This is a genomic window from Gemmata sp. SH-PL17 (assembly GCF_001610855.1).
GTDB lineage: Bacteria > Planctomycetota > Planctomycetia > Gemmatales > Gemmataceae > Gemmata > Gemmata massiliana.
Genome location: NZ_CP011271.1, coordinates 4,488,777 through 5,411,522, shown reverse-complemented (window position 1 = coordinate 5,411,522; position 922,746 = coordinate 4,488,777). Strand labels below are relative to the sequence as shown.

Below are 922,746 nucleotides of genomic sequence, written 5' to 3'. Positions count from 1 at the left end.
CCGCGTACCTGAACGCCGTTTACACGTCGCCGTTCGGCAACGACCTGTTGCTCGATCTCGCAGAACGCGCGATCTCCGCGGAGGGGCTTGGTAAGGACGACGTTCCGGATCTGCTGTCGCTGAGCTTCTCGTCGAACGACGCGGTCGGGCACGCCTGGGGGCCGGATTCGCAGGAAGTGCTCGACGTGACGCTCCGGTCGGACCGGATCATGAAGCGGCTCCTGGAGGTGCTCGACGCGAAGGTGGGGCGCGGGAAGTACGTTCTGGCGATGACGGCCGATCACGGCATCTGCCCGCTCCCCGAAGTGAGCCGCAAACAGGGCAAGGACGCGGCCCGCGTGCAGCCCGCGCTCTCGGCAAAGGTGGAAGCGTTCCTGGTCGAGAAGTACGGGAAGACCGCGGCGAAGTGGGTGGAGGCGTCGTCCGGTCCGTGGCTGTACCTGAACGCGAAGGCGGTCACGGCAGCGGGCGTGAAACAGGCCGACGTCGAAGCAGAGCTGGCTCAGTGGTTGGCGAAACGCGATGGAGTGGAGGCTGTGTACACCCGCACGGCTCTGACCGCCGGCATTCCTCCCACCGACGCAACGGGCGAAATGGTCGCGCGGTCGTTCCGTGCGGAACGTTGCGGCGATGTGTACGTGCTACTGAAGCCGTACTACCTCCCGACCGCGGTCCTCGATACGGGCACCACGCACGGCAGCCCGTGGGAGTACGACACGCACGTCCCGCTGGTCGTTTATGGAACGGGCGTCGTGCCGGGCGTACATACGGGGCGCGTCACCCCGCTCGCAACGGCCGCGATCTTGTCGACCGCGGCCGGGGTGAAGGCACCGAGCGGAGCAACCGCGCCCGTACCGACCGGACTGTTCGTGCCGCACCGGAAATAACGCAGAGCGTACTTCGTGCGGTCTGATTTCAGAGAACTTGCGATCCGTTCACGCGACACTCAGGTTTGCGTGGACGGATCGATCAGTTTAGGGGATCATAGAGCCGAATCTTTGTGCGTCACGTGAGGAGCCGCGCTGATGTGGACCTGCGTTCGGTTGGTCGTGCCTGCTCTGTTCGTGGGCGTGTTCGCGTTCCCCACCCCGTCCGAGGGGTGTGCCGTGATTCCGCCACGCGGTGTTGTGGTCGAGGTCGCGACCGAGAGCGCGATCATCATTTGGGACGAAAAGGCCAAGACGCAGCACTTCATCCGCCGAGCCACGTTCGCCGCGACCGCGCCGGGCGAAGCGCCGGTGAAAGACTTCGGGTTCCTCGTCCCCACACCGTCGGTGCCGGTCCTCGAAGAGGTCGACGATAGAGCGTTCGATGAACTCGCGAAGATCACGGCCCCCAAAATCGAAACGCGGTCGCCACCGAGCGGTGGTGGGTGCGCGATGGGGTGCGGGATGGCCAGCGCGCCGAAAGCCGCTGTCGGGCACGCGGACGTCGAGTTGCTGGCCGAGAAGCACGTCGCCGGGTACGACGCGAAGGTGATGAAAGCCGGCGACAGCGACGCGCTCGCGGCGTGGTTGAACGAGCGCGGGTACGAAGTGCGCCCGGCGCTTGCGCGGTGGCTGAAGCCGTACCTCGATAAGGGCTGGGTAGTCACCGCGTTCAAGATTGCGGGTGCCTCGTCCACGGGGGCGAGTACTGCCGTTGGGTCTGCAGCCGTGCGCATGAGCTTCACGACCGAGGCACCGTTCTTTCCGTACAGCGAGCCGGACGACATGCGCGAGGCGAAGACGCGCCGCTTGTTCCGCGTGTACGCGATCGCGAACCAGAAAATGGCGGGCGTCCTCGGGACGAAGGAGTTGTGGGCGGGCAATACCGTGTGGGCCGGGAAGCCCGGTGCCAACGGGTGGAAGGGCGTCGGCACGCATTTGAAGATCCCGGGCTGGGCGCCGAACGAGGGGACGTGGCTCACCGAGTTCGAGGATGGCTCTTCGCCGCGAAAGGGCGGGAGCGATTTGACGTTCATTCCGGCCGCCGATCAGACCTCAGTCGAGCGCCCGACCCGCATCGTCTACGCGGCCCGGACCGATACGGGAGCCGCACCCGCGTTCGCTGTGCTTGCGGGTGCGGCTATGTGCTTGTTCGTGAGCCGGTTCCTGGTCGCGCTCGTGAACCGGCGCGAATGAGCACTCAGTAGAGCCGGCTCTGGAGCCGCTTACGGTAGTCATCGGCCTGCGGGCTGCGCGGGCCGATCACCTCGAACACCTTGAGCATCAGATCGCGGACCGCGGTGCGCCCGAGTTGTCGGTCGTCGTCCGCGGCGGCGAGTAGCTCGTCCATCGCGCCGGTGTAGTCGCCGCGTGCGGCGAGAATTCGGGCGAGTGCGACCTTCGCTTCTGCCGTGGTTGCGGACCGGGCCGCGGTAAGATCGGCGTCGGCGTGTGGCACTTCGCGAAGGTGAATGATCGTTTTGAGGCGCTGGGCTTCGGTCGCAAAGTCGCCGAAATCGACCCCGGACAGAAGCGGAATCGCTTGTGGCTCGTTGCCTGGGGCCGACAACAGCACGCGCGCCAGCCCGACGCGGGCGGCCGGATCGTCCGGCGCTGTCGCGAGCATCGCGCGGTACGCATTACCCGCCGCGCCGCGATCGTGTGATTCCAGTTCGGCCGCCTGGTCTAGCGGCGTTGGTTCCGCGGGAGCGGCCGCTCCCGTACCCAAATCATCAATGAATTGCCGTAGTTGCGCTTCTGGCAGCAGCCCGGTGAAGTTGTTGACCACCTGACCGTCGCGCACTGCGAACACGGCCGGGATACCCTCGACCTGGAACATCTGGGCGAGGTCCGGGTTCTCGTCGGTGTTAATCTTCATGAGCAGAAACTCGCCGGCCTTTTCGTTGGCCAGTTTTTCCAGCAGCGGTGCGAGCGCCCGACACGGTCCGCACCACGGCGCCCAGAAATCGATCACGATCGGGCGCTCGCGCGACCCGTCCACGACGACCTGCTGGAAGTTCTCCATCGTCCCTTCAACAACCCACTGCGAAGCAGCCACTGCGCACCTCCTTTGGGTGCCATCAACCTTACGCCCGTCGCCCGGCTTTCCAACCCCCAGAACGGCCGAGTTGATGCGCATTCGCGCTGGAGGTGTGCTCGTTTTCACTCGAACTCGCTTCGCGGACGGCACCCGGTCAATTTGGTCACGAGCCACTCCAGTGCGGTGAAGAACCGGATCGCGTTCAGGAACCCGTCGCACCAACCGGTAGTGATGCCGTAGTTTGTTGCGAACGGGGCCTTGTGGTGTTTCAAGTGGTGTTCGCGGCTCAGGATCACGCGGCGCCGTTGTAACCACGCGACCACCCGTGGCGGCGACTTCATGTGTGCCCACTGGTGGAACTGGCTCGTCCACATGCCCCACCCACCAACAGAAGCGAAGAACAGGGCGTTGAAGCGCCCGCCCGCGGTATCGAGCGGGATCACGAACGGCACCAGAAGAAAGGGAAGGGTGGAGAGGGCCGTGTCGCCGTTGGTCGTGAAGAAGTGACTCTTCAGCATCTCCAACGGGCGCGCGTGGTGATACCGGAACGGGTGCAAGAATCGCTTCCCGAGCCACGGGGTTGCTTCCGTTCCCCATGTGTCTCCGGCCCAGTGCAGTATCGTGGCGAAGAAGTCTGCTCCGAGTAACCCGAGCACGATCACCAGTGGCGTAGACCAGTGCCAGAATTCGGGAACACGGGCGAACAGAACCACGTGTGTCAGTACCAAGCCAATTGCGCCGAGGACCGAAACGACCTCGATCGGCTGGAGCGTGAATTCGGGCTGTACTGAGGGTTTGGGTTGTGCTGGCGTGCTCATTACTTGCCCCCCTCGACGCAGGTAGCGGGGCGCGGGCATTTGATCGGCGAAGGTTCCAAACACGCGGTCCCAGAACCGGGTGACGATGCCGAAGTTGTAGCGCGGGGTTTCGCCGTGGTGCAGTTCGTGCGAGGTCGGGCGCATCCAGAACACGAGCTGCGGGCGCTCGTGGGACAGTTTGTGGACCAGAGCCAACACGAACACGTAAGCCGCACCACCCAGAAGGAACCCGATGCCGGCGACCGGGGAGTGCAGGAACCCCAGCCAACAGAACGGAACGGCCCCGAGCGAGAAATCGCGGAAATCGCCCCACAACGTATCGGCTTCGTTCGATTTGTGGTGCATCCGGTGGCGGTGCGATACGAACGTGCGGCTCCGGGCGTGGAGGAGCCATCGGTGGAGGACGTACTCGACGAGCGTTCCGACGGGGAAGGCGAGTGCGAACGCAAGTAGGATCGTGGCCGCGGTTATCATGGGTCGGCTCCGGTGTACGGGAATGGCCCGCTACCCCGTTCCTCAACAACCGCGTCCGGAACCCTGCGCGCTGTGAGCATTTTTTCCGAAATCGCCCGCCCGCACTCGCGCTTGTCAACGGGCCGGCCCGCCTCTAGACTCATTCTCACTTCGACCCGATTACCGGGTCGCCACAAGGCAGCCGAACATGTCCGCTGAGGGGTCCATTACTCGCTTTCTCGGCCCGCTCCGAGCCGGCGACGAAGGGGCCGTTCAGAAACTCTGGGAGGCGTACTACGAGCGCCTCGTGAGCCTCGCGCGGAAAAAACTCGGGTCCGCACCGCGGCGGGCCGCGGACGAAGAAGACGCCGCTCTCAGTGCGTTCGACAATTTCTGTCGCGGCGCGGTGGAGGGGCGCTTCCCGCGGCTCCTCGACCGGGACGACTTGTGGCAAATTCTGTTGGTCCTCACCGTCCGCAAAACCGCGAATCTCCTGAAACGCGAGAACGCCCTCAAGCGCGGCGGGCGTGCGCAGCCGATTGCGCTCAGCGCTTCTGACGCGAATGGCGACGATACTGTGTTGGCCGAACTCATCGATCGCGAACCGGAACCGGGGGTGGTGGTCGAGGTGGCCGAGGAGTGTCGGCGGCTCCTGGAGATACTGGACGATCCGGAATTGCGCGCGGTGGCCGTTTGGAAGATGGAGGGGCACACGAACGAGGAGATCGCCGCCAAACTCGGGCGATCACTGGGGAGCGTGGAGCGGAAGTTGCGTGTGATCCGTACCCTTTGGGGGCAGGAGCTTCCGCCGTGAGCGCTACCTTATCGTGGGACGATGACGACGCACGCGGGCGGCTGCTCCGGGTGGAGCGTGCGTGCGACATGTTCGAGGACGCCTGGCGCACGGGCCATCGCCCCGCCATCGAAGAGCTTCTGGCACGCGCTCCGGAAATCGACCGGTCGGTACTCTTTCGCGAGTTACTGCTACTGGAACTGCACTACCGCACTCAGAACGGCGAAAAACCAGACCGGGACGAGTACCGCCAGCGCTTCCCGGACCGAGACGAGCTAATCACCGCGGTTTTCACCGCCACTACCGGCACGCCAGTAGAAGCACCAACGCTGCTTGAAGGCGCTAGCACCGGTACGGTGACCGGGCAAATGCGGGCGAAAATTCCCGGCTACGAACTGCTCGGCGAGTTGGGTCGCGGAGCAATGGGGGTCGTGTACAAGGCGCGACAAGTCAAACTGAACCGTTCCGTCGCGATAAAGATGATCCTGGCCGGACCGCACGCGGACGAGGGGCAACAAGTCCGGTTCCGGGCCGAAGCGCACGCGATCGCCCGACTGCGCCACTCTCACATCGTGCAGATCCACGAAATCGGTGAGGCCGATCAACTCCCCTATTTCGTTCTGGAGTTCGTCGAGGGCGGGAGCCTCGCACAGAAGCTCAACGGTTCGCCGCAACAGTTCCGCGCCGCGGTGCGGTTGGTCGAGCAGCTCGCGCGGGCGGTCGCGTATGCTCACGAGCGCGGGATCGTCCACCGCGACCTGAAACCGGGGAACGTGCTCCTCACGGAAGCGGGCGAACCGAAGATCGCCGACTTCGGGCTGGCGAAAGTGGCCGACGTCGGTTCGAGCTTGACGCTGACCGGCGTGGTCATGGGCAGCCCCAGCTACATGGCGCCCGAGCAGGCCCGCGGGGACGTCCGGAATGTCGGGCCGGCGGCTGATGTTTACGCGCTCGGGGTGATCTTGTTCGAGCTACTCACCGGGCGCGTGCCCTTCGTTGCCGAAACCACGGCAACCCTTTTGCGCAAGGTTGAAAGCGAAGAAGCCCCCGCCCCGCGCTCGTTCTGTCCTTCGGTCCCGAAGGAACTGGAATCGGTTTGTCTCAAGTGTTTGGAGAAAGACCCGAGTTACCGTTACCCCTCCGCTCTGGCACTTGCAGACGATCTGGCCAACTTCCTTGCCGGTAAGCCGCTGGCCCATGTGAAGGTCCACGGCGCCTGGGGGCGATTCCGTCGTCGGTGTCGGCGTAACCCGGTGCTGGCACGAATCGCGGGCTTTACCGGTTTCTTCAGCCTTGTCGCGCTCGTGACACTCGGGATCATACTCCCACCCAAGGACGATTCACTCTGGCGCGTGCAGCGCTCTCACAAACTGGTGGTCGGCATCGACCCGAACTGTCCGCCCTACGCCTTTAAGAAAGACGGACAGCTCACGGGGTTCGACGTGGAACTGGCCCGCGCGATTGCGGGGCGATTGGGTGTGGAGGCGGAGCACCACGAGTTGTACTGGGATTGGGCCGGGATGAACCGCGAACTTCAAACCCGGCGCCTGGACGTTCTCCTTTCGGCCACCACGATCACCGATGAGCGGAAACGGCAGGTCGCGTTCATCGAGTACGCGCGCGACCTGCTCGTGTTCACCGCGCGCCCCGGACCGCGCCCCACAAGTCCTCGCGACTTGGTCGGTAAGGTCATCGCAGTGCAAGAAGGCACGACCGCACACGACACAATCGAGCGCTTGCAGCGCGCGGGGTTGGGAGTTAAAGAGATCGTGCGCTACCGCGCTTCCCCCGAGCCGTTCGCTGCCGTTCAGTCTGGGACTGCCGACCTCGCCTTGGATCACCAGTTGATCGCCCAGTACGCGAGCCGGGAGCGCAAACTGATCGTTGTCGACACCGTCGGCTGCGCGCTCGATGTAGAGCCACTCGGGATCGCGCTTCGGTTGGAAGCTCATGCGCTCCGAAAAGCGATCGAGGACGCGCTCCGGGCCATGAAAGACGACGGCGAGTTCGATCGCATTCGGGACCAGTGGACGCGCTGAGTGCCACCGGTACGGGGAATCATTTCTTCTGTTTGTCGAACCACTCCTGAGCTTTCTTGTGCGCTGCGGTACGGTCGGTCTTTCGCAGGAACCCGATTGAGTACGGGCTGAATCGGTTGTCGGGTTCCATGCGCTTCCCTGCATCCGAGCCGTGGGGCCAGCGCCAGTAGAAACCGAAGTCGTCCGGGTTCTGGCCGAGCAGGTGTAATCGCATCGCGGTGGACACGTCGCGCACCTGGATCGTGGTGTCTTGGCCCTCAATTGCTAGCCGGTAGATGCGAAAGACCGGTTCGCCCGGTTTCTCTGGCGGATCGTGAAGGAAGACGCCGCACTGGGTATCGTTTGCTGAGTGCACTTCCAATAGCGGGAGATCGTCCTTCGAGCCGAGCTTGCCAACAACGAGGATTGCGAGCCGGATGTTCTGCGCCGTGTTTCCGGGGTACGGGTCGTCTTTGACTTTCGCGCGAACGGTTTCGCGAGCGGCCGAGAGCACCTCTTCGATGCCGAAATCGAGCGCGAGTTGAAAGCCATACGCGCGCCCAGTGTAATCGACCCGCGCCGCGGTCCACTTACCGACGAGTTGACGAACTGCGGGCGCGACCGTTTTGTCCTTGAGTGCGGCCGCAATTGCGTCGTTTGAGTGCTTCCCACCGGGAAGAAAATCGATGCTGTGTGAGGTGTTGAACGCTCCTTCGGCGCCGGGGAATGTGCCCAAATACATCCACCCCACCACGTCCGCGAGCGGCGCGGCTACGAGCTGGAACGAGCCGACCCCGATCGGGACGCGCGCGGTCTTGTTCAGTTCGGCCCAGCGATCGTGGTAGTGCTTGCCGGCTGCGTTCGGGTTCGCTGCGACCGCGTCGAGTAGTTCGACGTTGCGCGGCAGACTCCGGATGCGCTCGAAAAGGGCACGACTCGGCTTGTCGTCACCGATCACTTTTGCGAACCGCGGCCAGTGCGTCGCGTCGAACTCGGCACGGGCCAGTTGGTCGAGCAACTCACGGCATCGCTTCACGATCTCCGCGTTCCCGGATTTGATCCCCGCTTCGAGGGCAGCTCGGGCTTTCGAGCCGAGTTCTTTCAGTTGCTTGTGTGCGGCCTCGCGCTCGGCGAAATCCTCGCTGCCGAGCCGTTCGATGAGCTTCATGTGGGCCGGGTCCGGCTTCGGTGCGTCTTTTTGCTTGTCGAGGAACGCACGGGCTTTGGTGTGAGCCGCGGTCCGTGCTTCCTCATTGGGGAAGCCGAACGGCTCTCCAACGTAGACCGCGACGACCGGGCGACCGTTCTCGCGGGCGAAACGGTTCTGCGCGTAGGGGAACCCGAACTCGAACGGGTCTCGGTCGCACAGCAGGAGCGCGAGACCGACGGCGTGGTCGCGAACCTGCATGCGGCGCGAGCGCGGGCCGAGTCCGATCGACGGCGGAGGGGGAACGACGAGACCCGTTGGGTCGTCGTAGAGCGGGGCGAATAGCGGTAGGTCTGCGATGGTACCGAACTGGGCAACGGCGTGCAGGGCGGCGCACCGGGCATCCGGTCCGCGCTCCTTGTCGGCCGCGATGGTTCGTGCCGCAGGCAACACGTCTGCGGTGCGCCATTTCACGGCCAGTTCGAGAGCGCAGTAGATGACGGCCGGTTCGGTCCGGTGGGTGAGCCACGACGCGAGCAATTTTCCAAAAACGCGATTCGTTCCCGGCACTGCATCAACTGTATCGGGGCGAAACTTGGGGCTCTGTTCGAGCGTCTTACCCTGAAGCCCGAGTTCCAATCCGCGTGCGAAATGGATGCGCCCCTCGCCGTGCAAGAACAGTTCAGCCTCATCGCCTACGCATTTGGACCGCGCCTTTTCGGTGCCGGGGTAACTGCCGAGGAGCATCAAATACGCGGTTTCTTGGCCGTAATCACACGGCCACACTGGGATCTCGAAAAACACGCGCATGTTGCCCAGGAAATGCCGGCCCATTTGAACCATTGCTTCGCGGTATTGTTGTTCGGCCGATTCGGGACCGGTTTCCGCGGTGCCGAGTCGGTGCAGCCAGTCCGCGTGCTTAACGATCAGGGCGAACAACTCGCGACTCGCAGGGGTGTTTCCGGCAATGGCCCGGTAGCGCTTCCAGACGGGGTGAGTTGGCTCGCCGTCGGCTTTGGGGTCGAAGGTCTTCGCCAGTTCTTCGAGTGCAGATTTGCGAACGGCGGTGAGGATCGCAGCAGAACGCGCCCGGACTTCGGGGTTCTCGGCCTTCAGTCCGACTTTGAGTGCGGCTTCGGCTTTGAGTCCGAGTTTGCGCAGCTCTTTATCTGCAACCTCGCGCTCGTTGAAGTCTTCGCTGCCGAGCTGCTTCACGAGTGGCGCGGCGGGGTCTTCGGCGAGTCGTGGTGCAGGAGCGGTGGGCGTTGCTTCTGGCGGGGAACCGGGCGCGGCGGTCATCGCGTACCCACCGCACACAACGGTGGCGAGTAGCACGGTAGTGAGCGCAACGGACCGGAGTTGGTCGAACAGCATCCCCTTGAGGACCGTGGCTGCGGCCGCGTTCGCCACACTTCCCGCTGCGCCGCGAACGGCGGCCGTCGTGGTCCGGAGCAGGCCGGCCGAAACTGTGGCGGAAGAGAGCAGCATACTTAGTGCGGCGGTGGCCGTAACTCCACGGGCCGAGAGGCGTTCTGCGAGCTTCCGCTTTGCCGCAGCGAGCCGGCTGGAGAGCGTCCCTTCGGCGATCCCGAGTTCGAGCGCGGCCTGTCTGCGGGACAGCCCGTGCAGTTCGCACAGCACGAGCGCTTCGCGCAGCAGTTCGGGGAGCTTCGCCAGTTCTTCGTCGATGATGGCCGCTTGCTCCGTGACAACGAGGGTGTCGTCCGGAATCGTGGGGGCGCTGATTCTGGCACTCTGACTCGCGACGACGTGCTTTCGCCGGTCCCGCATGATGCGCACTCCTCGTGCGGTTCGCACCGCGACGCTGTAGAGCCACCCCGCGACGTTCGACCCGCGAACCGCGCCCGCTTTGCGGGCCAGTACAAGGAACACGGCTTGGAAGGCGTCTTCGGCGTCGTGCGGGTTTGCGAGCACCCGGTGACACACTGCGAGCACCATCGGCCCGTGCCGCCGGACCAACTCGGCAAATGCGTCATCGGTGCGCGCGGCTACGAACATGCGGAGCAACTGCCCGTCCGTCGTTCGAGACGTGGGCGGAGCGGCGAATCGCACGAGCGCGACTGCGGAGCGGGGCATGATCGACCCTCCGAGTTACGGTTCGCCCGAATAGTGTGTGGCAGATGCTCCGCGCGTCGCACAATTTTGTTTCACATCACCTCCGGGGCTTCTCGTCGGACCGGGCGACGGCTAACATTTGCTAACATTTTGGGTCTCGTCTAGCTCGTGTTGGTTGACGTAATTGCTTTTTTGGATGGTGGTTGCGGCGATAATGTCGCGCACGAAATTTTACTCCGAGATTTCAACTTTTGAGTCCCGAATCGCGTAAAGCTCGTCGCGCGGATTCGAGAGAATATCCCTCCCATTTAAACGATGTTACCACATCGCAAAATATACGCAAGTTCAGTTGTGGCGAATCGCGAGGAGAAGCGATCCGTTCGCGAAGTGCGGGTATGAATTGATTCCAATTCGTATCGAAGGGGGCAGCAAATCGAAGCGGGCCGGGAGGTGTTCTGGTCCGTGTCCTCGTGCTCATCCCGCGATTTGAAGTGCGCGGTGACATCGATCCGTCGCTTGTCGTCGCGCACCGGCAGGGGCCGTAGGTAGTGGTGGCTCGGAACGGGTGCCGGTACGGTCGGTTTTCCCGAGGCGACCACCGGCGCGCGGCGGGCCGGTCCGAGCACTTGGTCGGGGACCGGGCGCCTTACGCAGGGGCGGGGCTGTGGGGTACGGGTTCTTGGTCCAGTATCTCCCGAACCTGGGTCGCCAGTGCGGTGAGCGAGAAGGGTTTCTGAAGGAACGAAACTTCGGCCCGCGTGACGCCGTGGCGGATGATGACGTCGTCCGTGTACCCGGACATGAACAGCACCCGCGCCTCGGGGTGAATTTGCGCGACGCGGGCCGCCACGTCGCGCCCGTTCTGGCGCGGCATGATGACGTCGGTCAGCACGAGTCCGATGCGCCCGGGGTACTGCGCGGCGAGTCGGACCGCATCGTCCCCGTCGCGCGCCTCCAGAACAGTGTACCCACACTTCCTCAGCATGTTGCGGGCCAGCGCCCGGACCCCGTCCTCGTCCTCGATAAGGAGTACCGTTTCGGTCCCCGTGGCGAGCGCGACCGGGGCCGGGCGTATGCCGCTCCGGGGTGGTTCCGGAGCGCACCGGGGCCAGTAGATCCGGAACGTGGTCCCCCGACCGACCTCACTCGACACGTTAATGTGGCCGCCGCTCTGCTGAACGATCCCGTGTACCGTGGCCAACCCCAGACCCGTTCCGTGTTCGCCCTTGGTGCTGAAAAACGGCTCAAAGATCCGGGCAAGAACGGCCGGCTCCATACCGCACCCGGTGTCCGTCACATTGAGGGCAACGTGCGGCCCGGGGTGCGCGCCCGGGCGGGTACGGGCCTCGTCCGCGCTGACGTCGGCGCTTTCGATCTCGATCCGCAGGCACCCGCCCCGGGGCATCGCGTCCCGGGCGTTGACGACCAGGTTCATGAGCACCTGCTCCACCTGTCCGGGGTCGGCCCGCACGGTGCCCGCGCCCGGACCCGCCCGGACGCTCAGGGCGACGTCCTCCCCCACGAGCCGGCGGAGCATCCGTTCCAGGTCGGCGACCACGACCCGGAGGTCCAGCAGCCTGGGGGACACGATGGCCTTGCGGCTGAACGCCAGGAGCTGCCGCGTGAGGCCCGATGCCCGCTCCCCGGCCGCCATAATTTCGTGGATGAATGCCCGCGCGGACCCGCCGGACGGTAGGTCGCCGAGGGCCATCTCGGAGCACCCGTTGATGACGGTGAGCAGGTTGTTGAAGTCGTGGGCGACCCCGCCCGCCAAGCGCCCGATCGCCTCCATTTTCTGGGACTGGCGCAACTGCTCTTCGAGCGAGCGCCGGGCGGTCACGTCGGCCTGTACGCCGACGAAGTGGGTCAGCCGCCCCGTTTCGTCGCGCACCGGCGAAATGGACAGCTCGTTCCAGAACGGGGTTCCGTCCTTCTTGTAGTTGAGGAGCTCGACCGTACACGGCTCGCCGGCCCGGACCGCGGCCCGGAGCCGGGCGACGGGTTCCGGGGCGGTCCCCGCGCCCTGGAGGAACCGGCAGTTCCGACCGAGAAACTCCCCGGTCGCGTAGCCCGTGATGCGCTCGAGGCCCGGGCTCGCGTAGATGATCGGGTTGTCCGGTCGGCACGGGTCGGTGATGATGATGCCCTGTGACACCGCCCGGATCGCGCGGTCGCGCAGCAGGAGATCGGACTCGTGGCGCTTCCGCTCGCGCTCCTCGACGAACGCATCGAGGGCGAACGAGACGCTGGGGGTAATTTCGCTCAGCGTGGTCACGAGGTCGTCGGTAAAGAAACCGGTGGTTTCGGCGTACATCGTGAGGACCGCGGCGACGCGCCCGCGCTCCACGAGGGGGAAGGTCGCGGACGCCGCGAAATTCACCCGCCGGGCCTCCGACTGCCAGGGGCGCGTCTGGGCGGCGCTCATGAAATCGTTGACGACGAACGCGCGCCCGGTCGCGGCGCAGCGCCCCGTCGGCCCGTGGGACCGGGGGTCGTTCTCGTCGCGGGTAACGACCAGGGTCGCCATGTATCCCTGGTCGTCGCCCGCGGTGGCGACCGGGGTCACCCGGTTCCCTTCCGGAACCCCGACCCAGGCGAACCGGAACCGACCGACCTCGACGGCGATCCGGCAGAGCTCCCCGTACAGTTCCGGCGCGGACCGGCACCGGCTCACGGCCCGGTTGGTCCGGGCGAGCATCGCGTACAGGTCGTTCCGCACGCGCAGGGCGCCCTCGGCGGCGCGCTGTTCGGTCACGTCCCGGGAAACCCCGACGACCCCGACGACCGCCCCGGCCGCGTCCCGGTACGGCCCCTTGGTCGTCAGGTAGCACCGCGTACCGGCTTCCGTTGTCAGCTCCTCCTCGAACGTATCGGTTCGTGCCGACGCGACGATTGCGCGGTCGCGCGCGGCCACTTCACGGGCGCTGTCCGGGGGGAGAAAATCCGCGTCGACCCGCCCGCGGATCTCGTCACCCGGCTTCCCGAGCACCCGCGCCGCCGCGGGGTTGACCAGCAGGTAGCGCCCGGCCCGGTCCTTAACGAAGATCGCGTCCGGGGCCCAGTCCGTGACGGCCCGCAGCAGGTCGGCGGTACCCTGCGCCTCGGACTCGGCCCGCCCCCGCGCGGCCACCTCTGCGACCAACCGGGCACTGTGACGGGCCAGCTCCGCGTACAAACAGATGCTCTCATAGAACCGCCCGACCTGGGTGGCCAGCATCCCGCCGAGGTGCTCGTCCTCGGCTGAGAATCCGGCTCCGTTGAGCTTGTCGAGGAGGCACACCCAACCCGACCCCCCGTCCCCGGCGCGGACGGGAAGGGCCAGTACCGCCCGCGCCGGGGGGAACCCGACCGGCACCCCGACCGCGGTGCCCCCCTCGAGGGACGCCGCGCGGAACGCGGTCCCACCCGCAACGGCGCGGGCCACTTCACCGCCCAGCGGCCCGGCGCGCAACACGTCCCGGTGCGCGGGGCCGTCGATGCCGCTCGTAAGCAGGAGGGGCTCCCCGGTGGCGATCCCGGGGAAGCCGACCACGGCGGCCCGCGCGCCCAGCAGGCACCGGATACCGTCACCGAAGCGCTGAAGGAGTTGGTGCGGGGCGCGCTCCGCTGCGAGGCGGGAACCGAGTTCGATAACCCGTTCCAGTCGCTCGTTAGTGTGTCGGAGCGCGGCGTCCCTTTCCGAGAGCTTGTCCGTGAGCAGGTGTACGTGAGCCCGGTCGAAAGCGGCGCCGTCCAGTTGCGTGAGCGGAACGGCGGGTCGTTCCAGGACCGCGGCCACGGTTCGGAGGACGAGCTCCGGTTCGCACGGTTTGGTCAGGACCGTCGCCACGCCGCACGTCTCGGCCAGGCGCGTGGCTTCGGGTTCGAGGTAGGTCGCGGTGTAAAAGATGACGCGCGTGTGCGCCAGGTCCGGGTCCGCCCGGAGCCGGCGGACGAACTCGTACCCGTCCATTGTCGGCATCAGAATATCGGCGATCACGAGGTCCGGCCGCGCGGCCCGCGCGCCCCTCAGCCCGTCCTCGCCGTCGACCGCTTCGAGTACGTGGTACCCCGTGTGACCGAGCAGGGCCACAAGCACCTCGCGGTTGGTGGGGTGGTCGTCGACGATCAGAACTGTGGGCACGAGCGAATCCCTTTCGTCCGGATTCCGCCGCGCGGCTCCGGGTACCGGACCGCACGAAGCGCGGTCCGGGTTCGAGTCAGAAAAATGTTGGTGAACGGTCGATTCGAGCAGATCGTCACGGGCGCGTGACCGCCCCCGAGCACAACGCGGGAGGCGAACTTGCCACGCGCTTCTGACGTGCCGATCGAGTCTATGCGATCAACCGTAGCGGATCTAATATTTGGTCCGCTACGATTTGTGTTAAGGTTGGTCCGTTCTTTCGGGAGGGCGGCTCTCTTGCCACGCTCGTAAAGGGGGCCAGCAAGAGTATTTCAGTAGTTCGGCTCCTGCGTCGCAGGCTCCGGCTGAATCTATGGTTTTTTTAAGAGTATATCATTTGTTCCGTTCGACAGCCGTGATTTCTCTCATAATTTCGGATCGCCCTCTTCGGCCGGAACGACGATCTTGGGCTTCACGACCGCGACCCACACTTTGTCCTTCGGCGCGTAGGCGAGGCGGAACACGGCCGCGCCCTCATCGGTCACGATCGTTGAGCCGGTGGCGGAGCGGCCGTTCAGCCCGATCTACGTGCCGGGGCCGAAGTGGTACCGCTGGTGGGACTTCGGCAACGGCACTATGTCCGGTCTCGGTGCGCACGGGAACGATTTGCCCTTCTGGGCGCTCGAGTTGAAGGCGCCGACCGCGGTGGAAGTGTCCGGCCCGAAGCCGCACCCGGAGATCGCGCCCGCGTCGATGCAGGCCACTTACGAGTTCCCCGCATGCAGGGAGATGCCATCGGTGAAGATGACGTGGTACCAGGGCGCCAATAAGCCCGCGCTGCTCACCGAGAAGAAGATCCCGCAGTGGGTAGCGGCGTGCTTTTCGTTGGGGATGGGGGAATGTTGCTCTCCGATTACTCCAAACACGTGCTGTTACCAGAAAAGCAGTTCGCGGACTTTGCACGACCGAAGCCGTTCATCGAGAAGTCGCGCGGGCACTACGCGGAATGGATTCACGCCTGCAAGACCGGCGCCCCCACGACGTGCAACTTCGAGTACGCGGGGTGGCTCACCGAGTCGAATCACTTGGGGAACGTCGCGTTCCGCGTCGGCAAGCGCCTGGAATGGGACGCGGAGAAGATGAAGGCGCCCAACTGCCCCCGGAGCCGATGCGTTCATCCACCGCGAGTACCGCAAGGGCTGGAAACTGGTGTAACAATGCGGCTTGCTCTGTGCGCCTGCAGTTACCCGTTGAATTGATGCGCGTGGCTTTGTGGTTTGGTGGTACAGGCCTCTGGCCTGTGGACGTTTCCCACAGGCCAGAGGCCTGTACCACGAGTAAAATCGCGCTTTCACCGCTCACCGCAAGCGGTTACAAACAGAACGAGCCTCTCCATGTTTACCACCGACAGCATTCCCATTATCAACCCCACGGGCAGCGACGAAGAGTATTCCGCGCTGTGGGGCGTCGCGGGGCCGGTCGCGAAACAATCATTGTGGCTCGTTCACGGCCTCTCGCGCCGGTGGGAGGACTTCAGCCCGATTCTGTGCGACCTCACGGCGTGGTGGCACGTTCACGCATACTCGCACCGCGGGCACGGCGAATCCACACGCACCCCGGGCGCGTACCGCGTCGCGGACTACGTCCCGGACCTCGTCGCGGCGGTGAAGGCCGCTCACAAGAAATGCGTGTTGGTCGGTCACTCGCTCGGCGCGCTCGTATCGATGGGCGTCGCGGCGCAAGTTCCGGATCTCGTTACGGCGGTGGTGCTGATCGACCCACCGGGACCGCGGTTCCTGGCGACGCTCGAAACCTCGCCCTACGGCACCATCTGGGCCGCGATGCAGAAACTCGCGGGGCGAAAGGACACGAGCGCGGTCGCGCGAGAGTTCGCGGACGTGCGCGTTCCCGGGGCGCAGCCGGGCGAAACCATCCGCCTGGGCGACTTCCGCGACGCGGCCTCTCTGCGTTTCGTCGCGCGCTGTTTGCGCGACCTCGACCCGGGCGTGTTCGACCCGCCGCTCAAAAAGCACTGGCTGGACGGCTACGACGTGTTCGCGATCGCGAAACGGGTGAAGTGCCCGGCGCTGCTCATCGTCGCGGACCCGCTGTACGGCGGGATGCTCCCGCCCGAAGACGCGAACCCGCTCGCCGCGGCACTCCCCGACTGCACGCGGGTGGATCTGCCCGCCGTGGGCCACCTGGTTCACTGGCAGGACACGCCGAGCACGCTGCGGTTACTGCACTCGTTCTTGAACTCGCTTTAGCCCCAACGCGAACCTCTCCCATGAAACTCGCTTCAGGCACAACTGCTATTACAAACGGCACCCTCGTCGACGGCAACGGCGGCCCGCCCGTGCGCGACGCCGCGCTCGTGATCCGCGACGGGCGCATCAGTTTCGCGGGACCGATGCGCGAGGCTCCGACCGTTGAACCCGAGGCTACGCGGATCGATGCGCGCGGGGGTACGATCATGCCGGGGCTCGTGGAGGCCCACTTCCACCCCACGTACTTCAATGTGGCCGCGCTCGAAGACCTCGACATCAAGTACCCAGTCGAGTACGTCACGCTGCTCGCCGCGGCGAACGCGAAACTGGCCCTCGAGTGCGGGTACACCGCCGCACGTAGCGGCGGGAGTCTGTTCAACATCGACGTGTGGCTGAAGAAGGCCATCGAAGGGGATTTGTGCCCGGGTCCGCGTCTCGCGGCGAGCGGGCGCGAGATCTGCGGCGTCGGCGGGCTAATGGACTGGAACCCGGACTTCCGCAAGATCGGGATGGACGGGCTGGTGCTGCTCGTGAACGGCCCGGACGAGGCCCGGTCCGCGGTGCGCAAGTTGGTGAAGGACGGCGTGGAGTGGGTGAAGACGTACCCCACCGGCGACGCGGCCGCGCCGGACACGAACGACCACCACACGCTATGCATGACGTTCGAGGAGATGCACGCGGTCGTGTCCACAGCGCACAACCACAAGTTGAAGGTGACGGGACACTGCCGGGCGACCGAGGGGATCAAGAACGCGCTGCGGGCCGGGTACGACGCGATCGAGCACGGTACGTTCATCGACGACGAGGGGCTTGAGTTACTCCTGAAGCGCGACGTGCCGTGCGTGCCGGCCCTGTACTTCGAGCTGGCGAGCGTCGAGCGCGGACCGGAGTTCCGGTTACCGCCGCGCGTGATTGATGGACACAAGGAGACGCTGGAGGGCGGGGCCGAAAGCGCCCGCAAGATCCTGAAGGCCGGCGGGCGCCTCGGCATGGGTGGAGATTTTGGTTTTGGATGGAATCCGCACGGCGATTACGCGCGCGAACTGAGTTTCTTCGTGAAGTACGTCGGGTTCTCGCCGCTGGAAGTCATCACGTGTGCGACGCGGACGGGCGCGCAGATCATGGGGCGGGGGGCCGAATTCGGGACACTGGAACCGGGAAAGCTCGGGGACGTGCTGGTGGTGGACGGGGACGTGCTTGCGGACATCAGCGTACTGGAAGACCGCACCCGGTTCATTGCGGTCATGCAGGGCGGGGTCGTGAAGGCGGGACAATTGAAATAGGCGGATTCGGCACTCGAGCCAAAATGTGCCGAATAACGTTTCTGGAAATGGGTGCCGTTAAATCAAGTGCCCGAGGATCCGTGCGGCACTGCTGAGCGTCCCTCGTGTGCGACCAGCTATTCCCGCTTCGCGGGTTGATTGGGCTGGGGCTCGGTTCTGTCCTCACCGGCAGCAACGGCTTCGATTTCAATCGCGGTGTTCGCGTCCTCGACGGACCGGGTAATCAAGAGCGGTGTACCCGGTTTGAAGTCCTTGACGTGAGCGGCCCCGCGCACGCACGCCCTCAATAGGTGGAACACTCGTGGCTCACTCTTCGCGCCGATCGTGACCGTGATCGTGTTCCTGGTCTCGTTCCAGGACACGAAGCGCCCCCGCACGGACCCGCCGTCGGCCGTCACACTCTCGGCGCTCTTGCCGTCACGTCCCAACTGGAGCGTGACTTGTGCGCCTTCCTTCAGATCGGCCAATTTAGTCGGCACATGGTCTTGCAGAACGGTCGCTTGTGGTACCAATGGGAAGGTTTCGTACACGTGCCCGCAGAACCCGATGATCCCACCCCACAACTCCGCGCGGGAATCCGCGACTTCCTTGTACACCTCTACATGCACCGTTCGCTCCGCTACATCGGATCGGAGCAGTTTACCGGTCACGGGCTTCACTTCGAGCGGTTTACCCTTTCGTTTGGCTGTGGCCAGGCGCTCGTCAGCTCGGTGTAGCTCCGTGACCGCCAAGTCGAGGGCCTTCTTCGCCCGTTTGACACTCTCAACAGCGGCGTCCACCTCCTTCTGAAGAGCAACTTCGGGGTTCTTCGGGCCATCGGCCCGTTTCTCCTCAACTGGTTTACCGGGCTGTTGACCGGCAGACCGCCCGATCCCGATCGCTCCACCGAGTCCGAGGAATCCGACGAACAGGGCTATCAGCGCGAGCGTCTTGAGTTCCGTAATCAGCATGGCCTTGAGAACCCCTTCGGTGAGAGTTGTGACTGCCGGGGAGGTACTCGCTCCCGGCACGGATCCGGCGGCCTCGACCGTTGATTTCACGAGCGCCGGCGGCACCGCAATGGCCGCGCTCGGCCCCGCTAGCAGAGCCAGCCCGCCCAACGGGGGCGCGACCCCGCGCCGGCTCAACCGCCGGGCCAGTAGCGCCCGCGCGCGGCTCAGTCGACTCGATACCGATCCCTCTGGGCACCCCAGGTGGCGCGCGGTATCCGCTCGCGTCCTACCCTCCACATCACAGAGGAGGACAACGGCCCGGTAGTGGCTCGGTAGGTGCCCCAGTTCCTCATCCAGAACCGCTGCCGCATCGTCCCACCAGACCTCCCGAACCCCCGCTTCGGGAACCAACGGGACCGAAGTCTCGCGTTTGCGCCGTTTCATGGTAATCGCCCGCGCCCGGATCGCCGTTTGGAGTGCGACCCCGTGCAACCAGTTGGCCGCCGCGTTGCGAGGTGAGATCGAACCGGCCTTACGCGCCAGCACTAGGAAGGTGGCCTGGAACGCATCCTCGGCGTCCTGCCGGTGGCGCAGCACCCGCAAGCACACGCCGAGGACCATCGGCCCGTGCCGACGGACGAGTTCCTCGAATGCGTCAGGAGCCCGTAACTCAACGAACGCGCCGATCAGTTCCTCATCGGTGTGCCGATTTTCGGGGAATGCGTCGGCCGGCATTCGAGCGAGCGCGCTCACTGTCCGATGAATTCGGATCGTCACCACCCACCCTCCTAGTGCTGAGTTCAGCGGCTCTTACCCATCATTCCGCTCTCGGGGGCCAATTCATCCACGATTTTTTCACACGGGGTACCAGGCAGCAACGATTGCGGGTAAGGGCGACGTCGTGGAGAGGACGCGCCCGCACTTCGCACCTCTATAGAGCGGGATGTGATCGGAGATGCCTCACCGTTCTACGATCCGCAGGTGATTCAGAAGGAGCTCTCGAACTCGTCTCGTTCCCAACGAGGCGCGACCTACCAGCGGGCCTCGCGTCGGCCGAGTGCGGATTGCCGGCTTACCTCAGTACGTGAACGGCGACCTCGCACTCGGGGTAGCGGTCGGTGGCCGGGTCGTGCCGGACCTGTGTGACCACGAACCCGCACTTCTGGAGTATCCGCAGGGACGCCGCGTTACTCGTGGCGGCGGTGGCGGTTAGCGGGCGCTTGGGGATCTCTTGGAGTAACAGGCGCAGCGCTCGGCTGGCGATCCCCCGGCCCCAATACGCGCGGTCGATCCAGTACCCGACGTGATCCGCGCCGTCCCTCGGGAAACAGGAAACGATTCCGACGAACTCCTCGCCAACAAGGATCACTCGGGCGGCGACGCTCGGGTCGTTCAGCACCTTTGCCCAGTGCGAGTCGAACGCTTCCCGGTCCCGGGGAATCGTGGCCGCCATCCGGTTCGAGTCCGGGTCGCGTTGCAGTTCGTACATCCGGGGCAGGTCGTTCCGCTCGACGGGGCGCAGGCGAACGAGGTCGCTCGTCGTTGGGGCGCTGGTCTCCGACTTCTGAGCGACGAGGTAGACGTGCGATTCGGGGTGCTGGTCGTACTCCAGGTGGCGGCAAATGCAACCCATCTCGGCGAGGACTCGTAGCGTGTTGGGAATCCCGAGGGTGGCGTGGTACAAGGGCGGTCCCATGTACGAGTTCTGTTTTTCGTTCGGCTCATCCGTTCCGCCCATTGTGAAGACGAGCACCCCGCCCGCAGACAGTCCCCGGCACAGTTTCTTCAAAACCGCTTCCTGCTCGGCCAGCGGGACGTGCCACACGCTGTCCCACGCCACAATCAGGTCATACGACCGGGGTAATTCCCACCGACAGACGTCGGTGTGGAACAGTTCGGCCCCCGGGTGACGCTCCCGGGCGCGGGCGATCATCGCCGGGGACACGTCGAGTCCGTCCGTGCGGAACCCGTGCCCGCTCAATAGTCCCATCAGCCGCCCCGTACCACACCCCACATCAAGGGCCGCCCCCCTGTGCTTCACGAAGGCGACGGCGCGCTCGATTTGGGCGAACCCGTAGGTCGAGACCTCGACCCATTGGTCGGCGATCTGGTCGTAGCTGGCGGCGACTTGTTCGGGAGTCATGTGGTCAACAGCTCCACTGTATGTTCGGCCGCGCGCAGGGCCGCGACTGCTTCCGGGAACCGCTCGGCCTTCACCAATAAGTAGTCCGTATCGAACGTCGAGAACGCGAACACCCCGATCCCGGTCCGCGCGATCGGCGCGGTGAGCGAAGCCAGCACACCGACAAGGGTGAACGGCATCGCCCCGGCCACCCGCAGGCACCGCCATCCGCGCTCGCAGTGCGTTCCCTCGGGGACCAGTTCCTGCCGACACACCACCGACAATTCGTCGGCCGTTCGACTGATATTGAACACGTCCCCCACCGTCGCCCACGCGGGAATCGCCGAGCCGGGCGGCAACTTGCAAACAGCGAAGCGCCCGGCCACTTCGAGCAACGTAAGGGCGTCACGTGCCGATCCGTGGCTCGCTTCGGCTTGTTCGGAGGCAGTTGCGAACGTCACCGGCTTCACCGCTGATTCGTTGACGGTGAGCCGGAACACATCCGGCCGGGCGTAATGGCCCACCACGTCGAAGTCGAACTTGGCCCGCACGAGGTCGGCCCGGTCCAGGTCGGCAAACAGCACGGCCTCCTCACCGTACAACGGCCCCGCGAGCAAGTGCCCGAGTGGGCCGACGATACAACTGCCGCCTCGAATCAGCCACTCCTGGTCGACCGAGAACCGCCCGGTCGGGTAGTCGGTCGGCAAGTCGGTTCGACGCAACACCTGACACGCCGACAGGACGAAGCACCGACCTTCGAGTGCGATGTGCCGCACCGTGGGCACCCACGTCTCCCGGTCGTCCACGGTGATCGCACAGTACAATTCCACCTCCTTGGCGTACATCGCGGTCCGCAGCAGGGGCATGTAGTTTTCCCAGCAAATGACCGACCCGACCTTGCCCAGCGGCGTATCGACGACGGGCAGGGTTGACCCGTCACCGGTTCCCCAAACGACCCGCTCCAGTGCCGTCGGCATCAGCTTCCGGTGCGTGCCGAGAAGTGAACCGTCGGGTCCGAACGTGAGTGCCGAGCAGTACAGGGTGCCGCCCTTCCGTTCGATCACCCCGACGACGAGATGGATGCCGTGCTGCTTGGCAATGGCGCCGATCATCTCCGTTGCCGGCCCCGGCACGTCGATGGCGCTCTCGAAGTAGCGCCGAAACTCGTCCCGGCCCTCGGGCGTGCGAACGCCGAGACTCACCCCGAAGTCGTGCCCCTTCGGGTAGCCCCCGATGAACGCCTCCGGGAACACGACCAGTTCGGCTTTCTTCTGGGCGGCGTCGGCCGTCAGGTCGGCGAGTTTGTCGAGCGTCCGGGGCGTGTCGAACAGTACCGGGGCCGACTGTACGACCGCCGCACGAACCGTGCGAGTAGCAGAGACGTCGTTAATCAGGAGCGGATTCATGCGTTCAAGGTAGGCGACGGGCTTCGGGATCTCAAGCGCTTCGAGGTTCACCGTGGGAACGCGGTCCGGTTCTCCGCGCCCTCTCGTGCCCTCTGCGGTGAAATCCTCTTCGCTGTCGCCGGCTCAGTAGCTCACCTCCAGTAAATTATTGATCTTATTTTCACTAGTGGTCTTGATGTCGCAATTCTATTGCCGGTATAATGCCCGAAGATGGAACAGTGTGTGCAGGGTCGCGTGGAGCGTTCGCACCTGGGAAATGGAACGTATGTTAGCTGAGGCGAGGGGGAAAAGGCGTTTTTCGCGGCGAAATGAAGGTGCGTGCCCCTCGTAGTCCCAGAATGTTAGCAAATGTTAGCCGCCGAAGTGCGAGTATTCACGGCGCGCGTCCAATGCGATACCGAGTTCAAGAATCGATCAGTTTCTGCGTCTAGACGCGAGGCGTTTTTTTGATTGCACGATTGCGCGCAACAGTATCTGAATTTGATTGGTTGTGGGAGGCAGTACGGACGCGCGTCGCGTTGCGGATATGCTGACACTACCAACTCGTTCGGAGCAGCCGATGCACGCACTCGTACTGACCCTTCTCGCCGTCGCACAACCGCCCGCGAAAGATGTCGCGTGGGAACCGGCCGCACGAGCGAAAGAGTACCCGTGGATGTCGGTCGAAACCTGGAAGAAGCTGCACGCGGGGCACCTCGCGCGGACCAAGAAGGGCGCGGTCGATGTGGCGTTCCTGGGGGACTCGATCACCCAAGGATGGGGCGGAGACGGCGCGTCGGTGTGGAAGAAGCGGTTCGCGCCGCTCAATGCCGCGAACTACGGGATCGGCGGCGATACCACCCGCGAGGTGCTGTACCGGCTCAACGACGGTGTCCTTGATGGCATCAAGCCGAAGGCCGTAGTGCTGATGATCGGGACGAACAACTTCGGGCTCCCCGGCGACTCGGTCGCGGACACAGTTAAGGGCGTCACAGCGGTGGTGACGAGCGTCCGTAAGAAGGCCCCGGACGCGAAGATACTGCTGCTCGGCATCTTCCCGCGGGACAAAGCGGCCGGGACCGCGTTCCGCAAGAAGATCACCGAAGCGAACGAAGCGATTTCCAAGTTGGGAGACGGGAAGAGCGTGGTGTACCTGGACATCGGCAAGAAGTTCCTGACCGACGACGGTACTCTGTCCGCCGACATCATGCCGGACGCCTTGCACTTGTCGGAGAAGGGGTACGGCATCTGGGCCGACGCGATCGAGGAGCCGCTGAAGGCACTGCTCAAGTAACTGCAGCGCCCGCGTCCCGATTGCCACAAACACGAACCGACACCATTCCGACAGGTCAGCAAATGGGCGCTTCGTATTCCTTCGCCGTCGGTGTGTTCCGAACCGTTTGTGATCGGCTCACGACTCGCGCCGCTGACCTGCGGTTGATGGTCGAGACCACTTCATCGTTCGAGGAGTGGCTCAACTGGGAAGCGTTCTTGGCCTGCAAACTTCGAGAAGCGACTTATCCGTTCTGCGAGGTCACGGCCAAACCCACCTACAGCAGCGAGAACGTGGCAGACGACGGTGGTACACCGGAACTCGGCTCGGGTGATTTGCGGGTAGGTGGTCCCAACGACGGGGCCAACCACTGCTGGCTGTTTGCCGAAATCGCTCTGCTCCACGACGGGAACCGCGTCGGCAGGACGTGGCAGCAAAAGCTCGAAGCCGACGCGGACAAGCTGAAGCGGCTCGGATGGAAGCTGTCCGCGTCCCTGTTGATCGTCGTGGCCGCGAGCGCGGGCGATGTGCTAACCGAGTGGGCCGACTATCTGGCTGGCTCCGCGGTCTGGAACCAACCCGCTCTGACCGACCCGTTTGTCCTCGCGCTGCCGGGTGGGGGATCGGTCGTCGTTAAGGCGTTCGATATCAAACGCGACCCGTCTCACATACTCACTGGAACTGCCCACTGAGTCCAAAATTACCACGCGACGCCCCTACTTCGCTGAATTTACTTCTTCGTGCGTGGGTTGCGCAGGAAGTACAACCGCCCGTCTTCGGCGCCGCCGAGGAAATCGGGTACGCCGTCCCCGTCGAAATCAACGACGCTCGGGCTGACGTCGTGGCCCTCGATGTTCCGTTTCGCCAATGCGCCGGCGTTCTTGAACACCCAGGTACCGTTCTTCTCACCGACCTGCTGCAACAAGTCCGCGTTCGCGGAATTCAGGAGAAAATCGAACTTCCCGTCCCCGTTCCAGTCCGTCACGCACAACTTCCGGCGCCCACTCTTGCCCGCCGCGTTCGGGTTCGGCCGGAGCGGTTCCCCGTTTTCGGACACGAACGCGCGACGCGGAGGAAGCAGCACCAACTTACCGGCGCGTTTGGCGCGCTCGAAGAGCGCGAGGTAGCCCTCGGTGTCGAGTACCGCGAGATCGGGCAGCCCGTCGCGGTTGAAGTCGAACGCGACCGGCGTGGTGCGCCACTGCGTCAGGAGCGCGTTCCCTTGAGGTTTGCGCCAGCCCCATGCGAGTTCAGGAGACGGTTGCTCTTTCGGCCACGCCACCTCGATCGGGCGCGGGGCGCTCAGTTTCGGCGCCGTGCGCGTGCCGACGTTCTTGAGCCACACGACTTCGCCGAGAATGCTATTCAGCACGATGTCCGGGAGTCCGTCTGCGTCCCAGTCGGCAACACTGAACGTGGTATACCCCCACTTCGCTTCGGCCGGTCCCTGAATGCTGCCGTTGGGACCGGCCGTCACCCGGAACGGCTTGCCATCGACCGTGAGGCGCTTCGGTGTGGCCCATTTCGGGTTTGGTACACCCGGCCCGCTCAGGTTCTCGAAGAACTCGATGTACCCCGCGGTGTTGCCGCTCAGAATGTCGAGATCGCCGTCACCGTCCCAGTCCGCGGTTACGGGGGTCGCGAGCGCGCCGCATTTGAGCGCGTCCGCCTGTTGCTGGAAGTACACCGGGCGCGCGAAGACCGGCACGCGGTCCGCGTCCAGGCGCCCGGTGTTCTCCACGAGCGCTACGCGCCCGTCCTCGTCGCCGACGATGAGGTCGAGATCACCGTCCTTGTCCCAGTCGAACGCGATCGGCACGATCATCTGGAGGTCCATCGCGAGAGGCACACCCGCAGCATCTTTCAACCGCCGGCCCGGAGCGTATTTCGGCTTCGTGCGCGTGCCGATGTTCTCGAAGTAGGTGAACCCGTCAAGGAACTCACCGCACAACAGATCGAGATCCCCGTCACCATCAAAGTCCGCGAAGTTCGGCGTGGGGCACCCGAACGTGTCGACCGGCTTACCGCCGGCTTCCACGCGGAACGGATCGGCGAACGTTCCTCCATCTTTCGCGAGGAAAACGAACACGAAGCCGTGTAACGGGCCGTTCTGCCACTCGCCCTTCGCGTTGTACGCATCGTCCCAGCCGTAGAAGCTCCAGTCCTCGATGCCCACGACTAAGTCGGGTCGCCCGTCGCCGTCGTAGTCCGCGAAGCGCCACTGGTTGTGCCGCACCTTCGGGCCTTTGGGCTGCTTCCCCTCCGGCTTGTAGAAGTTTTTGGGCACCGACAGCGGTCTCACCTCGGTTAGCCCCTTTGTGATGAAGTTCGGGTGCTCGGTGCCGGGTGTGAGAACCCGAAGTTTGCCGTCCACGAAGGACGGCATGACGTAGTGCGCAGCGCCGCTGAGTTTCCGCGCGGGTTTGAAGACGGGGTGCTTGTTCTTGGCCGTGTCGCCGGTGACGTTCTCGAAAAACCACACCCCGTTCGAGGGTTTGTCGGGGCACGAGACGATGAGGTCGAAGTCGCCGTCCCCGTCCGCGTCGCACGGTACCGGCCACGCCCACAACCCCACTCCCAGGTCGACCACGAGGCCGGGATGGTTGTACTTCAGCGGTTCCAGTTCATCGGCGTGGAGGGCATTGGGAACGAGGGAGAGTGCGAAGAGTGACAGTAGCGTGCGCATGTGCTGCTCTGGGACCAGGTCGTTCCCGGCTCGGGCCACCGAGCGCGGGTCCGCGACGCGCCCCAAGTGTCGCCATTCGGTAGACCGCGCTCAACGTTTTTTCGGTTTCAATGGGACGAACTGGCCGATGAATGAATGGCATGACTGCGAGGACGAACCGCACGGGGCTTACCTCACCCCACCATTCAGTACCGTCGTGTACCGAAACAACGCGAAAGAGTCGCAACTTCGGGCAAAGAATGTGTGGTCTTGCACGATGATTAATTGCCGGCGCGGTTCGCCGGGGCTGTTCGGGCACCATCTTTTGCGGGGCGATACCATGAGCGACGACACACGGACCGACAACCCGCACGGGACGCGGGCACACGAGATGCGCCCGTCGGGTGGAACTCTCGGCGGCACTTCGGAAGGGCAACACCCCGCGGCCACCGCCGAACCGATGGTGGCGAGCGTTCACTACACGGTTGAGTGGGACAGCAACTGGTCCGAGTGACGCACGGTGAGTGGCCACGGCCGCACAGCCCAAGTTGAATCACCACGGCCAGAACACTCACGCCCGATGCGCCTGCCCGTGACCGAAACGGAGCGGGCGCGTCGGGCGGTGATAGTTCAGCACATCAGCAACTCTTCTTGTTGCGTAGCCCCACCACACCAGAGCGCGGAGTACACGTCACGCGGTACTGCTTGCGGCCGCATCGAATATGCAGACGACGTGGAGGATGACGGCCACGGGAAGAGTGAGAAGCCCCATGCAGCAAATGTACATTCCAACGAAACTACCCGCGTAAACGCAGTCGATCACGAAAAACCATACGAGCCCTCCGAGAACCTGGCTCTTATACACCTGGCCCAGTCCGGGGATGATGAAGCTGAGGGCCGCGGCAATTCCGGGGTTCCACGCCCGCTGCCGCTCACGGGCCAATTCTTCGTCAACGAATTCCCCGCAGAACCGGCACTTGAGCGCGCGGGCCGAGATCACTTCCCGGCAGTAGGGGCACGGTCTCGTCCGCGATCGCGCGTCCCGGTCGATTCCCCGGTGCCGGGCGTCTTCTCGCTTGACCAGTTCCTCTTCCATCGCATCGAGCAAGTCCGCTTCGCGCGCCCGTAACGCGACGATATCGTCCCTCAACTGCCTGCGCTCGGTTTCCAGTACCCTGTCATTCCGGGGCCACAGTACCAGGACCGCGCTGGCCCCGAGTGCGGACAGGAACGCGATCCCCGCGAGAGCCAACCCGTAAGTTGGCCCCAACTTCGCGATCAGCGACACGGCGAGCGTAACGAACACGAACAGGGCCGCGAGAATCAGGGCCGCACACAGTCGTTCCACCGGTCCGGAGCCGAAGTGTACCAGGTCGAAGCCCCTGCGGGCCGCGCGACGTATTTCCACGGACCGCAAGAGTCGGGCGCGACGGCGAAGGCTCTGACGGACGCGCTGGAGTTCGGTCGGCATTGGGCGCAGTTCCAGAATGGGGATCGAAATCGTGCTGTTGTGCAGGTTCGCACCACATTTACTATGTACTGTGACATTAATTGTGGAGATCATTAATCTTGCGGTCGATGGTGCGATCGGTGCCGCTTGGTGTGGGTAGCTCGGGTGGAGAGCAATCGTGACGGATCTTGCCGTGCATTGGGACGGTCAGCGGGTCGGCCGTATTGTCGTGTCCCAGCGCGACGGGAACTGCGTGTTCGGTCGATTCGTGCCCGAAGCCGGGTTCGAGGTGTGTCGCGGGGCCTTTGAAGAAGCCCATCAGGGTGACGAAGAGTACCAGCGCGAGGTGGCCCGAACCGGTGACGTCTTCGCCGACCGGGAGCGGTTCTACGCGGCCGTAGCCGCTCTCACGGCCCGAATCAGTCTGCCGGAGACGGGCCGGGAGGTCGAAGAATTCCATGTTTTTGCCGACGATACAGTCGAGATTTACCTGTACGCGCCGGATAATTGACTCGTCGCCTTGAGGCCCGCGGAAACGACCAAGCGTGCGGGGCGCCGACCGCGCCGGGCGCCACTACGATGTGATGGAGCGGGTTCCGCCCGCCGAAACTCACCGCGAACCGCGAGGCCCACCGTAATGTCCTCTCCGCGACTGGCCCACAACGTGTTCTTCAAGTTGAAGGATCCTGCGCCCGCCAAGGTTCAGGAACTGGTCGACGCCTGCAAGAAGTACCTGAACGTGCAACCCGGTATCGTGTTTTTTGCGGCCGGTTCTCTGTGCGCGGAACTCGACCGCCCGGTGAACGACCGCGACTGGCACGTCGGGCTGCACCTGGTGTTCGTGGACAAGGCGGCCCACGACGCCTATCAGGACGACGCGACGCACAACAAGTTCATTGAAGAGAACAAGCCGAGCTGGGCCGCCGTTCGGGTGTTCGATTCACTGGTGTGAGTTCCCCATGTCCGAAATGACCCGCCTGCAACCGCACGAAGTCGCGAAGTTCTTGCGCGCCTACCGGTTCATCGGCGGCCGGCTCCGCGCCGTGAAGGTGGTCCACAAGGGCGCGCGTGTGGTGACCGTAGAGTTCCACACGCGCGTGCGCGAGGCGATTACGGATCTGGGTAAAGACCCGCGCCACGTGCGGCTCCGCTTGCGGCTCAACGGCGTGGAAGAGTTCCGCTTCCAGATGCGCCCCTCGCAGCCCAAGTCGAAGATCACCGACGCCCGGATCGGTTACCACAACGGCCTGTTCTACGTGACCCTCGACTCGATCGGCCTGGAGCCGGGCGAGACGGCCCAGGTGTTCGACTTCCGTGCCAGCGAGGTCTTCGCCGCGGGCCGCGAGCTGTTCTGGGAGGTGGCCACCAAGGGGTCGGCAGAAGGCGACGCACCGAAGCCCTGAGTGGCCCGTAGCAAAGTGCCGACGAGCAAGCCCTTCTTGCGGCCGGAATCGCGCCCGAGCCCCGCGGACTGCGCTTCCGAAACTTCGCGGGTCACACTGTGACGGGGCCGTTCTCGAGCCCGCGCTCGTTCTATCGGGACCATCGTTGGTTCTCCATTACTCGGACGCTACACTGAACCCGGTTCTGAGCGCCGGTTCGTTCATCACGGTTCCGCGCGCCGCACATTCAAGGTTGCCCGCCTGCCCCGGAGTTCCCGTGAGCGAACCCGTCCCGAGCCCCGCGCCCCGCGCGACCGCCCCACCGAGCGCCGACTTAGAAATCAAGGACGCGCAACTCATTTTCTCGGCGGTCTGGGCCGACCTGTTGGAGCACCACGCCGGCGACGTGCGGTTCCCGAACGAGTTCATTTGGCTCGGGGGGCGCCCGGGGCGGGGAAGGGCACCAACACGCCGTTCATCGCGCGCGCACGCGACATCACCGCACCGCCCATCGTCATCAGCAGCCTCCTCACCGCGCCGCAAGCGGTCGCGCTCAAGAACGCGGGCCAGATGGTCGGGGACCGTGAGGTCATCGCGCTGTTGCTCGAAGAACTACTCGACCCGCGGTACCGGGACGGCGTCATTATTGACGGGTTCCCGCGGACCAAGGTCCAGGTGGAGTTCCTGAAACTCTTCTACCACGCGATGCTCGATCTCGGGGGGCGCGACGACTCGACCCAGGACGCGAACAAGCCGATGTTCCGCATCGCGCTGCTGTTCGTCACGGAAGAGGTGAGCGTCGAGCGCCAACTGAAACGCGGGCGGGTGATCCGGGAACACAACCGGCAGGTGCGCGAGTCCGCGGTCGGGGAACTCTTGGAAGAGCGCGTTACGGACCTCGACCCGGGGCTGTGCCGGAAACGGTACAAGGGCTTCAAGGACACGACGTTCGAGGCACTTCAGTCGCTGCGCCAGATCTTCCACTTCCACTTCATCGACGCCGAGGGCGACCTGCCCGAGGTGCAGCGCAATATTGTTCGGGAGTTTGCGTACCAAAGCTCGCTCGAACTCAGCCCGGAAGTGTTCGCGCTGATCCAGAACATCCCGATCGCGACCCAACTGGCGCGGCACGCGCGGCAGGAACTGGTGCGCCGGTTGGAGCAGTACGGGCGCGAGAACCCGGACCTGTTTCGGGGCGTGGTGGAACTGATCGAGTCGAAACTGCTCCCGATCGTCCAAGCGCACGCGATGTCCGGGCACGCGCAGATCAACAGTGAAGAGGCGCTGCTCGATGAACCGGTGGCGCTGCGGATGATGATCGATGTGTTCTCCGAGCGCGGGTTCCACGTAACCGTGGACATCCACCGGATCGACGTGCCCATGCGCGTCGACCCGCAGACGTGGGAGATCATTTGTCGGACGAAGAAAGTGTTCCAGATCGAGATTCGGTACCCACCGTCTGACATCCGCCGCGGACACTGACGGATCGTGAGTTCGGTTGAAGATACCCGAGCTCGCGGGTGGTTTATACCCGCGAGCTTTGTCTTTGGTGCTTTGTCAGTAGTGGAGCGACAATTTTGGACGTGACGAAATACCGACGCGCCAGTGGCGAATAATCGACACTTCGACACTTTGTCATGTCGGGCAGATGCAGTAACCGCGAGTTTTTGAAGAGTGCTTCCGCAAATCGGATTGTGGCATCGGACTTGCACTTGCGCACTAACCCACCTCTCCTTGTCACTCCATTCGCCTCAAGGCTGTACACGTTATGTCCGCTCAGCCCACGAAAACGCGATCGGGCTTCACGCTCATTGAGTTGCTGGTGGTAATCGCAATCATTGCGATTCTCATTGGACTGTTGTTGCCGGCCGTGCAGAAGGTTCGCGAAGCGGCGGCCCGGATGAAGTGCAGTAACAATCTCAAGCAGCTCGGGCTCGCGCTGCACACCTACCACGACGCCAACGATCGCTTCCCGCCGTACTACCCCGCCGGGTTAGCGTCCACGGACCCGCGCAGGTACACCGAAAACTGGTCCTTCGTTCTGCTCCCCTACATCGAGCAGGACAATATCGCCAAGCAAACGATTCCCACCCGGGCCGACTACTTCACACTGGTCCGCCCGCGCGTGATTCCGACGTACATTTGCCCGAGCAACACGCAACCCACAACCGTCACGAGCGGGGTCAACGTCATCGCTTTGGGGAGCTACTTGGGTGTCACCGGGCGCCAGCGGAGCGACTGGAAGGCGTCTCCTGCTGGGTTCGGCATCGACACCGGGATCATGGCCGTGACGGATTTGACCGGGAAACCCGTGAAAATCAACTTTTCGTCCGTAACCGACGGGCTGAGCAACACGGTCGCGTTCGCCGAGCGCCCCGCAGCCAAGGACTTGCAGTGGGGGTGGGTAATGGCCGGATCGCCGAACCTCGATAGCATCGGTTGGGCGCAGTACACGTCGGCCGATACCGCTTCTCTCGGGACCAGTGACTCGGTCGGGGCGTGCCCGTTCCCGATGTACTTCCAGGCTCCGGCCTCGCCGCCGCGCCAGTGCGACGGGTACCACTTCTGGTCGTACCACACCGGCGGGGGGAACTTCGCGGTGGCGGACGGCTCGGTTCGGTTCTTCCAATACTCCGCCGGGCCGACGGTTATCACCGCCATGTCCACGCGCGCTATGAGCGAGGTGATCTCCGAATGACCCGATTCATCCGACCTGCTGTTCTGATCACGGTCTTGGCACTTGCCGGGTGCGGCGAACCGACCACGGACGTGTCCGGCAAAGTGACTTACAGGGGTAAGCCGGTGGCTTTCGGAACGGTCGTCGTTCTGGACGCCGCGGGCGCGCCGAAGTCGGGGCAGATCCAACCCGACGGCACGTACCGGGTCAGCGGGGTGCGCCCGGGACCGGTGAAGGTAGCCGTGTCCAGTCCACCTCCACCGGGGTCCGAGCCGTCACGCAAATCTGCTGGCGGGCGCGACGGCGACGACGACAAGCCCCCGCTCAACATCCCCCCGGCAGCGCCGGAGGTCATCAAGAGCTGGTTCCCGATTCCGGACAAGTACGGCGACCCGAATAAGTCGGAACTCACGGGCGAGGCGAAGTCCGGTCAGCCGCTCGACATCGACCTGAAGTGATCGTGGTACCCACACGAGGGAGAGTCGGATGAACAGAACCGTACCCGCGCTCGTGTGGGTTGTTTTTGCTCTGGCACTGGTGCCCGCAATCGGGCGCCCGGTGCCCGCCGAACCTGCCGGCACAACGTCTGATCCGATCATCGACAGCAAAATGACCGCTGACGAAGCCTTTGAGGGCCTCGACCGCCGCTGTCCGAAGGATCTCCGCGAGCGGCAAAAGATCGTTACCGTGACGTACTGGGGTTTCGACGAGAAGGTCCACCGCGGGCAACTCGTTGTGGACAAGGATCTGGAGAAAGACATCGTCGAGGTGTTCGAGGTCGCGCTAAAGGAAAAATTCCCGATCCGGTCCGTGATCCCGGTTTCGCACGCGAAGTTCCGCAAGAACGAGAAGTGGGACGATGACCTGTCAATGGCCGCGAACAACACCTCCGCGTTCAACTATCGCGAGGTGACCGGCGGCACGTCGCTGTCGAAGCACGCCCTCGGGCGCGCGATCGACATCAACCCGGTGCAGAACCCGTACATCAAGGGTAAAACGACCCTTCCGCAAGACTCGAAATACGATCCGAAGGCTCCCGGTACACTGACCGCCGATCACCCATTTGCCAAGGCGTTTCTCGCACGCGGGTGGGAGTGGGGCGGAAACTGGAAGTCGCTCAAAGACTACCAGCACTTCGAGAAACCGGCCCCGCCCGCCAAGTGACGCGGGCGAGCCACAACGCTTGAGATTATTCATGATTGCCCCCCTGATCCGCACATTGCCGGTCCTGGCTCTCGTTGCGATTGCCGGTTCTGCGGCGTTCCCAATTGCGCCTCCAACGGTGTCCGCGTCCGAGCGCGCGGAATGGATTCGTCCGGCGGCTCTCCGTGTGGGCGACACGATCGCGTTTGTGGCCCCTGCGGGTCCGGCGGACGCCGAGAAGGTCGCAAAGGCGAAGGAACGGTTCGAGAAAATGGGGTTCAAGGTGAAAGTCCCCCCAACTCTTACCGCACGCAAGGATCGGTACTTGGCCGGCTCCGACGAGGACCGAGCCGCGGAGTTCAACGCGGCAATCAAGGACAAAACGGTTCAGGCTGTGTTCTCGGTGAAGGGCGGGTACGGTTTGACGCGCATCCTGGACCGCATCGATTACACCGCGATTCGCGAGAACCCGAAGATCATCGTCGGGTTCTCGGACCTGACCGCGCTTCACCTCGCGGTCGCGAAAAAGTGTCGGGTGATCACGTTCCACGCCCCGATGCCGCAGTACGGCCTGTACCGCGACGACGAGGGGTTCGGGTACTCGTCCGAGGTGTTCTGGCGGACCGTGCGCGCGGACCTGTACCCGAAGGGCGAGAACGGGTACGCCGTTGCGCTGCCCCAAAACGGGCCGAAGCCGCAGCGCCTTGTGGCCGGCAAAGCGAAGGGCCGACTGGTGGGCGGTAACCTGACACTGGTCGGCGCGACGATGGGCACCCCCTACGAGATCGAAGCGGAGGGTAACATCCTGGTGCTCGAAGACACGGGCGAGAAGGCGTACCGCATTGACCGGGTGCTGTCCCAGCTGAAGTTGGCCGGGTTACTCGACAAGTTCGCCGGGTTCGTTTTGGGAACGTTCGACGGATCGGACGAGAAGGAGCTGGATACCGTGATCCGCGAATACTTCGGGAACCGGAAAGTGCCGGTGATTACCAACTTCCCGATCGGCCACACGCCATTCAATGCGACCCTCCCGCACGGCGGGCTGATCGAGATCGACGCGGACGCACTGACGGTCCGTGTGCTCGAAAATCCAGTTGCTTTGGACGCGAAACGGTAAACGACGAAATGCAGAAGGTGAAGAAGTGATTCGGGCCGCCTGGTGCGGCCCATTTTTGTTTGAACAGCCCGTCTACTTGCTCGAAGTGTGGAACTTCGCTTACAGGCACTCGCAGGCGGTGAACGCGCAAACCTTGTGCCCCGGCTTGCCAGGAGCCGCGAGCCTCATCCTTCAGTCGGGAAGGCGCGCACGGTGAGTTCCGCCACGCGCCGCAGTTCGTCCGCGGATGCTCCACTCGCAGCTTGCACAGCAAGTCCATTCAACACCGTGGCGATGTATCGAGCGAGAGTTGTGCAGTCCGTTCCCTTGGGCAGATCGCCTTCTGATACTGCGCGCTCGAATCGGGCGCGGATCGCCGTGAACCCGGCTTCTCGGTATTCGGTTAGCGCGCGCCGAATCGGTTCCGCATCGTCACCACATGCTAGGGCACCTTGCACGACCATGCACCCGCGCGGCTTACTCGTGTCGGTCACGAGTTGCACTGCTCCGCACAACAAACGTTCTGCCACTTTTCGAGCGGTCGGCTCTGCCAGTGCCAAGTGAACGAACGCGATCGGGCCGGTTTGGTAGCGTTCCAGCGCTTTACGGAACAACGCTTCCTTGTTTCCGAATGCCGCGTAGAGGCTGGGGCGGTTAATCCCCATTGCCCGGGTCAGGTCCGGAATCGTCGCGCCTTCGTACCCGTGGCGCCAGAACACTTCCAGCGCGCGATCAAGCGCTTTGTCGGTATCGAACTCGCGCGGACGCCCCATATCGCACCTCACGGAGAAAATTTTGGGGGCGTGAAAGGCTCAGACATCAGTATTGTACTCCACGGTACACAACGTTCCAAAAGGAGACGGTCATGTCCGGCAAGCTGAACGGTAAAGTCGCGGTGGTGACGGGAGCATCGAAGGGCATCGGGGCCGAGATCGCCCGGCGACTCGCTGCCGAAGGCGCAGCGGTCGTAGTGAATTACGCATCCAGCAAGGCGGGTGCGGACAAGGTCGTGGCCGACATCACGAGCAAGGGTGGCAAGGCCGTCGCGGTCGGCGGGGACGTGTCGAAGAAGACGGATGCCGAGGCAATCATCGAGGCGGCGATCAAGAACTACGGCCGCCTCGACGTGTTGGTGAACAACTCCGGGGTGTACGAGTTCGGCGCGATCGAGCAAATCACCGAAGAGCACTTCCACCGCCAGTTCAACATCAACGTCCTCGGGCTCCTCCTCATCACACAAGCCGCCGTCAAGCATCTGAAGGCGGGCGGGAGCATCATCAACATCGGGTCGGTGGTCGCCCGTATCACCCCGCCGCAAAGTGCCGTCTACACCGGAACGAAGGGGGCGGTGGATGCCATCACCGGGGTGCTGGCCAAGGAACTCGGAGCGAAGGGCATCCGGGTGAACGCCCTGAACCCCGGGCTGATCGAGACCGAGGGGACGGTAAGCGCGGGCGTCATCGGTTCGGAGATGGAGAAGGAGACGGTGAAACAGGCCCCGCTCGGCCGCGGCGGGAAGGTTGATGACATTGCCAAGATCGCCGTGTTCCTCGCCTCCGACGATTCCGGCTGGCTGACCGGCGAGCAACTCCTCGCGAGTGGCGGTGTTCGCTAATGGGTAGTTGAGGAAGGTCAGTAGTCGCCAGTTGTGAACAAGACGTTCACAACTGGAGCGAAGAGTCGTGTTTCGTTTGAAATAATTTGTCTGCAACGTGTTAGGCCAGCGGTACGATCACTTTGGCCCCGGACGAGTGCGTCATTTCCAGTAAGGCGCCCGTGGCCGCGGCCCCGACCAGACTGTATAGCATGAACCGCCCGTCCTTTTGAGCGGTCACCATCCCGGCCGATTTCAGGATGCTGAGGTGGTGCGACACGTTCACCATTTCGGTCTGACACTCGCGCGCGAGCATCGTCACGGTCTTCTCGCCGGCCGCTAGCGCGCGGATCAGCGCGAGGCGCGTCGGCTCACCGGCAGCGGAGATCCAGTTGGCCTGCGACTCGAGGGCGGAGGTGGGTTTCGGCATTGGCATTTTGTGGGGTTTGGGGTGGGTGGGACCGAGCTCGCGGTGCCCCCGCTTCGGGGGGCGTACAAGTTCAGGTGGCCCGCGCAGCGACTTCTCTGTCAGTTGAACCTGTCGGGTGAGTGCCATCAAGTGCAACACCGTGTTCCGCGGTGACTTTCTGGGGCACACCGGCAGAAGGTTCCGACCTTTCGTGTTATTAATACGACTTATGAGCCGATATACGAACAGAAGAGTACGGGGAGGTCGTTCCATTTGCCTGTTTGAGACAGATTGTAGGTTTTATGTCACTCAGACGCACCTCGAATGCTGAACAAAATCTGTACAATTAAAATTTTGTGAGTGTGAGTGAGTCGCTAAGCTGCGCGCTGTGGTAGGATCGTCACCGTCTCGCAGCAGAGTGTACCGCGGTAAATCGCCGGTCTTTCGGCACGCGGTTCGCATTGCGCCTGCGATCTTACCTGTTCGACATACCGGCGCCCTGTCGGTACGAGCCACTCACCGGCCGGGATTGCCGATGCCCCAACTTTCTGCGCTCGATCTCACCATTATTGCGGTTTACATTCTCGGGATGACGCTGCTCGGCGTGTGGTTCACTCGCGCCCAGAAGGACTTGCGCACGTATTTCGTGGGCGGGCGCAGCATCGGCTGGTTCATGATCCTGGTCTCGATCGTGGCCACCGAGACCAGCGCGGTCACGTTCTTGAGCGTGCCCGGGGTCGCGTTCAACCCGGACGGCGGGAACCTGACGTTTCTGCAACTCTCGTTCGGTTACATCATTGGTCGGTGCGTGGTCGCGTGGCTACTGTTGCCGCAATACATGAACGGCGAGTTGTTCAGCGCTTACGAGGTACTGAAGCAGCGGTTCGACCCGTCCGTGCAGCGCGTCGCGAGCGGCTTGTTCCTCCTGACGCGGACCGTGGCGGACGGGTTGCGCATCTTCCTCACCGCGCTGCTGTTGCAGTTCGTCTTGGGCGGCATCGGTCCGGCGATCGTGGTTGTGGGTGTGGTCACGATCGTTTACACCTACCTCGGCGGTATGAAGGCCGTCATCTGGACCGACCTGATTCAGTTCGTCATCAAAATCGCGGGGGCCGTGCTTGCGGGGGTCTTCGTGCTGAAGTTGCTCCCGGGCGGGTGGGACCAGTTTCTCATTGAAGGCGAAGCCGCGGGCAAGTTCAAAGTGATCGACACGGTCTTTAAGCCGACGGTCGCACTGAACATCTGGGCCGGACTCATCGGCGGTGCGGTGTTCTCGATGGCGAGTCACGGGGCCGACCAACTCATGGTGCAGCGCTATCTCTGTGCGCGGTCGCTGGGGCAGGCACGGTTCGCGCTCGTTGCGAGCGGGTTCGTGGTCTTCGTGCAGTTCCTCCTGTTCCTGTCGGTCGGCGTCGCGATGTTCCTGTTGAACCGGTCCGGCGGGTTCGATTTGCCGAAGGGCGTGCGGAACGACGAGGTATTCGGCCTGTTCATCGTGACGAAGATGCCGGTGGGGGTAGTGGGGATACTTGTGGCGGCGGTGCTCGCGGCGGCGATGTCCACGCTGTCGTCGTCGCTGAACAGTTCCGCGAACGCCGTTGTGACCGATTTCTATCGCCCACTGCGCCCGGGCCACTCGGAGCGGTGGTACGTGATGCTGTCGCGCGTCATGACCGCCGTGTGGGGGATCGCACAGATGGCGGTGGCTTACGGCACGTACAAGTTCGGCGGGAACAAGAGTGTGATCGATCGGGTGCTGGAGGTCGCAGGGCTTACGATGGGGTTGCTGCTCGGGCTGTTCCTCCTCGGCACGATGCGAAAGTTGGTCGCATCGCGGGCCGCGCTCGCCGGGCTGGTGTGCGGGTTCCTGACCGTTTTTGCTCTTTGGTTGCCGTCGACCGGACTAACGGCCGGTCTTCCGGGGTGGGCGCCGGTGTTTTATAAGGAACCCCTGCTCGCGTTCCCGTGGTTCGCACCCATCGGGGCCGGAACGACGATTCTGATGGCTGTTATTTGGGACTGCATCTTGGGGCGTAGTTCAAAATCGTAAAAATAGATTGAGTATTTCGAGCAGACACGAATTATCTATTAATGTCAATGAACGCGGTGACGGACTCGAAGGGCCGCAAGTTTCGAGATGAAAGTTGGCCGGTGGCGTCAATGAGCGGAATGATTTTTGGCCCGCTCGTGAGTTTCGGCCTACCTCACAAGATTGCCCTGTGCGGCATGCCTGTTGCATAGCCGGAACGCATCGACTCCGGTAACTCGAACGCGCTGCGGCGACCATTTGATGGTCGGTTTAATCAATGGATCACCTTCAAACCGAAGCACGGAACCCCGCATCGTCCGAACTGGACGAACTCTCCGCGCTTCAGTTCGTCCGGTTGATGTGCGCAGAGGATGCGAAAATCATCCCGGCCGTTGCTTCGCAGGCGGAAGCAATTGCCCGAGCAATCGAAGTAATCACCGATCGGTTGCGCGCCGGTGGGCGGCTCGTTTATATTGGTGCCGGCACATCCGGGCGGCTCGGCGTTCTCGACGCAAGTGAGTGCCCTCCCACGTTTAACGCTCCGCAGGGGCTTGTGGTTGGCCTCATTGCGGGCGGACCCACAGCACTCACGAACGCGATCGAAGGGGCCGAGGATCGCTCGGACCTTGCGCTCAACGACCTCGCCGCGGTTTCCCTAACTGCCGCGGATGTTCTGGTCGGGATCGCGAGCAGTGGACGCACGCCGTATGTTTTGACTGCCATTAATCATGCGCGAAAGCTCGGTGCGTTCACAATTGGGCTGTCGTGTAATCACGATTCGGAAGTGAGCGCGTGCGCCGACCTCGCGATTGCGCCGGTGGCCGGTCCCGAGATCCTGAGCGGCTCCACGAGGTTGAAGGCTGGCACCGCGACGAAGCTCGTGTTGAACATCCTCAGCACCGGCGCAATGGTCCGGCTCGGCAAGACTTACGGCAACCTGATGGTGGATCTGCGTGCGACCAATGAGAAACTGAAAGTACGCACCAACCGCATCGTCCGCGAAGCGACCGGACTAGACCAATCCGCGGCAGATGTGCTCCTCAATAACTGCGGGCGCGAACTCAAAACGGCTCTCGTTTCGCAGTTGGCCGGCGTTTCGGCGGATGAAGCCCGCGAACGCTTGCGAAAGGCGAATGGCTTGGTTCGCGCTGCGGTCGGCACGAACGGCAAAAACGGCAAACACCACGGTAACGGTAACGGACACGCGAAGACGAACGCGGAACAACTCGTGCTCGGTGTCGATGGCGGCGGAACTAGCACGATCGTGTTGCTCGCGGCACGAACCTCGGACGGGTGGAAATCGCTGGGTCGCGGGGAAGCGGGGCCGTCGAACCGCCACGCGGTCGGCACTTCCAGCGCGCTCGCAGCCCTTGATGAAGCGACCACGCGGGCGTTCGCGGCGGCGGGTCGGTCGCGGCAGCCGGTTCGGGCCGCGTGTCTCGGGTTGGCCGGGGCCGGGCGTCCCGGGGACCAGGAAATTGTTCGCGAGTGGGCTGCTCGTACTCGTTTGGCTGAAACTGTTGATGTGATTGAAGATGCGGCGCTGCTGTTGGCCGCTGGCACGCCAAACGGGTCCGGGGTCGCCATCGTAGCCGGCACCGGGTCGATGGCGCTTGCTCGTTGCCCGGACGGTCGCACGGCGCGATCGGGCGGGTGGGGGCCGCTCCTCGGTGACGAGGGGAGCGGTTACGCGATCGCACTCGCTGGCCTCCGCGCCGCGGCGCGTTCCGCTGACGGGCGCGCACCGGTTACCCCGCTCACCGATCGCTTGCTCGCAGTGCTCGGTTTGAAACGCCCTCAAGAGTTAGTTGGTGTGGTTTATCGCGGGGGCGATCGGGCCTCGCTCGCCGCACTCGCGCCGGTCGTGCTGGAAGCCGCCGAAAGCGGTGATCCGGTTGCAGATGCGATTGTTCGTGAGGCCGCGTGCGAACTAGCCGCTGCTGCTGCTGCTGCCGCTCGTGCGCTCGATCTGGGGGCTTCGTTCCCGATCGCGCTCGCGGGCGGGTTACTCGTTTCTGGTCCCGGTTACTGCGAACGGTTTTTGGCTGCTTTAACGGATCGCGGTCTGTCCGCGGCTCCCGTAACGCTCGTCCGCGAACCGGCGGAAGGTGCCGTTCGCCTTGCCCTCGACCGCATTTCCGTTCCCTCCTGAGAGATCTGCCATGCGTCGGTATCTGGTCGGGCTAATTGCCCTCGGCCTCTGCGCGCCCATTTCTAGGGCCGCAGACGGGCCGCCACCGCTGAAACGCGAGTTCCGCGGGGTTTGGGTCGCTACCGTCTCGAACATCGATTGGCCGAGCAAGCCGGGCCTTCCTGCCGAGAAGCAGAAAGCGGAACTGATCGCGATTCTCGACAAGACGGTGGAACTGAAACTCAACGCGGTCATCTTCCAAGTCCGGCCGATGGCCGATTCGCTCTACGAATCGAAACTGGAGCCGTGGAGCGAGTACCTGACGGGAACGATGGGCAAATCGCCGGGTTACGACCCGCTCGCGTTCGTGGTCGAGGAGGCCCACAAACGCGGTTTAGAGCTGCATGCGTGGTTCAACCCGTACCGCGCACGACACCCGTCGGCCAAATCCGCCGCGCCCGCTGACCACATCACCAAAACGCGGCCGGACCTCGCGAAGCCCTACGGCACGCACTACTGGATGAACCCGACGAACGTTGAGGTACAGGACCGCTCGGTCGCGGTCGTCCTCGACGTGGTGAAACGTTACGACATCGACGGCATTCACATCGACGATTACTTCTACCCGTACAAGGAAAAGGGCGCGGACGGGAAGATCATCGCGTTCCCCGACGACGACACCTGGGAGAAATACCAGAAGGCCGGCGGAAAGCTGGCTCGCGACGATTGGCGGCGCGATGCCGTAAACACCTTCGTGCAGAGGATGTATACCGAGACGAAGAAGGCGAAGCCGTGGGTGAAAGTGGGAATCAGCCCGTTCGGGGTCTGGCGCCCGGGGTATCCCGCAGGCATTGCGGGTTTGGACCAGTTTGCGGACCTCTACGCGGACGCCAAATTGTGGCTCAACGAGGGGTGGGTCGATTACTTCACGCCGCAACTCTACTGGCCGATTGCTCAGGAAAAGCAGAGCTTCCCGAAGTTGCTCAACTGGTGGGTGGGTGAAAATACTAAAAACCGGCACCTCTGGCCGGGGTTGTACACGAGCCGCGTGACGGGGCAGGAGAAGAGCTGGCCCGCGAAGGAGGTCACTGATCAGATCGCGATCACCCGGAAGCAGAAGAGCACGGACGGCACAATCCACTTTAGCATGAAGGCCCTTGTGCGCAATTCTGGCGGGGTCGCGGACGAGTTGAAGAAAACCTACGAGGAACCCGCACTCGTGCCAGAAACGCCGTGGCTCGCTCAGGGAAAGCCCCCCGCGAAGCCGGATGTGACCCGCGACACGGTCGACGGTAAGCCGGTGCTCCGCGTTAAGGCGGCTGTGGGAACGCGATTCGTCGTTCTGCGGACACAGACGGGCGAGACATGGACCACGAGCGTTCACGGCTTGTCGGCCGATGAGACCGCGACTCTTCCCACCTCGGAGAAGAGCCGCGTGGTAGCCACTGTCCTCGACCACACGGCACGCGAAAGCGCCCCGTGCGTCGTGAAGTAACGGGTTACTGTGCTTTTGGTGCGGACGCGAAATCACTGGCAGACATCTGCTTGGTCGTCGTGTTCTGGAACAACACCCACCCACCTTCGGTGGGTGTTTTCTTTTCGTATGCGATCACGTTCGTCGGTCCGGATGCGGCTTCGCCTTCGCCACCGATCTTCGCGCCCCAGACGACGACCACTTCGCCCGATTGCACAGCTTGAAACCCCAGGGGATAGCCGTTTTGATACTTGGTCAGGTCCGCGACCTTCTTCGGCCCCTTACCGGCCTCTCCGCTGTACATCTGGATGAGACCGCCCACTTCGTGCAGGACCGCGTCCGCTCCGGGGCCTTGTGACGTCGATTGACTCTGATTCGATGAACAGCCGACGAGTGTGAGTGTGCCGAGGAGGAACAATACGAAGCGACTCATTGAGAAGGACTCGAAAGGAAGTAGGGAAATAAAATCGCCCGCGGAACGTTCCGCGGGCGTGTGGTATTCAGAGCACATTTACTCCGAAACGACTTCGCCGCCGGCCCGCGTGCCCATCGCGCGCCAGTTCGTGAACGAGATCGATTCGTTCACGAACCGCACGCTCCCGTCGGCCATGCATGCGTTCGCCCCACCGGTGTGGTAGCTGCTGGCCGCGATGTGCATGGACGCGAACGACGTGCTCCCGCAACTGTACCGTTGGCCGGTCGGTGACTTTTTGTTCCAGTTGACCGGCAGGGTGTGGGTGAACACGAAGTTCGACGGCAGGTTTCGGTAATACTGGTAGCCGACGTACTTGATCGAACTGCTCCAATTACTGCCGTCGACGCACATGCTGATCGTGGTTCCGTCGGTCTCGTTGTACCCGGTGTTCCCGCTATTGATGATGACCGTGGCGTGGTCGCGGATGCCGCTGGCCGCGTTGTACAGGGTCGTCGAGCGCATCACCTCGGCGAACATGACCGTGTTACTGGTCCCGTCGGATACGCCCAGAATCGAGATCCCCTTCATCGTTTGGCCGGCGGAAGGGTACGGGATGGAAAAGATCCCGTCGTTCACGCCACCACCCCCACGGTAGCCGGCGTAGGCCCCGAGCGAACCGAAGTAGTTCTGCCGTCCGGCCCCGAAATACGTTTCGCTCGAAGCGTCCGAGGGGCACAGGAACACGGGCACGTCGCCGGCGCGGGCCGCGGCATTGGCCCCGGTGAGTGCCGGAATTGAGGAGTGAATCGCGGCGTCACTGTTCACGTTGTAGTTCATGTTGAACTGGTTGAACTTGTTCGCCTGTTCAAAGTACGGCAGCAACAGGGCTTGCAGCGGCGCCCCGGACGACACCGTGCTACCCGCGATGACAGTGGTGTGTTGAGTGGGCGGGAGCGTACTGTTCGTCGATTCGTAGTTGTGTGCGGCCAGTCCGAACTGCTTTAAATTGTTTTGGCACTTCATGCGTGCGGCGGCCTCGCGCACCTTTTGAACCGCCGGCAACAACAGACCGATCAAGATGGCAATGATGGCTATTACGACTAACAACTCGATCAATGTAAACCCGCGACGCGAACGCGACATGGCGACCTCGGATGAAGAGAGTGATTTCAGAGGCTTTATCCCCTTAATGCACGTCGCGTACCAATGAGATCACTGACCCGAAATGTGAGCGCGTTTTGAGGAAACGAAGAGTGAAGTGTTGCGATGAGGTAACGAGTGTTGGTCCGGAGGAGTGTGACAGAACTGTCGTGTCGAAATGCGTGTCGGCGTGTCGTCACTTCGGCGCGCCCGTGTCGATCATTCGACACTGCCTCGATCTGGCCGGGTCATTCCCATCTTTTTCATGCGAGACAGGAGCGTCGTGCGCTTCAAACCGAGCCGCGCGGCCGCACCGCTCGGGCCACCGATGATCCAGTCGCACTCGTCGAGTGCGCGGCGAATGAGCTCGCGCTCGCTTTCGAGCAGGGTCGCTCGTGTCGCAAGGACCGGCGCTTCGGATATAGATTCGTTAGTCGGTTCGGGCGAAATGAGATCTGTGAGTGGCACGCGGAGTTCGCCCCCGGGTGCGCTGAGGATCACCGCACGTTCGATCAAGTGTTCCAGTTCGCGAACGTTGCCGGGCCAACTGTACCGTTCGAGTGCGCCCATCGTTTCGGGCGGGATCGTTCCGATCTTTTTGCCGAAACGCTGGGCGAACAGCGCCACAAAGTGTCGAACGAGTTCGGGAACGTCTTCGTGTCGCTCACGGAGGGCCGGGAGATGGACCGGGAACACGTGTAATCGGTAATAAAGGTCCGACCGGAATTTCCCCTCCGCGACCAACTTCGCGAGGTTTCGGTGCGTCGCTGCGACCAGTCGCACGTTCACCTTGATTGTCTTCGCGCTCCCGAGGCGCTCGAACTCCTGCTCTTGGAGCACGCGGAGCAACTTCGGCTGGAGTTCCGGGGGAATGTCGCCCACTTCGTCGAGGAACAGCGTTCCCCCGTCTGCTAACTCGAAGCGCCCGAGCCGGCGCTCGACGGCCCCGGTAAACGCGCCCTTCTCGTGCCCGAAGAGTTCGCTTTCGAGGAGACCGGTCGGGATCGCGGCGCAGTTGAGCTTCACGAAGGTCCGATCACGGCGCTCGCTCAGTCGGTGAACGGCCCGTGCGACGAGTTCCTTTCCCGTACCCGTTTCGCCCGTAATGAGCACCGCAGAATCGGTCGGCGCAACGACCCCCACTTGTTGGAGTACTTCGTGTAGCGCCGGACTCGCGCCGACGACCTCGCCCATTCGCCGGTCGGTGCGGATTTCTTCTTCGAGGTAGAGCTTTTCCGCCGCGAGTCGGGCGTTGGCGCGTTCCAGTTCTTGGCGCGTGAGTGCGCCTTCCACCGCGAGGGCGACCAGCCGGCCCACCTGAACCGCGAAGTCGATGTCGCCCGGGGCGGGGGTGACGGGAAGGTAACTCGTGAACCCCATCGCGCCGAGCTTGCACCGCGGAGTGGTGAGCGGGACGAAGCACGCGCACTGAACGCCCTGTTTGGCGAATGCCGCACGAAGCATCCGGAACCGGCCGTCGGCATTAATATCGAGCCAGAACGGTTCCTGGGTGTCCCAGACGTGCGCGGTGGGCGATTCCGCAGCGGGGAGTTCGGTCGGTGTATCAGCCGGTTTGGGGGGCGCGGCGCCTCCGAGTGGTTCGAGGAACTGCAACTTTCCCGCGTGGGAGTGGAGTTCGAGCAGGGCGAAGCTGAGGTACCCGCGTGGAAGGTGGGCACCCAGTGCGGCGGCGAGGTCGCGGAGCAGGGCACCGAGGTCGGTGTGTGCCGCGACCGCTTGTGCGACGGCCAGTAGCACCGCGGCGCGCTCCGCGACCGGCGAAGTAACAAAGCCGCGACCGCCTCCGGGTGCAGCGGGTGGTGTGGGCATACGCGAATTCATGACACGGTCTGGCGCTGTGCGAGCGATGCGTGATGTGATTTTACCGCCGTTTTTGTTCCGCTTCGTGGTCGGAATCGGAAAAGTGTACAAGAGCACGAGATTTCTCGCGCCCTGGTGTTGCACGTATCGAGAGGCATAAGTATGATGCCTTGAGACTGTATCTCAACAGGATGGGCAACGCCAATGGAATTGAGCCAAACGGCGGAGGAGTGCGCCGGCTCGTGTCGCAGTTGCGCGACCGTCGGGAGCTGCCCCGATCGGGTCGTGTGCCGCTGCCTCGGGGTGACGGAGCAGGCGATCGTTACCGCCATCGTCGCTCTCGGGCTGCGCACGGTGAAGGAGGTGCGCCAGGCGACCGAAGCCGGCGACGGGTGCACCTGCTGCCACCGCGAACTGAACACCTACCTCGCCGTTTACTCGCCGTCTTCGTCCCCAGCAATCTGCTCCGCCAAGTAGCGCTCCAGACCCACCGCGTTAATCAGACCCAACTGCGTTTCCAACCAGTCCACGTGCTCTTCGGAATCCGCCAGGATTTCGAGCGCGAGCTTGTGCGTCCCGTTGTCCTTCACCTTAATGCAGAGGTCAACGAGGTCGTTGTAAGCCGTCACGCCGCCGGTCTCGAGCTTCAGGTCGTTCTCGAACTGTTCCTTCACGTCGGTCCCGACGCGGATCACGTCGTACCGGGCAATTTCCGGCGTTCCTTCCAGGAACAGCACGCGATCGATGATCTTCTCGGCGTGCTTCATTTCGCCGATCGATTCCTCGTAGTGCTTGCGGGCCAACTTCATGAAGCCCCAGTTCTTGCACATCTTCGCCTGACAGAAATACTGGTTGATCGCGGTCAGCTCGATGGTGAGTGCGCGGTTCAGCGCGTCGATGACGGTTTGGTTGCCTTGCATTGTCGTACCCTTCGCGAGTTCGGGAGTATTAGCAGGGTTGTCATAGCGATTTTCCTTGTCGTAGTCGCTTCGTTGGGCGCTGAGCTGAGAACATTGAAGCGGACCGCCGCCGGAATTCTGCGCACGGTCGTTGACGGCGTTTGAGTTGCGTCTAGAGTGAAGTGGTACTGTTGAGATTGATTCTCACGATTTGCCAGTTCCGCTAGCTTCCGCCGGTAACGGGCCTGCTGCCGTCCTCCGTATGCAATGCGGTCGGTAAGTTTCACGGTGCATAGGGCGCCTCAGCGTCGGTGCATTGAGAGATTTCCTAGCCGTGCTGCGGTACCCACTAATTACTGTCGTCAACGAGTGGTTCCCGGGTGCTGACTTCCGCTGTGTACACGGACGGGGTAACATCTCTCGCGTGCATCACCCAAGCACCGTGTTTTCGGAGTCGATTGATCCTCATTGACTTGGAGAACCCATGTTGACCCGATTCCGTGCCGCGTTCGCCGCGTTGCTCGCGTTCAGCGCACCCGCATTCGCTGCGGACGCTCCGACGAAGGCGGTGGAACTCCCGCCGATGCCGAAGGCCGTTTCGAGCTTCGGCGCGATCGAGTGCGACGGCTACGTTTACATCTACGGCGGCCACGCCGGGAAGACGCACAACTACGACACGAAGTCCGTTCTGGGCACGTTTCACCGCATCAAACTCGACGGCGGCGCGAAATGGGAAGAACTCCCCTCGGGGCCGATCGCCCAGGGCATGAACCTCGTCGCCCACAAGGGGAAGGTGTACCGCATCGGCGGGATGCAACCGCGGAACGCGCCCGGTGAAGCGTCCGACAACTATTCGACCGCGTCGTGCGCCCGGTTCGACCCGAAGACCGGCAAGTGGGAAGACATCGCCGCGCTGCCCGTCCCGCGCTCGTCGCACGACGTCGTAGCGGTCGGCGACAAGCTCGTCGTGGTCGGTGGGTGGCAGATGAAGGGCAAGGACGAGAAACCGGTATGGCCCGAAGCGGCCCTGGTCCTCGACCTCGCCAGCGCGAAGCCGGAGTGGAAGTCGATCCCGCAGCCATTCCAGCGCCGGGCGCTCACCGCCGCGGCGGTCGGGAACAAGGTGTACGTCCTCGGCGGGTTGGGCGCCAAGGGCGGAGACAAGCGCGTGGACGTGCTCGATGTGGCGACGGAGAAGTGGAGCACCGGCCCCGCAGTGCCGGGCGGCGAGCGAGTCGCGTTCTCACCTGCGGCCTGCACGGTGAACGGCAAGCTCATCCTGAACACGTCCGAAGGACCGGTGTACCGGCTGACGGCTGCGGGCGACGGGTGGGAGAAGGTCGGCGCGGTGGCGAAGACCCGTATCGTGGCCCGGCTCGTGCCGTTTGGCGCGGACCGCGTTGTGCTCCTCGGCGGTGCCGCCGCCGGCGGGGGCGGGAACGTGGACTCGCTCGAAGTGATTTCGATCGCGACCCGCGGTGAGCCGGTTGCTGAGAAATAAGCTCGAAACTACTATGTTCGCAGCGAAGGAGCGGCCCTGTGGTCGCTCCTTCTTCTTTTTGTGTCGAGTGATGGACCGCGCTTACGGAGAGATATTTGGGCGCGCACGTGAAGTTCTTGCGGCGCCTGTTCGGTGCGGGTACGCTGGCACCATGAACATGCACATCCCTCCCGCTTCGTCGCGGCGCGAGTTCCTGCTTCGCTCCGGCGGCGGGTTAGGCGGTATCGCGCTGAACTGGCTCCTCCACCAAGAAGCGCGCGGAACTGATACGCCGCGTGCGGGGGGAAATCCGCTCGCGCAGAAGAAGCCACACTTCCCAGCGTCGGCGAAGCGCGTTCTGTTCATGTTCATGGTCGGCGGGCCGAGCCAGATGGACCTGTTCGACCCCAAACCCGCACTCACGAAATGGGCGGGTAAACCGCTCCCGGAATCGACCGGGCGCCCCAAGAGCCAGTTCACCTCTGGGAAGGAAGTGCTCCTTGCGAGCACGCGGAAGTTCTCGAAGCGCGGTAAAAGCGGGGTCGAGATGTCCGACCTCATGCCGCACCTCGCGACGTGCGCGGACGACATCTGCTTCCTGCGTTCGTGCTGGTCTACCAACACCGTTCACGCGCCCGCGATGTACGAATTGCACAGCGGGCGCACCCTAATGGGCTGGCCGAGCATTGGCAGTTGGGTTACCTACGGCTTGGGCAGCGTGAGCGAGAACCTCCCGGCCTACTGTGTCATGCCGCAACCGGAGGGTGTGCCCGAGGGCGGCGCGCCGTGCTGGTCGGGGGCATTCCTGCCGCCGGTTTATCAGGGCACACTGTTGCGCCGCGGACCAAGCCCGATCATCAACCTGAAGCCGCCCACGGACACGAGCGCGGAGCAGAACCGACGGGCGTTCGACCTCGTGCAGAAGCTCAACGCGGCACAATCGGCCGGCGATGCGGAACTGGAAGCACGCACCGCGAGCTACGAACTCGCGTTCAAGATGCAGAAAGAAGCGCCCGAAGCGGTCGACCTCGCGAAAGAAACCGAGGCGACCAAAACGGCCTATGGCTTGAACGACAAGGCAACCGCCGACTTCGGCACGCGACTGCTTCTGGCTCGGCGACTGTTGGAACGCGGCGTCCGGTTCGTGACGGTTTACAGCGGGGGCGGTCCGGTCGTGATGCAGTGGGACGCGCACGACGATATCAACGCGAACCACGAGAAAATGTGTGGTCACACGGATCGGCCGATCGCCGCGTTCCTCAAAGACCTGAAGCAGCGCGGGATGTTGAAGGACACGCTCGTCGTGTGGTGTAGTGAGTTCGGCCGCACCCCGAACAGCCAGGGCGGTAAGGGGCGCGACCACAACCCGCTTGGTTACACGATGTGGCTCGCGGGCGGCGGCGCGAAGGGCGGAACCGTTGTCGGGTCCACAGACGAGTTCGGACTAAAAGCTGTCGAAGACCCGATTTCGGTCAACGACTTCCACGCCACAATTCTGCACCTGTTGGGACTCGACCACGAGCAGTTGACGTTCCGCCACAGCGGGCGCGACGAGCGCCTCACGGACGTCGGCGGTACGGTGATTGATAAAGCCGTGGAGTGAAGTGTCGGGTGAATGACCTTGGTTTTGTTGTAGCGAAACTCGCCTCGACACGAGAGCTCGGTTTGTTATACCCCGGCAGATTCCGGCGACTTCGGGGGAAGCCGCGCGAATCGTCGGGGGAAGCAGGTCATGAGGCGGTCCTTCGTTTTCGCGTTATTGGCGGCCACCGCTGCCACGGGCGGGTGCGCGTCACAAGCCAAATACATTGAGAGAAAGGCCGATATGGGTATCGTCGCGGTGCCGGACGACACCGACACTTGGCCGAATAACAATCGAAAAGCCGCCCTCGCACTGATCGAGAAGCACGTCGGGCCGAACTTCGAGATCCTCGACGAACGCACGGTTCCGACCGGCCGCGTCGCGCGTAACTCGTTGCCGGAAACGAACGAAGCACTCAACCCGCGCAACCAGGCGTACCCGGCCAAGCGGCCGATCAGCGCGACGCCTGCACAACAAGAGGAAGCTACCGAGTACCGGATCACGTACCGCAAACTCGATTCCGCTTCGACGGGTACCACGGTCCAAACTCAGTATCCGCCGTCGGGCGTGCAACCCGCTGGCGGACCACTTTCCGTGTTCAACCGGAACTCGGTCCAGCCCACGAGCGGCGGCGCGGACTGCAACCACTGACAGTTCAAGTAACGGGCGCGGTCGCGCCCTACGTTACCTGCATGAACGCTGATCCCGAATTGCGCTGTGACCCGGTGACCGGTCGGTGGGTCGTGATCGCTCCGCAGCGGGCACTGCGCCCGATCGCGTTGAGCGGCCACGCTCCCCGACATCGTACCAATGGAGAAGGGCGGCCGTGTCCATTCTGCCCCGGTCAGGAGAACGAGACGCCGAACGAGGTCTACGCCCTCCGCGATCCCGGAACAGCGCCAAACGGCCCCGGCTGGCAGCTCCGCATCGTGCCAAATATGTACCCGGCGGTACGACCTGCTGGGGAGCAAAGGCAACCTAAACCCCTAACCCCCTTCGCCTCTTCGAGCGCCGGTCCTGTCAGCGGAGCTTCTCGCGGGCCGGCGGCGAAGGAAGGGGGAACAGAACTCAAGGTGGTTTTAAGCCCCTCTCCCCTTGGGGGAGTGGTTGGGGAGGGGTTACAGCCACAACCTCCCCCCCCGTCCCCCCTCCCTGAAGGGAAGGGGGAGAAAGAATGGTCGTCGGGTGTAGCCCCAACCTCTGAGACTTCGTGTGTCAGCTCCCCCTTCCCTTCAGGGAGGGGGGACGGGGGGGGAGGTTTCTTCACCTCAATGCCCGCAACGGGTGTCGCGGAAGTTCTGATCGAGTGCGCGGAGCACGTCGACGATCCCACGCGGCTTACCGACGAGCAACTCGCCGAAGTGTTCCGAGCGTATCGCGAGCGAATGCAAGTTTTGGCGAGCGACCCGAGACTGGCACACGTTTCTGTGTTCAAGAACGTCGGGGCCGAAGCGGGGGCGTCGCTGGCCCACACGCATTCGCAGATCATCGCCACCCCGATTGTGCCGGAACTGACACGCGCGGAACTGGCCGGCGCAGAAGCTTACTACGCGCGCGCAGGGCGGTGTGTGTTCTGCGACATCGTTGAGAAGGAACTCGCAGACGGCTCTCGTGTGGTGGCCCGATCTGCGAATTTCGTTGTTGTGACCGCGTTCGCACCGCGGTTCGCTTACGAGTTGTGGGTGCTACCGGTCGCGCACCAACCGCGGTACGAGGCGCTAACCGACAGCGAGGCGCTGGAGCTGGCGTCGCTCTTGAAGCCAGTTTTGCGCGCCCTCGACGCGGTTCAGGACTCCCCGGCCTACAACTGGTTCCTTCACACGACACCGCTTCACGCGGGCGCGCCCGTGTACTATCACTGGCACCTCGAAGTGCTCCCACGCACGGCACGCCCGGCCGGTTTGGAGTGGGGGTTCGGCTGTCACATCACGACCGTTGCCCCGGAGCAGGCGGCAAGCCAGTTACGAGCCGCGTTGCCGGACGGGGTGTGACTGGTAGGCTGAAGCGAGTAGCGCGCTTGCTTGGGGTGCAAGAGGTCGTGGATTCGAGCGGGCGCTGCGAAAACACCCATCGCCCACAAGGGCGGGATTCGGCTGGAACACGTTATGCGTATCGGCATTTTCGGCGGCACGTTTGACCCCGTTCACATGGGGCACTTAATCCTCGCCGAACAGTGCCGTTCGCAGGCGGGCTTGGACGAGGTCTGGTTCGTGCCGAGCTACCAACCGCCGCACAAGTCTGACAAGGGCGTGACGCGGTTCGAGTCGCGGTGCGACATGATCGAACTGGCTATTGCAGGGCACTCTGCGTTTCAGGTGAACCGGATCGAAAAGGAGTTGCCGGAACCGAGCTTCACTGCTCGCACCCTGGGGGAACTGCACGCGCGGCACCCCGGGAACGAGTTCTTCCTGCTGATGGGTTCGGACTGCTTACCGGACCTGCCCGGGTGGTACGAACCGCGTCTGGTGGTCGAACGGGCCGGGCTGGTCGTGGTCCCGCGCCCGGGGGTGATGCTCTGGACCGCGGACCGGCTCGCGAAGGCGCTGGGCATGAGTGAGGACGCGGTGCGGTTGCAATTCGTCGCGTGCCCGATGATCGAGATCGCGAGTCGCGAACTGCGCCGCGCGACCGCGGACGGGATGAGCATCCGGTACATGGTCCCGCGGGCGGTGGAGGAGTACGTGCGCGAGCGCAAGCTCTACGTCGCGGGGTGATGCGATGAACGAACTGGAGTGGCTGGCGTGTGAAATCCCCGAAATGTTGGTGCGCGAGTACCGCGTCGCGCCCAGTGCGCGGAAGCAGCAGTTGCTCGCTATCGCGTGCTGTCGGCGTATCAGCCACCGGTTAACGCCGTGGCCCATTGCGGCTCGGGCACTCGACGTCGCGGAACGGTTTGCAGAAGGGACCGCATCAGCAGAGGAAATGACGGCCGAGCTACCGGCGTTTTTGGAGGAGCGTAACCGGGCAGTGCGAAACCTGGGGCGCGCGAACCCGTTGGAACCTTTGAGATGCCTCTTTAGCTCGTTGGAACCTTCGAGATACCTCTTTCCCGAACTGGTAGGCGGCGAGTTTTCCGGCGCTCCAAAAAGTGTACGGCGGGTAGTTGCCAAGAAAGAGCGGCGCGAAGAGTTTCGGGCACAGTCGGCTCTCTTGCGCGATATCTTCGGCAGCCCGTTTCGGTCGATCGTGTTCGCGCCCGAATGGCGCACGGACACGGTGGTATTGCTGAGTCGCGGAATGTATGAGTCGCGTGACTTTAGCGCGATGCCCATTCTCGCGGACGCGCTTCAAGAGGCCGGCTGTGACAACGAAGACGTGTTGAACCACTGCCGCGATGTCGCTCAGGTCCACGTTCGCGGGTGCTGGGTCTTGGATCACATTTTGGGCAAGCAGTGAGCGATACTGGAACCGAGTAGCGACGCGGTATCCAATCACTTCTGCCATCGCGAATCGTTCGTGTTCTTGCTACTCGGCTACCCCTTTTCGCGCGGGAATTTGGCCAGCACCGATTCGACGACCAGGATGAGTTGCACCCGGCGCTCGACGTAAAAGTCCGCTTCCACGAACTTGTCCAGCAGTTCCATCAGGGTGTCCGTTCCGACGCGGTCGGCGAATGCTTTCAGCCGGTCGGCTTCGGTCGCGTCGATGTCGGGTACGGTGGCACTCAATGAGAGTTTCAGTGCGTGCTGGACTGCTTCGATCAGGAACTGAAGCACGAGCGACGCGCGCATCCGCTGGGCCGCGGTCTCCTTCCCGGCGTCCTCGTTGAACTTGCTCCACGTCTCGGCGAGCGGCTGAAATTGTGGGCGCGGCGACGTGAGCCCGTCGATCAGCTTCTGTCGCACCTGCCAGATCGAATCATCATCCAGGGCGAGCGCACGGGACGCGCTCCCGTTCCCGAGGCGCGCGAGGCGGTCGCGCTTCTGCGCGTCTTCGATGCCCTGCGCTTCGAGGATGGCTTTTAGGTCAGGGGGAGTAAGCGGCGCGAATCGCACCACTTGGCACCGCGACAGTATAGTGGCGAGCTGCCGGTCGGTCGTGGTTGCGATCAGCAGCAACAGCGCGCCGGGGGGCGGTTCTTCGAGCGTTTTGAGGAACGAGTTCGCTGATGACGCATTGAAGTCGTCCGCGTCCTCGATGATGCCGATCTTGCGCGAGCCCCGGGTGGGTTTGAGGGCCACTTGCGCACAGAACTCCCGCATGTCTTCGACCGGGAGTTCGTGCTTGTCTGCCGGCGTGCGCAAAAAGAGCAGGTCCGGGTGCGTGCTCGCTTCGACTTGCGCACACGCCGGGCACCGATCGCACGCGGTCAGTTTCGCGGGCGGTCGTTCGCACAGAAACGCCTTCGCGAGTTCGCGCGCGAACAGGCGCTTACCGATCCCCTCCGGCCCGACGAGCAGGTACGAGTGCGCGAGGCGCCCGGCTTCGTGTGCGGTGAAAAACGTGTTCCGGGGGCCGTCTTGCCCACGAATGCGGTCCCACGACATGCTGACTCCCTACTCCTGCACGTTCCAGCCGTGGGCGCTGAGGAGCCGGCTCACTTCGCGGCGGACGGCCTTCTGCACCGTATCGACATCGGGCGCCGCGTCGATGAGGCGGTACTTCGCCGGGCGCATCCCGGCTTCGTACTTGAAGCCCGTGCTCACGCGCGCGTAGTAGTCCGCGCCGCGCTCCTCCATGCGGTCAGCTTCGCGGTTCCGGCGCGCGACCGCGATGTCGGGAGGGAGGTCGAAGACGAGTGTGAGGTCGGGTTCCAGTCCGCCGGTAGCGAACGCGCCGACTTGCCACAACGCATCCGCACTCAATCCGCCCGCGTGCCCCTGATAAACCACGTTCGCGAGGAGGAACCGGTCCGAAATCACCACCTCGCCGCGATCGAGCGCGGGGCGAATGATTTCTTCTACCAACTGCGCACGCGACGCCATGAAGAGGAGCGCTTCCGTGGTGGTCGCGATGGTGTGTTCACGGCCGAAGAGGAGCAACTTCCGCAATTCCTGGCCGAGCGCGGTTCCGCCGGGGTCCGTACACGATGTGACCGGCACCTTTTGCGCGGTGAGCCACTCCGCGAGCAACCGGCACTGAGTGGATTTACCGGTGCCGTCCAGACCGTCGAGCGACAGGAACGCGGGGCGCGGCATGAACCACCTCGACGAACGGTCTGGGAACTTACGAGCACTCAACGGCACCGGTTCAGTAACGAGCCGCGACCGCCAGGGAGCGGGAGGCACAACACGTTCTCGGCGCCCACGACCAACACACTGGGAATCACAGCCCCGCTCCCTGGCGGTCGCGGCTCGTTCAGATCGCCCTATTCCTGAATCACCCCGAGCACGGTGCCGGGTGTGAGCGGATCGTTGGGGAGCACAAGGCGCTCGACGAGCGTGCCGGTCGCGGGGGCGGGCACATCGAAGATCGCGCCGGGGATCAGCACCTCCGCGACGCGGTCGCCTTCGGTCACGCGGTCGCCGACCCGGACGTGCCACAAACTGAACGTGACGCGCGGGGCGCCGAGGTCAGGCGCTGTGACCGGTATTCGCGAGGATTCCTTCACGGGTGGGCACCATATCGGCCGCGTGGTAACTGGACCGCACATACGGTCCCGCAACAACCTGCTTGAAGCCCATGAGCCGCGCGGTCGCGGCCAGCGAATCGAACTCGCTCGGCGGAACGAACCGCGCCACGGGCATGTGCTTCACGGTCGGGGCGAGGTACTGGCCGAGCGTCAGCACGTCGCACTTGATCGCGCGGAGGTCGGCCAGCACGTCGAAGAGTTCGTCGATCGTTTCGCCGATCCCGAGCATCAGCCCGGCCTTCGTCACGATGTGCGGCGCCCGGCGCTTCACGCGCTCGAGCAACCCGAGGCTCCGGTGGTACAGCGCGCGCCCGCGAACGGTGCGGTGCAGGCGCGGGACCGTTTCGAGGTTGTGGTTGAACACTTCGGGGTTCGCGTCGGTCACGGTATCGATGGCGACGGGGTCGCCGAGGAAGTCCGGGGTGAGGACTTCCAGCGCCGCGTCCGGCACCCGCGCACGCACGGCCGCAATGCAGTCCGCGAAGTGCATGGCCCCGCCGTCGGGCAGGTCGTCTCGGGTGACGGACGTAATCACGACGTGCTTCAGTCCCAGGCGAACAGAGGCTTCGGCGAGGCGCGCGGGCTCGTCGAGTTCCAGGTGCTCGGGCGTGCCCTTGGGAACCGAGCAGAAGCTGCACGTGCGCGTGCAGAGGTTGCCCATAATCATGAACGTCGCGGTCCGGCGCGACCAGCACTCGGGGCGGTTCGGGCACTTCGCGCTCTCGCACACCGTTTCGAGCCGCAGGTCTTCGATCAGGTGCGCGGTGAAGTTGTTGCCGTTCCCGGTGGGGAGCGGGCGCTTCAGCCAGGGCGGGAGCCGGTTACCCGTGCGCGCGGGGCGCGGACCCAGAGGTGTGTGGGCGCCACTTTCGTGGGCGTCGGGTTTATCAAGAAGCGTGAGGGAGCGCATGGTGTGTCGGCCGCGGGAGGTCCGCGGGGTGGTTGTGGAAGACGGAAACGCGGGTGAAGCCGAACCGCGCCGCGATCAGTTCGAGGAGACGTTGGCGCACGCCGGGCACGCGCACGCGGAGCGAACTTTCGCGCTGAAGAGAGGTCATGGGCGCCGGATCACCGTCGCACCGCACGTCTCGGAACGGTTCGAGGTCCGGGTTCGCGTTCACAATCAGTCCGAAGGAGCTGACCCAACTTCGGACCGCGACTCCGATATGCGCAATGCGCCGACCGTTCGCGCTGGCGCCGGGCCGCGCCGGGTCGGGGAGTGCTTCGACGCCGAACTCGCGGCACAGATCGACCGTGACGGCCTGAAGCTCGGTCACGTACCGACCGGCGGTGACGTTGAGGGCGTCGAGCGGGAATATGGGGTAGCACACGACCTGACCGGGCTGGTGCAGCATCACGCCGCCGCCGCGCCCCACCCACCGCACCGGCCAGCGCCGGGCGGCCAAGGCGTTCGTGTTAGGGCGAACGTGCGCCACGCTCCCTTCACGGCCGATCGTAATTCCCGGTGGGTGCTCGCAGAGAATCAGGGCCGCGGTGTCCCGGTCGCCGCTGATGTCGTAGACCAGCCGGCGCTGGAGCGCAGTGAGTGCGTCGAACTCCAAGGCACCGAGCAGGTACGCCGAGAGAACTCGCTCGGGGGCGAAATCGGGTTGTTCCGGCCGCTCGGTCACCGCGAACGTCTCATGTCACAAGTGGAAAACACTTCTTACGCTGGTAGTTTACCACACGGAGGGGCCATCACCCAGATGAAGTCACCCCGGGAAGGACACGTCTTTCTGATGGAGTCGGCATTGTTTTGGCGTTCTTTTTGCCACCCGTTTGTGTTGGCTGCGCTGGTCACGGTGGCGAACGTCGCCAAACCGGTGACGGTCGATGACACGGCCTATGTCCTGTTCGCCCGACACATTGCGACCGCTCCCGCCGATCCGTATGGTTTCTCCCTCTTCTGGTGGAACCAGCCCGATCCCGCGATGGAAGTGCTTTGCCCGCCGGTTGTTCCGTACTGGCTCGCGATTGGCGTGAAGCTGTTCGGTGAACACATCGGGCTATTGAAGTTGTGGCTGTTTCCCTTTTTGCTGTTACTAAGTTGGACGCTGCGTTTACTGCTGATTCGTTTCGCACGCGGAACAGAGAACTTTGCGCTTCCGCTGTTAATGCTCTCCGCCGCGGTACTTCCGGCTGTAAACCTGATGCTCGACGTACCGGCCGTTGCGCTCGCGCTCGCTTCTGTGGAACTGTTCATTCGCGCCGCGACGCTGCAAAGCTGGTGGCGAGCGGTCCTTGCGGGTGTCGTGGCGGGACTGGCGATGCAAACGAAGTACAGCGCGTTCGTAGCGCCGGCTGTGATCGTGTGGTTTGGCCTCGTTCATAGGCAGTTCGGGTTGGCGGCACTCGCGGCAAGTGTGTGTGCGGTCGTGTTCGTCGGCTGGGAATTGTGGCTCGTGCAGAAGTACGGGCGGTCACACTTCATGTTCCACGCGCGATCTTCTGGGAACGGTGAGGGATTGTGGGAGACGCTCGAAACAAAGTTCGATCTTATCGCGCCGCTCACGGCGTATTTGGGGTGCTTGGCGGCCAGCGCCGGGTTGCTCGCGGCTAGCGTGTTGCGCGTTTCGCGCCAGTGGGTCGCGGGTATTGCGGTCGCGTGGTGTGCCGGGTTCGTGTTGGTTGCGACTCTTCCGCGACGCTGGACTGTGATCGATAACGGCTTCTCGGTGGCAACCGGGTTCTGGCAGGTCAGCGGAGCCGTGTGGCTGGCTGCGGTGGCGGCTTGCGCGTGCATTTTGTTGCTTCGTATTCGGAAGGGATTGAGCCCGCGCCTGAGCCGCTCGTCCCTGTTTCTCGTCGGTTGGTTTGTAATCGAAGTGGTCGCGGCGTTGGGGTTAACGCCGTTCCCGGCGGCCCGGCGCGTGATCGGAGTGAGCCTTGTGATGGGCATACTCGCCGCGCGCACGGCCGCGCTGATTATTCGTGCGCACCCAGAGCGCAGGCCGCCGCGTTGGGTGCTGGCGATCGGTGCCGGAGCGGGCGTGCTCGTGGCCGCGTTCGATACTCTTGATGCGTTTCCGGAAAAAGTGTGCGCGCAGGGAGCAACGCACTACACGCGAAACCGTCGGGACGGCGAAACGGTGTGGTTCGTCGGGCACTGGGGGTTCCAGTTCTATTGCGAGCGCGAAGGAATGAAACCGCTGATTGCGAAGCAAACGGTCGCGCGCGCGGGCGATTTCGTGGTGCTCCCGCTGTACCCGGAAGGCGACTACTTCCCCAGACCGTATGCGGGCTTCGATGTCTCGCACCCGTCGGAGTGGGTCGCCGACGCGCTCGGCGACGTGGAGTGCGACGACTGGCTCTCGGCGAAGACAGTTCCGACCTTTTACGGCGGAGTGGAACCGGTCACCGGGCGCGATTCCCCGCGCCTCCGCGTGCGCGTCTATCGACTCAAGTCCGATTGGGTCATGCCTTAAAACAATCAGAGCCGCGGATAACGCAGATCACGCAGATAAAACCAAGCAGAGTGTGCCAAATGCACTCTTGGTTCTGATCCGCGTAATCTGTGTCATCTGCGGTTCTGATTGTCTTTGCGTTTCACATGTCACGCAGTCACGACGCTGGCGACCACTTCGAGTTTGAGCGCGGCCATGAGGCCCAGCCATTCTTTGCGCCACGACGCGAACACCTTCGTGCCCGCGGGGATTTTTCCGCGGAGTGAAGTCGCCAGCGCGTCCAGGCCCTTTTTCACGCGCGTGAGTTGCTTCGGCGCTACATCACCCACGATCGCACGGATATCGACCAAACGGGCGATACCCACGTGCGCGTCCTGCACTTCGCCGAGCAGTTCCTGGACGCGCTCGACGCAGGGGTAAATCGTCTCTTTGAGGTACGGTGGGAAGCACCCCGCGAAGATCTCGATCGCGTAGCGGAGGCGCTTTGCGGTGATCCGCAGTGCGTGCAGGTCGTGCGGGGCGGTCGGGTTCGCTTCCGCACTCGCTGTGAGCTCCGCGAACAGTGCCCCGAGCTGTTGAACAGCGAGTTCGCCGAAATTCGTGGGCGCGTCTGTGCCGTCCGGTTCGCGGGTGCGCGTGGGCAGGTTCTCGCTGAGCGTCAGAAACTCCGGACCGGTTTCGGTTTCCGTCGCGGTAAGGCGCGCTTGCGCCGCAGTGCGCTGGCCGAATGCGTAACCGAGCAGGAAATCGAGTGCGGGCTTCGCGGTGGCCGTGCCAAAGGGCTTCGCGCCGGGTAACGAGGCCAGGAACACGTCCCAGTCGCGTGCGTCGCCGGCGGCTTGGCGAATTGTCCGGAGTGCGGTTTTCGTGGCTTTCAGCGATTTCCGCGGCAGGGCGTCCGAGAACGCACGCAGTGCGGCGCCCGTGCGGCGCGTCCCCACGCGGAGTTGGTGAACGTACTCGACATCCTCATAGGGATTGTTAGCCGCGAGGGGGAGGTACTGCCGCACCACCGCGAACCGTTCCGTGAGCACGACCCGCGCTGCGTCCGCGATCGGCGTTCCGGGTTTCAGTCCCGAGATCCATTTTCCTTCGGCCATGTGTCCCGCCTTCCGGGTATGGTCCGCTCGCTCCGCGGGCGGCTCGTTCGGCCCGACGTTTCGTTCTCGCGATTCGAGGTGCGTCGTGACGACATCTAGTTTTTGGAGCAAACCGCGATCACACGATTTGCTCGTTCGGTCATTGAATTATACGGAGACTCACTTCCCGTACAGTTCCGCGACTCGCGCCGCTTGTTGGCGCTCGGCCAGCCAGTCGTTCACCTGCTTCGTTTCGCCAATCAGCCCGTCGACCTGCTTCCGCTCTTCTTGAATCGCGTCGCACACCTCGCCCGGAATGGTGAGGTACGCGCGCCCCAAATCGGCCGCGACGCGCGTGCCCAGTTGCTTCCGGAACTCGTGCCGGATGGCCGGCCAGCGCACCGGTAATAGCAGCAGAATGAGCAAGTGCAACACGATGATGACGACGAGCGGGATCAGCGCCACCAACGACATGCGGAAGAGATCCGGCGTTTCGCCGTGAATGAAGAAGTTCCACAGCAACAGCCCCGTGGTGGACACGAGCGCGATTTCCGGCAGCGTGTTCGCGAGCAAGCTCAGCGTTCCGCGAACGATGCGCTTGAAGCCCGTCGGGTGCGTGGCCTGGCGCTCGACCTCGGCGAGTGCTTCGATAACCGAGCGCGTGATCTTCTCGCGCCAGTCGAGTCGGCCCGCGGAGCCGACCGGGTCGGTGAGGAGCGTGAGCGGGAACCCCTTCGCTTCGCCCTCGACGAGCAAGCGGTTGGTGAGGGCCGTTGTGCGCTGATCGAGCACGCGCTCGCCCGCGGTCCGGGCACATTCCTGCACGAATGCCCCGAGGTTCCATTCCACCGGCGTTTCGACGCGGCCCCCGAGCAGTTTCCCCTTCAGGTTGCCGAACGGGATGCGGTCGCGCAGTCCGCTGCCCGCGTACCGCAGGCGCGTCGTGAGTTGCAGGTACGCGGCCATCAGCCCGCGGAACCGCTGTTGGTCCTCCACGCTGAAGTGGTGCTCCACTTCGGTCTGGTACGGCTCCAGCGTGCCGACGAGTACGTCCGCCTGCACGTCCGCTTCTTCGGCGAGCGTGCGTTCCCACGACGCTTTGACCTTTTCGGCTTCCGCGCTCAGGTCCGGCGGACGCACGGTTTCGGCCATGCGGGTGATCTGCACCAGGAGTTGGCCAACGCCGCGTGCTTTGACGGCTTCGATTTCGAGGCGCGTAAGCCCGAGTTCGAGCCAGTTGCGGAGCAGCCCGAACTGTTCGCCTTCCGGGAGATCGGCCGGTTTTGGCGGAAGTCCGCTCCCGCTGTGAACCTTGGCCGCATCGAGCCACAACTGGGCCGTTGTGCGGAACAGGAGCGGGTTCTGGAAGCCCTCGGCTTTTAGGTCGGCGAGGAGGTCTTCGTCCGGCTGAACGCCGCTCTCGCCGGTCACGCAGCGGTCCCACTTGTTCAGCACGAACGCGAACGCCCGGCGCTGGCGCTGTTCCTTGAACAGATCCCAGCCCAGACGGTCGTGGTACTTCTCCTGCGAGCCGACGTATAAGACGATGTCCGCGACCGGCAGGAGCGCGATGAGTTTGTCGCGGTTCGAGAGGTCGTTGGAGTCGATGTCGGGCGTATCGACGATGATCTTCTGTTCCAGGCCGGGGCGGTCGTGTTGCACGAGCCGGCACACGCGGAGCGCGGGGTCGAGGCGCTCGGATTTCACCGAGTGGTGGAAGTAGACCACGGGGTCTCGCGTGGTGGGGCGCGTGAACGACGCCTGGGCGATCGGCCCCCCCGCGAGCGCGTTGAGAAGCGTGGATTTGCCCACGCCGGTGCCGCCCATGAGCATGACGACAAGCAGCGGTTTCTCGACGTCGAGCGTTTCGGCCTGGCGCCGGAGGTCGTCGGCCAGCCCTTCGAGTTCCGCGCGCTGGATCATCGAGAGCGGGAACTTGCGCCGGCTATCGAGCCACGCGCGCAGCGGGCGCTCTAGCCCGCGCAAAAGGGGCGCGAGCGTCCGCAACAACGGCTGCGGCGCGGTTTCTGGCATTTCGGTATGCGGGGGGCTGGCACCGCCGGATTCTTCTTCAGCGCTCATGCGGTCGGCGGCTCCGTGGGCTGGCGAGTGGGGGACGTATTTCCCGGATTATCCGAGTTCGGCACCGGGGGCGGGGCGGGTTTCAAGGCGGTCAGTGCGGCGACTTTGGCGCTCACGCGGTCTTCCATCTGGCGGATGGATTCCGGTACGCGCCGCAGCACCTGCTGGAGCTTCTCGAACGACGTTCCGCCGGTCGTGGGCCATTCCGCGAGCCACGCGGCCAGCGGGGACGAGAGCGAAGTCGTGACCAACTGCTCGCGGTGGGAACGCACCCGGCGGCGCGCGCCTTCGGCCACCGCGCGCGTCGCGAGTTCCGCGAACTGGTGCGACGCCGACACGCCGAACGGGATGAGCAGCAGGAGCCACCCCGGGGGCCACGTGAAATAAACCACGCTACCGATGATCGTGAGATCGAGCGCGAGCTTCCCGCCGCGGAGCGTGTAAAGCAGGGCGGGGTTCTTCTCCAGGCCGTCCACGAGCGCCTTCCCCGTCTCTTCCAGGTCTTCGGATTCCTTTAGCTCGAAGGCCCGGAAATCGGTGGCGAAGCGGTCGCGCGCTTGAGGGCCGAGTTCCGAATCGAACCGCACCGCGATCTGCTTCCAGAGCGTGTGCGAACCGGACTTGCGGAGCGATTCCGCCTGGAGCATGTCGAGCCAGCCCGTGAGCGCGCCGGTGAGCACCGTTTGTTCCGAGAGGTTCAGCACGTCCGGACGGGCGAGGAGGCCAAAGACGTAATCTCGCGTCCAGCGGTACGGGGTGCGGAGCGCCCAGAAGATCCCGCCGATCACGCGCCCCCCACTGGGGAGTTCGAGTAGATCGGTTAGGCGCTCACGGAACCGGTCGAAGCGCCGGAACTGTTCGCCCGAAAGGTACTCGCGCCGGTACCGCTCCTCGAACGCGGTCTTCCCCGCGCCCACGGTCGCTTTCCAGGATTCGAGTTCCGTGAAGTCGCGCCGGGCGACGTCGAGCAGCCCGTCCCCGGCGGTGCTGAGGTACTTCGCGGCGTTGGTGACGGTGCGGGCGCGCGTGGCGTCGTCGCTCTCGCACTGCACCAGGATCTGGTTCAACAACTGCACGCGGTACCGCGCGCCGGCGCCGGCCGGGTCGGTCCGCTCGGCCATGCTCATGTGCGGGATCGCCACCACCGGCACCGCGGGCAATTCGCCATTGGGCAATTTCGGTAACCGGCCGAGAATTTCCTGGCGGAAGTGCTCGATGAAGGAGTCCGCGTCCTGGGCGCGCATCTTCGTGAGCGCTACGACGACCGCTTTGCCGGCTTTCACCAGCAGGTGCAAGAACTCCGTCGGGACCGCGTCGTTGTAGCGCTCGTCGGACGCGACGTACACGATCACGTCCGCGAGCGCCGCGACCTCCATGAGCCGCGCGACGTAGCCCTCGGACGCCCAGGTCGTCATGTCGGGGCAGTCCCAGATGACGAACTCGCCGAGCGGGTGCGTGTACCCGTCTTTTCCGCCGGCCGTGGGGGGCGGGGCGATGCGCTTCACCTGATAGACGTCTTCGTCCGCGCTCGCGGGCTTGTCCTGCGTGAGCCGGTGCATCTGGCCCATGAAACCGATGTAGCTGGGCCACTGGAAGGCCGGTCCCGGTGGCAGGAACGCCGTGGGGTGCCGGGTGAACCCGGCCTGCGGGTTCGCTTCGGCGACTTTATCACCGGCGAGGAAGTTCACCACCGTGCTTTTGCCCGCGCCGGCCCCGCCGACGACCGCGACGTGCAGCGGGCGCGTGGGCTGACCTTCGAGGAACGGCCCGATGACGTTGCGCGTGAGCGCGGACGCGAGCCGGAGCGTGCCCGCGTGGGCGGCCAGTTCGGGCTGCCGGCGACAGTGGTCTTCGAGCCAGCGGAGGTCGTCGGCCAACTGACCCACGGCCGAGCGGTGTTCGGTCGGTTGCATGGGGGTATTATTGCAGACTCGGTGCCGAACGGCCGGAGCGACGGGACCGGAAGTGTTTTTGACCGGATCGGCGGGTTAGTGCGTTCGAGGGCTTAGTTGCGCACCGTAGAAGAGCTTTTGACAGGATTAACGGGATAAACAGGATCAAAACGAAGCCGCGTTTTCCATCGTGTGAATCCTGTGAAGCCCATCAAAAGTGCTGCACCTCACGACCGGAACGCGCTTTTCTTGCTCGTATCGGGCGTTCGGTCGAGTGCGAACGCGGCCAAATCGACACTCGTTGGTTTGCCGGTGAGCAATTCGGTGATCGCTTGTGCGGTGCCGATCGAAAGTTGCACGCCGGCGCGGAAGTGCCCGCACGCAACGAACGCATTGTCCCATCCCGGTACGTTTCCGATGAACGGTAACCCGTCTGGTGAGCCGGGCCGCAAGCCGGCCCACGACATTTCGAGCGTCGCTTCGGCGAGTGGCGGAACCGTTCGGCGCGCGAACGCGACCAACTCTTCCACTCCCGCGGCCGTGGTTCGCTTCTCGAAGCCCGCTTCCGGTTCCTCGGTAGAACCGATGAGCGTGAGTCCGTCGCCGCGTGGGACGAGGTACCGTTTGCCGAGCATCAGCACGCGGGAACAACTCGGGCCTTTTAGAAGCGCAATCTGCCCGAGTACCGGGCGGACGTGCGGACGGTGACCGAGCGGGCGCAGGAGCAACTCGCTCCACGCGCCCGCAGCGAGCAGAAACCGCCCCGCGGTTACACGTCCCCCCCCTGCAAGTTGCACAGACGTAATACAATTTGCGCCGAGTTCCCACGCTTCGGCGCCGGTATTGGCGTTCAGACGCACTCCCACGCGCTCGCAAGCCGCGATAAGGGCACGCAAGTGACGCGGGTTGCGCACCTGAGCGCACGCGGGCAGCAGGTACGGCTCTCCTTCGACTTCGCCGAGCGGTTCGAGGCGCTTGGCACCAGCGAGTGACAGGCGCTCAAATGCGATGCCTTCCGCGTGCCACACGGTGGGGACGTCGCGGTCTTCAGGTTCGAGGAAATCGATCCCGCCGCAAAGCCGGTACCCGTTATCGATTCCTGTGAGTTCTCGCAGTTCGGCCGAAAAAGTGGGAAAGCGCACGGACCCGATCCCGCGGAGCTTGTCGGCCGGTGTCGCGGCGCGGTCGGGGTTACCGGGGGGGATGATCCCGGCTCCGGCCCACGACGCCTCTTTGCCGAAGTCGGACTGGTCGTAAACCGCGACCGACAGCCCTTCTTTCGCGAGAAAGTACGCGGAGGTGAGACCGATGATCCCGCCGCCAATAATCGCCACATCGGGGTGCTTCGCCATGATGCGGTTGTTGTAGCGGGCGCAGCGCCGGAATCGCGTATCGGGTCGCTAATCACCCCTAATGCGTACTCTTGGTAGCCGTGCGTGAATAGAGGCACGGTTTGGCGGGCGGTGTCACTGACCGGCACCCAGTTGCTGCAAAATGTATCGGGATTCGGCCCATCCCAGGTCCGCGGCCTTGGTGAGCCACATCACGGCTTCTGTCGCGTCCTTGGTCGTTTTTAGCCCTTCGATGTATCCAGCGCCGAGGATGTGCATGGCGCACGGGTTGCCGAGTTCCGCGCTCTTGTGGAGCCACTTCAGCCCCTCAACCGAGTCCTTCGAGACCCCCGCGCCGAGCAGGTAACAGTGCCCCATGTGGGCCATTGCTCCCGTGTTCCCGAGTTCCGCGCTCCGGCGGAACCACTTGACACCCTCCGTAGGATCCTTCGGCGCCCCCTCGCCGGCGACGTAACACCCACCCAGATTGTGCATGGCTTCGGTATTTCCGAGTTCCGCGGCCTTGCGGAGCCATTTGAGCGATTCTGTCGGGTTCTTCGCTACGCCCTCGCCATTGGAGTAACACGCACCCAGAGCACGCATGGCTTCAGTATTTCCGAGTTCCGCGGCTTTGCGGAACCACTTGAGCGCTTCGGCCGGGTCTTTCGGCACGCCCTCACCTTTGGCGTGGCAGGCACCCAAACCGCACATGGCGTTGGTGTCCCCGAGTTCCACCGCCTTGCGGAGCCACTTGATGGCTTCGGTCGGGTTCTTGGGTACACCGCCGTTGGTGTAACATAAACCCAGATGACCCATCGCTTTGACGCCGCCGAGTTCCGCGGCTTTGCAGAACAACTTGACCCCTGCAGTCGCGTCCTTTGCAACGCCCCGGCCTTCCAAGTAACAGCGCCCCAGGAGCCACATCGCATCCATGTTCCCGCATTCCGCGGCCTTGCGGAACCACGTCACGGCTTCGGTGGAGGCCGTCGGTGCGTCGGTGCTCTCTTGTAGAAACCGGGCATAAAGGACCATCGCCTTGCTCGAGCCGCGTTCGCCAGCGACTTTCCACACGGGGGCCTGCTTCTCGCCCCGCGTTCTGAGAAAACCGACCGTATTTCGGTTCTCGTACCAGCACCGTTCCAGGACGGCGTAGTCTTCCGAGACCCCGTCGTCGGTCGGCGGCTCGGGCGCGTTCGCCTGGGGCGCTGTCGGATTCGGGTCGGGGGCGGGTTCCTGGCGCTGGCACGCGCCAGCGGAGAGGAGCGCGAGGAGGAGTGAGGCACGCTGTGCGTGCCGGCGCGTGAGGGCGTTCGTCATTGGGAGTACACGGGCTGGAATGGGAGCGAGCATACTTGCGTCACGGTTGTGACTTGAAGAATCGCGTTTGGGCTCGCTCACGGAAGCACGCGCCTGAAATTCCGGGGCACGGGCGTCGTACATGGTGCGAAATACCTGGAAAACAGTAGCTCACCCCGCGAACGAGTAACCGCGTATTGCCGCCCGAGCCCGAAATTGCAATCTGAGAAGATCCCTGCAGGGTCGTTTAGTTCGTTGGTCTCGGCAGTTGGGTAAAGTTCGGGTATTTCGTCGCCGGTCCTCATATCGGAGACCGGTATGGAAGTCGCGCCGTCGCTGGCCGATGTTCTGGCCACGATTCCCGATCCGCGCGATCCGTCGGGTCGCCGATACCCGCTCCCGGTGTTGTTGAACCTCATGGTCGTCGGCACCCTCGCGGGCATGCGGTCTCTGGAAACCGTCGCCCAGCTTGCACGCGACCACGGAACTCCACTGGCACACGCCCTCGGGTTCCGGTCCGCCAAGACCTCGTGAAAAACCACCCTCTCCAACCTCCTGCGCCGGCTCGACGCCGGTGCCCCGCGCCTGCTATCCCTGAACCGCACGCGCTAGTCCACCGAGAACAACCTGCACCGGGTTCGCGACGTCACCCTCGGTGAGGACGCGAGCCGGGCTCGATGCGGCACCGGCCCGCAAATCCTGGTGCCGACTCGCAACGCCCTGACGCACCTCCTGACCACCGCCAAGCGCCCCAACTTCGCGGCCGCGCTCCGACGATTCGCCGTTCGACCACTCGAAGCGCTTCGACCCACAAACACAACCACACGTTCGACCGAGAACTAAACGGCCCTGGCAGGTCGGGTAACTCGGCTGGACACCGCCGGTGGGCGTGATATGAGGGGCGTCAATTGGCCCCGCGAACCGGCGGAGAATAGCAATGCGCGGAATGGGCTCTCTGGGTCTCGTTGCAGTCGGGCTGGCCGTCGGCATGGCGGCCACGATGTTCTACTTCGGTCAACCCCGGCCCGCGGCCGCGGCGTCCAACGACCGCTTCCAGGACTACATCATGGCGACCGGCGCCGTGTCGGTGAACCCGCGCGTTCAGACCGACGGCGTCTGGCTCCTCGATTACAAGGCCGGCAAGTTGCTCGGCACCGTCATCGACCGCACGCAGGGGAAGATCGTCGGCTGGGCCGAGGTCGATCTCACCACGGAATTCGGGCTAAAGGCGCAGCAAGACGTTCACTTCATGATGACCACGGGTTACGTCACACAGGGCCAGTCGGCGCTGTACCTGTCGGAAACGAGCACCGGGCAGTTCGGCGTGTACACGATGGGACCGGGCGCGAACGGCAACGGGATCGTCATCCGCCGGCACGACATGACGAAGTTCCGCCAGCAGGTCGCCGCACAACCGCAGGTCGGTGTTCCGCCAGCGGCTCCTCTTCCGGGTGCCGGCGCCGCGATTCCGGGCCTCCCGGACCCGTCGACTCCGAACAAAATGCCGTAACCCTTGTGGTACCGATCGGAGCGAACACCCACGGTTTGCCGTGGGTGTTCGCGTTTCTACTGTTCGCGTTTCTACACTAAACGCAGCGAACCGACCGCACTTTCTCCCCGCACGAGCCGGGCGATGATCGACGTTCACATCCACGCCGTTCCGCCGAACCTGCCGGGGGTGGGGTCGCTCTCACCGCTGCTCCGCGAGCCCCCGGAGCGCGTCGCGGCCGAGTTGCGGCGCGAGATGCAGACCGCGGGCGTGTCCCACGCCTTCGCGATGGGGGCGTGGAGCGCGGGGGACGACGACCCGCTCGGCATCAACAGCACGCTGGAGATCACCCCGTTCGTTCCCGGTCTGCGCCCCATCGGGATCGCGGACCCGACGCGGACCGACGCCGAGCACTTCCGCAAGGTGGAACAGCTCCTCGCGAACGGGGCCGTTGTCGCGCTGAAGGGGTACCTCGGGTACCTCCACTTCGAGCCGGCCCACCCGAACTACCAGCGGTACTACGAGCTCGCGGCCCGGTATCGGGTTCCCGTGATGTTCCACACCGGCGACACGTATTCGCCGCAGGCGAAACTGAAATACGCGCACCCGCTCGGCGTCGACGAGGTCGCGGTCGATCACCCGGAGTGCCGGTTCGTGATGTGTCACCTCGGCAACCCGTGGATGACCGACGCGGCCGAGGTGATCTACAAGAACGTCAACGTCTGGGCCGACCTCTCCGGTCTCCTGGTCGGTGACGACGGGAGTTTCGCTTCGGAGGAGGGGCGCGACGCCGCGTCCGAACTCGCGCACGGCATCCGGCGCGCGATGAAGTATTCGGAGCGCCCGAACCGGTTCGTGTACGGCACCGACTGGCCGCTCGCGCCGATGGCCGCGTACCGCGAGTTCATCCGAGATGCCGTGGCCCCCGAGTACCACGAGCAGGTTTTCGAGGAGAACGCCCGGCGCTTGTTCCGCCTGGGCTGAGTGCCTACCCACCCGCGCCCGCGTCGCCCGTGCCCCGAGAACGCCCGGTTCCGACGCGCCAACTTAACACCGCAAACGGAACTCGCCCCGAGCAAGGTGTTGCGGTCCGCCGCGCTCTGCCGTACCCTCTGGTTCTCGCCTCGTTAACTCCCACCCCGTAGGAACTCATCACCCATGAAGAAGATCACCCGCCGAAGCGCCCTTAAATCTGGTGCCGGCGCGATTGCCGCGCCGTTCGTGTGGCGGCTGCACGCGCACGCGGCGCCGAGCGAAACCGTTCTGCACGCGAGCTTCGGCGCCAGCGGCATGGCCGGGGCCGACATCAACGATCTGACCAAGGGTAAGCACCTGAAACTCGTCGCGGTCGCGGAGGTCGACGAGAACCGCGTGGGGAACATCAAGAAGAAGTTCCCCTCGTGCGTCATTTACAAGGACTACCGCCAGCTCCTCGACAAAGAGAAGAGCCTCGACTCGGTGAACGTGTCCACGCCCGACCACATGCACGCGCCGATCACGATGCGCGCCATGAACCGCGGGCTGCACGTGTACGGGCAGAAGCCGCTGACTCAAACGATCCATGAGGCGCGCCGCATCACCGAAGTGGCCGCCGAGAAGAAGCTCGTCACCCAGATGGGCATCCAGATCCACTCGCACCCGGTCCACAAACTCGTCGTCAAACTGGTGCAGGACGGGGCCATCGGGAAGGTGAAAGAGGTCCACTCGTGGAGCGGCAAGTCGTGGGGCGATACGGCCCCGAAGCCGGACAAGAAAGACCCGGTGCCCGCGGGGTTCGACTGGGATCTGTGGCTCGGGGTCGCGAGCGAGCGCCCCTTCATTGGTGGCGACTACTACCACCCCGGAAACTGGCGGAAGCGGCTCGACTTCGGCACCGGCACGTTCGGTGACATGGGGTGCCACATCCTCGACCCGGTGTTCGGCGCGCTCGGCGTCGGGAACCCGCTCACGGTCCGCTCCGAGTTGGCCGCCCCGAACGACTACAACTGGACGCTCGACGTTCAGGTGAAGTACGTGTTCCCGGGAACGAAGTTCACGACCGATACCGTCGCGCTGACGTGGTACAACGGCAAGGTGCTTCCGCCGGCCGAGGTGCAGAAGTTGGTGGGCCGCAAGTTGAACGACCAGGGCTCGATCTACATCGGCGAGAAGGGTGTGATGTATTCGCCGTACATCGCCGCGCCGGTGCTGCTGCCGGCGGACGGCTACAAGGATTTCAAGATGCCCGAAATCAAGGGCGATGACCACTACCTCCAGTTCGTCGAAGCGGTTCGCGGGAACGACAAGACGTCGGCCCCTTTCAGCTACTCCGGCCCGCTCACGGAAATGGTGCTCCTCGGGTGCCTCTCGACCCGGTTCCCCCAAACCGACCTGAAGTGGGACACGAAGGCGCTGAAGTTCACGAACAACGACAAGGCGAACGCCTTCGTGAAGAAGGAATACCGCAAGGGGTTCGAGGTCGAAGGGCTGTGAGTTCGCTGCGGCGCGGAGACCAAGTTCCCGCGCCGTCAGTTTTCGTGAGGAAGACAGAACCGCGGATGAACGCCGAAAACGCAGATCAGAAGAGCAGGGGACAGAAGTCAGAAGGCAGAGAATAGAGATCGTCTTTGTAGCCCCGTGGGGGCGCAGGAGAGTAGCCAGGGGTGAAGCGATAGCGCAACCCCTGGCGAGCTTCCCCCTCGCAACAATACCGCGCTCCCGGTGTTAGGGGTGCTTCGATGTCCACCAGGGGTTGCGCTATCGCTTCACCCCTGGCTACTCTCCTGCGCCCCCACGGGGCTTAAAAACCCAAACACGGACAATCTTCGGTCGGCCATCGGGTTCGCGATCACTTCACCAGTTCCGGGAGGTATTTCACCGGGAGCGTGCCGTGGCTGAGCACCTCTTCGTGGAACTTGCCCAGGTCGAACGCATCGCCCCGCTTGCGCTGCACGTCCTGGCGGAGCCGGTAGAACGCGGTGCGGCCCACAAAGTAGGTCGAGAGCTGCGTGCTGCTCTGCTTCGCGCGGGCGACCTTGCCCACCGCTTCCGCTTCGGTCTGGAACCCGCGCCCCACCAGGAGCTTCATCGCGTCGTCGTCGGTCAGGTTCGCGCAGTGCATCTTGTTGTCCAGGATCGCGTTCAGCACCGCACGAATGTAGAATTTCAGTTGGTGCAAGCGCAGTGACAAGTCGCCGTCGCCGTACCCCTGGTCGAGCATCATCTGCTCGGTGTACACGGCCCAGCCTTCCGCGAACGACCCCGACCACAGCACCTTGCGCACGAGCGACGGGTTGCGGTTCGAGTACGCAAGTTGGACGTAGTGCCCCGGGTACGCTTCGTGGATCGTGAGGATCTGGAGCATCGCCGAGTTGTACTCGCGGAAGAACGTCGCCTGGCGCGCCGGGGGCCAGTCTTTGGGCGGGGGGGCGACCGCGTAGAGGCTGTTGGCCTTCGGGTCGAGCGGCGGGGCCGGGTTCAGGTACGCGGCCGAGAACCCGCGCTGGAACTCGGGCATCGCGATGATCTGGCACGTGTCCGGGTCCGGGAGCGTGAGGATCTTCTTCTCCCGAATGAAGTCTTTGATCTTACTCACGGTTTTCTTCGCGTCGTCGACGATCGTCTCGGGCTTGCCGTGGTCCTTGCCGAGTTCATCGAGCACGGCCTTGATCGTCGCGTGGCGGCCGGTCGCATCATCGGGCGGTAGCACTTTGCCCGGGAACAGTTTGCTCCAAAGCTGCTTGGCGACGTAGTACATCTCGCGCTCGACGCGGTCCGCTTCCGCTTCCGCGATCTTCACCACCTCGTCCGCGGTGAGACCGGCGTCGAGTTCGAGTTCCAGTTTCTTGGCGAACTTCTCTTTACCGAGGCGCCACTCGCCCTTTGATTTCGGGAGCAGCTCCTTTTCGAGCCACGTCTGGTAGTCCTTGAGGGCCTCAACTGCGGCCTTGCACGGCGTCGCGAGCGGTTCGGAGCCGGGCGTCTCCTTCGCGAACTCGTAAATGTCTTTCTCGTAGAACGCGATCGCGCCGATGTTCCGCTTGATCGCGACCTCTGTGAGAATGGCCGGCGGGTTCTTCAGCCCGGCTTTGGCAGCGGCTACGATCTTCGGGATGTGCTTGATGCGCTTGGCCGCGTTCTCGACGTTGCGCTCGCGCGGGAGCGTCGACTGCGTGAGCAGGAGGAACACGCTGTCCGAGATGTACTCGCCGTAGGTCCGCGGGTCGTACTCGAACCGGTTGTCGTTCTCTGCGGACCAGAGTGCGTAGTTGAGGGTGTGCGCCCAGATGCCGTAGTCGATCCGGCCGTCCTGTGAGAGTTTCTTGACGTCGATTTCCTTCGCGAGCGTCGCGACGAGCGCCTTGGCGCGGGCCACGTCCTTGGCACGGGCCTCGGGCGAGAGATCGTCGAGCTGGTCGTCGAAGTCGTGGTTGCCCTGTTGAGTTGCGAACAGCGGGTGCTTCTGAAACTCTTCGTCGAGGTAGCTCTGGAACAGGCTTTTGAGGCGCGTGTCTTCCGCGGCCGGTTGCGCCGCGGGGGCATCGGTGGGCGAAATCATGACTCCGATCCCCAAAAGGGCGACGGCGGGGAACAACAAGCGTGACATCAGCGGCTCCTGCGCGGTAGTGGCGTCTTCGCCAGACTACAACCCGGTGGCGCGAATGTCCGCCGTCCGACGCACTGGTGAGTGGAAGTGAGGGATCCGTCAACGGGACAGTGTGGAGAGAAATCCGCCGCGGATGAACGCAGCGGATTTTTTCTAGGCCGGCAAACCTCGCTGGTGAGGTCGCAATTCACCGGTGAATCGCGTGAGTGGACGGTTGCTCATGCGATCTATTTCAAGCCGGTTTCGATCGTCACCAGCGAGGTTTGCCGGCCTAGATTTTTTCGGCTTCTGGAGAGCTGGACCTCATTCTGTGTCCGCCCCAACCGCCTCGTTCGGGCAGGCACCTTTAAACAACTGCCCCGCTGTCGGTGACGGGCGGTTAGCGAGGGCTTTTCCCGGTACTCTCGCGCCGGCCGTGCCCGTGATGTAGGTCGGGCCGCGTTGACGGGTTACAGGGTCGGGCCGATGGACCACGGGGCGAATTCTTCTTCGCCGACGCCGTTGAGTTCGCTCTTGGTCTTCTCGCCGCTCGCGACCGAGAGCACCTTCTCGAAAATCTCTTGGCCCACGGCTTCCACCGACACTCCGGTGAGAACCTTGCCGGCGTCGATATCCATGTCGCCGATCATGTGCGTGTAGAGCGGCGTGTTCGTGGCGACTTTCACGCACGGGGCCGGCTTGCACCCGAACACGCTCCCGCGCCCGGTCGTGAACACGCACACGTTCGCGCCGCCGGCCACGATGCCGGTCATGCTCACGGGGTCGTAGCCCGGGGTGTCCATCACCACGAACCCCTTCGCCGTGACCGGTTCCGCGTACCGGTAGACGTCCACCATCGCGGTGCCGCCGGCCTTCGCGATCGCGCCCAGCGACTTCTCGTAGATCGTCGTGAGTCCGCCTTCTTTGTTCCCGGGGCTAGGGTTGTTGTTGATTTCGGCCCCGAACATCGACGTGTACCACTCCCACCACTTGATCCGCTCGACCAGTTTCTCGCCGACCTCTTTCGATACGGCGCGGCGCGTGAGGATGTGCTCGGCACCGTAGATTTCGGTCGTTTCGCCCAGAACGCTCGTGCCGCCCTGCTGAACCATCATGTCACTGGCGACGCCCAGAGCCGGGTTCGCGGTCACCCCACTGTTGCCGTCCGAGCCGCCGCAGTTCGTACCGAGGATCAGGTGCTTGGCGGGGAGTTGCACGCGGCGCACGTCGTTCACGCGAGGGAGCATCTCCGCGACCGCCTGAACGCCGGCTTCGACGGTTTTGCCGATCCCGCCGCACTCCTGAATCGAAAGCGCGAGTGGCGTGCCCTTCTTACCGTCGAGTTGGAGCAGGTTCAGCTTCTCGTTTTCGATCAAGTGGGACGCCTGAACGATTTCGCACCCCAATCCAACGAGCAGATACGCCGCGACGTTAGGGTGACGGGCGAAGCCCGCGAGCGTGCGGTCGAGTTGCTGGTGGTCCGGGCCGTCGAACTGCATCCCGCAGCCCTGCCGGTGAACGATCGCGATCACGCCGTCCACGTTCGGGTAGTCCTTCAGCAGGCCCAGTGCGCGGACGCGGTCCGCGATGTACTTACTCGTGCTGGCGGAGCAGTTCACGGTACTGATGACCGCCAAATAGTTGCGCGTCCCGTACCGTTGGTGGGGCGCCCGCCCCTCGCCGCGGTCGAACCCCATGAACGTGCGGTACTCGGCCGGCGGGGGCAGCGGTGCGGGGATCTGGCTCGCGTAGGCGTAGTCGCGCTCGAACGCGCCGGCGGTCACATTGTGGACGTGGACGTGCTCGCCCGGGGCCACGTTGCGCCCCGCGAACCCGATCACTTGGCCGTACTTGTGAATCGGATCCCCTTCTTTGATCGGAACAACCGCGAACTTGTGCCCCATCCCGATGCCCTTGGCGAGCGTGAACGTGCCACCATCGAATGCGAACGTGGTGCCGGACGGGATCGGCTTGCGGGCGACCGCGACGTTGTCCTGCGGGCGGAGGTGAACGGCAAACTCACTGATCGGAACGGCCATTTCCGGCTCCAAGGGGAGAGAACGTCCGGGACATTCTCGAAGGGTGTGTGAAGTTCAACTTAGCGGTTCGTGAGCGGGTGTGTAAATGGAACCGCGGGGCGATTCCAGCTCAGGTTCGCGCGGTGGGAGCGTGTCTGTCGTGTCGGGTTTAGTGGTTGTACCGCTCGCCCGGCGCCGAAACGAAAACGGATCGATTTGAGTCAGTGGGGCGCGTTGCGATGAGGCGCACGGGGGGTAGAATATCAAAACTCCGTAACCCCCACCGTGTCCGATCCTGGCGCGTCCTTCTATCTTGACGGCCAACACGGGGTTAGTTGTCATGGGCGCAATTTCAATCGGCCGCGGGTCGCGGAAAGGTCGGGCGATGGATAAGGCACTCTGCTTTGGGGCACTTGGTGTTGGTGCCCTCATGCTGTTGGTGTTCCTGCTCGATCTGGTCGCCAAGGTTCCGTTCGGCGGCGGCCCGTTCGTTATCGTCGATATTTTTGGTCTGCTCGCATCCGCAGTTGTGGTTTATCTCGGGTGGAACGCTTCCCGCGACCTGAAATAACTGGCGGAATCGACCATCGGTCGAAAACGAGTGCGAACAGGAAGGGGGTAATGACCTCTTCCTGTTGTGTTTTTAGTGCTTGGCCTCAACACGTGTCAGTTCAACCACGGCCTGAATCAGCCCATCTTCTGTGAAGGTTTTGGCTTCAGCCGCAACTGGAAGTCCCAATTCACGGATCGCGTTGCCGGTTTCCGGGCTAATCGCAACGAGGCAGACATCGCCGCGCTCGACGCGCCCGCGAATCGTTTCGTCAAAGCTAGCGATCACTCCACGCGCAATGTTAGAGCTGGGTAGTGTGACGTAACGGATTTCCCCGCGCCGGAGTGAGTCGAGAACGGTCGCGCTGAGGGTCGTTACGTCCACCTGGTCGTACACCGCGATTTGGTCCACGGTCGCGATCTTCGCGAGTTCGTCGCGGAGCAGTTCGCGCCCGCGGTTGGCTCGCGCGAGCAGCACGCGCTGGCCCACAACATGAGGCTTCAGTGCTTCGACCAGCCCTTCGGACGAGAAGTTGGTCGCGGGGACGATGTCGGCTCGGAGCCGGTATTCGCGGAGCACATCGGCCGTTTTGGGGCCGATCGCGGCCAGTTTGATGTGACCCAAATCGCGCAGGTCGCGCCCGACGGCGTCGAGTCGGCGGAGCAGGGCGTGGACCCCGTTCGCGCTCGTGAACACGAGCCAGTCCCACTCGCCGCGTCGAATCTGCTCCAGCCCGCGATCAACGAGTGTGAAGTCGTCGCGCTCGCGAATTTCTACCGCGTGCAGGCGCGAAACGACCGCGCCGAGGAGTTCGAGCTTTCGCACCATGCCCGAAGCTTGGTGCGCGGGCCGCGTGACGAGTACGCGCTGGCCGAACAGCGGGCGGTTCTCGAACCACGGTTGGGGCGCGCGGTGCGCGACGGTGTCACCGACGAGGATCAGGCCCGGGGCTTCCAGTCCCGCGTGGCGCCGGGCTTCTTCGAGGTTGCCCAACGTGGCGGATACCGACCGCTGCTCACCCGTTGAAGCCCGTTCGATGATTGCCGCGGGCGTGTCGGGAGCTTTCCCGTATTTGAGTAACTCGCCGACAATTACCGGGAGCCGGGCGATTCCCATGTAAATCGCCAGCGTGCCCGGGAACGCGGCGAGCGCCTTCCAATCGAGCTTATTGCCGGGCTTGTTGGGCAGTTCATGCCCGGTGACGAGAGCGATACTGCTCGCGTACATCCGATGCGTGAGTGGGATTTCCAGATACGCGCCCGCGGCCAGTGCTGCGGTGACGCCGGGCACGATCTCGTAAGTGAGGCCGGCCGCGCGGAGCGCTTCGGCCTCCTCGCCCCCGCGCCCAAAGATGAGCGGGTCGCCGCCCTTGAGCCGCACGACGGTTTTACCCGCGTTGGCGGTTTCGATGAGCTTCTTGTGGATGTGTGGGTACTTGTCCGGGTGGTTCCCGGGCAGGTCGCGCACGCAGAGGCGCTCGGCGTGCGGCGGCGCGAGGTCGAGTAAGCGCTCGGGGACGAGTTGGTCGTAGAGCACCAGGTCGGCGCGCCCCAACACCTCGGCACCGCGGACGGTGAGTAGACCGGGGCTGCCGGGGCCGGCGCCGACGAGAAACACGAACGGGTTCGCGGGGTCTGGGGTCATAGCGCTCAGAAGGCGGCGGGTGGGGACGGGCGCCGTCCCACCTTTCGCTCTCCGCCTTCAATTACACGGCCACTTCGTCGGCCGCTTCGGAATCGGTGTCTTCGCTCGGGTCGAACCCGGGGAACTGGTGGCAGATGAGGATGCCCACCATATACAGCCCGAACATCGGTACGAACAGGTAGAGCATCGTGATGACGTCGGGCGTGGGCGTGATGATCGCCGCGAAGAACGCGATGATGATGCACGCATAGCGCCACTTGGTGAGGTAGTCCTCGGCGGTAAAGATCCCGATCCGGTTCAGGAACACCATCACGAGCGGGGTCTGAAACGAGACCCCGAACACGAGCGGCAGGATGATCGCGAGGCTGAGCCACTCGTTGAGCCGGATGTCCGGGTCGAACCCGAGGATCTCGTTAAATTTCAGGAGCGCTTTCACTGCCCCCGGGAGGACGACGAACTGACAGAGAACGACGCCGGCGATGAAGAGGAACACACTCGGCCCGAAAAAGAGGTAAGCGTACCGCTTTTCGTGCGGGTACAGGCCCGCGCCCACGAACGCCCAGAACTGGTACAGGATGAACGGGCACGCGATGACGACCCCGCACAGGAGCGACACCTTGAAGTACACGACCATCGATTCTTGCGCGCTCAAGGTCGTCAGGTACTTCTTGCTCTCCATCAGCCCCTCGCCCTTGCTGCTCAGGTTGCTGATGTGCGCCGGGTAGACTTTGAGTTTAACGGGCAGTTCCTCAGGCGCATCAGCTTTGGGCGCACCGAAGGCCGGAGTTAGTGCCTTCACGGGGATGAACACCGGCATCTCCTCGGGCGCGCCGAGGAGCTTGCGCCGTTCCTCGGCCGTCAGCGCGCTGAGGTTGTACTCGTTTTCCTCTAACTTCTGACGGACCCTTGCGATTTCTTCCGGGGTGGAATCGGTGAGCTGCGCCAGTTTTTCGTCGGCCGACTTCTTTGCCGCCCGGAAATAGAAGTCCCGCGTCTGTTGTTTGACGGGTTCGGTAATGACGTCCAACATGGGCATCCCGATGCCGATGTTGTCGTTCCCGACCGATTTCCCGACGAAGTCCAGAACGAAGCCGATCACCAGGAAGAACAGCAGCCACTTCAGCGCGTTCAGCATCCGGTAGCGGAGTTCCTCAATGTGCTCGCCCAGGGACATCCGCGTGTCCTTGAACATGTCATCGGGGTACTCGTCGTACTTTTTCGCGAGCGTTTGAATCGCTTTGGTGGGCATGACGCCGAACCCCGCGCTGGGATAACCCAACCCGAGGCGAAGGTGCCCGACCGGTTGGCAAAAGTGGGTGCGTGCGGAAGGTCAGGGATTATCGTATGAAGCGGGACGCGGGTACACAAGACAAGCTCGGGGACCGTGCAGAGAGGATGGGGTAAGGTGTCGGGTAACCGGTGCCGGGAGTTCCGGTCGCACGGGTGCTGCGCAGGGGCATTGGGCCGGGTATTTGCTTCGAGGTAGAGTGGGGCTGGACTGAAGGGCGATAATGCCCTTGCGAACGGATTCGTGCGTTTCAGGAGCGAGCCATGCGCCGGCGCTTAATTGTCATGTCCCTGATCGCGTTGGCCGGATGCAACCGGTTCGCGGGACCGCGGGAGACCCGTCAGTTGGACCGCGCCGACGGGCGCGCCCCGGACGGTACCCGTTACTCGATCGACGAGCAGAAGATCCGCGGGCGCGAGCGGCTCTCGATCTCGGAAGACGATTTTCGCATCGGTCCGAAGGGTTTCATCGATCGCCCCAGTCCCACCGGGCGCTAACCGGAACGGGTATAATCGTCGCATGACGCTCGACCGCGACGCCATTATCGGTTCGGTGCTCGGTCTCGCGGTCGGCGACGCGCTGGGGTTGCCGTGCGAGAACTTGTCCCCACGGCGCGCGAAGAAACTGTTTCCGCACCTCGATCGCTACCAATTCTTCTTCCGCCGCGGTCTATTTTCCGATGACACCGAGCACTCGTGCTTGACCGGACAGGCGCTGCTGGTTTCCGGTGGGGATGCTGTGAAATTCCAGCGCGACCTCGCGCGCCGGCTCCGCTGGTGGGCCGCAGGGATACCGGCCGGGACTGGGCGCGCCACGATCCGCGCGTGCGCGAAGTTGTGGCTCGGCTGGGCGCCGGACCGGAGCGGCGTCTTTTCGGCTGGTAACGGTCCGGCGATGCGTGTGCCGATTCTCGGTTTGTGCTTCGGGCCAGACCCCGAACGCTTGAAACACTTCGTGCGCATGTCCACGCGCATCACACACACCGACCCGAAAGCCGAAGTGGGGGCACTCGCGGTCGCGTGGGCTACTTACCACGCGGCTAAAACTCGAACGGAAACTTTGTCGGAACCGGCACAATTCCTGGCGGAACTCCGCGAACTACTCGGTGTCGAGCCGGCCGCGGAGCCGTTACTCGAATCGCTCGAAGTGGCTGGGAAGAATTTACATTTGGGGCGAACGACAGAAGAATTTGCGCTCGACCTCGGGTTGAAACGCGGTGCCACCGGTTACATGTACCACACGGTTCCGGTGGCGCTGTATGCGTGGTTGCGGTACCCGGACGACTTCCGCACAGCAGTTCAGTCGGCGATCCGATGCGGTGGGGACACGGACACGACTGCGGCGATTACGGGGTCACTCGTCGGTGCTCGGGTCGGCAAAGCGGGCATCCCGGCGGAGTGGCTTCGCGGAGCGATCGACTGGCCGCGCTCGGTTCGGTGGGTGGAGAAACTCGCCGGCCGCGTCGCGGAGGGAAAGTGGCTGAGCACTCCTCAGCACGCTGAGCCGCTCGCGGTGTGGGCGCTGCCGATCAGGAACGCGGTGTTCTTTGTGTGGGTGCTGGTTCACGCCGCCCGACGGCTGCTCCCACCGTATTGACCGGTCCGTTCGCGCGGAGAAATACGGGCCGGGCGGGGATTTCGTTGCCTTCTTGCAGCGCGGCGCGCACCATGAGCGTATCCGCTGCACATCACTCGTTAGCCGGAGGTCCGTCATGGGGCTGCGTGATTGGGTGTCGGGGCAGTTCATCGACATCATTGAGTGGACCGAACCGAGCCAGAACGAGATCCTCGCGCACCGGTTCACGCGCCACAAAAACGAGATCAAGAACGGCGCCAAACTCGTTGTGCGCGAGGGGCAGGCCGCGGGGTTCGTGAAGGAGGGGCAACTCGCAGACGTCAAAGTGCCGGGCATGTACACGCTCGACACGAAGAACATGCCCATCCTCTCCACCATCCTCGGGTGGAAGTACGGGTTCGAGTCGCCGTTCAAGTGCGAGGTGTACTTCATCTCCACGCGACAGTGGACGAACCAGAAGTGGGGCACGCAGAACCCGATCATGTACCGCGACCCGGAGTTCGGCCCGGTGCGGCTGCGGGCGTTCGGGAATTACGCCTTTAAGGTCACCGACCCGGGCACGTTCCTGAAGGAGCTCGTTTCGACCGACCCGTCGTTCGAGCTGTACGAGATTTCCGCACAGTTCCGCAACGTGGTCGTGTCGCGGTTCATCGACGCGCTCGGTGCGTCGCGCATCCCGATGCTCGATCTCGCGGGGAACTACGAGAAGGTCGGGAAGATCGCGCTCGAGCGCATCGCGCCGGAAATGGCGAAGATGGGCGTCTCCCTGACGCAGTTCTTCGTCGAGAACATCTCCCTTCCGCCCGAGGTCGAAGCGGCCCTCGACAAGCGCTCGCAGATGTCGGTGCTCGGCAACCTCGATCAGTACACGAAGTTCCAGACGGCCGAAGCGATCCCCACGGCCGCGGCGAACCCGGGCGGTTTGGCCGGGATGGGTGCGGGCCTCGGTGCGGGACTGGCCGTGGGGCAGCAGATGGGTGGGGCTTTTGCCGGTGCAGCGGGGGCGCCGGGCGTTGTGACGCCCGGCAACACGACTTCCCCCGCCACCGCGAGCGCTCCGCCCCCACTCCCGACCGCGGTCACGTTCCATGCGGCAATCAACGGTGCCCAGGCCGGGCCGTTCGATCTGGCAACACTGGCCGCGCACATCAATTCGGGCACCATCAATCGTGCTTCACTGGTGTGGAGGCCGGGCATGGCGGGTTGGGCCGCGGCTGAAACCGTGCCCGAACTGGCCTCACTCTTCGCTGCGGCACCGCCGCCACTTCCGGGGTAAGCTCAAAATCCCAAATCCGAAATTCAAAAAGAGGCAGCGGTTGTCTTCTTTTTGAATTTCGTGCTTCGAGTTTCGATTTTGATATGAGCACACCTCCTCCGCTCCCGTCGTCCGATCCGCCCCCGCTGCCCCCTGCGACCAAACCGCAGGTGGACAAGGAACCGACGGTTTCGAGCGCGCCCCCGAAGGGCAAACTCTTTCCGTGCTTGAATTGCGGAGCGAAGGTCGAGTTCGATCCGCGTGAGCGCGCACTCAAGTGCCCGTACTGCGGTCACACGTCGGACGTCGAAGCGGGCGGCGCGGAGGTCGAGGAGCGCGACTTCAACGAGTACGCCAGCAAGCTCGTGAAGGGCAACGTCGGTGGGATCGCGGGGCGCTCCACACAGACGAAGTGCAGCGGGTGCGGGGCGATGGTGCTCCTCGAAGATAAAGTCGTCACGGATATTTGTCCGTTTTGCAGTACGCACCTCGAGAACAAGCCCGAAGTCGTTGAGGGGATGCTCCCGCCGGAGTCGGTGATCCCGTTCGCGGTGGACTTGCGGGCGGCGCGCGAGTCGTTCGACAAATGGCTCCACGGGCTCTGGTTCGCGCCAACGGAACTGAAGAAACTCGCGAACCTGGGTCAACTCGCCGGCGTGTACCTGCCGTACTGGACCTACGACGCGATGACGTACACGAAGTATCGCGGGATGCGCGGCGACGACTACCAAGAAACGGAGTATTACACCGAGAAAGATAACAACGGGAACGAGGTCGAGCGCAGTCGCACGGTGACGAAAACGAACTGGTACCCGGTTACGGGTGAGGTGCAGCACTTCTTCGACGATATGCTCGTGTGCGGCTCGAAGAGTATCCCCGCGCACCTCATCAGCGGACTCGAACCGTGGGACACGGGGGAACTCGAACCTTTTCAGGATTCGTTCCTCGCAGGTCTGAAGACGGAACGGTACGCGGTGGATCTGAAAGACGGCCTCGTGGTCGCGAAGGAGATGATGCAGCCGAAAATCCGTCACCTCATTGTGCGGGACATCGGCGGCGACCACCAGCGCATTGAAATGACCGATACGCGGTACCTCGGTATCACGTTCAAGCACTGCTTGCTCCCCGTGTGGCTGGCGAACTATCACTACCAACAGAAATTGTTCCAGATCCTTATCAACGGGCGCACGGGTAAGGTGTCCGGCGAGCGGCCGTGGAGCTTCTGGAAGATCTTCCGGCTCGTCGCGGCTATTTTGATCGTCATCGGGGTGATTGCCGCCGTGGTGATGGCGACATCGAAGAAGGGCGGGAGCGAAGCGCCGAAGGCTCCCCAAAACCGGAAGGCGGCGCTGGGAGTTGTGCCGCCCGCATTTGCAGCCGTTGATGCACACACCGGGCACCAGAGTTTACCAAGTTCGAGGAGGCGACATGGCGGGGCGGATCGGGATGCGGACGGGCGAGGCACTCGTCGAGGGCGACAAGGACTACCTCTGCGCCGAACCGGAAATCGTCATCGGTGAATTGGACGGCCCGGTGGGAACCGCGCTGGCCACGCTCGTCGGCGATCAGACGAAGGGGCACACGAAGGTGTTCGCGATCCTGAACAGTGACGTTCAGGTGCGCCCCGCGACGCTGATGGTGAGCAAGGTGACCGTGGCCAGCTCGCGGTACACGAACATCCTCATGGGGAGCGTTCAGGCGGGCATCGCGAACGGCGTTCTCGACGCCGTTCGTGCGGGCATCATCCCAAAGGAAAAAGCCAACGATCTGGGTATCATTTACTCGGTCTGGCTCGACCCATCGGTGCTCGCCGTCGATCCCAAAGAGGTCGATTATCAAGGGCTTTTCAACGTGAACCGGGAAGCGACGGTGAAGGCGATCCGCAAGGCCCTGGCGAACGAACCGAGCATCGACTGGCTCCTCGAAAACCAGGACAAAGTGACCCACTACTTCCACCAACTCGGGGTCGACGGAAAGCTGTAGGGTAGGCGCGTGTTCCGGTGACAGATCCGCGCATCCGTGTTCTTGTGTGCCCCGTGCCACCGGCGGCACACCTGCTCCGCACGCACGGGATTTTTCACCCCAGCCGGTCTCGTGTGAATCGACACGAACCACAGCGCGCCCGGCCCCAATCACGGGCAGCCCGCGTAGCGCGTCGGACCGTCCTCGGTCCTGGTCCCAGTCGCGCTCGATCGGGGTCCGTTGACTGAGGGGGGAACACGCATCCGTCGTATCGAGCACCGACACGAACCGTTTATTTCGCCCCGTGAACCGCGGGGAGCATCACGACGAGGGCACGCACGGCCCGGCCCCCACTCAGAACCAGAATTGCAGCGGCGATCACCCTGGCGCCGCCGAAGCGCTACGCGGTCGAACCATCGGCTTTGAGCGCCGAGAACCCGGGAATCAACTTCGGCTCGTCCGTGCGCGGGTCGGTTTCGGTGGTGCTGAACCCGTTGAGTTCCTGCAGCACCCGTTCGACGTCCGGTTCGCCCGAAATGCGGCTCGCGGTACCGTCCAGCTTCTGGGGGTGAACGGGTTCGTAGTCCCAGGTGAGGTTCAGGAGCGGTGCGTCTTTCGGGTCGGTTGACCCGGCGTACAGCGCCTTCAACCGCTTCCCGAACTGGTACACGAACCACGCATCCGAGCGCGCGTCGCCGACCGGGGCCAGCACTCTGTTGTGCCGCTGGAGGAGCCGCTGAGTATTGGTCAGCGTTCCTTCTTTTTCGACGTGACTCGCGGCCGGGATGAAGAACACTTCGGTTTTCACCTCCGACGGGGGCGGGCCGTTCGGGTCGGCCTTCCAGAACACCGCGCTCTCGGTCTCGAACCAGTCGGCGACGACCAGCCAGTCGAGGTTGCGCAGGGCCGCGCGCTGGAGCTTGGCGTTCATCCCGTCCCCGGCCGGGTTCTGGCCGAACAGGAAGAACCCGGTCACTTCGCCGCGCGCCATGCGGTCGAAGGTGACGAGGTGCGAGTGGTCCCCGGCCACGCGCGGCAACCAGCCGAACCCGAACTCGTTCTCCGGGGTCGCCGCCGGGCCGTAGTACACCTTCAGGAGAGAAACGACGAACGACGGGAAGTTCGCCCAGTACCCGGTCGGCATTCCCTCCTTCTCGATGTGCCCCTCGAGTATTTCGTGGTCGGCGTCCGCGACGGGTTGCGGGAGGTACCCGGGCAGCGTGTCGTACAGCGTGGAAACGTCGGTACTGCCCTGGATGCTGGAGTGCCCGCGCATCGCCGTGATCCCGCCCCCGTGCCGCCCCACGTTGCCCAGGAGCAGTTGCAGGATGCCCGCGGTGCGGATGATCTGGACCCCGGTCGTGTGTTGGGTCCAGCCCACCGCGTACACGATCGCGCTGGTGCGCTCGCGCCCCGAATTGGCGCAGAGCAGCTCCGCGACGCGGACGAGTTCTTCGGGCCGGCACCCGCACACGTCCGGCGTGTAGCGCGCGAAGTGCCGGCGCAGCAACTGGAACACGCAGCGCGGGTGCTGGAGCGTCGGATCGGTTCGCGGAACGCCGCCGGGATCGGCCACGCCCATGAGCCCGTACCCGTGCGTTCCGTGTCGCCCCGGCTCGGACTTCGTCGCGCGGGAACCAGACGAGGTACGGTTCCCGGGTGCCCTTGTTCGTCTACACATCGGCCGGTACGGGAGCCGGCCTTGCGCACGGTTTCGAGGAATACCGCAAGTGGCCGCCGGGCTGCGGGCGGTATCGGGGGCACGGCCACGGTTGCCGGAGCGGGCGGTAAGTCCGCGGGGAATCGGCGGACGCGCGTTCCGAAATCGAGTGCCGCATTTTAAGCGAATACAACCGGCCGCACCGGACGGGATCGTGTACTTAACGGGCGGATAGGTGGGAATGTGAAAGAGCGGGTGATCGCGGTCAAACAGGGAATACGGACGAGGGCGAACAGTGTACTCACTGGCCGAGAAAGAAGGCGGGGGAGTGCAATCACTTACGGTTACGGCCCCAAATGAGAACTTCGGGCTTTCGCCGCTACCCAAGGGGTTCCCGCGCGGCGTTCGCAACACCCTTGGCGAGCCCAGCAACGGAATTGACCCGTTCGGCGGTTCCACCCGATCGGGCGGCAGAACGTGAACGACGCCGCAACTCGCTTCTGCCCCGGTCCGGTGAACCGTTCGATCCCAGTAGACAATTAACCACCTGGCCCCCCGTCCGCACAGGCAACGGCTCGTCCGGTCAGCTCAGAAATTTCGCTCCCGTGTTCGGATGAATGGCCATCAAGAAGCGCCCGGACTTTGGAGGCCAGGGTCGCGGGTGCGTAGGGCTTTTGCAGGAACGCGACCTCGGCCTCTGAAACTCCGTGACGCAGAACTACGTCGTCCGTGTACCCCGACAGAAAAAGGACGCGCATATCTGGACGTTCTTGCTGCAATTGTTCGGCGAGTTGCCGGCCTCCGAGATTGGGCATGACGACGTCAGAAAGGAGCAGGTCAATCCTCCCCGCGTGGGCGCGGGCGACGCGCAAGCCCTCCATTCCGTCTTCGGCCTCCAGCACGCGGTACCCGCACGCCAGCAGAACGTGCCGGGCGACCGCGCGGACGGTCGGTTCGTCCTCGACCAGGAGCAGCGTTTCCGCGCCCCCCGGTACCGAACCGAGCCCGAGGGGTTGTGATTGTTTGACCGGCTCGCCCTCTGCGCGCGGGAAGTAAATCCGGAACACGGTTCCGGCCCCGGACTCGCTCTCGACGGTGACGTGCCCACCCGACTGGCGGACGATCCCGTAAACGGTCGCCAGCCCGAGTCCCGTTCCGTTTCCCGGTCCTTTAGTAGTGAAGAATGGCTCGAACACCCGGGCCTTGATATCCGTGCTCATCCCGCACCCGGTGTCACTCACTTCCAGCAGGGCGTACTCGCCGGGAGTTATCTCGGGGTGTGTTTTGGCGTATTCTTCGTCGAGCGTCGCGTTGCGGGTGGCGATCGTGAGCCGGCCCCCGTGCGGCATGGCGTCGCGTGCGTTCACGGACAGGTTGACCAGCACCTGTTGGAGTTGCACCGGGTCGGCTTTGATCCGGTGCAGGCCGGGTTCGAGGATCACCGTTACGGTGATGTCTTCCCCGATCATCCGCGCGAGCATGCGCTCCGTATCGGTCACGACCGCGTTCGGGTCCAGCACTTTCGGTTCGAGCACCTGTCTCCGGCTGAACGCCAGCAACTGGCGCGTCAGGCCCTCTGCCCGCCGGCCCGCGGCGAGGATGTCGAGAACCATACCCTTCTCGTGTGCGCCCCAACCGGAGCCGTCCAAAAGGAGATCGGCGCACCCGTTGATAACGGTGAGCAAGTTGTTGAAGTCGTGCGCCACGCCGCCCGCTAACTGACCGATGGCTTCCAGCTTTTGCGACTGGCGCAACTGTTCTCCGGTGCGCGCGTGCTCCGCGACTTCCTCTTGGAACTGCCGGGTGCGGATCGCGACGCACCGGGCCAGGTACTCTTCGCGGGCGCGGAGCCGCCGGGTGCGGAACAGGTGAATCCCGATTCCGGCCAGCGCGACCCCGAAGGCGCACAGCCCGTAGAAGAGGTCGGTCTGGTAGAAATGCGGTTGCAGTACGAGTCCGATTTCGAGCGGCACCTCGCGCCAGATCCCGTCCCCGTTGCACGCGGTCACGCGGAACCGGTACTGGCCCGGGGGCAAGTTGGTGTAATACGCGGACCGCCGGTTGCCCGCTTCCACCCACTCCTTGTCGAACCCTTCCAATTGGTACCGGAACCGGACCCGTTCCGGGGCCGAGAGTTCGATCGCGGCGAAGTGGAACTCGAGTTGCCCCCGCCCGGGCGCGACGGTCAGCGCTCCCGGCGCGTCCAGGAACGCACCGTCGGCCATGACCCGTTCGATGTAGAGTTGGGGCGGGGTGGTGTTCGCCTGGACGCGCCCCGGTTCGATGGCCACGAGCCCCCGGGTAGTGGGGAACCAGAGCGTGCCGTCGCGCGCCCGGCACCCGGACGACTGCGACCCGCCGCTACAATCCAGGATCTGCATCCCGTCGTTCTTCCCCAAGAGCAACGGGTGAACGGGGCGCCAGACGCACGTGAGTTCGTCTTTTCGGACGCGGAAGATCCCCTTTGCGCAGCTCATCCAGAAGTGGGGGCCGTCTTCGAGGATCTGATAGATGATGTCGTCCGAGAGCCCGTTCGCGCTGGTGAAGTGCGACCACTGATTGTTGTGGAACCGGTTCAGCCCGCCCCCGTGGGTGCCGATCCAGATGGCCCCGTCCGCGCCCTCGTGAATCGCCAAAATCAGGTCGCTAGAAAGCCCGTTTCGGGCCGTGTACCATTCGGTCGTGTCGCCGCGCAGGACGCACACGCCGGACCCGTTGGTGCCGATCCAGAGGGCGCCCGTGGCGTCTTCGTGGAACACGCGGGCGATGATATCGCTGCGCCCGGCCCGGATCTGGACCGGTGTGAACCGACCGTCCTTGTAACGGTTGACCCCGCCCCCCTTGGTGCCGACCCACAGGGTGCCCCGGCGGTCGAAGAACACGGCGGCGATGGTGCTACTGGTCAGGCCGTCCGCGGCGGTAAACGTGTGAAACTTCCCGTTTTGGAAGCGCACCAGGCCGCCCGACGTGCCGAACCACATCGTCCCGTCCGTCTCCTCCGCGATCGACAGGATGACGTTGGTCGGGAGCCCGTCTTTTGTTGTGTACGCGGTCCATTTCCCGTTCCGACAGACGTTGAGACCGCTCGTCGTTCCCGCCCACAAGTGGCCCCGACGGTCCGCGTGTACGGCCCAGACGAGGTCACCGGCGAGCCCCTCGGTCACGGTCGTGGTGACGCAGCGCCCGTTACCGATGCGGAGCAGCCCGTCGGTCGTTCCGACCCACAAGTGGCCGGCCCGGTCCTCGTGGATGTCGAAGACGCTCCGCCCCGCGACCAGGTTTCGGGGGAACTGACCGGTCTGTTTCCCGTTCTTCCACCGGCTGATGCCCTCGTCGGTCCCGACCCACAGGTTCCCGTCGCGGTCCTCGTGAACCGCCCGCACGAACCCGTTGGAAAGTCCTTGTTCGGTATCGAAGTTCGTGAACCGCCCGTCCTTCCACTGGCTCAGCCCGGTCCCGTTGGTGCCGATCCACAGCGCCCCGTCCGAGCACGCGCGGATGGCTTGAATGTTACTCCCGGGGAGACCGTGTTCCGTTGTGTACGTCTCGAATCGGTTCCCGGTGAGGCGCGACAGCCCCTGACTCGTGCCGACCCACAGTTGACCGTTGGGGGCTTCACACACCACGCGACAGTAGTCGTGGGGTAACCCGTCCGCGACCGTGTAGTTCGTAAAGCGCCCGTCGGCGAAGCGGCTCAGCCCGGAGGTCGTGCCGATCCAGAGGGCTCCGGAACTGTCTTCCATGAGCCCGTGTACGGTATCGCCCACCATGCCGTCGTCCACGGACAACCGGGTGAACGCGCCCCCCTCGTACCGCACCAGTCCGCCGCCGCCGGTCCCGATCCAGAGCCGGCCGTTACGGTCGGTGAGGAGCACGTGGATCGTCTCGTTCCGAATGGCCGGGGTGTTCGAGCGGTCGAAGAGCGTGAAATTGCTGCCGTCGAAGCGCGTCAGCCCGTTCTCGGTCCCGCACCAGAGGTACCCGTCCGGGGTTTGAGCGAGGGCCGTGACAGAATTGTGGGGGAGGCCCTGTTCGGTCTGCCACACGCGCATGGCGTACTGTGTTGTGGCGCGGGCCGGATCGAGTGCGGGAGCGGGCGAGCTGCAAACAAAAAGAACGGCTATTGGGCCGAGAACGCGCACACTGAACCGCGAGGAGCGGGACAACGACATGGCGCCGACGCGCGTGAAGCACCGAGCAATGACCGAGGTCGGCGGTGCTGAGCGCGGCCTCCGGGAGTGCACTCGCGGTGCGTGTTCGATCGAACCCGCCGGAGGATCAAACGAGGTTCCCCCGGCGAAACGCTCGCGTCGGGACCACCGATTCTCGGACCAAGTTCATTGACAGAAACTATAGCACGAACTCGTCGCCGTGCGGACTCATAAATGAAAACGATTGTCCCCGGAGTGCGGATTATCGGGATTTTCTCGTCTTTGACGGTATTTCCGTCCGATAAGTTGCGTGGCACACGAGGTCGATTCGCGCGGGAACGCGCGTACTCGCCCCATTGACAGGGACGGAGCTTATGGTCGGACGGAAATCACTCGCTGCTGCGCTCCTGGCGAGTGCCATTGGGTGCGGGTGCGGGACTGTAGACAATCTCCGACAGCCCGCCGTTGCGCCAACGAGCAACCCCGACGCACCGATCTGTCGCGTGTACGGGGGCGTGCGCGGGGACTGGGCCGCGATGTCCACGTACCCGTGGGATAAGGTGACGTGTACCGCCGATTACCTGCTCGTCCCGATAATGGGCTTCGACCTCATCTTCACGTTCGTCGGCGACACGTTTACGCTGCCGTACACGGCGGGTACCGAAATTTGGCGCCTCGTGGGGCACCCCAAGCCGCGCGATTACAGCCTGCACCACCCGGTCGTCGTGGTACCAGTTGGGCACAACACGCCGACGAATGTAGCCCCGGTACCAGTTGGGAACGCCCCGGCGCCGACCAATACGGAACGAGCTATTCCCGATTCTGAGACTTCAAAATTTGCGCTGCCTCCACAATAGCGGACCCGACCAGTGACAGTCCGCCCGCGATCGCGAACCCGCACGCGGTGATCGACAGCGGTACTTTGTCCGAACCGAGGAAGATCCCAACTATGGCCGCGGCGCCGAGGAGCGCCACGCCGATCAGCCCGAATAGCGACGCCATCGTCTCTCCTCCGTTCCGTACTGATTTGCACTCGATCGGCCGAGTTTCATCACCTCTCAATTCCGCGCTTACAATTTTTTGCCGAATGGCCGTCCGGTGACAGGGACGTCAGGCTTCGGACCTTCGCGGCCGCTGTCATGGGGTAAGGCGTGAGTACCCTGCGGCCGTTGGTGCGTGATCTTCGCCGCGACCGCGTCAGTCGAAGCGTTCCTGATTCAGGGGAACGGCTCCGGCCACTGCCCGGCGGCCGGGTACAAGGGGCGGTGAACCCGTCCCAGCCGATTTTCTCGAACGGACGACCGCTGAAGTATCACGCCGGACCGTTCGCGAGTTTGGCGAGCAGCCCTTCGAGTTGCCCCGTCTCCACCGGCTTGGTCAGGTGGAAGTCGAAACCGGCTTCCGCCGAGCGCCGCCGATCTTCTTCCGAACCCCACCCGGTTAGGGCCACGAGAACGGCTTTGGTGCTGCTCGGGTCGGCCCGCAGCGTCCGGGCGACCTCGTAGCCGTTCATTCCCGGCAATCCGATGTCGAGGAACACGAGTTCCGGGTGGAACCGGGCGGCGGCACTTAATGCCTCCGGTCCACTTTGAGCGGTTTCTGTTTTGTGGCCGGAGAGTGCGAGCAACTCCGACAGGCTCTCGGCAGCGTCGGCGTTATCGTCCACGACCAGGACGCGGCGCGATTTCCCGCGGGCCGTGCGAATGGAGTTACTCGAAAGCGGGATCACGGGAGCGTCGGGCGCGAGCGGCATGCGCACCGAGAACGTGCTCCCGCGGTCGGGGCCGGGGCTTTCAACGGTCACCTCACCGCCGTGCATTTCGACCAACCGCTTGACCAGTGCCAGCCCGATTCCGAGTCCGCCCTGTGCCCGGTCCAGGTGCTTGCCGACTTGCGTGAACAGATCGAACACACGCGGGAGCATGTCGGCCGGGATGCCGAGTCCCGTATCTTTGACGCGGACGACTGCGTACCCGTTGTCGTGCTCCACCGAGACGTTGATTCGGCCGCCGTCGGGGGTGTACTTCGCTGCGTTGGTGAGCAGGTTCCCGATCACCTGGGCGAGCCGCGTGGGATCGGCCTGGAGCCACAACTGTTCGTTCGGGGTGTGAACCGTGAGCGTGTGCTGCCCCGCTTCGATCGCCGGTCGGCTCGCTTCGATCGCCGCTTCGACGGCCGTGCGGACCTCGATCAACTCCGGGCGCAGGCGCACTTTGCCGCTCGTCACGCGGGAGATGTCGAGCAGGTCGTCGACCAGTCGCACCATGTGCCCGAGCTGCCGTTCCATCATGGCCCGCGCCCGCGCCGCGGTGTCCGCGGATTGGGCGAGACTCAGGATCTGCAACCCGTTGCGGATCGGTGCGAGCGGGTTCCGGAGTTCGTGGGCCAACGTCGCGAGGAACTCGTCCTTCCGCCGGTCGGCCTCGCGGAGCGCGTCCGCGGTTCGGCGCGTTTCTTCTAGCAATCGCGCGTTCTCGGCGGTCGCGGCCTTGAGTTCGTCGCGCTGGCGGGCCACTTCCTGGCGCTCGCGCCACAACTCGAAGAACACATCCGCCTTGCTCCGCAGCGTGTGCGGCTCGATCGGCTTGTTGAGGAAGTCGACCGCTCCGGCCTCGTACCCGCGGAACCGGCGCGACTGGTCCGGGTTGCCGGCCGTGAGGAAGATGATCGGCACGCGCCGCGTGCGCTCGGTCCCGCGCATCAGTTCGGCCAACTCGAACCCGTCCATCTCGGGCATCTGCACGTCCACGAGTGCCAGCGCGACTTCGTGCTTGAGCAGCAGTTCGAGGGCTTCCGGGCCGGAGCGGGCGGTGAGCAGTACGAGCCCGTCGCGCCGGAGCAGCGCTTCGAGTGCGATGAGATTCTCTTCCAGGTCGTCCACGAGCAGGAAGTGGACCGGGGCCAGTGCGGGTCGGGTCACGGCCGCCTCCCCAGGTCGCGGAGGTACGCCGCGATCTGTTCCAGGTACATCACGGAGGCCGACGGGCACGCCGCAATCGCGGCCCGGGGCATGGTCGCGACTGCCGCTTCGTCGGGGTGCTGAACGAGGGCCGTTCCGCCCGCGTCGCACACCGCACGCAGCCCGCGTGCGCCGTCGGAACTCGCACCCGTGAGGAGCACCCCCACGAGCCCGGCCTCGAAGACGTCCGCGGCCGACTCGAACAGTACGTCGATGGCCGGGCGCGAGTAGTGGACCGGCTCCTCGCTCGATAGCGACAGGCGCCGGTCCGGTTCCACTAGCAAGTGGTAGTCGGGAGGGGCGAAGTAGACCGTGCCCGGAACGAGAGGTTCCTTGTCGTCGGCCTCGCACACGTCCATGCGGCACTTGTTCCTGAAAAGTTCGGCCATGACACTCTTTTTATCGGGCGGCACGTGGACCACAACCATCACCGATAGCGGGTACCCCTTGGGCAGCGCGGGTAAGATCGCGGACAGGGCGTCCACGGCCCCGGCCGACGCACCGATCACGACGGCTCCGGGGGAGGGAATCGGTTCGGGGGTCACGTTGTGCCCCTCTTCTGGTAAATGCGCTCGTCCCGGGCGAACTCGATGAAGGCGTCGGCGTGCGCGGAGAACCGCAAACTTTCCTTCGCGCCCAGACCGAGAAACCCCTTGCGAACGAGCGAATCTTTAAACAATCCGATGGAGCGATCCTGTAGCTCGCGGTCGAAGTAAATCAGCACGTTGCGGCAGGACACGAGGTGAACCTCGGCGAACACCGCGTCGGTCACCAAGCTGTGATCGGAGAACACGGTTCGGCGCCGCAGCGTCTTGTCGAACACGGCCGCGCCATAGGCCGCGGTGTAGTAGTCTGACAGTGACGACTTCCCGCCCGCGAGTCGGTGATTTTCAGTAAAGAGTGCGAGTCGGTCGATCTCGTACACTCCGGCCTCGGCCTTTCTGATCGCCTCCGGGTTGATGTCCGTGCCGTAGAACATCGTGCGGTCTTCCAACCCCTCTTCGCGGAACAGGATGGCGAGCGAGTACACTTCCTCGCCGGCGCTGCACCCCGCGACCCACACCTTCAGCGACGGGTACGTGCGGAGGTGCGGGACCACCTGTTCGCGGATCGCCCGGAAGTACGCCGGGTCGCGGAATAATTCGCTCACCTGCACCGTGAGGAAGGCCAACAGTTCCGGGAGCACAGCGGGTTCGTGCAGCACGCGGTCCTGGAGCTGCGAAAAGCTCCGGCAGCCGAACCGCTCGCGCGCCTGGCGCAGGCGCCGGGTGATCGACGCGGCCGAGTACCCGCGGAAGTCGTAGTGGTACCGCTGGTAAATGGCGTCGAGCAGCAGTCGCAGTTCGATCTCCTCGGTCTTGTCGGACACTTTCCCCCCGTCGTAAGGTCACAAGGTCGAAAGTCGAAAGTCCGGTGGTCACAAGTTTTCGATTTTACGACTTGGGACTTTGTGACCTTACGACCGACTACCGGGGCATCCACACGCGGACAAGTGACAGTAGCTTCTCGACGTCCAGCGGCTTCGCCATGTAGTCGTTTGCCCCGGCCGCGAGGCACTGTTCCTGATCGTCTCGCATCGCCTTGGCCGTGAGCATGAGAATCGGCAATTTCTTCCACGAGTCCCGCTTGCGGATCTCGCGCGTGGCCGTCAGCCCGTCCATCTCCGGCATCATTACGTCCATCAGCACCAAATCGACGGCCTGGTCCGGTTGGCTGAGCGAGCGTTCCAGGGCTTCGAGGGCCTCGCGCCCGTTGCGCGCGATCGTGACTACTGCACCGCGCGGTTCCAGGATGCTCGTGAGCGCGAACACGTTCCGCACGTCGTCCTCGACCACCAGGATTCGGCGCCCCTCCAGTGCGGCGTCGCGGCTTCGGGCCTTTTCCAGCATTTTCTGCTGTTCGGCCGGAAGTTCCGAAACCACTTGGTGGAGGAACAGCGTCACCTCGTCGAGCAACCGTTCGGGCGACTTCGCGCCCTTGATGATGATCGACTTCGAGTACCGCCGCAGGCGCTGTTCGTCGTCGTCCGCGAGTTCGCGCCCGGTGTACACGATGACGGGCGGGAACGAGTAAGCGTCCTCGCGGCTCAGTGTTTCGAGGAGAGAGTACCCGGAAGCATCTGGCAGAGTCAGATCGAGCACCATGCAGTCGAAGGTTTCGCTCTTCAGGCGCTCCAGGCACTCGGCCGCGGTCCGCGCGCCGACCGTCTCCACATCGTGTGTGCCGAGCAACTTCCGCAGGCTGTCGAGTTGAACCGCGTCGTCTTCGACAATCAGCACGCGACGCAGGCGCTGTTCCAGGCGCGTTTCGAGCCGTTCGAGCGCTTCGACCAGTTGCTCGCGCTTGACCGGCTTCAGCATGTACCCGACCGCGCCCAGTGCAAGTGCGGTTTGGGCGTAATCGTGAGCCGAAACAACGTGAACCGGAATGTGCCGGGTGCGCGCGTCGTGCTTGAGTCGATCGAGCACGGACAGCCCGGAGTGATCGGGCAGCCCCACGTCGAGAACGACCGCGCTGGGGCGGTGCTGGATGGCTGCTGCAAGTCCTTCTTCGGCGCTGCTCGCGACAACACACTGGAAGTCGAGTTCGTGCGCGAGGTCGTACATGATGTGGGCAAAAGAGGCGTCGTCTTCCACGACGAGAATGATCCGGCGATCCGCGGTCAGGCGCTCGCGATCGTCCTCGAATCGACGCGCCAGACTCGGTGCGAGGCGCGGGGCGATCGGCGTTGCGGGTACCGGAGGAGTAGGGATAGCGACTGGCGGAGGCGGAGTTGCGGGGCCGGTGATCGGTCCGCGCGTGCGCGGGGCAACGAGTGTCGGGTCGTAGGTGATCGGGAGAGTGATCGTGAACGTGCTCCCGCGCCCGGGTTCACTTGTGACCCCGAGTTCGCCGGCCAACAACCGCGCGAGTTCGCGTCCGATCGATAGCCCCAACCCCGTACCACCGTACTTGCGGCTGGTGGTTCCGTCGGCTTGTCGGAACGCCTCGAAGATGACTTCCTGTTGTTGTTCAGGAATGCCGATGCCGGTGTCACGCACCGCGAACGCGATCTTATCGCCCGCGACGCGGGTCACGTCCATGCTCACTTCGCCGCGTTCGGTGAATTTCAGCGCGTTTGAGAACAGGTTCTTGAGCACCTGTTCGAGGCGCTGGCGGTCGGTGGTGATGGAGTTGGGACAATCCGGAGCGACGCGGATCTGGAACGTGAGTTTTTTCTGTTCGGCGACCGGCTGGAACACGCGCGTGAGGTCTTCTGCGAGTAGCGCCAACCGGACCGGTTCGGCCCGCACGTCCATCTTCCCGGCCTCGATCTTCGAGAGATCGAGGATGTCGTTGATGAGCGCGAGCAGGTCGTTCCCCGCGGACTGAATTGTTTCCGCGAACCGCACCTGTTCGGCGGTGAGGTTCCCCTCGCGGTTGTCGGCGAGGAGCTTCGCGAGAATGAGCGACGAGTTGAGCGGGGTGCGCAGCTCGTGCGACATGTTCGCCAGGAAGTCGGATTTGTACCGGCTGGCCTGTTCGAGTTCGTTGGCCTTCACCTGGAGAGCCGCGCGTGATCGTGTGGCGTCGTCGCGCTGGTCTGCCAACATTTGGGTTTGCTCTTCCAGCCGCGCGTTCGTCTGCTCGAGTTCGGCCTGTTGAAGTTCCAACCGGGCCTGCGATTCCTTGAGCGCCCGGCTCTGTTCCTCTAACTCTTCGTTCGAGACACGCAGTTCCTCGCTCTGGGCCTGAAGTTCTTCCGACTGCCGCTGAGTTTCTTCGAGCAGGTTCTGGAGGTGAGCGCGGTACCGGGACGATCGGACCGCCAGCCCGATCGCTTCTCCGGCCCGATCGAGTAGTTCGGCGGATAAAGGTACGGGTGCGTGAATGAACCCGAGTTCAAACACCGCGTTCGTGAAGTTGTCGAGCGTGGTCGGGATGATCGCGAGGTGTCGCGGGCTTGCCTGCCCGAGCGCCGAGCCGACCTTCAGGTACCCGTCGGGCACGTCGTGAACGAAGAACGACCGGCGGTCTTTGATCGCGCGCCCGACCAACCCGTCGCTCATCTCCAGTCGTTCCGGGGTACTGGTACCGGCGGGAGTGCCGTAAGTCGCGACCCGGCGGAAACTTCCCTCTTCCTGTGCGAAAAATGCACCCGCGTGCGCACCCAGATACTCGGCCAGGAACTTGAGTACGCTCTCGCCGAGCTGCTCAACCCGCTGGTCGCCGGTCATCGCCGCGCCGAGCTTGATTTGGCCGCTCTGGAGCCACTCTTCCTCGCGCCGTTGCGCGACCGCACGCCGAACTAAGAACGCGACGGCCACGGCGAGAAGAGTGCCGAGCACGCCGGTGAGAACTCCGCTGGCCACGGCGACCGAGTAAGCTTTGTCCATTTCTGCGAAGCGCTGGGTCCGGAGTTCGCGCTCGGTGCGCTCCATTCCGGCCGCTTGATCGCGGATGCCGTCCATCGTCGCTTTCCCGCGCTCGGTCGCGACAATTTTCTGAGCGGCCTCGAACCCCTGTGTGCGCCGAAGGATAATCGTTTCTTCGAGTTCGGCAAGTTTCGCTTCAATTAGGCTTCGGAGAAGGGGAATTCGGGCCTGTTGATCGGGGTTATCGGTGGTGAGGCGCTCGACGTCGTTTAATTTGTCTTTGACTCGGACAACCGCCAGCGTGTGCGGTTCCAAGTAACGAGGGTCACCCATGAGGACGTAACCCCGCTGTCCCGTTTCCGCATCCTTCATCAACGACTGGATGTCGTCAAGTGTCGTGAGCACCTCGTGCGTGTGCGCAATCTGTTGCGCATTGCGGCTCAAGGTGCGGGTGTTCCAATACGCAATAATCCCACTAACAACGAAGAACCCGACAACTGCAGTTAGGCCGATGAAGAGCGGGAGATCGGCTTTTTTCTGGTGAGATTCAACGGGGGCACTCGAAGAGGGCATCGGGTACTTCCAGGATAATCAATCGCGCAGGCCTTATTTGCTGCAAAAAATGTACCAAAAACTCAAAAGCATACCCTTACAAATACGAAGAGCATGCGAGATAGGGTATCTCGCTTCGATACCTGCGTTGAAATCCGCCGAGTTGATGACCAGAGTTGTCGGGATGTAACGATTGCGAAGGGAGTTCGTAGCGATTCTCTTACCGCCCAGGTTGAGCGGTACAACTCGATTCGTTTGCTTCGTAACTCGAACTATTTCGGGCTGACGGGGGCCATCATTTCGTGCAATGCGCACGCAAGTGCGTGAGTATCAAGCGGCTTGGTGAAGAGGGGCGTCCCGCTCATTCGTCGGAACGCGGACGCCGTGTATGCGTTCACGCCACCCGACATCGCACAGCGAATGAGATCAGGATCGAGTTGACCCAATTCTGCTAAAAGCCGCCCGCCCTGAAGCCCCGGGAACAGAAGGTCTACGAGCGCGACGTCGATCTGGTCCCGGTTCTGGTGATAGATTTCGACCGCGCTTGTTCCGTCGGCCGCGGACCACACGCGCCAACCTTCGTTCTCCATCGCACGCGCGAGTGCATCGCGCACACGGGGATCGGGATCAACGAGCAACAGACCGGGCAACCGGGACCGGTCGGAGTCGCGTGGGGGCGTCATTGGTTCCTTTTCGGGTCAGAGTTTTAAAGTTGCTGCCGTTGGATGCTCGAACGGTCGGTGTGATATTGAACGCTTTGCGACCGCTAACTTGCAGTCGCAAAGCGCCGAATCGGGCTGTTCTGGTTGTTAACCGCTTGTGAGTCGGAGTGCGGTGATATAGTTTTCGCGGGCGATTTCGCGTTCGATCACGTCGAGTGGATCGGGTTCGACTTGCGTGGGTAGCACTTCGCTCGTGTCCGGGATGAGCTTCCCAATGGCACTGAGGAGCACACCGGCCCAGCGGTAGATGTTGTGGTCGTCCACCTGGGCACGCATCCGGCGCATCCGCCGCTCTTGCTCCTGGGCCGGCATTGTGAGTGATGCGTACAACCCGTCGGCCATCTCCTCGACGTCGAACGGATTCACGATCACGGCATCGGGCAGTTCGCGTGCGGCGCCTGTGAATTGTGACAGGACGAGTACCCCGCGGTCGTCGTCGCGTGCCGTCACGAACTCCTTCGCGACGAGGTTCATGCCGTCGTGCAACGAACTGACCACGCATCCCGCCGACGCACGATAGAGGACGAAGATGTCATCCGGTCCGTGGTGCTCGTTGAGAAACACCACCGGCTGCCAGTCCTCGGTCCCGTGCTCCCAGTTGATGCGCTCGGCCAGCATGTTCACTTCTTCGGTCAGGTCACGGTACGCGGGGATGTGCGTGCGGCTCGGCGCTCCGACCTGTAAGAAGTGGAACTGCCCCTTCAACTCCGGGTGCTTCTGGAGCAGCCGATCGACCGCTTGGAGTCGTTCCGGGATGCCCTTCGTGTAGTCCACGCGGTCCACACCCACGATCAGTGCTCGGTCGCCCAACCGGTGCTTCTTGCGCAGCGCGGTCGCGCGATCTTCCCAGTCGTCGCCCAGATATTCCTGGGCCAGCTCCGGATCGACGCTGATCGGGAACGGGCGCACGGTCGTGACTTGCCCACTGCGCTGCACCGCGAACCGTTCGCGGTCGATACGGCATTCGAGCGCGCGGTCCACGCACTCCAGGAAGTTGTTGCAGTCGTTCTGCGTGTGGAACCCGAACAGGTCGTTCCCGAGCATCCCGTCGAGCAACTCCTTGGCCCACGGACACACCAGGAACTTCTCCGGGCCGGGCCACGGGATGTGCCAGAACTGGGCAACGACGAGGTCCGGGCGGGCGGCTTTCAACAACCGGGGCAGTAGCGCGAAGTGATAATCCTGTACGAAGACGAGCGCCGGGCCGCCTTGCGCTTCCTCAAGTACGGCCGCGGCGAACGTCTCGTTGACTCTGCGGTACGTTTCCCAGTGGATCTGATCGAAGACCGGGCGTGCGAACACCTGGTGGCAGAGGGGCCACAACATGCTGTTGGCAGCGCCGTAGTAGTAGCCCTCCTCGTCGTCCTTACTGAGCCACACGCGACGCAGCACGTAGTTCGGATCGTCCGGAGGTACGCCCACGCGCCCACTCGCATCGGTCACCGCGCGATCGGCGTCTCCGGAGCCGTGTGCGACCCACACGCCCCCGCACGCTTGCATCACCGGATCGAGAGCCGTGGTCAACCCGCCCGCGGGCCGAATCCACTCGACCTCGCCGTCCTTGTATCGGTGGATGTACGGTTCCCGGTTCGCGACCACGATCAGTTTGGCCCCGCCCAGCCGCGTGCGAGCCACTTCTTGCAATCGTTCCTTACTCCAGCCCACGGGGTCACCTCAAGAACGGAAGAAATGACTGCATCCAATGCAGATCCGCCCGAAACTGGTGTTCCGGGCACCGCGGTTGCACACGCCTCTAGGCAACGAGGATGCCAGAACAGAACGACTCGCCCTTCGCAGCGACGCGGAGCGAACACGTTTCGGGTAGCGGAACCTGTATCTCGTTTTGATTGCATACTTTGCGCGATGTATTTGTGGCGCGTGCGATTGGTGATGGTGTTGTGTGTTCGTCGCGGTCCAAAGTGCCTTGAGTCGGCGAAACGAACAAATCTCGAACGGGTGACCAGAAATTGGTCGCGGTTCGCGTTGTGGAATTGGGTGCTTGGACGAACGCGGAGTTGCGCACACAATGCGCGATGAGAGGTAAGTGCGGTGCGATTGATTGAGGGGGATTCATGCAGACCCGGATAGTGGCGCGGTTAACCGCCCCGGTTGCCGCGGTCAGTGTGCTGCTGGTCGCGGTGGCGGTGAGCGCCGCGTGGTACGCGCGCGACTCGCAGCGGAACGTCTCGGTGATGCTCGACAATCACGTAGCGAGTGTCCACGCGGCACAGGAACTGGAGATCAGCCTGCGCGAGATCCACGTCCAATTCGACCGGTACCTGATTACCGGAGAGCGGAAGCACCTGGATTCGGTCCCGCGCCTCCAACAGCGCGCCGCGGAAGCGTTGGAGGGGGCAGAGAAACTCGCCACGATGGACCAGGAGCAGGTTCTCATGCGGCGCGTGCGCAAGGGTTACGAGCACTTTTTCGCCGAATACGACCGGCTCGAACAAGCCCCCCCGTCACAAGGCGTGTACGCGAAGGTGTTGGAGTTGATTGACACGGTTCTCGCACGCGAGATCCTCGAACCGGCTCGCGAGTACCTGAAGATCAACGAAGGGATGCTGAACCGCGCGAGCGAGGCGAATCGGGAGTTGTCGCAGCGATTAACCGTCGGGCTTGTTGGATTGGGTGTGTGCGGATCGGTGGCCGGGTTGCTCGGTGGGTGGGTGATCGCCGTTTCGCTCCGGCGGTCGCTGTTGAACACCGATCGCGTGCTGCGCGATACCGCGGCTCTACTCGGTGAAGCCGCTCATGTTCCCGCCGAGTTACCGACAACCGGTCCGCCCGGAACGACCCTCCAGCGCGTGACACATGCCGCTGCCGCGGTACTCAATCGGCTGAAACAAACCGAGCGCGACGCGCTGCGTGCCGAACAACTCGCGTGGGTCGGTCAGATGGCAGCCGGGATCGCGCACGAGGTTCGTAACCCGCTCACGGTCATCAAGCTGCTCGTTCAGGCCGCGACCGATCCGCGCCGGGCGAACGGGTTCCGGCCGCAGGATTTGCGCGTGCTGGAGGGCGAGATCCTTCGGCTGGAACAGATCATTCGCACGTTCCTCGATTTCGCCCGCCCGCCGCGTCCGGAGAAGAAGCCGGTCGAACCGGGGGAACTCATCCGCTCGTGTCTGGCGGGTATCGGCGCACGAGCCGAACTTCAGGGCGTCGAGATCCGAACTGTGCTTCCGCCCGATCTGCCGGCGCTCGACGCGGACCCGGGGCAGTTGGGGCAAGTGTTTTACAACCTCTTGTTCAACGCACTCGATGTTCTGCCATCCGGGGGAACGATTCGGATCACGGCTATCGGGAGCGAAGACACGCTCACGGTTCAGGTCTCCGATACGGGGCCGGGGTTACCGGCCGGGTTGGAGGAGCAGATCTTCGACCCGTTCATCAGCACCAAGGAAACGGGGCTGGGGTTGGGGCTGTCGATCTGTCGGCGCATCGTGGAGGCCCACGGCGGGTCGATCGGGGCCGGGAACGGGCCGGCGGGCGGGGCGGTGTTCGTGGTTCGTTTGCCGAGTGTTGCGCGGGCGCCGGAGCGAACCGACGCGCTCATTTCTGCCGGAGCGAAGTAATGCCGAAGTTGCTGATTATCGACGACGAGCCGGGCATCCTGTACTCGCTCAAGGCCGCACTGGAGAGCGACGACACGGTGGTTGTGACCGCACCGACCGCCAAACTCGGGATGGCCGCGGTCGCGCGCGAGAAGCCGGACGCGGTGATTCTCGACGTGCGCCTGCCCGACATGTCCGGGCTGGACGCCTTCGTCCACATCCGCGAGGGTGACCCGCACCTGCCCGTGGTCATCATCACGGCCCACGGGAACACCGACACCGCGATCGAAGCGATGAAGCGCGGGGCGTTCGAGTACCTGCTTAAGCCCGTTGACCTGCACCAACTCGACGAGGTCATCGGGAAGGCGTTCGAGCTGCGGCGGATTCAGTCCACCCCGACGCTGATGGGGGACGAAGCACCGCAGGACACCAACACCGATCAGATCGTCGGCCGGTGCCCGGCCATGCTGGAGGTCTACAAGCTGATCGGGCGGATCGCTTCGCAAGATGTGACCGTGCTCATTCTGGGCGAGAGCGGTACGGGGAAGGAGTTGGTCGCCCGCGCGCTCTACCAGCACTCAGCACGAGCGGACGGTCCCTTTGTCGCGATCAACTGTGCGGCCATTCCGGACGCGCTGCTTGAGAGCGAGTTGTTCGGGCACGAGAGAGGCTCGTTTACGGGGGCGGACCGCAAGCGCATCGGCAAGTTCGAGCAGGCACACGGCGGCACGATCTTCATGGACGAGATCGGGGACATGAGTCCGGCGACGCAAGCCAAGGTGTTGCGCCTGCTCCAGGACCAACGGTTCGAGCGCGTGGGCGGGAACGAAACGATCGAGACGAACGTCCGTGTGGTCGCCGCGACGAACCAGAACCTCGCGGCACTGGTCGCGGCGGGGAAGTTCCGGGAGGATCTGTTCTACCGACTCAACTCGTTCACGATCCCGCTCCCGCCACTCCGCGAGCGCACCGGAGATGTCGGGCTGTTGGTGAATTACTTCATCACCGCCACAAATCGCAAATTGGGGAAGCACGTGCGAGGGGTCGATCCCGAAGCACTGGCTGCACTGGAAGCCTATCACTGGCCCGGGAACGTGCGCGAGTTGGAAAACACGGTCCGGTTCGCGGTCGTGCAGGCGGTGGGTGAAGTGATAACGCTGGACGCTTTGCCCGCATCGATTCGGGGCGGTCCGAGTCGTCCGTCCTCGACACTGGACCTACAGGCGCTCATTTCTGACCTCTTACGTGTGGGGACACCAGATATCTACCGGCAGGTCACGCAATCGGTTGACCGCGTGCTGTTGACGGCCGTGCTCGATCACGTTCACGGGAACCAGAAGCAAGCGAGCGACCTGCTCGGCATCTCGCGCACGACGCTGCGGGCCAAACTCCAGTCACTCAACCTGGGTGTCGAGAAGCAACTGCGTTCCTCCGATCCCGGAGTTGTTCCGGTGGACCTGCCGATTCAGGAGTAGAAAAACCTAAAAATGCGCGCGAACCTTTTGGCGCGTTCTACTGTCTCACCTCCCCAACAAGAGACCCGATTGGGAGATACGGTGATGCAGAACGCGATCGATCGCCTGAAATTTGCTGTGCAGACGCTTCCGGGTGTGCTCGCACAGTATTCGGAAACCGAGAGCGAACGGCGCCCGGCACCCGAGCGGTGGACGAAGAAGGAAGTCATCGGGCACTTGATCGACTCGGCCTCGAACAATCACCAACGGTTCGTTCGCGGGCAGTTGGCGGCCGGTCAAGATTTTCCGCGGTACGAGCAAGAAGGGTGGGTTCGGGTTCAGAACTACCAGGGCGCGAAGTGGGCCAATCTGATTGATCTCTGGCGCGCGTACAACACGCACCTGTTGCACGTCGCCGAGAACATGTCCGCTGAGGGGCGCTGTGCGACGTGTCGGGTTGGTGGCGCTGCCGAAGTCACACTGGAATGGCTATTCACTGACTATGTCGACCACCTGGAGCACCATTTGCGGAAGGTGCTCGGTGCGTGGGGATAATCGGAAACTTGAGGGCGACGATCAGGCGATTAAATCAGCCCGCCGTTGACGCGGATGTTCTGCCCCGTGATCCACCGGGAGTCCGGCCCTGCAAGCATCGAGACCACCGCGGCGATGTCTTCCGGGGTACCGAGCCGCCCCAGCGCCGCCATCTTCGCGTAGTATTGTTTCTGTTCTTCGGTCTTCCCCTGACTGAACAGTTCGGTGTCAGTCGGCCCCGGGGATACCACGTTCACGGTGATCCCGCGCGCCCCGACTTCCTTGGCCAGCACGTGAGATAGCTGCTCAACGGCTCCCTTCGTGGCAACGTAGGCCGCGTACCCCGGTAGCATCATCGCGGTGGTGGACGACGAGAAATTGATGATGCGCCCGTCGTTCGCCAGGCGCTTTGCGGCTTCCTGGCTGGAAAAGAACGTGCCCTTCACGTTCACGCCGAACAACCGGTCGTACTCTTCTTCGGTAACCTCGACCACGGGTTTGGTTAATAGCGCACCGGCGTTGTTCACCACAACATCGAGCCGGCCGAATCGCTCAAAGGTGGCGTCGAACAGCCGGCGCACGTCGGCGACTTTGCTCACATCGGCCTGAATCGCGACGGTTTTCTCGCCCGCACGTTCAATTGCGGTCACGGTTTCCGCGGCCTGTTGAGCGCCGCCCGCAAAGTTCACCACAACCGCGGCGCCGTCCGCGGCCAAGCGAAGGGCGATGGCCCGGCCGATCCCGCGTGACGCCCCGGTCACCAGAGCCACTTTGCCCGTTAAGTGCTGTCCCATTGCCGATCTCCTCGGTTCCTGCGTGTCGCAGGAATCGCTTGAACGGACTTACCGCACGGCGAGGGCTAATCTTACTCCCAGCACGCGGAGCGGCGGCGCACGCACGGTCTCCCGAATTGTGAGGGTCGCATGGGTAAGACGTTCACCGAAATCAACGACGATCTGCGAAATTTCATCGCCCGGCAACACCTGTTCTTCGTCGCCACCGCACCACTTTCTGCGGACGGGCATGTGAACGTATCGCCCAAGGGCCTGGACACCTTCCGCGTGCTGGGGCCGACCACGGTTGCGTACTTGGATCTGACCGGCAGCGGCGTGGAAACGATCGCCCACCTGCGCGAGAACGGGCGCCTCACGATTATGTTCTGCGCCTTCGAGGGCCGGCCACGCATCCTGCGTTTGTACGGGCACGGTCGGGCCGTCGAACCGGGCGATTCGGACTGGCTGGCTGTTTCCGCAGCGTTCCCGGACCTGGCCGGCGTTCGCGCGGTTGTCGTGATGGACGTGAGCCTGATCGCCGATTCGTGCGGTTATGCGGTTCCGCTTTACCAATACGCGGGCGACCGCGAGCAACTCGTCGCGTGGGCCGACAAGAAAGGTACCGAAGGGTTGACGCAATATCGAGCGCAGAAGAACCGCGCGAGCATTGACGGGTTGCCCGGATTACCTTCGGCGGAAGAAAGCTGACGGGTTCGCGAAAAACTTTCGTCCGGTGTCACAGAACCGCTCCCGTCCCCGTCCTTGGTTGTGAAGAGGGAGTGATGACATGAGCGAGCCGTCTCCACACAGCGCTGAAAACCTGCGGCCGAAGTTGCTGGCGGTGGCGTACCGGATGCTCGGAACGGTGGCCGACGCCGAAGACGCGGTGCAGGACGCCTACCTGCGCTACCAGCAGCACGCGGCCGAAGTGGAGTCGCCCGAGGCGTGGCTCGTGAAGACCACCACACGGGTGTGCATCGACCGGTTACGGAAAACCAAGCGCGAAGAATACGTCGGTCAGTGGCTCCCGGAACCGGTCGCGGATTCGTGGGCCGGCGCGACCGATCGCACCGAACTGGCCGATTCGCTTTCGATGGCGTTCCTCGTTCTGCTCGAAACGCTTTCGCCCACCGAGCGCGCCACCTACTTGCTCCGGGAAGTGTTCGGCTACGAGTTCGATGAGATCGCGGAACTGCTCGATAAGTCCCCCGTCAACATCCGGCAAATCGCGGCCCGTGCGAAGAAGCGCCTCGACACGCGCGAGCGGCGGTTCGATGCCGCACCCGAGCGCGTGAGCGAGTTGGCGGACCGGTTCTTCACCGCGTGTCGATCCGGGGACGTGGGGGCCATCGAATCGATGCTGACGTCCGACGCGACACTGTTCTCGGACGGTGGAGGGAAGACTCACGCCGCTCCGCGCCCTGTGATCGGGACACGCCGGATCGCCAATCTGCTCGCTGTCGTGTTCCGCAAGTTGCGGCAGTTGGGCGACCTCGCTCCGGCCACCGTAAACGGCGCGCCGGGGATGGTGTTCACGATCGCGGGCCGACCCGTGGAAGTCCTCACGTTCGCGGCTCGCGAAGATCGCGTTGATACCCTCTTCGTCGTGCTAAACCCTGACAAACTGAGCCGTTGGCCCTTATCGCCTTCGGCCGATGACGACGGCACCTATCGCCCCGGACCTTGGGAGAAAAATCGCAATGGAAGCTCGAGTGAACTACCTGAAGCACGCTCCTGATCCGCTTAAAGCGATGTACGCGCTAGAAACATACATCCGTGGGAGCGGATTGGAACACGCCCTTCTCGAACTGGTGAAGACGCGCGCCTCACAGATCAACGGGTGTGCGTACTGTCTGGACATGCACACGCAGGACGCACGGGCCGCGGGCGAGACGGAGCAACGGCTTTACGCACTCAGCGCGTGGCGCGAAACGCCGTTCTTCACGGATCGGGAACGGGCCGCGCTCGCCTGGGCGGAACTGGTAACCGAACTCGAAGACGGCGTGCCGGACGAAACCTTCACCGAAGCCCGTAAACACTTCACCGAGAAGGAGTTGGTCGACCTGACGTGGGCAGTGATCTCGATCAACGGGTGGAACCGGCTCGCGATCAGTTTCCGCGCGGTGCCTGGAACGTACAAACCGCACCTGCGTGCGCAAATGGCGGCTACCATTACCGGAGCCGCGAGCTAATCGAAGGGTGAACCGTCCGTTTCAATCGTGTGTGAAAATGTAACAACGACATCCGTAACTGGTAATTTGGATTACACTTCAGGCGGATATTCGTGTCGGAAATACAAAAACGCCCCTGATAATTCAGGGGCGTTCCTTTTAAATCCGAGAAGAGCGGTTCCCACACATGAGGAACTGCTGTTCCCGTCCCAACTAATCGGCCTTCTTTGCTTCGACGCTCACGACGACTAACTTGTCTTCCTTCTTTTCCGTCGTCACTTTGACCGCCGAACCGGGCTTCAGGTCTTCGACTTTGCACTCTTTACCGTCACAAGTCACCTTTGCGGTGGCCGGGATGACGTGCGTGTGCTCCTTCTTCCCGTCTTTGTCGGTCATCGTCAGCTTGCCGGCTTCGGCCTTGACGACTTTGCCTTCATGGGTTCCCGGCTTCGTATCTTCTGCGAACGCCGGGCTGAAAGCGAGCGCCAGAACCGCAACCGACGCCAGAGCGAAAACGTGACGAAGCATTTGTGGCCCTCTGTTGGAATCCTGTCGGGCGACGGGCCACGGTGGTTGCAACCGACGTGCCGCCCGATTGTCAAGATTTCATGCAGAGAGGGACGCCTTCGCCGCGCGGAGGGCGAGGCGGTAGTCGCGACGGCGGACGCGCGACACGGGCTTTGCGACCGCGGGGCGGGTGAGCGAGGCGGGTTGCACCGACCGGGCCGCGGGTTGGGCTTTGGCTTCGTTGGCGGTCCGCTTTTGGACGTTTCGAGCAGCGAGTCGGACAACGGTCGCGACCTGGAACATGACGCTCGCCGCGAGGCCGACGTACAGAACGGTGGAGGTGATTTGAGCAATCATGGCTAAGCGTCCGCTGCCGTGAAGTTGGGTTGCATGCGTGTAACGCGACCCATCAACGGACTTGCGCCGGCCACCAACTGTGTCAAGAAAAAGGCGCTGGGTGCTTTTCGGCTCAGGATTCTGGAGTGAGTGGGGCTTCTTCGGCCGCAGAAACGGAAGCTCTCCTTTGTGACTTTCGCTCGAATCTGCCATTTCTTGTAATGGCGGACTGTGAGTGTTGCACGGGCTGGGGCCAAAACGTTAGCAATTGTTAGCCGCGCGAATTGAACATGCTCGAAAACCCCAGGAATTGTGGGCAATGACGAGGTTTTGTGACGGATGTGACGCGCGCAGAAAGCGGCTTTTTCAGGGCAGTAGCGTTGGCAATTGTTAGTCTCGTTTCGAGATCCGTAGCGACTAAACGAGCCGTGACCGCAAGGGAGCGGGGCATCCTGTGCGTGGAACCGTGACGATAAATGGGGGCGCCTCCCACTCCCTAGCGGTCGCGGCTCGCTACAAGCAAACTGAAACGGGGCTAGCCGTCGTGGGCTATCCGATGCGAATTGTGCGGAATGGGCAAACTGGGAAGCAGAGGCAGCAAAGGCGACCCCCCTTTGAAAGCCCCCTGGACTATCTCTGCTTCGATCGCGTTTTTAATTTGATATGGGTGATGCAGATTGCATTTACTTGTGTTCGGTTCCGGCGCCCACGGCGAAACCGGCGCTCGTGATTACGTTTTCCACGGGTACATGTTGGACTTCGCGTGCCTGTGCTTTCGGAAACAGGTCCGGTGTGAGTAGGTGAGGAACGATGCCGTGAACCAGCCCGAAAATGACCCCACACCCGATCAGAACCCAGCACGCAGTGATTAAGAACAGTTTCATGGTGCGCTCTCCCGGTGCGGTCTTCGTTGCCCGCGCAAGCATTATCCCGCGCGGACGACGAGAGCCAATGAGCAATCCGCGCGCCTCCTCGAAAAGTGGGGTTGCACTGCGCGAACCGGTATCGATCCCGGAAGTGGCGGAAGCTGAAGAGACCGGGCGCCCGATCCCGACCGGTTTTGATTGCTCTTAAAAGTACATACTCACACTTCATCGGTGCTCTTGCACCGGGGACGAATGAGCAGGACGAGCACGATGGAGAAGATCGCGAAGCTCGCGAACACACTGAAAATGATGTTGAGCGGCACGTTACGGTCGCGCATTTCGCCGAAGCCCCAATCCGCGAGGCCGCCGCAACTGATACTCACGAGGTTCATGATCCCGTATCCGGTCGCGCGCAGTTCGGGCCGGACGATCTGGCAGAGGATCGGCATGTTGTTGCAATCGAAGAACCCCCACCCCAAACCGAAGAGCACCAGGAACGCGATTGCCATGCTGAGAGTCCCCGCGTTCCCAACACCGAACATCGCGGGGACGATGAAGCACATCCCGATCGCGCTCACGAAGATACGCCCGCGTTCGTTGGTGCGCATCCAGCGGTCCGCGAGCCACCCGCCCACGAACGCGCCTACAAGGGCCGCCGACTGCCAGTACAGCGTCGCGGCCACGCCCGCTTTCCCCTGGCCGATGTCGAACTGTTTTTTGAGGATCGCAGGCATCCAGTCTCGAACGACCCACCCCGCGAGCGCCGGGAGCGTGAAGTACAGCACCAGCAACACGAACGAGAGGTTGCTGAGTAGCTCGGTTACTGCGCGGACTGGGGATACTTTCGGCGCGTCCTCAACGGCAGTGGGCTTTCGCGGTGCGTCGCGGAGAAGCAGTATGAGCGGAACGGCGTAGAGCATGCCGCAGATGCCGCAGATGTTGAAGGCGCCGCGCCAGCCAAAATCGGGCGCGTCCGCCGCGTACCCACCAAAGCCACCGGCAATGACGCCGCAGTAGATCGCCGTTTGGTGCAACCCGATCGCACGCGACCGCGTGTGCCCGGTGTGGTAGTCCGCAATGAGTGCGAGGGCAGCAGGCATGTAAAACGCCTCGCTGATACCCATGAGGGCGCGCGCGACGAGTAGTTCGTCGTAAGTTGTGACGCGGCCGGTCGCCCATGTCACCGCGGACCACACGAACAGGCTCCCACAGATGGTGAACCGGCGACTGAACCGGTCCGCGACGAACCCGCCGATCGGACTGAGGAAGGCGTACACCCACTTGAACTGGCCGAGCATGAATCCCCAACCCGCGTCACCCTGAATGGTGGGGATGTCGGCCATCACGGAGAACTTCATCGACGCGAGCATCTGCCGGTCGAGGTAGTTCAGCAGTGCGACCGGCCACAGGAGCGCGACCGCGAGCCACGCGAGCCGAACGAGCGACGGGGCAGGGGAGAGGGCGGACACGCGGACAACTCCTGCATCTTTCGACAGATGGAACCGCACGGACGCGGGAACGGTCGGGACCGACGGCCCGAACGCCGTATCGCGTAACGATCGCGAACCGCAAGCGAGGCACCAGCGTAATCGGTTTGGGCAACGGCTCAACGTTCATTCTTTGTTTCTCGGTTCACTTTGGGATTTGTTGCGCGTTAGAAGCGTGATGTGAAGTTGACTCTGTGACCGGTCGATGAGAAAATGACCGCGTGAAACTTCTCACTGGCAACGTATGACGCGGGTGCTCGTACACACCGGGTTGGCTGTCGCGATCGCGCTGGCTCCAACTCTCTGCTGCTGCAAGGTCGGCTGGTTCTCACTTCCAGTGCGGACCGCGCGCGCTGGCGCGCCCATTACGTCTACGTCTGCCCCGATCGAATCGTGCCGACTCAAATCAGCGCGAAGCTGTTGCCACGAAAGTGCTTCCAATTCTTCAGAACACCCGGCACCCGCTCACACACCCGATGAATGCGTGTGCTGTGTCGAGCAGCACGATGCCGCGCTGACGGAGAGCAAAGTCACTGAAACGGCTCCGCAGCCGACCGGTGAATTGCTCGCACTCGCGCAGGCCGGGTTACTCGCATTTCCCGAACACCTCGGTTCCGACCGAGGGCTGTACCCGCGTGGCCGACCCGAGGGGCTACGCGACGCCCGGTTTATCGCGCTTCACGAACGGCACGTTCTGCGCTGCTGATCCTTGATTTGTGGTCGCTTTCACCCCGTCCTCGGGGTATCGTATCGCCTAAATCGTGTGGGACGCGCTCCCGCACACATTCGAGAACTTATTCACCACAATTCGGAGAATAGCGATGAAAGTGTTCGCAATCCTCACCGCGAGCCTGATGACGATTGGTGGCGGCTACTACTTCTTCCAGGCCGAATCAGGCTGCTCCGGTTCCCGGTGCGGCATGCCCCTCCCGGCGACCAGCGGGTGTTGCGCAGAGACGTCGAGCTGCTGCGCGGCGCAAGAAGAGTGCTGCCCGCTTCAAGAAGCGTCCAGCTCGGTGGCGACGAGCCTGGTCGCGAGCGTGAGCACGAAGTCCTCGTGCTGCGCGAAGACCGACGAGTGCTGCATCGTGACCGCGGCCTGCTGCACCGTCGAAAAGATCAGCACGGTCACGAAGCCGGTCCAAATCGAAGCGTGCTGCGAAGCGTGTGCTAGCCCGGCCAGCACCATCACCAGCGCGGCGAAGAGCATCGTGAACGTGAAGTAAGATGTAACCTGATTTTCAGGGAACACGGGCAGTTTGAACAGCCCGTGTTTTCGTTTACAGGAAGTGACGCGCTAGGGCCGTCGTCACTCGACAGGGTCTGCTACTACCGTGACCGGTTCGCTCGTGCGCTCGTAGACCGCACGCCAGACCGACCCGCCCGTTTCCAGTGCCTTGCGCTCGAAGTTTGTAGCGAAGCCCGCTTCGGTGCGCGGCGCGGCGAGTTGCTCTTCTTCGGGCCGCAATTTGAACGCCGGCATCGCGCCCACGATCGCGGTCATCACACCGTAGTATTCCTCGACATCGGTCGCAATGTAGAGGCGGCCGCCCGTTGTGATGGCCCGGGCTGCGTCCGCTGCGAAATCGGGGGTGAACACGCGCCGCTTCTTGTGCCGCGACTTCCACCACGGGTCCGGGAAGTACACGTGGACCGCGGCCAAACTCCCGGCCGTAACGTAGTCGCGGAGCACCAGTTTCGCGTCCGCGCAGGTGGTCTTCACGTTCGGCAAGTTGCGGATCGCGTACCGTGTCGCAGCGTAGAGCTGGTATTTGCGAACGATCTCAATGCCGAAGAAGTTGGTGCCCGGTCGCGCGAGTGCCGCGTTCAGCAGGAACAAGCCTTTACCGGTCCCGACCTCAATTTCGGCCGGGTTCGCGTTGCCGTACAGGGCGGCCCAATCGATGGGGGTGACGGGCGCGCGTGTCACAGGCTGTTCCGGCTCGCCTTCAGAATGGGAAGAAGCCGCATCTCCGGACTTGTCCGGAGAAGTGCGAACGCTCAAGTTCTTCGCTTCCCACACCCACGGCGCGAGCTGTTCGTTGGAGAGACGCCGGGGTTTACGCACCGCGAAGCTCCTCCAGTTTGCCCAGCGGGACGCCCGTGATAAGCGCCTCGAACGTGCGCTCCGTGCCCACGAAACCGGTGACGCGGAACCGCGTGAGCCGGCGGTGAACCTTGATGCCGATGCCGACCAGCACGAGCCGCTCGCCCGGGCGCACCTGGCGCACAAACTTCACTTCGTCGATCCCGCCCAAACCGAGGAGCACGCCTGGGTCGCCGATTTTCTGCGTGGTGTAGTAGTACCCACTCAACTGCGCGCCGGCCTCGCACATGAGCACCCCGGGCAACAGCGGGAAGCCCGGCATGTGCCCGCGCGCCCAGAAGTCGTTCGGGGTGGTGTCCTTGTAGCCCACGATGGTGTGTGAGGCGCGGTCCACGTGGACAATGCCGCTAAGCATCTCGAACTCGTACCGGTGGGGGTTGACCGCACGAATCTCTTCGATCCCGGCAATGGGTTTCGAGAAATCGAACGCGGTCGGGTCGATCACCGGCACTTCGGCAGACATGAATGCTCGCTCCCTCAAAACTATCGTCGGGGCTTCCAGAGTTCTGTTGTAAGGCACGCGGCTCGCGCGAAAAGCAGCCCCTACTCGATCAGTTCTAATACCTGTGGTAATTCCGTGATTAATGCGTCCGGGCGCAACGCCGGATCTTTGAGTTGCTCGCCGGTCGCAGAGAGGCTGTTCTTATCACCCGCGAACAGTGCCGTGCGGAACCCGTACTTCTTGGCCGGACCGATGTCGCGTGTCAGGTTCGATCCGATGTGCAGGACTTCCGACGGGACCAGTCCGCGCCCCTCCGCGAGCGTCATCGCCGCTTTGAACAGCGTATCCGACGGCTTGCGGGCCTTCTTTTCGGCAGAGATCAGCCGCAGCGCGGGCGGGATGATCGCGTTCAGGTCGACGTCCGGATCTTCTAGTCTGAGGCAGCGCTGAAGTTGGCCGAAGGTAAAGCACTGCCCGTCTGCAAGTAGCCCCTGGAACACGCTGCGATCAGCAAGGAGTTTCAGTGCGTCCGCCGCGCCGGGGTACGGCCCAACACCCTGAATGCTCGCGTGGTAGAAGTAGGCGATCTTCTGGACGTACTCGCCGAGCGAGCCGTAGGTGACGGCGTCGAATGAGTAGTCTTTCTGCTGGAGCTTTTTGACGATGTCGTCCCAGACGCGCTCGGACTGGACTTCGGGGAACTTCTCCCCGCCGCTGCCGGCGAGCCGCAATGTGGTGAGAGCCTTGTTGAACAGCTCGCGCATGTACTCCGACGGCGCGCCCGGTTTGCGGCTCATCGAGTTCCACATCTTGAACTCTTTGATGACCTTTTCCAGCGCCGCGGCGGTCAGGAACTCTTGCGGGTGTTCAAATGCGATTTCGCCTTGTGGGATTGCTACGAGCGTGCCGTACACGGTCCAGAACACGGCCCGGACGGGCATCGGGTGGAGCGACGGCTTGGCCTTCGGCGCGTCGATTTTGGGCGCTGAAGGCCACGGCAGGTCCGGGCGCGCGTGAATTTTCTCGACGTACTGCTCGAGCGTGAGCGGCATAGCCGGTTCCGGCAGCAAGTGGCGGCGGGTCGATGGGTTGCGCCTCAATTTCGTAGGCTAGCAGCCCTTCGCGTCGGAATCAAGCAGCGGAAAGGTAGGTAGTGTCTGAGTTGAACTTGTGGATCGCAATCTGAAGCGATATTCGTGGTCGTCCGCATCACGGGATGTGATCACAGCTACAATTTAGGCGATACTCGATGCGCCGCACTTTGCTCACTCACAAAAGCCGTCCGTCCCTTCCCGGATACGGCACTGTATTCGGTTGGGCTTTAGTGATTGGTGGGGGAGTTAAACCCGTTTGGATTGGGTTGCGGATGATGCGTGCGGAGGATGACATTGCTTGGGGTGATGTGTGTGAATTCCTTCGCGGTGAGTTTCTGGCGTTGGCGATTGTGATCGTGGGCGCGATTTTGGTTTTGGGATACTCGCGGTCCAAGTATCGTTGTGACCAATAGCGCCACGCCACTCATTTCACTAAACGCGGTTCGATCCAGCCCCCGTGCGCCTCTGTGATTCCCGGCCGTGCACAACCCGAGGGTGAGTACGCTGACCCCGTGGGGTCAGCGTCTCGTACTTGGGCGGCTTTTTCACGCCGCCCGTCGGTGGTTTTGTGGCTCCAGAATCCACCCCAGACCTTTGGTCCGTTCAAGTATAACACTCTTGTCGATCATACGGTCGCAGATCCGTTGTGCACGCATTGCATCCCCGATCCCTTCAACCGCTCTCTGGAGGCCTAACGGAACTGTGGACAGTGCGGCTCACGGACGGCAAGTGGGAGGTGTCAGGCGTGTATCTGGACGGTGGGAAAGAGATTGGGCATTCGTCGAGTCGTAGGTTAAGGTAGCTAGTAAGACGCTCACCTACGTCCACAAGTTCGTGAAGACGCCCCGTGCCCGGCTGAGCGGTGCGACCGTCACGGCCGAACTCGGCGACAAGATCGTGCGCACGTAGCGGTTGAACGGGTCGAGCGGCACTCGCGATATGACCCAGCCCGTGCGCTGACGGTGCCCGTGGTTGGGGCAAAAGAGTTCGCCGCGCGGCGCAAATCAGGGCGTCCGCGGCCCGTTCTCCAAGTATGATTCGCGGAGTGGCGCTTGGGAACAGGTTGAGGTGACGATCGATGTCCCAATCGTTCGACGTGATCGTGCTGGGCGTGGGCGGAATGGGTTCGGCCGCGTGCTTCGAGCTGGCGCGCCGCGGGCGCCGCGTACTGGGCCTGGAACAGTTCCCACTCGTTCACGCACGCGGCAGTTCGCACGGGCACACGCGCATCATTCGCACCGCGTATGCCGAACACCCGAGCTACGTTCCACTGGCGCGGCGGGCGTTCGAGAAGTGGTACGAACTGGAACAACTCACCGGTCGGCACTTGCTAACCGAGTGCCCGTGTTTGAACGCCGGCCCGCCGGGGAGTGACCACGTTGAAGGGGTCCGTGCGTCGGTGCGCACTCACAACCTTGCGGCCGAGGAACTGACCGGCGATGAGATTAACCGGCGCTACCCTGCGTTCCACTTCCCGGGCGATTTCATGGGAGTCATCGAGCAAGCTGCAGGGTTCTTGTTCGTCGAAGAGTGCGTTCGCGCTCAGATTGATAGCGCAGTATCCTTTGGGGCCGAGATCCACGCGGAGGAAGCCGTTCGTGCGTGGAAGGTCGTCGGGGACGGTGTGGAAGTGACAACCGATCGTGGAACTTATCGCGCAGCGAAACTGGTGATTGCGGCCGGTGCGTGGGCGACGAAGTTACTCGCGACGATCGGCGTTCCGCTCCGGGTGATGCGACAGGTATTGCTCTGGTTCGCGGCGGGGGGGCGCCCCGAATTGTTCCGACGCGACCGGTTCCCGCTGTTCATCGCGGACGTGCCCGGTGTGCCGTTCTACGGACTACCGGCCATCGATCCGTTCGGGGCAAAAGTCGCGCGGCATTACGGCGCGCCGGAACTTCCCGATCCGGACGGCGTGTCGTGGGACGTGAGCACGTCCGATGTAGAAGTGCTGCGCGAGAACCTGGCGGCAATGCTTCCCGGATTAGGTGCCTTCACGAAGGGGCAGGTGTGCATGTACACGGTCACCCCGGACCGGCACTTCGTGATCGATCAGCACCCGGAGTTCCCGCAAGTGAGTGCCGCGTGCGGGTTTTCGGGGCACGGATTTAAGTTCGCGCCCACCGTGGGTGAAATCCTCGCCGACCTCGCGGAACGCGGAATCACCGCCCACGACATCAGCCTGTTTTCCGCGCGCCGAACTCGTTGACTCAACTCAGAGTAGAGGCTCAGAACGGGACGTCCTCACCTTCTCCGAAAAGGCTCGGGCCGCTCGGTTGGGGCTTGGGTTTGCGCCGCGGGGCTTCCGGCGGCTGAACCACGTTTGTTTTCCGTGGGGGGAGTTCTCCAGACACAACGGGTGCGCTCGTAGTGACTGGGGCGGTGACGACGGCGGGCGTCGAAACACCGGGCAGTTCGTGTTGTTTTTCTAGCGAACTGAGCACCGCGGTCGCGCGCTTCAGTACGGCGTTCGGAACACCCGCGAGCCGCGCGACGTGGATGCCGTAACTGCGCTCCGCGTTGCCCGGTGCGATCTTGTGCAGGAACACGATTTCGTCGGCCAGTTCGCGCACCAGCACGTTGTAGTTCCGCAACCGGGGCAGGGCGGTCGCCAGTTGCGCCAGTTCGTGGTAGTGCGTCGCGAACAGTGACCGGCACCCGATCGCGTCGTGCAGGTATTCCGTCATCGCCCACGCGAGCGACACGCCGTCGTAGGTGGCGGTACCGCGGCCGATTTCGTCCAGAATCACGAGGCTGCGCGGGGTCGCGTTGTTCAGGATGTTCGCGGCCTCGGTCATTTCCACCATGAACGTCGATTGCCCGCGGCTCAGCTCGTCGCTCGCGCCGACGCGGGTGAAGATGCGGTCCGTCATGCCGATCGTCGCGCTCTTCGCGGGGACCAAGCTCCCCATGTGCGCCATGAGGGTAATGAGCGCGACTTGGCGCAGGAACGTGCTCTTGCCGGCCATATTCGGCCCAGTGACGAGCCAGAACGTGCCGTCGTCGGGACCGAACGCGGCGTCGTTGGGGACGAACGTGCCCGGCGGCAGGATCTGATCGAGTACCGGGTGCCGGCCGTCGCGGACGTCCAGAATCGGCTCGTCGACGAGCACCGGGCGGACGTAGTTGCGGGCCGCCGCGAGTTCCGCCAGCGCGGAGAGCATGTCGAGCGCTGCGAGCACTTCCGCGGCGTTCAACAGGCGCGGCGTTTGGGCCGCGACCTGATCCCGGAGCGTGAGGAAGAGTTGCAGTTCCAGAGCGCGGCTCTTGTCCTGCGCGGTGACGACCTTTTCTTCGTACTCGCGCAGCGCGGGCGTGTAGTAGCGCTTCGCGTTCTTGAGCGTCTTCTGGTGCTTGTACTCGGCGGGGGTCTTGGTTTCGTTGGCGTTAGTGATTTCGAGGTAGTAACCGTCGATCTCGTTGTACCCGACCTTGAGGCTCCCGATCCCGGTGCGCGTGATCTCCTGGGCCTGATAGCGCGCGATCCAGTTCTTCCCGTCGGTGGTGAGCGCGCGCAACTCGTCCAGCCCCGCGCTGAACCCTGCGCGAATGACGCCGCCCTCCTTCGCGATGTGCGGTGGGTCGTCTTCGATGGCCTTGTCGAGCAGTTCGCGGATGTCCGGGCACAGTTCGAGGCGCTTTTCCAGCTCTTGCAGGAGCGGGGACCGGCGCCCGGCGAGTTTCGCTTTCACCGCGGGCAGTTTGCGGAGCGTGCGGGCGATCGCGGACAGGTCGCGGGGACCGGCCTTCGCGGTGGAGACGCGCGTGGTGAGGCGCTGGATGTCGGAGCACGCTTCGAGGTGCTCGCGCACCGCCCGGCGCAGCGCGTGATCCTTCAGCAGTTCTTCGACAGCATCGAGCCGCGCGTTGATGGCTGGGCGGTCGGTGAGTGGCGCGAGCACGCTGTCGTGGAGCAGTCGGGCGCCCATCGGGGTCACGGTGCGGTCGAGCACCGAGAGAAGCGACCCGTCGCGCTGGTTGTCGCGCAGTGTGCGCGTGAGTTCGAGGCTGCGCCGCGTGACTTCGTCGAGTGCGAGGAGCGCGTCCGGGCGGTGCGGCCGGAGTCGGCGGATGTGCTGGAGGCTCGCTTTCAGCGTCTCTTGCAGGTAAATGATGACCGCGCCGGCCGCGATAAGGCACGGCTGCGCGTCCTCGAACCCGAACCCAGTGAACGTGCTCACCGCGAAGTGGGTCTTCAGCGCGGCGAGTGCGGTCGAGGGGTCGAAGGTCCAGTCGGGCCGGGCCACGCGACTGCGCGGCAGGTGCATCCCGGCGGCCTGCGCCACGGCGTTCGTGAGAGCGTCTGCGAACAGGCACTCGACCGCGTTGAGCCGCGAGAGCTCGTCGGACAGTTTGGGAGTGGGGACGTCGGCTGCGGAGAAGTACCCGGTGGATAGGTCGACCCACGCGATCCCGTAGACGCCGGCCTTCGCCGCGGGCACGAGCGCGACGAGGTAGTTCGGGGCGCGCGGGTCGAGCAGCCCGTCGTCGGTGATCGTGCCCGGGGTGACGATCCGGTTCACCTCACGCGGGATGATTTTCTTCTTCGGGTCTGGCTCTTCCATCTGCTCGCACACTGCCACGCGGTGCCCGGCGCGGAGCAAAAGTCCGAGGTAGTGTTCGAGTTTGTGGACAGGAACCCCGGCCATCGGGATCGATCCGTCGCGCTTGGTGAGCGTGATGCCGAGTACGCGCGAGCCGAGTTCCGCGTCGTCCTCGAAGAGTTCGTAGAAGTCGCCGTTACGGAACAGGACAAGCATTCCCGGGTGCTGGGTCTTCGCGTCGCGGTACTGCTGCATCATGCGGGACATGGCTGCGTCCGGGTCGAAAGTCTCGAGGTCAAACGTCACGCCGTCGGCTCGCGCCGCGACAAGAGTGTATCGGAATCTCCGAACCGTGGGAATGAGCGAAGTGAGCGCCGGCCGCGACCAAACCGAGCTTACGACTTTCGACTGTACGACTTAAAACCGAAGGGACTGCCGACCTGGTCGGTACCGGTCTCGCGACGGTAGTATCAATCACAATCAAAACCGGGAGTTTCGGGATGGCGAAACCGTTCGACGCGACGTTGAATGCGCTGATCGCCGTCCGCCCGGACGATTGGGCCGCGTACTTCGCGCGGCTCGCGGGCATTCCGCCCGGTCCGAGCGAGTCGCTCGACACCGATCTTGCGACGACGCTCCAAGCCGACCGAATCTTTCGCATTAACGGCTCGAAGCCGGCACTCCTGCACCTGGAACTGGAAGCGAATCACCGGCTCGGCGTTCCGCGCGATTTGATGCGATACAATACTCTCATTGACCACCAGCACGAACTACCGGTGGAAACGGTGCTGGTGCTCCTGCGGCCGAAGGCACTGGCGAGCGACCAGAACGGGCTGTACACGCGGCACGGCGTCACCGGGAGCATTATTTCGCAGTTCCGGTATCGTGTAGAGCGTGTTTGGGAGCGTTCGATTGATGACTGGCTCAGGGGCGGTCTCGGCCTCGCACCACTGGCGCTACTGACGGACGAAGCGAGTGCCGATCTCGAAACCGCGCTGGACCGGTTTCACACGTGCTTGGTCGGTACCGGGGCGGACCGAACCGTCACGAACAGTGTGTTGGGATCGTCTTACGTGTTGTGCGGCCTGCGATACGACAACGAGCGCGTGGCCGAGATGTACCGGAGGTTGAGTATGCTGATGAAGGAATCGACGACGTACCAGGCGATTCTCGGCGAGGGGCGCGAACAGGGGCTTGAACAAGGCCTCGAACAGGGCCGTCTCCGCGCTTCAAGAGAGTTACTCTTGCGTCAGGGCACGAAGAAGTTTGGCTCGCCATCAGTGGCGAGTGCAGCGATTCTTAATGGGATTACGGATTTGGGGCGATTGGAGCGCCTCGCGGACCAGATCCTGGACGCGACGGGCTGGGACGAGTGGCTAAAAACGGAGTGAGTTTGACCGGGGCGAGGATCAAGCCGAAACTTCGCGTACCTTGACCATGCTGACGATGTTGCCCTTACCGTGGTACTCGACCTCGGTCATGAACCCGCGCATGAGGAGCAGACCGCGCCCGCAGGGGCGTTCGAGGTTCTCGATGGCGGTGGGGTCCGGCACGTCGTCCGGGTTGAAGCCGTCGCCCTCGTCGGTGATGCGGATGTCGAACCGCTCGGGCGTGATGTGGTAGACGACGAACACCCGCTTGTCGGGGTCCATCTGGTTACCGTGCTTGATCGCGTTGACGAGCGCCTCTTCGAGCGCGAGCTTGATCGCGAAGATGTCGTGTTCCGTGTACCCCTTGGCGTGCAGCGCGTCCTCGATTAGTTCCATCACGCGGCGCGACTCGCCCAGATCGCTGGGGATGGTCAGTTCGGTGACGGTGCGGGTGGCGCTCATGCTTGGAAGTCGCGGGAACCGGCGAAATGGAGCACGGGGGGCGGACGGAGGCGCCCCCGCGCGAGTGGGCGGTCGGTCAGAACCCCTGCAGCCCGGCCTGTTCGTCCGGGAAGATGGTGAGGATCTTGTCCAACTTGGTAATCTTGAACACGTCAAGGATGTCCTTGGCGATCTTGCACAGCACCAACTTGCCTTGAACGGCCTGGAGTTTGCGGTGCAACGTGATCAGCTTGCCGAGGGCGGCACTGGACATGAACTCGACGTTGCCGAAGTTGAGCAGCACTTTCCGACGGCCGAGCTCGTCGACCAGCCGGAACAGGTCGTCGCCGATCATCTGGATGTTCTGCTCGTCCAGGATCTTCTTGTCGACGAAGTTGACAACCGCGATGTCCCCGATGTCCTCGACTTCGAGCCGGCGACGGCGGGGCGGTTGGGACGCCATGAGACACATCCTCAGCGAGAAGGAAAGCGAGTGCCAGCCACACGCAGCGGCGCGCGCCAACCACACGGAGTAAAGGAAATCATTCTGGTTCGAGGGCGTTCTGTCAAGTGGCACGGGGGGTTTTTAACGCCCCGGTGCTCACTCACTTGCGACCAAAACGGGCGCTCCACGCTCCGTTCCCGGTACGCGCGACCGAAGCCAGATCCGCGGCGCGAGATTCGATCCCAATTGTCTCACGCTTCGGGTGCGCGTGGCGCAATTCTTATTCGCACGGCGCAGTTCCTGCGTTCCTGAACACGAACAATGGGGCTGGCTGGTTCCGCGAGTTCCCGTTCTTACTAGCGAGAGTAACACTCGCGCGGCCGTTGTGCATCCAACAATACGTGCAGTTCGCACGACCGGCGCCAGAGAAATCGGAACGACCGTTCCGAGCGGCACGCCCGGACCCGTCTCGGACCCGACAGAAATTCAGTAATTCGCACGAGAGTCTCTCGACACGACACCTGCGCGAGAGGATACTGAACCCGGTGATACACCACCCACACATCGCCTTCAGGTCGGGACCGGTTGGTAACGAAAGGGATCGGGAATGCTTCGCTCTCCTTGGGTCGGCATCGCGGGTTTGGTGCTGGTAGTGGCGGGCGTATTCGCCGCGACCACGTGGTTCGGTGGCACCACTGGCGTTAGTGGGGAAGCCCATACGGAATTCTCTCCAACGCCGGCTCCCACCCGGTCCGCGACCATTCGGTTGGCTGAGGACGCGCCGGTCGTGGGCGTGTCGATTGGGGGGCGCCACCGGGCTTACGTGCTGCAAGCCTTTTTGTCCCCGAGCACGCACATTTACAACGACATGCTCGGACCGGTACCGGTTACGGTCGCGTACTGCAACTTGAACAACTGCGTGCAGGTCTACACCGCGCCCGACCGGAACAAGCCGCTCGACGTCAAACTGGTCGGCGCGGACCCGACCAACGCCCGGAGCATGTCGCTCAAAATCGGCGATTACCTGTATTCGCACCAGTCCAGCACACCCATCAAACCGGGCGACCCGGCGTTCCCGTACACCGTCACCGAGTACAAACGGACGACTTGGAGCGAGTGGCGCAAGGAGCACCCCGACACGGATCTGTACCTCGGGAACCTTCCGCTCGCGCCGCCGGACGAGACCACGCCGCTCGCACCGCGTCCGTGATCGCTGCTGCCGATTACGGAAGGGGAATTCCCTTTAGCTCAAATGGCACCTTGATCTCGACGAGCGGCGCGGGAGTCTCGTAGACGAGTTTCCAGCCCTTGGTAGTCGGGGCGCTGAAGCCGTTTTTCGGGTCTTCCTTGTACCGGTGGATCACGACAAGTGGGGTCGCGACGTCCGGGGCCGGGATCTCGTAATCGTCGAGCGCCACCGCCTTGCCGTCCGGCGACCGCAGGAGCAGGCGGTTGTCGCGCAACCACCATTGACCCTCGAAACTCTGGAACGTCGGCTGACCCGCGGGGTAGGTGACTTCGACTGCAATTTCCCACGAATCGCCCTTCTTCTGTACGCGCTTCAGGACCGCGGATACGCCGTCCTGTTTCTGGGCATCCGGCAGCTTCCCGTCCGGTACGTCGAACGCGAACGCGAGCAACCGGTCGGCGGCGGTCACCGTAAACTCGCCGGCCAGGGTGAACTGTTCGGTCTTGCGCGTCAGCCCGTTAAGGCGCACTTTCATTTCGCTCGTGGAATTGGTAGGTAACGTCTTCCCGGCTCCGTCCTCGGCGGTAGCCTTCGTCCCGGTCGGGTCCGTAACTTTGCTAATCCGCGGCGCCGCATCAATGCGGTACACGCGAACACGCGGTTCCCAGTGAACGAGCAGGCTCACTTCGTGGAACGTGGCGCCCAGGTCGAGCATCGCGCGCCCCACGACTTGCTGCGCGACCACGCGGAACGCCCCGTTCGTAGCGGCGATCTCCTGGGACGCCCCGCGCGGAACGAGTTCGACCTTCCGCCCGCCTTCGGAGAGCGCGATCCGCGTGCGCGTTTTGTCCGCGGCTGTCTGGAGTGCGGCCCAGAAGGGCGTCTTGTCGAACGTGACCGGGCACTGTGTTTTGATCGTCGCGGGCGCGACCGAGATCGGGATTTTGGACTGTTCCGACAGTCCCACGCAGACCTCGCCGAGCACTTTGCCGGACTTGTTCCAGGTGACCGGGGTCGGGGCGAGTGCGGGCTTCGGCGGGTCGGCCGCTGGAAGTAGTGTCAGCGCGCCCAGCGGCAGAACTATAATGGATAGAAGTCGCACGGCGGTCCTCGGTTCGTGAGGGGGGCGGCCCGGTCGTGTAGACGACTCGGAAGCCCACACCTATCCTAATTTTGCACCACGAGCCGAGCCACCCGCGGTCCGCCCCGCCTCGATTCTTGCTCGCTACACGAGGATTTCGCCGATGCTCGTCACTCCGGACGTGTTGGCTCTGAATAGCGCCCGACTTCCCGAAGACGTTGACCCGCAGGAAACGACCGAGTGGCTCGAAGCAATGGAGGCCGTGCTGAAACACGGCGGACCGGAGCGGGCCAAATTCCTCCTCGAAACGCTCATCGCGGTGACCGATCGGGCCGGGGCGAAAATGCCCGGTGGAGTCACAACACCTTACGTCAACACAATTCCCGTTGAGGATCAGCCGGCGTTCCCCGGTGATCGGGCACTTGAGCGGAAGATCAAAAGCATCGTCCGCTGGAACGCGATGGCGATGGTGCAGAAGGCGAACAAGAACACCAACGTCGGCGGCCACATCGGAACTTTTGCCAGCGCCGCCACACTCTACGAAGTCGGCTTCAATCACTTCTTCCACGGCCGCTCGGCCGACCACCCCGGCGATGTTGTGTTCTTCCAGGGTCACGCCAGCCCGGGCATGTACTCGCGAGCTTTCGTTGAGGGGCGGTTGGATGAAACAAAACTGAACAACTTCCGCCAGGAATTGAAGCCCGGCGGTGGGATATCGAGCTACCCGCACCCGTGGCTCATGCCGGACTTCTGGCAGTACCCGACCGTCAGCATGGGCCTCGGCCCGATCATGTCCATCTACCACGCCCGGTACAACCGCTACCTCCGGGACCGTGAGCTCGCGAAGACAGACCTCGCCCGCGTGTGGGCGTTCCTCGGCGACGGCGAGTGCGACGAGCCGGAGTCGCTCGGTGCGATCAGCCTCGCCGGGCGCGAGAAACTCGACAACCTCACCTGGGTCATCAACTGCAACCTGCAGCGGCTCGACGGTCCGGTTCGCGGGAACTCGAAGATCATTCAGGAACTCGAGGGTATCTTCCGCGGGGCCGGCTGGAACGTTATTAAGGTGATCTGGGGGACCGACTGGGACGAGTTGCTCAAGAACGACCACACTGGCGCACTAGCTCGTCGCATGATGGAAGTGGTCGACGGCGAATACTGTGACTACGTCGGGCGCGACATGCGAACGGCTGAAGAAAAGGTCACACACGCGAAAAAAGCCGACCTCATCACCGACGAAGAGGACGCCGAGCGCCGCGGTGCATACATCCGCGACACGTTCTTTAACACGCCCGAACTCAAGGCGCTGGTCGAGCACCTATCGAATAAAGACATCGCGGGGCTGAAACGCGGCGGCCACGACCCACTGAAAGTGTACGCGGCATACAAGGCCGCGACCGAGCACAAGGGGCAGCCGACGGTGATTCTGGTGAAGACCGTCAAGGGCTACGGCATGGCCGGCGACGGCGGGCAGGGAAAGTTCACCAACCACCAGCAGAAGAAGGTCGCAATCAAGGAATTCCGCGACCGCTTCGAGCTGCCGATCACCGACGACCAACTCGAACACATTCCCTTCTACCGGCCAGCCGACGACAGCCCGGAAATGAAGTATATGAAGGCTCGCCGGGCGGCCCTTGGCGGCCCACAGCCGTTCCGCAACAACGAGTTCGTCCCGTGCCAGCCGCCGGAGCGTAAGGGCTTCGAGCGCCAGTACGAGGCCACAATCCAGGGGAAACCCATCTCCACCACGTTCGCGTGGGTGAATCTGATGACCGCGATTTGCCGCGATCCGCACATCGGCAAGTTGCTCGTCCCGATTGTCCCCGACGAGGGGCAGACGTTCGGGATGCCGCCGATGTACAAGACGTTCGGGATGTACTCCAGTGTCGGGCAGACGTACACACCCGTCGATAAGGGATCGTACACCGAGTACCGTGAATCGAAGACCGGCCAGATCCTGCAAGAGGGGATCAACGAGGCCGGGAGCATGGCGAGTTGGATCGCAGCCGGCACCGCGTACAGCACGCACGGCGTGAACACGATCCCGTTCTACATCTACTACTCGATGTTCGGGTTCCAGCGCATCGGCGACCTCGCCTGGGCCGCGGCCGACGCCCGCACCCGCGGGTTCCTGATGGGCGGCACCGCCGGGCGCACAACGATTAACGGCGAGGGGCTCCAGCACGAGGACGGGCACAGCCCCCTGATGGCCATGACCATCCCGACGTGCCGCACCTACGACCCGGCCTTCGCCTACGAACTCGCGGTCGTCATCGAAGAGGGCATCAACGCGATGTACGTGCGCGGCGAGGAGTGCTTCTACTACCTCACCGTTTATAACGAAGCGTATGACATGCCCGCGATGCCCGGCGAGCACGTGCGCGAGGGGATCATCCGCGGGCTGTACTCGGTGAAGAGCGTGAAGCCCGTCGGCGCGAAACTCGAAGTGCAGCTCGTCGGCAGCGGCGTCATTCTGAACGAGGCGCTCCGGGCGCAGCAGATCCTGGCCGAGAAGTACAACATCGCCAGCACGGTCTACAGCGCGACCAGCTACCAGATGCTCCGCAAGGACGCCATCGAGTGCGAGCGCCACAACCGCCTGCACCCGGACGCGACCAAGAAGGTGCCGTTTGTGGCGCAAGTGCTCGGTGGCACGAACGGGCCGATCATCGCGACGAGCGACTACATGCGGGCGCTGCCGGAAACGGTCGCCCCGTACCTGAACGGCCGGATGCTCGCGCTGGGGACCGACGGGTTCGGCCGCTCGGAAACCCGCAAGGCGCTGCGCCGGTTCTTTGAGGTGGACGCGGAGAACGTCACGGTCGCGGCGCTGTACTCGCTGTTCCAGCAGGGGCAACTGGACCCGGGCACGGTGAAGCAGGCGATCGCGGATCTGGGCATCAACCCGGACGCCGCGCATCCGTGGACGATCTGATCGGGCGCTAGGCTGGTGCCCTCAAAACCGCCGGTTGTGACTTCCGCGACCCACCAAACGGGCGGATCGGGTCACTACCGGCGGTTTGTTTTGAAATTGTGTTTCGGGTGAGAAGTCGACGTCCGCTTCGCAGAGTTTCGGGGCCAATAACAGTCGCCCCGGCGGACGTGAGGGCTCCCGGAACAGTAACCTGACAGCAAACAAGGCGCGAGTCCTCGGTGCCAGCACTAGGCGCCGTGGGTAGCAAGACCCGATCAATAACCTTGCACCGCCGGCTCGCACCGCGCGACCGTTCAAACAAGTTGACACCATAATGGCGGACCGCACGCGGTTCGTAGGGGGCCTAATGGACATCGTGCTTGCGAACCCGGGCGAGGGTATTGAGGGCGGAACGGTAACGGCGGTGTTCGTGAAGGTGGGTGACGCGGTCAAGACGGGTCAGGCGCTCGTGGAGGTGAGCACCGACAAGGCTTCGATGGAGGTGACCGCGGAGTCGGACGGGACCGTCGAGGCGGTTCACGTGAAGCCCGGCGACAAAGTTAACGTCGGCGGAAAACTTATCCGCGTGTCCGGTGGCGCGAAGCCGAGTGAGGCGCCCGCGCCGAAGAACCAGCCCCAAAAGGCGGAAGCCCCGGCCGCGCCCGCATCGCAACCGAAGGCCGAAACGCCGCGCGCGGCCGCGTCGGTCGATGTCGTGCTTGCGAACCCGGGCGAGGGTATTGAGGGCGGAACGGTAACGGCGGTGTTCGTGAAGGTGGGTGACGCGGTCAAGACGGGTCAGGCGCTCGTGGAGGTGAGCACCGACAAGGCTTCGATGGAGGTGACCGCGGAGTCGGACGGGACCGTCGAGGCGGTTCACGTGAAGCCCGGCGACAAAGTTAACGTCGGCGGAAAACTCGTCACTCTTAAAACCGCGGGCGCTGCATCGAATGCGCCAACGGCTTCGACTCCGGCACCTGCTCAACAGACCGCACCGAAATCGGCAGCGCCGGCCGCTTCGCAACCGCAACCGCAGCCCGCATCGAACAACGGCAGTGCGAACGGCACCAAGACGCTCGTCCCCGCCGGACCCGCGACGCGCAAACTCGCCCGCGAACTCGGCGTCGCTCTCGGCGAGTTGAAGGGCAGCGGGCGCGAGGGCCGCGTCACGCTCGACGACCTGAAGGGCTTCGTCCGCACCGAGCGCCAGCGCGTGAGGGAGAGCGGTGGGGCGGCCGCGGCCGCCAGCGGGATCATCGTGAATGCGTTCGCGCTGCCGCCGCTGCCGGACTTCGCGAAGTTCGGGCCGGTCGAGGTGACCGAGGTCGCGACGATCCGGCAAACGATCGCGAAGAACCTCACGGTCGGCTGGCGGACCATGCCGATGGTCACTCAGCACGAGCTCGCGGACATCACCGACCTCGAAGCCGGGCGCAAGCGCATCGTCGACGCCCTCCCGAAGGGTAGCCCGAAGATCACGATGACGGTCCTCGCGATCAAGGCGTGTATCGCGGCCCTCAAAGAGTTCCCGCGGTTCAACAGCAGTTACGACATGAACGCGGGCAAACTGGTCCTCAAGAAGTACTACCACATCGGCATCGCGGTCGATACGGACGCGGGGCTGAAGGTGCCCGTGATCCGCGACGCGGACAAGAAGAGCATCCGCGACCTCGCCGCGGAGGTGTCGTCCATTGCGGAGAAGGCCCGCACGAACAAGCTCACGATCGACGAGATGCGCGGTGGCACGTTCACCATCACGAACCTGGGCGGTATCGGGGGCACCGGGTTCACGCCGCTCGTGAACTACCCCGAGGTCGCGATCCTGGGCCTGTCGAAGTCCTCGTTGCAACCGGTGGTGCGCGACGGGCAGATCGTCGCGCGGCTCATGATGCCGCTCTCGCTCACCTACGACCACCGCGTCATCGACGGGGCCGACGGGTGCCGGTTCACGGTGCGCCTCGCGCAACTCTTCAGCGACCCGCTCCGGCTCCTGATGGAGACGTGAGCCAGGCGTCAGCGAGAAACATCGCTGCTTTTACACCCCAATGAATCTCGTGGCACATTGCACGGGTTCATTGGGGTGATTTTGTTGCCACTGATCGGCGCCGTTTCTTCCGCACCCGATGACGATGGGCACCATTTCTGGTTAATGCGGAGCATTAACGTGCATCTATTAGACGCTTTTTGCAGGGAGACCCGAAGAAACGGAGAAAATAACGATTTTCTTCTGACAACTCGGGCAATTAGGTCGTGGTATACTTCTCAACAGTCACTTGCTCCCATCCGCACTCCGTGCGGTGCCGTCGGCACCGGAACTCCGGTGTACTCGCGGACTCGTGTCGTGGCCGCTTCGTTGAGAGGCGGAATTGTACCCGGCGCGGCACTACGCTATTTGCGGGGCGGGTCGGTTGCCCCGGCGGAAAGGACGGAAATGTCCGATGTCCGGTACAACACAGAATAGTGCCCCGGCTCCGCCCCATATTCCGGGATTGGATCTCGGAGAAATGATCGGCGAGGGCGGTACGAGCACCGTGTACCGGGCCGTTCACCGCACCCTTCAGCGCACCGTAGCCGTGAAGGTTCTGTGTGCCCCGGCCGGCGGGCACGCGGCGCACTCGGGTTGGCTGCGCGAGCCGCAGTTGATGGCGGCGCTGGCGCACCCCCACGTCGTCACTGTCCACGACGCCGGGGAGATCGAGGGCCACAATTATCTGGTCATGGAGTTTGCGGCGGGCGGGGCGCTCCGGTCCCGGATGCCCCCCGGCCAACCGTGGCCGACGGACGAAGCGGCACGGCTTCTGGACTGCATCGCCGGGGCGCTCGATCACATCCACGAGCGAGGGATTTTGCACCTCGACCTCAAGCCCGAGAACGTCCTGTTCGCCGACGACGGGCAGATCAAAATCACCGACTTTGGGATCTCGGTCGCGCACACCGGCGCGGACGCGCGACTCGAGGGCGGGTACTTTTGCGGCACGCTTGATTACTGTGCCCCGGAGTACCGCGCGGGCCTGGCGCTGGACGCGCGTGCCGACGTCTTCTCTCTCGCGACCGTCGCTTACGAACTGTTTACCGGGCGCCTCCCCGGTCGCGTGTACGTCCCCGCTCTCCGCCACAATCCGCGGCTGCCCAAGGCGCTCGATGACACCCTCCAGCGCGGGTTGGCCCGCGACCCGGGCGAGCGCTTCGCTTCGATCAAGCAGTTCCAAACGGCCCTGGCCGGGGCGTGCCGCAAAAACGCCGGCCGCGTGAATCGCCGGGTGCTCACCGCGCTCGGGGTACTCGCCGCGCTGGTGATTCTTCCACTGGCTGCGTCCAAGTGGTGGCGCCCGACCGCGGTGGCCGAGCCCGAGCCTTCCAATACCCAAGCAGCGGACGGAGAGCGCCCAGACCGACTGGTAGTTCTCCACGATCGGCCCGACGATTTGGCGCTCTTTACCGGGTCGGACGGTCGAGACTTGGTGAGTAGTCCGGGCGCGCCCGTGGAACGAGTGCCGACGGAGGCAGGGGGCACGCCCGTTCCGCCCGGCCTTCCGTTCTCCGTTTGGCCCGCGCCTCGGCCCGTTATGGCGATCCGTTCCCCGAGCGCGTGGGGGTTCGTCTACCCGCTTCAGGATCGCACGCTGGCGCAGCGCGTAGTGGCCAACTGGCCCGATCTGCTCCGGGCGGTCGTACCGAGTGAGAAAAATCTCGTAAGGGCTGGCGGGTTCGACGGGGACTGTCTGGCCCCTGGGCACGTGGGGGCACTCTGGCGCGCGGGGAACGCCGCAGGGTGGAGCGCGAACCGTCAGATCGTTCTGGACCGGCCACAGGACCGGCCCGACAACCCGGCCCTCCTGCTCACCAACTTGGACCCGGCCCGGAGCGGAAATCTCCTGGGTGCCTATCAGCCCCTGGCACAGGCACCGCCCCCCGGAGCGGTGATGGTACTGCGCTACCGTGCCCGGTCTCTCCACGGGCGCGGGAGCCTCGCCGTCTACCCCGGGATGCCGGTCGCGATCCCGGACGATGCTACGGGGCCGGTCGCGACCCGGGTTCGCGGCCTCGGTCCGCAACTCTCCGCGGACCCCACTGCCCCCGGCCCGGCTCCGTGGTTGTACCGGTGCCCCAACTGGGTCGTACCGACGATCCAGTGGAGTACCTATGTGGTAATTTGCGAACTTCCTCCATTCCCCACTCGGCGTCTTCACCGCAATTTGGTAATCGACCTCGCCGCAACGCCCCAGGCGGCGACCGATCAGGTTTGGGTCGACGACGTCGAGCTGTTCGTCTGGCGCCCGGAGAGTAAGCCGTGAAGCCCCACGATGTGGCAGAACTGGCCCAGACCCTGTTCGAGGAAATGGGGGACGCGGCGTTTATCGTGGACCCGGGCACGGCGGGCGTCGTGGACGTGAACCCCGTGGCCCAGCGGATGACGGGCGCGCGGCGCGCGGACCTCTTGGGACTCTCGCTCGACCAACTGTTCCGCTCCGACGACGGCACTGCCGGGTTGAGCCACCTGCGACGCGCTCTGCACACGACCCAGACGTTCCACTCCCGAGAGGGGTACCACCTGCGCCGCGGGGCCGGCGAGTCGTGGACCCCGGTCAACCTGACTCTCACCCGCCTGCACACCGAGCGCGGGCCCCTCGGGTTGGTTCTGGCCCGCGACAGCAGCGAGCGGATCGCGGCCGAGGAGCGGCTCCGCGTCGCCAATGCTGAACTTGAAAACCGGGTGCGGGAGAAAACCGCCGACCTCGCACGCGCGAACGAGTCCCTGCGAGCGGAGATCGCCGAACGCGCCCGGGCGCAAGAGGCGCTCCGTGAGCGCGAGGAACTTTACCGGCTGCTGACGGACAATTCCAACGACTTGGTGTACCTGCTGGACCTTGAGGGTCGAACCGTTTACGCCAGCCCGTCGGTGCCCCGGCTCCTTGGCCGGGTACCGGCCCACAAGTTCGAGGTCGTTCACCCCGACGACACCGATGCCGGAGAGCGGTACTGGAAACAGGTGCTGGCCGGCACCGCGGGCCTGTTCACCGTCCGCGTGCGCGCCGGGGACGGGGCGTGGCGCTGGTTGGAGGCGTGGAGCGCGCTCGTGCAGTATCGGGGGACCGCCCACGTCCTGTCCGTTTGCCGTGATGTGACCGACCGCACGCGGGCGGAAGAAACCTTGCGTGCGAGTGAGGCGCGCCTGGCCCGTGCCCAGCGCATCGCGCACCTCGGGAACTGGGAGCAGGAGTTCGCCCCGGACCGGCTCCGCTGGTCCGAGGAGGTGTTCCGCATCTTTGGCACCGACCCGGCCGCGTTCTCGGGCACGTCCGAGGACTTCTTCCGCCGCGTCCCCCCGGACGACGCGGGCGCGATCCGGGCGGCCGTCGCCGAGACGGTCCGGACCGGGCAACCGTACCGCATCGACCACCACATCGTGCGCCCGGACGGGACCGTGCGCTGCGTGCAAGAGTTCGCCGAACCGGTGTACGAGGACGGTCGCGCGGTCGCGCTGGTCGGCACGGTACAGGACGTCACCGAGCGCGAGCGGGCCGCGGCCGCGCTCCGCGAGAGCGAGGAGCGCTTGCGCCTCGCGGTTCGAGCCGCAAACATCGGGCTGTGGGACTGGAACCTTCGGACAAACGAGGTCGTGTTCTCGCGCGAGTGGAAGGGGCAGCTCGGGTACGAGGAGTACGAGATCGGCAACAGCTACCTCGAATGGGAAACCCGGCTCCACCCCGACGACATGCCCAAGGTGTTGGCGGCGCTGCGCGGGTACCTCGCCGGGGAGCGCGCCGAACACGCGGCGGAGTTCCGGATGCTCCACAAGGACGGAACGTACCGGTGGATCTACGCCCGGGGCGAGTTCGTCCGCGATGCGAACCCCACCCCGGTACGAATGATCGGGTGCCACGTCGACTTGACCGAGCGCAAGCGCGCGGAGGAGGCCCTGCGTCAGTCGCAGCAGCAGTACGAAGAGTTGGTTACGAACATCGACGGGATCGTGTGGGAGGCGGACGCCCGGACGTTCCGGTTCACGTTCGTGAGCCAGCAGGCCGAGCGGTTACTCGGGTACCCGCCCGCGCGGTGGATCGACGAACCCGACTTCTGGGTCAAGCACATCCACCCCGATGACCAGGGGTGGGCGGCGGACTACTGCCTGCGCGCGACCCGCGACCACCGGAACCACGACTTCGAGTACCGAATGGTCACCGCCGCCGGGGGCACCGTTTGGGTGCGCGACATCGTGAGCGTGGTTATCGAGGGGGGCGAACCCACCAAGCTCCGCGGCATTATGGTGGACGTCACGGCCCGGCGCCTCGCCGAGGAGCGACTGCACGAGAACCACACCCTGCTCAGTGCCGTGGTCGAGGGCATCTCGGACGCCGTCTTCATGAAGGACGCTCGAGGTCGGTACCTCATGATTAATCCCGCCGGTGCCCGGTTCTTCGGGAAGGAGATCGCGGAGGTAATCGGCCAGGACGACGGCGCGCTGCTTCCCCCGGACACTGCGCGGGCCTTCACGGACAGCGACCGGCGCGTGATGGAAACCGGGGCGCCTCAAACTACCGAAGACGTCGGCACCGTGGCGGGGGTGACACGCACGTACCTGACGACGAAGGTTCCGTACCGTGACCCCGCCGGGCGCGTCACCGGGCTGATCGGCATCGCCCGCGACATTACCGAGCGCAAGAGGTTGGAAGAGCGCTTCAGCCAGGCCCAGAAGATGGAAGCGGTGGGGCGGCTCGCGGGCGGGGTCGCGCACGACTTCAACAACCTGCTCACCATCATTAACGGGTACGGCGAACTGCTCCTGGGCCAGTTGTCCGCCCCGAACCCGCACCGGGACGCGGTGGTCGCCATCCGGGAAGCCGGGGAGCGCGCGGCCGGGCTGACCGGGCAACTCCTGGCGTTCAGCCGCAAGGCGATCGTCGCGCCGAAGGTGCTCGACTTCAACGAACTGGTGGACTCGATCGGGAAGATGCTCCGCCGGCTCATCGGCGAGGACATCACCCTGGCCACGTTCCTGGCCCCCGGTCTGTGGGCGGTGAAAGCGGACCCCGGCCAGATCGAACAGGTGATTTTGAACCTCGCGGTCAACGCGCGCGATGCGATGCCCAAGGGCGGGCGCCTCACGATTGAGACCGCGAACCTGACGCTGGACGACGGCACCCGGTACCCCGAACTCGCGCCCGGCCGGTACGTCCGGCTGAGCGTGAGCGACACGGGCGTGGGGATGACGGACGAGGTGCAATCCCAGATCTTCGAGCCGTTCTTTACGACCAAAGAGTTCGGTAAGGGAACCGGGCTGGGCCTCGCCACCGTCTACGGGGTCGTCAAAACGTACAGCGGGCACGTGAGCGTGTACAGCGAGGTCGGGGTCGGCACGACGTTCAGCGTCTTGTTGCCTGCGGTCGGGGCCGCTCACGCGGAGCGCCCGTCCGGGGGGATCTCCGTTGCCCCGCGCGGAACCGAGACGGTCCTGTTGGTTGAGGACGACAACGGGGTTCGCGGGCTCGCGCGGACCGCGCTCCGGGCGCAGGGGTACACGGTGCTGGAGGCCACCGGTGGGGCCGAAGCGGAACAGATTGCCTCGACCCATAACAGCCCCATCCACCTGGTTCTGACGGACGTGGTAATGCCGGAGCGCAGCGGGCGGGAGGTCGCCGACGCGCTCCGGACCCGGCGCCCGGGGGTGAAGGTGCTCTACATGAGCGGGTACACCGACGATGCCGTCGTCCGGCACGGTGTCCTCGAAGCCACGGACGCCTTCCTCCAGAAGCCGTTTACCCCACTGGGACTCGCCCGAAAAGTGCGCGAAGTATTGGACGGCACACATTAAATGCGCACCGTCGTCGCGCTGGAATAGCCGCTTTCTACTCCTTGCTCAGTACCGCGTCCACGACCCAGCACCCACGCGCGTGCGGGGTGCTGGTATCTCGACAGTGGCTCAGGACGTCGTCGTTGTCGCACCCGGCTTCCTGAAGCGCATCGGCCAGGATCGGCATCGCGCCGAAGTCACGCGAATCGTACATCTGCGCCGTCAGAGCGAGAACAGTGGGGGTGAGCCACGCCGGCTCGAAAGATGTCGGACGGAACGAGTTGCAGAAGAGGCACCGCAGCACGTTTGCGAACATCTGTTCTGCGGCCGCGTGGGCCGCATCTCCGGCAGCTTGGGCGGCCTCGGGCCATATGTTGTTCCAGGACCACGCCGGTTCTGCGTTGCGACGCGCCCATTCCGTGCCCCATGCCCGCACTGCTGCGGTCGCGACCGCGGAAGTAGGGGGCAATTCACCGGTGCTCGCGACGGTTACTGCCCACTTGCACACAGCTTCGCGGGCTGCGAGAAGGGTACGACTGGCCGCCCACCAGCCTATCACGTTCGTTACAGCAAGAGCGGCGAACGCGCCGTGTATTGCCTCATTAGGCAGAGCGCTTTGGGCGCGGGCGCGTTTCTCGACCAGTTCCAAGATCCCGTGGCCGAGGCGCCCGTCAGCGCACTGCTCGGCAACATCTACGAGCTTGCGGTGGAGCCCGAGCGGGATGCACTCCCAAACGGCCCGGCAGCACCCGCAGGCGAAGAGGTGCAACTTCCGCTCACTCACCGGGCACCGAAGGGAACCCAGCATCGCTGTGGGCTCGTTACACACGAGCCATTCCGCTTCGGTCATCTCGTGCCCCCTCTTGCTGAGCACCCGATCGATGATCTTGCGCCCCGCGCGTAAGGACACCCGGTGTGCGACAGTGGTTCAGCACACCAGGGCTATCACATTCGGCATTCCGAAGAGGCTTTATTCGACGTGCTTTTTACGAGTGACTCAATAGGAGTTACGCAGTTGGCCGTTTGGGGGTGACGTTCGGTGGCTTGTGCAGGTAAGTTGGTACCCCATGAACCCACCCCGCGCCACCGCCGAGGATTATATCGCGTTCCTGGTCGCCACACCGGGTGAGGGCACGGCAACCGAGATGGGGCGGTGCCAACCGGCTCGCCCCGATGCTCCGGCTCACGATGCCTTTACCCGGCTCCTGAACCGCCTCGAACCGGAACCCGAGGCCCTGTGGGACGAAGTGCGCCCGTTGCTTCCCACCGACGGGGTGCTGGTGTTCGACGACACCGTTCTGGACAAACCATTCGCCCGGCACATGGGACTGGTGGGCCGGTTCTGGTCCGGGCGCCACAAGCGCGTGGTTCCGGGCATCAACTTGGTCACCGCCCTGTGGACCGACGGTGATGCCCTGTGGCCGTGCGACTACCGCCTCGTTGATAAAGCGGCCGGGGACGGCACCAAGAACGATCAGTTCCGGGACATGCTCCGGGTGGCCGCCGGGCGCGGGCTCGCGCCCCGGTGCGTGTGCTTCGATTGCTGGTATTCGGGCAAGGACAACCTGAAAGCGGTGCGCGCGTTGGGGTGGACGTTCGTGACCCAGGTGCGGTGCAACCGCAAGGTGAACCCGGACCGCACGGGCAACCGACCCATCGAGGAATGCGACATCGCGGCGAGCGGCACGGTGGTGCACTTGGAGGGGTTCGGTCGGGTGAAAGCGTTCCGGATCGCCACCACAGACGGTGGCACGGAGCACTGGATCACCAACGACCTGTCGATGGACGAGGGGGCGCGGTTGATGTTCGCGGAGCGGGCGTGGGGGATCGAGGAGTTCCACCGGGGCCTGAAACAGCACACCGCGGTGGACCGGTGCCAGACCCGGATGGGGCGCGCGCAACGGAACCACATCGGGTTCGCTCTCCGCGCGTTCGTCCGGTTGGAGTGGCATCGGTTCAACACCGGGGTTACCTGGTTCGCCGCCAAACTCGCCATCATCCGAGAGGCCGTGCGCCAATTCCTCGCGCAACCGGTCTACCGACTGCCAACTGCGTAACTCCTAACTCAAGATACCGGACTAATTCCGCCCGGTGTTGATCTTCCGAACGTACTGATCCTAGTTAAATCCTTCTCACCTCAGCGCGCGGTGCGCCCGCAGTGCGTCCAGTGTGCGGCGCATGTCAGGGGGCAGGGGGGCTTCGGCCTCGATCCACTGGCCCGTTCGTGGATGCTGGAAGCGGAGCCGGAACGCATGGAGTGCCTGACGAGCGAGTAGCACTTCGTCTTCGATCGGGGGCAGGCTCGGGGCCAGTTCGGACAACTTCATCTGCGAGCGCCCGCCGTAAATTTTGTCGGCGAGCACCGCGCACCCCACGTGCAACAGGTGTACGCGGATCTGGTGCGTGCGGCCCGTGCGCGGTTGCACCTTGACCAGCGTGAACCCGCGGAAGCGCTCGAGCACTTCGTAGTAGCTCAGTGCGTGCTTCGCGTCGGGGTCGGTCGAAACAATCATCTTGAGGCGGTCGTAGGGGTGCATCTTCAGCGCCCCCTCGATGTAGTCCGAGTCGCGCTCGAGTTCGCCGGCCGCGATCGCGACGTACTCCTTGAACACCTTGCGCGACTCGAACTGCATCGCGAGGTCGCGGTGCGTCATGTCGTCCTTCGCGACGAGTATGACGCCGCTCGTGTCCTTGTCGAGCCGGTGAACGATGCCCGCCCGCAGGTGCCCGGCCCCGGTGCTCAAGTGCTCGCGGAAGTGCCACTGGAGCGCGTTGACGAGCGTGCCGGACCAGTTCCCCTTCGCGGGGTGAACGACCATGTCGGACGGCTTGTTGACGATCGCGAGCCACTCGTCCTGGTACAGAATGTCGAGCGGGATGTCCTCGGGGACCGGGATCTCGTGCGTCGGTTCGGGCATCGCGACGTGGAGCCGGTCGTGCTTCCGCACCTTGTAGCTGGGCTTCGTGATCGGCTTGCCGTTGAGCGTGACGCCCCCGGCTTCGATCGCGCGCTGCACCACCGACCGGCTGAAATCCGCGCCCAGGTGGAGCAGAACGTACTGATCGAGGCGCATCCCCTCGGACTTGACCATCACGAGCAGGTCGAGCGGTTCGCGGAACCGCACGCTGGACGCGACGGGCGCCGGTTCGGGGACGAGATCGTCTTCGAGTTCGTCGGACATGGTAGTAGCAAACGTCAGGGAACAGAGGTCAGAGGACAGAAAAACAGAGAGCAGAGGACAGAAATCAGAAGCCAGAGGATAGAAGACGGAGAACAGAGAAAACCAGAGGCACGTACCCAGAAGTCAGTGCCTTGTTCCCCGTTCTCTGTCCGCTGACCTCTGGCTTCTGATTTCTGTCCTCTGCTCTCTGTTTTTCTGTCCTCTGTTCCCTGCTCTACTGCGGCAGGATTATGGGTTGCCCGCCGTGGCCCGGGATCCCCGTGAGCCCCGGCATCTTCGGGTCGAGCGTCGGGAGACTCGGCGCCTGGATGCTGTACACGGTCGTCTGGAGCTTGACGATCTGGTCCTTGGTGTTCAGGTTCCGGAGTTCGTCAGCGAGCTTCTTACTGTCCTTGCCCCAGTTGGTGTCCGGGGCGGCCTCCGCGACCTTGTCGAGCCAGTCGATCGCTTTCTTGGGGTCGCCGCGGAACTGGTCCAGCGAGTCGTCCTTCAGCATCCCCACGAGCACGGCCTCGGCCTTCGCCGCACCGAGCAGGCACTGTGTTTTGAGGAGCGGGTCGTCCTTGAACTCGTCGACCAGTTTGGAGAACGTTTCGCGGGCCTTTTCGATGCTCTCGACGGCCTTCTTGCGCACGTCCTTGTCCTGTGCGGGCAGCCGTTCGATACCGTCGGCCCCGAGCTGGATACGGGCCACTTCGAGGGCCGCGAGCCGGGCCTGGGGCGTGTTCGGGTTCTTCTTGGCGTACTCTTCCATCGACGCGACCGAACCGAGCGAGTCCCACTCGACCCACTTCGACGACTCGACCTTCTTGTTGCTGACCAGGATGTAGTACGTCACCCCGACCGCGGCCACGATCACGAGCGTCAGCGCCATCACTCGGTAGCTGACGAGTTGCCCCTGCTTGAACTTCTCCCACCCATTGGCGAGGGACGCCGCGAGCACGTTCGGCTCCGTCTCCGACTTGGGTTCAGTCTTAACGAGGGGCTGGGTCGCGGGCGGTTGTTGTTCCGTACTCATAGCGCTCTCGACACACCGTATTAGGCGTTGCGGCCGGCATAAATAGCACGCCCGGCAGATTGAGTTGATGATATGGCCCGCACGATGCGCGGTCAACCGAAGCTCCAAGTGCCCGTGACGAGCTTCGCCGGGTGCGAATTTCGGACCTTTGAAACCTCGCAGAACCGGTGCGGGAGCGGGATGTGTTGCGAACCGCGTCCGATACAATAAGGGTCTCACGCACTCACGAGGGCGGCGCATGTTGGGGCGGCTGTTCAAGGGCATCAAGGCGGGGCTGACCAAAACGAAGGGCGTCTTCGGTGGCGTGTTCGACCTGCTGCGCGGGAAGGGCCGGGTCGATCAGGCGTTCCTCGACGAACTCGAAAAGCGCCTGTACCTCGCGGACGTGGGGACGCAGGCCACGCTCTTGATTGTCGACCGCGTGCGGCAGGGCTTCCGCGACAAGGAGATTACGGGCGAGATCGAAACGTTCGTGAAGGCCCAGTTGCGCGAACTGCTCACGGACGCTTCCCCCGGCATCAACTACCAAGCGACCGGACCCACCGTGGTCATGATCGCGGGGGTGAACGGGGCCGGCAAAACCACGTCCATCGCCAAACTCGCGAACCGGCTCCACGCGGACGGCAAGAAGGTGCTGCTCGCGGCGTGCGACACGTTCCGCGCCGCGGCGGTCGAGCAACTGACCGTGTGGGCCGGGCGCATCGGCTGCGAGATCGTCAAACAGGGCCAGAACGCGGACCCGTCCGCGGTGGCCCACGACGCTTGCGAGAAGGCCAAGGCACGCGGGTTCGATGTCCTCATCGTGGACACCGCGGGCCGGCTCCACACGCAAACGCACCTGATGAAAGAACTTGAGAAGATCCACCGCATTGTAACCCGGCAAATTCCGGGCGCGCCGCACGAAGTGCTGCTCGTGTTGGACGCGACCACCGGGCAGAACGCGCTCACGCAGGCCGAGCAGTTCTCGAAATCGGTGAAATGCACCGGCATCATCCTGTCGAAGCTGGACGGCACCGCGAAGGGCGGATCGGTGTTCGCGATCAAACAGAAACTCGGACTGCCCGTCAAGTTCATCGGGGTCGGCGAGCAGATTGATGACATGGAGTCGTTCGACCCGGATGCGTTCGTTAACGCACTGTTCGAGAAGGAATAGCGCGGCGCACGCTGATCCGACCGTACCGGCTCAACGCACCATTGCGTTGAGGCGTGAATACGGGCGGTACTGGCTCGAAGGGCACGCGGGCGTTACAACGAATTTGCCACCCGGCCGTTGCGCTCGACCGCACAACGTCTCATTCGCGAACGATTCACCATGCCAACACCGCACGCGCTGATTCTTCGGGCACCCGGCACCAATTGCGATCACGAAGTGCAGACCGCGTTCGAGATGGTCGGCGGGCAAGGCACGCGGCTGCACTTGAACGCGCTTCGCGAGAACCCGAAACAGCTCCGCGACTACCAGATCCTCGTTCTCCCGGGCGGGTTTTCCTACGGCGACGACGTGGGCGCGGGTAAGGTGCAAGCACTCTACATGCAGCACTTCCTCGTGGACGCGATGCGGAAGTTTCGTGATCAGGAGAAGCTGATTCTCGGTATCTGCAACGGTTTCCAGGTGATGCTGAAGGCGGGTCTGCTCATGCCGCCGGACGAGGACGGCCCGCTCGCCACGCTCACGAACAACGACAGTGGTCATTACGAGGACCGCTGGATTCACTTGCAGGCCACACCCGGAAAGTGCCCGTTCCTCAAGGGCATTGATCGCGTGGCGATGCCGGTGGGCCACGGCGAGGGGAAGTTCGTGTGCCGCAAGGAGTGGATCGCCAAGGGGTTGGAGCAGTCCGGGCAGATCGCGCTCCGGTACGTGGACGCGAACGGGGCACGGGGCGGCTATCCCATCAACCCGAACGGCGCCCAGGACGACATCGCGGGCATCTGCGACACCACCGGTCGCGCTCTGGGGCTAATGCCACACCCGGACCGGCACCTGTTCCCGACGCAGCACCCGCAGTGGACGCGGCGCGGGCTGAAGCCCGAGGGTGACGGGCTACAACTCTTCCGGAACGCGGTGGAGTTCTTCAAAGATTGAAGTTGCCGTTCGGGTCACTACGCGGCGCTGCGTAACACGAACACCACCGACACCGCGTTGAACAGCGAGTGAACGAGTACGGGAACGAGCAACCCGTTGGTGCGCACCGCGAGCCAGCCGAGCGCGAGTCCTAACGCGAATAGCGGAATCGGGTTCGGCCAAACCGTGTGGATCAGCCCGAAGAACGCCGCCGTCACGTAGACCGCGCGTGCCCGTCGCGCGCCGGTGCGAGTGAACCGCCACAGCACCCCCAACCCTGCTGTCAGCACACACGCCAAAGCCACCGGCTGCCACTTCCCGCTCTGGGCCGTGATTGCGGTGGCCACAAACATCACGATCCACGGCCGCACGGCCGTTCCCTGTGACACACCGCCGTTGGGGAGCTTCATCCGCCCCACGCACCACCACAGCATGATGCCGCGGATCACGATCTCTTCGCGAAACGGAGCGCCGAGGCACGCTTCCAGCACGAACAACACCTGATCGCGTAGCGGGCGTCCGCCGAGTTTGGCGAGCGAGTGCTGCTCGGGCGGAAAGCCCAGGTTTTGGGCGATCGTGTTGACGGCCCAATTCAGCACCAACACGACCGGGGTGATCGCGCACCACGCGACGGCCGCGAGCGCAACTTGACCCGCGACGCTCCCGTTCGTTCGCGGGTGCCACTTCGGGTACAGGGAGTATCGCGTCAGCACAAGAATCGCGATCTGAAGTGGTAACCCGAGTACGCCCACCCACAGCATCCGCAACGTGGTGGTTTCTGCCTTAAAATCAGGATCGAGATCCTTCGCGTCGGCTTGCGGGAAATCGTCGCCATAAACGAGTTGGTAGAACCCGCTCTCGTTGAGCACCTGGAGTATCACGACGGGTAAGACGAGCCAGAACACGAAGAACGCGGCCGTCACCTCGAACCCGCTCCACGGCACCGGGAACGCCCTCCACCGCGGGAGGAGGGCTTCACCCTTCGGCCGAAGTGCGAGGGCGATCAGTCCCACCGGCACTACCGCGGCTGCGACGAATGCGCCCGATGTCGCCATGCGCACGACTTCTGGATCAATGGCCACGATTCACTCGCCTCGCTCATTGAGTTCGGTACCCGTGTGTGGGCTTAAAGTACCTGCCCCCGCGCCGACCGCACAGTGAACTCGAATCTCGCTGTGTGGTGCAAAATTCTTTGAATCGCTTCGCACGTCGGTGACACTTCTCTTCTGAACCGAGTGATCGGAGTGGAGACATGCGTGGACTTTTGGAGCGATTGCTCGCCCGGCACCGACGAGCCGCAGATGAAGGGATCACAGATGCCGAGTTACTCCGGCGCTTCACACGCGACCGTGACGAATCGGCGTTCGAGTTGCTCGTTTGGCGCCACGGGGCGATGGTCCTCGGGTTGTGTCGGCGCGCGATCGGCGACGAGCAACTCGCCGAAGACGCATTCCAAACTGTCTTTCTCGTGCTGTCGCGTAAGGCCGGGGGTGTTCGCGGGAACCTCGGCGGGTGGTTGTTCAAGGTAGCCCGCCGTGTGTCGGCGCGAGCCGCGTCACAGCGCCGACCCGTCCATCCTGTGGCGGAAACGGCGTCGGAACCGCAACCCGATCTCACCGAACGCCAGGAACTCACAGACCTGCTCGACGCGGAAGTCGCCCGGCTCCCGGAGCGCCTCCGCAAGCCGGTCGTGCTCTGTTACCTCGGTGGGCACTCCACCGAGGACGCTGCCCGGGAACTCGGGTGCCCGCGCGGAACGGTCTTGTCGCGTCTCGCGACCGCACGAACGCGGTTGGCCGAGCGCCTCGCGCGGCGCGGAGTGGTTTTGCCCGCAACGATTTCGGTCGCTGGCATCAGTCTCACCGGTCGCGTTGTTTCCTCGGCTACTACTGCCGCGCGTCGATTTCGGTTCGGTTCACTCGAACCCGGTCCCGTAACTCACCTCGCTGAAGGAGTCATTCAGACCATGAATCGTGGAACTTTACTCACCGCGTTCGGCGGAACTCTGCTGGCCGTGACACTCGTTTCCGGGGTCGGTTGGGTCGCGGCCCAGCAAGGCACAAGGGTTGAACCTGCGGGAGACGTTGCCGCACCCGTCGCAAAGGCGAACACGGAACTGGTCAACGCGCCTCCCCAGCCACCAGAGCCAGGGGCAATCGATGAAGATAAGAAGGTTCGCGATCAGATAAAAAACTTGGCATTAGAGGCTTTACACTTGAAGGCACAATTACAGAAACGGGAAAAGGAATTTGAACAACTTGCTGAGGAGATCGAGAAGCGCGCAGTTCGGCGCGCAGCGCTGCAAAAGCAGTTCGACGAGGTCGAGGCCGAATACCAGAAGTTGAGTCGCGAAATCGTCAAAATGGAGGCAGAACTTGCTGTCTTGAAAAGGCGCGTTGCGAGGCCGGTCTCCGAACCCGAAGCAGCTTTGATTCAGCAGGAAATGAGCCGAGACGCGAGTCTCAAAGATTTGTCGTCCGAACTTCAGTCGGCTCAAAAGCAACTGAGAACGGTCGTTGAGCAAGGAACTGGTGAAATGACACCCTTAGTCCAAAAACAAAAAGAGAAAGTCGCCGAACTCGAAAAACGATGCGACGCTCTGCAGACTTCCGTTCGGGGTGAGATCACTGCGCGACTCAAGTTGGAGATCTCCCAATCGCTACGTGACCGGATTGCGAAACAATCGATGGAAGTTGAAATCCAGAAGGAGGTTCTCGAAGTAATACGATCTCGTCGCGATGCTTCCGCCAGGATGCTCGACGACGCGATCTCTGGCACGATCACACAAACGACGCGAGACGCGGATTTTGACGCTAAGCGTGACTCACTCGCAAAAATTCAGGCCGAAATCACGCGCCTGCAACTCAAGCGCGAAGGAATTGTCACACCACACACGGAGGGAACCGAAGCAAAGCTCGATTCGCTCATTCGCGAGATAGGTGAATTGCGTAAGGAAATTCGCGAGTTGAAGAGCAAAAAATGAAATAGGTTGGGCCGGTAAGTTTTCGGGGACGCTGCCAACCCCTCAACCCACCGGCCCAACACAGTCGCTCCCACATGAGCAAGGAGACGCTGCCAAACAACTCCCTACTCACCATATCCGATGCGCGCCGCGATTCGGTTATTGCCGCATCCCCAAACTTTTTTCGCTTGCGGTCGCATCTCCAACGTGGATCATCAGTTCCGGCCCACGCTTTCTCTTCGGAACCGGAACATGAGCACCCTTTCCCGTCGTTCGTTTCTCGCAACCGGGGCTGTTGCAGCCTCGGGCAGTTTGTGGTCCGGCCTCGCGCAAGGAGCGGAGGACGCCGCCAAGTTCAAACTCGGACTCGTGACTTACAACGTGCCGAAAGATTGGGATCTTCCGACCATCCTGAAAGTGTGCCAGGAAGTCGGGATCGCGGCGGTCGAGTGCCGCACGACGCACAAACACGGCGTCGAATGCTCGCTGACTGCTCAGCAGCGAAAGGACGTCAAGAAGCAGTTCGCGGACGCGGGAGTCGTGTTCTGGGGGTGCGGGAGCGTGTGCGAATTTCACTCGGCCGACCCCGCAGTGGTGAAGAAGAACATCGAAGATTGTAAGGCGTTCGCGCAGCTCGTTCACGACATCGGTGGAACGGGCGTGAAGGTGAGGCCCAACGGCGTGCCGAAGGGAGCCGACGAGCAAAAGACCTTCGAGCAGATCGGCGCGGCCCTTCGAGAATGCGGCAAAGCGGCGGACGAAGCCGGAGTCGAGATTTGGGTCGAGGTTCACGGGGCCATCACGCAGCTCCCCAAAAACATGAAGGCCATCATGGAGGCGTGCGGTCACAAGAAAGTCGGCGTGACCTGGAACTCGAACGGGACCGACATCACGAACAAGTCCGTCGCGGCCGGGTTCGAGTTGCTCAAGCCGTATATTAAGTCGTGCCACATCAACGACTTAACGAACGATGCGAAGGGGGCGTATCCGTACCGCGAGTTGTTCAAACTCCTGCGCGGCTCGGGATACGATCGCTACACGCTGTGCGAGGTCGGTACCGCTTACGACGTGGAGAAGGGGACCGCGTTCCTGAAGGGGTACAAGAAGTTGTGGGAGGAACTGGTGAAGGGGTGAGCGTTGTTGCTGAAAGCCACGGGGCCACATTGCTCCCCGCCGCCGTTCGTGCGGCCGCGGGGCCTGGCAGCTTCCCGACCAGTTCAGACTGGTGTTGATCGTTATGCGCTCAAACTGTACCGTCTGTGAATTGAGAGGTTGAACTCGCTGATCGAAGAATCTGAGCGTTGACCGTGTCCGGTCGCTGTCGACCGGTCGGGCCGTGCCGTGCCCGAGACCCTCCACTCAACGCGCTGGCCCGCGGAATCCTCCGCACGCGCCTTGTTCGCAAAATTCGTGACGGATCGGGCGTTCCGTCATCAACTCACGCGCGCGCAAATTGCCGCTTGACGTTTGCCACCGGAGAGCTGCCGTGCTCGCACAGTTGGAGAGCAAGTTCCACGATTTGTACCTGGAATACTTCCACAAAGCGGAAGCGCACCGGCGCTGGAACGTCTTGAACGACGTGCCGTGGGACCAAATCACCACCACCCCGAACCCGGAAATCGCCGCGATCATTCAGACGTTCATGGCCGTGGAGATGTTCCTGCCGGACTACACCTCCAAGATCATGCACCTCGTCCGGTCCAGCCGCGGGCGCGCGTGGTTCCAGGCGAACTGGGGGTACGAAGAGTCGAAGCACTCGCTCGTGCTCGAGATGTGGATCACGAAATCCGGGGCGCGCTCGGTGGAGCAGGTCCACGCATTTCAAGACGACGTTCTCAGTCGCGAGTGGGATCTGCCCTACGAAACGCCACTGGAGATGATCCTTTACACGACGCTCCAGGAGTTCGCCACCTCAGTGAACTACCGCGGGCTGCGCCGAGTCGCACAGGCGTCCGGTGACGGAGCGCTTCACAAGGCGCTGACGCTGCTCGCACGCGACGAGACCGGGCACTTCGAGTTCTTCAAGAACGGAACCAAGCTCTTCATGGACCGGGACCGGGACCACGTGCTCGAAGCGCTCAACAAGGTGATTCACACGTTCAAGATGCCCGCGCAAACGCTGATCCCGGATTTCGGCCCGCACGGGAAACTGTTGCAAGAACTGGGCATTTTCGACGATCGCATCTACATCCGCGACGTGGTGCGCCCGGTTCTTAAAGCACTGGGTGTCGAACCCGAAGAGATGCGCGAGGCCCGTCAACGACTGAGAGCGGCCTGACGCCCCGGCCGTTTCCGTGCCAGCTAACGGTTAGGGGAACGGCCGAATTACCACTTCGCCTCGTCGTCGAACGCGCCCCAACGCGGCCCTTCGGGTTCACTCGCTTTCGCCGCGGATCGAGCCTTCAGGATCGCGACCGCGAGGTCTAAATCATCTTTAGTGGTGATTTTGAAGTTGATCGGCGCACTGGGAACGACCACGACCGAGTGACCGATCGCTTCGATCAGTTGAGCGTCGTCAGTAATAGGGACGTTCAGCGCTGTGCGGTGCGCGTAAGCTTCGACGAGCCAGTCGCGTCGGAACACTTGAGGCGTTTGTGCCTGCCAAACGCCCGCTCGCGGAACCGTTCCCGTAATGCGGTTCGTGGCGGGATCGACCTGTTTGAGCGTGTCGGCGACGGGTACCGCGAGCATCGCGGCCCCGTGTTCTTTGGCCGCTTGAAACACCGAATCGACCAGTGCAGGTGTGACGAGCGGCCGAACCGCGTCGTGAACCGCGACCAGTTGCACGTCTTCCGGTACGCGGGCGAGCGCGTTCGCGACCGACTCGAACCGTTCCGCACCGCCGTCAACGACTTCGACGTTTTCGACGAACGCCACACGGGGGCCGAAGCGCGCGCGGAAATCGTCGCGGTCCTCGGGCGCGATCACTAGGTAGACCTTGCTCACATCGGGGCGCGACCAGAAGATTTCCGCCGTGCGCTGCCACGCCGGGCGCCCGTCGAGCGACACGAACGGCTTCTTCTCCGCGCCGCCGAATCGCGAGGACCGCCCCGCGGCGGGAATGATGACCGCGCACTGAGACATGGCGCACTCTTCGCGTTAAAGGAAATTTCCGGGCGCGACCCGTTACTCCCTTTTTAGTAGCCCTTCCCATTTTGCGAACAGCGTGCGCCAGCGTTCCACGGCCACCGTGCGTTCCGCCAGTTCGCGCTCAACCGATGTGGTCAATTCGTCCGCGGCGCGCAGACGCGATTGCCAATCCTCCAGGCGCCCGTCGATGCGGTTCAGCGCGAGCGGCGGTTCCCCCTCACCGGCCGACGGCGCGACCGCGCGCTCCCACCGCTCCTCGTGGCGGTCGAGTGCGCGGGTGGCGGAGAGGAGTGCGGATTCCATCCGGTCGAGTGCGTCGTTCCACTGGGCAATCGGAAGCGGACCCATCGGTTCCCTAACTGTGGTGCGAGTGCGTAACCTGGGGCGTCCGTACCCCCGCGATCGCGTGACCGCAAGCCGAGTTTTGGGAACTTTTTGCTTGCAAGCGGATTTCGCGATCGTTATTCACCCGGCTCGGAGTGGGGGGAACTCCACCGCGCGTGTTCCGACGGGGGTCGGAGGGCGCCGGGAAGAACATTTGGGGGAACGCGACCCGTCCGTCTGTATGGACCCGGGGCGCGGGGGAGGATTCGCCGTGTACGTTGCCTGCTCGACGCTTAGCTTCAGCAAGGTGTCGCTGGAGGACGCCCTTCGCACTGTTCGCGAGATGCGATTCACGAAGGCCGACCTTGCGATCCACGACGGCAGCTCTCAGCTCACGCCCGCAGAAGTCGCCGCCGATGTTGGGCGAGTGGCCCAGCGCCTGAAGGCCTCGAACCTGCCGCTCGCTGCGATCCACCTCGTGATCGGCGCGTCCGATCCGGCCGTTGCGCGGGTGCAGTTCCACGCCGTGTGCCGCTTGGCGCGCGTTTCTACCGTGCCGCTAATTACGATTCCCGCCGCACCGATCGGGAGCGATTTGGACGTCGAAGTCGCGCGGTTGCAGGACTGGGTGCGCGTTGCGGAAACCGAGGGCGTGATTCTGGCCGTCGAAACGCACTCGGCCACGGTCACCGCCGACCCGCTCGGCGCTGCCGAACTGTGCCGCCGCGTGCCCGGGCTGGCGCTGACGCTCGACCCGAGTCACTATCACGTCGGTCCGCACGCAAAGGCCGATTACGACAGCCTTTATAAGTATGTGCGCCACGTGCGAGTGCGCGATACTGGGAGCATGCCCAACCAGTTCCAGGTGCGCATCGGCCAGGGCGAACTCGAATACGGTAAGGTGATTTCGCAGCTCGACCGGTGCCGCTACGACCGGGCGCTGACGGTCGACATCCGGGATATGCCCGAAAACTCGTTCCCCGTTGAACCCGAAGTGCGCAAGTTGAAGTACCTGCTCGAATCGCTCGTGTGAGCCGCTGAGCGATTCCCATCGCGTGAGGCACGGGCTCAAGCGTCCGTGCCTCGTTGTTTTGAGTGCGGCTACATTCGGGCGAGCCGCCAGCGAATACCCAGCACACAATCTGACAGAATTTACAGTGTCGACAGAGTTTCGGATACCTTCTTGTCTTGATCCGGTTGATCCTGTGAATCCTGTCAAAAACTCTTCTTTAAAGCATCCGCCGTTTGCCCCGATCATTGAATGTGTGAGCGTGAGTCGGCGTGTCATCTGCTCGTGGCATTCGCGATTTGGAGATTGGGTCGTGCTTCACCAACAGAAATCGAATAATATACTTGCGTTCATTTTCTGTGGCCGTTAAAATGCGTTCACGTATGAGGATTGCTTCGTGTATCGCAGAGACTGTTTCATGACGTCACGAGCGCGCAAGAAGAGTAACGCGCATATTACTTGTGTTGTTTTGTAAAACTTTACCAGAAATGCAGTTGTGGCGATTGGTAGGTTCTGGTCGGTCCGGAAATGTTAGCAAATGTTAGCCGCCCCGAGGCCAGACGGATGGAGTCGACCTTGTTCACGGAACGGGCCAACCGGTACGTTCCGCGGCACAGCGTCGGGACCGGGCTTTGGGAGCGGACATGCAGACGAGTGATTTGGTTGTTGTTGGGGGCGGGATCGTCGGGCTGGCAACGGCCTACCAATTCACCAAACGGTGCCCCGACAAGCGGGTCGTTGTGCTGGAAAAAGAGGATCGGGTCGCGGTTCACCAGACCGGCCACAACTCCGGTGTCCTTCACTCGGGCATTTACTACAAGCCCGGTTCGCTCAAAGCGATCAACTGTCGCGCGGGCAAGAAGGCGATGGAGACCTTCTGTGCGGAAGAGGGGATCGCTCACGAGATTTGCGGCAAGGTGATCGTCGCCGTATCCGACGCGGACCTGCCCGCACTCAACCGCATCTACGAGCGCGGGCAGGCGAACGGCATCAACTGCGCGCTCGTTGACAAGGCCCGGCTCGCGGAACTGGAACCGCACGCGAGCGGTGTGGCCGCGATCCACGTTCCCGAAGCGGGGATCGTGAACTACCGCCAGGTGTGCGAGCGCCTTGCCGAGAAGGTGCGCATCGCGGGTGGGGCCGTGGTGTTCGGCGCAAAAGTCACCTCCGTTCATCGCAAACCGGACGGCGTGACGGTCGTGAGTAGCGGGGGAGAGTTCATCGCCTCCCAACTGGTGAATTGCGCCGGGTTGCATTCGGACCGCGTCGCGCGGCTCACGGGGCAGAATCCCGGCGCGCAGATCGTGCCGTTTCGCGGGGAATACTTCGAGCTGAAACCGTCCGCGTACCGGTTGTGCCGGAACCTGATTTATCCGACCCCGGACCCGCAGTTCCCGTTCCTCGGGGTCCACTTCACGCGGATGATCGACGGGTCCGTCGAGTGCGGACCCAACGCGGTGCTCGCGTTCGGGCGCGAGGCGTACTCGTTCTTCCGGCTGAACCCGCGTGACCTGCTCGAAACGCTCACTTACCGCGGGTTCGTTCGGATGGGGGCGAAACACTGGAAGATGGGCCTCGGCGAAATGTGGCGGTCGCTGAGCAAGGCCGCGTTCGTTCGCGCGCTTCAGCGCTTGGTGCCAGAGATCACCGCCGACGATCTGGAACCGGCGCCGGCTGGTATCCGCGCTCAGGCCGTAGCGCCGGACGGCGGACTGGTGGACGATTTCCTCATTCAAGAAGCCGATCGCGTGGTGAACGTCTGCAATGCACCGTCGCCCGCGGCCACCGCGTCGCTCCGGATCGGTGAAACGATCGTGGACCGGGTCGCCCCGCGTTTTGTGTAGATGAATCACGAAGACCGGCGTCCGTTCGGGTGATAGGGCTTGTCGTGTGGGGCCGCGCGAGGATGATAGCTCTTCCGGTTCGTTGGCGCTCGCGGTTCGCCGAGACTTTCAGTGAACGCGAGTGCCAACCCGCTGCGACCAGGAGCCCGATGTCCGTTGACCGCGACCCCACTCCGTGTCCCATTTGTCGTCTCCACAAATGGCTGTGCTTGTGTGCGCAAGCCCCACGAGTTGCCACTCGCACTTCGCTCCTCTTAGTCGTCCACGTCCACGATTTGGGCCGGACGAGCAACACGGCCCGCCTCCTCACACTGGCGGTCCGCAACGCTACGATCGTCGGTCACGGGGGACGGGAGCCCCCGGCCGACCTCGCGTCCTACGTGCCCGCGGGCGCGACCCCGGTCGTGCTCTTCCCCGGTCGTGGGGCGCGGACTCTGACTCCGGAATTCGCTGCCACTCTACCGTCGCCGCTGGCACTCATCGTCCCGGACGGCAACTGGAAGCAGGCGGGCCGCATGGTGAAGCGGCTCCCGCTCCTCGCCGGCGCCATGAAGGTCGCGCTCCCGACCCGGGCCTTTGAGGGAACGGCCTTGCGCCGCAACCTCCTGGGGCACCGCATGTCGACCTACGAGGCGGTAGCCCAAACGCTCGGTGTCCTGGAGGGAGAGGCGGTCGGCGGGCCGCTCCTCGACTTCTACCGGCGAGCCACCGACCGCATGCTGCTTGTTCGCGGCAAGCTCAAACTTGGTGACGTGTATGGCGGTGTTGAGGACGCGCTTCCAGGGAGCGTTCTCCCATCCCACTCGCCCGACCCCGGCCCGTGTTGAACCAGGTGGCTTCTTAGTCGCTCGGGTGATGGCGGCCGGGTGTCGCTGTAGATTTGGGCGGTTACGCCGCCGCCCAGAGCGCTTGCCAATCGGGTGTGTGGCTCAGGGCGCGGAGTTCGACCAGCGGGCCGACGTGTTCGGCCCGCCACCGCGCGCCCGTTCGCTTCAACCGCAAGTTCACCTCTTGCTTGATCGTTCCCTCCACCGCACCGCTGCCGATACTCTGCCCGCGTGCCAACCGCGGGGCGTAATCCAAGCGGGTCGGGTGCTTGGCCATGTACGCCGCCAGCCCCAGCAACGGAGCGGTCGAGACGTCGCTCGGTGCCGCCGCGAGCACCCCGGCCAGCCACCGCTCCAGACCGACTTTCCCCCCGGCCACCAACGCCGCACGACCGGCTCGCGCCGGCGCGTCCGCCGCGCCCGTCGCGTCCCCGAAGGTGCCCTTCACCGCGTCCCCGACGTGTTCCAGGGCGTGATACACGTCCAGAACGCCTGCCGCCTGGGGCCAGTGGTCCGACGCCAGGTTCCAGATCCACTCGGCCCCGTCGCCCAGCACCGTCACATCGCGGGCGGTCGTCACGCCCAGCCGATCCGATTCCTCTCGCAGCCGGGTACCGAACGCGCCACACCCTTCGATCGCCGCACGCACCGTGCGAACGGTCGGGCCGGGCAAGGTGCGCGTGTCCCACTCCTCGGGAGTGGCCGACGCGCCCGCTTCTCGCTTGCAAAATAGGCCGACCTTCACGTCCCGCCAGCCGTCGCGCGTGTTCACCTTGCCCGCGTCGATCAGCACCTCCACCGCGCCTTTCGCGGTCGCGAACCGCCCCGCGTCGCCCCGGCCGGGGCGCGCGGCCGCCGCCCGCTTGGCCTGGGCGTGGGTCGCCTGACGAATCACCTCGTCGTCGACCTGCCAGCCGCAGAACTCCGCCACAACCTGTTGCGCCCGCGCGAAGGAGTGCTCGACGCCCGCCAGCACCAGCAACCGCGTCGCCTGCCGGGTGAGGAAGCCCTCGATCCCGAGGGCGTGGTCGGCTCGGAACGTGCCCCCGTGACCTCGGCACCACGAGTACTCGCGGTCGAGTTGGACCGGCCCGAGGGCGGTCGTCACCGTCCGGCGGTGTCGCCCTTTGGACCGCCACCCGGCGACTTTTTTTCCAGGTCGGCGCGAGCCTGGACGGTGGCCGCGAGGTTGTCACGGAGGAGCCGGCGACCGGTGCCCAATGCAAAGGTCTCGCAGGCCTCGAGTACGGTGCCGTGGGCGGCCGTCGTTCCCAACCGCCGCATCTCTTGGACGTAGGCGATGGCCCGTTCGAGTTCGATCCGCTCGGCGTCCGTGGTGTATTCGACGGTCAACGTGGGCATCCTGCCACTCCATGAAATGGGGTGAAATAGAATAACCCCAAGCCGATGCCCAAATCTACAGCGACACCCTGGCGGCCTTGACTGTGGAGGGGTAGGGGGTAAGATTCGGTTCGTTCAGCCACCCTTGTTCGCAATGGCGGGTTGTTGCCAGCAGGCAGCCCCGTAGCGGACAAACAGGGTGGCTTTTTTCGTTTTTATGCCCGAACCGGAGCCGCGCGTGCCGACGAAAACGGACTACCTGCACACCCCCGTCGAACACATCGACGTCATGAAGTTCAATCCGGTGCCGCTGGTCGAGGCGATGGGCCGGACCGCGTTCACCGCGCGCGATCTGGCTCGCGCTGCGGGCATCACGCATCGCATGGTGGAAGACAAAGATTGCGGTGTGATTCTGTGTTTGGCCGGGTCGCTCGTGAGCGCCGGGTTGAAGAAGGTGTTCGTTGATGCGATCCGGTGCAACATGGTGGACGCGATCGTTTCCACCGGGGCGAACATCGTGGACCAGGACTTCTTCGAGGCGCTCGGGTTCCGGCACTGGGTCGGTGAGGAAAAACTGCGCTCGGGGATGTTCGACGCAGAACTGCGCGACCTGCACATCGACCGAATCTACGACACGCTCATCGACGAGGACGAACTGCGTATCTGCGACGACACTACGCGCGTGATTGCGGACGAACTGGAGCCGCGCCCGCACTCGTCGCGCGAGTACATCCGGGCGATGGGCGCGTACCTGGAGAAGAACGGGTGCAAGACCCCGGACAGCATCGTGTACGAGGCGTACAAGGCCGATGTGCCGATCTTCTGCCCGGCGTTCTCGGACTGCTCCGCGGGGTTCGGGTTGGTCGCGCACCAGCACGCGAAAGGCGACGGCCCAAAGCTCTCACTGGACAGCGCGAAGGATTTCTACGAGTTGACCCAGTTGAAGATCGCGAACCCGACGACCGGGCTGTTCATGGTGGGCGGCGGGGTGCCGAAAAACTTCGCTCAAGACATCGTGGTCGCGGCCGACGTGATGGGGCAGGAGGTGCCCATGCACAAGTACGCGGTGCAGGTGACGGTGGCCGATGTGCGCGACGGGGCGCTGTCCGGGAGCACGCTGAAGGAAGCATCAAGTTGGGGGAAGGTCGATCTCGCGTTCGAGCAGATGGTGTACAGCGAAGCAACGCTGGCGGTCCCGCTGATCTTCGGGTATGCGTACCACAAGGGTTCGTGGAAGGCCCGTACCGGTCGCAAGTGGAACCGGTTACTCGAACCCGCCGCCGTTTCGTGACCCGAAGGAGTTGTCGTGCCCGTTCGACCCCTGGACCTGAGCCAACTGAAGGTGTTCCCGCTCGCCCAGCGCGAAAGCCTGACGCGCGCCGATGACATCCTCATCAACCCGGACGCGGAGCCGAAGCCGTGTTCCGAGGAGAACGCGGCCCTCATTCGCGCGTGCGCGGTACAGATTAAAGCGGCTCGCGCTCGCGGTGCGAGTGTGATGCTCATTTACGGGGCGCACCTGCTCCGTAACGGGGCCGCGAGCATCCTCGAACGAATGATGGCCGCGGGGTGGATCACCCACCTGGCGACAAACGGCGCGGGTACGATTCACGACTGGGAGTATGCGTGGTTCGGCGCGAGCACCGAGAGCGTCGAAATGGGCGTCGCGGGCGGGCACTTCGGGACGTGGCACGAGACCGCGTCAACGATTCACCTCGCGATCATGGCCGGCGCACTTGATGGGCTCGGCTACGGCGTGTCGCTCGGCAAGCTCATCCACGAGGACGGCGTCACACTCCCGACAACCGAAGAGTTGATGCGACTGATCGCGGCCGACCCCGCGCACCCGCTCACCGCGGCGCGGGCTGATCTCCTTCACGCGATGCGCGAGCAGAACTGGGCGCCGGGGCGCGTACAGATCGACCACAAGTGGAAGCACGCATCGATTCTGGCGCAAGCGTACCGCCACAGTGTGCCAGTCACGGTTCACCCCGGTATCGGGTACGACATCATCTCGAACCACCCGGTGTTTAGCGGATCGGCGATCGGGCGCGCCGCGGAGTGGGACTTCAAGCTGTTCGGCGGCTCTGTGGATGGGCTTGATGGGGGCATCGTGCTCTCGGTGGGTTCGGCGATCATGGGGCCGCAAGTGTTCGAGAAGAGCATCAGTTGCGTGAACAATCTGCGACTCCAGAGCGGGCGCGACGTGGTGAAGGACCACGCGATCTTCGTGGTCGATCTCCAGGACGGCGGGAACTGGGACTGGACGAAGGGTGAACCGCCGAAGACGAACCCCGCGTACTACCTGCGGTTCTGTAAGAGCTACTCGCGCATGGGCGGCGCCATGCACTACCTCCAGAACGACAACGCCGGCTTCATTCACACCCTCTACCGCGCGTTGCGTGCGGCGCACTGAGCGCGGCGTTCACGCCGGTTTCACCCGAACTTCGCGGTTACCACGGCATGGCTTCGTAGCCTTTCGGTATTCGCTCCCATTCGCCCGAGGTGCTGCCATGCTGGACCTGTCGAACCTGCGCGCCGCGGTGCGCTCCGAGGGCGGCGTTTCGCGCCGCCTGTTCCTCGCTTACGGCGCAGCGCTGGCCGCGCTCCCCACGGTCGGTGCTCGTGCATTCGGGCGCGTGGCCCGGCAGCCGAAGTTCACCGCGGACCCGTTCACGCTCGGGGTCGCGTCTGGCGATCCCACCGATACGGGCGTGGTACTGTGGACGCGGCTCGCTCCGAAGCCGCTGGACGAATTTGGCGGGATGGCTCCCGAGAACGTCGAGGTGCGGTGGGAACTGGCCGACGATGAAGGAATGAAGACTGTTCTGAAGACCGGCACTGTGATCGCGACCCCGCAACTGGGGCACTCGGTTCACGTTGAAGTCGAGGGGTTGAAGCCGGACCGCTGGTACTTCTACCGGTTCCAGTGCGGCGGAGCGATCAGCCCCGTCGGGCGCACCCGCACCACGCCGGAGCGGTCGAGCACGCCCGAGAAGCTGAAGTTCGCGTTCGCCTCGTGCCAGCACTACGAGCAGGGGTTGTTCACGGCCTACGAGCACATGGCCAAGGACGATCTCGACCTCGTGTTCCACCTGGGCGACTACATCTACGAGTACCCGAGCCGCGAGACCGCCAAGGTGGTACGCAAGCACGTCGGGCCGAAGGACGGCAAGATCAAGACGCTCGAGGACTACCGCAACCGGCACGCCCAGTACCGGACCGACCCGCACCTCCAGAGGACGCACAACCGGTTCCCGTGGGTCGTGACCTGGGACGACCACGAGTTCGACAACAACTACGCCAACGACATCCAGGAAGAACAGCCGAAGGGGAAGATGAAGGCGGACCCGGCCACGTTCCTCGAACAGCGGGCGAACGCTTATCAAGCGTACTACGAGATGATGCCGCTGCGCAAGGGGTGCGTGCCGAACGGCCCGGACCTGAAACTGTACCGCTCGATCGCGTTCGGCCGGCTCGCGGAGTTTCAGGTGCTCGACACGCGGCAGTATCGCACGGATCAGCCCAACGGGGACCGGTCTTCGGAACTCAACGACGACGCGCTCAACCCGAACAACACGATCCTCGGCACCAAACAGGCTGGGTGGCTCCGGTCCGCGCTTCTGAAGTCCACGAGCACCTGGAACGTGCTCGCGCAACAGGTGATGATGGGCATGGCGGACCTTGCGGCCGGCGAACCGAAGAAGTATTCGATGGACCAGTGGCCCGGGTACGCGCACGAGCGCATGAAGCTCATGCAGTGGATCGCGGACCGAAAAGTCTCGAACCCGGTGGTGCTGACCGGCGATATCCACTCCAATTGGGTCAATGACCTGCGCGTGGACGACCGCAAACTTGACACCCCGGTGGTCGCGGCCGAGTTCGTCGGCACGTCGATTACTAGCGGTGGGAACGGGGTCAAGGAGCCGAAGAACCTCGACACGCTCCTGGCCGAGAACCCGTTCATTAAGTTCCACAACCGTCAGCGCGGGTACGTGCGGTGTGCCATTACATCCAAGGAGTGGCGCAGCGATTACGTCATCGTGGAAGACGTGCTGAAAGCTGGTGCGCCCGCGGACGTGCGTGCGTCGTTCGTCGTTGAAGCCGGGAAAACTGGTGTCACGAAGGCGTGATGAAAAGCGCCGGGTGCGACCGAAATCAGATCGGTCGCACCTGATCCGCTCGTGGTTGTGGCAGGCAACTCCGACAGGGCCGTTGAGTTCTTCGTAGTTCGCACTTCCGGCCGCTCGTGCGCACATTCAACGGCCCCACAACTTCGGGCCATATCTTGCATCCGCCCGCATCGCGCGTCACACTGCCGATCTGCCCGCACGACAAACAACCGTGTGCCGTTTGTTGTCCCCGCACTCCCATTGGTCTCCCAGATGACGCGCGCCGTTGCTCTCCTGTTTCTCGTATTTGCGCCCTCTACACTGTTCGCCGCTGATCCCCCGAAGACGGGACCGTGGGACGTGGTCGCGCTCGGGCGCGCCGAGGTGAAACCGGAGTGGGGTAAGGAGGTCGAAAAGGCGCGCGAGGTGTACTACCCCGGTGAACCGTACCGAGGGAAGCCGACGCGCGTGTTCGCGTACTATGCTCGCCCCGCGAAGGGCGATGGGCCGTTCCCCGCGGTCGTACTCGTTCACGGCGGGGGTGGGAAGGCGTTCCAGGCGTGGGCCGAGCACTGGGCCGCACGCGGGTATTGCGCGCTCGCGATGGACCTCGCCGGCAACGGGCCGAACGGCCGACTCGCGGACGGCGGACCGGACCAGTCCGACGACGCGAAGTTCCGCGCCTTCGACGACAAAACTGTGAACGACATGTGGACGTACCACGCGATCGCGGCCGTGATCCGCGGGCACAATTTGTTGCGCTCGTTCGCGGAAGTGGACAAGGATCGGGTCGCGGTGACCGGCATCAGTTGGGGCGGGTACCTCACGTGCATCGTCGCGGGGGTCGATGACCGATTCAAAGCTGCCGTGCCGGTCTACGGGTGCGGGTTCTTGCACGAGAACAGCGCGTGGAAGGAGGCGCGTTTCGACAAAGTCGATGCGGACCGCCGCAAGCGCTGGGTGGAGACGTTCGACCCGTCGAAGTACCTGCCGAACGTGAAGTGTCCGATCCTGTTCCTGAACGGCACGAACGACTTCGCGTACCCAATGGACAGTTACCAGAAGTGCTACGAACTGGTCAAAGGGCCGCGCACGCTGTCCGTCCGCGTGCGGTTACCGCACGGTCACATCTGGACATTCGGCGAAGTGGATGCGTTCATCGACACGCACCTGAAGAAAGGCGACCCGCTTCCGTCTATCAGCGGCGTGATGCGCGCCGGTGATACCGTGAGTGCGAAGGTGTCGAGCAAGGTGAAGTTGAAGTCGGCGCACCTGCACTACGCGGTCGCGGAAGGGCCGTGGCAGAAGCGCGACTGGAAATCGATCGACGCGGACATCAAAGACGGGGTGGTAACTGCGAAACTGCCGGCCAATCGCCCAGTGGTGTACGAACTCGCGGTGACCGACGAGCGCGGGCTGGAAGTCACCGCGCCGCACGCGGTCCTCGCGGCCGATCCGCGGCCCGTGGCGCCCGCTCCGGCCATCGCGCGGACGGCGGCGAACGTCGCTTATGGCACGCACGAGCGCCAGGTGCTTGACTTCTGGAAGGCTGAGTCGAAGTCGTCCACGCCGGTCGTGTTGCTCATTCACGGCGGCGGGTGGGTGAACGGTGATAAGAGCGGCTACCGCAACGGTGTAAAGCGCTACCTTGATGCGGGTATTTCGGTGGTCGCGATCAACTACCGGCTGGTCACACAAGCGGACGCGGCCGGCATCAAACCGCCGGTCAAGTGGCCACTCGACGACGCAGCACGAGCACTGCAATTCGTGCGCTCGAAGGCGGCGGAATGGAACCTCGACAAGACGCGCGTCGGTGCGACCGGTGGATCGGCCGGCGCGTGTTCGTCGTTGTGGCTCGCGTTCCACAACGACCTCGCCGATCCCAAGAGCGCCGATCCCGTCAGCCGCGAATCGACGCGCCTGTCTTGCGTTGCCGTCAATGGCGCGCAGACGACCCTTGATCCGAAGGTGCTGCGCGAATGGATGCCGAACGCCCGCTACGGCGGTCACGCATTCGGCGTGCGCACTTCGACCAACCGCGACGGCGCGTTTCAAGTGTTCTTCGATCAGCGCGAGAAACTGCTCCCGTGGATCGAGGAGTATTCGCCGATCACGCACGTCACAAAAGACGACCCGCCGGTCTTCATGGAATACCCGTCGCAAAAGAAGCCGCCGGTGAAGGGAGAGAACCAGGACGATCCCACGCACTCCGCCCTGCTCGGCATGATCCTCGAAGAAAAGCTGAAGGCAGAGGGAATAGAGTGCGTGTTGGTCTATCCCGGCAAAGCGCACCCGAAGTACAAGACTTCTGCCGACTTCCTGATCGAGCGGCTCAAATCGAAGTGATGGCGCTGGGATCGCCTACCGCAACGTGCGTTCGTGGTAGTTCCAAACGTCACCTCCATTTGATACCATCCGTGGATTTGGCCGGTGAGGAGCACAACCATGTCAGCCTTTCCAAACGGGTTCAACAACACCATTGATCGATGCGATCCTCGTAGTGCCGCGCGATTGTTCCGGTGGCTGTGGCCGGACCCCGGCGTCATGCGGGCGTGTGCGAATAATTTTGCCGACTCCATCCGAACCGCGCACGCGGCAGCCGAGGGAAGTTGGGGAGTCACAATGTACGCCGAATCCTTGCGGTTGAATGTCGGCCAAGTCGAGACGTTGACACTTTACGCAAGTGACTGTCGCTTTCTTTTTCGCGCGCCGCTCGACCTTGGTGTGAACTCGCCGTTCATCGCGCAAATTGGAGGAGAACCGGTCTATCGGGCTGTCCCCGTTCCTTCTGGCGTTTGCGTGGTGCCGACTACCGGCATGGCGAATCTGCCTCACTCGATCCGCGCCGCGCACGATGTGTATATTCGGGACGCGGCTTCGTACAAACGTGTATCGCCTTTTAAGAGGAGCTTCTCACCGGCTGTACTGGAGTACCTCGAGTCACTCTTGGGCATAGTGCTGCCGCGGCCCAGTTACGTGTCACAAGAAGCGAACCAATTGGTTGAATCTCTGGCAGATGAGCTCGATACCTCCGCACCGATTCGGGAAGGGGCCAAGTACCAAGTTACGGTAAACGCTTACGAACGCGACCCGCGTGCGAGAAAGCTCTGTGTCACGCACTACGGTACAGGCTGTGCGATTTGTGGCTTCTCTTTTGGTGCCGTTTACGGACAAGTTGCAGAGGGGTTAATCCACGTTCACCACCTCCGCCCGCTTTCCGAAATCGGTGAAGAATCTGAGGTTGATCCAATTACCGATCTTCGGCCCGTGTGCCCAAATTGCCACGCTGTATTGCATCGACGAGCGCCAGCGTACAGCATCGACGAGGTAAGGGCGTTCTTACTCGCGACGCGATTGGTAACAAAAAATCAATGATCTAACCGATGAAATGAATCCAAGTCACTCGCCGATTTTAGCACATTATTCTCAGCGTACCCTGGAGTGACACAATTTATCCTTGAGGAGCCTGGTGCTGTAGCGGAAGATCGGTGCTCACCGTAATCCGTTACCGGGAGAGGCTCCATGCGTCCCACGTACTCGTTCCCCGAGTCGGTTGTCGAAGCGATTGTGCGCGATCGGTACGGGCACCCGGACCCGCGCGTTCAGGAGCGCATGGAGATCCTGTGGCTCAAGAGCAAGAACGAGTCGCACGGGCGCATCGCCGAACTCGCCAACGTGTCCCGGTCCACGGTTCAGCGGACCTTGCACATCTTCGCGGCGAAGGGCCTCGATGGGATTCGGTCGTTCGGGTGGAAGGGACAACCCAGTGCCCTGACGCCACACGCGGCAACGATCGAACAGGAGTTCCGCAAGCACCCGCCTCACACGGCTCACGAGGCGGCGCGGCGGATCGAGGAGCTGACGGGCGTCCGACGAAAAGTGTCGCGGGTGCGCAAATTCCTCAAGGACGACCTGGGGATGAAGTGCTTGAAGGTGGCACCGATCCCGGTCCCGCCCAAGAAGACGATCGAGGAACACGCCCGAGCGCAGGCGGACTTTTTAAAAGGCGGACCTGGAACCGAAGTTGGCGGAGGCGCGGAGCGGTAAGCGGTCGGTGTACTTCGTGGATGCGTCGCACTTCGTATTGGCGTCGTTCCTGGGTTGGGTGTGGTGCTTCGTGCGGTTGCACGTGCGCGCGGCAAGTGGTCGGCAGCGGTACAACGTGCTGGGCGCGCTGAACGCGGTCACGCACGAACTGGTGACGGAGATCAACACGACGTACATCACCGCCACGTCGGTGTGCGCGTTGCTTCACACGATCGCGCGCCGGGCGGGCTCGGTGCCCGTCACGTTGGTGCTGGACAACGCCCGGTATCAGCGGTGCGTGTTGGTGCAGGACGCGGCCAAGCAGTTGGGGATCGAGCTGCTGTTCCTGCCGTCGTACTCGCCGAACCTGAACTTGATCGAGCGCCTGTGGAAGTTCGTGAAGAAGGACGTGCTCAACAGTCGGCACCATCAGGACTTCAAGAGGTTCCAGAGTGCCATCGACGGGTGCCTCGCGGATCTGCCGACCAAACATCGAGAGAAACTGGCGACTCTGTTGGCCCACAACTTCCAGACCTGGAACAATGTGTCACTCCTGGGCGCGTAAAGCATAAATTGAAGAATCAGCCAGGGTTTACGCTCCACCCCTGGCTACTCGCTGTCGCCCTTACCGGGGCTACAAATGTGCTCATTTGTTTGATCCGCGTGATCCGCGGCTCTATTTCAGTGCCTTTCACGCCGTGGACTGCCTTACTTCGCGTTTTGCACGGTTTTCGTCGCCGTCATATCAACGGTGACTTTCATCTCCCCGCGCACGTCCTTGATGACCGCGTCCATTTTGGTGCTCATGGTCATAGTACCCTCGCGCGAGGAACCGTCGATCACGGCATCGAACCCACCGGTCATCTTGATCGTTCCGGTTGCACCGCCCATTCCCGGTGCCCCGGCGCCCGAACCTACGGCCAGATCACAGTCGAGGGAGACGGCTCCCCACGGTTTCCCGTCTTTTGTGTACGCGCGCGTCAGTTTTCCGGTGATTTTGCTTCGAGCCAGATCGATCGGGAGCGGTATTGCCCCGAGCGCTTTGACCCCCGCAGGGTCGACGGTCCACGACTCACCGACTTTGACGGCCGATTTCGGCAGGAAGTCGTCGATCTTGCCGGCGTTCGCCTTGGAGAACTCGCGGGTCAAGTCGCCCGCGTCCTGAGCGCTCATCTTTTTGCCGTCGGCCGTGAACGTGTAGTTGGCGCCCTTCTTCTCGATCGCAACTGTTTTTCCCTCGTAGGGTAGCGGTTTCATCGTGCCCGTTTTCGAGTCGAACTGCTGGGCCACTTTGTAAGTGCGAGTGAGCTTGGTCGGTTTCACAGCCCCGGTCGGCATCTCGATGACTTCCTCGCGATACTCCACTTTCTTGTCCCGCTTCTCTTTCTCGTTATTGCCTTTGGTGACCGTCTCGGATGTTCCGCTCTCGGACTCGATTTCGTCCGTTCGGTCCCCCGCGTGCTCCGAGCGGATCTTGATCGTGTAAGTCGCGTTCGGATCACCTTCACTCTGAGCGGTGCCGTCGCGGTTCTTGTTGCACCCGGCGAGAATGCCGATTGCGGCGACCAGCGGAACGTATCGACGGAACATGTGTCAGCTCCTGAAAGAACCGGCCGGATGGCGCGATTGGGTCATGCTACGCGCCACAGACCCGCTCGCAACGCGCGTCGCGCTCTTGGCCGCGGGCGCCACGTTCATAAGCTAAGCGGAGTTTGCGCCGGAAATACACCATGCCCCCTGGTCCGCTGGGCGCCGCGGCTCACCTGTTGATCGAGAACCATGCCGAAACGTACCGACATCAAGAAGATCCTGCTCATCGGCTCCGGCCCCATCATCATTGGCCAGGCGTGCGAGTTCGATTACTCGGGAACGCAGGCCTGCAAAGCACTTCGCGAAGAGGGCTATTCGGTCGTCCTGGTGAACTCCAACCCGGCGACCATCATGACCGACCCGGAGACGGCCGACCGCACGTACATCGAGCCGATCACCTGGGAAGTTGTTGAGAAGATCATCGTCGCGGAGCGCCCCGACGCGCTCCTGCCCACCCTCGGGGGGCAGACCGCGCTCAACACCGCGATGGACCTGTTCAAGAAGGGCGTGCTGGCGAAGCACGGCGTCGAGATGATCGGCGCCAACGCGGACGTGATCGACAAGGCCGAGGACCGGCAGCGGTTCAAGGACGCGATGCTGAAGATCGGCGTCTCCGTGCCGAAATCGGTCGTGGTTCACTCGCTCGAAGAGGCGATGCGCGCGGTCGAAGAAGTGGGGCTGCCGTGCGTGCTGCGCCCGAGCTTCACGATGGGCGGCACCGGCGGCGGGATCGCGTACAACCGCGACGAGTACCGCGACCTCATCACCCACGGGCTGCAGCTCTCGCCCACCACGGAAGTTCTCGTCGAAGAGTCCGTGATCGGCTGGAAAGAGTACGAGCTGGAGGTGATGCGCGACCGGGCCGACAACGTCGTCATCATCTGCTCCATCGAGAACCTCGACCCGATGGGGGTCCACACCGGCGACAGCATCACGGTCGCCCCCGCGCAAACGCTCTCCGACAAGGAGTACCAGCGGATGCGCGACAAGGCGAAGGACATCATCCGCGAGATCGGGGTCGAAACCGGCGGCAGCAACATTCAGTTCGCGATCAACCCGGCCGACGGGCGCATGATCGCGATTGAAATGAACCCGCGCGTGTCACGCAGTAGCGCCCTCGCGTCGAAGGCCACCGGGTTCCCGATCGCGAAGATCGCGGCCAAACTCGCGGTCGGCTACACGCTCGATGAACTCCGAAACGACATCACCCGCGAAACGCCGGCCTGCTTCGAGCCGACCATCGACTATGTCGTGACGAAAGTTCCTCGATTCGCGTTCGAGAAGTTCCCGGAAGCGAACCCGACGCTCACCACGCAGATGAAGAGCGTCGGCGAAACGATGGCGATCGGCCGCACGTTCAAGGAGTCTCTCCAGAAAGCGCTCCGCGGTCTGGAAGTCAACCGCTTCGGCCTCGGCTGCGACAAGCGCGACCGGTGGGGCACCGCGAACCCGCCCGCGCGCGAGGAGATCACGTTCAAGCTCTCCAGCCCCAATGCGGAGCGGGTCTGGTACCTGCGGTACGCCTTCCTCGCCGGGATGTCGCTCGACGAGATCCACCAGCGCACGAAGATCGATCCCTGGTTCCTTCGCGGGGTCGAGGATCTCGTCAACATCGAACACGAACTGCGTGCGGTCGGCTCGCTCGATAAGGTCACGCCCGAGCTGATGCTGAAGGCCAAGCAGAGCGGGTTCATCGACCGGCAACTGGCGCACATCTGGAACGTCGCGGAAGCCGAAGTTCGGAAGCTCCGCAAGAGCTTCGGGATCGAAGCGGTGTTCAAGAGCGTGGACACCTGCGCGGCCGAGTTCGAGGCGTACACGCCGTACTACTACTCGACCTACGAGCCAGGCGCGCGGGTCCAGCAGTCGGGCCAACCCGTGTACTTCTCCCCGGGCGAAGACGAGGTCCGCCCGTCCAGCGGGAAGTCGCGGATCATGATCCTCGGCGGCGGGCCGAACCGGATCGGTCAGGGTATCGAGTTCGACTACTGCTGCGTGCAGGCCGCGTTCGCACTGCGCGACAACGGCTACGAAGTCATCATGGTGAACTCGAACCCGGAAACGGTGAGCACCGACTACGACACGTCCGACCACTTGTTCTTCGAGCCGCTTACGCCCGAGGACGTGCTCAACATCAACGACAAGATGAAGCCCGAGGGCGTGATCGTGCAGTTCGGCGGGCAAACGCCGCTGAACCTCGCCACGCCACTTCAGGACGCGGGCGTGCCCATCATCGGCACGAGCGTGGACAGCATCGACGTGGCCGAGAACCGCGAGCGGTTCGCCAAACTCGTCAACGAAATCGGGCTGCTCCAGCCTGCGAACGGCACCGCGGTGGACGAATCGCAAGCTCTGCGGGTCGCGCGTCGGATCGGGTTCCCGATCCTCGTGCGCCCGAGCTTCGTGCTCGGCGGGCGCGACATGAAGATCATCTACAACGAGGACGAACTAACCGCGTACATTCGCCGCGTCGAACCCGATTTGTCGCGCGACCGCCCGGTACTGATCGACCAATTCCTTGAGAACGCGACTGAAGTCGATGTGGACTGCCTGAGCGACGGGAACCGGACCGTAATCGGCGGTGTCATGCAGCACATCGAGGAGGCCGGTATCCACTCCGGCGACTCCGCGTGCGTGATCCCGCCGTACAGTTTGCCCGCGGACGTCATTTCGGAGATCAAAGTTCAGGCGCGCAAACTGGCCACGGCGCTGAACGTAAAAGGGTTGATGAACATCCAGTTCGCGGTCGCCGGGATCCGCGCGGGCGGGATCGTCACCGATAAGCCCAAGGTTTACATCCTCGAAGCGAACCCGCGTGCGAGCCGAACAGTTCCCTTCGTGTCGAAGGCGACCGGGGTGCCGCTCGCTCGACTCGCTGCGCTCGTGATGGTGGGCAAGACACTCGACGAGTTGGGCGTGAAGGACGAGGTGATCCCAACGCACTACTCGATCAAAGAGAGTGTGTTCCCGTTCAACAAGTTCCCCGGCGTGGACATCATCCTCGGGCCGGAAATGAAGTCCACCGGCGAAGTCATGGGGATCGATGACTCGATGCCGATGGCGTTCGCGAAGGCGCAACTGGCTGCCAGTTCGCGGTTGCCCGAGGGCGGGACGGTGTTCATCTCCGTCGCGAACCGCGACAAGGACGCGGTGCTCCCGATCGCACGCGGGTTCGCCGAGATGGGCTTCAAGGTGATCGCGACGCGCGGGACCGCACAGTTCTTGCGCGAACGTGGTGTGCCGGTGGAAGACGTTCCGAAGATCGCTGAGGGGCGCCCGAACCTGCTCGACCACATGAAGAACGGGAAGGTGCAGTTGGTCATCAACACGCCGACCGGTCGTGGGAGTTCCACCGACGAGTCGAAGATCCGGGCCGAAGCGGTCGCCAGCCGCGTGACCGCGATCACCACGCTGTCCGCTGCACAAGCCGCCGTTGAAGCGTGTCGGGCACTCAAACAGCAACAACTGACCGTGACCGCACTTCAGGACCGGTTCCCGAAGCAATAACCCTCAGCGCGAGCGAAGGTGTCAAGCCACCGCTCGCTCGCGCCGCACCGGGTTCCCCGTCGTTTCCATCAGTGCTTGCAAGCCGTGAATGTGCTTGCAGCAGTACGCGCTGCGGTTCTCGCCGTTGTACACCGCGTCCGGGCACGTGCAGTGCCAGTTCAGGTGCCCGTCGCTCGCGCGCTCGGCCGCGATCTGGTACTCTTCGCGCCCGCCGGTCACGGTCCACGTCATCACGCAGCCGGGTTCGCTCGGGTTCGGGTTCCGGTACGTGACCCGGAACATGTACGGGGTCGGCCTGCGTTTCTTGTCCGGACCGGGGAGCACGACCGTTACTATGGCGAATGCCGCACGTGGTTTGTTTTCAGCGACCACAAGAGCGCCTCGTTTGTTGGTGTTTGGGTGTATTGAATTATATACTCACAAGTGTCCACTCCCGATGTCGGTAGACCGTTACTGTGGTAGATTGCAAGTACCCCGAACGGAGCGCCGCGCATGATCGAAGATACCCAACCGACCGACGCCCAGACGATGAAATCGTTCATCCGCGAACTGGCGCGCAAGAACCGGGTCGCTCAGAAGAACAAGGACGCGATCAGCCTGGAGATCTGCCGCAAGTTCACGGCGCTGCCGGCCTACGCCGCCGCGAAGACGGTGATGTGGTACGTGGACGCCGGGAGCGAGGTGCGCACGCGGCACACGCTCCCGGAGGCGCTCACCCACGGCAAGCGCGTGATCGTCCCGTGGTGCATCGTCGAGACCAACGAACTCGAACTGTTCTGGCTCGAAGACATGAGCGAACTGGTCGAGGGCGCGTACAAGATCCTGGAACCGAAGGCGGAACTGCGCGACCTCCCGGCGAAGAAGGTGCAACCAGAGGATCTCGACCTCGTCATGGTGCCGGGCACGGCTTTCGACCAACGCGGCGGGCGGATGGGGCAGGGCAAGGGGTACTACGACCGGCTGCTATCGCGCGCCCGGCTCGACGCGCCGCTCGTCGCGCTCAGTTTCGATTGCCAGATTTTTGAAGAGATCCCGGTCGCGGCACACGACGTTTTCATGGACCAGGTTTTGACCGAATCGCGCACAATCGTTGGCAAGGGCCGAGCGGGGAAGTGAACCGATGCGGGAGGGCCGGTCCGCGACGCAATTCTGGCAATCGGTCGTCCTGCGACTGATTGCCATTTGGCTGATCGGTTGGGGCACGATCCTGTGGTTCCAAGGGTGCCTCGCGCCCGCGGCGCGCGACGAGGCACTCCAGGACCAGCAGAAAATCGCGGCCCCGGTTCCGCCGCACACCAAGGACTGAGCCGCTCGGAGAGCAGTGGGGCGCTCGCGAGTGAGTGGGCCGCGCGTGCTCTGCTTCACGTGTTCCAAACCCCGTTCGGATCACGTGCTCGCGGCGCCCGGGGGCTCCCAGGTGTACCGGGCGGGGGGAACTTTTTGGCCCGGTTCTTGTTGCCCCCGCCGCACGATGGGGGCCCCATTTCATCACGGACGTGCTCCTCGCACATTCGCGGGTGCGACTTATGCCACTGCACAATTATCCCGGGCGCCTGCTCCTCGCGACCAGCGTCTCCAGCGCACTTCTCTTGGCTACGTCCGTGGCGGTTGCCGTTTATCTCAATGCCCAGCAGCTCCGAACGGCCGAGGTGCTGAACGAGAACATCGGGAGCCGGCGCGCGGCCGCCAATTTGCACGAGACGCTCGTTGACCTCGCCGCTCTTCACGAGCGGAAGGTGGCGAACCTGGAACCGCTCTTTGAACGGGTGCAGCTCCACCTCTCGGAAATCGATCGCTTGGCCGACAAAGGCGGCGAACAGGAACTCGCGCAGCAGGTGACCGATAGCTTTGCCCGATACCTGTTGTTGTGTGCGCTGACTGATAGTGCTGCTGCGGCCGAGTACCTCACGACGCGCGTGATTCCGGAGTGCGACCGGTTGCGCGACTTCAACGCACTGGAGATCGAAAAATCGGAGCTCGACCACCGGACGACCCTGCGCCGACTGACCTGGGGGTTCGTGGCGGTCGGGGTGCTCGGTTCGGCCGCCGGCCTGCTACTCGGGTACGGGTTGGCGCGCGGGCTACGCCGGGCAATGGATTCGTTGCTGATCCGCCTTCAAGACGCTTCGGGCATGCAGGAGGTCGCGACCGTTGAGTGGCAGCGCGACGGGCGCTCGGTCCTCGACGGACCGGAGGGGCTCGCGAACCGGGTCGAACAGATCGTGCGACAGCTCCAGCAGCGTGAGCAGGACGTGCGCCGGGCGGAGCGCCTGGCCGCGGTGGGGCAACTCGCCGCCGGCGTCGCGCACGAGATCCGGAACCCGCTCACGTCCGTATTGTTATTAATTCAGATGGCGCGGCTGGACCCGACCGCCGGCGCGCTCACGGACGCGGACCTGGCTCTCATCGACAGTGAATTGGGCCGCATCGAGCAGTCCCTGAGAACGTTACTCGACTACGCGCGCCCGCCGAAACTGGAGCGCGTGAAGTGCGATCTGACCGCGGTCGCCGAGAGCGCCGTACAGCTCGTCCGCGGGCGCGCGGGGCAGCAGGGCGTGACGATCCGATTTATTCCGCCGGGGGCGATTACACTCGACGCGGACCCGGCCCAGTTGCGCCAGGTGGTCGTCAACCTGATGCTCAACGCACTGGACGCGATGCCGACGGGCGGTACTCTCGAACTGACCGTCGGGCGCGACACCGCTGATGCCACTCTGACCGTAACCGATACCGGGCCGGGTATCACCCCGGCCATGCTCCCCCGATTGTTCGAGCCGTTCGCGACGGGGAAGGAAACCGGGGTCGGTCTTGGGCTGGTGGTGTCGCGGCGAATTGTAGAAGATCACGGAGGGGTTCTGCACGGGTTCAATCGGCCGGTCGGTGGCGCCACGTTCGTGATGCGCTTGCCCATCGGGTAAGGAAACTCGTGCGGGGGACACGCGATGCCACTGCTGCTGCTGATCGACGACGAACCGGCCATCCAGCACGCCTTCAAGAAGGCGTTTTACCCGCCCAACTACGAAACCCTCACGGTCCGGACCGCGAGCGAGGGCGTGGCGCTGTTCGCGGAACGGAAGCCGGACGTGGTGGTTCTCGATGTGAACCTGCCCGATTCGTCCGGGCTACAGACGTTCGACCGCATTAAGCAGATCGATGCCCGCACGCCGGTCATTCTGATTACCGGTCACGGGACGACCGATCTGGCGATCCAGGCCATGAAGCGCGGGGCGTTCGACTACCTGCCGAAGCCCCTTCCATTTGAACAGTTGAGAGAACTGATCGGGCGCGCGGCCGAGGTGAGCCGGCTCATGAACGTGCCGGCAGTGGTGGCCGAAACCACGCCGGCTCCCGCCGATGCCGATGCACTCGTCGGCCGGTGCCCGGCGATGCACGAGGTGTACAAGGCCATCGGGCGCGTCGCGGGGACCGACGCCACGGTTCTCATCCTGGGCGACACCGGTACTGGCAAGGAACTCGTTGCGCGGGCCATCTACCAGCACGGAAATCGAGCTGATAAGCCGTTTCTGGCTGTGAACTGCGGTGCTATCCCCGAACCGCTCCTGGAGAGCGAATTATTCGGGCACGAAAAGGGAGCGTTTACAGGCGCAGACCGCAAGCGCATCGGCAAGTTCGAGCAGTGCTCGGGTGGCACGCTGTTTCTCGACGAATTGGGCGAACTCCCGCTCCTCTCTCAGGTCAAACTCCTCCGGGCCATTCAGGAGCAGCGGTTCGAGCGTGTGGGGGGGACGGAAACTCTCCAGACCGATGTCCGCGTGATCGCGGCCACCAACGCCGACCTGGAGAAACTCGTCGCGCAGGGGCGGTTCCGCTCCGACCTGTACTTCCGGCTCAACGTGTTCACCATCGCGCTCCCGCCGCTGCGACAGCGGGGCGACGATATCGATCTCCTGACCGATTACTACCTGAACCGCTTCGCTTCGGAATTCGGCCGCCCGGTACCGATCGTGTCGCCGGAGTTCCGGGACGCGCTTCGCCGATATCGGTGGCCGGGTAACATTCGCGAACTCCAGAGCGTTCTGAAGCAGGGAATGCTCAAGATGAGCGGGGGCATCCTTCTGCCGGACGTTCTTGCGTCTTTGCAAAAAGAGGTCGCCGTTCAGCCCGTTGAGGCGCCCACCAGTAACGGCGCTGCTCCGGCTCCAGTGGCCACAGTTCCCAATCGGCCGGCGCTCGATTGGGATCAGTTCATTGCGGAGCGATTGGACGCCGGTTCGCGGGAGTTGTACTCGGAGTGCCTCACCCTGCTCGAACGTCAGCTCCTCACACGAGTTTTGGAGCGAACGGGCGGGAATCAACTGCGCGCCGCGGAGTTACTCGGCATCACGCGCGGGAGCCTGCGCCACAAGCTCCGTGCATTGGGCTTGACAATCGAGCGGAGCCTGAGCGCGGACGACGACCACGCCGATTAAGACCCGCGCGTCTTTCCGGTCGTCGGTCGATCACGTCCGGCGCGCTGTTTCTTCTTGGGTGAAATCATTCAATTGACATATCTTGTTACTGAATAGCAACTTCCGTCATTTTCGTGCCGCGGCTTCTCGTGTGGCATGGAAATTGAGTTAATCACTTCCACGTGATCGTGCGCATCGCTGCCGGACGGTTCACCTGGGATGATCATGCTTAAGTTGTCCGCCCTCACCGATCGACTCGGTCTTGCCGGTCGTGCCTTAGCTGTTGGCGGCGTGGTACTCGTCGCCGGCGTTGCGGCGACTTGGCTGGCGGCTGGTACCGTGCGGTCCGCACACGGCGGCGGAACGGTCGAGAAAAAGGAACCGGACACGGTCGCCAAGATCCGACGCGACGGAACCGATCAGATCGTCGTCCCGGCGGACGTGTGCGCGTCCCTCGGGCTGAAAACGGTGCCCGCGACGCTCCCGCCGGCCACTCGGAACCTGCCGTCGTTCCAGGGCGTTCTCAATTTCGACAACGGGCGGTTGGTTCGCGTTCAGTCGCCGTTCGCCGGACAGGTCATTGAGGCGGGCGGTTCAACTAACCAGGAACTGGGCTCCCACATGCCGTCCGCGTTTCCGACGAGCAACTCGGGTCTGCGTGTCGGGGACAAAGTGACCCGGGGTGATGTGCTGGCCGTGGTGTGGAGCGCGGACCTCGGCGCGAAGAAGAGCGAGTTCGTGGACGCCGTTTCCAAACTCAAAACGGACGAGAAGACGTACCGCCGGTTGGACGAACTCTACCAGATCAACGGGACCGCGGAGCGCACGGTGCGCGAGGCCGAGCGGACGGTTCAAGCCGATCGCGTGGCCGTTGAGCGGGCCGAGGCGACGCTTCGGGCCTGGCGCGTGCCGGCAGACGAGATTGCCGCGCTCCGGGAAAGTGCCGACCAGTTGTCCGCCCCCGACGCGAAGCGGACCGACCCGGCGAAGTGGGCGCGCGTTGAAGTCAAGGCCCCGATCAGCGGCGTCATTCTCGAAAAGAACGTGGCCGCGGGACAGGTGGTGGACACGACCTCCGACCTGTTCCGCATCGGGGACGTGTCCACGCTCGCGGTATGGGTTCACGTGTACGAGGAAGACCTTCCACTGATCTGCAAGCTCTCGCTGCCGCGCGAGTGGGCCATCAGCGCGGTCGCATCGCCGGGCACGGTGCACACCGGGAAGTTGGAACGAATCGGGATGGCGATCGACCCCGCGCAGCACACGGCACTCGTTACGGGGACCGTCGAGAACGAAAAAGGCGACCTGCGCGCGGGGATGGCCGTGACCGTGACTGTCAAAATCCCGACTTCGAGCGACGAAATCGAAGTCCCCGCTGAGGCGGTTGTCGAAGACGGGCGCGAGAGCTCGGTGTTCGTCCGGGCGGACTCGTCCGGCGACCGGTACGTTCGGCGCCCGGTGACGGTCGTGCGCCGCTCCCGCGACACGATCGCCATCGCCGCACGGTCCGGGGGACTGAAGCCGGGCGACGCGGTCGTCACTTCCGGCTCGCTCCTGTTGGGCAGCGCGTTCACCGACCTCCCTCAGCCGAAACCGTAACCGCCCGACCATAGGGTTTTCGCCCGATGATTCAGAAGTTGATTGGTTGGGCGGTCGCGAATCCGCTCGTGGTCATGATCCTCGTGACCACCCTCGCTGTGACCGGCGGTTACGCATTCGCACACGTCAACATCGAAGCATACCCCGATCCGGCCCCGGCCATCATCGAAGTGGTGGCCCAGTACCCGGGCGCGAGTGCCGAAGAAGTCGAGCGCCAGGTCACCGTTCCCCTCGAAGTCGCGCTGGCCGGTATGCCGGGGCTCGAAACGACCCGGAGCAAATCTCTTTTTGGTTTGGCCCACGTTCGTAACCAGTTCGATTACTCGCGCGATTACGACCAGGCCAAACAGGACGTGCTCAACCGGCTCGCGTCGGTGAACTTGCCGACCGGTGTCACGCCCCAAATTTCTCCCGCCTCGCCGGTCGGCGAGATCCTCCGCTTCACCATTTACAACCCGAAGGACGCGACCGGGCGTCCGGTGTACACCCTGAGCGACCTGAAGGCCATCGAAGATTACGTGATTCAGCGCGAACTGCTGCGCGTGCCCCGGATCGCGGGCGTGACCGGCATCGGCGGGACGGTGAAGCGCTACGAGGTCCAACCCGATCCGGACCGGTTGCGGCAGTACGGCATTACCCTGGCTCAGTTACAGTCCGCGCTGGGGGCCGCGAACGCGAACGGGAGCGGCGACAATCTGACGCAAGGCGTTCAGCGCACCGTTGTGGTGCGATCGCTGGGCCTCATTGGTCAGGGGCAAGACCCTTACCTTCCGACGCTGGCGACGCGCGACCCGGTTCGGGCCGCGGCCCACTTGCGGATCGAGGAGGCGCGCCGGTGCCGCGAGATCCGGCAAGTCGTCGTCGCGGCGGTGAACACCGTTCCGGTTCGCGTGGACAACCTCGTGGACGGCGGGCCGGTTCTGAACGCGGACGGCTCGGTGAACCCGTCCAAACTGTTCCAGAAGCCGGACGGCACCACCGAGTGGGACGTCGCCGGGCGCTGGGACGACGGCCCGGTGCTGAACACCGACGGTACCTCGCGCGACGACGACGCGACGACCACAATGAAACTGGCGTGGAGCAAGGCACTCACCGCGCGCGGGGTGGTGGTGGGGAACCAAACGCGGCAGGGGCGCGTGGGGATCAGCCGCCCGTTGCGCGCCCGCGAGTGGGCCGCGCTCTCGGACCGCGAAAAGCGACACGCGCGCCAACAGCGCAACTGGCCCGAACCCACGCCCCCGAGTTTCGGCGAGGAACTGCGGAGCCTGTTCGTCGGCCCCGCACCGGAACCCGGCGACCCGACACAGGCCGTGTGGTGGCGTGACGAGAACATGCGCTGGCAGGACCGCCCGGCCGACGCGCGATCGTGGGACGCGCTGTCCGACGCCGAACGTGCGGCGGTGCGTGCGGAGCTGCGCGAGCGTCTGCCCGATAACCCGGTCGGCTGGCGGTTCTACACGGCGGGCGGCCGGTGGGACGGGTGGGACGACAATCGGTGGAGCGACGAGGACGACGTGGTGCAGGGGATCGTGCTGCTCCGCAAGGGGCAGGAGTCGCTCCCCGCGCTGACGGCCGTGCTCGCCCGGATCGACGAACTGAACCAGCCCGGCAAGCTCCCCGCGGGGATGCGGATCTCCCCGTTCTACAACCGCACCGAACTCATCAACCGCACGACCGAGACGGTTAACGAGAACCTGCTGGTCGGCATGGCGCTGGTGACGGCCATCCTCCTGATGTTCCTCGGGAATGTTCGCGCCGCAGTTATCGTCGCGATCAACATTCCCTTGGCGCTGTTGTTCGCGTTCGGCGTGCTCTACGCACGGGGGAAATCGGCCAATTTGCTGTCCATCGGCGCAGTGGACTTCGGCATCATCGTGGACTCGTCCGTCATCATCGTGGAGAGCATTTACCGGCACCTGAACGCGGACGAGCACGCGGACGTGCCGCTGGCCGATCGCATCGCGTCCGCGTGCGGTGCGGTCACCAAGAGCCTGTTCTTCGCGACCGTCGTGATGGTGTGCGCGCTGCTCCCGCTCTTCACGATGAAGGGACCGGAGGGGCAGATTTTCGGGCCGATGGCCGACACGTATGCGTTCGCGCTGGCCGGGGCGCTGGTTCTGGCTCTGACCGTGTCGCCGGTGTTGTGCCTGCTGCTCTTGAGGAATTTGGGGAAGCCGCCGGGAACGGGCTTCTGGGCGCGCCTGGGCCGGACCGTGTCGTGGGCGTTTTTGCTCCCGGTGATTCTCGCCCCGCTGAAGTTCCTGTTCGTTCCGCGACACGGTGATCCCGAGAACCGTCTCGTTCGCGCCCTGAACTGGGTCTTCCTCGCGCAGCTCCGCGTCACCCTTCGGCTGCGCTGGGTCGCGCTCGCGGTGTTCGTCGGCGGCCTGTGTTACACCGGGGTGGTCGCGGCAAACATGGGGCGCGAGTTCATGCCGGAACTCGAAGAAGGCAACCTGATGGTTCGGGGTACGTTCCCCGTGAACGTGTCGCTGGAGGAATCCGGAACCCGAGCGCGGCAATTACGCGAGCTGCTGCACGAGTTCCCGGAGTTCGCGGTGGTCGTTCCGGCGATCGGCCGGCCGGACGACGGGACCGATCCCACCGGCTACTACAACGTCGAGACGTTTTGCCCGCTCCGCCCCGAACCGCTGTGGCCGGCGCACCCGAAATACGGCCGCCCGCGGAAGAAAGTGGAAATGGTGAGCGACCTGAACGAGGCGCTCGCCCAGCGGTTCCCGGGGGTGGACTGGGACATCTCGCAGATCATCCGCGACAACGTGATGGAAGCGCTGTCCGGGGTGAAGGGGGAGAACTCGATCAAGGTGATCGGGCCGGAACTGGATTCGCTCGAACGGATCGCCGGGCAGATCAAGGACAAGTTGGACTCGGTTCAGGGGGTCGAGAACCCGGGGGTGTTTCGCATTCAGGGACAAACGAGCCTGGAGTTCCCGATCGATCGCAGGAAGTGCGCTCTTTGGAACGTGTCGGCCGCGGACGTGCAAGCGGTGATCGGATCGGCCGTGGGCGGGAAGGCCGCGACGCAAATCCAGGAGGGCGAGAAGCAGGCCGACCTGACGGTTCGGTGGCCGCTGCGGTTGCGCGCGGACGAGGCCGCGATCCGTTCGATCCCGGTGCCGGTCGGCAACACGGTTACGGCCGGCGGACCTCCCAGCGCCCCGAGTTCTCAAATTAGTGGCACCGGGGTGGGCACTTCACCGACCGGTTCTGCGGTTGCGCCGCCCGTCTCGACCGGGAACCCGTACAACGCGGCCCCCGTGTGGACAACGACCCCGACCCGGCGCCTCGACGATCTGGTGACGCCGATCAACGCGAGCGGTCAACCCGATCCCGGCGGGTCGTTCTTGCGCCCCGGTGCTTCGACGATCTACCGCGAACAGGGGCAGCGCCTCATCGCGATCAAGTTCGAGGTCCGTGGGCGCGACCTGGCGAGCACGGTGAGTGAGGCCCGCGCCGCGGTGGAGCCGCTCCTGAAGCCCCCGTACCGGGCAGAGTGGAGCGGGGAGTTCAAGCAGATGGAAGAGGCCGAGAAGCGGATGGCCCGGATGTTCGCGCTGTCTTTGGCGCTCATCGCGCTCCTCTTGTACCTCGCGTTCCGGTCGTTTTTGGACGCGGCCGTGGTGTTCGCCAACGTACTGGCGATGGGCGTCGGCGGGGTGTGGGCGCTCAAACTCGCGAGCCTGAACTTCAACATCTCCGCGGCGGTCGGGTTCATCTCCATTCTCGGCGTCGCGGTGATGAACGGGTTGCTGTTCGTCTCGGCCTTTAACGGATTGCGCGCTCGCGGGGTGGAGCTGAACGAAGCTCTCTCGCGCGGCACGCGGCAACTCGTTCGGCCGGTGGTTATGACGGCGCTGGCTGCCATTCTCGGGCTGTTACCGGCTGCGTTCTCGACCAAGATGGGGTCCGAATCGCAGCGGCCGCTCGCGGTGGTGGTGGTGGGCGGGATGCTGTTCACCATCCTGACGCTCGTTCTGGTTCCGGTGCTCTACAGCTTCTACGGCGACCGCACTCCCCCCGAAGGCGCGGGCGATTTCTCCCACTAAACGCCTCACGAATTTGCAACCGGCTCCGAACTTCGGGGCCCGTTGTCGCGCGCATCAAACTTGCCTGTCTGATACATCTTTTGAAATTGACACATTCGGCATAAAGGGGTCGATCAGCTCAATCCGATTAATTCCTAACGCGGTGTTTCGTGCGGTTGGAGAATCGATGATGGTGAACCGGATGTGGTCGCTGCGAGCTGCTCGATTGGCCGGGGCCGCGGCCCTGACTGCGACCGGCTGCATGTACCGCACGCCGCCGGCCGGGTATTTGCCGGAGCCGAGCGCCGGGTTCGACGCGCGAACGACCGCACTGCTCGCACCGCCTCCGGCACCGAAAATGACGCCACCCACGCCACCGGCCGGGGAACCGGGCAAGGGGCCGCGTGCGTTCGAGCTACCGCCAGGGTTTCCCGGTACCGAAGTGCCGCCGGTGCGCCCGCCGCGTTTGACAAAAGACACGCCGCCCGGGGACCGGCTGAAATTGGTCCGCGAGGCGTATCCGGAAGCCGTCCCCGTCGGGGCGGTAGAAGCTCCAGCCGGCGCGGCGCTTACCTTGGCCGATCTACAACAGACGGCGCGGACGAACAGCCCGGTGCTGAGACGCGCGACCGCCGACGTCGGGGTCGCTTACGGCCAGATGATTCAGGCCGGGCTGCACCCGAACCCGACCCTCGGGTACGAGGCGGACCAAGTCACACCCGGCCCGCACCCGCCGGCGAACAACGCAGGACAACAGGGCGGGTTCGTCAACCAGCTCATCAAGTTTCCCGGCAAACTGAGCCTGGCACAAGCTGTGGCCCGGTTCGATTACATCAACGCCTACGTCGCCGTCCGCAAGTCCGAAATGGACGTGTCCACGGCCGTCCGGTCGAATTACTTCCAGGTGCAGTTGGCCCAAAAGGGCATTGAGGTGAACACAGCGCTGGTCACGATGGCCGACGAAGTGTACCAACTCCAGTTGCGCCAGGTGGCGGCCGGTGAAGCGGCCGGGTACGAGCCGCTCCAGTTGTACGCACAAGCAGTCCAAGCGCGGAACGCGCTCGCGCTGGCCAAGGCGAACTACCGCTCGAACTGGCGCCAGTTGGCCGCGGCTTTAGGCCAGCCCGATATGACGCCGGTCGCGCTGGGTGGATCGGTCGACCTGTCGCCGCCGGCGATCGACGCGGCAGCGGCCCGAATCCGGGTCGCAGAGGCGCACACGGACATCCTGACCGCGCGCAACCGCCTGCTCCAGGCCCAAACGAACCTCCGGCTCCAGCGGCTCAATCGGGTGCCGGACATAGCGACCAACCTCGTCGTCCAGTACGACAACCTCGCGCGGCTGAACCAGTTCAATCTCCAGGTCGGGTTGCCGATGCCGGTGTTCGACCGGAACCAGGGGAACATCCGGTCGGCCGAGGCTCAGATCGCCTCGAACACTGCGGCACTCACGGTCACCGAGAACGACCTCGTGAGCCGGCTGGCCGACGCCCTGGGGCGCTACGAATCGAACCGGGTCGCCGCGACGAACTACCGCGAGAAGGTGCTTCCGGCTCTCACGCAGGTGTACCAGGGCGTGATCTGCCGGTACCAGCAGGAACCGGGCGACGTGCCCGGGGGCAAGGTGTCGTTCAACGACATCGTGGTGGCGCAGCAGAACCTCGTTCAATCGCTCCAGAACTATCTCGCCGCACTGACCGCGCAGTGGCAAGCCGTAGTAGACGTGGGGAACTTGCTCCAGACGGACGAACTGTACTTTACGCCCCCGGCCGCGCGCCTGGAGCTGAACGAGGAGAAGTGACGAGAGTCGTCGGGTGGAGGGTACTCGACCGCTCGGTCGCGGCGAAGTCGCCGAAGGGGTAGTGGCCCTACGGTCGGGATGCGTTGTACAGTCGCATGAAGTACCATAAGGCGCCGAGGTGATTCCTTGGGCACTTGGAGAACGTGAGCGTCTTCCGGACGAACCGGGCGCACCGTTAGCGCAGGGGCAGCCAGAAGCGCTCGATGTGGGCGGTGAGGCCCGTGTCCTTGCCTACCGCTCGGTGCAGAGCCCTGGGGATTACGACCCGATACGAGGCGAGGAAATCGGTGTACACGATGGCCCCGGTCCGGTACCCGCGCGGGAGCGCGTCCCAGAGGCCCCGGGCGGTGCCCGAGGATCGGTCCCCGAGGACCATCGCGAGCACCCGCCGGGTGCCCGCGTCGAGAGCCACCCAGACCCACCGCACATCGGCCTTGGTGCCCACGAAACTCCACAGCTCGTCGGCCTCGATCACGACCGGGCCGGTCTTTTTGGGGGCGGTCCGGGATCATGCGGGGTGCGGTCCCGGTACAGGGTGTTGACGAACCCCTGGACCCAGGACCGGGACCGACCGGTGATCCGGGCGATGGCCCGCACCCCGACCCGCTCGCTCAGCAGCCGACGGACCAAGTCCTTGGTGACCTCCGGGACCGGGCCGGTCTTCGGGGCCGCGACGAACCGCCGGTCGCACCCACGACACCGGAACCCCGGGGTGCTCGAGTGGGTGAGACCGTTGCGTACCACGTGGGATGCCCCACACCGCGGACACGGCGGAACCGGGGACCGAGAAGGAGTTGAGGCTGGCATCTCAACAACTTATGATGATCCCGACTCGTGGGCCACTACCCCGGTGAGCGTGGTGACGGTGCGGAAGTTGGAATAGTCGGGGTACACGTGGCGACCGCCTGCCACGCAGGTCGTTGTGGTGGGAGCCAAGGTGTGCTCCACGGTTGGGGCCGGGCGGCGAGTGCGACGAGCCATCGGGTTCCCTCCGTGGAAGCGATAACCCATCACCTCCCGCGCTGTCAGTCAGGCTTGCCCGCATAGAAAAAAGCGACGTAACTTCCCGATGCACGTCACGCATTCAATAGGAAAAAACGCCGCAAGATTATTTCCTTGCGGCGTTTACGTCAGAGCCGCCTCAGGGATTTGAACCCTGGACCCCGGCTTTACGAAAGCCGTGCTCTACCGCTGAGCTAAGGCGGCAAATTTACTTGGATATCAAGATTTTTGAACCACTTCAGTCAACTATACCCTATCTCCCAGTAACACGGTTGTGGTGTTTGCTACACCCGACCACTACACCAACCACTTTTGAGGAGTGGCTGACGTGTCTAAAACCGATTCTACCGCGCACGGGTTCGTCGGCAAGTCGGACAAATTGTACTCCGATTCCCCGATCGATTTCTAGGCCGTGTGGATGGACCGAAGGTATACCGCAGTAGGATCACGATGGATGCCACGTGAACGAAGCGAGGAAGTTGCGTACGGTCTTCTCGTAGTGGGTGGCAAGGCGCCGGTACTGTTTGGCCTTGGCCCAAAACCGCTCGACCAAGTTGCGTTTTTTGTACCGGTCCGTGTCGATATTTTGCGGCGCGGTCCGGTTCTTCCGACTAGTGCAGTTTCAGGCGGATAGTTGTGCGAGGGGTTCCAGGTGTTCGCAGCCGTAGTAGTCGCACACACGAGTTCGGACCTCGTTGGCCGCGAGTAGGGGTCCCGGCTCGACGACAGCCTTCTTTGCCGTGCGCCCACTTGGGCTCGATCGGGTTGAGCCACGGGCTCTTCACCGGCAGGAAGCACGCCACGATCCGAACACCGCCCTCCGCACGCGCCTTCTTGTTGTGGGACTTGATCCAGACGCGCACCCGCTTACTGACGTGCCACGCCGCGTTGTCCCACACCAAGAGCAGCGCCTTCTTCCCCTCCTCGCCCAACCGCTTGCACCCACGCCAAGTAGTCCTCGGTTACTTGCGAAACCGGGCGACCGGTCACGAACCGCAGCATCATCCGGCCCGTGTCCGCACGCAACCGCCCGTAGCACGACCGCGCCTTGGGGTCCGTATCACCCTTCGGCACCTCGCGCTCGACCAACCGCAACGGGCCGTCGTCCGACCAGGCGTGCATCGCCGGCAACGCCAGCCGACTCCACCAGCACTCGTCCTGATACCCCAGCACCCACTCCCGGTGCGCCGCCGCCAACCGGATCAGGCGGTCCCGCGCTTTTTTTTCGCGCGTGCGCCGGGTCGGGGCTGGTGATCCACTTTTTGGCGCGTTTCCACCCGCTGCCCAGGCGCTTGACAGCCTGCCGAACGGCTTCGTGGGACAGCCGTCGCGGGGTCAATTCTTGCTCGAAAGCGACATCGGCCAACAGATCCAGGGTCCAGGTGCTTCGAGCCTTGCCGAAGCGTCGCGGGGACTGGTGCAGGATGCCCTTGAGCGGGTCCGCCTTCGCCTCATCGAGTACGGGTTGGGCATCCTTTGGTCCGCGCTTCTTCTCCTTCAGGCAACCCGCGCCCTCCTTCTCGAAGGCGTGGAGGGTGTTGTGGACGGTCCCGATGGCGCAGCCCACGTGCGCCGCGATCCGGGCCGGTCGGCGGCCCTCAGCACTGGCCAAGAGGATCTGGGCGCGTCGGAGCGTGAACGCCTCGCGGCTACGGAGCCCGGCGCTGATTGCCTGGCGCTCCGGATCGGTGAGTTCGCGAACGAACAGAGGTGGTTTCATGACCTATTATTCGGGGCCAACCACCAATTACCAAGCAACCGAATGAGACTCCACTAGGGATCACGGGGTTACCACCACGGGCCTCGATCGCGTCCACGAGTTCCTGTTGGCCGTACCCCTGTCGCCAACCACCATCCGGGGGGGCCTCCAATAGGGCCGGACCCGTAGGTAATATACCCATCCCTTTCAACACAGGCGTGTGATCCGTAATAGCCTACGGGGGTAGATGTTGCGTGGGCATGATGAGGAGCACGGATGTTGCTGGATGCGGTCCTTGAGCGATTCATCGCCCACAGCCCGATGGCGGTTGCGATCCGGGGTGCGTTTGAGTACGCGCTCGATCCCGGGCACCTGGATGACCTGTTCGTGCGCATCGCCGGGGATCGGGACGACCGCGAGCTCCTGTTCTCCACATGCGTCGATCTGATGGCCACGGTCGTGTGCCGGGTGAAGCCCTCGGCCCACGCCGCGTACCAAGCGGACGACCACCTGCCGGTGTCCGTTTCGGCCGTGTACGCCCGCCTGGCCCGGGTTCCGACCGCCGCCGGACGGGAACGGGTGCAACACACGGCCGAGCGGTTGGGGCCGGTCATCCGGGCGATGGGCGGAGCGGAAGTGGAACCGCTTCCCGGGTATCGAGTAAAGGTGCTCGATGGGAATCACCTGAGCAAGACCCAGCGGCGCCTCAAGCCGTTGCGGGACGTGATCGCCGGGCCGTTGCCGGGGCAGGCCCTGGTGGTCCTTGACCCGGCTCTCGGGTTGGCCATCGACGTGATCCCGTGTGAGGACGCCCACGCCCAGGAGCGGTCCCTGCTCGACCCGATCCTGGCGACGGTGGATGAGAACGACGTGTGGGTCGCGGATCGGAACTTTTGCACCACCGGGTTCCTGTTCGGGATCGCCCGACGGAACGGCTCGTTCGTGATCCGGCGGCACGCCGCGACCCTGAGTTGGGACCGGGAATCGGACTGGGTCGAGGTGGGTCGGACCGACACCGGAGCGCTCGCCGAGCAGACGATTTGGCTGACCGAGCCGAGCGGGGCCGAGTTGGCGGTGCGCCGGGTGCGGCTCACGTTGGACCACCCGACCCGTGATGGGGACGAGGTCATCGAGGTGCTGACGAACCTGCCGGCCCGGGCGGCGACCGGGGCACGAGTGGTCGAGCTGTACCGGGGGCGTTGGTCGGTCGAGGGGCTGTTCCTGCGGTTGACAACGGTGCTCCGGTGCGAGGTGAACGCGCTCGGTTATCCGCCGGCCGCATTGTTCGGGTTCTGCGTGGCGTTGGCCGCGGGGAACGTGTACGCGGGTGTGAAAGGAGCGTTGCGGGCGGCCCACGGCGCGGGGCGCGCGGACGGGGTCTCGGATTACCACTTGGCGTTGGAGGTATCGGGCGCGTGCCCGGGGTTGTGGATCGCGGTCCCGGCCGAAGCGTGGGTCGAGATCGGCGTATGGTCGGTCGGCCGGATGGCCGAATGGCTGGTGGGGTTGGCTCGAGGTGCGAACCTGGGGCGATATCGGAAAGCCACGCGGGGACCGAAGAAACCGCGCCCACCCCGCACCCGGTTCCCCGACGCCAAACACGTCGCCACATCACGACTACTCAACGATGAACAGACGTGATGCATTGAAAGGGATGGGAATATACCTCATTCACGATAGCCGTTGGTTCGTAGGCTGTCGGGACGAATCTGGTTTTGTTGGATGGCGTCGATGATTGCGCGTCTCGAGAACCTGCGAAAGTCCCCGGTCGTGTTCGGTCGCCTGACCGGGTTGACCGTCGCCGCGTTCGATGCGTTGGCGGCGGATGTGGTCCTGGCTGTTGAAGCCGCGCACCGACACGCGCTCCAACCGGCAACGGGCGATCGGGGGCGGCGACGACTTCGATCTGTCGACCGCCGATCACGTGCTGTTGACCGTCATCTGGCTGTGCCAGTACCCGACCAACGAGGTGCTCGGATTCCGGTTCGGGGTCTCCGACTCGACCGCCAGCCGCGCCCGCCCCCGGTGCCGGCCGGCACCGGGGGCACGGGCCGGGACACGATGCGCATGCCCGACCCCGGCGTCGCCAAACGCAAGCGATTGCCGTCGTTGCTCGCGGACACACCCGCTTTGGCCGCGGTGATCGACTCGTTCGAGCAACGGCTCCCGCGCCCCAAGCGTCGCCAGCGCGCGTATTACTCGGGCAAGAAGAAGGCCCACGCGCTCAAGAGCCAAGTGGCCGTGGATGAGGAGTCTGGAGCGATCGTGGACGTGTTCGACTCGGTACCGGGGCCGTGGGCGGACATCAAGCGGCTCGAGAAGTCGCGACGGAAGCGGCTCCCGAAGGGGGGGGGGCGGGATCGGCGATCTGGGCTAGGTTGGGATCGGTGTGTTGCACCCGGCAGGGTTGGGCGCGGCACCGCGACGCAAACCGCGTGGGAAGGAGCGCCCCCCGCGTCCGAGTTCAACCCGCTCGGCCACCCACAGCCCCTGCATCGCGTCCTGATCTGAGAGCGCGGCCCCAGGGCCGGTGTTCGCGGACGGGATCTGTTCTCGAGCGCTCGGAACGAGTCCGTGTTCGAGCGGCTTCGAGCCGGATGGCGCCGGTGCCCGTGCGACGCCGTTCGCTTCCACCGCGCGCGGTTCTTCACCGGACCACGCCACAGCAAGCCCCGTCGCCATGAGAGTCGGGACTAGAACCGCGACTCCGGCGCCGCGCAATTTCGTGAGGAACATGCTCTTCAGTACCTCGTCCGTGAGTTGAGCCGCACCGACCGGGACCGCCCCGGTCACCGCACTCGTTGCCGTCACTGCCAGTTCGGAGGTCCGCGCGAGCAGCGCCGCGGGCACCATCGCCCGCCCGACACCATTTGTCGTGAGCAACGCCACCAGCCCACCCGTTGGGAGCAGCGTGCCGTGTTTGAGCAACCGCCTCCGTAGGAGTTCGCGCCCGCGTGCCAGACGGTTGGAGAGCGTGCCCTCTGGAACGCCGAGCGCCTTCGCCGCGTCCGCGCGAGACGCGCCCTCCAGTTCGCACATCACGAGCGCGTCGCGGTACTTCGCCGGGAGCGCGGCCAGTTCGGTGTCGAGAACGGGGAGCCAGTCCGGTACCGCGGCCGGCACGTTGGGATCGGAAATCATCTCGCGTACCTCGGTCCGATACTCGGCGAGCCGTGCCGCTCGCGCCCGCGCCTTCATCGCCACGCGACACGCCACCCCATAGAGCCACGGACCGAGTCGGTCCGCGCGCCGGAGCGACCGGGCTTTGCGAATGAACACAAGGAACGTCGCCTGAAATGCGTCCTCTGCGTCGGAGACGTTGGCGAGCGTTCGACGGCAAACACCGAGCACCATTGGCCCGTGCCGCCGGAGCAGCACCTCGAACGCAGGGTGGTCCGCGTACCGGGCGAACCGGTCGAGGAGTTCCGCGTCGGGCAGGGCATCGAGATCCGAGCGGAGCGCGTCTCGCAGTTGGACAACGGGAAGAGGGCCAGTACGAAGCCGGTTCATGGTGCCTCCGTGCAGTGTTCGGATTAATACTGCCGCGAGTGCGGTCGGCGCGTCCGCAATTTTCGGATCGCGTGATTTGCGTGGTTTCCCGGTCGATTTCCAGAGTTTACGCACTTTTCATAGTCGCTGGTCGACACGACCAGTAATACACTTCTTGCGTTCGTAACACCGCTCCCCACACGGAGACTTCTCGTGCGTTACCTCGCTGCGCTTCTGACGATCGGCTGTTTGGCTGCTGCCGGGCACGCGCACTTCGTGTTCGTGTACGTGGACGGCGCGGAAGCTCGGGTCGTGTTCGGCCACACCGCCGCGCCGGACCCGTCGAACTTTCCGACCCGCGCCGAGAAGACGACGCTCACCGCTCGGGATGCGGCCGGTAAAGACACCAAGATCGCCGTGGAAAAGGGTGACGGGAATTTCTTCCGGGCCGAGCTGCCGGCAGACAAGCCCGCGGTCGTTTTCGGGGTCACGGAAGCCGGAGTGACGCAGCGCGGGGACAACCCTCCCATGCTCTCCTTCTACTATCCGAAGGTGATCGTCGGCGACCCGTTTGTTAAGGGCGCGCAAGTTGGCGGCGCGCTGGAACTCGTACCGGTTCGGAACGGGGACAAGATTCAGTTCAAGGTGCTGGCCGGGGGAAAGCCGGTGGCCGACGTTGAGGTCACGGTCGGGTTGGCCGGGAAAGGCGAGGACAAGGATGAAACGGTGAAAACGGACAAGGACGGACTAACGGCCGGGTTCGCGGACAAGGGCCGGTACTGCGTCGCGACGCGCCGGTCCGAGGACAAGAGCGGCGAGTTCGGGGGAAAGAAGTACGCCGCGGTCCGACACATCGCGACCCTGGTGTTCGACTTCGCCGCGTCCAAGTGAGTTTTAGAGGTAGGATGTGGGATACCGCCGGCCGGCTCAACTCGCGCGCCCGTTTAACCCGATCCTGGCGCTGGTCGCGGCGCTGCTGATGCTCGCCGTGGCCCTCTTGAACCGGTAACTGGTGTCGCTACAGGCGAACGGCCGGCGTGAGCCGGCCGGTGCGAATAACGATGCCGAGGATAGTTCCGTACTGTAGACAATTCTGGATGGTGCGAGTCTCACCGGCCGGCTCACACCGGCCGTTCGCCAATACGCACAGCGCATCTGGCTCCTTCACTCCGCCGGCTTACCGACACCGAGCGCGTCCGCAACGCGGTTGATGTAGTTGAAGTACGCGGCGATCATGGTGATCTGCAAAATCCCCGTGTCATCAAAGCCGACCGCACGCAGTTTCTCCACGTCCGCGCTCGTGTGCTTGTAAGGTGTGCGCGTCAACTTGACCACGAAATCGAGCATCGCCCGGTCCGCGGGGGAAAGTGACGCCTTGGTATAGTCCCGCCGTAACTCGGCGGCGAGTTCGTCGGTCGCGGCGGTCGGGTGCTCGGGATCGGCACTGCTCGCCCGGCGGAACAACTCGATGTGGCTCTCCGTTCAGTAAAAGCACTGGTTCTGCGCGGAGACCACGGACGCGATCATCTCGTGCTGGCTCCGCGTCAACGGCAGGTTCGGCTGAAACATCATCGCGAGGCCGGACATCATGTGCCGCATCGCTTCGGGAATCAAACTGTGCGCAGCAACGATGCTGTCCGATCCGCCATCTGGTCGGATCAGCGCCGCAGCCGTGGCCGCGTACTCGCGGGGATACAACGAGTAAATCGCCTCGTACACCTTCCGCAATTCGGGACCGGCCTCTTCGACCGGTGTCGTTTTGATCCACGTCATCGCGCGCCCTCTGCACCATCGGCACCGGCCCAATTATCCGACAGCACGGACCGCGCTCGCAACAATCAACACCCTTCAAAAAATCACTTCACGGGCGCAGCGCCGGCGCAACACAACTACCGGGCGCCGGCCCCGCGGCTACACTGACACGGTCATCACATCAGTCCCTACGAAGCGGGTTGAGCACATGGACAAGATCAGTGTGGCGGACGCGCGCAAGGCCGAAGCGGTCGGGCGGCAGGTGCGGTTGCAGGGGTGGGTGCGCACGCGGCGCGACTCGAAGGGCGGGTTCAGCTTCATCGAATTGAACGACGGCTCGTGCCAGGGAAACGTGCAGGTCGTGGCGCCGGGCGAGCTCGCGAACTACGAGGTCGTGGTGAAACACCTGCACACCGGCGCGAGCGTGCGCATCGACGGTGAGGTGAAGGCGTCGCCCGCGAAGGGACAGTCCACCGAAGTGCTCGCGTCGAGCGTCGAGTTGATCGGCGACGCGGACTCGGAAACATACCAGCTTCAAAAGAAGGGCCATAGTTTCGAGTTCCTGCGCGGGATCGCGCACCTGCGCCCGCGGACCAACACCTTCGGCGCGATCGCGCGGTTGCGGCACCAGGTCTCGATGTCGATCCACCAGTTCTTCCACGAGCACGGGTTCTACTACGTCCACACGCCCGTCATCACCGCGAGCGACTGCGAGGGCGCCGGGGCGATGTTCCGCGTGTCCACCATCGACCCGGGCGACGCCCCGAAGGTCGATGGGAAGGTGGACTACACCAAGGACTTTTTCGGCAAGCCCGCGTACCTCACCGTGAGCGGGCAGTTACAGGGAGAGGCGTTCGCGTGCGCGCTGGGGAAGATCTACACGTTTGGCCCCACGTTCCGCGCGGAGAACTCGAACACCCCGCGCCACCTCGCCGAGTTCTGGATGATCGAGCCGGAAATGGCCTTCTACGAACTCACCGACAACATGGACCTCGCCGAAGCGTTCCTGAAGCGCATCATCTCCGACGCGCTCAAGTTCTGCATGGAAGACCTGAAGTTCTTCGCGGAAAAGCTGGAGAACAACAAGGAACTGTTCGCGAAACTGGAGAACGTGCTCAACAACCCGTTCAAGCGCGTCTCGTACACCGAGGGAGTAGACATCCTGCTCAAGAGCGGGAAAAAGTGGGAGTACCCGGTGGCGTGGGGCAACGACCTCCAGAGCGAGCACGAGCGCTATCTGGCGGAGCAGCACTTCAAGTGCCCGGTGATCCTCTACGACTACCCGCGCACGCTGAAGCCGTTCTACATGAAGGTGAACGACGACCAGAAGACGGTCCGCGCGATGGACGTGCTCGTGCCGGGCGTGGGCGAGATCATCGGCGGCAGCCAGCGCGAGGAGAAGCTCGATGTGCTCGAATCGCGCATGAGGGAACAGGGCCTGGAGCCGGAGGGCTACGGCTGGTACCTCGACCTCCGGCGCTACGGCACCGTACCGCACTCTGGCTTCGGGCTGGGGTTGGAACGCACGATCCTGTTCCTGAGTGGGATGGCGAACATTCGCGACGTGATCCCGTTCCCGCGCACGCCGGGTAACGCAGAGTATTGAACCGGACCAGATAAGAGCGTTTCACCGCCGAGGGCACATGAGAGCGCGGAGAAAGACCGGATTGAAAGCGAATCATTTCGGTCCGGTCCTTGCTTTCCTCTGCGCCCTCACGTGTTCTCTGCGGTGAAACGTGCTCACAGTGGCGGCCACTGTGATTGGTTCTTGCGTCACACACCTCTGCGGAGTAAGGTTTCGGCATCCTCGAAGAGCGTTTAGCTCGTCACTCTGTGACAGGACGATGTTGCGTCGTCCGAGTGCTCCGCTTCGCACCCGTCTCGGGGAAGGCTGTTCCAGCACCCGCTAAAGCGGGAAATCCGGAAGGGAAACAAATACGAAACTCGAACAACGACGGATGGTTTGGGTGGTTCGGATTTCGTGCTTGTTTCCCTTTCGGATTTTTCTCCCCAAGGCGGTGCCGTGAGCCTTCCGCGAACCAGGTCAGGTAGTAAATAACTTCGGGGACTCGGCCGGGCCGCGGATTGCCCCGCGGCCCGGTTCGCTTGATATCGCCCGCCGTGTAAAATGCTGGCATGGAGAAGAACTTAGATCGCGACGAGATGCGGGAACTGATCGGTGGAGCCGTGCGAGATGAAGCGTTCCGGCGTGCGACGTTCGCGGGTGCGACGCGCGGGGCGCCGTGCGAGTGGGTCCGCGTCGTGGTGCGGCCGATCGAGCTGCGCGGCGAGCGGCACTACCAGTTCGCGTACCAGGGCGCGAAGAAGGCCGTCACCAAGAACTTCCTCGACGACGAAATGGAAGTGCCGCTCGACGAGCTAATCGGCTTCGGCTTCGCGGGTGTTCACATTACCACGGGCGCGGAAGAAATCGACATCCGCACGAGTCGCAAGGGCCGCGTTCACGTCGGGCGGCACAAGCTCAAGGAACCCGTCGAGGTGCGCGAGGCCGAATCGCACAACCGCGTCAAGGACGTCCCGCTACCCGAGGGTAAGGCTGACCATCTGCTCGAAGTCATGGGCATCGCGACGCCGGACGGCCGCGTGCGCCCGACGATGCGCGCGAAGTACACGCAGATCAACGAATTCCTGAAACAACTGCGGCACGTCTTCGATGACGCGAAGCTTACCGACCTCGACCGCGACGTGTCCATCCTCGATTGCGGGTGCGGTTCCAGTTACCTCACGCTCGCAGCGCACCACTACCTCAACGACGTACTTAACGTGCCCGCGCGCATCCTCGGCGTGGACGTGAACGAAGAGGTGATCCGCAAGAGCATGGACCGCGCGGACCAACTCGGAGCGGACAAGCTCCTGTTCGAGTGCCGCCGGATCGGGACCGCGGACGTCCAGGCCGATATCGTGTTCGCGCTCCACGCCTGCGACACCGCCACCGACGACGCCATCGCGCAAGCCGTGCGCAGCGACGCGCGGTTGCTGCTCAGCGTCCCGTGCTGTCACCACGATCTGAACAAGGTGATCCGCGCGGACGGCCCGGCCGATGTGCTCCGGCCCGTCCTCCGACACGGCATCTTGCTCCAGCGCACCGCCGATCTGGTCACGGATGCGTTTCGCGCACTCGCGCTGCGAATCATGGGCTACCGCACCGACGTGGTGGAGTTCGTCGCCACCGAGCACACGCCGCGCAACCTGATGATCCGCGCCGTGCGTGCAACATTCCCCAAAGTGGGCGATGCCGGGCACATCGCCGAGTACATCGAGTTGAAGCGCTTCTGGCGCGTCACTCCGTATATCGAAAAGGCGCTCGGCGAACCGTTCCAACAACTCGTGAGGGCCGCGTCATGAGTACCACCTCGGAATACGTCCTGGGCCAGTCCGAGCGCGCCGCGCGCCGACTCGCTCTCCAGGATCTGCACTTCGCGGCCCCGTCCGAGGCGCTCCTCGACGCACTCGCGCTCCGGCCCGCGGACCGCGTCGTCGAGTTGGGTTGCGGTCCCGGTGCGTTCACGCGGCGCGTCCTGAACCGGCTCGGTGCAAACGGTGTTGTGATCGGCGTGGATTCGTCCGCGGGCTTACTGGAACAGGCCAAAGCATCTCTCGCGCAACTCGGCGGGTCGCGGTTCCAGCCGACACTGGCGGACGTTGCGAAACCGGGCGCATGGATCGACGGAGCGGACGTGGTGATCGGGCGAGCGGTCCTGCACCACGTTCCGATGGCGGAGTTCCTGCTCGGCCGCTTGCGCGCCCGACTGCACTCCGGCACGCGCGTCGGCTTCCTGGAACCGGATTTCCGCAGCCTGCTCGCGCGAATCGCGCACCTTGAAGCGACTTCGCGCCCGGAACTCGCTCCGTTACTCGTGTGGGCGAAGTCGATTAACGACCTGTATTCCGCGTGGCGCATTTCGCCGTGCGTGGGCGCGACACTGGCCCAAACGCTCGAAATAGCGGGTTACTCGAACGTGCGCCACACCTGGCACGAGTTCCCGTCGGACGCCACCGTCATCGAGAACATCCAAATGATCTACGACGAGGTGCGCGAAACCTACGTTTCCCTTAATATCCTGTCCACGGCCGAAATCGACGAACAGCAGCGGTTGCTCCGCGCGCTGCCGAACGACGTGCTCCCGGCCGTTTGGGGCTTGCATCAGGTTTCGGCCGTGGTGTGAGCGCCGGGAGCGCGTTTGCGCAGAGTCAGCATTAGCAGCCCGGCGCCACCCACGGCACTCAGCACGGAACCAAAGAGGATACCGATCTTCGCGTCCGCGAGTAAGCGCTCGTTACCCTCAAACGCCAATCCCGCAACGAACAGCGACATCGTGAACCCGATCCCGGCGAGGAAGCCACCGCCGAGGAGCACGGACCAACTCACCCCGTGCGGGAGCTTCGCGATCCCGGCCCGGACCGCCAGAAAGCTGAACAACATTACCCCCACGGGCTTTCCCAAAAACAAACCCAACATGACCGCGATCGAGACCGGTTCGGTGATCGCGGCCGGTTCGATGTGAACGCCCGCGTTGGCGAGCGCGAACAGCGGCATGATCGCGAACCCGACCCAGGGGTGGAGTTGGTGTTCGAGGCGCTCCAACGGAGAAACGCTCTCCTGCGCTGCGAACGCGAGCAGTTCCAGATCTTCCGTACTCACGTTGCCCCCGGTATCGGCTTCGAGGCGCGCCTGGAGGTCCGTAATGGAGAGCCGCAGTGCGTCCCGCCGGACCCACACCTCCGACGGCGTCAGCAGCCCGAGCAGCACACCCGCGACGGTGGGGTGAACACCGGACTTGTAAACCGCGAGCCAGATCCCGGCACCGACAATCGTGTACACCGGCACCGAGCGCACACCGCTTTCATTGAGGATGCGCACCACCGCGAACCCGGCCGCCGCGAGCAGGAGCATGAACCAGTTCAGCCCCCCGCTGTAGAACGCCGCGATCACGACGACGGCACCGATGTCGTCGGCGATCGCCAGTGACAGGAGCATGATCTTCAGCCCGAACGGGACACGCTTTCCTAACACGGCCATGATCCCGACGACGAACGCGATGTCCGTCGCCATTGGCACGCCCCACCCGCGGAACTGGGGTTCGCCGATGTGGGTTGCTTGCAGCGCCATGTAGATCCCGGCCGGCACGAGCATCCCGCCCAGCGCTGCCGCGACGGGGAGCGCGGCCTTGCGCGCGTCGCGCAGTTCGCCGGCCACGAGCTCGCGCTTGATCTCCAGCCCGACGACGAAGAAGAAGATCGTCATCAGCACGTCGTTGACGAAGAAGTGCCCAAACTCGCCGCCGAGCGCGAAAGGCCCGACGTCGAGTTGTACGTGCGTGTGCCAGAACTTATGGTAGGTGCCTGCCGCGCTACTATTTGCTAACGTGATCGCGAGCACTGTGCAGAGTAGCAGCACGATCCCACTAGCGGATTCGATTTGGAGAAACCGGGAGAGCGGGCGCGTGAATCGACGAATGGGTGCGACGGGCAGGTGCGGGTTGATGCGTCGAGCAGGATGAGCCATCGGCACTTTCGTAGCTGTTTACGGCGCGTCCCACTCCCGCGGCACTCGGCCCGCGGAGGTGGGAACGCGGCGGGCCGCGGGCACCCGATTAGTTTACGAGAATCACTTGCGCATATCGACGGTCGCCTTCTCCCCGGCGCGCACGCCGATCGAGATCGTCGCCGGTCCGCCCGGTCCGTCCACCTTCACGCTCACGCGCGTCTCGGCGCCCGGGGCGATCGGCTTCGTGGTGAACGAGTGCCGCGTGCCGGTCTGGTCGTTCTCGATGCCTTCAAAAGTCACCTTCGCCCCTTCGGACGCGATCACAGTAATCGTGGCCGGGGCCGGATCACCCGAAGTGCTCGGGTTGGGCAGCGGGATCGGCGTCGGGGACGGATCCTGCGGTTGGGCCGGGAGCACTTGGTACGACGGACCCGATGGATAATAGGTTCCCGGGATCGAGGGGGTACCGAGGCTGCTATAGCCGTAGTTCAGTGGACTGTAGCCGTACCCGCCGCTGTAACCGTACCCACCGTAGCCGTATCCCAAATTACCGTAGCCCAAACCGTACCCGTACCCGTACCCGCCGTAGCCGAGCCCGATTCCGACGGTTCGGTAGCCGTAATAGGGAGTGTAGTAGTGCCCGTGGTACCCGCCCGCCGGTGCGTGGTAGGCTCCACCTCCAGGGCGACCGCCGCCGGGATGTCCGCCACCGGGGTGCCCACCACCCGGATGCCCGCCCCCGCCGTGTCCGCCTCCGGGACCGGCGAACGCGACCCCGCCTGCAATCGCGGCCGCTACGAGGGCAGAACAAAATTTGATTGAGCGTATAAACAACACAACAGAACCTCACTCGCGAGAGGACACCCGTGTGGTTAGATGTGCGTCCTGCGGCATGGCCGGGTGATACTCCTATTCTATCACGAAGCACGCGGAACGCGCAACACGATCGAAATCATTGCCCGAAGCGCCAACATGACGCCCCTCTTCGCCTGCTTCCCGGTCTGCATGACGTTCACGGTGATCGTGTTCCTCGCGCTCGTCGTCGTGGTCTTCGACTTGGCGAACCGCATCCCCGGTGACGACGAGCCGACCGCCCCGCCCGTCCCGCGCGACCCGAAGCAGAAAATGGGGCCGCCGCCGTGGTGGGTGTTCCCGCTCATGCTCCTCGCCGTCGCCGCGTTCATGGCCGTGTGCGCGTGGATCTGGCCGGAATGAGAGCGCAATTATTGCCCTCACAATTCACACACGAGCGCGCCGGGAACCGTACACTACCCTACTCTTAATCCGGTGTTCTCGGAGTCGTGATGCCCTTCAAAGCTCTCGGTTTGCACCCGCTCCTCGTTCGCGCCACCCAGGAACTCGGGTACAAGGAGCCGACCCCCGTTCAGGCCGGCTCGATCCCCCCCGGGCTCGCCGGGCGCGACATCATCGCCACGGCCCAAACCGGGACCGGGAAAACGGCCGCGTTCCTGTTGCCAATCCTCCATCGGCTCATCGGGCAGCCGCGCGGCGGCACCCGGGTGCTGATCCTGTCCCCCACGCGCGAACTCGCGGAGCAGATCAGCGACGTGTGCAACGGACTGGCAAAGCACACACAAGTTCGGAGCGCATTGGTGGTCGGCGGGCGCTCAATGGGTCCACAGGAACGGGCGCTCCGTGCGGGCACGGACATCATCGTCGCGACCCCCGGTCGCTTGCTCGATTTCATCCAGCGCAACGTCGCCAAGTTCGACCGCGCTACCACACTCGTGCTGGACGAGGCCGACAGCCTCTTTGACATGGGGTTCTTACCCGACGTCAGGAAAATCATCGCGCGGATGCCGGCGCGCTCGCACACGCTGCTGTTCTCCGCGACCATGCCGCCGGTCATCGCCAAGCTCGCCAACGAGATCCTGCGCGCCCCGGCCACGGTGCAAATCGGCCGGCGCAGCTCCACGGCGGTGGGCATCACGCAGGCCGCGTACCCGGTCCCCACGCACCTGAAAACCGCTCTGCTCCGACACCTGTTGCGCGAAACCGAGATGCCCTCGGTGCTGGTATTCACGCGCACCAAACACGGCGCGAAGAAAATCGCCCGTGCGGTCGCGTCCGACGGGTTCACGGTCGCGGAACTGCACAGTAATCGCACCCCGTCCCAGCGCACCACCGCAATGGAAGGCTTCCGCCGCGGGAAGTACCAGGTGATGGTCGCGACGAACATCGCCGCCCGCGGGTTGGACGTGAACCACATCACCCACGTTATCAGCACCGACGTGCCCGACGTGCCCGAGGACTACGTTCACCGGATCGGGCGCACGGGGCGCGGCGGAGCTACGGGCGACGCATTTATTCTCGTATCGCGCGAAGAAGAAGAGTCCCTGGCTCGAATCGAGCGCCAGGTCGGTCAGCGGCTCCCGCGCATCACGCTGCCGGACTTCGATTACACGCTCACGGCGCCGGCGCCCACTCAGCCGAAACCCGGGACCAAAGGCGGTGGCGGCAGCCGTCCCGCCCCGAACAACGGGCAGCAAAGACCACAAAAGCCGAAGGGGAAACGAAACGGCCCGGGGAAGCCCGGGCCGCGCAGGTGAGTCGTGAAAGTGAACTCAAATGCGGGGGCCATATTGGGGAGGTGATTGGTCGGCCGATAAGGGAGATCGGCCGCGAACAGAGGAATTACGGCGAGTTGGTCGCGTCATTCGGCCGCCCGGAAGAGTTGCAGGTGAGGAACACTCGCTCGCAAGGCACCGTTCTCCGTCCATTCTTAAATTCGTTGCGCGACGTATGAGTTGCTCCTACTTCATCAGCTCCAGTCGCACCGCGTTGAGGGCCAGTTTCGCGGTGCGGCTCATGATCTCGTAGCGCGTGCCGAGCCACCCCCAGCGGACGACCTCGCACCCGCCAGCGTGGGCCAAACCCACGAACGCGGTGCCCACGGGATTCTCCTCGGTCCCGCCGCCCGGACCCGCGAAACCTGTTGTTGATACGCCCAAGTCCGTGCCGAACTTCGCGCGAACGCCTTCCGCCATTGCTCGGGCGACGGGTTCGCTCACCGCGCCGTATTGCTCCAGCAGGGCAGGGGGGACGCCGAGTTCGCGGGCCTTCACTTCGTCCGTGTAGCTCACCACGCCACCGCGGAAGTAGTCACTCGCCCCGGGCACCAGACAAACACGGTGAGCCACCAACCCGCCCGTAATGCTCTCCGCGGTCGCGAGCGTTTTGCGCTTCTCGTGGAGCAACCGCACCACCACGTCCTGAAGTTCTTCCTCCTCGGACCCGAAGACAAGTTCAGCCAGGCGCTCGCGGATCGTCACCTCGATCGGGATGATTTGGGCCTGGGCTTCCGCAAGGGTCGCGGCCCGCGCGAGAATGCGGAGTGAAATCACCGCGTCGCTTACAGTGATGCCCACTTCCGGAACGTGACCGCGGCGCGTGAGGTCGAGCAGCTTCGCCTCGACCGCCGATTCGCCCGTACCGAACGTGTTGATCTTCCGTTGGATGAACACGCCCCCGCCCATACCCATCGCGAGCAGGCGCGGTTGTACCTGCTCCGAGTACATGCGGTACATCTCGGACGGGACGCCCGGCATGGCGATGATGACGGCCTTACCCACCTGCGCCCAGATGCCCGGGGCCGTACCGCACACGTTGAAGATCGGCTCCGCGCCCGCGGGGATGAGGGCCTGAACGTGGTTGCGGTCCGGCATCACGCGCCCGCGCTTCGCGAACATGTCCGCGATGTGGGCGAGCGACGCCGCGTGTTCCAGTAACTCCACCCCCGCGACGGCCGCGATCACCTCGCGCGTGAGGTCGTCCTGGGTCGGCCCGAGCCCGCCGGTGCTGATGACGAGGTCCGCGCGGGCCGCCGCGATCTGGAAGCACGCGATGTTGTCGGCGAGGTCGTCGGCAACGGTGGTATGGAACGCGACCGGGACGCCGATCTCCGCCAGGCGCCGACTCAGCCACTGTGAGTTGGTGTCGAGGTTCTGGCCGCTGGTGATTTCGCTACCGATGGAGATGATCTCGACCTTCATACGAAACTCCGCTAAGTGGGCTTGCCCGTAATCCGGTCCCACGGTATGGCGAGCGGCACTATGAGAACAAACTATTGGCTCGTCACTGCTGCGGCTGTCGCCGTGGCCGCGCTAGTCGTGTACGCGCAGCTCCCGAATTTAAACGGGCCGCTGCCGAGCAGCACCGCGAGTGCGTCACCCCAGTCGGGCGACGAGGTTCCGCGGCTCGCACTGCCGCCGATCACCACTCCGCCCGACGAACCACAGGTGATGCCCGTTACGCCCGCGAAGGCGAGCGATTCGGCCGCGCCGCCTGTTCTGTCCATTCCGCCGGTTCCGGCCTCGTACTCGGAACCCGCATCGGGCCTTCCGCCGATCCCGCCGGGGCCGAGTGCTCCCGCGATCCCGTCGGCACCGGTGATTCCGCCGGTTCTGCCCGAGTTGCCGCCTGCCGGCCCCGCGGTTCCGCCTCCGCCGCTTCCGAAGCCGGTCGACCTGCCGCTCGTTCCGTCGGCTCCGACCGCGCCCTCGGTTCCGCCCAGCGTGCCCGCGCTGCCGGTGCCTTCCGTGGACATTCCGCCGGCGCCTGTGGTTCCGCCGCCGTCGTCCACCCCTCCGGTTTTACCGCCCGTGATTCCGTCGGTGCCGGCTGTGGAACCAGCAGCCCCGGCTCTTCCGCCCGTGCCGTCGACCCCGCCCGCGCTGCCTCCTGCGGCCACGACTCCGCCCGTCGTGCCGGTGCCGTCGGCGCCGTCTTTGGACCTCCCGGTGCCGAGCCTTCCGCCCGCTACACCCACAGCGCCACCGGCTATTCCGCCCGGACCTTCGACCTCGACTCCGCCCGTGTTGCCTCCCGCAGCGGTGACCCCGCCCAGCCTGCCGGTTTCTGATCCGCTCGTGGTGCCGCCCGCGCCGAGCGCCCCACCGGTTCTTCCGCTCGTTCCGTCGCCGACGCCCGCGGTTCCGCCGGCCGCACCGAAGACTACGACCCCGGCTCCAGTCGTTCCGAACCTGCCCGTGGTACCCGAGAAGCCGATCGTGCCGTTGGTCCCTGCGGCCGCGCCGAAGGTGGCCACCGAACCGCTGCCGCTGATTCCCACACCCGAGGTGTCGAACCCGGTGAAGCCCGCGAAGCCCACGGTTTCGCCCGTCGTGCCGGCGCCGACTCAACCGTCCGTGTCCCAACCGCCGGCGCCGCCGGTTCCCGCTCCGGAGAAATCGACCGCGGGCGGAACCACCGCGACCACGCAACCCGAGCTGACCGCGGTGAGCGGGAAGTTCGTGGTGCTCAAGGACGACAAGCTGATCGAGGGCACGGTGACGGTTCGCGGTGACGTCGTTGTGGTGCGCCAGGGGGCGCTCGACCGGTCGTTCACGCGGAGCCAGGTGCAATTCGTCGGCGAAACGAAAGACGACGTGTACCAGTTCATGCTCGCGAAAGTGCCTGCGACGGACCCGGCCGCCCGGCTGAAGGTCGCTCAGTGGTGCATGTTCAGCGGCATGCGTGAACAAGCCCTGACGGAAGCTCGCGCGGTGCAGAAGCTCTATCCGAACAACTCGGCCGCTGCGTCGCTTACTACGTCCCTGGAACGGTCGCTCCAGCAGTTCCCGTCGGACGGCGCGCCGAAGATGACCGCGCCGCAAACGCCGACGCTCCCGACCGAGCTCAACGCCCGGCCGACCATGCCGGTCGTGGAACCCGAAGCGGACGTGACGCCCGAAGCCGCGAACCTGTTCGCCACGCGGGTGCAGCCGTTCCTCGCGAACCAGTGCGTCGATTGCCACGCGGGGGATTACAAGGGGAAGTTCAAACTGGCCCGTGTCGCGGCGGGTGAAACGGCGCAGCAACCCACGCGGGCCAACCTCCGTGCGGTCGCGGGGCAGTTGCGCAAGGACGACCCGGGTGCCAGCCCGCTGCTCACGAAGGCGCTCACCGCACACGGCGGCCAGAAGCAGCCATCGGTCGCGTCGCGTCAGACGGTCATGTACCTCACGCTCGAAGCGTGGACCGCACTGGCCATCGGGACGCCGGTTGCCGTGACGCCTGTGGTTCCGCCCGCCGTTTCGGTGCCCGTAACGCCGACGGCACCGGTGGTTTCGCAGAAGGCCGATCCCGTGCTCCCGCCGGCGCCGCCGAGTTCGGATGCGCTCCCGCGCCCGACGCCCGGTCTTCCGTCTGAGCCGGCCCTGCCGCCGGTTTCCGTCCCCGCGCCGACGTTGCCCTCAGCGCCTTCGATCCCGGCTCCCACTGTGCCGGTTCCGACCGCCCCGCCGATCCCGGTCGCCGATCCGCTGGTTTCGCCGCCCGTAATGCCGGTTCCGAAGCCGACGGTTCCGCCGATTCCGCCTGCGAGCGCTGGAACCCCGGCTCCGCTCCCGCCCCTCCCGGGCGCGGCACCGGTTCAGCCGGCGAGTGGTTTCGGTACGACGGCTCCGCCGAAACTGCCGGTGACCGGACCGACTGGTGGAGATGAGTTCGATCCGGCCGGCTTCAACCAGGGCGCGCCGCGGAAATAGTCTCTGCGTAATCGAAAGTCATAAGGCCACAAGTCGTAACGTCAAAGACCCACAAGGTTGAGGTCTTTGACGTTACGACTTGTGGCCTTATGACTTTCGACCGCGACTACAGAGCGGCGAAGTTGCGGAGCATCTGTAGTCCGACTCGCTGGCTCTTTTCCGGGTGGAACTGCGTGGCGAAGATGTTGTCCTTCCACACTGCGGCACAGAACGGTGTGGGGTAGTCGGCTTCCGCAGAAATGATGTTACCCGCAGCCGGATTCGGGCGCGCGAGGTACGAGTGAACGAAGTACACCGCGGGATCGGCCGGCAGCCCGGCAAACAGGGGGCCTCCCGGGCGCGTGAGGCGCAGCGTGTTCCAGCCCATGTGCGGTACCTTCAGCCCCGGCACCGAGGGGAACCGCACCACGTCTCCGGAGAACACGCCCAGACCTTCGTGCGTGCCGTCTTCGTGGCTGCGCGTGAACAGCATTTGCATGCCGAGGCAGATGCCCAGAAAGGGCCGGCCGGACTCGATGTGTCGGCGCACGACGTCGTCGATCCCCGTTTCGCGCAGCCGCGTGATCGCGTCGCGGAACGCTCCGACACCCGGTAGTACGATTTTCGCGGCATGCGCCAGGTGCTTCGGGTCGCTCGTGATGGTGGCGGAATGGCCCACTTGCTCGAACGCTTTTTGGACGCTCCGCAGGTTCGCCATTCCGTAATCCACAATCACCGTTGCGCTCACGTTAACACCTCAAGTGGTTATTTTGCCGCTACTGGTTGTTGCACTTCGACCGGCCGGCGCAGGAGCAGGGCCGCGGCAATGATACCCACGCCCATCACGGCCGCCAGAAGACCCAATGTAAACGCATCGAAGAACGCGGACTGCAATCGCGGCCCGAGCCACGGCCACGCGAACCACGTTACCACGACCCCGATCGCCAGCCCGGGACCGAACGGCAGTTCGCGCGGGTTCTGATCGTCGGCTGTCGAAGGGACGGGAGTAGAGGAGATCGAGTTCGGGGCGGCGGGAGCGTTATCGGGACGGAAGATGACTTCCAGCACTTTTAGTACGAGCGCGGCCACCGCACCAACGAACAGAGACAGCACCGGGATCTGCCAGCCGAGGAACGCCCCAGCCATCATGAGCAGGTCCGCGTCCCCGAGACCGAGGGCCTCGCGCCCGAAGCCCGTCTCGAACAGCCATTTCGTCACCCGAATCACGAGTGACCCGACCAGAGCGCCGATCACGCTGTTGAGCAACCCGAGCTTCCAGCTTCCCGGCGGTGCGAACGCGAACGTCGGTCCCCAGAACGGCCACGGCTGCACGCCGGTGGGAACCTTCCCGATGTAGTCCGGGTGGTTCCACATCGTGATTTCGGGCGGGATCACGTTCACCGCGGTCGCCGCTTGCGGCCACGGCCAGGGCATCAGTGCGCCGCCGATTACCCCGACCACCATCGCCGTGTAAGTGATCGGCGTCGGGATGATCCGGTGTTCCGCGTCCACCGCAGCGGCAGCGATCAACCCGCTGAGGAGAGCCGCGTGGTAGAGGAACAGTGCCCAGCATTGGGGCGGTGGAACGTTCGACGCGGGGTGGTCGTACTTGATCCCCGGAATCCCGTGCCAGTTGAACACCACTTCCGCAAGGAACAGCGCGAGGAACGCCACGCCCGTACCGATCTCGACCCACAGGTAGCGCGCGGAGTACGGGGTGCCACACTTGCGACACTTCCCGCGGAGCCGGAGGTACCCGAGGATGGGGACGTTATCGAACGCGCGGATCTTGGTGTAGCACGCGAAGCACCGCGACGAGGGCCAAATGAGGCTCTTCTCGTAGGGCAGGCGCGCGACGACGACGTTGAGGAACGACCCGACGATCAGCCCGAAGGTGAAGATCGTGAGGCACCAGAAGACGATCGGCAGGTGGAACCACCATTCCATGACTTGAAGATCGCCCAAGATGGTTTCGCGAGATTTTGGGGCACTCGCCTTCGGTGACACCGTCCCGACACTATACCGAATGCCCCGGGCGCCGGCCAAGAATGACGACGGTGCGTCACGGGCCGCGTTTCAATTCGACCGGTTGTGACGCGGGCGCCGGGTGGCGCGTGACGGTGCGAGGGGGGTACAGAGTGTCGTTTACTCACCTCGAACGCGGGTCTCCAGTTCCGTAACGCGAGCGCGCAGGCGCGAGCACTCGTTGGCCGCTTCGTTGAGCAACTTGTTGCGTGCTTCTGCTTCTCGGGTGATGAAGTTGATCGCCGTGAGGCGCTCGTCGCACGCTTGTTTCAACTGCTTGATCTCGGCGAGGCGCTCGTCACACACGCCTTGTAACTCGCGCACTCGGGCTGCAAGGGCCGCGCACCGGAGCACGCGCGATTCCTGCTCGGATCCGGGAGGGTGCGCCGTACTGGCGACCTCGGTCGGGAGCGCGTAGCCGAGGTCCGCGAGCAAATGACCGTGAAGGGTGTAGAACGCTCGGAGCAAGTCCGGGGTCCAAAATTCGTCGGGCCGCCAGGCGCGGCTCCCGGGTCCGTAGAATTCGGGGGCCTGTGCGCGGAGTTCGTCTTGTGGGTTCACCCAGGGGCGAATCGGCCCCGTGAACCCGAGGAACTCCGCGATCCGGGTCAACAGGGCGGTGTCCGCTTCGACGAGTTCCTCGAAGCGGACTGTGAGCGTTTCACCGCAGCGCTTGGACCACGCCCGATAATGACTGGTCCAGTCGCCGTACACGTGATCGCCGGTCAGAAGGGCGTGCGGGGTGCTTGCCCCCGGGTGGTACCTGTCCTGGTACGCTACGAAACTTTTGAGCGCGAGGCGCCCGTCGCGAACGACGTAGATCGCTTTCTCGTTGTCGCGCGGCTGCTGGTGTGTCTTTACGAGAACGAGGTCCGTGCTGCTTCGGGCGCGGAGGTAGAACTGTTCCGGGTCTCCCTCGAAGTAGTACGCACCGTAGTACGCACTGAAGGCGTCCGGGCCGGCGTGATCGGCAGCTAAACTCGGCTCCAGGCCCGCGCAGGAATTCAGATCGAAACAGGATTTCAGTACCTGGCGGAGTAGCGTGTTTCCGGATCGTGGGTAGGATGCCAACCAGACGAGCATGAGCAAACCTGTGTACGGCGGGCACTCACTTAATCGGCAGGATCGCCGAGCGACTTTGGTGAGAAGTGCCTGAGCGAATTTTGCCCAATTAATGAAGGGTTCTGCGCTCGTAGAACTGGTCCGGATCGCGCGAATGTGCGGGTGGAGAGGCGCGAGCAAACCCGGCCGCTGTTCATGGGCGGTCCGAGTCGCGTGGTGCAGTTGGGTACGTTTATTCTCTGGCCGACCGAGCTCGAAGAATGGCGTCTACAACGCCCTCCGGTGATAGCGTGTCGCTCGCGACGGTGAAATGTGCCACGTCGCGGTAGAGCGGGTCGCGGGCCGCGATCAGTGCCCGTACCTCGGCTTCGCCGCCGGTCGCGGTGAGGTTCGGCCTTCGCGCCGCGGTCGTTGGATCCGTTTGCAACCGGTCCCACACCGTTTTGGGCGCCGCGGTCAGCCACACCACGAACCCGCTCGTCTTCAAAAGCGCGCGGTTGGATTCTCGCAGGACCGCGCCCCCGCCCGTCGAAATGATGCCCGCGGATTGCGAGCACAACTCTCTCAGGGCCGCGGACTCGCGGTCGCGGAACCCGGTTTCGCTCTCGGTCGCGAAGATGTCCTTAATCGACCGCCCGGCGCGCGATTCGACGAGGTCGTCCGCGTCGGCGAACGGGCGGGCGAGGCGCTCCGCGAGCAGGCGCCCGACGGTCGTTTTTCCGGTGCAGCGGTACCCGACGAGGATGATGTTCTGGGCCATGTCGTTCGGCGGCAAGGCGCCCTACTCCTCGGGCTCTTCGGGGGGCGCGGGCTTCGGCTCTGTCTCCTCGTCGAACGCCTTCGTGAGCGGAGAGAGAGCCTTGCGCATGATGAGCCGCATCACCTCGGTGTCGGGCGTCAGATTGGTGAACAACTCGATCTGACGGGCCGCCTGGCGCACGAACATGTCGACCCCGGTGATCGTGTCGCACCCGCGCGCCCGGGCCTCGCGGATCAGGAGCGTCGTTTCGGGCGTGTAGATCGTGTCGAACACGATCGTGCCCGGTTTCAGGATGCTGAAGTGGCACGGCGATTCGTCCACGTTCGGGTGCATCCCGACGGGGGTGCAGTTGATGAGCACATCGAACGAGACGCTGTGGCGCGCGTGCCAGTCCACCGCCTTGCACTTCACGTCTTCGGCGAGCCTTTGGGCGCGCTCGTATGTCCGGGCCGCGATGGTGATCTGGGCGCCCTCGCGGTGGAAAGCGTAGGCGATGGACCGGGCGGCCCCGCCCGCACCGAGGATGAGGATCGAGAGCTGGCTCAGTTGCGTGTTCGGCCCTGCTTTTGCGCGCTCCGCGAGGAACGCTTTGAGCGAATCGGCGGCGGCCGCGAAATCGGTGTTGGCCGCGGAGAATTTCCCGTCGTCGCGCCGCACGAGCGTGTTGGCCGACCCGGTGACCTGCACGTTCGGTTCGCTCTCGCGGGCGATGTTCGCTGCGGCCTCCTTGTGCGGGATGGTCACGCTGTACCCGTGCACCGGGATCTGTCCGTAGGACTCCAGGGCTTGCGGCAACTGCCCGCGTGGGACGCGGAACGGCAGGTACAGCGCGTTCACCCCGAGCTTCTTATACATGTGGTTGTGGAGCAGCGGGCTGAGGCTGTGCCCGACCGGGTCGCCGAGGACGCCGAAGACCTGCGTGTCCCCGTTCACGTTTTGGACCGGGTACGTGGTGCGGAACTCGTCGAAGCTCGGCAGCCCGGGTGCGATCCCGCGTTCCTTGTTGAACGCGGCATAGATCCACGGGGCGCCGAACTTGAGCGCGAGGAACCGCGTCGGCTGCCCGATGTCGCCCATGCAGAACGCGACCGTCGGCTTCGGCGCGGTGCGCTGGAGCTGGAGCACGCGGCCCACGTCCTCCGGCGACTGTGCCGCGACCGCGAGCTTGTACACGTCCGCGTCCTGCTTCAGCATGCTCGCGTAGATCTCGTCCAGGTTCGCGGGGGTCTCCGTGGTGTTGTGGTAGCTCACGATCCGCTTCACCGGGCCGAACCGCGGGACCGAGTCGGCGATGTCCGTTTCCAGGTCGACCCACTCGAACGCGCCGGAGACGATCGCCTGGCGCAGGATCATCATCCGCTCGGGCTCGGTACCCGGGAACCGGCCCCCGTCGGAGGGGCGGCGGAGCGTGGCGACCCAGGGGCACTGTTTGAGTGGTGCGAGGCGCTTGAAATCGACGGCTTTGGCGAGGAAATCGAGCCGCAACTCGACGAACTTCGCGCCGCGCTTCACCGCTTCCTGAAGTTCGGCCACCACCATCTTGTGGCGCGTGCGGCCGATCACCACCAGCACCCGGTCCGACGACATAACGTTCCCTCACTCGGGGAATTCAAACGGGGCCACTACGGAGTTCAAAGTCCCACCCACCACAATACACGCAACGCACCGGAGGGGTGAGGGCGAAGCGGCCGTAAAATGTGAAACCCAGGCCCGTTGGCCTGGGTTTTCGCACTCGTTCGGATTGCTCCGGTTCCGGCCGCGTTACACCTTGCTGGCTTCCTTGTACATGACGTGCCGGCGCACGACCGGGTCGAACTTGCGGAGCGAGATGCGCTCCTTGGTGTTGTTGCGGTTCTTCTGTGTGAAGTAGCAGTGGTCGCTGGCTTCGCTCTTCAGCTTGATGGTGCTGCGGGCTTCTTTCGACTTCGCCATTGTCGGCTCTTCATTAAGGGATATTTGTGCGCAACCCGACTGTGGTCGGGATAGACAGCCATAATAGCAGCTGAAGAGGGGATCGGGGAGGGGCGGGCGAGTGGAATGGGCACCGTCTCGAAGTTGCAATGCCAAGCCCCAAGAACGAATCACAAACGCGATTTCGTTCTCCCGGTGGTGAATTAATCCGGGGTAATAACGGTTTCGCCCCCGGCACGGGTTGAAAGTTGGGGCAGGATGTCGTCTGTGGTGTATCGCAAGAATCGCACGCTATTGTCCGCGAATGTGAAGTGCGCACCGCCCGCGTGTGGGGACCAAAAGTGAAAGGCATCGCATGGGTTATCGAACTTGCCCGCGGTGAACCTGTACGGCCCCTCTGGGCAAGTTGCAGTGTAGCGGTTATAGCACCGCGTTCTGGCCCCCAACAGAAATTCGGCGTCACCGTTTTGGCGTTGTCCCCAGCCCGCGTACCACCAACCGAGATCTAGGTTCGCACTCGGTGGGCGCTCACCAATCAGTAGGGTGTTGCTCGAACCATCAGTTACGTCGGCGAGTTTGTGCCGCGAGTCCACATAGAGCAGCCCGTCGGCGGTACCCGCGTTTTGTCCCTCGACGCCCAGGTACGACGTGTACGCGACACTGTTGCCCGCGACGTCTTGAGAGGACGGGGACGAAATGCGCCCGTCTCCCGGACAGGTGAACAGTGTGACCACCGTTGATTTCGCTGTGTGGAGCGGTGAGAGGAAATTCTTATCCTGGCGAAACGCTGTTTCCGTTTGCTGCCACAGCGCCGTTTGCTCGATGTAGGGAAGTACGCGCGCGAGCCAACTCAGGTAAGGTTCGGGGGCGCGTTCGTTGTCGCGCGTCATCCCGGGTGGGAAATGCCCCTTCGCGTCGTGGTAATTGTGAAGAGCTAAACCGAGTTGGCGCATGTGATCCGCGCATCGGACCCGCGCGGCGCTTGCTCTCGATCGCTGCACCCCCGCAAGGACGAGGCCGGAGAGCAGCGCAAGAATGCCGACAACAACCAGCAGTTCAATGAGACTAATACCTTTCGTTGTGGTTGGTGTGGTGCCATTACCTGTGCTCATTCGCATTCATAAATCTGGTGCATACCGATCGATGTACCCGCGCTCACAAAAGTGTTGGCTTCGGTCCAGCCGTTCGTGAGAACAGTAGGACAGGGTGTCGTGCATGTTTCGATGTTTGAGTACCAGACGGTAGATTTTATACCAGTTAGAGGATCGCAGATTGCTGTGCTGGAGTTGGGTAGACACTGGCAGTTAGCTGTAGCGCAGTAAAAACACGTGTCTCGTTCAAATCGCAGGCACCCGACGGCGTCGGGGTTTACGATGACGAAATACTTGTGGTTCTTACAGGTTTGAACACACCCCGTCGCGGCTGCGGGTTCGGCTAACGCCAACCCCCGTCCGACCAGTACCAGGGCGAGTGCCAGCCCCGCCGAGGCTACCATTTTAATTCGACCGTTGCGCATGCGAATCCTCCTTTGGTAATTACAGGCCCTGACAAAACTCCGGATTCGGGCCGTTTCCAAGGCACTTTCGAGGTTTTGTCAGGGCCGGTTAGGTGTTTGTGCTCGGGTTCGTAGAAGAGGTGCGGCCTATGCGGTGCCGCACGAGAACCCAAAAGGACACTGCTCCGATGACGCTGCCGCTCCCGATCAACCACCAGCGCCCGGGGGTACTCGGGGAGCGCGGGGCGAGGTCTCCCGTTTGTGAATTGACGAGATCTTCGTATGAGGCTTTACGCTCGTCACGTTGGATCTCGCGCGTTTGCCCCCCGTCGCGGATGATATAATCCTTCATTTCGTTGCCGATTTTCTCCTGGACCCGCGTTCCCACGGGGAGCACGGGCTTGAATTCCACTTCGGAAAGTTCGGCGTTCACCTCGCGCGCGTGGGTAGTCACCTCGATCTGTTTGAACAAGTTCCCGTTTCGGAAAAGGGCTGCAGTCCATCGTTGCGGCAACCAAATCGTAGTTGCGGCGGGCAGTGCCGACTGCGTCACGGTAAACTTCGTCACGAGTTTACCGTCTCGGTCGTGCGCTTCCATTCGCACAATCGCGTAGTCCCGGGACGGGTCGACCCACAATTTCCATTCCCCCCGGGTTTCGTTTCGGGGGCGGGTCAGCTCGATAAGGGACCGCTCCTGCTCGGAACCGACGCGCCGGGCTTGGGTGTAGGCGCTGAGACACAGTGACGAGGCGAGTTCCGGGTGCAGTCCACGAACGGCTCCGAAGAGCGGGGCCACGAGAACGTCATCCGTGTTTTGGTTCCGTTCCGCTTTCTCGATTAGGGCCTGTGGCCACCCCGGTTCCGGGTACTGGAATAGGGTCAGTGTTTGACCATCGAAAGAGCTTTCGTGCCGGCAGAAAACGAAGTCATCTTTGTCGAAATCCCAAATCGGCGCGTGGTTCACGATGCGGGTCTTCCCACCATCAAGAACGAGTTCCCCGGTGCCAGTTTTGATTGCGTCCGAGGGCGGGGACGGTTTTCGTTCCCCCTGTTCACCCGGGGCACGCGGTTTGGGAAAAGCGAATCCTGTAAGAACCCCTTTGGGGGTGGTCGTTTTACTGGAAAAGGTCACGCGCATCGTTTTCACCGCGGCTTGCCTTTTCTCCCAGGCCGCGGTGACCTGTTGGCGGAGTGCGTCTTCGGGTGATTGCGCGATCGCGCGGCCCGAGAACGTGATGAAACAGAGCGCTGCAAAAAAGACCGCACCGATCTGTGCGACATTCGCCGACATTGGTGGCCTCTCACGGGCTCGCGGGATTAACGCCGAAGTAGTGCGTGCGACATTTGATCGTGAACGACGCGCCGGTATCGGTTACCCCCTCAATGTGGACTTCCCCGGTTTGGTCCCCGGTGCGGTCGATTCGGCGCGAGACGAGGACCGGCAAACTGGTCGCCGGTTCGGGGGCGGCAACGGCCCCACCGGGAGCATCGATCTGACAGCGCGTGACTCGGAACGGCTTCCCATTCAAAGAAGACAGGGTCAGGGTTTTCTCAGAAACGGCCCCGACCGTAAGAACCCCAAAATCGACCGTGGTTGTGTCCGGTTGGACCTCGTGCAAGACCTCCCAGTTCACCGGAATGGGTGGGAGATCGATCGGTTCACCGGTTCTGGTGACCGGGATTATTTGGACCTCGCACTTGTACCGGCTCGGGGGACCGAGTGAGGGTAATCGGACCACGAGTTCGCTAGTCTTATCCCCGCGCCGGATCTCGGGAACCAAGCCGTACCCTTCTCCAACAAGTTTGGCCGCCCGAACCTCGATTCCCGGCGCGAGGTGCAATGGGACCGATCGTTCGAGTGATGGAGCGTTCCACAGGCGCCCGAAATCGATCTCGCGGGCACTCGGGAGAACAACGGGTTTGACTCGGCCGTCCAGTGCCCAATTAAACTGACGATGAGTGTTTTGAATAATAACGGACGCGGACAGCTTGATCGGGTGCGGGACGGCGGCGAACGGGTCGGCTCCCCTGCCCATGCACCTCTTGGTTAAATCTAAATATAGTTTAATTGTTTTTGACTCGCCGGCTCCGATGCGTACCGGGAACGAACCGGCCGTCACGCAGGAACAATCGCCCAGTAAAGACTGCACCGAGGCTTCAGAACCGGAGTCGTTGCGAACGGGTAGGTTCCATTCAAAGTGACTTGTCGCCCAAACTTCACCGAAATCAAGGCCTTGCGGCTCAATGGACAGTCCCAATTGTTCCGGCGGAGACGGGAGCGGCACACTTCGCGCGAGCCACCGCGCAGTGAGCGTTCCGGCGCCAGCGGCACAACAGGCTGCCACGGCCAACGCGAGCCACGGGTGCTTAAACCTCATGGCATTTCCTGCAAATGAATAATGATTAATTGGGTTATTTTAATCTTGAATGCAACTGAATTGCCAGGCCGAATAGGAATTCAAGATTTTTATTCACGAATTCAATACTTGGAGAACGAATCGCGGGAAGTATAACTGATGTAATATGTTGTGTTTTAATGAATTTTTGCCCCCATGTGGGAATGACAAGTAGTGAGAAGTGGCTCGACCGAACTGAATGCGCACCGGTGTGCCATCTTTTCGCGTTGAGTGCCAAAGCGGTGAGCACTTGGAGCCGTTGCCGCAACACAGCGCTCGGACCAATCTGTGGTCTTCCAGTTGTCCGTTAGTTCGGATTCGCGATCGGATGAACTCTCGCAAGGCGCGAATTACATCGGGCCGTTTTCACTTCTCGGCTGAATTCGGGATCCGTTCTTTCAGTTGTCTAGGCAAATTGGGCCATTCCTCGTGCGCACGCGAGCTAAGGTCTTCATTGGTTGCATTCTCGCGACAGGGTTCGCCCATGCCTCTTGTTTCCGCCCCCGACTGTGGTACGCACTCCGTGTACACCAAATCGGCCGGATACGCCCCGTTGCCCGGCTACGTCCTGCTCGAACCGTTGGGTCGAGGCGGGTTCGGGGAAGTATGGAAGTGCGAAGCGCCCGGGGGGCTTCACAAGGCGATCAAGTTCGTCACAGGGGACTCGGACGGCGCTAATAACGACAGCGCACAACTCCGACAGGAACTCGAAGCATTCCAACAAGTTAAAGCGATTCGCCATCCGTTCCTTCTCTCCCTGGAACGGGTCGAACTGGTCGGCGCCGAATTGGTCATGGTCATGGAGTTGGCCGACAAGCAGCTCGGTGACCGGTTCGAGGAGTGCCGAGGACAGGGGCTGCCCGGGATTCCGCGCCAAGAGTTGCTGGGCTACCTGCGAGAGGCGGCCGAAGCGCTCGACGTGATCGGCGCGAAGTACGGGCTCCAGCACCTCGACGTGAAGCCGGCGAACCTGTTCCTCACTGCCGGGCACGTGCAAGTCGGCGACTACGGACTCGTCAGCAAGCTCGATACGGGCAAGAGCCGCCAGGAAAACCGCGGGCTCACGCCGCGCTACGCGGCGCCGGAAGTTCTTTGCGGACAAGTGCATACGCGGTCCGATCAGTACAGTCTTGCGCTCGTGTACTACGAACTTCTTACTGGTACGTTCCCATTTAACGGGCGCAGCGTGCAGCAAATGATGCTGCAACACATGACTGCCGCCCCTGATTTGAACGGGCTTGCTCCACCGGACCGTGCTGCGGTTGCGACCGCGCTGGCGAAGAAGCCCGACGACCGGTTCGCGTCGTGTGCGGACTTCATTAACGCCCTTTGTGGGGGAACGTCGCGCTCGGTCGCGGCGCTTGCGGCCAGTTTGCTCACGCCATCGCCACGTGGGTCGGGATCTATCACGGCCCCGCCCTCCAGTGCGCCGACGCGCGGAGTCAGCGCCGCGAACGAACCGACGCTGCGTAACGTGCCACATTTTGTGACTCCGGCCGCGACCCCCGCCCCGCAACCGGTTCCACCCAAGCGGGTTACGTACACACAACCTGCGCCCGCGGCTGCGACGGTCGAACGGGCAGCCACGCGGACGCCGCAACCGAAACCGGCCGGGGTGTGTCTCGAACAAATCCTCTCTGTGGTCCCGATCGCCTGGTTACAGGGGAAATTCGCCCAGGCGCCCGGGCGCCCGCCGACGCATTTGGTGAACGCGGTGCTTCGCGCGGCAGAGACCGAAGCGGGCATCAATTCGGCGATGGGCGCGGTAAACCGCGACCGTGACGGCACTTGGGGGTGCCGGTTCCTCAGTTCCATCGATCCGCGTGTGGCCCAAGTTAAGCTCGATCTCCTCTGGGAGGAGGGCGGGGTGACGATGGACTCGCGCACCGAGGGGCGCGTCGAGTTCCGCAAACTCGCCCCGGTCCCTGCACCCACCGGTTGGTTCAGCAGCAAACCCAAAGCTCCCGATTCGGGGCTGCAGGTGATCGTGGAACTCCCGGACCCCGGCGCTGGTACCGGGGAAGTCGTGGTGACCGGGACGTTCTTCGGTAACCCGCCGTCCGAGTTCGCGAAGTCGGGCGAGAAGACGATCGTGAAGCTGATCGAGGGCATTCGGCGCACGCTCAACGACACCCAGGATCGCCGCAAACACCCGCGTGTTCCCGCCACGTTTCCGCTCACGCTGTACCCGCTCCAGTCGGACGGACAGGTGGAACCACCGATGAAGGGGTTCTGCCGCGACGTGTCCGCGGGTGGAATGGCACTGTTCTGTGCTACGGAGCCGACCACGAAGTACATGTTCGTGGAATTCGAGGGCGTGCCGGGAACCACGGGGCTCGCGGTGCTACTCCAGACCATCGCCTCGGAGTGGCAGCACGACGAGGTGCTGGTCACCGGTAAGTACCGACTCGAATTCGGCCCGACCGACGGATAACAATTGCTAACATCTTCGCCCCGGCGCGTGGAAATCACTCGTTTTCGCCTACGAAACGTCAGTTTTCACGAGCGCGCGGCTAACATTCGATCGAAATTCGAGGCCCGCACTACCGGAATCGGCGGTCTGTAACCGGATCAGATCGCCTATACGGATGTGTATTTTATCCCGGGACGTGTCCAGAAACAAAAGCGCCCCGGACGAGCTTTCGCCGGCTCGCCGGGGCTTGGCCCTACAAGCTTGCGCTCGCGGGTGTGCCGTCTCAGGGAGTGTTCACAGTATCCGGTCGCCGGCCTTTAGTATTGTTAACCAACCGCCTTACCGTTAGGCGACCCCCGCGTGGGATTGGGCGAAGCGCGGGGGAATGGAATCGAACCACTATGTGTTGGTTGGGGCCGTTCGTTCGATTGAACACCTCGGCACGGTACTGAATCTGGCGTGACAACCTGAACCTGTGGGGCAGCTGTTCCGCCTCTACCGTTGGGCTACCCCTTCCGCGTTTGGGAGTGAAGGGGGTGGGAGTCGAACCCACACTGTGTGCTGTCCCGATGAGCCGAAACCTGAATCTCAGCCTGCACGCCTGTGCGAAGAACATGATGGCGCGAACGGCGAAGAGGTTCAACCCTTCCTCAACTTTTTAGTCCATTCCGCGGATGTCGCTCGCTTTGAAGTCCACGCCGATCACCGCGGTCACGGGCACTTCCTTCCCTTTGTAGTCGATCAGTCCGCGGCGCACCTGGATGCGCCACTGGAGCGCTTCGCGCGTAGATTCCGCGGCTTTGACGAGCTCCGGGTTCGCCTCGGTGAACACGATGTATTCCTGGCTGTGACGCGGTTCGAGAATCTTCGCGTCGTTGCCCTGCTGGACCTCGAATTTCTTTTTGAAGCGACTCGGGAGTGGCCATTCGATCTCCCCGCCCGCAAACACTTTGTGGCCGATGACGAGCCGGGTGATCGGCTGGTCATCCTTGGTGGCGCGCCGAAGGAACGCGGGGTCCATTGGGTAAATGGGCAAGTCGCTCGACAGGTTCTTGATGGCGATGGTCATCACCAGCGCGGTGCCGGCACGAAGCGTTTGTTTGTCTTTTTCGTCCGTGCCCTCCAGGATCATCTGGAGCGGACGCTTTTGGACCCGGATCGGCTCCACTTCCAACTGGCCGATGGTGATTTTGCCGCCCAACTGTGCGCGCTGAGCCGTGGGCAGCTCACCGTCTACCGGGAAGTCTAACTTGGTCACCTTCTTTCGGCTCACCGGATCGAATTCGCCGAACGTGTCCGGGATCGTCGAGAGCGGGTGGCCGGTTTCGGGCACCCCACGGGACTTGAAGAACAGCCCGTAGACCGCGAGCACCGTGACAACGAGCGCGTACCCCGCCAGAAGGACCAGAACGGTGGTCTTCGCGCGACTGCTGGCCGCAACTGGTGCAGGTCGCGACCGTTCGGCGCGGGCCGGTTTTTCCTTGTCTTCGGTTGGGGTTTCGTCGAGTAGTTGCTTTTTGCTCGGCGCCGGTTCCGGTGAGGGGGCATCGGGAGCGGAAAGAAGCTCGGACGCCTTGGGCGCCTTCACGAATGGGAGTGGAAGGGGATCCGGCTCGAAGCCGGTAAACGGGTTCGCCTCGTCCGGTCGGGGAGGAAGATCCGGTGGGTTCGGAGGCGTGTCTTCGCGCTCCGGGTCCGGGTTCAGACTGGTCAGTGGGCTGGGCGGTTCGGGTTTCTGTTCCGGCACCGGTGGGGCCGAGAACGCGCTCGCGTGGTGACCGGGCGCCGGTCCCGTTACCAATGTCTGCGGAACCGGATCCGGGAGCGAATCGCTCGACTCCGGAAACAGATTCAGCCCGACCGACTCGTTGACACCGGGCGTGGGGGCCGGTTCGGATTCCGGTTCCGACGATTGTTGGGACGGCGAGAACAGGATCGGGCGCGTGGGGGTGTTGGCCGGTGAGATGAAAACTTCGTCGTCGGACTCGTCCGATTCGCTCAGGATGCTGTCCGCGCCTTCCTTCTGCGGAATGTTGAACGGGCGGATTTCGGGCTCGGGTGGCGGGGAGGCGGAGGGCGTCCCGGCCGCGGCCGGCGCGATCACGACCCGTTTGCAGTGCGGGCACCGGACCTGCCGGCCGAGCAACTCCGTGTGCACACCCATGCGGCGGGAACAGAACGGACAGGGGAACGTGACGGGTGGTGAGGCCATTGTCGTGATTCGGGTAGTAGTTGCGCCCATCCGCCCAGTGAGCCGGGCGGGACAGGCGAATGGTACACGCGAACCGGTTTATAGGCAAACCCACCCGCGCCGCGGGCGGAGTGTGAGTGGAAATGGACAGGTACGGGCAGCTCCGCCCGCTTGTCACATTTGTGATTCGCCCGGAAGTCCCTTGGCGAACGGCCGGTGAGATGTGAAAACCAGAAGCACTTTTTGACAGGATTAACAGGATCAACCGGATGAAGACCACACGGGAATTATCTTTGAATCCTGTTAATCCTGTCAAAACTCTTCTGCCTTGGAGGTCCGCACGGGCTGTTCGCTTGAAATCGTGCGGTTGCGCCGGTACCAGAGCTCAACGTTCGGTGTCGCGGGCAGGCGCGTTAATAATAGCCCTTCTCGAAATAGATGCTCGCGCCCCCGAGGGCACTACCCCCGCGGGCGAAGTGCTCGTCGAGTTTGTCCACCGGGACGCCCTTCACCCGCTTCAGGTCCGGGGCGTGCGTTTTGACGAACGTGTTGCCGCCCGCTTTCGCGGCTGTTTGAAGTGCCTCGCGCACCACCGGAATGTTACTCCCGCCGCCGGTGAGAATGAGTTCCTGCGTGAACGCGGGTTCGAGCGGTTCGCAGAACGCGGTCGCTTCGTCCACGATCCGTTGGGTGAAGGTGCGGAGACACGCTTGTACCGCCTCGCTGTCGGCCGGCCCGCCCACGACTTTTCCCAAACCCGGGGCGCGGTAGCCCTTGCCCTCGCTGTAAACGCTCTGCTGCACCTTCGCCCAGTCGGTCCACGTCGGTTTCACGGGCCATTCGCTCACTTTCAGTGTCAGGCGCATCTCCTCGTCGAGATCGCTCACACCGAACGGGACCGATTTCTCCAGTAACTCGAACCCGGAATCCGGCGTGAGAACCGGCTCGCCCGTCGGTTTGAACGTGAGCGCCGTGAAGTCCGTGGTGAAGGCCCCGACGTCGATCACCAGGGCGCGGTAGCTCGGGTAGTGGGCCGCGTCCTTCAGCACCGTGATGAGCGGCCCCTTGCTGAACATGTCGCTGAAGTTCAGGCGCCCGTTGCGCCCGAGCACGTTCGCGCCTTTGGTGAGCACGCCGATCGCGTTGGAGTACGGCTCGGCGACGGCGGGTTGGTCCGGGTGCAGCGGCCACCCGGCCTTGTCGAGCGCGTCCAGGACCAGTTTGCGCCCCGGGTGCGGGTCGTCGCCGCCCCGGGCGAACGCGGGCACCGCGACGCGCACCGGGATGTCCTCGAACTTCAGCCCGGTCGTGGGGAGCTTCGCACACGCCTCCATCGTCCGCTGTCGGAGCCAGTGGAAGAAGTGGGCCGCGAGCGCGGTCGCGATCGTTTGCTGTTGCGATTCGGCCGAGACGATGCGACCGCCCGGCCCCGCGATGAGGGCTTTCGCGCTGCCCACCATCTGCTGGAGGTAGCCGATCTGCCCGTGCGGGACGCCGTACCGCGTGGCCAGCGCGAGCAAATCGTCGGATTGGAGAAGTGCTTCGAGCGGGGACTGCGTGGGGCGCGCGGCCGCCGGTGCGAGGAACACGGACCGTTTCCAGTTGCGGTGAACGTCGATCCCGCCGCCGCTCTGCTGGTCGGCGGCCTCGTCACCGAACGCGAGTTTCGCTTTCGTCCCGCGCCGGTCCACCGCGATGGTGCTGGGTACGCAGAAATCGATGTTCGGCCACGAGAGCAACTCGCTGTCGGCGGTGGGATCGCGCCGGAGGGCGACCTTGGTGTACGCGCTTCCGAAGTCGATACAGAACACCCGATCGGCCATCAGCGCGCCCTCATTTTTCGACCACCGCCTTGAGCACCACGAACTCGCCCGCGTCCTCGTCGAGCACCCAGCCCGGGCGCGCGACCTTGACCTGATCGCCGCTGAACACGCCCGCGACGCTCTCGTGAACGCGCCCGCTGTACGCGACCCGCTGTCCGACTTCGCCGACGAGTTTGAACCCGCTGATGTTCCACATCGCGGATTCGAGGAACTCGCGCGCGTCCGGCTTGTTCAGCTCCCACGTCGCGCGCCACGACGACGCCAGTTGCGCCGCCACATCGCGCCGGAAATCCTTGTCTTCACTATTGTTCGGTACGGCCGGCGCGACTTCCAGCGTCGGGGCTGGTGGCCGCTCCGCGGTCGGTTCCGGTGGCTTTTGGCCCTCGATTTCGAGCAGCCGGAGCAGCTCCGCGACGCGCGCCTGTTGGCGCTCGGCGATGAGCTTTTGTGCGCGCTTCAGCGCTTGCAGGCTGGCCTCTTCTGCCGCGCGCCGTTTGGCGGCTTCCTCTTCGCGGGCCTGGCGCGCCGCCTTTTCCGCGGCAATCGCTTCTTCGAGCAGCGGAGTCAGTTCCGCGGCAGCGAGCGGAGTTCGACCAATCACACCCTGAAGAAAGTCCGCGCGTTCGCCGACCGGAAGTCCGTTCGCGACACTTTTGGCGACCGGGGTGACTTGCTCCTCGGAGAGCGCAGCCGCAACTTCCTCGAAGCCGGCTCCCGTGAGTGTCGCGCCGTCCTTGTGCTGCTTCAGTAGCGGCCGACTCGCGTCCCGACACCGCTCGATGGCCGCGGCGCTGTTCGCTTCTTTCGTGTTGAACAGCGCCGCGGAGGTGGCGCCGGTCCACTTCGCTTTGGGATTCGTTGCGGCCAATTTCAGCGCGTGCTGAACGAGCGCGTCAACTGATTGTGGTTGTTGGGGGGCTTTGGCGGTTCGGGGCGCTCGGGGTTTCTTGGCCTTCGCTTCTTCTTCCACGTCCTTGTCCTCGATTAACGGAAGTGTAACGGATTGAATCTGCGCGTGAAAGCGCTTTCCGATTTAACTCGGAAGGTTGCGATCTGATAGGACCGGTACACGAGGCTGTTGAGTTCTGGTAGTTGCCTGCTGCCATTTCCACCCGCTCGTTAACACGCGCGGTTCGCCAAGAAGCCTCCGGGCGAACCGCGCGTGTTAACGAGCGGGTGGTGCTTGCCGGACCGGTTCGCTCGAAGTCGTGAGTGTAGACGGGGCGGCGGGCTAGAGAACGCCCTTCGTGGAGGGCACGCCGCTCGCACGCGGGTCGGGTTCGACCGCGGCCCGCAGCGCGCGGGCGCACGCCTTGAAGATCGCTTCGACGATGTGGTGCGTGTTCCGCCCGTGGTGCAGCACGACGTGTAAGTTGAACAGCCCCGTCGAACTCGCCGCGCGCCAGAACTCTTCGGCCAGTTGCGACGAGAACGTGCCGAGTGTTTCGAGCGGCACGTCCGCGCGCCACACGAGATACGGCCGGCCGCTCAAGTCGACCGCGGCCGTCGCCAGCGTGTCGTCCATCGGCAGCGTGCAGTCCCCGAAGCGCCGGATGCCGGCCTTGTCGCCGAGCGCCTGGACGAGCGCCTTGCCGAAGCAAATCCCGACGTCCTCGACGGTGTGGTGGGCGTCGATGTGCGTATCGCCCTTGCACGTCACGGTGAGGTCGAACAGTCCGTGCTTCGCGATGTGCGTGAGCATGTGGTCGAAGAACCCGACGCCGGTCGCGAGCTTCGAGGCGCCGGTGCCGTCGAGGTTCAGCGTCAGGTCGATTTCCGTTTCGGCCGTTTTACGTTCGATGCGTGCGGTGCGGGGCATCTTCCAAGGTCTCAAGGCGTAAAGTCAGAAAGTCCTATGTCGAAGAGTCAGAGTATGGCTTTCAGCTCGTGGAGCAGCTTGTCGATTTCCGCATCCGTGCCAACGGAGATACGCAACCCGTCGTATGGGCCTTCGGGCGCGCTGAGCGGACCGGCCGGATAGCTCATGTACCGCACCAGGATCTTTCGGCGCTTCAGTTCTTCGTAAATCGGCTTCACGGGTCGGTCGGGCCGCCGGCACCACACGAAGTTCGAGTGACTCGGCGTTACGTCGAAGCCTTGTGCGGTGAGTTCCTGCGTCATCCGCGTGCGGGTGGCGATGATCTTCGCCCGCACTTCGCGGAAGTAGTCCTGGTCTTCGATCGCGGCGGTCGCGGCGGCGAGGCTCAACACGTCGCAGTTGTACGAGTCCTTCACTTTCACCAGCTCACGAACCAGTTCCGGCGCCGCGATCGCGAACCCGAACCGGATGCCTGCGAGCGAGTAGGACTTGCTCAGGGTCCGCGTGATGATGAGGTTCGGCGTGCTCGCGAGAAGTTCCAGGCCGGTCCACGTTGTGAAGTCGGCATACGCTTCATCGAGAACCAGCGGCGCGGGCGCCAGAGCCTGTGCGAGTTGCACGATCGACTTGGGATCAACGACTGTGCCCGAGGGGGAGTTCGGGTTCGGGAGGAACGTCAAGTTCGCGCCACGCGGCCAGGATTCGGCGATGGCCCAGGAGTCGGTGAACCGGTGTGCCTCGAACCGCGCGCCCTGAATTTCTGCGAGCGAGCGGTACAGGATGTAGCTCGGCGTCGCGGAGGCCATCAGCCCGCCTTCGGGGACGAAGGCGCGCGTGAGAATGGTGAGGATGTCGTCCGAGCCGTTCCCGATGAGGATGCTATCGGGGCTGACGTTCAGGACGCGGCCCGCGGCCTTGCGGAACGTGTCGCCGAGCGGCTGCGGGTATTTGCGGAGGCTGTTCGACGTCAGTGCCGCATGAATCGCCTCGAACACCCGCGGGCTCGGCGGGTACGGGTTCTCGTTCGTGTTGAGTTTGATGATGTCCGGGTCGTTGAGTTGCTCGCCCGGAACGTACCCGGCCATTGCGCGAATATTGGAGCGGACAGTCATAGCAAACGGCCGGCGTGAGCCGGCTGGTGAGGCCCGCACGAGGCGGGGAATTGGTTCGTTAAGTGGGCTGGTTGGCCGACCGGTTACTTGGTCGGCGTCACGCGCGTTGAGGATAACGAACGTGACGCACCGGCCGGCTTACACCGGCCGTTCGCCTGTTACTTCTTCGCGGGAGCCGCCGCCGGCACCTTCTCCGGTTTTGGCTTCGGGCGAGCCGCGGGGCCGTTGTCGTTGGCACGTAGTTCGACGCTGGCCGCGTGTGCGGTCAAGCCTTCCTTGTTCGCCAGGAAGATGACGTCGCTGGCGATGTCCTTCAACCCGTTGCGCGTGAACCGCAAGATGCTCGTGCGCTTCCGGAAATCGTTGGTGTTCAGCCCGCTGGCGAACCGGGCGGTGCCGCCCGTCGGGAGCACGTGCGACGGCCCGGCGGCGTAATCGCCCACCGCGACCGGGGTGAACGGCCCCAGGAACACGGCGCCGGCGCTTTCGATATCGTCGAGGATCGCGTCCGGGTCGCGTGTCTGAATGTGCAGGTGCTCGGGAGCAATCGCGTTCACGCAGTCGACGGCCGCGGCCTTGTTCGGGGCGAGAACGATCGCGCCGAATCGCTCCAAACTGTCTTTGGCGAGGTCCGCACGCGACAGCTTCGCGAGCCGCTTCGCGAGTGCGTCCTGGATCTCGTTCATGAGCGGTTCGTACCACGTCACCAGAACCGCAACTCCCGGTGAGTGCTCGGCTTGCGCGAGGAGGTCGAGCGCGACGTAGTCCGGGTGGGCGGAGTCGTCCGCGAGAACCACGATTTCGCTCGGTCCCGCGATGCAGTCGATCGCGACCTGGCCGAACACGTGCTTCTTGGCGAGCGCGACGTACTGATTCCCCGGGCCGACGATCATATCGACCGGCTTCAACCCTTCGACGCCGTAGGCCATTGCCGCGATCGCCTGGGCACCACCGAGCCGGTACACTTCGGTGATCCCGAGTTCGTGGCACGTCGCGAGCATCTCGCGGTTGTACGCGCCGGTTGCGTTCGGGGGCATGCACACGATGATCTGCTCGCACCCCGCGACCTGCGCCGGGCACACGGTCATGAGCAGTGTGGACGGGTACGCCGCGGCCCCACCCGGGCAGTACACCCCAACGCGGTTGAGCGCCCGGTACCGGACCTGGAGTTCGTGCTTGCCCGAAACGGGCATGACGGCGTCGCGCTGGAGCAGCCCCGACTGGAACTGCATCACGTTGTAGCGTATTTGCCGGATGACTTCGAGGAAGTCGTCGCCGACGTTCGCGTGGGCCTCGGCGAGTTCCGCGGGTTTGACGCGGAGCTGGTCGGGCTTCAGCTTCACGCCGTCGAAGAGTTCGGTGTAGTTAAGGGCCGCGGCGAGTCCTTTTTCGCGCACGTCGTTACAGATTCGCTCGACCGCACGTGCCGGCGGGAGCGCCTCACCGAAAACGGCCTGTGTTTTCTTCTTGCTGGCGGCCGAGACGACCTCGGTATCGGTGCGGAACTGGTCGCGAAGTTTGGCGATCTGAGCCGCGGCATTATTGGCTGTGAGATCGATCCGCCGCAGCTTAAGAGCGGGCATCTGGTGAACCTCACGGGGTGGCGCGGGAGGGACGCTCCCCGTCTGAGCGGAACTTCACAACACTACTAACCCGCACGAACGACGCGGCGGGCAAATCTTTCCTTCGTTATACGGCTATTGGGCTTATGTTACAAGGAACGCCCCCGGTTCGCCCCGGGAGAGTGGCTGTAAATTGTGCCGAGAATGCGGCTTGTGATGAATTTCCGAATCTACTCAGGCGTGAACTGAATCAATCGAAAATTAAAATGACAGCCGTAGTATTTTCATGGACGCCGACGATTTTTCGTGAGACAATGCTCCGACATTAAGGTTCCGGACGGGTGGGGGTAGGTACCCGTGAACCGGTTCCTCAACCCGACCGTAGCACCAGAAGAGTGACACCATTGGGGACATGACCGCGCCGGAGTGGGCGCGAGCAGAAAAACACCAGTCGTCCTCAATTCACGGCGTGCGTCAATCCGCACAGTTTTCCAGGGTGGGCCGGGAAAAACGCTGAAAGCGCAACGAAACGCTTGCGTTTCGTCCCGATCGCGAGTCTACTGATGCTCGCCTATCCGGATCGCCCGTTCGACAACACGGACCGTCGCTCGCATCTCAGCCGCGGAGGCGGCAAATGACCGTGGCACCCGATTTCTTCGATACCGAACCGCGCAACTGGCGTGCTCGTTTAGCCGTCAGTGTCGAGGTGATGCGCGAACTCAGCCGGTCTACCGACCCGCAGGAGATGTACGCGGTCTTCACGCGGCGGATCTCGCAATTGTTCCCTCTGAGTCGGCATCTCACCATCGCGCGCCGAGGGTTGCACGACCCCGAGTATCGCGTTGTGCGATACAGCATGTGGAAAGAGTCAGTCAATCCGTGGAAGGAATCACACCGGCTCCCGGTTCACCACGGCGGGATTCTCGCGCAACTGCTTTACGGCGATCAACCTCGCGTCATCGACAACCTGAACATTGATCCCGACGACCCCGCGGCAGAATACCTCGTGGGTCAGCGTTCCCTGCTCGCGATCCCGCACTTCGAGCACGGGGTCGCGTCGAGTATGGTCGTCATCACCCGAGACGACACCGCGACGTTCCCGCGCGAGCGCGTCGCCGACCTTGTGCTACTCAGCAACTTGTTCGCCCGGGCGACTCAAACGGTCGTGCTGTCGCAAGCGGTGAAGGAAGCGTTCGACGGCCTCGATTATGAACTTCGCTCGATCGCGGAGATTCAAAAGTCGCTGCTCCCGGCCGAGAAGCCGAAGGTGCCGAACCTGGACGTCGCGGTCCACTATCAGACCGCGAAGCGCGCGGGCGGGGATTACTACGACTTCTTCCCGCTCCCGAACGACCGGCTCGGCGTGCTGATCGCGGACGCGAGCGGGCACGGGGCGCCGGCCGCGGTACTGATGGCCGTGGCCCACAGCATCGCGCACACGCGCCCCGAACCGCCACAAAGTCCGGGCGAGTTCCTCACGTACATGAACGCCCACCTGACTCGGCGCTACACCCGGCCGACGGGGAGCTTCATGACCGCGTTCTACGCGGTGTTCGACCCGACGAACGGTACGCTCAGTTATGCCAGTGCCGGCCACAACCCGCCCCGACTGCTCCGTTGTGCCGACGGGTTCAAGCTCGCGCTGAACCGCGCGCAGAAGCTCCCGCTCGGGATCAAACCGGACGAAGTGTACTTGGAGCAAACGCTCCCGCTCTTGCCGGGCGACCAGGTGGTGCTGTTCACCGACGGGGTGATCGAAGCCGTGAACACCGAGGGCGACGTGTTCGGCTCCGCCCGCATCGACGAAGAACTGGAAACGTGCCTCCCGAGTGCCGGCGCGCTCCTCCGAGCGATCCTCGCATCACACTCCCTCTTCACTGCGGGCACGACCCCTGCCGACGACCGAACGCTCGTCGTCGTGAAGCGCACGTGATACCTCAATGCCTCCACCATTCGGGTGGAGGCGCCAATCCCACTGTTGAATGGTGAACCCCGCCCGCAAGGGCGGTGGGTGTAGCTTGCACTCACTCGTTGTCACTCGCGGTTCGCCAACAACGCCGGGCGAGCCCCGCCCGCAAGGGCGGTGGATGTCATGCGCTGGCCTTGTGTATGACCCGCCGCCCTTGCGGGCGGGGTTCGCCAGTAGTCCCCGTCGCCAATACGTGTTGGTGAGCGACAGCAGCTACTTGGCCACGAGAGTGCGGTTCGCTTACAATCCGCGTGTCGGGCCTGCCTCACACCTTTCCCGCGCGGAGTTCCCCCGATCATGAAGAAATTCACGCTCCTACTCGCCGTCGCGACCCTCGTCGCGTTCGGCCCGGTCGCACGTGCTACGGCCGAAGACACGAAAAAAGCAACGGGCAACAAGCGCCTGCTGCTCGTCACGCACTGCGGTGGGTTCCCGCACAGTTCGGTCTACACTGCCGAGGAAGTATTGAAGGCGATCGGCCCGAAGAACGGGTTCGACGTGACCTGCTACCGGTTCACCGAAGACCCGGACCAGATCGTGAAGGACAAGGGCGTCGAGCGCACCGCGCTGGAAGCGTACAGCGACAAGTTCCGCGGCGCGACCAAGCAGCCAGTGGGCAAGGAACACTGCGGGCGCATTAACAAGGAAACGTTGAAGAACTTCGACGTGGTGCTGTTCTTCACCACCGGGAACCCGGTCAACAAACAGGAACTCGCGGATCTGCGCGAGTGGGTCAAGGCGGGCGGCGCGCTGGCAGGTACGCACTGCGCCACCGACACACTGTACGGCGAGTCGGTCTACGGCGACCTGATCGGCGCGTACTTCCAGGGGCACCCGCCGGGGCTGCAGAAGATCAAGGTGAAGGTCGAGGACGCGAAGCACCCGGCCGCGGCCGGCTTCAAGGACGGGATGGACTACCAGGACGAGATGTACATCTTCAAGCCCGCCCCGTACTCGCGCGAGAAACTGCACATCATCTTCAGCATCGAGGCGGACTCGTTCAACCCGGGTAAGAACCTCGTCCGCGCGGACAACGATTACGCGATCTCGTGGTGCCGCGAGGAGGGGAAGGGCAAGGTGTTCTACACGTCGTTCGGGCACGACCCGAAGGTGTGGAAGGACGAGAAGTTCCAGCACCACCTGTTCGGCGGGCTGAAGTGGGCGGCCGGCGAACTGAAGGGCGACGCCACGCCCAGCAAGAAGTGAACGATTCAGTGTCCCGGTTCTTTAAGCCCAGGGGACTCGCGTTGCGATCGCCCCTGGGCTTTGACGTGTAACCCCCTTTCGGGGTAGAAAGACAGAAATTCAGAGCCGGCCCGATGCCGGTCCCCACATCCCGGACGGAACCGTTGAACTTCCTCGCACACTTGCACCTCGCGGACGGTGACCCCGGTGACATGGCCGGGGGCGTCGCGGCCGACTTCGTTCGGAACCCCGACCTCCCGAGTCTCACGCCCGATGTGCTCCGCGGTGTTATGCTGCACCGGCTCATCGACGGGTTCACGGACCGGCACCCGCTCACGCTCCGCAGTATCAGCCGGGTGTCGCGCGAGTTCGGGTGGTTCGGCGGCATCCTGATCGACATCTACTACGACCACATTCTCGCGCGCGAGTGGACCCGTTATAGCACGGAAACACTCCCGTCCTTCGCCGCGCGGAGTTACCGCGTGCTGGAAGATCATTTGGTGGGCCTGCCCGGGGACGCGAGCGACTTTATGCGCCGGTTCGTGGACGAGGACCGGCTCAACCGGTACGCCACTCTCGACGGCATTGAGGACACACTCGCCCGGGTCTCGAAGGTGATCGCGAAGCGCATTCCGAATCGCGCGATGTGGCTTCCGGATGCGATGCCGCTCCTCATCTCACGCGACGCCGACCTCGCGACCGATTTCCACGGCTTCTACCCGGAACTCATGGCGTTCGCGACCGAGCACAAGATCAACCGACCGAAGTGACTACGCATCGGTGAACGGCCGGTGTAAGCCGGCTGGTGTGTGTAGCGTGGTCTGCGAACGGGTTCTCTGCAACACCACCGAGGTAGAGATTCGCGGTTTGCTCAGCCGGATCGCCACTACAATGCGGTCGGCAGCAGTAACTTGAAATTGAAAAGTGCTCGGAGCGGAAGAAGGTTCGGCGTAGTGCGCTTGGTCCGTTTTCGTGTCCGGTAATTAATCGGACGGGCGCTCGGTTTCGATTCCTCACCTATTTTCAAATCGCCTACTGCGGTGATCGGATAACAACTCCATGCCCCGACCCAATGACCGCGCTCCTTCTGCACTCCGCGAACTGACGTTTCTGCGCGGGTTCACCCGACCCGCGCCCGGTTCGGTCCTCGTGAAGATGGGCCGCACGACCGTTCTCTGCACCTGCTGTGTCGAGCCGAAGGTGCCGGACTTCCTGGTCGGGAAGGGCAAGGGCTGGCTCACCGCGGAGTACGGGATGCTCCCCGGATCCACGAACACGCGAAAGCCGCGCGACAAAGCGGGCAAGGTCGACGGGCGCAGCGTGGAGATTCAACGGCTCATCGGTCGCAGCCTGCGTGCGGTCGTGAACCTCGACAAACTCGGCGAACGCACGCTGTGGATCGACTGCGACGTGCTCGAAGCCGATGGCGGTACTCGTACCGCGAGCATCACGGGGGCGTTCGTTGCGGCGGTCGATGCGGTGAACTCGATCAAGGCGCTGCTAACCGTTCCGGTGTCCGAAGTGTTGACGGATAGCGTCGCGGCCGTGAGCGTCGGGCTTGTGGACGGCGAGGAACGGCTCGACCTCGAATACGTCGAGGACCGTGACGCCGATGTGGACATGAACCTCGTGATGACCGGTAGCGGGAAGATCATCGAGGTGCAGGGGAGTGGCGAGGAGGCCACCTTCTCGCGCAAGCAGTTGGATGCGCTCGTGGATCTGGGCGAAGCGGGCATCCGCACCATTACAGCCGAACAGAAGAAGGTGCTCGGCACCGCGTGGCCGTTTTGATTCAACAGGAAGAGCCGCGGATAACGCAGATTACGCGGATCAGACAGAAGGCAGAGATCAGACGATAGCAGGTAGGTGTTTAAGCTGTTCCCGGTGTCTGATCTGCGTAATCTGCGTTATCCGCGGTTCTGCCTTCTGACCTCTGTCTTCTGCCCTCTGCCTCTCGTGGTCAATCGGCTCTCACCGGCCCACCGCGTACATCAACTGCCCCTCTACCACCACGGCGTATTCCGGTTCCGGGATCGCGCTGGTGGGGGTGAGTCGAACCGCCCGCACGTCGTGGAGGCGCTTCACACCGTCGTGAAATGCGGGGAGCGTCAGTTCCGGGCAGCGAACGCAAACCGCGTGGAACAGCTCCGGCAACGGACAGTCGCCGGTTGCGCCGGACTGAGTGCGTCGATCGAGGTACTCCAGTGCGTCGACGGCCCACGGCACAACGCGACCCACCGATTCTGTCACCACCGGCCCGCTGGTTTCCGCCCGCCGCAGGGCCGCTTCACAGCGCTTCGCGAGGTCGTCGAGGCGCCCGAGCATTTCGGCCGCGCGCTTCTCGAAGTTCGCGGAGAGAGCAGCGAGTTCCGCCTTCGCTTCCTCCATGAACGCGGGCACGCCGGTGCGTGTCGCCTGGAGCACGTCCTTCAGCTCGCGCAGAATGGATCGCGGTGAATCGTGTTCGTGGACGTACCCGACCGCTTTTGGCGTCGCGCACACCCACTCGGTAATCAGCTTGCCTTTCGCTTCCGTCCGAACCGTTTCGAGTAACCCTTCGCGCAGTGCCTGAAGTGCGGCTTCGGCTGCTAGTCCGGTGCGCGCGGGGAACAGTCCGGGGAGCTTGCCCGACTGGAACAATCGGTGTTCGCCGGCGCTGTGGAGCGCGACCTTCAGCGCTTCGACGAGGAACTCGGTGCGCCGCGGATCGTTCAGCGCGACGAAGCCGGCCGGTGCGTGGGGATCGGGGATCGGGGAGGGGCCATCCATGCCGTGACCCGTGGTTTCGGGACCGAACCGGCCGTAATCTAACCGTGTCCGTGCCGATAAGAAAAGGCCAAGCACAGTCGCCGGCACGCTTTGTGACCGTGACGCTTGCGGCCGGTTGAGTGTCTCGGCGAGTTTGGGAGTTTCCGTGATGAGTGTTACCGTCCGCCCGCGAATTCTCAGCGGTGTGCAGCCGTCGGGCAAGTTGCACCTCGGCAACTACTTCGGCGCGATCAAACAGCACATCGAGCGGCAGGATTCGGGCGAGTGTCTGTACTTCATCGCGGACTATCACTCCCTCACGTCGCTACGCGGAGCCGAAGAAAAAGAAGCCGGACTCGCGGCCAAGAACAAATCGATCGTGGCCCGACCCGCACGGCAAATTCTCGCGGACAACGTGCGCGACGTGGCCCTCGACTACCTCGCACTCGGACTCGACCCCGCAAAAGCCAGTTTCTTCCGCCAATCGGATGTGCCGGAAGTGTGTGAACTTGCGTGGATTTTCTCCACGGTTAGCGGAATGGGACTCCTCGAACGTGCCCACTCGTACAAGGATAAAGTCGCACGCGGCCTCACTGCGAGTGTCGGGTTATTCACGTATCCCATATTGATGGCCGCGGACATCCTCATCTACCGCTCTCACCTCGTCCCGGTGGGCAAGGACCAGGAACAACACCTCGAAATGACACGCGACATCGCTGGGTCGTTCAATCACGCATTCGGCGAAGTCTTCCCGCTCCCCGATGGCGTTTACAGCGAAACGGCTGTTGTCCCTGGGACCGACGGACAAAAAATGGCCAAGAGCTATGGGAACACGATCGAAATCTTCGCCGAGGGGAAGGCGCTCAAGAACGCGGTGATGAGTGTTGTCACCGATTCGACGCCGGTCGAAGAGCCGAAGAACCCGGAGAAGTGCAACGCATTCGCACTCTACAAGCTTTTCTCAACCGCGGCCGAACAAGCGGAAATGGCCGATCTGTACCGCAACCCGATGAAGGGTGCGGAACTACGCGGCGGGCGGCCGTTCGGTTACGGCGACGCCAAGACGCAGCTTCTCGCGAAGATCGACGCCTATTTCGCTGCGGCGCGTGAGCGCCGAAAGCAACTCGCTCGCGACCCTGGGTTCGTGGAGGAAGTGCTCGTTGCTGGGGCGAAGCGGGCACGGGCGCTCGCTCAAATCACGTTGCAAACTGTTCGCAAGGCCGTGGGGATTCACCCCAACCCGGTGTAGTGTTACGGCAGTTGCCAGAGCCGAATCGTCGCGTCCGCGCTACCGGTGAGGACGCGCTTGCCCTCGGGGGAAATCGCGAGGGCGTTTACAGAGCCGTCGTGCTTGAACTGGGCGATTTCTTTTCCGGTCTCCGTTAGCCACACGCGAACGGTGCCGTCCTCGCCCGCGCTGACCACACGAGCGCCGTCCGGAGTAAATTTCAACACGTTTATCTTGCCCTTGTGCCCCCTACCGACCGCTATCGGTTCTTTCGTGCCCGTCCGCCAGAAGTAGACCGCCCCGTCAGCACATCCCGCAGCGAGGTACTTACCGTTCGGAGCTACTGCGACGTCCTGAATGCTCGCAGTGGCCCCAGTAAACTCCGGCGCCATCGGCTTGCCTGTGTCTTGGTCGTAGAGCGCGAGCGCCGTGCCGTTTGCGACCAGCAGGCGGTGTCCGCTCGGATCGAAGCAAGCGGTGTCACCGGGGAAGAGCTTCGGTTCGCCGACTGCAATCGTGCGCGCGTCGGTGAATGTAACTGGGCACAGTTGAACCGTTCCAACTGCTTTGTCGCCGGGTTGCGTGACAAAGGACAGCAACAGGCGTGTGCCGTCCGCGGACGCGGTGAGCAGACTGGTGCGGTGCTTCTGGGTGCTCGCGCCAGCGACCACCGACCCGTCGTTGGTCGGTGTTTCACCGCTAGAAAGCGGTACGGCCCACCATCGGTACGCATCGCTTTTGAGAGCCGGGTCCGGAAACTGGCATCCCACGACCGCGCCGGCTTTGGGAAACAGTGCGACGCGACCGCTGCCGACCGTGTCCCAGCGCGAGAAGATTTCGTTCGTTTCGGTGGCGTACAGTGCCCCGCTGATTGTCAGTTCGTGAGCCTGCGGGCGCCGGAAGACGCCCGTTGGTCGTTCCATCGAAACGAACTTCTTGCCGTCGGGGAGAAACACGAGATCCGAGACCGGCCCCAGTGCCTCCCAGCGCTTCACCTCCCTCCCGTTCGTGATCGTGGCCGCTACCACTTCGGGCACAATCGGTCCCAGCGCAATGGCCCGATGCGCACTTTCTGAAGTTACGTTGAACTCGCGCCGCTCGATGATTTCTCCGCCAATTCTCAGCGTGAGTCCGTATGTTCCCGGCGCGAGTTCGAGTGGGCGTTTGAGATCATCGCTGGTGCGTGCCTTCTCACTCTCACTGGTCGGGAGCGATGCGCCGCTGAGATAGATGACCGCTCCGGGTTCGCGCGCGGAGGGCCAGTCGTCGAGCTTCACCGTTATTTGAACGGGGCGAACGTCGGGCGACTCGGATGGGGTCGGTCTACTGATGAAAACTAATGCGATTATTACTGCAACCAACACGCCGGCACCTGCAACGAGTCCGACGGTTCTGCGGCGCGGGGATCGAGCCTTGGGTTCGCGCCGACTCGGTTCCGGATGTGGGGCTGAGTGCGCGGTGAGATCGGCCGCGTTGTTGAGCGTGGAATGGGGCGGTACCGCGATCGCGCGCGCCGAGTTCGTTGCGATACGGGCATTTCTCGGGTCACAGAACGGGGCGAGGGCTTCGGCAACTTCGAGCGGCGATTGGTAGCGCTCGTTCGGGCTCTTCGCCATCATTTTCTGGACCACGGCGGCTAATCCGGGGGCCAGACCGGGACACACGGTATCGAGTGGGGGCGGGGCTTCGCTCGCGTGCGCGACCAGCTTCGCGAGCGCGCTATCGGCGGGGAAGGGCACCCGGCCCGTAAGGAACTGATAGAGCGTGCATCCGAGCGAGTACAGGTCCGAGCGGATGTCGGCTGCGGACGCGGAACTCGCTTGTTCCGGTGCAATGTAATCCGGTGTGCCCATCACCGCTCCGGCTGCCGTCAACCTGCCGGCGCCGGAATCGCCCAAGTACGCGAGGCCGAAATCCGCGATCTTCACCGTTCGTTCCGCCGCGCTGAACAATAGGTTCGATGGCTTGATGTCGCGGTGTATCAGCCCGTGTTCGTGAGCGTGCTGGAGTCCCAGCGCGGTTTGGTGCGCGTAGTGACACGCCTCGCCCGCAGGGAACGAACCTCGACGTGCCAGTTCGTGCCCCAGATCGGAACCCGCGATCAACTCGGTCACCAGAAAGTGCCGATCGTTGAACACCCCCGTGTCGTAGGCGCGGACGATGTTCGGGTGCGCGAGTCGGGCGGTGGCTCTCACTTCTTGCTCGAAGCGGCGAACGGCGGATTCGCTCCCGAACCGGTCGTCGCGTATCAGCTTCACCGCGACCACGCGGTCCATTGCCGTGTCGCGGGCCTTGAGCACTTGGCCCATTCCGCCTTCGCCGAGTTCATCAAGGATCGTGTACCGCCCGATGGTGAGTTCGTCGGCGTGGCCGGACAGGATCATTCGAGCTTGGTACTCGGTCAGGATCTCGCGCCGAATCAGCTCGCCGGGAAGTTCATCCGTTGCGGGTTGGGCGAGCGCTTCGGCCGCGGCCGCTGCTTGGTCGTTGGGGAGGGGCAGATTGCGAACAACGGTCGCGAACTGATCGGCGGACAGTTTCACACCAATCTCCCGAGAGGGCGATCGAATCATGCTACCCACACTCCCCGGAGCGTGCCAGAAGCGGTTCGGCTTCGCGCACGCCTGAAAGCCGCACACTTTTTGAAAATCCCTCACTCTTTTTCAGCCCGGCGCGCAAACGCGAGCGAACGAGCACGTCCGAAACGCCGACCTGTTCGGCGATTGTGACCTACGAATTCGGTGTGGCAGAACGCTCGGATTCCGATCACACCGTGCGCCTGCTTTCGCACTCCCCGCCCAACTCGTAGCGAGGGTGCCCTCTGTGGCCATCGCCTGTCCGTATTGCGCCCACCGATTGAATCTGAAGTCTGCGAAGCCCGGCCGATACCGGCCTCGGTGCCCCGCGTGCTCTCAGCCGTTCATGTTGTGCGTGCCGGACGAACCCGGGAGCGCCTTGCAGGTTCAGGCGCTCCCGAGCGGCGTGCAAACCCGTGACTCGCGCGAGCAGGCCGCGGCGTCTGCGGTGGGCGTTGAACTCGTGACCCCGCCGCCGGCAGCAAGACCTTCAAATCCTCCGTCGGGCGGGACGCCGTTCCCGTCTTCGCACGTATTCGGCTTTGCCAGCACGAATCCCGATCCGAACCATCGCAGCGCGACCCCGCCTCCCGGTCCGATCAGCGGTGACGCGGAAGATCCGGGCATCGCGCCGCACACGGAAGTTCGCGGGTACACCATTGAGCGCGAACTCGGGCGCGGGGGCATGGGGACGGTGTACCTCGCGACGCAGCTCTCGCTCGATCGGCCGGTCGCGCTGAAGGTGATGAGTAAGCGCTGGGCCACCGACCCGGTGTTCGTGGCCCGGTTCACGCGCGAGGCGTTCGCCGCAGCTCAACTTTCGCACCCCAACATCGTTCAGATTCACGATATCGGTGAGGTCGACGGGGCGCGCTTCTTCAGCATGGAGTACGTCCGCGGGAAATCGCTCGCGGACCTGCTGAAAGTGCAGGGGAAACTCGATCCGGAAACGGCGGTCGGGTACATTCTTCAGGCCGCACGAGGACTGAAACACGCACACGATCGCGGGATGATTCACCGCGACGTGAAACCCGATAACCTGCTGCTCGACGTACAGGGCCTGGTCAAAGTCGCGGACCTGGGGTTGGTGAAGACCCCGGCCGTGTCGCGTGCGGACGATCGGCTCGCGGACCCGAGCGCGCGGAGCGGGCTGCTCTCGCTGCCGCCCGATATGACCGGCGCGCGGATCGCGCTCGGAACGCCGGCGTACATGTCGCCCGAACAGTGCCGCGACGCGGCGACCGTGGACCACCGCGCCGACATCTACTCCCTGGGTTGCACGCTCTACGTCCTCGTGACCGGCCGCCCGCCGTTCGACGGGACGACGGCCGTCGAGTTGATGTCGAAGCACGCTTACGACCCGCTCGTGCCGCCGGAGCAGATCGTCGCCCGCGTGCCGAAGGAGGTCTCCGCGGTCATTCAGCGGATGATGGCGAAGAGCCGGGACGACCGTTACCAGGACATGAGCGAGGTGATCCGGACCCTCGAAGCGTGGCTCGGGGTTTACCATGCGGGTACGTTTTCACCGCACGAGGAGCAGATTTCGCGACTCGAAACGGCCGTGCTCCGGTTCAACACCTGTGGCACCGCGGTGTTGCGGGGGCGGCTCATTTCGGGGTTCTTTGGCACAGTTGCGCTGATGGCCGTGCTGCTCGCGTTCTTCGGAAAGATCGGGTGGGCGTTCGGTATCTTCGGACTCGCGCTGGAAACGACGCTCGCGTACTTCGTGCTCGACGGGATCACGCGCAAGGGGCACCTCTTCAGTTGCACGCGGCGCTTCATTTCGGGTTTGGGGCGCGGGGACTGGATCGTGGGGCTGTCGGGCTTCGCGATGTTCTGCGTGCTGCTCGCCCTGTTGAAAGTGTTCTGGATGTGGATCGGTTTCGGATTGATCGGGATCGGAATCGCGTTCGCGCTGCGCTACGGTATGGACCGCGCGCTGGTCGAAGAGCGCCGGGAAATCATTGAGGGGTGCGAACGGCAGCTCCGGCGGATGCGGGCGCGCGGGTTGGACGAAGAGGCGCTGCGCCAGTTCGTGGCGAAGTTCGCCGGGCGCGACTGGGAAGAATTCTTCGAGACACTGTTCGGGTACGAGGCGAAGCTGGCCGCGCGCACGGTGCTGCTCCGCGGGGGGGCGGCCGGGGTGCGCGAAACGCACGCGGCGTGGCGCGAACCGATCATCGCCACAATGGAGCGGATCGAGAAATCTCGTAAGGACTCGCGCGAACGCAAGCTGTTGCTCGCGGTCGAACGTGCGAACCTGCTCGCGGCCGGTGCGAACGCCCAGACCGCGGAAGATCAAGCGCGGGCCGCGGCGGACGCGATGGTACGTGCGGCGGACGAGATCCGGCGCGCGGAAACGGCTCACGCGCCGGGAGGTGCCACCGCACACGCGCCCACGAGCGTGCGCACGCTGTTCCGCGCGGCCGAACAACCGGACGATTTCGTGTTCGTGCCGACGCGCAAGCGCGACCCGCTCGGGACCATAATTTCGCTGTTCGTTGGGCCGCACGTGCGGACGATCGGAGCGGCTCTACTGCTCGCCGCGTGCGCGCTGTGGGCTCATCAGAACGGCCTTGTTCCCGGGGCCGAACTTCGTGCTCAAGCAACGCAAGCAATGGAGAGCCAGGATCTGTCCGCTCTGCAACAGCCGGTTGCGCTCGACGCGACCCGCGCGACGAAGCCGCTGGTGTTCCCCGGCGTACCGGCGCCGGTGCTGGGGTGGGTCGACAGTTTCAACGTGGGGCTGGCCGGGCTGATGTTGCTCGCCTCTCTCTTCTTCCGCGGGAACCTGATGAGCGTGCTCGTGCTGATTGGCGCAGCGGTCGCAGCAATCGGGCACCAGTTCGGAATCCACACCGTGGAGCCGTTCCGGGACTATCACGTATCGCTGATGCTCGGCTCGTTGCTCACGCTGGTCGGCTTCCGTCTCGGTACGCGCTGAGCGTTTCCGTTCACGTTTTCGGATTCTCGACGCGCCCAACGCGGGTGGCCAATTTCCATCGCACCGTGCGCACGGTCGCGGGTTCTCCCCACGCGGCAGTGAATGCCTCACTCAGCCGGTCGAGCGGGTTGAAGCCGTTCGTCTTCTCGAACCGTTTCGTCGCGGACCACGTGTTCATGTACCCGACGAGTGTGGGCAAGTCCCAACGCGCGGTCATCTCCAGTCGAGGACTCGGGATTTCTGTAAACGGGAACGGGATCGTGCGATAACCGGCATCCACGAGCGCGCGTTCCGGTGGCCAGTACGGACCAACGAACTCGCTCTGGAGCCGGTCGAGTACGGGATCGACGTCCGCGTTTACGGAGTGCAAGTCGTAGCTCCACACCGCGACTACTCCGCCCGGCTTACAAACGCGGCGGACCTCGGCGAAGAAACGATCGATGTCGAACCAGTGAAGCGCCTGCGCGACGGTGACGAGGTTCGCGCTCGCATTCGGGAGCGGGCACTGTTCTGCGGGTGCGACCGCGTACTCGACGTTCGGGTGCGGTGTCGCGTTCTTCACCTGCTCGGCGCTGGCGTCTGTAGCGAAGACGCGATTGAAGTGCTCGGCGAGGATGACCGCGGCCTGACCGTTTCCTGTGCCACAATCCCAGACGAGATCACGGGCCGGCGCAACAGACGCGAGAAACGTGAACAACTCGGGCGGGTACGTCGGCCGAAACGTGCGGTAGTCGCTCGCGTGGCCGGAGAAGTGGTCTTTAAATGCACTCATCGGGTGGCACTTCCACTTTCAGTGACCCAGAGAACTTGTGTCACTCGTCGCGTTCCGGAATCAGGTACAGGTGACACAGCTTCGGGAACCGCTTGCGCATCTCGGACTCGTCTTCAAAGTCCCAGTCCGCGCCCTCGGGCGGTGGAGGAGGGGAGTCTACTTCTGCGCGATCGAGCCGCGTGTAGAAGTCGCTCATGCCCGTTTTCTCTTCGTACACCCGGAGCGCGGCAGCATCGAGCCCGAAGCCGTCCACGGGGTCGCCGTCGAGAATGTCTGTGAGGGAATCCGGGTCACGGAGCGCGTGCTCGTAGGCGCGGCGCCCGCGCCCGACGAGCCACACGCGGAAGTCGCGGAACCCGTCGTCCGAGCACCCGCCGTTGATGAGGCACGCTGCGCCCCACAAATCGATGAGGTTCGCGGACGAGACGGCCTCGTCGAAGCGCGCCTGGAACTCGATGATCTCGAACCACTTTAAAGCGCCGAGCCGCTCCTTGAGCGCTTCAAAGTGATCGATCGGGTCCGGTCGGTATGCGTCCTCGATGACCTTCCAGAACGGTTTCCAGTCCATCGAGCACCTCACGGAGAGCGTCGGGTTTGGCGTATTATTCGCCCGCGCCCCCGTCCATGTAAAGCGCCGAGAGGCGCGGGAGCCGCTTTCGCATCTCCGCGTCGTCATCGAAATCCCAGCCCGCGCCCAGAGCGGGGTACCGCGAGCCGTTCGGGTGTCTGGCCTTTACCGCCGCGTTGTAGGCGTCGTACCCGGCTTCATCCCGCTTGGTTTTTGTCGCGGCGAACCACGCCAGCATTGCCGGGTAGCACTCGCACTCGACGTCGCCGTCGTCCGGATCAACCACGTCAGCCAGAGTATCCGGGGTCGTGACCGCGGTTTGGAACACGTCGCGCCCGCGCAGAACGAGCCACCGGCAAAAATACTCGAACCCGTCGTCCGAGCACCCCCCGTTGATGAGGTACGCCGCGCCCCACAAGTTCCAGTTGTAGGCCTCGCCCATCATCAGTTCCCACCAGTGATTGAAGTCGAGGATCTCGTTCGGTGGTAACTTCGTCAGCCGCTGTTCCAATCGCTCCGCGTGGGCGTCCGGGTCTTTGCGTTTACTCTTTTGGATGTGGTCCCAGAATTCGTCGAGCGTCATGGGCGACTCCAGCGCATCAGATACCGAGCAGCTTGCGCCCCGCTTTCACGGTGCGCTTCTTCGGTGCACGCGGATCGTCGTTCACGTCCAGTTCCCAACAGCAGTGGATCGCGTAAGCGTCCTCGGGACTCATGGCCGCGTTCGTTTCCCCGAACAGCGCGAAGGTGATGGAACCGACCATACCCAGCCCGACCTCGTCTGTGCCATCTTCGTTGCGGCCGGCGTAGGTGTACTTGAACAGCCACACGCGGCGCCGGTCGTTGGTCGGCGGCCAGTCGAGTTCGCGCGTGTCGAACAGTGTGACCTCGGTCGGTGGCTCGCCGAACTCGTTCGGGTGCCGGAGCCACTGACACATCTGGGCGAGCGCGTTGAAGTCCGGTTCCCGGGCCGCGGCCGGGATGCGATCGGACTGTTCGAGCTCTTCGAGGTATTGCTGCGCCATGATGCTGTGGTGCGGGTCTTCGCACATGCGCGCCAGGACCGTGAGCCCCGCCGTGCCCCCGCGGTACGCCGACGCCCAGGCCGCCTCCATCTGGACGCCAGTATCCGAGTGGTCCATCGCCAGTGACGCGAGCGAGTTCCGCGCCTTCGATTCGATGAACGGGAGCGCCGCTGCTGCGCTATGAGCGTAGCTGAAGTGCTCCGAGTTCGAGTCCGCGAGCCACGTTTCCAGGCGCTTGTGGCCTTCTTCAGTATCGAACGGGTGCGCGTCGAGCCGCTTTTCGCGCGCCGCGGCGTTCACCAGATCGAGGTACGCGACCGCGGCGAAATCGGTCGGGAGCGGGTCGCGGAGCCGGTCGATCAGTTCTGTGCTGAGCGGGTGCCCCTCGTCTGCGAACACGCCGAACACGATCTCCCACATGTACTCGTCGGGGAACCGGCGCACAGCTGCCACAATGCGCTCCAGTCCCGGTTTCGACACGTACACCGCGAACATCTTGCAGATCGTCAGGATCGGATCGGACGGGCACTCCGGCACCATGATCGCCGCGTCGAAGAGGCGCATCAGTTCCGTCATTCCGCGATCGCGGAGCAGGCGGGTGGCGTCGTCGGACGATTCGTTCTGGAACAGCACCGCGAGCGTCTGGAGCGGGGTACCGGTTTCGCCGTGAACTTTCGCGTCGATGAGCGGCTTCACGTCGGTGATGGCCGCCAGTGCGCTGACCAGCCCTTCGGCGTCCCCGAGCGTGAGTTCCTTATCGTCCCAGGGTTCGAGCGCTTCGGACAAGCTGGCTGCTTCCGGTTTCGCGAGTGCGGTGCGGATCGTTTCGGCGAGGTCCAGTTTGCGACGAGCCATGTCGTGTTCTCGTAAGAAAGTGGTCCGCCACTCCGTGGCGGCTTCGCGGAACGAACTCGTTGGTTCCCGCGAGGGTATTGCCGACTAGTATCCCGCCTTCGCGGTCGCGGGCGTCGCGACGCCGTTGGTGCTGGGTTCCGGCGGCCACTCTTTCCAGTTGTTCGCCTGCCGCCAGAAACTCAGCGGGTTGTCGTACACCACTTTCTTGATCTCCGATTCCTTGTGCCCGCGCCGCTTCATCTCCTGGATGAGTTCCGGTACCGCGAGCGGGTCCGATTTGCCCCAATCGCCGGCCGAGTTTGCCATGATACGGTCCGTGCCGACCATTTCGATGATGTCGCACGCTCGTGCCGGGGTGCATTTGGTGACCGGATACAGCGTCATCCCGCACCAGAACCCGTTGTCGAGCGCGAGTTTAACGGTGTGCTCCTCGACGTGGTCGACGCACACGCGGTGCGGTTTGACGCGCGGGTCGTTCTTGAGCATGTCCACGATCATCCGCGTGCCCTTGTATTTGTCCTCCAAGTGCGGAGTGTGGATCAGAATCAGCTCGTCGGTCTTCGCGGCAAGGTCGAGGTGCTCCTGGAAGATGGTGGCCTCGTTCGCGGTGTTCTTGTTGAGACCGATTTCGCCGATCCCGAGCACACCCGGGCGCCCCAGGAACTCCGGGATCATCGAAATCACTTCGCGCGACAGCGACACGTTCTCGGCTTCCTTGGCGTTGATACACAACCAGGAATAGTGCTTGATGCCGAACTGCGCCGCTCGTTTCGGCTCGAACTCGGTGAGGTGGCGGAAGTAGTCGTGGAACCCCTGTGCGGTCCCACGATCGAACCCGGCCCAGAACGCGGGTTCCGAAATCGCGGCACACTGCGAATACGCCATCCGCTGGTAGTCGTCCGTGGTCCGCGAAATCATGTGGATGTGCGGGTCGATATATTTCATCTTGAACACATCTCCTTACGGGCCAATCGCTTGCGTCGTATCAGATGCCGGACTTCGGCTTTTTGTGTGCAGAATAAGGCCACCTATTGGCCTGATTGCTTAATCTGCCAGAATACCACAATGGCACGACGCCCGAAACCCGCCGTCCGCTCTGGTTTGGTAACAGAAGCCGGCGCTCAGGTAGCACCGTTTTATGCCTCGCCCGCGAGCACTTCGAGCGGGTGACGCGCGACGCGGCCGGTGAGGTCGCGGATCTGGTGGCGGCACGAGGTTCCAGTCGCGATCACGGTCGCGGCTGGGGCCGCGGTGACTGCGGGGACGAGGTCGAGGTTCGCGATCTTCACGCTCACGTCGTAGTGCTGTTTCTCGTAGCCGAACGCGCCGGCCATTCCACAACACCCCGCGTCGAGAACGGTCACGTCCAGCCCGCGCACAAGGCGCAGCGCGTCCTGGGTGCCCTTCGACCCGACCAGCGCCTTCTGGTGGCAGTGCGGGTGCAGAAGCGCCTTCCCCGCAACCGGCGCGACATCCAGAGCCAGCCCGTGGTCGCTTACCTGGCGCGCGAGCCACCCGTCGGCCATCTCCGCGGCCGCCGCGACGCGCTTCGCCGCAGGGCCGGGCACCAGTTCGGGCCACTCGTCGGACAGCGAGAGAACGCAACTCGGCTCCAATCCCAGGATCGGAATCCCCTGCGCCGCGAAGTGATCGAGTTTCGCGATGCCGTCTCGGGCAAGCTTCCGTGCGTCGGTAAGGAAACCCTTCGAGAGCATCGCCCGGCCGCAGCAGATCCCGGCGAGTTCCACCGTGAACCCGGCACGTTCCAGCAGTGCCACCGCGGCGCGGCCGATGTTCGGCTCTTGGAACGTAGTGAAACAGTCGTCGAGCAGCACGACCGAACGCGGAGCGCGGAGTTCGGAGTTCGGAACGGAAACCGACGAACTTTCGCCCTCTTGTTTGCCGTTCCGCGTTCCGCGCTCCGAATTCCGCGTTTGATAGAACCATTTGCGGAAGTGATCGCGGTGCCATTCCGGAAGGCTGCGTCGGCGGTCGATGCCGGCGAGGTTCTCCATCGCGCGCCGCGCCCACGACCGCCGCGCGAACCAGTTGTTCACCCCGGCGAACCGCGCCGCCAGCGGACTCAAGCGGTGGATGTGCTTCACGAACAGGTGCCCGAGCGGACGGGCGCGGCGCGCATAAAAAGCGTGCAGGAACTCGGACTTCAGCTTCGCGACGTCGACATTACTCGGGCACTCGGACTTACACGCCTTACACGAGAGGCACAGGTCCATCACGTCCGAGATCCACCGCTGAGCGATCGGCGCGTGCCGGCTCTTTTGGGGCGTCTCGTTTGTAAGCGTCAGGCGCAGCGCGTTCGCGCGGGCGCGAGTGGTATCCTGTTCGTCCTTCGTGGCGCGGTACGAGGGGCACATCGCGCCGCCCTGCGTTTTGCGGCACACGCCGGCGCCGTTGCACAGCTCGATACTGCGGAAGAACCCGCCCTGCTTTGAGAAATCGAGCACGGTTGGCGGATCGGACGCGGGCATGCGGCCCGGGGGCACACGCATGTTGTCTTCCATCGCGGGGGCGTCCACGATCTTGCCCGGGTTTAGCACGTTGCCCGGATCGAACCCGCGCTTCACTTGTCGGAACGCCTCGTACACGACCGGCCCGAACATCTTGCGGTTCCACTCGCTGCGCACCAGCCCGTCGCCGTGCTCGCCGCTCAAACTGCCGTTGAACTCCAGCACGAGGTCGGTCACGTCCTCCATGATCTTCCGCATGGTCGCGACGCCGGCTTCCTCGTGGATATTCAGCACGGGCCGGATGTGCAAACAGCCCACGCTCGCGTGCCCGTAGAAGGCGCCGTCGGTACCGTGTTTGTGAAAGATTTCGCGGAAGCGGGCGGCGAACTCGGGCAGGCGCTCGGGGTCGACCGCGGCGTCCTCGCAGAACGTGACCGGCTTCGCGTCCCCCGGCATCCCGTACAGGAGCGGCACCGCGGAACTTCGCAGCGCCCAGAGCGGGTCGCGTGTGGCCGCGTCGAGCGCGGGGACACTGGCGGTCAGCCCCATGCACCCGGCGAGGCGCCGATCGAGTTCGTGAACGCGGTACGACACCTCGGCGGGGTCGTCGGAACTGAACTCGACCATCAGAAGCGCTTCGGGGCGCCCGCGCACCGCGGCCATCGTGTTTTTGAGTGATCGCTGGTTGCGCGCGAGGTCGATCAGCATCCGGTCCATCAACTCGACAGCGGACGGTTCGAGTTCGAGGCACGCTTGCAGTGCGTCCAGGGCCGCCCCGAGCGACGCGAATTGCGGAACGAGCAGTCCGCGGTGCTTCAAACGCGGAACGACGGCGAGTTCGACTTCCGCGGTGACGGCGAGCGTTCCTTCGCTCCCCACGAGGAGCGGAACGAGTGAGTGAGGCGAACCCGGTCCACCGGGGCCGGGGTACCCCTCGGCTCCAGTGGGTGCCCCCGGCCTTGCGGCCGGGGTTCGCTCCACCAGCCCGACCGGAGTACGCTCGACCAGCGCCGCGAGATTGTACCCGCTCACCTTGCGGACGATCTTCGGCGTGCGCGCGAGAATGTCGCTCGCGGCCTGGCGCACGGTGGAATCGACGGTCCGGTACGCTTCACCCTCGCGCGTCCGCAATTCGAGCTTGCGCTCATACTCCAGTGCCGTGAGCGGCCCGAACTCGGTCCGCGCGCCGTCGGACAGCACGGCGGTGAGCGCGCGGACGTGATCGACCGTTTGCCGGTACACGATCGACCGCGCGCCGGCGGAGTTGTTCCCGATCATGCCGCCGAGCGTGGCCCGGCTCGCGGTCGCCACGTCCGGACCGAACATCAGACCGTGTGGGGCGAGTGCGCGGTTCAGGTGGTCGAGCACCACCCCTGGCTGCACGCGCACGCGGCGGTTGGCGACATCTACTTCGCCGACCGCGTTGAGGTACTTTGAGCAATCGATCACGATGCCCGGACCGATGCTCTGCCCGGACAGGCTCGTTCCGCCGCCGCGTGCGGTGATCGGTACGTTCAGATCGGACGCGATCTGCACCGTGCTCGTGAGGTCGTCGATGGTTTTCGGCAACACGACCCCGAGCGGCCGGACCTGATAGTGGCTCGCGTCGGTGGAGTACAATCCGCGTGACGTGTCATCGAACCGCACCTCGCCGCTGATGTGTCGGCGCAGGTAGCGGACCAGAGAATCCCGGCGTGCGGTCGCGAAGTCCATGAGGTCGGGTATACGGGACGGGCGCGTCGTTGGTCACGTCCGCTCACAGGACTCCCGCGAGCCGGAGCAGAACTACTACAGCGATTCCGACGAGGAGCGGCACGGCCACCCGCTTCACCAGCGTGAACGGGTTCGTTCCCGTGAGGGTCGCGCACATTAGCACGACGGCCGCGACCGGCGACATCGTGCGCCCCGCCGCGCTCCCGAGCGACACCATCGCACCGACCGCGACCGGATCGAGTCCGAGTGCCTCAGCGGGTCCGTGGAAGAACCCGTAGAGGCTCTGCGTGCTCGCCATCCCGGAACCGCAAATCGCCGCGAACACGAGCGGCACGAGCGCGGCCAGTGGTTGCATCAATCCGGGTGCGCTCTTGATGAGCGTACCGAGTGCCTCCGCCAGCCCCGCGGCTTTAATGGCTTCCCCGAAGCAGTTGGCGATGACAATGAGGCTGACGATGTTGGCGAACCCGTACCCGGCCCCAGAGAAAAATTCCTTCACGCAGTCACGCGCCTTGTTGGGCGTGACTGCCGCTGCAACCAGCACCCCGATCAGCATCGCGAACCCGATGAGCCGACTGTTGTACGCGGGGTCGCGCGAGCCATCCGCTCTCTTCGGCACCACCCATGCATCCGGGATCTCGAACAGGTTGTAGGGCTCCGGCATCGCAGACGCGAACAGCAGCGCGAGCGGAACCAGCGGCACGAGCGCTTTCAGCACGTTGATGCGCTCGGAGGTAGGCTGTAACCCCTCCCCAACCCCTCCCCTAAACGGAGAGGGGCTTAAGACAGACGCTTGGGGTGCGATTGTCTGTGCGTTTGGTTCAGTTCCCCCTTCCTTCTTAGGGAAGGGGGTTAGGGAGTTAGGTTGCCTTTCTGTTCCCCCTCCCTTCCGCTCCCACCATACGCTCATCAGCCAAATGACGGCGGTCGCAACCGCGAGCTGCGTGAACACCAGCGCCGGGAGGTACCGCTGCGTTTGCACGATCGTCGGGACGTTGGTCAGGTTCGCAACGGTGAGCAGTTCCGGCGCACCGGGGTTCAGCAACTCCCCACCGACCGATGCACCGAGCAGCAGGCACGCGCCGATGGTCCCCATCGAGTACCCCGCGGCGCGCATGAGAGGCACCACGACCGCGCCGAGGCACACGGCGGTGCTGGTCTGGCTCACAAGCGGAATGTTCACCAGGAACCCGACCACGATCACACCCGGTACCATCAACCCGCGCACGTACCGCAACGGGTGTACCAGCAACAAAACGAGGTGCCGTTCGCAGCCAGTGTGTTTGAGCACATGGGCGAACCCCATCGCGGTGCAAATGGGAACGACGAACTTCTCGTTCGAGAACGTCGCCAGGAACGTTTGCAGCACGCGCGCAACAGGTCCGCCCGTGCTGCTGGGTTTCGTCGCGATCGTGACCTCAGCGACCGTGGCGACTACGAGTGCCGCCGCGAGCAGCACGAGGCGCACGTCCCACCCCTTCACCACCAGCACAATTGCCGCGCCCACAACCAGTAGCGCCACCGCCCCCGCGAATTCCATGCGCTGCTCCACGCGCCCACGTCAAATTGTACCGCCAATGCGGGCCGCGCGCGATGCGCGGCACTGCGCGGCAGATGGATGAGCGTTTCCCCAAAAAGTGTTCAAGTCAACCTCCCACGCATGGGATTGTTGGGAATAGTTCAAATGAACCATCATTTCACGAGGCACTCCCGATGACAAATGACGCCAAATTCGGCATGCTTGTCGGCGTTCTCGGCGTCGTCGGGGCGTCCGTGTTCCTGGCGAAGCCGCCCGTACAATCGGGCGCACCAGAAACTCAATCGCAGCAGCAAATTTCGATACAAACGGCGCTACCCGCAAATACCCCAGTGGCGAACACGACACCTGTCGTTCACCCCCAACCGGAACCCGGGCTTGCTGCCCTACCCTCTACGCCCGTCGTCCGGACGCGCAAGGATGTCGAGGCGAAGCCCACGTCGCGTCAGTCGGGAGCGGACGAGGAGCCGTAATTATCTGGGTCGTTTTTGATGTGACTGCCGCAACGCAACTCGCTGCACAAGAGCTGACAATTGCGAGTTCGATCAGCCCAATACGCACATCCAATTCACGGTCCTGTGGGGACCGCGCTCGGATTGTTTCAGAACGGATCGGCTAATAGATGGTGTCGTTGGAACGATGTATCCGATCGCAACCCCTGACATAACCTCGGACGCGCGACTGCTGTAAGCACTTCTAATCGATGTGAGAATTCAACTCCGGCTGCTTCGCGGCTTCAAGACGGCACTCGATACTCTTCCGCATCACCGCTCGACGTGGTGTGCCACCAGAGCGCAGGTGTCGTGAGCGTGCCACCACGCCCACCAACTGAACCAGGCATCTGCGGGCCGAACCTCACTCTTCTCGTTGTTGCAAGTGCCGATTGATTGGTGAGCGAATTGACGGGGCGATTTGACCACGGCTGAGATCTCCGAGCTGAGTGCGATTGGTTCCCTATCGCGTCTGAAGAACCAATCGACATCGGAGATGAATTCGTGTCACGCTTTTCGTGACACGGACTCGAATTCAACGGATGCCCATGATCTTGTACGATCGGCCGGCTTGCTTTACGAATGGAGTGTGTTCGGGGCTTGATTTCGTGCTCCGCCCTCAACGCGGACTCGGGTGGTGTAAACAGAACGACACATCCGAGTCATTTCCTCCATTCGATTATCGGAACCAGAACCGCGAACGGTGGGAAAGTGGAAAGAGGCGCCACCGATGTGCGACGCACGCCGGCGGGCAGAGGCATTCGGGGCGCAACTCCGCAATTTGCGCCTCGGTTTCGTTAGCGCGGGGCCGGTCGCGGCGATCGATCTTCTTCGCCGCGTCCCAGAACAGTTCGTCGACGTCCGGGCAGAAGCGCTTCATCAGCGCCTTCATGCGCTCGACCTTGGCATCGAGCACGGCGTCCGTTTTGATTCGCTTCTCGATGTAAGCGGAATCGACGATCAGGTTGGCGAACACCTCGGCCTTGTCCTCCTCCACACCGGTCGTGGAGTAGTGGTTCAGGAACCCGGGTACCGCGTCCGTCAGCGTGGACGTGTTGGCCACGCCCTGAGCGTTCGCCCCGCCGCTCCCGTACTTGAACGCACGCGGGTTCAGCGCGGCCCATTCCTTGTCCGCGTAGAGTTGACCGTCGTCGCGCAGGTCGATGATGTGGAAGAACTCGTGGTGAATCACTTTTCGCAAGTACGTTCGATTGCTGGCACCGCGCTCGACATCGAAGTACAGCGTATCGTGCTCGAAGTCCGGGATCGCGTTCCTCCGTTGACCGGCAAACGACAGTTCGGCACACAACACAACGCGCTTGAGCTTTGCTCGCTGAATCAGCTCGCGCGGGTAGAGGGCAAATTCCGCGACGAACAGCGATGTGTAGCGCTCCACGGCCCCGCGGTCCGCACTTTTTCCGTCAATGGTGCCGTAACTGGCTCGCACAGGAAACGTGGGGCTGGCGGCGACTTCGATTTGGTACGCCCGAGCAATCGCCTCCAGCGGAGACGGTCCCGCGTTTGGAGCGGATTCCTGGGCGAGCGTGACGTTGGGTAAAAGAGCAAGTGCAAGAAAGACGGGAATAAGCCCTGATGGGCGAACGAATTCGATCACGTGTTCTTTCCATTGAATTGAGTGGTACGCCGCGTTGCTGAAAACGTTGAGCGTACCAAGCCCGCACCCGTCCCGACAGTGGCACACGAAACCCCCTGGCGTCCCACTTACAAGATCACGTCGATCCTACGGAACGGCGAACCGGTCGGGGCGTTGGGGATGTGACCGAAGGCTCGGGAGTGACGAGCAGGTGCGAGGGTGATACCCGTTCGCTGTCGGGTTCGAATTCGATTCCCCATCGGGCTACGGTGCCTACATTCCCGACCACAAGAAGTAACAGCGGAAGCGGTAAAACTACATCACTCCGACTTCGCTGTATTCGTAGGCGATTGTTGTGGTTGTGGTTTTTCGGCCGCGGGGAGCGCCGGGGGAGGGGTCTTCTCGCCCTCCACGTGCGAATCGTGCGGTGCTTCTTTGTGCTCGGGCGCGGGTTTTGAGTTCCAGCCGATCGACTGAATAGTCGAGAAGAACACGGGAGTCAGGAAGATCCCGAAAAGCGTCACGCCGAGCATGCCGCTAAACACCGCGATCCCCAGCGAGCGCCGCATCTCGGCCCCGGCACCTTCGGCGATCACGAGCGGCACCACGCCCAGGATGAACGCGAAGCTCGTCATCAGAATGGGCCGCAGCCGCTGGCGGCTCGCTTCGACGGCCGCTTCCTGACGCGACATGCCGTCTTCCTGGCGCTGTTTGGCGAACTCGACGATGAGGATCGCGTTCTTACACGCCAGTCCCACCAGCACGATCAGCCCAATCTGCGTGAAGATCGAGATGTCCTGGTGCCCCACGTTCACTCCGACGACCGCGAACAGCAAACACATCGGCACCACGAGGATAACGGCGAGCGGGAGCTTCCAGCTCTCGTATTGAGCCGCGAGCACCAGGAACACGAACACCACGGCCAGCACGAAGGCGTACACCGCGGTGTTGCCCGCCTGGTTTTGGAGGAAGGTCAGTTCGGTCCAGTCCGTCGCCATCGATTGCGGGAGCGCACGCGCGGCGACGCCTTCCATAAGTGGAACCGCCTGCCCGGTGCTCGTGCCCGGGCTGACGTTCCCGGTAATCGCGGCGGCGGCGTACATGTTGTACCGCTGCACCATTACAGGTCCGCTCGTGTCGCGCACGGTCATTACCGTGCGCAACTGCACCATGTTCCCCTGCGCGTTGCGCAACTGGAGTTGCCCGATCCCACGCACCCGGTCACGGAACATCGGATCGGCCTGCACGTTCACTTGCCAGTTCCGGCCGAACTCGTTGAAGTTGTTCACGTAGTACGACCCCAGGTTGTACTGGAGCGTGTTGAACACGTCGTCGATCGACAGACCGAGTGCGGCGCACTTGGTGCGGTCGATGTCGAGGTAGACCCAGGGGGTGTCGAACCGCGAGCTGTTGAACAGCCCCTGGAGGCCCGGCGTCGCGTTCCCGTCGGCGACGATCTGGTCACTCGCCCTTTGGAGGTCGGCGAGTCCCAGGTTCCCGCGGTCCTCGATGATAATCTTGAACCCGCCGGTCGTTCCCAGCCCCTCGATCGGTGGGGCACCGAACGCCGACACGTTCGCACCGCGAACCTCTTTGCGGCACTGTGCTTCGATTGATGCCGCAATCTCGTCTGCTGCCTGGTTGTCTCCGCTTCGTTGGTCAAACGGTTTGAGCATGACGTACAGCGATCCGAGGTTCGGGGCGTTCGCGTTCAGAATGAGCGACTGGCCGGAAATGCCGACCGTGTGGTCCACGCCCGGCATGTTCTTGGCGATCGCCTCGATGCGCGCCATTACTCGCCGGGTGCGCTCGACCGAGGCCGAATCTGGGAGTTGCACGTTGAGAAGTAAGTAGCCCTTGTCTTGTTGGGGCACGAAGCCAGTCGGAGTGTGAGTGAACTCGCGGTACGTCAGGAAGAGCAGACCACCATAGACCGCGAGCACAATCAGACTCAGGCGCACGAGCCACTTCACCCCGCCCGCGTACCACTCGGTGGTCAATCCGAACCCCTTGTTAAACAGCTTGAAGAACCACCCGAGCACGAAGTCGAGTGCCCGCGTCGGCATGTCCTTCGGCGCGTCTTTGGGTTTTAGCAAAAGGGCCGCGAGAGCCGGGCTGAGCGTGAGTGAGTTGAACGCCGAAATCAGCGTGCTGACCGCGATCGTCACCGCGAACTGGCGGAAGAACTGCCCCGTCACGCCGGTAATGAACGCGGCGGGGACGAACACGGCCGTGAGCACCAGCGCGATCGCGATGACCGGGCCGGTCACCTCGTCCATTGCCTTGCGCGCGGCCTCGCGCGGTTCCAAGCCGTGTTCGAGCCAGCGCTCGACGTTCTCGACCACCACGATCGCGTCATCGACCACGATCCCTATTGCCAACACCAAACCGAACAGCGTGAGGTTGTTGAGCGAGAACTTGAACGCAGCCATGACCGCGAACGTGCCGATCACCGCGACCGGAACCGCTACGAGCGGGATGAGCGCCGCGCGCCACGATTGGAGGAACACGAGCACCACGATCGCCACGAGGATGATCGCGTCGCGGAGCGTTTTGAACACCTCGTTGACCGACTGGCGGACGAACGGCGTCGTGTCATAAACGATGCGGTAATCCATTCCCTCCGGGAACCGCTTCTTCAAGTCTTCCATCTTCTTGTACACGCCGCTGGCCGTATCGAGCGCGTTTGCTCCGGGCAGGCCGTAGATGGTGAGGGCCACCGTCGGCTGACCGTCGAGCGTCGCGGACTGGTCGTACTGCTGGGCACCGAGTTCGACCCCGCCGACGGTTTGCTTGCGTCCGGTCTCGTCGGTGATTTCGCGCCGCGGGGTTACGACATCGCGCAGCCGAACAACCGCCGCCGACTGTCCCGTGGGGCTGGCCGCGGTACCCGCCTGGTCGGTCGAACTGGATTGAGATGAACTCCCCGAAGTCCCGGAACTACTGGCTCCGCTCGCGGTCGCTCCGCTCGTCGTCATCTGCGACGTCTGGGCACCGGCCGGTCCGCCCTGGCCCACTTTGATGATGATGTCCGCGAACTCGTCCGGCTCAATGAGCCGCCCGCGGGTGTTGATCGTGAGCTGGAACTGTTGGCCCTTCGGAACGGGCTGCTGGCCGATTTGCCCCGCTGCGACCTGGATGTTTTGCGCGCCGATCGCGCTCACGACGTCGGCCGCGGTCAGGTTGAGCGCGGCGAGTTTCTCCGGGTCCAACCACGCCCGCATACTGTAGTCGCGCTGGCCCAGGTACCCCACCCCGGCCACCCCGGGGAGCCGGCCGAGTTCGTCGCGGATCTCGATCGTGGCGTAGTTGCTCAGTTCGAGATCGCGGTACCGGTCGTTGGTGGAAACGAGGTTCACGATCATGAGCGTGCTCGGCGACTGCTTCTTGACCGTGATCCCCTCGCGCTGGACGAGCGTGGGGATGACCGGCTGCGCGAGGCTCACGCGGTTCTGCACGAGCACCTGGGCCATGTCCGCGTTGGTGCCCAACTTGAACGTGACGGTGAGCGTGTACGTTCCGTCGTTGGTGCATTGCGAGGACATGTACATCATGCCCTCGACCCCGCTCACCTGCTCCTCAACGGGCGCGGCCACGGTGTCGCGCATGGTCAGCGCGTTCGCGCCGGGATACGACGCGGTGACGACTACAGTTGGCGGCGTGACTTCGGGGTACTGCGCGACGGGCAAATTGAATACGGCCACGGCCCCCGCGAGCGTGATGACGATCGACAGCACCGCCGCGAAGATGGGCCGGTCGATGAAGAAGTGGGAAATCACGCCCGAAGTCCTCCGTCGTTAACTGAGCCGAGGATTACCGCTCCCACTTCACGTGCCCCTTGATCCACCGCCACGCGGGAGGAATCACGTTCGCCAGCACCGCGCCGGAAACTCCGCCGACAATTTCCGCCCACAGGGATTTGCCAAGCTGTAGCCCCACGAGCACGTGAGCCACCGTGTACCCCAGTAGCGCGCCGAGCAGCCCCGCGCCCGCCCCGCGGCTCAGAGTTTCGGAAAAGACCTTGGAATCCACGCCGCGCTGAATGAGGTCGAAAAACACGGGCGTGAGGAATACCCCAAAGAGCGTAACGCCGAGCATGCCACTGAACACCGCGATGCCCAGGCTCCGGCGCATTTCTGCACCAGCGCCCGATGCGACCACGAGTGGCAGCACGCCCAGGATGAACGCGAGCGAGGTCATCAGGATGGGCCGGATGCGCAACCGCGACGCTTCGAGAGCGGCCTCGCGCCGCGGTTTCCCCTCGCGGTGCAGCACCTCGGCGAACTCGACGATGAGAATGGCGTTCTTACACGCCAACCCCACCAACACTACCAATCCAATTTGCACGAACACGTCTACGGCCTTGTGCGCGAGGAGCACGCCACCGATCGAGCACAGCAGACACAACGGGACGACCAGAATGACGGCGAGCGGAAGTGCCCAGCTTTCGTACAGGGCTGCCAGTGCCAGGAACACGAACACGACCGCGAGCGCGAACACGTAGATCGCGGTGTTCCCGGCACGCAACTGGAGGTACATCAGCTCGGTCCACTCGATGCTCATCGAGCGCGGGAGCGTCTGCTCGGCGGCCGCGTTGACCGCGTTGATCGCTTCCCCGGAACTGACCGCGGGGGGCACGTTCCCGCTCACCGCGGCCGAGGTGTAGAGGTTGTACCTCGTCACCGACACTGGGCCGTTGATCTCGCGGAGTTGCACGAGCGTGCCCAGTGGCACCATTTCGCCCCACTTGTTACGCACCTGAAGCAGGTTCACGTCTTCGATCCGCGTGCGGTAGCGCCCCTCGGCCTGGAGTGTCACCTGCCAGTGGCGGCCGAACTCGTTGAAGCTGCTCGCGTAGAGCGACCCGAGGTAGATCTGCATCGCCTGGTTCACGTCGTTGAGCGGCACGCCGAGCGCTTGCGCTTTGGTCCGGTCGACGTCGAGGTACAGTTGCGGCGTCTTCGAGCGGAACTGCGTGAGTACCCCCACGGTCGCGGGGTTCGGTTGGAGCTTGCCGACGACCGCGTCCGTTTGCTTCTGGAGTTCAGCAAGCCCGATCCCACCGCGATCCTGCACCATCACTTTGAAGCCGCTCGCCACACTCAACCCGGGCACCGGGGCCGCGCCGAAGATTTTGACGTCCGCATCACGGATCTCGCGGGCGAAGTCCTTGCGCAGCTTCGCCATGATTGCGTCGGCCGTGAGGTCCGGGCGCTGGCGCTTCTCAAACGGATCGAGGATGAGGAACACGGTGCCGAAGTTCGAGCTGTTCGCCGACATGAGCAGCGACATGCCCGCCGCAGACGCGGTGTGCTGCACGCCGGGCGTGTTCAGCGCGAGCTGGTCCACGCGCGCCATGATCTCTTGCGTGCGTTCCAGCGAGGCCGAGTCGGGCAACTGGATGCTGACGATGAGCCGGCCCTGGTCCTGGTCGGGGACGAAGCCGGTGGGCGCCTTCTGGAAAACCCAGTACGTCGCGACGAGCAACCCGCCATACAAAACGAGCACGATCAGACTGAGCCGGAGTAACCAACCCACCGTTGCTGTGTACATCCGCGTGCCGAACTCGAAGCCGTTGTTGAACAGTCGGAAGAACCAGCCGAGAGTGAAATCCAACCCCCGCGTCAGGTAGTCGCGGCTCCCTTCTCGCTTCCGCATAAGGATCGCTGCAAGTGCCGGGCTGAGGGTGAGCGAATTGAGTGCAGAGAACACCGTGGAGGCGGTGATCGTGACTGCAAACTGGCGGTAGAACTGGCCCGTAATACCGCCCACGAATGCACACGGCACGAACACGGCGCACAACACTAGCGCGATCGCGACGACCGGCCCCGTCACCTCTTCCATCGCCTTGTACGCGGCTTCACGCGGCTCAAGACCTTGTTCGAGCCAGCGCTCGACGTTCTCGACCACCACGATCGCGTCATCGACCACGATCCCGATCGCCAGCACCAAACCGAACAGGGAGATGTTGTTGACCGTGAACCCGAGCGCGAGCATCACGGCAAAAGTGCCCATGATCGCGACCGGTACTGCAACGAGCGGGATCACCGCGGCGCGCCAGTTCTGCAAGAACAGCAGCACGACGAGGGCGACGAGCGCGATCGCCTCGAACAGCGTTTGCACCACGTCCTGGATCGACTCGCGGATGAACGGCGTCGTATCGTAGGCGATCTGGTACTCGATCCCGTCCGGGAACCGTCCCTTCAATTCGTCCATTTTCATGCGGACACGCTCGGCCACGTCCAATGCGTTCGCGCCGGGGAGCAGGTGGATCGCCAACCCGACTGACGGCTTGCCATCGAACGTCGCGCCGTTCGTGTAGGACTGCGACCCGAGTTCGAGCCGCGCCACGTCGCGCAAACGCACGATGGCGGCAGAGGGCGTCGTTCCACCGTCCAGAGATCCGCCGTTGAGCGCGCTGGTCCCGGCGGTTCCGCCGGTCACGGGCGCGGTTCGCGTCGCGCTGGCAGAAGAACTCATCCCGGACACAGCCGTGCCCAACGGTGAATTCGCGGGCATTCCGCTCCCGTTGTCCGTCACGTCCGAGGTCGTTCCGGTCGGATCGGTCGAACTGGTTGCCCCCGAAGCTCCGGCCGAAGACGACATGCTGAGTGCCGGGCCGGTCGTGGCGGGACCGATGGCGAGAGTCGCTGAGCCGGTGGCGGAACTGCCCGGGGACGCATTCGTGACGTAACTCGGGAAACTGAACGTCGCCGGCATCGACGAGGAGCCGGTGGAACTTGTTGCACTCGTCGTTGTGGGGAATATGGCGCTCAGGTTCGGGGCATCGCCCAGCGTTCCGGTGTTGGTCGCCGCACCTCCAGTGAAGCTGCCGCCGAGCGTACCGGCTGATCGCGCGCCGCTCCCGGTACTCGTGCTCGCGATCAGGGCCTGTGGCCGGCTGGCTCGTCCGGCTTTGATGATGATGTCGCCGAACTCGTCCTCCGCGACCAATCGGCCGCGCGTGTCGAGCGTGAGCTGGAACGCTCGCCCGCCCACGCTGGGCGGAAGTCCGATCTGTCCGGGAGCGGCCTCTTTGTTTTGTGCCCGAATCGACGCCGCCACATCGGTCGCGGTCAGTCCACGGGCGGCCAACTTTTGCGGGTTCAACCACGCGCGCATGCTGTAGTCGCGCTGCCCGAACACGTTAATGTCCGATACCCCATCAATGCGCAGTAACTCGTCGCGCACGTTCACCGTGGCGAAGTTGCTCATGTAGATGATGTCGTACCGGTCGTCGGGCGAGTAAAAGCTGATGACCTGCAAGATGTCCGGCGTCTTCTTGCGGATCGTGATGCCCTGGAGCTGGACCTCAGAGGGGAGTTGCGGCATCGCGAGCATCACCCGGTTCTGGACCATCACCAGTGCGGTGTTCAGGTCCGTTCCGATCTCGAACGTGACGCTCAGCGAGTACGAGCCGTCGTTGCCGGACTGCGAGGACATGTAGAGCATGCCCTCGACGCCGTTCACCTGCTGCTCGATCGGCGCGGCGACGGTGTCGGCGACGACTTGGGCACTCGCCCCAGGGTAGCTGATCGAAACCGAAATCGACGGCGGGCTGATCTCCGGGTACTGCGCGACCGGCAGGTTAAGGAGCGCCAGCACCCCCGCCAGCGTGATGACGATCGACAGGACCGATGCGAAAATCGGTCGGTCGATAAAGAAGCGTGAGAACACGGTCGGTCCTCACTGTTTGGGGGGAGCGGGCGCGCTGGGATCTTGCGCCGGCGCGCCGGGAACTGGCATCGCGGTCTGTTCGGGATCGATTTCCATTTTGGGCTTCAACTGTTGGAGCGCGCCGACCACGACCCAGTCCGTCGGCTTCAGCCCCTCTTCGATCACCCGCAACCCGTCATCCTGTAACGCGCCAGCCTTGACGCGGCGGTACTCGATTTTGCGTTCCTCATTCACCACGTAGGCGTACTTCTGCCCCTGGTCCGAACCAAGCGCCCGGTCCACAACGAGGAGCGCCGGGCGCGGTTGACCGATGGGCACCCGGATGCGCACGAACATGCCCGGGGAGAGCAGTCGGCTCCCCTTCTCCGGTTTCGGGTTCGGGAAGATCCCGCGAACCGCGATCGTCCCCGTGGACGGGTTAACGACGTTGTTGACGAAGTCGATCGTCCCCTGGTGCGGGAACCCGGTTTCCCCCTCCAATCCCATCGCGACCGGGAGTTCGGTTCTTTGCGCGGGAACCTGAATCTTGCCCTGGTTGATGGCCGTTCGGACCCGCAGGAGCGTGCGCTCGTCCAGATCAAAATAGGCGTACATCGGGTCGACCGAAACGACCGTCGTCAGCAGCGTGGAATCCTGGTTAATCAGGTTGCCGAGCGTGTAATAATACCGGCTCACCTGTCCGCTGATCGGCGCGCGAACCTGCGTGAAACTCAAGTTCAGGTCGTACAGTTTGACCGAGGATTTGGCCGCTTCGATCCGCGCGTTCGCCTCATCGACCGTTGCTTTTGCCGTATCGAGATCCTGCTTGCTCCCGGCCCCCTTATCGAACGTGTCCTTCGCCCGCGCGTAGTTCGCTTCGGCGAGTTTGAGCTGCGCTTCGCCCAGTTTCACTTGGCTCTGGGCCTGCTCCAGTTGAGCCTTGTACGGGCGCGGATCGATCTCGAAGAGGAGATCACCTTCCCGGAGCCGCGCCCCGAAGATCGTGGACGGCCCCCGAACGATATCGCCTTCCTTAAACGGGGAGCGAACCAGGTACCCGGTGACGCGGGCGCGGATACCGACCGCCTGGACCGCGTCGGTTCGTCCGGTGTACTCAACGAATTCTGTGACTTCGCGCTGAACGGGATGGCTAACCGGCACCACCGGTTGTGTGGGACCAGCTTGTTGAGCCGGCTTCTGGCGACAGCCAGCGGTGAATGCGATGAGTAGCGCCCCCAGACACGATCCGCCCCAAAGCGCCCGTTTCGACATGGTAGCTCCACGTTCGACCGCTCCGCTTCGCCCCGTTCCGAAGATACCGCGTGGCGCGATCCAGTCCAACATCGCACCGGACCGGCAGACCGCTTTTGACGAGCATTGTCGCGGGGGTGCGTACTGCCGTGCGGAGAGTCGCGAGTTTGAAAGCAACACTCGTGCCGGCAGCACGGAATGAACGTGAGGAGACCGAACCGGCGGGGCCACGCCGGCCTTGTACTTATGGCGAATCCCCGTGTGACTTGACTCTCCCTGAAACCAACACTACTCACGCGCAACACGTGTCTTGGGCCTCACAAATTTTCTTTCCGCAACGGACACTGCAATTCGGTGCCCGGTCCGACACAATATCTCCCCTTTACTCTCAAGGAGGACGGACCGGTGCCACTTTTCGGCGCTCACCTTTCGATCAGTCGCGGGCTGCACAACGCGATCTCCGCAGCATCCGCGCTCGGGTGCGATACCGTCCAGATCTTCACCAAAAATGCCAGCAAATGGACCGCAGAACTGCTTTCTCCGGAAGCCATCACTCAGTTTCGCCGGGCGGCTAGTGCGTCACGCCTCAAGCACCTGACTGCGCACGACTCGTACCTCATCAACCTCGCGTCGCCGGATACTTCGGTCTACGCGAAATCGGTCGAAGCGTTCGTGGATGAGCTGGAACGTGCCGAAGCGCTCGGGCTGGACTACCTCGTCACGCACCCGGGGGCACACACCGGCAGTGGTGAAGACGCAGGGCTGGCTCGTGTGATCGAAGGGTTCGAGGAGGTTCACGCGCGCTGCGCCGGTTTCAACGTGCGCGTGTTGATCGAAACGACTGCGGGACAAGGAACGTCGCTCGGGCACCGGTTCGAGCACATCGCCACGATCCTCGATCGCGCGAAGTGCGCCGACCGTATGGGCGTGTGCCTCGATACGTGCCACATCTTCGCGGCCGGGTACCCGCTCGGCTCAGATTCGGATTACCGGAGCACGTTTCAGCAGTTCGACGACCTCGTCGGCCTTGATCGACTGAAGTTGTTTCACGTCAACGATAGCGCGAAGGCACTGGGCAGTCGCGTGGACCGGCACGCGGGTATCGGGTTGGGGGAGATCGGCCCCGAAGCGTTCCGCCGGCTCGTGACCGACCCGCGGTTCCTCGATCGCCCCATGATCCTCGAAACGCCCAAGAAAAACGATGACGGTGACGAGATGGACGCAGTCAACCTCGCGCTACTGCGCAAGTTCGCCGCGAACGGTATCGCGCGTGCCGGGTGATCGCGGCGCGGATTCTTCAGAAGCGTGTCAAGACCAGTTTCCTGCGCGCCGATGAATGGTGTGTTGAGGTTGTCGGCCCACAAACTGGTGCCGACAACCGAAGCGAGGACTCGCACATCACCCGGTCCCCAGCCCGGCGGTGTGCGATCAGGTTGGCGGGAATGGCTTTTGGCGGGTCGCGATCCGGTAGCCCCCTGTTGCCGTGAATCCGCCCGCGGAAACCGTGTCCGGTGGATCGGGTGCTCGGCCCCCGACGACCTCGGTCCCGGACGTTCCCGCCGCCAAACGGTCGGCTCCGGCGCTTATGATTCTCACCAAGGCACGGATCACGGGCACGACGCCTGTGGCCCCTGCCCAACGTACTTGCTCCCGCCGGAGCCGACCGACCCGTCCTCCCGCACCTCATCTCACTTGACCAAAGCTGCTCCCGTCGTATCCCATCTCCGCGACGCCGCGCACTCGCTCGGACCGCGGCTCTACGGTCGCCGAACGAATTCCTCTATCAAACACAGCTCCCAAATGAGCACTATTCGCGCTCTCAAAGCCCGCGAGATCCTGGACAGCCGCGGGAACCCGACCGTCGAGGTCGAAGTTCACCTGACGTGCGGCACGTTCGGGCGCGCGGCGGTCCCGAGCGGGGCCAGCACCGGCGCTCACGAGGCGGTCGAACTGCGCGACGGCGACAAGAAGCGCTATCTCGGGAAGGGCACGCTCTCCGCAGTGCGCAACGTGATCGACACGATCGCACCCGCAATCACCGGGATGAAGGTCTACGACCAGTCCGCGATCGACCGGAAGATGCTCGAACTCGACGGCACCCCGAACAAGGCCAAGCTCGGCGCGAACGCGATCCTCGGCGTGTCGATGGCCGCGGCCCACGCCGCCGCGAACGCCCTCGAACAACCGCTGTACCGCTACGTCGGGGGCACGAGCGCGTGCGTGCTGCCCGTTCCGCTGATGAACATCCTCAACGGCGGGAAGCACGCCGACAGCACCGTGGACTTCCAGGAGTTCATGATCGTGCCCGTCGGGGCGAAGAGCTTCCGCGAGGGCCTGCGGATGGGCGCGGAGGTGTTCCACAGCCTGAAAAAGGTGCTCCACGACAAGGGGCTGAACACCGCGGTCGGTGACGAGGGCGGGTTCGCACCGAACATCCCGTCCGCCGACGACGCGCTCGCGACGATTTCGACCGCGATCGAGAAGGCCGGCTACAAGGTTGGCGACCAGATCGCCTTCGCGCTCGACGCGGCCTGCACCGAGCTGTTCGAGGAAGCGAAGCACCAGCACAAGAAGGAAGGGTACTGCTTCTTCAAGAGCGACCCGAAGAAGGTCATTTCGTCCGACGAGATGATCGACCTGTGGGCCGGGCTGTGCGCGAAGTACCCGATCATCTCGATCGAGGACGGCCTTTCGGAAGACGATTGGGCCGGCTGGAAGAAGCTGACCACGAAGCTCGGCGCGAAGGTGCAGCTCGTCGGCGACGATCTGTTCGTCACGAACACGGAGCGCCTGAACCGCGGGATCGCGGAAGGGTGCGGGAACAGCATTCTGGTGAAGGTCAACCAGATCGGCACGCTGACGGAAACGCTCGACGCGGTCGAAACGGCGAAGCGCAACAAGTTCACCGCGATCATGAGTCACCGCAGCGGCGAAACCGAGGACGTGACCATCGCGGACCTCGCGGTTGCCACGAACTGTGGGCAGATCAAGACCGGTTCGGCGAGCCGCACCGACCGCATCGCGAAATACAACCAGCTCCTGCGAATCGAGGAACAGCTCGGCTCGGCCGCCGTCTATGGGTGGGAGCTGCGCCGGTCGTAAGGCGCGGGGCGAGTCGTAAAGTCGCCACGCGACCCTCTCGGTCTCCGACTTTACGACTCGCGCCCTTGTGACCTTTGTCGGTGAGACCATGCCCTCAATTCTCAGTGACCCCCCGCCCGTTTTGTACCTCATCCTCGCTGTCGCACTCGCTGTGACGGGCGCAATCGCGGCCAAGCGGCAGGACCGCAAATCCGCGATACCGTTTGGGATCGCGGCGCTTCTCCTGCTACTCGTGCTCCTGATTGACAGGCTGTACGACAGCCCGCGCGAGGAGGCGGTGCGCCGGCTCACGGAAATGGGTGCGGCCGCGAACGCGAAGAACCCGGACACATTCGTCAAGCAGGTCGCTGACAAAGTGAGCGTGCAGACGGATACGAACCAGACGAAAGTCGCAACGCGGGACGAACTCAAGAAGTCCGCATTTTGGGGAATGCTCCGGCAGTTCCAGGTAGCGGTGACCGTATCGGGCTTTTCTCGTGACGACGTGAAAGTAATCGACGATAACACGATCGAACTCGGATTCATCGCCAAGGCCGAGGCCGAAGGGAAAACGGTTCCGGTTTACATGCGGGCGACGTTCGGTAAACAGTCGGATGGCTCATTTAAGTTGACCGCACTCAAGGCGTTCGAGTTCATCGATCGCACCAAGGTATTCTCGATCCCCAACTTCCCGTAACGGATCGCGAATCGGCCACGGGTGAGCACCGAGAACGCGAATTCAAGCAGAGAGCAGAGAAAAAACTTTGACAGGATTAACGGGATAAACAGGATTGGAATTGAGAACGCAGTCAGGTCCGAATGCTGATCCGCGCGTATCTGCGTTCATCCGTGGCGAATTTTGTTTGTCTCATCAGGTTGTGCGGACCTCTTCATGTTCAGACTCACGCTTCGCGCGTCTTCCGCCATTCCCCTCGAAGTTGAGGGCATCACCCCAGATAAGGTTGCGGGATTATCGGTTCTGGAAGTGGCGAAATTGCCGATCCAGTACGGAAATCGTTCGGAGCCGCTCGGCGAGTTCTTCGAGGTAATTCCCGACCCGTACCGAATGGCGGATTTGCATTTCTCGGGTGATACGCGGAACGTGAAGTACATCGGCGCCGGGATGACGCGCGGGAGAGTTTTTGCAGAAGGACGGGTCGGGTTACACGCGGGCGCGCGGATGAGCGGTGGGTCACTGATTCTCGATTTCAGCGCTGCGGGCTGGCTCGGTGCCGAGATGCGCGGCGGAACGATCGAGGTTCGCGGGTCCGCGGGCGATCAGGTGGGGGCCGCGTACCGCGGGTCGCGCCGCGGGATGACGGGTGGAACGATCTACGTTCGCGGTTCGGTCGGTGACGAACTCGGGTTACTCATGCGCCGCGGATCGATCATCGTGGAGGGTGCGTGTGGTGAGTTCGCGGGTGCGTCCATGATCGCGGGGACGCTCGTGCTGCTCGGCGACGTCGGCGAGCGCTGCGGCGCCGGTATGAAACGCGGAACCATTCTCACGACGCGCGAACCGCTCTTGCCGCCGTCGTTCCGCTTCTCGTGTGATTACAAACCGTCTTTTCTACCGCTATATCTCCGCCAGCTTCGAGAGACGGGGGTGAACTTCCCGTCTGCGTTCGGTGTCGGAACAGTGCGCTGCTTCCGGGGCGACCTCCTTGCTGGTGGAAATGGTGAGGTGCTTGTCGGAGGGTAGCGAGGGGTTCGGAGGCGCACGATGACGGACGCAGTTTCATCCGTTCAAACGGGATACGATCGCTGGGCAGAAGTCTACGATCACGATGGGAATCCGCTCCAGGGGCTTGAAGAACCCGTTGTACGGGCCACAGTGGGCGAGGTGAATGGCCTGCGCGTGCTCGATCTCGGGTGCGGTACCGGGCGCCACTCGCTGTGGCTCGCGGAACGCGGAGCGGTCGTTACCGCAGTGGATTTTTCCGAAGGTATGCTGGCTGAAGCGCGGCGCAAACCGGGTGCGGACGCGATCACCTTCATCGCCCATGATTTGCGCACGTCACTCCCGTTCACGGCCGAATTCGATCTGGTTGTGAGCGGGTTGGTGTTGGAGCACTTACGCGATTTGAATCACTTCTTTGCAGAAGCGCGGCGCGTACTGAAACCGGGTGGTCGGGCGGTCATTTCAGCGATGCACCCTGCCATGTTCCTCCGCGGAACGCAGGCACGATTCACCGATCCGAGTTCGGGCGAACTGGTGGTGCCGGGGAGCGTTCCGCACTCGGTTGCGGCGTTTGTAATGGCTGCGGTCCGGGCCGGCTTTTCGATCTCGAATGTGGAAGAGTTCGCTCCCAGTACGGAATTCGCCGCTCGCTATCCGCGTGCGTCCAAGTATGTTGATTGGCCGATGCTCGTGGTGCTGGAATTGACCGCGTGATCGGAAGAATAGTGCGGTGCGGCTCACTTTCGAGTGAGGAGGAGGCTTGCTGCTCACCAGCGCGCCACCTATTTTGAGTGAGTCGCGGCCAAGTGGCGGAATGGCAGACGCACTCGATTCAAAATCGAGCGCCGCAAGGCGTGTGGGTTCGAGTCCCACCTTGGCCACCTAAACACTCGGGTGAAGTGCGACGGGATTGGGTAGTGGTGGTTACGCCTTTCAATTAAGCGTCTCAACCACCACTACCCGATCCCGTCGTGTTCCGCTTTGGTCAGAACACTTTCATTAACACCGGTCGGCTCACACCAACGGGTGCCGAACACAAGTCGTTAGCTGCCCGGTTTGGCACCGGCTTCTATTTCCTTCAACAACGCATCGACCGCGGCGTCCATTTGTTTCCCGCGGACGCCCCGGTACCGGATCGTCCCCTTGTGGTCCAGTACGAAGATCGTCGGGTAGTGCTGGATGTGGAGCGCCTTGAGCAACTTCCGCTCGTCGCCGCCGCCCCACCAGTGCGCCCACGGCATGTCCGCGGTCTTCAGGAACTCGGTTAGCACCTTCTTCTCGTTGTCCCCGCTCACACTCAGTAGGACGAACGGCTTGTCTTTCAATCGAGCGACCAGTTCACGTTCGTGCGGGATCATCGCTTTGCACGGGCCGCACCATGTCGCCCAAACGTCGAAGACCACGACCTTACCCCGGTAGTCGGACACCTTCACCGACTTGCCGTCCATTCCCTCTCCGGTGACGTCCGGGAACGGCTTGCCGACGGCCAAATCGACCACCTCGGGAAGCATCGACTTTGCCCACGCATCGGCGGTCCCGAGTCGGCCGCCGAGGTTGGCCCCGGCGAAGTCTTCGATGATTCGCCGCAGGATCGCTTCCGCTTCGGCACTCGCTGCGGCCGAGGCTGCGGGGGTGTCGCCCCGCTCGGTCAGGCGGATCGCGTTGTTGGCGAGCACGACCGCGGCCTTCGCACGAGTCACCCGGTCCGGGTGAACGGCAATCACTCGCTCGGCGAACGGGTGGACGGCGGGGCGCTGAATCGTCGGCCGGTCCAGTAACTTGCCGACCCCCGGCGCGGTCGCGAACCGCTCGGCCATTTGCCGGAATGCGTCGGCCCCTTCGGGCGAATCCTGGCCCGTCATGGCGATGAACGCCAGCGCCTCCAGCGCGATCTCATCGGCCGGCCCCTCGTTTGCGATAGCCAGCGCACGGGGGGCGAAGTCGCGCATCTTTGGCAGGGCCGCTTCGTAAGCCTTCATTTGCTGTTCCGGTGTGCCGGTACGGGGCAACTGCATTGCGCTCGAGTTCTGCTTGGCGTACTCCGCGCGCAGCGCCTTCAGCCGGTCCTCGCGCCCGGTCGGTGCGGGGGCGGCGTCGGTGTGGGCCTTCAACTTGGCGGCCGGCACACCGGCTTCGATCAACAGCGCATTTACGGCTTCGTCCAATCGACTATCGCGAACCTCCTTGAACCGAATCACTCCCTTGCCGTCGATCACATAGATCGTCGGGAAGTGGCTGATCTTGTACGCCTCGGTCATGCCACCGTCCGGGCCGTTGAACCAGTGCTCCCACGGCATCGGCGTGTCCTTCAGGAAGTCAGTCACGACCTTCGGTTCCGCGTCGAAGCTGACGCTGACCAGTGCGAACGGCAGGTCCTTGAGTCGGGCGACCATCTCCCGCTGGTGCGGGATCATCTTCCGGCACGGAATGCACCCGGTGGTCCACACGTCCAGGACGACGACCTTCCCGGTGTAGTCGCTCAGCTTCACCGGCTTCCCGGCGAGGTCGCGGCACTCAATGGCCGGGGCCGTCTTCCCGGGCACGAGGTTCTTGATGACGTGCCGCACGGATTCCACTCTGCGTGCGAACTTCTTGGCCTGTTCCTCGTTAGCCCCGGCCATGTCTTTTTCGGCCCGGGTCAACAGTGCTTCGGCTTCGGTCAGCAGCTTCGGCACGTCGGCACGCGGAGTCACGGGGTTACCCACAGCCCGGTCGATCGCCTGCACCGCCTGCAAGCGAGCGGACGCGGCTTCGGTTGGTGTCATGTCGGCCAGCACGCTGGCCAGCAGTTCGCGTGCTTTGGGCTCGGTCGGGTACAGGCCGAAGTACGTGGCAAGGTGTCGCCGAATCGCGGTAGCGTCAGCCGAATTGGGCGCGTCTGCCAGTGCCTTCTGTTCGCGTTCGAGCAGCGGGAGCAGAGCGCTGAACGGCGGTTGTTCGCCGTCCAGAGTTTTAGCTGCACTTGCGGCCTTGCTCCGCGCAACCTGGAAATCGATCGAGTGTTTCTTGAAGTCGAACGTACCGGCCGGGTTGTCCCCCGGCGCAGCCGTCAGCGCAACCGTCAACAGAAGCGGTGTGAAGTTCATTTCGGTTACCCGGAATCTTGGGTCGTGTGAGAACGGGCGGGAGCGGCGCGGCGATCATGTGACTGCCGCGCGGAAGTGAGACGCAACTCGGTACTCGGGTGGTTAGTCGATCGTGGCGAAGTCGCCCCCGGCCCGGGTGATGAGGGCCATCATTTCGGGGGCGGTAATGCCGTCGCGCAAGTAGCGCACCGATCCGTCGCACATGGCCACGTTCAGCCCGCCGGTGTGGAGGGAGTACATGCCGATGTAGTTGTTGACATTAATCATGTTCGGCCCGAACGCCTTGCTGACCGTCGGGAACCCGGTCCATTTGCCGTCCGGGTTGGTCCCGCGGGGTTGAGTCGCTTGCTGAGCCGCCCAGCCGATGCCGCCGAGGTTGTTCGCCAGATACACGGACCGGCCGGTGTAGTAGTCCGGGCGCGCGGTGAGTTCGTAGAGCATGATCGTGTTCGACGAGCCGTCCTGGAACTGGAGCAACCGGTTGTACTTGGGCGCACCCTTGTAGTTGATCCCCTGCGAGTTCGCGAGGCACCCGTCGAACACGCCGGACGGCGGGGCGGGGAGGCCGTAGCCGGCCGGGGCCGCGTTCGTCATCACCGCGGACATTCGGGACGGGGAGGCGTAGTCCATTGCCGCGCCGGTGTTGTACAGCGGGTCGAGCCGGTCCGACTGACCCGACGGGCACTGGAACGTCGAAACTTTGTTCTTGTTGAGCGTGGCGTTCACGTCGTCGGAGTACCCGCGGTCGAAGTTCCACTGGGAGCGGATCGCTTCCTGCTCCAGGTACGGGAGGATCTGCACCGGCCAGTTCACGATGACCGTTCCCGAGTACCCGGTCACGGTCTTCTGCATCGTCGAAACCGGGAACCCTTCCATCGCCGAGTGGTGGTTGTGGAACGCGAGCCCGATCTGCTTCATGTTGTTGGAGCACTTGATGCGCGCGGCGGCCTCGCGCACCTTCTGCACCGCGGGCAGGAGGAGCCCGATGAGAATCGCGATAATCGCGATCACGACGAGCAACTCGATCAGCGTGAACGCGCCCGGTGACGAGAGCCGGGTGCGGCGGACCGGAATGAACTTTGGCACAGCAACCTCTCCGTAAGGATAAATAGTTCCCAGGCCCGGGCGGGTGGCCGCCGGGATGGAAGGCTTCGTCGGACTAAACGATCTAAAACCCGGGTCCGGGGAGATAAAACGGACCCAGCAACTACTGGCCGTTCGCGGTTACGAATCGGCCACGGGGTGGGTGCTCTCGGTACACGTCGTCATTGCTGCTCTCATCGCACAAGGAGTCGGCGCAGCGCGGCCGCCGCGTCTCGACTTGGGATGTTGCCGTCGGTTCGCGCGGCCAATTCTTCAAGCACGGTTTTGGCGGCCGGTGAGCCGACTCGTTCGAGGGCCACGACTGCCCGTGTTGCGGACGGGCCGGTTTCCGTGCGGAGCTGCTGCGCGATCACCGGTACCATCGCAGGAATGGCTGCCTCGAACGTCGCTCGGTGGGCCGCCGCGGGGTCGACGCTGGTGAGATCGCGCCACACTTCGTCTGTACTGCGTGTGGTGCGAACGTCGGTCGGAGTCGGAGCGATCCAGATCAACCCGGTCCCATCGAACCCGCCCGACGCGATCCGGGTACCGTCCGGCGAGAACAGGACGGCCAGCGCCCGCCCTTTATGCCCCCGGTACGCACGCAGTTCTTTTCCGTTTGCCAGATCCCACACCCGTAAAGAACCGTCCTCGGCGGCTGCGGCCAGCAGGCGGCCGTTGGGTGAGAAGGCCAGCGCGTGCAGCGGTCCTGCTCCCGGAGGAGTGGGCAGTCGGTAGCCTTTCTCGGTATTCACCTCGGTCACGATCAGGGATTGGGAGCCGTCCGCGTCCTTCCCGGCCGATGCCAGCCACCGCCCGTCTGCCGACAACTTGACGACGTGCAGTGAGTTACGGTCCCGGTACTTGGGGAGCAGGGGGACGGTGGCCCGGTGTGTCCCGGTTTCTGTATCCCACACCTCGACCGCGTTTTTACCGAACGGAAGCCGGAGTAGCGTGCCGCCGTCGGCCGAGAACTGGAGAACGGCGGGGTTGGTGTGTGCTGGGATCAACCGGCGCGCCTCCTGTCCAGTCGCTCGGTTGACAAGCGTAACCACGGTCGGAGTGCCCCACGCGATCCACCGCCCGTCCGGAGACGCGGCCCCGTTCGCCGCGCCGGTTTGCCACACGTCGGCGGGAATCGGCACCCGGTCGGCCGCGACCCCGCTCCCCACATCCCACGTCGTGGCCCGCAGCGTGCGATCGGCCGGCGTCGGGAACTGAATCACGGTCGGCCCGGTCGCGTCCGGGAATACGACCTCGCGCGCCGCGACTTCGCCCTCATCGTTCCCGGCGAGCGGGGCGGCCGGTACCCCCGAACCGACCGCCCACGATCGCCCCGCAGTCCCGTGCAGTGTGGTGAGCGTGCCCCCATCCGGTGAGAACGCCAGTGATTGCACCGCACCGTGGATGCGACCGTGTGGCCCGGCTTGTCGCCCGGCCACCACGTCCCAGATCCACACCTGTCCGCCCCGCGCGACCGCAGCAAAGAACCGCCCGTCGCGCGAGAACCGCCAGCCGAAGATGTCGACCTGCCGGTCCACGATCGCCAGTTCGCTAATTGCTCCACTCGCTCGAACCGCATTGCCCGTCACCGAATCCCGGACCGTGACCTTGCCGCCAGCCAGTTCCGCGAGTGCGGTCCCGTCCGGGGTCGGTGCGAGAATCGAATGCAGCCCGCGGTCCGTCCAGTGCCCGGTTTCGCGGCCGGTTTCCAGATCGAAGAGCCTTGCCTGGCGCTCGCCCCGGGCATCGGTAACAACCACGCTTCCGCCGATGAACGCGAACCGTCGAATGGGACCGGTCGCGGCCGAAGGCGTCTTTCGCGGTAGGCCGGTTGCCAGATCCCACAGCAGTAACCGATAACCGTCACCGATGCCGTTCGTCACGCGGCCCGCGCCCAAACCGCCCAGCACCTTCCCGTCCGGACTGAACGCCAACCCGTGAACCACACCGCCGGTAAGTGTTTGGAGTTCCCGACCTGTTGCGACGTCGAACAGGCGCACGACCTTCGACGCGGCATCACCGACAGCTATGGTTCGGCCGTCCGGAGCGAACGCCACAGCCGTTACGCGCCAACCGGTACCCACTTTTGAAGTCCACGACCACAGCGTCGTTGCGGCGGCCGGGTTCGCGACGTTCAGCAGCCGCACTTCGTCCGTTCCACAGACGGCCAGAATTCGACCGTCCGGATCGAGCGACAGTTGATGACTGCGTACCGGGGCCGCTAACCGGTGAAGTTCTTTGCCGGTGTCGATGTCCCAGACCGAAACGACCGAGCGGCCGTGGACCGAAGCAACAGTGCTGCCCCCTGGCAGAAAGACGACGTCACCCGCTCCGCCGCCCTCCCCTCGCATCCGAAGCGTCCCGATACGAGCGACCGCTCCATCCGGGAGCGGGTCACCGAGCCGGTCGAGCCGCGGACCGATCGGACTCAGCGTGACGACGGGCGTTTCAATCGCAGGCGAAACTGCGTTCGGAACGGTCGCGCGAGCAGTCAGCCCGGCGCCGACGGCTCCGGCCAACGCGATCGCGGACAATACGGCCACGTACTTGACCGTGCGCCCCCACCGCATCGACGCGAGCACGGTGTCGGCAACGACCGACGAACCACCCACGAACCCGCTCGTCACCGCCTGAACAGTTCGCGCGACCAACCCGGGCGGCATCGCCGAAGCCGGTTGGATCAGGGCCGTGAACAGCACCGCCAGCCCCGCGGCCGGAACCAGTCCCCGACGCGACAGTCGGTCGCGGAGCAGTTCGCACCCCTGCGTGACCCGCCGGCAGATCGTCGGGACCGAGCACCCGAGTGCTTTGGCGGCTTCGGCGTAAGTCTGTTGCTGCAAGTGGCACAGAACGACCGGGCGCCGGTACTTCTCCGGCAACCGACCGATTTCTTCGTCGAGCGCGGTCACGAGTTCGGGGTCGGCAATAACGGGTGCTGCAACGGCGGGTGTCTCGCCCACGGAAACCTCCCGCCGTCGCTGGTTCTGGCGGTACACGAGTGCGGCCGAGCGGCGCGCGACCTGATGGAGCCAGGGCGCGAGCGGTCCCCGACCGGTCAGGCCGTCGGCCTGCTTAGCGAGGGCGAGAAACGTCGCTTGGAAGGCGTCTTCGGCGTCCTGGGATTGGCGCAACGAGCGGCTGCACACGCCCCAAACGAGGGGCGCGAACCGCTCGGTCAGGGTGGCGAACGCCTCCTGATCGCCGGTCGTGGCGTACCGGTGCAGCAACTCGGCTTCCGCCTCTGGATTTGAGGCAGTCAACCGGGCCACCCATCCCGTCACGGTCTTGGAAATCGTCCCGGACATCGCAAGGGGCCTCCCTCGACCCGTCATCAATTTCTTGCGCAAAGTGCGATATTTTTTCACGAATTCCGACAAACGACTCGGAACGGCCACCGCCAGCGGGTGTTGAGGTGCCCTAATGCACTGCGTTTGTGCTTCGTAAACGTCGCGCGTTCAACAGTTTGTCGCGCGACAGAGCTACGATGGTCGATGAGCCTCGTTCGCAGGGGCAATTCGCGCAAGGCTTCGGATGTGCCGTTTCAGGCAGGTTTCGCGCAAACAGGAACTTTCAGGTAACAACACGCCGCTTCACCGATTTGAGCGCATCGAGGTCTATCTCATAGTAGCACCGGGATCATCGGCCCTTTCAATCGAGTCGGCGGGCGACCCGCGTTTCATGTCGGACTGGCGCGACAGTCACGTGGTCACTCGTCGATTTCTTTTGAGCCTTGTCTCGGCATCGGCTCCCAATTCGAGGCGCCAGTCGCTCGCTATTTCACGGTCGGACGGTTACCATCGCTTTCGCGTTTCTCGCCCGAATCACCTCTCTCGCAAGGTGCGACATGTTCCGTGCATTCGTTCCCGTTCTCGCGGTGGTGCTGGCGCTCGTTCCGGGTTCGCACGCGGCCGATCCCAAGCCCATTGAGCCGTTCAACGGCAAAGACCTGAAGGGCTGGAAGCTCAAGGACGAAAAAAGCAACAAGTGGGAAGTTCTCGCGCTCGGCGCGGTGGATCTCGACTCGAAGAACCCGTCGCAGTTCGTTCACACGGGCGCGTCCAACACGCTCATCAAGGACGTGCTGCTGGTGAACATGAAGAGCGGCACGGACATTTACACCGAAGCGGAGTTCGGTGACATCGCGCTCGAACTCGAATTCATGGTGCCGAAGGGGTCGAATTCCGGCATCTACCTGATGGGCGAGTACGAGGTGCAGATCCTCGACAGTTACGGCAAGCCGGACGACAAACTCACGCAGGGAGATTTGGGCTCCCTCTACAGCACCGCGGCGCCCAAAAAGAACGTCGCGAAGAAGCCCGGCGAGTGGCAGAAGTTTGTGATCGAGTTCCGGGCGCCGAAGTTCGAGGGCGACAAGAAGACCGCGAACGCGAAGTTCGTCAAAGTCACGCTCAACGACACGGTTCTTCACGAAAACGTCGAGGTGAAGCAGCAAACGCCGGGTGGCTTGACCGGCAAAGAGCGCGCAACCGGTCCCGTGATGTTCCAGGGGGACCACGGCCCGGTGGCGTTTCGGAATATCAAAATCACCCCGAAAAAGTAAGATAACGGAGGCCACGATGCGGCCGGTCCGAGCGTTCGCTCGGACCGGCTTCCCTTTTTTCCGCCCGCCCTCGCCCCTGACCCCTGACCCCCGCCCGCCATAACATTCCCAATACGCATCCCACCCGCCGCGAATCGAGACCGTCATGAGCACCGAAATCGAATACAAACCGGGACTTGAGGACGTTCCGGCCGCGAAATCCGCGGTCAGTTTCCTCGACGGTAAGAAAGCGGTATTGGAGTACCGCGGCATCCCGGTCGAAGTGCTCGCGAAGGAGAGCAGCTTCGAGGAAGTCTCGTGGTTGCTCATCAAGGGCGACCTGCCCACTCAGAAGCAGCTCGCCGAGTTCGACCACGACCTGCGCCAGCGCCGGGCCATTCACTTCCGGCTCAAAGACCTCATCAAGTGCATGCCCGCTGACGGGCACCCGATGGACGCGCTGCACGCGAGCGTCGCGGCCCTGGGTATGTTCTACCCGTGTCACACGGTCACCGACCCCGCGAAGAACTGGGACGCCTCGTGCCGGCTGATCGCGGCCATGCCGACGGTCGTCGCGGCGTTCGCCCGCACGCGCCGGGGCGAGGAGATCATCGACCCGCGCAGCGACCTCGATCACGCCGCCAACTTCTACTACATGCTCTTCGGCAAGGAACCGTCGCCGGCCACCCGCAAGGTGCTCGATGCGTGCCTGATCCTGCACGCCGAACACCAGATGAACGCGAGCACGTTCACCGCCCGCGTCACCGGCTCCACGCTGGCGTCGCCGTACCAGACGATCGCGTCCGCGATCGGGTCGCTGTCCGGGCCGCTGCACGGCGGGGCGAACGAAGAGGCGCTGCGCCAGTTCGAGGAGATCGGCGGACCCGAAAAGGTGAAGCCGTGGATCGAGGCCAAGCGCGCCGCGGACCCGAAGTACAAGGTGATGGGGCTGGGGCACCGCGTGTACAAGGTGAAGGACGCCCGCGCGACCGTGCTCCAGGAGATCGCGGAGCACGTGTTCGCCGAAACGAGCCGGCCGAAGGCTTACGAAACGGCCCTTGAAGTGGAGCGCATCTGCGCCGGGATCTACGGGCCGAAGGGCATCTACCCGAACGTCGACTTCTACTCCGGCGTGGTGTACCAGTCGCTCGGCATCCCGACCGACGTGTTCACGCCGATCTTCGCCATCGCCCGCGTCTCCGGGTGGCTCGCGCACTGGACGGAGCAACTCGTCGGCAACCGCATCTTCCGCCCGGAGCAGATCTCCGTCGGCAAGACGGACGTGAAGTACATTCCGCTCGAACAGCGCGCGTGACAGTCGTGAACCCCGCCCGCAAGGGCGGCGGGTCGTCTCCAGACTAGCCCACCGCCCTTGCGGGCGGGGTTCGCAAGGAATTCGCCCCGATCGCGTTTCGCCGGGGCACTCGCAGGATTCCAGGCCATGTCTCGTCTGTCGGAGGCGCTCGAACAGATCGACTTCGCCCGGCGCTACACGCGCGAGCGCGTCGACACGGTTCCGCTCGCGGACTGGTTCGCGGTCCCGGCCGGTAGCGTGTCGCACATGGCGTGGCAGGTCGGGCACACGGCGTCGTCCGAGTACCGGCTCTGCCTCGAACGGCTCCGCCCGCGCACGGCGGAAGACGAGGTGCTGATCCCGGACGGGTTCCTCAAAGTGTTCAGCCGCGAATCGCTCCCCGCGGCTGTGACCGGCTTCACCGTCGAAGAAATTCGCGCGGTTTACGACCGCGTCCACACTCGCGTGCTGGAAGAGTTGGCGAGTTACCCGGACGCGGACCTCGATTTGCCGCCGCTGAAACCGCACCCGCTGTTCCACACGCGGATCGCGGCGCTGCGTTACGCCCCGCTACACGAAATGATCCACTGCGGGCAGATCGCGATGATCCGCCGGATGCTTGGTCAACAGCCCATCTGGTGAACCCGGAGCGGTTCCCGCATATCTTGTTGGGTGGGCGCGGCCCGCCGTTATTCGTTTCGGGCGGGCACGGTCCGCTCTACGGAACCTCAATCATGCTCGACGCCGGTTTCATCGCCAACAATGTGGATGCGGTCAAAGCCAACTGCAAGAACCGCGGCGTGTCCGAGGTTCCCGTGGAGCGCGTGGTCGCGTTCGAGGCGGAACGCAAGAAGCTGTCCCAAAAGCGCGGTGAAACGGCGGCGAAGAAGAACGCAATCAGCGCACAGTTCCCACAAGCCAAGACGCCCGAAGCGAAGCAAGCGCTGAAGGACCAAGCGGCGGCTATCGACAAGGAAGTAGGGGCGATCGACGACGAACTGAAGATCATCGAAGGCGACCTGCTGCTGAACCTGTACCAGATCCCGAACATGACGCACCCCGACGCACCGGTCGGGGGCGAGGCGGCGAACAAGGTCGTATCGCAGTTCGGCGAGCCGCGCAAGTTCGACTTCAAGTCCAAAGATCACGTCGCGCTCTGCGAATCGCTCGATCTCGCCGATTTTGAAGCCGGAACCACCGTCGCGGGCCAGAAGTTCTACTTCCTGAAGAACGAGGCCGCGCTGCTCGAAGTCGCGCTCGTGCAGTACGCAATGCAGACCGCGGTGAAAGCCGGTTACACCCCCGTCATCACGCCGGACTTGGCCCGCGTTACGGTTCTGGAAGGCATCGGCTTCATGCCGCGCGACCCGAACCCGGAAACGCGCCAGGTCTACACCGTTGCCGACACGGACCTGTGCCTCGTGGGGACCGCCGAGATCACGCTCGGCGGGATGCACATGGGCAAGGTCTTCGACGAGTCCGAGTTGCCGAAGCGCTACGTTGGGCTGTCGCACTGCTTCCGCACCGAGGCCGGAGCCGCCGGGCGCGACACCCGCGGGCTGTACCGCGTCCACCAGTTCACGAAGGTGGAAATGTTCGCGTTCTGCACCCCGGAGAACAGCGACGCGATCCACCAGGAGATCCGCGAACTCGAAGAAAAGATCTTCACCGGGCTGGGATTGGCGTTCCACGTGATCGACACCGCGACCGGCGACCTCGGCGGACCTGCATACCGCAAGTACGACCTCGAAGCGTGGATGCCCGGCCGCGGCGACGGCGGTGCTTACGGCGAAGTCACCAGCACCTCGAACTGCACCGACTTCCAGTCCCGGCGCCTCAACATCCGCTACAAGGGCAAGGGGTTCAAGGGCACGCGGTTCGTTCACACGCTGAACGGCACCGCGGTCGCGTGTACCCGGGCGCTGGTCGCGATCCTGGAGAACTACCAGCAGGCCGACGGCTCGGTGGTGATCCCCGAAGTGCTGCGCCCGTGGGTCGGGAAGGACGTGATTGTTCCGCGGAAGGCATGATGCTGCGTTTCGCGGGCGCTCAACCGTTGCTGGTTTGCAATGCACAGCGGGAGTGATATCGCGATTTGCCGGCTCCGCGTGGTGAGATCGTGTGCCACGCGGAGCCGGAATCCTATCCGGTTGTGCGGTTCGTGCGGCTTTTCGTCTGGTGCGCTTTCCCTCGCACAGCTAGATTCGCAGGAACATCTCCGATGGCCGCTGCGCCCGGACGATAAAGACGGCATTCCCGGCACGGTGCGCCGGGCGCACGGGTTCGAGTTCCGCCATGACCGCGCCTTCCGTACTCATCCTCTACAACGAACCCGTGCTCCCGGCCGATCACCCGGACGCCGGGTCCGAGCACGACATCCTCGACACCGTCAACGACACGTTCAAGGTGCTCAAGGCCGCGGGGTTCGAGACCACCAAGCTCGGCATCAACTACGACCCGCAACCGCTCCTCGACGTGCTCAAGAAGGCGCGCCCCGACGCGGTGTTCAACCTGTTTGAGGGCATCGCCACCCAGACCTCGACGGAAGTGTCGGTTGCTGCACTACTCGAATGGCTGAACGTGCCGTTTACCGGGTGCCCGTCGCCCGCGCTGGCACTCGGGCGCGACAAGATCCGGACCAAGCACATCCTCGCCGCGACCGGAATCCCGACGCCGGATTACGCGATCATTGATGCGCTGCCGGTCCCTCTCTGGGTCCACCCGTGGCCCGCGATCGTGAAGCCCGCGTACCAGGACGCGAGCGTCGGCATCAATCAGGAGAGTGTGGTCACGTCCCAGGCGCAACTCGAAGACCGCGTGGCGCACGTGTTGGCGACCTACGGGCCTCCTGCACTCGTGGAGCGCTACGTGTCCGGACGCGAGTTCCACGTGAACATGATCGAAGACCCGGGGGCCGCGCCGAACGCCCCGCCGCTCGTTTTGCCGCTCGCCGAGATCGCATTCAAGAACGACCGGCCGGGGAAGTGGGCCGTATATACGTTCATCGCCAAGTGGGACGAGCACAGCGACGAGTACCAGTCCGCGCCGCTGCGTGCGCCGGTCACGATCCCGGCCGACGATTTCGCCCGGCTCTCGGTCATCGCGCAGCGCTCGTTCCGCGCGCTCCAGTGCCGCGACTATGCCCGCATTGACGTGCGCATGGACGCGGACGGCAACTTCTACGTTCTGGAAGTGAACCCGAACCCGTATCTGAATAGCCTCGCGCTCGTGAACGGCTTGGTTGCGATCGGGCGTACTCACGAGGAACTCCTGGTCAAACTCACGACGGCGGCCCTTTTACGGAGCGGGAAGGAGATCTCGTTTGACGCGATCCGCGTTCCGGTGAACGTCGTCACGGCGTGATCCGGGTTAATTCCGCCACCTTTGTGACTCCTCCCTCAATTTCTCACGCAAAACTGCACCGAATCCGCGGATGAACGCCGCGTCGGATTCGGCCTTCCCCACCGTTCCCAAGTTTGCTAAACCGTCGCTGCTCTTCCGGAGTTGGAGGCGAGTGGCGGGAACCGGGTTACTGGGCGCGATCGCCCGGTGCCCGATGCACGGAGTGGTGAGGAACGGTATGAGAGTGCGCCCGAAACGCCGGTACCTCGCGCTCGCGTCGCTGGTTCTCGTTTTGGCCGTAGTCGCTTACGCCACCGCACGTTCTCCGAAGAAGTCGCGCCGGGCGAAGAAACCACAGCCACAAGCTGAAACAACTGTCGACTACGTCCGCCATATTAAGCCCATTCTGGAAGCACGCTGTTACCAGTGCCACGGACCGACCAAGAGCAAAGCCGGTCTGCGGTTGGACACGGTTGCGGGCATCCGAAAGGGCGGGGATAGCGGCGGGATCATCATTCCCCATGACGGGGCCAACAGCCCGCTTGTGACCGTCCTGAGCAACACGGAGGACGGCACTCAAATGCCGCCGACCGGGGAACCGCTCAGTGCCGAACAGATCGCGCTCATTAAAAAGTGGATCGACCTCGGGGCACCGACCCCGACCGAGAAAGAATCGGAAGTAGCCCCATCTAACACGGGAAATAGCCACTGGGCGTTTCGTGCGCCGGTGGCGCCACCCGTGCCAGTCAGTTCGAGTTCGGGTTCCACAGAGCACCCGATCGACGCTTTTCTCGCCGTCGGTCGCGAACAGCACGGACTGGCTCCCAACTCGCCCGCGCCGCGTGCGGTTCTGTTGCGCCGCGTCTACATCGACCTCATTGGCCTTCCGCCGACCCGGGAGGAACTCTCAGCATTCCTGGCGGACACCTCCGAAGGAGCATACGAGAAGGTGGTCGCGCGTCTCCTCGCCGACCCGCGTTACGGCGAGCGCTGGGGCCGGCACTGGATGGACGTGTGGCGCTACTCCGACGCGGACGGTAGGAAGGCGAAGGCTGACATTTGGTGGAGCAGCGCGCACCTCTGGCGCTGGCGCGACTGGATCGTGCGGGCGCTCAACGCGGATCAGGGGTACGACCGGATGGTGCTGGAGATGCTCGCGGGGGACGAGCTGACCCCCGAAGATCCGCAAGCGCTCGCCGCGACCGGCTTCTTGGTTCGGAACTGGTTCAAGCTCGACCGCAACATCTGGCTCAGTAGCACGGTCGAGCATACCGGCAAAGCGTTTCTGGGGCTGTCGATCGGTTGTGCGCGGTGCCACGACCACAAGTTCGACCCGATCAGCCAGAAGGACTACTACCGGTTCCGGGCCTATTTCGAGCCGCACGACATCCGCACGGACCCGGTGGCAGGCGAAACGGGACCGGCGGCTCAACTGGCCCGCGCATACGACGCCAAGCCCGGCGAACCCACGTGGCTATTCGTCCGCGGGGACGTGAGGACGCCGGATAAATCGGCCCGAATGGAGCCGGGGATTCCACCGGCGCTGGGCACGACGCCTGCTGTGGTGCCCGCGGCGACGGGGAGCACGGGGCGCCGACTCGCGCTCGCGCGGTGGATTGTCGATCGCAACAATCCGCTCACGGCACGGGTTGCGGTGAATCACATTTGGGCGCGTCACTTCGGGCGTCCGCTGGTCGATAACGTGACCGATTTCGGAACGCGAACGGCCCCGCCCGCGCAACAGCAGCTCCTCGACTGGCTCGCGGTCGAGTTCATGAACCACGGATGGAGTATGAAGCACCTCCACCGGCTGATCGTGACTTCGGCCGCGTACCGGATGAACTCCTCGACCCGCGACGCGACCGCGGGGAACCTGACCGTGGACCCGGACAACCGGTTCTACTGGCGAGCGAACACGCGCCGGATGGAAGCCGAAGTGGTGCGCGACTCGCTCCTCTCTTTGGCTGGGGTGCTCGACCCCACGGTCGGAGGGCCGCCAATTGATCCCGTTCGCGGGACTGACACGGGCCGACGCAGCCTGTACTACCGGTACTCGCGCGAAGACAAAATGGAGTTCCTGACGGCCTTCGATGCGCCGGGTGTGGAGGAGTGCTACCGGCGCGAACAGAGCATCGTTCCGCAGCAAGCGCTGGCACTGGAGAACAGCGAGTTTTCTTGGAACCAGGCGCGCCGGATCGCCCGGCGGCTCGAAGTCAACGCACCCGATTCGACTACGTTTGTGGCGGTCGCGTTCGAGCACATTTTGGGGCGCGCGCCTTCGGCATCGGAAATTGAAGCGTGTGAAACCTTCCTCGTGCGACAAGACGCGCTCCTGGCCGATCCGTCTCGATTAACGCCGCTTCCTGCCGTCCCCACGGTCGCGTCGAGTGCGACCGAGGCCCCGAAACAGGGACCGGGGCTGCCACTCGTTTTGGGTACGGTCAAATCGCTCCCGCCCGTCGCGCCCGCGGTTGATGCGGCCAAGCACGCACGCGAATACCTCGTTCACGCGCTGTTGAACCACAACGATTTCATCACCATTCGCTGAGCACGGAGCTTGGCCCCAATGACTTCACAAGATCTCCGCGCCGGCTTTGGTTCCCGAATCGGGCGGAGGCGGTTCCTCGCCGACCTCGGGATGGGGTTCACGGGTACCGCGCTCTCCGCCGTGCTCTTTGAGGGCGGCGCAGCGAAGGAGATACCCGCTGGAGCCAGCGCGGAGTCGATCAAAGCGCGCGCCAAGAGCGTGATCTGGCTGTTCATGGTCGGCGGGGCGAGCCACATCGAAACCTTCGATCCGAAGCCCGTGTTGACCAAGTTCGCGGGCAAGACGATCGCCGAAACGCCGTTCAAGAACGTCGTCCAAGACCCCAAAGTGGCCAAGAACTTCCGCATGTTCGCGGGGGCCGCGCGGCTCGAAACGAAAATCCTGCGCCCGCAGATCGGGTTCCGGAAGCGTGGCCAGTGCGGAACCGAGGTCTGCGATTGGCTCCCGCGCATCGGGGACTGCGTGGACGATCTGGCAGTGGTGCGTTCCTTGTGGACAACCGACTTCAACCACACCGCGCAATCACTCACGCACACCGGGCGCCTCCTCATCGACGGCCGCGAACCGAGCCTGGGGTCGTGGGCACATTACGGTCTGGGTACCCTCAACCGGAACTTGCCCGAGTTCGTCGTGATGGGTCGGCCCCCAAGTGACTTCGGCGGCGGGCGCCTGTCGCACCAAGCGAGTTATTTGGGACCGGAACACGACGGCGTGCCGATCGACGTCGAACCGGACCGCGCGGTGCCGTACCCGCCACAGGGAGCGGGACTGACCCGCGAAGCACAAAAAGCCGAGTTCGAGTTGGTGAACGATCTGAACCGCTTGACGGAAGTGGAGTACCCGGCCGATCCCGCGCTCCGGGCGCGGATCAAGTCTTATGAACTCGCGTTCCGGATGCAGACCGCGCTCCCCGAGCTGGTGAAGCTGACCGACGAGGCCGAAAAAACGAAGGCGCTCTACGGGTTGGACGACCCCATCACCGCACCGTTGGGCCGGCAGTGCCTCGTGGCCCGGAAGCTGGTGGAGAAAGGCGTCCGCTTCGTGCAGATTTACCACGGAGGATCGGCCGAGGACGAGAACGGGTTGTGGGACTCGCACCAGGACTTGCGGAAGAACACGAGCGAGCGGTGCCGAGAAGTGGACCGTCCGATCAGTGGGCTATTGAAGGATCTGAAACAGCGGGGGATGCTCGACAGTACGCTCGTCGTTTGGGCCACCGAGTTCGGGCGTACCCCGAACGTCGAGGCGCGCCCGGACGGGGAGAACGATCCGGAGGAACTGCGCGGGCGCGACCACCACATCTACGGGTTCTCGGCGTGGTTGGCCGGTGGGGGCGTTAAGGGCGGGATCACCCACGGCGCGACCGACGAACTCGGCTTCCACGCCACGGAGAACCGTCACTACGTGACGGATCTCCACGCGACCGTTTTGCACCAACTCGGATTGGACCCCCAGTGCCTCGAAGTGCCGGGGCGGAAGCGCCTGGACCTCGAACGCGGGCGCCCGATCACCGAGATCCTCACCTAACTCTTCACCCGATCTCGCGTCACGTTCCCGGCAGGCGCCGGTTGCGCACGGACATGTCGCCGTCAGCGATCGGCTTCTGAACGCCGAGCATCATCGCGAACAGCCAGCGGGCGCGGATCGCCCAAATCGCCTGTCGGCGCATGTAGTTGAGCGAGTTGTAATCGTGAACGGACGTCGCGGGCAGGAAGTCCATGCTCGGGGGCATGTTCGTGACTTCAAACGCCATCTGGTCCTGCTGTTTGTGCGAGAGTAATTCGGTGATTTCCACCGTCGCCAGGTCCGTGTACGGGTGCGTCGATTCGTCCCACGGTTCGAGCGGGTTGCGGATCACGTCCGGATCGTCCGGTTTCACTTCGTGGAACTGCACTTGCAGGACGTAGTGAACCGGCCCGCTCCCCACGAGCGCGGCCCACTCGTTCTTCAGGTAGTTCACGTCTCGCGTTTCGCCGGGCACTGCGCGCTGATCGGCCGCAATGGGGGCGAGGGCCGGGTCGTCGCGCACCTGGGCCACCCACGCCGGGTTCGGCGGCGGCTGTTCCGGCGCGCGGTCACCGGGGATCAACCGGAACCGGACGTACCGCGCCTTCCCGTCCTTCGCCTTCCACGCGAACGGGGTGTGGCTGTGGTAGTACATGGTGGAGAACGACGCGGGCACCTTGATCTGGGCGTCGGCGGCCGACTTGCGCCCGTCGGCGTACTTGGTGTGGTACTTGATGTACTCGACGCCCGCGTGCTCGTCGCGGTCGAAGGCGAATTCGAGGAAGCTCGCGGCGTTCCAGAAGAAACAGTGCCGGCCCGTGTTCATCTGGATGTCGAGCGGGCTCTTGAATCGCGTGTCGGCGAACTTGATGGTCGCGCTGCGCACGGGGCTCATGGCGTCGTCCATGTACCCCGAACTCGCGTGCCGCAAGCGGATCGTGAACTCGCGCCCCGGCTCGAAGAACTCGGTTTCCGGGAACTGTGGATTGGTGACGATCCGTAACTTTCCGCGCCCGGCGATCCCGTTGTTGTGCGACATTCGCCGGCGCTGCGAACCCGACCCCAGGGCAATGAGGAAGATGAAGAACTTCCCCCAGAACCAGAGTTTGAATTTGTCCCAAGCCGCTTTCATCGGCGGGCCTCTCGATTCGCTGTTGGAACGTCAGTTAGTTTAGTTGTGCGAGGAACTCGCGTGCCCGCACGAGGTCGAGGGCGTCGGTCCCTTCGGTGAACGAATCGAGGACCGGTTGGACCAGTCCGCGGGCCTCGTCCGCGCGCCCCGCGGCCTGCCATACGCCCCCGAGAGCGACGGCCGCACGCAGCTCGAAGAACTTGGCCCGCTGGTCGCGCGCGATGCGCAGCGCGGTTTCGAGGCACTCGGTGGCTTGGTCGACGTTCGCGGGCGATTCACCGAGGAGGAACGCGGCCTTGCGCCGGTACAGTTCTGACTCGATGTACCGCTCCCGGTCACGCACGGTCAGCTCGAACGCCCGGTTGAGCGCGTTCCGTGCTTCGTCTCGCAGGTTCGCGTCCCAGTACGCTTCGGCCAGGCACCCGAGGAAGTGCTGGTGAACCATCTCGCACCCGGTCGCCTCAACCGCACGGAGCCCCTCGCGGAGCAGCGGAATCGCTTCGGTGGGCCGGCCGAGTTGTGCGAGCGCCGCACCCTTCAACGACGTCGCCAGTGCGATCCAGAAGGCGAACGACTGCTCCCGGGCGATCGCGAGGGATCTCTCGGCTTCAGCCAGCGCCGCAACAGAATCGCCGCCGAGTTGCAACATCAGCCCGGTTTGCCAGATGGTCACGGTTTGGGTGAATGGGTGACGCAACTGCTCCGCGAGGGCCAGTGCCTCGTTCGCTTTTTGGCGCGCGGAATCAGGCCGACCGAGCATCCAGAGCGACAGTCCCGCGTAGGACGTGGTCAGCGGGCCAGAGTTCTGCTGGGTGAATTTCGCGTGCTCGGCCGCGGCTTCGGGCCGGTACAGTTCCGCCGACAGCGTGAGGTGCTCCAGGGCGCCCGTAAAGTCGCCGGCCCACCACGCGGTACACCCCCACGCCCAGTGCGCTTCGGTCCGGCACCCGTCGTCCCGAACGTCGGCCAGGGACAAGAGTTCGTCGCAAATCTCTTGGGCAACCGCGTTCCGGCCGCGGATGAAGCGCAGTGCCCAGGACACCATCATCACGTCAAAGAGCGGGAACGCCGGGCCGAGGCGCTCGCACAGCCCCCGGGCGCGAATGATCTCGGTTTCCACTTCCGGGGCCGCGTACCCGAACGTGGCCAGGAAACACGAACTGAGTGGGAGCCGCAGCCCGAACTCGCGCGCGTCGCGTTCCGGGCCGCTCGGGAGATCGATGAGCAGCCCAAGTCCGCGCGTGAGGTGGCGGATCGATTCGGCGTAGGCCGACCGTTCTCGGGCACGGTTCCCGGCCTTTGTCCAATAGTCGAGGCCGGTTTCGACCCGACCTGCTTCCGTGTAGTGGTGGGCCAGTAGTTCCGGTTCGGTTTCCGCCGTGTCGGGCAGGGTCTGTTCGATGGCCTCGGCGATTCGGTGGTGAACTTGCTGGCGTCGCTTCCGCACCAGCGAGTGATACGCTGCGTCCTGAATGAGCGCGTGCTTGAACGTGTAGGTGTCTTGGGGTGGTGCGCCCTTCGCAAAAAGCACCCCGGCGCGAACCAGTTTTTCCAACTCGCCACGGAGCGCGGGCTCGTCCCATTCGCCGGCTGCGCGGAGCGTCTCGTAAGAGAACGTGCGCCCGATCGCGGCGCCGAACTGGATCACGTCCCGGTCGCTGGCCATGCGGTCGAGCCGGGCCAGTAGGAGATCCTGGAGCGTGGCGGGGATCAGCCCGGTCGTCCAGTTCCCGCCCTCGGCGAGCAGGCGCGCGAACTCTTCAACGAACAGCGGAACCCCGTCGGTGCGCTCGGCCACCTGCGAAACCACCGCGGGCGGGATGTCGTCCTTCCCGGTCGCGCCGCGCATCATTTCGCCGATTTGCCGCTTCGTCAGGCGCGTCAGCGCGACCGCGGTCTGGTTCGTCTTCCCCCTCCACGGCGGCTCGTACTCGGGGCGCGTGGTGAACACCGCGAGGATGGGCACTTCGTGCCACCGCTCGATGAACTCTTTGAGCAATTCTTCGGTCGAGGGGTCGATCCAGTGCAGGTCTTCCACCACGAACAGCACCGGGCGCCGAACGGCCCGGTCGCGGAGCCAGTCGAGCACCGCGGCGCGGAAGAGTTCGCGCTGGCGGTCCGGGCTGTAGTTCAGTTCCGGGAGCCGGCCGGCGAACGGGATCGAGAGCGCCGAGGCGAACAGCGCGACGCGCTCGGGGTCGGTTACACCGTCCTCGCGGAGCCGGGCGATGAGTAGTTCGAGTCGGAGCGCGGGGTTCGGTTCGCGGGCCAGCCCAAAAGTTCGAGTGAAGGAATCGATTACCGGGTAGAACGGGCTGCCCTCGTGGTGCGGCGAGCAGTACCAGACGATGGCCGAACCGTCCGCACCGAAGTGGTCGCTATCGTGCTGTGGTTCGGACCCGCGCACGTGGTCCCGGATCACCCGCACGAGGCGCGACTTACCCAGCCCCGGATCGGCCACGAGGAGTACCACGTGACCGATGCCTTCGAGCACCAGTTCCCATCGCTCCTGGAGCAGTTCGACTTCGCGGTCCCGGCCAACGAGTGGCGTGAGTCGGGCGGGATCGGCCGCTTCGACCCGGTTGTACGCGGACCGCTCGCTGGTTGCCCGGAACAGGGGTGTGAGCGGGCCACCCGCGCGAACTTGCGTCTCGCCCGCGGGTTCGCACTCGAAGTACCCTTCGACGAGGCGCTTGGCGGCCCCGCTCAGGATAATACCGCCCGGGGTACCGAACGGAACGAAGCGCGTGACCGCACTGACCACGTCCCCCACAACCGCCGGTTGCCCGCTCGCGGACTCCGTGACGACCGCGGGACCGGTGTGGACCGCGACCCGGACCGTCCCGCCGACGTTGGCCGGCGCCCCGGTCGCGATCGCGAGGCCGGCGCGGGCCGCAAGGCGCGCAGAGTCTTCGCGGGCGACGGGGTACCCGAAGCACGCCAGGAACGCGGTTCCGGTGGTCGGCAGTTCGAGCCCACTGAATTGCCCCACGCACTCCCGGCACGCCGCCTGGAACGCCAGGAAGCGCTCGTGCGCGTCGTCGACGTCGTCCGGGTCGCCGGACGGTTCAAACTCGCTGTACAAAACGGTGAGGTGCCGGCGCTCGGCCCCGCGCATCGGGCGCGTCGGCCCGGTCGGGACGGAATCGGTCGGGCGCCCCCGGTCCGTGTCTTTTTCAGCGGGCGGAACGTTCAGCAAGTTGGTCGAGTGCCCGCCGCTCATCGGCGTGCGGATCGGGCGTGCGGTGGTCGAGGACTGTTCCGTGCGATGCAGCGCGCGCCGCAAGTCGGTTGCGAAGTCGGACGCGGTCGTGTACCGGTCGGCGGCGAGCTTCGCCATCGCCTTGAGAACGATCTTCTCGACGTCCAGCGGGAGGTCGGGGCGGAGCTGGCGCGGCGGCTGCGGGTCGTCTTCCTGAACCTGGCGCAGGATCAGCCACGGATCGTCCCCGCGGAACGGCGGGCGCCCGCAGAGCATCTCGTAGAGCATGACCCCGAGGCTGTAAATGTCGGTCCGGCCGTCGGGCCGGTGAGCTTGCCCCCGGGCCTGCTCCGGCGACATATATTCGGGGGTGCCTATGACCACGCCCCGGGACCCCGTGACCGTGGTGTCCGAGAGCGCGATCCCGAAATCGACCAGTACCGGACGCGACCCATCGAGCAGAACGACGTTCGAGGGTTTGACGTCCCGGTGAACGATGCTGCGGGTGTGGGCGTGCGCCAGAGCGTCGGCGATGGCCGCGGCGAATTCCAGAGCGGCCGCCCAGGTTGGGCGGTGGTCCCGCAACCACGCGGCTAGTGTCGGACCGGTGAGGAGTTCGGAAACGATGAAGCACCGCTGCCCGCCCGTCCCCGCGTCGTGAACCGTGACAATGCCCGGGTGCCGTAACTGCGCGAGCTGCCGGGCTTCGAGCAGGAGCTGTCCGACGTCGCCCGCTTTCGTCCGCTCGACGCGGGCCACTTTGACCGCAACGGCCCGGCTCAGCGACCGGTCGAACCCGCGGTAGACTGCACCGAACCCGCCCTGACCGAGTTTGCTCCCCAGTTCGTACCGCTCCCCGAAGGCCGCGATCAGATCGGCCAGAATGTTGTCCGGTTCGGGAAGCCCGGGCTGGATGTTGAGGCGCTGGGTTTCCTGGTGCTGGGACTCGTTATTCGGATCGACCGGGGGCGAGTCGCCGCGCTCGGGCTGCGCGGACGGGTCCGGCGCCGGCGAGTCGGGATCGTTATCGGTCGGGAATGCGAACACAGGCTCTTGCTCCGCGGCCGGGCCAACGCAACGGTAAAGTTCCCACAGTCTGGGCGTTCGGGAGCTTGTTTGACGATAGCTCCCCGGGGAGTAGAACGCCAGCGCGCACTTGTGAAAGCGCGTGTAGTTAAAGTGACGGCGAGTCGGGTCGTGCGGGCATGCGCACTCTATGAGGTATATGAATCTCGGGCCGTGCTATCGCACGCTTCGGCCGGCGAACACGTTGCGCATAAGCCCCACGTCGTTTTAACCGGACCTTAACCCCTCTCGCCGACGTCTCAGCACCCACTTTCAGATACACAACGAAGGTGCCGAACTTACCCGTCCGCGAACATTCGCGCAAAACGACCGGGTATTATCGTCCGCGTTCTCGGGATTTTTGCGCGACGCGCTCGGCGCGAGCGGGGAATATTCGGGTCGGAGGGGACGGATGAGCGCGGCGCGACCGGCAGAAATCTTGCGTCAGTTAGAGCACCCCAGCGCGCCGGACGTTGAGTTGCTCACACAGTTCGTTCTCACAAAGAGTGCCGTTGCGTTCGAGGAACTGGTGCGCCGACACGGGGCACTGGTTCTGGGCGTGTGCCGGCGCGTGACCCGGAACCCGCAGGACGCCGAGGACGCATTCCAGGCCACGTTCCTCGTGCTCGCGCAGAAGGCCGTTACGCTGCGGAGCGACGTGCGACTGTGGAGCTGGCTGTACGGTGTCGCGTTTCGGGTTTCGTGGCGCGCCCGGCGCGCCGCACTCCGACGGCGCGTGCGGGAGGTTCTGGTGTCCAAACTGCCCGAACCGCACGCGCCACGACCTTCCCCGGAAAGACCGGAACTGGGACCGATTCTCGACGAGGAACTCGCTGCGCTACCGGAGTGCTACCGGGAAGCGATCATCCTGTGCGACCTGCGCGGGGCATCGCGCGAAGAAGCGGCCACGGCCCTGGGGGTTCCCGAAGGGACGCTATCGAGCCGGCTGGCGAACGGGCGCAAGAAACTCGCGGCCCGGCTCACGAAGCGCGGCATCGCGCTCTCGGTTTCCGTACTTCCGATCGCGGTTGCGGAAACGCAGGGCGCGACCGCGGTTCCAATTGAGTTGCTCAGAAAAACGTGCGAACTGGTGGCTGATTACGCTTCGAGTGGCACGATCCCCGGCCCACTGGCCGAACTCACCAAAAGAGGACTCGTTGTGCGCAAGACACTCGTGTTCGGGCTGGTCACGGTTGTGGCAATCACAGGAGCAGTAATCGCCGCGAACCCAATCGCCGCGCCGCCCGCCGACCCGCCGAAACCTCCGGCCACGGCGAAGACGGAGGTAGTAACGCTGCCACAGGGCGAGCAGAAAGCCCTCCCCGCACTCGCGACCGCGCCGCGCATTATTGCCGGCTGGGATCTGCCTATCACCAATCCCGAACGGGTGATTTGGGCTCCATCGGGAGACCGGCTTGCAGTTGCCGGCGCAATACGTGTGCAACCGGACGGGAACGCTTGGTTTCAGCCGGCATTTGTCCTCGTGAAGTACACAGGCAAGTCGGACCCGGAGAATATTGTCCGCACAGCAATGCCACGGAACGGTTCCGTCGTCGGGTTCACTCCCGATGGGAAGCAACTCATCACCGATCGACGCGAACGTCATCTCCTCAGTGGGCTTCACCAATTGGTGTATTGGGATCCAGAGAAGGCCGAAGTGAGCCCGGTCAACTCCATACCGTCACTCCAAAATAAAGCAAAATTGCGAACAGTGAGCTTCGACGGTGCGCATGTGGACGGCACATACATCTTTGACTCGAATGGGAAGACATTCCGTGCGATGACGAACGAACCAGGTACGGGCGAGGCGCCCAAAACGCTGGACGTGATCGAAGTGGATACGGCGACCGGTAAAGCGGGGAAACCGCTCGCGACGATCCCTCGGGTTCCCTGCGCCCTGTCGCCCAATGGCAAGCGCTTGGCGTTTATGGCGCCAAACAAATCGAGCGTGCGCGTGTATGACCTTGATAATCGAGACAAGCCCGAGTTGAGTGCGTTTGCCCTGCCGGGCAAAGTGGACGCCAAGCGCGATACGATGTTGCTGCCGTGCACGTTCTCTCCGGACGGCAACCGGCTCGTCGTTTTTCACGGATCCGACCAATCACCCTACCAAGCATTCATCGTTGATATTCTGACCGGAAAGTCCGTTGCGGCTCTTGAGGGCGAGCCCAGTTGGAGCCAGGCTGTATTCAGTTCCGACGGTCGGTTGTTAGCCATGACCGAAACGAACGTACTCGCCATTTGGGATACATCCACAGGGCGCAAATTGAAGACTTGGAAGATGGCAACAGCGGTATTTGCATTTCACCCGACGCGCCCGCTGCTGGTCGTTGCGGAACCCAACGGCGAGAGCGAAACGCGCCTCGGTTTCTGGGACTTCTCGGCAGAAGTGGAGAAAAAGTAGCACCGGTGGCACTCGCGAACGAGTGCCACAGTGCTTATTCGCCCAATGTACGCGAAACCGAAGGAATTGGTTGTAGCCGTTTGTTCACTGAGATGCAATCTGGAGAAAGGTGCAGGGTTAGCAATTACTACCGCAGTGGATTGTAGTCGGTTAGGTTTTCGCTTGATTAATCGGGAGAAATGACCTTACAGCCGCCCGCTGACGGGTTCGACTGCGAACGTGAAAGCGTCGCACGAGACGACACCGGGAAGTGGAAGAGTCGCGCGGTCGGTGTGGGGCTGGTCGTCGATAGTGAAGCGGCAATCGGGAATGCGCACGCTCAGCCCCTCGCGCGAGCGGTAGATCAGCACCGGGGCAGGTACTTTAAGCGGGATGTGAGCGTCGGGTTCTGGCCCCAGAATCAGTTCGTTGCCCATGAGGAGCACGCCGTCCACCGCGACGGGCAACCGGTGGCCGCTCGTCAGTTCCAGGCGCACCGAAGAACTGACCGCGACGGGCCGGTGGAACAGGAACTGGCAGCTCGCGCCGAGCGTGACGCGGTCGTTCGTGGACAGAACCGCGCGCTTCGTCTCGGCTCCATTCACGCGGATACCGCGCCCGGACTCGATGACATACCCCTCCGGGTCGCGCGTCAGTTCGGCGTGCGTGCGCGACACGTCCGCGAACAGTGGAACGTCTACCGGGCCGTCGGCGGTCGCTTGCCCGAACGTGACGCGGCTCGACAGACACACGAGGTAGCCGCCTACTCCGTCGACCCACAGCAGGAACCGTTTCGGGAGCGCGGCTCCGCCGGTGGACGAGAGCGATGCGGCACTTCCGTTGCTCGCACGAGAGAGGGCGTGTTCGGGAATCGCGGGCGGGCGAACGGAGTCCCATCTTGTTTCGCGCGCGCCGCTGACCGCCGAAGCGCTCCGCGCCCGAGCACTGACGGCGCCGTTGGTCGCGGGCGGAGGTGGAAACGAAGCAACGAAATCCGCCGTTTCCGGGGTCGCGACCACCCACGCCTTGCCGCGAACGGCCTTCGCTTCGCGGTGGTCTGGCGCGACCGCGAGCACCTCCGCCGCGACCGCGACCGCCTCGCGCCAGTGCTTCGCTTCGGCGGCATCGAGTAAACGCGCGACCGCTTCGCGGAACCGGGCGTGCCGGTTCTCAACTTCACCGCGGAACCGGTCGAGTCCGGTCGCGGGGCAGGGGAGCTTGGGACCGATGCGTTCGAGTTCGGCCGCGGCCCGCAGGAACTCGCCGCGATCGGCGAGCTCGGCCGCCTGGACCCAATCCTGCGCGGCCGTTTCGAGGCGTTCGAGGTCCGGGTGGCGCACGCCGCGGTCGCGGATCTTGGTGATTTGATCGATGGTGTCGATGGGGCGCCCGGCTTCGAGCATCGCCTTTGCTTGAACGACGGACAGGCGCGCGAGCGCGTGCCGCAGTTCCGTCACGGCCCGCTCGCCCGTGTTGAGCGATTCGGCCGCGATCAGGTCGCGCCAGGCAGTGTCGGGGTTGTGCTGGTCGAGTGCCTTGTGTGCCCGCGCGAGGTACGCCTTAACGACTTCGCGGGCGACCCTGTGCGCCTTCCGGTGCCCCTCGGCGATGAGCGGCTCCAGGAGCCGGTGCGCCTCGTCCGGGCGGCCGGCGGCGACCGCTTCCTGAGTCTGACGCAGCACCAACCACGGGGATGCGGGCATGGGACCAAGCATCGCGGGTGACACGGACAACAGTGTGTAGTGTACCAGATCATTCAGCGCCCGACCGGTAACTCTTTGGACAACTTGGAGAAACGAAAAACACCCCGGTCGGTTAGACCGGGGTGCTCGGGTTGTCACGCTCGCTCCGGGTTAGTCGACCATCGGCAGCTTGCTGTCGGTCTTGGTTTCCGGCTTTTTGGCCGGGGCGGTCAGCGGGGCCATGATGTCGTCCACGCTCTTGCTGCCGTTGCTGCCGATCGCGGGGGCCTCATCGAGGGCGGCCGGCAGGAGCTTGAGCTTCTCGCGCTCCACTTCGACCCGCGTCTTCAGCTTCTGCATGTCTTCCTTGATCTTAGCCAGCCGGGTGTCGTCGGTTTGGTACTTACTTTCCATTTGTTGGAGCTTCAGCACCGCGAGTTCGGCCTCCATCGCGTCCACTTGGTTAGACAGCTCGGACTTCTGGTTCTTCATCGTTTCGAGCTGCTTTTCCAGGGTGTCACGCACTTTGATACGGTTGGCGAGCAGCGATTCGTGTGCGTCCAGCGATTTTTGGTTGGTACCGTACCGCTTCACACCTTCTTCCAGTTCCGCCTTAGCCGCGGCGACGCTGATCTTGCGTTCGCCGAAGACGACTTGCCCTTCGGCCTTCTTGATCGCGTCTGCACGGACGCTGAGCAGTTCCTTGTCGCGGCTCTGTTTCGCGACCATCCCGTCAACATTGTCCTTGAGCTGGTTCACTTCTACCCGTTCTTTGGCGAGGTGGTTCACCAGCGTCCGGATGTCTTTGTCGAGCAGGGTCACTTCCTTCTTGAGGCGCGCGATCTCCTCTTCAGGAGGAACATTGTTTTTCGCTTCTTCGCGAGCCTCACGGATTTCCGCACGGATGTCTGAGCGGATTTTCGAGAAGTGCGACCGGATGTCTTTGGCGCCGATCACGCTCACGGCGGCGAAGCCGACTGCAGCCAGAATCACCATCTTTTTGAGCATCGCAGACCCTCACGTTGAAAGTGCCGGCCGGCCGTCCCGAACACCGGGTTCCTGCCGTTGATACCAGATTGTTCGCTGGCCGCGGGACCGCATTTAACCGCGATTGCGCCGAATTCCGTTTTGCTCCCAAAAAATCGGGGCACTTGGCTGCTAATTTTTGGGCCGGGGGTGCGGTCCCGGGACTCGTTGGCAACTGCAAACCGCGAAAGTTACGTTGCGTCTTGTGTTTCTCGCGGTCGTTGCCGCGGCGGACGTGTCCTTTCGGGCTACGGTATTTTAACCGCTTTTGCCGCGCACTGTGCGAGGAATTTTCGGTCGGCCTCGCCCAGCGTCGCGTCGGGGAACGTGCCGAGGGCTTCGGGGCACTCTCCGGTGATTTTCCCGCACAAAAACGCGGCCGTCAGGAACGCGCCGACCGGGGACTGGTGGTTGCCGTCCGCTTCGTACAGGGTCAGGTTCGGGCGCTCGGAAAGTGCGATGTCCCACGCGCGCCCGACCCCGGCGAGGTTCACGCCCGCGGCGCGGGCCATTTCCGCGTACACCTTCTCCTGGCGGGGGCCGTCGCCGGGTTTGTCCTTGAGCCCCCACTCCGAGAAGAAGAACACGTTCGCGCCGTGCTTTTTCGCCCGTTTCGCGAGGTCGATGCCCTCGTTGCGCGAGTACTCGTGCGTACCGCTCGTGCTGATTTTCTGCGCCTGGAGCACAACGAACTTCCACGGGCGCGATTCGATCTCCTCGCGGTAGCTCGGGTTGTGCTCCACGTCTTCGAGGAACCCGACGCTGAGTACGTGCGCGTAGGTCGTTTTGCCGGGCTTGCGGAACCGGATCATTTCGCTGACCAACCCCGGCAAGTTGTGGCCGGACGTGTGACTGTTGCCGACAAACAGGATGCTGTAGTCCGCCGCGCGCACTTGGCTCGGGTTGGACGGTACGCTGACCGACGAAAACGAAATCACGTTCGGTGGCTCGGTAAGCAACGTTGCGGGTGGGCCATCAGCGCCCCCGCACCCGGTTAATAGCGGAAACACGAGACACAACGCGAACGGCTCGAAGTTGGGGCGCATGAGGCTCCGAGGTTGGGTTGATTTCGGTCAATCGCGGACGACAAGAAGACGTTCAATGCCGCGATTGTCAACTATCCCCGTGCCCCTGTCTACGGCGGAGCCCCCACGGTTCGACCGGGGTGCTCGGATCATCGTGCAATTGCCTCAACCGCAAGAGCAAGTCATAAGCCCGCGGGTACCGGCGCCACGGGTCTTTTCGCAAGCACCGCAGACAGACTTGCTCGACCCCCGGCGTCACTTCGGAGTTGAAGTTCGACGGCGGGGTGGGTTCCTGGGTACGGATGGTGTCGCGCGTTTCGATCGCCGTGGAGCCACTCGCGACGGGGCGGTTCGTCAGGAGTTCGTAGAGGATGGCGCCCAATCCGTAAACGTCCGTGTGGAGCCGGGCTTCGGCCTTCGGTTCGAGTAGCTCGGGCGCCAGGTACGCGACGCCGGGTGCGTCTTGGTCGTCCACGAACGAGAGAGCAGAGTTCAGTCCGGCCGTCGGCTGAAAGTCCGCGACGCGGGGAATGCCGTCGGCCGCGAGCAACACGTTCGTGGGCTTCAGGTTGCCGTGAACGATGCCCTGGCGGTGCAAGTAACAGACGATTTCCGTTAACTGGGCGACGAGGTGCAGGGCGTCGCGCAGCGGGTACCGTTTTTCGCCGCGCAGGGTCGTCAGGTTCCCGTGCGGGACGAGGTCCATCACCGCGAACGGCGCACCGTCCCACCACCCGGTCCGGTGAACGAGCACGACCTGTGGGTGCGACAGTGCCGCCGCTTGTTGGCCACCGCGTGCGGTTCGGGCGTCCCACTCTTCGCGCGAGCACACGCCGGGCGCGAAGACTTTCAACGCGACGACTTGTTTCGTGGGGCCGAACTGAGCGCGGTACACGACGCTCCGCGGCCCGCGCCCGATCTCGCCGACGATCTGGAACCCGTCCCGGGCCGCGAACCGCGCGAGGCGCTCCGCTTCGTTAATGGGAACCGCGACTACCGGCGCCCCCTGGAGGAACCGGCCCAGGTCGTTCTCAAGGGCGTCCGCCGTGGCGTATCGCCTAGTCGGGTCTTTTTCGAGGCACTTGAGACAGATCGTTTCCAGTTCGCGCGGCACATCCGCGCGCAATCGCGAGGGCGCGACCGGTTCGTCGTAGAGCACCTGATCGACGGTTTCGTTCCACGTCTCCCCGCGGAACGGCGGTTGGCCCGTGAGCAGTTCGTAGAGCACCGCACCGAGGGCGTAAATGTCGACCGCGGGGCCGATTTCGCGCACGCGACCGGCCGCTTGCTCGGGCGCCATGTAGCTCGCGGTGCCCAGAACGGCCCCGTCTTGGGTCAGCACGGTGCTGTCGCTGTCGAGCCGCTTCGCGAGGCCGAAGTCGGACACCTTCGGAACGAGTGCCGTGTCGTTGGTGGTCGGTTCCGCGCTCAGCAGTATGTTGCTCGGTTTCAGGTCGCGGTGAACGACCTGGAGGTCGTGCGCGTGCTGAATGGCCGCCGCGAGTGTGCGGATCAGTTCGGCGGCCCGGGGAGCGGGTTGCGGTTGCCCGCGCAGGTACTGATCTAGGTTTCCGCCCCCAACGAGTTCCATCGCGAAGTACGGCAGCCCACTGTACGTGCCGACCTCGTGGACCGCGACGACGTTCGGGTGCTGGAGGCGCGAGGCGGCTTCGGCTTCGGCCCGGAAGCGGGCACGGTCCTTCGGCCCGGCGAGCGCGCCGTCGCGCAGGAGTTTGAGGGCCACGAACCGGTCGTGTTTCTCCTGCCGAGCCTTGTAAACGACACCCATCCCGCCGCGCCCGAGTTCGCTGTGAATCTCGTAGCCGGGAACGACGGGGCGCTCCGGGTCCGCCCGCGTGGGCGCCGACCAGTCGCCGGTGGCCAGTGGGTCGGTCATCGCTGCGTCCTTGAATCGCGGTGTCGGCCGCACCGCGTCGGGCCTGGGCGAACTTGGTACTTATTTGAGCGCCGTAACGCTACCTCGCGTGCGCTCCTCGGTCAACGTTGGTGGAGCCGCCGTGAAGGGCTTTGCTAATAAAGGCTCACGTTTTGCCGAGCCGGGCCTTTGGGCCGCCGAAATACAAATCGATTCGCCACAAGTGTTGATAATTCAACGATTTAATGCGATGGATTCAATTTTGCGACCTCGCGTCAGACGCTAACAAATGCTAACAATTTCGTGATTTCGGGTCGAAAACTGATCGGTTCAATTCCGCGGCGAAACTGATTTCACTGAAACGGCTCGTTTGCCTGTCGTGACGACCGCGCGGATCGCGCAATTCGCATCTCCCTATCTCAGCACCGGCGGACAAACGGAACGCGATTTCCAGATTGTATAGTAGTGTACAAAGTATTACAAGCGGTTCCGGGCGTTTCTGGAAATGTTTCTTCGTTGGGGCCGGATACGCGGCGCGGGCGAGTCCGCCAGTTGAAGTGCGGAATAAGGCGCAGAACTTAACTCGGACCCGCGGTGTCGAGCACCGTTACCTCACTCGATCTGAGGGCGGTCGACCACGGACTCCATCGCGGTTGTGCGCAAAATGCAGTTCTGGGTCGGCGCCCGGTCAAGATTCAAGGTTTACTCATAAAGTATACTTCCCACCTGTAAAAAACTGCGGTCGTGTATCCGCTAACGAGTTCTCACAATCGCCCTTGCTTCTGCGCGGGTCGACTTAGAGTGACTCCGCTGCCCGCCACGCCTCCCTTGCGGGCCTCACGAGACGAAACGCCCACCTCTCCGCGGCAAAATTCTCCCGTTTGATTGCGTTATTGTTTTTATTCTTGCGACGGAGTGACTTTTCATGAACGCGCCGACCCGAAAGGCCAGAGGGTTCACGTTGATCGAACTCCTGGTTGTCATTGCGATTATCGCGATTTTGATCGGCCTTTTGTTGCCCGCGGTGCAGAAGGTGCGCGAGGCCGCGGCCCGCATGAAGTGCCAGAACAATCTCAAGCAGATGGGGCTCGCCGCTCACAACTACGAGAGCGCCTACAACAACCTGCCGCCCGGAACGAACACGGCGAGCGGCATAGGGACGCTGACCTATCTCCTGCCGTTCATCGAGCAGGACAACATCTATCGGCAGATCACCCCCGCGCTGCTGATTATCCCCACCGCGTCCCCGGCAGATGCCGGCGGTGGGGCGCCTGCAATCACCAACCTGTGGACCAATGACGCCACCACTCTGAAGGTGTCGCTCAACCGCGTGACCATGTTCGAGTGCCCTTCGGACAACCCGTCGGCCAACATGCCGTACTGGATCGCGGCGACCACGGCGATCTGCGTTCCCGGCCCCGGGTACTTCATCAATTACAACTGGACCGGCCTGCCGACGTTCACCGCGGCCGGCGGAAACCCGGGCGTAACGAATTACGTCGCTTCTGCCGGCGGAAACGGCATGTCCGACGGGAACGGTCCCGGTTACGGGTCCACGACCGTCTCGTGGCGGTCACTGATGGGGCCGTTCGGGTTGAACACGAAGCAAAAGCTGGCCACGTTCCCGGACGGAACGTCCCAGACGATTCTGTTCGGCGAAACGGTCGGGACCGGCGGTAACGAGCGCCTGTCGTGGATGGGCGCCGGGACGTTCACCTTCCTGTACGGCGTCACCGATCCCGGTCCTTCGGGCTGGTCGTCGTTCGGCAGCCGGCACACCGGGGTCGCTCAGTTCTCCTACGGCGACGGGTCGGTGCGCTCGGTCCGCAAGATGGGGAAGGATTGGTACGCGGGCTGGTACACGGATGCCTGGAAGAACGCGGTGTACGCGGGCGGCACGTCGGACGGGGTGCCGGTCAATTTCGATGCGATGGGCGGCCAGTAACACACCAATAAATGAGGAGCACCGAACATGACCCGTAACATCTTTGTCCGACTGGCGTGCTTGATGGTTCTCGTCGCAACTCTGGTCGGGTGCGAACGCGATCCGATCACGAAGCCGGCGGACCCGAACAACCCGCCACCCAAGCCGGCCGGCCCCACGGGACCGCCGGCGAAACCGGCGGCCAAGTAATCGTTGCGGCGGGCACCGCGCCCGCCGTTTTTCGTTTCATTCAGTTCGCGTCGAGTTCGCGCACGGTCGCGCGGTCGTCGAGTACGTACATGGGGCGCTTCGTGTGGTCCGGGATCGTCGTTTCGGGGTCGATCCCGAGGTGCTGGTAGAGCGTCGCGAGGACGTTACTTGGTGTGTACGGCGTGCCCTTTGACCGACCTCCGTGTGCGTCGGTGGCGCCGATCACCTGACCGACCTTGAACCCACCGCCCGCGACTACGGCCGCGCCCGCGTCGGGCCAGTGGTCGCGCCCGTCGCCGCGCGAGACCTTCGGGGCGCGCCCGAACTCGCCCCACACCACCACCGCAACGTCCTTGTCCAGCCCGCGTTCGTGGAGATCGGTTACGAGTGCGTAGAGGCCCTTATCGAGTTGCGGGAGCTGGTCCTTGTGGTCGATGAAGTTCTTTTCGTGCGTGTCCCAGTCGCCGACCTTCGTGGTTACCACCGATACACCCGCTTCGACCAGGCGCCGGGCCATCAGGAAGGTTTCGCAGTATTTGCCGTATCGGGCGTGCGTCTCGGGCGATTCTTTGGATACGTCGAAGGCCTGCCGCACCTTCGGTGACGCGATCATTTCCATCGCGCGCTGCGTGTAGGCGTCCATGCTCTTCATGCCGCCGGACGAATCGAGATCGCGGTTGAGCGTGTCGAACGTGCGGAGCAGATCCTTGCGCGTGCCGAGCCGTTCGAGGGAGACGCTCTTTTCGAGGCTCAGGTTCGCCAGCCCCTCTTTCTTCGGCACGAACGGGCGGTGCGCGGGTCCGCAATACGTCGGGCCTTCGTTGTCGTACAACCCGGGCGGCTTGTACATGAGGCTCACATAGGGTGGCAGCCCATCCGTTCGGGGTTTCAGATAGCTTACGACCGAGCCGATGACGGGCCGTTTCCCGCGGTCCGGGAAACCGGTGAGAATGTAGTGCGGCGTGTGGTCGCCGATGTCCACGGACTTGATGCCGCGGATCACCGCGAGCTTGTCCATCATCTTCGCGTGCAGCTGCAGGTGTTCGCACACTTGGACGCCGGTCACGTTCGTGTTGATCGGGCGGAACTCCCCGCGGATCTCTGCGGGCGCGTCGGGCTTCATGTCGTAACTGTCGATGTGCGAGGCCCCGCCGCGCAGCCAGACCATGATGACGGACTTCGCGCGCGTTTTGCTTTCCGTGGTAGGAGCCGCGCCTGCGCGCAGTCGGAAGAGGTCCGCGAGCGAGAGGCCGCCGAACCCCAGCGCGCCGACGTGAAGCGCGTCGCGGCGCGACAACCGACCGTGCGGGGCGCCGAAGACGTTCAGCATGTGAGTCTCCGATGTGATGCGGTGGGGAGAGTAGGGGAGGGCACCAGCGCAAACGATTCTCGCCCGGCGCCGGTTCGAGAGCAAGAGACGAGGTGGAGGAAGAGTGAACGGCCACAAAAGGAGAGGATAGGAAGCAGAATGAAGAACCGCGGATAACGCAGATTCCGCGGATCAGACACGAGGGATAACTTGAAGCCCTAGATAGGGTGTCAGCGTAGTTCCGGGTTGCGCAACGTATCTACTTGCTATTTTCTGAATTCTGTCTTCTGTCTGATCTGCGGAATCTGCGTTATCCGCGGTTCTTCATTCTTCTTTTCTGCCTTCTGTCATCATTTCGCATCAGCGGGAGGTGGGACGTACACTTTGTGCCCGAACAACAGGAACACGGCGGGGGTCACGATTTGGTCCATGAGGGTCGAGGTGAGTAGCCCGCCGATCACCACCACTGCGAGCGGGTGGAGGATCTCTTTGCCTGGTTGTCCACCGCCGAGCGCGAGCGGGACGAGGCCGATCACAGCGACGCCCGCGGTCATGAGCACGGGGGCGAGGCGTTCCAAACTGCCGCGAACGATCATCGCTTCCCCGAAGGACTCGCCCTCTTCGCGCATCAGGTGGATGTAGTGGGCGATCATCATGATCCCGTTGCGGCTCACGATCCCGATGAGCGTGATGAACCCGACCCAGTGCGCGACCGAGAGCGTGGTGGCCGCGGACCACAACTGCGGCCACTTCCACCACGGTAGTCCCTGGAGCGTGGCCGGGTCCGGGCGGTTAATGACGAGGAGCGCGACCACTGCACCCAATCCGGCGAGTGGGACATTGATGCCCAAAACCATGAGCGCCGCGCGCCACGAATCGAGGCACCGGCACAGGAGCAGGAACACGCCGAGCACCGCGAGCGCGCCCAGCGCGAGGAGCCGGGTGTTTGCTTCCTGCTGTGCCCGGTACTGACCGTCGTCCTCGATCCGGTACTCGGCGCCTTTCGTTCGCAGTTTCTCTTCGGTCGGGCGAACGGCCCGTTTGATGTCAGCAACGACCGCACCCAGGCTGCGCCCCTGGACGTTGCACGACACTACGATCCGGCGCGCGACGTTCTCGTGGTTGAGCGTGTTCGGGCCGGTGGTGTCCAACACCTCCGCGACCTGATCGAGTGCGACCCGCTTGCCGGACGGCGTATCGAGAACGGTTTGGCCGATCACCGAGGGCGAGTTCCGCGAACCCTCGTCGTACCAGACGACCAAACTGAAGAACTTCTCCGCGTCCAGAACGGTCGCGACGACGCGACCCTTGTATGCCGTTTCGAGCAACCGGGCTACGTCACCGGGAGCGAGTCCGTACCGGGCTGCTTCCAGCGCTTTCACACGGAGCCGCACCTGCGAAATTTCTACCTGCGGTTCGACCTGGAGGTCCACCACACCGGGGATCGCGGCCAGCGCGTCGCGGATCTCCTGGGCGGCGTTCCGCAACTCTTGGAGGTCCGGCCCGAACACCTTCACCGCGACCTGGGCGCGCACCCCGGACATGACGTGGTCGAGCCGGTGGCTGATCGGCTGACCGACGTTCGCGTTCACGTTCGGGATGCCACTCACGCGATCACGGACGTCCGCGAGAACCTGATCGTGCGGCCGACCGGACTTCTCGATGCCGTACTTGTGCAGCCCCGGGACCGCACGCAGGAGCGCGTAACCGGCTCCGGGCTTCGGGCGCTCGTGCGGAGTCAGGCGCACGTCGAGTTCGGACGTATTCACGCCCTCCGCGTGCTCGTCTTGCTCCGCGCGCCCGGTGCGCCGCGACACCGATATTACCTCTGAGATCTGCAAGAGCGACTGCTCGGCACGCGCCGCGATTCGCCCGCTCTCGGCCAAACTGGTGCCCGGTGCGAGTTGCAGGCTCACCGTAACGGTGCCCTCGTTGAACGGTGGCAGGAACTCGGAACCCATTCCGAGCACCGCGAACGCGGACCCCGCGGACAGCAGGAGTGCAGCGCCCAGGATCGGGCGCGGGTGGCGGAGCGTGAACCGCAGCGCGCGCGCGTCGAGCCACTTGAGCGCGCGGAGCAGGGGCGGGTCGCGCGGGTGCGCCAGGGTTTTTGCGCGCCCCAACAGGAACGACGCTAGCACCGGCGTTACCGTCAGCGACACGACCAGCGACGCGAGGAGTGCGACGAGGTACGCGAGGCCCAGTGGCGCGAACATCCGGCCCTCTAGACCCGACAGCGCGAACAGCGGCATCACGACGAGGCACACGATGAGCGTGGCGTAAACGATCGAGTTGCGCACTTCGCTCGACGCCCGGAAGATCACTTGGAGCGGCGGGTCCGGGACCGGCTTCTGCCGGTTCTCCCGCAACCGGCGGAAGATGTTCTCCACGTCCACGATCGCGTCGTCGACCAGTTCGCCGACGGCGACCGCGATCCCGCCGAGCGTCATGGTGTTGATGGTGATCCCGAAGTACGCGAATACCAGGACCGTGACCAGGATCGAGATCGGGATCGCGGTCATCGTGATGACGCTCGTCCGGATGCTCGCCAGGAACAGGAGCAGCACGACGAACACCCAGACGGTGCCGTCCCGAACGGCCTCGACGACGTTGTCGATCGCGGTCTGAATGAAGTCGGCTTGCCGGAATACTCGGCGCTCCACGACCACGCCGGGCGGGGCGTCGCGCTGGAGGTCGTCCAGTGCCCGGTCCAGTTTCGGGGTTAGTTCGAGTGTGTTCGCGCCCGGCTGCTTCTGCACGGTGAGAATGACCGACGGTCCGCCCGCGATCGTGTCGCCCTCTTTCACGCGCGTGCTGCCGTCTCCGCGGCGCACCGGGCCGGCGAACCGGACGTCCGCGACCTCTCGAACCCGGATCGCGCGCCCGTCGCGCCAGACGACCGGCGTGTCTTCGATCTGGTCCAGACTCAGCGCGTGCCCGCTAATGCGGATGAGTGATTCCTGCGTGCCGCGCTCCATCACGCCGCCGCCCGCCAGCACGTAGGATTTCTCCACCGCGTCGGTGAGTTGCTGGAGCGTTACCTTTTGGGCCGCGAGGCGCGCCGGGGACGTGACCACCTGGTACTGCTTGAGGTGCCCGCCCATCACTGTGACCTGGGAGACGCCGTCGATCGCGAGCAGCCGGTTGCGGACGGTGAACTCTCCGAACGTGCGCAGGTCCATCCCGCGGGCAAGTTCCTCGTCCGGTGACTTCGGCGGGTCGGCCGGGCGCAACCCGATGAGCATGACCTCGCCCATGATCGACGAGATCGGGGCCATCACCGGGTTCGCGTCCTGTGGGAGCCGGCTGCGCACGAGCTGGAGCCGCTCCGAGACGACCTGCCGGTCCTGGTACACGTCGGTGCCCCAATCGAACTCGACCCACACGACCGACAGCCCGATGCCCGACGCGGACCGCACCCGCTTCACCCCGGTCGCGCCGTTCAGCGCGTACTCTAGCGGTCGGGTAACGAGCGCTTCGACCTCTTCGGGGGCCAACCCGGGCGCCTCGGTGAGAATGGTGACCGTGGGGCGGTTCAGATCCGGGAACACGTCCACCGGGGTACGAGTGAGCTGGTAAGCGCCCCCGACGACGACCGCGAGGGCGGCGATGAGCACGAGCCCCCGGTTCTGGAGCGAGAACGCGATCACGCGGTCGAGCATACTTCCCCCTACCGGAGTGACGAGAACGCGGTCATCAGTTCGTTCACTCCGGCCACCGCGACCGGTTCGCCATCGGCCAAGCCGCGCGTGATTGTTACGAACCGGTCATCGGCCGGTCCGATCTCGACGGCGCGCCGATCGAACGTTCCATCTGTCTTTTGCACGAATACGAACGCCGCTGTGCCTTCGGTGGTCACCGAAGATCGAGGAACGGCCAGAGCCGGGGGGCGCTGACCGAGCACGATCGACAGCGTGGCCAGTTGGCCGTGGAGCAACGCGGGCGCGGAGCCGGCATCAAGGTCCACCCAGATCGATTGCGTGCGGTTCTCCGCGCCGAAGGTTCCGCCGCTCCGGGCGACGACCCCGCGCCCCACGAAATTCGGGTCAGCGATTAATCGGGCACGCACGATCTGGCCGGGCTTGATTTTGTTCGTGTCGCGCTCGGGCACGAATCCTCGAATCGGCGCACGCGCGGCCGGGTCGCGCACCTCGAACAGTGATTCGTGCGCGGCCGCGGCCTGCCCCAGCACTTTGTCAAAATTCACTACGACCCCGGCGAACGGGGCGCGGACCGGGGCGAACCCGACCGGCCGTTTGTCCGCTAGGAGCTGGTCGATTTGTGCTGAGATCAGGCCCACAGTGAGGAGCTTGCGCCGGAGCGCGTCCGCCTGGGCCTTCAAGGTTTTCACCTGGCTCTCTTGTTCCCACACTCGTGTGGCCGCGACCCCTACGCCAGCGGATCGCAGCCGGTCGAGGCGGTCGACCGCGAGTGCGACTTCCAGGTGAATCCGGAGCAGTTCCTGCTGCATCGTCAGGAGCTCCGGGCTGAACACCTCTCCCAGCACTTCGCCCGCGGTTACCGAGCGCCCGCGATCGGTTTTGATCGAATGGATCGTGCCCGCGAGCTGGGACGCGGCGAACCCGCGGTGCGCGGGCGGGACGTCCACCGCGCCGTCCAGAGTGCGGATCTCGTCGAGCGCAACGATCCGCGCCGGTTCGACCCGAAGCCCGATGTTGCGCACGGCTTCTGAGGTCGGGCGCAGCACGGTCGGTGCGAAGAACGGCCCGAGTTCGTGCCCGCCGCGCGTGACCACGCGGTCGCCCGCGAAGACACTGCCCGCGATGATCTCGACCCGACCGCCGGCCGCGCGCCCCACCACCACCGGTACCTTGCGGTACTCCGATGAGCCGACGGCGTTCGCTTCTTCCACGAGCACGAACCGCTCCACCCCTTCGCGAAGGATTGCGGCGGCGGGGACCGTTAATCGATGTTTGCGGGAAGGTGGGATCGAGCGAGTTGCGCTCCCAGAGGTTGCGGTCGCTTCGTCGGTCACGATGAGGTGCGCCTGACCGGACATGCCCGGTCGGAACCGCGGTTCGGACCCGCTCGGGTTGGCGAGTTCCGCCCACGCGGTGGTTACGTTCGTGATGGCGTCGAGGTACTGACTCCCGGCCCGAACCGTTGTGCGGAAGACCTCGTCCGGATACGCAGCAAGGCGCAACTCGACCGATTGACCCACCGCGATTCGACGCAGGTCCTTCTCCAGCACCTCGATCCGAACCCACACCGTCGAGAGGTCGATGACTTCGGCCAGTTGTTCGGCCGGTTCCACCACTTTGCCCGTCGTCAGATCGGCGCGGGCCACGGTCCCGGATACGGGGGCCGTTACGGGGAGCGCGAGTCCAGGTAGTACCTCTCCGCGGCGCATCAGTTCGTCGAGTCGAACAGCGGGCAACCCCAGCCCGAGCCACTTGCTGCGTGCGAGGTCGAGGGCATTACGATTCCGCGCGAGCCGCGTCTGGGCGTCGATCACCATTTGCCCCGCGACCGCTCCCGCGTCGGCCGATTTGGTGAGTTCCGCGACCTGCTTTTCGGCCAGCGCGATATCGGTGCGGGCCGCGAGAACGTCGAGTTGGAGCGTGTCGATTTCCAGGCTCTCGATTTCGGCGATCGTGTCCCCGGCCGAAACTCGTTGCCCGGGCGTGACGGCCACGCGAACGACGCGCCCGGGCACCCGGGCCGTGGCGAACGCCTGGTTCGACCACGGAGCGACGAGCGAGGCGTAGGCGGGTACGCGCTCTTCGATCGCGGCCTGTTCGACGGGCGCGGTATCCACGTCAGCTCCGGCGCGCGCGTCCGCGGTGAGCAGGAGTGTTCCCTTCTCGGCGTCCACCCGGGCGCCGCGCGTGGGGAGCGGTGCGTGCCCCTCGTGGGCGACGAGTACCGCGGCCCCGATCGTGAGCAACCCTCCCACCGCGAGCAGTGCGGAGCGGCGGGAGAACCGGGTTCCGGGAGTGGTTCGCATGGCGGGACTCCGTGCCGCCCTATCTCTACACGGGGCGGCGGGAAGAAGCGGCCCGAATTAGTGCGCCTTGCCCTTATCGGTCTTGTCGGATTTGTTGGCTTTCGCTTTGGCCTTCAGTTCTTCCACTTTGGCCAGCGTCGCGTCCGGGTTGGATTCGGCCTTTTTGACGCACCCCCTGCAGCACACGAACACGGGCTGGCCTTTGATCGTGAGCTTGATGGGCGCGCCCATCGATCCGAGTTGCTCGTCGTTCGAGATGACACACCACTCTTGCGCTTCGACCAGCGCGCGGTCTTCGGGACTAAGCTTGGCCCGCTCTGCTGCCACTGCACCTTCTGGGGCTTCGTTGCTCGTGCCCGAGGTCGAAGGAGAGGAATTGCGCGCGACGCGCTCCCCGCACCCGATGAGTGCGAAGGCGCAGACCGCAACGGCCGCCGAACGAGTCAGGGTGTAAGTGTTCACGAACATGAAGGATCTCCGTTAGTGAGGCGATGGATTACACGAACACCCGCTCCAGGGGAGCGGGAAACCCGCAACAGAACACACGCGGTCCGCATCATTTCGATGCAGCGAACCCGGTTACTTCTTGATGTACTCGGTCGGCCCCTTGATCTCATCGGGCTTGCTCTTCGCGGTCTGTACGAACTCGTCGATGCACGGCACGCAGCAGAATTCGTAGGTCTTCCCGCCGACCACCCAGGTGAACTTCGGGTTGGCCTTGGTCATCGACACGGGGCAGATCTTGTCGCCCGGCTGCGGCTTGGCGTTGTGATCGGATTTGATGCCCTTGTACTTCACGGACGCGGGAGCGGAGCCGTTCGCCTTGATGTCTTCGGCAGTGTACTTCCCACCAGGCGTCAGGTAGAGCTTCTGGCTCTCCTCACCGCCGACTCCGTCCGGCATGGTCGCGTCCGCGTGGGTGCTGGTGGTGTTCGAGAACGCGATCCGGAACCGCTCGCTCCCGATCCGGATGTTGTTGATCGTGATCTGGACCGTTCGCCCCACGAGTTCTGCCGGCAACTGGCCCACGAACAGCGACGTTTTTCCGGCCGAATCGCCTTGCTGGGGTTTAGCCGCGAACTTCACTTCAGTGGCGCCCACAGTCGAACCGACAGCGGTCGCGTACCCGCTCAGTTCCTGGGCCTCGACTTCCTGCACGCGGGCTTCGTCCTTTCCGAGTGTGTACAGGCGCACGGCGCCGTTCTTGTCAAACACGGCTTCCGCGTGGTAGCTGTCCTTGCCGAGCGAGACGAGCGTGCCGCCGTGAGCGCCCGGCTTGTGTCCGTGTTCTTCGTCAGTTTTGGCAGGCGCGGCCTTTGGTTCCGCGGCCTTCTCGGTCGGTGGTTGACTGTTGTTGCACCCGACGAGAACCGCGGTGGTAGCGGCAAAAAGACCGCCGAACAGAACCCATTTACGGAGCATGGCTATTCTCCCCGGCCGGCGTTCGGAGCTGCTGCTCGCGAACGCCAACCAACAATTACGTGAAAGATCGAATAGAATTCGTTCCCGCGCGTCGGGCGCAGTTACGAACGAAGATAAAGGGATCGGGACCGTCGCGCCAACGCGACGGAGAAACACGAACGGCGCGACGCACCCGTTAGTGGGCGTAATCGTGCCGCGTGAGACGAGTTAGCAGCGGAGGTTGTGGTGAGCGTAGAGGAGATCGGCTGTGGTGAGCCGCGAGGAATCGGTGGCGCGTTCGCTCGAGGTGCTCGGAAGTACGAGAGCGATGTCACTCGCGCTCGGTCCATCAAACAACACGCTCACGTCGAGTGCGAGGAGCCGCAAGAAAGTGCTCAAATCACTCTGCACCGATTCGGTTTGGACCGTATGAGACTGGTCCGTTGCGCTCTTGCAGGGGCATTTTTCGGTCGGCGTGGCGGGCTTCTGCGGAGCAGAATGTTCCGTGTGATCCGCTTTTGCAGGAGCGCGCTTGTGCGAGCAGCAAGAAGACGTTGACTCGATCGAGAGTCGATCGGGAAGGGCGGTGGAGGTCGACGAGCGCGCGGACACGTTCCCCGCCGAGCAGCAGCAGAGCAACGGCCCCACTACGACGGCGAAAATCAGACAGTGTGTTAGCGCCCGACGCAGCATTCCGTGAACCACCTCGAACCGCACGTGCTCGGATCAGCTATCCTCATATTATCGACCGGGTCAACACGCAAGTCCATCCCAATCGAAGCGGTCCGTCCGGAGCGCCTCCACACGCCCCGGAAATATCCGGGGCGTGCGGAACGACGGTTCAGGAGCGGGGAGGGGCAAAAAATCCCTCCCCGCTCCTGAACCGTTGACGTTCTAATTTATTGGCGGCGAGGGCTTTCTGCCCTCGCCGGGGACTCAGGCGCCGCCGACGTCGGTAACGGTGACGGCGATGGTTTGGGTGTCGGTCAGGGTGCCATCGGACACGGTGACGACCAAATCGTAGACGTTGTCCGTGCCCGTGTCCCCCGGGGCCTCGAAGTCGGGGGCGGCGAGGAACGTCAGTACGCCGGTCGAGCTGTTAATGGTGAACAGGCCCATGTCCGCGCCGCCGGTGATGGAGTACGTCAGCGTGGTGCCGGCGTCGACGTCGGTGGCGGTGACGGTGGTAACGGCGGTTTGGTTCTCGGCCGCGTTGATGGCCGCGTTCGCTCCGCCCCCGTTGCTCGTGATGACCGGGGCTTCGTTCACGTTGGTCACCGTGACCGCGATCGCTTGCACGTCGGTGAGGGTGCCGTCGGACACGCGCACGATGACGTCATAGACGTTGTTGGCACCCGCGTCGGTCGGGGTCTCGAAGTCCGGTGCGGCGACGAAGGTGAGCACGCCGGTGGTGGCGTTGATGCTGAACTTCGCCGCGTCCGCGCCACCGATGATGGTGTACGTCAGTGTGTCCCCCGGCAGGTCGGTGTCGGTAGCGGTGACAGTGGTGACGGCGGTCTGGTTCTCGGCCGCGTTCACCGCTGCCGTTGCCCCGCCCCCGTTGCTCGTGATGACGGGGTTGTTGTCGTTGACCCCGGTGACGGTGACCGAGATGGTCTGGGTGTCGGTGAGGGTGCCGTCGGACACCTGCACGATGACGTCGTAGACGTTATCGGTGTTTGCGTCGGTCGGGGTCTCGAAGTCGGGTGCAGTGACGAAGGTGAGCACGCCGGTGGTGGCGTTAATGGTGAACTTCGCCGCGTCCGCGCCGCCGGAGATCGAGTACGTCAGCGTTTGCGCCGGCAGGTCGGTGTCGGTGGCGGTGACAGTGGTAACGACGGTCTGGTTCTCGGCCGCGTTCACCGCTGCCGTTGCCCCGCCCCCGTTGCTCGTGATGACGGGGTTGTTGTCGTTGAGCCCGGTGACGGTGACCGAGATGGTCTGGGTGTCAGTCGCGGTGCCGTCGGACACTTGCACGATGACGTCGTAGACGTTGTTGGCACCCGCGTCGGTCGGGGTCTCGAAATCCGGGGGGGCGATGAAGGTCAGCACGCCGGTGGAGGCATTGATGCTGAACTTCACGGCGTCCGCGCCCCCGCTAATGGAGTAGGTTCGCGTGGCGCCGGCGTCTTCGTCGGTAGCGGTAACGGTGGTGACAGCGGTCTGGTTCTCGGCCGCGCTCACTGCGGCCGTTTCCCCGCCGCCGTTACTCGAGATGACGGGCGCGTCGTTGGCGTCGGTGACGGTGATGCTGAGGTCTTGCACGTCGGTGAGGGTACCGTCGGAGACGGTCACGGTCACGTCGTAGACGTTGTTACCGCCCACGTCGGTCGGGCTCTCGAAGTTCGGGGCGGCGAGGAACGTCAGCACGCCGGTGGTAGCGTTGATGGCGAACTTCGCGGCGTCGGGGCCGCTGATGCTGTACGTGCGAGCGCTGCCGGTGCCCACGTCCGCGTCGGTGGAGGAGACGGTGGTGACGGCGGTCTGGTTCTCGGCCGCGTTGATGGCCGCGATCGTGCCGCCGCCGTTGCTCGTGATGACCGGCGCGAACTCGCTCACCCCGGTGACCGTGATCGAGACGTTCTTCGTCGCGGTGAGGAACCCGTCGGACACCTGAACGGTGATCTCGTAGACGTTGTTGGCGCCCACATCGGTCGGGGCCTCGGCGTCGGGGGCGGCGAGGAAGGTCACCACACCGGTGGCGGCGTTGATGGCGAACTTCGCGGCATCGGCCCCGCCGGTGATGCTGTAGGTCAGCGTTTGTGCGGGAGTATTCGCGTCGGTCGCGGCGGTGGTGTAGGCCGCGGTCTGGTTTTCCGCGACGCTCGCCGTTGCGCCGGAGGTAATGACCGGGGCGACGTTGGGGTTGGACGGCGCGGCGATCGCGGTCACCGGCCGGCTGGAAAACGCGCTGCTCAGCTCCGCGTGCGTCACACCGTCGAAGGTCTTCAGGTGCGCGGTTCCGGAGGCACCCGTCGCGATGTCCCCGTCCGCGTTGACGCCCACCAGAACCCCGCCCTTGAAGTTCTGGTCGTAGGCGAAGAAGCTCGCGATCTGGTTCCCGTTGGCCCCGCTGAACGCCTTCACGTGCGGGGAGACGCCCGGTCCGGAGCCGGTCACGATGTCGGCCTTACCGTCCCCGTCGATGTCCCCAACGGCCACGTTCACCCCGCCGTTGAACCCGGGGTACGCGAGGAAGCTGCGGAGCACGCTCCCGTTGGCGCCGCTGAACGCCTTCACGTGCCCGCCGGCGCCCGGCCCGGACCCGGTGACGATGTCGGCCTTACCGTCCCCGTCGACGTCGCCCACCGCGACCCGTACCCCGCCCGTGAACCCCTGGTCGTAGGCGAAGAAGCTCGCGAGCTCGGCCCCGTTGGCGCCGCTGAACGCCTTCACGTGCGGCGGGCCGCCGTTCGCCACCGACGCGACGATGTCGGCCTTGCCGTCCCCGTTGATATCACCCGCGGCCACGTTGATGCCGCCGGGGAACCCGGGGAACGCCAGGAAGCTGCGCACTTCCTGGAACGTCGCGCCGTCGAACACCTTGACGTGCGAGGCCGTGGTCGCGGTGCCGGTGATGATATCGGCCACCCCGTCCCCGGTCACGTCGCCCATCGCCACGTTCACCCCGCCGGTGTACCCGCCGGTGTACGCATTCAGCGCCGCGACCGGCTGTTGCGTGGCCGCGTCGAACACGCGCACGATCGGGGCCTCGCCGACGGCCGTCCCGGTGGCGAAGTTGGCCAGGTTGATCCGGTCTTCCAGCACCTCGGTCCAGAACTTACCGCGCGGGGCGGGAGAGGTGCTCCGGGACGAACGGGCGGGCTTGGCGAGCAAGCGGGTCATCCAGCGTGCAAGTTGCATGAGCGAACCTACATGTGTGCGGGAACGGAACCCGCGTCTCGGCCGGGCCGAGGCGGGAGAAGGACACAGGGCGTCGCGCGGAGCCGTTTGTGGGTTCAGGAACAAACACAGGCGACTGCTCGGTACGATCGGCCCTTGAAATCACATCTAAGTAGCCCAACAAGTTAAGTCAATTTGCAACTCGTCGTAAATTGCCCAAAATGTCTAAATTAACAGGCTGTAGGAATTGTGAGGAATAGAAGGAACGTGCGAGATGCAAGACGTGAGACGAGCATCGCACAGGAATCGTGGGTAGTGGCTTGCTTCCGTGAAAATAGGGTTGGTGGATCTGTGATTATTTGGCGAGTGGACACTTAATGTTTCGGACACTCGTGCTCGGGGGACGCGCTCCACCGTCGCGAGATGCGGTTCGCGCTGAAATTGAGTTGGGGCGCCCGGAATCGCGCCAACACGCGGCGGTCGTAGGTACTTACAATGGCATCATGAACGCCATTCTGATCGCCGGGGCCGCGCTCGTCGGGCTGCCCATTCTGCTGCACCTCATCATGAAACAGGAACCCAAGCGGCTCCCGTTTCCGGCGTTCCGGTTCCTCAAACAGAAGCTCAAGACCAACCAGCGCAAGTTGCGGCTGCGGCACTTCATCCTGCTCGCGCTGCGGATGCTCATCATCGCCCTGTTCTGTCTCACTCTCTACCAGCCCACGTTCAAGAGTGACCGGCTCAACATCCGCGGCGAACAGCCGGTCGCGACGGTCCTCGTCATCGACACCAGTCCGAGCATGGGGTACGTGACGAACGACAAGTCGCGGTTCAAAGAGGCCCAGGCGCGCGCGATTGAATTCCTCAAGGAACTGCCCGACAAGTCGCCCGTGGTGGTACTCGAGACGAGCGACCTCAACGCGACCTGGTTGCCGGACGTGGCCGCGGCGCGCCGGCGCATTGAGGAACTGAAGGAACCGCACGGCGGTAACCAGTCGGTGAGTGCCGCGGTTGCCGCCGCGTACCAGCTTCTGGCGAAGGTCGAACAGGAAACCGAGTCCCCCGATCCGCTCCAGAAGCTGGTCGCGGTGTTCACCGACCGCACGGCTTCGTCGTGGGACGCGAGTCGAACCGAGGATCTGAAGAAACTCCGCGAGACCATTCCCAACGACAAGCCCGTTCACGTCGTGTTCGACTTCGGCGCGGACCAGCCCACGAACGTGTCGATTCTCTCCGTCGAAATGAAGCCGCAGGTGATCGCGGAGAACCAGACCGCGAACGTGGTCGTCACGGTCGGCGCGGTTGGTGCCGCGGGGGAGGGCGTCGAGGCCACGGTGATCGCCAAGCCCGTCGCCGGTGTCAGCAAGGCGGACCGCTCGATTAGCAAGGTAGTGACGATCCCGAACGGCCAAACGCGGACGGTCCCGTTCGAGTTCCGCGACCTCAAAGAGGGGCTGAACCAGTGGGAGTTCTCACTGAAGGCGCCCGATAACTTGATGATCGACAACACGCGGTTCCTGACATTCAAGGTGGGGGCCGCGCGGCGCATCCTGACCATCACGGACGACAAGAAGGCCGCGGTGTTCTGGCAGGTCGCGCACATCGTACAGGAAGAGTTCAGTTGCCTGGTGGTCACCCCGGACCAGATCAAGATCGGCGACGGCGGGCAGGCGGTCGTGCAATACACCGCGGACCCGAAGAAGCCGAACGCGCCGCCCGTTGTTGACGATCTCCGGTCGTTCGAGGCGGTGTGCCTGCTCGCGGTGCGCGAGCCGAACCAACCCGCGGGGAGCGGCCTCTGGGACAAGCTGCGCCCGTACCTTCAAACCGGCGGCAAGCTCATCGTCGTGCCCGCGCGCGAGGGCTGGATGAACCTCGTTGATTACAACGAGGGCGCGAGCGACCTGATGCCCGGGAAGTTCACCAAGGTGATCGAAACCAAGAAGCTGAACCCGGCCCCGCCGCCCCAAAAAGCATCGAGCTGGGACGAACCGCGATCCGGGGCGAACGGGGTGACGCTGGTGCTCGACGAGAACGCGCTAAAGCACCCGATGCTCAAACCGATCGAGGGCTGGCGGCAGCAAAAGAGCGACCGCGTGGACGTGATCGCGAACCCGCGCACGACGTGGAAATTCTGGGACGTGACGCGCGACCCGAGCGCCACGGTGGTGGCGCACTACAACGACGCGGAGAAGCCCGAAGCTCGGCACCCGGCGATCCTGGAGCGCTCGGTCCTCGACCCGAAGGACAACAACAAGGCGAAGGGCAAAGTCGTGCTGCTGACCACGCGACTGGACGTGACCCAGAGCACCCCGCCGGACGACTGGAACGACTATTGGACGCCCGAAGGATCGAGCTGGTACGCCGCGTTCCCCAACTTGCTCGTGCGGTATCTTGCCGGGGACACGGCCGACGCGAACTTCAACTACCCGACGGGCGCCACGGTCACCGTCCCGTTACCCCGCGGCAAACTGAACCGCGATAGTGTGGTGATCCTCGAAGGGAAGGGGATCGAGGGCAACGACGCGCTCATCCGCCCCGGGGACAAGCAAACGGACGCCCGGATCGCGCCGCCCAAGACGAACAGCGCGGGCAACTTCTCGCTGTCCGTTCAGAAGGACGACCGCGACATCTGGCGGGACGGGTTCAGTCTGAACGTGCCCCCGGACGAGAGCAATTTGGACAAGGCGCCGCTGGACGCGGTGGAAGACCTTGTGGGCGAGGGCCGCGTGATCCCGGTGACGCGGAACGTGGCCCTGGCGGACCTGCTCAGCGTCACCTTGGGCCACCCGATCGACCTGTTCCCGTGGCTCCTGATCGCGGTCCTCGCGGTACTGGTTGCCGAGGGGTTCATCGCCAACCGCTTCTACCGCCGAGTGAAGTGAGGGGCTGGGGTGATAATAGTCACTTCGCCGCGAGCGAAACACGGCGGGCTACGTACCCCGCATCGCACACAACCCCTCCCCGGGAGGCCCGACCGTACCCCAGCAACCCCCACCCGAACAGAATTGATGGCCGGTCGGAGCCGGTGCTGCGGATTAGCAGGTACAGCGGGCGCCGCCTTTCGGCGCCCGGTACCCCCGAACCGAGGATCGATCGATGACCCGTTTCCGCCCAAGTGTCGAGGCCCTGGACGACCGCGCGCTGCCGTCGGCCGTGTTCGCTGGCCCCGCCGACCCGAGCGCCGGCCACGCGGCGCATTTTGCCTTTAGGACGAGCGAGCCCGCGGGCCAAGCCGACGGCCCGACCGTGCCGGTTACCGCCCGAGAAGCCGCAACCGCCTACTTGCGGATAACACTGAGCGACGTGCTCATCTCGAGCTACAACTAACCACCACCTGTGCTGGAGCGGGCTACATCATCCGGGGCCTCGGGCGCGTGCCCGGCGCGGTGCAGGACATCGACGGCGATCTGTCGGCCCACGCGCCCTACGGTCCTCCCGTTGACCCCACCCGGCTCCCGCTTTACCCGGTGCAAATGCTTCAAAACTTAACTTTTGCTCCCGTCCTCGGGGCGCGGTAAGCACCACGCTTACAGGGCTTCGGGGGACTTTCTTGCTCAGCGGCTTCAACGTGGGATGCACGGGCGCTCGATGGTGGGTAGAGTAACGCCAACACCCCCAACGAGGTCGACGCATGGGCAAGAAGAAGAAAGACGCCGAGTCTGCGTCCCTGTTCGACGAAGAAAAGCCGGCAGCCCAACCTACTGAAGCCGCCACTGCGGAACCGAAAGTCGAAGAACTCCCACCACTTCCGCCCGGCGTACCCGGATTACCGGCCGACCTCGACCCGTCGTGGCGCGGGGCCCTCGACCCAGAAACGCGGAAACCGTATTGGGCCGAACTCGCCAAGTTCGTTACCGAAGAGCGTAAGGCTCACACCGTTTTTCCGCCCGCGCCCGACGTGTTCAACGCCTTCCGCTACACGCCCCTCGACAAAGTGAAGGTGCTCCTACTGGGCCAAGACCCGTACCACGGCCCGGGTCAGGCACACGGGCTGTGCTTCTCCGTCCGCCCGGGGGTAACGCCCCCTCCTTCCCTGCGCAACATCTACAAGGAACTCGAAAGCGACCTCGGCATCGCGCCGGTGAAGCACGGGTACCTCGTCACCTGGGCGCAGCGCGGGGTGCTGATGCTGAACGCCTGCATGACCGTGCGGAAGGGCGCGGCCAACTCGCACGCCGGTAAGGGGTGGGAGAAGTTTACCGACGCGGCCATTCGCGCGGTCAACGACCAGAAGCGGACCGTCGTGTTCCTACTGTGGGGCGCTTACGCGGGGAAGAAGCTCCCGCTCATCGACCAGAAGCGACACGTAGTCGTAAAATCCGCGCACCCGTCGCCGTTCTCCGAGCACTTGTTCTTCGGCACCAAACCGTTCTCGAAAATCAACACCGCACTCGAAGCGGCCGGTGAAGAACCGATCGACTGGCACCTGCCCGAGAAGGTGGAGGAATAGGCGAGCCCCGCCCGCAAGGGTGGTGGGTGTTGTCAAAACGCAACGAGCCCCACCCCGCAAGAGTGGTGGGTGCCCAACAAACACAGCAGGCGCAATGCGGCACTCCGCCTCACCCACCGCCCTTGCGGGCGGGGTTCACTTCACAACCGGGAACCGCACACGGAAGGTCGTTCCGCGGAGCGGGGCGGAGTCGATCTCCAGCGAACCGCCGTGGTGCTCGAGCACCATCGCCACGAACGACAGGCCGAGCCCCATCCCCGCGCTGTAGCCCTCGTAGAGCGCGTTGTCGCGTTTCGTGGTGAAGTGCGTCTTCAGACAGTTCCGGCGCACCTCGTCCGTCATCCCGATACCGTTATCGCGGACTTCCAAAACGACGTGCTCCCCGTCGCGGTGTGCGGACAGATGGATCTCGCCCTTCCAACTCGCCGCTTCGAGGAGCTTGTGCCGGCGCGCGGTCGGGTCGGCTTCGCGCTTGGCCTCGTCGCGCAGGTAGTTCCGCATCTCGAACGTCGCGTCGCGCGCGTTGAACACGAGGTTCTCCACCGCCTGCTGCATGTGTGACACGTCACCCGTGACCAGCGCGGCCCCGGGCGGAACGTCCACCAGCACCGCGACCTTCCACTTGTCGCGCCCCATTTCGGCCCAGGTGCGCTGCGTTTCGCGGAACAGCGCGTACACGTCCATCTGAGTGACCTCGGCGTTTGCCGGGTCGCGCCGCACCGTGCGGAGGATCTGTTGCAGGCGCTCGGTGACCGTGCCGAGCGTGGACTTCACCTCTTCCAGCATCCCGTGCTGTTCGGTGTTGCCGGCCGCTTCCATACAGCGCGTGATGAGGTCGTTGGGCCGCACGAGCAAGTTCTTGATGTTGTGCGCGTAACTCCCGGCCATGATGCCGATGCTCGCGTAGAGCTGCGACTTCATCTCCAGCGCCTCGCGCTCGGCCTCGGCCGCTCGGTTGGTGAGTTTCGCCGCGGCGAGTTCCTGTTCGAGTAACTTGCGGCCGAGTTCCTCGCTGGATCGCTCCAATTCTTGCTGCTTCACGCGCGCCTCAAGCAGGCTGCGTTCGATCAGCTCGCGCTCGACCTGGGCGGCGAGCAGATCCCGTTCCCGGTGCTCGGCCTCGGCCGCCGCGCGCCACTTCTCCAGTTCGCGCGCCTGCTCGCGCCGCACGAACCGCCCCACGACGAACACCGCGATCAGCGTGGTGGGGACCAGAACACCCGTCGCGACCGTCTGCCAGAAGCGGAACTCGTCCTGCTGCTTCTGCATCCGGTTGAACGAGTGGAGCTGGTACACGCAGCGGACGCGCGCGCGGGCGCCCGGGCGGTCCAGGGGCGGCTCGAAATCGAGCGTGCGGAGCTGCGCCTTCGCGGACCCGCCGGGGCGCGGCTTGGGCGACGTCCAGACGATCGGCTCGACGGGGCGCGCGTCGCGCCCGGTCACCCCGGAAAACTCGATTTCGAGCGCGTACACGTTCGGGAACAGCGGGAGCTGCCCCGTGTACATGCGCGTCGGCTCGACCATCGCGCGCAGGTGCTCTTCGAGTTCCGCGCGCTTGTTCTTCACCCGGTCGCCGTGGTCCGGGCCGCGCTCCTCGGTGTCGTGCAGGTCGACGTACTCCCGCACCAACTCGGCGAGCGTCTTGCGGAACACGCGCGTGTTGTCGAGCCACTCGCGCACGTCTGCGCGGTCGGACTCCTCGCCCCAATTCGCGCGCGTCGCGAGAAGCCACGCGAGCAGCCCGACCAGCACGGCCCACAGCACCGCGAGCGGCAGGAGCCGGCCCGCGTACCGCCAGACCGGGAACCGCGGCGCATCAAGCGCGGAAGAACTCATACCGAATTCCGTGGATAGATTCCTTCAGGGGTCGAATACACGCGACACCACACAACGGTTACTCGCCTGGCCCCGCGTCGGTCGGGCGCACGGTCTGAACGACCGGGCGCGAGCGGATGCGGTCCCAGCCCACGCCCGGTTTCCGCGTCCACACTTCGAGTTCCGCGTCCGGGTACGTGACCACGCCCTCGACCCGGGCCGTCGGGCGCAGCACGACCACGTGCTCCCCGGACCCGCTAAGGCGGTTCCCGGACGGATCAAAGAACGTCGGTGTGAGTGCCCGGAACCCCGCGGCGAGCGCGTCCGGCCCGGCGATCACGTGCCCGGTCCCGTCGGGGTACGCGCCGCGCGCGACCGTGCGCACGAGCGACGAGAACAGTTGAATGTCCTCGGTACTGTTCTTCACTTCGCCGGGCTTCGCGGGCGGAGCGAGTTCGTACCCCGGGGGCGGGGGCGGGTCACCGGGTTCGTCCCAGTCGAACGGGTTGGTGTGCGTGAACAGGACCAGCGGGATCGGTACCGAGCGCACGGGCCACGCGAACTCGCCGTCACGGAACAGGGCGTTTACGGGGATGCCGTCCCCTGTCACCGCGACGAGGCGCCGAGCGGCACCAGGGTTACCCTGGGCCAGCGCCCCCAGTACCCGCCGTGCGGGGGCCGTGACGGTGGGGATCACCAGAACCGTGCGCTCGCCGCGCTTCGGGAAGTGCGGGTGCGCGAGCATGTGGTCGACGATATGCGCTTCGTAGGGATTCGGGCGCGCGAACCGACCGGCGCTGAACGGCACGAGGTTCGATTCGACCCCGAGGCGCGGGCGCCCCGGGATGGTGCCTTGCTCGGCGATCGACTCGCGGAACTGGAGGGCCAAGTCGAGCGAGTACGGGTCGTCCTTCCACGAAACCGCGAACGCCTGAACCCGCTGGGCTTCGCCGGCGAGTTCCGCCAACCAGGGCAGCATCGCCCACCCGCCCCCCGACGCGCCGGGGACGGCCCGCAGCCCGGGCCACACCGCGGGTCCGGGGCGGAGTGTCGCGTCGCTGAACACAAAGTCCGTGACCGCCGCGGCCATCTGCTTGTTCGTGAAACAGAACCGGAACGAGCGGTCGTAGAGTTCGATGAGCTTGGGCGGTTGATAGTCGGCCTGGTAGTTCTCGCCCTCTTTGTCCGGGTACACGAAATCGGCGGTCGCGGTGGAGAGCAGCAGGAGCGGCTTCTGGCCGGGCCATTCCACCCCGGCCATCGCTTCAGCGAGTTCGCGCGCGCGGTCGCTGGACCACCCGCCGACGATCGCGAGCGGGACCGGGGTGCGGGCCGCCAGTGCCTTGATCCACGCCGTGGTCGGCGCGTAGTTGGTCACCTTGTACCAGCGCACGCGGATCTTCCCCGCGAACCCGTCGCGCGAGAGCACGACTTCCGGCACCGCGGTCGTGCGCGTCGGGAACGCCCGGGAGTCGTCCACGCGCAGACCGGACGGGGCCGTGCTCATCTCCGCGCGCTTCATCCCCCACACGAAGTTCTCCCACGTATCGGTGGACGTGGGGATGTGCAGCCACGCGATCTCCTGGTCGCCGCTCGGCACCGGGCGCGGTTCGGCGACCTTCGAGTCGAACCACCCGGACCGGCCCAGCAGCCAGGCGCTGACCAGGACCACGATCAGCACGCCCAGGACGAGCGGCCCGCGCCGTTGCATGTTGAGCGCCTCCATGACGAGATGCGACCACCTCACTGTACCGGGCCGGGCCACTGACCCTTCCACCCGCTCGTTACACTCGCGATTCGTCCGAGCGCGTCACGCGCCGACGGGTGTCCCCGAACAGGTTGTGCCCGCTCCGAATTGAAGCAAATGCGCCCGCGCGACTTGCGAATGAGCATTTCGGATCGGAAGTGTGACACAATCCGCGGCGCGGCGGAAGGCGAGTTCGCGGACCGCTCAAGCACGTTCGACGAGCGGCAACACCGTTTTCTCCAACACACTTGCTTCCCCCGGCGGTGCGGGTAGAACAACCGGAACGTCAATCCGTTGTCCCGGCCGTGCCGGGGATTCCGGCCCGTAGGAGATCATCCGTGCTCCGCACCCGCTTCGTCGTTGCCGCGCTCCTGGGCGTTACCATTGCCGCCCTCGTCGGCGCGCAGGACCGCAAGTTCGAGCTGAACTTCGGCGCCAAGGACAAGGACGGCAAATACACCCCGTACTACCAGGAAGTGACGACCGAAGTCACCCAGATCATCAAGGTGCAGGGCCAGGACCTCACCCAGAAGCAGAAGAGCGTCTTCTGGTACCAGTGGACCCCGATCAAGGAAGAAAAGGTTCCGGAGGGGAAGGAAGAGTTCACCAAGTGGACGGTGAAGCAGAAGATCGAGGGGCTGGAGATGAACATCGATATCTCCGGTAACCCGATCAACTACTCCTCGAAGAACGAAACCTCGGGCGCCGCGGGTAACCCCGGCCTGGTCGAGTTCTTCAAGAGCCTGAAGGACAGCGAGTTCACCGCCACCCTGGGCAAGAACTACAAGGTCGAAAAGGTCGAAGGCAAGGACGACTTCGTCAAGAAGCTCGGCGCCGGCAACCAGCAGATGGACGCCCTGCTCAAGAAGGTGATGACCGACGACGCCCTCAAGGAAATGGTGGACCCGACCGCCAAGCTGTTCCCGGACGGGGCGAAGAAGGTCGGCGACTCGTGGGAGAAGAAGACCAACCTGAACCTCGGGCCGATCGGCAGCTACGAGCTCACCTACAAGCTGAAGTACGCGGGCGTCGACAAGGACAAGGACAAGCTCGAAGTCGAGACCGTGATCGTCTACACCGCGCCGAAGGAGAACCCGGAAGGCCTGCTGTTCCGCATCAAGGAGGGCAGCAAGCTGACCAGCGACCCGGCCAAGAGCAAGGGCACGGTGATCTACGACCCGAAAGCCAAGCGCATCGAGTCCGCCGAGATCAACATCGGCCTGAAGGGTGACCTCGTCGTCGTGATCGGCGGGACCGACACGCGGGTGGAACTGACCCAAGAGCAGAAGACGGTCATCAAGACGCAGGACAAGAGCTACCTCGAAAAGCCGGTCGCTCCCGTAACGCCCCCGGCGCCGCCGAAGTAACGTTCGCGCGAACGCGACCACACCCGCCCGGCCCCCGCGCCGGGCGGTTTCGTTTCTACCAACAGATCAAGAACGTCTGGGGCGAAAACCCTGGACCCGCGGGAGTTCCCTCAATGAAGATCGCCGTTCTGGGCGCGGCCGGGCAACTCGGGCGCGACCTGTGCCCGCGCCTCGCCGCGTTGGGGGAAGTCGTCCCGTTGTCGCGTGCCGAGATCGACCTCGCCCGGCCCGGTACAATCGCGCCCGCAGTTGCCGATCTGCGACCCGACGTGTTCGTGAACTGCGCGGCGTACAACTTGGTGGACAAAGCCGAATCCGAGCCAGAGGTGGCGTTCGCGGTCAATGCGTGGGGCGTCCGGGAACTGGCCGCGGCGTGCGGCACTGCCAACGCGAAACTAGTTCACTTCAGCACCGACTACGTGTTCGGTCTCGATGCCGATCGAACCACGCCATTGAGTGAGGACGATGCCCCTGGGCCGGTGAGCGTTTATGGGCTGAGCAAGCTCACGGGTGAGTTCGTCGTGCGCGCTGCGGCGCCGGGCAATCTCGTGATTCGCACGTGCGGGCTGTACGGCGTCTGGGGCAGCGGCGGGAAAGGTGGGAACTTCGTCGAGACAATGCTGCGAATCGCGAAACAGGGAAAACCTCTGCGCGTAGTAAACGACCAGCACTGCACACCGAGTTACACCGCAGACGTAGCCGATGCCACCGTTCAACTCCTCGAACGCAATGCGACGGGCCTCTTCCACGTAACCAACAGTGGTGCGTGTACTTGGTACCAACTCGCGGCGGAGATCTTCCGCCAAAGCGGGCTACACGCCGACCTTACGCCGATCACGAGCGCGGAATTCAGCGCCCCCGCGCAGCGCCCACCGTACAGCGTCCTTTCGACCGCGAAACTCACAACCCACGGCGTTTCCACCCCGCGCCCGTGGAGCGAAGCGCTCGCGGCTTATCTGAACGAACGACAGGCCCGCAACAGTTAACCCCTCGCACGCAGCGACTTTTCCTGCGCAACGACGCGGGCCGGGAATTGCTCCCCGGCCCGCGGTATTCCCGTGTTGTTTACTTCCCAACCTGAGGTGCGGAACGCTCACAGCAACGCCCGAGTAATTAACCGGAGGCCTTGAGCGGAACCACGATCCGCGGGGTCGTTCCAGACCGCTCAAGGCCTCCGGTTAATTACTCGGATAGTGGTGCTGGAACAGCGTTCCCCGCGATGAGTGCGGCGGAGTGTGCTCGGACGACGCAACATCGTCCTGTCGCAGAGCGACGAGCTAAATCAACCACGGGAATAATGTTAGCGTAACCAAGCGCCGAACAGGGTACAAGCAACTTCGCGCTTCTGTATCCGGCTACACCCCGCGGGTGCAACTACGGCTTCTGTGGCTCACGAGTGAATGTGAGCACTCGACGACCTCGATTTCGCCCTTTCTCCGGGTCGAACGATTCAGGGCACTCTTCCTGAAATGACATATCCTGAACAATTACGAGCGTGTCGCCTTCGAGCTTAAAGCGAACTTTGAACGGCTTCTGCTCCGGCTTACCAAGCATATACAGGCATTCGGCCTCCGACCCCAATTCGAGCTTGGGGGGCTGGGTTGGAGACGGCTTCCCGTCACTCATCATGATCTGGTAACCATCTTTGATTTGGAGCCCCAGTTTCGGGGCGTTTGGGGTATCGAGTTTCGCCATAAGTACGCCCTCTGGAGTGGACGCACTGGCGGACTTCAGAACCCAGATTCCCTCAAGTTGCTTCAGTGTGTCCCGTTTCACCAGTCCCGGAGGAACTGGTTGATCGGCCGCTGGCGCAGAACCGATCATTCCGAACAGAACGATCAAACTGAGCGAGAGGCGCATGTGTGTACCTCAAGTGTCTGCCCACGAATCGTCTCACCTGATTATCCACGGCCCTCCTATCTCGCAAGTCCGCTCTGCTACCGCCCCGCGCTCCGGCTTGACGGGCCGGCGCAGTTTGCCTATCGTCCGCCGGCGCGAATTGCGCGGCCTACGGAGCGCAGCAGATGAGTTCCTCAGTCGGTGGACGTCTGGAAGCAGTCGCCCGGGAGCGGTCCCTGTTCGGCCCGGACTACCTCCGTCTGGCGGCGCTCGTGTTGGTCGCGGTCGCGGTCCACGCCTGGCTCCTCGCGCACACCGCGCTGACCGCCCGCGACAGCCTCGGGTTCGCGCGCCAGGCGCTGTGTTTCGAGACACCTTCGGCTGTGCCGCACGAGGACGGGCGCCCGAAAAACATGGTTGACCTGATCCGCACGTCGGAGCACCCGCCCGGGTACCCGCTCGCGATCCTGGCCGTTTATAAGGGGTTGAGCTGCGTTTCGGACGCGCCCGTTGCGGACCGCGCGCTGCTCGCCGCACAACTCGCCAACGCGCTCGCGGCCGTCCTGCTCGTGATCCCGACGTACCTGATCGGGCGCATGCTGTTCGGCCGGAACACCGGGTTCGCCGCCGCCTTGCTCTTTCAGGTGCTACCGGTCCCCGCGCGAATCACCAGCGACGGCCTCACGGAAGGCGTGTACCTGCTCTCAACGACCATTGCCGTAGCACTCGCGGTTCGCGCGGTGATGGTTCCCCGCATTAGCGCGTTCCTGCTGTGCGGTCTCGCGACCGGGATGAGCTACCTCGTGCGCCCCGAAGGGTTGATGATCGCCGCCGGCCCCGGGGCCGTGGCGCTCTGGCTGGGGCTGGCGCGGCGGTGGCCGCGTGACCGGGCCTTCGGCTGCCTCTCGGCGCTCGTGATCGGTATGTGTCTCGTCGCCGTGCCGTACATGGTTCTCATCGGGAAGCTCACGCACAAACCGGCCGGGAACGAGTTGCTGAACCCGTTCGCGCCGGCGCGTCAGATCCACTACGGCGCCGTGGCCGCTCCGACGACGGCCGCCACCGGACCGCTGTTCGCGGAGTGGTGGAACGACGAGAAGGATAGCGGGAAGTCGAAAACGGTTTGGGGCGTTCAGGCGGTGTTCAAGGAAGTGAGCAAGAGCGCGAACTACGCCGTTTGGCCGCTCGCTCTCTTAGCGATTCTGGCCCTGCGCCGGCGGTTCGCGGCCGAAGCCGGGCCGTGGGTACTGGTCATCATTGCCGCGTGTAACTTCTTGATCCTGCTGTACCTCGCGACCCGCGTCGGGTACGTGTCCGAGCGGCACACGGTGCTCCTCACGCTGCTCGCGTGCCCGTTCGCAGCGGCGGGGCTGCCGCTCCTCGCGACCGGGATCGGGCAAATCTTCCCGCGCGTGGAACGGTTCGGGGTCCGCGTAACGGCGGCGGGGCTGTTAGTCGCGCTGGTCGTCGCGTCACTCCCGTTCGCGCTCAAACCGATGCACCCGAACCGCGTGGGACACAAGCACGCGGGCCACTGGCTCGCGGCCAACATGAAGTCCGACGAGGCGCTCATCGACCCGTTCTGCTGGGCCGCGTGGTACGCGGGGCGCACGCTCTACCGGCCGGACGGCTACAACCCGCCCCAATCACGCGCTACGTACATCGTGCTGGAAAACAAAGCCGGAACGCCGCACTCGCGGCTCCCGGTGCTGCCACTCGCTCAAGAGCAAGCCACGCGACCGGGCGCCCGCGTCGTCTACCACTGGCCGGAAAACGTCTCGAAAGACAACGCGATCGTTCACGTCGTGAAGATCGGCGAGGATTGAGATTTTCCCCCTGGGACCGCGGGCATCCTGCCCGCGGTCCCAGGTTCGGTCAGATGCGAGACATCCCCAAAAGCAGGAACACGGGCTTAGTGCCCGTGTTCGTTTCTTACACGCCTAAAAACCTTATTCCGGGTCGTCGATGAGGCGCTTCGGCAGCTTCACGGTGAAGGCCGAGCCCTTGCCGACCACGCTCTCGACGCGAATGCGCCCGTGGTGCTGCTCGATGATCTGGCGACACACGCTCAACCCCAAGCCGGTCCCACCGCGACCGTACTCGTCGGGCTGTTTGGTGGTGTAGAACGGCTCGAAGATCATCCGGAGCTGGTCCGGTGCGATGCCGAGACCCGTATCGGACACCTTGATTTCGGCCGTATCGGTCTCCGTGTTGTCGCGCACTTCGATCTTCAGCCGCCCGCCGTTGGGCATCGCCTGGCGCGCGTTCAGGATCAGGTTTACCAGGATCTGCTCGATGTGCCCCGGTACTACCCATGCCATCGGGCGCGCGTGAAACTTCGTCTCCACGTGCACGCGATTCTTCGACAGATCCTTGTCGGTGAGGATCAGCACCTCTTCGACCAGTTGGGCGATGTCGCAGTGCTGGCGGTGCGTGGCACCCTTGCGGGCGAACCCGAGCATCCCGCCCGCGATCGCCGCGGCGCGCTGGCCGGCCTTCACGATGCGCTCGAACGCGACCTGTTTGTCGGCCGGGTTCTGGTTCCGGCTCCCGAGTTTCGCGGAGTTGATGATGGTGGTGAGGATGTTGTTGAATTCGTGCGCGATGCTGGACGCGAGTTCGCCGACACTGCTGAGCCTCTGGGCTTGAAGTAACTGTTGCCGGAGCGCCTCGGTTTCACTGACCGGAGCCAGCACGTCTTCGCTCGTCATCGATTCCACTCCCCTCGGCCGTGTCGCTCGCCGCCGTTCCCCGGACGCCGCGAACCGCGCACGAACCGCGTTCCCTGTCGGCACCGCGGTCCCCGTCACGCCGATCGCCCCTGCCCCCGGCGATCCCCGCCCCGAACTCGGTCCCGGGCGTGCGTGTCTGGTCCGCTCGCCAGTGGTATCGACTGCACCAATGAGAACACTTCATACGAACCGCACAATCAGAACTGAGAAGCAGGTAAAAGGAAAAAGGAGAAAGGAAAAACTGAAGCCGTGAACGCCCAATTCGCCACGAACGCTCCAACTTCTCACCCGTTCCGACACCGGGCACAACAACCAGTGCTCGGCGAGGTCCACGGGCGCTTTACTCAAGTCTTTTCCTCTCAGCTTTTCCTTTCTCCTTTCTCCTTTTTCCTTACGTGACGTGTCATGCCTCGGTCTTCTTCACCCCGACTTCCTCGAAGGCCGCGTTGACGGCAGTCACTTGCGGCGGGACGACGAGGATCTGGCGCGGCGCCCAGAGATCATCGTCGGGAACGAGTTCACTGACCGCGAGGTTGACGACACGACCAATGGTGTTCCAGTTTGTCGGGCCGTACCCGCGCAGGAGCGAGAGCAGCAGCACCTTGCACACGACGCCGTGGCACACGATCACGACGCGCCCGCCCGGATGTGCTGAAACCACGCGGTTGAACGCCGGCAGCGTGCGGTCCCGCAGTTCGTCGAACGACTCCATGCCGGGAAACGAGTAGGCCGTGTTCCCGCTCACCCAGTGGCGCGTCGTTTCGTCCCAGATGTGATCGGCCTCCGCACGCGGTTTGCGCGTCAGCGGCCCCACTCGGCGCTCGTGTAACCGCGGCTCGAACAGGTGCGGCACCCCAAGCGCGGATGCGATAGGAGCGGCAGTTTGCTTCGCTCGCAGCATCTCGGATGACACAATCACCGTCGGCTTCAGCGCCGCGAACCACTCGATCGCGGCCCTCGCTTGTCGGTGGCCGTGCTCGCCGAGTTCGATGTCAGATTCCGCACCGTGGAACATCGTCGGCGCGGCCGTCTCCGCGTGCCGGACGAGCCACACTACGGACGCGCGCTGGGGATCCGTGGTTTGGGACGGTGCGGGCAATGTTCGGTCTGCTTCACTCATAAGTTCGTTCCGTGAGGTCGACTCGTCTCTAGTTACGAACGGCGCCTTGTGGTGGAACGGAAAAGAAGGGAAACTGAATACTGTCCGCGGTTTGCCCAAATTCCGCCCCACAACTCCCGATTCGCTGCCCAGCCAACACAATTCACGGAGGGGTCATGGTCGGGACCGCCACACTCGGGCTGATGCTCCTCGCCCCAATTGCTCCGGTCCCCGCACAGCCCGCGGTCCCCGCGAACCAAGTCGAACGCACCCGGGCACAGGAGTTCGCGCGCCTCGTATACAACGCGGCCGATCAGGTCGCGTCCCGGTACGTCCGCCCGGTCGAGGTCAAGGAACTGATCGAAGGAGCGGTCCGGGGGCTTTACGAAGAGTGCGGCACGACCGTACCGGATCGGGTCGCCCAGGCGGTTCGCGACGCGAATGGACACAACCTCCTGAACGTGCTCGTGGACGTGCGGTTGCTCCTGGCGAACCAGCCCGCGCTACGCGGCCCGCGCGCGCTGGTTGCGGCGGTCAACGGGTTCCGGTACGCCACCGAACCGGCGTGCCAGCTCGCCAGTCCGCGTGTGAATGCGTTCGCGTCCGCCGACATGGATTTCGGCATCGGGATCGAGTTGGAGGGGGTAACCGGAACCCCGTGGCTCATCTACCAGGTGGAGTACAAGACCGCGAGCGGGTACTACGCACCGGTCGGCTGGCTCGAACCGCCCCTGCGCACGGACGCGATCCCGACCCCGGCCGGTTCTCTGTGGCGCGTCAAGCGCGTCATCCCCGACAGCCCGGCGCAGAAGGCCGGCGTCAAAGTCGGCGACGTGATTACGCACCTGAACCGGACCGAGATCACGGCCGACAACGCGAACAAACTCTTCGGCCCGTTCGCGCTCCCGCCCCGCATGATCGACCCGCAAACCGGAGCGGAGATCGTACCGGAGCGGGTGCTCACGTTCCGGCGCGCGGGGGGGAAGTCGTTTACAGTCAAAATGACGGGCGAAGCGTACACGCCCGCGAGCGCCTTCGGTGTGATTCGCAACGAAGACAAGTGGGACTGTTTACTCGACCGCGAGAACAAGATCGGGTACATCCGGCTCGACCCGGTGGAGTCCGGGCTGGACGCGAAAGTGGCCGAGATGCTCGCGGACCTCGACCGTAAAGGGGGCCGCGCGCTGGTCCTCGATTTGCGATGGTGTCCCGGCGGGTACGTCGAACCGAGCGTGCGCATCGCGGGCCTGTTCCTGCCGAACAACGCGCCGATCGCCCAGATGAAGTACCGCAGCTCACAGGGTTTCGGGGACGTTGATACTGATTACCGCAACACCGACGGCCCGGAGCGCCCGAACAAGTACCCGCTCGTGGTCCTGGTCGGTAACGAAACGACCGGTGGGGGCGAGCTGATCGCCGCGGCCCTTCGGGACAATAACCGGTGCGTGCTGATGGGCCAGCGCACGGTCGGCCGCGCGTCCATCCAGCACATCATCGAGATCGGGTTCGGCGGGCTGAATTACAAAGTGACGACGGGCGAATCGTTCCGCCCGAACGGGAAGTCGCGCCAGCGGAAACCCGACAGCGGGCCGACCGACGATTGGGGCCTGAAGCCGGACGAGGGGTTGGAAGTGCCGATCACCAAAGACAAATCGGCCGAACTCCGGCGCTGGGCCGAGCAACACGCGCTGCGCCCGTTCGACAGCACCGAGGGGCTCGATTTCGACGACCCCGCACTCGACCCGTACCGGCTCAAAGCCCTCGATTACCTGCGTAAGAAGCTCAATAAGCCGAACAAGTGAAGGCGAGCACGCACCGTTAGGCGAACGGCCGGTGTGAGCCGGCTGGTGGTCATTCGCTGACCGATGAACAGCGCACAGCGGGGGCACCGCCGACCGGCTCACACCGGCCGTTCGCCCACATGTACACAGGCTCCCACACTTCGCAACAACCGCACGAACAGCCCCACCGCGTTTGTCCCACTCATTAGAAGCACACAGCCCCACCGGTTCCGTGAACCGCCCTTCCCGACTGCGCCCGGAACCATTGAATATCCTCTATCCCTCACCCAGAGTGCCGCTAATGAAGCTTGCTACGATCCTCACGCCCCACGGCCCCCGGGCCGCTCTCGCCGTCGCCGACGGGTACATTGACCTGCACGCGACCGATCCCGGCCTGCCCACCTGTGTTAAGACCCTTCTGGCCGCGTCCCCCGCGGTCCGCAAGGCCGCCAGCGAAGTCGCGTCCAGCAAGAACGCCGTCAAGTACGCGGCCAACGCGGTAAAGCTCCTCCCGCCGGTCCCGCAACCCGGCAAGATCCTGTGCATCGGGCTGAACTACCGCGACCACGCCATTGAAGGCGGGAAGGCGATCCCGACCGAGCCGGTCCTGTTCGGCAAGTTCCCGAACACCCTCATCGCCCACGGCGAGCCGATCGTTCTGCCGAAAGTGGCTCAGAAAGTGGACTACGAGGCCGAACTGGTCATCGTCATCGGGAAGACCGGGAAGAACATCCCGAACACCGACGCGGCGTTCGAGTACGTGGGCGGGTACACCGTGGGCCACGACGTGAGCGCACGCGACTGGCAGTTCCGCGGCGAAGAGAAGCAGTGGATCATCGGGAAGACGTTCGACACGTTCGCCCCGACCGGCCCGGTCCTCGTGACGGCCGACGAGCTGACCAACCCGCACAACCTGCAAGTTCAACTGCGATTGAACGGCGAGACGCTCCAGAACTCCAACACCAAGGAGTTCATCTTCGGCGTGCCGCACCTACTGTGGTTCCTGTCGCAGGTGATTACGCTGGAACCGGGCGACCTGATCTTCACCGGCACGCCCCCGGGCGTGGGCATCGCGCGCAAGCCGCCGATCCTGCTGAAGGCCGGCGACGTGGCCGAGGTCGAGATCGAGGGCATCGGCACCCTGAAGAACCCCGTCGTCGCGGAAAGCTAAGCCCCGCACGAACTTGGGCCGGCACCGTTTCGGCGGTCCGGCCCATCTGACCTTTCGCGATTCCCCATATCCCGGCAGAATACCGAGATATGCGAATCCTCCACACCGCGGACTGGCACCTCGGCGACCGGCTCGGCCGGATCGACCGAACCGACGACCTGCGTAAAGCGGTCGAGCGCGTTGCCGATTACTGCAAGCAAGAAAACGTCGACGTGCTGCTCGTCGCGGGCGACCTCTTCAGCGAGTTGGCCCGCCCGGACGGGTTGCGCGAAACCATCCGCCACTGGCAGTCCGTCTTCAGCCCGTTCCTCGAATCCGGCGGCACGATCCTCACACTCACCGGCAACCACGACAACGAGAACTTCTGCCAAACGCTCGTGAGCGCGATGTCGCTCGCGTCGCCCACGGTCGGGAAGCCGGGCGAAACGGTGCCGCCGGGCCGGTTGTACCTCGCGGCCGACCCCACGTTCATCCGGCTCGAAGACCGAATGCGCGGGTTCCCGGTCCAGTTCGTACTGATGCCGTACCCCACCCCGCACCGATTCCTCCGGGGCGAAACCGGTCTGAAATACGGCAGTCCGGAAGAAAAGAACGCGCTACTCGTTTCCGCGTGGGCCGACGCGCTGCGAGAGATCCGCGCGCACCCGAAGTACGACCTCAAAGCCCCCTCGGTGCTCGGCGCGCATGTCCACGTTCACGGCTCCACCATCGGACCGAGCCTGTTCCGCATCACCGTGGAAGAGGACGTTGTTGTTGAGGGCGCGGAACTACCGAACCAGTTCGATTACGTGGCACTGGGCCACATTCACAAACCGCAGTGGCTCGGCGCGGAGCACATGCGGTATTGCGGTAGTATCGAGCGTCTGGACCTGGGCGAACAGGCCGACCAAAAAGGCGTCATTTTGGTCGACATCGGCCCGGACGGGCGGAACGGAGAGCCGGTCGTGCTCCCGCTCCAGGCGACGCCGATTTACGAGGTCGTGGTGCTCGACCCGGCGGAAGACATTCCGCGCCTGAGAGCGGAGTACCCGAGCGCGAACAACGATCTCGTGAACCTCCAGATCCGCTACACCGCGGGTAAGGACCAGCTCGAAGACGTGCTCCGGGACTTGGACAAGATCTTCCCGCGCTGGTACGCACGCGACTGGAAGGAGACCGGCGCGCTGGGTCCGACACTGGTAAGCCCCGCAACGGGCGGCGGAAAGGGGTTCGGTGAAACGGTCCACGAGTACCTGACGCAAGAGCTGATCCAACACGACGAGGCCGAACGCGACGCGATCCTGAAAATCGCCGACGGATTGCTGAAGGAAATGGAGAGCTAGGCGAACTCCGCCCGCAAGGGCGGTGGGTAACGGGCGCGTCCTCATTGTGAGTACCCCTCGCCTACCTGATGCGCCACCCGCCGCCCTTGCGGGCGGGGTTCGCCCGGAGTGTGTGATGATCCCGCAACGAATCAAACTGTCCGGCTTCCTGTCGTACAAGGACGAACAAGAAATCCGGTTCGACGGGGCGCCGCTGTGGATGCTCTCGGGCACCAACGGGAGCGGCAAGTCGAGCGTGTTCGACGCGGTCACGTTCGCGCTGTTCGGCCACCACCGCGGCGGGAGCCAGAGCGCCGCGGAGTTGGTGAACAAGGAAGCGACCACCCTAAGCGTGGAGTTCGACTTCACGAGCGAGAAGCAGCTCTACCGCATCAAGCGCACCGTGCGCAAGCGACAAAGCGGCGTGGCCAGTACACAACAGGTGTTGAAGTTCACGAACAGTGAGATCACGGGCGAGTCGTGGGAAGCTGTGTCCGGCACCGAGTACAAGGCGAAGTTCGATACCTGGGTGCGGGACAAGATCGGCCTCGATTACGAAACGTTCACGTCGTCGGTGCTGCTACTTCAGGGTAAGTCGGAGAAACTGCTCGACAGCACCCCCGCTGGGCGCGCCGGCGTCCTCGCGCGCATTGTCGATTTGGAGCGCTACCAGAAGCTCCACGGCAAAGCCGACGACAAGCGTCGCGCGCTCAAGAGCGAACTCGAAGGGATCACCAACCAGCTCCTCGGCGTGAAAGAGGTGAGCGAAGAAGAATATGCCGAAGTCGAAAGGAGCATCACAACGCTGGAAGAAGCGCGAACCACGGCACAAGTCCGCATCGACAACTTGAACGCGCTGGAACTGCGTGCCCGGCGCTGGACCGATACCCAGGCCAAACTCGCGGGAGTAAAACTGAAACTCGCCGACGCCGAGAGGCTGCTCGGCACCGCGATCGCCATCGAGAAGGACTACACGCGCCTCCGGGAACTCCGTGACGTGCTCCCCGCGGTGAACACCATCGTCACCGAGCGCGGGCGCATCGGCGCGTCCGAGCGCAACACCGAGCGCCTTACCAAAGAGCGCGAAGAGGTCGCAGACACGCGGCGCAAGTCCGAAAACGTGCTCGCTCAAGGCCGCAAGAAACTTGCGGCGCTCAAGAAAACACAGTCCGAGGACGAAACAAAGAAAGCGCAACTCGAAGCACGACTCCGCGAACTCACGGCCGTTCTGGAGAAGGTGAAGCAGGTCGAAGACGCAGAGAGTGAAGTCTCGCGCCTTGAAACGGAGCTACAGCCCTTCCCGGCCGACCCCGATTCCGCGGTTCGCAAGTACCAGACCGAGCACGAGCGCCTCGCGCTCCTGGCACAACACGTCGCGCTGCTCGAACGACTTCACCAAGACCGGTCCGAACTCACGAAGGCCGTCACCACAGAAAAACAGGCCCGCACGGACGAAGCCAAGCTCAAGTCCGACGGCGTGAAAGCCAAGGAAGAATTCACGCGCCTCGAAATCGATGCGAAAGCCGCGCGCGAGGACCGCGCCGCGAAGGACCAGTTGATGGCCGAAACGCGGGCACTCGCCCGGCAAGCGCGCGAACTCGCCGACGAGTTCAAAACGATGACCGGCCAGACGAAGTGCCGGGCGTGCGGTCAAAAGCTCACCCCGGAACACTTCGCGGACGAAAAGAAGACGCGCGAGGCGAACGCGAAGAAGTCCGAAGACAAGCTGAAAACACTGACCACGGAAGCGGAAAAAGCCCGCAAACTGGAAGACGAACTCGGTGCGAAAGAAGTTACCGAGCGCAAGCGTTTGAGCGACCTGCGCGACAAGTGGAAGGACGCGGATGCCGCGTTGAAGCAGACCGCGAGCGACATCAAGCGCCTCACGGACGCCTGCCGGCAAACGTACTTCGCGCTCCCGGACGAGTTCAAAAGTAAGCTCGGTCCGACTGAACCATCGGACTGGTTCGCGGTCACGTACCCCAACCGCCAAGACCTCGCCGCGCTCAACGACGAGGCGCGCGGGATCGACGTGACCAAGCGCAAGCTAAAAGCCGCTCAGGACGAAGCGAAGAAAATCGAGACGCTCCGCGCGAAGCTCGACTCCGCCCGGGAGCGCCTCACACGTGCCCAGCGCGGGCTGCCCGGCGGCGATCCGGGCGCGCTGCGGCAGGAATTCGCGGGCAAGCAGAGCGAAGAAAAGAGCGTGACCAGTTCGCTCACCGCGAACAAAAAAGAGATCGCCGCAACCGAGGCAGAAATCGAGCGCTACCAACGTTCTGTAAGCGAATCGGACCGCGAACTGACTGAGATCGCGGGCAAATTGAACCTCGAAGAATCGAGCCGCAAGCAGAGCGCGGAGGCCATCGAGCGCGCGAAGAAGACGCTCCCCGCGGCGTGGCAAAAGCCGCTCGAAAATGCGGGTCTGACCGATCGCGCGAAGTGGCAGGACGAACTCGACGCGCTCGTCGGCAAGAACACCGAGGCGAAGTACACGCAACTCCAGGCCGCACGCGGTGGGCTCGATCCGCTCCGGGCCGAAATCAAGCAACTCGAAGCCGAGTCGGACTCGTTCCCGGAAGAAGAACGCCGGTCGCCCGAAGACGTGCGCAACGAAGCTGCGGCCGCGCGCAAGGAACTGGATTCGCGGAACAAGGAACTACTCGACGCTCAGGGGCGCAAGCGCATCCTCGACGGTTACCGCCAGCAACGCTACGAACTCAGCGAGCGCTTCAAAGCGGTGGACGCAGAACACAACCGGCACAAAACGTTGGCGGAACTGCTCGGGCGCGACCGGCTCCAGCGCCACCTCGTCCGGCAAGCGGAGCGCCAGATCGTCGACTACGCGAACGCGGTACTGGACCGTCTGAGCGGCGGGCAGCTCTTCATGCGCTTGGTGGAGGCGGAAACCGGCACGGACAAGGCACTCGACCTCGAATGTGCCAACCGCGTGACGGGCGGCGGTGCGATCAACGTCGCGTTCCTGAGCGGGAGTCAGCGGTTCCGGGTCGCGGTGGCGCTAGCTCTCGGCATCGGCCAGTACGCGAGCAAGCAGCACCGACCGATCGAAAGCGTCATCATCGACGAAGGCTTCGGCTGCCTCGACCGCAGCGGCCGACAGGTGATGATCCAGGAATTGCAGAACCTCCGCGGGCACCTGCACTGCATCCTGCTGGTATCGCACCAGGAAGAGTTCGCCGACGCCTTCCCCGACGGCTACCGCTTCGAGTTACAAGACGGCGCGACACGGGTGAGCCGGTTCGTGAGGTAGTGTCTGCACTTGAACGGTCGGTGTGAGCCCGATACTATTCGGCCCACTGTTTGCGTGGGCCTTGTGTGGTGCGTCTGTTGGCCGGGCCTTGGGTCAAGATTGTCGTTGCGTCGCGGTGCGTCACAAAATTACACGCGGATCCCTTCTTTCAGCGGGTCGCTCTCGTCGACGAGCAGTGTCGTTTCGGCCGTGAGGTACGCGGTACCCGTAATGCTCGGGACGACCACTCCGGGTTCGCCGGTCGGTTCCACGGTTCCCTCGAATACGCTCCCGGTGATGCTCTCCTGGCGCCACACGTCGCCCGGGCGCAGTTTACCGTCGGTGAACAGACATGCGAGCTTCGCGCTCGTGCCGGTCCCGCACGGCGAACGGTCGTAGGCTTTCCCCGGGCACAGCACGAAGTTCCGCGAGTGGTTGGCGGGATCGAGCGCGGGGCCAAACAACTCTACGTGATCGACGGGTTCGCTGACCGTCGTGTTCACGGCCTGACGGACGCGCCACGATACGTCCGTGAGCCGATCGACGTTGCGGACCGTCAGTTCCTCGCGGTGCTCTTTCACCAGAAAGAACCAGTTCCCGCCCCACGCGACGTCGCCCGTTACGCGCCCCAAACCCTCGACGTCGACGGGCACGTTGGCGTGGCGCCGGTAGCTCGGCACGTTCCGCACGGTGGCGCGGTGCGGGTCGCGGAGCACGACCGTGACTACGCCGACGGGCGTCTCGATCCGGTGCTCACCCGGCTTCATCCGGCCCATGTGGGCGAGCGTCACCGCGAGTCCGATCGTGCCGTGCCCGCACATCCCGAGGATGCCGACGTTGTTGAAGAAGATGACGCCTGCCGTGTTCGCCGGGTCGTGCGGCTCGCACAGCAGCGCGCCGACCAGCACGTCCGAGCCGCGCGGTTCGTTCACCACGCACGAGCGGAACGTGTCGAAGCGCTCCTGGAACACCTTCGCGCGCGCGGCGAGCGGTCCCGAACCGAGATCGGGGGCGCCCCCAACCACGACGCGCGTCGGTTCCCCGCCGGTGTGCGAATCAATGACCTGAATTCGGCGCATGAGGTGATCTCGGTGAACCCCGCCCGCAAGGGCGGCGGGTGACGTCCATCGCTCGGAAGGGGTACAGTGGTACGATTACTTTCGCGCATACGGCCGACCAACGACAACACCCACCGCCCTCGCGGGCGGGGTTCGCCAGATACGTGGCGAGGGCCGGGGTGTGCGGCCTTCATGTGGTCGGTCTCAGGCCCCGTCTTTGCGGGCGGGGTTGGTCGGGCGCGTGGCGATCGCGGCGCGGATGAGCTTCAGCACGTGCTCGCGTTCGGCCCCGACGATCGGCAACCGCGGCGCGCGGCACAGTTCGGTGCCGTACCCGCACTCGGCCGCCGCCAGTTTGATGTACTGTACCAGTTTGACGTGCGTGTCCAGGTGCAAGAGCGGAGTGTACCAGCGATACACGTCGATCGCTTCCTTCCACTTGCCCGCTTGTGCGTAGTCCCACAGGAGCCGGTTTTCCGCGGGGAAGGCGTTCACCAGCCCACTCACCCAGCCGACCGCACCGAGGATCATGCACTCCACCACGAGGTCGTCGACCCCGGCGAAGATCACGTAGCGGTCTTTGGTGAGGTTGATGATGTCGGTGATGCGTCGCGGGTTGTCGCTCGATTCCTTGATGCACGCGAATTTCGGCTCGTCGGCCATTTCGACGAACATCTCGGGCGTGATGTCCACCTTGTACGCCGGCGGGTTGTTGTAAACCATGATCGGCAGGTCGCTGGCCTTCGCCACGGCGCGGAAGTGTGCGATCGTCTCGCGCTCGTCGCTCTTGTACACCATCGGCGGCAGGACCATCAGCCCGTCCGCGCCGAGGCGCGCGGCGTCCGCCGCCCACCGGCACGCGCCCGCGGTGGTGTACTCGGCGACCCCCGTGAGCACCGGCACGCGCTTGCCGATGTGCGCGACCGTCGCCTTCAGCAGTTCTTTCTTCTCGGCGGGATCGAGCGTGGTGTTCTCGCCCACGCTACCCATCATCACCAGGCCATGAACTCCGGCCGCGAGCATCGCGTCGACGTGCGCCAGCGTGCCCGGGATATTGAGCGACTGGTCCGCGTGGAACTGCGTGCAGACGGCGGGGAACACCCCTTGCCAGTTCACTTTCATCGCCGATCTCCTCGTGCCGATTTGAGATTAGTGATTGAAGATTTTAGATTTGCGGCCGACGATTAACAGATCGGTGATTGATTTGAGCCTCAATCGGAACTCAGAAATCCCCGATCTCGATTCCCATCGGCTCATTTCTGTACGGGCGCGTACACGACGCGGAACCCGACGAAGTCGAGGCGCGCGGTCTGGCGCTGGCCGTCGCGTGCCGCGGAGCGCGTGGCCGCGGCCGGGTCACGGAACGAGCCGCCGCGGACCACGCGCTTGTCGCCGTCGGTCGGGCCGGTGGGGTTGTCGCGCGCGGCGTCCTTGTAAGCGTCCGGGCGGTACCAGTCGCTGCACCACTCCGCGACGTTGCCGTGCATGTCGTAGAGGCCGAACTTGTTCGGCTCGGTTTTGCCCACTTCCTGCGGGAACCGGAGCGGCTTGAGTGCATCTCCGCCGGTGCCCAGCGTGTCTTCCTCGGTCGCGCGGAACACGGCCTGAGTAGAGAACGTCACTTTCTCCCCGAACGCGAACGGCGAATCGGTCCCGGCGCGCGCGGCATACTCCCATTCGGCCTCGGTGGGCAGTCGATACGCCCAATTCTTGCGCGCCCAGGGCTTCGCTTTTTCCAGATCGGTCAACTTCTGGCAGAAGTCGTTCGCCACGCCCCAGGTCACGGAGTCGGCCGGGAGCGATTCCGTGCGGTGCGCGATCTTCGCGGCTTTTGATTCGTGCCGGCCCATCACCTGCGCGAGTTGAGTGTTGGTGACTTCCGTAGCGGACATGAAGAACGGCCCGCGGATCGTGACCTCGCGCACCGGCCCCTCGCGCCCGTCCGCGGCCCGACCGGGTTCGGTGTCCGGCGATCCCATTTGGAACGTCCCGCCTTCAATGCGGACCATCTTCATTTCGACCGTGTTCGTGAACGGTTCGAGCGGGGGCGGTTCGGGCTTCAAGAAGAGTTGGTAGCCCGCGAACCCGAGCACCGCGACGACGAACAGCGCGCCGAGTACGACGAGCACCTGGCCGACCGGGAACCCGCCTTCCGCGCGCCGGCGAATCGGGTCGTCCGCGTTGCTCCGGGGCGGCAGTTTGAATATCTGGTTGCTCGGTGCCGGCTCCGGTGGAGGGAGCGGGATCGTTTGGGGAGCGTATACCGGGGCCGGGTACCCGGGCGGTGGGTGGTACGCCGGTTGGGGCGGGTACGAAACCGTGTGGGGTTGAGGAGTAACATACGCGCCCGGGTGGGCCGGCACGGGCGCGACTGTCGGAACCGTGTAGTACCCGGAGCCGGGCAGTGATCCCCCGGGGGCGGGTGCGGGGCAGAACGGTTGCAGAGCGAGCGCCAGTTGGAGCGGCGTTTGGGGCCGCTCCTCGGGCGGTTTCGCCATGCACCAGAGGATAATCTGTTCGAGTTGCGGGGGTGCGTCCGGGCGGCTGAGTAACAGGCGCGGTGGCGGCTCGGTGCAGTGCTTGAGGAGTTTTTCGGTCGGCGTCAGACCATCAAACGGAGCTTTGCCGGTCAAGGCGTAGTACAGTGTCCCGCCCAGGGCGTAAATGTCCGCGCGGATGTCGACGGCCATCGGGTTACGCGCTTGCTCTGGTGCGAGGAAGTCCGGCGTGCCGATCACGAAGCCTTCTTGCGTGATGCGGTTCGCGTCTTCTCCGCCGGGTTGCTCCATGAGCCGGGCTAACCCCAAATCCACCAGTTTCACAGTTCCGCCGGTCCGGGGAACGATGATGTTCGAGGGCTTGATGTCGCGGTGGACTAGCCCGCGCTCGAAGGCGTGTTCGAGCCCGAGTGCGGCCTGTCGGATGATGTCGCACGCTTCCGGGACGCTCAGCGCGCCGCGGTCGCGCACGATCTTCGTGAGGTCGGTGCCGTCGATCAGTTCCATCACGTAGAAGTGGTTCCCGCTCACCTCTTCGGCGTCGTACACCTTGACCACGTTCGGGTGGTCCATCGCCGAGAGTGCCTGGATTTCCTGGTAGAACCGCCCCTGCACGAGCCCCTGGCCGAGTTTCTCCTTGCGGATCACCTTGAGGGCCACCGTGCGGCCCATGCGCGCGTCCTGCACCCGGTACACGCGCCCCATTCCGCCCTCGCCCAGAATGTCGAGCAGGACGTAGCGACTGGCGATCTTGAGAGTCGCGGCGCGACCTTTCGCAATTTCGCGGATCTGGTAGGGGGTGAGCCAGGATCGTCGGTGGAGTTCCTTGGCGACGCCCTGAACGTCCGGCTTCGTGTACGCGATCCAGCCCCACAGCTCCCGGAGCTGGTCTTCGGTCAGCAGTCTGCTGGCTTGCAGGTGCTGGTAGAAGGTGGCCGTCGCGTCGGCGGCGCTACTCATCGAATGGTCACCGGGGCTGCCAGTTGTGTTGTGGCCCTTCTAGTTGTACCAAACGCACCCGGTGTTGAAACCCCGGGTTCCTTGATTGGAATCACCCTCGTGGGCACCGGGAAATGGTCGGGTTTTCCGGTATGTTAGCCGGTACCGAGAACGGAGCCGCAATCATGCCGAAGATCACCGTCAACGACGAACCGAAAACCTTTCCCGATCCCCTCACCGTCGCGGACCTGCTCGCCCACCTCGGCAAGGACGCGAAGAAGCTCGCGGTCGAAGTGAACCGCGTGGTGGTGACACGCGGGGAGCAGCCCGCCCGCGCGCTCCGCGAAGGCGACGCGGTGGAGATCGTCACGCTCGTCGGGGGCGGAGAGGGTGCGGACGAACCGCCGCTCGACAAACCGCTGAAGGTCGGGAAGTTCGTCTTCGCGTCGCGCCTGTTTACCGGCACCGGGAAGTACACGTCGTACCCGCTCATGCAGCAGTGCATGGAGGCGAGCGGGTGCAACGTGACCACCGTCGCGGTGCGCCGCGAGCGCCTGATCGACAAGGACGGCAAGAGCATCCTGGACTTCCTCGACCTGAAGAAGCTCACGATCCTGCCGAACACGGCCGGGTGCTTCAGCGCGGACGATGCGGTCCGCCACGCCCGACTCGCGCGCGAGCTGCTCACCAATCTGGAGAACCCCGGCGCGGACTGGGTGAAACTGGAGTGCCTCGCGGACAAGCGGACGCTGCTGCCGGACCCGGTCGACACGCTAAAGGCGACCGAGCAACTGGTGAAGGACGGGTTCACGGTGCTGGTCTACACGAGCGACGACCCGGTGCTCGCGAAGCGCCTGAAGGAAGCGGGGGCGGCGAGCGTGATGCCGGCCGGCAGTCCGATCGGGAGCGGGCAGGGGATTCTGAACCCGAACAACATCCGCATCTGCCTGGAATACCTGAAGGAGAACGACCCGGACTATCCCGTAATCGTGGACGCGGGCGTGGGCACCGCGAGCGACGTGAGCGCCGCGATGGAACTGGGCTGCGACGGGGTACTGCTGAACACCGCGATCGCTAGCGCACGCGACCCGCTGCGAATGGCGTGGGCGATGCGCTACGCGACCGAGGCCGGGCGCCTCGCGTACCTGGCCGGGCGCATCCCGAAGCGCCTCTACGCTAACGCGAGCAGCCCGACCGAGGGTATGATTGCGAGTAGCGGAAATAAGTAGGGGAAGGGGCGTGTATGCGAACCGCCGAACAGAACGCGCGGGCACGAATCACCTACGAAACGGCGTACTCGATCCTTCCCCGGCGGGCGCATACCGACATCGAAGAGCTGAAGTCGGAATTCGACGTGTCACCGGATCTGGGCGCGTTGTTCTACTTTCTGGAAGCGGCCAAGAGGCATCGCACTGAACCGAACAACTTGGACGTTCGGTCGCTCCGTGGGCACACCGGGCGGATCGGTGTGAAACTGAATTACATCGTTGTCGAATACCCGCGGTTCCCAGCGGTCAATGTGCTTGAGAACCTTTCCGATAGTTCGTTGATTACTGGATACGTTCTCGCCCCGTACTTTTCCGCGATCGTTGAGGACCGGTTCTCAAGTGAAGTGCAGTGTTTCGTACTCGGCCAATCGCCCGACGCGCGGACCACATTGCGGATCGTTTCGCCGATCGCGAACACCAATCTCGGCGACGGGTGCGAGCCGGATCTGGGAGCATTTTTGGAGTTGTTAGCGCAGCGAATTGAGTGACTCCAGATCTCGTTTCGGCATTGTTGTTTCGGCTCGCTTGCTGTGGTCACTGTAGGTTGGCAACCCGTCCTTCGTGGGCGGGGGGCACCAAACAGCTCAGCTTAGAACGTCCTTCACGACTTTGCCGTGAACGTCGGTGAGGCGGAAGTCGCGCCCCTGGAACCGGAACGTCAGCTTCGTGTGGTCCAGGCCCATTTGATTGAGAATTGTCGCCTGTAGGTCGTGGACGTGGACCTCGTTCTCGACCACGTTATAGCCGATCTCGTCGGACTTGCCGTACAGGGTGCCGGGCTTGAACCCGCCGCCCGCGACCCACATCGTGTACGCATCAATGTGGTGGTCGCGCCCGATCGTTTCGCGGCTCTCGCCCATCGGGGTGCGCCCGAACTCCCCGCCCCACACTACGATCGTGCTGCCGAGTAGCCCGAGCCGCTTGAGATCCTTGACGAGTGCCGCGCACGGCTGATCGACCTCTTTGCAGATGTTTTCGAGGGGTTTAGTGAGGTCGAGCGGGCCGCCGTGGTGGTCCCAGTCGGTGTGGTACAGTTGGATGAACCGCACCCCGCGCTGAACGAGTCGGCGCGCGAGCAGGCAGTTCGCCGCGAAACTCGGTTTCCCCTTCACCGCACCGTACATGTCGAGCGTTTTCTTGTCCTCTTTCGAGAGGTCCATCAGTTCCGGCGCGCTGGTCTGCATCCGGTAGGCCATTTCGTAGGCCGCGATGCGAGTTTGGATCTCGGGATCGCCGGTTTGATCGTGCCGGAGCCGGTTCAGGTCGTTCACCGCGTCGACGAATTCGCCCTGGTCCCTGGTGCTCACCTTGGGTGGAGGCGCGAGGTCGAGAATCGGGCTGGGGCCTTTCAGGAACGGCACGCCCTGGTACACGCTGGGCAGGAACCCGGAACCGTAAAGCGACGCGCCCCCGCGCGGGCCGCGCGGACCGGACTGGAGCACCACGAACCCCGGGAGACTGTCGCTCTCGCTTCCCAGTCCGTAGGTGAGCCACGCGCCCATGCTCGGGCGCCCGAATTGGGGCGAGCCGGTGTTGATGAAGCACTTCGCCGGACCGTGGTTGAACACGTCCGTTTTCATCCCGCGGAGCCAACACAGGTCGTCGGCGATCTCGCGGTGGTGCGGCAGCAGTTCGCTGATGTCCATGCCGCACTTGCCGGCCTTCTCGAACTTGCGCACGGAGCCGAGCAGCTTCGCGTCGCCCTTGATGAACGCGAACCGCTTGCCCTTCGTGAACGTCTCGGGCACTTTCTGGCCGTGGAGCTTGTTCAGTTCGGGCTTCGGCTCGAACAGCTCGAGCTGGCTCGGGGCACCGGCCATGAACAGGTAAATGACGGCCTTCGCTTTGGCCGGGAAATGCGGCTTCCGGGGCGCGAGGGGATCGGTTCGCGCACCCGCACGTGCGTCGCGGGCGAGTAACGAGCCGAGCGCCATCGTGCCGACACCCACGCCGCAATCGCGGAAGAAGTGCCGTCGCGTGCGTGCGAGGGTTAGTGCGCTGTCAATTTCGTGTGAGTGCATATGTCGTCGGTCCCGTGTTCACTCCCGCGTGATGAACTCGTCCAAATTCATCAGCACGCGGGCGAGAGCCGTCCACGCGGTCTTGGGGTCGGCCTTGCGCTTTGCGTCGAGGTACGTTTGCACGCGAGCGGCTTCTGCGGTCGTTGGTTCGCGCGAGAAGCACACGCGGAACGCGAACGCGATGCGCCCCGCGTCGTCGGTCGGGCCTTCCGATTCGATGCGCGTGCCGAGCGCGGTGGCGAACTCCACGAACACCGGGTCGTTCGCGAGGTGCAGTGCTTGCAGCGGCGTGTTGCTGCGGTTCCGCTTTGTGCAAGTGACCTGAGCGTCTGCCGCGTCGAACGTGGTGAGCAACGGGTGCTGTGACTGCCGCCAGATGTACGTGTACATTCCGCGGCGGTAGCGGTCCGGCCCGGTGCTCTCGACCCACGGGTGGTTGCTCTGAGTGAACGCGAACACTTCCTTCGGCTGCGGCGGGTAGACGCCCGGCCCGCCGAGCTTCGGGTTGAGTGTTCCACTCGCGGACAGCGACACGTCGCGGATGGTCTCGGCTTCCAACCGCAACCGTGACTGGCGAGCGAGGAGCAGGTTACGCGGGTCGCGTTCGGTGACGTCCTTCCGCATCGCGGACGACTGCTTGTAAGCCTCCGACGTGACGACGAGCTTGTGGAACTTCTTCAGCCCCCACCCGCTTTCGCGGAACTCCACCGCGAGCCAGTCGAGGAGTTCCGGGTGCGTCGGGAAATTGCCCTGGAGCCCGAAGTCGTTCTCTGTTTCGACCAGTCCGCGCCCGAAGAATTTTTGCCACTCTCGGTTGACTGTTACGCGGGCCGTGAGCGGGTTCTCCGCACTCACGAGCCACTTCGCGAGGTCGAGTCGCGTGAGGCGCTTGCTCGGAGCGGCCGCGCTGATCGCGCTGGGGTACGAAGGCTGGACCTCGTCGCCTTTGCGGAGAAAGTCCCCACGGACCTGCACGAACGTTTGGCGCGGCTTAGCCCGTTCGCGCATCACGAGTGTTGTGGGGGCCTGGCTTTGCACTTTTTTGAGTTCCGCGATCAGCTTCTTCGCGTCTTCGTCCGCGCCCGCGAGTCGTGCGGCGGCCAACTTCGTCTGCACGGCCGCGATCCGCTTTTCCAGATCGGGCGGGCCACCGAGCGGGAGCGTCGGTTCGTCGCAGGAGTCGAAGAATGCGTACAGCCGGTAATAGTCTTTTTGCGAAACGGGATCGTACTTGTGGTCGTGACATTGTGCGCACCCGGCCGTAAGCCCGAGCCACACCGCCGCGGTCGTGTTCGCGCGGTCCACCGTGCGCTCGACGCGGAACTGCTCTGGGTCGGTGCCGCCCTCTTCGTTGAACGCCGTGTTGCGGTGGAACCCGGTCGCGACTTTCTGCTGAGTCGTCGCGTTGGGGAGCAGATCCCCCGCGAGTTGTTCGATCGTGAACTGATTAAAGGGCATGTCCGCGTTCAGGGCGTCGATCACCCAGTCGCGGTAGGCCCAGATTTGCCGCGGGCCGTCGATCGTGTAGCCGTTGCTGTCCGCGTAGCGGGCGAGGTCGAGCCAGTGCCGCGCCTGGCGCTCGCCGTAGTGCGGAGATGCGAGCAACCGGTCGACGACCTTCTCGTAAGCCTGCGGTGATTCGTCCTTGAGGAAGTCGTCCACCTCTTTAGGGGTGGGTAGCAGACCGATGAGGTCGAGCGTCACGCGCCGAATCAGCGTCGCTTTATCCGCTTGCGGCGACGGCGTTAGCCCCTCTTTCTCCAATCGAGCACGAATGAAGGCATCGATCGGGTGCTTCGTGCTCGGCAGAGCCGGGCGCTTGGGGGCTACGAACGACCAGTGGGGCGTGTACTCTGCGCCCTGGTCGATCCACGCTTTGAGCTTCGCGATCTGCTCCGGCGAAAGGCGCTCACCAACGCCCACCGGCGGCATGCGACCGTTCTCGTCGTCCGCGAGCAGCACTCGCACGAGTAGTTCGCTGTCTGCGTGCTTGCCGGGAGTGATCGTGCCCTTCTTGACGGCCGCGTCGCGCTCGTCAAGGCGGAGCTTGCCCTTCTGCACGGCCGGGCCGTGGCACTTGAAGCAACTGTTCGAGAGGATCGGGCGGATGTCGCGCGCGAAATCGACCTTCTCCGCGGGTGGTGCGGCAACAACACCCGGTGAAGTGAGCGCGAGGAACGCGAATGTCGGGAACAGAGCACGAGTCAACGGCATGACGGCTCCGGTGGCAGCCCGAAGCGGGAGAGCTTCCGAGGTGTTGTGATTGTCGCCGATTTAGGAGGTGAGGGCAAGCAAAAGGCGACACTCGTTTGAACGCGAGCGGAGGTGGGTGCCCGCTCGCGCCACGGAGAACGAACTTACGGCGCACGCGGTACGAACGTCTCGTCGAGGGTCGGACGGCTCTCGGTCGCGCGCTGGAGCCGTTCCTGTTCCCGAACGGCCTTGTCTTCCGGGGTCGATTTGAGGAGCTGCGCGCCGGGGATGAAATCGGTCGCGTTGCGGAACACGTCCGCGGTCGTGTGGCCCACGTCGTTGATCCGGTCCGCGATCGCCCCGCACGTGGACTTCGTGCCCTCTTTGAATCGCTGCATTCCTTCCGGGATGCCGGTGCGCTGGACGAAGCTCCGAGTCTCGGCTTTGGTGGCCGCGATCTTCTTGTGCGCGGTCTCGCTCGCGTTGGTGGACTGCGAGTACCGCACGCGCGGGTTCCCACAGTGGCCGAACACGAGCGTCACCGATTGCGGGCCGAAATCGTAGCGGATCGTGTCGTTCGTGTAAGTCACGCGGGGTGCCCCCGGGGGCAGCATCACCGGAACGTATGTGCGCTCCAGCGTTTTGGGGTGGTTGGCGGAAACGATCACGGGACCGCCGGTGAGCATCGGTCCCTGGAACGTGCGGTTCCCGGTGTAGTAGAACTTGTGAACGAGCACCGTCGGCGGGACGTCGATCTGTTGTTGAGGCGCGGACGCGGGGAGCACGGCACATGCCGGGTTTGACCCGGGTGGCACGAACGCGGCTGTTCGGACCGTGGGCTTACCGGTCGGGTCCACGTTGGGGTCGAGGATCTCGATTTCCTGGGTCGGCGGGACCGGCGCCGAGGCCGCGCGCAGGGCTTCGCCCGGGCGCCGTGTTTTCACACTGGTGGCGTCGGTTTGAGTCGCGCACCCCGATACGGTCGCGACGAACAGGATCGCCGCACCTCTCCACCCGTTCCACCCGTATCCGCGCCCGTGCGTCCGCATGGCCGCTCCTTCGGCTCGTCGAACCCGCGGGCTGTCTGATGGCTGTTGGTCAACCATTAGACCGTTCCGGCACGGTCCGGCACTTACTTGTACGTGAACTCGACCTCGATCCGGTCGACCAGCGGGAAATACTTCGCCACTGCCGCCGCGTTGCCAGTGAATGTCTTGCTCGCCGGCTCGCCCCGCTGAACCACGAACTCCATCGGCGGGAACTCCACCACCACCGGCGCCCCGGGGAACAGGTTCGGCCGGGCCTGATTGATCGGCGCGGCGGCGTACCCTCGAACCTTCACAATGAACGTGTTCCGCTTCAACTGCGTTGTCTGGAGCGGCACGTTCAGGCGCTCGCCCGGCTTCAGCGGCGAGCGGATGTCGTCCCCCGGTTGCGGGTTCTGGTCCGCCCGGAAGCTGATCTGGAACTCGCCGTTCTCGTGGAACGCCACCGCGACCCGCGACAGGAAGCAGTGGTCCACTTGCATCCGCGCCTGAACCAACTGGTACGCTTGCGTCGCCGGCCGCGCCGGTTGACCCGGGGCAGGAGCCGGAGTCACGTTCACCTTTTCCAAACTGACCGCGGTTGCCGTCGGCGCCGGGCGCACTTCGGCCGGGCGGTAATCGTACCCGGGAATGCCGGGCAGCGGTTTCGGCTTCGCAACGTGCCGCGGGAACTCCGCGAACCCGACCGATGCGGTTGCCGCCAGAGCGACACACGCGACCGTTTTGAGTGCCCGCCACTTCATGGCTCGCCGCCTCCGTTGCCGGGTTCCTGTCCCGTTCGGCAACTTCGTCATCCGCACCCCGGCGCGCCCGGTCCAATCTCTGTGTTCGCGCGTTGGGGAGTACCCGAGCGGCGACAGCCACGAGAGATTCCCTACGGTCGCTACTTCCCTCCCGTTGGCGGCGGGCTCAGCATTGGTACCGTAGGTTGAGGTATCGGCCGGACCGGTGCGAGCGGCGTTTGCGGACCCGCGGGAGGCTGGCTCGTTACCGGCGGCCCCACGGTAATGATCGGCGGCTGGCTCGTCCCTGGTAGTTCGGCCGGGCGCGTTGAGGGCGTCGTCGGGAGTGCGGGCGTGACTGGCACGGGTTTCCCAACTCCCACCGGACCGTATCCGGGGACGAACGTTCCCGACGCTCCCGGGGGCATTTTGACCGCCGTCGGAACCCGCGGGCCGGTGGCTCCTGTGGCCCCCGGGTACGGGACACCAGGGGGCGGTTGTGGGATCGTGTACGGCGGATCGAACGCAGGCGGGCCGTAGGGCGTGTTCGGGTTGTAGGGCTTGGGCCGCCCCTCTGGTGAGAACCCGGGCGCGAACTGCGTTTCGGGGAACTTGATCGTGGGGTCGTAGCCCTCGCGCAGAATCCCGTCGTGGAGCCGAAGCCCCACACCCACAGAGCCGTTCGGGTGGCGCCACGGGAGCGTCATCTGCGAACGGTAATAATCGTACCGGCGTTCGCCGTAGGGTGTCCGGAGAGCATCATCGACGCGGGTGGCCGCGATGTCGTAGATGCGCTGTTCGACATCGAGGCGGCGGTACCGCGCCGCGAACTCGGCCATGCGGTCCGCGAGCGGGTCCAGGTCCGCGATCGCAGGGGCGTACCGCAGCCCCATCAGGTCGAACAGCGTCGGGAAGATCGTGGCCTGGGAGTAGATCAGGTTCTGCTGGAGCGACGAACTGGCACTCGGTAGTGGGCGGAACAAAATGCCGACACCGGGGAGATCCTGGAGGAACTGCACGCCCCGACCGGTGCGCGCGACCTTGAGCGCCACCATGTACTTGCTCACCTCGCGCAGCTCGAAGTTACCGAGCTGCACGTCCGTGTGAATCAGGTGGCGTTTCACGCGCCCCAGGTGCTTCTCGTCGGCCCGGACCGGTTCGCGCACGTCGGTCGTATAGAGGTAGTCGAACTTGAACACCACCGCCTGCCCGTCGGGGCTGAGTACGGGCCGGATCTCGTACCCGGTTCCGGTCTCGAACTTGTAAATCGCCGGGTCCGGGATCAGCCCGTCCAGTGCGGTCCCGAACTGCTTCTGGCCCGGTCCCGCTTGGGCCATGATCCGCTCGTCGGGCGTGGTCGTTAGCCCGGGGAGCACGCTTCGAATCGCTGCCAGATCTCCACCGCCGCCCTGGACCATCGAAACCGGATTGCCGCTGTAGAGCTTGGCCAGAGCGAGGAACGACGGGTCGTTCATTAGTGCGCCGTACTCGTCGAACAGCGCCTTCGCGGACCGGAACCCTTCGGTGATGGCGATATCCCGCTTGGGCAGGTCGAATTCATACGACGCGGCCGGCGACACCTTACCGAGCGCCCGGTTGTTCGTCAGTACGGAGGTCGTTTCGATTTGAGCCAGGGTTACGTCCCAGAACCGGCTCGCCTCGCGCGCCCGGCGGAACGACGGCAGGTAGTACTGCGTGTTGAAGTCGTCGTCGAGCGCGGTGGTCACGCTCTTGAGGTAGTTGTCCACGTTCGCGGTGCGCGCCCGCATTCCTTCAAGGATCTCGACGTACTTGTCTTCCATCTCGTCTACGAGCAGGTCGAGCAGCTTCTTTTCGTCGAGCGGGCGCCGGGCGTCGCGTGCGCTCTTGAACGCGGCGGCGTACTGCCCGGCCGTGCTTTCGAGTGCCCGGAACGTGGGGTCGGCCTCTTTGAAAATGGCCTCGGCCGCCGTGCGGAACTCGCTCCCCTGGCGCAACCGGTTGAGAACTTCCTCGCGGAAGATCCGGTACCGGGCGGCGGCTTCGAGCGGGTTCGCGTTATCGCCCTGGAGCTGCCCTCGGATCGTGTCCAGGTTCTTCTGGACGGCCGCCGCTTCCGTTCGGAGGAGATTCAGTAATTCGTCCAGACCTTTCTTCAGATCCTGGTACTCGTCGTCGCCGAGTTCACCCGTGGTCGCGGCCTTCTTGATCAGTTTGATGGTGGCCGAGTACCGCTTGTAGGCGTCCGGATCGATGTAATAAAACTGGTTGAGCAGATCCCCCGTTTGGTCCAGTTGGTCCCGGAGGGTTCTGCTGGTGAACTGCCACGAGCGCGGTTCGCCTTTGCTTTTGTCACCCGTCCATTTGGGCGCGGTGAACTGCTTTTGCCCGATCACGACGTTTTGGTTCGGCTCTTTCGCGAACACCTGGGACACGACTCCGATTTCGGTGGTCGCTTTTTCGAGCAGCACCTGGAACCCGTTCAGTGAACTCTGGCTCTGCGCGCTCGCGAGGTTGAGTTGTTCCTGGAGGGCGCGCAGAACCTTCTTCGCGTCGTCCTCCATCTGCTTCGCCTTGCGCAGTTCGTCGAGGTAGTTCGTGTTGATGCGCTCCTCCAACAGCGAGCGCTCCATCACGCGCTGGCGCAGTTGCATCTCGGTAATCATCTGCGCTTTGAAGATCTGGGCGAGGCGGATGAACTCGCGCTGGAGCGGGTTGAGCGTATCGGTGCCGGTCACGTGGGCGTTGAAGAAGCCGACCAGCGACTCGAACGGCGAGTTGCTCGCCAGAAGATATTCCTTCTTGTCCTTGCAGGCGTCGCAGTGCTTCGGCGTCGCGATCCCGATCATGTAGTACCGGGCTTCCGCTTGGGGCAGATCGCGCTGAACGGTTGCCAGAAATTCCTGGATGATTTCCATTCGCACTTCGTTCTTCGCGAGCGCCATCAGAAAAAGGGCCGAGGACAGACTCGTGCTGTCCATCGAGTTGAGCGCGAGGAGCTTGTTACCGGTCTTGAGGAACTCCGAGTCGAGTTGCATCAACTCGTCGGTGAAATCCTTCCCGAAGAACGCATACAGGTACTTTTGGTCGCGGTCCCATTGAGTCCAGCCGGGGGCCAGTGTCGCGGCCGCTTCCGCGGCTTTGCGCGCGGCGACCGACGTGACCGCGTTGCGGAGCATCTGGCTCGATTGGGCCGTGAGGAACCGCGAGTGGTCCAGGTACCGCTGGATGTTGGCGACCACCTTCTCCATGCGATCGGCGCGTTCGCCGTTGACTTGAAGCGTGTGAACGGCCACGCGGACCTGGCCCACCGGGGCGTCGATCTGGTTCAACATCGTGCGGATGACGTTCAACCCTTTGATCGGCCCGCGGAGCTGGATCAGCCCCTCGCCGATCACCGAAACCGACACGCGCATCACCGGGTCGTCGGAGTCCGGGCGCCCGGGCGCGTAGGTGTCCGGGTCCGCGGTGGACGCCGATACTTCGACGCGGAACTGGTTCTCGCGCAGGCGCCGTTCCTCGAACTCCTTGACCATCCACGCTTCAACAGCCTTGGCTTCCATTTCCCGCTTCGCCGCGACGTTTCCCTGCGCGCGAGCAATATCGGCCGGCCCCTGCCGGTCGATAGAATCCGCGGAAATCAGGGCGCGTTCGATCGTCTCCGCTTCGGCTTGAAGCCCCGCGATCTCACCCGGGGGGCGTCCCATGCGCTTCGCCTCATCAATTTCAATCCGCTTCTGGATCAAACTCCGTCGGGCCTGTTCCGCGGTCCCGCGCGCGCCGGCGACCCGGTTCTGGAGGTTGTTCAGTTCCGCCTCCGCCGCGCGCGCGTCCTGCGCGGCTTTGACCGAGAGAAATTCCAGGCGCTTGCGTTCGTCCTCGGCTTTGTTGGCGTCGTCGCGTGTGCGGTTAGCGGCGCGACGGCGGACGTCTACGTCCGCCGCGTTGTACGACTTCACCGATCGGTTAATGAGTTGTGCGACCCGGTGCGCGTCGCGGTAGTAGTACAGCCGCGCGACCCGCGACTCGACCCGGTCCGACGGGTTGAACCCCTCGTCGTAAACGGGTGGTTTGAGGTAGATGCGGAAGTCCACCGGCGGACCGGTCTGGAGCGTCGTGCCAGAGGGATCGACCGGAACGGCCTTGTCTGGCGCTGCTTGGGTCGAAACGGTGGCCTCGAACGCATTACCTCCGTCCTGGACCTCGGTGGATTCCGGGAGCGCGTTCCCGAACACGTCGGTGATCTTGTTCTTCAGAATCGCGACCGTGTACGTGCCGGGCAGGATCGCACCGACGTTGAGGGTGACGCTGTTGGTCAACTTGTCGTACACCGGTGTGCCGATCGGCAGGTTCCCGCGTTGGGCCTTGTTCTCGTTGTGGGACACCTTGAAGGTGTCGGCCTTGAAGTTGGAATCGATCGGGTTCTTGCTGCTGAAGCGGATGACGATCTTCTCGGTCCCGATCCCGTTCGATTGGCCGAATCCCGGTTGCGCGTTCACACTTTCCACCGTCGGTGGCGTGGTGGCGACCATGAGTTTGATTTGTGCGGGTGTGCCGACGAACGACCCACGCACCGCTGCGACGCGGATCACGTGATCCCGTCCGTTCCCCACGTCTAGCTTCTGGAACGTGACTTTCCCGTCCCCGCCCGGCGCCGGGATAACACTGATCCCCGGGAAAACGGCGGCGTTGTCGATGTACGCGACCAGCACTTGTGCATTTTGAGGTGGTGCTACTTTCAGGTCGAACTTCGTGCCGTTCGAGTAGTACGCGGGCAGCCCCGGAGTGGAGAAGTCACTCGCGGGAGTGACGGTCTTACCTTCGGCCGACACGGGCGCGTCGAGCGCCGGTGGGTCGAGCGTTTCGGGGACGAAGTTGAACCGGAGCGGGAGCGGGTTCGTGAAGTACAGGCGGGCGTTGGTGTACTCCACCCGCATGAACAGCTTGGCTTTGGTAAGATCGTTGAGGACCGGGAGCCGCACGCGGGCATCCCATGCACCGGAGGCGTTGCGGCCGATGTCCCCGTCCACCTCGGTCGCGACCCCGCCCTCGGGCTGGAGCACGAACCGCAGGGTTGCTGCTCCCTTCACCTGACCGAACAGGCGCAAGTACGGCTCGTATTGAGGTTTGCCGTAGACGTCGACCATACCCACAACCGAGGAGATCGGGGCCGGGCGAAGGGGAGGGGAGGTCGCGTACTCGGTCACTTGACCCGAGATCGCGTCGCTCGGTTCGGACGGAACCAGGATCGTGAACTTGTATGGATCGGACGTTAGGGGGCCGACGCTCTTAACTCGCAGCTCGAAGTTGATTTTGCCGTCGGTGGTCTTCAGCTTCGTCAAATCGAGCGCGACGAACGTGGTCCCGTTCTCGTCACTGCGCTTCACGCCGGGCACATCGTCGACCGGCTTCTCGCGAACCGCAGGATCATCGGTGCTCAGGAGGAGCTGATTGGCGATAGTGCGATCGAGTTTGAGCTTCACCGCGGTTCCGAGCGTCGCGACGCCGTCCACCGGTGGCTTGTTCAGATCCCACACGATGCCCTGAGCGTCTTCGAGCCGAACGCTCTTGACCGGTTCGGGCTTCGTCTCGTCCGTCATGCTGGCTTGGCGGACGTTCGGGTCGCGGCGCACCGGCTCGACAGCGCGAGGCGCAGCGGTGACCTCCGGAGGGAGCGGCGCCGGGGCTGTGTTCGGTGTGTCGGTGACGGGGGCCGCTGTTTCTGAAGCGATCCGTTCCAGAAGGGTACGGTAGTTCGTGCTGCCGTACATGACGGCCGCACCCAACCCCAGACACAACAGCATTCCTGCGGCGTTGCGCGCCATACCGTAGCCCCCGTGTCACCCGCCGCGCAGCGCGTTAGGCGAGCGTGTACGGAACTGTCTCTGCACGCGATTTATCGACGGGGCGCAAATGCCGACTTTACCAGTTGTGCTATCTTTCCGGGGCGCTGCTTATTTGCGGAAAATAACTCAACCTGGAAGAGAAATGAGACGACCGCGGCGCACGGGCCGCGGTCGAACGGGTGTAAGAGCAACGACACTCACCGATTCGGGTCGTCGATGGCGATCGGCGTCCCGAACCGAGCGGTGCCGGTGCGGGTGATGACCCAGGTGTTGTCGATCGTGGCTTTGAGTGTTGCTGTTTGTCGGTCCCACTGGCTGGGGGGAATGCCCTGCTTCGGATCGAACAGCAGGCTCGAATACCCACGGTGCGCAACATGGAACGTGCGCGGGGCCGGGTCGCCGGGCTTGGCGTCGCGTGGCGGTTCCATCCGGATCATCGGGAGCGTGAGTTTGTACTCCTGCTTCCCGTCCGGGCTGGTGAGCGTCAGTTGCAGGCGCAAAAGCACGGGCATCGCCGGGACGGTCGCGGTGAACGTCAGGTCGTAGTTCCCGGTCTTCTGATCCACGGCGAACCGCATTCCCTCGTAGATCAGTAGCCCGTCGCCCTCGACGGGGCAGCCACTCAGGTCGTATCGCGGATACGGGACGTGGGCCGCAGTGTGGAACTCTTTGACCCACGCAATGTTTTTTGAAGGAAGGCTGGCTTCCGAGTCGCACGCACAAACCGCGACCGGGCAGACACGCGGTTGCTTCTGGAACGGCTGAAGCGCCGGTCCCGCACAGTGCCCGGAAGGGAACATGCGGTCCCAGGTCGAAGCCGCCGGGACTGGCGCCGTGAGAGAGGGAAGGGGGATTGGGTAGTCGGCCGGACCGGGCGGATGGCCCAACGGGTCGTGACCGGGGGCGGTGAGTAACAAGAGAAGTGGAACCATCGGTCGTCCTCCTGACGCGGGGCAACGTTCAAGTGTTCCCGCGCGCCGGCCGGGGTGCCGGCCCGAACTGACGCCGAGGGCGTTTCGCGTTTTGTCTCGGGGTGTTTCATCCGCACAGGCGCTACGGCTGGCCGCCCGCGCGAAAATCTCCCGTAATATCTCCCGCGTAAGCGGTACACTTCATCTGTAGTACCGCACCGTTCCGCCCGGAGCGCACCGTGACCCTGCTCGCGTCGTTCAAGTTGGCCAAGCGCGTTCTGTTGGAAACCGACAAGCGGCTCCTGTGGAAGCTCGCGTACAACATGGGCGTTAAAGGCGCTTTGTCCGTTCACAAGCACAAGTTGCGCCTGAAACGCGGCCAGGTGTTCCCGCCGTTTTTGTACGTGAGCATCATCAACACGTGCAACTTGCGGTGCCAGGGGTGCTGGGTCGACGTGAGCATGAAGCAGGAGACGATCAAGCCGGCCGCGTTCCACCAACTCGTCCGCGAAGCGAAGCAGATGGGGAACGTGTTCTTCGGGATCGTCGGCGGCGAGCCGTTCATGCACCCGCACCTGCTGGACATGCTCGCGGAGCACCCGGACTGCTACTTCCAGATCTTCACGAACGGCCACTTCATCACGCCCGAGCGCGCCAAACAGATGTGGCGCTTGGGGAACGTGACGCCGCTCATTTCGGTGGAAGGCTCGGAGATCGTTTCAGACGAGCGCCGCGGGCGCGGCGGGGTGCTGAACAAGACGCTCCAGGGATTGCACAACGCGCTCGACGCGGGCGTGTTCACGGGCGTCTGCACGAGCCTCGCGCGGACCAACATCGATGACCTGCTCCGGGAACAGTGGATCGACCGGCTCATCGAAATGGGCGTACTTTACACCTGGTTTCACGTGTACCGCCCGATGGGACCGAACCCGAACCCGGACCTGTGTTTGACGCCCGAACAGGCGGTCCGGGCGCGGAAGTTCGTGGTGGAGATGCGCGCGAAGAAACCGATTGTCATCGTCGATGCGTACCACGACGGCGAGGGCAAGGCACTGTGCCCGGCGGCGACCGGCATCAGCCACCACATCAACCCGTGGGGCGACATCGAGCCGTGCCCGATCGTGCAGTTCTCCACGGAATCGATCCACTCAACGACGGACGCGCGCCCGCTCAAACAGAAGTTCCTCCGGTCCGCGTTCCTGGCAGACTTCCGTAAGCTCGCGGCCGAGACGACACGCGGGTGCATTGTGCTGGAGCGCCCGGACCTGCTCAAGAAGCTGGTCGAGGCCCACGGTGCGAAGGACGCGACCGCACGAAAAACGGCCCTCGCCGAACTCGACGCGATGACAATCCGCACGTCGCAGTACGCGCCGTCGGCCGAGATCCCGGAGAAAAACGTCTTTTATCGGCTGGCGAAGCGCCTGTTCTTCAACGATTTCGGCGCCTATACCGGGCACGACGCCAGCCACGCCCAGGAATCCGCGCCCGCGGTATTGGGAAGATGATTTTGCGATATTAAATTCGTAATTGTGTTCTCGAAATGACAAAGCGGGGGGGCTTTTTGTTGCAGCCTTCCCATGAAACTCACCGGCTCATTGTTTCACTCGTATCATCGTGCCGCTCCCGCTGCTCCCGTTGTGCCGCCAAGTGAACACGAGGTTGGCCCCACCGAGCTTGGCCGCGATGGTTGCCCCGCTGGGCCGGGGTTGGGGCGGTTGCTTCTCGAAACGTTGAATGAACGTAAGGGCGTGCTCGGACATTTGTACGTCCGAGCCGGCAAAGGTTCCGACCTCGTCCACGCCGTCGAATAGCCGTCCCTCAATTTCCCATTTGCCGGCAACAGAGCGAATCGTCCACACCTCGATCAGGCCGTCAACTTCACGGGTCCACTGGCCGGCTAAACTGGCGCCGGATGGGGGCGCTGGCGGGGGTGGTTTTGGTACATCGGCTGTGGGCGGCACCGCACGCGGTGTGTCTGCTTCGTGATCGGTGTCGACGGGAGGCCGGGTGCCCGCTCCCCCAGACGTGGTTCCGCTCGCCGTCTGACGGCTGTGATCACTGGCCTTCTGTTGAGCCGAATCCGCCCCTTTCTTTCCCCCGGTCACGATCAGTACCACGATCAAGGCAACAGCGACCAGCGTGCCGATACCACCCCCGATGATGGCCAGGATCGCTCCGGTGTGGTTGTCCCTTCTCCTCGGCCTTCTGTACGTTCGCCTCGGCCGGTCAAAATAGTCCACTTCGGGGGGGGCGTACTCTCTTCGCGTGCTCCTCTCACGGGGCTTGCTCCGTGGTTTTTCCCAGACGGTGCCGGATGAAATGAGCGTGCCGACTGTGTCCGGCGCGCTGGTCGCCCTCGGCTCTTCGTTCGATGGAGTCGTCGGCGTGATGGCGACGACCGGCATCGTGTGGAGTACCCGTGGTTCGCTCGGCGCGGCCGGCGGCACGGCCGGTGGTGGGATCAACGGCTCAGCCGGCCGTGCGGTCGGCGACACGGCCGGTGGTGTCGCGCGGTACCCTGCGCGCGAACCGGGGCCTTTCAGCGCGCGGGTCAGCCACGGATCGGAGGTTTCTACCCTCGTACTGATGGGAGGTGGCGCGCTCGGTGGTGCGACCGAGGACAGACCCGTGGGCAATTCCAGGATCTCGTGCAAGTGGTTGGCGACTTCCGCCGCGGTCTGTGGCCGCTCCGCTGGCGATTTCGCGAGGAGCCAGTGGATCAGCTCCGCCAGCGGCGGGGGCACGTCGGGGTTCAGCACGTGGACGGGCTCCGGTTCCACGGTACCCAGTGCCATCAGCACGGCCACAACGCTCGACCCCTGGAAGGGGAGCTGGCCCGTGCAGAGCCAGTAGAGGACCGAGCCCAGCGAGAAGAGATCGGTGCGGTGATCCACTTGTTCGCCGAGGGCCTGTTCCGGCGACATGAACGCCGGTGTCCCGATCACGGCCCCGCTCTTGGTGAGCTCGTTATCCATGCCGTCGGGTCGGGCCAGGCCGAAGTCGAGCAGCTTCACCCGGCCCTGGGGGGACTCCAGCCACAGGTTCGCGGGCTTGATGTCGCGGTGGACGACGCCGAGCCGGTGCGCCGCGGCCAACCCGAGGGCCGCCTCGCGCGCGATCCGCACGATGTTCCGCAGTGAGGGCGCGCCCTTGAGTGCGAGGAAGGCGTCCAGCGGGTACCCCCGGAGGAGCTGCATGGCGATGTACGGCATGCCCTCGCGCTCGTCGGCCTCGTACACCGTGACGACGTTGTCGTGGTCGATCCGGGCCGCGGACTTTGCCTCGCGGAGGAACCGCGCGCGCCCTTCCGCGTCGGCGGCGAACTCGGGCCGCATCACTTTCAGCGCGAGGCTGCGGTCCAGGCGCGTGTCCAGCGCCAGGAAGACGGCGCCCATATTGCCCCGGCCCAGTTCCTGCATGATGCGGTAGGGGCCGAGCGTTCCCACTTCGCCTGCCGCTGTGGGCGGGCCGAACTCGAGGGGGAGTACTGCGGTGGGGAGGCTCCCACCGAACGGACCGCGCGCGGAAACCAGCAGGCTCCCCAGGCGCGGGTCGATGATTTGTGGCGGCTGGTTCGGGTCGGGCATGGGCGATACCGCGGATTCGGGCCGAATCTGAAAGCCCATTCCGCTCGTCGCGATGTGGGCGATTACCTTTTAATGTTTTCCGGCCCTTTTGGGAATGTCTAAATTTACAATGATACTATTTGTCAACGCAATAGTTACCCGTTTGTTGCAAACCCACACGTGTTAGCAGTTTCCCCGAAATTGGGCGCGTAAAAAGGAAGTACCGTGCGCGGCGTAATTTAGATGAGTGGAGAATTCAAATCGATGTGGGTTGCCGATTTGACCACTCAGGTGGGAGGTACGGATCATTCTAGAAATTATTGGGAGGCGCGAACAATGTTTTTATTTGTTGTTCGCGCCCCCAATGGCACCAGAAGACTTGGCCTTACACATCCAGCGTGAGCAGAGCTTTGCTAGTGTGTGGATCGAAGGGCACCGAGCAGTGCTCGTGGACGATGCGCCATTCCCCCTCGATTTTCTGATAGCACCCGGTCAGGCGCATCCAGCTCTGCATCGCGGGGTGGTCCTTCTCCGGGCCGGTGAACCGGAACAGCCAGTGGGCGAACGCGGCCGTACCGCTCACCGTCAGGCGCAGGTCGCGCGTTTCGATCGCGAACGTCTCCGGGAAGTGCGGCAGGCACGACGCCCATGTCTGGCGCCAGGCGTCCGCGCCGTTCGTCTGGAACGGTGGGATCGCGTCGAACGCGACGAGATCGGGCGCGTAGGGGCGCATCAATTTGTCGACGTTCTTTTCGCAGATGGCCTTCGTCTGATCCGCGATGAGTTGCCGAACAGTGACCTCGTCCGTGAGGGCCATGAGGTAGTCGTCCATGCAGTCGAGGCTGGAGTTCCACCCGCCTTCCACGCCCATCGCCGCGTGCTTGTTCTTGTCCTCGACGGTCGCGTGGCTGATCGTGAGGGTGAGCCGCGTGCGGACGCCGATCGCGTCAAACACCGCGGTCGCGACGATCCCGCTCGGCAGGTCGATCGGTTGCGGCGGCTGCCAGCCCTCGTCGAACTCGTCGGTCGTCACGATCCGCTCCGGCGGCACGACCTCGCGGAACACTCCGCGGACCGGGTACTCGGCCCCGTCCGGGCCGTGCATGACGTAGCGCCACTTACCGCCGGGTCGGAAGTCCATTTCTGTGACGGTCGTGTTGAATCCGCGCGGCCCCCACCACTTCGTGATGTGCTCGGGCTGCGTCCACACCTTCCACACCAACTCGCGCGGCGCGGCAAACTCGCGCTTGATGACGATTTCGCGGTCCGATGCCGTATCCTGTTTCGCGGCCATGTGACTTGTCCTCATTCGTGGAGAGTTTGAAACGGAATGTGAGGGGACCGCTTATCGCAGCGGGACCAGGGCGCGGAGCCGCGGCTCGCGCAGGTACAGGCCCAGCCAAACGATTACGCCGAACGCGGCTCCGAAGACGATGGTGAATACGTCGTCACCGACCCGGACGTGTGTCGCGATCGCCCCGCCCAGGTAGCCCGTGAGCAGAATCGCTCCGAGGATGGCGGTTCGTGGGATCAGATAGAGGACCGAGCATACGGTCAGCGTAATACCGAGTGGGACGATCACGCTCTCGGGATATCCGAGCTTTACCGTGCCCTCCACGACCGGTTCCGGTTTGAACAATTTGGCGACGCCGTCGAGCAGGAGGAACCCGCCGACCAAGCCGCTCAGGACGCGCCCGGTCCAGAGCAAGCCCCGGGACCGCGGTGCGGGTGAATCGACTGACATGAGCCACTTCTCCGTGTGGTGGAATTGCTGTTCGGCGCGAGCGGGCACAGAACTCGCTCGCGCGATCTGAGATCACAGTGCCGCGAGGTGAGCGGCGAGCCGGTCAAAGTTCTGCTCGTTCGCCGGGATAACAAAATCCTTGATCTTTGCGAACTCCGTCGCGGACTCGAAGACCATGCGCCAGGTGAGTTGCGTGTGGGCGCCGACCGGCGTGAAGGTCATTTGCATTGTGAATCGGTGGACTGGTTCGCGGTGCTCGAACGCGACGCGCTCCGGCACCGTCACTTCCGTGAACACGCTCTCGTTGTGGTAGTCCGTGCCGTCGGGTCCGTGCATGATGAGGCGCCACGCGCCGCCCGGGTACAGCTCGAACTTTTCGATCGTGTTCACGAACCCGTTCGGCCCCCACCAGTGCTTCAACTGGTCCGGGTTCGCGAACGCCTGGAAGACGCGCTCCTGTGGCGCTTCGATGAGGCGCGTGCTGACGATCGTGCGGTCCGTGGCGCCGCCTGCCGACTGCGCGAGGTGCTCGGCGAGGCGCGCCAGCGTTTGCTGACCGCCCTCGATGGCCCCGTACTCCCGTGCGACGCGGTCGCGCTCCTCGGCCGACGGGAACACGGCCCGCATCGTGACCCGCGTCTTGCCGTTCACTTCCGCGAAGGTCACCGTCGTGTGGAAATCGACGGGTTCGAGTTCCACTTCACCGCCGTGCGTGTACACGAGGCGCTCGGGCCGTTCGACCTCGATGTAGGTGATCTTGTTCTGGTAGTCCCGGCCGTCCGGCCCGTGCATGACGAACCGCCACTCGCCGCCCGGGCGCACGTCCATGCGGTGCGTGGTCGTGGTGAACCCGTTCGGCCCCCACCAGTTCGACACGTGCTTCACGTCGGTCCACGCGGCGAACACCAACTCGCGCGGCGCGTCGAAATCGCGGGTGGTGACGATCTCGCGGTCCGCGGTGGGCGCGGTGGGTTTGCTACTCGCCGTCATTCGGTTTCTCCTGTGACTGGAGTTCCTTGAGGTACTGGTCCAGGCGGTCCAATCGCTCGTTCCAGAGCCGCTCGTAAACCTTGACCCAATCGTGGATGGGTTTCAGCCCCGCAGCGTTCAGCGCGTAGTACCGCTGGCGCCCGGCCTCGCGCACGCTCACCAGCCCCACCTCTCGCAATACGCCCAGGTGTTTGGACACCTGCGGTTGCGTGAGTTTGAGGGCCGCCACCAAGTCGTTCACCGACCGCTCGCCGTGTGCGAGCAGGTCGAGAATGTCCCGCCGCCGCGGTTCGGCGACCGCGTTGAATGCGTCTGAGGTGGTGGGTGAGCGGGCCATGACAAATATATATTCCCATATCGGCATATCTCAAACTCGGTAGGTGGCCGCCAAGCGCATTTTTCACAGGCCGGCAGTTCCGGCCGGGCGGGCTACTCCGTGGAAACCATCGGGCGGAGATTTCGGATCTCGGGAGATTCCGCCAGTTGTTTTGAGTTGCGAGGCATCACAGATACGGCGAAGGGTGCTCGGGCACCGGTGGGGGGCGCCGAGGCTGATTACTCGGTGTAGTCGGTCGACGACTTACACGAGGTCCGTGGCGCCTCGCGAGTCATCGTGTAGCGCGCGACGATTTCGTTTATCAATTCGTGTTACAGGACGGGCCGAGAGGGGCGCGACCGGTGGTAGTCCCGGTGCGGGCGAGCAAGTACAACCAGTTGACCGATGGCAGAATGCGTCGAATTGACGGGGCACTGGTAGCCGCGTGTGAACGGTTGCGTTCTGTGTTTGAATTACCGCTTGATTGGTTGCGGTGGCGGCGTTAACGGCGCGTCACGCAGTTGTTGCAGAACAAATTGGGCGTCTGTGTTCCCGAGTTCTGCGGCTTTGGTGAGCCACATCACGGCCTCAGTAGCGTCTTTGGCGGTACTCACCCCTTCAAAGTACCCGGCGCCAAGAAGGTACATGGCATGTGGAGCTCCGAGTTCTGCGGCCTTATGAACCCATTTTAACCCCTCAACGGTGTCTTTCGGCACGCCCATGCCGAGAATGTAGCACTTCCCAAGATTGGCCATGCCCAGCGGCAATCGCAGTTCTGCTGCCTTGCGAAACCACCTCACGGCCTCAACCAAATCCTTCGCTACCCCGATACCATCGGCGTAACTTACGCCCAGATTACGCATTGCTTCGGCGTGTCCAGTTTCGGCGGCTTTATGGAACCACTTGACGGCCTCGACCGGATCCTTCGGCACGCCTGCGCCAGCGGCGATGCACGCACCCAGGCTGTGCATCGCTTCAGCATTACCGAGTTCCGCCGCTTTGCGGAACCACCTGACGGCCTCGACAGAATCCTTTGCCACGCCCGTACCATTGAAGTAACACGCACCCAGATTGATCATTGCATCAGTATTTCCAAGCTCCACGGCTTTGCGAAACCACTTGACGGCTTCGACCAGATCCTTTGCCACGCCGTGGCCGTGGAAGTAACACGCACCCAGATTGTACGTCGCTTCAGCGCTACCGAGTTCCCCGCCTTTTCGGAACCACTTGACGCCCTCAGCCAGATCCTTTGCCACGCCATCGCCATAGGTGTAACACGAACCCAGACCGCCCATTGCATCGGCATTGCCGAGTTCCACGGCTTTGCGGAACCACTTCACCGCTTCGGCGCTATCCTTCGTCACCCCAAGGCCGTTGATGTAACACGCACCCAGATCGTGCATCCCCATTGGTAGTCCCAGTTCTGCGGCCTTGCGGAACCACTTGACCGCTTCAACCGGGGCTTTCGCAATGCCCTCACCACGTAAGTAGCACTGCCCCACAGCACGCATCGCGGTAGGAGAATCCAGTTCTGCGGCCTTTCGGAACCACTTGACCGCCTCCGGCAGATCCTTCGCCACGCCCCGGCCATCCAAGGAACATAGTGCGAGGAGACACATTGCGTCCGTGTTCCCGCGCTCGATAGCCTTGCGGAGCCACTTCACGGCCTCGGTTGGATCCTCCGCCACGCCGATTCCGTCTTGTAGGGCGCGGGCATAAAGGACCATTCCTTTGCTCGAATCCTGGGCGGCTGCATCCCTCCATATGGGCGTTCGCTTTTCCCCGTGTGTTCTGAGGAAATCGACCGTATTTCGGTTCTCGTACCAGCACCGTTCCAGGACGGCGTAGTCTTCCGCGATCCCGTCGGTCGGCAGCTCGGGCGCTTTCGCCTGGGGCGCGGTGGTCGGGGCCGGATTCGGGTCGGGGGCGGGTTCCTGGCGCTGGCACGCGCCAGCGGAGAGGAACACGAGGAGGAGCAAGGCACGTACCGCGTGCTGGCGCGTGAGGGCGTTCGTCATTGGGAGTACACGGGCTGGAATGGGGGCGGGCATACTCGCGTCACGGTTGTGACTTGAAGAATCGCGTTTGGACTCGCTCGCGTAGACACGCGCCTGAAATTCCGGGGTACGGGCGTCGTACATAGTGCGAAGATACCTGGAAAACAGCAGCTCGCCCCGCGAACGAGTAACCGCGTATTGCCGCCCGAGCCCAAAATTGCAATCCGAGAAGATCACTACCAGAAAGGCATCGGTGTGGTTGTTGTGATCTCAACAATGTGAAAGTGTCGCCCCTCCCGATTAGGTCTGCCGAATCCGAGCCACTCCCTCGCAAAGCGCCATTTCCGAACTGCCGAAAAACTCGCGCATGCGCCCGGTCGGAACGCGGCACTAATCTGTCAGCATGACTACGACGTTCCGAACGGTTGTTGATGTTTCGCTCCGCCACGTGCCCGACGCGGACCTGCTGCGCCGGTTCGCGCGGGCCGGGGACGACGCGGCGTTCGAGCTACTCGTGTGGCGCTACCAGCGACTGGTTCTCGGCGTCTGCCGGCGGGTCGCGGGGAACGAACACGACGCGGAAGATGCGTTCCAGGCCACGTTCCTCGTGCTCGCGCGGCGCGCCGGTATCGTGCGCGCGGAAAGCCTGGCCGGGTGGCTCGCTCGGGTCGCGTACCGGTGCTCGGTCCGCGCGCGGTCGGGCCACCGCGCTCAACAATCACTCGACCTCTCGGGCGTGCCCGCGCCGGAACCCGTTACCCCCGAATCGGACCTCGCGGCCCTTCTGGACGCCGAACTGGACCGGCTCCCGGACAAGTACCGCGTGCCGGTGGTCCTCTGCTACCTGCTCGGGAAGACGTACCAGCAGGCCGCGGCCGAACTGAACTGCCCGCTCGGGACACTGAGCGGGTGGGTGACGCGAGGTAAGGAACTGCTCCGCGCCCGGCTCACTCGGCGCGGCGTCGCACTGAGTGTCGGCGCGCTCGCCGCGAACCTGGACATGCTGACCCCGCACGCGCTCGCGTCGGGAGACGGGACACGATTCGTTACCGCGGCGCTCGCGGCCCATTCGAGCGGGGACAGCGCCCACTCGCGGGCCGCGGTCGTTGCCAACGGAGTGCTTCGCATGATGGCTTGGAAGTCTAAAGTGCCTCTTGTGGCGTGCGGAGTCGTGGCTCTGGTGCTCGGCCTCACCGCCGCTTCAGTTGGCCTCGATCCACCTCGACAGCCCGCCGCTGCGGAACCCGCGCCGGTCGCCGAGAAGGGGATTCGCGGCGTGGTGAAGGATTCGGACGGGGCGCCGGTCGCGAAGGCGTTCGTCATCGCGGTGGGCGCGAACGGCACCGGCAAGCGCCTGGATACGACGACCGACGCCGAGGGGCGCTTCACCTTCGACCGGTTCCCGGAGGGGCAAGACCCGTTGTTCGCGACCACTCTCGTCGCTGTGAAAGATGGGTTCGCGCCCGTAGTCGGCCACGCTTCTGCCACGTTTGCTAATACCGTCACGCTCACTTTGCCGAAGGCCACCACGTACACGGGCACGGTGAAAGATCGGGACGGAAAGGCAATCGCGGGAGCCGAGGTTCAGTTCGGCGTCGTCACGAATCACGGCAACGTCACGAGTTGGGGCTACACCCCGATTAAAGCGCTGCGTGGTACCGCGGTCGAGAAGGCTTACACCGTGAAGACCGATGCCACCGGAGCGTTCCGGTTCACAACTGTTCCGGACGGGGCACAGCTAATCTTTCGGGCCAGTGCGCCGGGGTTCGCCGAACGGGACACTGCGAGCGCGGCCGGCATCCACAAACGAGATTTCGTTGCCGGGCCGAACGCGCGCTCCGCGAACTTGGTGCTCGAACCGGAGGCAATTGTCCGTGGCCGTGTTACATCACGGATGCCGACGGTGTCGGTGAAGAAAGTGACCGTTCACCTCACGTCCGGTCCGGCGACATCCGACCGCTTTATGGCGCCGGACGACGAGGGCCGGTTCGAGTTCCGGGGTGTTGCAGCCGGCTCCTACAACCTGTTCCTCGCACTCCCCACCGATTCGACTGCTGCGGCCGCCGGCGTGACCGTGAATCCGAAAATCGGGGAAACGGCGGACGTGGATCTGGAGGTCCTAGATGGCGTCGAAGTGACCGGTACCGTGAAGGTTCGAGGTGGGGAACCGGTTGCCGGGGCGACTTTGAAAGCGATCGGTAGTTTCAACCCCAGCGGGCACGGCCTCCCGCAGGTCACCACCGACAAAGACGGGCGGTTCCGGTTCTGGCTCCCGCCCGGCGAGGCGACTCTGACAACTTGGTCGACCCCAACCGGTTTCGCTTTCCCAAACAACAGCCCGCGGAAGAAGGTGACTGTATCCGCCGGCCGTGGGCCGGTCGTGCTAAACGAGCCGTTTGAAGCGGTTCGCGTGGTCACGGGACTGTCCGGCAAAGTGACGGACGCGACCGGGCAGCCGATCGCGCACGTAAAAGTGTCGGCCCTCCAGCATTCGAGTGCGTGCGGGAACTTCGCGTCCGGACCGGTCACGGCGAGCTGGGACGGTCAGTTCCGACTCGAATCCTCCCCGAACGGACCGCTGGAGGTGGGCCGGAGCGTTCCGCTCCGGATCGAAACGTCGGACGGGCAGCGGTTCGAGGCGGCGGCTCTCATCGGAAAAGACGGCGCGGCAGAGGTTCGCGTTCCGACCTTCCCGGGTGTCGACGGCCCGAAGGACGTGAAGCCCGAGGAACTCGCCGGGGTCGTGGTGGACGAGAAAGGGAAGCCGCTCGCGGGGGTGAAGGTTCACGTGTGGGACTGGGTCGACAGCCCAGAGAACTACACCTTCACCGGAGCCGACGGCGTATTTCGGATCAAGGATTGTGGGACGAAACAAGACGTCCAAGTGCGGTTCCGGAAGGACAGCTATTCCCCGGTGATGATCATCCGGCAGAAGGTCGGGGTGAAGGGGCTCGTCATCGCGATGGACCGGACGACGTACTTCGAGGGCGTTGTTCGTGGTCCGGACGGGAAACCGGTAGCCGGGGCACTGGTTCGCGCCGATCAGGGGCCGAAGATGCTCGATGGTGGGGTGGCTCCCCAGGTTTGGACCGAGACAGTTGCCGACGCACAGGGGCGGTATCGGCTCTACGTTCAGCCGGACGAATACGCCTTCCACATCCGAGTTCCGGGCGTCGGGGTGGCGCGGATCGCGAAGACCGGGATCGCGCACGGGCAGGGGCGCAAGTTCGACATCGCGCTTGAGCCGGGCGTCACGTTCAAAGCCCGCGTGGTCGATTCGGTGAGTGGAAAACCGGTCGCGGGGTTGCGCCTCTTCGACTGGCAACAGAAGTCGATCGACGGGAAGTCGAACTCGGACGGTGAGATCACCATCAAGGACATGCTCCCGGGTGAGTTCACGTTCGGAGTCGAGTCCACGAGTCACGCACGGTGGTGGTCGGAGCAGGTCATTCGGGACTGGGAGCGCAAGACCATCGATGATCCGAAGACGGGCTGGCAGCGGAACTTCGACGGACTGACGTTCGACCTGAAACCGGGGATGGCCGCGGTGACGATTGTCGCGGAACCCGTTGTGCGCGTGACCGGGCGGGTTCTCGACCCGGACGGGAACCCCGTTGGCGGCGCGACCGTGGCCCCGGCCCGCACCGGTTCCGGGAACTCGCTGACCGGCGATACGCGGTTCAGTGTGGAAACCAAAACCGATGGCACGTTCGTGATGGTGCTCCCGGCGAGCGGGGCGGCCGAATACAACCTCGTCGCCCACGACGGGAAGTACGGTGAGTGGCGGAAGTGGGCCAACGGTGTGCTCCCGCCGGTCCGGACGAAGCCCGGCGAGGTGATCGATAACGTGACGCTGCGGCTCACTCGCCCCGGTACCGTTCGGGGCAAAGTGGTGGACGCTAAGGGGCGCCCGGTGGCCGGTCGGGAGGTGCGTGCAACGCCCACGGATGCACGCGAGAACCGGTACTACGACCCGACCACCACAACTAAGGCGGACGGCACGTTCGAGCTGAAGTTCGTGCGCCCGACCGAGCAGCAGGTGCAGGTCGCCCCGTTCTGGCTCCGAGGCGCGGACGCACCCACGAATACTTCGCTGACTGTGGGGGTAAAAGAGGGGCAAGTCGTTGAGGGGGTGTCCCTGGTGGCCGAAGAGGAACCGGTGAAGTAGCGGATGACGCCCGCCTCCGCACGCTTCGCCCACATTCATTGTGGGCGAAGCGTATTTGTTTGGTGAAGGGGAGTTGCCGTTACTTATTCGTGAATTTGCACTTATGCAATGATGGTGAAGTTCACGGCTTCGATATCGCAGCGGCCAGATTTCTTGAACGGGCGCGGCATCGGCTGCGCTTGCCCCTTCGCATCGATAGTGCGACAGCGGAGCGTGTACTGCCCCGCGGGTAGCCCCGGGAGGACCGCGGCCCAGTGTGCTTTCGCCAGACGCATCGGCCACGACTTCGGTTTGCCGGTCGCGTCGAAGCCCACCGTGTCTTTCGGGATCGCGTCGTTGGGCAGATCGCCGCCCCATTTCTTCGGCGGTGCGAGAACGGTCGCGTCGCTCCACGGCGCAGTGGTGAAGTGCGGATCGTCTGCATCCCACCCCTTCCCCGCAGGCGACACCCACACCTGAACTTTCGACAGCCCCGAAATACCGGCTTGTGCGTACCCCGTGATCGGCAGTGGCGAGTTGGCCTTCGCGTTGTCGGGAACGTGCAGCGTCGCGGCGAATGTCTTCATCGGGCTGTCGATGTCGTTGTTCTGTGCGCCGTAGGTGTCGTTCGCGTGGGCCAAGTTGCTCAGCACAAGGTGCGTGAGCCACTTCACCGACTTGTAGCCGTAGTGTTCGGGCACGACCACGCGCACCGGTGCTCCGCGCTCGGGCGTGAGCCACTCGCCGTTGAGCTTGTAGCACGCAATGACGGGCGGCAGGTCGTCGAAGTCTTCGAGGACGCGGCCCACCGGGAGCGAACTGCGGAACTGCTGCTTCGGGTCGTCGTTGTGGTAGCCGTAGTAGAACACGCGGCGCAGGTTCTCTTTCGGTTGCGCGAGCCACACGAGCGTGCGCAGCGGAACACCTTCCCAGATGCCCATCCCGAGCGGGCACCCGAGGTTCAGGCACGTCATGATCTTGGGGAACCGCACCGCGTGCTTCTCACCGAGCTTCACGAGCGTGTCGAAGTCGAGCGCGGTGTTGTCCTTTTTCGTGAACTGCTTGCCGAGTTTGGCGGGGTTCTCCGGGTCGGCGATGATTTCGAGGCGCCAGGTCTCGCGCGTGAGGCCCACTTCCTTCTTCTTGTCGATCGGAAGCGTGTGCGGAATCGGGCGCCCGCGCGACACGTCCTCGAACTTGGACGGCGCGGTGAAGTAGCTCTCCAGCTTTTCCAACACCGGGGCGAGTTCCGCGGGGAGCGGATCGGCTGCCCCTACGCGCGCTGTGGCTGCGGTTCCCGCCGCGAGAGTGGCACCGCACCGGAGGAAGAAGCGCCGAGTGAGGTCGTGGTGCTCGGCCAGATAATCGCGTGCTTCGCTCATGACGTGCTCCTACGCGCGTTCCAACCGCGTACTTTAGCCGCCGGCGCGGGCCAAGCCTACGCCCTTCTCAGTAGATTGTTCACTACGGTAACCGCAATTCGGAGTTTGGCACATGGCGTCGTCGATCTGTCGGTGGGGGATTCTGGGCGCGGCGAACATCGCACGGAAGAACTGGAAGGCGATCCGGTTCGCGGAGAACGCGACCCTTACCGCGGTGGCGAGCCGCGAGCCGTCGCGTGCGAAGGAGTGGCTCGACGCGAACCAGTCCGAGTGCCCCTTCGCGACCGCGCCGACCGCGTGTACTTACGAAGAACTGCTGAAGCGCACCGACGTCGACGCGGTCTACATTCCGCTCCCGACCGGCGTGCGGCGCGAGTGGGTGGTGAAGGCCGCGAACGCCGGGAAGCACGTGCTGTGCGAGAAACCGTGCGGCCCGGACGCGGGCGAGTTGCGGGCGATGATCGACGCCTGCAACGCGAACAAGGTGCAGTTCATGGACGGCGTGATGTTCATGCACGGCAAGCGCCTGCCCCTCCTCCGCTCGACAATCGACGACGGCGAAACGGTGGGGCAACTCCGGCGCATCGCGACGCAGTTCAGCTTCGCGGCCGGCGACGACTTCCTGAAGGGGAACATTCGCGTCAGCAACGCGCTCGAACCACTCGGTGCGCTCGGCGACCTCGGCTGGTACAACATCCGCTTCTCGCTGTTCGTGATGAAGTACCAGCTCCCGACGAAGGTGAGCGGGCGCATGCTCACCGAGCACGGCCCGGCCGGGGCGACGGTGCCGCTGGAGTTCTCCGGCGAACTGTTCTGGGGCAACGGCGTCTCGGCGTCGTTCTACTGCTCGTTCAACACCGAATTGCAGCAGTGGGCACACGTGAGCGGCACGAAGGGGAGCATCGCGGTACGCGACTTCGTGCTGCCCTTCTACGGGTGCGAGAGCGAGTTCGTCGCGGACCGCCCGGTGTTCAACGTGAAGGGCACGAGCTACCACTGGGAGAGCCACCCGCGCCGGTTCGCGGTGACCGAGTACAGCGACGGCGCGCCGGACGCCCAGGAAACGAACATGATCCGCACGTTCAGCGGGCTGGCGCTCTCGGGCAAGGTCGACCCGATGTGGCCCGACGTCGCGCTGAAGACGCAGACGGTGATGGATACGTGCCTCGCTTCGGCCCGCAACGGCGGCGTGCTGATGGACGTGAAGTAACTTCCGGGCGACCGGCCGGTACTGGCTCGCAAGAGTATTGTGTTGCGCGTTGGCCGTGGTTGTTGTGCTGTGTTGAAAACTGGCGTTTTGTGTTGGTGGCACAGGCCTCTGGCCTGTGGAAGCGCCTCCACAGGCCAGAGGCCTGTGCCACCAACCATGAACCAAACGCATCAATTCAACACGGCACCGTTGTTGGTGAACCCCGCCCGCAAGGGCGGCGGGTGTGGTGTAAAAAACGATCGCCAAGCATAGTGGGATCGAACGACCCACCGCCCTTGCGGGCGGGGTTCACCAACAATTCACCGCTACTTGCCCTTCGCCGGAACGTGCTTCTCGAAACTGTCGAGGAGCTCATGCAATTCCTTGACGAACTCCTTGGGCGCTCCGGGCGGGTACTTGATGTGAGCGTACAAGTGGGCGTCCAGCTTCTTGGAGTACGGCGCGAGGACGAGCGTTACGAAGTACCGCTTGTCGAACGCTTGAGGTACGGCCGCTTGGCCCCCGTACTGGCCGGAGCGCAGCACGATACCGCCCATGACTCCGCCCTTTTGCGGCCCCACTTCCTCGAACGCATCCTGCCACTCGCCGGTCAGTAGCGGCTCGTGGACCATGAACTTGCGGGTGTTGAACTCGAAAGAAATGGCCTGATCTTTCAGTGTGACTTTGCACTTCGGGTAGTGCTTCTCGACCACCTTGCGAACCGCTTCGGAGAGCGGCTTCAGGTCCGGCGCCGGCGCATCCTCTGCTGATGCGCGCCCTGATCCGACGAAGAACAAACCCACCGTCACTACCAGCGCCCACGAGCGTAGAGCCACAGCACACCTCCGCGTCACGAATGGAACGGCCGCGGAAGCTACGCGGTGAAACGCTCGCACCGCAAGTTCATCTGGCGGGCCATCTCGTTGCTGCGCTGTTGGGCTACTTCTTCGGGTTGAGTAGCTTTTCGATTTCCGCGCTGGCCTGTTTGATGTCGCGGGCGTGGAACTGGCCCACGACCTTGCCCTCGCGGTCGATCAAGAGGCACGTCGGGTAGCTCTGAATGCCGTACTGTGCGATCGCACCGCCTCGTTTCTCCTCATCGCCCATGCCGATTCGCGTTCCGGGGACCAGTGCGTTGGGAAACGGGATCTTCTTCCCCTTCCACTCGTCCTTCACGTACCCGGCGAGCTTCGCGTCCAGCTTGGCGGGCGTGTCCACTTCGCCGTCGATGTCCATGTGAACGCCGACGATCGCCAGCCCCTTGTCCGCGAACTTTTCGTGCAGTTCGATCAGCACCGGCATCGACCCGACGCACGGACCGCACCAGTAGCCCCAAAACTCCATGAGGACGTATTTGCCCTTCAGGTCGGCGAACGTCACTTTTTCACCGCTCCACGCGACCACGCCTACTAGTTCCGGCGCGGCCCGCCCTTTGAGCAGCGCGAACGCGCGAGCGGTCAGCGGGATCGGATCGAACGCGAGTTCGGTGCGGTCTGTGGGTACGGTCACGGTCACGAATTCGCTGCCGACCTCGGACCCGTAGGGGTTCAGGACGTACTTGCCCGGCGGGGCCAGGAACTCGAACTTGCCGTCCTTCGATGCCCAACTCGCGACCGGGGCACCGTCGGCGATGAGGTAGACGTTCGTTGGGCCGATCGGTTGGCCGGCTTTCGTCAACTCGTCGCAGGTGAGCGTACCGGTAATTTTGCACTCGCGTGCGAGCGTCGCGCGGAACTGTCCGTTCGCTCGCTTGGCCGGCGACACGGGCACGAACGCCATTGTTCCGTTCGCGGTATCGCGGACGACCAGTTGTCCGCCCTGAACGGTTTCGGCTTTGAGAGTGATGGAGCCATTCGCCCCGGTTTTGCCCGGGTTGGAATACTCCCACACTGAAGCCGCCCCCTTTTGTTCCGGGGTGTTGCGCTGGTACATGAATCCGCCAACCGTTACGCCCGCAGCGGGTGTCCCGTCTGGTCGCGTTACGGTCAGCGTCAGTTCTTTCGGGAACTCTTTGAATTCGGCCGGGGCACGACGGAGCGTGACAAGGAAGTTTTCGGCCGACGCCGCGAACGCGGTCGGGCGCTTACGCTTATAATCGCGGGGGAAGCAGAGCGTGAGTCGGTCGTCGTCGAGTTTGTAGATCGCCGGGAGCGTGCCCGCGGAGAGTTTGTAGTCCGGGAGTAGCTCGGAGAGATCGAGGGCCGCGATCTTCAGATCCACCACCTTCGGGTCTGTGGCATCGAAGACCAGCGTTCCCTTCAGATCGTTTTTGCACCCCATCAACTGCGAGAGCGCGAATGAATCTCCCTTTACCGTGACGACCGAGTCCCGCACGCGCCCGAGTTCGCTGCGCTTCTTGTGCATCGCCTCGTCGAACAACCACGTCCCTTGAAGCTGCTCAGTGAGACTGGCTGTTGCTTTTGGCTTGGGTTCTTCCGCGAACGAAGCGCGTGGAGTAATACCCACCACGAGAGCAATTGCGAGTGCGCGCAGCATGGCCGTCAGCTCCAGAGTGGAAGGAACCAGTGAAGTAGAAACGTCGTACTCGCGTTCCCGTTTCACGCGAAGTGCGTAATCGCGAGATGATTGCAGTGTAGGCGAACGGCCGGTGATGACGGCGAAGATAACCGCGGAGCCTATTCGGTGAACCCCGCCCGCAAGGGCGGCGGGTACTCCGCACCTGATGGGGATATGAGACGATCACCACGCACGGTGTGGGATCAAACGACCCGCCGCCCTTGCGGGCGGGGTTCACGGGTCTCAATGCAGGCGCAACAATTGGCCCACCGGCCGTTCGCCTGACCGCTTACGCATCACCCAAGTATTCCGGCACCTTCGTGCGCAGGTGCTCGATTTCCTGGTGCGTTTCGCCCAGGTACGCGAGTAATCGCAGGTCGTCCTTCGTTACTGCGCCGCCGCTGAACAACCACGAGCGCACGCGGAACAGCTTGTAGAGTTTCACCAGTTTGCGGTCGCTGATGAAGATTTTGTCCTCGCGCACGAGCGTCTTCACGAGGCGCTGGAACTCCTTGAAGACGTCCGCCGGGAAGAACCGGTGCCGGTCGTTCTCCTCCTCCCCGCGCCCGTCGCCGGTCTTGCGCGAGAACAGGTGCGTCATGTACCGGTTCGCCTTCAGGAAGTCGTCGAGCTGCGCGTGCCCCTCGATCCACGGCTTCTGGTTCAGGCCCTTGTAGGCTTCACCCTGGAGCCCCGCGTCGATGAGTTCGGCGAAGTGCTCTTCCTGCACGCTGCGGCTCTGCACCTTCAGCACGAACCGGTCCTTGAGCGCGGCGAGTTCGCCCTGTTCGGGGATCTCGTTGGTCGCCGCGAACATGATCCGCAACGGCACCGGCTCGGGCTTGCCCTCCTGGTAGAACTTCTTCTCGTTGATGATCGTGAGAAGGATGTTCAGGATGGCCGAGTTCGACTTGAAGATCTCGTCGAGGAACACGAGCTTCGCGGTGGGCAGTTTGCCGTCCTTGCGGCGGATGTACTTGCCGTCGCGCAGCTCCTTGATGTCGATCGCGCCGATGATTTCGCTCGGCTCGGTGAACCGCGTGAGCATGTACTCGAAGTAGTCGCCCTGCTCGATGCCGAGGGCGTCCTTGAACTTCACCACGATGTCGGACTTCGCCGTTCCCGGCGGCCCGATGAGCAGGAGCGGCTCCTGCGCGATCGCGGCCACGCACATCAGGTCGATGATCTCTTGCTTGTTCACGAAGAACCGGCCGAGCGACTCGCGGAACCGGTTGATCCGCTTGCGGATCGTTTCGGCCTCCGCTTGCAGGTCGCTCAGCGAGAGTTCTTCGGGGTTGACGGACGAGGCTTTTGTCGCGGGGGGCATAGGGGAATCAGTTTCCTGAGTTAGTAGCGGTGGAATAACAGTGCGTTTGGGCACCGGCGCGGTTCGCGTAAGTTCGAGATTCCAGTGAGATGATAAGTGGTTTCGCGCGCGGTGGGAAGCTCGGAGGGCGGCGCGATTCGGGTTGACGGCCCGGGCCGTAGGGTTTATCGACTCCGGTTCCCAAGCGCTGTTGTAACAGGTGGGCCGTGCCGATGGTGCCAAGTCTGAACCCGGTCGCTGTGCGGGTGCCCGCTGGGGCGCCGGATTCGTTCGCGTGGAAGCTCACCGACCGTGCCTGCAAGCGGATCGCGTTCGGCCTGATCCTCGCATCGGTCGTGTTCCACCTCATGTACCTGGCCTTTAACTGCCCTCTCGACCTCTCGCCGGACGAGGCCCACTACTGGCAGTGGTCGCGCCACCTCGCGTGGAGCTACTACAGCAAGGGGCCGCTGGTCGCGTGGCTGATCCGGGCCTCATGCGAACTGTTCGGCCCCGCGAGCGAGGCGCTTACCGGGTCGCTGATGTTCGCGGTACGTCTCCCTGCGGTCGCGTGCCACGCGGCACTTCTGGCGGGGTGGTACGTCCTGGCCGCTTCGACGCTCAAGAGCCACCGCGCGGCACTGGCAACGGTCGCGCTCGCGATGACGCTCCCGCCCGTAATCGCCGGCGCGGTGCTGATGACCATCGACCCGCCGTTCCTGGCGTGCTGGTGCTGGGCAGCGATCGGTGTGTGGAAGGGGCTGTCGGCAGAACCTAACCCCCCAACCCCCTTCCCTAGGAAGGAAGGGGGAGCAGAACCATCACTGGTTTTAAGCCCCTCTCCGCTTAGGGGAGGGGTTGGGGAGGGGTTCTTCGCTCTCTCTCTTCCCTGGTGGTTGCTCGCCGCGGTCTGTTCGGCGTTCGGGGTGCTCGCAAAGTACCCGATGGTGCTGCTCCCGTGCGGAGTGTTCGGCTACTTGCTCTTCACGCGGCGCGACGAACTGAAGCGCCCCGGTTTTTGGGTGTTCGCGCTCGGGTCCGCGTTGGGATTGGTGCCGGTTCTACTGTGGAACTGGGCGAACGACTGGGTGACGTTCCGGCACGTCGGTACGCAGGCCGCCGGGACCAGCGGAAGCGGCATTCGCTGGCTCGGCCCACTCACGTTCGCAGTTGGCCAAGCGGGGTTCCTGATCGGCGTGTGGTTCGTGGTGTGGGTCGCGGCCGCGTGGTGCGCTCGACGCACTGCGGACCCGGCGGTCGCGTTCCTGTGGTGGACGTCGGTGCCGGTGTGGTCCGTGTTCGCGGTCGCGAGTTTCAAAGCGTCCGGGCAGATCAACTGGCCTGCGGCTGCTTACGTCACCGGGTTCGTGCTGTGCGTTGCGTGGGTGCGCGATCAACTCGGGGGGCAGAACCATAAGTTCGTGATGCGGTTTGTGGGCAGCGGGGTCGCGGTCGGCATCGTGCTGTCGACGTTCGTGCATTTTCCGGGACTGATGCGCTCCGCGCTCGCTTCGGCCGCGGGTGCGCCGACGGAAAAAGATCCGACGCCGATCCGCAAACTCGACCCGACGGCGCGCCTCCGCGGGTGGAAGACGCTCGCACGCGAGGTGGACGCGATCCGTAATCGGGTGCGCGCGGAAACGGGCGCGGAGCCGCTCGTGGCCGGCACCGTGTGGAACATGCCGGGGGCGCTGGGGGTGTATTGCTCGGGGCACCCGGAAACGTACTCGTTCGGGCTGGCGATGGCCGACCGGCACAGTCAGTACGACGTGTGGCACCCGAACCCGGTGGCCGATGCGCAAGCCTTCCGCGGGCGCACGTTCGTGTTCGTGGGGGACGGACTCCCCTCCGACGCCGGGGTTTTCGGACGGGTGGAACAGCCGACTTTAGTGTTTCACCACGAAGAGGGCATTCCGGTGGCGGTTTGGTGGGTGTGGGTCGGGCACGATTTTCGGGGTTTTCCCGATAAACCGCTCTGGCCCGGGCGCCCACGCTATTAACCCGCGCACGCGGATAACAATAAAGCGGTGACTGCCGTGGGCACTGTGGGGAATTGGGTCGTTTCGTGCGGATCATGCACCCTGACGTGGAAGCGAACGGGACACCTGACGGACTACGAACGCCAGGCACTCGAATCTCGGCCGTGTCCGATGTGTGGGGCGTATACCCTCAGTTGCTCGGAACCGCGTCCCAACCCGACCCGGCGCAAAAAACGGGATGCCGCTCTTTTGCGTCGGGCCGCTTAATACGACTCTCCCAGAGGTCCGAATCTCCGCAACAGATTCGGACTTTTCACGTTACGTGAACGCACCTCGAAATTCCCGACCGCCCGTTCTGCTTCCGATCGCCCGCAAAACGTGCCTCGCACGCATTTTTCACTGTGCGCCTTCGACTTGACCTGTTGTTCGACCCCGGGTTAGCTTGAAGGGATCATCACAGACGCGAGCGCACGGAGGCGACCTCATGGCTGTAGAAACATCTTCGTGGCGCGGACGCCGGGTGCTCGTAACCGGGTGCTCGGGTTTCTTGGGCGGCGCGGTGGCCCGGGAGCTGCTTGCTGCGGGTGCGGACGTTGTGGGACTGATCCATGAGCGCGCCGGGGCCGACGTCTTGGGGCTGGGCGGTCGCGTGCATGTGATTCGCGGACGCGCGGATAACGTGTTCCGGCTGCATTCCGCGATGGCCGTTCACGAAGTCTCCGCGGTCTTTCACCTCTGCTCGTCTTCCCCGTTCGGTGACGATCGGAGCACCCCCGCGGTCCTTCAGGCTGCCAGCTTGTATTCGCGCCGGGTGCCGGTCGTGACCGCACGGCCTCTGCAACAAATCACCCTCGCGTGCACGACAGAAACACACGAAGACGGGCTGAGCGTCGCGCGATTCGGCGCCGTGTTCGGTCCCGGCGACCGGAAACTGTTCCGCACGGCCCCTGCGGCCGCGCTCGGACTGATTTCGGGGAACTTTGCGCTCCCGCCCGAAGGCCCGGCGAACGATTTCGTGTTCGTGCGAGACGCGGCCCGGGCGTGTCTGCGTGTGGCCGAAGACGTGGCGAAGAACGGTCCGGGTGACTACCCGTTCCGGAGCGGCTGGCACATGAGTGACCGACAAATTGCGGTCGCGTTCCGCGGGGAATTCGCCGGGGCCGCCCCTGGGTGGACCGAATCGGCTCCGCCGGCGAACCCGCTTGGGTGGGCACCCGCCCGGTCGTTCTGCGAGGCCGTGACTGAAACGCTCACGTGGTACCGCGAATTTCTTCGCGCGGGGGCGGGGGCACAGGTCCGCGTGGCGGCCTAATCAGGGGCGTTTAGCGGAACGTCGCGTAGTCGCCCTCGTCCCACTGGTAATCGATGAAGATCTGCTCGCCGACCGAAATGTCCCGGGTGGCCTTGAACACGATGTCGTTCCGGGCGTGGCGCGGGGTGAACTTGGCGTTCGCCTCGGGCGAGTGGTTGTACAGCGACCCGTACCCGAGCGCCACGGCCAGCGCACCGTTGTCCCACTGGAACACGTAGTATTCGAGTCCCCCGTCGGCGGTCCCATCGGCCCCGGGCGTGACCCGGATCACTGGGCACACTTCGATCACCTCGCCCTTGCGGTACGCGCGCCCGGCGAACACCCCGCGCCCCATGCCGCGAACCTTACGGACGTACAACGCGGACAGTTGCTTTGTGGCGTTCATGGGACTCGTGCAGAGATCGGGTACGGAACGTGACCGCTACATCGGCCCGACGGGGTCAAAAGCTTGAACCCGTCCTGCGGAAATGTGGAAGCGAGCCGCGCAACCAACGCTTGGCGCTTGTATTGGCCCTCGAAAATCTCGCTTCGGCTCGCACCTGTCGAATCCCCGCTTTGGGTCGTCGCGTTACCGCTCGTTATCACGCGGGTAGAGCTTCTTCGCTTTCGTACAACATCCCAACGATTCGTTACCTCGATAGGGATGTTCGCGATGCCCCCTCAAACGCTCGCCGCTCGGCTGGCCGGTTACGCACACGATCTCACGTTCGACAAGCTCACGAAGGAAGCCGTTCACGAGGTGAAGCGGCGGTTCATCGACTCCTTCGCCACCGCCATCGGCGCGATGCCGTCGGACGCCTACGCGATCGCGAAGAAGTGCGCGTCCCGCGTGTCGGGTAATCCCGGTGCGTCGATCCTCGCGGGGGGCAAGTCGAGCGTCGAGTGGGCCACGTTCGTGAACGGGCTGCTCATCCGCTACCTCGACTTCAACGACACCTATCTGAGCAAGGAACCCGCGCACCCCAGCGACAACCTCGCGGCCGTGCTCGCGGTGGGCGAATCGGTGGGCGCGGGCGGCAAGGATCTGATCACCGCCGCGGTGCTCGCTTACGAGATCCAGTGCCGGTTCTGCGACGCGGCCAGCCTCCGGAAGCACGGCGTCGACCACGTCACCTACGGCGCGATCTCGTCGGCTACGGCCGCGGCAAAGCTAATGAAGCTCGACGTGACGAAACTCACGCACACCGTCGGTCTGGCGGGCGTGTGCAACGTCGCACTGCGCCAAACGCGGTCGGGCGAGTTGAGCATGTGGAAGGGGTGCGCGTTCGCGAACGCGGCCCGTAATGGCGTGTTCGCGGCCACCCTCGCGGCCGACGGGATGACCGGCCCCGCACCCATTTTTGAAGGCGATCTTGGGTTCTTCAAACTGGTGGCGCGCGAGGCGTTCACGCCAGCGCCGTTCGGCAGCGAGCCGGGCAACGCCGACGGGTTCATGATTAACAAGACGTACATCAAGTTCTGGCCGGCGGAGTACCACTCTCAGAGCGCCATCGACGCCGCGCTCCAGATCCGTGCGGAACTCAAGGGCGACGTTTCGCAGGTCGCGAGCATCGACATCGCAACATTCGAGGCGAGCTACAACATCATCGGGAAGTACCCGGAAGCGTGGGCGCCGAAGACCCGCGAGACGGCCGACCACAGCCTCCCGTACTGCACGGCCGCGGCGCTGCACGACGGTGACGTGTACCTGGAAACGTTCGACGACGACCACTTCACGAACCCGAAGCTGGTCGCGTTCACGGGGAAGGTGAAGATCCGGCACGACGGGACGCTCGACCCGCGGTACCCGACTGGCATCCCGAACCGTATCACAGTCACGCTGACCGACGGTCGCACGCTGGTAAAGGAGGTCGAGTTCCCGCGCGGCCACGCCGGGAACCCGATGACGGACGCGGAAGTCGAAACGAAGTTCCGTCGCGTCGCGGAGCCGAAGTACGGCAAGGCGAAGGCCGACGAGATCCTCGCGCGCTGCTGGGACTTGGAGAAACTGACGAGCGTGACCGACCTGATTGCGCTCTTCGCGTGATCGATCGCTTGGTGAACCCCGCCCACAAGGGCGGGGGTTACTTGCGTGTGGCTTTGTGTTGGGCGCTTACCAGTGGGCGATCGGTCCAGCGGGGACCGCAATGTGCGCTTGCTGGGAGTCGTATTCGGTCCAACCCTCGGGGGCCGAACCGGACGCGAACGGGGCGATGATCGCCTCGAACTCGTCCAGTCCCGAGAGCATCACGAGCTGCTGTTGCACGCGCTTCGGGAACCGCAGGGCCTTCGTATACCACGTCGCTACTTTGCGGAAATGCACGCAGCCGTTTTTCTCGCTCCCCTTCCATTCGACCAACCGGCGCAGGTGGAGCCGCATGAACGCGAGGCGCTCCGCGTAAGTTCCGCGCGGACCGGGATCGCCCGTTCGCACCCACGAATCGAACTGGCGGAATATCCACGGGTTCGCGAGCGCGCCGCGCCCCATCGCGATGCCGTGGCAGCCGGTATCGGCGATCATCCGGGCCGCATCCCACACCGAGCGCACGTCGCCGTTGCCGAACACTGGGATGCGCTCGACCGCCTCCACGACGCGCCGGATGCCCTCGTGATTCACGCCGCCCGAAAAGCCTTGTTCGCGCGTCCGGCCGTGGATGGTGAGCGCCGCGACACCGACCTTCTCGAACTCGCGCGCGAAGTACGGGGCACTCAGGTTGTCGTCGTCCCAGCCCAGTCGCATTTTCACACTTACGGGCACTGGTACGGCCTCGACTACCTGCCGGACGAGATCGACGGTCGCGCCCGTGGTGTCGCACATCATGGACGACCCGCCGCCGGTCTTCACGACCTTCCGCACGGGGCAGCCCATGTTGATGTCGATGCCGTCCGCGAGCTTGCGCTCGACGAGCCACTTCGCGGCGCCGGCCATCTCATGCGCTTTGGAGCCGAAGATCTGCACGAACAGTGGGCGCTCGGCCGGATCCGTGGCGAGCAGAATCATCGTCTTCTGAATACCATCAACGATCGCGCGGGCGTTGACGAGGTCGGTGGTACAAAGCCCGACGCCGCCGAGTTCGCGAACGGACAGCCGAAACGGGAGATTGGTATACCCCGCGAGCGGCGCGAGGTTGAACCGCGAGGCGAGTTTGATTGTCCCAATGGACACCGGCTCGCGGTACTGGACGGGCGGCGGGGGAAGTTCGGCGTTCGCGTTCGTCATGGAATTACTTTACAACAGGTCGGCGCGGCCGGTTAGCCGATGGGGAGCGGACAATGACCGAAGAGGAGTGGTTCGGATCGGCGGACGCGCGCCGGTTGGCGAGTTTCGCGGCGATGATGATGTCGGCACGGAAGTTACGGCTCTTTATGGTCGCGTGGTGCCGGTACAACTGGGTCCGCGTGACGAACCCGCTGGTGCGGCACGCCGCGGTACTCGCGGAGCAGTTCGTTGACGGGCACGCGCACAAGAATCAACTCGACATGATGTTCGACGGGGCGCGTTCGATTATTGCAGGCACGCTCGCCAGTTATCTGCTTTGGACGAATTCCGCCCAGTTGGGTGACTGTGTGGAAGGCTTTTGCCTCAACGACGCGAGCCTCGCTCCGCCACCAACCGACGACCAGGACGCAACGACCGCCCGACACCTCGTTCGAGCCGACATTTTCCGGGATATTGCGGGCAACCCTTTTAAGAGAGCGAAGTTCGACAAACGTTGGCGCACACAAACGGCCATGCTGCTCGCGCGGCAAATGTACGAGTCGCGCGACTTTAGCGCGATGCCCATTCTCGCGGATGCGCTCCAGGACGCCGGGTGCAGTAACACGGACGTCCTGAACCACTGCCACGGCGCCGGCCTCCATGTTCGGGGGTGCTGGGTGGTCGATCTCGTTCTCGGCAAGTCGTAACTCCGGTTCCCCGGCGCCGTGACACGCGGCGGAGGGAATATGACCAAACGATCCGATCGCCGGCGCCAGGAGCGGGCCGCGGAATTGTGGCACGCGGAGCAGGAGTGGCGCGCAGCAACCCGCTGTTCCGAACTGCTCGCGGTCGAAACCGACATTTCGGACCGGAAGTGGCGCCTGTTCGCGCTCGCGTGCTGCCGGGAGGTACTAGCGCTGTGCCCGGAACCGTGGCACCGGGAAGCGTTCGAGCAGACCGAACTCGTTGTCGATGGCCCGAATCCGGCGGCGCCGTGTCGGGGTAATTCTCAGCTCTGGGACACGTACAACTGGAGCCGCCGCTGGGGGGCTTGGGACGTGTGGTACGTGCGCCCGCACTCGCACCACTCGCTTCAGTCGCCCGGGGAAATGGCGGCCGAGCGGGCGCTGATCGATCTCGCGCTCTGGCTCGAAGGTAAACGCAGTCGGCACCAGATTTTCCAGAACGTGCTGCTCGCGCTGGCCTCGGGCGACAGCGCCGAAGCCGTTCAAGAGCGCGAAGCCCACGACGTTCGGTTCGCGGACGTGTTACACGAGATCGTTGGTGACCCGTTCGGGTGGATCGACTTCGACCCGAGCTGGCGCACCTCCAACGCGATGTACCTCGCGCGAATAATCTACGCGATCCAGGATTATTCCCTGATGCCGATTCTGGCCGACGCCCTGCAAGACGCCGGGTGCGAAATCGGCGACATCCTCGACCACTGCCGCGCGCCGGGCGCGCACGTGCGCGGGTGCTGGGTCGTGGATTTGGTGCTGGGCAAAACGTAACCGCCGTTGCGGGATGCGAGTTCGGGGCCGATAATTCGATGTGGAGGTACCCGAATGGCGACCGCGGTCACATTACCCGATTCTCCGCGCTCGGTTCCGATCGCACCGCGTTGGACGGTCGCGGATCTCTTGCAACAACTCGGTGACATTCCCGCCGACCGCGTGCGCCTGGACCCGCCACCGGGCCGGGCGACGTTCGGCGACCTGATTCGTGTGAACGAGGAGCGGAGCGGGCCGACGTGCGAGTGGGTCGACAACACGCTGGTGGAGAAGGCGATGGGGTTCCACGAATCGTGGCTCGCCATGATTATCGCGGGCGAACTGTACGCCTACCTCCGGACCAACGACCTCGGCATGTGCTCCGGACCGGACGGCGTAATGAAGGTGCTCCCCGGCATCGGGCGCGCGCCGGACGTGGCGTTCATCGCGTGGGCGAACCTGCCGGGCGGCAAACCGCCGCCGCGCGACGACAAGGTGCCCGCCATCGTTCCCGATCTGGTGATCGAGGTGCTGAGCGCATCAAACACGGATCGGGAGATGGCCCGCAAGCGCGACGAATACTTCCGCGCCGGTGTGAAGCGCGTTTGGGAGATCGATCCGGAATCTCGATCGGCGAACGTGTTCCGTGGGCCGGACACGGTGGCCCCCGTTCCGGTCGATGGTACTCTTGATGGTGAAGGCATTTTGCCGGGTTTTGTGCTCTCGCTGCGAGAATTGTTCGATCGGGCCGACCGGCGCTCGTGACTTGCGGCTTTTCTACTGGCGGGACTCCCCTCTTGATGGCGCGGGTGCGATAATACTCGGGCGTGACTGCCGGCGAGCGCCGCGGTCCCGTATTCTACCCACCTGTTGGTCGTCCGTTCGCATCCCGATCAAGGAGACACGTTCGTGACCAATTCTCTCCGCACCCTCGTCGGCTGCGCCGTGGTGGCTGCTGCGGGCTTGTGCCTCGTGAGCGGCCCGGCACCGGCCGGTACACCGGATTTGCCCAAGGATTCGTACAAGAAGGCCGCGGACGCCGACCTCAAGTTCCTCCAAACCCGGCTCGACGAACTCGCCAAGTCGGAGGAGCCGTTGCCCCGGTCCGCGAAACCGGCCGTCGGCGTCGCGCTGGTCCTCGCCGCCTACGCTGATGTTCTCGGCGACGCGACCCTGAAGGCCGACGTCATCAAGGTCGGCGAAGCGATCAACGCGAAGAAGTACAAGGACGCGGCGGAACTCGCGAAGAAGCTCGCGATCAAGCCGGGCACCGGGAAGGCCGGGGGTGATCTGCCCACGCTCCCCGCGTTCGAGGCGGCCAAGGACAAGGACGTGACCTACATGCCGACCACGATGAAACTGTTCACCAACACACTGGTCAGCAAGGTACCGAGCGGCCTGAACATCGAGAAGGATCTGAAGAGTTGGACCGCGAAGGGGAGCACGGTGAAACTCGACCCAGCCGCCGTCGAGATCCTGGCGGTGCGGTCCGCGGTGATTAACGAGTACATCCTCCACTACCCGAACGAGAAGGCCCGGACCAAGCCGGAGAGCGAGAAGGAGTGGAAGGCGATCAGCAAGCAGTCGGTCGACCTGAGCAAGGAGATCATAGCCGAAGCGACCAAGAAGACCCCGGACTCCAGGATGCTGCGCACCAAGCTGACGCTTCTCGAAGCGGCCTGCACCAACTGCCACGGCAAGTTTCGTTTCGATGACTGATTCGTTCAGTAATTTGATCAATGCGAACGGGAGGCTTTTGCCTCCCGTTTTTTTGAATCGTGGAAGCGGTTTCTCCCGTTTCTCAGTTGCGTTGCTATTTGGTTCGTAGAACTGCGACGGCCGCTCCGTTTTGGCCGCCATACGTCACGACTAGCCGCGCACCTGGATAGAAACGTATCACCGCCAAATTGCCGGTTCCACCGGCGGTCATTGACGCGGTAGCTTCGCCCAAAAGCGCTTCGACCTGATCCACTGTTTTGCCGACCAACTGTGCGGGTGGAATGGCTTGCTCTATTTCGGGTAGCGGTCCCGGAACGAAAGCACTGACCAAACAAATTATCGCGGAGATCATGCGGTCACCGTTAAAAGTTCGGTGGCTAATCGCAACCCGATCTGTGAATTCATCGATACCGGGCCGCGCTTTGATTGCTACTGAGTGTGCGGATCTCGTTGTAATTAGCGCAGTTCGGGCGCGCCCTTGATCCCGCGGTAAATGCGGGCGATGCGTTCGCGGGTCAGTCCGAGCACCTTGTCGAACCGGCTCAGTTTCAGCCCCTCGATGCTGGTACCGAAATCGGCCATGTGGTGGAGCATTGTCACGTCCGCGCGGACCTCGCGGTCGATCTCGCGGCGCATGAACCCGCGGGCCAACCGCAGCGCGCCCGCCGGGCCGGGGTACTTCGACTTCGCGAACGTGACCGAGAACACCCGCGTCGTCTTGTCGTCCTGCGGTACGAAGAAGATGTAGAGGCGCCAGCGCACCATCGACTCGCGCGACCCGTCCGGGCTGGTCCACCAGTGATCGAACACGGAGTACACCGGCGAGAACCGGGTGGTCCAGTGGTCGTGGAAGATGTCGCCGGCGCGCACCCCGAGGAGCCAGGCGAAAATGCGGTTGAGGCGCTTCGTCGGTCCGGCGTTCGTCACGCGCACGGTGTCGTCGGTCGACTCGAACTCGACTTTGACTTCGTGCAAGCGGTCCAGGTCGTAGCCGAAGGTGTCGTGAACGGTGCCGCTGTGCTCGATCTCGTTGAAGTTATCGACGGAGAGTTCGAGCGGTGCCGGAACCGTGTGCTCGAGCGTGCAGATCGGGAAGAACCCTTGCGGGTCGATGACCGGGAACTCCGGGGAGCTGTCGCGCGTCTTCAGCCAGACCAGCCCGTGCTCCTCGCGCACGTCGAAGCTCGTCATGCAGGTCGTCATTTTCGGCGTGGCCGGGCTTTCGCCGTTTCCACAAGCGTCGAACGTCCACCCGTGGTACTTGCACCGGAGCCGGTCGCCGACCACGTCTCCCGCGCTGAGTTTCAGGCGCCGGTGCGGGCACACGTCGGAGAGCGCGGCGGCCCGACCGTCTGCGGTACGGAACAGCGCCACCGGCGCCCCGGCTACGACGATCCCTACGGGTTTATTGCGCAAACGGCGGCTCAACAGGACCGGTTGCCAGTGGTCCAGCATCCCCATCAGCAAATCCTCTGCTAGAATGACTCCGTATTTTGTATCGGTTCACACGGGCGTGCGCGCGCATCCGGTTGTGCCGCTCGCCGTAACATCTGTAGACGCTCTATGTTTACCGGCCTCGTACAAGCGTTGGGTGAAGTGCGCGGAGTCGCGGACGTGCAGGGCGGGCGCCGGTTGCGCGTCGCCGAACCCGGCCTTGCGCCCGGGCTGCAATTGGGCGAAAGCGTTTCGGTGTGCGGCGCGTGCCTCACGGTCGTCGCGCGCGAGGGCGACACGTTCGACTTTGAAGTCGGCCCGGAAACGCTGGTGAAAACCACCCTCGGCCGACTCGCGGTCGGCGACCGCGTGAACCTGGAGCGCGCGCTCCGCGTGGGCGACTCGCTCGGCGGGCACTTCGTAACCGGCCACGTCGATTGCGTCGGGAAGGTGCTCGAAGAAATCGTGACCGGCGAGTGGATCACGGTCTGGTTCGGGTTCCCGCCAGAATTCGAGGATTTACTCGTGGGGAAAGGCTCGGTCGCCGTGGACGGCGTGAGCCTCACGCTCGTGGACGTGCAGCGCGACCGGTTCAGCATCATGCTAATCCCGCACACGCGCGCCCACACCACGCTCGGGTTCAAGAAGCCCGGCGACGCGGTGAACCTGGAGTTCGACCTGCTCGCCAAGCACGTTCAGAAATTGTTCAAACGAGTTAGCCTCACCATTTAGGCGAACCGGGCAGAGCGTTAATACTCGGTTCTGCCCGTTCGCTCGGAGTCGTATGTCAGACACCCCGCCTGCTCCTGGTTCCGCCCCCGCGCCGCGTCAAACGCTCTCGTACCTGCACGGGCTTTTTGAAGCCTACGGGCTGGAGGCGAAGAGCAAACTCGGCCAGAACTTCCTCATCGACCTGAATCTGCTCGACCTGATCGTCCGCACCGCGGAACTCGACCAGAGCGACGCGGTCCTGGAGGTCGGTACCGGCACCGGTTCGCTCACGGCCAAGCTCGCGGACGCGGCGGGCGCGGTGGTCACGGTGGAGATCGATCGCTCGCTTCAACCGGTCGCGAAGGAGATCGTCGGCGAGCGCCCGAACGTGAAGTTCGTGTTCGGCGACGCGCTCGCGAAGAAGAACGAGCTGAACCCCGACATGCTCGTCGCCTGGGACGAGGCCGTGAAAGGGGCGAACTGCACGCGCAAGAAGCTGGTCGCGAACCTGCCCTACGTGATCGCCACGCCGCTCATCAGCAACCTGCTCATCACCCGGACCGACATCGATCGCATGGTCGTGATGGTGCAGTGGGAGATCGCGGAGCGGATGCGCGCGGTGCCGAACACGAAGGACTACAACGCGCTGTCGGTGCTCGTGCAGAGCGTCGCGGACGTGGAGACCGTGCGCAAGGTGCTCCCCTCGAACTTCCACCCGCGCCCGAAGGTGGATTCGGCGATCGTGCTCATCAAGCCGAACGCGGAGAAGCGCGCGAAGGTCGGCGACGTGATGAAGTTCCGCGTGTTCCTGCGCGACCTGTACGTTCACCGGCGGAAGAACCTGCGCCAGGCGCTGGTCGGCTGGCCGTCGGGGGCGCGCGAGAAGAAGGACGTGGACGCGAAGCTCGCCGAACTGGGGATCGACGGCACCCTGCGGAGCGAAGCGCTGGACCTCGAACAGCACCTGCGCTTGAGCGCGGCGTTCGGTTAATCGGTGAGGTGAACCCCGCCCACAAGGGCGGTGGGTCGGGTTTATGTGCCCCACCCACCGCCCTTGCGGGCGGGGTTCGCTGTCAATCGGTTAGCGGCTCACGACCTTGTAGTCCACGGTGTCGCGGTCGCCGACGCTGATCTTCTTGTGGTACGTCGCTTGGGTGCCCTCGCCGACGTACAGGTACCAGTCCCCGGCCGGCAGGCGCAGGTCGAACTCGCCGAAGGCGTTCGCGGTCACGTACTGCTTCTGGTCCGGCTTCTCCGCGTTCATGAACACGACCTTCGCTCCGGCCCGCGGGGTGATCTGGTCGTTGAGGACCACTTCGCCGCGCACCGACACGACGCTGCTGCGGCTCACCGTGCGCTCCGGGCGCACCTTCGCGGTGCTCGGGCGCGGGTTCGACATGTTGTTCGGCGTGGACGGCACGTTCGTCGGCGGAATCGTGCTGTCCGACCCACCGCCGGGCATCACGCCGGGGGTGCTTTCGCGGAACTGTTCGACGGTCGGGCCGCTCGGGGCGCCCATCGGTGGGAGCGGGTAGAAGCTCGTGCCGGTCGGGGCCGGCGGGTAGTAGTAGCTCACGACCGGCTGCTGGTAGTTGACCTGCTTCAGGGTCGTGACCGGGACCATCGCGCACCGCTCCACGTAGCTCGTCACCGAGTTGCACTGGCTGCGGAGTTTGTAGGCGGTCGTCGGGGTGCAGACCTTCTGCGGGCACCCGGTGCACGGGTCATAGTAGGTGCTGTACTTGTACTCGGTGACCGGCTCGTAGTAGTAGCTCGTCACCTTCTTCGTCACCGGCTCATAGTAACTCTTGCGGACGTACTCGGTGACCGGTTGGTAGTAGCTGCGCTGCACGTAGCTCACCCGCATCTCGGGCTGCGGGCACGGTTGGGGGCAGGCTTCGGGCGCGGCGTAGTAGCTGGCCCGCGGCTTGTTACAGTCGTTACAGCACACTTGAAACACGTTGTCCCAGGCGGCCGTGGCGCGGCTCGGCGCGGCGAGGGCGGTGCCGAGTGCCAGTGCGAGCCCCGCACATCGGGTCAGGTTCATGGTGCGATCTCCAATGGTGCATTTCTCTGCGCCCCGGGCGCGGGCGTGCGTCTACATCAGAGTAATTCGTGCCAAACGCCGAACAAACTGTTTTAGGTCGCGGCACAACCCGGACAGCCGGCAGTAGTCGCTACAAGCGGTAGAGTCTGCACATTCGGCCATAGTTCGCCATCTTCCGGTGGAACTGGGCAAGATGGGCGAGCAGAAAATTGAATTGTAAAAAGGATATGTGCGAACGAAACGACCGGGGCGGGAAGACATCTTCCCGCCCCGGTCGTTTGTATTCTCGTCAGCGTGTTACTTCGCGGCGGCCTTGAGCGCGGCGAGCGCGGCGTCGTAGTTCGGGTGGTTGGTCACTTCGGGAACGTATTCGGCGTAGGTCACCTTTCCGGCGCCGTCGACAACGAAGACGGCGCGTGTGAGGAGCTTCAGAGGCAGCCCCTTTTCAATAAGGACGCCCCAGTTCTTGCCGAACGAGTGGTCGTGAACGTCCGAAACGGTCTTCATCGTCGCGATGCCCTCGCTCGTGCAGAACCGGTTCTGCGCGAACGGGAGGTCGAGGCTCACCGTGTAGCACGCGACCGTGTCGCCGAGTGCCTTGATGCCCTCGTCGAACTTCTTGGTCTGCATGCTGCAAACACCGGTGTCGAGCGACGGTACAACGCTGAACAACCGGGCCTTGGCCGGGGTGTCCGCGAGCGTGACGGCCGAAAGCCCTTGCAGGCCAGTGTAAGCCGGGGCGGTGTCGCCGGCCTTCAGTTCGTTACCTGCCAGTTCGACCGCGTTGCCCTTGAACGTGACGGTGCGTGCCATTGCGAGTTCTCCTGGGAGAGTCGTGGTTTCGGCTCTTCAGCAACTGACCGTGGGGTGATTTATACGAACGCGCCCCGCCCGACACAAAATACCGCGGCTAATTCGCACTAAACGGCGGGGGGAACGGGCGGTCGGCGCGGGCCGCGGAGACGCGGAGGGCGTCGGCAATGGTCGTCGCGCGCCGGTCCGCGTGCGGTTCCGCCAGGAGCGATTGTTTCAGTTCGACTGGCAACGGCAGCGCGAACGCGAGCACGTCGCATACGTGGCCGAGCGGCATGTCGCCGTCGAAGAGTTCTTCGAGTTGGCGCTTGGAAGGCGAATCATTCTCGAATCGCGGCAGGACTGCCTTTGCGAGTTCGCGCCGCAAGCGCGTCAGTAAGGCGAGGTCGTCCGGCGCGGTGTCGGGGATCAGTTCCACGCGGGCCGTGCGGTAGGGCACGTCGTGATCCAGTTCCGCAAGGATGCGTGCGCGACTGATCCCGCGGAGCCGTAGGTTGTACTTCCCGTCGATGAGCTTTTCCGACCACACAATCTGCCCGATGCACACAACCGGTTCGATCGGCGGGCGCGGAGCGGGTTCGTCCTGGTCGGCGCAGAGCAGGGCCATTGTGATAAGTTTGTCGCCCGCGAGCGCGTCAGCAGTCATTTGCCGGTACCGCGGCTCGAAAATGTGCAAACCCTGCACGACGTGCGGGAACAGCACGAGGTTCGGGAGCGGGAACAACCGGACGGAACCGGTGAACCCGCGGAGCGCATCGTCATTCATGAAACGCACCCGCCGGGAGGTGTGGTGGGCGCCGATCAGTATAAGCGAGTTGGGTCGCCGAGCCAGCCAAGAAGCGCATTCTCTGAGGGGCTTGGCGAACGGTCGGTGTGAGCTGGCCGGTGATAGGTTGCGCGGTTGCTGGCGAGTCCCGCCCACAAGAGCGGTGGGTTGCACTGCGCAAACGGGTATTGGTGAACCCCGCCCGCAAGGGCGGCGGGTGGAATGACCCGCCGCCCTTGCGGGCGGGGTTCACCGTGCCTCAGCACACAACAACCGATCACAGCCGGTGCGGACTCGCGGTGTGCCACCGGACGCGCGCTGTATACTTCACTGCATGGATTCCGGCCCCCCACTCCAGTTCGACGCGGTGCCCGTGCCGACACCGCCGGGCGGTCCGCTCGCGGTCGAACTCGTTCCGCCCCCGGACCCGTGGGCCGTCGCACGCAAACTGGCGCACCTCCCGCACCTGTTGTTCCTCGATTCCGCCGAAAAGCACGCCGACCGTGGGCGGTACTCGTATGTGAGTGCCGATCCCTACGGCATCGCCAGTGATTTCGCCAGTCGGCGCCAGATGGAGACCGTGCCGCGTCATATTGCTGCCATTTCGGGGCTACCACCGTTTCAAGGGGGATACGCCGGACTGTTCGGTTACGGTTTGGGACGTCACTTCGAGCGAATCCACGCTACGAAGTTCGATGAATTCGAGGTGCAGGAACTCGCACTAGGCCGTTACGACTGGGTGTTTTCATTCGACCACCACCAACGTCGTGCTTGGATCGTGTCAACCGGCGAGATAGGGATTGAGTGGCCGAAACAGGTCGAACGCGCCGGTAGCCGCTTACGCGACGTGTTGGCTTGGTTGTCTCGCCCCTACGAAATGCGATTGTGTGATCGAGAGTACCTTTCGGATCTCCCTGAATCCGCACTCGCCCCCCAACACCCGCTCCCCGGTTTCCCCGGCGTTACGAGCAACTTCGACCGCGCCGGCTACGAGGCCGCGGTCCGGCGCGCGGTGGAATACGTCCACGCGGGCGACTGCTTCCAGGTGAATCTCTCGCAGCGACTACTCGCACCGCTCCGCGAACACCCGCTCGAACTCTACAGCCGGCTTCGTGCTTTGAACCCGGCCCCGTTTGCGGGGTACTTCGACCTTGGCGAGTTCCAGATTCTCAGCGCGTCGCCGGAACGCTTCTTGCGTGTCCACCCCGACGGCGCAGTCGAAACGCGACCGATCAAGGGCACGCGCCCGCGCGGAAAGACGCCCGAAGACGACGCGGCCCTGATCCGCGACCTCTCCACCAGCCCGAAGGACCGGGCCGAAAACGTGATGATCGTGGACCTGCTCCGCAACGACATCGGCCGGGTTTGCGAGTTCGGGTCGGTGAAGGTGCCGCGCGTGTGCGAAGTGGAAACGTTCCGTTTCGTGCATCACCTCGTTTCGGAAGTTCGCGGGAAGCTTCGCGCCGGGCTTGGTCCGCTCGATTTGCTCCGAGCGACGTTCCCCGGCGGGAGCGTGACGGGCGCGCCGAAAGTGCGGGCGATGGAGATCATCGCGGAACTGGAGCCGACCGCACGCGGACCGTACTGCGGCAGCCTCGGCTGGATCGGGTTCGACGGCGCGATGGACACGAATATCCTGATCCGGACGTTCACCGCGGGTCGCGGGTGGGTGCAGTTCCCCGTGGGCGGGGGAATCGTGGCCGACAGCGACCCCGCACGCGAGTACGAAGAAACCCTGCACAAAGCCGCCGGATTACTGCGAAGTTTGTGAGTTCCAAGTTCCAGGTTCCAGGTTGAAGATCTCACAGAGCTGTGACGGTGTTAACTTGGAACTTGGAACTTGGAACCTGGAACTTGGAACCCGTGATGATTCTCGAAGGTCTTGTAACCACACTCGATGCGACCGGCGCGCCGCACCTCGCACCGATGGGGCCGCGCGTGGGCCCGGACTTCGCGCGGTTCACACTCCGCCCGTTTCCAACGTCCAATACGTACCAGAACTTGCTCCGCCACCGCGAGGGCGTGCTCCACGTGACCGACGACTCGCTACTTTTGGCACGGGCCGCGATCGGGGCCGTGGGCGCTATCCCGCCAACACGCCCGGCCGATCGCGTGCGCGGGTTCGTGCTGACCGATTCGTGCCGGCATTTCGAGTTCGTGGTGAAATCAGTCGATGCGTCCAGCGAGCGCGTGACTCTGGAAGCCGAAGTGGTTCACGCGGGGCGCACGCGCGACTTCTTCGGCTTCAACCGCGCGAAGCACGCGGTCGTTGAGGCCGCGATTCTTGCGACGCGACTACACTTTCTCCCCCTCACGGAAGTCGCGGCCGAGTTCGCGAAGCTCCGGGTAATTGTGGGCAAAACGGGCGGACCGGACGAACACGCCGCAATGGACCTGCTCGAAGCGAAGTTGCGCGAAGTGGAGGCGGGTCGATGATTCGCGTGGTCGCGCCGAGCCGGTTGCACTTCGGGTTGTTTCGGGTGCCAGTCGCGGGTGAATCAGAAGCAGGCTCGCGGGCCTTCGGCGGCGCGGGCCTGATGATCGAACAGCCCGGCGTGGTCGTGACCGTTCGGCCCGCGGATTCGTGGCAGTTCGAGGGGCCGCTCGCGAGCCGGGCGCAGGTCTTCGCGATGCGCTTCATGCTCGCGCTGCCCGAAGAACGACGGCGGCCGTTTCAAGTGCTGGTGGAACGCTGCCCGGCGGAACATACGGGGCTGGGCGTGGGGACGCAGCTCGGTTTGGCGATTGCGAAGGCACTGGCCGTCGCGACCGGAGGGGGAGACGAACTACTCTCGACGGACCTCGCGGCACGGATCGGGCGCGGGGAACGGTCCGCGATCGGTGTTCACGGGTTCGATCAGGGCGGACTGCTCATCGACAGGGGCAAACTACCGGGAGAGGGCGTCTCCCCACTGTTCGGCCAGCTCCCGCTTCCGAGCGAATGGCGCGTGGTTCTGTTCACACCGGCCGGTGCCGGGCACTGGCACGGGGCCAGTGAGCGCCAGGCGTTTGCGACCGCGGTTCCGGGTGATCCGGAGGCGCTGAGGCGATTGGCCGAAACTGTACTTTGGCCCGCCGCGCAGCGTGAGGACATCGACGCCTTCGGCGAAGCGGTTCACGAGTTCAACCGGAAAGCCGGCGAGCCGTTCAGCGCGGCCCAGGGCGGGGAGTACGCTTCACCCGATATTGCGGCGCTGATCGAAGACGTGCGCGCGACCGGCGTGCGAGGGGTGGGGCAGAGTTCGTGGGGGCCGACGGTGTTCGCGATCACCCCTGATAGCGATACGGCACTGTCACTTACGCTGCGGTTCCGGAGTCGAGTTCCCTGCTTCGTGACTCGTATTTCCACCGGGCACAGCGTGGAACGAGCGTGAATTCGTGCGAACCGCGTGTTGATGAAGGGTGTCCGCTCCTGTGACCTCAACAGGAGTCGTCATGCGGGCGGACATGGGAAAAGTGCTGGTCGAGCGTCCGCGCCTCGGCCGCCGGCGCGCGGACAGTTGGCCCGGCAAGGGCTACCGCAAGCAGCTAAAACAGTACGAAGACGCGGGCGACGACCCACCCCAACGCGAAGGCATCAAAAGCAGTTACGGACACGGGAGGAAATCCTTCAACGAACACCTCGGCCCGCTCCGCCGGTTCCTCGAAACGAACGTCGGGCGCCCGTGGAACAAGATCTATTCGGAAATCTGCCAGTTCGTTGATCGCGGCAACGTCGTTCAAAAGCACATCCTCACGCACCTCTTCCAGTACGTCGTTACGGACGTGATCCTGATCGACGGTGAGCCGTGTCGCGGTCAACCACACTACCGCAATTACGGCCAATCCCTGCGCACGAGCGACTACCGCTATCAGTGGTACGTCTGCCCGAAATCGGGTTTGCTCCGCGCGAGTCGGTACGTCCCGCGCAAGCGCCGCGAGCCGCCGGAACCGCCGCGTCGCGTGGTGCTGAACAAGACGCAGATGTGTCTGTTCCTCAACGGGCAGTGGGAACTCGTGACCGTGGCGCCGATCCCCACCCCCACCTCTCCGCAATACGTTCGAGACGTGATCCGCAATCGCCAGATTTGGTGCTACACCAGCCCTGACGCAGAGGCCGTGCGGTTCTACGGCGCGAACGTGTATGCGACCGCGCGCCGGCCGCTGGCGCGTCGGGAGTTGCTCGCGCTGCCGATTCCCATCGAATGGCTCGGGAAAGTGAAAAACACGAACCGCCGCCCTTGATTTGATCTTTTGTCCACTGGTATAATGCCGCAGTAACCGGGCTTTTTGGGAGTGAAGAAACTGATTCGTGTTTGTGTTTGACCCAATAGGTAACAAAGGGGGACGGTCAGAGTGCCTGCTGAAAAAAGAACCTGCTGACGCAGCCTGCCAGGGGAACGTTCCCGAGGCGCGGCAGTGACGGAGAAAGAAGGATGGCAAGCGACGTACAGTTGAAGGTGTCGTTCAGAGGCGAGGAGGACTTCCTCATCGAATTCCCGGACGAGTCCATCACCGTCAGTGTACCCTATACCCCTGTCGAAGAAGGCCGTTTCCGGCTGGACGGCGTGCCGCTCGGCGTCGAAGCCGCTGGCTTCAAGGATGTCATTGAGGCAGAGTTGGTGGAGGAAGGTAAACTCCGCTTCCAGCGTGTCGTCGAACCGTCCAATTGGCGAACCTACGAATTCATCTTGCCGGCACATCGAATCGATACCGAGTGGGGACAGTTCCTGCTCCAAGAACTGGATGCCCAAGGCGGTCACTGGGAGCGGATGTTCGGTGGGCTACTTTTCACCTGCATTCCGCCGGGTTTGGACTTGGACCCGACGCCGTGGGTGAACGACGTGTCGTTGTGAGATGAGGCTATCGGGTGAATGATCTGGAAATTGAGGCGCAATCGAGTCCGGTACCCCAAGAATTGTGCTGGATGTTAGCCGCGCCGGGCAAAATTCGCAGGGAAATCGCAGTTTTGAACGCCCCAATCCGGGAATGTTAGCCAATGTTAGCATCGCGCCACCCACCACAAATGACACGCGACACTGATTCGGTATAGTGTTTGTTTGTGCGAATTTTGTGCGTATGTGGCGATGGCCTTCTAGCCGTTTAACCCGCGAATCGGTGTGTAGTCCGCCATCGCGAGTAGTTCCCGGCTGACGCCGCGTGTGACCCGGAGTTTGCCCACATCGAACAACGTGTGCATAACGGTACCGATCAGGTTCTGGACGCTAACCGGCTCCGAGTTCGGGTCGCCGCCGTTCGCGGACGATTTGCCGATCACCGCGCCCTCTGGCAACCCGCCGCCGGCCAGCAGCAGTGGTCCCAGGTTGCCCCAGTGGTCGCGCCCGCCCTTGTCGTTGAGGCGCGGCGAGCGGCCCATCTCCCCGCACACCACGAGCAGCACCTTGTCTTCCAGTCCGCGTGCGCGGAGATCGTCGAGAAACGTGCTTACCGCGTGGTCGAGCGACGGTGCCATGTAGCCCATACCCTCGGTCATGTGGGCGTTGTTCTGGTCCGCGTGCATGTCCCACACGAAGTTCGTGGTGACCGTGACGAACCCGGCCCCGCGCTCGACCAGCCGGCGCGCGAGCAGCATGAGCTTGCCGAGCGATTTGGCGTTGTCGGTGTAGTGCTGGTGATTGTTCCACTTTTTGTCGATCTTCGTCACGTCGAACAGGCGCGCGGTGTCGTATTTTTCCAGCGTTTTGACGTCTTCTTTGCCGATGTCGAACGCCTCTCCGACGCCACCGAGGAGGATGCTGAACGCCTTCTGCCGGGCCGCGTCCAGCGCGTCGACTTCGAGCCCCTTTTTGACTTGGTCGAAGCCGGTAAGCAGCGCGCGACGGTCGTCGAGCCGGTCCATCGGCAGGTTGAGCTTCATGTCGTTCTTGAGTGCGCCGTTGCCGTCCGGTTGGAACGGGGCCGTGCTCGCGGGGAACGGTCCGTGCGCGTTAAACTTGCCGAACCCGCTCTGTTCTATTCCCGCTGCGGGATCGACCGCACGCGGGAACAGCACGCAGTTGAGCGGCATTCCGGTCGCGGGGTTGTTGCTACCCGCGGCACTCGCGAAGGCGCTGCCGAGGTTCGCGCCGAACGAGTCCTTGCCGACGATGGTCTTGATGTCGTGGTTCGCGTCACCGGGTACGAACGACCGCACGACGCACAATCGGTTGGCTCTCTGGGCGAGTTTCGGGAACGTGCCCCCGAACGTGACACCCGGAATCGCGGTTTTGATCTCCCCGGTCGCGCTGCGGATCTCGACCGGCGCACTCATCTTCGGGTCGAACGTCTCGAACTGACTCGGTCCGCCGTGGAGGAAGAGGAACACGACCGACTTGTCCGTGACCGGCTTACCGGCCTCGGAGAGCTTCGTGCCGGCCCGTGCGGTGGGAACGCATTGCGCCAGCGAGAGCCCGCCGAGCGCGAGTGACCCGACGCGGAGAAAGTCCCGCCGACCGAGTCGAGCCGAGTCACCGAAACGCAGCATGGGTACCTCCTGGTCGACTTGGATCGGGTGAACCCCGCCCGCAAGGGCGGCGGGTACCTCTCACAAGTAGTGCCACCCGCCGCCCTTGCGGGCGGGGTTCACCTCAATATTCCACGGATCGGTTTCCCGCCGTGGGAGATGTGTTGGGGGCGGTTGGTGTGGTCGGGCACCATGCTTTCGGGGTCGACGCCGACCAGTTCGTACACGGTCGAAACGAGGTCGCCGGCCGAAACCGGGTGGTCGGCCGGGAACGCGGCGATCTTGTCCGTGGTGCCGTGAACCACACCGGGCTTCGTTCCGCCGCCCGCGAACAGGCAGAACCCGCACTGCGGCCAGTGGTCGCGGCCCGCCTTGCCGTTAACCCGGGGCGTGCGGCCCATGTCACCGGTTACCACGACGAGCGTGCTGTCGAGCAGCCCGCGTTCCCGGAGGTCGTCGATCAGCGCGGAGAGGGCACGATCGAGGAACGGAAGGAGCACCCCCTTCAGCATGTTGAAGTTGTTTTCGTGCGTGTCCCAGTGACCGTTGGGCCGCGCTTCGGTGTGAATGGTGACGAACGTGACACCCGCTTCGACCAACCGCCGCGCGAGCAGCACGCTCTGGCCGAAAAGGTCGTTGCCGTAACGGTCGCGGAGCTTGTGCGGCTCGTGCGACAGGTCGAACGCGGTCTTCGCTTTGGGCGAAAGCAGCAGGTCGAACGCGGCGTCGCGCCGGGTCGCGTGGTGGGCGTCGAGTTGTGCGGCTTTCGCGTCGAGTTGCTGCACGAGCGACCGGCGCGTGTTCAGTGCGTCGAGCGTCATCCCGCCGTCGATCTTGGGCAATCGCGGTTCGCCGAGTGGGGTAATGGTGTGGCTGTAGAAGTCCTTGCTCTCGGTGATCGATTCGCTCGCGTGCGCGTCGGCGGTGCTGGATACGGGATCGAACCGGGGGCCGAGGTAGCCGCCATACGGTCCGGCCCGGCGCAGCCCCTGCGTGTAGCCGGGCGCTGCGGGAAGCATGACGTAGCCGGGCAGGTCGTGTCCGCGCCCGACGCCGAAGAACTGGCACACGCTCGGCACGCTGGGGTGGTTCGTGGGGCGCGCGAAGTAGTCGGTTTGGTCGTGGCCGCCGTCGAAGCCGGTCATCACGCCGTAAGGGTTGTGCGAGTTGTACTTGTGCGAAACGGATCGCACGACTGTCATTTGATCGAGTCGGCGAGCGAGGAGCGGCAGGTGCTCGCAGACCCGCACGCCCGGCAATACAGTGGGGATCGACTTGAACTCCCCGCGAATCTCCGGCGGCGCGTCCGGCTTCATGTCGAACGTGTCGATGTGGCTCGGCCCGCCGAAGAGATCGAGCAGGATGACCGCCTTCGCGTGCGGGGTCTTCTTCGTGGCGGCAGGTGCCTCGTTCGTTCTTCTCGCCGCAGCGACGGGGGGACTTATCACTCCAGGCAGGAGTGCGGCAAGCGAACCGGCTCGCAGGAGGTCGCGTCGGCTAATACCGTCGCACGCGGCCGATGAGTGGCCAAGAACCCGGAGCATGGGAGAGGCCGTGGAGGGAGGTTTTGGTGGGTGGGCGATACCGGCGGATGTGTGAGAGCGTACCCGCGCTTCAGGTGAGCTTCAAGAAGAAATCGGAATGTCCCGAGCTATTAGCTATTGGGTGAGGTCCAGGTGGTCTCGGAAACATCGACCCCCCGTCGAAAGATGTGTGCCATGTTAGTCGGGGCACCCGCACGGCCTTGCAAAGTCCGCTGGTGAACCCGAACCGGTTCAGTCTATGAGGGCGCCGGAACACAGTGCCCAGGGTGGAAGCCCTGAGCAACGAACTCCGGCCGCTCCGCGGAGTGAAAGACATTGGGGGCATTTGCTTTTGGCTCGGTTAGGGGCCGACTGGCGTAGCACAAGGCGGAAACGCCGTGCGCCCTGTGCTTACGGTCCGCACGGAATCGGTCATGCTGAGATCGGGAAGGGAACGAGATGACCGAAGCAGAATGGCTGGTGTGCGAAGCCTCAAGAACGATGCTGGAGTTTGCTCAGGATCGGGCGAGTGCGCGCCAGTTGCGACTGTTTGCTGTCGCGTGTGGGAGGTTGGTCAGTCACTATCAATCGTATCCTCAAGCGGACTCCGTCTTCGGTCTCAGTGAGGAGTACGCGGATCGCAAAGTCGATGGGACTGCGTTGCGCGCAGCGCGAGAACGGGCGAGAGTAGACATCGAAGGGGTACTGTCGGTCAATGAAAGTGTCATGCGAAACACAATTCGGGCAGCGGAACTCACAACCGAGGACGACGCTGCTTGGGCCGCAGAGGGTGTTCTGGGCTACGTGAGAGTTATGCTCGGACCGATCTCCGAATGGACGCTCAGCCGTCTGGCACGCGACATCTTCGGAAACCCCTTCCGCACTGTGTCGTTCTCTCCCGCGTGGCGCACCTCTATGGCCGTCGCGCTGGCGGGGCAGATGTACGAGTCGCGTGACTTCAGCGCGATGCCAATCCTCGCCGACGCGCTCCAGGACGCGGGCTGTGACGACGCCAATGTGCTGGACCACTGTCGCGATACCAACGCGCCGCATGTGCGCGGGTGCTGGCTCGTGGATCTGGTGTTGGGGAAGGAATAGGCGGTAAAAGAGAAGGGTGGGCATGCAGTCATAGTTTATGTGGTAATATTTTCACTAGTGGTATTGATTGACCTGGCTTGATGGGCGTAGAATGCCTGGATCGGGCGTAGTGTGCTGGTAGCGGTTCGATTCGTGTAACAAAAAGGGGTGCCCGGAGGCGTGAATGTTAGCCGTTCTCTGTAACGAATTGCATTTTCGCCAATGGTTTTCGTGCTTTTCCGGCAGGCGGGGCCAATGTGTTAGCAAATGTTAACCTCCGAGATGGAGCGTAGGTTGTACCGGGTTGACGATCTCGTGTGGACGAATCGGGCGGGAACGCGAAGTACCTCGGCCCTGATCGCGGAACCACAGGTCTCACATCGAACCCATGTTCGTATTGTTGATGAGAGGGCGTTTCGTTCGCGATCGGGTCGCGCCGCAACGGTTGAACCGTGCGGGACATAGCTGCATTGTCGTAGTGACTCGCGCGGACCGCCTCGAGGCGTTACAATCCGGACGACCGATATGATGATTAACGTACCATCGACCCCGGACCTGGGCGGCGCGGGCTTCGCACCCGCCCCCGGGCCGCGCATCACATTCATCACGCATTACACGGAGCTGTACGGCGCCAATTGGTCGCTGGTGAACCTCATTCAGGGGCTCAGCAAGTACGGGGTTCGGGCGCACGTGATCTGTCCCGATCGAGGTGACCTACTGGACACGCTCGCTCAGCTCAGCGTGCCGACCGCGGTGCTCCCGTTCGAGTGGTGGGTTTCCACCAACCGCACACCGCAGGACGCCGCGACGCGAATCTACCGCAACGCAAAGAACCTGCGCCCGATCACCGCTCAGATGAGCCGCTGGAACACGGACCTGATTTACTCCAACTCGTCCGTATTCGCGATCGGGGCGATGGCCGCAACGGAACTCGGGCTGCCGCACGTCTGGCACATCCGCGAGTTCGGTAACCGGGATTACGACCTGTGGCCCGACTTCGGGTCACGCATGTTCCGGCTCGGGCTGCGGACCGCGGACGCCACGATCTTCGTGTCCAAGGCGTTACAACGAGCCACACTGCGCAAGACTCGCCTGAAGAACTCGCACGTGATCTACAACGGCGTGGCCGAAGAAGCGGTATTCGACGCGCGCCGGCGAGTGGCCGAGGGCGCACGAACCCGACACCAGCCGTTCACGTTCGTGCTCGTGGGCCGGTTCCGTGAGAGCAAGGGGCAGGCGATCGCGATCCGGGCGTTCAGCCAGATTGCGAGTCGTTTCCCCGATACGCGATTGTTGCTTGTAGGCGGCGCGGGCGGGACGGGCGACCAGGGCTACTTCGATCATTGCCGTGCGCTCGCGAGCGATCTGGTCGCCGCGAACCGGATCGAGTTCTGGGGGTTCGTGCCCGATCCGGAGCGGGCGTTCCTGGCCGCCGATTGTGCGCTGATGTGCTCGCGGAACGAAGCGATGGGCCGCGTGACCGCGGAGGCGATGTCCGCGTGCCGCCCGGTGATCGGCTACGACAGCGGGGGCACCAGCGAACTCATCGACCCGAACCGCACCGGTCTCTTGTATCGCGGTGACGCGGACGCGCTGGCCGAGTGCATGGCCCGCTACGTCGAGGCGCCGGAACTGGCCCGGGAACACGGCGATGCGGGCTGGCACACCGCGCGCCAGCGTCATTCGACGGAAGGCTACGCGGCGCAGATTTACGAAGTGCTCCGCGGGGTCGTCGCGGAGTACAAGCAGTAACGTTATCGTCCGTCGCCGACGAGCTTTGCGGCGCGGGTACGAACGGCCTGGTCCGGGTGTTCAAGAAGACCGGCGCGGTGCTCTTTCTCGACCCACTCCGGTTTCGCGGTTCCTTTTTCGATCGCGTCGAGAAGGGCCGCGGCGCGAGCGGGCGTCCGAAGCAGGCCGGTGATCGCCAGTTTGCGGTTCCCGGCCGTCAGATCGGGTAGCGCGTGGATCAGAAGCGCGGTGGCCTCGGTGCGGTCAACGTCCACAAGTCCGCTCACCGCACCTTGCTGAAGCTCCGCATGGGCGGATTTCGCGAGGTACTTGCGCAACCGCGGTTCGGCCGCCTTCCACTCGTCGAGAGCAACGACGCGGAGTGCATCGTACCGCGAACCGGTGGGGACTTTGTCGTCGTCGGCCATCGCGTGCGACAGCTTCAGGCACTCGGCCCAGCGGTTCGCCAGTTCCGTATCGGAGCGGATTAGCTCCGCGAGTCGTGCGGCGGGCCATTTTCCTTCGAGGCTCAGCCCGTTAATTACCCCACCGCCGAGAACGACGGCTTGCCAGTCGCGCAGAGCCTCGCCCTTCTTGGGAAAGGAGACATCGAGTAGGCCTGTGAGCACCTTGGCGTCGTTGGCCCGGCCCGCACCGATGGCCACGCGCCACACCCACGGGATTCGGCGGTACTCTTCCTTCGCGTCGTTTGCGGGAAGGCTCGCGACCATTGCCCGGATTACGTCTGGTGCGAGCGGAATCGCTTGTTTCACCAGTATTTCGCGCCGGTCGCGTGGTGTTGCGTCGTCGAGGATGAGTGCCGCGAGTTCTGCCGGTGACAGTGGCTTGTCGCTCGTCTCGGCGACCTTCGGCTTCGCTCCGGGAGGAACGAGATACAGCGTGCGCAGGTCAAGTAGCGCGTTCTTTACGGTCGCGTCGGCACGGAAGGTGATGCGCCCGGCGCCGGCGGGGAGTTTGATCGTGCCGAGCTTCACAAGGGCGTACTGGTCCCAGCCGCCGGTGGACGCGATCTTCCCGCGCAGGGCCGGTTCCGTGCCGTCGACCGCGAAGAGGTTGCCGGCCGAGTCGTTTGCGCAGGCGTAATCGAGGTACACGTCGAACTCGCGCGCTTTGTCGACTTTCACCTTCCACGCGACGAAGTCGGCGTCACGGTTCCAGTACCCGATGTTCTGGAAATCCGGCTCGAAGACGATCGCGTCGCCGTACACGAAGCACTTCGTCGCGGGTAGCGTCAGGGCGTTGTCGGAGACGGTAATTTCGGCCGGGGCGTTGCCCGCGAACACCTTGTGCGGTGGCTCGTTCGCGGTCAGGTACGCGATCAGGTCCGCCATGTCCTGCTTCGCAACGTCCTTTTCCAACCCTTCGGGCATGAGCGATTTCGAGGTGCCGCGCAGCTCCTGAATTTCGGACCGGAGGATCACGTCTTCTTTGGCTTGCTGACCGCGGAGTGTCACGCTCGTGGCCGTTTCGACCGCGAGGATGCCGCTCACCGTGCGCTCGTCCTTCGTCACGGCCTTGTATTCGGAGTAGCGCGAATCGAGGTTACGATTGGGATCGAGGATTTCGGAAAGCAGGTACAGTGGTGACTTGTTCGCGAGCGCGGCGAGGTCCGGGCCGACCGTGCTCCCGACGCCTTCGAGCACGTGGCACGCGGAACACGATTTCGCGAACACGGCCTTTCCGCGTGTCCGGTCGCCCTTCAGCGCGAGGGCCGATTTGTAATCGTCGATAATCTTCTGCCGGTCGGCATTGGTTCCGCCCGAGAACAACTTCTCCGCGCGCGAGCGGATCGCGGCGTCCGGTGAGTTGGCGAGTTGCTGGCGTCGGCTCGCGTCGACCTGCCCCGCGAGTACGGTCCCTTTTTCGATGGCACTGAGCAGTTCTGGGTGCCATGCAGGGCGGCTGAGGAGCGCGTCGAGTATGCGGGTCCGCAGGGCGGGCGTCGCGCTCTTCCACGCTGCGATGAGTGTGGCGGGCGTGGAGGCGTCCGACTTGCGTGTGAGTGCGGTGACCGCGGCCGACTGCACTGCGGCGGGGTGCGTCGCGGCGAGCAACTCGGCCAGGCGCTTCAGATCGTCGGCGCGTGTGGCCGGATCGCGTCCCAAGAGCGGCAGTGCGGCGAGCAAATCGGCTTCGAGGGCGTTCTCTTTCTCAACGACCTTCCGCGCGAACGCGATAACAGGGTCGATGGGCTTCCGAATCTCTGGATCGAGTTTGTCCCAGGTTTTCCCCTGTCGCTCCAGGGAATCGATCGCGCCAACGGTGGCTGCCAACTGCCACGGTTCAAACATGCCCCCTTTGGGCTTCGCAACGGTTTCGAGCAGTTGCGGGAGCGCTGATCCGTTGTCGAGGCCCGCGGCCGTGGCAAAGAGGTCGCGCACGAGTTGGGGGGACGAGAGCACTTTCATTCGCGCGAAGGCAGCGAGGTTGTCTTTATTCAGGTTGCTCACCACGGCCGCGAGCAGGAACGGATCATCGGAAGCACGTTGCAAAAGGAGTTCGAGAATGTACGGGTCGTCCACGGAGAGCGCGACTTGAAGTTGCGTGCTCGCGTCCGCGGTGAGGATTACTTCCGCGAGCCGCGTTCGGAGGCGGTCTTTGTTCGCAAATAAGCGATTCCCGAGACGTATGCTGGGTTGCTGAACGACCGGGTCTGAATCTCCGAGTGCGGTTACCAACAATTCCTGTTTCAGAACTCCCAACATGTCGAGTGTACATAGCGCCTGCATTCGCGCGAGGCCGGTCTTAGATTCGCGAACCATCTTCTCCAACGGTTCTTTCGCCTTTGCGTCGTCCTTCCAGATGAGCAACATCATTGCCACGTCGCGCTGCCACCCGTTCGGGCTGTCGAGGGCGGCGACCAGCCCCGCGGTGTCGAGTTTGTCGAGCCGTACCCAGGGACGTGGCGACGATTTTTCTGGCGCGATGCGGTAAATGCGGCCCAAACCTGCGCCGGCGCGAATGTCGATCTTGGCGAGGTCCGCAGGCGGTATCCAGCGCGGGTGCTCGATCAGGTAGCGGTACATGTCCGCAACGAACAAGCATCCGTCCGGACCGGTCGTGATGTGGACCGGTCGGAACCAGCCGTCTGTCGAAGCGAGGAACTCGCTATCGCTTTCGTCTTTGGCGCGCTCACCAACGAACGTGGAGCCGTTCGGCTTCAGGACGCGGCGCGTGACGAGGAGGTTGACCGGCTCGCACGTGAAGGAGTTGCCGTAATACTCCTGGCCCAAGAGGGTGTCGCGGTAAATGCCGAGGCCGCACGCCGCAGTGATCGTATTCGGCGGGCCGGACAGCGCGAATCGCTGGGCGTCCGATTTCAGCGAGAACAGTTTGTTCGTGGGGGCTACGTTCACCATCGCGTTCGGGTAACTGACAAACGGGTTCCGGCGCAGGTAGTGATCGTCGAGAACGTAGTGTCGGATCAGTGTGCTGTTGTCGCAGCCGAACCAGTTTCCGCGGTCGTCCCGGACGCGCCCTTGCTGCGTGCGCCCGGTCGCGGGTTCGAGTTCCCCTGTGTCCGGGCGGATGCGAAAGTCGCGGTCGCCTAGTGCGACCACTTTTTTCGTCAGCCCACAGGTGATGTTGCCACCAAAGAGACCGCACGAGCCGTACACCCAGCCACCGAGCCCGTACTGGAGGCTGTTCACGCGCCCCTGCTGGTTTTCGGTGCCGAACCCGCTGTAGAGCTTCGTGACTTTGTCAGCCTTGCCGTCGCCGTCCGTGTCTTCCGCGAACAGGATGTCGGGGGCGGCGCAGACGAGCACGCCCTTGCGCCACGGGAGCACACCCGTGGGGAGCGGAAGGTTGTCGAGGAACACCGTGCTCTTGTCGAAGACCCCGTCGCCGTTCGTGTCTTCGAGGAACACGATGCGCCCACCCGGTTCGAGCGGACTCTTACCACTCGGGTAGTCGGCCATTTCTGCGGCCCACAGCTTGCCGTCCGGCCCGAACGCGATCGCTACCGGGTCGGCGACGAGCGGCTCCGCGGCCACGAGTTCGACCTTCAGACCGGGCTTCGTTTTGATGAGGGAACGCGACTGTTGGGGCGAGAGCGGTTTCGTATCGCCGGTCTTCTTCGGATCGAATTTCGCCGCGAACGTTTTCCCGATTTGCTCCTTCACCGCGCTGACGATCTTGTCCTCCAACCCCGGCGCGAACGCGGCCGGCAGGTCGTAGTAGATCATCGCGCCGCCGCCCTCGTACCCGCCCTCCTTCAGCACGCGCTCGCTGGGGATGTAGCACGGGGCGTTGTTCGCGTAACCGGTCACCCACACGCGCTGGCCGTCGAGTTCCTTCTTCAACCGGAGCGGGTAATCGACCACCAACTCGCCGGGCAGGTGAACCATCGCGAGTGCTTCGCCGAACGCCCACGTTTGGACCGGGTACGTGATTTTCGTGGCGAGCTTTTCGCCCCGATCGAGTTTCGCGAGCGTGACGCGGGCGTGGTGCCCGATCGCGTCCATCCGCTTGGCCTTTTCTTGCCACTCCTTTTGTGTCGGGAGAGTTGCGAGCGGTAGTTCGATCGCAGTGACTTTCGCGGTGATCGCACCCGTTACAGGGGCCAGGAAGTTTTGTGACAGGCGCCGGACCTCGGTCGCGATATCGCGCCCCTGGGCGTTCGCGACGTCTTCTTTTGCCCCCGTTACCCCAGACGACGGGTTCTGGTCCGCGCCGCCACCGATGGCGACGAGGGCAACGGTGCCCTCGAAGTTGTCCTCGATTGCAGTGGCTGCGAACCCGGCCCAGTCGCCACCGATCTTATTGTGCGAGAGCGTGACGCAGTGACAGGCGTAGTCGAGGTAGGTGGCGCGGATCTTACCCTTCTCGTCTCGTGCGAACAGAACCGGGAGGTCGTGGTCGGTCGGGCCATTCTTCGTGCGGCGGTTCATCGCGAACCCGACTTTCCCAACGCCCCACTCCAGCTTCGCGGGTTTCATGTCCTTGAGTGCGGTGAGGGCCGCTTCTTCCAGCTTGTCGAGGAACACCGGTGTGTACTTATCGATGTTCGCTTGGTGCTCTTTCGGAATGGGGACGCCGAAGAGAGTGGGGTTGGCGCCCGTAATCATCGGGCCGGTGTGCGTGTGCGTCGCGGTAATCGCGAGCCGTTCCGGTTTGAGGCCCACTTTCTTCGCCAGGCGCTTCGCGACCTTGTCGAAGATGTCGGTCGGAATACCGAGAACGTCCACGGTCATGAGCACGACTGGTGCCTTGCCGTCGTCGATGGCGAGCGCCCGTGCGTGGATCTTGTGGTACGTGCCTTCCGACTCCGTGCGGCGGAAGCCGAACCCGTTGAGGCGGATCGCGTGGGCCGGGGTGATGTCGACTTTTGCCGTGCCGACCTTGTAGGGGAGCGGGTCTGCGGCGGGCGCGAACGTTGTGCCGAGAAACGTGACCAGGAGGCTGAAAGTGAATGCTGTGCGCATTGGGAGAGGTCTCCGCGAGGTGCCGGATTATCCCACAGGCCACACCGAGATGCGACCCAACTTCTCTGCTGGATGCGAATCGTGGTATGGCAGCGATTCGGGCTGCCGTGTTGCCTTGATGCGTGTGGCCTTTTGACATGCGACACGGACCTCTGGTCGCTACCATCAAACCCAAAGGCACACACTTCCACAGCCGGGCTTCGTGAGGAACTGTGACATGCGAACTTCGCGCTGGCTCCTCGTGGCGCTTGCGTCCCTCGTCTGCGCACCCGCACTGGCCGACGAACCGCCAGCGAAACTCGTTTCGTATTTCAAGCCGCCGAAGGAACTGGCCAACGATTTAGGTCGCTATCGTTCGCCGTTGAAGTTCGACGATGGCACCGACGTAAAAACTGCGGCCGACTGGAAGAAGCGCCGGGAAGAGATCCGCAAATACTGGCACGCGCAAATGGGTGAATGGCCCGCGCTGATTGAGAAACCGAAGGTCGAACTCGGTGCGAAGGAGGAGCGCGACGGCGTGACGCAGTACAAGCTCGCAATCGAAACCGCTCCCGGTCGCGTGGTCGAAGATGCGTACCTTCTCATGCCGGCGGGGAAGGGGCCGTTTCCCGCTGTGGTGGTCGTCTTTTACGAGGCCAACACCGCCATCGGAAGGGGGAAGACAGAGTTCCGGGACTTTGCCATTCAGCTCGCCAAGCGCGGGTTCGTCACACTGTCGCTCGGCGGCGACCCGAACACGTATTACCCCACTAAAGACAAGTGTCGGATTCAGCCGCTGTCGTTTCACGCTTACGAGGCCGCGAACTGTTACAACGCGCTCGTGAACATGCCGAACGTAGATCCGAAACGCATCGGTGTGCTGGGGCACTCTTACGGCGGCAAGTGGGCGATGTTCGCGGCGGCTCTGCACGACAAGTTCGCGTGCGGCGCGTGGTCCGATCCGGGCATCGTGTTTGACGAAGCGCGGAGCAACGTGAATTATTGGGAACCGTGGTATTTGGGTTTCGACCTTTCCCTGAAGGAACAGCGCAAACCGGGTATCCCGAACGAGAAGAACCCCCACACGGGATCGTACAAGAAATTGGTGGAAGACAAGCGCGACCTCACCGACCTGCACGCGCTACTGGCACCACGGCCGTTCCTTGTGTCCGGCGGCGCCGAAGACCCACCCGAGCGCTGGAAGGCGCTGAACCACAGTGTCGCGGTGAACAAGTTGCTGGGTGCCGAGAACCGTGTCGCGATGACCAACCGCAAGGAGCATTCGCCGAATGCGGAATCGAACGAACTGCTGTATGCGTTCTTCGAGTGGGCGCTGAAGTAGGGAAGGGCGGAACGTGCGATTACTCGCTCGGCGGGATCGCCTTTCTCATGATCTGCACCACTTCTCCGTACAAGCCTCCAGCGACGACATCGGGGGTATCGTGCTCGATCTCCACACTCTTTCCCAATTTGCTCGTCCACTTGTCCGATGAGAGCTGCCGAGCCGCGTGCGTGTACGTGAACCCGCCGGAGGAGTAGAGCGCGACTTTGAGGTAGCCGGGTTCGAGGCTCCAGTTCGTTCCACAATCCTCATACCCGAGCGAAAGGAACGCACGTTCCAGCGCTCCGATGCCGGAATCGTCGACCGGCCAATCCTGGGGGCTCCAGAAAACTCCGGGTTCCCACCAGTGCTCGGTATCTTCTGCCGCCCACGCGACGCAGTTGTAGCGTCGGTCCGCGGGACTCGTGTCCCGGTGGTTAGTCGCGGTCAATTGAGGGAAGTCGGGGTGGGTCCATCAGGAGATGTATCCCTTTTGGCAGCCCCATTCGATCCAGGCGCGGGCCGTTTCGTTCAGCTTCCCTTTGGCTTCTGGCGGGACGGGGCTTTCCTGGGTGATTGCCTCCAGTGCCCAGAACCAGTGGTCCGGTTCCCGCTGGAGTTCTTCCAATAGAAGCGGCACGGCCGGTTCACCCATCCCGATGATCTGCTGGTAGGAGCGGAGCATCGCCATTTGCGCGGTATTCGACATGTGAACCGACTCGTCTCTCCACCGTGAGGCGAGACGAGTGAACCGGTCGCGGAGAGGTGTGCTGGTGGTCGTTGGCATCGTTCGTTTCTTGCTCTGTGACGGTTCTGGGGCGGTGGCGCATCGAGTGCATTTGTGTTGGCGCAACTCGTACTCGTTCGCAACGACCGTGCCGCCGGTCCCGAAAGCGATCCGACCGGGCGTAACACGAATCCCTCTCACACATTAGCCTTTCCCACGTTCAACTGTGGGTAGTGTAAACATTTCAAGATGCGCCCCCCAAGTTACAATCCGCGCTGCGTCGGGGAGCTACACGTTCCCCTCTGGTTGAAGGGAGCGGAAACGAGGTTGGGATGGTCGCGGGCGCGGTTCCGTGCGATAACAGACCTGTGTCATTCGGACGATTCACTCAGCCCGTACCGCGGCCACGGCTGGTCTCATGCCTCATTCCGGTTCGGACGAACAACCGGTCTTCCCCGCGCTCCTGGACGCGGACGTGGCCATTGTCGGCGGCGGGCCGGTCGGGACCGCAACCGCACTCGCGTTTTCTCGGGCTGGCGCTCGCGTGTGTTTGGTCGATGCGCGCCCGCAAACCCATCGGCTCGGTGGCGAGTGGCTTCATCCAACCGGGGCGGGCATTCTCGCGGACCTGGGCGTTGACTTCGCACGCGATGCGATCCCGCACGCCTCGGGTCGCGGGTTCGCAATCTTCCCCAAAGACGGCGATCCCATCGTGTTACCGTATGTCGGCGGCGAGCGCGCGGTCGGGTGTCAGCACCACCTCATCGTCGAAGCGATTCAGAAGCGGCTCACGTGTGAACACAACGTGACCGTGCTTGCGGGGTGCCGGGTCACCGATGTCGCCCGGGGGCGGGTTACGGTCGCGACGCCGGATCGCAGGAGAACTATCGAGGTCGCGGCGGGGTTGGTCGTGGGTGCGGATGGCAGGCAATCCGTGGTGCGGCAAACGCTCGGGCACTCGGGCGGGAGCCAGCCCGTCTCGTACATGCTCGGCGTGCTGATCGACGCGGCCGCATTGCCGTTCACCGAATTCGGCAACGTGTTCCTCGGTGGTCCCGGTCCGGTGCTCGCGTTCCGGGTCGATGAGCACCAGGCGCGCGTCTGCTTCGACGTGCCCGCGGACCGCGTCGCGTGGGTGCGGAACCCGGCCGAATTGCTCGCCGCTTACCAGAATGCGCTTCCGCGAACTGTTCATGAAGCGTGCGCACGGGCGCTTGCAAGCGGTCCCCCGGCGGTCGCGGCGAACCAGTGGATGCGCCGGAAACAGTACGGGCGGAACGGGATGGCACTGGTGGGCGACGCGGTCGGTCACTGCCACCCGCTTTGTGCGGTCGGGATGTCGGTCGGGTTCCTTGATGCGGTCACTCTCGCGAAATCGCGCTCGGTTGAAGAATACGCTTCCGTTCGGCGCGCGCGCGGCCGCGTGCCCGAGTTGCTCTCGATGGGCCTTTACGATTTATTCGTGGGGGCGGACGCGGGGAGCACGGAGCTGCGTGAAGCCGTTTACCACACCTGGCGCTCGTCCGCGGCGGCCCGACACGACACCATGCGCCTGCTCGCTGTTCGGGAAACACGCCGGGCCGCGCTCAGCGTCACGTTCGCGCGCCTCCTGGTTGCTGCGTCGCGCCGGGTCGTCACCGAGGTCGGGCGCCGACCGCTGGCGTACACGTTCGGCGCCGTAGCGGGGTTCGCGGATTGGGCCGGCTGGTTCGCCCGCGAAGCCCTCACGAACTGATACCGTGAACGCCGTACCGCACGAACTTTCGACCGCTACCGAACGCGCCGCCGAGCACCTCCGCGCCCTACAGACTCTCGATGGGTACTGGGAAGGGGAGATGATTTGGTGCCCCGTCGTCACCGCGCAGGTGGCGATCACGCGGCACGTTGTGGGCCTCCCGTTTTCGGCCGAAGATACGGCCAAGATACTTACCCACTTCGAGCGCACACAAACTTCCGACGGGGCCTTCGGTCTGCACCTCGAACACTCCGGTTCGGTGTTCGTGACGAGCTTGGTCTACGTCGCGATGCGCTGTCTCGGTGTGAGTGCCGACCACCCGCTCGCCGTTCGCGCCCGGAACTGGCTGCACGCTCAGCCGGGCGGTATTCTGTCCGCACCGACGTGGGGGAAGTTCTGGCTCACGCTGCTCGGGCTCTACGGGCGCGACGGGCTTCGGCCGCTCGTGCCGGAACTCGCACTTCTGCCACGCGCATTCCCCGTTCACCCCATTCGTTTCTACTGCCATACGCGGTATGTCTACCTCGCGATGTCGCTCCTTCAGGGGAGCCACGCGCGGTTCGCGCTCGGTTCCCTCGGTGACGAACTCCGGCACGAACTCTACGGATCGGCCGGGCCGCCCGCGTCGTTCCGCGAGCACCGGTATCACCTCGCACCGAGCGACGCCTTCGAGCCGCCGAACTTGCTCATTCGCGCTGCGGAGCGGGTCATGGGGTGGTACGACCGGTTCCCGATCCGGCGGCTGCGTGAGAGCGCGCTGCAACGGTGCGCGCATCTGATCCAACTCGACCTCGACGTTTCCGATCGCCTCACACTCTCGCCAGTGAACGGCGTGCTAAACGTGCTCGCGCTGCACGCACGCGGAGCGGACCGGACGCTGATTGCGAAGTGCGTCGAGGGGTTCGAGGCCTACCGCTGGGACGATGCAGCCCGCGGCCTCCGCTACTCCGGTGGGCGCACTCGCGTGTGGGACACCGGGTTCGCCGTTGAATCGCTGCTCGCCGATCCCGGTGCGGTGCGTGCCAACCGTGACGCGCTCTTGCGCGCGTACCGCTTCTTGGCCGAACAGCAAGTTATGAAGCCCGTCGCGGGGCGCGACCCGATGTTCCCCGATCGCGCACTCGGCGGGTGGTGTTTGGGCGATTCGGCGCACTCGTGGCCGGTGAGCGATTGCACCGCGGAAGCACTGTCTGCGGTTCTAGGGATGCACGCGGCGCCGGAATTGGAACTCGACTCGCGCGAACGTATTTCAGACACGCGACTCGCGCTCGCGGCGGACTTTATCCTCTCGCGCCAGAACCCCGACGGCGGGTTCGGGTCTTACGAGCGCGCACGCAGCCCGCGCTGGCTCGAACGGCTGAACCCGTCGGAAATGTTCACGCGGTGCATGACGGACCAGTCGTACATCGAATGCACCGGATCGTGTTTAGTCGCTCTCTCGCGCTTCCGTGTGGCGGTCCCGCACCACGCCACAAACCGAATCGACCGCGCGATCCGGCGCGGCGCGCGATTCCTGCTCGGTCGCCAGCACTCGGGCGGTGCGTTCCCCGGCGCCTGGGGCGTGTACTTTACCTACGGCACGTTCCACGCAGTTCGCGGACTGCGTGCGGCCGGCTATGGGAGTAACCCCGCGCTTCAACGGGCCGCGGACTGGTTGATTCGTCATCAAAAGCCGGATGGCGGGTGGGGCGAACACTACACCAGTTGCTTGCGTCAGGAGTGTGTTGAACACCCCGAATCGCAGGCGACGATGACGAGTTGGGCTGTGCTCGCGCTGTGCGAAGTGGTCGGGGCTAAGCACACTGCTGTTTGCCGCGGGGTCGAGTGGCTTGCCGCGCACCGATCAGGAGCGGGTAGGCATCCACGCGAAGCCGTGAACGGCGTGTTCTTCGGCACGGCGATGCTCGACTACGACCTCTACCGCGAGTACTTCCCCGTGTGGGCACTCGCGGCTGCTCTCTAGCAAGAGTGTTTCACCGCAGAGGGCGCAGAGAGCGCGGAGCAAAGCAAAGGCAGGAAAGATCATTTCTCATTCGGCCTTTCTCCGCGCTCTCTGCGCCCTCTGCGGTGAAACACTCTGAACCCATACTCAGACTTGCGCGTCCTTTCGGATTATGCTCCACTACCCGAAGATGCCCGGGAGCGACGCCGCGCCGATCGGCCGGTGCGTCGCGTTCGATAAACTCGATGGCACCAACTTGCACTGGTGCTGGGAGCGCGACTTCAGCTGGCACGCATTTGGTTCGCGGCGCGACGAGTTCAATCTAACCGAGGCCGGTACCGCGGAGTTCAACGCCGCGCACCCCGGCTTAGAAGAGGCCGCACCCGTATTTCTCGCCACGACCGCGGAGCCGTTGGACGCGATCCTGCGCGAACACGCCAACTACTCGCCGTTCACTTCGATCAAGGTGTTCACCGAGTTCTTGGGACCGAACTCGTTTGCCGGCGCACATAAGCCGGGTGACCAGAAACAGACGCTCCTCTTCGACGTGTGGGCCGAGGGTTACGGCTTCGTTTCACCAACGCAGTTCGTGGCCGACTTCGGGCACCTCCCGTCGCCGCGTGTCGTTTACACCGGGAAACTCACCGGCGCGTTCCTCGAAGCGGTGCGCGAGGGGAAGTACGGCGTTGCGGAGGGCGTCGTGTGTAAGGGCGGTAGCGGGGGAGGGGACGTGTGGATGGTGAAGGTGAAGACGTATGCGTACCTCACGCGCCTGAAGGCCACCTTTGGCACGCGGTGGCAAGACTACTGGGAGTAACTACCGATCGTCACTTCCGGTCAAGTTCCAAGTCGGGAGCACTGGCGGGCGGAAATTGCTTCGCTCTTCAGTATCTCTGGAGGCGGGAGTTTCACGTCCCACACGACCCCCAGCCGTGCGAGCACGCGGATGAACACGTAGGTTTCATCGAACTCGTACCACGCGAACCCGTGTCGCGCCGAGTGGGGCGCGCGGTGGTGGTTGTTGTGCCACCCCTCGCCCAAGGCCAGGATGCCTAGCGGGGCATTGTTCCGGCTGCCATCCCCCGTGCCGAACCGCTGCCGGCCGAACAGGTGGGCCACCGAGTTGATCGCGAACGTGACGTGTAGCACCAGCACCGTTGTTAAGCAGTAGCCGTACACCAACCCGTTCCAGCCCAGGAGGGCGTAGCAGGCGGCCGCGAGGAGCAAGCCGGGAAGTACCCACAGGCGATCGAGCCAGACCAACTCCGGGTACTTTGTGAGATCGCGGATCGAACGTGTGTCTGAAACTCCCGGGTCGCGCGTAAAGAGCCATCCGAAGTGAGCGTGCCAGAAGCTTTTTGCGACCGGGGAGTGCGGATCGTCGGGCGTGTCCGAGTGCTTGTGGTGCAGCCGGTGTTGGGCCGCCCACCATAATGGCCCCTTTTGGAGTGCCGCGCAACCGACGGCCGCGAGTACGAATTGAAGCCCGCGCGACGTTTTGAACGAATGGTGCGTGAGGCAGCGGTGGAACCCGGCGGTCACACCCAGGCCGATGAGTCGGCTTACCACCAGCATCGTCACGACTGACCAGACGGTGAACTCGACGAATGGAACGGCAACGAGAGCGAGGTGAACTACAAATACCGGGCCGACTGTAAACGCGACCCGGGCGATAGGGAATCGAAGGAGTGCGAAGGCGTCTGGCATGCGTGCGCCACGAAGGAGACGCCGAATGCTGCGTTACGCGCCGATGTTCTTGTCGGCGACTCTCTTGAGACCGGACGCGCGATCGTTGGCCTTCGCCTTGTTCGCTCGCTCGACGGCGTTCGTCGCGGGGAGCGCGGCAGCCTCGTTCGCGGCGGCGATCACCATTTCGGGCGTGACTTCAGACGCTGGCCGGGCCTTCGCGGTCAGCACGGTGACCACGTTCGACCGCACCTGCACGAAGCCGGCGTCGATGAACCACCGCGTGACGCCCGATTCGCTGTTGAGCCGCAGTTCACCGGCTCCCAGACGGCCGATGAGCGGAGCACGGCCCCGCTGTACCCCGAGTTCGCCATCAATCATCGGCAGAATAACCATCTCCGCGGCCTCATCGAGCACGGCCCGTTCCGGGGTGACGACGATTAAGCGGAGAGGCCCGCTCGCGGTGTTCGACATCTGGTTCGGCTCCGGCTGACGCGCGCCAGCCATGTGTGGTCGTAGGAGTGAAGAAACGGTCGCGAGTGACGGGGAATGTGCCCCGTCACTCGTCGCGGCAGAAGTTACTTCCCGGCCTTCTTCGCGGCTTCCTCGGCGGCGGCAGCGACCTCTTCGATCGTGCCGACGTACATGAACGCGCCTTCCGGCACGTTGTCCCACTTGCCGTCGCACAGTTCCTCGAAGCTGCGGATCGTGTCTTCGAGCTTCGTGAAGTTACCCGGCTTCCCGGTGAACGGTTCGGCCACGAAGAACGGCTGGCTGAGGAACCGCTCGATGCGGCGGGCGCGGGCCACGACCTTCTTGTCCTCTTCGCTCAGTTCTTCGACCCCGAGGATCGCGATGATGTCCTGGAGTTCGCGGTACCGCTGGAGGATGCGCTTCACCCGGTCGGCCACCGCGAAGTGGCGCTCGCCGACGAACTGCGGGTCGAGCAGACGGCTGTTCGACGCGAGCGGGTCGATGGCGGGGTAGATCCCCTTTTCGGAGATCGACCGTTCGAGATAGATGAACGCATCCAAGTGCTGGAACGTGTTGGCGGGAGCCGGGTCGGTGGGGTCGTCGGCCGGCACGTACACGGCCTGCACCGAGGTGATGGCCCCGTCCTTCGTGGTCGTGATGCGTTCCTGGAGCTCACCCATCTCGGTGGCGAGCGTCGGTTGGTAACCCACGGCGCTCGGCATACGGCCGAGGAGCGCGGACACTTCCGACCCGGCTTGGGAGAACCGGAAGATGTTGTCCACGAACAGCAGCGTTTCAGTCCCGGTCACGTCGCGGAACCATTCGGCCATCGTCAGGGCCGACAGCGCGACGCGGAGACGGGCGCCCGGCGGCTCGTTCATCTGGCCGAACACCATCGCGCAGCTCTCGAGAACGCTCTTCGCGTCGGCCGCGGCGCTGGTCTTCGTTTCCTGCATTTCGAGCCAGAGGTCGTTCCCTTCGCGGGTCCGCTCGCCCACGCCCGCGAACACCGAGTAGCCCTTATAGATCTTCGCGATACGGTTAATCAGCTCGGTGAGAATAACCGTCTTGCCGAGACCGGCCCCACCGAACAGGCCGGCCTTACCACCACGCGCGAGCGGCGTGAGCAGGTCGATGACCTTGATGCCGGTAACCAGCACTTCGGACTTCGGCGACAGCTCGTCGAACTTCGGCGGTTCGCGGTGGATCGAGCGCTTGCCCTCGGTCTTGACCTCACCGCCGCCGTCGATCGGGTCGCCGAGCAGGTTGAACACGCGGCCGAGCGTTTCGAGACCGACCGGCACCGACACGGGCGCCCCGGTGTCCTCGACGTCGATCCCGCGGACCAGACCGTCGGTGCTGCCGAGGGCGACGCACCGCACGCGGCTGCCGCCGAGGTGCTGCTGGACCTCACCCGTCAGGTTGATGACCGTGCCGCCCGCGGTCTTCGTGTTGATCTTCAGCGCGTTGTAGATCGCGGGCAGGTGCCCTTCCTCGAACTCCACGTCGAACGTGGACCCGATGATCTGCACGATCTTGCCGGACTTCGTTGCGGTGGAAACCATCGGTTACTCCAGGAACTCGCGTGGTATTCTGTAGTTTTGTAGGTCGGGCACAGCCCGACACTCGTTCGTTGCGTGGCGTCGGGCACAGCCCGACCTACTTCGGAATCAAGAAACTCAGGTGGTGGGCACAATGCAGTAGTTGAAGCTGGAGCGCGTCACCTTTGTTAAGCGGACCGAACAGGGGTGACGGGTGAATCGGTCCCGTGTGCCCCTGAAATCGCTCGGCGACGTCCTTCAGTTTTGCAACCGCCTCACTCGCGTTGCCGCCGGGTTCGGACACGGTCTGCGGCATCGTGCGCCCGCCCGCCTGGAACCCTTCGGTGAGAATTTTGTTCCTGATCTTCTTGCTAGCCGCCGTTCGCACCAGCCAGAACACGGGCCGCAGAACTAACGGCAACTGCGGATAGCCTTCGATCGGGTACCGCATCCACTCGGCGAGGTGAAAACACACCTGCGCCAGATCCCAGTTACCCGCCTTGTCGTATCCCTTCGCGAACAAATTTTCTGCATCGCGAACCGCGTCGTCGAGCGTGGCAAACGTCAATTTTCGGCGATCGGGCATTTTGCGGCCCTCAGCCATTTACTTCCCGGGATTTCAACCCGGGAACGGAACCATATGGCGACCTTCGCTCTTACTTCAGTGCCTCGGACCCGGCGATGAGTTCCGAGATCTCCTTCGTGATGTTCGCCTGGCGCGTGCGGTTGTAAACCCGCGTGATGTCCTTGATGAGATCGCCGGCGTTCTCGGTCGCGGCCTTCATCGCGACGCGGCGGGCGATCTGTTCGCTCACGGCCGCGTCAAGGAACATCTTGAACAGCCGCACCTTCAGAGCAGCCGGAACCAGTTCTTCGAGGATCTCCGCAGCGTCCGGGATGAATTCGTAATCGGTCTTCGTGTCCGCCCCACCCGCTTCCGGCGTCGCTGCGGCGGCGGGTTTGCTCGACGCGACTTCGACCGACGACAGCGGGAGCAGGGTCTCCACGACCGCCTGCTGCCGGGCGGCGGTGATGAACTTCGTGTACGCGACCTTCACCTCGTCGATCTGCCCGGAGATGTAGAGGTCGATGTACCGGCTCGCGACCGCGTCCACTTCCGCGAACGTCGGCTTGTCCTCGAAGTTCGTGTACTCCCGCGTTCGCGGAACGCCCTGGAACTTGAAGAACGCGATCCCGCGCTTGCCGGCCACTTCGAGGTCGAAGGGCGCGGTGGTCGCGGCGAGCTGGCGCGTGACCTGGACCGCTTCGCGGAGGACGCCGCCGTTGTACCCGCCGCACAGCCCACGGTTCGCGGTGATGACGAGCACCAGTGTCTTCTTCACCGGGCGCGTGGCGAGGAGCGGGTGGCTCACTTCGCTCGCGTTCTTGCTCAGGTCGGCCGCGAGTTCGGCGATCTTGCGCGTGTACGCCTCGGCCTCTTGCGCTCGCTTGAGGGCACGCTGGAAGCGCGAGGTCGCGATCAGTTCCATCGTCTTCGTGATCTTGCGGATGTTCCGCACGGCCTTGCGGCGCTTCACGAGGACACGAAGGTTTGCCATTTTGGAGCGGTGTTTGGTGTTTAGTGTTTCGTGCCGGTCCGCGGGGGCGGGTGCGGCATGTGGTACGCGGTGATGACGAAGATCAGATCCCCGTCGCCGAACCCGTTGTACCGCCAGATGATCTTCACCCACCGGCCGTTCTGGGCGCGGCCGTAGCTCTCGACGCCCGGTTCCGGTTCAGCCCATTCGTCCGCGTCGGTCCGGTGCTCCCACGCGAACTCCACCTCGTCCGGGGAGAGATGGTGCATTGCCAGTTTCGCTAGGTTCCAGTCGATCCATACGAATTGTGCCATCCCTCCCTTCTTGTTAGAGTTGGGCGAACCCCGGTCACGAGGTCGGCGGGTTGTCGCTTACCCGCACCCACCGCCCTTGCGGGCGGGGTTCGCCAAATATCACTAGTAAGCCTTGAACTGCGGTTGGAACTCGGCGATGGCCGCGTCAAGTGCCTTGATGACCTCGTCGGTCATCTTCTTTTCTTTGGCGAGCAGGGCACGGGTTTCCGGCTTCTGCTCCTTCATGAACTTGAGGAACTGCTCTTCCCAAGCCTTCACCTGCTTGCGATCGACCTTGTCCAGCCCGCCGCTGTTACCGGCGTAGATGATCATGATCTGGTCGATCACGTTCAGCGGCTTGTACTGGCCCTGCTTCAGGATCTCGACCATGCGGTACCCGCGATCGAGCTGGGCCTGCGTGACCTTGTCGAGGTCGGTACCGAGTTGGGCGAACGCTTCGAGTTCGCGGAACTGGGCGAGTGCCAGCTTTAGACCCCCTGCAACCGTCTTGTGCTTCATCGCACCGATCTGGGCGTTCCCACCGACGCGGGACACCGAGATCCCGACGTCCACCGCGGGCAGCACGCCCGCGTTCTTGAGGTCGGGCTGGAGGTAGATCTGGCCGTCGGTGATCGAGATCACGTTCGTCGGAATGTATGCCGACACTTCGCCTTCTAGCGTCTCGATGATCGGCAGCGCGGTCAGCGACCCGCCGCTCCCCGCGACCTTCACGATCTTCGCGCCGGGGAACGCCTTAAGGTCGTGCTTGGCCTGGTCGTACCCGCCCTTTTCACCCGGCCCGACGTACACCATGCCCTCGTCACCGGGGCCGCGCTTCTCGATCGGGTTGCCGGCCTTGTTGATACCCCAATGAGCCGCGACGTTCGTTGCGTCGGTGTTGCTGTCGACGATGACCCACTTTTCGGCCAGCTTCGCGGACCGCTCGAGCAGGCGGGAGTGGGCGTAGAACACGTCACCGGGGTACGCCTCGCGGCCCGGGGGCCGGCGCACGAGCAGCGAGAGTTGACGGTACGCGGCGGCTTGCTTCGACAAGTCGTCGTACACGCACAGCGTGTCGCGGCCGTGCTCGTAGGTGAAGTACTCGGCCATCGCCGCGCCCGCGTAGGGGGCGAGGTACTGGAGCGGGGCCGCGTCGGACGCGGACGCGACGACGACGATGGTGTAATCCATCGCGCCCGTTTTCCGCAGGATCTCGACTACACCCGCGACCTTCGATTCCATCTGCCCGCACGCGACGTACACGCAGATGACGTTCTCTTCCTTCTGGTTGATGATCGTGTCGATCGCGATGGCGGTCTTACCCGTCTTGCGGTCGCCGATGATCAGTTCTCGCTGGCCGCGGCCGACGGGGGTCATCGAGTCGATGGCCTTGATACCCGTTTGGAGCGGCTGCTTCACGGGCTGGCGGTCGACGATCCCGGGGGCCGGACTCTCGACGAGCCGGCGCTTCGTGGTCGCGATCGGCCCCTTGCCGTCGACCGGGTTCCCGAGCGTGTCCACCACGCGGCCGATCATCCCCTCGCCGACCGGCACGGACAGTAGTTCGCCCGTGGTTCGGACCTCCATCCCTTCGGTGACCTTCAGGTAGTCGCCGAGGATGATGACGGAGACCGAGTTCTCTTCGAGGTTGAACGCGAGGCCCTTGATCCCGGCTTGCGGGAAGTCCACGAGTTCGCCGGCCATGACCTCGGACAGCCCGTAGCACCGGGCGATCCCGTCACCGACCTCGAGAACCTGCCCGACCGAGCGCGTCTCGACCTGGCGGTCGAAGTCGGTGATTTGTTTGGTCAGGACGCTGATGATCTCGCCGGCGCTGATTTTAGTTGTTGCCATTGCTGCCGCCCTTATCGAGCAAGAGTGTACGGAGAGACCGGAGGCGCGTGCGGACGGAGGTGTCGATGACCGAGTCGCCCACCTGGATCACCAGCCCGCCGAGCAGGTCCGGGTCCACGCGCACGTCCAAAACAGGTTCCTGACGCAGGAGCTTCTGAAGGCTCGTCGTGAGTTCGGATTGCTGGGTGCCCGAGAGCGGGGCGGCACTGGCGACCCGCACCAACACGCGGCCGGCACGGTCGTCGAGCAGCCCCAGGTACGCGGCGGCGATCCCGCGGAGCAGGTCGAGCCGGTTGTTGTGCGCAAGAACGGTGACCAGCCCGCGGAGCAACTCGGACGCGCGGCCGTCCAGGGCCAACAACAGGGCCGCCGTCTTCGGCTTCTTGCCGACGGTGGGGTTCGCGATGAACGTCCCGACGCTGGGGTTCTCGGCGACCACCTCGCGGACGAAGTCGGACAGTTCTGTGCCGACCTCGTCGATGGCTTGGGGGGACTTCTGGGCCGCGGCCGCGAGCAGCGCCTCGGCGTAGATGCGCGCGAGCCGCGACCGCGTGGTTCCCACGTCCAGAACGGTCTCGTGCTTGGTTTCGACGTTCGCCATGTGTGTTCCGGGGGAACCGAAGAACCCGCCCCTCGCCGCACCGATGTGCGTGCGGTCCAGGGGCGAAGGCGTTACTCGTTACCGCTGCTCACGGGGAACAGCGGGGAAGCATCAAACTCAGTGGCTTACGCCCGGCTCGCGCTCGTGTTGAGTTCCGCGATCGATTCGTTCACCAACTCGCTCTGCTTCTCGATCGTCACCTGTTGGCGGATGGCCTTGGTCGCCATGATGGACGCCAAGTCCACAGCCCGTTGGCTCACTTCCTTGAGAAGAGCGTCTCGCTCGCTCGCGAGATCCCGGGCCGCTCGCTCGCGCTCGGCCTGAGCCTCTTTGACCCCGACCTCACGCTCGGCAACCTTCAGGGCTTCGGCGTCGCGCCGGGCCTCTTCCATGATTGCTCGCACTTGGTCGGCGGCCTTGGCCATTTCCGCGGCGAGCTGCGTGCGCAGAGCCGTGGCCTCTTCTTTCGCCTTCTTCGCGTCGGCGATGGCCTGGAACTGGGCCTCCTCGCGGGCCTGAAGTCCCTTGAGGATCGGCCCCCACGCGAACGTGTACAGGATCGCGAGCAGCGCGCCGAACACGACCACCGTCACGATCGAGTTGACGAGGCTGGGTTCGAGGATGTTCTTCTGCCCGCTGGGGGCATCGGCCGCTACTGCCAGGGCCGGCAACAGCAGGACAGCGGCGATCGCGCCCGCCGTCCGGACGAAGGTGGTCATGGTGCCATCTCCCCACTTCAGGGTTGGGTCAGTTCCAGGGCGGATCAGGCCTTGCTAATGAGCTGGAAGCAGATCACGAGCAGCGCGATGATGGCGGCACCTTCAACGAGCGCGGCCAGAACGATCATGTTAACCTGGATCGCACCCTTTTGTTCCGGCTGACGGGCGATGGCGGCGAGGGCCGACCAGCCGACGAGCCCGATCCCGATACCCGCACCAACGATGGCCAGCCCCGCGCCAATACCGGCACCGAGGCCCGCGCCGGGGTTGCCAGCGGACGCGGCCGGAGCGGTCGTGGGGGGAACAGGGTCGGCCGCGGCCAGAGCGGGCAGGGCGCTGACGGTGAACAGGACGAACGCGAGGGCGATACGGCAAGCGAGTTTCATAGCAGTCGGTCCCTTTCTACACGGGGTTGGAAGGCACCGGCACGCGGCCGGGCGCGACCGAGGTTTAGTGTTCCGGGTTCAGTTGCATGCCCAAGAAAATCGACGTCAACAGGACGAAGACGAACGCCTGCAGGAAGGCGACGAACAGTTCGAGTACGCTGAGGGCGGTGGCCATAACAACAGCCGCGACCGTGCCCCCGGGAGAAAGTCCACCCGCCACTGGATCGGCGACGGCGAACATCAGGATCACGCCCAACGCGACGTGCCCGGCGAAAATGTTGGCGAACAAACGAATCGCGAGCACCCCGGCCCGGATGAACGCCCCCATCACCTCGATGACGGTGATGAGTGGAACGATCAGCACCGAAAGGAACAGGGTCATTACGAGGTTGTCGCCCTTGAGCCGCGGGACATACGACATCACGTATTTGCCGATGCCGAGCTTAATGATCGCGGATACGTGGATCACGAAGAACACCGCGAGCGCGAGAACGAGTGTGACGCTCAGTTCCGCCGTCGGGGAACCGAGGAACGGCACCATCCCGAGCAGGTTGCACCCGAGGATGAACAGGAACAGGGTCCACAAGAACGGCACGTAGCGGTCCGCGAAGTGGACGTGCGGTTTGGCCACCGCGCCGTGATGCGCGTGAGTTTGTTCAGTAATGGCGTCGTGAACGCCGTGCGGCTCGTCGTGATCGTGCCCGCCGTGAATGTTCGGCCGCGCGACCTCGTCGCGGATGAACAGCAGGAGCATTTCGAGGAAGTTCCAGAACGGTCCGCGGGGCGGGGTGCCGTCCTTCACGCGACGTGCGAGCAAAATGTACGGAACTGCGACCGCGATTGCCGCAACGACTAGCAGAACTTGGTGTTTGGAGAACGGCCCGACCCACTTGGCGTGGTCGAGTACGTGTTCGAGCGGATCCTGCGCCATGATCGATCCTCTCCCCGGTCCGGTACCGTCTCTCGCGTGGTGCTAAGAGAGCGGTTTACTCGGTCCGTCGCTCTCGCCCGACTTCGTTTTGTTCGTTTTGTCCGCGCGGCTGGCGATCAGCAACAGGTGCCCGATGCCGCCCACGAACCCGATCGTCGTACCGATCACCAATCCCCACGGCGCCCAGCCGAATCGGTTGTCCGTCCAGACCCCGATCAGAATGGGAGCGACGAGTTCGGTTACCGCGGTCCCGATCAGGGCCAGTCCGCTGTAATCGCTCGTGCCGCGGTCGCGGTTCACGGCGCCTTCTCCGGAATCACTTGAGTCTTGCTGCCGTACATCAGTAACCCGCATTCGATTGCGAGAGTGGCGATGTACAGATAAGCGACCCATCCGGCAAACTCGTCCCGCGGTGTGCCGTATTTCGCAAGTGCCTCGCTCAGCAGCAAAACCCCGACGACCGCTACTGCCATCCGGACCCCGGTGCCCATCAGGACAGCAATCGGGCCGAACTGTGGCGTGTGCCGAAAAACCGCATCCGCGAGCAAAAACGTCGCAATGGCAGATGACAGGCACAAAGCGGTCGCAGCGACAACTGTCAGGACGGGTGGCTGGCTAGCAATCCAGCCCGTGACAACGAACCCGATTCCCGCGGCAACAACCGCCCCGGCGACCAGCACAGCGACCTTTGCGGCTGCCCCCACGTCGCGGTTCCGCCCAGAGTGTTTTCGTGAACAAGGGCGTATTGTGAGTAACTCAGAGGCAAAGTCAATCCGCATCTCGTGAAATATTTCACAAGCACGGCTGAGTGCCATGAGAGGCTGGAAACTAAAGGCTTTCCTTGATGATTTGTCGTCAGTTGGATCGCTTTAGTGAGGGCGGTTTAGGTGGGGTTTAAGGGAGCGAATGCGCAATTCTTGAGCGTTGTATCATTTTCAACGCCCCGCAGGTGGGGCAAAATCAGTCCCGTAAACCAGTTCCGGCCGCCAAATCACATTGACACGCCGCCCCGCGTTTTCCTATGATGAGCAACGAGTTAGGAATGCTCCCCGCCCAGACAAAAGATCGTCGGCTTGTTTTAGTATAAGTTGTGTTCGTAACGGGCCGACGAACGCAGAGTGCCTACCACAATAGACTTTCTGCTCTGTTCGAGTCGAATGTTCGCTGCCATGCGAATGGACTCATTTGGGCGGGACGTCTTCGCTCACTGTTCTTCGCGTTAGGATTTGGGTTCCGTATTATTGTTGCTCGGGTACTGACTCGAGCGTCGCCCGGCGAAATTGTTATTACGCCGAGGTGATCGACCTCGCCGGGACGGAACCCGGAGCCGCGGCTGTTTCGGCACGGATGTTACCAGACCGTCCCACAACCGCCTACGCTGTGCGGGGAGTGGCTCGCCGATGAAGACTGCTGGCTCGCTGACCGACCGGTCCAAGAAGGAACTGGCTGAACTGGCCCGACGCCGCGGGGTCCGCGGCTGGGACGGCATGGATAAGCCCGCTCTCCTCAAAGCACTTTCTAAAGCTCCCGTTGCTGCGAAGCCCGTGGCAAAGCCGGCTAAAATTGCGGCCAAGCCGACCGTAAAAGTAGCGGCCAAAGTCACGAAAGTGAAGAAGGCCCAGCCCGAAAAGGCCGCACCGGTACGTCCGGCCCAGCCGGTAAAGGCTACCACGCCGAAGCCCAAACCTAAAGTCGTTGCCAAGAATTCGACCGCTGCCAAGCCCGGCGCAAAGGCGAAGCCGGCCGCACCTGTGGCGAGCAAGCCGGCTGCGAACGGTTCGCACAAGGCGCCCGTGGCTCAGGTCACTAAACCACTGGTTCAACCGAAGCCCACACCTGCCGCTGCTGCCAAGCCGGTGACGAAGTCACTGGTTCCGCCGCGTGAATCGGCGAAGGACGCGACCGCGAACAAACCGTTCAACCCGGTCACGAAGGACCGGATTCTACTCGCGGTGTCCAACCCGTACTGGTTGAACGCTTACTGGGAGCTGTCCAGTCACTCCGTGCAGCGCGCGGAAGCGGCACTCCGCCAGGACTGGCACGGTGCGAAGCTCATCATCCGGCTGTTCGATGTGACCAGCGGCGACACGACCAGTACCTCCGAAACGCCCATCCGCGACATCATGCTCCACGGGACGGGGCAGAACTGGTACATCGACGTGCCGCAGCCGCCCCGCGCGTACCGGGCGGACATCGGTTACGTCTCAAAACGCGGCGATTTCTACGTGCTCGCGCGCTCGAACGTGGTGACCCCGCCGAAGGCCGGTGCGGGCGAATCGGTCGAGGGCATGGACGCGGGCTGGGACGACGACGACGCGAAGTGGAAGGCAGAGCGCATCCTCGCGATGTCCAGCGGGTTCGAGTCGAGCGGGAACCAGGAACTCCGGGAATTGTTCGAGGAGCGCCTCGGGCGCCCGCTCGGGCCGCCCAAGCAGACCGCGTTCGGTACCGGGGCCGTTCCGCCGGGGAGCGTGAAGAAGTTCTTCTTCGAGATCGACGCGAAGTTGATCGTGTTCGGCCGCACCGATCCGGCCGCGCACCTGACACTCAATAACGATCCGATCAAGCTGAACTCGGACGGCACGTTCCGGATGACGTTCAACTTGCCGGACAGTCGGCAGATCATCCCCGCCGTGGCCGCGAGTGCGGACGGCGTCGAGGAACGCACCATCGTCCTCGCCGTCGAGCGCAACACGAAGCACCTCGACCCGATGATCCATGACCAGATGAACGAAGTGTGATTTCCAGACCGAGAGCGGTCGCCGATTCACGCGATAAACGACAGGATTTGAGAGAAGGATTTTTGACAGGATTAACAGGATAGACAGGATTAAATCTTGTTTATCCTGAATTCTTCTCTTGGTTTGATCCGCGTTTTCTGCGTTTATCCGCGGCCGCTCTTCTGCCTTTCTCATGCTGCTCGATTATCTCTTTGCCGATGAGCCGGAGGCGCCGGGCGAGTTCTCGCTCGTCCGCGTGTCGCGGCGCGCGATGGCGACCACGTTTGAAGTCGCCATTCCCGTCGGTTCGCACACCGATCCCGTCGCCGCCGCAGAAGACGCACTCGATCTCATTGACGAACTCGAAGACCAGATGACCGTGTACCGCGACCACTCGGAAGTGTCGCGCGTGAACGCATCGGCGTCGAAGGAGTTCGTGGAGATCGAACCACAGTTGTTCGATCTGCTCGCGCGCTGTGCCGTCTGGACGAAGGAGACGGGCGGAGCGTTCGACATCGCGACCGGGGCACTGACGAAAGCATGGGGCTTTTTCCGACGCGAACCGGGCGTGCCTGCTCCCCGCGAGTTGGTCGATGCGATGCGTGCGACCGGCGCCCGGCACGTGCTGTTGGACGCTGAACAGCACGCGGTGAAGTTCCGGGTCGCGGGTCTGGAACTGAACCTCGGCGCGGTGGGGAAGGGGTACGCGCTCGATCGCGCCGCGGACCTGCTGCGCACGAAGTGGGGCGTGCGGTCCGCGCTGTTGCACGGGGGCGGGAGCAGCGTGTACGCGATCGGCGGACCGCCGGGCGATTCCCGCGGCTGGCCGATCCGCCTGAAGAACCCGAAACCCGATTCCGAAGACGGCGAATCGCTCGGGATGGTGCGGCTCTTCAGCGCCGGGTTGGGGACTTCCGCAGCCACCTTCCAGTTCTTCGAGTATAACGGTCAGAAACTGGGCCACTTGCTCGACCCGCGCACCGGCTGGCCGGCTTTCGGCACCGCGAGCGCGAGTGTGGTCGCCCCGACCGCTGCGGAAGCCGATGCGATGTCCACGGCCGCGTTCGTGCTGGGCGCGTCGGGCGCAGAAACGCTCACCCGGTTGCGGCCCGCACTGGGTGCGATTGTGGCTTCAGAAGACTCTTCTCCGACCCCCCCGCCGAGCCGAGAGGGGTCAAGTTTGGTTAATGATTCTGCCCCCCCGTCTCCGACGAAGGGGGGCGGGGGGATCACCCTCCGTAGCTTCAACCTTGCCCCGGACGTCTACTCTCCTCCGGATCACGCGGACTGATTACTCATGAGTCACCTGCCGATTCCGCTCAGCGTGCTGTACGCGGGCCTCGCCGGAACGCTGATCGCGCTCGTAGTCGCGACCGCCACGAACAAGTGGTCCCTGAGAGTGTTCTTCCTGCTCGCGCTGCGGATCGCGATCGGGTGGCACTTCACGTTCGAGGGACTGCACAAGATCCACTCGATTCACACCGGGGTAACCGAAACGAACCGGCCGTTCAGCAGCGAGCCGTACTTCAAAGCCGCGCCAGGGCCGCTCGGGGAGCACATGCGCAAGCAGTTCTCCGACCCCGAAGTGGAAATCGCAAAGAAAGTAAAGGCACCGAAATCGATTTCGCGCGCAGATTTTGACAAGCTGACACCGGACGAACAGGCTGTGGAGTGCCCGGAAGAGGTCGCGAAACAATTTGACGCACTTGCGTCGAACGCGAAAGAGGCTGCGAAGGCCAACGCCGAGCGAGAACTGAAGGACGCGACTGCTGCGGAAGAGAAAGCCGCCAAGGACGCGACGGCTGCCGAGGAGAAAGCGACGAAGGCTGCGAAGACCGACGCGGAACGCAGCAAGGCCAAGACCGCTGGCGACGCGGCACGGGCGAAAGCGAAAGCCGACGGCGAAAAGGCCCGGCAAGTCGCGCAGAAGAAGCTCGACTCGTTTGAATCCACTGGCGACGATCTGGTTAAGGCTGCCAAAGCCAAATACGCCCGGTGGGTGTATGGTGTGGACGCGCGGCCGGCGACGCTCAAGTTTACGAGCGGCGATGGGGCGCTCACGGCCCCGCAGTGGATCGGCTACGTGGAGGAAAAGAAGCGCGAGACAAAGGACTCCGAAGCGCGCCAGGTCGACGGCCTTGGGAACGGTTACGGCACCGACACGAAACGCGTGGCGGGGTTTCGGACGGATGCGATTGCGGCCGAAGCCGATCTCGCACGTGAGGCTAACACCTTCATCGCCGAACTCAAAAAAGACCTCAACGGCGGTAAAGCCGTCGAGGAACCGACGGAACTATCGGCCGGCCAGCGCATGGACCGCTTCACGATGTGGTTCCTGGTTACAGTCGGCGCGTGCCTCATGGCCGGGTTGCTCACCCGCGTCGCGTGCGTGCTGGCAGCGGGATTCTTGGTGATGACGTACCTGGCGCACCCGGCGTTTCCGTGGTACCCGATCCCGCCGAACACTGAGGGCAACCCGTTGTTCATCAACAAGAACGTGATCGAGGCACTCGCCCTTCTTACGCTCGCGTGCTACCCCACGGGGCGCTGGCTCGGGTTGGACGCGATCGTGCTCCGACCGTTCTGCAAGTGCAAGGGCTGCCCGGCCTGATCGCAATTCCCGGCGGCGTGTCGGTCTGCCCGATGTGGCGCCGGCACGCGACGCCCGGGTTCCGACAAACCTCTACGACTTTTCTTTCTTCCCAAATACACGCTTTCGAGCGGACAATACAGCTACCTCCCCGGAGTAGACTCATGGCTCTCGATCTGACCCCCGAGCAGAAGGCTGCCGGTAAAGCGAACTTCGATCAGGCGACCGGCGACCTCGCCCGCGCCGGCAAAATGCACTCGATGGTGACCGGCGGCGATTCAAAAGACCCCGACCGCCGCGACGTTCTGAAGGCGGGGTTGGCGGCCGGTGCGGTCGTGCCGGTGTCGGCCGCGGTGTACTTCGGCTACCAGTCGTGGAAGGGCAACAAGGCGGTGAAGACGGCCCTCATCGGGTGCGGCGACGAGGGCGGCGTGCTCATGGGGGACCACAACCCGGAGTACAACGAAATCGTCGCGGTGTGTGACATCCGACCGACCAATCTGGAGCGCATTTTCAAGGGCGACACCGGGCCGCGGAAGGGGTTGAACAAGGTCTACGGCGAGAACACGGCCAAGAAGATCGCGCAGTACGATACCCTCGACAAACTCCTCGCCGACAAGCAGAAGCTCGGACTGGAAGCGGTCGTCATTGCCACGCCGCTGAACACGCACGACGTGATCGCAAAGGCGTGTATGGACGCCGGCTTGCACGTCCTGTGCGAAAAGTTGATGGCCCGCGACGTCACTCGTTGCAAGGACATGATCCGGTACGCCAAGGACAAGGGCGTGCTCCTCGCGGTCGGGCACCAGCGCCACTACAGCACGCTTTACGCGCAATCGCTGGAACTGATCGAGAACGGCATTCTCGGTGACATCAAACACATTCGGGCACTGTGGCACCGGAACAACTCCTGGCCGTACAGCCCCAGCGCGTTCGACAAGAAGAAGTTCGATGAGCGCTACGGTATCCCGTACTACGTCGATTCGTGGTGGAAGGAAGTGCCGCGCGAGGACGCTGAGAAACTGACGCCCGAAGTGCTTCAGAGTCTGGCGTTCGGCGACCCGGCGAAGTACGGGTTCAAGGACATTGCCGAACTGGTACGCTGGCGGTGTTCCGAGAAGACCGGGGGCGGACTGATGGCCGAACTTGGGAGCCACCAGCTCGACGCCTCTTCGATCATCCTCGGCCACGTCAAACCGCTGGCAGTGCAGGGCGTGGGCGGGAAGTTCTTCTACGGTAAGGGGCGCAACGACCGCGAGAGCGACGACGGCGTGTTCGTGACCTTCGAGTTCCCCGGTGCGAACCACCCGAAGGGCTACAAGAAGGGTCAGGACGAGAACGACGTCGTGGTTGTGACGTTCACCTCGTTCAATTCCAACGAGTTTGAGGGGTACGGCGAATGGGTCATGGGCAGTCAGGGAACGATGTTTCTTGAGAAAGAGGCGGACGTTTACTTGTGGCGCGAGAAGGACAAGTCCAAGAAGGGCGACACTGGTGGGCGGGAGACGAAGGTCACCGTCACCGGCGCCGGTGGCGGTAAGCCCACGATGGAATCGACCTCCACTTGGGGCGGCGGCGGGGCTAGTGCGTCCGTCGGAAAGGCTGCCGGTTCGTCCGCTTGGGACAGCGCCGTTCGTGGCTACCGCACCGAGATGGAACACTTCGCTTACTGCGTGCGTATGTGGCAGAAGAAGGGCGGGAAGGTGGACTACACGAAGAACGACAAGGGCGAGTTCGTACACAAGGACATCATCCCGCGGTGCCACGGCGAGGTCGCAATGGCCGACGCCATCCTCGCGCTGACCGCGAACATGGCGATGGCGAAGAAGGAACGGATCGTGTTCGAGGATGCGTGGTTCGACGTGACCAAGAGCGACGTGCCCGAAACGAAGCACGGCCCGACGAAGAAGGCGTGAGACACGGTACGGTGAACCCCGACCGCAAGGTCGGTGGGTGACGGGCCGCGCCCCAGTTACCCACCGACCTTGCGGTCGGGGTTCGCCTACTTCGCGGGCAACTCAGCGATCCGGATGTTGCGGAACAGGATGTCTGTGGTCGGGTCGTGGCCCTGGATTGAGAGCGGTCCCTTCGCGGCGCGGTAGCCCTGGCGCGGGTTGTCACTCTCTTTACGGTCGTCGGTCCAATCCACGGTCTGGTACCCGTTCACCCACGTCGTGATGCGCTTCCCGTTGGCCACAACCGTCATCGTGAACCACTCGTTGTCGTTGGCCGCCACCTTCCTTGCCGCGATCCGGCGGTAGACCGCGCCCGTGCCGAAGTCCGCGGGCTTGGTGCGATCATCGTCCTTGATGCCGTTGTGGATCTGGGCTTCGTAGCCGTTCTGGTATTGGCCGGGGATGCAGCGGAAGAACACCCCGCTGTTGAGCGCCTTGCCGAGCGTCTTGCACTCCAGTTGCAGCACGAAGTTGTCAAACTCCTTCTCCGTCACGAGATCGCCCGGACCATTCTTGAGCGACAGTTCACCGTCCTGCGTGACCTCCCACTTCGATGCCATCCGCTTCGGATCGGCCGCGTTGACCTTCCAGCCGTCGAGGTTCTTTCCGGTGAAGAGGGCCTTCTGACCATCGGGCCGGAGTTTGATCGACTGAACGGAAAGGCTCCCACCGGCGGGAACTTCGAGCCGGAGTTCGGCCGGACCGCTCATGGCCACAGCGATGTTCGTGTGGGTTCCTGTGTTCGGGTCCACCGTCGTGCGATTTTCCAGTGAGGAGCCACCAGCGTCGCTCCCAACAACCGTTATGTGAACCGTCGACGGTCCTTTGCTCAGCCCCGCGCTGTGAGAACCGCCCTTGCTCGAACGCAGGTTGACCGAGCCCGCGCCGTTGGTTTGCATTTGCAGTTCGTAGGAAGAAAATGTGGTCGTACTCACGGCCGTTGTGAGCTTCGCCCCCCCAAGCACGAGTGCCCCGTCCTTCACCCCGGCCGTCCCGTCGATCTTCCACCCGAACGTGGTTTCGCCGTCGAACAGCAGAATCCAGCCGTCCGCGATCTCTTTGGCTGTGAGCGGATTCGGCTTCGGTTTGTCTTTGTCTTCGGCGAACGCGGGGGGCGCGACCGCGAGTGCGGTGCAGACGGCGAGTAAGCGGAACATCATGGGGCACCTTTGTTGGAGGAGGTTACATGGTCGATTCCGCGACCGCCGCGGTCAAGCCTTCGCGGTAACTCGCGAACGCAGGCATCCACCCGAGTGCGCGGAACTTCGTCGCGTCGATGCGTCGGTTCGGGGCACCGGGTTCGGGCCGCGAGTCGAACTTCGCTTCCGGGGCGCGGAGCAACTCGGCGAGGCGCGTGTAGAAGTCGCGTCGGGATACCGGGGTGCCGTCGGCGACGTTGTACGTTTCTCCGGGAACGGCGTGCGCTTCGGCCCAGAGCACGGCAGAAGCCGCGTCCGCGATGTGAACGAGGTTCAGCCACTTGTCCGCATCGCCCACGAGCGGTTCGCCCTTCAGGACCGGTTGCTTGCGTAGGAGCCGGTCGGGGCCGTACAACCCCGCGAACCGGAGGATGATCGCGTCGGGTTTCCGGGACCGTAGCAGGCGTTCGGCTTCGAGTACGATCTGGCCCGAATCCTCTGATGGCTGCGTCGGCGCGGATTCCGTTACCCAATCACTGTTAGTTTGGCCGTACACACTCGTGCTAGATGCGTAAATGAACCGGCTGTACGGTGGGAGCGTAGTTAGAACGTGTGCCAGACCCGTCACGTACACCTCGCGCATGGACCGTCCCGCGCTGCGATCCATGCCAACTGCGTACAGCACGGTGTTCGCGTGTGGGAGTGTATGCAAGCTCTCTGGGGCGAGAATGTCGCCCGTGATGGGTTCGATGCCAGCGCCCCGCAGCGCGTCGGCGTTTTTCCGCGTGAGCGCGGCCACGGACCGGCCCTCGGCCAACCAGCGCAACGCGACGCGCCGACCCAAATAGCCGCACCCGAGTACGAGTTGTGGACCGGTCGGCCGGATCAGGGGTGACATTGGGTGCCTGTTGCCCTAACTATTCGGGGTGACGGTTCTTGGCTTCGTGCAGTTTTGAGACCCCGCATGTCCGAACCGCCAATTCCTGTTTCCGCTACGAACTCAGTGACCGAGTCGCCCGCAGTCTCGTCTGTGGCTCCGGTTCCAACCACGCGCCCCGAGCCGGTCGCGCCAGCCGACCTCGCACCGGTCCCGACGCGCCGCGAGCGGTTCGTGTGGTACGCGGGAAGTATGATTCTGGCGAGCGTCCTGGTGACCGCTGGGTTGCGGCTCGACAGTCAGGATCTGCACGCACCGTTTTACTACGATCTCGACTCGCTCCTGTACCTGCCGCTGGCGAAGAACATCGTCGAGAACGGCACCCACTGGCACAACGACCGGATGGGCGCGCCGGGCGTCCAGGAACTGTACGACTTCCCCATTATCGACTACCTGCACTTCGGGCTCCTGTGGCTCTTTAGCCGTGTCACGCCCGATTTGCTCGTCGCGTACAACATTTACAACCTGCTCACGTACCCGCTCACGGTACTGACGGGGATGTTCGTGCTGCGCTGGCTCAAGCTCTCGCTTCCCGCGGCGGCGGTGGGTGGGCTGTTGTATGCGTTCCTGCCGTACCACCAGGAGCGCTACCAGTATCACTACTTCCTCGCGGCGTACTGGGTGGTTCCGCTGTCGCTGATGCCGGCACTGGCGCTCTGCCGCGGCGAGTTCCCTCTGTACCCGCTCCAACCGGACGGCACGCGCCGGCGCCGGTTCACGTCGTTTAGCGCGCTGTGGCCGCTCGCGCTCGGGGCGCTCACGGCATCGGCGGGCGCGTACTACGCCTTCTTCGCGTGCGCGACGTATGCGTTTTCCGGAGTGTACGCGAGCCTGTTGGCTCGCACCTCGCGCGGGGTGATTTCGGCCGCGTGGGTTGTGGCGCCGGTTGTCGCGGTCGGGGTCGCGTTCCACTACCCAACGGTTGTGTACCAGTCCCGGTACGGGGCGAACCCGATCACCGACCGGTGGCCCGAGGAGGCCGAGACTTACGGACTGAAGCTCGCGCACCTGCTGCTCCCGGCGAACGATCACAACCTGACCATCTTCTCGCAGCTCCGCACGCTGTACAGCACGCCGAGCCGCCCCGTAGATAGCGAAAGTGCCGGGGCGCTCGGCGTGGTCGGCGGGTCCGGGCTGGTGGCGCTCCTGGTGATGGCGGTGCTCCCGCACCGGCGGCGCTGGCCCGAAGGCCCGCTCGTGGGGCTGGTGCTGTTTCTGGTGCTCTTGGCCACGGTCGGCGGGTTCGGGTCGCTCTTCAACTTGCTGGTGTCGGCCCAGATCCGCGCGTACAACCGCATCAGCGTGTTTATCGGATTCTTGTGCCTGTTCGCGGCGCTCTGGTGGTTGGACCGGTACCTGCTCACGCACACCGGGCGCTGGTCCATTATTCGGTGGAAGTACATCATTTGGTCGCTCCCGCTGCCCCCGCTCATTGGCACAATCGTGGTCGCCGTGTTGGGCGCGGTCGGGGTGATTGACCACGAGTCACTCGGTTCGTTGTTGCCCGTACTGGCGGCTGCTCTGGCGCTTTCGGTGGTCGTTTCGGGCGGGATTGTCGCGGGGGCCCTGTACTTCACGTCGAGGCGCGCGGGGGCGTGGTGCCACCGGGTGCTCGAGAGCGCGACCCTGCCGGCGCGCTACCCCGCGCTCGCCGCGGTGTTCCTGATCGGTTTCTTGGACCAGACCCCGTACAGTTGGTTCAAACAGAAGGTCATCACGGTCACGAACCAGCACGCGGAGCGGTTCCGGACCGACCGACAGTTCTTCCAGGAGATCGAGGAGCGGTCCCCTAACGCGCGCGTGTTCTGCCTGCCCTACATCGCGTTCCCCGAGAGCCCGCCCGTACAGAAGATGCAGGCCTACGAGCACGCACGCGGGTACCTCATGACCGACACGCCGACGTGGAGCTTCGGCGCGATCAAGCGGCGCGAGGCGGACTGCTGGCAGCGCGAAGTGTCGTTCGAGAAACCGAACGAGTTCCTCCGGCGCGTCGTGGTCCGGGGGTTCGACGGGCTGTTCATCGACGGGCGCGGGTACCTCCCGCGGCGCGTCGAACCCGGAAAAACCGAGCCGGTGAGCGTGGTGAACCCGCGCGAGCGCGTCCACGCGATCTACGCCGACCTCGTTAAACAGAGCGCGGCCCGGCTCCCGGAAGTGGTCCACAGCGACGGCAAGCAGTTTTTCCTCGATCTGCGGCCGTACCGGGACGCCTACCAGCGCTTGGTCGGGGCTGAGGAGTTCGAGCGCCAGGCCCGGGTGGAGCGCGAACTGATCGTCCCGTTGTGGCTCAAAGGGTTCTCGCTGGACGAGCCGTTTTATGACGGCGAGTTGCTACTGTGGGGGAGCTACACGTCCACCCTCGTTCTCGTTAACCCGACCGACCGGACCCGGAGCGTCGACCTCACGTTCCAGGTCGGGGTCGATGTGGTCGGCGAGTACCACTTCTCGGTCTCCGGGCTGTCGGGGCTCACCAACGGGGCGTTCGAGGTCGAGAAACCGCACGAGGACGACAGCCAGAATCGGTCGCGCCATATGCAAAGTCAATTGCTCCGCGCGGAACTGCCCCCCGGGCGCACGACCGTGCGCATCCGGTGTACCCCGCCCCCGTGGTATTTCCCGGGCGATCATTGGAAGAGGTGCTACTTCATCCAAAACTTCCACATACAGGAGAGGTAGACACAAAGAAGAACAAGAAGGCACAGGGCGGAAGCCCTGTGGACCAAAAGATTCACATCGGTTCTGGACTTTACGTGTCATTTTGTATATTATCTGTCGAGGTGGCGCGTTCGCGGGGTATTGGCGGCCGCGAACAAACTTCGAGCGGATGCAATCGCGTGCGTTCAGTGAGCAGAAACAGGGAGAAAGAGCGGGGGGTGTTAACGCTTGTTAGCGGAAATCGGCCGATCACACGAGGCGTGGGGTGGCCGTATTTGCACGTAAGAATTTGGGGAATAAAGAGTTACTGTGGATTGTAATCGTTGAGTAGACTCACGCCGGTTCGTCGGTCAGGAAATGTTAGCAAATGTTAGCTCGCTTCCGATCCGAGGTATCTCTGGGCTTCCGAATCACATGGGGCCGGCCGAGTGGCCAGTAACCCGGCGTATAATCCCGTAGTGCCAAAGTAACGGTTCCTCTCCCCGTTCGAGGTGCAGATCATGTCTGCGATGCCCCCGGGCAATCCGGCCTCAAATCCGTTCATCAGCTCGCCAACGTACCTGATGGCGTGCCAGCAATTGCGCAACGTCGCGCGGGTGATCGACCTCGACAAGGGCGTCGCCGAGCGGCTCATGGTGCCGAAGCGGTCCCAGATCGTGGCCGTGCCCGTGCGCATGGAAGACGGCCACACGGAAGTGTTCGTGGGGTACCGCGTGCAGCACTCGCTCACGAGCGGCCCGAGTAAGGGTGGGCTGCGGTACGCGAAGAACGTGGATCTCGGTGAAGTCGCCGCGCTCGCGATGTGGATGAGCTGGAAGTGCGGCATCATGAACCTGCCCTACGGCGGTGCGAAGGGCGGCATCGCGGTGGACCCGGCCGAACTGAAGGGCGGAGAGAAGGAGCGCCTCACGCGCCGGTTCACGGACGAGATTCAGAACATCATCGGCCCGCGCGTGGACGTGATGGCGCCCGACATGGGCACCGACGAACAGACGATGGCCTGGATCTACGACACGTACTCGATGAAGGTGGGGTACGCCTGTCCCGAGATCGTGACCGGTAAACCGGTCGAGTTGGGCGGGTGCGTGGGCCGCAAAGAGGCTACGGGGCGCGGGGTGGTGTACTGCATTTCCGAGGCGTTCGACGAACTAAATATCAAATCCGAGGGCGCGACCGCGGTGGTCCAGGGGTTCGGTAACGTCGGCTCGGTGACGTGCGACGAACTGGTCAAGCTCGGCACCAAGGTGATCGCGATCGGCGACCGCTACGGCTCGATCCGCAACGACCGCGGCATCAACGTCGCGCGGCTCAACGAGTACGTGTCCAAGAACGAGCGGAAGACGATCGTCGGGTTCCCGGAGGCCGAAGCGATCCCGGACGCGGAACTGCTCACCACGCCGTGTACGGTGCTCGTCCCGGCCGCGATGGAGCGGGTCATCACCGCGGAGAACGCGGGGAAGTTGAAGTGCCGCGTGCTGGCCGAGGGTGCGAACGGCCCGACCGACCCGGAGGCCGACGCGATCCTCGCGAACACGGACGTCTTCGTCATCCCGGACATCCTGTGCAACGCGGGCGGCGTGACGGTGTCGTACTTCGAGTGGGTGCAGGATCTCGCGCAGTTCATGTGGGACGAGGAGGAGGTCAACGCTCAGTTGAAGAAGCTGATGCTCGGGGCATTCAAGCGGGTGCGCGACGAGGCCAAGGCGCGGAAGATCGGCAACCGGCTCGCGGCGCTGAGCCTGGGCGTGCAGAAGGTGGCGCGCGAAAAGAGCAAGCGCGGCCTGTACCCGTAACATTTCGGGGGCGGGCCGTGACCGTAAAGTAGTGAGAGGTACCCACAGTCCCGCCAGGGGTTGTGCTAGTGTTTCACCCCTGGTTACGCGCTACCGCCCCGACGGGGCTAAAAACGCTCTGCTGTTTGATCCGCGTAATCTGCGTTATCCGCGGCTCTTTTGTTTCTGCGGGTCACGCGCTCGGCAAACGCAGTTCGATCAGGAACCGGTCCAATTCTTCGGCCGGCGGTTCTTTGGGAGCGCGCTTGCTTCGTAGGCCGCGTTCAGGCGCGATTCCCATTCGTCAAGTTGTCGCGTCTGGAACGCGACGTCTAAGTCGTTACGCGGATTCGAGCTCCAAGGATTGAAATTCGTTGCTTGTGGGCGGGTCATCTGAAATTGGGGGTGTTTACTCAACTCGGGTAGTCGTGCGTTCCGTCCGCACGCGGTCCCAGGAGCAAATCGGATTATATATATACTGAGGTCGCGAGCAGCCATCCGCACGACTATCCGATCAGCAGAATGACTGGATAAGTGAAGGTGATTAGCGGTTTTCTAGGACAGGCGACCTTTCAGAAGGATGGGTTGGTATAGCCGATCAAGCAGCAATGCCGGGAGGTGTTCCTCCCGGTGGTTGTAAACAAAATGACCGGTGACGATTCGATGCAAATAAGTTCAATTAGCTTGAAGTAGCTATGGAAGTGCAGAGCCGAACTGGGGCACGGGTGGGAAGTGAATACAAGAGCACCGGGCGGTGCTCACACGGCCCGGTGCTCGTTCGTGTCGGTTCTTGCGATTAGCGACCGCGCCCGTTGCGCGTCGGGGCGGGTTGGGCCGCTTCCGGTTCGGGGCGCTTGAGGTCGAATTCGTACTCGCCGTATTCCGCGGCGAACTTGCCCTTCTCGGTCAGCGTGTAGGTCGCCTCGAACGGATCGGCATCGGTGCCGCTCACGCGCTCGAGGAGCCCGTCGGTGACCAGGACCGTCAGGAACGAGCCGTCCTTGGTGTTGCGCGTGGGGACCAGGCGCAGTGCGCGGCCGTTAAGGGGCTTCTTACTGCGCTTCGCGGTACGGAGCACTTGCCAGGTGAAGTGAGACGTGGGACGTACGGGCACGGGACATCTCCATGAGATGAAATGGGAAGAAGAAGGTTTGCGTGAACGCGAGTTCGACGTTGGGCGAATTTTGCGAGTTGAGTTGAAATTTACCCTCGCGCACCGAGGAGAGCAAGAGGGGACTTACTCACGAATAGCAATTCTTTTCTCATAATGGCCGTTTAATGCGTGCGACGAATCGTGTTCGGGAGCGCGGGCGACGGATTTTATCTGGGAGGTGTGTACCGTGTTCTATTGAGCGACAGCCGGGATCACTCAACAGAACACGGTGCGAACGAGCGCGGAATCACTTCAACGATTGCAAGTAAGCAATGAGGTCCGCGAGTTCTGGGGGCGTCAGGTTTGCAGCAAGGCCCTCGGGCATGGCCGACTGTTTCTGCTGCTGGCGCGAGGCGATTTCGCTGCGCTTGAGTTCGCGCTGCACCCCGGTCGATTCGCGGATGATCGTGGCGTCGGCCCGCTCGCCGACCACGAACCCCTGGAACACGCGGTCATCGGTGGTGACGAACCGGTACGTCTCGTACCCCTGGGCGAGCTTCGCGCTCGGCTTCAGGATCGATTCCACCAGCTCGTCCGGCTTGTACCGCTTGCCGATGTCCACGAGGTGTGGTCCCTTCGGGGTTTGGCCGTCGGCAGTGGTATGGCACGCAATACACGACTGCGACTTGAACAGCGCCTCACCCTTTTTGGCGTCCCCTTTCGCGGCCAGAACGAGCTTCGCGGCGTTCTCGTAGGTGGTGTTCCCGATCTGGTTCGGGTTCTTCGGATCGGCCTTTGGTAGCACGATCGGGTTCTCCTTCTCACCCTTCGCGATCTCGGTTCCGCCCGGTATGCCCGCGAGCGCGACCTTGTGCCGCGCGAGTTCGCTCTTGAGGAACGCGACCGTCTCCTTGTCGCCGTCGAGCGCCGCGGCCGTAATGACGGCGCCGATTCGTTTACTCATGTCCCACTCGACGCGGTCGTAGTACGGCCCGGTGTTGTCCGGGCGGATGCCCCACCAACTCCCCTTGTAATCGGCTTCGCGGTGGTAGAGCCGGATCAGCGTGACCAGAATCCCGCGCCGCAGTTCGGGCGTGCGGACCGAGCCGAGTTTCTTGATAAGCCCTTCGACCGCCTTCGGGTCGTGTGCGTACCGCAGTGCCCACAGCGCACCTTCCCAGTGCGGGCCGTCGAGGGCTTCGAGGCACGCATCGGTCGCGTTGAGCGCAACGAGACCCCGGACCGCCAGGTGCGGAACGACGCGGTCGGGGTCGGGTTGGTTTTGGAGCGGCTTCGTGGTCGGCATCGCCGATCCCTTCGGGCGCGCGGTGAGTGGAATGATGCTCTTAGCCGCGGCTGGATCGTTCAGTCGACCGAGGCTGATGAGCGCCTGCGCCCGCACGCGGGGCGATTCGTCGGAAAGGGCGGCCACGAACACCTTCGCGTCGAGTCCCGCACACTCGCCCTTCCGGTCCGTGAGCGCACGCAGTACCGATTCGCGGACCACCGCGTCTTCAGCGAGCTTCAGCAGCGCTGCGTGCGAATCCTTACCGTCGAGCTGTTTCAGCGTGTAAATCGCAGCAACGCGACATTCTGGAGCGGCAGTCGCATCCGCGGCCAGCGCGATAAGTGCCTTGGTGGTGTCCGCGTTCTTCCCGCGGTGCAGGATTTCGCCCTGAGCGTGTATTCGCGTCACTGCGTTGGAGGCACTCAGCAACTTGACGAGTTGTGCAGGTCCGGCGCTCTTCAGAGCCGGGAACGGTTCCGCCTTGAATCCCTTGGGCGTGACGCGGGCGACGAACCCGATGTTCGGCCCCTCGAACCCCACCGCCGAGCCGTTCCGCCAGCTCGCCACGAACAACCGCCCGCTGCCATCGATGTCCATGCCGGTGGCACGCGGCATCTTCATGAACACCTCTTGCTTCAGGTCGAACGTTGGTCCGTTCGCTTTTAGATCGTGGAAGTAGACCTCACTGCGCCCCCAATCCCCCGTAAACAGCGCATTGCGATATTGGGCCGGCCACCGCGAGTCCTGCACGAACACACCACCCGTTCCCCCGCCGCCGCCGAAGGTACCGAGCGTGGGCATGATTTCGTCGGTGAAGTTCGCGAACAGTTGCGTGTAGCCGTACAGCGCGGATTGCCGCAGCAGGCTCACGCGGGTGTCCCACCCGGCACCGTCGTTCGTATTGTCGCGCGTGAACAGGTTCATGAACGGGTCGATCGCGAGATCGAACGGGTTCCGCAAACCGGTGCAGTAAACTTCCAGGTCCGTGCCGTCGGGCCGCACGCGGACGATCCCTCCGCCGCGCTGCACGATCGTCTTACCGTCCTTCCCCTTCGCCTCCTTGATGCCGTAGTCCCCGACGCCGATGTAGAGCCAGCCGTCGATCCCCATGCGGACGCAGTTGGTCGTGTGGTCGCCGCCGCGGGTGGTGACCTGCTCGGTCGTTAGCCCGGTGACGAGCACTTCCTGCCGGTCGGACACGCCGTCGCCGTTGTCGTCGTGGAAGACCGAGAGCGTCGGCGGGTGCATCACCCAGACCGAACCATTGCGGTAACACACCCCGCGTGGGTGCTCGACCTTCGCAAACACCGTGACGTCGTCCACCTTGCCGTCGCCGTCCTTATCGACACACCGCAGGATCTTCCCGCCCCCAGGGGTACGGCCCAGTGACCCCTGTTCGTCCACCGCGACGTAGATCGCGCCCGTCGGCTCGGCGGCAATCGCGACCGGGTAGTTCACCTTCGGCGGAACCGCGAACAGCGTCGCCTCGAACTCGGGCGGAACTTGTACGGTTTCACGGAACGATTTCTCGTCGATCGGCTGACTGTTCCCGCCTCCGAACCCGCCTCCACCGGGAGGCGGGCCGAAGTTGAATTGCGGGACAAACCCTTTGCTCTTCCCCGCCACTTGCGCGGCGACGGACGCGGTGCGCTTCTCGGCGAACGTTTTCACGTCCGGCGCTTGCGGTCCCATTGCGCTGGGCGGTCCAAAACCGGGAGCGGGCTCTTTGCGGGCCGTCACCGCCTTCGTTTCCTTTTCGCGCGCGGCTTTTGTCGCCTTATCGATCGCGTCCGCGTCCTTCAGGAGCTGGTCCTTCGTGAAGGCCGTCGCGGAAAGCTCCTTGAGCAATTTCTGATACTTCTCGTTGACCTCCTTGATCGCGAGTAACCGGTCGGGCAGCTTGTTTTCCCCCGGGTACGGCTTCGTGACACTCAGGTCCATGAGTTGATCGGGCGTTCCCAGAAACGAGGGGCTCGCGAAGGTGCCCTCCAGGTCGCCGGGGATGAACGCGAACTTGTTGGTCTTCGGGTCGAGGTAAAGCGTGTAGTTCCACCCCACGGCGAAAAAACTGTCCATGTTCGAGACGAACGCATTCGCCGCCTGGAAGCGCAAGAACGCATCCACATCGAGGTACGAGTCGATTTGCTTTTTGAACTCGTCGTCGGTGGACTGATTGACGAGCTTGGCGAAGTCGATGACGCGCTGTGCTTCGGCCTTCGTCGCGTCGCGGTGCGGTTGGTACTGGCCCTTGTAGCGCTCCCAGTCGTCGCCGAGAGCGTCGATTCCGCGCACGCGGAACGGCTTCATCAACAAGCCCTTATCACTGCCGAAGTGCGCGGTGAGGAACTGTGAATCCACGTTCTCAACCACCGTGTACAGCCCGACGAACTCCTTGTCGTACTTGCCCGGAACCGTGAGCGTGACTTCCGCGAACGCGGTTTGCGGCGCCGGTACGCCCACCGCGCGGAAGATCGAGTTCGCAAGGGCCGCGCGCGCTTTTGTGGGGTCGAGCGGCATCGCGTTCAGTTGAACGGCGGACCGCCCGTCGAGCTGCTGGGTGCTGAACTTGTCGAACGCAATCTTGAGGGGCCGCTTCAGCCCGCGCGCGGAGACGAAGTAGCTCATGTCACCAGAGTAACGCACCCCCACTTTTTTCAGCGACTTGCCCCCAACCGCGACGTCCCCCTCGACCCACGGGAAATCGGTCCCGAACAGGTTCTTCTCGGTGTCGCGCTTCTTGTCGTCTTTCTTCTCTTCCTTCTTTGGAGGCGGACCGCCGGGGAAGCCGAAACCACCGAGGGCGGGTTGCAGTGCGTCGAATTCCTTCGCAGAGATATCGAGGTAAACGGCCCACACTTTCGTGAGTCCGAAAGCACTTTCCACTGTTGGCTTCGAGTCTTCGGCTGCCGCGTGCCAGAGCGGGTGCGCGCCGCTGAGCAGCGCGGCGATCAGGAGCAGCCCGCAACATAGTGCGGCGGCTCGCGTCAGGAGTCGTCTAAGCATTAACATTCCTCCCGGAGCGTGTCCGCGCGCGGTCGCGTCGGGCACGGAATTACGGTGCGGGTTTCGCGTTCGACTTGGGGGATTTCTTCGGAGATGAGTACCCCTGCGCGCCGAACGGCGCGAGCGGGCCGTTGATCGGCGCGCCGGTCATTTCACGCCACTTCTGGGCCTGTATGCCGGTGAGTACCGCGAGAATGCGTTCGTTGGTGGACTGCTCTTTGGTTTCGTCGGAGCACTCGAACTTGCCCTGAGACGCGCCGCGCATCCAGCCGTACATGGTGTCGTCTTCGATCACCCGGATGCGCCCGCGCTGGTCGGGCGACAGCCCGAGCACGGCAGCCACTTCGGGGTCGCGGAACGCGCTCGGCCCTTCGGACTGCAACCCGATCTGGCGCAGACGCCCCTGCTGGCCCGAAGTCAGGATGGAGTTGAGGTCAGTTTCGTTGGCTCGCGCCTGGGCAACGGCACGGCGCCCGCGCTCCGCGGGCGCGATACGACCGATGTCACGCATGCACTCCGCCCACTGTTTTGCCGTGCGCACGGTGAGGTCTTTCATCCGGGTGCGCTGAGCCGGGTTCAGGTCCAGGTCGTCGAGCACAACCGGCTGGCAGAGCAGATGGAAGTGCGTGGCGGCGCGGAGGGCCGCGAGATCGGCCAGGATCGTTTCCACGCGCCGGGTCGTGTCGAGGAGTTCGGCCTGGGCGCGGGAATTGTCCCGCAATTCGATGAGCAGTTCTTGGTAGTACGCAAGGGCCGAACGGAGCAGTCGCTTGCGCAAGTGATCCGTACCCGGGCGGTCGGCAAGTTCTTCCTCACTCGCCCGGAACAGTTCGTCCACGGCCCGGCGCGCGAGCACGAGTCGCGCTTCGGCTTCTTCCGCGCGCTGTCGCTCGCGCTGATACAGATCCTCGGCCCGGTGGTGTTCTGCCAGCGTCCGGTCCCGCTCCGCACTTACGAGCGCCGCGCTCAGCAGCGAACCGGCAGTCACGAGGATCAACACTGCGGCGCAGACGAACAAGGTAGACGGGTGGCGCCGAACCCACATGCGGAACCGCTCGGCGAAGCTCGGCGGGCGCGCCAGAATCGGTCGGCGGTCGATGAACCGCTGGAGATCGTCGGCGAACTCCTGGGCGGTCGCATAGCGGTCGGCGGGTTCCTTCCTCAACGCCTTGAGGATGATCGTTTCCAGGCCGGTCGGGATCGCGGGATTGATCGAGAGGAGTGGCTTCGGTTCTTCGTCGGCAATTTGACGCAGAAGTTCGTGCCGGTCGCGCCCCTCGAACGGCGGGTGGAGCGTGAGCAGTTCGTAAAGCGTCGCGCCGAGCGAATAGACGTCACTGCGATGGTCGACAACCCCGCGCCGACCGAGGGCCTGTTCCGGACTGGCATAGCGCAGCGTGCCCAGGAGTTCGCCTGTGGCCGTTAGGCCGCTATCACCGATGACTTGAGCCAGTCCGAAATCGGCAACCCAAAGTTGGCCGCGCGGGTCCAGGAGCAGATTCCCTGGCTTCACGTCGCGGTGAACGACGCCGGTTTGGTGCGCGTATTCGAGCGCGAGGGCCGCTTGCCGGCCGAGTCCGGCGATCCGGTCCCAGTATGCCGGCCCGCCCGACTCGCGTTCGGTCGCGAACCGGGCGAGGGGCGCGGTGCTCATACCCGGAATCGCTTCCGGTGAATCCGTTTTGGGGCGCCGAAGTTCCGCGATCAGCGCCGCGAGGCTCTGCCCCTCGACGAACTGCATTGCGTAGTAGTGAACCCCGCGCTCGCAACCGACCGCAAACACCGGTACGATGTTCTCGTGCCGCAGATTCGCAGCGGCCGTGGCTTCGTTCTTGAACCGCTGAAGTTGCCGGGGATCGACGGCCGCCGCGAACGGCAGCACCTTCAGCGCCACCCGCCGATTCAGGGAAATCTGCTCGGCCTCGTACACCACACCCATGCCCCCCCGCCCCACCTCGCGAATGAGGTGGAAGTCACCGAGGCAGCCGAGAGCGGAGTTCGGAGCGCGGAATTCGGTACGCACCCGAGAAGAAGTGGCACCTTCAACACCGGTTGCCAATTCTGGCGCCCGCAGTCCGCACTCGCGTGCCGGGGCGGTCAGGCGCTCGACTTCGTCATGGTTGGCGAAAAAAGTCGCGAGGTCGTCCCGGAGATCGGGGTAAGCGGCCAGGAACGCGGAGCGGTCCGGTTCCGCACCGGTTTGGTGTGCTTCCAGGTACGCTAGCAGCACTTCATTCAGCCGGTCCTCGCGGCTGGTATCGGCCGGGTTGCGGGTCAAGCGGCGCCCTCCTCCGGTTCACGCAGTAACTCACGGAGCTTCTTCAACCCACGAAAGAGCAGCCCGACCACCGCCGGTCGTGTGCGGCCGACGTGCGTGGCAACATCAGCGACCGAAAGCCCCTTCAGATAATGCAGTTCCACGACGAGCCGCTGATCGTCCGGGAGCCGGCTCAGCGCTCGGGCGAGGCGGAGCAATTCTTCCCCACGAACGGCCCCACCGCTCGGGGACGATTGATCGGCCGCGAGTAAGCACTCCAACCGGGCCGAGGACTGTTCCAGTGCCGCTTCGAGCGAGCGCTCGCGGCTCAGGTCGCGTGCCGCGGTCTCAAACTCGCGTACCACTCCCGCGAGAGTGTTCGCAAGGATCACGCGCAGCCATCCGAGCCACTCGGCTTCCGTGGCACCACGAAACTGCGCCTGATGCGTGTGCGCCTGAAGAATCGTCTGCTGAACAATGTCGGAGGCGTCGAGTTTGGTCCGGAGACGCGCGCCCAAGTGGAGGCGAGCGAGTACCAGGAGGTAGTCGCGGTACCGCCCCAGTGTGCGCTCGTTGGCGTTCTCCGCGTTTTCCACGGTTCCGCGTGCCCTCCTTAGTTGACTAGATGCGGACCCACCGTCCGCGTAGCGCGCAGAGAGCTTTTTCGCCTTGCATCTTTCCGAATATCATTTGATACCCGATCTCGTGCCACCAGATTTTTGGAACGAAAGGCCCGCAGATGTCGAACGTCACGGACAAAAAATGAGTGACCCGCGTTGTGTTCAGACCAGACGCGGCCTTTCTTCAACCCGATACAAGTGGCAACATGAGAACCAACTGAGACTTGGGACGTTGTGCTACACGCGGTTTACTGTGTAGCGCGGTCAAGTCCTGTCCGTGAGGATTCTGGTCTGTAATCTTCTTACCTCCGACCTGCCCGAACGATTGTGCGGGGTGAACCGCAAACCGCTCGGGAACCTGTGAGGCACGCGGATGCGATCCGTTCGGCTGAAGATGACCGAAGTCCCCGGGGTGTTCTGGGGCGACGATAGCCGGGTGTACAAGTTGCAGGTTGGAACCGAGGTGCGGTGCTCGCGGTGCGGGCGGTGGGCACAGACCGTGTTTCGGTGGGGTGAAGAAGGGGTTTGCAGCGCACACGTGCGGGTCGCGTCCCGCACGCGGGTTCGAGTGACGACCACGTTCGCCTGGCGCGTCTACCGCACCGGGATCACGGAACCGCCGGCCGCGATCGTGATGCGCCGGGGCGACGAGTTCGCTGTCGCGGGGCCACCGGAGCGCTGCGGCAAGTACGACAAGTTCATGATGCCGGATAATAACGGGTTCGTGCTGGTTCCGCGGAGCCGCTGGGCCTGGGCATAGCAACGCAAGGAGCACACGATGAGCGACGAAGCCGAGGTACTGACTCTCGAACGGCGGCGCGAACTGTTCGCGGCCGTGGTCGCGGCGCAGGACGAGGGGCTGAGCGTTTGGGACTCGCGGGAGCTGATCGCCCGCCGGTTCGGGGTCGATGTCGAAGTGGTGCGCGCGGTCGAAAACGAGGGCCTCAACCGCAAGTGGCCCCCGTTCGGGAAGGGATGAATGCGCTCGGGTGGGTCAGTAGCTGAGCTGCCCTAATTCCAGTCCGGCGTTCTCGACCCACCGGGAGCATGCGTTCCGCACTCGTCCTCGAGTTTGTGAATCCCGCTCCCCGTGGATGTTCAGTGAGAAGTTGACCCTTTGGCCCTTCGCCAACTTCAATTTCTCAATGGCCGCCGCAACGGACTTGTCCACGTTCTCAGGAACCCAATCGTCGGTTTTACAAACGAGGCGCGGGTACACTTCAACGACCCCACCGACCGATTGGGTCAGCGCACGGCTCAGTGGCGTGCGCACCGGGTACGCTTGAACGCGCTCGTCACCAACGCCATTTTCTGCGTCGTCCGCTCCCTTGTTGTCCTTGAGTGGAGCGACGTAGTCTTCAAATGAAAACGCGCTGTTGTGCCAGATGGTCCGGTGTGTGGGATCACTCGGAACGAACCCGGCGCTCACCAGTGTGCCAATCAGTGCCGAGTCGAGCCAATCGATACAGTTACCGGACGTGCGATCGCGCCCGTAGTGCATTTCAATATGGGCAACAGACCGGCCCTTTTCGGGACGGAGTGATTCGAGAGCGGTTTGGAGTTCCTTCAAATTGAGTGCGTCCGTGTTGAGCGTATTCGGGTCTTTGAACAGTGCTGCCCCATCCACGATCACGACCGCGGCCGAGTTCGGACCGGCGCCGCGATAGAGCCGGCGTTGGAGTTCCGTGGTGATGGGAGCCACGGCAAACGTCTTGCTCACGACTGCTTGCGGAAGCTTCTTGGCCGGTTCTTTGGCGGCCGGCCCCGGTTGCGGAGGAGGTGCGACGGAGGGCGGTTCCGCGCTCGACCGCAACCCGAGTGCCAGAACGCAGCACACGATCGCCGCACCGATCCCCAAGTTAAGCACTTTCTTCGCGAGCGTCATTCGGATCTCCTGCTTTGCGAGTTCGAGCACCGAAGCCGCAACGAGCGGGCGGCTTGTGGTTGCAAAGGCGACCGCGGCGCGCGTTGTTGCGGTCACAAAAGAAGGTGAAACCGCCAGTGCCACCGGAGCGAGTACGGAAAGCGACACGCCGTGCCGAGTTAGTCGGTCGGCGAGTTTGTCCTTGGCGCGCGCCACGCGACTGGCGACCGTGCCCACCGGCCACCCGAGCCGCCGCGCCGCTTCCGCGTGAGTTAGCCCCTCAAAGAAACACTGGAGCACGAGCGCCCGATACGGCTCCGAGAGGCGATCGAGTTCTTCTTGGAGCACGCGGTCGAGGTTCTGGTCCGGAACGAGGCCGGCACAGCAGGTAGTGCATCAAGGTCCGTGGTCGAAACAGTCGGCAACACGCGCCGGCGGGCGGCCCGATACGCGACCCGGCGGGTCACGCGGAACAGCCATCCCGTCACCGATCCCAAGCGCCGACGGTCGGCGCTTGTCGGGCTAAAGCCAGAAACACGGCTTGTGCGGCATCTTCGGCCGCGTGGTGATCGCCCAGTACCCCTTTGCACGCGCGCAGCACCAGCCCGGCATGGCGCCAGACAAGTAACTCGAACGCTCCCGCGTCGCGGTCGTTCACGAACCGGGCGAGCAACTCGGCATCGGTCGGTTCGGCCAGTTCCGAGCGGGTAGCGGCAAGAATTCGGCTCGCGGGGTAGGACATCGGAGGCTCCTTACTCATTCAGTACTTTTTTCCAGGCAGGCAAACGTGTCTGGATCGGAAGTGGCGGCTGGTTTAACCTTTAGGTCGGCCTCCGAGGACGACCGATGAAGAAGGCGAAGACCGCGGAGCCAACGATCACCCGCGACCTGACGCCCGAGCGGGCCGCGTGCCCGTACTGCGGGCGGCCCATGTGGGCCGATTATGCGGCCCGCCGCACGGTCCACACCCTGACCGGTGTGACCCGTTTGAATCTGACCGTTCGCCGGTGCCGGACCGCGGCGTGCGCCGGTTACAAGAAGCCGTACCGGCCCGAGGCCGAGGGCTCGTTCGCGCTGCCCCGGCACGAGTTCGGGCTCGACGTGATCGCCCTGATCGGGCGCCTGCGGTACGCCGAGCACCGGTCCGTGCCCGAGATCCGGACCCACTTGGTCGCCCGGAACGTGTCGGTGTCCGAGCGCACCGTGACCAACCTGCTGGACCGGTACGACGAGTTGCTCGCCACGTCCCTGACCGACGATCACCGGGTCCAGAAGGTGCTGGCCGCCCAGGGCAAGGTGATCCTGGCCCTCGACGGGCTCCAACCGGACGTCGGGCGCGAGGTGCTGTGGGTGATCCGGGACGTGCTCAGCGGCCAGATCCTGCTGGCTAAGAGCCTGCTGTCGGCCCGGAACCAAGATCTGGCGGCCCTGCTGTCAGCGGTGAAGGGGGCGTGCGGGGTGCCGGTCGCCGGGGTCATCTCCGACGGCCAGCACTCGATTCGCAAAGCCGTGGCGCGGGCGCTCCCCGGTGTGCCCTACCAGCTGTGCCAGTTCCACGACCTGCGGGAGGCCGCGAAGCCCATTTATGAGGCCGATCGGCACGCCAAGGTGGCACTCAAGAAGAAGGTCCGCGGGGTGCGCCAGATCGAGCGCCAGGTCGAGGGGCGAACCGATCCCGAGGCCGGCGCGGTGCGCGGGTACTGCTCGGCGGTACGGAGCGCCATCACCGACGATGGGCGGCCCCCGCTGGACGCGTCGGGGCTCAAGTTGCACGCCCGACTGAGCGCGGTCGCCGGGAGCCTGGGGCGGGTCAAGGCCAAGGGGGCGCGCCGCCCGAGCTGACGCGCCTGGAGAGGATCCTCCGGGGCGCCCTGAGCGCGGCGGGTGGGGCGTTCGCGCCGTTGTACCTGGCGTTCGGGTGGGTGCGCCGGGCGGCCCACATCCTGGGCCAAGTCGAACTCAAGGGGGCCGTCGTTCGGAGCCAGTTGAGCGGGCTGCTGGGCGCGATGGCGCGGCACCGGGGGGCGGTCGGCGACCTGAGCGGGGCCGTGGATCAGTTCGTGAAGGTGAGCCGGAGCTACTGGCCCGGGCTGTTCGCGTGTTACGACACGCCCGGGGTGCCACGGACCAACAACGACCTGGAGCGGGCGTTCGGGAGCCACCGGTATCACGAGCGCCGGGCCACCGGGCGCAAGGGCGCCAGCCCGTCGCTGGTGCTGCGGGGCGCGGCCAAGTTGATCGCCGGGCTGGCGACCCGGTCACGCGAGGTGACGGCGGCCGACCTAGTGCAGCCTAATTGCTGACCGTTTGCGAATCCGGTCGGGGTCGTATGTTGTCGGGATGAACAAGCCCCGTAAATTCGTCCGCACGCTCACGGCCGCCGAGCGGCGGGCGTTGGAGCGAGGCCGTAAGTCGGCCGATGCGTTCACCGTCCGCCGGTCGCAGATCCTGTTGGCGAGTGCCGGGCGGATGGGGCCGGCCGAAGTCGGGCGGGTGGTCGGGTGTACCGCCCAAGCGGTCCGCAACGCCGTCCGGGCGTTCGAGACCGACGGCCTGGGATGCTTGGGCGCCAAGTCGCATGCCCGCAAGGATCCCGGCCGGGTATGGGACCGGGGGCGGGACGAGGACCTCAAGGATCTACTCCACCGCCGGCCCCGAGAATTCGGCAAGCCGACGAGCCTGTGGACCCTGGCGTTGGTGGCCGAGGTGTGCCACCAGAAGGGATGGACGCCCCGGGTGCTGTCGGTCGAGCCGATCCGACAGGCGTTGAAGCGTCTCGGGGTCGGGTGGAAGCGGGCCAAGCACTGGATCACCAGCCCGGACCCCGAATACGTCAAGAAAAAAGGCGTCGGGACCGGCTGATCGCTGAGGCGGCGAAGCATTCGGACTGGGTGCTGGGCTTTCAAGACGAGTGCTGGTGGACGCGACTGGCCCAGCCCGATCTGTTCGCCTGGACGACCTCCGGCCCGCTCCGGCTCGGGGCAACGCCCGGGATCCGAAGGGCGGCGGGCCCGAGCCGGTGGCGTGCTATGGGGTGCTGCGGGCCGACACGGGCGGGATGATGCTGCGGTTCTGCGACGGGCGCCCGGTAAGTGCCACCACCGAGGCGTTCCTGGGGTGGGTGTGCGAGGTGCTGGCGACCGAGGGGAAGGCGGTGTTGGCCCTGGTGTGGGACAACGCCGCGTGGCACGTGAGCCGGCGCGTGCGGCGGTGGATCGAGGCCCACAACCGGCGGGTCCGGCGAGCGAAGACCGGGTGCCGGATCCGGGTGTGCGGACTTCCCGTGAAGGCCCCGTGGCTCAATCCGATCGAACCCAAGTGGGTCCACGGCAAGCGGGCCATCGTCGAGCCCGACCGGAAACTTACCGCCGCTGAGGTACGGCAACGAGCGTGCGACTACTACGGCTGCACGCTCCACCCCACATTGCCAAAACCTCAGCCATGATCCTGCACTAGCCGGTGCGGATCGGGCCGCGTGGAAGCAGTTGCGGGCCGAATTGGAGACCCGGCGGGTCGAGCGGAGGCGATTCCGGCGCGACCCCGACGGGTACCTGAAAGCCCTCGAAAACAAGCTCATCCAGTCACGTTTGCCGGCCTAGCCCTTTTTGAACTTGCTCCAGTTCGTAAATTCGGGGTTCTCAACCGTGTCATCGGCTGGCGCCGGGCCACCGAAGGCGAGCACCACGACCGAAGCGAGGGCAGCGGCACGCATCGGGCATCTCCTTGTGAAGCGGGTGGAAATCTCAATCTAAATCGTCTCGGGCGAGAAAGCGTTCCAATTCCGCAGGCGGTAGCCCGGATACGCCTTCCTTGTGCGGTGTGAATCCGACGGAGTTGATGACCCGGCGCCCGGTCGGATCGGGTGATTCGATCACCGCCTTGTGCAGCACGCCGAGCGGATTCCCGGTGCCTGGATCGAACGGCAACTGGCTGTTGTTCACGACCACAATAAAGGATTCGCCGTGGGGCAGTCTAACTTCCGTGATAAATGGCGCGAGTTCGGCTTCGCCCGCGGGGAACATCGGATTGTGGGCCGCGAGGTACTCGATTAGCGCTACCCCAGCACGCACGGCTGCTGCGGTAGCGTCCGCGATCCAGAACCGGCTCCGCACGCGGGTCGGCTCGTAGCCCAGTACGAGCAGCGACGCCGGCGGCGCGCCGTCGCGGTGGAACTTGGAACTCACCTGTTGATCGAACCGCCCGAACCGTTCTGGTACGAATGCGACCGGGAACGCGGTCACCATCTCCACCATGGCGTGCCGCAATTCGCGTGAGTTCACCTTCCGCGCGAGGCGCAGAAGTGCGAACCCGGGTTGATCGAGTCCCGAGCGCCACACGCGGCGGAACGCTTCTGGTGCGGTCGCGAGCACGTCGTCGGGGTCCAACAGAAGCGATTCTGTCACGCGATGCGCCTCCGGCGACACGCGGCCATGTAACTCGCCTCAAGTTCTACAGGAACGAAGTAATCCGCGATCAACCGGAGGGGCATCGTCGGGAGCGCGTCGCCGACGTTGAACTGATTCACCCAGACGTCGATCTCTGGGTGCGTCTCACGAATTACAGGACGGTACGATGCTGCGTAGAGTGGAGGATCGGGAGCTAATCGCAGGTCATCGGGCATCTTCATCAAACGCACGATCTCGTCGTGTAAATTCGCCCGGCGCTCGGTCACGACGTCAACGATGAGAACGCTGATACCTTCGTGCAAGTAACTCGCGACCTTCGTGGCGAACGCTCGTCGCGTATCGTCATCGTCCTTGTTCCCCGGGCTAATCAGCTCGATGGCAGCAACGAGGTGTCGCCCGCCGTACTCCCGGAACACGAGCACCTCGAACCGGTCCGGAAATGTCGCCGGTACTGCAACGGCAGGAGGTGGTTGCCACCCCGAATGCTTCGATGTGGCCGAACCATTGCTCCCCGGTGAGTGGCGGAGCGTAGCGATGTCGATTTCAAACCCGCTCCCCAGCTTCAAGTGCTCGCGCACCTGGAACTCGCGCGGAACGGTTTGTGTCAAGCTATCGGCAATCGAACCGGCCCAAACCGCGAGGACCGTGTTCCACTGGATTGTGTCGGTAACCGGTGAGCGGAAGTGGTCGAGCAGCGGCATTTGTGGTTCTCCCCGTCTTGGGCCATCTTACCACAGCGCCCGCACTTTGTTCCGCTTGGGGCGGGTGCGTAAAATGCCGCGTGCCACTTCACCGAGCAAGGACACCCATGACCGGTACCCGACCCACGTCGCTCAAAGAACTCCGCGAAAGCGGCTGGCAATCCAAGTCCGTCAAACATGAACTCCGCGACAACTACCTCGCGGCCCTCCAGAGCAGCGAACCATTGTTTCCCGGGATCGTCGGCTACGACGACACGGTGGTTCCCGAAATCAGCATCGCGGTGCTCGCGGGCCACGACATGCTGTTCCTGGGCGAGAAGGGGCAAGCGAAGAGCCGACTTATGCGGGCGCTCGTGCGCTTCCTCGACGAGTACGTTCCGTACCTCGATCTTCCCGGGTGCCCGGTCCACGAAGATCCTTTTAACCCTCTCACCCGGGCCGCGAAAGAGTACGTTGCGAACACACCCGAGGACCAGATCCGGATCGCGTGGTGGCACCGCACCGACCGCTACGCGGAGCGCCTCGCTCCGGGCACGAAGTTCGCGGACGTGATCGGCGAAATTGACCCCGCGAAGCTCGCGGCCGGCACCAGCATGGCAGCGGAAGACGCGCTGCACTTCGGGCTGATCCCGCGCATGCACCGCGGGATTTTCGCGATGAACGAGATCCCGGAACTGGACGAACTCATCCAGGTCGGGTTGTTCAACATTCTCGAAGAGCGCGACGTCCAGATCCGCGGGTACCCGATCCAGTTCGATCTCGACGTGCTGATCCTCTTCAGCGCGAACCCCAGCACGTTCAACCGCTCGGGCAAGGTGATTCCCCAACTGAAGGACCGCATCGGGTCGCTGATTCAGACGCACTACCCGCGCGAACGCGCGCTGGGCATCGAGATCATGGAGCAGGAGGCGCGCCCGGACGCGAGCGGGGTGTTCGTCCCGTATTTCATGAAGGAGATCATCGAGCAAATCAGCGTGAGCGCGCGGAAGAGTAAGTACGTGGACCACGCGAGCGGCGTGAGCGCGCGGTTCAGCATTGCGAACTACCGCACGATGGTCGCGAGCGCGCGGCACCGCGGGGTGCGCCTGGGCGAATCGCCCGCCGTTCCGCGTATCAGTGACTTGGGCCACCTCCCCACTTCGTCGCTCGGCAAGCTCGAACTCGACCTGATGGGTTCGCACCAAATGGGTGAGAAACAGGTGCTCGAAGCGATCATCGCGGACGCGATCCGCACAGTGTTCGAGGAGTACGTGGAGGCACACGGCCTGGAAGAGATCGCCGACGTGTTCTCGAAGGGTGTGAAGATCGAGGTCGGCGACATGCTGCCGAGCGCGGAGTACGCGAAGCGCCTGAAGCGCGTGCCGAAGGCATGGGAGAAGGCGTTTGAGGTGAACGCGGGTGCGAGCGACGCGGTGCGCGCTAGTTGTGTGGAGTTCGTGCTGGCCGGGCTGTACGCGAGTGACCGTATCAGTCGCGCCACGCGGCACGGTCGCATGACCTACGAGACGTGATGCCGTTTACGGATCGCGGAGCGTGGGTAAGACGCAACAGAGACGGCCGGCGTCGGTCGGTTGGTGTACACTGTGGGAGCACCCACAACACCATTCGGCCGGCGCCGGCCGTTTGCCTTTCGGAGTTCCGCTCATGCCCGCGACCGCGACACAGACCGTCGCCGACCGCTATACCGCTACGTTCGCTGGATCGAAGCGCCGGTTTGAAACGGCTAAGGGCGTTTTCCCCACCGGTGTGACGCACGACGCCCGCATGATGGACCCGTTCCCGGTGTACATCACGCACGCGAAGGGCGCGCACAAGTGGGACGTGGACGGGCACCAACTCACCGATTACTTCGTCGGCCACGGCTCGCACCTGCTCGGTCACTGCCCGGATGACGTGGTGAAGGCCGTACAGGACCAGATGGCGCGCGGAACTCACCACGGGGCCTGCCACGACGCGGAAATCGAGTGGGGGCAACTCGTTCGCAAGCTGATCCCCAGTGCGGAGCGCGTGCGGTTCACCGGTAGCGGAACGGAAGCGACTCTTATGGCGCTCCGACTGTCGCGCCTCTACACAGGAAAGGGGAAGCTCCTCAAGTTTCACGGGCACTTCCACGGGTGGCACGACTACGTCACCGTTTCTGCCGACCCGCCCTACGATGCGCCGGGCGTGCCCGGGGTGCCGGACGACGTGGCCGCTCACTGTGTGGCGGTACCGCCGAACGATCTCAATCGCGTCGAGGACGCGATCAAGGCTGATTCGCAAATCGGCGCCGTGATTCTCGAACCGACGGGTGGGCACTGGGGGGCCGTGCCGATTCGGGGCGAGTTTTTGAAGGGTTTGCGCGAGATCTGCACACGGCACGGCCGGCTCCTCATTTTCGACGAAGTGATTACCGGCTTCCGCGTGTCTCCGGGCGGGGCGCAAGCGTTCTACGGTATCACGCCCGACCTCACCGCGATGGCGAAGATCCTCGCGGGCGGGTTACCAGGCGGGTGCCTGGGCGGGCGCGCGGACATACTCGCGTACATCGAGCCGCGCCCGGGTAAGCCCAAGATGAAGCACCCCGGCACTTACAACGCGAACCCGCTCTCGGCGGCGGCTGGTGTCGCCGCACTGAGTCGCGTTGCGACCGGTGAGCCGTGCGACCGGGCCAACCGCGCCGCGACCCGGCTCCGCAACAAGCTCAACGAACTGTTCGCCGCGCGCGAGTGGCCGTGGGTCGCTTACGGTGACTTCAGCATGGTTCGTGTGCTGCCAGGGTACACCGGTCCGCGCCCGAGTACCGCGGCCGGCGTTAACGATGGGCTGGTTCCGTTCGACGGCGATGTGAACAAGCTCGACGGCCCGAAGAATATGAAGCTGTACCACGCGATGCGCCAGGCCATGCTGCTCAACGGTGTGGATTGGTGGGGTTTCGCGGGCATGACCTGTTGCGACCACACCGACGCGGTCGTCGACCACACGGTCGCCGCGTTCGAGGCGAGCCTGGAAGCGCTGACCGCCGAAGGACTGGCCTAGCGGTTGAGTGCGGGATGAACCGAAGATTACGCGGATTAAGACAAATGATGGAGATTCACCCATTCGTTGCTTGATCCGTGTAACCTGCGCGACCCGCGGCTCTGCTCCGTTCGGATATGCGTGTGCGGCGCGCGAAGGGCGCGCGAAAGTTTGAACTGTCCTCTCGCTTTTCTCCGCGCGCTCGCGCACGATGGTAAATAGCTGCCTCCCCACATGCTCCCGCCAAAGACCCCGAACCCAAACGCTGCCACATGACGCCGTTCAGTCGTCGCACCTTCCTGCGATCGTCCGCCGGCGGGCTGGCGTCCGCGCTCGTCGCCGGACACAGCTCGCACTCCGCCGAAAATGTTGACGTCGCGCCGCCCCCGCGTCGGGTCGGCGGGCCGGTTCCGATGACCCTCGTGCCGCAAGACACGCTGTTTCTGACGTGGCAGCGCGACCCGACGACCACGATCACCGTGCAGTGGGTCGGGCCGGAGACACCAGAGCCGACACCCCTCCGCATCGTGCCGCGTGACGGGGATCTGTGGAAAACCGGCACGGCGGAACAGAAGCCGTTCGGCCCCACGGACCTGAAGGTTCACCGCTGCGAGTTCACCGGGCTTCAGCCCGGAACGGAGTACATGCTCCAGGTCGGCAAGAACGCGCTCGCGTACCAGATCGGGTGGCGGACGGAATCGTACCGGTTCCGCACGATGCCCGCGAAGGCCACCGACACGTTCCAGTGGGTGTCCGGCGGCGATTGCGGCACCGGGCCGCACGCGATCGGTACGAACATTGTCGCGGCCAAGCAGGAGCCGTACTTCGCGTTTATTGGCGGCGACCTCGGGTACGACAACGGCACCTCGGCGAAGACCGCGATCCAGTTCTTGCAGAACTACGCGAAGCACATGGTCGACCCGAAGGGGCGGCTCATTCCGATGGTCACGTGTCTCGGGAACCACGAAGTGCGCGGGGGGTACAAGGGCAAGCGCTCCGACGCAACGTACTACTTCCCACTGTTCGACGGGCTGTACAAGGACACCACCTACGGCACGCTCGACTTCGGGGATTACCTGAGTCTCGTGCTGCTCGACAGCGGCCACGTGTCGCCGATCGGTGGCGAGCAATCCGACTGGCTCGCCACCGCACTGGCGGAGCGCGAGGGGCGCCCGCACCTGATCGTCGCGAACCACGTCCCGGCGTACCCGTCGTTCCGCGACCCCGCGACCGCAAAGACCGGCGCGCTCGGTACGGGCGAGGCGAACCGGATTCACTGGTGCCCGCTGTTCGAGAAGTACGGTGTGGACGCGGTTCTGGAGCACCACGATCACACGTTCAAGCGCACCCACCCGTTGAAGGACGGGCTGAGGGACAAGTACGGCGTCCCCTACCTGGGTGACGGCTCCTGGGGGCAGTTGCGGAAGCCGGGAACTCCAGAGAAGCGACCGTACCTCGCCTCAGTGGGGCACGCCTATCACATGACCGTTCACCGACTCGAGGGCGAGCAGCGCTATCACGTCGCGCTCGAAGAGAGCGGACGGGTGGCGGACGTGTACGGCACCTTCGGCAAGCGCCCCGCGAAGCGGGGGTAACGGTAGCCGAACCTGGTGTGCGAAGTAAGGGGAGGTAAGTACCTCTCCTTTGCAGTTGACGACGGCGCATCGTTCGCTCGGGAAAGAACTCGCTAAACAAGCGAGCGCCGTTGTCTGATGTAGCAGGGCAACGAATATTACCGCCGCGAGCACTGGACCCGGGCGATCGCCCCGTTGTTCCGGTACAATCAACTCCAAATAACAACACACAAACCTCGGACGTGTTTACGAAACATGATCGCGACCTCTCCGACTGCCTCCACCGCTATTTCGGCCGCTGACCACGTGAAACTCGTGTCGCGGATGAAGGCCATCGTCGGCAACGACAATGTGCTCACCGCAGCAGCGGACATGGCCGCTTACGAGTGTGACGGCTTCACCATCGCGAAGACCAAACCGAACGTCGTTGTGTTCCCGACTTCGACCGAACACATCGTCGGCATCGTGAAGGCGTGTAACGAACTCGGTGTGTCGTTTCTCGCGCGGGGGGCGGGGACGAGTCTCGCGGGCGGGTGCGTGCTCGTCGGCGGGGGCGTTATGATCGCGCTCGCTCGCATGAAACGCATCCTCGAAGTCAACGTCCGCGATCGCTACGCGGTCGTCGAACCGGGCGTCGTAAACGTGTGGCTCACCAACGCGCTCAAGCCGCACGGCTTGCACTACGCGCCCGACCCGAGCAGTCAGGGCGCTTGCACGATCGGTGGGAACGTTGCGACCAACTCCGGTGGGCCGCACACGCTGAAATACGGCGTCACCGTGAACCACATTCTCGGCGTCGAACTCGTGCTTCCAGACGGGCGCGTGGTGACGTGTGGCGGACCGACCGAGGACGGTACCGGGTACGATCTGACCGGCGCGATCGCGGGGAGTGAGGGGACGTTCGGCGTGGTGTCGAAGGTCTGGGTGCGGCTCACGAAGAATCCCGAGGCGTACCGCACGCTGCTCGGTATCTTCGAGACCATCGACGACGCCACGAGCACCATTAGCGACATCATCGGGGCTGGGATCGTGCCTGCGGCGCTCGAGTTACTCGACAAGACGATGCTCTCCGCGGTCGAAGCGGCGTTCAAGTTTGGATTCCCGCTCGACGCGGAAGCCGTCGTCATTATGGAAGTGGACGGCCTCGCGGCGGGGCTTCAGGACGAGGCGGACCGGATCGAGGTCATCGCGAAGAAGAACCGGGCACGCGAGGTGCGCAAGGCGAACACCGAGGCCGAACGCCTGGCGCTGTGGAAGGCGCGCAAACAGGCGTTCGGCACCATCGGGCGGTTGGGGTACCCGAGTTACTGTACCCAGGACGGTGTGGTTCCGCGGACAAAGCTTCCGGAGATCATGCGGCACATTCAGGCCACCGCGAAAAAATATGGCCTGGGTATCTGTAACGTGTTCCACGCGGGAGATGGGAACGTTCACCCCATTTTGATGTTCGACGAACGCGACCCGGCGCAGGTACAAAAGGTATTAGACGCGAGCCACGAGATCCTCGCGGAGTGCATCAACCTGGGCGGGAGTGTGACCGGCGAACACGGGATCGGCGTCGAGAAAATCGACTTCATGCCACTGATGTTTACCCCCGACGATTTGCATTACATGGTGCGGTTGCGCACCGCGTTCAACCCGGACGGGCGGTGCAGCCCCGGGAAGTTGCTACCGACAGCCGGGGGCTGTTCGGAACCGTCGATCGGCGTCACGCAAACCAAACCCGCCCGCCGCGCGGCGGTGTAATGCGGGCGCGGGTTCCGCGTCAATACGTGAGGGAGTTATGATTTTTGGAATCGAGGTCGGGCTGGCGATTTTCGGTATTCTCGCGCTCGTGCGCGGGAGAATGACCATGTCGAAGGGGAAAGTTGTTGTAGGGGTACCCGCGCGCCTGCTGGGACTCGTGGCTCTTACCCCGCTGCCGGTGGCGCTCGTGGTGATTCTTTTGTACACGATTGCCCAGGGCGGTGCCGATCCCGAGAAGTTCGCCCAAGATCAACGGCTCACAATCGCTCTCATCGAGGCTGGAGTAGTGATCTCGATTGCTGTGTTCGTGTTTGTGGTCGGGGCAATGATTGGTGTCAGTCCGGTAGAAGTCGCGCGGCGCGAGCGTAAGGGCCGGTACGAGGAGGACGAGTACGACGATCGCGGTGACTACGACGACCGTGAACGCACTCGGGACAGGGACAATCGCGACGAAGACGGCGATTGGGAACGCAAATCCAAGAATCGCTAGATATTACGATTCGCCCGGGGCCGGTGACGGAAATAAGTGTTGCGCGCTTGAGCCAAATACAAGTGCGCAACACTGAATCGGGTTGGCACGAAACGTTGTCGCGCGTTTATTCGTACCGTTCTGTGTTCTATAGTTGCGCGATCGTTTTTTTGCTGCCGCGCGAGAACCCGCTCCCCGGTTCCGCGAAGACCCAACCTCGCCGGAAGGAAACCTTCTGGTTCGCCCCTCGCGTTGAGAGTCACGCATGGAATCGCCGCGCGTCGTGCTTTCACTTTCGGACAGTGGCAGTGCTGCGCCGCGCACGTGGGCGTCCGCGTGTCACTTGCGCATCGGCCGGTTACCGGAGCTGGAAGTTTCTGTTGACGACCTTTCGGTGAGTCGGCTCCACGCCGAAGTGTACCTGGCCGACGAGGGCTGGGTGGTCCGCGACCGGGGCAGTTCCAACGGGACCATTTTGAACGGCGTGCGGATCGGCCGGACCCCTCAGCCGGTAAAAATTAGCGACGCGATTCAGATCGGGAACCTGCATTTCAAAGTCGAACACGTTCACGTGCGCCCGGTAACGGTTCGGCTCGGCAATAAGACGGTCCAGGTCGAGGCGGCGGCCCGGCGCCAGGCGGGACCGACCGAGTTCGACCCGCCCCAGGACGCGATGTCGCGCGACCTGAAGAGCTTCTTCCGGCTCGTGCGCGGCGCGCACCGGCTGTCGGAAACGGGGCGCGTGAGTGACGCGCTCCAGGCGGTGCTGGACGGCGCGGTCGCGTTCTTCGGCGCGCGCCGCGCGGGCCTGTTCCTGCTCGACGAGGTGACGGGGCAACTCGCGGTCCGGTACTTTTCGGCTTCTTCGGGCGGACTGATTCCCGCGCGGGCGCCGAGTAAGACGCTGGCGACGCTCGCGTTCCGCCGGCGACAGTCCCTGTTGTTTAAGGACCGGACCGAAGCCGCGAAGTACCAGGCCGAAAGCGCCGTTCGTGGGGACGTGAACTCGATCATGTGTCTGGTACTCCGCGCGCCGGACCGCGAGTTCGGGGTGCTCCAGTTCGACCGCGCGCTGGAGACCGAGCCGTTCACCGAAGCCGATTTGAACCTCGCCGACACATTGGCCGATGCGATCGCGCTGGGCGTGGACCGGCAGCAACTCGTCGAGCGGAACCGCGCGCTGTTCGTGCAAACGGTGACGGCCCTCGCGCAAGCCGTGGAAATGCGCGACGAGTACACAGGGAACCACACCCAGCGCGTGACCACTTACGCACTGATGCTGGCCGAGGAAATGGGGTTGCCCGAGGACGAGCGCCGGCAGTTACAGGTCGCGACCCTGCTACACGACATCGGCAAGATCGCGATCGACGACCAGGTGTTGCGGAAACCCGGCCGGTTGTCGGACCACGAGTTCGCGACGATGAAGACGCACGTGCTGCGCGGGACCGAGATCGTGCAGATGATTCCTGGGCTGGCGTGGGCGCTGCCGGTCGTTCGCGGGCACCACGAGCGCTGGGACGGGCGCGGGTACCCGGACGGGCTGAAGGGCGAGGCGATCCCGCTGTCGGCCCGCGTCGTCGCGGTGGCCGATGCGTTCGACGCGATGACCTCGGACCGCCCGTACCGCGCGGGGATGCCCGCGCCGCGGGCGTTCGCCGAGCTGCAGGCCGGGTCGGGAACGCACTTCGACCCCCAGTGCGTAGAAGCGTTCGTCCGCATCCGTCCGCAGCTCGAAGTGCTGCTGGAGCGCGAGGCCGCCGAGCGCCGGAACGCGGCGAGCGGGGACCACACGCTCTCGCGCCAGGAGATCGAGCGCGAGCGCGCCGCGGCACTCGCGGACCCCACCGCCTCGACGCTCCGGAACGCCTTCGCGGACAAGGCGCCGACGGACCGGCTCTGAACGCATTTCCGTCGGACGACCCAAGTTCGGGCCGTTTGACGACCGCGCGTGACGCGGTTCATACAACATTACGGTTGCCTTCCCACCCTCCCGGGCACTCCCGCAACCGTGGCTAATTCCATCACCCTCGACTCATTCGGCCCGTTACCCGTCGAGCGCCCTGCGAGCGTCGCGGAACTGTGCGACCTCGTGAAACGCGCGCGCGCGGCGAAACACGGGCTGTACCCCATCGGTGGGCGCACCACGCTCGATTTCGGGCTCCCGCCGATCAAGCCGGGTGTCGCGTGCGACACGAGCGCCCTTTCTGGTGTGATCGATTACCCCGCGCGCGACATGACGATCACTGCGCGCGCCGGAACCACAATCGCGGCGCTCCAGGCAGAACTGGCCGGGGAAGGGCAGTGGCTTCCGATCGACGTACCGTTCCCGGACCGCGCCACGCTCGGCGGCGCGGTCGCGGTGAACGCGAGCGGTCCGCGGCGCTTCGGTCACGGTACGCTCCGCGATTACGTGATCGGCATCTCGTTCGTCAGTGACGACGGTGTGGAAGTCAAGGCCGGCGGGCGCGTGGTGAAAAACGTGGCCGGCTACGACCTGATGAAGCTCCAAATCGGAGCGCTCGGCACACTCGGTGTTATCACGCAACTTACGCTCAAGGTGAAACCGAAGCCAGAAGCATCCACCGTGGTTGCTTTGGGCTGTGACGCTGCTGCGCTCGGTGCCGTTCTCGATCGACTGGCCGCGTCCAAGACCCGACCCATTGCGGTCGAACTCTTGAACGCGGCCGCGTGGCGCGAAACGCGCATTGGTGCCCCTGTGACCGCGCCGTGGGTGATTGTCGTTGGCTTTGAGGAGAAGGCCACAGCGGTGCGCTGGCAGGTCGAGACCCTGGTCGACGAACTGAAAGCCGTTTCGGTACGCGATGTGACTGAACTGCCCGACACATCCATCTTCGACGCGCTGACGGCGTTACAACTGAGGGCCGAGTCGCGGTTCCTCGGAAAACTCTCCGTGCTGCCGAGTAAACTGGCCGATACGATCCTTAAATTGCCGAGCGATTCTCTCGTTCACGCGCACGCGCTGAACGGTGTCGCGTGGGTCCACAGTGACGAAGTGCTTCCCGAAAGCGCAACCGTTCGACGGTGCCCCGCGGAGCGCAAGATGGCTCTCCAAGGCGAGGGGCCGGTGCCGTCGAGTTGGGAGCTGATGCGGCACGTCAAGCAGACACTCGACCCGGATAACGTGTTCAACCCCGGCCGTCTTTTCGGGGACGTGTGATGAACCTCGCGACCTCGACTCGGATTCCGCTCTTGTACGCTCGGGCGCGTCGGCTTCGGGGTGATATGAACTCGGCAGAGCGGATTCTGTGGAACGAGTTGCGGAACCGGCGCTTCGCCCGAGCGAAGTTCCGTCGGCAACAGCCGCTCGATTGGTACGTTGCCGATTTCTTTTGTGCGGCGAGCCGCCTTGTGATCGAGTTGGACGGCGATTCTCACATGGGCAAAGAAGACCGTGACGCCGTGCGCCAGTTATACATCGAGTCTCACGGCATTCGTGTGATCCGCTTCTGGAACTCGGAAGTATACTGCGAGTTAGGATGGGTTCTCGATTGCATCGCCCTTGCACTCGATCATGCCGCATCGCCGAGTTCACAAGAAGTGAGTTTGAAACCGAGATAGACGTTCTTCTTGCCCTCTCCCCTTGCGGGAGAGGGTGGTCGGCGCTTCGCCGACCGGGTGAGGGGTTGCTTCCCGAGTGTGGCGCCCACCCCTCACCCGTCTCGCAAAGCCTCGACACCCTCTCCCGCAAGGGGAGAGGGCAAAACCGAAGGCCCCCGACGACACCAACCACTGTAAACTTCACATGGCCGCGACCACTCCCGATCTGGCCGACTCCGAAGCGCATCGGACGTCGCTGCCCATTCTCTCCGCGAACGTGCCCGCTGCGACCGCGACCGGCGGGCCGATCCCTGCGCCGCCGCACACTTGCGGTTCTGGGTCGCACGGGCCGAACATCGATTACGAACTCGTTCTCGATTGCGTCCACTGCGGGCTGTGTACCGCGAGTTGCCCGACCTACGTGGAAACGTCCAACGAGGCGGACTCGCCGCGCGGGCGCATCTACCTGATGCGCGGCGTGATCGACGGGGCGCTCAAGCTCGATAATGACGTGAAGCAGCACCTCGACCTGTGCCTCAACTGTCGCGCGTGCGAAACCGCGTGCCCGTCCGGGGTGCAGTACGGGCGGCTCATCGAGCCGTTCCGCGAGTTCATGAACGAACTCGAACCGGGGCGCCAGGTGCAATCGCTCAACGCGCTCCAGAAGCTCCTGCTGTTCCACGTGTTCCCGTACCGGTGGCGGAACCGGTTGTCGCTCGCCCCGGCCCGGTTGATGCAGTGGACCGGCCTCGACTGGCTCGCCGAAAAAAGCGGCCTGATGGGACTGGTCCCGCAATCGCTCCGCAGCATGAAGCAGATGCTCCCGGTGTTGAAGCCACACTACGGGCAGTTACCGGAGGTGCTGGAACCGATCGGTAAGCGGCGCGCGCGAGTCGCGCTGTTCCTGGGCTGCGTCGCGGACTCTCTCTATCCCGACACGAACTACGCGACCGCTAAGGTGCTCCAGGCGAACGGCTGCGAGGTGTGGATCCCGCGGAGCCAGGGTTGCTGCGGCGCGCTGCACTACCACTCCGCGGAAGAAGCCCCGGCCCGTGCTTTCGCGGCTGCGAACTGTGAAACATTCGGCGCGAATGATGCGGAAAAGTTCAAGTCGCTCGACGCGATCATTACCAACGCGGCCGGCTGCGGGTACCAGCTCAAAGACTATGCCCACATGATGCACAACACGCCCGAGGCGGAACCTGCGGCACGGTTCCAGAGCAAAGTGCGCGACGTGAGTGAGTTCCTGATGGAACTCGGCCCTGTGAAGCCCACGCACGCACTGAACATCAAGGCGACGTACCACGATGCTTGCCACCTGCGGCACGCGCAGCAGGTCTTCAAACAACCGCGTGCGCTCCTCGAAATGATTCCGGGGTTGGAACTGATTCCACTTCCTGAAAGTGAGCTCTGTTGTGGTGCGGCGGGGAGCTACAATCTGACGCAGCCCGAAATGGCCGACCGGCTCGGCAAGCGGAAGACCTCGAACATCGCCGCGACTGGTGCGAAGGCGCTGTTCACGGGCAACGTCGGCTGCCTGATGCAGATCACGCGACACTTGAAGGCGCTCGACCCGGACGTGTGGTGCGCGCACCCGGTTGACGCGCTGTGGGCGAGCTACAGCGGCGAAATGCCGAAGGAACTGGAAGGGTGAGATTCGGACGAGCGGAACTACGGTTTGGGAGCTAACAACTCGTCTGGGACCGCGGTGTGACTGCTCTCGTCCGTGCGTGAGAAGCTGCGGATTCGTTTTGGGGGACCATATGAAACTTCGCGGTATTATCCCGCCCGTCGTCACGCCGATGACCGCGGACCAAGAGGTAGACCTTCCCGGTCTCCGCAAGCACATCGACTTCATGCTCGCGCGGGGCGTTCACGGTATCTTCGTGCTCGGCACCACGGGCGAGTTCTACGCGCTCGACGAACACGAGAAGCAGCAGGTCGTTGCGGCCGCGATCGCCCACGTCGGGGGGCGGTCGCCCGTGTACGCGGGCACCGGCGCGGAGACCACACGCGAAGTGATCCGCCTCACGAAGATGGCCGAGAAGGAAGGCGCAGCGGGTGTGTCCGTCATCACGCCGTACTTCATCAAGCCGAACCAGGCCGAACTCTTCGATCACTTCCGTCGCATCGCAGAGAGCACGGCATTACCCGTCGTGCTGTACAACAACCCGGCCACATGCGGTGGGCTGAGCATCGAACCCGAAACGGTCGCGCGGCTCGCCGAAGTGCCCAACATCATCGGCATCAAGGATTCGTCCGGTGACCTGCAAAACACCATCGAAATCATTCGCCAAACACCGCGCGACACGTTCAGCGTGCTGAACGGGCGCGACACGCTCATTCTCGCGGCGCTGCAAGCCGGCGCGCAGGGGGCGATACCGGCGTCGTGCAACATCGCCCCGGAACTGTGCGTCGGAATTTACGAATCGTTCGTAAAGGGTGACGTCGAATCGGCGAAAGTCTTTCAGTCGCGTTTGCACGGCGTGCGGATGGCGATGAGCCTCGGCACCGGTAACAGTGCTGTGAAAGAAGCGATGGCGCTGTTGGATCGCAGCGCGGGGCCGATGCGCTCGCCCGTGGCGCCGTTCGCCGAAGCCCAGAAAACCAAACTGAAAGCGATTCTGGAAAAAGCCGGGTTATTGGGATGATTTCGGGCAAATTGAAACGAGGAATGGGCAGTTCGTGGTCCGTTGGGAGTGGGTTCGCGGGCGGGTGGGGGCTGATTCTTACCCAAATTCCCCACACGATACGAACGTCGATCTGAGGCTCCGGCTGAAGAATCCGCGAAAAATCCTAGCGCGAGGGGCCATTCGTCTTGATAAAGTCTACCACAACCAACGGAGTTGTCCCGTTGACCGACGCCGAACGCTCGCTTCTCCCGCTCGAAGAGTCCTGGATCGCTTGTCGGAGAGCACTCCGAAAAACCAGGATCGCCCGACAGGTGTGGCTAGCGGTGGTTCACCCACTCGCCAGTTCGTTCGTCCCCGCCGCGCGGTCCCGCGCGGGAAGTTGATTCAAGAAGCGGCCGGGGACCGGGCCGCGGGAGAGTTCGTTGTGGGTAAGAAATTGTACGTCGGCAACCTGAGCTGGGGCGTTACCGATGCGCAGCTCCAAGACATGTTTGCCCCGTATGGGTCCGTCGTATCGGCCCAAGTGATCATGGACCGCGACACCGGGCGCTCGAAGGGCTTCGGCTTCGTCGAGATGGGCACCGATCAAGAGGCGCAAGCCGCTATCACCGGGATGCACGGCCAAGTGATCGAGGGCCGCCCGCTGACCGTGAATGAAGCCCGTCCGAAGGAAGGCGGCGGTGGCGGTGGCGGCGGTCGCCGGGGTGGTGGCGGCGGTGGCTACGGCGGTGGCGGCGGTGGCTACGGCGGTGGCGGCGGTGGCTACGGCGGTGGCGGCGGCGGTGGCGGGTACGGTGGTGGCGGTGGGCGCCGCTACTAAAGTTCCCGATATTAGCTAAACTCTCTACGGGGCGGCGGGTGTCGCCGCCCCTCGCCCTTTATTCGGGCGCCGGTAGCCGGGACTCTCGCTCCCGGTGACCGCGTCTCACACTTCCAAGCAGGAAACCCAGCTTGCCTACCTTGTCAAGCACCAACCTCCCCAGTACCTCGCCCGAAGCCACACCGAACGAGCCGGTTCCCGAGCCGATCCTTCCGCCGCCGCAGCAGGTGTTCAGCACCGGGCGCAAGGTGTTGTCGTGGGTCACGACGTTCGTCGGGGTCACGGTTCCCCTAGCCGGTCTGGTCACGGGAATCGTCCTGGCATGGGGATGGGGGTTCTTTGGCTGGGTCGACCTCGCACTGTTGGTCGGGATGTACCTGATATCCATGCTGGGTGTCACGGTCGGGTTCCACCGGCTGTTCACGCACCGCTCGTTCCAGACCGTGCGGCCGGTCCAGGTGCTCCTTGGGGCGTTCGGGTCGATGTCGTTCCAGGGGCCGTTGCTCGACTGGGTCGGGCGGCACCGGCTCCACCACCAGCACAGTGATAAGGAAGGTGACCCGCACTCCCCGTACCCGCACACGCGCGGACTGAAGGGCTGGCTCCAGGGGTTCTGGCACTCGCACATCGGGTGGGCGTTCGCGCCGATGCCGGACGGACTGAACCGCTACGCGGGCGACTGGTACCGCGACCGCACGGTCCGCACGGTCAGCGCGCTGTTCCCGCTGTGGGCGTTCCTCGGTGTGTTCATCCCGGCCGCGATCGGCTACGCTTTCGGTGGGTGGAAGGGCGCACTTACCGGATTCATTTGGGGCGGACTGGTGCGCATCCTGCTCGGGCACCACGCCACTTGGAGCGTGAACTCGATCTGCCACTTGTGGGGCAGCAAGCCCTACGCAGCCGGCGACGAGAGCCGTAACAACGTGCTGGTCGGCATCGTGGCGCTGGGCGAGGGGTGGCACAACAACCACCACGCCTTTCCGTCGTCGGCCCGGCACGGCCTTCAATGGTGGCAGTTCGATCTGAGCTGGATCGTGATCCAGTCGCTGGTGCTCTGCCGGCTCGCGTGGCGGGTGCGCCTGCCTTCGCGCGGCGAACTCATCGCTCGCACCGTGGACACCGCACCGCGTGCCGCGTCGTAGTATTTGGTTGGAAGTAGGTAGGCTCCGGAAGCTCCGCGAGAGTCGCGGGGCTTCTTGCGTTTAAGTGCTTTCGCACTCCGACACTTTTTGCTTCCCATCCTCGGTCAGACCGAAGAGCGACGCGCGCCCACTGTTGAGGCGCTCGAACCATTCGTAGTTGAGTACGCGCTCGACCGCGTGGCGCGAAGAACCCGTTTCGGCCGCGATCTGCTGGATCGTGAGTGGCCCGCGCTTAGCCAGAACTTTCAGAACCGCCAGCCGGCGTTCTGTGAGCGTCGAAAATGGATCGGGCATGAGGGCGATAATCAGATCAGGAGAGGATCATCAAGCGGCAAATGTAATAATAGTAGAACGGGAAAAGGTGAGTAGTGACGAAGAGGCTTGCTGCCGGCAATCGCGCCATAACACACGGTAAGCCAACGGTTTAAGTAAATCGCTGGCGCCCGTGTGTGAAGTCGTATTGGGTTCTCGGCTCATCGCTTGTTTGTACTTTCCGTGCGATCCCACTTTCGCTCCATCATCGACACGATCTGGACCGCAATTTGTTCCGTAATCCGCTTCGAGGCCGAGGCGTTCGTTTCGCCCAGTTCCGGGAGCAAGCGCCCCGTAGCGAGGATGGTCGCGGGCTCCAGTTTTTCGGGCTCTTTCGCCTTGGGGGGGACCGGGACGTTCGGGTCGAACGGGATCGGCGGGCCGTCGAGTTCGTCGGGGCGCGGCGCGCGGCGCGGGTTGGAGAGGATCGTGCCGTCGCGCAGGTCACGCCATACCACCTCCACCCTCACCGCGATTTCCCCTTCGCGTAACTGGTTCTGCTGGTTGCGGTTGAGCAGTGTTTTCGAGATCGAGACGATGTTGCCGAGCAACTCGGTGTCGGCCCTACTCACGTCGGACGTGACGCGGAACGGTGTCGTTTTGCCGATCTCACGGATCACCGCTTGGGTGACGTCTTCTTCTAACCCTCGGTACGGGGTCGTTTGGAACGCCCGGTTGTTGAACGTCGGGACGAACACGGTCTTGATGTTCGGGTCGTAGAGTGCGTCCGCGCCGGCGCGATAACCGAAGATCTGGAACCCGTTCTGGCACCCGGTCGCCAGCGCGAGCGCGGCGGGGGCACCGAGCGCGAGGAACTGTCTGCGGCTGATAGCCATTCGTGTCGGGTGTTAGAGGTTGGTGGTTGTTCCCGTTTCGCACGGCTCAGGGCCGGGTGTTGCCCGTCCCGTCCGACGGCGGGGGGCCGCCCGCGGGCATCAGACTCGGGTCGATGCGGGGCCGGTCCTTCTCGTCGTCGGGCGCGGGTTGGTGCTTGTTGAACAACTCGTTCCACTTGGCCTTGGCGATCGCGAACGGGTCGTTGCCCGGGGACGGGCGCCCGTCGTGCATGAGTTTCACCAGCCGGTCCTTCTTTTCGGTGGCGAGGTCCGAGTACCGCGTGCCCGCGTAGCGCCGGCGGACTAGTTCGTAGTAGAAGACGGCGGACCCGGGGTGCCCGGTGCGCTCGTAGTATTCGGCCGTGAGGAAGTCCTTCTCGGCCTGTTGCGAGCGGATCGCGAACTTCGCCCGGGTCAGCTTTTCGGCCTTCGACGGGTCGTTCGCCAGTTCCGGGACCGTGGCCTCCGCGACCTGGATCAGGTGCAGCGCCTCGGCACACTTGCGGCCGTCGTAACTTGCGCCCCCGGTCGCGTTGTTCTTCGCCTGGATCGCGAACGCCATTGCCTCCGGGCGCAGCGGGCTGTCGGAGTGCAACTCGACCAGTTGGCTGAAGAACTGGTCGGCCTCGTCGAAGTTCCCGCGAATGAAGTTCACGTACCCGCACCAGAAGATGGCCTTGTCCGCGGTCGGCCCGGTGATGTCGTGGGTGTGGACGCGCTCCAGCACTTCCAGCGTGCGCCCCTCCTGGTCGATCGCGGGGCGGCTGCGGTCGAGCGGCTTGGGCCAGCTCGGGTGCCAGCGGAGCACGCCCGTTTCACCGGCGGCGACGCGGCGGTCCTTCTCGGTGCGGAAGTCGTTGAGCCAGAAGTCGCAGATCTCGAACATGCGGGCGCAGCAGTCGCGCCGGTAGGTGCCGGTCGGGAAGTCGAGGAGCACCTTGTGGTACGTGTCGGCCGCTTCCGGGTACTGGCCGAGCATGTACCGACACTCGGCCTGCATGTACCGGGCGCGCTCCGCGAGGGCCGCGGGGTTGCCCTGGTTGTCCGCGAGCGTGCGGAACTCGCTACGGGCCTTTTCGTACTGTTTTTCCTGGAACAGTTGCTCGGCCGCGGCCAGCTTTTCTGCGGCCCGCGGGTCGTCGTAGTGCGAGCTGAAGAGCGGGGCGGTCGCATTGGCGACGCGCTCCTTGAAGTTGCGCGCGGTGTGGCACCCCGGGGCGCACAGCAGCACGGCCGCCGCAACCAGCACACCGGTGCGCCCCGGTCGGACCCTGCTGTCGGCTGGCTTCGGCATCCTGCGCTCCCCTTCGTCCCACTCCCGAACCCACATCCCGGTGCCCCTCGGCACTCATCAGCGCGCGTCGACAAAACTCAGCAGCCGCGGGCGCCGACCCAGTACGCAGCTCACCGCGTACCCCAGAACCTGTCGCACCTCGGTCCGGACCCCGGGCGGGAGTTCCGGCCCAGCGCCCCCAGCGCTCAGCGCGCGAATGGTTTCGAGAGACTCGCCCGAAACCATTCGCCGGTCGGCGACCGCCGGCCCGCATTCCGGGCACAGTACCCCCCCGGCCGACGGGCTGAAAAACGCTCGCGCGGTCGGGTTCAGTCGCTCTCGTCCACAGGTGGCACACGCTTCGAGTCGCGGGCTATATCCCAGCTCCTGGAGCCAAACAAGCTCAAACGCGGACACGCGGGCGGCGAGGTCCGCGTCTCGCGCCGGGGGGGAACCTACCCCCCCATCCCCCCTCCCTGAAGGGAAGGGGGCGGAAACCACCCGCTCGTTAACACTCGCGGTTCGCCCAGAGATGTCAGACGCCTGCTCCCCCTTCCCTTCAGGGAGGGGGGATGGGGAGGTAGGTTGTGGCTGCAACCCCTCCCCAACCCCTCCATCCTTGCTCTCCGGCCCTGTCAGCGAAGCTTCTCGCGGGCCGGAGCACGGAGAGGGGCTTAGAACCGGCGCCTGCGGTGTGTCGATCCCTGATTTTGTTTCTGTTCCCCCTTCCTTCCTAGGGAAGGGGGTTAGGGGGTTAGGTTGCCTTTTCTCCCCTTTCCCCAACGACCGCAGTGTTTGGATGGCCGCGTCAAAAAGCGGCGGGTGCGGGTCGTAGTCCTGGGTGCCGTCGGCGAGCAACTCGGCGACGTAGTACCCTGCGTAGAGTGCCGGGAGGTTCTGGCGCAGCGTCGGAAACTGTTCGTTCATCCGCGCTTCGGTGAGGAGGTCCAGCCCGCTCGCTTTGCGGATGAACACGACCTCGCACACGGTGAGCAGATCGAACGCGACGTCGAAGTTCGACTTGAGCCGGCGCCCGCCCTTCGCCAGAGCACGCACCTTGCCGAACTCGCGCGTGAACAGCGTGGCGATGCGACTGGTCTCGCTCCAGTCGGTTCCGCGAACCACGATCGCCAGCGCTTTATCGGCAGCCATCTTCGGTACGTCTATGTTGCGTGAGCTTTGGACCCCGCCTCTTGGCCGGGCTAACAATTGCTAACATTCTGGGCCGGGAACCGACTCACCGGCCCATAGCACCGGGCCGGGACCGCATCAATCGCTGATATTTCTGTGGCTTTGGCGCACAAATCCTTCCAAATTCCCGCCGCTCGAGGCTAACAATCAGTAAATGCCGTTCCATTTTCGACCCGTATTCCCGTTCCTCGGCTAACATCTTGTTCAAAATGCGCCCCACCAAGTGAAGCGCGGCCGGCGCATGGGCAATTTACTCATATTGTACACTAGTGTACAAATATTGCAAGCGGTTTTGCTACCGAGCATGTGCTTCGGTACGGCGCTTGGCACCGGTACCGCGATCGGTCATGCTGGGTTCGTCCCGGGAGGTGCGTAATGACCGAGACGGAATGGCTGACGTGTGAAGACCCAGTACCGATGCTGACACTTCTTGGTAGTTGCACCGCGGAACGCAAACTGCGACTCTTCACCGTAGCTTGCGCGCGACTGGTCTGGGACCACTTTACCGACAATGTCATGCGGGAGGCTGTCGTTGCGGCCGAACGGTGTGCCGACGGTGTGCCGTGGGAGTCCGAACTGAAGCAATACTGTAACGCAATGTACCGGCTCCCGGTGGAGCGCAGTCGGGCGACCGGTATGAACGGGTTTACGCTCTGGACCGCGGACGAGTGTGCGGCGTATTTCACCGCCTTGAAAACGACGGCGGCGGGGTGCGGACTGGTGAAATTCTCGTCCGGTATTGCTTGGCCACTGGCGGTTACACTTACCGGTGCGCGACAGCCGGCGTTGATCCGGGACATATTCGGTAATCCGTTTCGTCCGGTGACATTCCGCTCCACCTGGCGTTCGCCCGCCGTGGTGGAACTCGCGTCTCGGATGTACGAATCGCGCGATTTTGGCGCGATGCCGATCCTGGGCGACGCACTTCAAGACGCCGGGTGTGACAGCACCGATGTGCTGGAACACTGCCGCGGACCGGGGCCGCACGTGCGCGGGTGCTGGGCTGTCGATCTTGTTTTGGACAGAATATAAGTGGGTACTGGCGGCGACGTGTGGTGTCAGATCGGAGTCGGTGCTACTTCACGCGGTCACTGACGCGACGTGGGCGTATTGATTGTTTGTTTTCGTTGCCGATGTGTAGCAAACGGGGGCGTGCGTGAACGATCACGATTCTGATGAATCTGAATACGAAGCGCGCCCCCCGTCCCGGCGGCGCCCGCGTTCGGACTACGACGACTGGGACGACGAGCCGCGCCGCGTCCGGCGCCGGCGATCGGGGCGCGGGGACTGGGACCGCAGGGCGCGTTACCACCGGAGCCGCGCGCGGTACGAACGGGATGACTGGGACGACGACTACGACGACCGGTTGGCGGACCCAGCGATTTCCGCGCCGGCCAAGGCGCTCTTCGTGTGCTGGATTTTCGGTGCCGTGGTCGCGCTCGTGTTCGTCCTGGTTGCTATTTTTTCTGTGGCACAAGGGCGCAATGCGAGACGCGAGGTGGAGGCCGATCGGCCCATTTTAGTGATGATGGGCCTCATCTACCCACTCGCGGCCGGGGCCGGCTTGTACGGGGCTTGGGAGATGATGCACTTCCGGTCGCACCCGTGGGCGACGGCCTCGGCGTGCCTTTTGATGCTCGCCTTCATGGGGTGTACGCCGGCACTTGGTATCGGCATTTGGGCGCTGGTCGTCCTCCACCGCCCGGCGACGCGGCGCGCGTTCGGCGACAACAGGGGTTAATGCGACGGCCCGGGGTGAACGGGGCCGGAACGACCTACCCCGCGACGACGCGGTTGCGGCCGGTTTCCTTCGCCTGGTACAGGTTCTTATCGGCGCGGGCGACGAGGGCGCTCGGGAGCAGCGGTTCGGCGGGTAGGGTGACGGCCGCCCCGACGCTGACGGTGACCGAGTAGGTCACGCCGTTGAACGAGAACGGGGGCCGGCTCATCACCTCGCGGATGCGCTCCGCGACGGATTTCGCTTTTGCGAGATCGGCTTCTGGGAGCACCACGGCGAACTCCTCCCCTCCGTACCGCGCGAGCAACTCGTCCTGGCGGATCACGGCCTTCACGCGGGTACACAGTTCGCGCAGCGTCAGGTCGCCCACGAGGTGCCCGTACCGGTCGTTGATCGACTTGAAGTGGTCGATGTCGAGCATCAGTAGGGCGAGGGGCCGGTTGTGGCGCGTGCTCCGGGCGATCTCGCGGTCCAGGAACTCGGACAGGTAGCGGCGGTTGTGGACCTGCGTGAGCCCGTCCAGAACGGTGAGCCGGTAAATCTCCTCGTGGTACTCGGCTTCGATGTTCCCGCCGCCGAGGAACCGGTAGATGCAGTTCCCGATCCGTAAGTAGTCCCCGTCCCGCAGCACTCCCTCGCGCTTTTGCTGGTTGTTCAAGAATGTGCCGTTCGTACTCCCCAGGTCGGTGACGGCGTACTCGCCGTCGTCTCGCAGGGCGATCTTCGCGTGGTACCGGGAAACGGACGCATCCGTGTTCCGGACCGCGCAGTCTTCCGCGCGCCCGATGAACGCCGGCTCGGTGCCGAGTGCGTACCGGGTGCCCATGTTCGGGCCGGTCGGGTAGATGTAAACGAGGCAGGCGGCCTTATCGACGGGCTTGGCCGGGAGCGTGCTCGGGGTCCGAAACGTTTGGACCGAGTTCTCGGTCGGGATCAGTTCCGCGATCATGTACCAACTCGCTACGGGCTGTAGGGGATTAGGGCGAAACAGCTCGAACGCTTGTTATTCAGGAGTGCCGTGGGCGCGGGTTGTCGATCCTCAGTACCCGACCCGTTGTGAGGCGAGCTACAGAGGCGACCGCTCCACGCGGCTCGGTACGCTATTTGGAGACCGTGGCCGGGTTCGGCGCTCACCCGGAGGTCGGGTTACGGAGCGAACGGGTTGGTGATCGGGCCGACGATCGGCACCGTGGGCGGGGGCGTCGGGGCCGGGGTGGGCGCGGTGATCGGGGCGAGCGGCGGGGGCGGCGGAACGGTCGGGTTCTCGATGATCGGGTCGAGCGGGTCGCTCAGGGTCCGGGCCGACAGCACCAGCCCGAGCGACTGGATCGAGGAGCCGTCCAGTGTGGCCGCGTTGAACACCACCGTGTACGAACCGGACACGAGCCACACGGCCCCGGTCGTGAGCGGCAGGCCGGCGCGGGCCACGGTGGTGAACACCGCGTGCCCGGTCGCGTCGAAGATGGTCATGCGCACCGCGGTCGTGGACGTCGAGGAGCCGCCGGTCGCGGTCAGGGCGAACTGTGTGAGCCGGTCCCCGGCCACGTCGATGGTGGTGTACTGGACCGCTTCCGGCTGCGTGAGCGTGTCCGACGTGACCTGGGTGTAGGTGGTCGGGGCGACGGGGGCGAGCGTGGCGCCCAGCGTGTACATGCCGAACGACGAGCTGCCGGCCGCGGTCGACGCGCCCACGCGGATGTAGTACGTCGTCCCGGTCGTCGCGTTCGCGAGCTGGATCGCGTATGACCCGCCCTCGTTCATGGTGACGACGGTCGGGAGCAACTGGCCACTCGCGCTGTACACCGTGACCGACGGGAGCAACCCGTTGGTCGCCGTCATCGTTCCGATAAACAGCGTGCCGGTGAACCCGGTCGCGAGGGTCGGGGTGATCTTGTACCAGTCCACGTCCGTCGCGCTGGTGATGAACCCAGCGAGGGCGAACGTGTTCGATTTCGTCGAGCGCACCGCGCTGAGGGTGTTGGCCGTGGCGAGCGTGTCGTTGTTGCTGAACGGGAACTCGAAGTTGGTATAGTACGAGTTCGTAACGCTCGTGCCCGTGGTCGTGCTGCCGCCCGAGTAGTTCAGCCGGAGCACGTAAGACCCGATCGAGAACACGTCCGAGCCGGACCCTTGCACCTTGACGTAGTAAGTCGTCCCCGCGCGGTAGTTCGCCAGGCTGATCGACAGGTTGTTGTTCAGCACGTCCGAGGTGGACGCGGTGGCGACCACGTTCCCCTGGGCGTCGTACACGGTGACCTTGCCGGTCAACAGGCTGATGCCCGCGGCCTGGAGGTTGATCGTCAGACCGGTCGCGCCCGAGGCCGGGGTGGTGAACTTGTAGACGTCCGCGTCGCCGAGCCGGGTGACGTCCGCCGAAACCGCGGTTGTGTTCCCCAGGTTGTACGCGGTCGCGAGCGTGTCGTTGCCGAGGAGCCCCTCGAACTGGTCGTCCTGTCGGGCACCGTACAGGCCGCGGATGGCCGCGACGTCGTTGAGCGACAGCCCGGACCAGAGCCCCTGATAGGAGTTGAAAAGGACCGACGTTGCGTCGGTGTTCTGGTCGGCCAGTCCGAACGAGTGGGCCGCCTCGTGCAGCGCGACGGAGAACAGGTCGCCCTGGTACGAGGAGCCGATCCCGAACTGGTACAGGCTGTTGAAGATGAAGTCGCCGGCCCACGTGCGGCTGTCGTAGTCGAATCCGACCGCGTTCGCCATTGTGGAGTTCGCGCTGCCCGGTACCGAGAGCGCCCGCGCCCCGATCCGGATGTCACCGAACCGGATGTCTTCTTGCGGCGCGCCGGCCGTCCCCATCGCTTGCCCGCCGTCGGCGACGAGCCCGATGTTGAGGTTCGCTTCCACGGCCCAGGTCTGGTACGCGCGGAGGATCTCGCGCTGCCACTGGGGTTGCGACGCGGTCGCGTTCATGAGGGCGAACAGGTTGCTCTGTTTGCCGGAGATGTCGGTGCCGTCGGGCACGAAGCTGAGGGTCAGACTCGATCCGTCGAACCAGGGGGTGCCGAAAGTCGGGGTCAAGCGGTCTTCGAGGTGCTCGACCGACAGACGCTTGGGCGATAGCGACTGACTCATCTATTTTCTCGGTGGTGTGAGCGGCGGTTTAGCCGCTTCAGATTGGAGAGTTCCGTGGAGTGGGTCGGTGGATCGCGGGCCGGGACCGTTTGGGATCGGAGCCTTTGGGAGCCTTTTTTGGTCCCGCGTGAATACTGTGCCCGCGACGGCAGGTCACTCTGGCGAACCGTAGATGAGAATTTCACTGAGTCAAATGAAAGTGGAGAATCCCAAAATGCTGATAAGAGCGATTTACAACGCGCGCTAACTTCGTGCATACACTGTCTCGGTTCGGACACCACTTCGTTCAGAAATCATGTGAAACCACAATCGCCACGGGCAACGCTGGTGCGGTTCACTGCTGACACCGAGGTTGAAAACGGGGTGTGTTGGAGTGGTTCCTACGGTTTTGGTTTGGTGGCCCGGGCCTCTGGCCTGGGACGGTTCCCCGGCCAGAGGCCCGGGCCACGAACAAAAGCTGGTCTGCAAGAGTTTTCTACCTGGTGAACGGTGCGCCAGGAGCACGCCGGTGAAACTGGTCAGGTTTGTGGGCTTCGGTCCGCGTTTCCACTTCCGCGCGAAAACTCAAGATGCGTCATTTCGGTGCCCCCGCGGTATCAGATTCGTGCTAGGTAGTGTTGGAACGGTCCGCACCGCGGGCCGCCGTCCTCCCACTACGCCCCGGCGATCGCCCACATGAGCGCCTGTGACTTCCCGCCCACGGCCCAACTCCATCTACTTCCGCCCGCATCTGATACTCCCGCACCCGATCCTCAACTTTCTGCAGACCCCGCGGACATTGGCACGATCCGCAACTGGACCGGTGAGGCCGGGCTGCCGCCGGAAGCGAGTCTCGAACCGGTCGCGCTGATCGACCACCTGCGGGCGTCCGATCCGGCGACGGCTGAGCGGCTGCGCGCGGCAATCGACCGGTTCCCGCGAGTGAACAGCCACTTTGCCGGGTTCGATTTGGCCGCCGTACTCGGGCGCGGGACGTTCGGTCGCGTGTACCTCGCGCGCCAGGGCGAACTCGCCGACCGGTTCGTCGCGCTCAAGGTCTCGGCCGACCTCGCGGGTGAATCGCAGACTCTCGCGCGGCTCCAACACACGAACATCGTCCCCATTTACTCGGTGCACCGCGAGGGACCGTTTCAGGCGGTGTGCATGCCGTTCTTCGGTGTCGCCACACTCGCGCATCTGCTCCACCGGTTCCGCGGGAACACGGCCGTCCCCGCGACCGGTCGGCAGTTACTCGACACTCTCAAGGGGCTGAGCGAGGAGACGGACATCCCGGCCCTCGGGTCGCGCGCGCCGGGAACGGGCGCCGGGACCGGTCCCAAGTCGCTCGGATCGGTGGCGGTCGCGGTGGACGAGGCGGAGGCGCATCTGCGTGCGGTCCGCGGACCGGTCCGGGCGGGCGGGCCGCAAGAGGTACTGCGCGAGATCACGTACCCCGATGCGGTGTGCTGGATCGGCGCGCGGCTCGCTGACGGGCTGGAACACGCCCACTCGCACGGTATTCTGCACAACGACCTGAAGCCGGCCAACGTGCTGCTCACCGACGACGGCCAGCCGATGCTACTCGACTTCGGCGTGTCCGAGGATCTGAAGGTGCGGGCTGTGGCCCCCGGCGCGCACATCGGTGGGACGCTGCCCTACATGGCGCCGGAGCACCTGCGCTCGGTACGCGACCGCGTCCCTACGACCGACGGCCGCAGCGACGTCTACGCGCTCGGCATCATCCTGTTCGAGTTGCTCACCGGGGAGCACCCGTTCCGGGTGCCTATGGGCAAACTGGAAGACGAGATCCCGCTCATGCTGACGGAGCGCTCCGCGCGCCCGCCCCGGCTGCGTGCGAAGAACTCACAAGTAGCACGCGGACTGGAGGCGATCGTCCGCAAGTGTCTGGAACCGGACCCCACCCACCGGTACCAGTCTGCGGCCGATCTTCGCGACGATCTCGACCGGCACCGCGCGGATTTGCCGCTCCGGTTCGCGCGCGTCCCGGTCCGCGAGCGCGTGCGGAAGTGGGCACGCCGGCACCCGCGGTTGACGTCTAACGTGAGCCTCGTGACCGTGGCCGTCGTGTTGCTCACGTTGTGCATCGGCGGCCTAGTCACAGCGCGCACCCGAGCGGAACGGTCCGACGCGGCCGTCGCCGCACGGCAATTCGACGACGATTTGAAATCCGCGCACTACTTGCTCAGCACGCGCGCCCCCGAGCCGGCCACGGTGGAGCGAGGAATCGCCAAGTGTACGGAGGCCCTCGCGCGGTACGGGTTGCCAGAGGACGTCCGGTGGGAACAGCGGGCCGAGTTTCGCGCGCTGCCGACGGACGAGCAGCAGCGAGTGCGGTCCAAGATCGCCGAAGTCTGTCTGCTCCTCGCACGCGGACAATCGCTTCGCTCGAACTCCGGAGCCGGCACGGACGAACCGCTCGGCGCGGCCCTTCGCGCAAACGAACTAGCCGAAACGGTAACCGGGAGCGCAACTAAGGCGTTGTGGGAGCAGCGTGCCGAACTGATGCGCCGACTCGGTCGGTCTGAGGGCGCGGCACAGTCGGCCGAGAAAGCCAAAGACGCGCCGCTCGCGACTGCCGGGGACTACTACCTGTCTGGCACCGAGGCCATGACCAACGGCAAGCACCGGGACGCGCTCCCACTGCTGCGAAAGGCGGTCGAACTCGATCCGGGCGACTTCTCCGCGCACATGAGCCTCGGGCGCTGTTACGAGAACCTGGGCCGGTATTCGGATGCGTCCGCGTGCTACACCACCGCGATCGCGTTGCGCCCGGACCACTCGGGCGGGTACTACGCCCGCGCGCTAGTGGCACTGCGGACCCACGATCCGGCCCGCGCGAAAGACGATCTCGATAAAGTCGCCGAATTGCTTCCCGATACCGCCGACGTCTTCCTGAATCGCGCGCTAGCGAACCAGGAGTTGAAGAACTACCCCGCCGGTCTGCGCGACCTGGAGTACGCGACCGAACTGGGCGCGCCGCAAGTCCGGGCACTGTGTATGCGCGCACAAATCAAACACGTGTCCGGCGACCCGACCGGCGCGGCCAAGGATCTGGCCGAGGCGATGAAGTTGAACGCGGAGGATGACGTGGGACTGGTGGCTCGTGGAATCGTGCGCCTCAACACCGACCTCGCCGGGGCCATCAGCGACTTCGACGCGGCACTCGTCGCGAACCCGCGCTCGATCCCCGCACAGCAAAATAAGGCCCACGCGCAGGGCAAAATGGGGAAGGACCGCGAGGCCATTCGCACCCTGGACCGGCTCCTGGAGATGTACCCGGACTACGTCCCGGCTCGGTCCGGGCGCGGCGTGCTTCACGCCCGGTTGGGCAACGCGAAAGAGGCCATCGTCGACGCGACTGACGTCCTCAAGCGCGAGCCGTCGCCAGTGAATGCGTACCAGGCCGCGTGCGTGTACGCCCTGTTGGATAAGGTCCAGCCCGGGGCGCGAACCGAAGCGATCCGGCTGCTAACGGCGGCCCTCCGAAGGGGCTTCGGTCACGAACACGTGGATACAGACAAAGACCTGAACCCGATCCGCGACACCCCCGAGTTCAAGCGCATCGTCGAGAGCGCCCGCACACTTCGCACCGACGTCGGCCGGCAGTAAGATCGCGTCGGGGCGAACACATCCGGGAACTTTTCCCCTCGCTATTCTGCGCGATTCGCTGACACCGTTCCGGGCGCGAGGTTCCCGCCGCTGGTGAGTTCAGCGAATCCCCTGGCAATCTCGTCCGACGCGGGGCGCACGAACTGGTTCACGACCGCGCCGTTGTTCAGGAACACCAGTGTCGGCCACAGTTTAACGCGGAACGAGCGCCCGAGCGGCTTCCCCTTACCGTCTTCGACGCGGACGTGTTGCACGTTCGGGTGCTTCGCGAGTTGGGCGGCCATGTCCGACTGAATTCCCAGACAGTGCGGGCACCAGGTCGCCCCGAACTCCAGCACCACCGGCCCCTGCATCTGGTCGACCGCTTCGCGCGTGGGTTCCGACATGGGAGTGCTCCTTCGTCGTGGGGGCGATCTTCCATTCTCATCGTAGCGTGTTGAGCAAATCCCAACCGCAGCAGGGAACAAGTGGTACTGCTCTCGCTGGCGTGAGCCCGCCTAGGGAGTGCCCGGTACAAGTAATCCCATATCGCCTGCCCGGACGGGGCGTGGGCGTTGGCGCACGCGGCGGCGATCGCCCGGGTGAACGCCGCCGCGAATAGGACTACCCGCCACACCACCTCGGGGGCACGTGCGTCGCTTGGGCAGTTGGACCGCGCGACCGAGCCACGCGGTGAGCATCAGGCGCAGGTGCCGGGGGCGTCACCCGGGGTGGCGCGGGTACCCTGATAAGTGGACCGCATGGGGCTCCGGCAATGGAGGCGTGGTAACCACCATTGACCGGTAAACCCACACGCCCCGCTACTCCCAAAGCGCCCAACTTGAAAACACTGAATTCAGCGTGAATCCCCACCATAGTGGTTAATCGGTAGTGGCCCTAGTGGTCCCGAGGACCATCGCCAGCACCCGCCGGGTGCCCGCGTCCAGAGCGACCACCCCCGCACGTCACCCTTGGTTCCCACGAAGCTCCACAACTCGTCCGCCTCGATCACGACCGGGCCGGCCTTTTTTGGGGCGCTCCGGGATCACGCGGGGTGCGATCCCGGTACCGGGTGTTGACGAACCCCCCCGGAGCCACGACCGGGACACCCCGACGGCCTGGCTTCCGACCCGCTCGGCCGGGAGCCGACGGATTCGATCCTTGGTGGCCTCCGGGACCGGACCCGGCTTCGAGGCCGCGCCGAATACCTCCGGGGCGATAGGTTCACCTGTTCGTTGCTCTTTTACGGGTCACAACGAACTATTTGTTGCGAGTGAAGCAACAGAACGCACCAAAAAACACCAGGACCGAGGTAAAAACCTCGGCCCCGGTGTTGGTAACGGTCTCACCGGTCACTGGTCTTGTAGTTCCATGTCGAACTGCGTGGCAAGTCCGCGCACGATCGGAGCGGCCGGCTTGCGGGGCTGCTGGTAGCCCAATGTCGTCTGGAGCAACTCGAAGCCCATCAACGCGCCGACCAGAGCGAAGAGCAGCGCGGGAGCGAGGAACAACACCGGGACAATGCCCCACGGCTTGGTCGCCACGAACTCTTCATCAACCGAATCCGAAGACCCGCGCCGCCCGGCCTTCGCGCCTCGAAGTGCCTTGGATACTGAGGCGTCGGACTCGTCGGTGGCCGAGTCGTCGGCCAGGTCAACATCGGCGTCATCTTCGACAACGGGCCGCTTTTTCCCCTTCGCTTGGGGCTTCCCCTTTGCCTTCGGACGAGCCTCTTCTTCGTCCTCGAGCAGTACGACTTCACTACCCGATTCTTCGCCGCTCGCTTCGGCCACATCGCTGTCGGCCATTTCGAGTTCAAAGTCGGACTGTTCGAGGTCCGTGTCCGACTCCAGCGCGACCGCCTCGGACCCGGACTCGTCCGGCATTGAGGGGATCTCGAAATCGGTCTCGAAGATGTCGCCCTTGTCTTCTTCGGCCAGGGCTTCGGATTCCAGAGCCGCTTGTTCGAGCGAGCCGCCGGAGTCGTCGAGCGTCAGCTCGAACTCGCTGTCCGAGTCGGAGTCGAGTACCAACTTGCCCGACTTCGGCGCGCCGAGTTTGGTGCTGGACGAGACCGCGGACGAATCGAGCGAGAGCTCGAAATCGACGTCCGACTCGTCGCTGTCTTCTTCGACCTTCTTCTTGTTCTTTTCGAGCGAGATCCCGCTATCGGCCGGGTCGCTGAGGTTGATCCCGCTGGCGCTGCTGCGCTTGTCGCTTCCGCTTTTGCCCTTGGGCAAGCTGCCCAGGTCCACCTCGTCGGCGTCCGGGTTCATCTGGAGGTCGAAGTCGTCGCTGTCCGCGTCGAGGCTCAGCTCGAACTCGCTGCTGTCGTTCTCCACCGGCGGCTTGCCGGACTTCCCGCCCTTGCTCTTGCTCGGGTCGAGTTTGCCGGACGAGTTGCCGCTCTTGGGAGCGGATAATTTGGCCGAACTCCCGCCCTTGATAACCGCGCTGCCGGGGCCACCAAAATCGAGCGCGATTTCTTCGGTCGGGATCGCGGCCTCGTCGCTCTTGGGCTCGGGCGCTTTGACTTTCTTGATCTTCCCGCTGTCGAGGCGCACGTCGCTGTCCGAGCTGCCGTGGGAGCTGTCGGACATACTCTTGGGGGCCTTCGGCGCGATCTTACCGGACTTCGGCGGGGCCGGTTTCGGTTCCTCGGCGAGCGAAAACACCTCGTCGTCCGCGCTCCCGAGGTCGAGCGGCAGGTCGTCGTCGGCGCTCTTCTTCGGTGCCCGATCGGGTACCTTCACCTTGAAATCGTCCGAGCCGGGCGGGTCCAACTCTTGCGTGGCGAGCGGGAGCCCGTCCTCGCTGGCCAAACCGAGCTGGCGCCCCAGTTCGTCGATGGCGGAAACTTTGAACCGCACGGTGGACCCGTCGCGGATCTGACTGAGTTTCTTGAACTCGGGGTCGGTCTTGAGCCGCTTCTTCATCTCCTCCGGGGAGATGCCGAGTCGTTCCGCGGCTTCCTCGAGCGTAATCATCTGCTGCGCCATGGGGAAACTCGTGGCGACGGTGGGATGGGAGTTTGGTGCCCCGCGAGCGCGGGTAACATTGATATTGATTGTAAACCGCGTCCGAGCGGACACAAGTGCTGATCGCACTTCGTGATGGCGCGCTGCGCGGCGCCCGCTGTGCAGGTGATACAACCGCGCCGGGCTAACCCGCACAACCACGATAATCGGTTCCGGGCGGCGATACGGTCGCGAAAATTGCCCGCGCCGGCGCGCGAAAAAGTGGAATCCGGTTCAAGTTCGCGGGCACCGAGTGTCCCCTCATTCGTCCGGCCCGAAGAACGGGAGTTGGTCCAACGAGTCCCAGTCGGGCACGCGGATCGTTCCGAGCGGGATGTTCGGGTCGATCTTGTGAACGACGTAGCGGCCCGAGCGGTACACGACGGGCTGGTTCCACGGGAACTTTTGGCGCTCGTTCGCGGGTAACCACACCGGGAGCGGGTCGCCGGGCACCCACGAACTCGGATCGTAGGGCGAATTTCGGTTCCAGGACATACGGAGCAGGTCACTAACCACGTACCGCTGGCGCGAACGAGCGACCGCGTCCGCGATTTGTTGGCGCTTGGACTTCTCGCCCGGGGGGAGGTCGGCTCTTTCACGGATTGCGAACGCGGTGCCGTAGTGCATGTACCGCGTGGCCGGGTCCACATCGAGCATCAGGTACAGCGGGTGCGTGCTGTCGTTCCAGCAGTTGAGCTCGCCCGGTCCGATGGGCGGCTCGACCGTTCTCAAGTAGTTCGCCACGTCGTTGAGTTCGCGCCACTGTGTACCGCAGTGGATGTCGGTGTACTGGCCGAGCCGGTCGCGGAGTTCCGGCGACCCGCCCTCGCTCCACGCGCGAGGCCACAACTTCATCACCGACCAGTCCGCGAGCGGGTGCTTATCAAACTTGATGTAGGGGGCGTCCGGGTTGAGCGCGCTCGCCACCCGTGCTGCGCGCGGGTCCACGTCTGCAACGTTCAGCAGCGCGCCGACCGCTACGAACCACAGTAGGTACACGAATCCGAAACACCACCGCTGGCTCGCGACGACCGCGAACGCGAGTAACAAGAGCGGCGCGTGAACGTACTCGAACCCCCGTTGCAGGAACACGGCCTGTGCCAGCCACCCCAAATACAGCGCGGCCAACAGCAGGCGCGCGGACGCGGCACCCTCACTTTCGGCTGGCGAATACCACCGCCGCGGGCGGGGCAGGCGCGCGGGCGGACCGGGGATAAGCGACCACACCCGCCCCTCCCACAACACAAGTATCGCGATCGCGATTGCCGGGTAGTGCAACACGCTCCACGGGCGGAAACACTTGAAGAGCGTTCCGGCCCGGTCGTTGAGTGAACCGGAATCGGCGAAGTACGCGGGGTTCCAGTTGAGGAAGATGTCGAGGAAGTGCGGCCACGCGCCGGTCCCGATCAGCCACGCGATTCCCGGCGCCCCTGCGAGCAACCCGCCCGTAATCAGTGCTCCCAGATCGGCCAGCACACGGGATTGCGACTCGCGCCGAACCAGAAGTACGGCGGACACCACCCACACGAGGAACGCCGGTACCACCACGTGGGGCTTCAGCCAGACGGCCGCGCCCCAGAGGAACCCTTCGAGGATAGAAGAACGGAGAAGCAACCCCTCCCCAATCCCTCCCTGTTTGCTCTCCGGCCCGGTCAGCGGAGCTTCGCGCGGGCCGGAGCACGGAGAGGGGCTTAAAACCACCTCGGGTTGTTTTGTGTCGGCTGTATTTGGTTCTGTTCCCCCTTCATTCTTAGGGAAGGGGGTTAGGGGGTTAGGTTGCCTTTCCTCCCCCTTCCCTTCCCCCGGCCCGCGAGAAGCTCCGCTGACAGGGCCGGGGAGCGCGGAGAGGGGGGACGGGGGGGTAGGTCTGACTTCCATCGCCCTCGTCACGCGCCTCAACCGCAACCGGGCCGCGAGCGCGGCGGGGAGGAGCATCCACGGGTCGCGCTGAATGTGACTGAACTCGGTCGTGAACGGGTAATACAGTGCGACCGCGGCCACCAACCACGCCACCGCGTAGCTCGTCGCACCGCAGCGGCGCACCCACCCGCACAGGAGTGCGACCGACGAGCCGATCACGAGCAGATCAACCGCGCGGAGCGCCTCGTAGTTCCAGCCGAAGACCATCTTCGCCAGCGCCATTGCCCATACGAAGCCGGGCAAATTGGTGTCGAAGATGTCCCGGTAGTGGACGCCGCCGTTGAGAACGTTGCGCGCCGCCATTTGGTAGAGCGTGACGTCGCACCACGGCGGCATCGACAGGAAGATTGGCACGCCCCCGGCGAGCGCGACGGCGGTCACGAGCCAGCCGAGGGGGGCGGAACGCCAGGGGCGCCACGGGCGGGGGCGTTCGGGTTCGGTCATCGCGGTCAGTGGGGCTTCCCCTGTTCGTTGGGAGCGGTGTGGCCGGGCACGTCGTGCGGCGAGTGCGGGTGGTGAGGAATCATATACCCGGACGCGGTCAACCCGATCGCGACCACCGCGGCCGCGAGCCCGAGGAACCAGTAGGCGCGCTTCTTGGTGAGGAGCGCGATCGAACAGAGGACCAGGCCAATTTCGGCCGACAGGTGGGCGATATCGAAGCGGTCGGCCTGGTGGTGAACGTGCTCGGCTTCTTCACTCTTCTCGGCGGCCTGTTGGCGGTACTTAGCGGCCTCGGTCCCGACGCGCTCGGCTTCGGCCCGTAACTTGTCGGCCCGTTTACTCGCTTCTTCTCCCCGTACAAGGAGGTCCGGCAAATTATCTTTTTGGTCGTTCGACTTATTGTACTCGGCGGCCCGCTTCTTCCAGTCGTCAGCAGCTTTCGCGCGGCGCTGACCGATTTCGGCCGCTTTCTTCTTCGCGTCCTCGTCCGCGTCCTTACGCAGCGGCTCAATGGAGGGGACGAGTTCGATCAGCGTCGCGGAGGTCTCGAACTGCGACTGCCGCTGGCGCTTGGACTGGTACCACGCGAACAGATTGCTCTTCTCGACCTCGGCCCGAGCCGCTTCTGTGCCGACCCGGTTCGCGTCCCCGAGTACCCGGTTCACGTCGCCGAGCAGTCGATTCGATTCGCCCTGGAGCTGCAACACTTTGTTGTGCGTTCGGTGGCCCACCATGCTGATCGCGGCGAGGATCGCGGCGACGATGGCCATTGAAACGGCGACCCGCTGGTTGAACGGGTCGGAAGCGTGGTGCTCGGCGTGTTCAGCGTGTTCCAAGTGCTCGTGCGTGTTCGCCATGAACGGCTCCGGTGCTTGCTGCGGCAGCCGCGGAAGTCTATGGCGGTACGGATCAGCGTTCAAGGTTGAGAAAATTCTCAGAAATATCCCGAAAGTCGTTGCAATCGATACCAGCGGCGTATAGCATCCGTTGTTGAAAACGGATTCTCGATTCGCACTACCCGCAGAAGGATTTGCGGCCCCGTCTTGCAGATTCAGTCCGGTGTAATAACGGATCTCGTTTTCCCGCGACCGCCGGTATGCCCGTGACCGGTAGCCGCACTTTCGGTTCGGAAGCCTCGTCCGAGATCAACCCCCGAAGGAGCGCCGCGATGAACACCTGCCCGATCATGACGTCCGAACTGATTGATGCCCTGACCAGTAGTCCGCTCGGTCAACTACGCCGGGTGCGCGTGACCGAAAACGAGAGCGAAGTGGTTCTCACCGGCCAAGTGTCGAGTTATTATCTTAAACAAATGGCACAGGAAACGGTTCGGAACGCCGTGGGCGTGCGGAGGCTCCTGAACCGCATCGAAGTTTGCACCGCGGAAGCGGCCTAATACTGAGTGTAACAAACATCGCTCCCGCAGTACCCCGAATCGATTGGGTGCTGCGGGAGCAAATTTATTTGTGGGACCATTCAATTTTTGGGTGATAGACGACCCTACGAAGTCACCCGCTCGGGCTACTCACGCCGCACCCGCTGATGCGGAACGCCGCATACTTAGCGCGCCTGAGTGGAGCCAACTCGCTGAGCGTATGTGAAACGCACGGACACGCGGGTCGCCTGGCCCCACCGGTGAGGCGTGATCGGCCACTATCGTTACGTCTACCAATCCGTCCACTCCCGCCGACACGTCCAGTTCCCACACACCCGGATCGACATCCACACGCACCGCGCCTTCGCTGGAGCAAATGAACCACCGCGCTCGTGGGCCGGGGGGAGCGTCTAACAACAGGCGCACTGCCGAGCACCCGTCGGGTACGCGCCCACTCGCGCGACTCGTGGCGTGACACCAGCCGTCGGTGTCGATACCGGTGGTGACCCACCCACTCGGGCCATAGTCGCGGAAGACCGGGGCTTGGGCTTCGGACGGTTCACCGGGCCACACCCACGCCGTTGATGCGGGCCGTTCCAGTCGCTCCAAACCTGCCACGCGCAAGGAACGCGACCGGCCCCCGGTCAACGGCACTTCAATGCCGCCGTTCACTTCCACCGCACACCCGCCGGGCAATTCCAGTGAAATGCGTCCTGGTCGGATGCTCAGGGGCAGAATCTGGGTTCCCGCGCGCACCTCGATCAGTGGCCAGGGGGGTATCGCGTCTGGTGACACGTCCAGATCCAGTCGCACGCCTCGTGTACCGGCGGGGGTGGTGAACCCGAAACGGGTTCGGGTCCAGCCGTCGGCGTCGATCCCCCACCCGCGCCAACCGGCGAGCCGGGTTGCGGGGGCGGGCACATTGAAATTCTGGTTCTCAACGGGCAGCGACAGGAGAGTGTTCTGGCTTTCTTCATACAAGCGGCGGAAGAACTCCGGTGGGCGCACGGAGTCGCGCCCCGCGAACCGTTCCGCTAACTCCACCTGAACCGTGCGGTTGTCGACCGGCGGAAACGGTGCCGCCGCGATACACTCTCGCTTCCCGGGCAAGTGGAACGTCGGTTCCTCCGCGTAGAAACGTGAAACTCCACCGCGCGTCACGGTTAACCCGCCGGTGGGCCAATGGAAGAAGTGGCACCCCGCCAGGACCGACAGGCAGAACGATGTCGAGAGATCGTTGGCGCAGGCGTAGCGGAACCGGCGGCACAGGTCGTACTGGCGGAACAGGAACAGCGGATCATACGGGTGGCCCGACGTGACGAGCCGAAGCCCCGCGCGGGCGAACGGTTCGTGGCACCCCCGTTCCCAGTCGCGCCAGAAGATACTCACCGCCACGGGTTGAAATTCGTCCGGCAGGTTGGCCAACTCGTCCGCGAACCGAGCGCGGTCGTAGTCGGTGTTCTGGTGGGTGGTGGATTTGTCCGGGAAAACCAGTGTCCCGGTGCGGACCGGAGCTTCGTTGCCGTACCGACGGGCAAAGAGTTCTCGCATGTAGAAGAAGGCGGACCCGATGGGGTAAACGGTCCCGCCGCGGCCGCGCAGGGCTGCGGCCTGCTGTTCGGTGATCGCCAGCCGAATCGGGAGCGGACTGGTCGCGTCGGCCGAGTACGGTTCGGGGCTGCCGAAGTTGATCGCGTGCTCCATTGCCCAGGGCAGCGGCCGGTCCGCGGGCAGCCCCGCGAACTCGCGCAGCAACAGGTGCAGGCCGTACAGTTCGTTCTGAATGTGGTACTCGACCGGGAACACGGGCCGCGGTCGGCACAGCGTAGCGAGGTCGTCCTGGGAAAAAAGGAGCTTCACGCCGCCCTCCGTTCCGGAGAGGGGACGGCCCCGATCGCGCCTGCCTTCAGTGGTCCCAGAGCCAGACCCAATTCGGTCCACCACGAGTTGTCGAACGCGCTGCCCCGACAGCCCTCGAACCACGGCCCACCGGACGTGAAGTGCAGGTTGTGTAGCTCGTCGTCGGGTAGGTCCGGGCTGTAGCCGACGAGATGGTTCCAGCCGCGGGGCAGGGCACCCACTTCGTCGTCCTTGAGCCACAGGAACCGGTGCAGCTCCAGGCCCGACGCGGACGCGACGAATTCCGGGGTCAGTGCCGCGCATCGCGCGTTGTTGAACAGCACCACGCTCGACCAGTTCTTGCGCGGGTAGCACACTTGCGCCGCACCGAGGAACTTGGTCGTCTCGGACGGCCGGTGGTCGTGCTGGACCACCTGGACCGCGAACTGCGGGTCACGCAGCGCCCACAGACGGGCGATGTCGGTACGGAACAGGACGTCGCAGTCGGCGAACACGGCCCAACCCTCGAACCCACACAAGTAGGGCACGAGGAACCGGGTGAAGGCGAAATCGGTCGACTGGTTGGGATCGCGCGGCCGGTGGAAGATCCCGGCGACTTGAGTGAGCATCAGCGGCGTGATGCTGACCGGGGCGCTACTGTGCCGGTGAATGCTGTGCGACGCGACGTGAAACGCCACGGCCTCGCGCTCGTCGTAGCCGAGGAACACGCGGATCGGACTCATCGAACGTTCCCCCGCGAACCTGCGCCGCTGCCGCGTGCGAGCCAACCCCGGAGCCGTTTCCAAAGAGGGGACGGTTGTTGGGGCAATTCAAAAAGCGGTTCGGGCAGTTGAACCGGGAGGTTCACGAAGCGAACCGGCCAGTGGGAGGCCGGTCGCGGCGCGATTCGAGTGATCGAGCGGGCCGTGTTCAGCCAGACCGCCAGTGTACCGGCGCGGTACGCCACGGAACGCGCTATTCGTAGCCCGCGCGGGCTCGTCTGGTTCCGCGCTCCGAACCGCGGACGGTGACCGGCGATCGCTTCGTAAAGTTCCAGTTCGCCGCCGGGCGTGTTGTCGTCCTCGGCGGGCAGGAAGAGTAGTCCTTCCAGAATTTTATTCGGTCCCTTTACGTGTGGGCCGCGCTCGCCGACGGTTCCGCGTTCAACGGGAGCGAGTACGGCCAACTGAGCGTCGAGGAGCACGTCGCACGCTCCTTGGCCCTCGGCGTGACGCTGGCCCACACGTAGCGCTTCCAGCCGAGCGAATCGGTCCTCGAACCACGGGTACTCGCGCCGGATCGCTTCACCGAAGACGCGGGCGAGGGCCGCGAACGCTTCGGGCCGAACGTGGCGCGCGATGAGGTCGCGCAGCGGACCGGTCAGGTCGGTGAGGTGGACCGATCGGCGCAACACTTTCTTCGCGTCGGGCAGCGCCGAGCCGAACTGACTCAGCGCGGGGAAGGATCGTACTAGTTCGGCGCACCGTGCGGGATCGATCGCCCCTTCCACGAGGACGTGCGGGAAGGGTTCGTGGACTACCATTGATGAGCGGAGACGGGAGTACAAGTCCATGCCGACCTCACGATTCACGCACTGCGGCGAACGAGGCCGTTCCACATCCGGCGGATCAGCCCGCGGGTTTCGGGCACCGGTGGAGCGGCCGGAAGTGGCGACTGGCAGCGCACATCGAACACCGGACCGGTCATTTCGCCGACGAGGTTCAGGAAGTAACGCGGGTGCGGCGTGGCGGCGCGCGGGCTGACACCGTGTAACGCGCGGGGCGTATTCAGGAACAGCACCAAAGTGTTGCGGCGGTAAGGCACTGTTTTGACCAAACGCACCCTGTCGCGTGTGAGCAATCGCTTCGGGGCGAAGGTCGGTTCGGGGTCGACCGCCTCGTACAACTCCAGGTTCCCTCCATCCGAATCGTCCCCGTCGAGGCGGAGGTAGAGGAGGCCGACGAACAGTTTGTCCGTGCGGTCGAGGTGAGGGCCGCGGACCGTCGTACCGCCGGTGAGTGCGGGCGTGTTTCCCGAGATTTGTGCGTCGAGGCCCACGGCACCGAGTGGACGCTCGGGAGCCTGACGCGGTCGTGCGACCAATCGCTCGGGATCGGCGAAGCGCGTGGCGAAGTCGGGGAACTCGGCGCGAATGAACGGCCCGAAGAGGCGCGTGACGCGGTCCAGAAACTCCTGCGACATTCCCTCGTTGATGATCTGCTTCCACAGCGGCGAAACGTCCGGAGCGGCAAGCGCTGTGGCCGCATTGAGCGTGAACCGGGCGTTGCTGCCGAGTTGCGCGCCGCCGGTGAGCGTCGTCAGCGGCGGCATCTGCCGGACGAGTTCGGCCGAGATGTCGCCATCGAGTACATCGTGCAGAACAATGTGCGGAAAGGGGGCCGGTATAACCCGCGCGCCGTCGAGACGTTGGAACATCGGAACCTTGTGGCTCAAAAGCGCTGAGCCGACCACCCGAAAAGCGGTCGTTACAAGAACATCGGCACGAGAAGATGGGGGACTCGAAGGAAATTCGCAAGCGAGCGCGTCTGAGCGCCCACCGGGTGTATCCAAATTCTCTGGGGTCATGCCGCCAAGCTCCAATAGGCCTGCCACTGGATGGAGTTCCGCACGCAGACCAGGCTCGCCATCGGTCGGACGTTCTTCTTGAGCCAGCGAGCACCTCGGGCTTTCAAACGCAATCCCAGGGTCTTGGCTTGTCCTTCCACCGCACCGCTGCCGATGGCCTGGCCACGGGCCAACCGATCACGATACGCCAAACGATTCGTGTGCTTGGCGAAGTAGCCCAACAACTTCTCCGTCGCCTTCTGCCTTCGTGTCCGTTCTTCGAGAGTCTCGACGGACAACAGTTCTGACACCCACACGCACACACCACCCCAACCCTCACGCAACAACACGTCGCGACCGCGCTCAAAAGCAGCACGGGCCTCGTCGGTCCCCTGGCCGAATATCCTCTGCGCACAAAGGCTCAACCGCTCACTGGCGTGGTAAATGTCCAGCGTCTCTCGACAACCCGGCAGCACACGATTGACCGACTTCCAAATCCAACTGGCCCCGTCACCCAACGCATGGACGCTCGACCACTGCGCCACACCCAACTGACGCAACGACGGACCCCAACGGCGTCGAAACACTTTCGATTTGGCGATCATCGCGAACGACACGACCGCACCGGCCGGGGGCAAGCGCTCGTCGTCCTGCCACTGCTCGGGTGATACCGCCGTGCCGGCCTCACGCTTGGAAATCACTGCGATCTTCAGGTCTTTCCAGCCTTCTTCGCGGGTATTGACCTTGCCCGCGTCAATCGCCAACTCGATCTCGCCTGGGGTTTGGCGAAACGTCTGGGCCGTGGCGTGATCCTGGGGTTGGAACGTCGTCATCGCCCGGCCATGCGTTCCCACGAGCTGGCGCGCGGTCTCGGGGGCCAACTTCACTCCCAGCAACTCCCGGAGATGTTCGCGGGTCTTGGCGAACGACACATCGGCAGCCAAACGACAGCAATGCTTCTGAAGAACCGTGCTGAATCGCTGCGTCAGACCGATGACGGCATCGGCTGCGTAAGCTCCTTCGGCTCCACAGCGGCATTGCCAATAGTGTCGCGTGAGGTTCAGAGGGCCGACAGTGGTCACGAACTGCCGGGGCTTTTTCCCGCGGTCTTCTTTGGCTCGCCCGCAGTCGCAGATTCGGATCGGCGACCCTTTTTTTCGGCGGCTTGGATGCGTCGGGTGACCGCATCGGCCAAGAGGTTTTTGGTCAGTTCGCGTCCCTTGGGTATGACCGCCGTTTCGCAGGCGTCCAAGACCGTGCCGTTGGCCGCGGAGAGCGCCAGAGCTTGGAGCTCTTCGTGGACGGCCAATAGCTGCCGGACTAGCGCTTCGCTTTCGGCGGGGATTTCAATCGTGACGGTCTTGCTCATAGAACATCCCTGTTCGCATCCGAGAACACCCCACTTACCCAAATTCCGCCAACCCCACCAGAGAAGTTAGTTACACCCCGCCCACCCGACGCCGGCAGTATTTCTTACGCGCCCGCCGCTTGCGGTTACCGTGTTACAGCGGTACGGTGAGTTCACTATGCGCACACTGCTCGTCACACTTTTCGCGCTGTCGCTCGTCGGAACCGTTCGCGCTCAACCCAAAACGGAGTACCCCGCACTAAAGCAGCGGCTTCAGCGCGGGAACTTCGCGGAGGCGCTGGCAGGGTACGACGAACTCGCGAAGAACGAGAAATTGCCGTTAGCGTTCATTGGTCAGGCGGCGTGTTACCGGGCGCAGGGCGAGAACTTGAAAGCTCTCGACGCCCTCGATGCCGGACTGAAGGCATCGCCCGACAACCCCGACCTGCTCGGTCACCGGGCGGACCTGCTCCTCGCGCTCGGGAAGTGGGACGACGCGACGAAAGACGCCGAAGCCGCCATCAAGAAGGACGCCAAGCACTTTCTCGCGCGGTGGGTGCGTGCTCGGGTGCTGCGTGATAAGGGTGATCTGGCGGCCGCGGACACCGAAATGCGCTGGTTCGTGAAGGCGTACTCCGATGCCGCGGCGGTCGAGAAAGAGATCACCGACCCCGAGAAGTTGCTCATCGTCGCGCAGGCTGGCATCGAGAACGCGACCACTCACAATAAGCCGGATCAGTTCAAGTTCATTCTCACGGAAGTGCTGCGCGACGCGCTCAAGGCCGATGCGGACTGCTGGCAGGCCGAGTACCTCAGCGGTCAGTTGTTTCTGGACAAGCACAACCGCGCGGACGCGGCCAATTCGTTCGATGCCGCGCTCAAGATCAACCCGAAGGCCGTGGAAGCTCTGGTCGGGAATGGGTTGATCGCGTTGGAGCGAATGGACTTCGCCGACGCCGAGCGCCAGGCCGACAGTGCACTTAAAGTGAACCCCAAGCACCCCGGTGCGCTGAGATTAAAGGCCGACGTGCGATTCGCTGAAGCGGACTACCCGGGCGCGGAGAAGCTCCTGCTCGCGGCCAAAGCGATCAACCCGCGCGACGAATCGACACTCGCGCGCCTCGCGGCGATCCGGTACCTGACCAGTGATAAGGCTGGTTACGACACACTGGGCAAAGAAGTCGAAGCGTTCGATACGAAGCCCGCCACGTTCCACCTGGAACTGGGCACCATCTTCACCGATACGCGCCAGTTCGTGATCGCCGCGGAGTGCTTCGAGAAAGCGAGTACGCTGCGTCCGACACTACCCGGACCGAAGGCCGGGCTGGGATTGCTGCTGTACATGCAGGGCCGCGAGCCGGAAGCGCGAACGGCGCTCAAGGCCGCGATGAAGGCCGACCCGTTCAACGTGAAGGCCGATAACGCGCTCACCGTGCTCGACGAACTTGCCGAGTACGCGACCACCGAAACGCCGCACTTCGTGATCCGCTTCGACAAGAAGAACGACAAAGTGCTGGCCGCATTTCTCGCGGACGTGCTGGAAGAGACGTTCGCGGAACTCGCGAAACAGTACGGCTTCACCCCGCCGGGCAAGATACTCGTGGAGGTGTTCGCGCGGCGCCAGATGTTCAGCGGGCGCATCGCGATGTTGCCGGGGCTTCCGGGGGCCGTTCAGGGAGCCTGTACCGGCCCGCTCATCGCGCTGCCCTCGCCTCGGGCCGATGGCGGCACGCGGGCGTACAACTGGGCCGTCGTTGTTCGGCACGAACTGACGCACGCATTCAATCTGCTCCAAACGGGGCACCGGGCGCCCGTCTGGTTAACAGAAGGTTTGGCCGTTCGCGCGGAAAATACCAAGCGCTTCGGTCAGGTCGCACTGGTCCTGCGCGACCGGCTCGCGGCGGGAACCGCATTCGACCTCGACACCATCTCGCGCGCCTACAAGCGGTTCAACCAACCGGCTGACGTGATGCTCGCGTACTACCAGGGACTCCTTTACGTCGAGTACATTGCGAAAGCACACGGTGAAGAGGGCATCGCGAAGTTGCTGAATGCGTACAAGGTCGACAGCGACACCACAGTTGCGCTGAAGGCAGCACTCGGGGTCGAGAAGGTGGATTTTGAAGCCGGGTACCGCAAGTACATCGCGGACGTGGTGAAGTCCGCGGCCCCGCGGCGCCCGGACAAGCCGATGACCTTTGCCGAACTCGAAGCGGCGCACAAGGCGAAGCCCGACGACCTGGATCTGGCCGCTCGGCTCGCGGGAGAGTACCTTCGGCGCGACAAGCCTGCGGACGCGAAGGCGCTCGCAGAGGCCGTGCGCGCGAAGGAGAAGGGGCACCCAGGCGCATCAATCGTGGCCGCGCGGTTGCTCCGGCGCGCGAAAGACGAGGCCGGCGCAAAAGCCGCGCTGGAAGAAGCGGTGGCCGGGAACCCCGAAGACGGGCGCGTGTTGTTGGAATTCGGCAAACTCCTGTTTGAGTTGAAGGACTACGACAAAACTGCTGCAACTTTCGAGAACGGACTCAAGTTCGCACCGGGCGAAGCCGATTGGCTCGAACAACTCGTGCGCGTTTACGATACCGCCAAGAAGCCCGATGAACTCGCCCGCGTGCTTTCGGAACGGATCGTTGCGAGTCCGGACGACATCGCGCTGCACATTCGGCTCGCCAAACTGCACGCGAACGCGAACCGGCCGCAGCTCGCCGAGAGCGTCGCGCGCCGGGCGCTGTACATCGACGTACTGAATACCGAGGCCAGGGACGTGCTCATCGCCGTACTAGACACTCAGAAAAAGACCGCCGAGATCGAAGCCCTCCGCAAGCGCTACGAGTGAGTTCCGGCGCTGTCCCGCCGGATCGCTATAGAATCAATCCTCGGCCCCTTCCCGGCCACCCACTCCGGAGTCCTACCCATGCGTTCTCTCTCGCGTCGCGACTTCCTCGCTGCTTCCGCCGCGATCGGCGGCGTCGCCCTCCTCCCGCGCCTGGGGCGCGCTGCTGAACCGGCCGAACTGTTCAAAATCTCGCTCGCGCAGTGGTCGCTGCACCGCGCGCTCTTCGCGAAGAAGCTCGACGCGCTCAAGTTCGCCGAGATCACCGCGAAGGAATACGGGATCAACGGCGTCGAGTACGTCAACCAGTTCTACAAGGACAAGAAGAAGGACGACGGGTACCTCAAGGATCTGAAGAAGGTCGCGGACGACAACAAGGTGGTGAGCGTCCTCATCATGTGCGACGGCGAGGGGAACCTCGGCGACCCGGACGAGAAGAAGCGCGCCGCGGCCGTCGAGAACCACAAGCGCTGGACGGAATGGGCGAAGTTCCTCGGGTGCCACAGCATCCGCGTGAACGCGGCGAGCGACTGGAAGAAGGGGTTCGCCGAAACGCAGAAGCTCGCCGCCGACGGGCTGCGCAAGCTCGCCGAGTTCACCGACACGCTCGGGATCAACACCATCGTGGAGAACCACGGCGGGCTGTCGAGTCACGGGGAATGGCTCGCAGGCGTGATGAAGCAGGTCGATCACAAGCGCTGCGGGACGCTGCCCGACTTCGGCAACTTCAACATCGGTAACGTCGGGGTCATCAAGGAAACGTCCTACGACCGGTACAAGGGCGTGGACGAACTGATGCCCTTCGCGAAGGGCGTTTCGGCCAAGACGCACGACTTCGATGATAAGGGGAACGAAACCCACACCGATTACCGCAAGATGATGGAACTCGTGGTGAAGAAGTACAAGTACCACGGGTTCGTCGGGATCGAGTACGAGGGCGGCAAGATCGGCGAACCGGAGGGCATCAAGGCCACGAAGAAGCTCCTGGAAACCGTTCGCGCGGAACTGGCGAAGGGGTAAGATAAAGGCGGCCGCGGATGAACGCAGATCACGCGGATCAAAACCGAAGAGTTTCCCGACAGGATTAGAATTCGGAATCCTGTCGATCCCGTTAATCCTGTCCAAAACTCTTCTGTGTTTTGCCTTGATCTGTGTCTTCTGTGTTCATCCGTAGCAGTTTCGATTTCGGAGCTTTTCCATGCCGTTGTACGTGTACGAAGTGGTTCTCGCGGACGGGGCCGGGGGCGAGCAGTTCGAGGTGTTCCAGAAGATGTCCGACGCCCCGCTCACGACGCACCCGGAAACCAGCGAACCGGTGCGCCGCGTGTTCACCGAGGCCAACGCGCCGCGGGCCTGGACCGACACGCAGGGCAAGGCCGCGGTCAGCGACAAGAACCTCGCGTCGCGGGGGTTCACCAAATACGTGAAGACCGATAAGGGCACCTACGAGAAGGCCGCCGGGACCGGGCCGAAGAAGATTCAGCGCAAGTAGCCCGAAACCCGTTCCGCCGGCGCGCATCCAACCCGTATGAAAAGCCAACTGCTCGTTCTCCTCTTCCTCGGCTTCGTCGCCGCTTTCGTGTTCTGGGCTTTCGTGTCGCGTGGCGCGATGACGTCGGCCTCGCTTCCTGAGCGCGAAGGCAAACCCGTGGGCGGCACAAAGGTTGTGAAAACCGATGCCGAATGGCGGGCGCAACTGTCGCCGGAGCAGTACCGCGTGACCCGCGAGCACGGGACAGAGCGATCGTGTACCGGCGCGTTCTGGAACACGAAGGACGACGGCGTGTTCGCATGCGTGTGCTGCGACCAACCGCTGTTCGATTCGCTTACGAAGTTCGATAGCGGGACCGGTTGGCCGAGCTTCAAGGAACCAGTCGCAGAAGACAACGTGAGCACGCGGACCGATCGCAGTCACTTCATGGTGCGGTCGGAAGTGCTGTGCAGCCGGTGCGACGCGCATTTGGGGCACGTCTTCCCCGACGGCCCACCGCCGCACGGCCTTCGTTTCTGTCTGAACTCCGCCGCGCTCAAACTCGTTCCGCGATTCGCGGTCAATGAAAAGCGGTGAGACTACCGCCCGGTATCGCAGCCGTCGCAACGATTGACGAACCGTAACCGTGAAGAGCGGGTCTTGAACCCGGGGAAGCCCATGTCGGCTCGTGCTGCGCGCGGGCAGAAAGTTACGCCGAGCACCGCGAGCGCCAACATCGTTTTCGTGGGTTCCCCAAACTACAGGACGCGCGAACCGGTTTCACGAAGCTCACTGTTTGTACGACACGACGGCCTGCTGTGTTGTCGGTGGGAGCGCGTGGAATTCGTTGCGCGCGAACCCCGCTTGAGTGAAGATCCGCTCGTATTCCGCGAACGTGTAGGCGTCCCCGCGGGCCGTGGTCGCGAGCATCGTGAGCGCGAACGTGGCAGTGCCGGGCGGGTTGATTCGGTCGGCGTCGGGAATGAATTCCAGTGTGATCGCACGCCCGTTCGGGGCCAGCGCTGCATGCGCTTTTGCCGCCAGTTTTGTACAGGTGTCGGCGTCGAAGTGGTGGAGGAAGTTCGTCAGAAGCACGACATCGTAAGGGCCGCCCCAATCGGTGTCGAACGCGCTCCCCGGGAGCAACGCATATCGGTCGGCGAACCCGGCTCGCTTCGCGTTCTCGTTCGCCACCGCGAGGACGTTCGACCAGTCCAGTGCGGTAATGTGGGCACGTGGGTAACTCTCTGCAACCGCGAGGCCGAACAGCCCGTGCCCCGCGGCCACGTCGAGCACGCGCAGCGGTTGTTGTTGGTCCCCGCCCACCAGCCCGGCGAGCAATTTGGCCGGGAGCTGCATGACCGGTCCCATCGCCCGGGCAAACGCGACCCAGATCGGGTTGTCGTGCGAAACGGTCCCTTCCGCCGAAACTGCCGTTCCCCCGCGTCGAACTGCGGCCGTCAGGAGCGCAAAGCACTCCTTCAGTTGGGGCGTGAGCAAAAACTCGGTGACGCCGCCGAGGTACGCGGGCGACTGACGGTTGAGGAACGTGTTCGTATCGGGCGTCAGTTCGTACCGGTCGTTTTGTTTGCGGAGGAACCCGAGGATGGTGAGATAGTCGGCCAGAATGCGGACACCACGCGGGGCCGCCTGGCAGGATTGTGCGAGCTGGTCGACGGTGGTCTGTCCGGCGGCGATGTGAGTAAACAGGTCGAGTTCGATCGCGGCCCGAAGTGCCTCGGACCGTTGGAAGGCGCTGATCGTATCAAAAAACAGTGCGGGGGACGGGCCTTGTGAGTTCATCGCGGTTCCTGTCGAGAGGGGCAGAGCGGACTCATTGCGAGTCGTCATTGTAGTCTGGTCCTTGACCCGTGCGGTTCGGTCGGTTCTGATGTGGATCGGAGGCTCGACATGAAGTGCGTATTGGGCGCTGTCTTGGTGACGTTCGCCGTTACGAACACGTTCGCGGAGGAACCGAAGCCGGTTCGCGTGCTGATTCAGACCGATAAGGGGGACATCGAGGTCGAGTTGGACGCCGCAAAAGCTCCAAATACGGTCGCGAACTTCCTGAAGTACGTGGACGGCAAGTTCTACGAGGGCGGGCGGTTCCACCGGACCGTGACGCCGGACAACCAGCCCAACAACAAGGTGAAGATCGAAGTGGTGCAGGCCGGGATCAACCCGGAGAAGACGAAGGACGGGTTCAAGGCGATCAAACTGGAGCGCACGAAGGACACGAAGCTCGCGCACAAGGACGGCACGATCTCGATGGCACGCGACGGCCCCGACACCGCGACTTCCGATTTCTTCATTTGCATCGGTGACCAGCCGGAACTCGACCACGGCGGGAAGCGCAACCCCGACGGAGAGGGGTTCGCGGCGTTCGGCCGCGTGACGAAGGGCATGGATGTCGTAAAGAAGATTCAGTCCGCGCCCGCCAAAATTCAGGCACTCGAACCTCCGATTACGATCAAGAAGATTACCCGCCTGCCTTGATAGCTCCCGCCAGAAGCTGCTGTTCCGTCTGGTACGAAGAACATTCCCGCCTCAAACTGCCGCTCTCAGGGCATCCGCATGATTCGTGCTGCGCTTCTATCATTGGCCGTGATGTGCTGGTGCGCGGGTGCGCACGCTGCGGACCCGGCACCGTTGGAGTTTTTCGAGAAACAAGTGCGGCCGGTGCTGGTCGAGAAGTGTCTGTCTTGCCACGCCGCCGAGAAACCGAAGGGCGGGCTCCGGCTCGATTCGCGCGAGGGCTTCATTAAGGGCGGGCACAGCGGCGCGGCCATCGTGCCGGGTAAACCCAAGGACGGGCTGCTCATCACTGCGCTTCTCCACACCGATAACGACCTGAAGATGCCGCCCGGAGGAAAGCTCCCTGCAAACGAGATCGCCGCGCTCACGAAATGGGTGGAACTCGGTGCCCCGTGGCCGGAAAAGGTCACGCTGGCCGCTCCGGACGCGATCGCAAAGGCTGCGGCGAAGCACTGGGCATTTCGACCCGTTCAGCGCCCCGTAGTACCCGAGATCCGAAACCCTAAAGCCGACATTCGCAACGAGATCGACAAGTTCGTGCTCGCGAAACTCGCCGAAAAGGGACTTTCACTTTCCCCTCGGGCTGACAAGCGCACGCTGATCCGGCGCGCGACGTTCGACCTTCACGGGTTACCGCCGTCGCTGGAACAAGTGGAAGCGTTTCTGAAGGACGATTCGCCGAGCGCCTACGAAAAGCTGATCGACCGGTTGCTATCCAGCCCGCGTTACGGCGAGCGCTGGGGCCGGCACTGGCTCGATGTGGCCCGCTACGCGGACAACAAGGGCTACGTGTTCTTCGAGGGGAAGGAGTACCCGTGGGCGTGGACGTACCGTGATTACGTCATCCGCGCGCTGAACGAGGACAAGCCGTTCGACCAGTTCGTAACAGAGCAACTCGCGGCCGATCTCCTCGCGCCGCAAGACGCCCCAGCCCAGGCCGCACTCGGGTTCCTGACGGTCGGCGGGCACTTCATGAACAACACGCACGACATCATCGACGACCGCATGGACGTCATCACGCGCGGGTTGATGGCAATCACCGTGACGTGCGCGCGGTGCCACGATCACAAATTCGATCCCGTCCCCGCGGCCGATTATTACTCACTTTACGGCGTGTTGCGGAGTTCCGTTGAACCCACCGTTCCACCGCTCGTGGGGGCGGCACCGAAGGAGCCGGATAAGGCGTACAACACCGAACTCACCGCACGTGAAAAGCGCCTTGTCGATTTCGTGACCGCGAAGCACGCCACGCTCGTTTCAGGTGCCCGGAGTCGCGCGGGCGAATACCTTTTGGCGGCACACGAAGCCCGGAACCAACCGCCGGCTGATGACTTCATGCTGATCGCCGATCCCGGCGACCTGAACCCCAGCATGATTACGCGCTGGAAGCAGTTCCTCACGGACACCAAGAAGCGCAAACACCCCGCGTTCCTACACTGGCATGCGGTCAGTGAACTACCCGACGCCGAGTTCGCAGAGAAAGCCCCGGGCTTACTCAAGGCCGTTTCGGAGGGCAACAAGCTCGTAGCTGCGGCGTTGAGCGAGCCGCCGAAATCGATGAAGGACGTGGCCACGCGGTACGGCAAACTACTGACGGATGTGGACAAACAGTGGAAGGACGCGGCAAAGGGTATGACCCGGTTCGATGACCCCGACCGGGAAGAGCTGCGTCGCGTGTTGTACGGCGCGGATTCGCCTGCCGACGCCCCGCTCGCACTCGATTGGGGTTTCCTCTCGTTGTTCCCCGACCGGGCGACCCAGGACGAATATCAGAAACACCTGCGTGCGCTCGAAGAGTGGCTCGGGAAGGGATCACCGCGAGCGATGGTGTTGCACGACTCCGCGCGCCCCTACGACCCGCGGATCTTCGAGCGCGGCAATCCCGGGCGCCCGAGCGACTCAGTCCCGCGGCAGTTCATTCGCGTCGCGAACCCGGCGCGCAAGCCGTTCGCTTCGGCCGGAAGTGGTCGCCTCGAGTTGGCACGCGAGATCGTGTCGAAGGACAATCCCCTGACGGCGCGGGTGTTCGTGAACCGCGTGTGGATGCAGCACTTCGGGAAGGCATTCGTCGGCACTCCGGGCGATTTTGGGCTTCGTGGCGACGCCCCCACGCACCCCGAACTGCTCGACTGGCTCGCGAGCGAGTGGGTGAGCCCTTCAGCAAATTCTTCGGAAGCTCGCGCAGAGCAGAACACCCCTCGTACCCCCTGGAGCATCAAGCGCCTCCACAAACTCATCATGACGTCCGCGACCTACACGCAGAACAGTCTCGATCGCGCAGACGCGGCTACTGCCGATCCCGACAACCGCTTGCTCTGGAAGCAGAACCGGCGCCGACTGGAGTTCGAGCCGCTACACGACGCTGTCCTGGCCGCGTCCGGGCAACTCGACCTGAAATTGGGTGGCCCGAGTGCGCGGCTCTTTGGCGGTAACAAACGGCGCGCGGTGTTCGGCTACATCGACCGGCTGGAGTTCCCTTCGCTGCTTACCACGTTTGATGTGCCGAACCCGGCGGGCTTCGCTCCGGAGCGCACGAACACGACCGTATCTCCGCAGGCGCTCTTTCTGATGAACGGCCCGTTCGCACGCGACGCGGCGAAGAAGCTCGTTGCGCTTCCCGTGTTCCAGAAATTTGCGGATTCGGGCGAGCGACTCGATTGGATCTACCTGACTCTCTACGGTCGCCGACCGGACGCAGACGAGCGCAAACTGGCCCTCGCGTTCATCGCGAAGGGCACGGACCGCTGGATCGATCTCGCTCACGGGCTGCTGATGACCAACGAGTTCGCGTTCGTGGATTGAAGGGGCAGGTGTCTGCGATTTGGGGGACCAAGTGGCGCGTAAGATTTCGGGAAGCGCGAAGATCAAGGATGCATGGAAGCGGATTGCTCGATGGTACAAAGTGAACGTCCCAGCGGATCAGTTCTCTTTGGCCGATGGAGCATCTGCGGAAGCTATTGCCGTGGCAGAGGCTCAGCTCGGTCTGAGCTTCCCGCAAGATTTAGTCGCGTCCTACCACTTACACAACGGGAGTAATGACTGCGCAGTCTTTCTCTACGGCTACGCATATTTGTCTCTGTCCGAACTCGTACAGCAATGGGGGTTCTGGCAAAAGATCATCCAAGATGGCGGTCTCGGTGGTGTCGAGCCGAACTGCCCCGAAGCGATCAAGAGAATATGGTGGAATCTGAAGTGGATACCCTTTTCGCACAACGGCGGTGGTGACCACCATTGTGTAGATCTCGACCCAGCCGAGGGTGGGGCAGTCGGGCAAGTGATCCAGTTCAATCACGAAGTCGGCGCGCATTCACTACTCGGTCCTGACTTCGGAACATTCTTGAGGACGTATGCGACGGACCTGGAAGCAGGTCGGTATCGATTCGATGAGACGGATCTCTGGGTGATCGACAGGATAGAGTAAAGCCACTGATAACTCTGGAGCGAAGAAGGCCGAGACAGTCGGCCCTACGAAGAGGTATTCATGCTTCCGCTTTCCCGCCGTGAGATGCTCGCCCGGTGCGGCACCGGTATCGGCACCATCGCCCTCGCTGGTGTCCTTCGTGACGCACAGGCGGTTGATGCCCCGCGCGCAACCGATCCACTCGCGCCGAAGGCTCCGCACTTCGCGGCAAAGGCCAAGCACGTCGTTCACCTGTTCATGAATGGAGGAGCGTCGCAGGTCGACACGTTCGACCCCAAACCGCAACTCGATAAGTACCACGGCAAACCCATCCCGACGGGCAACCTCCGGACTGAGCGCAAGACCGGCGCCGCGATGAAGTCGCCGTACAGCTTCAAGAAGTACGGCCAGTCCGGGATCGAGGTGAGCGAACTGTTCGCCAAGACCGCGGCGCACATTGATGACATGTGCGTGATCCGCTCGATGTACGCGGATGTGCCGAACCACGAGCCGTCGCTCTTGCTCATGAATTGCGGCGACGGCCGGCAACCGCGCCCGAGCCTCGGGAGCTGGGTGACCTACGGCCTCGGCAGCGAGAACCGCAATCTGCCCGGGTTCGTCGTCATGTGCCCCGGCGGGTACCCGATCGTCACGACGCAGAACTGGCGGTCCGCGTTCCTGCCGGGCGTGTACCAGGGCACGTACATCGACAGCCAACACACGCAGGTCGATAAACTCATCGCGCACATTCGCAACACGGAACTCCCGCTCGAAAAGCAGCGCGAGCAACTCGACCTCGTTGCCGCGCTGAACGCCAAACACCTCGCCGACCGCGCGAACGACGCGAACCTGGAGTCCCGCATCCGCACGTTCGAGCTGGCGTTCCGGATGCAGTCCGAAGCAGCCGACGTGTTCGACCTGAGCCGGGAAACGAAGAAGGTCCGCGACCTGTACGGCGACACGACCATCGGCCGGCAACTGCTCCTCACGCGCCGGTTGATCGAGCGCGGGGTGCGGGTCGTGCAGCTCTGGAGCGGCGCCGGCCAACCGTGGGACAATCACGACAACCTCGCCACCACGCACAAGACCCTCGCGGGGCAGTGGGACCAGCCCATTGCCGCGTTCCTCAGCGACCTGAAACAGCGCGGGCTATTCGACAGCACGCTGGTGCAGTGGGGCGGCGAGTTCGGTCGCACCCCGGTCGCGGAACTCCCGGCCCTCAATGGCCGCGATCACAACCACTACGGCTTCACAAGCTGGCTCGCGGGCGGTGGAGTGAAAGGCGGACAGGTCATCGGGGCGACGGACGATTTCGGCTTTGCGGCGGTCGAAAACAAGGTGCATGTCCACGATCTTCATGCCACAATGCTGCATTTACTCGGCATCGATCACGAGAAACTGACCTACCGCTACGCCGGGCGCGACTTCCGCCTCACCGACGTTCACGGCACCGTGGTCAAAGACATCATCAAATGAGGAAGAACCGCAGATCATGCGGATGAAGACAGGATCAGAATCCGATTTGAACGGAATTGGTTTTGATCCGCGTTATCTGCGTTGATCCGCGGCTGATTTTCTTCTTGCGTCCAAAGGAGTTCGCGTGTCCGTTTCCCCCATTCGCTCCACGGTCGATTTCGACAAGCCGGGCAAGCAGTACGGCCACTTGTACGTGCCGTACTCGTACAACCTGGGCGGATGGGCGAACCTGATGTTGCCCGTGACGGTCATCAACCGCGGGACCGGCCCGACCGCGCTCGTGCTCGCGGGGAACCACGGCGACGAGTACCCGGGGCAGATCGCGATTATGCGGCTGCTGCGCGAACTCTCGCCGGAACACGTCACCGGTCGGTTGATTCTGGTTCCCACACTCACGATGCCCGGTGCGAAGGCCGCGACCCGGCTCTCACCGCTCGACGGAAAGAACTTCAACCGCTGTTTTCCCGGGAACCCAACTGGCACGCCGAGCGAAGTCGTTGCGCACTATCTCACCACGGAACTGTTCCCGCGTGCGGACATCGTGATCGACATCCACACCGGCGGCCGGAGCCTGGATTTCGAGCCGTGTGCCCACATGCACCTCGTTCCCAAAGGCCCGCAACGCGACCAGATGCTCGCCGCAACCGAGGCGTGGAACACGGACTTCTGCTTCCTGTACGCGGACGTAGCCGGGACCGGGTTACTCCCGGTCGAGGCGGAGAACCAGGGGAAGGTGGTCGTTACCACCGAGATGGGCGGCAGCGAGAACGTTACGGCCCTCGTCCACGCGGAAACGCAGATGGGGTTGCGGAACGTGCTCATGCATTTCGGCTTGCTGCCGGGCAAGGCGGTCACGCGCGAGTCGCTCGGGCTGGCCCCCACGCGCTGGGTCCAGGCGCTGAACTGGGAAGATTACCGCTTCGCGCCAGAATCGGGTGTGTACGAGAACCTCGTTCCGCTGGGTGAGGACGTGAGTGCGGGGCAGCCGGTCGGCGCGATCCACTTCCTCGAACGCCCCGACCGCGAACCGGTGTACGTGCTCGCGAACACCGACGGCGTGCTACTCGCCACGCGCGCCCCGTCGATCGTCGCTCAGGGCGATTGCGTCGCGTGCGTCGCTCACGACGTGGACCCGCGGAAGCTATAGGCGAACGGCCGGTGTCAGCCGGTCGGTGAGATTTCGTACCACGCACGAGCTTGTTCTTACCGGCCGGCTGACACCGGCCGTTCGCCAAGAGAGAGTCATGAAGATCACGCAAGTTGTTTGTCAGATCCTCCGCATCCCGAACATCACCGCGAAGACCGCGAGCAGCCAGGACTCGGTGCTGGTCCGCGTGCGCACCGACGACGGGTTGGAGGGCGTCGGCGAAGCGGACTCGTCACCGGAAGTGGTGAAGGCGATCATCGACGCCCCGTTCAGTCACAACATCGCGTGCGGGTTGCGGAAGATTCTGGTCGGAGAGAACCCGCTCGAACACGAGCGCTTGTGGCAGAAGATGTACCGCAAAACGATGTACTTCGGGCGTACCGCGGTCGGCATCACCGCGATGGCTGCGGTCGATATGGCCCTGTGGGACTTGAAGGGTAAGGCATTCGGCCAACCGATTCACCGGTTGCTCGGCGGCAAGCAGCACGACAAAGTTCGCGGATACGCTTCCATTTTGTTTGGGCGCGACGGCAAAGAAACCGCCGACATCGCCCGCAGGTGGGTCGAAGCGGGGTATTCTGCGGTGAAATTCGGCTGGGAGCCGATGGGCACCTCTGAAGCGGTGGACATCGACCTCGTTCGAGGGGCGCGAGAGGGACTGGGCAAAGCCACGCTGCTGATCGATGCGGGGTGCGTTTACGATGCACGCACAGCCCTGCGCCGGGCGCACGCATTTGCGGAGTACAGCCCCGAGTGGTTCGAGGAACCGCTGCGCGAGGACGACGTTGAGGGGTACGTGTGGCTCCGCGACCGGTCGCCGATCCCGATCGCCGCGGGGGAGGGGGAGTGCGGGCGCGAGTCGTTCCGGCAACTCATCGACCGCCGCGCGCTCGACGTGTACCAAGTGGACATCTCCCGCTGCGGGTTCACGGACGCCGCGTACATTCGGGCGCGCGTCGAGGAAATCGGCGCCCGCCTCTGTAACCACTGCTACACCAGCCCGCTCACTGTGGCCGCGAGCATTCACTGGCTCTCGACGTGCCGCGATGCGTTCGTGTTCGAGGACTGCGTCGAGGACTCGCCGCTGCGCCACGAACTGACGCACGAGAAGGTCCAGTCCGTGAACGGATGGATGGAAGTACCCGACCGCCCCGGCCTCGGCGTGACGCTTGACGAGAAGTTCGTGCAGAAATATCTAGTCGCGGAATCGAGCTGAAAGTGTGGAGAATAAAGAACCGCAGATAACGCAGATGAAAACAGGATTAAGACGGATGCGAAACGAAATCGTGTCTTGATCTGCGCTTATCAGCGTTATCTGCGGCGCGTTTCGTTTTATTCTGGAGCCCACGATGAGTCGCGCGCGGACGGAATACCGGTACGAGAAACTCACGTGGCCCGAGATCAACGACGCGGTTGATTTGGGCAAGGTGTGCATCGTGCCGTGTGGTGCAGTGGAGCAGCACGGACCGCACCTCCCGCTCGACGTGGACCTCGTGTGCCCGTGCGGGATCGCGACCGGGGCCGGGCGCGAGATCGCGGACAAGTTACTCGTGCTTCCGGTCGTGGCCTACGGCTACACCGGGCACGTGATGGACTTCCCCGGCACGATCAACACGGACTTCGAGCACTTCATGCACCAAGTGCTCGATATCACCAAGTCGCTCGCGTACCACGGGTTCAAGAAGATAATTCTGTTGAACGGTCACGGCTCGAACATGCCGAACCTCGACCTCGTCGCGCGCCGCACCAACGTTGAGACGGACGCCGAGTGTTGCGTCGTCGCGTGGTGGAACCTGCTCACCGTAGACAAGACGTTCCTCTCGAACTGGCGCCAGAGCAAGTTCCCGGGCGGGTGCTCGCACGCCTGTGAACTCGAAACGAGCCTGTACCTCTACCTCGACGGCGACAACGTCCGCAAAGACCTCATCAAGAGCGGCACGATCAGCTTCAACAACGACGACAGCCCGTTCAACTGGGTCGATCTGTTCGGCGCGGGTCCGGCAACCACCGTTTCGTGGACCAGCAGCTATTCGGACACCGGCGTTCTGGGCGACGCGGAACTGGCGACTCCAGAGAAGGGTCGACAGGCCTACGAAGAGGCCGTGAAGCAACTCGGCCGGTACGTAACGTGGTGGAAGGACCGACCGAAAGACGTGCGCAAGGACCGCCACCGCAAGCCGCCGACCATGCCGATCCCGTGGGGCCAGCGCCCGTTGGGGTGAAGAACGAAGTCGTGTTCACCGCAGAGGGCACGAGAGGGCGCAGAGAAGAACGAAGAGTGAGATCACTCGATTCTCTGTTTTTCTCTCTGCGCCCTCTCGTGCCCTCTGCGGTGAACACGACTTTATTCTTCTCCGCGCTCTCTCGTGCCCTCTGCGGTGAAACATCTTTTTTGGAGCTTTTTTAGATGAAGATCGCGGATGTTCGGCTCACCGGTCTTACCGGCGGCACGGTCGAAGGCGGGTGGGCCGAGGAACTCGCGCCCGAAGACAACGTTCACACCATCGTGGAGGTTCTGACGGACGAGGGGCTGGTCGGCGTCGGGAGCACGTTCACGAGCAGCCACCTCGTCGGCGCCGCGGTGAAGTTACTCCGCCCGTTCCTCATCGGCGAGCGGGCCGATGAACCGGCGCGCGTGAGCGAAAAACTGCGGCAGAACACGTTCTGGCAGGGACGCGGCGGGAGCGTCGAACACGCGATCAGCGGCATCGATATCGCACTGTGGGATCTGTTCGGCAAAATCACGAAACAGCCAGTCTCGCGGTTGCTGGGTGGCAACTATCGCAACAAGATCAAGCCGTATGGGTCGCTGCTGTTCGCCGAAGTGGAGCCGCTGCGCGAGAAACTCAAGGCGGCTGTCGCGCGCGGGTTCAAAGCGATCAAGCTCGGCTGGAAACCGTTCGGTCGGCGCGACGCGAAGACGGACGAACTACTCGTTCGTACCGCGCGCGAAGCGGTCGGGCCGGGCGTGGAACTGATGGTCGATGCGGGCGGGAGCGATGCGTTCTGGCCACACGGCTACAAGTGGGCACTCCGCACGGCACAAATGCTCGCCAACTACGACATCGTGTGGTTTGAAGAAGCACTCCCGCCGGACGACATCGCGGGTTTCGCCGAATTGCGGCGCCACTCGCCGGTACCCATCGCAACGGGCGAAGTGTTCACGCGCCGGCAGAGTTTTCGCCCGCTGTTCGAGCAACAGGGCGCGGACATTGTCCAGCCGGACTGCACCAAGTGTGGCGGACTCACCGAAGCGTGGCGCATCGCGTGGACGGCCTACGAGCACAACGTGCAGTGGGTGCCGCACGGGTGGAACACCGCGATCGGGCTAGCCGCTGATCTTCAGCTTTCCGCCGCGATGCCGGTCGCGAAGTACGTCGAGTTCCTGTCGCCGTCGCCGTACATGGACGAGTTGATTTCCGTGCCGTTCAAACCCGATGCGGATGGGCTGCTCACGATACCGGATGCTCCGGGGTTGGGTATCGAGTTGAATCGAGAAGCATTGGCTCGGTACAGTACGAAATAGCGGCGCGATTTCCTATCAAATGACATCCAAATGAGACTTAGCCGCACCCCGCTGATGAACCCCTAAGAAGGAAGTGGACCGAGCCGTTTGCGGAGGAGTTCCCATGCCGAACGCCATTGCCGAGAAACTTCACCGGTGGCTCGAATGGACCGTGCAGGCGGGCGCCTCCGACTTACACGTGGTCGCCGGGCACGCACCCGTCATGCGGTTACACGGTGATCTCACCGAACTCCCGGAAGCACCGGTCGCATCGGACGAGGTCGAAACGCTTCTGCTTTCGGCGTGTCCGGAAGATGCTCTCAAGCGATTGCAGGAGAACAAGAACGCGGACTTCTCTTTCGAGTGCCCGGTCGCGGGGAAGGTGTCGCGATTCCGTGCAACACTCTTCCTCGCAGGGGGCGACACGGGCGGGTGCTTTCGGGTCATTCCCGACACGATTCCCGATCTCGCGTGGGCCGGGTTCCCGGCCGATCTCGCGGGCAAACTCGTTGCCCTGCGCGACGGACTGGTGATCGTCACCGGGGCGACCGGGTCCGGCAAATCGACCACACTCGCGATGGTCGTGAACCGGCTGAACAAAACCGGCGGGTACCGTATCATCACGGTGGAAGAACCGGTCGAGTACCAGTTCCCGCGCGAACCGAACTCGGTGGTCACGCAGCGCGAGGTCGGGGCGGATGTGCTCTCGTTCGCGGACGGGCTGAAGTACGGTCTTCGGCAAGATCCCGACGTGATTCTGGTCGGCGAGATCCGCGACCGTGAAACGGCGCAAATGGCTCTGAGCGCCGCGGAGACGGGCCACCTCGTGTTCAGCACGCTCCACACGCGGGACGCGAAGGGCGCGATCACGCGGTTCCCGGACCTGTTCCCGTCGGACGCACAGCCGGCGGTGCGATCGCAACTCGCGATGAGCCTGCGCGCGATCGTGAGTCAGCGGTTGCTCCCGAGCATCAACAAGACGGAGAAGCGCCACCTGGCACTCGAAGTGATGTGGAACACGCACCCGATCGCGAGTGCGATCCGCACGGGCAAGATCGAGAGCATCGACAACTACATCCTCACCGGGCGCGAGGAGGGGATGTACACGTGCGACGAATCGGTGCGGTTGCTGCTGCGTGCCGGGAAGATTACGCGGGCTATCGCGGAGCAGAACGTCCGCGACGTGAAGTTCTTGAATCATTAAGCAAGCCCCGTCTTGCGGGGCTTCAAATCGTTCCCTTGTCGGATCCGCGTAATCTGCGTTATCCGCGGCTCTTCATTCTGTTTCTCACCCGGTAGTCTCTGTCCCCGCTCTCTCGCGGTCGCGGCTCGTCAGCCCGTGGCGGTGGGTGGCGCCACCCACCGCCCTTGTGAGCGGGGTTCACCCAGCACACTACGCTTTCAGCCGCTCACACGCCTCCTTGTGTGCGGGGGCGGCGTAGCCGTAGGCACTGGCGGTCACGCGGGCCAGCGCGATCAGTTGGCGCCACTTGAACGCGGCCCGGGCGCGGGCGAACTCGTCGCTCGCGGTCGCGTAGTATTTCTCCGCGTGCAGCGCGCCGTCCTCGCTGATTGCGTAGGTGCGGAACAGGTTGAACACGTCTTTCGCACTGTTGGACGTTTCGCTGAGGCGCGCGGTGAGGGCCGCGGCGCGGGCTTGATCCTTGTCGCGGATCGCGCCGTCGAGTTCCTTGAGGAGCGAATCGGCCGGTAGCCCTTTAACCTTCTCAGAGTGTTCCGTCCGCGGGTACGCATCCCACTTCAGGAACTCGGCCCGGTTCGCCCGATCACGGCCGATCTGGTACCCGGCGAGGATCAGGCTCGTGACTTGAGTGCGCCGGTCGCCGATGCTCGCGAGGTTGCGCCAGGCGTGAATTGTGTCGCAGGCGTGAACGCCGATCGAATCGCCGTGGATGCTCCCCTCTGGCTTACCCGCAGAGGCCCACGCTTTCGGGCGCCCGTCGTCGCGGAGGATAAGTTGATTGGCGGCCAAGGAGAGCGCTTCGCCGATCGCATCCGCGCTGATGCCCTCGGCGAGTGCGGCTGCGACCGCATCGGCGGATTGGGCCGCGTCGGACTTGAAGACCGTGTCAGCGAACCGGAGTACCCAGGCGTCGTCGGCCGCCTTCGTTCCGGGCTTCGAGCCGACGAGCTTGTACTGGTCGAGGAGCTTCGGGAGTTGCTCGCGGATCGGGGCGTTGTACTTCGCCTGGTTCGCGTTCTTCTCGACGTTCACGCAGTAGTGAACCGATTGCCGGAGCATCGTGTTCGCCCGCTCGGTGCCGACGAACCGCGTCATGTCCCACGCACGCGACACGAGCACGACGCGGTGAACTTCGGTCGCGTCGTCCACTTCGACCATCAGTTCGTTCAGCGCGTCTTCCGGCTTCCCATTCGCGCAAATCGCTGCGAACGTTGCTTCGGCTGCCGCCAGATCGCCCTTGCGAGTCACTTCGCGGAGCTGTTCGCCGCCTCGGTTCGTTGCCAGTTTGCCGGGGGTAACGGCTTTCAGCGTTTCTTTTGTCGCGCCGAAGTCATTCAGGCGGGAGGCGTTCCGGTGCAGCACTTTCAGCACCGCGAGCGGCTTGAGTTCGGCCCTCGTTTCTTCCTGCGACATCTGGAACGCTGGGGCGAGGGCCATCAGCGTATGGAACCCGATGTAGTCCTCGCCGCCGAACGCGCGTGCATTCGTGAGCGCTGCCGCGGCGACGAGTTGCTTGAGTTCGGTGCCGCCCTTCAACTTGGTGATGACGGCCGACACGAGCTTGTCGGGCGGTGTTCCCTGGAGGAAATTCACGAGCGGGTCGAGATCACCGAACGTGAGGCGGGCGGGTTCGTCCGCGGCGAAGGCGGTAGCGAACCCCAGATCGTGGGCGAACGCGGTGCCGACGCTGGCAGCAATCATGCCCCGACCGATGTCCGCGAACAGTTCGCGACGAGTGCGATTCGACATGGATAAGCTCCCGGGGAGGGTGGGGCGCGGTGCGAGGCCGCGTCCGGGAGGATGGAAGTAGGAACTGCGTTCGAGGATACCGCGCGGGGCGGGGGGACGAAAGGAGAAATTAGATTCGTTCGGATGTTATTGCGTTGGGCGATGGGCATTGTGTTGGACGATCGCAGTTACCGTCCGAACCTACGCTCGGCTGCCCGCAAAAGAGGTCGCGTGATCCAGTACCGGCCCACGCAGAAAATGAACATCCAGGCGATGATCCAGGTCAGAACGAGCGGGTGACTGGGGGTAGTGAACCCGGCGCTACAGAGGGTCAGCGGAGCGGCGACCCACGCGCCTTGGAGTAAGAGGACGCCCAGGTACACGCCCAGCAGCGCCGTTCCCCGGCGGTACTCACTTGTTGCTTCTTCGGGCGACATTCCCAGCACAAATCCCCGACCGATGCTGTTAATCCGCCCTCCGGTGACCATCATCGGCGCGCCGACAGCGATTGCAGCGAGCACGAACACCCAGAACGGGACGCTGTAATAATTGGTGGCGAGGACCATCGCTAGAAGTGCGAACCCGAGGCCGAGGAAGACCAGAGCGTGCCCCAGCAACTGTAGTAGGTGACCGGTGAGTTTCGGCGGCATCGTGCAACCCCTCCCGGTCTATTCGTCGAAACGGTTCGCGGATTTCAACCGTAACGAATACACCGGTGAGGAGTTCGATTCTTCAACTGCGTCTTACTTATTCTTCTCGGCGAAGGCGTACAAGAACCCCGCCGTTCGGACGTAGAGGGCGTTGTCCGCGATCACCGGAGTTGCGGCGACGCGCTCGTTGAGCTTCGGGTTCCGGGCCACCACTTCCGGGTCATCGGCGCCGGCTTTTAGCACAGTGATCGCGCCGTTATCGAGGCACGTGAAGTAGATGTGCCCGTTCGCTGCGACCGGAGACGAATAGTACCGCCCGTTTGCGACCGCACGTTCCTGCTCGTATATCGCTTTGCCCGTTTTGGTGTCGTAAGCCGTGACCAGTCCGCCGTCCTTCACCAGCACGAACTGGCCGTCGCACACGATCCCGGACGGGACGTAGGGCAGCCCCTTCGTTTGCTTCCAGAGCACGTGCGACTTTGTCACGTCCCCGCTCCCACCGAGTTTCAGGGCGAACGCGCTGTTCTTCGACGCGGAAACGATCCGGAGCGCTTCGTCCCATTCCGCTCGGGTCAGCTTGCCGTCATGGTCGAAGTCCTGGTTGTCGAAGAAGCCCTTCAGCGGCGTTTTTTCGAGCCCGTCGCGCGTGATGTAGCCGAGCTTTTCGTCGCCCGATTCTTTCAGCAGTGCGTCGAACGCCGGGAGCTTGACGTCGTCACCGGGTGCCCACCCCGCGAAGAACAGCGTGCCGTCCACCACGACGGGGGTCGTACACGCCGCGGCCGGCATCCCGATCACGGTCCACTTCTCGTCGCCGGACCTGAAGTCGTAACCGATCATGCGCCCGTAACCGGGTACAATGATCTGCTTGCCCGCCGGGGTATCGCTCACCACTGGGGTGCAAAAAGCGGACTTCGATTCCCGCTTCTTCACCCATATCAGCGTGCCCGTGGCCGCATCGATCGTGAGAATTTTTGGGTCTTTGTTCTCGTCGCGCACGAGAACCGCCACACCATCAGCGAGAATCGGCGAAACACCGGTACCGAAATCGAACGGCGTGGAGACCGTTGGCATCTCGTGGCGCCACAATTCCTTCCCGGACAGGTTGTAGCAGAACACGCCGCATGACCCGAAGTAGGAGATGATTCGCGTGCCGTCCGTTACCGGGGTCGACGCGGCCGGGCTGCCCTCGGTCTTGTGGAACGGCTCGATCTGTTTTGCCGGCGCTTCGGCCCGCCACGCTTCTTTGCCCGTCGCGCGGTTGTACGCGATCGTGTAGAGCTTTCCGTCCTCGAACGCGGTGAGAACGAGGTTGTCCCCGGCCACGATCGGCGAAGAGAACCCGCTCGGGACCGCGACCTTCCACTTCACGTTCTTGTTCGGACCGAACTCAACGGGCGGCTTCTGCCCCTTGGCGATGCCCGACCCGTTCGGCCCGCGGAACTGGGGCCACACGAGAGCGGGATCGGCACTCATCCCCGCGCCCGCGGACAGCCCGAGAGCCAGAACCGCAAGTAGCTTCTTCATGGTTGGAACCTTAGGGATTACAGCACGCGACGTTCCGAAACGCGCGCACGCACCCGGCCGGCGCATCGCCCAATCGACGCGCTCGTGGAGTTCGGACCGGTACCGGTATCGATTCGGACTGCAGATTATTAGATTTCTGATTTACGCCGATCAAGTACCTACAATTAAGTGGGGTACCTACCAAAAGGTAAGTTTTGGGAGTTCTCAGCCATGCGCGCGGTCTACTCGTGCGGTCTTGAAGCCACGTTTGACGTGATTGGCGGGAAGTGGAAGTGCTTGATCCTGTGGCGATTGCATCCGGATGCGCGGCGGTTCGGTGAACTCAAACGCCTTGTAACCGGCATTACCGAGAAAATGCTCATCCAACAGCTCCGGGAAATGGAGGCGGACGGGTTAGTGCGTCGGCAAGCGTACCCCGAGATACCGCCGCGTGTGGAATACTCGCTCACACCAATGGGGATCAGCCTTAAAGAGTTACTCGGACCCCTTTGTGAATGGGGCAGCAAATACATCGAGCAGATGGGCAGAGAACACCTCTGCCAAGATCCCGAAGCACAGACTCAATGCGTGCCGGGGTGAGGGCCCAAAAGTTTGTCAGAAATAGTCAGTGGTTCCGGCGGAATTGTTTTTATTCTTTTGTATACATGTATATAATTGGATAATATATCTGTTTTGTTTGTGGTATCAGCCGGCGCCCAAATGGGTCGGTTCGTGGGAGAGTCGGCGCAAATCGCGCGGGTGTGAGCAATTGTTACCATCTTGGGTTGAGGGCACGCGGAGCGGATTATTCTCAAATCCTTGACGGGATGTTTGTTAAGGCGTGTAGTTGGAGAAGTGGACCGAGTCCGGTCCGAAGATGTTAGCATTTGTTAGCCCGGCGACGGCCGAGGCTTTGGCACGTTCGTAATCGCGTCGAGGTCCGAATTCGCGGGCGCGACGCGCCCGAGTCTTTGACTTGGCGGCTCTATTGATCGACAAAGACCCACACATGGCGTATAAGAAGAGAGCGCGCGAAACGGATCGCTGGCCGCGTTCACGGAACGTGTGACAGAATCTGCTTTTGCCGCGGTCGATCGACTGCCCATTTCGCCTACACGGTTCGGGGCGCCAAACACCCGAATCGGACTCGCACGTTCGCCCACATAGCCGTTCCGCCGCTCCCGGAGGCGCTAATGTCTACCGTTCTCGAACCCGTCACCAACGGCACCGAGATGAACGCCCTCTTGGGCGCTCTCAACGCACTTCGTCACGGGCGCTCCGGTGTTCGATTGCCCCAGGATTGGACCGGCGTCGCGGGTAAGGTGGCCGACGCCTTCAACGACGTCGTGGAGCAGAACGAGCGCATGGCCGAGGAGCTTGCCCGGCTGAGCCGCGTCGTCGGGAAAGAGGGCAAACTCAGTCAGCGCCTCTCGCTCGGCGACGTGGGCGGGTTCTGGCGCGAATCGGTCGGTTCCGTGAACGACCTCATCGACGACCTCGTTCACCCGACCATTGAAACGGCCCGCGTGATCGGTGCCGTGGCTCAGGGTGACCTGTCCAAGACGATGGCCCTCGACATCGACGATCGCCCGTTACAGGGGGAGTTCCTACGAACCGCCAAGACCATCAACACGATGGTGGACCAACTCGGTTCGTTCGCGTCGGAAGTGACCCGCGTGGCCCGTGAGGTGGGGACCGAAGGGAAGCTCGGCGGTCAGGCCAAAGTGAAGGGCGTTGCGGGTACGTGGAAGGACTTGACGGACTCCGTCAACGGCATGGCTGCTAACCTGACGGCCCAGGTGCGCAACGTGGCCGAAGTGACGACGGCCGTGGCGAAGGGTGACTTGAGCCGGAAGATCACGGTGGACGTGAAGGGCGAGTTCCTCGAACTGAAGAACACCATCAACACGATGGTCGACCAGTTGCGGTCGTTCGCGTCGGAAGTGACGCGGGTGGCGCGTGAGGTGGGGACCGAAGGGAAGCTCGGTGGGCAAGCGCGCGTCGAAGGTGTGTCCGGCACGTGGAAGGACTTGACGGACTCCGTCAACGGCATGGCGGGTAACCTGACGACGCAGGTGCGCAACATCGCCACCGTGACGACGGCCGTGGCCAACGGTGACCTGTCGCGGAAGATCACGGTGGACGTGAAGGGCGAGATCCTGGAGCTGAAGAACACGGTCAACACGATGGTGGACCAACTCAGCTCGTTCGCGTCGGAAGTGACCCGCGTTGCGCAGGAAGTCGGTACCGAGGGGCAACTCGGTGGTCAGGCAGACGTGAAGGGCGTGGCCGGTGTGTGGAAGAACCTCACCGACTCGGTGAACTTCATGGCCGGGAACCTCACGTCGCAGGTGCGCAACATCGCGGACGTGACGAAGGCGGTGGCGGCCGGCGACCTGTCGCGGAAGATTACGGTCGATGTGAAGGGTGAGATCCTGGAGCTGAAGAACACGGTCAACATCATGGTGGACCAGCTCAGCTCGTTCGCGTCGGAAGTGACCCGTGTGGCCCGCGAGGTGGGCACCGAAGGTAAGCTCGGCGGTCAGGCGGACGTGAAGGGCGTGGCCGGTGTGTGGAAGAACCTCACCGACTCGGTGAACTTCATGGCCGGGAACCTGACGGCCCAGGTGCGCAACATCGCCGAAGTGACGACAGCCGTCGCGACGGGTGACCTGTCGCGGAAGATCACGGTGGACGTGAAGGGCGAGATCCTGGAGCTGAAGAACACCGTGAACATCATGGTGGACCAGCTCAGCTCGTTCGCGTCGGAAGTGACCCGTGTGGCCCGCGAGGTGGGCACCGAAGGTAAGCTCGGCGGTCAGGCGGACGTGAAGGGCGTGGCCGGCGTGTGGAAAGATTTGACGGACTCGGTGAACTTCATGGCCGGGAACCTGACGAGTCAGGTGCGGAACATCGCGGACGTGACCAAGGCGGTGGCGGCCGGCGACCTGTCGCGGAAGATCACGGTGGACGTGAAGGGTGAGATCCTGGAGCTGAAGAACACGGTCAACACGATGGTCGACCAGCTCAGCTCGTTCGCGGCGGAGGTGACGCGGGTGGCCCGTGAGGTGGGCACCGAAGGGAAGCTCGGCGGGCAGGCCGATGTCCGCGGGGTGGCGGGCACGTGGAAAGACCTGACGGACTCCGTCAACGGGATGGCACGCAACCTGACGTCGCAGGTGCGCAACATCGCGGACGTGACCAAGGCGGTGGCGGCCGGTGACCTCTCGCAAAAGATCACGGTGGACGTCCGCGGGGAAATTCTGGAGCTGAAGAACACGGTCAACACGATGGTGGACCAACTGCGGTCGTTTGCGTCGGAAGTGACTCGTGTGGCCCGTGAGGTGGGTACCGAAGGGAAGCTCGGTGGGCAGGCTGACGTCCGCGGGGTGGCGGGCACGTGGAAGGACTTGACGGACTCGGTGAACTTCATGGCCGGGAACCTGACGTCGCAGGTGCGCAACATCGCCGAAGTGACGAAGGCCGTGGCGCTGGGGGACTTGAGCCGGAAGATCACGGTGGACGTGAAGGGCGAGATCCTGGAGCTGAAGAACACGGTCAACACGATGGTCGACCAACTGCGGTCGTTCGCCGGTGAGGTGACTCGTGTGGCCCGTGAGGTGGGCACTGAAGGAAAGCTCGGTGGGCAGGCCCAGGTCGAAGGGGTTGCGGGCACGTGGAAGGACTTGACGGACTCCGTCAACGGCATGGCGGGTAACCTGACGGCCCAGGTGCGCGGGATCGCGAAAGTCGTGACGGCCGTTGCGAACGGCGACCTCCAGCGCAAACTCACGGTCGCCGCGAAGGGCGAAATCGCGGAACTCGCCGAAACGATCAACGAGATGATCGGGACGCTCGCGACGTTCGCCGATCAGGTGACGACGGTGGCCCGCGAGGTCGGTGTCGAGGGGCAGTTGGGCGGGCAGGCGAAGGTGCCCGGTGCGGCCGGGATCTGGAAAGCCCTCACGGAGAACGTGAACCAGCTCGCCGCGAACCTGACGACTCAGGTTCGTGCGATCGCGGAAGTCGCCACCGCGGTGACGAAGGGCGACCTGACGCGGTCGATCACCGTTGAGGCGCAGGGGGAAGTCGCGGCGCTCTCGAACACCATCAACGAGATGATCCGGAACCTTCGCGACACCACGCAGAAGAACACGGAGCAGGACTGGCTGAAGACGAACCTCGCCAAGTTCAGCCGCATGCTCCAGGGGCAGCGCGACCTGACGAACGTGGGGCGCATGGTGCTCTCCGAACTGTGCCCCGTGGTCGCGGCGCAGCACGCCGAGTTCTACGTGTTCGACGGGGCCACTGAGACACCGCAACTGAATCTGCTTGCGAGCTACGCTTCGGAGGGGCGGGAGTCGAGTGGTAAGCGGATCGGGTTGGGGCAGGGGCTGGTCGGTCAGTGCGCGATGGACAAACAGAAGATCCTGCTCGACAATCTCCCGCCGGAGTACATCCGCATTTCGTCCGGCCTCGGGTCGGCTTCGCCCCGAAGCGTGCTCGTGCTGCCGCTTATCTTCGAGGGCCAGGCCCGTGGCGTGCTCGAACTCGCCTCGCTCGGCGGGTTCAACCCGACGCACCAGGCGTTCCTCGAACAGCTCACCGAGTCCATCGGGATCGTGCTCAACACGATCGAGGCGAACATGCGAACGGAGGGGCTGCTGAAACAGTCCCAGTCGCTCGCGCAACAGCTCCAGACGCGCCAGGAAGAACTTCAGAAGACGAACGAGGAACTCCAAGAGAAGTCGCACTCACTCGCCCAACAGAATCAGGAGGTCGAGCGGAAGAACACGGAAGTCGAACAGGCCCGGCAAGCGCTCGAAGACAAGGCCAAGCAGCTCGCGCTGACGTCGAAGTACAAGAGCGAGTTCCTCGCGAACATGTCGCACGAGCTCCGCACCCCGCTCAACAGCCTGCTCATTCTCTCCGACCAATTGTCGAAGAACCCCGACGGGAACCTGACGCCCAAACAGCAGGAGTTCGCCAAGACGATCCACTCGTCCGGGAACGACCTGCTCATGCTCATCAACGACATCCTCGACCTCTCGAAGATCGAGTCCGGTACCGTCGTGGTCGACGCCAGTGACCTGCGGCTGGACGACCTCCAGGGGTACGTCGACCGCACGTTCCGGCACGTCGCGGAGAACAAGAACCTGGAGTTCCGGACGCACTTCGATCCGCGGCTCCCGCGCAGCGTTTACACGGACGCCAAGCGGCTCCAGCAGATCATCAAGAACCTGCTCTCGAATGCGTTCAAGTTCACGCACCACGGCGAGGTGACGCTCACGGTCGCACCGGCCGAGGGCGGGTGGAACCGCGAGAACGAGGATCTGAACCGCGCCGCGGGGGTGCTCTGCTTCGCGGTGGAAGACACCGGTATCGGCATCCCTTCGGACAAGCAACTCATCATCTTCGAGGCGTTCCAACAGGCGGACGGGAGCACCAGCCGCAAGTACGGTGGGACGGGGCTGGGCTTGGCCATCAGCCGCGAACTGTCGCGGTTGTTGGGTGGCGAAATCCGGCTGTCGTCGATTCCCGGGCGCGGGAGCACGTTCCACTTCTACCTGCCGCTCACGTACACGCCGTCGCGCCCCACCCGGAAGGGCACTGCGATGGGCGAATCCGGCGCTACCCCAATCGGTCCGCAGGCCCGCATCGAAGGAACGTTCGCGAGCGCCAATACTCTCGCTCGCACGGCCCCCGCATTGCTAACTGGCCCATCGGAACCGGAGCCGGAAGCCCCCGAGCAGCTTGTGAACGAGTACGGGGACGACCGGGACGACATTCGCGCCGGGGACCGGGTGCTGCTGATCGTCGAGAACGATATCGGGTTCGCTCGATTCCTGCTCGACTCGGCCCGCGAGAAGGGATTTAAGGGGCTGGTGACCTCTCTCGGCGCTTCGGCCCTGGCGCTCACGCGCGAGTACGACCCGGACGCGATTTCCCTCGACCTCCACCTCCCGGACATCGACGGCTGGCGCGTGCTCGAGCGGTTGAAGAAAGACCCGGTTACGCGGCACATCCCGGTATGCGTTATCAGCACCGATGACTCGCGTGACCGTGCGCTCGCGTCCGGGTGCCTCGCGTTCCTTGACAAGCCGATCCAGAGTCGAGAGGTTCTCGACGGACTGCTCGACCACCTGACCGAGTACACCGGGCGCCCGGTCCGGCACCTGCTCGTTGTGGAACCGGACCCGGTGCGCCGGGAACAGATTCAAGCGCGACTCGCCGACCCCGAGGTACTCATCACCGCCGCCCCGGATATTGGTACGGCCCGGAGCGCTGTGTCCGACCGGCCGACCGACTGCGTCGTGCTCGGTCCGGGTACCGGGGACGCGGTCGAGGAACTTCTCGGCGCCCGCGGGCCGTTCGCCCGCACCGATCGGGTGGCCTCGCGGATGCCCGTGATTGTTTACACGGACGGGACCGAGGGGGGGCCGTCCGACGCGACCCTCCGGCGCGCGGACGACGTCTGCACCGTCCGCAAGGCGCACTCGCCGGCCGTTCTGCTCGACCTCGCGACGTTCTTCCTCCACCGGCCGCTCGCGAAGTTGCCCGAAACCCAGCGCCACCAGCTCAGCGAACTGGACCAGACGGACAAGATCCTCGCGGGCCGCAAGGTGCTGATCGTGGACGACGACATGCGGAACATCTTCGCGCTGTCGACGATCCTCGAGGAGCACGACATGGTGATCGTGTCCGCCGACAACGGTCGGGACGCGATCCGGACGTTGCAGACCGACCCCGGGGTGGAAATCGTGCTCATGGATATCATGATGCCCGAAATGGACGGGATGGAGACGATGCGCGAGGTCCGCAAGATCCCGAACCTGAAAAACCTGCCGATCGTGGCGGTGACGGCCAAGGCCATGAAGGGCGATCGGGAGAAGTGCATCGAGGCCGGGGCGTGGGACTACCTCTCCAAGCCCGTGGACCCGGAACAGTTGCTCGCCGTGTTACGGGCGTGGTTGCACCGCTGATATTTGGTCATTCGTCCCTGGTTACGCAGGTTCGGTTCGCCGCCGGTTCGGGTGCTGATCCCGAATGTCGGTTGACCAAACTCCGGTGACCAATCACTATGGACCGATGACTATGGACCCACGACCCATGACCGCGACCGGCGAACCGACAAACGTCCTGGTGGTCGACGATTTGCCGGAGAAGATTCTGGTTTACCGCACCATTTTGGGGGAGCTGAACCAGAACCTGATTACCGCCGGGTCCGGCGAAGAGGCCCTGCGCGCGGTGCTCGCCTACGACTTCGCGGTGATCCTACTCGACGTGCAGATGCCCGGGATGAACGGGCTGGAGACCGCGTCGCTGATCCGCCGGCGGAAGCGCTCGGCCCACACGCCGATCATCTTCCTGACCGCGTTCGCCGACGAGGTACGGGCGACCGAGGGGTACGCGCAGGGTGCGGTGGACTACATCACCACCCCGGTAGTGCCTGCAATCTTGCGGGCAAAAGTGCGTGTGTTTGCCGACCTGTACCGCATGACCCAGCAGGTGCGCCGACAGGCCGAGGAGCGGATCGCACTCGCTGAAGAGCGCACGCGGCGGGCCGCCGCCGAAGAAGCCAACCAGCGCCTCGCGTTCCTGACGCACGCGGGGGCAGTGCTGGCCGGGTCGCTCGACCAGAGCGTGATCGCCCAGGATGCGATCCGACTTTCGCTCTCGTACTTGGCCGACGCCGCGGTGCTCGTGACGGTTCCTGTAGACGGCCGGGAATCGCGTGTTCTTCGGGGGCGGAACAGTTCGAGCGGTTCCATTTTGGAAACAGAATTGGAGCGCGACGCACTGGATCGCGAACTCGCCAGTGCGGTAGATCAGGCCACTTCCGAGAACGCGACCATTCCGCTCTCGGAGACGGTTCTTGCCGTGCCGCTGCGTGTGCGCGGGCAGGTCACTGCAGTCCTCGGCCTCTCGCGTCAGCAAACCGGGCGCTCGTTCCCCGCGGCCGACATCGCCGTTGCCGAAACACTCGCGTCCCGGGTCGCGGTGGCGCTCGAAAACGCCCGACTCTACCACGAGGTTCAACAGGCCGACCGCCAGAAGAACGAATTCCTGTCGATGTTGGCCCACGAACTGCGAAACCCGCTCGCGCCGATCCGGAACGCCACCGAGGTTCTGAACCACGACGGGATCGACGCGGACCGCATCCGCTGGGCACACGGGGTCATCGACCGGCAATTGACGCACCTCGTTCGGCTCGTGGACGACCTGCTCGACGTGTCCAGGATCACGCTCGGGAAGATCCGGCTCGCGGTCGAACGGGTCGATCTGGAGAGCGTGGTTACGCAAGCGGTCGAAGCCGTTCGGCCCCTGGTTGATAAGTTCCGCCACCAACTCGCTGTCGCGTTTCCCGGCCACCCTGTTCACGTTCAAGGCGACCCGACGCGGCTGATTCAGGTGTTCGCCAATCTGCTCAACAACGCGGCCAAATACACCGAGCCGGGCGGACGCATCGATCTTACCGTAGAGATCAAAGCGCCGCCAGCGGGCGACGGTTCACACGTTCCCGCGCTCGCGGAGGTCCGCATCCGGGACACGGGGGTGGGAATCGCGCCCGAACTGCTCCCGACCGTGTTCGACTTGTTTACCCAAGCGAGCCGTTCCCTCGACCGGTCGCAGGGCGGATTGGGCATCGGGCTGACGCTCGTTCGCCGACTGGTCGAGATGCACGGCGGGTTCGTCGAGGCACGCAGCACGGGCATCGGTCACGGGAGCGAGTTCACGGTCTTCCTCCCGGTCGCGGAAACTCCACACGCGCCGTCACCGGTCGAGGCGCCGAGTGGGGCACACAATCAGAATGAACCCGCGCCGCTCCGGATCGTCATTATTGATGACAACACTGACGGGGCCGAGAGCTTGGCCGACCTGATCGGGCTGCTCGGGCATCAGGCCCGGACCGCCTACGACGGCCCGACGGGGATCGACGTGGTTCGGGATTTCGAGCCGGATATTGTTCTGCTCGACATCGGTTTGCCGGGCATGGACGGCTTCGAGGTGGCCCGTCGATTACGGAGCGATCCGGTTACTCGTGGGGCCACGCTCATTACCATCAGTGGGTACGGGCGCGACGAGGATCGCGCGCTTTCTCGGGAAGCGGGGTGCGCATACCACTTCGTGAAGCCGGTCGAGATTCGCTCGCTTCAGACGATGTTCTCGGCGCTGCGGTCTTCGGTGCACAGCGGTACTCACGCGAACTAAGTCGTGGGGCGAGCCGGATACACCGAGTAGAGGTACCGGGCACTGTCTCGCGTGCAGTGCCTTGTGCAATACAAATTGACTCTACTCTGATTGCACACGTTCGTGACGTCAATTCTACGCCGTAACTTCATACATTCAGACATACACTTTCTCGACCCCGCTATTAGGCTAATCTGGGCTGCACAACCAACTATTTGAGCTGCTCCGGGTCGTTTGCGGCCCGCGTCCCTATTTCCGAACACCCGAGGTCAGTACATGACTCCTCCCGCGAGTCGCCGGTCGGCATTTACGCTGATTGAACTGCTGGTTGTGATCGCCATCATCGCCATCCTCATCGGCTTGCTCTTGCCCGCGGTTCAGAAGGTGCGCGAGGCCGCCGCGCGGATGACCTGCTCGAACAACCTTAAGCAGATGGGGTTGGCAATCCACAACTACGAGAGCTCTTACGGGAAGATGCCGTCGGTCGGTCAGTGCGAATCGGGTAACAGCACCACGTACACCGTCCACGGGTGGTCGGTGCTCATTCTGCCGTACATCGAGCAGAATAACGTCTATCAGTTGTTCGACACGAACTACAACCACTACGCGGACAGCAACTACCGTAACGCCACCCTTCACGCGACCGCGTCCCGCGGCCGCGCCTACGATGACCCCGCGTTCCCGTCCGGGTTCACCGCCGCCCAGACCAAGATCAAGACCTACGTGTGCCCGAGCACGCCGATCGGCAACGAGGGCCGCGACCCAGTCAACCAGCTCGGCGGGATCGACTACATGGCGGCCGCGCTGAGCGACATTATCACTAACTCCGCCAACGGTACCCTCGGTACCCGGGGCGGCGTCGCTGACCGCGTTTACGGGGCGATGAACTGTGAGGGGCGCACGATCATCGGCATCCCGGACGGCTCGTCGAACACGTTCTTGCTTCTGGAAGACGCCGGTCGCGCGCACCCGTCGGTGAGTACGTTCGGTGCGGGTAGCACCCGGTTCTCGGCCATGAACAGCCCGGCCAATCCCCTGACACTGCCGGCCAGTGGTGCCCGCCGCGTGTTCGCGTGGGCCGACCCGGACGCCGCAACGAACGGCGTGTCCGGACCGAGCCTCGCGGCCGGCGACAAGACTGCCAAGATTAACAACTACGCCAACCCGATTGGCGGCGGCACCGCCGCCACAGGGTGCCCGTGGTCGACGAACAACTGCGGGCCGAACGACGAGCCGTTCAGCTTCCACACGGGCGGCATCAACGTGGTGATGGCCGACGGGAGCGTTCGCTTCGTTCGCGACTCGATCAACTACGCTACGTTGAAGTTCACCGTTGGTGCGGACGACGGCCAAATCGTGAACCTCGACTGACCCATTCAGACAGTTTCGCACGGGCCGGCCGCTTGCCGGCCCGTCTTCGTTTCCGCACGCCAATTGGAGCTCGAATATGCGTTCCCGAATCGCGGCCGTATGCGTTTTCTTCGCCGCCGTGCTCACCGGCTGCTCGTCCACACCGCCCCAAAAGTCCGAACCGGTCGACGTGACCCTCGTCGTTCTCCTGCCGGACGGACAACCGGGGAAGGGCTTAAATCTTCTCGCGCTGCCCACGAGCGCGAACCAGAACCAGGGCGGGGGGCGCACCGACGCGAAGGGTCAGGTCGCCGCGAAACTCAACCCGGGCAAATACACGTTCGCCATCGAGGGGGCGCCAGCCGCGCTTCAGGCCGTGCCCAAGAAGTATCAGCAGAACGACTTGGCGAACGAGTTCGAGGTGCCGAAGAGCGGCCCCGCAACGATCGAGTTGAAGCTCGCTAATTAAGCCGGGGCTGGTGTAAGCGTAAGCAAACGCTCCGGTCCGGCCCGGTCGCCGATCGGCCCAGTCTTCTGTGACTATCGACGTTGCGAGTGGAGGGAAGACTGACGCGGACATCGATCTGAAGTGATCTCCGCTCCGGCCGGTGGTCCGGTTGTTCGCCCTCACTCGGACGACTGGCTGTCTTTTTCATTGTGTTTTCTTGTCATTGACTCGTTCGCCCGGGTAGGATCGGGACACGAGCGGCGCCCGTCGCTCACACTTCCCAACGCCCGCGTGATCTCCGATGGACAACGAAACGCCACCGACCGGGGCACTTGCCCCGGCACTCTGGGGTTGCCGTGCGTGCCGTGTAAGCACCAGCGAGCGGTCCGGCGACTGTCCGAACTGTGGGGCCGCACTCGAACGCAGCGCGTTGCCCGCGGAACCGGACCTCTCCACCCGGGAGCGGCGCACCCTCACTCGCCTACTGTGGTTGGGCTTCGTGCTCGGGGTGCCACTTGTGGCCCTCGGGGTATTCAACGCAATTAGCCCGGGAAGGCCGGTATCCGCGGCGCTGGGTGAGCGCGAGTTCCTACTCCTCCAAGCGGGTTTGTGTACCCCGCTAGTGTTTGTGTGTGCCGCACCGATCTTTCGGCGCGCGTGGCGATCGATCCGAACCCGCCAACTCACCCTCGATACTCTTCTGGGACTAAGCACCGGGGCCGCGTTCGTCTACAGCTCAGTTGCCGTTGTGTACGCCTGGTCCGGCGCACAACCGCTGCAAGCGAGACCAAACACCACAGAACTCCGCCCCGAACTGGAGGGCGGAGTTCAAGCTGTTGCCCCGACTCAGCACGGAACGGTCGATCCGTTCTTCGAGAGTACGGGGATGATCGTTCTTCTCGCGCTCGTGGCTCGGGCGTTAGAGCTACGCGCCCGTGACCGTGCGACGGCCGCGCTCCAGCAACTCACTCCACTGGCATCGAGAACCGCCCGGCTCCTACTCCCCGACGGAGCCGAAGAGGAACGGGACGTCCAACTCGTGCGCCCGGGTGATCTCGTGCGGGTCCGTGCCCACGAGCGCGTCCCCGTGGACGGTGTCATCCGGGAAGGGATCTCCACGATCGACGAATCGATGCTCACGGGCGAGTCGACGCGCGCGGAGCGGGGACCGGGCGGGCACGTGCTCGCCGGGAGCGAAAACGGCCTGCGCCCGCTCACCGTTGAGGCCACCCGTGCCGGTCACGATACGGTCCTCGATCAGGTTTTGGGGCTAATCGGCCGGGCGCAACAGCGCCATGCTGCGTTCCAGCGCGCAACGGACCGGCTCGTGGCGTGGTACGTCCCGACCGTGCTCGGAGTCGCCTTCATCACGTTCGTCGGGTGGGCCAGTTTCGGCCCCGCGGGTGCGGCTCTGACCTACGCGACCGTCTGTGCGGTCGGTGTGCTCGTTGTGGCGTGTCCGTGTGCGGCGGGGCTGGCGGGTTCCGTGGCCGTTGTGCTCGGCATGCGCCGGGCCACGCGCGCCGGGGTTCTGTTCCGCGACGCCGCGGCGCTGGAGCGGCTCGGCGCCGTCGACACCGTGGTGTTCGATAAGACGGGAACGCTGACCGAGGGCAAACCGCGCTTGGTCGAAGTCGTTCCGAACATCGGTCTCTCGGCGGGTCAGGTTCTGGGACTTGCGGCCGCGGTCGAGCGCGGGACCGAGCACCCGTTGGGACTGGCAATCGTTTGGGAGGCCGTGAACCGCAAGCTCGAACTGGTTCCGGCCGCGGACGTGGTGGGCGTGCTTGGGAAGGGCGTTCGCGGGTCCGTCGCCGGGGAGCAAGTGTCGGTCGGGCGGCTCGGGTTCATCCAGGAGTCCGGTGCCCACAGCGATCTGATGCTCGGCGAGGCCGGGACGCACCGCCAGCGCGGGCACGTCGTCGTGTTCGTGGGCGCGGGGCGGCGGTGCGCGGGGCTGATCGTTTTCGCCGACTCACTCCGCCCCAGTGCTGTCGAGGCCGTTGAGAACCTTCGGGCCGCCGGAATGAGGCTGTTATTGGTCACCGGGGACCACGCCGAAACCGCGGACGGAGTTGCCCAAACGATGGGACTGGAGGAAGTTGTGGCGGACGCGCTCCCGGTCGAGAAGTTCGCCATCGTACAGAAACTGAAAGGCGAGGGGCGCGTGGTGGCGATGTGTGGCGACGGGATCAATGATGCTCCAGCCCTCGTCGCTGCGGACGTAGGAGTAACACTCGCGAGCGGCGCGCGAACCGCGATTAGTACCGCCGGTGTGACTCTGGTGCGCTCGGACCTTCGCGCACTCGGGACCGCGCGGGAGCTGAGCCGGGCAACAGTACGAACGATCCGCAGGAACCTGATCCTCGCGTTCGCTTTTAATGTGTTCGCGATCCCGATCGCGGCAGGCGTGTTGGTTCCGGTCGGTGGTGGACTCATCAACTCCGTTTGGAGCACCGCGGCGATGAGTATCGGCACCATCGCGGTGCTGGCGAATTCGATGCGGCTCGCACTTTATCCCGTTGGCAAATGACCGGTACGGTCCTCAATCGGCTCGCGCCGCGGCCACGACCCGTTTGCCCGACAGCATCCGCACGCCGATGTTGAGGAGCATCACGACCGTCACGAGTACAAATGCCGCGGTCCACGCGAGCTGGATCTCCGGCGACCCCGGCGCGTACTTCGCGAAATCGTAGATGTAGAACGGGAGGAACGGGGTCGAATCCGACGGGGTCCGGGGCATGTACTGCGACCCGCCCGCGGTCAGAATGAGCGGCGCCGTTTCACCCGCGATGCGCCCGACCGCGAGGAACACCCCGGTGACGATTGCCGGAAGTGCGGCCGGGAGGAGCACCTTCACTACCGTCTGCCACCGGCTCGCGCCGAGCGCGTAACTCGCTTCCCGCAAACTGTTCGGTACCAGCCGCAGCGCTTCTTCCGTGGCCCGGATCACGACCGGGAGCATCATCACGCCCAGCGCGAATGCCCCGGCCCAACCGGAGAACTGGCCGCGCGAGGTGTTCATCCACACCGGGTACACGAACATCGCGTATCCGAAGATCCCGATCACGATCGACGGCACCGCGCCGAGCGTTTCGGCCACGAACCGGAGCGGCGCGACGAGTCGGTTGTTCCGGTACTCGGCGAGAAACACCGCGGCCAGCACGCCCACCGGCACCGCGAACGCGGTCGCGAGCCCCACGAGGATGCAGCTCCCGTAAAGTGCGTGGGCGAGTCCGCGTCCGGAACTATCATTGGGCAACTTCGTGAAGAAGTCCCAGCTCACGCCCCCGGCCCCGCGCACGGTGATGTACCCGAGGATCAGGAACAGCGGGATCACGGTCAGTAACTGACACAGCGCCAGCACCCCTCGCATGACACGGTCCGAGCGCTGGGCCTTCGCGCGGCTGGCGGTGAGTTCTTCCGCGGTGCGAGCCGGTTGCCCGATTTGGCCCTCGGCCAGTTCGATCGACCGGTTGCGGTGGGCGTGGGGCTTCGACATCCACCGGACCACGATTCGGGCCGAAAAATTCATCACGAGTGTGATGCCCAGAAGCAGTAACCCGAGGGCGACGAGTGCCCCTTGTTTAACACCGGGTGGGGCTTCAAACAGTTCCTTGGCGATTACGCTGGGGATCGTGTCGCCGGTCCCGTTCAGCCGGAAATCGAGGTACTGCGAGTTGGCAATCACCATTGTGACGGCCATCGTTTCCCCGATCGCGCGCCCGAGTGCGAGGAAGCACGCGGCAATCACACCGGGACGGGCGTAGGGCAGCACGACGCGCCAGATCGTTTGCCACCGCGTTGAACCGAGAGCGAGCGAACCCTCGCGCTGCGACCGCGGGACCGCCTGCATAACGTCGAAGCTGACCGCGGTGATGTACGGCAGGATCATGACCGACAGCACCAGCCCGGCTGCCAGAATCCCCTGGCCGGACGCGACGTTCGGTAAACCCAGCGCATCGAAGAACGGCGCGAGCCCTTGTTTCGCCAAGAACTCGCGGCCCCAGAACCCGTATACGACGCTCGGAATCGCCGCGAGGAGTTCAAGGAGGAACGCGCACACCTTCCGTACCCGCGGCGGTGCCAGTTCCGAAAGGTAAGCGGCGGCGCCGACCCCGAGCGGTACCGCGATCAGCATCGCGATCAGAGACGTGACGACCGTGCCATAGATGAACACCAGCGCCCCGTACTCGTTGCCGTCCGGGAACCACTTGGTGCTCGTGAGCAGCCGGTACTTGCCCGGTTCGGACAGTACCGGCCACGCCTTGTACACGAGAACGGCGATCAGCGCCGCGGCGACCGAGAGCACGAACCCGCCGGCGGACTGACACAGCCAGCGGAACACGAAGTCGCCGCGGGACGGTGGGTGCGATTGGTGTGCGGTCATGTGGGCTTTGCTCGGGGTCCGGACTTGCAGCCGAAGGGCGCCGGGGCGAAGTTCACCCCGGGCGAATGGTGAGCGGGGACGTCGGCCGGTTACTCAAACGTCACTTGGCCGAGCTTCTCCTGGATCTTCTTGCTCAACTCTTCGGGGAGCGGGGCGTAATCCATGTCCTTGGCGAACTTCTGCCCGTCGGTCGTCGCCCACTTCAGGAAGTCGACGATGGTCGGCCCGGTGTCTTTGGGCAGCTTGGCGAACAGGATCGCGTAGCTGATCCCGGAGATCGGGTACGACTTCGCGCCCGCGGTGTCGGTCAGCGAGTACGTGAGGTCGTGCAGCGAGTACGGCTCCTTGTCCGGCTTCGACTTGATCGCCTCGGCCGCCGCCGCGGTCACACCGTCGGCCTCTGCACCGACCCACTCGCCGGCCTTGTTTTTCAGCTTCGCGGTCGGCAGTTCGTTCTTCCGGGCGAACAGCAACTCGACGTACCCGATGGTGCCCGCGTTGCCCTTAACGAACCCGGCCACGCCGTCGTTGCCCTCTTGCCCGACGACGCCCTGGACCCAGTCCGGTTTGGTGCTCGCCTTAATCTTGCCGCCGCTGGTCTTCGAGAGGTATTCGGAGAAGATGTTCGAGGTTCCGCTCTTTTCGGCCCGTGCGACCACCACGATGTCCTTGTCCGGGAGCGACAGGCCGGGGTTCAGGTCGGCGATCCGCTTGGCGTTCCACTTCTGCACGCTCGGGTCGCGGCGGTAGATGTCGGCCAGCACGTCTCCAGTCAGTTTCAATTCTTTTCCGCTAATTTCCGGCACGTTGTAGACCACCGCGACCGCGCCCATCGTCAGCGGGATGTGGACCACGTCGCCGCCCTTTTCCTTTGCGGTGGCGAGTTGCTCTTTCGTTAGCGGGGCGTCCGAGCACCCGAAGTCCTTGGTCTTTGCGGTCATCTGCTCGACACCGTACCCCGACCCCTTCGAGACGTAGTCGATCTCGACGTTCTTGGCCGTTTTGTACTCGCCCGACCACTTTTGCATGATCGGGTTCACGAACGTGGCGCCGCCGCCACTGACCCGTTGAGCCGGTTGCCCGCCACCGCACCCGCCGCACCCGCTAAAGAAAGGAAGCGCGAACACCAACACGGCGAAGGCAAAGTACCGGGACATCAGGTATCTCCGTGGGGACGGATCGGGGCCAGTGTGCGCACAACTTATCGTTGCCGGCACCTGCGAACAGCCCGGGTTTCGTGAAGGTTTCGTGTAGCTCGCGGGCTATGCTCGAACACTCGATCCACCAACACGTTGCCTCTCGCTTAGAGTTAGTTCCAGGGCTGATTTGCTGCAAAGGAACACTTGCTCGACGGCCAACGGCGTGATTTTCGCGCGTACCTCCATAGTCCGACGGGCGTGCTCTGCGCGCTAACAACGGTTAGCGCCAGCGAGTCAGGTTTCGGCCATTTTGTGTCTCAACTTGTGCTCATCAGCATTCCGGCGACGGCCGCGTTGATGAGCGTCGCGAGGAAGCCGATGAACAGCGCCTTCATCCCCAGCTTTGCGAGATCGGCCCGGCGCCCCGGGGCCATCGCGCCGATCCCGCCGAGCTGAATACCCACCGACGCGAAGTTGGCGAACCCCGTCAGCGCGTATACGGCCAGGATCTTTGATCGCGGTGAGAGTTCTGCGTATTGGCCCGAGTTCGGTAGCTTCCCGGCCAGCGTTAAGTACGCGACGTGTTCGTTCGCGGCGAGTTTGATACCGAGCAGCGCCCCCACTTTGTCGCACTCACTTGGATCGATGCCGAGCAGGAACGCGACCGGCGCAAACACCCAACCGAAGATTTTCTCGAGAGTGAGTCCGGTGTAAATTCCGCCGAGGATGATGTCGAACAGTGCGATGAACGCGATGAACGCGATGAGCATCGCGGCCACGTTCATCGCGAGGGCCAGACCGTCTTTCACCCCGACGGCGGCAGCGTCGATCGCGTTCACGTAGTGTGTTTCGACGGTGATCGGCGCCGCGCCCGCAGTCACTGGCGTACTCGATTCCGGGTACACCAGTTTCGTGAGGTACAGACTGCACGGGCACGCCATCACGCAGGTGCAGAGAATCGAAACCGGATCGGCACCGTACACGGAAATGTAGATCGCCATCATTCCGCCGGAGATGTGTGCCATCCCGCTCGCCATCAGCGCGAGTAGTTCGGATCGCGTCATGCGCGGGATGAACGGTTTCACGATCAGCGGCGCTTCGGTCTGGCCCATGAACACGTTTGCCGAAACCGACAGGGTTTCAGCACCGCTCGTACCCATCAGGTACATCATGACTCGCGCCATCGCCCTCACGAAGAGCTGAAGCACCCCGAGGTAGTACAGCACGCTGAAGAGCGACGAGATGAAGATGATCGGCGGGAGTGCCTTGAACGCGAAGCAGAACAAGAAATCCTTTTCCCCAAACACGTTCCTCATGTGATCGGGGCGGGCGAGGTTGCCGAACACGAACTCCGCTCCCTTGTCGGATGCGGTAATGAGGGCGTTGATCCCGACTCCGACGGCTTTGAACACCTCGCGGACGGCTTCCGAATGAATGACCGCGACGGCCAGTGCGAACTGTAACCCGATGCCCCACAGGAGCGTCTTGCGACTAACCGATTGCAGGCTGTTCGAGAAGAGTGCCGCGAGGCCGAGGAAACACAGTACACCGCAACCCGCTTGAACGCGGTACGCGATCTCGGGTTGGTTCGCCACTGCGTTCCGACCGACGTAAGCGAGCGCGCCAATTAGCAGGATCGCTCCCAGGATCGCGAGCCGCCACGTTTTCGGTGTTGGGGGAAGGGCGATTTCGGGTGGAGCGGTATTGGCGTCCGAATCAGCGGTGGTTGTTGAGCCCGGCGCAGGCGCGATCATGAGTATAACCTGAAGTGAAACGGCGACCCCGCCGGGGTCGCCGCAGAACAGACTACGTGCGCGGGGAGAGGAGTGCTACTGCTTATCGCCCAAACAGTTCCTTTAAAATCGTATCGTCGTCCTTCGGGAGTGCCCACAGGTTCAGCGCGAATCTCACGATCTTCTCGTCCTTCTCACTGGGGAGCTCTAACACTGCGAGCCACCCGCCGTTCTTGGTCGGCACGAAGCGCCACGAACTCCCATCCGGCGCGCCGGCAGCATCAACGAGTGTAGCCCGACCGTCCGCAGAGAGGATCACGCGGGCCGTTGCGGGAGCGGTCACTTTTTCGGCCTTCAGGTCGAGCGTGATCGCCTTTCCGGTTGCGTCGTAGAGGCGCGGACTTGTGTTGGTTACCCCTGCAAGGAACCACGCCTGGGAACCGCCCGGAATCACCAACTCGAACTTGCGACCGAGTCCCGTGGCCACCGATCCCTTGAGCGGTACCGGCGTTTCGGCCACGGCGAGTTCCGGTTGCCCTTTCAGCGTCTCGTCAAGCCGGTAACGGAACGTCGGTTTGCCGTCTTTATCGAGGCTGTAGCCATCGAACTTCACCGCCATTGGGCCGTCGTAGATACGGGCCGGTTCGAGCGGCATGGGCAATCCGAACGCGGGGTTGTTCGCGCGAGCGAGAAAATCCGGCGGTGCTGTACCGATTTTCGTTAGCCCCCACGGATGGCCGGGTGGGGCGGCCCAGAACTTCTGGCCGAGCAGTTTTGCCGGGTTACCCCCGCGATTCGCCCACACCGGGGACGCATCAAGGAAGTTCCCGCCCCACGCATACGCGGTGCGGCACTGGTCCGCGCTGAACGCGACCGACACGTAACCCGGGTACCCCACCGCGACAGCCTTACTGCCCGCGTCCGGCATGAACGTGCGGAGCACTTCCGGCCGATCCTTGACCGCGACCACCACGCCCCGCGGGGGTTCGAGGCCGTCCGGCAGCGGCAGATCCGGCCCGAGTGCGAGATACGCCCACATTGCTTCACCCTGCAAGTGCGGGCTGGCGTTAAGCATCGTTGTGAGCGTGGATTTGCCGTCCACGAACGCTTGCGGCATCCGAGTTCCCGGCGCCATCCGGAGGGGCTGGCTGAGCCAGCGCTCGTACCACTCGTAGCGCACGCGCTGGTCGATCGTGGCGAGGTTCGGGCCGCGCGTCCCGGTGTTCGTGTACCCGCCGATGTCGTGACACGAAATACACCCCAGCCCGCCTTTGCCGATGATTTCGCGCCCGGCCGCGACCTTGGCCGCGGTGCGTTCGACGACGTGAACCTTGTCGTCCGGTACCGTGCCTTCGAGCGCTGCGACCGCTTCGGGTAGGAACCCGACGTTCGGCTCGCCGTACTGCGGCATGCGGAGCTGCATCCACGGCCGAGCCCGGCCGCTTTGAGTGAGAACCGCTTTCAGCCAACTCGTTCGCGTTTTATGACCGACGCCGGTGAGCATCGGCGGGCGCACATCGTCCGCGTTCTCGGCCTTTTCAAGCTGACGCATCTGATCGGCGAGTTCGGTCGGAATCCCGCCCTCTCCGTCGCGCTGGTGGCAGTTGAGGCAGTTGAATCTGCGGAGCGCAACCCGTGCCTGGAATGCAGGGGCCGGCGCGCCGTCGCCCTCAAGACCGGCCCGGACGAACGCCGCAATGTCCTCGCGTTCTTTCGGGTCGAGTTTGTAGGCGGGCGCTTTTGTCGCATTGGGCTTTTCGGCGAGGCAGCCCTTCGCGCTCGCTTTTTTGATCTGATCGAGTGCGGGCACCGCATCTGTTTGCAGCGGCTGGATCGGCTTGCCGTTTTGCTCGATGCTGTGGCAGTTCACGCAGCCCTTCGTGAGCGCGAGTTGTGCGCCCAGTTCAACCCACTGGGCTTGCGGTTTGAGTCGTGCGAACCGCTTCTGCTCTTCGGCGGTGAGCTTTGGAAATACGGTCGGAAGAAGGACGATGGGTGTGGACTCGGGTTCGGGCATCTCGGGCGTCACGTTTTCGTCCGGCACGCGGCACAAGTACCGCGCGAGGTCGATAGCCTCGCCCGCGTTGAGGTTCATGTTCGGCATGCGCCCGTGCGGGTTCGTTTTCAGCGGGTTCACAAGGTACGCCGCCAGTGCTTCCGGGCGCGTCTTGCTGCCCAATCCGCCGAGACTGTATTTGGGAGTGGGGCCACTCAGCGTTCCGAGGCCGTATACGAAATCGATCGGGGCGAGTGGCTCTTTCTCTTCGTCGTCGTCTTTTTTCTTCTTGGGGAGCGGGTCCGAGTGGCAGGCCGCGCAACCGGCCACGCTGTACAACACGCGCCCGCGGTCCATGCTCTGTTTGATTTGGTCCGAAGGGATGGTCGGCAGCTTGTAAACGTCGAGCGGTTTCCCCGCGAGCGAGATCAGGTATTGCGTGACGGCGAAGCGCTCCGCGGCACCGGTGGCGTCCTTGCTGAAGGTCTTCGGCATCGTCGTGTGTGTGCGGAGCTTCGTGGGGTCTTCGAGCCAAGTGTAGATCCACCCCGGGTATGCGCGATTGGCGATTTCGGTCAGGTTCGGTCCTGTGTGCTCGACAAGTCCCCGGGCCATCTTGTCGTCGGCACTCGGGCGGTGGCACTTCACGCACCCGAGTTCCTCGAACTTGAAGCGCCCATGTTCGAGTGCCGCGTCGGACGTGAAGTGCTTGGGCCGGTCTTTCGCCAGGTGACCGAGGAACTGGTTCGGGAGCGGTTCTTTAATGAACCCGGCTCCCTGCCAGAACAGTTCGACGCGGGCCGTTGGTTCGTTTCCGCGCACGAACCGCGCTTCAAACGTTTGAACCCCGCCTTCCAGGTTCACGACGTCTTCGGTAGTTCCTTGCGGACCGGCGGAAGCGACTTGCTTCCCGCCTACTTTCACCGTTAGGGCGCCCCCGCGAACCAGGGCCGAAAACGTGTACTTCCCCGTGCGCGTGATGTTGATGTATCCGGTCCACTCCGTGACCGCAGTGACCCCCAATTTGGGGTGAGCGGATTCGCCCGCGTTGAGTGCGAACGCGACCGTCGGTTCGAGTCGAGTAACGGCCGCGGCCTTCGTTCCCGGGGCGTTCGCGGGGGAACTGAACGTGGCGACGAGTCCGGGTTTCAGGTCCGCGGGTTCGATCCCGCGGGCGGATTGCGCAGGGAGGAACGCGGCGAGCGCGAGGAGGAGCTGACGGTATCGCATTGGGTGGCGAGTGCGGGTCTGGGAGGGCCGGGGAGTAGTTGATTATCCCGATGCCGGTGGCGGTCGCAAGGGGAAACGCTAGGTTAGCCGCGACTCAACGCAGTGCGCCAGGAGCCACGATACCATGTTCGATTTATCCGCCGTTCAGTCCGCGATCCGCGAAGCCGGTTTTGATGGCTGGCTGCTGTACGATTTCCGCGGGCTGAACGTCCTCGCCCAGCGCGTCGCGGGCGTCGGTCCCAAGTTGTCGCGCCGGTGGTTTTACTTCGTCCCCGCGACCGGCGAGCCCAAGAAGCTCGTTCACGCCATCGAGCCGAGTTCGCTCGACCACCTGCCCGGCGCGAACAAGACCGTGTACCGCAAGTGGCAGGATCTCGAAGCCGGGGTCGGGGCACTCGTAAGCGGGGCGAAGCTCGTCGCGATGGAGTACAGCGAACGCAACGCGAACCCCTACATCGGGCGAGTCGACGCGGGCACCATCGAACTCGTGAAGTCGTTCGGCTGCACGGTCGCGGCGTCGGGGGATCTGATCCAACAGTTCGAGGCCGTTTGGGACGACGATCAGGAGAAATCGCACTTCGAGGCCGCGAAGCTGTGCCGCGAAGCCTACGACGTCGCGTTCAATTTCATCGCGAGTGAAATTAAGGCGAAGGGCGGCGTGCTGGAAACGGCGGTTCAGGCCCGCATCATGAAGCACTTCGCGGACAACGGCATGACGACGTACAGCCCGCCGATCGTGGGCGTCGGGCCGCACAGCGGCGATCCGCACTTCGATACGGCCCCCGAGACAGACGTCCCGATCCAGCGCGGCTCGTGGGTGCTGATCGACCTGTGGGCGAAGATGAACCGCCCGCGCTCGGTGTACGCGGACTACACCCGCACCGCGTATGTGGGTGAGACGGTGCCGGAGCAGTACACGAAAATCTTCAACATCGTGGCCGCGGCACGGGACGCGGGGATCAAGAAAGTGAAGGACACCTTCGCGAGCGGGAAGCCGCTCCTGGGCTGGGAAGTGGACAACGCGACCCGGGCCGTGATCGAAAGCGCCGGGTACGGGGAGTTCTACACGCACCGTACCGGGCACAACATCGGCCAGGAAGTTCACGGCAACGGGGCGCACATCGACGGGCTCGAAACGCGTGAGGACCGGCGCATCATTCCGCGGACTTGCTTCAGCATCGAACCGGGGATCTATCTCCCCGAGTTCGGCGTGCGGAGCGAGGTGGATGTGTACATCGACAAGGACGGCAAGGTACACGTCACCGGCGGGGAACCGCAGACGGAAGTACACCGAATTTTGGTGTAACAGTCATCGCGGGGGAACCGCGAAGCGGGTCGCGTCGGCGCTTTTGTCGGACTTGCAGTACCGCGTCCACGATGAAGATGCCGATGGCGGCCCACACGCACGCGAACGCGGCGATGTTTTCCGGGGTGAGCCGGTGCTTCTCGCCGAGCCAGAAGATCGCGATCAGCATTTGCGCGGTCGGTGAGAGGAACTGAATGAAGCTGACCGCGAGGAGCGGCAGCCGGCGGAGCGAAAGAGTGTAGGTGAGCAGCGGGACCACGGTCACGATACCGCTGAACGCGATAAGAGCGTTCAGCCCCCAATCATTCGCGGACATGTGGTTTTCACCGCGAACCGAGAGGTAAATCAGGAACCCGAGTGATACCGGGAGCATCAGGAGCGTTTCGATCGTTAAGCCCGTCATGCTTTCGACGGGGGCTTGCTTCCGCATCAGCCCGTAAACGCCGAACGTGATCGGCAGCGCGACCGCGATCCACGGTAAATAGCCCACCGCGACGCACGGGATCGCGACACCAACGAGGACGAGCGCGAGGGCAGGGTAGTGCGCGGGGCGGAGGCGCTCTTTGAGATAGACCGTGGCGAACGCCGCGTTCACGAGCGGGAGGATGTAATACCCGAGGCTCGCATCAACCACGCGCCCGGTCACGGTCGCGTAGATGTAAATGAGCCAGTTGAGCGCGAGGAACAGCGCGGACCCGAGGAGTGTAAGAACCAACTTTCGCGAGCGCAGGACGCGAAAGACATCACTCCAGCCAGCGGCCAACATCGTCAGCAGGAACATGATCGGCAGCGACCACGCGATCCGATGCGCGAGGATTTCCCAGGCGGGTACCCCGAATTTCGCGAGCGCGGCGAAGTACAGCGGCACCATTCCCCACCACAGGTACGCGACCAGGCCGTAAGCCAAGCCGGACCGAAACTGGGCCGCATTCGGGTCGGACACCGAAAACCTCCGTATGTGGCGGCCAACTGGTGCCAGTCGGCGCCCAAAGTGGCGAACGGTCGGCACGAGCCGACCGTGTGGGCGATTCCTATCTGATGGGCGAATCGACAGTGTGCTGCCCGTACTCAGAGCCTGCTTATACCGGTGGGCTGCTGTGTTGTTGCAGCACGCGCCCCAATTTCGTGTGAAAGTGATGGGCACCGTTCTCGCGCTTCACACTGAACCGCCCGGTCTTGAAACTGCGGCTGTGCAGGTTCCGCTGGACCTCTTCGCACACGCCGATGTCTTCGATCTGTACCTGCTCCGCGACCTCGATACTTTGCCGTTTGAAATCGTCCGGCAGTGATTCGGCAAAGTAGAAGTCGAAAACCACGCGGCACCGATCCACACCGAGTGGCAGAACCAAATTGGTATCTAGCACACCCTCGTAAGAATTCAGCATGAAGTTCGGATACAGCCACCAGTAAGCCGCGTCGCCGGTTCGCGTGCGACCCGCGTCACCGTCCGCGGGTTTGGTCGGGGCACTTTGCAGGACCGCGTTCCTGTCGCAGGTGCTGCGATATTTTGTGTAATCGAGCGATCCCGCCAACGCCGGGTGTACCGTGTTCACGTGGTAGCCGCCGTCGAGATAGTTGTCGGCATACACCTTCCAGTTACACGCGAGGTCGTAACTCTTCCGCGCGTACCATTTCAGTCCACTAAATACCTGCTGCGATTCGGCCCATGCGGTTAACGGACCCAGGAACTCCATCAACGGTTCGCGCGGTTCCGTGAGATGGACCCAGACGAACGCCCCCCACTCCTCAACAGCAATGGGTGGAAGGCCATTGTCCTCGCGGCGAAAGTTTTGAACGCCATCAAATTCTGGCACGCCGCGGAGATTTCCACTCAGGTCGTAGGTCCAGCCGTGGTAGTGGCACCGGAGTTTTGTCGTTGTACCGCACTCGTCGGTGCAAAGCCGAGCGGCTCGGTGTCGGCACACGTTGAAGAACGCGCGCAACACACCGTCTTCTCCTCGAACCACGAGCACCGGTTCGCCCGCAATGTCCGCTGTGAGAAACTGCCCCGGTTTCGCGACCCGCTCCCGTAAACCCACCATCTGCCAACTGCGTGCGAACACGAGGTCACGTTCGAGGGCGTACACTTCCGGCGACGTGTACCAAGTGTTTGGGATCGTGCTCCCGCGCTCCAGTGGCACGTCGGGATCGAATGCCGCGAGCAGACTGTGAAGTGTACCGGTCGGCATGGGGCACCTTACGAGAGGTGTCGATCACAGAGGCACAGGGCCGAAACTCCGTGCCTCTGGATTGTGCGATCTGATTTCAATCACTTTTCGTCAAAGATCTTGCCCAGTTCCAACTTCGTTGGAGGGAGCTTTGTTGCGGGACCGGTGCCGTAGGCGAGGTGAAGGACGCGGTCGGCCGGCTCGAACACCATGCACTGGAGCGTGTGCGTCCCCTGTTGCACCTTGGCCAGTTCCGTGAACACATCCTTCACACCCAACTTCGGTGCGTCCTTCTTTTGAAGGGGCAGAAGCGCGTCGTACCGCTCACACTTGTTGTCCACACACAATTTTTCGCTGCGGAAGTGATTCGTGCAGCAGCACACGCCGTTCTCGTGGGTGCGAACTTCCAGGTTCTTCGGTGTCATCTCGAACACCGCGCCGCCGGTCTTGTCGCAGATCGTCATGCAACAGGTCGAGGTGCGGGGCATGTTCCTAAGGAGCTTTTCGGCCTCGGCAACTGTCCCGCACTCTTCCAACACGCGACGGAAGCTCAGGAGCAGCGGCGTACCCTTCCAGTTGAATTCCGGGGTGTCTTTGCTCTGTTTAATGCTGATTTCGTTGATCGTGACGCACAACCCCGCGTCGTTCATGCCGCTAATCACGCCCTCGATCGGGGCGACCGTAACCGCAGCGAACGCGCGCTTGCCCTCGCCCTTGTAGACGACGACGAGCGTGTGTTCGGTGATCCCCTTCGTGGGTACCCAATCGAAGTTGCGGCCGAAGATCGGCGAACCGGTTTTGCTCCGGTCCTTTTCCACGATGACCGTCGAGCACCCCATCCCACTCGTGAGGTCCGCGACGGTGTTTGCGAACAGCAGGAACCCTTCCGTGCGCCCGGACGCCTTCGCGACCGCTTCGAGTTCGGTCACGATGTGCGGAGGGAAACTCTGCTTGAGTCGCTTCGCCATGATCTCGATGAACGGGTACTTTTTCGTTTGACCCGCGTCTTCGAGAAACTGTGCGTGAAGCTTAGTGAGATCCGGCGCGTTCGCGACCGCGAGCTTACCGAACTGTTCGCCCATCTCCGTCGGTTTTCCCTTCACGACGAGGACCGGTACCTTCTCCACAAACTTCAGCTCACCCGCACCGTGCTTCGCGGCCGGGAACGATTTCGGCTCCTCCGCTCGTGCGACGGGGACGATGGCAATGAATAGCGCGGAGAGCAGGAATCGCTTCATACCGAGTTCCTCTACGAAATGACTCAAATCGTGACACGGCCCGAAGGCTGTGCCACCAGAGTAGGATAATCTCCGTCACATCCGGTGCCGAGAGCGAATTGCGCGACCCGAAACTCAGCTCTCGTTCGGTTGAGCGGTGCGCCCGAGCGACACGTCGAAGTCGGTCACGAGCGGGAACAGCATCGAGAAGATGGCGAACCCGAACGCGGCCCCGAGCATGAGGAATGGGATGAGCGGGTCGCCCGATTCGTCCGTGCCCGGCTTCCCACCGATCAGGACGTTCACCACGCAGTAGAACATGGCGAGCGGGCACATCACACTCGCGATCGTGAGCGCGGTGGCCGGCCGATCCGCACTGAGCACGTAGAGCAGCCCGCCGATGCCGAGAATGAGGAACGAGATGAAGCTGAACCACTGGTTGCCGAAGCTGCCCCCGTTGATGACGATCAGGTAGATGCTGATGAGCGTGCCGACCGAGAGGAAGAAGACCGTTCCCAGTGTGTGCGCGATTGCGAGCCGGCTCTGCACGATGCGGAGCGAGACGTGCAAACCGAGCGTAACCGCGAACCCGAACAACACGATCAGCGCGCCGCACACTGCGACGAGCGGGCCGAGGTTCGTGGCGAGCGCTTCGCCTGTGGGTGTTCCCGGTGGTGTCCGCGTGAGCGCCCCGCGGATCGCGTAGAAGGCCGCGAGTAATAGTGGCGGAATGATGTACTCTTTCGTGTTGTAAAGCACACCAAGGAGCTTGCCGAAGACGAACTCTTTCGGCGAAACGTCGGTCACCAGCAGAACGTCGAGCGCACCACCGTCGCGCTCGGATGTGATTGAGGTGACGGCCTGCGCCGCAACGAGCAGGAGGCTCAGCACGGCAACAGGAACGAGTCCATAAGCGGCGGCGAAACTGGGGCGCCCGCCGGGGCGGTTCAGTTCACCCACGGCGAAGTACAGGATGAGCGCGAGCACGATCCCGAACGCGAACTTCACGAGCAGTGGGCGCCGACCGTAAGCGAGCGTGCGGGTTTCGCGCCACAGGATCGGGTTGGGCCACACCTGTCGGACCTCGCCCGGGGCCGCGTGTGCTTTTGCCCGCTTCTCGGCCGCGATTGCCACGTCCGATTCGAGGTCTTCGACTTCCGCCGCGCCCTCGCGCTGCATGATCGGTTCGCCACTCGGGTTCCACTTCCGCAGTTTCCAGATTCCCACGCCGTTCATCGCGGCGCACAGCACGAACATTACCACCAAGAACCCGTAAGCGGGGGCAATTCCCTGCCAGCCGTCGGTCGGCGGTTCGAGCACCGACTGCATCGCGATAAACGGGTCGAGCCACGCTTGCGCGCTGGCCCAATCCACGTCGCTCGAAACGAGCGGGCCGACCGACGTGACCCCCTGGGTGACGCAGACGTACAGGACGAGGAACAGCACCGAAAGGGCGAGTGCCTGATAGGTCTTCTCGCGCCACAGTGCGATCAACCCGCCGAGCGAACCGGCCGCAATCGCCGACGAGAACAGAACCAGAACCGCTTGAAGTACCTGCTCGGGACTGATGCCGCCGAGTAACAGCAGCATGGACAAAACGGGCGCGCTCACGAATAGCAGGATCAGAATCGGCAACAGCGCACCGACGAGTTTTCCGAGCACGATTTCGTAATCGCGCATATCCGTGAGCAGGAGCAGCACGAACGTCCGGCGGTCTTTTTCCTGCGAAACCGCGCTGGCGGCCGAGAGGGTTGCGAAGAACAGCGTGAGGAGCAACTGGACGAACGCGACGATCTGGAACAGGAGCAATCCGACGTTCGCAGCTTCACCGAGTGTCGCGTCGCGTGCGAACCCGATTGTGGCCTGCCAGGTGGTGATACCCAGAATCCCGAGCAACCCGACGAGCGCCATGCGCTGGGCATAGTGGACGCTGCGGCGCGGCACGGTCACGAGTTCCCGCGAAAAGATCGGACCGAGCACGCTGAACCTCCCGTCCTGATACGGACCCCGCTAGCTTATCATCAAAGACCACAGAGAATAGTCTTCGCGAACCTACTCGCACCCGGAAGAATCCGTCTCGTATGAAAGTCATCTTCTTCGCACTGAACGGGTGCCCGGCCAGTTGGCTGGGCGCTTACGGTAACGATTGGGTCGGCACCCCGCACCTCGACCGCCTCGCGTCCGAAGCCGTCACGTTCGACCGGCACATCAGTGACTGCCCCGAACCGACCGCCGCGCGCCGGGCGTGGCTGGGGGCAGGTTGTGGCTCGAACCCCTCCCCAACCCCTCCCCTAAACGGAGAGGGGCTTAAAACCAGCGAGATCGGCGTGGCGCCGGCTACGTTTGGTTCTGTTCCCCCTTCATTCTTAGGGAAGGGGGTTAGGGGGTTAGGTTCTGCTCCCCGAACCATTCTCATTCGCGCGAATCACCCCGATACGGACGCTCCCGACTGGTTCTACGCCGGCTGGGACGAAGTGTTCGACGCCCGACCGCAAGCGACCGATGATTCCCCGCTCGAAGCGTTGCTCCGCACGTTCCCCGCGATCCTCGACCGACTCGCGGACGTTCCCGATTTCCTGCTCTGGGTCGAGACCGATCGACTCATCCCACCGTGGGACGTGCAGCAGGACGTGTTTGAAGCGTACTTGGAAGACGCGGGAGAACTGGAACCCGAGGAGAATCCGGACCGCGAAATTGAGGACGAGCCAGACGACACGGACGAATTTGACGGTGAGGCTGAAGCCGCTGAACGCGAAGCGGAGGATATTGAGGAACCAGACGTGAAGGTCGAAGCTGATCTTCAGCCGTTGCCCGAGGAGGAACCGGTAACGCCGTTCGCGGACCCACCCACCGGACCATTCGACCGGGGCGATCTCGACGCCTGGGACTGGCTGCACCGCACATTCGCAGCCGTCGTGACGAAACTCGACGCTGAACTCGGTGGCCTTTTCGAGCACCTGCGCGAGCGCGGGCTGGACCAATCCGCAGCGTGGGTCGTGACATCGGATTACGGTCACCCGCTCGGCGAACACGGGCAGATCGGGTTGCACCGCCCCTGGCTTCATGAAGAATTCGTCCACCTGCCTCTTATCATGCGCCTCCCCCAAGGGAAACAAGCCGGGCGCCGTGTGTTGGGCTTCACGCAACCGCCGGACGTGTGCCACACCCTTCACGCACTCTTCGGGACTACTCCACCTATCAACTCGAACGGTTTCAGCCTTCTCCCGCTCGCGCACGGCGAAGCGGAATCATCGCGCACCTTCGTCTGCACGAAACTCGAACTCGGTGACGCGGCCGAAATTGCCATTCGCACGGAAGATTCGGCCCTGTTGGTGCCGGTCCGCGTGCCCGAAGGTGATGCTCCGCGCGAGCCGCTGCTGTACGAGAAGCCCGATGATCGCTGGGAGGTCAACGACATCCGCGCGCGAAACATCGACCGGGCCGACGAACTCGAAGCGAAATTGCGCGCGGAACTGCAGAAATGAAAAGCCATAAGGCAAGAAGGATGGGGAATAACCACCCCGCCTCCCTGACACAAGATTTAGCACAAGCCCCCTGCAACTGCGGGCCGCGGTGTTGAGCCAAGACGACCGGCTCCCCCGGTTCTTCGCACTACTGCCGGGACGCCCGTTCCTCAAACGAGACACGCTCAGCCACGAATCAGAGAATGCCACGGCGCAAACCCCGGCGTGACCTCGTTGGGTTCTCGTTGTTGTGTAATTCCACCCCGCGCGTTGACACGCACGGGTGTGCCCCATACCTGCTCACTTTCACACGTTAAACGGCCCCGTCGGTGAGCGAAATCTCTGTTATTTCTCTTCCTTCTCGGCTTCCTTCTTCACGTAGTCCTTGAACGCGGCCATGTTGTAGCTGATGAACAGAAATGCGTGGTGCAGCGCCTGATACGTCTCGTCTTCGGGATCGTCGGCGTAATCCTTACGCAGCGCATAAAGCTTCGCGAGCAACTGATCGGAGTTCGGCACGGGTCGGTCCTCGGGCACTGGAACTGAGCGCGGCGGTCGCGCGGTGTCGATGGGAATTCTACCCATCTTGACGCGGCGCGGCGCGGGTGCTACCGTTTCGGACCGCGCGCCAAGATGGCGCCGCAGAATGGAAGGGCAGGGGCGCCCGATGGTTCGCCGCGTCAGTCAGTCGCTCGTCGCTTGGTTCTTCGTGTGGGACGTCGTCCTCACCGCGGGAACGTGGCTCGCCGCATACTCGGTGCGGTTCTACTCCGGACTGTTCACCGCACATCGGGGCGTCCCGGAATTCACTCTGTACCTGCGAACGCTCCCGCTCATTATGCTCGTGGCGGGGATCGCGTACCGGTTCGCGGGGATGTACGAAGTCCACAGACTGCGCCGGTTTCGCGAGGAGCTCGCGGCGGCGGCACGCGGCGTCGGGCTGATGGCTCTGCTCGTGATGGCGACCAGCTTCGCCCGGCAAGCACAGTACGAGTCCCGCGGCGCGATGGTGATGTTCGCCGTGGGCACCCTCTGTTCCCTGCTCATCGCCCGGCGCATCAGTTGGACCGGGATGCGCCGGTTGCGCGCACGCGGGGTGAACCAGAGTCACGCACTCATCGTCGGGACGGGCCGGCTCGCGCGGCGCACGGTCCGCACGCTGCGCGCGGTGAACTGGTCCGGCATTCAACCCGTGGGGTATGTCGAGGACGAAGGGCACCGCGGTTCCGGGGCCGATTTGCCGCTCCTCGGCTCGCTCGCGGAACTGCCGCAACTTGTCGAGAAACACCACATCGAACACGTTTTCGTCGCGCTCCCGCTGAACCGCTACGCGGACGCGCGCCGGGTGTTCACGGCCCTGTCGCAGACGGTCGTGGACGTGCAACTGATTGCCGATCTTCCCGCCGTGGCGGGGATGACGTTCACCACGACGCAGATCCACGGCATGACGGTGGTCGGGCTGCGCGAGAACCCGCACCACGGGCTGAACGTGATCGTGAAACGCGCGATGGACATCGTGCTCGCGCTCATCGCAATCGTGTTGACCGGGCCACTCATGGCGCTGATCGCGGCCCTCGTCAAACTCACCAGTCCCGGTCCGGTTCTCTATCGGCAAGAGCGGTGCGGTCTGAACGGGCGCTCGTTCATGATGATGAAGTTCCGTTCGCTGCGAGTGGATGCGGAAGCCAACGGTCCGCAAATGACCGCGAAGAACGATCCGCGGCGCACGCGCCTGGGGGCCGTGCTGCGGGCCACGAACATGGACGAGCTCCCGCAATTCTTTAACGTGCTGTGGGGTGACATGAGCATCGTCGGCCCGCGCCCGGAGCGCCCGGTGTTCGTGCGGCAGTTCGCGAAGTCGATCCCCAACTACAACGCCCGCCACGCGGTGAAGGCCGGTATCACCGGGTGGGCACAGGTGAACGGCTGGCGCGGCAACTCGTCGCTCCGCAAGCGCGTCCAGTTCGACCTCTACTACATCAGCCACTGGAACCCACTTTTCGATCTGCGGATCGTGTTCCTCACGGTCTGGCGCATGCTCTTTTCAAAGCAGAAGCACGCATATTGATGAAATGACTCCGGTGTGAAGACGTGATAAAGCCCGTTGGTGGGTGTTGGCCCCGGCGCGCGCTTCGCGGTATTATCTCTGGGACCGGCGGCCCCGCACGTCTCGCTCTCGGAGTTCCCTTATGCGCACCCGTCTCGCGTTGTTTGTGCCGCTCTTGCTTGTTTCGGCCACGGCACCCCCGGCGATCTCACAGCCGCCTGCCCAGGTTGCGAAACCAGAGGCACTCGCAGGGGTTCCCACCGACTCGTTCGCGTTCTTCACGGTGAACGTCGGGAAATTGTGGGACAACCCCGACTTCAAGCCGCTCCGCGACTGGTTCGTCGCACAAAAGTCCGGCCCCACGGAAGACGCGATCGGCGTGCCGATGGGCGACATCGAGCGCCTGACGGTGTTCGTACCGGCCCTGATGCGCGATCCGGAACCTTTGCTGCTCGTCACGACGAAGAAGCCGTACAACGAAGCGAAATTAATCAAACTCTTGAACGGCGAACGCGAATCGCGAGCGCACAGCAACGTCATTCGCACCAAGGGCGGCGCGTTCTCGCTGATCGTGTTGGCTGATGACCGCACCGTGCTGTACGTCCCCGAACGCGGTCAATTCACACTCGCCGGGCTGGTCGGCCAGCTCGTTGCGAAAAAGACGGACGGCCCGCTGGCGGTCGCACTGGCCGACGCCGCGAAGCACGACATCGCGTTCGCACTCGACGCCCGCCCGCTCGCTGAGTTCGCGCGAGCCTCTGAGATCAGAGAACTGGCACCCTATGTTTCCCTCCTCAAAGCACGCACGGTGACGTTCGCGGCGGATTTCGACAAGACCGCGCGAGGCGCGTTGAAGATCACGTTCCCCAACGAGGCGAGCGCGCAACGCGCGGCACCTGTCCTCAAGGAGGGGGTGAGTGAGATCACGGACGCAGCCGAGAAGGGGCTTGCGAGCCGCAAGGAGAAAGAGGACTCGGCCGAACACGCGCTGCTCGGAGTGTTTATCGCGGTCCTGAAAGCGGCAAAGATCGAGGCCAACGGGGTTGATGTCTTCGCGACCGCCGACCTGCCCTACCAGGACGCAATCGCGAAGATCGCCACGGCGCTGCCCAAGTCCTACGCGGCCGCCGCAAACAGCGCACGCGGGCTCAACAACCTCAAGCAACTCGCGCTCGGGATGTACAACTACGAAAGCGCGTTGGGATTCTTCCCGAGTGACGTGTATCCGTTCGGCGATAAACCGCCCGCGTGGAGCTGGCGCGTCCAAATCCTCCCGTACATCGAGCAGGACAATTTGTATAAGGTGCTCGACCTCACGAAATCCTGGGACGATCCCGCCAACCTGAAGAAGCTCGAAGCGATGGAGATGCCGAAGGTGTTCGAGATCCCGGGGCGCCCGGCCCCGAAGGGGCACACGTACTTCCGCATCTTCACTCTTCCAAAGGGCGCGAAGGGGACCGATCGCCCGTTGCTCACGGAAGGACAAAAGGGGCCGCGAGTTACTGAGATCACCGACGGTACGAGCAACACGTTCATGATCGTCGAAGCCGGTGAAGCGGTGCCGTGGTACAAGCCGGACGTGCTCGCGTTCGACGGCAAGATCCCGTTCCCGCAACTCGGCGACAAGGACGCGGACAAGTTCATCGCTGCGATGGGTGACGGGAGCGTTCGTATCCTCCGGCCGAGCAAGGTCGGGGAACAAACGCTCCGCTCACTCGTCACGATTCAGGGCGGCGAAGTCATCAACCTGCCGTAATCGGGTGCGGCGGTCAACGTGAGCCGCCGCTTCACACTCAACACCGACCTCTTCCCGAGGTGTTCACCGTGATCCAGGCACGACTCCTGCCCGGGCTGGCGCTGATAGCCGGGCTATCCCTGTACGCACCCTCGACCGCACAACAACCACCTTTACCGGGAAGCGGACCCGGTGAGGCGTCACCAGCGGCTTCCGCACTGCCGGTCGTGCCGAAGTCGGCCGGCGCGTTCGTCACGCTCAAGGTTTCTGACCTCGCGCGCAACCCCGATTTGAAGGCCGTACTCGCGCAACTCGCGAAGCAACCGGACGCGCTCGCGGGGCTGACCGAAGTGATCGGTGTTTCGCCGATGGAGATCGATCGCGTCACGCTGTTCTGGCCGCGCCTCGTGCCGCACGGTGGGGCGGAGCCGATCCTGGTCGTGACCACGACCGCCCCATTCAACGAAGTCCGCGTGCTGAAGAACCTGAAGGCCGAACCGGTATTCGAGAGCCATTTGCTCCCCGGTCAGCGTGCATTTGGTGGTGCCCCGCCGCGAATCGAGGCGAAGTCGCCTACTCCCGTCGAGCGCCCGGTCGAAGTGGTTCCCGATCCCAAGGACGCAGATTCGTGCTCGGCTACCGCGGACGGCGGGGACGCGGAACCGTTGTGCTATTCGCTCGCACGCAACCCGTTCTCGGTGCTGTTCTTGGTGGACGACCGCACCCTCGTGTTCCTCCCGGGGGAGCGGAACGGCGAACTCACACGGTTGGCCCTGCTCAGCGCGAGCCTGAAGAAGAACGCGACCGGTCCGCTCGCCGACGCGCTCGCGGCCGCGGGGAACCACACGTTCGCCGCGGGTGTTCACCTGTCGCCGCTGTTCCGTGAATTCGATCGCCACGTGCCGCGCGATCTGGTGCCGTACACCGCGCTCCTGGCGGCGCGCAACGCGGTCATTACGGGCGACCTCAACGAGTCCGCGAAACTCAAACTGACGCTCACGTTCGACGACGCGACGGCTGCGAAGAGGGCCGCGCCGGTGCTCGAAGAGGGCATCGGGACGGTCGCCGAGAAGCTGAACGAGTGGGCCGCGGAGATGAAGGAGAGCCGCCGGCCGTTCGAGAAGTCCGCGGCGCCGATCATGAGCACGTTCGCCGCGAGCTTGAAGAAGGTCAGCGTGAAGACCGAAGGTGCGGCTGTGCTCGCGAGCACCGAGGTCGATGCCGGTCCGGTCGCGTCGAAGGCGTTCGGTGATTTGCTCCAGGCCGTTCAGAGCCGTAAGAAGGCCGAGCAGCGGATGAACAACCTGAAAATGATCGGCATCGCGCTTCACAGTTATCACGACGCAAACGGCCGGTTCCCTACGAACGTCTACGGGCCGAAGGGCGAAGTGCTACTCAGTTGGCGCGTTCACCTGCTGCCGTATCTGGAACAGGACAATCTTTACCGGCAGTTCAAGATGGACGAGGCGTGGGACGGCCCGAACAACAAGGCGCTCATCGAGAAGATGCCGAAGGTGTACCTCGCGCCCGACCGGGACCACGCGAAGGGTGAGACGTTCTATCAGGGGTTCATCGGTTCCGATCCGCAAAAGGGGCAACCAAAGGGAATCTTCGGGCGCCCGTGGCTGCGGCAGGGGGAAAAGACCGGTCTCGCGATCACGTCGATCCACGACGGCACCTCGAACACGCTCGCCGTGATCGAAGCCGGTGAGGGCGTCATCTGGTCGAAGCCCGCCGACCTACCGTTTGGTGGGGCGGTTCCTCCACTCGGCGACAAGGGCTGGGACCGCACCCCAGCGCTGCGCTTCGACGGTAGCGTGAGCTTGTTCCCGACCAACCTCAAACCGGAATTGTTCTGGCCGTATGTCACGATCGACGGGGGCGAAGTGACCGTCGATCCCGAGGACGCAGCAGGCTCCAATCGCCCGCCACTCGGGGCGCGCACGGCTCCTCCGCCGGCCGTGAAAGTAGCGCCGAAGTGACGTCTTTCTCTGGAACGCGAACGGTGCAGTGACTAAACACAAGGGCGGACGAGAATGATCTCGTTCGCCTTTTTGGTGAGCTTATTGTGAGAGCATGATCGCGGGTTTTCGCCCGCCGTCCCAGGATCACTGGCAGGAGCGGTGCCGAGTTTTGCGCACTTCGCCGCTCACTCGCCGCCCTTGAACTGCGATTTGTCGATCTTGTACTGCGCAATCTTGTCCGTGATGCTGCGGCGCGACAGCCCGGTGATCTTCGCGCACTTACCCACGTGACCCCGCGACCGCTTCAGCGCCCGGCGAATGTACCGCTCCTCGAACGCCGCGACCAGTTCGGCCAACTGATCCGGTAGCTTACGGGTCAGGTCGACGTGGAACGGGTTCTTCCCGCCCTCGGTTTTGCGCCCCACTTCCGGGGGTAAGTCCTTCGTGCGAATGACGCCGTCGCGCGCGGTCACGCAGGCGCGCTCGATGGCGTTTTCGAGCTGGCGCACGTTCCCGGGCCACGGGCACTTCGTCAGCATCGCCAGCGCTTCCGGGCTGACCGTCGGCGGTTTCTGGTTGATCCGCGCGAACTTTTCACAGAAGTGCGACACGAGCACCGGGATGTCCTCGACGCGCTCGCGCAGCGGCGGCAGGTCGATCCGCACCACGTTCAGCCGGTAGTAAAGGTCTTCGCGGAACTTCCCGTCCTTCACCAACTTTTCCATGTCCTGGTGGGTCGCCGCGACCACCCGCACGTCCACCTCGATCGGCTCCGTGCCGCCCACGCGCTCGAAGCGGCGCTCTTGCAGCACGCGGAGCAGTTTGATCTGCATCGACATCGGCACGTCGCCGATCTCGTCGAGGAACAGCGTCCCCTTGTGGGCCAACTCGAACCGCCCGATGCGCTTGCGGTCGGCGCCGGTGTACGACCCCTTCTCGTGGCCGAACAGTTCGCTCTCGAGCAGGTTCTCGTTGAGCGCACCGCAATTGACCGCGACGAACTCGCCGGGCCGGAACGCGGTGGACGCCTGGTGGATCGCCCGCGCGACCTGTTCCTTCCCGCTCCCGGTCTCCCCGCGGATCAGCACCGTCGAACTGGTGTCGGCGACGTTGCCGATCAGCTCGAACATGTCGTACATCTTGGTGCTGCGGCTCAGCACGTTCTGGAAGGCGTGCCGGTCGCCGAGTTCGCGCCGCAAGGCCGCGACCTCGTCCCGCAGCGTGCGCTCACGCAGCGCGCGCTGGACGATGAGTTGGAGGTGCTGCGGGTCCGGCGGCTTGGTCATGAAATCGTAGACGCCCATCCGCATCGCTTCGACCGCGTCCTTCACGTTCCCGTGGCCGGTGGTGACGATCACGGTTACGGGGATCTTCTCCGCCTGAATCGCTTCGATCAGCTTCATTCCGCCGACCTTCGGCATCCGCAGGTCAGTAATGACCAAACTGTACGGCTTGCTGCGGAGCAGCGTCAGCCCTGCGGCGCCGTCTTCGGCGGTGTCGACTTCCAGCCCGAGGCTCATCTGCAAGAGTTCTTGGAGCGAAGTGCGAGTGTCTTCCAGATCCTCGACGACCAGGACTCGTTGCGCAGGAGAGGGGGCGGGGGCTGGCACGGAAGGTGCAGGAGTCGTGTCGTTAACCATGCGCTGTTCCCACGTTGATTGTCTGCTCGTGTATTCTACACCCCGGACTGGTCCTGTGGAACACACCCGCACTTTGACCCGAGTGTTTTCGGATCCGTTGCGTTCCGAATTCTGGGTCGACACAAATAAGAGCAGCCGCGCCCGCCGTTCGGCGTCACGGTACACGGAGTGTGCCGGTTGCGCCGACCCGTTCGGCCCTTCGCCCGACCCAGGGGAGCCATGTTCGAGGTACTCACCGGCCTGTTCGACCCCGCGGACTTCACGCGCCGCGGGGAGGGTGGAAGCGGTTGGACCCCCGCCCTGATCTGGCTGCACGCGACCAGCGACTTTTTGATCTGGTTGGCCTACGTTTCGATTCCGCTGGTGCTGTTCTATTTTACGCGGCGCCGCGACCTGCCGTTCCCGCGCCTGTTCGTCCTCTTCGCGCTGTTCATCCTCGCGTGCGGGACCACGCACCTGATCGACGCGCTGCTGTTCGAGTACCCGGTGTACCGGTTCGAGGGGGTGATGAAGGCCGTCACCGCGGTCCTGTCGTGGGTCGCGGTGGTGGCTCTGATCCAGGTGATCCCGCGGGTCATGCCCACAGTGGCCGAGGCCGTGTCCGTGGCCGACACCGGCACCAAGTTGCACCGGCCGCTCACCCGAGGTGCTGTGCGCGGGGTGCCCTGGCGCGCTTACATCATCGGCATCCTGGTCGGGGTTCTCGCGCTGCTCGTGCGCGGGGTCGTGGACCCACTTTTGAGTAGTGACCAGATCTTCGTCGTCGCGCTGCTCGGGGTCGTGTACGTGAGCTGGCAACACGGGTTCCGGCCCGCGCTGGTGACCCTGATTATCAGCGTAGTCGGGTACATGTACTTCTTCTTGGCCCCGCGGGGGACGCTCTTCATTACGGGGTTGGGGAACCAGTTGGCGAGCGCGCTGTTCTTCTTCTGCGGCGTGGCGTGTGCGGCGCTGGGGGAGTCGCAACGGGTTGCTCAGCGCCGGGCGCGGGCCGCGCTCGCGTCGGCCTTGAACCGCCAGGAGGAGTTAGAATCCGAGGTGGTCCGGCGCCGGGTCGTGGAGGCGGCCTTGCGTCAGAACGAGAGCGAACTGACGGCCGCGCGGAACCAGGCCGCCGAAGCACTCGCGCGGTTGGATGCGTTCTTCGACAACGCGCCAGTGGGGATCGTGTTCTTCGATCCCGAGTTGCGATACGAGAAGGTGAACACGTACCTCGCCGCGGCGAACGGCAAGCCGGTGAGCGAGCACTTGGGGCGCAAACTCACGGACGTACTGCCCGATTTCCCGAGCGACGTGGCCGAAACGTATCGGCTGATCGCGACCGGCGCGATCGGCGGGTTTTCGGGCACCCTTCAGCGCCCCAACCACGCCATCGAGAACGGCACGCTGGCGTGGCACGTGACCGCGTTCCCCGTGCGCCGCGCGGACGGGCGGACACTTGGGGCCGGGGTCGTGCTCCACGACATCACGGAGCAGAAGCGCACGGCCGACGAACTGGCCGAGCGCGCCCGGGCGACCGCGCTCCGGGCGGACGTGGCCTCGGCCCTCGCGACCACTCGCGAAACGACCCCCGCGCTCCAGAATTGCGTGGAAACGCTGGCGGACGCGCTCGATATGGCGTGCGCGCGTATTTGGCTCACCGACGCGAGCGGCGAGGGGCTGGAGCGAATCGCGGGGGCCGGCTCGGACGACCTCCCGACCGCTCCCGAGCGCGTGGCGATGGCCGACTCTCTGATCGGCCGGATCGCCCGGACCGGGCGCCCGCACGTGACGAACGACGCGCGGAACGACCCGGATTTGGGTCAACCGGGAGTGCGCGCCTTTGCCGGCTACCCCCTGACCGTGGACGGGCGCGCCTTCGGCGTGTTGGAACTCGTTTCGGGCACTCGGCTCTCCGGGGCGCTGATCGCGGACCTCGACCCGATCGCCGCGAGCGTCGCGCAGTACATCGACCGGCGCCGGACGAGCGGCGCGCTGAGCGAGAGCGAGGAGCGGTTCCGGACGATGGCCGACAGCTCCCCGGCCCTCATCTGGCTCTCGGAACCGGACCGGCGCCGAACGTACTTCAACAAGACGTGGCTGGCGTTCACCGGGCGCTCTCCGGGTGAACTGGCCGGGTTCGGCTGGGTCGACGACGTGTACCCCGACGACCGCGCCCGGTATATGGACGCCTACAACGGTGCCGCCGACCGGCGCGAACCGTTCGGGCTGGAGTACCGCCTGCGCCGGCACGACGGGGAGTACCGGTGGGTGCTGGCACGCGGCACCCCGCGCCACACGGCCGGGGGCACGTTCGTGGGGTTCGCAGGCTTGTGCCTGGACATCACCGACCAGCGCGACGCCGAACTCGCGGTGCGCCGGAGCGAGGAACGCTACCGGACTCTGACCGAGGCAGTGCCGCACATCGTCTGGAACGCGGACGCGAACGGCGAGATCACGTACTTCAACCAGCGCTGGATCGAACAGACCGCGCTGCAACTCGACGAGGCTCACGGGCGCGGGTGGACACAAGCGATTCACCCCGACGACCGGGACCGCGTGTACACCGCGTGGCAGGAAACCGTGAACCATGCGGCGGCCGGCACCGCGGACCGGTTCGGGGAGGAGTTCCGGTTGATGCACACCGGGACCGGCGCCTACCGTTGGTTCCAAAGTGTCGCGGTTCCGCTGCGCCACGCGGACGGGCGCGTGGACCAGTGGATCGGATCGATGGCCGATATCCACGACCAGAAAACGGCCGTGGAGAAGATCCGCGCGAGCGAGGCGTTCCGCCGGAGCGTGTTCGAGAACAGCCCCGACTGCCTCAAGGTGTTCGACCTCGACGGGCGCGTGCTGGAGATGAACGAGGCCGGGTGCCGGCTCATGGAAGTGGACGACTTCGATGCGATTCGAGGGAGCTCGTGGGCCGAGCAGTGGCCGGTGGCGAACCGCGAAACGATCCGCGAAGTCGTTACGGGCGCCCGGGCCGGAACCGTCGGGCGGTTCCAGGGATTCTGCCCGACCGCGAAAGGTACGCCGCGGTACTGGGACGTGTCGGTGGCCCCGCTCCCCGGCGCGAACGGTCAACCGGACCGGTTGCTCGGGGTGTCGCGCGACGTGACCGAGCAGCGCCGGGCCGAGGAGCAAATGCGGGCCAGCGAGTTGCGGTTCCGGACGCTGACCGAGACCGTTCCGCAAATCGTCTGGACTTCCGACCCGCAGGGCGCGGTGACGTTCTTCAACCGGCGCTGGACCGAGTTCACCGGAGCGGAACTGGAGTCCGGGCGCCAGACCGGGTTCGGGGGCGAGTTGCTCCACCCGGACGACGCGGACCGGCTCCGCGCCGGGTGGCAGCTCGCGGTCGCGCAACGGGCCGACGGGTTCTCGCAGGAGTTCCGCTTGCGCCGGGCGTCCGACGGCGAGTACCGCTGGTTCCTCTCCGCGGCCATTCCCCTGCGCGACCCCACGGGGGCGGTCGGCGAGTGGGTCGGGACGCTCACCGACATCGACGACCAGAAGCGCCAGCGGGATTTTCTCGAACACGTGGTGCGCGAGCGCACGGCCGCGCTGGAACAGGCGAACGTGGCCCTGACCGGCGAAATCGAGGTGCGGAAGGGGACCGAACAGAAGGTCCGGGCGGTGGCCGCGGAACTGGAACGCAGCAACGGGGAACTGGAGAAGTTCGCTTACATCGCCTCGCACGATTTGCAGGAACCGCTCCGCAAGATCCAGGCGTTCGGCGACCGGCTCGTCACGAAGTGCCGCGAGGAACTGCCGGACAAGGGAAAAGAGTACGTCGACCGCATGCTGACCGCGGCGGGTCGGATGCGCCGGCTCATTGATGACCTGCTCACGTTCTCCCGCGTCACCACGCAACAGCGCCCGTTCAAGCAAATCGATTTGGACAAACTGGTCCGGGAGGTCGTGTCGGACCTGGACATTCGGATCGGGCAGGCGAACGGGCGGGTCGTAATCGGTGCGCTGCCCGCGGTCCACGCGGACCCGACGCAGATGCGGCAGTTGTTTCAGAACCTGATCGCCAATGCGGTAAAATTTCACCGGCCGGGTGTCCCACCCGTGGTGGAGATCACGTCCGAACTCGTGGCCCCGGATCCGAACGAGCCCGGGGCGGGCCGACCGTTTTACCGCTTCTGCGTGCGGGACAACGGGATCGGGTTCGACGAGAAGTACCGGGACCGGATCTTTGAAGTGTTCCAGCGGCTCCACGGGCGGGACGAGTACGAGGGGACCGGGGTCGGGCTCGCTATTTGTCGCAAGATCGCCGAGCGGCACGGCGGGACGATCACGGCCCACAGCCGGCCGGGGGAGGGGACCACGTTTGTGGTTACCGTCCCGGTCCACCAAACTCAACCGCACGAGGGTAATAAGACCGATGTCCGACCGGAGCAAACCGATCACCATCCTGATGGCCGATGACGATCCCGATGACCGGCAACTGACCCGGGAGGCGTTCGAGGAGAACCATTTGGCCAACGATTTGCGGTTCGTTGAGGACGGGGAGGAGCTACTCGATTATTTGAACCAGCGCGGGAAGTTCGCCGGGGAAGGAGCGGCCCCCCTCCCGGGACTGATCCTCCTTGATCTGAATATGCCGCGGAAGGACGGGCGCGAGGCCCTCCAGGAGATTAAAGCGAACCCGCGCTTGCGCAACATTCGTGTTGTGGTCATGACGACCTCCAAGGCCGAAGAGGACGTGCTGCGGAGTTACGATTTGTCGGCCGCGTCGTACATCACGAAACCGGTCACCTTTGAGCGCCTGGTCGACGTGGTGAGAACGCTTGGGAAGTATTGGTTGGAAATTGTGGAGCTGCCCCCCGATGGGAACGGATCTCAAGGCTGACCGCGCCCCCGGACTCGCCACCCGGGTACTGCTAATCGACGACGACGAGGACGACCGGTTCTTGACTGAGGAGCGCTTGGCGGACGTTCCCGGTCGGCCGTACACCCTGGACTGGACGCCCCATTACGGGGAGGGGCTTGAGGCGATCTGCACCGGTACCCACGACGTGTACCTGTTGGATTTTCACCTCGGAGCGCGCACCGGCATCGAGTTGCTCCGCGAGGCCCGCGCCCGCGGGCGCTCGGCGCCGGTGATTCTGTTCACCGGGCAGGCGCACTCGCGCACGGACCTCGAGGCACTCGACGCGGGTGCGGACGACTATCTGGAGAAGGCCGGACTCACTTCTTCACTTCTGGACCGGGCGATCCGGTTCGCGGTGGCCCAATCTCGGGCCGCGGCCGAACTGGAGCGCAAGGTCCAGGAGCGCACGGAGGAACTGGCGCGCGCGAACGCTGCTCTGCGCGAGGCCGACAAGCGCAAGGACGAGTTCCTCGCGCTCCTGGCCCACGAACTGCGGAACCCGCTCACCCCCATCACGAACGCCCTGGAAATCCTGCGGCTCGCGAACGATACGGGCGACACGGTCCGGCGCCAGCGCGAGCGCATGGAGCGCCAAGTCGCGCAGCTCAAGCGCCTCGTGGAAGACCTCCTGGACGTGTCCCGGATCACCACCGGGAAGCTGCGCTTGACCATCGAGACGCTGACGGTTCAGGACATCATGGAGTCCGTACTCGATATGAGCCGGTCGCTGTTCGAGAAAGCCGGACTGGAACTGATCGTGGATGTTCCAACCGCCCCGGTGAAACTGGACGGTGACCGGGTTCGGCTCACGCAGGTGTTCGGCAACATCCTCAACAACGCGAGCAAGTTCACCGAACCGGGCGGTCGGGTGTGGCTCACCGTGAAGCCCGTTGGAGGGCGCGTGACGGTGAGCGTGCGCGACACGGGGGTCGGCATCTCGGCCGCCGTGCTCCCGCAACTCTTCGGGCTGTTCACGCAGGTCGACCGCACATTGAACCGGTCGCAGGCCGGATTGGGGATCGGTCTGGCGCTCGTGCGCAAGCTCGTGGAGATGCACGGCGGCACGGTCTCTGCACACAGTGAAGGGCCGGGTACCGGGGCCACGTTTACCGTTCACTTGCCCGTCACCCGCTCGGCCTGATTCGCAGTAATTGAAGCAGATTCGACACTTCTAACCGCGCACCTCGGTTCGCTCGACCGGGCACCAAGTTGCCGCGCGCGGTGGCACTCCCCTTGCGTGTATTGAAGCACATTTGCTGGTGCTTCTGACACGGAAGGGGACTCATCATGGCATCGGACTGGCAACGCGCTCTCGTCGCGCTCTCCGCGACGGTCGTCGGTACAGCGCTCATCGCGCTGCTCTTTTGGGCGCGCTCAATTTTCATTCCCGTAACGCTCGCGGTCTTCCTGTCGTTTGTGCTGGCGCCGGTCGTGAACCGGTTGCAGCGGCGCGGGTTGGGGCGAACCCCGGCCGTTATCGTTACGGTCGGGCTCCTGGTCCTCGTGACCGCGGGGGTCGGGGCCGCGATCACGCAGCAGGTCACGCAACTGGCCGACACGCTCCCGGACAAAAGGGACACGATCCGGCAGAAGGTCACGGCCGCGAAGGAATGGGTTGTTGGGAACGGGAATAGTCGGTTCGGGGAACTGATCGACGACGTATCGAACGCCGTGTCCCCGAAGCCTGCGACGCCCCCGATGGTGGTTGAAACGCAATCGTCGTCGTTCACTTCTCAGTTGGACGTGTACCTCGGTCCCGCGGCCGAATTCCTGGGGCAAGCGGCGTTCACGTTCATCCTGACCGTGTTCATGCTCCTGAAGCGCGAAGATCTGCGCAACCGGATGATTCGACTCCTGGGTTCCGGGAAGGTGACCACAACTACGAAGGCCGTGGACGATGCGTCCCAGCGCATCAGCCGATACCTGTTCAGCCAACTGATGGTGAACAGTGCGTTCGGGGCCATCATTACGGTCGGCCTGTTCATTCTGGGAGTGAAGTATTGTCTGTTGTGGGGGTTCATCGCCACGCTGATGCGCTACGTGCCGTACATCGGAACGTGGGTGGGGCTGATCCCGCCGGTGCTGTTCTCGTTCGCAACTGCCCCCGATTGGGGCGGCGGCTGGGGGCAACCGGTCGCGGTGCTCGCTCTGTTCATCGGCCTGGAAACGTTCTGCAATAACGTGGTCGAGCCGACGCTGTACGGCAAGAGCATGGGTTTGTCGGAAGTGGCACAACTGGTGGCCGCGGCGTTTTGGGCGTTCCTGTGGGGACCGATCGGTCTGATCCTGTCCGGTCCGCTCACCGTGTGCCTTCTGGTGTTGGGGCGCCACGTCCGACAGTTCGAGTTCTTCGTCGTGCTGCTCGGCGACGAACCCGCACTGGAGCCGCAAGTCGCGTTCTACCAGCGTCTCACGGCACGCGACCAAGACGAAGCCGCCGAAATCGCGCTGGCCGTGGCGGGAGAACACGGACCCGATACCGCGTTCGATCAGATCATTGTTCCGGCACTCTGTCTGGCGCGGCGCGACCACGACGCGGGGGATTTGGATAAGGCCGATCTGCGGTTCGTGGTCGGCGCGACGCGCGAAGTCGCGGAGGAGATCGCGGAACTCCGGGCGCCTGCTACCGGGGCGACGGACGCGCGGGTGCGCGTGCTCGTGGTTCCCGCTCGGGACGAAGCCGAGCACGTGACTGCCGAAGTGTTCGCGATGACCCTCGACGTGACCCGCTGGGAAGTGAAGGTCGCGGGCGATGAGACGCTGGCTTCCGAACTGATGGAACTGGTCGCCGAGTTCCGGCCCGCGGTGGTCGTAATCGCCACGATGCCGCCCGGCGGCGTGTCTCACGCGCGCTACCTGTTGGCCCGGATGCGCCAGCGGTTCTCGGACGTGAAACTCCTCGTAGGGCGCTGGGGTTGTGAATCGGCGGTACTCGATCCGCGCAGCGAAACCATCAAGAATACGGACGGGATCGACCGGACCCTGGGCGATACGCGCAAGCGACTCGCCGAGATGCACCCAACTCTACTACCTCAAAAGACATCGGGTACGGAGCGTCTGACGCGGGCCGGAACTGAACTGGTTGGCACGGCGGGTGCATAACGGTGTGGTGTCATCGGGAGAACGGGTTTCCCCCGGACTTCAAACTCTTAGGAGGTTCTACCGTGGCTGATCTCAAAGACCGCATGAAGACCGGTATCGATAACGCCGCCGACGCCGCCAAGAACGCGACCGACAAAGCCGCGGGGGCTGCTCAGGGCGCGAAGCAAGAGGGGCAGAACGTCGTCGACCGCGTGCGCGATAACGCACAGGGGCTGATCGACCGTGCCGGCGACGTGGCCGGTCAAGCACGCGAAAAGCTCCAGGAGTGGGCCGGCGACGCGCGTGAAACTGTTCGGCACGCGGGCGGCAAGGCGGAACAGTGGGCGGAAGACGCCTACAGCACCGCGTCCGATTCGGTCGGTGACTTCGGGCGCGAAGTGACGAACCTCGTCCGCAAGCACCCGCTCCCGGCTCTGCTCATCGGCTTCGGCGTTGGGCTGCTCATCGGGCGCACCGCGCGCGCGCTCTGATCTCGGAACGGTGACGTACCGCAGCGGCCCCGGGAGTGTTCCCGGGGTCGCTGTCGTTTGTATCGTTGCTTTGGTAATAAGTGACGAGTGGCACATACTTTGCGATTCTGCGACGTGCGCCCAATGTCACGGAGACCCAATTCGATGGTCACCACTACTACTCAACGTCGCTCGAAATACGCACCATCCGTCGTCACGAAAAACGATCTGCTCGAACTACTCAATGATGATTTCACGCGCGAGTGTCGGGCGATCTATGCGCACGCGGTGTTCGCGGAGCGCCTCAAGGACGCGGACGCCGCGGCTTCGGCCGCCGTCACGCGGGCCGGGCAGGAAACGGTCCTCGCGTCGCTGGCACTTTGCCAGCTCATCTATGACTACGGCGGGATCGTCGCGAATGACCTCGACGAACTCAACGCGGTGCTGAACGCCGACCGCGTGGCCGCGGCCGATTGGACCGCGGAAACGCTGCGTCGGCTCCACGAGCGCGCGGGCCAGCTCCGTGCCGCGGGTGAGCCGGGGCTTGCGAAGCGCGTGCGCCGGATCATCGCCGCAAAACGGGCCGCCAAGCCGCTCGCCGAACTGATTACCGGGCGGCAGCGGAGCGGAGCGAAATGAGAACGGAATGTGACAATCGAACGTCCGCGCGGCCGGGGATTCCCGGCCGCGGTTGTTTTCCTGGGGCTTTTATTGCGAGGGCAGGACAGAGCGCCAATCCGTCCGTTAACACTCGCGGTTTGTCAGGGGCTTTCTGGGCGAACGGTCGGTGTGAGCCGCCGGTGCAGGTCTCCAGTTACAGAGCAGAAGAGTTTTGACAGGATTAACAGGATCGACAGGATTCAGAAGACAATCTCGCGTTCGGTCTTATCCGGTTGATCCTGTTAATCCTGTCAAAAAAATGCTTCTTGCTTGCGCCTTTCACCGACCGAAGAGGGCGCGTAACTCAAGCGGGTGCGAATGGCCCGGAAAAACAAAACCGCTCCCGAAGTTCGGGAGCGGTTCGCGTTGGGTCGAAGACCGCGAGCTCTCAGTGCGCGGGGACGATTTGCGGCGGTGCTTGTGGTGCCGCTGTAGTGGGGGCCGTTGTCACCACGGGAGCAACGGGCGCGGCCGGAATCGTGTTGGCCGGCGCGACGACCGCGGGCGGGTGTGCGGCCGCAGTTTGTTGGATAATGGCTTCGGCATTAAGCGCTGCTTGCGGGGGCAGTTCCGATTGCCGGGCCGCACGACCGAGCGGCCCGAGGATAAGACCCAGGAAAATAAATGTCGTGCCCGTAAGGAACAGGCCCGCGACCCAGAACCACTGAGACCGGTTCAACTCGTACTCGCGCGTGAAGTACCACACGAGGGTCCACACGCATAACAAGGAACCGCCGGTGACGTATCCGAGGGCCGTCCGCGGACCGAATGCCGGGTGGGAAAGCATGGGCATGATCCTGCTCCAATTCGCATGAGTTAAGGGCCGCTGGCCCGTTCCAGTTACGACCTACTGACTCCTTTCAATGCAACGCTCATGCCGCGGCGCGGGTCGGTATGGCACAGCGGTTGCGTAACTCAGTCGTACCCGACACTCCCGTCGGGAGAATCTGCTGATCCCAAGAGGACACATAATGCGCGTTTGGTATACCGCGGCCGCGGCACTGGTGGCGTTCGGACTCGGGTGCAACAAGAGCCCCGAGGGTGGTACGCCCGGGACGAACGCTTCGTTTAAACTCTCGCTGCCCGGTGGTACTAGTTCCACCCTTGCTAAAGACGTGAAGCAGGGTAATTCCGAGAGTTACGACGCAAGCATCGATCGCGGCTCCGATTTCAAGAAAGACGTGAAGCTGTCCGTCGCGTCGAAGCCGGAGAAGATCGACGTCAAGTTGAACAAGGATTCGATCAAGGCGGGAGAGGGCGATACGAAATTCACGATCACCGTAACGCCCGCGAAGGACGCGGCGATCGGCGAGCACGAAATCAAGATCACCGGTACGCCGGCTGAGGGGCAGCCCACGAGCGGCACCTTCAAAGTGAAGGTACTTGAGAACAAGTGACCGATCGGCGGCGCACGTCCCGGCCCGTCGGCACCCGCCGGCGGGCGTTTCACATGAGGAGTCCCCGATGAGCACTGCAACGCATGAAACGATGACCTGCGATACCGATGCCCTGAACTCACTGTTGCGGGGCGAGCTGTCGGCGGTCGAAACGTACACCCAGGCGATGGGCAAGTTCGATGACCCGGAGGTCGTCGCCGAACTGCAAAAGATCCGCGACGAACACAGCCGCGCGGTGCGCGAGCTGCGCGACCACGTGATTACGTTCGGCGGGGCACCCGCGGAAAGCTCCGAAGTTTGGGGAACGTTCACCGCGACCGTAACCGCGACCGCAAAAGCTCTCGGCCCCGCGACCGTGCTGGCGGCGCTGCGTCAGGGCGAAGAACACGGGATCGGCGCATACGAGGACGCGCTCCACAACGAGGACATCCACCCGGACTGCCACCGGATGATTCGCGGTGACCTGCTGCCCGCGTGCCGGAGGCACGTCGAGGGATTGAATCACCTTCTCGGTTGCAGTCACCACGATTGAGTGGTAAAGGCACCGCGGCGCCCGAAAGGATTTCCGTCATGTCTTCACTCACGTGCAATTCTGTCGGTAGCACGACCAAGCCGGGGCCGGGGTTGACCGGGGTAGCGGTCATCGTTTCCGCGACCGCTCTCGTTGGTGTGCTCGGTGGTCTTATCACCGCTCCCGCGGTGGACAGTTGGTACCGCGAACTCTCGAAGCCGTCGTGGACCCCGCCCGATTGGGTGTTCGGTCCGGTCTGGGCGGCGCTGTACGCGATGATGGCGATCGCGGCCTCGATCGTTTGGGTCGAGCGCAACAGCGACGATGTGTGTTGTCCGTTGAGTGCGTTCGGCGTGCAACTGGGGCTCAACCTTGCGTGGAGCGTGTGTTTCTTCGGCCTGCACAGCCCGCTCTTGGGCTTCCTCGACATCTGCCTTTTGTGGGTTATGGTCGCGGTCACGATGGCCGAGTTCTTCTTGGTGTCGCGAGTCGCGGGGCTGCTCATGGTGCCGTACTGGTTATGGGTCACGTTCGCGGCGGCCCTGAACGCCACGATCGTGATTCACGGTGGCTGAGAAGTATGAGTCAACCTGACAACAGAGGCGGCCCGCTCGAACATCGAGCGGGCCGCTTGTGTTTCTGGTGGGAGTCCGAACCTACCCCCCCCCATCCCCCTCCCTGAAGGGAAGGCAACCTAACCCCCTAACCCCCTTCCCTAAGAAGGAAGGGGGAACAGAAACAAAAAACAGCAGACACAATACGGTCCGAGACGGTTTGAAGCCCCTCTCCGTTTAGGGGAGGGGTTGGGGAGGGGTCATAGCCACAACCTACCGCGGGGCGGCCAGCTCCTGTTCTGCACGCAACCAGAACTCGACCCCGTCACCTTCCGGTTGGCCGGCCTGTTCCCACAAGAAGAACGCTCGTGCTCGAATCTTGTCGGTGCTCACCTTTGCAGGGTGAGATGCGGGTTGCAGCGATACCGATTCCGACGCGGCTGCCGGGTTCGTGCGTTGGCTGACCTGTGTGCGGTTGTTCTGCGCGGGGGAGGACGGCTTATTGGCCATGTGTTTCTCCAGATTGAGAGGCGAAGTGCGCTAGGGAGTCGTCCGGTAGCGGAAGACCAGGCGTGCCATTCTACGCAGACCGCGGAATCCGCGAATCACGTTGGGAACTTCTCTGCTCTGAGTCGCGCGGCAAAGATAAAAATCGCGAACCCGACAAACGAGTCGCGTCGCGTGTGAAGCAGGAAAATGCTGCAATTTCTAGCGTTTGGCGGCTTGTTTGTACCGCGTTTCGCGTCGTGGGGAATTGGTGGATAGCGAATTGGCACGAAGGCTGCATTAGTATCAATCAACTCGCCGCAAGGCGGGATGACAGAACAAACTGCTGATCGAACAGATCAACAGAAACAATACAAACGACTTGATTTTCGTGTCAACCTGTCGCGCCCGACGAGTCGCGGCAGTTCAGCAATACTCCTTTACTCACTTACCACCAACTGGGAGATAGTCATGCTCCGCTGGGCACTCATGTTCTTGGTCGTCGCGCTGATTTCGGCCCTGTTCGGGTTCACCGATGTGGCCGGTACCTCGATGGTTGCTGCTAAGATCCTGTTCTTCGTCTTCTTGGTGATGTTCGTCGTGTCCCTCGTCTTGGGGGGCCGGTCCACCAGAGACGTTGTCTAGCGGTAAACAGTGCCGCTCGCAGTGACCCACCCAGTCCGGGTGGGTTGCTGTGTTTTTGGGCCGGTATTTGGCGCGCACGTTGCAATGGGCTTGTCACCAGCGAGGTCAAAGCAATGAAGATCACACCACGAGACACTTGGAATCTGTTGAGAGATTCCGGCTCGAAGTTCATTGAGGACAAGGCCCCGCGGATCGGGGCCGCGCTCGCGTACTACACCGCACTGTCGCTGTCGCCGCTGCTACTCGCGGTGGTCGCGATCGCGGGGCTCGCGTTCGGTCAGGAAGCTGCGCGGGGCGAGATCGTCGAGCAGTTCCGCGACACGATCGGCGTCGAGGCCGCGAGCTTCGTCGAGCAACTCGTGCTGAAAAGCTCATCGCAGTCCGACGGTATCATCGCTACGGTGATCGCGCTCGGGGTGCTGTTCTTTGGCGCGTCGGGCGTGTTCTCGGACATGCAGAGCGCGCTGAACACGATCTGGAAGGTGCCGGGCCGTAAGCCCGAGGGCGGGATTCTCGTCATCATCAAAGAGCGTCTGCTCTCATTCTCGCTCGTATGCGGGGCCGCGTTCTTGTTACTCGTTTCGCTCGTGGTGACCGCGGTGCTCGCGGGGGTCAACAGCCACATTGCCGGGTGGATGCCCGGAATGGACTCACTGGCACAGGTAATTAACTTCGGACTGAATTTCGCGCTCACCGCGGCGCTGTTCGCAATGATCTTCAAGTGGCTCCCGGAAACACAGCTCGCGTGGCGCGACGTGGGGGTCGGTGCCTGCGTGACCGCGGGGCTGTTCTCGATCGGGCGCTACCTGATCGGGCTGTACCTCGGGAAGGCCGCGGTCGGATCGACATACGGTGCCGCGGGCGCGTTCGTGGTACTCTTGGTGTGGATCTATTACTCGACGCAAATCCTTCTGTTCGGTGCGGAACTCACGTTCGTGTACGCCCAGCGATTCGGTTCCGGGGTCCGCACCGCGGACGGCGCGCTGGTGGAACCGCGTGCCGCGACGACCCCGGACCTCGCTCCGGCGGCCGTGAGTTAACGGAAAACGGTTCACATTTTCTTTCCTTTCGGTCGGCGGGTGCGTTTGTCGCCCGCTGACGTCATTCAGGAGTTAGCGCAAATGCTCGCGACGAAGCCCATCGCACGCACCCGCCCGTACCCTGCCGCAGAAGTTCGGCGCGGGCGGACCTCGACGGCGACCGTTCACCCCGGCATGGGGGCGATCCCACACGCGACCGGAGTCGCGTTCCGCGTGTGGGCACCGCACGCCGAGAGCGTGGCCGTGGTCGGGACGTTTAACAACTGGGACAAGACCAAGAACCTGTTCACCCGCGAGAACGGCGAGGGGTACTGGTACGTGGACGTGCCCGGCGCGAAGATCGGCGCGGAGTACCGCTTCGTTCTCAACACACCGGCCGGCGAACTCTCGAAGATCGATCCCTACGCGCGCGAGGTGACCAACTCCGTCGGCAACGGCGTCGTCCACGACCCGAACTTCGATTGGGGCGAGGAGTTCTTCCCCAGCCCGAAGTGGAACGAAATGGTCATCTACGAACTGCACGTCGGCACGTTCAACGACGAGAAGCCGGACGACCCGCTGCCCGCGACGTTCGAGAGCATCGTCCGGCGGTTCGATCACCTCAAGCGCCTGGGCGTGAACTGCATTCAGGTGATGCCGGTCGCGGAGTTCGCGGGCGACCGGTCCTGGGGGTACAACCCGGCCCACATGTTCGCGGTGGAAAGTTCCTACGGCGGGCCGAAGAAGTTCAAGGAGTTCGTCCGCGAGGCGCACCGCAACGGGTTCGCGGTCATTCTGGACGTGGTCTACAACCACTTCGGCCCGAGCGACCTCGATTTGTGGCGGTTCGACGGGTGGAGCGAGAACGACGGCGGCGGGATCTACTTCTACCAGGACTGGCGGAACGAGACCCCGTGGGGCGCGACGCGGCCCGATTACGGGCGCCCCGAAGTGCGCCAGTTCGTTCGTGATAACGCCCTGATGTGGGTCGAGGACTACCACATCGACGGCCTCCGGATGGACATGACGCTGTACATTCGCAGCGTCCGCGCCGACGGGGAGCCGAACCTCCCGGACGGTTGGACGCTGATGCAGTGGATCAACGGCGAGATCCGGGAGAAGCACCCGAACACGATCACCATCGCCGAAGACCTGCAACACAACGACTGGATCACGAAGCCGGTGGGGGAGGGCGGGGCCGGCTACGGGAGCCAGTGGGACGACCAGTTCGTTCACCCGATCCGCGAGGCCGTCATCACGGCCGAGGACGAGCACCGGTCGATGGAGGCGGTCGCGGCGGCACTCACGAACCGCTACAACGCGGATGCGTTCCAGCGCGTGATCTACAGCGAGAGTCATGACGAGGTGGCCAACGGGAAGGCGCGCGTGGTCCACGAGATCGCGCCGGGCGACCCGAAGAACTGGTTCGCGCAAAAGCGGTCCACGCTCGCCGCGGCACTGGTGTTCACGGCACCGGGCATTCCGATGCTCTTTCAGGGGCAGGAATTTCTCGAAGGCGAGTGGTTCCGCGACACAGTCCCCGTGGACTGGGACAAACGTGCGGAATTTAAGGGCATCGTTCGGCTGTACCGCGATTTGATTAACCTGCGGTTGAACCGCGGCGGACAGTCGCGCGGGCTGGCCGGGCAGCACATTCAGGTTATTCGGGCCGATGAGACCGCAAAAGTGATCGCGTTTCACCGGTGGATGGACGGTGGAGAAAGTGATTCTGTGGTTGTAGTTGCGAACTTCCACCGGGACGCGCGCGAGGATTTCCGGATCGGTTTTCCCGCACCTGGGGCATGGAAGTTGCTTCTTAACTCAGACTGGGAGGGTTACAGCACGCTGTTCGGCAACCACCCTTCCTCCGACGTGACTGCCGAAGTCGGCGAGTGCGACGGGTTGCCGAACCACGCGGCCGTGAACATCGGCCCGTACAGCGTGCTGGTGTTCGCACAAGCTCATAACTCCTGAGGACGCACCATGAACCTCCGCATCACCGCGAACCGCGAGTGCCTGAAGGAGAATTCGCTGGAGAGCCGCCTCGCGTGCCTGGCTGATGCCGGTCCGCAGGCCATTTCGGATCGGATCGCGCAACTGGATCGCGAGTGGAGCGCGGGACGGATGACGAAGGCGACGATCGGTGTGCTGATCGTGGCGGGCCTGGCTTTAACCGCGCTCTCGAACCCGTGGTGGCTGGTGCTCCCGGCCGCCGGTGGGGTGTTCCTGCTCCAGTACCTGTTCGGGCGCTCGTCGTGGTTGGGCGCAACGTTCCGCGAGATGGGGTTCCGGTCGGGATCGGACATCGACCAGGAGCGGTTCGCATTGCGGGCGCTTCGAGGTGACTTCAAGAACCTCCCGACGGTTCACGAGATCGAGAGCAAGGACGATATTTCGCGGTTGGAGGGGGAGGGCGGGATCGCCTTCGACCCGGAGGAATCGAAGACCGACGCGAAGGACGCTGTGAAGATCGTTATCCAAGCGGCCAGGCACTAATTCGTGGGGCCTGACTCGCGTGGGGGCCGACTGGGAAACTGGTCGGCCCCTTTCTTTTTTGCCGGCGCCGGTGTGCCCATTTGGGGGCACTCCCATGCGCGGCCCGAGACTTGCGGGCGCGCCCCTTATCTAGCACCGCACATCAGACGACGGTCCACACGTGCAAAACAGGGCCTGCCAGTAACCGCATGGGCGTTTCTGCCCGCGGCACGCAACGTGCATTCGAGTGGTGCATTGGTTAACAGCTCCAGGAGAACCCGATGGCTACCACCGAAGCCGTTCCTCCCAACACATACGACGGTTCCAACCGGGCCGCGACCGATCCCTCGACCTCCGTGGCCGGGCTCGTCTCGGGCATCATCAGCGACGCGCAAACGCTCCTCCGACAACAGGCCGAGATGCTGAAGTCGGAAGTGCGCGAGGACTTCAAGCGCTCGAAACGGGCCGCGGAGTTCGGCGCGCTGGGCATCGTGTTCGCCACCGTCGGCGCACTGGGGTTAATCACCGCGCTGGCGTACTTACTGCACGAACAGTTCCACTTCCCGATGTGGGCGTCGTGGGGCATCGTGGGCAGCCTGTTCCTGGTGGCCGGCGGGGTACTCGGCTGGTTGAGCTACGGCTTGCTCGAACGATTCAATCCGCTCCCGGACAAAACCTTCAACGCGCTCAAGGAGAACATCTCGTGGCAGACCAAGTAACCCCCGCCGAAAAGACGCCCGAGGAGATCGAGCGGGACATGCTTCAGACGCGCGAGTCCCTGACCGAAAAGGTGACCGCTCTGGAGAACCAAGTGGTCGGGACGGTGCAGACCGCGGCGGACACGATCTCCGATACCGTCAGCGCGGTCCGCTCGTTCGTATCGCAGGCCCCGGAAACGGTAAGCGAAACGGTCAAGCAAGCCACGGCCGCTGTGAGCGAAAGTATGAAAGGCGCATTTGATATTTCGTCGCACGTGCGCCAGAACCCGTTGGCCGCGGTCGGGATTTCAGCGCTGCTCGGCGGGATCGTCGGATTCCTGACGGCGTCGCGGCGCGAGTCGTTCAGCGCGCTTGCTGCGGTGTCGGCCCCGGTTCCGCCGCAACCGACGCTGACCCCATCCGCGCCATCGGTGCCACAGGAGCCGGGAATCGCGGACGAGTTCATGGGGATGATTGGTGGCAAGTTGAGGGAACTGGCCGAAACCGCGCTCAACTCCGTCTCGGCATCGCTGAAAGCGAACATCGAGAGTGGCGTTCCGCGCCTCGTGGACGAAGCCGCCACTGCGTTGACCGATCGCAACAGTGCGGAATCCGACACAGCCGCTTTCGCTGCCCGGCTCGATGCCCGCAGAACTTCCGCATGAAACTCGAACGGTGATTCTGTGACCGGACACTAACGAGATCCGGTCGCGGAACGATTGAGGGGGGAGGGGACCGTGCGAATCGTGGGAATCATACTCGTTGCCCTCGGCGCGCTGGGCCTGGGCTGGCAGGGCTTCAGCTACGTCACGATCGAGAAGACCGAGGACGGTCCCAACGCTGTGTGGCGCGAAAAAGAGAGAACCGTCTGGGTTCCACCGCTCGTGAGTGGGATCGCGGTGGTAAGCGGCCTGATTCTGCTCGCCAGCAACGGGCGTCGCGAGGAAATGTAATCCGGCTTGTACTTACCACACCCACGGGCGCTGTTGTGCAGCGCCCGTAGTCATTTCACATCACTTCGCAGTATCGGTCGCGCGGCTCTCGCGGATCACCGTGACCTTAATCTCCCCCGGGTAATCGAGCTGCTGCTCAATAGACCGGGCGATGTCGCGGCAGATGCGGACCGCGTCCGCGTCGTTGGTGCGTTGGGCGTTCGCGATGACGCGCAGCTCGCGCCCGGCCTGGATCGCGAACGCCTGATCCACTTCCGGGAACCCGCACGCCACTGCTTCCAGGTCCGCGAGGCGCTTCACGTACTTTTCGAGCGTCTCGCGCCGCGCACCGGGCCGCGACGCACTGATCGCGTCGGCCGAGGCCACTAGCACCGTGTAGATGTTGTCGATCGTGATGTCGTCGTGGTGCCCGGCGATCGCGTGCAACACTTCCTTGCTCGTCTCACCGTACCGCTTCGCGAGTTCCGCCCCGACCTTCGGGTGCCCGCCCTCCATCTCGTGGTCCGCGGCCTTACCCACGTCGTGGAGCAACCCGCACCGGCGCGCGATCGCGGGACTCAGTCCGAGTTCGGACGCCATGATCCCGCACAGGTGTGCGACTTCGACCGAGTGGGCGAGCACGTTCTGACTGTAACTGGTGCGGAACCGGAGCCGGCCCAGGAGGTACACCAGCTTCTCGTGCGGCATTTGCACGTCCGCGTCGAGCACCGCCTGGGTGCCGAGTTCCTGGATGTGCTTCTCCATCTCGGCCTGTGTTTCGGCGACGACCTCTTCGATGCGCGTCGGGTGAATGCGCCCGTCCTGGATGAGCTTCGTGAGTGCGATCCGGGCCGTTTCGCGGCGCACGTTATCGAACGCGGACACGATCACCACGCCCGGGGTGTCGTCCACGATCACGTCCACGCCGGTCAGCTTCTCGAACGTGCGGATGTTCCGCCCCTCGCGCCCGATGATGCGCCCCTTCATGTCGTCGGACGGGATGTCCACCGTGCTCACGGTGGCGCCCGCGGTCTGGTGGGCCGCGTAGCGCTGGATGGCGATGGTGACGATCTCTCGCGCGGTGGCCTCGGCCTGTTGCTTCATCCGCTCGTCGTGCTGACGGATCTTCTTCGCGATCTCGTCGGACAGTTCGCGCTCCAGGCGCTCGAGGAGCAACTTCTGCGCGTCCTCGCGCGACAGCCCGCTGAGTTCGTGGAGCTGCTTCGTCTGCTTGTCGATGAGGCCGTCGAGGTGGTGGGCCTTCTTATCGAGCGCGTCCTCGCGCTCGGCGATCTTCTCTTTCAGCCCGTCCACGTACTTTTCTTTGCGGGCGAGTTCGCGCTGGTGCTGCTCGACCGCGTCCTCGCGCTTCTCGACCCGGCGCTCCAGGTCGCGCACCTCGGACCGGGCGGTGTCGAGTTCGCGGCTCAGTTCCTCGCGGCGCCGGACGGCCTCGTCCCGGGCTTTCAGTTCGGCTTCGCGGACGATGCGCTCGGCGTCGCGCCGGGACTGCTCGACGAGTTCCTCGCCGCGCGCTTCGGCGCGGCGCATCACTTCGGGGTCGGGGGGGGCGGGTTCGCGGACGGTGACGGGGGGCGATCGGCGCACGACAAGGTACGTGCCGCCGATGCCCATCAGGGCAGCGACGACGACGAGCCCGCCGATCAACAGCGGTTCCATGATGAGGGCCACTCCAAACCGGTGGCCCGTCGAAGCTCGGCAGCGGGGCCGGGACAAATACCACACGCGGCGCCCGACCGGGCAGTCGGGTGCGCGTCACGAGTCACGAATCCAGTCCCGAACCCCACATGATCGGACAGTCGCGGTGCGAGCGATCGCGGGCCGCGTTCGTCGGTGTCAAGTCCCGCCTCCAGCGCGGGTCCGAGGTGCGACGGGCGAACCGGGGTCTTTATTTAAGTAAAACGGAGCGCGAGCCGTCCGTGGTAGACCGGCGGCGGTACATCCGCGACCGGGATAATCCCGCGCGGTCGACCGTGACCGCGCGAGGCTTGAGGCTCATTATGGCGAGAGCAAAGTAGCTCTGCAACGGAAACGTCCGGTTCCTGTTCGATGTTCCGCTTTTCTCGCGCGGTTGTTGCGCTGAAGTGGCGGGTTCGGGCGTGCCTCACTTTGCGCTGGAAGCAAAAAATCGATGGTCGCGGGTCAAATTTAATGGATTTTAGTACACTAAATGGCTAAAATTGAGTGATGCGGCTGGTTCGCACGCAGGCACGTCGGGAGCAACCACGCCAGAGGGACAGAGGAAACGGGGACGAATTGCGTGCGAATGTTAGCCGCGCACCCCCTCGCAAGGCCGTCCGAGGTGCGAATACCCGCTAAGTTGTAGCCATTCGCTCCGATTTTTGAGTGATTCTGCTACGCGCTGGGGCAAAAGGTTAGCAAATGTTAGCCTCGCCCCGCGAGGGTAGAGGAAGCCATTTCGAGCCACCGCTGGTGTGCTGGGTGGGCGGGGAACAAAAATCCGGTTCGTGAAATTCTGTACGCGCCCGCAGTGAGGCGGGCAATCTCAGGTTAGAGACGCGAACCCAGGAGTGGCGGTGAACGCGATCCTCACCAAGTTGAATCGATTATCGACGGCCCCCGGTGCTTCTTCCGACGGGGCGTTGCTCACGGCGTTCCTCGCGGGTGACCAGAGCGCATTTGCTGTGCTGGTTCACCGGTACGCGGGGCTGGTTTTCGCATCCTGTCAACGCATTTTGCACCACCGACAGGACGCGGAAGACGCGCTCCAGGCCACGTTCCTGGTTCTCGCGCGCCGAGCGGGAGACATTTGGCCGCGTGAAGCGGTCGCGTCGTGGTTGTTCGGCGTTGCGCGCCGAGTTTCGCTCAGGGCTCGGACCGTGCGTACTCGGCGCGCCGCACGCGAGTGTCCGCTCGAAGACGTTGCCACGACCGAACCGGCTCGGCCCGACTTCGATCTCGCGGAAGTGGTTCATCGCATCGTGTGTCGGTTGCCGGAAATCTATCGTTCGGCGGTCGTCGCGTGTGATCTCCAGGGGCTGAGCCGAAAAGAAGCCGCGGAGCGCTTGGGGTGGAGCGAGGGGACGCTCTCCGGCCGGCTCGCTCGTGCGCGCGAGTTGCTCGCCACGCGGCTCCGGCGCGTCGGGCTTTCGCTACCTGCGGGCGGACTGGTGGCCGTGTGTGCGGCACCAGAAAGTGCGCCGGCCGCGACGATTCAATCAACAATCGATCTCGCGATCGGCGCCGGGCCGGGCGTTTCGGCGCCCGTCGCGGCTCTTACCGAAGGGGTGGTTTCCAGTATGGCGCTCTTCAAGCTCAAAGCGATGACGGCTGTTGTGTTCGCCGCCTGCGCGCTCGGCTTCGGCGCGTTCGCGGCTTCCGGTTCGGGCAGTGGTGACGGCGCCGGCACGCAACCGGGCCAGAACCAGAAATCGAGCGCGCCGGTTCCACTAGCCGGGAAACCGGGCGAGCCACCCGCGAAGGGAACCGTTCAACGCGGCCCGCGGTTGGGCCTCGCGCAAGAGGAACTGCTAGTTCTGATCGAGGAACTAAAAGCCGCAAACAAGCAGAACGCGGACCCCGAGGCACTGGCCCGGTTGCGGGCGCGGATCGATGTGATCGGTCGGCTGCTCGACACGAACGACGGGATGATGCCCGCGGACCCACCCACGAAGCCCGGGGCCGATCTCGATCCGCTTCAAGGGTCGTGGCGCGTTACGAGCGTGAAGGACGGGAGCAAGAGTTTGAAGATCGAGCCGGGCGACCCGTGGGTGATCGAAATCAGCGGGAGCACCATGAAGATGCCGTACCGGGAGGCGACCGGTGCGTGGAAGCAACGTGATTACAAGATCGCGGTCGAGTTCGCCCTACAGAAGCCCGACTCCATCATGCAGCGCAACACGATCGACCTGATCGCCCCGCGCGAACCGGTGGGCCGCGGGATCTACGAGTTCACCGCGTCGGAGTTCGCGTGCATGCAGTGCCACAAGGCGAGCGATAACTTGCGCACCCTGGTGACCGGGCGGTTCCCGAACGAGAACGCCTTGTGTGAACCGGCCCTCAAAGACAAGGCGCCGAAGCACGCGGCCGGTTTGCGGCTGGCGTTCACGATCGACGGTAAGCGCCCCACGAAATTCGGCGGCGAAGGGGTGATCGTGTTCGAGATGGCCCGTGCCGATGCGAAGCCCGTAGGCACCGACGACGAGCGGTGGCGCGAACTGAAGTCTCAGTTGGCTGCGCTCGCCAAGAAAACCGGTGACGACCGAGTGCGCGACCTCGCGCTCGCGCAGCTCTTGGCGCTTGTCGAGAACACTCAACTCGAATCAAAACAGGCCAAGCTCGATCTCGCTCAGGCGACCGCGCAGCTCCAGATCACGAAAGAGGCCGCCGACCTCGCCGAGGCGCGGTGGGCCGGGGCGAACCAGCGGTGGCAACTGGCCGTCCGCGAGTACGAGGACGCGAAGGCGGCACGAGCGGCTAAAGACAAACCGGTGCCCGCGGTCGCGCCGGGCGGTGTCGCCCCCGCGGGTTCGGTGTTTACGGTCCACATCCGCACGCTCACCGCGGCGGAGAAGGTCGTCAACGTGAAGGCGACCGGCAGCGAATGTGTCATTGACGGACTGATCCACGCGATCGACGATATTCCGATTATGACGGGAACCGTGAGCACCTGGTTGGTTCGCGGCAAGGAGGTTCTGCCGATCGATCTTCCCGGGATCAAAAACGGCGTGACGCACACCAACTATCAGCTCAAGGCGGGCGACCAACTCTTTGTGCAGGTGAAGGCCGAGAAATAATCCGATTCTTCGCGGTGATCGAACGGCATGGTACTTTCCAGGCTGTTCGATCACTATCAGATCGAGAGAATTGATGTAGTATGTGAGTTTTTGGTGACAGGTGAATGTTCTAGCTCACGAATGGCTAATGCCTATAAGCGAGTTATTCAGTGCCCAAATTGGCTGTTGTACCGCACAAGGTGTCCTCAAAATTCCTTCATCGTTTCATCACTGCGTTTTGCAAGTTGCTTCTAGGAAACGAGTTGTCACTTTTGCGGCGTCTCTGAATGTGGAATGTCACTGAAGAAACTGTGAAGCACACTTCGGCCGCTTTTGCGGGGGTAGATTGGGTGTGTTGGGATCGTGTGTGCCATTGATTTGGTGCTCGTTCTTCCCGCCTTCGCCCCCCTCGAACATCGCCCGTTGCCTGCCCTCCTTTTTCTCTTTGAGGCCGAATCGGATGACGCGACAAAACGCGCCACGTGGGTTTACGTTGATTGAGCTGCTGGTCGTCATCGCCATCATTGCTGTGTTAATCGGGTTACTGCTCCCCGCGGTCCAGAAAGTCCGCGAAGCCGCTGCCCGCATGAGCTGCCAGAACAACCTCAAGCAGATCGGTCTCGCATTCCACAGCTATAATGATGCGAACAAATCTCTGCCGAACGGTGGGCGCGACGGGCGCCCGGCCGGACAGACGAGCCAAACTTGTTGCAACTGGGACGACAGCCAAGTCGCGACCAAGAACGCCGCGGGCCAGATGGACGACCGCACCGGGTTCAACTTCCGCTACCAGATCCTCCCCTACATCGAGCAGGACAATCTGTTCAACACGGTCAGCCGGGCCACGCTGCTCGCGACCCAGGTCAAGGTCTACAACTGCCCCACGCGCCGCACGACGGCCCTGTACGGCGCCTCGACCCGGTCCGACTACTGCGGCAACGCGGGCACCCAGTACACGAGCACCACGTCTAGTTCCAGCGGCAACGGGGCGTTCGACGGTGTGGTCGTTCGTACCGACGTGCCCCAGGTCGGGTTGAACCAGATCACCGACGGTACCTCGAACACGGTTATGGTGGCCGAGAAGTGGTTGCACCCGAAGCGGCACAACGCGGACGGGGGCGACAACGAGGCCATGTTCAACGCGGGCTGGGACGAGTGCGTCGTCCGCATCGGCGGGGGCACGTTCACCTACGACTACAACCCGAACGGCCCGGCCGTGTCCGGCAGTTCGTCGCGCACCATCCCCCGCACCCCGCGCCACGACAGCGAGGCCCCGCAAGTGGTCAACTCGTCGGGCGCGACCGTTACCATCTGGAACCAGCAGTTCGGGTCGTCGCACACGGGCGGGATGAACGCGGTGTTCTGTGACGGGTCGGTTCGCACGGTGAAGTATTCGGTGGACGCCAACGCCTGGTCCGCGGCGTGCTCGCGCAACGGCGGCGAAACGCTCTCCATCGACAACTGACCCCCACCGAACTCTTGCAATCTTCCAACAAGGTACTCTCGATGCGAAAGATGATGCTCGTGGGCGCGGCGGTGCTCGTCACCGCCGCGGTTGGGTGCGGCTCGAAGCCCACTCCGGTCTCCGTGACGCCGGAGATGGAAGCCGAGCAAAAGGAAATGGATAAGCGGGTGCGCAACGAAGAAACGCTCCAACAGAAGAACCAGAAAATGAGCGGTAAACCCTCGGCAGAGGACGAAGAGGCCGCTCGCGCCAAGAAACAGCGAAACTAATCGCCCAATGGGAGCGGGAGCGCCCGCGGGTTCGCCAGGCGCTCCTCATTAGTTCATTAAGGAACTCGGACGTGTCAACTCGTTGTTTTTTCCTGCTCCCGGTCGCGCTGGTCGCCGTATGGGTTCTGCCGATCGGCTGTTCCCCGCGCGACCCGTTTCCCGAACTCCACCCACTCACCGGAACCGTGGCACTCGATGGTAAGCCCGTAACCGGTGGCGGGGTGATTTTTGTCCTCGATTCGGGTGAGCGATCCGCGCTCGTGGTCAACGCGGCCGTCAAACCTGACGGGACGTTTTCCGCGCAGACCGAGTATCCCGGCGACACCGGCACGGTGACACGTCCCGGTGTCCCGGCCGGTAAGTACAAGGTAATTTATCACCCCGCGGGCGACGGTTCCAAAACCGACCTCGCCCGTGAGATCAGTAAACGTGTTTTGGTCGAGGGCAAGGCGACGACGGTAAACGTAGTCGTTCCGGTGCGTCCCGCGGCCGACCCGAAATCGGAGAAGTAAACGTACCATCTTCGACGAACTCGAACGCACCTCACACGGGGCCGGTTATTCCGGTCTCGTGTTTTTTTTTCATGTTGCTTATGCGTGCATTTGAAGAATATGAGGGAACGATGATCGCTGCGCTCAAGTGCCGTGTGTAGATGTTGAGAGTTGTGCGAATATTGGTCGGACGCCCTGGAGGAACATGGGGGAGGTTGCCAATGTTAACCCACGTTCGCGGTGTTCATTTCCGTCGCCCACTCTCGGAGTACTTCGATGGGTCATAGGTACCGGAACGGTTCGCGGTCGGCATTCACATTGATCGAGTTGCTCGTCGTCATTGCGATCATCGCCATCCTCATTGGGCTCCTCCTGCCCGCGGTCCAAAAGGTCCGTGAGGCCGCGGCCCGCATGCAGTGCTCTAACAACCTCAAGCAGATCGGTCTGGCGTTCCACAACTTCGAGAGCGCCAACAGCCACTTCCCGCAAGGCCCCTACGACGGCGACCCCCGGTTGCCGGGCATGGTGTACAACGAGCCGGTCGGCGCCTACGAGAGCGGCACCACCTGTTGCAACGCCGCCCACCCGGACGGCTGGAGCCACTGGTTCAAGATCCTGCCGTACATCGAACAGGACAACGTTTACAAGCTCGCCAAGTTCGACCTCCCGCCGATCCACAGCGGGCGCCCGACAAACTACAACGGCGAGAACGATGTCGCTCGCGCGCTGATCAAGACCTACTACTGCCCGACCCGCCGGGCCCCCACCGGCTACGGAAGCGCGCTACTGGGCCGGTGCGATTACGCCGGGAGCGCCGGGTTCTATCAGGGCGAGGTGCACGAGAATCAGGGTGACATCCCGGCTCCGCCGATCGGAATGACCCCTCGGCGCAACGAGCGCACCCCGGAGAACTTCGGGGACTACCCCGGGCGCAAGGGGATGATCGTGTGGTCCGGGCAAGGGGCCAAGCGCCGGATCGCGGATGCGACCGACGGTCTGTCGAACAGCCTGATCGCAGCGGAGAAGGCGCTGCCCCCGAGCCGGCACGGGGCCGACGGCGGGGACAACGAGCGCTGGAACAACGCCGGCTGGGACGAGTGCGTCATTCGCTACCACTTCCCGCCGAAGCACGACACCGACCCGGCCAACATCCCGCTGAACCCGGACGGCACGACCGCGTGGCGCCGGTACTTCGGCTCGGCCCACACCGGTGGCTTGAACGCGGTGATGGGCGACGGCTCGGTCCGCTTCGTGCGGTTCAACGTCGATCCGATTAGCTGGATGCGGGTGTGCGTGATCGACGACGGCCAGGTCATCGACGCGAGCCAGTTTTAACCCACTTACCGCGAGAGGATATCGTGCAGAACTACTTCCTGATCGCGCTCGTGGGGCCGCCCTGGGGCTGAGCGGGTGCGGAGCGCAGACGACGATCAACACGACCCCGCTCACCGACGAGCAGAAGAAACAGGTCGCCGAGGACGACAAGCGGATCGCCGACGAAGAGAGCAACGGCACCGCGGGCAAGCCGCCTCCCAAGAAGGGCGCCGGCAAGAGATAAGCCTTCGACCCATTTACGCGGAGACGGACGGAGCCCGAAGCTCCGTCCGTTTGCACTTACCGACCCACATTTATTGAAGGTTTTTAAATCATGCGTCTCTTCACCTTTATTTCCCTGGCACTCATTGCCATTTTCACGGCCGGGTGCGGGGGGAGTTCCAGTCCGCCCGCGCCAGGGGCCGGTGCGGTGACCGTGGCCCCCAGCGCGGCTCCCGCCGGGCCGATGTTCGACACGCTCGAGTACGCGAACTGGAAGCGGTTCCCGGTGGGTACGACGGTCAAGCGGAAGTCGGTCACCTCGACGGAGCGCTCCACGAATAAAGTCACGAGCGTGAACATCTACACGCTCCGGGCGGTCGGCGCGGACAGCATCGAGGTGACGCGCCAGAACACGACGGACCGCGGGGACGGCACCACGCCGGCCGTGAACCCCGGCGAGACCAACCGCTTCAACCGGCAGTTCGCGATCCCGAACGGGATGACCGCGGACGACTTCAACAAGCCCTCGCGCAAGGCTAAGGTGACCGGCGAGGAAGAGGTGACCGTGCTGGGGAAGAAGTACAAGGCGACGGTCTACTCGTGGAGCGACGCGACCGAGGCCGGGCCGCTCGAAGTGAAGCTCTGGCTGAGCGAAGAAATGCCCGGGCGGATCGTCAAGCAGGTCATGAAGCAGTCCACGCTGGCGAACACCACGAACGAAGAAGTGGTTGAGGTCACCATTCCGAAGAACTGAACGTGTGAAGGGCACCCGCTGCGTGTGGTGCCCTCACACGTTCAGTTCAGCCCTTAATCACGCCGAGGGGCCGCATCCGCGCGACGCGGCGCGACAAATCGGCTTCGTGGACGACGTCCACCACATCGTCCACGTTCTTGTACGCCTTCGGTTGTTCCTCCGCGAGCCCGTTGCGGCTGCTCGCCATCGCGATTACGCCCCGGTGTTCGAGTTCGCGATCGATCTTCCGCCCCGCCCCGTCCTTGAGCGCTGCGGTGCGGCTCATCGCGCGCCCGGCCCCGTGGCACGTGGTGCCGAAGGTTTTCTCCATCGCGCCCTGCGAACCGACCAGCACCCACGACGCGCGGCCCATGTCGCCGGGGATAATCACCGGTTGGCCGACGGCGCGGTACTTCTCGGGCACCTCCGGGTGGCCGGCTGGGAATGCCCGCGTCGCGCCCTTGCGGTGGACCCAGACCTTCTTTTTCTTCCCGTCCACCGTGTGCTCTTCGAGCTTCGCGATGTTGTGCGCGACGTCGTAGAGTTGCTCCATGCCGAGGTCTTCCCACGACCGGCCGAAGACGCCCGCGAACACCTCGCGCGCCTGCTGCATGAGGAGCTGACGGTTGCAGAACCCGTAGTTCGCCGCGGCCCGCATCGCGGCGATGTACTTGCGGCCCTCGGGCGAATCGACCGGGGCGCACGCGAGCTGTCGGTCGGGTAACTCGAAGCCGTACTTCGTCGGGCAGTTGCGGAACGCGGCGAGCGAGTCGTCGCACACCTGGTAGCCCAGCCCGCGGCTCCCCGAGTGGATCATCACGCACACCTGGTTCAGTTCCAGGCCGAACACCTTCGCAACGTCCGCGTCGAAGACGCTGTCAACGACCTGCACCTCGAGGAAGTGGTTCCCGCTGCCGAGCGTGCCGCACTGTTCCGCGCCGCGCTTCACCGCGTGGTCGGAGACCTGGTGCGGGTCCGCGTCGTCGATACGGCCGTTCGCCTCGGTGTGGTCGAGGTCGCGCGCCACGCCCAGTCCGCGGTCGATCACGAAGCGCGGGCCTTCGCCCATCAGCCGGCGCGTCTCGGTGGCGTCGAACTTGTAGCGCCCGGTGCGCCCGGCCCCACTCGGAACGGTGTAGAACAGCGCCTTCACCAGTTCCTTCATGTGGTGCTTGACGTCATCGAGATAGAGATTGGTCTTGATGAACCGGACGCCGCAATTGATGTCGTACCCGACGCCGCCGGGCGAAATGACGCCGCCCTCTTCCGGATCGGTCGCGCAGACGCCGCCGATGCAGAACCCGTAGCCCCAGTGGATGTCCGGCATCGCGATGCTCGCGACCTGGATGCCCGGGAGCATCGCCACGTTCGCGACCTGGTCCGGCGCCTGGTCCTTGCGGATGGCTTCCAGGAGCTTGTCGTTCGCGTAGATGTGCCCGTCCACGCGCATCCCCGCCTTGTAGCTCTTTGGGATGCGGTGGCAGCAACAGCCGATACTTTCCAGCGGGCCGGCAAATTCACTCTTCATGAACGCAATCCAGAAGAGCCACGGATGACACCGATAACGCAGATCAGAAAGATCAAATTCTTCCGATCCGTGTTATCGGTGTTATCCGTGGCTGATTTTCAAATGTCGACAATGACTTCCGCGAGCCACGCCCCGTCAACTTCGATCACTTTCAATTCGTGGTAAGTGATCGCTTTGACCTCGTGCGCGAACGTGTGCCGATCCGGGTCGAACGACTCGCCGCGAACGGTCGCGGTTAACCCCGCTTCGCCGACGCGCACGTCGAACGACGCGAATAGCATTCGGTCGGTCTCGAAGCGGAGCAGGAGTTCTTTGAGCCAATCGAAGAGCAGGAACTCGCGGTCGGCTCCCGCAATTTCGATTTGCAACTCCTGCGCCGGCTGGACCCGCGCCGGGTCTTCGACCATCGCGGAAACGAGGCACGCGGCCACCTCCGCGAACAGCGCGTCGAGGGCCGGTGCGGTCGCCCGCAGTCCGAGGTCGGCAGTGTGTTCAAATAACTCGTGCATCGGCGGTGTTACGGACACGCGGGGAAGGGCGGGGGTTCGGGGGCCACGAATTCTCAATTGTCACCGTCACGCGCGATGTCAATCTGCGTTGTCGGGCCGTCCGGGGACGGCTGGACCGTGACGCGCAGGCGGAACCGGCGCTCGTGAACGCGGATCACGAACGCGCCCGTTAAGAGTTCCATTCCGAAGGGTTGAGCGAAGATGTGATTGGGGTCGATCTGGCCCCTGAGCGCAAGGCGGGTTGTGATCGGGTTCAAGAGCCGAATCGGTGCGGGATCGCGTTCAACCCACTCGCCGTCGATGCGGTAGCGAATACCAAGGGCTTCGATATCGGGGTAGAGGAGTATTCGATCCGCGCGAAGGTTAAGTGCTTCAGTTAGTATCAGATTTACGAGCGCGACGATGGGGGGCGAGGTTTCCGGTGCGAGTTCGAGCGAACTGCGGTACGGAAAATAGTCCCACACTGGGTCCGCGAAATCGACTAGGACGCTATCAACCGATTCCGTCTCGGTCCGTCCGTAGTCGCGGTTGATAGCGTCTTGAACGTCGGCGCGGAGCGCGCCGACGAACACAATGTCGCGGTCCAGAATAAATTCGAGCTTCTGCGCGGTGTCGCAGTCGTGCGGATCGGCGGCCGCGACGAGCAGCGTTCGCTCTTGAGCGTCGAGTGGTAAGACGAGATTCTCGCGGGCAACTGACTCCGGCACGAGCTCGAGAACCCCGCGAGGAATCGTGTAGTTCGTGAGGCGGACGGTGATGTTCGGTGCGGGGAGCAGTTGAACAAGTGACTTGGGGTAACCAACGAAGAGACTCGCGGCAATGGTGAGCTGCGCGCGGATCTTCGGCACGTACTTGTCGGCTTGCCGGAGCAGTTCGAGGCGCTCGTCGCTGTCGGAGCCGTAGCGCTCGGCCTCATCACGCAGGCGAATGAAGTGCGCCCACGCCGCGTTGTGCGAGACGCCGGTCTCTTCGAGCCAGTCCGCGAACACGAGCCGAAGGGTGGCGTCCGTGGGCCGGGTCAGGTATTCGCGAACGAACGCATCGGCGTCGGGGTGCTTCTGCATGACGTGCCCCGGTGGTGCGGTCTACTCGTCTCCGCTGTCTCCATCAGACTCGACCCCGAAGCGCGCCGCAAGCGATTCTGCAAACTCTTCCTCGTCGTATGCGTTGTCTTCTAGCTCGATCCTCATGGTACGGGGAAGAGTTTTCGACGCGAGGAGTACCCGGATACTCTCGTCCGTGAGTTCGTTGAACATGAGTCCGAGGGCTTTGAGCGATGCAAATCTTGGCGAGGTCGCGAGAAGTTCCACCGCGCGCCCTTCATCGCCACTGTCGTCTTGTAGTGCTTCGTTGAGCGTCAAGGATTCGAGTTTGAATGAGGCCGGTGCGTTCACAACGGCCTCAATGCCGTCCGCCCCGAGTGGCTCTTGAAAAATGTCGATCTCACGCAAGTTAATGAGATACGGTGATTTCATCAGCCGCACAAACCGTTCCCTGCCGAACCCGCCCTGGCTCGATATTTTTGTGACCGCGCGAAGATATGGGTCCGAAGCAAACTCATCGATTTCTTCGAGAGTGACGGCGGAATCGTCTTCGTGTTGGCCGACGAGGTGAATAGTGACTGTGACTGGCTCGACTGTCAGCAGTGCCTCAGCGAGTATAGGGAACAGAGTGGAGAGAAATTCGAGCTTGGTAAGGAAGCCACGTTCGTACACGCCCCTACGTTGGTCGATGCCGACGGCCGCGCGCCAAGTGGCTCCGTGTACGGCCTCAACCCCCGTGGTCCGCGCGCGGAGAGCGTTTCTGTGGTGTTCGGACGTTGGTGATTTATCGGCTTCGATCTGCAAGCGGATGAACTCGGCTCGTTCTCGCTCACCACGTTCTTCCAGCCAGTCTGCGAAAACGAGTCTCGCAGTATCGTCGGTTGGGTTGTCGAGAATCGCGTTGATGAACGCGGTTCGCTCGGACATGGGCAGTCCCTTTGCTCACCACCGGATGACGGCCGTACCCCAAGCGAGGCCGGCGCCGAAGCCGCTCAGCACGACGTAGTCGCCGGATTTGAGGCGCCCTTCGGCCGCGGCTTCGTCGAGCGCGATCGGGATGCTGCCGGCCGAGGTGTTCCCGTAGCGTTCGAGGTTGTTGTAGACCTTCGCGCGGGGGATGTTGAGCGAATCGATGGCCGCGTTGATGATGCGGATGTTCGCCTGGTGCGCCACGAACAGCCCGATGTCGTCGACCGTGAGTTTCGCCGCCGCGAGCACTTCGCGGATCGTGTCACAAAGGATGTTCACGGCCCACTTGAACACCGCGTAGCCGTCCATGTACATGAAGTGCTTGCCTTCGGCGATCAGCTCCGGCGTGATCGGGGTGCGGCTGCCACACGCCTCGCGCTGGAGCAGCGGACCGCCCGAGCCTTCCGACCCCATGCTGTACGCTAGAATGCCGCGATCCGGTCCCGCGGGTTCGACGAACACCGCACCGGCTCCGTCGCCGAACAGCGGGTACGTCTTGATGTCGGTGGGGTTCAGCACGCGGCTGTTCGTATCGCCGCCGATGACCAGCGCGCGATCACTCAGACCCGCTTTCACGTAAGCCGCTGCGGTGATGAGCGCGTACATGAAGCCGGCACACGCGGCTTCCACTTCGATCGCGGGGCCGACTAATCCGAGGCGGTCTTGGACGAGGCACGCGGTTGACGGGAAGGACATGTCCGGGGTGAACGTACCGAGCACGAGGAGGTCGCACTCTTTGGCTGTGTGCCCGGTCTTGGCGAACAGGTCGTTTGCGGCTTCTACGCACAAATCGGAGGTGGCCTGGTTCGGTGCCGCGTGCCGCCGTTCGAGGATGCCGGTGCGCTTCACGATCCAGTCGGAATCGAACCCGAGGCGGGCGTGGAGGTGCTCGTTCGCGACGACCATGTCCGGGACGTACTTACCGGTACCGACTACGCGGACGCCCATCAGTGACCGGCATTTCGGTCGCGTCGAAGCTCGCTCGCTGCTCATCGGTTCGGAATCCGCACTAAGGTCGGGTCGTATACCCGCAAACCGTAAGTAGGGATTATAGGAACCGCCCGGCTCCGCGGTTCCAGAGTTCCCGAGCGGAGACGCGGGGAAGCCGAAAAGTAGACACATCAAAGGCGCATGCCTCGTGACTTGCGGGAGAAACAGCATTGTTCTCGCGCGAGTTCCGAGGCACGTTTGTGTTTTCGAGCCGCTGAAATTACCGCTCCGCGCCACACGAGAGGAACCGCAGGAGGCCGGTCATGGCACTGGCGGTCGCATCAATGCGGAGGTTGCCATCGGTCGGCGACAGGTGGAACGCGCCCATCAGCATCTTCGCGCGGAAATTGTCCTCGAAGTGCCGCGTGTTCGTTTCGAGGAATTGGAGCCCGTAGAGGAACTGCACCGCGGACGAGAGCGCCGGGCGGTACTTCTCCTCGTGCGTCAAATCGCCGATGACGCGGGTGAGTTGGTACGCGCACGCGAGGCTGTGGATGTAGCGCCCGGTGTCGAATGAGCTGGGCGGCGCATCGACCGCGCGCCCTTCCACGACCGAACGGAACCCGCCGGCCCATTGCGGCATGCGCGTGTCGTTACCCGTAATTTGCAGCGCACAGAGCCAGTCGTTCATCTCGAACGCGGCGGTCGCGGCCTCGGTTGCTTTCGTCTGGAGGTACAGTTCGGTGGCGGCCGGAGTTACGGCCGCGACCAGAGCGGGGTGCGGTTTCGCGCGGAACGCGGCGTGGTAGTACGCGACGCCCTTCTTCACCGCGTCCTTTTTCCAGTCCGCCGGGCGCACGCGGTTGCTGGCCGCCAGTGCGTGGAGGGCAAGCCCCGGATACTCGTTGAACCCGGCCGGGTCGAGCTTCGTGGGGTCGTCGGTGGGGGTGTCGGTGTAATGAACCGAGCCGTCGGTGCGAAGTTGTGTGCGAAGGAACACGCACAGGCGCTCGGCGTCGTCCAGGAGTTTGTCGCTCGGGTTCGGGAGTTCGACGATCGCGAGCACAACGAGGGACGCAAACCCGACGCGGTTACACACGAACGACATCTGCACCGGAACGCGGCAGTTCGGGTCGTTCGCGTCGACCTTCGTGGACGCGAGCATCGCGAGAACCGCCTGACTCGCAATGGCCGCGTGCTTTTGATCGCCGCTGAATTTGGCAGTTTGAGCCATCGCGAGTGTAGCCTGGGCCTGTCGCAGATCGTGATCGCCGTTCATGGGCTGGCGGAGCGCCGGCAGGTAGCCGTGCAGGAACCGGCCGTGCGGCTGACCCATCTTGGCCAGCCATTCCGCCGCCATGAGCGATCCGCGAACCGCGAACTGCGTGTTTTGCGGGAACGTTTCAATGTGCGCGAACTTGCTGAGCGGCGCTTCTACGGCAGCAGCGGGAACTGTGGGAGCAACGGAAGGCCCACTCGGGGCACCGGGGAACGGCTTCGGCGGTGCAGGCGGTGTTGGGGTATTGGTTGCCCCCGGAGGAGCGATCGACGGAACGCCCGGCGGCGCCGTGGGTGTTGGTGGAGTAAGTGGAGGGGCCACCGGCGGTTGAGCGGCCACTACGACCACAACGAGCAAAACGACAATTCCGGACGCAAAAAGTGTTCGCCGCATGTTGTGCCCTCCGTGGCTGCGAAGCGATCGGAGCGACACTGTAAACGAACTCGCCGCCGTCACGCAATGCGAACGTGACGGCGGCAGAATGTTGTTGGCTTCCGGGTGAGCAAAGTGCGGTCACTTAGCTCGCGGATTCGCCGGCCTTCAGGATGTGGGTGATCTTCACGCGCACGTGCGGCTGCGTGTGGCCCTTCAAACGCCGCGACGCCTTGCGCCGGCGGAACTTCTGGGTGATCGTCTTGACCCGCGGGAAGTCCACGACTTCGGCCAGAACTCGCGCGCCTTCCACCAGCGGGCGCCCGATCAGCGTGTCGGCCCCGCTGGACAGGAGCAGCACCTTGTTCAGTTCGAGCCGCTGGCCCAGTTCGGCTTCGCGGTGGTCGATCACAACCGTGGACCCGGCTTCGACGCGGTACTGCCGCGACCCGTCTTCAAAAATCGCGTACATTGGCTCAACCCAAAACAGAATACGAAACGCACAAGCGAAGAATTTTATAATAGGAAGGGATTGCCCCCGCGACCACCAACTCTTTAGCGAAACTCACGTTCCAGTTCGGAATTGCAGTGCCGCGGGCTCTTCAGTTCGTCGTCGCGAGTTCCTCGTTAGCCGATTACGCTTCTTCACTTTTGGCCACTGTAAAGCTCCCGTTGGTGCTCCGTAACTCCTTTGTTATTTGTGTCACTTCGGCGAAAATGTTCTAAACGCAAGTGAAAGACGTGCTCTCGATAGAGCGTAACACTAGCGAGAGTGACATTTGGTCTCTGCGGTGATTTTGCTAGACCGCGAGAACCGGTCGCGTTGATCGCGCGAATCGGCCCCGGGCCTCGTGCGGGTCGGGTGGCCGTCCCAGTGCGCTGGGTGCCGCGGCCCGCGATCGAGTTTGTCCCAGTTAATTATTGGGGGCGGTTGCCTGATTTGGCACATCCGGCCAGGCACCTGCACCCGACAAATCGTCCGTCACCACACAACTGCCTCTCAACAAATAACTCCGCGGATCATCCGTGGGGTCAGAAAGGTCGTCATGGGAAAGTTAACGGTGTACAAGAACCGCCTCGTTCACGGTCTGAAAAACTTCAACAAGGACAACCTCGCCGGGCACGTGGCCGGGGTCGGGGGCATCTGGTCCGGTTACAGTTACGAGGTCGCAAAATTCACGCTCGACGATTCCGTCTCCGATACCACGGTACACACCGAAACGAAGTTCAAGCAGTGGCTCGACATCGTTATGCCGAAGATCGGTCCCGGGCACAAGAACTTGCGACTCTACCTGTGTCTCACCAAGTCCCCGTGCAAGCGGTGCACCGTCGTCGCACTCAAGTACATCGCGGAAACATACGGTGCCCGTTTTGCGGCCATGAAACTGGGGTTTCTGAACATCTACACGACTACCAGCGACGCCAAGGGATCATTTAAGGACGAGAACGAAGCGAGCGGGTACTACCTTGCGAACCTCAATTCCGCCTGGAAAGTTACCTGGTTTTCATACGACGAAGGGAAGCTCAGGCTGATTGCGGACAAGCGCGTGACAACTATTGTTAAATGAGCGGCAATTAACGTCGGCAAACGGGCAGCGGGGCGTGAAACGTCCCGCCCGTCGACACACCGGTTCGTGTGATTCGACGGCCCGACGTTGCATTAAACGCTGCGCCACCCGAAGTACGGGCGCGGCCATTTTGACCATGCCCGTACTTCGGGTGGGGGGGGCGGCTTTAAATCGACGCCCCCGAGCATGCCCTATCAAATTCGGGTGTGACCCCTGGTAGCTCGGGCGATTTCACATCGACCTCGGCCCCTTGGAATCGGGGCTCGACTGCTTGTCCGGCTTGGAGGGCGACGGCTCTCCGCCTGCTTTTGCGGGCGTGGCTTCCAACTTGATGACAGAGACGTCACCAACGTAGAGACGCGAAAGGAAGCCACCCAAACAGAACTTGTGCCCCCCTTTCAGTGGCTTGTCGTCGTGGTATTTCAGCAGGATCTCGCCATCCACGGCGATCGTGTAGTCGCCGCCCACTTTGGTAATCACCAGAACGAACGGCTCCTCGGAGTTCCCCTTCCGTTCGACCTTGACCGCGTCGCCTGCGCCCTCCTTAGAGAGGATCAGCAGTTCGTGGCTGAACTCCACGAGGCTGCCCTTACGTTCCAGGATCATCGTCTTGGTGTCCGGGCTGTCGAAGCGGACACAGAGGGTTCGCAAAATGGATCGCTGCGAGGGCTGGAGTTGCTGGTTACCCTTCAGAAACTCGATGCGGCATTGGACAACCAGCTGGAAATTTTGGGGCAATGGTTCCTTGCTCGTGATCCAGTAAGGGCCTCCATTGTTGTCCAGGACGAGTGCCCCCTTGTGCTCGCGCAACTCACCGGTTGTCGCGTCCCAGTTGTCCTTCTTGGGAGCAATGCCGGCGATGACCGGTAGGGCGGCGGGATCGAGCGGCCCGGGTACGGGCTTTACGCTCGCAGCCTTCTTCTCGGCCTGCTCCGCCGCGGCCTTGACCTCACCGAGGTTTAAAGCGAAGCCGATGTTATTGGCGTTCCCCTTCTTGAATGTGACGACCCCGACCGCCTCCCCATTCTTGTTCAGAAGCGGTCCACCCGAGTTGCCGGGATTGATGGCGGCATCCGTCTGATAGAACGACCGGTCCCCGATCCGAACGCGGGTAGCCGAAATACTGCCCTTGTTGAACGACAAGTTGGGCTGATTCTCCTGGACGTATGGGTATCCGAGAACGGCCACATCGCTCCCGAGGTCGAGCTTGTCGTAGGAGAGCGGCAGTGGCCGGAACTTCGGCCCGTCCTTGCGGGCTTCGATCTTGAGAACCGCGAAATCCAGGTTTTCTTTCTTCTCCGGTGTGTAGACGGTTTCGGCTCGGAAGTAGTCGAGTACATCAGGATCTTTGACGGAAGGAACACCGACCAGGGTGATCGACCCCTTGATCCCCTCATCGGACGGTAGGGCCACATGTCGGTTGGTGAAAATCAGGCCGTCGTGACTGACGAGAAAACCAGACCCCACCGCCGGCCCCAAGCCCGGAGTGATACGCTTGATGTACACGACACTTTTCCGGGCTTCCGCGGCATTGAACGCGGGTGGCGCGGCGTGCAGCGAGCTCACGAACAGCATCGCGGCAACCGCCGACAGAAGCCAGCGGGGGTGGAACGCGGGCGGTCGCAAGAAGTACGGGCGTTGCATACAAATTTCCTTAAGAAACATCACGCAATCGGAGAGTCGACCGAGTTAATGTCGGCGACGTGATTGTAGCGGTCCGGGGAAGGTTGGCCTCGCGCCATAAGAGCGTGACCGGCTACGGGCGGGACACTCGAAACGCAAATTGCATCGGCTCCGATTGAGTGAACCCACGAGTCAAGGGCTCAGTATTGTTTGGCTCGCTCCTGAGATCGCACTTCCCACCCGCTGCGTTTTGAAGTGTTAGAGCCACCTACCGCCCTGGCGGGTGGGTTCACCGCCGTTCGCCCGTACAAGGCTACGCCAGGATTTCGTTCACGATGCGGCCGTGGACGTCCGTGAGGCGGAAGTCGCGCCCGCTGTAGCGGTAGGTGAGCTTTTCGTGGTCGAGTCCGAGCATGTGAAGGATGGTCGCGTGCAGGTCGTGAACGCTGACGCGGCCCTCCGTCGCCTTGAACCCGAACTCGTCGGTGGCGCCGTAGGTGGTGCCGGCCTTCACCCCGCCGCCCGCCATCCACACGGTGAACCCGTAGTGGTTGTGGTCCCGGCCGTCGCCATTCTCCGACACCGGTGTGCGCCCGAACTCGCCGCCCCAAACAACCAGCGTGTCGTCCAGAAGCCCGCGCTGGCGCAAGTCCCTCAGTAGCGCGGCGATCGGCTGGTCGATCGTGCCGCACAACTTCTTCAATTCGTTGTTGATCCGGGCGTGGTGGTCCCAGCCGCCGATCGAGAGTTGCACGAACCGCACGCCGCGCTCGACGAGGCGCCGGGCGAGCAGGCACCCGCGTGCGAACTCCCCGTTCCCGTAGGCTTCCCGCACGCGGACCGTTTCGCGGCGAACGTCGAACGCTTCGCCGGCCGCGGACTGCATCCGGAACGCCGTTTCCATCGCACGGATGCGCGCTTCCAGTTGCGGGTCGTTCCCGTTGGCCGCGGCGTGCGTGCGGTTGAGAGACTGGAGCGCTTCGAGCTGGCGCTTCTGGTCCTCGGAGCTGATGTTCGGGTTTCGCAAGTGCCGGATCATCTTCTCCGGGTCGGTTTCCGACGCCGCCACGCGGGTAGCCTGGAACTGACCGGGAAGGTACCCGCTCCGCTCGAACCCAGCCTGACCGAACCCGCCCCCGAGCGAGACGAACCCGGGCAGGTCCGCGTTCTCGGAACCCAGACCGTAAGAGACCCACGACCCGATCCCGGGGTGGACCGCGTCGATGCGCCCGCTGGCCAGGAAGTTGGCGGCCGGCGAGTGGTTCGGGTTGATCGCGTGAACGCCTCGAAGCACGCACAGTTCGTCCGCACACTCCCGGATATTCGGGAGCAGGTCGCTCACCGGCAGGCCGGACTTCCCGCCCGGGCGGAACTTGAAGGGGGAGGGAAGTAGTCCGCCCGTCACGCGCTCGGTGCGCAGGTCGGCCGCGCCGGGGCGCTGACCGGTGTGTTTGGCGAGCACCGGTTTCGGGTCGAACGTGTCGAGGTGCGACGGCCCGCCCGCCATGAACAGGAAAATGACGCGCTTCGCACGCGGCTTAAAGTGTGGCTTCCCCAACGCGACCGTTGGCACCGGGGCGGCCGATGGTTCGGTAGCGCGCAGGTAGCTCGCCAGCCCGAGTAGCCCCATGCTCCCGCCGAGTTCGCGGATGAACTGCCGGCGAGTCGGTCCGAACGGGTCGGTCAGATCGGGTCGGATCATCGGAGGCACTCGCGGTCAGTTGAGGAACAGGAACTCGTTGCTCGCCAGAAGTGCCTGGGCGAGCAAGTCCCACGCGGGTGGGGCGCCCTCGCGCGCGGGCCGGATCAGGCGCTTGGCGGTTTCCAACTCGTCGGCGGTCGGGTCGCGTAGCAGCACGCGCCGGAACAGCGCGCGAATGCCGATGTCGGTCGATCGCACCGCGGTCGCGGTTTTGGCCAGTGTCGTGGCCGACTGGCGGACGAACGGGCTATTGAGGAAGTAGAGCTGCTGGACCGGGGTGGTCGTCGCGTCGCGCTTCTCCCCGTGGGCTTTCGGGTCGGGCAGATCGAACAGACGGTGAATGTCGGCCGGGCGCTCCCCGCGACTCACCTTGCCGTAAACCGTTCGGCGAGCGCTCCGCGGGCTGTCCAGGTTGTCCGAGGGTCCGCCGCCGGTGAGGTCGAGTTGGCCGCTGACCTGGAGCGTCGCGTCGCGCCACGCTTCGAGTTCCAGGCGCTTGCGCGGGGCGCGCCACAAGTACCGGTCGTCCGGGTCCGCCGCCGCGAACTTCTCGTTGTGCCGGCTCGACTGGCGGTACGTCGCGGACGTCACCAGTTCGCGGACCAGCCACTTGATCGACCAGCGATTGGCCACGAACCGGGCCGCGAGGTCGTCGAGCAGTTCGGGGTGCGTCGGGCGGTCGCCGAGCGCGCCGAAGTTGCTAGGGGTGGTCACGATGGACCGGCCGAACACCCACCCCCAGGTCCGGTTCACGAACACGCGGGCGGTCAGCCCGGTCGCGTCGGAAACGATCGCCTCGGCGAGTTCCTTCCGCCCGCTGCCTTCGCGGAACGAGCGCGGTTGGCTCGGCGAGAGCGCGGTCGGGAACCGGCGCGCGACGATCGTGCCCGGTCGGGCCGGATTCCCTCGAACGAACACGGGAAGGTCGCGGTACTGGCCGGGCTTGTAGTCGATTACCGTCCAGTCCGGGTTGTCGCCGTTCACCCACGTCCCGGCGTCCCGGACCACGTTGGCAATCGTCCCGGTATCGAGGCTCTTTTCCTTCTTCTTCAGTTCCGTGACGCGCGCCTCGAATTGCTTGATCTGCCCGTCGAACGGCGCGGGATCTTTCTTCTCCTTCACGGCCGTTCCGCGCATCTCTTTCGCGTATTCGAGCCGCAAGTTCGCGTCCATTAGTTCGAGCCGGACGGTTGTGAGGGCGTCCTGACCCGCCTTGGCGTTGGGCTTCAGCGGGCGCTCGGCGAGCTGCGTGTTCGCCATGACTCCGGCGAGGGCGTAGTAGTCTTCCGCGGTGATCGGGTCGAACTTGTGGTCGTGGCAGCGGGCGCAAGCGACTGTCAGCCCGAGGAACCCGCGGGTGATGACGTCCACGCGCTCGTCCCACTCGTCGGCAACGAACGCGGAGATCACGTCCTTCGAGAGCTTGGGTTCCTTGTGGTAGACGGGCGAAAGCCCCAGGAACCCGAGCGCTGCGAAGTCCGCGGGCTGGGTATCGGAGAGCAGGTCGGCTGCAAGCTGGAGACGAATGAAGCGATCGAACGGGATATCGGCGTTCAGCGCTCCGATTACCCAGTCGCGGTAGCGGTACGGGAATCGCGGCGGGCGGCACGTCGATTCGCCGGTGGAGTTGTCCTCGGCGTACCGGGCCACATCGAGCCAGTGACGCGCCCACTTCTCTCCGAATCGCGGCGAGGCGATGAGTTCATCGACCAGTCGCTCGTAGGCATCGGCCCGGGTATCCGCGACGAACGCTTCGACCTGCTCGATCGTGGGCGGAAGTCCAATGAGGTCGAAGTAGACGCGGCGAATCAGCGTGCGCCGGTCCGCGGCCGGGGCGGGCGCGAGTTTCTGTTCATCGAGCTTCTTCAGAATGAAGAAATCGGCTTTCCGCGTCGGCCACTTCGGGTCCGAAACCGTCGGGCGGGGTTGTTCTGCAACGGGCTTGAACGACCAGAACTCGCGTGCGGAAGCTGTGGTGGATGGCGCTTGAGTTGCGGCCGGGAGCGGCGCCCCCATTTTCACCCACCGCTGGAGGTCTGCAACGACTGTGGCCGGGAGCTTGCCCTTCGGGGGCATCGCGGGGAAATCCGGGGCGTGGGCCACGACCTTCAGGAGTAAACTGCCTTCGTCTTTGGCTTTGACGAGCGGGCCGGATTCCCCACCCTTGCGGATGCCGGTCGTGGTATCGAGTTCGAGGCCGCCTTTGGCCTTTTTTGTGCTCACTGCGTGGCACGAGTAGCAGTGCTCGGCCAGGATCGGGCGGACCTTCTTCTCGAAGAAATCGGTCCCGTCGTCGGCGCGGCTATTGTGCGGTAAAAGGGCAACGAGCATGAGGGCTGTGGCCCGCCACGTCCGGCTGCAATGCGACACGGCCGCCCGCACGAGAGCGGTCGGGATGCTTCCGACGTGCATGACCGTCACCGGGGGTGAGTGCGGAGAGGGACCGTAGGCGGGCTGAACGAAGTTATGGTAAGTCGAGCCGTTACCTTCATCTAGCCCAAAAATCACGTCTCCAGTGTCAGGCAGCAATTCGGCAGTAGCGACGGACTACCGTTTTGGGTTCGGCTCCCAATGGACCGCCCAAAACACAGCCGTGAGTTCCGATTGTTACAAATGAATCGGTTCGTGCCGTCTGAGGAGGTGGGGCGGGCTGATGAGGACTTTCTGCGCTGCGCGGGCGCGTAGTCCGAAATTTCTTCACCGTCTACCCTCGACGCAAGAAATTTTAGATTTCGTCTATTTTTTCTTCAAATGCCGCGTATAGTCAAATCAGCCTCCGGGGGCGGACCCCGGACGGTTAGGAAGATTTTGGACAGGTCTTCGCGTACTCGGTCTGGTATTTCGGCGGATCGGCTTTGAAGTCTAGAGACAGTTCACGACTGCCTTGCGGACGCTCCCAAGCTCGTCAAGCTGGCCTGTTCCACGGTACGCCCCTCTTCGTCGGTGGTCCCGTACTCGCGACTCAACCCAAACACGTTCGCGGCGGCACCCTCGTGTCGAGCGGTGGTCTGTTCACACACGTCTTCCCGGGCGCGATGTCGCGTTCGGTTCAGTTGAGTTCCCGAACGGGTCGGTGAAGAAGCCCGCTCGGGGAGGGATGACATGGCCAGCAAGAATCTTTACGTCGGCAACCTGCCGTTTACGACGACGCAGGCGGATCTGGAGCAGCTCTTCGGGCAGTACGGCACGGTCACCAAGGTGCAGGTGATCTCGGACCGGGAAACCGGCCGGAGCCGCGGGTTCGGGTTCGTCGAAATGTCCAGCGGGGCCGAAGAAGCCGTCGCCGCTATGAACGGCGCCGAGTACCAGGGCCGCCGGTTGACCGTTAACGAGGCCAAGCCGCGTGAAGAGCGCCCGCGTGGGGGCGGCGGTGGTGGTTACGGTGGCGGCGGTGGCGGGTACGGCGGTGGTGGTGGCGGCGGGTACGGCGGTGGAGGCGGTCGCCGGGGTGGTGGCGGCGGTGGTTACGGTGGCGGCGGTGGTGGTGGCTACGGCGGCGGGTACGGCGGTGGCGGTGGCCGCGGCGACCGTTACTAAGCGAGCTGCACACAACATCAACTGATTGAACAAATCACGCGGCCGATCCAAGTTGGGTCGGCCGCGTTTTTTATTGCCCGAGCGATGGAAATGAATTGCCCGGCCGAGAATTATACTGCATTTTAGTACACATGTCGCGTATAATGCCCAGAAATGAGCCGTACCTCGAAATCGTCGCGCGCCGAAACGTGATAAAACGCGGTACTTGGAACGCAGTTGCACGATTATGTAGTTGTGGGCGCGGACCAGCGCAAACAAGCCATCTGGGAGAGAGCGGTGGAACCGAATTACGCGGACATTCTGAAGAAGTTGTGGCGGCGCATCAGGGCGCGCGAGGCCTCGATTAGGGGCGACGCGGAGCTGATCGCTCTCTCTTCCGTCGCGAGCACGGAGCGCGCGATCGTGGACCGGATGTGGGACCGGTTGCGTCAAATTAAGGAACGCAATTTCGCACGGGACGCAGAAACCGCCGTGGACCTGGACGCGATCGAGGTGATCGTGAAGAGCGGCGTGCTGGATCGCGGCCGTGTTCTTGGTGCTCGGGGTTAGTCGCCGGCTCGATTTCGTGGCGAAATGTTAGCCGCGCGATCGCATTTTCGCTTGGAAATGTGGGTGTCGAGCCGGCCGGCGCGGGGAATGTTAGCAATTGTTAGCCACCGGCGGACGGGTCGGTCGGTGGGCGCGCGTAACTCGCGGCCGGCGGTTCCGTAGCATACCTCCATCTCGCTCTCGCATTTGGAGGTTTGGCATGTCTGCTACTCTCCCAGTGAAGAACCGCCAACTGTATATCGACGGCGCGTGGTGCGACTCCTCGACTGGCAAGAAGCTCGGGGTCATCAACCCGGCTACGGAAGAGACGATCGCGGAGGTCAGTTTCGGGAACCGGGCGGACGCGGCCCGGGCCGTCGCCGCGGCATCTGCCGCACTGCCGGCGTGGATGAAGCTGACCGCTTACGACCGGGCCAAGGTGCTGAAGAAGACCGCCGATCTCATGCGCGAGCGCGCGGACGCGCTGGCCCGCACGATGACGATGGAGCAGGGGAAGCCCCTCGTTGAAGCGAAGGGCGAGGTGATGCACTCCGCCGACACCTTCGAGTGGTTCGCGGAGGAGGGGAAGCGGTCCTACGGGCAGGTGATCCCGCAGACGAACCCGGCCAAGCGCCACATGACCATCAAGCACCCGGTCGGCGTGGTCGGGGCCATCGGTCCGTGGAACTTCCCCATCACGCTCCAGGCGCGGAAGATCGCGCCCGCACTCGCGGCCGGCTGCACCATCGTGTGCAAGCCCGCGAGCCAAACCCCGCTCTCGCTCATCGGCGTATTCGAGTGCCTCATCGACGCGGGGCTGCCGAAGGGCGTCGCCAACATGGTGATCGGCTCGGCCAGCGAGATCAGCGACGAGTTCATGCAGAACGAGGCGGTGCGGAAGATCAGCTTCACCGGCTCCACGGCCGTCGGCAAGCAACTGATGAAGCAGGCCGCGGACCAAGTGAAGCGACTCAGCCTGGAACTCGGCGGGCACGCCCCGTTCATCGTGTTCCCGGACGCGGACCCGGAGGTTGTTGCGAAGGCCGCGGTGCTCGGCAAGTTCCGCAACAACGGGCAGGTGTGCATCAGCCCGAGCCGGTTCTTCGTTCACAAGGACATCGAGAAGCGCTTCACAGAGGTCGCGGTCGCCGAGGCGAAGAACCTCAAGTTGGGCAACGGGCTCGATGAGGGCGTCGTGGTCGGGCCGATGTTCGAGAAGAAGGCACTGGAAGGAACGCAAGCGCTGATCGACGACGCTAAGGGTAAAGGCGCAAAGATTCTGACCGGGGGCGGAAAGTCCACGCGGTTCGAGCGCGGGTACTTCTTCGAGCCGACCGTGCTGTCGGGTTTATCGCAAGACGCCCGGATTCTCACGGACGAACCGTTCGCGCCCGTGATGCCGGTACTGGACTTCTCGAAACTCGACGACGTAATTGCCGCCGCGAACAACACGAAGTATGGTTTGGCGGCGTATGTGTTTACGAACGACTTGAGTGTCGCGTGGCGGATGGCAGAGGGGCTGGAAGCCGGGATCATCGGTTTGAATGATCCGGTTCCCGCCACCCCTCAATGTCCCTTCGGGGGGATGAAAGAATCCGGCATGGGGCGCGAACTCGCCCACGAGGGGTTGGAAGCTTATCTCGAAACAAAATACGTCTCAATGATGCTCCGTGGATAATGCGATTTCTCAGGGAGCATGCGTAACAGAACTGCACTGAGTACGCTTTATTTAGGGTACTGAAGCTCTGCGACGTTCCGTGAGTTGTTGGAGTGTGTTTGGAGTGAGTAACGGGGAAGTAAAAACGGGCCAAAAGTCGGGATCGGTAACCGCGGAGTGGCCCGCGATCTCTGAAAAAACTCTACCCAAGACGCGACGGACGTGGTAAAGATGTGGATGGTCTGTTACGAATAGTATTAGTAACGCCCAAGCAACGGGGCGCGCCTCGTTAGGTATTTCGCCATGACCCGTATGTCCCGTGAGTTCTCGCTCGTTCTACTCGGCGCCGGTCTGATGACCGCCGGGTACTTCGTGTGGCCGGAACAGAACTACGACAAAGAAGTCGACAAGCAGGCTGAAAAGCGCGTCGGCGGCCGGTCGCGGAGCGGCGGGGGCACGTTCATCTTCATCGGACACATCGGTGGCGGCGGCCCCTCGTCCGTGAGCGGTGGTGGGCGCTCCCCTGCGATGGCCAGCGTCTCGAAGGGCGGCTTCGGTTCCGTTGGCGGTCGCGTCGGCGGTGGATTCGGTGGCTGATCCGCGGTTAGCGGAGTGAACAGTCCCAAAGGTAGAAGGGAAAAAGGAACCTAGCCCGCACACGCGGGTGTTTATTCCTTTTTCTCTTTTACCTTTTTTATTTCCCCTCACTTTCCAGAAGGTGGACCGTGCGCCGGGTCACCGTCGATCCCCGACCCAACTGGCAGAAACGGGTCGAAGAGTTCGGGCTGTATTACCACACCCTCCGCGGCGAGCCGTACTGGGACGAGTCCGCGTTCTACCAGTTCACGAACTACGAAATCGACGTCATCGAAGAGGCGACCAACGTTCTTCACAAGATGTGTCTCGACCTCGTCCAAGAGGTCATCGACAAGCGCCTGTTCGGGCTGTTCCTTATCCCACAAGAGTTTGAAGAGTACGTTGTTCGGTCGTGGGAGAATGACGAGCCGTCGGTGTACGGTCGGTTCGACCTCGCTTACGATGGCGTCGGCTCGCCCAAGCTACTCGAATACAACGCGGACACCCCGACGGCGCTCGTGGAAGCGTCCGTTGCGCAGTGGATGTGGCTCAAGGACGTGGACGAGCGCGGCGACCAGTTCAACAGCATCCACGAGCACCTGATTGACGCTTGGAAGGAAGTCCTCAAGCGCGACGGTGGCCCGATCCATTTCGCCGCGATGACCAAACTGGACACGCCCGAGGACTACATCACCGCGGAATACATGCGCGACGTCGCGATCCAGGCCGGTGCGAAGACCTCGTTCATCGACGTCACCGACATCGGGTACGACCGCCCGCGCCGCGTGTTCGTGGACAACACCGGGTTTCCGATCAACCGGTGCTTCAAACTGTACCCGTGGGAGTGGATGACGAAAGAGGAGTTCGCTCTGCACCTCCGCACGGCGCCGACCAAATGGGTCGAACCGCCGTGGAAGATGATCCTCAGTTGTAAGAGCATCCTGCCGCTCCTGTACGAACGGCACCCCAACAGCCCGTTCCTGTTGCCGGCCTCGTTCGACCCGTTGACGGATGGGAGCTACGTGAAGAAGCCGATTCACGCACGCGAGGGGGCGAATATCGAGGTCGTCGTCGGCGGGCGGGTTGCACACAGCACGGACGGCCCGTACCAGGGCGGGCCGTATGTGTACCAGGCGCTTGCGAGCCAGTTGAAACCGCACGACGGGCGCTACCCGGTGCTCGGGAGTTGGGTCGTGAACGGCGAGGCGTGCGGCATGGGCATCCGCGAAGACGTGTCACTCGTGACCGGTAACACGAGCCGCTTTATCCCGCATCAGATGGTGGGGTAGCGTTGTAGTCGGATGTCATTGGGTCGAACGTCGAAACCCGAATGTGCCCGATACCTGCGCCATCGAACAAGGCCGCAGGTATCGACTCAACGCATCTAGAACACGCGATTTGGGACTATCGGAGAGGTGGAATGCCCAAGACGTTTATTTTCGAGGAACTCGACGACAGAACTCGCGAGTACCTGACCGCGGTTCGCGAAAACGAGGGCGTCGGGTCGCCGGGCGTGTTCGTCCACACTACCGACGCGCTCCCCGGGTGCGGCTGCATCGCGGGTCCGATCATCATCATTACCACGTTATTGTTAACGCTCACCACGTGGCTCGGGATCATTTACAACGATCCCATTGGCGTCGCGTTCCTGCAAACCGCCGGGTTGCTCGTTGGGAGCTGGCTCCTGTTCGCGAAGTTCCGCGGACGGGGCGCGAAGAACGCCGGGACATGGGTTTATGTCGACCCGCTGTTCATGTATGAGGCGTACCGCGAACAGGTCACCGTTACGCGCGTCGATGACGTGGTCGACGCGAACTACACGCACAATTACGACAGCAACGGGAACTACCAGAACAGCGTCGTGAACGTCATGCTGGGCGGGCGCCGGAGCGCATCGGTCACGCTCAAGCACGAGGGCCGCGCCGAGCACATGGTGACGTTCCTGAACTATCTGGCGTGGGCGCGCAGTCCGGAGGGCGGGGCGCGCGGGGAGATCGAACCGGCCGACCTCGGTGGGCTGGCGCGGTACGTGGCCAAGAACGGCGACGAGCCGAAGGACGCCGAGGGGAACGTCAACCTGCGGCTTATCGAACTCGACATCACCGAGGTGCCCGACGAACCCGCGCGCGAGGGGCACTCGCTGCCCGCGCTGTTGCCCTACGTCTTCATTTTCCTCGGTAGCGTCATGTGCTTCGTGGTCATGGCGTTCGTCATCAACCCGGTGGTTCGCGACGACGCGCTCTACGACCTCGTAACGAAGGAAACGAGCCCACCGTCGTTAGAGCCGCGGTTCCTCCGGGCCTACCTCGTGGACTCGCGCAACACACTCCACCGCAAACAGGTGCTCGAAAAACTCGCGCGGTTCTACGACCCGGCTATTACGCACGTGCAGAAAAACGCTGCGGACCGGCGACTCGGTCAGGGTATGGCCGATGTGCTCAAGGGCCTCAGCACTGCCGACCAGCCGGTGGTGTCACTGCGGGTCACCGAAACGCGCTCGCCCGCGGGCAAAGCGGGCTCGAAGGGGACGCGCGAGAACGCGCTCCGCACGCAGTTCGCGGACGGGGTGAATACCACGTTCGCGGCGCAGTCGTGGGGGCAGCCGATCCAGCTCCCGGCCGGGTTCGTGGCCACGGAAACGCTTCCCCCAATCGGGCACCAACTGATCGCGTTCGTCGAACCGCCGGACGACGCGAAGGCGGTCCACTTTGACATCGCCTACGCGGTGGAAGATGTGGCTAACGGGCAGTTCCAGGTTGTCGTGAACGTGACGCTGCGGGCGAACATCGAAGACCCGGCGGAAGTGAGTGGTCAGTTCAAAATATCAGGGGCGTTCAATGAGGCCGAACTCGACGGGACCGGGATCATTCGCATCAAAGACGAACTGATCCGGAACCTGATCGGTACACCAGGTTTCGTTGGAGTTCCGGGCGGGGGACTGGTGGTTCCGCAGCCCGTCCTCCCGTAAACGACAACGCGAACGGCGTGAGCCGGCTGGTAGGAGTGATTTGCTCATACCAGCCGGCTCACGCCGGCCGTTCGCCTCAAGGCTGCAATTCGTTACACGACAACAACACCTACCAGCACGTCGTACCCCGCGTGGGCACCGACCGCGATTCCGAACCCGCGGGTCACGAACAAGAGCGTGAAGTACAGCCCGGCTGTGGTGCGGAACACGAAGTAGTCTGCTCGCATCGGTTCCCCGTAAGGACCGATGTGGTGCGCTGCGGCAAAGGCTGCCGCAGCAGCGAAGGCGGCCACCGGGATGGCAACCATCCCCGGAATCCCAATGACACGCAACACGAGTACCAGCCCACCAAACAAACCGAGACGGAACAGCACTTCTTCGTAAATACCCGCACCGATGAACGTGAGGATTTGAGCAGCGGGGGCCGTGCGGACGGTGATCTGGAGCTTGATCCCGAGGCCGTCGATGATCGGCCCGAAGTTCCGGCTGAACTGCCACAACACGACCGCGAACAGCACACTCTCGAACGCCATTCCGAACCACGCCGTCACCGGGTCTTCCGGGCGGTCGGCCCAGCGCCACCAGCTCCAGATGAGCATCACGCCCAGCACGATGGCTGGGGCAATCAGAACGTGGCCCGCGCCGAAGACTTCCAGTGCCCAGCGGAACCACGCATCGGCCCCGTTACGGAACCGGACCGCCTGGTCGCCGCCGAGCCAGAACAGCCCGCCTTCGTAAGCCGCCAGGAGCGGGAGGAGGAACAGGAAACACACCCACGGGTGGCGCGTTGCCAGGAGGTAGGACTTCATGAATTGGAGGGCTGAAGTCCCGGTCGGGAAACGGGTACCGGGGCGGACCATCGGGCGATCGACGGTTCCGGCCCCGGCTCCTGCTTACCGTCGTAGGACTTCTAGACCAAATCGGGGTATCGGCTCCCCAGGAGTTCTCGGCGCCGTGCCGCGGGGACTGCTTTCACGATGCTGCCGTGGTCCGCGGCGGACAAGTCCAGGTGCTCGACGCGGGGAAGCATCCCGCCCTCCGCGTCCGTTAGAACCGCGACGACCGGGCGCCCCGGCGTGCGCGGGTCGAGTCGGTTCGGGTGGTTCGCGACGACGAATGCGACCCGCCCGTCGGTGAGTTCGACCACCGTGTTCACCGGGTAGTACGACAGGTTCAGCAGGTACTCGGCGAAGTCGCGGTCCACCTCACCCTGTTCGGCCGCCATGAGCACTTCGGTGAGTGCGGCACGCGGATCGGCTGCCGAGCGGTGTGGGCGGTCCTCGTTCAGCGCCGCGTACACGTCCGCAACCCGGAGCAGGCGCCCGAGAGGGGGCACTTGCGACCCGGCCAGTCCGCCCGGGTACCCGGTCCCGTCCGCGCGCTCGTGGTGCGTCGCGATGGCCGCGGCGAGCGGGCCGGCGAGGTTCGGGAAGCGCCAGAGCAGCAGTTCCGCCCCGAGCTTCGGGTGCGCTTCCAGCACGCGGCGCTCGTCCGCCGTGAGCGGGTCCGTTTTCATCAGAAGCGCGGACGGCACGGTCACCATCCCGCAATCCATGATGAGTGCCGCGACTACCGGTGCGAGGGGGCGTGCGGCCCATTCGTAGTCGAAGGGCACGACCCGTGCAATCACTTGCGCGACGTTGATCGCATGCGCCGCGACGAACCGGGCCGGCACCGGGAACGCGACGGTCCCGCCGGGACCGTGGGCCGAATCGACCGGCGCGGACACGAACCGGATCGGCTTCGCCAGACGCGCGTCTTCGAGGATCTCCTCCGCGAGCGCGGCGACCGTTTCCAGTGTGGTCGGTAGGTTGCAGTGGATCGAGGCGAAGAACCCGGCGAGCCGGTCGATGCGTTCAACGTCCGTTCGGCGCTGCTTCAGGATTCGTTCCTGGACTGCGAGTCGGTCCATAACGACCCCGACCAACCCAGTCAGCCCTTCGCACATCTTGAGTTGCGCACCGGCCGAGTCCGGGAACGCCTGGGCGAGTCGCACGATCGAATCGAGCACCCCGACCGTTTCCCGGTGGTAGTCCACCAGTGCGTCCGGCTTGCCAGCGCTCGCGAACGCCGTGAACAGTGGTTCGTCCGTGAACTTCCGCTGGCGATCGAGTAGTTCCTTGGTTCGCGCGAGGAGTCGTTGGGCGCGTTCCGTGAATTGCAATTGCTGCGGGCGCGGTTTGACGATGGCTTCGGGTTCGCTGCCGGCGATGCGCTTGAGGGACATCCGGAACGTTTCGGCCTCGGAAACGACCGAGGCGCTGTCCGCGTCGACCGGGAACGCATCCGGGATCAGTTGCGGGGTCGCGTCGAGCCGTTGCCGGAACGCAGAAATTCGATCGAGCAGGCCTCGCGTATCGCTCACGGCACTTCTCCCCGGTCGCGCCACCACAGGCTCGGCTCCAAGAGCCGGCTCCGTTCCCCCATCGCTTGTATTCGACCGGACGGGGCAGGGGACTTGAGCGATTTTGCCGATTGTGATGGTGCGAGGCGCGAAGTTGGGCGAACCACGGGACCGCTTGGAGATAGGTAGCTGGAGAAAGTTACTTCCGCTGGTTGTTGATGATGTTGTGGACCTTGTTGCCCTTCGCGGCGTCGAGAATCGCGGTTTCGACGCCCCAGGGGACGACTTTGTCGATGTCGAGGAGCATCTCCTTCCGCCCGGTCGTGTTAATGATGTTCTGCATTTCAGTGAAGACCTGATCCTGTGTCACTTCCTTGCCCTCGATCTTGATGATGGGGCGCTCGCCGTCCATCTTCACAATCACTTTGAAGATTCGGTCCTTGATGTCCTTAATGTCGATTTTTTGTGGCGCGCCTTTTTCGTCGGCCGTGTCTGGCGGTACGTCGAGCGCGCGCTCGATCGAGGCGTAAGTGATAGTGAGGATGAAGAAGATGAGCAGCACGAGACACACGTCGATCAGCGGGTTCATGTCGAGGTGCGTGTCGTCGGCCACCTCTGGTGGGGGCGGGTCGATGTACTCGGCCGCTTCCGCGAACGTAGGGTGAACCTCGATCGCGCACCACGTCGCGTCGGTCGGTCCCCTTACTTCGTCGGTGGGGAGGAAGTTCCCGTCACGCAACCCGGTGAGCACCTCCACCGCGGTCGGCAGGGCGAGCACCTCCGGCGAACCTTCCTTGCGCACGTACCACGCGCTCATTTTTCGGGTGCCTCAACGACGGTTGCGACGGTGGAGTTGATGATGCCCTTTTTGCGCAGCGGTTCGAGTTCGCGCCGTAACTCGTAGACGCGCTCGCGCGGCAGATCCTTGCGGCACGCGATGCGCACCTCGGGGGGGCGCGTGACACCGACGAGAACTTCGTTGAGTGCCTTGAGCGCCTCTTCCGGGGTGCGTAGTTGGTCGTGGCTCGGTTTGGGCGCCACGTTGCCGACGCGGACCGCGTAGTACACGTCCTCGGTGTTGAGCTTCTCGATGGTGATCGTGACCGCGTCCGGGTCGCTGGTGAGTTGGCCCGCGTACTTCATTTCCGGGACGTCTACGGGTGCGAGCGCGCCGGCCGCCTGGATCATGATGAAGAAGACAAGCAGCACCATGCTGATGTCGATGAGCGGGATCATGTCGACTTCGTCATCGTCTTCCGGCCGCCGGATGCGTTCTCCTGGCTCCGGGTCCGGGAGTTCGACCGGCGCGGGTTCCGCGGGCAGTGCGCTCGCGGGGGCCTGATCGTCTGCGTCGGGGATCGCGAGCGGAGCAGGCGCGGCGGTCGCGGGGGACGGGCGCGCGAGGTAGTCGGCGAGCAAGTCGTAATCGCTGATCGCGACCCACGCCGTCGTGGTTCCCGCCGGGCGCACCTTGTCGGTGCGCGCGAGCCGGCCCTGTTGCGTCCAGTCGGCGACGACGTTGTACGGCACGGCCTTGTAGACCGTGTTCGCGGCGACGAACCACACGTCGAACGCCTTCGGAATCGCGGCCATTGGCGGAACTCGCAAGTGATCTCGGGGCCGCGGGCGATCCGCCCACGGGAGTGCGGCGAGCATCGCCGCACCAGAAACACTTCACCGGGATAACGTGGCGTGATCGACGGGCGTTGGCTCGGACTTCAATCTGCTCGTGCTTTGCGCTTCCGGCGGGCGCGGTCGTTTTCGTCCTCGTCCTCTGCGTCTTCTTTTTCGGGCTGGTCGAGCAGTTTCGGGTCTTTCTTGTAATTGGTGACGAGTGTGATGAGCTTCTGCGACGAGGCCTTGACGCGGATCTCGAACTTCGCGATCCAGTCCTTGAACAGCACGTGGCTGAACACGAGCGGGATTGCGGTGAACAGCCCGAGCGCGGTCGCGAACAGCGCGAGGCCGATCTTGGAGGCGTGCCCGCCGATCTCCTTCGCCTTTCCGCTGGACGCGCCCTCACCGATCGCGTTGAACGTGTTAATCATCGAGATGACGGTGAAGAACAGCCCCACCATCGTTGCGATCTTCGCGATCGCGAGAATCGGTGCGAGCAGGAAGTGGAGCCGCGGGACGATTTCCAGTTCGTTCTCGTTCGCCATACTGCGACGCATGGCCGCAGCCCCCTGGTCGGCGGCTTCCAGACCCGCAATGAAGAGGCGACTCGGGATCAGCCCCTTTTCTTCTCTGCACAGACTCACCGCAGCTTTGACCCCGCCCTTTCGTAGCGTCTGCTGGAACAGTGGCAGGAAGTCGTCCATATCCGTGTTCGCGGTGTTGTTCAGTAGCAGGCGCCAGATGACCAGCGCCGCCGCGATCAGCGACATGATGACGAGCGGGATGGAGAAGTACCACTCTTTGATGAAGAAATCGTAAACCGCGTTCATGCGGGTGCTTCCCAGGGTGCGCGCGATGTGAGGTACTTCTAGGATTATCGGCGACGGGTGGGGGCTTCAACAAGTGTTTCGTGCGACCGCCCCCGGTGGGCGCGCCGCCGGCGCGGGTTGCGCTGGTGGTGCGCCGCCGGGGGCGGCGGTGCGAGGCCTGTTTCTGTTACTCGTCTTCAACGTCCTTGAGCTGCGACCGACTCACGATCTGCTGTTGCACGTTCGCGGGCACCATTTCGTAGTGGCTCAATTCCATCGCGTATGACCCCTGACCCTGCGTCATGCCGCCCAGTTGCGCGGCGTACCGGGCCACCTCGGAGAGCGGTGCCCGCGCGTAAATGACAGTCATGTCGCCGGGTAGACTGTCCTGGTTCTCGACGTGTGCCCGCTTTGTTGGCAGGTCGCCTAGTACGGCTCCGGTGTACTTGGTCGGGACCGTGATTTCGAGCTTCACAATCGGTTCGAGCAGTGACGGCCGGGCCACCATGAACGCCTTCTTGAAGGCGTGGCGCGCGGCCGTCTTGAACGCGGCTTCCGACGAGTCCACGTCGTGGTACTTACCGAAGTGGACCTCCACGGCGCAGTCCTGGATGCGGTACCCGGCCAGCACCCCGCGCTCCAGCATTTCTTTGCACCCCTTCTCGATCGCGGGGAGGAAGTTGTTCGGGATCGAACCACCCACAATGTGGTCGATGAACGCGAAGTTGAACGCGGGGTCGTAATGCACGCTCCGGAGCTTCTCGAAGCGGCTCTTATTGGCGAACTCGGACTCGCACTGAGCCTGGTCTTTAATCTCGCGCGACAGCGGGTAAATGCGCATGTGGACTTCGGCGAACTGCCCGCGCCCGCCGGTCTGCTTCTTGTGTTTGTGGTCTCCCGCACCGTCGCCGTTGATCGTTTCGCGGTACGGGATCTTCGGTTCTTTCGTGTTTATCTCGACGCCGAACCGGGCTTTTAGGCGCTCGCGGATGATGTCCAGGTGCAGTTGGCTCACGCCGCTGATGACGAGTTCGTGCGTTTGGGCGTCGTGCGTGACCTTTACGGTCGGGTCTTCGGCCGCGAGTTTGTGCAACCCGACGGAAATCTTCTGCTCGTCCCCGCGAGTCTTGGGCTCGATCGCCAGCCCGAACATCGGCGTGGGGAAGTGCGGGAGTGGGAGCTTCGGCGCGTGGTTCGTGTACGCGATCGTGTCACCGATTTCCAGCCCCTCGACTTTCGCGATGGCGACGATGTCGCCCGGTCCGGCCTCGTGAACCTGTGTGGTCGTTTTGCCCTGGGCTTCGAGCAGGTGCCCGATGCGGAGCGTTTGCCCGCTGCGCAGGTTCACGACGTTGTGATTGTGCTGGAGCTTCCCGGCGAGCACGCGGACGAAGCTCAGGTGCCCGACGAACTTGTCGTTGACCACCTTGAACACTTGCGCGACGAACTCTTCCTGCTCGGTCGGTTCGAGCTGGTGCGCGGACCCGTTCGACCCGACCTGCAACCCTTCGAGGCGCTTGCGCGAGAACGCCGGCGACAGCCCGTAGCGGCTGAGTGCGTCGAGCAGCTCTTTGACGCCCTTGTCCTTCTTCGCGGACGCGCAGAAGATCGGGATCAGTGTCCCCGAGTCCATCGCGCGGGTGATGTCGGCCTCCAGTTCCGCCAGCGTGACCTTACCTTCGCTCAGGTACTTTTCGAGCAGCGCTTCATCAGACTCGACGACCGCTTCGATGAGCTGGCTCCGGGCTGAGGCGGCATCGACCGGTAGGGACGGCGGGAGGATCTGCCGCGGGTCGAGCAGGCAGTAGATCTCGCGCATCCCGGGGCCGGTCCGGTCCGGCACGTTGAACAGCACGCAGTTCTTCCCGAACGCGGTCTGGATGGTATCGACCAACCCGGGCAGGTCGACGTTGTCGGCGTCGAGCTTGTTGATGACGATCGCCCGCGACAGGCCCAGCGCGGTTGCTTCCTGGAACATCTTCCGCGTGTTCATCTCCACGCCGTTGACGGCCGAAATGACGATCACCGCGGTTTCAACCGCCGCGAGCGCTTCGAGTGCGGCGCCGATGAAGTCCGGCGAGCCGGGGGCGTCCAGGATGTTGAGGTGTTTGCCGTCGTGATCGGCGTGGAGGACGTGGGTGTCGATGGAGAAGTGGTGCTTGTGTTCTTCGTCGTCGGCGTCCGCGACCGATGTCCCATCATCCACGCTCCCGAGTCGATCGACCGCGTGGGCATCGAAGAGGAGGGCATCGGCCAGGCTGGTTTTGCCCGCGGCGCGGTGCCCAACGAGTGCAATGTCCCTTACGTTTTCCACCACATGTTTTACGGCCATGACGTGAACTCCAATCGGAGAGAGGAGGAGAACACTGGCGCGTTAAGTGGTCGCCTCTACTGAGGTGGCCGCGTCAGTGCGAGTGCGGCTGCGAGGTCCAGACTCCCTTCATAAAGTGCGCGGCCGATAATGCAGCCCGGAATCCCTTCGTCAATCAGTCGGCGCACGTGATCGAGAGTACAAACGCCTCCACTGGCGATGACGGGGAGCGGAACCGCGGCCTTCATCTCCGCGAGCCCGGCGAAGTTCGGGCCGCTCATCATCCCGTCCTTTGCGATGTCCGTGTAAACGACCGCGGCGAGCGGCGAATCGCTGACCTGCTTCGCGAGATCGACGGCTTTGACCTGAGAAACTTCGAGCCACCCCTCGGTCGCGACGAACCCGTTTTTCGCGTCCACGCCCAGAACGATGTGATCCGGGTAGCGCTTGGCGACCGTGCGGGTCCAGTCCGGGGACTGAAGTGCTTTGGTACCGAGCACGGCCCACCGCACGCCCCACCCGAAGACGGTTTCGAGGTCGGCGTCGGTACGCAACCCGCCCCCGAGTTGAACCGGAACCCCTACGGCCTCGACGATCGCGCGAATAACGGCGCCGTTGGTGGGCTTACCGGCTTTTGCGCCGTCGAGGTCGACAACGTGGATGCGATCGGCGCCGAGTTCGACCCACCGCCGCGCGACCGCGGCCGGGTCGTCCGAGAACTCGGTCTTTTGCGAGTAATCGCCCTGCTTCAACCGCACGGCGCGGCCGTTAAGGAGATCAATTGCCGGGTAGATGAACATGAATCGGTCCTTACACTCCGTGGTCATTCTTCACGGAGCGCGCGAGGAAAGCAAGGGAATTGAAGGAATCGTGAAGGACGAAGTCGGTCACAGTTTTGGCAAGATCAAAGAAACCGTGGGGATCGGCCACCCAAAAGCGCGGCGGGCACGAAAGAAAACCGAAGGCCAAGAGTGGAATTACTCCAACTCTTTTCTTCGGTCTTCTTTCGTGCCCCGTCGCTTTTCACCGATCTCCGCGGTTCTCGTGTTCGTTAGCGAGAGAGTGCGGGGAGATAGTCGTTGTCGAGTTGTAGGATCACGAGCGCGACGGCCGTAGAATAGCTGGGGCCGAAATTGACATCGGCCCAGCTCCCGTCTTTGGACTGCATGTCCTTGAGGGTTTTGAACAGCTTTGTGCGCGTTTCGGACCAGCGGAGGAGATTTTGGTCCGCCGTTTCTGTGTCGATCTTGCGGTGCCCGTTCTCACCCAGTGCGAACGCGACTCGCGCGAGCTGGTACTGCTGTAGCATCGCGTACACACCGCCGTCGCGGAGGAAACGGAGCTGCTGCGGGGTGTTCGTGCTGTTCGCGTTGTTGACCCACTTCGCCAACTGTTCCGGGCGCCCGCCGTCCTGCATGAGCACATCGGCCGCGGCCATCGCGCTGAACATCGGTTGCCCGTCGTTACCCGCCGGGAGCATTCCGTTCGCAATGCTGTAAATGACCCCACCTTCTTTATTGGTCGCCCGGGTCAGGTACCGCACTGCCTTATCGGTCGCAGTCTTCGGTACGCTGATCCCGACCTTGCGGGCGGCGATGAGAGCTTGAAGCACGATCCCCGTGGACTGACTGTCGTCGTACCCGCCGTTCTCGCCCGGGGCAACGAACCCCCACCCGCCGCTCGTGTTCTGGCGCTCCAGGAGGAACTTGGTGGCTTTGTCCAGCACTTTCGCGACCCGCTTGCGCCGGTCGTCATCGTCGTCCGAGTCGTAGGCGCACGCGAGAAACAACAGTGCGTGGGCGTGGCTCTGGATGTACTGGTACATCTCGTTCATGGAGTTACTGGCGAGTAACCCCTTGTCGTTCGTGTTCGCCTCGAACCAGTCGATCGTTTTGCGGATGTGCGGTGCGTAGGTTCCGGTCTTCGGCGTGCTGCCTTCCATCAGGAGGGCGAGTCCGGCGGTCGCGGTGATCGTGGTGGGCGAGATACCGTTCAGCCCCTCCCACGTGCCGTCGGCTTTCTGCTGGGCGGCGAGCCACTTCAACCCGGTCCGGACGGTTTCGCTCGCACCCTTATTGGGTGCCGGCGTTGCCAGAACTGCGAGGGCAATGGCTGCGGCTGCGGCGTGCATTGGCGGCCCCAGGTAAGAGCAAACGTTCCTTACCACTATGGACGCCCCACAGGGGCAAGATCAACAAGGAATCCGGATCGGACACTCTTTTCGGTTTTGGTACCGGTTTTAATACGGCGATGGGATAGCCGCTGCTTGGGGCGAGGCGATTGGGGCCGAAGTAGTGTGACTCGACTCCGGCGTAGGGAATGGATCACACCATTATCGCTTGATGCCTTCCCCGCTGAACGATTACGCTCTCCAGCCCAGCTCACACGATGAGCTACGAACCCTAAAAAATCGTCGTGCGGGTCGGGTCAAGTGCGGCGCTGGCTCGGCCACTGCGAAACTGCCCAGAGTGTGCAATGAGTCTACCGTCGCCTCGTGTCCCACGGCCGAGCCGAACGTGCTCCCTCGTCGTCGCGGTTGTCTTTATCCACGCGCGAGCGGGATCTCACTCGGCGGGGCTTGCGCGTACCCACGGCCACGAACAGGGCACCGCCGCCGACGCACATCAAGCTACATGGAGCACCACCGACCGCGTTCCAGAACCGTTGGTCCGCAGGTACGTTATTACGTGCAGCTTGAGCGTTCACCGCGCCCGTTGATACGCCCGCCAACGCTCCGAACGCGATCAGCAGCACGCCGCCTACCAGAGCCAATGTTCTCATCCGATTTCCTTCACCCTCTCTTGCCGAACCAAGCGCTGCACCTGCCCGGCCCGCTCGATGAGCTACACATCTCAGAAAGTCTGCATGCGGGTCGGGGTACGCGCAGCGCTTGGTTCGCCTAATGCGTCTTGCTGCGGAACGCCCGCCGCACCTCCGGACGGTTGAGCGCCGTTAGCGCCCAGATACCCAGTACGATCCCGATGAAACCGCACGAGAGGGCGAGCATCATCAGGATGGCCGACGCCATCGCCCACGGGTACGCCCGCAATTGCCGCATCCGCCACGCACCATACAAGCCGACGGCCGTAGCTAGCGGGTAGCCGAAGCCGAGGGCGAGCATTATCGGCTGCTCCTTCTTGGCCCCCGGCGACAGTGCCTCCGGGACAGCGAGTGTCCATACGGCGATCGCGAGGAACGCGAGGGCGATTAGGCTGAGGAAGCACCACCCGACGAGGAGCGCGACGGCTGGAGCCGCGACCGCGCGTCTGGCCAACTCGACATCGATGAATCCGTCGTCATCAGGCCTCTCGCGGCGCTCGCGCCGCGGCGGTTTCCAGTCTTCGTCAGCATCCAGTTCGTTAGAGCTCAAGTCAAACTCTGCAGCCGAATTTAGAATTAATTTGCTGGTAAATGTTTGTATTTATTTGCCGTCCGAAGCAAACGAATACAGACGTTTGCCTGTAACCGTTGGCGTAACGTCCAGAAGGATAAAACATTTGCTACCGCGCTCAAACGGGAAGTGGCCTGTGCGATTTTGCTTCGGTTAGCAAAGGTTTTTCACCGCACTAGTGCGAACTCAGTTCGCGCTCGGCCGTGGTGACCGCGTCACGCATGAGTTCGGGAAGCGTCGCGATTAGCCGTTTTTGACGTTCCCCACCCCACCCCGCGACCAGGAAGGGCAGCCGCGGGTTCGTTAGCGGGTTGTAGTTCTCGGTCGTTCCGCCGCACTGGAGGTGGTTGGCCATGTGGTCGGCCGCGGCCACGAGAGCCACGAGGCGCGACCCCGCGCCAGGCGGGCGCGGCGTGTGGTGGTGCCGGATCACTTCGACCAGTTCCGGCGGCAAGTTACTCAGTTCGGCGAACCACCCGCCCAGCGCACAGTGATCGGCACCGATCACGGCGCGCTCGCGCGCGAGCAGGTCGCCCTCTTCCCGGAAGTCCATCGCGCCCGCGAGGGCGAGGCTCTCCGGGTCGGCGAGTGCGATCAGCACCCGGCCGAGGTCGTGGAGCAACCCGGCCGAATATTCTTCCCCGTGGAACCCGAGTCGGTGCGTGCGGTTGAGTTGCGCGCAGATGGACGCGGTCACGAACCCGTGGTGCCACAGCGTTCGGCGCTCGAATTCCCCGGTGGTTGCACGCCCGCGGAGCCGTCCGCGCAACCCGATCGCAGTGACCATACTTCTGCACGTCCACAACCCGAGCCTCACCACCGCTTGATCGAGCCGGATGGTCGGCGCACCACCGGCGAAGAGGGCACTGTTCGCGACGCGGAGCAACCCGGTCGCCAGCGCCGCGTCCTCCCGGATCAGGTCGGCGATGGCGGCGAGGGAGACGTTAGGGTCTTCCATCAGGGCGAGTGCCCGCGTTGCCGTGACTGGCAGCGGCGGCATCTCGTCGACGAGCCGGCGGATTTGCTGTTCGAGCCGAACGGCGCGCTCCGCCGCAGACGGGGCTGCGGGCGCGCTCGATGTGAACATCGAGCGCAGGGCGTCGGAAAATCGCTTCAGGAGTGCCACACCGGCCCCTTTTTGCGGCAGGTATGCCGGACGTGCCGGGTCACAGACCCAGGTTGTCCAGGTCGTCCACGAGTCGGTCCAGGTCGTCCTTCGGTCCCGCAGGTTTGTCCGCCTGACGCTTCGGGATGCCCACGCTCATACCGACCGCGGCGCGCCCGTCGTTCTGCAACTCCCGGTCGCGTTCCTGGACCGCGGCGCCGAGGGCGTCCCCCATGTCGCCACCGAACAGCCGGCTCAGGTCGATCTTCAGCCCGCCGACCGCGGCGCCTGTTTCCGCGCCGGCGATCGCAGGAGACTTGTACTCGGGGAAGATGATCGCCTGCTGCGGGCACACGCGACTGCACGCGGGGCAGCCCTTCTTGCACTGGTCCTGGTTCTCGACCAGGATGCGTTCGATGGAATCGACCCCATAAACCCCGAACAGGCAGAAGTCGAGACACTCCAAACAGTTCGTGCAGCGGCTGTAGTCGATGACCGGGTACCACCTGCGCCCCGCGGGGGCGAGCATCGCCTCGGGAGTGAACGCGCGCTGTTCGGGCGGCAGTTCCGGTTCGGGTTTCGAGAGCGACAGCCCGAGCTGAAGAACCGGGGCCTTGTTTGCGGCTCGTTCGCGCGCCTTCGTGTCGCGCCGGTCGCGGCACTCTGCAGTGATGCGCTTGATTTCCGCGACGAACGCCTCGTGCTTGTTCGAGTCCCTCAAATCGAGCGTGTAAATGTGCCGGTCCGGGATCTCTCCGCTCGGGCCGATCGCTTCGGGTTTGTCGACCGGCGTGTCGGCTTCCGCCTCGTCATCGTCGTCCGAGGCCGCCTTCAGTTGCGTTTCGCCGAAGTGCCCCTTGATGCCGTCGCGGTCGAGCAGCCAGAACGCGGCGCGCGGGTACAGCCACGACAGCACGACCATGTCGCCTTTGACGCCGCCGAGGAACAGGCGGCCGGAGTGGTCGGGACCGAGGTCGTAGAGGTTGGGGACGACCGAAACTTCCAGGTCCGGTTCGAGTAGGAGCGCGGCGACGACGCTCTCTTCGAGCGCCCGCTTCGCCGGGTGCTTTCCCGGTGCTTGCGAGAGAACGACGGTAACGCGCGAACGACTCATGCGGGCTCCGGTGGCGATGGCGGCAGCGGCGGTAACAGGGCGGACGGTGGTATCGAGGGAGGTGTTATCTTATCGGCCGGGGCGCGCGTTTCAGCGGACGGTGGCACGAGTCGGGTCGATGACCCCGCGGGGAAGCGCTCGGCCCCGATTTCCAGACCCGAGAAGAGCACGTCCTCGTCGGGCACCCACTCCGCGACCGGCGTCACTTCCTCCACCGGTTCCCCCTCGTTCTCTACCGACGGCGCGAACACGACTAACTCTGATTCCGACGGAATGGGGAGCGGTTCGACGTCTGCGATCGGGATGACTTGCACGGCCGGTTCGATGACCGCGGCGACTGCTTCACTCGTGATCGCTGAAACGTCAACGATTTCGGACGCGGGCACGTCCACCAGTTCGGGTGCTTTCGGGGGTTCAGGGTGAGGAGGTTTATCGAATAGTTCACTATCAAAAGCGAACGGGTCAACGTCGAGTGCCGTAGCTTCCTCCATCGGCGCTGAATTCTCCACGGAGTCTGCTGCGGCGAACTCGGCGCTCTCCTCTGTCGGGGCGGTTGCGTCCGGTTCTAGAATCGGTACCAGTTCGGTTTCGTCGGAGGACTGGTACACGCTCAGAATCGTGGTCGCGATCTCCGGGAGCAGTTCGTCGGTGAACGGACCCGCTTCGATCGCCGCGACGAATGCCTCGGGTTGGATCGGCTCGGGTACGCCTTTTTCTTCCAGCCGGATGGCGAGGAGTTTGAGCATGATCCCGAGCACGGCCCAACGGATGTGGCCCGGTTCCGTGACATCGGGGTGGAGCGAAACGCGCTCGTCTTCTTCCAGGATCGCGTGCGAGAGACCGAGCAGCGTGAACGCACGGCGCACGTGCGACCGGTAGTTATCGACGCGCATATCGTCTTCGGTCGCGTAGAGCCGTTCGAGGAGTTGCCCGCGCTGGAGCGTTCCGGCCCCGCCTGCTGAAGGGTGGAGTGCGGTGAACGTGTCCGCACACACTCGCTCGATCGATGGCCAGGGTGTCGGGTGGATGCGGGTGTGTTCTGTGTCCGTACCCTTTGCTCCACCCTTCTGAAGCAGTTTCCGGTATTCGTCTGGTGTATGAACGCCACTCACCTGCGACGGCCTGGATGCGGCAGGTGGGGGTGCAAACTCCGGTTCCGCGAGGGCGGTAACGATTTCCGCGGTGGCTTGTTCCATTGCCGTGCCGGAGTCGAACGCCGCCGCGAGCGATTCCGCCCGAATTGGTCCCTTCACCCCGTTTTCGGAGAGGCGGCAATTCAGCACATACACGACGTACCGCAACAGCTTCTGCCGGATCTCTTCGCCGGTCGTTTCTGTTGCGAGCGTGTAAGCGCCGCCAGGGGCCGACGGCACCGGGAGTGAACAGCGGACGGCCGAGTGAATCAGCGCGACGTGGGCCGCGAGGTCGGTGATTCCCGTTATGCGGGCAGCGGCCTGGAGCCGGGCCATGAGTTCGATGGACGTTGCGGGGCTACCGCTGGGTGGCGTCAGTGCCGTAACGACCGCGTCGCAGATCCAGACAAGAGCGCTCCACGGAACGGTCAGCACGCGAGCCTCGTTCGCGTCCGTTCGGCCGCTCGCGAGCAGGTACTTGTAGTGTTCGGCGGTGTGCGGTTCCAGCGTCGGGCGCTCGGCCGGTGTCGGGCGCGTGCCCGTTCGTGTTACGCTTTTGAACCCGTTCCTGCCGTTGGATTTGGGCGGCTCACTCGCGATGGGAGCGCGCACCTGTCGCTCCCCGCTGCCGGCGGGGACGAGGCTCTCGAACAGCTCGAACTTGTCGGCGAATCGTTGAATCAGATCGTTGGTCGCACCGGTCACCGCGATTACCGAAACGGTGTGCCCGCGGCGCTTCAGTTCCAGGATCACCGGAATGAAGTCCGCGTCGCCGGAAACGAGAACGAAATGTTCGAGCGGGGCGCCCGGGCCGAGCAGCGCGACCGCGTCCATCGCGAGCTTCATGTCGGCGGCGTTCTTGTTCGCGGACTTCCCGGACAGGCGGAACACCTGGACCGGCTCGACGCCCTGGCGCATCAGGTCTTGGGGCTCAACGCGCAGGGTTTCAAAATCGGCATACGCGCGCCGGACCGCGAACGGGAGCCCGGTCATGCGCTGCGCGTGCCGGACCAGGTTCTTCATGTCTTCGGCGAACGACGGCCGTTCTTCGACCCGGATGCCCCTGTTGTTGAAGTAATCGACCCGGCTCAAAAAGAAGTTTTCAAGATCTATCAGTAGTACGGCTGATGGCTTCATGGGCGCCTCGTCCGTCAGGTGATCTGGTAGATCGTAACACCCGCGGGGGCGCGGAACAACGGGTTCACTCGTCGCTCGCGTTGATCTGCCCCTTAAGCACCCGCTGTGTGGCCTCCCAGCCGGCTTCGAGGTGGGCAAAGTAGGCGCTCGGGTCGAGTGTGTCGGTCAACTCACCTGTGAGTTCAAAGAGCCACCCGCGCCCGTAATTGTCGAGGTTAATCGTTCCCGGGTCTTCCAAAAGTGCGGCGTTGAACCGAGTGATCCGCCCCGCGACCGGTGCGTACAGCCCAGACGTGGCCTTCTGTGTCTCGATGAAACCGATTTCCTGCTTCGCGGTGACGAGTCCCGGCTCGATCCGCCATTCGAGGAAGTAAACGTCCTGCATGAGCCGCACCGCGTAGGCGGTGAATCCGAAGACGTGAACCCCGTCCTCACCGGGCCGGCACCACATGTGGTTCTTGCAGTAGCGCAAGTCGCCCGGCACCGGTGCCGGGTGTTTGCCCATCATGAACGTGAGCGGTTCGGACATGAGGCGTTTCACCGAGGGTGCGGAACCGCGGACGGCAGCAGAAAACATCAGTCGCGGATAAACGCAGATAGACGCGGATCAGAAAGACAGATTGACCACAAAAAAGACACAAAGGCTTTGGTTCAGCCCACCTGGGGTTGAACCAAAGCGTCCGTCTTCTGCCTGATCCGCGTTATCTGCGTTTATCCGCGGCGCTCCTAAACTTTTGGCGCTTACGTGTACCGCGAGCTAATGTACTGCGGGTCGAAGAACGCGGGGAGGTGGCGGTCGATCTGAATGAGGCCGTCCGGCGTGCAGTCGATGCTCTCGCCGGTCACGCTGAGCCAGCCGTCGCTCTCCAGTTTCTCGAACGCGGCGCGGAACTCGTCGCGGATGTCCACGTTGTACTTATCGCGGAAGTACCCGACGTCGAGGTGCCCGGTCTTCAACAGCAGCACGACCTCGCGAATGAGTCGGTCGCGCTCGGCTGTGGGGAATGCGCGCCCGAGTGGGAATTCGCCGGCGTCGAGGCGCGCGACATAAGCCTCCCAGGTGTCGACGTTCTGGATGTGGACGCCGTTCACGTGCCCGAACGACGCGACGCCCGTTCCGAACATATCGGCCCCGCGCCAGAGCGCCTCGCGATACACGAACCGCGTCTTCGCCTTGCTCTTCACCACAGTTGTGGCACTGGAAACTTCGTAGCCGGCTTTCACCAGTTCGTCGAAGGCGTACCGGGTCCAGGCGCGCTTGGTCGGCCAGTCCGCGACCGCGAGGGCCGGTTCGTCGTTGCCGAGCACCTTGAGTTCCTTGGAAAACACCGTGTTGTACGGCAGTTCCATCTGGTAGATCGTCACGCAGTCGGGAGCGAGCTTGATCGTCTTCTCGACGCACTGCTTCCAGTTGTCCCAGTCCTCGCCGACCATCCCCGCGATCAGGTCAATGTTGATTTGTGGGAACCCGAGTTCGCGCGCCCAACCGAACGCGCGGTAGATCTCTTCTTCTAAGTGTGCCCGCCCGTTGTACTGGAGGATCTCCGGTTTGAAGTTCTCGACCCCGAGGCTGAGCCGGGTGACGCCGTGCTTGCGGAGCATCTCCAGTTTGTGCTTTTGGAGCGTGCCCGGTTCGCACTCGAAGGTGATCTCGCGGGCCGAGTCCCACGGCATGATCTCGCGGAGCCGGGTCATCAGCCCGTCGAGCTGCGTGGCACTGAGGTAGGACGGTGTCCCGCCGCCGAAGTAGACGTAGTCGAGCGGGCGGCCCCCGACGCACGCGGTCTTGCTCAGCAGCTCGACTTCTTTGGTAATGGCGTCGAGGTACACCGAGATGTCGCTAGCGTTCTTGTCGGTGTAGACGCGGAAGTAACAGAACTTACAGCGCTTCCGGCAGAACGGGATGTGCAGGTACAACCCGAGCGGCACCCCCGGGCGCGGCGGGGAGTTTATCGCCCGCTGCGCGTCCGGGAGGTACGAGTTGTTCCAGAACGAGAATTGCGGGTAGTTCGCGATGAAGTAGTTGCCCAGCCCGGTCTTCTCTTGTTCGGCAGCGCTTACAGTCATGGCAGAATCACTCGTCAAACAGTGTCGGGATCAACGCCGAGTTCGCGGAGTCGGGCGGCGAGCTTTTCGGCACGGTGCCTCTCGGTTTCAGCGCGTTGCTTCTCGGCCTCGGCGCGCTTGTGTTCTTGTTCCGCGAGTCGGCGGGCGGCGTCCCAGCGCTCTTCTGCGGTGGGGAGCAAAACTCCGTTACGGTCCCAGACCCGTAACCAATCTGCGGTGTACCCGTGGTACTCGCCGCGCCAGGGGCCGATGCCGACTTCCATTTCCGGAATCCAGACTCGACCGGTCGAGTCGGGCGGGAGTAACTGGTACCTCCCGCGAACCAGTTCGTGGACGTCGAGTTGTTTTTGGGCAGTGTCCCAAATCGCGTAATAAACGGCTGCGATACCTCGCTCGTACACCCAGAATTTTCCGGTGAACGGCGTGTCGTCCCGTTCTTCGGCCCCGCTCCCGGACACGTACTCCATCACGATCAGGGGGCGGATGCCCTCTTGCCACAGGACGTATGATCGACGGAACTCACCGTCGAGCGTCCGCGGCACATTGGGGACGTAATACCAGTCCGGAGATTTACACCCGGTTAGTGGGTCCGGCTTCGTGTGGTGCCAGTAGATCCCCGTATCAGCCCCAACGAAATAATTGTCGTCGGGGTGGAGTCGATTCAGAACCGGGAGCAATACGTCGGAGAGTAGAGCGCTCTGTGGGTGCTCATAGGCGTTCTCCACGGGCTTGCCGTCCGTATCGGGGAGGTCGAGGTGCGTCGGGAGATCTACCTCGACGGGCGCGTCCGCGATCGACATCCGTTAGCCTCCCAGGGCGTTTACTTCTTCCCCAGGCAGTACACGACACCCTTGTCGGTGCCCACGATCAAACAGTCCGGCCCGACGGCCACGGAACCGGAGACGGCCGAGTCCAGTGTCAGTTCCTGGAGCTTCTTGCCGGTCTTCAGGTCGAGAACGTAGAAGTTCCCGTCGTCGTTCAGGCACCCGACGAACACTTTGCCGTCTACAATCACCGGGGAGGCGTCCACTTGACCCTCGGTGGTGAAGCTCCATGCCTGCTTACCGGTCTTCGGGTTGAGACCGTACACCTTTTTGTCGCGGCTCCCGGCAACGACAATCTCACCCGCCGCGGCGGACGCATAAAACGGCTGCTGCCGCGTGGCCGCCTCGAACGACCACATCTTCTCCTTCTTCTTCAGATCGACCGCGACAACGGTGTTCGCCATCGTTCCCACGTAAGCGACGTCGTTCAGGATCGCCGCGGTCGCGGCCGCTTGACCGCCGAGATCGACCGTGCCGAGTTCCTTGCCGGTCTTCGCGTCGAGAATGTGGAGGACGCTGTCGCAGCCCGCGACGAAGGTCACGTCGCCGATCACCGCCGGGGTGCCGTTCACCGGACCGTCCGTCTTCACGTCCCAGATCTTCTTGCCGTTCTCGTCGAGGCAGTAGAGCGTGGAGTCGTGTGAACCGATGAGGACGTTCGTGCCGTGGAAGTTGCACCCGGCCATGATCTCGCCGTTGGTCTCGAACTCCCACACTTTCGAGCCGTCGGCGGCCTTCAGGCAGAAGAGTTTGCCGTCCAGGTTGCCCACATACACGCGGTCGCCTTTCACGCTCGGCGACGCCTTCATTGCACCGAGTTTGACCTTCCATTTCTGTTTGCCGGTCGCGAGGTCCAGGGCGTACAGGTGCTTGTCGAGCGACGCGACGAAGACCACGCTTCCGGCGATGGCCGGCGCACCCTCGATACCACCCTGGTTCTTGCCGTCGCCGGTGTTGAACGACCAGCGCTCTTCGAGCTTCTCAGGTAGTTTCGATTTACCCGTTCCGGTCATGAGCGGGTCGCCGCGAAATACCGGCCAATCGCCCGAAACGAACGCGGGGGAGAAAATGACCGCGACGAGCGCGGCGAGCGACAGAACGCGAGACATGGTGGGCACCTCACGAGTTACCACGCGGCCTGATACACCCTGAGAATGTCGGCTTCGGTCACCGGGCGGGGGTTAAAGCGTGCCGTCCACTGCTGATTCGCTTCTTCGGCTAGCAACTGGAGGATAGTGTTGCTGACCCCACATTCTTTCAGCGATTGTGGCAACCCGGCCGCGGCCGTCAATTGTGACACGCGGGCGGCCAGCACCTCGGCGGCGGGCTGACCGTTTGTAAGCCCTCGCTCCGTGACCAGTTCTGCGTATAGGTGCCCAGCGGCAGGGGCATTGAAGCGGATCACGTGCGGGAGCATCACGCCGATCGCGACACCGTGGGTGATGCCGTAATGGGCCGTCAGCGGGTTCGCGCAACTGTGACACACTCCGAGCATGGCGTTCTCAATTGCCATGCCCGCGAGGTGCGAGCCGATCTGCATTGCGGACCGCGCGGCGAGGTCTTGCGGAGAACGCAGCGCGGTCTCGAAGTTCGGTTCGAGGTGATTGAACGCCGCCCGCGCGCACATCGCAGAAACCGGGTTTCGCTTGGTGCAGACGTAGGACTCGATCGCGTGGGCGACTGCGTCAATACCCGTCACCGCGGTAACAGAACGGGGTTGAGAGAGCGTCAGTTCGGGATCGAGGATCGAGACCCGGAACGCAGCTTTCTTGTCACCGCACGCCATTTTGAGGTGGCTGCGTTCGTCGGTGATGAGTGCGTAGCTCTGGGCTTCGCTCCCGGTCCCGGCGGTGGTGGGGACGCCGACCGAGGGGAGCATCGGCTTGGTCGCCTTGCCGTGCCCCTTGTAGTCGATCATCCGACCGCCGTTCGTGTGGATGAAGTTGATCCCCTTGGCGCAGTCCATCGAGCTACCGCCGCCGACGGCGACGATGCAATCGATTGTGTGGGCGCGCGCGAACACGACGCCGGCGTCCACCTCGCGCTCGGTCGGGTTCTCCTTCACGCCGTCGAAGAGGAACACCTCCAGGCCGGCCTCGCGCATGATCTTCAGCGCGCGCTGCGGGTGGCCCACGTGTTCGAGACCGGGGTCGGTCACGAGTAACACGCGCGTGCCACCAACAGATTGAACCGCGGCGCCGAGTTGGGCCAGCGCGCCCGGTGCGAATATCACGCGGCCGAGCGGCTCGAAATCAAACGGCGGCGGGCTTGCGTGCGTGCTGGAGTGCGCGCTGTTTGTAGAGGTGTGTAAAGAGGTTGCCTTCATGCGGCTGGTCCCAGGTCAACCGGTTGGTGGGTAGCGGCCCGATGTTCAGTCGCTCGATGTTCGCGCACGCCATGCACTCCGCGATGAACGCCGGGTCGTCGGTCAGGGCCGTGGCCGCGAGGGTGTAACCGATGCGTTTCAGCACGTCGTATTGGGGGTATTCTATCACGCTGGCGTAGGGGAACAGGAACTCCTTGTTCGCCAGCGGGTGTTCGGGGCCGTCGCACCGGATGATCGTCGGCAGCAGCCACGCGCACCGGCCCTCTTTCACGAGCCGCGGCGTGCCCCGCAGTTCCTGGGTCACGTCGCGTGCGTCGGGCGTTTTCAGCCCTTCGTCGACCATCGCGTTAATCGCTTCGGCGACTTCCGGCTTGGCGAACGCGCTGATTTCGCAGTTGGGGTCGTCCCAGGGGCGCGCTTTCACTCCGGCGAGTCGCTGCGCCAGCCCGGTGGCAATAGCGTCGGCGTTGCGCGGCGTCCAGATGGCGCTGGCGTTCACGCACGCGCGCCCGCCGTTCGCCGCGACCGCTTCGACCAACAGGTCGAGGTGCTGTTCCCAGTTGTCGGCCTGGTCCTCGCCGAAAATGATCTTCGAGTACCCGGTCCCGTGGATCTCGACGCGGTGATCGTTCTTGTACGGGGCCATGCTCCGGTCGTCGCCGAACGCCATGCTGCGCCCGCACAACCGGAGGATGTCGGCCGAGCCCGCGTGGTCGGTCGGGAGGAACCCGAGCACGCTCGCGGGAACGCCGGCCTTGAGGAACGCTTGCAGCACGCGGTACGGCGTCCACGGTTCCTCGCGCCCGGGCTTGAGTAGCAGCGGAATCTTGAACGCTAGCGTCGGCACCCACAGTGAGTGGACACCGGGCGAGTTGGACGGGAGCACCGCGCCGAAGACGTTCGTGGTCGGGTAGAACGCCTGCATCCGCCCGCCCGCGGTGGAGTACCCCTGGTCGAGCACCTCGATCGGCATCCCGCGCGTCAACCCGCCGATGACTTCTTCGATGTTGTCGAGGACGTAGTGGACTTTGCGCGCGTTCCGGTCGCAGAACACCAGCGCGCTGCCGGTCGTGGCGGAGAGGTTCCGCGTGTACTGATCGAACGTCAGTTCGGTGTCGCCACAGGGCAGGGCGGCGTTCAGGAAGTAGTCCGCGGCCTTCTTGTACATCGCGAGGATGTCGCGCACCGGGATGGCCGCGAGTTCTTTGTGTGCCCGCTCCATGTTGCTGACGTCGCGGGCGATCATCGAACCCGTGACCTGACTCACTTCCGCGACCGGTTCCCCGGTGACGTGGTGAACCAGGGTCGCTTTCTCCAGACTGGTGTACGTTTTGCCGAAGCGGAGAGCGGGGATCTGGATCATGTGGTGCGAGCGGGGTGAAATTGTTTCGCGGGCGGGGCTGGCCTCAACGGAGACATACCGGATTCAGGTCGCCTCCTAACGACATTATGGCGACAGAGCACTTTTGGCTCCAGTACCGACCCCCGAATCGCCCGCACCGAGGGTACGAACCCGGTTCACGCATTTTTCAATTTGCCTCAACCCCGTTTCCGTTCCAAAGTCGAAGCAGTACGCTTGCCGCCCGCCGATCACACCAACGGATGTTGAAGTTTCTGTGCGAATCCCGCCCCTCAATCCGGTTCCAGTCAGCGAAGTATCCGGGTCGTTCAGTACCGAAACGAACAGTTAATCCGCGGTTTCCACATCGGAACCAGTTCGGTGGGGCCGTTTTAAAACAACTGAGAGACACAATGCGCCCAACTCCTTTCCGCAGAGGTTTTACCCTCATTGAACTGTTGGTAGTGATCGCGATCATCGCGATCCTCATTGGCTTGCTGCTTCCCGCCGTGCAAAAAGTGCGCGAAGCCGCGGCCCGGATGTCGTGCAGCAACAACATGAAGCAACTCGGGTTAGCTGCGGCCAACTACGAAAGTTCGTGTGGCTACCTGCCGCCCGGCAACAACAGCGTGAGTGCGATCGGCACCTTCGGCTACCTGCTGCCGTTCGTGGAACAGGACAACATTTACCAACTGATTGAACCGGCAAAGCTCGCGATCCCCGGAACCGGTGTTTGGTATTCTGGGAACTCGTGGGTGGCCGCGAACTACCGGGTCAAGATGTTCCAGTGCCCGTCGGACGGGTCGGACAACGTAACTGCTTCAACTGGTGTTTGGGCTTACATTTACGTTAACGGTCCCTCGCCGAGTGCTGGTTCGTGGTCGCCGACTGCCTACCCGACCCTCGGGAAGACTAACTACGCTCCGAGCGCCGGGTACCTGGGTGCGGCGAACACGTCGCTGACCGGCCCGTTCTTCACGAACTCCAAGACGACAATTACCGCGATTTCCGACGGCACTTCCAACACCATCGGCTTCGGCGAGTACCTCGGTGGTCACAACCCCGGCACCCGTGACTACGTGAGCACGTGGATGGGCACAGGTGGGCTTCCGACCGCGTGGGGATTGACCGAAACGAGCGAGTGGTATCAGTTTGGGGGGCGGCACACGGGCGGCGTGCTGTTCGCGTTCTGCGACGGCTCCGTTCGCTCGCTACGCCGCGGGATGGATTCGAGCGCGTTCGTGTTCCTGTCGGGGATGAACGACGGGGTCGTTGTGACCAACGTGGACTGAGCCATACTCGTTGCCCTCACTCTCTTTGGGGGCCAGAGCCGACAGGAGATCAGCAATGCCTCGAATTCTCACCGTGGTTCTGAGCGGACTGGTTCTCGCCCTCGCGACCGGTTGCGGGGGTGGCACACAGCCGCCTCAAGAAGTTCCTCCCGCGCCGGGGAAGGGGGCTGCGCCCAACAAAGCGGCGCCAGTTCCGCCTCCACCCGCGCCGCCGAAGCGGAGCTAAGGACTACCGGACAAAACTACGAAGTCGCCTATCCTGATCGGCACCCATTCTGCTCAGGATTCGGTCCATGCAACTGAAGGATCTGGCCCGCGAACTACCGGAAGGCATCTGGGCGGTCTTTGAGCCGGTCCTGCCGACCAAGGTTTGGTCCGGCAACGGTCGCCCGCCGTGCGGCAATCGGGAATGCCTTCACGCGCTGTTGTACGTCCTGGCCTCGGGCATTAGTTGGGAGTTGCTCCCGTGGTGCTTCCCGTCGTACAAGACGGTCCAACGCCGACTCAAGGACTGGCTCCGCGAGGATGCGTTTCTTCGGGCGTGGCAACAACTGGCCGAGCGGTACCAGCGGTTGCACGGGATCAACTGGGACCAGATCCTCCTCGACGGGTCCAAGAAGCCGTCGGAAAAGGGGGCGAAGCTTCGGGGCCGAGTCCGGTTGATCGCGGCAAGTCGGGCACGGCGATCCACATAGCGAGCGACGCGCGAGCCATGCCCCTGGCGGTCGTAGTCACCAAAGCCGGGGCCAACGACGGCTGCCAGACCCACAAGGTGCTGGCGGCCCTGGTCGTTCGTGCGCCGGCCCCGGAGGTGCCGACCGACACGACCGACGAGCGGGGCCGACCAACCGCCCGAGCGGACGGTGCATACGGGAACGAACCGTCGCGGGGCCGAGCCGGTTCCCAGGGGTTCCGGTTGTACGCTCCCGGCCGTGGTCAGAAGCGCCCCGGAGTCGGCAAGGTGCGCAACGCCGTCGAGCGGTGTCACAACTTCTTCGCCCAGTTCGGCCGGGTCCGCAGGCGGCGCGACCGCAACGCGCGCAACTACCTCGGCTGGTGCCAGATGGCGGCTTGCGTGATCCTCTTACGATCGGGTTTTGTCCGGTAGTCCTAAGTTAAAAGACACGCGCCCCGCCAACAGGCGGGGCGCGTGTCTTTTGCAGGTCGCAGTTACCGATCAATACACGCCGACAACGGTCCCGCCGGCGAGTTCCGCGAACGGCCGAACGCCGCTCACGCCGTCCCACGGGTACTTCTCGAACGGCTTCTCCCGTTCGCCCTCGTCGCGTTCCGGGAACCGCGGAACGAAGAACTCCTTCGTGAACGTGCTCAGGAGCACGCGCCCGGTACCGCCGTAGGGCACCACTTCGTCGTAGTTCTTCGGGTTCACGACCTCGATCACGGCTCGCGGTTGCGGGGCGTAGTAGCTGATCTTGAACCCGTCTTCCGGGCCGATCGGCTTCGAGCACGCGAGGCCCATCAGCGTGTTGCCGTAGGTCGGCGTCATGTACACGTCGCCGTTGTCGAGCATCTCCTCGTAGGCTTCGCGCGTAAATTGTGGCGTGAACTCGGTACCGCCCGAGAAGATGCCGGTGAGACCCGCTTGCTTGATCGATCGGATACCACCCCGCGGGACCGGCTTGCCGAGCGACCGGTATTTGTCTTCGAGCTTCCCGCCGCGGAGCGCTTCGTCAAGGGCCGCGAGCAGCTTCGGCGTGGTGAATATGCACTTGATGTCGTGCCCGCCGGCCAGGATCGTGAGCGCCTGGTCGATGCAGTGGTCCTTGTAGGCTTGCGCCTCCGCGATCTTGCGCTCCTTCAGGCACTTCACGACGTAACGCGGGTCGAGATCGATCGCGAAGCAGATGCCCCCACGGTACTGCGCGAGGTGCTCGATCGCGAGCCGGAGGCGCCGGGGACCGCTCGGCCCGAGCATGAGCCAGTTGGCCCCGCGCGGGAAGAACTGGTCCGGCAGCGTGTCGGACATCATCTCGTAGTCGATCTTGAAGTCGTCGATCACGATGCGCGACTTCGGCAGCCCGGTCGTGCCGCCGGTCTCGAAGACGTACACGCCGCGGTCCGCGAGGCCCTTCGGCACCCACCGGCGCACCGGGCCGCCGCGGAGCCAGTCGTCCTCGAAGATCGGGAACTTCTTCACGTCGTCCCACCCGTTCACGTCGGTGAGCGGGTTGAAGTTGAACGTCTTCGCCTTTTCGAGCCAGAACGGGGTACCGGTGGCGGGGTCGAAGTGCCACCGCACGATCTCGCGAACGTGCGCGTCGAGCGCGGTCCGCGCGTTCTTGATGCGCTCTTCGAGCGTGGTGCCGGTTACAGGGGCCGGCTTACCTGGCGTGTCTTTCACGTCACCTCCCGGAAAGGGTTTGTCCCTCAATACGGGTAGTTAATCCCGTACTACAAGAATCAAATTACTCGTCTTGTTCGCGCTGAGCACGTCATTCCGGCGGGAATGCAAAGGGCGGGTGGCGGAAGTTCCCGAGTGCGCGATTCTGTCACCGCGCGGTCCGGACGATACGGGCGGCTTTCATCTCGAATCGAGGTAGGCTGCCCGGCGCAGCAGCGGTCACGTCCACGCGGAAGAACAACTCATCGCGGATCGCCCGGCCGATGTTGTCCGCGAGGCTGTTCCCGTCGCCGGTCGCGGGTTCCACTTCTAATCGCAGGTCCGCGAGCGGGTTCGTGTGATCCACGTGAATCCGGTACTCGGCGACCGCGGGGAACCGGCGGACGATGGCCTCGATCGCGCTCGGGTACAAGTTGTTCCCGCGCACGTGGAGCATGTCGTCTGCACGCCCCAAAATGCCCCCATCGAGCCGGCGCCACGAGCGCCCCGTCGGGTCGGGCGAAGTGGCCACTCGTACCATGTCGCCGGTCCGGTACCGGATGAGCGGGCTCCCCACGCGCCCGAGGTTCGTCAGCACCAGTTCGCCGCTTTCGCCTTCGGCGACGGGCTGCCCCGTTCGCGAGTTTACGACTTCCGCGAGGTAGTCGCATTCTAAGAGGTACATCTCGCCCGGCCGACCGGCCGCTTCCACCGCGGTTGGACCCATTTCGGTCATGCCGTAGTGGTCGAAAACGCGAGCGCCCCAAACCGCTTCCAGGCGCTGCCGTGTCGCCGGGATGTTCCCGCCCGGTTCACCCGCGACCACGATCGCGCGCACCGCGCTGTTTGCCAGATCAACTCCCTCTTTCGCTGCGAGTTCGGCCAGGTGCAGGGCGTAAGTGGGAGTGGCAAAGAGAACGGTGCAGTGGTGTTCGAGCAGGAACCGGAGCCGGCCTGTGCTGGTCATCCCACCGCCGGGCATCGTCAGGAACCCGGCACGCGATGCGGCCTCGAACGCGCTCCAGAATCCGAGAAACGGCCCGAACGAGAACGGGAAGAACAGTCGGTCTTTTTGCGTCAGCCCGAACAGTGCGAAGTTCGTGTGCCAGCACCCGATGAGCCACTCCCACGACTCCAGTGTGTCGAGCCAGTGGAGCGGGCGCCCGGTAGTGGTGCCGGAGGTCTGGTGGAACCGGGTGTAGCGCTCGATCGGGAACGTTAAATTTGAGCCGTAGGGCGGGTGTTCGGCTTGGTTCGCTGTGAGTTCGGCTTTGGTGGTGAACGGGAGCCGCGCGAACGCCTCCATCGAGTCGATTTCGCGCGGGTCGCGCCCCGCGAATTTGCGGGCGTAGAACGGGTTCCCAGGTATTACCGCCGCGAGGAGCCGGCGCACGGCCGCGAGCTGAGCGGATCGCAGTTGATCGGCGGGGGTGTCGAGGGGGACCGTCGGCATCGGACACTCGGAGCCGGTTGGCGGGCGGGTTCAGCGAGGTCTGCAGTATACCCGAATCGGCAGGATCGAGCCGGGTGTTGAGGGCATACAGGTATCGGTCTGGCCTCTTACAGTCCGCGTCGGGGCGCATCTCGCGCACGCGGTCAAACGGCGCGAACGTGTGCCACGCTTTCTGGCGTCACCACGCTCACGAATCCGGCCGGGTCTTCCAGTTCTAGACCGCCGAAGCTCATGTCGCGCAACCGACCGGTCGTACTTGCGCCTCCCAAATGTTCGATCACGACCTGCCGGCCGAGTAACCCGGTCCGGCGCTTCCACTCCGTTTCAACCGCACTGCTCTCGCCGGCACAGAGGCGGGAGTATTCGCGGTCGAGTTTGCGAATCACCACGCCGGCCGCGGCGCGGGTGTCGATGGCTCCCCCCGAGATGATTCCTAGAGATGTTGCCGAGGGCAAGTTCGCTTGGGCGAATTCTTCGGCCGTTTGGGTGAGGTTCAAACCGGTCCCGGCGATAGTAGTCAGCGCGCCCGCGCTACTGCTCTGTTCGATGAGGATGCCACAGATTTTCTTCTCGGTAACGAGCAGATCGTTGGGCCACTTGAGGCGGGCTTGCGCGCCCGTGAGGGTCTTGACCGCGTCCGCGATCGCGACCGCGACCCACGCGGTCAAGATGACCGGGCGCCGCAATTCGGTGGGCGGGCGCACAATGACCGACATCAGTAGTGAACTTCCGGGGCGGCTCGTCCACGTGCGCCCGTACTGCCCGCGCCCGGCGCTCTGGTGGTCGGCGATCAGTACCAGCCCGTCCGTGTCTTCTTCTGATGCGGCGAGGGTCGAACCGAGCGAAAGGGTGCTGTCGACGGAGTCGTACACCAGTACGCGCCGCCCGATGAGCTCGGTGTCGAAGTGCCAGGTTTCGCGCGGGGTGAAAGAGTCGCTCACGCTGCGTAGTCCAGTCCGATGTCCAGTGCGGGGGCGGAGTGTGTGACCGCGCCCACACTAATGCGGTCCACGCCGGTGGCCGCGATGTCACGGATCGTTGTCAGGTTCACGTTGCCCGAGGCTTCCAGCAGCGTGGCCGGGCTGACCTCGTTGCGCCGATTAACTGCCGCGCGCAGTTGGTCGAGCGACATGTTGTCGAGGAGCACGATGTCTGCTTTGACCGCGAGCGCGTGTTCGAGCTGTTCGAGGGTGTCTACTTCTACTTCGACCGGCAGCCCCGCGTTCCCGGGATAGGTCCGGGCCGCCTCGACGGACTTGCGCACGTCCCCGTTCAGCCCGGCGATGTGGTTGTCTTTAATCAGTATGCCGTCGTACAGCCCGATGCGGTGGTTCGTTCCCCCACCGGCGCGAACGGCGTACTTTTCCAGGAGCCGCCAGCCCGGTGTCGTTTTGCGCGTGTCGAGCACCTTGGCGGTAGAACTGTGGGCCGCATCCACGAACCGTCGCGTCAGGGACGCGACGCCGCTCAATCGCTGTAGGAAGTTCAGTGCGGTCCGTTCGGCCGCGAGGATCGCCTGGAGCGGTCCGGAAACCGTCGCCAGGACGGTTCCGCGCCCCGTGGCGGTGCCGTCGGGGACTGCAGGGGTGAACGTGAGGTCCGCGCTAACCGTTCGACACACGCGATCCGCGACCGGCAACCCGGCGACTACGCCCGTTGTTCGGGCGACGAACGCGGCCCGGGCACGTGTGGCTTCCGGGATCGTGGCGAGGCTCGTGCGGTCGCCGGTCGTTCCGAAATCTTCCGCGAGCGCGAGCCGAATGAGCGCGTCGGCTGCGTCCGCTTCGGCTGCGGTGAGGGAGGAACTGCTCATGCGATTACCGTAACCGGTCGGCCCTCTGGCGACGAGTCTTCTGCGAAAAAACGGGAGAAACTGTGCCAAGCATACGGCGAACAACGCGAACCGTTTAGTTTCTGGTGCGCACTCCCGGAGCAATGACCCACCAGCCACCGGCCGCCGCGGGAGCGAGGTGGAACGATTGATTGGGAGCGATCGCTTGAACCCGTTGCATCGGGCACGTGGGGCGCGCAACCGGGCAGCAGAAGCTCGCGGGCAAGAGGCCACAAGCCGTGACGGCCCGCGCTGCCGGCTCGATTTGGCACATGTGGTAAGTGCGAAACACAACAACTGCTCTCGACAACAGGACGACTTCCTCGTGCCCCGATAGGTATTCGAGCCAGTCATCGATCCAATCGGCCATTCGCGCGGAATCATCGTGCGGGACGAAGCGCCCGCCGGTCACTGTGGGAAGATTTTCCCACGCATCGGGAAGGTCAATGAAGGCGGATTGAGGAGTAAAGAAATGCTCTTCCCGGCGCGAATCCCGCAGTTCTGACAGTTCGCGCTGTTCGGTTTCGGTGAGAGTAGCCCACCACCGTTCAACCACCGAATGCGCATCCTCTGGAACCGCACTGAGGAGATCCAGAGGAGGAGAGGTACGCGGTGGGATTTGCACAGTTTCTCAGGGGATCAGCGGCGGAGCCGGGATCGGTTGCGACATTCGACCGGTCGCGAGTTCCTGGGCCTTGTCTGCCGCGATTTCCAGTTGGAGCGTCGTGTCCGATTCGAGGAAGTGCGGGCTGATGCCGCCCCCGCTAATGGGACCGCTCGGAGCGACCAGCTTCGCGATCGTTACACGCACCGTGCCGGTCTTGCTCACCTTCTTACCGGTCGCGGGATCGAGGTCATCGAGCGTGACGAGCTTGACAGGGCACTGGACCGTGCCTTTTCCGAAGCTCGGCACCCCGACGAGCGTGGCGCGGTTGTTGTCTTTCAGGGCCGCGGCCAGAACTTCTGCGGCGGACGCGGTTTCGGCGTCGATGAGGATCACGATGGGAATATCGTGAGCGCTCATTCCGCTCGCGGAACTGAAGACCTGGTTCGCGACGTCGCTCACTTGTCCCTGGGTAGTGACGATTAACCCGGCGGGTAGCAGACGGCGGGCGGTTTCGACGCTCGCGAGGAACGAACCGCCGTGGTTGCCGCGGAGGTCAATGACCACTGCCCGGGCACCTTTGGACTTCAGTTCGGCTAGGGCTTCGTCGAGTTCCTGTGGGGTACTCGTCTGAAAATTACCGATGCGAACGTAACCGACCGGCTTGCTCGGAATCATCCCGGTGCCGTACACGGACGGAATCGTAACCGGAATGCGCACTTCGATTTTGGCGTCGTCGCCGGCGCCTTTAATATCGAGTTGGTGGGCGCCGTCGGTCGGGTTGCGAAGCGCGTTAATCGCACCCGACAGTCCGGCCGCGTCCATCGTGCGGTTGTTCAGACGAGTCACTCTGTCTCCGCGGCGCAGTTGCGGGTAGTTCAGTGCGACCCAAGAGTTCGGGACGATCCCATCGATAACGAGCGCGTTCTTCTCGATACCGAGATACAACCCCGCGGCGGAAAGGTCCGGGATCTGTGATGCGTCGCTCCCGGCGCTCGGGGCGAGGAAGACCGTGTATTCGTCGAGTCCACTGCACGCACCGCAAGCGGCTTCGATTGCGAACGCCGCCGGAACCCGAACCGTGAAGTGCTCCTGGGCGGCCGCGATCAGGCGCCGGAGCCCGCTACGGGCCTCTTTGTGGTCTGCGATACTGCGCTTGGCCCATTGTTGGCGGAGCGTCGAACGGAACTGGTCTACTTTGTCGATCCGCGGGGCGTTGAGGAACGCTTGTCGAAATGCTACGTTGCCCAGAGCGCGATCCAGTTCTTCGATCGCGAAGGCCCACAGATTCTGCACAGTAGCTTTCTCGCGGTCCGCATAGACCACCGGGAGCTTTTGGAACACTTCGTCGAAGAGATCCAACCCGCTATCGAGTTGCACCCCGTTAACAAATTGCTGGAAACTCGGGTCGCGGTACCGGCGGAGTTGCTGGGTGTACCGAAGAGCAACGTTGAGCTTGTCGCGCAGTTCGGGTGACGAACGGTCCGCGACGAACAGGTGGCAATAAGCGTTGAACGCGGCTTCCCAGTCCCCGTTCTTTTCCGCTTTCTCCGCGATCTCGCGCAGTTGAGCGGGCGTCGGTTTCGCCGGGCGGACGGGTTTGGGTTCAGGGGTTCCGCTAGCTGGGGGGGACGTGAACACGAACGCGCTCAAAACGAGTGCGCCCGCGGCTCCGAACCGGCGGATTGTTGCCCACGCGGTCATTGCGTCTGTCTCCGATGGTCGATTCGCGAAGGACGCTGCCGGCGTGACATTCGAGGAGAGAAGCGAATGACCACCTCTGGAAAGATAATAACCACACGGCGCGGGGCGCGTCAAACGAAAGTTATGAATCGCGTTACAGAAGAGTGACGTAAGGACCGACACGTGCGACTCAACCCCGTGTGCTCTGGGCTATTTCTGCAAGATGGGCAGGTAGTTGTTGGGCAACTGGAGCACGATGAGGCTCATGGCCGTCGCATACGCGGGGCCGTGGTAGGTGTCGGTCCAGGTGCCGCCGCTGGCCCGGGCGCGCCCCAGGAGTTCGTCGCGGATCGCGGGGAACCAGGTGCGCCAATAGTCCCCGCCGGCCGACCACATCGCCAGGGCCGCGTAATACTGGCCGTAGTAGTAGTGCGCCGGGGGCAGTTCGCGCTGGTTGAACTGGCGGTTGGGCATGAACTGCTGAAGGTACCGGAGCCCGCGCTCGATGGCCCCGTTGTTGACCTTCTCGTCCTCGGGGATGCTCGCGCTGTACAGTCCGACCACTGCCGCCGCGGTGCGGGCGAACGCGGACGGTCCGTTGCCCTTGAAGTAGCTGAACCCGCCATCGGCCAGTTGGCACTCGCGGATGTACTTGGCCCCGCGCCGGACCACGTCCTTGCGCACGAACACGCCCGCGTTCCGGGCCGCGCGCAGGGCCATCATCATCGCCACCGTCACCGACACGTCCGCGAACGGCGCGTTGGGTTCGTAGCGCCACCCGCCCTCGCCGTTCTGCGCGGCCACCGCGAACGCGGTCGCCTTTTCCAGTACCGCGCGCACCTTTTTCTGGCGCTGCACGTCCGGGAGCATCCCGCACACTTCGGCCAAAAACAGGCCCGCGAACCCGTGGCTGTACATCGCGCTGGGCTGGTTCCCCATCCGTCCGAACTGGTTGTCACTCAGGAATCCGGGGTTGGTGCCCGTGACCAGCCCGGTGACGTAATCGACGACGCGGCTCGCGTTCCGCCCGTACTTCCCGCGCCCGGGCTGGTTCCCGGCCCCGAGCAGGGCCAGCCCGCTCAGCCCGGTGATGCCCGCCGTGGCCCCACTGATCCGGTCCCCGAACGACCCGTCGGCCGACTGGCTCTGCGCGAGCAGCCCCAATCCCCGGTCGACGGCCGATTGCGTATCCGGAGTGATGAACTCCGCACCCGTGTCCGACCGCGGGGCGGTCTGTTCGTCCGCGCGCGGCCCGCCCTGTTGGGCGAAGCCGGCTAGGTGGAGCGCGCCAACCGACCCGCCCACCGCCGTTGTCCGGAGGAAGTCGCGTCGCGACACGGAACGCAGGGGATTACGCATGAGTCGGAGCTCTCGGGGCGCTCGTTTTCGATTCGGAGGTCGGCACACGGGCGTGCTTCGGTCAACTCGTAAACAATCAATCACTTTCGCGGCTCGCCGGGTTTCGTCCCTTTTTCCGAGAGCGATGAGTAGTACAGCCGCAGCAGCTCCGCGTACTTCGGGGTGAAATCTTCTTTGTAGTACTGCGACATCTGCTGGCGGAGCTTATCCGGGAGGTGCCCCCAAACGTCCTTCGCGACGTCTTCCTCGAACGGCATCGACGGTTTACCGGGTTTCATCGTGCCCATCGGGTTACCGCCGGTCTTCCCCGGCGTGCCCTTGGGTTCCTGCCCGCCCTTCTTTGGTTCGGACTCGGGTTTGTTCTGCTCCTTCGCGCCGCTGTTTTGTTCCTTCTTCGTGTCGTTCATCGGGTCGCCCATGCGCGGCTTGCGTCCCATCGGTTGCGACTCTCCCATCCCGCCCATCGGGGGCGGATCACCCATGTTCATCCCGCTCATCGGCATGTCGTTCTTCATTGCCATGCCCGGGTCCATCATCGGGTCTTTCTTATCGCTCTTGTCTTTATCCTTGCTCTTATCCTTATCTTGGTTCTTGTCTTTATCCTTGTTCTGGTCGGGTTGGGGCGGCGGAGGGTTCTCTTGTTGGTTGATGAGCGCGTCGATGTCGGAGAGGATCTTGTTCTGTTTCTTGCGAGTGTCGGTTCCCGTGTCCGTTTTCGCGAGCTTGTCGCCGACGTCCTTCGAGTTCTCGATGATGCGCTTCACGGTGACGGCCGGGTTTTCGCCCGGAGCGGGTGGCTCCGATTGCGGAACGGGATCGCGGGTGCCGTCGGGCCGGATCTCGCGCGGCGGGGGGGCGACCGGGCGCTCGGCCGCGGCCCGCGCGTTCGTACACGCGACCGTAACGGCGAACATCGCGAAGAACGAAATGCGGTTCATGCGTCACCCCAGTAGCAAGATCAAGGAAGGGGGGGCGGTATCACGGTCCCTGTTTCTCTTTTGCGTCCCCGCCCCCGGCTTTCTCGCTCTTGTCCGTTTCCTTCTCGGCCGACGGGAACAATTTCGCCATCTGCTCGAACAGTTCCGTAACCTCGCGCTGGGCCTGCTCCAACTCCCCGAGTTCTTCTTTCTCGCTGTCCGTTAGTTTATCCGGTTCCGGGTGATCCTTCGCGAACTGTGCCGTGCGCTCGTTGAGTTCCGCCTGGAGCGCGCGGAGCACCTTCAGTTGTGCGAGCGGCGGAACCACGTCCGGTTCGCCTCCGCCATTGGGGTTCGCCGGCGGGTTCGGCGCTTTGGGCGGGTTCTCGGGGGCATTGCCGTTCTTGGCGGGCGGCTTCTTGTCGTCGGGTTTAAGTGCGTCGGCGAGTTGTTCCAGGCGCCGGAGTGCGAGTTCCATTGGCCGCATCACCTTGCGGTCCCCGAGGGCTTCGAGGTCCGCGTCGAACGCGGCGGCAAGGTCCGCGTCGTCGCACCGCGTTTTGATCTTCTCGCGGGCGGTATCGATGGCCTTCGCGGAATCGTTGAGCAACCGGGCGAAAACAGGGAGCGGCGCGAAGTCCGCTTCGGCCAGCTTGCGCACTTCGATTGCGATGTCCTTTTCGCGCACCGTGTCGATATCGGAGTAGCTCGTGAGGAGCAGCTTGTCCCACCCCTTTTGCTTCGCCACTTCGCCGTGAATGCGGGTCGCCTCGGTCACCGCCGCGCGCTGCTTTTCGAGCAGCGCGCGGACCTGATCGGCGAGTTTCCGGCGCTTCTCGTCGGAGAGCTGCCGACCGCCCTGTGCGGCGGCGAGATCGAGCTTGTCGCGCGCCGCGTCGAGGCGCTCCACCGCTTCGCGCTGGGATCGGGTGTTCGGCTGCCCCTTTTCCAGATCGTCGCGTGCGGATTCCATCCGGTCGAGGGCGGAGCGGAGGTCGCGGGCGGCGTCTTCGGCCTTTTCCGCGGTCAGCTTTTGCAGCATCTCGCGCCCGCGCTCGACGAGTTTGTCCTGTTCCTGGCCCAGAATCTTGAGCGTTTCGGCCCGCTGAGTCGGGTCGGGGAGCCGGGCCGCGGCCTCGACGCGCTTCTGGAGGCTGTCCACGTTCCCGGCGAGCGCGTCCAGTTGGTCGGCGGCGCGGCGCTGGACCTTCGGCTTGGCGAGTTCGGGGATCGCGTCCACTTCCTTTTCCGCGAGCGCCTCTGCGAGCGCGTCGAGCCGCCCGCCCGCGGACCGCAGGGCGGTCTCGGCGCCACTTTGCTTGTTTTTGCGGAGCAAATCGGCGGCGCTGCGGAGCCCGTCGGCCAACCCCTGACCACCGGCCGCCTCGATCCCCTTACGGAGCGCCTTGGCTTCGGCCTCGGCCTTGTCCGCCGCGGCCTTCATGTCGACGGTGCTCGCCGCGACCCCGTCGGCTTGTGCGCCGAGCGAGGACCGCTCGACCGGGTTCTCGGTGGCGGCCGCCTGGCGCTTCAGTTCGGCCGCTTCTTTTTCCTTGAGCGCGGCCTGGGAACGGAGGTCGCCCGCCTGCTTGTCTTTTTCGGCCGCGAGGTTCGCCGCGCGCCCGATCAACTCGCGCGCCTGGTCCGCGGACTGGTCGGCCCGCAGCGCGGCGCGATCGAGTTCGCGCTGCTCGTCGCCGGCGGGGTTCTGCTTGCCCTCTTTGACGCGCTCCTTGAGGTGCTCGTTGCCCACGATCTGGCGCAGGATCATGTCCTTCTGCACGCGCGCCTCGCTCCGGATCTCGCCGGCCCCGCCCCACAGTGCGAGCAGGTCGAGCAGTGAGGTCGCGGTGTCCTCAATGTTTTTCTGGCTCCGCCCGGCTTTGCGCAGGTAGTCCGTCAGTTCCTTTTCCTGGCCCGGTTTGGGGAGCTGCCCGGCGAGCCGGAGCGCGTCGGCTAAGTTCTGTTGCGCGGCGCCCAAGTCGCGGTCGGCGGTGCGCCCGAGTTCGGTCGCGACGATCTCCACGCGGTCGGTCGTGTTCGACTTCGGCAACCCGTTCGCGCGAACCGTTTCGCGGAGCAGGTCCGCTTTCGCGCGCAACCCCTGAGCGGGGTCGGCAATCTTACCCGTGACCTGGCGCTGGCCCAGGTCCGCACCGACGAGCCGGTCGCGGTCGGCCGGCGCGAGCGTGCCGCCCGGCAGCGGGAGCACCTCGATCGTTTTTTGCTTCGCGTCGCGCTGTTGTTCCCGGATGCGAACGAGTTCCGGGCGGATCGTCGCCAGTTCCCGCTGGAGCCACGCATCAATCGCGTCCGGCGCGGCGATGCGGATTTCGACCTCGCCGATACTGCGCCCGCGCCCCTTGAGTACCGCGACGTCGTCCCAGTCGCCGGCCGCGGCCCGGAGCACAATCAGATCGCCCTCGCGCACGGGCGCCCCGTCGTCGCGGAGAAACGCGGCAATCGGTACGCGCGCGAACGCTTCCAGGCTTGCTGCGGGCGGAGATAGTACCACGGCCGAACCGCCCGCCGCGCCCGCGAGGGCCATGATGGGCTGGTTCCCGGCCGCGCCGAGTGGGATCGAACGCACCGGTCCGTCGCGGCCGACCCGGTATTCGAGGTACGCGCCGCGCACGCCGTATAGCGGGTCTTCCGCGAGGGCGTTGACGAGCACCGAGGCCGCGAGCGTGAGGTAGGACGGGTCGCGCCCCGTCACGGGCTGGTTGAGCGTGACTTTGGGAACCGGGTCCGGTGTGAGGTCGATCTTGATTACCCGCGTACCGGTCAACCCCGTGTCGTCGGTCAGTTTGAGCGCGTAGGGACCGGACAGCAGCGGAACGAACGTGGCGGAGAACCGCATCCCGTCTGCGGAAACGGTGAGTGGAATGTCGGCGGCCATCTCGTTGGCGAGAGCCTGCGCGCCGATAGCCGCGATCGGATCGAACTGTCCGAGGTGCGCGAACGGGACCGCGTTCGTGACGGCCGTTTTGTCCCCCGCGAACGTGAGGACCGCGCCCGAGAGCTTGACATCGGTCGCCGCCCGGAAATGAACCGCGGTTCCGGTCGGGATCTCGATCGCCGTTGCCCCGGCCGGCAGTTCGACCGCGGGCAGGCGCGTGTACGCGGGCGGGGAAACGTGGAACTGTGGTGAGGGGCGCCCGTCGAGTGGTACCAGGCGCGGCGGGGGCACTACGGTGACCGTTTGCCAGTCGGTTACCGCGTCGTTCGAGGTCACCTGAACCTCGAACGTGCTGGAAACGCGCGACGGATCGAACCGGGCCGTGACGACTGCGGCGCCGGGCACTTGCGGGTCGTTGTTGCGCGCGAGCGGGAACGGGTCCTCGAACTCGCCGCCGTCCTTCACGCGCACGGAGACGGTCGCCGGCCCCACGAGTTCGCCTCGCACGGCGAACCGGAGCTCGAACGCTTCGCCCTTCGGGATGCGAACCGGGAACTCTTTCGGTGCGAGGAACTCGATCCGCGTTTTGGTCGGCCAGGGGTGCGCGCCGAACGGGTCCGCGAGGCGCGCGAACGCGACCGCGGCGCGGTCGGTATCGAATAATGCGAGTGGCAGCGCGACGGCGAGCGCCGCGCCGCACGCCCAGGCGTTCCACCAGCACCGGCCGGTCGGGATGATGTAATCGAGCGGCAAGCGCCCGGCCCGGCGCTCCGCGACTCGAACCGCGGATGCGGTGAGCCGATTGGAAACGCCCGGTACTGTTGGCGGGAGGTCGTCAGGTGCGTCCTCACCGCGGGGCTCCAGGAACGAGATCGCCGACGCGAGCGCGTCGTTGAGCGAGGGGAACTGGTCTTCGAGTTCGAGTGCAACCGCAAGGGCGTCGGTCCGGTAGCGCTGGGCGCGGCTGATCCCGCGCACCCAAACGATTCCCCCCGCCGCCAAGAGCGTAACAAGGGCGAGCGTGCGAACGAAGGGCGAGAGGTGAATGGCCGCGTCGAGGAGGCCCGAGAGGGCCGCGATCCCGACGACGGTCCCGATGAACCCGAGCGCGCCCGCGGCGAACGCGACCCGTTTCCGCGCGCGCCCGAGTTCGGCGAGGCGGTCCGGGAGCGATTCGCGCTCTTCCGGCGGGCGCAGGAGCAGTGCCATACGGGAACCTCTCGCCTCAACGAACCGGGGAACTCACCCGGGGCCGCATCGCGTGCAGTCGGTTGTTCAGAGCGCCACTCATCATAGCAGTCGCTCGCGCTTCCGCAAAAGCCACTCACCGAGGAGAAGTGACAAAAGCAATACGTACAGGAACGGGTGGTTCCACAACGGGACCGGTGGGCACGGCTGGTTCAGTGGCACGCGCTGGAGGTTCTTGAGGTCGTTGAACACGTCCGTGGCGTCGGCGAGCGTGTAGAACTTGCCGCCGGAAAGGGCCGCCGCAGCGCTAAGGTCGGCGCGGTTCAGTTCGGTGCGCTCGCTCTCGTTCATCGGCGGGAGCACGCGAGCGGTCGCGAACGGGCGCGTGCCTTGCACTTCCGGGTCCGCCAGCTCGAAGCGGTACTCGCCCTCCGGTGCGCGTGCGAGCGTCGTCTCGAACAGCACTGTTGGTCCGGGCGTGCGAGGGAGCGTGAGCGTTGTCGTTTCGGTGGGGCCGGGGCTCGGCGTGCCGTCATCCTTTAGTACCGGGCTGCGAGTCATTGTTACGCGGACCGGCGCTGAACCCGCGGGGGCGGGCGCTTCGACCGGGAACCGCACCTGCACTGTCACCTTTTCATCGCGCCGGAACTCGGTCTTCGGCTCGACGCGCACTTCCGGGCGCCGCACCCGCGAGCGCGAGAGCACCCGCATCGTCTGCATCCAGAAGCGGTCGAAGTTCTCCTCGTCGTTGCGGAACCGCCAGCGCCAGGTGTCGTCGAACCCGAAGAACAGCACCGGGCCGTTGCCGACGAACTGCTGCACGATCAGCGCGTGGTTCTCGTCGGCCGCGCCGCCGTCCGCCCGGCGCGCCGGGTGCGTCGCGAGTACCCGTGTCAGCGGCTTCGGTCGGTACCCTTTCGCGAACCAAAACAGTTCCTGGAACTGATTCCATACGCGATTGGATTCGCCCTCGTCCGGAGAGAGCAGGAAGAGCGGGTGCTGCCGGCCCGTTGCGGTCCAGCGCGGGCGGAACCCTTCGACAAGCGGCTGTTCCTCGGGCGGGCGTGTCGCCACCGGCTGGTCGCCGGGAACCACCGGGAGCACTTCCGCGAGCGGCGTGTCCGTGTAGGCGTTCGGGGTGCCGTGCTCCCCGGAGAGGAAGAGTAACCCGCCGCCCTTTTCTTTCACGAAGTCGGCGAGGTCGCGGAGCGCGATCGCCGAACGCGGCACCTGTTTCGGGTCCACGTCGCCGAGTACGACCACGTCGTACCCGAACAGTTCCGTCCGCGTCGGGAAGTCGCCGCGGAACGCGGACCGGTCGGTTTCCGCCCACCCCTTCGAGGCGTCGAGCAGAACGACGTGAACCTCGACCGCCTTGCCGCCGACGGACTTGTCCGACTCGCGCTCCAGCATGACCTTCACGAAGCGGAAGTCGTAGCGCGGGTACCCCTCGACGTACAGCACCCGGATGCGCCGCGACTCGGTAACGAGCACCGTGCGCTCGATCTTGTTGTTGCGCGCGTTGGACTCGCCCGGCACCGTCGGGACGCTGAGAATGAACGTCTTCTCGCCGACTTCCATCGGGATGTGTGTGACCGTTACCGGGACCGGGTTACCGTTCGGGTCCGGGGTGACCGTCACGCGCCCGCGGTCCTCCAGTTTGCCGTTCGGGAGGCGCTCTTGGAGGAGCACCGTGACCGGGTTCGGAGGGACGTCACCTTTTGCGGTCAGGCGGGCCTTAAAGACGAGTTGATCGCCTTTCCCCACCACATCTTCGGCCTGAATATCGGTGAGCGCGAGATCGGGCGATTGCCACGGATCACCTGTACCGATTAGGAACAGGGGCACCCCATCTAGGGATGCCGTGCGCGCGGCTTTGGGCAGGTCGGGACCGGTAGTGGTGACCCCGTCGGTAAACATAATGACAGCCGACAGCGTGCTCCCGCGGAACGTTTGCAGGATTTTCTCGACGCCGTCGCCCAGTTTCGACTCGTCGCCCGTCGGTTCCTGCTTCAAAAGGGCCTCGCGCGCGTCCGCGAGTTGCCCATCCTCTTCGACGATTCCGATCGGCCGGAGCTGCGTGTCGATCGCGTACAGATGAACTTTGACCTGCTTCTCGTGGAGCAGTTTGTCGAGCCAGTCGGCGTTCTTGCGCGTGAGGAGCATCTGCGCGAGTTTGAGCCGGCTCGTTTGAGACAGATCGGTGGTGCCGGCCAGTTCTTCGGCCTTAGCGCGCACGGCAGGATCTTTCAGCGCGTCCCGCGTGTTCATGCTCGCGGAAGTATCGAGCAGGATAACGATCTCGGGCCACCCCTCGCGGTCGAACGCGAGCCGGAGTTGCGCCAGCAGTACGAACAGCGCGAGCAGGAACGTGACGGCCCGGAGCAGTGCCGGCGCCGTGACTCGCGCGAGTCCGCCCGCGGCCCGGCGCTCGATCCAGTACACGCCGAACGTGAGCAGGAGACACGTACACGCGAGTCCCGTCACCGCGCGCCGGTCCGCCGCGCTATTTTTGAACAGCGCCGGGAACCATTCGAGGCGCCAGCGGGTTCCTTCGCCCGGTCCCGCGACGGGCACGCCGGCCGTATTCTCAATGCTCGAACGCAGGCCGTGCGGGAGGAACCCGAGTGGGTTCCCGGTGCGGTCCGCGTGGGCCACCGAGAACAAAATGAACGCCGCGACCGCGAGTGGTACGAGCGCGCCGAGGAGTACGAGGAGGCGCCCGATGCGGGAGCGCGCCGGGGAGGTTCCGCCGCCGCTCCGTGACGGTCCGAAGCGCCACGCCAGGATAATTTCGGTCACCAGGAACAGCACTGCGAACAGTGTGGCGGCGCGCGAGATTCGGGGGCCGTGTGGTTTTGGTGCGGTCGTCATAACCGCGCCGCTCTCGCTCGTGGGCTTCACCTCGGCAGGGTCCGACACGACCTGGACGGCACTGAACGATCGGAACTCGCGCAGGTCGATTTGCCCGAGATCAGATTCCGTGGGGGAGCCGGCGACGACCTCCGGGACGTTGACCGCGAACACCCGATCACGCGAGCCGTTCAGCCCGACGCGGTACAACCCGCTCGCCGCGGTGTTGGCGAACGTCGCGACACCCGCCTCGTCTTGCATTAGGAGTGGGATCGTTGCGGAAAGCCCGTCGGGGCCGTTCAGCCCGGCGTTCAGCCCGGCCGCGGCCGCGGGGAAGAACTCCTCGATCGCCTCGCCGACGCGGAGCGTGTGCCGGTCCGGGTTCGCGGCAGAGTGTTTGAGGAACTCGTGCCAGAACACGAGATAGGTTTGCATTGCCGCCCAGTCGTTCCAGTCGCGGTTGAACGAGCTGGTGAAGACGTAGGCGCGCCCGCGGTGCTTGCTCCACTCAAGGAGTGCCGGATCGGGTTTCGCCGCGGAAGTGGTCATCGGGGCCGGCCCCGTCCCGGCGCGCGCGAAGGTCATCAGGCGGTGTGCCCGGCCGTCCGCCGCGGCGTCGATCCGCACGTAACCGCGGAACGGCTCGTTAACAAGTTCGGCCCGTAGCTTGTCCGCGCCGAAGATCGCGAGCGGCGGTTTGCGGTACTCGTCCTCGTCGGCCGCGAGCCGGAAGCCGGGATCGTCCGGACCGGACGCAGCGACGACGTCCCCGAGCGCGCCGGGCAACACACCGGCCCCGTCCTTGTAAAGTTCCGCGTTGTACTTCGCGCGACTCGTGGGAGATGCCGCGTTCGGTCCCAGCCCGATAACGACGGTGCCCCCGCGCCGCAGCACCGCTTCGAGCTTTGCGGCCATTTCTTGGGTCGGGTTCGGCACGTCGCAGAAGAACACGCAATCGACGTTAGTGAGATCGCAGGACGGGTCGACGAAGTCGCCGGGTGTAACCACGCGCGGGCGGTTGGGCGTATCGGTGTACTTGGCACCCGGAGGGAACAGCGCGCGTAGGAGGTACGTGGCCCCGCGCCGGTTCACGTCCGGGTCGGCCCGGCCGTCAACGAGCAGCGCGTGGAGACCGTCTCGTACCTCGACCGCGAGCGCCCGGCTGTCATCGGCCGGGAGATCGTCGGTTTCAACAATTTTGGCCTGAAGGACGTGAACGCCGCGGCTGCGAAACCGGTGCTGGTGGTTCAGGTCGAACCGGACGTTCTGGCGCCCGCCGGGCGGGATCGGCTCCACGAGCTTCTGCTCGACGGATACGAGCGCTTCCCCACCGGCCGAGGGGCGCCCCAAGAGCAGTTCGACGCGCACGCCCTTGCGCTCGCCGCGCCCCAAGTTCGCGACCGTGACCGAAACCGTCACCGGCTGGTCGACGAGCGGCATCGGATCGACGAGTACCATGTCCGTGATCGCGAGGTTCTCGGTCGCGTGCCCCGCGGTGTCCACGATGGCCACGTCCGAGCGCGCAACGATCCGCTGCCAGACCTCACCCGTGCTGTTCTCGGCGCGCGGGACCGCGTTCGCCCACGACGCGCGCTGCAGGTCCGTGAAGAACGTGAGCTGACGCCGCGGGTACGCGCGCGGGGATCGCGTGAGGACGTCCGCGACCGTTGCGAGCGCGGCCGTGTGATCCGCGGTGCCGTGGGTCGGCTTGATCTTCCGCAACTCGGCGACCACCTTTTCGGGGTCGTTGGACGGTCCGGGCACGAGCGGTTGTAGCGCGGTCGTGAGAACGAACACGGTGTACCCGTCGCCGGGGTTCCCCGAGCGCACCAAGTTCTCGGCTTGCGCGATCGCGCGCTGGAACCGGGTCTGGTCTCCCTCCGCGCGCGCGGTCATGCTGAGCGATGCGTCAATTACAAGAACGTGGTGCGTTCGAGGGACGTTCGCGATCGTTTCCGTAGTGCCGGGACGGACTTTTTGCCACAACTCTTCGGCCCACGTGGTCGTGGCGATCATGGCGAACAGGAACAGCAGAATCGCGAGGGTGCGCAGCGCGAGCAGCAACCACTGGTCGATGCGCCGCTTGTGCCGGCGCTCCGCGACCATCAGGAACCGGATCGCGGCCCACGGCACGATTTGGTACCGCTTGCGGAACAACAGGTGGACGACGAGCGGCACACCGACCGCGGCGACGGCTGCACCGGCAGCGAGCGCGGGACCGAACACGGCGAACAAGGGGTGAATCATGTGGTTCGCCGAGCGATGCGGCCCGGCGGATCTGTGCGTTCGAGCAATAACGGCCAAACCAGCAGCGACCGCCGGTGCCCCTCAGTATGACGGGTCGCGATTCCGGTGGCAACGGGCAGAACGGCCTGAGTTGCGTGTCAAGTACCCTGCGTACCTCAATCAAAGCCCTTTGATAACTTCCGGCACGATGTGAAACGCGAGCCAGATCGTGGGCCGCGTTTCGTCCGTCCACTCGACACGGTGCCGGAGCCGCGCCGGGAGGAACACCCAATCGCCGGCGCCGAGCTCGCGCGGGGCCGGTTCGCCCTCGATCTGTAGGCGCGCGGCACCCGCGAGCAGAACCACCCATTCGTCGGTCGTTTGGTCGAACCACTCGCCCTGCGGGGTCGCGTGGCCCCACGACGTAATGCGCTCGATCTTCCATCCCGGGCGCTGGGTTAGCACCTCGAACAGTTCGTCTGCGGGCGGGTTTGCGGGCGGGTTGGTGAAGAGGTTTCCGGCCGAGGGGGTCATTGAGGTTCCCTTTTGATCGCAGATAGGGCCGTTCGTAGCGTCCGGTCGCAGTCCGTAACGCACGAGCGCGAACGCGGGCACCTGTCGCGGTGTCCCTTCGCCCGTAACATGGTCGGTGATGGTGCGGGAGGTTGCGGCTGTACGTCCGCGTGCCACGCCCATCAGAACAGGACATCTCCAAAATGGCAACCGAAGCGGAGCTGAAGGCGGCGGGCGAAAAGTACATCCCCAAGGACTACGACCCCGCGCTCTACAAACTGCGCCACTCCCTCGCGCACGTTCTCGCACAAGCGGTCGTCGAGCGGTTCCCGCAGGCGAAGCCCACCATCGGACCGCCCAACGAGTACGGCTTCTACTACGACTTCGAGCTCGACGTGAACCCGACCGAGGGCGAGCTGGAGTGGATCGCCAACCGGATGAAGCAGATCATCAAGGGCAGGCACGTCTTCAAGGTGCGCGAGATTAGCGCCGAAGAGGGGCGCCAGATCTTCAAGGACAACCCTTACAAGCTCGAACTGATCGACGGGCTCACCAAGGGCCAGGACGAGTACGGGAACGCCTCGGCCGACGCGCCGACCATTACCGTTTACCAGCAGGACACTTTCTCCGACCTCTGCCGCGGGCCGCACGTCGAAACCACCGGCGACCTCGACGCGAAGGGGTTCAAGATCCAGCAGGTCACCGGGTCGTACTGGCGCGGCGACAGCAAGAATAAGGCGCTCAAGCGGTTCCACGCGACCGCGTGGGCCAACGGGGACGACCTGAAGGCGCACCTCGCGCGGCTCGAAGAGGCGGCCAAACGCGACCACCGCAAGGTGGGCCGCGAGCTGGAACTGTTCGCCAACGAGCCGGTGTTCGGTTCCGGGTTCCCGATGCTGTTGCCGAAGGGCGCGACCGTGCGCCGGCTGCTGGAGACCTTCATCACCGACTACGAGCGCCGCGCCGGCTACCTGCACGTGTTCACCCCGGACATCGCGAAGAAGGAGCTGTACAAGATCAGCGGTCACTGGGACCACTACAAGGACAGCATGTTCCCGCCGATGGACATGGGCGAGGGCGGGAACGACGACGAGGAGCTGTGCCTGCGGCCGATGTGCTGCCCGCACCACATTCAGGTGTACAAGAGTAAGGCACGGAGCTACCGCGATCTGCCCATCCGCATCGCGGAACTCGGCAACATGTACCGGTTCGAGCGCAGCGGGGTCGTCGGCGGGCTGTCGCGCGTCCGGTGCATGACCCTCAACGACGCGCACCTGTTCGTCCGACCCGATCAGGTGAAGCAGGAGATCGCGGGCGTCCTGAGCCTGATGAAGAAGGCCTACGCCGATCTGGGCATCACCGAGTACCGGTTTCGGCTCTCGAAGAATGGCGACCCGGACGGCCCCGCGACCGACAAGTACGTCGACAACCCCGCGATGTGGGAGAGCAGCACCAAGATGCTGCGCGAGGTGCTGACCGAATCCGGGATGCCGTTCTTCGAGGCGTGGAACGAGGCCGCGTTCTACGGGCCGAAGATCGACGTGCAGGTGAAGGACGTGATGGGGCGCGAAGAGACCCTCAGCACCATCCAGGCCGACCAGCACCTGCCGGCGAAGTTCGAGCTGGAGTACAAGGACTCGGACGACACCCCGAAGCGCCCGGTGATGATCCACCGCGGCGTCATCTCCACGATGGAGCGGATGATGTCGTACCTGATCGAGCTGTACGCGGGCGCGTTCCCGGTGTGGCTCGCCCCGGTGCAGGTCGCGATCGTGCCCATCGGCGACCGGCACTTCGAGTTCGCCCAGAAGCTCGGCGAGCAGTTGCTCGATAAGGACCATCGCGTCGATGTGGACCTGAGCAGCAAGCGGATGCAGGCGAAGATCCGTGACGCGCAATTGCAGAAGATCCCGTACATCCTCGTCATCGGCGACAAGGAGATGGAAGCGAACGCGGTGGCCGTGCGCCTCCGGAGCGGCGAAGACCTCGGGGCCAAGCCGGTTGCGGAGTTCGTCGCGATGCTGGAAAAGGCCATTGCGACTCGCACCCTAAAACTGATCCCGGACGCCTGATCGGTTCCCGGTTTGTAAACACGGGTTGCTCAATAGCCGCGTGGCATCTCGATGGAGGTTCGTTCGGGCCATGTCTCGGAAGGTTCCGCCCAAGGTTGCTCAATAGCCGCGTGGCATCTCGATGGAGGTGCCACGTGGCTACTTTTTTGTGCGCATGGGTGTCGCGTACCGGTGATTCGGGCGGAATTTCGGAGTGCCGATAATCGGAAGACAGCGCCGGTCACGAATAGGTTCATTCGGGCGGTTTTCGGCTCATTTCTCGCGGTTTACGGGAGTAAATACCTCCGGTAGTGCGTTGTACGAGTGGCGGGGTGAGCGCGACCCGCCGGTGACTCCACTTCACTTCGAGGAGGACGCGAACGATGATCGTTCCGCAACCGTGTGCCCGGTGCGGCGGGGAGATCCCGCCCGAGCGGGTGGAGGCCATGCCCGAGACGATGGTGTGTGTGGCGTGCAGTCAGGAGATGGGCGGAGAGTTCACGGTGATCATGACACCGGAACGAATCAGTAAGGAAGGGAGCCTCAAGAAGAACTACGGTGGGTACAGCACGCGAAAGATCAGAAAACCGATCCAGCCGAAGAACAGTGAGTGGAGTTCCTCACGAATAGTGGACAGCGTTTAGCGGTGGGGTTGGTTGTGCGCCCGCTCGTACTCGGCTGGGGCGACCAACCCGCTTGGCTCACGGGCGCGCGTGGAACAGGAGCGCGACGACGGTGTACAATCCGAACAGGCACGGGGCCGCGCGCAACACTGTCTTCTCACGCCACCCGCGGGTCGTCTCCAGGCCCAACTCGGCCCGCATCTCCTGGAGAACGTGGTTTCGATGTTCCACCGGCCGCAATAGGCGGCGATCACCGCCGTCGGTGTCAAGTTCGGGTCGGTGGTGAAGAAGTACTCGTCTTGGTGCGTGCCGCTCATGTCACGGACGAACACCCAACGAACCGGAACCAACCCGCATCCGCCCTTGTACCAGTGCCCGGTGCCCTCAAGGGGCTCGACGGTCCGTTTCCCTCCTCCGTACCGCCCGACCCCCAACCGGGTGATGGTCGTGGCGGCACCGACGGCCTGGCGCGGCTTGAGCCGGCGTTGGCCCTTGACCCGGGGCGCCCCTTAAACCGGTGTAGTGGTTCGTCTATCGCTCGATGTCGGGTAGTTTGGGCCGAAAAGCCTGCGATTCTTGGCCAAGTAACCCGACATTGAGCGATAGGCAGACCAGTAGGGTGGGGGCGGGTCGAACAAGTTGGCGTCGGGGTGGGCATTGCTGACTAACGTCAACCGGTCTTGGTAGCAGTAACAGAACCGCGCGACGTCGTGGATCCCGTACCCCGAATTCCCGGCGAACACAACGGCCCGCTCGGGGAACCCAGCACAACTCGCAAGAGCACGCACGTGATTCGGGCCGGGGTGCGATGCCGCCGGTTCCGCTTCCAGTCATCTTCTGCCGACCGGTATAGGTCGATGAGTACCGGCAGGTGCCACGGGCGTGTGGCCAACGGGAACTTCACCAGGACCGCGAGGACGACCCACTTGTGCCCGTACCGGAACGCGGTGTACGAATGGGTCGAGCGGACCGGGTCGCGGTGCCGGGCCTTACCGTACACGTGCGCCCCCTTGTGCCCGTCGACCGTGTCATCGCCGACCAGCATCACGGGACCAGTGGGGAGCAGGTAGTCGAGTATGAACCGCATCAGGGCGCAGCCGAGTTGAAGCCCGGACCAGGGTGCGCTGGTAATCGGTGCGGTGCCCAGGTGCCAAATGGCGGAGCGTGCGGAGCACGTTGGCGACCGTTCGGCGCCCGGTGGTGACGAGGGCGGCGACCATCAGTGTCGAGAACCGTTGGTACGTGGGGCTGGTGAAGTTGAGCGCGAGAACCTGGACCAGCGGGTGCGCTTCCGTGGGTAGAATCATTGCGGTCGTCCGTGGGCGAGGGCCACGAGAGCTTCAACGACCCTCGTGTTACCTCACCACGGACAGCGCCAGGGCGGGCGCACTATGTAAGTGCTGAATCCGTAGGAGATTATGGAATTTGAGAAGCGGAAATTAAGGCCATTCTCGGCCCTCGTTTTCTGCAACCCTTTGTTTCCCAGACGTTTAGATAGTGCGCCTGCCCTGCAGGGCATCGCTGACAATCGACACCAGTCGAGCTGAGATGACCCAGAAAGGCAACCCGCCCGTGCGGCAAACGTTTTGCCACACGGGCGGGTTGGATAGCGGAGAGGGAGGGATTCGAACCCTCGATGCCCTTGCGGGCATATCGGTTTTCGAGACCGACGCATTCGACCACTCTGCCACCTCTCCAAATACTGACTTTCCTAGCGTTTCAGACTCTTTCGTTCGCTAAAAACTAACTAAATTTACTACCGTTACATTTGGCGGTAGTAAATTCTCATTGTGGGAAATGACTGCCACGAGGCACGCCAACCCAGCACGGTCAATGACGCATAGACAAGTCTAGTGGTTTGCCGCATCCGCGAAAAGCCCCCAACCGACCGAAGAAACCGTACCCGAGTTCCCTCCCCACACACAGGGCATCTGAAAATTATGGGAGCGGTGGCAATCGCCGGAGTATGAGGTGGATCATGGTTTCGCTGGTCTCGATGTGTCACTCGCAGGGTTCACGCATCTTGAACTCCTGACGCGGTAACGGGATAGGCATACACCGTCGGTAGCCCCTGGGGCGCCGCGATGTCGAAGCCCGAGATGCGTTGCGCCCGTTACTTTGCCGACCTGCCCGATCCGCGTGTGGATCGGACCAAGTGGTACCGTCTCGACGATATTCTGGTCATCACCCTGTGCGCGGTGATCTGTGGGGCCGACAGTTTCGAGGAGATCGAGCGGTTCGGGGACGCCCGTGAGGAGTGGCTCCGGACGTTCTTGGCACTGCCCAACGGATCCCCAGCCACGACACGTTCAACCGGGTGCTCTCGGTGCTGGACCGGGACCAGTTCTCGGCGTGCTTCGGGGCATGGATGGCGGACCTGTGCGAGGGCACCGGGTTGCGGGCCATCGCGATCGACGGGAAGGCGTGCCGGGCCGCGCCCGGGGACACGTTCAGCGGGTGCCCGCACCTGGTCAACGCGTGGGCCACCGAGAACAACCTGTTCCTGGGCCAGGTGCCGGTGCCCAACGGGTCCAATGAGATCGCGGCCGTGCCTGAGCTGCTGAAGGTGCTGGACCTCAGGGGCGCGTTGGTGACGCTCGATGACGCGTTCGGTCAGAAGGATGTTGTCACGCAGATCCGTGAGCAGGGCGGGGCGTACCTGGTGACGGTGAAAGGGAACCAGCCGACGCTGCACCGAGCCGTTGTCGCGGTGTTCGAGAAGGCGGCCGAGGCGGAGTTCGCCGGGTGCGACATGGCCTCGTCGGTGGAGGACGGGCACGGGCGACACGAGGAGCGGTATGTGACCGTGATCCGCGATCCCGAAGGGGTGCCGGAGGAGTGGGCCGGTGTGGGTGCCGTGGTGATGGTCAGTCGGGAGCGCGCGGTGAGCGACCGGAACGCCAGTTCGGCGCACTACCTCACCAGCCTGTGGGCCTCGGCCGACGAGTTGGCCCGTTACATCCGGGGCCACTGGGGCGTCGAGAACGGGTTGCACTGGTGCCTCGATGTGCCGTTTCGTTAGGGCGCGAACCGGACACGGAATACTAACGCTGGAGCCAACCTCGGGGTCATCCGCCGAGTCGCGGCGTCGTTGTTCAAGCAGGATGGTGGCAAGGGCAGCAGCAAGGCCAAGAGACTCAATGCCGCACTCGATCACAAATACCTGTTGCGCGTCCTACAAGGATTCACAGAGAATTATTACGGCGGCGTGAAAGATGCTCAATAATGGCTGTTGACTCGGCTCTCACCCGCCGGGCCGTGGATCTGAGAGATCGGAGGTCGTTATGGCTTTGACCTTACCCGATGGCGTGCTTGACGCCCTGCGGTTACGCGCGTTGCGTGCGTGCGAGCGGGGATTCACGCACGCCGATGTCGCGGACATCCTGGGCGTCGCCACCGAAACCGTGTGTCGCTGGTGGGTGGCTTACTCGACGGGCGGCCCGGAAGCTATTCCCCATGAGCGCACCGGGCGCCCACCCGGTTCCGGAGCGGCCTTGTCCGACGAGCACGCGACGCGCATCCAACGACTCATCGACACTACCACTCCCGAGGATCAGGGGCTCACCTTCCCGTTGTGGAGCCGGCGCGCGATTGGTGAGTTGATCCGCACGGATTGCGACGTGTTGCTGGCGGTGCGGACCGTTGGCGAGTACCTGCGGCGCTGGGGATACACGGCCAAGAAGCCCGCGCGGCACGCCGAGAAGCAAGATCCGGAGGAGGTGCGGTTGTGGCTGGAGTACACGTACCCGGCCCTCAAGGCCCGTGCCCGCAAGGAGCGCGCGGAGGTCCACCAGGGCCATTCCTTGTTTCACCTTGTGGGTTTGGGTTGGTGTAGGTAATTGGGGCACCTCGTTCCCGACGGTTCCCGAGATAGCCCATGCCGGCTTGCACACTCCACGAAGCCTTCGCCGCCCTGCCCGAGCCACGCGGCACCCACGGACTCATCCACCCGTTACCCGCGGTCACGGGGTTGGTGGTTCTGGCCATGCTCATGGGGCGCAAGAGCCTTCAGGGGATCGCACGATTCGGACGGCAACACGGAGCACCACTCGCCCACGCACTGGGCTTCCGGCGGGGGAAGACACCCGCCGCGTCCACCCTCTCCCGGACGCTACGCCGCTTCGACGCACCACAACTCGAAGCCACCATCTCCCAATGGATTCGAGATCGCATCGCGCCGCGCGCGTTCGAGCAGATCTCCATCGACGGCAAAACCCTGCGGGGCAGCCGAGATGGTGACGTGCCCGGCCAACACCTCGTTGCCGCTTACGCTCCGGCTGTTGAAGCCGTACTCGCCCAGGTTCGCGTGGGCTCCAAAACCAATGAACACAAGGCGGCTTTGGGGCTGTTGGGGATCCTGCCGCTCCAGGGCCGGGTCGTGGTCGGAGATGCGATGTTCTGCCAGCGCGACGTGGCGGAACAGGTGATCGACAGGGGCGGCGAGTACCTCCTCGTCGTGAAGGACAACCAACCCGGATTGGAGGCCGATATCGAGGGCGGGTTCGCCTTTGAAACCGCCGCCCGAGGGATCGCGGCGGCCACTTCCCCCTGAAGACGTGCTTCTCGGCACCGGCGGACCGAGTCGTCACGACATCGGAGAAAGGGCACGGCCGGATCGAGAAGCGGACGTTGGAGTCGACACCGATCTTGACGGCAGGTCAGAAGTGGAAGGGGCTGAAGCAAGGTCTGCGAATCACGCGCGAGCGGACCGTGAAAGGGAATAGGACGGTGGAGGTGGTGTACGGGATCACAAGCCTATCGATGGAGCGAGCAAACGCGGCGACACTTCGGGCCATTCTCCGTGACCACTGGCAGATCGAAAACGGCTTGCATTACGTTCGGGATGTGACACTGGGCGAGGACGCGTGTCGTGTGCGGAAAGGCACCGCACCGCCGGTCCTGGCCGCGGTGCGCAATGTCGTGATCCACCTGCTGGCCGATGTCGATGCGAAGAGCCGGCCAGAAGCTCTCGAACTCCTCCAACTCGACCCCGCGCGCGCGAGGAACCTTATCGGCATTCCCCAGACTGAATAAAGGAATGGCCCTGGGAGGTCCACTGGTGCGACGAGACTGGGGTCGTGGCCGACCACTGTTCGGGGTATGGGTATGCCAAAAGGGGCGAACGCGCGACGATGGATGTGCCCGATCCGCACATCGGCATCAACATGGTGTCGTCGATCACCAACGAAGGGGCGCTCCGGTTCATGACGTACCCGGGGACCATGACGGGCGAACGATTCGTTGTGTTCTTGGGGCGCCTGCTGCGGACCACGACGGGCAAGATCGTCCTGATCGTGGACCGGTTGAAAGCCCATCAGAGTGGCGTAGTGAAGGAATGGGTGGCGGCGCACGCGGACCGGTTGGAGGTGTTCGAGTTGCCCCGCCGGGCACCGGAACGGAACCCGGACGAGTACCTCAACAACGACGTGAAGAGGGCCGTGACGGAGGACGGGCTGCCGGGCTCCAAGCCGGCGTTGCGTGAGAGACTCCAACACGTCATGCGGACGCTCGGCCACTTGCCCAAACACGTCGTCAGTTACTTCCTCCAACCCTGTGTTCTCTATGCCGCCGCGACGGCTACTTGATTAATGAGTATCTTTCATGCCGCCGTAATAAGTGTGAAGTTGTAAAGGAGTTGTGGGAGGTCACCCGTGCCACGGGCACCGAGCACTCGTTCGCAGAGTTGGGCGGCGGACCAATTCGGCCAAGCGGATTTAGGCGACGCTCGGCGAACGGCGCGGTTGGTTCATTCGGCGGCCTGCATCCACGAACACCCGGGCGGTTCATTGCCGGCGAAGTTCCACGACCCGGCCGCGCTCGGGGGGTACTATCGGTTGGCCAACGAACCCGACGTCACCCACGCACACATCATCCGCGCCGCCCCACGCACGTGGCAACGGATGCGAGATGAGACGGGCGTGGTGCTCGTGTTGCACGATACCACCATCGGGGATTACTCGGGCTTGAGTATCGAGGATCTGGGGCAAATTGGCGACGGCCACGGGCGCGGGTTGTACATCCACAACGCCTTGGCCGTAACCCCGGACCGGCGCGTCCTGGGGTTGGCCGGACAATGGCTCCACAAGCGCCGCAAGGTGCCCAAGAACGAAACCAAGGCCCCGCGCCAACGCGCGCCGGATCGGGAGAGCCGGTTGTGGAAGAGGGCCGTCGAGCAGATCCCCCATGCACCGGCCGGTCGGTTGTGGGTCGATGTTGCCGATCGCGGGGCCGACGTCACCGAATTCTTGGCCCACGAGCATAAGGCACAACGGGCGTACCTGGTACGGTCCCAGCACAATCGCACGGTGCAACAGGTCGACGGGTCGGGAGCCGTCGCGAAGGCCCGGTTACACGCGCTCATCCACACGTTGATGGCCCGCGCGTGCCGCACTCAGGAGGTCCAGGAGGCGCCGGGCCGTGGTCCCCGCACGGCCCCGTTAGCGCTGGCGTGGGCGGACGTGACGATCGTGCCCCCACGTCAGCCGCGCGGGGACCACGACGCGCCCCCGTTGCCGGTTTGCGCGGTCCGCGTGTGGGACGTGGATCCTCCGGCCGGGCAGAAGGGGATCGAATGGATCTTGCTGACGAACGTTCGGGTCGCCACGGAGTCGGACGCGTGGGCGCGTGTGGATTGGTACCGCGCGCGTTGGGTGGTGGAAGAATATCATAAGGTGATGAAAACGGGCGTCGAGATCGAGTCGTTGCAGTTCACCACGCGCGGGGCCTTGGAGGTGACCATCGGTGTGCTGTCGGTCGTGGCCGTGTCGCTGTTGGAACTGCGCGACCTCGCGCGGGATCCGCAACGGGCGTCGGAACCGGCCACGCACCACGTCCCGCGGTTGTGGGTGGTCGTGTTATCGGCGTGGCGCCACGCGCGGGCGCGCGGATTGGACCGTGCGCGAGTTCGTGATGGCGCTGGCGCGGCTGGGCGGGCACCAGAACCGCACACACGACGCACCACCGGGGGGGATCGTGCTCTGGCGCGGATGGACGCAACTCCAGGCCATGCTTCAAGGTGCGGCCGCCGTCGCCCGAGAGTAAATGGGCCTAAACTTAAGTTGTTAACCACCCGGTTGGCCCTTCACGGATTGGCCAGTGTGCGCCCGCGGCCTTAAATGGTAACGATTGACGTAACGTTAGCAGTACAGCGCGGGTTTGGCACCGTTTCGTACATCGGTCGTGCTCCCCGATGAACAGCTACGGAGCAGGAAATCGTGGAGTTGTAGCCGGCGTTCGGGGCGTATCTGCGTCGGTTCCGTGGCGGTTTCGGCCAGAACCGGACGGCGGGCCACTTCGATACGTACTGCCGGGGGTTGTTGTCCGATCGGCCGCGTAAGAGTATCGAACCGATCGCTCTGGCCGCCGGGATCGCGCCGTCCGCACCCTCCAGGAGTTCTTGGTGACGGCCCACTGGGACCAGAACGACGCCCGCGACACGCTGCAGAAACATCTGGGGTCGGTGGTCGCGGCCCTGCCGGCCGATCCGCAGGGCACCGTCGGGGTGATCGACGAGACCCGTTGCCGCAAGTGGGGCGACCACACGCCGGGGGGCCAGCGCCAGTACCTCGGGTGCGCGGGCAAGGTCGGCAACGGCATCGTGACGGTTCACGTCGGGGTGGCGAAGGGAACATTCCAGGCCTGCTCGATGTCGACCTTTTCCTCCCCAAGGCCTGGTCCGACGACCGGCTGAGGTGCCGGGCGCCCGGCATCCCGGACGCGGTCCGGCACCGGACCAAGTGGCGACTGGCGATGGGCCAGTTGATCCGGTTGAGCGCCAACGGGGTGAGGTTCGACTGGCTCACGTTCGACGAAGGGTACGGGGGCGGCGGTCCCGTTCCTGAAGTTCCTGAACCTGGTGGACCAACCGTTCGTGGCCGAAGTGCCGGTGAACTTCCGCGTGCGGGACAAGGCCGGCGCGAAGACTCAGCGCGCGGACGCGCGGTTGCGTGCGGACGACGCCCGGGGTGGGACGCGACACCGGATCGCGCACCGGACGGTGCGGGCCTCGTTCTGGCGCGCGGCGACCGCGGCCGTGTGGGTGGCTGATCGGGAGCACACACGGGTGGCGGCGATCAACGAGGGCACCGGGGAGATGAAGTACTTCCTGAGCAACGCGACGACCGCGTCGGTGACGCGGGTGCTGGCCGTGGCGTTCCGGCGGTGTACGGTGGAACATTGGTTCCGCTTGGGGAAGCAAGAAGCGGGACTGATGGGCTACGAGGGTCGGAACTACACCGGGCTGATACGGCACCTGACCCCGTCCCTGATCGTCCTCGGGTTCGTCGCCACCCGCACGGAGCGGCTGCGGGGGGGGGAAACTGGCGCTGACGGCGGAACAGGTGTGCCGGGCGCGGAACCAGCGGTGCCAAGCGGTGTTCCGCCGTCAGCGCGGCGTGCCCGAGGTACGGCACACCAGCGACGTGATCCGGTACCACCAGAAGCGCAACACCCAGGCCGCCAAGTCCCACAAGAAACAGCGGCATAAATGCATCATCTAAACCCGCACTGTATTGTTAATAACAATTATATGATAATATTTATATAGTTTTATTTATATTATTTTTGCCTATTCGATCGCAATGTGTTTTCTCATCGTGGGCTTTTCGTGTTCGCGTTCCTATCAGTGACGCTACCCTTCCATTGAGACGCCGCCATGCCAGCAAACACTTACGAAGCCATCATTATCGGGGCCGGGCACAACGGACTCGTCACCGCCGCGTACCTCGCGAAGGCCGGGTACAGGGTGTTGGTGCTGGAGCGCCGCGAGATCGTCGGCGGGTGCTGCATCACCGAGGAGTTGTGGCCCGGCTTCAAGGTGTCCACCGCGGCTTACGTCAACAGCCTGTTGCGCCCCGAAATCATTCGCGATCTGGAGCTGAAGAAGTACGGCTTCGAGATGCTCCCGCGAAGCCCGTCGTCGTTCACGCCGTTCCCGGACGGCCGGTACCTGATGATGGGACCGGATAAGGATCTGACGTATCGCGAGATCGCGAAGTTCTCGAAGAAGGACGCGGAGGCGTACCCGAAATACGAGGACATGCTCACGCGCGTCGCGGACTTCCTCGAACCGATGCTAACGCAGACCCCACCCGACCCGTTCGGCGGGCTCGGGAGCCTCTGGAAGCTCGGCAAACTCGGGCTCGGGTTCCGCGGGTTGGGTCGCACGACCGCCACCGAAGCGGTGGAGATTCTCACTGGCGCCGCGCGGCCGATTCTCGATCGGTGGTTCGAGTCGGAGGAGTTGAAAGCGACCATCGCGACGGACGCGGTCATCGGCGCGTTCGCGCCGCCCTCGCACCCCGGTACCGCGTATGTGCTGTTCCACCACGTCATGGGCGAGTGCAACGGCGTTCGCGGTGTGTGGGGGTACGTTCGCGGGGGGATGGGCACGATCTCGAACAGTATTGCGTCCGCGGCGAAAAGTTATGGGGTCGAGATCCGCACGAACGCGGACGTGGGCAAGATTCTGGTCGCCGACGAGCGCGTGATCGGCGTCGCACTCAAGGACGGCACCGAATTTCGGGCGAAGCGGGTGGCTTCCGGCGCAGACGCTAACGTCACGTTCCTGAAGCTGATGGACGCGAAAGACCTGCCGCCGGAATTCGTCGCGCAGGTGAAGAAGATCGATTACTCCAGTGCGACGGTGAAGATCAATGCCGCGCTGGACCGCCCGCCGAACTGGAAGGCGCTGCCGTCGGACGGGAAGGTCGGTCCGCAGCACCACGGTACGATGCACGTGTGCCCGGACCAGGACTACATCGAGCGCGCCTTCGATGACGCGAAGTACGGGCGCTGCGCACGCGACCCGATGCTCGAATGTACGATGGCGACCGCACTCGATAATACGCTCGCGCCCGAAGGGAAGCACATCCTGAGTATGTTCGTGCAGTACGCACCGTACCATCTGAAGGACTCGACCTGGGATGTTGAGAAGGACCGGTTCGCGGACCGCTGTTTCGACATCTTGGAGGAGTACGCACCGGGCTTCAAATCGAGTGTCTTGCACCGGCTCGTGATCCCGCCGCCGGACATGGAGAGGATGTGGGGCATTACGGGGGGGAACATCATGCAGGGCTCGATGAGCCTGTCGAGCATGTTCAGTTTCCGCCCGGTTGCCGGGTACGCGAACTACCGTACCCCGGTGAAGGGGCTGTACATGTGCGGCGCCGCCGCGCACCCGGGTGGTGGCGTTATGGGCGCCTGTGGTCTGAACGCTGCGAGAGAGATGCTGAGGGACGGGTGAGCGTCGGCCAGTCGCCGGGTTCGCTATTGAGGACTTGCCAGTCTCTATCAGGTTTCTCGGCGACTGGCACTGTGTCGAATTTTCTTTCACAATTTCGAGCCTCTTTCTTTCACAATTTGGCCCGATTCGGGTGCACGAGATGCGGTGACTCTGGGCAGAATTCTCTCGTGTACGGTGGCGAGATTGGGGCGAAAACTAATGAAATCAAGGCGATTTTGTTGGGATTAAGTATCGAGAACGTGCGGCACGTACCTTGCTTTGAATCGATTGGATTCGTCGTGAGAACTCGGTTGGTTATTGTCCGGGAGAGAAATTGTGAAAATTGGGCATTGACAACCTCAGACCGGTCGGCGATTATTTTTGGGTAGATTCAAATTCGCGGGATGAAACTGACAACTTCGCGGAAGCCTCGCCCGCGAAGTTGTTTCATTTACGCGAACGCAGTCCGGGCGAACTCTCTTCCTAGCGTCTCGGTTTGCCTTATCGTTCGACGCCCACCATTCGTTCCGCTTCATTCAGTCGATGATCGACCGGCCTACGGTACGCGCTGCGCCGGACGATCGTCTCGGGGGTGCTTCAAATGCTGCGGTTCCGTCCACCTCGAGCGGGTTTTACGCTCATTGAGTTGTTAGTGGTGATCGCGATCATCGCGGTTTTGATCGGGCTGCTGTTGCCCGCGGTCCAAAAAGTGCGCGACGCGGCGGCGCGGGCGCAGGGGCAGAACAACTTGAAGCAAATTGGTCTGGCGGCCCAGAGCTACCACGACGCGAACAACAAGTTCCCACCCGCGTGCGGGTGGACCCCCACCAAACCCACCGGAACCCCGGGTGGTTCCACCCCCTATGGAACTCCCGGGGGTGTGGACGGGACCGCCTTCTTCCACTTGTTCCCGTACATCGAGCAGAACAACATCTTCACCGCCAACACGGGCGCGTTCAGCCAGTACAACTACAACTCCAAAACCACCACCAACTACGTTTCCGCGACCTACGCCAACAAGGGCGCGAGTTCCGGTGGGAGCTACGACTACAGTGCTCCCTCGGTGAAGGTGCTGATTGCGCCGAACGACCTGACCGCCTATGACCAGTCCCCGGCGGTGAGCTACATCACCAACAGCGACGTGTTCGACGGGAAGCGCACGATGCTCGGGATTTCGGACGGGAGCAGCAATACGATCGGGGTCGCCGAGGGGTTCTCGTACTGCTACTCGTCCGGGGCCTCGAGCTCGTCCCAAGTGGGGAACGTGATCACGTACACGTATTCCTACGGGTACCGATACGGGTATTGGGCGATGAACGTCGAGGACGCTCAAATCCAGACCTCTAGCTATACGTATTCCGACGGAACTATCACGTACAACTACAACTATACGTTCACCAACGGGGCCCCGGCGTTCGCTCGGGTGGCAGGGAAGACGTTCGAGAGCAAGCCTCAAAGCTACTCCTGCGATTCCTCACTTCCCCAATCGCACTCTACGGGCGTGATTCAAGTCGGGCTCATGGACGGGAGCGTCCGCGGGGTCCGGGCCGGGGTCAGCAACACGACCTGGGAAGCGGCTCTGACTCCCGACGCGGGCGATATTGTTAACGACCTCTAAATCTGGGAGGTCGGCCCGTGGTGACGCGCACCTCTTCGTGTTTTGCGGTACTCGTTTTCGGTACCTCGCTGTTGGCGGGGTGCGGGACCGGACCACCCGAAATCAAAACGGCTCCGAATGACAAAGAGCACCCCACCTTCGGCATCCCCATCGCCAAGAGTGGAACGTCTACCGTCTCGGGAAAAGCGACACTGAACGGCGACCCGCTCGTGGTCGGTCGTGTGCTGCTGTTTACGTCCGACGGACTGGTGATGTCCATCGGGACGATCGACAAGACCGGAACCTACAAACTGACCGGTGCCCCAGACGGTCCGGCCGCGGCCATCGTACTGTTGGACCCCGACGGCAAGATGCCGTTTCCGACCGGCGGGAGTGTTTCTGCCGGTCCGTCGGCTAAGGGTGGACCTCCAGGAAAGATGGCCGCGCCGATGAAGGGGCCGGGTGGCACTCCCGGCCCTCAAGGAAAGGGAGGCGGGTTCGGTATTCAGCCATTACCGGCCCCGTTCCTCGAACAGTTACGGTTCACCATTCCCGCCAAGGAACAGGCCAAGTACCGAGCCGCTCACACCAAGTACGGTCAGAGCACCACGGCGAACCCTCTCAAACTGACGGTTGCCGGGGATACGACCTTTGATCTGATTCTCACCAATTGAATTGCGCCTTTATAACCGCGTTTGCGGCTCTACTCGGGAGACGCTCATGAGTCGGAGATCGACCCGTGCCGGGTTCACACTAATTGAGTTGTTGGTGGTGATCGCAATTATTGCGATCCTTATCGGATTGTTGCTCCCCGCCGTCCAGAAAGTCCGAGAGGCTGCCGCTCGCACTCAGGGGCAGAACAACCTGAAACAAATGACGCTCGCGGCGCACAACTACGAGAGCGCGAACAAGAAACTACCCAGCTCGTATGGCGACTCGCTGTACACCGGGAAAGACCCGTCCCAAACCTACTACTACACCTACGGCGCCGGGTACGTGGGGAACGTGTTCTACGGCTTGCTGCCCTACGTCGAACAGGACGCGCACTTCAAGTCCGGCTCGTATTCCGGGACCGGGAACATTTACCAGCAGGGGAAGTACACCCTTGGATCGTTCACGGCTAACGTCGCGTGGAAGGCGCCCGGGGGCAAGGTGAAGACGTACATCGCCCCGAACGATCCGACTATCGACACGGACCCCAAGAACAACAGTCCCGTCAGCTACCTCCCGAACGGTTCGTCCCTGTCTTCCTCGAAGTCGCTCACGAAGTTCAACATTGGCACCTCGAATGTGGTGATGTTCACCGAGGGTTACACGGTCTGCCAAACCCGGTTCTCGTATTACTGGGATCCGGGTACGAAGTACAACTACATCCGTCAGCAGGCTTGGAACTTCGGGGACTATTACTCCAAGGGCGAGCCGTATACGCCGGACCCGTATTACACGATGACGCTCTACGTCAACCCGTACACCTACGACTACTCGAACGATCAATATTGGACCAAACCCCCGATCGGCCCGTTCCAAACACGGCCCGCGGCCGCCGATTGCCGGTACGACTTGGCACAGAGTTTTAGTGCCCTGGGGGTACTTCAGGTCTCGATGAGCGACGGGAGCGTGCGCGGGGTTCGTCAGTCGGTTGGCCAGTACGCTTGGTACGGGGCCGTTTACGACTGGGACTACGGAGGGGGAACCAACCTCGACTAAGTGCGGGTAATCCGGGCGAATGTCGAGTTGAGGTAGCGCGAGTCGGTTTCACCTTCGTTACTTCGAGGTGAAACCGATTCATTTTTTACACGGCGCGATTTGAAACCAGACTCAATTCCCGATCAGGTGGGTTTTCGTGAATTGAGGAGCTTCCACCCGGATGCCGGTTTTGCGGTTTTGGTCGGAACGTGCGGTGGAGGTTCGTCTTCGGTGCTCTCTTCGTCCTCTTTATCCAACTCCGTTGCCTGTTCGGGATCGCGCGTCGAGACCGCTTGGATCAGGACGCCGAGCACAACGAACCCGACTACCACGCCGTTCAGGGCCGCGACATTTTGTGTCACCCAATCGCCGGCATTAATGCCCCAGAACTGTTCGATTAGCAGAGTACCCGCGTGTCCGGCGAGGAGCACTCCCATGAGGCTCGTGAGGAGCATGGTCCAGAGACGGTAGAGAAGCAGCCCGAACAACCCGCCGCAAAGGAACACGGCCCAGAGTTCCTGGGCTTGTGGGAGCACCCACTGGACCGCGAGCCACGCCCCGCACCCGCCGGCTACAAACGCGAGCACTTTCGCTAATTCCAGAGCGAGCAACCCCGCTGAAACCGCGACCAGAATCCCGATCGCCATCACCTGCGTTCCGCCGGTGGTCCGGCCCGCGTTCAGGCCGATCAACCCGGCAGCGAGGGTGATTCCGGCCACGACCCAGAACCGGTGCCAGCGCCAACCGAACAGCCACAGCGCGAAGCCGAGCACGGTAATGGTCCCGGCCATTGCGCCGGTCATCCCGCGGGCTTCGGCCAGGATGTCGGGAGCGATCAGTTGCACATCGCACCGTGCGGGACGGAATTGATCGAGAAGGTCCGTGTTCAGGCTATGGCCGGACGGTAAACAGTGTCAAGCGAACTGACGCTCCGCGCGACCGAGAATTCGGCCCGCGCTAACCGATGTTTCCGGTTGTTTGCAGGTTCCTTTCTTGTGGGCTGCTACAAAAGAGTTTAGTTCGCAGTTTTCGTTGTTGCTCCACGCCGAGGTGCTTTCGTGCCGCCGATTCAGTTCGTTGTCGATCGCCGAGAGGCCGGGCAGACGCTCGCCGCGGTGCTCAAATTGCGGTTCGGCATCCCGTGGGCGCGGGCCAAGCGCCTCGTCGAGGGGCGGCATGTCAAAGTGAGCGGCCAGGTCGAGACCGACGTCGCCCGGCGACTGAAACTCGGTAAGCGCGTGGAACTTGCTACGGGTACGGTCGAGATGAAGAAGACTCCCGGGGGCAAGGATGGCAAGACGCCGGATCAACAGAAGGGAATCGTAACTGGGAATAAGGGCAAGCCGGGGGAAAAACGCTCACAGGCCCCCGCGCCACACAAGACCACTAAGACCGCGCCGAAAACCCCCGAGCGCAGACGGGACCGAGTTCCCCCCGCGCACCCGTTGGCTCCTTCACTCGAACTCGACGCGATCGTTTACGTTGATGATGCCGTGGTCGTAGTGAATAAGCCGGTCGGGTTGACGACGATGCGACACAAGGACGAGGCCGACGAGTTCGGTGAACACGGTCAGCGGTTCCTGACGAAGACGCTCGCCGGGATGCTCCCCGTCTTGTTAGGTACTCCCGATCGGCCGGTGACGGCGGTCCACCGGCTCGACCGCGACACGTCGGGCTTGGTCGTATTCGCCCGAACCAGCGCCGCGGCCGAAAACCTCACGAAGCAGTTCCGCAAGCACACGACCGACCGGCGCTACCTCGCGCTGACCCGTGGGGTGCCGAAGGCGGCGCGGATCGCGTCGGTGCTTGTGCGCGACCGCGGCGATGGTCGGCGCGGGAGCACAACGGACCTGATCGCGGAAGACGGCAAGCGCGCTGTCACGCACGTATCGGTGTTGGAGTCGTGGGGCGATTTCGCTCTCGTGGGGTGCCGGTTGGAAACGGGGCGCACGCACCAGGTGCGCATTCACTTGGGTGAAGCCGGCGCGCCGTTGTGCGGGGAAACGGTCTACGATCGGCCGATCAACGGGAAACCGCGCCCAGACGAGAGTGGCGCGAAGCGCCCGATGCTGCACGCGACCCGTTTGGGGTTCACGCACCCAGATACGGGCGAGAATGTATCTTGGGAAGTGGCGCCGCCGCGAGACTTCGGGGACCTGCTGGTGAAACTGCGCGCCGGGCAGTGAGCGAAGGTGGTGCGGTCTACCGTGCTCGGGACGCGGGTACTACAAACGAGTCGGTAACTCACCCTTTCTGATGAGCGCTGCGAGTCCCGCGATGTGTTTACAGCGGCCCCACCTTAAAAACCCCAGGCATTCACAAGACGTGTTTTCAGGTGCCCCCACGCGGACGTGGTACAACTCTCCCTGACCGAGTCGGTGGACCGCGAACCCGCGCCCACCGATCTCGCACCGGATTTCGAGGAACGTGTAGAACTGGCACTTCCCGTCGATGTCGAGGCAGAAGACGCCTACGCCGTCCGCATTGGGTGGGCGGACGAGCCGAATGGTTCGCGTCGGGGCCTTCACGTTTTCCATAACGGGTATTATCGTCGCGCGCCCGAGATTCTTGGTAGGTCGGGTAGTGAAGAGAGGCTGTTCAGCGCGCCCCGCCGCCTTACAATTGGGGAATACATCGGAGTACCGGTATGCAATTCACGAAGATGCACGGCATCGGCAACGACTACGTCTACGTCGATTGCGTGCGTCAGAAACCGCCCGCCGACCCCGCGGCTCTGAGCCGCGCGGTCAGTGACCGGCACTTCGGTATCGGTTCGGACGGACTTATTTTGATCTGCCCCAGTGAGCGCGCGGACGCCCGGATGCGGATGTTCAACGCGGACGGTTCCGAATCCGAGATGTGTGGTAACGGGCTGCGGTGCGTGTCGAAGTTCGTACACGACCACGGCATCGCGACGAAGCCCCGGCTCGCGATCGAGACCGGGCGCGGCGTCTTGACCGTCGATCTCGAAGTGAAGGCCGGCAAAGTTGCTCGCGTGCGCGTAAATATGGGGGAGCCGATCCTCGAATCTGCGAAGATTCCGACCACGTTGCCCGGCGACCCGCCCGTAAGCGTGCCGATCGCGTTCGATCACCCGAAGGAGCGGCTCGAAGTGACTTGCGTGTCGATGGGGAACCCGCACGCGGTCGCGTACATTGACGACGAGTGGTTGCACGTCGGTGAACGGGATCTCGTGGCGGCCGTCGGACCGAAGATCGAGAACCATGCGGTGTTCCCTCGGCGCATCAACGCGCACTTCGTGAAGGTCCATTCGCCCTCCGAAGTCACCATGCGGACGTGGGAGCGCGGAAGCGGGATCACGCTCGCGTGTGGCACCGGGGCGTGTGCGGTGTGTGTGGCCGGCGTGCTGACCGGGCGCACGGGGCGCAAACTCCTCGCGCACCTGCCGGGCGGGGATCTCGAACTGGAATGGTCCGAAACTGATAACTGTGTGTACATGACCGGTCCCGCCACTGAAGTGTTCACCGGTGAGTGGCCGACCGCGTGACTTCTCCCTCATCCCCCTCCGCGCCCGAACACGGTTACGTGATCCCGACCCGATTGTGGGCCTGGGTTGGTGCGCCGTGGAGTTTGGCCGCGATTCTTTGGATCGTTGTTCTCGTCACGAGCGCGGTGTTCCTGTACCGCGCGTTTCAGTGGCTCGGAAACACGCCGGGCGCCCCGCCCGAGCGCCAGCGCGCCGACGGGAACGGCGGGCACGCGCAGATCGACTTCGGTGGCCAGTGGCTCATGGGGCGTATGCTGGTGACGGGTAACGGGCGCGCGCTCTATCACCGACAGCGGCAGTGGAGCGTGCTCCGAGACGGGTTTCGGGACGAGTTCGAATCGCAGGTCCAGCGCAACGGACCCGTGTTCGGGCGCCCGAGCGACACGGTCGCCCACGACGCCGACAACCTGATGGGTTGGTTCATGGGGAACGAGAACGACCCCGTTCAGGATTGGAAAACTGTGGGCGGGGCCGCTGCCGCCCAACTCGCCCAACCGCTCACGGGCAACCCGTTTGTTGCGGCGGCACTGGAGAAACACGCGGCCGATTCAGTTTCCCCTCAAGTTGCTGAGTCGGTGAACAAGCCTTCCATTGGTGGGCCATTGTACCCGCCCGTTCACGCGCTGTTCTATGCCCCGTTCGGTTTCATCGATAACCCCCAGTACGCATACCGCACGTTTCAGGTACTCAGCCTGTTCGTGATTCTGGCGAGTGGGTTCGGGGTTAAGTTGCTCACGCGGGGACGGGTCTGGTGGTCGATCGCGACGCTGTGCATCCTGTATTTTCCGGGCACGCGCGGCGCGCTGGACCTCGGTCAGAACCCGGCCCTGTCGTTGTGCATCCTCATTTGGGGGTGGGTATTCGCGAGCCGCGGGTACCCCGTGGCTGGTGGGATGGTGTGGGGGCTGTTCGCGTTCAAGCCCGTTTGGGGAATGGCGTTCTTTTTGGTGCCGCTCTTGATGCGGAACTGGCGTTTCTGTGTCGCAATGGTTCTGACGGGAGCGGCCTTCGGCGCTCTGACACTTCCTTTGGTCGGGTTAGAGAGCTGGTTCAACTGGCTGGAAGTCGGGCGCTCAGCGGCCGACCTTTACAAAGTGAACGACAACTGGATTCACCTGAGTCGTGACTTGCACGGTATTCCCCGCCGTATCCTTCACGACTTTGGCAAACCAGAAAAAGAGCGCGAAACTCAACTCGCGAACGGGCTGGCATGGGGATTATGGGCCGTAGTTTTCGGTGGGACCACGCTGATCTACCTGTTGCGAGGTGACCGGACTCGCGCGACGGGGTTGAGTGCCGGGTTACTCTTCCTCGGCGCGTACCTCACGTGTTACCGGTTCATGTATTACGACGTGCTCCTCGCGGCCGTTGCTGTGGCGGTGATACTTGCCGAACCGCGCCGGTTCTTACGGACGGGGACGTTCGAGTTGGCTCCACGAGAGCTCGAGCCGAAAATTCCAAGTGAACGCGAATTAGCTACACCTCCAATCGCGCCAAAACCTTTTGGCGCGCGGATGCTCGGTTACGTGAACTCGTTTCCGTTCACAATCTTGGTGCTGCTTTTCTTGCTGGAAAACACTCTTAGTGGAATGGCAGTGGAGGCGACTCTGGGGTTCGGTTATTTCGCCACCCCGTCAACGGAACCGGGTGGCGGGGCCACGCCGCGACTGAAAGCCGATACGGGAGTGAAGTACCCCCTCGACACGTTCCTGTTACTCGCGCTGTGGGTGTGGTGTGCTTGGCGTGTGCTGCGCGGTGACGAGCGACGAGACGGGGAGGGGGCACTCTCGACCGCACGCCCTCCCAGCAAAGCGCCGACCTGATCCGGACCGGTCGGCCGATGTCCGTTACGGAAACCGTAAGAACGCTTACTTCCCGCGAAGGGTATTGAGTGCTGCTCCGATGTCCTCGGCCCGCATGAGTGATTCGCCCACGAGTACCGCCCGCGCGCCGGCCGAACCGAGGCGTGCAAGGTCCGCGTGTGTCTTGATACCACTCTCGCTCACAACGATGCGGTCAGCAGGGATCTTCGGCAGCAAATCCAGCGTGTGTTCCAAGCGCGTTTGAAATGTCCGCAGGTCGCGGTTGTTGATCCCAATGATCTCAGCGCCCGCATCCAACACGCGCGACAACTGGTCGGCGTCGTGCAATTCCACAAGCGTGTGAAGTCCCAACGCGGTCGCCTGTTTTTGGAGTTCCGCGAGCCGCGCTCCGGGCAAGCACTCCGCGATGAGCAGCACCGCGTCCGCGCCGGCGCAACGGGCTTCGAGGAGCTGGTAGCGGTCGAGAATGAAGTCTTTACGAAGCACCGGGCACGCGACCGCGGCTTTGACGTCGGTGAGGTACTGTAATTGGCCCTGGAAGTAGTCGCGGTCGGTCAACACGCTGATCGCCGCCGCGCCGTGTTGTGCGTAAGTGGTGGCAATGCGAACGGGGTCGAAATCGGCACGGATCACGCCCGCGGACGGCGAAGCTTTTTTCACTTCCGCGATGACGGTAACTGATCCCGGTTGGCTGAGCGCACTCTTGAAGCCACGGGTCGGTGCTGTGTTGGCCGCGCGACGCTCAAGTTCGGTCTCGGGTACTGCGGCACTTGCAGTCGCGATCTCGCGGTGCTTCGTTTCAACGATCCGGTCGAGAATGCTTGGCATGTGATCGTTACAATTTCGGGTCGGTTTTCTGAGGGGGAGCATTGGCGGGTCGTACCACCCTTGCTCCGCGCTGCGGTCTGCTTATCGACTATCAATATACGGACAGAGTTAGTGGATCGCGCGGACTTGAAAGGCAGTCTGCCATCGATCTTCACTTCAGGAGTCGCTGCAAAGAGGTCATGCCGAGTTCGGTCACTTGTGTGGCCTTCAGCGACCAAAGGACCGGGTTCATCAGTTCCAGCGAAACGGCGCCCGTGTACCCGATCGCTTTCAGCCTTTGCACAATTGATTCGAGGCGGAAGTCGCCCTCGCCCGGCATCACGCGATCGCTGTCCGTCATGAGTTCGCGTGGCACACCGGCCACGTCACACACCTGAACGTGAAACAGGTTCTGCGCGGTCAGCCGGTCCAGGTCTTCGGGCTTGCTCGGACCTTTATAGTAGTGGAACACGTCCAAACATACGCCGACGTTCGGCTCGCCACACTGCTCCACGAGCGTGAGTGCCGTGTCAAGGCACGAGCAAAATGGGTCCGCGCCTCGGAATTCGAGTGCTAGCCGCACGTCGAAGCTGGCGGCCCACTGTGCTGCTTGAGTGAGTGACACGAGTGCGCGACTGAGTGATTGGGCGTCTGGAGCGGCACCAATCGAAACCGAGCCGAAATCCGTGACGAGAAGAAGGGTGGGGATCGCGAACTGCTGGCAGAGCGCGAGCCGGCGCTTGAAGTGCTCGAAGTGAGCCTTGCGCTGCTCGCCCTGGGACAAGAGCAAACCGCCCTGATACGCGGCCGCGGTGAGCGTAATTCCGCGATCGGTGAGGGCGCGGCGCGTGTCGTCGGGTGAGACGGCGTCGAGGTGCTTTTCCAGTTTCGTGAGCCACACTTCGATAGCGGAGCATCCGCCGGCTGGGTAGTTCGCCACGTCGTCCGCGAACGACCCGGGGAGCGTTGTTACTTGCGAAATACAGGGAATCATGCGTTAGCTTCAGGATTTCTCGCGGGGCTGCTTCGTTTTCGGTTTCTCTTTTTCCGGCTCTTTCTTTTCGATTGGGGCCGGACTTGAATCGAAGTTGATGTATCCGCCGAGCCAAGCCACGAGCAGGCCGAACGCCGTCAGGTGCATACACAGCCCGATCACGATCAACAATTTTGAGCGGGTTTTATCCTTCTTGGACAGCCCTTTTCGGCGCGTTGGTTGTGTATCGGTTGCGGACGTGGCGTCGGCAAAAGCGTCAGGGTTCACTCCCCACCCGTCCGGTTCCGGGGGTGCGACCGGCACCGCCACGGGCAGCGCGGCGTCTCGGACGACCGGTACGGTGGTCACTGACGACACCGGTACGGCCATTGGGACCGCTGGAGGCGGGGGAAGGATGCCCGCGCGACAGAACGGAGCCAGTTCGTCTTGTACTTCCTGAGCGGTCTGGGGCCGGTCCTGCGGCTGTTTGGCAATCATCCGCATGACGAGCGCGGCGAGTTCGGATGGGAGGTCGGGACGCAATTTGGACAGCGGAACCGCTTCGGCGGAACGGATCTTGGTCGCGAGTTCGTTCGAGGTGTTGGCAGCGTGCGGTGCCCGACCCGCGAGCATCAAGTAAAGTGAGGCTCCCAAACCGTAGATGTCACCGCGCGCGTCGCAACCGTTTTCGCCCACGCTTTCGGGGGGAAGGTACGCCAAAACGTCAGGGGCGGGCAAATCCCGTGCGGTCTGCACACGCGCCGGGATCAGGCCCGTTTCGGTCAGTTTTGCGGTCGCGTTGTGAGCGGGTCGGCGCTTAGTGGTTCCGTCGGGGTAGGCTTTTGCGGTGAGCGGGCCGACGATTATTAACCCGGGCCGAACTTCACCGTGCCACCCGCCGCGCTCGTGAATCGTGCGGAGCGCGGATGCGATGGCCCAGCCGTATTCCGCCGCGAGGAACCCCGGCATGGCCCCGCCAATTTCGACTAGGAGCGAACCGAGGTCCGCCGCGTCCGTCGGCTGATCAATCACCGCATAAGCTTCCCCACGGTATTCCCCGGCATCTAGGAGCGGGAGAAGGTTGGCGTGGGGGAGCATCCCGAAGGTACGTGCGCGGTTGATGACACCCGAATTGGACGTGTTGTTGCCGAAAGCGCTTGTGTTCAATCGCCGCAGGACGACCGGCGTGCGGAGCGACGGGTGAAGGGCGCGGTACGCGGTTCCCCCCGGGCACGGGCCGATCTTGTCGACCACGGGGTAGTTGGCGAAACTCAAATCCTGTCCGCGCCCCTCGCGGATCGCGTCGGCTTGGTACTGAGTAAGGACGCCTTTTTCGAGCAAGTACGAACACAGTGCGGTAAGATCGGTTTGGGGAGCGTCGGGCTGGCGAATGATCTGCTCCACCTGATCGGGGAACAGCACACGGTTTGCTTTTGCGTCGTTGAAAAAACTGGCAATTGAATCGGAGGGCATCGGGTGACCCAGGATGAGCGGCGCAGGCAGGTATAAGTTATTCTAGCGTGCGGAACTGACTTCAAAAGTCAAAATAGGCAAGAACGTCGCTACCAACGGGCCACCCATTCGGTCCAGGTCACCCGACGGGCGAGCACCCCGGCACCTTGTTCCGGCCCCGCGTCAATAGTGCGCTCACGAGTATCGAACCGCGTGGCCGCGGCCATGTCCAGCAGCCCCCGCAAAGCGAATGCGGACACCGCGCGCTGGGCTTCCGTCAGTTTGTCGGCCCAACCCATGTGAGGGATGCTCGCTTCGATTGTCCCGCCGATATTCTCAAACGCGATAATGAACGGATCGCGACCCAGCGCGGGCGCTCGCAGTTCGATTTCCGCGCGCTGGCACCCGAACCGAATCGCGCCCACCTCGACGGCGATTCCGGCCCAATCTTTATTGCCTGCCAGAAGGGGAAGGAGTTCGCGTTCAATGAAGCGGTGAACGCCCTCGGCCGCGTGCTCCAGTTCGTGGTGCAAGCGGGCAACTTTGGCCTTGTCGCTCGCGTCGAGTGCGTGCCGTGTTTTGCGCTGCAGTTTCGGAATCGTCCCGGAGTGGAACCCCGGGCGCAACAATCCGCGCATCGATTCTCCGTGTGAACCGAGCATGACCGGTTTCAAATCGGGCGACCGGTTCGCGCGGTACAACCGCCAGTTCTCCTTTAACTCCCACGCGACGAACCCGAACACGCCGGGGCACCCGTTGATGATTACAGTGGCGGGCACGAGCCCAATTTGCTCGGCCAGTGCCGGCAGTGTCGGCCACACGACCTTGTGGCCGACTGTAACGACCGGGAAGTGTTTCACCGGGTTTACTTGCGGTTCCAGCAGCAGGTAGAACGCGAATCGCGTTACGTAGGCGATCGGGAACCAAATCAGACCGAGAACGGCTTTAAGGGCGAGTGAACCTTGCGAATCGCCACCGCGGAACCGCATCCATTCGTCCACGGCATAAAGTTGCCGTTCCACCCAGTTCGCGAGTGTGCGGAACAGATCGATGATAGTGCCGATCAAGCCGGGCACGAGATTGGAACGGACGAGGCGCCACCAATCCGACAGAGCCTCTGCAACTTGGTCCTGGAACATCCACCCGAACGGCAAGTTGTACAAAACGGTCAGCGCTGTGAACCAAGCCAACCCCCACCCCAGCAGATACCGGGGGGCCAATCCGAGGATGATGAAGATTCCGACCAAAATGAGGCTCAAAAGCAGTGGGCTGAAAAAGTGGCGGTACAGGAACCGGGTGGTTCTACTGTGCCGAATCGCGCGCAAAGATGGTGACCGCCAAACCGCGCGGGGCAGACCCCAGAGCAATCCCCATATCGCTCGCCACACGAACCCCAAAACCGTTACGACCACGCGCCGGAACGGAGGTGCGTGGAAGATCAACAGTAGGAAGATCCCCAAAACCAGGATCGCCGGCCACGTAATCAGGCTCGGCTCTGCCTCATAGAATTCGAGCGTTTCTGGATCGAACTCCCACACCGTGTGGCCTTTCGGGGCAGACGATGTGAACACGTTTGTCACAAGATCGACACGGGCTTCGACACCCTTCTCAACGAACTCCAGTGTGTCTTCGTCGAAATCGGCCGGAGTAGGCACCTCGTCTTCAAAGAATTCCAGCGTATCCTCGTCGAAATCCCATTCCCATTGTGGCGCTCCTCCCGACCCGCTTCCAGGAGCGCTCGACGCAACCGACGTTTTCGGCTTCTCGAACGATTTGCTGATTAATCCGACTACTTTCCCGCCGATGTGCCGCAATTCCTCGGCGAACATCAACGCACCGAAGGCGCCACCGAAGGGCAGGAGCAGGTACAGCGTGAGCACCCGGCCCCACGGAGTGCCGAAGAAGATCGAGCTGAGTCGTTGGATCGTTCGGAGGTAGATCTCACCCCGGCGGTAAACACCGTCGAGTGCGTATGCGAGGTTCCGGTCCGCGCGCAACAAAGGGTCGCCGGTCAGGAATTCCTTGATCCCCGCGAGATCGGCGAGTTTGAGCCGATTACGCGCGACCGCGTCGCGCAGATCGCCGATCCGGAGGAACCCGCGGTCGCAGATGCGGTCGAGTAGTTCTGCAACGAGCTTGTCGCGCGCGACTTCTTCGACCCGGTTGGTCGGCACCACTCCCGCGTCCGTGAGAGCGTGGGTGATGATCGGCTCGAACTCGTGCCGGATCGCGTGCGCGCGCCGGTGAACCTCGTGGTGCATCAGCCGGTCGAGACGCAGTTGTTCCTGTTCGTCCAATCCTGCGCGGAGCAGTTGCTTGTGCGCCTTATTGAGCGCCATCAGCAACATGACCGGGCGCGCGTGTGGGAGGTGTCGGCGCACCGGGCGCCGACCGAGCGTGCGAATGTACTCGGGCAGGTCCACGGCATAGACTTCGCGCGCGAGGTCTGCCGGGATGCGCTGGAGTTCGTACAGACAGCGCGCAGCGCGGGGCCAGATGCCCGTTGCCGCGAGGGGGAGTAGCGGACCGAGTGCCTGGCGCCACTCTTGGCGCGTTTCGTTGTCCCACTCCAACACGTCACCGAGCCGGTCCACCAACTGTCCGAGGGCAGCGATGGCTGCCGCCACAGCCCGCTCGCAGTCCTCCCCGCGACCGATCTCGGCCGCCTGTGTGCGGAGTATCGCCGCGCGAACGAGGTTCCCTTTCTGTTCAGCTTCGAGTGCCTTTTGGAGCCGCCCGCTCGTGTCGCCTGGAGAACTCGCACTTGCGGCTGCTCGCGGTGAACAAGGCGCACACCAGCGGTCGTCCGGGGACGGATCGCGTTCCGGGTTCTCCGCGCCCTCGGGTCGTGACCGCGTTACGAGATCCGGGATCGCAATCCCGTCCGAGAGGATGTCTCGAACGCTGTGACCGTGGGGCAGGGCGGGGAAATATTCCTCCGCTGCGTGGGTCGTGAAGTGATCGAAATCGAGATACACGGCCGCGAATACGCGGTAGCGGTCCGCGTCGCTTGCTTGGGGGTCCGCAAGGTGTTCGCATTCCAAAACGTAGCGGATTTCGCGCGCTGCGCTCGGGCCAAAGGCGTTCAGACGCGCGAAACACGCTTCTGGAGTGAGTTTCCCAGACGTGAGTTGATCGTCGACGGCCCTCATTATGGCTGCGCGGAACAGCACGCGCCAATACGCGCGCAACTGTTCTGCCTGGGGCTTTTTCTCGATCAGTCGGTCGTTCGGGTCGGTCACGAGGAGCAGCCGCGTTTCTGGCCCCTCCGCGACCGCACGCGGGAGCACGTCAGCAGCAACAAGCTCGGCCCGGCTGAACCAGTACGGCAGATCGGAGCGCGAGGGTAGCGCGTGTCCGCGATCGGCCAGGTAGTTCAGTACCTGGCGCAAGTGCCGTTCGGACACGAGCCGCAAGGCCGGTTCAACGGCGCGGAGGATCGGTTCGAGGCTCGAATCGTGCGACAACGCCGGCTCCTGCGATTATCAGGTGTACCTATCACGATCATCCGAGAACCCGGGCGCCGGTCAAGCCTCTGCACCCGAAGTTCGGGCGCCCGGGACCGCTCGCGGCCGTCAAACACCGAGGAGTCACGCGCCAGTGGCCGGGGGGCGTATGATTCCCCATAGGCGGACGCGATTTACGTTCGGCCGATACCGGAGCGGCTCACCATGCCCGAGATCCCGAAGTTGACGCACCCGTGGTTCGTGGCCGTGTGGCCCGGGATGGGGCACGTGGCCCTGAACGCGGGCGTTTATCTGCTCGCCAAACTCGGCATGACCGCCGTGGCCGAGTTCGAGGCCGGGGAACTGTTCGACGTGGCCCAGGTGGAAGTCAAGGACGGCATAATCCAACCAGCGCGCCGCCCACGGAACCGGTTCTTCGTCTGGATCGACCCGAACAAGCGGCACGATCTCGTCGTTTTTCTGGGCGAAGCGCAGCCGCCGGTGGGCAAGTTCCCGTTCTGCCGACAGGTGATCGATTACGCACGCGAACTCGGGGTCGAGCGGGTAATTACGTTCGCAGCGATGGCAACGGAGATGCGGCCCGAGCACCCCTCGCGCGTGTTCGGCGCCGCGACCGATACGGACGGCGTGGCGGAACTGCGGCGGCTCGATGTGACCATTCTCGAAGAAGGCCACATCGGGGGGCTGAACGGGGTACTTCTGGGAGCCGCTGCCGCGAGCGGGCTGCGCGGGAGCTGCTTCCTCGGCGAAATGCCGCAAGTCTTCGCACAGGTTCCGTTCCCGAAGGCGTCGCTCGCGATCCTCGAAGCGTTCACCGTGATGACCGGCGTCGAACTGGATCTCGACGAACTCGCGGAACAGGCGCACGCCGTGGAGGAGCAGTTGGGCGAACTGCTTGCTCGTGTCGAGGACCAATACGAGAGCCCGAACGAGGAAGCCGAAGAGGGCGCGGGCGACGATGAGGGCGAAGAGTTTTCCAGTGATGAAGAAGAGTCCGAGAGCGAAAGTAGCTCCTCGCAGCAGGAGGGGATCGGGTACCGGTACGACGGGCCGGACGAACCCGTCTCGCAGACGGCCGTGCAGCGAATCGAGGAGCTGTTCGCGCGCGCCGCTACTGACCGCACCAAGGCGTTCGAGCTGAAACGCGAACTCGACCGGCTCGGGCTGTTCAAGCGCTACGAAGACCGGTTCCTCGACTTGTTCAAGCACTCCGACTAAATCTGAAGGCAAGAACCGTCCTCCTCGCACGGGACTCTTGCTATGCTTCGCTCGCTCGCAGCCTTTATTGCGGTCGGCTCCGTTATTGCGCTCGCGCTGGTGCCCAACGCCACCGGCGCAGCGCCGGCCGAACCCGACATGCTCAGCCCATTCCCGCACCCCAAGGGCTACGTTTGCTACCGAGCAACAAAGCCAGTTGTCATCGACGGCGATCTCAAGGACGTGGCCTGGGATGCGGTCCCGTGGAGCGACCCGTTCGCGGACATTGAGGGCGACAAGCGACCCAAACCGCGGTTCCGCACGCGGGTGAAGATGCTCTGGGACGACGAGGCGCTGCACATCGCCGCGGAACTCGAAGAACCGGACGTCTGGGCCACGCTCAAGGAGCACGATTCGGTCATCTTCGCCGACAACGATTTCGAGGTCTTTCTCGATCCCGATGGCGACAACCACCTTTACGGCGAACTCGAACTGAACGCGCTGAACACGACCTGGGATCTGCTGCTTACGAAGCCCTACAAGGACGGTGGAAATGCCATAAACGCCTGGGAAATTACCGGTCTACAAACGGCCGTGAAGGTGAACGGCACGATCAACGATCCGCGCGACAAGGACACTGGCTGGACGGTCGAAATCAAGTGGCCCTGGAAGGGCTTAAAGGAACTCAGCGGGCGCCCGATGCCGCCAAAGGACAGCGACCAGTGGCGCATCAACTTCTCGCGCGTCGAATGGGACACGGAACTCGTTGGGGGCAAAACGCAGAAAATCAAAGGCAAACCCGAACACAACTGGGTATGGTCCCCGCAAGGGCTGATCGACATGCACCGGCCCGAACGCTGGGGGTACCTCCAGTTCAGCACGGCCAAGCCGGGCGAAGCGAAGTTCAAGCCCGATGCGGATTGGGACATCCGCGATACGCTCCATCGCTGCTACTACTCGCAGCGCGAGTACCACAAGAAGAACGGCAAATACACTTCTGTCATTGCAGATCTCGGCTTCAAAGACTTTCCGGGCAGCGTACAAGCACAGGTGACTCGAACCGGTTTCGAGGTGTCGTGGATGGGGCGCGAGGGCAACCCGCCCAAGCCGGTTTACACCATCACGCACGACGCACGCATTCGCAAAGAGTGACTTTCCCTGGGATCGTGGACTTCGCTTGTATGCTTTACGCGTTCAAGAGTGACACATCGTTCCAGGTCTGGAAGTTGTGGGTCATGAGTGTCGCGCGTTTATGTTGGTGCTTGGTCGGCAGGTCGGCCCGGCGCCCATCGATGGCCTCTCGGAACATCTGAAAGTTCTGATGGGGGCTGTTTGAAACTCCCAGCGGTTGGTAGACAGCGAGAAAGCGGTGTATTCTCTGAATCATACCAAATCGCGTTGAATCGTGGCGCATCAGCAACCTTGGAAGTCGTTTAACGCAAATAACTTCCGAGACGGCCTATGGATACTGATCAACAGGATTCGGTATCAGAGGAGGCGCACCAATGGCTGGTAAGCGCAAGACGTACACGGCCGAGTTCAAGTTGGCGGCCGTGAAGATGATCACCGGAAGCTCTCGTCGCCGAGGTCGTGCGGCGACGTGGTGTCGGCGAGAACCTGCTCCACACGTGGAAGAAGGCCATTGCCAAGGATGGGGCCGGCGCCTTCCCCGGATCCGGCCACCTCACCCGTCGAAGAAGAGAACCGCCGACTCGAGGCCGAGGTCAAGCGCCTGACGGCGGAGCGCGATATCCTAAAAACTAGACCGGCAAACGTGACTGGATGAGCTTGTTTCCGAGGGCTTTGAGGTAGGCGTCGGGGTCGCGTCGGAAGCGCCTTCGTTCGACCCACGGGCCTGTAAAGATTCTTGTGTCAGGTAGGTCGGGCACATCGGTTGCTGTCAGCCTGTGGGCATGCGTCCCTCGAACACGATGGCGAAGTGGTTGAGCGCGGCCTTCCAGCCCGCGGTGGGCATGATCCACTTCTTCGATGCCTCGTGGATCGCCAAGTACACCAACTTCAACGCGCTCTCGGCGTTCGGGTACTGCTTCCGGTTCCGGGTGAACTTCCGAATCACGCGGTTCACCGACTCGATCGCATTGGTCGTGTAGATCGCTTTGCGGATCGGTGCCGGGAACTCGAACGGGGTGATGATGTCCGTCCACTTCAGGCGCCACTGCTTGGCGATCGTCGGGTACTTCACGTCCCACTTCGTCGCAAATTTCTTCAACGCCTCTTCCGCTTCGAGCACCGTCGCCGACTGATAGATCGTCTTCAGGTCCGCAGCAACTTCACGACTGTCTTTGTCCATCACGTACTTCAACGCGGCCCGCACCAGATGCACGATGCACAGTTGCACCTTCGTGTGCGGGAACGCCGCCCGGATCGCTTCCGGGAACCCGCTCCGCCCGTCGACGCACACCACGAAGATGTCGCTCACACCGCGACTCTTCAGGTCCGTCCGGCACGACAGCCAGAACTGGGCTCCTTCGGTCTCGCTCAGCCACAAGCCCAGCAGTTCCTTGTGGCCCTGGAGATTCACACCGATCGCGACGTACATCGTGTGCGGCGACACGCGACCGTTGTCGCCGCGCATGTGTACCACGATGCCGTCGAGGTACACGATCGGCCAGACCCCATCGAGACGCCGGGTGCGCCAGGCGGTGGCTTCGGCATCGAGGTCGGCGGTGATCTCCGAGACGAGCGTGGGCGACACCTCCACACCGTAGAGTTCTTGGACCAGATCCTGGATGTCACGCGTCGTCATGCCCTTGGCGTAAAGGGTCAGAATCTTCTCGTCAAAGCCGTCGAGCCGGCGCTGCCCCTTGGCGACCAGTTGTGGCTCGAACGTGCCGTTGCGGTCACGCGGGGTTCGCAGTTGGATGTCCCCATATCACCGCCGACGGTCTTCTGGGAATGTCCGTTGCGGTGGAGGTGGAGATGAGGTCACGCCGCGGTTTGCGCGGAGGACATTCTCCGACCTGGCAGATTATTGCAACTCGCTGTTCGGTAATGAGTTGTAAAATCCGCCCTCTGGGTGCTTTGGAGCGACAGCTCGTAATTTGTCCCCACGGTTCCAAAGCGTTTCCCGCATTCTCAGGGGCTTTCTGACGCGAGCGCGCAAACCGCGGTGTGACCTCTTGGAGGTCGTTGGGACGTTCTCGGACCCGCTCGTTGCTTCGGCGTTGTGCGTCGTGTTGTCGTTGGTGCCGACGGGTTGTGCCCGTCGCCCGAGATGAACATCCATCTCGGTGTTGAGCATTCGTTCGAGTGCGGTCTTCATCATGGCCCGCATCAGACCGTTGAGGTCGTCCAGAGTCGTGGCTTGCGTCGCCATCTCGCGTGCGAGTTGTTCCGCTTGGCTCTTGAAGATCGCATCCATTTGGGGAATCTCCGTCAGGTACGAGGACTGGGTAATAGCCAACCCGTCCCACTGACACAAGATTCAGGACAAGCCCGAAGAACGTGGGCACGGGGCACTATTACCTCACCAACTTGCGTATGCGCGGGCGGAACTGGCCGGTTACATCCGCAACCACTGGGGCATCGAGAACGGATTGCACTGGGTGTTGGATGTGGCGTTTCAAGATGACAGCCGCGCCCGAACCGGCCACGCGGCAGCGAATCTGGGGATGTTGAGGCGCGTGGCCGTGTCGCTGTTGAAGCGCACCGAGGTCAAAGGCAGTATCAAAACCCGGCGCATGAAGGCCGGTTGGGATGACAACTACCTGCCGCAAGTTATCCAAGGAATCACGGCACAATAAAGTGCGCACGCCCTGCCGAAGACGTGAGGCCGCTTTGGGCGCCTCACGTCTTCGGCAGGGTGTTAGTTGCTTTCCGGCACGGGCGTCAGGATCTCCAGCACTTCCACGGCCGGGCGGTCGCCGGTGTATATGACACCGATGCGCCCATACGTTTCGCTGCCCGGTGGCACGCGGAACCATTCGGCCATCGTCGGGCTGAGCGTCACCCGAATGTACGCGAGCGGTTCGATCCGGCGCAGCATGTTGTGCTGGATGAGTACGCGCCCGAGCGGGGTCTTCCCCTCGACGATCGCGTTGCGGACCGCTTCCGGGCACACGCCCAGATTGATGCGCACGAGCCCGAACTGGACCACGCGGTCCGCGTCTTCGCGGAGTGCCAGCAGAATCTTCCGCGCGTACTCGTTACCGGCGCGGCAGCAACTCAGTACGCGGACATTGACCGGAGAGCCGTAGAACTCTTCGACCGTCACGGTCATGTGGTGTGTGTGGACGAGCAGCTTGTAGTACGGCTCGGGCACTTCACTCGCCGGCACCTCGACCGCTTCGGGGCGGTCCGGGGAGTCCGGGAACAGGTGATACAAGTGCTCGAACGTTGGGGCAGTCGTCAGCAAATCGGCCCCTCGCAGCGGGTACACGGTCGGAGTAATTGGCAGGCCGGAGAGATACCGTCGCAGGCGGGGAGAGCTTTCAGGCGAACGGCCGGCGTGAGCCGGCTGGTGAAACCCGGATGAGACGTACCAGCCGGCTCACGCCGGCCGTTCGCCTATTTACCTAACTCCACAAATTGTACCACGCCCTGGCGCGGGAGTTCGGGCTTCTCCAGCACGCTGTCGACGAGATAGTAGAGCAGCTCGCGGAACTCGGTGGGCTGGACCTCATCGGCGAGTGACTCGGCCTTCGCGCGGAACTTGTCCACGAGTTTATCGGCCTTCTCGAACACCTTTGCCGCGAAGTATAGGTGCCGGACCCGGGCCACGATCTCTTCGCTGTCCGCGCCCACCGTTTTGGCGCTCGCGATAAGGTGGAGGAGTTCTTCGCGCTGGGCCGGTGTTGAGCCTTCGAGCGCGAGTGCCAGTAACAGCGTCGGCCGGGCCGCGAGCACGTCCTGTCCCGAGACGAGCTTGTTGTCCTCGTCGCCGGTCCAGTCCTTGATGTCGTTGAGGATCTGGAACGCGACGCCGACGTTACGGCTGAAGTCCGCGATCATCTTCTCGTGGTGCGTTGCGTCGCCTGCAAGTCGCACGCCGGTGTAGAGCGCGGCCTCGAACGCGGGCGACGTCTTCAGTGCGTAGATTTTCAGCGCGTCGAGTGTGGTGAGCGACTGGTCCTTCGCTTCGCGCCAGAGCAGTTCCGCGCCCTGGCCCTCGGAGAGCTTGATGTGCGCGTCCGCGAGCTTGTCGAGGATGTCCGCGGCGATCTCGGCCCCGAGTTGTTTGCGGTCGCGTGACACGCAGCGGTAGCCGAGGCCGATGAGGTAGTCGCCGACGTTGATCGCGGTACCCACACCGTAGGTGCGGTGCAGCGTCTCGGTGCCGTAACGGTAGGCGTCGTCGTCCTCGATGTCGTCGTGGACGAGGCTCGCTTTGTGGAACGTCTCGATCGCGATGGCCGCGCGCTTCACCGAGTCGGGAAGTTCCCAACCGCTCTCCGCGAGCGTGGCCGGCGCGCCTTTGAGTGCATCGTAGCTGGCGAGCGTGATGAACGGGCGCGATCGTTTTCCGCCGCGCGCGAGGAAATCGTAAGCGATCGTTTCGTGCTTGCGGAGCGGATCGGTTTCCGGTGCCGTCGCACGCGGGCGCGGAACCAGGCGCGACAGTTCTGGCTCGTCGAACATCGCGTTCGCGGCGCGCATCAGGTGCATGTACGTCTTGGTCTTCGTGTCCGGCGCAGGGGTGTGGAGAGCGATCGATTCAAACACCCAGTCGTTGTCCACCGACGTGTTCTTGCAGTTGCTCGACAGGAGCGGGGTGGCGATGCACGGGATGCCCGCGAGCAGCACCTTGTCGAACGCCTTCTCCAGCACGTTGAGGCACGCGACCCCGACGATCGCGTCGACGTGGCCGCTCACGATGATCTTCAGAACGATCGGCGTGCCCTCGCTCACGAGCACCTTGTAACCGAGTTCCTCCGCCTTCGTGCGGAAATCACCGACCTCGCACGCGCCGCACTTCTTGCAGTCCAGTCCGAGTTCGTCGTACTCGGCCGGGCACCCCTCCGCGTTCTTCAGACAGTGCGGCAGGAGCATCAGCCGACGATGGAACGGGATCGCTGCGACCTGCTCACGCCAGAACTCGTTCGTCAGCATCACCATCGTGAAGCCGAGGCACGATTCCCCGAGGCCGAGCGTTTTGAGCACGCCTTCGGCCATTTCGCGGGTCGATTCGCGCGTGAGCGGCTTGGACTTGTCCAGCGTTTTGCAGAACTTCTCGATCGCGGCGCGGATCGAATCCCGGACCGCGCGCGATTGGGGGACTTCCTTGAACGCGGCGGAATTCAGTTTGGGCGGCTTGGTCGGGGCGCGTTCGTTCGTGGCTTCCGTCAGGACTTCGGCGACAGTCGTCACGGTTGATCCCTTGGCTACGGCAGGGGCAATACGAGTCACGGCTCTTGCGGGAGCGCGCAGAGAGAAGATACTGGGCGGCGGGTGTCACAACCAGTTTGGCCACAACAACCCCGCGACGCAACTGAAAACAGCGCTTGCGTTCCGACTTGCGGCGCGTTTTCGTGTAGTCGCCCGGTACCACCCGCCAGATACCCGCCCCCGACTCGGAGTCTTTCACACCATGACGCGATTCCTCTCCGCACTGTTGCTGTTAACCCCATTTATCGGGCTTCGGGCCGACGAACCGAAGACCGATCCTTATGACCAGTCGAAAGTTCCGCTCGAAGTCGAGCCGCCGGCCGACTTTAAGGGAAAGCGAATTCTGATCGTCGCGGGCCAAGCGAGCCACGGTCCGGGCGACCACGAGTTTTTCGCGGGCAGCGCGATCCTTGTGAACCTGCTCAAACAAACTGATGGCGTGTTCCCGATCATGGCCCGCAACGGGTGGCCGAAGAACGAGAAGCTGTTCGATACGGCCGATTGCATCGTGATGTACATGGACGGCGGGGGCAACCACCCCGCAATCAAGCCGGAGCGTATGAAGATCATCCAGAAGCAAATCGACCGCGGGGCGGGGTGGGTCAACATGCACTACGCGGTCGAATACCCGGTGAAATCTGGTGACCGCGACATTGCAACGCCGGTCAAAGGGTGGCTGGGCGGCTACTACGAAACCGGCTATTCGATCAACCCGCACTGGGACGCGAACATCCGGAGCCTGCCGAAGCACGAGATCACACGCGGAGTAAAACCGTTCACGCTCAACGACGAGTGGTATTTCGGGATGCGCTGGATCGACGACATGAAGGGCGTTACGCCGATTTTGCAGGCCGTCCCGCCCGATGATTCGCGCCGCACGCCGCACACGAAGGCGCGGAAGGGCGAAATCGAAACGATGGCATGGGCCTTCGAGCGCGCGAGCGCGGGACGCAGCTTCGGCTTCACCGGCGGTCACGCGCACCGCAATTGGGACGATGAGAACTTCCGCCGTGTGGTGGTGAATGCGATCCTCTGGGGAGCGAAGGTCGAAGTGCCCGAGAAGGGCGCGAAGGTGGACTTCGACCCGGCAGACCTGAACAAGAACCTCGACAAGAAGAACGATAAGCCGTTCGTGCCGATTCTGCCGCCAGGGGCCAAAAAGTGATTGGCGAACGGCCGGTGTAAGCCGGCCGGTGTGACTGCATTAGATAGCTGGCGCAAGTATATCGGCCGGCTTACACTGGCCGTTCGCCCCGGCATGCCCGTCCCAATGCTGCGACGGTGAAGATGATCGGGTACAGCTTCTCGAAGTACCACAACTTTGCGAAGTAGAACCCGATCGGGCTGGCGTCGCGGAACCGGTCCGATTCGACCGCTTCTACCAGCCACGCGACCCCGCGCTGAACGGCGTCTCCGGGCGCCAGGTCGAGCAGCATTTCTACTGCGAGCGCCGTTTCCTCCACACTCGACGGGCAATCCTTCGCTCCACCCCATCCCCCATCCGCGTTCTGCACGGACAGCAGGAACTCGACCCCGCGCCGGCACTCCGGCGAATCTTTTAGTTTCAAGTCGCGATACGCGGCGAGCACGCGCGCGGTGCCGTAGACAGGGTTGATGTCGTCCGGCGCGTGCTGGTTCCCGAACCAGAGGGGGAGCCACGATCCGTCGGGGCGCTGTTGCTTAGCGAGGTATGCGAGGCCGCGGGAGACAGTTGCGTGGTACTTTTTCCAGGTCAAACCTAGGTAGCCAATAAGGAATTGATACTTGCTCTCTGGCTTGCCGAGCCAGCAGTGGTGGTCGTGTTCAAAGCGCTTGGACCAAACTGCGAGCGCGCGAAGGGCATGTGCTGTTAAATCCGCGCCGCTGCGGTCGAACGGGAGCGTACCCCACCCCCGACAAAACGTCGGCCATCCACCATCGGAGTTTTGTAATCCAATGACCCAGCCGACGCTCTCTGTGGGGTAGTGGCTGTAACCCATGTGGTAGAGCGCCAGAATTGCTCCGGGCGTATCGTCGCAGTCGGGTACTCCGCCGGGAAGATCGGTCCACGCCCAACCTCCGGGGTCTGCTCCGGTATACGGGTGCCTCTCTCGGTATTGCTGGCCCATCAGCCAGTCCCAGAGTGAGCCGCCTTCCCACTTCGGAGGAGCCGGTATCGACGGTGTATCGCCAACTGCAACGAGTGCGTTGATGGAGAGTGTCGTCACCCATGTCGCGAGGTTCGTATCGATCGGCCAGCTTCCGTCGGGGCGGACCGAGTTCACGATGAACCGCACGCCTTCATCAATGACTTGGGCTTCTGCAGCAGTACGTTTGCGACGCATGGAAGAGAGTGCCATCACGACGAAGCTCGTCAGTGGTGTGGCTTCCAAATACCCGCCGGTCTTTGGCTGAATGCGCCGCAGGACATTCAGGGTGCGGTTCCGGACGAACCGGCGCACGGCGTTGCGGATCGGGTTGTGCGAGCGCCGGTGGTGGTGGATGCACTGACCGATGGCGATGAGCGCGGGAAGGGCGTAACTCACCACCGGCATCTTCGCGAACCGGTACCAGCTTTGCGGGAGGTACGCCGCTTCAAACGGCAGCCGGGGCACTTCGTCCCAGGAAACCAGCCCCGCCAGCGCGCACGTCATCAGGATCGGTACGGAGAACGTGTGGTCCTTACCGTACCGGTGCCGGATCGCAGCCGCCCGGCGCGTGGGTAGAGCGCCCGCTTTCAGCGTGAGGTAGTCTTCGACGCGCCGGATCGTTTCTCCCTCTTCTTTTGCCCCGGCCAACTTGAACGCGGCCCGGCACAGCATCGTCGTCGAGATGTTCGAGAAACTCTTGACCGTGTCGCCCCACCCGCCGTCCGCGTTTTGGTGGTCCGCGAGCCACTTCAGGCCCGCGTCGATCCGCGCGCGGTGCTCGAACGGGTTCGCCAGGTGGAGCGCCATGACGGCGGTCGCGGTCGAGAGGGCGGACGTCGAAAGTTCGCCGACCCAGTGACCTCCCGGCACCCGCTCCGCGAGGAGTGCGTCGCGTGCGGCGAGATATGCGGCGCGGAGGCGGTCTGCGGGGATCATGCAATACCCATTTGATTCAAGCGGGCGGGGGAGCGGCGTCGATTGTGGGGAATGAGTAATCCCTGCACGTTCGGGGCGCCCCATGTCCGCGATTCATCCTATTAACCTCACCACCTGGGGCGGCCAACTCTCCGAAACGGAGCAGAAGCTTGCCACGGACGCCCTCGAAACCGGGTGCGTCTTGTTCCTGCCCGAATTGCGCTTCGCGCTGAGCGAGAACGAGCGCGAGTTCCTGACGCCGGACATCGTGGGGAGTTCCAAGAACGTCAGTTACGAGCCGAAGAGCGGTAAGCTCGGCGGGGCGAACGTCGCGGCGATGAAATTCCACGATCTCCGCGCGCTCATGGACCGGTTCGCGACTGGATCGCGTGCGCTCCTCGAAACGCTGCTCCCGCACTACGGCGCGGGGCTTCACCAGGCGCGCACGAGCCTCCGCCCGGTGGAAGTGGCCGGGCGCAAACAGTCGTGGCGCAAGGATGATACGCGGTTGCACGTGGACAGTTTCCCGAGCCAACCGAGTAACGGGAAGCGTATTCTGCGTGTGTTCAGCAACGTGAACCCGGACGGGCGGGCGCGGGTGTGGAAAGTGGGCGAACCGTTCGAGACGGTGGCGCGGAAGTTCTGGGCGCACCTGCGCTCGCCGTTGCCCGGTGAGCGCCGATTGCTCGCGGCCGTCGGCGTGACGAAGGCCGTTCGCACGCGGTACGACCACTACATGCTCAAGCTGCACGACGCGATGAAACTCGACCCGGCCTACCAGGAGCGGTTCGCGAGTTCGACGCACCCGTTCCCGGCCGGGAGTACGTGGGTGTGCTTCACGGATCAGGTGTCGCACGCGGCCATTTCGGGTGCCCACCAGTTGGAACAGACGTTCTGGGTCGATGTCCGGGCGCTACGGAACCCGAACTCGGCGCCGATCCGGGTGCTGGAATCGCTCGCGGGCCGCAAACTCGCCTAATGGCAGAACCGGGTTCACGTCGCGCGTTCTGAATGATCGCGCGGCGCCTCACGCATTTCCAGCTCGCAGAACTTGCATTAAAACCGTCGCGGCCTTCGCACATTACGCACCTTCCGTCATTGGACACCTCGGTACGAAGCACGTCAGCGGCTCGTCTGGATTCTCGATTCCGAGCGATTTATAAACCGGGCCGCTCACACCGGAGTCGCCCGGAGGCACGTCACATGTCAGTGCGACGGTGGGTGGCAATCTTGGCCGTTTTCATGGCACCGGCAGTTGGGGAAGCGGAGGAGTTTTGCGCGGACCAGCGCGTGGTCGTGAAGCGGGCGCGCGTCTCGTTCGGGTACACCGAAGAGGGGAAGTGGGTCAACGCGGGTGAGGTCACCGAGGTGGTGGTGACGGTTCGGGAGCAGCGGGGAGATTGGGTGCTGATCCGCTCCGGGGGGAAACGCGGGTGGGTGCGCATCGCAGAGGTCGTTTCACTCGCGGACGCGCCCGCGTACTTCACCGGCATGATCGAAGCCCAACCGCGTGTCGGTTCGCACTACTTGCGTCGCGCTGCGGCACTGGCAGAACAAAAAGAATACGCAAAGGCGGAACGAGACTGGACGGAGGCGCTGCGGTTGTCTCCGAGTGACCCGGCGGCCCACTACGGCCGAGCCGTTTCTCGGCATCTGAATAAGGACTACGCCGGTGCCCTGGAGGACTACGGCATGGTCCTCAGGCTGTCGCCGAATCATGCGGGCGCCTTCGCGGGTCGGGCGTGGCTGCGTGCGACGTGCTCGGAGGGGAAGTATCGGGACGGCGCTGAAGCGGTACGCGATGCGCGGCGCGCGTGCGAACTGACCGCGTGGAGCGATCCGGACTGCATCGACAACTTGGCCGCGGCTTACGCCGAAAACGGGCAGTTCGACGAGGCCGGGCGCTGGCAATCCAAGGCGCTGGAGTTCCCAGCGTTCCAGGGCCAGAGCCGGGAGAACGCGCTGGTGCGGGTCAAGCTCTACAAGGACGGTAAACCGTATCGCACTGAGGGGCGCGAGTAGGCACCCCAGTTCAGGCGAGAACGTCCTTCACGACGCGCCCGTGAACGTCGGTGAGTCGGAAGTTGCGGCCCGCGAACTTGAACGTCAGTTTCTCGTGGTTCAGCCCGAGTTGGTGCAGGATCGTCGCGTGCAGGTCGTGGAGGTGGACCTTGTCGGTCACCGCCGCGGCGCCGAACTCGTCGGTCGCACCGAACGAGAACCCGGGCTTGAACCCGCCGCCCGCGAGCCACACTGTGAACCCGCCCGGGTTGTGGTCGCGGCCGGTCCCGTTCTTCTCCGCGTAGGGCGTTCGGCCGAACTCGCCGCCCCACCACACGATCGTGTCTTCGAGCAGTCTGCGGCGCTTCAGGTCTGCGAGTAGCCCGGCGATCGGCTTGTCGACCGCTCGCGCGTGATCGGCGTGCTTGGGCAGGTTCGAGTGCTGGTCCCAGGCCGGGTTCGCGGTGTTGTCGCCGTAGGTGACCTGCACGAACCGCACGCCGGCCTCGCTCAACCGACGGGCCATCAGGCACTGCTTGCCGAAGTTGTCGGTTTCCTTCGTCCCGATGCCATAGAGCTTCTGGGTTTCCTTCGTCTCCTTTGCGATGTCCATCACGTCCGGGGCGTTCTTCTGCATGCGCCACGCGAGTTCGTAAGACGCCGCCACCGCTTCCAGTTCCGCGTCGCCGGGTTTAGCTTTGAGTTGTTCGGCGTTCAGCTCACGCAGCAGGTCGAAATGCTCTTGCGCTGAGCCGGAGGGAAGAGCGGAAGCGAGGTTGCGAATGGTAGCCTCGCTTGCGGGACCACCCGCGCGCCCGACGGGAGTGCCCTGATAAATGGCCGGGAGGAAGGCGTTACCGTAGTTCCGCGCCCCACCGTTACCGCTTGATGGTGCGATGCTGACGAACCCCGGCAAGTTCGCGCTCTCGCTCCCGAGTCCGTAGAGCACCCAGCTCCCGAAACTCGGGCGCACGAAGCTCGTCGACCCGCAGTGCAGGAACAGTGTCGCCGGGCCGTGTGCCACGCCCTCGGTGTGCATCGAGTGGATGAAGCACAGGTCGTCGATCACTCCGTTGACTTCGGGGAACAGGTCCGAAGCCCATTTCCCCGATTGGCCGCGCTCGGCGAACTTCCACAGCGGTTTCATTACCCGCTGCGTGCTCCCGCGCATCCCGGTGTTAGCGACCACGCGGGCGTCGTCGAATTTCAGTTGCTTGCCGTCTTCTTTGTCGAGCAGCGGCTTGTGGTCGTAGGAATCGACGTGCGAAACGCCGCCCTGCATGAACAGGAAGATGACCCGCTTGGCTTTCGCCGGGTGGTGTCCCGGTTTTGCTGCCAGCGGGTTCGCGAGAGCGTCGGCGCGTGCTCTTTGCGTCGCGAGGCCCGCGAGTGCGAGCGCACCGAAGCCGCACCCGGTGCGAGCGAGGTAGTCGCGGCGAGAGAGGAGTGGCAGCATGGTCGTTCTCGTGCCGTGTATCAGGCGAACTTAGCGTTATCGATTTTGAGCCGATGGAGCGTCAATTCACGTACCGGAACTCGGCCGATGCGAACAGTGCGTGGAACACCGCGGTCCAACCGTCCCGGTCGGATTTGCCCTTCAAGAACCGCTCGGCCACTTTGCGCTCGCCCTGTGTGGGGTCGCGACCGAGCGCAAGTCGATACGCGCGCGTGAGCCGGGCTGCGTCGTCGGCGTGCTTTTCGCGCAATAGTCGCGTTGCGGAATGCTCGGCCTGTTCCAGAACGAACGGGTGGTTCATCATGAACAGCGCTTGCGGGGCGACCGTTCCGCTGTTCCGCTTGCCCGTCGTGATGCTCGGGTCCGCCGCATCGAACACTTCGAGCATTTCCGGCATCGCGTTCCGGAATTGGGGCAGGTACACGCTTCGGCGAGTTGAATTGGTCTTGTAGCCGTAGTCCGCGGCGAGGGAATCCGGGAACGTCGGTCCGCCGCGAGTGGAGTCGAGTTGGCCGCTCACAGTGAGAATCGTGTCGCGGATCTCTTCGGCTTCGAGGCGTTTGCGGTTCGCGCGGCTGAACAGTTGATTTTCCGGGTCCGCAGTTACCGTTGCGGCGTCCCCAGTTGTGGACTGACGGTAGGTACGGCTGAGAACGATGTACCGGACAAACTTCTTCGTACTCCATCCCATACCGTTCGCGTGGTCGGTCGGGGTCTGAAACAGAATCGCCAGGTGATCGAGCAGTTCCGGATGGCTGGGGAGTTCGCCGGTCGTGCCGAAGTTGTCCACGGTGCGAACCAGACCCGCGCCGAGCAACCAGTGCCACACGCGGTTCACCGCGACGCGGGCGGTCAGCGGGTTGTCTTTCGAGGCGATCCAATCCGCCAGTTCTGCTCGCCCGCTGCGGTTCTTGGAAACGGTTGGCGGTGTGCCGTACAGTGCGACCGTCAGGAACCCGCGTGGGGCGACTTCGCCCAAATTGTGGACGCTCCCGCGAACGTGAACCTTCGTGTCTTCGATCACCGGTTCCTCGACGACCGACATCGCCATCTCGCGCTTCGGTCCGGTTGCCTGGAGCTTCTTCAGTTCGGCTTCGAGGGTTTTCAGCGTGTTCGTTTCCGCTCGGGCGGGCTTGTTGCCTTGTTCTTTCTTGTCGAGCGACAGGAACACGACCGCGTCGGCCGTCACGTGCCCCTTTGTCCCTTCATTCGAGATCATGACGTAGGCTTGCCCGCCCTTCTCGAATCGGTACTCGCCCAGTGAGACGAACCGGCCGTCGATTGCCGGAGTTTTCGTCATATCAACGCCGATCTCGGTTTCGCCGTCGGCGCTGAAGACGTGGACGGTAACTTTCGCGGCCCGGTTCGTGCCCGGCGAGTACGCGAGCCGGACCTCGAACTTGCCCGGGGGAACTGCGTCCGGTTGGAACGTCAGCGTCTTTTGACCCTTCCCCCCATCGCTGTCGTGAATGTAGCCGGCACCGATGAACGTTTTGTTGAACGTGGACGGCACCCAATCACCGACCTTCTTCGCCTGAGTGTCGTCTACCACGATTCCGGGAACGTCCTTTACCGCGAGTGCGCCGGCCGCTGTGGTACCCGCTGCTTTCTTTGCAGTCGCGATCTTCGCTTGGAGCGACGTGACCGCGGATTCGTGTTCCTTGAGCGCCAATTCGGTCGCGGGAGCGGCCGGGAGCGGTACCTCGATCCACTTCGATACGTTCGCGTGCTCCATCGCCTTGACGTTGCGCAGGATGCCGGCGAGGGCGTAGTAATCCTTTGTCGGGATCGGGTCGAACTTATGGTCGTGGCACCGCGCACACGTCACGGTTTGTCCCAGGAAACCCTTCGTGATGACATCGAGCTGTTCGTCAACGACGTCCATCCGGAGCGCCTTCTTGTCCTGTTCTTCGAGGTTGGTGTTTCCGAGTTGCAGGAACGTCGTCGCAACGAGTTGGCGCTTTCGATCGTTCGTGGTAGTAGCAGGGAGGAGATCGCCCGCGAGTTGTTCCCGAATGAACTGATCAAAGGGCACGTCCGCGTTGAACGAGTCGATTACGTAATCGCGGTAGCGCCAGGCGTGCGGGTAAACGAACCCGCGTAGCGTGACCGACTCCGCGAACCGGGCGATATCGAGCCAGTGGCGCCCCCACCGGACACCGAACTCCGGAGACGCGAGCAGCTTGTCCACGAGTTTCTCGTAAGCATCTGGGGCTTTGGCCGCCACGAACGCATCGACCTCTTCGGGCGACGGCGGCAGCCCGGTGAGGTCGTAGTAGAGTCGCCGAACGAGTGTCGCGCGATCCGCTTCGGGGGCGGGCTTCAGTCCCTTCGCTTCGAGAGTCGCGAGGATGAATGCGTCGATCTCGTTTCGGACTTCCCCCTTCGGGTTCCGAACGTTCGGCACGACCGGTCGGGCGGGGAGCTTGTACGCCCAGAACTTCCGCCCCTCTTCGATGGATAGCCCGACTTGTTTCTTGGGGCGCGCTGATCCGCCAGTTTGTGGGGCCGGGGCGCCCATCGCGATCCATTTCTCGAAGTCCTTCAGGACCGTAGCCGGGAGCTTACCCTTGGGGGGCATCTGCACGTCCCCGTCGTACTTCATCGTCTTGAGCAGGAGGCTATCGGCCGGTTTGCCCGGCACCACTGCGGGGCCACTATCGCCGCCCTTGAGTATCCCGTCACGCGAGTCGATGAACAGCCCGCCTTTGAGCTTTTTGTTTTTCTCCGCGTCGGCGGAGTGGCACGCGGCGCAGTGCTCGACGAGTACGGGCCGGATTTTCTTCTCGAAGAATTCGAGTGCGGCCGGGTCGGTGGGCGGATCGGGATTGGCCGCGCGGACGGTTGCAGGTTCGACGGGGGTGAAGAGCACGAGGGCGAAGAGCGCGGGCGCGGAGAGGACAGCAAATCGCATCGCGAGCACCCCGGCAGCGAGAGTGGTAGCCCGGGAATCAATTATGCCGATTCACCCAGTGAACGCACCTGGAATCTGTTCGCGTGGGGCAGACGCCCGTGCGATTGTTCCGGGCGCGAAGAATTGAGCCGCACCGAAAGGGGTTTTGAAAGACGGCCCGAATTCCCCAGTAGAAACTGATGCGGGTACAGAACCTGCTCTATTGGATTGACGGGCAGCCTGTGATCGGCTCTCATGACCGTCTGAGGCAGGGCGTGCGCACTTTATTGGGCCGTGATTCCTGGGATAACTTGCAATAGGTAGTTGTCATCCCAACCGGCCTTCATGCGCCGGGTTTTGATGCTGCCTTTGGTCTTGGCGCGCTTCAGGAGCGACACGGCCACGCGCCGGAGCATCCCCAGGTTGGCCCCCGCGTGGCCGGTTCGGGCACGGCTGTCGTCCTCTCGGAACGCCACATCCAGTACCCAGTGCAGCCCATTCTCGATGCCCCAATGGTTCCGAATGTAACCGGCTAGCACCGCCGCGCTCACGCGCAGGCGGGTGATGTAATAGTGCCCGGTGCCCTCGTTCTTCTGACCCTTTACCCGGCGCTCCCGGCACACCAGCGCCACCGCGCCCACATCCGACCAACCATCCGGCAACCCATCCGGGTCTTGGACCACCGTTACATAACCAGTAGTTTCAAGGGTCATGGCAGTGCCGCATGGGAGTTCCTAAGTTCAAGGTTCTCAAGCACTTGAACGGGAAGCTCCCATGCGACGTGGTTATTCTACGATTACCCCGGCGGTGATCCATGCGTTGGCCCGGCGAACGTTGGCCCGGGCACTCGATTGGCCCGACTACAAGCCGTCGATCACGGGCACCCAGTTGGTTGATCTGGTGCTGCGGATCGCGAGCACCACACGAACCCTGTTCGCGGTGGCGACCCGGTACTTCCACTTCTCGCACGAGACCGCGCGACAGGCCGTTCGTGCGAACCTGGGCTCTCGGGACCAACTCACGGCCCGGTTGGTGGATGCGCTCCACCAGGTGGCGACGTTCACCCGTCGGGACCGGAGGCGCCGGTGGACGTGTGCCATCGACGTGCATTACGTGCCGTTCTACGGGGACCGCTCCACCCCGGGGATCATCGGCGGACCCAAGAAGGCCGGAACCTCGTTCTTCCACGCCTACGCCACGTGCGTTCTGATTCATAAGCGCCGGCGGTACACGGTCGGGCTGATGAGCGTGGCGAAAGGAACCAAGCCGCACCAGCAGGTGAGCATCCTTCTGGATCAGGTGGCGGCTCGCGGGCTCCAGGTCCGCGGGGTGGTGCTGGACGCCGGGTTCGACAGCGGGGAAACGCTGCTGCTGTTGCAGCAACGGGATCTGTACTACGCGGTGCCGATCCGCAAGAAGGGGAAAGGCACGAACCGGCGCAACGAGTGCGACGCGCAACCGTCGGGTACGATCGCCACGATGGGATGGGTGACCGAGAAGAGCCGCCGGGCGGTATCGACTCGGGTGCTCGTGTGGCGCCGCCCGGGCGAATCGCACGCCCGGGTGTACGCATTTTCCGGGTGGGGCAAGGGAACGGCCGTGTCCGAGGCGACGCGCGCGTGGCTCGGGCGGCGCCGGTACCGGGAGCGGTTCGGGATCGAAACCAGCTACCGGCAGAAGAACCAGGCCCGCGGGTGGACCACCAGCACCAACCCCGAGTACCGGTTGCTCTTGGAAGGGGTCGCGCTGGTGTTGCGACAGGTGTGGGTGTGCTTGGCACTCCAAATCGCCCGCGCCCGGAAACGGAATCCGAGTGCGTGGGTGCGCGAACTCCCGTTGGTCGAGATGCTCGACTGGCTCACACTACGGATCCGCTCGCGATACCCGCGCACACGATGTATCACACTGACCCACAATACACTTACACGCACGGCTACGCCTTGAAACTACTGTAACGCTCTTCCTCGCGCCCGTGACCCACACCCGCCTCGCCCGCCATGTCGCACCCGGCGAACTCCGCCTCGGCCGCCTTCTCGAACACCGCGACAACGGCTCGGTGCAGCGTCGGCTGGTTCCCTTTCACCGTCACCAGGTACGCCCCGCCCTGCTCACGGATCTGCGTGACAACATCCTTCTGACCGAACGCGTCATCGAGCGTCACCAACGCGCCCCTGAGGTCCAGCACCTTCAGCAGCTCAGGCACGGCCGCGATCTCATTGGACCCGTTGGGCACCGGCACCTGGCCCAGGAACAGGTTGTTCTCGGTGGCCCACGCGTTGACCAGGTGCAGGCACCCGGTGAACGTGCCTTGGGCCGAACGCCGTGCGCTCTTCCCGTCGATGGCGATGTGGACCAAGCCCGTCGATTCGCACAACGCGCCCACCCATCGGCCGAACCGGTCGGCGAACGCATCGGGATCGAGTTTGGCGAACACGCGCTCGAACGTGTCGTGGCTCGGCACCCCGTTGGGCAGCTCGAGGAACCGGCGGAAGAACGGCTCCTTGGTGCGCGCGTACTCCGCGATCTCATCCCACCCGTCGGCCCCAGCAATCACCGCGCAGGTGGCGATCACCAGAATATCCGTCAGCGGGTGCAGCTTGTTCGCGGTCTCGATCCTGGGGTCGGGCACGTCCGCGAACACGGCGGTCAACGAAAGGGGCATTGGGTATCCTCCGGATGCCCTCGGTGTAGACATAAACTCCTACACCGTCAGCCGTTCATAGTGCGCACCCCCTGCCGTCTGAGGAGGCCTGTCGTGGAACAAAACGCGAAGTTCGTGGTGCGCTTGGATGAAGCGGAGCGCGGGCGGTTGCAGGAGATGGTGGATCGGGGCGAAGGCTCCAAAACGATCCGCGACCGGGCCTTGATTTTGCTGAAGGCCGACGAGGGCGAGGGCGGTCCGGCGTGGGCTGGCGCGAAGATCGCCGACGCCTTCGGGGTGGGTGTGCGGACCGCCGAGCGCACGCGCCGGTTGCTCGTGGTCGAAGGGTTCGAGGCGGTGCTCGCTCGGAAGCCCTCGACGAACCGTCAGTACCGCAAGTTCGATGGCGCGCAGGAAGCCGAGTTGGTGAAGTTGGCGTGCTCGAAGCCCCCGGCGGGACGGGTACGATGGACCTTGCAGCTGCTGGCCGACCGACTGGTGGAACGGAACGTGGTGACGTCGATCGGGCGCGAGGCGGTGCGCGCGACGCTCGAAAAAACGCTAGGCCGGCAAACCTCGCTGGTGAGGTCGCAATTCACCGGTGAATCGCGTGAGTGGACGGTTGCTCATGCGATCTATTTCAAGCCGGTTTCGATCGTCACCAGCGAGGTTTGCCGGCCTAGAAAAAACGACCTCAAGCCGTGGCTCCGTGAGCACTGGGTATTACCCCCGGAAGCGGACGCCGAGTTCGTGTGCGCGATGGAAGATGTGCTCGACGTGTACCACCGCCCGTACGACCCGAAACGCCCGCAGGTGTGCCTCGACGAGACGAGCAAGCAACTGATACCGAATCCGATTGATCCGTAACCCTCTCCAATGTTGGGGAGGGTTTATCATGACGCGACTACCTGTTGTTCCGCACTTGACACACGAAGAGATCGATCTGCGATACCGGAGTTGTCCCGACGGGGCCGAGAAGAGCCGGTGGCATGTCCTGTGGTTGGTCACACGCCCTGACCAATCGCTCTCGGCTACGGCGGCCGCACAGTTGGTCGGATTCACGCCCGCCTGGGGTCGTGCCATCCTCAAGCGGCACAACGCGCGCGGACCCGAGGCACTCATTGACCGACGCCGGAATAACGGGGCCGCCTTCAAGTTGACGCCCCCTCAACAAGCGGAGCTGTTCGCCACGCTCCAGAAGCCCCCTCCTGACCACGGGTTATGGAGCGGGCCCAAGGTCTCCGCCTTCGTCAAAGACCGGTTCGGCATCGCGATCGTCAAGCAGACCGGGTGGCAGTGGCTCAAGGAACTGGGGTTCCGCTTGGTGGTCCCACGCCCCCGGCACCCCAAGGCGGCCACACGTTCCCAGCAACGGGCGTGGCTTTGACGAGCTGGTCGGTCTCATGGCTGAACTGCGCCAGAGCCACCACGACAAAGAGGTCGAACTGTGGTGTGAAGATGAGGCCCGGCTTGGGCTCAAGCCGGTGGTGCGGCGCGCGTGGGCACTGAAGGGAACGCGCCCGAGGAGCAACGGGCGGCACAAGTTCGAGTCCCTGTTCGTGTACGGGTTCGCCCATCCCAACAGCGGGCGGAGCCGGTTCCTGATCCTCCCGAAGGCGAACGCCGAGTGCATGGGTCAAGCCCTGGCGGACTTCGCGGGGTGGGCGGACCCGGATGGACGTAAGGTGCTGGTGGTGATCCTCGATGGGTCGGGTGGGCACACGGCCAAGGGATTGCGGGTGCCGCCCAACGTCGTACTCCACCGCCAGCCCAGTTGCACCCCGGAATTGCAGCCCGCCGAGCACTTGTGGCCGTTGGTCCGCGAGGGCTTGGCCAACCAAGTGTTCAACGATCTCAACGGGCTAACCGCGACGCTCACGACGCGGTGCCAGTGGCTGACCGAACACCCGATGGTTGTCGGCGGGGCCGTTGGGTTCCACTGGGCCGTCGCCGCCTGACGGTTACGGATCAACCGGATTTGGTATGATCCGGGAGACCCGAGCACCGATCCCGGTGGAACCGGGGCAACCGGAGCGCGTGGACTACGAGTACGAGTGGAACGGGACCGCGAACCGGTTCATGGTGTTCGAGCCGCTCGCGGGCCGGCGCCGGGTCAAGGTGACCGAGAGGCGCACCAAGGTCGACTTCGCGCACGTGATCCGCGAACGGGTGGACGAGCAGTACCCGACGGCGGAGAAGGTCGTGTTGGTGGTGGACAACCGGAACACGCACCGCCTGTCGAGCCTGTACGAAGCGTTCACCCCGGAAGAGGCGAGGCGGTTGATCGGACGGTTGGAGGTCCACTACACCCCCAAGCACGGCAGTTGGCTCAATATGGCCGAGACGGAACTGTCGGTGCTGAATAATCAGTGCCTGGATCGGCGCATCGGCGAGAAGGACGAACTGCGAACCGAAGTGGCCGCATGGGAACAGCGCCGCAATACGACCAAGTGCCGGGTCGAGTGGCAGTTCACCACCGCCGACGCGCGCGTCAAACTCAAACGCCTCTACCCGTCGATCCAGACCGGTTGACCCACTAGTGCAGGATCATGGCTGAGGTTTTGGCAATGTGGGGTGGAGCGTGCAGCCGTAGTAGTCGCACGCTCGTTGCCGTACCTCAGCGGCGGTAAGTTTCCGGTCGGGCTCGACGATGGCCCGCTTGCCGTGGACCCACTTGGGTTCGATCGGATTGAGCCACGGGGCCTTCACGGGAAGTCCGCACACCCGGATCCGGCACCCGGTCTTCGCTCGCCGGACCCGCCGGTTGTGGGCCTCGATCCACCGCCGCACGCGCCGGCTCACGTGCCACGCGGCGTTGTCCCACACCAGGGCCAACACCGCCTTCCCCTCGGTCGCCAGCACCTCGCACACCCACCCCAGGAACGCCTCGGTGGTGGCACTTACCGGGCGCCCGTCGCAGAACCGCAGCATCATCCCGCCCGTGTCGGCCCGCAGCACCCCATAGCACGCCACCGGCTCGGGCCCGCCGCCCTTCGGATCCCGGGCGTTGCCCCCGAGCCGGAGCGGGCCGGAGGTCGTCCAGGCGAACAGATCGGGCTGGGCCAGTCGCGTCCACCAGCACTCGTCTTGAAAGCCCAGCACCCAGTCCGAATGCTTCGCCGCCTCAGCGATCAGCCGGTCCCGACGCCTTTTTTCTTGACGTATTCGGGGTCCGGGCTGGTGATCCAGTGCTTGGCCCGCTTCCACCCGACCCCGAGACGCTTCAACGCCTGTCGGATCGGCTCGACCGACAGCACCCGGGGCGTCCATCCCTTCTGGTGGCACACCTCGGCCACCAACGCCAGGGTCCACAGGCTCGTCGGCTTGCCGAATTCTCGGGGCCGGCGGTGGAGTAGATCCTTGAGGTCCTCGTCCCGCCCCCGGTCCCATACCCGGCCGGGATCCTTGCGGGCATGCGACTTGGCGCCCAAGCATCCCAGGCCGTCGGTCTCGAACGCCCGGACGGCGTTGCGGACCGCTTGGGCGGTACACCCGACCACCCGCCCGACTTCGGCCGGCCCCATCCGCCCGGCACTCGCCAACAGGATCTGCGACCGGCGGACGGTGAACGCATCGGCCGACTTACGGCCTCGCTCCAACGCCCGCCGCTCGGCGGCCGTGAGCGTGCGGACGAATTTACGGGGCTTGTTCATCCCGACAACATACGACCCCGACCGGATTCGCAAACGGTCAGCAATTAGGCTGCACTAGTAGTTCAACTGTTGGCTCATGAGGCGGTAGAGGTGGAGGCTTAGCGGTGTGCGCTGTCTGGCGACGAGTTGCGACCAGCCTCCACCTCTACCGCCTCATGAGCCCAACTGTTTTGTGTTGCGGGGTGATCTCGGTACGATTTTGATGTGTGGACCCGAAGGAGTCCGCCATGAAGAAATACCGCGTCACCCTGACCGCCGAGGAACGTGAATCCCTGGGCACGTTGGTCGCCACGGGTAAGGCGGCTGCCAAGAAACTGATCCACGCCCGCATCCTCTTGAAGGCCGACCAGGCCGACAGCGGTCCAGCCTGGACCGACCAACAGATCGCCGAGGCGCTGGACGTCAGCGTTGCCACCATCGAGCGGGTTCGGCAGCGGTTCGTCGAGCAAGGGTTGGAACCGGCCCTGGTCCGCAAGAAGCCGGACAAGCCCAGCCGGGAGCGTAAACTCGACGGGGCCGGCGAGGCGCGCCTGATCGCCCTGGCGTGCTCGAAGGTTCCAACGGGGCGTGTGGCGTGGACCTTGGAGATGCTGGCCGACAAGCTGGTCGAATTGAAGGTCGTGGATTCGATCTGCCCGGAGACGGTGCGCCAAGCGTTGCAAAAAACGAGATCAAGCCGTGGCTGAAGGAGCAGTGGTGCATCCGCCGGAAGCCAGCGCGGGGTTCGTGTGCGCGATGGAGGACGTGTTGGAGGTGTACCACCGCCCCTTCGATCCGAAGCGCCCGCAGGTGTGCCCCGATGAGGCGAGCAAGCAGTTGGTGGGCGAGGTGGTGCAACCGATCCCGGCGGGACCTGGACAGCCCGAGCGGTTCGACTACGAGTACGTGCGTAACGGGACCGCGAACCTGTTCATGATCTCCGAGCCATTAGCGGGATGGCGGCACGTAATGGTGACGGAGCGTCGGACGGCGAAGGACTTCGCCGAGGTGCTGCGGTGGCTGGCCGAGGACGTGTACCCGGAGGCGGACGCGATCGTGCTGGTGATGGACAACCTGAGCACGCACAAGTTGGCGAGCCTGTACGAGGCGCTCCCTCCCGAACAAGCTCGTCGGATCGCGGAACGGTTCGAGGTCCACTACACCCCCAAGCACGGGAGCTGGTTGAACGTGGCCGAAATCGAGCTGAGTGTACTGGCCCGCCAGTGCTTGGACCGGCGGATCGAATCCATTGACGAGCTGCTGAAGGAACTGGAGCCGTGGTCAGTTGAGCGGAACGATCGGGCCATCGGAGTGAATTGGCGATTCACCACAGCCGACGCCCGTATCAAACTTCGGCGGCTCTACCCCGCAGTTCAAAATAGTTGAACTACTAGGTTTTTTCACCCAGTCGAGTTCGACCTTGAGTCGCCCGATCTGCTCGTAGAGTTTGGCGGTCTTGTCGTCCGGCGGTCCGGTGGCCTTGGCACCGGAAATGAACACCGCCTCGGCCCCGGCCAGGAGCTTCTTCTTCCACTCGTGGATCAGGGTCGGGTGGGCGCCGAATTGAGCGGCCACCTCGTTGACCGTCTTGTCACCCTTGAGGGCGGCCAAGGCGACTTGGGCCTTGAACGCCGCCGAGTGGCTCTTCCGCTTGCCCGCCATCGGTTCCCCTTTCCTGGGCCTCCGGTGTAGCTTAACCGGAGGCCCAGTTTTCGGGGTCCACTATAGAGTCCGGGCCAAGAGTTGTCCCGAGGCCATTGAACAACTTCAAATACACCCCGAACAGGCGCAGGCGCTTATCGGCATCCCGCAAGGTGAATAAAGGAACGGCCCTGCTCTCGGTCGCGGGTCCGGCCCGGTTGGGGTCGAAACGCGCGGACGGGGCCAGTATCTGGTCCCGGGATCGATCCAAGCGAGCACCCTTGATACTGCTTTCGTTGCCTGTGACGGGGACGTACGGAACGTGATTCCCGAGTTCGAGCGGGCGCCGGGCGTCACCACTTCAATGAGTGTCGTTGTGTGTCGCGGTAACTTCACTGGCTCCGGTCGCATTAGCGGATCGATGCTGTTGGTCGACGGCAACGTCGATCTGTTGCCAACCCACAACATGAGGAACAGCCTGATCCGCGCGTCGGGCGAGGTGCACTTGCCGCTCAACGACCGTCCGATGGGTTGCACGATCGAGTCGCGGGTGAAAGACGCGACGTCGCCGTACCGGTTCTTCGAGGTGCGTGACACGGGCCTGTTGGTGGCCGACGACGAGGAGGGATTGGTGGTGACCGGGACCAAACCTGGCACCCCGTTCGGGACGAGCGGGATCGCGAAAGGGGATCTGATCCGCGCGCTCGACGACGTGGGGGCGGGGCATTCGGAGTGGTTCCGCAAGCTCCTGCGCCGGGCCGTGGTGTGCCAGGGTGATTGTCTGGTTACCGTTACGCCGGCGACAAGACCATCGACATCCCCGTCTTCTTCCCAACACCCAAGTAATCACGGGTCACTGGTGGCTGCTCAGACGTGAGACGGGCAGTCACGAAGAACAAGACGTTCGCGGTCGGCCGCAGATTTGGCCGACCGCAAACTGCGATTTCAAATTACTCCCGGCGCTTGGCAATCGATGGCACGATCTTCAGCCACCGTTCCGGGAGTTCGAGCTTCTTACCGGGTTCAATGCCGGTCGCGGCAAGCACATTCGGACCCGCGACACGAGCTTGAAGCAGAAGCACCGAGGCCCCGCCCGCGAACGCGGTCGCGACACCGGGACCGCTCGCGGTTTGTGCGCCGAGCGCCAGCGTGTTCGGGCCGAGCACATCGGGCTTCCCGCGAAGCGTCAGCCCCGTCCCACCTCCTACAAGCACACCAGGGGCATCGGTGCCGACGGTGATGGCTCCGAGCGCATCGCCCGGGGTGCCGACACCCGCGGTCGGTGCGGTGTACGAGCGGAACACGACTTTCGGGTCACTGGCGGAGGTGCCCAGCGTTTCGATGACGATGCGCGGGTAAATTTCGACTTCGCGTTGCAGCGCCGGGAGGAGCGGTTCGGCTGCCGCGGCCGAGTCCAGCGCGAGGGCGAAGCGCCCGGCCGCAGGCACGGTGAATTCCAGCATCTGCTCGAATACCAGGAACGTCGAGGTGCGGTAAATGACGTTCGGCACACTGACCGACCGGGCGTCTTCGGCCATCTCGTCGCTGGAGCGCTTCTCGCCGTTGGGATCGATTTGCCGCAGCACGCGGATCGTGAGTGGGCGGACCGGGATGTCTGCTTCCGGGAAGTTCGGATCGGCCGGTTCGCGCCACTGTACGGTGAAGCGGAGCTTCGCGCCGGCAGCGAGTTCGGGTGCCACCGAGCCGTTTGCCGCACGAATTCCCAGGAAGTTCAGCGAGGGCGACCAGTTGTCCGCGGGCAACTTCGTCTTCGGCGGAACGAATTCCATCAGCCCGTCCCGGTTGGCGTCGAGGAACGGTCCGCCCCAAACCGACGCGCCCGCGGCGCTCGCGGACTGGACCCACACCAGCGGCGGTTTGTGCGGTGTGAGCGGCTTCACAATGCGCGGTGGCAGGTCGGTCGCGAGCCGGTCCACGATCCCCGCGAAATCGCTGATCGCGTCGAGCGGGTACCCCGACTCCCACACCAGCGTGTTCACGATGACTTGTGCCCCTTCGAGTCCCTTCGTGATGTCTTTCTGGTAGTTGTTGAACCGGTCCGTCAGTTCTACCAGTTCTTTTTCTTTCTGAATGAACCCATCGAGATCCGCTTTAGCCTTCTTGCGAGCGGCCACCGCGACCTCGTTGTCCGTGAGGTCCGAGAACGCGGCCTTGTACGCGGCCACGGCCTGCGCGCGATCGGTGTCGAACGTCTTCGTCCGGTTCGCGAGTTCGTTCAGGCGCACGAGCAGCGCGTCCGTGTACTGGATCTCGCCGCGTGTCAGGTGGATGACCGCGTTCAGGTGGAAGAAGCACCCCGGATCGATCCGCACGAGGATCAGGTCCGCATCCGGTGCGACGGCCGCGAGTGCCTTGGCCGCAGTGGTACCGGTACCGGCTCGCAGGGGATCTGCGGGGAAGGGGAGTAGTTCCGGTGTCAGTTCGGTCGTGAAGTCGATGATTTTCGTTCGCTTCGGCAGTTCGGTGCCGATCAGCTTGTCCGCGCCGGTGAAATCGGACCCGATGAGCACGACTTTCACGCCCGCCCCGGTGTACCCGCGCTTGTGCAGTTCGTCGAGGCGCGCGGCCTTGATCGCTTCGGCCGGTGTCGTACTCTTTCCGGTCGCGGCGTTCACGATCGTTTCCGCACCCTGGCGGGGAAGGCGTACACCCAGAACCCCCGGCTCCTGGGAGATGCCTTCGACGTAAGACGCACGCGGCAACCGCACGTGAACGATGTTCCCGATGATGCCGTCGACCGAAGCCCGTGGGAACCGCCCCAGGAACAGCGTCCGGACCGCGTCGAAGTCGGTGATGCGGTTCTCGAAGATCACTTCCACGCGGAGCGGGGCGTTCTTGGCCGCGGCGTTGCTCAGCACCGCTCGCAGATCGGCCGAGTACCGGAGTTGGGCGGACACAACGGGGGCTGGGGTAAAGGGCACTGTGACGTCCGCGATCGGCAGCACCTCGGCCCAGCGGACCGGGTTCCGGTCGCGCAGAGGAGAGGGGAGCTGTTCCGGGCGGACGAGTGGCAGGAACCACCCGCTCGGCTCGGTCCGGAGGTCGCGCACGAGGAGCGGCACGCTCTTGGCTTGGATCGTCCCCCGGACGAGTGAGTACCCCTGCGTGTCGTAGCCGAGCGCCTCCGCGAACCCCATACTCGCGAGCTGAGCGACCACCTGGCGGTGCAGCCTCTGTTGGGTCAGGGGTACGTAATCGTTGCGTAGCCCGAGCTTGATCGCGATGGGTTTGTCGGCTTCGGCGGGGAGCGTGAACCCGTCCGGCGCGAAGAGGATGTTCAGGACGCGCGGGTTGTTCAGGACGTCCAGAACCTTTGCGCTGGGGATCGTGCCCGTGAAGCGCTCCGCGCTGGAATCGAGGATCTCGAGGTCGTAGTCGGGTTCGTTCTTGCGCGTGTCCTCGAACCCGAGGTTCGTGAGGAACTTTTGCAGGTCGAGGTACTGGCGCACGCGCTCGTCGCGGTCGGCGCGGATGCGGTACCGGATGTCGAGTTTCACCTTTTCTGTCCGCGGGGGCTCCTTCACCTGCGCCGGCGCGAGTGCCGTGGCGCAGAGGAACGCGGCCGTGACCAGACCGTAGCGAGTGAGTGCGTGCGTCATGGATGGCGTCCAACTTCGGGCGCGCGGAACCTGTTCGTATTCATCGTGACCGGCAAGAGCGAACTTGCCAAGTCACTGGGCCAAACAAAAAGTGGTTAGACCGCCGCAGGGTGCGAACAACCGGAACTGCGCTCGCGGCGAGAAGTGGGGTCGTGCCGAGGGGGAAAGCCCGGTGAGATGTCGGGCCGCAGTAGAAGACAGAATGGCCACAAAAAAGCACAAAGGGCACAAAAGGAAGAGAGAGCAGAACAGAAAGAAAAAGAGCCGCGGATAACGCGGATTACGCGGATCAGACAAAAGAAAGAGCGCGTGTTGGTTAGCCCCGTGAGGGGCGGAAGCGAGTAGCCGGGGGTGGAGCGAGCGATGCGAGCGCAACCCCTGGCGGGCTTCCGCGAACCCCGGACATCTTCCGCGTCACAACTGCACGTAACGTTGAGTTACTTCCTGGTCCGCCAGGGGTTGCGCTCGCGTCGCTCGCTCCACCCCTGGCTACTCGCTTCCGCCCCTCACGGGGCTTAAAACCGTTCTTTTGTCTGATCCGCGTTATCCGCGTTATCCGCGGCTCTTCCTTCTGATTTCTGACTTCTATCCGGCTCTGCGTTCATCCGCGGCGGATTTTGTTTTCCTGGTCATTTCACGGTTGCCGGCGTGAGTTTGCCCAGGTTGGCGAACAGCCCGACGAGCGAGGCCATGAGCTTCTTGAAGTCCCCTTCGTGCAGGCTCTCGTTGGGGGCGTGGGCGTTGCTCGCCGGATCTTCGATGCCCATTAGTAGCGCGGGGGCGCCGCCGAACAGTTCCGAGAGCGGACCGACGAACCCGATGCTCCCGCCGCCGCCGATCGCGACCGGGTCGCGGTCGAACCCAGTGCGCATCGCGGACAGTGCGGACTCGAACGCGGGGCCGTTCGGGTCGGTCATCCACCACTTGACCGGCGGACCGGCCGGCGTGACGGTCACCTCGCAGCCCCACGGCGGGTTCGCGGTGAGGAACGCCGTCAGCGCCTTGAGAACGTTTTCCGGCGTCTGGTCCGGCACGATCCGGCAACTCACGATCGCCGAGGCTTTCGGCAGCACCTGATTCGAGGCGCCCTTGATCGAACTCGCTTCCTGCGCGATCACCGTGATGGCCGGTCGGCGCCAGGTTTGGGCGTAGTCGCTGAAGCCCTTCTCGGTGGAGAACCGCGCACCGGGCACCATGCCGATGGACTGACGGACCTTCTCGGCGTCGGCGGGCAGCTTGTTGAACCCGGCGCGTTCTTTGTCGGTGAGCGGGCGTACCTCGTCGTAGTACCCCGGGATCGGGAGCGGTCCGTTGTCCCAGTAGAGGCGCCCGAGGATCGCGTTCAGCGCGATGGCCGCATCAGGCAGGGTTCCGCCGCCCATCCCACTGTGAACGGGGATCTTCGCTGTGGTCACATCGACGCGGACCGCGACGATTCCGCGCAGCGAGTACGTGATACTCGGAATCCCGACCTCGATGTTCTCCGTGTCGCACACGACGATCACGTCGGACTTGAGCCGGTCGCGGTGCGTTTCAAAGAACTTGAGCAGGTTCTTCGAGCCGACCTCTTCTTCGCCCTCCACGAGCATCTTGATGTTCACGGGGAGCGTGTTGCCGGTTTTGCGGTAGGCTGCGATCGCTGCGAGTTGGGCCGAGATCGCGCCTTTATCGTCGGCGGAGCCACGGGCGTAGAGCCGGCCGTCGCGCCGGGTGAGTTTCCACGGGTCGCTGAGCCACTGGTCCACGAAGTTCACCGGTTGAACGTCGTGGTGCGCGTAGAGGAACACCGTCGGCTTGCCGGGGGCTTCGAGCCATTCGCCGTAAGCGTAGGGCAGTGACTGGCCGACTTTGAGGACGTCGACGTTGTGTAGCCCGGCCTGCCGCATCTGGTCGCAGGTGAGTTTCGCGGTGCGATCGATTTCGGGGTTGTGTTCGCCGTCGGTGCTGATGCTCTGGATCGCGACCAGTTCGGCGAGTCCCTGAACGATCTCTTCGTGATTCTTGTTCAGCCAGTCGAGTGCGGCTTGCATGAGGGTAGCCCCCGTATTTAGGTGCCATCACTCTACCGGTCGGGTGGGCCAGGGTAAACCCGCGCGCGATATGCTAACCGGACCTGGTACTCGTTCGGCGAACTAATCACACGCGCACAGCCCCACGAGGTCGCATATGTCTATGACCCCGCCCGCACTGGCCGCCGAACTCGCGTTCCGGGCGAAGTTCCTTCGCATCGCCTGCCTGGTCAACATCGTGTTGTTCGTGCTGCTCGTCGGCGGCGGAACCGTGCTCGTAACCGCGGTGGCGCGGGCGACCGGGGCCAGCACCGCTGCGGGCGACGAGAAGGAAATCCGTGCGGTGCTCGAAGCACAGGCAACCGCGTGGAACAAGGGCGACCTCGACGGGTTCATGGGCGGCTACTGGAACGACGACCAACTCACGTTCATCTCCGGCGGCGACATTACCAGTGGGTGGAAGAAAACGAAGGAGCGCTTTGAAAAGCGCTACAAGGCCGAAGGCAAGGAAATGGGCAAACTCGCCTTCAGTGAGCTTCATGTGGAAACGTTCAGCCCGAACGCCGCGATGATGCGCGGGAAGTTCGAGCTGACGTTCGAGAAAGAAAAGGACGACGCGAAGAAGACCGCACGCGGGCGCTTCACGCTGATTCTGCGCAAGACCCCGGACGGCTGGAAGGTCGTTCACGATCACACTTCGGCCGAAGAAAAGAAGTGAGCGGCGCGGGTGCCGCGGGTATCATCGCTGGTACCGTCATTTCTCCGAGGTCGGTGCGATGGTTCCTTTGCCCACGATCGATGCGCTGGATTCGATCATGATTCCCGTCGCGTGTCCCGTGCCGTGGGACGCGATGCGCGGCGACCACCGCACCCGGTTCTGTGACAAGTGCAGCCAGAACGTCCACGACGTGAGCGAACTCACGCGCGCCGAAGCCGTGCAACTGGTAACCAGCGAGAACAAGCTCCCGTGCCTGCGTATCTACCGGCGCCCCGACGGGCGCGTGATGACGGCCGACTGCGCGACGAAACGCGAGCGCGTTTGGAAGTGGCTCGACCGGCGCTCGGCGTGGGCCGCGGCGCTGTTCGCGGTCGTGTTTATGGCGGGGTGCGATCGATTTCCTGGCGCGACTGTTGGTGAACCCTGCCTGTACCAATCACCGTCAGGACACACGGTTGAAGCGAGCGCCCAAAGCATCGTGGAAGGAATCGTGTTGGAAGCAGCACGACACCATGAAACCGAGGAGGGGAAATAACTCGTCCTTCCGTATAACGTTTGCATGTCAACACCAGCCCTGCCCGCGCCGGAAGAATCCGACGACGTTCGCACCCTTCACAAACTCGGGTACGCGCAGGAACTCGCCCGCGTGCTCGGCGGGTTCTCGAACTTCGCCATTTCGCTCTCGATTATTTGCATTTTGGCCGGGGGGATTACCTCATTTCACGTAGGGTTCTGTTCCGTCGGTGGGGCGTCCATCGGGATCGCGTGGCCGCTGGTCGGACTGTTCGCGCTGTGTGTCGCCGCGACGATGGGGCAGATCGCGTCCGCGTTTCCGACGGCCGGCGGGTTGTACCACTGGGCCGCGATCCTCGGCGGGCGCGGGTGGGGGTGGGCGACCGCGTGGTTCAATCTCGCGGGGCTGGTCGCGGTTCTGGCGGCGATCAACGTGGGTACGTTCCGGTTCGCGATGGGTGCGTTTCTACCGGATGTGAAGCCCACACCACTGATGCAGGGAGCGGTGGTCGCGCTGATTACCGTGTCGCACGCGATCATCAACCACCTCGGCATTCGCGTAACGCGCGTCCTCACGGACTTCAGCGGGTACTGGATTTTGTTCGTTTCGGTCGTGGTCACGATCGCGCTGGTCACGGCCGCGCCGAGTCACGACTTCGAGCGCCTCTGGACGTTCACGAACTACAGCGGATTCCCACATTCACCAGTGCCCGAACCCGGAGCGGAGGCGGAAACCGTTGATCCAGTGTGGCCGGAACAGCAATCGCTTGTGTGGTTATTCGCACTCGGGTTCTTGCTACCCGCGTACACCATCACCGGGTTCGATGCGTCCGCACACGTTTCCGAGGAAACGGAGAACGCGGCGCGCAATGTTCCGCGCGGGATCGTCCGGTCCGTGTGGGTGTCCGCGCTTTTCGGCTGGTTCATGTTGTGCGCGGCGGTGCTCGCGATGCGCGACCCGACCGCGGCGGCAGAGAAGGGGGAGCAGGCGTTCGTGTTCACAATGGGCGACGTGCTCCCGCGCGGGTTGTACCTCGTGCTGTGCGGCGGTATCGTGCTCGCACAATACCTGTGTGGACTCGCGACGGTCACCTCGACTTCGCGCATGGCGTTCGCGTTCGCACGCGACGGCGGGCTGCCGTTCTCGAAGTGGGTGCGGTTCGTGTCGCCGCGGTTCCGCACGCCGCCCGTTTCGATCTGGCTCGTGGCGGTTCTGGCCGTGTTGTTCACGCTGTTCGCCGAAGCCTACGCGACCATTGCCGCGTCCGCGGCGGTGCTGCTGTACATCTCGTATGTGTTGCCCACCGCGATCGGAGTGATCGCATATGGGCGGTGGTGGACGGCGATGGGACCGTGGACCCTCGGCCGGTGGTTCCGCCCGCTCGCGGTGGTGAGCGTTCTCGGGTGCGGGCTGTTGCTCGTGATCGGGGTTCAGCCACCGAGCCAGAAAGCCGCGTATGTGGTGGGCGCAATGGTCGTGGCACTGGCCGTAATGTGGTTCGCGGTGGCCCGATACACGTTCCCCGGTCCGCCGCACGGTATCGAAACCCGGGCACAGGCCGAATCGATCGCGGCGGCCGAGGCCGCGGTTCACGAGGGCGAAAAAGGAGCGGCGCCGTGAGCGACAGTTCGCCGGTACCACAAGAACCGCTCGATCCGGTCGAACGGGCGCTGGCCCAAACGCCGGCCCGCGTACTGGCCGGGCGCGCGGGACTCGGCTACCGCACGTCGACCTGGCTCCGGCTCCGCGAAGATCACGCCGCCGCACGCGACGCGGTTTATGCCGAGGTCGATTTGGAACGCGACTTTGGCGCCGAGCGCGTTACGCGCTTCGGTCTGTTCGGTGTGGAAACGCAGGTGACTTCCAAGAGCGAATACCTGCGCCGGCCCGATTTGGGGCGAAAACTCAGCGATGCGTCGCGCGAACGAGCGCGTGCCGAGTGCCCATCAAAATGTGATTTTCAGATCGTTATCGGTGACGGACTTTCCGCGACCGCGGTCGCAACGCAGGCGCCGGAACTGCTCGATCGACTGCACGCAACCACGACACAACGCGGGTGGTCGTTCGGCCGGCCGTTTTTGGTGCGCCACTGTCGCGTTGGGGTGATGAACGACGTCGGGGATTTACTCGCGCCGGTCGTGGTCGTGTTACTCATCGGCGAGCGACCGGGGCTGGCGACGGCCGAGAGCCTGTCAGCGTACATGGCATTCCGTCCGCGCGGGGGGCATACGGACGCCGACCGCAACTTGATCTCGAACATTCACGCACGCGGAGTGGGGCTCGCCGAGGCTGCACAGCGAATCGCTGCGCTCGCGGAGCAGTTCCGGGCCGTCGGACGCAGCGGCGTCGGGGTCACGGAAGTGCTGGACGCTCGCGCCTTGAGCAATCCTGCGTCGATTTCCGGATCAACATAAGCGCGTTGATATCCGGCACCTGGATTCATGTCGTCGAGCGGGGTACCATTGAGCATCTCTTCTTCGGAGGTGTCGCCATGCTCCGCGCGTTCGCCCCGGTCCTCGCCGTCGTGATCCTCGTCGCTGCGACACAAGCCGCACCCGTTCCCAAACACCTGATGCCGAAGAACGAACCACTGTACTTCCCGACTACGGTCGGGACGAAGTGGGTCTACGATCACAATGGCCAGGCGGAGATAACCAACGAGATCACGGCCGTTGAGGAGAAGGGCGGCGGCAAACTCGTGACGGTCGGTGGAAATTCCAACCACCCGACGCGCTGGCACGTGTCGCGTGCGGGGGTGTTCATCGTGTCGATGGGTACCGAGGAGTGCAAACCGGCCGTTCCCATGCTCCAGTTGCCGCACCATCCGGGTGCAACGTGGACCACCGAGAGCATGCACGGTGCCAAACTGAAAGGGCTGTTCGCGTCGCACGGGCCGGAGCTGGTTGAGGTCGGGGCGGGGAAGTTCCAGGCCATTCGGGTGGAGGTGGAGTGGGTCGGGAACAACAAGGTGACGTTCTGGTACGCGCCCGACGTCGGGGTCGTGAAGGCCGCGGGGGGCTTGCGGAAAGAGCTGAAGTCGTTTAAGCCGGGTAAGGGGTGATATCGGCGGCCGGACCGCATCCGGCCACCGTGTTTTTCCCCGTTCGCAGAACCGTTCCGAATCACTTCTTGGATTTCGCTTGGGAGAGTGCGTTCACCATCTTCGTGACCTGGCTCGCGATCCCCTGAACCACGAGCCGATCTTTTGAGGGTGTGATTGTACCGAACGGTCCGAGTACCTTCTTCAAGTCCGCAAGTAACTTGTCATTCACTCCCCATTCGACCAGAACCTCAACTCGAACCAACTCGGTTTTGCCGCACTTTTCCAGTTCCCCACCTGAAACGGCTCGGGCCAGTGCCGGGTCCACTTTCTCGTCGGCCGGGATGAGGGTGAAACTGTTCCAACTGCGAACGATGAGGAACCCTTCCGGGATCAGGGCTTCGTTGAGGAGGTCCGTGATTTCTGCAAGGGTGTACGTCTGGGCCGTCTTCGGCGGTGTGAATGTGAACGTGCCCTTCGGCTTGGAGCTGATGTTGGCGCGAAGGCCCGTTACGGCCGCGTAGGTGGCGAGCACTTCGGGCCAGGGGGTGTCTTTGAATTTGAATGTGAGCGGCTTTGATTCGGGCGAAACCGTGCGCGGGTCGATACTGGGCTGCGCCCCACCACGCGGGTCGAATCCGGGCGAGTTGGCAGGGGCTTTTCGCGGGCCCGCTCCGCCCGGTGCGCCAAAGGGATTGGGCTTCGCATTTAGGGTAGCTTTTTCGATGTCTCCGAGCGTTTTGGCGTTCCCCGCTGTATCGCAGACGATGATGCGGTCCCCTTTGGCGAACACGAGCACGCCGAACGGGGTCAGGAGCTTGCGGATTTCGTCTTTAACGTCTGTCGCGTCCAGAGAGCGGAGCGGAATTGTCGTCTGCACAAACTCTGTTCGCCCGTACTCACCGAGATCGTTCAGGTCGATCTGGTGGATCATTTTCGCGTCGAGTCTTTCGTCCGCGGGGTGAATGAAGAACGTGAATTTCCCGCGAACGAGGATCATTTTCTGCTGCATCAGCCCTTCGTTGATGAGGTCGGTAATCTCGTTGAGGGTAAACTTGCGGTCCCCCGGGGTACACGTGAACGTGCCGGTGGGCTTCACGGCGGTGACGAGCGCGAGACCGGAGAATTTCGAGTACGCATCGAGCACCTCGCTCCAGGGCACGTCCTTCACATTGAAGGAGAACATCTTAGCGTTCGGCAGAACCATGTGCGGATCGACACCGGGGCCGGGGCGCGAGGGGGTGTCCGGGCGCACCGGCGGCAGTTTGTCGGCTAATTTCTCCATTTCAGTGGCGAGCCGGATGGCCGTTTCGAGCGCGTCGGGTGGACCGACGAGGATGATTTGATTTTGTGCCGGCAGTGCAATCACCTGTAACCGTCGTGGTGCTACGAGCGCCTGAATGACGGATGCTACTTCCTCGGCTTTCCGATTTTTCAGCGTCAGCACTCGCGTGGTGGATTCCGCACCTGCGGCGGGTTCGACTGCGAGCACCTTCGCGAGCAGTTTCTGAACGGTCTGCGTGTCCGACTCCGTCGCGTAGACGAGGAGCACGTGGTCGTTCGGGACCGGGACGATGGTCACACGCGATCTGCCGAACGCTTCCGCGAGTGTTTTGGCCGTTTCGACACAGTCCGCTTTTTTGTCGAGCCGGAACACGCTCGTTTTCCTCGCACCCAACTCTCCGAGTTTCGCGAGTACGGTTTCGACCTGTTTTGTCGTCTTCGCGTCGGCGTAAACGAGCAGCGCCTTATCTTCCGGGACGGGCGCGATCATTGTGGTTCGTGCGTCGAACAGTTTCGTGAGCATGGCGGCGGTTTCTGTGCAGTCGAGCTCGCGCAACGGAATCACGGTGAGTACCTTCGGCTCGCTCGCCACCGGTGGGAGAGGCGGAAGGTTCGTCGTTGCGAACGGATTCAGTGGGGCTTTCGGTTCCGGTTTGGGTTGCGCGTTCGCGCTTGTGAGATGGAAGAGCCCCACCGCGCTCGCGAGCACCAACCCGCAGCACACGACCGCGGACGCGACGGTCCGGACGTTCTTCAGGAACATGGCTCTTAAAACTCCTTCGGTTGTGTCCGCGACGCGGCGCGAGATCAGCCCCCTGGCCGTCGCGTGCACGAGGTTATCGATTGCGACTGCGCGAACCGTGTTCGTCACCATTGCAAGGGATGCCGCGCTTGACGTGCGGTCCGTGAGTACTGCCAAGAGCACCGCGGCAGCGGGCGCGCCCACACGGGCCGTGAGCCGGGCGGCGAGCATCTCGCGTGCGCGGGCCAATCGCCCCGCGACCGTTCCCTCGGGGCACGCGAGCCGGTGCGCGACCTCTTTGCGCGTGTGGCCCTCCAGGTCGCACAGCACGATGAGCGCCCGGTAGCGCTCGGGCAAGCGACTCAGTTCGTCGTCGAGGGCCGCGAGCCGTTCGTTGTGTTCGTTCGGGAAAGGGGCGTGTGGCTCAGGTGCTTCTGCGAGCGGGCTTAAGCGCGCGGCCCGGCGCGTGTTCGATTGCCGGAGCTTCCGGGCCGTGTTGTACGCGACGCCGTACAACCACTGCGCGAGCGGGCGCCGGGTGTCGATGGCCGTCGCCCGGCGCGCGAGGACCAGGAACGCGGCCTGGAACGCATCCTCCGCGTCGGTCGGGTTACCGAGTACGCGCCGGCACACGCCCAGGACCATCGGCCCGTGCCGGCGCACGACCGTCGCGAACGCATGTTCGTCCCGCGAGCGCACGAAGAGATCGAGTAATTGACCGTCCGTGCGCTCGGTCCGGGCCGCTTCGTCGGCGATGGTATCGAGGATCTGAACGACGGTGTTCACGTGCCCTCGCAGTTGCTTTTCCGCGTTCCACACCCATTACTTCCCGCACCACCTCCGTTTGATACAAACCGCGATGAGATTACAACCAAAGGATTGATGAGAAGTGTAGGTGAAGCGACGCGGGTCGAGGGACTTCCACCTCGACCCGCGTATTCTGGAATCGTTTCAGCGGAACGCGAACGTTCCGCTAAAGCCGATCCGTGTTCCCGTGTTGTCTACTATTCGACTTGAGGCGCGGAACGCTCACGGCACCGCCGGTACGTCGAACAAGTTCGATATTGCGGAACCGCGACCGACGGGGTTGATCCAGACCGCAATATCGAACTTGTTCGACGTACCGAAAGCGGTGCTGGAACAGCGGTCCCCGCGATGAGTGAGAGGGCAAGCGCTCGGACGACGCAACATCGTCCTGGTGCAAAGCACCGAGCTAAACTGACCACGAGAACAGGAATCGAGCATACCTCTGTTGGATGCGAATCGCAACACGTTGATCCGCGCCCAACAGAGGTGGGGTAAGTACGTTTGCGCCCGTTACTTGGTCTCGGGCATCGGGGCGATCTTGATCGACAGCGGTTCGACCCAGTGCTTGTGGTCCGCGTCGTAGTACAGGTACCCGCGGCTCGCCGGACCGCGGTACGTGCCCGGCACGTCGCACACGAGGTCCACGGCCAGCGCGATCTTCTGTTCCGGCGCCAGTTCGCGCCAGTAGAGGATCAGTTCACGATCGCGCGTCTCGAAGTAACTGATCTGACCCTTCTCGCGCAGGTCGGTCAGTTGCTTCATGTCGGTCGGGACTCTCATTCCGGCCGGGATGCCGACGATCGCCATCGTCATGCCCTGACCTTGCTTCTGGCGGTTCTCCAGTGTCACCGCGACCGGGACAGTATCGCCCTCGGTGGCCTCGTTCTTGGCCAGCTTCGTGGAGATCTGCACCGCACACTTCTCCGCGCTCAGCGGGGTGAGCGTCGTGTAGCTGTAGCTCAGAGCGATCGGGTACGGGTGCTTCGCGGTCGTCGTGATTTCCAGCTCGGTCCTGGCTCCGAACTTGAAGATCGCCTCCGGGTTCGGGACATCAAGGGCGATTACTTCAACGTCCTGTTCGGTGAACTGCCGCGAGCAAACCGCTGCGCCGCCTACGAGCATGCCCAGGTCGCCGCTCTCGGACGGGTGCGCGTTCTTCTTCGCGAAGAGTGCGAGTGCCTTCAGCGCCATGATGGTCGACTGCGTCGAGCCGAACCCACCGTACCCGCCGCGCTGTTGAGCGATCCACTTTGTCGCGTCCTTGATTGCGGTGCCGTAGGCCGGGTCGTTGGCCCGCAGCCAGCCGAGCAGCGCCAGGGCGGTCACTTCGATCTCCAGGTCGCGCCCACCGGATCGGGTGATGCTCGTTTCGGCCCCCGTGACGGCGCCGTTCTTGAAGTGCTTCTCCTTCAGTCGGTCGAGCAATTTGTGGGCGGTTTCGCGGTCGCCGCGTTGGAGCATCACATTCGCCACGAGTGCCACGAAGTACGCATCCTTACCGCCGGCCGAGTTCTCGTTGAGTGCTTCGGCCTTCAGCGTGGCGATCTCAGTCTTGAGGTCCAGTTTCTCCTGATCGTCCGGGTCGCTCTCGACGAGTGCCCACACGATGTAAGCGTCCACCGTGTGCTTGGGGGCCGAGCCGAAACTGTGCCCGTCCGGTCCGCGCTTGAAGCCGCCTTTCCCGTCGCGCCGGGAGAGCAGGTACGCTTGCGTCCGCTGAATTAAGACCGGGTCGACCGGGTGAACGCGGGCCATGTCCTTGAACTGGAGCAACCCGTAAGCCGTGAGCGCTTCGTGCTGCCGGTCCGCGGCGCCGAACCACTCGAAGCCGTGCTTCGTCCGTTCGGGCGTGTCCGGGCACTCGAACGAGATCAGTCGCCCGTACCCCTTGTCGAGCAGCCCCTTCGCCCTTGCTGCTGCGGCCGGGTTGGTTTGGTTCGTTTGGTTCATGTAGTCGAGGATCAGCGCGTTCGGATAGTTCGTGGTCGAGGTCTGCTCGAAGCACCCGTAAGGTTCGCGGAGCAACCCGTCCAACCCCTTCACGAGATCGGCCATCGTGGTCGGGTACATTTCGAGCCGCACCCGGAGCGACCCCGGTACCACGTCCTTGGGCAGCGTGATGCTCCCGCGAACGCGGCCCTTTTCGAGCATGTCACTGACCGAGCCGACTCGGGGGAAGCCATCGGGTACTACGCGAATCATTCGCCTGATAACATCCGGGTCACCGCCCGCGCTCCGGCCCTCGATCAGCAGGCTCGCGTCACCCTGGAGTTGATCCGCGTTCAGGCGCAGGAGCTTGCGGCCCTTAGCGTTGGCTGCGAGTTCGATCGTCTCCTGGAGCGGCCCCTTGGTTTTGAACCCGGTGGCCGTCGTGTTGAACGTCACGCTCCGCGTAACGTCGCTGTCGTTGGTCACGCGGATCGGCGCGTCCACGGTGTCCGTGTGGGAGATTTCCAGCGGCAGCTTCGGATCGACGCTGAACGGCTTGCGCGCTTCGAGAGTCGTGGTGATCGCCCCGATGCGCCCGTCAAGTGTGTGCCCGGCGACGAGCACCTGGTACCGCGCGATGTCGTCGGAGAGCTGGAACTCGATCGTGGACTTGCCGTTCTCCGGCAGCACGAGAACCGGGTGCCAGTACACCGTTTCGGTGAAGTCCGAGCGCACTTCACCCAGTTGCGGGTCGCGCTCGTGGGCGTACTCGCGCACCATGAAGGGCATAATCACGGGTAGAGCCGACCTACGACCGTCGCTTTTGTGAATCAACCCTTCAGGCATACGATCAGCGAACCCATCGGGCGATCGTAGTGACCATGAGCGGAGCGCGGCACGGGTCTTGTCGCTTCGCGCGGAACTCAACCGTTTCTGGACATCTCCGGTGAAGGTTCCATCGTGATTCGGGAAGGAGGTTCCCCTGCCTGCGTCCGGCTTCGGTGAAGGCTTGCCTCCCCTCGGGGGGGCTCCGCCGGCCCCAGGCATCCCTACGGTGGGCGGACCCGGGGGCGACGCTTTAGGGCCTGCCGGAGCGCCCGGGGGACGTAAAGGATTGTCCAAGTCGGGCATCGAACCGGAATCGTCTATCGGTCTAGGTGTTCGTGTCCCTCGGCCTCCTTCCACAGTCCCAAGCCGTGGCACTGGTCCTGAGACGGTTTGGTCGACCATGCCGCCCGGAGGCTTGATCGAGCTTCCCACGAAGGAGAAAGTCGAGTTGGAATTGGAACCCATGTTGTTCACCAACAGCACCAGCATTCCGCAAATAGCCAGTGTGGTGATGCCTGCGATGAATGGGCGCAGGCGCCCGGCCGGTTTCGTTGCCGTCGCGGACATCGCGCTCGATACGACGATGAAGATGAAGATCGCCACCAGCGCGGCTGCCAGCAGCGGAACCAGCGCCGCACCGAACCTCTGGTAGCGCTCCTTGTAATCCGACAGCGCGCTTTGCGCTTCGGTCTTCAGTGCTTGGGCCGCGGACACGTGCGCCTGGGCTTGAGCCAGCTTTTCGGTCAGCGCGGCGGGGATGGCGCTCCACTGAGCTTCGGTCGTCGCGACCTGGATGCGGGCCATTTCCAGGCGCGGGGTGAACTCCGCACTCACGCGCTGTTTTTCGAGTTCGAGCAACTGGAGCGGGGCGGTCGGGCGTTGACCGTGCGCGACCAGCATGGTGTTCACGTCTGCTTGGTCCACCGGTTTGGCCGGGGGAACGTCTTGTTCCGCGAACCGGCGCCAGCCCTGCGTGCCGAGGAGGAGATCGAGAGCCACGGCCGCCTTCGGGTGATCCGTGAGCAGGAAGTCCGCGTGCTCCAGTTCGGCCGAGTTCTTCACCTCGCCCGACAGGAGGAAGTGCGTGGGGAGCAACCGGTCGTTCTTGTTGTCCGCCATCGCGATGACGCTACGGTTCACCACGCCCACCATCAGCACGGCAGGGGTCGGCGCACCGGTTTCGGTGGTCGCGGACAGATCGAGACGAACCTTCCCGCTGGGCGTGTACCGGACCCGATCCGGATTCGCGTTCAGCACCAGGTGCTGGCCCTGACCGCGGAACACGAGTCGTTCGGACCGCGGAAGGAGCGCGGCTTGGCCGGCATCATCGCGCCGTTCCTCGAACACAGTAATTCGTGTGACGCCGCCCGCGGTGTCGTCGCTCTTGAGCGAGATTTCGGTGGACTGGTGCGCGTTCAGAGTGACCTTCTGTTGAGCGATGAGTCGTTCGCGAACATATGCCCCCACGTGTACTGTCTTCGGTCCGCGTGCGGTTTGTAGGCGCACGCGGATCGCGCCGCCTTTTTCGGTTGCAGCATCGAGCGCGACGCCATCGGCCTTCGCTTCGGGCAGCGGGAAGCCGTCCTTGGTCGGCTCGGTGATGCCGTTGGGCGAGGTCAGCTTGAGGAAGTACTGTGTCCGCGCTTTCGGCTTCAGCGTGAACACGCCGTGCCCGCGGTTGACACCGGGATTCTCGGCGTCCGTGAGCGTGCTCACTTCGGCGAACGTCGTTGTGCCGTCGGTGATGACGCCTTTGAGATCGGCGGGCTTTCCATTCGGCGTGCGGACCATGAAGTACACGCGACCGGGCACGCCTTCGACCATGTCGCCGCCTTCGGGGAAGAATTCGACGCGGAGAGTCTTTGTCACGAGCGGAATCGGTCGGACGATCGTCTCGGAATCGCTGCCGTCGCGAATGTTCACGCTCAGCGTCGCTGCCGGAGCCGCACCGGGGGCGACTTTCTCAAAGACCTCAGCCGAGAGCTTGAAGCGCACGTCTAAGAAGACTTTCCCGGTCGAATCAGTGGTGAACCGCGAGTTCGATTGCTGGAAGAAGTCCGAGCTGCCCGTTGAGGCGACGACGTTGGCGGTCGCGTTCTTCATCGGCCCGCCGGCGGTGCGGGAAACGTCGATCCGCGCCTGCACGAACTCGTTGGGGCCGTATGACTTGCCATCGAACTCCAGTTTCTTCTCGAACGTGTCCGGGACGTAACGGTTCACGATGAACTTGCGCGTTTCGAGTAACACTTCTTTGCCGGTTTCCGCACTCGCCTCGAACAGATCGAGCTTGTATTCACCGCCGGGTGCGTCCGAAGCCAGCGTGTGTTCGCCGACCCCGATCCCGCGGAGCGGCTTGTTGTCCGGTCCCAGGACCGGGCGGATTTCCTGGAGCAGTCGGCCGTTGCCCTCGTCGAGCGTGGTGACGGCGTCACCCGGGTCGCGCAGCCGGAACTTCAGGTGCGTGTCGGTTGCCGGTGGGCGCAGCGTCGAGCGGTCCAGCGTGAGCGAGCGGAACCGGATCGTTTCGCCCGGCTTGTAGAGCGGCTTGTCCGTAACAAGGTGCGTGACGAACACCGGGCGCGCGAGCGGTAGGCGCTCGGCCAGCACGCTCTTGCGGTCGTCGGTGAACGCGGTCACTTCGAGGAACAGATCGGAACCCGGTTTCACCTTCTCCCAGAACGCGACCGGGAGTTCGAGCGTCGCCGCGCCGACGGGCTTGTCGTGCGTCTGGCGCAGAAGTTCCTGGTCCTTCGCGTCCTTGACGACCACGTCCATTTTCTGCGGTCGGCCGACCGCGCCGTGGCGCAGGGTTTCGATTTGCCACTTGTTCGGCGCGCCGGGCTGAATGTGCGCCGGGCCGGTCAGCCGGACGACGAAATCCTTGTCCTCGATCGCCTTCCGGGCGCTCTCGTAAGCGGCCTGATACTCCGCTTGGAGTGCGTTTTCCGCAGCAAGTGCGGCTTCAATGTGCTTGCGCGATTCCCGTTGCGCTTCTGCTTTTTCGGCTTCGGCGCGGGCGACTTCTTCGAGTTGGATCTGGAGCGCACGTTGCTTCTCGGCGACGTCGTGCGAGCGCGAGTACCAGCCGTAACCTTGTGACCCGACCAGTGCGCCGAGCGTGCCGAAAACGGCCAGCCAGACCACCGATTTGAGGGAACGCGGGCGGCGCATAACGTTCTCCTGCTGTTTGGGAGAGGGATTAGGTGACACGTGCGCGGGCGACACTTCGGCCGGCGCGCGCGGAACGGGCGCCGGCCGGGTGGCGGGCGCTGCGACCGATTCGGGCGGCGCCTGGGCGAGCGCCTTGGGTTCGGGGAGTCCCGCCACGTGGCCGATGAGGTCGGCGAAGAAGCTCATGAACCGGATGTAGTGCTCCTCGGCTTCCGGGTGCATGAGCACGAGTTCTTCCAGCCGGCGAAGTTGGTCCGGCGAAATGACTTCTTCGCAGAGGGCGTCGAGCAGCGGCTGAAGTTCCGCAATAACGTTGGATTCGGGGTTCACGCGCGGCCCTCCTGGGTGAGCGTTTTTTGGACGCACTGCGTGAGCGCTTCGCGGACCTTGGCCAGTGCCTTGTACACGGCGTCCACGGAGCGCCCGAGTTGTTCCGAGGTGGATTGCGTGGTCGCGCCGTCGGCGAACCGGCGGGTCAGCAGGTCGCGCGCCGAGTCCGGGAGCCTTTCGATACACGTTGCGAGCGCCACCCGGCGGTCGTCGAGCTGGAGCGCGTCCGCTTGCCCGGCCGCGGTTTCGGCGATGCGCTTCAGGAAGATCTGACTCAACCGGGCCTGGGCGCGGTTCGACTTCTTGTTGAAGTCGAGCACCTTGTGATAGGCCACGCGGCGCGCCCACGCCAGGAACTCCGTGGGGGGCGCGTTCGCGTCGAACTTGTCCCACATCGTCAGGCTGGTGTCTTGCAGCACGTCGTCCGCGTCCGCGCGGTTCGGGAGCAGCGTGAGGACGTAGGCGTACAGCCGGCGCTGGTTCTGGAGGAACAGGCGAAGGAACAGCCGGTTCTTGTCTGCGGCCGGGCGGTCGGCTTCGTCCGGTTCTACGGGTGAGGCCGGTCCGTAGTCGGCGTCCACTGCCATAACTGGAGCCCTCTTGTGGAGAAGAAGGAGGAACGGCGCGGGTTCCCGGAGCGCGCAGGAGCACCGGCCGTTTCTTCAGCAGAAAGCGGACAGTATGCCCGGACGTTGGGGAAGGGCGGCCGTGCGATCCGTATCCGCTACTTAGTTGACACGAGAGCCGCCGATTGGAAGAAAAAATTCCCGGTTCGAGTGCGGGGCGCTCAAGCCATTTCGCGTTCCGTTTGTTCCGGCGACACAGACTGTCCGGGTGGCGCCAGCGCGCCGTGAAATTGACGTGTGCAGCGCACGGGTCTGCCGCTTGCGGTTCGTGGTCCCGACTGGCACTCTATCGCTCGGGACCGAACCGGGAGCGCTCACTATGGTCGGGCAAGTCGGCTTGAACGGTGTAACGGTGTACGCATACGTCCTCGCGGACGCGAACGAGATGCGGGTGCGCGTGTCCGCCGACGACTGGGAGCGACTCGGGTTGTCGCCCGGTCAGCGCGTGCGGGTGGAGCGGGGCGGGCAGGCGGAAGCGCCGTTGCTTCTGGCCGCGGCCGAACAGAACCCGCCCGTGGTGTGGCTGCGGCTCGTTTCGCTCGCTGCCCGTCGCGCGTCGTGACATTTGACGTTGGTGATCGTTGCTTCGACTCGCGAACTCGGATAGCCTGCTTCTGTTTCCGTGAACGTTTAGCTCGGTGCTCTGCACAAGGCTGATGTTGCGTCAGCCGAGCTTCTACCGCGACATTCGTCTCGGGGACCGCTGTTCCAGCACCGCTGTCAAGTTGTTGGCGATCGCGACGAGGCAGGTCTGGAACAACCCCGCGGACGTGGTTCCTGCCTCGTCGCGATCGCCAACAACTTGGCGGTGCCGCGAGCGTTCCGCGAACCGGGTCGAGAAGTAAACCAGAACGGAAACGACGCCACGATCCGGAGCGTGATCTCCGGATCGTGGCGTTTCGTGTTTATCACCAAGAAATTACAAAAAATTGCTGCGAAACGGTCGTTGGCGCCGACTTTCTCTCGGCTTTCGGGTAAAATGAGTTGAGTAACCGAAACTGCAATCGATTGCGTACTGTCGAGATATTTCGTGAGTATTTTGGGGCCGATAATTGAGGGTCCGTCACCGTTTCAAGTCGCCGCCGGTTCATGCGAGATGGGTTTTTCACAAGTCGCCAAGTGGCATATTGTTACGGCAATTGGGTAGCAAATCCTCACCCCGAAAATGTTAGCGAATGTTAGCGTTCGGTTCGCCCGCGTGGTGCGGGTAAAACGGCGTCTGAAGCCGCCGATTTTCAAGAAATTCATACACTAAGAGATTACGCTTGTTGGATCTACAACCGGGGAAGGACCACATGGTCGAGACGATGGCAGAAACGACGGCGACAGTGACGGTATCGGGGTTCGCGAACTTGGGTTTGGACAATCGCCTCGTTGATGCACTATCCGGTCTCGGCTACGAAGAGCCGACCCCCATTCAGCGCGAAGCGATTCCGCCACTGATCGAGGGCCGCGACGTCATCGGCCAGGCGGCGACGGGCACCGGGAAGACCGCCGCGTTTTCACTCCCACTGATCCACCGCCTTTCGACCCTCACTGTTCGTACCCGCCCCACTGCTCTGATTCTGGTTCCCACGCGCGAACTGGCGATGCAGGTCGCGGAATCGGTCGAGCGCTACGGTAAGCCGCTCGGGATTCGCGTTCTGGCGATGTACGGCGGCACCGGGATGGACACGCAGTTCCGCGCGCTGCACCGCGGTGTTGACGTGGTCGTCGCGACGCCGGGGCGGGCGCTCGATCACCTGCGACGCGGATCGCTCGTACTCAGCGAAATCGCGGCCGTGGTGCTGGACGAAGCCGACGAAATGCTCGACATGGGGTTCGCCGAGGACATTGAGGCGCTCATCACCGCGACCCCGGCGACCCGGCAAACGGTGCTGTTCTCCGCGACGATGGCCCCGCGCATCCGGGCCATTGCGGGCCGGCACCTGACGAACGCGGTCGAAATCGTGATCGCGCGTGCCCCGGTCGCGGCCGGAGCCGCTCCGCGTGTGCGCCAGACGGCGTACCTCGTTCCGCGTGCGCACAAGCTGGCTGCTCTTGGTCGCGTGCTCGATGTTGAAGCACCGAAGGCCGCTCTGATCTTCTGCAAGACGCGGTCGGAAGTCGACCAACTCACCGAAGCGCTGGCCGCACGCGGGTACCGCCCCGAAGCGCTGCACGGCGGGATGTCACAGGACCAGCGCGACCGCGTGATGCGGTTATTCCGGTCGGGTCAGGCGAACCTGCTCGTGGCGACCGACGTGGCCGCACGGGGGCTGGACGTCGATCACCTCACGCACGTCGTCAACTACCAGTTGCCGCTCGGAACCGAGGCTTACGTTCACCGGATCGGGCGCGTGGGCCGGGCCGGGCGCGAGGGTGTGGCCCTCACCGTGGCCGAACCGCGTGAGCAATCGGCGCTGCGAGCCATCGAGCGCGTGACCGGTCAGCGGGTCGAGTTCGCACGAGTGCCCACGGCCGCGGACCTCAAGGCGCGTCGGGCGGAACGCACGAAAGACGCAATCCGCGCGACAATCGCGGAAGGCGAACTCGACCAGTTCCGCACGATCGTTGAGTCGCTGGGCAGCGAGTTCGATCCGACGGCCATCGCGCTGGCCGCATTGAAGCTGGCTCACCGCGCGGAAATCGGCGACACCGCGGACGAACCCGACATCCCCACCACCGTGCCGGAACAGTCGCGCACGCCGTTCCGCGCACGCGGGCAACAGCAGCACCAGACGCGCTCGCCCGGTCCGCGCCTGGCTCGCATCTTCATCAGTGCGGGCCGCGAGTCCGGGATCGCGCCGCGCGACCTGGTTGGCGCGATCGCCAACGAGTCGGGCCTCCCGGGGCGCGACATCCGCGGGATCGAAATCACCGACCGCTTCTCCATCGTGGAAGTGCCCGAAGACGCGGCCGAGCACGTAATCGAATCGCTGAACGGCGCCCGCTTGCGGGGCCGCCGCGTCAGCGCTCGCCGCGATCGCCGCGAATGAGTGTGATTGGCTCCTGAAAAGCAGGAGGGCGTGGCAGTTTACTGCCACGCCCTCCTGCTTTTGCACCCGACGACTCACATCGGGCACATCAGTTACCAGTCGCTCGGGACCGGTTGGCCGTCGGCCGGGTCGATCGCGAGTAACCAGGTGTTCGCGGTAATGCTCGAAGATACTGTGCGGACGCTCCCGTCCAGCAACCCGACGACCATGCCGCCGGTGTGAGAGCTGCTCGGTCGGGAGTAATCGGCCATGTTCGGCTTCACCCCGACTTGCGGAACCCCGGTCGAGTACTTGCCGAACATCGGCGCGGTCGTGTTCGGGTTCGCGTACTGGTGGGACGACGGCCACCACCACAGGGTGCCATACGCGGTGCCGGCCCCGGCCCCGCCCTCGGTGATGCGTTCGGCCGTCAGCACCACGTTCGAGGTGCCGTCCGGAACGTTGCCGATGTTGTACTGGGCCTTCCACGGGTACAGGGCGTTGGCGCTGCGGGTCGTATCGTTACCGTTTACGGTGCCGAGCAGCAGGTAGTTCAGGATGTAGCTGCCGGAGGTGAACCCGGCGGCCGGGGTCGCGGTGACCTTGCCGTTGTTGGTGGTCGAGTCGGACGGGCACAGGTACGCCTGGACGACGCCCTGGTTATAGATGTACCCGCCGTTCATCATGCCCCACCACGTGTCGGTCGGGTTGCCGGAATCGGGGTTTTGACCCGCACGGAACAGGGAGTCCTGTTCGATGTAGGGCAGCAGCAGGTGGAACGCGGACGCCCGGTTCCGGCCGCTCGTGTCAACGTCGTACAGATTGGGCAACCGGTCGTTGTTCGCGCCCGCGTAGTTAGCCACGGCCAAGCCGAGTTGCTTAACGTTGTTCTGGCACTTGAGCCGCGCCGCGGCCTCGCGGACCTTCTGGACCGCGGGCAGGAGCAGCCCAATCAGGATCGCGATGATCGCGATCACCACCAATAGTTCGATCAGCGTAAAACCGTGCCGGTTCGTGCGGGTCGTCCCAGTCGCCATTCGTCGTCTCCAGGTGAGTAACGTGTTGAAGCAAGTTTGTTAGAACGGAGAATGCGGTACCGGTGGCTACGGAGCGGCCAGCACGGTGTCGAGGTACGTGGTGACTTTGTCGGCCCAGGCGCGTCCGTGAGCCCGAAGCCCCTTGGGGCTGAAGTGAACTCCCTTCCCGTCCTGGTCCCGGTTGTCGCCGGTGAGGGTGTCGGTGTCCGGACCTTCCAGTGCGATTCCGGTGTCCCACAAGCGCTTCTGACCGGCTCGAACTCCTTCCGCTTTGGGGCGGTTGGGGCCGAGGTACGAGACTTGTGCGACGAACCACGGAACCTGGCGCTCGATGGCTTTGCGCGAACCGTCGATGACCGTCGTCAAGGAGGTCGCGTACTGGTCCGCGGTGAGTGCGGCGTCGGACTCGCCCTGGTGCCACAGGACAGCGCGGAAGCCGTCCGACCCGAGCTGCTTCATTCGCTTGGTGGTCCAGTTGAACAACTCGCTCCCCGGGCGCCATTCGGCTGTGGTGGACGGCCCGTGCCCGGTCACCGCGACTCCGATCGGAACCTTGTACCGTTCGGCCAGTGCGTCCCCGAATGCCGGCCAGAAGCTCCCGCTGACACTGCGATCGTGTGTGCCGGGCTGCGGGTCGTTCGCCAATTGCCACTTGGTCCCGTCGAACGAGGACACGAGGTCTGATTTCAAGCGCGTCGGTTCGGCTCCGTAGTTGGTCGAGTTCGATTGGCCCGCGCCGACGAACACCTCACCGACACCGACCTTGGGAACGGCTTCTTCTGCGAGCACTTGGTTGTTAGAAAGCGCCCGAACGGAGACCTTGTACCACCCGCCCGCGGGGGCCGAAACGCGCGCGTCGAACGTGCGTTCCTGAGCGTTCATCGGAACCTGGCGCCATTCCGTGGACAGCACGCCTTCGAGCGGTTGCCCTTCGAGTTTGACCTCGACGCGGTCCGCACCGACTGGTGCCCGACCGGTCACACCCACCCAGCCATTGGTCCGAGAGGTCCGCTGAAATACCTGCCAATCGAGCGGCGCCGTCAACCCCATTGGCCCGCGGCTCGGTTCCAGGCTGGCCGTGGGGTTCGTAGCGACTTTCGCAACCTGGGTGGCTTCGGCCGCAGTGACTTCGCCGGGTTCCAGCGTCACGGTGCGGATCGCGCCCGCCGGGAGCGAGAGTTGCCACACCTGGCAGGTATCGTCCAGGTCCGTCCAGGCACCGCGGAGCAGGGTTCCGCCCGTCACCTTGAGCTTGGCACGCCCCGCGAACCACGTCGTGTTCGGCCAGTCCCGTTTGACGAGCGGTCCGGCCCACTCGCCGGCGTCGTTGGACACCGCTTGAACCGCTTTTCCGTTGAAGATCATGAAGTACACCCCGTCGCCAGCTTGCTTGTTGGTGACGGTCAAGGCCATGCGGTCCGCGAAGAACTCGTAGCGCACGGAGGCCGCCGGACTTTCGCCGAGGAACACCGTTGGCGATTGCTGGGTGAACGTCGGGAACTGGAGCGCTGCGTTCCGGCTGCCGTCGTAGAAGTAGGCACCGCGGTAGACTGTCAGGTTCCGAACGAACTCCTGTCCGCGAATCTGCAGGGTCTTGATCCCGGCCGCGTCCAGGTCCACCTCGTACTGCCCGAGCGCAACGCGGTGACTCGAAGCTGGTTCGGCTTGTGGTGCCGGAGCGGGAGTTGGTGCCGGCGCCGCTGCTGGTGCGGCTGCGGCGGGAGCTTGAGGTTTGTTCGCTTTCGCGTTACCCGCTCCGGTTGCGGGTGATTCTCCGCGCCCGCCCGCGAACGCCGCAACCAGTCCGGCGATCAGCAGGACGCCGACTGTGGCCGCAACTGCCAGTTTTCCCTTGCGCCCGAGCGGTCGAGCGCTGCGTTTTGGCGCGAGTCCGATCTGAGGTCGCTTGCTGGCCATGCTGGTCGTGCTGCTCGCCCCAGTAACAATAGCCGTCACCGCTTCCATCGCACTCTCGCGGCCGTCCGGCCCGGTGCTCGACAGTCCGGCGACCAGTTTGCCGGTGGGGTTCAGCCACGGCGTGAGCGCGGCAATCAGGTGAGCCGGGGTCTGGTACCGGTCTTCCGGGCGCTTCGCCAGCGTCTTGGCCACGACCTCGGCGAGTCCGGGCGGGAACGTCTTGTCGATTCCGCTCAGGCTCGGCGCCGGTTTGACTTGGTGTTGCAGCAGCTTCTGAGCAGTCGTACCTGTGAAAGGGGGCTTTCCTGTGAGGAGCGCGAAGAACGTCGCCCCCAAACTATAGATGTCGGCCCGGATATCGACCGCGGCGCTCATCGCCTGCTCGGGGGCGATGAAATCGGCGGTGCCGACCACCGCGCCGGAGTCCAGCATCTCGGTCACCTTGTCGGCGTCCGCCGACGACCGGGCCAGACCCATGTCCAGAATCTTGATCGTCCCGTCCCGGGTGAGCATGAGGTTGTCGGGCTTTATGTCCCGGTGAACGAACCCCTTCTCGAAAGCGTGTTGCAGTCCGGCCGCGGCCTGCGCGACGTACTCCATCGCGCGGCTACACGAGAGCGCGCCACTGGTTCGGACGATTTGCTCCAGTGTTTGCCCGTCCACAAACTCCATCGCCAGGTAGTACACGTCCCCCTGCTGGCCGACGTCGAAGATCCGGACGATGTTCGGGTGGTCCAGCGCAGCCGCGGCCCGGGCTTCGCGCTGGAAGCGTTCGACCGCGACCCGGCGGTTGGCGTCGCCCGCGCTCAACACCTTGATTGCCGCCGGGCGGTTGAGCGTTTCGTGTTCGCCCAGGTACACGGCGCCCATGCCGCCGCGCCCGAGCGGGGAGCGGATCACGTAGGGACCGAAGCGGAACCCCCGGAACTTACCGGCCAGGAGCAGTTTCGCCTGGAATTGAGTGAGCAGCCCGTTCTTGACCAGCATCACCGCGGCCCGGTTTGGGTCGTCGGGCAGCTCGTCCAATTCCCTCAGCGCGGCTTCGAGTTTTCCCGGGGCATGAATTCCACTCTTGTGGACGAGGTCCAAAAACTCAGCGGCGGTCGAGTGCGCAGACATGGTGCGTCCGCTTGCCACGGCGGCCTCGGTGTCGGAATATTCGGTGGCTCTTCGTGAGAGACAGCATGTCTGTAGAACTACTTCTCGTGAAAAGGTGCGAAAGACCGGAATAAACCGACACTGGCAACAGGTGCAGACAGGTTTTCTGACAGTTAGTCGATGGGAACTCAGGCAGGAAATGAAGACATCATCGAGAGAATAAGGATTGTGATGGAATCGTCAAAATAGTCCGGTCGTCTCACCAATAAAATCGGGCTCTCGGGCGGGGGCGAGCCGATAGCCGCTGTGAATTGTGATTTGTTGTATCAAAATACCCCGTTCGTGCCCCCCGTTCGTTCGGACCCGTCATTCTGCTAAATTAACGGCTCCCCCCAGAGGCCCGGCGAATGAGCGCGTCCGACAATCGGTCCGATCTCGCGACAAAGTACATCGACCAACTCCCCTATCCACCATACCCGGTACAGGAGGAGGCGCTGCTCGCGTGGTTCACCGCGGAGCAGGGGGTGATGGTCTGCGCGCCGACCGGGACCGGTAAAACGCTCATCGCACACGCGGCGCTGTTCGAGGCGCTCCACACGAACACGGTCGCGTACTACACCACGCCGCTCATCGCGCTCACCGAGCAAAAGTTCACCGAGGTGCAGGCCGCGGCGGTTCGGTGGGGGTTCAAGGCCGAGGACGTGGGGCTGGTGACGGGGAACCGCCGCGTGAACCCGAACGCGCGCGTGCTCATCGTTGTGGCCGAGATCCTGCTGAACCGGTTGCTGCACGCAGAAGGTTTCGATTTTCAGCACACGTCCGCGGTGGTGATGGACGAGTTCCACAGTTTCGCAGACCCCGAACGTGGGATCGTGTGGGAACTGTCGCTCAACATGCTCCCGAAGCACATTCGGCTGCTGCTGCTCTCCGCCACCGTCGGCAACGCGGTCGAGTTCACGAACTGGCTCGACCGGTGCCACGGGCGGCAACTCGAACTGGTCGAGGGGCGCGAGCGGAAGATCCCGCTGACGTACCGCTGGGTGCCGGACCAGTTCCTCAACGAACTGCTCGTGGACATCGCGAAGGGCGACGACGCGACGCGCAAAACCCCCGCGCTGGTGTTCGCGTTCAACCGCGACGAGTGCTGGAACGTGGCCGAGCAGTTGAAGGGGTTGGACCTGATGAACGCGGCGCAGAAGGCCGCGCTCAACAAGGAGTGCGATAAGCTCGACTGGCCCAACGGCGTCGGGCCGAAGCTCAAACAGATGCTCCGGCGTGGCGTCGGGGTTCACCACGCCGGGTTGCTGCCGAAGTACCGCCGCGTGGTAGAGGAACTCTTCGAGAAGAAATTGCTCAGTGTCGCACTCTGCACAGAAACGCTCGCGGCGGGTATTAATCTTCCCGCGCGTTCGGTGGTGCTCACGTCGCTCGTGAAGGGGCCGTTCGGCAAAGAGAAGCTCATCGACCCGAGCACCGCGCACCAGATCTTCGGCCGCGCCGGGCGTCCGCAATACGACACCGAAGGGTACGTCTTCGCGTACCCGGAAGAGGACGACGTGCGCATCCTCCGGTGGAAGCAGCAGTACGACCAGATCCCCGAGAACACGAAGGACCCGGGCCTGCTCAAAGCGAAGAAGGCGCTGCTCAAAAAGAAGCCGACGCGGAACTCGCAGAAGAAATACTGGACCGAGGCCGACTTCGAGCGCCTGAAGAGCGCCCCGGCGGGCCGCCTCTACAGCAAGGGGCCGCTCCCGTGGCGGCTACTCGCGTACCTGCTGAAGGTGTCGCCGGACGTCGAGAAGATCCGCAGCGTCGTTCGCAAGCGGTTGCTCGATCAACCGCGCATCGAAGCGGGAATGAAGCAGCTCACGCGGATGCTGACCACACTCCACGAGAACGGGTTCGTGAAGCTCGACCCGGAACCGCCGGCAAAGGAGGAACCTGTCCTCCCGCCTCCCGCTCCTGAAGGGAAGGAGAAGAAGGCGGTGCTCGATCTCACAGTCACTAATAAAGGAGCCGCCCCCTCGCCGCGTCCCGAAGTCCCACCGTATACGCCGCTCACGGCAACGCCCACGCCTGAACTCGACAAACTGCTCGTGTTCCGTGCGTGTCACCCGCTGTACGGAGCATTTTTAATCGACTTGCTCGGGGTTGCGAACCGCGAAGAGCGCCTGCAGTTGCTCGAAAGCGTCCTCGAACTCCCGCGCCCGCTGCTGAAGTTCGTCCGCGTGCCGTTCGATCTATCCCCTGGGCCGCTACAAACCGAGAAACTCGACCCGGAGTTGATCGCGAAGGGGCTGATCGTCGCGAAGCCGCCAAAAGAAGAGGGCGAGGAAGAAGAGGAAGAGGAGTGGGTGCCGTGGGACGAGCGCCCGCCGGTACTGGCGGACAAGGCACGGATGCTCTTTGACGCGAAGTACCCCGAAGTGGGCGACTTCATGACGCAGGGCGTGTGGGCCGCGAACGAGGTGATGAATTACGGCAACTTCAACACTTACGTCACCACCAAGGATCTCACGAAACAGGAAGGATTGATCTTCCGGCACCTACTGCGACTCATTCTGTTGACGCAGGAGTTCGAGCAGCTCACCCCACCGGGACTCACACCGGAGGACTGGAAGAAGGAACTGGCCGAGATCGCCGACAAGCTCACGGAGATTTGTCGCACGGTGGACCCGACGAGCACGGAAGAGGCGATCAAACGCGCCCACGGTGCCGATGTGGTGGAGGGCGAGGAGCACGCCAAGGTCGTCACCGCGAAGGCCCCCGAGCCGGCCCCACCGACCGGTATGACCGTGGAGGAGGAAGAGGACTTCAGTGCGGGACTCGCGGATTAAATGGGCGCTGGGCCGTTCAATTGGCGGGGAATCCGGTACGCCCGCGCCGGCCCACTTTGATAGACTGCTGGCTGAAATTGAATGCGAGTTCACAAACCCGAACGCCGTTCGCGATTCCCATGAAGAACACTGCCGTTCTGCTGATTACCTGCCCCGACCGCAAGGGGATCGTCGCCGCGGTCGCCGAGTTCCTCTACAAGTTCGACGCGAACATTCTCCACGCGGACCAGCACCAGGACGCACAGGGGAAGCTGTTCCTGATGCGAGTGGAATGGGATCTCGCGGGATTCGCGCTCGACCTCGCGGAGTTCTCCCGGCGCTTCTCGCCGCTCGCCGATCGGTTCGAGATGCGCTGGCGCCTGGAAGACTCGCGCCAGCCGTTGCGGGTCGCGCTGTTCGTCTCGAAGTACGACCACTGCTTGATGGACTTGCTGTACCGCCACAAGACGGGCGAACTGCCCTGCGACATCCCGCTCATCGTCGCGAACCACCCGGACGCGAAGAAGTGGAGCGACTTTTACGGCGTGCCGTTCCACCTGATCCCGATTCCACCCGGCGCGAAAGACGAGGCCGAGAAGCAGCAACTGGACCTGCTCGCGGCGGAGAAGATCGACCTTGTGGTGATGGCGCGGTACATGCAGGTACTGTCGAAGAACTTTGTCTCGAAGTACCCGCACCGGGTGATCAACGTCCACCACTCGTTCCTGCCCGCGTTCGTGGGTGCGAAGCCGTACCACCGCGCGTTCGAGCGCGGGGTCAAACTGATCGGCGCGACGAGTCACTACGCGACGGAAGACCTGGACGAAGGGCCGATTATTGAACAGGACGTGGTCCGCATTTCGCACCGCGACGGCCTCGAAGACCTGCTGGAGAAGGGCCGCGACCTGGAGAAGATGGTCCTGTCGCGTGCGGTGCGGTGGCACATCGATCACCGCATCCTGATCTACGACTGCAAAACGGTCATTTTCGACTGAAGCGTTGGATGTTATCGCGACAATATGGCTAAACCGCGAACCGAACTCGTGACGCGGTCTGTCCCTTCGCTTATCATCGTCCGCCATGCAGCACACACAACCGCAGTCTCTGCCGCGCGTGATCGGCCCGTGGATCGCGACCGCGATCATCGTCGGCACGGTCATCGGGTCCGGCGTGTTCGTGAAGGGCCGTAAGGTCGCGGACAACGTACCCGAGTTCGGACTCGCGATGGGGGTTTGGGTGCTCGGTGGGCTGCTCGCCTTACTCGGTGCGCTCGCACTCGCGGAGATCGCGGTTCTGTTCCCGAAGGCTGGTGGGAACTACGTGTTCTTGCGCGAGGGGTACGGCCGGATGGCCGGGTTCCTGTGGGGGTGGGTCGAGTTCTGGATCATCCGCGCGGCATCGGCCGCGGCGCTCGCCACCATGTTCACCGAGTCGTTTCATGACGTGCTGCGCCAGACGCTTTACCCGGGGCAGACGGTCGAAGTGCTGTCGTTCTGGTTGCGTCAGCTTCTGACCGCGTCCGTTATCATGGGACTCGCGGTCGTAAACGCACGCGGCACGCTGCTCGGTGGGCGCGTTCAGTTTGCGATTACCGTGCTCAAAGTGACTTCGCTGCTATTCATCATCGTGTTGCCGTTCGCTGTGTACGCGATGGTCTCCGAGCCAACGCACCCGCCCAAAGTCGCGCACCTCAGCCCCACGTGGCCGTCGGACCCGTTCGGCATCAACTGGAGCGGGTTCGGGGTCGCGCTGGTCGGGGTGCTGTGGGCGTACAACGGCTGGATGAACATCGCCCCGGTTGCCGGGGAAGTGAAAGAACCGCACCGCAACATCCCGATCGCACTGATGGCCGGCGTGTTCATCCTGATCGCGCTCTATTGCGGGGCAAATTTCTCGTACCAACTCGTACTGTCGCGTGACGAAATCATCGCGAAGAACGCAGCGGGCGAACTCTCGAAAACGCCACTCGCTACCGAATTCTGCGCGGTCCTGCTTGGACCGTTCGGGGTGCTACTCGCGTCCGCGATCGTGATGACGTCCGTCCTCGGCGCGCTCAACGGGAACCTGCTCGTCGGTCCGCGTCTGCTTTACGCGATGGGCGAAGACCGGCTCGCGCCCGCGAAACTCGCTGCGATCCACCCGCGTTACCGCACACCCGCACTCGCGACGATTGTTGTGGCGAGCTGGTCCGCGCTACTCGTGCTTTGTGTGGGCGCGCTGACGCAGTATCGCGTTCCTGTGTTGCCACTCGGATTCGCCGAACTGGACCTCAACGTCCCGCCCGGGAAATCGCCGTTCGACATCATGACGGACTTCGTGATTTTCGGCTCGGTCACGTTCGAGACACTAGCGGTGGCGACGATCTTCACGTTCCGCCGACGCATCCCGGTCACGGCCGAAAATCGACCGTATCGCTGTTGGGGTTACCCGCTCGTTCCAGCGCTGTACGTCGCGATTATGGGGTTGGTGCTCCTCAACTTCTTTGTGAACCCGGAATCGCGGACGGAAGCGCTGGTCGGTATGGGCTTTATTGCGAGCGGGGCCGTGGTCTACGGGTTGTTTTTCCGGGGTCCGAAACAGTGACGTGGCGCGAGCAACTCGAAGGCGACGGCTTCACGTTTCTTCGCGGTGTATTCGCCTCCAAAACTGTCGCTGCTGCGCTCGCGGAATGGGAGACGATCACTCACCGGCACGCGACCGATGAGGCCGTTCTGACGGGCGAATCCGGACCGGCTTACGGTGCCCGCAACCTGCTCGATTTGTGGCCGGGCGTAGTGGACCTGCTTCGCGTCGAACCGCTGCTCGGCGCGTTACTCGATGTACTCGGTGCGAACGCGGGTGTGGTGCGGGTGCTGTACTTCGACAAGCCGCCCGGTCATTCGTGGGCGCTACCGTGGCACAAGGACTACAGCATTGCGGTGCGCGCGAACGGCCCTACGACGCTATTTACCAAGCCGACGACCAAAGCCGGTGTGCCACACGTCATTGCGCCGCAAATTGTGCTCGATCGGGTGGTTACGGTTCGCATCCACCTCGACGATATGACACCCGATAACGGACCGCTCCGGGTGATTCCTGGTTCGCACCGCTTCTACAACCAAACCAACGACGAACCACGCGACCCGGTGACGCTCGAATGCCGTGGGGGGGACGTGTTACTGATGCGCCCGCTCGTCACACACGCGAGCGGGCACAGTAAGGTCGACGCCGGCTTGCATCGGCGCATCGTTCACCTCGAATGTGCCGCGGACGCTGTACTGCCGGACGGGTACGAGTGGAAGTGGTACTCGCGAGTATCCACCTCGAAGCCCGGATGCCCGTAGCCCGGAGTTGGCTACGGGCATCCGCGCGATCACTTCTTCTTTTTCTTGGGCGACTTGTCTTCGGGTTTCTCGCTCTTGTTGTCGGGCTTTTCTTTTGTGACCAGCTTACTCTTCGCCGGGGGAGCGGTCGCAGATGGGGCGACCACGAAACCCGCGTCCTTGAGCGGGGCGATGAGTTTTTCGGCCTCTGAGCGGGCTTCGGGACTGTCGACGTGGGCTAGGGCGATCACCGAGTACCAGTAGCGCTCGCGGTCGCGTGGGGAGAGCGTATCCGGATCGGCTCCCGCTTCGCGCCCGAGTTCGGGGTCGTAGCGGAGCGCTTTGAGGAGCGCGGCGAGGGCGCGCCAGGTGACGCCGGCGGAGACTTTCGTCCCGTCCGGCTTGCTGATCGTGCGCCCGATGGCGATGTGAAGCAGCCCACGAAACCGGCCGGTCGTAAGGCCGGCCGCACGCGCCGCTTCCAGCAACTCTCGGATGCCGTCCATTCCGTGACCCCGTACCCGGTCGGTGACCCGATCCCGCTCTGACCCGGGTGTGATGATCCGGGCCGCCCCCGGAATTACACTCGGCGGTACAGTCGGATGCAATTCGCCCATTTTACCAACTCAGCGAGTTTATACCCAAAGGTGCTATCTCGCCGCATCTTTTCGTCTTGCTGAGGGGGAATGTTGCAGTCCGGCTTGGTGATCCTCCGGCTTTTTCTCTATCGGCCACGTTACAACCCGCGGCCCAATCGTGAGTTAGTCCGGAAGTGCGGCCTTCAACAGTCGGGCCGCTTGTTCCGGTTCGTCCGCGGTCGAGATCGCCGAACTGACGGCGATTCGTTTCGCCCCCACCGCGACCACCTCGGCGATGTTCGTGGAACTGATCCCACCCAGTGCAAACGCTGGTATTGAAGACTCCGCGCTCGCTGCGCGAACAAATTCTAAACCCGGGAAGTGATCGAACGTTTTGGTGCGCGATGGGAACGTCGGCCCGATGCCGATGTAGTCCGCGCCGTCCAGAACCGCTTGACGGAGTTGTTCGATCGAGTGCGTACTCACGCCGATGAGGGCGTCCGGGCCGACGATCCGGCGCGCGTCCTTCACGCACAGGTCGTCTTGCCCCAAGTGAACGCCGTCCGCCTCGCACAGTTTCGCGATGTCGGGGCGGTCGTTGATGATGAAGAGCGTGCCGGTTTCGCGCGTCCACTGGCGAACGTTCCGGGCGCACTCGATCAACTCGCGGTCCGATAACGTTTTTTCGCGGAGTTGGAACACGTTCGCCCCGCCGCGTGCAGCTTCACGGATCGTCCAGTCGAGGGCCGAGACGCACTGTGATCGTGTGAGAAGCACGTACAGGTTCGCAGCCGCGAGGCGCTCCCGGCTCACAGCGCCGAGCGAAATCGCTCGTTCAAGCGTGTAGCTGCGGTAACGGATCGCTTCGAGTTCGCGCCCGAGTTCGGGGCCGAACACTTTCCCGAACTCTTCGAGGCTTCGGAGCGATTCCTGGAGCCGCTTCAGGTTCACGATTGCGACGTGGGCGGGCGAAGTACGCTCGTACTCGTTCCCTGCGGTCGCGGTAGTGCCCACGTCGCGCAGTGTTTCGCGGGCGGCGAGCAGCATTCGTTGCGGAAGTTTCTGTGAGGCGGACGCGAGGCCGTGACGCAGCTCCTTCACCTGTTGTGTGAGGAACTGATCATCGAGCACGAACCGGCAGTAGTCCTCCAGCACGCGGGCCGCTTCGCGTGCGCGATTGAAGCTCGCGTCCAGCACGCGGCCCGCGTCCATTTCGGCCGTTGCACCGGGTACCTCGAAGACGGCCAGTTGTACGTCCGGTTCCTGGGCGTCGGGCGCGGTTTTGGTCAGAATTCGTTCAAGTCGATCCGGGCCGAAGCCGGCAGTTGTGACTTCCGCACGGAAGACCGGGTGCGCGTTCAGTACAGCGATCAGAAACGCATCGGTCAGAAACTCGGGATCATGTCGAAACGTGATCGACCACGCGCGGGCCGCGTTGAACAGTACGGAAGTATCAGGCGCAACAGGGCTTTCGGTTCGTTCGAGCCACTCGCGGGTCTGCGAGACGGACAGCCCGGTGTGTTCGAGCAGCACCGCCGGGCGCCCCTCGTCCTCCTCAAGTAGCGCCAACACAAAGTGCGCGAGGCGCACCGGTTCCGAGCCGAGCCGATCGGCCCATACCCGTGCTCCCGCGACTGCTCGTTCCACGCCCGGACTGGTCTGGTGCATAGCTCCGTTCTCTCGTGCGACGAACACATTGTACCACTCCAGGCGTTACAGCCGGAGCGACCCGTCGCTCGCGGGCGGATCGTGTCGGTTCGTGGGCTGTCGCGGTCCAGCCCGATTGGACAAGTGACGATGAAAGTGGGGACGAACGGACTCGTCGCCTTTGAAGTGCCAGGGGACGGACATGCAACTGCCAGCACGAACTCCCAAACTCGCCGTCCGGCTGCTGGCCGGTATCGCTCCACTCTCGATCGTGGTCGGCGCGACGCTGAACGCCCAACCCAAACAGAATCCGCTGCCGGCCCCCGCTCCGCTCCCGGTCCAGCCGGAACCGGCGAAGAACGGGGCTGACAAGTTCGTCGAAACCGGACCGGAGCTGACGCTCGGCGAGTGTATCGCGATCGCACTGGAGCGCCAGCCGTCGCTGAAGGCCGTCAAGGACAGCGCCGCGGCGACCGAAGCGGGGTACCGCGCACTCACGAACTTCGGCACCGCGAGTACCCTCATCAGTCCGGATCTCGACATCCGGAAGCAGCAGGCGAAGCGCGGACTGATGGCCACCTCCGCAGAGTACCAGAAGCTCCACAACGAGGTCGTGCAGGACGTTACCCGCCTCTACTACACCTCGGTCTACGCGAAGCAACAGCTGCAACTCGCGGACCGTGTCGTGTTTCGACTCAATAACTTGGTCGACATTGCGGAGGTATTCCTCAAGGAAACCCCTGCGAAAGACCTCGGGGATTTCAACCTCGGCAAGCTCCAGGTGATGAAGAGCGGATTGCTCGACGCGAAGAAGCTCCAGACATCGGCGCGGGTCGGACGACAGAAGGCGCTCGCGGCGTTGCGCGAGGTGATGGCCGTGGACGCTCGCACGTTCCCGTTCCGGGTGAAGGACCAGGAATTGCCGATCATGAGCCAGAAGGAGCCGCTGGACGCGGACCGCGTAAAGGAACTCGCGCTGGAGCGGCGCCCGGAACTCGTGCTGGCGGCGGCTGGGGTAGACGCATTCCGGCTCGAAGTGTACGCACAGGGCCGGATTCCCTTCAAGCGTGTGGTCCCGACGCTCGCCTCGGGCGCGGACATCAAATCGAAGGAAATTCCGCAAGCGAACCGTGGTACAGATTATCGCCCGGGGGGGATCATCCCCGAAATGCCGCCGCAACTGGTCGGGAGCAAGTTCGACCGCGTGTGTCGGGCGATGGCCTTCGCCCAGCGCGCGGAATCGGTCTACGACAAGGCGCGCAATCTCATCATTCTCGAAGCTGACAGTGCGTACTCCGACTTTGAAGAGGCGTCCGAGCGGCTCGGGTACTCGATCCAGCAGTTCAAACTCAGCAAAGAGATTCAGGAAAACGCCCGGGCATCAGCAGAGATCATCAAGGCGAAGGACCAACTTGTTCAAGCCGAGGTGATTGCGGCGCGGGCACAGTCGGAATACGTCGAAGCGGTGTACAAGTACCTGCTCGCGCTCGCCGCGCTGGAGCGGGTCACCGCCGGCGGGATCTTCCCGACGTTTCCGGATCGTTAATCGCACAAGTCCGAGTTCCGAGTTCCACCTCAAGCGAAGACACCACTGCGGAGCGGGCGCCGGAGAACCGGCGCGGGCGGACGTGGCGCAGAGCCTGAAACACTGAGAATCTGGGATTGGTCGCTTGGGGCTTGGGGCTCGAAACTTTTGACAAAGGGGTGTCACGTGGGGCGCGCTTACGGGTCGTTACTCGGGTTTCTGCTACCGGTCGCGGTGGCGGTGGTTTCCGCGGCGCCGGTCGCGCGTGCGGCCGAACCGCAGCCGCTGAAGATCGGCTTGCCGGAGAGCATGTTTAGCGGGTTGCCGCACGCCATCGTTCAACGAGCCTCCCGGCCGTTCCAGACGATGTTCGAGAAGCAGTCCGGGCTGAAGGGCGAGATCGCCGTCGGCCGCGACTACGCGGACCTCTCCGACCAACTGCGGGGCGGCAAGATCGACGTCGCCGTGCTGCACGGGTTCGAGTACGCCTGGGTGAAACAGCACGCGGACCTCGTGCCTCTCGTGGTCACGGTGCCCGGGAACAAGATCCAGGCGGTGCTCGTGGTGAACGCGAACTCGAAGATCAAGTCCGCAGTCGACCTCAAGGGCGATTCGGTCGCGATCCCCGTCGGCACGAAGGCCCACTGTCGGCTCTATCTCGAGCGCCTCAAACTGACGCTGCCGGACGGCGCGTGTGGCGTGGCGGCGCTCAAGGGCAAGTCGGTCGAGGACGCGCTCGACGCGGTCTCCGACGACCTGTGCCCGGCCGCACTGGTGGACGCCGCGGCCCTCGTCACGTATCAGAAGCTGAAGCCGGGTGCGGGGGCACAGTTGAAGGTGCTCGCGCAATCCGAGGCGTTCCCGTCGGGCGTCGTGCTGTACCGGAAGGATGCGTTCGACGCCGGGACCGCCAAGAAGATCCGCGACGGGTTGATTAAGGGCGTGGACACGGCCGAGGGGCAGTTGCTCACGAGCCTCTGGCGGCTCAAGGGGTTCGAGGAAGCGACCCCGCAGTACCAGGCGGAACTGGAGAAGTGCCTGAAGGCGTACCCCGCGCCGAAGCAGAAGTAGCCCTCTCCTTGCACGCAACCGCGCACGTTCCACCAAGCCCCACGTGCGCTCCAACCGCTACGCCAGGCGCCCCCTCTCAACCCTCGCACCCGCGGGGGTTGTTCGCGCTTTCGGGGAGCCTTCCAACCTTCCGCTTTTTGCCGATTCGGATATATTACATTAAAGTGGTCGGGTGTTCAGTTTATCCCGAGAGCTTATTTATTCCCCCTCCCTCACCATAAAAGGCGGGAGCCGAACCAGAGGGCTTCACCCCAAACGAACCGCGGTTTTTGATTCCTCCCGGAGTTGAAGGAGGGGTCGGGGAGAGGTCTCGGAGAGCGCTATGGCCGAGTCGATCGAAACGGTTTCTATTGCCAGCGAGGTGCGGACCCGGTTCCTCACATACGCGATGTCCGTGGTGAGTGGACGCGCGCTGCCGGACGTGCGCGACGGCCTCAAACCGGTTCAGCGCCGCATCCTCTACGCGATGTCGAACGACCTGAACTTGAGTTTCGATCGCAAGGCGCTGAAGTGTGCCAAGATCGTCGGCGAGGTGATGGGTAACTACCACCCGCACGGCGACGGCGCGCTGTACGAGGCGCTCGTGCGCATGTCGCAGAGCTGGGTGCTCCGCGTGCCGCTCGTGTACGGGCAGGGGAATTTCGGCTCTGTCGATGGTGATCCGCCCGCGGCGTACCGGTACACGGAGGCGAAACTCACGCGCCAGGCCGAGATGCTGCTCGACGAACTCGGGCAGCAAACGGTTGATTTCAACCCGAGTTACGACGGCACGCGCCAGGAACCGAGTGTGCTCCCCGCGCAGTTCCCGAACCTCCTGGTGAACGGGACCGCGGGCATCGCGGTGGGGATGGCGACGCAGATCCCGCCGCACAACCTCGGCGAAGTGCTCCGAGGGTGCGTGCTCCTGATCGACAACCCGGACGCGAGCGTCGCGAACCTGCTCGACAAGATCAAGGGGCCGGACTTCCCGCTTGGTGGGAAGATCCTCGCGGACCGCGCCACACTGCGCAAGATCTACGAGGAAGGTACCGGAACAATCAAAGTTCAGGCCGAGTGGAAAGAAGAAGAGTACGAGCGGGGCAAGTCGCAGATCGTCGTCACGTCCATCCCCTACGGCGTGAACAAGGGCGATCTGGAAAACACCATCGGCGCGATCATCGACCAGCGCAAGCTGCCGCAACTGACGGGGCAGGCGAACGAGTCCAACGAGAAGGACGGGTTGCGGCTCGTGCTAGAGGTCAAGGCCGGCACCGATCCCAACTTGGTGATGGCGTACCTGTACAAGCACACCGAGTTGCAGAAATCGTTCTCGTACAACGTGACCGCGCTCGTCCCCAACGAGGACGGCACGCGGATGGTCCCGAAGGACGGCCTGAGCCTCAAGGATCTGCTCCGACACTTCCTCGATTTCCGTCTCGCGACCGTGCGGCGCCGGTTCGAGTATCAACTGCGCCAGCTCCGCAAGCGGATTCATATCCTCGAAGGCTTTGCGATTATCTTCAACGCGCTCGATCGCGCCATCAAAATCATCCGCGAATCGAGCGGCAAGCCGGACGCGGCCGAGAAGCTGAAGTCCACCTTCAAGCTCGACGACGAGCAAGTGGGCGCGATCCTGGACTCGCAGCTCTACAAGATCGCGCAGATGGAGATCAAGAAGATCCTGGACGAACTCGCGGAGAAGAAGAAGCAGGCAAAGGAGATCGAGGCCATCCTCGCGTCGGAAAAGAAGCTCTGGGGCGTTATCAAGGGCGAGCTGGAAAAACTGATCGAGAACTTTCCCGAGCGCCGGAAGACGCGGATGGCGTCCGACGAGGACGTGCTTACGTTCGATGAAGAAGCGTACATCGTGCGCGAAAATACGAACGTGGTACTCACGCGCAACGGGCGCATCAAGCGCGTGGGGCGTCTGGCCGCGGTCGAGAGCACGCGCGTCGAAGAGGGCGACGAGGTTGTCGCGGTAATCCCGGGGAGCACGCTCGATCACGTCGCGTTCTTTGCCGATGACGGCGCAGCGTACACGATGCGGATCAACGAGGTGCCCGCGACCGCGGGGTACGGCGAGCCGATCACCAAGTTCTTCAAACTCGGCGACGGCGTGAAGGTCGTGGCCGCGGTGAGCACTGATCCGCGCTTCACACCCGCGGACGCGGCGGCCCGGGGTGACACCCCCGGCGGCCCGTTCCTGGTCGTATGCACGCGCAACGGGTTCGTACTGCGGCTCCCGGTGACCGCGTTCCGGACGGAGTCCACGAAGGTCGGTCGGCGCTTCGTGAAACTCGAAACGGGTGATAAGGTGGTGATGGTGCGGCTCGTGGGCGCCGAAGAGGGCCTGATGCTCGCAACCACCGGTGGGTACGTCACACACTTCCCGTTGGATCAGATTTCGATCCTCTCCGGCGCGGGTAAGGGCGTGATCGGGATCGAACTGGACCCGAAGGACGATTGTTTGGGCGGCGTTCTGGTCGGTGGCCGGTTCGACAAACTTGTCGTTGAAACCGAGAACGGAAAGACCCAGGATTTCGGCCCGGGTGCGATCAAGAGCCGGAAGCGCGGGGCGAAGGGCGAAAAACCCGGAGCGCGGACCAAGTTCACGCGGGTCGTCCCGCCGACGATCGAGTTGGCCGACTGGGACGCGGTCGAAGGGAAGAAGCCCAAAGACGACGCGAAATCGGACTGATACGAACTGATCGGGCGGCACGCGCTGCCCGTTCCTCATAACGGTGGGCCACGCCCACTCCACAAGACACGCAACCGAGTGGGGATCGAATCACAATGAGCGCACTTACCGCTGGTCGCGCGGCGGCGTACCGCACCGAAGACATTCAGGTTCTCGAAGGGCTGGAACCGGTCCGCAAGCGCCCCGCGATGTACATCGGCGGCGTGGACGGGAAGGGGCTGCACCACCTCACGTGGGAAATCCTCGACAACGCCGTCGACGAGTACATCAACGGGTTCGCGGACCACATCACGATCACGCTGCACAAGTCCGGGCATGCGATCACCGTGACGGACAACGGGCGCGGCATCCCGATCGACATGCACCCGAAGCACAAGAAGACCGGCTTGGAACTTGTGCTCACGGTGCTGCACGCTGGTGGAAAATTCGGCGAGTCCGACAGCGGATATATCAACTCCGGCGGGTTGCACGGCGTCGGCGCATCAGTCGTGAACGCGCTCTCGAAGAAGCTCGTCGCCACCGTGCGGCGCGACGGATTCGAGTACCGCCAGGAGTACGCGAAGGGCACGCCGCTCGCGAAACTGGAAAAAGTGGGTCCGTTCCGCGGGCACGGCACGAGCATCTACTTCGAGCCTGATGATACCATCTTCAAGACGGTGCGCTTCGACCCGGACGTCATCAAAGCCCGACTGGAAGACACCTCGTTCGTCCACAGCGGGCTGAAGATCACGTACAAGAACGAGGTCAGTGGCGAGACGATCGAACTCGCGAATCCCGGCGGGTTGCCCGCGTTTCTCACGAAGCTCGTGCGGGACGGGCAGAAGCCGACCGTGACCGAGGCCGCGTTCGCTGCAACGCGCGAAACCGGCGACCGGATCGAGGTCGCGCTCCAGTGGACAGAATCGACCGACGAGGTGTATCGGTCCTACGCGAACGGTATCCGCACGCCGCAGGGCGGCACGCACGAAAACGGCCTTAAGAGCGCGCTGCGGAAGGCGGTCACCAGTTACATCGACACGCACGATATCAAGGTGAAGGGGCTGAAGATCACCGCGGACGACATCCGCGAGGGCGTGGTCGCGGTGCTGTCGGTGTTCCTCCGCGACCCGATGTTCCAGTCGCAGACGAAGGACAAGCTGACGAACACCGAGATGGAGAACGCGGTCGATAACTTCGTCCGCCCCGCGCTCGAAGCGTGGCTGAACAACAACAAGACCGCGGCGGACGCGATCGTCGGGCGCATCGTGATCGCGGCGCGCATGCGCGAGGCGTCGCGTGCGGCGAAGGAAGAGGTGAAGCGCAAGGCGCCGGGCAGCAAGCGCCTGAGCCTCCCAGGTAAACTCGCGGACTGCAAATCGACCGACCGCGACGAGACGGAACTGTTCATCGTGGAAGGTGATTCGGCCGGTGGATCGGCCAAACAGGGCCGCAACAACAACACGCAGGCCGTTCTCCCACTGCGCGGGAAGATCTTGAACTGTGAGGGGTTACCCCCTGCGAAAGTGCTGACCAACCAGGAAATCGCGGACCTTGTCACCGCGATCGGCACCGGGATCGCCGACAAGTTTAATTTCGGCAACCTGCGCTACGGCAAAATCATTCTGCTGATGGACGCCGACGCCGACGGGTGTCACATCACGACGCTCATGCTCGACTTCTTCTTCCGCATGATGCCCGAATTGGTGAACAAGGGGCACGTCTATATCGGCCAACCGCCGCTCTATCGCGTGAATGTCGGGAAGGACATCCACTGGGTTCAGGACGACACCGCGAAAGAAGAACTGCTCGAAAAGTTGCAAAAAGCCAACCGCAAGTTCGAGGTGACGCGGTTCAAGGGCTTGGGCGAAATGGACGCGAAGGATCTTGCCTCAACGACCCTCGACCGCAGAACGCGGACACTTTTGAGGGTGAAGGTCGAAGAGGGAGATAACCTCGTAACGGACCGGACCTTCGTCGACCTGCTCGGTAAGGACGCGGCGGCGCGCTACAAGTTCATCATGGAAAAGGCCGAGCAAACGGTCACAGAAGAACTGGACGTGTAACGCGCGGGACGAGGGCTCACTTCGCGCGAACGCTCGACAAGCCGCCGTCGACACTGATCACCTGACCGGTGACCCATGTCGTTGCCGGGTCGAGCAGCCACGCCAGCACGGAAGCCACGTCGCCGGGTTCGCCGATGCGGCCCAAGGGGTGCATCGCGGTGGACGCTTTCAGGGTGGCTTCGCTCGAGGTCAGCCGCTCCGCGAGTGGCGTGCGGACCAGCCCCGGGGCGACCGCGTTCACGCGAATGTTCCGGGCCGCGTAGGTCGCCGCGGCGGAGATCACCAGCCCGTTGATCCCGCCCTTCGCCGCCGCGACGGCCTCGTGGTTCGCCAGCCCGATCTTCGTAGCGACGGTGGACATTAGGACCACCGACCCGCCGCCCGTCAGCGCTTTCGCCGCGGCCCGCAAGACGTGAAACGCCGTGAGGAGGTTCACCGCGAGCGTGTCACCAAATTCCTTATCCGATGTCAAGTGAGCCGGCTTCAGCAGGATCGACCCGCAGAGGTTCGTTACGCCGTTGATCGTGCCGAAAGTGGCCGACGCGGCGGCAAAGAGGGCATCGACGGCGCCGGAATCGGTCGCGTCCGTGACGCGGGTGACGATTCCCGCGCCCCCGTTGATCGCGCGCAGTTCGTCCGCCAGGCGTTCCAACTTATCGGGATCGCGCGCGGCGAGCATGATCTGACACCGCCCGCGTGACACGAGCCGCCGGCACAGATCGGACCCGATTCCGCCGGACGCGCCGACGATAACGTAAGCGGGAGCATCGGACATGGTGTTACTTTGCCTCGCGTGAAGTTAAGTGCGCCGGGTGCGTGCGGCCCTTCCACCCGACCGGCTTGCCGGCCAGCGCACGGAAGATCGCGTACCACTGCACCGCGAGCAAAAGCAGGATCGCGACGGGGTGCAGCAACAATCCGAGCCACGATTGCCGGAATCGAATGGTCGCGTGGAGGCGGGGCTGAAGCGACACGAACCACGCCTTGCCGAGCATTGTTAGAAGGAACGGACGGGTTGATTGTTCGATTACCCGATCGAGAGGATCGGTGGCGAATTCAATGCCGCAAATGGCTGCTGTAACCACCACGACAAAGAGAGCGGGTGGGAGCACATGTCCGCAGATCAGTACGACCGTCCAGAACCCAATTTGACCCGTTGCGGCCATCCCCTCGCGAGCGTTCTTCGCCAGTCCGAACCAAACTCCGCTCGCGGAACGGTACATCCGACACGTCGCGAGGTTCGTCGCGTCACACACGTCCGTCCAGAACCCCGCTTTGCGGTAGGCACGCGGCAACGTGAGGCCGTCGTGGAACGAGGTCTTCACCGCGGCGTGCCCGCCGACCTTTTCGTAAGCGGCGCGGGTGGTCATGAACCACTGCCCGCACCCGGCGCCGAACGCGGACCAGCGGAAGTGCCGCATGCCCCACAGCGGCAGGAAGCAGAGCAGCAGCCAGTTGATGAACGGGATGAGCAGCTTTTCGAGGAGCGTGCCGGTTTCCTGTTTGGGGAACCCGCTGACCAGATCCGCGCCGCTCGCGCGGAGGAACAGGGCCATTCGCGCGAGTGCGTCCGGTGTGAGTCGCACGTCCGCATCGAGAAAGGTGAACGTGTCGTAATTTGCCAGTTTTGAGAGCGCGAAGCAGGCTTGCTGTTTGCCCGACCAACCGCTGAGAAGCGATGGCGCCGCTTCGATTCGCACGCGCGCGTCGGTCGTTGCGATCGCGCGCACAAGCTCGGCGGTGCGATCGGTACTTGCATCGTCGAGCACGATCACTTCGAGTTCGACGTGTTGGGACGCCAGTACGGAGCGCACGCAGGCTTCGATGCCGAGTTCTTCGTTTCGGGCCGGAATGAGCACGGAGATTGGTGGAACCGTCGTTGTGCCGTCGGTCGCGGCTGGCTCGCGGAAGAGAATTATGTTCCACAAGAAGAGCAGGGCAGGGACCGCCGCGCAAACGAGTGCGACCCAGGCGAGTGCGTGCAGAGTCATCACGACTTCGCCCCCAGTTCTTCGCGTGCAGTTTGATCGTGCGACGGGTCGAATTTCCGTCCGCGAACCCACGACTTCAATCGGCGCCACACATCGTACACGCCGCCGATCCCCGTTTTTCCTGCGAGCAACTCCGTAAACGCACTCGGGTCGCGCTTCATCGTTTCGGCGTTGAGGACGTCGAGATTGTGCGTGAGAGCGGCTTCGATGCGGGCCGTCCATTCTTTGCCACTCAAGCCCGGGTGCTCCGCGACCTTGAGCGGTTCGCCGACGCGCACGAGCGCTTCTGGCGTGCGCTCGGTCCAGAAAGCGTACTCGATTGCGATCGGGAGCACGGTGGCCGTGTTCAGGCGCGCGGCGAGGTGCCCGACTCCCGATTGCAACCCGAGCGGGCGCTCGCGTGCATCGGTGAATCGACCCTGTGCTGTGACCCAGAACACGCGACGCGGTTGAGAAAGAATCGCGGCGCCGGTGCGGAGGAACTCGGCCGCGCCGCGGAGCGACTTGGTATCCACGCCGACGAACCCGACGCGCTGGAAGAAACGGTACTGTTGCACCGCGACCGCGTCGATGGCTGCGAACTGGTCGCGGTCCACGAACGCGCAACTGAGCACGATCCCAATGAGCGGATCCCACCACGAGGGATGGTTCAGCACGACGAGCAGCGGGTCATCGCCGACTGCCAGCGTGTGCCCGGACTTTGATAGCCGCACCGCGTGGAAGTTCTTGCGCACGAAGCGGCAGGCGTACCGGCGGAACCCGCGGATGAGCCACGGCCAGCGGTGCGGAAGGGCGGTACTGCCCGCTGCGTTACCCCGACGCATATCACACCCGCGCCGGCTCGGGCTTCTGCGTCGGGGGAACGCTGTGCGGATTGCCTTTGGGCGCAACAGCATCCTGATCGAGCACATCCGCCGCGATCCAGCCGGACATCAGCACCATCGGCATTCCGGGGCCGGGGTGTGCTGCGCCCCCTGCTAGGTACAGCCCTTTAACGTCCGGTGACCGATTCGCGGGCTTGAACGCTCCGTTCCATTTCCCGTGACTCGCGAGGCCGTAAATCGCGCCGTTCAGCACGCGGTACCGGTCGTGAATGTCCTGCGGCGTGAGCGCGGATTCGTACACGATGCGGTCTTCGATGTCTGGCATTTGCCCGGTCGTCTTCAGCTTGTTGATGATGACGTTTCGGTATTCCGGGAGCATTCGCTTCCAGTCGTGGTGCGGGCGCAGGTATGGTGTGTGAACTAGCACGTACAGTGCGTCGCCGCCGGGCGGGGCCGTTTCGGGTTCGGTACGGGCCGTGGACGCGATGTAACACGTCGGGTCCGCGGCCGGTTCACCCCGACGGTAGATGTCGTCGAACTCCTTGTGCGGGTCCGCGGAGAACACGAAGTCGTGGTGCAACAGGTGGTCGTAAGCCTTGTTCAGCCCCAGGTAGAGCACCACACCGGAGCACGCCGGCTCGTAGGTCCGGCGCTTCTCGAAGCGCTTCGTGGCGCGAGGTGCCGTTTCGGGAAGGAGCTCGCGGTGCGTTCGCGCGCTGTCCGCGTTTGAGACGACGGCCGCGAGTTCGATCACCTCGCCACTCTCGGTTTCCACCCCACGAACGCGCCCCCCGTTCTCGTCGGTCAACACGCGCCGAATGCCCGTTTCGGTGCGGAATTCGACCCCCAATTCTTCCCCGAGTTGCACCAGCGCCTCGGGCACCGCGCGCGTTCCGCCCTTCGGGTACCAGATCCCCTCGGTCGTCTGCATGTGGGCGATGCCGCACAACACCGCGGGCGACGACTCGGGGCACGACCCGACGTACTGCGTGAAGTGGTCGAACATCTGGGCCGCACGCGCGTCCGGCACGAACTTTCGCACCGTGCCCGCGACCGACCGGCCCATCCGCATGTTCAACACGTCGCCCATCAGTTGCGCCGAGAACCCGGCGCGCCAGTCGATCATGTCGCGGACGCCACCAATGGACTTCCAAAAATAGTGGCGGTTAGAAATCTGGTGCAACCGGTCCGAGAGTGCGTGGAACCGGCGGTAGCCGTCCGCGGAGTTGGTGCCCGGCGCGTAGGCATCGAGTTTCGCGGCCATCGCGTCCACGTCTTCGACCAGATCGAGCAACGTGCCGTCGGTGAAGAAGCACCGCCATTGCGGGTCGAGGCGGATCAGTTCGAGGTAGTCTTCCATCTGCCGGCCGGCTTCGCGGAAGATGCGGCGCAGCACCGACGGGATGGTGAGGATCGTCGGCCCCATATCGAAGCGGAACCCGGCTTCGTTCAGGACGGCTGCCTTACCGCCCAGCCAGGAGCTCTTCTCAAACAGCGCCACGGCGTACCCACGCGCGGCCAGTACGCATGCGGTGGCCAGCCCACCCAGCCCGCCGCCGATCACGCCCACGCGATTCCGTTCGGTGTTCTGTGTCATAACTTTCCGTTGGTGTGATTCGTGTTCTACTACCTTCATAAACGGGGCGGTGGGTCACCAATGCGCGACCGGCGCGGGTAACTCTGCGGCCCCCGGCGCGCCGAGCCATTCCGTGTCGTGGGCGAAGTCTTCGAGCAGCAAGCGACTCGTGATGCGGGCGGATTCGTAGATCACCGGGAGCCCGCTGCCGGGGTGCGTTCCGCCGCCCACGAGGTACACGCTTTCGAGTTCGTCGAACCGGTTCCGCGGGCGCAGGTGGAGCATCTGCCCCCACGAGTGCGCGAGGCTGAACGTGGCGCCGCGGTACACGTTGTACGTGTGCTCCCAGTCCGCTGGCGTGACGATCTTCTCGAAGCGGATGCGCTTCTCCACACCCACCAGCCCGACCTTCTCCAACTGCTTCAGCAGCTTCGCGCGGAACGCGGGCGTTTCCTTCGCCCAATCGACGTTCGGGTGCTGGTGCGTGACCGGCGCGAGCACGTAGAGCGTACTCATGCCGGGGGGCGCGAGGCTCGGGTCGGTGGGCGTCGCGTTCTGCACGTAGAAGGACGGATCGTCGGACAGGACGTGCCGCTGCTCGATGTCCGCAAGGTTCTGCACGTAGTCCGCGGCGGTATGAATTGTGTGGTGCGGGAGGTCGTCGAAACGCCCCTCAACACCGAGGTACATCATGAACGTCGAGCACGAGAACTTCTTCTTCTCGATCTTCGCGTCGGTCCACTTCCGGCGCAGGTGGTTCGGCACGAGCTTCGTCATCGCGTGGGCGAAGTCCGCGTTGATGATGAGAGCGTCCGCTCGGTGCTCGCCGCTCTGCGTGCGCACGCCAACGGCCTTTCGGCCGTCGAACAGCACCTCTTTCACATCTTCGTTCGTGGTGATACGCACGCCCATTTCGCGCGCGACGCGGGCCATCCCGTCGGACACCGCGGCGCACCCGCCCATCGGGTGCCACACGCCGTACTCGTATTCGAGGAACGAGAGGATCGAGAACAGACTCGGGCAGTTGAACGGCGACATGCCCAGGTACTTGGACTGGAACGAGAACGCGAGCCGGATGCGCTCGTCGCTGAAGTACCGGCCCAGTTCCTCATCGAGCGAGGCCCACGGGCGCAGCGTCGGGAACAGCTTGATGAGTTGCCACCGGATCAGGTCGCGCCAGCCCGAGAAGGGGCGCTCCAGGCACGGCCGGAACTGCTCCATCTTCACGCGGTTGTCGGCCAGGAACCGGCGGACGTTCTGCGCGTCGCCGGGGCTGAGGCGCGCGACTTCGGTTTCGAGCTGTTCCAGGTTCGGCGTGCAGTTCAACTCGCCGCCGCCGCCGAACGCGATACGGTATTGCGGGTCGAGCCGGACCATCGGGATTTCGGTTCGCAGGTCGCGCCCGATCAGTTTGAAGATGCGATCCAGAACGCGGGGGTAGAGGAAGAACGTGGGGCCGAGGTCGAACCGAAAGCCTTGTTCTTCGATCGCGGAACACCGCCCGCCAACGTGCGACTTGCGCTCCACGACGTGAACGTCGAGTCCGGCTTTTGCCAGCAGGAGTGCTGCGGCCAAGCCGCCCGGCCCCGCGCCGATGATGAGAACGGAGTTGGGTTTGCGGGCGCGGGGCGAATGGTGTGTGCGGGCCGGGGCCGTATCGGAAGCCGTCGAGATCATGCGCGAATCCTTGCGGTACGCCGGCCGATCCGGTGGCGCGTCGGTGACAGTGTACCGGATCGGGCGTGTCCGCCAAACAAATAGCCGAACGGGACGCGGGGCGCCTTGCTCTGAGCTAAACGTTCGACCGCACATTGCGTGCGGATTCAACGCACGAACCCAATTTTGGGCCAAGGCAGTTCCGCGGGCTTACCATGACACCACACCTTCTGGCTCGCGGAGACGTGACCATGCCCGATCCGATACTCACCCCGGCGGACGTGCGCGCGGCGGTGGCGCAATTGCCCCGCGAACGGCTCGCCCACCTGCCCACGCCGCTCGAAGAGTTGCCGCGCTTTGCTGCCAAAATCGGTGGGGGCGTGCGCGTCTTCATCAAGCGTGATGACTGTACCGGGCTCGTGCTCGGCGGGAACAAGGCGCGCCACAACGAGTTCCTGCTCGGCGACGCGGTCGCGAGTGGCGCGGACATGTTCGTGTGGGGCGCGCTCGTCCAGTCGAACAACTGCCGCCAGACTGCGGCGAGCTGCGCGAAACTCGGATTGGAGTGCCGGCTGTATCTCTCGAAGGCTCATCAGAAGACGGAACCGCAAGGAAACCTGCTGCTCGACTACCTCGTCGGCGCGCAAGTCGAGTTCACAGACGCGAAGATCGGGCCGGAACTGAACGCGCTCCTCGCATCGAAGGCCGAAGAGTTTCGCCGCGCCGGGCGGAATCCGTATTTCTGGAACCCGCCCCGCGTGGTCCCGCTCGCGGCTGTCAGTTACGCGCTGTGCATGGCCGAGATCGCGGAGCAACTGACCGCGCTGAACGTGAATCCGGCGGCGTTCTACGTGTCGTCCGCGGGTGCGACCGGGGCCGGGGTCGCGCTGGGCCGAGCTTTACTGGGGTTCAAAGGCCCCGCCCGGCTCATCTGCCCGATGCCCTGGCCCTGGCACATCCCGACACAGATGGCCAGTGACGCGAACGCCGCTGCCGAGCGATTGGGACTTCCGCACCGACTGAAGCCCGAAGATTTGGACGCCGACGAGTCGTTTATCGCGCCGGGCTACGGGCTCCCGTCCCGGGCGGGTCAAGAGGCCATGCACCTGCTCGCCACGACGGAAGCCATTCTGACCGACCACGTCTACACGGCGAAGGCACTCGCGGCACTCATCACCGATGTGCGTGCGGGCAAGTACCCGCGCGGGTCGTCGGTGGTGTTTATTCACACGGGCGGCGTGCCCGCAATTTTCGCCGAACCGGATAAGGTGTTGCCTGGGATGTGAGCGGTCGCGTACTCTTGAAGACCTTCCCGCAACGCGGAGTTGGTCTCATGATTCGCCGAGCCGTGCCGTTCGCCCTTTTATTGCTTTTGCTCACGGTTTCCGACCGCGTTACTGCGCAACACAAGTACGCGGACCCGCAACTCAAAGCGAAGGACCGGGCGCACTGGTCCTTCAATCCGCCTCAACGCCCGCCGGTTCCCGAACTGCGGGCGCTCAAAAACGAGTCGCGGAACCCGATCGATGCGTTCGTGCTCGCTCGGCTGGAGAAAGAGGGGCTAAAGTCATCCGCACCGGCCGACAAGCTCACGCTGCTGCGCCGAGTGACGCTCGATCTCACGGGGCTGCCGCCCACGCCCGCGGAAGTCGATGCGTTTCTCAAGGATGGTTCTCCCGGCGCTTACGAGAAGGTTGTGGATCGATTGCTCGCGTCGCCTCACTTCGGCGAGCGCTGGGCGACGCACTGGCTCGACGTCGTTCGCTTCGCGGAGAGCAACGGTTACGAACTCGACGCCGAGCGCCCGCACGCCTGGCGCTACCGCGACTTCGTGGTGAACAGCTTCAACGCCGACAAACCCTACGACCAGTTCGTGAAAGAGCAGATCGCGGGCGATCTCATTTGGCAAGACGAACGGCAGCGAGCAGTGGCCCGCGCTTCCGGCTGGTCCAAGCTCTCGGCGCTCGTTGCAAAACCATCCTCTCCCGACGCACTCATCGCGACCGGGTTGCACCGCTGCGGGCCGGCTCACGTCGTGAGCGGGAACCTCGACGCGGACGTGCTCCGACAGGAAGCGCTGACCGAGATGGTGAACGGCGTGGGTGCGGCGTTCCTGGGGCTCACGTTCGCCTGCACGCGCTGTCACGACCACAAGTTCGATCCGATCTCGGCGGGGGACTACTACCGGTTGCAAGCGTTTTTCGCCAACTCCAAGTACACCGAGGTCCACTTTGCGACGCCCGCGGAGCGCGACGCCCACGACAAGAAAAAGGACGAGATCGACACGAAGACGGCACCACTCAAGAAGCAGATCGCGGAACTGGACGGTCCGGTCCGGATCAAGGTCAACAAGGACAAGCGCGAGAAGCTGGAGCCGAAATACCGCAAGGCGCTTGACACCCCCGCTGACAAGCGGACCGAGGAGCAGAAGACACTGGCGACGCAGGCCGGCACGCTCATTCACGTGAGCTGGGACGAGATCCTCGCCGCGATGCCGCCCACGGACCTTGAGAGACGCGCGAAGCTCCGCGAACAGTTGCACGCACTCGAAGCACAACTCCCGCTCCCCACAGCGGCGGCCTGGGCCATTGAGAACCAGGGCGACGAGAAGACGTTCGTGCTGAGTCGCGGGGAGGTGAGCCAGAAGGCACTGGAGGTGCAGCCCGCGTTCCCGCGAATCCTGGTGCGCGAGGGCGCTCCGGTCCCGACATCGCGGCGCGAACTCGCCGAGTGGCTCACGAAGCCCGATCACCCGCTCGCGTCGCGCGTGATGGTCAATCGGGTGTGGCAGCACCATTTCGGGCGCGGGATCGTCAATACGCCGAACGACTTCGGCACGCGCGGCGACAAGCCGACGCACCCGGAACTGCTGGACTGGCTGGCGTGCGAGTTGGCGAACCCGTCTGCGGGGCAAGAACCTCTCCCCAACCCCTCCCCTAAAAAGGGAGGGGCTTCGGGCATTGATAGTGCGGGTTCTTCGGTATTTGGTTCTGCTCCCCCTTCCTTCTCAGGGAAGGGGGCCGGGGGGTTAGGTTCTTCCGCCAAACCGACGGCTTGGTCGCTGAAACACATTCACAGACTGATCGTGACGAGTTCCACGTACCGCCAGTCCACAACGACCGCTCACGGTGCGAAGACGGACCCCGACAACAAACTCCTCTGGAAGATGAGTCGCCGGCGCCTTGAAGCCGAAGCGATCCGCGATTCGGTACTGACTGCGTCGGGTGCGCTGAACCGGCAAGTCGGCGGGCCGTCGGTGAAGGTGCCGCTGGAACCCGAAGTGTACGACCTGATTTTCACCGAGGGAGAACCGGACGGGCTCTGGCCGGTCACGCCCGATGTGAAGCAGCACACGCGCCGGTCCGTGTATCTCTTCAACAAGCGCAACGTGCGCCAACCGATCCTCGAAGCGTTCGACCAGCCCGACACACTCAACGCCTGCGCCGTGCGCCCGGTGAGTACGTTCGCGCCGCAAGCGCTCATCCTGATGAACAGCCCGTTCGTTCACGCACAGGCCAAAGCAATGGCGGTGGCACTGATAACCGAAGTGGGTACCGACACCGAGAAGCAACTGAACGCGCTGTATCGTCGGACCGTGGGGCGCGTACCGAGCGCGACCGAGCGCAAACTCGCGACCGAGTTCCTAAAGGACCAAACCGCTACCATTCGCGACCGCGTTCGTGCGAAACAAGACATCGGTATTGATGCAGCTTCACTGCCCGCCGGCACAGACGTCGCACGCGCCCGCTCGCTCGCCGACCTGTGCGTAGTGCTGTTCAACACGCACGAATTCGTCTACATCCCGTAATGTCACAGGCGAGCTTCCGATTGGACTCGGGAATTTCATAATTCTGGTGTGTAACAAATGGTAAGTAGGCAGCTCGAGTTTTTAATTATGTATAATGGGGAATCGACACGTGCAGAATTGATTGGTGATTTGGTGCGGAACCTTACTGGGTCGTCAAAGTGTAAAGATAATTCGATCGAATATCGCGACAATATTATAGAGATCAGGGCCAATGGCATGCACGATGCTGTCTCGGCTGAACGTAGGGCGGATGGGTATATTTATTATCCTTATCAAATTGAATGCACTCCGCTATCTGATCACGTTCGACTCGAAGATCAGATAGCCCTCGCCCGTGAATTAGATCGAATTCTTCAAGGAACCGGCGCCACTGCCATATGTGCAGCGTTTGAAGACTTATTGTAGTTGATTCGCGGCTGGCGTTACATTTAGGGCAGCCGGTGTTGAAGCATCTGTGTGCGAATGGCCACGACATTCCCACGATGGGGCGGCCGGTGTGAGCCGGCCGGTGAGGACTCTACGCACTGAGTGGGGCGGAAGCCCACACCGGCCGTTCGCCCAAATTCACCTACTCGATCACGAACGTGGCGAGTTTGTCCAGGTTCACCTGATCGGGCGGGTAGTCCTTGCGGGTCGGCATTCGGGGGTAGACTTCCGGGAACGCATAGCGGCCCGAAGGCCATTCCAGCGGCCAATCGTCCGGCAATTCTGATGCAGTAAAGCGCTGTTCGCCAGCAGGCGGCACCTTTCGGCCGTCCGCGCCGCGGAGCGGCGTGCCGACGAGCACGCGCCCCCCGGCTGGTTCGGTGGGCAGTGCCTTCGTGGACACCACCGACGACACGTTGAAGAACTGGTGCTGCAACCCGTCGCGGTCCGTGGCGAAGCGCTCGACCATCCGGCGTGTGAGCAACTGCATCCGGTCGCGGTCGAGCGGGTGAACGAGGTCCAGTTTCGGCGCCACGAACGCGAGTCGTGTGATCCACCCGGGGCGCCACTGGTGCGGGAGGAACACCTTGCTCAGCCCCCGCGCGACCGGGCCGAACAGCTTGTTTTCGCCGGGCGCGAGCACGTCGAAGAGGTCGCGCACGATTTGCCGATTGTCGTCGTACATGCCCACGCCGCCCGCCAGCAGCATGGTCACATCGACCAGCACGATGAGGGACGTACACGAGCGGTACGCCGCGATCGTGGGCACCACTACTTGCTCGACGTACAGGTTGTAGCGCGACGAAAACGACTCGAACAACTCGGTTCCGCCGCTCCGCAGGTCTGCGGGCAACGGGCAGAACTGGCTTTGCGCGTCGATACCGCAGTGCCGGGCGGCAGCCAAATCTTCGGGCGCGGCGGGTCGCGCGGGCTGGCCCTTCAGGTCGAGTAGGAACGTGGAAGGGGAGATGAGCGGCTTGAAGTTCAGAATGAGGTTTGCGAGCGCGAGGCGGTAGGTCGAGAGCAACTCGGCCTCGGTCACCCCGGGCTTTTTGATCGCGTCCAGGAACGGCGCCGAACAGGTGCGGTACGTGGTGTCGTTCACGAACTGGTTCATCATCCGCTCGGACCACGCGGCGAAATCGCGCCCGAGCATCCCGGCGTCAGCGATGCGCTCGCCGGGCAGGTCGTAGAGCTTCAAGAGACAGTCACTGAACGTCCAATCGGAGCGCTCGAACTGGCAGACGAACTGCGCGCGGTCGGTCGTCTTGGACGGCCACCGACCGTAGTTCACCAGCGCGTCGCGGTGGCCGGAGTAGTTGAACGGTGCCCACCCGCGATCGGGTTCCTTCACGGTGAATTTGCGCAGGTGCGTGCCGGGCTTCCCGAGCGGGAACCGGTCCGGGTCGTGGTCCTGAAGGTGGTTGATGAGCGAGGTGAGCAGCACGGTTTTGCCGGCACTGTAAAGCCCGACCACGCCGACGCGGGCCTCGGTCGTCTTCACGCGGAACACGCTCATGTGACTCGACCTCTCGAAACGCGCCACATTTTTGGCGAGAAGCGACACGCAAAAGCCCGGCTCCCTCATTTTTAGGGAAGAGTGCCGGTTCTTCATTCGGGACCGCCCACGAAGGCTATTCGCCCGCCGCACACCGAACATTGTGGTGTTTCCGCGGTGGTCTGGTCCAAAAGTGTGACGGTTGGGTAGCACAATCGCGGTGCGGCGCTCAATCAGGGCCACAGGCGAGCCAGTTTCATGACAAAGTGACTGCGATCGTGTTTTTCGGTCGAGATTGTAATGTTGCAGATTTGTGGGAATAATCGTTCCCCGGGTCGATACACAAAACACGAGCTGTTGAGGGGCGAATGCTCGGGATCATTATCGGTGCGGCGATTCTGGGGATCATCATTGCGGTCATGGAGCAGGGGGAGTTCCCCGGGTGGGGAGCGATGGTCATTTGTGTGCTCGCCGGGGGCATACCTGCGGCTATCGTGAATGTGTTGCTCCCGCCGGAGGCGGGTGTCGCTGTAGATTTGGGCGGTTACGCCGCCGCCCAGAGCGCTTGCCAATCGGGTGTGTGGCTCAGGGCGCGGAGTTCGACCAGCGGGCCGACGTGTTCGGCCCGCCACCGCGCGCCCGTTCGCTTCAACCGCAAGTTCACCTCTTGCTTGATCGTTCCCTCCACCGCACCGCTGCCGATACTCTGCCCGCGTGCCAACCGCGGGGCGTAATCCAAGCGGGTCGGGTGCTTGGCCATGTACGCCGCCAGCCCCAGCAACGGAGCGGTCGAGACGTCGCTCGGTGCCGCCGCGAGCACCCCGGCCAGCCACCGCTCCAGACCGACTTTCCCCCCGGCCACCAACGCCGCACGACCGGCTCGCGCCGGCGCGTCCGCCGCGCCCGTCGCGTCCCCGAAGGTGCCCTTCACCGCGTCCCCGACGTGTTCCAGGGCGTGATACACGTCCAGAACGCCTGCCGCCTGGGGCCAGTGGTCCGACGCCAGGTTCCAGATCCACTCGGCCCCGTCGCCCAGCACCGTCACATCGCGGGCGGTCGTCACGCCCAGCCGATCCGATTCCTCTCGCAGCCGGGTACCGAACGCGCCACACCCTTCGATCGCCGCACGCACCGTGCGAACGGTCGGGCCGGGCAAGGTGCGCGTGTCCCACTCCTCGGGAGTGGCCGACGCGCCCGCTTCTCGCTTGCAAAATAGGCCGACCTTCACGTCCCGCCAGCCGTCGCGCGTGTTCACCTTGCCCGCGTCGATCAGCACCTCCACCGCGCCTTTCGCGGTCGCGAACCGCCCCGCGTCGCCCCGGCCGGGGCGCGCGGCCGCCGCCCGCTTGGCCTGGGCGTGGGTCGCCTGACGAATCACCTCGTCGTCGACCTGCCAGCCGCAGAACTCCGCCACAACCTGTTGCGCCCGCGCGAAGGAGTGCTCGACGCCCGCCAGCACCAGCAACCGCGTCGCCTGCCGGGTGAGGAAGCCCTCGATCCCGAGGGCGTGGTCGGCTCGGAACGTGCCCCCGTGACCTCGGCACCACGAGTACTCGCGGTCGAGTTGGACCGGCCCGAGGGCGGTCGTCACCGTCCGGCGGTGTCGCCCTTTGGACCGCCACCCGGCGACTTTTTTTCCAGGTCGGCGCGAGCCTGGACGGTGGCCGCGAGGTTGTCACGGAGGAGCCGGCGACCGGTGCCCAATGCAAAGGTCTCGCAGGCCTCGAGTACGGTGCCGTGGGCGGCCGTCGTTCCCAACCGCCGCATCTCTTGGACGTAGGCGATGGCCCGTTCGAGTTCGATCCGCTCGGCGTCCGTGGTGTATTCGACGGTCAACGTGGGCATCCTGCCACTCCATGAAATGGGGTGAAATAGAATAACCCCAAGCCGATGCCCAAATCTACAGCGACACCCCCGGAGGCTTTGCTCCTAAACCCCTGAAATGAAACCACTTCCGTTTCAAATATCCTCTTTTCGTTTCACGGCAAAAATCTGAAAAGCCTTCAAAGCAAATTGCAATTGCGAATGGTTTTAAATTTTGTTATACTCTAATTTGTTTGGATGTCTCTTGCTGATCGCAATCTCGTAGATTATTTTGTCTCAAACCGAACTATTGGCATTTAGCGAGACGCTAATGAGACATTCAAGTTTGCCACTAACAGGGCAGCAAAATACCTCAGCGGTCCGCAAGGATAAAAATGGCAAGGTAATACAGAGGCGATTTTATGGCGCAGGAGGCAAACCCATGAAGAATATCGATTATAGTGGGCATCATGGTGCTCCAAACCCACATGCCCACGATTGGGATTGGACAAAAGATCCACCTCGCCAGCCACCTCGCCCACTTAATCCAGGAGAATAAAATGATTTCATATAAAGATTATCTTGCATGCTGGATAGACAGTTCAATATCTGATTTCCTGAATAGTTTTGCCACAACGCCACAAAGCATGAAATACGCCTTGATTACTTGTCTAGATAGCACCTTGACGCCAGCGAGCTTACTTGACAAAAGTCCTGAGCTTAACACTACAGCGCGGGTTTAGATGATGCATCTATGTCGCCATTTTTTGTGCGCTCTCGTGGCCTGCTCGTTCCGCCGTTGGTGGTAGCGGATGACCTCTCCGACGTGCAGTAGTTCCGGCGTCCCGCGCCTCCGACGGAACGTCACCGCACATCGGGCGTTCAGCGCCCGGCACACCTGCTCCATCGTCACCTGCGGTTTTTTCCCCCCGCAGCCGGTCCGTGTGGATCGACACGAACCCGAGCACCACCAGGCCCAAGATCAGATGCCGCACCAACCCGACGTACTGCCGGCCCTCGTAGTGCGTCATCCCCGCTTCGCTCTTGGCCACCCGGAACTGGTGCTCGATCGTCGCGCGCCGGAACGCCACCCGCAGCACACGCGCCAGCGGTTCGTCGGTCGCGTTGGTGACGAAGTACTTGACCTCGGCCGTCGATTCGTTCTGCGCCACCACCAGCATCCAGCGGCACCCACGCACCTCGATCAACCGGCTCGTCGCACGCCACCGGGTGTCGCCAACGGTCTTGCGCGACACCCGGAATCGTCGGCCCCGCCGGGCGTCGTCGGCACGCAGCACCGAATCCGCGCGCCGCGGCTCGTCGCGCGCGGCCGTTGTCACCGAGAAGCTCACGGGCACTTCGCCCACGAACGGCTGGCCCACGGCGTCGAGGGCGCGCAAGAACGGCACCTTCGACCCGTACCCTTCATCGAACACGAGCCAGTCGAACCGCACCCCGTGGGCATCCAGGCGCACCAACTGCTCGTAGGCGATCCGCCACTTGGGGCGATAGCGGACCTCGTCGGGGATGCCCGCCGCCTGGCACCGCGGGCGATCCGCGTTCCACGACTCGGGCAGGTACAGGTCCGCGTCCAACAGGGCCTGGAACGTGCCCTTGGCGACGCCCACGTGCACGGTCACGATGCCGTTGTCGATCTTCCCGACGCACCCCAGGTACTGTCGTTGCACGCCCGGCGTCCGGTCCCCCTTCTTCACGGCACTGGTCTCGTCGATCACCCCGACCGTGCCCAGGTCATCGCCGGGCAACCCGTCGAGCACCTCGGCGCATCGCCGTTGGAGTTGCTCACGCGCCGACTCGTGTTGCCAGTCGGCGGTCGTGAGGAACTCCTGGAGGGTGCGGACCGCCGTTCCACAGGCCAGGGCGATCGGCTCGACGCTCTTGCGCGGCAGCTCCGAGAGCAAACCACGACCGTAGTTGTCGAAGTGGTCGGCCGTCCGCTTCTGTAAGAAGCAGCCGCGATACCGACCCAGATAGTGGGCGAACGCCGGCCCTAACCTTGCGATTTCCTGGTCCGTCATCGGATGCCCTCCGATGGCCCATCTTATTCACCGGCCGCGAACCCGCGCTGTAGTGCTATCTAAGACGCTATTATATCCAATGTTCCGCTTACAACCGAACAGGATTGCGTATATTTTACCTCAAACGCCGATCAAGGCGACCCGCACTTTTTTCTCTTCCTTATTTAGAGTCGTCGTTTTCAATATTTTTGTGGACAAAATTTAATTTTCACTCTGCCGAGCCACTGAACGCAAATATTCTTTTCGCAAATCCTGAAGACGATTCCAAACAAAATCCTGGATGGTACAGTCCACGTCGTGATAACCACCCAACGTCATCTGGTCCCAAGCATGCATCGTAATCAGATTTTCCTTCAGCAGTTTGCGAATTGCAGAATCGATCGCGCAAAACTTCAAAGTCCGCTCATCCCGCCTAATAAACTCCCCCAACATGCTAAGTTCATGTTGAGTAAGGCTTTTCAACACATCGTCAAGTCGTTTACCCTGTTGCCGTGGAAGGCCATCATCGTTCCTGTAGCGACCGCTAAGCCAAGCAACCAATTCGTACAGTAGCATCGCACCAACACTCAGCAAAAGAATGAAGAGCCAGTGCCAGTTCGCTTCAACGAAACTGCCCGTCTGACCCGAAATCGCCCTCATCTCAAAGCCAAACAACAAACCTCCTGCAACCAAACCAGCTACAACCAGAGGTTTCCTGCCGTTGGCTTTGAACGCTTCTAAAAGGGAGGGAAGGAGCTTGGCGAATTCCACGGGCGTTCTCCTTTGTTGCGGCTAATACCTCTTAGCTTTTTGTTCGGGTTTGATGGCTTCAGATGGGCTTAAGACGAGTCAAAATAATCAGTTATATTTTCCGGCGAGAAGCGATTTTCCGGTTATCTCGATTGCCTGATTTGCGCTACGGACATGCTCGCAAAAGCGATGTTGCGGGAAGCGCAGAGCAAAATCCCGTCTACTGACCTACGAACCATCTCTCGAAACCCGCAATAATGACTGGCAATATCAGTTTGGCTGGCGTTCCAACAAACGGAGAATTCCGTGAATTTGGTCGATGAATTACAGGAAAGTGCCACGCAGGACGACGTACTGACCGTGCTGCGAAAAACTAAAAGACTTGCTTCAAAGTTGAATCGAGATGACATCTCGGTTTGGCTCGATACGGAGTTTAACGGTTATTCACCCGATCAGGATGTGCCTGAATACCGTGTAATCAGCACAACTATCGCCTATAATACAAACGGATATATTCCTGACGGCTTCAATATGCTAAAGGACGGAATCGGCGATCTTCATTCTGCTGGCGCAGGACCGCATGCCACGTTGCCTGATAGTATTAGTGAGATCCTAGTTCACATTGAGGCGATTAAGGCAGGTAAGGGCGCCTACTGTCCAATTGACAACTCTTCTCAGCTTGCGCGATGTCTTCGCCAGCAGTATTTTCATCCTCTCATTGCAAGACAAATAACCTTTCTTTTTCACCTTAGCAATACGCAAATCTGCGCTATTCCTGAGCAGATCAAGGACCGGGTTCTCGATTGGGCACTCAAACTCGAAAGGGCAGGAGTTACAGGAGAAGGGCAATCCTTTTCTTTGTCGGAAAAGCAAATCGCACATTCTGTCACCTTCAACATTACCAACAGCAACGTTGGTCAACTAACCAACTCCGGCAGCAACTACCAGAGGGCCAGGGCATGAGCACCTTCAACATCAATAACTCTAAAGTCGAACAACTCAATGATACCGGCAATAATTATAAATTTGCTGGAAAATCAGAAAATAACACAGTTGCCGAGAAAGGCAACGTGGTTCAGACCACTGGTTCTGAGAACAAGGTAGTTGTCGATAAGCCGAAGGCTGAAGAGCCGAAAGAAGGTTTTTGGGCGCAGGCGGGGAAGAAGCTTTTGGGTTTATGGAAGTGGATCAGAGGGGGAGTGTAAATTTTCTTTTTTGTCTTATTATTCCGTTGTATTCTTCTAGGTTTAGTTGGAGAAGCTGATGTTCTCGGTCAGCCTGGATGACATTTCAGACACCCGACTTAGAAGGATTGCGGAAGAGTTAGGAGTTGATTCCGCTGGGCAAAAGGCTGAAGTAATTAAGGCGATTAAGGACAAAGTGTCGCCCAAAAAAGCTCTCGTGCTAAAGCCTGATGAGAGCAAAAATCCGTTCACTATCGCCAATGTAACCGGAATAATTGCTGTTATTGTGGCGTCAGTGGTGCTCTGGGTAAACTGGAAAGGAACGATGAATGCGCTTGAAAAGAGCAATACAGAGCTTGTGAAGGCGAATCAGGATTTTGAAAGGAAAGAGAAAGAGTCTTGGCAGATTATTCACATTTACGATATTATCGACCGGGGAATGCAAAGTAAAAGCAGTTGGAGTGGATTAACCATCAAAGAAATCGAAGTTGAGTATCAAAGGCAGGTGCATAAGGAACAAAAGATTAAAATGACCGCTGCCGATCTCAGTGATGATGTGCTGAGGAAATTACTCATAGGCATGACGGAAACCGGTCTAATAATCAGGACAATAGACGATAAATACGCCGTGCAGCGTGCGCTGATAAATCCAAGGGAGTCGATGGAGAAGGCGCAGATTCACACAAACATCCAGAACATTGTGCTTAGATTTCTGGCGATTGAATCCGGCAAATACAAAGTCAATGACTTGGCGTCTAAAATGATCGCCGACAACGGATTTCCCCCGGATGATTATTACATCTGCATCAATAATCTTCGCGCTTGCAAGTGGATTGCGGTTGATGACGACGGCAAAGTGTGGGACAGCGTTCACTTCCCGGGCGACAATAAGAAATAGCCACTGTTATTGAAACGAAGTGGCTCCGCTGAGTCTGAAAGCTTGGGCGAAGTGTTTAATGGCACTTCGCCGTAAGTTTCGCCCAAAAAGAAGCATTTCATGCGGTGTAGTGCCCTTTCGTTTCACTTGTTGGGGTTTCGTTTTGAAACGGACTTTGGGAGCAAAGCCCCCGCCGGAGTTGTTTTTCATCGCTCTGGCGGTCGGAGCCGTGTGCGCGGGATTTGCGATTTCTGCCACTTGCGGAATGAGTTTCAAACGCTCCTGCATAGCGGCGGCGATCTATTTCGCGGCTCAGACCGTGATTTCGCTGTTGTTCAGTGCCATGTTCTCGTGATCCGCGGTGCTGCGAGGGGCGTGCGATGTCGGGACTGAATGTAACCCAACTCGACCACTGTTCCGTGCTCATCACGGACTTGGCGAAGGCGCGGGCGTTCTATGTGGGCGTGTTGGGGTTAAAGGAGATCCCAAAACCGAAGACGTTCGATTTCGTCGCGCTATGGTTCCGACTCGGCGACGGTCAGACGCTGCACCTCTTGCAGAAGCCGCACCCCGACACGCGGAGCCCGCGACACTTCGCCCTTCGCGTGCCGGACATCGGGGCGGCCCGAGAGCACTTCCGCACGCGCAGTATCGAGATCCAGGAAACCGGACCGATTCCGCACTGCGACCGGTTCTTTGTGAGTGATCCGGACGGAAACCGGATCGAAATCATTCAATGGCTTGAACCTTACGATCCGACGATAAGTGGCGCCGGACAATTCGACACGTAACCGCTCCCGGTTCGAGTTTCCGCGGATGGTGTGGCGGATCGGATTAATCGTCCCCTTTGTTTTTGTGTCGAGGGCATCCAGTTTGCTTTTTCCTCACGAGCGCCCCGCTCACATGAGTGAATCCGACCAAAGATTCCGAGCGATAACTGAATTCTTTACCCGGTAATGAATCCAGCGATCGCAGTTGGGAAGGGAACTGCGCAATGGTGGCACCATTCGTGCGCGATCGCATGGCTGAAGAGATTAAAATGACGTGTGTTTGCTGTCACTGCCGGCGCGAGCGAATGACCGCGGAGGAGTGGCGCGACCGCGTCCCCGTGGCCGGGGAGCGCCTCACCCACGGCATTTGTCCGGCGTGCTTGTACGAACTTTACCCCGATCTCGCTCCGCTCGTCCGCCCGCGTTCGTAACTCCCTCCAATAGCGTGGGAAGATTTGCCGCCATCGGGTACAATGCGTGTACCCCTGTTCCGGTGGACTCTTCCCATGATCGAAGACCCGATTCCGCCCGTCAGCGAGCAAACGCCGGACCCACGCGACCCGGCCGCGAAGGTCCGTGAGTTCCCCACCACGTCCGGCGTGTACCTCATGAAGGACGCGGGCGGGAACGTTATTTACGTGGGCAAAGCCAAAAACCTGCGCGGCCGGGCCTCGTCGTACTTCAGCAAAGAAGCCTTGAACGATGCCCGCATCCGCGACTGGATGCCGCTCGTGAAGGACGTGGACTTCATCGAGACCACGGACGCGATTCAGGCCGTGTTCACCGAAGCGCGGATGATTAAAGACCTGCGCCCGAAGTTCAATAAGGATCTCAAGGACGATAAGACGTTTCCGTACTTGCAGATCCGCACGCGGGAAGAGTTTCCGCGTGTCGAGATCACGCGCAAACCGCGGCGCAAGGGCGTGAGGCTCTACGGACCGTTCACGAGTACGAAGCCGCTGCGGATCGCAATGGACGTGCTCCAACGGTTGCTCCAGTTCCGCACGTGCACACTCGACATCAAGACCGGCGAGGATCGGTGGAAGTGGTTCCGCCCCTGTCTGTTGCACAGCATCCGGCGCTGTACCGGGCCGTGTAACCTGCGCGTGTCGCGTGAGGACTACCGCGCGCAGATCAAGAAACTCATTTTCATCCTCGAGGGCAAAACCGCGAAGCTCGTGCGCCGCATGGAGCGCGAGATGATCGCCGCGAGCGAAGAACTGAACTTCGAGAAGGCCCGGCGCATTCGCGACGAGATCGCCGCCATTCAGAAGCTCGACATGCGCGGCGATGCCAGTAAAGACGTGCAGCCGGAAGTGTTCCCCATCGACCCGAAGAAGGGCCTGATCGGGCTGAAGAAGGTTCTCGGGTTAGCGAACACGCCGCGCACGATCGAGGGCATGGACATCGCCCACCTCAGCGGGCAGGACACGGTCGCGTCGCTGGTGTCGTTCCTGGACGGGGTGCCGTTCAAGCCCGGCTACCGGCGGTTCAAGATCAAGTCCGTGGAGGGCGTGGACGACTTCGCCAGCATGCGCGAAGTGGTCACGCGGCGCTTCCGGCGGTTGCGCGACGAGGACGAGGTGTTCCCTGACATCCTGCTCATTGACGGCGGGAAGGGGCAACTCAATGCCGCGATCGATGCGTTTCAGACGCTCGGCATTACGCCACCGTGCCTCATCTCCCTAGCCAAACAGGAAGAAGAGATCTTTCGCCCCGGCGCCGAGGAATCGATCAAGCTCAGCAAGCACTCCGCCGCGTTACGACTGCTCCAGTACGTTCGCGACGAGTCTCACCGTTTCGCACAGCACTACCACCACATGCTCCGGCGGAAGCGCTTCACGGAAGATTGAGGTCGGTTGGTCACGCCCCGGTAGCGCGATCGACGCACCACGCGAACAGTAGATCCCATTCGAGGTGCTGGACGCGCTTCGCGGTTTCCTCGTCCGCGTTACCGGTTCCGCGTGTGCGTTCGCAGAAGTCCACGAATGCTTCCGCTGTGGTGAACGTGTACCCTACTTTTGGTGCGTGTTCGCGGAGTCGATCCAGTACGGGATGTGCCCCGACCTTCCGCCACCAATACTTGCTGTTCCAGGCATCCGGTTCGCGGCGGTGCATGATCGCGTGCCAGAAGCTCCCCACAGGCGTGTGGATGTTCTGGCTGATGTCGTGGGACTCGTCCAGGAAGTTGAACGCGATCCACAACCCGGATCGGCACGCGGCGGCCATGTCTTGGTCCACAACGCGACCGAACACGTCGTCGTTGAGGGCCGCGAGTCGTCCCCGAACTGTGTGGTCGGGGGTGCCGGGGCCGAGGGGCACAACAGAACGGGTCGCGAGTAAATCGGCAACGATCGGTGGATACGCTGAAGGGATGAGCACCTGGGTTCCTCTCGTAGTGGCACTCCCACCCTACGAAATTCGCCCAGGTGTTCCCAGCGCTACCAGCCCCTTGGCAGTGGTAACTCCGTTGGCGGAATCTGGTGCAACGAATCCGGCTTCGGTTTCGTTGCGCGTGGGGGCGAGTCCGGTGGTTGTTGAAGCTCGCTGATCGGCTTCTTCAACCACTCCAACCACGCTTCCTCCAAATCGTCGATCGACTCGAACCCGTAGACCTCTTTGGCAGCCTTGTTCCACGACTCGGCAGTGTTCCCCTGGGTGCCCACATGCAGGAAGGTCAAGAGCCGGCGGCGCCCTTCGTTCTCCGCGTTCTTTTTAAACAGGTCGCCGAGCACTGGGACGTCCATGAGCACTGGCACCCCTTTCGTCCGCCCGGCCAGGAACCGGGTCAGTGAGTGCCCCTGGGCGTAAAGGACGATCATGTCTTTGGGGTACTCGGTCATGCGGACGAGCACGCGGAGCCGAATCCCGCGCCCGGCGTTGAGCAGTTCGCGAACACGGACGTCGTGGTTGAACTGTTCGGTCGCGGATTCCGCCAGCAGCGACAATCCTTCGTCCGCCCACCGCGGGAGCGGTTTGCCGAAGAATGACGCCAAAACGGTGTGTGTTACTTCGTGTGGAAGGGCATTGGTCATTACAACCAAGAATTCCCCACTTAGGGCCATTTCCATCGATGTGACGGTCGGCACCCCGTTCGCGCCGTCACCGAATGTGAAGGTGGTTGCCCCGCCGCCGGCTTGTCCCAAAGCGAACCGAATGACACACGGTTTCGACCACGCCGGTAGTTCCTTACCGAGCCACTGGAGCGCGAGCACGCGCCGCTGGTGTTCGGCCTCGGCCGCGATCGCCCGGGCCATGACCGGTGTTTGCGCGTGAACCACGAAGTTGGCAGTGTGTACGTCCGCCTGTGGCACGTAGCCCGTACCGAGCGACGAAGGGACCAGCAGCGTGGGCGCGGGCGGTGGTTCGATCCGCAGAGGGGGTTGTACGGCCGGATCAACGGGTTTGAGCGGGTCTTGGGACCACACAACCCCAAAGCACACCAGAATCCCCGCTGTGGTCGCCACGAGTGCGGGCAGTTTGAACCGGGTCATATCGTTCACGACTCCTTTCGCGGCGACGGTTGCGACCGTGGTAGGTGCTCCGCCGGCCAGGAACTGAAACACATTCGACACTGTTCGGCGCACAAGCTCGGGTTCAAAGGCGGTGACGGCTTCCCCAACGCCCGCGACGAGTGCGGTCGCGACCGTCGGAATGACACCGCGCCGTTCGAGCCGAGCGCAGAGTAGTTCCTTCGCGCGATCCAGTCGACGCCGTAACGTGCGCACGCTGCCACCGAGGTCGGCCGCGGCCTGTGCGTGGGTCCGCCCGCGGATCAGGCACAGCACCACCGGGGCACGAAGGCCGTCCGGGAGTTGGGTGAGTTCGTCGTCCAGGACGGCTGCGAGTTCGCGCGTGTCGGGCAGGGGAGTCACCGCTTCGGGCTGGCCCGCAGCTTGTTCGTGACCCGCTCGGCAGCGCTCCGAGTTGCGCATTTGTCGGGCGACGCGGCCCGCGACACCCGCGAGCCAGCTCCCGATCGCGCCGGGCTTGCGGACCCGCTCCGGGCGGCACGCGAGAACAAGGAAAACGGCCTGAAATGCGTCGTCGGCGTGTGCGGGAATCAATCGGCGGCAAACGCGGTGGACCACCGGTCCGTGCCGGCGCACGAGTTCGGCGAAGGCGACTTCGTCCCGGTTCGTGGTGAACCGGGCGAGGAGGTCGGCGTCCGATGCGATGGTTTCCGCGGCCGGGCAGAGCTTGAGTATCGAAACGGGCATCCGTGGCCCTCACGAGTCGCGAGCTACCTTTCACCCGTTTAGTGTGGTCTCGCGCCGGTGGGTGGCCAACTTTATTCGGAACGAGCGGATTCGGCGGCTCCTATTACCCATCCAAACCAACTTAACAGACCGGAAAAATCGCTTAACTCGTATGGCGCCGATTGGCGCGCCAAGAACGCGCCCGCACAATAGTCCAAAATAACCGCGCGCCACGGACCGGCACCACCTACTCAGAGGTCCGCCGTGTCCACTCAGCCCGTTTCCGTTTACACCGCCGTTCGTGAAATCCTGGTCGCCGACGGCACGCTCTCCACAGATGAGATCGTGACCCGCGCGAAGGCTCGGGGGGTAACCAAGCCCGACGCCGCGATCCGCAAGGTCGTCAACAATACGAAGAGCGAGTTGAAGCTGAGGAGCAAAAAGAACAAGAAAGCGGGACGCAAACTGATCCAGCCCCTGTTCCCCTCACCCTACACGGTGGCGCGAGAGGTTCTAGCTGCGGATCCCGAGCTTCCCAGTGCGGTCGTCCTTAGCCAACTCAAGGCACGGGGCGTGAGTCGGTCGGATTCCGAAATCCTGGAGGCCATCCGGAAGACTCGCATGATCGCGCGTCATAAAGCGCGAGCGGTACCGGCCGCGGCCCGCGCGACAACGGCATCCGCATCCGAAGGATCGGGTGAGGAAACCGTGTTCAGCGGACTGGCTCTGGCGAACAAGACGGCCCATTTGTGTGGCGGGGTCGCGAAGGCGCGCGAGATCGCCGAAGCGATCCGCTCGTGCGGGGGAATTGATACGTTCCTGAAGCGCCTGGAACTCATTGCCGAGATCCTGAGTTCCGACACGGACCTGTGACATGACCGGCGCGAAGGCACGATACTTCGCGCGTGAACGGTCGGGAGTTGTTGCTGAGGCTGACCCACCTCGGCTACACCATTTCCCACGGCTGGCGCGGGCGCTTGGACCGGCGCGAAGCTTCAGCCATTTCACGCAGGAACTGCCACACAGCGAAGCCGACGAACCCGATTCCACCGGCCGCGAGCACCCATTTCAGTTTGTTGTCGAACTCTTCTTTGGCTTTTTTGCGCGCGGCGACCGCCGCGGGATCTTCCGGGACGTCACACCCGGTCGGCCGTCACCCGGCCTTTGCGCTCGGGATGTTCCACAGCACGGCAGCGGACACGACACACGCGGCGACGAGCGATTTCATGGGGCGACCTCAAAGTCGTTCAGGTACCGGTGAAGCACTGTTCACGCGGCGCGAATCTGCTTAGTTTTCCAGTTAATCGCGCCGAAGGGGACACACCAGTATGTCGCACGAATGCGGCGCAGATTGGCCGCATTCCGCAGAAATGTCGCCGAACTATTCAGAGTGGCAAGCTGACGTGTGGCCGTTTGGAATCCGGTTGATCCTGTGAATCCTGTCCAGAACTCTTCAGCGCTCGACTACCGGGGAGGTTGTGGCGCGCGGCGGATGCCGTTGTCGGCTGCGGGTTCGCGCCGGCCGACCACTTCTTGAGGTCCGGGGCGCCGATCGGTCGGTGTATTAACCGGTGGGGTAACTGGTGGCGGAGTGACTGGTGGGACGACTGTTGGCGCGGTCGGTGGTGGGGTCGGTTGTACTTTCGGTGTTGTAGAGGTCTTGAGCGACTTGATGTACGCGACAACTGCGTTCATGTCTTCGTCGCTGATCTGCTCCGCGTTGTACGCGGGCATGATCGGTACCCATCCGTCGACGACCTTCACACGCGGTTTGCGGATCGACTCAACAAGGTAAGCCTCATCGACGAGCTGTGCCCCGCCGTCTTTGAGCGCGACTTTGGTCCCGAACAATCCCTCGAGTGCCGGTGCTTTGGCGTTTGTTGTGGCACTGTGGCAGTTAATGCACTGGTTCTTGAGGAAAAGCTGGCGCCCTTTAAAAGCAAGTGATCCGTCCCCTTCAACGGGCGGCTTCTTCTCACCGTCGTTCTTTACAAACCGTTCGTACTCAGAAGTTTCGGTTACGAATGCGGTCCCGATGCGCTCGCGCGAGTTCCACAGCGCGAACGCTCCGGCGCGGATGGTTTTGAGAACCGTTGTCTTGTCGAGTCCGGCTCGTGCCGAAGCAGTGAGCGGGAACGCGGGGATCTCGAAACGTTCTCCCGAGGTCGAAGCCGAACCTTCTTTTGCTTGCGAGAACGAGAACTTTACGGCCCTGCTCACGGGGAGGTGAAGTTCGTTGCGCTCGCGCTTCCCGCTGGGGTGCTGGAACGTCCAGGTGCCGTTCTCTCCAACGATCGCGAGCACGTTTAGCGCGTTTGCGGGTTCCGCGTCGATGACTTCTGCGGCCGGGGGAACGGGGCGCGGTGCGGGGATCGTGTCGCTAGCGGGGATCGTGTCGCCACCGACTTTGATGTCCGGGAACGTCATCGCGGTCGAGGATTCGGGAATGACGAACGTTGAGCCGGGGGTTGATGTCGATGCGGACGTGGGTGATTGTTTGGCGCACGCCGGAACGAGGGCCGACAGTGTGAGGAGTAAGAAAGTTGGTTGGAGCCTGTTCATGTCGCGCTCCTCAAGAACTCCACAAATAAAGATAGCCCCGTTACTTATAGCACGCAACGGGGCGTCGTAATCCTTTTATCCTACTTCTGTTCCTTCTTTTCTTCCTTTTTCTCTTCTTCGTATCGTTTGACTCGGGTCTCAATGTCCGATTTTAACGGTCCTTCGGCATTGGCAACGGCTTTTGCCCCGAGTTCCTTGGCTTTGGCCTTGTCGCCACTCAGGAAGTTGGCTTCGGCCAGGAAGAACAGGGCAACCGGGTCTTTTTCACCGGCCAACTTCAGCCCGGCTTCGGCCGACTTCAGCGCGGTCGGGTGCAGATCTTTGTTGGCGGTCGCGTCCGGGAACAGGACCAGTGTGCGGGTGACAGTGTTGGCCAGCCCGACGTCGTCGGCCTTAAGCGCCTTGGCGATCAGCGCTTCAGAGACCTTCTTCACCTCGTCGGTCTTCTTCATCTTCACCAGCGAACCGAGGCGCGCGCTGTGGAAGTACGGGATCGCGGCGAGTTCCGGGTGCTTCGTCTCGAACTCACGCAGCGCCTTGAGGAACACTTCGGGGTCTTTATCGCCGGTCGCCTTGAACACTGCTTCCACTTCCTTCTCAATCGCGTCGATACCGGCGCGGTCGCCTTCGGTCCACTTCCCGTCGACAACTTTCGGCAGCACCACGTCGAGGTACATCGGGTGGCCGATGTAAGCGATCTTGCCGGCCTTATCGACCACGAAGCAGCACGGGATACCGCCCTGTCCGGCGGCCTTCATCCAATCGTCGTAGGTCTCGCGGTTGTCGGCGAACGCGAAGGTGTAGCCCAGCTTCGGGCCGCGCTTCTCGACGAGCGCCTGGACCTTTTCGAGCGTGTTGTTCGGGTCTTTCGCACTGAACCCGATGAACGTGACGCCCTTATCCTTATACTGCGATTGCAGTTCGCCCATGTGCGGCATCATGACGATGCACGGGCCGCACCACGTGGCCCAGAATTCCATCACGTAGGTCTTGCCGGCCGCGAATTCTTTGACTTCGGCACCCTGGAGCCACTTGGTGGCTTTCACGGGGGGCGCCTTGTCACCAATTTTGAGCGTCGCTTCTGGCTTCTTGGGCGGATCAGCCTTGGGCTTCGTGTCTTGCCCCGAAGCGGGAGCAACTAGCCCCGCGAGCATGGCGAGAGCGAACAGTTTGCGCACGATGCACTCCTTGGACGTAAATCGGGAGAGGGGCGAGAGTAAGTTTACATCAGATGAAGGCGCGGGGAAGGTCGAAAGCAGTGGCCGGACCGGCGCGGGTCCACAAGCGCGCGGAGAGGAAGCCGCCCAAACGCGATACCTCACTCGCGCACGCGAAGCCCTCAGCCGCGATCAGCGGCGCCGGGTCGATGAGCGCGCCGGCGGGGAGTCGCGTGGCGAGTCGGAAGAAGGCGTACATTCCGGCGAGTGCCAGGCGCGCGATGGGGCGCGCCCACCCCGTTCGCGGCACGCGGAAATCCCCGTCCACCCACATTGCATTGGGCGCGCATGCGCTCGCCAAGCGGCGGACAACAACCGCGAGCTCCGGTCGGCGGAAGCAATCAAGGACGAAATTCGTAACGACGAGGTCGTATCCGGTCGCGGGAAGCGCGTCCGTTCGGACGTCGGCCACTACAAACCGCACCCGGGTCGCGGCGCCCGGAATTGCGGCGATTCGCTGTTGTGCGACCGCGATCATTCCCGGGCTGATGTCGAGGCTGTCGACTTCGACGCTCGGGTTCGCGCGCAAGAGGTCCGCGAGGAACCGGCCGTCCCCGTCCCCAACGATCAGCGCACGTCGGCGCTCGCGGAGGTGGTCCAGGTGTGCCGTTCGGCACCAGTGGAGCAGCCCACCGAACGTGAGCCGTTCGAGGGTTCGGTAGACCGGCGCGAGCCGGTCGAACGACGGGCGCGGGGTCACAGTCCCACCGCCACGAGAATTGGGGTGAGCAGCACGGCATCGACCAGCACACGCTTCGCCCGGTCCGATAGTCGTGCCCGTAAGAGGTGAAGTGCCGCCAGTGCCACGGTGCTGGCAACGATTGCGGTGGCCACCGGCGTCGGTGCGCCGAGCGCAACACCGACTGCCAGTCCTCCGACGACGATTGCGAGCCACAACGGGTGCCCGCGGTCCGCGCCGTCTTCCCAGCGGCTAATGAGCGCACAGTTCAGCCAACACAGCCCGGCGAACGCGATCACGCCGGGCAACCAGTTCGTGTATGGCTCCGCGTCTGCGATCAGCGGAATCGCCACCCCTGCTGCGAACACGACACCGACGGACGCTTCTTTGAACCCGCGCCCGAGGATCTTTTTGGCCCCGCTGAGGTGAACCGCGGCGAAGTAACTGACCGCCGCTCCAAGAACAACGAACCCCACCACGATTTGTGTTCTCGGGAGTGCGGTGAAAGTTAGTGCGACCGCACCGACCAGTGCCGCACCCGCACCCACCATCCACGCGACCGGGTTTCGACCCGCGGCTCGGTGCCGGTCGGAGCCGTCCGCGCCGCGGTGGGCATCGAGTCCGCGGTCAATGAGGTACGCGCTCCAAACGACCAGGGCCAATACGATCGACGCAGCGAGTGGAACGGCGATTCCGGCAACAGACGCGAGGAACACTTGCCACGTGACCGCGACCGCGGGCGCGTCGAGCGACAACACGTTCGGCCACAGCCACCACGGACGGGAATCGTTCACCGCAGGTCACGCAGGAGGAGGGAGCGGGCGTATCGGTGAATGTACGACGGAGCGCGCCGGGGAGAAGATGAGCCATTTAGTGGTGATTGAGGTGCGTCGAAGTCCGCCAGGGTTGCGCTACCGCTTCACCCCCTGGCTACCGTCTGTCGCCCCTATCGGGGCTTAAAACAACGCGCGCTCTGCTCGCCAGGGGTTGCGCATGCGCTTCACCCCTGGCTACGCGCTTCCGCCCCTACCGGGGCTTAGAATCTGTGTCGTTCCTGATCTTTATGTTTCTGCTTTCTGTCCTTTGGATCTCTCTTCTGATCTTTGCCTTGTGTTCTTTTTACTTCTGATCCGTGTTATCTGCGTTTATCTGCGGCGCATGCTGGTTTTTACATTGCTGCGCCGTTGACCGCGCCCAAGTAAACGCTGGCGATGCGGAAGATGAAGAAGATAATCATCAGCGAGACCATCGCGTAAATGGCGTACCCGGTGACCTGGGCCGCGGTCTTCATCTTGCGCTCCGCGTCCTCGCGGTAGCGGTCCGCGAGGCGCTCCATCACTTCGGACATGTTGCCCGTTTCTTCGCCGGTAACGAGTGTTTCGCGGAACTCGCGCGGGAACGGCGCCCGGGATTCGTCGAGGGCTTCGACCAACTCACCCCCGTGTTTGGCCACTTCCACGGCCCGAGCTTCGCCGGACTGGAAACGCGAGTTACACGTGGCGCGGAAGCAGTAGTGCAGGGTCGTTTCGGCCCGTAACCCGGCCTCGGCACACATCCGCAGCGCCACCGCGAACCGGAGCACCGCGAACGCGAGGAGTGCCGGCCCCCAACCGGGCACGTTCAGGAATGTACCTTCGAGTTTCGCGCGGAACCGCACGTTATCGGCGGCCATTTTCATCACGAAGATGACCCCGCCCACGAGGGCCGCGCCACAGAGGAGGAATGTGAGTGCTCCCTGCGTGCCCGTGAGTCCCATCCCGGTCGGGTCCATCTTGATACCGAGTATCCCCAAAATGAAGATCAGGCCGCTGATGATAAGCACGGCCGCGATGTACTGGATCGCGGGGTACGCCATCTGTGAGCGGAAGTTCCGTTGGGTCGTCAGTGTGGCCGAGTAATACTGCTCGAGTTCCCGAAACGTGTCTTCCAGGCGCCCGGTCTGTTCGCCCACCGCCACCAGTTCCACGAACAGCGGCGGGAACGTGTCGCGGTGCGGTTCGAGTGCGTCTTCCAGTGATTCCCCGGACGCGAGCTTCTTCGCGAACTCGCCGGCGAGCGACCGCAGGGGGCGCGGACCGGACTTCGCCTGTTGCTTGAAGATCTTCACCGGGTCGAGGCCCGCGCTGAGGCTGAACCGGATCGCCCGGCACCACTCCACGAGCGCGGGGAGCGGGCATTTCGAGGAAGAAAAGAGCATCGGTGTGGACCGGTATCGGGTGACGGTTTCGGGTATCGTGATGAAGACGGCGCCGGCGCGTGGCGATCTCGCGGCGCGGATGATCCTTTCGGTATACCCGATGTCCGACGCGCCCGACATACCCGACCCGCGGTTCCTGGCGGGAGTGGACCTGTTTAACCGGCGCGAGTTCTTCGACGCGCACGAGGTTTGGGAAGACCTGTGGCACGAGTGCGCGGGGCCGGACCGCCGGTTCTACCAGGCGCTCATTCAGGCCGCGGTCGCCGCGTACCACTGGGAACGCGGTAACGCGACCGGGGCCGCGCGCCTGTACCGCTCCGGGCGCCGATACATGGAACCATTTCGCCCAGCGCATTTGGGGCTGGCGGTCGATGCGTTTTGGGATCAGATGGCCGCGCACCTTGCAGGGGCACTCGGCGATACGGCCGCTGCGTCAGTGCCGCCACCCACGATCCGACTTGGTGAGTGACACTTCGCTCCTCGCGGCTTCGTGGGTTGCGGAGCGGCTTGGGCGCGATTTTAGGGAGAAATTCCATTGTAGCCCTCGGTCGCCTCTGATATTATTTGTTTACTTGTATCCATTTGTTCAATTGTAGTGCCGGTCGGTTGGAGACAAATGATAACAGGGTGCGATCGTTGATGTTTGTGTAAACTGTTTGATTGATAGATTTTGTGGCGAATTAACTGCGTTGGTACGGTCCCGGAATGTTAGCAAATGTTAGCCGCCGCCACCGGAGTCGAATTCGTGTCGGGGAAGGGTGCCGGGTGATTCGCCGAGTTCGGATGGGCGGATACAACATCCGCTCCCGATCTTCCCGAGACGAAACTACCGATGCGCGTTGTTGAACTTGAGGTCCGGCACGTTCGCGTCGCGTTGCGGCGGAAAGTCACGCACGCGAGTCATGTTCGCACGGAGACGGATAACGTCGTTGTGCGGTGTAAGCTCAGCGACGGCAGCGTCGGCTACGGGGAGGGCGTCCCGCGCGACTACGTAACCGGTGAGACGATCGATTTCTCGTTCGACCTGCTCAAGCGCTCGGATGTGGCGAAGCAACTCGACACCGACGCCGAGAACTTCGTTCAGGCGGTTCACCTCGCGGAGCGACTCAAACTCGCGTCGCAAGCGAGCGACGATCGCGGGATTCTCGGCAATGCGGCCCGCTGTGCGCTGGAACTGGCGGTACTTGATGCGTTCGGCCGGGCTTTCGGCGAACCACTCACGCGAGTCGCAGAACTCGTGGCCCCAGAACTCTACAAGTTCCGCGATCGCGTGCAGTACAGCGGCGTCATCGGGAACCCGCGTGGCTGGAAGAAACGGCTCTACCCGCTCGTGTACCGGCTCGCGGGGTTCAAGCAGGTCAAACTGAAGGTCGGGATCGAAGGCCAGGACGATGTGAAGCGGACGAAGACGATGCGCCGCTGGCTGGGCCGCAAGATCGATTTGCGCATCGACGCGAACGAAGCCTGGGCGCCGACCGACGTTGCTGACCGTATCCGCGAACTGGAGCCGTTCGGCATCACGAGCGTCGAACAGCCAGTACGCCACGAGGACGTCGCGTGTCTCGCGGACGTGCGCAAGCAAGTGAAGACGCCGATCATGCTCGATGAATCGCTTTGCGGCATGGTGGACGCCGAGCGCGCGGCACGCGGCGGGTGGTGCGACCTGTTCAACCTGCGGCTCTCGAAGTGCGGCGGGTTCATTCCCAGTTTGCGCCTCGCGCAGTACGCGAAGCAGCACAACCTCGGTTACCAACTCGGGTGCCAGGTCGGTGAGACGGCGATTCTCAGTGCGGCGGGTCGGCACTTCGCGGCGAGCGTGGCCGACATTCGCTACCTGGAAGGCAGTTACGACCGGCACTTGGTGTGGGAGTCGCTCGCGGTCGATGACCTCACGTTCCAGCGCACCGGGTGGGCACCCGCGCTGATCGGCAGCGGACTCGGGTTCGCGCTCGACCCGGCCCGGCTCGATTGGGTCACCAAGCGCAAGGAGACGCTGCTTGGGTGAGCAAAGGCAACCTAACCCCCTAACCCCCTTCCCTAAGAAGGAAGGGGGAACAGAGTCAACCGCAGAAATTGGTGCATCGCAACCGCCAGTTTTAAGCCCCTCTCCCTTTGGGGGAGGGGTTGGGGAGGGGTTACAGCCACAACCTACCCCCCCGCCCCCCTCCCTGAAGGGAAGGGGGAGCTGGCGCGCACAGTCGTTGGGGTTGAGAATACGTCAGCCGACAGTTCTTTCTCCCCCTTCCCTGACAGGAGGGTGTTGCAGGGGGAACCCGCAGGGGGGCCCCCCTCACAAGAAGCGAGGGGGGTAGGTTCCCCCCCAACACTCGGCCTCTTCCCCGCCTCGGACGGCTATTCCTTCTACTTCCGGCACTTCGCGCCGGGGGGTACGCCGCGGGCGCGGATCGTGGTCGTTCATGGCATCCGCAGTCACGGCGGGTGGTACACGCGGTCGTGTCAAGCGCTCGCAGAAGCCGGGTTCGATGTCTACTTTTTGGACCGGCGCGGGTCCGGGCTGAACACAGCTCACCGCGGGGATTCGCCGAGCTTCCGGCGGTTGATCGACGACGTGGCGGAGTTCGTTCAGCGCCTCCGCGAGACGCGCGGGTGGCTGCCGGTATTTGTCTGCGGCATTTCGTGGGGTGGGAAACTGGCCGTTGGATTACCGTACCGCAAACCGGGGCTGGTTGACGGGCTGGTTTTGCTGTGCCCCGGATTAGTGCCGAAGGTCACGCCACCGATGCCGCAACGGGCACGGATTGCGGTCGCACGAGTGTTCCGCCCGTGGAAGTTCTTCCCCATTCCGTTGAACGAGCCGGACCTGTTCACCGCGTCCCCGGAATGGCGACACTACATTGACACGGAACCGCACGGTCTTCGGCTCGCGACCGCGCGCTTTCTGTTTAGCAGCTTTTCACTCGATATCTACCTGAAGCGAGCGGCGAAGCGCGTTACTGTACCGACGCTCCTCGCTCTCGCGGAACGCGATCGAATTATCGATAACTTGCAAACCGCGAACTTCGTGGCGCAATTCCCGGGACCGACCGAAACGATTACGTACCCCGGCGCGCACCACACACTGGAGTTTGAGCGCGAGGATCATCCCTGGCTCGCCGATGTAGTGCGCTGGGTGGAGAAGCAGTTGTAGTGCTCGTTCCTGTGACGGCATTTACATTAGCGAGACGACCAGCACTACCACCAAAAGGACGATCAGCCCACTCGCGAGGAGCGCGATTGGAAGTTTGGACCGGCCGCGCCGGGACGCTTCGCGTGCGTGTTCCTGGATCTCGTGCTTGTGCTTCTTACGGGCCTGTTCGTGGTGCTGCTTCTTCGTGCTGTGGTTCATTGGCGAACCTCACCGTTTTGGAGAGGCCGCGACCGCCGGAATGAGAAGGTTTGTGCGGTGCCGCGGCGCGAAAGGTGTGTGAAGTGTACCGCATAGGGTTGCGGCTTGTCGAGAGGGTAGTGGGATTCGCACAGCGGAAACAAAAGCGCCCGCCCCCAATTGGGGGCGGGCGCGAGTACGGTGCGGATGAGGTGTTATTTGCGCTTGTGGGCCGCATCTTTCGGCTTTTCGAGCCCGGCTTTTTCCATGAGGGACTGCCCGAACACGTTGTCCTCTTCCTCGAAGATTTCTTCGAGCTTCACACCGGGGCCGACTTGGTATTGAATGATGTACTTGTGTTTGGCGATGTCGATTTCGTCCCCGGGGCGCAGTTTGCGCCGAAGGGTGCGCTCGCCGTTTACCTTTACACCGTTGGTGCTATTTAGGTCGCGCAGGTACCACATACCGTCGCGCAGGGACAGTTCGCAGTGTGACCCGGAGATGTTCTGGAACCGTAAGCAGATGTCGCACGATTCGCGCCGGCCGATGGTCATCACGTCGTTGACGAGCGGGATCGCGTCGCCGCCGCCTACCGGAACGAGTTCCCCGAGTTGGCTCTCTGCCATAACCGTACCTCGCCGAGATTGGAATAGATTCTGAAGGTAAATAGAAGGCGAACGCCCTTATGACGTAAATCCATCGTAACTGGTTCCGGCTAAGATGCCAGCGCCAACGTCCTTCCTCGTACTCGGCCAAACGAGAACCGCCGCTCGAACCGGACATCCGATGCGAGCGGCGGAAATGTGTGATCTGGTCTGAACTTAGCGGCCGTGCGGGGACGGCATTTGTTGCGGGATCGCGGGGGCTTGGTAGCCCGGGCCGCCGCCCGGGAAGTACGGGTTCACGGGGAAGTTACCGGTGACCGGGGGGCCGTAGAACGCGCCGTTCACAGGGGCCGGCGTCATGAAGTGCCCGTCGTAGGGCCAGTACAGGTACCACGGTGCGGCCTGGAACGCCGGTTGCTTATGGCCGATGCCGCCGAACAGCGTCCGCGGCGGGCCACCAGCGCCGATGCCGCCGCAGTTGGAGCACCCCTTGGGGCCGCCGGCGAGAGCGTGGTCCGCGGTGGCGCTCAGCGCCAGACCGACGGCCGCGGCAATAACGAACGAGCGGAACAGTTTCATCTCGGGATCCTTTCCTTGAGTCTTCGTCGCGCTCCGAGAATCAGAGCGCAACGAGCGAGGGTCGAACCAGTCCGGGGGCGACCGCGAGGTCGCCTCGTCGGACGACCGGGCGCACGTCCGGTGCGCCCGGGGGAGTCACTTCGTTTGGCCGGCGGTCGGCACGAGGTCCAGAACCGGGTTCAGCGTCGGCGTCGCGGAGTAGAAGACCGCGGACTGTGCCGGTGAACCGACGCCCGAGTAGCGGGCGAACACGTCGCCGGTCGGTTGAGCGGGCGTTGCGACCGCGACCCCGCCGCACGACGAGCACGACGGCTTGTGGCTGTGGAACAGTGACCCGCTGTTGTGGGTCCAGGTGTGCCCACGGAACCAGCCGCCTTGCAGCCACGAAGCGTGCCAGAAGCCGCACGACGAGCACGAGGATTTGTGGAACAGCCCGCGCGAGTGCCCGCCGCCGTGCGCCCAGCCGTATGCCCCGCCCGCACCTGGGGTGCCGTAGAAGTTCGGGTCGTAGCGCAAGTACTCGTCCCAGGGGCCATACGGCTTGAACGGGTAATAGCCGTAGTACGGGCCGTAGTTGAACAGTGGCCCGTTCTGGTGAATGCCCTTGAACAACCCGAGGCAGAAGTCGCCGCACCCGAACCCGTAGTGCGTCGGGTTCGCCGAGGCTTTGTCCGGTGTGGCTAGCAACAGGAAGGGCACCGCCAGAACGGCGGCAATCGAAAGGCGTCTCATCGGCGCGAATCCTTGCGGTGCTGCCCGCGGCGGGCCGAGGCCCGTCCCCGTCCGTGCTGCGGGCACCGGTAACGTGCCCCCGAAACGCCCCTTGTGCCAACGAATGTGGTCCGAAATGATCAGCCGGAATCGCTCAGCCGGGCGCGTGATGCAAAAAACTGGAACCGCACGCAGAACGGGGCGCACTTTAACGAACGGCGCATCCCGCGCGGTCGCGGAGCACGGACAATTCCTCAAACGTGATCGCGTGCGATCCGATGCGCCGGTGTGCGGGGTCCGGGCCGTGACAATCGCTCCCACCGCTAATCGCGAACCCGAACCGTGCCGCGACCTCGCGCAAGCGCGATACGGGCGAGTTGCGGCCCCACGGGTACACGACTTCGAGCGCGTCCAGACCGAACTTTCGCAGCGCGTCGAAGTGATCGTCGGTGAGGTGTGGGGGAGGGTGGGCCAGCGACGCGACGCCACCAGCCGCGTGAATGAGGGCGATCGCATCTTCGAGCGGAACGAGCGTTTTGGGTCGAGTTTTCCGAATGAGCGGGTTCACGAACCGGTGAAACGCTTCCGTGCGAGTTTTCGCGACCCCGCTCGCGACGACCAAACGTGCGGCGTGGCGCCGACCGAGACTCGCGGTGGATTCCTCCAGCAGTCCCGCGCGGTCCGCCTGAATTTTGACGCCCGACTCGCGCAGGAGAGCGACGAGTTCGCGGAATCGCTCGCGGCGCGATTCACACACGTTGGCGAGTGCGGCATTGAGTTCGGCGCAATCGGTGCGCACGAAATAACCGAGCAGGTGGAACTCGCGCCCCGCGAACGTGGTGCTGATCTCCACTCCCGGCACGAAGTCGATCGCGGTACCGGCAGCCGCCTGCGCTTCGGCGACGGACGCGAGGGTGTCGTGGTCGGTGACCGCGACGGCCCGCAGCCCCGCCTGTCGAGCGAGTGCGACGACCTGCGACGCGGTATATTCCCCGTCGCTCGCGGTCGTGTGAACGTGCAGGTCCGCCCGTGCCGGGGCGTCAAGTTGCGCGAGCCGGCTGCAAACGAGAGTGAAGGGAGAGTGTTTGGGCACGAGAACCGCGCGAACAAGAGAAAACGGCACCGAAAGGCGCGGCTTTACGCCTTCCCTTTTTCCTTTTTCATCGCCCCTACGCGGTCAAGTACGCCGTTCACGAACGCAGGGGAATCTTCGGAACCGAACCGCCGCGCGAGTTCGATGGCCTCATTGATGACCACTTCCAGCGGCGGTTGGGTGGCATCGAAGAGGAGCTCGTAGGTGCCCAACCGGAGCACGTTCCGGTCCACGGGCGTCATGCGCGACAGGCGCCAGTTGGTCGCGGCGGCTTTCAGGTTCTCGTCGATTTCCTCTTTGCGCGCGACGACGCCGTCGACGAGCTTGAGGGTATACGCCTCCATCTCGGCGTCGGCGAGCAAGCGATCGCGGACGAACGTCTTGATCGCCTTGCGCGGAACGGGGGTCGGGTTCTGGTCCCACTGGAATAGGAGCTGCAGAGCCACTTCGCGGGCGCGGGAGCGTCGGGCCATATTGGGATCATCTCGGTAACCGGGGTACACCCATCATGCTAGTAGCTTTCTGCCGCGCGCGGATATAGAACGCACTCATCCGCCGGTCTCACTCCGAAAAGTCTCCCCGTTTCGAGTACCCCACATGCCCCGTTTCCGTGTCGTTGTTGCGGATTTCTTGGCCGATGCGCTCAAACCCGAGCACGAGTTGTTGGGCGACATGGCCGACGTCGTTGCCCTGAACGCGACCTCCGAGGCCGATATGATCGGCCACATCGAGAGCGCCGACGCGGTGATGCTGTACCACAACATCGCCATTACGAAGGAAACGATCACGCGGTTGCAGAACTGCAAGCTGATCGTGCGGTGCGGGGTCGGGTTCGATAACGTGGACCATCGGTTGGCCCGCACGAAGGGCATTCCGGTCGCGAACGTGCCCGACTACGGCACGGAAGAGGTCGCGGATTCGGCCATCGGCATGATGCTCACGCTTACGCGCGGGATCAACTTCTTCAACAACCGCCTCCAGCGCAAATCCGGCGACTGGAGCTACATGCAGGGGACGCCGCTGGTGCGCCTCCGCGGGCGCGTCTTCGGGGTGATCGGTCTCGGGCGCATCGGAACTGCCGCAGCGCTCCGCGCGAAGGCGCTCGGGATGGACGTTGCGTTCTACGACCCGCACAAACAAGACGGTTACGATAAGGCCAACGGGATTCGCCACGTGGAGAAACTCGACGACCTGTTCCGCCAGTCGTTCGTGCTCAGCGTTCACTGCCCGCTGACCGAAGAGACCCGGCACATCGTGGACGCACGCGGCATCGGACTCATGCCGGACGGTTCGTACTTGGTGAACACGGCACGCGGCGCCACTGTGGACGCGACCGCAATTCCGGCCGCGATTCGGTCCGGTAAGCTCCAGGGGGCGGCCATCGACGTGCTCCCCGTCGAACCGCCGCCTGCAGATCACCCCTTACTGGTGGCGTGGCGCGACCCCGCTGATCCGTGCTACGACCGCGTCATTCTCAACCCGCACTCCGCGTTTTACTCGGAGGAGGGGCTGCTCGACATGCGCGTGAAGGGCGCCCAAGCGTGCCGCCGGGCGCTACTCGGCGAACCACTGCGGAACATTGTGAACTGAGGTTGGGTATTGAGTCCTCCGGACCCGGGGCGGTACGCTGTTACCGTTCCTCGGGTTCGACCCACTTCGTCGTAGGTTCCGCCGGTATCCACGAAGTCAGTTTCGTGAGTAACTCCGGTACCGTGTCTGCGACGAGGAGAAGGGCGCGGTGCTTCGGCTTGAGTAAGCCTTCCGTCACAACGTGGTCGAGCCACGTGAGTAGCGGCGTGAAGAACCCGTTCGTGTTGAGGATCGCGACCGGTTTGCGGTGGATGCCGAGTTGTCCCCAGGTGAGGATCTCGAACAGTTCGTCGCAGGTGCCGTAACCGCCGGGGAGCGCAACGAATGCGTCCGTGCGGTCGGCCATGAGTGCCTTCCGCTCGTGCATCGTGTTCACCACAACCAGTTCCGTGCAGTCTTCCTGGGCTATTTCTTTTAGTGCTAAGGAGTGGGGAATCACACCCACGACAGCGCCCCCAGCCACCAGTGCCGCACTCGCGACTTCACCCATCAGCCCCACGCGCCCGCCGCCGTACACCAGAGTCAGACCTTGAGCAGCGAGGGCGCGCCCGAGTTCGCGGGCCGTGTCCGCGTAGACGGGGTTGTTACCGGGGGACGAACCGCAAAACACACAAACACTTTTCACGGGAGAATACCTGATTTTCGTGTTAACGAAATTGCTCCGGTTGCGTTCTTCTTATCGCTACCGGGGAGGAGCGTGCCGAAAGGAGGACACATGACCGCCGTACTCGTGTTCGCCCTCATCGCGCCGACCGCGCAGCCGAAGACCCCACCGCCCAAACGTCCGATGCTGTCGGGTTCGGGCTCACGGCCGATTCCGAATTCCACTGGCCGTTTTACATCACCAAATCACCGGACGTGCAGAAGGAATTGAAACTCAGCAAAGAGCAACTGGCCGCGTTTGACGGGGCTGAAGCCGATCTCAAGAAATCTGTCACGGATCTCGGCGCGCTGAAGCCGACGCAAGTGAAAACTTACACTGCTAAACTCACGAAGTGGGCCGACGAAACGGTGACCGCCGTCCTTAAGGCCGAACAGCAAAAGCGGCACCGTCAAATCGTGTGGCAGGTTCTCGAATTTACGGGTGGTATGCGCGCACTCGCCGCAAACCCAGCGTTTGCGAAAGAAATCGGGCTGACTGCCGATCAACTGAAACAGGCGAAGAAGATCGACGCCGACTACTTCGCTGGTTGGCAGAAACTGGTCCGGGCGAACCCGCTCGTGGGCAACGGTCCCGTGCCCGGTGAGGAGGCGCTTGCGAAAAAGAGCGAAGAGGCCGCGCTCAAGTTGCTCAGTGCCGAGCAGAAGAAGAAATGGAACGAGGCCCTCGGTGAACCGTTCGTGGGCGAGGTGAAGCAATTCACCATTCCCGGACTGCGCCCGGTCACGTTTAAGGCACCCGAGAAGAAGTAGGCAATTCCATTCTGTGAGCGCGGGGACTAACCGACCGCGCTCTGTGTCTTCTCCGCATCCTCTGTGGTCACTGCGGTGAAATTCGCGCCCAAGAACCCGCTGCGTGCGATCGGTTCCTCGATCTCTGTTCCTTTTCGGAGCCAGAGCAGTAGCGGCGTTGTGAGAATGGTTGTCACCAGCGCCATGATGACGAGCACACAGAATAGGCTGCGCGGTACCACTCCCAGTTCATAACCGAGGTTGATGGCGATCAGTGCCATCAGCCCGCGGGCGTTCATCATTGCGCCGATGATCCCGGATTCTTTCCAACTGAACCCACTCAGCCGGGCCGCTAACCCGCACCCGGCCAGCTTCCCCGCCATCGCTGCGATTGTTACTGCGCCACAAATGATCCACATCGCAGTGCCGTGTAGCGCCGTGACGTCGGTACGCAGTCCGGTGTAGGTGAAGAACACCGGCACGAAGAACGACGTGACGATGTCGAGCAACTTCGCGTGCGCGGCGTGCCGGAGTTCGGCCTGGTCTGACAGCACGGCACCGAGCAGAAACGCGCCAAACACCGCGAAGATGCCGATCAGGTTCGTTGCCACGGACGCGAGCAACACGCAGACGAGTAGCACAGCAAGGCCCGTCGCGCTGAGCCGTCCGCGGTTCTCGCGCAAGGAAAACGCGAAGTACCGCACGAGCACCGGGCGCACGACGAACCACATGATGAGCGCGAAACCGACTGTCAACCCGGCCATCCGGAGCGTTTCCAGCGGGTCGAAATTAGTTTTCACCACTGCCGCGACGCTCGCGAGCAGAATCCAGCCGATCGCGTCGTCCACAGCCGCTGCCGTGATGGTGATCGCACCGAGCCGCGTGCGCGTGATGTGCAGTTCCATCATGATCCGACCGAGAACCGGGATCGCGGTGATGGAAAGCGCGATCCCGAGGAAGAGTGTGAGTCCGAGAAGCGATACTGGCCCGGCTTTGGGGTGTGGTTCCAGGTGCGGGTGAACGAGTTGCGCCAGTCCCGCGCCCAGTGCGAACGGCACCGCGATGCCGGCAATCGAGATCAGCACCGCGGCGCGCCCGTGCGAGCGAACGTGCTCGAACTCGAACTCCAACCCCACCAGAAATAGGAGGAAGATCAGTCCGAACTGTGCAATCACGGTGAAGATCTTGGGAAGCACCGCGTCCGCGAGAGGTTGTGGCACTTCGCCGAGCGTCGGGCGAAAGAGACTGGCAAAGATTTCCGGGTACAGCCACCCGAGTAGGGACGGGCCGAGCAAAAGGCCAGCAACGATCTCGCCGACCACGCTCGGCTGACCGACTCGCCGTGCCAGCGCACCGAAAGTTCGTGCTGCGGCAATAATCACGACTAACTGGATGAGTACCGGCAGCAGTAATTGCTCGACGTCCAGTTTGATGAGCGATTCGACGGTTTCGATTGTTGCGAACGGCGTGCTCATTTCGAGAGGTGTTCCGTCTGCGGAGTGCGGAGGCGGGTATTCAGGGACGGGAACTATCGGTGGGTGCTCACACGCAGGTAGTCACTTTTTCCCAGGTTTACTGGCTTTGCGTAGGTCGTCGAGGTTTGCCTGGCAGTACGGGCAGCCGATCGTTTTGAGGTGGAAGTCGACGTAATCAATGAGGTCTGGGTCACCCGCACCGAGCACGTAGCCACCGAGCTGATCGCGTGTGGGGCAACTCACGCGCTCGCGCCGCCAGATCGCACCGACCGTGTGCTCGCCGCGATCCTCTTGTTCGATGACCTCGTGGTAAATCGCTCGTAACTCCGCGGACTCGCGCAGTGCCTTCTCGACCGAGGCAAGTTCCGCGTCGGGGAGCGCGTCGTTCAGGTAGTCGCGGAGCATCTGCCGGGTAATCGCGGACATGGAGGGTCTCGCGGAACGTGTTCGCCCATCAGTATATCGGCCGGACTCGCACCGGTCGAACCGAACTCATCGCGTGCGGGAGAGCGAAATCGGCAGCGTGTGTTAACTTTGCGCCGGCCCTTGTCAACCAATCACTACAGTTGCCCCATTTGCCCAGGAATCGTTCGCATTTTGAGTCCGCCTGTGCCTATTCTGCGGTTTACTCGGATGGAGAGAGAGGGTAGAAATAAAAAAGGTGCGTCGGATAAATCCTGGCGCCCCGCGGTCCGGAGTTACCATTTAAAGCGGCCCTTTTGCCGCAAACCGGTCACTCCCGCATTCCCTCCTTCGAGACGCCCATGAAACTCCGCCTACTTGTGGCGGTCGGCGCGGTTGCCGGGTTCCTGTTTCTGTCGCCCCGCGCGTCCGCTGAACTGATTACTCTCCAACTCGACCACACAGTCTCGAGCACAGTCAGTGTGAATTTGGGTGGCACGCCCATTTCCAATGTAGCTCCAGGACCGTACTCTTGGTCGGACAAGAACGATCCGCCGAACTCGAACTTCTCGTCACCGATCGCAACTTTTTGCATCGAACTGACCGGCACAATTGTTGTGGGTGGGACTTACGTTTTCGGGGTTTATGCCCCAGAAGACGCCCCTACCATCGGCAGCGCAGATAAGGCCAACGCGATCCGCGCTCTTTACGGAAACTTCTACAACTCCGCTTGGACTGACCCTTCATTCAAGGGCGACAACGAGTCGAAGGCGTTTCAACTCGCGCTGTGGGAACTGGTTCACGAGACTGACGCGACGAAGACGGTCAGTTCCGGTAATTTCCAGACTGCCAGTACAGCCGCGACGCGCGCCAATGAGATGCTCAACGGTCTGGCGGGCGGATTGGATAAGTACAACAACTCGGATTATGAACTGGTCGCGCTAATCGCCCCGGCTCCGGGCGCGAAGGACCAAACGCCCGGTCAGGATCAACTCGCCGTTCGACCCAAGTCGGTACCCGCTCCACCCGCAGCACTCCTCGCGGGTATCGGAGGCATGGTCTTTATGGGACGCTCACGGCTCAAGCTACGTCGTACCACAAACACCGTCTGAGTAGAGACAACTAGACCCGAACCCGCGAGGCCCGCACGAAAATCGTGCGGGCCTCGCGCATTTTTGTATTCCGAAGAAAATCTGCGTGGGGACGGAATAAATACGAATACTTTGCATCGTAAAGTTATCTGGAGGAGTTGGACGCCAATGAAGTGAGGAGGCGTGATGCGAGGATTCCGTGAACTGGACCGTATTCTGCGCGGCGACGCGATGCGAGTACCTGGGCCGGGGCAGGCGATATTAGAAATTCCGCTTCTACCACTCGTGTCCGTGAACGTACTGCTCGCTGCGGTGTACGGCGCGTGTATGGGGTTCTTCGGTGTGTTCGGGCGCGCGGAACCAGAAGTCCGGTTCATCGTTGCAGACGCAGTGAAGGTGCCGCTCCTATTTCTGCTCACGCTCGTTGTCACGTTTCCGTCGCTACACGTGTTTAACGCGCTAGTTGGCTCGCGTTTGGGGATGTCAGATCTCGCCAAACTCATGGCCAGCGCGCTAGGGGTGCTCGTGGCAGTGTTGGCCGCGTTCGGTCCGATCGTTGCGTTTTTCTCTGTGACTACTACAAGTTACCCGTTTATCGTGCTCCTGAACGTGACCGTGTTCGCACTCGCCGCGGGGTTCGCGATCATATTCCTCTTACGCACGGTGGATCGACTCACGCTCTCAGCGCCGGCGGCGTTTGTCGAAATTCCGCCACACGAGTCCGGCGGGTCTTCATCGGTGGCGACACCAGAGGAGACGACTGAGAGCGAGCGCCCCGTTCGGGCCGAGCGCAGGGCGCGTGCGGTTCCCGTTTCGCGCCCGGAGGAGCCGCAACCGGACCCGAAGGTACGAGCCGTGTTTCGTGGGTGGCTCGTTGTGTTCGCCATTGTTGGTACGCAGATGAGTTGGGTGTTGCGCCCCTTCATCGGTTCACCGAGCGCTGGTTTCACTTGGTTCCGACCGCGCGACGGATCGTTTTTGGAGGGGGTCACGAAGGCTCTGCGAACACTTCTCGGCGCCTGACCCATGACACACTTACTCCGATTCGTGGACCGGTTGCTACGCAGTGCCACCCTCCACAGACGCTCGCACGTACACGAGGGCGCGGGGACCGGTTTGGCGATCGTTGTGATCGGTGGCGCCGCTTACGGTGCGGTGATGGGGTGTTTCGGTGGCTTCGGATCCGATCGGTCGTTACAGATTATTTTTTCCGCGGTGAAGGTGCCGCTGCTAATTGCGGTGACGGCGGCGCTTGCGATGCCGAGCTTCTTCGTTCTCAATTCGTTGCTCGGTTTGCGTAACGACTTCGCGGAAGCCGTTCGCGCGGTCGTGGTCACTCAGTCCGCGGTGGCGATCGTGCTCGCGAGTCTCGCCCCTTACACAGCGCTCTGGTATGCGTCCACGACCGATTACAACGAAGCCTTAGTCTTCAACGCGCTCATGTTTGCAGTCGCGAGTGCGTCCGCGCAATGGGTGTTGCGCAGGCGGTATGCTCCGCTTATTGCGCGCGACCCGTTGCACCGCGTAATGCTGTGGGGCTGGCTCGTTGTGTATGCGTTCGTGGGGATTCAGATGGGGTGGGTGATGCGCCCGTTCATCGGGCAACCGGAATTGACTCCCACGTTTTTCCGTGACGGAGCATGGGGGAATGCTTACGTGGTCGTGCTTGAATCGATATGGCGCGCGTTGAGGTAGTTCACAGAACCCTCAACGTGCCGAGAGCCGAGCCACCGTTTGGTACCTCGGCTCTCGGCATTTTTCTCAGGGAGAACGGCTACTTCGTTCCGATTGCCCACAGGTAGTTGTACCCGCGGAAGTAGATTCGCCCGTCCGCAATAGTGAGACCGGCGAATACGGTGTCGGGCAGGACGTTTGTGGCAAGCTTCTTGAATTCCTTCCCTGTTTGAATCACATCCGTCGTGCCGTTCGCTGCGGGGACATAGATTTTGCCATCACCCACGGCCATGTGCCCGCGATGGACGAACTTGGTCAGAGCCTCCCGGTAAATGACCTTCCCGGTTTTCGCTTCGACTGCGGTGAACGGGCCGTCGCCGGTCAGGTATACCACGTCATCGACGCGGATCGGAGCGACGACATCCGGGGTCCGGAAGTTCGCGCTTGCAGGTACGCGCCACAACTCGGCCTTGTTGTCAGGGGTGATTTCCCCCTTCGCGCCGACCGGGTTAAATGCGACCGTCGGCCCGTCTTTGCACGATGGCACTACGATCAGGTCCGGGAGCACAAGCGGGTTGGAAACGAACCGCCACGCGCCGCTGCTGTTCGGGTTCAATCCGGTCACACGCCAGACTTCCGTTCCATCGGTCAGTTTGTGACCGGTGCAGAAGTCGTTGCCGTGTGCAACGAGGAGTGGCTCACCCTCGCCCTCCCAGATGAACGGTGAGGCGTACACGTCCGGGCTCTCGCCCTTGCTGTAACCCGGGCGGTCCTTCTTCCACACTTCTTTGCCGGTCGCGGCGTCGAGCGCGACGACGAGTTGTGCGCCGCGGTGCATTACCTGAAGGTACAGGCGGCCCTTATAGAGCACCGGGGTCCAGTGGACGCCGAACTGGATGCGGAACTTGCCGTACTTTTGAATGTCGTCTTTCCAGACCAATTTGCCGTCGAGGTCGAAGCACGCGAGGTCACCGCTCCCGGCGAACGCCCAAACGTGCTTGCCGTCGGTCGAGCAGGACGCGGACGCATCGGACACGTCGGCCCCGGACGGGTTCCGGTACTTCACCTTGCCGGTGCCGGACACTTTCTGTTTCCACTTTTCTTTGCCATCGGTGCCGATGCAGAGCAGCACGATGTCGTCGCCATCGACCGAGGTCACGAAAATCTTGTCCGCCCACACGATCGGGGTACCGGCACCCATGCCCGGCATCTTGAACTTCCAAACAACGTTTTTGTCCTGGCTCCATTCGGTGGGCAGGTTCTTTTCGGCCGAGTGGCCATCGTTCTTCGGCCCGCGCCACTGCGGCCAGTTGTCGGCAGACGCGGGCGCAGCAAGACCTGCGATCGAGAACAAAGTCACGAGGAACAAGCGATTCACGGGATGAGTCCCTTGGCGGAATTCGGGGCGGGTACTGACAGAAGGTAACGAAACTCACGGCGATCCGCAACGATCCAACCGACCCGGGAATCGCTTCGTGAGCCGGTTTTCATTTGTCTGTGGGCGGAGTTGTATGACACTCGGTGCCGTGAGTGCCGCACGCTCTTCGGAGAGCGGTTGCGGTGAATACCTTGCGTTACTGGAAGCCGAAGCGGGCCGTCGTTACAACACCCTCTGATTCTCGTTCGGAATCTCGATATCAAGGGGTGCGGCCGTGGGGGTCGTCGTTCAGAAGTTCGGCGGGTCGAGCGTGAAGGACGCGGAGAGCGTCATGGAAGCCGCGCGTAAGGCCATTCGCGCGAAACACGCCGGGAGCAAAGTGATCGTCGTCGTGTCCGCACAGGGCAGCACCACCGACGACCTGATCGCCAAAGCCGGCCAGATCACCAGTTCGCCGTCCGCGCGCGAAATGGACATGCTCCTCGCGACCGGCGAGCAGATCTCGATCGCTCTCACCGCGATGGCGATCCACGAACTCGGCGAGCGCGCGGTCAGCTTTACCGGCCCGCAAATCGGCATCGTGACTGACAGCACGCACCGCAAGGCCCGCATCAAGAAGATCGACACCGTGCGCTTGTGTGAGGCGCTCGATAGCGGGCACATCGTCGTGCTCGCGGGGTTCCAGGGCGTGGACGAACTCGGGGACATCTCCACGCTGGGGCGCGGCGGGAGCGATACCACGGCCGTGGCCGTGGCTGCCGCGGTAAAGCTCGCGGGGTACGAGGTCGAGTGCGAGATCTACACCGACGTGGATGGTGTGTACACGACGGACCCGCGCATCGTGCCTGATGCGCGCAAGATGGACGCGATCAGTTACGACGAGATGCTGGAGATGGCGAGCATGGGCGCGGGCGTGATGCACTCGCGCTCGATCGAATTCGCCAAGAAATTCGACGTGCCGCTCATGGTGCGGAACGCGAAGTCCGACGCGATCGGCACCTGGATCGTTCCCGAAGCTTCGTGGATGAGTGAAATCCCTGCGTGCGGGGTCGCGCTCGCGGCGGACGAAGCGCGGCTCGTGCTCGAGGGCGTGCCAGACCGCCCGGGCGTGAGTCACCGCGTCTTTGCCGTGCTCGCCGACGCGAACATCGCAGTGGACATGATCGCGCAGAGCGTGGGGGAGGGGGGCAAGGCCACGATCGGGTTCACCGTACTGAACACCGAACTCGATCGCACCAAGAAGATCCTCGCACCCATCGTGGCGGAACTCGGGGCGGCACTGAACGAGACGGGCAAGGTCAGCAAGGTGTCAGTGGTCGGTGCCGGGATGCGCTACATCTCCGGGGTCGCGGAGCGCATGTTCCAGGCGCTCGCGATCGAGGGCGTGAACCTGAAGATGATTACCACCGGCGACATCAAGATCAGCGTGCTGGTGGAAGAGGACGGCGCGGCCGAATCGGGGATCATCGAAGCGCCGACGGGCGAGCCGATCAAGAAGGCGCACCTGGAGAGCAAGAAGGCGGTCCGCGGGCGCCGGGCACTGCGCGCGGTTCACGCCGCATTCGCGCTACCGCTGTCACGCAAGGGAGCTGGAGAACCACCCGCGAGCGGCGAATTTAAGCCGCGCCCGAACCCGCTCATGGTCGCGGCATCCAAGGACCGCGAGGCGGCTATTGCGCGGCTCGAGGGGATGGAAGATGTTCTCGTGAGCGGCGTTCATCTGAACACCGAACAGAGCCGCGTTACGGTTCACGACTTGCCGGACAAGCCGGGGAACTGCTCGCGCGTGTTCAACGCGGTCGCGACCGGTGGAATTCTGGTGGACATGATCGTCCAGAACCAGAGCGGCCCTGCGAAGGCAGAACTCTCATTTACCGTGCCCCGCGCCGATCTGACGCGCGCGCTGAAACGCACTCAGGATGTGGTGCGCGAGATCGACCCGGCGTGTCGCGTGGTGGGTGACGGCGACATCGCGGTGCTGTTTGTGCTGGGGGTGGGGATGCGGACGCACACCGGCGTAGCCCGCACGATGTTCGGCGCGCTAGCCGCGAAGGGCATCAACATCAGCATGATTAACACGAGCGAGGTGTGCGTCGGGGTGGTAGTCGAGCGTGCCCGAGGTGAAGAGGCTCTTGCCTGCCTGACGGAAGCGTTCAAGTTAGGGTAAAACGCCAATGCCGGGTTACCACGATGTGTACGTTCTAGCCCGGGAGCGATCTGCGGCGGTTGCGAACAGCTAGCTGTAGACCGGAAGTGCCAAATCTCAGCGTACTCCAATCGCCAAATCAAGGCCCACGCGCTTTGATCGGGCACAGGACTCGGACGTCGATTACATCACGTTCGAGTCCCTGCTGGAAATCAACGGGTTTGGCAACCCGCACGGATTACTTCTTCTCGCTCAGTGCGTCGAGCAGTGCCTGAACGCCGGCCTTTGCCACTTCCGCATCCTGTTCACCGGACCCACCGCCGACCCCGATCGCACCAATTACTTGACCGTCCACGATGATGGGTATCCCGCCCTTCAAGGTTGTGATCTTTCCGCCACTTGCAGCTGCAGCGTTTTGAATGCTCAAACTCAGGAGCGCGTCCGGTTCGCCTTTAGCGGGGAGCGCCCCCGTCTCTTGGCGAAAGGTTGCGGCCGAGACTGCTTTAGTCAGTGCAGTAGACCCACTCGCCGGGCGCGCTCCGTCCATTCGGGCGAACGACAGCAGGTGCCCGCCATCATCGACGACGGCGATGTTACTCTTCAGCCCCATCGCTGCGGCTTTCTTCTTCGCACCTTCGACAGCCGTTTCTGCTCCCGCGAGGTTCAACTGAACGCGCGCGTGCGTTACCAGCGGCGGCTTTTTCTCTTGGGCGAAAGCGATCGGGGCAATTGCGGCCAAACCAATCAGAACGAGCACAATGCGGGAGAGGTACACGACGGTTCTCCATGTTGGGTGGTGCGCGAGTTTCGCGACACGAGTGCTGTTTTACTTCCACGGTGTGCTCGGGGCGAAAGCCCGGGCTGCCGCTCCAGATCATTCAACGCTTCCCGCACGAGGTTGTATTGTTGTCAAGAATCAGTCGTTACGATCACCGGCATGGGCCGACTTGAGCCTCTGGCGCACGGATTGAGGGAGGGGACATGCTACTGCACGAAAAGGCGGATCAAGCCCAGGCGCTTTTGGCCGAAACCGGGCTGGACTGTTGGCTGACCTTCGCGCGCGAGACGGAACTGCACCCGGACCCGGGGATCGAGCAGGTTGTTGGGGCGGGAGTGGTGCGGAACTCGGCGTTCCTCTTCGGCGTCGGCGGAGAGCGCGTCGCGATTGTCGCCAACTTCGACACGTCGGCCATTCGTGCGAAAGGCGTTTTCCGGGAGGTGATCGGCTACGACGAAGACATTCGTGGGCCTCTGCTGGCTGCACTTCAGCGCCTCGACCCACGAACCATCGGCCTGAATTACAGCCTCGACGACGTGACCGCCGATGGGTTGACCCACGGGCACTGGCTCCTCCTCGAGCAACTCCTGAGCGGCACGCCGTATCTCGATCGGTTGACCAGCGCTGCCCCGCTGCTGGCACGGTTGCGCGGGCGTAAGTCGTCAACGGAGGTCGACCGGATTCGGCGGGCCGTGGCTGTGACTGAGCGGATCGTCGAACAGATTACCTCGCACATCCAACCGGGGCTGAGCGAGCGGGAACTGGCCGCGTTCGTCCATGCGCGGTTCGCCGAACACGGCGTGTCACCGGCGTGGCCACTTGAGGGGTGTCCGATCGTCAACACCGGTCCGGCGTCGGACCTCGGGCACACGTACCCGTCAGAAACGGTCCGCATCGAAGCGGGGCACTTGGTCCACATCGATTTGGGCGTGCGCATTGAAGGGTACTGCTCGGACATGCAGCGGATGTGGTATGTTCGACGACCGGGTGAGTCGGGACCGCCGGAGGACGTTCGGCGCGCGTTCGAGACGGTAGTGTGGGCTATCGACGCGGGGGCTGAAGCTCTGTGCCCGGGCGTGCGCGGATTCGAGGTAGATGCGGCTGCTCGAAGTGTTGTGGTGACGGCCGGGTACCCGGAGTTCAAGCACGGACTCGGGCACGGGCTGGGACGGGCGGTCCACGATGGCGGTACCTTGTTGGGACCGCGTTGGCCGTGTTACGGGCGTAACGTGGAAGCCGCAGTCGAGGTGGGCAATGTTTTTACCCTGGAATTAGGCATACCGACCGGTTCCGGGATTGTTGGATTGGAGGAAGATGTGTTGGTCACCGCCACGGGGTGCGAGTTCCTCTCGTCCCGACAGCTCGAACTGATACTTGTGTGAAATCGGTTCCGCTTCGTAGCCGGCACCAAGAAAGGCGGATTTGATATGCTTGTTCGCGCGTTGACCGATTAACTGAGGACCGAAATGCTGCCCACTATCCGTTCTGCGGCTCAGGGTCGCACCATTGCTGTTGTTGGTGACATTTACCGATTTCTTGCGACGGGTAGTGAGACGGGTGGCAAATACGCCCTTTGGGAAGCACTCGTTCCGCCGGGTGGTGGTCCACCTCCGCACGTTCACAGCCGGGAGGAAGAAGGATTTTACGTTCTCGAAGGCCAAATCGCTCTGACCGTTGGTGACGAGAAACACGTGGTGATGGCGGGCATGTTCGCCAACGTGTCGCCCGGAACCCCGCATGCGTTCAAAAACGAGTCGGATCGGCCGGCCCGCATGCTCATTTCGGTCGCTCCGGCCGGTCTTGAGGAGATGTTCTTCGAGGTCGGAGCGCCACTCGCAGAGGGGGCAACAACTGTTCCCCCGCCAGCCCCAGACGAGATCGACCGGTTGAAAGCCGCGGCTCCCCGATATGGGATCAAACTTCTGTTACCTGGGAGTTGATGCACTGCTCACGCTGAACCCGTTCCCGCGCCCACGCGGAATGTGTGGCCGTCGGGGTGCCGCAAGTGGAACTCGCGGACGCCCCACGGCTCGTTTGTTGGCGGTTGCGTGACGGTCATGCCGTGCGATACGGCCAACGCATGAGCGGCATCCACGTCGGCCGGGCTGTTGAGAAACCAGGACATCCACACGCCACCCGTATCGTCATCGTCTGCGTGCCGAGGGACTGGTCCACCTCGTGACCCCTGGGCGCCCAAACAGAGGAAGATTTCCACCTTCCCGCTCCCAACCGCCCCGAATGTCGGCGGCGTGCCCCAATCCCACAACTTCTTCCAGCCCAGTTTCTCGAACCACGCAAAACTGGCCGCCATATCGGACACGTTCAAAATCGGAGTTAAGCAAGCGATGTCCATTCGTTCCTCGGATGCGTTTGGGAATGGTGGAAGGGTAAACGCGGTGCAAGTTAGTCGGCAAGGTTGGTAGACGTTTGATGATTTGCGTGTCGATCCTGTGTGTTGGGACGATTCTGCTCGTTCCGGTTGCTCCGTTGCGGGATTGTTGGCTCATTTCGCGTGCCCGCTACTGACCTTTGTCGGACACCACTCGCGTGTAATTCTTTTCGCACGCTTTCAGAGGCGCCCGATCCGGGAGCAGTTCTACCACCACTGTGGTGGTGGAAGCATTTCGCCCAAAGGAGCCAGTTATGCGGACGATCGCGGTGACGGGGGCTGTTGTGGTGCTGGTGGCGCTCGGGGCCGGGGCACGCGGCGACGACAAACCCGCCCAAACCTCGCACGCGGGGCTGGAGCGGCTGAAGAAGCTGGCCGGTACCTGGGTGGAAGCGGACAAGGACGGCAAGCCGACCGACAAGGTCGTGTCGGTCATCAAGGTCACCGCCGGTGGGAGCACGGTTCAAGAGACGCTGTTCCCCGGTGAAGCGATGGAGATGGTGTCCGTGTACCACCGGGACGGGGCCGACCTGGTCATGACGCACTACTGCGCGCTCGGCAACCAACCTCGAATGAAGGCCGACCCGAAGTCGGCTGCCAACCAGATCCGCTGGGTGTTCTCGGGCGGGACGAACCTGGACCCCAAGAAGGACATGCACATGCACGAAGGGACTCTCACCTTCGTCGACGACGACCACATCGAGTTCAGTGGGGTCGCCTGGGTCAACGGTAAGCCGGCCGAGGATCACTGTGCCACAATGAAACTCGTTCGCAAGAAGTAGTGCGAGTTTCGGAGCCGCCCCGCGTGGGCGGCTCTTGTCGTTTCGGAGAACGATGGCCTCTATTTCTTGACCGGCTGACGGAACCCGCGTTCGATTTCGTCCCTGGGATCGGTGGACACCGGCCCATCCCGCCAGAGCCAGCGCATCATCTCGGGCAGAATCGCCCCACCGAACTTTTGCCCGTGGTTGTTCATGCCCCACGAGTAGTTCACATCGTACCCCTTTTTCGTCAGGGCCTTCATCAGGCGCACGTTCTGGTGGAACCAGTCCATTTTCTCGTCGTACTTCCCGCCCCGAAGCCCGCGGTTGTCGTTGCGCCCGTCGCACAAATACACCCGGAGCGGCTTCTTCTCGGCCTCCAGCACTTTGTCCGCGTACACGTGCCCACCACGCAAGTTGACGAAACTGCCGACGTTGCTCAGCACTTTGCGGAATTGGCTCGGGCGCTCCCACGCCACGGTGAACGCCGCGATCGCGCCCGAACTCGACCCACCGATCCCGCGCATCTCCGGGTCTTTCGAGATGTTGTAATCCTTGGCCAGCGCTGGTAGCAGTTCTTCCGTAATCACGCGAGCATACTTATCATCCAGCGAGTTGTACTCGGTCGGCCGGTTGGTGTTCCGGTCGCCCCAATCACGCGGGGTCGGCTCGGGTTGCTCCGGTTTGCGGCCGGGGTTGATGAACACGCCGATCATGACCGGGATCTCCCGGCGGTAGATCAGATTGTCCATCACGTTTTGTGCCCGCATGTCTCCCTTCTCGTCTTTGAACGCCTGACCGTCCTGGAACACCATGAGCGCGGTCGGGATTTTCGGGTCGTACTGCGCGGGTACGTAAACCCAGTACGTGTGCTGGGTACCGGGGTAGACCTCACACGGGAGCGTGAACGGTCCTTTGATTTCCCCCTTCGGAACCCCCTCTTGCGGCAGTGAGTCCGGGCCGAGCCGGTACTGCGAGTCCGGGTTCGGAGCTGGTGCAGGGGCCGGTGGTTGTCCCGTCGCGTGCGCGAGGGTCATGACGGCGGCTCCGGCGAGTCCGAGGCCGATCGCACAAGTCAGCACGGTTCTCATTCGATACCTCCCGACAGGAGAGAAACGGGCAGTTAGAAGTGGTGTAGAAGTTCCGTTCCCTGTGGGTACGAGTGCACCACTCGAATCGCCTCGACCTTACCGTTCCTGGTATTGCCCGAAGAAAGTCGGAATACGCGCGCTACGTTTCGTGTCCGTTCGCATCTCGTGAGGTACACGGCTCCGGATCGCGGGTGTAACGTCGATAGAATGACGATCGCTTCGCAAACCTGCGGTGCACCCGGCACAATCGATTGCCGTGTGGCTGTGGTTCGTTCATCACAACGAGACTCCTCATGCGACACTCTCCCGTCTCGGTCGCTGTGGCACTCCTTCTCACGGGGTACCTCTCCCCGCTGGGGCGCGCTGAAGATCCGCCCAAACCGCCGGTCAAACTGACCGCACAAGAGGATCACAAGCGGCTGATGGAACTTCTCAAAATCAAGGAGATCCGCCGCGGCGCCGATGGGAACCCGAAGTCGGCCAACGCCGCCAATCTCGACGAGTCGAAGGCCAACCCGTACCCCGATCTGCCCGACCCGCTCGTGATGAAGGACGGCACGAAGGTGACCCCAGCGTTATGGGCGAAGCGCCGGGCCGAGATTGCCGAGGACTTCGACCGCGAAGTTTACGGCCGGGTGCCCAAGAACACCCCCAAAGTGAAGTGGGAGGTGACCGCGACCGAGAAGCAGACGGTCGGCGACGTTCCGGTCGTCGCGAAAAAGCTCGTCGGCCACGTCGATAACTCTTCGTACCCGCTCATCACCGTGGACATCCAGCTTACGCTCACCACGCCCGCGGACACGAAGGGACCGGTGCCGGTGATTATGGAGTTCGGGTTCAACTTCGGGGGCAAGGGACCGGCCCCCAAGGCCGGTGCCGCTCCGAGTTGGCAACAACAGGTTCTCGCGAAGGGGTGGGGTTACGCGATCATCACCCCGACGAGCGTTCAGGCCGACAACGGGGCGGGGCTGACGACGGGAATCATCGGGCTGTGCAACAAGGGACAGCCCCGCGCGGTCGACGATTGGGGCGCTCTGCGGGCCTGGGCTTGGGGCGCGAGTCGGGCACTGGACTACTTCGAGACCGATCCAGCCGTGGATGCCAAGCGGGTAGGCATTGAGGGCCTGTCCCGGTACGGGAAAGCGGCGATCGTCACGATGGCTTACGACGAGCGCTTCGCGATCGGGTTCATCGGGTCGTCCGGCGCGGGCGGCGCGAAGCTCCACCGCCGCGACTACGGGGAGAAGGTGGAGAACGTTGCCGGGACCGGTGAGTACCATTGGATGGCCGGGAACTACATCAAGTACGCGGGACCGCTCACCGCGAAGGATCTTCCGGTGGATGCTCACGAACTGATCGCGCTGTGTGCTCCGCGTCCGGTGCTCATCAGCGTTGGTTCCCTCCAAGTCGAGGGCGGTTGGATCGACGCACGCGGCATGTTCATGGCCGGGGTCGCGGCCGAGCCGGTGTACAAACTATTGGGCAAGAAAGGGTTGGGGACCGCCGAGTTCCCCGCTCAGGAGACCGCCCTTATCGACGGCGAAATCGCGTTCCGCCAGCACGCGGGCGGGCACACCACCGGTCCGAACTGGCCGACGTTCCTGAAGTACGCCGAGCGGTACATCAAGGAACCGATTGCGCCCAAGCCTTCAACCAACGAGTGATACCGCAGATGGTCTGCCCGAGGTGAAACGTAGCCTCGGGCTACTCACTCCGTCCCTGTGGGAGAGAATTGTCAGTTGTCTGATCTGCGTTATCCGCGGTTCTTCATTTTACTTTTGGGCTTGGGACATTTACCCGATTCCGGCACGCCGAAGGTACCTACCGACCTTCGGTCCAATCGCCAGTAACAAATGCTAACGTTTTGGCCCTGCGACGCGATTGAGATCGGATTTTCGATTCTTAAACACTGTTGTCGCAACATGTTGCTGCGCTCTTGCTCAATCAGATGCGCACATTCGCGGCTAACATCGGTTAATAACCCTCGAAAAAACACCCTTCTGCTCTCGAATCCGGCTAACAATCGGATAACACTCCCGCCCAGACGGCTCATGTTTTGTGGGAGCGGGGCTTGCCCGTGGTTCCGATACACCCAATTATACGCTAGTGAACAAAAGGAAAGATGGCCGGGCCATCAGAGTATGTTGTTTTGTCGAATTCGCAGATTGGGTTTCGGTTTTGTGGCGTTGCGTTGGCGCTTGGTAAAATTATCAAACATTGCGATATCGTTAATTCTGTCACGTCATTCGATGCGGACCGGAACCCGCACGCGGTACGGCTATTTGTCCCTTGCTCGTTGCCGCTCCGGATGATTAGTTGAATAATGAACCGTCGTGCTACCGTGCTTTCAGCCCGTTTTTGGAGGATCGCAGTTGGGAACGGTCTCATCGCCCGCGTGACCGCGTCCCGCTTCGTTCCTTCGCGCCGCTTTTGCTGGTCGAACCGCTCCGGAGGGTGGGCCGATAGCGGTCCCTCCGCTAACGAGTTTCATGCCACACACACGTACTTCTGCCGGTTCCGCGTGCCTTCAGTCGGCAGCGGAGGTCGTTCTCGACGCGCTGAGCGAGGGGCTCCTGACCGTTGGTCCCGGGGGCGTTGTTCGGTTCGCGAACCGGCGCGCGGGGGAACAGTTCGGGTGCGCGCCCGGTGAACTCGTCGGGGCTCATATTGACGCGCTCGTGCCGGGGGTCGCGCCGGTTCGTTCCGATCGGCCCCGGGCGGACTCGGGCACCCCCGCTCCGGGGCGCGCGCCGGTCCTCCGGTTCAACACGCGCGCCCGGCGCCGGGACGGCGCCGAATTCTCGGTAGCGGTCGCGCTCACTCCGCTACCCGACGGTACCGTTCTGGTGGCGGTTCACGACGCGGCGCCCGGGCACGGGCCGCTGTCCGACCCGGAACCCGGGGCCGACCGTGGGCTTATTGATTCGCTGGACGTGCCGGTCGTGGTGCTCGACCGGTCCGGGACCGTGACCGCGATCAACCGGGCCTGGGAGCGCGTGTTCCGGCCTTACGAACCCGGTGCGGACCGGGGGGTGGGGAGCGACTACCTGGACGTCTGCAGTCGAATAACCGGCCCCTACTCGGAAGGGGCCGCGGCCGTCGAGCGCGGGGTGTGTGCCGTGCTGAACGGAGCGCTGGGCCGGTTCACCGCGGAGTGCCCGTTCCGGGTCGACGGCGAAATCCGGTGGTACCAGATTCGGGTCGCGGCCCTGACCGGGCGCGCGCCCGGGGCCACCGTCGCGCACTGGGACGTAACCGATTCGCGGCGCGCGGAACACGCACTGCGGGAGAGCGAGCAGCGGTTTCGCGCCGTGGTGGAATCCCAGACGGAGCAGGTGTGCCGGTTCCGGCCCGACGGGACGCTCACCTTTGTCAACGGGGCGTGCTGTCGGTACTTCGGGCGGCGCGCGGACGAACTGATCGGGCAAATGTTTTGGGGGCTCGTCCCGGAGTCGGACCGGGAACTGGTTCGGCGGACCCTGGCTTCCATCGCACCCGAGTGCCCCGCGGCGACCGTCGAGCACCGGGTTCTGGCGCCCGACGGTTCCGTTCGCTGGCAGCAGTGGACGAACCGCGGCCTGTTCAGCGCCGGGAACCAGTTGATCGAGTTCCAGTCGGTCGGGCGCGACGTGACCGATCGCAAGCGCTCCGAAGAGCAGCTCCGGCAGAGCGAGGAGCGGTTCCGAGACCTGTTCCACAACGCCCCGCTCGCGAGCGTCTGTTGGCGCGCGGACGGGGACGATTTCGTTCTGGCCGATTTTAACGACGCGGCCAAGGCCCTGTACACCGAAGGACTCACCCGGCTGCTCGGGTGGAAGCTGTCCGAGGTCCACGCGGCGCGCCCGGAGCACCGCGCGAACGTGGACCGGTGTTACCGGGACCGGGTTCCGTTTACGGCGGAGTTCCGCTGGGCCGGGATGCCCTGGTCCGGACCGACCGGCGGGCTAACGGACGTGCTGGTCGCGTACTCGTTCGTCCCGCCGAACCTGGTCACGTCCACCCTGCAGATCGTTACCGAGCGCAAGCAGCAAGAGCGCGCCCTGCGCGAGAGCGAGGAGCGCCACCGGCGCGTGCTCTCCGCGCTGCGCGAAGGGGTCGTGTCCCTGGACCCGGACGGGCGCGTGCAGACGTGCAACGAGAGCGCGGCGCGGATCTTCGGGGAGCGCCTCGACGGGCTGATCGGCGCGCCCCTGACGGAGCGGACCGGGCTCGCGCTACGGGAGGACGGGCGCCCGTTACCACCGGCCCTGTTCCCGTGGGAGGTCGTGCGCCGGTCCGAGGCGCTGAGCGCCGGCGGAACCTTTTTGGCGTCCCCGGCGCGCGGCCCGTTCGTCCGGCTCATGATTAGCGCCCACGCGCTCCCCGCGCCCCCGGGCGCGGCGCGCCCGGTGGTGGTGTCGTTCACCGACATTACGGCCCGCTGGCACGCGGAGGAGCAACTGCGCCAGCACAAGGCCGAACTCGCGCACGTCACCCGGTGCTGCCTCGTGGGGGAAATGGCCGCGGTCCTCGCGCACGAACTGAACCAGCCGCTCACCGCGGTCATCAACTACTGCCGCGGCTCCGCGCTCCGGCTCCGCGCCGGGACCGGGGGCGCGGCCGAGATCGTGGAGGGGTTGGACCTGGCGGTCGCGCAGGCGGAGCGCGCCGCGGGGATCATCCATCGGATGCGCGAGTTCATGCGCAAGCGGGAGCCGCAGCGCGCCGCGGCCCCGATCAACGACGTCGTGGGCGACGCGCTCGCCCTGGTCGGCCCGGAGTTGCGGCACCACGGGATCCGCGTGGTCCCGCGCCTGGGCGTCCAGCTCCCGCTCGTTCAGGCGGACCGCATTCAGATCGAACAGGTGCTTCTGAACCTGATCCGGAACGCGGCCGATGCGCTCACGAGTTTGCCGGTGATCGAGCGCCGGATCGTGATCGAAACGGCTTTCACGGGTCCGAGCGTGTGTGTCCGGGTGATCGATTCCGGTCCCGGCTTCGACGCCGAGGGGCTGCGCCGGGTGTTCGAGCCGTTCTATACCACCAAGAAACAGGGGATGGGGCTCGGGCTGACGATCAGCCGCGGCATCATCGAGGCGCACGGGGGCCGGCTCGTGCTCGCACCCGCACGCCCGCGCGGCGCGGAGTTCACGTTCACGCTGCCAATTCTCCTCGACCCGCCCGTCCCGGCCGAAGGCGCCGGGTGACACCGACCGGGGCGGAAAGTTCCGCCGATCCGCGCCGAATTTCTTGCGGCGGGCGGGGGCGGGCGTGGTACAACTACGCTCACCTCTCACATTCGACCCCCGGATCTCGCGCCACAATGAACACCAGACGCCTCCGTTTCGCGCTGTTTAGCGCGCCGCTCGGCGCACTGCTCGCCGCGCTCTTCGTTCCCGTCAGTGCCCAGAACTCGTCCGACCTGCGCCCGACGGCCTACGCGATCCGCGACGCTCGGGTTGTCGCCGAGGCCGGGACGGTGCTCCCAAAAGCTACGATCGTCGTTCGCGACGGGCTGATCGCCGCCGTCGGGCCGGACGTGACGGTTCCGCCCGATGCCCTCGTGACCGAGGGTAAGGGGCTGACCGTCTACCCCGGGTTCGTCGACGCGGGGAGCGCCCGCGGGTTCGATGCCACGCTGCGCCGGTCCCTGGGCGGCCCGCCCGCGGCCGAGGATATGGCCGCCGATCCGCTCGTCGCCACGAAACCTGACAACCGCAAGGGCGTCACTCCCGAGTTCGCGACCCAGACGGCGCTCAAGCTCGATGAAGAGGCCGTCGCCCCGTGGCGCCGGGTCGGTTTCACGGCCCACCTGGTCACCCCCGACGGCGGGTACTTCTCCGGGACGAGCACCTTGGTGAGCCTCAGCGGGTCCGTTCCGCGCGACGCTATCCTTCGGGCGCCGGTCGCACTCCACGCGCGATTCGGGCGCGTGGTTGGAGGGGAGTACCCGGTCGCGCTCATGGGCGTCATCGCGCACGGGCGGCAAGCGATGCTCGACGCCGGGTGGCTGAAGCGCCAGTGGGCCGCTTACGAGGCGCGCGGGAAGACGGGCAAGCGCCCGGCCGCGGATCCGTGCCTCGAAGCGCTCTGGCCGGCCCTTGATGGCAAACTGCCGGTCGCGCTCGAGGCGGACTCGGCCGACGAGATCCATCGCGCGCTCGATTTCGCCGCGGAGTTCAAACTGAAGCCGATGATCGTCGGCGGGCGCAGCGCCTGGAAGGTGGTCGATCGGCTCGCCAAAGAGAAAGTCCCCGTTGTTCTGCGGCTCGATTTCGCCACCGCTCCCGAGCGCGAGGCCGATCTGCCGGTGCGCGTGCGCGAGGACCGTGAGCGCGTCCGCAAGGAAGAAGTGGCTTGTGCCTCGGTCCTGCACAAGGCCGGGGTTCCGTTCGCGTTCACGACGCAGGGGCTGGCCGTCAACCGGTTCCGGGAGAACGTGCGCAAGGTGATCGCCGCCGGGTTGCCCGCGGACGTGGCGCTCGCCGCGCTGACCAGCACGGCCGCGGACATCCTCGGAGTCGCTCCGCAAGTGGGCCGCATCTCGAAGGGGCGCTCGGCCCACCTCGTCGTGTGCGACGGGGACTTTGACGCGAGTGCCACGAAGTACAAGTTCGCGTTCGCCGACGGCGTGCGCTTCGACCTGGAAGCCGCAACTCCGCCCGCAGGGGGCGGAGGGAGCGAGCCGATCGTTCCGAAGAAGGGCGGGCGCCCGCGCCCGATGACCGATCCTGACACGACCCCGGCCCCCAAGACCCCCCCACCGCTCCGTCCCCGACGCCAAAAGGCCCGACTGGAGGGGGCGGCGGACCGACCCCGGATCGGAACACGCCCACGTTCGTGGTCGATGCTCTCCGCGCGATCGTGCTGACACTCGGTTCCGATCGCGCGACCACCGAAATCGAGGCGGACCGCAAACCTACGTTCAAGACCAATGGCGACGTACTCGTTCGCGGCGCGACCGTGATTACGGGCACCGGTAAGACGCTGCCGCGAACCGACATCCTCGTTCGCGGTGGGAAGATCCGCGCCATCGGGACCGACTTGGCCGCGGAGAAGGGCGTTCCGGTGCTCGACGCCGAGGGCATGTTCGTGATGGCCGGGATCATCGACACGCACTCGCACTTCGCCATTAGCGGCGGGGTGAACGAGGGGTCGCTCTCGGTCGTGCCCGAGGTCCGCGTGCGCGACGTGATCGATTCCGAAGACGTTCAGATCTACCGCGCCCTGGGCGGCGGCGTGACGATGGCCCGGCTGCTGCACGGGAGTGCCAACGTGATCGGCGGGCAGGACGCTGTCATCAAGATGAAGTACGGTCGGTCCGCACGCGAGATGCTCGTGGCGGATGCGCCGCGCGGGGTGAAGTTCGCCCTCGGCGAGAACGTCAAGCGCACCGACGGGCGGTTCCCGAACAGTCGGCTCGGCGTGGAAGCGGTCCTCGTCCGGGCGTTCACGGAAGCCCAGACCTATCGCAAGAAGTGGGCCGATTACGAAGCGAGTAAAGGTGGCAGCGACCCGCTCCCGGAACCGCGGCGCGACCTGCGGCTCGAAGCCCTCGTGGACGTGCTCGCGGGCGACCTGCGCGTCCACTCGCACTGCTACCGTTCCGACGAGATCCTGATGCTGCTCCGGGTCGCGGAGCGCTTCGGCGTGAAGGTGCGGTCGCTCCAGCACGTGCTGGAGGGCTACAAGGTCGCTCCCGAGATCGCCGCACACGGCGCGAGCGTGAGCCTGTTCAGCGACTGGTGGGCGTACAAGATCGAGGCGTTCGACGCGATTCCCTACGGGGCCAAGTTGCTCCAGGACGCGGGCGCGACCGTGTGCCTGAAGTCCGACGACAACGAACTGATGCGGCACCTGAACCAAGAGGCCGCGAAGCTCGTGAAGTACTGCGGGTTCACGCCCGAAGAAGCGATCCACGCGATCACCCTGAACCCGGCAAAGCAACTCGGGCTGGACGGGCGCCTCGGCACAATCGAAGTCGGCAAGGACGCGGACCTCGCGATCTTCACCGGGCACCCGCTCAACTCGTATGCCCGGTGCGAGATGACACTGGTCGAGGGCGAAGTGTACTTCCAGCGCTCGGAGAAGTTCGCTCCGTCCGACTCTGCGAAAGCGGCGCCGGCCAAGCCGGTTGCGAAGTTCCCCGCGATTCCCGAATTGCCGCGTGGCACTTACGTACTCAGTGGCGGAACGGTTCACCAGCCCGGCAAGCCGGCGTTCGCGGGTACGGTCGTGGTGGACGCCGCGAGCGGGCGGATTGCACAAGTGGTCCGCGCGGGCGAGAAGGTCGACGCACCCGCGGACGCGCGCACGGTCGATTGCACCGGGTTGCACCTGTACCCCGGCATGATCGACGCGGGCACGGTCCTCGGGCTGGTCGAGATCGATTCCGCCCGCGAAACGAACGACTCCCGCGATGGGGGCGACTTCCAGCCCGACCTCCGGGCGAGTGCCGGGATCAACCCGGACTCGGAACTGATTCCTGTGACCCGTGCGAACGGGGTGACCACGGTCGTCACGCGACCGACCGGCTCGCTCCTCCCGGGGCAGGGGGCGCTCATCAACTTGGCGGGCTGGGTGCCGGCCGAGATGGTCGTTCAGGACCGACTGTCGCTGCACATCGAGTACCCCAGTGAGCCGGCGCCGCGGGGGTTCGGCCCGAACGTGGCGTTCGATAGCGGGGACAATTCGGCCGCGCGGTTCCGCCGCACGGAAAAGCTGGACAAGCTGAAGGAACTCTTTGAGACGGCCCGGCGCTACGACGCGGCTCAGAAGGCCGGCGCACCCGTAACCACCAACCCGCGCCTGGAATCGCTGCTCCCCTACGTGCGCGGCGAGAAACCGGTGGTGTTCACCGCGGATCGCAAGGCCGATATTCTCGGTGCCCTCAAACTGGCCGATGAGCTGAAGGTGAAGCCGATCATCAGCGGCGGCACCGAGGCTTGGAAGGTCGCGAGTGAACTCAAGAAGCGCGACGTGCCGGTGATCCTCGGGCCGATCATGAGCCTGCCGCGGGAGATCGGGGACAAGTACGATGCGTCGTATGCTGCCGCTGCGAAGCTGCACGAGGCCGGGGTGAAGTTCTGCATCCGCTCGGCCGGGTCGAACAACACGCGGAACCTCCCCTACGAAGCGGCGATGGCCGTAGCTTACGGCTTGCCGCCGGAAGCGGGACTCAAGGCCATCACCACGGGGCCGGCCGAGATCCTGGGTGTGTCGGACCGGTTCGGCACGGTCGAGGCCGGGAAGCGGGCGAATCTGGTGATCGCCAACGGCGACGTGTTGCAGGCGTCCACGCAGGTGCTGTCGGTGTTCATCGAGGGCCGGCCCTACGAGCCGACCAGCAAGCAAACGCGCCTGTTCGACAAGTACCAGAAGCGGCTGAACGAGCGCCGGACCAGCGAGTCCCCCGGTGCGTCGAACGGCTCACCGTGATCCGATCGGATATTGAATGTCAGAGCGGCGGGGAGCCATGAAAACGGCTCCCCGCCGTCGTTTTTATGGCTCATTTCTGGCAGAGGTCGTCTTCAATTCAAGAGTTCCGCACACTATGGATTTTAACAATTTTGTGCAGAAGTTCATAATTTTGGGCGCCGATTTTGAAGAAGAGGTTCCAAAATCTCCGCTCGGTTTTCGAGTTTGTAGGGCTTCGTTTCTTATTGCGGCTGCGGAAATGCTGGAAAAATGATGGATTGTCGCCAAGTGTGACATGTGAAGAAAAAGTATTTATTCGCTTGACAGAACGAGGGTCTGAGGGGAAATTGTTAAAAATTGAGTGCGATCCGGGCCGCCTCGCCGCCGGAACGGCGAGTTCTGCCATGAAATGACCCGGTCCGGCGCTGGAACGCCGGACCGGGGAAGAGAAGAACGGTTCGCGCTCACCGGGACGGGACTCGCAAGATTCTCACCCGTCCGTCACCTCTCCCGCTGCTCGCTCCTGGTTGTTTATCCCTTCACGTAAGTGACGATCCGCGGCCGAAGGCCTAACGGCCCTCCCGCGCGCTCGTCCGGAGGACACCCGATGTCACGGGTGCGGCACGTCCCAGCGGTTCGGGCCGGTTTCACGCTCATTGAGTTGTTGGTGGTGATCGCGATCATCGCGGTCCTGATCGGACTTTTGCTCCCGGCCGTGCAGAAGGTGCGCGACGCAGCGGCGCGGGCCCAGGGGCAGAACAACCTGAAGCAAATCGGTCTGGCGGCCCAGAGCTACCACGACGCGAACAACAAGTTTCCGCCCGCGTGCGGGTGGACCCCCGCCAAACCCACGGGCTCGCCCGGTGGCGGTACCAACCCCTATGGAACGCCCGGGGGTGTGAACGGACCCGCGTTCTTCCACCTGTTCCCGTACCTCGAACAGGGCAACATCTTCACCGCCAACACCGGCGCGTTCAGCCAGTACAACTACAACACTCAGACTACTACCAACTTCGCTTCCGCGACCTACGCCAACCGGAACGCATCCGGCGGGGGCAGCTACGACTGGAGCGCCCCATCGGTGAAGGTGCTGATCGCACCCAACGACCTGACTGCTTACGACCAGTCCCCGGCCCTGAGCTACATCGCCAATAGCGACGTGTTCGACGGGAAGCGCACGATCTTGGGGATCACCGACGGGAGCAGCAACACCATCGGGATCGCCGAGGGGTACGGGTACTGTTACTCGTGGGGCGAGGGCAGCGGGTCGTGGAACGGTAACGTGTACACGTACACGTACTCCTACGGGTACCGTCTCGGGTACTGGGCGATGAACGCCGAGGACGCCGGGCTCCAGACCTCGAGCTACTCGTACTCCGACGGGGCCAACACGTACAACTACACGTACACGTTCACGGCCGGCGCCCCGGTGTTCGCGCGGGTGGCCGGGAAGACCTTCGAGAACAAGCCTCAGAGCTACTCTTGTGACTCCGCGCTTCCCCAATCCCACTCGTCCGGGGTGATCCAGGTCGGGTTCATGGACGGGAGCGTCCGCGGGGTCCGGGCCGGGGTCAGTACCACAAGTTGGGAAGCGGCACTCACCCCGGCTGCCGGCGACATTTCCAATGACCTGTGAATCCGGGAGACACTGCCATGCGGACGTGTCTCGCCTCGGGGCTCGTGGCGCTGGTTCTCGGCGCCGCGCTCCTCGGGGGGTGCGGTACGGACCCGGCGTCCGAGGTCCAATCGGCACCAACCGACGATGATTCGTTACCCTTCGGCGCCCAAACGAACCGGGAAAGGCCGACCGCCGTTTCCGGACAAGTGGCCCCACTCGCTGGGTTGCCTAGTGCCCGGAACGGTCCCCGGATCGTGTCCGACGGACCGGGCTTTGCTATTGCCCGGGGCGGGGAATCGACCGTTTCGGGCAGAGCGACGCTGAACGGTGAACCCCTCGTCGCGGGCCGGGTGCTGCTGTTTACGTCGAACGGACTGCTCCTGTCGCCCGGTGTCGTCGACGGAACCGGGAGCTACACGGTGACCGGCGCCACGGACGGGCCGGCCTCGGTCCTCGTCCTGTTGGACCCAAACGGGCGCGTGGTGCTTCCGTTCGCTCAAAAAGGAGCGGGGGAGGGCGGTCTACCCCGACGGGGCATGGTGGCCCCGCGTTTGCCGGGGCCGTTTCTGGAACAGTTGCGGTTCACTATCCCGGCCCGGGAGCAAGCCCGGTATCGGGGCGCTCACATCAAATACGGCCAGGGCGGGCCGGTTAATCCCCTCAAGCTGACCGTGGCTGGGAACACGACCTTCGATTTGGTCCTCACGAACTGAGCGCGTTTTTGTTTATCACGGCCGCACGTGCGGTCCCATTCGGGAGACGTTCATGAGTCGGATATTGATTCGTACCCGTGCCGGTTTCACGCTGATCGAGCTGCTCGTGGTGATCGCGATCATTGCGATCCTGATCGGGCTGTTGTTGCCCGCGGTCCAGAAGGTGCGCGAGGCCGCGGCCCGCACGCAGGGGCAGAACAACCTCAAACAACTGGCTCTGGCGGCACACAACTACGAGAGCGCTACCAAGAAGATGCCCGACGCCTACGGGGACTACGTCTACATCGGTAAGGACGCATCCCAGACGTACTACTACCCCTACGGGATCGGGTACGTGGGGAACGTGTTTTACGGCCTTTTGCCCTATGTCGAGCAGGACGCGCACTTCAAGTCTGGGGCCACGACCCTGAGTGGGAACGTGTACCAGCAGGGGAAATACACGCAGGGGGCGTTCACGGCCAATTTGTCTTGGAAGGCGCCCGGGGGTAAGGTGAAGACGTACATCGCCCCGAATGATCCGACCATCGATACGGACCCCAAGAACAACAGCCCCGTTAGCTACCTCCCGAACGGTTCGGCCCTGTACTCCTCGAAGACCCTGGCGAAGTTCAACAACGGAACCTCGAACGTGGTGATGTTCGCCGAGGGGTACTCGAGTTGCCAGACCAAGATCTCGTACTACTGGTCCCCGGGCACGACGTACAACTACATCCGCCAGCAGGCGTGGAACTTCGGGTACTACTACCAGAAGGGCGAGCCGTACTCGCCCGACCCGTACTACATGATTACCCTTTGGATCAGCGCCTACACCTACGACTACTCGACCGACCAGTACTGGACGAAGCCCCCGATCGGCCCGTTCCAGAGTCGGCCCACCGCGGCCGATTGCCGGTACGACCTGGCCCAGAGCTTCAGTCTCGGCGGCCTCCAGGTCGTAATGAGCGACGGGAGCGTGCGCACGGTCCGCCAGTCGGTCGGCCAGTATGCGTGGTACGGGGCCGTTTACGACTGGGATTACGGTGGGGGAACGAACCTCGATTAAGAAACGCACTCGGTGCTGAAAGCCAGGGGTGCGCTCCAGATGTGACGCCCGCTGGCGCCCAGTCGGGTTGAGCCCCGGACCTTCGAGAGCGCTTCCGGGGCCAGAACCACGTTAAAAGCCGAGCCCCGGCACAGAAGGTATCTGTGCCGGGGCTCGGCTTTTAACGTGGCTTTATTTCAACGAACCGGACGCGGGTGCGGAGCGGGGGCCAGCGCGGGTAAGTGTACCAGCCCGTAGCCCGTTTCGCAGTCGTGACCGGTCGGGCCGAGGTCGCGTGCCCAGTTCGTCAGGTACCCGCGCACGTTCGACGCGGTCCATTCCGGGTTACGCGACAGGCACAGCACCGCGGACGCCGCACCCTGCGGGGTCGCGCACGAGGTGCCGCTGAACGGCTGGGACCGCGTGTAGCTGCCAAACGGGATCGGCGCCACCACGTCCGGCTTCGGGCGCGGCGAGTTCGGGCCGCACGCACTGAAGGACGCCCGTTTCAGGTCGAGGCTCACGGCCCCTACGGTAATTACTTCCGGCCCGTCGCCCGGGAACGGGATGCTCCCGGCGAGCCGCGTTTCGCTGAGGTACGAAGCGAGTGAGTTCAGGTGGAACTTACCGGGTTTCCCCTTCTCCTGGTGAACGCGGACCGCGAACGACTTCCCGGATTGTGGGATGAACCGCGCCACCGACGCGGGCGGATCGGCCTGTTCGCGGTAGGTCACGCCCGCGGCCGGTTTGCCCGTTTCGGTGTCAATGACTTCCAGGCGGTACCGGGCGCTCGGGTCCGACCAGCACAGGTCGAGCGCGACGCGGTCGTCGTACCACGGCGAGATCGCGTTCAGTGTTACCCCCGCGGTCCATTCGTGGAACCCGTCCGCGTTCGGTGCAAACGTCCCGGACCAGTGCCGACGGGCGGTGTTCCCCGCGCACGAGAAAAACAGCGGGTCGCCCGGCTTGGTGCCGTCACCGAGCAGTTCGCTCAGCCGCTTGTGGATCGGCCCGTTCCCCTCGCCGTCGCTCCAACTCGGCATCACCACCGAACATGTGATGACCCGCGCGCCCTGTTCGCGTGCCCATTTCACCGAGTCGAGGAACGTCTCCGGTTCCTCGGTGTTCCAGTTGGCCAGAAGGATTTCTGCGTCGGGGGCGATCGCATGGACCACCTCCGCGACGAGAATCCCGTGCTGGCTGTCTTTGAATTCCAGGTTCCGGTCCTTGCGCCCGGAGTGGACCGTGACTTTCGCCGGGAGCGATTTGCCGAGTTGTTCGCGGTACCCGCGGAACCCGGTGTCGAGAACCAGGATCTTCACGTTCTGACCGCGGTACCCGGCGTCGACCCAGTCGGGTGCTCCCAGCGTAGCCAGGTGCGCGGCGCGCGTGGCCGGCATCCGCTCATCGCGGTTCTTGGCCCAGTTCGGAATTGAAAGATCGGCGGCCAGCGCGGGCGCAGAAACAAACGATAGCGCGATCGCGATCAGCGTAATGCGCATGATTAGAAGAAGTGGTGAGGTTTAGCGGGCAGGGTGTTGGGGCGGGTAATTAGATCATATCATGAGAAAGAAGGATTCGATAGTGACGGCATTAAAATTGCCGTTTGTTCGCTGCGGGTCGGGTGAATTACTCCCAGGACGGAGGATCAATGTTACGGACCCGACTTACCGCGTTTGCTGCCCTTGCTCTTATTCTCGCATCGGCGACCGTATTTTTTACCCGTCGGGCGACCGGCGGGGTGGACGCCGGGCCGCCGGGAACATCGGCTTGGGAAATCAGCGTGACGGTTCGAGGCGAGTTCCCGGCCAAGAACGCGAAAGACCCAAAAGCGAAGACAAATCCGCGCGTCACATTGTTCGTTCCGCCCGATTTCCGCCGACAGCACGTTTCTGATGAGTCGTGGAAGAGTAACGAACTGACCCGCCCGGAGGGGCGAGCCGGGGCGAAGGGGCCGCGCGAAAAAGCGATTTGGAAAGCCCGCCCCGAGGTCAGTACCGACAAGGGCTACCGGCTCACGTACTCGTTTCATGTCGTCCTCGGTGCCCACAATCCGTCTCTGGCGATGGGTGGACGGGCGAAGCAACTCGACGCCGAACCAAAAGATTCGGACCGCACCCGCAGGAGCACCTCTCGAATTCAGAGTGACCGAGGCGAGATCCAAGAATTGGCCAAGGATCTGGGCGCGGGGGAGAAGCTCGACCAGTTTCGTGCGTTTCACGATTATGTTAATGCACTCGCGTATCAAGACGGAGCCGGGCAAACGGCGTTAGATTGCTTACGCAGTGTTGGTGGCGACGACATCGGCAAGAGCCGGTTGCTGGCCGCGCTGTGCCGGGCGAAGGGAATTCACGCTCGCGTTGTTGCCGGGATGATACTCACCCCTAACGCTCCACCGAAGTTGCACCGGTGGGTGGAGGCGTGGGTGCCTGGGAAAGAGCGCCCGGAACCGCACTGGGTACCGGCCGACCCGACTTTCAACCACTTCGGCAACCGCCGGTGGCCGACCAATTACCTCGTCGTGCGGATCGGCGACGGGCCGATCGTGAGCGGACCCGGTTCGCCGCGCGTGAGCCTTTTCGCCCGCGCGTTGGCAGACCACCCGGCTGACGAAACGCGGATACAAGCCTTCTGGCGGGCCGTTTCGCTCGCCTCGCTCCCGCCGGCGGAGCAGCACCTCGCGCGGTTCATCGTTCTTCTGCCGGTCGCTACTGTGGTGGTGAGTTTCATCCGGGTCGTGATCGGGTACCACACGTTCGGTGTGTTCAGCCCCGCACTTCTGGGGTTGATCTTTCGCGACTTGCGGAGCCTCGCGTGGGGCTTGGGGATTTTTGCCGCCACCGTCCTCATCGGTTGGGTGTTTCGCAAGATCCTCGATCAGTTCCACCTGCTCCTCATTCCGCGTGCCGCGGTACTGCTCACGATGATCGTGGCGTTTCTATTAGTGATACTCGGAGTGAGCGCCCGGTACGGGGTGCAGGTGAGTGGGTACCTGTCGCTGTTCCCGCTCGTCATCCTCACGCACATGGTGGAACGGGTCTGGACGGTTGAGGCCGAAGACGGGTCGTGGTCGTCGTTCAAAACACTCATCGGCACTCTGGGCGTGGCCGCAGTGGTCGCGCTCGCACTCAGCCCGGACGCGGTCGGGCGGACGGTGTTCCGCTTCCCGGAAATGCTCGGACTGGTGACCGCCGCGCTGCTCCTGCTCGGCCGTTACACGGGATACCGACTGACCGAGTTGTACCGGTTCCAGGACGTGATCGAGCCGGCGAAGGTCGAGAGCGGCGCGGCGAAACAGATGGATAGCGCCAAGCTGCTGCAATCCGAACCGCAGTCGGTCGCAGACGACAAGAAGCCGGACCCGAAAGGTTGATCCGCAATCCACGCAATCACAGGAGACTTCTCATGTCGTGGTGGTCGCGGTGGAAGGGGTTGCGGGCGGCCGGGGTGTTGGGGATGAACGCCCGGAACGCCGGCGTGATTCTCGATTACAACCCCCGCAAGCGGTTCCCGTATGTGGACAGCAAGCGGAAGATGGACGAGCTCTGTCGCAAGATCGGGGTTCCCACCCCCGACTTGTACGCGGTGCTCGTGAGCCACTCCGCGCTCCGTCACTTACCGCGCATTCTGGACAAGCACCCCGAATTCGTTGTGAAGCCGAACCGCGGGGCCGGCGGGCGCGGCGTGCTCGTGATTACCGGGCGCAAGGGACCGGATTACGTGCGTCACAACGGAACAGTGCTGCAAGCGGAAGACCTGCGCCAGCACGTGTCCGGGGTCGTATCGGGGCTGTTCTCTCTGGGCGGAAACGAGGACGAGGCGCTGATTCAACAGCGCGTCGTTCCCGACCCGGTACTGGAGAAGATCAGCTACCAGGGTACCGCGGACATTCGGGTAATTGTCTACCGCGGTGAACCGGTCATGGCGATGCTCCGGCTCCCCACAAAGGCGTCCGGCGGGCGGGCCAACTTACACCAGGGTGCGATCGGGGCCGGCGTGGACATCGCCACCGGGGTGACGCACCACGCGGTTCTCAAAGACCGCAAGGCGGAGATCCACCCCGACACCAAAGAGAGCGTGATTGGGTTCCAGGTGCCGTACTGGTCCGACATTCTGGAAATGTCGCGCCGTGTAAGCCGTGCGGTCGAGATGGGCTACATCGGGGTGGATATTGTGCTCGATCGCGCCCGGGGGCCACTGCTACTCGAAGCGAACGCTCGGCCGGGCTTGGCGATTCAAATTTCCAACGCGCGCGGAATTGCTCCCGAATTGGAGCGCGTGGACCGGCAACTCAGTCAGAAGTGACCCGCTGCGATCAACCGGAGGAGTTGTGATGCGCCGACTTTCGGCCCGCGCCTTAGTGATCGGGTTCGCGGCCCTTGGCACGCTCGCGCAACCGGTGGCGGTCGGTCGCGCTGTCGCGGCCGAGTCTTCGCGCGACGTCATTCTTGTGGGAACGGTGCCGGACCCGGATCTCGTTGCCCTTGGGGTGATGACCGCCGCAGCGCAGCCCGATGCCGACTTCCTACTCGATTCCGTGCGCCCGGAATCCATCATCAAACCATATTTCGACCGACTTCGACCGACCGCGGTCACGCCTGTCGGCGCGTTCCCGGATGGCAGCGTTAAACGGTGGGGCGCGGCCGATTCGGTGGTCAAACCGACGGTAGCCGACCCGGTCGCGTTCGCGTGGGCGCTGTACCCGAAGGCCGAACGCGCGATTGTCGCGCCACGAAGCCCCGTGCCCGATCTGCTCCAGGCGGCATGTCTTGCAGGAGCAGCGCGCGTTCCTCTCTTCGTGCTGCGAGAAGGCGACGACCCATTAAAGGGACTCAAAGAGTTACTTGCGGCCCGCGGGGTGAAAGAGGTCACTGCGGTTGGTGCGGCCCGCGATGCGTGCAAGAAGCTGGAGGGCGTGCGCGTCACCGAACTCGCAGACGCCGTGGCCACGGCTGCGGCGCACCGCAAGGAGCTGCTGCGTACCGGGAAGATTGACACGCTGGTGCTCGCGAACTCGGCGGATGCGAAGAAACATGCGGCGCTCGCCCCGTGGGTCGCAGTGAAGCGGCGGGCGGCACTCTTGCTGACCGGGGCCGAAGGCAAAGATGCAGGCACGGTTGTGAACGCAGCTCTCAAAGAGAAGGACACGGCCCGCGCGGACGTGCTTATCGTGGTCGCGGACACGAACGCGATCCCGCTCGTGAAGCGCGCGAACCCAGCGGCGGGGAAAGACGAGCAGATCGACGTGGAGCAGTGGATTCCGGAAACGGACGACCTCATCACGCTCTCGGCCGGGCGCCTGTTCCACGCGGACCGGGCGATTGTGCCACTCCTGCTCGCGCGGTCACGGTTACTGGAGAAGGCATCGGGACCGCCGAAGATTCTGATCGCGAGCAACCCCGGCGACGGGCTACCGCTACTGGAAACGTTCTCGCGCAACACTGGGCGCGAACTCCAGAACGCGGGTTGGAAAGTGACGGGCCGGTACGGTAAGATCGAACTGACCGCGAAGGAGTTGCGCGAAGCGCTCCCCGAACAGGATGCGTTTTTGTGGGAGGGGCACTACCGCACGCTGATCGACCAGTTCGAGATGCCGAAGTGGACCGAACCGCTCCGCCCGTCGCTCATCTTCCTACAGAGCTGCTTGGCACTGAATCCGGACGAGTCCGCGCTGCTCTTTGATCGCGGGGCCGCGGCCGTGGTCGGTACGCCGAACCGCACGTACTCCGGGTCCGGCGGAGCGCTGACACTCGCGTTCTTCGATTCGCTCGCCTACGACGGGCGCAACGCGGGTGCCTCGATGCGGCACGCGAAGAACTTCCTGCTGTGTTACATGGACCTGAAGGCGAAGCGCCTCGGGGACGGGGCCAAGATGAGCGGCGCGAACAAGCGCGCGGCCTGGACGTTCACGATTTGGGGCGACCCGGCGATGAAAACGCCGAAGCCCGTTGCGCCGGCGGACGCGATGCCGGCACTCGCGTGCGAGGTGGTGAAGGACCGCGTCACACTCACGCTGCCGGAAAAGCGCTACCCGCCAACGGAGGTGGCGCCGTACAAGGCCGAGATGTGGCCGGGCGGCCGGCTCGCGGGGCTGTTCACGACCGACGAGGAGTCGCGCCTGCTGGCGCCGCTCGCATTCGCCGAGGTGTCGCTGCCCAACGCCAAGGACGGGTTCACCCCGCGGTTGAGCACGAAGGTTCCGTCGCGGAACTGGGTGTTCCGGTGGGACGCGCGCCGGCGCGTGGGGTACATCCTCGCGGTCCCGCGCGAGAAGGACGAGGGCAAGATCGAGTTCCGCATACACTGGGACGCTGACACACCCCGCTAATCGTTTGGGGTCATGGGACTGTTAGACGCGCCGGGGCCGGGCACTATTCTCAGAAGTTACCGCGCCCGGAACCCCGGATCGTCGCGCGCTCCTCGTTTCAACGGAGGCGGAGTCCCTTGCCAGCCAAGCGATCGAACCTGTTCATTATCTCGTTGCTCGGTGCCCTCAGCGTTATCAGCCCGTTCGCGATCGACATGTACCTGCCGGCGTTCGAGCAGATCGCCACGGAACTCGCGGTAGAACCGACGGTCATTGCGCTCACTCTGTCAAGTTACTTCATCGGGCTGGCGCTGGGGCAAGTGTTCTACGGCCCGCTCCTCGACCGATTCGGGCGCAAACGGCCGTTACTGTTCGGGTTGGGACTATTCGTGCTCGCATCGATCGGGTGCGCGCTGGCGCCCGACGCGAACACGCTCATCGCGCTGCGGTTCGTTCAAGCGATTGGCGGATGCGTCGCACAAGTCGCGTCGATCGCGATGGTGCGCGACTTCTTCCCGGCGAAGGACAGCGCCAGGGTGCTCTCGCGCCTGTTTCTGTTCATCGCGGTCTCGCCGCTTTTGGCACCGAGTATCGGCTGGGTGATGGTCGCGGCGGCGGGCTGGAAGTCCGTGTTTTTGGTGATGGCGGTGATCGTGGGCGTGATCCTGGCGCTGATTCAGTTCCTCTTGCCCGAGGGCCACAAGCCCGACACGAGCATCTCGCTGAAGCCCGGTCCGATCGTGGCCGAGTATCTCACCATCATCCGGCACCCGCGGTTCGCGACGTATGCGTTTGCCGGCGCGCTGTCGTTCGCGGGGCTGTTCACTTACGTGGCCGGTTCGCCCATCATCTTCATCAGCGGCTTCCGCCTGAGTGAGGGCACCTTTAGCATCATCTTCGCGGTTTTGGCAGTGGGGTTCATCGGCGCGAGCCAGTTGAACGTGGTATTGCTCCGGTGGGCGACGAGCGAGACGATCTTCTTTCGCGCGCTGTCCGGTCAGGTCGTAACGGCGCTCGTCTTCGTGGCGGGCGCCGCTGTGGGGTGGTGGGGGCTGGGCGAAACGCTGGCACTGCTGTTCGTGTTCCTCTCGTGCGTGGGGCTGACTAATCCGAACGCATCGGCTCTGGCCCTGTCGCCGTTTACCAAGAACGCCGGGAGCGCGTCCGCTCTGCTCGGGTTCTTCCAGCTCGGGTTCGGCGCACTGATCTCGGTTGGTATTAGCGCCGCGACACCACAAGACAGCTTCCCGATCATCGTCATCTTTGCAGTCACGGCCGTGTGTGGGTTGGCCGTGCTGCTCGTGGGACGACGTGCCGCGGCCGTCGTCGCGCCGGAAACTGTATTGACACCGCCGGAGCCGCAAGAAAGTGACGACGCGGACGTTCCTCTGGAGCGCTCGGAGGAGACCGACGCAGTGTCATCGAGCTAAGCGGTGTAAGTGCCCGGAGGAAACGAAAGAAGCCGCGAACGAATCGCGGCTTCTTCTTCGTGGCAATTTTCTTGTACTACGGCAGCGCCGCTTTGGGCGCGGTGGGCTGATCGACTGTGGGAACAATTCCGGACGAGTTGTACGACGGCGTTGTGGGAACAGCGGGTGCCGGAGGAGCGACCGGCGTGACGGTTCCGTTCAGGCCGTCGATCTCTTCCTTCACCTTGTTGGTTTTCTTGGTGAGCACCTTCATGAAGGCCTGCTCTCGCTTTTCCAGTGCCGCCTTCTGTGCTCGGAGATCTTTCACTGCCGCCAACAGTGACTCAATGGACAACTCTTCTGGGTTAGATTCGACGAGGGGTGTCAGTTGGGCGGGACCACCGAATGCGGGTATCTGTTCGACTGCGGCTGGCTTCGGAAATGCCGGAGGTGTGTTTGGTCTCGTCGCGGGCGGCTGTTGAGCGATGGTCACTCCGACCACGGTCAGTAAGGCGGCACCCGCGGCGATCAGATAACGGCGCTTCATGGTCGGCCTCCGATGGGGGAACGGATTCGACGGGAGGCCATTTAGACAGCATGCGAACTTTACGCAAGGCCGATTCTAGTTGCGGTTATTCAAACGAAGAAAGCCGCGGACGTCCTCCGCGGCTTTATCCTTACCGGGTCACTCGCTTACATCGGGCGCGTTTCTTCCCGCTTTGAACTACTGAGCCGCGTCGCGTCGTCCGAGCTCCTACCCCTCTTCAGGCCCTGTTCGCTTTGAGGGGCAGCGGTCTTCCCAGATTCGTCCTGGTACGGTTCCTCGTAGTTCGGCTCGTCGAGTGGATTTCCGATACTCGTCTGATTGCTAGCGGGTACCGGACCGGTGTTGTTTTTCTTGGCCATGATCTGCTCTCCATCAATGCAGGCGATGGGCAGAATTACTTGGTGCAATCTATGTGCCAACACCGGCCGGTCGCGTCTCGTCACGAGAGGCCGCGACACTTCGCTTACTCCGACTTCCCGACGAGTGCGGCTTCCTTCGTTGGCCCGAAGCCCACGTTTGCCTCGGTCTCGTACCGCACTTCGCTCCCTGTAAATTTCAAGCGCACGGTCGTGATGAACGGGGTTTCGGTGAAGCAGATTTTCGCCGTGAACGTATCGTCCGCGGTCCAGGCGCCGGCCGCCGCGCACGGTTGTTCTGGCAATCGCCCCCAGGCGGTGCGGCCCTTCACCCACGATCCCGCCCCGCACTCGATGCGCCGGTCCGTTCCCCCAACGCGGGCTACCACCGTAACCGCGCCGTCTTTCCCGTTTTCGAGTGTCACGGATTCGAGCTTCCTGTCGTTGCTCGGAAACACGAACTTCTTGCCCGCGACTTTGGGCGCAGATGCTTTACCTTCGGGTGTGCGCAGAGCCAGACCCTTCAGAGTGCTCGCGAGCTTCTTGGCGGCGCCCTCGTCGGCCGCAAGTGCTCCTGATTTCATGGCCGGAAGGAGCTTGTCCCAGACCAGGTTCAGCACCGCTTGCATGTCCTTGACGCCAGAGGTGATGGCGATGACCGCGTCCTGTTCGGGGAGCACGATGCAGTATTGCCCGAACGCCCCGTCGCCGCGATAGGCCCCGTTGCGGCACCGCCAGAACTGGTAACCGTACCCCTGGTCCCAGTCGCTCTTGGGGTTGCTCCCGTTGGACGTTTGCCGGGCGGTCGCGGCCTCGACCCACGCCTCCGGCACCAGTTGCTTGCCGTTCCACTTGCCCTTTTGCAGATAGAGCTGCCCGAATTTGGCGATGTCCTCGGTCCGCACGCTCAGGCCGTACCCACCGGTCGAGATGCCCTGCGGACTCAGTTCCCATGTCGGCTTTGCGATACCCAGCGGATCGAAGAGGCGCGGCTTCAGGTAGTCGAGCACGGTTTGGCCAGTGGCCTGTTGGACCGCGGCTGAGAGCATGTACGTGGCCGACGTGTTATAGAGGAAGTGGGTGCCCGGCTTGAACGGGACCGACTGCGCGAGGAACGTCTTGGCCCACGATTCGCTCGCCTTGCGCGGCGGTTCGGTCTGGTGGCCGGTGGACATACGGAGCAGGTCGCTCAGGCGCATGGCTTTGAGGTTAGTCGAAGGGTCGGCCGGGGCCTCGTTGGGGAAGAACTTCAGCACCGGGTCGTCCGCGCTCAGTTTCCCTTCGGCCGCGGCCAGCCCGACCGCCGTCGAGGTGAAGCTCTTGCTCAGTGAGAACAGCATGTGCGGGGTCTCAGCCGCATACGGCCCCCACCACCCCTCGGCGACGACGTGACCGTGGCGGACGAGCATGAAACTGTGGAGCGCGTCGATGTCCTTGTCGGCCGCTTCGATGAACGCGCGGAGGGCCGGGGACGAAACGCCCTGGGCCTCGGGGCTGCTGCGCGGCAGGTCCGCCCCGGCCGCAGGGAGCGCGGTCAGCGCGAGCAGTGCAACGCCGGCGAGAGTTCTCATAGCGTGGGCCTCAGAAGAGAGGGGAGGGGGCGCCCCGCGTTCCGGTTGACTGAAGGCGGGACGTCATCGGCTTAGCCCCGGGAACGGACCGCGGCTAGTGGCACCACTTCAGCGCGAACCTGCTAGCCGGCGCGGTGTCACGTTGACAACTGGTTTCTTGTTTTAATTGCGGAGGTCGCCGTGCAATCCCACTCGTTCCCGAACCGGAAGCGACCGCGCCGATCGGGGCCAATTCCGGTTACGCATTCGCCCAACTTGCGCGCGCACTCACGACGAGCCAATCCCACGCGAACGCCGGGGTACGTGCCCGCGCCGTGCGCAAAGTGGCGGCGTGGACACAGGTATTTCAGGGGATGCTCTCGGGCGTACTCCGGATCGGCTCGCGCACTCCGGTTCCGCGAACCCCGACGTGGGCGACGCTCGAAGTGGTGACCGGTGGGTTCGCTACGGGTAAGCTTTTGGCCGGCGGCCCGCTCCAACTCCACGAGCATCGCATGCTCGCCCGGTTACCGGATGTGGAACCGGGTACCGAGCGCGCGGCGCTCAACGCCTATTTCCTGAGCGAAGACGGGCTGGCGGAACTTCGGGACATGCTCGCGAACGGATGCTACCGCGTCAACGTCCCGGAAGAGGGCGCGCTGCTCGCAGTAGCGTGGCTCGTTTCGCGCGATCGCGTAGACGATGCGCGCAAAATTCTCGACGCGATCGGGGCTCATTTCACACAACTTCGATTCTACCCCATTCCGGATACGCGCCCGCAAACTACGGGCACTGTCGTTCACCTTCAGAACGTCGGCGCGACCGTTGCACAGTTGGAAGCGGTCGAGCCGAGTGCGCGCACGGAACAGCAGAAAGAGGCCGTACTCGTCTGGCAACCACTCTATGATCGCGTCGTGGCACTGTTCGCGGAAACGGTCGAGGGGCCGCTCCCGACGCTTCACCGCGAACTCGATGGTAAGTATCGCGTGGAGGGCGGTTGGCCCTGTCAGCACTACCCAACCGGCTGGACCGAACGCGCCAAGGAGGTGCTGAACGACTACCGGACGTTGCGTGCCACACACCACCTGTGCAAGTCGCCCGATTCGCCCAAGGACGGGTTCGCTACGCTCCGCACTCACTTGGCACAGTGCGTGAACGATCCGCGCCGATTAACTGGCCGTGATGTTGGTCGTATTCGCACGATCCTGGCCGGGATCGTTTCTCGACGCGGCGCGCCTGGTTCGGAGCGCGAACGGGAGCGGCGCGCCTTTCACGCCCGACAAGTCGCCGCTCCGGGGCGGCACGAACTGGCCCGCGTTCTCGTGAAGCGTCTGGCGGAGTTCCCCGCTTCCGAAGGTCTGCCCACGCTCGACGCGGTGCTTGCTCCTTTCACCGAGAGTGAATCTCAGCAATTTGGTGTGCCCGTAGGAGCGGGCGTGTCGGAACCGCTCGCGCGGAAGGTTCGTCGGGCGCTCGATGCGCCGCTGCCGGTCCTGATGGCGGAAGGCATTATTCCGTCGGCGGAGGCGCTCGCGCGCGTCGTCCCGCAACTCACGTCGCAGATTCGGGCCGCGGGTATCTCCGACCCGGAACTGCGCCGACTGTACGTGGACATTTACACCGCGTTCCGGCGCCGGCGGTCGCTGCTCCTTCTGAACCTTCAGAGCCAGGTGAAGTTGGAAGAATTACCGTGGGTGCGTGCGATCGATCGTTTGCGAACCAACACCGCCGATACTCAGCGCCAGGCGCGATTAGCGCTGGAAGAGTTGATCGCGGCAGCTCTCACCGGGTTCCCACAACAGATCCTGCCCAACAAGCTGTTGCAGGAGGTCCGCGCGCTGGTGGAGAGTGCGGGTCTGAAGGTGCCGATCGTGGACGAGATCGCGGCCGACATCTTCATGGGCACGTTCTCCGAGAAGTTCCTGCAAGCCGCACAGATCGCGGCCGGGGTTCTCGAAGGGACACTGTACGAGCGGTACTACGGTGTGCCGTTCGCCCGCGTGCGCGCACTCGATGACGTAAAGCCGTCGCGTTGGGGCGCGCCCACCTCGCCGGGGTTCGTGGCGCTGTGTACCGAACTGGCCGGGCCGAGTGGTTCGGGGAGTTTTGTTGCGCGGAACGGGACCATTATCGAGCAGGAACAGATCCTGACCACGCACAACCTCGCGCCGCTGTTCCAGGAACTCGAACTGGCGGGCGTGCTGCGTCCGCGTTGCCTGGAGTTGGCGCTCCGGGTGTTCGACGGGATCTGCCGGTGTGCGCGGCAAACGACGGGGCCGTGGAAGTCGCGGCTCCGGGCGGTGAAGAACGCGGCGTATGCGTGGCGGCAGATCGTGTTCTTCCTGACGGTCGCCTCCGAAGGTGCTGTGAACTCTTTCCTGGCACAGGCCCGTTCGCGGCTGGAACGCGAGCCTGAAAACGTGCGGGTGCGCTTGGAACCGGTGCTGATCGGACTGGCCCGAGCCGAACGCGGCGCACCGGTTGAGGCTCCCGCGTCGCCAGAAGAACCGCACGGCGCCCGGCGGCTGCTCGGCTGGAGCACCGGCCCGCACTGGTTCCTCAAGTGATCCCAGGTCCGTTTGATCGCATTTCGTGATTGATCTGTGAGATTGGTCACGGAATGCGATCGCGCGTTTCCCGCCCGCAATCGCCTCAAATACTGGCTCCACTGGAACCTGTGGCTTGGACCGAAATCATTCGGACATTTTTCTCGATTTCCGTTTCGGTTTTTAGGGCGGTCGTTGGCTACTTAAGGAGAGTGAAGAGAACTACACATTCGGAGAGATTATGGCCCGGGACGTTCCCCGCGGACTCGCTCACCACATCCGCGATCTGACCGGATTGTGGCGGTCCGATCCACGCACCGACGGCGAACTGCTTTCTGCGTTCGCGACCGGCGACGAGGGGGCGTTTGCCGCGCTTGTTGTGCGACACGGTAAACCCGTGTGGGCCACGTGTTTGCGCGTTCTCGGTAACGAAGCGGACGCGGAGGATGCGTTCCAGGCTGCGTTTATTGCACTCGCGCGAAAGGCTACTCAGGTTCGGGCCGAATCTGTTGCTGGTTGGCTTCAGAAGGTGTCGCGAGAGGTTGCTCTTAACGCACGAAAGGCTGCCCAGCGTCGCGATGCGGCCCAATCCCGGTTGCACGAGCGTACCGTTCCTCAAGCCGACGAGACGCCCGATGAGGAGCTGCGGGCGGCTGTTGCAGATGAAATGTCGCGCTTGCCCGAGCGCCTCCGGGTGCCTCTCACGCTCTATTACGTCGAAGGAAAAACACAGGCCGAAGTCGGGCGTATTCTCGGAGTCACCGATCGCGCTGCCGCTCACCGCCTGAAGCAAGGCGTGAAACTTCTACGGGATCGGCTTGCCCGGCGCGGCGTGGCGGTCGCGGCCAGCGTACTGGTGGCCGTTCTCGGAAATGTTCCGGTTGCAGTTGCGGTTCCGAAAGGTTTGGTCGCACACACAACCGAAATGGCGCTGGCGATTGCCGCGGGCGCTCCCGCACAAACCACCGCGGCTCAACTCGCTCTCAGCGTGACGCAGACGACCGTCTGGACGCGGTTGAAGCTGTGCAGCTTATTGTTAATTCCGGCGCTGAGCACGATCGTTGGGGCCGTTTTCCTCTCTCAGCATCCGAGTCAGGCGGCGCCAGAATCGCCCGCTTCGCGTCCCGTTGATGCTGCTACCGATGGAGCACGAACCGATCGCTTCGGCGATCCGCTCCCCGCGGGAGCACTCAGTCGGCTCGGCACGCTCCGGTTCCGCATTGGTAACCCGGGCGGCATCTCGAACGTCGCGTTTGGTCCCGGGGGCAAGTTGCTGATTTCGGCTCACGCCACTGATTCGGTGCACTTCTGGGAACCGCAGACCGGGCGCGAGGTGCACAAGATCGACGCGCCCACGTCGTGCTGGAGCGTGAGTGCTTCGCGCGACGGGAAACAGTTGGTCGGGGTCGGAATCAAAGAGGTGTGGGCCTGGGATCTCTCCGGCACGGAACCGAAAGTGCTTTGGAAGGTGCCGTCGAAAAGCCCCGGTCCGAGCACGGTCGAGTTTTCCCCCGACGGTAAATTGGTCGCGTGCGGCGGGGATTCGGGGCGCGAGATCCGTTTGCTCGATGCAACTACGGGTGCGACCGCCCAGACACTCATCGGCCGCGGGTGTCGGTTCGCGTTCACCGCGGACTCGAAGCGGCTCGCGTCGTGGACGTGGTCGCCGGTGGCCGAGGTGAGCGTTTGGGATCTAGCCACCGGCGCCCGGCAGCACACGCTGACCGCTGGTGTAGATAAGGAGATCGTCAGTTCGGTTGCGTTCTCCGCGGACGGGAAAACGCTCGTGACCGCGGGGCAGGATCGGCGCTTGCGCGTGTGGGACGCAGAGAAGGGGACCGAGACGCGCAAGCTCGCGGAAGACGCTGCGCCACACGCCTTCGTCAACTTCGCGCCGGACGGTCGGACGCTGATCGAAGTCGGAAACGGGCAGATTCGCTTTTGGAACCCCGAAACCGGACGCGCTGCCAAACCCACGGTCAAGACGTCAGAAAGTGCGTGGTCCACGGCATACCGATTGTCGCCGGACGGCACCCGCGCTGCGACTGCGTGGCCGTTTGGTGTTGGGCTTTGGGACATCGCGACCGGACGCGAATTGAGTGCGGTAGCCGGGATGCCGGACGGGTTCATACACCCCGTTGTGTTTTCCCGCGACGGCTCGACGCTTGCAACCGCGGCATACAGCGAAGCGGTGGGTTCAACGGTTCACGTTTGGGATACGGCCGATGGGCGACTCCGGCGCCAGTTCACGTTGGCGCAGCGCCAGATGGTATGGGGAATCGATCTGAGTGGCGACGGAACGCTCTCCACTTCAGTCGGAGAACTTGTTGAGCTTCCACCCAAGCCTCCAGAGAAAATCACTCGGTGGGATGCGGTCACAGGAAAGTCGCACGCGGACCTGCGCCTGCCGGCTGAAACGCGCTCGGTGGCGTTCGCACCGGAGGGGAAGTTCGTGGCTGTTGTCGGGCCGACCGGCGTCGCGTTGTTCGATCGCGGAACCGGCCGCGAGGTGAAGAAACTATCGGACCAGTGCAAGGCGGAGAGCATGGCGTTCTCGGCCGACGGAAAAACACTGGCCGCGCTCGAACAGGGCGCGACCCGCGTCACCATCTGGTCGCTGCCGGATGGTCGGGAGCGGCACTGGCCCCCGCCCCGGAACGCGAACCACCAGCAGTTCCGCTCGCCGGTCGCGCTGTCCGCCGACGGGCGGATGCTCGCGGTGGGCGGAGCAGAACCGCAATCCAACATTCGGGTGATCGATCTGGCCACCGGAACGGACCTTTTGCCGCTCGACGGGCGCACGTTCGGGTGGGCGTTCCAGGAATTCGCCTTCGCCCCGGACGGGCGGACCCTGGCTTCGGCCGGCTCCGACGGCGTCGTGAGAGTTTGGGAAATTGTGAGCGCCCGCGAGCGCTACAAGTTCACTGGGCACCGCGCTTCGGTCCTGGGAGTCGCGTTCAGTCTGGACGGTCGGCGCTTAGCTTCGTCGAGCATGGACAGCACGGTACTGGTCTGGGACTTAACAGTGCCGCAACAGCCCGCACCGGTTGCACGCGCGACTGCGGATCAACTTTGGTCCGCACTTTCTGGGACCGATGCGGCCGCGGCGCACCGCGCGATTGCGACCCTGACCGCGGCGCCGGACACGAGCGTGCCGTTCTTGAAAGAGCGCCTGGGGACGGCGCCGGCATCGGCCGAGCAGGTTCAACAGTGGATCGCCGACCTCGGGTCCGACCAGTTCGCGATGCGCGAGGCCGCGACCAAAGAACTCGCCCAACACGCTTCGCGGTTAGAAGGGGAATTGCGAAGCGCCCTGGCCAACACGACGTCCGCAGAAGCACGCGCGCGGTTGAAGAACCTTGTTGCCGGGATCGGACCGAGTTCTCCGGCTAACCGAGCGGCCGTGCGGGGAATCGAAGCCTTGGAACAAATGAAAAACGATTCCGCAGCCAAGAAGTTGCTGCAGGAACTCGCCAAGCTGCCCGCCGACAGTGCCACCGGTCGCGAAGCCCGGTCCGCCTGCCGTCGACTCGCCGACCCGCTGCCGGGCCGGTGATTTCCTGACGTGTTCGTGTATTCGTCTCGCGCCGGCCCTTCTCTCCTGGGCCGGTGCGCTTACCCGCGGTGCGCTTGCCGCCGTGGGCGCTTCATTCCACTCGGGAGGGTTATTCGATGCTCGCGCCCAAGCGCAAAGGGTTCACGCTGATCGAGCTGTTGGTGGTGATTGCGATCATCGCCATTCTCATCGGCCTACTCCTACCGGCCGTTCAGAAGGTGCGGGCCGCGGCCGCGCGCCTCAAGTGTTCCAACAACCTCAAGCAGCTCGGGCTGGCTGCTCACAACCTCCACGACGCAGAGCAGGCGTTCCCTCAAGTGACCAAGGTCGGGAACAGTAAGGGATCGGGTTACCTGACCGCGTTCGTTGGCTTGCTCCCCTACATGGAGCAACAAGCGCTGCACCAGCAGCTCTACGCCAAAGCCGTCGCAAAGGGATCGCCGATGCTGGGCGGGGTCGGGGACGGCGGGGCGAACTCGCTCGATGCGTCCGTGGTTGCTTCCTACGTTTGCCCGTCCGATGTCCTGCCCAACCCGGCGGTCGCACAGATCCCCGGCACCAACACGTACATCGGGCTGACGAGCTACCGCCTCGGGTACACGGGATTGGACCCGAGCGACCCCGAATGGGGCATGGACGGCGTGATCTGTGACCGAGTGGTACGGATCACCGACGTCACGGACGGTACGTCGAACACGATCATGTTCGGTGAGTTCTCCAACCGCGATACGAACTGGGATACGTGGTCGTCGGTCGGCGGGAGCGGCGGAATCCCGTTCACGGTGATGACGTCCGGATGGTGCTATCCGTTCTTCAACCCGCTCGGGTCGGCTTACAACCCGCTCAACGGGAGCCTACCGGCCACGATCCCGAGCGACCCGTTCCAGGCGCAGTACCAGTTCTCGGGTCGGCTCATGACTTACGGGAGCCAGCACACCAGCGGGGCGAACTTCGTTTTTGCCGACGGGTCTGTGCGCTTCATCTCGAACTCGGTGAACGGCACCCCGGCGCTGCTGTCCAAGCTCGGTACGCGGGCACGCGGGGAGGTCATCAATGGCGATTTCTAGTCCGCCTCCGCGGGGGGCGGTGGGCGTTGCCGTGCTTTTCGTTATTGGCGCGCTCGGCGGGTGCTCTGGTACCGACGTCCCGCTCGCGCCGGTCGAGGGGACGGTTACTCGGGGCGGCCGACCGGTGGCGCACGCACAGGTCATCTTCATGGCCGACGGCGACAGCAAGGGACCGCGTGCGACGGGAATCACGGACGAGTCCGGGCACTTCCGGCTCACGCTGGACGACGGCAAGGACGGGGCGCCGGTGGGGCACCACCGGGTCTGCGTGGTCGATACAACCGCCGCGGCCGAGCGGTTCGGGGTGGCGGCGAAGCGCCTCGCGCCCGACAAGGCTTTACTCACCAAACCCGTCGGGAAATCGACTCCGATCCCCGCGAACTACGGGCGCCCGGAAGAAACGCCGCTCCGGGCCGATGTTCGGGCCGGAGGGTCGCAGACGATCGACTTCCAGATCCCGTGATTCGGCGAGGCACTGGGCATCATTGCTGTGTGGTCGTGGTGTCCAGGAAGACGTCGAGTTGTTGCCCCACGAACAGTGGCGGGTTCGACACGTCGAGAGCGTAGATCACCTGAAGCACCCGTGTGTCGACCCGCTCGGTGTTGCCGCCCGTAAGTGACTTCTTGGGCACCACGAACGGCTCCACCCGGACGAACGAGAGCGGGAAGCGAGTACCCGGTTCCCCGCGCGGCGACGCGGACCCTTTTGCGCCCGGTTTGAACCGGGCGATGTCGTTTTCATCCACATCAATGCGGACGTGCAGCCGTCCCACGGTACCCAGCACGATGATCGATTGCCCCGCTGCAGCACTGACGTACTCACCCGGTCGCACGCTCACTTGGAGCACGCGGAACTGGACCAGATCGCTTTCCGGAATCGGGTTGCGGGTGCGATCGGTCCCCGGTCGGCGCACGCGGGGGGCGGTCACGTGAAGGCGATCGAGTTCGGTGCGCGTCTGGTCGCACTGCGCACGGGCTTGAGTCAGCGCCGCACGAGTCACCGCAACGTCGAACTTCCACGCCCCGGCCCGCGTGAGATCGAGGGCGGCTTCGGACTGGCGGAGCTGTGCGCGGGCCACCTCGACGGCCATTTGCCGCACCTCGAACGTCTCCGTCGCGCCAACACCGCTGTCCGTCTCGCGCTTCGCGCGCTCGAACTGCTTCAGTTTGTCGGTCAAGTTGGCTCGCGCTTCGAGCACCTTTGCCTCTAGCGGCGGTAGTTCTTCGCGCCGGGGCATCGCTTCCAGTTTCGCGAGTTGAGCGGCGGCGTTGTCGCGTGCGGATTCGCGTACCGCGAGTTCGGCGCTCATCTGCCGGTCGTCGAGGTCGAATAACGGCTCGCCGGCGTGGATCCGGTCGTCCACGCGCACGTGGACCGCTTTCACCACACCAGGAACGTGCGTACCGACGACAATGTTTTCTGTCTCTGGTTCGACGATCCCGGCGCCGGCTACTTGCTTGCCAAAGGGCGAAGTACCCGGTTCCACCGGCGGGCTAACCGGCGCCGGCTTCTGCTGGGCCTTCGTCATTTGAAGGACCGCGAACGAAAACGCCACGATCGAGATCGCGGGCAATAAATATCGGATCACCACCACACACCTCCGTTCGGTTATGCGGGCACCGCGTGTGAGCGCGTTTCGACCTTCTCGATGCGCCCGTCGCCCATCGAAACGATGCGGTCGCCGAAGTCGTACACGCGGCTGTCGTGGGTCACGACCACCACTGCTCGGTCGGGCTGAACGGCCACTTCCCGGATCAGCCCCATCACGGTGCGCCCGCTGGACGCATCGAGCGCCGCGGTGGGTTCGTCGCACACGAGGAGCCGCGGGTGGTGGACCAGCGCGCGGGCGATCGCGACCCGCTGCTGCTGCCCGCCGGAAAGTTGGTTCGGGTACGAGTTCAACCGCGCGCCCAGTCCAACCGCGGTGAGCAATTCGGCGGCCCGGGCTACAGCCTTCGTGCGGCTCCATCCCGAAATCAGGAGCGGGACGCATGCATTTTCAGCCGCGGTGAGTGCAGGGAGCAGGTTGTACTGCTGGAACACGAACCCAATATTGTCACCGCGGAACCGTACTTTGCGGCCGTTCCCCATGCGGGTCAGGTTTTGGCCCAGCACGTCCACTTCTCCCCGCGTCGCATCGAGCAACCCCGCGACGACCGAAATGAGCGTTGTCTTCCCACACCCGGACGGGCCGACGAGGAGCACCAACTCGCCGTAGGGCAGATCCAGGGTGATGTCGGCCAGCGCCACGGTCTTCGTGTCGCCGGTGCCGAATTCCTTGGTCACCCCGCGGAGAGAAATCGCGGCTTCGGTCGCGGTCATGGGCGGCATCCTCGGGCCGACTGGTGTGTTTGTTCGCATGGGCCTTTGGCGGTACGAGAAGTCGCAGTTCCCGCTTCCTGGCGGTCGCGGCTCGTTTTATTTTCCGTGGCACAGGCCTCTGGCCTGTGCGTTGCGAGCTTCCACAGGCCAGAGGCCTGTGCCACCAAAACCAAGGCGCGCCAGCGTCATCGGAACACGACCGCGGGTTCGAGAACCAGTACGCGGCGCAGGCTCACGGCGGCAGAAATCGTGATGATGACGGCCACTGCGCCCGCAGTGATCGCGAGCACCTGCCACGGGAAGTGGAACGCGGGCGGCGCGTTCGTTACCGCGCGCTCGAAGACGTACCCGAACAGCGCTGCGCCGCCGACACCGAGTCCGTACCCGATCGTGCCGACGACGATCGCCTGGAGCATAATCATCTGCACGAGGCGCAGGTTGCTCACCCCCATCGCTTTGAGCGAACCGAACTGCTTCAGGTTCTCGACCGTGAACAGATAGAACGTCTGCCCGGCGATCGCGCACCCGACGAAGAACCCCAGAGCTACCGTGATCCCGAAGTTGATCGGGATGCCGGTCCGCTTCAGGTAGTAGCCGATGGTGGTCCAGAAGAATTGATCGTCGGTCAGTGCTCGCAGGTCGCCGGTCTGCTCCTCAATGCGCGCGCACAGTGTTTCGGGTGTCACGCCGGTTTCGGCCTTCGCCAAAATGAACGTGAGCGTTTTTCGCTCCTGGGGAACGTACTTCACCGCTTGCGTATAGGTGCAGTACAGGATCGGGAACGTCTGGAACGTCGGGTTGCACTTCGCTAGGCCGACGATCACCGCCCGCTTGTCGTTCATCTCGATCGTCTTGCCCGGGTGGAACGGCTCGTTCCCGTAGAGATAGCGCCAGCCGAACTCGTCCATGAAGACCGCGTCCGGGCGGCGCAGGTCTTCCAGCTTGCCGTGCAGCAACTTCCCCTGTTCGAGCGCCGGGGCACCCACCAGGGTCGCGTCGTCCACGCCGAGGACGATGACCTGCTGGAAGTTGCCGTCTTCGAGCCGCGCGCGGCCCATGCCCTTGTACAGCCGCACCGCCCAGCGCACGCCCTCGACCCCGCGGACCCGGTACAGCGCGTTCTCCGAGAGTGGCTTGGTGTCGTCCACGAACTGCACGTTCCGGTCCATCACCCACAGGTCCGCGCCCTGGATGTCGCGGATCTGGCTCGTGGTGTTTCGCATCAGCCCGCAGAAGATCGCACTTTGTTGGGCCATCAGGAGCGCGGCGAAGCTCACCCCGAACACGATGCCGAGGTACTTCGCCTTGTCCCCGGTCAGCATCTTGAGCGCGACCCAGTTCATGTGTCACCCGTCGGATCGTGTGCTCGAATTTCGGAACGGCTTCCGTTACTTCTTGGCTTTGGACTTGTTGGTTTTCGCCGCACCCGTGATTGGGGCGCCGATCGGGTCCGCGTGCCCCAGCGCCGCGAGCGAGAACCGGATGACGTGATCGGCGACCGCTGTCGCATCGAGTGCGGCCACGGCCTCTTTGCCGAAGATCAGCTCGGAAACCGGTCGGTTCTGTCGGTAGTAGAGGCACTGGCCGATAATGCTAAACCCGGTCATGAGCAGGTGCTGTTCGTCAAGGTGCGGGAGCATCTCGCGGAGGATCGCACGCAGTACGAACGCGACCGGCTGAATGAACTCTGACACGACGACGTGGGCCGCTTTCCCGGGATCGGCCATCTCGCGCATCATTAGCTTCATGGCCGACGTGCTAGCCGGTGTGTGCATCCGGGCGACCATCTCGCGGATGAACGCACGCAGCTTTTCGACCGGTGGAGCGTCTGCTGAGATCGGGAATGCGTCCATTCGCGCCGCACACACGTGCGCGCGCTTGACGGACTCGACGTACAGCTTTTCCTTGTCGCCGAAGTAGTAATTGACGGCCGCGATGTTGGCCCCGGCCGTGCGGCAAATGTCGCGCACCGTGGCCCCCTCGAACCCGCGCTCGGCGAACGCATCCTGGGCCGCGGCGAGCAGGCGCTCGCGGGCGTCGGCTTCTTCGTCGGGTAGCGCGGGGCGGGTGTCGGGTGTCATCGGAGTTCGTGGGAGTAAAACGAGCGTTTCAATCGGACGCTTGAAAGATATCAAACGTTTGTTTTATGTCAACAGAAAATGAGAAGTAACCGGAACGGGCTGATCGTGGGGAAGGGTAGATAGGAAATACCCCGCCCGTCAACACTCTCGTAAGTGCTGACGGGCGGGGAGTTTGTTAATGAAGGAGTGCGAACCGGGCTACTTCTTGGCCCCGGTCCACCAGCGCCCGAAGCGCTCGCCGAGCCACCACTTCGGCTGACAGTTCGGACCGTAGGTGAGGCCGAACCGCTTCATCGCGGTGTCGGTGATCCCGGACACCACTTCGCCTGGGTTGTCCGACACGATCAGTTGGTCCAGGTCGAGCGCGTTGATCGTGTTCTCGTTGACCATGAGTCGGAGTTGATCGAGCAGCGGGCGCCAGTAATCGACGCCCATCAGCGCGACTGGGAACTGTTCGAGCTTGCCCGTCTGAATCAGCGTGGCGACCTCGAACAATTCGTCGAGCGTGCCGAACCCACCGGGCATCACCACGAACGCATAGCTGTACTTCACGAGCATCAGCTTGCGGACGAAGAAGTACTCGAAGTCGATCCACGAATCGACGTAGGGGTTCGGCTTCTGCTCCATCGGCAACACGATGTTGCAGCCGAGCGAGCGCCCGCCCACATCGCGTGCGCCGCGGTTGGCCGCTTCCATGATGCCGGGACCGCCGCCGGTCATCACCGTGAACCCGGACTCGGCCAAATACTTGCCGACCTCACGGGCCATTCCGTAGTAGCGGTGGTGCTCGTCGAATCGCGCGGACCCGAACACAGTCACACACGGGCCGACGAAGTGCAGCTTGCGGAACCCGTAGACCAGTTCGCGGAAGATTTTGACCGCTTGCCAGAACTCGAACTTCCGCGCTTGCGGACCCTGGAGGAACTTCTTCGCCTCCGGAACCGCGCGGCCCGCGTGCCGTTGCCACTCACCGGACAGTTTGGCGGCGTCCGCCAGTTTGGTGATATCACCTTCAATCAATCGATCAGCCATTGCGACTACTCCGCCGCAGAAATGACGAATGACCCAGCGGAATCGAAGAGAAAACCGAGCAGTGCCCGTCTTCACTTCGTTGCGTGGGTCACTCGTGCCCGCGGTTGGACTCTTCCCACTACCTACTATTATTCGCGCGCGATACCCGCCTCTTGCATCAAATCCGCCGTGGCCCGGTACGCTTCCGTTACCCACTCGACGATTTTTTCTGGCTCCGGCGAATACTCCAGTTCGATGCTAATTGCGCCATCGATGTCCAGTGCCGCGATCTCCTTCAAATAGGGCACGAAGTCTACAACACCGCGGTTTGGGGGAAGATCACCGTGAACCTTTCCGTCGCAATCACTGATGTGAACATGGATGGCCTTACCCTTCAATGCGCGTAGCTCCTCGGGCTTGGCGCCCGCGAGGTGGAGGTGCGAGATATCGATGTTCGCACGCACGGCCGGGTGGTTCACGTCGTCGATGAACCGCACCATGTTTGGCACGTCGTTGAGTAGAGAGAGTTTGAACGGTTCGAGTTCGAGTGCGATATCGAGCCCAAGATTTGCAGCGTAGTCACCGAGCGTTTTCAGGTGCTCCACGCCGGTCTTCCACTGCTCCGCGGGCGGAATCACTTGGCGCTCCCAGATGTACTCGCCGAGTACGAGTAGGAGGTTCCGCGCGCCCAGTTCGTAGCAAAAATCGAGGTACGCGCGGCAGCGCTCGAGGTGAAAGCGTTGCACACTTGGGTTAAAGTCGATCAGCCCCACCGCGACGCACGCGACGCTCACGATGGGGAGGTCGGCCCGCGCGCACTCGGTCCGGATGAGCTTCCGCTCCTTCGCGCCGGTGTCGAGCGGGTCCGCGAAGATGTCGATGGTGTCGAACCCGATGGCCTTTGTCTGCTGGATACCGAACGCGGTACCTTTACCCGCTTGCGCCCAGGCCGAGTTGATGAGTCCGAGTTTCATGGTAGTTCCGTATTTTCGTCTTCGGTAAGTGTGGGGGCTCCGCGCGCCCCCGCACCCGGCTCGCACACACTAAACTCCGCACGCAAAACGCCAAACACAAAACGCCTAACACTGGCCCAACCCACCGGTAGCGGTACGTTGACCAGACCGCCCGGCGCAACGGGCACTCCCCCCGGACGGAATTGATGCTGGAACACTTCGGCGATTACGGTTACATCGGTGTGTTCGTGGCGCTGATCGCGTCCGCGACGGTGGTTCCGTTGCCGGAGGAACTGCCGGTCATCACCGCGGGCATCCTGGTGGGGCACGAGGGCACGACGCTCCGGTGGTACATCATGCTACCGGTGCTGATGGCCGGCGTGGTGATCGGCGACGGCGCCCTGTACTGCATCGGCCGGTTCTGGGGGCGCAAGTTGCTCAACATCGGGTGGGTACAGCGCAAGATCATCATGCCGGAGAAGCGCGAGCAGATCGAGAAGAACTTCCACGACCGCGGGATCATGATCCTGCTCGGGGCGCGCCTGCTGCCGGGCATCCGCGGGCCGATCTTCATCGTGGCCGGGATGCTCCGAGTGCCGCTCGGTCGGTTCATGCTCGCGGACGCGATCTACGCCGTCCCGCTCGTCAACATCATCTTCTGGCTCTCCTACTTCCTCACCGATCAGGTGCTTTTGGTTTTCAACAAGATCAACGAGTACAAACCGCAGGTCATCATTGCCATTCTGTCGGGGATCGCGGGTGCGATGATCCAGAAGTACGTCTTCGGGCGCCACGTCTCGACCGGCGAACCGCCGCACGTACCCAACATCCTCGCCAAGCCCGCGGTCGCGGTGGGGCACGTTGTCGGTCAGGCGGTTGAAATCGCGGTCGATACCGTGACCGGTCGGCACCACGACAAGCCACCGGAGGGGGACGTACCGTCGCCCGATGGCGCAGCGGACCAGGAGTTCGGCGTCCGCGTTCAGGAACCGAGTGCCAATGGCGCTGCGGTACCGGTCAGCGAGAAGATGGACGAAAAAGCGGGCGGGTGACGCGCGGTGAGTTCTTGGGCCGAACGGCCGGTGTAAGCCGGCTGGTGATAGGACGTAAACCGAGTGCTACAAATGGGTTCCTCTGAGGCGAAGGCAACCGACCACCGTGGTGCGGCGGTAATGAAAACATAACGGCCGTTCGCTTGAACTGTGTTGAATCCTGTCGATCCTGTTAATCCTGTCAAAATTTATCATTCCGATCCGAGCTAATTGCCTCGAACGTATCTCTACTTTGCCAGAGTGCCGTTTGTTTGGAGGCGCGACAGGTAGGTGTGCCAGTCCTTCTCGAACGCGGTCAGGTCTTTCTCCACTAGCGCCGCGAACGTCTTTTTCGGATCGCCCCCACTGTTGAGCGCGGTCAAATATTTGTTGAACTCCTGCGTGCCGATGAGCTTGCGGTCGAACGTCAGGTAGTGGGCCAGTGCCCAGCACGAGAGGTACGCCCGGTCGGACGCGACCTTTTGGTCCGCGTGTGACGCGATGAAGGCGTCGCGCCCGGTCGCGAGCAGGTCGCCGAGCGGAACGAGTGCGTTGCCGTTCTTCAGCTTGAGCCAGTCTTTCGTGCGCTGGAGCCGCTCTTTATCCGGGTGATCCGCGCGGAGTTCGCCGGCCTCCACCACGGCCGTCTCGAACACCTGTGCCAGCCCTTCGTTCAGCCACCGCGGAAGCTCACCCGTTCCTTTCCCCTCCTTGACTTCTTCGGGCTTCAGCGGTGGGTAAACGAACGTCGCGACGTAGGCGTGGAACGATTCGTGGTACAGCAGCGCGAAGAGCAATTTGCCGGTCGCGGTGTCGAACTTGAGCCCGTTGTTCACATCGGCCGCGTAAACGCGCTTCTTTTCGGCCGAGATCGTTTTCAGGTGCCGCGCCAGTTCCTCGCCCTTGTACAGTTTGCGCACGCCGTCTTCGTAGCGGTCCAGCCCGGCGAGTTGCTGTGCGTGATGAACGCGGGCCGATTGCAAATCGGTGCCGAGTCGCGTGAGATCGCTCCCACACAAGATGCGGTTGTTCGTCACGTCGAACACGGCGGGGTTCAGCACCCGCGCGCCGCCGAGCAGTGCCTTGTACTCGCCCGGATCGGTGGCGAGCATGATCTTCGTCGGGCGCCCGTTCTTGACCGTCGGTGGGAGGAACCGCGTGAACGCGGTGTAGATCTGTTCCAGGCGCACCGCGGACCGGCGCGTGAGTTCTTCGGTGCCGGTGCAGACGAGCGTAAAGTAGTCGGAATCGTACATCTTCGCGCCGCCCGGTTTTTCGGGCCAGTCGGTGGGCACGAGTTCCAACGATTCCATGCGCTTGCGCTCGCCCTCGCCGCTCGGGTCCAGTTCCGCGAGCTTTTCTTTGAGGGTCTCGCGGTCCTTGTCGGAGAGTTTCTTGGTGCCGGCAATTTCGGCTTTGGTTAGGAAGCTCGTGAGCGTAACCGTGGGGCGCCCGGGGGGGCGCGATACGGACTGGAACTCGATGCCGTCCGGCAGTTCGTGCAGGATCAGTCCCTGTAACTTCGCGCCGTTGGTCAACGTAATTTCGTCGAACGACCAGTTCGACAGGCCCGCCGGTTGTGCGGGCGGTTGGGCCACCGCGATTGCACACGCGAGGACGATCGAGAGAGCGAGGAGTGCGCAGCGCATGGGTTCGTCCGGCGCGTTTGAGGGGCTTGTTAACCATTGTGCGTCGGGAACGGTAGGATTGGAAGTGCGTGTCTCGTTCGAGGGGGCTGAATGGCTGCGTCCGATCTGGTGGTGGCGTTCACGGGCGCGAGCGGATCGCCCTACGGATTGCGGCTCGTGGAGGTGCTGCTGCGCGCGGGCCGGAACGTCCATCTGACCATAAGCCCCGCCGCGGTCGAGGTGCTCGACGCGGAAGCCGGCTCAACGGTTCGACTCAACGCGGACGAATTTGATGCGGCAGCATTACTCGGATCGCGTGCGGAGGGGGTGGATCTCGCGCAGCTGCGCTATCACCACTTTCGTGACTTTCGAGCCGGCATCGCGAGCGGGTCATTTCTCACGGGGGGGATGGTGATCTGCCCCTGTAGTCTCGGGACACTCGCCGCCGTCGCGCACGGCATTTCGGAGAACCTGATCCACCGCGCCGCGGACGTTCACCTGAAGGAGCGGCGAAAACTGATCCTGGTGCCGCGCGAAACGCCTCTCGGTCTGATTGCGCTCAAAAACATGGTAGCTGTGACGGAGGCCGGGGCCGTTGTGCTTCCGGCGATGCCGGCCTTCTACACTCGGCCCCAACGTCTCGACGACATGGTCGATTTTGTCGTCGGTCGGATCTGTGACCAACTCGGGGTCGAACACGGGCTTTCACGTCGCTGGGGCGAGCCGACGGGCGACTAGCGCCCGAATTTCCCGCGAACCGTCCGAACTTTCGGCAAGTTCGGGTTTTCTGTTCTATGTTCAATCCGCGGCACCTCGCGTGAGGTGAACGCACCCCTCCAAAAACTCCGGAATCGGTGGGCTATGGCGGCCATTGCCCCGGTTTCTACTGCCGATCTGCTTGCACTTATCAAGCAGAGTAACGTGCTCCCGACCGCGCGCCTCCTCGCGCTCCCGGGACCGGACGCGCTTTCGGCCGACCCGCGCCGGGCCGCGGCCGAGCTGGTTCAAAAGAAATTTCTCACCAAATTCCAGAGCACGCAGCTCCTGGCCGGGCGCTACAAGGGCTTCCGGATCGGGCCGTATGTGGTTCAGGATCTGCTCGGGCGCGGGGGGATGGGGGCGGTTTATCTGGGGGAACACCTGGAACTGAACCGCAAGGTGGCGCTCAAGGTGCTCGCACCGGTTCGCGGAGAGGTTCAGCAACTCGCCACGGAACGGTTCCTACGCGAAGCCCGGGCTGCGGCCGCGTTGGACCACCCGAACATCGTTCGCGTCTTCGACGTGGCCCGGCACAACGACACGCCGTACCTCGTGATGGAGTTCGTGGACGGTGAAACGCTCCAGGAAACGCTCGATCGGGACGGGAGCGTTCCGCCCGAGGTCGCGGCGGAGTACATCGCCCAGGCCGCGTCCGGGCTTCAGCACGCCCACGAGCGCGGGTTCATTCACCGCGACATCAAGCCGGGGAACTTGATCCGCGACCGGTTCGGGGTGGTGAAGGTGCTGGACATGGGTTTGGCCCGGTCTGGAAGCGACGAAGACAAGTTGACCGAAGTGCTCGACCGGGGGGCGGTAGTCGGCACCGCTGACTTTATCTCTCCCGAGCAGGCCATCAACAGTCCGAATATTGACGGCCGCGCGGACGTGTACAGCCTGGGTGCGACGCTGTACACGCTGCTGGTGGGTAAGACACCGTTCGACGGGAACACGACCCAGAAGTTGATGCAGCACCAGATGAAGGACGCGCCGGTGGTCGCGGACCTTCGACCGGACCTCCCCGCCGGATTGCCCGAAGTGGTCGCCCGGATGCTCGCGAAGAAGCCCGCCGAGCGGTACCAAACGGCCGCGGATGTGATCGCCGCTCTCGAACCGTGGGTCGGTGCCAGCTCGCACGTGATGACGGGGCTGTCGCGGACGAAGATCGGGCAGAACCGTCAGTCCGCGATCGGGGGCTGGTCCGTACACGGTAGTTCCGGTCGCCTTGGAGTGGTGCCCCGTGGCCACGGGCCGGCCGATTCGGGCGAGTTCGACTTCTCCGACACGGGGAAGATCACAACCGCGCTCTCCAGTTCCGAAACCGCGCGGTCGCCGACACCCACGGTCGTGACGGCACCGGACCGCGACGTTCCCCGGAACCACTGATCGTCCCGTTGCGCCGGTCCGTGCGCGGGGGGATGGGGCTCGTTGTTGGTGTCGCGCTTGGGATGCTCGTGGCCGGTGTGTTGATCGGCTGGTTGGCGTTCGGGCGCTGATTCACCTCGTCTGGTGTAACTCTGTATCCCAAGGTAGTATGACGGAGTCCCGAAACCGGAGGCTCCGTTGTGGACCTGTTTGACGATTTGCGGCAAGAGAACCGCTCGAAGGCCCGTCCGCTCGCCGCACGAATGCGCCCACGCACGCTCGACGAGTACGTCGGGCAGGGCCACTTTCTCGGGCCGGGCAAGTTGCTCCGGCGGATGCTCCTCGCGGACCGGCTGAACTCGTTGATCTTCTACGGACCGCCCGGGTGCGGCAAAACGGCCCTCGCGCACGTCATTGCGAACCACACCAAGAGCCGCTTCAAGCCACTGAACGCGGTCGCGGCCGGCATCAAGGAAGTGCGCGAACTGCTCGCCGAGGCCCGCGGTCACCTCGAAGAGCTCGGCGAGCGCACGATTCTGTTTCTCGACGAAATGCACCGTTTCAACCGCGCGCAGCAAGACGTACTCCTGCCCGACGTGGAAGACGGCGTCATCATCCTCATTGGCGCGACGACCCAGAACCCGTTTTTCGCGATCAACACGCCGCTCCTGTCACGGAGCCAGATCTTCCGTTTCGAGCCGTTGACCCGAGACGACATTCGCACGCTGATTTCGCGCGCCCTCGCGGACAAGGAGCGCGGACTGGGCAAGCAGAATGTGACGATCACCGAGGACGCAATGGCGTTCCTGGTCGAAACGTGCGACGGAGACGCCCGCCGGGCGCTCACGGCTCTGGAGATCGGCGTGAAGTCGGCCCTCGCACCGGAGAATGCAAGACCTACCCCCCCAGCCCCCCTCCCTAAAGGGAAGGGGGAGCAGGCACGCGAAATCGCTGTAGGGGCTACGTCTGCCTCTGATGGTTCTACCTCCCCCTTCCCTTTAGGGAGGGGGGCCGGGGGGGTAGGTTCTGCCTCCGGCATCCTGTTTGATATTACACTCGCGCAAGATTCCATTCAGCAGAAAGTGATCGAGTTCGACCCGACCGGCGACACGCACTACGACACCGCGTCGGCGTTTATCAAGAGCCTCCGCGGGAGCGACCCGGACGCCGCGTTGTACTGGATGGCCCGGATGCTGGAGGGGGGCGAAGACCCGCGGTTCGTGGCCCGGCGCCTGGTCATCTTCGCGTCCGAGGACGTGGGCAACGCGGACCCGTTCGGCGTGGTGCTCGCGAACGCGGCGTGGGACGCAGTGGAGAAGGTCGGCTTACCGGAGTGCCGGATCAACCTGGCGCACGCGGTCTGTTACCTCGCGACCGCGCAGAAGTCGAACGCGAGCTACATGGCCGGCGAAGCCGCGGCAAAAGACGTGAAGGAGGGGCGCACGCTGCCGGTTCCGTTGCACCTCCGGGACAAGAACTATCGCGGCGCGAAGGAAACGCTCGGGCACGGGGTTGGTTACAAGTACGCCCACGACTTCGAGGGCGGGTGGGTCGACCAGGAGTACATCCCCACGGACGCGGAGTATTACCACCCCACCGACCGCGGTCACGAGGGAAAAATCAAAGCGCGCCTGGAGGAACTGCGCAAGCGGAAGAAGAAACCTGGGGACGAACGACCGGCGTGAGTGAATCGTATGTGTTAGAAAATTCTCCGCGAACATCGGAACGCCGGCACGTGACAATTACGATGGCTGGAATCCGGGGCGCGCCGGATCGTGAATGGTTCCGGTCAAATTGAAGCTTGGGCCGAATTATGAGCGAAGATGAGTGGCTAACGCGGGATTGGCCAACAAGCATGTACGCTCTGGTGCGAGGTGACGACATAAACTTTGGTCGCCCCCTTCCGTGGTCGGTACAGGAACGGGAAAAACGCTCCTTGATCTTCGGGTGCGCCCTTTGTCGCAGAGTAGACCGGTTGCTTAATGCCCCGTTCCTTGCTGTGCTCGAAGCCGTGGAAGGAGTGGCGCTCGGCTTGGAGACAATAAAAGATTTCGATGCGGCCCGTGACGGGTTAGAACGTTCCCTTCGGAGCGCCAGATTCACCGGTGCGCAAGAGTACGCTGCTCGTGCCATCGTGCACCTCATTGAAGGCGCTTCCGGTGTGGATCGTGTGGTGAACCTTGCGATGTCGGCGAGCCTGTGCGACCCGGTCCGACCGGAGAGACTTGATGCGTATTGTTCGGGATTGCTCCGGTGCCTGTTCGGTAACCCGTTCCGTCCGCCGGTGAAAGAGTTTCCCCCCGAGTGGCGCACTGATACTGCGGTAGCGCTGGCGCGGCAGATGTACGAATCGTGCGACTTCAGCCCGATGCCCATTTTGGCCGACGCACTTCAGGACGCCGGGTGTGATAACGACGACATCCTGAACCACTGTCGTGACCAGCGCACACGGGGAGCTCCGCGGGTTTCGGGTGCCACTCAATTTGCTCACGCGCGCGGGTGCTGGGTCGTGGATCTGGTATTGGGCAAGAGTTGACGGGCCGCAAGCGCCGGCAGCACCAGATCAAGGATCGTGCCGATCCGGTCGTGGTCGTCGTGAAAGAGCACGATGTCGCCGGGCCGCACGAGTTCCAGCACTTCCCGCGCGCACTGGATCGCGTCGGATTCGCTGCGACACTGCCAATCGCCACTGTCAAGCGACCAATGCACGCACTTCAGACCCAAACGCTGCGCTGCGATCCACGCACCGGGCCGCAGTTTCCCGAGCGCCGGGCGGAACAGAGTCGCGTTCGGGATAAGGTTTTGGCACTTCCGCGAATCGGCGAGTGACTTCTGAATATCGAGCCAACCCGGAAGTTCGTGCTCGAACGTGTGGTTCCCCAGTGTGTGTCCGGCGGACGTGATGTGTGTCACGAGTGTCGGATCAGCGATGCGCCTGCCGACGAGGAAGAACGCCGCTCGCACGTTGAGCGCCGCGAGTCGGTCCAGCACTGCGGGCGTGTGTTCTGGGTGCGGGCCGTCATCGAACGTGAGCCACACACTGGAACCCGCTACGCGGGTTCGGCTGAAGGGGGCTAGTGCTGTGCGTTTGAGCCAACTCGTCCGTCGGGCAAACTTCATGCTGCGCGTCTCGTACTTTCGAGCGGGCGCGTGGTGCGCTGCCAACTTGAACTGCGACGCACCAAGCCCGCCAGCGTGACCCAACTCAATCGCGCCACCACGACTGGTGACTTCAACAGTAAACCGAGGCGCTTCGGCGATAGCCCCACGATCCACATCGCCCGTAAGTACAGAATCGCGATCACGGACACAATCGCAGCCGGCCAAACAACGAAGCTGCTCGCGATGCTAACTAACGTCGTAAAAGCAAGATACGCAAGCACGAGTGGCTTGCTCGCGAGCAAGCCGGCCCCGCGCCAGCGCCGGCGCTGTTGGCACAGATCCGCGACCGAGGGTGGCGCTTCACACGACACTTCTGCCCCGCCGCAATAGCGCACGCGGATGCGCGCGGCCCTGAGTCGCTGCGCGTATTCTGCGTCTTCCGTGGCCCCGAACGCCTCCCACGGAACGCGCGCGAAAACGCTCCGGCGAAACGCCATGCCGGTTCCGCGTAGTGGAACGGAAAAGCCGAGCCGGTCCCAACCCGCTGCGGTGGAATCATCGAATGCCGCCCCCACCGCGGCGACGAACCCGGCCGGGCCGTCGTCCGCGTTCCGGGACCGCACTGCCACTTGTGCCGCGTCCGCGCTGGTCGCGAACGTCGCGTCAAGTGCTTGGAGCGCATCGCGATTCAGTGAGCAGTCTGCATCAAGGACGAACACGACATCCGGCGCGCCCTTCAACACGCGCTCCAGACCGAACGCGAGTGCGTACCCCTTCCCGCGCTTCACCGGGTCGTACCGCACGAGGCACGTGACGGCCGCTTCGCGAGCGACCCGTGCGGTGTCGTCGGTGCAGTTGTCCGCGACGACACAAACTCGCACCAGTTCGCGCGGGTAATCGAGTGCGGCCAAGCTCCGCAGCGTTCGCGGCAGCGCGTCCTCCTCATTGTGCGCGGGGACGAGGACCGTGAACGTACACGTCGGCGCACGCAAGTACGTGCGCCGGCGCCGAAGCCCCGCGAGCGTGGGGACGAGATAGCCCAGGCACGCCACCGTCGCCAGGACGAGGCACGCCAGAAGCCCGGTCGTGGCGACCATGCTTCACCGAACGATAGGGATAGTTTGGTTCAGCGCGTGCAATAACGGTGTGCTTCGGCGAGAGCAAGTGAGGTTTCGGTCGAATATTTTCTCGTTGGCGGATAGCCGCGCAGCTTGGGTGATTCAGCGAAGACCGGACCGCTCCGCTTGCCCACCTTTACGCATCGAACGGCTTGTTTTCCTTTCATTTTCTGTTGACACACATCTCGCCACCGCTATACCTCGTGGCCGAAATCGGACGGCTATCGACGGGGGAAACGACCGGTAGCCGTTCACCAGTAATCACGAATCCGAAACGCCCCGGTCCGCGAGACGCTCGGCTGACAGGGCCGGAGGGCACAATGGACGCGACCACTCCGGTGGAATCGCTCAAAGACGGTATTCGCCGGTTCGCCACCGTGCGCGGCTGGGAGCCGTACCACACGCCGAAGAACCTCACGATGGCTCTGGCGAGCGAGGTCGGCGAGTTGTGCGACATCTTCCGCTGGCTGACGGCCGAGGAGTCGGTCGCCGTGGCCGCGAACCCGGCGACGCGCGAGGCGGTCGCGGACGAACTGGCGGACGTCGCGAACATCGTGTTCCTGCTCAGCGCTCACACCGGGATCGATTTGTCCGAGGCGATCGCGGCGAAGATGACGAAGAACGCGATCAAGTACCCGCCTCCCATCTAACGGGGCGGGGGCGGATTCATAAGCGGTGCGGCTCGGGGGAGCCGGGGAATGCGACGCGGAGCCGGTGCGCCGGCACTGAGTAGCGGATCGACCTGTCTGAGGGGGAGAAGGCCGTGCGTAAACGACCGATTGTGCTCACGGCCGCTGTTGCGGTCGCGGGCCTAGCCGTGCTGGGGACGGTGGTGGCCCAACAGCCGAGTAGCGGGTACACACAGCCCAAGGTGGTGCCGGCCAGCGGCACGACTTCGGGTACGACGCGCCCCTACAACGAGTGGACACCGAACTCGAACCAGCCCATCCCCTCACCGGCTGCGGGACTCGGCAACCCGAACCAACAGGGAACCCGACCCGCGGGCGGCACGTACCCGGCTTCGGGCGCTCAACCGCAAAACGGCGTGTACCCGGCCGGTAACCAACCCGTAAACCGCCCGCGGCCCGGCATCGCGGGGGCCGATCCGGTTCGCCCGGCCGCTGCGTTTGACATCCCGGCACCGAGTATGGAGATGCCCGGATCTGTCACCCCACCGACGCGCCCGCTCCCGCCGCCGAGTCTGAGCGTCGAACCGGGGGACAACAAGTTCGCCCCAGCGCCCGGTGGCCCCGCGATTCCGCCAGCCACTGGCGGCGCGCCGACTGCCCCGTCCGCTCCGCCGTTCGTTCCGGTACCGCCCGCGCCCGGGGGCTTGATCCCGCCGCCGGCCGGTCCGTCCACCCCGCCCGCATTCCCGCCCACGCCGGTCGCTCCGCCGGGAGGCGCCGTTCGGCCATCGATTCCCGCGCCGGGTAGTGTGGCGCCGCTTGTTCCCCCGGGGCCGAGTGTGTCCACTGCGCCCGCTGGCGCACCGCTCCCGAGCCGCGTGTCGCAGAGCGTGACGATCGACGCGGTCTGCCCCGATTCGGTCGTGTTCAACTCCGAATGGCGCTACGAGATCGTCGTTCGCAACACGGGCAACGTCGTGGTGCAGAACGTCCGCGTGGAAGACGACATCCCGGCCGGCGCCCAGTACATCGGCAGCGATCCGCCCGCCGAAGTGAGCGGCGACAAGTTGGTTTGGGCGCTCGGCTCGATGGACGGCGCTACCGAGAAGCGGATCGCCGTGCGGGTGCGGCCGACTGAAGAGGGCGAACTCCGCAGCCGCGCAACGGTGACGTACTCCGCGTCCGTCGACGCGAAGACCAAAGTGACCCGCCCGCGCCTCGCGGTCACCGTCGGGTGCCCCGAAGTGGCTCGTGCGGGCGAAGAGCCGGTGTTCAAGATCAAGGTCACGAACTCCGGGACCGGTCCCGCGCAACAGCTAGTGTTCCGTGCGCTCCTGTCGGAAGGGCTGGACTATCGCGACCAGGGTAAGGAACTCGTGACCAAGCTCGCGAGCTTGCCCGCGGGCGAATCGCGGACGGTCGAGCTGCAATTGAGTGCGCTCAAAGCCGGATTGCAATCGTGCCAGGTGTCTGTGGCTGCTGAGGGCAGTTCGGAAGCGACCGCGCGGGCGTCCGTGAACGTGGTCGAACCGCTGCTCCAGATCGCGCAATCGGGTCCGGCGAAGTGCCTCGTTCGGGCTGAACCGACCTACGAAATCAAGCTCTCGAACCCGGGCACGGCCGCGACGGACACGATCACGGTTCACTCGGTGCTGCCGGACGGATTTGACTTCGTGCAAGCGAGCGACAGCGGCGCGTTCAACGCGACCAATCGCGTGGTGACCTGGAAACTGAACGGGCTGGCCGCGGGCGGCACCAAGGCCGTCGGCATCAAGCTGCGGGCCGGGGCCGCGGGCGATGTGGCTCTGCGGACCACCGCGACGGCCGCACCGGAAGTTCAGCCGGGCGGCATAGCTCCCGCGGGTGGCGTTGCGGTTCGGGCCGGGCGTGTGCTAGAGGCGAAGGCCGACACCGCGATCAAGGCCGAGGGCGTAGCCGCTCTGCGGTTCGATGTGGCCGGGCTCGAGAACCCGGTCGAGGTCGGCAAGGAAGCGGTCTACGAGATCCGGATCGTGAACCAGGGTACGGGCGCCTGCACCAACGTGCAAATCATGGCCGCCCTTGCCGAAGGGACCACGTTCACGAACTCGAACGGCCCGACGCAGGCGAAGGCCACCGGGCAGACGCTGGTGTTCGAGCCGATCCCGACGCTGGCGGTGAAGGGCGAGACGGTCTACCGCGTGCGGGTCCGCGGGGCCGCGGCCGGCGACCAGCGGTTCCGGGTGCAACTCACCTGCGACCAAGTCCGCACGCCAGTGGTCAAGGAAGAGAGCACGCGGTTCTACAAGGAGTGACCCGCGGGTGAGCGGGTGCATCTGCCCGCAAGTTGGCGTCGCAAAGCAGGGGTAGGGAGTGTTCCTCGTGGGCAGGGGTGCCCACGAGGGGCGTGAAGAAACAGGGCCGTGACCGTGCCTCCGCTATTAGTGCGGAGGCGGTAAGTCGGGTTCGCGAGAGAACCTCGGTCGTGCGGGGGCACGAGGCGAGGTGCAGTGGAAGGGAATGGCGGGGGTTGCTACAGTCCGACGGCTTCATGCCGGGTCCGCGGGATGCGCTGCGGGGCCGGTCGGGGGAGGGAGTCCGTTCATGAGCATTAGTCGTGCGCCGCGCAGGGACCGGGTCGAGACGGACGCGAACGCGATCCACATCCGCTGGATGATCCGGCGGGACATGCCCGACGTGATGGGGATCGAGCTGTCGAGTTTCGAGTACGCCTGGACCGAGGACGATTTCCTCCGGTGCCTGCGCCAGCGGAACTGCATCGGAATGGTCGCCGAGCGCGGCGACACGATCATCGGGTTCATGATTTATGAGTTGCACCGCGCGCGCCTGCAACTGTTGAACTTCGCCGTGGCCCCGGCGGTTCGCCGGAGCGGGGTGGGCGGGCTGCTCATCGGCAAACTGATCTACAAGTTGTGCAGCCACCGCCGGCAGAAGCTCACGCTCGCGGTGCGCGAAGGAAACACGGCCGCGCAACTGTTCTTCCGGTCGCACCGGTTCAAGGCGGCTCGCGTCCTCCGGAACTACTACGAGGACAGCGGCGAAGACGCCTACCTGATGGAATACAAGCCGGCGGAAGAGGAATGGGCCGAGTTCGGCGGCGAACCGGTGAACCGCGTCGCGATGTTTGAAGAGAGCTGAGAGCGACGAGCTAGCGGTCGGGCGGAGCGCATCCGCCCGACCCGTGTTTCCGGCGAACGCGACTGACCTACGCGACTAACGTGAAAGGACGCCCCGATGACGACGGAACGCAAACAGTGGTGGCGCAAGGTTGCGGCGATCGCGGTCGGCGGGAGCGTCGTTGCGGGCGGGCTGATCGGCGTTCGGGCGCGTGCCGGGTCGCAAGAACCGTCCGCGCCAGTGATCGAAGACGCGGCTTGGTCGCGTTCAGCGGCTCCCGCAGCGCCGGCGGTCGCGGAAGTGGACCGACGCGACACGCCCCCCGCATCCAGCGAGGGTGTTGTTCCGGCCGGGGCCGCGCTCCCGATCCCCACACCCACGACTCCCAGCCCGGTTGTGCCCGCCGTTCCGACCGTGCCTGCCATTCCCGCTCCGCCCGCACCATTTCCGCCGAACCTCGAACCGGTCGGGGCTGGTCCGCGTGCGCCCGAAGCTGGTGCGGGAGCGGACAAGAACCTGCTGCCTCCCGTTCCGTCACTTCCGCCAATTGATTTGCCGAAACTCCCCAGCGCGCCGACGCTGCCAGATGCGAAGCTGACGATTCCGGCCCCGCCCGCGGACCTGATGCCACCGGCCCCGGTTGTGCCGCCCGCTTCCGTCTTGCCAGTGCCGAAGCCGAGCGGCCCGAGCGCGCCGCCAGCGCTTCCTCCATTCCCGGGTGAAAAAGACAAAGCCGAGCCGCAAAAGTCGCTAATGGTTCCAACACCGCCCGCGCCGGTAGTGCCGGTCCTTCCCTCACCTGCGGGGATTGCGCCGTCGTTACCACCGGTACAAAATACCGAACCGTCGCAGCCGATGTTACCGGGCAAACCGGATTCTGGCTTGAACCCGGCTATTCCAGGGAATACGCTCAATCCAACGCCGATTGCGCCAGCGGTACCCGCAGGGTTCCCGCCCACCAGTCCGGGCGGGCGCGACGTGCCGGCGCTGCCGACCAATCAGTCGAAGCCGCCGGAATTGTCGTTCGGTTCGACTGATAAGTCCGTGTACCCGGCCCCGGCGGGCAACCCACTGAATTCGACACCACGAGACACCGCCATGCTCAACTTCAAACAGACGGCCGCCCTCGCGGTCCTTAGCGGGGCGATGCTTACCGCGGAGCAGGCCCGGGCCGCTCCGCCCGTCGTGCCGGTGATCCCGACGGTCCCCGTCAAAGCTGAAGAAACCGAGACAGAAAAACTCAAAAAAGATCTGACTGCGGCGACCAAAAGAATCGCGGAACTCGAAACGAAAGTGGAGAAACTTACCGAACTGCTGACCGGTAAGAAAGATAGTGTCGGCATCACGCTTCCGAGTGATCCCGGTGCGGTTGAGGACATCAAGCGGTTGAGGAACCGCATTGCGGAACTCGACAACGAACTCAAATCGCTGAAGACGCAAACCGCGTTGAAGCCGGCGATCGTCCCCGAAGCGAAGCCGCGGGGCATCGTGAAGGTGGTGAACGAGTACCCGGTTGAGATCTCGATGGTCATCAACGAGAAGTCGCACCGGATCGCACCGAACACGAAGATCGATGTCGAAGTGCCGGCCGGAGAGTTCACCTACCAACTCCTTCAGTCCGGCGCCGCGGCCACGCGGAGCGTCATCAAGGACAAGGAAACCGTTACGCTGCGAATCAAGTAACCCCGAGAAGCGCGGGCACGATACTCAGAACGGAAGACGATTGTCTTCCGTTCTTGGTTTTCAGTTCCGCACTCCGCATCCCGCGCGAGACATGATCGTTACCATCGACGGCCCGTCCGGGGTCGGGAAGAGCACTGTTACGAAAGAACTCGCGGCCCGCTTGGGGTTCGAGTACTTGAATACGGGCGCGATGTACCGCGCTGTCGCGCTCGCGGTCCTGCGGTTGGGCATTCGCCCCAGCGAAGAGACTGCGGTCACGGCCGCGTTGCCAGAGGTTCGCGTCGAAGTTCCACCGGGCTCTATCCTGTTGAACGGCGAGAACGTGACGACGGCGATTCGTGCGCCGGAGGTGTCGCGTGGCGCAAGTGAGGTGGCCGTTCACCGGGCGGTGCGCCTGATGCTCGTGGCCGCTCAGCGCGCGGCCGCGACCGGGCACGACATGATCTGCGACGGGCGCGATCAGGGTTCGTTCGTGTTCCCGACCGCCGATTGCAAGTTCTTTTTGGTCGCTGATGCGCGCGTGCGCGCCGAACGCCGCGCAGCCGAACTCGCGGCCAAGGGCGACGTGGTGAGCGTCGAAGACGTGATGCGCGATCAGGAAGAACGCGACCGGCGCGACGCCCTCCGCGAACTCGCTCCGATGGCTCCTGCTCCCGACGCGATGGTCCTCGATACCACGCGCCTCACCACGAACGAAGTCATTAACCGCTTAGAGAACGTCGTCCGCGACCTCCGCACATGTCCGCGGCGCTGACCGCCAGAACAGAAAGCACTTCGGATATGGCAGACCGCCCGAATTTCGTCGGCCGCATGTGGTACGACACCGTCTTCTGGTCCTCGTTTACCTTCTTCACGTTCGGGTTCAGCATCCGGCGCAGCGGGTGGAAGAACATGCCGCTCCGCGGGCCGGTGCTGGTGCTCGCGAACCACCAGTCGATGTTCGACCCGGTGATGGTGGGGCTGTCGTCGCGGCGCTACCTCTCGTACCTCGCGCGCAAGAACCTATTCGAGCAGCGCGGACTGGCTCCCATTATCCGCAGCCTGAACGCGATCCCGATCGATCGGAGCATGGGGAAGGACGGCATCCAGGCGGTGTTGGACGCGCTGGGGCAGGGGCAGGCGGTGCTCGTGTTCCCGGAGGGCGAGCGCACGCAGGACGGCTCTGTGGAGCCGCTTAAGGCCGGTGTGTCGCTGCTCATCAAGCGCGTGAACTGCCCGATCGTGCCGGTCGGCATCGCGGGGGCGTTCGCGGCGTGGTCGCGGCACATGAAGGTGCCGAAGCTGTCTCCGCTCATGCTGCCGCCGGAAGCGAGTACGATCGCGATTTCGGTGGGCGAACCCATCGACCCCCTGCGCTACCAGAACATGAAACGCGATGCGATGCTCGATGACCTGCACCGCGCGCTAGTTGCTCAGCATGCGGACGCCGAGCGCTTGCGCCGGAAGTGATTTTCAACTTCCGCGGCTGAGTCATTCTCCGATGACCTTCGCTCCACCGCGAATTGCGCCCTTCTCGATAGTGATCGGCGGGTCGCTCTCGGCGGCCTTTTTGTAGGTCAGCGTCGCGTTGTCTTCGGCGGCGGTCACCTTCAGTAACCCATCCGTTGTCAGCGTCGCAACTAACCGCGAGTTCCCGAGCATTTTCCCTGCGATTTCCAGGCGCTTTGCGGTGACGACCGTGGTTGAGCGATCCGTCAAGCGCCCGGATGACTCCAGAACAATCACCTCGCCCCCAGGCGCGACGATGGTGATTTTCGAGGAGCCACCGACGTAACCGCCGATAGTCACTTTTCCGTTCGGTGCGTTGAGTTGCACGACCGCTTCGCCGTTTAGATCGCCCGAAATGACGATCTCCTCGGCCACCAAGCCCGTGGCATCGATCGAGGCTTTCCCGTTCACCGAACCGATCTTGAGCACACGCAATTTCCCCGTGAGGGTGACCCGGTCACCGGTAGCGAGGTCGGGAAGGGTGGCCGTGTCGTCGGGGTTGTCGAAGTCGCGCTTCGGCGCGATCTTGGGGTCGATCTTCATCACAGCGCCGGTCGGCCGCTGAGTTTCTTTTTTCGGCTCCACGACCGCGGTACGTTCTTGCGCGTTCTTGTCGTCGACCGTGCTGGACGGGTCGGCGGGGTTGGGGGCGCCCCGCTCGCTTCTCGGCGCGTTGTTGGTTAGCGATGATGGAGTAAACGGGAGAATGTGCTTCGCGACCGCACTTTCTTGTTCCGGTGTTACGGGCGGGCGTTCCGGTGGGAGGTTTCGCGGGGGAATTTCGGGCCGTTTGAAGTAAGCGTAAGTCCCGATCGCGAGGACACCCACCGCAATCGACAGTATCAGGACCGGGAACGGGCGGCTCTCTTGGCGTTGCTGCTCGTTGAGAACGACCGGTCCTTCGAGCGGGAATCCGCACGCCGGGCATTGGCCCGTGTCCAGTGCAGTTTCGGGCATCCCCTGTCGGCACTTCGGGCAGGTCAGAGTGGTCATGGCCGATGCTCGCTCCGCGGAAGCTGGGCTGCCCCGATCATACATCCGGGAACTGGAGCGGCGAGCGCCGATTGTGCGTTTGTTACTTCTTCTTGAGCCGCGCGAGTGCGGCTTTGGCCTCGTCGCCCGGGCGCCCGCTCGTGGTCGCGATTTCACTGAGTACCGTTTGCGCCTTGGGAGTGCCGATCGCTTCGAGTGCTTGCACAGCACGGTAGAGACGAATCGAATCGCCGACGAAGCCGTGTGCGGGTGTGCTCAACCCCTTTTCTTCCATCTTGCTTAAAAGCGCCTGAGCGCGGTCGCGCAGGTCGGTGTTCTTTGATTTCGACGCGGCGGTGAGTGTGGGTATCGCGCGCGTGCCGAGGTCGAACAACTGTTTCGACGCGACTTCGCGGACGGCAAGGGTTTCGGACGCGAGATCATCGACCCAACTCTGAATTTTCTGCTGCGTCGTGAGCAGATCCTTTGCACTCCGGGCAATGGTCTCGGTGCCGGCTTCACCCGCTGCCGCGAGGAGCTTCGTTGCAGGGTACCCCACGGCCGCATCGGGCGATTCCAGGCTGATCCACGCGGTGCGTAACTCATCGGCGGTTGGTGCGGGTTTCGTACTGCGGAACGTCAGATCCCAGACCGTTACGGCTTCTTCCGCGCCCGCGGACGCGACGCGCGTTCCGTCCGGGAAGACGGCGAGCCGCGAGATTCCGCCGTACCCGGTGGTGTAGCTTCGGACCAGCCCCTGCGTGGCCAGCTCCCACACTTCCACGCGGCCGGCCGTTCCGCTGGAACCAAACATCAGCAGCTTGCTGTCGGGGCTGAAGGCCACGTGGTGCGCGTAGCCGTCTTCGCTGTAGCGGTCCGCCTTGAAGACCTCGGACCCGTCCGCCGTGTTGAACACCGGAACCTGGGCCTGCGATGCTGCAGCGATTAGCTTTCCGTCCGGGCTGAATGCGAGCGCGGCGCGCTGCCCCCGCCCGATCCGGACGATCCACAGTTCCTTGGGCTTTTTGTCGCTTTCGGTCAGGCTCCAGAGTCGAACGAACCCGTCGCGCCCGATTTGTGCGAGCTTCTCGCCGGACGGGTCGAACGCCAGTGCCATGATCGACGTTGTGGTGGGTGGGAGTTCCACTCGTGTATTGCCCGTCGCGCTCGCAATCACCACTTTACCGCCATCGACGGTCCAGGCGACGCGCTTGCCATCTGGTGAAATAGCAACGACTTTCGCTCCCGCGCTTCCCTCGAACGTGACGGCCGGCTTGGAGGGTAGCCCTTTGAGCGGGTCGAAGTCGGTGAACGCGACGACCGCGTCGGGGGTGGCGATCGCGAGCGTGCTGCCATTCACTGCTGCCGAAACAGCGCGCCCGGGAAGGGTTCCGACGACTTTGGCCTTATCCGCGCCGACGGGCCACAGGTACGCGGTCTCCGTGGTGAGCAGGAACAGTGATTTGCCGTCGGCGCACCCGAGCATGAGCGCCGGGTCGGGGAAGCTGTCGTCTTCTGCGTGCAGTTGCTTGCCCGTGGTCAGATCCCACAAGCGCACACGCAGCCCGCCGTTCCCTGTGGCAACGAGTTTCGTCCCGTCCGGAGATACCGCGAACTCGCCGAACGCCCCGCTGATGCGCCCGGCCCACTCGTTGGTTTTGAGGTTGTACACCCCCGCGTCGCTGCCGTTGCCGACCGCGAGCACGTCCCCACTGATCCACGCACGCGGAAGGTTCGCGCCGGCGATTTCGGTGAGCGGCTTGGGATTGTTCTCCGCGAAAATCCGCACCGTATCCACACCCGCGGGGGTACGCGAGCCGATCGCGATGCGCTTTCCATCCGGGCTGTACGCGACGCCGGAGATGTTCCCGAGATCCTTGAGGGAGAACACCGGTTTCCCACCGGTGATGAGGTGAACTGTCAGAGTGCCCTTCGCACTGGCCACCGCGACCGCCTTGCCGTCGGGCCGGAAATCGAAGTAGTCGGCGGGAGTCAGTTCCAGTTTCGGGAGGTTGCCTTCTACCTCCGTGACGACCGCGTTGCCGGTGGGTTCGGACGTGATGACCATCGAGCCATCGGTACTGAACCCGAACCGGTGTGGGTTGGGGAACGGCACGGAATCGATTTCGCGGAGCGTCTTCGCGTCGAGTAACCGGATCACGGTTTCGGAGCTGTGGTGAACCGCGAGCTTAGTCCCACCGTGGACGTACCGGAGCGTTTCCACGCTCATGGCCGGGCGCTGGACGATACCGACCTGATCGCCGGTCGCGACCGACCACGCGCGAACGGTGCCGTCCTCGCCTCCCGTAACGAACGTCTTGCCGTCCGGTGCGAATGCGACACACGTGGGGCGCTCGGCGTGGCGCAGCCGCGTCTTTCCGAGCCGCGCGATCACGCCTTCGGCCAGCCCGTTCGATCCCTTCGCGGGTTGTTTGGGTGATAGCTTCGGGGGCGGGGCAGGGGCGGGTGGGTCTTTTTGCCCGAACGCGAGGCCGGCTGCGCCGCACGACAACACTCCCGCTAAGATCCACGACCCGGGACGGGCAGCCATTGGCGGAACCTCAATGAAGGAGCCGGTTCGAGGCGTCTCACATTAGAAAGTAGACGCCGGACCCGCTCAACACTCACGGAAATTCTCGCCTCGAAATGGTCTTCCTGAAATCATTCCATCGCGTCACGAAAACGGCTCGTGAAGCCATTGACTTCACGAGCCGTGTGTTGCGGATCGGGAGCTTACCAGCGGTCGCGTTCAACTTCGATCCGGGCGTCGCGGCCCTGGCGTTCCAGCATCCGCACGACCCGCTGGGCGTCGTCGCGGTCGCGGTAGGTGCCGTAGGTCTTCCAGAACCCGCGGTACCGGACTTGCACCTCGAACCGCACCCCGTGGCGATCGCGATCGAAGGTGGCAGGCGCCGCGGCTTCGGCAGTCGAGGAGCCGGCGGTCAGGCCGGTCAGCGTCCCGGTGGCAATCACAGCAGACAGGATGAGCTTGCGGATCATGGTCGTTCTCCTTTGTCGCGGGCCGGGTTCTGTTCGGCCCTCGTGTGAGTAGAACGGATGGGTTCGGTGGCGTTGCGCGGGCCGGACGCGCCTCTCATCCGGGACTCACCCGCGATTCCGCGCCTGCATCGAACCTCGCGTGCCGCACGTGTGTCTGTGGACTCTCTGTTGAAAGGCCGGGGCCACCCGGTGGTAGTCCTTGCGCCGTAACGAATTCGGACTTCGCCGATTGGGGAATGAAATGGGATCGGAACCTCCGTCTCGCATCAAGTTGTTCTTTGCTTTCGCCGCGATCTACATCCTGTGGGGCTCGACCTACCTCGCAATTCGGATCGCGATCGACACCATTCCTCCCTTCCTGATGGCCGGTTCTCGACTCTTCACCGCGGGCGCGATTCTCTACGCACTTGGAGTGCGAGCGGGGCATCCGCGACCCACTCGTTTGCACTGGCGCAACGCGGCCCTCGCCGCGATCCCGTTGTTCGTGTTCGGCAACGGCGGTGTGACGTGGGCCGAGCAAGCGGTTCCGTCCGGCGCCGCGTCGCTCGTGATCGCGACTCTGCCCGTATGGTTACTGTTACTCGATTGGGGGTACGGCGGGCGGTCCGTGCCGCGCCTCGTGGAGTTGCTCGGACTCGGGATCGGACTCAGTGGCGTCGCAGTTCTATCTGCGCCGGGGGGCATCAATCCCATCGGTATCGGCGTGCTCCTGTTCGCAGCGATCGCATGGGCCGTGGGTTCGCTGCTGAATCGATACTCCGAACTTCCCCCGTCGCCGGTTCGTGTCGCGGGGATGCAGATGCTGATCGGCGGGTTGGTCATGGTGGTGCTCGGGCTAGCGCTCGGTGAGACTCAGCGCCTGAATTTGGCTGCCATATCCGTGAAATCGATGGCCGCATGGGTGTACCTCGCAGTTGCGGCCCTGGTTGCGATCCCAGCATACACATGGCTCCTGACCGTCACGTCGCCCGCGCTGGTCGGTACGTATGCGTTCGTGAATCCGGTGGTCGCGGTGTTCCTCGGTTGGGGTGCCGCGCTACTCGGTTGGGTTGTGGCCGACGAGATCGTGAGCGAACGAACCGGCATTGCGGCGGGGTTGGTTGTGCTCGGGGTGATGCTGCTCGTGTGGCCGCGGAAGAAGCCCGAAGCTGCGCAACAAGAACGCTCGACCGAGCCGACCGAAGTCGCGGCTGTTGGTGCTGGGGAGTAACTTCGGTTTTGTGGAACAGGCCGCTGACCTGTGGAGACGTCTCCACAGGTCAGCGGCCTGTTCCACAAGCAAATCCTCTCAGCGCACGAGCACTTCTCACAGAACACATCTGCGTTCTGACCGGTTCAACCCGTTGTTGCCCAACACGTTTTTTGAAACGCGACCTACGGTGATTGACCGGGTTCCGCGCGCTAGTTATATTTCCATTCGGTTATACAACTCGGAGGTTATGCACCAATGGCGACCGCCCGGCTCGACGCCACATTTGCGGCGCTGGCCGACCCGACCCGGCGCGCGATCTTGGCTCGTCTCGCACAAGGAGAGGCCACGGTCACGGAACTGGTCGCGCCCTTCAAATTGAGCCAGCCCGCGATCTCCAAGCACCTGAAAGTGTTGGAGAAAGCGGGACTGATCTCACGGGGGCGCGACGCCCAGAAGCGCCCGTGCCGGATCGCGCCCGAACCGCTGGCCGAGGCCAACGAGTGGCTGGAGAACTACCGCGCGCTGTGGGAGGCGAACTTCGAGCGCCTCGACGACCTGTTGGAAGAGTTGAAGTCCGCGAAGAAACCCAAGAAAGACTGATGGAGTGCGACCATGAAGAACAAGTTGAGTGTTACCACGTCCGGTGAGCGCGAGATCGTGATTACTCGCACGTTCAACGCACCGCGCGAGCTGGTGTGGGAGACGATGTCGAAGCCCGAGCTGCTCAAGCGCTGGCTGTTCGGGCCGCCCGGCTGGGAGATGACAGTATGCGAGGAAGATCCGCGCGTGGGAGGGAAGTTCCGCTGGGCGTGGAGCGGACCGGACGGCGCCGGGATGACGATGAGCGGCGTGTACCGCGAGATCGTTCCGCCCGAGCGGAGCGTGCGCACCGAGTGTTTCGAGACGGGGTGCATTCCGCAAATGGGCGAACAGCTCACGACGCTCGTACTTGCGGACCGAGGGGAGCAAACGCTCCTGACGATCACCGTCCTGTACCCGTCGAAGGAGGCCCGCGACGGGGCACTGGCGTCCGGCATGGAGCACGGCATGGCCGCGGGTTACGACCGGCTGGACGAGTACCTCATGGGTGTCGCAGTATAGGTGTAGTGGTTCTGTGAACCCCGCCCGCAAGGGCGGGGGTATGTGGTGTGGGTTACGCTGCTCGGCGCAATTGTGGCTCTTCTTGCTGGAGCCCCAGTACCTTGCGGTACACGCCGTGCGTGATCCGGGCGCAAGCTTCCCACGAAAATCCGGCCGCGTGCTCGATCCCGCGCCGGCGATAGTACGCCAGGAACTCGCGGTCCGCGGCGATGCGGGCCAGCGCGTCGCGCCAGCCATCGAGGTTGTTCGGGTCGATCGTGAGGGCGTTCGTTCCGACCACCTCGCGCACCGCGTCGGCGGTCGATGTCACGGCCGCGGTGCCACACGCCATTGCCTCGACCGGTGGCATCCCGAATCCTTCGTAGAAGCTCGGGTAGAGCAGGGCTTCCGCACCTGCATAGAGTGCGGGCAAGTCTTCATCGGGCACGTAACCTAGGTGGATCGCGCCGAGGGACTTGGCTTCGGAATCGAATATCGCGCGCTCGGTTTCCGTCTTCCAGCCCCACCCACCGGCCAGCACGAGCGGGCACGCTTCACGTGCTCGCGCGGGTAATGCGCAGAACGCGCGGAGGAGCGTCCCGATGTTCTTGCGCGGCTCGATCGTGCCGACGTACAGCGTGTAGCGCGCCGGGAGGTTGTGCTTCGCGCGGAGTGCGGCGATGGCACTCGGTGCTTGAGGTCGGAATTGCGGGCCGACGCCGCAGAGCATCGCGGTCACGCGGTCCGGCGCGAGCCCGAGGTGCTGTTGAGCTTCGGTGCGCACGGCCTCGGTGCCGACGATGATGTGGTCCGCGAGTTCGATCCCGCGCGCGAACGCAGCCTCGTGTGCTTTCACGCGCTCGGGCGGGTGCCACTGCGGGTACAGCAGCACCGAGAGGTCGAACACTGTGACGACGAGCGGCAACCCGGTCCGGAACGGAACGAAGTTCGGTTCGTGATACAGGTCGAACTTTCCGGTGCGTGCAACCGCCTGGAAGTGGGCCGCGAACCCGATCTTCGCGACCGCGCCGACGGTTTTCTTCGCCAGACTTTTGAGCGGGTTCGCGGACTTGCTCGCGGGCGCGCCGGACTTGTTCGCGGGCTTGAAGAACCGGCGCGCGAAATCCGCGGCGCGGGCGCCGGGGTACATCCAGAACGTGTCGCGCGGGAACGTGGAGACGAGCGCCGCGTGCAGGTTCGCCGCGGCGTGCGCGATCCCGGTCTTCGGCTTGAGGGTCGTGACCCCGTTGAACAGCACGCGCACGCGGAGCCCTCTGGGTTACGCCGCCTTTAACGCTTCGGGTAGCTGACCGGAAGCCGCGGCCGCCGCCGCGATGTACTGCTCTACGACAATTCCCGGCGCGCCCTCGGCACGAACGCGGCCGTGTTCCATCCAGATGACGTGGGTGCACATGTCCAGAATCGCGTTCAGGTCGTGGGCGACGATGACCATGAGCCGCGAGGATTTCATTAGCTCCTTCATCCGGGCCTTGGCCTTGTTCTGGAACGCGAGGTCGCCGACCGCGAGCACCTCGTCGATCAGGAGCACCTCGGGGTCGATCGCGGTGGCGATCGAGAACGCGAGGCGCATCTGCATGCCGGCCGAGTAGTTCCGCACCGCGATGTTGAGGAAGTCGCCGAGTTCCGAGAACTCCGCGATCGCGTCCAGTTTCCCGCGGATGCTGCTCGGCGTCTCGCCCTGCAGGTACGCGCGGTACATGATGTTGTCCCAGCCCGTCGCCTCGAACTCGAAGCCGAGCGTAATGTCGAACAGCGAGCAGATCTTTCCCTCGACGTCGCGCGTGCCGTTCGTCGGGGGGTAGATGCCCGCGAGCGTCTTCAGCAGCGTACTCTTACCGGCCCCGTTGTGGCCGATGATGCCGATGCGGTCGCCGTCGCGCGCGGACAGGTTGATCCCCTGCAGCGCGTGGACCCGGAGCGGCGGGTTCATCGAACGCAAGAACAGCCCGCTCACGAGGTACTCTTTGAAGCTCACGCGCTTCTGCTGGTGCGCGTTGAACGTGACCGACACGTCCTGAAGTTCGATCTTCGCCATGAAAGCGCGTCTCGGGAAGTTGGGAATATCGAATCGGCGCTCCATCCCGTGGACGAGCACCGAGCGGCGCGGGGCCGGTTTATAGGTGGAAGATCACTTTCTTGTGCAGCCAGCTCACGACGCCGATGGCCAGTGCGCCGAGCCCAACGGTAAGTCCAATTGCCGAGAGGTACTCGGGACCGAAGTGCGAGACCAACGCGACCGGGTCCGGTGCGAGCAGCGGTTCGCGGATCAGTGTCAGGTACAGGTTCACCGGGTTGATGTCGGCGAGCCAGCTCATCCCGCGGTCGTCCAGGATGTCCCGGCGGTACATGATCGGAGTGAGGAAGAACCCGATCTGCGCGCCCACTTCGAGCAGGTGCGCGGTGTCGTGGAAGAACGCGGTAATGAACGCACCGATGGTGGCCACGGCCCACGCCGCAATAAGTGCGAGCAGTAGCCCCGGGATCGCGACCGCGAGCCCCATGAACGCGCTCGCGTTCCCCCGCCAGATTACGACCAGCGCGACCACTACGGAGAGCGCCATGCACGAGTGGATCGCCTGTCCCAGAACCGTGCGGAGCGTGTAAATCGTGTACGGCATTGGGCTTTGCCGGATGTAAGACTCGTTCATCAGCAGGGCCTTGCTGCCCATCGTGGCCGCGTCGCGCAGGAAGCTCCACACGGCCAGCCCCGCCAGCGCGAACGCCGCGTACTCGACCGGGTTCCCGTTCCCGAACAACTGGCTGAAGACCACCGTGAACACGATGGTCATGGCGATCGGGTTCAGCAGCGACCACCCGATCCCAAGAACCGAGCGCCGGTAGCGCAAGCGCAGGTCCAGTTTGACCAGCGCGAGCAGAAAGTGGCGAGCGGTCCAGAGCGAGGACAGGTGACGGAACATCCGTGATCCCACAGGCGAGCGAAACGACCCTAACGACCCTCGGGCACAGGTTTTTCGGCGGTTCGCGCCCGCGAAAACCCGGTTGCCGATCGGCCCGACAGAGGGTGGAGAGAGTAGCGATCCCGCTCCAGTCTCGCTAGCCCAACTTTCCCGCACACGTCGCGCGATCGCTACAGACTAACTCCCGTTCCCCAATTTTTCACAGTTACGGTAAAGCCGCGGTGCGCGATTGTGTTGGGCGTCCTAGCTATACCGGTAAGCTAAGGGGACACGGTTGTACTCGGTACAGGTGCGGCGATGCGGACGAACGACGTGCTCGAAGGCGATTGCATTCAAGTTCTGGCCGATCTGCCGGCGGGGTGCGCGGACCTCGTGTTCGCCGACCCGCCGTTCAACATCGGCTACCAATACGACGTGTACGACGACCGGCGTGCGAAGGAGGACTACCTCGCGTGGACCGAGAAGTGGCTCGCCGCGTCCGTCCGGGCGCTCGCGCCGCACGGGTCGCTGTTCCTGGCCATCGGCGACGAGTTCGTGGCCGAGCACAAGGTCCGCCTCGACGCACTCGGGCTGACGATGCGCAACTGGATCGTGTGGCACTACACCTTCGGCGTGAACTGTAGCAAGAAGTTCAACCGGAGCCACGCGCACATCCTGTATTACGTGCGCGACCCGAAGAACTATAAATTCTTCCCGGACGCCGTCCGCGTGCCCAGCGCCCGCATGACGACCTACGCGGACCGGCGCGCGAACCCCGTGGGCAAGCTCCCAGACGATACCTGGGTGCTGCGGCCGCAGGAGAGCGACGTTCACTTCCAGTCGGGATCGGACACGTGGCACGTCCCGCGCGTGTGCGGCACCTTCAGCGAGCGCACCGGGCACCCGTGTCAGATGCCCGAAGCGGTGCTGGAACGCATCGTCCGTGTCGCGTCGGAGAAGGGGGACTTGGTGCTCGACCCGTTCGCGGGCAGCGGCACCACGCTCGCGGTCGCCAAGAAACTCGGGCGCCAATACCTCGGCGTCGAACTGTCGGAGCAGTATGCGGACGGCGTGCGCAAGCGGTTGCAAATGGTCGAATTCGCCGAGGGCGTGGCCGACGCACAACCGGTGATGCCGAAGCCTGCCAAGCGCGTGGCTGTGAAGCGATAGCGTGGTCGGTCGAAGTGGGTAGAAAAGAATCAATCGCTGGGTGCTTGAGGCACCCAGCGACCCTGGAGTTGTGCAATCAGACGCGGTCGGGAGCAAAGCCGCGTTACTCGCCTTCGGGACCGGATTTCGACGAACCCGGATCGGAAGTACCCCCGGCGGGTTTGATTTCGCTCGGCTTCGCCGGGGACGCCGTACCCGAGGGTTTCGGCTTGCTCGGTTCGACCGGGCGCGAGAACGGAACCGGCACGTCGGCCGAGGGTTTCGGCTGAGCACCTTCCAATCGCGCGAGCTTCTCGCGGCAATCCTGAAGCCCCTTCTGAAGCTCCTTTAGTGACTCGTCCACTTGCTTGTGCTGCGAGTCGCGGAGGGCCTTGCGCTCCAGGTCCGAGTTCTTGTTCCGGTCCACCTCGCCGGCGAGCTTCTGGAGGTCGTCGCGCATCGACTTCAGATCGGCCGCGGTCGCCACCATTTTCTCTTTAATGGTGTCCAGGCTCGCGATGTCCTTCTTTACGCCTTCCAGAAGTACGACCCGTTCCTTGAGGATTTCGAGGGCCGTGGCGTCCTTCTTCATCGCATCGGCGGAGGTCGCGGCGTCCTTTTTGATGGACTCGATCGTGGCGTTGGTGTCGCGCTTGACGCCGTCCACCGCGGCGGTGTTCGTGCTGATCTTTTCTTTCAGCCCTTCGAGTTCGACTTTCACCGTGTCGATGGCCCGCATCCGCTCGTACTGGGCGGTCACGCGGGTGTTGAACTCGTCCTTCTTCACGAGTTCGGCCCGCGCTTCGCGCTCGTTGCTCAGCGCCGTGCGGAGTTCCGTGATGCTCGACGACATGTTGTTGAAGAGCGTGATCGAGACCAGCGCGACGATACTCAAAATGGTACCGCCGAACACGCGCCAGAAGAGTGAGATCTGTTCTTCTTCCTTTTTGGGCTCCGCGCCCTTTTCCGGTGCCGGTTCGGACGCGGACCGCGTGGACTCGTAGGCCATCATCTCGGTCGTGCGGCTCAGATCGTCCGTGTCCTGCTCGTCCCGCCTCTGAATCACGGCTCCCTCCCACTCTGGCAAACGGCGCCCTCCAGGTTGGCGCCGCGTGATGTGATAACCTGGGTCGGCCGGTATACCGGAGTTCCCCGCCCCCTGCAATCCGACCTGACACGGTTCGGACTGTTGCGGTAACGGGTTCTTGCGCGGGATTTTCGGTCGGGAAACAACCACGCCCGGCGCGAGTGCGCCGGGCGTAACGATTGTGTCGTGGGAACGAGATCAGCCCTTTATCACGCCGACTCTCAGGACCGGGGCCGCTCGTAGCCGGGGCAGGTCAGCGGCCGGGGCCGTCTGCTCGACCGGCAGGATGTTGCGCTTGACGAAACTTCCGTTCTGCTTCTTCTTGGTCTGGTCAATGGGCGTGATCGGGATCACGAGTTCTGCACCGACCAGTACGAGCACGTCGTCGTGGAAGCCTTTGAGGTAGGTTTCGTCGGGCATTTGTCCGTCGCCGGCCACGATCGCCATACCGCCCGCGGCGAGGCGTTTTTGCACTTCGCCCTTGGGGACGAGCTTACCCTTGATGTCGTAAGCGTCGAATTTTACTTCGTTCAGGGGCTTGGGAACGACCTTCGCATCGGTCGTCTGCCCGTCGCCGTAGTAGCCGTTGCCGATGAAGCGCCCGCCCCGAATGCGGATCGCCCGGCCGCCACCGTCCCACATCACTTCGTCGTACCCGTTGTTGTTCGTGGGCTGACTAGTGGTTGGGACGGTAACTGTGCCCTTGTCGTCGGTCGTGAGCATCGTGAGTTGCGGGGCCGGGGTGCTGGGGTACGGCGCACCGCCCCACTGAATGTTCGCGTGCGAGAGGCCGTCGGCGACCATAATCACCGTCTCTGGTGCGACGGACCGGAGCCACGTCTTGCCGATCGGTTTTCCGTCCGAGGAGGCCAGTACGGTCGCGCCCTTTTTCACGCGCGCGGCGGCTTCGTCGGCTGTCAGAGGGGTGCCATCGGCCGTCGTGAACTTGCCGTTGAACTCCGACAGAGACCTGTTGAAGTACTGGTTGTTGACGACGTCGTGTTCGATCTGCTTTTGGACCTGCTGGTTCCCTTCCATCTCGAAGTAGACACTCGTGACGGTCTGCTTGATGGGCACCGTGTAAATCACGCGGACCGTGCCACTCTCGTCGGCTTTCAGCGCCAGCACGCGCGGCGCCGGGCCGGTCGCATTCGGGCCGGAGTCGCGCGGGATCGGTGCGGCCGGGGCGAGCAGTGCCGTCGAGAGCACCAGCGAGGAATACATGTGGTGTGACTCCGTCGTTGAATTGGCGAAACGGCAATCGAAATAAGGATAACCGAGCGAACGGGACTGGTAAAGGAGTTGGTTTGTTGTTCCAAGGCAAAACGCACGTCGGCGGGAGGTATTTCCTCCCGCCGACGTGCGTTTCGTCATTCAGTCATTTGTGCGGTGCCAATTACTTCACCGGCACAGCCGGTACGGGAGCCGGCAAAGCGGGCGCGACCTGGATCTGGATTACGGCGGGCTGGATTTGGATGCCAGGGGCCACCGGTTGGATCTGGATCGGCGGGCGCACGCCGCCTGGCAGCGGTTTACCGGGGAGGGCGCCGCCCATCAGTTCGGGCGAAGCAAGCACGAGCACGTCGTCCTTGAACATCTTCAGGAAGGTCGGGCTGACCGGTTTGCCGTCCGCGGAGACAACCACGGTTCCGCCCTTCACGAGCTTCTTGATCGCCTCTTCGGTATCGAGCTTCTTGCCGTCGGCGGTGGTGACGGTGAGATCCTTCACTTCGCCCAGTTCGACCGACTTCGCGCGGGCGACGACGGGGACCGCGCCGTTCGGGTTGACCGCAGCGCCGGGCGGTTGCAGCTTTTCCGTCCGAGTTACGACGACCATGATCTTGCCGTCTGCGTCGGCCTTCAGTTCGAGAATGCGAGGCGCTGGGCCGGCGGGTACGGGTGGAGCGGGAGCGGGAACCGGGGCCGCGAGAGTCATCGACAGAACCAGCGAAGTCAGCATCGGCAGCACTCCGGGAGAGGGCTTGAGGGTGACCCGCGCGAGTTGCGGGTATTCATATACGACGAGATACCGGCGGCGCGAGTTTGGAGAAATCCCGATTTGTCTCAAGTCTCGTTCGGGATCGTCAGAAATCGAGGCAGAATACGGGTTTGCGTTCGCAAATCAGTGCCCGCTTTCGGTCTCAGGACGGAAGCGTTGGCCGTCACCATCGGGACCACCCGTCCACGGGTCGCCGCGCATGTGGTAACCGCCGTTCTCCAAACTTTCCCAGTATCCGGGCCGGTCTTCTTCCATGAACTCGATTCCGCGGACCCACTTCGCGCTCTTCCAGGTGTACAGCCGTGGAACGACCAGTCGGACCGGGTAACCGTGCTCCGGCGTGAGCGGTTCGCCGTTGTGGTGCGTGGCGAAGAGGCAATCCTCTGCAAAGAAGTCGTCGATCGGCAGGTTCGTGGAGAACCCGTACTCGCTGTGAACCATCACGAACTTCGCACGCGGGGCCAGCGTGATGTGGTTCAGCAACTCGCGGGTGACGACGCCCTCCCACAAATTGTCGAGCTTGCTCCAGCGCGTGACGCAGTGCATGTCCGCGAACACGCGGTGGCGCGGGAGGGCGTTGAATTCGGCCCAGGTGAACTGCTTGATGGCGCCGATGAGCGGAGCGGGGAACAGTGAAAGCGTCCACCTCGCCGGGTCGAATGGCGGGACACTTCCGGCGTGCAGTACCGGCCACTTCTGCGTGAGAACCTGGCGCGGGGGCACGCGGTTCTCGCGCTGAGTATCCGAACTGATGATCGGCTCGTCGGCCATGAGGGGTTCCAAAGATATCTCACGACCAAAGGCACTTCGGGGAACGAGCCTTAAGTCAGCAAATCCCGCACCGTTGCGTCGCTCGCGGTCCGCCCCGGAAGCACCTTTCGGCGAACTTGACTGATAATCGCTTCAGTATTTCAGCCCGTTCTTGCGCACGTGAACCGTGGGCTTGCTGTCGTGGAGCACGGCCCCTGCGGTGACACGGCCGACGATGAGAGTGTGGTCACCGACCGTGAGGCGGTTCGCGACGTGGCATACGAGGTAAGCGTGGGCTGCCAGCAACACGGGCGGGATTCCGCGCTCGCGCGTCACTTCCAGTCCCTCGAAGGCCGGCTCGCCCGACGAGAACCCTTTCCCGAAGTGCGCGACGAGAGCCTTTCCGCCCTCTGGAACGACGTTCAGCACGAATACCGCGCCGTCCTGCAACCAGTCGAGCACGTATCGCTGGTTGTTCACCGCGACCGACACTTGGGGCGGATCGAAGGAGCACTGCTGCACCCAGGACGCGAGCATCCCGGTCTCGTCGTCGCCGTTGCGCGCGGTGAGGACGTACAACCCGCTCGGTACGCGGCCGAGCGCGGCAGCGAGTGACTCGGACGGGTCGGTGGTCGCGTGTGTCATGCGATTCATGCTACCGTTTGAGGGCGAAACCGTCACGCGGTTGATCCCGCGCGCGACCGGAATACCGCCCCCAATACCGTCACATCGTTCTCATGAGTCGTTTTGGTCCGCCAAGAACCGCGAAGTGAAGTGAAAACTCATTGAGACCGCGCGAGGTGCGCGGTCTCAATTGAACTGGCGGATCAGTCCAGTTGGTAGGGGCTGTTTGGATCTTTTTCGTGGCGGATCTCGTCCACGGGTTCCTGTTTGAGCCACCCGGCGTAGAGCTGGTTCGCTGCGTTAAACACCCACCCGTCCTTGTCACCAACGTTCTTGTAGGCGTGAACTACCCCCGGCGGCACGATGAGCGCGAACGGGGTGCTCTCGCCCACCTCGCGCACTTCTTTCGCGCCGAACGTGGGCGAGTCCTTGCGTGCGTCCCACAAGTACACCCGGAAAGTAGACGGCCCGGTGAAGCAGAAGTAGTCGGCCTGGTCGATGTGCTCGTGCGGCCCGCGCGCGACGCCGGGCTTGGTCATCGACACGTAAGCCATGACCGGGTGGAATTGGGGCGGCACGAGGTCGTTGCGGAACAGCTCGACGAGCCACCCGCGCGGGTCGGTGAAGAACTTCAGTGGCACCCACGCGACGTCGTGGATCGGTCCGCGCTCAACGTATTTCGGCAGGGGAACATTCATCGGGTATCCGGGGCTTGGCTACTTCTTCGGTCCCTGCTCGATCTTAGTGATGGCCTCTTCTGCGGCTTGTCCGAGCATTACGAGTGCGTTGAGTTCGGGATCAGCGACTTGCTCTCCGTACCGTGCTCCAGATGTCACAGCGGCTCCCAAACCAGTTACAACTCTCTCACGAAGCGCGGGCAGAGCGGCCCGCGCTTTTACTCCGATTTCACCAAGTTCCCGAGCCGCATCAAACGTGAGAAACGTGGGATCTTTCGGACCCACACTCGCAATCGGCGAGCTGAAATAGACGGACGGGAGCTGCGTCAACAGTTCGGCAAGAACGGGCACGCCGGAAGGGTCTTTCGCACATTTCCACAACAGGATCGCTGCGCGATACCGCGTGTGCGGATTTTCGTCCTTCAAGAGTTTCGACAGCGCGGGTGCGGCAGGTGCTGCCTTGGGGCCGAATTCTGTCAGGCGGTCGAGCACGGCGTGGCGTCCGGAACTTGTTGCGTCCAGCACGTCTGCCAAAAGTGGCACCACGTCTGGCCCTAATTTGCGCAACGGAACCAGATCGAACCCGAACCACGGATTATTATCAGTGAGCTGCTCTATTACAAAGCGCCGAATGGCCGGGATCGCATCCTTAGCAGCGGGACCAATATCGCAGAGTGCTTGGTAAACAGCGTGTCGGCAGTCTAGGGCGGAGTCACCGAGCAGTGGGGTGAGAGCGAGAACCGCGTCTTTCGGTTCCGGGCAAATCGCAACAAGTGCTTCGACGACCTGTGTAGGGGACGTCTTCTTGTTTTTCAACATCTTCAGAAGGATTGGCCGGACATCTTTTGCTGCCGGACCGATCTCTTTCACGATGCTGAGCACTTGCAGCCGGTACGCCTCTGAATGGTCTAAAAGCATCTCGGTGAACGTCGGTAGCGCCGGTGCCGCGTCCGGACCGAACGAGCGCAGCGCTGCAACTGCCGGCAGCCGCTGTTCGGGGGTGTCCCCCTTCAGGAACTGCGAAACCCAGTACCCGAGCGGCTTTCCTTCGTACTTCGGCTCCGGTTTCTTCGCTTTGTTGGCCTTTTCTTCCCCGAACGTGGGCACGGCAACGAGCGCGAAGAGAACGGCGAGAACGGCACGCATGGGCACCTCCGATCGCAGGTCCGTTACAGGCGGACATTGTGAGATTCCTTCGTCAGCGCCGTCAATCGCAACTGTGGACTCCGCGCTCCCTGGCAAACGCGAAGACGTCGGGTGCGACAGCTCGCTGAACCACTGCCGCGAGTTGGGTGTCTATGTGCGCGGGTACTGTGTTGTGGACCTCGTGCTCGATTTGGCGCGCCGTTGACTCGATCTGGCGACCGCGATACCGTTGAGTACGGTCCCCTGTTTTCGAGGATTTCAAACATGCGGCGAATCGTTGTGGCACTCGCAGTGCTCGTGCTTTTGTGTCTCCCCGGTCGCGTGTCGGCACAAGAGCCGCTCGGGTTCCAGATCGTTGATGCGAAAGTCGAGAAGGGCAAGCTCACTTGGAGTGAAGAGAAAGCGGTTCCGGTCGCCAGGGTCGTTGAGGTGACCGTAAACATCAACGGGAAGAACGTGATCGAGAAGCGCACAGTGCTCGAGTACACGACCAGTACCGTGACTCAAGCACACGAACTGAAGAACCTGAATGCTACGGACGTGAAGGGGAAGGCGATCGGTGCCGATAAGCTCGCGGAGTTGCTGAAGGAGCCGACACCAGTTGTGTTGCTGATCGGCCCGCTCGCGGACAAGCACCGCGCGCTCTTCAAGGACAAGACCGTGTTCGTGTTCTTGCCCCTACCTTATGCTGTTCCCGAACCGCCGCCGGCCGATCCAGAGTAGGGCGGAGCGCTTAGAACCTGTTGGTGTCCTGATGTGTCAGTGGCTCGGGTCAGAGGCTCGGGCCACGTTCGGAAGTGTCTAATTCCATCGTCTACATATGAATCTTCGTCTCGATCACTTGTTGGAAGAGTTACGCACGAACGGCGCGGACATCTTGCGTGCCATCGACGCCGACCCCCTCCTCGTGAAACGCCAGTCCGGCGCACTCGTGCTCGCGAACGCGGGCGCGATGCTGTTCACGCCGCAGTTGCCGCACCAGTTGTTTGCGAAGGGTATCGTGTACCGGCGCGATCCGTTCGAGCTGGTGTCGCTGCCGCTCGTGAAGATTTACAACCTTGGTGAGAAGGACGTGTCCGCGGCCGACCTCACGGGGATCGTGGCCGAACCGGGGAACGCCCGACTGCACTTCCTGCGCAAGCTCGACGGGACGCTGCTCCAGCGCTTCCAGCACGACGGGCGAGTGTACTTCACGACGCGCGGGATGATCGAGGGTGGCCCGTGCTACGGCGTCCAGGACGAGGATACTTCCGGTCGTGCAGTGGGGTTCGACTTCCTCGGAACTGCGCGCCGACTCGCGGAGGCAAAGTACCCCGCACTTTGCGAGGCGCGGCCGGAGTTTGAGAACACCACGCTCGTGTTCGAGTTCATTCACCCGGAAACGCGCGTCATCACCAACTACGGTGACCGCGAAGACTTGGTGCTGCTCGCGTGCTTCGACCGCACGGACCACCGCTACCGCACTTACGCCGAGGTGAAAGCACTCGCTACGGCACACGTGCTCGCACACGTCGACGAATTCACGCCTGCGGGGAACAACATCGGCGAGCAGATCGAGAGCCTACTGGCGGCCATCGCGGGAACGGACCAGGAGGGGACGGTTATCACCATCGAGCACGGGCACCGGGTGGTGTACCGCGTGAAGGTGAAGGGGCCGGACTACCTGCGCGTGTTGAAGCTCGTTGTCACCTGCACGTATGACCGAACGGTCGAGATGATCGACGCGCACCCGCACTGGACGAGCTGGGCGGACGTGGCCGCACACCTACGTTCGCTTGGGCGAGAGCAAGTTCCGGAAGAGGTGCTCGATTTCTACCGCGAGCACTACGACGTGTTCGCCGGGTACATCGCGAACTGCGTGCGCCTGCGTGATTGGGCGCAGGTCGTAGGCGCGGACCTCCGTAAAGAGGCCGAGGCCGAGGCCGGACTGGGGAACGACCGGCTCTTGCGGAAGTGCTTTGCGGCGCGGGCTGTGAAACTACCGATGAAGCCGCTTCTGTTCGCCGCGTTCGACGGTCGGCTCGATATCGCCGTTGTGCGCCAAACTGTCCGCACGCCCGACGAAGCAAAAGACGCGGTCGCCACTTTGCCCGGAACGCCCTGAAAAATCAGTCCCGCGCGAACCTGAAACGCCGGTCCCACATCCCTTCTTGCGTACCCGTCCTCGGGGTGTGGTGGATGCACGCGACTCTGCGAAGGTCGCAGACCAGGTTCGATTCCTGGCGGGGACACTGTTCGGGGCGTTAGTGGAGATTACGATGGCGAAGGTCGTGTTCTATCGACAGTGCCGATTAGTCAAGCGCGTTGAAAATGGCGAGTGGGTTCAGGTGTCGTGGATTCCGGAGCCGTATGCAACGACCGGTCGCGTGGTGAAGTTGCGCGAGAACGGCGTGTGGGACGACGGTTGGGTCGTTGCGGGTGCAGGTCAGAACCGGTTGCCAGCGGATCAGGTTCCGGACTTCCACGTGCTGAGCAAAGCGCACTTGCGAGCGACCGGCGACGCCGAAACCGCCCCGAAGGGTTGACAGCCCGAGCAGCAAAAGACGCCGACCGACGGGTCGGGCGGGCGCCTGCAAAGCGTTCGGAGTGGGTTCAACTCCCAACGGCGTCTCTCAATAACAACGGGGCGCGGGACGATTCTTCGTCCCGCGCCCCGTTATCGTTTGCACACGATTACTTCAGCGCGGCGCGCTTCTTACCGATCAGCTCGATCAGCTTCTTGTGCGGGTCGGCGAACTTGGCCAAACCCTCAGACATCAGCGTTTCTTCCATCTTCGCGTTGTCGACCTTCGCGTCGATGTCGGCCAGCACTTCGGCCGGCGGCATCTGGTCGACTTGCCGGGTGAACACGTGCGGCGGGTTGGTCTTCGCGACGGCGTCGTTGGTTTCAGGCGGGTTCGTTTCGATGTCCGACCCGGCGAACGCGGCGACGTACTTCACCGGGTCCGGGTTGGGGTTCTTCGGGGTCTTCTTCGCGCCGGTGCTGGCGAAGATCAATTCTTGCTTCCGGGCCAGGCCCTTGTCGGCCCAGAAGTCCTTGTTCATCTTCCAGATGCGCTTGGCGTTCACAATCCCGACCTGGCCCTGCGCCGCGGGCGAGAGGCTCGAAACGTGATCTTCGGTGTACACGTCCACGCGGCTCACGAAGATGCTGTACACGGTCTTCACGTTCTGCTTGTCGCTGCGGCGCTGGACCCCGCGCCACGCGGCCTGTTGAGCGAGTTTGTACTGACGCTCGCTGAAAATCAGCGTGATGTTGACCGCAACTCCAGACGCGACCAGTTCTTCGATCGCCCCCAAACCGCCCGGCGTGGCGGGAACCTTAATCATGCGGTTCGTGTGCCCAGTGGCCCACTTCTTCCCGAGGCGGATGTACTCTTCCGTCCGCTCCGCGGTGTTCTTCGTCTGGGCCTTATCTTCGAGCAGCGGGTCCAGCTCGAAGCTCACCCAGCCGTCGTCCCCGTTGGTGCTGGCCCACACGTCGGTGAAGACGTCCTGCGCCTGCTTCACCAGTTTGTCGGTCATGGCCCACGCGACGGCCTCGTCGTCGAGGCCCTGGTCGAAGAACGTCTTCATGTCCGCATCGAAGCGGCCGGGCTTGCCCGCGTCCAGGTTCTTCTTGTCTTCGAGCAGCCCGGCGATGATGATCGGGTTCGAGGTCGCGCCCGTGGCGCCCTGCGACCGGTTCAGCTTAATCAGTTCCGGGTCGACGGAATCGAGCCACAATTTGGTGCCGGTGGCGGCGAGTGACTGTAACGGCGTCATGTGAGGTCTCCGGGAGGGTTTGTCGGAGGCAATCTTAAGAATAACGCCCGGGCGAAGAAGGGGTGATTTGGGGGAACCCAACCGCGCGGACCCGTCCGCGCCGACGCCACCGGAACAACATCTCGACTCGATCTTTATTGACAACCGCCCCAGAAACTGTTTCCATCAACTTCCCACCACCGGTGCGCCCTCTTCCGACATTCGCGACCATGAAATACTTGTCACTGATCGCGCTTCTATTGTGCCTCGTTGCTGTGCGCGGCGCAGAACCCGCCCCGATTACCCCTCAAAAGGGAGGGATTGGAAGCACCAACGTTGGTATTTTTCCCCCTCCCTTTTTAGGGGAGGGGGCTGGGGGGAGAGGTTCTTCCAAGGCTCCGGCGCCCGAGCGCGTGATCGAGTTCAACCGCGACGTGCGACCGATTCTCTCAGATGCGTGTTTCGCGTGCCACGGGTTCGATCCTAAATCGCGCAAGGCCAAATTGCGGCTAGACGTCCCCGAAGACGCATTCGCCGCGCGCGAGGGCACGTTCCCGATCAAGCCCGGCGATTTGAAGAAAAGTGAGGTCTGGGCTCGCATCATGACCGACGACGCCGAAAGCGTGATGCCGCCCCCGCACACTAACAAGAAGCTCAGCGCCGCCCAAAAAGAGACGCTGCGTCTCTGGATCGCACAGGGGGCGAAGTACCAGAAACACTGGTCGTTTGAAACGATTCAGCGCCCGAAGGCGCCCGAGGGTCGCAACCCGATCGATGCGTTCCTTCTCAACCGGCTCCGGAAAGAGGGGCTGAAGCCGACTCCGGAAGCGAACCGCGAGACGCTGATCCGCCGTGTGTCGTTCGCGCTAACCGGGTTGCCGCCCACGGTCAAGGAACTGGACGAGTTCCTCGCGGACAAGGCCCCGAACGCTTACGAGAAGATGGTGGACCGCTACCTCGCATCGCCGCGGTTCGGCGAGGAGATGGCGCGCCACTGGCTCGATGTGGCCCGGTACGCCGACACGCACGGGCTGCACCTCGACAACGAACGGCTGATGTGGAAGTACCGCGACTGGGTGGTCAAGGCGTTCAACGAGAACCTGCCGTTCGACAAGTTCACCGTTTATCAACTCGCGGGCGATCTGCTCCCGAACCCGACGAACGACCAACTCACCGCGACCGGGTTTAGCCGGTGCAACGTGACGACGGGGGAGGGCGGTTCGATCGATGAAGAGTGGCTGTACCGCAACGCGGTCGATCGAGCCACGACCGCGACGCAGGCGTTCCTCGGGCTCACGGCCGGGTGTGCGGTCTGTCATGACCACAAGTTCGATCCGATTTCGACGAAGGAATACTACTCGCTCTATGCGTTCTTCTACTCCGGGGCCGACCCCGCGCTCGACAGCAACGTCAGCACAACCGGACCGTTCGTAAAAGTGCCGACTCCGACCCAAAAGACCGCGCTCGAAGCGGCAGCGAAAGCGGAGCAGGATGCCCGCGTCGCGCTGGAAAAGGTCGCAGGATCCGTGAAATACGCCGATCCTGCAACAACTGCTTCTGCGAAGCCCGTTGAGGTACGCGACGTTCTGTTTGATGACGCATTCCCGCCCGGCGCAACGAACCGGAACACGACCCGTAATTCGGCCGATTGGGTGACCGACCCGCCGTTCCGGGCGCACTCCGGGCGCCGAGTGCTGCGGCAAGCGAACACGTTCTTTCATGAGGACGTGATTCAGTTCCGCAGTGCGATCCGAGTGCCCGGGGCCGCGACTCTGGAAGCCTGGGTTTACATCGACCCGAAGCAACCGCCTCACGCGATCACGTTACAGCTTTCGGGCGGCAAGAAACTCTGGTGGGGGAACGAATCCACTCCTGGGAGCCTCGGAACGCGACTCGGAGCGCTCCCGAAGGCGGGCGAGTGGGCGAAGTTGAGTGTGTCTCTCGCTGATCTCGGGCTAAAAGAGGGGCAATCCGTCTCCTCGCTCACGCTCCAGGAGCACAGCGGGGTCGTTTATTGGGACGCGGTGGCCTTTAAGGGACAGAGCGTTCCGTCTACCGATGTGCTGGCGTCGTTCCAGGTGTGGTGGAAGTCGCTGAACGGGAAGGCTCCCCCCGAACTCCCCGCGGACCTGAAAACGATCGCGGTCAACGGTCCGTCGAAGCCGCACGCGGAAACGGACGCGGCCAAACTCCGAGCGTTTTACCTCGCTCACGTCGCGCGCCCCGCCACGGAGGAACTGAACCTGCGCCGTGCGGAATGGGAAAAGGCGCGGGCGGAGCACTTCATCGCGGCCGACGCGATTCCGGGCACGATGGTGTTCCGTGATCTGCCCGTACCGCGTGACTCGTTCGTGATGCTCCGCGGTCAGTACGACAAAAAGGGCGATAAGGTCGTCCCCGGTGTCCCGAATGTGCTCCCGCCGCTCAAACCGGCCGATCCCAAGAAGCGCGCGACCCGCCTCGATCTCGCCAACTGGATCACGGCTCCCGAAAATCCACTCACGGCCCGTGTCGCAGCGAATCGGTTGTGGCAGCAGTTCTTTGGTACCGGACTCGTGAAGACGAGTTCCGATTTCGGTTCACAGGGCGAACCGCCGAGCCACCCGGAATTGCTCGACTGGCTCGCGAGTGAATATGCGTCCCACTGGGACACCAAGAAACTTGTGAAGCTCCTGGTGATGACCGAGGCGTTCAAGCGCGACGCGAGTCAATCCGCTGAAGTGCGTGCGAAAGACCCGGCGAACCGGTTCCTGTCACGCGGACCGCGGTTCCGACTCGACGCCGAGCAACTCCGCGACAACGCACTGTTCGTGAGCGGGCTGATGAGCAACCAGATGGGCGGGCGCGGGGTGAACCCGTACCAGCCACCGAACATCTGGGAGCCGGTCGGCTACGCGGACAGCAACACGCGCTACTACCTCCAAGATCACGGCGAAGCGCTCTACCGGCGCAGCCTCTACGTCTTCATCAAGCGCACCGCTCCAGCGCCGTTCCTCACGAACTTCGACGCGACCAACCGCGAACAACTCTGTGCCGGGCGCGATCGCACCAATACGCCGCTCCAGGCACTGCAACTGATGAACGACGTGCAGCACTTCGAGGCCGCCCGCGCGCTCGCGGAACTGGCACTGGCCGAAGGCGGGAAAACGACCGAGGATCGCGTCGCGTTCCTCTATCGAACCGTGCTGAGCCGCAAGCCGGACGCGGACGAACTCAAACTCGTCGTCGAGGCATTCACTACGCAACGCGAGTTGTTCGCGGCGAAGCCGGAACTGGCCAAGAAGGTCGTGTTCGCGGGCGAATCGAAACCGAAGGGCATCGCGTTGGACGCGGACACGGCTGCGTGGACGATGATCGCGAACCTCGTGCTGAACTTGGACGAAGCCGTCACACGGAATTAGTCGGTGCGCCGTCGCTGTCCGCCTCACAAAACAAAGAGAACTCGAATGCACCCTCTCGACCTTACGCGCCGGCAGTTCTTCGGTACCTCTGGGTTACAGATCGGCGGGCTGGCGATGGCGCTACTCGCGGGGAACCGCGCGAGTGGTGCTCCGAAGGCGGTTGCTCCCGTTCACCCGCCGCTTCCCGGGTACCCGCACCACGCGCCGAAGGCCAAAGCCGTCATTTATCTCCACCTGAACGGTGGACCGAGCCAGCTCGATACGTGGGACTACAAGCCTAAGCTCGTCGAGCATTTCGACAAGGACTTGCCGGAAAGCGTCCGCAAGGGCCAGCGCATCACCACCATGACCAGCGGGCAGGCGCGCCTGCCGGTGGCACCTTCGCTGTTCAAGTTTTCCCAGCACGGAAAGTGCGGGATGTGGGCAAGTGAGCTACTCCCTCACACTGCCAAGTGGGTCGACGAGATCGCGCTCGTGAAGTCCGTTCACACGAACGCGATCAACCACGATCCGGCTTGCACGTTCGTGATGACCGGGAGCGAAGTGCCGGGGAAGCCGAGCATCGGCTCGTGGCTCTCTTACGGGCTGGGGAGTGAGAGTAACGACCTCCCCGCGTTCGTGGTATTCACGCCGTACTGGAGTTCGGGCGCTGCGGCGCAAGCGCTGTTCTCGCGCATGTGGGCCAGCGGGTTCCTCCCCGGCCGTTACAGCGGCGTCGCGCTTCGGAGTGTGGGCGACCCGGTTCTTTATGTGCAGAACCCCGACGGCGTCAGCGAAGCGAGCCGCCGCGCGATGCTTGACACGCTCGGCTCGCTAAACAAGAAGAGTTTCGACAAGTACGGCGATCCGGAAACGTTGACGCGGACGTCCGCCTACGAGATGGCGTTCCGGATGCAAACGAGCGTACCCGACCTCACCGATCTCTCGAAGGAGCCGGCAAAGACGCTCGAAATGTACGGCCCGGACGTGAAGAAGCCCGGTTCGTTCGCGGCCAGCGCGCTGCTCGCACGCCGACTGGTGGAACGTGGGGTGCGCGCGGTGCAGATCCTTCACCGCGGCTGGGACCAGCACGGTAATTTGCCCGGCGAGATCCGCGCGCAGTGCAAGGACACGGACCAACCAACGGCCGCACTGCTCGCGGACCTGAAGCAGAAGGGGTTGCTCGACAGCACCCTCGTGGTGTGCGGCGGCGAGTTCGGGCGCACGGTGTACAGTCAGGGTGGGCTGTCGAAGACGAACTACGGTCGCGATCACCACCCGCGGAACTTCTGCATGTGGCTCGCCGGAGGCGGGATCAAGGGCGGGCAAGTCTACGGCGAAACGGACGACTTTAGCTACAACGTGACCGAGAAGCCCGCTCACGTGAACGACATCAACGCGACCGTTCTGCACCTGATGGGGATCGATCACTCGAAGTTTACCTACAAGTTCCAGGGGCTCGATCAGCGGCTCACGGGTGTGGAGGAGCAGCACGTTATCAAGGATCTGATCGCGTGAGGCGCTTGTCGGCGCGCGGGTTGCTTCGTTCGTGGTTCCGTCCCGTGCCGGCATTCGGCGCGGGTGAACTGGCCCGAACGGGCGCCCGCTTACCTCGGATCGATCAGAGATGAGCATTTCCACCTCGACCGGTTCCACGATAGTCCCCGCTCTCGCTGCAAACACTGTCGAAGACGCTGCACTTCCCCCACCCGGTTTGCGCGTTCTTTGCGTCGACGATAACGTCGACGCGGCCGATTCACTCGGCACCATCCTCGAAATGGTCGGGTGCGAGGTGCTCGTAGCTCACGACGCCGCGACCGCACTCGCGCGAGTCGAGCAGTTCAATCCCCAAGTCTGCGTACTCGACATCTCCATGCCGCGGATCGACGGGTGCGAGCTGGCGCGCCGGCTCCGAAACCGGCCCGGTAGTGAGTCCCAGCTCCTGGTCGCGCTGACCGCTCTGGGGGACTACAACTCGTTGGAGCGAATGGCCGACGCCGGATTCGACTTGCACTTCGCCAAACCGCTGCCGCCGAACGAGCTGTACGCGGTCCTCCGCACATTCGCCGATCGCGGGCGCCCGGACGCCTGAGCAATACGGAGCAAATAGCCGGGAACTCCGACAGGTCAGGAAGGGATCGCAACCAGAGAATTGGAGGCGTAGACGAATTTCTAGTTGTATCTCGTCCGGGTTCTGGCTAGATTTGCGGTGCAAGTAATTCTCGCAAGAAGACGATGATCTCTCCCTTTCTCCTCCGCCGTTGCGGGTGGGGCATTGCGCTGATCGCGCTCGCCTGCCTGTCTCCGAACCGGGCCGAAGCCCGGTGTGGGGGGCATTCGTCGGGGGGATTCTCGCCACTTCTCGAATCGAACTCGAACTCACAAGCCGTGCCCGCCGAACGATCCGATTCGGTACCGGCACCGTGTCCGTGCCAGGGGCCGAATTGTTCCGGCGCTCCGTTGCGTGATTCGTTCCCGGTGTCGTCGGCGCCAACGACTTCGATTCAGGCTAAAGACCAAGTTCAGTGTTTCTCCCTGTCCGAAGGGGGAGCGCCAGATCAATCGTTTGACCGCGACCCGTCTTCTCCGCGACCTATCCTTCGGTCATTCTCGATCTTCCATCCACCGCGACTTGGCTAATCCCGTCAACTTTGCCCCATTGCGCGCCGCTGCGCCGATTTCGGATCGGTTTGGCCGCGCACATTGGACACTCGCCCGTTCGCGTTTACGGCAAACGTTCCCTTTCTGACTTGGAAGCCTCTCCGCGCGCCCGGCTGCCGGGTTGCGTACTCACGTGTCGATTGTTCTTCTTCATTTACTCTGACAGAGTCTCCATTATGTTGCGCTCATTCTCTCGTAGGGCCGGTTTTACACTGATCGAACTGCTGGTCGTAATTGCCATTATCGCGATTCTTATCGGTTTGCTCCTCCCGGCGGTTCAGAAGGTGCGCGAGGCCGCCGCGCGCATGCAGTGCTCGAACAACCTCAAGCAAATGGCCATCGCACTGCACTCGTACCACGATGCGGTCAATAAGCTCCCCGCGGCCCGGGACAACAACAACTTCTCGGCCCACGCTTACATCCTGCCCTACATCGAGCAGGACAACGTCTACAAGCTGATTAATTTCACTCTTCCGTATGACAACGCGGCCAACGCGACTGCCGCGGCCACGAAGATCAAGACCTTCGTCTGCCCGTCCGACTCGGGCAGTTCTGTGCCGGCCGCGTGGGCGCAGAACAACTACCGCGTGAACCAGGGCAGCGGTATCCTCTGGGGCCTGCCGTCCACCGACCCGTCGAACACGAACTACGGGTTCCCGACCCCGAACGGCCCGTTCTTCGTCAACAGCGCGACCAAGATCACGGCCATCACGGACGGCACCAGCAACACCGCGATGGTCAGCGAGCACCCGGTGGGCAGCTTCAACGCCGGCGCGTTCTCCCCGCACAACACGCAGCGGCTCGGGCAGTCGGTGGGCCTGTACCCGGCGAACGCGGACGAAGCGGTTCAGATGTGCGAATCGGTGGGCTACCAAAACGCACAGTACAACGGGATGTACAACACCGGCGCCCCGTGGATCTATGGGTACCACTCCACGACGGTTTATTTCCACGTCGGCCCGCCGAACTCGCGGTCCTGCATGTATCCGGGTGGGCGCATCGGCACCGCGGCCCGCAGCACGCACACCAACGGTGTGAACCTCGCCATGTGCGACGGGTCGGTCCGGTTCGTGAACAACTCGATTCAGCTCGCGACCTGGCGCGGGATGGGTTCGATGGCCGGGGGCGAAGTGCTCGCCAACCAGTGACCCATCCAAAGGATCAGACCATGCGCAAGTACGCGATTCTGCTGATCGCCGCACTCGGCTCGTCCGGGTGCGGTGGTTCTCAAGCGCTCCCGATGGCCGCTACGCCCGAATCGTCCCGCACCGCACTCACCGCGGCGCTCGACGGGTGGGCGGCCGGTAAGACGTTCCAGGAACTTTCCGCGGCCTCACCGCCGGTCCAGTTCCTCGACGACGATCTGAACCGCGGGACCAAATTGCTCAGTTATAAGATCGAGGGCGATCCGCGCGAGAGTGGGACCGGCTACAGCTACGTCGTCACGCTAACCATGCAGGACAAGTCCGGGACCACGCGGCCCCCGAAAAAGGTCGCCTACGCCGTCGTTACCGAACCCAAATTCGCAGTCACACGCGAGGACCGTCAGCCATGATGACTCTCACGCTCGCGCTCGCTCTCTCAGCGCCCGGGGCCGAACCACCAGAAACGTCCAAGCCCGTCGGCCTAACCCGCGACGAGGAAAAGGCACTCCTGGAGAAGCACAAGAAGGCGACTCCGCGGCTGCCGATGCCCCCGGCCGACCCGACGAATCCGCTCGCGCGCGTTAACAACGGTGCGTTCCGGGCCTACTACCTGCCGGCCGAACTCCGTGAAACCCGCCCCGCAGGAACGACTCCCGGGCGCGACGCGGACCCGGCGATGACCCTGGACAACACCTTCAAGGTGAAGCTGTTCTGGATCGCGTCCCGGGCGAACAACTGCTACTACTGTCTCGGCCACCAGGAGTACAAGCTCCTCGGGGCGGGGGTGAGCGACAACGATATCGCCGCGCTCGATGGCGACTGGCGCGAGGCGACCCCGAAGGAGCGGGCCGCGTATGAGTTCACCCGGAAACTCACACACACACCGCACCTCGTCACCGCGGCCGACGTTGAGGCGCTCAAAAAGCACTACACCGCGACGCAAGTCGCGGAGATCCTCGTCACGGTCGCCGGGTACAACTCGACGAACCGCTGGACCGACGGGCTGAACATTCCGGCCGAGACCGACGGCGCGCGGTTCAAGAAGGACGACATCCGGGCCGATTTCAGCACCTTCAAGACCCCGACCTCGGACAAGTACGCCAAGCAGACCACCACGGTCGCGCCGGTCAAACTGGCCGCGCGCCCGCCGCTCGAAGCGCGCGACAAGGTCGAGGCGATCTGGAAGGAAAAGCGCACTGCGACGCTCCCACTGGCTGATGCGAAAGCAACGGCCGAAGTGTGGACCAACGGCGCGGCTCCCAACTGGGCCGCGCTGCTCGCCACGTTCCCGAAGTCCACGAAGGGGCGCGTCGAGGGGCTGCGTGCGGGGATGGAGAAGGGCGCCCTCAGCGCGAAGCTGAAGGCCGAAATTGCGTGGGTAGCCGCGCGCAACGATCGCGCGTGGTACGCCCTCGCGATCGCCCGCGAACGGCTCAAAAAGGCTGGTGTGAGCGAAAACGACATCTGGAAGCTCGACGGCGATCGCAAGGATCTGCCCGAAGCGGAACAGGCCGCGCTCGTACTGGCCGAGACGCTCACCGTGGCCCCGTGGAAGGTGACCGACGAGATGGTCGAACGGTGCCGCAAGTCGTTCAAGGACGCGGAAGTAGCGGAGATCTTCTACCACACGTGCAACGCGGCGTTCTTCGATCGCGTGACAGAAGTCGCTGGGCTCCCGTTGGACAAGTGAGTCGTTCTTGCTGGTGTGATTCTTGACCGGTGTGCGGATGATCCGCGCACCGGGACTTCAGGTTATGGGTCTCATATCGATCATAAACTCATTCGGGAACGGAACATGAATCGCTCAATCTCTCGTAAATCAGGGTTCACTCTGATCGAACTCCTCGTCGTTATTGCGATTATTGCGATTTTAATTGGTTTGCTGCTCCCCGCGGTCCAGAAGGTGCGCGAGGCTGCCGCGCGCATGAAGTGCCAGAACAACCTCAAGCAACTCGGACTGGCCCTGCACAGCCACCACGACGCTCGTGGTGCGCTGCCCCCGGGCAAGGACTCGAACGGCTTCTCGGGGATGGCCTACTTGCTCCCGTACATCGAACAGCAGAACGTTTACAACTTGATTAACTTCAGCGTGAAGGCCAGCAACGCTGCTAACAATGCGGCTCGCGTGGCCGAGATCAAGATCCTGCTCTGCCCGTCTGACCCGCAGAGCATGGTGCCGGCGGGTTCGGCCGGGACCAACTACCGGTTCAACCAGGGCTACAACATCCTGTACAGTGGCATCCCGGACACCGATCCGAGCAAGTCCAACTACGGGATGCAGCCGGCTGACGGCCCGTTCTGGGACAACAGCACTGTGAAGCTCACGGACATCACCGACGGGACGTCGAACACTGCGGCGATGAGCGAGAAACTGAAGGGCGACTGGAGCAACGCGACGGTGTCGGAGCGGTCCGACACGTTCCTCCTGAACGACTACCCGAACAACCCGGACTGGTGGAACACCAGTTGCGACTCGCTGGACATCACCGACCTCTCGCGGCAGGCGAACTCCGACATCGGTCAGGAGTGGCTCCAGGGCTCGCACTCGGACTCTTCGTACTACCACACGAACCTGCCGAACAAGCGGTCCTGCAAGAAACCGAGCGGGCGCGTCGCGACGCTGGCCGGTAGCGCGCACACCAACGGCGTGAACGTTCTTCTGTGCGACGGTTCGGTCCGTTCGGTCAGCAGCAACATCAGCCTCGTCACTTGGCGGGCGCTGGGCAGCCGCGGTTTGGGCGAAGTCATCAGTAACTACTAACACACTTCTCCCGCGCCCCGAAGCTCGGGGCGCGGGCCGTCACTCTCAACTACGAGTTCCCATGCGCTCGATCCTGCTGGTCCCGGCGATCGTTTGCATCGCCGCAATGGGATGTGATTCGTCGCTCCCGCCCCAAACCGATTCCGCGAAGGGGCGCGAGGTAATGAAACGGGTGCTGGACACCTGGAAACAGGGCGGCACCGTCGAAGAACTGAAGAACGGCTCCCCGTCCGTTACCGCTCGCGATCCGGACTGGAGCGCCGGGAGCAAGTTGACCAGTTACGAGATCGCCGACGAGGACGGTCGGGCCGGTGTGGATCTGGTCCTGACCGTGAAACTCTCTCTGACCCGCAGCGACGGCCGGACCCAGGAAAAGAAGGTGAATTACACCGTCGGCATCGGGTCGGCGACTGTTGTGGTTCGCAACGAATAGCCCCGGATCATTGACGACCTCCTCCCTCTCTTTTACCCCGAGGAACCGACAATGCGTTTCGCGCTCGCACTTTTAACGGGACTGATCTTCGTCCCGTTCGACTCCGTGTTCGCGGCCGATCCCAAGCCGACGGACGCGCCGCTGCCCATCCCGCTCACGCGCCCGGAGATGAAGCAGTACCTCGAAGACATGAAGCTCCGCAAGCCGCGCATCCCGCTCCCGGAACTGACCGAGGAAGACAAGAAGAAGCTCGGCGACCGCGGGCAGGGCTACGAGGGCCGGCTCCGCTACCACTACATGCCCAACAGCGGCGACGGGCGCGGTGGCAGCGGCTTCAGCTTCGGCCCCGCGGGTACCGAGGCCACGCTGGACAACACCTTCAAGGTGCAACTGTTCTGGATCGTGTGCCGCACCAACAACTGCCAGTACTGCCAGGGGCACCAGGAGAGCAAGCTGCTCCGCGCCGGGCAGAAGGAAGACGAGATCGCGGCCCTCGACGGTGACTGGAAGAGCTTCACCGAGGCCCAGCAAGCCGCGTTCGCGTTCGCGCGGAAGTTTACCTACGAACCGAACCGGCTCAACGACGCGGACATCGACGGGTTGCGGAAGCACTACAAGGACGCGGAGATCCTGGAAATGATCCTCTCGATGGCGGGCAACAACGCCATCAACCGGTGGAAAGAGGGCGCGGGCGTGCCGCAATCGCAGGGCGGTGGCGGCTTCGGCGGCAAGGAACCGGCCGACCCGACCGCGAAGCACACTTACCTCACCCCGACCGCGGAGAAGAACAAGACCCTCGTGACGAAGGTCGCGCCGCTCACGATCGACGCGAAGACCGGCGAACCCACGCGCCAGACGATTTGCCGCCGGCCCGAACTGGAACCGCGTGATGTGGTGGAGAAGGAACTCGAAAAGGCCCGTGCCCGCAAGCCCCGGCTCCCGCTGGTGGACCAGGACAAGGCCCGTGCGATCGTGCCGGACGACTTCCCGAAGGGCGACGTGCCGCAATGGGTCCGGCTGCTCGCGACGTTCCCGGTCCAGGGTAAGGCCCGGGTCGCGAGCCAGGTGAGCGCGGACGAGAAGGGCGACCTGAAGCCGCTCCTCAAGGCCCAGGTGTCCTGGATCATCGCGCGCCAGGACCGCGCGTGGTACGCGACCGGGCAGGCGAAGAAGCGCTTGATCGCGCTCGGCCAATCGGAAGACCAGATTTACAAGCTCGACGGCGAGTGGAAGGACTACACGCCGGCCGAACGTGCGCAGTTCACGCTCGCGAAGAAACTGGCCGCGTCGCCGGTCGTGCTGACGGACGATGACGTGGCCGCGGCGGTGAAGCTGGTCGGCCCGCGCGACGTGGTGCAGCTCATCAGCTACGTGACCACTCGCGCGTCCTTCGACCGCATCACCGAGTCCGCCGGGCTCCAGTTGGAGAAGTAAGAACGCCCCGGCGCGCGGACCGGTTCCGCGCGCCGGCGGTCACTCGTTCTTCTGGGTGACAGGCCGCGCGAGGAGCCGTATTCTGGGTGTCATGTCAATCACCGTCCTCGCACTCGCGTCGTACTTCAAGGGCAACCGGTTCCTGGAGCGCCTCAAGGCCGAAGGGTGTACGGTTTACCTGCTCACGGTTGAGTCCGCTCTCAAAGAGCCGTGGGCGCGACATGCCTGCGATGAGGTGTTCGCGGTCGGCAACTTCCACGACCGGCGCGCGCTCATCAACGCGGTCGCGTACCTCAACCGGGCACGCAAGATCGACCGTATCGTGGCGCTGGACGATTTCGATGTCGAAGTGGGCGCGCACCTGCGCGAGCACTTCCGGATGACGGACACTGGGCACGGGGAATCGGTCGCGCGCTTCTTCCGCGATAAGCTCGCGATGCGCACGAAGGCCCGCGAGATCGGCGTTCGCATTCCAGACTTCTGCCCGATCTTCAATCACGGCGATGTTCGGGCGTTCCTCGCCCGCGTACCGGGGCCGTGGCTCATCAAACCGCGTTCTGAAGCGTCCGCTGCCGGAATCCGCAAACTGAAAACAGCCGACGAGGTCTGGAAGCGCATTGATGAACTGGGCGACGACCAATCGTTCTGTCTGATCGAGCAAATGGTGCCCGGCGACCTGTTCCACGTCGATTCGCTCTGTGCGGACGGGCGCGTGGTTTTCGCGGAGGTCAACGCTTACTGGCGCCCGTTGCTCGATGTGTATCAGGGCGGCGGCGTGTACGCGACCCGCACGGTGCCGCGCGAGCGCCCGGAAGTGGACGAGTTGAAACGTGCCAACGCGCAAGTTTTAGAGGGCTTCGGGCTGGGGTGGGGCGCGTCACACACCGAGTTCATGAAGGCGCACGCGGACGGACAGTATTACTTCATCGAAACGAGCGCCCGAGTCGGGGGCGCGAACACGGCGGAAATGGTCGAGCACGCGACCGGTGTGAACCTCTGGTCCGAATGGGCGAAGTTGGAGACGTGTCGCGGGACGCAATCGTATGTGGTTCCGCCGTTAATGCAGCGATTCGGGGGCGTAGTAATCTCGCTCGCGCGCCAGGAGTGGCCGGACACGTCCGGCTTCACCGACCCGGAGATCGTGTACCGGATGACGACAAAGAACCACATCGGGTTCGTCGTCTCGGCCGACACCCCTCAGCGCGTCGAGGAACTGCTCACGCAATACATGGATCGCATTACGCGCGACTTCCACGCGGTGCTACCGGCCTCGGATAAAGTCTCGATTTAGAAACGTAAAAGCGCCGTGCGGGGAGGGGCAGTATGCCCCTCCCCGCACGGCGCTGCAAGTAATTCGAGGTGGGATCAGAAATCGATCGCGGTGCGCACCGCGAACCCGTGGATCAGGCCGTCGCCCGCGCCGCCGACGGCGTTCCGCGCCGTCAGGAAATAGTTGGACTGGATCTTCATGTTCGGGTTGAGGAACCAGTTCAGCCCCAGCGTCATGTCGTGGATCTGGCCCCCGCGAACAACCTTGTCGTTCAGGTCCAGGTACGTGTAGCGCGCGGCGACCTGCCACGCGCCGCACCCGGTGAACCCGGACCGCGTCCAGGTGACCGGGGTTTTCGGCGACACGCGCGTGAACGTACCAGTTTCGCGGTTGTACTCGCGGTGCTCGCCGGTCAGGAAGTAAGCCACTTCGCCGTAAGCCGACTGCATGAAGACCGTCCCCTGATCGGCCAACCGCTGATTGTTCGCGCCGACCGCCTGGGCGTGACCGACCCAGCTCGCATAGTATTCGCTCTGGAACGACCACGACCCCATTACGGCCACCAGTTCGGGGACGAGGATCTGCTGGTGGTTCCCGAAGAACAGTCCCGTATCGGCCACGAGCGGGGAGAACGCACTGGGGCTGTTGCGGGCGTCCAGGCGGGCGCGGAACCGGGCTTGGTCCTGGTCGAGATCGCGCGCCGCTGCACCGAGGCCGACGTGTACGAGGAGCTTCCCGTCGTCCTCGTAAATCGGCAGGTACGTGACGCGCCCGTTCACTTCCGTTTCGTTCCGCCCGACGTTGTACGCGAACGCGCTGCGAGTGTTCTTGAACACGCCCACGCCCCAAGTACCGCGCTTCTCTGCGAAGGTGTCGAACACCGTGATACCGGGCGAGAAGCCGTTGTTGAACCCTTCGGCGAACGCATCGAAGCCGAGCGACCGTTCCAGGAAGGTCAGGAACCGGCTGCTCGTGAGGTGCTCGAACGAGTACAGTTGTTTCTGGTTACCGACGCGGATGTTGCCGACCCACGGCAGATCCTTGTACGTCACCCACAAGTCGGTCGGGGCTGGCACGTTGGACTGCCGGTTGTCCGCGACGGACGTCACGAACCCGTTGACGAAGTCGATCTGCGCGTAAAACTCGATGTTCTTGTAGATCGTACCGCCCACGTCGAAGCGGAACCGGCGGAACGATACGCCGTCTTCGAGCGGGTTGTTCCCCGGGACGTTGCGCCGCATCGCCGTCGTCGTGAGGTAGCTCACCGCGTCGAACTGCACGCGGCCGCCCACGGCCAGCGAAAAGGCTTTGTCCGCGGACTCGAACCGCAGCCCGTTCCGCCAGAAATCGCTGAGCGGGGTGTTACTAGAAGGCGGAGCACTCGTCGGGGCCGGTGGCGGCGCGCGGAGGGCGTCGAGTGTCTGCATCGGATCGCCCGCGGGCGCAGCGCCCCCTACTGTTGGGGGAGGAGTACCCGTTGGGGGGCGACGCTCGTTCCGAGTGCGGGTGGCGTGGGGGATACGGGCAGCGCGGGACCGTCCGCTGGGCGGAGTGGCAGGGCGGTTACTCCCGGGGTGGGTATCCCGACACTTGGTGTGCTCGGAGGAAAATCTTGGGCCGTTGCCGTTGCCGTTCCCAAGAGCGCGCAGAGAACCGCACGGGTTCCGTAGCGCAGTCGGAAGAGGGGGACGGGCAATCGCATGATCGTCTCGCTCGTGTGTCGCGTTGGGCAGTTGGGTCCGGGGAATATCGGCGATCTTGAGCCGTTTCCGGATGAATATTTCGTGTAGAACGAAGTTCGCCCTTACCACCGGCACACGCGGTGCAATCGTAGTGAACGATGGTTTCCGGACTCTTACCGGGACAGTGTCCAATTACCCAAATTTCAGGCCTATACTCCATTACGGGCATTCATATTCTGGACAGGCTCTTTACCCATCTGATATCATGTACTCATTCCTCTCCTCTCGCGCAGCCCCGCGCGCTTGCTTGTGTTGGAGAGCCTCGTTATGTCCCGTCGACCGGTAATCGGAATCGCCACGCAAACACTCCCCGGTAAGCCGGGTGAGCGGCAGCCGTGTTGGTTGATGGGGCGAAGCTACATCGAAGAACTGCGCAAGGTCGGGGCGGTGCCGTGGGTGATCCCACTCATCCCCCACGACCCGGACACGCTCCAGGAAATCTTCGACCGGCTCGATGGTGTGTTCATTACGGGCGGGGTTGACGTCGATCCCACACGTTACGGTGAACCCAAAACGGAACTGTGCGGTACCATCGATCCGGACCGCGACGCAGTTGAGATCGCGCTCCTTCAGCACGCACTGAATCGGCAACTTCCCGTACTCGCGGTGTGCCGCGGTATTCAGATTCTGAACGTCACCTGCGGTGGGACGCTGTACCAGGACGTGAGCGCGCAGGTACCCGCTGCACTCAAACACGACTTCTTCCCCACGCCCGAGCAACCGAGCCGCAAGTATCTCGCGCACGACATCACGGTGAAGGCCGGTTCGCGCCTGGGACACATCCTGGGCGACGGTGTGGTGCCAGTGAACAGCATGCACCACCAGGCGATCAAAGACCTCGCACCGCGACTGGCGGCGACCGCGTTCGCGCCGGACGGCATTATCGAAGGCGTTGAGGGTCGGGACGATCAGTACCTCGTCGCGGTGCAGTGGCACCCGGAGGAGCTGACCGAAACGCAGCCCGGGATGAAGCGACTGTTCACCACGTTTGCTAACGCCGCCAGCGCCGCGTGAGCCGATTTTGACGAGCCGCGATCGCTCCCTCGCGGTAGGATTTCGTGGGCCGTGACCGCTCTTTTGCGGTCGCGGCTCGTTGCATTTTTGGAGCTTCCATGCGTCTGGTTACACTCGCTGCCACCATGCTTTTTGCCGCACCCGCATCCGCCGCCGATCTCGAAAGCCGCATCGCACCGCTCGCGAAGGACCACAAGGGAAAAGTCGCGGTCGCGGTGAAGCACTTAAAGACCGGTGAGGAGTTCTATCTCAACGCGGACGAGGCGATGCCCACCGCGAGCCTCATCAAACTGCCCGTAATGGTGGAAACGTACTGGCAGGCTCAAGAGGGCAAGGTGAAGCTCGATACCAAGCTTACTCTCACGAAAGACGACAAGGTGGGCGGCAGCGGCATCCTCACTTCGCACTTCAGCGACGGCGCCACGTTCCCGCTCAAGGACGCGGTGCGGCTGATGATCGTGTACTCCGACAACACCGCGACCAACATGGTGCTCGACCAGATCGGCATCCCTTCGACCAACACGCGCATGGAGAAACTCGGGTTCAAGAACACGAAGGTTCACGCCAAGGTGTTCAAGGGGAGTACCACGAGCATCGATAAGGCGCGCACCGACAAGTACGGCCTCGGCAGCACCACGGCAAAGGAAATGGTGCAACTCCTCGAACTGATCGAAGCGGGCAAAGTCGCGTCGCCGGAAGCCTGTAAGGAGATGCTCGGCCACCTGAAGGCGTGCGACGACAAAGAGAAGATGACCCGCTATTTGCCGGCGGGCACGGTCGTTGCCCACAAGACCGGCTCCGTGAACGCTTCCAAAACCGACGCCGGCATCGTGTACCTGAAGTCCGGCCCCGTCGCGCTGTGCGTGCTGACCGACGGAAACGACGACAAGCGCTGGGTAGCCGATAACGCGGCCCAAGTGCTAATCGGGAAGATCGCCAAGGAGGTCTACGAACACTACGGGGAGAAGAAGGAAGAGAAGAAATAGCCACGGATGAACGCAGAAAACACGGATCAGAGAAGAGAAATCAAAAGCGCGAACGCCACGGATGAACGCGGAAAACCACGGATCAGAAGAGATTCATTTGGATCAGCCATATGAATGCGACCGATTACGCCCCGCGCGGTGAGCTCCGACACGGCGAGATCACTGAGAAAATCATCGGCGTTTTTTACGAGGTGTACAACGAATTGGGGTTCGGGTTTCTGGAAAGCGTGTACCACAAAGCGATGCTGCACGCGCTCGCCGATGCGGGATTGAGGGCCGAAACTCAGGTTCACTTACCCGTCTTTTTCCGCGGTCACCTCGTCGGAGATTTCTTCGCCGATATCTTTGTGGAACGTGCCGCGATCCTCGAATTGAAGGCCGCGGACGAGTTAGACCCCGCTCATAATTCGCAACTACTGAACTATCTGAAAGCCTCGCCCGCCGAAGTAGGAATGCTGCTCAACTTTGGGCCGAAACCGCGGTTCAAGCGCCTGGTGTTCGACAACGAGCGCAAGCGGTTGCGGCCGAAGATCGAATCTGCTTGATCTGATCCGTGTTTTCTGTGTTAATCCGTGGCTCTGTCTCTGTTTTCCTTGAGGTCTCTCCAAATGGCCAAGAAACAGCTTCGCGTGGGCATGATCGGGTACGGGTTCATGGGCCGTGCCCACTCGAATGCGTACAAGCAGGTGGGTCAGTTCTTCCCCTCGCAGCACGAAGTGGTGCTGAAAGCCGCCTGCGCACGCGACGCCGAGAAGATCAAGGCGTTCGCGAACCAGTGGGGCTACGAGTCCACCGAAACCGACTGGCGGAAGCTGATCGAGCGCAAGGACATCGACGTCGTCGACATCTGCACGCCGAACAACATGCACAAGGAGATCGCCCTTGCCGCGGCCGCGGCGGGTAAGGCGATCCTGTGCGAGAAGCCGCTCGCGATGAACGTGCCGGAGGGCCGCGAGATGGTCGCGGCGGTCGAGAAGGCCGGCGTGCCGAACATGGTGTGGTACAACTACCGCCGCATCCCCGCGGTTACGCTCGCGAAGAAGCTCATCGACGAGGGGCGCCTGGGTCGGATCTTCCACTACCGCGCGAAGTTCCTCCAGGACTGGACGATCAAGTCCGACCTCCCGCAAGGCGGGCAGGGGTTGTGGCGGCTCGACGCGGCCGTGGCCGGCAGCGGCGTCAGCGGCGACCTCCTGGCGCACTGCATCGACACGAGCCTCTGGCTGAACGGCCGGCTCGACAGCGTGTGCGCGATGACCGAAACGTTCGTGAAGGAGCGGATGCACAACCTGACCGGGAAGGTCGAGAAGGTCGGCATCGACGACGCCTGCACGTTCATGGGGCGCTACGAGAACGGCTCGCTGGCGAACTTCGAGAGCACCCGGTACGCGCGCGGGCACAAGGCGCTGTACACGTTCGAGATCAACGGCGAAGACATGTCGCTGTTCTGGGATCTCCACGACCTGCACCGGCTGCAGATCTTCGACTACAAGGTGGAAGGGAAGCTCCGCGGTTGGTCGAGCATCCACGTCACCGACAACGGTGGCGATCACCCGTACATGCAGAACTGGTGGGTGCCGGGGCTGGCGATCGGCTACGACTCGAGCTTCACGCACCAAGTCGCGGACTTCATCCAGGGCCTCGAGACCGGGAAGCCGCAAGGTCCGACGTTCAAGGACGCGCTCGAAACGCAGTGCGTGCTGGACGCGATCCTCGATTCGGCCAAGAGTCAGAAGTGGGTGGACGTGCCGAAGGGGTAAGTTACTTGAAGCGCCCGGGGAGCGACGCTCCCCGGGCGTGGCAGATGCTTGGGTTAGCGTTCGGTCGCGGTCACGGGGTCGACTTCTGTTCCTTCCGCGAGGTCGTCGCCGGGGCGCACGACGAGTTTCTCTCCGCCAGTCAATCCTTCGGTGATTTCAACGATGGTGCCGTAGTCGCGGCCCACTTTCACCGTGCGGTACCCGATCCGGCCGTTCGATTCGACGACGGCTACTTTCGTACCTTCAGCACGAGTGACGACGGCGGCCCCGGGTACGCGGATCACCTTCGCCGGCGCATCTAACTGAAACTTCACTTGTAGGTACATGCCCGGCAGCAGGGCGTGGTCCTTGTTCGGAACATCGACTTCTACCCGTAGAGTGCGAGTTTGCACGTTCACGGAGTTCGTCGACCGGGCCACAGCTCCCTTGTATTCCCGGCCTGGTTCCTCGCGCCGCGATACGGGCGCCGGCTGGCCGGGGTGAACGGACGTGGCGAACGTTTGGGGCACGTCCACTTGCACGCGCAGTGTCTCGGTTTGAGAGATGTGGAACATTTCGGGTCCGGAAGAACTGTCGGCGACGACGAGCGCTCCGGGGTCGTAGTTCCGGGCCGTGATGACTCCACTGAACGGGGCAACGACCTTCTGGAACTGCTGGAGGTCTTCCAGCCGCTTCACGTTCGCTTCGCCCGCTCGGATGTTGGCCTCGGACAGCCGAATCGTGGCTTCCGCCACCTTCAGAGCCGCGTCCGCTTCGTCCATCTCCTGGCGCGAACCGACGCCCGTCTCGAACGTTTGCCGAACGCGGACCAGGTTTAAGCGAGCGAGTTCGGCGCTGGCCCGGTTTCGGTCCCGCGTCGCGGTCGCTTCGGCGACGGCCGCTCGCGCCTGAAGCAACTGTGCGTTGACTTCCGGCGTCTCGATTTCGGCGAGTAACTGTCCCTCTCTCACCGTATCGCCTTTGTCCACCAGCCACCGGCGGAGGTACCCGCTTGTTCGGGCGTAAACCGCCGTCTCGCGGAACGGCGACGCGGTTCCGGGAAGTACTTGCTCGACCCGCGCCGGAGCACGCTCGGCGGTCACCGTGAGTACACGCGGCCGGTCCGCACGAGCCGCTTCCGCGGTTTCGGTGCGGTCGGTCTGTTGCTTGTTTCGCGCCCGCACACCGGCAACCCCGAGCGCGCCCAGTGTGGCGAGAGCGAGTACGGCCAGGAAAGCCAGTCGGAAGAAGGACGGTCGCGCCGGTGCGGCCTCTGGTCCTTCATGGTGCGCGGAATGCGCTGAGGGTGTCACACTCATGACTGGCTCCTTTCGGGGCTGGCATCAGGGCTCGCCGCGTCGCTCGACCGGCGGCGAAGCAGGCTGTACATGACGGGCACGAAAAACAGTGTGTACATTGTTGCGATGCTCAACCCGCCGATTACGGCCCGGCCGAGCGGAGCGTTTTGTTCGCCGCCCTCGCCGTGGCCCAGGGACATTGGCAGCATCCCGACGATCATCGCCATCGCGGTCATGAGCACGGGTCGTAGACGAGTGGAACCGGCGGCGAGGGCGGCACTGCGACCGTCCAGACCCGCGGCACGCTGCTCGTTGGCGAACGTCACCATCAGGATGCTGTTCGCGGTCGCCACGCCGACGGTCATGATCCCGCCCATCAGTGCCGGGACGCTGACCGTGGTTCCCGTGCTGAACAGCGCCCAGAGGATGCCGCCAGCCGCACCCGGAAGGGCGGTGAGGATGATGAACGGGTCGATCCACGATTGGAAGTTGACGACCATGAGCAGGTACACCAACAGCACCGCGAACAGAAGCCCGAAGCCGAGGCCCGCGAACGATTCGTCCATGCTCTCGATCTGCCCGCGGATCGCGATCGTGCTCCCCTTCGGCAGCGTTCCGCGTGTCTCCTCGACCAGCGAGCGGATCTCACTCGCCGCGCCACCGAGGTCGCGGTCCTGAACGGTCGCGCACACTTCGTAAACAGTCTGCACGTTGTAGTGGCTAATCAGACCGGCCGATTCCGAGCGCCGCAGCGAAGCCAGGTTGGTTAACAGTTGCGGTTGGCCGATCCCACCGGAGGTCGTGACCGGCGTACTGAGGAGGGCATCGACGGAGTCGATCTTCCCCTGCGGAGTTTGAACCGCGACGCGATAGTTCACGCCGTTCTTGGGGCTCACCCAGAAGTTCGGAGTGCCCTGGAACGACGAACTCAGCGACACGAGCAGCGACCGCGCGGCTTCTTGCTGTGTCACGTTCAGCCCGCTCGCCATTACCCGGTCTACGTCGATACGCAGTTCCGGTGCGTCGGGAATTTGCCGCATGCGGACATCCACCACACCAGGAATGCGCGCGAGCCGCTCCCGGAGTCGCTTGGCGACCGCGAGATTCTCTTCGCGCCGAACGCCCACCACCTGGACGTTGATCGGCGCCGACTTACCGAACGTGAGCACCTGCCCGGTCACGTCGGCCGGCAGGAAGTCGAACGTGCAGCCCGGGAACCGCTTTGGCAGCTCGTGGCGCAACCGACGGATGTGTTCCGCCGTGGGCTTGTGGTCGTGCTTGAGCGAAACCAGGATCTCGCCGTCGTAGACGCTGACGAGTTCGTTGTTGATGTACGCCGTGTTCGTGTAGAACGGCGACACGCCCATGTTGTCGATGATCGAGTCGCGTTCCTCGTCCGGCACTTCTTTGCGAATCACATCTTCGATCTGCCCGAATATGCGTTCCGTTTCCTCAATGCGCGTCCCGACCGGCGCCCGAACGTGGAGCCGGATCTGGCCCGCGTCGACCGTCGGGAAGAAGTCCCGCCCGATGAACGGGATGAGCGCGAACGACCCGGCCGCGAACGCTAGCATGACCACGACCGTGATCCCGCGGTTGGCGAGGGTCCAGTCCAACAGCCCGCGGTACGCCTGACGCACCCACTCGAACGTGTGCTCGAACCGGGCGTGCAGCCGCCCGAAGAATCCGCCCGATTCGTGGTGCCCACTCGCGTACTGGTCGGCCTCGCTGCCCAGCAGGAACAGCATCAGCGTCGGTACGAGCGTCCGCGATAGGAAATAGCTCGCGAGCATGGCGAAGATCACGGCCAGCGCGAGCGGGATGAACAGGTACGCGGCCGGACCCGTGAGGAACACGACCGGGACGAACACGATGCAGATCGACAGCGTCGAGACGAGGGCCGGTACCGCGATTTGGGCCGCACCGTCGAGAATGGCCTCGCGCAGCGGCTTCCGCATCCCGAGGTTGCGGTGAACGTTTTCGATTTCGACCGTCGCGTCGTCGACCAGGATACCGACCGCCAGAGCCAGCCCGCCGAGTGTCATCACGTTGAGCGTCTCGCCGAACGCCCACAGCGTGACGATCGAGCACAGAACCGACAGCGGAATCGAGATGATGATGATGAGCGTCGAGCGCCACGACCCGAGGAAGACCAGGATCAGGATCGCGGTCAACCCCGCTGCGATCGCACCTTCTTTCAACACCCCGTCCACCGATTCGCGGACGAACACCGACTGGTCGAAGAGAATTTCCAGTTTCAGTTCCGGTGGCAGTTGCGCCTGAATACCCGGCAGTGCCGCGCGCACGCGGGTCACGACATCCAGTGTAGATGCCCCCTCGCTCTTGAGGATCGGCAGCAGCACCGCCCGCTTCCCGTCGCGCCGGACCACGTTCGTTTGGACCGCGTACCCGTCCCGTACTTGAGCCACGTCGCGCAGGTAGACCGGTGCGCCGTTCACCGTCTTCACCGGAATTTGGTTGAACGCATCCACGACTTCCGGGCTGCTGTTCACCTTGATGTTGAAGTCGGTGTCACCGATCTTCGCGGTTCCAGCCGGGAGAATGAGGTTCTGGGCGTTCACCGCCGCACTGACGTCGGCCGCGGACAGTCCGCGTGCGTAGAGTTGGTCCGGCTGGAGGTCCACCATGATCTGGCGCGGCTTGCCACCGTAGGGCTGCGGCACCCGCGCGCCTTGCACGGTACCGAGGCGCTGAATGATGAAGTTGGCCGCGAAGTCGTACAGTTCGGCTTCCGTCAGCGTGTCGCTCGAAACCGCGATCTGGGCAACCGGTACGCTCGTCGCGCTATACCGGACGATGTACGGCGGCGTCGTGCCGGGCGGCATGTTGCTCAGAACGGTCTGACAGGTCGCGGTGACTTGTGCGGTGGCGGCTTCGATCTTGGCATTCGGCTGGAAGTAAATGCGGATCACTCCGGTGCCGGTGTACGCCTGACTCTCCATGTGCTCGATGTCGTTCACCGACGCGGTGAGCACCCGCTCGGTCACGAGCAGAATGCGCTTCTCCACGTCGTCCGGCGGCATCCCGGGGTAGAGGTAGACGACCGTCACGACCGGGATGTCGATGTCCGGGAAGTTGTCCACGGGCATCTTGCGGATGGCCACCACCCCGACCACGAGAATGAGAAGGGACGTGACGATGAATGTGTACGGCCGATCAAGGGCGAGCCTTACGATCCACATCTCCCGGCCCCTCAATCACGGGTCACTCGCAACGAAGCAACAAACGCGAATGAACCCGTTCGGTTAAGGGATACCAGCCCGGCTCAGTGGGCTGTCAGAAATTATCGATAATTGATAATTCGTGATTCGGCTTGCTGGCGGAAAGGCTGCGTGGCACGAATAATACCTCAACGACCTACTCTCCGAGGTTCGCGCGATGGCCGTGAAAAAGGCGAGCGTTCGGGACCAGGTTCGCCGAACCTTGACGGAGCGCATTCTGGCCGGTCACTACCAGCCGGGCGAGCGGCTCATTGAGCTTCAAATTGCGCGGGAATTGGGCACGAGTCAGGGGTCGGTCCGCGAAGCGCTGCGCGAATTAGAAGCGACCCATCTGGTAGAAACCACGCCCCATCGTGGCACACGGGTCCGGATTGTGGGTGTACCGGAGATTCGCGAAGCATATGCCGCACGCGGATTATTAGAACAGGCGGCCGCGACAACGGCTGCTGCGGCGTTCGTGAACGGCGTTGATGAGCTGCGTGCCGAGGTCGCGTGCATTCTCCGAGCGGCGGACGCGAAGGACTACCCGGACCAAGCCGCCCACGTTTATACGCTCCACCGAATGATCGTCGCGGCCTCCGGGAACGCAACGCTTCTTCGGCTGTGGGAATCACTTGCGTTCGAGACGTGGGTACGCATCCGGCTCGGATGGGGCGAGATTAATCGTAAAGTGGCCGAAACGTCTTACGCTCGGATTCTCGCGGCTCTGGAACGCGGTGACGGCGTTGCGGCCGGTCAACTCCTCCGGGAGCACGCAGAAGCCTTTGCACCTCCGGCAGAACCAACTCCCGTGAGCGGCGCATAGGGAAGGTCGAATCACGGCCGCTGAATCCGGCATCCTCCTCCATCCGACAGAATTGCCACCACCTCGTTGGGATCGGGTCGCGCAATCAGTGAGACCACAACGGTGGGTATTGAGAGGGTGACTGTGGCTGACACGATTAATTGATTTCCCGCAACACGTAGCCAGTGCACTTCGTTCGGGTCTGCGGCAGCGACGATTGTGTTTGGTGCGACCAAACAAGCTGCTCTGTAAAAGGTTGACGGGGCGGTGAAGGCGCTACGATTTTGACCTTTTTTCGTATCGTGCGCGTCGAATTCGGCCCAGCAAACTTGACCGGTCGAAGCCGCCATTGCGATCTCCAGAACCGACGGTGTCGGCGCGAGCCAATCGACGTGGCTGCCGACAGCGGGTGCGTTCCATAAGCACAGCGTGGGGTCCGTACTGGAGCGGTGCCAGATGCGCTGTCCCTCCCAACACCAGATTCCTCCGTCCCCGGTTTCTACGAGCAGATGCACCGTTCCGTCGTCGCCAATAAACGGGTTCATCAGGTCGGACTGGAGGTACGGGCCGACGAATGCAAGGTGCTCTTCGGGAGTCGAAACCACGACGCGGTGTTCGCCAGCATGAAACGTCGCGGCTGCTTGCAGGTAAACAGAGAAGCCGGCGCTTTCGTTGGTTGCGAGCGTGTACTGAGTTGTGGGTCGGAACGTACCTCCGCGGTCCGCGGCGAAACAACGGAGCCGCCACGTCCCGTCGGTGCTGGTGGTGATGGCATAAATCACGTCACCCCGCGCGGATGCCGATAGCGCTGTAACTCGCTCACTCTTTGTTGCGATCGATTGGACGATTCCATCTGTCACGCGCCAGCAGACGATCTCACCTGTTCCAGCGACGACAGCGTCAAATGTTCCGCGAACGGCAACTACGGCTGTGACAGGACCGGTGACGAGGCGCCGGTCCGGTTCCCGAGGTGGAGCCGGCTTGGGTGGTTCGGAGGGCGCTGAGCGACTGTGCGCGGCGAACGCCGCGTCTCGATGAACGGGCGCCGACCAGACACGATCGGCCCGGAACAACTCGCCGACCAGCCCACTGGCTCCGCCGATGAGGGCGTGTGTGCGTAAGTGTGCTGCGAACATTAATCGTACCCGGTCCGTGAGATCCGCGCGAGCGTCCTCGGGAAGAAACTCGGTGCTCGAACTCAGGGCGTAATTGAAGAACCGCCCCCCGTCACGCGGTCGGTCGGCGAGCGCGCTTTCGGCCTCGTTCAAGAAGTGATCGAAAGCAGATCGGTCGTTCGTGGCAGCGTACCCATCGAGTAGCCGCGTTGCACACGTAATGGATTCCGCGCTGCCGGAGTGCTGCCACCCGAGTCGATAAAGGTCCGCCGCCACGTCTCGGTGGTACGCCTTAGACAGCGCGAGGTCGCCGGCGGCCAGGAACTTCCGATCGTTGCGTAACCGGTTCGCGGCGCGGAGGTAGAACGCCACCGCGCGGTCCTCGTCACCGAGGCGCCGGAGTAAATCGCCGGCTTCCTCGTAGAGCGCTAATTTCTCAAAGAGTCGCAGCGCCTCGTCGTGAATCCCGGCGCGCTCGAACGCACTCGCCGCGGCGCGCGGGTCGTTCAGTCGGTCGCGAAACAGCACCGCGGCGTCGCGGAACAGCCCCCCGGCGACGAGCGCGTTCGCCGCGCCGCGCAGGTCGCGGAGCAGCACCCCGTACAGGTACGCGGCGCGGCGGTGGTCGCCGCGTGCGCTCGCTTCGGCGGCGAGCCTGCGGTACTCGCGTGCCAATTCCAACCACACGTCCCCGCCGCCCAACCACGCCGTTCCGCCGCCCCTGCCGGTCCCCACCAAGTCGCGGAGTGAGTACCGCGGGTCGCGGCGCGCGAGTTTTGCGTTCGTACCGACGCTGGCCGGTTGGTCGGGATCGGCTACCGCGATCGGAGCGTGCTGAAGTCCCTTCTCGATGTCGCCTGATTGCAACTGCCGCAGCACCTCGCGGAGCGCGGCTTCTTGCTCGCCGAACAGTTTCTCACTCAACCGCGGAACACGTTCGAGTGCCTTGCGCGCGAGATCACCACCGATCCGGGCCAACTTATTTGAACCAAACTGTTTGCCGAGCCACGCGAGGAACCCACCGGCCACAAGCCCGGCGCCCGCAGCAGCCCGGCCCAACATCGACCCACCCTTACGCGGCCGCGCTTCTTCGGGAACGCCCGCGTCGGCATTTTCGTCTTCTCCCGTTCCGGAATGGGGGCGCGTGCCATCAGGTGCGCCCGCGCCGAGGATCTCGATCACTGCTGTGACCGGCGGTACCGGGCGCTCGATCACCATCAGCGTGTTGGGGCGCTCGGGGCGTTCGGGATACGGACGCCAATCCGCTCGTCGCCGCGCACTGGGCTTGAGCCAACTCGTGACCGGTAGCGGGCGCGTGACATCGAACGCGAGGACGGTTCCGCCCGCCAGAATCACCAGCCCGCGGTCCCGCGTTAAACCGGACGCTTCGTCCGGGAGCAGTGCCGGGAGCAGGTTTGCGTCGGTCGGCACGAACAGATCACCGGCCAGTCGGCGCAACCGGATCGTACCGGGTAGCGCGCGCGTCTCCGAAATGCTCGGTAGGAGCAGGAAGCCGTTCTGGAGCGCGAACACTGTGGGGAGTTCACCAAACAGCGCGCAGGCTGTGGCTAACGTGCCCGCGTCGTTCGCGAACAGCAGAAACGCATCAGCCGCGCTGACCGGAGCGTCGCGCCGGACCAACCGGAACGGTATCTCCACTGGTGCCTCCCGCTTCGGAAATCGCCCGACCAATTTTTTCGGCCGCGTCCGGAGTAGTCGGGCCGCCGATCAATCGCGCATCGCCCCAAAACACCCCACCCGGAACCCACACGGCCACGCGCTCGCGCCGGACCACGAACGCCGCGACCAGTGCCCCCTCGCGCCGGAACAGCAGAACCTGTCCGAGTCGGTCAACGACTGCGATCCACCCGCCTATGAACACGGATTCGCGGATCGGGAACCGAACGGGGTCGTAGTTTGCCGGGGAGTAATAAGCCGGCGTTTTGAGCGGTTTTGCTTGCTCGGACATTTCCCAGCGGGATCCATAGTGCAGCGCGCCGGATTCGATCCGGAACTGGTGCTGGTACCCGCCGATTATGATCGTTAGCTCGAACGGGGCCGCGTTGAGTTTGACCTGCAATCCGTTGTGCAGCGCGGCATGAGTTCCGGTCACGAACGGTCGCGCGGGCGCGGCCGTGTCCGCGATGGTGACCGTGTGCGCCCCGTCGCAACGAGCGAGAAGCATCCCGTTGGTGGACAAAGCGAAGGCGTTGCGGAGCGGGTGTTGGAGTTCGCCGAGAACCGCGCCGTCTGGTCCGCGGAGCAGAAGTAAATTTCGTTCACCGGCGTTCGCATACGACAGTGCCAGCACGTCTCCGGCGAGATGCGCGCGGTGAAACTCGGCGCCACTTAAAAACATCTTACCGTCGCGAAGCGGTGCCAGTGTTTGCCAGGGTGTCGGTGGTTGTTGGATCGTCAGTGCGCCCCGATTTACGTGGAGTATGAACGGCACGTCCCGGGTGCCGTCCGGGGGGAAACTGGTCAGGATCGGCAGATCGTAAGGCGGGGCGCCCTTCGTTGCGCGGTTCCAAGCGTGGCACGCGCGGCTGACGATCGCGGAAGCGTGGGCACCGGGGACGGGAAATCGGCCGTGTGTACCGAGGTCCAAGGCGCGGCCAGTTTCTGCGCCTGTACGGACGACAATGCAGTGTAGCTCCGGGTACGCGGACCAGCGCGCACCGCTCGAAACCGGACCAAGTACGTGCAGAGTGACGTGCCGAGTCGCCCAGTCGTAGTGGGCCGCGATCAACTGTTCCGGCAGGGGATCGTCGGACGCGCCGGAGGCCATCACCGGGGAATCGCTCGTATGCAGCGTTACGGCGTGGGGTGCCGGGGCCGAAACGGTCGGTGCGTTCAGCACCGCCATCCGACCGCACACGACCACCCCACCGGTCACGCCGAGGACCGCGTCCACGTGCCTCAGCACAATGCCGCTTCGGTACGGGCGCGGGAGCACTTCCGGCGGTGTACCGTCAAACGCGAAGCCGTGAAGCACCCCGTCGCGCCCGGCGGCGACGAGCCAACTGCAGTGCGTGGCGAACCCAAAGTGCTGCGGTTCGCTGACCACGCCCGGCCGAAACGGGAAGGGCACCGGTTCGACGTCGCCGCTCCAGCCGACGGCCGAGGGCGTCGGACCGAGTTTTGGGCGTGGGGCATCTGAGTCGGGGCGCGCGGCTTCGGCCGCGACGAGGTCGACTCGGAACGAACGCAGTGCCCGCGCGCCGTATGGCACCCACTGTGAGAGCTCGGCTCGCCCGGTTTCGTCGACGGTGACCGCGAACAATCGATCGTTGGCGGCGTGTTTCGCCGCGGCCGAGGTGATGTTCGGCTCGCGCCAGTTCCGCAGGTGTGTCAACACGATGATGTCGCGCGGTTCTCCTTCGCCCGTTTGCAGCAGTCGTTCGAGGGTGTCGCTGGGGTTCGGGGTCAGGTCGCTCGCTTCCAATCGGTCCGCGACCACGGCCGGGTTCGGGTGCAGGAGGTCGACCGCGCCGGACGTGGTGAAGAGTCGCGCGGGACCGGACCGTTTCGCGTCCACACGGAGCAAAGCGAGCGCGGCGGCGGCGAGCGCGAGGCGGACGCTCCCCCACGTTCGCACGCCCTGATCGAGCAGGATGATGCGTTCCGGGCGCACCGCTTCGTGCGGTTCCTCGCGCTTGAAGTACAGCAGCTCGCTCGCAGCGAACCGGCGCACGAACTCGTCCGGGTCGAGCGCGAATTGCCCCGGGAGCAGGCGCTCCGGGTCGCCGCGGGTCGTGACGTCGCAGTACCCGCCGAGCGGCAGGGCGTTGGGCGGCCGGCCGCGCGGCGGGAGCGTGAGGGCGGCATCGAGCGCCGACACCAGCGACGCCGCGCCGACGAGTCGCGCGCGCTTGCGGGCGAGCAACAGGAGCTGCGTTACACGTCCCGGTAGCGTTTCGGCGCGCTCGGCGAGTTGTTGCCCCGCCGTGTCGGGTGGGCATCCGTGTGAGAGCCAGTGAATCAGCGCCGCCCGGTCGAAACGGGCGAGCTGGTCCGCGAGGTGTTGCTCGAATTCGGCGCGCGTGAGCGGCGGTTCTTCGGCCGATTCCGCGCGCGCGTGCGGTCCGTAGAGCCGGAGCGAGCGGAGAGCGACCGTGATGTCCTCTGTTGTGATCCTGCCCGGAACGGGAGGAAGGGCGCGGCACAATCGGGCGATCAGCAGCCCGACGTTTCGCCCCCGGGTCGCGACCCCGCGTGTGGCAGCGTAGGCCTGGTGGAGCGACTCGAACCTGGTACCGCCGTTCGATTTCATCAGCAAAAGCACGTTCAATACAAACGCGAACGCTGGCACTGTGACGGGTGTGAGTGCGCCGTCGAGAACCGTGCGGACCTCGTCGGCGACGGCGAGCGTATTTCCGTCGCGTCGTTCGATAGCGTCGCGGCGCGACGACCACCACAACCCGCCCAGATCGGCACCGTATTGGGGCGGGATGGCGAGGTACTGTTCGGCCCGATCGAGCGTGTTCATCGTTCGGACACCCCCAACCGTATCCCCGCGCGCGTGAGCGGCTCGAATGCGCCGCGAGGGATCACGTCTGCCCCAGTTTCGTCCAGAAACAGGAACTCTTTGGGGGTCGTTCCGGTTGCCGCGAGGAGCGCGGGCGTCGGTAGGTTCGGTTCGGGCCGAAACCCGACGGGTACGAAGACGTCGCGTCCCCAGAATCGCTTGGCGCGGGGAATTGTCGGGAGTTGCTCCCCGATCAGTGCTACGCGATCCCCGGTTCGTGCCCCGCGCACGCGAGCGAGTTCCGCAGTGGTTGCGGTATCAGTCCATTCTGCAAGTTCCGCAATTGTGCAAATAAGGGCCGTAGCGGATTGTGGGTTACCGCCACGAATCACGGTGAGAATAACAGGCGCGGGGAGCGGCGCGTTCGGCGGGATCGGCTCGAACCGTGCGGGCATCAGCACTTCAGCGATCGACTTGCCTTCTGCGGCGGGCGGTGCGTCGTCGGTGGGGACGAGGTGCCCGAAGCGGACCCACGCCCCCGCGTGCTGACTGTAAAACACCACGCCGGGAACCGGGAGGAGGCAGCGCACGACTTCGCTACGGCCTGCGGGCCAGCGCACCCACGCAACGCCGTCGGCCAGGAGCACGCGGACGTCCGTGAAGTGGCGGACCGCGGCGAGCGCGGCGAGGTGCTCTTGGGGCAACCGGGCGGCCGAGACACCGGCCCACGGGTCGTGTGTGGGCGCGGTCATCCGAGCCTCTTCAGGAGAGCGCCCGCTTGGGTCAGAAGGTGGCTCCGGCCGGTCGCATCGGTCACCCACGAGCTTCGGTCTGCCACGGCTTGGACGCGCTCGCGCAGGCGCGCGATTTCCACGAGCTTTGGTCCGATCGCAAGTTCGCGCTCGGCCTCGGCCAGTTCCGCGGCGAGAGCCTCGACATCGACCGCTTCGGGTTGGGCCGCACGCGGGTGAGGAGTGTCTGATTTACCGGCGTGATCGAGGATACCGGCCACCAGCGATCCGAGTGGTCCAATTTGTTCCACACGGTCCCACACGTACCGAAGCACCCACAGATCCGATACGTTAGCCGTCGCGCGACCGCACATTACCGCCGATGCTGCGACCAACTTCAGTACCTTCACCGCCCGCCGGTCGGAAAGCGTGACACCGAGGTCGCGCACCTTCTCGACTGCGTCGGCGTAGGGTTCCAGTATTGGTTCGAGAACCACGTCTTTGACGAGCCGGCCCATTGCGTGTAGGTCGTCCGCAGTCAGAGCGTCGCTCCTGTCAGTAGTGGGCTTCCCGTTCCGCTCGATCGCCCATCCCGCGGCGAGCAACGCGGGCAGTTGTGTGCGGGGGAGGGCGTCGACCTTACACCGGAGCAGGAACCGGTCGAACAGTGCTTGAAGGGCATCGTCTTCCGGTAGGTGATTGGACGCCGCGAACGCACTCAACAGCGGTAACCGGTGCGTTTCCGCGCCGCGCCGGTACACGCGCTCGTTGAGCACCGTGAGCAGGTTGTTCAGGATCGCACTGTTCGCGTTGAAGAGTTCGTCGAGGAACGCGAACTCGGCTTCCGGGAGCATCCCGGTAGTGACGGTGGCGACCACGCCTTCTCGCAACCGGGCCAGATCAACGGGGCCGAACAGTTCCGTGGGTTCGGAGAACCGTGTGAGCAGGTACTCGAAGTAGCGGCAGTGAACAGCTCCGGCAAACTCGCGAACAAGGAGCGACTTTGCGGTCCCCGGTGGGCCGAACAGAAACAGGTGTTCGCCCGCAACGACTGCCAGAGCGATGAGGTCGATCACCTCGTCGCGCCCCACGAATCGTGCTTTGAGTCGATCGGTTGCCGAGTGGCGGAGGCGGTCGGCGGGCGCATCAGGCACGGGGGGCACCTTTTGGAAGTTCAACAGGGAGTTGTGTTCCGCGTTCGGCAAATATCCGCTCGGCCCACGCCCGCGCGGGACCGTCCGGTGGTATCCAGCCGGGCCGGGCCGTGACGACGAGACGTTCAGCATAAAGCAACTGGAGGCCCGCGTGCCCACCGAAATCGAGTGGGGCGGTCGCCGCGCCGTCGAGGTCGGCCAGTACACCCGAAAGGGGCCACGCTCGGAGCAGGCGGTCCAGTTCGGTGACGAGCGGGCTCTCGGGATCGCGCACCCGCGCGCGACGGTAGACGGCCGGCATGAACCGGAGCGTGACATCGGCCGAAAGGTTCGCGGCTGGTGCCTCTGTGGGTGGAAGTATGAGTGCCACTGGCTCGTTCTCTTCTGCACCAACTAGCAGCCAGCACGCACGTGCAAGGGCCGTGGCCGCGCGAAGTGCCGTGTCCGGATCGAACGCGACCGGCGGTCCTGCAACATCGAGCGCGTGGAGATTGAACGCGGAACGCAACCGACCCTCGACCGCGGTGCGTTCGGCCGGCGCGAGATGTAGGGGCGCGTCCTGAACGGATTCGCCGGAGTCGAGTACGCGATCGAGCCAATCATGAAACGGGCGCATGGGCAACCTGGTTTGGTCCCGCCATCATACCACAGCGGTACGACACCTGGGGCGGGAAGCGAGTTCGAGTTCAATTGGTTCTCGACTAGCTGATGCGATCGTGAGAAGATACGTCGTCACTTCGGAGCGAACATGATGCAACGAATTGCGATTTCTGCTGTATTGATCCTCGCAGCGACGCTTCAAGCTGCGCCACCCGACGCGGCAAAAGAGCCGGCACTGCGCGAGGAACTGCTCTCGCGGGTGAAGACTGATCAGGAAGCCCGCATGAAGCTGATTAATGCGGGGAACCCGCCCCCGAAAGAGATATTGGAAGCGCTCAAGAAAGTGGACGACACGAACCGCGCGTGGTTCAAGGGTGTGGTCGAGAAGCACGGCTGGCCGGGCAAAACACTGGTTGGTGTGGACGGATCGCACGCCGCGTGGCTGTTGGTTCAGCACTCTGATGCAGATCTGCCGTTCCAGAAGAAGTGCCTGGAACTGCTCGGCGCCGCGGTGAAGGTGGATGAGGCTACGGGGACGGACTTGGCGTACCTCACCGATCGCGTGCTGTCGGCCGAGGGTAAGAAACAGCGATATGGCACACAGCTCGAACAGAAGAATGGCAAACTCGTTCCCAGACCCGTGGAAGACCCCGATACATTGGACGCGCGCCGCAAGGAACTCGGGCTGATGTCGATGGCCGATTACGTGGTGACCGCGGAGAAGATGTACAAACTCCGGCCCGCGATCCCGGTCCGCAAACCGGACGTCGAGGCGGTGGTGTCGAAGGTCGTTCCCGCCAAAGAGTCGGACAAGGACGTGCTCGCTACCGTGTTCGTGAAGGACCGCGAGGAGGGCGTTCCGATCACCAAAGTAACGGCGATCCACAAGCAAATGGGGAAACTCGTCCCGTCGGCCGAACTGAGTGACATCAAGGAGGGGGTAAAGGTCAGTCTGTGGATCACGGACGGAAAAGCGGAGGCCGTGCTGATATTCCCGTAGTCGCAAGAGTGTGTCGCGTGTTGAGGGGAGATCCGCGTTTTAAACTTCAAACTTTAAACGCCGTGCTTGGCACCGGGGGTTCTGGTCGGGTAGGATATTTCTGCTCGCACCAATCCCCTTTTGCGGCACTCGTATGGCAGACACCACGTTTGACTCGATCAATCTTCAGGACTGCCTGACCCGGTGGCGCTCGGGGGATCGTGAAGCAGCGGACGAGCTGCTTCGCGCAACGGGTAAGCGGCTGGAGAAGCTCGCCCGGCGGATGACGCGATCGTTCCCGAACGTCCGTGCGCAGGCGGATACGGGCGACGTGCTGCAAAACAGTACCATCCGGCTCTTGCGCTCGCTCCGAACGATGCACCCGGAAACGACTCGGGATTTCTTCAACCTCGCTGCGGTCCACATTCGGCGCGAGTTAATCGATCTGGCTCGCCGGTGCCGCGGGAAAGCGTGGTTGCCGTTCGATGTGCCCGGTGATTCCCACCCGCCCGTTGAACCGGCCGCGGACGCCCCTCCGGACTTCGACCTGTGGGTGCGGTTCCACGAAGCCGTGGACGAACTGCCGGTTGAGGAACGCGAGGTCGTGGGGCTGGTGTTCTACCACGGTTGGACGCAAATTCGGATCGCGCAACTATTCCAGGTCGACGAGCGCACCATTCGCCGGCGCTGGTCGCGTGCCTGCGAGCGGATTCGTGAAATCATCGGCGACGATCGCGTTTGAATCATCCCGTAGCGGCCGGTTCTGCCAAAACACGCAGATCGCCCGCGCGCTTCGTGAGCCCGACCCGGTCCAGATACTCGCACACCGGCACGGCGAACTTCCGCGTCGTGCCGAGCAGGTCGCGGATCTCTGCGACGGTCGCGCCCGGGCCAGTTTGCAAGCGTTGGGTGACGCGCCGTCGCATTTCGGCTTCGGCTTCTGCCGACAGGTAGATCTCGTCCGTTACACGCACCAAAAATCCTTCCGCACACGCGACCTCGAAAATGTCCTTGAGCGCGGTCGCGTTCCCACCCGCTTGGTTCGCAAACTCCTTGGGTTCGGGTGGGGCGAAGCCCGCGTTGGCGTGTGCTTCAACAATCTTATCTTTCAATTTGCGCTGGTTCGCACTGAGCTTGGGTTTGAAATCGGCCCGAGCGATTCGGCGCGTGTCCCCCACAATCTTCTTCGCGCGGATGAGCCGGTCGGCGATCGCTTGAAGGAGCTGCTCGTCGCCGACGAAGTCGAGCCGGGCGAGCACTTTTTGTCGGTCGTGCGTCGTCATCAGCGGGTTTTCGGCGTGCATCGCGCCGAGTGTGTCGAGCACGCGCGATTCTAACTGCGTGACGCGCTCGGTGTGGATCAGAAGCCGACGTTTCGACGCGAACGCGAGTTCCGTGAGTTTCCCGTTTGTGGTGAGTTGCGAAACAAGTCCTTCGATTTGATTGGGTTCAACGCCGGCCGATCGCACCAGATCATTTGGCTCAAACCCTTGCGTACCCGCGAACCACGCAACCGCGAGTGCCCGTGTTTCGGGCTTGTCGAACCACAATTTTTCAATCTGTTCGATGGCTTCGATGTGTCTCCGACGCACTTTTACCGCGGTGGGCTGAACAACTTGCCCGCCGCCCAGGGTGTGCTCCGCGGACGAGTCGCGTAGCACGAACGGCTGCCCCCAAACTGTTGTGACCGGCTCCGCGAGGAACAGTTGCGCGAGTCCCCATTGCCCCGGATCAATTGTGTCGCAGTCGAGAAGCGACACGGTTCCCATGACTTCTGAAGTTCCAACGTGTAAGCGCACCGGGAGGCGGTGCTTGATGCCGTGTCGACCTTCGGCTGACGCGAACAGTCGGACGGTGACCACCTTGCTCGGAAGGAGATAACCGGGCCGAGCGAGTTCCTGTCCGCGGCGCACCTGTTCGTGCGGCACTCCGGCGAGATTCACGGCGGCACGCTGCCCGCGATGCACTTCTGCCGCGGGCTGACCGTGGTTGTTCAGCCCCCGCACGCGGACGAGTTCCGTCGTTCCGTCCCCGCGGTGCCATTCGAGTTCGTCTCCGACTGCGATCGAGCCGGATACGACCGAACCGGTCACGACCGTACCGTGTCCCTGGACCACAAACGAGCGATCAATTGGGAGCCGGAACCAGGAGGAACCGCCTCTCTGTGCGTTCGCTGAGGGGGGCGAAGAACCTACCCCCCCATCCCCCCTCGCCTCTTGTGAGGGGGAACCCCCTCCGGGTTCCCCCTGCAACCCCCTCCTGTCAGGGAAGGGGGAGAAAGAATTGTCGGCCGACATAGCCTCAAGCACAGCGGGATCGCGCACCTGCTCCCCCTTCCCTTCAGGGAGGGGGGATGGGGGGGGAGGTTCTGGCTGTAACCCCTCCCCAACCCCTCCCCTAAACGGAGAGGGGCTTAAAACCACCGATGGTTCTGTTCCCCCTTCCTTCTTAGGGAAGGGGGTTAGGGGGTTAGGTTGCCTTTCTCCCTTCCCTTCAGGGAGGGGGGCCGGGGTGTTAGGTTCTTCGCCTCCCACACGCAGACACATCTCGCGCAGCGCGTCTTTCAGCTCTGTGATCCCCAAGCCCGTGTGCGCGGAGGTGGGGATGATCGGTGCGTCTTCAAGGAACGATCCGCGCACGAGTTCGCGGAGTTCGAGTCCGACCACATCGCGCGTCGTTTCATCGACCAAATCGGCCTTCGTGAGCGCGATCAGCCCGTTGCGGATGCCCAGGAGTTTGAGGATTTCGAGGTGCTCGCGCGTTTGAGGCATGACCGAATCGTCCGCCGCCACAACTAAGAGCGCGAGATCGATGCCGGTCGCACCCGCAAGCATGTTCTTCACGAACCGTTCGTGGCCGGGCACGTCCACGATACCGAGCCGCACGTCGCCGAGGTCGAGGTTCGCGAACCCGATGTCGATGGTGATTCCGCGTGCCTTTTCTTCCGGGAGTCGATCGCAGTCGATCCCGGTGAGCACCTTAACGAGTGACGTTTTTCCGTGATCGATGTGCCCGGCGGTGCCGAGTATGAGGTCGCGTGGCATATGAAGTGGCTCGCGTCGCAGGGCGTCCAACGAAGCATTCTATTCCGAGCTACGCGGGGCAGTGGGCGCGAAGTCAAATCCGTAGTGCAACGGGATTTGAAAGTGAAGTTAGTAGATATTTTTCTTGTATGCGCTAAAATTTTCTGTTAGCATTCATTTGTTCAGATTTGACGCAGGTGCGGGGGTAGGCACTTTGAGCCGTTCGGTCGTGAGTGAGACGCGAAACGGAGGTTAACATCGGGTGCGAGTTGATGAGTTTGTAACTCGTTACTGAGATGGGGTTTGCGAGGAAGATGTGGCGGCTGGCGAGCCGGGAAATGTTAGCAATTGTTAGCTTTGGACAACCCGCCTGGGAGGTCGGGCGTCATTCGTTTGACAGCGCGTTCGGGTTGTGGGCCGGGTTCTTCGTTCGGTATGGATACGGGTGGTGTCACCGCGGCGGTCGCAGCGATAGAACATCCTCATTCCGCTGCACTGACTCGACCCGACTTGGTACGCCCGCGTACCGGGGTCACGCCACCCGATCCTCTCGAACTGAGAACGACACATGCTTGGCTCGACTCTCAATCCGAAGCAGTTTCTCTCCCGCGTAGCCGAAGAACTGGGCCGCATCGATCCGGCCGAAATTCAGAAGCTCTCCGATCTGGTTCACGAGCGGTACGTTGCGGGGCGGTTCGTGTTCGTGATCGGGAACGGCGGCAGCGGGTCGAACGCTTCGCACTTCTGTGAAGACATGGGGAAGGGCACGCTCGCGCGCAAGTTCTTCGATGACGACACGAAGAAGCGGCTGAAGGTGCTGAGCCTCACCGACAACACGCCGTACATTCTGGCTTGGGGCAACGACGAGGGCTTCGATCGCGTGTTCTCGGAGCAGTTGAAGAACCTCGCCAGCCCCGGGGATTTGCTGATCGCGATCAGCGGGAGCGGGAACAGCCCGAACATCCTGCGCGCGGTCGAGTGGGCCAATGCTCACGGGCTGACTACGTATGGCTGCACTGGCTTTTCGGGCGGGAAGCTCCGCGGGCTGGCCCACTTCGGGCTGCACGTGCCGCTCGACGACATGGGCATCGTCGAATCGATCCACCTGACCGCGTTCCACTGGGTCGTGGACGATACCTATCGCCGGATCAGCATGTAAGCGAAGAAGTCCTGAGTGTTGCAGCCAAGAATTCTCCGGCACTCATAGACGTGTGGCCCGTTGCATTACGCGGACCGAGTCTTGGGCGAAGCGGCGCTGGGTTTTTCGCGTGAGCGGGTAACCTAGTCGGGCCAGCGGGTGGTTCGGACGTGAGAACGCCAGGATGTCGTACCAGACGGCGTTTCTGGCGCGGTCCCACTCGACCATGAACCGCTCTTCGCCCAATTCCGCGTGCCCTGGAAGGGTGCCGTAAGCAAATCCAAAACGCGCTACGGCGTCTGTTTCATTCACGACGTAAACGATCCGGCACGCATTGAGCCACCAGAACCCCATCACACGTGCAACGACCGCCACGCACGAGCCGGTTTGGATTACTGTGTCGGACGGTCCCGCTTCGACCCAACCGAGGCGAAAGTGCTCCCACTGCGTGAGAGCGGCTTTCGCTGCGAGAAACACACGTTCGCCCTCACCGAGCTTGGCTCGCGTGTGGTCCACGACGAAGCCGGCTGGGGGTGTGGTCGCGGTGGTGCCAACGGCCGCGTAGGAGAACTCAAGTTGTGCTTGCGCGGCGAGAAATCTCTGAATGACGTTGGGCGAGGGCTTGCGAAGTAGAGGCATGGCGGTTCTCGTTCCGGGACCGAATCCACGTAAATCGAACCGCGGATCGGCCCGGTTCGCAACGGCTGCTTACGCCGGGAGCGGTACTTTCAACTCCGTGGCAGCCTTCGCAATGAGTTCCCATGTACCGTCGGGAACCGGGATGCCGGTCGCGAGGCGCTTTTCCTTCGTGAGCCGTTCCGGGTCGCCGGGGAGTGTGATTGCGCTGATTCCCGCGGTGGTTGGGCACGAACGGACGTATGCCGTCAACCCATCGGTTTCCTTCAGGAAGTGATCGGTGCCGCCAAAGAGCGCGGGGTTAAACAATACGAATACGGCCGCGTTCCCCTGACCCGCGAGCGGGAACGCGGGATTGCTACACGCTCCGCCCGACAGCCCGCCGCACAGAAGATCGAGCAGCAGACCTAAACCGAAGCCCTTGTAGGCTTGCGTGCCGCCGAACGGGATCAGGCTGCCGCGCGGTTCGTTGTAGAGCACGCTAGGGTCGTTCGTGGGGGCGCCGGTGTGGTCGATGAGCCAGCCGTCCGGCGCGGGTTCCTTCTTCTGGAACTGGGCGCGAACTTTCCCCTCCGCCGCGGCGCTAGTTCCGAAATCGATGACTACTGGCACACCCGATGTGGGTGTGCCCATGCAGATCGGATTGGTACTGATGCGCCCCTCGGTGCCACCGGGCGGCGCGACGCGGCGCCCCGAACCGTGCGAGTTCACGGCCGCGAACAGGGCCATGTTCTCCTTCGCTGCGAACTCTGCGTATTCCCCCAGGCGCCCGATGTGACCGCAGTTTCGTAGGGTGCCGGCCGCGATACCGAGCGTCTTCGCTTTGGGAAGCAGTTTGTCGAGCAAGTGGTAGGCTTGAACCTGCCCCAATCCCCAGCCCGCGTCGGCCGCAACGACGGCCGGAGTTTCGGAGATCACTGTGAGTGGCGCACCGGCCTTGTACGTCCCTTTCCGCAAGAAGTCGATGTACTGCGGAACCCGCATGACGCCGTGAGAATCGTGCCCGCACAGGTTCGCGTCCACCAGGCTGCGTGCGACCACACCAGCATCAGAATCCGGAACGCCCGCTGCTTCAAACATTGACTGAGTGAGCGCGACGAGTGTGGAAGAGGAGAACGTCGGCATCAGAAGGCTCGTGAAAATGGGAGTGAGGGGCGAGTACAATCACCTCGCGAATCGTCATTATCGCAGGGGAGTAGCATCATGGCCTTTGAAGTGCGCACAACGCAGGGCAGGGCGGGTGATCGTAGCGGTGAGGTGTATGAACTCACGAACGACGCCGGCACGGTTCGGGCTGAAGTGTGGCCGCAGTGGGGGTTCAATTGTCTCAAGTGGCAGGTGCGTCAGGAAGATAATCGCTGGGCCGACATCCTGTTTCACATGCCGGATTGGGAGAGCAACCCGGTTCCGACGCGGAGCGGGCACCCGATCCTGTTCCCGTTCCCGGGTCGGTTGCGCGACGGGCGCTTTACATTTGAAGGCGAGACGTACCAGCTCCCGCTCAACGAGTCCTCGAAGCTCCACGCGATTCACGGGTTCACCCCGCGCAACAAGTGGCGCGTGACGGACTGGAACGGTGATTCGGACTTCGCGTTCGTTACGGGCGAATTCAACCTCGCGAAAGACCTGCCCGAATCTCTACCGCTCTGGCCGTCGGACTTTCGGTTCAGCGTGACGTACCGGCTCTATGCGAACAAGTTGCGCGTGGACGCGCGGGTTGAGAACGTGGGGTCGGGACCACTCCCCTTCGGATTGGGCTACCACGGTTACTTCCGGCTACCCGGAATGAACAGCCCCGATGTCGCCGACTGTGTATTACAGGCGAACGTCACCGAAGTTTGGGAAGTGAACGAGAACAACCTTCCGACGGGTTGGCGTAAGGAACTACCAGCCGAACTCGATTTCCAGCAACCGCGCGCGGTTGGGGGTACGGCCCTCGATAATGTCTTCACGAGCGTGTCCGCCAACGAAGACCGTAACAGTGGGTTTATCGAGCTCGCGCGCCTCTCGCACCCGAACGCGGTGGGGAGTTTGCGGGTGCGAGCGGACGCTTCCTTCCGCGAACTGGTGCTATTTACGCCCGCTCACCGTCACGCGCTCGCGATCGAGCCGTACACGTGTTCCGCCGACGCCTCGAACTTGCAGGCCCGCGGAATCGACAGCGGATGGCGCATTCTGCCGCCGGGGGGCGAGTGGGAGGGCGCGGTCGAATACGTGTGGGAGCCGAACGAGATTTGACCCCCATTTCACCTCTGGCAGTAACCGTTTGCCGCCCGCCGGAACGCATCCTAACTTTGCGTACTTCGTTGTACGCTCGGTGGAGTACGCGGGATGGCGGGGACCACGGCGCTCGGCAAATATCGATTGCTCCAATCGCTCGGTAGCGGGAGCAACGCCGAAGTGTTCCTGGCGCAGTCGATCCAGTACCCCGTCTTTCGCGTCGTGGTGAAGCGCATCCACGACCACGTCGTCACGCACCCGAAGTTCCGCCAGCTCTTCGAGGCGGAAGTTCAGTCGATGGCGAACTTCAACCACCCCTACGCGGTCCAACTCCTCGAAGCCGCAGTCGATGACCCCATCGGCCCGTGCCTCGTGATGGAATACGTGCCCGGGATCACGCTCGAAGACCTGCTCACCAAGCACCGTCGGTTATCGCCGGAACGGGTGGGTCGGTTGTTGGGGTGCTTCTGCCACGCGCTCCAGGCGGCTCACGACGCGGGGATCATCCACCGCGATCTGAAGCCCTCGAACCTGATGGTGATGAACGCGGACACGGAGCGGGAAACGCTCAAGGTTATGGACTTCGGGTTCGCCGGGTTCGCCGCGAAGCCGCACATTCAGCTCGCCGAACTCACCGGTCACGGCCCGATCTACGCCATTGGTACGCCTGGGTACGTCAGCCCGGAGATGATCCGCGGGGACCGCGTCGATACCCGCAGCGATCTCTACTCCGTTGGCGTAATTCTCTTCGAGATGCTCACCGGCCGACTGCCCTTTAACTACGACTACCAGGACAAGCTCCTCGCGGCCCACATCAAGGAATCGCCGCCCAAGTTCATCAAGATCGGGTGCAGCGATATTCCGCCGATGGTCGAAGCGGTGGTGCAACTCGCGCTGTGCAAGTACCCGAACGAGCGCCAGCAGTCCGCACACGAACTCGCGAACATGTTTGGTCAGGCTCTCAGTGACAATTATTGGGAAACCACGATGCCCGAGGGCTGGGAGCCGATGGCCGTGGAGGAACCAGAGGAGGGGGAGGTGGCCTCTCCCACCCCCGTGTTGCGGGTCCCGGCCAGTCCGTACCACGTGACACACGAGTTTGAGGCGTTTATGCCGGAGCGCCTCGCGGCGGCCAAACTCCGCGGGTTCGTTGAAGACTTCGGCGGTCAGGTGCTCACGAGCGAACCGGGGGTGATCCGGATGCGCCTCGGCGTTCCAGACGGCTACAGGGAAGCGAAAGAGGGCAGCGGCCTCCTCGGGTGGTTCTCGGCGCGCCGGCCATCAGTGCCGCGCGGACAGGAGCCGATCGAACTCGAACTCCAGATGGACAAGCCCGATCCCGGTCAACCGCGGCTGTACGTGGTCGCGGCGTTCAGTCCCCTGAAAGACTACCCGCCGAAAGACCAGCACCACTGGCACGAACGCTGCGACAAACTTCACCTCGCGCTGCGGCAATATTTGGGGGCGTAGTCTCGGAAAAAGATGAAAGACAGAATGGCCACAAAAGGGCACAAAAAGCACAAAAACAAACCGAAGAGATACACCGAGTTCGGCTGAACTCATTCCTTTGGTTTCGTTTGTGCTTCTTGTGCCCTTTTGTGGCCATTCTGCCTTTGCTTTGCATTGCGTATGATAATCCAGATGAATCCCGAAATTGCTCCGATTCCCGTAGTCACGCTGAAGATCGAGCGCCGATCGTCGCACCCCTGGATCTTCCAGAAGATGGTCGAGAAGCCCGCCACGCGCATCGCGCCGGGAAGCGTCGTCGACATCCAGGACAAGAACGGTTTGTGGGTCGCGCGCGGCTTCTACAACGGCCACTCGCGCATCACCCTCCGTGTTCTCACCACGAAACAAGACGAAGCCGTGGACGCGGACTACTTCGCGCGGAAGCTCGCCGCGGCGGTCGCGTTCCGGCGCGAGGCGCTCAAACTCGATGACGTGACGAACGCCTATCGACTCGTCCACTCCGAGGCCGACGGGCTCAGCGGGCTGATCGTGGACCGCTTCGGCGACACGCTCGTGCTGGAGTTCTTCGCGGCCGGCATGTACAAGCAGCGCAGCGTGATTATGGACGTCCTGCGCACGCACTACCCCGCGGCGCGGTTCTACTACTTCGCCGAAGAGCACGTCGGCAAACAGGAATCGTTCGATTGTCGCGCGCCCGAACCGCCGGCACCAGACGTGATTACCGAGCATGGGCTGAAGTTCCGTGTGGCTCCTGGGAGCAAGCACAAGACCGGATTTTTCGTTGACCAGCGCGACAATCGCAAGACGCTCTCCGAGTTCTGTCGCGGGAAGCGCGTGCTGGACATCTGCTGCAACACGGGTGGGTTCGGCGTGTACGCGAAGGCGCTGGGTGGTGCGTCAGAAGTCGTCGGGCTGGACCTCGACGAACAAGCGCTCGACATGGCGAAACAGAACGCCAAACTGAACGGCGCCCAGATCCGTTATGTGCAAGCCGACCTGTTCGCGTGGCTGCGGGACATCATCCCGAACGGCGAGAAGTTCGATACGGTTGTACTCGACCCTGCGAAACTCACACGCGACCGCGAGGACGTCGAGCAGGCGCTGAAAAAATATTGCGACATGAACCGGCTCGCGATGCACGTGGTGAAGCCCGGCGGTGTGCTGCTCACGTGTTCCTGCACGGGTTTGGTCAGCGAACCGGACTTTCTCGAATCGATTCGCCGGGCCGCGTGGCAAGCCGGGCGCACGATTCAGGTGTTCAAAATCAGCGGCGCGGCTTCGGATCACCCGTTCCTGTTACACGTGCCCGAAGGTCGCTACCTGAAAGCGGTGTTCTGTCGCGTTGAGTAAACGCTTCGCTGCTCAACCGTCGCCACGTTTCCGGTCGCGGACCTGACGCATCGCGTCGAGTAAGCCGCCTTTGGCCTCGGTAGGGGCGGCCACCTTTGGTTGTTCGGGAGCCGCGACGGGTGCTGCCGCTTTCTTGGTAGTGACTGGCTCGCTCGGTGCGGCAACGTGCGCCGGAATCACCACTTTTCGTTTGAAACGGAATCGGAACGATTTCGGCCGTATTGCAGCAGTGGCAGATGTGACCAGTCCCGTTCGCCTTTCCAGCACTTCGAGCAGCAAACACACGACAGCAGTAAGCAAGAACCACGGCGCGAGCGGGAACGACCGCGGGCGCCGCGGGAGATCTTTCCAGACGCCCGAAAGGTCGATTCGTTCGACTCCGCCCGTGGACCGCGCGAGCCGTTCGAGTGTTGCGCGCCCGCGGTCATCGCTCGCCCCGAGAGGTGCCGGTGCGTATTCTGGTGAAAACGGCAAACAGACCGGTGGGAGCGATTGCGCTTTTTGTCCCGGGATCGAAACCGTACTGAGCGCCGTTTCCTCGCCCTCTAGCGAAACGTCCGCGACTAGCGTATCGGGTCCGGCCCAAACGAGCGGAACAGTTTCGGTTCGAGGAGCTTCGCCGGGGCGTGCGCGTAACGTGCGAAGTTGCGGAACGCCCGCGAACGGTTCTGCTTTTCGTTCGGGGTCGAGGTGCAACTGAATCCGGTTCACCCCGTTTCGCACTTCTTGTGTCACAGCTATGCCTTCGGCCAACGAACCCGATTGCCCTGCGGTCCAGCGGGCCAAACTCGCGTAAAACTCACCGGTTTCCGGCGATTTCGCAAACGCCCCGGCGAATTTGCCGTCGGCTTCTCCGGTGTAACAGAGCACGCGCCCGGAACCCGCTTGCCACGACGCGACGACCGGCGCCTTGTACTCGTCTCGGCTCACGACGCCTAACGTGGCCTCGGGACGCAGATAACACAGGTTGTAGCCACCGATACTGCGATCGAGCGCGAATGACCGGCCAGCCAGGGCCGTGAGGCCCGCGGTAGCTTGCACGCGGACCGGGTCTTCGAGGAAGCTGTTCCGCGCAACCACGAACGTGTCCTGCGCGAAGAGTCGAGGGAGTTCTTCCGGGCTGTCGGTGATGAAGATGCGCCCGCCCCCGCGCTTCGCCACGTCTTCCAGCAGTGCCGCGTCCTTGTCCGTGTTCTTACCGAGGCCGATGACGCTCACCGTAATACCGGCCTTACGAGTGTTGGCGAGCAGTTCCTTGTAGTTGCCGGGTTGCTCGGCGTCTGCGGCATCGGCGAACAGCACAATGTGCTTGGTTCCTGCTTTCGCGTGGCGAATCATGTCCGCGGATGCGGTGAGTGCTTCGTCGACGTAGATGCCGCCGCCGGAAGACTGAATCCGAAGGATCTTGTCGCGAATGCGGTCCTTGTCTTTTACCAGCCCGAGTTCGGCGATCTCGTGGGCCGAAGTATCGACCGCGAAGCACCCGAACTCGTCCAGCGGGCCGAGCATGTCGAGCACTTGCGCCGCCCCGAGGTTCGCAAGGTCCATCTTTACTCGCCCGCCACCAGCCGGGAGTGCCATACTGCCCGAGCGGTCGAGCGCGACGACGATGGCCAGCGCGAGTTTGCGGTGCTCCTGGCGCAGTTCCATCGACACAGGCATGATCGGCTCCAGCGGCGACTTGTAGTAACCACCGGGACCGTAAGACTGCTTCCCACCGGTGACCATAAGACCGGACCCACTCGCTCGCACCCAACTCGCCAGCGTCTCCATGTTCCGCGTTCCAATTTTCTCGGCGGGAACGTTCTCCAGGATCACGGCCGAGTACCCGGAAAGTTCTTCGAGCGTGAAGTTGAAGCGGTCCGCCGGCATCGCGCGAACATCGAGACCGCCGCCCTTGAGGAGCGCCGTCAGGCCCGAGGACGCGGTCGGGGTGAGGTGCAGGATCGGACGCGGACCGTTCACACCGACTAGTACGCGCGCGGTGTTGTTTTCGGGCACCGGGTCATCGGCCGCGGTGCGCACGCGGACGCGGTAATTTTGACTTCCGGGTTCGGCCGCGCGGTCGCGGAACGTCAGGCGGTTCAGCCCGGCCGTCACGCGCTGTTCGCCGCTGGCGATGACTTTGTCCCCGCGCGTCACCTCGAACCGAATAGTGTCTTCGACGGGTGATTGCACCCAAGCCGTGATGAGAAACCCCTCGCCGGGCGCGACCGCCGTGGGCGCATCGACCCGGGCCACAGCTAGATCACCCGCGGTCGGGCGACTGCGGTGGCGGTAGTCGACCGCGATGCGACGATCCGCAGCTAACCCCGCAAGAGCGGCCGGGTCGCGCCCCGTCCACCTACCATCGGAGAGCACAAGGATGCGTCCGGGCGCGTCCTTCGGAACCAGTGACAGGGCGGCATCGATCCCCTCGCCCAAATTGGACCCGTCCGCGCCGATCTCGTGCGTGAACCCGGAGAACTTGTCGCCACCCGGCGCGCGTTCCACCGCGACCGTTTCCCCGAACGAAACCACGGCGAGCCGGTCGCTCGAACCCATTGCGGAGTGGAGTAAGTCGATGAGTTCCTTGTGGTCGGCGTCCGAACCTGCCGGCATGGACCGGCTGCGGTCGGTTACAACGACCACGGTTCCCGCGCGACTTGGAAATCGCAGTGCCAGCCCTGCAAGCGCGAAAACCGTAAAGAGCACGGTCGCCACGCGGAGTGCGTTCAGCAACCGGCCGGGCAGTGGATATCGCAACAGTGCGGCCAGGAGCGGCACCGCGAGCAGCAGCCAGAGGGGTTCGAGTAGCGTCACGGATTCGCTCCCGTGGCAGGCTTGCGGGCCAACAGCCTCACGTGTAGCGTGGCGATTGCCAGAGCCACCAGCACGAACCACGCCGTCACGTCGCGGTAGTCGTTTCGGAGCGTCGTTTCGTTGAGTTCATCGCCCCAGTGCCCGGTCACGCATTGGGTCAAGTTCGACTCGTCGCGGTTCAGTGTGTTCGCCGCGAACGAGACACTCTCGGTGCCAGCATGCAGCGAATAGATCCCGGGTCGGTCCGCACGAATCGTCGCACGCCGGGCGTACACCGGTACTGTGGATCGCTCGCCCCCGGGCCGCGTGACCTCGACCGAACCGGGGAACGACGTGAGCACCCAGACCGCTTCTTCACCGACGCGCACGTTCGCGCGCTGGAGCCCGGGTTGGAACGTCGACCGCCAGTGAACCAGGTTCCAGACGAGCGCGGGCCATGCGGGTGATTGCGTCAGTGTCGAGAGGTCGGTCCGCAAGCGCAATTGAATTTCGTGTCGCCCGCTCGCGGATTCGGTGTCCGTGAGTAGCGGAACGTTCCCCGCCATGACCACTGGCGAACCGGGCAGCGGGCCTTTTCCTCCGCCCCAAACGACGCCCGTTAAAGAAAGCCCGTCCGTTAACGGGTGAGACCGATCGAGCACGAACGGTCCGGTGAACGCCTCGGCCTCGGCTTCTCGGATCACGCGGACGGTCCACGAATCTGACGCATCCGGTGCTGCTGCGGTACCGTCGACGAAAACGAGGTGCGCGTTCTCTTTAGAGGCGATTGCGGTACCGGTCGCTTTGAGTGCGCGATCGAACGCGGATTGCAACTCCTTGTCAGCGAGTTGCAATCCGTATGTTACTGGCCTGCGCTTTGTGGGAAGGAGCGACACCGAGTTATCGATTTCTAGTTCGTTGTCGTCCACGACAGCGCGCACAGTTCCTGTGCCTTCGGGAAGTTCCAGTACCAACCGCTGGGTTTCGCCAGCAGCCGCGCGCAGTTCTGATCGACGAAGTTCGCGCGCCGGCTGCACCTCTTCGAGCCGGAGCGTTGTTGAACGGGCGTCTGTGGCGAGGTTCGCGACTTCGATCAAGAGGCGGTCGCCGCGCGGTCCAGTAGTGCGGCTCGCGTTCACGAACGCCCAGTTGGGTGTGACCGAACCCAGCGCCCACCAGCGCACGCGCCCCTCTTTGGGCGGCGCGTCGGGGGCGTGGTCCGTGAGTACCAACAGTCGTGCTGATTCACCGCCGAGTTCGAGGGCGAGAGCAACCGCCGAATCGAGCCGCGCGGTGGGCGCCTGGCACGTCCAACCTTCTAGAAGTTGCTCGATCTCGCTCGTGTGCGAAACTGCTTCCCCCAGGATTTGTGGACGGTCACCCGCGAGGACGAATCGCACCGAACTTCGTGGCACTCGGCGGAGGTCATCGAGTAGAGCTTCGACCGCACGTTTTCGCGGCGAATCGGGTGCTCCGGCCCGCATCGAGAACGAATCGTCCAGCACAACGATGAGTGGACCGGCTCCCGTGGGCGCGGGCACGTGAACGCCGGCTGCCGCGAGTGCGAGGAGCGCGAGCACGAGGAGTTCGAGCCAGAACACGAGCGGCAAACGCGGGCGATCGATCTGGCGCCCGCCGTCGGGCGCGACCCGCGCGTCCGACCACAGGAGCAGGCTCGAGACGGGGTGGAGGCGCGAGCGAGTGTGCAGGTAATAGATTGCCGCCAGCGCCGGGAGCGCTGTCAGTCCGAGGAGTGCCAGTGGGGTTGAGAACACCGGGAGCATGGAGCGGCTCGTAAAACCCGGAGCACGAAACTCATTTCGGGGCACATCACCCGACTTCTAACACGCCCGCGGCAATGAGCGGGTCCAGGCGCCAGTCGCGGAGAATGTCTTCGGCTACAACCGTGACAAATATCGCACCGACCGCGCGACAGGCGTCGTGCCAGTGGCCCTGGAGCCGGGCCAAGTTCTCGCGGTACCGCGCGGCGGCCGTGGCATCGATGCGCACCTCGCGCACTTCGTCTGTCTCACTGTCGAGCAGGCGCAGGTGCCCACTGACCGGAGGGTTCGCGTCCGCATGCGCGAGTACCTGAACCACGATCGCGGTCGAAGCGCGATCGGCCAACATACGCGCGGCTTGCCCCGGGTCCGCGTTCCACAACAAGTCACTGAGCAAAACGCGCGCGCTGCGTGGGCGCCACCGAGCCGCGACATCGGCGAGTGCCCGCACGGGACTGTCGCGGTGCTCGAAGCGGATCGCGTCCCATTCAGCCGGTCGGTGCCGGTAGTCCCCGAGTGGTGCGGCTTCGGCACCGAGTTGCCACCCCGAATGCGAGTACCCCGCGTTCGCCGCAGCCGCCGCGAAGAATCCGGCGAGGGCCAGTGTGCCTTGCAACTTCGCCGAACCCGCCAGGGCCATCGATTTCGATCCATCAATGAGCAGATCCAGGTGCGGCGCGACCTCTTCGCGGAACAACTTCACGCTCAGTTGGTCGCTGCGGGCGAACGCGGACCAGTCCACGTGCCGCAGGTCGTCGCCGGGTTCGTACCCGCGGTAGTCGCGGAATTCCAGCGAGGAACCGGCCCGCGCGCCCAGCGCCGAGCCGGTGCGGTTCGCGGGTCCGTGGCGCGGGGTGGTCAGCGCGAACCGCTGGGCCGCCGTCGCGCCTTCCTGGAGGAACGCGGACGCACTCATTCGTCCGCCTCGTATTCCGCTTCGGGCGGGCGGAAATTCATGACTTGCTTCGCGAGCCACGTGACGTTCGCCAGTGTCACGACGCCGGCCCACGCCACCAAAAAGAACCCCGTAAGCGCGACGTGCCCGCCCGAAGACGAGGACGAGACGGCGTCGCCGATCATGACCACGGGATTAGTGAGGTAGAGAGCGATGTAGTCGTCCGTGTAGTAGTACGTGCGCTCAAAGAAGGCGAAGCGGGCGATGTACGGCAGCGTACAGCCGATGCCGAAGAGAAGAGCGGTAATGATCCACGTGTAGCCCGAGCGGAACCCGGAGCCGGACACCGCGCGCCGGAGCACGATCGCCGTGAGGGAATAGCAGTACGCATAAGCGGCGATCAGCACCGCGGTCAGTAGCGGTGCCGTTTCGCGCTCGGGTGCTCCCATCCCCGCGTAGGGTGGGGGCACAACGAGGTACCAGCCGGCGAGGACGAGCGCGGTTAGCCCGGCTCCGATGACTCCGAATGCGAGTCCGCCGGCCGCTCCGCTATAGAGGAAGAATGCTGGTGCTCGGAGGACGGCCCGTCGTGGGATGCGCCGCGCGACCCGCGCCCCCCACTCGTCGCGCTCGCAACTCGCGATCACGATTTGGAGCGAAAAGAACGCGCAGCCCATTACTCCCCAAATGGCCATTGGTTCGGGTCGGCTGATGTACAGGCTCCAGATCGCGAACCCGAGGCCCTCGACCAGCCACAATCCGAGCGTGTAAACTCGCACGATGAACGCCCGGTTCGCGGCCGGCGGGCTAATCAGTGCCACGGCCCAAACGAACAGAAGCCCGATGGTCCCGAATAGCAGGAGCACCAGCCCAGCGCACCCGGCCCAGAACTCGCGCGAACTCATGTCGAAGAACGAGCGCCCCTGGAGGAACTCGGTGGTGAGCACCAACAGACCCGCACCGAGGTAACACATCGGGATGAAGCCGCCCAACCCGAGCAGGATCCGCAGGCCGCGGTTCGCGGGCACGGAAGCCAGAAAGAGCGCGAACGTCGTCCCGAGGAGTACGGTGAGGTAGTCCGCTGTGAGGACTACGAAGATGGTCGGCACGTCCAGCCCGCGCATCACGTAGGCAAACGTCATGAACGGCGCACAGGCGCTGAAGATGAGTAGCGCCAGGGCACCCGCTGCGAACAACTTCCCCGCGAGCACCGCGCGCGGCGTCAGCGACGAAATGAACAGCAGGTCCACGTTGATATCGGAGCGCTCCGCGGCGAGCCGCGCGCCCGTCATCGTCGGGATCAGGATCATGCACGCGCCGAGCAAGATGCCCTGCACGAACATGAACATGTCGCGCCCGATCCGGAGGTTGATATTGTCCGAGTCGGCTACCTCGCGGGTGGTAATCATGAGGAGCATGACCACCAACTGCACCGTGAGGAACAGCAGCAGGAACCAGGCGACGAGCCGACTGTTGACGGCCTGGCGCGTCTCTTTTACCACGATCGGATTGATCCGGTCGCCGACCCGCGTGAGGAACTCGGTCATTGCACGTCCCCCCGCGTGACGTCCAGGAAGATCTGCTCCAGGTCGGCCCGTCGGGGCCGGAATTCGAGGAGCCGGAAACCAGCGCGGATGACGTTCTCCAATAGATCGCAGCAGCCTTCGTCGTCCCCGGAGTGGTCCACTTCCACTGCTCCTTCGATCGGCCGGGCGTCCTCGACCCCCGGCAACTCCAGCACGGCTTTGAGCAACTCGTCGGCCCGATTCAGGGGGCGGATCACAACGGTGCGGTGCGATTTACCCTTGCTGTTCCGCGTGAGGATCTCTTGCAGCGTCCCGGCGCGGAGGATTTTGCCGCGCTCGATGATGACCGCACCGGTGCAGATCTCCGCCAGTTCCGAGAGAATGTGCGAACTGATGAGGATCGCCTTTCCCTGGGAGGCGAGCACCTTGAGCAGTTCGCGCAGTTCGATGCGCGCGCGGGGATCGAGCCCGGCCGCCGGTTCGTCCATGAGCAACACGGGCGGGTCGTGAACGAGTGCCCGGGCGATGCTCACCCGGTTCTTCATGCCCTTGGAGAGCGCGTTGAGGGTCTTGTCGCGGATGCCGAGCAGGTTGGTGAACTCTTCGACGCCCTCCACGGTCTTCCGGCGCTTCTCGCCGCGGATGTTGTACGCGCGGGCGAAGAAATCCAGGTACTCGTGAACCGTTACGTCGCGGTGTGAGGGCAAGTTGTCGGGCACGTATCCGATGTACTTGTGAGCCTTCTCCGGTTCCTCGACCACGGAGACACCGTCGATGGTGGCGTTCCCGGACGTGGGTTCTTCCAGCGTGGCCAGCACGCGCATCGTGGTCGATTTCCCGGCCCCGTTGGGACCGATGAAACCGAAAACCTGGCCGGAGGAGAAGCTGAACGAGATACCGTTGACGGCGTGCGTGTTGCCGTACTGCTTGCGCAGGTTCTGGATCTCAATTTCCATCGCCGCCCTCCTTCAAAATGCCGTACACCACGGTCCGCGTCTTGCGAACGGACGCACCGGGCAGGCCGTCGTCCAGGAACGGAGCCGCGTCCATCACCCCGAGGTATGTGCGCGGAGCGAGCAGCGCCGGCCCGTTGGTCTTCAATCGATCCGGCAGTGTGGCCCATTCACCGGTGTAGAGGCTGCGGAGCGTCGCTTCGCTTGCGGGCGCCGCGATCGCCGCCGGCTTCAACGCGGCGCGCCCGCCGCCCGGAATCGCCTCCGCGAAGAACACCTTGCCGTTCTCGTCCCGGTACCAGAACTGGCTCAGATCGGCTCCCAACCCGTTCACAGCTTCGGGAGAACCGTCGGCACCCTTCGAGATCGTCATGCGCTCGCGCCGCAGTTCGCTCTTGCGGAGCGCGAAGTGGGCCGGGACGCGCGGCGTCAGCCAGCCGGACGTGAAGTGCTGCTCGCGCGTCCAATCGATGCTGAGTGCGGAATTGGAAGACCCGCGGCGGCTGTACGACGACGTGTACGGGTCTTCGCCGTTCTGGTAGCACACCTCGGTTTCCGGGGTGAACCTCAGTCCGCTTCCCGGGAGCAGCGGTGTGTAGAACCCGGTCCAGCCCAGTGACGAAGCGCGGCGGCTGTTCTCGTCGAGTATCGTCACCCCTTCGATCCGGCTGCGACCCTGCCACCCTTCCGTCACGGCCATGTACACCATTACGGTGAGGCACGTAACAAACGACATCAGAGGGACGGTCCAGAACAGCCACAGTTTTCGCTTCTTGCGGGCCAAGAGGATGAGGTTGATTGGCCCGATGGCGATCACGAACACGAACATCAGTGCCAGCAACCCCTTTACCGGGACGCCAATGTCCTCCACGACCGGGAACGTGCGGTTCGCGTCGTTCGGTGTCCGCGTGCGCTGCCACGGCGAGGCCGTACTGGACCACGATTCGAGTACGGGTGTGAGCACCCGCGCCGGGAACGGGGAGAGTTCGGTCTGGTTCGTGGCGATGCACTGTCCGAATCCCGGATTCGCCACAGAAACAGGGTGTTTCGTATCGGCTTTGAGCTTCCAAGGTCCGGGCAGTTGCGGGTCGCGCCCGAGCACGAACAGCGACCCACCGCACTCCACGTACTGCCCGATCGCGTTGAGGGCTTCGGTCGACATGCCGCGAAGGTCGGTGGCGGTGACCACAACGCCGTCGTACCGCGTGTAGCTGAGCCAGTTCGTGCTCCACTGGTCGGTCGACTGGTCCGCGCGAATGGTCTCCGCCGACACGTATTTTCCCGCGGACTGGAACTGGGTCTGGGAGTGCGTGACCCAGTCCGGAAACCGCGTATCAACGCCCTTGCTGTACAGCACGAGCACTTGCGTGCCGGGACCGCGGGAGGGACTCGAGGAGCCATACGAGTAGTAGCCGCGCGAGCTGCTCCCGGTTCCGACCGGCAGTGCTGACTCTTCTTCGCGCCCGTCGATGGTGACGCCCGCGCCGTTCCCTCGAAGTTCGATCCGTTCGGGGTAAGCGAGGATCACTTTGGCGCTCTCACCCGCTCCAACCGTTACGTTCTTGGAGACGGCCCGGAGGTGATCGCCCCCGTAAGAGTAGCTCGACTTCGGGTAGGTGATGCGGACTTCGTGGGCGGCTTGCGCCGACCGATTAGTGACGAGGAACTCGACCTCGGCGTACCCGTGGGTCGCCGTGCCGCGCGGCTCGCTCTTGATTGTGACTTCAATGTCGCCGTACTTGGCAGCGTGGGCGAGCGAAGAAGCGAAGAAGACCGCGAGGAACGCGGCCACCAATCGCGCGACCGATCGTCCCCGCTCGTTCAGGGCTTCACGCACGGTTCACCTCGGCAACTGTCAGATCGCGTGGGAGGTTCAAACCGGCCTCGTCCGTCTTTTCGAGCAACTCGCGCACGATCGCGAACGCATCGACCGCGTCGAGCCGGGCCTTGTAGTTGAGGATGAGCCGGTGGTTCAGAACCGCGGGCGTCACCGCGCGAACGTCGGCGAACCCGACCGTCGGCCGGCCCGCGAGGAGTGCTGCCGCTCGTGCCGCCTCCGCAATCGCGATCGCGGCCCGCGGGGAGGCGCCGAACGTCACGTAGGCTTTCACCAGCGGTGTCGCTTCCGGTGAACTTCCGTGCGTCGTCGCAACGAGACGCGACACGAAGCGCGCAACCGGGCGCGGTAAGAAGATGCGGTCCATAACTCCGAAGACGTCGCGCAGTTGCTCGGCGCTCATCGTCCACGTCGGTTGAGGCGGTTCCCCGCGGCGCCGCGAACTGATGATGCGGTCCAGCGTGTCCGCGTCTGCCGGAGCAACGACGAGTTTGAACAGGAACCGGTCCAGTTGGGCTTCGGGCAGCGGGTACGTACCTTCGAGTTCTATCGGGTTCTGCGTCGCGAGCACGAAGAATGGATCGGGGAGCGGCCGGGTCGCACCGAGCAGTGTGACGCAGCGTTCCTGCATCGCTTCGAGCAGGGCCGACTGTGTTTTCGGCGAGGCGCGGTTGATTTCGTCCGCCAGAAGCAGGTGCGTGAAGATCGGGCCGGCGCGGAACACCATTTCGCGCCCGCTCCCGGACACCTCTTGCAGGATGTGCGAGCCGAGGATGTCTCCGGGCATCAGGTCCGGGGTGAACTGCACGCGCTTGAAATCCAGCCCGAGGAGCTGGCTGAGCGCTTTGACGAGGGCTGTTTTCCCGACGCCGGGAACGCCTTCGAGCAGGACGTGTCCCCGGCTCAGGATGCCGATCAGCACGAGGCGGTGCAGGTCGGGCCGCCCGAAGAGCATCGTGTCGAGTTGTTCCAACAGTTGACCGGCGAGTTCGGTCGCCGGCTTCAGTTCGTCGGGTTCCAGCAGCGCGGCGGGCTTCGCGGTGTCGGGCATGCGGGCCTCATTCCATTCTGGACCGGACGAACCGGGCCGACCGAACTCGGGAAAATGCTTCGCGAACGCGAACCAGGATCACTTCACGGGCCGATCGAAGTAGCGACCGACCGCGCCGCGGTGCTGTGGCAGTACGGGCGCGGCGTTTGCCGAGCCTCCCCCGACCGCGGCGCCGGTCAATCCACCCGATTGCGGCGTGCCCGCGTTATTGTCTCGCTTGGGCGGCAACTTACTGACGCCCGAGAGTTGGCTCTCTTTCAGCGCCGAGAGTTCGGACGGCGGCAGCGCTTCTTCTTTGAACTTCGTTCCGTCCTCGTTCGCCCGGTCGCCGAAGTTGAGGGCCGTATTTCCGGGGCCGTCGTCACCTAGCCCGCCGTTCCCCTCTTGGTCCTTGAGCCCTTCTTTCAGGCTGGCCTTCTTGTTTTTCACGAGATATTTGGCCAGGGCATCTGAGTCACACTGGCCTCCTTCGCATGCTTTAAGCTGGTCCGCGTCGATGAGTTTGGCGTTGTGCAGTTTCTTGCCCATCTTCGAGATCGACCCTTTACCACTCTTGGCGGCGGCGGCGAGCTTCGCCAGTTGCTCGGACGTCAGTTTGCCTTCCTTGAGTGCTTCCGCCAGTTCCGCACCGAGTTCGCTTTCCAGAGCGTCGCCTTCTGTTGCGGCTTTCTGAGCGAGCGCGGCCAGTTCCTTCATCAGTTCGGCAGCTTCTTGCGGATCGAGACCCGCCGCGGCCTTTTGAAGCGCTTCGGCTGCGGCATCGAGCTGACCCAATTGATTCGCCTGACGCGAGTTCTTTTCAGCCGCTTGTCGCGCGACCTGACGCACCACGTCGTTCAGGTGGTCGAGCGCTTCGAGCGCCTTGGCGGGATCTTTGCCGGTGGACTGCGAGCGCAGCTCTTCGATCTTCTGCTTCAAGTTCTCCGCGCGGTCGGGGTCGAGGATCTTTTCTTCTTGCAGCACGCGGACCTGATCCGCGAGCCGGTCCGCGGGGCGGTTAATATCGAGCGGCGTATCGTTCACCGCGAGGCTGCGTGCGGGAATCAGGAAGCCGAGCGCAACGAACACGATTGCCAGCGTGAGGAACCCGAGCGGGCGCTGGGCGCGCCAACGGAGGGTGGGCATCTCGGCCGCGGGCTTGGCCTGCCACTGTCCGAGGTCGCATTCGGCGCCGGCCATGAGCAACCCGCCGCACTCACCGCGCTCATCAAGGAGCGCCCGAACTACGTTCCGATCGGGCAGACTGCGGAGCGCCGACCACACTGCGAAACCGAGCGCGAGCGGAAGTCCAATCGCGCCCCACGCGAGTGTGGGGACCGAGGTGCCCTGCGTGGCCTTCAGTACGAGGATCGCGGTGCCCCACAGGAAGGCCCAAACGGTCACGGCGGCAACGGACTGACGGAGAACGAACCAACGGGTGAGATGGTTGTAGAACCGGCCGACCAGTTGCTCGTCGTGTGACATGAGACGCGCCTTGTGAATCGATTAGGTTCTGTACGTATCGTTGTATCAGACCGAAGAATGATGAGGAAGTCAAGCCGCGAGTCGTGTTCGCGTTGCGACTCCTCGAACAAGTAACGTCCGTGCTCGGAACCCAATTCAACCGCCGTTTTCGTTGAACGTTCTTCGACTTTCGCTGATCGCGCGAAAGTGGAGCTACGTCACGACGCCCCACCAAACCACCCAACGCGACCGACTTGAATAATTCTCAGTGAAAGTAGGCCGCGAACCCTTGAAACACATCGACTTCCGCGGGGTGTAGCCGTCCGAGCGGTTGCACCCAAAACGCGGCGGAGTGGGCTTCCGGGCGGGGGAAACTTTCTCGCCCGTTGTTTGACCGGAGAGCGACTTGGGGCAATGCTCAATTCGGTGATGAGTGCCCCGCACTTCTCCCGTACATGGAGGTCCGCTGTGAAAGTGCGTGCTCTTTTCTCGTTGACTCTCGTTGCCGGCTTGTCCGGCTCCGCGATCGCGACCCCTCCGGCTCCGCTCCCGGTTTCTGCTTCCGCCGCGAGCGCTAACCCGAACCAAACCCTCGCCGACGACGTGGCGTTCAAGCTCCGGTCCACCGGGAACGCGAGCGGCGCCGACGTGTCGATCGTGGCCCAAGAAGGCACCGTGACCCTGGCGGGTACGGTTAAGGACGCTGCCCAGAAGTCCCGCATCATCGCGGACGCGAAGGCCGTGACCGGCGTCGTGATCGTGAGCGACAAACTCCGGTCGATCACGGCAGGCGTGGTGCAGGTCCAAGACCTGGCCCCGATCGCGCCGACCCCGCTCGGCCCGACCGGTATCCCGATGAACGCGCTGGCCCCGAACCACCCCCCGGTCGGCAACCCGATCGTGGAACCGGCTCCGCTCGGGCACCCGGGTCAGGCCGCGCCCGACATGCAAGCCCCGAACATGCCGCCCTATGCGTGGCCGACCTACGCTCCTTACGGGAACGTCAGCCGCGTCGCGTACCCGCAAGCGTACCCGTACAACGCCTTCCCCTTCATCGGGCCGTACTACCCGTTCCCGAAGGTTCCGCTCGGCTGGCGGAAAGTGACCCTCGAATGGGACGACGGCCACTGGTACCTCGGTCGCCAGGCTGCTCCCCACGACTACTGGCGCGTCAAGTTCTGGTGAGATCCAGTTAGGCCGAGTTGAGTAATTCGCGTTCGGCGGGGTTTATCGCCTCGCCGAATGTCATTTCCCGCAACACATTCGCGCCTCCCAATCTGCTTCGGGTAACAAAAGATAACATTTCGGGTTCCAGAGCGATCTCTGGGGTACTGACCGGCCGGTGAACTCGCTAAGCGCCGAATTAATAAGCGTTTAAGTCGTAATCAACTCTGCCTCGACACGGCCCCGAACGCTGACAACGGCTAACATTTCGCGGTCTTTTGTTAGCATTCGGTCCGTGGTCGGTTCATGTTCGGTGGCTACCCACGCAGACACCACCTCGCTACGGCAAATTATACACTAGTGGACAAAGGATTACAAATGGTTTCGCTCCTCGTTTCACGATGGCACTCGGGTTCGGCTTCGTGTAGTTAGAGGGAGTTGCGCTTCACTCCCTCCCCACACCAAATTCCCATGTCACGAGCGCTGCTACTCGCCACGATTGCTGTGTGCCTCCCTCAACCCGCGCGGGCGGCTGATAACCCACCAGCAGACCCATTCACGCGAGACAAACTCGTCGCGTGGTGCATTGTTCCGTTCGACGCGAAAAAACGAACCCCGACGGAACGGGTGGAGATGCTCCAGAAGATCGGGTTTAAAAACTACGCCTACGACTGGCGCGCGGAGCATCTTCCGACGTTCGATGAAGAGGTCGGATTGCTGAAGAAAGCGAAGATCGAACTGACGGCAGTCTGGTTTCCTGCGAACCTCGGTCCGGATGCTCAGAAGCTCCTTGAGGTCATCAAGAAGCACGACATCAAGACGCAACTCTGGGTCACGATGGGCGACCCTGTGGGGAAGGACCAGGCCGCGAAAGTCGAGAGCGCGGTGAAGGTATTGAAACCAATTGCGGAAGAGGCCGCGAAGTGTGGGTGCAAACTCGCGCTGTACAACCACGGTGGCTGGTTCGGGGAGCCGGAAAATCAGGTCGCCATTATTGATGCGCTTAAACTCAAGAACGTCGGCATCGTGTACAACTTGCACCACGGCCACGATCACTTCGACCGGTTCCCGGCAATCCTCAAACTGATGAAGCCGCACTTGCTCGCGCTGAACATCAACGGCAGCACGAAGGGTGGGGATAAGGTCGGCAAGAAGATCTTGCCTCTCGGTACAGGCGAACTGGATTTGACTCTACTCCGCGCCATCCGCGACAGCGGGTACAGCGGGCCGATTGGCATTCTGGGACACACGCAGGACGACGCAGCCGAGCGCCTCGCGGATAACCTTGATGGACTGGGATGGTTGCGTCGGGAGCTTGCCGGCAAAGAGCCGGGGCCGCGACCCACTTACCGCACGTGGAAGTGATCTGCGTTGGCTCATGAGGCGGTAGAGGTGGAGGCTGGTCGCAACTCGTCGCCAGACAGCGCACACCGCTAAGCCTCCACCTCTACCGCCTCATGAGCCTCTGCGTTTATCCGCGGTTCACGCCTTCTGTTCTCCCCGCTCGGCCTCTGTCACAGGGCGCTGAGCCATTTGCTGTGCATCGAGTCCGCCGTCCACCGCGAAGACACTCCCGGTGCTGTAACTCGCGCGGTCGGACGCGAGGAACACGTACCACCACGCGACGTCTTCCACCGTTGCGATTCGGCGAATCGGGATCTGGGCGATCACGGCTTCGCGCTCGGCCGGTGAGGATTGCAACCCGAAGTCGGTGAGTGGCGTTTCCACCAGCCCCGGCGCAACTGCGGCTGTGGTAAAGCCGTGTGGGGCGAGTTCGACTGCTAACTGCCTCGTGAGAGCGTTTACTGCACCTTTGCTCGCGTCGTAGAGCGTATGGAGCGGTTCGGAGCGGGTCGCGTTCAGCGAGGTGCTGAATAGGATTCGGCCCCCGCGCTTGGCGGCTTGGGCGCGCCGAACGAGCTCACGCGACAGGGCGACGGGAATCCACACGTTGAGCCGGAAAATGAAGTCGAAGTGGTCTCGCGTGATCTGAGCCAGTGGCGGTTCTTTATACGTGCCGAGGTTGTTCACCAGCACATCGATTCCGCCGAACGCGGCCCACGCTTCCGCGACGAGTCGCTCAGGTTCGCCGTCCGCGAGTAAATTTGCCTGCACGTATCGGGTGTGCTCGTAGTCGCTGAGCAAGCGCTGTACTTCCGGGCAACTCGTGAGCGGTTTTTCCGAGGTCACGACCACCTTCGCCCCGCTCGCGGCAAACGCCTGCGCGACGCCGAGCCCGATACCCTGGCTGCTCCCGGTAATGAGTGCCGATTTACCACCTAACATGTCAAATCTCCGGCTCGCCGCGGAAGCGAGTACCGCCTAACGTAGCAACCGCACCGCAACGGGAGTACCACGATGAGAAGCACCGAAGCCCGCGTGTACATCGACTTTACGGAAGAACACGATCGGTTCCTTCCCGAAGGGCCGCGCTGGGCGACGATCGGTGGGCGGCCGGCGCTGGTGTGGGTCAACATCCAACTGGATGCGAGCGCACGCGAAGGCGAGATTAACGTTCACTTCCCCGGCACTGATGGAAGCAGCGATTCGGGGCTAGCCTGTCCCGGCCGACCGGGGTTCGTTCTTCCCACAGCGGATACGGATTGTGTTCTCGTTGGGGTAGAGAAACAGCTACGGATCTGTAACCTCGTCGACTCGACCTGGACCGAGTCGCTCGCGACCATTCCCGATGACAACCCGCGAACGATCATCAACGACGCCGAAATTGTTCCCGGTGGAAAAGCCGTTGTCTTCGGCACGAAGGACACGCAGTTCGACGCCGACGCGAAGCTCGCTCAGTTGTACCTCTACACCGCCGATGACGACCAAGTGACCGTGTTGGTGGACAAGCAGGTCTGTTCCAACGGGAAGGTGTTCGCGAGCGATGCGAACGGGCTGATTCTGTTCGACATCGACACCCCAACGCGGAAGGTGGTGCGCTACCGGCTCGATGTGGCGGCCCGCACCGCGACTCCCGACGGTGTGGCGCTCGATCTCGCGAATCAGGTTGGGTTCCCGGACGGGATGTGTGATTGCGGCGACGGGACCGTGATTGTCGCGTTCTTCAATCCGGACTTCGCCGAGAAGGGCAGGGCGGTGCGGTTTTCACTGGCAACGGGTGAGGCACTCGAAGAGTGGACTACACCCGGTTCGCCGCGCGTCACATGCCCGCTACTCGTGAAGCGACCAAGTGGCGTGAAACTTCTCCTCACCACCGCATCCGAAGGCATGCCCGCCGACATGCGGGCGAAGTGCCCGAATGCCGGCTGCCTGTTCATCGCGGATACTCAGTTCGCTGATTGCCCGGCGCCCGAAGTCGTTCAGTTGTCGTAAGTTCAACTCGCGAGGCACTCGCGCAGGAACCGGACGCCGTGTTCGATGTCGCGGAACCGGTCCGCTTGCGTGCCCACTTCGCGCTCGATGCACAGCGGGCCGGCGAAGCCGATCCGCTGGAGCGCTTTCACGAACCCCTTCGTGTCCGTTTGGCCGGTGCCGAGCGGAACCTCTTCGCCCCACGACCCCTTTACGGTCGGGCGCTTGGCGTCCTTGAGGTGAACGCTGCGGATGTCGGGCGCGAGTAGATCGAGCACCTTGAGCGGCTCGTCCTTGTCGTAGAGCAGCATGTTCGCGGGGTCGAAGTTCACCTTCAGGTTCGGCGCTTTCAGGTCATCGAGCGTGCGCCGTAGCAGCGTCGCGGACTCCTGACCCGTCTCGAACGCCACAATAACGCCCGCTTGCTTCGCGAGATCCGCGACCTGCGTGAGCGTGTCGAGGAACGCTTTGCGCTCGGGGGCGCCCACTTCGGGAATGAACCCCGCGTGGAGCATGAGGTCGGTTAATCCCAGTTCTTTCGTGCGCGCCAAAGCCCACTTGAACCGCTCCAGGCGCTCCGGGCGCGTGGCAGGGTCGCCAAACCCGCCGGTTTTCTCGATCGTTTGCGGGGTCGTGTAGTCCTCGCCGGGGAACCCTAGCATCGCGCCGGACATCTGGAACCCGGCCGCGCGTGCCGCCGCGGGCATCGCGTCGCCTTCCGCCCAGCTCGCGTGGTGGGGGTCGCCACACGCAATTTGCACAACATTAATTCCCAGTTTGTCGAGAAAGCCCTTCAACTCCGGAACGTTGGTTACCTGGAGCGACCAACTACAAACCCCGATCGTGAGCGGCGGAATCGGCATGACGAGATCCTCGAAACGTGGAGCGTCTCGCCGCGATTGTAATGACTCACCCCGCCGGTGTCGCGAAACGAACGACATAGATCCCAACGGGAGGCGTTGTCGAGAATGTCCGTCCGTGTCGGACCGCCCGACAACCTTTGGAAGTGCGCCGCAGGAGGCGGACAGTCGAAATGAAAAATTTAAGTAGTTGAATGGTAATTACTTACGTAGTTTTTGAGAGGTTTTTAATCCTTTTGGCAGGCCGAATGCAATGATTCCTTTCGTTACGCAGTAGTAGCAGGAAATAAACGGCTCTTTACGAGTCTTATCACCGACCACGCTCCACGTCGCCCAGGAGCACGGGTCGGGGTTGAGGACGGCGCGTCGCCCAGGTTCGCCCTACGCGCCGTCCTCCCCCGTCCGGTTTTCAACACATCTCCGCACTTCCCACGCGATTTCTGCCGAGTACACTCGAAGCGACCGTTCGCCGCGCTGCGCGGTACGGGACCGCTCCTGGAGGTACGATGGCTGCCAAGCTCAATCGCCGAAAGTTCCTGGCCGCGTCAGCAGTCGCGCTGACCGCCCCCTCGATCATTCGCGCCCGTAACGCGAACGAGCAACTCAATCTCGCGGTGATCGGGGTCGCGCACCGCGGTGCAGAGAACCTGAAGGGCTTAGGCTCAACCCACGAAAACATCGTGGCACTCTGCGACGTCGACCCGGACAACGCGAAGAAGGCACGCGCCGAGTTCCCGGAGGCCGCTTTCTACACCGATTTCCGTCGGATGTTCGACAAACTGGCGAGGGGCATTGACGCGGTGGTGGTGAGCACGCCGGACCACACGCACGCGCTGCCCACGTGCATCGCCATGAGTTTGGGGAAGCCCGTTTACTGCGAAAAGCCGATGGCCGAAACGGTGGCCGAAGTGCGCCACATGCGGGAACTGGCTGCGAAGTACAAAGTCGTGACACAGATGGGCACGCAGATCCACGCGGGCGAAAACTACCGCCGCGTGGTGGAGATCGTGCAGTCCGGGCTGCTCGGTGACATCACGCAAGTTCGCGTGTGGAACAGCAGCAAGCCGGTGGGCGGGAAGCGGCTCGCGACCAAGCCGTCGGCAAAGTTCGACCTCGACCTCTGGCTCGGGCCGACCAAGGCCGAGTTCTTTGAAGCGGAGATGAACAAGTCGGGCTGGAACTTCGCGTGGCCGCACTTCCACTGGCGCTGGTGGTGGGAGTTCGGCGGGGGCACGCTCGCGGACCTCGGCTGCCACTACATCGACCTGCCGTACTGGGCGCTCGGACTCACCTCGCCGACGTCCGTTTCTGCGACCGGAAGTAAGAACTATACCGGTGACAACACCACGCCGGACGTGATGCAGGTGGCGTACACGTTCCCCGCAACGAAGACCCGCCCCGCGGTCAAGTTGTCGTGGGAACACGGAGGGACCGGGCCGAATGGTGGTAAGGACATCTACAAGGGCTACGACTCGGGCATTTTGTTTGAGGGGACGAAGGGGAAGCTCGTCGCGGACTACGGCAAGTACCTGATTCTACCGGGCGAGTTCGCGAAGGGGTTCAAGGCGCCGGAAAAGAGCATCAAGCCGTCGATCGGGCACCACAAGGAGTGGACCGAAGCGATTAAGGGTAACGGTACCACGCTCTGCAACTTCGAGTATTCGGGGCGCCTGGCCGAAGCCGTACTTTTGGGGAACGTCGCGTATCGTGCTGGGAAAGAGATCCGCTGGGATGCAGAGAAGGGCACGACCGGCGATGCCAGCGCAGATGTGTTCTTGAGCCGCGAGTACCGCAAGGGATGGGAACTGCCGAAGTAAGTGTTTTTCGGGCGGGCACAGCAGCACTTACAGGAACTGCTGGCCCGCCTTGATGAGTCCGACGAGTAACACGTCTACTGCAAGCACGAGGAGCACGCACGCGACCACGCTGTCGGTCGCGGCGCGGCCCACGCCCTCGGACCCTTCGCGGGCGTTCAGTCCGATGAAACACCCCGTTACGCCAACGACCAAACCGAACACGAGTGTCTTGAGGCCTGCTGGCACCACGTCTTGTAGGAGCAACTCGCGCACGGCCGCTGTGTCATACTTCAAATAGGTTGTCGAACCGGTGACTTGCTCGGCGATGAATCCGCTGCCGAGCGCGGTGGCAGCAATCAAAACGTGTAGAACCGGCACTGCGAACACGCACGCGACGATCCGCGGACCGACCAATCGACGCAGTGGGGACACGCCGAGCAGTTCAAGCGCGTCGATCTGTTCTGTAACGCGCATCGAAGCGAGTTCCGCACCCAAACTCGCGCCCGTGCGCGCCGCGACGATCAATCCCGCCCCAACCGGCGCGAGTTCGAGCAGCACGGCTGCCGCGAGGAATGTGGGCAGATACTCCACAGCGCCGGTCCCGGTGCGCGCGAGCACATCGCGCGTGTGCATCCAGATCACGACTCCGAGCGCCAGACCCGTGACGACTGCGAGCGGGAGCCCGCCAACGACGACGCTGTAAAACGGTCGGAGCCACTGCCCGAATCGGGGAAACGCGGTGGCAGAAGTGGGCACGGCTCGCAGCGCGAACGCCACGAGCCGGCCGAATCGTTCGAGATTAGTGATCGCGTTGAGCACGCTTGGCGCCGAGAGAATCAGCAGAGGACGGGTTCACAGACATCGCGGACTTCACGCTGCTGTTGCTCTTCCAGGCAAGCTTCAAGCAAGTCCGAACGCAGAGTGAAGTCCGCGGCGCCGTGCCGGTCCCACGCGAGAATCACGGACGACGTCGCGGGGTTCAGCTTCGCGACACGAGACAGCCACATCACACCCGCCTCGTGCTGGTACTTGCACGTCTGCGGATGATTCCAGGCAATGTGTGACGCGAGGCAGCCCATTGGCATTGTTCGCGTGAACGCACCGTGAATTAGCAACGGGCTGCCCTTTTCCAGCAACTCGATGATGCGCGAAAGCCCGTCCCGCGTCACGTGCGGCAGCCATTCGGCCCGAAACTCAGACACGGGATCGTGAGTCGGCACGGCGACACTCCCCCGCGGAACCAAACCGCGGACCGGCGGAAACGAAACACAGTCAGTAAAAGCTTGTGTGCCGGGATGATAGGTCAAATCATTGGCACGAATCGTCTGGGCCGCCCAGGGATGACGGTGGCGGCGGCTCAGTTGAGTGAGGGCATCATAGAAGGTGGTTTTGAGGGGTGTCAATAGGCCACCCGACCGGCAATATTCGCTCGACGGTGATAGCGTCCCGGGCGTTTAGCGGTTCAGTGGGAGGGGTAAGTAGTTACGACCGACGCCCGCGACGGATCTGGGCCGAAAAAAAATTCCAAGTTGATTGAAGTCGGTAGAATGAATTTCGGAAATCGCTTTAGTAATAATTATATTCGTTTGTGATTATGGGGTGTCACCTCGTAGTGTGGAACAACTGGGATTGCTAGGTGCTTGTAAGGAAATGGGTGCGAGGGGATAAAAACAGAGCGCGGCGGGCGAGTGACAATGCGTTGTCACTCGCCCGCCGCGCTTCATAGTCACTTGCGTCGAATCAGCCCTGGCGCTCGGGGCGCAGCGCACGCACCTGGGCACCGGCCTTCCACATCTCGCTCTCGGCGATCTCCTTCAGCTCCTTCTCGAGCTGCTGGCGGTAGTCGGGGCGGCTGTTCGCGTCGAGCGTGCGCCGCGCCTCTTCGCCGGTGGCGACGGACTGGTACAGTTGCTCGAACACCGGCTTCGAGGCGTCGCGGAACGCCTTGAACCAGTCGAGCGCGCCGCGCTGGGCGGTGGTCGAGCAGTTCGCGTACATCCAGTCCATGCCCTTTTCCGCGATCAGCGGGTACAGGCTCTGGGTCGCTTCTTCGACCGTCTCGTTGAACGCTTCGCTCGGGGAGTGCCCGTTCGCGCGGAGCACTTCGTACTGCGCGAGCCACAGCCCGTAGATCGCGCCCATGAGCACGCCGCGCTCGCCCGTCAGGTCGGAGACGACTTCCTTCTTGAAGGTGGTCTCGAACAGGTACCCGGACCCGATCGCGATCCCGAGCGCCAGGCAGCGCTCGCGGGCCTTCCCGGTCGCGTCTTGGTGGACGGCGAAGCTAGAGTTGATCCCGCGGCCCTCGAGGAACAGGCGTCGGACGGTGGTGCCAGAACCCTTCGGTGCGACGAGGATCACGTCGATGTCCGGCGTCGGGACCACGCCCGTCTGGTCGCTGAACACGATCGAGAAGCCGTGGGAGAAGTACAGGGCCTTGCCCTTGGTGAGCAGCGGCTTGATCTTGGGCCACATCTCCTTCTGCCCCGCGTCGGAGAGCAGGTACTGGATCACGGTCCCCTTCGCGGCGGCCTCTTCCGGGTCGAACAGCGTCTCGCCCGGCTTCCAGCCGTCCTCGATGCACAGGTCGTAGGCCTTACCGCCCTTGCGCTGGCCGACGATCACCTTGATGCCGTTGTCGCGCATGTTGAGCGACTGGCCGCGGCCCTGGACGCCGTACCCGAGAACGGCGACGACCTCGTCCTTGAGGATGCTCCGAACGCGGTCCAGTGGGTAGTCGGCGCGCTCGATCGCCTGCTCCACGGTGTCGCCGATGCGAATCTCTTTCATGGGTCTACTCGCCTGAAGAGGAAGGGACTATGCTCTCCCGAGAGGGTACGAGAAATTACCTCGACGTCAAGAAATCAAACATGGACACGACAGACGCACAGCGCCCGGGCGGCTCCCCGGACCTCGGCGCCCGGGCCGAGCGCGACGTGGTGGACCGGCTCCTCGTGCAGTGGCGCGCGGCGCGCCCGGAACTGGACCCGTCGCCCCTCGGGATCGTGGGCCGCGTCATCGTGCTGGCGCAGCACCTGGAACGCAGCGTCGAAGCTAGTTTAGAGAAACACAAACTCACGCTGGGGCAGTTCGACATCCTCGCCACGCTCCGGCGCCGCAGCAAGAAGGGCGGGCTGACCCCGACACAATTGCTGGAGAGCGTGGTCCTCTCCAGTGGCGGGATGACGGCCCGCCTCGACGCGCTCGCCGAGGCGGGTTACATCCTCCGCAAACCGAACCCCACTGATCGCCGTATGGTGGTGATCGAGCTCACAGCGAAGGGGCGCCGGGCGATCGACAGCGCCACCAAAACGCGCTTCAGCGAAGCCAAGGACTCGCTCCCGAAGATGAGCGAGAGCGAGATGACGGTGCTAACGAACCTGCTCCGGCGCTGGCTCGCGGAAGTCGCGGGCTGAGGTTGCGGCGGCCACCCGCTCAATCACATTCGCGGGTGGCGCAACGACCAGAACTCCACTTCCTTTCTCACTTCGCGCTCGGCTAGCGGCCCGGCACTAAACGTGGGTATGCTGTCACGCTTCCATCTTTGCGGATTATTCTTTTCGCCGGGTCGAAGGGTGGCTCGTCGGGGAGCCAATATACGGTAGGTCGGCACGCCGCCGGCCTTCGGAGGCAATGGAATGCCGCAGACCGTGTGTACAGCCGCTGTAAACCGTGCCCTGAGAGCCGTCCACCGTCCCGTATCCGACGGGGAACTCGTCGAGCGATTCGCAGCAACCGGCGATTCGGACGCATTTTCCCAGTTGGTTCACCGACACGGGGCGATGGTGCTCGCGGTTTGTCGGCGCATCACCCGGCACCACCAGGACGCCGAGGACGCATTTCAGGCGACCTTCCTCGTGCTCGCGCGAAGGGCAGGGGCGGTCAACACGTCCCGTGCGGTCGCCGGGTGGTTGTTCGGCGTAGCCGTGAACGCGGCACGCGAAGCCCGTCGGCGGTCGGCACGTCGGTACAACCGCGAATCCCTCACTGCGACTCCACCCGAGACGGGTCGGTGCGAATCGGACCCGGACTTCGACACCCGCGCGGTGGTGGCCGAAGAACTCGCGGGACTGCCCGAGGGGTACCGGTCGCTGGTCGTCGCGTGCGACCTCCAGGGGGAATCGCAGGCGGCCGTTGCTCGGCGCCTCGGTCTACCGGTCGGGACGGTTTACAGCCGGCTCTCGACCGCGCGCCGAATCCTTGCCGAACGGCTCGGCCGCCGCGGGTTTAGCGCGCCCGCGTGTCTGGTGGCTCTCGCGGCGTTCGCGCCCAATGTTGGGGCACTTCCGCCCGTCTCCGATTGTCCTTCCCCCCACGTCACGGAATTGACGGAGGCGATCATGCGCAGAGGATTTGCAGTCCGGTGGAAACTGGCGGCGTGTGCGCTCCTCGCAAGTGTCGCGGTCGCGTTCAGCGGCGAGCCGCCAAAAGAGAAGCCGATTATTGCGCCCGCGCCGACGGTAGCGGAAGAATCGCGGCTGATTCTCGGCCTCGGTGGGCACGTCCGGTTCCTCAAACCAGATGGCACGGAAGTCTCGCGGCTAACGGGTGCCGAGGCCGTGAAAGCCGGGGCGGACATGCCAACGCGGTCGCTCTCTGTCGGTCTCAGTTCGGATGTCGGCCTCACGACCACGGTCAGTGAGATCTTTGGCCCGAGTGGGCGCATCGCTCCGGACGGGCGCCTCCCGCTCAATACCCGCAAGGGTCTGTGCATGTTGACACAAGGCGATCCGCTCGTGGTTAAGCCGGTGAAGGCCGCGACCGGTGAAGGAGCGTTATTCGCGTCGGGCAACGTGCCGTACATCGTGGCTTGGTCCCCCGATGCGAAGAAGGCAATCGGGTTCCGAATCAAACGCGGGTTGTTTGGTTCGGTATATGAACACGTTCTGATCGATTTGGTAGCCGGTACCACGAGCGAGCTGAAAGTGCCGAGTATGCACCGCGTGGTGGATTGGTCGCCGGACGGGTCGTGGTTCCTCACCATCCGGGAGAACAAAACGTGGGGACTTGAGGGCTTGTACGCAAAAGAACGTGTACTGTGCAAGGTTTCAGTCAACGGTAAAACCAGCCGCGCCCTCACGCCGACCGGAGGCAACGGTCCGGGACAGTCGGTTGTGGTTGAATCAGCGGTACTATCCCCGGACGGAACGCGCGTCGCATACCAACAGTGGACGACAACGTTGGCTCAGCAAGCCAAGGAAGGGCCGGTCTATTGCCAAGGGCTTGATGTCGTGGTTCTCGATCTGGATCGTGGAACGCGGACCGTCGTCGCGTCCGAACCGGGTGGAAAGGGACCGGGCGACTTTTTGCAGATGAACACGTCGTTCGGGGTGCGGTGGTCGCCGGACGGGTCGCGAGTTGGCTTCTTGTACGAGCACCGCGAATTCGGAACGCCTTTCGTTGTGGCTTGGCGGGTCGGAGTGGTGAACGCGAACGGAGGAAAAGTGAAGACCGTGTTCGCATCGGACAAGGTCGACAAAACACCCCCGACTGCACTGACGACGTTCGACTGGCGGTAAGGTGCCGGGGCTTGGCGCCGGAAATGTGATGTTGGAAATGCGCCTACTGTTAGCCAGGAATTCGCCCTGGCTAACGGGCACCTCGCTCAGTGCCGAAACCTCTCATTCGTCCACCACGTCTTCGAGCTTCGAGATCGCGACCACTTCGCTCCGCCGCACGAACACCCGCTTGCGGTTCCGCTTGATCCCAGTGGCGACCGAGTCCGCGACGTAGAGTTCCCGCGTCGTTTCTGTGTCGCGCAGATCGTGCAGGTCCGCGTTCTTCAGTTCCAGGAAGTGCTCGTCGTAGCGCACCAGCCGCCCCAGGCACACATACGGGCTGACGAGGTCGATTACGACCTTCTGTTCGAGCAACTCATCAAGCATGTCCACCTCCGCGTAGGCTAACCCGATTCTACCGTCTGGGAAGTTCGCGTTCCCGGAATATGCCAACAGAATGGCGTGAGCGCGGGAGAGAAACCCGTTCTCGTGCGAGACTGGCGCTTGACCGCGGCGCCCGCTGCGCCACGATAATCTGCGAAACATCCTCGAAACTCAGGCTCGTTCCAATGCCCCGCCGCCCGGCCAAACGGCCCGCCCTGCCGGAACAACTCGTTACGCACCCGGCTCAACTGGCCGCGTGCCTCGCGCACCTCGCGGACATGCCGCTCATCGGCTTCGATACCGAGTTCGTGGGGGAAGATGCGTACCGCCCGGAATTGTGCTTGGTTCAGGTCTCGACGGCAGAGCAGCTCTTCGTCATCGACCCCTTCGAGTGCGGCCCGCTCGACGAGTTCTGGCAGATCCTGCTCGACCCCGAGCGGACCGTGATCGTCCACGCGGGGCGCGAAGACGTGCGCATGTGCTACTTTCAAGCGGGCAGTGCGCCGCCGAACGTGTTCGACGTGCAAATTGCCGCGGGATTGGTGGGAATGACGTACCCCATTGGGTACGCGGGGCTCGTTCACGACCTGCTGCACCAGCGGATGCAGAAGGGTGAGACGCTCACCGACTGGCGCAAGCGCCCGCTCACCCCGGCCCAGGTGCGGTACGCCTACGACGACGTGCGCTACCTGCTCCCCGCACACCGGAAGCTCACGGAGCGGTTGAAGCGGTACAAGAGACTTGAGTGGGCAGAGGAAGAATTCGCCACCGCGGTCCGGAAAGCGGTCGCGGACGACGTCACGGTCGAAAGGTGGCGAAAAATCAAAGGTATCGGCGCATTAGATTGCCGCGCACTTGCGGTCGCGCGCGAGGTTTACGGTTGGCGCGATAAGTTCGCGGAGAAACTGAATCGCCCGCCGCGATTCCTGATGCGGGACGATTTACTCATTGAGATCGCGCGGCGCGCTCCTACAAAGGCCGACGAGTTGCACGCGGTCCGCGGGCTTCCACGCGGGCAGGAGGAGGCGATTCTCGAAGCGATCCGGCGCGCGAAGGCGCTGCCCACCGAGGAGTGCCCGGAACCGGAAACGCGCGACAACGATACCTCGAACGTCGTGCTGTTGGGGAACCTCCTAAACGTGGTTCTCGCCGATTTCGCCGGGCGGAACCGATTGGCCGCGAACCTCGTCTCATCGGGGGCGGACCTGAAAACGATCGTTCGCAGCCGCGCCGCGGGCGAGCCGCTACCCGACGTCGCGCTGTGCCGCGGGTGGCGCGCAAAAGCGGTGCTCCCGGAACTGCTTGCGATCCTGTCCGGCGACACGGCGATTCGCGTCGCGGACCCGAAGGCCGCGGAGCCGCTGGAATTGGTCGAACTGGAGCCAGAGGATGAGGAAGAACCGGACGAAGAATGAGGGAGCCGAGAAATCTGACGGGTGATCGGCGGCGTAGGCCCAAAACTGGTACCCGCGAGCGCGTCGCCGACGGTACACTATCTTGAAGTGCTGCGCGGCGAACTGACGCGCACCAGAACCGGACTTCCGATGAGCACTATGCTGAAGTGTCCGAACCCGAGTTGTCCGTACACGTTCGACCCGGCTCAGGTGCCGAAGGGTGTGGTTCTCAGTTGTCCGCGATGCACCATGCAGTTCACGCTCGGTGCTCAGCCGGTCGCTCCCACCCGTCCGCCCGCGGCACCCGCGGCTCCCCTGGAACCCGACTTCGAGGACATCGGACGCGCCGCGATCGCCGAGCGCGACCCCGACGAACTACTCCCGGGGCGCAAGACCGGTACGTACCAGGTGTTCATTCTCGCGGGCATCGTGGCCGTGATCGTGGCCGGCGTGTCGCTCACGATCCTTCTCAGGGTTCTCATTCGCGGCGGGTTCGTTGGCTCCTCAAATTCCAACGGAACGACACTGGTCGATAAGGACCGGAACTTGAGCATCGACCCGCTTCCGGCGGGGTGGGCGCAGGACGATGCCACGCGGTTGCGGACGCGCGCGCCATACGCCTACGGTTTCAAGCGCGAGAACCCCGAGGCCTACGTCATTTTCGGCTCGGTCGAGTACGCGAAGGGGCGCTCCCCACGCTCCAGCGAAATGAAGCGCGATCTGGAGGCGCCTTTCAAGAAGCAGTTGTTCAGCGAGTACGTGAAGGAGGCGGTCCCGGAGACGACCTGGCTCGGTCAGTTGATCGCCCCGGACCAAGGCTTCCGGTTTCGCGCCAAGAGTGACGACTTGCTGTGGCAGGGCGAGGCGTACACAACAACGAGTCGGGGAGTTGCCTACTTTTGGGTGGGGTGGTGCGGGGAAAATGACTTCGACAAATTGAAAGACGAGTTCGCCGCGTTCCGTAGCAAGTTCAAATTGCTCGACCTGCGAAACGACTGGCGCGAGACGGTCGCGAAAGAGACCGATTACAAGGGCGCCACGGTTCCCTACGTCTTCACGGACGCCGAGGACATCTGGAAAGAGGAACCGATCGAACCTCTCAAACAGGTGACCCCGGAACTCGATCGCCACTTGAAGATCAGTCACGCCCCGCGCACCGACCGCAAGGCCCTCACGGACGACGCTGAACTACAGGTTTACGTTCTCGACAAGGGCGCGGGGGAGCCGATCGATCAGGCGCGTGATTTCGTGAAAGCGCGCTGGGTGAATCACGTAAAGGCCGCGAACGACGAACTCCCCGCCCCCACGTTCGCCGAGCGCACGGGCGACCCCGAAGGCGATCCGCTACCGAAGGGAGAAACCCCCGTTCTTCGGCTCGAAAGTAAGGTGGTGGACCCGGCGAACCCCAAAGAAGTGATCGCCTCATCGGAATCGCGCCTGCTGATCGTGTCGGCGGCGCGCGTGGGCGACAAGACCGTTGTACTTCATTGCTGGTGCGAACTGTCGAAACGGGCGGTGTTTGAGACGCGATTCATTCAGATCGCGTCCACCCTGCGGTAACGTTTCGTGTACCGGGTCGCTGGCTTTAAGGGGCGACGCTCGGCACGACACTTGGGACCGAGTCCGGTGCGGTCGGAACCGGGGCCGGTGGAGGAATCGGCCGAGGCTTCGGCGGGCGCGGTTCGGCCGGGCGGTCGGCTTGTGGGAGCGTCATTCCCCGCTGGCGGAGCGCTTCGGCAGCAGAGAGGATATCGTCCGTGCGCGTGGGAGTCGCTTCCTGGAGTTTGAAGTAGTACCGGCGCGTGTCGCGTATGTGGAACGGCCAGAGGACTTCCGCGGCGAAGTCGAGTGGCGGGTAAGCGTACCACGGCGCCCGCACGTGGACGCGCTCCTCAATGGTTTCGTACCCGGGGTGAACAAGTTTAATCGTGTAGTAGCCGTAATACTCGAACGGGGCGTGCGCGGGGGCCGCGCCGATCGATTTGTTGTCGATGTAGACCTGGGCGTTGGGTACGTTCGATTCGATCACGAATCGGCGGTCCACGCATCCCGCGGCGGCTAGCCCGGCCAGCACTGCCGCCAGTCGCACGGTTCGCGCCGTCGTCATCCGGTTCTCCCGTGGCCCTGAACGGTGTTGCAATTAATGAGGCGTCCGCATACCAGGGGCGGACGTATCGGTCAACGCCACCCGCCCATCGCCCAAGTCGACAGTTATTTCCGCTGGTGCGGCAGCATTGTGCGCGCCGATGGCGTAGGATACGTGAAGACGAGTTATGAGGTGATCCGTGTCGGCGTTTGAACCGGTGCGATTCGCCGCCCTGACCGATGTGGGCGTGAAACGCAGCCACAACCAGGACGCTTGTGCCGCGAACCCGGCCGTCGATGCGGCCGGGTTCGCGGGTCAGGGTCACGTTTTCGTTGTCGCCGACGGGATGGGCGGGCACGCGGTGGGCGAAAAGGCCAGCGCAAAGGCCGCCCGCGACATTCCCTTCCTGTACTCCAAGCACGCACGCGACGGGATCATCCCCGCGATTCGGCGCGCTTTTCAGGAAGCGAACGCCGGTATCTACGCGATCGGGCAACAGAACCCGGAGTTTCGCGGGCTCGGGACGACGAGCACTGCGCTGGTCTTGCGCCCCGAAGGGGCGTGGATCGGGCACGTCGGCGACAGTCGCGCGTACCGGATTCGCAAGGGGCAGGCGGAACAACTCACGTTCGATCACTCCTGGGTGTGGGAGATTGCCCGGCGCCAGGGCGTGGACCCGGACGAACTCGGGGACTTCAAAAAGAACGTCATCATTCGCTCGCTCGGGCCGGACCCCGAAGTCGAGGTCGACATTGAGGGGCCGCACCCGGTCGAACCCGGCGACACGTTCCTGCTCTGTAGCGACGGGCTGACGGGGGTGGTTACGCCCCAAGAGGTTGGCGCGGTCGTGAGCGCACTGTCGCCCGAGAACGCGGTTCGGTTCTTGGTCCAACTGGCGAACTTGCGCGGCGGACCGGACAACATCACGGTCGTGATCGTTCAGGTTCCCAACGGTCACGAAAAGGAGTCCGGGGCGAAAGGCGCGAAAGCGGGGGTACTCTCGCGATTGCTGAGCGCGTGGGGCAAGCGGGTACCGTGGGCGTTTACGGTGCTCGGCGGGGGCATTGTGCTCGCGCTGCTCTCGCTCGGGATGCAATTCGCGGCCGTACCCGGCGCGACACTCCTTTTCATGCTTGCCGCGGGGCTGATTCTTGCCGGGCTATTCGGCCTGTTCCAGCACACTCAGAAAGAGGAACCGGTCAGTGCCGTCGAGATCGCCGCGGACACCGCGCCACGCGAGCTGAACGTCTACAAGAAATACGATTGTCGTGTCTCTGTTGAACTCGCGGAGCGGTTCGCGCAGGCGGAAGCATCCCTCCTGGAAGCCATGCGCGCTCAAGGTGTTCCGGTCGATCTGAACGCCCACGCGGTGCTCGCGGAGGCCGCCAAAATCGCGGCGAGCCGCAACAGTGCCGAAGATGCGTTCCGCGCCCGGTGCGCGTCACTGCTGTTCCTCGCCGAAGCGTTCCACAAGGCCCGCCACAAAGAAGAGCTGTTCCGCCCGAGCTGGACCCCGAGTCCGTCGTCCAAGTCGTAGGCGCCCGTTTTTTCTCCCCTCGCGCCTCCCGATCGAGTACACTGACGAAACTGCCTACCGACGGACCTTCCGGGTCCGTTCCAGCCACGTTACTTGCTTTGAGGGTGCCCGTGCGTTTCCACACCGGCCCACTCGGTTTATCTCTCGCGATTCTCGTTCTGTTTTCGGCCCGCGTGAGCGCCCAACCGGTGCCGGCGAAGATCGATTTCAACCGCGACGTGCGCCCCATCCTCTCGAACTACTGCTTCGCGTGTCACGGTCCCGACGAGAAAACGCGCAAAGCGAAGCTCCGCCTCGACACCCGCGAAGGTGCTATTGCTGCGTCCGTTGTGCCCGGCAAACCGGACGCAAGTGAACTGATTACTCGGCTCACCGCAAGTCCGGACGACGCCAGTGTCATGCCGCCGTCCAAGACCGGTAAGAAGCTCGCGCCGCGTGAAGTGGAGATCCTCAAACAGTGGGTTAAGGACGGCGCAACATATTCGCAACACTGGGCCTACGTGAAGCCCGTGCGCCCGGAGGTACCGAGCACCAAGTTCCCCACCACGAACGCGATCGACAACTTCCTCTTCGCGCGGCTTCAGGCCGAGAAGCTCTCGCCGACTCCCGAAGCAGACCGGTACACGCTCGCACGCCGCGTCGCACTCGACCTGACCGGGCTTCCGCCTTCGGCCGAGGAAGTCGAAGCGTTCGTGAATGATAAGTCGCCGCGTGCGTATGAGAAGTTCGTTGACAAGCTGCTCGCGAAGCCCGCGTTCGGGGAACACTGGGCGCGGATGTGGCTCGACCTCGCGCGCTACGCGGACTCCGCCGGGTACGCCGACGACCCGCTTCGCACCATCTGGAAGTACCGCGATTACGTCATTCAGAGCTTCAACGCGAACAAGCCGTTCGACCAGTTCACGATCGAGCAACTCGCCGGCGACCTGCTCCCGAACGCCACGACGGAACAACGGGTCGCGACCGCGTTCCACCGGAACACGATGACCAACAACGAGGGCGGGACGAGCGACGAGGAGTTCCGCAACGCCGCGGTGGTGGACCGGGTGAACACGACGTTCATGGTGTGGATGGGCACGTCGATGGCGTGTGCGCAGTGCCACACGCACAAGTACGACCCGCTCACGCAGACCGAATACTTCCGCTCGTTCGCGTTCTTCAACAACACCGAGGACGCGGACCGGGCGGACGAAACCCCCATCCTGCCGTTCTGGACCGACGATTTGCTCGCGAAAAAAGCCGCACTGGAGAAGCAGGTTGCGGACCTCGAAGCCGCGCTGAAGGGGAAGAAGCCGGACGAGATGAAGCCCGAGCGCGACAAACTCGTGGCGCTGAAAAAAGACCTCGCCGCGGTGAAGCCGCTCACGTCCGTGCCCGTCATGAAGGAACTGACCGGCACCGCACGCCGGAAGACGAAACTGCAGTTCCGCGGGAACTTCATGGACCTCGGTGACGAGGTAACGGAAGGCACTCCGGCGGCGTTTCACGCATTCCCGGAGAAGGCGCCGCGGACGCGGTTGGAGTTCGCGAAGTGGCTCGTGAGTTCCGAGAATCCGCTGACGGCGCGCGTGATCGCGAACAAATTTTGGGAGCAGATCTTCGGTACGGGGATTGTTCGCACGAGCGAGGAGTTCGGCGCGCAGGGTGAACAGCCGAGTCACCCCGAACTGCTCGACTGGCTCGCGACGGAACTGGTCGCGCAGAAGTGGGACGTGAAGAAGTTCCTCAAACTCCTGGTGATGTCCACTGCGTATCGCCAATCGGCAAAGGTGTCGCCCGAGTTGTTCGAGCGCGACCCCGAGAACCGGTTGCTCGCACGCGGGCCGCGAGTTCGACTTTCGGCCGAAATGATCCGCGACCAGGTGCTCTTCGCGGCCGGGTTGCTCAGTTCCAAAACGCTCGGTCCCTCAGTGCGGCCGCAACAACCGAACCTCGGCGTGAGCGCTGCCTTCGGTGGCTCGATCGACTGGCAGACGAGTACGGGTGAAGACAAGTACCGGCGCGGGCTTTACACGCAGTGGCGCCGGTCGAACCCGTACCCGTCTATGTCCACGTTCGATGCGCCCAATCGCGACATCTGCATTGTGCGCCGGGCGCGCACCAACACGCCGCTGCAAGCGCTCGTGCTGATGAACGATCCGGTGTACACGGAGGCCGCGCAAGCCCTCGCCCGGCGCGCTATCGAGAAGGGTGGGAAGACCAACGCGGAGAAAGCCGCGTTCGTGTTCCGGGCGTGTCTCGTTCGGGCGCCGAGCGAGGCCGAAGTCGAGCGCCTCGTGACGCTCTACGAAGCGGCGGAGGCGAAGTTCGCGAAGGACACGGCGAAGGCGACGCAGTTCGCGACGAACCCGCTCGGCCCGCTCCCGAAGGGCGTGGCTGTGGCCGATGCCGCGGCGTGGACCGTGGTCGTCAACGTGATTATGAACCTCGACGAAATGCTGATGAAACGCTGATGTCGGCGCTCCGGGTCTCGCTCCCGGATACTTCGTGCCTACCGAGTTTCTGAATATCAGGACGGGACGCATGCACTCCGCACTCGAACGCCTTCAGGCCGTTACTCGCCGGAACTTCCTGCAAACCTCCTCGCTTGGGTTGGGGGGGCTCGCGCTGTCGTCGCTGATGAGCGGCGCGCGTGCGGACGGGCCGAAGATCGAGAACCCGCTCGCCCCGAAGAAGCCGCATTTTCCGGGCACCGCGAAGCGCGTCATTTATCTGCACATGTCGGGGGCGCCGCCGCACCTCGATCTGTTCGATTACAAGCCGGAACTTCAGAAGCGCGACGGTCAGAATTGCCCGGACGAGTACCTGAAGGGCAAGCGGTTCGCGTTCACGGCGGGCGTGCCCAAACTCCTCGGCACACGGCAGCCGTTCAAGCAGCACGGCAAGGCCGGCATCTGGATGTCGGACGCCATCAAGCCGCTGCACGAGGTCGCGGACGACGTGACCGTGATCCGCTCGATGAAGACGGACGAGTTCAACCACGCCCCCGCGGAACTGCTGCTCTACACCGGTTTCGCGCGGCAGGGGCGGCCCAGTCTCGGTGCCTGGACGTGCTACGGACTCGGCAACGAGAGCGAAAATCTGCCCGGGTTTGTGGTGCTGATTTCCAACGGCGTGCAGCCGAGCGGCGGGCAGGGGTGTTGGGGCAGCGGATTCCTGCCGAGCGTGTTTCAGGGCGTGCAGTGTCGCAGTAAGGGCGAGCCGGTCCTGTACCTCAGTGACCCGCCCGGACTCGATCGCGAGACGCGCCGGCTCGGGCTTGATGCGATGAAAGATCTCAACGAGTTACAAGAAAAGGAACTCGGCCACCCCGAAACTCGGACGCGGATCGCACAGTACGAACTCGCGTTCCGGATGCAGCTCTCAGCGTCCGAGGTGATGGACATTTCCAAGGAGCCGGCGAAGGTGCTGGACTCTTACGGCGCGAAGCCGGGCGCGGGGAGTTTTGCGAACAATTGTCTACTCGCCCGGCGCCTCATTGAGCAAGGTGTGCGGTACGTTCAGCTCTTCGATTGGGGCTGGGACTTCCACGGGACCAACGCGAACGAGGACATCCGCGACGGGCTGACGCGGAAGGGCACCACCACCGCGCAATCGGTCGCGGCGCTCATCAAGGACTTGAAGAACCGCGACCTCCTGAAAGACACGCTAGTGGTGTGGGGCGGCGAGTTCGGGCGCACGCCGTTCCGTGAGGGCCGCACCGCAGAGGGGAAGATTCTGGGCCGCGACCACTACCCGGACAGCTTCTCGCTGATGCTCGCGGGCGGTGGCATCAAGGCGGGGCACACGCACGGTGAGAGTGACGACCTCGGCTTCAAGGTCGCGAAGGACATGGTTCACGTCCACGACCTGCAAGCCACACTGATGCACTGTCTCGGCTTCGACCACACGAAATTGACGTTCCGCTTCCAGGGACGCGACTACCGGCTCACCGACGTTCACGGTAAAGTCGTGAAAGAGATCCTGGCGTAGTGCGTGAACCCGGCCCGCAAGGGTCGTGGGTCATGACTCAACCCTCCTGTGAGCCACGGTTCACGGCCGTGAACCGTGGACAAACTCACCATACCCGTTCGCTCGACCACCCACCGCCCTTGCGGGCGGGGTTCGCCCCCAACCCCCTTGCTACATGCGCATCACAACACTCGCACTTTTTGCCTTAACACTCTGTTCGTCGGCACTTGCCGACGACAAGGCGCAGAAGCCGGTCACCGTACCGACGGTCGAGCGCGGCGCGACTGCGTCGCCACCGAAAGTCGAGGTGGCAACAGTCGATTGGGCGAAGCGGTTCGCCGACGGCCCGACTCCGTTGTGGGTGTGGGGCGCGGACGCGAAAAAGGACTACCGGATCGAGAAAACATTCGATGCAAAGGGTATTAAGGCCGCGCGTCTCGTTGCGACGTGCGACAACCGCATCACGCTGTACTTCAACCAGAAGCAGGTCGCGTCGTCGAGCGAGTGGCAGGAACCGGTCGAGATCGACGTCACCAAGTTGCTGAAAGAGACGGGGAACGTCATCGACGCCCGCGCGGGCAACGAGGGCGGCGTCGCGGGCTTCGTGCTCAAGTTGGTTCTGGTGCCCGAGAAGGGCGAACCGACGTACATCGTCACCGACGACTCGTGGACGTGTAGCACGGAGGGAAGCAAGGTAAAAGAGAACAAGCCGGTCAAGAAGACCGGTACCTACGGCGACGGGCCGTGGGGCAAGGTGTTCGACGCGAGCACGGGCGCACAACCCGGCTCGAAGGTACCCGCCAACACGTTCGTTGCACTTCCCGGTTACAAGATCGAGAAGCTGTTCACGGTCCCGCGGGCCACTCTGGGTTCGTGGGTGTGCCTCACCGCAGACGATAAGGGCCGGCTGATCGCGAGCGACCAGGACGGCAAGGGACTGTACCGCATCACGCCCGGAAAAGTGGGCACCGAAGAAGAAACAAAAGTCGAGAAGATCCCCGCGAAGGTCACCGCGGCACAGGGGCTGTTGTGGCACAAGGGCGCGTTGTATGTGGTGTGCAACGGCGGCCCCGGGAGCGGGCTGTACCGTGTCACGTCTTCGGAGAACAACGACCAACTCGATAAGGTCGAGAAGCTGAAGGCGATCCAGGGCGGTGGCGAACACGGGCCGCACGCGGTGCGACTCGCGCCGGACGGTAAGTCGCTGTACGTCATTTGCGGAAACCACACTCAGCCGCCGGAAAATTTCAACCACAGCCGCGTACCGAAGAACTGGAGCGAGGACCACATCCTCCCGCGCCAGTGGGACGCGAACGGGCACGCGCGGGGCATTCTTGCCCCCGGCGGGTACGTCGCCAAGACGGATTTCGACGGCAAATCTTGGGAGATTTTCACCAGCGGGTACCGGAACCCGTATGACTTCGCGTTCAACGCGAACGGCGAAATGTTCGTCTACGACGCGGACATGGAGTGGGATCTGGGGATGCCGTGGTACCGCCCGACGCGGGTGAACCACGCGACGAGCGGTAGCGAACTCGGCTGGCGCAGTGGGACCGGCAAGTGGCCCGCGTACTACATCGATTCGTTGCCCGCGATGGTGGACATCGGGCCGGGATCACCGGTCGGTGTAGAGTTCGGGTACGGGGCGAAGTTCCCGGCGAAGTACCAGAAGGCGCTGTTCATCTGCGACTGGACGTTCGGCACGATGTACGCGATCCACACCGAACTGAACGGCGCGACCTACAAGGCCACGAAGGAAGAGTTCCTGAGCCGCACCCCGCTCCCGCTCACGGACGTGGTTATTAACCAAGTTGACGGTGCGATGTATTTCACCATCGGCGGGCGCGGGACGCAGAGCGAACTGTTCCGCGTGACGTATGTGGGCAAGGAACCGACCGAGAAAGTGGAATACAAAACCGCGCCGACGGCGGAACTGAAACTGCTGAAACAGATCGAAGAGTATCACAAACTCGCGGACGACCCGGCAAAGGCCGTGGAGTTCCTCTACCCACATCTGAAGCACGAAGACCGCTTCGTCCGTTACGCGGCTCGCGTGGCTCTTGAGCACCAACCGGTGAAGTTCTGGCAGAACAAAGTGCTCGCGGAGAAGGATCGGATTGCGATTCTCAATGGTGCCGTTGCTCTGGCGCGTCAGGGAGGGAAAGAGCTTCAACCGAAACTTCTTGAAACCATAGACCGGGTGTTTATCGGGATCAAGGAGCGGGGCAATGGCCTCTCCCTAGAGCAGTTGGTGGACCTCAGCCGGGTTTATTCGCTCGTATTCCTTCGGATGGGCGAACCTGATAAGGCCACCGCAGAGCGACTTTCGCAGCGGCTCGATAGAGCCTTCCCGTCCCCGGACGACGCTTTGAACCGCGAAATGGCCCAGCTTCTCGTCTACCTTAAATCGCCGTCCATCGTCGAGAAGATCTGCGCGGAACTGAAGAAGCCGTCAAAGCCGCTCACGCAAGAGGGGTTGGAAGAGGTGTTGCTCCGGAATCGCGGGTACGGCGGGACCGTGGCGAACATGCTCAAGAACGCC

721 protein-coding genes, 4 tRNA genes and 13 pseudogenes (2 of these 738 running past the window's edge) are annotated in these 922,746 nt (G+C 63.7%); 372 read left to right on the top strand and 366 right to left on the bottom strand.

Going from position 1 to position 922,746, the window contains the following annotated elements; genetic code table 11:
• Positions 1 to 887, top strand: partial view of an alkaline phosphatase family protein gene (locus VT84_RS22195; RefSeq protein WP_162271807.1) — the 3' portion only. It extends 817 nt beyond the left edge of the window; 887 of the gene's 1,704 nt are visible here — the last part of the coding sequence; its start codon lies off the left edge, out of view; its stop codon occupies positions 885 to 887.
• A 138-nt stretch (positions 888 to 1,025) separates the two neighbouring features.
• Positions 1,026 to 2,123: a DUF2330 domain-containing protein gene (locus VT84_RS22190; protein WP_082841023.1), complete on the top strand. Its 1,098-nt coding sequence runs from the start codon at positions 1,026 to 1,028 to the stop codon at positions 2,121 to 2,123.
• A 4-nt stretch (positions 2,124 to 2,127) separates the two neighbouring features.
• Here VT84_RS22190 and trxA read toward each other — a convergent pair whose 3' ends face one another.
• Both trxA and VT84_RS22180 read right to left on the bottom strand, forming a co-directional pair.
• On the bottom strand, positions 2,128 to 2,985 hold the full coding sequence (trxA, locus tag VT84_RS22185) for a thioredoxin (RefSeq protein ID WP_052552121.1): 858 nt from the start codon (positions 2,983 to 2,985) through the stop codon (positions 2,128 to 2,130).
• Between the two features lie 104 nt (positions 2,986 to 3,089).
• Positions 3,090 to 4,259, bottom strand: coding sequence for a fatty acid desaturase CarF family protein (locus tag VT84_RS22180; RefSeq protein WP_082841021.1), 1,170 nt, complete (start codon positions 4,257 to 4,259; stop codon positions 3,090 to 3,092).
• A gap of 187 nt (positions 4,260 to 4,446) precedes the next feature.
• Between VT84_RS22180 and VT84_RS22175 the strand changes: the two genes are divergently transcribed.
• Entirely contained in the window at positions 4,447 to 5,052 is a 606-nt protein-coding gene (locus VT84_RS22175; RefSeq protein ID WP_052552113.1) for an ECF-type sigma factor, read from the top strand.
• Positions 5,049 to 7,070, top strand: coding sequence for a protein kinase domain-containing protein (locus tag VT84_RS22170; protein WP_082841020.1), 2,022 nt, complete (start codon positions 5,049 to 5,051; stop codon positions 7,068 to 7,070). The genes VT84_RS22175 and VT84_RS22170 overlap by 4 nt, the downstream gene beginning before the upstream one ends.
• Before the next feature lie 19 nt (positions 7,071 to 7,089).
• On the opposite strand, the gene VT84_RS22165 is transcribed toward VT84_RS22170, so the two are convergent.
• The 3 genes from VT84_RS22165 to VT84_RS40215 form a co-directional block, all read right to left on the bottom strand.
• Entirely contained in the window at positions 7,090 to 10,293 is a 3,204-nt protein-coding gene (locus VT84_RS22165) for an RNA polymerase sigma factor (protein ID WP_082841019.1), read from the bottom strand.
• A 625-nt stretch (positions 10,294 to 10,918) separates the two neighbouring features.
• On the bottom strand, positions 10,919 to 14,395 hold the full coding sequence (locus VT84_RS22160; protein ID WP_082841018.1) for a response regulator: 3,477 nt from the start codon (positions 14,393 to 14,395) through the stop codon (positions 10,919 to 10,921).
• A gap of 563 nt (positions 14,396 to 14,958) precedes the next feature.
• Complete coding sequence (locus VT84_RS40215; protein ID WP_204249621.1) at positions 14,959 to 15,138, bottom strand: hypothetical protein; 180 nt, start codon at positions 15,136 to 15,138, stop codon at positions 14,959 to 14,961.
• A 135-nt stretch (positions 15,139 to 15,273) separates the two neighbouring features.
• Here VT84_RS40215 and VT84_RS40210 point away from each other — a divergent pair, with 135 nt between their 5' ends.
• The 3 genes from VT84_RS40210 (at position 15,274) to VT84_RS22145 (ending at position 17,924) form a co-directional block, all read left to right on the top strand.
• Positions 15,274 to 15,633 (top strand): hypothetical protein, encoded by a 360-nt coding sequence (locus VT84_RS40210; RefSeq protein ID WP_052552092.1) that lies wholly within the window; start codon positions 15,274 to 15,276, stop codon positions 15,631 to 15,633.
• 135 nt (positions 15,634 to 15,768) lie between these two features.
• Positions 15,769 to 16,641: an alpha/beta hydrolase gene (locus VT84_RS22150; protein ID WP_052552091.1), complete on the top strand. Its 873-nt coding sequence runs from the start codon at positions 15,769 to 15,771 to the stop codon at positions 16,639 to 16,641.
• A 20-nt stretch (positions 16,642 to 16,661) separates the two neighbouring features.
• Positions 16,662 to 17,924 (top strand): metal-dependent hydrolase family protein, encoded by a 1,263-nt coding sequence (locus VT84_RS22145; RefSeq protein ID WP_082841017.1) that lies wholly within the window; start codon positions 16,662 to 16,664, stop codon positions 17,922 to 17,924.
• A 116-nt stretch (positions 17,925 to 18,040) separates the two neighbouring features.
• Here VT84_RS22145 and VT84_RS22140 read toward each other — a convergent pair whose 3' ends face one another.
• From VT84_RS22140 to VT84_RS22130, 4 genes and pseudogenes are all read right to left on the bottom strand, one after another.
• A complete protein-coding gene (locus tag VT84_RS22140; protein ID WP_157469706.1) occupies positions 18,041 to 19,633 on the bottom strand; it encodes an RNA polymerase sigma factor in 1,593 nt (530 codons plus the stop codon).
• A gap of 295 nt (positions 19,634 to 19,928) precedes the next feature.
• Positions 19,929 to 20,999 carry a GNAT family N-acetyltransferase gene (locus VT84_RS40205; RefSeq protein WP_204249620.1) on the bottom strand — a complete coding sequence of 357 codons (1,071 nt, stop codon included), beginning with the start codon at positions 20,997 to 20,999 and terminating at the stop codon, positions 19,929 to 19,931.
• Complete coding sequence (locus tag VT84_RS42370) at positions 20,996 to 21,364, bottom strand: ACT domain-containing protein (protein WP_410000405.1); 369 nt, start codon at positions 21,362 to 21,364, stop codon at positions 20,996 to 20,998. The genes VT84_RS40205 and VT84_RS42370 overlap by 4 nt, the downstream gene beginning before the upstream one ends.
• A 39-nt stretch (positions 21,365 to 21,403) precedes the next feature.
• Positions 21,404 to 22,384 (bottom strand): annotated as a pseudogene (locus tag VT84_RS22130) (nitrilase-related carbon-nitrogen hydrolase); the annotation flags it as partial.
• A 559-nt stretch (positions 22,385 to 22,943) separates the two neighbouring features.
• Between VT84_RS22130 and VT84_RS22125 the strand changes: the two are divergent.
• Entirely contained in the window at positions 22,944 to 23,657 is a 714-nt protein-coding gene (locus VT84_RS22125) for a GDSL-type esterase/lipase family protein (RefSeq protein WP_082841015.1), read from the top strand.
• Between the two features lie 62 nt (positions 23,658 to 23,719).
• Entirely contained in the window at positions 23,720 to 24,328 is a 609-nt protein-coding gene (locus VT84_RS22120; RefSeq protein WP_052552083.1) for a hypothetical protein, read from the top strand.
• 38 nt (positions 24,329 to 24,366) lie between these two features.
• Here the strand turns inward: VT84_RS22120 and VT84_RS22115 are convergent, their stop codons facing one another.
• Complete coding sequence (locus VT84_RS22115; protein ID WP_082843371.1) at positions 24,367 to 26,322, bottom strand: FG-GAP repeat domain-containing protein; 1,956 nt, start codon at positions 26,320 to 26,322, stop codon at positions 24,367 to 24,369.
• Between the two features lie 319 nt (positions 26,323 to 26,641).
• On the opposite strand from VT84_RS22115, the gene VT84_RS38770 reads away from it, so the two are divergent.
• Positions 26,642 to 26,815, top strand: coding sequence for a hypothetical protein (locus VT84_RS38770; protein WP_157469705.1), 174 nt, complete (start codon positions 26,642 to 26,644; stop codon positions 26,813 to 26,815).
• Between the two features lie 177 nt (positions 26,816 to 26,992).
• On the opposite strand, the gene VT84_RS22105 is transcribed toward VT84_RS38770, so the two are convergent.
• A complete protein-coding gene (locus VT84_RS22105) occupies positions 26,993 to 27,772 on the bottom strand; it encodes a hypothetical protein (RefSeq protein ID WP_052552079.1) in 780 nt (259 codons plus the stop codon).
• Positions 27,773 to 27,929: 157 nt separating this feature from the next.
• Between VT84_RS22105 and VT84_RS38765 the strand changes: the two genes are divergently transcribed.
• From VT84_RS38765 to VT84_RS22065, 8 genes are all read left to right on the top strand, one after another.
• Positions 27,930 to 28,262, top strand: coding sequence for a hypothetical protein (locus VT84_RS38765; protein WP_157469703.1), 333 nt, complete (start codon positions 27,930 to 27,932; stop codon positions 28,260 to 28,262).
• Between the two features lie 126 nt (positions 28,263 to 28,388).
• Complete coding sequence (locus tag VT84_RS22095) at positions 28,389 to 28,703, top strand: Dabb family protein (RefSeq protein WP_052552074.1); 315 nt, start codon at positions 28,389 to 28,391, stop codon at positions 28,701 to 28,703.
• Between the two features lie 7 nt (positions 28,704 to 28,710).
• Positions 28,711 to 29,154, top strand: coding sequence for a hypothetical protein (locus tag VT84_RS22090; RefSeq protein WP_052552071.1), 444 nt, complete (start codon positions 28,711 to 28,713; stop codon positions 29,152 to 29,154).
• Positions 29,155 to 29,562: 408 nt separating this feature from the next.
• Positions 29,563 to 30,615 (top strand): nucleoside monophosphate kinase, encoded by a 1,053-nt coding sequence (locus tag VT84_RS22085; RefSeq protein WP_239465438.1) that lies wholly within the window; start codon positions 29,563 to 29,565, stop codon positions 30,613 to 30,615.
• Positions 30,616 to 30,901: 286 nt separating this feature from the next.
• On the top strand, positions 30,902 to 31,831 hold the full coding sequence (locus VT84_RS22080) for a DUF1559 domain-containing protein (protein ID WP_082841014.1): 930 nt from the start codon (positions 30,902 to 30,904) through the stop codon (positions 31,829 to 31,831).
• Positions 31,828 to 32,268 (top strand): carboxypeptidase-like regulatory domain-containing protein, encoded by a 441-nt coding sequence (locus VT84_RS22075; protein WP_082841013.1) that lies wholly within the window; start codon positions 31,828 to 31,830, stop codon positions 32,266 to 32,268. Before VT84_RS22080 ends, VT84_RS22075 begins: the two co-directional genes overlap by 4 nt.
• A 28-nt stretch (positions 32,269 to 32,296) precedes the next feature.
• On the top strand, positions 32,297 to 32,974 hold the full coding sequence (locus VT84_RS22070) for a M15 family metallopeptidase (protein WP_052552061.1): 678 nt from the start codon (positions 32,297 to 32,299) through the stop codon (positions 32,972 to 32,974).
• Between the two features lie 31 nt (positions 32,975 to 33,005).
• Positions 33,006 to 34,070: an LD-carboxypeptidase gene (locus VT84_RS22065; protein ID WP_082841012.1), complete on the top strand. Its 1,065-nt coding sequence runs from the start codon at positions 33,006 to 33,008 to the stop codon at positions 34,068 to 34,070.
• A 164-nt stretch (positions 34,071 to 34,234) separates the two neighbouring features.
• On the opposite strand, the gene VT84_RS22060 is transcribed toward VT84_RS22065, so the two are convergent.
• On the bottom strand, positions 34,235 to 34,822 hold the full coding sequence (locus VT84_RS22060; RefSeq protein WP_052552055.1) for a TetR/AcrR family transcriptional regulator: 588 nt from the start codon (positions 34,820 to 34,822) through the stop codon (positions 34,235 to 34,237).
• Positions 34,823 to 34,914: 92 nt separating this feature from the next.
• On the opposite strand from VT84_RS22060, the gene VT84_RS22055 reads away from it, so the two are divergent.
• The gene (locus VT84_RS22055) at positions 34,915 to 35,664 is read left to right on the top strand and encodes a glucose 1-dehydrogenase (RefSeq protein WP_082841011.1); all 750 of its coding nucleotides are present in this window, start codon (positions 34,915 to 34,917) and stop codon (positions 35,662 to 35,664) included.
• A 100-nt stretch (positions 35,665 to 35,764) separates the two neighbouring features.
• Here the strand turns inward: VT84_RS22055 and VT84_RS39705 are convergent, their stop codons facing one another.
• Complete coding sequence (locus tag VT84_RS39705; RefSeq protein ID WP_162271806.1) at positions 35,765 to 36,073, bottom strand: ArsR/SmtB family transcription factor; 309 nt, start codon at positions 36,071 to 36,073, stop codon at positions 35,765 to 35,767.
• Positions 36,074 to 36,587: 514 nt separating this feature from the next.
• Here VT84_RS39705 and VT84_RS22045 point away from each other — a divergent pair.
• From VT84_RS22045 to VT84_RS22035, 4 genes and pseudogenes are all read left to right on the top strand, one after another.
• Positions 36,588 to 38,102, top strand: a complete 1,515-nt coding sequence (locus VT84_RS22045) for a sodium:solute symporter family transporter (protein ID WP_082841009.1) — start codon at positions 36,588 to 36,590, stop codon at positions 38,100 to 38,102.
• A gap of 256 nt (positions 38,103 to 38,358) precedes the next feature.
• Positions 38,359 to 39,237: pseudogene (murQ, locus tag VT84_RS42365) on the top strand (N-acetylmuramic acid 6-phosphate etherase); the annotation flags it as partial.
• 72 nt (positions 39,238 to 39,309) lie between these two features.
• On the top strand, positions 39,310 to 40,233 hold the full coding sequence (locus VT84_RS42360) for an N-acetylglucosamine kinase (protein ID WP_410000404.1): 924 nt from the start codon (positions 39,310 to 39,312) through the stop codon (positions 40,231 to 40,233).
• Between the two features lie 10 nt (positions 40,234 to 40,243).
• Entirely contained in the window at positions 40,244 to 41,707 is a 1,464-nt protein-coding gene (locus tag VT84_RS22035) for a glycoside hydrolase family 10 protein (RefSeq protein ID WP_052552045.1), read from the top strand.
• Between the two features lie 4 nt (positions 41,708 to 41,711).
• Here VT84_RS22035 and VT84_RS22030 read toward each other — a convergent pair whose 3' ends face one another.
• The 3 genes from VT84_RS22030 to VT84_RS41070 form a co-directional block, all read right to left on the bottom strand.
• Positions 41,712 to 42,119, bottom strand: a complete 408-nt coding sequence (locus VT84_RS22030) for a hypothetical protein (protein WP_052552044.1) — start codon at positions 42,117 to 42,119, stop codon at positions 41,712 to 41,714.
• A gap of 78 nt (positions 42,120 to 42,197) precedes the next feature.
• Positions 42,198 to 43,244: a DUF1559 domain-containing protein gene (locus tag VT84_RS22025; protein ID WP_052552042.1), complete on the bottom strand. Its 1,047-nt coding sequence runs from the start codon at positions 43,242 to 43,244 to the stop codon at positions 42,198 to 42,200.
• Between the two features lie 216 nt (positions 43,245 to 43,460).
• Positions 43,461 to 45,071 (bottom strand): sigma-54 interaction domain-containing protein, encoded by a 1,611-nt coding sequence (locus VT84_RS41070; RefSeq protein ID WP_239465437.1) that lies wholly within the window; start codon positions 45,069 to 45,071, stop codon positions 43,461 to 43,463.
• A 195-nt stretch (positions 45,072 to 45,266) separates the two neighbouring features.
• On the opposite strand from VT84_RS41070, the gene VT84_RS22015 reads away from it, so the two are divergent.
• A complete protein-coding gene (locus VT84_RS22015; RefSeq protein ID WP_052552037.1) occupies positions 45,267 to 45,539 on the top strand; it encodes a (2Fe-2S)-binding protein in 273 nt (90 codons plus the stop codon).
• On the opposite strand, the gene bfr is transcribed toward VT84_RS22015, so the two are convergent.
• Positions 45,497 to 45,982: a bacterioferritin gene (bfr, locus tag VT84_RS22010; RefSeq protein ID WP_052552034.1), complete on the bottom strand. Its 486-nt coding sequence runs from the start codon at positions 45,980 to 45,982 to the stop codon at positions 45,497 to 45,499. The two genes, VT84_RS22015 and bfr, sit on opposite strands and share 43 nt — an antisense overlap.
• 463 nt (positions 45,983 to 46,445) lie before the next feature.
• On the opposite strand from bfr, the gene VT84_RS22005 reads away from it, so the two are divergent.
• From VT84_RS22005 to VT84_RS41065, 6 genes are all read left to right on the top strand, one after another.
• Positions 46,446 to 47,462: a Kelch repeat-containing protein gene (locus VT84_RS22005; protein WP_082841007.1), complete on the top strand. Its 1,017-nt coding sequence runs from the start codon at positions 46,446 to 46,448 to the stop codon at positions 47,460 to 47,462.
• 151 nt (positions 47,463 to 47,613) lie between these two features.
• The gene (locus VT84_RS22000; RefSeq protein WP_157469701.1) at positions 47,614 to 49,044 is read left to right on the top strand and encodes a DUF1501 domain-containing protein; all 1,431 of its coding nucleotides are present in this window, start codon (positions 47,614 to 47,616) and stop codon (positions 49,042 to 49,044) included.
• 129 nt (positions 49,045 to 49,173) lie between these two features.
• The gene (locus tag VT84_RS21995) at positions 49,174 to 49,674 is read left to right on the top strand and encodes a hypothetical protein (RefSeq protein WP_082841005.1); all 501 of its coding nucleotides are present in this window, start codon (positions 49,174 to 49,176) and stop codon (positions 49,672 to 49,674) included.
• A gap of 620 nt (positions 49,675 to 50,294) precedes the next feature.
• Entirely contained in the window at positions 50,295 to 51,014 is a 720-nt protein-coding gene (locus VT84_RS39700; protein ID WP_162271805.1) for a DUF4921 family protein, read from the top strand.
• Between the two features lie 114 nt (positions 51,015 to 51,128).
• Complete coding sequence (nadD, locus tag VT84_RS21985; protein WP_082841003.1) at positions 51,129 to 51,737, top strand: nicotinate-nucleotide adenylyltransferase; 609 nt, start codon at positions 51,129 to 51,131, stop codon at positions 51,735 to 51,737.
• Positions 51,738 to 51,741: 4 nt separating this feature from the next.
• On the top strand, positions 51,742 to 52,419 hold the full coding sequence (locus VT84_RS41065) for a hypothetical protein (RefSeq protein WP_239465436.1): 678 nt from the start codon (positions 51,742 to 51,744) through the stop codon (positions 52,417 to 52,419).
• 77 nt (positions 52,420 to 52,496) lie between these two features.
• On the opposite strand, the gene holB is transcribed toward VT84_RS41065, so the two are convergent.
• The 5 genes from holB to lipB all read right to left on the bottom strand — a co-directional run bounded on the left by holB (position 52,497) and on the right by lipB (position 56,226).
• A complete protein-coding gene (gene holB, locus VT84_RS21975) occupies positions 52,497 to 53,510 on the bottom strand; it encodes a DNA polymerase III subunit delta' (protein ID WP_082841002.1) in 1,014 nt (337 codons plus the stop codon).
• 9 nt (positions 53,511 to 53,519) lie between these two features.
• Positions 53,520 to 54,161 (bottom strand): dTMP kinase, encoded by a 642-nt coding sequence (gene tmk, locus VT84_RS21970; protein ID WP_082841001.1) that lies wholly within the window; start codon positions 54,159 to 54,161, stop codon positions 53,520 to 53,522.
• 170 nt (positions 54,162 to 54,331) lie between these two features.
• On the bottom strand, positions 54,332 to 54,574 hold the full coding sequence (locus VT84_RS21965) for a biotin/lipoyl-containing protein (protein ID WP_162271804.1): 243 nt from the start codon (positions 54,572 to 54,574) through the stop codon (positions 54,332 to 54,334).
• Positions 54,537 to 55,505: a lipoyl synthase gene (lipA, locus tag VT84_RS21960; protein ID WP_082841000.1), complete on the bottom strand. Its 969-nt coding sequence runs from the start codon at positions 55,503 to 55,505 to the stop codon at positions 54,537 to 54,539. Before lipA ends, VT84_RS21965 begins: the two co-directional genes overlap by 38 nt.
• Complete coding sequence (gene lipB / locus VT84_RS38760; RefSeq protein ID WP_157469699.1) at positions 55,483 to 56,226, bottom strand: lipoyl(octanoyl) transferase LipB; 744 nt, start codon at positions 56,224 to 56,226, stop codon at positions 55,483 to 55,485. Before lipB ends, lipA begins: the two co-directional genes overlap by 23 nt.
• A 120-nt stretch (positions 56,227 to 56,346) precedes the next feature.
• Here lipB and VT84_RS21955 point away from each other — a divergent pair, with 120 nt between their 5' ends.
• Complete coding sequence (locus tag VT84_RS21955; RefSeq protein ID WP_162271803.1) at positions 56,347 to 58,020, top strand: glycosyltransferase family 39 protein; 1,674 nt, start codon at positions 56,347 to 56,349, stop codon at positions 58,018 to 58,020.
• A 128-nt stretch (positions 58,021 to 58,148) separates the two neighbouring features.
• On the opposite strand, the gene VT84_RS21950 is transcribed toward VT84_RS21955, so the two are convergent.
• From VT84_RS21950 to VT84_RS21930, 5 genes are all read right to left on the bottom strand, one after another.
• Positions 58,149 to 59,099: a CHAD domain-containing protein gene (locus VT84_RS21950; protein ID WP_052552013.1), complete on the bottom strand. Its 951-nt coding sequence runs from the start codon at positions 59,097 to 59,099 to the stop codon at positions 58,149 to 58,151.
• 159 nt (positions 59,100 to 59,258) lie between these two features.
• Positions 59,259 to 61,160 carry a GTPase gene (locus VT84_RS21945; protein ID WP_082840998.1) on the bottom strand — a complete coding sequence of 634 codons (1,902 nt, stop codon included), beginning with the start codon at positions 61,158 to 61,160 and terminating at the stop codon, positions 59,259 to 59,261.
• Positions 61,157 to 63,073 carry a GTPase domain-containing protein gene (locus tag VT84_RS21940; RefSeq protein WP_082840997.1) on the bottom strand — a complete coding sequence of 639 codons (1,917 nt, stop codon included), beginning with the start codon at positions 63,071 to 63,073 and terminating at the stop codon, positions 61,157 to 61,159. The genes VT84_RS21945 and VT84_RS21940 overlap by 4 nt, the downstream gene beginning before the upstream one ends.
• A gap of 206 nt (positions 63,074 to 63,279) precedes the next feature.
• Complete coding sequence (locus VT84_RS21935) at positions 63,280 to 64,404, bottom strand: NAD(P)/FAD-dependent oxidoreductase (protein ID WP_082840996.1); 1,125 nt, start codon at positions 64,402 to 64,404, stop codon at positions 63,280 to 63,282.
• A gap of 114 nt (positions 64,405 to 64,518) precedes the next feature.
• Positions 64,519 to 65,700, bottom strand: a complete 1,182-nt coding sequence (locus tag VT84_RS21930) for a tetratricopeptide repeat protein (protein ID WP_162271802.1) — start codon at positions 65,698 to 65,700, stop codon at positions 64,519 to 64,521.
• Between the two features lie 297 nt (positions 65,701 to 65,997).
• Between VT84_RS21930 and VT84_RS21925 the strand changes: the two genes are divergently transcribed.
• The 4 genes from VT84_RS21925 to VT84_RS21910 all read left to right on the top strand — a co-directional run bounded on the left by VT84_RS21925 (position 65,998) and on the right by VT84_RS21910 (position 69,640).
• Positions 65,998 to 66,213, top strand: a complete 216-nt coding sequence (locus VT84_RS21925) for a transposase family protein (RefSeq protein ID WP_052552000.1) — start codon at positions 65,998 to 66,000, stop codon at positions 66,211 to 66,213.
• Positions 66,214 to 66,616: 403 nt separating this feature from the next.
• Complete coding sequence (locus VT84_RS21920; protein WP_052551997.1) at positions 66,617 to 67,189, top strand: hypothetical protein; 573 nt, start codon at positions 66,617 to 66,619, stop codon at positions 67,187 to 67,189.
• Positions 67,190 to 67,312: 123 nt separating this feature from the next.
• Positions 67,313 to 68,152, top strand: a complete 840-nt coding sequence (locus VT84_RS21915; protein ID WP_052551995.1) for an amidohydrolase family protein — start codon at positions 67,313 to 67,315, stop codon at positions 68,150 to 68,152.
• A 174-nt stretch (positions 68,153 to 68,326) separates the two neighbouring features.
• Positions 68,327 to 69,640 carry a Gfo/Idh/MocA family protein gene (locus VT84_RS21910; protein WP_082840994.1) on the top strand — a complete coding sequence of 438 codons (1,314 nt, stop codon included), beginning with the start codon at positions 68,327 to 68,329 and terminating at the stop codon, positions 69,638 to 69,640.
• A 355-nt stretch (positions 69,641 to 69,995) separates the two neighbouring features.
• On the opposite strand, the gene VT84_RS21905 is transcribed toward VT84_RS21910, so the two are convergent.
• Positions 69,996 to 71,753, bottom strand: coding sequence for a DUF885 domain-containing protein (locus VT84_RS21905; RefSeq protein WP_082840993.1), 1,758 nt, complete (start codon positions 71,751 to 71,753; stop codon positions 69,996 to 69,998).
• A gap of 449 nt (positions 71,754 to 72,202) precedes the next feature.
• Positions 72,203 to 73,771, bottom strand: a complete 1,569-nt coding sequence (locus VT84_RS21900; protein WP_082840992.1) for a UxaA family hydrolase — start codon at positions 73,769 to 73,771, stop codon at positions 72,203 to 72,205.
• A 364-nt stretch (positions 73,772 to 74,135) separates the two neighbouring features.
• Between VT84_RS21900 and VT84_RS21895 the strand changes: the two genes are divergently transcribed.
• Positions 74,136 to 74,321: a hypothetical protein gene (locus VT84_RS21895; RefSeq protein ID WP_052551989.1), complete on the top strand. Its 186-nt coding sequence runs from the start codon at positions 74,136 to 74,138 to the stop codon at positions 74,319 to 74,321.
• Positions 74,322 to 74,393: 72 nt separating this feature from the next.
• Here VT84_RS21895 and cobA read toward each other — a convergent pair whose 3' ends face one another.
• Both cobA and tatC read right to left on the bottom strand, forming a co-directional pair.
• The gene (cobA, locus tag VT84_RS21890) at positions 74,394 to 75,944 is read right to left on the bottom strand and encodes a uroporphyrinogen-III C-methyltransferase (RefSeq protein ID WP_082840991.1); all 1,551 of its coding nucleotides are present in this window, start codon (positions 75,942 to 75,944) and stop codon (positions 74,394 to 74,396) included.
• 61 nt (positions 75,945 to 76,005) lie between these two features.
• A complete protein-coding gene (tatC, locus tag VT84_RS21885) occupies positions 76,006 to 77,193 on the bottom strand; it encodes a twin-arginine translocase subunit TatC (protein WP_052551986.1) in 1,188 nt (395 codons plus the stop codon).
• 302 nt (positions 77,194 to 77,495) lie between these two features.
• On the opposite strand from tatC, the gene VT84_RS21880 reads away from it, so the two are divergent.
• The 5 genes from VT84_RS21880 to fae all read left to right on the top strand — a co-directional run bounded on the left by VT84_RS21880 (position 77,496) and on the right by fae (position 82,045).
• Positions 77,496 to 77,729: a hypothetical protein gene (locus tag VT84_RS21880; protein WP_052551984.1), complete on the top strand. Its 234-nt coding sequence runs from the start codon at positions 77,496 to 77,498 to the stop codon at positions 77,727 to 77,729.
• A gap of 22 nt (positions 77,730 to 77,751) precedes the next feature.
• Entirely contained in the window at positions 77,752 to 78,828 is a 1,077-nt protein-coding gene (locus tag VT84_RS21875; protein WP_052551983.1) for an ADP-ribosylglycohydrolase family protein, read from the top strand.
• Between the two features lie 115 nt (positions 78,829 to 78,943).
• A complete protein-coding gene (locus VT84_RS21870; protein ID WP_052551982.1) occupies positions 78,944 to 80,083 on the top strand; it encodes an SPFH domain-containing protein in 1,140 nt (379 codons plus the stop codon).
• An 83-nt stretch (positions 80,084 to 80,166) separates the two neighbouring features.
• The gene (locus VT84_RS21865; RefSeq protein ID WP_204249618.1) at positions 80,167 to 81,582 is read left to right on the top strand and encodes a hypothetical protein; all 1,416 of its coding nucleotides are present in this window, start codon (positions 80,167 to 80,169) and stop codon (positions 81,580 to 81,582) included.
• Complete coding sequence (gene fae, locus VT84_RS21860) at positions 81,491 to 82,045, top strand: formaldehyde-activating enzyme (protein ID WP_052551979.1); 555 nt, start codon at positions 81,491 to 81,493, stop codon at positions 82,043 to 82,045. The genes VT84_RS21865 and fae overlap by 92 nt, the downstream gene beginning before the upstream one ends.
• A gap of 382 nt (positions 82,046 to 82,427) precedes the next feature.
• Here the strand turns inward: fae and VT84_RS21855 are convergent.
• Both VT84_RS21855 and VT84_RS21850 read right to left on the bottom strand, forming a co-directional pair.
• A pseudogene (locus tag VT84_RS21855) lies at positions 82,428 to 83,669 on the bottom strand (formate dehydrogenase); the annotation flags it as partial.
• 554 nt (positions 83,670 to 84,223) lie between these two features.
• A complete protein-coding gene (locus VT84_RS21850) occupies positions 84,224 to 87,856 on the bottom strand; it encodes a hybrid sensor histidine kinase/response regulator (protein ID WP_082840990.1) in 3,633 nt (1,210 codons plus the stop codon).
• Positions 87,857 to 88,209: 353 nt separating this feature from the next.
• Here VT84_RS21850 and VT84_RS21845 point away from each other — a divergent pair, with 353 nt between their 5' ends.
• Positions 88,210 to 88,692 carry a YceK/YidQ family lipoprotein gene (locus VT84_RS21845; RefSeq protein ID WP_082840989.1) on the top strand — a complete coding sequence of 161 codons (483 nt, stop codon included), beginning with the start codon at positions 88,210 to 88,212 and terminating at the stop codon, positions 88,690 to 88,692.
• Here the strand turns inward: VT84_RS21845 and VT84_RS21840 are convergent.
• The 7 genes from VT84_RS21840 to VT84_RS21810 all read right to left on the bottom strand — a co-directional run bounded on the left by VT84_RS21840 (position 88,646) and on the right by VT84_RS21810 (position 98,088).
• A complete protein-coding gene (locus VT84_RS21840) occupies positions 88,646 to 88,837 on the bottom strand; it encodes a hypothetical protein (RefSeq protein WP_052551974.1) in 192 nt (63 codons plus the stop codon). The genes VT84_RS21845 and VT84_RS21840 overlap by 47 nt on opposite strands.
• Positions 88,838 to 89,147: 310 nt before the next feature.
• Positions 89,148 to 90,755: a response regulator gene (locus tag VT84_RS21835; RefSeq protein ID WP_082840988.1), complete on the bottom strand. Its 1,608-nt coding sequence runs from the start codon at positions 90,753 to 90,755 to the stop codon at positions 89,148 to 89,150.
• Positions 90,752 to 91,339, bottom strand: a complete 588-nt coding sequence (locus VT84_RS21830; protein WP_239465434.1) for a chemotaxis protein CheB — start codon at positions 91,337 to 91,339, stop codon at positions 90,752 to 90,754. The genes VT84_RS21835 and VT84_RS21830 overlap by 4 nt, the downstream gene beginning before the upstream one ends.
• Positions 91,336 to 92,163 carry a CheR family methyltransferase gene (locus tag VT84_RS21825; protein ID WP_082840987.1) on the bottom strand — a complete coding sequence of 276 codons (828 nt, stop codon included), beginning with the start codon at positions 92,161 to 92,163 and terminating at the stop codon, positions 91,336 to 91,338. The genes VT84_RS21830 and VT84_RS21825 overlap by 4 nt, the downstream gene beginning before the upstream one ends.
• Positions 92,164 to 92,260: 97 nt before the next feature.
• Positions 92,261 to 95,722 carry a response regulator gene (locus VT84_RS21820; RefSeq protein WP_082840986.1) on the bottom strand — a complete coding sequence of 1,154 codons (3,462 nt, stop codon included), beginning with the start codon at positions 95,720 to 95,722 and terminating at the stop codon, positions 92,261 to 92,263.
• Positions 95,723 to 95,973: 251 nt separating this feature from the next.
• Positions 95,974 to 96,384, bottom strand: a complete 411-nt coding sequence (locus VT84_RS21815) for a response regulator (protein WP_082840985.1) — start codon at positions 96,382 to 96,384, stop codon at positions 95,974 to 95,976.
• A gap of 126 nt (positions 96,385 to 96,510) precedes the next feature.
• Positions 96,511 to 98,088 (bottom strand): trehalose-6-phosphate synthase, encoded by a 1,578-nt coding sequence (locus VT84_RS21810; protein ID WP_082840984.1) that lies wholly within the window; start codon positions 98,086 to 98,088, stop codon positions 96,511 to 96,513.
• A gap of 407 nt (positions 98,089 to 98,495) precedes the next feature.
• Between VT84_RS21810 and VT84_RS21805 the strand changes: the two genes are divergently transcribed.
• From VT84_RS21805 to VT84_RS21795, 3 genes are all read left to right on the top strand, one after another.
• Positions 98,496 to 100,001 carry a sensor histidine kinase gene (locus tag VT84_RS21805; protein ID WP_082840983.1) on the top strand — a complete coding sequence of 502 codons (1,506 nt, stop codon included), beginning with the start codon at positions 98,496 to 98,498 and terminating at the stop codon, positions 99,999 to 100,001.
• Positions 100,001 to 101,455 carry a sigma-54-dependent transcriptional regulator gene (locus VT84_RS21800; RefSeq protein ID WP_082840982.1) on the top strand — a complete coding sequence of 485 codons (1,455 nt, stop codon included), beginning with the start codon at positions 100,001 to 100,003 and terminating at the stop codon, positions 101,453 to 101,455. Before VT84_RS21805 ends, VT84_RS21800 begins: the two co-directional genes overlap by 1 nt.
• A gap of 84 nt (positions 101,456 to 101,539) precedes the next feature.
• Entirely contained in the window at positions 101,540 to 101,989 is a 450-nt protein-coding gene (locus tag VT84_RS21795; protein ID WP_162271801.1) for a DinB family protein, read from the top strand.
• Between the two features lie 29 nt (positions 101,990 to 102,018).
• Here the strand turns inward: VT84_RS21795 and VT84_RS21790 are convergent, their stop codons facing one another.
• Entirely contained in the window at positions 102,019 to 102,762 is a 744-nt protein-coding gene (locus VT84_RS21790) for an SDR family oxidoreductase (protein ID WP_082840980.1), read from the bottom strand.
• Positions 102,763 to 102,891: 129 nt separating this feature from the next.
• On the opposite strand from VT84_RS21790, the gene VT84_RS21785 reads away from it, so the two are divergent.
• The 3 genes from VT84_RS21785 (at position 102,892) to VT84_RS21775 (ending at position 104,933) form a co-directional block, all read left to right on the top strand.
• Complete coding sequence (locus VT84_RS21785; protein ID WP_082840979.1) at positions 102,892 to 103,449, top strand: pyridoxamine 5'-phosphate oxidase family protein; 558 nt, start codon at positions 102,892 to 102,894, stop codon at positions 103,447 to 103,449.
• 79 nt (positions 103,450 to 103,528) lie between these two features.
• Entirely contained in the window at positions 103,529 to 104,479 is a 951-nt protein-coding gene (locus tag VT84_RS21780) for an RNA polymerase sigma-70 factor (RefSeq protein ID WP_082840978.1), read from the top strand.
• Positions 104,442 to 104,933, top strand: a complete 492-nt coding sequence (locus VT84_RS21775; RefSeq protein ID WP_082840977.1) for a carboxymuconolactone decarboxylase family protein — start codon at positions 104,442 to 104,444, stop codon at positions 104,931 to 104,933. Before VT84_RS21780 ends, VT84_RS21775 begins: the two co-directional genes overlap by 38 nt.
• Positions 104,934 to 105,125: 192 nt before the next feature.
• On the opposite strand, the gene VT84_RS21770 is transcribed toward VT84_RS21775, so the two are convergent.
• From VT84_RS21770 to VT84_RS21755, 4 genes are all read right to left on the bottom strand, one after another.
• Positions 105,126 to 105,440: a hypothetical protein gene (locus VT84_RS21770; protein ID WP_052551948.1), complete on the bottom strand. Its 315-nt coding sequence runs from the start codon at positions 105,438 to 105,440 to the stop codon at positions 105,126 to 105,128.
• 78 nt (positions 105,441 to 105,518) lie between these two features.
• Positions 105,519 to 105,776: a hypothetical protein gene (locus tag VT84_RS21765; RefSeq protein WP_082840976.1), complete on the bottom strand. Its 258-nt coding sequence runs from the start codon at positions 105,774 to 105,776 to the stop codon at positions 105,519 to 105,521.
• A 662-nt stretch (positions 105,777 to 106,438) separates the two neighbouring features.
• Positions 106,439 to 106,639, bottom strand: coding sequence for a hypothetical protein (locus tag VT84_RS21760; RefSeq protein ID WP_052551945.1), 201 nt, complete (start codon positions 106,637 to 106,639; stop codon positions 106,439 to 106,441).
• A 200-nt stretch (positions 106,640 to 106,839) separates the two neighbouring features.
• The gene (locus tag VT84_RS21755; protein ID WP_052551943.1) at positions 106,840 to 108,090 is read right to left on the bottom strand and encodes an MFS transporter; all 1,251 of its coding nucleotides are present in this window, start codon (positions 108,088 to 108,090) and stop codon (positions 106,840 to 106,842) included.
• 502 nt (positions 108,091 to 108,592) lie between these two features.
• Between VT84_RS21755 and VT84_RS21750 the strand changes: the two genes are divergently transcribed.
• The gene (locus tag VT84_RS21750; protein ID WP_052551941.1) at positions 108,593 to 108,814 is read left to right on the top strand and encodes a hypothetical protein; all 222 of its coding nucleotides are present in this window, start codon (positions 108,593 to 108,595) and stop codon (positions 108,812 to 108,814) included.
• 115 nt (positions 108,815 to 108,929) lie between these two features.
• On the top strand, positions 108,930 to 109,334 hold the full coding sequence (locus VT84_RS21745) for a hypothetical protein (protein ID WP_052551939.1): 405 nt from the start codon (positions 108,930 to 108,932) through the stop codon (positions 109,332 to 109,334).
• A gap of 83 nt (positions 109,335 to 109,417) precedes the next feature.
• On the opposite strand, the gene trmB is transcribed toward VT84_RS21745, so the two are convergent.
• The 3 genes from trmB to VT84_RS21730 all read right to left on the bottom strand — a co-directional run bounded on the left by trmB (position 109,418) and on the right by VT84_RS21730 (position 111,709).
• The gene (gene trmB, locus VT84_RS21740; RefSeq protein ID WP_052551938.1) at positions 109,418 to 110,176 is read right to left on the bottom strand and encodes a tRNA (guanosine(46)-N7)-methyltransferase TrmB; all 759 of its coding nucleotides are present in this window, start codon (positions 110,174 to 110,176) and stop codon (positions 109,418 to 109,420) included.
• Entirely contained in the window at positions 110,169 to 110,678 is a 510-nt protein-coding gene (locus VT84_RS21735) for a 3-hydroxyacyl-ACP dehydratase FabZ family protein (protein WP_052551936.1), read from the bottom strand. Before VT84_RS21735 ends, trmB begins: the two co-directional genes overlap by 8 nt.
• Before the next feature lie 80 nt (positions 110,679 to 110,758).
• The gene (locus VT84_RS21730) at positions 110,759 to 111,709 is read right to left on the bottom strand and encodes an HAD family hydrolase (protein WP_052551934.1); all 951 of its coding nucleotides are present in this window, start codon (positions 111,707 to 111,709) and stop codon (positions 110,759 to 110,761) included.
• 1,120 nt (positions 111,710 to 112,829) lie between these two features.
• On the opposite strand from VT84_RS21730, the gene solA reads away from it, so the two are divergent.
• Positions 112,830 to 113,960 (top strand): N-methyl-L-tryptophan oxidase, encoded by a 1,131-nt coding sequence (solA, locus tag VT84_RS21725; RefSeq protein WP_052551932.1) that lies wholly within the window; start codon positions 112,830 to 112,832, stop codon positions 113,958 to 113,960.
• Positions 113,961 to 113,979: 19 nt separating this feature from the next.
• Here solA and mutS read toward each other — a convergent pair whose 3' ends face one another.
• Positions 113,980 to 116,601, bottom strand: coding sequence for a DNA mismatch repair protein MutS (gene mutS, locus VT84_RS21720; protein WP_239465432.1), 2,622 nt, complete (start codon positions 116,599 to 116,601; stop codon positions 113,980 to 113,982).
• Positions 116,602 to 116,795: 194 nt separating this feature from the next.
• On the opposite strand from mutS, the gene VT84_RS21715 reads away from it, so the two are divergent.
• Positions 116,796 to 117,686 (top strand): hypothetical protein, encoded by an 891-nt coding sequence (locus VT84_RS21715; RefSeq protein WP_082840975.1) that lies wholly within the window; start codon positions 116,796 to 116,798, stop codon positions 117,684 to 117,686.
• 18 nt (positions 117,687 to 117,704) lie between these two features.
• Here VT84_RS21715 and VT84_RS21710 read toward each other — a convergent pair whose 3' ends face one another.
• Positions 117,705 to 118,127 carry an ATP-binding protein gene (locus VT84_RS21710; RefSeq protein ID WP_052551926.1) on the bottom strand — a complete coding sequence of 141 codons (423 nt, stop codon included), beginning with the start codon at positions 118,125 to 118,127 and terminating at the stop codon, positions 117,705 to 117,707.
• A 76-nt stretch (positions 118,128 to 118,203) separates the two neighbouring features.
• On the bottom strand, positions 118,204 to 118,569 hold the full coding sequence (locus tag VT84_RS21705) for an STAS domain-containing protein (RefSeq protein WP_052551918.1): 366 nt from the start codon (positions 118,567 to 118,569) through the stop codon (positions 118,204 to 118,206).
• A 589-nt stretch (positions 118,570 to 119,158) separates the two neighbouring features.
• On the opposite strand from VT84_RS21705, the gene VT84_RS21700 reads away from it, so the two are divergent.
• Positions 119,159 to 119,761 carry a DUF3179 domain-containing (seleno)protein gene (locus VT84_RS21700; protein WP_052551916.1) on the top strand — a complete coding sequence of 201 codons (603 nt, stop codon included), beginning with the start codon at positions 119,159 to 119,161 and terminating at the stop codon, positions 119,759 to 119,761.
• Between the two features lie 13 nt (positions 119,762 to 119,774).
• On the opposite strand, the gene VT84_RS21695 is transcribed toward VT84_RS21700, so the two are convergent.
• Positions 119,775 to 120,842: a hypothetical protein gene (locus tag VT84_RS21695; protein WP_082840974.1), complete on the bottom strand. Its 1,068-nt coding sequence runs from the start codon at positions 120,840 to 120,842 to the stop codon at positions 119,775 to 119,777.
• A 142-nt stretch (positions 120,843 to 120,984) separates the two neighbouring features.
• Between VT84_RS21695 and VT84_RS21690 the strand changes: the two genes are divergently transcribed.
• The 4 genes from VT84_RS21690 (at position 120,985) to VT84_RS21675 (ending at position 131,548) form a co-directional block, all read left to right on the top strand.
• Positions 120,985 to 123,756: a transketolase-like TK C-terminal-containing protein gene (locus VT84_RS21690; RefSeq protein WP_082840973.1), complete on the top strand. Its 2,772-nt coding sequence runs from the start codon at positions 120,985 to 120,987 to the stop codon at positions 123,754 to 123,756.
• A gap of 346 nt (positions 123,757 to 124,102) precedes the next feature.
• Positions 124,103 to 125,740 carry a 2-oxo acid dehydrogenase subunit E2 gene (locus VT84_RS21685; protein ID WP_082840972.1) on the top strand — a complete coding sequence of 546 codons (1,638 nt, stop codon included), beginning with the start codon at positions 124,103 to 124,105 and terminating at the stop codon, positions 125,738 to 125,740.
• Positions 125,741 to 126,173: 433 nt separating this feature from the next.
• Positions 126,174 to 128,030 (top strand): serine/threonine-protein kinase, encoded by a 1,857-nt coding sequence (locus VT84_RS21680; protein WP_082840971.1) that lies wholly within the window; start codon positions 126,174 to 126,176, stop codon positions 128,028 to 128,030.
• Positions 128,027 to 131,548 carry a PAS domain-containing sensor histidine kinase gene (locus VT84_RS21675; protein ID WP_082840970.1) on the top strand — a complete coding sequence of 1,174 codons (3,522 nt, stop codon included), beginning with the start codon at positions 128,027 to 128,029 and terminating at the stop codon, positions 131,546 to 131,548. Before VT84_RS21680 ends, VT84_RS21675 begins: the two co-directional genes overlap by 4 nt.
• Positions 131,549 to 131,582: 34 nt before the next feature.
• On the opposite strand, the gene VT84_RS41060 is transcribed toward VT84_RS21675, so the two are convergent.
• Positions 131,583 to 132,377, bottom strand: a complete 795-nt coding sequence (locus tag VT84_RS41060; protein WP_239465431.1) for a hypothetical protein — start codon at positions 132,375 to 132,377, stop codon at positions 131,583 to 131,585.
• A gap of 217 nt (positions 132,378 to 132,594) precedes the next feature.
• On the opposite strand from VT84_RS41060, the gene VT84_RS21665 reads away from it, so the two are divergent.
• Positions 132,595 to 133,584, top strand: a complete 990-nt coding sequence (locus VT84_RS21665; protein WP_082840381.1) for a transposase — start codon at positions 132,595 to 132,597, stop codon at positions 133,582 to 133,584.
• A 75-nt stretch (positions 133,585 to 133,659) separates the two neighbouring features.
• Here VT84_RS21665 and VT84_RS21660 read toward each other — a convergent pair whose 3' ends face one another.
• A complete protein-coding gene (locus VT84_RS21660) occupies positions 133,660 to 134,709 on the bottom strand; it encodes an RluA family pseudouridine synthase (RefSeq protein WP_157469695.1) in 1,050 nt (349 codons plus the stop codon).
• A 214-nt stretch (positions 134,710 to 134,923) separates the two neighbouring features.
• Positions 134,924 to 135,727, bottom strand: a complete 804-nt coding sequence (locus VT84_RS21655; protein ID WP_082840969.1) for a hypothetical protein — start codon at positions 135,725 to 135,727, stop codon at positions 134,924 to 134,926.
• Positions 135,728 to 135,965: 238 nt separating this feature from the next.
• Here VT84_RS21655 and ftsY point away from each other — a divergent pair, with 238 nt between their 5' ends.
• Positions 135,966 to 136,880: a signal recognition particle-docking protein FtsY gene (ftsY, locus tag VT84_RS21650; protein WP_052551902.1), complete on the top strand. Its 915-nt coding sequence runs from the start codon at positions 135,966 to 135,968 to the stop codon at positions 136,878 to 136,880.
• 159 nt (positions 136,881 to 137,039) lie between these two features.
• Positions 137,040 to 137,813: a phosphoribosylformylglycinamidine synthase I gene (gene purQ, locus VT84_RS21645; RefSeq protein ID WP_082840968.1), complete on the top strand. Its 774-nt coding sequence runs from the start codon at positions 137,040 to 137,042 to the stop codon at positions 137,811 to 137,813.
• 17 nt (positions 137,814 to 137,830) lie between these two features.
• Here purQ and VT84_RS21640 read toward each other — a convergent pair whose 3' ends face one another.
• Complete coding sequence (locus tag VT84_RS21640) at positions 137,831 to 138,874, bottom strand: CPBP family intramembrane glutamic endopeptidase (protein WP_157469693.1); 1,044 nt, start codon at positions 138,872 to 138,874, stop codon at positions 137,831 to 137,833.
• A gap of 170 nt (positions 138,875 to 139,044) precedes the next feature.
• Here VT84_RS21640 and VT84_RS42355 point away from each other — a divergent pair.
• The 4 genes and pseudogenes from VT84_RS42355 to VT84_RS21625 all read left to right on the top strand — a co-directional run.
• A pseudogene (locus tag VT84_RS42355) lies at positions 139,045 to 139,539 on the top strand (RNA polymerase sigma factor); the annotation flags it as partial.
• A 219-nt stretch (positions 139,540 to 139,758) separates the two neighbouring features.
• Positions 139,759 to 140,775 carry a hypothetical protein gene (locus tag VT84_RS41050; RefSeq protein ID WP_239465429.1) on the top strand — a complete coding sequence of 339 codons (1,017 nt, stop codon included), beginning with the start codon at positions 139,759 to 139,761 and terminating at the stop codon, positions 140,773 to 140,775.
• A 231-nt stretch (positions 140,776 to 141,006) separates the two neighbouring features.
• Positions 141,007 to 141,888 carry a sugar phosphate isomerase/epimerase family protein gene (locus VT84_RS21630; protein ID WP_082840967.1) on the top strand — a complete coding sequence of 294 codons (882 nt, stop codon included), beginning with the start codon at positions 141,007 to 141,009 and terminating at the stop codon, positions 141,886 to 141,888.
• Positions 141,889 to 142,240: 352 nt separating this feature from the next.
• Entirely contained in the window at positions 142,241 to 143,032 is a 792-nt protein-coding gene (locus VT84_RS21625; RefSeq protein WP_052551894.1) for an acyl-ACP desaturase, read from the top strand.
• Between the two features lie 47 nt (positions 143,033 to 143,079).
• Here VT84_RS21625 and ispD read toward each other — a convergent pair whose 3' ends face one another.
• Positions 143,080 to 143,838, bottom strand: coding sequence for a 2-C-methyl-D-erythritol 4-phosphate cytidylyltransferase (ispD, locus tag VT84_RS21620; RefSeq protein ID WP_082840966.1), 759 nt, complete (start codon positions 143,836 to 143,838; stop codon positions 143,080 to 143,082).
• A gap of 42 nt (positions 143,839 to 143,880) precedes the next feature.
• Complete coding sequence (locus VT84_RS21615) at positions 143,881 to 144,192, bottom strand: hypothetical protein (protein ID WP_052551890.1); 312 nt, start codon at positions 144,190 to 144,192, stop codon at positions 143,881 to 143,883.
• A 247-nt stretch (positions 144,193 to 144,439) separates the two neighbouring features.
• Between VT84_RS21615 and VT84_RS21610 the strand changes: the two genes are divergently transcribed.
• From VT84_RS21610 to VT84_RS21600, 3 genes are all read left to right on the top strand, one after another.
• Complete coding sequence (locus tag VT84_RS21610; protein ID WP_052553766.1) at positions 144,440 to 145,201, top strand: sugar phosphate isomerase/epimerase family protein; 762 nt, start codon at positions 144,440 to 144,442, stop codon at positions 145,199 to 145,201.
• A 620-nt stretch (positions 145,202 to 145,821) separates the two neighbouring features.
• Positions 145,822 to 147,021, top strand: a complete 1,200-nt coding sequence (lhgO, locus tag VT84_RS21605; protein WP_052551888.1) for an L-2-hydroxyglutarate oxidase — start codon at positions 145,822 to 145,824, stop codon at positions 147,019 to 147,021.
• Between the two features lie 149 nt (positions 147,022 to 147,170).
• Positions 147,171 to 147,848: a tRNA-uridine aminocarboxypropyltransferase gene (locus VT84_RS21600; RefSeq protein WP_162271800.1), complete on the top strand. Its 678-nt coding sequence runs from the start codon at positions 147,171 to 147,173 to the stop codon at positions 147,846 to 147,848.
• A gap of 61 nt (positions 147,849 to 147,909) precedes the next feature.
• Here the strand turns inward: VT84_RS21600 and VT84_RS21595 are convergent, their stop codons facing one another.
• Both VT84_RS21595 and VT84_RS21590 read right to left on the bottom strand, forming a co-directional pair.
• Positions 147,910 to 148,956, bottom strand: coding sequence for a hypothetical protein (locus VT84_RS21595; protein ID WP_082840670.1), 1,047 nt, complete (start codon positions 148,954 to 148,956; stop codon positions 147,910 to 147,912).
• Positions 148,953 to 149,210 carry a hypothetical protein gene (locus VT84_RS21590; RefSeq protein WP_082839551.1) on the bottom strand — a complete coding sequence of 86 codons (258 nt, stop codon included), beginning with the start codon at positions 149,208 to 149,210 and terminating at the stop codon, positions 148,953 to 148,955. The genes VT84_RS21595 and VT84_RS21590 overlap by 4 nt, the downstream gene beginning before the upstream one ends.
• A gap of 217 nt (positions 149,211 to 149,427) precedes the next feature.
• Between VT84_RS21590 and VT84_RS21585 the strand changes: the two genes are divergently transcribed.
• From VT84_RS21585 to VT84_RS42345, 7 genes are all read left to right on the top strand, one after another.
• The gene (locus tag VT84_RS21585; protein WP_204249617.1) at positions 149,428 to 150,480 is read left to right on the top strand and encodes a 1,9-bis(guanidino)-5-aza-nonane synthase; all 1,053 of its coding nucleotides are present in this window, start codon (positions 149,428 to 149,430) and stop codon (positions 150,478 to 150,480) included.
• Between the two features lie 15 nt (positions 150,481 to 150,495).
• Positions 150,496 to 151,605 carry a hypothetical protein gene (locus VT84_RS21580; RefSeq protein ID WP_052551882.1) on the top strand — a complete coding sequence of 370 codons (1,110 nt, stop codon included), beginning with the start codon at positions 150,496 to 150,498 and terminating at the stop codon, positions 151,603 to 151,605.
• A 97-nt stretch (positions 151,606 to 151,702) separates the two neighbouring features.
• Positions 151,703 to 153,322 carry an alkaline phosphatase D family protein gene (locus tag VT84_RS21575; protein WP_082840964.1) on the top strand — a complete coding sequence of 540 codons (1,620 nt, stop codon included), beginning with the start codon at positions 151,703 to 151,705 and terminating at the stop codon, positions 153,320 to 153,322.
• A 252-nt stretch (positions 153,323 to 153,574) separates the two neighbouring features.
• A complete protein-coding gene (locus VT84_RS41045; RefSeq protein WP_082840963.1) occupies positions 153,575 to 155,647 on the top strand; it encodes an alpha/beta fold hydrolase in 2,073 nt (690 codons plus the stop codon).
• A gap of 276 nt (positions 155,648 to 155,923) precedes the next feature.
• Positions 155,924 to 156,676: an HNH endonuclease gene (locus VT84_RS21565; protein WP_204249616.1), complete on the top strand. Its 753-nt coding sequence runs from the start codon at positions 155,924 to 155,926 to the stop codon at positions 156,674 to 156,676.
• Positions 156,677 to 156,823: 147 nt separating this feature from the next.
• A complete protein-coding gene (locus VT84_RS42350; RefSeq protein ID WP_052552795.1) occupies positions 156,824 to 157,348 on the top strand; it encodes a helix-turn-helix domain-containing protein in 525 nt (174 codons plus the stop codon).
• Positions 157,326 to 157,892, top strand: a complete 567-nt coding sequence (locus VT84_RS42345; protein WP_410000365.1) for an IS630 family transposase — start codon at positions 157,326 to 157,328, stop codon at positions 157,890 to 157,892. The genes VT84_RS42350 and VT84_RS42345 overlap by 23 nt, the downstream gene beginning before the upstream one ends.
• Positions 157,893 to 158,035: 143 nt before the next feature.
• On the opposite strand, the gene VT84_RS21555 is transcribed toward VT84_RS42345, so the two are convergent.
• Positions 158,036 to 158,917, bottom strand: a complete 882-nt coding sequence (locus VT84_RS21555) for a hypothetical protein (protein ID WP_082840962.1) — start codon at positions 158,915 to 158,917, stop codon at positions 158,036 to 158,038.
• Positions 158,918 to 159,106: 189 nt separating this feature from the next.
• Here VT84_RS21555 and carB point away from each other — a divergent pair, with 189 nt between their 5' ends.
• On the top strand, positions 159,107 to 162,424 hold the full coding sequence (gene carB / locus VT84_RS21550) for a carbamoyl-phosphate synthase large subunit (RefSeq protein WP_082840961.1): 3,318 nt from the start codon (positions 159,107 to 159,109) through the stop codon (positions 162,422 to 162,424).
• A gap of 21 nt (positions 162,425 to 162,445) precedes the next feature.
• Here carB and VT84_RS21545 read toward each other — a convergent pair whose 3' ends face one another.
• On the bottom strand, positions 162,446 to 162,796 hold the full coding sequence (locus VT84_RS21545; RefSeq protein ID WP_082840960.1) for a hypothetical protein: 351 nt from the start codon (positions 162,794 to 162,796) through the stop codon (positions 162,446 to 162,448).
• Positions 162,797 to 162,916: 120 nt separating this feature from the next.
• Here VT84_RS21545 and VT84_RS21540 point away from each other — a divergent pair, with 120 nt between their 5' ends.
• The 7 genes from VT84_RS21540 (at position 162,917) to VT84_RS21510 (ending at position 174,279) form a co-directional block, all read left to right on the top strand.
• The gene (locus VT84_RS21540) at positions 162,917 to 163,540 is read left to right on the top strand and encodes a 5-formyltetrahydrofolate cyclo-ligase (protein ID WP_052551869.1); all 624 of its coding nucleotides are present in this window, start codon (positions 162,917 to 162,919) and stop codon (positions 163,538 to 163,540) included.
• Positions 163,541 to 163,544: 4 nt separating this feature from the next.
• Positions 163,545 to 163,730 (top strand): hypothetical protein, encoded by a 186-nt coding sequence (locus tag VT84_RS21535; RefSeq protein ID WP_052551867.1) that lies wholly within the window; start codon positions 163,545 to 163,547, stop codon positions 163,728 to 163,730.
• A 220-nt stretch (positions 163,731 to 163,950) separates the two neighbouring features.
• The gene (locus VT84_RS21530; protein WP_082840959.1) at positions 163,951 to 165,342 is read left to right on the top strand and encodes a sensor histidine kinase; all 1,392 of its coding nucleotides are present in this window, start codon (positions 163,951 to 163,953) and stop codon (positions 165,340 to 165,342) included.
• A 24-nt stretch (positions 165,343 to 165,366) separates the two neighbouring features.
• Positions 165,367 to 166,854, top strand: coding sequence for a sigma-54-dependent transcriptional regulator (locus VT84_RS21525; RefSeq protein ID WP_082840958.1), 1,488 nt, complete (start codon positions 165,367 to 165,369; stop codon positions 166,852 to 166,854).
• A gap of 204 nt (positions 166,855 to 167,058) precedes the next feature.
• Complete coding sequence (locus VT84_RS21520) at positions 167,059 to 168,432, top strand: efflux RND transporter periplasmic adaptor subunit (protein ID WP_162271799.1); 1,374 nt, start codon at positions 167,059 to 167,061, stop codon at positions 168,430 to 168,432.
• Positions 168,433 to 168,458: 26 nt separating this feature from the next.
• A complete protein-coding gene (locus VT84_RS21515) occupies positions 168,459 to 172,499 on the top strand; it encodes an efflux RND transporter permease subunit (protein WP_082840956.1) in 4,041 nt (1,346 codons plus the stop codon).
• 166 nt (positions 172,500 to 172,665) lie between these two features.
• Positions 172,666 to 174,279, top strand: coding sequence for a TolC family protein (locus VT84_RS21510; RefSeq protein WP_082840955.1), 1,614 nt, complete (start codon positions 172,666 to 172,668; stop codon positions 174,277 to 174,279).
• A gap of 175 nt (positions 174,280 to 174,454) precedes the next feature.
• Here VT84_RS21510 and VT84_RS21505 read toward each other — a convergent pair whose 3' ends face one another.
• The 8 genes from VT84_RS21505 to VT84_RS21480 form a co-directional block, all read right to left on the bottom strand.
• The gene (locus VT84_RS21505; protein ID WP_082840954.1) at positions 174,455 to 174,754 is read right to left on the bottom strand and encodes an IS1 family transposase; all 300 of its coding nucleotides are present in this window, start codon (positions 174,752 to 174,754) and stop codon (positions 174,455 to 174,457) included.
• Positions 174,751 to 175,023, bottom strand: coding sequence for a hypothetical protein (locus VT84_RS21500; RefSeq protein WP_082840953.1), 273 nt, complete (start codon positions 175,021 to 175,023; stop codon positions 174,751 to 174,753). Before VT84_RS21500 ends, VT84_RS21505 begins: the two co-directional genes overlap by 4 nt.
• 72 nt (positions 175,024 to 175,095) lie before the next feature.
• Positions 175,096 to 175,260 carry a hypothetical protein gene (locus tag VT84_RS38755; protein WP_157469689.1) on the bottom strand — a complete coding sequence of 55 codons (165 nt, stop codon included), beginning with the start codon at positions 175,258 to 175,260 and terminating at the stop codon, positions 175,096 to 175,098.
• Positions 175,261 to 175,413: 153 nt separating this feature from the next.
• A tRNA-Thr gene (locus VT84_RS21495) sits at positions 175,414 to 175,485 on the bottom strand.
• 241 nt (positions 175,486 to 175,726) lie between these two features.
• Positions 175,727 to 175,864, bottom strand: coding sequence for a transposase (locus VT84_RS21490; RefSeq protein ID WP_082840952.1), 138 nt, complete (start codon positions 175,862 to 175,864; stop codon positions 175,727 to 175,729).
• A 28-nt stretch (positions 175,865 to 175,892) separates the two neighbouring features.
• On the bottom strand, positions 175,893 to 176,144 hold the full coding sequence (locus VT84_RS42340) for a hypothetical protein (protein WP_410000403.1): 252 nt from the start codon (positions 176,142 to 176,144) through the stop codon (positions 175,893 to 175,895).
• 4 nt (positions 176,145 to 176,148) lie between these two features.
• Positions 176,149 to 176,355, bottom strand: a complete 207-nt coding sequence (locus tag VT84_RS40185; RefSeq protein WP_204249842.1) for a hypothetical protein — start codon at positions 176,353 to 176,355, stop codon at positions 176,149 to 176,151.
• Positions 176,342 to 177,001, bottom strand: a complete 660-nt coding sequence (locus VT84_RS21480; RefSeq protein WP_082840951.1) for a helix-turn-helix domain-containing protein — start codon at positions 176,999 to 177,001, stop codon at positions 176,342 to 176,344. Before VT84_RS21480 ends, VT84_RS40185 begins: the two co-directional genes overlap by 14 nt.
• A gap of 255 nt (positions 177,002 to 177,256) precedes the next feature.
• Between VT84_RS21480 and VT84_RS21475 the strand changes: the two genes are divergently transcribed.
• The 3 genes and pseudogenes from VT84_RS21475 to VT84_RS41035 form a co-directional block, all read left to right on the top strand.
• A complete protein-coding gene (locus tag VT84_RS21475) occupies positions 177,257 to 178,621 on the top strand; it encodes a transposase (protein ID WP_082839639.1) in 1,365 nt (454 codons plus the stop codon).
• 169 nt (positions 178,622 to 178,790) lie between these two features.
• Complete coding sequence (locus tag VT84_RS41040) at positions 178,791 to 179,123, top strand: transposase family protein (RefSeq protein ID WP_315850285.1); 333 nt, start codon at positions 178,791 to 178,793, stop codon at positions 179,121 to 179,123.
• A pseudogene (locus VT84_RS41035) lies at positions 179,042 to 179,251 on the top strand (IS5/IS1182 family transposase); the annotation flags it as partial. The gene VT84_RS41040 and the pseudogene VT84_RS41035, both read left to right, overlap by 82 nt.
• Before the next feature lie 102 nt (positions 179,252 to 179,353).
• Here the strand turns inward: VT84_RS41035 and VT84_RS41030 are convergent.
• On the bottom strand, positions 179,354 to 180,490 hold the full coding sequence (locus VT84_RS41030) for an RNA polymerase sigma factor (protein ID WP_082840949.1): 1,137 nt from the start codon (positions 180,488 to 180,490) through the stop codon (positions 179,354 to 179,356).
• A gap of 192 nt (positions 180,491 to 180,682) precedes the next feature.
• On the opposite strand from VT84_RS41030, the gene VT84_RS21460 reads away from it, so the two are divergent.
• Positions 180,683 to 181,360, top strand: a complete 678-nt coding sequence (locus VT84_RS21460; protein ID WP_082840948.1) for a DUF4198 domain-containing protein — start codon at positions 180,683 to 180,685, stop codon at positions 181,358 to 181,360.
• 273 nt (positions 181,361 to 181,633) lie between these two features.
• Here VT84_RS21460 and VT84_RS41025 read toward each other — a convergent pair whose 3' ends face one another.
• Positions 181,634 to 181,933: a carboxymuconolactone decarboxylase family protein gene (locus tag VT84_RS41025; RefSeq protein ID WP_082840947.1), complete on the bottom strand. Its 300-nt coding sequence runs from the start codon at positions 181,931 to 181,933 to the stop codon at positions 181,634 to 181,636.
• Between the two features lie 18 nt (positions 181,934 to 181,951).
• Entirely contained in the window at positions 181,952 to 182,242 is a 291-nt protein-coding gene (locus VT84_RS21450) for a hypothetical protein (RefSeq protein WP_082840946.1), read from the bottom strand.
• 187 nt (positions 182,243 to 182,429) lie between these two features.
• On the opposite strand from VT84_RS21450, the gene asnS reads away from it, so the two are divergent.
• The 3 genes from asnS (at position 182,430) to VT84_RS21435 (ending at position 186,408) form a co-directional block, all read left to right on the top strand.
• Positions 182,430 to 183,827, top strand: coding sequence for an asparagine--tRNA ligase (gene asnS / locus VT84_RS21445; protein WP_082840945.1), 1,398 nt, complete (start codon positions 182,430 to 182,432; stop codon positions 183,825 to 183,827).
• Between the two features lie 530 nt (positions 183,828 to 184,357).
• Positions 184,358 to 185,587 (top strand): class I SAM-dependent methyltransferase, encoded by a 1,230-nt coding sequence (locus VT84_RS21440; RefSeq protein ID WP_082840944.1) that lies wholly within the window; start codon positions 184,358 to 184,360, stop codon positions 185,585 to 185,587.
• Positions 185,584 to 186,408 carry a class I SAM-dependent methyltransferase gene (locus tag VT84_RS21435; RefSeq protein ID WP_052560932.1) on the top strand — a complete coding sequence of 275 codons (825 nt, stop codon included), beginning with the start codon at positions 185,584 to 185,586 and terminating at the stop codon, positions 186,406 to 186,408. Before VT84_RS21440 ends, VT84_RS21435 begins: the two co-directional genes overlap by 4 nt.
• Here VT84_RS21435 and nhaA read toward each other — a convergent pair.
• The gene (gene nhaA, locus VT84_RS21430; protein ID WP_082840943.1) at positions 186,387 to 187,748 is read right to left on the bottom strand and encodes a Na+/H+ antiporter NhaA; all 1,362 of its coding nucleotides are present in this window, start codon (positions 187,746 to 187,748) and stop codon (positions 186,387 to 186,389) included. The genes VT84_RS21435 and nhaA overlap by 22 nt on opposite strands.
• A gap of 102 nt (positions 187,749 to 187,850) precedes the next feature.
• Positions 187,851 to 188,567, bottom strand: a complete 717-nt coding sequence (locus VT84_RS21425; protein ID WP_204249614.1) for a TIGR03000 domain-containing protein — start codon at positions 188,565 to 188,567, stop codon at positions 187,851 to 187,853.
• A 135-nt stretch (positions 188,568 to 188,702) separates the two neighbouring features.
• Here VT84_RS21425 and VT84_RS21420 point away from each other — a divergent pair, with 135 nt between their 5' ends.
• Both VT84_RS21420 and VT84_RS21415 read left to right on the top strand, forming a co-directional pair.
• Complete coding sequence (locus VT84_RS21420; RefSeq protein WP_157469687.1) at positions 188,703 to 188,945, top strand: hypothetical protein; 243 nt, start codon at positions 188,703 to 188,705, stop codon at positions 188,943 to 188,945.
• Between the two features lie 89 nt (positions 188,946 to 189,034).
• On the top strand, positions 189,035 to 190,300 hold the full coding sequence (locus tag VT84_RS21415; protein ID WP_052560928.1) for a DEAD/DEAH box helicase: 1,266 nt from the start codon (positions 189,035 to 189,037) through the stop codon (positions 190,298 to 190,300).
• A 204-nt stretch (positions 190,301 to 190,504) separates the two neighbouring features.
• Here the strand turns inward: VT84_RS21415 and VT84_RS21410 are convergent, their stop codons facing one another.
• On the bottom strand, positions 190,505 to 191,743 hold the full coding sequence (locus VT84_RS21410) for a competence/damage-inducible protein A (protein WP_052560927.1): 1,239 nt from the start codon (positions 191,741 to 191,743) through the stop codon (positions 190,505 to 190,507).
• Positions 191,744 to 191,803: 60 nt separating this feature from the next.
• On the opposite strand from VT84_RS21410, the gene VT84_RS21400 reads away from it, so the two are divergent.
• The gene (locus tag VT84_RS21400; protein ID WP_157469685.1) at positions 191,804 to 194,239 is read left to right on the top strand and encodes a hypothetical protein; all 2,436 of its coding nucleotides are present in this window, start codon (positions 191,804 to 191,806) and stop codon (positions 194,237 to 194,239) included.
• 106 nt (positions 194,240 to 194,345) lie between these two features.
• Here VT84_RS21400 and hisH read toward each other — a convergent pair whose 3' ends face one another.
• The 9 genes from hisH to VT84_RS21355 all read right to left on the bottom strand — a co-directional run bounded on the left by hisH (position 194,346) and on the right by VT84_RS21355 (position 203,507).
• Complete coding sequence (gene hisH / locus VT84_RS21395; RefSeq protein WP_082840940.1) at positions 194,346 to 194,966, bottom strand: imidazole glycerol phosphate synthase subunit HisH; 621 nt, start codon at positions 194,964 to 194,966, stop codon at positions 194,346 to 194,348.
• A gap of 17 nt (positions 194,967 to 194,983) precedes the next feature.
• Positions 194,984 to 196,165 (bottom strand): prepilin peptidase, encoded by a 1,182-nt coding sequence (locus tag VT84_RS21390; RefSeq protein ID WP_082840939.1) that lies wholly within the window; start codon positions 196,163 to 196,165, stop codon positions 194,984 to 194,986.
• 198 nt (positions 196,166 to 196,363) lie between these two features.
• Positions 196,364 to 197,326: a sulfotransferase domain-containing protein gene (locus VT84_RS21385; RefSeq protein ID WP_082840938.1), complete on the bottom strand. Its 963-nt coding sequence runs from the start codon at positions 197,324 to 197,326 to the stop codon at positions 196,364 to 196,366.
• Positions 197,327 to 197,537: 211 nt separating this feature from the next.
• Positions 197,538 to 198,080: a shikimate kinase gene (locus VT84_RS21380; RefSeq protein WP_239465427.1), complete on the bottom strand. Its 543-nt coding sequence runs from the start codon at positions 198,078 to 198,080 to the stop codon at positions 197,538 to 197,540.
• 6 nt (positions 198,081 to 198,086) lie between these two features.
• Positions 198,087 to 199,652, bottom strand: coding sequence for a shikimate dehydrogenase (aroE, locus tag VT84_RS21375; RefSeq protein ID WP_082840936.1), 1,566 nt, complete (start codon positions 199,650 to 199,652; stop codon positions 198,087 to 198,089).
• Between the two features lie 174 nt (positions 199,653 to 199,826).
• Positions 199,827 to 199,997: a 50S ribosomal protein L33 gene (gene rpmG, locus VT84_RS21370; RefSeq protein WP_052560921.1), complete on the bottom strand. Its 171-nt coding sequence runs from the start codon at positions 199,995 to 199,997 to the stop codon at positions 199,827 to 199,829.
• A gap of 182 nt (positions 199,998 to 200,179) precedes the next feature.
• Positions 200,180 to 201,088 carry a DUF1559 domain-containing protein gene (locus tag VT84_RS21365; protein ID WP_255359574.1) on the bottom strand — a complete coding sequence of 303 codons (909 nt, stop codon included), beginning with the start codon at positions 201,086 to 201,088 and terminating at the stop codon, positions 200,180 to 200,182.
• A gap of 492 nt (positions 201,089 to 201,580) precedes the next feature.
• On the bottom strand, positions 201,581 to 202,762 hold the full coding sequence (locus tag VT84_RS21360) for a hypothetical protein (RefSeq protein ID WP_052560919.1): 1,182 nt from the start codon (positions 202,760 to 202,762) through the stop codon (positions 201,581 to 201,583).
• Between the two features lie 10 nt (positions 202,763 to 202,772).
• Entirely contained in the window at positions 202,773 to 203,507 is a 735-nt protein-coding gene (locus VT84_RS21355) for a hypothetical protein (RefSeq protein WP_052560918.1), read from the bottom strand.
• An 844-nt stretch (positions 203,508 to 204,351) separates the two neighbouring features.
• Here VT84_RS21355 and VT84_RS21350 point away from each other — a divergent pair.
• Entirely contained in the window at positions 204,352 to 206,301 is a 1,950-nt protein-coding gene (locus VT84_RS21350; RefSeq protein ID WP_162271797.1) for a protein kinase domain-containing protein, read from the top strand.
• Between the two features lie 637 nt (positions 206,302 to 206,938).
• Here the strand turns inward: VT84_RS21350 and VT84_RS21345 are convergent.
• The 6 genes from VT84_RS21345 to hisD form a co-directional block, all read right to left on the bottom strand.
• Positions 206,939 to 208,492 (bottom strand): hypothetical protein, encoded by a 1,554-nt coding sequence (locus VT84_RS21345; RefSeq protein WP_082840933.1) that lies wholly within the window; start codon positions 208,490 to 208,492, stop codon positions 206,939 to 206,941.
• Between the two features lie 392 nt (positions 208,493 to 208,884).
• Positions 208,885 to 210,294 (bottom strand): hypothetical protein, encoded by a 1,410-nt coding sequence (locus VT84_RS21340; RefSeq protein WP_082840932.1) that lies wholly within the window; start codon positions 210,292 to 210,294, stop codon positions 208,885 to 208,887.
• A gap of 10 nt (positions 210,295 to 210,304) precedes the next feature.
• Entirely contained in the window at positions 210,305 to 211,264 is a 960-nt protein-coding gene (locus VT84_RS21335; protein WP_082840931.1) for a hypothetical protein, read from the bottom strand.
• 261 nt (positions 211,265 to 211,525) lie between these two features.
• Entirely contained in the window at positions 211,526 to 212,113 is a 588-nt protein-coding gene (gene hisB / locus VT84_RS21330; RefSeq protein ID WP_052560911.1) for an imidazoleglycerol-phosphate dehydratase HisB, read from the bottom strand.
• A gap of 47 nt (positions 212,114 to 212,160) precedes the next feature.
• Positions 212,161 to 213,225, bottom strand: coding sequence for a histidinol-phosphate transaminase (gene hisC, locus VT84_RS21325; protein WP_082840930.1), 1,065 nt, complete (start codon positions 213,223 to 213,225; stop codon positions 212,161 to 212,163).
• A 158-nt stretch (positions 213,226 to 213,383) separates the two neighbouring features.
• A complete protein-coding gene (gene hisD / locus VT84_RS21320; RefSeq protein ID WP_082840929.1) occupies positions 213,384 to 214,808 on the bottom strand; it encodes a histidinol dehydrogenase in 1,425 nt (474 codons plus the stop codon).
• 613 nt (positions 214,809 to 215,421) lie between these two features.
• Between hisD and VT84_RS21315 the strand changes: the two genes are divergently transcribed.
• The 4 genes from VT84_RS21315 (at position 215,422) to rph (ending at position 219,732) form a co-directional block, all read left to right on the top strand.
• Positions 215,422 to 216,720 carry a PP2C family protein-serine/threonine phosphatase gene (locus VT84_RS21315; protein ID WP_052560908.1) on the top strand — a complete coding sequence of 433 codons (1,299 nt, stop codon included), beginning with the start codon at positions 215,422 to 215,424 and terminating at the stop codon, positions 216,718 to 216,720.
• 333 nt (positions 216,721 to 217,053) lie between these two features.
• Complete coding sequence (locus VT84_RS21310; protein ID WP_082840928.1) at positions 217,054 to 217,962, top strand: ThuA domain-containing protein; 909 nt, start codon at positions 217,054 to 217,056, stop codon at positions 217,960 to 217,962.
• Positions 217,963 to 218,075: 113 nt separating this feature from the next.
• Complete coding sequence (locus VT84_RS21305) at positions 218,076 to 218,711, top strand: ACP phosphodiesterase (RefSeq protein WP_082840927.1); 636 nt, start codon at positions 218,076 to 218,078, stop codon at positions 218,709 to 218,711.
• Positions 218,712 to 219,000: 289 nt separating this feature from the next.
• A complete protein-coding gene (gene rph, locus VT84_RS21300; RefSeq protein WP_052560905.1) occupies positions 219,001 to 219,732 on the top strand; it encodes a ribonuclease PH in 732 nt (243 codons plus the stop codon).
• 180 nt (positions 219,733 to 219,912) lie between these two features.
• Here rph and VT84_RS21295 read toward each other — a convergent pair whose 3' ends face one another.
• The gene (locus tag VT84_RS21295) at positions 219,913 to 220,710 is read right to left on the bottom strand and encodes a hypothetical protein (RefSeq protein ID WP_082840926.1); all 798 of its coding nucleotides are present in this window, start codon (positions 220,708 to 220,710) and stop codon (positions 219,913 to 219,915) included.
• Between the two features lie 148 nt (positions 220,711 to 220,858).
• Between VT84_RS21295 and trpS the strand changes: the two genes are divergently transcribed.
• Positions 220,859 to 221,938: a tryptophan--tRNA ligase gene (trpS, locus tag VT84_RS21290; RefSeq protein ID WP_082840925.1), complete on the top strand. Its 1,080-nt coding sequence runs from the start codon at positions 220,859 to 220,861 to the stop codon at positions 221,936 to 221,938.
• Between the two features lie 2 nt (positions 221,939 to 221,940).
• Here the strand turns inward: trpS and VT84_RS21285 are convergent, their stop codons facing one another.
• Positions 221,941 to 224,460 (bottom strand): WD40 repeat domain-containing serine/threonine protein kinase, encoded by a 2,520-nt coding sequence (locus VT84_RS21285; RefSeq protein WP_052560902.1) that lies wholly within the window; start codon positions 224,458 to 224,460, stop codon positions 221,941 to 221,943.
• Positions 224,461 to 224,848: 388 nt separating this feature from the next.
• Between VT84_RS21285 and VT84_RS21280 the strand changes: the two genes are divergently transcribed.
• Positions 224,849 to 227,437: a serine/threonine-protein kinase gene (locus tag VT84_RS21280; RefSeq protein WP_162271796.1), complete on the top strand. Its 2,589-nt coding sequence runs from the start codon at positions 224,849 to 224,851 to the stop codon at positions 227,435 to 227,437.
• 10 nt (positions 227,438 to 227,447) lie between these two features.
• On the opposite strand, the gene VT84_RS21275 is transcribed toward VT84_RS21280, so the two are convergent.
• The 7 genes from VT84_RS21275 to dcuC form a co-directional block, all read right to left on the bottom strand.
• A complete protein-coding gene (locus tag VT84_RS21275; RefSeq protein ID WP_082840923.1) occupies positions 227,448 to 228,209 on the bottom strand; it encodes a class I SAM-dependent methyltransferase in 762 nt (253 codons plus the stop codon).
• A gap of 40 nt (positions 228,210 to 228,249) precedes the next feature.
• Positions 228,250 to 228,777, bottom strand: a complete 528-nt coding sequence (locus VT84_RS21270; protein ID WP_162271795.1) for a DUF4240 domain-containing protein — start codon at positions 228,775 to 228,777, stop codon at positions 228,250 to 228,252.
• A gap of 34 nt (positions 228,778 to 228,811) precedes the next feature.
• Positions 228,812 to 229,360 carry a DUF4240 domain-containing protein gene (locus VT84_RS21265; RefSeq protein ID WP_082840921.1) on the bottom strand — a complete coding sequence of 183 codons (549 nt, stop codon included), beginning with the start codon at positions 229,358 to 229,360 and terminating at the stop codon, positions 228,812 to 228,814.
• 16 nt (positions 229,361 to 229,376) lie between these two features.
• On the bottom strand, positions 229,377 to 230,657 hold the full coding sequence (locus VT84_RS21260; protein WP_082840920.1) for a hypothetical protein: 1,281 nt from the start codon (positions 230,655 to 230,657) through the stop codon (positions 229,377 to 229,379).
• A gap of 84 nt (positions 230,658 to 230,741) precedes the next feature.
• Entirely contained in the window at positions 230,742 to 231,602 is an 861-nt protein-coding gene (locus VT84_RS21255) for a TatD family hydrolase (protein WP_082843363.1), read from the bottom strand.
• 191 nt (positions 231,603 to 231,793) lie between these two features.
• Complete coding sequence (locus VT84_RS21250; protein WP_082840919.1) at positions 231,794 to 234,838, bottom strand: FAD-binding and (Fe-S)-binding domain-containing protein; 3,045 nt, start codon at positions 234,836 to 234,838, stop codon at positions 231,794 to 231,796.
• A 43-nt stretch (positions 234,839 to 234,881) separates the two neighbouring features.
• Positions 234,882 to 236,378, bottom strand: a complete 1,497-nt coding sequence (dcuC, locus tag VT84_RS41020; protein WP_052560895.1) for a C4-dicarboxylate transporter DcuC — start codon at positions 236,376 to 236,378, stop codon at positions 234,882 to 234,884.
• A 173-nt stretch (positions 236,379 to 236,551) separates the two neighbouring features.
• Here dcuC and VT84_RS21240 point away from each other — a divergent pair, with 173 nt between their 5' ends.
• Positions 236,552 to 236,848 (top strand): hypothetical protein, encoded by a 297-nt coding sequence (locus VT84_RS21240; RefSeq protein ID WP_052560894.1) that lies wholly within the window; start codon positions 236,552 to 236,554, stop codon positions 236,846 to 236,848.
• Positions 236,849 to 237,545: 697 nt separating this feature from the next.
• Here VT84_RS21240 and VT84_RS21235 read toward each other — a convergent pair.
• The 4 genes from VT84_RS21235 to VT84_RS21220 all read right to left on the bottom strand — a co-directional run bounded on the left by VT84_RS21235 (position 237,546) and on the right by VT84_RS21220 (position 247,388).
• Positions 237,546 to 238,481 carry a putative zinc-binding metallopeptidase gene (locus tag VT84_RS21235; RefSeq protein ID WP_162271794.1) on the bottom strand — a complete coding sequence of 312 codons (936 nt, stop codon included), beginning with the start codon at positions 238,479 to 238,481 and terminating at the stop codon, positions 237,546 to 237,548.
• 299 nt (positions 238,482 to 238,780) lie between these two features.
• Positions 238,781 to 242,239, bottom strand: coding sequence for an efflux RND transporter permease subunit (locus VT84_RS21230; RefSeq protein ID WP_082840917.1), 3,459 nt, complete (start codon positions 242,237 to 242,239; stop codon positions 238,781 to 238,783).
• Positions 242,240 to 242,273: 34 nt separating this feature from the next.
• Positions 242,274 to 246,137, bottom strand: a complete 3,864-nt coding sequence (locus tag VT84_RS21225; protein WP_082840916.1) for an efflux RND transporter permease subunit — start codon at positions 246,135 to 246,137, stop codon at positions 242,274 to 242,276.
• A 9-nt stretch (positions 246,138 to 246,146) separates the two neighbouring features.
• Entirely contained in the window at positions 246,147 to 247,388 is a 1,242-nt protein-coding gene (locus VT84_RS21220; protein ID WP_082840915.1) for an efflux RND transporter periplasmic adaptor subunit, read from the bottom strand.
• Between the two features lie 384 nt (positions 247,389 to 247,772).
• Between VT84_RS21220 and VT84_RS21215 the strand changes: the two genes are divergently transcribed.
• From VT84_RS21215 to VT84_RS21190, 6 genes are all read left to right on the top strand, one after another.
• Positions 247,773 to 248,648 (top strand): deoxyribonuclease IV, encoded by an 876-nt coding sequence (locus tag VT84_RS21215; RefSeq protein WP_082840914.1) that lies wholly within the window; start codon positions 247,773 to 247,775, stop codon positions 248,646 to 248,648.
• Positions 248,649 to 249,167: 519 nt separating this feature from the next.
• The gene (gene eno, locus VT84_RS21210) at positions 249,168 to 250,469 is read left to right on the top strand and encodes a phosphopyruvate hydratase (protein ID WP_052560890.1); all 1,302 of its coding nucleotides are present in this window, start codon (positions 249,168 to 249,170) and stop codon (positions 250,467 to 250,469) included.
• Positions 250,470 to 250,557: 88 nt separating this feature from the next.
• Positions 250,558 to 251,145, top strand: a complete 588-nt coding sequence (locus tag VT84_RS21205; protein ID WP_052560889.1) for a hypothetical protein — start codon at positions 250,558 to 250,560, stop codon at positions 251,143 to 251,145.
• A gap of 195 nt (positions 251,146 to 251,340) precedes the next feature.
• Positions 251,341 to 252,150 (top strand): formylmethanofuran dehydrogenase subunit C, encoded by an 810-nt coding sequence (locus VT84_RS21200; RefSeq protein WP_082840913.1) that lies wholly within the window; start codon positions 251,341 to 251,343, stop codon positions 252,148 to 252,150.
• Positions 252,151 to 252,171: 21 nt separating this feature from the next.
• Positions 252,172 to 252,843 carry a class I SAM-dependent methyltransferase gene (locus tag VT84_RS21195; protein ID WP_082840912.1) on the top strand — a complete coding sequence of 224 codons (672 nt, stop codon included), beginning with the start codon at positions 252,172 to 252,174 and terminating at the stop codon, positions 252,841 to 252,843.
• A gap of 86 nt (positions 252,844 to 252,929) precedes the next feature.
• Positions 252,930 to 253,010, top strand: a tRNA-Leu gene (locus VT84_RS21190).
• 162 nt (positions 253,011 to 253,172) lie between these two features.
• Here VT84_RS21190 and VT84_RS21185 read toward each other — a convergent pair.
• The 3 genes from VT84_RS21185 to VT84_RS21175 all read right to left on the bottom strand — a co-directional run bounded on the left by VT84_RS21185 (position 253,173) and on the right by VT84_RS21175 (position 259,606).
• Complete coding sequence (locus VT84_RS21185) at positions 253,173 to 255,215, bottom strand: TlpA family protein disulfide reductase (RefSeq protein ID WP_082840911.1); 2,043 nt, start codon at positions 255,213 to 255,215, stop codon at positions 253,173 to 253,175.
• 102 nt (positions 255,216 to 255,317) lie between these two features.
• Positions 255,318 to 256,301 carry a DUF1559 domain-containing protein gene (locus tag VT84_RS21180; protein ID WP_052560885.1) on the bottom strand — a complete coding sequence of 328 codons (984 nt, stop codon included), beginning with the start codon at positions 256,299 to 256,301 and terminating at the stop codon, positions 255,318 to 255,320.
• A 191-nt stretch (positions 256,302 to 256,492) separates the two neighbouring features.
• Positions 256,493 to 259,606, bottom strand: a complete 3,114-nt coding sequence (locus tag VT84_RS21175; RefSeq protein WP_162271793.1) for a sigma-70 family RNA polymerase sigma factor — start codon at positions 259,604 to 259,606, stop codon at positions 256,493 to 256,495.
• 539 nt (positions 259,607 to 260,145) lie between these two features.
• On the opposite strand from VT84_RS21175, the gene VT84_RS21170 reads away from it, so the two are divergent.
• The 7 genes from VT84_RS21170 (at position 260,146) to VT84_RS21140 (ending at position 269,552) form a co-directional block, all read left to right on the top strand.
• On the top strand, positions 260,146 to 260,862 hold the full coding sequence (locus VT84_RS21170; protein WP_052560883.1) for a DUF1080 domain-containing protein: 717 nt from the start codon (positions 260,146 to 260,148) through the stop codon (positions 260,860 to 260,862).
• 145 nt (positions 260,863 to 261,007) lie between these two features.
• Positions 261,008 to 262,156, top strand: a complete 1,149-nt coding sequence (locus VT84_RS21165) for a citrate synthase (protein ID WP_082840909.1) — start codon at positions 261,008 to 261,010, stop codon at positions 262,154 to 262,156.
• Between the two features lie 126 nt (positions 262,157 to 262,282).
• Positions 262,283 to 262,777 carry a DinB family protein gene (locus tag VT84_RS21160; protein WP_082840908.1) on the top strand — a complete coding sequence of 165 codons (495 nt, stop codon included), beginning with the start codon at positions 262,283 to 262,285 and terminating at the stop codon, positions 262,775 to 262,777.
• 92 nt (positions 262,778 to 262,869) lie between these two features.
• Complete coding sequence (gene serS / locus VT84_RS21155) at positions 262,870 to 264,165, top strand: serine--tRNA ligase (protein WP_082840907.1); 1,296 nt, start codon at positions 262,870 to 262,872, stop codon at positions 264,163 to 264,165.
• A gap of 265 nt (positions 264,166 to 264,430) precedes the next feature.
• Positions 264,431 to 265,498: a hypothetical protein gene (locus VT84_RS21150; RefSeq protein ID WP_082840906.1), complete on the top strand. Its 1,068-nt coding sequence runs from the start codon at positions 264,431 to 264,433 to the stop codon at positions 265,496 to 265,498.
• A gap of 217 nt (positions 265,499 to 265,715) precedes the next feature.
• Positions 265,716 to 268,025, top strand: a complete 2,310-nt coding sequence (locus VT84_RS21145) for a PSD1 and planctomycete cytochrome C domain-containing protein (protein WP_162271792.1) — start codon at positions 265,716 to 265,718, stop codon at positions 268,023 to 268,025.
• A gap of 18 nt (positions 268,026 to 268,043) precedes the next feature.
• On the top strand, positions 268,044 to 269,552 hold the full coding sequence (locus tag VT84_RS21140) for a DUF1501 domain-containing protein (RefSeq protein ID WP_082840904.1): 1,509 nt from the start codon (positions 268,044 to 268,046) through the stop codon (positions 269,550 to 269,552).
• A 19-nt stretch (positions 269,553 to 269,571) separates the two neighbouring features.
• Here VT84_RS21140 and VT84_RS21135 read toward each other — a convergent pair whose 3' ends face one another.
• Both VT84_RS21135 and VT84_RS21130 read right to left on the bottom strand, forming a co-directional pair.
• Positions 269,572 to 270,663 (bottom strand): hypothetical protein, encoded by a 1,092-nt coding sequence (locus tag VT84_RS21135; RefSeq protein WP_082840903.1) that lies wholly within the window; start codon positions 270,661 to 270,663, stop codon positions 269,572 to 269,574.
• Positions 270,664 to 270,697: 34 nt separating this feature from the next.
• Positions 270,698 to 274,912: a protein kinase domain-containing protein gene (locus VT84_RS21130; RefSeq protein WP_082840902.1), complete on the bottom strand. Its 4,215-nt coding sequence runs from the start codon at positions 274,910 to 274,912 to the stop codon at positions 270,698 to 270,700.
• Positions 274,913 to 275,342: 430 nt separating this feature from the next.
• On the opposite strand from VT84_RS21130, the gene VT84_RS21125 reads away from it, so the two are divergent.
• Positions 275,343 to 277,334 (top strand): sigma-70 family RNA polymerase sigma factor, encoded by a 1,992-nt coding sequence (locus VT84_RS21125; protein ID WP_082840901.1) that lies wholly within the window; start codon positions 275,343 to 275,345, stop codon positions 277,332 to 277,334.
• A gap of 185 nt (positions 277,335 to 277,519) precedes the next feature.
• On the opposite strand, the gene VT84_RS21120 is transcribed toward VT84_RS21125, so the two are convergent.
• The 4 genes from VT84_RS21120 to VT84_RS21105 all read right to left on the bottom strand — a co-directional run bounded on the left by VT84_RS21120 (position 277,520) and on the right by VT84_RS21105 (position 282,943).
• Positions 277,520 to 279,016, bottom strand: coding sequence for an FHA domain-containing protein (locus VT84_RS21120; RefSeq protein WP_082840900.1), 1,497 nt, complete (start codon positions 279,014 to 279,016; stop codon positions 277,520 to 277,522).
• A gap of 150 nt (positions 279,017 to 279,166) precedes the next feature.
• The gene (locus VT84_RS21115; protein WP_052560872.1) at positions 279,167 to 280,003 is read right to left on the bottom strand and encodes a hypothetical protein; all 837 of its coding nucleotides are present in this window, start codon (positions 280,001 to 280,003) and stop codon (positions 279,167 to 279,169) included.
• A gap of 266 nt (positions 280,004 to 280,269) precedes the next feature.
• Entirely contained in the window at positions 280,270 to 280,959 is a 690-nt protein-coding gene (locus VT84_RS21110) for a hypothetical protein (RefSeq protein WP_157469681.1), read from the bottom strand.
• Between the two features lie 175 nt (positions 280,960 to 281,134).
• Positions 281,135 to 282,943: a serine/threonine-protein kinase gene (locus tag VT84_RS21105; protein ID WP_082840898.1), complete on the bottom strand. Its 1,809-nt coding sequence runs from the start codon at positions 282,941 to 282,943 to the stop codon at positions 281,135 to 281,137.
• Positions 282,944 to 283,847: 904 nt separating this feature from the next.
• Here VT84_RS21105 and VT84_RS21100 point away from each other — a divergent pair.
• A complete protein-coding gene (locus tag VT84_RS21100; RefSeq protein WP_082840897.1) occupies positions 283,848 to 284,867 on the top strand; it encodes a DUF1559 domain-containing protein in 1,020 nt (339 codons plus the stop codon).
• Between the two features lie 27 nt (positions 284,868 to 284,894).
• Positions 284,895 to 285,056 carry a hypothetical protein gene (locus VT84_RS38750; RefSeq protein ID WP_157469679.1) on the top strand — a complete coding sequence of 54 codons (162 nt, stop codon included), beginning with the start codon at positions 284,895 to 284,897 and terminating at the stop codon, positions 285,054 to 285,056.
• A 40-nt stretch (positions 285,057 to 285,096) separates the two neighbouring features.
• Here the strand turns inward: VT84_RS38750 and VT84_RS21095 are convergent, their stop codons facing one another.
• From VT84_RS21095 to VT84_RS21065, 7 genes are all read right to left on the bottom strand, one after another.
• On the bottom strand, positions 285,097 to 286,386 hold the full coding sequence (locus VT84_RS21095; RefSeq protein WP_082840896.1) for a DUF1501 domain-containing protein: 1,290 nt from the start codon (positions 286,384 to 286,386) through the stop codon (positions 285,097 to 285,099).
• Between the two features lie 329 nt (positions 286,387 to 286,715).
• Positions 286,716 to 290,027, bottom strand: coding sequence for an efflux RND transporter permease subunit (locus VT84_RS21090; RefSeq protein ID WP_082840895.1), 3,312 nt, complete (start codon positions 290,025 to 290,027; stop codon positions 286,716 to 286,718).
• Positions 290,028 to 290,035: 8 nt separating this feature from the next.
• Positions 290,036 to 292,333, bottom strand: a complete 2,298-nt coding sequence (locus VT84_RS21085; protein ID WP_082840894.1) for an efflux RND transporter periplasmic adaptor subunit — start codon at positions 292,331 to 292,333, stop codon at positions 290,036 to 290,038.
• A 57-nt stretch (positions 292,334 to 292,390) separates the two neighbouring features.
• Entirely contained in the window at positions 292,391 to 292,801 is a 411-nt protein-coding gene (locus VT84_RS21080) for a hypothetical protein (RefSeq protein ID WP_052560864.1), read from the bottom strand.
• A 111-nt stretch (positions 292,802 to 292,912) separates the two neighbouring features.
• Complete coding sequence (locus VT84_RS21075) at positions 292,913 to 293,755, bottom strand: hypothetical protein (protein WP_052560863.1); 843 nt, start codon at positions 293,753 to 293,755, stop codon at positions 292,913 to 292,915.
• A 207-nt stretch (positions 293,756 to 293,962) separates the two neighbouring features.
• Complete coding sequence (locus VT84_RS21070) at positions 293,963 to 294,133, bottom strand: hypothetical protein (RefSeq protein ID WP_157469677.1); 171 nt, start codon at positions 294,131 to 294,133, stop codon at positions 293,963 to 293,965.
• A gap of 537 nt (positions 294,134 to 294,670) precedes the next feature.
• Positions 294,671 to 297,598 carry a cadherin domain-containing protein gene (locus VT84_RS21065; RefSeq protein ID WP_082840892.1) on the bottom strand — a complete coding sequence of 976 codons (2,928 nt, stop codon included), beginning with the start codon at positions 297,596 to 297,598 and terminating at the stop codon, positions 294,671 to 294,673.
• A 482-nt stretch (positions 297,599 to 298,080) separates the two neighbouring features.
• Between VT84_RS21065 and VT84_RS21060 the strand changes: the two genes are divergently transcribed.
• The 3 genes from VT84_RS21060 (at position 298,081) to ung (ending at position 302,030) form a co-directional block, all read left to right on the top strand.
• Positions 298,081 to 300,462: a vWA domain-containing protein gene (locus VT84_RS21060; protein ID WP_162271791.1), complete on the top strand. Its 2,382-nt coding sequence runs from the start codon at positions 298,081 to 298,083 to the stop codon at positions 300,460 to 300,462.
• Positions 300,463 to 300,676: 214 nt separating this feature from the next.
• On the top strand, positions 300,677 to 300,907 hold the full coding sequence (locus VT84_RS21055; RefSeq protein ID WP_082840890.1) for a hypothetical protein: 231 nt from the start codon (positions 300,677 to 300,679) through the stop codon (positions 300,905 to 300,907).
• 304 nt (positions 300,908 to 301,211) lie between these two features.
• Positions 301,212 to 302,030, top strand: a complete 819-nt coding sequence (ung, locus tag VT84_RS21050; protein ID WP_082840889.1) for a uracil-DNA glycosylase — start codon at positions 301,212 to 301,214, stop codon at positions 302,028 to 302,030.
• Positions 302,031 to 302,165: 135 nt separating this feature from the next.
• Here ung and VT84_RS21045 read toward each other — a convergent pair whose 3' ends face one another.
• Entirely contained in the window at positions 302,166 to 303,866 is a 1,701-nt protein-coding gene (locus tag VT84_RS21045; protein WP_082840888.1) for a sensor histidine kinase, read from the bottom strand.
• A 58-nt stretch (positions 303,867 to 303,924) separates the two neighbouring features.
• Complete coding sequence (locus tag VT84_RS21040; RefSeq protein WP_157469675.1) at positions 303,925 to 305,556, bottom strand: hypothetical protein; 1,632 nt, start codon at positions 305,554 to 305,556, stop codon at positions 303,925 to 303,927.
• A 374-nt stretch (positions 305,557 to 305,930) separates the two neighbouring features.
• Between VT84_RS21040 and VT84_RS21035 the strand changes: the two genes are divergently transcribed.
• Entirely contained in the window at positions 305,931 to 306,959 is a 1,029-nt protein-coding gene (locus VT84_RS21035; protein WP_052560857.1) for a DUF6263 family protein, read from the top strand.
• Between the two features lie 113 nt (positions 306,960 to 307,072).
• Complete coding sequence (gene rfbD / locus VT84_RS21030) at positions 307,073 to 307,945, top strand: dTDP-4-dehydrorhamnose reductase (protein ID WP_052560856.1); 873 nt, start codon at positions 307,073 to 307,075, stop codon at positions 307,943 to 307,945.
• Between the two features lie 388 nt (positions 307,946 to 308,333).
• Here the strand turns inward: rfbD and VT84_RS21025 are convergent, their stop codons facing one another.
• The gene (locus VT84_RS21025) at positions 308,334 to 308,819 is read right to left on the bottom strand and encodes a hypothetical protein (protein WP_052560855.1); all 486 of its coding nucleotides are present in this window, start codon (positions 308,817 to 308,819) and stop codon (positions 308,334 to 308,336) included.
• A 164-nt stretch (positions 308,820 to 308,983) separates the two neighbouring features.
• Here VT84_RS21025 and VT84_RS21020 point away from each other — a divergent pair, with 164 nt between their 5' ends.
• Positions 308,984 to 310,624, top strand: a complete 1,641-nt coding sequence (locus VT84_RS21020) for an ArnT family glycosyltransferase (RefSeq protein ID WP_082840886.1) — start codon at positions 308,984 to 308,986, stop codon at positions 310,622 to 310,624.
• A 123-nt stretch (positions 310,625 to 310,747) separates the two neighbouring features.
• Here VT84_RS21020 and VT84_RS21015 read toward each other — a convergent pair whose 3' ends face one another.
• Together VT84_RS21015 and VT84_RS21010 are read right to left on the bottom strand one after the other, a co-directional pair.
• Positions 310,748 to 311,509, bottom strand: a complete 762-nt coding sequence (locus tag VT84_RS21015; RefSeq protein WP_082840885.1) for a sensor histidine kinase — start codon at positions 311,507 to 311,509, stop codon at positions 310,748 to 310,750.
• 424 nt (positions 311,510 to 311,933) lie between these two features.
• Complete coding sequence (locus tag VT84_RS21010; RefSeq protein ID WP_052560853.1) at positions 311,934 to 312,650, bottom strand: histidine phosphatase family protein; 717 nt, start codon at positions 312,648 to 312,650, stop codon at positions 311,934 to 311,936.
• A 155-nt stretch (positions 312,651 to 312,805) separates the two neighbouring features.
• Between VT84_RS21010 and VT84_RS21005 the strand changes: the two genes are divergently transcribed.
• The 4 genes from VT84_RS21005 (at position 312,806) to VT84_RS20990 (ending at position 320,153) form a co-directional block, all read left to right on the top strand.
• The gene (locus VT84_RS21005; protein WP_082840884.1) at positions 312,806 to 314,431 is read left to right on the top strand and encodes a S41 family peptidase; all 1,626 of its coding nucleotides are present in this window, start codon (positions 312,806 to 312,808) and stop codon (positions 314,429 to 314,431) included.
• A 280-nt stretch (positions 314,432 to 314,711) separates the two neighbouring features.
• Positions 314,712 to 315,581: a fumarylacetoacetate hydrolase family protein gene (locus VT84_RS21000; RefSeq protein WP_052560851.1), complete on the top strand. Its 870-nt coding sequence runs from the start codon at positions 314,712 to 314,714 to the stop codon at positions 315,579 to 315,581.
• 89 nt (positions 315,582 to 315,670) lie between these two features.
• Complete coding sequence (locus VT84_RS20995; protein WP_052560850.1) at positions 315,671 to 316,903, top strand: exonuclease SbcCD subunit D; 1,233 nt, start codon at positions 315,671 to 315,673, stop codon at positions 316,901 to 316,903.
• A 115-nt stretch (positions 316,904 to 317,018) separates the two neighbouring features.
• Positions 317,019 to 320,153, top strand: coding sequence for an AAA family ATPase (locus tag VT84_RS20990; protein WP_082840883.1), 3,135 nt, complete (start codon positions 317,019 to 317,021; stop codon positions 320,151 to 320,153).
• A gap of 128 nt (positions 320,154 to 320,281) precedes the next feature.
• Here the strand turns inward: VT84_RS20990 and VT84_RS20985 are convergent, their stop codons facing one another.
• From VT84_RS20985 to VT84_RS20975, 3 genes are all read right to left on the bottom strand, one after another.
• Entirely contained in the window at positions 320,282 to 321,211 is a 930-nt protein-coding gene (locus VT84_RS20985) for a proline racemase family protein (protein WP_082840882.1), read from the bottom strand.
• A gap of 183 nt (positions 321,212 to 321,394) precedes the next feature.
• Complete coding sequence (locus VT84_RS20980; protein WP_052560847.1) at positions 321,395 to 322,312, bottom strand: dihydrodipicolinate synthase family protein; 918 nt, start codon at positions 322,310 to 322,312, stop codon at positions 321,395 to 321,397.
• A gap of 131 nt (positions 322,313 to 322,443) precedes the next feature.
• A complete protein-coding gene (locus tag VT84_RS20975) occupies positions 322,444 to 324,648 on the bottom strand; it encodes a bifunctional serine/threonine-protein kinase/formylglycine-generating enzyme family protein (protein ID WP_082840881.1) in 2,205 nt (734 codons plus the stop codon).
• A 164-nt stretch (positions 324,649 to 324,812) separates the two neighbouring features.
• Here VT84_RS20975 and thiS point away from each other — a divergent pair, with 164 nt between their 5' ends.
• Positions 324,813 to 325,856: a sulfur carrier protein ThiS gene (gene thiS, locus VT84_RS20970; protein ID WP_082840880.1), complete on the top strand. Its 1,044-nt coding sequence runs from the start codon at positions 324,813 to 324,815 to the stop codon at positions 325,854 to 325,856.
• Between the two features lie 14 nt (positions 325,857 to 325,870).
• Positions 325,871 to 326,383, top strand: coding sequence for a hypothetical protein (locus tag VT84_RS20965; protein WP_082840879.1), 513 nt, complete (start codon positions 325,871 to 325,873; stop codon positions 326,381 to 326,383).
• 96 nt (positions 326,384 to 326,479) lie between these two features.
• Here the strand turns inward: VT84_RS20965 and VT84_RS20960 are convergent, their stop codons facing one another.
• The 6 genes from VT84_RS20960 to VT84_RS20935 form a co-directional block, all read right to left on the bottom strand.
• A complete protein-coding gene (locus VT84_RS20960) occupies positions 326,480 to 327,916 on the bottom strand; it encodes a DUF1501 domain-containing protein (protein WP_082840878.1) in 1,437 nt (478 codons plus the stop codon).
• Positions 327,917 to 327,934: 18 nt separating this feature from the next.
• Complete coding sequence (locus tag VT84_RS20955; RefSeq protein WP_082840877.1) at positions 327,935 to 330,130, bottom strand: PSD1 and planctomycete cytochrome C domain-containing protein; 2,196 nt, start codon at positions 330,128 to 330,130, stop codon at positions 327,935 to 327,937.
• Positions 330,131 to 330,273: 143 nt separating this feature from the next.
• Entirely contained in the window at positions 330,274 to 331,158 is an 885-nt protein-coding gene (locus VT84_RS20950) for a hypothetical protein (RefSeq protein ID WP_082840876.1), read from the bottom strand.
• An 83-nt stretch (positions 331,159 to 331,241) separates the two neighbouring features.
• Positions 331,242 to 331,898 carry a hypothetical protein gene (locus VT84_RS20945; RefSeq protein ID WP_052560842.1) on the bottom strand — a complete coding sequence of 219 codons (657 nt, stop codon included), beginning with the start codon at positions 331,896 to 331,898 and terminating at the stop codon, positions 331,242 to 331,244.
• Between the two features lie 140 nt (positions 331,899 to 332,038).
• Entirely contained in the window at positions 332,039 to 337,681 is a 5,643-nt protein-coding gene (locus VT84_RS20940; protein ID WP_082840875.1) for an Ig-like domain-containing protein, read from the bottom strand.
• 218 nt (positions 337,682 to 337,899) lie between these two features.
• A complete protein-coding gene (locus VT84_RS20935; protein ID WP_082840874.1) occupies positions 337,900 to 338,634 on the bottom strand; it encodes a hypothetical protein in 735 nt (244 codons plus the stop codon).
• 218 nt (positions 338,635 to 338,852) lie between these two features.
• Between VT84_RS20935 and VT84_RS20930 the strand changes: the two genes are divergently transcribed.
• Positions 338,853 to 340,118: a radical SAM/SPASM domain-containing protein gene (locus VT84_RS20930; RefSeq protein ID WP_082840873.1), complete on the top strand. Its 1,266-nt coding sequence runs from the start codon at positions 338,853 to 338,855 to the stop codon at positions 340,116 to 340,118.
• An 87-nt stretch (positions 340,119 to 340,205) separates the two neighbouring features.
• Here VT84_RS20930 and VT84_RS20925 read toward each other — a convergent pair whose 3' ends face one another.
• The 7 genes and pseudogenes from VT84_RS20925 to VT84_RS20895 all read right to left on the bottom strand — a co-directional run bounded on the left by VT84_RS20925 (position 340,206) and on the right by VT84_RS20895 (position 347,247).
• Positions 340,206 to 342,239, bottom strand: a complete 2,034-nt coding sequence (locus tag VT84_RS20925) for a serine/threonine-protein kinase (RefSeq protein ID WP_082840872.1) — start codon at positions 342,237 to 342,239, stop codon at positions 340,206 to 340,208.
• 325 nt (positions 342,240 to 342,564) lie between these two features.
• The gene (locus tag VT84_RS40160) at positions 342,565 to 343,473 is read right to left on the bottom strand and encodes an SRPBCC domain-containing protein (protein ID WP_204249613.1); all 909 of its coding nucleotides are present in this window, start codon (positions 343,471 to 343,473) and stop codon (positions 342,565 to 342,567) included.
• Between the two features lie 51 nt (positions 343,474 to 343,524).
• Positions 343,525 to 343,923, bottom strand: coding sequence for a DoxX family protein (locus VT84_RS20910; protein WP_082843359.1), 399 nt, complete (start codon positions 343,921 to 343,923; stop codon positions 343,525 to 343,527).
• A 72-nt stretch (positions 343,924 to 343,995) separates the two neighbouring features.
• Positions 343,996 to 344,412, bottom strand: coding sequence for an SRPBCC family protein (locus VT84_RS42335; RefSeq protein ID WP_410000402.1), 417 nt, complete (start codon positions 344,410 to 344,412; stop codon positions 343,996 to 343,998).
• Positions 344,413 to 344,430: 18 nt separating this feature from the next.
• Positions 344,431 to 344,913: pseudogene (locus VT84_RS42330) on the bottom strand (SRPBCC family protein); the annotation flags it as partial.
• Positions 344,900 to 345,250 carry an ArsR/SmtB family transcription factor gene (locus tag VT84_RS20900; RefSeq protein WP_052560837.1) on the bottom strand — a complete coding sequence of 117 codons (351 nt, stop codon included), beginning with the start codon at positions 345,248 to 345,250 and terminating at the stop codon, positions 344,900 to 344,902. The gene VT84_RS20900 and the pseudogene VT84_RS42330, both read right to left, overlap by 14 nt.
• A 452-nt stretch (positions 345,251 to 345,702) precedes the next feature.
• Positions 345,703 to 347,247 (bottom strand): SEL1-like repeat protein, encoded by a 1,545-nt coding sequence (locus VT84_RS20895; RefSeq protein ID WP_157469671.1) that lies wholly within the window; start codon positions 347,245 to 347,247, stop codon positions 345,703 to 345,705.
• Between the two features lie 382 nt (positions 347,248 to 347,629).
• On the opposite strand from VT84_RS20895, the gene VT84_RS20890 reads away from it, so the two are divergent.
• On the top strand, positions 347,630 to 351,394 hold the full coding sequence (locus tag VT84_RS20890; protein WP_082840870.1) for a sigma-70 family RNA polymerase sigma factor: 3,765 nt from the start codon (positions 347,630 to 347,632) through the stop codon (positions 351,392 to 351,394).
• Between the two features lie 101 nt (positions 351,395 to 351,495).
• Here VT84_RS20890 and VT84_RS20885 read toward each other — a convergent pair whose 3' ends face one another.
• The gene (locus VT84_RS20885; protein ID WP_082840869.1) at positions 351,496 to 352,755 is read right to left on the bottom strand and encodes a molybdopterin-dependent oxidoreductase; all 1,260 of its coding nucleotides are present in this window, start codon (positions 352,753 to 352,755) and stop codon (positions 351,496 to 351,498) included.
• A gap of 112 nt (positions 352,756 to 352,867) precedes the next feature.
• Here VT84_RS20885 and VT84_RS20880 point away from each other — a divergent pair, with 112 nt between their 5' ends.
• Positions 352,868 to 353,965, top strand: coding sequence for a Gfo/Idh/MocA family protein (locus VT84_RS20880; RefSeq protein ID WP_052560833.1), 1,098 nt, complete (start codon positions 352,868 to 352,870; stop codon positions 353,963 to 353,965).
• 305 nt (positions 353,966 to 354,270) lie between these two features.
• Here the strand turns inward: VT84_RS20880 and VT84_RS20875 are convergent, their stop codons facing one another.
• The 3 genes from VT84_RS20875 to VT84_RS20865 all read right to left on the bottom strand — a co-directional run bounded on the left by VT84_RS20875 (position 354,271) and on the right by VT84_RS20865 (position 357,788).
• Entirely contained in the window at positions 354,271 to 354,780 is a 510-nt protein-coding gene (locus tag VT84_RS20875) for a hypothetical protein (RefSeq protein WP_157469669.1), read from the bottom strand.
• Positions 354,781 to 354,883: 103 nt separating this feature from the next.
• On the bottom strand, positions 354,884 to 356,440 hold the full coding sequence (locus tag VT84_RS20870; protein WP_052560831.1) for a redoxin domain-containing protein: 1,557 nt from the start codon (positions 356,438 to 356,440) through the stop codon (positions 354,884 to 354,886).
• 310 nt (positions 356,441 to 356,750) lie between these two features.
• Complete coding sequence (locus VT84_RS20865; protein WP_052560830.1) at positions 356,751 to 357,788, bottom strand: AAA family ATPase; 1,038 nt, start codon at positions 357,786 to 357,788, stop codon at positions 356,751 to 356,753.
• A gap of 212 nt (positions 357,789 to 358,000) precedes the next feature.
• Between VT84_RS20865 and VT84_RS20860 the strand changes: the two genes are divergently transcribed.
• Positions 358,001 to 359,767, top strand: a complete 1,767-nt coding sequence (locus VT84_RS20860) for an ArnT family glycosyltransferase (protein WP_082840867.1) — start codon at positions 358,001 to 358,003, stop codon at positions 359,765 to 359,767.
• A gap of 463 nt (positions 359,768 to 360,230) precedes the next feature.
• Positions 360,231 to 361,058: an NAD-dependent epimerase/dehydratase family protein gene (locus tag VT84_RS20855; protein ID WP_082840866.1), complete on the top strand. Its 828-nt coding sequence runs from the start codon at positions 360,231 to 360,233 to the stop codon at positions 361,056 to 361,058.
• 10 nt (positions 361,059 to 361,068) lie between these two features.
• Here VT84_RS20855 and VT84_RS20850 read toward each other — a convergent pair whose 3' ends face one another.
• Positions 361,069 to 361,443 carry an SET domain-containing protein-lysine N-methyltransferase gene (locus tag VT84_RS20850; protein WP_082840865.1) on the bottom strand — a complete coding sequence of 125 codons (375 nt, stop codon included), beginning with the start codon at positions 361,441 to 361,443 and terminating at the stop codon, positions 361,069 to 361,071.
• 267 nt (positions 361,444 to 361,710) lie between these two features.
• On the opposite strand from VT84_RS20850, the gene VT84_RS20845 reads away from it, so the two are divergent.
• Complete coding sequence (locus VT84_RS20845; protein ID WP_082843358.1) at positions 361,711 to 363,084, top strand: MmgE/PrpD family protein; 1,374 nt, start codon at positions 361,711 to 361,713, stop codon at positions 363,082 to 363,084.
• Between the two features lie 66 nt (positions 363,085 to 363,150).
• Here the strand turns inward: VT84_RS20845 and dusB are convergent, their stop codons facing one another.
• On the bottom strand, positions 363,151 to 364,257 hold the full coding sequence (dusB, locus tag VT84_RS20840) for a tRNA dihydrouridine synthase DusB (protein ID WP_082840864.1): 1,107 nt from the start codon (positions 364,255 to 364,257) through the stop codon (positions 363,151 to 363,153).
• A gap of 53 nt (positions 364,258 to 364,310) precedes the next feature.
• Between dusB and VT84_RS41010 the strand changes: the two genes are divergently transcribed.
• From VT84_RS41010 to VT84_RS20820, 4 genes are all read left to right on the top strand, one after another.
• Positions 364,311 to 364,943 carry a hypothetical protein gene (locus VT84_RS41010; protein ID WP_239465426.1) on the top strand — a complete coding sequence of 211 codons (633 nt, stop codon included), beginning with the start codon at positions 364,311 to 364,313 and terminating at the stop codon, positions 364,941 to 364,943.
• A gap of 39 nt (positions 364,944 to 364,982) precedes the next feature.
• Positions 364,983 to 365,747, top strand: coding sequence for a hypothetical protein (locus VT84_RS41005; RefSeq protein WP_239465425.1), 765 nt, complete (start codon positions 364,983 to 364,985; stop codon positions 365,745 to 365,747).
• 54 nt (positions 365,748 to 365,801) lie between these two features.
• Positions 365,802 to 366,491, top strand: coding sequence for a Uma2 family endonuclease (locus tag VT84_RS20825; RefSeq protein WP_082840863.1), 690 nt, complete (start codon positions 365,802 to 365,804; stop codon positions 366,489 to 366,491).
• A 144-nt stretch (positions 366,492 to 366,635) separates the two neighbouring features.
• Entirely contained in the window at positions 366,636 to 367,445 is an 810-nt protein-coding gene (locus tag VT84_RS20820; protein ID WP_082840862.1) for a hypothetical protein, read from the top strand.
• 456 nt (positions 367,446 to 367,901) lie between these two features.
• Here VT84_RS20820 and VT84_RS20815 read toward each other — a convergent pair whose 3' ends face one another.
• Positions 367,902 to 368,906, bottom strand: coding sequence for a Rieske 2Fe-2S domain-containing protein (locus VT84_RS20815; protein WP_082840861.1), 1,005 nt, complete (start codon positions 368,904 to 368,906; stop codon positions 367,902 to 367,904).
• A gap of 102 nt (positions 368,907 to 369,008) precedes the next feature.
• Here VT84_RS20815 and VT84_RS20810 point away from each other — a divergent pair, with 102 nt between their 5' ends.
• Both VT84_RS20810 and rsmA read left to right on the top strand, forming a co-directional pair.
• Positions 369,009 to 369,611 (top strand): riboflavin synthase, encoded by a 603-nt coding sequence (locus VT84_RS20810; RefSeq protein ID WP_082840860.1) that lies wholly within the window; start codon positions 369,009 to 369,011, stop codon positions 369,609 to 369,611.
• A 52-nt stretch (positions 369,612 to 369,663) separates the two neighbouring features.
• Entirely contained in the window at positions 369,664 to 370,581 is a 918-nt protein-coding gene (gene rsmA, locus VT84_RS20805) for a 16S rRNA (adenine(1518)-N(6)/adenine(1519)-N(6))-dimethyltransferase RsmA (RefSeq protein WP_082840859.1), read from the top strand.
• Between the two features lie 90 nt (positions 370,582 to 370,671).
• Here the strand turns inward: rsmA and VT84_RS20800 are convergent, their stop codons facing one another.
• From VT84_RS20800 to VT84_RS20790, 3 genes are all read right to left on the bottom strand, one after another.
• Positions 370,672 to 371,637 (bottom strand): hypothetical protein, encoded by a 966-nt coding sequence (locus VT84_RS20800; protein WP_052560819.1) that lies wholly within the window; start codon positions 371,635 to 371,637, stop codon positions 370,672 to 370,674.
• A 297-nt stretch (positions 371,638 to 371,934) separates the two neighbouring features.
• On the bottom strand, positions 371,935 to 372,450 hold the full coding sequence (gene tpx / locus VT84_RS20795) for a thiol peroxidase (protein WP_052560818.1): 516 nt from the start codon (positions 372,448 to 372,450) through the stop codon (positions 371,935 to 371,937).
• 97 nt (positions 372,451 to 372,547) lie between these two features.
• The gene (locus VT84_RS20790) at positions 372,548 to 373,216 is read right to left on the bottom strand and encodes an LON peptidase substrate-binding domain-containing protein (RefSeq protein ID WP_052560817.1); all 669 of its coding nucleotides are present in this window, start codon (positions 373,214 to 373,216) and stop codon (positions 372,548 to 372,550) included.
• A gap of 373 nt (positions 373,217 to 373,589) precedes the next feature.
• Here VT84_RS20790 and pabB point away from each other — a divergent pair, with 373 nt between their 5' ends.
• The 5 genes from pabB (at position 373,590) to VT84_RS20765 (ending at position 378,051) form a co-directional block, all read left to right on the top strand.
• Positions 373,590 to 374,987, top strand: coding sequence for an aminodeoxychorismate synthase component I (gene pabB / locus VT84_RS20785; RefSeq protein ID WP_052560943.1), 1,398 nt, complete (start codon positions 373,590 to 373,592; stop codon positions 374,985 to 374,987).
• Between the two features lie 95 nt (positions 374,988 to 375,082).
• Complete coding sequence (locus VT84_RS20780) at positions 375,083 to 375,652, top strand: DUF447 domain-containing protein (RefSeq protein ID WP_052560816.1); 570 nt, start codon at positions 375,083 to 375,085, stop codon at positions 375,650 to 375,652.
• Positions 375,649 to 376,590: a hypothetical protein gene (locus VT84_RS20775; protein WP_082840857.1), complete on the top strand. Its 942-nt coding sequence runs from the start codon at positions 375,649 to 375,651 to the stop codon at positions 376,588 to 376,590. The genes VT84_RS20780 and VT84_RS20775 overlap by 4 nt, the downstream gene beginning before the upstream one ends.
• Positions 376,591 to 376,651: 61 nt before the next feature.
• Positions 376,652 to 377,440, top strand: a complete 789-nt coding sequence (locus VT84_RS20770; protein ID WP_082840856.1) for a hypothetical protein — start codon at positions 376,652 to 376,654, stop codon at positions 377,438 to 377,440.
• A gap of 191 nt (positions 377,441 to 377,631) precedes the next feature.
• Complete coding sequence (locus VT84_RS20765) at positions 377,632 to 378,051, top strand: hypothetical protein (RefSeq protein ID WP_082840855.1); 420 nt, start codon at positions 377,632 to 377,634, stop codon at positions 378,049 to 378,051.
• 239 nt (positions 378,052 to 378,290) lie between these two features.
• Here the strand turns inward: VT84_RS20765 and VT84_RS20760 are convergent, their stop codons facing one another.
• Positions 378,291 to 379,679: a DUF1501 domain-containing protein gene (locus tag VT84_RS20760; RefSeq protein ID WP_082840854.1), complete on the bottom strand. Its 1,389-nt coding sequence runs from the start codon at positions 379,677 to 379,679 to the stop codon at positions 378,291 to 378,293.
• A gap of 98 nt (positions 379,680 to 379,777) precedes the next feature.
• Positions 379,778 to 381,202, bottom strand: coding sequence for a DUF1501 domain-containing protein (locus VT84_RS20755; RefSeq protein ID WP_082840853.1), 1,425 nt, complete (start codon positions 381,200 to 381,202; stop codon positions 379,778 to 379,780).
• Between the two features lie 705 nt (positions 381,203 to 381,907).
• On the opposite strand from VT84_RS20755, the gene VT84_RS20750 reads away from it, so the two are divergent.
• Positions 381,908 to 382,279 (top strand): hypothetical protein, encoded by a 372-nt coding sequence (locus VT84_RS20750; RefSeq protein ID WP_239465424.1) that lies wholly within the window; start codon positions 381,908 to 381,910, stop codon positions 382,277 to 382,279.
• A 504-nt stretch (positions 382,280 to 382,783) separates the two neighbouring features.
• A complete protein-coding gene (locus VT84_RS20745; protein ID WP_082840852.1) occupies positions 382,784 to 384,010 on the top strand; it encodes a glycosyltransferase family 4 protein in 1,227 nt (408 codons plus the stop codon).
• 2 nt (positions 384,011 to 384,012) lie between these two features.
• On the opposite strand, the gene VT84_RS20740 is transcribed toward VT84_RS20745, so the two are convergent.
• The gene (locus tag VT84_RS20740) at positions 384,013 to 389,436 is read right to left on the bottom strand and encodes a neutral/alkaline non-lysosomal ceramidase N-terminal domain-containing protein (protein WP_082840851.1); all 5,424 of its coding nucleotides are present in this window, start codon (positions 389,434 to 389,436) and stop codon (positions 384,013 to 384,015) included.
• 217 nt (positions 389,437 to 389,653) lie between these two features.
• Here VT84_RS20740 and VT84_RS20735 point away from each other — a divergent pair, with 217 nt between their 5' ends.
• Positions 389,654 to 390,757: an acetylxylan esterase gene (locus tag VT84_RS20735; protein ID WP_082840850.1), complete on the top strand. Its 1,104-nt coding sequence runs from the start codon at positions 389,654 to 389,656 to the stop codon at positions 390,755 to 390,757.
• A 19-nt stretch (positions 390,758 to 390,776) separates the two neighbouring features.
• On the opposite strand, the gene VT84_RS20730 is transcribed toward VT84_RS20735, so the two are convergent.
• Together VT84_RS20730 and VT84_RS20725 are read right to left on the bottom strand one after the other, a co-directional pair.
• Entirely contained in the window at positions 390,777 to 391,187 is a 411-nt protein-coding gene (locus VT84_RS20730) for a hypothetical protein (protein WP_052560808.1), read from the bottom strand.
• 24 nt (positions 391,188 to 391,211) lie between these two features.
• Positions 391,212 to 391,445, bottom strand: coding sequence for a hypothetical protein (locus tag VT84_RS20725; protein WP_204249612.1), 234 nt, complete (start codon positions 391,443 to 391,445; stop codon positions 391,212 to 391,214).
• Between the two features lie 436 nt (positions 391,446 to 391,881).
• Between VT84_RS20725 and VT84_RS20720 the strand changes: the two genes are divergently transcribed.
• The 3 genes from VT84_RS20720 to VT84_RS20710 all read left to right on the top strand — a co-directional run bounded on the left by VT84_RS20720 (position 391,882) and on the right by VT84_RS20710 (position 395,957).
• Complete coding sequence (locus VT84_RS20720) at positions 391,882 to 393,198, top strand: FAD-dependent oxidoreductase (protein ID WP_052560806.1); 1,317 nt, start codon at positions 391,882 to 391,884, stop codon at positions 393,196 to 393,198.
• Positions 393,199 to 393,202: 4 nt separating this feature from the next.
• Positions 393,203 to 395,161 (top strand): 2,3-oxidosqualene cyclase, encoded by a 1,959-nt coding sequence (locus VT84_RS20715; protein WP_162271790.1) that lies wholly within the window; start codon positions 393,203 to 393,205, stop codon positions 395,159 to 395,161.
• 151 nt (positions 395,162 to 395,312) lie between these two features.
• Positions 395,313 to 395,957 (top strand): RNA ligase family protein, encoded by a 645-nt coding sequence (locus VT84_RS20710; RefSeq protein WP_052560804.1) that lies wholly within the window; start codon positions 395,313 to 395,315, stop codon positions 395,955 to 395,957.
• 20 nt (positions 395,958 to 395,977) lie between these two features.
• Here VT84_RS20710 and VT84_RS20705 read toward each other — a convergent pair whose 3' ends face one another.
• The 13 genes from VT84_RS20705 to VT84_RS39695 form a co-directional block, all read right to left on the bottom strand.
• A complete protein-coding gene (locus VT84_RS20705) occupies positions 395,978 to 396,847 on the bottom strand; it encodes an acyl-CoA desaturase (RefSeq protein WP_052560803.1) in 870 nt (289 codons plus the stop codon).
• A 33-nt stretch (positions 396,848 to 396,880) separates the two neighbouring features.
• Positions 396,881 to 397,333, bottom strand: a complete 453-nt coding sequence (locus VT84_RS20700) for a F0F1 ATP synthase subunit epsilon (RefSeq protein WP_052560802.1) — start codon at positions 397,331 to 397,333, stop codon at positions 396,881 to 396,883.
• Positions 397,334 to 397,404: 71 nt separating this feature from the next.
• A complete protein-coding gene (gene atpD / locus VT84_RS20695; RefSeq protein WP_052560801.1) occupies positions 397,405 to 398,865 on the bottom strand; it encodes a F0F1 ATP synthase subunit beta in 1,461 nt (486 codons plus the stop codon).
• 94 nt (positions 398,866 to 398,959) lie between these two features.
• On the bottom strand, positions 398,960 to 399,427 hold the full coding sequence (locus VT84_RS20690) for a DUF1569 domain-containing protein (protein WP_162271789.1): 468 nt from the start codon (positions 399,425 to 399,427) through the stop codon (positions 398,960 to 398,962).
• A gap of 70 nt (positions 399,428 to 399,497) precedes the next feature.
• Positions 399,498 to 400,400: an ATP synthase F1 subunit gamma gene (gene atpG / locus VT84_RS20685; RefSeq protein WP_082840846.1), complete on the bottom strand. Its 903-nt coding sequence runs from the start codon at positions 400,398 to 400,400 to the stop codon at positions 399,498 to 399,500.
• A 20-nt stretch (positions 400,401 to 400,420) separates the two neighbouring features.
• On the bottom strand, positions 400,421 to 400,693 hold the full coding sequence (locus VT84_RS20680) for a hypothetical protein (protein WP_082840845.1): 273 nt from the start codon (positions 400,691 to 400,693) through the stop codon (positions 400,421 to 400,423).
• A 102-nt stretch (positions 400,694 to 400,795) separates the two neighbouring features.
• Positions 400,796 to 402,526 carry a F0F1 ATP synthase subunit alpha gene (atpA, locus tag VT84_RS20675; RefSeq protein WP_082840844.1) on the bottom strand — a complete coding sequence of 577 codons (1,731 nt, stop codon included), beginning with the start codon at positions 402,524 to 402,526 and terminating at the stop codon, positions 400,796 to 400,798.
• Entirely contained in the window at positions 402,513 to 403,127 is a 615-nt protein-coding gene (atpH, locus tag VT84_RS20670; protein WP_082840843.1) for an ATP synthase F1 subunit delta, read from the bottom strand. The genes atpA and atpH overlap by 14 nt, the downstream gene beginning before the upstream one ends.
• Positions 403,128 to 403,252: 125 nt before the next feature.
• A complete protein-coding gene (locus VT84_RS20665) occupies positions 403,253 to 403,846 on the bottom strand; it encodes an ATP synthase F0 subunit B (protein ID WP_082840842.1) in 594 nt (197 codons plus the stop codon).
• Positions 403,847 to 403,890: 44 nt separating this feature from the next.
• The gene (locus VT84_RS20660) at positions 403,891 to 404,169 is read right to left on the bottom strand and encodes a hypothetical protein (RefSeq protein ID WP_410000401.1); all 279 of its coding nucleotides are present in this window, start codon (positions 404,167 to 404,169) and stop codon (positions 403,891 to 403,893) included.
• A 127-nt stretch (positions 404,170 to 404,296) separates the two neighbouring features.
• The gene (gene atpB / locus VT84_RS20655) at positions 404,297 to 405,163 is read right to left on the bottom strand and encodes a F0F1 ATP synthase subunit A (RefSeq protein ID WP_082840840.1); all 867 of its coding nucleotides are present in this window, start codon (positions 405,161 to 405,163) and stop codon (positions 404,297 to 404,299) included.
• A gap of 42 nt (positions 405,164 to 405,205) precedes the next feature.
• Complete coding sequence (locus VT84_RS20650; protein WP_052560793.1) at positions 405,206 to 405,463, bottom strand: AtpZ/AtpI family protein; 258 nt, start codon at positions 405,461 to 405,463, stop codon at positions 405,206 to 405,208.
• Positions 405,460 to 405,843: a hypothetical protein gene (locus tag VT84_RS39695; RefSeq protein ID WP_162271788.1), complete on the bottom strand. Its 384-nt coding sequence runs from the start codon at positions 405,841 to 405,843 to the stop codon at positions 405,460 to 405,462. Before VT84_RS39695 ends, VT84_RS20650 begins: the two co-directional genes overlap by 4 nt.
• A 720-nt stretch (positions 405,844 to 406,563) precedes the next feature.
• On the opposite strand from VT84_RS39695, the gene VT84_RS20640 reads away from it, so the two are divergent.
• The 4 genes from VT84_RS20640 (at position 406,564) to VT84_RS20625 (ending at position 412,389) form a co-directional block, all read left to right on the top strand.
• Positions 406,564 to 407,904, top strand: coding sequence for a DUF4912 domain-containing protein (locus VT84_RS20640; protein ID WP_052560791.1), 1,341 nt, complete (start codon positions 406,564 to 406,566; stop codon positions 407,902 to 407,904).
• 172 nt (positions 407,905 to 408,076) lie between these two features.
• Positions 408,077 to 409,174 (top strand): FAD:protein FMN transferase, encoded by a 1,098-nt coding sequence (locus VT84_RS20635; protein WP_082840839.1) that lies wholly within the window; start codon positions 408,077 to 408,079, stop codon positions 409,172 to 409,174.
• Between the two features lie 6 nt (positions 409,175 to 409,180).
• A complete protein-coding gene (locus VT84_RS20630) occupies positions 409,181 to 410,494 on the top strand; it encodes a DoxX family protein (RefSeq protein WP_082840838.1) in 1,314 nt (437 codons plus the stop codon).
• Between the two features lie 143 nt (positions 410,495 to 410,637).
• The gene (locus VT84_RS20625; protein ID WP_082840837.1) at positions 410,638 to 412,389 is read left to right on the top strand and encodes a Gfo/Idh/MocA family protein; all 1,752 of its coding nucleotides are present in this window, start codon (positions 410,638 to 410,640) and stop codon (positions 412,387 to 412,389) included.
• 86 nt (positions 412,390 to 412,475) lie between these two features.
• Here VT84_RS20625 and VT84_RS20620 read toward each other — a convergent pair whose 3' ends face one another.
• Both VT84_RS20620 and VT84_RS20615 read right to left on the bottom strand, forming a co-directional pair.
• A complete protein-coding gene (locus tag VT84_RS20620; protein WP_082840836.1) occupies positions 412,476 to 413,588 on the bottom strand; it encodes a DUF1080 domain-containing protein in 1,113 nt (370 codons plus the stop codon).
• A 22-nt stretch (positions 413,589 to 413,610) separates the two neighbouring features.
• A complete protein-coding gene (locus VT84_RS20615) occupies positions 413,611 to 414,465 on the bottom strand; it encodes an SDR family oxidoreductase (RefSeq protein WP_082840835.1) in 855 nt (284 codons plus the stop codon).
• 66 nt (positions 414,466 to 414,531) lie between these two features.
• Here VT84_RS20615 and VT84_RS20610 point away from each other — a divergent pair, with 66 nt between their 5' ends.
• The gene (locus tag VT84_RS20610; protein ID WP_157469665.1) at positions 414,532 to 417,180 is read left to right on the top strand and encodes a hypothetical protein; all 2,649 of its coding nucleotides are present in this window, start codon (positions 414,532 to 414,534) and stop codon (positions 417,178 to 417,180) included.
• A gap of 488 nt (positions 417,181 to 417,668) precedes the next feature.
• Positions 417,669 to 418,952: a Glu/Leu/Phe/Val family dehydrogenase gene (locus tag VT84_RS20605; RefSeq protein ID WP_052560940.1), complete on the top strand. Its 1,284-nt coding sequence runs from the start codon at positions 417,669 to 417,671 to the stop codon at positions 418,950 to 418,952.
• A gap of 775 nt (positions 418,953 to 419,727) precedes the next feature.
• Here the strand turns inward: VT84_RS20605 and VT84_RS20600 are convergent.
• The 4 genes from VT84_RS20600 to VT84_RS20585 form a co-directional block, all read right to left on the bottom strand.
• Positions 419,728 to 420,045, bottom strand: a complete 318-nt coding sequence (locus VT84_RS20600; protein ID WP_052560784.1) for a hypothetical protein — start codon at positions 420,043 to 420,045, stop codon at positions 419,728 to 419,730.
• Positions 420,046 to 420,331: 286 nt separating this feature from the next.
• Positions 420,332 to 424,315, bottom strand: a complete 3,984-nt coding sequence (locus VT84_RS20595) for a PVC-type heme-binding CxxCH protein (protein ID WP_162271787.1) — start codon at positions 424,313 to 424,315, stop codon at positions 420,332 to 420,334.
• A gap of 49 nt (positions 424,316 to 424,364) precedes the next feature.
• A complete protein-coding gene (locus tag VT84_RS20590) occupies positions 424,365 to 426,593 on the bottom strand; it encodes a serine/threonine-protein kinase (protein ID WP_082840832.1) in 2,229 nt (742 codons plus the stop codon).
• On the bottom strand, positions 426,590 to 427,168 hold the full coding sequence (locus tag VT84_RS20585; protein ID WP_082840831.1) for a sigma-70 family RNA polymerase sigma factor: 579 nt from the start codon (positions 427,166 to 427,168) through the stop codon (positions 426,590 to 426,592). The genes VT84_RS20590 and VT84_RS20585 overlap by 4 nt, the downstream gene beginning before the upstream one ends.
• Before the next feature lie 397 nt (positions 427,169 to 427,565).
• On the opposite strand from VT84_RS20585, the gene VT84_RS20580 reads away from it, so the two are divergent.
• Together VT84_RS20580 and VT84_RS20575 are read left to right on the top strand one after the other, a co-directional pair.
• The gene (locus tag VT84_RS20580; RefSeq protein WP_082840830.1) at positions 427,566 to 427,952 is read left to right on the top strand and encodes a hypothetical protein; all 387 of its coding nucleotides are present in this window, start codon (positions 427,566 to 427,568) and stop codon (positions 427,950 to 427,952) included.
• An 18-nt stretch (positions 427,953 to 427,970) separates the two neighbouring features.
• Entirely contained in the window at positions 427,971 to 428,171 is a 201-nt protein-coding gene (locus VT84_RS20575; protein WP_082840829.1) for a hypothetical protein, read from the top strand.
• Between the two features lie 15 nt (positions 428,172 to 428,186).
• Here the strand turns inward: VT84_RS20575 and VT84_RS20570 are convergent, their stop codons facing one another.
• Positions 428,187 to 429,404: an RNA polymerase sigma factor gene (locus VT84_RS20570; RefSeq protein WP_082840828.1), complete on the bottom strand. Its 1,218-nt coding sequence runs from the start codon at positions 429,402 to 429,404 to the stop codon at positions 428,187 to 428,189.
• 136 nt (positions 429,405 to 429,540) lie between these two features.
• Entirely contained in the window at positions 429,541 to 429,798 is a 258-nt protein-coding gene (locus VT84_RS20565) for an RNA polymerase sigma factor (RefSeq protein WP_162271786.1), read from the bottom strand.
• 188 nt (positions 429,799 to 429,986) lie between these two features.
• Here VT84_RS20565 and VT84_RS20560 point away from each other — a divergent pair.
• The 3 genes and pseudogenes from VT84_RS20560 to VT84_RS20545 form a co-directional block, all read left to right on the top strand.
• Positions 429,987 to 431,341, top strand: a pseudogene (locus VT84_RS20560) (ISNCY family transposase); the annotation flags it as partial.
• Between the two features lie 55 nt (positions 431,342 to 431,396).
• Complete coding sequence (locus VT84_RS20550; protein ID WP_052554143.1) at positions 431,397 to 431,918, top strand: helix-turn-helix domain-containing protein; 522 nt, start codon at positions 431,397 to 431,399, stop codon at positions 431,916 to 431,918.
• Between the two features lie 55 nt (positions 431,919 to 431,973).
• Positions 431,974 to 432,501: a transposase gene (locus VT84_RS20545; RefSeq protein ID WP_204249611.1), complete on the top strand. Its 528-nt coding sequence runs from the start codon at positions 431,974 to 431,976 to the stop codon at positions 432,499 to 432,501.
• A gap of 298 nt (positions 432,502 to 432,799) precedes the next feature.
• Here VT84_RS20545 and VT84_RS20540 read toward each other — a convergent pair whose 3' ends face one another.
• Positions 432,800 to 433,459 (bottom strand): hypothetical protein, encoded by a 660-nt coding sequence (locus VT84_RS20540; RefSeq protein ID WP_082840824.1) that lies wholly within the window; start codon positions 433,457 to 433,459, stop codon positions 432,800 to 432,802.
• Positions 433,456 to 434,163, bottom strand: a complete 708-nt coding sequence (locus VT84_RS20535; protein WP_082840823.1) for a DUF4058 family protein — start codon at positions 434,161 to 434,163, stop codon at positions 433,456 to 433,458. Before VT84_RS20535 ends, VT84_RS20540 begins: the two co-directional genes overlap by 4 nt.
• 107 nt (positions 434,164 to 434,270) lie before the next feature.
• On the opposite strand from VT84_RS20535, the gene VT84_RS20530 reads away from it, so the two are divergent.
• The 12 genes from VT84_RS20530 to VT84_RS20475 all read left to right on the top strand — a co-directional run bounded on the left by VT84_RS20530 (position 434,271) and on the right by VT84_RS20475 (position 449,102).
• On the top strand, positions 434,271 to 435,674 hold the full coding sequence (locus VT84_RS20530) for a magnesium chelatase (RefSeq protein ID WP_082840822.1): 1,404 nt from the start codon (positions 434,271 to 434,273) through the stop codon (positions 435,672 to 435,674).
• Between the two features lie 133 nt (positions 435,675 to 435,807).
• Positions 435,808 to 437,181 (top strand): aspartate aminotransferase family protein, encoded by a 1,374-nt coding sequence (locus VT84_RS20525; protein WP_082840821.1) that lies wholly within the window; start codon positions 435,808 to 435,810, stop codon positions 437,179 to 437,181.
• A 251-nt stretch (positions 437,182 to 437,432) separates the two neighbouring features.
• On the top strand, positions 437,433 to 438,755 hold the full coding sequence (locus VT84_RS20520; RefSeq protein WP_082840820.1) for a purple acid phosphatase family protein: 1,323 nt from the start codon (positions 437,433 to 437,435) through the stop codon (positions 438,753 to 438,755).
• A gap of 234 nt (positions 438,756 to 438,989) precedes the next feature.
• Positions 438,990 to 440,480, top strand: a complete 1,491-nt coding sequence (locus VT84_RS20515) for an FAD-binding oxidoreductase (RefSeq protein WP_082840819.1) — start codon at positions 438,990 to 438,992, stop codon at positions 440,478 to 440,480.
• Between the two features lie 37 nt (positions 440,481 to 440,517).
• Entirely contained in the window at positions 440,518 to 440,970 is a 453-nt protein-coding gene (locus VT84_RS20510) for a hypothetical protein (protein ID WP_082840818.1), read from the top strand.
• A 244-nt stretch (positions 440,971 to 441,214) separates the two neighbouring features.
• Positions 441,215 to 442,849 (top strand): HD domain-containing phosphohydrolase, encoded by a 1,635-nt coding sequence (locus tag VT84_RS20505; RefSeq protein ID WP_082840817.1) that lies wholly within the window; start codon positions 441,215 to 441,217, stop codon positions 442,847 to 442,849.
• 108 nt (positions 442,850 to 442,957) lie between these two features.
• Entirely contained in the window at positions 442,958 to 444,127 is a 1,170-nt protein-coding gene (locus VT84_RS20500; protein WP_162271785.1) for an FAD-binding oxidoreductase, read from the top strand.
• Complete coding sequence (locus VT84_RS20495) at positions 444,127 to 444,528, top strand: endonuclease domain-containing protein (protein ID WP_082840815.1); 402 nt, start codon at positions 444,127 to 444,129, stop codon at positions 444,526 to 444,528. Before VT84_RS20500 ends, VT84_RS20495 begins: the two co-directional genes overlap by 1 nt.
• A gap of 184 nt (positions 444,529 to 444,712) precedes the next feature.
• Entirely contained in the window at positions 444,713 to 446,161 is a 1,449-nt protein-coding gene (locus VT84_RS20490) for a (Fe-S)-binding protein (protein ID WP_082840814.1), read from the top strand.
• Positions 446,162 to 446,270: 109 nt separating this feature from the next.
• Positions 446,271 to 447,158 carry a 4-hydroxy-tetrahydrodipicolinate synthase gene (gene dapA, locus VT84_RS20485; RefSeq protein WP_082840813.1) on the top strand — a complete coding sequence of 296 codons (888 nt, stop codon included), beginning with the start codon at positions 446,271 to 446,273 and terminating at the stop codon, positions 447,156 to 447,158.
• A gap of 406 nt (positions 447,159 to 447,564) precedes the next feature.
• A complete protein-coding gene (locus tag VT84_RS39690) occupies positions 447,565 to 447,960 on the top strand; it encodes an RNA recognition motif domain-containing protein (protein ID WP_082843354.1) in 396 nt (131 codons plus the stop codon).
• A 131-nt stretch (positions 447,961 to 448,091) separates the two neighbouring features.
• Positions 448,092 to 449,102, top strand: a complete 1,011-nt coding sequence (locus VT84_RS20475) for an acyl-CoA desaturase (RefSeq protein ID WP_082840812.1) — start codon at positions 448,092 to 448,094, stop codon at positions 449,100 to 449,102.
• Positions 449,103 to 449,162: 60 nt separating this feature from the next.
• On the opposite strand, the gene VT84_RS20470 is transcribed toward VT84_RS20475, so the two are convergent.
• From VT84_RS20470 to recO, 4 genes are all read right to left on the bottom strand, one after another.
• The gene (locus VT84_RS20470; protein WP_052555254.1) at positions 449,163 to 449,396 is read right to left on the bottom strand and encodes a DUF2161 family putative PD-(D/E)XK-type phosphodiesterase; all 234 of its coding nucleotides are present in this window, start codon (positions 449,394 to 449,396) and stop codon (positions 449,163 to 449,165) included.
• Between the two features lie 179 nt (positions 449,397 to 449,575).
• Positions 449,576 to 450,250: an LPS assembly lipoprotein LptE gene (gene lptE / locus VT84_RS20465; protein WP_052555252.1), complete on the bottom strand. Its 675-nt coding sequence runs from the start codon at positions 450,248 to 450,250 to the stop codon at positions 449,576 to 449,578.
• A 46-nt stretch (positions 450,251 to 450,296) separates the two neighbouring features.
• Positions 450,297 to 451,544 (bottom strand): tetratricopeptide repeat protein, encoded by a 1,248-nt coding sequence (locus VT84_RS20460; RefSeq protein WP_162271784.1) that lies wholly within the window; start codon positions 451,542 to 451,544, stop codon positions 450,297 to 450,299.
• A gap of 57 nt (positions 451,545 to 451,601) precedes the next feature.
• Positions 451,602 to 452,675, bottom strand: coding sequence for a DNA repair protein RecO (recO, locus tag VT84_RS20455; protein ID WP_082840810.1), 1,074 nt, complete (start codon positions 452,673 to 452,675; stop codon positions 451,602 to 451,604).
• A 414-nt stretch (positions 452,676 to 453,089) separates the two neighbouring features.
• On the opposite strand from recO, the gene VT84_RS41000 reads away from it, so the two are divergent.
• Positions 453,090 to 453,746 carry a hypothetical protein gene (locus VT84_RS41000; protein WP_239465422.1) on the top strand — a complete coding sequence of 219 codons (657 nt, stop codon included), beginning with the start codon at positions 453,090 to 453,092 and terminating at the stop codon, positions 453,744 to 453,746.
• Between the two features lie 124 nt (positions 453,747 to 453,870).
• Positions 453,871 to 454,455, top strand: coding sequence for a hypothetical protein (locus VT84_RS20445; protein WP_082840809.1), 585 nt, complete (start codon positions 453,871 to 453,873; stop codon positions 454,453 to 454,455).
• 34 nt (positions 454,456 to 454,489) lie between these two features.
• On the opposite strand, the gene VT84_RS20440 is transcribed toward VT84_RS20445, so the two are convergent.
• Together VT84_RS20440 and VT84_RS20435 are read right to left on the bottom strand one after the other, a co-directional pair.
• Positions 454,490 to 455,401, bottom strand: a complete 912-nt coding sequence (locus VT84_RS20440; protein ID WP_082840808.1) for a GGDEF domain-containing protein — start codon at positions 455,399 to 455,401, stop codon at positions 454,490 to 454,492.
• A gap of 197 nt (positions 455,402 to 455,598) precedes the next feature.
• Positions 455,599 to 457,539: a matrixin family metalloprotease gene (locus VT84_RS20435; RefSeq protein ID WP_082840807.1), complete on the bottom strand. Its 1,941-nt coding sequence runs from the start codon at positions 457,537 to 457,539 to the stop codon at positions 455,599 to 455,601.
• A gap of 675 nt (positions 457,540 to 458,214) precedes the next feature.
• Between VT84_RS20435 and VT84_RS20430 the strand changes: the two genes are divergently transcribed.
• On the top strand, positions 458,215 to 461,148 hold the full coding sequence (locus VT84_RS20430; RefSeq protein WP_082840806.1) for a serine/threonine-protein kinase: 2,934 nt from the start codon (positions 458,215 to 458,217) through the stop codon (positions 461,146 to 461,148).
• Between the two features lie 41 nt (positions 461,149 to 461,189).
• On the opposite strand, the gene VT84_RS20425 is transcribed toward VT84_RS20430, so the two are convergent.
• The 4 genes from VT84_RS20425 to VT84_RS20410 all read right to left on the bottom strand — a co-directional run bounded on the left by VT84_RS20425 (position 461,190) and on the right by VT84_RS20410 (position 467,365).
• Positions 461,190 to 461,534, bottom strand: a complete 345-nt coding sequence (locus VT84_RS20425) for a thioredoxin family protein (protein WP_052555243.1) — start codon at positions 461,532 to 461,534, stop codon at positions 461,190 to 461,192.
• A gap of 945 nt (positions 461,535 to 462,479) precedes the next feature.
• Positions 462,480 to 464,126: a helix-turn-helix domain-containing protein gene (locus tag VT84_RS20420; protein WP_052555242.1), complete on the bottom strand. Its 1,647-nt coding sequence runs from the start codon at positions 464,124 to 464,126 to the stop codon at positions 462,480 to 462,482.
• Positions 464,127 to 464,405: 279 nt separating this feature from the next.
• The gene (locus VT84_RS20415) at positions 464,406 to 466,508 is read right to left on the bottom strand and encodes a hypothetical protein (protein WP_082840805.1); all 2,103 of its coding nucleotides are present in this window, start codon (positions 466,506 to 466,508) and stop codon (positions 464,406 to 464,408) included.
• A gap of 5 nt (positions 466,509 to 466,513) precedes the next feature.
• Positions 466,514 to 467,365, bottom strand: a complete 852-nt coding sequence (locus VT84_RS20410; protein ID WP_082840804.1) for a DUF4337 family protein — start codon at positions 467,363 to 467,365, stop codon at positions 466,514 to 466,516.
• Positions 467,366 to 467,676: 311 nt separating this feature from the next.
• Between VT84_RS20410 and VT84_RS20405 the strand changes: the two genes are divergently transcribed.
• On the top strand, positions 467,677 to 467,904 hold the full coding sequence (locus tag VT84_RS20405) for a BON domain-containing protein (RefSeq protein ID WP_052555236.1): 228 nt from the start codon (positions 467,677 to 467,679) through the stop codon (positions 467,902 to 467,904).
• A 129-nt stretch (positions 467,905 to 468,033) separates the two neighbouring features.
• Here the strand turns inward: VT84_RS20405 and VT84_RS20400 are convergent, their stop codons facing one another.
• The 6 genes from VT84_RS20400 to VT84_RS20375 form a co-directional block, all read right to left on the bottom strand.
• Positions 468,034 to 469,743 carry a hypothetical protein gene (locus tag VT84_RS20400; protein ID WP_082840803.1) on the bottom strand — a complete coding sequence of 570 codons (1,710 nt, stop codon included), beginning with the start codon at positions 469,741 to 469,743 and terminating at the stop codon, positions 468,034 to 468,036.
• On the bottom strand, positions 469,740 to 470,465 hold the full coding sequence (locus VT84_RS20395; protein WP_052555233.1) for a glycosyl transferase: 726 nt from the start codon (positions 470,463 to 470,465) through the stop codon (positions 469,740 to 469,742). Before VT84_RS20395 ends, VT84_RS20400 begins: the two co-directional genes overlap by 4 nt.
• Positions 470,462 to 471,295: a hypothetical protein gene (locus VT84_RS20390; protein WP_157469663.1), complete on the bottom strand. Its 834-nt coding sequence runs from the start codon at positions 471,293 to 471,295 to the stop codon at positions 470,462 to 470,464. Before VT84_RS20390 ends, VT84_RS20395 begins: the two co-directional genes overlap by 4 nt.
• A 14-nt stretch (positions 471,296 to 471,309) precedes the next feature.
• Positions 471,310 to 472,158, bottom strand: coding sequence for a 2OG-Fe(II) oxygenase (locus VT84_RS20385; RefSeq protein ID WP_082840801.1), 849 nt, complete (start codon positions 472,156 to 472,158; stop codon positions 471,310 to 471,312).
• A gap of 146 nt (positions 472,159 to 472,304) precedes the next feature.
• Positions 472,305 to 473,231: a hypothetical protein gene (locus VT84_RS20380; RefSeq protein ID WP_157469072.1), complete on the bottom strand. Its 927-nt coding sequence runs from the start codon at positions 473,229 to 473,231 to the stop codon at positions 472,305 to 472,307.
• Positions 473,232 to 473,365: 134 nt separating this feature from the next.
• On the bottom strand, positions 473,366 to 473,656 hold the full coding sequence (locus VT84_RS20375; RefSeq protein WP_052551189.1) for a hypothetical protein: 291 nt from the start codon (positions 473,654 to 473,656) through the stop codon (positions 473,366 to 473,368).
• 157 nt (positions 473,657 to 473,813) lie between these two features.
• On the opposite strand from VT84_RS20375, the gene VT84_RS20370 reads away from it, so the two are divergent.
• The 4 genes from VT84_RS20370 (at position 473,814) to msrB (ending at position 478,536) form a co-directional block, all read left to right on the top strand.
• Complete coding sequence (locus VT84_RS20370) at positions 473,814 to 476,471, top strand: tetratricopeptide repeat protein (protein ID WP_082840800.1); 2,658 nt, start codon at positions 473,814 to 473,816, stop codon at positions 476,469 to 476,471.
• Positions 476,472 to 476,549: 78 nt separating this feature from the next.
• Entirely contained in the window at positions 476,550 to 477,488 is a 939-nt protein-coding gene (locus VT84_RS20365) for a sugar phosphate isomerase/epimerase family protein (protein WP_082840799.1), read from the top strand.
• 178 nt (positions 477,489 to 477,666) lie between these two features.
• The gene (locus tag VT84_RS20360) at positions 477,667 to 477,960 is read left to right on the top strand and encodes an FmdB family zinc ribbon protein (RefSeq protein WP_052555224.1); all 294 of its coding nucleotides are present in this window, start codon (positions 477,667 to 477,669) and stop codon (positions 477,958 to 477,960) included.
• 117 nt (positions 477,961 to 478,077) lie between these two features.
• Positions 478,078 to 478,536 carry a peptide-methionine (R)-S-oxide reductase MsrB gene (msrB, locus tag VT84_RS20355; protein WP_052555653.1) on the top strand — a complete coding sequence of 153 codons (459 nt, stop codon included), beginning with the start codon at positions 478,078 to 478,080 and terminating at the stop codon, positions 478,534 to 478,536.
• 192 nt (positions 478,537 to 478,728) lie between these two features.
• Here msrB and VT84_RS20350 read toward each other — a convergent pair whose 3' ends face one another.
• Positions 478,729 to 479,790 (bottom strand): methyltransferase, encoded by a 1,062-nt coding sequence (locus VT84_RS20350; protein ID WP_239465421.1) that lies wholly within the window; start codon positions 479,788 to 479,790, stop codon positions 478,729 to 478,731.
• Between the two features lie 60 nt (positions 479,791 to 479,850).
• Here VT84_RS20350 and VT84_RS20345 point away from each other — a divergent pair, with 60 nt between their 5' ends.
• The 9 genes from VT84_RS20345 to VT84_RS20305 all read left to right on the top strand — a co-directional run bounded on the left by VT84_RS20345 (position 479,851) and on the right by VT84_RS20305 (position 491,206).
• A complete protein-coding gene (locus VT84_RS20345) occupies positions 479,851 to 480,435 on the top strand; it encodes a peptidylprolyl isomerase (RefSeq protein WP_082840796.1) in 585 nt (194 codons plus the stop codon).
• A 174-nt stretch (positions 480,436 to 480,609) separates the two neighbouring features.
• A complete protein-coding gene (locus tag VT84_RS20340; protein ID WP_204249610.1) occupies positions 480,610 to 483,276 on the top strand; it encodes a PSD1 and planctomycete cytochrome C domain-containing protein in 2,667 nt (888 codons plus the stop codon).
• Positions 483,277 to 483,307: 31 nt separating this feature from the next.
• Positions 483,308 to 483,895, top strand: coding sequence for an SMI1/KNR4 family protein (locus VT84_RS20335; RefSeq protein ID WP_162271783.1), 588 nt, complete (start codon positions 483,308 to 483,310; stop codon positions 483,893 to 483,895).
• A 60-nt stretch (positions 483,896 to 483,955) separates the two neighbouring features.
• Complete coding sequence (locus VT84_RS20330; RefSeq protein WP_082840793.1) at positions 483,956 to 485,350, top strand: DUF1501 domain-containing protein; 1,395 nt, start codon at positions 483,956 to 483,958, stop codon at positions 485,348 to 485,350.
• Between the two features lie 124 nt (positions 485,351 to 485,474).
• On the top strand, positions 485,475 to 486,497 hold the full coding sequence (locus VT84_RS20325; protein ID WP_082840792.1) for a succinylglutamate desuccinylase/aspartoacylase family protein: 1,023 nt from the start codon (positions 485,475 to 485,477) through the stop codon (positions 486,495 to 486,497).
• 97 nt (positions 486,498 to 486,594) lie between these two features.
• Positions 486,595 to 487,713: a mandelate racemase/muconate lactonizing enzyme family protein gene (locus tag VT84_RS20320; protein WP_082840791.1), complete on the top strand. Its 1,119-nt coding sequence runs from the start codon at positions 486,595 to 486,597 to the stop codon at positions 487,711 to 487,713.
• A gap of 133 nt (positions 487,714 to 487,846) precedes the next feature.
• Positions 487,847 to 488,719: a creatininase family protein gene (locus VT84_RS20315; RefSeq protein WP_082840790.1), complete on the top strand. Its 873-nt coding sequence runs from the start codon at positions 487,847 to 487,849 to the stop codon at positions 488,717 to 488,719.
• A 185-nt stretch (positions 488,720 to 488,904) separates the two neighbouring features.
• Positions 488,905 to 490,023: a mandelate racemase/muconate lactonizing enzyme family protein gene (locus VT84_RS20310; RefSeq protein ID WP_082840789.1), complete on the top strand. Its 1,119-nt coding sequence runs from the start codon at positions 488,905 to 488,907 to the stop codon at positions 490,021 to 490,023.
• A 103-nt stretch (positions 490,024 to 490,126) separates the two neighbouring features.
• The gene (locus tag VT84_RS20305) at positions 490,127 to 491,206 is read left to right on the top strand and encodes a type IV pilus twitching motility protein PilT (protein WP_082840788.1); all 1,080 of its coding nucleotides are present in this window, start codon (positions 490,127 to 490,129) and stop codon (positions 491,204 to 491,206) included.
• A gap of 189 nt (positions 491,207 to 491,395) precedes the next feature.
• Here VT84_RS20305 and VT84_RS20300 read toward each other — a convergent pair whose 3' ends face one another.
• From VT84_RS20300 to VT84_RS20290, 3 genes are all read right to left on the bottom strand, one after another.
• Positions 491,396 to 492,955 carry a hypothetical protein gene (locus VT84_RS20300; protein ID WP_082840787.1) on the bottom strand — a complete coding sequence of 520 codons (1,560 nt, stop codon included), beginning with the start codon at positions 492,953 to 492,955 and terminating at the stop codon, positions 491,396 to 491,398.
• Between the two features lie 167 nt (positions 492,956 to 493,122).
• Positions 493,123 to 493,584 carry a hypothetical protein gene (locus VT84_RS20295; RefSeq protein WP_082840786.1) on the bottom strand — a complete coding sequence of 154 codons (462 nt, stop codon included), beginning with the start codon at positions 493,582 to 493,584 and terminating at the stop codon, positions 493,123 to 493,125.
• A gap of 93 nt (positions 493,585 to 493,677) precedes the next feature.
• The gene (locus tag VT84_RS20290; protein ID WP_052555195.1) at positions 493,678 to 495,111 is read right to left on the bottom strand and encodes a PQQ-binding-like beta-propeller repeat protein; all 1,434 of its coding nucleotides are present in this window, start codon (positions 495,109 to 495,111) and stop codon (positions 493,678 to 493,680) included.
• A gap of 210 nt (positions 495,112 to 495,321) precedes the next feature.
• Between VT84_RS20290 and VT84_RS20285 the strand changes: the two genes are divergently transcribed.
• From VT84_RS20285 to VT84_RS20260, 6 genes are all read left to right on the top strand, one after another.
• Complete coding sequence (locus VT84_RS20285) at positions 495,322 to 495,690, top strand: winged helix-turn-helix transcriptional regulator (RefSeq protein ID WP_082840785.1); 369 nt, start codon at positions 495,322 to 495,324, stop codon at positions 495,688 to 495,690.
• Between the two features lie 593 nt (positions 495,691 to 496,283).
• A complete protein-coding gene (locus tag VT84_RS20280) occupies positions 496,284 to 502,073 on the top strand; it encodes a HAMP domain-containing protein (RefSeq protein ID WP_082840784.1) in 5,790 nt (1,929 codons plus the stop codon).
• A gap of 112 nt (positions 502,074 to 502,185) precedes the next feature.
• Positions 502,186 to 504,303: a response regulator gene (locus VT84_RS20275; RefSeq protein WP_162271782.1), complete on the top strand. Its 2,118-nt coding sequence runs from the start codon at positions 502,186 to 502,188 to the stop codon at positions 504,301 to 504,303.
• A 255-nt stretch (positions 504,304 to 504,558) separates the two neighbouring features.
• Complete coding sequence (locus tag VT84_RS20270; protein WP_052555189.1) at positions 504,559 to 505,653, top strand: DUF1559 domain-containing protein; 1,095 nt, start codon at positions 504,559 to 504,561, stop codon at positions 505,651 to 505,653.
• Between the two features lie 76 nt (positions 505,654 to 505,729).
• Entirely contained in the window at positions 505,730 to 506,101 is a 372-nt protein-coding gene (locus VT84_RS20265) for a hypothetical protein (RefSeq protein ID WP_052555186.1), read from the top strand.
• 280 nt (positions 506,102 to 506,381) lie between these two features.
• Positions 506,382 to 508,613, top strand: a complete 2,232-nt coding sequence (locus tag VT84_RS20260) for a heavy metal translocating P-type ATPase (protein ID WP_082840782.1) — start codon at positions 506,382 to 506,384, stop codon at positions 508,611 to 508,613.
• 12 nt (positions 508,614 to 508,625) lie between these two features.
• On the opposite strand, the gene pstC is transcribed toward VT84_RS20260, so the two are convergent.
• The 4 genes from pstC to VT84_RS20240 all read right to left on the bottom strand — a co-directional run bounded on the left by pstC (position 508,626) and on the right by VT84_RS20240 (position 516,568).
• Positions 508,626 to 510,470 (bottom strand): phosphate ABC transporter permease subunit PstC, encoded by a 1,845-nt coding sequence (gene pstC / locus VT84_RS20255; protein WP_082840781.1) that lies wholly within the window; start codon positions 510,468 to 510,470, stop codon positions 508,626 to 508,628.
• Between the two features lie 89 nt (positions 510,471 to 510,559).
• Positions 510,560 to 511,627, bottom strand: a complete 1,068-nt coding sequence (pstS, locus tag VT84_RS20250; protein WP_082840780.1) for a phosphate ABC transporter substrate-binding protein PstS — start codon at positions 511,625 to 511,627, stop codon at positions 510,560 to 510,562.
• A gap of 299 nt (positions 511,628 to 511,926) precedes the next feature.
• Positions 511,927 to 513,363, bottom strand: coding sequence for a NupC/NupG family nucleoside CNT transporter (locus VT84_RS20245; protein WP_082840779.1), 1,437 nt, complete (start codon positions 513,361 to 513,363; stop codon positions 511,927 to 511,929).
• A gap of 82 nt (positions 513,364 to 513,445) precedes the next feature.
• Complete coding sequence (locus tag VT84_RS20240) at positions 513,446 to 516,568, bottom strand: c-type cytochrome (RefSeq protein WP_082840778.1); 3,123 nt, start codon at positions 516,566 to 516,568, stop codon at positions 513,446 to 513,448.
• Between the two features lie 124 nt (positions 516,569 to 516,692).
• Here VT84_RS20240 and VT84_RS20235 point away from each other — a divergent pair, with 124 nt between their 5' ends.
• Positions 516,693 to 517,874 carry a M24 family metallopeptidase gene (locus VT84_RS20235; RefSeq protein ID WP_082840777.1) on the top strand — a complete coding sequence of 394 codons (1,182 nt, stop codon included), beginning with the start codon at positions 516,693 to 516,695 and terminating at the stop codon, positions 517,872 to 517,874.
• Here the strand turns inward: VT84_RS20235 and rarD are convergent.
• The 4 genes from rarD to VT84_RS20215 all read right to left on the bottom strand — a co-directional run bounded on the left by rarD (position 517,828) and on the right by VT84_RS20215 (position 523,239).
• Positions 517,828 to 518,817, bottom strand: a complete 990-nt coding sequence (gene rarD / locus VT84_RS20230) for an EamA family transporter RarD (RefSeq protein WP_082840776.1) — start codon at positions 518,815 to 518,817, stop codon at positions 517,828 to 517,830. The two genes, VT84_RS20235 and rarD, sit on opposite strands and share 47 nt — an antisense overlap.
• Before the next feature lie 136 nt (positions 518,818 to 518,953).
• The gene (locus VT84_RS20225) at positions 518,954 to 520,063 is read right to left on the bottom strand and encodes an aromatic ring-hydroxylating oxygenase subunit alpha (RefSeq protein WP_082840775.1); all 1,110 of its coding nucleotides are present in this window, start codon (positions 520,061 to 520,063) and stop codon (positions 518,954 to 518,956) included.
• 80 nt (positions 520,064 to 520,143) lie between these two features.
• Positions 520,144 to 521,280 (bottom strand): C45 family autoproteolytic acyltransferase/hydolase, encoded by a 1,137-nt coding sequence (locus tag VT84_RS20220; RefSeq protein ID WP_082840774.1) that lies wholly within the window; start codon positions 521,278 to 521,280, stop codon positions 520,144 to 520,146.
• A 114-nt stretch (positions 521,281 to 521,394) separates the two neighbouring features.
• On the bottom strand, positions 521,395 to 523,239 hold the full coding sequence (locus tag VT84_RS20215) for an ABC transporter permease subunit (RefSeq protein ID WP_082840773.1): 1,845 nt from the start codon (positions 523,237 to 523,239) through the stop codon (positions 521,395 to 521,397).
• Between the two features lie 101 nt (positions 523,240 to 523,340).
• Here VT84_RS20215 and VT84_RS20210 point away from each other — a divergent pair, with 101 nt between their 5' ends.
• Positions 523,341 to 524,744 carry a sulfatase-like hydrolase/transferase gene (locus tag VT84_RS20210; RefSeq protein ID WP_082840772.1) on the top strand — a complete coding sequence of 468 codons (1,404 nt, stop codon included), beginning with the start codon at positions 523,341 to 523,343 and terminating at the stop codon, positions 524,742 to 524,744.
• Between the two features lie 324 nt (positions 524,745 to 525,068).
• On the opposite strand, the gene VT84_RS40155 is transcribed toward VT84_RS20210, so the two are convergent.
• The gene (locus VT84_RS40155; RefSeq protein WP_174266024.1) at positions 525,069 to 525,242 is read right to left on the bottom strand and encodes a hypothetical protein; all 174 of its coding nucleotides are present in this window, start codon (positions 525,240 to 525,242) and stop codon (positions 525,069 to 525,071) included.
• A 148-nt stretch (positions 525,243 to 525,390) separates the two neighbouring features.
• On the opposite strand from VT84_RS40155, the gene VT84_RS20205 reads away from it, so the two are divergent.
• From VT84_RS20205 to VT84_RS40995, 3 genes are all read left to right on the top strand, one after another.
• The gene (locus tag VT84_RS20205) at positions 525,391 to 526,791 is read left to right on the top strand and encodes an undecaprenyl-phosphate glucose phosphotransferase (RefSeq protein WP_082840771.1); all 1,401 of its coding nucleotides are present in this window, start codon (positions 525,391 to 525,393) and stop codon (positions 526,789 to 526,791) included.
• Between the two features lie 121 nt (positions 526,792 to 526,912).
• Positions 526,913 to 528,526, top strand: a complete 1,614-nt coding sequence (locus VT84_RS20200; protein ID WP_052555159.1) for a DUF1559 domain-containing protein — start codon at positions 526,913 to 526,915, stop codon at positions 528,524 to 528,526.
• A gap of 68 nt (positions 528,527 to 528,594) precedes the next feature.
• The gene (locus VT84_RS40995; RefSeq protein ID WP_239465420.1) at positions 528,595 to 530,487 is read left to right on the top strand and encodes a DUF1559 domain-containing protein; all 1,893 of its coding nucleotides are present in this window, start codon (positions 528,595 to 528,597) and stop codon (positions 530,485 to 530,487) included.
• Positions 530,488 to 530,654: 167 nt separating this feature from the next.
• Here VT84_RS40995 and VT84_RS20190 read toward each other — a convergent pair whose 3' ends face one another.
• Positions 530,655 to 532,109: a sigma-54-dependent transcriptional regulator gene (locus tag VT84_RS20190; RefSeq protein ID WP_082840769.1), complete on the bottom strand. Its 1,455-nt coding sequence runs from the start codon at positions 532,107 to 532,109 to the stop codon at positions 530,655 to 530,657.
• Between the two features lie 219 nt (positions 532,110 to 532,328).
• Between VT84_RS20190 and VT84_RS20185 the strand changes: the two genes are divergently transcribed.
• The 6 genes from VT84_RS20185 to VT84_RS20160 all read left to right on the top strand — a co-directional run bounded on the left by VT84_RS20185 (position 532,329) and on the right by VT84_RS20160 (position 541,160).
• Complete coding sequence (locus VT84_RS20185; protein ID WP_082840768.1) at positions 532,329 to 536,525, top strand: PAS domain S-box protein; 4,197 nt, start codon at positions 532,329 to 532,331, stop codon at positions 536,523 to 536,525.
• Positions 536,482 to 536,949, top strand: a complete 468-nt coding sequence (locus VT84_RS20180; RefSeq protein ID WP_052555152.1) for a response regulator — start codon at positions 536,482 to 536,484, stop codon at positions 536,947 to 536,949. The genes VT84_RS20185 and VT84_RS20180 overlap by 44 nt, the downstream gene beginning before the upstream one ends.
• Positions 536,927 to 538,111 carry a hybrid sensor histidine kinase/response regulator gene (locus VT84_RS20175; RefSeq protein ID WP_052555150.1) on the top strand — a complete coding sequence of 395 codons (1,185 nt, stop codon included), beginning with the start codon at positions 536,927 to 536,929 and terminating at the stop codon, positions 538,109 to 538,111. The genes VT84_RS20180 and VT84_RS20175 overlap by 23 nt, the downstream gene beginning before the upstream one ends.
• 146 nt (positions 538,112 to 538,257) lie before the next feature.
• Entirely contained in the window at positions 538,258 to 540,072 is a 1,815-nt protein-coding gene (locus tag VT84_RS20170) for an AI-2E family transporter (RefSeq protein ID WP_052555148.1), read from the top strand.
• A 62-nt stretch (positions 540,073 to 540,134) separates the two neighbouring features.
• Positions 540,135 to 540,542, top strand: a complete 408-nt coding sequence (locus tag VT84_RS20165; RefSeq protein WP_052555146.1) for a YqjD family protein — start codon at positions 540,135 to 540,137, stop codon at positions 540,540 to 540,542.
• A gap of 144 nt (positions 540,543 to 540,686) precedes the next feature.
• On the top strand, positions 540,687 to 541,160 hold the full coding sequence (locus tag VT84_RS20160) for a hypothetical protein (protein ID WP_082840767.1): 474 nt from the start codon (positions 540,687 to 540,689) through the stop codon (positions 541,158 to 541,160).
• A 409-nt stretch (positions 541,161 to 541,569) separates the two neighbouring features.
• On the opposite strand, the gene VT84_RS20155 is transcribed toward VT84_RS20160, so the two are convergent.
• The gene (locus tag VT84_RS20155; RefSeq protein ID WP_157469661.1) at positions 541,570 to 541,974 is read right to left on the bottom strand and encodes a hypothetical protein; all 405 of its coding nucleotides are present in this window, start codon (positions 541,972 to 541,974) and stop codon (positions 541,570 to 541,572) included.
• 178 nt (positions 541,975 to 542,152) lie between these two features.
• On the opposite strand from VT84_RS20155, the gene VT84_RS20150 reads away from it, so the two are divergent.
• From VT84_RS20150 to VT84_RS20140, 3 genes are all read left to right on the top strand, one after another.
• Positions 542,153 to 542,578 carry a hypothetical protein gene (locus VT84_RS20150; protein WP_052555139.1) on the top strand — a complete coding sequence of 142 codons (426 nt, stop codon included), beginning with the start codon at positions 542,153 to 542,155 and terminating at the stop codon, positions 542,576 to 542,578.
• A gap of 67 nt (positions 542,579 to 542,645) precedes the next feature.
• Positions 542,646 to 543,110 (top strand): DUF2383 domain-containing protein, encoded by a 465-nt coding sequence (locus VT84_RS20145; protein WP_082840766.1) that lies wholly within the window; start codon positions 542,646 to 542,648, stop codon positions 543,108 to 543,110.
• A gap of 38 nt (positions 543,111 to 543,148) precedes the next feature.
• Positions 543,149 to 543,664, top strand: coding sequence for a TspO/MBR family protein (locus VT84_RS20140; protein ID WP_082840765.1), 516 nt, complete (start codon positions 543,149 to 543,151; stop codon positions 543,662 to 543,664).
• Between the two features lie 252 nt (positions 543,665 to 543,916).
• Here the strand turns inward: VT84_RS20140 and VT84_RS20135 are convergent, their stop codons facing one another.
• The gene (locus VT84_RS20135) at positions 543,917 to 544,153 is read right to left on the bottom strand and encodes a DUF2934 domain-containing protein (protein ID WP_082840764.1); all 237 of its coding nucleotides are present in this window, start codon (positions 544,151 to 544,153) and stop codon (positions 543,917 to 543,919) included.
• A gap of 447 nt (positions 544,154 to 544,600) precedes the next feature.
• Here VT84_RS20135 and VT84_RS20130 point away from each other — a divergent pair, with 447 nt between their 5' ends.
• The 7 genes from VT84_RS20130 to VT84_RS20100 all read left to right on the top strand — a co-directional run bounded on the left by VT84_RS20130 (position 544,601) and on the right by VT84_RS20100 (position 549,919).
• On the top strand, positions 544,601 to 544,774 hold the full coding sequence (locus VT84_RS20130; protein ID WP_082840763.1) for a DUF1328 domain-containing protein: 174 nt from the start codon (positions 544,601 to 544,603) through the stop codon (positions 544,772 to 544,774).
• A 113-nt stretch (positions 544,775 to 544,887) separates the two neighbouring features.
• Positions 544,888 to 545,814 carry a YihY/virulence factor BrkB family protein gene (locus VT84_RS20125; protein WP_082840762.1) on the top strand — a complete coding sequence of 309 codons (927 nt, stop codon included), beginning with the start codon at positions 544,888 to 544,890 and terminating at the stop codon, positions 545,812 to 545,814.
• An 81-nt stretch (positions 545,815 to 545,895) separates the two neighbouring features.
• Positions 545,896 to 547,767, top strand: a complete 1,872-nt coding sequence (locus VT84_RS20120; protein WP_082840761.1) for an alpha-amylase family glycosyl hydrolase — start codon at positions 545,896 to 545,898, stop codon at positions 547,765 to 547,767.
• Positions 547,768 to 547,776: 9 nt separating this feature from the next.
• Positions 547,777 to 548,289, top strand: coding sequence for a hypothetical protein (locus VT84_RS20115; RefSeq protein ID WP_082840760.1), 513 nt, complete (start codon positions 547,777 to 547,779; stop codon positions 548,287 to 548,289).
• A gap of 260 nt (positions 548,290 to 548,549) precedes the next feature.
• Positions 548,550 to 548,987: a phage holin family protein gene (locus VT84_RS20110; protein ID WP_052555131.1), complete on the top strand. Its 438-nt coding sequence runs from the start codon at positions 548,550 to 548,552 to the stop codon at positions 548,985 to 548,987.
• Positions 548,972 to 549,631, top strand: a complete 660-nt coding sequence (locus tag VT84_RS20105) for a DUF3618 domain-containing protein (protein WP_052555129.1) — start codon at positions 548,972 to 548,974, stop codon at positions 549,629 to 549,631. Before VT84_RS20110 ends, VT84_RS20105 begins: the two co-directional genes overlap by 16 nt.
• Before the next feature lie 72 nt (positions 549,632 to 549,703).
• Positions 549,704 to 549,919, top strand: a complete 216-nt coding sequence (locus tag VT84_RS20100; protein ID WP_052555127.1) for a hypothetical protein — start codon at positions 549,704 to 549,706, stop codon at positions 549,917 to 549,919.
• Between the two features lie 60 nt (positions 549,920 to 549,979).
• On the opposite strand, the gene rny is transcribed toward VT84_RS20100, so the two are convergent.
• Complete coding sequence (gene rny / locus VT84_RS20095) at positions 549,980 to 551,578, bottom strand: ribonuclease Y (RefSeq protein WP_082840759.1); 1,599 nt, start codon at positions 551,576 to 551,578, stop codon at positions 549,980 to 549,982.
• Positions 551,579 to 552,456: 878 nt separating this feature from the next.
• On the opposite strand from rny, the gene VT84_RS20085 reads away from it, so the two are divergent.
• From VT84_RS20085 to VT84_RS20060, 6 genes are all read left to right on the top strand, one after another.
• Positions 552,457 to 554,676, top strand: coding sequence for a sigma-70 family RNA polymerase sigma factor (locus VT84_RS20085; RefSeq protein WP_162271781.1), 2,220 nt, complete (start codon positions 552,457 to 552,459; stop codon positions 554,674 to 554,676).
• A 439-nt stretch (positions 554,677 to 555,115) separates the two neighbouring features.
• Positions 555,116 to 556,120: a DUF1559 domain-containing protein gene (locus tag VT84_RS20080; RefSeq protein WP_082840756.1), complete on the top strand. Its 1,005-nt coding sequence runs from the start codon at positions 555,116 to 555,118 to the stop codon at positions 556,118 to 556,120.
• A 41-nt stretch (positions 556,121 to 556,161) separates the two neighbouring features.
• Positions 556,162 to 556,389, top strand: coding sequence for a hypothetical protein (locus VT84_RS20075; RefSeq protein WP_082840755.1), 228 nt, complete (start codon positions 556,162 to 556,164; stop codon positions 556,387 to 556,389).
• Between the two features lie 71 nt (positions 556,390 to 556,460).
• On the top strand, positions 556,461 to 556,901 hold the full coding sequence (locus VT84_RS20070; protein WP_082840754.1) for a hypothetical protein: 441 nt from the start codon (positions 556,461 to 556,463) through the stop codon (positions 556,899 to 556,901).
• A gap of 255 nt (positions 556,902 to 557,156) precedes the next feature.
• Positions 557,157 to 558,215: a DUF1559 domain-containing protein gene (locus VT84_RS20065; protein ID WP_082840753.1), complete on the top strand. Its 1,059-nt coding sequence runs from the start codon at positions 557,157 to 557,159 to the stop codon at positions 558,213 to 558,215.
• 313 nt (positions 558,216 to 558,528) lie between these two features.
• Positions 558,529 to 559,170 carry a hypothetical protein gene (locus VT84_RS20060; RefSeq protein WP_157469659.1) on the top strand — a complete coding sequence of 214 codons (642 nt, stop codon included), beginning with the start codon at positions 558,529 to 558,531 and terminating at the stop codon, positions 559,168 to 559,170.
• Between the two features lie 46 nt (positions 559,171 to 559,216).
• Here VT84_RS20060 and VT84_RS20055 read toward each other — a convergent pair whose 3' ends face one another.
• From VT84_RS20055 to rplU, 7 genes are all read right to left on the bottom strand, one after another.
• Entirely contained in the window at positions 559,217 to 560,677 is a 1,461-nt protein-coding gene (locus tag VT84_RS20055; protein WP_082840751.1) for an RtcB family protein, read from the bottom strand.
• Positions 560,678 to 560,775: 98 nt separating this feature from the next.
• Entirely contained in the window at positions 560,776 to 561,186 is a 411-nt protein-coding gene (locus tag VT84_RS20050) for an archease (RefSeq protein WP_082840750.1), read from the bottom strand.
• 53 nt (positions 561,187 to 561,239) lie between these two features.
• Complete coding sequence (locus VT84_RS20045; protein WP_082840749.1) at positions 561,240 to 562,250, bottom strand: TIGR02996 domain-containing protein; 1,011 nt, start codon at positions 562,248 to 562,250, stop codon at positions 561,240 to 561,242.
• Between the two features lie 21 nt (positions 562,251 to 562,271).
• Positions 562,272 to 563,156 (bottom strand): TIGR02996 domain-containing protein, encoded by an 885-nt coding sequence (locus VT84_RS20040; RefSeq protein WP_082840748.1) that lies wholly within the window; start codon positions 563,154 to 563,156, stop codon positions 562,272 to 562,274.
• A 15-nt stretch (positions 563,157 to 563,171) separates the two neighbouring features.
• Positions 563,172 to 564,191 carry a 3-oxoacyl-ACP synthase III family protein gene (locus tag VT84_RS20035; RefSeq protein ID WP_052555100.1) on the bottom strand — a complete coding sequence of 340 codons (1,020 nt, stop codon included), beginning with the start codon at positions 564,189 to 564,191 and terminating at the stop codon, positions 563,172 to 563,174.
• Between the two features lie 217 nt (positions 564,192 to 564,408).
• On the bottom strand, positions 564,409 to 565,800 hold the full coding sequence (locus VT84_RS20030) for a hypothetical protein (RefSeq protein ID WP_157469657.1): 1,392 nt from the start codon (positions 565,798 to 565,800) through the stop codon (positions 564,409 to 564,411).
• A 124-nt stretch (positions 565,801 to 565,924) separates the two neighbouring features.
• The gene (gene rplU / locus VT84_RS20025) at positions 565,925 to 566,251 is read right to left on the bottom strand and encodes a 50S ribosomal protein L21 (RefSeq protein ID WP_082840747.1); all 327 of its coding nucleotides are present in this window, start codon (positions 566,249 to 566,251) and stop codon (positions 565,925 to 565,927) included.
• A gap of 574 nt (positions 566,252 to 566,825) precedes the next feature.
• On the opposite strand from rplU, the gene VT84_RS20020 reads away from it, so the two are divergent.
• The gene (locus tag VT84_RS20020; RefSeq protein ID WP_052555095.1) at positions 566,826 to 567,347 is read left to right on the top strand and encodes a hypothetical protein; all 522 of its coding nucleotides are present in this window, start codon (positions 566,826 to 566,828) and stop codon (positions 567,345 to 567,347) included.
• Between the two features lie 231 nt (positions 567,348 to 567,578).
• On the opposite strand, the gene VT84_RS20015 is transcribed toward VT84_RS20020, so the two are convergent.
• The 3 genes from VT84_RS20015 to VT84_RS20005 form a co-directional block, all read right to left on the bottom strand.
• On the bottom strand, positions 567,579 to 568,991 hold the full coding sequence (locus VT84_RS20015; protein WP_162271780.1) for a S1C family serine protease: 1,413 nt from the start codon (positions 568,989 to 568,991) through the stop codon (positions 567,579 to 567,581).
• 292 nt (positions 568,992 to 569,283) lie between these two features.
• The gene (locus VT84_RS20010; RefSeq protein ID WP_082840745.1) at positions 569,284 to 570,672 is read right to left on the bottom strand and encodes a DUF1501 domain-containing protein; all 1,389 of its coding nucleotides are present in this window, start codon (positions 570,670 to 570,672) and stop codon (positions 569,284 to 569,286) included.
• Positions 570,673 to 570,687: 15 nt separating this feature from the next.
• On the bottom strand, positions 570,688 to 573,084 hold the full coding sequence (locus VT84_RS20005; protein ID WP_082840744.1) for a PSD1 and planctomycete cytochrome C domain-containing protein: 2,397 nt from the start codon (positions 573,082 to 573,084) through the stop codon (positions 570,688 to 570,690).
• Between the two features lie 690 nt (positions 573,085 to 573,774).
• Here VT84_RS20005 and VT84_RS20000 point away from each other — a divergent pair.
• From VT84_RS20000 to VT84_RS19975, 6 genes are all read left to right on the top strand, one after another.
• On the top strand, positions 573,775 to 574,209 hold the full coding sequence (locus VT84_RS20000) for an RNA recognition motif domain-containing protein (RefSeq protein WP_082840743.1): 435 nt from the start codon (positions 573,775 to 573,777) through the stop codon (positions 574,207 to 574,209).
• Between the two features lie 276 nt (positions 574,210 to 574,485).
• Positions 574,486 to 574,758 carry a hypothetical protein gene (locus tag VT84_RS19995; protein ID WP_052555086.1) on the top strand — a complete coding sequence of 91 codons (273 nt, stop codon included), beginning with the start codon at positions 574,486 to 574,488 and terminating at the stop codon, positions 574,756 to 574,758.
• Positions 574,759 to 574,957: 199 nt separating this feature from the next.
• Positions 574,958 to 576,415, top strand: a complete 1,458-nt coding sequence (locus tag VT84_RS19990) for an NAD-dependent succinate-semialdehyde dehydrogenase (RefSeq protein ID WP_082840741.1) — start codon at positions 574,958 to 574,960, stop codon at positions 576,413 to 576,415.
• Positions 576,416 to 576,697: 282 nt separating this feature from the next.
• Positions 576,698 to 576,991, top strand: a complete 294-nt coding sequence (locus tag VT84_RS19985) for a hypothetical protein (RefSeq protein ID WP_052555081.1) — start codon at positions 576,698 to 576,700, stop codon at positions 576,989 to 576,991.
• A 128-nt stretch (positions 576,992 to 577,119) separates the two neighbouring features.
• Positions 577,120 to 578,259, top strand: coding sequence for a glutathionylspermidine synthase family protein (locus VT84_RS19980; RefSeq protein ID WP_052555079.1), 1,140 nt, complete (start codon positions 577,120 to 577,122; stop codon positions 578,257 to 578,259).
• A 131-nt stretch (positions 578,260 to 578,390) separates the two neighbouring features.
• Positions 578,391 to 579,938: a hypothetical protein gene (locus VT84_RS19975; RefSeq protein ID WP_052555077.1), complete on the top strand. Its 1,548-nt coding sequence runs from the start codon at positions 578,391 to 578,393 to the stop codon at positions 579,936 to 579,938.
• 92 nt (positions 579,939 to 580,030) lie between these two features.
• Here the strand turns inward: VT84_RS19975 and VT84_RS19970 are convergent, their stop codons facing one another.
• The 18 genes from VT84_RS19970 to VT84_RS19885 form a co-directional block, all read right to left on the bottom strand.
• Positions 580,031 to 580,747, bottom strand: coding sequence for a type II CAAX prenyl endopeptidase Rce1 family protein (locus VT84_RS19970; RefSeq protein ID WP_052555648.1), 717 nt, complete (start codon positions 580,745 to 580,747; stop codon positions 580,031 to 580,033).
• Positions 580,748 to 580,848: 101 nt separating this feature from the next.
• On the bottom strand, positions 580,849 to 582,303 hold the full coding sequence (locus VT84_RS19965) for an HD-GYP domain-containing protein (RefSeq protein ID WP_082840740.1): 1,455 nt from the start codon (positions 582,301 to 582,303) through the stop codon (positions 580,849 to 580,851).
• A 178-nt stretch (positions 582,304 to 582,481) separates the two neighbouring features.
• Positions 582,482 to 583,099, bottom strand: a complete 618-nt coding sequence (locus VT84_RS19960) for an ExbD/TolR family protein (RefSeq protein ID WP_052555073.1) — start codon at positions 583,097 to 583,099, stop codon at positions 582,482 to 582,484.
• Positions 583,096 to 583,875 carry an ExbD/TolR family protein gene (locus tag VT84_RS19955; RefSeq protein ID WP_052555071.1) on the bottom strand — a complete coding sequence of 260 codons (780 nt, stop codon included), beginning with the start codon at positions 583,873 to 583,875 and terminating at the stop codon, positions 583,096 to 583,098. Before VT84_RS19955 ends, VT84_RS19960 begins: the two co-directional genes overlap by 4 nt.
• A 125-nt stretch (positions 583,876 to 584,000) precedes the next feature.
• Entirely contained in the window at positions 584,001 to 584,729 is a 729-nt protein-coding gene (locus VT84_RS19950) for a MotA/TolQ/ExbB proton channel family protein (protein ID WP_052555069.1), read from the bottom strand.
• Between the two features lie 166 nt (positions 584,730 to 584,895).
• Positions 584,896 to 587,040, bottom strand: coding sequence for an elongation factor G (locus VT84_RS19945; protein ID WP_052555066.1), 2,145 nt, complete (start codon positions 587,038 to 587,040; stop codon positions 584,896 to 584,898).
• Positions 587,041 to 587,096: 56 nt separating this feature from the next.
• Positions 587,097 to 587,819: a 1-(5-phosphoribosyl)-5-[(5-phosphoribosylamino)methylideneamino]imidazole-4-carboxamide isomerase gene (hisA, locus tag VT84_RS19940; RefSeq protein WP_052555646.1), complete on the bottom strand. Its 723-nt coding sequence runs from the start codon at positions 587,817 to 587,819 to the stop codon at positions 587,097 to 587,099.
• A 251-nt stretch (positions 587,820 to 588,070) separates the two neighbouring features.
• Positions 588,071 to 589,150: a prenyltransferase/squalene oxidase repeat-containing protein gene (locus VT84_RS19935; RefSeq protein ID WP_052555064.1), complete on the bottom strand. Its 1,080-nt coding sequence runs from the start codon at positions 589,148 to 589,150 to the stop codon at positions 588,071 to 588,073.
• Between the two features lie 768 nt (positions 589,151 to 589,918).
• Positions 589,919 to 590,389 (bottom strand): hypothetical protein, encoded by a 471-nt coding sequence (locus VT84_RS19930; RefSeq protein WP_052555062.1) that lies wholly within the window; start codon positions 590,387 to 590,389, stop codon positions 589,919 to 589,921.
• Positions 590,390 to 590,585: 196 nt separating this feature from the next.
• Entirely contained in the window at positions 590,586 to 591,536 is a 951-nt protein-coding gene (locus VT84_RS19925) for an HDOD domain-containing protein (protein WP_052555060.1), read from the bottom strand.
• Between the two features lie 40 nt (positions 591,537 to 591,576).
• Complete coding sequence (locus VT84_RS19920; protein WP_052555057.1) at positions 591,577 to 592,629, bottom strand: ATP-binding protein; 1,053 nt, start codon at positions 592,627 to 592,629, stop codon at positions 591,577 to 591,579.
• Entirely contained in the window at positions 592,626 to 594,899 is a 2,274-nt protein-coding gene (locus VT84_RS19915) for an NYN domain-containing protein (RefSeq protein ID WP_082840738.1), read from the bottom strand. The genes VT84_RS19920 and VT84_RS19915 overlap by 4 nt, the downstream gene beginning before the upstream one ends.
• A 64-nt stretch (positions 594,900 to 594,963) precedes the next feature.
• Entirely contained in the window at positions 594,964 to 595,428 is a 465-nt protein-coding gene (locus tag VT84_RS19910; RefSeq protein WP_082840737.1) for a glycine cleavage system protein H, read from the bottom strand.
• A 212-nt stretch (positions 595,429 to 595,640) separates the two neighbouring features.
• A complete protein-coding gene (locus VT84_RS19905) occupies positions 595,641 to 596,966 on the bottom strand; it encodes a coproporphyrinogen-III oxidase family protein (protein WP_082840736.1) in 1,326 nt (441 codons plus the stop codon).
• Between the two features lie 14 nt (positions 596,967 to 596,980).
• Positions 596,981 to 597,766, bottom strand: a complete 786-nt coding sequence (locus VT84_RS19900) for a Uma2 family endonuclease (RefSeq protein ID WP_052555050.1) — start codon at positions 597,764 to 597,766, stop codon at positions 596,981 to 596,983.
• Positions 597,767 to 597,786: 20 nt separating this feature from the next.
• Positions 597,787 to 598,899 (bottom strand): PQQ-binding-like beta-propeller repeat protein, encoded by a 1,113-nt coding sequence (locus tag VT84_RS19895; protein ID WP_082840735.1) that lies wholly within the window; start codon positions 598,897 to 598,899, stop codon positions 597,787 to 597,789.
• A 17-nt stretch (positions 598,900 to 598,916) separates the two neighbouring features.
• Positions 598,917 to 600,023 (bottom strand): iron-containing alcohol dehydrogenase, encoded by a 1,107-nt coding sequence (locus tag VT84_RS19890; protein WP_239465418.1) that lies wholly within the window; start codon positions 600,021 to 600,023, stop codon positions 598,917 to 598,919.
• A gap of 19 nt (positions 600,024 to 600,042) precedes the next feature.
• Positions 600,043 to 601,479: an aldehyde dehydrogenase family protein gene (locus VT84_RS19885; RefSeq protein ID WP_082840733.1), complete on the bottom strand. Its 1,437-nt coding sequence runs from the start codon at positions 601,477 to 601,479 to the stop codon at positions 600,043 to 600,045.
• 389 nt (positions 601,480 to 601,868) lie between these two features.
• Between VT84_RS19885 and VT84_RS19880 the strand changes: the two genes are divergently transcribed.
• The 4 genes from VT84_RS19880 (at position 601,869) to VT84_RS19870 (ending at position 603,855) form a co-directional block, all read left to right on the top strand.
• A complete protein-coding gene (locus VT84_RS19880; protein WP_082840732.1) occupies positions 601,869 to 602,747 on the top strand; it encodes a DUF1559 domain-containing protein in 879 nt (292 codons plus the stop codon).
• Positions 602,748 to 602,802: 55 nt separating this feature from the next.
• Positions 602,803 to 602,973: a hypothetical protein gene (locus tag VT84_RS38725; protein WP_157469653.1), complete on the top strand. Its 171-nt coding sequence runs from the start codon at positions 602,803 to 602,805 to the stop codon at positions 602,971 to 602,973.
• A gap of 67 nt (positions 602,974 to 603,040) precedes the next feature.
• Positions 603,041 to 603,442: a transposase gene (locus VT84_RS19875; RefSeq protein ID WP_082838127.1), complete on the top strand. Its 402-nt coding sequence runs from the start codon at positions 603,041 to 603,043 to the stop codon at positions 603,440 to 603,442.
• A gap of 17 nt (positions 603,443 to 603,459) precedes the next feature.
• The gene (locus tag VT84_RS19870; RefSeq protein WP_082838126.1) at positions 603,460 to 603,855 is read left to right on the top strand and encodes a hypothetical protein; all 396 of its coding nucleotides are present in this window, start codon (positions 603,460 to 603,462) and stop codon (positions 603,853 to 603,855) included.
• 69 nt (positions 603,856 to 603,924) lie between these two features.
• Here the strand turns inward: VT84_RS19870 and VT84_RS19865 are convergent, their stop codons facing one another.
• From VT84_RS19865 to VT84_RS19815, 11 genes are all read right to left on the bottom strand, one after another.
• On the bottom strand, positions 603,925 to 605,109 hold the full coding sequence (locus VT84_RS19865) for a hypothetical protein (RefSeq protein ID WP_082840731.1): 1,185 nt from the start codon (positions 605,107 to 605,109) through the stop codon (positions 603,925 to 603,927).
• A 148-nt stretch (positions 605,110 to 605,257) separates the two neighbouring features.
• Positions 605,258 to 606,541, bottom strand: coding sequence for a phenylacetate--CoA ligase family protein (locus VT84_RS19860; protein ID WP_052555039.1), 1,284 nt, complete (start codon positions 606,539 to 606,541; stop codon positions 605,258 to 605,260).
• 143 nt (positions 606,542 to 606,684) lie between these two features.
• The gene (locus tag VT84_RS19855; RefSeq protein ID WP_082840730.1) at positions 606,685 to 607,482 is read right to left on the bottom strand and encodes a biotin--[acetyl-CoA-carboxylase] ligase; all 798 of its coding nucleotides are present in this window, start codon (positions 607,480 to 607,482) and stop codon (positions 606,685 to 606,687) included.
• Positions 607,479 to 608,354 (bottom strand): carboxylating nicotinate-nucleotide diphosphorylase, encoded by an 876-nt coding sequence (gene nadC / locus VT84_RS19850; RefSeq protein WP_082840729.1) that lies wholly within the window; start codon positions 608,352 to 608,354, stop codon positions 607,479 to 607,481. The genes VT84_RS19855 and nadC overlap by 4 nt, the downstream gene beginning before the upstream one ends.
• Positions 608,355 to 608,448: 94 nt before the next feature.
• Positions 608,449 to 608,928: a hypothetical protein gene (locus VT84_RS19845; protein WP_082840728.1), complete on the bottom strand. Its 480-nt coding sequence runs from the start codon at positions 608,926 to 608,928 to the stop codon at positions 608,449 to 608,451.
• 75 nt (positions 608,929 to 609,003) lie between these two features.
• Entirely contained in the window at positions 609,004 to 610,680 is a 1,677-nt protein-coding gene (locus tag VT84_RS19840) for a S41 family peptidase (RefSeq protein ID WP_082840727.1), read from the bottom strand.
• Between the two features lie 189 nt (positions 610,681 to 610,869).
• Entirely contained in the window at positions 610,870 to 612,018 is a 1,149-nt protein-coding gene (locus VT84_RS19835; protein WP_052555030.1) for a twin-arginine translocation signal domain-containing protein, read from the bottom strand.
• 80 nt (positions 612,019 to 612,098) lie between these two features.
• Entirely contained in the window at positions 612,099 to 612,956 is an 858-nt protein-coding gene (locus VT84_RS19830; RefSeq protein WP_082840726.1) for a hypothetical protein, read from the bottom strand.
• Positions 612,957 to 612,996: 40 nt separating this feature from the next.
• Positions 612,997 to 617,043 (bottom strand): hypothetical protein, encoded by a 4,047-nt coding sequence (locus VT84_RS19825; RefSeq protein ID WP_082840725.1) that lies wholly within the window; start codon positions 617,041 to 617,043, stop codon positions 612,997 to 612,999.
• An 81-nt stretch (positions 617,044 to 617,124) separates the two neighbouring features.
• Positions 617,125 to 622,122 carry a VWA domain-containing protein gene (locus VT84_RS19820; RefSeq protein ID WP_082840724.1) on the bottom strand — a complete coding sequence of 1,666 codons (4,998 nt, stop codon included), beginning with the start codon at positions 622,120 to 622,122 and terminating at the stop codon, positions 617,125 to 617,127.
• Between the two features lie 159 nt (positions 622,123 to 622,281).
• Positions 622,282 to 622,635: a cupin domain-containing protein gene (locus tag VT84_RS19815; RefSeq protein WP_082840723.1), complete on the bottom strand. Its 354-nt coding sequence runs from the start codon at positions 622,633 to 622,635 to the stop codon at positions 622,282 to 622,284.
• Positions 622,636 to 622,817: 182 nt separating this feature from the next.
• Here VT84_RS19815 and thrS point away from each other — a divergent pair, with 182 nt between their 5' ends.
• Positions 622,818 to 624,686: a threonine--tRNA ligase gene (gene thrS / locus VT84_RS19810; protein WP_082840722.1), complete on the top strand. Its 1,869-nt coding sequence runs from the start codon at positions 622,818 to 622,820 to the stop codon at positions 624,684 to 624,686.
• Positions 624,687 to 625,048: 362 nt separating this feature from the next.
• Positions 625,049 to 625,309, top strand: a complete 261-nt coding sequence (locus VT84_RS19805; RefSeq protein ID WP_052555019.1) for a TraR/DksA C4-type zinc finger protein — start codon at positions 625,049 to 625,051, stop codon at positions 625,307 to 625,309.
• Between the two features lie 57 nt (positions 625,310 to 625,366).
• Here VT84_RS19805 and VT84_RS38720 read toward each other — a convergent pair whose 3' ends face one another.
• From VT84_RS38720 to VT84_RS19790, 4 genes are all read right to left on the bottom strand, one after another.
• Positions 625,367 to 625,519 (bottom strand): hypothetical protein, encoded by a 153-nt coding sequence (locus VT84_RS38720; RefSeq protein WP_157469651.1) that lies wholly within the window; start codon positions 625,517 to 625,519, stop codon positions 625,367 to 625,369.
• A gap of 439 nt (positions 625,520 to 625,958) precedes the next feature.
• Positions 625,959 to 626,375, bottom strand: a complete 417-nt coding sequence (locus VT84_RS19795) for a hypothetical protein (RefSeq protein ID WP_239465417.1) — start codon at positions 626,373 to 626,375, stop codon at positions 625,959 to 625,961.
• Positions 626,317 to 626,595: a hypothetical protein gene (locus VT84_RS38715; protein WP_157469649.1), complete on the bottom strand. Its 279-nt coding sequence runs from the start codon at positions 626,593 to 626,595 to the stop codon at positions 626,317 to 626,319. The genes VT84_RS19795 and VT84_RS38715 overlap by 59 nt, the downstream gene beginning before the upstream one ends.
• Before the next feature lie 303 nt (positions 626,596 to 626,898).
• Positions 626,899 to 626,985, bottom strand: a tRNA-Ser gene (locus tag VT84_RS19790).
• 387 nt (positions 626,986 to 627,372) lie between these two features.
• Here VT84_RS19790 and VT84_RS42325 point away from each other — a divergent pair.
• From VT84_RS42325 to VT84_RS19725, 13 genes and pseudogenes are all read left to right on the top strand, one after another.
• Positions 627,373 to 627,599, top strand: a pseudogene (locus VT84_RS42325) (transposase family protein); the annotation flags it as partial.
• Between the two features lie 6 nt (positions 627,600 to 627,605).
• Positions 627,606 to 628,310, top strand: coding sequence for an ISAs1 family transposase (locus VT84_RS19780; protein ID WP_162271779.1), 705 nt, complete (start codon positions 627,606 to 627,608; stop codon positions 628,308 to 628,310).
• Between the two features lie 262 nt (positions 628,311 to 628,572).
• A complete protein-coding gene (locus VT84_RS19775) occupies positions 628,573 to 629,127 on the top strand; it encodes a winged helix-turn-helix domain-containing protein (protein ID WP_082840278.1) in 555 nt (184 codons plus the stop codon).
• A 38-nt stretch (positions 629,128 to 629,165) separates the two neighbouring features.
• Positions 629,166 to 629,840 carry an ISAs1 family transposase gene (locus VT84_RS41725; RefSeq protein WP_052554838.1) on the top strand — a complete coding sequence of 225 codons (675 nt, stop codon included), beginning with the start codon at positions 629,166 to 629,168 and terminating at the stop codon, positions 629,838 to 629,840.
• 77 nt (positions 629,841 to 629,917) lie between these two features.
• A complete protein-coding gene (locus VT84_RS41720; protein WP_082840277.1) occupies positions 629,918 to 630,322 on the top strand; it encodes an ISAs1 family transposase in 405 nt (134 codons plus the stop codon).
• A complete protein-coding gene (locus VT84_RS19760) occupies positions 630,319 to 630,873 on the top strand; it encodes a transposase (RefSeq protein ID WP_082840276.1) in 555 nt (184 codons plus the stop codon). The genes VT84_RS41720 and VT84_RS19760 overlap by 4 nt, the downstream gene beginning before the upstream one ends.
• A gap of 66 nt (positions 630,874 to 630,939) precedes the next feature.
• Complete coding sequence (locus tag VT84_RS19755) at positions 630,940 to 632,403, top strand: IS4 family transposase (protein WP_082840719.1); 1,464 nt, start codon at positions 630,940 to 630,942, stop codon at positions 632,401 to 632,403.
• A 284-nt stretch (positions 632,404 to 632,687) separates the two neighbouring features.
• Positions 632,688 to 633,052 (top strand): annotated as a pseudogene (locus VT84_RS40985) (transposase); the annotation flags it as partial.
• Between the two features lie 91 nt (positions 633,053 to 633,143).
• Entirely contained in the window at positions 633,144 to 633,773 is a 630-nt protein-coding gene (locus tag VT84_RS19745) for a hypothetical protein (protein ID WP_239465415.1), read from the top strand.
• A gap of 168 nt (positions 633,774 to 633,941) precedes the next feature.
• Positions 633,942 to 635,531 carry a phytoene desaturase family protein gene (locus VT84_RS19740; RefSeq protein WP_052554829.1) on the top strand — a complete coding sequence of 530 codons (1,590 nt, stop codon included), beginning with the start codon at positions 633,942 to 633,944 and terminating at the stop codon, positions 635,529 to 635,531.
• A gap of 580 nt (positions 635,532 to 636,111) precedes the next feature.
• Positions 636,112 to 637,128 carry a DUF1559 domain-containing protein gene (locus tag VT84_RS19735; RefSeq protein WP_082840716.1) on the top strand — a complete coding sequence of 339 codons (1,017 nt, stop codon included), beginning with the start codon at positions 636,112 to 636,114 and terminating at the stop codon, positions 637,126 to 637,128.
• A 17-nt stretch (positions 637,129 to 637,145) separates the two neighbouring features.
• Positions 637,146 to 637,781 carry a hypothetical protein gene (locus VT84_RS19730; RefSeq protein WP_052554826.1) on the top strand — a complete coding sequence of 212 codons (636 nt, stop codon included), beginning with the start codon at positions 637,146 to 637,148 and terminating at the stop codon, positions 637,779 to 637,781.
• 46 nt (positions 637,782 to 637,827) lie between these two features.
• A complete protein-coding gene (locus VT84_RS19725; protein WP_052554824.1) occupies positions 637,828 to 638,814 on the top strand; it encodes a DUF1559 domain-containing protein in 987 nt (328 codons plus the stop codon).
• A gap of 122 nt (positions 638,815 to 638,936) precedes the next feature.
• Here the strand turns inward: VT84_RS19725 and VT84_RS19720 are convergent, their stop codons facing one another.
• Complete coding sequence (locus tag VT84_RS19720; protein ID WP_082840715.1) at positions 638,937 to 639,638, bottom strand: hypothetical protein; 702 nt, start codon at positions 639,636 to 639,638, stop codon at positions 638,937 to 638,939.
• A 213-nt stretch (positions 639,639 to 639,851) separates the two neighbouring features.
• Between VT84_RS19720 and VT84_RS19715 the strand changes: the two genes are divergently transcribed.
• Positions 639,852 to 640,979, top strand: a complete 1,128-nt coding sequence (locus tag VT84_RS19715) for an RluA family pseudouridine synthase (protein WP_052554820.1) — start codon at positions 639,852 to 639,854, stop codon at positions 640,977 to 640,979.
• A gap of 39 nt (positions 640,980 to 641,018) precedes the next feature.
• Here VT84_RS19715 and VT84_RS19710 read toward each other — a convergent pair whose 3' ends face one another.
• Positions 641,019 to 641,330: a hypothetical protein gene (locus tag VT84_RS19710; RefSeq protein ID WP_082840714.1), complete on the bottom strand. Its 312-nt coding sequence runs from the start codon at positions 641,328 to 641,330 to the stop codon at positions 641,019 to 641,021.
• A 110-nt stretch (positions 641,331 to 641,440) separates the two neighbouring features.
• On the opposite strand from VT84_RS19710, the gene dapF reads away from it, so the two are divergent.
• A complete protein-coding gene (gene dapF / locus VT84_RS19705) occupies positions 641,441 to 642,301 on the top strand; it encodes a diaminopimelate epimerase (protein WP_052554816.1) in 861 nt (286 codons plus the stop codon).
• 38 nt (positions 642,302 to 642,339) lie between these two features.
• On the top strand, positions 642,340 to 644,124 hold the full coding sequence (locus VT84_RS19700; protein WP_082840713.1) for a glycosyltransferase family 87 protein: 1,785 nt from the start codon (positions 642,340 to 642,342) through the stop codon (positions 644,122 to 644,124).
• Positions 644,125 to 644,169: 45 nt separating this feature from the next.
• Here VT84_RS19700 and trpC read toward each other — a convergent pair whose 3' ends face one another.
• From trpC to VT84_RS19680, 4 genes are all read right to left on the bottom strand, one after another.
• Positions 644,170 to 644,952, bottom strand: coding sequence for an indole-3-glycerol phosphate synthase TrpC (gene trpC / locus VT84_RS19695; RefSeq protein WP_082840712.1), 783 nt, complete (start codon positions 644,950 to 644,952; stop codon positions 644,170 to 644,172).
• A 151-nt stretch (positions 644,953 to 645,103) separates the two neighbouring features.
• Positions 645,104 to 645,925, bottom strand: a complete 822-nt coding sequence (locus VT84_RS19690) for a sugar phosphate isomerase/epimerase family protein (RefSeq protein ID WP_052554810.1) — start codon at positions 645,923 to 645,925, stop codon at positions 645,104 to 645,106.
• 9 nt (positions 645,926 to 645,934) lie between these two features.
• Positions 645,935 to 647,377 carry a serine/threonine protein kinase gene (locus VT84_RS19685; RefSeq protein WP_082840711.1) on the bottom strand — a complete coding sequence of 481 codons (1,443 nt, stop codon included), beginning with the start codon at positions 647,375 to 647,377 and terminating at the stop codon, positions 645,935 to 645,937.
• An 89-nt stretch (positions 647,378 to 647,466) separates the two neighbouring features.
• Positions 647,467 to 650,823 (bottom strand): hypothetical protein, encoded by a 3,357-nt coding sequence (locus VT84_RS19680; RefSeq protein ID WP_082840710.1) that lies wholly within the window; start codon positions 650,821 to 650,823, stop codon positions 647,467 to 647,469.
• A 204-nt stretch (positions 650,824 to 651,027) separates the two neighbouring features.
• Here VT84_RS19680 and VT84_RS19675 point away from each other — a divergent pair, with 204 nt between their 5' ends.
• Positions 651,028 to 652,041, top strand: a complete 1,014-nt coding sequence (locus VT84_RS19675) for a PAC2 family protein (RefSeq protein WP_052554804.1) — start codon at positions 651,028 to 651,030, stop codon at positions 652,039 to 652,041.
• Positions 652,042 to 652,083: 42 nt separating this feature from the next.
• Positions 652,084 to 653,172, top strand: coding sequence for a carbohydrate-binding family 9-like protein (locus VT84_RS19670; RefSeq protein WP_052554802.1), 1,089 nt, complete (start codon positions 652,084 to 652,086; stop codon positions 653,170 to 653,172).
• A 34-nt stretch (positions 653,173 to 653,206) separates the two neighbouring features.
• On the opposite strand, the gene VT84_RS41715 is transcribed toward VT84_RS19670, so the two are convergent.
• The 3 genes from VT84_RS41715 to VT84_RS19655 form a co-directional block, all read right to left on the bottom strand.
• A complete protein-coding gene (locus VT84_RS41715; RefSeq protein ID WP_255359495.1) occupies positions 653,207 to 653,329 on the bottom strand; it encodes a hypothetical protein in 123 nt (40 codons plus the stop codon).
• Between the two features lie 591 nt (positions 653,330 to 653,920).
• Positions 653,921 to 654,904 carry an IS256 family transposase gene (locus tag VT84_RS19660; RefSeq protein ID WP_082840709.1) on the bottom strand — a complete coding sequence of 328 codons (984 nt, stop codon included), beginning with the start codon at positions 654,902 to 654,904 and terminating at the stop codon, positions 653,921 to 653,923.
• A gap of 105 nt (positions 654,905 to 655,009) precedes the next feature.
• The gene (locus VT84_RS19655; protein WP_082840708.1) at positions 655,010 to 655,402 is read right to left on the bottom strand and encodes a hypothetical protein; all 393 of its coding nucleotides are present in this window, start codon (positions 655,400 to 655,402) and stop codon (positions 655,010 to 655,012) included.
• Between the two features lie 175 nt (positions 655,403 to 655,577).
• On the opposite strand from VT84_RS19655, the gene VT84_RS19650 reads away from it, so the two are divergent.
• Complete coding sequence (locus VT84_RS19650) at positions 655,578 to 655,784, top strand: hypothetical protein (protein ID WP_157469643.1); 207 nt, start codon at positions 655,578 to 655,580, stop codon at positions 655,782 to 655,784.
• 62 nt (positions 655,785 to 655,846) lie between these two features.
• Here the strand turns inward: VT84_RS19650 and VT84_RS19645 are convergent, their stop codons facing one another.
• Together VT84_RS19645 and VT84_RS19640 are read right to left on the bottom strand one after the other, a co-directional pair.
• Positions 655,847 to 656,395 (bottom strand): hypothetical protein, encoded by a 549-nt coding sequence (locus VT84_RS19645; RefSeq protein ID WP_082840706.1) that lies wholly within the window; start codon positions 656,393 to 656,395, stop codon positions 655,847 to 655,849.
• Between the two features lie 152 nt (positions 656,396 to 656,547).
• Positions 656,548 to 658,347 carry a polyprenyl synthetase family protein gene (locus tag VT84_RS19640; RefSeq protein ID WP_082840705.1) on the bottom strand — a complete coding sequence of 600 codons (1,800 nt, stop codon included), beginning with the start codon at positions 658,345 to 658,347 and terminating at the stop codon, positions 656,548 to 656,550.
• A gap of 220 nt (positions 658,348 to 658,567) precedes the next feature.
• On the opposite strand from VT84_RS19640, the gene VT84_RS19635 reads away from it, so the two are divergent.
• Complete coding sequence (locus VT84_RS19635; RefSeq protein ID WP_052554790.1) at positions 658,568 to 659,530, top strand: ThuA domain-containing protein; 963 nt, start codon at positions 658,568 to 658,570, stop codon at positions 659,528 to 659,530.
• 70 nt (positions 659,531 to 659,600) lie between these two features.
• On the opposite strand, the gene VT84_RS19630 is transcribed toward VT84_RS19635, so the two are convergent.
• Positions 659,601 to 661,430 carry a prenyltransferase/squalene oxidase repeat-containing protein gene (locus VT84_RS19630; protein WP_082840704.1) on the bottom strand — a complete coding sequence of 610 codons (1,830 nt, stop codon included), beginning with the start codon at positions 661,428 to 661,430 and terminating at the stop codon, positions 659,601 to 659,603.
• An 82-nt stretch (positions 661,431 to 661,512) separates the two neighbouring features.
• Here VT84_RS19630 and VT84_RS19625 point away from each other — a divergent pair, with 82 nt between their 5' ends.
• Both VT84_RS19625 and VT84_RS19620 read left to right on the top strand, forming a co-directional pair.
• Positions 661,513 to 662,388 carry a Kdo hydroxylase family protein gene (locus VT84_RS19625; protein ID WP_052554786.1) on the top strand — a complete coding sequence of 292 codons (876 nt, stop codon included), beginning with the start codon at positions 661,513 to 661,515 and terminating at the stop codon, positions 662,386 to 662,388.
• Between the two features lie 224 nt (positions 662,389 to 662,612).
• On the top strand, positions 662,613 to 663,431 hold the full coding sequence (locus VT84_RS19620) for a tetratricopeptide repeat protein (protein WP_052554785.1): 819 nt from the start codon (positions 662,613 to 662,615) through the stop codon (positions 663,429 to 663,431).
• A gap of 10 nt (positions 663,432 to 663,441) precedes the next feature.
• Here VT84_RS19620 and VT84_RS19615 read toward each other — a convergent pair whose 3' ends face one another.
• From VT84_RS19615 to VT84_RS19605, 3 genes are all read right to left on the bottom strand, one after another.
• Complete coding sequence (locus tag VT84_RS19615) at positions 663,442 to 664,866, bottom strand: DUF1501 domain-containing protein (protein WP_082840703.1); 1,425 nt, start codon at positions 664,864 to 664,866, stop codon at positions 663,442 to 663,444.
• Between the two features lie 61 nt (positions 664,867 to 664,927).
• A complete protein-coding gene (locus VT84_RS19610; RefSeq protein WP_082840702.1) occupies positions 664,928 to 667,780 on the bottom strand; it encodes a DUF1553 domain-containing protein in 2,853 nt (950 codons plus the stop codon).
• Positions 667,781 to 668,043: 263 nt separating this feature from the next.
• Entirely contained in the window at positions 668,044 to 668,472 is a 429-nt protein-coding gene (locus VT84_RS19605) for an ISAs1 family transposase (protein WP_239465414.1), read from the bottom strand.
• A gap of 61 nt (positions 668,473 to 668,533) precedes the next feature.
• Here VT84_RS19605 and VT84_RS40980 point away from each other — a divergent pair, with 61 nt between their 5' ends.
• Positions 668,534 to 669,703: a hypothetical protein gene (locus VT84_RS40980; protein WP_239465413.1), complete on the top strand. Its 1,170-nt coding sequence runs from the start codon at positions 668,534 to 668,536 to the stop codon at positions 669,701 to 669,703.
• On the opposite strand, the gene VT84_RS19590 is transcribed toward VT84_RS40980, so the two are convergent.
• Entirely contained in the window at positions 669,693 to 670,421 is a 729-nt protein-coding gene (locus tag VT84_RS19590; protein ID WP_162271776.1) for an ISAs1 family transposase, read from the bottom strand. The two genes, VT84_RS40980 and VT84_RS19590, sit on opposite strands and share 11 nt — an antisense overlap.
• A gap of 156 nt (positions 670,422 to 670,577) precedes the next feature.
• Between VT84_RS19590 and VT84_RS42320 the strand changes: the two are divergent.
• The 5 genes and pseudogenes from VT84_RS42320 to VT84_RS19570 form a co-directional block, all read left to right on the top strand.
• A pseudogene (locus VT84_RS42320) lies at positions 670,578 to 670,940 on the top strand (helix-turn-helix domain-containing protein); the annotation flags it as partial.
• Between the two features lie 141 nt (positions 670,941 to 671,081).
• Positions 671,082 to 671,246, top strand: a pseudogene (locus VT84_RS40970) (IS630 family transposase); the annotation flags it as partial.
• Positions 671,247 to 671,295: 49 nt separating this feature from the next.
• A complete protein-coding gene (locus tag VT84_RS19580) occupies positions 671,296 to 671,787 on the top strand; it encodes a winged helix-turn-helix domain-containing protein (protein ID WP_052554773.1) in 492 nt (163 codons plus the stop codon).
• Positions 671,788 to 671,803: 16 nt separating this feature from the next.
• Positions 671,804 to 672,358 (top strand): transposase, encoded by a 555-nt coding sequence (locus VT84_RS19575; protein WP_052554770.1) that lies wholly within the window; start codon positions 671,804 to 671,806, stop codon positions 672,356 to 672,358.
• A gap of 25 nt (positions 672,359 to 672,383) precedes the next feature.
• Positions 672,384 to 672,932, top strand: a pseudogene (locus VT84_RS19570) (IS630 family transposase); the annotation flags it as partial.
• Between the two features lie 15 nt (positions 672,933 to 672,947).
• On the opposite strand, the gene VT84_RS19565 reads toward VT84_RS19570, so the two are convergent.
• Both VT84_RS19565 and VT84_RS19560 read right to left on the bottom strand, forming a co-directional pair.
• Positions 672,948 to 673,502 (bottom strand): transposase, encoded by a 555-nt coding sequence (locus tag VT84_RS19565; protein WP_082839376.1) that lies wholly within the window; start codon positions 673,500 to 673,502, stop codon positions 672,948 to 672,950.
• A gap of 29 nt (positions 673,503 to 673,531) precedes the next feature.
• Complete coding sequence (locus VT84_RS19560) at positions 673,532 to 674,053, bottom strand: helix-turn-helix domain-containing protein (protein WP_052554143.1); 522 nt, start codon at positions 674,051 to 674,053, stop codon at positions 673,532 to 673,534.
• A gap of 227 nt (positions 674,054 to 674,280) precedes the next feature.
• On the opposite strand from VT84_RS19560, the pseudogene VT84_RS38705 reads away from it, so the two are divergent.
• A pseudogene (locus VT84_RS38705) lies at positions 674,281 to 675,418 on the top strand (IS630 family transposase).
• Here the strand turns inward: VT84_RS38705 and VT84_RS19545 are convergent.
• On the bottom strand, positions 675,314 to 675,694 hold the full coding sequence (locus VT84_RS19545) for a transposase (protein ID WP_157469641.1): 381 nt from the start codon (positions 675,692 to 675,694) through the stop codon (positions 675,314 to 675,316). The pseudogene VT84_RS38705 and the gene VT84_RS19545 overlap by 105 nt on opposite strands.
• A gap of 301 nt (positions 675,695 to 675,995) precedes the next feature.
• On the opposite strand from VT84_RS19545, the gene VT84_RS19540 reads away from it, so the two are divergent.
• Entirely contained in the window at positions 675,996 to 676,550 is a 555-nt protein-coding gene (locus VT84_RS19540; RefSeq protein ID WP_082840698.1) for a hypothetical protein, read from the top strand.
• A gap of 73 nt (positions 676,551 to 676,623) precedes the next feature.
• Here the strand turns inward: VT84_RS19540 and VT84_RS19535 are convergent, their stop codons facing one another.
• Both VT84_RS19535 and VT84_RS19530 read right to left on the bottom strand, forming a co-directional pair.
• A complete protein-coding gene (locus VT84_RS19535) occupies positions 676,624 to 679,293 on the bottom strand; it encodes a hypothetical protein (RefSeq protein WP_082840697.1) in 2,670 nt (889 codons plus the stop codon).
• A 629-nt stretch (positions 679,294 to 679,922) separates the two neighbouring features.
• Positions 679,923 to 681,323: a M20/M25/M40 family metallo-hydrolase gene (locus VT84_RS19530; RefSeq protein ID WP_082840696.1), complete on the bottom strand. Its 1,401-nt coding sequence runs from the start codon at positions 681,321 to 681,323 to the stop codon at positions 679,923 to 679,925.
• 136 nt (positions 681,324 to 681,459) lie between these two features.
• Between VT84_RS19530 and VT84_RS19525 the strand changes: the two genes are divergently transcribed.
• The 5 genes from VT84_RS19525 (at position 681,460) to VT84_RS19505 (ending at position 685,595) form a co-directional block, all read left to right on the top strand.
• Complete coding sequence (locus VT84_RS19525) at positions 681,460 to 682,020, top strand: YybH family protein (protein WP_082840695.1); 561 nt, start codon at positions 681,460 to 681,462, stop codon at positions 682,018 to 682,020.
• Between the two features lie 58 nt (positions 682,021 to 682,078).
• Positions 682,079 to 682,555: a hypothetical protein gene (locus VT84_RS19520; protein ID WP_082840694.1), complete on the top strand. Its 477-nt coding sequence runs from the start codon at positions 682,079 to 682,081 to the stop codon at positions 682,553 to 682,555.
• 24 nt (positions 682,556 to 682,579) lie between these two features.
• On the top strand, positions 682,580 to 684,154 hold the full coding sequence (locus tag VT84_RS19515) for an amino acid permease (protein WP_082840693.1): 1,575 nt from the start codon (positions 682,580 to 682,582) through the stop codon (positions 684,152 to 684,154).
• The gene (gene eutC / locus VT84_RS19510) at positions 684,151 to 684,948 is read left to right on the top strand and encodes an ethanolamine ammonia-lyase subunit EutC (RefSeq protein ID WP_082840692.1); all 798 of its coding nucleotides are present in this window, start codon (positions 684,151 to 684,153) and stop codon (positions 684,946 to 684,948) included. The genes VT84_RS19515 and eutC overlap by 4 nt, the downstream gene beginning before the upstream one ends.
• Before the next feature lie 77 nt (positions 684,949 to 685,025).
• A complete protein-coding gene (locus VT84_RS19505; RefSeq protein ID WP_082840691.1) occupies positions 685,026 to 685,595 on the top strand; it encodes a hypothetical protein in 570 nt (189 codons plus the stop codon).
• A 61-nt stretch (positions 685,596 to 685,656) separates the two neighbouring features.
• Here VT84_RS19505 and VT84_RS19500 read toward each other — a convergent pair whose 3' ends face one another.
• Entirely contained in the window at positions 685,657 to 688,419 is a 2,763-nt protein-coding gene (locus VT84_RS19500) for a sigma-70 family RNA polymerase sigma factor (RefSeq protein ID WP_082840690.1), read from the bottom strand.
• A gap of 76 nt (positions 688,420 to 688,495) precedes the next feature.
• Between VT84_RS19500 and VT84_RS19495 the strand changes: the two genes are divergently transcribed.
• Positions 688,496 to 688,759, top strand: a complete 264-nt coding sequence (locus tag VT84_RS19495; RefSeq protein WP_082840689.1) for a hypothetical protein — start codon at positions 688,496 to 688,498, stop codon at positions 688,757 to 688,759.
• Positions 688,760 to 688,917: 158 nt separating this feature from the next.
• On the opposite strand, the gene VT84_RS19490 is transcribed toward VT84_RS19495, so the two are convergent.
• Positions 688,918 to 694,665 carry an alpha-2-macroglobulin family protein gene (locus tag VT84_RS19490; protein ID WP_082840688.1) on the bottom strand — a complete coding sequence of 1,916 codons (5,748 nt, stop codon included), beginning with the start codon at positions 694,663 to 694,665 and terminating at the stop codon, positions 688,918 to 688,920.
• On the bottom strand, positions 694,662 to 695,252 hold the full coding sequence (locus tag VT84_RS19485) for a sigma-70 family RNA polymerase sigma factor (protein WP_082840687.1): 591 nt from the start codon (positions 695,250 to 695,252) through the stop codon (positions 694,662 to 694,664). Before VT84_RS19485 ends, VT84_RS19490 begins: the two co-directional genes overlap by 4 nt.
• A 358-nt stretch (positions 695,253 to 695,610) precedes the next feature.
• On the opposite strand from VT84_RS19485, the gene VT84_RS19480 reads away from it, so the two are divergent.
• Together VT84_RS19480 and VT84_RS19475 are read left to right on the top strand one after the other, a co-directional pair.
• Positions 695,611 to 695,853 carry a hypothetical protein gene (locus VT84_RS19480; protein WP_052554730.1) on the top strand — a complete coding sequence of 81 codons (243 nt, stop codon included), beginning with the start codon at positions 695,611 to 695,613 and terminating at the stop codon, positions 695,851 to 695,853.
• A 733-nt stretch (positions 695,854 to 696,586) separates the two neighbouring features.
• Positions 696,587 to 698,269, top strand: a complete 1,683-nt coding sequence (locus VT84_RS19475) for a DEAD/DEAH box helicase (RefSeq protein ID WP_082840686.1) — start codon at positions 696,587 to 696,589, stop codon at positions 698,267 to 698,269.
• Between the two features lie 92 nt (positions 698,270 to 698,361).
• On the opposite strand, the gene VT84_RS19470 is transcribed toward VT84_RS19475, so the two are convergent.
• Both VT84_RS19470 and VT84_RS19465 read right to left on the bottom strand, forming a co-directional pair.
• Positions 698,362 to 699,285 carry a DUF1559 domain-containing protein gene (locus VT84_RS19470; RefSeq protein ID WP_082843352.1) on the bottom strand — a complete coding sequence of 308 codons (924 nt, stop codon included), beginning with the start codon at positions 699,283 to 699,285 and terminating at the stop codon, positions 698,362 to 698,364.
• A gap of 66 nt (positions 699,286 to 699,351) precedes the next feature.
• Positions 699,352 to 702,321 carry a protein kinase domain-containing protein gene (locus VT84_RS19465; RefSeq protein WP_082840685.1) on the bottom strand — a complete coding sequence of 990 codons (2,970 nt, stop codon included), beginning with the start codon at positions 702,319 to 702,321 and terminating at the stop codon, positions 699,352 to 699,354.
• Between the two features lie 386 nt (positions 702,322 to 702,707).
• Between VT84_RS19465 and VT84_RS19460 the strand changes: the two genes are divergently transcribed.
• The 4 genes from VT84_RS19460 (at position 702,708) to VT84_RS19445 (ending at position 708,439) form a co-directional block, all read left to right on the top strand.
• A complete protein-coding gene (locus VT84_RS19460) occupies positions 702,708 to 705,137 on the top strand; it encodes a DEAD/DEAH box helicase (RefSeq protein ID WP_082840684.1) in 2,430 nt (809 codons plus the stop codon).
• 119 nt (positions 705,138 to 705,256) lie between these two features.
• Positions 705,257 to 706,111, top strand: coding sequence for a formyltetrahydrofolate deformylase (gene purU / locus VT84_RS19455; RefSeq protein ID WP_082840683.1), 855 nt, complete (start codon positions 705,257 to 705,259; stop codon positions 706,109 to 706,111).
• A gap of 85 nt (positions 706,112 to 706,196) precedes the next feature.
• Complete coding sequence (locus VT84_RS19450; protein WP_239465412.1) at positions 706,197 to 707,699, top strand: APC family permease; 1,503 nt, start codon at positions 706,197 to 706,199, stop codon at positions 707,697 to 707,699.
• Positions 707,696 to 708,439, top strand: a complete 744-nt coding sequence (locus tag VT84_RS19445; protein WP_162271775.1) for a phytanoyl-CoA dioxygenase family protein — start codon at positions 707,696 to 707,698, stop codon at positions 708,437 to 708,439. Before VT84_RS19450 ends, VT84_RS19445 begins: the two co-directional genes overlap by 4 nt.
• Before the next feature lie 29 nt (positions 708,440 to 708,468).
• On the opposite strand, the gene VT84_RS19440 is transcribed toward VT84_RS19445, so the two are convergent.
• Both VT84_RS19440 and VT84_RS19435 read right to left on the bottom strand, forming a co-directional pair.
• Positions 708,469 to 708,924, bottom strand: a complete 456-nt coding sequence (locus VT84_RS19440; protein ID WP_052554716.1) for a hypothetical protein — start codon at positions 708,922 to 708,924, stop codon at positions 708,469 to 708,471.
• A 255-nt stretch (positions 708,925 to 709,179) separates the two neighbouring features.
• The gene (locus tag VT84_RS19435) at positions 709,180 to 710,664 is read right to left on the bottom strand and encodes a thiamine phosphate synthase (RefSeq protein WP_204249609.1); all 1,485 of its coding nucleotides are present in this window, start codon (positions 710,662 to 710,664) and stop codon (positions 709,180 to 709,182) included.
• A 181-nt stretch (positions 710,665 to 710,845) separates the two neighbouring features.
• Here VT84_RS19435 and VT84_RS19430 point away from each other — a divergent pair, with 181 nt between their 5' ends.
• The 4 genes from VT84_RS19430 to VT84_RS19415 all read left to right on the top strand — a co-directional run bounded on the left by VT84_RS19430 (position 710,846) and on the right by VT84_RS19415 (position 717,958).
• A complete protein-coding gene (locus tag VT84_RS19430) occupies positions 710,846 to 712,189 on the top strand; it encodes a TolC family protein (RefSeq protein WP_082840681.1) in 1,344 nt (447 codons plus the stop codon).
• A 165-nt stretch (positions 712,190 to 712,354) separates the two neighbouring features.
• Positions 712,355 to 713,239, top strand: coding sequence for a phosphate/phosphite/phosphonate ABC transporter substrate-binding protein (locus VT84_RS19425; RefSeq protein WP_082840680.1), 885 nt, complete (start codon positions 712,355 to 712,357; stop codon positions 713,237 to 713,239).
• A gap of 322 nt (positions 713,240 to 713,561) precedes the next feature.
• Positions 713,562 to 715,916, top strand: coding sequence for a DNA topoisomerase (ATP-hydrolyzing) subunit A (locus tag VT84_RS19420; RefSeq protein WP_082840679.1), 2,355 nt, complete (start codon positions 713,562 to 713,564; stop codon positions 715,914 to 715,916).
• Between the two features lie 95 nt (positions 715,917 to 716,011).
• Positions 716,012 to 717,958 (top strand): type IIA DNA topoisomerase subunit B, encoded by a 1,947-nt coding sequence (locus tag VT84_RS19415; RefSeq protein WP_082840678.1) that lies wholly within the window; start codon positions 716,012 to 716,014, stop codon positions 717,956 to 717,958.
• A 16-nt stretch (positions 717,959 to 717,974) separates the two neighbouring features.
• Here the strand turns inward: VT84_RS19415 and VT84_RS19410 are convergent, their stop codons facing one another.
• From VT84_RS19410 to crtI, 5 genes are read right to left on the bottom strand one after another with little or no spacing between them, the layout of a single operon-like run.
• Positions 717,975 to 718,733: an SDR family NAD(P)-dependent oxidoreductase gene (locus tag VT84_RS19410; protein WP_082840677.1), complete on the bottom strand. Its 759-nt coding sequence runs from the start codon at positions 718,731 to 718,733 to the stop codon at positions 717,975 to 717,977.
• Between the two features lie 4 nt (positions 718,734 to 718,737).
• Positions 718,738 to 719,949 (bottom strand): glycosyltransferase family 2 protein, encoded by a 1,212-nt coding sequence (locus VT84_RS19405; RefSeq protein WP_082840676.1) that lies wholly within the window; start codon positions 719,947 to 719,949, stop codon positions 718,738 to 718,740.
• The gene (locus VT84_RS19400) at positions 719,949 to 720,773 is read right to left on the bottom strand and encodes a lysophospholipid acyltransferase family protein (RefSeq protein ID WP_162271774.1); all 825 of its coding nucleotides are present in this window, start codon (positions 720,771 to 720,773) and stop codon (positions 719,949 to 719,951) included. The genes VT84_RS19405 and VT84_RS19400 overlap by 1 nt, the downstream gene beginning before the upstream one ends.
• Position 720,774: 1 nt before the next feature.
• Positions 720,775 to 722,370, bottom strand: a complete 1,596-nt coding sequence (locus VT84_RS19395; RefSeq protein WP_052554697.1) for a phytoene desaturase family protein — start codon at positions 722,368 to 722,370, stop codon at positions 720,775 to 720,777.
• A gap of 54 nt (positions 722,371 to 722,424) precedes the next feature.
• Complete coding sequence (gene crtI / locus VT84_RS19390; protein WP_082840674.1) at positions 722,425 to 724,026, bottom strand: phytoene desaturase family protein; 1,602 nt, start codon at positions 724,024 to 724,026, stop codon at positions 722,425 to 722,427.
• A gap of 230 nt (positions 724,027 to 724,256) precedes the next feature.
• Here crtI and VT84_RS19385 point away from each other — a divergent pair, with 230 nt between their 5' ends.
• Positions 724,257 to 725,291: a 1-aminocyclopropane-1-carboxylate deaminase/D-cysteine desulfhydrase gene (locus VT84_RS19385; RefSeq protein ID WP_052554694.1), complete on the top strand. Its 1,035-nt coding sequence runs from the start codon at positions 724,257 to 724,259 to the stop codon at positions 725,289 to 725,291.
• A gap of 47 nt (positions 725,292 to 725,338) precedes the next feature.
• Positions 725,339 to 727,813 carry a DUF1549 and DUF1553 domain-containing protein gene (locus VT84_RS40965; RefSeq protein WP_082840672.1) on the top strand — a complete coding sequence of 825 codons (2,475 nt, stop codon included), beginning with the start codon at positions 725,339 to 725,341 and terminating at the stop codon, positions 727,811 to 727,813.
• Between the two features lie 568 nt (positions 727,814 to 728,381).
• Here VT84_RS40965 and VT84_RS19375 read toward each other — a convergent pair.
• The 5 genes from VT84_RS19375 to VT84_RS19355 form a co-directional block, all read right to left on the bottom strand.
• On the bottom strand, positions 728,382 to 729,758 hold the full coding sequence (locus tag VT84_RS19375) for a YcjX family protein (RefSeq protein ID WP_162271773.1): 1,377 nt from the start codon (positions 729,756 to 729,758) through the stop codon (positions 728,382 to 728,384).
• Positions 729,759 to 730,281: 523 nt separating this feature from the next.
• Complete coding sequence (locus VT84_RS19370) at positions 730,282 to 731,328, bottom strand: hypothetical protein (RefSeq protein ID WP_082840670.1); 1,047 nt, start codon at positions 731,326 to 731,328, stop codon at positions 730,282 to 730,284.
• On the bottom strand, positions 731,325 to 731,582 hold the full coding sequence (locus VT84_RS19365; protein WP_082839551.1) for a hypothetical protein: 258 nt from the start codon (positions 731,580 to 731,582) through the stop codon (positions 731,325 to 731,327). Before VT84_RS19365 ends, VT84_RS19370 begins: the two co-directional genes overlap by 4 nt.
• A gap of 710 nt (positions 731,583 to 732,292) precedes the next feature.
• Complete coding sequence (locus VT84_RS19360; RefSeq protein WP_082838323.1) at positions 732,293 to 733,579, bottom strand: IS701 family transposase; 1,287 nt, start codon at positions 733,577 to 733,579, stop codon at positions 732,293 to 732,295.
• A gap of 201 nt (positions 733,580 to 733,780) precedes the next feature.
• Positions 733,781 to 734,329, bottom strand: a complete 549-nt coding sequence (locus VT84_RS19355; RefSeq protein WP_082840669.1) for a super-infection exclusion protein B — start codon at positions 734,327 to 734,329, stop codon at positions 733,781 to 733,783.
• Between the two features lie 285 nt (positions 734,330 to 734,614).
• Here VT84_RS19355 and VT84_RS38695 point away from each other — a divergent pair, with 285 nt between their 5' ends.
• The 6 genes from VT84_RS38695 (at position 734,615) to VT84_RS19335 (ending at position 738,992) form a co-directional block, all read left to right on the top strand.
• Positions 734,615 to 735,271, top strand: coding sequence for a hypothetical protein (locus VT84_RS38695; protein WP_157469639.1), 657 nt, complete (start codon positions 734,615 to 734,617; stop codon positions 735,269 to 735,271).
• Positions 735,268 to 735,513, top strand: coding sequence for a hypothetical protein (locus tag VT84_RS38690; RefSeq protein WP_157469637.1), 246 nt, complete (start codon positions 735,268 to 735,270; stop codon positions 735,511 to 735,513). The genes VT84_RS38695 and VT84_RS38690 overlap by 4 nt, the downstream gene beginning before the upstream one ends.
• Positions 735,514 to 735,571: 58 nt before the next feature.
• A complete protein-coding gene (locus tag VT84_RS19350; RefSeq protein WP_082840668.1) occupies positions 735,572 to 736,390 on the top strand; it encodes a hypothetical protein in 819 nt (272 codons plus the stop codon).
• A 359-nt stretch (positions 736,391 to 736,749) separates the two neighbouring features.
• Positions 736,750 to 737,160, top strand: coding sequence for a VOC family protein (locus VT84_RS19345; RefSeq protein ID WP_082840667.1), 411 nt, complete (start codon positions 736,750 to 736,752; stop codon positions 737,158 to 737,160).
• Between the two features lie 203 nt (positions 737,161 to 737,363).
• Positions 737,364 to 737,570, top strand: a complete 207-nt coding sequence (locus VT84_RS19340; RefSeq protein ID WP_052554680.1) for a hypothetical protein — start codon at positions 737,364 to 737,366, stop codon at positions 737,568 to 737,570.
• Between the two features lie 75 nt (positions 737,571 to 737,645).
• Positions 737,646 to 738,992 (top strand): excinuclease ABC subunit UvrC, encoded by a 1,347-nt coding sequence (locus VT84_RS19335; RefSeq protein ID WP_204249608.1) that lies wholly within the window; start codon positions 737,646 to 737,648, stop codon positions 738,990 to 738,992.
• A gap of 10 nt (positions 738,993 to 739,002) precedes the next feature.
• Here the strand turns inward: VT84_RS19335 and VT84_RS19330 are convergent, their stop codons facing one another.
• Together VT84_RS19330 and VT84_RS19325 are read right to left on the bottom strand one after the other, a co-directional pair.
• Positions 739,003 to 739,521, bottom strand: a complete 519-nt coding sequence (locus tag VT84_RS19330) for a hypothetical protein (protein ID WP_239465411.1) — start codon at positions 739,519 to 739,521, stop codon at positions 739,003 to 739,005.
• Positions 739,522 to 739,580: 59 nt separating this feature from the next.
• Entirely contained in the window at positions 739,581 to 741,359 is a 1,779-nt protein-coding gene (locus VT84_RS19325) for an RNA polymerase sigma factor (RefSeq protein ID WP_082840666.1), read from the bottom strand.
• Between the two features lie 243 nt (positions 741,360 to 741,602).
• Between VT84_RS19325 and VT84_RS19320 the strand changes: the two genes are divergently transcribed.
• Positions 741,603 to 742,211, top strand: a complete 609-nt coding sequence (locus tag VT84_RS19320) for a hypothetical protein (RefSeq protein WP_082840665.1) — start codon at positions 741,603 to 741,605, stop codon at positions 742,209 to 742,211.
• Between the two features lie 591 nt (positions 742,212 to 742,802).
• Here the strand turns inward: VT84_RS19320 and VT84_RS19315 are convergent.
• The 5 genes from VT84_RS19315 to VT84_RS19300 all read right to left on the bottom strand — a co-directional run bounded on the left by VT84_RS19315 (position 742,803) and on the right by VT84_RS19300 (position 747,993).
• Positions 742,803 to 743,900 carry a c-type cytochrome gene (locus VT84_RS19315; protein ID WP_082840664.1) on the bottom strand — a complete coding sequence of 366 codons (1,098 nt, stop codon included), beginning with the start codon at positions 743,898 to 743,900 and terminating at the stop codon, positions 742,803 to 742,805.
• An 80-nt stretch (positions 743,901 to 743,980) separates the two neighbouring features.
• Positions 743,981 to 745,078: a TlpA disulfide reductase family protein gene (locus VT84_RS19310; protein ID WP_052554668.1), complete on the bottom strand. Its 1,098-nt coding sequence runs from the start codon at positions 745,076 to 745,078 to the stop codon at positions 743,981 to 743,983.
• A 49-nt stretch (positions 745,079 to 745,127) separates the two neighbouring features.
• The gene (locus VT84_RS19305; protein ID WP_162271772.1) at positions 745,128 to 745,817 is read right to left on the bottom strand and encodes a class I SAM-dependent methyltransferase; all 690 of its coding nucleotides are present in this window, start codon (positions 745,815 to 745,817) and stop codon (positions 745,128 to 745,130) included.
• Entirely contained in the window at positions 745,814 to 746,590 is a 777-nt protein-coding gene (locus VT84_RS39675; RefSeq protein ID WP_052554661.1) for a hypothetical protein, read from the bottom strand. Before VT84_RS39675 ends, VT84_RS19305 begins: the two co-directional genes overlap by 4 nt.
• A 374-nt stretch (positions 746,591 to 746,964) precedes the next feature.
• Complete coding sequence (locus tag VT84_RS19300; RefSeq protein WP_052554658.1) at positions 746,965 to 747,993, bottom strand: type II secretion system F family protein; 1,029 nt, start codon at positions 747,991 to 747,993, stop codon at positions 746,965 to 746,967.
• Positions 747,994 to 747,997: 4 nt separating this feature from the next.
• Here VT84_RS19300 and VT84_RS19295 point away from each other — a divergent pair, with 4 nt between their 5' ends.
• The 3 genes from VT84_RS19295 (at position 747,998) to VT84_RS19285 (ending at position 751,141) form a co-directional block, all read left to right on the top strand.
• Complete coding sequence (locus VT84_RS19295; RefSeq protein WP_239465410.1) at positions 747,998 to 748,462, top strand: DUF309 domain-containing protein; 465 nt, start codon at positions 747,998 to 748,000, stop codon at positions 748,460 to 748,462.
• A 363-nt stretch (positions 748,463 to 748,825) separates the two neighbouring features.
• Positions 748,826 to 749,998: a dipeptide epimerase gene (locus tag VT84_RS19290; protein ID WP_082840660.1), complete on the top strand. Its 1,173-nt coding sequence runs from the start codon at positions 748,826 to 748,828 to the stop codon at positions 749,996 to 749,998.
• A 252-nt stretch (positions 749,999 to 750,250) separates the two neighbouring features.
• Complete coding sequence (locus VT84_RS19285) at positions 750,251 to 751,141, top strand: alpha/beta fold hydrolase (protein ID WP_082840659.1); 891 nt, start codon at positions 750,251 to 750,253, stop codon at positions 751,139 to 751,141.
• Positions 751,142 to 751,162: 21 nt separating this feature from the next.
• Here VT84_RS19285 and VT84_RS38685 read toward each other — a convergent pair whose 3' ends face one another.
• From VT84_RS38685 to nusB, 6 genes are all read right to left on the bottom strand, one after another.
• Positions 751,163 to 751,339 carry a hypothetical protein gene (locus VT84_RS38685; RefSeq protein WP_157469633.1) on the bottom strand — a complete coding sequence of 59 codons (177 nt, stop codon included), beginning with the start codon at positions 751,337 to 751,339 and terminating at the stop codon, positions 751,163 to 751,165.
• A gap of 194 nt (positions 751,340 to 751,533) precedes the next feature.
• A complete protein-coding gene (locus tag VT84_RS19280; RefSeq protein WP_052554650.1) occupies positions 751,534 to 751,944 on the bottom strand; it encodes an FHA domain-containing protein in 411 nt (136 codons plus the stop codon).
• A 195-nt stretch (positions 751,945 to 752,139) separates the two neighbouring features.
• Complete coding sequence (locus tag VT84_RS19275) at positions 752,140 to 752,502, bottom strand: hypothetical protein (RefSeq protein WP_052554647.1); 363 nt, start codon at positions 752,500 to 752,502, stop codon at positions 752,140 to 752,142.
• Between the two features lie 135 nt (positions 752,503 to 752,637).
• Positions 752,638 to 753,234: a hypothetical protein gene (locus tag VT84_RS19270; RefSeq protein WP_052554643.1), complete on the bottom strand. Its 597-nt coding sequence runs from the start codon at positions 753,232 to 753,234 to the stop codon at positions 752,638 to 752,640.
• Positions 753,235 to 753,421: 187 nt separating this feature from the next.
• Positions 753,422 to 754,306, bottom strand: a complete 885-nt coding sequence (locus VT84_RS19265; RefSeq protein ID WP_162271771.1) for a PHP domain-containing protein — start codon at positions 754,304 to 754,306, stop codon at positions 753,422 to 753,424.
• A gap of 44 nt (positions 754,307 to 754,350) precedes the next feature.
• Positions 754,351 to 754,779 (bottom strand): transcription antitermination factor NusB, encoded by a 429-nt coding sequence (gene nusB / locus VT84_RS19260; RefSeq protein ID WP_082840658.1) that lies wholly within the window; start codon positions 754,777 to 754,779, stop codon positions 754,351 to 754,353.
• A gap of 124 nt (positions 754,780 to 754,903) precedes the next feature.
• Here nusB and VT84_RS19255 point away from each other — a divergent pair, with 124 nt between their 5' ends.
• Positions 754,904 to 755,896: a C-terminal binding protein gene (locus tag VT84_RS19255; RefSeq protein WP_082840657.1), complete on the top strand. Its 993-nt coding sequence runs from the start codon at positions 754,904 to 754,906 to the stop codon at positions 755,894 to 755,896.
• Between the two features lie 40 nt (positions 755,897 to 755,936).
• Here VT84_RS19255 and VT84_RS19250 read toward each other — a convergent pair whose 3' ends face one another.
• A complete protein-coding gene (locus VT84_RS19250; protein ID WP_204249607.1) occupies positions 755,937 to 756,521 on the bottom strand; it encodes a TIGR00730 family Rossman fold protein in 585 nt (194 codons plus the stop codon).
• A 233-nt stretch (positions 756,522 to 756,754) separates the two neighbouring features.
• Between VT84_RS19250 and VT84_RS19245 the strand changes: the two genes are divergently transcribed.
• Positions 756,755 to 757,309 carry a hypothetical protein gene (locus tag VT84_RS19245; RefSeq protein ID WP_082840655.1) on the top strand — a complete coding sequence of 185 codons (555 nt, stop codon included), beginning with the start codon at positions 756,755 to 756,757 and terminating at the stop codon, positions 757,307 to 757,309.
• Between the two features lie 26 nt (positions 757,310 to 757,335).
• Here the strand turns inward: VT84_RS19245 and VT84_RS19240 are convergent, their stop codons facing one another.
• Together VT84_RS19240 and VT84_RS19235 are read right to left on the bottom strand one after the other, a co-directional pair.
• A complete protein-coding gene (locus tag VT84_RS19240) occupies positions 757,336 to 758,763 on the bottom strand; it encodes a cation:proton antiporter (RefSeq protein WP_082840654.1) in 1,428 nt (475 codons plus the stop codon).
• Between the two features lie 81 nt (positions 758,764 to 758,844).
• The gene (locus VT84_RS19235; RefSeq protein WP_082840653.1) at positions 758,845 to 759,189 is read right to left on the bottom strand and encodes a hypothetical protein; all 345 of its coding nucleotides are present in this window, start codon (positions 759,187 to 759,189) and stop codon (positions 758,845 to 758,847) included.
• Between the two features lie 338 nt (positions 759,190 to 759,527).
• Here VT84_RS19235 and VT84_RS19230 point away from each other — a divergent pair, with 338 nt between their 5' ends.
• The 3 genes from VT84_RS19230 (at position 759,528) to VT84_RS19220 (ending at position 761,951) form a co-directional block, all read left to right on the top strand.
• Complete coding sequence (locus VT84_RS19230; protein ID WP_082840652.1) at positions 759,528 to 760,277, top strand: thioester domain-containing protein; 750 nt, start codon at positions 759,528 to 759,530, stop codon at positions 760,275 to 760,277.
• Positions 760,278 to 760,442: 165 nt separating this feature from the next.
• Positions 760,443 to 761,279 carry a hypothetical protein gene (locus VT84_RS19225; RefSeq protein WP_052554622.1) on the top strand — a complete coding sequence of 279 codons (837 nt, stop codon included), beginning with the start codon at positions 760,443 to 760,445 and terminating at the stop codon, positions 761,277 to 761,279.
• A 3-nt stretch (positions 761,280 to 761,282) separates the two neighbouring features.
• Positions 761,283 to 761,951, top strand: coding sequence for a hypothetical protein (locus tag VT84_RS19220; protein WP_052554619.1), 669 nt, complete (start codon positions 761,283 to 761,285; stop codon positions 761,949 to 761,951).
• 79 nt (positions 761,952 to 762,030) lie between these two features.
• Here the strand turns inward: VT84_RS19220 and VT84_RS19215 are convergent, their stop codons facing one another.
• Entirely contained in the window at positions 762,031 to 763,308 is a 1,278-nt protein-coding gene (locus VT84_RS19215; protein ID WP_052554617.1) for a PQQ-binding-like beta-propeller repeat protein, read from the bottom strand.
• A gap of 274 nt (positions 763,309 to 763,582) precedes the next feature.
• Here VT84_RS19215 and VT84_RS19210 point away from each other — a divergent pair, with 274 nt between their 5' ends.
• Entirely contained in the window at positions 763,583 to 765,475 is a 1,893-nt protein-coding gene (locus VT84_RS19210; protein WP_052554614.1) for an aspartate kinase, read from the top strand.
• Positions 765,476 to 765,692: 217 nt separating this feature from the next.
• On the opposite strand, the gene VT84_RS19205 is transcribed toward VT84_RS19210, so the two are convergent.
• On the bottom strand, positions 765,693 to 766,229 hold the full coding sequence (locus VT84_RS19205) for a GlcG/HbpS family heme-binding protein (RefSeq protein ID WP_082840651.1): 537 nt from the start codon (positions 766,227 to 766,229) through the stop codon (positions 765,693 to 765,695).
• A 206-nt stretch (positions 766,230 to 766,435) separates the two neighbouring features.
• On the opposite strand from VT84_RS19205, the gene VT84_RS19200 reads away from it, so the two are divergent.
• A complete protein-coding gene (locus VT84_RS19200; protein WP_082840650.1) occupies positions 766,436 to 767,614 on the top strand; it encodes a M24 family metallopeptidase in 1,179 nt (392 codons plus the stop codon).
• A gap of 84 nt (positions 767,615 to 767,698) precedes the next feature.
• Positions 767,699 to 768,172 (top strand): cupin domain-containing protein, encoded by a 474-nt coding sequence (locus tag VT84_RS19195; protein WP_082840649.1) that lies wholly within the window; start codon positions 767,699 to 767,701, stop codon positions 768,170 to 768,172.
• Between the two features lie 8 nt (positions 768,173 to 768,180).
• On the opposite strand, the gene VT84_RS19190 is transcribed toward VT84_RS19195, so the two are convergent.
• Positions 768,181 to 768,585: a bleomycin resistance family protein gene (locus VT84_RS19190; RefSeq protein WP_082840648.1), complete on the bottom strand. Its 405-nt coding sequence runs from the start codon at positions 768,583 to 768,585 to the stop codon at positions 768,181 to 768,183.
• Between the two features lie 290 nt (positions 768,586 to 768,875).
• Here VT84_RS19190 and VT84_RS19185 point away from each other — a divergent pair, with 290 nt between their 5' ends.
• Positions 768,876 to 769,403, top strand: a complete 528-nt coding sequence (locus VT84_RS19185; RefSeq protein ID WP_052554603.1) for a hypothetical protein — start codon at positions 768,876 to 768,878, stop codon at positions 769,401 to 769,403.
• Positions 769,404 to 769,462: 59 nt separating this feature from the next.
• On the opposite strand, the gene VT84_RS19180 is transcribed toward VT84_RS19185, so the two are convergent.
• Complete coding sequence (locus VT84_RS19180) at positions 769,463 to 770,473, bottom strand: alpha/beta hydrolase (RefSeq protein WP_082840647.1); 1,011 nt, start codon at positions 770,471 to 770,473, stop codon at positions 769,463 to 769,465.
• Between the two features lie 293 nt (positions 770,474 to 770,766).
• On the opposite strand from VT84_RS19180, the gene VT84_RS19175 reads away from it, so the two are divergent.
• The 8 genes from VT84_RS19175 (at position 770,767) to VT84_RS40955 (ending at position 783,242) form a co-directional block, all read left to right on the top strand.
• Positions 770,767 to 772,137 carry an acetylxylan esterase gene (locus VT84_RS19175; RefSeq protein ID WP_082840646.1) on the top strand — a complete coding sequence of 457 codons (1,371 nt, stop codon included), beginning with the start codon at positions 770,767 to 770,769 and terminating at the stop codon, positions 772,135 to 772,137.
• An 825-nt stretch (positions 772,138 to 772,962) separates the two neighbouring features.
• A complete protein-coding gene (locus VT84_RS19170; RefSeq protein ID WP_082840645.1) occupies positions 772,963 to 775,659 on the top strand; it encodes a PAS domain S-box protein in 2,697 nt (898 codons plus the stop codon).
• Between the two features lie 116 nt (positions 775,660 to 775,775).
• Positions 775,776 to 777,323 carry an amidohydrolase family protein gene (locus tag VT84_RS19165; RefSeq protein ID WP_082840644.1) on the top strand — a complete coding sequence of 516 codons (1,548 nt, stop codon included), beginning with the start codon at positions 775,776 to 775,778 and terminating at the stop codon, positions 777,321 to 777,323.
• Positions 777,293 to 779,890 carry an amidohydrolase family protein gene (locus VT84_RS19160; protein ID WP_082840643.1) on the top strand — a complete coding sequence of 866 codons (2,598 nt, stop codon included), beginning with the start codon at positions 777,293 to 777,295 and terminating at the stop codon, positions 779,888 to 779,890. The genes VT84_RS19165 and VT84_RS19160 overlap by 31 nt, the downstream gene beginning before the upstream one ends.
• A 37-nt stretch (positions 779,891 to 779,927) precedes the next feature.
• Entirely contained in the window at positions 779,928 to 780,143 is a 216-nt protein-coding gene (locus tag VT84_RS38680) for a hypothetical protein (protein ID WP_157469631.1), read from the top strand.
• Positions 780,144 to 780,476: 333 nt separating this feature from the next.
• On the top strand, positions 780,477 to 781,505 hold the full coding sequence (locus tag VT84_RS40960; protein ID WP_082840642.1) for a DUF1559 domain-containing protein: 1,029 nt from the start codon (positions 780,477 to 780,479) through the stop codon (positions 781,503 to 781,505).
• A gap of 17 nt (positions 781,506 to 781,522) precedes the next feature.
• On the top strand, positions 781,523 to 782,200 hold the full coding sequence (locus tag VT84_RS19150; protein ID WP_082840641.1) for a hypothetical protein: 678 nt from the start codon (positions 781,523 to 781,525) through the stop codon (positions 782,198 to 782,200).
• Positions 782,201 to 782,252: 52 nt separating this feature from the next.
• Positions 782,253 to 783,242 (top strand): DUF1559 domain-containing protein, encoded by a 990-nt coding sequence (locus VT84_RS40955; protein ID WP_052554582.1) that lies wholly within the window; start codon positions 782,253 to 782,255, stop codon positions 783,240 to 783,242.
• A 176-nt stretch (positions 783,243 to 783,418) separates the two neighbouring features.
• On the opposite strand, the gene VT84_RS19140 is transcribed toward VT84_RS40955, so the two are convergent.
• Entirely contained in the window at positions 783,419 to 784,723 is a 1,305-nt protein-coding gene (locus VT84_RS19140) for a S8 family serine peptidase (protein ID WP_052554580.1), read from the bottom strand.
• Positions 784,724 to 784,872: 149 nt separating this feature from the next.
• Between VT84_RS19140 and VT84_RS19135 the strand changes: the two genes are divergently transcribed.
• The 4 genes from VT84_RS19135 to VT84_RS19120 all read left to right on the top strand — a co-directional run bounded on the left by VT84_RS19135 (position 784,873) and on the right by VT84_RS19120 (position 790,958).
• Complete coding sequence (locus VT84_RS19135) at positions 784,873 to 786,594, top strand: 7TM domain-containing protein (RefSeq protein ID WP_082840640.1); 1,722 nt, start codon at positions 784,873 to 784,875, stop codon at positions 786,592 to 786,594.
• A gap of 32 nt (positions 786,595 to 786,626) precedes the next feature.
• Positions 786,627 to 787,526: an alpha-L-glutamate ligase-like protein gene (locus VT84_RS19130; protein WP_082840639.1), complete on the top strand. Its 900-nt coding sequence runs from the start codon at positions 786,627 to 786,629 to the stop codon at positions 787,524 to 787,526.
• A gap of 28 nt (positions 787,527 to 787,554) precedes the next feature.
• Entirely contained in the window at positions 787,555 to 789,549 is a 1,995-nt protein-coding gene (locus VT84_RS19125; RefSeq protein ID WP_082840638.1) for a C25 family cysteine peptidase, read from the top strand.
• 116 nt (positions 789,550 to 789,665) lie between these two features.
• Entirely contained in the window at positions 789,666 to 790,958 is a 1,293-nt protein-coding gene (locus VT84_RS19120) for a multidrug effflux MFS transporter (RefSeq protein ID WP_082840637.1), read from the top strand.
• Positions 790,959 to 791,034: 76 nt separating this feature from the next.
• On the opposite strand, the gene VT84_RS19115 is transcribed toward VT84_RS19120, so the two are convergent.
• The 3 genes from VT84_RS19115 to VT84_RS19105 form a co-directional block, all read right to left on the bottom strand.
• Positions 791,035 to 791,484 carry a hypothetical protein gene (locus VT84_RS19115; RefSeq protein WP_082840636.1) on the bottom strand — a complete coding sequence of 150 codons (450 nt, stop codon included), beginning with the start codon at positions 791,482 to 791,484 and terminating at the stop codon, positions 791,035 to 791,037.
• A gap of 146 nt (positions 791,485 to 791,630) precedes the next feature.
• A complete protein-coding gene (locus VT84_RS19110; RefSeq protein WP_082840635.1) occupies positions 791,631 to 791,843 on the bottom strand; it encodes a hypothetical protein in 213 nt (70 codons plus the stop codon).
• 104 nt (positions 791,844 to 791,947) lie between these two features.
• The gene (locus VT84_RS19105) at positions 791,948 to 793,411 is read right to left on the bottom strand and encodes a serine hydrolase domain-containing protein (RefSeq protein WP_082840634.1); all 1,464 of its coding nucleotides are present in this window, start codon (positions 793,409 to 793,411) and stop codon (positions 791,948 to 791,950) included.
• A gap of 314 nt (positions 793,412 to 793,725) precedes the next feature.
• On the opposite strand from VT84_RS19105, the gene VT84_RS19100 reads away from it, so the two are divergent.
• The 4 genes from VT84_RS19100 to VT84_RS19085 all read left to right on the top strand — a co-directional run bounded on the left by VT84_RS19100 (position 793,726) and on the right by VT84_RS19085 (position 801,022).
• Complete coding sequence (locus VT84_RS19100; protein ID WP_157469630.1) at positions 793,726 to 795,957, top strand: hypothetical protein; 2,232 nt, start codon at positions 793,726 to 793,728, stop codon at positions 795,955 to 795,957.
• Between the two features lie 220 nt (positions 795,958 to 796,177).
• On the top strand, positions 796,178 to 799,492 hold the full coding sequence (locus VT84_RS19095) for a sigma-70 family RNA polymerase sigma factor (RefSeq protein ID WP_082840632.1): 3,315 nt from the start codon (positions 796,178 to 796,180) through the stop codon (positions 799,490 to 799,492).
• 116 nt (positions 799,493 to 799,608) lie between these two features.
• Complete coding sequence (locus tag VT84_RS19090; RefSeq protein ID WP_052554554.1) at positions 799,609 to 800,559, top strand: DUF1559 domain-containing protein; 951 nt, start codon at positions 799,609 to 799,611, stop codon at positions 800,557 to 800,559.
• Positions 800,546 to 801,022: a carboxypeptidase-like regulatory domain-containing protein gene (locus VT84_RS19085; protein ID WP_082840631.1), complete on the top strand. Its 477-nt coding sequence runs from the start codon at positions 800,546 to 800,548 to the stop codon at positions 801,020 to 801,022. The genes VT84_RS19090 and VT84_RS19085 overlap by 14 nt, the downstream gene beginning before the upstream one ends.
• Before the next feature lie 19 nt (positions 801,023 to 801,041).
• On the opposite strand, the gene VT84_RS19080 is transcribed toward VT84_RS19085, so the two are convergent.
• From VT84_RS19080 to VT84_RS19055, 6 genes are all read right to left on the bottom strand, one after another.
• Entirely contained in the window at positions 801,042 to 802,148 is a 1,107-nt protein-coding gene (locus VT84_RS19080; RefSeq protein ID WP_157469628.1) for an HlyD family secretion protein, read from the bottom strand.
• Positions 802,149 to 802,168: 20 nt separating this feature from the next.
• Positions 802,169 to 802,882, bottom strand: a complete 714-nt coding sequence (locus VT84_RS19075; RefSeq protein ID WP_082840629.1) for an ABC transporter ATP-binding protein — start codon at positions 802,880 to 802,882, stop codon at positions 802,169 to 802,171.
• A 185-nt stretch (positions 802,883 to 803,067) separates the two neighbouring features.
• Positions 803,068 to 804,225, bottom strand: a complete 1,158-nt coding sequence (locus VT84_RS19070; RefSeq protein ID WP_082840628.1) for an ABC transporter permease — start codon at positions 804,223 to 804,225, stop codon at positions 803,068 to 803,070.
• 45 nt (positions 804,226 to 804,270) lie between these two features.
• Positions 804,271 to 804,963: a CerR family C-terminal domain-containing protein gene (locus tag VT84_RS19065; protein ID WP_082840627.1), complete on the bottom strand. Its 693-nt coding sequence runs from the start codon at positions 804,961 to 804,963 to the stop codon at positions 804,271 to 804,273.
• A gap of 198 nt (positions 804,964 to 805,161) precedes the next feature.
• A complete protein-coding gene (locus VT84_RS19060; RefSeq protein ID WP_082840626.1) occupies positions 805,162 to 805,995 on the bottom strand; it encodes a TIGR00730 family Rossman fold protein in 834 nt (277 codons plus the stop codon).
• A gap of 128 nt (positions 805,996 to 806,123) precedes the next feature.
• A complete protein-coding gene (locus tag VT84_RS19055) occupies positions 806,124 to 806,948 on the bottom strand; it encodes a sugar phosphate isomerase/epimerase family protein (RefSeq protein WP_082840625.1) in 825 nt (274 codons plus the stop codon).
• 185 nt (positions 806,949 to 807,133) lie between these two features.
• Between VT84_RS19055 and VT84_RS19050 the strand changes: the two genes are divergently transcribed.
• Entirely contained in the window at positions 807,134 to 807,979 is an 846-nt protein-coding gene (locus tag VT84_RS19050) for a DedA family protein (protein WP_052554532.1), read from the top strand.
• Positions 807,980 to 808,206: 227 nt separating this feature from the next.
• Here the strand turns inward: VT84_RS19050 and VT84_RS19045 are convergent, their stop codons facing one another.
• Complete coding sequence (locus tag VT84_RS19045; protein ID WP_052554529.1) at positions 808,207 to 809,607, bottom strand: DUF1570 domain-containing protein; 1,401 nt, start codon at positions 809,605 to 809,607, stop codon at positions 808,207 to 808,209.
• 90 nt (positions 809,608 to 809,697) lie between these two features.
• Here VT84_RS19045 and VT84_RS19040 point away from each other — a divergent pair, with 90 nt between their 5' ends.
• The 4 genes from VT84_RS19040 to VT84_RS19025 all read left to right on the top strand — a co-directional run bounded on the left by VT84_RS19040 (position 809,698) and on the right by VT84_RS19025 (position 814,243).
• Positions 809,698 to 810,324 carry a UbiX family flavin prenyltransferase gene (locus VT84_RS19040; RefSeq protein WP_052554527.1) on the top strand — a complete coding sequence of 209 codons (627 nt, stop codon included), beginning with the start codon at positions 809,698 to 809,700 and terminating at the stop codon, positions 810,322 to 810,324.
• A 123-nt stretch (positions 810,325 to 810,447) separates the two neighbouring features.
• The gene (locus VT84_RS19035; protein WP_082840624.1) at positions 810,448 to 811,728 is read left to right on the top strand and encodes a serine/threonine-protein kinase; all 1,281 of its coding nucleotides are present in this window, start codon (positions 810,448 to 810,450) and stop codon (positions 811,726 to 811,728) included.
• A gap of 179 nt (positions 811,729 to 811,907) precedes the next feature.
• On the top strand, positions 811,908 to 813,392 hold the full coding sequence (locus tag VT84_RS19030; protein ID WP_082840623.1) for a replication-associated recombination protein A: 1,485 nt from the start codon (positions 811,908 to 811,910) through the stop codon (positions 813,390 to 813,392).
• A 500-nt stretch (positions 813,393 to 813,892) separates the two neighbouring features.
• Positions 813,893 to 814,243, top strand: a complete 351-nt coding sequence (locus tag VT84_RS19025) for a hypothetical protein (protein ID WP_239465408.1) — start codon at positions 813,893 to 813,895, stop codon at positions 814,241 to 814,243.
• Here the strand turns inward: VT84_RS19025 and VT84_RS19020 are convergent.
• Positions 814,195 to 814,827: a polysaccharide deacetylase family protein gene (locus tag VT84_RS19020; protein ID WP_052554521.1), complete on the bottom strand. Its 633-nt coding sequence runs from the start codon at positions 814,825 to 814,827 to the stop codon at positions 814,195 to 814,197. The genes VT84_RS19025 and VT84_RS19020 overlap by 49 nt on opposite strands.
• Entirely contained in the window at positions 814,824 to 815,906 is a 1,083-nt protein-coding gene (locus tag VT84_RS19015; protein WP_052554519.1) for a glycosyltransferase family 2 protein, read from the bottom strand. The genes VT84_RS19020 and VT84_RS19015 overlap by 4 nt, the downstream gene beginning before the upstream one ends.
• 341 nt (positions 815,907 to 816,247) lie before the next feature.
• Here VT84_RS19015 and VT84_RS19010 point away from each other — a divergent pair, with 341 nt between their 5' ends.
• The 6 genes from VT84_RS19010 (at position 816,248) to VT84_RS18985 (ending at position 822,805) form a co-directional block, all read left to right on the top strand.
• The gene (locus VT84_RS19010; protein WP_052554517.1) at positions 816,248 to 816,577 is read left to right on the top strand and encodes a nucleotide pyrophosphohydrolase; all 330 of its coding nucleotides are present in this window, start codon (positions 816,248 to 816,250) and stop codon (positions 816,575 to 816,577) included.
• A 113-nt stretch (positions 816,578 to 816,690) separates the two neighbouring features.
• Entirely contained in the window at positions 816,691 to 818,850 is a 2,160-nt protein-coding gene (locus VT84_RS19005; RefSeq protein WP_082840622.1) for a DUF11 domain-containing protein, read from the top strand.
• Positions 818,851 to 819,139: 289 nt separating this feature from the next.
• A complete protein-coding gene (rimI, locus tag VT84_RS19000; protein WP_052554514.1) occupies positions 819,140 to 819,694 on the top strand; it encodes a ribosomal protein S18-alanine N-acetyltransferase in 555 nt (184 codons plus the stop codon).
• Positions 819,695 to 819,790: 96 nt separating this feature from the next.
• The gene (locus tag VT84_RS18995) at positions 819,791 to 821,356 is read left to right on the top strand and encodes a hypothetical protein (protein WP_052554512.1); all 1,566 of its coding nucleotides are present in this window, start codon (positions 819,791 to 819,793) and stop codon (positions 821,354 to 821,356) included.
• A 91-nt stretch (positions 821,357 to 821,447) separates the two neighbouring features.
• The gene (gene cmk / locus VT84_RS18990; RefSeq protein ID WP_162271770.1) at positions 821,448 to 822,110 is read left to right on the top strand and encodes a (d)CMP kinase; all 663 of its coding nucleotides are present in this window, start codon (positions 821,448 to 821,450) and stop codon (positions 822,108 to 822,110) included.
• Between the two features lie 26 nt (positions 822,111 to 822,136).
• Positions 822,137 to 822,805 (top strand): lysophospholipid acyltransferase family protein, encoded by a 669-nt coding sequence (locus tag VT84_RS18985; protein WP_052554510.1) that lies wholly within the window; start codon positions 822,137 to 822,139, stop codon positions 822,803 to 822,805.
• 21 nt (positions 822,806 to 822,826) lie between these two features.
• Here VT84_RS18985 and VT84_RS18980 read toward each other — a convergent pair whose 3' ends face one another.
• From VT84_RS18980 to VT84_RS18970, 3 genes are all read right to left on the bottom strand, one after another.
• Positions 822,827 to 823,837, bottom strand: coding sequence for a hypothetical protein (locus tag VT84_RS18980; RefSeq protein ID WP_157469624.1), 1,011 nt, complete (start codon positions 823,835 to 823,837; stop codon positions 822,827 to 822,829).
• Between the two features lie 82 nt (positions 823,838 to 823,919).
• Positions 823,920 to 826,367, bottom strand: a complete 2,448-nt coding sequence (locus VT84_RS18975; RefSeq protein WP_082840618.1) for a WD40 repeat domain-containing protein — start codon at positions 826,365 to 826,367, stop codon at positions 823,920 to 823,922.
• Positions 826,368 to 826,549: 182 nt separating this feature from the next.
• A complete protein-coding gene (locus VT84_RS18970) occupies positions 826,550 to 826,816 on the bottom strand; it encodes an SPOR domain-containing protein (protein ID WP_052554500.1) in 267 nt (88 codons plus the stop codon).
• 241 nt (positions 826,817 to 827,057) lie between these two features.
• Here VT84_RS18970 and VT84_RS18965 point away from each other — a divergent pair, with 241 nt between their 5' ends.
• The 3 genes from VT84_RS18965 to VT84_RS18955 all read left to right on the top strand — a co-directional run bounded on the left by VT84_RS18965 (position 827,058) and on the right by VT84_RS18955 (position 829,109).
• Entirely contained in the window at positions 827,058 to 828,026 is a 969-nt protein-coding gene (locus VT84_RS18965) for an EamA family transporter (RefSeq protein ID WP_082840617.1), read from the top strand.
• Positions 828,027 to 828,263: 237 nt separating this feature from the next.
• Complete coding sequence (locus VT84_RS18960) at positions 828,264 to 828,608, top strand: ArsR/SmtB family transcription factor (RefSeq protein WP_052554498.1); 345 nt, start codon at positions 828,264 to 828,266, stop codon at positions 828,606 to 828,608.
• Positions 828,609 to 828,620: 12 nt separating this feature from the next.
• On the top strand, positions 828,621 to 829,109 hold the full coding sequence (locus VT84_RS18955; protein WP_052554497.1) for an SRPBCC family protein: 489 nt from the start codon (positions 828,621 to 828,623) through the stop codon (positions 829,107 to 829,109).
• Positions 829,110 to 829,161: 52 nt separating this feature from the next.
• Here VT84_RS18955 and VT84_RS18950 read toward each other — a convergent pair whose 3' ends face one another.
• From VT84_RS18950 to VT84_RS18940, 3 genes are all read right to left on the bottom strand, one after another.
• Positions 829,162 to 830,352, bottom strand: coding sequence for a glycosyltransferase family 4 protein (locus VT84_RS18950; RefSeq protein WP_052554495.1), 1,191 nt, complete (start codon positions 830,350 to 830,352; stop codon positions 829,162 to 829,164).
• A 15-nt stretch (positions 830,353 to 830,367) separates the two neighbouring features.
• Positions 830,368 to 831,144 carry an ABC transporter ATP-binding protein gene (locus VT84_RS18945; protein WP_052554493.1) on the bottom strand — a complete coding sequence of 259 codons (777 nt, stop codon included), beginning with the start codon at positions 831,142 to 831,144 and terminating at the stop codon, positions 830,368 to 830,370.
• 79 nt (positions 831,145 to 831,223) lie between these two features.
• Positions 831,224 to 832,027: an ABC transporter permease gene (locus tag VT84_RS18940; RefSeq protein WP_082840616.1), complete on the bottom strand. Its 804-nt coding sequence runs from the start codon at positions 832,025 to 832,027 to the stop codon at positions 831,224 to 831,226.
• A 297-nt stretch (positions 832,028 to 832,324) separates the two neighbouring features.
• On the opposite strand from VT84_RS18940, the gene VT84_RS18935 reads away from it, so the two are divergent.
• Entirely contained in the window at positions 832,325 to 833,176 is an 852-nt protein-coding gene (locus VT84_RS18935; RefSeq protein WP_082840615.1) for a DNA-methyltransferase, read from the top strand.
• A 103-nt stretch (positions 833,177 to 833,279) separates the two neighbouring features.
• On the opposite strand, the gene VT84_RS18930 is transcribed toward VT84_RS18935, so the two are convergent.
• The 7 genes from VT84_RS18930 to VT84_RS18900 form a co-directional block, all read right to left on the bottom strand.
• Complete coding sequence (locus VT84_RS18930) at positions 833,280 to 834,221, bottom strand: hypothetical protein (protein WP_082840614.1); 942 nt, start codon at positions 834,219 to 834,221, stop codon at positions 833,280 to 833,282.
• A gap of 219 nt (positions 834,222 to 834,440) precedes the next feature.
• Positions 834,441 to 835,466 carry a hypothetical protein gene (locus VT84_RS18925; RefSeq protein ID WP_082840613.1) on the bottom strand — a complete coding sequence of 342 codons (1,026 nt, stop codon included), beginning with the start codon at positions 835,464 to 835,466 and terminating at the stop codon, positions 834,441 to 834,443.
• A gap of 172 nt (positions 835,467 to 835,638) precedes the next feature.
• Positions 835,639 to 836,202, bottom strand: a complete 564-nt coding sequence (locus VT84_RS18920) for a hypothetical protein (RefSeq protein ID WP_082840612.1) — start codon at positions 836,200 to 836,202, stop codon at positions 835,639 to 835,641.
• 162 nt (positions 836,203 to 836,364) lie between these two features.
• Positions 836,365 to 837,012, bottom strand: a complete 648-nt coding sequence (locus VT84_RS18915; RefSeq protein WP_082840611.1) for a sulfite oxidase-like oxidoreductase — start codon at positions 837,010 to 837,012, stop codon at positions 836,365 to 836,367.
• 132 nt (positions 837,013 to 837,144) lie between these two features.
• A complete protein-coding gene (locus VT84_RS18910; RefSeq protein WP_082840610.1) occupies positions 837,145 to 837,645 on the bottom strand; it encodes a flavin reductase family protein in 501 nt (166 codons plus the stop codon).
• Positions 837,646 to 837,818: 173 nt separating this feature from the next.
• A complete protein-coding gene (locus VT84_RS18905) occupies positions 837,819 to 838,313 on the bottom strand; it encodes a dTDP-4-dehydrorhamnose 3,5-epimerase family protein (RefSeq protein WP_082840609.1) in 495 nt (164 codons plus the stop codon).
• 18 nt (positions 838,314 to 838,331) lie between these two features.
• A complete protein-coding gene (locus VT84_RS18900) occupies positions 838,332 to 839,438 on the bottom strand; it encodes a HEAT repeat domain-containing protein (RefSeq protein WP_082840608.1) in 1,107 nt (368 codons plus the stop codon).
• Between the two features lie 264 nt (positions 839,439 to 839,702).
• On the opposite strand from VT84_RS18900, the gene VT84_RS18895 reads away from it, so the two are divergent.
• The 4 genes from VT84_RS18895 (at position 839,703) to VT84_RS38670 (ending at position 842,049) form a co-directional block, all read left to right on the top strand.
• A complete protein-coding gene (locus tag VT84_RS18895; protein WP_082840607.1) occupies positions 839,703 to 840,161 on the top strand; it encodes a hypothetical protein in 459 nt (152 codons plus the stop codon).
• Between the two features lie 97 nt (positions 840,162 to 840,258).
• Positions 840,259 to 841,542, top strand: coding sequence for an RNA ligase (locus VT84_RS18890; RefSeq protein WP_082840606.1), 1,284 nt, complete (start codon positions 840,259 to 840,261; stop codon positions 841,540 to 841,542).
• Positions 841,543 to 841,696: 154 nt separating this feature from the next.
• A complete protein-coding gene (locus tag VT84_RS38675) occupies positions 841,697 to 841,963 on the top strand; it encodes a hypothetical protein (RefSeq protein WP_197909571.1) in 267 nt (88 codons plus the stop codon).
• Positions 841,964 to 841,980: 17 nt separating this feature from the next.
• Positions 841,981 to 842,049, top strand: a tRNA-Cys gene (locus VT84_RS38670).
• Between the two features lie 62 nt (positions 842,050 to 842,111).
• Here the strand turns inward: VT84_RS38670 and VT84_RS18880 are convergent.
• On the bottom strand, positions 842,112 to 843,203 hold the full coding sequence (locus VT84_RS18880) for a transaldolase family protein (protein ID WP_082840605.1): 1,092 nt from the start codon (positions 843,201 to 843,203) through the stop codon (positions 842,112 to 842,114).
• 392 nt (positions 843,204 to 843,595) lie between these two features.
• Between VT84_RS18880 and VT84_RS18875 the strand changes: the two genes are divergently transcribed.
• The 10 genes from VT84_RS18875 to VT84_RS18830 all read left to right on the top strand — a co-directional run bounded on the left by VT84_RS18875 (position 843,596) and on the right by VT84_RS18830 (position 856,287).
• Positions 843,596 to 846,583 carry a PSD1 and planctomycete cytochrome C domain-containing protein gene (locus VT84_RS18875; protein ID WP_162271769.1) on the top strand — a complete coding sequence of 996 codons (2,988 nt, stop codon included), beginning with the start codon at positions 843,596 to 843,598 and terminating at the stop codon, positions 846,581 to 846,583.
• 45 nt (positions 846,584 to 846,628) lie between these two features.
• Positions 846,629 to 848,080: a DUF1501 domain-containing protein gene (locus VT84_RS18870; RefSeq protein WP_082840603.1), complete on the top strand. Its 1,452-nt coding sequence runs from the start codon at positions 846,629 to 846,631 to the stop codon at positions 848,078 to 848,080.
• A 109-nt stretch (positions 848,081 to 848,189) separates the two neighbouring features.
• Positions 848,190 to 848,654 carry a response regulator gene (locus VT84_RS18865; protein ID WP_082840602.1) on the top strand — a complete coding sequence of 155 codons (465 nt, stop codon included), beginning with the start codon at positions 848,190 to 848,192 and terminating at the stop codon, positions 848,652 to 848,654.
• Positions 848,655 to 849,399: 745 nt separating this feature from the next.
• A complete protein-coding gene (locus tag VT84_RS18860; RefSeq protein WP_082840601.1) occupies positions 849,400 to 850,371 on the top strand; it encodes a DUF1559 domain-containing protein in 972 nt (323 codons plus the stop codon).
• A gap of 20 nt (positions 850,372 to 850,391) precedes the next feature.
• Positions 850,392 to 850,778 carry a hypothetical protein gene (locus tag VT84_RS18855; RefSeq protein ID WP_082840600.1) on the top strand — a complete coding sequence of 129 codons (387 nt, stop codon included), beginning with the start codon at positions 850,392 to 850,394 and terminating at the stop codon, positions 850,776 to 850,778.
• A complete protein-coding gene (locus VT84_RS18850; protein WP_082840599.1) occupies positions 850,775 to 852,058 on the top strand; it encodes a carboxymuconolactone decarboxylase family protein in 1,284 nt (427 codons plus the stop codon). Before VT84_RS18855 ends, VT84_RS18850 begins: the two co-directional genes overlap by 4 nt.
• Before the next feature lie 105 nt (positions 852,059 to 852,163).
• On the top strand, positions 852,164 to 853,129 hold the full coding sequence (locus VT84_RS18845) for a DUF1559 domain-containing protein (protein ID WP_082840598.1): 966 nt from the start codon (positions 852,164 to 852,166) through the stop codon (positions 853,127 to 853,129).
• A gap of 61 nt (positions 853,130 to 853,190) precedes the next feature.
• Positions 853,191 to 853,562 carry a hypothetical protein gene (locus tag VT84_RS18840; RefSeq protein ID WP_052554453.1) on the top strand — a complete coding sequence of 124 codons (372 nt, stop codon included), beginning with the start codon at positions 853,191 to 853,193 and terminating at the stop codon, positions 853,560 to 853,562.
• Between the two features lie 51 nt (positions 853,563 to 853,613).
• Complete coding sequence (locus tag VT84_RS18835; protein WP_082840597.1) at positions 853,614 to 854,996, top strand: carboxymuconolactone decarboxylase family protein; 1,383 nt, start codon at positions 853,614 to 853,616, stop codon at positions 854,994 to 854,996.
• A 91-nt stretch (positions 854,997 to 855,087) separates the two neighbouring features.
• Entirely contained in the window at positions 855,088 to 856,287 is a 1,200-nt protein-coding gene (locus tag VT84_RS18830) for an acetyl-CoA carboxylase biotin carboxylase subunit family protein (protein WP_082840596.1), read from the top strand.
• Between the two features lie 74 nt (positions 856,288 to 856,361).
• On the opposite strand, the gene VT84_RS18825 is transcribed toward VT84_RS18830, so the two are convergent.
• Positions 856,362 to 857,693, bottom strand: a complete 1,332-nt coding sequence (locus VT84_RS18825; RefSeq protein WP_082840595.1) for an OprO/OprP family phosphate-selective porin — start codon at positions 857,691 to 857,693, stop codon at positions 856,362 to 856,364.
• A 582-nt stretch (positions 857,694 to 858,275) separates the two neighbouring features.
• Here VT84_RS18825 and VT84_RS18820 point away from each other — a divergent pair.
• The 4 genes from VT84_RS18820 (at position 858,276) to VT84_RS18805 (ending at position 861,768) form a co-directional block, all read left to right on the top strand.
• Complete coding sequence (locus VT84_RS18820; protein WP_082840594.1) at positions 858,276 to 859,022, top strand: gamma-glutamyl-gamma-aminobutyrate hydrolase family protein; 747 nt, start codon at positions 858,276 to 858,278, stop codon at positions 859,020 to 859,022.
• A 98-nt stretch (positions 859,023 to 859,120) separates the two neighbouring features.
• On the top strand, positions 859,121 to 860,008 hold the full coding sequence (locus VT84_RS18815) for a serine hydrolase (RefSeq protein ID WP_082840593.1): 888 nt from the start codon (positions 859,121 to 859,123) through the stop codon (positions 860,006 to 860,008).
• Between the two features lie 110 nt (positions 860,009 to 860,118).
• Positions 860,119 to 860,553 (top strand): GxxExxY protein, encoded by a 435-nt coding sequence (locus VT84_RS18810; protein WP_082840592.1) that lies wholly within the window; start codon positions 860,119 to 860,121, stop codon positions 860,551 to 860,553.
• 63 nt (positions 860,554 to 860,616) lie between these two features.
• Positions 860,617 to 861,768 (top strand): Gfo/Idh/MocA family protein, encoded by a 1,152-nt coding sequence (locus tag VT84_RS18805; RefSeq protein WP_082840591.1) that lies wholly within the window; start codon positions 860,617 to 860,619, stop codon positions 861,766 to 861,768.
• A gap of 53 nt (positions 861,769 to 861,821) precedes the next feature.
• Here the strand turns inward: VT84_RS18805 and VT84_RS18800 are convergent, their stop codons facing one another.
• Positions 861,822 to 863,066, bottom strand: coding sequence for an efflux RND transporter periplasmic adaptor subunit (locus VT84_RS18800; protein ID WP_082840590.1), 1,245 nt, complete (start codon positions 863,064 to 863,066; stop codon positions 861,822 to 861,824).
• Complete coding sequence (locus VT84_RS18795; protein WP_082840589.1) at positions 863,063 to 866,248, bottom strand: efflux RND transporter permease subunit; 3,186 nt, start codon at positions 866,246 to 866,248, stop codon at positions 863,063 to 863,065. Before VT84_RS18795 ends, VT84_RS18800 begins: the two co-directional genes overlap by 4 nt.
• Before the next feature lie 196 nt (positions 866,249 to 866,444).
• On the opposite strand from VT84_RS18795, the gene VT84_RS18790 reads away from it, so the two are divergent.
• Positions 866,445 to 867,092, top strand: a complete 648-nt coding sequence (locus VT84_RS18790; RefSeq protein ID WP_082840588.1) for a GntR family transcriptional regulator — start codon at positions 866,445 to 866,447, stop codon at positions 867,090 to 867,092.
• Positions 867,093 to 867,103: 11 nt separating this feature from the next.
• Here the strand turns inward: VT84_RS18790 and VT84_RS18785 are convergent, their stop codons facing one another.
• From VT84_RS18785 to VT84_RS40945, 5 genes are read right to left on the bottom strand one after another with little or no spacing between them, the layout of a single operon-like run.
• Entirely contained in the window at positions 867,104 to 869,845 is a 2,742-nt protein-coding gene (locus tag VT84_RS18785; RefSeq protein ID WP_082840587.1) for a hypothetical protein, read from the bottom strand.
• Positions 869,793 to 872,675, bottom strand: coding sequence for a hypothetical protein (locus tag VT84_RS18780; protein ID WP_082840586.1), 2,883 nt, complete (start codon positions 872,673 to 872,675; stop codon positions 869,793 to 869,795). Before VT84_RS18780 ends, VT84_RS18785 begins: the two co-directional genes overlap by 53 nt.
• Positions 872,672 to 873,406 carry a hypothetical protein gene (locus VT84_RS18775; RefSeq protein WP_082840585.1) on the bottom strand — a complete coding sequence of 245 codons (735 nt, stop codon included), beginning with the start codon at positions 873,404 to 873,406 and terminating at the stop codon, positions 872,672 to 872,674. Before VT84_RS18775 ends, VT84_RS18780 begins: the two co-directional genes overlap by 4 nt.
• Positions 873,403 to 874,539: an AAA family ATPase gene (locus VT84_RS18770; protein ID WP_052555617.1), complete on the bottom strand. Its 1,137-nt coding sequence runs from the start codon at positions 874,537 to 874,539 to the stop codon at positions 873,403 to 873,405. The genes VT84_RS18775 and VT84_RS18770 overlap by 4 nt, the downstream gene beginning before the upstream one ends.
• Positions 874,532 to 875,155 carry a hypothetical protein gene (locus VT84_RS40945; RefSeq protein ID WP_239465406.1) on the bottom strand — a complete coding sequence of 208 codons (624 nt, stop codon included), beginning with the start codon at positions 875,153 to 875,155 and terminating at the stop codon, positions 874,532 to 874,534. The genes VT84_RS18770 and VT84_RS40945 overlap by 8 nt, the downstream gene beginning before the upstream one ends.
• A 132-nt stretch (positions 875,156 to 875,287) precedes the next feature.
• On the opposite strand from VT84_RS40945, the gene VT84_RS18760 reads away from it, so the two are divergent.
• Both VT84_RS18760 and VT84_RS18755 read left to right on the top strand, forming a co-directional pair.
• Positions 875,288 to 876,139: a DUF6624 domain-containing protein gene (locus VT84_RS18760; protein WP_157469622.1), complete on the top strand. Its 852-nt coding sequence runs from the start codon at positions 875,288 to 875,290 to the stop codon at positions 876,137 to 876,139.
• Between the two features lie 133 nt (positions 876,140 to 876,272).
• Complete coding sequence (locus VT84_RS18755) at positions 876,273 to 876,860, top strand: RNA polymerase sigma factor (RefSeq protein WP_052554434.1); 588 nt, start codon at positions 876,273 to 876,275, stop codon at positions 876,858 to 876,860.
• 1 nt (position 876,861) lies between these two features.
• Here VT84_RS18755 and VT84_RS18750 read toward each other — a convergent pair whose 3' ends face one another.
• Complete coding sequence (locus tag VT84_RS18750) at positions 876,862 to 879,162, bottom strand: SelB C-terminal domain-containing protein (RefSeq protein WP_082840583.1); 2,301 nt, start codon at positions 879,160 to 879,162, stop codon at positions 876,862 to 876,864.
• A 547-nt stretch (positions 879,163 to 879,709) separates the two neighbouring features.
• Here VT84_RS18750 and VT84_RS18745 point away from each other — a divergent pair.
• Positions 879,710 to 880,300 (top strand): SIS domain-containing protein, encoded by a 591-nt coding sequence (locus VT84_RS18745; RefSeq protein ID WP_052554429.1) that lies wholly within the window; start codon positions 879,710 to 879,712, stop codon positions 880,298 to 880,300.
• 42 nt (positions 880,301 to 880,342) lie between these two features.
• On the opposite strand, the gene VT84_RS18740 is transcribed toward VT84_RS18745, so the two are convergent.
• Together VT84_RS18740 and VT84_RS18735 are read right to left on the bottom strand one after the other, a co-directional pair.
• Positions 880,343 to 880,918 (bottom strand): DUF1990 family protein, encoded by a 576-nt coding sequence (locus VT84_RS18740; RefSeq protein WP_052554427.1) that lies wholly within the window; start codon positions 880,916 to 880,918, stop codon positions 880,343 to 880,345.
• A gap of 69 nt (positions 880,919 to 880,987) precedes the next feature.
• Complete coding sequence (locus tag VT84_RS18735; RefSeq protein ID WP_082840582.1) at positions 880,988 to 882,040, bottom strand: Ldh family oxidoreductase; 1,053 nt, start codon at positions 882,038 to 882,040, stop codon at positions 880,988 to 880,990.
• A gap of 78 nt (positions 882,041 to 882,118) precedes the next feature.
• Here VT84_RS18735 and VT84_RS18730 point away from each other — a divergent pair, with 78 nt between their 5' ends.
• The 3 genes from VT84_RS18730 (at position 882,119) to VT84_RS18720 (ending at position 885,955) form a co-directional block, all read left to right on the top strand.
• Positions 882,119 to 883,153 carry an aldose 1-epimerase gene (locus tag VT84_RS18730; protein ID WP_082840581.1) on the top strand — a complete coding sequence of 345 codons (1,035 nt, stop codon included), beginning with the start codon at positions 882,119 to 882,121 and terminating at the stop codon, positions 883,151 to 883,153.
• Between the two features lie 93 nt (positions 883,154 to 883,246).
• A complete protein-coding gene (locus tag VT84_RS18725; RefSeq protein WP_082840580.1) occupies positions 883,247 to 884,605 on the top strand; it encodes a serine/threonine protein kinase in 1,359 nt (452 codons plus the stop codon).
• A gap of 171 nt (positions 884,606 to 884,776) precedes the next feature.
• Positions 884,777 to 885,955, top strand: a complete 1,179-nt coding sequence (locus VT84_RS18720) for a class I SAM-dependent rRNA methyltransferase (protein ID WP_052554421.1) — start codon at positions 884,777 to 884,779, stop codon at positions 885,953 to 885,955.
• A gap of 12 nt (positions 885,956 to 885,967) precedes the next feature.
• Here VT84_RS18720 and VT84_RS18715 read toward each other — a convergent pair whose 3' ends face one another.
• The 8 genes from VT84_RS18715 to VT84_RS18680 all read right to left on the bottom strand — a co-directional run bounded on the left by VT84_RS18715 (position 885,968) and on the right by VT84_RS18680 (position 898,243).
• Positions 885,968 to 888,757 (bottom strand): VWA domain-containing protein, encoded by a 2,790-nt coding sequence (locus VT84_RS18715; protein WP_082840579.1) that lies wholly within the window; start codon positions 888,755 to 888,757, stop codon positions 885,968 to 885,970.
• Positions 888,754 to 890,520: a vWA domain-containing protein gene (locus VT84_RS18710; RefSeq protein ID WP_082840578.1), complete on the bottom strand. Its 1,767-nt coding sequence runs from the start codon at positions 890,518 to 890,520 to the stop codon at positions 888,754 to 888,756. Before VT84_RS18710 ends, VT84_RS18715 begins: the two co-directional genes overlap by 4 nt.
• Positions 890,521 to 890,566: 46 nt before the next feature.
• On the bottom strand, positions 890,567 to 891,433 hold the full coding sequence (locus VT84_RS18705) for a DUF58 domain-containing protein (RefSeq protein ID WP_052554417.1): 867 nt from the start codon (positions 891,431 to 891,433) through the stop codon (positions 890,567 to 890,569).
• Positions 891,430 to 892,959 (bottom strand): hypothetical protein, encoded by a 1,530-nt coding sequence (locus tag VT84_RS18700; protein WP_082840577.1) that lies wholly within the window; start codon positions 892,957 to 892,959, stop codon positions 891,430 to 891,432. Before VT84_RS18700 ends, VT84_RS18705 begins: the two co-directional genes overlap by 4 nt.
• Positions 892,956 to 893,894: an ABC transporter ATP-binding protein gene (locus tag VT84_RS18695; protein WP_052554414.1), complete on the bottom strand. Its 939-nt coding sequence runs from the start codon at positions 893,892 to 893,894 to the stop codon at positions 892,956 to 892,958. Before VT84_RS18695 ends, VT84_RS18700 begins: the two co-directional genes overlap by 4 nt.
• A complete protein-coding gene (locus VT84_RS18690; protein WP_082840576.1) occupies positions 893,884 to 895,728 on the bottom strand; it encodes a hypothetical protein in 1,845 nt (614 codons plus the stop codon). The genes VT84_RS18695 and VT84_RS18690 overlap by 11 nt, the downstream gene beginning before the upstream one ends.
• Positions 895,721 to 896,779 (bottom strand): AAA family ATPase, encoded by a 1,059-nt coding sequence (locus tag VT84_RS18685; RefSeq protein WP_082840575.1) that lies wholly within the window; start codon positions 896,777 to 896,779, stop codon positions 895,721 to 895,723. Before VT84_RS18685 ends, VT84_RS18690 begins: the two co-directional genes overlap by 8 nt.
• 78 nt (positions 896,780 to 896,857) lie before the next feature.
• On the bottom strand, positions 896,858 to 898,243 hold the full coding sequence (locus VT84_RS18680; RefSeq protein ID WP_082840574.1) for a hypothetical protein: 1,386 nt from the start codon (positions 898,241 to 898,243) through the stop codon (positions 896,858 to 896,860).
• A 447-nt stretch (positions 898,244 to 898,690) separates the two neighbouring features.
• Here VT84_RS18680 and VT84_RS18675 point away from each other — a divergent pair, with 447 nt between their 5' ends.
• Both VT84_RS18675 and VT84_RS18670 read left to right on the top strand, forming a co-directional pair.
• Positions 898,691 to 899,407 carry a BON domain-containing protein gene (locus VT84_RS18675; protein ID WP_162271768.1) on the top strand — a complete coding sequence of 239 codons (717 nt, stop codon included), beginning with the start codon at positions 898,691 to 898,693 and terminating at the stop codon, positions 899,405 to 899,407.
• A 450-nt stretch (positions 899,408 to 899,857) separates the two neighbouring features.
• On the top strand, positions 899,858 to 900,751 hold the full coding sequence (locus VT84_RS18670) for a sugar phosphate isomerase/epimerase family protein (protein WP_082840572.1): 894 nt from the start codon (positions 899,858 to 899,860) through the stop codon (positions 900,749 to 900,751).
• A 117-nt stretch (positions 900,752 to 900,868) separates the two neighbouring features.
• Here the strand turns inward: VT84_RS18670 and VT84_RS18665 are convergent, their stop codons facing one another.
• Positions 900,869 to 901,672, bottom strand: a complete 804-nt coding sequence (locus VT84_RS18665) for an SDR family NAD(P)-dependent oxidoreductase (protein WP_082840571.1) — start codon at positions 901,670 to 901,672, stop codon at positions 900,869 to 900,871.
• 72 nt (positions 901,673 to 901,744) lie between these two features.
• Between VT84_RS18665 and VT84_RS18660 the strand changes: the two genes are divergently transcribed.
• Positions 901,745 to 902,719, top strand: coding sequence for an SMP-30/gluconolactonase/LRE family protein (locus VT84_RS18660; protein WP_082840570.1), 975 nt, complete (start codon positions 901,745 to 901,747; stop codon positions 902,717 to 902,719).
• A gap of 2 nt (positions 902,720 to 902,721) precedes the next feature.
• On the opposite strand, the gene VT84_RS18655 is transcribed toward VT84_RS18660, so the two are convergent.
• Entirely contained in the window at positions 902,722 to 903,561 is an 840-nt protein-coding gene (locus VT84_RS18655; RefSeq protein ID WP_082840569.1) for a sugar phosphate isomerase/epimerase family protein, read from the bottom strand.
• A 503-nt stretch (positions 903,562 to 904,064) separates the two neighbouring features.
• On the opposite strand from VT84_RS18655, the gene VT84_RS18650 reads away from it, so the two are divergent.
• Positions 904,065 to 905,375 (top strand): Gfo/Idh/MocA family protein, encoded by a 1,311-nt coding sequence (locus tag VT84_RS18650; protein ID WP_082840568.1) that lies wholly within the window; start codon positions 904,065 to 904,067, stop codon positions 905,373 to 905,375.
• Positions 905,376 to 905,402: 27 nt separating this feature from the next.
• Here VT84_RS18650 and VT84_RS18645 read toward each other — a convergent pair whose 3' ends face one another.
• From VT84_RS18645 to ilvC, 3 genes are all read right to left on the bottom strand, one after another.
• Entirely contained in the window at positions 905,403 to 906,173 is a 771-nt protein-coding gene (locus VT84_RS18645) for an MlaE family ABC transporter permease (RefSeq protein WP_082840567.1), read from the bottom strand.
• 17 nt (positions 906,174 to 906,190) lie between these two features.
• A complete protein-coding gene (locus VT84_RS18640) occupies positions 906,191 to 906,574 on the bottom strand; it encodes a hypothetical protein (protein WP_082840566.1) in 384 nt (127 codons plus the stop codon).
• 520 nt (positions 906,575 to 907,094) lie between these two features.
• Positions 907,095 to 908,144, bottom strand: a complete 1,050-nt coding sequence (gene ilvC, locus VT84_RS18635) for a ketol-acid reductoisomerase (protein WP_082840565.1) — start codon at positions 908,142 to 908,144, stop codon at positions 907,095 to 907,097.
• Positions 908,145 to 908,224: 80 nt separating this feature from the next.
• Here ilvC and VT84_RS18630 point away from each other — a divergent pair, with 80 nt between their 5' ends.
• Entirely contained in the window at positions 908,225 to 908,770 is a 546-nt protein-coding gene (locus tag VT84_RS18630; RefSeq protein ID WP_082843348.1) for a MarR family winged helix-turn-helix transcriptional regulator, read from the top strand.
• 222 nt (positions 908,771 to 908,992) lie between these two features.
• Entirely contained in the window at positions 908,993 to 910,873 is a 1,881-nt protein-coding gene (locus VT84_RS18625; RefSeq protein WP_082840564.1) for a sigma-70 family RNA polymerase sigma factor, read from the top strand.
• 102 nt (positions 910,874 to 910,975) lie between these two features.
• On the opposite strand, the gene VT84_RS18620 is transcribed toward VT84_RS18625, so the two are convergent.
• Positions 910,976 to 911,239: a hypothetical protein gene (locus VT84_RS18620; RefSeq protein ID WP_052554392.1), complete on the bottom strand. Its 264-nt coding sequence runs from the start codon at positions 911,237 to 911,239 to the stop codon at positions 910,976 to 910,978.
• 182 nt (positions 911,240 to 911,421) lie between these two features.
• Here VT84_RS18620 and VT84_RS18615 point away from each other — a divergent pair, with 182 nt between their 5' ends.
• Entirely contained in the window at positions 911,422 to 912,651 is a 1,230-nt protein-coding gene (locus tag VT84_RS18615) for a ribonuclease D (RefSeq protein ID WP_162271767.1), read from the top strand.
• A gap of 129 nt (positions 912,652 to 912,780) precedes the next feature.
• Entirely contained in the window at positions 912,781 to 914,190 is a 1,410-nt protein-coding gene (locus tag VT84_RS18610; RefSeq protein WP_157469620.1) for a BRcat domain-containing protein, read from the top strand.
• A 25-nt stretch (positions 914,191 to 914,215) separates the two neighbouring features.
• Here the strand turns inward: VT84_RS18610 and VT84_RS18605 are convergent, their stop codons facing one another.
• Positions 914,216 to 914,737, bottom strand: coding sequence for a PEGA domain-containing protein (locus tag VT84_RS18605; RefSeq protein ID WP_052554387.1), 522 nt, complete (start codon positions 914,735 to 914,737; stop codon positions 914,216 to 914,218).
• Positions 914,738 to 914,915: 178 nt separating this feature from the next.
• On the opposite strand from VT84_RS18605, the gene VT84_RS18600 reads away from it, so the two are divergent.
• The 4 genes from VT84_RS18600 to VT84_RS18585 all read left to right on the top strand — a co-directional run.
• Complete coding sequence (locus VT84_RS18600) at positions 914,916 to 916,253, top strand: PP2C family protein-serine/threonine phosphatase (protein ID WP_082840561.1); 1,338 nt, start codon at positions 914,916 to 914,918, stop codon at positions 916,251 to 916,253.
• Between the two features lie 110 nt (positions 916,254 to 916,363).
• Positions 916,364 to 918,706, top strand: coding sequence for a PSD1 and planctomycete cytochrome C domain-containing protein (locus VT84_RS18595; RefSeq protein WP_082840560.1), 2,343 nt, complete (start codon positions 916,364 to 916,366; stop codon positions 918,704 to 918,706).
• 70 nt (positions 918,707 to 918,776) lie between these two features.
• The gene (locus VT84_RS18590) at positions 918,777 to 920,225 is read left to right on the top strand and encodes a DUF1501 domain-containing protein (protein ID WP_082840559.1); all 1,449 of its coding nucleotides are present in this window, start codon (positions 918,777 to 918,779) and stop codon (positions 920,223 to 920,225) included.
• Positions 920,226 to 920,379: 154 nt separating this feature from the next.
• Positions 920,380 to 922,746, top strand: partial view of a c-type cytochrome gene (locus tag VT84_RS18585; protein WP_082840558.1) — the 5' portion only. It continues 762 nt past the right edge of the window; only the first 2,367 of its 3,129 coding nucleotides appear in the window; its start codon is at positions 920,380 to 920,382; its stop codon lies beyond the right edge, outside the window.

Bases quoted from the DNA above. Each gene is read 5' to 3' on its own strand.
- VT84_RS20620 (WP_082840836.1), bottom strand. From the start codon at position 413,588: ATGATGTTCCGCTTACTCGCCGTCTGCACCGCACTCGCGGTCGCGCCC.
- VT84_RS21540 (WP_052551869.1), top strand. From the start codon at position 162,917: ATGATCGAAGATACCCAACCGACCGACGCCCAGACGATGAAATCGTTC.
- VT84_RS19325 (WP_082840666.1), bottom strand. From the start codon at position 741,359: ATGCCCGTTTCGATACTCAAGCTCTGCCCGGCCGCGGAAACCATCGCA.
- VT84_RS22120 (WP_052552083.1), top strand. From the start codon at position 23,720: ATGGGCGCTTCGTATTCCTTCGCCGTCGGTGTGTTCCGAACCGTTTGT.
- VT84_RS20775 (WP_082840857.1), top strand. From the start codon at position 375,649: ATGATTCGCGTGGTCGCGCCGAGCCGGTTGCACTTCGGGTTGTTTCGG.
- VT84_RS38675 (WP_197909571.1), top strand. From the start codon at position 841,697: ATGGCGAAGGTCGTGTTCTATCGACAGTGCCGATTAGTCAAGCGCGTT.
- VT84_RS21820 (WP_082840986.1), bottom strand. From the start codon at position 95,722: ATGCCCTCTTCGAGTGCCCCCGTTGAATCTCACCAGAAAAAAGCCGAT.
- VT84_RS20225 (WP_082840775.1), bottom strand. From the start codon at position 520,063: ATGCCGACCGGTACACTTCACAGTCTGCTCGCGGCATTCGATCCCGAC.
- VT84_RS19545 (WP_157469641.1), bottom strand. From the start codon at position 675,694: ATGGCGGGCAAGCGGAAGAGCCACTCGGCGGCGTTCAAGGCCCAAGTC.
- VT84_RS19690 (WP_052554810.1), bottom strand. From the start codon at position 645,925: ATGATTCCCTGTATTTCGCAAGTAACAACGCTCCCCGGGTCGTTCGCG.
- VT84_RS21730 (WP_052551934.1), bottom strand. From the start codon at position 111,709: ATGCCGCTCACGCTCGAGCAGTACGTCGAGAAAATTCACGCGCGCCCG.
- VT84_RS20890 (WP_082840870.1), top strand. From the start codon at position 347,630: ATGACTACGACGTTCCGAACGGTTGTTGATGTTTCGCTCCGCCACGTG.
- VT84_RS18945 (WP_052554493.1), bottom strand. From the start codon at position 831,144: ATGGCGAAGATCGAACTTCAGGACGTGTCGGTCACGTTCAACGCGCAC.
- VT84_RS19990 (WP_082840741.1), top strand. From the start codon at position 574,958: ATGTCTGCTACTCTCCCAGTGAAGAACCGCCAACTGTATATCGACGGC.
- VT84_RS20755 (WP_082840853.1), bottom strand. From the start codon at position 381,202: ATGCTCCGGGTTCTTGGCCACTCATCGGCCGCGTGCGACGGTATTAGC.
- atpB (WP_082840840.1), bottom strand. From the start codon at position 405,163: ATGGCGCAGGATCCGCTCGAACACGTACTCGACCACGCCAAGTGGGTC.
- VT84_RS21075 (WP_052560863.1), bottom strand. From the start codon at position 293,755: ATGCTCCGTAAATGGGTTCTGTTCGGCGGTCTTTTTGCCGCTACCACC.
- VT84_RS19315 (WP_082840664.1), bottom strand. From the start codon at position 743,900: ATGAACAGGCTCCAACCAACTTTCTTACTCCTCACACTGTCGGCCCTC.
- VT84_RS18825 (WP_082840595.1), bottom strand. From the start codon at position 857,693: ATGCAGACACTCGACGCCCTCCGCGCGCCGCCACCGGCCCCGACGAGT.
- serS (WP_082840907.1), top strand. From the start codon at position 262,870: ATGCTCGACGCCGGTTTCATCGCCAACAATGTGGATGCGGTCAAAGCC.
- VT84_RS20330 (WP_082840793.1), top strand. From the start codon at position 483,956: ATGCTTCCGCTTTCCCGCCGTGAGATGCTCGCCCGGTGCGGCACCGGT.
- VT84_RS20430 (WP_082840806.1), top strand. From the start codon at position 458,215: ATGAGCGCCTGTGACTTCCCGCCCACGGCCCAACTCCATCTACTTCCG.
- VT84_RS19575 (WP_052554770.1), top strand. From the start codon at position 671,804: ATGGCTGAACTGCGCCAGAGCCACCACGACAAAGAGGTCGAACTGTGG.
- aroE (WP_082840936.1), bottom strand. From the start codon at position 199,652: ATGTCGTCGGACCGGGTGCTGGTGGTGATCGGCCGCACGCGCCACAAG.
- VT84_RS19195 (WP_082840649.1), top strand. From the start codon at position 767,699: ATGCTGCCCACTATCCGTTCTGCGGCTCAGGGTCGCACCATTGCTGTT.
- VT84_RS22115 (WP_082843371.1), bottom strand. From the start codon at position 26,322: ATGCGCACGCTACTGTCACTCTTCGCACTCTCCCTCGTTCCCAATGCC.
- VT84_RS41010 (WP_239465426.1), top strand. From the start codon at position 364,311: ATGACCGAAGAGGAGTGGTTCGGATCGGCGGACGCGCGCCGGTTGGCG.
- VT84_RS19045 (WP_052554529.1), bottom strand. From the start codon at position 809,607: ATGCGCTGCGCACTCCTCGCTCTCTCGATCGTCCTCGCGTGTGCAATC.
- dusB (WP_082840864.1), bottom strand. From the start codon at position 364,257: ATGACGAACGCGAACGCCGAACTTCCCCCGCCGCCCGTCCAGTACCGC.
- VT84_RS19560 (WP_052554143.1), bottom strand. From the start codon at position 674,053: ATGAACAAGCCCCGTAAATTCGTCCGCACGCTCACGGCCGCCGAGCGG.
- nhaA (WP_082840943.1), bottom strand. From the start codon at position 187,748: ATGGCTCATCCTGCTCGACGCATCAACCCGCACCTGCCCGTCGCACCC.
- VT84_RS21120 (WP_082840900.1), bottom strand. From the start codon at position 279,016: ATGCCCGCATCCCCGTGGTTGGTGCTGCGTCAGACTCAGGAAGCGGTC.
- VT84_RS18965 (WP_082840617.1), top strand. From the start codon at position 827,058: ATGGGATCGGAACCTCCGTCTCGCATCAAGTTGTTCTTTGCTTTCGCC.
- VT84_RS21920 (WP_052551997.1), top strand. From the start codon at position 66,617: ATGCGCGGAATGGGCTCTCTGGGTCTCGTTGCAGTCGGGCTGGCCGTC.
- VT84_RS21135 (WP_082840903.1), bottom strand. From the start codon at position 270,663: ATGAAAGCGGCTTGGGACAAATTCAAACTCTGGTTCTGGGGGAAGTTC.
- VT84_RS18855 (WP_082840600.1), top strand. From the start codon at position 850,392: ATGCGCAAGTACGCGATTCTGCTGATCGCCGCACTCGGCTCGTCCGGG.
- VT84_RS18810 (WP_082840592.1), top strand. From the start codon at position 860,119: ATGAATGCGACCGATTACGCCCCGCGCGGTGAGCTCCGACACGGCGAG.
- VT84_RS20870 (WP_052560831.1), bottom strand. From the start codon at position 356,440: ATGCTGCGCGCACTCGCAATTGCTCTCGTGGTGGGTATTACTCCACGC.
- VT84_RS38750 (WP_157469679.1), top strand. From the start codon at position 284,895: ATGACCCGTAACATCTTTGTCCGACTGGCGTGCTTGATGGTTCTCGTC.
- VT84_RS41045 (WP_082840963.1), top strand. From the start codon at position 153,575: ATGACGCGCGCCGTTGCTCTCCTGTTTCTCGTATTTGCGCCCTCTACA.
- VT84_RS40205 (WP_204249620.1), bottom strand. From the start codon at position 20,999: ATGACTCCCGAACAAGTCGCCGCCAGCTACGACCAGATCGCCGACCAA.
- msrB (WP_052555653.1), top strand. From the start codon at position 478,078: ATGACGTCGGCCTCGCTTCCTGAGCGCGAAGGCAAACCCGTGGGCGGC.
- lptE (WP_052555252.1), bottom strand. From the start codon at position 450,250: ATGGCTATCAGCCGCAGACAGTTCCTCGCGCTCGGTGCCCCCGCCGCG.
- ung (WP_082840889.1), top strand. From the start codon at position 301,212: ATGGGCAAGAAGAAGAAAGACGCCGAGTCTGCGTCCCTGTTCGACGAA.
- VT84_RS20900 (WP_052560837.1), bottom strand. From the start codon at position 345,250: ATGGCCCGCTCACCCACCACCTCAGACGCATTCAACGCGGTCGCCGAA.
- nusB (WP_082840658.1), bottom strand. From the start codon at position 754,779: ATGGCCCGACGCTCCCGCGCCCGCGAAGTGGCTCTGCAGCTCCTATTC.
- VT84_RS19290 (WP_082840660.1), top strand. From the start codon at position 748,826: ATGCGCGTTGTTGAACTTGAGGTCCGGCACGTTCGCGTCGCGTTGCGG.
- VT84_RS19740 (WP_052554829.1), top strand. From the start codon at position 633,942: ATGCCAGCAAACACTTACGAAGCCATCATTATCGGGGCCGGGCACAAC.
- VT84_RS20630 (WP_082840838.1), top strand. From the start codon at position 409,181: ATGAGTCACCTGCCGATTCCGCTCAGCGTGCTGTACGCGGGCCTCGCC.
- ispD (WP_082840966.1), bottom strand. From the start codon at position 143,838: ATGTCTCAGTGCGCGGTCATCATTCCCGCCGCGGGGCGGTCCTCGCGA.
- VT84_RS22095 (WP_052552074.1), top strand. From the start codon at position 28,389: ATGTCCTCTCCGCGACTGGCCCACAACGTGTTCTTCAAGTTGAAGGAT.
- VT84_RS20300 (WP_082840787.1), bottom strand. From the start codon at position 492,955: ATGTCGAATCGCACTCGTCGCGAACTGTTCGCGGACATCGGTCGGGGC.
- VT84_RS20310 (WP_082840789.1), top strand. From the start codon at position 488,905: ATGAAGATCGCGGATGTTCGGCTCACCGGTCTTACCGGCGGCACGGTC.
- VT84_RS20745 (WP_082840852.1), top strand. From the start codon at position 382,784: ATGATGATTAACGTACCATCGACCCCGGACCTGGGCGGCGCGGGCTTC.
- VT84_RS20190 (WP_082840769.1), bottom strand. From the start codon at position 532,109: ATGGTTAACGACACGACTCCTGCACCTTCCGTGCCAGCCCCCGCCCCC.
- VT84_RS22090 (WP_052552071.1), top strand. From the start codon at position 28,711: ATGTCCGAAATGACCCGCCTGCAACCGCACGAAGTCGCGAAGTTCTTG.
- VT84_RS21590 (WP_082839551.1), bottom strand. From the start codon at position 149,210: ATGCCCACGTTGACCGTCGAATACACCACGGACGCCGAGCGGATCGAA.
- cmk (WP_162271770.1), top strand. From the start codon at position 821,448: ATGATCGTTACCATCGACGGCCCGTCCGGGGTCGGGAAGAGCACTGTT.
- VT84_RS19360 (WP_082838323.1), bottom strand. From the start codon at position 733,579: ATGACGGACCAGGAAATCGCAAGGTTAGGGCCGGCGTTCGCCCACTAT.
- VT84_RS22190 (WP_082841023.1), top strand. From the start codon at position 1,026: ATGTGGACCTGCGTTCGGTTGGTCGTGCCTGCTCTGTTCGTGGGCGTG.
- holB (WP_082841002.1), bottom strand. From the start codon at position 53,510: ATGTCGTGGGACCGCATTCGTGGGCAAGACGGCCCCCGGAACACGTTT.
- VT84_RS18665 (WP_082840571.1), bottom strand. From the start codon at position 901,672: ATGTTAGGTGGTAAATCGGCACTCATTACCGGGAGCAGCCAGGGTATC.
- VT84_RS21410 (WP_052560927.1), bottom strand. From the start codon at position 191,743: ATGAAGGTCGAGATCATCTCCATCGGTAGCGAAATCACCAGCGGCCAG.
- VT84_RS19395 (WP_052554697.1), bottom strand. From the start codon at position 722,370: ATGACACAGAACACCGAACGGAATCGCGTGGGCGTGATCGGCGGCGGG.
- VT84_RS18730 (WP_082840581.1), top strand. From the start codon at position 882,119: ATGGCCTTTGAAGTGCGCACAACGCAGGGCAGGGCGGGTGATCGTAGC.
- VT84_RS21360 (WP_052560919.1), bottom strand. From the start codon at position 202,762: ATGTCGGCGAATGTCGCACAGATCGGTGCGGTCTTTTTTGCAGCGCTC.
- rplU (WP_082840747.1), bottom strand. From the start codon at position 566,251: ATGTACGCGATTTTTGAAGACGGGTCGCGGCAGTACCGCGTCGAAGCC.
- VT84_RS20420 (WP_052555242.1), bottom strand. From the start codon at position 464,126: ATGGCGCAGCAGATGATTACGCTCGAGGAAGCCGCGGAACGACTCGGC.
- VT84_RS19535 (WP_082840697.1), bottom strand. From the start codon at position 679,293: ATGACGCACGCACTCACTCGCTACGGTCTGGTCACGGCCGCGTTCCTC.
- VT84_RS21815 (WP_082840985.1), bottom strand. From the start codon at position 96,384: ATGACGCCCCCACGCGACTCCGACCGGTCCCGGTTGCCCGGTCTGTTG.
- eno (WP_052560890.1), top strand. From the start codon at position 249,168: ATGAGCACTATTCGCGCTCTCAAAGCCCGCGAGATCCTGGACAGCCGC.
- VT84_RS19875 (WP_082838127.1), top strand. From the start codon at position 603,041: ATGCAACTGAAGGATCTGGCCCGCGAACTACCGGAAGGCATCTGGGCG.
- VT84_RS20940 (WP_082840875.1), bottom strand. From the start codon at position 337,681: ATGGCGCGCAACGCCGCAGGAATGCTGTTGTGTCTGGGGTTGGGTGCG.
- solA (WP_052551932.1), top strand. From the start codon at position 112,830: ATGTCCCAATCGTTCGACGTGATCGTGCTGGGCGTGGGCGGAATGGGT.
- VT84_RS20000 (WP_082840743.1), top strand. From the start codon at position 573,775: ATGGCCAGCAAGAATCTTTACGTCGGCAACCTGCCGTTTACGACGACG.
- VT84_RS19860 (WP_052555039.1), bottom strand. From the start codon at position 606,541: ATGCCGACGGTCCCCCTCGACACCCCCGCCGATCAACTGCGATCCGCT.
- bfr (WP_052552034.1), bottom strand. From the start codon at position 45,982: ATGCAAGGCAACCAAACCGTCATCGACGCGCTGAACCGCGCACTCACC.
- VT84_RS19095 (WP_082840632.1), top strand. From the start codon at position 796,178: ATGGCCCGGGACGTTCCCCGCGGACTCGCTCACCACATCCGCGATCTG.
- VT84_RS20010 (WP_082840745.1), bottom strand. From the start codon at position 570,672: ATGATCCGACCCGATCTGACCGACCCGTTCGGACCGACTCGCCGGCAG.
- VT84_RS19880 (WP_082840732.1), top strand. From the start codon at position 601,869: ATGCGCCCAACTCCTTTCCGCAGAGGTTTTACCCTCATTGAACTGTTG.
- VT84_RS20665 (WP_082840842.1), bottom strand. From the start codon at position 403,846: ATGACCACCTTCGTCCGGACGGCGGGCGCGATCGCCGCTGTCCTGCTG.
- VT84_RS21705 (WP_052551918.1), bottom strand. From the start codon at position 118,569: ATGGCGTCCCAACCGCCCCGCCGTCGCCGGCTCGAAGTCGAGGACATC.
- VT84_RS19340 (WP_052554680.1), top strand. From the start codon at position 737,364: ATGGTGGCACCATTCGTGCGCGATCGCATGGCTGAAGAGATTAAAATG.
- VT84_RS21150 (WP_082840906.1), top strand. From the start codon at position 264,431: ATGACCGCGCCTTCCGTACTCATCCTCTACAACGAACCCGTGCTCCCG.
- VT84_RS19065 (WP_082840627.1), bottom strand. From the start codon at position 804,963: ATGACACCCGACACCCGCCCCGCGCTACCCGACGAAGAAGCCGACGCC.
- VT84_RS21415 (WP_052560928.1), top strand. From the start codon at position 189,035: ATGCCCTTCAAAGCTCTCGGTTTGCACCCGCTCCTCGTTCGCGCCACC.
- VT84_RS21270 (WP_162271795.1), bottom strand. From the start codon at position 228,777: ATGGACTGGAAACCGTTCTGGAAGGTCATCGAGGACGCATACCGACCG.
- atpA (WP_082840844.1), bottom strand. From the start codon at position 402,526: ATGGCAACAACTAAAATCAGCGCCGGCGAGATCATCAGCGTCCTGACC.
- VT84_RS21870 (WP_052551982.1), top strand. From the start codon at position 78,944: ATGGGGCTGCGTGATTGGGTGTCGGGGCAGTTCATCGACATCATTGAG.
- VT84_RS20855 (WP_082840866.1), top strand. From the start codon at position 360,231: ATGGCTGTAGAAACATCTTCGTGGCGCGGACGCCGGGTGCTCGTAACC.
- VT84_RS21185 (WP_082840911.1), bottom strand. From the start codon at position 255,215: ATGAACTTCACACCGCTTCTGTTGACGGTTGCGCTGACGGCTGCGCCG.
- VT84_RS21925 (WP_052552000.1), top strand. From the start codon at position 65,998: ATGGAAGTCGCGCCGTCGCTGGCCGATGTTCTGGCCACGATTCCCGAT.
- VT84_RS41060 (WP_239465431.1), bottom strand. From the start codon at position 132,377: ATGACCGAAGCGGAATGGCTCGTGTGTAACGAGCCCACAGCGATGCTG.
- VT84_RS20280 (WP_082840784.1), top strand. From the start codon at position 496,284: ATGTCTACCGTTCTCGAACCCGTCACCAACGGCACCGAGATGAACGCC.
- VT84_RS21950 (WP_052552013.1), bottom strand. From the start codon at position 59,099: ATGGCCGAAGGAAAATGGATCTCGGGACTGAAACCCGGAACGCCGATC.
- VT84_RS20495 (WP_082840815.1), top strand. From the start codon at position 444,127: ATGAACCTCGCGACCTCGACTCGGATTCCGCTCTTGTACGCTCGGGCG.
- VT84_RS18760 (WP_157469622.1), top strand. From the start codon at position 875,288: ATGATGCAACGAATTGCGATTTCTGCTGTATTGATCCTCGCAGCGACG.
- VT84_RS20610 (WP_157469665.1), top strand. From the start codon at position 414,532: ATGTCCGAACCGCCAATTCCTGTTTCCGCTACGAACTCAGTGACCGAG.
- VT84_RS21865 (WP_204249618.1), top strand. From the start codon at position 80,167: ATGAGCACACCTCCTCCGCTCCCGTCGTCCGATCCGCCCCCGCTGCCC.
- VT84_RS21365 (WP_255359574.1), bottom strand. From the start codon at position 201,088: ATGAGCACAGGTAATGGCACCACACCAACCACAACGAAAGGTATTAGT.
- VT84_RS20800 (WP_052560819.1), bottom strand. From the start codon at position 371,637: ATGAACCTGACCCGATGTGCGGGGCTCGCACTGGCACTCGGCACCGCC.
- VT84_RS21715 (WP_082840975.1), top strand. From the start codon at position 116,796: ATGGCGAAACCGTTCGACGCGACGTTGAATGCGCTGATCGCCGTCCGC.
- VT84_RS20290 (WP_052555195.1), bottom strand. From the start codon at position 495,111: ATGAAGAAGCTACTTGCGGTTCTGGCTCTCGGGCTGTCCGCGGGCGCG.
- VT84_RS21665 (WP_082840381.1), top strand. From the start codon at position 132,595: ATGAACCCACCCCGCGCCACCGCCGAGGATTATATCGCGTTCCTGGTC.
- VT84_RS21205 (WP_052560889.1), top strand. From the start codon at position 250,558: ATGCCCTCAATTCTCAGTGACCCCCCGCCCGTTTTGTACCTCATCCTC.
- VT84_RS18610 (WP_157469620.1), top strand. From the start codon at position 912,781: ATGAGCACTATGCTGAAGTGTCCGAACCCGAGTTGTCCGTACACGTTC.
- VT84_RS19130 (WP_082840639.1), top strand. From the start codon at position 786,627: ATGTCGTGGTGGTCGCGGTGGAAGGGGTTGCGGGCGGCCGGGGTGTTG.
- atpH (WP_082840843.1), bottom strand. From the start codon at position 403,127: ATGGCGAACGTCGAAACCAAGCACGAGACCGTTCTGGACGTGGGAACC.
- VT84_RS18910 (WP_082840610.1), bottom strand. From the start codon at position 837,645: ATGAATCGCATGACACACGCGACCACCGACCCGTCCGAGTCACTCGCT.
- VT84_RS19835 (WP_052555030.1), bottom strand. From the start codon at position 612,018: ATGCGTAATCCCCTGCGTTCCGTGTCGCGACGCGACTTCCTCCGGACA.
- VT84_RS20035 (WP_052555100.1), bottom strand. From the start codon at position 564,191: ATGAGCAGCGAGCGAGCTTCGACGCGACCGAAATGCCGGTCACTGATG.
- VT84_RS18745 (WP_052554429.1), top strand. From the start codon at position 879,710: ATGCTTGGCTCGACTCTCAATCCGAAGCAGTTTCTCTCCCGCGTAGCC.
- VT84_RS22025 (WP_052552042.1), bottom strand. From the start codon at position 43,244: ATGTCGCGTTCGCGTCGCGGGTTTACATTGATCGAGTTGTTAGTCGTA.
- VT84_RS19795 (WP_239465417.1), bottom strand. From the start codon at position 626,375: ATGCGGTTCATACTCGACTACCTGCTCCCCACTGGTCCCGTGATGCTG.
- VT84_RS19400 (WP_162271774.1), bottom strand. From the start codon at position 720,773: ATGCGTCGGGGTAACGCAGCGGGCAGTACCGCCCTTCCGCACCGCTGG.
- VT84_RS21005 (WP_082840884.1), top strand. From the start codon at position 312,806: ATGGTCGGGACCGCCACACTCGGGCTGATGCTCCTCGCCCCAATTGCT.
- VT84_RS19735 (WP_082840716.1), top strand. From the start codon at position 636,112: ATGCTGCGGTTCCGTCCACCTCGAGCGGGTTTTACGCTCATTGAGTTG.
- VT84_RS20565 (WP_162271786.1), bottom strand. From the start codon at position 429,798: ATGTCCTACCCCGCGAGCCGAATTCTTGCCGCTACCCGCTCGGAACTG.
- VT84_RS19825 (WP_082840725.1), bottom strand. From the start codon at position 617,043: ATGGCACTGCTCCTGCGCCCGCCGGAAGAGCGCGAATCGCTCCCGGAC.
- crtI (WP_082840674.1), bottom strand. From the start codon at position 724,026: ATGATCTCGACGGCTTCCGATACGGCCCCGGCCCGCACACACCATTCG.
- recO (WP_082840810.1), bottom strand. From the start codon at position 452,675: ATGGCTGCCGATAAAGCGCTGGCGATCGTGGTTCGCGGAACCGACTGG.
- VT84_RS18790 (WP_082840588.1), top strand. From the start codon at position 866,445: ATGGCCGTGAAAAAGGCGAGCGTTCGGGACCAGGTTCGCCGAACCTTG.
- VT84_RS40965 (WP_082840672.1), top strand. From the start codon at position 725,339: ATGATTCGCCGAGCCGTGCCGTTCGCCCTTTTATTGCTTTTGCTCACG.
- VT84_RS18720 (WP_052554421.1), top strand. From the start codon at position 884,777: ATGAATCCCGAAATTGCTCCGATTCCCGTAGTCACGCTGAAGATCGAG.
- VT84_RS20260 (WP_082840782.1), top strand. From the start codon at position 506,382: ATGGACAACGAAACGCCACCGACCGGGGCACTTGCCCCGGCACTCTGG.
- VT84_RS20360 (WP_052555224.1), top strand. From the start codon at position 477,667: ATGCCGTTGTACGTGTACGAAGTGGTTCTCGCGGACGGGGCCGGGGGC.
- VT84_RS20295 (WP_082840786.1), bottom strand. From the start codon at position 493,584: ATGCCGCCGAAACTCACCGGTCACCTACTACAGTTGCTGGGGCACGCT.
- VT84_RS20040 (WP_082840748.1), bottom strand. From the start codon at position 563,156: ATGTCCGAGCGAACCGCGTTCATCAACGCGATTCTCGACAACCCAACC.
- VT84_RS19910 (WP_082840737.1), bottom strand. From the start codon at position 595,428: ATGTCCGAACCGCTCACGTTCATGATGGGCAAACACCCGGCACCGGTG.
- VT84_RS40945 (WP_239465406.1), bottom strand. From the start codon at position 875,155: ATGCGCCCGTTTCATGATTGGCTCGATCGCGTACTCGACTCCGGCGAA.
- VT84_RS20205 (WP_082840771.1), top strand. From the start codon at position 525,391: ATGGTTCGCCGCGTCAGTCAGTCGCTCGTCGCTTGGTTCTTCGTGTGG.
- VT84_RS20180 (WP_052555152.1), top strand. From the start codon at position 536,482: ATGTCCGACCGGAGCAAACCGATCACCATCCTGATGGCCGATGACGAT.
- VT84_RS41040 (WP_315850285.1), top strand. From the start codon at position 178,791: ATGCGTTGGCGGCGGATGTGGTCCTGGCTGTTGAAGCCGCGCACCGAC.
- VT84_RS19830 (WP_082840726.1), bottom strand. From the start codon at position 612,956: ATGAACCGCATTTCGTTCTTCGCGATGTTCGCCGTTACGGTCGCGTGT.
- VT84_RS19275 (WP_052554647.1), bottom strand. From the start codon at position 752,502: ATGAAACTGTTCCGCTCGTTCGTTATTGCCGCGGCCGTCGGTCTGGCG.
- VT84_RS22180 (WP_082841021.1), bottom strand. From the start codon at position 4,259: ATGATAACCGCGGCCACGATCCTACTTGCGTTCGCACTCGCCTTCCCC.
- VT84_RS20490 (WP_082840814.1), top strand. From the start codon at position 444,713: ATGGCCGCGACCACTCCCGATCTGGCCGACTCCGAAGCGCATCGGACG.
- VT84_RS19240 (WP_082840654.1), bottom strand. From the start codon at position 758,763: ATGAGCACGCCGTTCGCAACAATCGAAACCGTCGAATCGCTCATCAAA.
- VT84_RS21250 (WP_082840919.1), bottom strand. From the start codon at position 234,838: ATGGACTTCGCGACCGCACGCCGGGATTCTCTGGTCCGCTACCTGCGC.
- VT84_RS20605 (WP_052560940.1), top strand. From the start codon at position 417,669: ATGCCCCCGGGCAATCCGGCCTCAAATCCGTTCATCAGCTCGCCAACG.
- VT84_RS20885 (WP_082840869.1), bottom strand. From the start codon at position 352,755: ATGAGCGAAGCACGCGATTATCTGGCCGAGCACCACGACCTCACTCGG.
- rimI (WP_052554514.1), top strand. From the start codon at position 819,140: ATGAGCATTAGTCGTGCGCCGCGCAGGGACCGGGTCGAGACGGACGCG.
- VT84_RS20270 (WP_052555189.1), top strand. From the start codon at position 504,559: ATGACTCCTCCCGCGAGTCGCCGGTCGGCATTTACGCTGATTGAACTG.
- VT84_RS22075 (WP_082841013.1), top strand. From the start codon at position 31,828: ATGACCCGATTCATCCGACCTGCTGTTCTGATCACGGTCTTGGCACTT.
- VT84_RS20770 (WP_082840856.1), top strand. From the start codon at position 376,652: ATGCGGGCGGACATGGGAAAAGTGCTGGTCGAGCGTCCGCGCCTCGGC.
- VT84_RS20415 (WP_082840805.1), bottom strand. From the start codon at position 466,508: ATGACCGAACCCGAACGCCCCCGCCCGTGGCGCCCCTGGCGTTCCGCC.
- VT84_RS20365 (WP_082840799.1), top strand. From the start codon at position 476,550: ATGCGTTCTCTCTCGCGTCGCGACTTCCTCGCTGCTTCCGCCGCGATC.
- VT84_RS21055 (WP_082840890.1), top strand. From the start codon at position 300,677: ATGACCCGTTTCCGCCCAAGTGTCGAGGCCCTGGACGACCGCGCGCTG.
- ilvC (WP_082840565.1), bottom strand. From the start codon at position 908,144: ATGAAAGAGATTCGCATCGGCGACACCGTGGAGCAGGCGATCGAGCGC.
- VT84_RS18880 (WP_082840605.1), bottom strand. From the start codon at position 843,203: ATGACGCCGTTACAGTCACTCGCCGCCACCGGCACCAAATTGTGGCTC.
- VT84_RS19985 (WP_052555081.1), top strand. From the start codon at position 576,698: ATGACCCGTATGTCCCGTGAGTTCTCGCTCGTTCTACTCGGCGCCGGT.
- VT84_RS20120 (WP_082840761.1), top strand. From the start codon at position 545,896: ATGCTCGCGACGAAGCCCATCGCACGCACCCGCCCGTACCCTGCCGCA.
- VT84_RS18850 (WP_082840599.1), top strand. From the start codon at position 850,775: ATGATGACTCTCACGCTCGCGCTCGCTCTCTCAGCGCCCGGGGCCGAA.
- VT84_RS21090 (WP_082840895.1), bottom strand. From the start codon at position 290,027: ATGCTCGACCGCGTGATCGCGTTCTCGCTCCAGAACCGGGGGCTCGTG.
- VT84_RS18915 (WP_082840611.1), bottom strand. From the start codon at position 837,012: ATGGCCGACGAGCCGATCATCAGTTCGGATACTCAGCGCGAGAACCGC.
- rph (WP_052560905.1), top strand. From the start codon at position 219,001: ATGCCCCGACCCAATGACCGCGCTCCTTCTGCACTCCGCGAACTGACG.
- VT84_RS21435 (WP_052560932.1), top strand. From the start codon at position 185,584: ATGAGTACCACCTCGGAATACGTCCTGGGCCAGTCCGAGCGCGCCGCG.
- VT84_RS19605 (WP_239465414.1), bottom strand. From the start codon at position 668,472: ATGACCCTTGAAACTACTGGTTATGTAACGGTGGTCCAAGACCCGGAT.
- VT84_RS21515 (WP_082840956.1), top strand. From the start codon at position 168,459: ATGATTCAGAAGTTGATTGGTTGGGCGGTCGCGAATCCGCTCGTGGTC.
- VT84_RS20850 (WP_082840865.1), bottom strand. From the start codon at position 361,443: ATGAACGCCACAAAGCAACTGTCCGCGTTGTACGTCCGTAAGGTTCGC.
- VT84_RS21200 (WP_082840913.1), top strand. From the start codon at position 251,341: ATGTTCAGACTCACGCTTCGCGCGTCTTCCGCCATTCCCCTCGAAGTT.
- VT84_RS21745 (WP_052551939.1), top strand. From the start codon at position 108,930: ATGAAAGTGTTCGCAATCCTCACCGCGAGCCTGATGACGATTGGTGGC.
- VT84_RS19350 (WP_082840668.1), top strand. From the start codon at position 735,572: ATGTTCTCGGTCAGCCTGGATGACATTTCAGACACCCGACTTAGAAGG.
- VT84_RS19655 (WP_082840708.1), bottom strand. From the start codon at position 655,402: ATGGATGCGATCTTCAAGAGCCAAGCGGAACAACTCGCACGCGAGATG.
- VT84_RS19435 (WP_204249609.1), bottom strand. From the start codon at position 710,664: ATGCACCAGACCAGTCCGGGCGTGGAACGAGCAGTCGCGGGAGCACGG.
- VT84_RS18955 (WP_052554497.1), top strand. From the start codon at position 828,621: ATGAAGAACAAGTTGAGTGTTACCACGTCCGGTGAGCGCGAGATCGTG.
- VT84_RS19225 (WP_052554622.1), top strand. From the start codon at position 760,443: ATGCGAGGATTCCGTGAACTGGACCGTATTCTGCGCGGCGACGCGATG.
- VT84_RS41065 (WP_239465436.1), top strand. From the start codon at position 51,742: ATGAACGAACTGGAGTGGCTGGCGTGTGAAATCCCCGAAATGTTGGTG.
- VT84_RS19450 (WP_239465412.1), top strand. From the start codon at position 706,197: ATGCAGCACACACAACCGCAGTCTCTGCCGCGCGTGATCGGCCCGTGG.
- VT84_RS19015 (WP_052554519.1), bottom strand. From the start codon at position 815,906: ATGGTCGCCACGACCGGGCTTCTGGCGTGCCTCGTCCTGGCGACGGTG.
- VT84_RS19620 (WP_052554785.1), top strand. From the start codon at position 662,613: ATGTCAGTGCGACGGTGGGTGGCAATCTTGGCCGTTTTCATGGCACCG.
- VT84_RS18835 (WP_082840597.1), top strand. From the start codon at position 853,614: ATGCGTTTCGCGCTCGCACTTTTAACGGGACTGATCTTCGTCCCGTTC.
- VT84_RS18970 (WP_052554500.1), bottom strand. From the start codon at position 826,816: ATGATCCGCAAGCTCATCCTGTCTGCTGTGATTGCCACCGGGACGCTG.
- VT84_RS18615 (WP_162271767.1), top strand. From the start codon at position 911,422: ATGCCCCGCCGCCCGGCCAAACGGCCCGCCCTGCCGGAACAACTCGTT.
- VT84_RS20435 (WP_082840807.1), bottom strand. From the start codon at position 457,539: ATGAGTCAGTCGCTATCGCCCAAGCGTCTGTCGGTCGAGCACCTCGAA.
- VT84_RS18750 (WP_082840583.1), bottom strand. From the start codon at position 879,162: ATGCCACGCGACCTCATACTCGGCACCGCCGGGCACATCGATCACGGA.
- VT84_RS40960 (WP_082840642.1), top strand. From the start codon at position 780,477: ATGTCACGGGTGCGGCACGTCCCAGCGGTTCGGGCCGGTTTCACGCTC.
- VT84_RS19035 (WP_082840624.1), top strand. From the start codon at position 810,448: ATGGCGGCCATTGCCCCGGTTTCTACTGCCGATCTGCTTGCACTTATC.
- VT84_RS19410 (WP_082840677.1), bottom strand. From the start codon at position 718,733: ATGTCCGATGCTCCCGCTTACGTTATCGTCGGCGCGTCCGGCGGAATC.
- VT84_RS38680 (WP_157469631.1), top strand. From the start codon at position 779,928: ATGAAAACGGCTCCCCGCCGTCGTTTTTATGGCTCATTTCTGGCAGAG.
- VT84_RS19150 (WP_082840641.1), top strand. From the start codon at position 781,523: ATGCGGACGTGTCTCGCCTCGGGGCTCGTGGCGCTGGTTCTCGGCGCC.
- VT84_RS18905 (WP_082840609.1), bottom strand. From the start codon at position 838,313: ATGAATGTTCCCCTGCCGAAATACGTTGAGCGCGGACCGATCCACGAC.
- VT84_RS19415 (WP_082840678.1), top strand. From the start codon at position 716,012: ATGAGCGCACTTACCGCTGGTCGCGCGGCGGCGTACCGCACCGAAGAC.
- VT84_RS20170 (WP_052555148.1), top strand. From the start codon at position 538,258: ATGGCATCGGACTGGCAACGCGCTCTCGTCGCGCTCTCCGCGACGGTC.
- VT84_RS20080 (WP_082840756.1), top strand. From the start codon at position 555,116: ATGACGCGACAAAACGCGCCACGTGGGTTTACGTTGATTGAGCTGCTG.
- VT84_RS20825 (WP_082840863.1), top strand. From the start codon at position 365,802: ATGGCGACCGCGGTCACATTACCCGATTCTCCGCGCTCGGTTCCGATC.
- VT84_RS19840 (WP_082840727.1), bottom strand. From the start codon at position 610,680: ATGACCGCGTGGGCAACAATCCGCCGGTTCGGAGCCGCGGGCGCACTC.
- VT84_RS20350 (WP_239465421.1), bottom strand. From the start codon at position 479,790: ATGACGACTCGCAATGAGTCCGCTCTGCCCCTCTCGACAGGAACCGCG.
- VT84_RS20975 (WP_082840881.1), bottom strand. From the start codon at position 324,648: ATGAGTAGCGCCGCCGACGCGACGGCCACCTTCTACCAGCACCTGCAA.
- VT84_RS21340 (WP_082840932.1), bottom strand. From the start codon at position 210,294: ATGGCCGATCGGGTGTTCTGTATCGACTTCGGAAGCGCGTACACCAAG.
- VT84_RS21100 (WP_082840897.1), top strand. From the start codon at position 283,848: ATGAACGCGCCGACCCGAAAGGCCAGAGGGTTCACGTTGATCGAACTC.
- VT84_RS18935 (WP_082840615.1), top strand. From the start codon at position 832,325: ATGCGGACGAACGACGTGCTCGAAGGCGATTGCATTCAAGTTCTGGCC.
- dapF (WP_052554816.1), top strand. From the start codon at position 641,441: ATGCAATTCACGAAGATGCACGGCATCGGCAACGACTACGTCTACGTC.
- purQ (WP_082840968.1), top strand. From the start codon at position 137,040: ATGCCAACACCGCACGCGCTGATTCTTCGGGCACCCGGCACCAATTGC.
- VT84_RS19950 (WP_052555069.1), bottom strand. From the start codon at position 584,729: ATGAACGCGGTTTACGATTTCTTCATCAAAGAGTGGTACTTCTCCATC.
- VT84_RS20815 (WP_082840861.1), bottom strand. From the start codon at position 368,906: ATGGGGATGCTGGACCACTGGCAACCGGTCCTGTTGAGCCGCCGTTTG.
- VT84_RS20895 (WP_157469671.1), bottom strand. From the start codon at position 347,247: ATGACGAACGCCCTCACGCGCCAGCACGCGGTACGTGCCTTGCTCCTC.
- VT84_RS18700 (WP_082840577.1), bottom strand. From the start codon at position 892,959: ATGACCGAGTTCCTCACGCGGGTCGGCGACCGGATCAATCCGATCGTG.
- VT84_RS21535 (WP_052551867.1), top strand. From the start codon at position 163,545: ATGCGGGAGGGCCGGTCCGCGACGCAATTCTGGCAATCGGTCGTCCTG.
- thiS (WP_082840880.1), top strand. From the start codon at position 324,813: ATGCCGAAGATCACCGTCAACGACGAACCGAAAACCTTTCCCGATCCC.
- VT84_RS20980 (WP_052560847.1), bottom strand. From the start codon at position 322,312: ATGAAAGTGAACTGGCAAGGGGTGTTCCCCGCCGTCTGCACGCAGTTC.
- VT84_RS18685 (WP_082840575.1), bottom strand. From the start codon at position 896,779: ATGCCCGACACCGCGAAGCCCGCCGCGCTGCTGGAACCCGACGAACTG.
- VT84_RS19040 (WP_052554527.1), top strand. From the start codon at position 809,698: ATGGCTGCGTCCGATCTGGTGGTGGCGTTCACGGGCGCGAGCGGATCG.
- VT84_RS19440 (WP_052554716.1), bottom strand. From the start codon at position 708,924: ATGGACGGCATCCGAGAGTTGCTGGAAGCGGCGCGTGCGGCCGGCCTT.
- VT84_RS41070 (WP_239465437.1), bottom strand. From the start codon at position 45,071: ATGCCCACACCACCCGCTGCACCCGGAGGCGGTCGCGGCTTTGTTACT.
- VT84_RS41050 (WP_239465429.1), top strand. From the start codon at position 139,759: ATGAATCGTGGAACTTTACTCACCGCGTTCGGCGGAACTCTGCTGGCC.
- VT84_RS21600 (WP_162271800.1), top strand. From the start codon at position 147,171: ATGTCCGTTGACCGCGACCCCACTCCGTGTCCCATTTGTCGTCTCCAC.
- VT84_RS20995 (WP_052560850.1), top strand. From the start codon at position 315,671: ATGCGAATCCTCCACACCGCGGACTGGCACCTCGGCGACCGGCTCGGC.
- VT84_RS20375 (WP_052551189.1), bottom strand. From the start codon at position 473,656: ATGAGCAAGACCGTCACGATTGAAATCCCCGCCGAAAGCGAAGCGCTA.
- VT84_RS21915 (WP_052551995.1), top strand. From the start codon at position 67,313: ATGATCGACGTTCACATCCACGCCGTTCCGCCGAACCTGCCGGGGGTG.
- VT84_RS20240 (WP_082840778.1), bottom strand. From the start codon at position 516,568: ATGCGATACCGTCAGCTCCTCCTCGCGCTCGCCGCGTTCCTCCCTGCG.
- VT84_RS20055 (WP_082840751.1), bottom strand. From the start codon at position 560,677: ATGAAGAGTGAATTTGCCGGCCCGCTGGAAAGTATCGGCTGTTGCTGC.
- VT84_RS18735 (WP_082840582.1), bottom strand. From the start codon at position 882,040: ATGCCGACGTTCTCCTCTTCCACACTCGTCGCGCTCACTCAGTCAATG.
- VT84_RS20735 (WP_082840850.1), top strand. From the start codon at position 389,654: ATGCGAACTTCGCGCTGGCTCCTCGTGGCGCTTGCGTCCCTCGTCTGC.
- VT84_RS18995 (WP_052554512.1), top strand. From the start codon at position 819,791: ATGACGACGGAACGCAAACAGTGGTGGCGCAAGGTTGCGGCGATCGCG.
- VT84_RS19105 (WP_082840634.1), bottom strand. From the start codon at position 793,411: ATGAGAACTCTCGCCGGCGTTGCACTGCTCGCGCTGACCGCGCTCCCT.
- VT84_RS21010 (WP_052560853.1), bottom strand. From the start codon at position 312,650: ATGAGTGAAGCAGACCGAACATTGCCCGCACCGTCCCAAACCACGGAT.
- VT84_RS20705 (WP_052560803.1), bottom strand. From the start codon at position 396,847: ATGCCAGACGCCTTCGCACTCCTTCGATTCCCTATCGCCCGGGTCGCG.
- rsmA (WP_082840859.1), top strand. From the start codon at position 369,664: ATGTCAGACACCCCGCCTGCTCCTGGTTCCGCCCCCGCGCCGCGTCAA.
- VT84_RS19895 (WP_082840735.1), bottom strand. From the start codon at position 598,899: ATGTCTCGCGTTCTGTCGCTCGCCGCGCTCGTCGCGGTCATTTTCTCC.
- VT84_RS20060 (WP_157469659.1), top strand. From the start codon at position 558,529: ATGCGTCTCTTCACCTTTATTTCCCTGGCACTCATTGCCATTTTCACG.
- VT84_RS20625 (WP_082840837.1), top strand. From the start codon at position 410,638: ATGGCTCTCGATCTGACCCCCGAGCAGAAGGCTGCCGGTAAAGCGAAC.
- VT84_RS38755 (WP_157469689.1), bottom strand. From the start codon at position 175,260: ATGGCTCGTCGCACTCGCCGCCCGGCCCCAACCGTGGAGCACACCTTG.
- VT84_RS22145 (WP_082841017.1), top strand. From the start codon at position 16,662: ATGAAACTCGCTTCAGGCACAACTGCTATTACAAACGGCACCCTCGTC.
- VT84_RS20515 (WP_082840819.1), top strand. From the start codon at position 438,990: ATGATCGCGACCTCTCCGACTGCCTCCACCGCTATTTCGGCCGCTGAC.
- VT84_RS19020 (WP_052554521.1), bottom strand. From the start codon at position 814,827: ATGAAGTTTGCCCGACGGACGAGTTGGCTCAAACGCACAGCACTAGCC.
- VT84_RS19475 (WP_082840686.1), top strand. From the start codon at position 696,587: ATGGTCGAGACGATGGCAGAAACGACGGCGACAGTGACGGTATCGGGG.
- VT84_RS21935 (WP_082840996.1), bottom strand. From the start codon at position 64,404: ATGGCGAAGCACCCCGATGTGGCGATTATTGGCGGCGGGATCATCGGT.
- VT84_RS20460 (WP_162271784.1), bottom strand. From the start codon at position 451,544: ATGCCGAAGCCAGCCGACAGCAGGGTCCGACCGGGGCGCACCGGTGTG.
- VT84_RS21305 (WP_082840927.1), top strand. From the start codon at position 218,076: ATGCCGGTCCCCACATCCCGGACGGAACCGTTGAACTTCCTCGCACAC.
- VT84_RS21930 (WP_162271802.1), bottom strand. From the start codon at position 65,700: ATGACGAACGCCCTCACGCGCCGGCACGCACAGCGTGCCTCACTCCTC.
- VT84_RS19465 (WP_082840685.1), bottom strand. From the start codon at position 702,321: ATGTCTGCGCACTCGACCGCCGCTGAGTTTTTGGACCTCGTCCACAAG.
- VT84_RS20200 (WP_052555159.1), top strand. From the start codon at position 526,913: ATGCGCACCCGTCTCGCGTTGTTTGTGCCGCTCTTGCTTGTTTCGGCC.
- VT84_RS19915 (WP_082840738.1), bottom strand. From the start codon at position 594,899: ATGAAGCCATCAGCCGTACTACTGATAGATCTTGAAAACTTCTTTTTG.
- VT84_RS20020 (WP_052555095.1), top strand. From the start codon at position 566,826: ATGGGAAAGTTAACGGTGTACAAGAACCGCCTCGTTCACGGTCTGAAA.
- VT84_RS20950 (WP_082840876.1), bottom strand. From the start codon at position 331,158: ATGCGGACGCACGGGCGCGGATACGGGTGGAACGGGTGGAGAGGTGCG.
- thrS (WP_082840722.1), top strand. From the start codon at position 622,818: ATGGCAACCGAAGCGGAGCTGAAGGCGGCGGGCGAAAAGTACATCCCC.
- VT84_RS18650 (WP_082840568.1), top strand. From the start codon at position 904,065: ATGGCTGCCAAGCTCAATCGCCGAAAGTTCCTGGCCGCGTCAGCAGTC.
- VT84_RS18710 (WP_082840578.1), bottom strand. From the start codon at position 890,520: ATGCTCCCGGTGTTCTCAACCCCACTGGCACTCCTCGGACTGACAGCG.
- VT84_RS18960 (WP_052554498.1), top strand. From the start codon at position 828,264: ATGGCGACCGCCCGGCTCGACGCCACATTTGCGGCGCTGGCCGACCCG.
- VT84_RS20285 (WP_082840785.1), top strand. From the start codon at position 495,322: ATGCGCGCGGTCTACTCGTGCGGTCTTGAAGCCACGTTTGACGTGATT.
- VT84_RS19230 (WP_082840652.1), top strand. From the start codon at position 759,528: ATGAAACTCCGCCTACTTGTGGCGGTCGGCGCGGTTGCCGGGTTCCTG.
- VT84_RS22030 (WP_052552044.1), bottom strand. From the start codon at position 42,119: ATGAGTCGCTTCGTATTGTTCCTCCTCGGCACACTCACACTCGTCGGC.
- VT84_RS21115 (WP_052560872.1), bottom strand. From the start codon at position 280,003: ATGCTCAAAAAGATGGTGATTCTGGCTGCAGTCGGCTTCGCCGCCGTG.
- VT84_RS21940 (WP_082840997.1), bottom strand. From the start codon at position 63,073: ATGCAACCGACCGAACACCGCTCGGCCGTGGGTCAGTTGGCCGACGAC.
- VT84_RS20680 (WP_082840845.1), bottom strand. From the start codon at position 400,693: ATGGCACAATTCGTATGGATCGACTGGAACCTAGCGAAACTGGCAATG.
- VT84_RS19900 (WP_052555050.1), bottom strand. From the start codon at position 597,766: ATGTCGATCGCGGACGCGCCCGTCGAGGTAGATCTCCCGACGCACCTC.
- VT84_RS20235 (WP_082840777.1), top strand. From the start codon at position 516,693: ATGTTCGATTTATCCGCCGTTCAGTCCGCGATCCGCGAAGCCGGTTTT.
- VT84_RS22000 (WP_157469701.1), top strand. From the start codon at position 47,614: ATGAACATGCACATCCCTCCCGCTTCGTCGCGGCGCGAGTTCCTGCTT.
- VT84_RS22070 (WP_052552061.1), top strand. From the start codon at position 32,297: ATGAACAGAACCGTACCCGCGCTCGTGTGGGTTGTTTTTGCTCTGGCA.
- VT84_RS21140 (WP_082840904.1), top strand. From the start codon at position 268,044: ATGACTTCACAAGATCTCCGCGCCGGCTTTGGTTCCCGAATCGGGCGG.
- VT84_RS20575 (WP_082840829.1), top strand. From the start codon at position 427,971: ATGAGCGACGAAGCCGAGGTACTGACTCTCGAACGGCGGCGCGAACTG.
- VT84_RS40955 (WP_052554582.1), top strand. From the start codon at position 782,253: ATGAGTCGGATATTGATTCGTACCCGTGCCGGTTTCACGCTGATCGAG.
- VT84_RS20145 (WP_082840766.1), top strand. From the start codon at position 542,646: ATGAGCACTGCAACGCATGAAACGATGACCTGCGATACCGATGCCCTG.
- VT84_RS20810 (WP_082840860.1), top strand. From the start codon at position 369,009: ATGTTTACCGGCCTCGTACAAGCGTTGGGTGAAGTGCGCGGAGTCGCG.
- VT84_RS21015 (WP_082840885.1), bottom strand. From the start codon at position 311,509: ATGACGAGCGAAGACGTGCTGGCTCCGGTCAGTGAAACCGAGGCGCTC.
- VT84_RS22060 (WP_052552055.1), bottom strand. From the start codon at position 34,822: ATGGGGCGTCCGCGCGAGTTCGATACCGACAAAGCGCTTGATCGCGCG.
- VT84_RS18620 (WP_052554392.1), bottom strand. From the start codon at position 911,239: ATGCTTGATGAGTTGCTCGAACAGAAGGTCGTAATCGACCTCGTCAGC.
- VT84_RS18795 (WP_082840589.1), bottom strand. From the start codon at position 866,248: ATGTGGATCGTAAGGCTCGCCCTTGATCGGCCGTACACATTCATCGTC.
- VT84_RS20275 (WP_162271782.1), top strand. From the start codon at position 502,186: ATGGACCCACGACCCATGACCGCGACCGGCGAACCGACAAACGTCCTG.
- VT84_RS20320 (WP_082840791.1), top strand. From the start codon at position 486,595: ATGAAGATCACGCAAGTTGTTTGTCAGATCCTCCGCATCCCGAACATC.
- VT84_RS21805 (WP_082840983.1), top strand. From the start codon at position 98,496: ATGCAGACCCGGATAGTGGCGCGGTTAACCGCCCCGGTTGCCGCGGTC.
- VT84_RS19920 (WP_052555057.1), bottom strand. From the start codon at position 592,629: ATGAGTCGTTCGCGCGTTACCGTCGTTCTCTCGCAAGCACCGGGAAAG.
- VT84_RS21795 (WP_162271801.1), top strand. From the start codon at position 101,540: ATGCAGAACGCGATCGATCGCCTGAAATTTGCTGTGCAGACGCTTCCG.
- VT84_RS19235 (WP_082840653.1), bottom strand. From the start codon at position 759,189: ATGTCCGCGATTACCCGGCAGATGCTCCGCGACTACCTGAACGACGCG.
- nadD (WP_082841003.1), top strand. From the start codon at position 51,129: ATGCGTATCGGCATTTTCGGCGGCACGTTTGACCCCGTTCACATGGGG.
- VT84_RS19820 (WP_082840724.1), bottom strand. From the start codon at position 622,122: ATGATTCACCCCTTGTTCGCCGTGTTCGGTCCCGCGCTCGCTGCCGGT.
- pstC (WP_082840781.1), bottom strand. From the start codon at position 510,470: ATGACCGCACACCAATCGCACCCACCGTCCCGCGGCGACTTCGTGTTC.
- VT84_RS18900 (WP_082840608.1), bottom strand. From the start codon at position 839,438: ATGCGTGCCGTTCTCGCCGTTCTCTTCGCGCTCGTTGCCGTGCCCACG.
- VT84_RS19280 (WP_052554650.1), bottom strand. From the start codon at position 751,944: ATGGCAGAGAGCCAACTCGGGGAACTCGTTCCGGTAGGCGGCGGCGAC.
- VT84_RS19525 (WP_082840695.1), top strand. From the start codon at position 681,460: ATGTCTATGACCCCGCCCGCACTGGCCGCCGAACTCGCGTTCCGGGCG.
- lhgO (WP_052551888.1), top strand. From the start codon at position 145,822: ATGCAGACGAGTGATTTGGTTGTTGTTGGGGGCGGGATCGTCGGGCTG.
- VT84_RS20525 (WP_082840821.1), top strand. From the start codon at position 435,808: ATGCCCGCGACCGCGACACAGACCGTCGCCGACCGCTATACCGCTACG.
- VT84_RS19885 (WP_082840733.1), bottom strand. From the start codon at position 601,479: ATGATCCAGATCCCCGCTCTCCGCTTCGGCAAAACGTACACCAGTCTG.
- VT84_RS22175 (WP_052552113.1), top strand. From the start codon at position 4,447: ATGTCCGCTGAGGGGTCCATTACTCGCTTTCTCGGCCCGCTCCGAGCC.
- VT84_RS20125 (WP_082840762.1), top strand. From the start codon at position 544,888: ATGAAGATCACACCACGAGACACTTGGAATCTGTTGAGAGATTCCGGC.
- trpS (WP_082840925.1), top strand. From the start codon at position 220,859: ATGAGTGTTACCGTCCGCCCGCGAATTCTCAGCGGTGTGCAGCCGTCG.
- VT84_RS20305 (WP_082840788.1), top strand. From the start codon at position 490,127: ATGCCGAACGCCATTGCCGAGAAACTTCACCGGTGGCTCGAATGGACC.
- nadC (WP_082840729.1), bottom strand. From the start codon at position 608,354: ATGAGCAGTTCCTCCCTCACCGCAGCCGAAGCGGACGCAGCCGACGCG.
- VT84_RS21510 (WP_082840955.1), top strand. From the start codon at position 172,666: ATGATGGTGAACCGGATGTGGTCGCTGCGAGCTGCTCGATTGGCCGGG.
- VT84_RS21790 (WP_082840980.1), bottom strand. From the start codon at position 102,762: ATGGGACAGCACTTAACGGGCAAAGTGGCTCTGGTGACCGGGGCGTCA.
- hisD (WP_082840929.1), bottom strand. From the start codon at position 214,808: ATGCCCGCTCTTAAGCTGCGGCGGATCGATCTCACAGCCAATAATGCC.
- VT84_RS20425 (WP_052555243.1), bottom strand. From the start codon at position 461,534: ATGTCGGAACCCACGCGCGAAGCGGTCGACCAGATGCAGGGGCCGGTG.
- VT84_RS21735 (WP_052551936.1), bottom strand. From the start codon at position 110,678: ATGTCTGCCGAAGTGCCGGTGATCGACCCGACCGCGTTCGATTTCTCG.
- VT84_RS19060 (WP_082840626.1), bottom strand. From the start codon at position 805,995: ATGGCTGATCGATTGATTGAAGGTGATATCACCAAACTGGCGGACGCC.
- VT84_RS20160 (WP_082840767.1), top strand. From the start codon at position 540,687: ATGGTCACCACTACTACTCAACGTCGCTCGAAATACGCACCATCCGTC.
- VT84_RS20505 (WP_082840817.1), top strand. From the start codon at position 441,215: ATGGAATCGCCGCGCGTCGTGCTTTCACTTTCGGACAGTGGCAGTGCT.
- VT84_RS19960 (WP_052555073.1), bottom strand. From the start codon at position 583,099: ATGAGCGCGTGGTACGTGCGCAAGGAAGGTTCGCCGGAGGTGCTCGCC.
- VT84_RS21760 (WP_052551945.1), bottom strand. From the start codon at position 106,639: ATGAAACTGTTCTTAATCACTGCGTGCTGGGTTCTGATCGGGTGTGGG.
- VT84_RS20700 (WP_052560802.1), bottom strand. From the start codon at position 397,333: ATGGCTGGCGCGCGTCAGCCGGAGCCGAACCAGATGTCGAACACCGCG.
- VT84_RS21775 (WP_082840977.1), top strand. From the start codon at position 104,442: ATGGAAGCTCGAGTGAACTACCTGAAGCACGCTCCTGATCCGCTTAAA.
- VT84_RS18920 (WP_082840612.1), bottom strand. From the start codon at position 836,202: ATGCTGACTTCGCTGGTTCTGTCGATGACTCTCGCGGCCCCGGTTCCC.
- VT84_RS21845 (WP_082840989.1), top strand. From the start codon at position 88,210: ATGGTCGGACGGAAATCACTCGCTGCTGCGCTCCTGGCGAGTGCCATT.
- VT84_RS19480 (WP_052554730.1), top strand. From the start codon at position 695,611: ATGGTCGGGCAAGTCGGCTTGAACGGTGTAACGGTGTACGCATACGTC.
- VT84_RS22105 (WP_052552079.1), bottom strand. From the start codon at position 27,772: ATGCCGACCGAACTCCAGCGCGTCCGTCAGAGCCTTCGCCGTCGCGCC.
- VT84_RS21170 (WP_052560883.1), top strand. From the start codon at position 260,146: ATGTTCCGTGCATTCGTTCCCGTTCTCGCGGTGGTGCTGGCGCTCGTT.
- VT84_RS19905 (WP_082840736.1), bottom strand. From the start codon at position 596,966: ATGACTGTAAGCGCTGCCGAACAAGAGAAGACCGGGCTGGGCAACTAC.
- VT84_RS21690 (WP_082840973.1), top strand. From the start codon at position 120,985: ATGCTCGTCACTCCGGACGTGTTGGCTCTGAATAGCGCCCGACTTCCC.
- VT84_RS21840 (WP_052551974.1), bottom strand. From the start codon at position 88,837: ATGGCGTCGCTATTCGGGCTGATCGGCGTGGCGCTCCTCGGCGCCGCG.
- VT84_RS18925 (WP_082840613.1), bottom strand. From the start codon at position 835,466: ATGTATTCCTCGCTGGTGCTCTCGACGGCACTGCTCGCCCCGGCCGCA.
- VT84_RS18695 (WP_052554414.1), bottom strand. From the start codon at position 893,894: ATGGAAATTGAGATCCAGAACCTGCGCAAGCAGTACGGCAACACGCAC.
- VT84_RS21275 (WP_082840923.1), bottom strand. From the start codon at position 228,209: ATGAGTGCATTTAAAGACCACTTCTCCGGCCACGCGAGCGACTACCGC.
- dcuC (WP_052560895.1), bottom strand. From the start codon at position 236,378: ATGGAATTCGCGGGGGCGGTGGCGCTACTGGTTGTGGGCGCGGCAATT.
- VT84_RS21295 (WP_082840926.1), bottom strand. From the start codon at position 220,710: ATGGATGGCCCCTCCCCGATCCCCGATCCCCACGCACCGGCCGGCTTC.
- VT84_RS20615 (WP_082840835.1), bottom strand. From the start codon at position 414,465: ATGTCACCCCTGATCCGGCCGACCGGTCCACAACTCGTACTCGGGTGC.
- VT84_RS19090 (WP_052554554.1), top strand. From the start codon at position 799,609: ATGCTCGCGCCCAAGCGCAAAGGGTTCACGCTGATCGAGCTGTTGGTG.
- VT84_RS18605 (WP_052554387.1), bottom strand. From the start codon at position 914,737: ATGACGACGGCGCGAACCGTGCGACTGGCGGCAGTGCTGGCCGGGCTA.
- VT84_RS20910 (WP_082843359.1), bottom strand. From the start codon at position 343,923: ATGTCAGTCGATTCACCCGCACCGCGGTCCCGGGGCTTGCTCTGGACC.
- VT84_RS19050 (WP_052554532.1), top strand. From the start codon at position 807,134: ATGCTGGAACACTTCGGCGATTACGGTTACATCGGTGTGTTCGTGGCG.
- VT84_RS21685 (WP_082840972.1), top strand. From the start codon at position 124,103: ATGGACATCGTGCTTGCGAACCCGGGCGAGGGTATTGAGGGCGGAACG.
- VT84_RS19505 (WP_082840691.1), top strand. From the start codon at position 685,026: ATGCTCCGCGCGTTCGCCCCGGTCCTCGCCGTCGTGATCCTCGTCGCT.
- VT84_RS20790 (WP_052560817.1), bottom strand. From the start codon at position 373,216: ATGAATGACGATGCGCTCCGCGGGTTCACCGGTTCCGTCCGGTTGTTC.
- VT84_RS19185 (WP_052554603.1), top strand. From the start codon at position 768,876: ATGCGGACGATCGCGGTGACGGGGGCTGTTGTGGTGCTGGTGGCGCTC.
- carB (WP_082840961.1), top strand. From the start codon at position 159,107: ATGCCGAAACGTACCGACATCAAGAAGATCCTGCTCATCGGCTCCGGC.
- VT84_RS38685 (WP_157469633.1), bottom strand. From the start codon at position 751,339: ATGAACCACAGCACGAAGAAGCAGCACCACGAACAGGCCCGTAAGAAG.
- VT84_RS41005 (WP_239465425.1), top strand. From the start codon at position 364,983: ATGACCAAACGATCCGATCGCCGGCGCCAGGAGCGGGCCGCGGAATTG.
- VT84_RS22125 (WP_082841015.1), top strand. From the start codon at position 22,944: ATGCACGCACTCGTACTGACCCTTCTCGCCGTCGCACAACCGCCCGCG.
- VT84_RS19175 (WP_082840646.1), top strand. From the start codon at position 770,767: ATGCGACACTCTCCCGTCTCGGTCGCTGTGGCACTCCTTCTCACGGGG.
- VT84_RS22035 (WP_052552045.1), top strand. From the start codon at position 40,244: ATGCGTCGGTATCTGGTCGGGCTAATTGCCCTCGGCCTCTGCGCGCCC.
- VT84_RS21025 (WP_052560855.1), bottom strand. From the start codon at position 308,819: ATGCGCCTCTCGCTCAGTTTGATCGTTCTGTTCGGAATGATCGGTTCT.
- VT84_RS21045 (WP_082840888.1), bottom strand. From the start codon at position 303,866: ATGAGTTCTTCCGCGCTTGATGCGCCGCGGTTCCCGGTCTGGCGGTAC.
- VT84_RS22165 (WP_082841019.1), bottom strand. From the start codon at position 10,293: ATGCCCCGCTCCGCAGTCGCGCTCGTGCGATTCGCCGCTCCGCCCACG.
- VT84_RS20990 (WP_082840883.1), top strand. From the start codon at position 317,019: ATGATCCCGCAACGAATCAAACTGTCCGGCTTCCTGTCGTACAAGGAC.
- VT84_RS21450 (WP_082840946.1), bottom strand. From the start codon at position 182,242: ATGACGTGGATCAAAACGACACCGGTCGAAGAGGCCGGTCCCGAATTG.
- VT84_RS20185 (WP_082840768.1), top strand. From the start codon at position 532,329: ATGTTCGAGGTACTCACCGGCCTGTTCGACCCCGCGGACTTCACGCGC.
- VT84_RS20750 (WP_239465424.1), top strand. From the start codon at position 381,908: ATGCGAAACACAATTCGGGCAGCGGAACTCACAACCGAGGACGACGCT.
- VT84_RS20385 (WP_082840801.1), bottom strand. From the start codon at position 472,158: ATGTTCCAACGTCTCGACGGCGCGCGGGTTATACCGGCCCCCTTTCCG.
- VT84_RS19975 (WP_052555077.1), top strand. From the start codon at position 578,391: ATGCCCAAGACGTTTATTTTCGAGGAACTCGACGACAGAACTCGCGAG.
- VT84_RS20220 (WP_082840774.1), bottom strand. From the start codon at position 521,280: ATGAAGCGATTCCTGCTCTCCGCGCTATTCATTGCCATCGTCCCCGTC.
- VT84_RS18705 (WP_052554417.1), bottom strand. From the start codon at position 891,433: ATGAGTGCGTCCGCGTTCCTCCAGGAAGGCGCGACGGCGGCCCAGCGG.
- VT84_RS20115 (WP_082840760.1), top strand. From the start codon at position 547,777: ATGAACCTCCGCATCACCGCGAACCGCGAGTGCCTGAAGGAGAATTCG.
- VT84_RS22065 (WP_082841012.1), top strand. From the start codon at position 33,006: ATGATTGCCCCCCTGATCCGCACATTGCCGGTCCTGGCTCTCGTTGCG.
- VT84_RS20440 (WP_082840808.1), bottom strand. From the start codon at position 455,401: ATGATCGCGGAACTGATCCCGACCGAGAACTCGGTCCAAACGTTTCGG.
- VT84_RS20530 (WP_082840822.1), top strand. From the start codon at position 434,271: ATGACCGGTACCCGACCCACGTCGCTCAAAGAACTCCGCGAAAGCGGC.
- VT84_RS20520 (WP_082840820.1), top strand. From the start codon at position 437,433: ATGACGCCGTTCAGTCGTCGCACCTTCCTGCGATCGTCCGCCGGCGGG.
- VT84_RS20720 (WP_052560806.1), top strand. From the start codon at position 391,882: ATGCCTCATTCCGGTTCGGACGAACAACCGGTCTTCCCCGCGCTCCTG.
- VT84_RS18775 (WP_082840585.1), bottom strand. From the start codon at position 873,406: ATGACCGCGCCCACACACGACCCGTGGGCCGGTGTCTCGGCCGCCCGG.
- VT84_RS21040 (WP_157469675.1), bottom strand. From the start codon at position 305,556: ATGCAACGGCGCGGGCCGCTCGTCCTGGGCGTGCTGATCGTGGTCCTG.
- VT84_RS20470 (WP_052555254.1), bottom strand. From the start codon at position 449,396: ATGCCCGATCCATTTTCGACGCTCACAGAACGCCGGCTGGCGGTTCTG.
- VT84_RS19270 (WP_052554643.1), bottom strand. From the start codon at position 753,234: ATGAGACGCCTTTCGATTGCCGCCGTTCTGGCGGTGCCCTTCCTGTTG.
- VT84_RS19115 (WP_082840636.1), bottom strand. From the start codon at position 791,484: ATGAAGCGCCGTTATCTGATCGCCGCGGGTGCCGCCTTACTGACCGTG.
- VT84_RS20690 (WP_162271789.1), bottom strand. From the start codon at position 399,427: ATGCCCGATCGCCGAAAATTGACGTTTGCCACGCTCGACGACGCGGTT.
- pstS (WP_082840780.1), bottom strand. From the start codon at position 511,627: ATGTCCCGGTACTTTGCCTTCGCCGTGTTGGTGTTCGCGCTTCCTTTC.
- VT84_RS38690 (WP_157469637.1), top strand. From the start codon at position 735,268: ATGAGCACCTTCAACATCAATAACTCTAAAGTCGAACAACTCAATGAT.
- VT84_RS21000 (WP_052560851.1), top strand. From the start codon at position 314,712: ATGAAGCTTGCTACGATCCTCACGCCCCACGGCCCCCGGGCCGCTCTC.
- VT84_RS21905 (WP_082840993.1), bottom strand. From the start codon at position 71,753: ATGTCACGCTTGTTGTTCCCCGCCGTCGCCCTTTTGGGGATCGGAGTC.
- VT84_RS18680 (WP_082840574.1), bottom strand. From the start codon at position 898,243: ATGTCACACGACGAGCAACTGGTCGGCCGGTTCTACAACCATCTCACC.
- VT84_RS19630 (WP_082840704.1), bottom strand. From the start codon at position 661,430: ATGATCCCCGCAGACCGCCTCCGCGCCGCATATCTCGCCGCACGCGAC.
- VT84_RS21080 (WP_052560864.1), bottom strand. From the start codon at position 292,801: ATGTTCGTGAACACTTACACCCTGACTCGTTCGGCGGCCGTTGCGGTC.
- VT84_RS21910 (WP_082840994.1), top strand. From the start codon at position 68,327: ATGAAGAAGATCACCCGCCGAAGCGCCCTTAAATCTGGTGCCGGCGCG.
- VT84_RS20765 (WP_082840855.1), top strand. From the start codon at position 377,632: ATGGCAAGCGACGTACAGTTGAAGGTGTCGTTCAGAGGCGAGGAGGAC.
- atpG (WP_082840846.1), bottom strand. From the start codon at position 400,400: ATGGCAAACCTTCGTGTCCTCGTGAAGCGCCGCAAGGCCGTGCGGAAC.
- VT84_RS18655 (WP_082840569.1), bottom strand. From the start codon at position 903,561: ATGCCGATTCCGCCGCTCACGATCGGGGTTTGTAGTTGGTCGCTCCAG.
- VT84_RS21800 (WP_082840982.1), top strand. From the start codon at position 100,001: ATGCCGAAGTTGCTGATTATCGACGACGAGCCGGGCATCCTGTACTCG.
- VT84_RS19025 (WP_239465408.1), top strand. From the start codon at position 813,893: ATGTCGGCGAGCCTGTGCGACCCGGTCCGACCGGAGAGACTTGATGCG.
- VT84_RS18630 (WP_082843348.1), top strand. From the start codon at position 908,225: ATGGACACGACAGACGCACAGCGCCCGGGCGGCTCCCCGGACCTCGGC.
- VT84_RS20075 (WP_082840755.1), top strand. From the start codon at position 556,162: ATGCGAAAGATGATGCTCGTGGGCGCGGCGGTGCTCGTCACCGCCGCG.
- VT84_RS21020 (WP_082840886.1), top strand. From the start codon at position 308,984: ATGAGTTCCTCAGTCGGTGGACGTCTGGAAGCAGTCGCCCGGGAGCGG.
- VT84_RS19520 (WP_082840694.1), top strand. From the start codon at position 682,079: ATGGTTCCTTTGCCCACGATCGATGCGCTGGATTCGATCATGATTCCC.
- VT84_RS21175 (WP_162271793.1), bottom strand. From the start codon at position 259,606: ATGTCCGGGACGATTTCCAAGACCGTGACGGGATGGGTGGCCCGGTTG.
- VT84_RS19675 (WP_052554804.1), top strand. From the start codon at position 651,028: ATGCCCGAGATCCCGAAGTTGACGCACCCGTGGTTCGTGGCCGTGTGG.
- VT84_RS18590 (WP_082840559.1), top strand. From the start codon at position 918,777: ATGCACTCCGCACTCGAACGCCTTCAGGCCGTTACTCGCCGGAACTTC.
- VT84_RS21220 (WP_082840915.1), bottom strand. From the start codon at position 247,388: ATGTCGAAACGGGCGCTTTGGGGCGGATCGTGTCTGGGGGCGCTACTC.
- VT84_RS18940 (WP_082840616.1), bottom strand. From the start codon at position 832,027: ATGTTCCGTCACCTGTCCTCGCTCTGGACCGCTCGCCACTTTCTGCTC.
- VT84_RS20635 (WP_082840839.1), top strand. From the start codon at position 408,077: ATGCTGCTCGATTATCTCTTTGCCGATGAGCCGGAGGCGCCGGGCGAG.
- VT84_RS20150 (WP_052555139.1), top strand. From the start codon at position 542,153: ATGCGCGTTTGGTATACCGCGGCCGCGGCACTGGTGGCGTTCGGACTC.
- VT84_RS19460 (WP_082840684.1), top strand. From the start codon at position 702,708: ATGAGCGCGTCCGACAATCGGTCCGATCTCGCGACAAAGTACATCGAC.
- VT84_RS21770 (WP_052551948.1), bottom strand. From the start codon at position 105,440: ATGCTTCGTCACGTTTTCGCTCTGGCGTCGGTTGCGGTTCTGGCGCTC.
- VT84_RS21785 (WP_082840979.1), top strand. From the start codon at position 102,892: ATGGGTAAGACGTTCACCGAAATCAACGACGATCTGCGAAATTTCATC.
- VT84_RS21575 (WP_082840964.1), top strand. From the start codon at position 151,703: ATGCTGGACCTGTCGAACCTGCGCGCCGCGGTGCGCTCCGAGGGCGGC.
- VT84_RS20725 (WP_204249612.1), bottom strand. From the start codon at position 391,445: ATGTCGAATACCGCGCAAATGGCGATGCTCCGCTCCTACCAGCAGATC.
- VT84_RS18780 (WP_082840586.1), bottom strand. From the start codon at position 872,675: ATGAACACGCTCGATCGGGCCGAACAGTACCTCGCCATCCCGCCCCAA.
- VT84_RS20845 (WP_082843358.1), top strand. From the start codon at position 361,711: ATGCCCCCTCAAACGCTCGCCGCTCGGCTGGCCGGTTACGCACACGAT.
- VT84_RS21060 (WP_162271791.1), top strand. From the start codon at position 298,081: ATGAACGCCATTCTGATCGCCGGGGCCGCGCTCGTCGGGCTGCCCATT.
- VT84_RS18820 (WP_082840594.1), top strand. From the start codon at position 858,276: ATGTCCCGTCGACCGGTAATCGGAATCGCCACGCAAACACTCCCCGGT.
- VT84_RS21525 (WP_082840958.1), top strand. From the start codon at position 165,367: ATGCCACTGCTGCTGCTGATCGACGACGAACCGGCCATCCAGCACGCC.
- VT84_RS20955 (WP_082840877.1), bottom strand. From the start codon at position 330,130: ATGCCGTTGACTCGTGCTCTGTTCCCGACATTCGCGTTCCTCGCGCTC.
- dapA (WP_082840813.1), top strand. From the start codon at position 446,271: ATGAAACTTCGCGGTATTATCCCGCCCGTCGTCACGCCGATGACCGCG.
- VT84_RS19375 (WP_162271773.1), bottom strand. From the start codon at position 729,758: ATGAGCGTGTTCCGCGTGAAGACGACCGAGGCCCGCGTCGGCGTGGTC.
- VT84_RS19180 (WP_082840647.1), bottom strand. From the start codon at position 770,473: ATGAGAACCGTGCTGACTTGTGCGATCGGCCTCGGACTCGCCGGAGCC.
- VT84_RS20945 (WP_052560842.1), bottom strand. From the start codon at position 331,898: ATGAAGTGGCGGGCACTCAAAACGGTCGCGTGTGTCGCTCTGGCGGCA.
- VT84_RS41725 (WP_052554838.1), top strand. From the start codon at position 629,166: ATGCCGGCTTGCACACTCCACGAAGCCTTCGCCGCCCTGCCCGAGCCA.
- ftsY (WP_052551902.1), top strand. From the start codon at position 135,966: ATGTTGGGGCGGCTGTTCAAGGGCATCAAGGCGGGGCTGACCAAAACG.
- VT84_RS21095 (WP_082840896.1), bottom strand. From the start codon at position 286,386: ATGCTGAACGTCTTCGGCGCCCCGCACGGTCGGTTGTCGCGCCGCGAC.
- VT84_RS20155 (WP_157469661.1), bottom strand. From the start codon at position 541,974: ATGCCCATGCTTTCCCACCCGGCATTCGGTCCGCGGACGGCCCTCGGA.
- VT84_RS19935 (WP_052555064.1), bottom strand. From the start codon at position 589,150: ATGCACGCCGCAGCCGCAGCCATTGCCCTCGCAGTTCTGGCAACGCCG.
- VT84_RS19140 (WP_052554580.1), bottom strand. From the start codon at position 784,723: ATGCGCATTACGCTGATCGCGATCGCGCTATCGTTTGTTTCTGCGCCC.
- VT84_RS21945 (WP_082840998.1), bottom strand. From the start codon at position 61,160: ATGAGCGCTGAAGAAGAATCCGGCGGTGCCAGCCCCCCGCATACCGAA.
- VT84_RS20065 (WP_082840753.1), top strand. From the start codon at position 557,157: ATGGGTCATAGGTACCGGAACGGTTCGCGGTCGGCATTCACATTGATC.
- VT84_RS19420 (WP_082840679.1), top strand. From the start codon at position 713,562: ATGGCCGAGTCGATCGAAACGGTTTCTATTGCCAGCGAGGTGCGGACC.
- atpD (WP_052560801.1), bottom strand. From the start codon at position 398,865: ATGGTTTCCACCGCAACGAAGTCCGGCAAGATCGTGCAGATCATCGGG.
- lipA (WP_082841000.1), bottom strand. From the start codon at position 55,505: ATGCGCTCCCTCACGCTTCTTGATAAACCCGACGCCCACGAAAGTGGC.
- VT84_RS19530 (WP_082840696.1), bottom strand. From the start codon at position 681,323: ATGCAAGCCGCACTCGACTGGCTGAACAAGAATCACGAAGAGATCGTT.
- VT84_RS20345 (WP_082840796.1), top strand. From the start codon at position 479,851: ATGAAGTGCGTATTGGGCGCTGTCTTGGTGACGTTCGCCGTTACGAAC.
- hisA (WP_052555646.1), bottom strand. From the start codon at position 587,819: ATGTTCATCTACCCGGCAATTGATCTCCTTAACGGCCGCGCCGTGCGG.
- VT84_RS21105 (WP_082840898.1), bottom strand. From the start codon at position 282,943: ATGACCGACCCACTGGCCACCGGCGACTGGTCGGCGCCCACGCGGGCG.
- VT84_RS21085 (WP_082840894.1), bottom strand. From the start codon at position 292,333: ATGCGAACCACTCCCGGAACCCGGTTCTCCCGCCGCTCCGCACTGCTC.
- VT84_RS19870 (WP_082838126.1), top strand. From the start codon at position 603,460: ATGCCCCTGGCGGTCGTAGTCACCAAAGCCGGGGCCAACGACGGCTGC.
- VT84_RS21385 (WP_082840938.1), bottom strand. From the start codon at position 197,326: ATGCTCGTCTGGTTGGCATCCTACCCACGATCCGGAAACACGCTACTC.
- VT84_RS21065 (WP_082840892.1), bottom strand. From the start codon at position 297,598: ATGCAACTTGCACGCTGGATGACCCGCTTGCTCGCCAAGCCCGCCCGT.
- VT84_RS19255 (WP_082840657.1), top strand. From the start codon at position 754,904: ATGCCCCGTTTCCGTGTCGTTGTTGCGGATTTCTTGGCCGATGCGCTC.
- VT84_RS20405 (WP_052555236.1), top strand. From the start codon at position 467,677: ATGAACACCTGCCCGATCATGACGTCCGAACTGATTGATGCCCTGACC.
- VT84_RS19580 (WP_052554773.1), top strand. From the start codon at position 671,296: ATGACGCGACTACCTGTTGTTCCGCACTTGACACACGAAGAGATCGAT.
- VT84_RS19170 (WP_082840645.1), top strand. From the start codon at position 772,963: ATGCCACACACACGTACTTCTGCCGGTTCCGCGTGCCTTCAGTCGGCA.
- VT84_RS21875 (WP_052551983.1), top strand. From the start codon at position 77,752: ATGACGCTCGACCGCGACGCCATTATCGGTTCGGTGCTCGGTCTCGCG.
- VT84_RS18740 (WP_052554427.1), bottom strand. From the start codon at position 880,918: ATGCCTCTACTTCGCAAGCCCTCGCCCAACGTCATTCAGAGATTTCTC.
- VT84_RS21390 (WP_082840939.1), bottom strand. From the start codon at position 196,165: ATGGAATGGTGGTTCCACCTGCCGATCGTCTTCTGGTGCCTCACGATC.
- VT84_RS18845 (WP_082840598.1), top strand. From the start codon at position 852,164: ATGAATCGCTCAATCTCTCGTAAATCAGGGTTCACTCTGATCGAACTC.
- VT84_RS19110 (WP_082840635.1), bottom strand. From the start codon at position 791,843: ATGGCCAAGAAAAACAACACCGGTCCGGTACCCGCTAGCAATCAGACG.
- VT84_RS20935 (WP_082840874.1), bottom strand. From the start codon at position 338,634: ATGGTTCCACTTCTCTTGTTACTCACCGCCCCCGGTCACGACCCGTTG.
- VT84_RS21255 (WP_082843363.1), bottom strand. From the start codon at position 231,602: ATGAAATATATCGACCCGCACATCCACATGATTTCGCGGACCACGGAC.
- VT84_RS19125 (WP_082840638.1), top strand. From the start codon at position 787,555: ATGCGCCGACTTTCGGCCCGCGCCTTAGTGATCGGGTTCGCGGCCCTT.
- rpmG (WP_052560921.1), bottom strand. From the start codon at position 199,997: ATGGCGAAGTCGAAAGAAGCCCGCAGCACCATCAAGCTGAAGAGCGAA.
- VT84_RS19625 (WP_052554786.1), top strand. From the start codon at position 661,513: ATGTCCGCGATTCATCCTATTAACCTCACCACCTGGGGCGGCCAACTC.
- VT84_RS19615 (WP_082840703.1), bottom strand. From the start codon at position 664,866: ATGCTGCCACTCCTCTCTCGCCGCGACTACCTCGCTCGCACCGGGTGC.
- VT84_RS21315 (WP_052560908.1), top strand. From the start codon at position 215,422: ATGACCGTGGCACCCGATTTCTTCGATACCGAACCGCGCAACTGGCGT.
- VT84_RS19945 (WP_052555066.1), bottom strand. From the start codon at position 587,040: ATGGCCGTAAAACATGTGGTGGAAAACGTAAGGGACATTGCACTCGTT.
- VT84_RS20595 (WP_162271787.1), bottom strand. From the start codon at position 424,315: ATGCTTAGACGACTCCTGACGCGAGCCGCCGCACTATGTTGCGGGCTG.
- VT84_RS18660 (WP_082840570.1), top strand. From the start codon at position 901,745: ATGAGAAGCACCGAAGCCCGCGTGTACATCGACTTTACGGAAGAACAC.
- VT84_RS20960 (WP_082840878.1), bottom strand. From the start codon at position 327,916: ATGCACTCACACGAAATTGACAGCGCACTAACCCTCGCACGCACGCGA.
- VT84_RS22015 (WP_052552037.1), top strand. From the start codon at position 45,267: ATGGAATTGAGCCAAACGGCGGAGGAGTGCGCCGGCTCGTGTCGCAGT.
- VT84_RS20865 (WP_052560830.1), bottom strand. From the start codon at position 357,788: ATGCCCCCCGCGACAAAAGCCTCGTCCGTCAACCCCGAAGAACTCTCG.
- VT84_RS18805 (WP_082840591.1), top strand. From the start codon at position 860,617: ATGGCCAAGAAACAGCTTCGCGTGGGCATGATCGGGTACGGGTTCATG.
- VT84_RS21615 (WP_052551890.1), bottom strand. From the start codon at position 144,192: ATGGGTCCGCTTCCGATTGCCCAGTGGAACGACGCACTCGACCGGATG.
- VT84_RS21995 (WP_082841005.1), top strand. From the start codon at position 49,174: ATGAGGCGGTCCTTCGTTTTCGCGTTATTGGCGGCCACCGCTGCCACG.
- VT84_RS19165 (WP_082840644.1), top strand. From the start codon at position 775,776: ATGAACACCAGACGCCTCCGTTTCGCGCTGTTTAGCGCGCCGCTCGGC.
- purU (WP_082840683.1), top strand. From the start codon at position 705,257: ATGAAGAACACTGCCGTTCTGCTGATTACCTGCCCCGACCGCAAGGGG.
- VT84_RS21355 (WP_052560918.1), bottom strand. From the start codon at position 203,507: ATGGGCAGGGGAGCCGACCCGTTCGCCGCCGTCCCGCACCCGATCAAG.
- VT84_RS21710 (WP_052551926.1), bottom strand. From the start codon at position 118,127: ATGAGCGCCACCCGCACCGTCACCGAACTGACCATCCCCAGCGATCTG.
- VT84_RS19815 (WP_082840723.1), bottom strand. From the start codon at position 622,635: ATGACCCCCTCGGCCGGAAACCTCTTCACCAACCCGCCCGCAAACCCG.
- VT84_RS21655 (WP_082840969.1), bottom strand. From the start codon at position 135,727: ATGAGTACGGAACAACAACCGCCCGCGACCCAGCCCCTCGTTAAGACT.
- VT84_RS19515 (WP_082840693.1), top strand. From the start codon at position 682,580: ATGTCAACACCAGCCCTGCCCGCGCCGGAAGAATCCGACGACGTTCGC.
- VT84_RS41000 (WP_239465422.1), top strand. From the start codon at position 453,090: ATGACCGAGACGGAATGGCTGACGTGTGAAGACCCAGTACCGATGCTG.
- VT84_RS18895 (WP_082840607.1), top strand. From the start codon at position 839,703: ATGCGGCGAATCGTTGTGGCACTCGCAGTGCTCGTGCTTTTGTGTCTC.
- VT84_RS19470 (WP_082843352.1), bottom strand. From the start codon at position 699,285: ATGGCGACTGGGACGACCCGCACGAACCGGCACGGTTTTACGCTGATC.
- VT84_RS18985 (WP_052554510.1), top strand. From the start codon at position 822,137: ATGGCAGACCGCCCGAATTTCGTCGGCCGCATGTGGTACGACACCGTC.
- VT84_RS21900 (WP_082840992.1), bottom strand. From the start codon at position 73,771: ATGGCCGTTCCGATCAGTGAGTTTGCCGTTCACCTCCGCCCGCAGGAC.
- VT84_RS20265 (WP_052555186.1), top strand. From the start codon at position 505,730: ATGCGTTCCCGAATCGCGGCCGTATGCGTTTTCTTCGCCGCCGTGCTC.
- VT84_RS22045 (WP_082841009.1), top strand. From the start codon at position 36,588: ATGCCCCAACTTTCTGCGCTCGATCTCACCATTATTGCGGTTTACATT.
- VT84_RS19345 (WP_082840667.1), top strand. From the start codon at position 736,750: ATGTCGGGACTGAATGTAACCCAACTCGACCACTGTTCCGTGCTCATC.
- VT84_RS19335 (WP_204249608.1), top strand. From the start codon at position 737,646: ATGATCGAAGACCCGATTCCGCCCGTCAGCGAGCAAACGCCGGACCCA.
- VT84_RS20140 (WP_082840765.1), top strand. From the start codon at position 543,149: ATGTCTTCACTCACGTGCAATTCTGTCGGTAGCACGACCAAGCCGGGG.
- VT84_RS20370 (WP_082840800.1), top strand. From the start codon at position 473,814: ATGCGCACACTGCTCGTCACACTTTTCGCGCTGTCGCTCGTCGGAACC.
- VT84_RS18980 (WP_157469624.1), bottom strand. From the start codon at position 823,837: ATGACCACTCTGACCTGCCCGAAGTGCCGACAGGGGATGCCCGAAACT.
- VT84_RS20395 (WP_052555233.1), bottom strand. From the start codon at position 470,465: ATGAGTCCGATCCGCGTGTTCCTCGGCTACGACGAGCGCGAGGCCGTG.
- VT84_RS19805 (WP_052555019.1), top strand. From the start codon at position 625,049: ATGATCGTTCCGCAACCGTGTGCCCGGTGCGGCGGGGAGATCCCGCCC.
- VT84_RS20760 (WP_082840854.1), bottom strand. From the start codon at position 379,679: ATGCTGCGTTTCGGTGACTCGGCTCGACTCGGTCGGCGGGACTTTCTC.
- VT84_RS18865 (WP_082840602.1), top strand. From the start codon at position 848,190: ATGAGCATTTCCACCTCGACCGGTTCCACGATAGTCCCCGCTCTCGCT.
- VT84_RS42350 (WP_052552795.1), top strand. From the start codon at position 156,824: ATGCGTCCCACGTACTCGTTCCCCGAGTCGGTTGTCGAAGCGATTGTG.
- VT84_RS20860 (WP_082840867.1), top strand. From the start codon at position 358,001: ATGGTGCCAAGTCTGAACCCGGTCGCTGTGCGGGTGCCCGCTGGGGCG.
- VT84_RS19685 (WP_082840711.1), bottom strand. From the start codon at position 647,377: ATGCCCTCCGATTCAATTGCCAGTTTTTTCAACGACGCAAAAGCAAAC.
- VT84_RS39700 (WP_162271805.1), top strand. From the start codon at position 50,295: ATGCCCGCAACGGGTGTCGCGGAAGTTCTGATCGAGTGCGCGGAGCAC.
- VT84_RS18670 (WP_082840572.1), top strand. From the start codon at position 899,858: ATGTCACGAGCGCTGCTACTCGCCACGATTGCTGTGTGCCTCCCTCAA.
- VT84_RS20015 (WP_162271780.1), bottom strand. From the start codon at position 568,991: ATGCAACGCCCGTACTTCTTGCGACCGCCCGCGTTCCACCCCCGCTGG.
- rny (WP_082840759.1), bottom strand. From the start codon at position 551,578: ATGGAACCGCTGTTGATCGGCGGGCTCGTCGTCGTCGCTGCCCTGATG.
- VT84_RS20710 (WP_052560804.1), top strand. From the start codon at position 395,313: ATGCTCCACTACCCGAAGATGCCCGGGAGCGACGCCGCGCCGATCGGC.
- tpx (WP_052560818.1), bottom strand. From the start codon at position 372,450: ATGGCACGCACCGTCACGTTCAAGGGCAACGCGGTCGAACTGGCAGGT.
- VT84_RS20005 (WP_082840744.1), bottom strand. From the start codon at position 573,084: ATGCACGTCGGAAGCATCCCGACCGCTCTCGTGCGGGCGGCCGTGTCG.
- VT84_RS21520 (WP_162271799.1), top strand. From the start codon at position 167,059: ATGCTTAAGTTGTCCGCCCTCACCGATCGACTCGGTCTTGCCGGTCGT.
- VT84_RS18725 (WP_082840580.1), top strand. From the start codon at position 883,247: ATGGCGGGGACCACGGCGCTCGGCAAATATCGATTGCTCCAATCGCTC.
- VT84_RS21530 (WP_082840959.1), top strand. From the start codon at position 163,951: ATGCCACTGCACAATTATCCCGGGCGCCTGCTCCTCGCGACCAGCGTC.
- VT84_RS18625 (WP_082840564.1), top strand. From the start codon at position 908,993: ATGCCGCAGACCGTGTGTACAGCCGCTGTAAACCGTGCCCTGAGAGCC.
- VT84_RS40210 (WP_052552092.1), top strand. From the start codon at position 15,274: ATGTTGCTCTCCGATTACTCCAAACACGTGCTGTTACCAGAAAAGCAG.
- fae (WP_052551979.1), top strand. From the start codon at position 81,491: ATGGCGGGGCGGATCGGGATGCGGACGGGCGAGGCACTCGTCGAGGGC.
- VT84_RS20110 (WP_052555131.1), top strand. From the start codon at position 548,550: ATGGCTACCACCGAAGCCGTTCCTCCCAACACATACGACGGTTCCAAC.
- VT84_RS20580 (WP_082840830.1), top strand. From the start codon at position 427,566: ATGCGATCCGTTCGGCTGAAGATGACCGAAGTCCCCGGGGTGTTCTGG.
- VT84_RS21160 (WP_082840908.1), top strand. From the start codon at position 262,283: ATGTCTCGTCTGTCGGAGGCGCTCGAACAGATCGACTTCGCCCGGCGC.
- VT84_RS19970 (WP_052555648.1), bottom strand. From the start codon at position 580,747: ATGAAGTCCTACCTCCTGGCAACGCGCCACCCGTGGGTGTGTTTCCTG.
- trpC (WP_082840712.1), bottom strand. From the start codon at position 644,952: ATGCCAAGCATTCTCGACCGGATCGTTGAAACGAAGCACCGCGAGATC.
- VT84_RS18815 (WP_082840593.1), top strand. From the start codon at position 859,121: ATGCGTCTGGTTACACTCGCTGCCACCATGCTTTTTGCCGCACCCGCA.
- VT84_RS19725 (WP_052554824.1), top strand. From the start codon at position 637,828: ATGAGTCGGAGATCGACCCGTGCCGGGTTCACACTAATTGAGTTGTTG.
- VT84_RS21480 (WP_082840951.1), bottom strand. From the start codon at position 177,001: ATGAAACCACCTCTGTTCGTTCGCGAACTCACCGATCCGGAGCGCCAG.
- VT84_RS21350 (WP_162271797.1), top strand. From the start codon at position 204,352: ATGCCTCTTGTTTCCGCCCCCGACTGTGGTACGCACTCCGTGTACACC.
- VT84_RS18860 (WP_082840601.1), top strand. From the start codon at position 849,400: ATGTTGCGCTCATTCTCTCGTAGGGCCGGTTTTACACTGATCGAACTG.
- cobA (WP_082840991.1), bottom strand. From the start codon at position 75,944: ATGACCCCAGACCCCGCGAACCCGTTCGTGTTTCTCGTCGGCGCCGGC.
- VT84_RS20030 (WP_157469657.1), bottom strand. From the start codon at position 565,800: ATGCGGCGAACACTTTTTGCGTCCGGAATTGTCGTTTTGCTCGTTGTG.
- VT84_RS19385 (WP_052554694.1), top strand. From the start codon at position 724,257: ATGCCCGATCCGATACTCACCCCGGCGGACGTGCGCGCGGCGGTGGCG.
- VT84_RS19775 (WP_082840278.1), top strand. From the start codon at position 628,573: ATGGCTTTGACCTTACCCGATGGCGTGCTTGACGCCCTGCGGTTACGC.
- VT84_RS21660 (WP_157469695.1), bottom strand. From the start codon at position 134,709: ATGTCCGACGAACTCGAAGACGATCTCGTCCCCGAACCGGCGCCCGTC.
- VT84_RS39705 (WP_162271806.1), bottom strand. From the start codon at position 36,073: ATGCCGAAACCCACCTCCGCCCTCGAGTCGCAGGCCAACTGGATCTCC.
- VT84_RS38725 (WP_157469653.1), top strand. From the start codon at position 602,803: ATGCCTCGAATTCTCACCGTGGTTCTGAGCGGACTGGTTCTCGCCCTC.
- VT84_RS20315 (WP_082840790.1), top strand. From the start codon at position 487,847: ATGAGTCGCGCGCGGACGGAATACCGGTACGAGAAACTCACGTGGCCC.
- VT84_RS19135 (WP_082840640.1), top strand. From the start codon at position 784,873: ATGTTACGGACCCGACTTACCGCGTTTGCTGCCCTTGCTCTTATTCTC.
- VT84_RS19670 (WP_052554802.1), top strand. From the start codon at position 652,084: ATGCTTCGCTCGCTCGCAGCCTTTATTGCGGTCGGCTCCGTTATTGCG.
- VT84_RS19590 (WP_162271776.1), bottom strand. From the start codon at position 670,421: ATGCCCCTTTCGTTGACCGCCGTGTTCGCGGACGTGCCCGACCCCAGG.
- VT84_RS20045 (WP_082840749.1), bottom strand. From the start codon at position 562,250: ATGCAGAAGCACCCCGACGCCGATGCGTTCGTTCGCGAATACCTGACC.
- VT84_RS20965 (WP_082840879.1), top strand. From the start codon at position 325,871: ATGCGAACCGCCGAACAGAACGCGCGGGCACGAATCACCTACGAAACG.
- VT84_RS38770 (WP_157469705.1), top strand. From the start codon at position 26,642: ATGAGCGACGACACACGGACCGACAACCCGCACGGGACGCGGGCACAC.
- VT84_RS21780 (WP_082840978.1), top strand. From the start codon at position 103,529: ATGAGCGAGCCGTCTCCACACAGCGCTGAAAACCTGCGGCCGAAGTTG.
- VT84_RS38715 (WP_157469649.1), bottom strand. From the start codon at position 626,595: ATGATTCTACCCACGGAAGCGCACCCGCTGGTCCAGGTTCTCGCGCTC.
- VT84_RS19075 (WP_082840629.1), bottom strand. From the start codon at position 802,882: ATGACCGCGACCGAAGCCGCGATTTCTCTCCGCGGGGTGACCAAGGAA.
- VT84_RS21880 (WP_052551984.1), top strand. From the start codon at position 77,496: ATGCGCCGGCGCTTAATTGTCATGTCCCTGATCGCGTTGGCCGGATGC.
- VT84_RS21895 (WP_052551989.1), top strand. From the start codon at position 74,136: ATGGATAAGGCACTCTGCTTTGGGGCACTTGGTGTTGGTGCCCTCATG.
- VT84_RS21850 (WP_082840990.1), bottom strand. From the start codon at position 87,856: ATGTCGTTGTCCCGCTCCTCGCGGTTCAGTGTGCGCGTTCTCGGCCCA.
- VT84_RS19200 (WP_082840650.1), top strand. From the start codon at position 766,436: ATGCTACTGCACGAAAAGGCGGATCAAGCCCAGGCGCTTTTGGCCGAA.
- VT84_RS21345 (WP_082840933.1), bottom strand. From the start codon at position 208,492: ATGGCCTCACCACCCGTCACGTTCCCCTGTCCGTTCTGTTCCCGCCGC.
- VT84_RS18755 (WP_052554434.1), top strand. From the start codon at position 876,273: ATGGCAGACACCACGTTTGACTCGATCAATCTTCAGGACTGCCTGACC.
- VT84_RS20510 (WP_082840818.1), top strand. From the start codon at position 440,518: ATGATTTTTGGAATCGAGGTCGGGCTGGCGATTTTCGGTATTCTCGCG.
- VT84_RS20135 (WP_082840764.1), bottom strand. From the start codon at position 544,153: ATGGCCAATAAGCCGTCCTCCCCCGCGCAGAACAACCGCACACAGGTC.
- VT84_RS41030 (WP_082840949.1), bottom strand. From the start codon at position 180,490: ATGAACCGGCTTCGTACTGGCCCTCTTCCCGTTGTCCAACTGCGAGAC.
- VT84_RS19635 (WP_052554790.1), top strand. From the start codon at position 658,568: ATGACGCGATTCCTCTCCGCACTGTTGCTGTTAACCCCATTTATCGGG.
- VT84_RS21310 (WP_082840928.1), top strand. From the start codon at position 217,054: ATGAAGAAATTCACGCTCCTACTCGCCGTCGCGACCCTCGTCGCGTTC.
- VT84_RS21400 (WP_157469685.1), top strand. From the start codon at position 191,804: ATGAGAACAAACTATTGGCTCGTCACTGCTGCGGCTGTCGCCGTGGCC.
- VT84_RS21765 (WP_082840976.1), bottom strand. From the start codon at position 105,776: ATGATTGCTCAAATCACCTCCACCGTTCTGTACGTCGGCCTCGCGGCG.
- VT84_RS20925 (WP_082840872.1), bottom strand. From the start codon at position 342,239: ATGGGCTTTCAGATTCGGCCCGAATCCGCGGTATCGCCCATGCCCGAC.
- VT84_RS18890 (WP_082840606.1), top strand. From the start codon at position 840,259: ATGAATCTTCGTCTCGATCACTTGTTGGAAGAGTTACGCACGAACGGC.
- VT84_RS19070 (WP_082840628.1), bottom strand. From the start codon at position 804,225: ATGAACTGGGTCGCGCTCAAGATGCTGACCGGGGACAAGGCGAAGTAC.
- VT84_RS40160 (WP_204249613.1), bottom strand. From the start codon at position 343,473: ATGGCCGCGAAACAGGATACGGCATCGGACCGCGAAATCGTCATCAAG.
- VT84_RS21680 (WP_082840971.1), top strand. From the start codon at position 126,174: ATGTCCGGTACAACACAGAATAGTGCCCCGGCTCCGCCCCATATTCCG.
- VT84_RS20175 (WP_052555150.1), top strand. From the start codon at position 536,927: ATGGGAACGGATCTCAAGGCTGACCGCGCCCCCGGACTCGCCACCCGG.
- tatC (WP_052551986.1), bottom strand. From the start codon at position 77,193: ATGCCCACCAAAGCGATTCAAACGCTCGCGAAAAAGTACGACGAGTAC.
- VT84_RS21195 (WP_082840912.1), top strand. From the start codon at position 252,172: ATGACGGACGCAGTTTCATCCGTTCAAACGGGATACGATCGCTGGGCA.
- VT84_RS21265 (WP_082840921.1), bottom strand. From the start codon at position 229,360: ATGACGCTCGACGAATTCTGGGACCACATCCAAAAGAGTAAACGCAAA.
- VT84_RS19300 (WP_052554658.1), bottom strand. From the start codon at position 747,993: ATGCTCTTTTCTTCCTCGAAATGCCCGCTCCCCGCGCTCGTGGAGTGG.
- VT84_RS18840 (WP_052554453.1), top strand. From the start codon at position 853,191: ATGCGCTCGATCCTGCTGGTCCCGGCGATCGTTTGCATCGCCGCAATG.
- VT84_RS19405 (WP_082840676.1), bottom strand. From the start codon at position 719,949: ATGACTCTGCACGCACTCGCCTGGGTCGCACTCGTTTGCGCGGCGGTC.
- VT84_RS20780 (WP_052560816.1), top strand. From the start codon at position 375,083: ATGATTCTCGAAGGTCTTGTAACCACACTCGATGCGACCGGCGCGCCG.
- VT84_RS19955 (WP_052555071.1), bottom strand. From the start codon at position 583,875: ATGGCCGCGATTCCGAAGGCGTTCGACGTGTGGTTCGTCGCCGCGAAC.
- rfbD (WP_052560856.1), top strand. From the start codon at position 307,073: ATGAAGATCGCCGTTCTGGGCGCGGCCGGGCAACTCGGGCGCGACCTG.
- VT84_RS22055 (WP_082841011.1), top strand. From the start codon at position 34,915: ATGTCCGGCAAGCTGAACGGTAAAGTCGCGGTGGTGACGGGAGCATCG.
- VT84_RS21260 (WP_082840920.1), bottom strand. From the start codon at position 230,657: ATGGCTCGTCGCAAACTGGACCTCGCCGAAACGATCCGCACCGCACTC.
- VT84_RS19190 (WP_082840648.1), bottom strand. From the start codon at position 768,585: ATGGACATCGCTTGCTTAACTCCGATTTTGAACGTGTCCGATATGGCG.
- VT84_RS19085 (WP_082840631.1), top strand. From the start codon at position 800,546: ATGGCGATTTCTAGTCCGCCTCCGCGGGGGGCGGTGGGCGTTGCCGTG.
- VT84_RS21165 (WP_082840909.1), top strand. From the start codon at position 261,008: ATGAGCACCGAAATCGAATACAAACCGGGACTTGAGGACGTTCCGGCC.
- VT84_RS19220 (WP_052554619.1), top strand. From the start codon at position 761,283: ATGACACACTTACTCCGATTCGTGGACCGGTTGCTACGCAGTGCCACC.
- VT84_RS19430 (WP_082840681.1), top strand. From the start codon at position 710,846: ATGCAACTGCCAGCACGAACTCCCAAACTCGCCGTCCGGCTGCTGGCC.
- VT84_RS20550 (WP_052554143.1), top strand. From the start codon at position 431,397: ATGAACAAGCCCCGTAAATTCGTCCGCACGCTCACGGCCGCCGAGCGG.
- VT84_RS21440 (WP_082840944.1), top strand. From the start codon at position 184,358: ATGGAGAAGAACTTAGATCGCGACGAGATGCGGGAACTGATCGGTGGA.
- VT84_RS21240 (WP_052560894.1), top strand. From the start codon at position 236,552: ATGACAAATGACGCCAAATTCGGCATGCTTGTCGGCGTTCTCGGCGTC.
- VT84_RS18830 (WP_082840596.1), top strand. From the start codon at position 855,088: ATGTCAATCACCGTCCTCGCACTCGCGTCGTACTTCAAGGGCAACCGG.
- VT84_RS41715 (WP_255359495.1), bottom strand. From the start codon at position 653,329: ATGTTCCGAGAGGCCATCGATGGGCGCCGGGCCGACCTGCCGACCAAG.
- VT84_RS21145 (WP_162271792.1), top strand. From the start codon at position 265,716: ATGAGAGTGCGCCCGAAACGCCGGTACCTCGCGCTCGCGTCGCTGGTT.
- VT84_RS20210 (WP_082840772.1), top strand. From the start codon at position 523,341: ATGAAAGTCATCTTCTTCGCACTGAACGGGTGCCCGGCCAGTTGGCTG.
- VT84_RS18800 (WP_082840590.1), bottom strand. From the start codon at position 863,066: ATGAGTGTGACACCCTCAGCGCATTCCGCGCACCATGAAGGACCAGAG.
- tmk (WP_082841001.1), bottom strand. From the start codon at position 54,161: ATGCCGCGCCCCGCGTTCCTGTCGCTCGACGGTCTGGACGGCACCGGT.
- VT84_RS19710 (WP_082840714.1), bottom strand. From the start codon at position 641,330: ATGGAAAACGTGAAGGCCCCGACGCGAACCATTCGGCTCGTCCGCCCA.
- VT84_RS21125 (WP_082840901.1), top strand. From the start codon at position 275,343: ATGAGCGCGGCGCGACCGGCAGAAATCTTGCGTCAGTTAGAGCACCCC.
- hisB (WP_052560911.1), bottom strand. From the start codon at position 212,113: ATGCCCCGCACCGCACGCATCGAACGTAAAACGGCCGAAACGGAAATC.
- VT84_RS20050 (WP_082840750.1), bottom strand. From the start codon at position 561,186: ATGCACGAGTTATTTGAACACACTGCCGACCTCGGACTGCGGGCGACC.
- VT84_RS19365 (WP_082839551.1), bottom strand. From the start codon at position 731,582: ATGCCCACGTTGACCGTCGAATACACCACGGACGCCGAGCGGATCGAA.
- VT84_RS21700 (WP_052551916.1), top strand. From the start codon at position 119,159: ATGCTTCGCTCTCCTTGGGTCGGCATCGCGGGTTTGGTGCTGGTAGTG.
- VT84_RS20640 (WP_052560791.1), top strand. From the start codon at position 406,564: ATGAAGACTGCTGGCTCGCTGACCGACCGGTCCAAGAAGGAACTGGCT.
- VT84_RS22150 (WP_052552091.1), top strand. From the start codon at position 15,769: ATGTTTACCACCGACAGCATTCCCATTATCAACCCCACGGGCAGCGAC.
- VT84_RS20130 (WP_082840763.1), top strand. From the start codon at position 544,601: ATGCTCCGCTGGGCACTCATGTTCTTGGTCGTCGCGCTGATTTCGGCC.
- VT84_RS19610 (WP_082840702.1), bottom strand. From the start codon at position 667,780: ATGCGATTTGCTGTCCTCTCCGCGCCCGCGCTCTTCGCCCTCGTGCTC.
- VT84_RS19485 (WP_082840687.1), bottom strand. From the start codon at position 695,252: ATGGCAGTGGACGCCGACTACGGACCGGCCTCACCCGTAGAACCGGAC.
- VT84_RS18870 (WP_082840603.1), top strand. From the start codon at position 846,629: ATGCACCCTCTCGACCTTACGCGCCGGCAGTTCTTCGGTACCTCTGGG.
- VT84_RS21420 (WP_157469687.1), top strand. From the start codon at position 188,703: ATGACGCCCCTCTTCGCCTGCTTCCCGGTCTGCATGACGTTCACGGTG.
- VT84_RS21565 (WP_204249616.1), top strand. From the start codon at position 155,924: ATGTACGCCGAATCCTTGCGGTTGAATGTCGGCCAAGTCGAGACGTTG.
- VT84_RS40980 (WP_239465413.1), top strand. From the start codon at position 668,534: ATGCGACGTGGTTATTCTACGATTACCCCGGCGGTGATCCATGCGTTG.
- VT84_RS21475 (WP_082839639.1), top strand. From the start codon at position 177,257: ATGTTGCTGGATGCGGTCCTTGAGCGATTCATCGCCCACAGCCCGATG.
- VT84_RS20740 (WP_082840851.1), bottom strand. From the start codon at position 389,436: ATGCGCACAGCATTCACTTTCAGCCTCCTGGTCACGTTTCTCGGCACA.
- VT84_RS20410 (WP_082840804.1), bottom strand. From the start codon at position 467,365: ATGGCGAACACGCACGAGCACTTGGAACACGCTGAACACGCCGAGCAC.
- VT84_RS20985 (WP_082840882.1), bottom strand. From the start codon at position 321,211: ATGCGCCGAATTCAGGTCATTGATTCGCACACCGGCGGGGAACCGACG.
- VT84_RS21555 (WP_082840962.1), bottom strand. From the start codon at position 158,917: ATGTTCCGTCGATACGTTCCGCTGGTCGCCGCAATCGGCATTCTCGCC.
- VT84_RS21630 (WP_082840967.1), top strand. From the start codon at position 141,007: ATGAGCACCCTTTCCCGTCGTTCGTTTCTCGCAACCGGGGCTGTTGCA.
- VT84_RS20245 (WP_082840779.1), bottom strand. From the start codon at position 513,363: ATGATCGCGCCTGCGCCGGGCTCAACAACCACCGCTGATTCGGACGCC.
- VT84_RS19010 (WP_052554517.1), top strand. From the start codon at position 816,248: ATGGACGCGACCACTCCGGTGGAATCGCTCAAAGACGGTATTCGCCGG.
- VT84_RS20390 (WP_157469663.1), bottom strand. From the start codon at position 471,295: ATGGACTTGTACTCCCGTCTCCGCTCATCAATGGTAGTCCACGAACCC.
- asnS (WP_082840945.1), top strand. From the start codon at position 182,430: ATGGACAAGATCAGTGTGGCGGACGCGCGCAAGGCCGAAGCGGTCGGG.
- VT84_RS18975 (WP_082840618.1), bottom strand. From the start codon at position 826,367: ATGGCTGCCCGTCCCGGGTCGTGGATCTTAGCGGGAGTGTTGTCGTGC.
- hisC (WP_082840930.1), bottom strand. From the start codon at position 213,225: ATGACTGTCCGCTCCAATATTCGCGCAATGGCCGGGTACGTTCCGGGC.
- VT84_RS22005 (WP_082841007.1), top strand. From the start codon at position 46,446: ATGTTGACCCGATTCCGTGCCGCGTTCGCCGCGTTGCTCGCGTTCAGC.
- VT84_RS22080 (WP_082841014.1), top strand. From the start codon at position 30,902: ATGTCCGCTCAGCCCACGAAAACGCGATCGGGCTTCACGCTCATTGAG.
- VT84_RS20880 (WP_052560833.1), top strand. From the start codon at position 352,868: ATGGCGTCGTCGATCTGTCGGTGGGGGATTCTGGGCGCGGCGAACATC.
- VT84_RS20535 (WP_082840823.1), bottom strand. From the start codon at position 434,163: ATGCCGCTGCTCGACCACTTCCGCTCACCGGTTACCGACACAATCCAG.
- VT84_RS19055 (WP_082840625.1), bottom strand. From the start codon at position 806,948: ATGAAACTCGGACTCATCAACTCGGCCTGGGCGCAAGCGGGTAAAGGT.